Raw genomic sequence first — 911418 nt, 5'->3', positions numbered from 1 at the left:
CGGGTTCCAGGAACAGCAGGGCGTGTATGGCCCGCTGGTGATCGACCCGAGAGAGCCCGAGCCCTACACCTACCAGCGCGACTACGTGGTGATGCTGTCGGACTGGACCGACGAAGACCCGGTCGCCTTGATGAAAACCCTCAAGAAACAGTCCGACTACTACAATCTGCACAAGCCCACCGTGGGCGACTTCGTGCGGGATGTGGGCAAGCAAGGCTGGTCGGCCACGATTGCCGATCGCCTGATGTGGGCGCAGATGAAAATGAACCCCACGGACTTGGCCGATGTCAGCGGCGAGACCTACACCTACCTGCTCAACGGCCAGCCGCCGGAGCGCAACTGGACCGGTGTGTTTCAGGCTGGCGAGACGATCCGGTTGCGCGTTATCAACGGCTCGGCAATGAGCTACTTCGATGTGCGCATTCCGGGGCTGAAGATGACCGTGATTGCCGCCGATGGCCAGCCAGTGCAGCCGGTGAGCGTCGACGAGTTCCGTATCGCCGTGGCGGAGACCTTCGATGTGCTGGTCGAGCCGACAGCCGAGGCTTACACGCTGTTCGCCCAGTCAATGGACCGCAGTGGTTATGCCCGCGGCACGCTTGCCCGACAAACCGGGGCGACGGCCCCCGTACCGGCACTGGACCCGCGCCCCTGGATCACCATGGACGACATGGGCATGGGTGGCATGGACCACGGTGCCATGGCGGATATGCCGGGCATGGATCACAGTGCCATGTCGATGCAGGCCCATCCTGCCAGCGAGCAAGACAACCCGCTGGTGGATATGCAGGCCATGAGCCCGGTGCCCAAGCTCGATGACCCCGGTATCGGCCTGCGCAACAACGGCCGGCGCGTCCTGACGTATGCCGACTTGCGCAGCACCTTCGAAGACCCCGACGGGCGCGATCCCAGCCGCACCATTGAACTGCACCTCACCGGACATATGGAGAAGTTCGCCTGGTCGTTCAATGGCGTGAAGTTTTCCGATGCCGAGCCCTTGCAGCTGGCCTACGGCGAGCGAGTTCGGCTGGTGCTGGTCAACGACACCATGATGAGTCATCCCATCCACCTGCACGGCCTGTGGAGTGACCTGGAAGACGAAAACGGCCAGTTCCAGGTGCGCAAGCACACCATCGACATGCCGCCGGGCTCACGGCGCAGCTACCGAGTGACTGCCGATGCGTTGGGGCGTTGGGCCTATCACTGCCATCTGCTGTACCACATGGAAATGGGCATGTTCCGTGAGGTACGCGTGCATGAATGAGGACGCGAGCATGAGCCGTGTTTTAACTGTCCTGATCGGGCTGGCGTTCGCTCCATCGGCGCTGGCCGACGAATTCCAGGGCATGAGCCCGGCGACACCGGCGCTCACCGAGAGTCGCACACCGATTCCCGTGTTGACTGCCGCCGATCGCGCTGCGGTCTACAACGCGGCTGGTGGGCACAGGGTCCACGACAGTGGCATCAATTCCCTGCTGCTGATCAACCAGTTGGAATGGCAGGGCGGCGAGGGCGACGGCGCGCTGAATTGGGATATCAAGGGGTGGGTCGGTGGCGATATCGATCGCCTGTGGCTACGCAGTGAAGGCGAGCGCAGTGCCGGTCGCACCGAAAGCGCCGAAGCCCAGGCGTTGTGGGGGCATGCCATCACACCCTGGTGGGACTTGGTGGGTGGTGTGCGCCAGGACTTCAAGCCAGGGGACGGCCAGACCTGGGCGGCGTTCGGGGCCCAGGGCATGGCTCTTTACAACTTTGAAGCCGAAGCCACGGTTTTTGTCGGTGAAGCAGGGCGTACTGCTGCGAGATTGGAGGGCGATTACGACATTCTGCTGACCAATCGGCTGATCCTGCAGCCCACCGCTGAACTCAACTTCTATGGGCGCAACGATCCGCAGCGCGGCGTTGGTTCGGGCCTGTCGGACAGTGAGCTGGGCCTGAGGCTGCGTTACGAAGTGCACCGCGAATTTGCGCCCTATGTGGGCGTGACATGGAATCGCAGCTACGGCCAAACCGCGCAATACGCCCGAGATGACGGCGAAGACACGAACCAGGTGCGCTGGGTCGTGGGTGTGCGCCTGTGGTTCTGACGTTTCTATTTTTCCTATAACTCGCCGCCACGAGCGGCCTGGAGCCTTGCATGTCGATGTTTAAAACCGCCCTGGCGGGCGTTGTGCTGTGCGCCGGAGTGATCGCCAGCCTGGCGGCCTCGGCCCATCCGAAGTTGTTGTCGTCCACGCCAGCGTCCGGTGCCCAGGGCGCGGCACCGGCAGTCATTGAACTGCGGTTCTCGGAAAACCTGTTGACGCAGTTTTCCGGCGCCAAGCTGATCATGACCGATATGCCCGGCATGCCCAATTCGCCGATGCCGGTCAAGGCCAGTGTCGCGGCCAGTAGTGATCCTAAGGTGATGTTGATCAAGCCGGCCTCCACACTGATGACCGGGACCTATCGGGTCGATTGGCGGGCCGTGTCTTCCGACACGCACCCGATCCTTGGCAACGTGGTGTTCAGCGTCCAGCCATGAGTGAACTGGTCCCGGTGTTACTGCGTTTCGCGCTGTATCTGGACTTGATGCTGGTATTCGGCCTGGGGCTGTTTGGCCTGTATGCAGACAGCAAGTTGCTGAATCTGAAACCGCTGCTGCGCAGGTTGGCGGCGCTGGGTTTGCTGCTGTCGTTGGCGTCGCTGCTGTCCATGACCCAGGCCATGAGCGGCGCCGAGGATTGGCCGACACTGTGGACGCACCTGCAGATGATGCTCTGGCAGACCGAGCTGGGCTGGACGTGGTGGTTGCGCATTGCGGCGCTGGTGCTGGTTGCGCTCAGTACCCGATTGGCCACCGTGTTCGGCGGTGTCGCGTTGGTGACGCTGGCGTGGGTCGGGCATGGCGTGATGCATGAGGGCTCGTTGGGGCAGTGGCATCTGCTAAGCGACAGTGCGCATCTGCTGGCAGCGGCGGGCTGGGTCGGGGCATTGGCGGCGTTCGGGCTGATGCTGGCGAATGCGTCTGAGCAGGCGGTGCAGGTGCTGGCACACGCCTTGGCGGGCTTCGAGCGTGTTGGTGTGGTCTTCGTCGCGGTACTGATCGGCACGGGCGTGGCGAATTATCTGTTTGTGGTCGGGCCGAACCTGGACGGCATCACCGGCGGTGTCTACGCAATCCTGTTGTGCTTGAAGTTGGGGGTGTTCGGCTTGATGTTGGGGCTGGCGGCGCTCAATCGCTCGCACTTGACGCCCCTGCTTCAGCGCTCTCTCGCGGCGGGTGACCACAGAGCGGCGCGTAATGCCTTGCGTCGCAGCATCACCCTGGAGTTCGGGGCGGTGGTGCTGATCCTGGGGCTTGTGGCCTGGCTGGGGACCTTGGCACCCAGCTAGGGCTGCACGCTCTTCAGGCATTTAAGCGCCTGGAAATCGCTGCGCACCTTGTCGATTTTCTGGGTGAGTTTCTGCCGTTGCTGCACAGTGCTTTCGGCCATCACGTCGACAATCAGGCTGCGGGCCGCGGCTTCCGTCTGTGCATAGGCGGTGCGATATTGCGGGGTCCACAGGTTTTCGCGGTCCACCAGCAACTGCTGCATTTTCTGCGGGAAGTCGGCGTTTTTGCGCTGTTGCACGGCGTCGATAAATTGCGCCTGCCAGCGGGCGCGGTTGCCGATCCATTCATGGTTCTGCTCGCCCAGTGCGATGGACCAGGCGGTCACCCGGTTCTGCTGGCTGGCGCTGAGCGGGCCGATCCAGGCGTCCAGGCGTTTGCTCATGCGCTCGGCGCGGTCCTTGATCTGCTGGGCCAGGGGCGGCTTGAGGTATTCGTCTTGGCGCTTGCGCAGGTCCTTGGCCAGGGCGTCGCTCATTTCCTTGACCTGCTGGTCGTCCAGGCCTTGGAGCAGTTCGATGGCGGAGGGCGTGATCTCACGGGCGACTTCGTCGATGGCCTGTTTGGCCTCGGTGGTCCGGGCCTGGAGCGCGGCGTCGGTCACCTGGTTGTCGTTGGCCATCTGTTGCAGGCGGTCCAGCCAATCCAGGTAACCCGGCAATTGCGTGGTGCAATGCCAGGCCAGGTGTTCCTTGAGCTTGTCGTTGAACCAACTCTTCTGCCCGGCATTCATGTCCAGGTAGTCATTGAGGGTCCAGGGAATGATCACGTCGAGGTTGCGATAGGCCAGGCCCACGCGATTGCAACCGGTGAGCACCAGGCTCAGGGTCAGCAGTACCACCAGTAGTTTGAGCCGACGCAGCATGGGCGGGTCCTTCGCAGAGTGGGTTATCACATGTGAACCCGCGCCGGGTGCGACAGTTCAGCCCCTCAATAAAACGACCGTGCGGCCTTCAACGTCAACAGGCCATCGCATTGCGAGTTGTGTCCGGAATAGGCCGAGCAATCCCCGCCGCTGAGGCTGGAATCGCTGTAGATCAGGTTCAAGTCCACGCCCATCCACTGTCGGGAGAATTGCACCGACCAGTCGCTGAAGGTCCGAATGGAGCCTCCGTCCACCGCGACCGGGGTGCCCAACTGATGAGTGGTGTATTTCATGCTGACGCCGATGCCGAACGGCTGGGTGCCGCCGAGGTCGGCAAACAGGGTGCTGTCCTGGCGGTCCGGGTCGTTGCTGAAGGAGGCGCCGAAGCGATTGCCCAGCAGGTTCAGGCCGCCGTAGAACTCCTGGCTGTCGAGGGGGCTGAGCGTGGGGTAGCTGTAGTGGATCAGGCCCACTTCGTAGCCCAACGTCTGGTCGAAGGGGTGCTTGAAGCCCATGTAGGAATCGACTTCGAGGTTGCTGGACGAAGACAGGCCCATGTTCGGTGAAAACTGGCCGAAGTACAGGCCGCTGTCGTGGCTCAGGTCCAGCCCACCATGGAATGAATCGCTGCCGGGAGACGTTGGCTTGACCAGGCCCTGGGCCATGCTGCGGCTGGGCGTCGTGCCCAATTTCAAGTCGAAGTCACCCAATTCACGCTGGAAGATCTGGGCTTCGGCGAGAGGGCTGGCAATCAGGGCGCCGACCAGGAATATGCAGGGTTTGAACATGCTTCACTCCATGAAAAGCGAGGAGCAGTAACGGAGAAAATCGGGCAGATGCCCGTGCTAGACGTGTGCAAGCATACCGGCGAATGCCAGGCGGTGAGGCCCGTTCGTCGATTAGCGCGATGATGAAGGTCAGCAGAGGGTATTTCGGGCTCTAGTCCTAGCGCCTTGATGGCAAGACGCTTAGGGACCAGGTGTGTTGCGCGGTATTACTTTTTACCCAGGCTGATCTGCTTGGATGGGCCGAAAGTCTGGCCGCTCACGCCCTTGGCAATCTGCTGGATTTCGCCGCCGGACTTGAGGAATGCAGCAATCTGGCTGTTGATCGATTCGCTGGTTTCAACGGCGGGAGCTGGCTTTGCTTTGCTGTTGGATGCTTTTACGCGCATGGCGGCCACTAACCTGTAGAAAATTAACTTGGCCAGGCATCGTACAGGAAATACTTGACAATTGCTTGGCAAATATCCCCTGGGAATAAGTGGCGCGATGGGGAATAGCCGAAGTTCATCGTTGAAATAATCCTCTAACTTACTGTTTTAGCTCGAAACCATGGAGCTATCCATGACCGACTGCGCGGAAAAAATGGGTCGATTGATCAGACGAGCGGGGCGGAGCCATGACAACCCGCGATTTTTCAGGCGCGCGCGCGTGGCGCGCACAACTCGGGTAGAATGCCGCCCACGTAATGAGGGTATTGAAAATGGCTTTGGTCGGGCGCTACAACAGCTTGCAAGTGGTTAAACACACTAACTTTGGTTTGTACCTGGACGGTGCGCAAGATGGCGAAATCCTCTTGCCTAATCGGTATATCCCCAAAGATATTCCTAGTGAAGATGAAGACTGGCTTAACGTTTTCATTTATCTGGACAGCGATGACAAACTTATCGCCACGACTGAAAAGCCCAAAGTTCAAGTGGGTGAATTCGCCAGTTTGAAAGTGGTGGAAGTCAACAGCATTGGCGTGTTCCTCGACTGGGGTTTGCCCAAGGACCTGTTGCTGCCGTATTCGGAAGAAAAGCGCCAGTTGACCGCAGGCGAATACTGCGTGGTGCATGTCTACCTCGACAAACACACCAAGCGCATCACCGCCACTGCACGCCTGGATCGCTACCTGGACAAGACCCCTGCCAACTACCAGGTGGGCCAGGAGGTCGACCTGCTGGTGGCCGAAGCCACTGACATGGGCTTTAAGGCGATCATCAACAACAAGCACTGGGGCCTGATCCACAAGAACGAAGTGTTCAAGTTCCTGCGCCCAGGGAAAGAAGAGAAGGGCTTTATCAAAGAGATCCGCGCCGATGGCAACATCAGCCTGAGCCTGCAGCCGGTCGGCCAGGAAGCGGCCTCCAGTCTCAACTCGAAGATCCTCGCCAAGTTGCGTGAAAACAACGGCAGCTTGCCGGTCAGCGACAAGAGTGATCCGGCGGTGATCAGCAACTTGTTCGGCGTGAGCAAGGGCAACTTCAAGAAGGCCATTGGTGCGTTGTACAAGCAGGGCCAGATTGTGATTCACGCGGATCGCATTGAACTAAGCTGACCACGCTTTGCTCTTCTGTAGACGCTCGTCGGCGTCTACAGAGGCTGCACCAATGACCAAGAAATCGCTGCTCGCCTACCTCGGCACGTTGCTCGCCTTCCTAGTGCTGGACGGTCTCTGGCTCGGTGTCCTCATGGGCCCCACCTACAAATCCCTGCTGGGTCCACTGATGCTGGACCAGCCCCGTCTGTTGCCCGCCACATTCTTCTATCTCCTTTACGTGCTCGGTTGCGTGGTGTTAGTGGTCTTGCCCAGCGCAAGCTGGCAACGCGCAGCACGCCTGGGTGCCTTATTGGGCCTGGTCGCCTACGGCACCTATGACTTGAGCAACTGGGCCACGCTGAAAGCATGGTCTGCGCAGTTGGCGGTCATGGACATGGCGTGGGGCACCTTCTTGACCGCAGCCTGCTGCACGGTGGGCTATCTGTGTGCACATCGAGTGCAGCGCTGATTGTGTACAGGATTATTGTGCACCGTTACTGAGCGTAGGCCCTGTGTCCACGCCTGCTCCCCTCCCTTTGGAACACCGTTCCAGAGGGATTGCGTTCAATTGGCACGCATTCTGCTGAACACCTCGTATACAAACCATGCCGCCTCTCGTATGCATCCCCGTGACGGAAGCGCAGGCCGGTATTTCGAGGAGCCCCGCGATGACCGAACAATTGCCCAAAGGCTACAGCCCGCGCCTGTACAACCAGGACCTGGGCCCGCTGCCGCAAAAGTGGAACTGGTACAACATCTTTGCTTTCTGGATGAGCGACGTGCACAGCGTCGGCGGTTATGTGTTTGCCGCCAGCCTGTTCGCCTTGGGCTTGGCCAGTTGGCAAGTACTCATCGCCTTGCTCGCCGGTATCTGCATTGTGCAACTGATCGCCAACCTGGTGGCCAAGCCGAGTCAGCAAGCCGCTGTGCCTTATCCCGTGATCTGTCGCCTGGCGTTTGGTGTGTTCGGCGCGAATATTCCTGCGGTGATTCGCGGCTTGATCGCCGTGGCCTGGTACGGGATTCAGACGTACCTGGCGTCGAGCGCCTTGATCATCGTGGTGCTGCGTTTCTTCCCACAGATGGCGGTGTACGCGGAGCCGCATTTTGCGGGCTTGTCTTACCTTGGCTGGTTTGGTTTCCTCAGCCTGTGGCTGTTGCAAGCGGCGGTGTTCTGGGCCGGCATGGAGTCCATCCGCCGTTTTATCGATTGGGCCGGGCCGGTGGTCTATGCGGTGATGTTCGCCCTGGCGGGTTGGATCGTGTGGAAGGCGGGCTGGTCGAACATCAGCTTCACCCTGGCGGAAAAATCCCTGTCGGGCTGGCAGGCATTCGGTCAGGTGATCGTGGCGACGGCGTTGGTGGTGTCGTACTTCTCCGGGCCGACCCTGAACTTCGGCGACTTCAGCCGCTACTGCCGCAGCATGCAGGACGTACGGCGCGGCAACTTCTGGGGGCTGCCGGTGAATTTCCTGGCATTTTCCCTGGTCACCGTGGTGATAGTCTCGGGCACCTTGCCGGTGTTTGGCGAAATGCTGCATGACCCGATCGCCACGGTTTCGCGCATCGATAACAGCATGGCGGTGTTGCTGGGCGCCTTTGCTTTTGTCACCGCAACCATCGGCATCAATATCGTCGCCAACTTCGTGTCCCCAGCCTTTGACTTCGCCAACGTCGCGCCGAGCAAAATCAGCTGGCGCGCGGGCGGGATGATCGCCGCCGTGGCGTCGATCTTCATCACACCGTGGAACCTGTTCAATAACCCGTTGATGATCCACTACACCCTGGATATTCTCGCGGCCTTCATTGGGCCACTGTTCGGCATTCTGCTGGTGGATTTCTACCTGATCAAAAAACAGCAGATCGATGTGGACGCGTTGTTCGATGACAGCCCCAGCGGGCGCTACTACTTCGACGGCGGCGTGAACTGGACGGCGGTCAAGGCGCTGGTGCCCGCGACGCTGGTGGGCGTCGCGATCACCTTTATCCCGGCGTTGCAGGGCATGGCCAACTTCGCCTGGTTTACCGGCTGCTTCCTGGGTGGGCTGTTTTTCCTGGTGTTGGCGCGGCGTGAACAGCTGCGCGTGCCTGCGCCGCTGGTTGCCGGCTGACCAGAATCGAGCCCGCCACCAGTAATCCGGCGCCGGCGACTACCAGTGCCGGTTGCAGCCCGCCACTCAGATGGCTGCTGACCGAGGCCAGTAACGGGCCGCTCAATTGGCCGATGGCGAAGCTGGCGGTCAGCAGTCCGGTGCTGCGCTGATAGCCGTGGGGGGCAACGTCCCGCAGGCGGGCCATCACCAACTGCATGCAAGCCAGGAACGGTCCGCCGCACAGCAACACCCCCAGTGCCAGGCCCCAGCCATTGCCCAGCAAGCAGGCAAACACCCCGGCCGCTTGCAGCCACAATGTAGTCATCAGCCAGCGGCGAGTGGTGTCTGGGTCCTTGCGGCGCAGGGTCGCCACTACCACGCCAATCGCGGCGGCCAAGCCAAAGCACGGCCAGAACAGATCAGCTTGCCAGGCACCCTTGAATTGCGCGCTGGCCATCTGCGACAGGAACGTCGCCGGAATGATGTAGCCAAGACCATACAGCACATAGATCCAGCACAAGTGCGCGATGCTGCCGTTGCTGCCACCATCGGTCTGGCCGACAACGGGCGTGCCGCTGGCGGAGGGCTTCGGCAGGAAAGGCAAGATGGCCAGCAACATCACCAGCGCCACCCCGCCATACACCAGCCACAATGTGCCCGAATTTTGCCCCATCAGGTTCGATCCCAACGCCAGTAAGCCAGTCAACAAAATCCCCAGCCCCGGTCCGGCAAAGACCAAGGCACCCATGCGCGCACGCCCGGCGGCAATCGCCAGCGGCTGGCTCAGGCTGGTGATCATCACCAGGGCCCAGGCACTCGCGACCCCGGTGCCAAAGCGCAGCAACAGGTGCGGCCAGAACCCGTGGGCCCAGTACGACGCGAGCGTCAGCAGTACACACAACCACAACCCGCCATATAAGCGCCCACGGACATGGTGGTGGCTGCGTGCGAAGATCGAATCCACCGCGCCGACGAAGTAGCCCAGGTAGTTGGCGGCGGCGATCAGGCCGGCGCCGGTCAGGTCGATCTGCCCTTCACTGAGCAGATGGGGCATTTGGGGGGTGAGGGCGAAGCGGCCAATCCCCATCGCCATCATCAGGGCGACAAAGCTGGCGAGTAAGCGGACTAATGGAGACATGGTCAGTTTTCCTGCGGGTAAACGAATACCCTCAGGCTAAAGCGGATTGACTTTCTGTAAAAATGAATAATAGTGAGTAACTTGTTCAGTTTTGGAGAAAGGTATGGAGTTCAGTCAATTGCGCATTTTCCAGGCGGTGGCGGAAGAGGGCTCCATCACGCGCGCGGCGGACCGCTTGCATCGAGTGCCGTCGAACCTGTCGACACGCCTCAAGCAAATGGAGGAGCAGCTCGGTGTAGAGCTGTTTGTGCGCGAGCGTCAGCGCTTGCAGCTGTCTCCGGCCGGCAAGGTGTTGCTGGACTACAGCACCCGTCTGCTGGCCCTGCATGATGAAGCCCACGGCGCGGTGCAAGGCGGGCAACCGGCCGGCGATTTTGTGGTAGGCAGCATGTACAGCACGGCGGCGGTGCATTTGCCGAAGCTGCTGGCGGGCTATCACAAGGCTTACCCGATGGTGAATCTGCAGGTGCAATCGGCGCCCAGCGGTGAGTTGCTCGAAGGCCTGATTACTGGCCGTCTGGATGCGGCATTTGTGGACGGCCCCATTACCATCGCTTCCCTGGACGGTGTGCCGCTGTGTGAAGAGCGCCTGGTGCTTATTTGCGAGGCCGACCACCCGCCTGTGCGAGGGCCCCAGGATGTTGCGGGACGCTCGGTGTTCACCTTCCGTCGCAGTTGCGCCTATCGCACGCGCCTGGAAACCTGGTTTTCCCACGAGCGCGTGGCCATGGGGCGGGCAATTGAGATCGAGTCTTATCAGGGCATGCTGGCGTGCGTGATCGCTGGCTCCGGGGTGGCGTTGATGTCCGAATCCATGCTTGAGAGCCTGCCAGGCAAGGGCAGCGTGTCCGTTCATCCGCTGACAGGGCCTTTTGCCACTGCGACCACCTGGCTGATGTGGCGAAAGGGTATGCTCGGCGCTAACCTCAACGCATGGATCGACCTGCAGCAAGCCAGCAAGACTGCGGTCCCGCAAGACACCCGCGCCATAGCTTGAACGATCCGTCAGGATTTTGATGAATTCAGTAATAGTTCGTTGTGGTTTCGTTCAAGCATTACGTAGGACTTAGGGCTACTATCAGTGTAGGAAAGGGCGACAGAACTTGCGCCTACCAGCATTACCCTCAAAGGGGGCAACCATGAAAGAGAAAATTCAAAACTGGCTCCATGATCTGGGTGTTGCACTGGGCTTGATCGAGCCCCCACTGCAACCCGTGCCGATTCGCACCGATGACGAGCAACGTCGCCCACGTCGCAGGTAAGTCCTGGAAGCGCTCACGTGATTGAATCGCGCGGGCGCTGGTATCTCGGGTCGTTCTTCAGGGCGTGTTCGGTCCCTGTCATCAGGCTGTATTCGCCGTAAATTTCTTAGTGTCCGCAATTGCCTGACGAGGCATGCCTCATTGTCAGAACCTTCTTCTTATTTTGTCATCCGTGCCCTTTTCCAGGTTCGTCCTTCTATATTTTTGCCTTCACATGGATGAATGGGCATTGGAATGTCGAGCATTGATAGCGAAGGCATGTTGATTTCCGACAGAGTCGAACTCCGTCGGTTTCCAACGATTGAGCATGGGGATTTGCGTAGCGTGAGCGCTTTGGTAGTCCACCAGACGGACGCTTCGACGGCGCAACACACCTTTAATGCTTACGTTGCCAAGGGCAATGGAGCGCACTTTCTCATCGAGAAAAATGGCGTGATCTATCAGACGGCGAGCCTCAAAAAACGCTGTTACCACGTTGGGCGTTACCTGCGCTCCAAGTGCCTGGCAACGGATAAGGCGACGTGCGATACCGCTCAAATCCAACCTATCCAGGCACTCACTTGGACCTTGCAGATTCGAGCGCTGGACCGCTATGAGCGCACCAAGGACTACCCTGAGCGATACCCGATGAACGCGGACTCTTTGGGAATTGAACTGGTCGGCAAGCATCTGGATGCTGCCCGTTACGAGGACGTGACCGCTATACAGAATCAATCCCTGCGGTGGTTGGTGGCTGAGTTGTATGGCCATTTCCGCCTGACACCGGAGGACGTCTACACGCATCCGCAAATCTCCTACAAACATCCGGGTGAAGCCAGCAGCGCGGTGTGGCAATGAACCTGCGGCGAGGGTTGTTGGGCATGTGGGGGATACTCGCCGGGTGCGCGGCTTCCGCTCCAGATATCGACAACATCGCTATCTCGGGTTTTCACTCCGAAGAACCGGAGCGCTGTCGACCCAGCGACGTTACGTTGGATGAGCGACAAGTCGCGTCCTTCTTCAAGCGCGCTGAACCTATTGACGCACGCACGCTGCATGACGAGTACGACTGGGCACCTTGTTATCTTGAAGGCACACTAAAGTATCGCGGCAAAGTGTGTACTTGGCGGGTGAGGGCGGGGGCGACAGGGGAAATCGAATGCCCTATAACCGAGCAGTATTTTGGCTGTAAATCTTGCGCAGATTTGTTTGAAGAAGTCAGCCGGAATGCTGAGTAAAAAAACGGGCACGACATCCGACGTCGCGCCCGCTGAAGAAACCGCTCTAAACCTCTTTGTATCTTAAACCGCGTTGGCCGCCACACCCTCTGGCCGACGCGACAGCAAACTCACCACCACAAAACTCACCAGCCCAATCGCCAGGCTGTAATAGATCGGCGTGTTCGCATCCAAGCCATCCTTGATCATGAACACCAACGCCGTCACAAAGCCGAGGGTCATGGACGTAATGGCGCCCGAGGTGGTCGCGCGTTTCCAGAAGATCGCGCCGATCAGCGGGATCAACATACCGCCCACCAACAGGTTGTAGGCCAGGGTCAAGGCGCTGATCACATCGCTCACCACCAGTGCGATACCTAGCACGGCAATACCGGTCAGCATCGTGAACAGGCGGTTGATGGCCAGGCTCGACTGCTTGCCGCCACGCAGGCGCGGCAGCAGGTCTTCGGTCAGTACGGTGGAGGCGGCGAGCAAGCCGGCGCTGGCGGTGGACATCATCGCGGCCAGTGCCGCGGCAATCACCAGGCCGCGGATGCCGTCCGGCAGCGACACTTTCACAATAGCGGCAAACGCATTGTTGACGTTATCCAGGTCCGGGATCAGCACATGGGCGGCCATGCCGATCAATGCACAGGCCAGGCCGTAGAGGATGCAGTAGAAACCGGCGAAAGTGCCTGCGTACTTGGCGACCTTTTCGTCACGGGCGGTGAACACCCGTTGCCAGATGTCCTGGCCGATCAGGATGCCGAAGAAGTAGATCATGAAGTAGGTGATGATCGTGTCCCAACCGATCGCGGTGAAGCTGAAGCTCGATGCGGGCAGCTTGGCCACCAGTTCGTCCCAGCCGCCGACGCGGTACAGGCAGATCGGCAGCAGGATGAACATCAGGCCGACGGTCTTGATCACGAACTGCACGATGTCAGTGAGGGTCAGCGACCACATGCCGCCGATGGTGGAGTACACCACCACCACGCCACCGCCGAGCAGTACCGAGATCCAGAACGGCAGGCCGAACAGCACTTGCAGCACGGTGCCGATGGCGAGGATCGAGGTCACGCCGATCATCAGCGCGTAGGCCAGCATGATCACGGCGCTGGCCTGGCGGGCCATCGGGTTGTAGCGTTTTTCCAGCACCTGGGTCACGGTGAAGATCTTCAGTTTCAACAGTGGCTTGGCCAGGAACAGGTTCAGCGCGATGATGCCCATGCCCAGCGCGGCACACAGCCAGAAGCCGGAGATGCCATGCACGTAGCCCAGCCGCACGGTGCCGACGGTGGACGCACCGCCCAATACCGTGGCGGCCATGGTGCCCATGTACAACGACGGGCCCAGGTTGCGCCCGGCCACCAGGTAGTCTTCGTGGGTCTTGGCGCGGCGCATGCCGTAGTAGCCGAGCACGAGCATGCCGGCGGCGTAGATGAGTACGACGAATAAATCCAAAGCCATGACGGCGGTTCTCCGATTATCTTTTTTATGAGGATCAGGCGGCTTGTTGCAGCGCCGGTTTAACGCGCGCATCCGTGCGCTTGCTGCGAGAGTCGGCCGGCCCATAAACAGCCGCCGGTTCCGGGAACACCCGAAGCAAGGTCAGGTACACCACCGAGGCCAGCCCCAGCGTCACCGGCAGGCTGATATCAATGCCGTCCGCCAGATTGCCCAGCGGCCCGACAAACTGCCCCGGCAGGTTGACGAAGCACAGGCCCACCAGCGCACTCGGGATCCAGGCCCCCAGCCCGCGCCAGTTCCAACCATGGCTGAACCAGTAGCGGCCGCCGGTTTCACCACGCGTGAACACCTGCAGGTCATCCGGGCAATAGAAGCCGCGACGCACGATCAGGCCGATGATCATCATCACCATCCACGGTGTGGTGCAGGTAATGATCAGCACGGCGAAGGTCGATACGCTCTGCACCAGGTTGGCGGCGAAACGTCCGATAAAGATGAAGGCAATCGACATCACCCCGATCAGCAACGTGGCCTTGACCCGCGACAGCAGGCGTGGAAACACGCTGGACATGTCCAACCCGGTGCCATACAGCGAAGTAGTGCCGGTAGACATACCGCCGATCACGGCGATCAGGCACACCGGCAGAAAGAACCAGCTCGGTGCCACCGCCAGCAAACCGCCGACATAGTTGTTGGCTGCGATGTAGTCCGGTGCCTTGATCGCCACGATGGTCGCGGTGGCCAAGCCGAACAGGAAGGGGATCAAGGTCGCGATTTGCGCCAGGATCACCGCCAGCATGATGCGTATTTTCGGCGTCTCACGCGGGATGTAGCGCGACCAGTCACCCAAGAACGCGCCGAAGGAAATCGGGTTGCTCATGGCGACCAATGCAGCGCCGATGAACGCCGCCCAGAAGCCGGTCTGACCCAGGGCGACAGTGCCGGCGAAGTGGCTGTCGAAGGCCGGCGCGAACGCGAAGATCCCCAGCAGGAACAGCAGGCTCGCGGCCCACACCGCAATGCGATTGACCCACAGCATGAAGCGAAAACCGTAGATGCACACGGTCAGCACCAGGATCGCGAACACGCCGTAGGCCAGGCCCAGGCTCAGGTCGGTTTCCGGCAAGCCAATCAGACGTTTCGCACCGCCCACCAGCGCGTCGCCTGAACTCCACACCGACAGTGAGAAGAAGGCAATCGCCGTCAGCAGCGAGAGAAACGAGCCGACAATCCGCCCGTGCACACCAAAGTGCGCACCTGAAGACACGGCGTTGTTGGTGCCATTGATCGGCCCGAACAGGCCCATGGGCGCCAGGATCAGCGCACCCACCAGCACGCCCAGCACAATCGCCCAGACACCCGCCTGGAACGACAAACCGAACAGTACGGGGAAAGAACCCAGCACGGCGGTGGCAAAGGTATTGGCACCGCCGAAGATCAGTCGGAACAGATCCTTGGGGCCGGCGGTACGTTCGTGGTCCGGGATCTGTTCGACCCCGTTGGTTTCTATCTTGCGAATACTTTTATCGTTGTTTTTATTATTCATGATCTGCTCCGATCACATTGGCTAAGGGGGCGGCAGCCCTTCCGTCATAGCGGACAAATGTTCGTGACAGGCCAGCCACAGGCCTTCTTGTTGTTCTGCGCCAAGCCCTTGCCGTTTGAAGACAATGGTCTCGCGTTCCTGGCTTTTGAATTGCTCCCCGTTCATGCGCAGCTCGGTGGCCACGTCATGCATGAAAATCGCCACGTCACCTTGCAGGCTGACAAAGGCGTTGCTCGAGGTGCAGGACAGCACCTCGAATCCCTCATCCCGGCGCCAGCTGTCCCACAACGCCTGGTAGGCGTCGCGACTGAGCAGCGGTTGGGGCAGGGTGTAGAACACGAAGCTGGCGTCCGCCGTGAACGCGCCGAAGTAGGCGGCGCGGTCATTGCGGGCGAAGGCCGCCACCAGGTCGGCGGCGGCTTGCAGTACTTCGTGGGCGCTCATCAGCGATGTGCCACGCCAGGCAGCACGCAGAGCATCTCGTACAGCAAGTTGGCGCCCAATAGCGAGGTGTTGCCGGTGGTGTCGTAAGGCGGCGAAACTTCTACCAGGTCGCAACCAATCAGGTCGAGGCCCTGGCAGCCACGGATGATTTCGATGGCCTGGATGGTGGTCAGCCCTCCGATTTCCGGAGTGCCGGTGCCCGGAGCCCAGGCGGGGTCGATGCCGTCGATGTCAAAGCTCAGGTACACCGGGCCGCCGCCGACTTTTTCACGCACTTCGGCCATCAACGGCGCGAGGGAGTGGTGCCAGCATTCTTCTGCCTGAACCACACGGAAGCCCTGTTTACGGCTCCAGTTGAAGTCTTCGGCGGTGTAGCCCTGGGCGCGCAGGCCGATCTGTACCACACGGTCGCAATCGAGCAAACCTTCTTCTACCGCGCGGCGGAAGGTGGTGCCGTGGGCGATTTTCTCGCCGAACATATGGTCGTTGACGTCGGCGTGGGCATCGATGTGCACCAGCCCGACCTTGCCGTGTTTCTTGTGGATCGCCCGCAGGATCGGCAGCGTGATGGTGTGGTCGCCGCCCAGGGTCAGCGGGATCACGTCGTGTTCGAGAATCTCGTCGTAGGCTTCTTCGATGATGCGCACGGCGTCGAGCAGGTTGAAGGTGTTGATCGCCACGTCGCCGATGTCGGCCACCGACAGCGAGTCGAACGGCGCGGCGCCGGTGGCCATGTTGTAAGGGCGGATCATCACGGATTCGGCGCGGATTTCACGCGGCCCGAAGCGGGTGCCGGCGCGCAGCGAGGTGCCGATGTCCAGGGGCACGCCGACAAAGGCGGCGTCCAGGCCCTTGGCCGTTTGCAGGTGGGGAAGACGCATCATGGTGGCGATGCCGGCGAAGCGCGGCATTTCGTTGCCGCCCAGTGGTTGGTGGAAAATATTGTACAGGGGTTGCCTCATCGTTGTTTTGTTTGTTAGGGGCCGATTCTGCGAAATACATGGAAACGAAAGAATCGGCAGGGGCAAATACTTAGTTCAGATTTTTCTAAACTATTGCCTGAGGTAAACTGGTCCCAACCTTTGTAGGAGCGAGCTTGCTCGCGAAAACCGTCAACGATGACGCAGCGCATCTGGTTCTACACGGCGCTCTCAGGTTTTTCGCGAGCAAGCTCGCTCCTACAATTACCGCGTTTTTGGAGGCCTCATGGCCAACGCCTTGCCCGACCTGAAACTCCTGCGCATCTTCGTCAGCGTCGTGCGGCATCAGGGGTTTGCCAATGCCCAGCACGAACTCAACCTGTCCACATCGGCCATCAGCACGTACATGAGCCAGCTGGAAGCGGCGTTGGGCCTGGTGCTGTGTCATCGCGGGCGTGGTGGGTTCAGCCTCACCAGCAAAGGCGAATTGTTTCATCAAGAGACCTTGCGTCTGCTGGGCGAGCTGGAAGGTTTCGAGCAATACGCCGCCGCGTTGAAGGGCGAGTTGCGCGGCACGCTGAAACTGGGTGTGCTGGACTCCACGGTTAGCGACAAAGCGTTGCCCTTCGCCGAAGTGATCGGCGCCTACAGCCTGGAACACCCGGCGGTGCACTTGCATCTGTCGGTGATGAGCCCTTATGAGCTGCAACTGGGCGTGCAGGACAACCGCCTGGACTTGGCCATCGGCGCGTTTTCCAACCGCATGAGCGGGCTGATCTACATGCCGTTGTACCGCGAGCAGCACTGGCTGTATTGCAGCACGCGGCATCCTTTATTCAATGAACGGCGCATTCCCGAGCAGGTGATCACGCAGCAACGGATGGTCGGTCGCGGCTATTGGAGCCAGGCCGAGTTGGCACGCCACGGCTTCAAGCACAGCGCAGCCACCGTGGAGAGTATGGAGGCGCAGCTGATCCTGGTGCTGTCCGGCGCCTACATCGGCTACCTGCCCGAGCACTATGCCCAGGCCTGGGCCGATAAGGGCGACCTGCGTGTGTTGCTGCCGGCGACCTTCGGCTATCAGGCGCCGTTCTCGATGATCATGCGTCGAGGCCGCAGCCGCGAACCGCTGATCCAGACCTTCCGCGACTTACTCAAAGCCCAGCTCAACCAGGCCTGATAAACCATGTCCAGACCCCAATGTTCCCGTTGCCTCAGGCCTGTCGCCCACTGTCTGTGCGCGTTGATCCCCAATCTCGACAGTCGCACGCGGGTGTTGCTGTTGCAGCACCCGAGCGAGGTCAACCATGCGTTGAATACCGCACGGCTGGCGGCGTTGGGTTTGAACAACGCGCAGTTGGTAGTAGGGGAGGTGTTTGAAGACTTGCCGACGTTGTTGAACGTGCCCGGTTACCAGGCTCGGTTGCTGTTTCCGGCTGACGACGCCCAGCCATTAAAGGTGTACGCGCCCGAAGATCAGCCGCTGCTGCTGGTGGTTCCCGACGGCACTTGGCGCAAGGCGCGCAAGCTTTTGCACCTCAACCCGCTATTGGCGGCGTTGCCAAGGGTCGCGTTGGCCGACAGTGCGGTGTCCCGTTATCGGTTGCGCAAGGCCCCCGGCCCCGGTGCGCTGTCGACAGTGGAGGCGATTGTGCAGGCGCTGGAGGTCCTGGAATCGCCAGCTTCGTTTGCACCCTTGCTCAAACCCTTCGATGCGTTGATCGACGGCCAGATTGCGGCGATGGGGCCTGACGTGTTCCAGCGCAACCATGGACAGCGGTGACCATTCGGTGGCTTATTCCTTTTAGCCATAAGGTCCGCACTTTGCGTGATATGGCCCGCCGGCCTTTCCCGGTATGATGTTCGCCCCCGCAGTCTGGATTGCGAATACGCCATGACCTTGCAGTACCCTACAATCGCCGATTGCGTCGGCAACACGCCCCTGGTCCGCTTGCAACGCATGGCGGGTGAAACCAGCAATACCCTGTTGCTCAAGCTCGAAGGGAACAACCCGGCCGGTTCCGTAAAGGACCGCCCGGCGCTGTCGATGATCACCCGCGCCGAGCTGCGCGGGCAGATCAAGCCCGGCGACACCCTGATCGAAGCCACTTCGGGTAACACCGGGATCGCCCTGGCCATGGCCGCCGCGATCAAGGGCTACAAGATGATCCTGATCATGCCCGACAACGGCAGCGCCGAACGCAAGGCGGCGATGACCGCCTACGGCGCCCAACTGATCCTGGTGACCCAGGAAGAGGGCATGGAAGGCGCACGGGACCTGGCCGAGCGCATGGCCGCCGAAGGCCGTGGCCTGGTGCTGGATCAGTTCGCCAACGGTGACAACCCGGAGGCGCACTACACCACCACCGGCCCGGAAATCTGGCGCCAGACCCAGGGTACGATCACCCATTTCGTCAGCTCCATGGGCACCACCGGCACCATCATGGGCAACTCCCGCTACCTGAAGGAGCAGAACCCGGCGATCCAGATCGTCGGCCTGCAACCGATGGAAGGCTCGGCCATTCCCGGTATCCGCCGCTGGCCCGAAGAGTATCTGCCGAAGATTTACAATTCGACTCGCGTGGACCGCATCATCGACATGGCTCAGCGTGAAGCCGAAGACACCACCCGCCGCCTGGCCCGTGAAGAAGGTATTTTCTGCGGCGTGTCGTCCGGGGGCGCGGTGGCCGGCATGTTGCGCTTGTCCCAAGAAGTGGAAAACGCGGTGATCGTCGCGATCATCTGTGACCGAGGCGACCGCTACCTGTCGACCGGCATCTTCGACGAACCCAACTGATGGCCAAGCACGAGAGAGGCCTGCGCTTCCAACCGACGGGCGGCAGCCGGGCCCCGCAAATCCCTGTGGGCAAGAAACAACGCCTGACCATCGAGCGCCTGGCCAATGACGGCAGGGGCATTGTGTTCTTTGAAGGCCGCACCTGGTTCGTGAATGGCGCGCTGGCCGGCGAAGAAGTTGAAGCGCGAGTGTTGGGGGCTCACGGCAAGATCGTCGAGGCGCGCACCGAGCGCGTGTTCAAGGCCAGCGAACTGCGCCGCCCGGCGCCGTGCGCCCATGTTGGCCGCTGTGGCGGTTGCAGCGTGCAGCATTTGCCCCACGGCGAACAACTTGCCCTGAAACAGCGCATGCTCGCCGAGCAACTGTCCCGTGTGGCCGGTGTCGAACCGCAAGAGTGGGCCGCACCGTTGAGTGGGCCGGAGTTCGGCTACCGTCGCCGCGCCCGTGTCGCCGTGCGCTGGGATGCCAAGGCGAAGCAGCTGGAAGTAGGTTTTCGCGCCGTGGCCAGCCAGGACATCGTTGCCATCGACGATTGCCCAGTGCTGGTACAGGCCTTGCAACCGATCATGCAGCGCCTGCCGAATATGTTGCGGCGCTTGAGCAAACCGCAGGCCTTGGGGCATGTGGAGTTGTTCAGCGGTACGTCCATCGCCGTGTTGCTGCGGCACATGGCGCCGTTGTCGGAAGCGGATCTGCAGGTGTTGAAGGAATTCTGCGCCTTCCATGAAGCCCAATTGTGGCTGCATGGCGAGGGGCAACCTGAGCCGGTCGAAGTCGATTCAGTCTTGGGTTTTCGATTGGAACAGTGGGGTCTGGAGCTGGCATACCGACCTGGCGATTTTGTGCAGGTCAACGCCGGGGTCAACGAGGCTATGGTCGCCCAGGCCTTGGAATGGCTGGCGCCACAACCCGACGAACGGGTGCTGGACCTGTTTTGCGGCCTGGGCAACTTCGCCCTGCCACTGGCGCGCCAAGTGCGTGAAGTGGTGGCGGTGGAAGGCGTGCAGACCATGGTGGACCGCGCGGCCGTCAACGCTGTCAGCAACGATTTGCATAATGCGCAGTTTTTTCAGGCCGATTTGTCCCAGCCTTTGACTGACGCGGAATGGGCCAAACAGGGCTTTTCTGCGGTACTCTTGGACCCACCCCGTGATGGTGCCCTGGAGGTTGTGCGCAAGCTCGCGACCCTGGGAGCCAAGCGTCTGGTGTATGTGTCCTGCAACCCGGCCACGCTGGCGCGGGATACAGTTGAGTTGGTCAAGCAAGGCTACCGGCTAAAACGTGCCGGGATCCTCGACATGTTTCCGCAAACCGCGCATGTCGAGGCGATGGCGTTATTTGAAGCGGGCTAGGATGCCCGTTTAATCCGACCGGCCTGTCGTCTCCAGGGCCTGTGATCTGCCAGGGAGCAGTAGAAGGTCGGCGATGAATTCTGGCGCATCAAAGGTGCGTCGTAGGGAAGGTAAGCAAGATGGTACAGGTGAGAGCACACCAGCCGATCAACACCGACGGCAGTATCAATCTCGAGGCATGGCTGGATCATGCCATCAGTGTCGACCCGGCACTGGACCGTGAAGCCTTGAAAGCAGCCTGCGAGTTCGCTCGCGAGTCTGAGCAGCAAGACAATGCGGCCAAGAACCTGTGGGCAGAAGGCACTTCGAGCTTTCGCACCGGGTTGGAAATCGCCGAGATCCTCGCCGATCTCAAGCTGGACCAGGATTCACTGATCGCCGCCGTGCTCTATCGCGGCGTGCGTGAAGGGCACATCCCGTTGCCCACCGTCAGCCAGCGTTTCGGCGCGGTGGTGGCCAAATTGATCGACGGCGTGCTGCGCATGGCCGCCATCAGCGCCAGCCTCAGCCCGCGCCAGTCCATGGTGCTGGGCACCCAGGGCCAGGTCGAGAACCTGCGCAAGATGCTGGTGGCGATGGTCGACGACGTGCGTGTCGCCCTGATCAAGCTGGCCGAGCGTACCTGCGCGATCCGTGCGGTGAAGACTGCCGACGACGAGAAGCGCAACCGCGTTGCCCGCGAAGTCTTCGATATCTATGCGCCGCTGGCGCACCGCCTGGGTATCGGCCATATCAAGTGGGAGCTGGAGGACTTGTCCTTCCGCTACCTCGAACCCGATCAATACAAACAGATCGCCACGCTGCTGCACGAGCGGCGGCTGGACCGCGAGCGCTTCATTACCGACGTGATGGGCCAGTTGCGTTCCGAGTTGCAGGCCACCGGCGTCGATGCCGACATCAGCGGTCGTGCCAAGCACATCTATTCCATCTGGCGCAAAATGCAGCGCAAGGGCCTGGCCTTCAGCCAGATCTACGACGTACGGGCCGTGCGCGTGCTGGTACCGGAAATGCGCGACTGCTACACCGCGCTCGGTATTGTCCACACCTTGTGGCGGCACATTCCCAAGGAGTTTGACGACTACATCGCCAACCCCAAGGAAAACGGCTACCGCTCGTTGCACACCGCGGTGATCGGCCCCGAGGGCAAGGTGCTGGAAGTGCAGATCCGCACCCACGCCATGCACGAAGAGGCCGAACTGGGGGTGTGTGCGCACTGGCGCTACAAGGGCACCGACGTCAAGGCCGGGTCCAACCAGTACGAAGAGAAGATCTCCTGGCTGCGCCAAGTGCTGGAATGGCACGAAGAACTCGGCGATATCGGCGGCCTGGCCGAACAGCTGCGCGTGGATATCGAGCCTGACCGGGTCTACATCTTCACCCCGGACGGTCACGCCATCGACTTGCCCAAGGGTGCGACGCCGCTGGACTTTGCCTACCGTGTGCATACCGAGATCGGCCACAACTGCCGGGGCGCCAAGATCAACGGGCGCATCGTGCCGCTCAACTACAGCCTGCAGACCGGTGAACAGGTCGAGATCATCACCAGCAAGCACGGCACGCCGAGCCGCGACTGGCTGAACCCGAACCTGGGCTACATCACCACGTCGCGGGCACGGGCGAAGATCGTCCACTGGTTCAAATTGCAGGCGCGCGACCAAAACGTCGCCGCCGGTAAAACCTTGCTTGAACGCGAACTGGGGCGCCTCGGTTTGCCCCAGGTAGACTTCGACAAGTTGGCCGAAAAAGCCAACATGAAGATCGCCGAAGACATGTTCGCCGCCCTTGGTGCCGGCGATCTGCGCCTGGCCCAACTGGTCAACCTGGCCCAGCAACTGGTCGAGCCGGAGCGCGGCAGCGAACAGCTGGAGCTGATCCCACGCAAGGCCACCGGCTACAAACCCGGCAAGCGCGGCGATATCCAGATCCAGGGCGTGGGCAACCTGATGACCCAAATCGCCGGCTGCTGCCAGCCGTTGCCGGGTGACGCCATCGTCGGCTACATCACCCAGGGCCGTGGCGTGAGCATTCACCGCCAGGACTGCGCCTCGGTGCTGCAACTGGGCGGCCGTGAGCCGGAGCGGATCATCCAGGTCAGCTGGGGCCCGGTGCCGGTGCTCACCTACCCGGTGGACATCATTATTCGCGCCTACGACCGTTCCGGCTTGCTGCGTGACGTGTCGCAAGTGCTGCTCAACGAGCGGATCAACGTGCTGGCGGTCAACACCCGCTCGAACAAAGAGGACAACACCGCGTTGATGTCCCTGACGATCGAGATTCCGGGGTTGGACGCATTGGGGCGGTTGCTGGGGCGGATTTCCCAGTTGCCGAACATCATTGAGACACGCCGTAACCGTACCCCATGAGTGAGTCGATGTATTCGCTGGAAGACCTGCTACACCTGATGAATCGCCTGCGGGACCCGCAATACGGGTGCCCGTGGGACATCAAGCAAACCTACGCGACCATCGTCCCGCACACCCTGGAAGAAGCCTATGAAGTGGCCGACGCCATCGAGCGCGGCGACTTCGATCACCTGCAAGGCGAGCTGGGCGACCTGCTGTTCCAGGTGGTGTATTACAGCCAGTTGGCGCGCGAAGAAGGGCGCTTCGAATTCGCCGGTGTGATCGACAGCATCACGCGCAAGCTGATCCGGCGTCATCCGCACGTATTTCCTACCGGCGATCTGTATGCACCGCTGGATATCCCGCAGCTGAGTGAAGAACAGGTCAAGGAACGCTGGGAGCAGATCAAGGCCGAGGAGCGTGCGGAAAAATCCGATGCGCCGGAGCAGCTCTCCCTGCTGGACGATGTGCCCACGGCGCTGCCGTCCCTGTCTCGTGCCGCCAAATTGCAGAAGCGCGCCAGCCAGGTCGGCTTCGACTGGCCGTCGGCCCTGCCGGTGGTGGATAACGTGCGCGAAGAGCTGGATGAGGTGCTCGAAGCCATGGCCGACAACGATTCGGTGGCCATTGCCGATGAGGTCGGTGATCTGCTGTTCGCGGCGGTCAACCTGGCCCGTCACCTCAAGGTCGACCCGGAAACCGCGCTGCGTGGCGCCAATGCCAAGTTCGAACGACGCTTCCGATTTATCGAACAGGCATTGCGCGATACGCACCAATCCATAGAAGATTGCACCCTCGAAACGATGGACGCCCTGTGGGGCGAAGCCAAACGTCAGGAAAAGAATGTGTCCAGCTGCGGTTGAGCAGTTGCCTAAGTGAGTAAGCACCATGAGCCTTTCCCTTCGCGACCAGTTGCTCAAAGCAGGTCTGGTCAACCAAAAGCAGGCCAAGCAGGTCGGCAAAGAGAAACAGAAGCAGCAGCGCCTAGTCCACAAAGGCCAAATCGAGGCGGATGACACCCAGGCCCGCCTGGCGGCCGAGGCGCACGCCGAGAAGGTCAAGCGCGACCAGGAACTGAACCGCCAGCAGCAGGAAAAAGCCGAGGCCAAGGCCCGCACCGCCCAGGTCAAGCAACTGATCGAGACTTCGCGGCTGCCCAAGCTGACCACTGAGGACTACTACAACTTCGTGGATGACAAGAAGGTCAAGCGCCTGTCGGTCAACACCCTGATGCGCAACAAGCTGAGCAACGGCTCCCTGGCTATCGTGCACCACGGCGGCGGCTACGAGGTGATCCCGCGCGAGGCGGCGCTGAAGATCCAGGAGCGCGCACCGGAGCGTATCGTGCAGCTCAATATCCTGACGGAGAGCCAGGTGCCGGACGAGGATGATCCGTACGCGGCCTACCAGATCCCGGATGATCTGATGTGGTAAGGCTGTAGAAACAACAAACCCCGCTCAAAAGGCGGGGTTTTTGTTTGCAGGCAATCCAACTGCTGTGTGGGGCTGGATGCCTGCCGAATTTCAGAGTCTCAGGAGCCTTGCGCCTGGCGTCTCATCTCAAGGGCTTCGAGCTCGTTTTTATAATTATGAGCGTCGCTCTCGTTGTGAAACATGCCGACCAACAGGTCTTGTTGGTGTACATCCCAGATGTGAATCCCATGGCCCAGTGCTTCGTGGGACATATGTTCGTCGTCGCGTTCAGTTACTTTTACAGTCATCTGCTTGCTCCAATCTCTGGTGGATCTGCGGCAAGTCGTCGCAGGCCTTTGTTATATGATTTGTTAGCTTGCTAAGTAAACCGACTTTTCGCGCAACAATTCATTGCAGCAAATGCAACAGTCCTGCAGGCCGCGTAAATCGCGACATTGCGTCGCAGGGCGCTGAGTTTTATGACAAAAGTTTCATGTTCGCGTCAGGGTGGAACCCAATCGACAGGCGAAAAAAAGCCCCGCATTCGCGAGGCTCTTTGTTCCAGTTACCTATCAGCTACCTTTGACAGCCTTACCGTCAACGGTACCGTCCTGCAGCATGATGTTGTATTCCTTGCCATCGGTTTCCACCTGACGCAGGGCAACCAGGATGCCGCCCTGGTCCTTGGCAAACCACATCTGGGTGATGCGCTTGCTCTGAGTCGGGTCACGCACGCGCTCGACCTTGATCGCGTCGATGGAGCCCACCTTGGTCTGGACCTTTTCCGGGCCAATCACGCGGAAGTCGTAGGTGTCGACGTCGGTGCCTTCCACCACGTTGTAGCTCATGCTCTTCTTGCCGGCCGCCACATCGCGCTGCAGGGCCAACTGGTAGGTCGACTTGTCGAGCATACCGCTTTGCAGGGGCACGTTGACCGCGTCCTTGTTTTCAAAGCCGGTGACTTTCTTGGCGGTCTGGTCGAAGTCCAGGTTGATCTTCTTCGCCTTGCCCAGGCCACCGCGCTCGAAGGTGTAGCTCTTCGGTTGCAGGGCGTCCTTGTCAAACAGGATCACGCTGGTTTCGGTGAGGCTGGCGATCATCATGGAAGCCTTGAAGTTCAAGGTCCAGGTGCCATCGCCATTCTTGGCCAGGCTGCGTTCAGCCGAGCCACTCATGGGCAACTGTTTCCAGTCGGCGGTGTAGCTGACGGAGAAAGGGTGAAGGTCTGCTGCTTGCACCGTTGGCAAGGCGAACAGCGCAAAAGCGAAGAGCAAAGCGCGACGCATAAAATCTCCTAGGTTCGAATCAAGTGGCCGCTGGCCGCGAGTAACTGACCGTCCAATAATGCACCCTGGTCGCCAAGAATCAACCGCCCCTCGGCAAACCAGCGCACCGCCAGCGGGTAAATCCTGTGTTCCTGGGTGTGAACCCGTTGCGCAAGCGTCTGCGCCGAGTCGTCAGACTCTACCGGAACCACTGCCTGTACGACCAGAGGCCCGCCATCGAGTTCCTCGGTGACAAAGTGCACGCTGCAGCCGTGCTCGCTGTCGCCGGCATCGAGCGCACGCTGGTGCGTGTGCATGCCTTTGTATTTGGGCAGCAGGGAAGGGTGGATATTGAGCAGGCGCCCTGCGTAATGCCGCACGAAGTCAGCGCTGAGGATGCGCATGAAACCGGCGAGTACCACGAGTTTGGGGTTGAAGGCGTCGATCAGTTCGATCAAGGCGCTGTCGAAGGCCTCGCGACCGTCGAAAGCCTTGTGATCCAGCGAGCGGGTGTCGATGCCCGCGTCCCTGGCGCGTTGCAGGCCGTAGGCGTCGCTGCGGTTGGAGATCACCGCAGCAATGCGCACCGGGCTGTCGCCGGTGCGCGTGCTGTCGATCAGGGCCTGCAAGTTACTGCCGGTGCCGGAAAGCAGCACCACGACATCACAGGTCTCAGGCATCAGTGAGCCTTGAGGTTCTTCAGTTCGACCTGGGCCGCGCCTTCGGCGGCAGTGGCGATCTGACCGATGACCCAAGGCTGCTCGCCAGCTTCACGCAGGACGTTCAGCGCGGTTTCAACGTGCTCTTGCGCCACGCAGATGACCATGCCTACGCCGCAGTTCAGCACGCGGTGCATCTCGGTTTCGTCGACGTTGCCTTTCTCTTGCAGCCAGTCGAATACTGCCGGACGCTGCCAGCTGGCCACGTCAACGATGGCCTGGGCGCCTTTTGGCAGCACGCGCGGGATGTTGTCCAGCAGGCCGCCGCCGGTGATGTGGGCCATGGCCTTGACGGCGCCAGTGTCCTTGATCAGCTTGAGCAGAGGCTTGACGTAGATGCGGGTCGGGGCCATCAGCAGGTCGGTCAGCGGCTTGCCGTCGAGTTGGGTGTTCTCGATCTCGGCGCCGGACACTTCGATGATCTTGCGGATCAGCGAGTAACCGTTGGAGTGCGGGCCGGAAGAAGGCAGGGCCAGCAGGGCGTCACCGGCGGCAACCTTGGAGCCGTCGATGATTTCGGCTTTTTCCACGACGCCGACGCAGAAGCCGGCCAGGTCGTAGTCTTCGCCTTCGTACATGCCTGGCATTTCAGCGGTTTCGCCGCCGACCAGGGAGCAACCCGACAGCTCGCAGCCAGCGCCGATACCGGTCACCACTTGTGCAGCGGTGTCCACGTTCAGCTTGCCGGTGGCGTAGTAGTCCAGGAAGAACAGCGGCTCTGCGCCGCACACCACCAGGTCATTGACGCACATGGCAACCAGGTCGATACCAATGGTGTCGTGCTTGTTCAGGTTCAGTGCCAGGCGCAGCTTGGTGCCCACGCCGTCGGTGCCGGACACCAGGACAGGCTGCTTGTAGCCGGCCGGGATTTCGCAGAGGGCGCCAAAACCGCCCAGGCCGCCCATGACTTCGGGGCGCGCAGTGCGCTTGGCGACGCTCTTGATGCGTTCGACCAATGCTTCACCGGCGTCGATGTCTACACCGGCGTCCTTGTAGCTCAGGGAGGGTTGCTTGCTCATGATCCAGGCCTTTAGGGGGGATTCAGGGGTAACGACCGAGCGGGCGGGGGCTTTTATAAAGGCCACGCCGTTGACGGTCTGCGAAGGCGCGCGATTTTATCAGGCTTGAGGGGCAGCGGCCATCCTCGGGCCGACGGGCAGGGGCATATGGCGTTAAAAAAATGCTAATCGGGTCTGCTTTGGCGCGTATTAAGGTATAGCCTTTACTGCGCTAGCGTTGTGACAGTACGAAAACTTACCAAGACCCTGTGAATGTTTTATCGGTCGCCGTGGTCACAGCCTTGGCAAACCGAGTTCACGCGGTCTGTTCCAGCCGCTAAATTTGTCGTTCGGGAATCTTCCATGCGTCTGTGTAAATTCTTCTTTGTAGGCTGCTTGTCGTTGGTCAGCCTGGCGAGTCATGCCGAAACCCTCAATGGCCTTTATCAAGTACTCGAACCCGTCAGCAGCCAGTCGCCCCAAGAGCGCGACCAGGCCACCCAGCGTGCAGTGCAGACCCTGGTGATCCGCCTGACCGGCGACGCCAAGGCCGCCGAGGGCCCAGGTTTGGCGGCCGTTCGTAAAGATCCGCAACAAATCATCAGCCAGTACGGCTACGACGCCGGCCCGCCGGAAAGCCTGCAAGTGGATTTCGACCCGGTAAGCACTGATCGCGTCCTGCGCGAAGCGGGCTTGTCGATCTGGGGCAGCAATCGGCCGTCGATCCTTGGCTGGTGGCTGAACGACTCCACCGAAGGCAGCAGCCTGGTGGGTGATGGTCAGACCGTCGCCCAGGCGCTGCGCCGTGCCGCGCAACACCGTGGCTTGCCGCTGCGCCTGCCGCTGGGCGACCTGGATGAGCAGGTGGTCGCCACCGCACCGAACCTGGAAAGTGCTGATGCCACGCCATTGCGCGCCGCTTCCGAGCGTTACGGCGCCGACGCTTTGCTGGCCGTGCATGCGCGCCAGGAAGGCAGCCAATGGCAAGCCAAATGGCGCCTGTGGCTGGGCGACAAGAGCGAGCAGGGCACCGTGCAAGGGGCCGACACCGGCGCTGTGGCCGACGCGGTGATGCTGGCGGTCAGCCAAAAGCTCGCGCCACGCTTTGCGGTCAAACCCGGCGTGAGCACCGAACAATTGCTGGAAGTGCAGGGCATGACCTTGGAGCGTTATGCCGCACTGGGTCATCTGCTGGAGCCGTTTGGCGGTCAGCCGCAGTTAGTCGATGGCAATCGCATCGTGTACCGCGTCAATGGCAGTGCCGATCAATTGCGTACCCAGTTGAGCCTGGCCAAATTGCAGGAGATTCCCGCAGGTGAAGCGCCGGTCCAGCAGCCTGTAGTAGACGGCACTCAGCCTGCGGTTGCTCCCGAACCTCAGGCGCAACTGCGTTTTCGTTGGTAGCAGTTTTCTTCTTTATATAGGTGGAGTGGTTTATGGCCGATACGCGTCGTTGGGTGTGGCTAGGCGGGATTGTCCTGCTGTGCGCGTTTGTGTTCCTGCTGCATTCGATCCTGACGCCGTTCCTGGTTGCGTTGCTGCTGGCCTATCTGTTCGATCCGGTGGTGGATCGCCTGGAAAAAGCCGGGTTGTCGCGAACCTGGGGCGTAGTGGCAGTGTTCGCCCTGTTTACCTTGATCATCACGGCGTTGGTGCTGGTGCTGGTGCCGATGTTGGCCAAGCAACTGTTCCGCCTGTATGAGCTGGCACCGCAGATGCTCGATTGGTTGCAGCACACAGCGATGCCGTGGGCGCAGGCGAAGTTGGGGTTGTCGGATGGCTTCTGGAAGTTCGACAAGGTCAAGGCGGCCATCAGCGAGCATATGGGGCAGACCACCGATATCGTCGGTGTGGTCCTCAGTCAGGCCACGGCGTCGAGCCTGGCGTTGATCGGCTGGCTGACCAACCTGGTGCTGATCCCGGTAGTGGCGTTCTACCTGCTGCGCGACTGGGACATCATGATGGCCAAGATTCGCAGCCTGTTGCCGCGTAATCGCGAAGAGCGCATCGTGTCTCTGGCCGAGGAGTGTCATGAAGTGCTTGGCGCCTTTGTGCGCGGCCAATTGCTGGTGATGCTGGCCCTGGGGATCATCTACGCCGCTGGCTTGATGGCCATCGGCCTGGAGCTGGGCCTGTTGATCGGCCTGATTGCCGGCCTTGCCGCAATCGTGCCGTATATGGGCTTTGTGATCGGTATCGGCGCGGCATTGGTGGCGGGGCTGTTCCAGTTTGGCGGCGACCTCTACCCGATGCTGGGGATTGTAGCGGTGTTCATGGTCGGCCAGGCCCTCGAAGGCATGGTGCTGACGCCGTTGCTGGTGGGTGATCGAATCGGCCTGCACCCGGTGGCAGTGATCTTTGCGATCCTGGCGGGCGGTGAGCTGTTTGGCTTTACGGGTATCTTGCTGGCGCTGCCGGTGGCGGCGGTGATCATGGTACTGGTGCGCCATGTACACGATTTGTATAAGGATTCGGATGTGTATACGGGGGTTGAAGACCCCGATCTGTAATCCCTCTGCAACAAACCCGGCCCAGGCCGGGTTTGTTGTTTCTGAAGCTGGGGCGTCAAACAATCTGCGTAAATCCAACAAGTTAACGCAAACCTTTGATTTTGCTTGGGGTCTGTTGCATTGTGCGCCCGGCGTCACGGGTATAAACTTTGCAAACTTTACACAGAGGCCACTAACGGTTCGTTTGGAGCCGTTCAGTCAGCATGAAACCGATTCAGCTGCCCTTGGGTGTGCGTCTGCGTGACGACGCCACCTTTATCAACTACTACCCAGGCGCCAATGCCGCTGCACTCGGCTATGTCGAGCGGCTCTGCGAAGCCGACGCCGGGTGGACCGAAAGCCTGATCTATCTGTGGGGCAAGCACGGCGTAGGGCGTACCCACCTGTTACAGGCCGCGTGCTTGCGTTTCGAGCAGATGGGCGAACCGGCGGTTTACCTGCCCTTGGCTGAGCTGATGGATCGCGGAATCGGCATCTTCGACCATCTTGAGCAGTACGAGTTGGTGTGCCTGGACGATCTGCAAGCCATCGCTGGCAAGGCAGAGTGGGAAGAGGCGCTTTTTCACTTATTCAACCGCTTGCGTGACAGTGGCCGGCGCCTGCTGATTGCCGCGTCCACCTCGCCGCGCGAGTTGCCGATCAAGCTGGCCGACCTCAAGTCGCGCATGACTCTGGCGCTGATCTTCCAAATGCGCCCGCTGTCCGACGAAGACAAACTGCGTGCCTTGCAACTGCGCGCATCCCGTCGCGGCCTGCACCTCACCGACGAAGTCGGGCATTTTATTCTCACCCGCGGTACGCGCAGCATGAGCGCGTTGTTCGACCTGCTCGAACAGCTCGATCAGGCTTCCTTGCAGGCCCAGCGCAAGCTGACGATTCCCTTCTTGAAAGAAACCTTGGGTTGGTAGCCAGCCAGCTGTTTTCACGGCTTTCGGCAAATTCCAGGCGCCAGAAAACCTGCGTTTGAGCCGGTTTGGCTACGCAAAAGGCAGATATAGGGTGTTAAGGGCTTAGATGTCATAGTCCAAACAAGAAGTCACATAGATCACGATTGAATTTGCAAATCGATGTGATAGAGGGCATAGTCTCGTCTTCTTTACATATCAGCCACGGTCGTGCCCATGCTAAATCGCTTCGCACCCCTCGTGCCCCTCGCACTCGTTACCCTGTTGTTTGGTTGCGCCTCCCACCCTCAACAGGTGGCAGAACAGCAAAAACCACAGGTTCAAAATCAGGCAAAATTCGTTGCTGCACAGTCTGCTTCTGTTTATGAAGAAGAGCTGGCAACGGAAAAAGAACTGGCCAATTTCTCCGGTAGCAAGCCTTACCAGCTTCCAGTTCTTGCCGACAGCATCCTCGAACGCGGCATGTCCCTGATCGGTACCCGTTACCGTTTCGGCGGCACCTCTGAAGCCGGTTTCGACTGCAGCGGTTTTATCGGCTACCTGTTTCGCGAAGAAGCGGGCATGAATCTGCCGCGCTCCACCCGCGAAATGATCAACGTGGATGCACCGTTGGTCGCGCGCAACAACCTCAAGCCGGGTGATCTGCTTTTCTTCAGTACAGCGGGTCGTGGTCGTGTAAGCCATGCCGGTATTTACCTGGGCGATAACCAGTTTATCCACTCCAGCAGCCGTCGCAGTGGCGGTGTCCGAGTCGACAACCTGGGTGACAGCTACTGGAGCAAAACCTTCATCGAAGCCAAGCGCGCACTCGCCATGGCCCCGACGACGGTTACCGCTAGCAAGTAAACTTAAAGTGATACTTGAAGTTTGACGTGTAAGCGCTAGAATCCCTGGACATTGTTGTAATCCGTTCGCGCGAGCTTTGCTTGCGCGTTCTGGTTTTCAGCGTTCGGCAGCGAAAGCCGCATCCAGACCAGGATTGTTCTGCCCATGTCGACCTCGGCCCGCCTGATCCTTATTCTTTGCGCCGCGCTGCTCAGCGCCTGCGCAAGTCGTCCACCGCCCGCGCCTGTAGCGGTTAAACCCAAGCCGGTGTTCAACTATTCCACCCAGAATTTCTCGCCTGCGGCTGAAGACGTACTCTTCCGCGCGCTGGGCCTGGTCGGCACGCCTTACCGTTGGGGCGGCAATACACCGGACTCCGGGTTTGATTGCAGCGGCCTGATCGGGTTTGTCTTCCGCGATGCTGCTGGCATCTCCCTGCCGCGTACCACCCGTGAACTGATCGTGATGCGCGCGCAGGATGTCAGCGAGCAAAATCTGCAGACTGGCGACTTGCTGTTCTTCGCCACAGGCGGCGGTTCACAGGTCAGTCACGCCGGCATCTACGTCGGTGAAGGCCGCTTTGTACACGCGCCGCAAACCGGCGGTACGGTGAAGTTGGACACCTTGTCCAAGGCGTATTGGCAGAATGCCTACCTGAGCGCCAAGCGCGTATTACCGGGGAATCTGGCGCGGAATCCCTGAATTGGCAGAGATCCAAATGTGGGAGCGGGCTCGCTCGCGAATGCGGTCTGTCAGTTTGTTAATGTGCTGACTGACACACCGCATTCGCGAGCAAGCCCGCTCCCACATTGGTTTTGTGGTGGGTTTAATTGACGCTCCACCCCCAACCCACTAACCTTCGCCGCTTGTTCCAGGTGCTCTGTGACCCATGGGTCGACGGAGTGAAACAGGGAAGCCGGTGAGTGAGCGCACTTGTACACAGTGCTGCCGCGATTCCGGCGCTGCCCCCGCAACGGTAAATGAGTCAAGACGCTGCCTTTTGCCACTGTATCGCTCGCGATATGGGAAGGCGCAGCGTCGGTCTGCGTGTCTATAAGACGTGCGTCACTCATGAGCCCGGAGACCGGCCTGCAACATCCAACAGCATCACGGTGGGCGATGCTTGGCTGTCTGTTTTTTCTTTTTCCTGCCCGCCGTTTTTGTCCAGCCCCAACGGAGAGCTGCCATGACCGATTCCCCCGACCGCGACGAACGCCACCTGGCGCGCATGCTGCGCAAAAAAGCCGTGATCGATGAACGCATCGCCAATTCCCCGAACGAGTGCGGCCTGCTGCTGGTGTTGACCGGCAACGGCAAAGGCAAGAGCAGTTCCGCGTTCGGCATGCTGGCCCGGGCCATGGGCCACGGCATGCACTGCGGCGTGGTGCAGTTCATCAAGGGGCGTAACAGCACCGGTGAAGAGTTGTTCTTCCGCCGCTTCCCGGAGCAAGTGCGTTTTCATGTCATGGGTGAAGGCTTCACCTGGGAAACCCAGGACCGCCAGCGCGATATCGCCGCTGCCGAAGCCGCCTGGGCGGTTTCCCGCGAGCTGCTGCAGGACCCTTCTATTGGTCTTGTCGTACTTGATGAGCTGAACATCGCCCTCAAGCACGGCTACCTCGACCTGGACCAGGTACTCAGCGACCTGCAAGCCCGCCCGCCGATGCAACACGTGGTGGTCACCGGCCGTGGCGCCAAGCCTGAGCTGATCGAAATGGGCGACACCGTCACCGAAATGGGCATGCTCAAGCACGCGTTCCAGGCCGGTATCAAGGCACAGAAGGGCGTCGAACTTTGAATCAGCCCCGTCATTGCCCGGCCGTCTTGATCGCCGCACCGGCGTCCGGCCAGGGCAAAACCACTGTCACCGCCGCGCTGGCCCGTTTGCACCGCAACCTGGGGCGCAAGGTGCGCGTGTTCAAATGTGGTCCGGATTTCCTTGACCCGATGATCCACGAACGCGCCAGCGGTGCGCCGGTGTATCAGTTGGACATGTGGATGGTGGGCGAGCAGGAAAGTCGCCGCTTGCTGTGGGAAGCGGCAGGGGAGGCGGACCTGATCCTGATCGAAGGCGTGATGGGCCTGTTTGACGGCACGCCGTCCAGCGCCGACCTGGCGCGACACTTCGGCGTGCCTGTCTTGGGCGTGATTGACGGCACCGCCATGGCCCAGACCTTTGGCGCGTTGGCCCTGGGCCTGGCGCGTTATCAGCCAGACTTGCCGTTCGCCGGCGTGCTGGCCAACCGCGTTGGCACCCTGCGCCATGCGCAATTGCTCGAAGGCAGCCTCACCGAAGGCCTGCGCTGGTACGGCGCGTTGTCTCGCGAGACCGGTATCGAACTGCCTAGCCGTCACTTGGGTCTGGTGCAGGCGAGCGAGCTGAATGACCTCGATGTACGTCTCGATGCCGCCGCCCAAGCGCTGGGCAGCAGTTGCGAAGTCGCGTTGCCGCCGCCGGTCACTTTTGCCGCGCCTGAAGTGATCGACGCCGAGCCACTGCTTAATGGCGTGCGCATCGCCGTGGCCCGCGACGAAGCCTTCGCGTTCACCTATGGCGCCAGCCTTGACCTGTTGCGGGCAATGGGCGCCGAGCTGAAGTTTTTCTCGCCGATCCACGATCGGCAATTGCCTGACGCCGACAGCCTCTACCTGCCCGGTGGTTACCCGGAACTGCACCACCAGGCGCTGTCGGAAAATACCCCGATGCTCGACGCCATCCGCGCTCATCATGCCGCCGGTAAACCGCTGCTCGCCGAATGCGGCGGCATGCTCTACCTGCTGGACTCGCTGACCGATGTCGACGGCACTCGCGCCGAACTGGTGGGTTTGCTGCAAGGCGATGCGGTGATGCAGAAGAAACTCGCGGCCTTGGCGCTGCAAAATGTCGACTTGCCTGAAGGCACGCTGCGCGGCCATACCTATCACCATTCGCTGACCACCACCGAGTGGCAACCGATTGCACGTGGCCTGAGCCCCAATGGCGGGCGCGGCGCCGAGGCGGTTTATCGCCAGGGGCGGATGACGGCGTCCTACGTACATTTCTATTTCCCCTCGAATCCCCAGGCGGTGGCTGCATTGTTCGCGCCCGATCTTGTAGGAGCCGGCTTGCCGGCGATGAGGCCATGACCGACAACGCCTTTCCCGAGGCCGACCGCCAAGCTGTTTACCGCGCCATCGCCGAACGTCGTGACATGCGCCACTTCAGCGGCGGCACCGTCGCCCCCGAATTACTCCACCGCTTGCTCCAGGCCGCGCACCAGGCACCCAGCGTCGGCCTGATGCAGCCCTGGCGTTTTATCCGCATCAGCGACCGCCAACTGCGTCGGCAGATTCAACAGTTGGTGGAAGAAGAGCGCGTACGTACCGCCGAGGCCTTGGGTGAGCGCTCCGATGAGTTCATGAAGCTCAAGGTCGAAGGCATCCACGACTGCGCCGAAGTGCTGGTGGCGGCGTTGATGGATGATCGTGAACGCCACATCTTTGGCCGGCGTACCTTGCCGGAAATGGACATGGCGTCATTGTCCTGTGCTATCCAGAATCTGTGGCTGGCGGCCCGAGTAGAAGGGCTGGGCATGGGCTGGGTCTCGCTGTTCGAACCCCAGGCCCTGGCCGATCTGCTGGGGTTGCCGCCCGGCGCGAAACCGTTGGCCGTGCTATGCCTGGGGCCGGTGGCCGAGTTTTACCCGGCACCGATGTTGCAGCTCGAAGGCTGGACCGAGCCTCGGCCGCTGAGTGACATGGTGTACGAAAATGGGTGGGGAGTGAGTCAATGAGTGTGGCTTTGCTGTGTGTCGCTGCAGTCGCGCTGGATGCGCTGCTGGGCGAACCCAGGCGCTGGCATCCGCTGGTGGCGTTCGGCAATTTCGCCGGGCGCATCGAGCAACGTTTCAATACCGGTGGCCGCGGCTGGCGCAGCCATGGCGTGACTGCATGGTTTATCGCCGTGGTGCCGCTGACCCTGCTGGCGACCGCTTTATCGTGGGCACCTTACATCGGCTGGGTATTGGAGATTCTGGCGCTGTATTGCGCCCTCGGCATGCGCAGCCTCGGCGAACATGTGATCCCAGTGGCTCAGGCCTTGCGCAGTGATGACCTGGAGGAAGCGCGCAAACGCGTCAGCTACTTAGTGAGCCGTCAGACCAGTGAACTGGACAGCACTGAAGTCGCCCGCGCCGCCACCGAGTCAGTGTTGGAAAACGGCAGCGATGCCGTGTTTGCTGCGATTTTCTGGTTTGTCGTCGCAGGCGTGCCGGGTGTGGTGCTTTACCGCCTCAGCAACACCCTCGATGCGATGTGGGGCTATCGCAACGAACGCTTCGAACGCTTCGGTTGGGCTGCGGCCAAGATCGACGACGTGCTGAACTACATTCCTGCACGCTTGGTGGCCTTGACCTACGCCGTACTGGGCAAGACGCGCCTGGCGCTCAAATGCTGGCGCACCCAAGGCCCGACTTGGGACAGCCCTAACGCTGGCCCGGTCATGGCGGCTGGTGCTGGCGCCCTGGGCGTGGAGTTGGGCGGTGCCGCGATCTATCACGGTGAAGTGCACCAGCGTCCGCAATTGGGCGAGGGCCCGGCGGCGGATGCCGATTCCATCGAGCGGGGCTGGCAACTGGTGCAGCGCGGCGTATGGTTGTGGCTGCTGATCCTATGCGCGGGGGCGCAATTCTATGCTTGAGCACGGTGGCCGGTTGCGCAAGGCGGCGATTCAATACGGAATAGCCGAGGCCGATTGGCTTGATCTGTCCAGCGGCCTCGCGCCCTGGCCCTGGCCGATCCCCGAGATCCCGCTGCGGGCCTGGGCGCGCCTGCCGGAAACCGACGATGGCCTGGAGCAGGCGGCCAGCGAATACTACGGCGCTGCGCACCTGTTGCCAGTGCCCGGTTCCCAGGCCGCCATCCAGTTGCTGCCTCGCCTGCGCCGCGCCGGCAAAGTCGGCGTGCTGTCACCTTGCTATGCGGAACACGCCGAAGCCTGGCGCCGCGCCGGCTACGTGGTGCGCGAAGTGCAGGAGCAGGAAGTCGACTTCTTTCTCGATGGCCTCGACGTGCTGGTGGTGGTCAACCCCAACAACCCCACCGGCCTGAGCCTGACCCCGCAACGCCTGCTGGACTGGCATTCGCGGCTGGCCCAGCGCGGCGGTTGGCTGGTGGTGGACGAAGCGTTCATGGACGTCACCCCTCAACTGAGCCTGGCGGGCCAGGCCCACCAGGTCGGCCTGATCGTGTTGCGCTCATTCGGTAAGTTCTTCGGCCTGGCCGGGGTGCGACTGGGCTTTGTGTTGGCCGAGCGCAAGCTGCTCAAGTTGTTGGCCGAGCAGGTCGGCCCCTGGGCGGTCAGCGGACCGACGCGGGTGTTGGGCCAGGTGTGCTTACGCGACACGGCCGGGCATGTGCGCCAGCGCACGCGTTGCATCGAGGCGGGCCAGCGTCTGTTTGCCTTGCTCGAGCGCCACGGCTTCCAACCCCAGGGCGGCTGCGCCTTGTTTCAATGGCTGATCACGCCCCACGCCGAACGTATGCACGAATTCATGGCCCAGCGCGGCATCTTGCTCCGGCTGTTTGTCCACGACAGCAGCCTGCGCTTTGGCCTGCCCGACACCGAGGCTGACTGGCTGCGCCTGGACCAAGCCCTGGTCGCCTATAAGGACGCCACATGAGTACGCTGATGGTGCAAGGCACCACCTCCGACGCCGGCAAAAGTACCTTGGTGACGGCGCTGTGCCGCTGGCTGGTGCGCCAGGGCGTAGCGGTGGCACCGTTCAAGCCGCAGAACATGGCGCTCAACAGCGCCGTGACTGCCGAAGGCGGCGAAATCGGCCGCGCCCAGGCCGTGCAGGCTCAGGCCGCCCACCTGGCGCCGCACACCGACATGAATCCGGTGTTGCTCAAGCCAAACAGCGACACCGGCTCCCAAGTGATCATCCATGGTCGCGCCGTCACCACCATGAACGCGGTGGCCTATCACGACTACAAAGCCATCGCGATGCAGGCGGTGCTGGCCTCCCACGCACGCTTGAGCCAGGCCTACTCGGTGGTGATGGTGGAAGGCGCGGGCTCCCCGGCGGAGATCAACCTGCGCGCCAATGACATCGCCAACATGGGCTTCGCCGAGGCGGTGGATTGCCCGGTGTTGCTGATCGCCGATATCAATCGCGGCGGGGTGTTTGCCCATCTGGTCGGCACCCTGGAACTGCTGTCGCCCACGGAGCAGGCGCGGGTCAAAGGTTTCATCATCAACCGTTTTCGCGGTGACATCGCGCTGCTGCAGCCCGGCCTGGACTGGCTGGAAGCGCGCACCGGCAAGCCGGTGGTGGGCGTGTTGCCCTACGTGATGGACCTGCACCTGGAAGCCGAAGACGGTATTGATCAGCGCCAGATCGACAAGGCGGCCCAGGTACTCAAGGTGGTGGTGCCCGTGCTACCGCGCATCAGCAACCACACGGATTTCGACCCGCTGCGCCTGCATCCCCAAGTGGATCTGCAATTTATTGGGCCTGGCCAGGCGATCCCGGCTGCCGACCTGATCATCCTCCCCGGCTCGAAAAGCGTGCGCAGCGACTTGGCCTATCTGCGCGCCAACGGCTGGGACACCGCCGTTGCGCGGCACTTGCGCTATGGCGGCAAGGTGCTGGGTATTTGTGGGGGGTTGCAGATGCTTGGCGGGCAGGTGCATGACCCGTTGGGCCTGGAAGGGGCTGCCGGTTCCAGCGATGGCCTGGGGTTGCTGGCGTTCAGCACCACGCTCGAAGAAGAGAAGCAGTTGCGCAATGTGCGTGGGCGTTTGGTGTTGGAGGATGCCGACGTCAGTGGTTATGAGATTCATGCGGGCGTGACGACGGGTGATGCGTTGTCGAATGCTGCTGTGGTCCTGGAAGACGGTCGCTGTGATGGCGCGCAAAGTGCCGATGGGCAAATTCTTGGGACCTACCTGCATGGTTTGTTTGAAAGTCCGGCGGCGTGTAGCGCCTTGCTGCGCTGGGCGGGTTTGCAGGATGTGCAGGACGTGGATTATCACGCGTTGCGGGAGCGCGATATCGAGCGTTTGGCGGACCTGGTGGAGAACCACTTGGATACCGAGTTGTTACGCAAGCTGTGTGGGGTTTGACGGTGAGTACGCGGTCCCAATGTGAGAGCGGGCTTGCTCGCGATGGCGGCCTGATGGCCGACACATTTCAGCCAACCCAAGGTGCCATCCCATGCTTCAACTGATCCTCGGCGGCGCCCGCTCCGGTAAAAGCCGCCTTGCCGAAAAACTCGCCAGCGACAGTGGTTTGACCGTCACGTACATCGCCACCAGCCAACCGCTGGATGGTGAGATGAATGAACGCGTCGCCTTGCATCGCCAGCGTCGCCCCGAGCATTGGGGCCTCATCGAAGAACCCGTCGAACTGGCTCGCGTGCTGCGCGAAAACGCGGCACCTGCGCAGTGCCTGCTGGTGGACTGCCTGACCCTGTGGCTGACTAATCTGCTGATGCTCGAAGCCCCGAATCGTCTGGCCGCTGAGCGCGATCAATTGCTGGAAACCCTGGCCACGCTGCCGGGTGAAATCATTTTTGTCAGCAACGAGACCGGTCTGGGTGTCGTGCCGCTGGGCGAATTGACTCGCCGCTATGTGGATGAAGCCGGTTGGCTGCATCAAGCCTTGGCCGAGCGCTGTCAGCGTGTTGTCCTGACGGTTGCCGGCCTGCCCCTGACTTTGAAAGGTACTGCGTTATGACTGATACCTGGTGGTTCAACCCTTGTAAGGCGATCGACGTGCAAGCGTATGAACACGCTCTGGCACGCCAGCAGCAATTGACCAAGCCGGCCGGCTCCCTCGGCCAGCTGGAGGCGCTGGCGGTGCAATTGGCGGGCATGCAGGGCCAGGTCAAACCTTTGGTGGATCACGTGTGGATTGCCATCTTCGCCGGTGACCACGGCGTGGTCGCGGAAGGCGTGTCGGCGTTTCCTCAGGAAGTCACGGGGCAGATGCTGCTCAACTTTGTCAGCGGTGGTGCGGCCATCAGTGTGTTGGCGCGGCAGCTGGACGCACAGCTGGAAGTGGTCGACCTCGGCACGGTCACGCCGTCTCTGGACCTGCCCGGTGTGCGTCACCTGAATATCGGCGCGGGCACCGCCAATTTCGTCAACGGTCCGGCGATGACCGAGGCACAGGGGCAGCTCGCCCTGCAAGCCGGCCGCGACAGTGTGCGACGTGCATTGGCGAGCGGGGCGCAGCTGTTTATCGGCGGTGAGATGGGCATCGGCAACACCACCGCCGCCAGTGCGCTGGCGTGTGCTTTGCTCGATTGTCAGGTCAGTGATCTCACGGGGCCCGGTACGGGTTTGAATGCCCAAGGCGTCAGCCACAAGGTGGCCGTGATCGAGCGTGCCCTGGCGCTGCACGCCGGTCAGCGTGCTGATGCGTTGCAGACGCTGTTCAATCTGGGCGGCTTTGAAATTGCTGCGCTGGTGGGCGCATACCTGGCCTGCGCCCAGGACGGCATCGTGGTGCTGGTGGATGGCTTTATCTGCACCGTTGCGGCGCTGGTCGCGACACGCTTGAACCCGGCATGCCGTGAATGGCTGCTGTTCGGTCATCGCGGCGCCGAGCCGGGTCATCGCCATGTGTTGCAAAGCCTCGACGCGCAGCCGCTTCTGGAACTGGGCCTGCGCTTGGGCGAAGGCAGTGGCGCGGCGTTGGCGGTTCCGGTGGTGCGTCTGGCGTGTGCATTGCACGGGCAGATGGCGACCTTCGCCGAAGCCGCCGTGGCAGACCGCCCGGCATGACCCTGCGCCTGGACCTGCTGCGTCACGGCGAAACCGAGCTGGGCGGCGGCCTGCGCGGCAGTCTGGATGATGCACTCACCGCCAACGGCTGGGCGCAGATGCGCGCGGCCGTGATGGAACAGGGGCCGTGGGACCGACTGGTCAGCTCACCGCTGCAACGCTGCGCGCGGTTTGCCGAGGAGTTGGGGGCTCAACTGAAGCTGCCGGTGACCCTGGAAAAGGATCTGCAAGAGTTGCACTTCGGTGCCTGGGAAGGGCAGAGCGCGGCGGCCTTGATGGAGACCGACGCCGAAGGGCTTGGGTTGTTCTGGGCTGATCCCTACCGCTTTACACCACCGGAGGGGGAGCCGGTCAGCGCTTTTTCCGACCGGGTCCTGGGCGCTGTCGCACGCTTGCATCAGGCCTATGCCGGTGAGCGTGTGTTGTTGATCAGTCATGGCGGTGTCATGCGTCTGCTACTGGCGCGAGCGCGTGGTTTGCCGAGGGAGCAATTGCTGAACGTCGAAGTGGGCCATGGCGGGTTGTTCAGTCTGTACGTCGCCGCTGACGGCGCCCTGAAGGAAGGGGTTTAGACATGTTGCCCTTCTGGATCGCCCTGCAGTTTCTCAGCAGTTTGCCGATTCGCTTGCCGGGTATGCCGCAGCCTCAGGAATTGGGGCGTTCACTGCTGTTTTATCCGGTCGTGGGTGTGTTGTTCGGTGTGCTGTTGTGGGGCTTGAATTCGGTATTGATGGGCGCGCCGTTGTTGCTGCATGCCGCACTGCTGCTGGCGGCCTGGGTGTTGCTCAGTGGTGGCCTGCACCTGGACGGATTGGCGGACAGCGCCGATGCCTGGCTCGGCGGTTTTGGCGACCGCGAGCGTACGCTGACAATCATGAAGGACCCACGTAGCGGGCCGATTGCCGTAGTCACCCTCGGGTTGGTGCTGCTGCTCAAATTCACTGCGTTGGTAGCCTTGATTGAGCAACACAACGGCGCGGCACTGATCCTGGCGCCGCTGATCGGCCGCGCCTCGATGCTGGCACTGTTTCTCACCACGCGTTATGTGCGTGCCGGTGGATTGGGCCAGGCATTGTCGGATCATTTACCGAGAATTGTCGGCCAACAGGTACTGATCCTCAGTGGTCTGGCCTGCATCCTCATTGGCGGCTTCAGTGGCGGGATGGCTGTACTGCTCGCTGTGATCTGCTTCCTGGGGCTGCGCCAACTGATGGTCAATCGGCTGGGTGGCACCACGGGCGATACCGCAGGCGCCTTGCTGGAGCTGCTGGAAGTCGCGGTTCTGGTCGGCCTGGCGCTGTAACACTTTCTTGCATTTCCTTAATCGCGGGTATATACACCTTCCATGCTTGCCTCCCAATGTTTATGTACCAACCTGCGACGTGCCGCCCGTGGCGTCAGCAGGCATTACGACGGCGCCCTGGATGGCTTCGGGATCAACGTCGCCCAGTATTCTTTGCTGTGTAACTTGCAGCGCCTTGATCAGCCGAGTATTTCCAGCCTGGCGGAAGCCATGGGCCTGGATCGCAGCACCTTGGGGCGCAACCTGCGGGTGCTGGAAGGCGAGGGCCTGGTGCGGTTGGTGGAAGGCGATGACCTGCGCAACCGCCTGGTGATGTTGACCGAGGACGGTGTCGCACGACTGGCCGCAGCATTACCCGCCTGGGAAGCGGCGCAGCAGAAATTGATCGATCAACTCGGCGCGGAAAAACGCGAAACCTTGTTGGCCTTGCTGGACGAACTCGCCTGAGCGCGGATTTGTTCAAATACAAGCGGGTATATACCCGCGAGCGGAGAATAAGAAATGACCTCGATGTGGCGCACCAGTGGATGGATTCTTGTAGGGAGTGCGCTGATCCTGGCGTTGTCGTTGGGCGTGCGGCACGGTTTCGGCCTGTTCCTGGCACCGATGAGCAGCGAATTCGGCTGGGGCCGTGAGACCTTCGCCTTTGCCATCGCCTTGCAGAATCTGATCTGGGGCCTGGCGCAACCGTTCACCGGCGCCCTGGCTGACCGCTTTGGCGCGACTAAAGCGGTGTTCGTCGGCGGCGTCCTGTACGCGGCGGGCCTGGTGTTGATGGGCATGTCCGATTCGGCGTGGTCGTTGTCCTTAAGTGCCGGCTTGCTGATTGGTATCGGCCTGTCCGGCACCTCGTTCTCGGTGATTCTGGGTGTGGTCGGCCGGGCTGTGGCGCCGGAAAAACGCAGCATGGCGATGGGCATCGCGAGTGCTGCCGGTTCGTTCGGTCAGTTCGCCATGGTGCCGGGCACCTTGGGCTTGATCAGCTGGTTGGGCTGGTCTGCGGCACTGCTGGCACTGGGCCTGATGGTGGCGCTGATCCTGCCTCTGGTGAGCATGCTCAAGGACCGACCACTGCCGGTGGTGGCGGGTCAGCAAACCTTGCGCGAAGCCTTGAAGGAGGCCTGTTCCCATTCCGGTTTCTGGCTGTTGGCCTTCGGCTTTTTTGTCTGCGGTTTCCAGGTGGTGTTTATCGGCGTGCATTTGCCGGCCTACTTGGTGGATCAGCACTTGCCGGCCACCGTCGGGACCACGGTGCTGGCGCTGATTGGCCTATTCAATATTTTCGGCACCTACACCGCCGGCTGGCTCGGTGGGCGCATGTCCAAGCCGCGCTTGTTGACTGCTTTGTACCTGCTGCGTGCGGTGGTGATCGTGCTGTTCCTGTGGGCGCCGGTCACTGAAGTCACCGCTTATCTGTTTGGCATGGCGATGGGCTTCCTGTGGCTGTCTACCGTTCCGCTGACCAACGGCACCGTCGCCACATTGTTCGGTGTACGAAACCTATCCATGCTCGGTGGGATCGTGTTCCTGTTCCACCAACTCGGTTCGTTCCTGGGTGGTTGGCTGGGAGGGGTGGTCTATGATCGAACCGGCAACTACGATTTGATCTGGCAGGTCGCGATCCTGCTGAGCCTGCTCGCCGCGGCCCTGAATTGGCCGGTACGCGAGCGGCCAGTGGCGCGATTGCAGGCGCAGATGGAGGCGGCATGAGCATAGCGATACGCGGGTTAATACTCGCCGCGGTGTTGGTGTTGATGTTGCTGGCCTGGTGGGGCTGGCAAAACGGCGGGCTGGCGTTGATGCAACTGGGTATGTCGATCTGTTAAGTTCGTGGTTTGACAACTTTCAAGGACACACGACATGCAGATGCGTTGGCTTGCTGTACCCGTCCTGATGGCTATTGGCAGCGTTGCGCTGGCTGCCAGCTGCCCGCCGCTGCTGGAAGGCCAATTGCCCAAGCTGCGCGCCAAGGAATCCATCGACCTGTGCCAGCGCTTTGCCGGCAAGCCCCTGATCATCGTCAACACCGCCAGCTTCTGCGGGTTCGCACCACAGTTCAAAGGCCTTGAAGCGTTGTACCAACGCTACAAGGGCCAAGGGCTCGAAGTGATCGGCGTGCCATCGGATGACTTCAAGCAGGAAGCCAAGACCGGCGAAGAAACCGCCAAGGTCTGCTACGTGAATTACGGCGTGACCTTCACCATGACCGAGCCACAGAAGGTCAAGGGGCCGGACGCGGTGCATCTATTCAAGGTGTTGGCGCAGCAGACCGACGCGCCGCCGAAGTGGAATTTCTACAAGTACGTGGTGGATCGGCAGGGCAAGGTGATCGCCAACTTTTCCAGCCTCACCAAGCCGGACAGTCCGGACATGATCAAGGCAGTGGAGGAGGCGATAGCGTCCAAGCCTTGATCGTCAGCCATTAAAAAGCCCCGCCTCCTTTGCAGGAGAGCGGGGCTTTTTTATAGGGTGTCAGGTCAGAACTTGTAAGTTACGCCCAGGCCAAAACCGTTGGCGCTGTTTTCGTACTTAGCATTGTAGGACTGGCCCAATGCGTTGGCGCGAGCGACCTTGACTGGTTCTTCCTTGAGGTAGGAGTAAGCCAGGTCAACGGTCATATTCGGCATTACATCGTAACCAAGGCCGAGACTGAAGATAGTCCGGTCACCGGTTGGGATACGCGGCGAACGGTCTTTGTTGTTGGTAGGCGACTGGTCGAAGGTCAGGCCGGTACGCAGCACCACTTGCTTGGTGACACGATACGAGGTACCCAAGGCATAGGCCCAAGTGTCGTGCCAGTTCTGGTCTTCTTTGATGGTGCCGACAATTTGCGGCGCCAAAACACCGCTACCGGCTGCGGCCGATACACCTTCGTTGTTGACGGTAATGTCTTTCAAGCGGCTCCAACGGGTCCAAGTAGCGCCGGCGTAGAGTTTCCACGCGTCGCTCATGTCTTGAGTAACCGAGAAGTCCCAGGATTCAGGCGTGTCGATCTTCAGCGACGCGTCGTAGCGGCCATTGTTCAGCAGCGCAGCCGGAACGTTGGTGCCTTTGGTCACTTCAGTATGGCCTTCGAGCTTGTACTTCACCTTCGAGTGGTAGGTCAGGCCCACGCGAGTTGTATCAGTGGCTTGAACCAGCAGGCCGGCATTGAAGCCGACGGCGGTGTCATCTCCCTTGATCTTGATGTTGTTGGAGCCGGTACCAGCGATTGGCAGGTTGATATCGGACTCAAGCGTACCAGCGATACGGTTGATGGTCGGGCCAAAACCAATGGAAACCCGATCGTTGAAGGCGTAGCTCACCGTAGGCTGGAAGGTGATGACCGTCACTTCGCTTTTGCTGCCAAAAGCTTTGCCTTGGAAGCCACTTTCGTAGTCTGTCACGAGACCAAACGGAGCATAGACGCCGAAACCTACAGCCCATTGTTCGTTAAGTTTATTGGTGTAGAAACCGAAAGGAACGGCAGTGAAAGGCACCATATCGCCTTTGTTCGTGCCTGTGGAGCGGCCGCTGACATCCTTGATGTTGCTTGAGGCATCAATCGCTGCAACACCGCCAGTGACTTGCTGGCCTTCAAGGCGAGCCATACCGGCAGGGTTACCATAAACGGTACTTGCATTTTCGGCAGAAGAAGAGCGGCCTGCGAAACCCGTTCCCATTCCTGCGACGTCTTGTTCGTTAAGGGCAAAGCCACTTGCGAATACGTGGGAAGAGGCCATGGCAACGGCGAGGCTAAGTGTGGTCTTGAGCATTACTTTTTTCATTATTAGAACTCCGTGGTGATCACCGCTGCGGAAAGTAACAATAATTTTAAGATCGCGCTATAGGCTGTAATGTAGGAGATAGAGCGGTTTTGTAGGACAATCCGACCAAATTCCCGGGTTTTTGACGAATCTTGCAAATTGCCCGGTCAGCAAACCACGTGATTCATGGGTGAAACACAGGTTTGCCAGGCTTGAGTGAAATCGCGCAGCCGTCCTTGTGGGTGAAAAATTTCTTTCCAGATACGTGCCATTGCCAGCACATCACCGGGCGGAGGCAGTGCGGAGGTGTGTTGTTCCACCAAAAGCCAGGCGATGGCCGTGGCGTAACGCAGGTTGACGGTGAGTTCCAGTTGCGGCGCGCTGAGGAAGGCGTGCTGGCTCGCGAGCCCACGTACCAGGCTGGCGCGCTCGGGGTCCAGCGCCAGGTAGTCATCCCACAAGGCGCGGTGGCGCGGTTCGGTGATGCTGTACAGGCCATGCCCACGGCGGTCGTGCAACGCTGAACCGAGTTCCGACTGGCTGGCGGCAATGCCCAGCAGCAGAGACTCGGCCGTTGGGTTGTGGCGGCCCAGGTACATCAAGGTCGGCCGGATCACATAACGACACAATTCGCTGGCAGCGATACCCATACAAGCCTCAATCCGTGAAAGTGGTCGACGAAGCCTGAGAAGGTGTGGGGGCTTGGCAGCAGTGGATCGGATCTCAGGCTCGCCGGAAGCGGATCATGCCGCTTGAGTTGAAGTGTAGTGTCATATTTGTGATGTAAAGGACTGTTTTTAAAACATCTTCTTCATTTAGTTATAACGTTTATATCTATTTGAACTTAGTGCAAAAGCTCGATTGGCAAATTCCGGGCAATAAAAAACCCTGCTTTTTAAACAGGGTTTTTGTGTTTCAGCGACTCGGGTCGATCAGGCAGTCAGTGCCTGACGGGTACGCTCGATCACGGCCTGCAGCGGTTCTGCGCTGGAGTATTGATCGGGGTACAGGCGTTCGCTGTGACGAGCGATGCCGTGTTCGTTGACCAGGGTGAAGCTGAAGCAGCCTTTGCGAGCGGCCATGATCAGGCAGTTCATTGGAGCAAAAGCGTTGGTGAGGGTGCGAATGGCATCCTGAGTATGGATTTGAGCGTTCATATTATTGGTGTTCCTACAAATGACACAGATAAGAACCGTGCCGTATTAAAACGTTCCAGCGACGTTGACCACGATTGATCGAACGAAGAAACCGACTGGAACAAAGCAGCCAGTTTGAAGCGCTGATAAGTTAGGCGCGCTTGGGCTGGCAGGTAGGTACTTAGGAGGGCAGGCAACACAACAGGGGCAAAGGTTCTGGGCCCGGGGTGAAGATCCTGATCAATTTGCAGGTTGGTTCGGTCAGAGTATGGAAACTTCGCGCCACCCTTTGCTTCTTCAAAGGCAGTGTCGTCGCAAGTGATACCTGGAAACCATCGAGGTGGTCGATCCCGTGTTGGACAAGGGAGTTGTTCGACCAGAATTGACTTTCAGCTTGGTACTAACGCCGCGGATAGTAACGGATTGAAACCGGTAAGGGAAGTATGTCAGTCAAAAAACTTTCATCAGCCGCCCAGCAGGCCTCGATAGACCAGCACCGTAGTCGCTGCCGCCAGTGAACAGCCCAGCCCGTAGGCGGCAAGGGTCAGACGCAAGGATTGGCCGGTCTCGACCACTTTCATCACGTCGCCCATGTCGTTTATCCGCCCTTCGCCCAGTTCGATGCACAGGCTCACGGCAGTGAACGCCGCCGACAGCAGGATCGCAATGGCGAACAGCGCCCCATCCGGTGACGGCAGCGCTGCATTGATCCCCAAGGAAACGGCGCAGATCGCCAGCAGCAATACGGCGAATAACAGAATCCCTTTCATCAACCCACCCATTGTTGCGTTGTAGGTCGGGGAGTGTGGCGAGCCGGGAAAGATTTGAGAAGTCCCTGATTTGTCCCTGCGGTAACATTTTTGTAGCGAGTGGCTTCAAAAAACACCGGTGATATAACCATCGGATGGGTACTTGTGCACATTGGTTGCGGCCTGTGTAACCGCACTGTCAACTGCACTGCGAGACCGCCATTTGCCTGCAATGAAAATTTAAGTCAATGAAAAATCTGGCTTTTTTTTATTGGTGAAAAAATCGTCAGTTTGACTGCGGCCCCCATTCCATGGGGCTTTGCGCGAGTTAAAGGAGGGTTGTCCACTGAGTTATCCACAGCTTCTGTGGATTGTCCCGAGCGCTTGCTCTAGAACGGGCGTGCAGAGTTTTTTCAGCTTTACCTGTGCGAAAAAAAGAGTAGAGTGGCGCGCCTTCCGTTCTGTCCCACAGTGCTTTATGAAGTTTCGCTCAGTATCACCTTCTGTTACCGACACTCCTCAAACTGTTACCGCCCCCGAGCGCTTCTCCTTGAAAGTTGCTTTGTGGTTGCTCGACAGTCCTCGCCTGGGCCACAACACCAACGTCAAGCATTTCGCCGGGCGTTTGCTCAAGCAGCCAGCCCGGGAAGGTGTGGTCGCTGCACAGAGCCGCCTGGGCCAACTGATGTGCCGCGAATGCGGGAATGCCCGCGACCGCCGCATCGGCCACGACCTGCTACGCCTGGCCGCCCGTGCCGGTGACCGCCGCGCCCAGCGCGAATTGGGCCAGGTCGAAGACTGAGCTGTCCTCAGGCCCTGTGCTCCGCTAACCTTGTTTTTTTTCGGTGATGGCAGACATGTCTATGGTTTTTGACTGGACCAGTATTGCCCTGGGCCTGGCTGGCGCTGCCGTGCCTTTACTGGCCGTGTGCTGGCAGCTCCAGCGACGGTTGACCGCACGCATGACTGGCTGGGAGTTGCTCGAGGAGCGTTTGGCCACTGCACAGCTGGCCCAGGAAGGCCTGGCCGCACAGCTGGATGCCAGCCGCGATGAAATCAGCGACTTGAGCCAGGCCAACGCCGCCAAGCAAGCCGATCTCGCAGCAGTACGCCGCGAGGTCGAGTTGCTGCAAATCGATCGTGACAATGCCCGCGATGCTGCCCACGCCTGGAACCTTGATCGCAGCGCCAAGGAAACCGAGCTGCGTCGCCTCGATGCATTGTCGGCCGCCTTGCGCGCCGAATTGCGTGAACAGCAGGATAGCCATCAACAACGCCTCACCGACCTGCAAGGCTCGCGCGATGAGCTGCGTGCGCAATTCGCCGAGCTGGCCGGCAAGATCTTCGATGAGCGCGAACAGCGCTTCGCCGAAACCAGCCAGGAACGCCTGGGCCAATTGCTCGATCCGCTGAAGGAGCGCATCCAGTCCTTCGAAAAACGCGTGGAAGAAAGCTATCAGAACGAGGCGCGCGAGCGTTTTTCCCTAGCTAAAGAGCTGGAGCGCCTACAGCAACTCAACCTGCGTCTGTCGGACGAGGCGACCAACCTGACTCGCGCGCTCAAGGGCCAGAAAACCCAAGGTAACTGGGGAGAGCTGATCCTGGAACGGGTGCTGGAGCATGCAGGCCTGGAGAAGGGTCGTGAATACCAGACCCAGGTCAGCCTCAAAGGCCCGGATGGCGAGCGGTTCCAGCCCGATGTATTGATCATGTTGCCCGGCGACAAGCAGGTGGTGGTGGACTCCAAGGTCAGTCTCACTGCGTATCAACAGTACGTGGCGGCGGAGGATGAAGTCATCGGCCAGGCAGCCCTGAAGCAGCATGTGCTATCGCTGCGAAACCACGTCAAAGGCTTGGCCGGTAAGGATTACAAACGCCTCGAAGGCTTGCACAGCCTGGATTTCGTGTTGCTGTTCGTGCCCATCGAGGCGGCGTTTTCTGCTGCATTGCAGGCCGAGCCCAACCTGTTCCAGGAAGCGTTTGACCGCCACATCGTGATCGTCAGCCCGACCACCTTGCTCGCGACCCTACGCGTGATCGATAGCTTGTGGAAGCAGGAACGTCAGAGCCAGAACGCCCGGGAAATCGCCGAACGCGCCGGGTGGCTGTACGACAAGTTCGTACTGTTCATCCAGGACCTGGACGAAGTGGGCAACCGCTTGCAGCAGTTGGATAAGGCTTACAGCGCGGCGCGAAACAAGCTGACAGATGGACGCGGAAATCTGGTCAGCCGCACCGAGCAATTGCGCTTGCTGGGTGCTCGGGCGAGTAAAAGCCTGCCGGCTGATTTGCTGGAGCGGGCGATGACGGATTCAGATGGCGTGGCCCATCTGCCTGAATAAACGATCGCCTTTTGTAGGAGCGAGCTTGCTCGCGAAAAACGTCAACGATAACGCGGGCGTTTTGAATGACCGTGTTGCCTGTGCGTTCTTCGCGAGCAAGCTCGCTCCTACAGAGGTAGGTGTCTGCTTAAAAGTGCCCGCAACGCTGCAGGCTTCACCGGCTTGGCCAGGTAATCCAACCCCGCCGCATGCACTTCGGCCACCATTTCCGGTCGGCCGTCGGCGCTGATCACCACGCCGGGAATCGGCTCGGCCAATTGCGCGCGCAACCAGCCCATCAGCTCAGTGCCGGTTTCGCCATGGTCCAGGTGGTAGTCCACCAGTGCCAGTTGCGGGCGCACACCGTCGGCGAGCAACGCCGCGCATTGCGCCTGGTCGGTGGCGGTCCACACTTCACAGCCCCAGCGCGTCAACAGGCTGCGCATGCCGATCAGGATGCTCTCTTCATTATCCACACACAGCACCTGTGCACCGCTCAACGGCAGTCCGGTTTCCTGTGGCGTCTTGACCTGCGGGCTGGCCTGGTTGCGCGCCAACGGCACACGCACGCTGAACACGCTGCCTTTGCCTGGCCATGAACGCACGCTCAACCGATGGCCGAGCACCCGACACAAGCCGTCGGCGATTGCCAGGCCCAGCCCCAGGCCTTTCTCCGCGCGGGTCTGGTGGCTGTCCAGGCGCTTGAATTCTTCGAAGATCACCTTCTGTTTATCCAGCGGGATACCGGGGCCACGGTCCCACACTTCCAGGCACAGCTCGCCCTTGCGTCGGCGTACGCCAAGCAGCACTGGGCCGTCGGCATAACGGAAAGCGTTGGTGAGAAAATTCTGCAGGATGCGCCGCAGCAACTTGATGTCGCTGTCGACGCGCAAGTGACTGCCGCGCAGGCGGAAACGCAAGCCTTGCTCTTGGGCCAGCGCTTTAAACTCTGCGCCCAAGGTGTCGAACAGTTCGTTGAGTACAAACGGCTGGCGTTGCGGATTGATCTTGCCGTTTTCCAGGCGTGAGATATCCAGCAGGTCGCTGATCAGGTCTTCGGCAGAGCGCAGTGAGCTGTCCAGGTGCTGCACCAATTGCCGGGCTTCGCTGGACAGTCCGTCGTGCTGGTGGGAGAGGGCAGCGGAAAACAGCCGTGCGGCATTCAAGGGTTGCATCAGGTCATGGCTGACGGCCGCCAGGAAACGCGTCTTCGACTGGCTGGCGGACTCGGCCACGCCCTTGGCATCGGTGAGCGCCACATTGAGTTGCGACAGTTCATGGGTACGCTCGGTCACCCGTTGTTCCAAACCTTCGTTGGCCTCGGTGAGCGCCTGCTCGGCTTCGCGGAACGCGGTAATGTCGGTGAAACTCATAACAAAACCGCCCCCGGGCATCGGGTTGCCGATCAGCTCGATCACCCGACCATTGGGGAACAAGCGCTCGGAGGTGTGCGCACGGCCTTGGCGCATCCAATGCAGGCGTCGCGCCACATGCACTTCGGCCTCGCCCGGCCCGCACAGCCCGCGTTCGGCGTTGTAGCGGATGATGTCGGCAATCGGTCGGCCGACGCTGATCAGCCCGTCCGGGTAATTGAACAGCTCAAGATAACGCCGGTTCCAGGCCACCAGTTTGAGGGACTGGTCGACTACGCTGATGCCCTGGGTGATGTTCTCGATGGCGCCTTGTAGCAGCGCGCGGTTGAATTGCAGCACTTCCGACGCTTCGTCGGCGATGCGGACTACGTCTTCCAGCTGCATTTCCCGCCCTTCGATAGCAGCTTTTACGACGGCACGTGTCGAAGATGCCCCCAGCACGCCAGCCAATAGCCGCTCGGTGTGGGCGATCCAATCATTGTCGGCATTCTGGTTAGGGTTGAAGCCTTTGCCTTGGCGATAGGCGAAGCGGATAAAGCTTTGCTGGGCGCGCTCTTCACCGACAAAGCGCGCCGCCAGGCTGAGCAAGTCGCTGATTTGCACCGACAACATCGAGCGAGCGCTGGCGCGTTGGCTGATTTCCTGACCGATGAAACGTCCGGCTTGCCAGTGCTCGGAAACCCGCGTGCGCGACAGCATCGACACCCACACAAACAGCGTGAAGTTACCCGCCAGGGAGAACACGGTGCCCAAGGTCAACGAGGTGACGGACAGGCCCAGCGGGTGGGAATGCATCCACGTCAGCCCAGGGAAAAGGCTGAGGGACCAGCCCAGGCTTTTCGCCGTCACCGGTAGGACCAAGGTGTAGAACCACAGGAAAGTACCGGCTGCCAGCCCGGCGAACACCCCGCGTCGGTTGGCCTGTTTCCAATACAGCGCACCGAGCATGGCCGGAGCCAGTTGGGTCACGGCGGCAAAGGCGATCTGGCCGATGGTCGCCAGGCTCGCGGTGGAGCCCAGCAAGCGATAGCTGACGTAGGCCAGCAACAGAATGATCACGATGCTCACCCGGCGTACCGACAGCATCCAGTGGCGGAACACTTCGAACGGCCGCTCGGCGCTGGAACGACGCAGCAGCCAGGGCAGCAGCATGTCGTTGGACACCATGGTCGACAAGGCGATGCTCGCCACGATGACCATGCCGGTGGCGGCTGATGCGCCACCGATAAATGCCAGCACGGCCAGCGCGGGATGAGCTTCGGCCATCGGCAGGCTGATCACGTAGGAGTCCGGCAGTACCGAGCTGGGCAGCATCATCTTGCCGCCCAAGGCGATCGGTACTACAAACAGTGCGGCAAGAATCAGATAGGCGGGAAATACCCACTTAGCCAGGCGCAGGTCCTGGGGGTCGATGTTCTCCACCACCGTGACGTGGAATTGCCGGGGCAGGCAGATGATCGCCATCATGGCCACGCCGGTCTGCACCACCATGGAGGGCCAGTTGACGGTCTCTTTCCAGTATTCCTCCAGCCGTGGCGCGAGCATGGCCTGGCTGAACAGGTCGCCGAAACCGTCGTACAGGCCGTAGGTCACAAACGCGCCGACCGCCAGAAACGCAAACAGCTTGACCAGCGATTCAAAGGCAATCGCCAGCACCATGCCACGGTGGTGTTCCGTGGCATCGAGATTGCGCGTACCAAACACAATGGTGAACAGCGCCAGCACTAGCGACACGATCAGCGCGGTGTCCTGGGCGCGGGTGCCCGTGGTGTCGGCCCCGGCACCGATCAGCAGGTTGACCCCCAGCACGATGCCTTTGAGTTGCAGGGCAATATAAGGCAGCACGCCGACCAGGCAGATCAGTGCAACCACCACGGCCAAGGATTGGGACTTGCCGTAGCGCGCGGCAATAAAGTCAGCAATGGAGGTGATGTTTTCCTGCTTGCTGATCAGAATCATCTTCTGCAGCACCCAAGGGGCCAGCACCAGCAACAGTACCGGTCCCAGGTAGATCGGTAAAAATGCCCACAGCTGCTCGGCAGCCTGACCTACAGCGCCGAAGAATGTCCAGCTGGTGCAGTAAACAGCCAGCGACAGGCTGTACACCCAGGCGCGCATGCGCGGCGGCAATGGCGCGCGGCGGCGGTCACCGTAGAAGGCGATGGCAAACATAATGGCCATATAGGCCAGGGCAACGGCGGCGATCAGCCCGCTGGACAACGTCATGGTAACTCCGCACATAAGAACACCCAGGCATTCCAGGCCCGGTTGGACAGTCTCGCAGAATGCCTGGGGTTAGTCAGTGTCGACCAAGGTCGTGTGGGTTCTTATGTCGCAGGGTCTTTTGGCGCAGGATATAGACCGTCACCAGTACCGCGCTGGTCAGCATGAACCCGCGCGCCCACGGCAGTGGCACCAGGTAGCAGGACACGCCAATGCTCAGCCACATCAAACCGATGGCGTAGACCTTGCCTTTGAGGGGAATACCATTGCCATCCAGGTAGTCACGGATCCACGGCCCCAAGCGCGGGTGTTGCACCAGCCAATGGTAGAAACGCGGGGAGCTTCGAGCGAAGCAGGCGGCGGCGAGCAGCAGGAATGGCGTAGTCGGCAATACCGGTAGGAAAATGCCGATCACCCCCAACGCTACACTGAGCCAGCCGATGGCCTGGAGCAGGTAGCGCAGGAGCAGAGAGCGATTGCCCATGGGTGTCACGGGCAAGCGACTTAGTGGTGACGTGGCTTGAGGATCGCCGGTTTTTCGTCAGGTGCGTTGCACAGCAGGTACAGCGCGGTCAGGGCTTCCGGGATCTGAACGATCATGTCGTCCATCAGGTTGGCGTCGGCAGCGATGTCGGCGAACTCAGGCTGGTCGTCGAACAAGCCCGAACCGACCATGATCGGCAGCAGCATTTCGCTGACTTCTTCCTCGGCGGTTTCAAACCAGGCGGCTTCGCGCAGGAACACGCCTTCCATGAAGCCGATGCACCAGCCGCGCAGGTCGGAATCATCCGGTTCTTCGCCCAGGTCCAGTTCGCATGGCAGCTCGAATTCCTCGTCGGAGGCCAGTTGGCGACCGATGTGGGCCTTGAGGGCCAGCAGGGTGGATTCGATTTCTTCGCGTTGGGCAGCATCGGCGTAGTGCGGCTCTTCGGCGAACAGTGCATCGATCCATTCACGGTCGGGGACGACGTCGGAGCAGATCGACAGGGCGGTCAGGTAGCCGTGGGCGGCCACGTAGTCCAGCGCCTCGTCATGCAGCTCATCGGCGTCGAGGAAGGCTTGCAGGCGGGTTAGTTGCTCAGCGAAGGACATTGAAGGACTACCTTGGGAATAAACGATGCTGAATTCTAGGCTTTCTTGAGCGCACAGGCCAGCCACACTGCATATTTGCCAGGTTTTAGATAGCGCCCGCTATTCGTCAGTGGCGCCCTTTGGCGGGTAACGCTCGGGTATACTGCCGCGTTTTGTGATGCCCTTGCAGGCCAAGCCCAGTGCGCGAAAACTTCGCTTACGGATTATTTCCCGTGAAAGCGGTTTTTTTCGGCCAGCCTGTACAGAGGGATTTCGGCACTATTTTGGAGTTTTACATGCTCGAGCAGGCACAACGCGTCCTCAAGGACATCTTCGGCTACGACAGTTTTCGTGGCCGCCAGGGTGCGATCATTGAGCGCGTGGCCAGTGGCGGTGACGCACTGGTACTGATGCCTACCGGCGGCGGTAAATCGTTGTGCTTCCAGGTGCCGGCGCTGTTGCGCAATGGCCTGGCCGTGGTGGTGTCGCCTTTGATTGCATTGATGGACGACCAGGTGGCAACCCTGGAAGAGCTGGGTGTCGCCGCCGCATCGTTGAACTCCACCCTCAGTGCCGAACAGCAGCGTGACCTCGCCGCTCGCATCAAGCGCGGTGAAGTGAAGATGCTGTACCTGGCGCCCGAGCGTCTGGTGCAGCCGCGCATGCTGGCGTTTTTACAGAGCCTGGAAATCGCCCTGTTCGCCATCGATGAAGCCCATTGCGTCTCCCAATGGGGTCATGACTTCCGCCGCGAGTATTTGCAGCTCGGCCAATTGGCGGAGCTGTTTCCCGATGTGCCGCGTATTGCGCTGACCGCCACTGCCGACAAGCGTACCCGCGAAGAAATCGTCGAGCGCCTGCACCTGCAGAACGCCGAGCGCTTCCTGTCGAGCTTCGACCGACCGAACATTTTCTACCGCATCGTGCCCAAGGAGCAGCCGCGCAAACAGTTGCTGGCGTTCCTTTCCGAGCGACGCAGCGATGCGGGCATCGTCTATTGCCTGTCGCGCAAGAAGGTCGATGAAGTGGCTGCGTTTCTCTGCGAGCAAGGCTACCCGGCGCTGCCCTATCACGCCGGCCTGCCCAACGACACGCGTTCGGCTCACCAGAAGCGCTTCCTCAACGAGGAAGGCCTGATCATGGTCGCCACCATCGCGTTCGGCATGGGCATCGACAAATCCAACGTGCGCTTCGTTGCGCACATGGACCTGCCCAAATCCCTTGAGGCGTACTACCAGGAAACCGGGCGTGCCGGCCGTGACGGTTTGCCGGCGGATGCGTGGATGGTCTACGGCCTGCAAGACGTGGTGATGCTCAAGCAGATGTTGCAGAACTCCGAGGGCGACGAGCGCCACAAGCGCCTGGAGCAGCACAAACTCGACGCCATGCTCTCGCTGTGCGAAGAGACTCGCTGCCGCCGCCAGACCTTGCTGGCGTATTTCGACGAAGACATGCCCGAACCCTGTGGCCACTGTGATAACTGCACCGACGGCGTGCAGACTTGGGACGCCACCGAGCCGGCACGCCAGGGTTTGTCCGCCATCTATCGCACCGGCCAGCGTTATGGCGTCGGTCACTTGGTGGATGTGTTGCTGGGCAAGGACAACGAGAAAGTACGCAGCTTCGGCCATGAAAAACTCTCGGTCTACGGCGTCGGCAAGGCCCGCGCCGAAGGCGAGTGGCGCTCGCTGTTCCGGCAGATGGTGGCGCGCGGCCTGGTGGATATCGACATCGAAGGGTACGGCGGCCTCCGCTTGAACGACAGTTGTCGTCCGCTGCTCAAGGGGGAAGTGACGCTGGAGCTGCGCCGCGACCTCAAGCCGCAGACTACCGCCAAGACCAGCACCAGCCAGGCCAGTCAGCTTGTACGTGGCGAAGAACGCGAACAGTGGGAAGCCCTGCGCACCCTGCGCCGCAAACTGGCCCAGGAACACAGCGTGCCGCCGTACGTTATTTTCCCCGACTCGACGCTGTTGGAGATGTTGCGCGAGCAACCTACGACTATGTCGGAAATGGCCAGGGTCAGCGGCGTCGGTGCACGCAAGCTGGAGCGCTACGGCCAGGCGTTCCTCGAAGTGCTCGGCGGCCAGGCCGAAGCACCGAAGGAAGTCGCCGATATTCGCCATGAACTAATCAGCCTGGCACGCGCTGGCATGACCCCGATCCAGATCGCCGGCCAGTTGCAATGCTCGGAGAAGAACGTCTACACCTTGCTTGCCGAATCCATCGGCAAGCAGCAGTTGTCGTTGGAGCAGGCGCTTGATTTGCCAGAGGATCTGCTCGGCGAAATCCAGGATGCGTTCCTGGACGGAGAGGGCGAATTGCCACCTGTTGCGGAGATTGCACCGCTGTTTACGGGGCGTGTTCCTGAAGGTGTCTTGTACTGCGTGCGGGCGGCTTTGCAGTCTGAATTCGAGATTTAGTGCGCCAATTACGACAATGTAACGAATCAGTACATAGCAACTCTTGCCTATGGGCAAAGCTCATGCTTAGCTGACTAATAATTAGCCACACTTTATTTTCAGTCTTAAACATGAGTTTTTTATGCCGTTAACCGATCAACACCGATTTGGCATGCAACTGGCGCAAATGTCCCGTGGTTGGCGCGCCGAGCTGGATCGCCGGCTGGCGGGGCTTGGCCTGTCCCAGGCGCGCTGGCTGGTGCTGCTGCACCTCGCTCGTTTTGAAGAAGCACCCACCCAGCGTGAGCTGGCGCAAAGCGTCGGCGTTGAAGGGCCAACCCTGGCCCGCCTGCTGGACAGCCTAGAAGGCCAGGGCCTGGTGCAACGCCAGGCCGTGGTGGAAGACCGCCGTGCCAAGCGCATCCTGCTGTGCGATACCGCCCGGCCGCTGATCGAACAAATCGAAACCATCGCTACCGCGCTACGGCATGAGCTGTTCGTGGGAGTGGATGAAGCTGATTTGAGCGTGTGCATGCGCGTGCATGGGCACATCCTGGCGAATCTGGAGAAATCCTGAGGAATACCCGGCGCGCTGCTTGCTGTGGCATGCGGGCTTCGTCTGGTGAGCGGGCTGTTGTGGTGAGCGGGCTTGCCCCGCGCTGGGGCGCGAAGCGGCCCCAAAAACAGGCGACTAATTTCTCACGGAAAAAACGCGGTGACCGCAATGGGCCTGCTTCGCAGCCCAGCGCGGGTGTAGCCCGCTCACCACATCAAGCGCGTTTAGCCGTCGGGTTCAGCGTAAGACGTTTAGAACGTCTGCCCCAGGTTCAGATACACCGCCTTCTGATTATCATCATTGAACCCATAACTGAAATTCAGCGGCCCCAACGGTGTATCAAAGCCCAGGAAAATACTCGCCGCGTTGATGTAGCCGCTGTCGAATTCATTGTCGTTGTTCCACGCCCGGCCGCGTTCCAGTGACGCACCCAGGTACAGCGGGAAATCCAGCGGCAGGTACGAACGCGGTGTGAGCCTGCGGTAGTACACCGCGCGCATCAGGCTGATGTTCTGCCCCGAGATCGCGTCCTGGCGAAAGCCCGACAACTGCCGCGCACCGCCCAGCAGGAAGCTGGAAATCACCACGTCCGAATCATCCAGGGTGCGCCCGTAGCGCCCGCCCAGTACCAAGGTGTCCGGGCCGCGGCTCATGGCTTTGTCGAGCTTGAACTCCCACTGACGGTAGCGCTGGTCCGAGCCCAGGCCGGGTTCGAACTCGCGGTAGGCCAGGCCGATGTCTTCGCCGGTGTGGGGGAAGTACACGTTGTCCAGGGAATCGAAGGAGTACTTCAGTTCATAGAAGCCTTCGCTGAAACTCACGCTGGGCAAATCCCTGTCACCGATGCGCACATCCGCCTTGCCCCAGGCTTCGCCGACGCCGAAGCGGATCTCGCCGCTGTTGCCGATCTGCCGTCCGACGTTCAAGCCGAAACCGTAGCGTTCCAGGCGATATTCGGAGATGGGGTCGTTGTCCAGGATCAGCTCGACGTTCTGTGCCTGGGCGCTGATGTACGGCGCGACAAAGTAACGCGAGCCGGTGTCCATAGGCTGATAGAACTCGCTGTACAGCTCTTGGCGATCACCTATCTGCACCCGCGTCAGCCATTCGGCACCGAGGCGGTTGATACCGTTCATGCGGTAGCTGGCGCCGAGGTTGAAGGCGCTGTCGCCACGCATGTCATCTGACAGGTTCAGGCCGAGGCGCAGGTAGTCGGTGCCGCTGCGTTTGCCGCGCGCGCTGATGACCAAGGTATTGTCCTGGCCCTTTTTCACCACGCGGTATTGCACCTGCTCGAAGTAATCCAGGCCGTACAAGGTGCCCATGTCCGATTGCAGGCGGCCCAGGTTCAGCGGCTCGCCCAGGGGTTGGCGGATGTAGTAGCGGATCACGTCGTCGCTGACTTTCGAGTCGTTTTCCACGTTGATGGCGGTGATGACCGGCGTGCGTTCGCCGGGTGTGCGGGCGGCTACCAGTTGCGGGTCGATCGGCTCTGCGGGGCGCAGGTGGGCCAGGCGCGTGTCGAGGGCGCGGGTAGCGCGGTAACCGGCATCGATCATGTCCTTGGCGCGGCCGAAATCAGTTACGCCATAGGCGGCGAGGGGCGGCTGGATCAGCACGTCCTTGGGGTGCAGGTCTTTGAGCTGCTCTTCGGAGTTGCGCCGGGTCATCAGGGTGATCGATTGGTTGAGTACGTCCACCACCGTCGCCAGTTGTTTGCGTGAACGCAGCGGGGTGCCGATGTCGACGACGATAGCGATATCCACGCCCATTTCCCGCGCCACATCCAGCGGGATGTTATCGGTCATGCCGCCGTCCACCAGCAGCCGGCCGTCCAGCTCCACTGGCGCGAAGACCGCCGGGATCGACATGCTGGCGCGGATCACTTGGGGCAGATGACCCTTGCGGAACACCACTTTCTCGCCGGTGGTGATATCGGTCGCCACCGCGCGAAAGGGGATCGGCAGCTTGTCGAAGTTACGCGTGTTGCTGCTGTGGGCGAACATGCTTTCCAGCAGCAACGCCAGGTTCTGGCCTTGGATTACGCCCAGTGGCAGGCCCAGGCTGCCATCGTCGCGAAAGCTGAGTTTCTGTTTGACCAGGAAATCCCGGTCATCCTGCTTGCGCCGGAACGGCACGTCTTCCCGAGGCGGTGCGTCGGACAGTGCCTGTTGCCAGTCGATGCTCAGCGCCAGTTTTTCCAACTCATCGATCTTGTAGCCCGAGGCGTACAGCCCGCCAATCACCGCGCCCATGCTGGTGCCGGCAATCGCATCGATCTGTATACCTTGCTCCTCCAGCGCCTTGAGCACGCCGATATGCGCCAGCCCGCGGGCGGCACCGCCAGACAGCACCAGGCCGATTTTCGGGCGTGGCGGTTCAACGGCGTCGGCGATAAGGGGGAGCAGGCACAGAAACAGGCAGGACAGCAGGCGGCGCATCATGAATCTCGAGGCTGGGCGATAAAGGCCGCTATTATAGCCACTCGATCCGCCGAGCCCGTTACGCCTGGAGCCTCTCAAATTATGTCTTCGATCAAACCCGAGATCGTCATCACCTATTGCACCCAGTGCCAGTGGCTACTGCGCGCCGCGTGGTTGGCGCAGGAACTGCTGAGCACGTTTGCCGATGATTTGGGCAAAGTGGCGCTGGAACCGGCCACCGGCGGCGCGTTTCGTATCACGTGTGATGGCGTGCAGATTTGGGAGCGCAAGGCGGACGGCGGTTTTCCCGAGGCCAAGGTGCTCAAGCAGCGCGTACGCGACCAGATCGACCCGCAGCGTGACCTGGGGCATAACGACCGCACCCAGTGAAAATCACCGCCCCGTGGGGCGGTGACACGGTGGTTATTTGGCCGCCATCTTTTGCTTGATAAAGCCAATCACCCACGTCAGTACCAGCCCGCCGACACCACCGCCGACAATGTTGCTGCCCACTGCCGCCACGTCCAGGGCTTCGCCGCCCGAGGTGCCCGTGAGTGCCGCGACGACTTGGCCGAGCACCAGCCCGCCGACCCCGCCGATCAGGGTATTGAGCCCGGTCCCGAGGCTCTGTTTGGTCATGCCGGCAATGTTGCCGCCAACGGCGCCGCTGATGATCTGCACTAACAAATTGATGAGCATTTCCATGGTAAAGCTCCCGCATCGCGTTGAGGTTGTGACCACTCGCGTGCAGCAACTTCAGAAAATACCCAGGCTGTCATCGAGCTGTCGGTTATCCGTTGAACGACTGCAGACTGTTGCGGATATTCAAAGTATAGATCAGGCCGTCGCCGCAGGCTGTTTGGCCTGGCTGGCACCGCCCATCAATCCGGAAAGCACGATTGCGACGATTATCAACACGCCGCCCAACAGCATGCGCAACGTCGGGGTTTCGGCAAACAGCAGCCAGGCCGCGGTGATGCCGTAGACCGGTTCCATGGCAAACACCACCGAAGCGGTGCGCGCCTTGATCACCGCGAGGCTTGCGACAAACAGGCTGTGGGCCAGACCCGTGCAGAACACCCCGAGCAAACCGATCCACAGCCAGTCAATTGCTCGCACCTCTGTCAGATCGGGCGCCGCCACGGGCAACAGGCACACGGCGACCACCACGTTCTGGCACAGCGCTGCCTGCACCGCCGGGATACGTCCGGAACTGGCGCGGTTGTTCAGTGACAGCAGGGAAAACAGCAACCCCGAGGCGATCCCCCAGAGCAATCCGCCAGTGGCTTCGCTGGCAAGGTTGAAGTCGGGGGTAACCAACACCAGGCCGACGCTGACCAGTACGACCAGCACCACTTCGTTGGCGCGAATGCGTTCGCGGAAAATCAGCCCTTCGAGGATCACGGTAAAGGCCGGAAATGCGGTGAAGCCCAAGGTTGCAACCGCCACGCCGGCTACTTTCACGGCAATGAAGAAGGTCACCCAGTGCGCTGCCAGCAACACGCCGCTGATCAGCAGCCGGCGCCAGTCGCGCAGTTCCAGGGTTTTCCAGGCGGTGCTGCTGGCGAACCGTGCGAATACCGCCAGTGCTACTACGGCAAACACGGCGCGACCAAAGACGATGATGGCCGGGGAGGCGGCCGCCAGTTTGCCGAATACGCCGGTGAGGCCAAACATCAATGCGCCGATATGCAGGGCGCCGAGGGCTGAACGGGGAGTCATTGCGATCCTTGAGTCATGGGGGTGACAGAAACGCAGTCTAGTGGGTCGCCCGCGTGGGTGTCTGTCGCCCGGCTCGCGGTGTTTATCGCGAAACTCTTTCTACGGGTTGCGACGCAAAGCGCCCGGCGAGGCGCCAAACTCTCGCAGCATCGCGGCGGCGAAGGCGCTTTGCGAGGCGTAACCGACGCGATCGGCAATTTCACCGATGGGCAGCGGTGTCTTGCGCAACAGGTCCAAGGCCATGTGCAGGCGACGGCTGCGGATGTAGTCCATCGGTGTTTGCCCGCATTCCGCCATAAAACGTGCGTGCAGGCGTGCCACCGACAGATCGGCGATACGCGCCAGGTCGGCCACCTGCAGTGGGTGCGCAACATGCCGTTCGATATGTGCATTGAACGCCGCATACGGAAGGCGCCGCCCCGGCAGTGGTTGAGCCAGCGGATGATTGAGGCTGGCCAGTAACAGCACCGCGCCCTGCTGGACGATCAGCGGGTCATCCACCGGGCTCTGCGCCAGCCAGTGCACCAACTGGCTTTGCCGCGTGTCCAGGGCCAACCGCGTGGGTTGGTCGAGCAGACGGCGACTGGCCTCGGCATGCTCGCCCAACGATTGCAGCACCCAATGCTCAGTGGGCACATCCAGCACCAGGCAGCGGCTACCATCGCGACTGCCGCACGCATGGTGGGCGGAGAAGGGCAGCACCATCACGCTGCTTTCGCGCACTTGGCTGCCACGGCCGTCCACCTCCAGGTCCAGGTGCCCGGACAGGCCGAATACCAGCTGCGCATGGTCATGGCTGTGGGCGAGGGGCGCTTCGACGTAGTGGCGTAGGGCGAGGGTGGGTCCCATTGCGGTCTCCTGGGCGGCAAGTTGGCAGTCTACAACGGTTTGCGGGCCCTGAGCGCTGTCATCAGACTGACGCACAGTTGTCATGGGCTATTAATCGCCAGAGCGCAAGCTCGCGAAAACACCGTCGAGGGATGCCCATGACCAGTGCCGAGTTCGCCAAGCCCAGCCGCAAGCAACGGGTTCGTACCCTGTGGATTTCCGATGTGCACCTGGGCACCCGGGATTGCCAGGCCGAACATTTATCGCAGTTCCTCAAGGGCTATCACGCGGACAAGGTCTACCTGGTCGGTGACATCATCGACGGCTGGAAACTGCGTGGCGGCATGTATTGGCCCCAAGCCCATACCAACGTGATCCGCCGTCTGCTGACCATGGCCAAGCGCGGTACCGAGGTGATCTATGTCACCGGCAACCATGATGAGTTCCTGCGTCGTTATTCCAAGCTGATCCTGGGCAATATCCAATTGGTGGACGAAGCGGTGCACGTGACTGCCGATGGCCGGCATCTGTTGGTGATTCATGGCGATCAGTTCGACGTGATCACCCGCTACCACCGCTGGCTGGCGTTCCTCGGTGACTCGGCCTACGAGTTCACCCTCACGCTGAACCGCTGGCTGAACCATTGGCGTGCGCGCTACGGCTATGGCTATTGGTCGCTGTCGGCGTACCTCAAGCACAAGGTCAAGACGGCCGTGAACTTCATCAGCGATTTCGAAGAAGCCATCGCCCATGAGGTGACCAAGCGCGAGTTGCATGGTGTGGTGTGCGGGCATATCCACCATGCGGAGATTCGCAAGGTGGGCGATGTGGATTACCTCAACTGCGGAGATTGGGTGGAGTCGTGCACAGCGTTGATCGAGCACTGGGATGGGAGTATCGAGTTATATCGGTTGGCGGATGCGCAGGCCAAGGAGGCGCAGCTCAAAGCCGAAATGGTTGCTGGCTGAAACACAACCTCCCTCGTAGGAGCCGGCTTGCCGGCGATGGCAATGTTGAGGGCGCCATCGCCGGCAAGCCGGCTCCTACAGGGTGAGGTGTCAGTCGCGGCAAACGTCGGCGATGGCTTCGGCAAGTAGCGTCAACCGCGTGGCATCAGCCCCCGCCACGTTAGCCCGCCCCGAACTCACCATGTACACGCTGTGTTTCTCGCGCAGTTGCTTCACCTGTTCGGCACTCAATCCGGTGTAGGAGAACATCCCACGCTGCGCCCCGATATGCGCAAACCGCTCCGACAGACCGTGTGGCGCCAACGCCTCAACCAAGCCCGAACGCAGGTGTGCGATCCGCGAGCGCATGGCTTCGACCTCGTTGCTCCATAGCGTTTTCAGCTCGGCATCGCCCAGGATGGTCGCCACTACCGCAGCACCATGGTCCGGGGGCGTCGACCACAGGTTGCGCGCCGTGTTGGCCAGTTGGCTGCGCACATCCGTCAGTTTCTCGGCATCCGCCGCGCACACGATCAACGCGCCGACACGGTCGCTGTACAGGCCGAAGTTCTTCGAGCACGAACTGGTGACCAGCACTTCCGGCAACTCGGCCGCAAACAGCCGCACCGCCCAGGCATCCTGCTCCAAACCATCGCCAAAGCCTTGGTAGGCGAAGTCGATCAGTGGCAGCAACTGGCGCTCGCGCACGACCTGCAGCACCTGGCGCCAGTCGTCCTGGGACAGGTCGAAACCGGTCGGGTTATGGCAGCAGGCGTGCAGCAGCACCACGTCGCCCTTGGGCACGCTGGACAGGGTGGCGAGCATCGCCGCCACATCCAGGCGGTTGTCAGCGCCCACGTAAGGGTAATGACTCACCGGGATCCCGGCCTTGGCAAAGATCGTTTCGTGGATTGGCCAGGTCGGGTTGCTCAGCCACACGCCGCGACCAGGCAGGTTTTGCGCGATGAAGTCGGCGCTCAGGCGCAGGGCGCCGGTGCCGCCTGGGGTCTGGGTGGCGCCGGCACGTCGCTCGCGGATCAGCGCGGAGTCCGCGCCGAGGACCAGCTCGCTGATCAGCTTGCCGAACGCCGCATTGCCGTGGCCGCCGATGTAGGTCTTGGTAGTTTGTGTGTCCACCAGGCGCTGTTCGGCCAGTTTTACCGAGTGTGGAATTGGCGTCAGGCCTTGGTCGTCCTTATAGACACCCACGCCGAGGTCGAACTTATTCGGGTTGGCATCCTGGGCGTACAGGTCCATCAGCCCGAGGATCGGGTCGCCGGGTACGCGGCCAATGGCATCGAAATGCATTACTTGCGGCCCTCGGCGTCCTTGGCCACTTCGTCGGTGCGCGCGGCCATGATGAAGTCGTTGCGGTGCAGGCCCTTGATGGAATGGCTCCACCAGGTCACGGTGACCTTGCCCCACTCGGTGAGCAGGCCTGGGTGATGGCCTTCGGCTTCGGAGATTTCACCCATGGCGTTGGTGAAGGCCAGGGCGAATTTGAAGTTCTTGAACAGGAAGACCTTTTCCAGTTGCATCACACCGTCACGGACTTCGATGTTCCAGTCGGGGATCTGCTTGAGCAGTACCGGCAGTTCTTCGTCGCTGACTTGAGGGGCATCGGCACGGCAGGCTTCGCAGTGGGCTTGGTTCAAGGTGGTCATGATGGTGTCCTGAATTCGAGTGTTTGAAGATCAGTAGCGTCACCCTAAAGCAACGCGCGGCCAGGGAACAGACTCACCTGGCCTCAAGATGTAAGGTTCACGCAGCTTTGGGTTTTGGGGGAAACTTCGGGGCATGCAAACCCAGCTGCATCCCGCGCTCCACCATGCCCATGATGTCTTCCTGGGCCACTTCGAACAGGCGCTTGAGGTTGGGGAGGACGAAGTACAGCGGTTGCAGGATGTCGATGCGATACGGCGTGCGCATCGCCTCCAGTGGATCGAACACCTGGTGTTCGGGCTCGGACGACAGGCTGTACACCGTCTCCTTGGGCGACGACAGAATGCCGCCACCGTAGATGCGCCGACCTTCGGGCGTGTCCACCAGGCCGAACTCGATGGTCATCCAGTACAGGCGCGCCAGGTACACGCGTTGCTCCTTGGTGGCCGCCAGGCCGAGCTTGCCGTAGGTGTGGGTGAATTCGGCGAACCAAGGATTGGTCAGCAGCGGGCAGTGGCCGAAGATCTCATGGAAAATGTCCGGCTCTTGCAGGTAGTCCAGTTCTTCGCGGGTGCGGATAAACGTCGCCACTGGAAACTGCTTGTTGGCCAGCAACTCGAAGAACGTCTGGAAGGGGATCAGCGCCGGCACACGGGCGACTTGCCAGCCGGTGGTTTCGGCCAGCACCTGGTTGATCTCGCCCAATTGCGGGATGCGGTCATGGGGCAGGCCGAGCTTGTCGATGCCATCCAGGTATTCCTGGCAGGCGCGACCCTCGATCACTTTCAACTGGCGAGTGATCAGGGTGTTCCACACCGCATGTTCTTCCGGTGAGTAGTGGATAAAACCTTGCGCATCGGGCTCGCGGGCCACGTACTGCGTCTGCTTCATACGGCTCTCCTGCTAGGCATTCGTTCTTGTTATGTCCTGCGATGAGCTTATTGATAACCCGTGCGCGGCCGGATTCCACTCGTTTAAAACGCCGTTGCGTAGGAAAACTTACCATTTTTCGTAAAGTATTCGTTACGCTTGTGAGGCTGGCCGCTGCATTGGGCTGGGAAAAGCCTGCAAGCTGTAACATAATCTTGACGACTATCTGCGCCCAGCGACAAAAAGACGCGGCGCCTCCCCACTTTTCGGGCCTCTTCATGCGTATCAAAGTGCACTGCCAGAACCGCATCGGCATCCTGCGGGACATCCTCAACCTGTTGGTGGAATACGGTGTCAACGTCGCCAAGGGCGAGGTCGGCGGTGAGCATGGCAATGCCATCTACCTGTTTTGCCCGAATCTGGTGAACATGCAGTTCCAGGCGCTGCGCCCGCAGTTCGAGGCGATTGCCGGAGTGTTCGGCGTCAAAAGGGTAGGGCTGATGCCCAGCGAGCGTCGGCATATGGAGCTCAATGCACTGCTCGGCGCGCTGGAGTTCCCGGTACTGTCCATCGATATGGGCGGCTCTATCGTCGCCGCCAACCGCGCGGCGGCGCAGTTGCTCGGGGTACGGGTGGATGAGGTGCCGGGCATTCCGTTGTCGCGGTATGCCGAGGACTTCGACTTGCCGGAACTGGTGCGCGCGAGCAAATCGCGGATCAACGGTCTGCGGGTCAAGGTCAAGGGCGACGTGTTCTTGGCGGACATCGCGCCGCTGCAATCCTCCGAGCATGATGACAGCGAGGCCATGGCCGGTGCCGTGCTGACCCTGCACCGCGCCGACCGCGTCGGTGAGCGCATCTACAACGTGCGCAAGCAGGAGCTGCGTGGCTTTGACAGCATCTTCCAAAGCTCCAAAGTCATGGCCGCCGTGGTGCGCGAAGCCCGACGCATGGCGCCGCTGGATGCGCCTCTATTAATAGAAGGCGAAACCGGCACCGGCAAGGAACTGCTGGCGCGCGCCTGTCACTTGGCCAGCCCGCGTGGGCAATCGCCGTTGATGGCGCTTAATTGCGCGGGCTTGCCAGAGTCGATGGCCGAGACCGAGCTGTTCGGCTACGGTCCCGGCGCATTCGAAGGCGCACGGGCCGAAGGCAAGTTGGGGCTATTGGAACTGACGGCGGGCGGTACGTTGTTTCTCGATGGTGTCGGGGAGATGAGCGCGCGGCTACAGGTGAAGTTGCTGCGTTTTTTGCAGGATGGATGCTTCCGACGCGTAGGCAGCGATGAAGAGGTGTACCTGGACGTGCGCGTGATCTGCGCGACCCAGGTGGACTTGTCCGAGCTGTGTGCCCGTGGCGAATTCCGCCAGGACCTTTATCACCGCCTCAACGTGCTGTCGCTACATATTCCACCGCTGCGCGAATGCCTCGATGGTTTGGCGCCGCTGGTTGATCACTTTCTCGACCAGGCCAGTCGCCAGATCGGCTGCCCGTTGCCCAAGCTGGCGCCAGCAGCCATGGATCGCCTTAGCCACTACCACTGGCCGGGCAACGTACGGCAGTTGGAAAACGTGTTGTTCCAGGCGGTGTCGTTATGTGACGGCGGGACTGTCAAGGCCGAACATATCCGGTTGCCGGATTACGGCGTGCGTCAGCCGCTTGGCGATTTCTCGCTGGAGGGTGGCCTGGATGACATCGTCGGGCGGTTTGAGAAGGCGGTGTTGGAAGTCTTGTACGCTGAGCATTCCAGCAGCCGGCAGTTGGGTAAGCGACTGGGGGTATCCCACACCACCATCGCCAATAAACTGCGCGATTACGAAATCCTGAAGACCGATAAATAATTCGCGGACACTACGCGGTCAAAATGTGGGAGCGGGCTTGCTCGCGAATGCGGTGTGTCATTCAACACATGAGTGAGTGAACCACCGCATTCGTGAGCAAGCCCGCTCCCAAATCGGATCTTCGTCGTTTTCCAGACATGTGTTTGCCGCAGGCGGCAGTAGTCCGCCGTTTTTTCGACTCGCGCTCAATCCAGAAATCTCTCCACCTCACGGCAAACCCCCGCCCCGCCTGTACTTCACCTTCTTTTCAAAAGTTGGTTCGCAAATTGCTTAAGCCTCATCAGTACAGCGGTGGGCGGCAAGCGTCCGTCAGAAAGAGGAAAGAGCGTGGACAAGTACCTTTATGTGGCAATGACCGGCGCCAGCCAGAATGCTCTGGCGCAGAAGGCCCATGCCAACAACCTGGCGAACATTTCCACCAATGGTTTCCAACGTGACCTGGAGCAGGCACGTTCGATGCCGGTGTTCGGTGACAGCTTTCCGGCGCGGGCGTTTGCCTTGACTGAGCGCCCGGGCACTGACTTTTCTCCTGGCGCGATGATCGAGACCGGCCGTGACCTGGACGTCGCCGTCAGCGGTAATGGCTGGATGGCTGTGCAGACCCCGGACGGCAGCGAAGCCTATGTACGCAGCGCGAGCATGAACGTCGATGCATTGGGCGTGCTGCGCGCCGGCAACGGCATGCCGATCATGGGCAATGGTGGTCCGATTGCCGTGCCGCCCCAGCAGAAAATTGAAGTGGGTGCCGACGGCACCATCAGCATCCGCGCCATGGGTGAAGGCCCGCGCGTGATGGCTGAAGTGGACCGCATCAAGCTGGTCCAGCCGGACCTGAAGAACATGAATAAAGGCCTCGACGGCACTATCCACACCAAGGATGGCCAGCCGGCCCAGGCTGACGCGACGGTCACGCTGACCTCGGGCTTCCTGCAGGCGAGCAATGTCAACGCGGTGGAAGAAATGACCGCGGTGCTGGCGCTTTCCAAGCAGTTCGAGCTGCACATCAAGATGATGAACAGCGCCAAGGAAGACGACCAAGCCATGACGCGCGTCATGCAGATGAGCTGATTGCAGCCCACTCACTAATTTTGCGATGCAGCGCCAACAAACAGGCGCACGAAGGAGAACAGCATGCTTCCGGCTCTATGGGTTGCCAAAACAGGTTTGTCCGCCCAGGACACCAACCTGACCACCATTTCCAACAACTTGGCCAACGTGTCGACCACGGGTTTCAAACGTGACCGTGCCGAGTTCCAGGACTTGCTCTATCAGATCAAGAAGCAGCCGGGCGCCCAGTCCACCCAGGACAGCGAACTGCCGTCGGGTCTGCAATTGGGTACCGGTGTGCAGATCGTCGGCACCCAGAAGAACTTCAGCGCCGGTAACCTGCAACAGACCGGCCAGCCGCTGGACATGGCCATCAACGGCCGTGGTTTCTTCCAGATCCTGCAACCGGATGGCACCACGTCCTACACCCGTGACGGTACGTTCCACCTGGATTCCAACGGCCAGATCGTCACCGCCAACGGCTTTGCCCTGGAACCGGCCGTGGTCGTCCCCGCAGACGCCAAGACCTTCACCGTCGGCAACGACGGCACCGTGTCCATCACCGTGGCCGGCAACCCCGCGTCGCAAGTGATCGGCAACCTGCAGACCGCCGACTTCATCAACCCGGCCGGCCTGCAAGCCATGGGCAACAACCTGTTCCTGGAAACCGCCTCCAGCGGCGCGCCGCAAATCGGCACCCCTGGCTTGAACGGTTTCGGCACCACGCTGCAAAGCACCCTGGAAACCTCCAACGTGAGCACGGTCGAGGAGATGGTCAACATGATCACCACCCAGCGCGCCTACGAGATGAACTCCAAGGTGATCTCCACCGCCGACCAGATGCTTTCGTTCGTAACGCAGAATCTGTAATCAAGTCTATGGGGCGCTCTTGAGGCGCCTGCAACACCGTGAGGTAAGGGTCATGAATCGCTATGTTTCTGTTCTGGCATTGAGTGGGATTGCCGTGCTCGCGGGCTGTGTCGCCCCGACGCCAAAACCCAATGACCCGTACTACGCGCCGGTGTTGCCACGCACACCGTTGCCAGCGGCCGCCAACAATGGCTCGATCTACCAGGCCGGTTTCGAACAGAACCTGTACAGCGACCGTAAGGCGTTCCGGGTCGGTGACATCATCACCATCACCCTGAACGAGCGCACCCAGGCCAGCAAGAACGCTAACTCGCAGATCGGCAAGACCAGCAAGGCCAACCTCGGCCTGACCTCGTTGTTCGGCGCGGTGCCCAACACCAATAATCCATTGGGTGACGGCGACCTCAGCCTCAGCGCCGGCTACAGCGGCGATCGTGCCACCAACGGCAAGAGCGCGGCAGGGCAGGGCAACAGCCTGACCGGTTCGATCACCGTGACCGTGGCCGACGTATTGCCCAACGGCATCATCGCCGTGCGCGGTGAAAAGTGGATGACCCTCAACACCGGCGACGAGCTGGTGCGCATTGCCGGCATGGTCCGCGCCGATGACATCTCCACCGACAACACGGTGCCGTCGACGCGGATTGCCGATGCGCGCATCACCTACTCGGGTACAGGTTCGTTCGCTGATGCAAGCCAGCCGGGCTGGTTCGACCGTTTCTTCCTTAGCCCGCTGTTCCCTTTCTAGGTGGCCACTTTGAACTTCAAACAGCTGATGGCGGCCGCACTCCTGCTTTCCTTGAGCGCTGTCGCCCAGGCCGAACGCCTGAAGGACATCGCCAGCATCTCCGGCGTGCGTTCCAACCAGTTGATCGGTTACGGCCTGGTGGTGGGGCTCAACGGTACGGGTGACCAGACCACGCAGACCCCGTTCACCTTGCAGACCTTCAACAACATGCTCTCGCAGTTCGGCATCAAGGTGCCGGCGGGTTCGGGCAACGTGCAGTTGAAAAACGTCGCGGCGGTGTCGATCAGTGCTGACTTGCCGGCGTTCTCCAAGCCGGGCCAGGTGGTGGATATCACTGTGTCGTCCATCGGTAACTCGAAGAGCTTGCGCGGCGGCACCTTGCTGATGACGCCCCTCAAGGGTATCGACGGCAACGTCTACGCCATTGCCCAGGGCAACCTGGTGGTGGGCGGTTTTGACGCCGAAGGTCGCGACGGTTCGAAGATCACCGTCAACGTGCCGTCAGCCGGTCGAATCCCGGGTGGTGCCACCGTTGAGCGCACCGTGCCAAGCGGTTTCAATCAAGGCAACAGCCTGACCCTGAACCTCAATCGCTCCGACTTCACCACCGCCAAGCGCGTGGTCGACAAGATCAACGACATGCTCGGCCCTGGCGTGGCCCAGGCCATCGACGGCGGCTCGATCCGTGTGACCGCGCCGCTGGACCCAAGCCAGCGCGTCGACTACCTGTCGATCCTGGAAAACCTTGAAGTCGACCCAGGCCAGGCCGTGGCCAAAGTCATCATCAACTCGCGTACTGGCACCATCGTGATCGGTCAGAACGTCAAGGTATCGCCAGCAGCGGTGACCCACGGCAGCCTGACCGTGACCATCACCGAAGACCCGATCGTCAGCCAGCCGGGGCCATTGTCCAACGGCCAGACGGCGGTGGTGCCGCGTTCGCGCGTCAACGCCCAGCAAGAAGCCAAGCCTATGTTCAAGTTCGGCCCCGGCACCACCCTGGATGAGATTGTCCGCGCGGTGAACCAGGTGGGCGCAGCGCCCGGCGACTTGATGGCGATTCTTGAAGCACTGAAGCAGGCCGGCGCCTTACAAGCCGACCTGATCGTGATCTGAGGCCATGGCCATGGATATGCGCAAGAGCGGCATCAGCAGCACGGCGGACTCGGGGTCTTACTCCGACTTGAACCGGCTTAACCAGCTCAAGGTCGGTGCCGACAAGAACAGCGAAGGCAACATGCGCAAGGTGGCGCAGGAGTTCGAATCGCTGTTCCTGAGCGAGATGCTCAAGTCCATGCGTTCGGCCACCGAGGCATTGGGCAAGGACAACCCGATGAACACGCCCGCCGCCAAGCAGTACCAGGAAATGTACGACCAGCAGCTGGCGGTCTCGATGTCCCGCGAAGGCGGTGGTATCGGCTTGGCCGACGTGCTGATGCGCCAGATGCAGAGGAACAAACCGGTGGAGGCCCAGGCCGCCACCTTGCAAGGCCCGGCGGCGGCTGAGCCTGTGAAGAAAGTTGATGTGCCGACAGAAATTGCCGCAGGCACCCAGGCTGATGGGCCTTTGGGCCGCTCCAATGGCCAGCGTCCGCTGTGGGCTTACCGCGTGGCTGAGCCACAGGCGGGTGCCCCGTCGGCCCATAGCAATGACATGGAATTGATGAATCAGCGGCGCATCGCCTTACCGAGCAAGCTGACTGATCGCCTGCTTGCCGGCATTGTGCCAAGCACCCAGGTGACCGGCGAAGCCAAGGCCGCGCCATTGCGTAACAGCGCCGCTGACGACAACGTCGTCAACAGTGCGGCGCGCACCTTCGCCGTGCCGAGCGGGCGCATGCAGGTCTACGGCCGCGCCGTGGCCCAGCCACCGTTGGCACCGGCGAAGAAAGCCTTCAGTTCGCAGGATGAATTTGTCGCCACCATGTTGCCGATGGCCAAGGCGGCCGCCGCGCGTATTGGTGTCGATCCGAAGTACCTGGTGGCCCAGGCTGCCCTGGAAACCGGCTGGGGTAAATCGGTGATGCGCGCCGAAGATGGCAGCAGCAGCCACAACCTGTTCGGCATCAAGGCCGGCCAGAGTTGGCAGGGCGGCCAGGCTCGCGCGATCACCAGCGAGTTCCGTGATGGGGCGATGGTCAAGGAGACGGCACAGTTCCGTTCCTACGACTCCTATCAGGACAGCTTCCATGACCTGGTGACGTTGCTGCAAAGCAATGATCGCTATAAAGAAGTTGTGAAGTCGGCCGACAACCCGGAACAGTTTGTGCGCGAGTTGCAAAAAGCCGGTTACGCCACCGATCCGGCCTATGCCAGCAAGATTTCGCAGATCGCCAAAACGATGGACAGTTACCAGAATTACGCTGCCGCTGGCGCAACCACACATTTATAAGGTCTGAACCATGAGTTTGCTCAGTATCGGGATGTCAGGACTCAATTCCGCTCAAGGATCGTTGTCGGTCTTGAGTAACAACATTGCCAACGCCAACACAGCGGGTTACTCACGGCAGCAGACCACCCAGAACGCCAACGCGGCCAATCAGTTTGGTGGCGTGTTCATCGGCAGTGGCACCACCCTGGCCGATGTACGCCGGGTGTATAACGAGTTTCTCGACGCGGCGTACCAGAACAGCACCTCGCTCAACAGCGATGCCAAGGCGTATCTGGATCAGGTCAGCGCCGTGGACAAGACGCTGTCGGACAAGACCACCGGCATGTCGTCCGTGCTCAGCGCGTTCTTCGCGGCGGCTCAGACCGCATCCGCTAACCCGAGCGACACGTCGGCGCGCCAGATTCTGCTCACCAGCGCCCAGACCTTGAGCAACCGGTTCAACTCGATCTCCAACCAGTTGAGCCAGCAAAAAGAGACCATCAACAGTCAGTTGACCTCCATGGCTGACCAGGTCAACCAACTGACCTCGTCGATTGCGTCCCTCAACAAGCAGATCAACCAGGTGCAAGGTGCGTCGAACACCACGCCGGCCAACCTGCTGGATGCGCGCGCCGAGGCCGTACGCTCGCTCAATGAGCTGATCGGCGTAACCGCCACCGAGAAAAACGGTGTGTTCAGTGTCAGCACCGGCACCGGTCAATCGCTGGTGCTGGGCGATCAGTCCAACTCGATTTCTGCAGTGCCTGGCAAGGACGATCCGACCCAGTACACCATTCAGATGAACATGCCGGGTAACACGGCGGTAGACATCGGCAATGTGATCAGTGGCGGCAGTATCGGCGGCCTGATGCGCTATCGCAGTGACGTGTTGATGCCAGCCATCAACGACCTGGGACGCATCGCCATCGTCACCGCCGATACGATCAACAGCCAGCTGGGGCAGGGCATCGACCTGAATGGCGAGTTCGGCGCGTCGATGTTCAAGGACATCAATAGCGCAGCAGCAGTGGCTTTGCGCAGTGTGGCCGGTCAAGGCAACCAAGGCGCCGGTAGCCTGGGTGTGACGATCAAGGACACCAGCAAGCTGACCAACTACGATTATAAGGTCACCTTCAGTGACCCGACCAATCTCAACAAAGTGACGGTGCAGCGCTCCGATGGCAAAGCCATGGGTACTTTTGATATCACCGCCACACCGCCTTCGGTGATCGACGGCTTTACCCTTGAACTTAAAAACGGCCCAATGTCGGCCGGTGACAGCTTCAAGGTCAGCCCGACCGCCAGCGGCGCGAAGGACATCGGCACGGTCCTCACCGACCCGAGCAAGATTGCCTTCGCTGCACCGCTCAAAGGCGAGGCCAGCAAAACCAACCAGGGCACCGGCACCTTCACGCCGCCGACCTTGACCGTGCCGCTGGATCTCCAGGGTGGCGCCAATACCGCGCAACTGCGCGTCGGCATTGAAAACTCGATGCCGGTGAAGATGGTATTTGGCAAGCCTGCGGCCGACGGCACCCAGAGCTATACGATCAACGACGCCAAGGGCGCTCCGATCGGCACCGGCACCATTATTCCGGGGCAGGCCAACAAGATCAGCATCAACGTACCGATGCGCGATGCCAGCGGCGCCCTGGTGGTGCCGGCCAAGAGCTTCAGCTTTGACACCTCGGTGGCTGGCTCGCCGACCGATGGCGACAGCACCACCTTTTCGTTCAATGCCAGTGGCAAGTCCGACAACCGCAATGCCCAGGAACTGCTGAACCTGCAAACCAAGGCGACCGTAGGTGTGGCAGCAGATGGCACCGGCGGCACCAGCCTGGTCGGGGCCAACAGCAAGTTGGTCTCGACGGTCGGCGCCAAGGCCGCAGCGGCCACCACGGACACGACTGCCACCAACGCGTTGCTGACGGCTAACAAAAATGCGCGCAACTCCGTGTCCCAGGTCAACCTGGATGAAGAGGCGGGCGACATGATCAAGTTCCAGCAGTACTACACAGCGTCGTCGCAGATCATCAAGGCTGCGCAAGAAACCTTCAGCACGCTGATCAATAGTCTTTAAGGGAGTCTGGGACGATGCGCATTTCTACACAGCAGTATTTCGACACCAGTGCCGCCAAGTACCAGAACAACTATGCCGGCGTGGTGCAGGCTCAGCAGCAGGCGAGTTCCGGCGTGCGCGTGCAAACCGCTGGGGATGACCCGGTGGCGGCGCAGCGTTTGCTGATGCTGCAGCAGCAGAAAGACATGCTGGCGCAGTTCAGTGGCAACATCACCAATATCCAGAGCTCGCTGACTAACGAAGAAAGCGTGTTGACCGCGATCAGCGCGACGATCCAGGCCGCCAGCCAGTTGGCGTTGAAGGCCGGTGGCGTGACCAGTGATGCCGATCGCAAATCCATCTCGGTCGAAGTGGGTGCCCTTGAAGACCAGTTGCTGGGCTTGCTCAACAGCAAGGATGCGGCGGGCAACTACCTGTTCTCCGGCTCCAAGACCGATACGCCACCGTACTCGCGCAACATTGACGGCACCTACAATTATCAGGGCGACGAAAACGAGCTGAGCCTGCAGGTTTCCGAGACGTTGACCGTGCGTACGGGCGACACCGGCAAGACCATTCTGGAAGGCGCGGCCAACAACAGCCGCACCCAGTCCACATACACCACGCCGGCCCCTGTGCCTCCGGCGACGACACCGTCGCAGGTGAATGACAACAAAGTTGCCATCTCGGCCGGTCTGATTACCTCGAGTGTCGACTACAGTAAGTCGTTCGCCGACGGTCAGCCGTACAAAGTGACCTTCAGCAGCAGCACCCAGTACGTGGTGACCGACAAGGACAACAACGACATTACCTCGCAACTCCCGGGTAATGGCACGTTCGACTCCACCAAGGAAGGCAGCGCCAGCATCAACATACGCGGGGTCAAGTTCGATATCACCGTCGACCTGACCGACAAAGCCACCGGGCCTGATGCCGATGCCATGGTCAAAGGCCGTGAGTTCACCCTGGCCGCCAAGCCGGACACGTTTAACGTCTCCCGCACCGCTAGCAACACGTCGCCGACGCAGCTGACCAATGCCACGGTCAGCAACCCCGCTAAATATGCCAGCACCTTCCCGGCCAACAGCGGTGTGCTGGTCAAGTTCAGCGACACTGATTCGTCGGCCTTCCAGGTGTTTGCACAGCCCTACAACGCCAACAGCAAGCCGATTGATTCAGGCGTCATCGACACCACTACCACGCCGAACTCGATCACTGTGGCCGGTGTGACTTTTGGCTTGAGTGGCACACCGGCTGTGGGTGATCAATTCGCGATCGGCGCCAGCACCCAGAAAACCCAGAGTGCGCTCGACACCTTGAGCCAATTGCGCAAGGCTCTGGAGCAACCGGCCGACGGTATTCCTGGCGCGCGGGTGAAGCTGCAGGATGCCCTGAACGCCGCTGTCAGCAACCTGACCAGTTCCGCGGACCAAGTGGACAACGTGCGCGGTTCCATCGGCGCGCGGCAGAACGCGCTCACCGTGCAGTCCAGCGAAAACGAAAGTGTCGGGCTGGCCAACAAATCGACCATGAGCGCCCTGGCGAACATCGACATGGGCGAAGCGGCGATCAACCTGACCCTGCAGCAAACCATGCTGGAGGCGTCGCAGTTGGCCTTCGTGAAAATCTCGCAGTTGAGCCTGTTCAACAAGATGTAAATAGCTTTACGTCAAGCGGCCCGCCCTGGAAACAGGGCGGGCCGTTGTCGTTTCCGGGATTTAATTGTTTGAAGGTTTTGCATAAAGCACACAAAATTGAGTGACCTGTGAGTCATAAAGCGCATCTTCACTGTATCGTGTGAAAAGGATAAGTCGTCACAGGGTCCTTGCGAGACGGCTTTCAGCGAGATTTTTATGGGGTTATCCCCTTTATTGTCAGCACTCCGGGCGTGGCCCAGGGGTGTTCTCCAGCTATTTAGTATTGGGAAGCCACAATGATTGGCATAAAAAGCATCGCCAGTTACGTGCCGGCAGACGGGATCGATAACTACGCCCAGGGTGCCAAATTCGCCAAGGATGAAGAATTCATCATTGGCAAGATCGGTTCGGCGTTCCTGCCGCGCAAGGAAGCCGCGCAGGAAACCTCCGATCTGTGTGTCGAGGCGGTCAACGCTTTGCTTGCCAACAACCCGGATTTGAAACGCGAATCCATTGACGCGCTGATCGTCGTCACCCAGAACGGTGATGAAGAGGGCTTGCCCCACACGGCGGCCATCGTCCAGGACAAGCTCGGCCTGCCGACCCACGTCGCGGCCTTTGATATCTCCCTGGGTTGTTCCGGTTACGTCTACGGCATCTATGCGATGAAGGGCTTCATGGAAGCCGCGGGCCTGAAAAACGGCCTGCTGATCACCGCTGACCCGTACTCCAAGATCGTCGACCCGGAAGATCGCAACACCACCATGCTGTTTGGCGATGCTGCTACTGCCACCTGGATGGGCGAAGATGCGCCGTGGTTGCTGGGCAAGTCGAAGTTCGGCACCGACGGTTCCGGTGCGCCGCACCTGAAGGTCAGTGACGGCGTGTTCTTCATGAACGGCCGCCAGGTCTTCAACTTCGCCCTGCTCAAGGTGCCGGCGCATTTGCATGAGCTGCTCAATGAGTCAGATCTCAAGGCCGATGAGATCGATGCGTTCTGCATCCACCAGGGCAGTGCGGCGATTGTCGACGCCGTGGCGCGTCGTTTTGAAGATGCACCCGTGGACAAGTTCATCAAGGACATGGTCGAGACCGGTAATACCGTGTCGTCGAGCATTCCGCTGCTGCTGGAAAAGCACGTGATGGACGCTACCTGGAAGCGCGTGGCAATCAGCGGTTTTGGTGTGGGCCTGTCGTGGGGCTCGGCGATTCTCTATCGCCCTTGATGCCTTGATAGCTTCAATAAAAAACGCCGAGGTTCGAAAGAGCCTCGGCGTTTTTTATTTGGCGCCAGAAAACCCAATGAAAACGGGGTTTGGGGCCCGCGTAAACCCTTGAATTGCAAGGGGTGGCACGGCGCCAGTAAAAAAATCAAAAAAAATCCTCAAGCAACCGGCTAGCACGACGATAACTATTACGTAGGTTCTCAGGCCACACCCGGCGGTTGCCAGGGCCGGAAGCCGCAGTATCCATCCAACGAGGATTTCGTCATGGCTTTAACAGTAAACACCAACATTGCTTCCATCACTACTCAGGGCAACCTGAACAAAGCTGGCGGCGCCCTGGCCACTTCCATGCAGCGCCTGTCTTCCGGCCTGCGTATCAACAGCGCTAAAGACGACGCTGCCGGCCTGCAGATCGCTAACCGCCTGACCAGCCAAATCAACGGCCTGGGCCAAGCAGTCAAAAACGTGAACGATGGTATCTCGATCGCTCAGACCGCTGAAGGCGCGATGCAGGCTTCGACCGACATCCTGCAAAAAATGCGTACCCTGGCTCTGTCCTCGGCTACTGGTTCCCTGAGCGCTGACGACCGTAAGTCGAACAACGACGAATACCAGGCTCTGACTTCGGAACTGACCCGTATCTCCAACACCACCACTTTCGGTGGCCAGAAGTTGCTGGACGGTTCGTACGGTACCAAAGCTATCCAGGTTGGTGCTAACGCCAACGAAACCATCAACCTGAGCCTGGAAAACGTTTCGGCCCAGAACATTGGTTCGCAGCAGATCAAGTCGAGCAAAATCGCACTGAACGCGACTGGCGTTGCGGCAACGACCTTGAACGTTACCGGTAACGGTCAGACTGGCAAAGTTGATGTCAAAGTTGGCGACTCGGCCAAGACCATCGCTGCTGGCCTGAACGGCGCCATCGGTGGCCTCAGCGCTACTGCCAGCACTGAAGTCAAATTCTCGGTTGACACCACCCTGACCAAGGGTATCACCGCTGATCCTACCGCTACTCCTCCAGTTGTAGGTGTTGCAGGTGTACCGGCCAACTTCTCGCTGACCGTGGGCTCTTCCACCGTTAAGTTCGTAGGCGTGACCGACACCGCTGGCCTGGCTGACCAACTGAAGTCCAACGCTGCCAAGCTGGGCATCAGCGTTAACTACGACGAAGCCAAAGGTACCCTGGAAGTCAAGTCCGACACCGGCGAAAACCTGTCCTTCGCGAGCGACACTGGCGGTGCAGCCATTTCCGTAAACGTTAAAGACGGTAACGGCAAATACGCGATGAACGCTGGTGGCACCGCTGAAGCGCCAACCGCTTTGTCGGGTACCGTAGGTACTGTGACCGTTGCTACTGGCCAGGTTTCGCTGGATTCGTCCAAAGGCTACGCCATTGCCGACGCAAGCGCGGCTCCACTGTTCGGCTCTGCTGACGTGTCTTCCCAGAAGACCACCGTTGCTCAGACCGACGTGACTGACGCCTACAACGCTCAGAACGCCCTGGCTGTCATCGACAAGGCCATCGGCACCATCGACAGCGTACGTTCGGGCCTGGGTGCTACCCAGAACCGTCTGACTACCACTGCAGACAACCTGCAGAACATTCAGAAGAACTCCACCGCTGCACGTTCCACCGTTCAGGACGTCGACTTCGCTTCCGAAACCGCCGAACTGACCAAGCAACAAACCCTGCAATCGGCTTCCACCGCGATCCTGTCGCAGGCTAACCAGCTGCCATCCGCTGTACTGAAGCTGCTTCAGTAATCCCAGCGCTTGGTAACTAACGGAAGGGCGCGTCTACGTGCCCTTCCGTTTTTTCGGTTTAGAGGAGATTGGACATGGACATGAGTGTAAAGCTGAACCAGTCTTATCCGCCGGTTGCCCCTCAAGGCGCACCTGCACCGGTAGCAGCTGCCGACAAAAGCATCACCAAAGTCCAGGAAGCGCCAGCCACAGGCAAAGAGCCTGAGCGCGCGGACCTGGAACAAGCAGTAACCGATATTCGCGAATTTGTACAAGCTGCCCAGCGCAGTCTGGATTTTTCCATTGATGACTCCACCCATCGAGTGGTGGTCAAGGTCATCGCCACCGACAGTGGTGAAGTGATTCGCCAGATTCCTTCGGAAACGGCACTGAAGCTGGCACAGAACCTTTCCAGCGCAAGCCACCTGTTGTTTGACGACAAAGCCTGAGCTGGCATGAAACTTGTTGCTGTCTTGTCTTGAGGCATAACCAGTCAAGATAACGGCAGCCACCGAACAGGAGATAGATGATGGCGGGTTCAACGGTAAGTGGTATCGGTTCAAACATCGATACGCAAGCGATCGTGAAGTCCTTGGTGGACGCCGAAAAGGTGCCCAAGCAGACGCAGATCAATACCGCGTCCCAGAAGGCGACCACCACGCTGTCTTCGATCGGCAAGATTCAGGCGGCGCTGGATGCGTTTCGTGGTGCGCTGGACACCATGTCCAAGGACAGCAGCTTTACCGGTTTGACCGGTTCCTCTTCGGATGAGAAGACGGCGACCATGACGGCCAGTAATACGGCGTCGAATGGTAGCTTCCGGCTGATCGTCGACCAGTTGGCTCAGGCGTCAAAGTTGTCGAGTAAAAACTTCACTGGCGGCACTTCGACAGTTGTTAATGCCACGAACAAGCCGACTACGTTGACCATTTCCCAGTCAGGTAAGAATTACGATCTCAGCGTTCCGGCCGGTGCAACCTTGCAGCAGGTGCGAGATTCGATCAATTCCCAGTTCGGCACATCGGGGTTGAGTGCAAACATCCAGACCGACTCCAATGGTTCTCGGTTGATCCTTACTTCGACGACCATGGGCACGGGCTCGGACCTCACGCTTTCGGGCACTTCTGGGCTGGACGTGGGTTCCACTGTTGTCGATTATCCCAAGGATGCGCAGTACAGCATTGATGGTGTTGCGTCTGTATCCAAGACCAACAATATCGAAGGTGCCCTTAGTGGTGTGAACATCAAATTGGTGGCAACTTCAACTTACAAGACGGGCACGTCCGGCGATAAAAACGCTACGCTCATCACCGTCAGTACCAACAATACGGCGCTGAAGTCTGGGGTAAAGGGCTTTATTGATACTTACAACGCCTTGATTACGGCCATGAATGCCGAAACCAAGGTCACCAAGAACCTGGACGGCAGCACCACGCCAGCCGCCCTGACAGGCGACTCGACCATGCGATCGCTGCAGGCCGCGATCCGTAATGAGTTCAATGAGTTGTCCGGGACGGGTCAGTTCAAGTCCTTGGCTCAATTTGGTATCAGCACCAGCTCTACCACTGGACTGCTGACGATTGATGACAAGAAGTGGGATGCGGCGGTTAAAACCAACGGTGCCGACATCAATAGCATGTTCACCGGCAAGGATGGCATGCTGGCGCGTATGAAAAGCGCGACCGATGATTTCGCCAAGGCGTCTACTGGCGTCCTGGCCACGCGTTCCACCTCACTGTCTGACAGCCTGAAAGACCTGGGCAAGCAGCAGGAAACCCTGAACGAGCGTATGGACCTGCTGACCAAAAGCCTGTCCGACAAGTACAACGCCATGGACACCCTGGTCGCCCAGCTGCGCCAGCAAAGCACCAGCGTCATGACCACGCTCAACGCCTTGAACAACCCCAAGACCAATAATTGATTCCAAGTGAATGCAAAAGGCCAGGCAACCTGCCTGGCCTTTTTTGTATCGGAGGACGACTGGCGCTAAAGCTTTTTGCGACCCAGTCGACATATTGGTTACTGAAATCCTTTTCGCTGTCGCCTGTCACGAGGTAGAAACATGAATCCCATGAGAGCCCTTCGCCAATACCAGAAGGTCAATTCCCATGCTCAGATCTCCGAAGCCAGCCCTCATCGTCTGGTGCAGATGCTGATGGAAGGCGGCCTCGACCGCATGGCCCAGGCCAAAGGTGCGTTGGCGCGCGGCGATATCGCGACCAAGGGCCTGATGCTCGGCAAGGCGATTGATATCGTAATCGGCCTGCGTGACGGCCTGGATGCGGAAAAGAGCGATAACCCGGCTTACGTTCAGCAGTTGGAAAGTCTGTATGCCTACATGACTAACCGTCTTATGGAAGCGAATCTGCACAACGATGCCGAGATGATCGACGAAGTAGCGCGTTTGATGATTACCGTTAAAGAAGGCTGGGATGCCATCGGCGCGCCACAAGGCGCGGCAGAATAAGGCCATCGGCCTTGAGGAATACGTCATGAGCCAAGCATTGCAACGCATTGATGAAACCCGTGAGGCGCTGATGGGCGCGTTGGCGGACCGTAACTGGGACGCTATCGGCGAACTGGACATGGGCTGTCGCGACGTCATCGAGCAGGTGCTCAGTGAAGCGCCGGTCGATGAGGATGCGTTGCGTGAAAAGCTTGAGAGCCTGCTGGCGGTTTACCAGCAATTGCTTGAGGTGACGACGGGCGAACGCCAGGCGATTTTCGAAGAGATGTCGCAGATCAACCAAGCGAAAAATGCGTCAAAGGTTTACCATCTGTTCGGCTGAATGGGCTCAGTTAGTCCGAACGGTGCGTCATATATTTGACTGTGCCAGCATTTTTGACTTAACTAGTGCTGTTTTCAGATTTCAGACGTCTAGTAAGGTACAAAGTCTTACAGGCGTCTCGATTGCCCTCACTCCGGGGCAGGAAGTTTTACTAGGGAAGTTGCTATTGCATGTGGCGTGAAACCAAAATTCTGCTGATTGATGACGATAGCGTCCGCCGCCGCGATTTAGCGGTGATTTTGAATTTTCTTGGCGAAGAAAATCTGCCCTGCGGCAGCCATGATTGGCAGCAGGCGGTCAGCTCATTGTCATCGAGCCGTGAAGTCATTTGTGTGCTGATCGGGACGGTAAACGCTCCTGGCGCTGTTTTGGGCTTGTTAAAGACACTGTCAACCTGGGATGAGTTCCTTCCCGTGTTGCTAATGGGCGATATTTCTTCCGTCGACCTGCCCGAAGACCAGCGCCGCCGGGTGCTCTCCACGCTGGAAATGCCCCCCAGCTACAGCAAATTGCTCGATTCCCTGCACCGTGCCCAGGTCTATCGCGAGATGTACGACCAGGCCCGCGAGCGCGGCCGTCACCGCGAACCCAACCTGTTCCGCAGCCTGGTCGGCACCAGCCGCGCCATCCAGCACGTGCGCCAGATGATGCAGCAAGTGGCCGACACCGACGCCAGCGTGCTGATCCTTGGCGAGTCCGGCACCGGCAAGGAAGTGGTTGCGCGCAACCTGCACTATCACTCCAAGCGCCGCGACGGGCCTTTCGTGCCGGTCAACTGCGGGGCGATCCCGGCAGAACTGCTTGAAAGCGAATTGTTCGGCCACGAAAAGGGCGCCTTTACCGGCGCGATCACCAGCCGTGCCGGGCGTTTCGAGTTGGCTAACGGCGGCACGCTGTTCCTCGACGAAATCGGCGACATGCCGCTGCCGATGCAGGTCAAGCTGCTGCGCGTATTGCAGGAACGTACCTTCGAGCGCGTGGGCAGCAACAAGACCCAGAGCGTCGACGTGCGCATCATCGCGGCGACCCACAAGAACCTCGAAAGCATGATCGAGGTCGGCAGCTTCCGCGAAGACCTGTACTACCGCCTCAACGTATTCCCGATCGAGATGGCCCCGCTGCGTGAGCGCGTGGAAGACATCCCGTTGCTGATGAACGAGTTGATCTCGCGCATGGAGCACGAGAAGCGTGGTTCGATCCGCTTCAACTCCGCCGCGATCATGTCCCTGTGCCGCCACGGCTGGCCGGGCAACGTGCGCGAGCTGGCCAACCTGGTGGAGCGCATGGCGATCATGCACCCCTACGGCGTGATCGGCGTGGTCGAGCTGCCGAAGAAATTCCGCTACGTCGACGACGAAGACGAGCAACTGGTCGACAGCCTGCGCAGCGACATGGAAGAGCGCGTCGCCATCAATGGCCATACGCCAGACTTTGGCAACACCGCGATGCTGCCGCCCGAAGGCCTGGACCTGAAGGACTACCTCGGCAACCTGGAACAAGGCCTGATCCAGCAGGCCCTGGACGACGCCAACGGCATCGTCGCCCGTGCCGCCGAGCGCCTGCGCATCCGTCGCACCACCCTGGTGGAGAAGATGCGCAAGTACGGCATGAGCCGCAAAGAAGGTGATGAACAGGCGGATGATTGACGCCTGTTTTTTAAATCACTGAAACTTCAGTGGTTTTTTTTCGGCACGGGTATTGCTACAGCCCTCGCAACGTTCCGTTTAACTGACGGTCAGCCAAGCGAGAGAGCATGATGCCCCACGCCGCCCAACATTCTTCCGGTCCTGCGATTGCAGGGCTGGTTCCCTCTGTAGAACAGCAAAGCCGCCAGGGCCTGGAACAGGCTTTTTCGCTGTTCAACCAGATGTCCAGCCAATTGACTGATTCCTACAGCCTGCTCGAAGCCCGGGTTTCTGAGCTCAAAGGCGAGTTGGCGGTGGTCAGTGCCCAGCGCATGGAAGAGCTGGCCGAGAAAGAACGCTTGGCCAACCGCCTGCAAAACCTGCTGTCGCTGCTGCCCGGCGGTGTGATCGTCATCGACGAAGAAGGCCGTGTGCGCGAAGCCAACCCGGCGGCCTGCGACATGCTTGGCCTGCCGTTGGAAGGCGAACTGTGGCGGCATGTCATCACCCGCTGCTTTGCGCCGCGTGAAGACGACGGTCACGAAATTTCCCTGAAAGACGGCCGCCGCTTGTCCATTGCCACTCGTTCCCTGGACGCAGAGCCAGGCCAACTGGTGTTGCTCAATGACCTGACTGAAACCCGTCACCTGCAAGACCAGTTGGCGCGCCATGAGCGTTTGTCATCCCTGGGGCGCATGGTCGCTTCTTTGGCGCATCAGATCCGCACGCCGCTGTCGGCGGCGCTGATCTACGCCAGTCATTTGACTGATGAGCAATTGCCTACCGCCACCCACCAGCGTTTTGCCGGTCGCCTCAAGGAGCGTCTGCACGAGTTGGAGCATCAGGTACGCGACATGCTGGTGTTCGCTCGCGGCGAATTGCCGCTGACCGACCGCATCACGCCGGCCGAGTTGATGCAGGCCCTGCAAGCGGCGGCCGCCGCCCATATTCAAGACGTCCAGGTGCGCTGGCAGTGCGACAGCCACCTCGGTGAGCTGCTGTGCAACCGCGACACGCTGGTGGGTTCGCTGCTCAACCTGATCGAAAACGCCACACAGGCCAGCGGCCCCGGTGCGCGGCTCAAGGTGCACCTGTACAACCGCGGGCAAAACCTGCGCCTGTGCATCAGCGACAGCGGCAGTGGTATCGAGCCCGCTGTGTTGCAGCGCCTGGGCGAACCCTTTTTCACCACCAAGACCAACGGTACCGGCCTGGGCCTGACCGTGGTCAAGGCAGTGGCACGTGCCCATCAGGGAGAATTGCAACTGCATTCCCGTGTTGGGCGTGGCACCTGTGCATTGATGACCTTGCCGCTGTTTTCCAGCGCGGCAAGCGCGGAGTAGAAAGGTTATGGCTATCAAGGTTCTGTTGGTGGAAGACGATCGCGCCCTGCGTGAAGCATTGGCTGACACGCTGCTGTTGGCGGGCCATGACTATCGGGCGGTCGGGTCTGCCGAGGACGCCTTGGAGGCGGTGGAGCAGGAGTCCTTCAGCCTGGTGGTCAGCGACGTCAACATGCCCGGCATGGACGGCCACCAGTTGCTCAGCCTGCTGCGTGCGCGCCAGCCGCAGTTGCCGGTGCTGCTGATGACCGCCCATGGCGCCGTCGAGCGTGCGGTCGACGCCATGCGCCAGGGCGCGGCGGATTACCTGGTCAAACCCTTCGAACCTAAAGCCTTGATCGAGCTGGTTGCGCGGCATGCCTTGGGCGTGATTTCGGCCAGTGAAGGCGAAGGCCCGATTGCCTTCGAGCCGGCCAGTGCGCAATTGCTGGAACTGGCGGCCCGCGTGGCGCGCAGCGATTCCACGGTGCTGATTTCCGGCGAGTCCGGCACGGGCAAAGAGGTGCTGGCACGTTACATCCACCAGCAATCGACTCGCGCCAAGCAGCCGTTTATCGCAATCAACTGCGCGGCGATCCCAGACAACATGCTCGAAGCCACACTGTTCGGCCACGAAAAGGGCTCCTTCACCGGCGCCATCGCGGCCCAGGCGGGCAAGTTCGAACAGGCCGACGGCGGCACCATCCTGCTCGATGAGATTTCGGAAATGCCCCTGGGCCTGCAAGCCAAGTTGCTGCGGGTGCTGCAGGAGCGTGAGGTTGAGCGCGTCGGCGCGCGCAAGCCGATCCAGCTGGATATCCGTGTAGTCGCCACCACCAACCGCGACCTGGCGGGCGAAGTGGCGGCGGGGCGCTTCCGTGAAGACTTGTTCTACCGGCTTTCGGTATTCCCGCTCGCCTGGCGCCCGTTGCGCGAACGCCCGGCGGATATCATTCCCCTGGCCGAGCGTCTGCTGAACAACCACGTCAAAAAAATGAAGCACGCCCAGGCGCGCCTGTCGGCCGAGGCCCAAGCCTGCCTGATCGCCTATCCATGGCCGGGCAATGTGCGGGAACTGGACAACGCCATCCAGCGCGCGCTGATCCTGCAACAGGGCGGCCTGATCCAGCCTCAGGATTTTTGCCTGGCCATGGGCAGCGGTGCGGCGCCGCTGCCAACCCTGGCCCCTGCGCCTATGGTTGCCGAAAACGAAACGGCCGGTGCGCTGGGCGACGATCTGCGTCGCCGTGAATTCCAGATGATCATCGACACCCTGCGCTCCGAGCGCGGCCGTCGCAAAGAGGCTGCCGAGCGTCTGGGCATCAGTCCGCGGACGTTGCGCTACAAGCTGGCGCAGATGCGCGATGCAGGGATGGATGTGGAAGCGTATCTGTTCGCCACATAATCGGTAACAAGGTCGACAAGGTTTGTCGCCTTTTCTTACGAGTTGAACCAGAGCTGGCACCCTTGTTGCTACCTTCCCTAGTAATTGCGGCGTAGCGTCAAAAAACATGCGGGTTGTCGGAGAGAGAAGTTCATGAGCCAGGGTATTGAGTTCAATCGGTTGATGTTGGATATGCGCTCCATGCAAATGGATGCCATGGCTCAACCGAAATCCGTCGCGCCAGCGCCGGAATTGGGCCAAAGCAGCTTCGCCGACATGCTCGGCCAGGCCATCAACAAAGTCAGTGACACCCAGCAAGCTTCCAGCCAGTTAGCCAACGCGTTCGAGATCGGCAAAAGCGGCGTGGACCTCACCGACGTGATGGTCGCCTCGCAAAAGGCCAGCGTTTCGTTCCAGGCGTTGACCCAGGTGCGTAACAAGCTGGTTCAGGCTTACCAAGACATCATGCAGATGCCGGTTTAAGGACGAGATTTAAGTCATGGCAGAAGCAGTCGTGGACAACGCACCCGCCAAGGCAGACGGCAAGCCGCCGCTGTTTGGCCTGTCGTTCCTGGAAAACCTCTCCGAAATGACCATGTTGCGTCAGGTGGGCCTGATGGTCGGCCTGGCTGCCAGCGTGGCGATTGGTTTTGCCGTGGTGCTGTGGTCGCAGCAACCCGATTACCGGCCGCTGTATGGCAGCCTGGCGGGCATGGATTCCAAGCAGATCATGGAAACCCTGGCCGCCGCCGACATCGCCTACACCGTAGAGCCCAACTCCGGGGCGCTGCTGGTCAAGGCCGACGATGTGGCCCGTGCGCGCATGAAACTCGCCGCCGCCGGCGTGACCCCGTCCGACAGCAACATCGGTTTTGAGATCCTCGACAAGGACCAGGGCCTGGGCACCAGTCAGTTCATGGAAGCCACCCGCTACCGTCGCGGCCTGGAAGGCGAGCTGGCGCGCACCATCTCCAGCCTGAACAACGTCAAGGGTGCCCGCGTGCACCTGGCCATTCCGAAAAGCTCGGTGTTTGTGCGCGACGAGCGCAAGCCAAGTGCCTCGGTCTTGGTAGAACTGTTTGCGGGCCGCTCCCTGGAGCCTGGCCAGGTCCTGGCGATCGTCAATCTGGTCGCCACCAGCGTGCCTGAACTGAGCAAGTCGCAGATCACTGTGGTCGACCAGAAGGGCAACCTGCTGTCCGACCAGGGCGAAAACTCCGCGCTGACTCAAGCCGGCAAGCAGTTCGACTACAGCCGCCGCGTCGAAAGCATGCTCACCCAGCGTGTGCACAACATCCTGCAACCGGTGCTGGGCAACGACCGCTACAAGGCTGAAGTGTCGGCCGATGTGGACTTCAGCGCCGTCGAGTCGACCTCCGAGCAATTCAACCCGGACCAGCCTGCCTTGCGCAGCGAGCAGTCCACCAGCGAACAACGCACCGCCGCCAATGGCCCGCCGCAAGGTGTGCCGGGCGCATTGAGCAACCAGCCGCCAGCCCCGGCTTCGGCGCCGCAAACCACCGGTGGCGCTACTGCCAGCGCTGGCGCGATTCAGCCAGGCCAGCCACTGCTGGATGCCAACGGCCAGCAAATCATGGACCCGGCCACTGGCCAGCCGATGCTCGCCCCGTACCCGGCGGACAAACGTAACCAGTCCACCAAGAACTTCGAGCTTGACCGTTCCATCAGCCACACCAAGCAGCAACAGGGTCGCGTCAATCGCCTGTCGGTCTCGGTGGTGGTGGATGACCAAGTCAAGGTCAATGCCGCTGACGGCGCCGTTACCCGTGCTCCATGGACCGCCGACGAATTGGCGCGCTTCACTCGCCTGGTGCAGGACGCCGTCGGTTTTGACGCCAGCCGTGGTGACAGTGTCAGCGTGATCAACATGCCGTTCTCCGCCGAGCGTGGCGAAGTGATCGCTGAACCGTCGTTCTACTCGCAGCCGTGGTTCTGGGACATCGTCAAGCAAGTGCTGGGTGTGTTGTTCATCCTGGTGCTGGTATTTGGTGTGCTGCGCCCAGTCCTCAACAACATCACCGGCAACGGCAAGAAACAGCTTGCACTTGCAGGTGGCGACGTGGAATTGGGTGGCATGGGCGGCCTCGACGGCGAACTGGCCAACGACCGCGTCAGCCTCGGCGGCCCGCAAAGCATCCTGTTGCCAAGCCCGAGCGAGGGTTACGACGCTCAGCTGAATGCAATCAAGAGTCTGGTAGCAGAAGACCCGGGCCGTGTGGCCCAGGTCGTGAAAGAGTGGATCAACGCAGATGAGTGATAATCGAGCCGCTGTTGCCAAGCTCACCAAGGTCGACAAAGCCGCAGTCCTGCTGCTGTCCCTCGGTGAAACCGACGCCGCCCAAGTGCTGCGCCACATGGGCCCCAAAGAGGTTCAGCGTGTTGGCGTGGCCATGGCGCAGATGCGCAATGTGCACCGCGAGCAAGTCGAGCAGGTGATGAGCGAGTTCGTCGAGATCGTCGGCGACCAGACCAGCCTGGGCGTTGGCTCCGACAGCTACATCCGCAAGATGCTCACCTCGGCCCTGGGCGAAGACAAGGCCAACGGCCTGATCGACCGTATCCTGCTCGGTGGCAACACCAGCGGCCTCGACAGCCTCAAATGGATGGAGCCGCGCGCCGTTGCCGACGTGATCCGCTACGAGCACCCGCAGATCCAGGCGATCGTGGTGGCCTACCTCGACCCGGACCAGGCCGGTGAAGTGCTCGGCCACTTCGACCATAAAGTGCGCCTGGACATCATCCTGCGCGTGTCGTCGCTGAACACCGTGCAGCCGGCGGCCCTGAAAGAACTCAACACGATTCTGGAGAAGCAGTTCTCTGGCAACTCGAATGCCTCGCGTACCACCCTGGGCGGTATCAAGCGCGCGGCCGACATCATGAACTTCCTCGACAGCTCGGTCGAAGGCCAGTTGATGGACTCGATCCGCGAGATCGACGACACCCTGTCCGGCCAGATCGAAGACCTCATGTTCGTGTTCAACAACCTCTCCGATGTCGACGACCGTGGCATCCAGGCGTTGCTGCGCGAAGTGTCCTCCGACGTGCTGGTGCTGGCCCTCAAGGGCTCGGACGAAAACGTCAAAGAGAAGATCTTCAAGAACATGTCCAAGCGCGCCTCGGAACTGTTGCGCGACGACCTGGAGGCCAAAGGCCCGGTGCGCGTCAGCGACGTGGAAACCGCGCAGAAAGAAATCCTCACCATTGCCCGCCGTATGGCCGAAGCCGGAGAAATCGTTCTCGGCGGGAAGGGCGGCGAAGAAATGATCTAAGGCGCCTTTCATGTCGAACAAAGATGAGGCGCCCAGCGATCTGATTCGCGCGCGGGACGTCGGTGGGTTCGACATCTGGTCGTTGCCCAGCTTCGACCCGCATGTGCCGGAGCCTGAACCGGAGCCAGTAATCGAGCCGCCGGCGGAGATGGAAGAAGTGCCGCTGGAGGAAGTCCAGCCACTGACCTTGGAAGAATTGGAAGCTATCCGCCAGGAGGCCTACAACGAGGGCTTCGCGGCGGGTGAAAAAGATGGTTTTCGCAGCACCACCCTCAAGGTCCGCCAGGAAGCCGAGGAGGCGCTGAGCGTCAGACTGGCCAGCCTGGAACGCTTGATGGGCGGGCTGTTCGACCCCATCGCCGAGCAGGATGCGCAAATCGAAAAAGCCATGGTCGAGCTGGTGCAGCACATCGCTCGCCAAGTGATCCAGCGCGAATTGGTGCTGGACTCCAGCCATATCGAAAGCGTGATGCGCGAAGCCCTCAAGCTGCTGCCCCTGGGTGTCGGCAATGTACGGCTGTACATCAATCCTCAGGATTTCGAACAGGTCAAAGCCCTGCGCGAGCGCCATGAAGAAACCTGGCGGATCGTCGAGGACGCTTCGCTGCAGCCCGGTGGTTGCCGCGTCGAGACCGAACACAGCCGCATCGATGCCACGGTGGAGACCCGCATCAGCCAGATCATGGCCAAGCTGCTGGACCAGGCCCACGAGCAGGTGCTGAACCCTGCCGAGCCGGACCTCAGCCTGGACCTGGACGCCCCCGATGCGCCTTGATCGCACCAGCTTCGCCAAGCGCTTGAGCGGTTATACCGACGCCGCCGAGTTGCCTGGCCAGCCGATCCTTGAAGGTCGCCTGCTGCGCATGGTCGGCCTGACCCTCGAAGCCGAAGGCCTGCGCGCCGCCATGGGCAGCCGCTGCATGGTGATCAACGACGACAGCTACCACCCGGTGCAGGTCGAAGCCGAAGTGATGGGGTTTTCGGGCAACAAGATTTTCCTGATGCCCGTGGGCAGCCTGGCGGGCATTGCCCCCGGCGCCCGTGTGGTGCCCTTGGCCGACACCGGCCGCCTGCCGATGGGCATGAGCATGCTCGGCCGCGTACTCGACGGCGCCGGCCGCGCGCTGGATGGCAAGGGCGGCATGAAGGCTGAAGATTGGGTGCCGATGGACGGCCCCACCATCAACCCGCTCAACCGTAACCCCATCAGCGTGCCGCTGGACGTGGGCATTCGCAGCATCAACGGATTATTGACGGTCGGCCGTGGCCAGCGTCTGGGCCTGTTTGCCGGTACCGGCGTGGGTAAGTCGGTGCTTCTCGGTATGATGACGCGCTTTACCGAGGCTGACATCATCGTGGTCGGGCTGATCGGCGAACGGGGCCGCGAGGTGAAGGAATTCATCGAGCACAGCCTCGGTGAAGAAGGCCTCAAGCGCTCGGTCGTCGTCGCGTCCCCGGCGGACGATGCACCGCTGATGCGCCTGCGCGCCGCCATGTACTGCACGCGCATCGCCGAATATTTCCGTGACAAGGGCAAGAACGTCCTGTTGCTGATGGACTCGCTCACGCGTTTCGCCCAGGCCCAGCGGGAAATCGCCCTGGCCATCGGCGAACCGCCGGCCACCAAAGGCTATCCGCCGTCAGTGTTCGCCAAGTTGCCCAAGCTGGTGGAGCGTGCCGGTAACGCCGAAGCCGGTGGTGGCTCGATCACCGCGTTCTATACCGTGCTGTCCGAAGGCGATGACCAGCAGGACCCGATTGCCGACTCGGCGCGGGGTGTACTTGACGGTCACATCGTGCTGTCGCGGCGTCTGGCCGAAGAGGGGCATTACCCGGCTATCGATATCGAAACGTCCATCAGCCGGGTGATGCCGGCAGTGGTGACGCCGGAACACATGATCCGCGCGCAACAATTCAAGCAATTGTGGTCGCGCTATCAACAGAGCCGCGACCTGATCAGCGTCGGCGCCTACGTGGCTGGCGGCGATCGCGACACCGACCTGGCCATCGCCCTGCAACCGCAGTTGGTGACCTACCTGCGCCAGGGCCTCAACGACAAGATCAGCATGGGCGAAAGCGAAGCGCACCTGCAATCGATCTTCGCCCCGGCGCCGGGCGGTTAAGCCATGGCCAACAGCCGCGCCGCACGCCTGGCTCCGGTGGTGGACATGGCCGAAAAGGCCGAGAAAACCGCCGTGCAGCGCCTGGGTTATTTCCAGGGGCAAGTCCGTTTGGCGGAGAGCAAGCTGGGCGACTTGGAGCGTTTTCGCGGCGAGTACCAGCAGCAGTGGATCGAGCGGGGCAGCAAAGGCGTCTCGGGCCAGTGGTTGATGGGCTACCAGGGCTTTCTCAATCAGTTGGAAACGGCCGTCGGCCAGCAGCGCCAGAGCCTGGCCTGGCACCAGAACAACCTCGATAAAGCCCGCGAGAGCTGGCAAGCAGCGTTTGCCCGGGTCGAAGGTTTGCGCAAATTGGTGCAGCGTTATATCGACGAAGCACGCGCGCTTGAAGACAAGCGCGAGCAAAAGCTGCTCGACGAACTGTCCCAGCGCCTTCCACGCCAGTCCCAGTTCTAAATGTGGGAGCGGGCTTGCTCGCGAATGCGGTGGGTCAGTCACAAATATATCAACTGACACGCCGTATTCGCGAGCAAGCCCGCTCCTACAGTTGATTTGTGGTGTTGCTCAGATCGGGTTCGCCTGCTAAACCTTGTGTCATTGCCAATGACAAGGAAGCAGTCGCATGTCAGTCGAGTCAGAAGTATCCCTGGATGGGAAGAAGTTGATGATCGCGGTCAAGGGCCGGTTTGATTTCGGCAGCCATCAGGCGTTTCGCGATGCCTACGAGCGTTTCTACAAAGTGCCCGAGTTGTACGTCGTCGACTTGAAGGAGGCCACCTACATGGACAGCTCCGCCCTGGGCATGCTCCTGCTGTTGCGTGACCATGCCGGTGGCGATAATGCTGAAGTCCAGGTAATCAACAGCAACTCCGACGTGCGCAAGATCCTCGCCATCTCCAACTTCGACAAACTGTTCGACATCAGTTGAGCGCCCTGGCCCCGGTCCTCGAACCGCTGACGATCCTGATCGCCGAAGACAGCGCCGCCGATTTGCTGTTGCTGTCGACCATCGTGCGGCGCCAGGGTCACCAGGTACTTACGGCCACCAATGGCGCTGAAGCGGTCGAGGTGTTTACCCGCGAGCGCCCGCAACTGGTGTTGATGGATGCGCTGATGCCGGTGATGGACGGCTTTGAGGCAGCACGGCGAATCAAGCAGTTGGCGGGCGAAGAGCTGGTGCCGCTGATTTTCCTCACTTCCCTGCGCGAGAGCGAAGCGCTGGCCCAGTGCCTGGATGCCGGCGGCGATGACTTCCTGCCAAAACCCTACAACCAGTTGATTCTCGCGGCGAAAATCAACGCCATGGACCGCCTGCGCCGGTTGCAGGCCACGGTCCTGCAACAGCGCGACCTGATCGCCAAGCATCACGACTACCTCCTGCATGAGCAGCGGGTGGCCAAGGCGGTGTTCGATAAGGTCGCGCATTCGGGCTGCATCAATGCCGCGCCGAATATCCGCTACCTGCAATCGCCCTATGCGCTGTTCAACGGCGACCTGCTGCTGGCGGCCTATACGCCGTCCGGCGACATGCACGTGCTGCTCGGCGACTTCACTGGTCATGGCCTGCCGGCGGCGGTGGGGGCCATGCCCCTGGCGGAAGTCTTCTACGGCATGACCGCCAAGGGTTACGGCCTGGCACAAACCCTGCGCGAGATGAACGCCAAGCTCAAACGCATCCTGCCGGTGGACATGTTCTGCTGCGCCACCCTGTTGTGCCTGAGCACGCAGCGGCGGGTGGTGGAGGTGTGGAGCGGCGGCATGCCCGAAGGCTACGTGCATGAAATTGCCACCGGCAAACGCACGCCGCTGGAATCGCGGCATTTGCCGTTGGGGGTGCTGTCGGCTGAGGCCTTTGATGATCGCACTGAAGTCTGGCCGATGGCCCTGGGTGATCGGGTGTTCCTGTTGTCCGATGGGGTGCTGGATACCGCAGATGCCAACGACCAATTGTTCGGCGCCGAACGTTTACAGCAGGTGTTTGCTGCCAATCGCGAGCCTGATCGTTTATTTGAAGATATCGAACAGGCACTGGCGGCGTTTCGCGGTGAAGTGCGCGATGACGTGAGCATGGTGGAAATCACCCTGCAGCCTGGCCAGCAACTGCGTGCCTCGGGGCCGTTGTATGCGGACAGCGGGCAATCGTGTCCGTTGGATTGGTCGGTGAGTTTCGAGTTTCGCGCTGAAACCTTGAAGCGTTACAACCCGTTGCCCTATCTGCTGCAACTGTTGTTGGAGATCCATGGCCTGCGCGAGCAGAGCGGGGCGCTCTACAGTGTGATGGCGGAGCTGTATTCGAATGCGCTGGAACATGGGGTGCTGGGGCTGGATTCGCGTCTCAAGTGTGATGCTCAAGGGTTTGCCGAGTATTACCGTCAGCGTAATGACCGCCTGGCGCAACTGAACAGTGGGTATATACGGGTGCATGTGCAGGTGGTGCCGGTTGGGGCGGGTGGGAAGATAACCCTGCGCATTGAGGATAGCGGTCTGGGGTTTGATGTGGAGCAGGTGCTGGCGCGGCCGCTGGATATGGACCGTCTGTCTGGCCGGGGTTTGAGCCTGGTGCGGCAATTGAGCAGCGATGTAGGCTGGTCGGATGGTGGGCGTAGTGTCTGCGTGGAGTTTTGCTGGGAGGCTCTGGCATAATCCGCCGATTCTTGATCAAGGAGCGAGCAAGTGGTTGATCTACATCTGGACCCGGCGGTGTTGTCGGGGTTGCAGGAAGTCATGGAAGGCGAGTATCCGAAGTTGCTTGATACCTTTCTTGATGATTCCCAGAAACGTGTCGAGGCGCTGCGCAAGGCTAGGGATGATGCGAAGGCGTTGGGGCGGATTGCGCATAGTTTCAAGGGGAGTAGTGGGAACCTTGGGGCGGTGAGGTTGGCGCAGTTGTGTCAGCGGTTGGAGGTGGAGTCTGTTGAGTCCAATGCAGATTTGGGGGCGTTGGTGGATCAGATTGATCATGAGTTTGCGTTGGTGAAGCCGTTGTATGAGACGGAGCGGCAGCGGTTTCAGATTTGAATGAGTACATATCCGTTGCTGCGGTAACGGCTGGTATTGGTTCCGCCCTTACGGCGGCTCACTTTTGAACAGCGCAAAAGTAAGCAAAACGCTCTTGCCCCAACACTCGGCACCTCGCTTAGGCTCGGTGTGCCCTCACTCCGGCTTTGGAGCGTGGGCCGCCGCGATGGGCCATCCTTGGCCCAGCGCGGCTAACCCGGCGTCCTGCCGGGTTACCCACGCTCCAAAGCCTGCGTTCGGCCAGCGTGTTTGACGGGGCGCCTCAGATCAAGATCAAGAGCGACTCGCTTCGCATCGTGGATACGCGGTCCCTGTAGGAGCCGGCTTGCCGGCGAAAAACGTGAGAACGCCGCGTTCATCCAGACACCCCACGTCATCGTTAACGACCATCGCCGGCAAGCCAGCTCCTACAATGAACCGCGTTTGCCTTTGCCTTTGCTTCACACCACTCAAGCCGGCTGTCAGGCCGCTGTGCTCTTGCTTTTGATCTTGATCTTAGGCGCCCCGTCAAACACGCTGGCCGGAATTCGACAGGGATTTGGGGGGTAAACCGGCAGGGATGCCGGTTTAGCCGCCCCGCGCCATGGATGGCGCGGGGCGGCGGCCCCCCGAATCACTGTCGGATTACGGGCATACCGAGCCTAGGCGAGGTACCGAGTGTTGGGGCAAGAGCCTTTTGGTTACTTTTGGGCTCTTTTCAAAAGTGACCCGCCGTAAGGGCGGAACCAATATCAGCCGTTACCTAAAAAACGGATATGTACTCAATAAAACCAACCGACCCCAAACCTGGCCCAACTCTTGCTCTACCTCCCAATACTGCATCCCCGACCCCCATGCAGTGGAGACCTTTACCTATGCCAGTCGCCCCGAATTCGCTCCTTCAGGCTGCCCCCGCGGCCAAGCCTCAAGCGCCCGCCGCCAACCCACCGGCAGCGGCTGCGGACCCACGGGACAAGGGCCCTGGCTTCGCTCAAGTGTTCGCCAACCAGGCTTCCAAACCCACGACCAAGGCCGACGACAATTCGCCCAAGCCCACCGCCGGCAAGTCCTCCGACGCCAGTGCCAAGCCAGCGGCAAGCAGCGACAAACCTGCCGCCAGCACGCCAGCCGTTGCCGATAGCGGCAAACCCTTGCCTGCCACCCCGCCGGCCAAGACTGACGACAGCGCCAGCAAGGATGACGAAGCGTCAACCGACCCGACCCTGGTACAGCAGCCTCCAGCTGACCCGGTGGTCGATCCGGCTCTGATTGCCACCGTCACTCCAGTCGCCGTGCCAGTGCCGGTGGAAACCCCGGCGCCTGTCACCACAGCCAAGGATGACAAGACCCAGCCGGTAGTCGCGGCACCCGTCGCGGCCACCGAGGAAGCCAAGCCGGTCTTTGATCCGGAAGCCGACCCATTGGACGCCATGCCAGCCGTGCGCCTGGCGATGGAGCAGGGCGGTCATGTCTCGGCCAGCAGTCAGGCCCAGGCCAAAACCGCCCCGGCGCCAACTCAGGATCAACCCACCGCCGCACAGAACTTTGCCGCCGGCCTGGCCAATATGGTCGACCAGCAAGCCACCAAGGACAGCACTGACACGGGCGGTGACAAGGCCTTCGGCGGGTTGATCGAGGACGGCCTCAAGGACCTGAAAAACGCCAGCAGCGACACTCGTGTCGACGACTTCGCCAACCGCCTGGCTGCATTGACCCAGGCCGCCACGCCGAAAACCGCCAACGCCTTGCCGCCGGTAACCAATGCGCCGTTGGCCATGCACCAGAGCGGCTGGACCGATGAAATCGTCAACCGCGTGATGTACCTCTCCAGCGCCAACCTCAAGTCAGCGGAGATCCAGTTGCAGCCGGCTGAACTCGGTCGCCTGGATATCAAGGTCAACATGACCGCCGACCAGCAAGCCCAGGTCAACTTCATGAGCGCCCACCCGGTGGTACGTGAAGCCTTGGAAAGCCAGTCCGGCCGCTTGCGGGAGATGTTCGCCCAGCAGGGCATGGGGCAGGTGGATGTGAACGTGTCCGACCAGTCCCGTGGCCAGGAGCAACAGCAGCAACAGGCCCAGACCCGTGGCGTGAGCGGCAGCGGCGGGCGCGGTGGTGATAACGGCGACAGTGGTAACCACATTGATGTGGCTGAGGCCGTGGCGCCAGTCACCTCAACCGTGATCGGTTCAAGCGCGGTCGACTACTACGCCTAGCTCGCTCCTACAGGGATGTGCCAGACAACTCTGGCATAACACTTGCTCTTGCCTTTCCGTAGATCTATGAATCCCCGAATAGTGACGGATTATTGGCATGGCGAAGAGCGACGACGCAGCAAAAGCACCCGCAGGCAAAGGTAAGCTCAAGCTTATCCTGTTGATAGTCGTGGGCCTGCTCCTGGCCATCGGCGCCTCGGTCGGCGGCACCTGGTACATCATGCACAGCAGTGCCAGCAAGCCGGCACCCGCCGCCGAAACCGCCAGTAACGTCAAGCAACCGGCAATCTTCGAGCCGATGCTTCCGGCCTTTGTCGCCAACTTCAATCAGAATGGCCGCCAACGCTACCTGCAGGTGAGCATCACCTTGCTGGCGCGCAATGCTTCGGACCTGGACGCCCTCAAGGTGCATATGCCGGTGATCCGCAACAACTTGGTGATGCTGTTCTCCAGCCAGAGCTTCGACACACTTGCCACCCCGGTGGGCCAGGAAATGCTGCGCCAGAAGGTCACAGCCAGCGTGCAGGAAGTGGCCCAGAAGGAACTCGGCAAAGTCGTGGTCGAGCAGGCGCTCTTCACTAACTTCGTATTGCAGTAGGATCACGACATGGCCGTGCAAGACCTGCTGTCCCAGGATGAGATCGATGCGCTGCTGCATGGCGTCGACGATGGTCTGGTACAGACCGAAATGGCTGCCGAGCCCGGCAGCGTCAAAAGTTATGACCTCACCAGCCAGGATCGCATCGTCCGTGGACGCATGCCGACGCTGGAGATGATCAACGAACGTTTCGCCCGTTATACCCGCATCAGCATGTTCAATATGCTGCGCCGCTCGGCGGATGTGGCGGTGGGCGGCGTGCAGGTGATGAAGTTCGGTGAATACGTGCACTCGTTGTACGTGCCGACCAGCCTCAACCTGGTCAAGATCAAGCCGTTGCGCGGTACCGCGCTGTTCATCCTGGATGCCAAGCTGGTGTTCAAACTGGTGGACAACTTCTTCGGCGGCGACGGCCGTCACGCCAAGATCGAGGGCCGTGAGTTCACCCCGACCGAATTGCGGGTAGTGCGCATGGTGCTGGAGCAGGCCTTCATCGACTTGAAGGAAGCCTGGCAGGCGATCATGGAAGTCAATTTCGAGTACATCAACTCGGAAGTGAACCCGGCCATGGCCAACATCGTCGGCCCCAGCGAAGCCATTGTGGTGTCCACCTTCCACATCGAACTCGATGGCGGTGGCGGCGACCTGCACGTGACCATGCCGTACTCGATGATCGAGCCGGTGCGCGAGATGCTCGACGCCGGTTTCCAGTCCGACCTGGACGATCAGGACGAGCGCTGGGTCAAGGCCCTGCGCGAAGACCTGCTGGACGTCGACGTACCCCTGAGCGCCACGGTGGCCCGTCGCCAGTTGCGCCTGCGCGATATTTTGCACATGCAGCCAGGGGACATCATCCCCGTCGAATTGCCCGACGAAATGATCATGCGCGCCAATGGTGTGCCGTCATTCAAGGTCAAGCTCGGTTCCCACAAGGGCAACTTGGCTCTTCAAGTGGTCGAACCGATCAATCGTCGCTGATCAACACTCATTTTTGCTTCGCCGAGGACATGTAATGGCTACCGAACACGAAAACACTTCCGCCGAAGACCAGGCCCTGGCTGACGAATGGGCGGCTGCCCTGGAAGAAACCGGCGATGTTGGCCAGGATGACATCGATGCGCTGCTGGCCGCTGACGCCGCCACCTCTCCGGCCGGCAACCGTCTGCCGATGGAGGAATTCGGCAGCGTGCCGAAGAACAACGACCCGGTGACCCTCGACGGCCCGAACCTGGATGTGATCCTCGACATTCCCGTGTCGATCTCCATGGAAGTCGGCAGCACCGAAATCAACATCCGCAACCTGCTGCAACTCAACCAGGGTTCGGTGATCGAGCTGGACCGCCTGGCCGGTGAGCCGCTGGACGTGCTGGTCAACGGCACCCTGATTGCCCACGGCGAAGTGGTGGTGGTCAACGAGAAGTTCGGCATCCGCCTGACCGACGTGATCAGCCCGAGCGAACGCATCAAGAAGTTGCGCTGAGATGAAGTATTCGATGGCGGGACTGTTTCTGGCGCTGCCATTGAGCGCCCTCGCGGCTGAGCCGGCCGCGCAAGCCACCGCTGCCGCTGCACCAGTGGTGAGCAGCGGCATTGGCGGGCAATTGACCCAGCTGGTGCTGGGCTTGTTGCTGGTGGTGGGTTTGATCTTCGCACTGGCCTGGCTGCTGCGCCGGGTGCAGCGCGTGGGGCCGGGCAATGGCCAGGTGATCGAGATGATCGGTTCCCGCGCCCTCGGCCCGCGTGATCGGCTGGTGCTGGTGCAAGTGGGCGAGGAGCAGATCCTGCTGGGCATCACGCCCGGTCGCATCACTCCGCTGCATGTGCTCAAGACCCCGGTGAGCGTGGACCAGAGCCAGTCCGCCACGCCAGAATTCGCCCAGCGCCTGATGGAGTTGCTGGGCAAGGATCAGAAGGATAAGAAGTAATGCGCGTTTTATTGACGCTCATGCTGTTGCTGGCCGCGCCACTGGCGTTTGGCGCCGACCCGTTGTCGATCCCGGCGATCACGTTGGGCACCAACGCGGCCGGCGCGCAGGAGTATTCGGTCAGCCTGCAGATCCTGCTGATCATGACCGCGCTGAGCTTTATCCCGGCGTTCGTCATGCTGATGACCAGCTTCACGCGGATCATCATTGTGTTCTCGATCCTGCGCCAGGCCCTGGGCCTGCAGCAGACGCCGTCGAACCAGATCCTCACCGGCATGGCCTTGTTCCTGACGCTGTTCATCATGGCGCCGGTGTTCGACAAGGTGAACCAGCAAGCGCTGCAACCCTACCTGGCGGAGAAAATGACCGCCCAGGATGCGATCGACAAGGCCCAGGGCCCGATCAAGGATTTCATGCTGTCGCAGACCCGCTCCAGCGACCTTGAGCTGTTTATGCGTCTGTCCAAGCGTACCGACATCGCCACCCCGGACCAGGCACCGCTGACCATCCTGGTGCCGGCGTTCGTCACCTCCGAATTGAAAACCGCGTTCCAGATCGGCTTCATGATCTTCATTCCGTTCCTGATCATCGACCTGGTGGTGGCGAGCGTGCTGATGGCCATGGGTATGATGATGCTGTCGCCGTTGATCATCTCGTTGCCGTTCAAGATCATGCTGTTTGTGCTGGTCGACGGCTGGGCGCTGATTATCGGCACGTTGGCCGGCAGTTTCGGCGGGGTATAGCGCAATGACGCCAGAAGTAGCTGTCGACCTGTTCCGTGAAGCGCTGTGGCTGACCACCGTGATGGTCGCCGTGCTGGTCGTGCCGAGCCTGTTGGTGGGCCTGCTGGTGGCGATGTTCCAGGCCGCGACCCAGATCAACGAACAAACCTTGAGCTTTTTGCCGCGCTTGCTGGTGATGCTGGTCACCCTGATCGTGGCCGGCCCTTGGCTGGTGCAGACCTTCATGGAATACATCCTGCAGTTGTACGGCAGTATTCCGCAGTTGATCGGCTGACCGGATGCAGTCGTTGCTGGCATTGACCGATACCCAGATCAGCACGTGGGTGGCGTCCTTCATCCTGCCGATGTTCCGCGTGACGGCGATGTTGATGGCCATGCCGGTGTTCGGCACCACCCTCGTACCACGTCGCGTGCGCCTGTACTTTGCGGTGGCGATTACCGTGGTGATCGTGCCAGGGTTGCCGCCGATGCCACCGGTCAATGCCATCGATCTCAGCGCGTTGCTGCTGATTGCCGAACAGATCCTGATCGGCGCGCTGATGGGCTTTTCCCTCACGCTGTTTTTCCAGGCCTTTGTGGTGGCCGGGCAAATCATCTCGATCCAGATGGGCATGGGCTTCGCCTCCATGGTCGACCCCACCAACGGCGTATCGGCGGCGGTGATCGGGCAGTTTCTGACCATGCTGGTGACCTTGCTGTTCCTGGCGATGAACGGCCACCTGGTAGCCTTTGAAGTGATGACCGAAAGCTTCACCACCTTGCCGGTGGGCTCGGGGCTGGTGGTCAATCATTTCTGGGAAATCGTCGGGCGCCTGGGTTGGGTGTTCGGCGCGTCGCTGTTGCTGGTGTTGCCGGCCATTACCGCGTTGCTGGTGGTCAACATCGCGTTCGGTGTGATGACCCGTGCGGCGCCACAGCTGAACATCTTCTCGATTGGTTTCCCGTTGACCCTGGTATTGGGCATGGGGATTTTCTGGGTCGGCCTGGCCGACATTCTCAATCAGTATCAACCGCTGGCGACCGACGCCTTGCAGTTCTTACGTGATCTGGCACGGGCGCGCTGAGCCATGGCCGAGAGCGAGAGTGGTCAGGACAAAACAGAAGACCCCACGGAGAAACGCAAAAAGGACTCCAGGGAAAAGGGCGAGATTGCGCGCTCCAAAGAGCTGAACACCGTTGCAACCATGATGGCCGGCGCCGGCGCCTTGCTGATCTACGGCGGCGGCCTGGCGCTGGACTTGATGGAGTTGATGAAGCACAACTTCACCTTGCCCCGCGACGTGCTGCTCAACCCTGACGCCATGGGCCAGTACCTGCTGCACTCGGGCAAGATCGCGATCCTGGCGGTGCAGCCGATCCTGATCACTTTACTGCTGGCTGCGCTGATCGGCCCGGTCGCCCTGGGTGGCTGGTTGTTTGCCGCCGGCAGCATGGCCCCGAAATTCAGCCGCATGAACCCGGCTGCCGGGCTCAAGCGCATGTTTTCCGCCAAGGCCTTGGTGGAGTTGCTCAAGGCGTTGGCCAAATTCATCCTGATCCTGTTTGTGGCGCTGATGGTGTTGTCGTCCGACATTGACGACCTGCTGCGCATCGCCCATGAACCGCTGGAGTCGGCGATCATCCACAGCGTGCAGGTGGTGGGCTGGAGCGCGCTGTGGATGGCCGCCGGGCTGATCATCATCGCTGCCGTGGATGCCCCGATCCAGTTGTGGGAGAGCCACAAGAAACTGCTGATGACCAAGCAGGAAGTGCGCGACGAGCACAAGGACCAGGAAGGCCGACCCGAGGTCAAACAGCGTATTCGCCAGCTGCAACGGGAAATGTCCCAGCGCAAGATGATGGGCGCAGTACCCGACGCCGACGTGGTCATCACCAACCCGACCCACTACGCCGTGGCGCTCAAATACGACCCGGAGAAAGGCGGCGCGCCGATGCTGTTGGCCAAGGGGAGTGACTTTACGGCGCTGAAGATCCGCGAAATCGCCGTGGCCAATGACATCCTGCTGCTGGAATCGCCGGAACTGGCGCGGTCGATCTTCTATTCCACCGACCTGGACCAGGAAATCCCCGCCGGGCTCTACCTGGCCGTGGCTCAGGTGTTGGCGTATGTCTATCAGATTCGCCAGTACCGCGCGGGCAAGGGCAAGCGTCCGGATCCACTCAAGGATCTGCCGATTCCACCGGATTTGCGCCGCGATTCCTGATTTCTCACTCCCTACCACTCGTCGTGAATGCCTGTATACCTGTCAACTTTGACAGTAGCCAGAGGGGCGTTCTCGCGGTTCCATTGCTTAAAGCACTGCGCGAAAGCTGTAGATGAGATGCAGGGAGAGTGGTTTTGAAGGCGGTCAGAGGCGCTGTCAAATATTACGACCAGAAATCCGGGATGGGCTTGATTGCCCTGGAAAACGGTGAAGACGACGTGCGCGTGAATTTCATCGGTTCGCGAGGTATTCGGCTTGCCGTGGGCCTGCGGGTTGAGGTCAAGAGAGTCCATGGGCGCGATGCGGTCTATGCATCCGACGTTCGCGTTATCCCGTAAGTCAGGAGAACGGCAATGGCAACAGGTACGGTGAAATGGTTTAACGCGGAGAAGGGGTTTGGGTTTATCACTCAAGACGGTGGGGGCGATATATTTGTCCACTTCTCGGCCATCACGGGCGACGGTTTCAGGACGCTTGAAGAGAACCAAAAAGTAGAGTTCGAGGTAACGCAGGGGGCCAAAGGCGCTCAGGCCGAGAACGTCCGCGTCCTATGAGCTTGATGATCGTTCCCGCAGGGTAGTGCAGGAACGATCCGCCCTCAGGCCATCAAGTGCTCGCTGTCCGCCAACACTCTGTCAGCCAGCAGCTTTGCCAGCCCAATCAACTGTGCAACACCCAGCGCGCCTTCGCGTTTTGGCCCTTCCAATTCAAACGCAAAATCACTCATCAGCGCGTCGGCCGAGGCGAGGGTTTCGGTGAGGTTGACCAGCAGGTCTTCGGTTTTGAGAGTGTCTACGACGGTAAACAGACTGATGGGGGGATTTGGGGTGGGTTTAATCATTGTGAGGTTCCTAAAAAGTGGAGCCGCCACTGATCGCCGCGACGCGATGGAGGGTGGCAACTGTACGCAGGTTCGCGGACCGGTCTAGGAACAACCCGGCATACCCGAAGGTATCCCGCGCACAGCCGCCATAGCGCCGCACAGTAGACGATAAAAAACCGCTTACTGAAAGGGAGATGGTGCTTTTGTTCCGTAGTAAACCGGGCCGCGACGCCCGACCACTGCGTTTGCAGCGGTGTACGGAGACTAGAGAGCGGCTTTCCTAGGGGCAACCCCAAAACCTTGTCGGAAATTTCCTCGGTAGCGGCCGGTGAACACAAATCCAAAATGTGGGAGCGGGCTTGCTTGGTCGCTTGGGAGGTCATCGAAGGGCCAAAGCAAAAGTTGGAAGGCTTCTTGCAATACCGCCTGCAAGACGCCCAATTGCGTCAAAACTTTGCTTCAAAGGACACGAGGAATACCGGTGGTGGATCGCTCTCAAATGCTCGGCAACGCCCGCAGCACCCTGACTGACCTCTCGCGAGGCAATCTGGGTGTGCCGTTGTTGTTGCTGGTGATGCTGGCAATGATGATGTTGCCGATGCCGCCGTTCCTGCTCGACGTGTTCTTTACCTTTAACATTGCGCTGTCCGTCGTCGTCCTGCTGGTGTGCGTCTACGCCCTACGGCCGTTGGATTTTGCGGTATTCCCGACCATTCTGCTGGTGGCGACCCTGCTGCGCCTGGCGCTGAACGTGGCGTCGACCCGTGTGGTCATGCTGCACGGCCAGGACGGCCATGCCGCTGCCGGTAAGGTGATCCAGGCCTTCGGTGAGGTGGTGATCGGCGGTAACTACGTGGTCGGTATCGTGGTGTTCGCGATCCTGATGATCATCAACTTCGTGGTGGTCACCAAAGGCGCCGGGCGCATCTCCGAAGTGAGCGCGCGTTTTACCCTCGACGCGATGCCCGGCAAACAGATGGCCATCGACGCCGACCTCAACGCCGGCCTGATCGACCAGAACCAAGCCAAATCCCGTCGCCTGGAAGTCGCCCAGGAGGCTGAGTTCTACGGTTCCATGGACGGTGCCAGCAAATTTGTGCGCGGTGACGCCATCGCCGGTCTGCTCATTCTGTTCATCAACCTCATCGGCGGCATGGCCGTGGGTATCTTCCAGCACGGCATGACCTTCGGCGATGCGGGCAAGGTGTACGCGTTGCTGACCATTGGTGACGGTTTAGTGGCGCAATTGCCATCACTGTTGTTATCAACAGCGGCGGCCATCATGGTGACCCGTGCTTCGGGCTCCGAAGACATGGGCAAGCAGATCAGCCGGCAGATGTTCGCTTCGCCCAAGGCCCTGGCCGTGGCGGCGGGCATCATGGCGATCATGGGTATCGTGCCGGGCATGCCGCACGTGTCATTCCTGAGCATGGCGGCCCTGGCTGGCGGCGCCGCGTACCTGTTCTGGAAAAAGCAGAACCAGGTCAAAGTCATCGCCCAGCAAGAGATCGCCCGCCAGCAGGAACTGCTGCCATCCCCGGCCCGCGCCCAGGAAACCAAGGAGCTTGGCTGGGATGACGTAACCCCGATCGACATGATCGGCCTGGAAGTCGGCTACCGCTTGATCCCGCTGGTGGACCGCAACCAGGGTGGCCAATTGCTCGCGCGGATCAAGGGCGTGCGCAAGAAACTGTCGCAGGACCTGGGCTTTTTGATGCCCACCGTGCACATCCGCGACAACCTCGACCTGGCCCCGAGTGCCTATCGCCTGACCCTGATGGGCGTGATCCTGGCCGAAGCCGAGATCTACCCGGACCGCGAACTGGCGATCAACCCCGGGCAGGTGTTCGGCAGCCTCAACGGCATTACCGCCAAAGATCCGGCTTTTGGCCTGGACGCGGTCTGGATCGAAATCAGCCAGCGCAGCCAGGCGCAATCCCTCGGTTACACCGTGGTGGACGCCAGCACTGTGGTCGCGACTCACCTCAACCAGATCCTGTACAAACACTCCCACGAGCTGATCGGCCACGAGGAAGTCCAGCAATTGATGGGTTTGCTGGGCAAAGCATCGCCAAAACTCGCCGAAGAGCTGGTACCGGGCATTCTGTCGCTGTCGCAGTTGCTCAAGGTGTTGCAGGCGCTGTTGGCCGAACAGGTGCCAGTACGCGATATCCGCAGCATTGCCGAGGCCATCGCCAACAATGCCGCCAAGAGTCAAGATACTGCCGCCCTGGTGGCTGCGGTGCGCGTCGGATTGTCGCGTGCAATCGTCCAAAGCATTGTAGGGCTTGACTCCGAGCTGCCTGTGATCACCTTGGAACCAAGGTTGGAACAAATATTGCTCAATAGTATTCAGAAGGCAGGACAAGGCCAGGAAGAGGGCGTTCTGCTGGAGCCAAGCATGGCTGAGAAACTGCAGCGTTCGTTGATCGACGCCGCACAACGCCAGGAAATGCAGGGCCAGCCGGTGATTCTGCTGGTGGCAGGCCCCGTCCGGGCGATGTTGTCGCGGTTTGGGCGTTTGGCAGTACCGAATTTGCACGTTTTGGCTTATCAGGAAATTCCTGACAACAAGCAAGTGACTATCGTCGCGACAGTAGGGCCCAACGGCTGAGGGTAGTGGGTTATGCAAGTGAAGCGTTTTTTCGCCGCCGATATGCGTCAGGCCATGAAACTGGTGCGTGATGAGCTGGGCGCCGACGCCGCGATTATCGGAAACCGTCGTATTGCCGGCGGTGTCGAGCTGACGGCTGCCCTGGATTACACCCCCTCGGCGCTGGCGCCGCGTGTACCGAACATGGAACTCGAAGACGAGCTGCGCAAAACCGCCTCGCGCATCGTTTCGGCCCAGGCTGAACTGAGCATGCGCGGCGACAGCGATGCCACCACCAATCGCCAGTTGTTCGCCGGCTTGCCACTGACCGCTGCCGAGCCGCTGGTCGAGCCCACCTTCAAAGAACCGCCGCGTCCTGCTGCGCCTGCTCCGGCGCCTGCGGTTGACCAGCGCGTGTTTGATTCGATGCGCTTTGAACTCAACGGCCTGCGCGAACTGCTGGAAGTGCAGTTGGGCTCGCTGGCGTGGAACCAGCTGCAAGGCAGCAAGCCGCAACAAGCCAACCTGTGGCGTCGCCTGCAACGCATCGGCCTGTCCGGCCCGTTGTCCCGCGACCTGCTGGCGCTGACCACCGAAATCGAAGAGCCTCGCCAGGCCTGGCGCATGTTGCTGGCCCACCTGGCGCGGATGATCGTTACCCCGGAAATCGAACCCCTGGAAGAAGGCGGTGTGATCGCCATGGTCGGCCCCGCCGGCATGGGCAAGACCACCACCCTGGCCAAGCTGGCTGCCCGCTACGTCCTCAAATACGGCGCGCAGAATATCGCGCTGGTGAGCATGGACAGCTACCGTATTGGTGCCCAGGAGCAGCTCAAGACCCTGGGCCGGATCCTCAATGTGTCGGTGACCCATGTCGACCCGGGCCAGTCCCTGGCCAACGCCCTGGACCCTTTGCTGCGCAAACGCGTGGTATTGATCGATACTGCCGGCCTGCAAGCCAGCGACCCGGCATTGCGCATGCAGTTGGAAAGCCTGGCGGGGCGTGGCATCAAGTCGAAAAATTACCTGGTGCTTGCAACCACCAGCCAGAAACAGGTTCTTACCGCTGCGTATCATAGTTACAAGCGTTGTGGCCTGGCCGGTTGCATTCTCACCAAGCTCGATGAAACCGCGAGCCTGGGCGAGGTGCTGAGCCTGGCCATCAGTCATGAATTGCCGGTCGCCTACCTGACCGACGGGCCGCGGATCCCGGATGATCTGCATCTGCCGCGCCGTCATCAGTTGGTCAGCCGTGCAGTCAGCGTGCAAATGCAAGAAGAGCCTAGCGAGGAAGCGATGGCCGATATGTTCGCCGACCTCTACCACAGCCCGGCAAAACGGGTCGGTTGAGGCAGGATGAACACCGTGAAATGTATCTACATCGATGGTCTGCAAGCGATTCACGCGGCCAAGCCATGTAGCCTGCGTCTAAGCAAGACAAGGTAAAGAAATAAAATGGGCAGCATGCATCCCGTACAGGTGATCGCGGTGACCGGCGGCAAAGGTGGCGTCGGGAAAACTAACGTGTCAGTGAATTTGTCCCTGGCCCTGGCAGAGCTTGGCCGTCGTGTCATGCTGCTGGATGCTGACCTGGGCTTGGCGAACGTGGACGTTCTGCTGGGGCTGACACCCAAACACACCCTTGCCGATGTGATCGAGGGCCGCTGTGAGCTGCGCGATGTGCTGCTGCAGGGCCCCGGTGGCATCCGCATCGTGCCAGCCGCCTCCGGCACCCAGAGCATGGTGCACCTGAGCCCGGCGCAGCATGCCGGCCTGATCCAGGCCTTCAGTGATATCGGCGACAACCTCGACGTGCTGGTGATCGACACCGCCGCCGGGATCGGCGAGTCCGTGGTCAGCTTCGTGCGCGCCGCGCAGGAAGTGTTGCTGGTGGTTTGCGATGAGCCCACCTCGATCACCGACGCCTATGCCCTGATCAAACTGCTTAACCGTGACTACGGCATGAACCGCTTCCGCGTCCTGGCCAACATGGCCCAGAGCCCGCAGGAAGGGCGCAACCTGTTCGCCAAGTTGACCAAGGTCACGGATCGCTTCCTCGATGTCGCTTTACAATACGTCGGCGCAGTTCCCTACGACGAGTGTGTGCGCAAGGCTGTGCAAAAGCAGCGTGCAGTCTACGAAGCGTTCCCTCGTTCCAAATGCGCATTGGCGTTCAAGGCTATTGCCCAGAAGGTCGATACCTGGCCGTTGCCTGCCAACCCTCGGGGGCATCTGGAGTTTTTCGTCGAGCGATTGGTGCATCAGACGAGCGCAGGACCCGTGCTATGACAGCGACTGGCTACAACGCGTACAAGAAGTCTGCCCGTGACAGTCAGGGCGAGTTGATCGAGCGCTACGCGCCCCTGGTCAAGCGCATTGCCTATCACTTGCTGGCACGCCTGCCCGCCAGCGTCCAGGTCGAAGACCTGATCCAGGCGGGCATGATCGGCCTGCTCGAAGTGTCGACCAAATACGACGCGAGCAAGGGGGCGAGTTTCGAGACGTACGCGGGTATCCGTATCCGTGGCGCGATGCTCGATGAAGTACGTAAAGGTGACTGGGCGCCGCGTTCGGTGCATCGCAATACGCGCATGGTCAGTGATGCAATTCGCGCAATTGAAGCAAAAACCGGTCGCGACGCTAAAGATCACGAAGTTGCGGCCGAACTCCAATTGAGTCTCGACGATTACTACGGGATTTTGAACGATACCTTGGGCAGCCGCCTGTTCAGTTTCGACGACCTGTTGCAGGACGGCGAACATGAAGGGCTGCACGAGGACGGCGCGAGCGCTCATATGGAGCCATCGCGTGACCTGGAAGATGAGCGTTTCCAGGGGGCGTTGGCGGACGCGATTGCCAATTTGCCGGAGCGTGAGCGACTGGTGTTGGCGCTGTACTACGACGAAGAGCTGAACCTCAAGGAAATCGGTGAGGTCCTGGGGGTCAGCGAGTCGCGGGTCAGCCAGTTGCACAGCCAGTGCGCAGCCCGCTTGCGGGGGCGTTTGGGAGAGTGGCGAGCGCGCTGACAGGCAGTGTGGGGACACTGCAGACGATACCGCGAGGGCAAGCAGCCTTCGCGGGTTCGACCCGTGGTGCCCTCGGCAGTCCTTTTTGTGTAATGCCTGTTGATTGAAATGGCGCGTCCAGGTGCTGGGCGCGTTTAAGACTGCTTGGAGGTCGAATTGGACAAGAACATGAAAATCCTCATCGTTGATGACTTCTCAACGATGCGGCGGATCATAAAAAACCTGTTGCGTGACCTTGGGTTCACTAACACGGTCGAGGCGGATGACGGCATTACGGCGATTCCGATCCTCAACAGCGGGAGCATCGACTTTCTGGTAACGGACTGGAACATGCCGGGCATGACCGGTATCGACTTGCTGCGCCACGTGCGCGCTGACGAAAAGCTGCGCAGCCTGCCTGTGCTGATGGTGACCGCCGAAGCCAAGCGTGAGCAGATCATCGAAGCCGCCCAAGCCGGGGTCAACGGTTATGTGGTCAAGCCATTCACTGCATTGGCCTTGAAAGAGAAGATCGAAAAAATCTTCGAACGCATCCACGGCTAATGCCATCGCGGGGGAGCTATGGAGCATAAAGAAACGTCACAGGGAGACTTCGAGTCGACCCTGAAAAAGCATGCTCACCAGTTGGTCGACAGCCTTGAAAAAGGCCAATTCGGCGACGCGGTGCAGTTGATCCATGAGCTCAACCAGACCCGTGACCGCGGCCTGTACCAGGAAGTGGGCAAGCTCACACGCGAGCTGCACAGTGCGATCGTCAATTTCCAGATTGACCCGCATATGCCCCAGGCCGAGGAAATCTCGCAGATCACCGATGCCACCGAACGCCTGTCCTACGTGGTCAGGCTGACTGAGGCGGCGGCCAACCGCACCATGGACCTGGTGGAAAACGCCACGCCCCTGGTCAACGGCATGGCCAATGAAGCCCAGGCCCTGAGCAACGATTGGGGTCGTTTCATGCGCCGCGAAGTGGGCGCAGAAGAGTTTCGTGAATTGGCGCGTCGGGTCGAAGGGTTCTTGTCACGCAGCGAGCAGGAAAACCGCACGGTTTCCAGCAACCTCAACGACATTCTGCTCGCCCAGGATTACCAGGACCTCACCGGTCAGGTGATCAAGCGTGTGACCCAGTTGGTCACCGAAGTGGAAAGCAACTTGCTCAAATTGGTGCTTATGGCAGGCCAGGTTGACCGTTTTGCCGGTATTGAACATGACCGCGAAGCGATCCTCTCGGAAAAAGATCCAAAAAAACATCTCGCCAAGGGTGAAGGTCCGCAGATTCATGCCGATAAACGTGAAGACGTTGTATCGGGTCAAGATGATGTCGATGACCTGTTATCCAGTTTAGGCTTCTAAGGAGCACCCACATGAGCTTCGGCGCCGATGAAGAAATCCTTCAGGATTTCCTTGTAGAGGCCGGCGAAATTTTAGAGCAGTTGTCCGAGCAACTGGTCGAGCTGGAAAGCCGACCGGATGATGCGAACCTGCTCAATGCAATTTTTCGCGGTTTTCACACTGTAAAAGGGGGCGCCGGCTTCCTCCAGCTCCATGAGCTGGTGGAGTGCTGCCACATCGCCGAGAACGTGTTCGACATCCTGCGCAAGGGTGAGCGTCACGTTGATTCGGAATTGATGGACGTGATTCTCGAAGCACTGGATGCGGTCAACGGCATGTTCAGCGAGGTGCGCGACCGTGCACCGATCACCGCTGCCACCCCGGAACTGCTGGCCGCCCTGGCGCGCCTGGCGGAACCGGCCGACACCTCGGCTGCGCCTGTGGTTGAGGCGGCTCCCGAGCCTGTGGCCGAAGCTGAGCCGGATGTGACCGACAGCGAGTTCGAACAGCTGCTCAACTCCCTCAGTGCCGTGAAGGCCGAGGCTGAGGCACCCAAGGCACCCGTCGCTGCGCCAACCAGTGAAGACATCACTGACGCTGAGTTCGAATCCCTGCTCGACCAGTTGCATGGCAAAGGCCAGTTTGCAGCGGACGCCGTGGCACCTGCCGCTGCGCCCGAGGCGCCTGCTGCGAATGCCAACACCGACATTACCGACGACGAATTCGAAGCGTTGCTCGACCAACTGCATGGCAAGGGCACCTTCGCGGCCGACGCCCTGCCGGAAGTCGCCGCCACGGCTGCGGCGCCTGCCGCAGCCAGTGCAGCCAGTGCAGCACCGGCCGGCGACGGCCTGATCTCCGATCACGAGTTTGAATCGCTGCTGGACGAGTTGCACGGCAAGGGCAAGTTCAGCGAAGTGGCCCCGGCCGCTGCTGCTGTTGCCACGGCTGCACCGGTTGCTGCCAAGGCCGCCGCGCCGGTTCCGGCCGCCAAGCCTGCGCCTGTAGCGGCTCCTGCTCCGGCGCGTGCCGCCGCAGCACCGGTTGCCGAGAAGCCTGCCAGTGAAGCCGAAACCACCGTGCGGGTTGATACCGCGCGCCTGGACGACATCATGAACATGGTCGGCGAACTGGTGCTGGTACGTAACCGTCTGGTGCGCCTGGGCTTGAGCAGCGGCGATGAAGCCATGCAAAAAGCCGTGTCGAACCTCGACGTGGTCACCGCCGACCTGCAAACCGCGGTGATGAAAACCCGGATGCAGCCGATCAAGAAAGTCTTCGGCCGCTTCCCACGCCTGGTTCGCGACTTGGCGCGTCAGCTCAAGAAAGAGATCAACCTGGAACTGGTGGGGGAAGAAACCGACCTCGACAAGAACCTCGTCGAGGCCCTGGCCGACCCGCTGGTCCACTTGGTGCGCAACGCCGTCGACCACGGCGTGGAAACCCCTGAAGAACGCGAAGCCTCGGGCAAATCCCGCAACGGCAAAGTGATCCTGGCGGCGGAGCAAGAAGGCGACCACATCCTGCTGTCGATCACTGATGACGGCAAGGGCATGGACCCGGCCATATTGCGCAATATCGCGGTCAAACGCGGCGTGATGGACAAGGACGCCGCCGACCGCCTGACCGACACCGAGTGCTACAACCTGATCTTTGCCCCGGGGTTCTCGACCAAGACCGAGATTTCCGACGTCTCCGGCCGTGGCGTCGGCATGGACGTGGTGAAGACCAAGATCAGCCAGCTCAATGGCTCGATCAACATCTACTCGACCAAGGGCCAGGGCTCGAAGATCGTGATCAAGGTGCCTTTGACCTTGGCGATCATGCCGACCCTGATGGTGATGCTGGGCAACCAGGCGTTCGCCTTCCCGCTGGTCAACGTCAACGAGATCTTCCACCTCGACCTGTCGCGTACCAACGTGGTGGACGGCCAGGAAGTGGTGATCGTGCGCGACAAGGCGTTGCCCCTGTTCTACCTCAAGCGCTGGCTGGTGGCATCGGCCAAGCATGAAGAGCAGCGCGAAGGCCATGTGGTGATTCTCTCCGTGGGCACCCAGCGCATCGGTTTTGTGGTCGATCAACTGGTGGGCCAGGAAGAAGTGGTCATCAAGCCTTTGGGCAAAATGCTGCAGGGAACCCCGGGCATGTCGGGTGCGACCATCACCGGTGACGGTCGGATCGCGCTGATTCTCGATGTTCCGAGCATGCTCAAGCGTTACGCCGCTCGGCGTATTTGATTCTGGTGGGGCAGGGCGGTAGTGCCCGCCCCGCCTAACGGAGTGTTTATGGCAGTCAAGGTCCTGGTGGTGGACGATTCGGGTTTCTTCCGCCGCCGCGTCTCGGAAATTCTTTCCGCCGATCCAACGATCCAGGTGGTCGGCACGGCCACCAACGGCAAAGAGGCGATTGATCAAGCCATTGCGTTGAAACCGGACGTGATCACCATGGACTACGAGATGCCGATGATGGATGGCATCACCGCGGTCCGGCACATCATGCAACGCTGCCCGACCCCGGTGTTGATGTTCTCCTCGCTGACTCACGAAGGCGCCCGGGTCACCCTGGATGCGCTGGACGCCGGCGCGGTGGACTTCCTGCCGAAGAATTTCGAAGACATCTCGCGCAACCCCGAGAAGGTCAAGCAGATGCTGTGCGAGAAGGTGCACAGTATTTCCCGCAGTAACCGTCGCAGCCTGTTCAGCGCGCCAGCGCCGACGCCTGCACCGGTTGCAGCACCGGCTGCACCGACGTCATCGTTTGCTCGTCCAGCGCCTGCGCCGGTTGCACGGCCTGCCGTGGCGCCGGTTCGCGCTGCTGCGCCTGCGACTGCCCATTCGCCTGCGCCGAAGCGCAAGGCCTACAAACTTGTGGCTATCGGCACGTCCACGGGTGGCCCGGTGGCCCTGCAACGCGTGTTGACCCAACTGCCGGCCAACTTCCCGGCGCCGATCGTGTTGATCCAGCACATGCCTGCTGCCTTCACCAAGGCCTTCGCCGAGCGCCTGGACAAGCTGTGCCGCATCAGCGTCAAGGAAGCCGAGGATGGCGACATCCTGCGTCCTGGCCTGGCGTTGCTGGCGCCGGGTGGCAAGCAAATGATGGTGGACGGCCGTGGCGCGATCAAAATCCTGCCGGGCGACGAGCGCCTGAACTACAAACCATGCGTGGACATCACCTTTGGTTCGGCAGCCAAGTCCTACGGCGACAAAGTTCTGGCGGTGGTGCTCACCGGCATGGGCGCCGACGGCCGTGAGGGCGCGCGCCTGCTCAAGCAGGGCGGCAGCGCCATCTGGGCCCAGGACGAGGCCAGCTGCGTGATCTACGGCATGCCCATGGCCATCGTCAAGGCCGACTTGGCTGACGCCGTCTACAGTCTGGACGACATCGGCAAGCATCTGGTGGAGGCTTGCCTCTGATGGATGTTTTGAGCCTGATCGGTATCATCATGGCGTTTGTCGCGATCATCGGCGGCAACTACCTCGAAGGCGGTCACCTCGGCGCCCTGGCCAACGGCCCGGCCGCCCTGATCGTGATCGGCGGCACCGTGGGCGCGGCATTGCTGCAGTCGCCCATGAGCTCCTTCAAACGCGCCATGCAGATCCTTATCTGGATCATTTTTCCGCCACGTGTCGACTTGCCTGGCGGCATCGACCGCGTGGTCAACTGGAGCCTCACCGCCCGCAAGGAAGGCCTGCTGGGCCTGGAAGGCGTGGCCGATGCCGAGCCCGACAGCTACGCGCGCAAAGGCCTTCAATTGCTGGTAGATGGCGCCGAACCGGAAGCGATTCGCAGCATTTTGGAAGTGGATTTCTACACCCAGGAAAGCCGCGACATCAACGCCGCCAAAGTCTACGAAAGCATGGGCGGCTACGCGCCGACCATCGGCATCATCGGCGCGGTGATGGGCCTGATCCATGTGATGGGCAACTTGGCCGACCCTTCACAACTGGGCAGCGGCATTGCCGTGGCGTTTGTTGCCACCATCTACGGTGTGGCCAGTGCCAACCTGGTGTTGTTGCCGGTGGCCAGCAAGCTCAAGTCGATTGCCCTGCGCCAGTCGCGTTACCGCGAGATGTTGCTCGAAGGTATTTTGTCGATTGCCGAGGGTGAGAACCCGCGCTCCATCGAATTGAAGCTCCAGGGCTTCATGGATTGATGAACATGCACCCTGTAGGAGCCGGCTTGCCGGCGAAAATCGCCAACGATAACGCGGGTTGCCTGATGCCCCGCGGCGCTCTCGGGTTTTTCGCCGGCAAGCCGGCACCTACAGGTGATTTGTGTTGCTGGGGGTATTGCCTGTGAGCCGTCGCCGTCGCGAGCCCGAAGAACACGTCAACCACGAACGGTGGCTGGTGTCCTACGCGGACTTCATCACTTTGCTGTTCGCGTTTTTCGTGGTGATGTACTCGATCTCGTCGATTAACGAAGGCAAGTACAAAGTTATTTCCCAGGCGCTGATTGGCGTGTTCAACGACGCCGACCGCGCCCTCAAGCCGATCCCGATCGGTGAAGAGCGGCCCAAGACCGTGACCCCGGCCAAGCCGCTGGTCAACGACAGCGATGAAACCGCTGCCGGCGTGGGTGGCACCAGCGATCCACTGAAAAGCATCGCCGATGACATCAGCGCAGCGTTTGGCGACCTGATCAGCTCCAACCAGATGACCGTGCGCGGCAACGAGTTGTGGGTGGAAATCGAGCTTAATTCCAGCCTGTTGTTTGCCAGCGCCGACGCGTTGCCGAGCGACCAGGCGTTTACCATCATCGACAAGGTGGCGGCGATTCTCAAGCCGTTTGAAAATCCGATCCATGTCGAAGGCTTCACCGACAATTTCCCGATCAGCACCGCGCAGTACCCGACCAACTGGGAGCTGTCCTCGGCCCGTGCGTCAAGCATCGTGCGCATGCTGGCGATGCAGGGCGTGAACCCTGGGCGCCTGGCCTCGGTGGGTTATGGTGAGTTCCAGCCGGTGGCCAATAACGCTACGGTAGAGGGCCGCGCGAAGAACCGCCGGGTGGTGTTGGTAGTGTCGCGCAACCTGGATGTGCGCCGCAGCCTGACCGGCACCGGTACCGCCAATGCAACACCGGATGCCGCCTTGAAGCGGGCTGGCACACAAACTGCACCGCCCCCTGTAAAACCGCCGGTTCGTCAGAGCGCCGTCAATTCTCCGTCGCCGGCTCAATAACCTTATGCAATGTCTCGGTCGCGCCTGTGCCTGCCGGGAGGAACCAACCGAATGAGAGTCTGGGCAGTTGCCAATCAAAAAGGTGGGGTCGGCAAGACCACCACGTCCATCGCCCTAGCCGGCTTGCTGGCCGAGGCGGGCAAGCGCGTGGTCGTGGTGGACCTGGACCCTCACGGCTCCATGACCAGCTATTTCGGCTACGACCCGGATGCGCTGGAACACAGCAACTACGACCTGTTCCTGCACAAGGGCAGCGTGCCGGCCGATCTGCCGGGGCAACTGCTGCTGCCCACCAGCAACGAAAGTATTTCCCTGCTGCCGTCCAGCACCGCCCTGGCCACCCTTGAGCGCCAGTCGCCGGGGCAGAGCGGGTTGGGCCTGGTGATCGCCAAGACCCTGGCGCAACTCTGGCAGGATTTCGACTACGCAATCATCGACAGCCCGCCGTTGCTCGGCGTGTTGATGGTCAACGCGTTGGCGGCGAGCCAGCAACTGGTGATTCCGGTGCAGACCGAGCACTTGGCCGTCAAAGGCCTGGAGCGCATGGTCAGCACCCTGGCGATGATCAACCGTTCGCGCAAACAAGCGCTGCCGTTCAGCATCGTGCCGACCTTGTTCGACCGCCGCACCCAGGCGTCCCTCGGCACCCTGCGCGTGTTGCGCGATGCCTATCCGGACACCATTTGGAATGGCTACATTCCAGTGGACACGCGCCTGCGTGACGCCAGCCGCGCAGGTCTCGCGCCATCGCAGTTCGACGGTAAGAGCCGTGGCGTACTCGCCTACCGCGCGTTGCTCAAGCACCTGCTGTCGCAGCAGCTTGTGGCGCAGGTGGCGTGATGAACCGTCCTGTCGAACTCAAGACTCGGCCGCAACTGGCGCTGGAATCCTATCTGGATGCCCTGCTGCAGGATGCGACCGCCGAAGAACTGCCGGAACCGATCCTGGTGTTGGAACCGGCTGTTGAACCCGAAGCCGCGCTGGATGAATTCCAGTTGGCGGTGCTAGAAGAACAAGCCCGCGATGCGCAGGTCGTAGTGCCGATCACACCGATAGTGGTGGCGCCTGTGGTGGTTGCTCCTGTTGTGGTCGAGCCGGTGGTGCAAGTGCACCTGCCGCCGAGCATCACACCGCCGCCGGTGACCGGTGATGGCCGCCCGAGCTGGGCTGCCGAACCGTTCGAATGCCTGCTGTTCGACGTCGCCGGGTTGACCCTGGCGGTGCCGCTGGTGTGCCTGGGCTCGATCTATTCGCTGGAGGGCCAGGAGCTGACGCCGTTGTTCGGGCAACCGGAGTGGTTCCTCGGCATTCTGCCCAGCCAGGCCGGCAACCTCAAAGTCCTGGATACCGCGCGCTGGGTCATGCCCGACCGCTACCGCGACGACTTCCGTCAGGGCCTGCAATACGTGATCTCGGTGCAGGGCTACGAGTGGGGGCTGGCGGTGCATCAAGTCAGCCGCTCGTTGCGCCTGGACCCGAACGAAATCAAATGGCGCAGCCACCGGGGCCAACGGCCTTGGCTGGCGGGCACCGTGATCGAACACATGTGCGCGTTGCTCGACGTCGCCGAACTGGCTGAGTTGATCGCCAGCGGTGCCGTCAAATCGATGCCACTGAACAAACACAGTTGATTGAACAATAAGGGCCGCATGCGAATGCGGTCAGCGAAGCACACACGCCGTACTCAACGGCATTTGAAGGGGTCAGGGGTATGAACAAGTCAGCGTCCGCACAAGGTTTGGATGATCCGATCCTGCAATGGGTTACCTTCAAACTGGACAACGAGTCCTATGGCATTAACGTGATGCGCGTGCAGGAAGTGCTGCGCTACACCGAGATCGCCCCGGTGCCGGGTGCGCCGAGCTACGTGCTGGGTATCATCAACCTGCGCGGCAACGTGGTGACAGTGATCGACACCCGCCAGCGTTTTGGCCTGGTGCCGACTGAAGTCAACGACAACACGCGTATCGTCATCATCGAGGCCGACAAGCAAGTGGTCGGGATCATGGTCGACAGCGTGGCCGAAGTGGTTTACCTGCGCCAGTCTGAAGTGGAAACTGCGCCGAACGTGGGTAACGAGGAGTCCGCCAAGTTTATCCAGGGCGTGTGCAACAAGAACGGCGAGCTGCTGATTCTGGTTGAGCTGGACAAGATGATGAGCGAAGAAGAATGGTCGGAACTGGAGAGCATCTGATTGTTCCTTGAGGCCGCGGTGATTGTCCTGGCCTTGTTGTGGGCCGGGACTTTGGCATTTCTGTTGCGCTATGTGCGTCAGCAGCGTGAACTGTTGTTGCAGCAGGCTGAGCGTGATGCTCTGCGTGATCGACGGGTGCTGGAGTTGGTGAAGCGGGTTGATCACTTTCAGCAGAGTGCGGTGAAAGTCGGGGACGAGGTGCATGAGTTGCGCGCGATTCTTGCGCCGTTGCCTGACAAACTGGCGCAGATTGAACAGCGGGATCCTTCGAGTCTTTCGTTTGCACAGGCTGCTAAGCTGGTGGGGATGGGGGCTACGGTGGATGAGCTTACTCAGTCGTGTGGGTTGACTCAGGCTGAGGCGCAACTGATGAGTAAGTTGCATAAGAGTTGATTGAGTACATATCCGTTGCTGCGGTAACGGCTGCTTATGGTTCCGCTCTTACAGCGGATCACTTTTTGAAAAGCGCAAAAAGTAACCAAAAACGCTTCGCCCCAACACTCGGCACCTCGCCTAGGCTCGGTGTGCCCTCACTCCGGCTTTGGAGCGTGGGCCGCCGCGATGGGCCATCCTTGGCCCAGCGCGGCTAACCCGGCGTCCTGCCGGGTTACCCACGCTCCAAAGCCTGCGTTCGGCCAGCGTGTTTAACGGGGCGCCTCAGATCAAGATCAAGAGCGACTCGCTTCGCATCGTGGATACGCGGTCCCTGTAGGAGCCGGCTTGCCGGCGAAAAGCGTGAGAACGCCGCGTTCATCCAGACACCCCGCGTCATCGTTAACGACCATCGCCGGCAAGCCAGCTCCTACAATGAACCGCGTTTGCCTTTGCCTTTGCTTCACACCACTCAAGCCGGCTGTCAGGCCGCTGTGCTCTTGCTTTTGATCTTGATCTTAGGCGCCCCGTCAAACACGCTGGCCGGAATTCGACAGGGATTCGGGGGGTAAACCGGCAGGGATGCCGGTTTAGCCGCCCCGCGCCATGGATGGCGCGTGGCGGCGGCCCCCCGAATCACTGTCGGATTACGGGCATACCGAGCCTAGGCGAGGTACCGAGTGTTGGGGCAAGAGCCTTTTGGTTACTTTTGGGCTCTTTTCAAAAGTGACCCGCCGTAAGGGCGGAACCAATACCCGCCGTTACCCAAAAAACGAATATGTACTCAATCATCCAATTTTTTTCCCATCCAATGGCTTTTTTCTCCCCGCCCAAGGTCCACATCCTCCAAGCACCCTTGAATCAGGAGATTCCCGCAATGACCACCCCCAAAGCCCTGTTGATCCTCCACGGCAAGCAAGCCCTCAACGAGGACGTCCGCACCGCCGTGCAGGCACGGCGCGAGCAGGGCGGCGAGTTGGCAGTGCGGGTCACCTGGGAAGGCGGCGACGCCCAGCGGCTGGTCAACGAAGCCCTGGCCGGCGGCTACACCCATATCATCGCCGGTGGCGGCGACGGCACCCTGCGCGATGTGGCCGAAGCCATGGCCCAGGCCAAGACCGACGCCAGCCTGGTGCTGATGCCCCTGGGCACCGCGAACGATTTCGCCAAGGCCGCTGGCGTGCCGCTGGAGCCCGCCCAGGCCCTGGCGCTGCTGGACGTGCCGCCAAGGGCGATCGACCTCGGTCAGGTCGGGGGGCAGATCTTCCTCAACATGGCGACAGGTGGTTTCGGCAGCCAAGTCACCGCCAACACTTCCGAGGACTTGAAGAAAGTCCTGGGCGGCGCCGCCTACTTGTTCACGGGGTTGACGCGGTTCAGCGAGTTAAAGGCCGCCTACGCCGAGCTGGATGGCCCGGATTTCCATTGGAAAGGCGAGTTGCTCGCCCTGGGCATCGGCAACGGTCGCCAGGCAGGCGGTGGGCATGAACTGTGCCCAGGCGCCATGGCCGATGACGGCCTGCTGGATGTCAGCATCTTGCCCGCCCCTCAGGAGGTGGTCGGCACCTTGCGTGAGTTGATGAGCAATGGCTGGGGCCTCGACACCATGTTTGTGCGGGCGCGCTTGCCATGGGTGAATATCAAGGTCGCGCAAGGTCTGTACATCAACTTGGACGGCGAACCTCTTGAGGGCGATGACCTGCACTTCGAAGCCCTGCCCAAGGCCCTGCGCGTGCACCTGCCGGTGGATTCGCCGTTAGTCGTCCAGGCTGATGATCTGCTCGCGCACCGCAAATAACACCAGGCCCGCCACGTCGAAAATTTGCAAACGCTTCATGATCTGCGAGCGGTGCGCTTCCACGGTCTTGATGCTCAGGCCCAGGCCGTGGGCGATTTCCCGGGTGGACTTGCCGCGCACAATCAACCGCAGAATCTCCAGCTGCCGCGCGGTAAGGTTATGGCTATGGCCGGCCGGGGTGGTGGGGCCCTGGCTGCGCACCAGCGCCTGGTTGATCACCGTGTGGGCAATCGCCGGGCTCAGGTAGCGCTCGTTGTTGCGCAGGGCCAGCAATGCGTGTTCCAGCTCGTTGGCGGTGGTGTCCTTGAGCAGGTAGCCGTGGGCGCCGGATTCCAGCGCGCACATGATCAGTTCCGGGTCGGTGTGCATCGACAGGATCAGCACGCGGCTCTTGGGGTAGGCGCGCTTGAGTTGCTGCAGGGCATCCAGCCCGCCGGTGTGCTTCATCGACAGGTCCAACAGCACGATATCGGGCAGCAGGGCGCTGAACTGCTCCAGCAACTGTATGCCATCGCTGGCCTCACCGACCACCGTGTAGCCGGGAATGTCTTGGACCAGCGCGCGTACGCCGGCCCGGATCAGAGCATGGTCATCCACCAGGAGTAATGTGCAGGTCACTCGATAACCTTAGGGGAACTGGCCCGTTCGAGGGCGCGGGGCGCCCAGGGGAAAAGCGCGTCGATCCGTGTCCCTTTGCCTGGCTGGCTCTTGACGGATAACGAACCGCCAAGCTGATCAATCCGCTCGGACATGCCGGCCATGCCTCGTTGGCCTTCCAGGCCCGGGTTGATGGCCGGCGAAAAACCCTGGCCGTCATCGCAGATACTCAGCGACAGGCCCTCGGGCAGGCGTTGCAGGCGTACCAGCAGATTGCGCGCCTGGGCGTGGCGTAGCATGTTGGTCACCGCTTCCTGGGTGATGCGAAAGGCCGCCACGGCCATTTCTTCGGGGATGCCGGTCAACCGCTGCTGGCATTCCAGGCTCCAGTGAATTGGGGTGTTTTCCAGGGTCTTGAGCAGGTGCGCGCGCAGGCTGGCTTCCAAACCCAGGCTGGCCAGCTGGCGAGGGTTGAGGATGGCGGAGACGTCACGCACCTTGGCCAGGGTTTCATTCAGGGTGTTGCACAGTACTGTGCATTGGCTTTGCAGGTCTTCGGGCAGGCGGCGCTTGAGCCATTCGCTTTGCAGCTTGGCGGCGGTGAGCAGTTGGCCAATATCGTCATGCAATTCGCGGCTGAGGCGGTGGCGTTCGTTTTCCTGCACTTGCAGCAGGCGATCGGCCAGTTCCTGGGGCTGGAACTTGATGGATTTACGCGAGTGCCACTGTTGCAGGCCGACCACCACCAGCGTGGCCAGGTTAAGTACCACCAGCAGCGGCAAGGCGGCGGAGAAACTGTAGGCCCACAGGCTCAGCAGCAGCGAGCCAAGGCACAGGGCGAGGATCAGACGGCGTGCATTGCTGCGGGACGCGGACCTTGCGATGAGTGTCTTGAGGTTGGCGTACATAGCGGATGGAGCCAATGAAGGTTCGCTGCGGGAAGTCCGGTCGCGGCGGCTGACAGGACTCTGTTTGGAATGCGTTATCGAATCGTTTTTATGCATGATGAAGTTGAGTCACTTCGAGTCGGGCATAGTACCACCACTGTTACCGTTGGTCGCCTAGTGCCGTGCCTGGCAAGGGGTATTAACTGCGCAGATGCTCCGGGCGGTATTCCCAGAGTTCATGGAGTGGGGGGGTTATATTATTTTTGTTTGGTTGTATCGTTATTGCGGTTAATGGCTAATTGATATCTTTGTCGGCTCAGTTCAACTCGGTTGGATTAACAGCTTATGTCGTTTTCAGACAACTTCAGGTTTAAATACGACCTGCGATCGACTCAGGACGCGTGATGCATGCGTTGCTGTGGTTTAACACTGAAATCCTTTTGTGGAATATGCAGCGTTACCGTAGCAATCAGCGTGGTCTGCTCCGCTTCATCCAGTGCCAACTGACCTGTCTTTACATCAATCAATTCCAACTGCCAGGCCAGCAACTTGAGGCACTCCTCCAGGGCGTCCAAGGCTTGATCATGCAATTGCAGGGGGCTTTCGGCATTGGCGATCAGGTACTGGATATGCCGTGAAAATTCGCTGATCGCTTGCAGGGCAAGGCAGTCGGCCTTTTCAGCGAGCTTGATCAAGCTGATCTTCATGCAGTCGATGGCGTCACTGTCGTTTCGAATCAAGTGCAGGTGGCTCAGGCACTCTTCCGACTTGACCAGCAGCTTTTCAGCTTCATGCAGGAATTCGGGAAGAGCAAGTTGCCACTCCTTACCGTCGTTCATCATGCAAGTCTCCACAACATAAGGTCGGGTGATGAGATGTCGCACCGGGTGAATGGCTTAAAAGTAGCGATCAAATATGACTGGAATCTGTAGGTTGCTTCCGAGTTTTTAGTAGGGCGTTTATTAGAGTGACGGCGACGGCTCTGCGCGGCCCTCGTAGGCGGGGTCAATTGCGCACCTTCAATTGCCGACATCTGGATGTCTGGAAGGGCCGTGGGCCGAGGGCTTGGGATGGCAAACAAAAGCCTGACTCCATTCATGCATTGAGAATGGCGTCACATTAATGGCTATTAGATATTGCGAATATCAGGTTGGGCCTGATTGTGCATAGGGGAATCCCTTACATAGCGGAACCTTGCATCGAATTGAATGTCGTGCAACGTCGCTGTACCGCTCTGTGGAGAGGCCAGCGCAGTAAACCATGATGTCAGTGTGACATCAATGAATTTACGTGGCATTTTACAAGGGTCAAGGTCTGGCGCTTGCCGCCGATAACAAGCCTTAAGTGAGCAGCACAATCCCTTTGCGCATCAGGAGCTTTTAATGGCTGGCATTCTCGACACGGTAGATCAACGCACGCAGCTGGTGGGTGAGAATCGCCTGGAGATCCTCATGTTCCGCCTGTTCGGGCGTCAGCTGTTCGCGATCAACGTGTTCAAGGTGCAGGAAGTCCTGCAACTGCCCAAGCTGACCTTGATGCCGCAGCGCCATCCTTTCGTCTGCGGCGTGGTCAACCTGCGGGGCCAGACTCTGCCGGTGATCGACCTGTCGCAGGCCATCGGCATGCGCCCGTTGGTGCCGGGCCCTAACAGCACCATTATCGTCACCGAGTACAACCGCTCGGTGCAGGCGTTCCTGGTGGGCGGTGTGGACCGCATCGTCAACATGAACTGGGAAGCTATCCTGCCGCCGCCGACCAGCGCCGGCCGCCAGCATTACCTCACGGCCATCAGCAAGGTCGACGACCAGTTGGTGGAAATCATCGACGTGGAAAAAGTCCTGGCCGAGATCGTGCCGTATAACGCCAAGGTCTCCCGTGAAAAACTCGAAGACCCGGTGCTGGAGCGCGCCCGTGGCCGTGAGGTGCTGCTGGTGGACGACTCCAATGTGGCCCTCTCGCAACTGCGCGACACCCTCGGCCAACTGGGCGTGAAGATGCACATCGCCAGTGACGGCCTCAAGGCGCTGAACATGCTCAAGGCCTGGGCCGACGCCGGCCATGTAATGACCGATAAGCTGCTGATGATCTTCACCGACGCCGAAATGCCCGAGATGGACGGTTACCGCCTCACCACCGAAATCCGCAACGACCCGCGCCTGCGTGGCCTGTATGTAGTGCTGCACACCTCGTTGTCCGGCAGCTTCAACGACTCGATGGTGAAGAAGGTCGGCTGTGACAACTTCCTGTCCAAATTCCAGCCCGACAAGCTGGTCGATGTGGTGCGTCAGCGTCTGATGCTGGACGAAGCGCCCGCTTGACCTTAGGGTGACGGCTTTGCCCCTCAGGAATGCAGGCCCATGCTTCGTCTCAGTGCGTTGTACCGTTACCCCTTGAAGTCCGGCAAGGCCGAAATCCTGCAGCAGGTCGGCCTGGATAAGCTCGGGGTGGACGGGGACCGACGCTGGATGCTGGTGGATGAAGCCAGCGGGCGTTTCCTCACGCAGCGTGCCGTGGCCAAGATGAGTCAGTTGTCGGCGCTGTGGAACAGCAGCGGCGGCCTCACATTGAGTTCTCCGGGCTACGCCGCGCTGGACGTGGCGCTGCCGGGTAGCGACGCCGAATTGCGGGGTGTGACGATCTGGCGTGACACTCTGCGCGTACCGGACGCGGGCGACGCGGCGGCCGCTTGGGTCAGCGACTTCATCGGCAAACCGACGCGCCTGGTGCAAATCCCCGTTGAACGCGCCCGCACCACCCAGGCCGGTTACGGCAAGGACGACGATCAGGTCGCGTTTGCCGACGGTTATCCGCTGCTGGTGATCGGCCAGGCGTCGCTGGACGATCTTTCCCAACGCATCGGCCGCCCCATGGACATGCTGCGCTTTCGTCCCAACCTCGTCATCGAGGGCAGCGCAGCCTTCGCCGAAGACGGCTGGAAACGCCTGCGCATCGGCGACGTGGAGTTCCGTGCGGTCAAGCCGTGCTCGCGCTGCATCCTCACCACCATCGACCCGCAAACCGGCGAGCGCAGCGCCGACCGCGAACCCTTCGCCACGCTGGAGGCTTACCGCAAGACCGAAGACGGTGCGATTTTCGGCCAGAACCTGGTCAACGATGGCATTGGGCGGTTGGAAGTCGGGATGCCGGTGACGATCCTGGAGTAGTTTTCCTCACGCATAAAAAATGCCCGTCGCTTGTGAGACGGGCATTTTTTTGCTTCCGGGAAAGCCTTAGCCGCGGTATTCGCACAGGTAAGCAGTGTCCACGGCGACTTTCAGCTGGAACTTGCTGTTGGCCGGCACGTTGAACTGGCTGCCAGCGGCGAAGGTTTCCCACTCGCTGGCATCCGGCAGTTTGACGGTCAGCGCGCCGGACACCACGTGCATGATTTCACGTTGGGCGGTGCCGAATTCGTATTCGCCGGGGGCCATGACGCCGATGGTCGCCGGACCTTCTGCGGTGCCGAAAGCGATCGACTTGACGGTGCCGTCGAAGTACTCGTTGACTTTAAACATGGGCGATTCCTCGGAAAAGGGTCTGGAAAGGTCGGCCAGTATGCCCAAGGGCAGAGGAGCTGCCTAGACCGGCAAAATCAGCGGCAGCAGGCGCGCCGTATTGCGTGCATCCTCCAGCGCCCGATGTTGCTGGCCATGAAACTGCATCCCCGCCAATTGCAAGGCGCCATTGAGCCCCAGGGGCTTGTCCAGGCGGCGGGCCTTGGCGAAGCGTTGCTTGAGGTTCACATGGGGTGTGGTGGCGAGTGCACTGGCCAGGCCATGGCGTTGCCATTCCAGTTCCAGTTGCTTGCGATCGTAATCGCCCCAGCTGGCCCAGCCTTCCAGGCGCGGCTGATGCTGGCCCAGCCAGCGCTCGAACAGCGGCCACACCTCGGTAATCGGCGCCGCGCTATCGATATTGGCCTGGGTGATGTGGGTCAGTTGACGGCAAAAGGGCGTCAGCAATGGCCGGCGCAGCGGCCGCACAAAGCGCTGGAAGTGGTCCAGCTCGCGGCCCTGGCGGTTGACCAGGCTCGCGCCGATCTCGATGACTTCCATCTCCGTCACGGGCCAGCCGCCTTCATCCGTTGTGGCTTCAAGGTCAATAATCAGCCAATGAGGCATCGTGCAGGTTCCCGTACTCTTCCCTTTCTGTTGGGGATAGAGCGTAGCCCGGCCCTGTAGTTCCGCCTAGGGGCTAGACGATCTCCAGCAGAACCTGACGATTGCGCACCTGATCACCGGCAATCACTTGCACGCCCTTGATCACACCGTCGATACCGGCCGTCAGCGGATGCTCCATTTTCATGGCTTCGAGTACCAGCAGCAATTGGCCTTTGGTCACGCTGTCGCCGACGCTGACCCGCACATCGACGATTGCACCGTCCATCGGCGCCTTGACCGTGCCGCTGCTGGCGTCGGCCTGGCGGCTGGCGACTTGCTGGGTGCGGTTGATCACCTTGAGGCCGGGCAGCCACAACTGATTGGCGTCGAGGTGATAGGCCATGCGGCGCCGGATGCCGTTGAATACCAGGGTGACGTGGCGACCGTCGGTAGTGAGTTGCAGTGGCTCAGCACTGACGGTATGGATGTTCCCGTTGACCTCCAGGCGATAGGTGCAAGGCGCGCTGGCGTTGTTGCGCCATCCCGCCAGGCCTTGGGGGTGCAGGTTGGCACTGTGCTGGTAAAACAGCGCGGCGGCCAGGGCCAGCTGTTCTGTTGATGGCTTCAGGGGCGGGATTTCGCGGAAGTGCTCAGCGATAAACCCGGTACTGAAATCGCCGCCGACAAAGTCCGGATGCTTGAGCAAATCCACCAGCAGCAGCTGGTTGGTCGCGACCCCCAGCAGCACCGTGTCTTCCACTGCCCGGAGCAATTTGCGTCGCGCCTCTTCGCGGGTGGCGCCATGGGCGATGATCTTGCCCAGCATCGGGTCGTAGAACGGGCTGATGCGTTGGCCTTCCATAACGCCATGGTCGATACGCACGCCAGTGGCTGGGTCCCAGCGCAACACATCGCCGGTTTGCGGCAGGAAGCCTTGGGTCGGGTCTTCCGCGTACAAGCGCACTTCCATGGCGTGGCCGCTGAGGGTGACGTCGGCCTGCGTCAACGGCAGCGGTTGGCCGGCGGCGATCTGCAGTTGCCAGTCCACCAGGTCGAGGCCGGTGATCAGTTCGGTCACCGGGTGTTCCACTTGCAGGCGCGTGTTCATTTCCAGGAAGTAGAACCGACCGTGGCGGTCGAGCAGGAACTCCACGGTGCCGGCGCCGACGTAGTTCACCGCACGTCCGGCCTTCAAAGCAGCTTCGCCCATGGCTTGGCGCAGCTCGGGCGTCATGACAGGGCAGGGGGCTTCTTCGATGACTTTCTGGTGGCGGCGCTGGATCGAGCAGTCGCGCTCACCGAGGTAAATGAGGTGGCCGTGGCTGTCGCCGAACAGCTGGATTTCGACGTGGCGCGGGTCGATCAGGGCGTGTTCGAGGATCAGTTCGTCGCTGCCGAAGGCGTTTTTGGCTTCCGAGCGGGCGGTGTGCAGGTTGTCCAGCAGGTCTTTCGATTGGTGTACGAGGCGCATGCCGCGACCGCCGCCGCCGGCGCTGGCCTTGATCATCAGGGGGTAGCCGATGCGGTCGGCTTCCTGTTGCAGGGTGGTGTCGTCCTGGGCGCTGCCTTGGTAGCCGGCGATGCAGGGGACGCCGGCTTCGAGCATGGCGAGTTTGGACAGTCGTTTGCTGCCCATCAGTTCGATGGCTTCAACGCTGGGGCCGATGAAGGTGAGGCCGGCGTGTTGGCAGGCGCGGGCGAAGTCGGGGTTTTCGGAGAGGAAGCCGTAGCCGGGGTGGATGGCGTCGGCGCCTGTTCGTTTGGCGGCGTTGAGGATGGCTTCGATGTTGAGGTATGACTGGTGGACGGGGGCAGGGCCGATGTGGACGGCTTCGTCGGCCATTTGCACATGCAGGGCCTGAGCGTCGGCGTCGCTGTAGATGGCCACAGTGCGATAGCCCAAGGCCTGGGCGGTGCGTTGGATGCGGCAGGCGATTTCGCCGCGGTTGGCGATCAGGATTTTTGTTAGCTGCGGCATTGCTGCGGTCCTCGGGTACATATCCATTTCTGCGGTAACGGCTGCTGGCGGTTCCGCTCTTACAGCGGGTTACCCACGGATTCAAGCCTGCGTTCGGCCAGCGTGTTTGACGGGGCGCCCAAGATCAAAATCAAAAGCGCGGCGGCCTTAGAGCCGACCGGTTTGTACGTGCCGTACTCGGTCCAAATGTGGGAGCGGGCTTGCCCGCGAAGGCGTCATCTGCACCACTTCGGTTTCCGCTTCTGCACAAACGCCTGCGTCCCCTCAATCCCTTCCTCACTCCTCACGGCCTCGGCAAACCACTGCGCTCCTCGATCCAGTACTGCCTCAAGCGGTTCATCCACACTCGCGAGCAGCAGCGCTTTGGTCCGTGCATTGGCGCCTGGCGCACACTTCAGTACCTGGCTCAACACTGCATCCAATCGTTCTGCCAGCGCCTGCGGATCGCGCTCGGTAAAGTGCACGACCCCCAGTCGCTCGGCCTCTACGCCATCAAAGCGCGCGGCGGTCAGTGCCAAGCGGCGTGCCTGGGTCAGGCCAATTCGCTTGACCACAAACGGGGCAATCTGCGCCGGCAACAAGCCCAGGCTGGTTTCCGGCAGGCCGAATTGCGCTTGGTGATCGGCGATGGCGATATCGCTCACGCACGCCAGGCCAAAACCGCCGCCCAGCACCGCGCCTTGCAGCACCACGATCACCACTTGCGGCACGGCTTCCACTGCCTGCAGCAAGGTGCCAAACGCCCGGTTCAGCGCCTGGAGTTGATTGCCCGCCGTGACCAGGTCTTTCACGTCCGCCCCGGCGCAAAAGTGCCCGCCCGCGCCGCTGATCACCACGGCCCGCGTCTGGCTGTCCAGCTGCGCCAGCACGCTGCGCAGTTCATTGACCATTTCCAGGCTCATCGCATTGCGGCATTCCGGGCGGTTTAGGGTGATGTGCAGCACACCGTTGTGCGGTTCGAGCAGCAGGGTGTTCATGATTTTTTCCCCGGCAAGGTGCCCATCAGTTTGCAGATGATGCCCAGCATGATTTCGTCGGCGCCGCCGCCGATCGACACCAGGCGCACATCGCGATAGGCGCGGGCCACGGGGTTGTCCCACATGAAGCCCATGCCGCCCCAGTATTGCAGGCAACTGTCGCTGACTTCGCGGCCCAGGCGCCCGGCCTTGAGCTTGGCCATGGAGGCCAGGCGGGTCACGTCCTGGCCTTTGATGTATTGCTCGGTGGCCTGGTAGACCAACGCGCGCAGGCATTCGATTTCGGTGGCGAGTTCGGCCAGGCGAAAGTGGATCACCTGGTTGTCGATCAGCGCCTTGCCGAAGGTCTGGCGCTCTTTGCAGTATTCGATGGTGCTGTCGATACAGTGCTCCAGGCCCTTGATCATGTTGGCCGCGCCAAACAGGCGTTCTTCTTGGAATTGCAGCATCTGCATCATGAACCCCGCGCCTTCGTGGCCGATGCGGTTACGTTGGGGCACGCGCACGCCGTCGAAGAACACCTGGGCAGTCTCGGAGCTGTGCATGCCGAGCTTTTCCAGGGGCGGGCTGACGCTGATGCCGGGGGCGTTCATCGGCACCATGATCAGCGATTTGTTGATGTGCGGTTTGTCGTCGGAGGTGTTGGCCAGCAGGCAGATGAAGTCGGCGCTGGGCGAGTTGGTGATCCACATTTTGCTGCCGTTGATCACGTAGTCGTCACCGTCTTTGCGCGCGTGGGTCTTGAGCCCGGCCACGTCGGAGCCGGCGCCGGTTTCCGAGACGCCAATGCAGCCGACCTGCTCGCCGCTGATCGCCGGGCGCAGGAATTCGTCGCGCAGTTCATCGCTGCCGAAGCGGGCGAGGGCGGGGGTGCACATGTCGGTCTGCACGCCGATGGACATGGGGATGCCGCCACAGCGGATGGTGCCGAACTCTTCGGCGGCGACGATGGAGTAGCTGTAGTCCAGGCCCATTCCACCGAATTGCTCCGGCTTGGAAATGCCCAGCAGGCCGAGGTCGCCGGCCTTGCGGAAGATCTCGTGGATGGGAAAGCGCCCGGCCTTTTCCCATTCGTCCACATGGGGGTTGATCTCGCGGTCGACGAAGGCGCGGACGGTGCGGCGCAATTCCTGGTGTTCCTGGGTAAAGATCATTTTTATTGTTCTCCTTATCGCGACGCGGAGCGTCTCGGGCGAAATTTAGAGGCGTGCTACACCGAAGGTATTGGCTTGCAACTCACGCACCTCGGCCTCATGGCAGATATCCAGCAGAAAGCCCAGCAAGGTTCGCGTATCCCGTGGATCAATCAGTCCGTCATCCCATAGGTTCGCGCTGCCGTAGAGCGCAGTGGACTGGCTGTCGAGCTTCTGCGCGGTGACCTGTTCCAGCATGTCCAGCACCTTGGGGTCCGGCACCAGGCCCTCTTTCAATTGCTTGGCCTCGGTGACAATGCGCAGCACCTTGCCCGCCTGCGCGCCGCCCATCACCGCCGTGCGGCTGTTGGGCCAGGCGAAAATGAAGCGCGGGTCGAGCCCACGGCCGCACATCGCATAGTTGCCGGCGCCATAAGAACCGCCCACCACTATCGTCAGTTTAGGCACCTGTGCATTGGCCACAGCCTGGATCATCTTCGCGCCGTGCTTGATCACCCCTTGCTGCTCCGACTCGGTGCCGACCATGAAACCGGTGGTGTTGTGCAGGAACAGCAACGGCGTGCGGCTCTGGTCGCACAGCTGGATAAATTGCGCGGCCTTGCTCGCGCCCTTGGGTGTGATCGGGCCGTTGTTGCCGATCACACCGACGGCGCGGCCCTGGATGTGCAGGTGGCCGCAGACGGTGTGAGCATCGAACTCGACTTTGAATTCGAGGAAGTGCGAGCCGTCGGCCAGGCGCGCGAGGATTTCGCGGACGTCGTAGGGTTTTTTCGGGTCGTCGGGGATCAGGCCCAGCAGTTCTTCAATGGGGTACAGCGGTTCCTTATAGGGACGTTTGGGCACTGCGGGCAGGCGATCATTCCAGGGCAACAGGCCGACGATCTCCCGTGCGATCCGCACGCCATCAGCGTCGTTTTCCGCCAGGTATTCGGCGGTGCCGGCGATTTGCGCGTGCATCTCGGCGCCCCCGAGTTCTTCATCCGTCGCTACTTCACCCGTTGCGGCTTTGAGCAGCGGCGGTCCGGCGAGGAACAGCTTGGCCCGCCCGCGCACAACCACCACGTAATCCGACAGCCCAGGCTGATAGGCGCCGCCGGCCGTGGCCGAGCCGTGTACCACAGTGATCTGCGGCAAGCCCATGGCCGACATGCGTGCCTGGTTGGCAAAGCTGCGCGCGCCCTCCACGAAAATCTCTGCGGCGTAGTTGAGGTTGGCGCCGCCGCTTTCGGCCAGGGTCACCACCGGCAGTTTGTTCTCCATGGCGATCTGTTGCAGGCGCAGGGACTTCTTCAGGCCGGTGGGGGAAATGGTGCCGCCCTTGATCGCGCTGTTATTGGCCACCACCAGCATGCGCACGCCGCTGACGTAGCCGATGCCGGCGATCAACCCACCGCCGGCGGCGCTGCCGTCCTTGTCATCGTGCAGCTTGTAGCCGGCCAGGCTGGCCAGTTCCAGGAACGGCGCGCCGGGGTCCAGCAGCAGGTTGAGGCGCTCGCGGGGCAGTAGTTGGCCGCGTTTGTCGAACTTGGGCTTGGCTTCCTGAGCCTTGGCGAGCAGGTTGGATTCCAACTGATGAAGTTGGGCGATGGTCGCGAGCATGGCCGCGCGGTTTTGCGCGAACTGGGCGCTGTGGGCGTCGATCAGGGATTCAATCACCGGCATGGTTTATTTCTCCGCCTTGAGCACATCCGGCAGGTAGGCACGATGAAAGCCATTGAAGGGCTCGTTCGGTGCCTGCGCCTTGTGCAACGGCCAGGCGCGGCTGCCCAGGCTGGCCGCGCCGTCGATGCGCAAGGTGCTGCCGCTGATAAACGCGGCGGCGGGGCTGAGCAGGAACACGATGGCCGCGCTGACTTCCGATTCGGTGCCGATACGCTTGAGCGGCACGTGTTCGCGCAACGTCGGGATCACCGCCTTGAACGCGCCTTCATAGGTGTCCATGCCGCTGGAGGCGATCCAGCCCGGCGCAACGGCGTTGACCCTTACCCCGGCGTAGCCCCATTCGAAGGCGGCGGTCTTGGTGAAGTTGTCCATGCCGGCGCGCGCGGCACCCGAGTGACCCATGCCGGGCATGCCACCCCACATGTCCGCGAGCATGTTGACGATGGCGCCGCCGTGTTTGCTCATGGATTGGTTGAACACTTCGCGGGCCATCAGGAAGCCGCCGACGAGGTTGGTGCGGACTACGGTTTCAAAGCCTTTCTGGTTGATTGAAGCCAGCGGTGACGGGTATTGCCCTCCGGCGTTGTTAACCAGGCCGTGGATCGGGCCGTACTGTTGAATGAGGTGGCTGACCAGTGTGGTGACGCTGATTTCGTCGCGAATATCGCAAGCGCCCCACTGCGCAACGCCGCCATCTTCGGCAATTTCCGCCGCGACCCTCTCCAACTTTTCCGGCTTGCGCCCCACCAGGATCACCTGGGCACCCAGGGCCGCCAGTTCATGGGCGGTACAGCGGCCAATGCCACTGCCGCCGCCGGTAACAATCACGGTGTGACCCTGGAACAGGTCGGCTTTGAAGATCGAGTCGAAGGCCACGGCAACGCTCCTGTTATTTGAGAAAATCTGCGATCTGTTGCGGCACGGCGATAGGGATTTCCAGCAGTTGCTGGGCGAAGGCCTTGCCCTGCGGGTCGATGCGCAGGCTGGCGATACCGCCGCCGCCCAGGGCGTTTTCCAGCAGGAAGTTGAGGCTGTGGCTGCCGGGCAAATACCAGCGCTCGACGCGACCGTGCACGGGGTCCAACACGTGGCCCATCCAGTCGACGATCACTTCCGGGGTCAGCGCTTCGGCGATCCACGGCAAGTACTCGGGATCGCGGGCGATCACGCCGATATTGCTGTGGTTGCCCTTGTCGCCGGAGCGCGCCACGGCCAGTTTCACCAGCGGTACGCTGGCGTCGGCGCGGCCTTGTGGCTTGGGTGGGTCAATCGGTGCTTCGGGCAGGGCGGGGGCGTCGGCAACCGGCAGGGTGCAGGCGTGGCGTTCCCCTTGAAAGTCGATCAGCAGCTCGCAGGCGGATTTATCGATCAGAAATGAAAACAGCCGGATCAACGGGTACACGGTCGGTCGTCCGCCGACGATGCCGGTCAGGCCCGGCGCCATGCCAGTGGCGGCTTGGGCAATCTCACGGGCGAACAGCACCAGCGCCTGTTTATTCGGGTGACGCACCGCCAGTTTCACCACCACTTCACGGCAGTCCTGGCGCCTTGCGTGAGTGCCATAGGTCGCTTCACTGCCGAGCAGTTCGATATTCACCTCGGTGTACGGCGCCCAGCCGCGTTGGCTGAACAGCTCCGAGGTCTTGTCGATGATTGCCTGGCTGACCCGCTCGGCCTTGGCCACCGCCTCGATTCCGGCGATCAGGCAACTGGCGGTGCAGCGGAAACCGTCCGGGTAGGTCGCGCTGACCTTGTACTGATCAGTGGGCGGCAACCCCTTGGCGCCGTGCAGGCGCACGCAGTTTTTGCCCTGCTGCTGCAATTTGACCTGGCTGAAGTCGCAGATCACATCCGGCAGCAGATAGGCGCGCGGGTCGCCGATTTCATATAGCAACTGTTCGGCGACGCTGAGTTCGCTGATCAACCCACCGGTGCCGTCGACCTTACTGACGGTGAATTGGCCGTCGGCGCTGACTTCAACGATGGGAAAACCGATGTGTGCGTAGTCCGGCACGTCGCGCCAATCGGTGAAATTACCGCCGGTGCACTGCGCGCCGCATTCGATGATATGCCCGGCCAATGCGGCCTGGGCGAGGCGGTCGTAGTCCTGCCAGGACCAGTCGAACTCATGCACCAGCGCCGCGCTGACCACGGCGCTGTCGACCCCGCGGCCGGTGATGACGACATCCGCGCCCAGAGCCAGTGCTTGGGTGATGCCCGGTGCGCCGAGGTAAGCATTGGCGGACACGCACACGGGCGGCAAGGGTGTGCCGTTGAACATGTCCGTAATGCCGTGCAGTGGCTTGAGCTGGGGAAGCAGGTCATCGCCCAACAGCACGGCGATTTTGAGTTCGACACCGGCTTTGTCGCACGCCGCTTGCAGGGCGGCGGCACAGGCTTGTGGATGGATGCCGCCAGCATTGCTGATCACGCGAATGCCCTGGCGTTGGATATCCGCCAGCAACGGCGTGAGCACGTCGACAAAATCCGTGGCGTAGCCCGCTTGGGGATCCTTCATGCGCGCGCCAGCGAGGATCGACATCGTGACTTCCGCCAAGTAGTCGAACACCAGGTAATCCAGCGTGCCGCCGTTCACTAGCTGGGCGGCGGCGGTGCAGGTGTCGCCCCAGAAGGCGCTGGCACAGCCGATACGAACCGTCTTGCTCATGAGAAATCCTTCCTCGAATGGCTGTGGGTGAGACTACCAAGCAAGCGCTTGGTTTGTAAACTCCAGTCACAAGTTTTAGCCAAGCGCTTGCTTGGGTGGCCGCCACGGCCTAAATTGCCGGCCAAGACGTCCGTGGAAGTAGAGGAGAGAGGCATGGATGAGCATAAAGCCCAGCGGGTGATGCGCACCATGGTCGACGGCGGCCAATTGACCGACCCCGACAGCGCCCGGGGCAAGCTGCTGCAGACGGCGGCCCACTTGTTTCGCAACAAAGGCTTCGAGCGCACGACCGTGCGTGACCTGGCCAGTGCTGTGGGCATTCAGTCCGGCAGTATCTTTCACCACTTCAAGAGCAAGGACGAGATCCTGCGTGCAGTGATGGAAGAAACCATCCACTACAACACCGCGATGATGCGCGCGTCCCTTGAGGAAACCACCAACGTACGCGAGCGGGTGCTGGCGCTGATCCGCTGCGAATTGCAGTCGATCATGGGCGGCAGCGGCGAGGCGATGGCGGTGCTGGTGTACGAATGGCGCTCGTTGTCGGCCGACGGCCAGGCCCAGGTGCTGGCCCTGCGTGACGTGTATGAGGCGCTGTGGCTGCAGGTGCTGGGCGAGGCCAAGGACGCCGGTTACATCAAGGGCGATGTATTTATCACCCGACGTTTTCTGACCGGGGCGTTGTCGTGGACGACCACCTGGTTCCGCGCAGAAGGCAGCATGACCCTCGAACAGTTGGCTGAAGAAGCCCTGCTGATGGTTTTGAAGACCGATTGAAGTGCAAGCTATTAATTTGCCGGTAGAAAGTTGTCTCGCCAGACAAAAACGCCTAGCTTATTGCCATTAGTGTTTTTGAACGGTGTGTGCCTTGATGTTTTCGCCATGGCGGCTGGCTGCAGGACTTACCTTTTGGGCACTGGGCACCGCGTGGTGGATGCCAGCCTCGGCTGCGCAGTTGGTGCGCATCGGTGCGGCGCACTTTCCACCCTACACCGTGCGCCCGGAGCAGGGCGCAGACACCGGGTTGCTGCCACAACTGGTCGAGGCCCTGAACGCCTCGCAGACCGACTACCAATTTGTGTTGGTGCCCACCTCTATCCCTCGACGCTTCCGCGATTTCGAGCAGGGCCGAGTCGATATGGCGATCTTCGAAAACCCCGCCTGGGGCTGGCAGAAGATTTCCCACACGACAGTCGACATGGGCCTGGAAGACGCCGAAATCTTCGTCGCCCAGCGTGAGCCCGGCCGTGATCAGGCTTACTTCGCTGACTTGAACGGCAAACGCCTGGCGGTATTCAGCGGTTATCACTACGCCTTCGCCAACTTCAACCCCGACCCCAAGTACATGGCCGAGCACTTCAATGCCACGTTGACCTACTCCCATGACAGCAACCTGTTGATGGTCGCGCGCGGGCGTGCCGACATCGCCCTGGTGACGCGTTCGTACTTGAGTGACTTCATGGTGCGCAACGCGGATATGGCCGGGCAGTTCCTGGTGTCGGAACGCATTGACCAGGTCTATCACCACTTCGCCTTGTTGCGCCCGAAAGCGCCGATTACGGGGGAAGCGTTTGCCGCGCTGCTCAAGCGTTTGCGCGATGATGGCGAGATGCTGAAGATTTTCGAGCCGTATCGTATCGATGTGACAGCGGTGCCCTGAGTGTGGGAGCGGGCTTGCTCCCACATTTCCTACAGCGGTCTGTCAAACCCGCCGCGCAAACGTATCGCTATGGCTCCCCGACACCTTGCGGCAGTGCACCAGCGCATCCCGGATCATGAAGTTCACCAGGGTCGGCGACACGCCGAGTTCCTTGGCGATGTCCTTTTGCGGCACGCCGTGCAAACGGTACATCTCGAACGCGTAGCGCGTGCGTTGCGGCAGCTCCGTCAGGGCGTCGGCGATGTTTTCCAGGGTGTTGAAGTTGATGTGCGAGGTTTCCGGTGAAGCGCCGTGAATAACCACATTCAAGCCTTCCTCTTCCGTCCCGGAGTATTTGAGCTCCAGGGCCTGCTTGCGGTAGTGATCGATGGCCAGGTTGCGCACGATCTGGAACAGATAACTCAATTGAGCCTTGAACGATGACGTGATCGTCGGTGCCGACTGCAGCCGGAAGTAGGCGTCCTGCACTACGTCTTCGGCACGGGAGCGGCAGCCGGTAATGCGTGCCGCGATCTTCACCAGAATCAGCCGATTATCGACGAATGCCTGGAGAAGCGGTGAGTCGCACCTGCCTGTGGATACTTGTTCCGTCATGGAAATCACCTTGTCGCAAAAGAGGTTAGGGGAGGGCGTCCTTGCTGAGGCCTCCTACACATCGGGCAACAAATTATGCTGAATGATAATGATTGTCAAATGAGAAGGCGAACTAATCTTATGCTTTCTTGTTAGGTGTGAACCACGTCTCTCTCGTACCCGGCGACTAATTATTTGCCGGTGCCGTCCGTTCTTCTGGGTGACAGGTCCGTTAGCAATACGGCCAAGGATCAGCACCCGCAGGAGGGCGAAATGGGTTTCTATCGTGCATACAGCGTGTTTCAGTTTGGAGTCGTCACTCGATGAGTACGCCGACCCGACTGCGCCTGTTCTGCCTGCCCTATTCGGGCGCCAGCGCCATGGTTTACGCGCGCTGGCGCCGGGCCTTGCCTGAATGGTTGCAGGTGTGTCCGCTGGAATTGCCAGGGCGTGGCGTGCGCATGGACGAGCCCTTGCAGCGCGATATCAAGTCCTTGGCGGCCCAGCTCGCGGACGAAATCAGCCACGACTTGAGCGGCCCCTACGCCTTGTTCGGTCACAGCCTCGGCGGCCTGCTCGCCTTCGAATTGGCGCATGCGTTGCGTGCGCGCAACGTGCCGCCGCCGCTGGCCCTGTTCGCTTCCGGAACGGCCGGGCCGGCGCGTCGCGACGTCAGCGAGTACGCCATCGAAAAGACCGATGAACAACTGATCGCCCGTCTGCGCGAACTGCAGGGCACCGCTGAAGAGGCCTTGGCCAACCCCGAGTTGATGCAGTTGATGCTGCCGATCCTGCGCGCCGATTTCCTGTTGTGCGGCAGCTTCACCTACGGCGAGCGCGCACCGCTGGGCATGCCGATCCACGTGTTCGGCGGCAAGCAGGACAGCGTGCGCGCCGACCAGTTGCTCGACTGGCAGCTCGACGCCGCCAGCGGCTTTTCTCTGGACATGTTCGACGGCCACCACTTCTTCCTCATGCAACACGAAAGCGCCGTGCTGCGCTGCATGCGGCGCTACGCCGACGAACACCTGGCCCGCTGGCGCAATGGCGCGGCACGGTCACTCGCCGTCGGCTGAACAAGCCCCCCGAATTCTTGAATTTCCCGTAAGCCGATTTCAGGCAGGAACCCCATGATGGACGCCTTCGAACTTCCCCGCACCCTGGTCCAGTCCCTTCAACGTCGCGCCGCGCAGACCCCGGACCAGGTCGCCCTGCGCTTCCTCGCCGAATCCGCCGAGCACAGCGTTGTGCTCAGTTACCGTGACCTGGACCAGCGCGCCCGCACCATCGCCGCCGCCTTGCAAGCCAATGCGGACCAGGGTGACCGTGCCGTGCTGTTGTTTCCCAGCGGCCCGGATTACGTTGCGGCGTTCTTTGGTTGCCTCTACGCGGGTGTGATTGCAGTGCCGGCCTATCCACCGGAGTCCACCCGTCGTCACCATCAGGAGCGCCTGCTGTCGATCATCAGCGATGCCGAGCCGCGCCTGTTGCTGACCATCGCCAGCCTCGCCGATGGCTTGTCGCAGATCGAAAACGCGCCGCCGGTATTGAGCGTCGATAGCCTGGAAAGCCTCGGCCATTGGGTCGCCCCTGACCTGCATCCGGACGACATCGCGTTCCTGCAATACACCTCTGGCTCCACCGCGCTTCCCAAGGGCGTACAAGTCAGCCACGGCAACCTGGTCGCCAACGAAGTGTTGATCCGTCGCGGTTTTGGCATCGACCTGAACCCGGATGACGTGATCGTCAGCTGGCTGCCGCTGTATCACGACATGGGCCTGATCGGCGGCCTGCTGCAACCGATCTTCAGTGGCGTGCCCTGCGTGCTGATGTCGCCAGCTTACTTCCTTGGTCGCCCCTTGCGCTGGCTGGAAGCGATCAGCGAATACGGCGGCACCATCAGCGGCGGTCCGGATTTCGCCTATCGCCTGTGCAGCGAACGGGTCAGCGAGACGGCCCTGGAACGCTTGGATCTGAGCCAATGGCGCGTGGCCTATTCCGGTTCTGAACCGATCCGCCTCGACACCCTGGAACGCTTCGCCGAGAAGTTCGCTACCTGTGGTTTTACCCCGAACAATTTCTTTGCCTCCTACGGCCTGGCCGAGGCGACCCTGTTTGTCGCTGGCGGCAGCCGTGGCCATGGCATCCCGGCGCTGCGTGTTGACGAGCAGGCCCTGGCCGCCAACCGCGCCAAACCGGGGCAGGGCAGTGCGATCATGAGCTGCGGCACCAGCCAGCCGGAACACGCGGTGCTGATCGCGGACCCCCACACCCTCACCGAGCTGGGCGACAACAGCGTCGGCGAACTCTGGGCCACCGGCCCGAGCATCGCCCACGGCTACTGGCGCAACCCCGAAGCCACCGCCAAGACCTTCGTAGAGCACGCTGGTCGTACCTGGCTGCGCACGGGCGACCTGGGCTTCATCCGTGACGGCGAGGTGTATATCACCGGACGCCTCAAGGATTTACTGATCGTACGCGGCCACAACCTGTATCCCCAGGACATCGAGCAGACCATCGAGCGCGAAGTGGAAGTGGTGCGCAAAGGCCGGGTTGCGGCATTTGCGGTAAATGAACAGGGTCTGGAAGGTATCGGCATTGCCGCCGAAATCAGCCGCAGCGTGCAGAAAATCCTACCGCCTGAAGCGCTGATCAAGGCGATCCGACAGGCCGTCGCCGAGGCGTATCAAGAGGCGCCAAGCGTGGTGGTGCTGCTCAACCCCGGCGCCTTGCCGAAGACCTCCAGCGGCAAAGTGCAGCGCGCAGCCTGTGCGCTTCGTCACAAGGACGGCAGCCTCGACAGCTATGCCCAGTTCCCCGACCTGCAAGCGCAGGTGAGCGATGGGGCGTTGGAATCCGAGTTGCACAACCAGATTGCGGCGATCTGGTGTGAGCAACTGAACATCGCAAGCGTTGCCGCCGATGATCATTTCTTCCTGCTCGGCGGCAACTCCATCACCGCCACCCAGGTGGTCGCACGCCTGCGCGAAACCCTCGGCCTGGAACTGAACCTGCGCATGCTGTTCGAAGCGCCGACCCTGGAAGGCTTCGCGGCCAACGTTGCGCAGTTGCAGCAAGACGGTGGCGTCGCCCAAGGCGCGATTCACAGCTTGCCGCGTCAAGAGGAATTGCCCCAATCCTTGGCGCAGAACCGCCTGTGGATCACCTGGCAACTGGACCCCCGCAGCAGCGCCTACACCATCCCCGGCGCGCTGCGCCTGCGCGGCGAGTTGGATGAAGACGCCGTGCGCGCCAGCTTCCAGCAATTGATCCAGCGCCACGAAGCCCTGCGTACGCGCTTCTATGAGCACGACGGCCAGGCTTTCCAGCGTGTCGATGCCAAAGCGGATTTCGAACTGCAAGTCATCGATCTCAGCGACCTGCCCGTTGCCGAGCGCGAAGCCCGTGCGCAACAGATCCGCGAAGACGAAGCGCGCACCCAGTTCGACCTGGAAAAAGGCCCGCTGCTGTGGGTGACCCTGGTGCGCCTCGACGATGAAGATCACCAACTGCTGGTGACGCTGCACCACATCATCGCCGACGGCTGGTCGCTCAATATTTTGATCGACGAATTCTCGCGCCTCTATGCCGCCGCAGCCCAAGGCCAAACCCTGGAACTGCCGCCCCTGGCCCTGCAATACGCCGACTACGGCAGTTGGCAGCGCCAATGGCTGGCCGAAGGTGAAGGCCTGCGTCAGCTGGCGTACTGGAAAGCGCAGTTGGGTGAGGAGCATCCCCCCCTCAGCCTGGCGACCGACCACCCGCGCTCGGCACACCACTGTCACACTGCCTCACGTCACACCGTGCGGCTTGGCGCGAGCCTCAGCGACGCGATTCGCCAGACAGCCCAGGCCAACGAGTCCACCCCATTCATGCTGCTGTTGGCGGCATTCCAAAGCCTGCTGCATCGCTACAGCGGCCAGCGCGACATTCGCATCGGCGTGCCCAACGCCAATCGCCCGCGCCAGGAAACCCAAGGCCTGGTCGGCTTCTTCATCAACACCCTCGTGTTGCGTGCCGAGCTGGATGGACGCCTGCCGTTCAACGAGCTATTAGCCGCGACACGCCAGGCGGCGCTGGGTGCCCAAGCCCATCAGGACCTGCCGTTCGAACAACTGCTGGAAGCCTTCCCGCAGGCCCGCGAGCAGGGCCTGTTCCAGGTCATGTTCAACCATCAGCAACGCGACCTCAGCGCCTTGCGCCGCCTGCCGGGCATGCTCGCCGACGAGTTGCCGTGGCACAGTCGCGAAGCCAAGTTCGACCTGCAACTGCACACCGAAGAAGACCGCAACGGGCGCCTGAGCCTGTCGTTCGACTACGCCGATGAACTGTTCGAAAACGCGACCATCCAGCGCCTGGCCGAGCACTACATCAACCTGTTGCACGCCGTCTGCGAGCACCCCCAGCAAGCTATCGGCGACCTTGCGCTGATGCAGCACGACGAACAGGCGCTTTACAGCGAAGCACCCTGCGCGCCAGCCCAGCAATGGCTGCCGGAGCTGCTCAACCAGCCGACCTCGGACGCCACCGCGCTGGTCTGGGACGGCGGCAGCCTGACCTTCGCCCAACTGCACACCCAGGCCAACCGCCTGGCCCATTACCTGCGCGACAAAGGCGTCGGCCCGGATGTGTGCGTGGCCATCGCCGCCGAGCGTTCGCCGCAATTGCTGGTCGGCTTGCTGGCGATCATCAAGGCCGGTGGCGCCTACGTGCCGCTGGACCCGGATTACCCCGCCGAGCGCCTGGCCTACATGCTCAAGGACAGTGGCGTACACCTGCTGCTGACCCAGACTGCGCTGCTGGAACAGGTGCCGAGTGCCGAAGGCGTTTGCGTGATCGCCATGGACAGCCTGCACCTCGATAGCTGGCCAACCCAGCCGCCCGGCCTGCACCTGCATGGCGATAACCTCGCCTACGTGATCTACACCTCCGGCTCCACCGGCCAGCCCAAAGGTGTGGGCAATACGCATGCGGCTTTGGCCGAGCGCTTGCAATGGATGCAGGCCACTTATCAACTCAATGAAACCGACGTGCTGATGCAAAAGGCGCCGATCAGTTTTGACGTGTCGGTGTGGGAATGCTTCTGGCCACTGATTACTGGATGCCGTCTGGTGCTGGCTGGCCCTGGTGAGCATCGCGACCCCCATCGCATCGCACAGTTGGTGCAGGAACACGGCGTGACCACGCTGCACTTTGTGCCGCCGCTGTTGCAGTTGTTTATCGACGAGCCGTTGGTGGCTGAATGCACCAGCCTGCGTCGCCTGTTCTCCGGCGGCGAAGCCTTGCCCGCCGAGTTGCGTAATCGCGTGTTGGCACAGTTGCCAGCGGTGCAATTGCACAACCGTTATGGCCCGACCGAAACCGCGATCAACGTGACTCACTGGCACTGCCGCGCCGAAGACGGCGAGCGCTCGCCGATTGGCCGGCCGCTGGGCAATGTGATCTGCCGTGTGCTGGATGAACAGCTCAACCCTGTGCCGTTGGGCGTGCCGGGTGAGCTGTGCATCGGCGGAATCGGCCTGGCCCGTGGTTACCTCGGACGTGCCGGGTTGACGGCGGAGCGTTTTGTTGCCGATCCCTATGGTGAAGCAGGCGCACGCTTGTATCGCACCGGTGACCGCGCCCGTTGGAATGCCGACGGCGTGATCGAGTACCTCGGTCGGCTTGATCAGCAGGTCAAGCTGCGCGGCTTTCGTGTGGAGCCGGAAGAAATCGAAGCGCGCATGCTCGCCCTGGAGGGTATCGCCCAAGCCGTGGTGCGGGTGCGTGACGGGCAGTTGATCGGTTACTTCACCGCTCAGGGCGAACTGGACGAGGAGGCTGTAAAAACCGCCCTGGCCGCCGAGCTGCCGGAGTACATGGTGCCCGCGCTGCTGATGCGTCTGGACGCCATGCCGCTGAGCCCCAGCGGCAAGCTGGACCGCCGTGCATTGCCGGAACCGGTGTGGCAAGTGCGTGAACATGTCGAACCCGAAACCGCGCTGCAACAGCAGATCGCCGCCATCTGGCGCGAAGTCCTCGGCCTGCCAAGCATCGGCCTGCGCGATGACTTCTTCGCCCTGGGCGGCCATTCGTTGCTGGCCACGCAGATCATCTCTCGCACCCGCCACGCGTGTGACGTCGAGCTGCCGTTGCGCACCCTGTTCGAAGCCAGTGAGTTGGGGGCGTTTGCCGAGCAGGTCGGCCTGATCCAAGCGTCGGGCCAGCGCAACCAACAGACTGCCATCGCCAAGGTCGACCGCAGCCAACCGGTGCCGTTGTCCTATTCCCAGCAGCGCATGTGGTTCCTGTGGCAGATGGAACCGGACAGCCCGGCCTATAACGTCGGCGGCATGGCGCGCCTGCGCGGCGTGCTGGATGTGGGGCGTTTCGAGGCGGCGTTGCAAGCGCTGATCATGCGCCACGAAACGCTGCGCACGACGTTCCCGAGCGTCGACGGTGTGGCCTATCAGAAGGTTTCGCCGCAAACGGGACTGCGCATGGACTGGCAGGATTTTTCCGCGCTGAGCGAAACCGAACGCCAACCGCGCCTGCAACAACTGGCCGATCACGAGGCGCACACGCCATTCAATCTGGAAACCGGGCCGTTGCTGCGTGCGTGCCTGGTCAAGGCCGGCGAGCAGGAACACTACCTGGTCCTGACCCTGCACCATATCGTCACCGAAGGCTGGGCCATGGACATATTTGCCCGTGAACTCAGCGCGTTGTACGGAGCCTTTATCGACGAGCGCGACTCGCCGCTGGCGCCGCTGCCCGTGCAATACCTCGACTACAGCGTGTGGCAGCGCCAGTGGCTGGAATCCGGCGAGCGTCAACGCCAATTGGATTACTGGACTGCGCAACTGGGCAATGAACACCCGCTGCTGGAACTGCCCGGCGACCGTCCGCGTCCGCCTGTGCAAAGCCACCAGGGCGAGCTGTATCGCTTCGACCTCAGCGACGACCTTGCGGCCCGTGTGCGTGCTTTCAATGCCGAACGCGGCCTTACCCTGTTCATGACCATGACCGCCACCCTGGCTGTGTTGCTCTATCGCTACAGCGGCCAGACCGACCTGCGTATCGGCGCTCCGGTCGCCAACCGCATTCGCCCGGAAAGCGAAGGCCTGATCGGCGCGTTCCTCAACACCCAGGTGCTGCGTTGCCAGCTCAATGGGCAGATGAATGTCGCTGAGTTGTTCGAGCAAGTGCGCCACACCGTGATCGAGGGTCAGTCCCATCAGGATTTGCCGTTTGACCATCTGGTGGAGGCCCTGCAACCCCCGCGCAGCGCAGCGTACAACCCGCTGTTCCAGGTGATGTGCAACGTGCAGCGCTGGGAGTTCCAGCAAAGCCGCCAACTGGCTGGCATGACCGTCGAATACCTGGCCAACGATGCCCGCGCGACCAAGTTCGACCTCAACCTGGAAGTCACCGACCTCGACCATCGCCTGGGTTGCTGCCTGACCTACAGCACCGACCTGTTCGACGAACCGCGCATTGCGCGTATGGCTGAGCATTGGCGCAACCTGCTGGAAGCCTTGATCGCGGATCCGCAGCAGCGTCTCAGCGAATTGCCGTTGCTGGGCGCGGATGAACAGCGTGTGTTGCAAGACAGCCTGGGCATCGAGAAAGGTGAGCACCGTCTCGATCAGTGCATCCACCCACTGTTCAGCCAGCAGGCGGCAGCCCGTGGCGATGCGCCGGCGCTGACCTTTGCTGGCGTGACTCTCAGCTACCGTGAACTCGACGCCCGCGCCAACCGCCTGGCCTGGATGCTGCGCGAGCGTGGGGTCGGCCCGCAGGTGCGTGTCGGCCTGGCGTTGCCGCGCTCCCTGGAAATGGTCATCGGCCTGCTGGCGATCCTCAAGGCGGGCGGCGCCTACGTGCCGCTGGACCCGGAATATCCGCTGGATCGCCTGCACTACATGATCGAAGACAGCGGCATCGGCCTGCTGCTCAGCGATGCGGCGATGTTCGAAGCCCTCGGCGAGTTGCCGGCCACCGTGGCCTGCTGGTGCCTGGAAGATGATTTGCCGGTGCTGACCAACTACCCGGCCGATGCGCTGCCGCTTGTCAGCCTGCCGCAACACCAGGCGTACTTGATCTACACCTCCGGCTCCACCGGCAAGCCGAAAGGCGTGGTGGTGTCCCACGGTGAAATCGCCATGCATTGCGCGGCGGTGATCGAGCGGTTTGGCATGCGCGCGGACGACTGCGAGCTGCACTTCTATTCGATCAACTTTGACGCCGCCACCGAGCGCCTGTTGGTGCCGCTGCTCAGCGGCGCGCAGGTGGTGTTGCGGGCTCAGGGCCAGTGGGATGCCGAGGAAATCTGCGGATTGATCCGCACCCATGGCATCAACATCCTGGGCTTCACCCCGAGCTACGGCAGCCAGTTGGCGCAGTGGTTGGCCACTCAGCAGCAGACCTTGCCGGTGCGTATGTGCATCACCGGCGGCGAAGCCCTGACCGGCGAACACTTGCAGCGCATCCGTGCCGCGTTCCAGCCGCAGGTGTTCTTCAACGCCTATGGCCCGACTGAAACCGTGGTGATGCCGCTGGCCAGCCTTGCACCGGAGCAGTTGGAGGAGGGCGCCGCCAGCGTGCCGATCGGCAGCATCATCGGTGACCGCGTGGCTTACATTCTCGACGCCGACCTGGCCCTGGTGCCGCAAGGCGCGACCGGCGAGTTGTACGTCGGCGGGGCGGGCCTGGCCCAGGGTTATCACCAGCGTCCGGGCATGACCGCCGAACGTTTTGTCGCGGACCCGTTTGCGCGCAACGGCGGGCGCCTGTACCGCACCGGTGACCTGGTGCGCCAACGCGCCGATGGCCTGGTGGAGTACCTGGGGCGGATCGACCATCAGGTGAAAGTCCGTGGTTTCCGTATCGAGCTGGGCGAGATCGAAACCCGTCTGCTGGAACATGCAGCCGTGCGCGAAGCGGTGGTGCTGGCGTTGGATTCGCCGAGCGGCAAACAGCTGGTTGCGTATCTGGTCAGCGATGCCGAGCACGGCGCGCTGCGTGACGCGCTGAAGGCCCATCTCAAGGCGCAACTGCCGGACTACATGGTGCCCGCGCACCTGATCGTGCTGGACAGCATGCCGCTGACCGCCAATGGCAAGCTCGACCGCCGTGCCCTGCCGCAACCAGATCCTGAGGCAAACCGCCAAACATATGTGGCGCCACGCAATGAACTTGAAAGCACCCTGGCTGCGATCTGGTGTGCGGTACTGAACGTGCAGCAAGTCGGGCTGGACGATAACTTCTTTGAGCTGGGTGGCGACTCGATCCTGTCGATCCAGGTGGTCAGCCGTGCGCGGCAGGCCGGGATTCATTTCAGCCCGCGTGATCTGTTCCAGCACCAGACCGTGCAGACCCTGGCCGCCGTAGCCACGCGTTCCGAGCAAATCACCGCAGAGCAAGGCGTGCTTACCGGCCCTTCGGGCCTGACGCCAATTCAGCATTGGTTCTTCGACACCGAGATCCCGAACCGTCAGCACTGGAACCAGGCGCTGGTCCTCAAGCCGCTGCAACTGCTCGATCCCCATCGCCTGGAGCAAGCGCTGCTGGCAGTGCTGGAACATCACGACGCCCTGCGCCTGAGCTTCTGCCAGCGCGACGCGCAATGGCACGCCGAGCATTTGGCCGTGCCGGAAGGCGGCGTGTTGATGCAGGCGCAAGTGCGCGACATGGCGCACTGCACCGCGCTGTTCACCGACACCCAACGCAGCCTCGACCTGCAACACGGCCCGCTGTTGCGTGCTTTGCTGGTGGACGGTCCCGAGGGGCAGCAACGGTTGCTGATCGCGATCCATCATCTGGTGGTGGACGGTGTGTCGTGGCGCGTGTTGTTGGAAGACCTGCAAAACGTCTACCGTCAACTCAGCGACGGTCAGTCCGTCAGCCTGCCGGCCAAGACCAGCGCCTTGCGTGACTGGGCCGCGCGTTTGCAGGCCTATGCCGGCAGCGAATCCCTGCGTGAAGAATTGAGCGTCTGGCAAGACCAATTGGCTGGGCCGGAAACCGTATTGCCGGTGGCCCGTCCGCAAGGTTCGCTGCGTAATCGCGATGCCGACACCGTCAGCGTGCGCCTGGATGCCGAACACACTCGCCAGTTGCTGCAACAGGCGCCAAGTGCCTACCGCACCCAGGTCAACGACCTGTTGCTGACCGCCTTGGCCCGCGTGTTGTGCCGCTGGAGCGGCCACCCTTCGGCGTTGATCCAACTGGAAGGCCACGGCCGCGAAACCCTGTTCGATGAAATCGACCTGACCCGCAGCGTCGGCTGGTTCACCAGCGCCTATCCGCTGCGCCTGACCCCGCTCGCCGGGCAGGGCGATTCGATCAAGGCGATCAAGGAACAACTGCGCGGCGTGCCACATAAAGGCCTGGGCTATGGCGTGCTGCGCTACCTGGCCGATGACCTGTGCAAACAGAGCATGGCTGTGCTGCCGAGCGCACAGATCACCTTCAACTACCTCGGTCAGTTCGACCAGAGTTTCGGCGCCGATGCGCTGTTCCATCCGCTGGACGAGCCCGCCGGCCTGGCCCATGACCCGGACGCGCCGCTGCCCAACGAGTTGAGCGTCGACAGCCAGGTGTACGGCGGTGAACTGGTGCTGCGCTGGACCTTCAGCCGCGAACGCCATGATCAACAGAGCATCCATGAACTGGCAGATGCCTATCTCGCTGAGCTGCAAAGCCTGGTCGCGCATTGCCTGCAAGACGATGCCGGTGGCCTCACGCCGTCCGACTTCCCGCTGGCGCACCTGACCCAATCGCAACTCGACAGCTTGCCGATTGCCGCCAGCGCCATCGAAGACGTCTACCCGCTGACCCCCATGCAGGAAGGCCTGCTGCTGCACACCCTGTTGGAGCCCGGCACCGGCCTCTACTACATGCAGGACCGCTACCGCATCAACAGCGCCCTCGACCCCGAGCGTTTCGCCCAGGCCTGGCAGGCGGTGATCGCCCGTCACGAAGCCCTGCGCGCCTCGTTCTGCTGGAACGTCGGCGAAGACATGCTGCAAGTGATCCACAAACCGGGCAGCACGCCGATTGAATACCTGGACTGGAGCAACGACCCGGAAAGCGAACAGGAACCACGCCTGCAAGCGCTGCTCAAGCAAGAGCGCGAAGCCGGTTTCGATCTGCTCAACCAGGCACCGTTCCACCTGCGCCTGATCCGCGTCGGCGCCGAGCGCTACTGGTTCATGATGAGTAACCACCACATCCTTATCGATGCCTGGTGCCGTTCGTTGCTGATGAATGACTTCTTCGAGCTCTACATGGCCCTCGGTGAAGGCCGCGACGCGCATCTGGCCACACCGCCGCGTTATCGCGACTACATCGCCTGGCTGCAACGCCAGAACCTGAATGAGGCACGCCAATGGTGGCAGCAGAACCTGCAAGGCTTCGAACGCACCACGCCGATCCCGAGCGACCGGCCGTTCCTGCGTGAGCACGCGGGCCACAGCGGCGGCATGGTGGTGGGCGACTGCTACACCCGCCTCGACGCCCGCGACGGTGCGCAACTGCGCGAACTGGCCCAGGCTCACCAACTGACCGTCAACACGTTTGCCCAGGCGGCATGGGCGCTGGTGCTGCGTCGCCTGAGCGGCGATCGCGACGTGTTGTTCGGTGTGACCGTGGCCGGCCGCCCGGTGGAAATGCCGGAGATGCAACGCACCGTCGGCCTGTTCATCAACAGCATCGCCCTGCGTGTGAAACTGCCCGAGGATGACCAGCGTTGCAGCGTGCGCCAGTGGCTGAGTGGTTTGCTCGACAGCAATATGCAACTGCGCGAGTACGAATACCTGCCGCTGGTGACGATTCAGGAACACAGCGAACTGCCCAAGGGCCAGCCGCTGTTCGACAGCCTGTTCGTGTTCGAAAACGCCCCGGTGGAAGTCTCGGTGCTGGACCGCGCACAAAGCCTGAATGCCACCTCGGATTCCGGCCGCACCCACACCAACTTCCCGCTGACGGCCGTGTGTTATCCGGGCGATGACCTGGGCTTGCACCTGTCTTACGACCAGCGCTACTTCGACGAAACCACCGTGCAAGGCATGCTCGGCGAATTCAAGCGCCTGCTGCTGGCGTTGGTCCAAGGCTTCCATGGCGACATGGCCGACCTGCCGCTGATTGGCGAGCAGGAGCGTGAGTTCCTGGTAGAGGGCTGCAACCAGAGTGAGCATGTTTACCCGCTGGAGCGCAGCTACATCGAACTGTTCGAAGAACAGGTCGCCGCGCATCCACAGCGCATTGCCGCCAGTTGCCTTGATCAGCAATGGAGCTATGACGAACTGAACCGCCGCAGCAACGGCCTCGGCCACGCGCTGATAGCCGCGGGTGTCGGTCTGGATCAGCCGGTGGCATTGCTGGCCGAACGTAATCTCGACCTGCTCGGCATGATCATCGGCAGCTTCAAGGCGGGTGCAGGCTACTTACCGCTGGACCCAGGCCTGCCCAGCCAGCGCCTGCGCAGCATCATCGACCTGAGTCGTACGCCGTTGCTGGTCTGCACCGAAGCATCCCGCGAGCAGGCCATCGAATTGCTGGAGGGTTTCGACTGCCAGTTGCTGGTGTGGGAAGAGATACCGGCACGGGGCGAAAACCCCGGCGTCTACAGTCGCCCGGACAACCTTGCCTATGTGATCTACACCTCGGGCTCCACCGGCCTGCCCAAAGGCGTGATGGTGGAACAGCGCGGCATGCTCAATAACCAGTTGAGCAAGGTGCCATACCTGGCCTTGAGCGACGTCGATGTGATCGCGCAGACCGCGTCGCAAAGCTTCGATATTTCCGTGTGGCAGTTCCTTGCCGCGCCGCTGTTTGGCGCGCGGGTGGATATCGTGCCGAACACCATCGCGCATGATCCCCAAGGCCTGCTGGAACACGTTCAGACCCAAGGGATCACCGTGCTGGAAAGCGTGCCATCACTGATCCAGGGCATGTTGGCCCAGGACCGCATCAGCCTGGATGGCCTGCGCTGGATGCTGCCAACCGGCGAAGCGATGCCACCGGAACTGGCGCATCAGTGGTTGTTGCGTTACCCCGAGATCGGGCTGGTGAACGCTTATGGTCCGGCGGAATGTTCGGACGATGTGGCGTTCTATCGCGTCGACCTGGCGTCTACCCGTGGCACCTACTTGCCGATTGGTACGCCGACCGACAACAACCGCTTGTACTTGCTCGATGGCGCGCTGGAACTGGTGCCGCAAGGCGCAGTTGGCGAGTTGTGCGTCGCCGGTACCGGTGTCGGTCGCGGTTACGTCAGCGATCCGCTGCGCACCGCGCCGGTATTTGTACCCAACCCGTTCGGCGCGCCCGGCGAACGCCTCTACCGCACCGGCGACCTCGCGCGCCGTCGCAGTGACGGTGTGCTGGAATACGTCGGGCGTGTCGACCATCAAGTGAAGATTCGCGGCTACCGCATCGAACTGGGTGAAATCGAAGCGCGCCTGCACGAACAACCGGAAGTGCGCGATGCGGCGGTAGGCGTGCAGGAAGGCGTCAACGGCAAGCATCTGGTCGGCTACCTGGTGGCGGCGGATGAGGCACTGAACCCAAGCGAACGCCTCGACCGCATCAAGCAACGCCTGCGTGCTGAACTGCCGGAATACATGGTGCCGCTGCACTGGCTGTGGCTCGACCGCCTGCCGCTCAACGCCAATGGCAAACTCGACCGCAAGGCGTTGCCTGCGCTGGAGATCGGCCAGTTGCAGAGCCAGGACTACCTGGCGCCTCGCAACGAGCTGGAAACCACCTTGGCCGCGATCTGGGCCGAAGTGCTGAAGGTTGAGCGGGTAGGGGTGCAAGACAACTTCTTCGAGCTGGGCGGGCATTCGTTGCTGGCCACGCAGATTGCCTCGCGGGTGCAGAAGACCTTGCAGCGGGACGTGCCGCTGCGGGCGATGTTCGAGTGCAGCACGGTAGGCGAGTTGGCTGAGTATATCGACGGGTTGGCAGCGAATGACATCAGTGCCGAGAAGGTGGATCGGTTGAGTGATTTGATGGCGGAGTTGGAGGGGTTGTGAGGGGGGCGTTGGTCGGTCAATGCCTGGTTTTGCGTCAGAACTGTCAATTCTGACAGTAGGCAGGGGCGAATAATTAGAACTTACTCAAGGGCGTGCCTTGGCCGGACTGGGCTGGTCGAGGATACCTACCTCTCTTGAACATGGAGTTCTGAAAATGGCCAAGCAAACATCTACTCCTGAAACCCCCTCAAGTACCGACAGTGCGTCAACGCCACAAACCCTTGAATCAATTACGCCACAGCCGCAGGCGCTGGAAGTCGATGCGCCAATCATCTCCAGTGAGCGGTATGGGACGATTACGGCAGAAGCGATGGAGGAGGACTCATACCTGACTGTCGACTCGCGCATGGACAGGTTGGACATCACCGTAACGTTCAGCATAAAGGGGGCGCCAGAGATCCGATTGAATGATGTTGTTGACTCAAGCGGGCAGCCGGGTGCCAGGAGAATCCGGATTCCGCAGAAACACCTGACCATGTCCATGGGGTCCACGCTGGTCGTAGGGTACAAGGGCACAGTGAGCGGTAAACCAGCTGTGTCACTGGTCAAGGAAGTGGGGGTGAGTTTTTACTCTGCGGAACAAATTAAAGCGCTAGCGCCTCGATTAAGAGATGAAAAGATATTCCAAAATACGCCTACTTATGACATGCACGATCACAAAGGCGATGAGATAGTTGAAATACCCATTCCTCCACTTGCTCAGGTTGAAGATAAAATTTATTGCAGTGTCGTTCTTGAGCAATTCAGTGGAAAACCCGTTTTCTATATCGTGGTTTATGGGTATGCATTAACGCTCGAAGATATAGCATCAGGCAAAAAACTTGAATTTCCGATTCCTCGTGGCTGGCTGGCACGTCAAAAACCACGCTACGAATCAATTACTTGTCAGGCTGCCTGGATCACCAGTGGCGAGAAGCCCCAACCGCCGGCTGAAGTTGAAAATCCTGATGAAGAGACCCGTCTTCCCAGGAATGCGCTTCAAATTCAACATCGTCGTACCGCTGCTTTCATTGGGGATCAAGGCCTGGAAAATTTGAAGCCGCCCCATTTGCGGCAGTCGGTGCTGTACAGCCGCGAGTGGCACCTTAACCCCGCGCTCACTAAAAACGGTGGGGAGGTCGATGTACCCAACCTGGACACCTATGCAGGCGACCATGTCTGTTTCACCTTGAGCGGGGCGGGCTACGACTCCAAGCCGCTCGGCTGTGTGACAATCGCCAACGACGGCGATATGGCGACCGTTGAACTGTCGGCCTGTGACATTGCGTGTTTCTTCAATAAAAAAATGACACTGTCCTACACCCTTGAATTCCCGAATGGTGAGGAGCCTCAGACATCACCCGAACAGGTCGTTAATGTGTCAGCGCCTGAGTTTCCCCATTCTGACATCGAGCAGGCAACGGGCACAGTTCTGGACCTCAGGACGTTTGCTGGGGGTGCAACCGCTCTGGTTCCGGTATGGGATTACGCAGAGTGTTCGAAATGTTGCTGGATGTGGATCACTGGTGAATATGAAGACGGTGCTGTCTACCGATTCGATGTTTTGGTGGGTGCGCCTGTTACAGACGAGTGGAAAGAGAGCGGAGTTGATGCGCCTATCCTAAGAGCAGACCTGAAAAAGCTGGCCGATTGCAGCGAGTTTGAGCTGCATTTTGCAGTGAGCTTTTGTGAGGCGATCGAGCTGGAGAACGCTCACGAGTTTCCTGCCCAGACGTTCAAAATCGAGCAGGAGCCTCTGGTCCTGACTCCACCCAAAGTAACAGAGGCCGTGGGCCCCAACTTGACGGCTTACAACGGGCGCGCCGGCGTCCATGTCGAAGTGGATTATGTGGGTAACCACTCCAAGCACTCCATCAGTGTCTGCTGGAAAAGACCGAATGGCACTTGCTGGCCGTTGGTATCGAAACCGGGCAGCTCCTCGGGAGCTGTCATCTTCGCACTGCCTGCGGAAGCAGTGATCGAGAGTATGGGGACAACGGTAGAAATCGTTTACACCGTTACGACCGCGTGTAAGGTGCAGACGTCTCCTCCGTTGAATTTGACGATCAGTCTTCCAGTGCGTCTAGAAACTCCGAATGCGTTGGAGGCCGTTCCGGCGAAGACTCAGAACGGTGTCTTGGACCTGAGGACTTTTACCGGAAATGCCAATTCTCTTGAAGACACGATGTGGTTTTTGCGGGCTGGTCATATCTGTTGGTTGGACGCAACTGGGACGAAAAAGGACGGTACGCCTTATTCTTTCACTGTCTACGCGGCCAGGGTCATTACTGCTGGTGAGTTGACTGCGGGGGTGGCCGGTCCTCTATTGCGATCTGAGTTGGATAAGCTGGGAGACGCTACCCACTTGAACTTTGTGTTTAGAGTGGCGACGGATGGCAGTGCAAACAAAAGCAATGCTGTGGTCTGTCCATCAAGGGTGTTGATCGTGCGTGTCATCACGATGGTTACAGAAACATTTGAGAGTCTTGCGGGAGGCTACTACCCCGCGGGTACCATTTTGAACACGCCGCTCATGACTGTCAGTCATAGCTCGGCGACCCTGGGTGTCCATGGTGCTTTGAGCAGCGAACCAGGTATGACGTCTGGAAACGCTATCGCTTTTTCCTGCTCCGTAGGCGAGGGGCATTTGCCACGTCAGCAAGTAGTTTTTGCACTTAAAGCAGGCTACCAGCGGATAGAACTTGCCTATATGCGGCATGTTTATTACGGCAAGTTTGAGTACTTCAATGCTTCGGGAGACAAGCTCGGCGAGCGCGTGCTTTCGGCAGGCTTTCCCATGAATAGTTGGGTTGATTTCTCAGCTCCAAGCGGGCAACTGATTACAAAAATCGTGGTGACCACAGAGCAGCACTCGTATACCGATAACTGGAGGCTCTACAGCTAAGTGTTGGATAAAGGCCTCCTTCCAGCATCAGAAGGAGGCCTCTATTTGATTAACAGCCCCTTTGGCAGTAAACGGTGGCGCTATTTTGGCCCCATGATCTTGCCTAGTTTCTCCGGCGAAGGCGCCCCCTGCTGCTGCTGCAACCCACCCTTGTCATCCAGATAGAAAATCGCCGGCGTCGCCGACAACTCCAGCTCGTCCATCAACTTCATGTTGTTATCAAGCTTGGCCTCGATATCCGCCGGAATCTTGTCGAGTGCCTGCAACTTGCTGCCCTTGCCAGCGGCTTCATGCTCTTCCAAGGCCTTTTGCGGGTCCTTGGCGGCGAACAGCGCGGCGGATTTGCCTGGGCTGTCTTCGCGGATGATACCGACCATGATGTGGCGCAACTGCACCTTGCCGGCCTTTACCCACGGGCGGGCTTGTTCCCAGAACATGTTGCAGTAAGGGCAGTTAGGGTCGCTGAACAGGTAGACGATGCGTGGGGCTTTAACATCGCCGTCCTGGATCCAGCTGCTTTTTTCCATCTTGGCCCAGACTTCCTTGGCCATCGGCGCGTACACCAGTTTCTCCAGCGGCGCGCTGCTCAGGTCGTTGCCCTGGGCGTCGTACAGGTTGCCGGCGATCACGCTTTTGCCGTCGGCGGTCAGGTACAGGGCCATGCCACGGTTCTGGTACTGGGCGGCGTAGCCGGTGAGGCCGCTGGGGGCGTCGAACTTGCCGAGGATTTTGGCGCCCTTGGCTTCGATCTGTTTGATCGGCGCCGGCCAGTCTTCGGCCTGGGCCAGGGTGGCCGCAAGCGTCAGCGGCAGCGAGATCAGCAGGTGGCGGAGGCTTGGCATGTCGGTTTCCTTATTGTGGCGTCGAAGGGTTCCATGGCACGGGCCAGGCTGGCCTGGGACAGTTCACCGAGGTGGCTGTTGATCAGGCGCCCATCGGCTTGGTAGAACAGGGTGGTCGGTAAGGCCATCGAGCCAACGGCCTGGCCGAGGCGGCCGCTGGCGTCGAACAGCACGTTGTCGAGGGTCAGGCCTTGCGTGGCGAGGAAGGTGCTGACGCTCTGCATGCTTTCGGCCTGGTTGACGAACAGGAAGGTCACGTCGGGGCGTTGATGCTGGGCACGTTCCAGCACCGGCATCTCGCGACGGCACGGCGGGCACCAGGTGGCCCACAGGTTGATCACCAGCGGGCCGCCTTTGTAATCGGCCAGTTGCACCACGTCGCCATTGGCGTTGCGCAAGGTGATGTCCGGCAGTTGCGAGCCTTTGTCGTAGAGGCTCAGGGACAAACTGGTCAGGCCCCAGAACACCAGGCCGGTGATCACCCCGGCGCCCAGCGGCTTGCGCAGGGCCGGGCGGCGCCAGCCGTAGAGCAGCGCACCCAGGATCAGCGCGATCACACCCGGCCAGGCGAGGAAGCCGCCGTCACGCAGGTCGACCATCTGCAGCGGAGCGTGGCTGTAATCACTCCAGTACATCAGCACAAAGCTGACGCGGGCCACCAACATGCCCAGCAGGAACAGGCTGAACAGCACCGATTCCGGGTTTTCACCACCACGCTTGGCCACGCGCCAGCCCACCAGGGTGGCGAGAATCAGCGCACTGATCAGCAGGATGTGATTCAGGGCGATGGCGAAGGTGCCGATGGTCAGGGTCAGCATTCAGAGGGCGTCCCGTGTTTGCGTCCAGCGTTGCAGGAAGGCGGCGGCATCCACTTCGCCGGTGATGCGTTGGGCACGGCGTTCTTCACCGTCCGGGCCGATCCACACGAAGCTCGGAGGGCCGGGGACTTTATAGCGGCCGAGCAGCTCGCGGCTGGCGGCGTTGTCGGCGGTGACGTCCAGGCGCAGCAGGCGTACGTCTTTCAGGGCAGCCATCACCTCGGGTTTGCCGAACACCTGTTTTTCCATGATCTTGCACGACACACACCAGTCAGCGTAATAGTCCACCAACACCCACTGGCCTTGGGCCTTGGCGCTGTCGAGCTGGCTTTGCAGCACGGCGGGGTCGCTGATGGTCATGAAGGCGTCGTGGGCGCTCGGCGCGGCGGCGGTCCGCGAACCGCTGTAGACCTTCAACGGTTGCCACAGGTCATCGCTGCCACCGGCTGCGCCCACCACCAGTACCGCTCCCCACAGGCCGAGCACCAGGGAACCGGCGCCAAACACCTTGGCGGCCAGGCCGTATTCGCGGGCCAGGGTCCAGCCGCAGTAGGCCATCACCAGCGCGAGCGTGCCCCACAGGCCGATCCACAAGCTTTCATCGAGCACCGGACGGATCATCAGCACGGCGGTGCCGAGGAACAGGAAGCCGAAGATGCCCTTGAGCACATTCATCCAGGTGCCTGGCTTGGGCAGGAAGCGATTGCCCACGGTCACCAGCAGCAACAGCGGAATGCCGATGCCGATGCCCATGGCGAACAGGATCAGGCCACCGTGCAGTGCATTGCCGCTCTGGGCGATGTACAGCAGGGCGCCGGCGAGTGGTGCGGTCATGCACGGGCCCACCAGCAGGCCGGACAAGGCGCCGAGAACTCCCGCGCCGACCAGGCTGCCGCCGCTTTGCTGGCGGCTGACGTTGTCCAGGCGGTCACGCAGGAAGACCGGCAGTTGCAGTTCAAAGAAGCCAAACATCGGCAAGGCGAGGATCACGAACAGCGCAGAGAAACTGCCGAGGATCCATGGGGTTTGCAGGAGCGCGGCGAGGTTGGCGCCAAGCAACGCAGCCAATACGCCGAGCGCGGCATACACCAGCGCCATGCACACGACGTAGCTGCTGGCCAAGGCAAACCCGCGACGCGGGCTGGCGCCACTGCCTACCACCAAACCGGCGAGAATCGGCAGCATCGGCAATGAACACGGGGCAAAGGCCAACAGCAGTCCCAAGCCAAAGAAAATCAGCAGGCTCCAACCCAGGCTGCGTTGTTGCAGGCCACTGGCCAGACTCTGATCCTGAGCTTCGGCGGTCGCGGCGACGGCCGGGTTGCCGCCCAGGTCCACGGTGATCGACTGCGGCGGATAGCACAGGCCCGCATCGGCACAGCCCTGCCAGCCGAGCTTGACCTGCCCGGTAGCGCCAGCCGGGATCTTCACTTCCAGGCCCTGGCGATACACCTCCTGGTCGCCGAAGAATTCATCGCTATGCGCCTCGCCTTGCGGCAACGCGGGCTTCTCGGCCAGGCCATCGAATTTCATGCGTTGCTTGTACAGGTAATAACCGTCGGCAATCTGCCAGTACAGCTGGGTCTCGCCACTTTCAAGACGTTCGGAGGTAAAGGTGAAGGCTTTGCCCACCGGCAGGAAGTCGGGTTTGGTCTCAAACGGATTGCCCGGCGCGGCCTGGGCGAATCCCGCGAACAACACCAGCAGAAAGGTAAACAGATGCCGCATGGTCAAGCCTTAGTTCGATGCAAGTAGGCACACAATGTGTGGCGTTGATTAACCGATGATTAACCACGGCTATTCTAGATTGAGTGTGGGGTGTTTAGCGGCATAATCTGCGCTTAATCCGCTGCCCCTTTAATCTCCCCATCTTTCATGAAGGGTTCACCATGCACGTACTGGTCTGTGAAGACGACAAACTGATCGCCAGCGGCATTGTGGCCGGCCTCACCGCCCAAGGTTTCACCGTCGAACACGTGGCCACGGCGGGTGCTGCGCGCGCGATGCTCAAGGCGGCGACGTTCGATATCATGGTGCTCGACCTCGGCCTGCCGGACGAAGACGGCCTCAAGTTGCTGCAGCAACAGCGCAGCCAGGGCCTGGAGATTCCGGTGCTGATCCTCACCGCGCGCGATTCGGTGACCAACCGTGTCGACGGCCTGCAAGCCGGCGCCGATGACTACCTGCTCAAACCCTTCGACCTGCGCGAACTCGCTGCCCGCCTGCAAACCCTGCTGCGCCGTGTAGCGGGACGCAGCGTCAACCTGATCGAACATGGCCGCCTGGCCTACGACCCCAGCAGCCGCGAGACCTTCCTGGGCGGCGAACCGGTGGACCTGTCGCGCCGCGAACAGGCGCTGTTGCAAGCCCTGCTGCACAACAAGGGCCGGGTGCTGTCCAGTGAACAACTGAAGGACAGCGTCTACGGCTTCAACGACGAGTTGGAAAGCAACGCCCTCAACGTGCATATCCACCACCTGCGGCGCAAATTGGGCAATGGCATCGTCGAGACCGTGCGCGGCCTCGGCTATCGCCTGGGCCCTGCGGATGGGGGCGAGGACGCATCGTGAAAAGCCTGCGCCTGCGCCTGACGTTCAAGCTGGGCGCCGCTTTTGTGTTGATCTGGGCCCTGGCGGCAGCCTGGATGCTCAACGATCTGCGCAACCAGATGATGTTCTCCCTCGACCAACGCCTGGTGGCATCGGCGCGCATGGTGGCGGGGCTGACCGAGCAGATGCCGGGCCTGGCCAGTGTCAGTGGCGGCGCGCATTTCCATGGGGCACAACTCAACGTGCCGGGTGGCATGGCGTGCCAGGTCAGTTCGTTGCGTGGCGAAGTATTGGCGCGCAGTCATGCCACGCCGGATGAAGGCCTGGAATCGCGCCAGAGTGGCTTTCGTGATCAGGTGATCGATGGGGTGAATTGGCGCAGCTTCACGCTATCCCGTGGCGACCTGTTGATCACCACCGCCGACCGTCAGGTGGAGCGTGAGGCGTTGAACCTGTCGATTCTGCTGGCCGCTTCGGTGCCGGTGGGTGTGGCAATGCTCGGCTGTCTGTGCCTGTTGTGGCTGGGCATCGGTCAGAGCCTGCTGCCGCTCAACCGCATGCGTGACGCTCTGATGCGGCGCAGTGCGGACTCCCTGGAACCGCTGCAGATCCACCCGTTGCCCAGCGAACTCAAGCCGCTGCTCGACACCCAGAACCAATTGTTGCAACGCATCGCCAAGACCATCGAGCGCGAACGCCGCCTGACCGGCGACGCCGCCCATGAACTGCGCAGCCCGTTGACAGCGATCAAGACCCACCTGCAAGTGGCGCGCATGACCGACGGCGCAGCCCGCGACCAATCCCTGGCCCACGCCGAGGAAGGCGCCGACCGCCTGCATCGCACCCTGGAGCAATTGCTGCTGCTGGCGCGGGTGGAGGGCAACCTGTCATTTGACGATGGCATGCACTCCAGTGCCGAGGACGTGGCACGGCTGGCCATCCAGGATGCCAATGCCGGTGATAACTCGCGCATCGACCTGATCCTGCCGGATAACCTCTCGGTTACCCCGGTGGAAATGCCGGTGGGCCTGGCGGTCGCGGCCCTGCGCAACCTGCTGGACAACGCCTTGCGCCACACGCCGGCGGACACGCGGGTGGAACTGCGCGTATTGATCGAGGCGGATAACGTGGTGTTCTGCGTGCGTGACCACGGCAAGCAGATTTCGCCGGAGGACCTGCAATACCTGACCCAACGCTTTTGGCGCAATGGCAACAGCGAAGGCTGCGGGCTGGGCCTGGCGATCGTGCAAGCGATCGTGCAGCGCTGCTCCTGCTCCTTGAAGTTCGACAGCCAGCCGGATGGCCTGCGCGTCGAATTGGGCATGCCGCTACGGCGCTGATCACTTTTCTTTCAAGTGCCACATAGTTACCGCCCTCCTGAGCATCAAGCCTTCAGGATGGCGGTAATTTTTTGCGCTTGAACGGGCTGAACGACTCGGCCTGTATTGAAAAGGACGGTTCTTATGTTGGTCATCGATACAAGCTTCCCTGCCAAAGGCTTCAACGAGCGCAACGGCGAACCCGTGCGGCAGGTGATCGTGCATTACACCGCGGTGCCTTTTGGCTCCTCCCTGCGCACCCTGACCCAGGACGGGGTCAGTGCGCACTACCTGCTGCCCGATCCAGAGGACCCCAGCTACCGCGCTGCGGGCTATGAAGAACTGCGGGTCTTCCGGTTGGTGGAGGAGGACAAACGCGCCTGGCATGCCGGGGTGAGCCATTGGGCGGGGCGTGACAACCTTAATAGCCGCTCGATTGGCATCGAGATCGTCAACCTGGCGCGGGATGATGGCGGTGTGTTCACGTTTCCTGCCTACGGGGAGGAACAAATCGAGGTGTTGATTGCGCTGGTCCGCGACGTTCTGGGGCGTTATCCGCAGATCGGGCCGACCGACATCCTCGGGCACTCGGACGTGGCGTACGGGCCCAAGAGTGATCCGGGGCCGCGTCTGCCATGGCAGCGTTTGCATGAGGCGGGGGTAGGGGCCTGGTTTGATGAGGCGACGCGGGCAATGTACCAGCGCCGCTTTTGCCTCGGGTTGCCGCCAGAGGTCGAGGTGGAGCGGGCGTTTCAGCGTTACGGGTATGCGCCTGCGAAAAATCGGCAAGGGTTTCAGCAGAGAACGAGGGCGTTTCAGATGCACTTTCGGCCTCGGGATTACTGCGGGTTTCTGGACGGGGAGACCTGCGCGATTTTGTATGCGCTGAACGAAAAATACCTGGGGCTCTGATGCCGAACGCGGTTCAAATGTGGGAGCGGGCTTGCTCGCGAAGGCGGTGCGTCAGTCGCCACTCCCATCAACTGGCAGATTGCATTCGCGAGCAAGCCCGCTCCCACATTTGGATCTTCATCCATCAGTTAACGATCACAGTCACTAAATCCCTCTCATGCTGGTGCGTTTCCAGAACAGGAAATCCGTGCGCATGCCCCTTGGGCCAGACGCCAGCGGATCGGCAGTTTGGTCACCACATCAGCGTATTGAGGGATCGAGAAATGTCAGTCGCTACCAGCCGTATCGAAGACGCCCAGGTGCATGAAACGCTCTACCAGTTCGACGAAACACCCTTGCTCGCCCGCCAGCGCCAGCAGGAGTCCAACGCCCGCAGCTACCCTCGGCGTATTCCCCTGGCGCTCAAGCGCGCCAAGGGTATTTACGTGGAAGACGTGGAAGGCCGCAGCTTCATCGACTGCCTGGCCGGCGCCGGCACCCTGGCGTTGGGGCATAACCACCCGGTGGTGATCGAGGCCATCCAGCAAGTGCTGGCCGATGAACTGCCACTGCACACGCTGGACCTGACCACGCCGGTCAAGGACCAGTTCGTGCAGGACCTGTTCGGCCTGTTGCCGCCGGCATTGGCGCGGGAGGCGAAGATCCAGTTCTGCGGGCCCACCGGCACCGATGCGGTGGAAGCTGCATTGAAGTTGGTACGCACTGCCACTGGCCGTAGCACGGTGCTGTCCTTCCAGGGTGGTTACCACGGCATGAGCCAAGGCGCTTTGAGCCTGATGGGCAGCCTGGGGCCGAAGAAACCCTTGGGTGCCTTGCTCGGCAATGGCGTGCAGTTTTTGCCATACCCCTACGACTACCGTTGCCCGTTTGGCCTGGGTGGCGCGGAGGGCGTGCGGGTCAACCTGCATTATCTGGAAAACCTGCTGAATGATCCGGAAGCGGGCGTGCTACTGCCGGCGGCGGTGATTGTCGAGGTGGTGCAGGGCGAGGGCGGTGTGATTCCGGCGGATCTCGACTGGCTGCGTGGCCTGCGCCGTATCACCGAGCAGGCGGGCGTGGCGTTGATCGTCGATGAAATCCAGAGTGGTTTCGGTCGTACCGGCAAAATGTTTGCTTTCGAACACGCCGGCATCATTCCGGATGTGGTGGTGATGTCCAAGGCCATCGGCGGCAGCCTGCCACTGGCGGTGGTGGTGTATCGCGACTGGCTCGACACCTGGCTGCCGGGCGCCCATGCCGGGACCTTCCGTGGTAACCAGATGGCGATGGCGGCGGGCTCGGCGGTGATGCGCTACCTCAAGGACCACGACCTGGCCGGTCACGCCGCGACCATGGGCGAACGCCTGGGCGAACACCTGCGCATTCTGCAACGCGACTTCCCACACCTGGGTGATATTCGCGGTCGTGGGCTGATGCTGGGTGTCGAACTGGTGGACCCAAATGGCCCACTAGACATTCAGGGTCATCCGCCCGTGCATCGCCAACTGGCGCCGTTGGTACAGCGTGAATGCCTAAAGCGCGGCTTGATCCTGGAACTCGGTGGTCGGCACGGCAGTGTGGTGCGGTTCCTGCCGCCGCTGGTGATCACGGCGGCTGAAGTCGACCAAGTGGCGGACATCTTCGGACGTGCGTTGGCGGCGGCGGTCGCCAGCCTCTAATTTTTTGCAGGCTTGGTACGTTTTTACAGATATCAGTGCTGCGCACGGTGCGCAGCCAGCCTTTTAGCGATGGAGAACAGCAATGACCTCAGTATTTGACCGCGACGACATCCTGTTTCAGGTAGTGGTCAACCACGAAGAACAGTATTCCATCTGGCCCGACTACAAGGCCGTGCCGGAAGGCTGGCGCACCGTGGGCAAGAGCGGCATGAAGAAAGAATGCCTGGCCTACATTGAAGAAGTCTGGACGGATATGCGTCCGTTGAGCTTGCGCCAGAAAATGGACGGGGCTGCGCTCGCGGGCTGAGACGGGTGGGCTTGCTGTGGTGAGCGAGCTTCTGTGGTGAGCGGGCTTGCCCCGCGCTGGAGTGCGAAGCGCTCCCGGCTTTTTAGGGGCTGCTGCGCAGCCCAGCGCGGGGCAAGCCCGCTCACTACAGGTCAACCCTGCCCACCACAGGAAACCATCTCGGCGGTTAGTTGGTATAGAGATAATCCGTCGCCAACGACGCCAACGTCCTCACCCCCACCACCAACGCCGACTCATCCACAAAGAACCCCGGATTGTGGTTCGGCGCCGCCTTGCTCATGTCCTGATCCCTGGGCGTCACCCCCAGGAACACAAACAGCCCCGGTGCCTCCTTGGCATAAAACGAGAAGTCCTCAGCACCGCCCACCAGTGGGCCCTGCACCACATCATCCTTGGCCGCCCAACGCAGGCTCGGCAACATCTTCTCGGTCAGCGCCGGGTTATTGATGGTGGGATCGTACTTCTCGATGATGGTGACTTCGGCCTTGGCGCCGCCGCTTTCGGCGATTTTTTCCACGGTCTGGCGCACGTCCGCGTGCAGCTTCTGACGGATACCGTAGTCGTAGGAGCGAATGGTGCCAGTCATATCCACCGACTCCGGAATGATGTTGTAACGCGTGCCGCCATTGATGGTGCCGATGCTCACCACCGACGGGAATGACGAGATATCCGTGCGACGGCTGACCACGGTCTGCAGGCCGACAATGGTCTGCGCGCCCACGGTGATCGGGTCGATGCCGTCCCAAGGGCGGCCGGCGTGGGTCTGTTTGCCGAGGATCTTGATGCGCAAATCGTCCGAGCTGGCCAGGGTCGGTCCAGGACGGTAGGCAATCTGCCCGGCGGGCACGCCGGCCCACACATGCAGGCCGAACACCGCGTCCGGTTTGGGCGCCTTCATCACACCTTCCTGCACCATCATTTTGGCGCCCCAGGTATTTTTGCCGTCGGGGATGAAGTCGCTTGGGCCTTCTTCGGCCGGTTGGAAGTAGAACACCACAGTGCCCGGCAGGCGTTCGCGCATACCGCTCAGGATTTTCGCCGTGCTCAGCAGGATGGCGACGTGGGCGTCGTGGCCGCAGGCGTGCATCACGTCGACTTCCTTGCCCAGGTAGGTACCTTTGGCTTTGGAGGCGAAGGGCAGGTCGGCGACTTCCTTCACCGGCAGCGCATCCATGTCGGCGCGCAGGGCCACGGTGGGACCGGGGAGGGCGCCTTTCAGTACTGCAACGACGCCCGTACGGGCGACGCCGGTTTTTACCTCAAGGCCCAGGTCGCGCAGTTGTTTCGCAACCAGTTCGGCCGTGCGGATTTCGGTGTTGCCCAATTCCGGGTGGGCGTGGATATCGCGTCGGGTTTCCAGCAGCGCCGGCTCAAGGGCTTTTGCCTGGGTGGCAATTTCCTCACGGGCGCTGTCCTGGCCGCTGCTGGCGGCAATCACGGCACTGCTGGCAACGGCGCACAGCGCGCCGAAAACCCACGGGTGTGTCAGACCGGTTAAACGCATAGGGACCTCTCCTGAGTTTATTGTTGTTGATCTTTCTCCTGCACAGTGCCGGCGGTTACCACCTGCACACTCAGGCGCGGCGTAGCCAGGTCCAGCCCGGCTTCGTCCAGATGACGCTTGAGGGACAGGTTGAACGCCCGCGACACTTCCCACTGCTTGATCGGTGCGGTCTTGAATCGCGCGCGCAGGATCGCGCTGCCCGACTCGAAGCTCTCCACGCCTTGAATCTCCAGCGGTGACCAGATATTGCGGCGCTGCAGCGGATCGTTGCGCATTTTCTGGCCGACATCGCGCATCAGCTTGATGGCGTCGTCAATCTCCATGTTGTACGGGATGGCCACGCGGAAGATCGCGTAGCCGAACTCCCGCGAGTAATTCTTGATGCTCTTGATCTCGCTGAACGGGATGGTGTGCACGATGCCGTCGATGTCACGCAGGCGCACGGTGCGGATGGTCAGGCCTTCGACGGTGCCGAGGTGACCACCGACATCCACGTAGTCATCGATGGCCAGGGAGTCTTCGATGATGATGAACAGGCCGGTGATCAAGTCCGCCACCAAGGACTGTGCGCCGAAACCGATGGCCAGGCCGATCACACCAGCACCCGCCAACAGCGGCGTGACGTTCATGCCCATGTTCGCCAGGGCGACGATGGCGGCGATGATGAAGATGGTCACGAACAGCACGTTGCGGATCAGCGGCATCATGGTCTGCGCGCGGGCATTGGCCAGGCCTTTGCGCGAGCGGGTGAGGGCGTGATGAATCGCGGTGTCGCTGAGGATCCAGATCAACCAGGCAAACAGCAGGGTCCCGGCCAGCCCGAACAGCTTGACGCTGACTTCATGGCCGTCGCCTTCGGTAAAGCGGATCAGCGACAGGCCCCACACCCGCAGGCCCAGCTCGATAAACACCAGCCATACGATAAGGTGGGCCAGGGTGTAGACGAAGCTCTTCAGGCGTTCGGAGTACAGCGCATGGCGCTTGTGCCCGCGTTGCGGCTTGAGGGCGTGACGCCGTACCAGGCCGTTGATCACCATGCACAACACCAGCAGCACCGTACACAACAGCGACTGACGCAATGCCGTGCTGGTATCGCCAGCAGAGACAAAGGTGGCGAATAGCGAAATACCTACCAGCAGCAAAGCCGGGATATACCAGAAGGAGCCGATGATTTCGATGGTGTCGCTGAGGGCGCGGCGTGTGAGGCGGCGTGACAGCGGCTGGTTGCGAATCAGGTGGGCGATAGGCCGGCGGAAACGCAGGATGAACACGCCAGTAGACAGCGCCGCCATCACATTGGCGATGGTCGCGGCGGTATGGGACAAGTGTTGCCCAAGCGCTGCGACCAGTCGTGGGTCGCTCAAGGCTTCACCGAAGGCGGCAAAACTGCCGATCCACCACAGTGGGCGGAAAGCTTGGTGACGCAGGATATACAGCGCTCGATGGCGATGCGGGCCGTCGAGTAGCGAAAACGCAATCACGCAGATCGCCGAGAAACAGGTGCCGACCACCAGTGCGTAGGCCAACACCATCGCCAGGGATTTGCCCAGGGACGAGGGCAGGGCGTAGCTCAGGTACACGGTGATCACCAGCGCGATCAGCCATGGGCCGAGTTTACGCAGGGCAAAACGCACCATGTCCCAGGTACGCGGGTGTTGCGGCAGTTCTTCGGGCAGGCCGAAGCGTTCGCGCACGCGGTGACTGAGCCAGATCAGCGCGGCGGCGAGTAGGCTCCACACGGCAAGGATCAGGGCAAAACCGAAAATGATCGGCAGCCATTCGTTGGCTGGCAGCATCAGCGCACTGAGTTCTTCTTTGGCCAGGTCGATTTCATTGGACCAGCGCCCCAGCGGGCTGTCGGCCCCAGAGAACTGCGCTTCCAGGTTGGCCAGGGTGCCGCCGATCAACCCCAGCACGCCTTCTTCCGCGGCCGGTTGAGCTTTTTTCGTGGCTTCGCGCAGCTTTTTCAGGTCACTCAGCAACTGGGTACGTTGCTGGTCGTTCTCCAAGGTCTTGATCACCTCGTCCAACGACTGCCCCAGCGGCACTTCGGCCTGGGGCTGGGTCTTGTTGGTGTTACCGAGCAGGCCCGGCAAGCCCACGGCATGGGCAGGCGTCAGCGGCAGCAGCGTCAGCAGGGCGATCAGGCAGTAGCAGGGCAGGGCAAACAGACGGGAAAGCACGAGGCGGTCAACCTTGGAAACGACGAGTTGACCGAGTGTACGAGCGCAATCGTCATTCAGCCAGTTTTGCGAGGATCTTGTACACCACGGTGCCCAGGATCAGCAGCATGCCAATCCACATGCCAAACACGCCGAGGGGCTTGTCACGGAAGTTGAAGCCCACGGCGAGCATGATCATGCCGATCAGGATCGGGATAAGCATGGCGTGGAAGGAGGACATGGAGATCATGGTGCGACGGCCTTGTCGGAGTGGAAATACTGACAAGTCTAGGTCGGTTTGCAGGAAGTGGGGTTGATGTGTATCAGAAACACATCAACCCCATGCCACATCAGGGCAAGTCGCGGCTCGCGTAGAACGCGCCCAGCACCTTCACCAGATGCGCCAAATCATGACTACCGCACAGTTCACGAATGGAGTGCATGGCAAACGTCGGCAGGCCGATGTCCACGGTGCGCACGCCCAGATGGCTGGCGGTGATCGGGCCGATGGTAGAGCCGCAACCCATGTCGCTGCGCACCACGAAGCTCTGCACCGGTACTTCCTGGGCCATGCACAGGTGGCGGAAGAACCCGGCGGTTTCGCTGTTGGTGGCGTAGCGCTGGTTGCTGTTGACCTTGATCACCGGGCCGGCGTTGAGCTTGGGGCCGTGGTTGGCGTCATGCTTCTCGGCGTAGTTGGGGTGCACGCCGTGGGCGTTGTCCGCAGACACCAACAGGGATTTCTGAATGGTGCGTACGAACTCATCCCCTTCCGGCAACAGGCGACGCAGGGTCTGTTCCAGCATCGGGCCATCGGCACCGCACGCCGAGCAGGAGCCGACTTCTTCGTGGTCGTTGCACACCAGTACGCAGGTTTCTTCGCTGTCGCTGGTGAGCAAGGCTTGCAGGCCCGCGTAGCACGACAGCAGGTTATCCAGGCGTGCGCCGGCGATGAAGTCGCCGTTCAGGCCGATAACCGCAGCGCTTTGCGTGTCGTAGAAGCTCAGCTCGTAGTCGAGCACCACATCGGCGTTCAAGCCATGTTCCCGTGCAAGCTGCTCGGTGAGCACGGCGCGGAAGTCCACGCGCTCGTCACCCGCAAACTGCGCGAGGATCGGCGGCAGTTCGGTCTGGGCATTGATCGCCCACCCCTGGTTGGCTTCACGGTTCAGGTGAATGGCCAGGTTGGGGATGATGGCGATGGGCAGCTTGAAGTCGATCAACTGGCTTTCGACCTTGCCGTCGCGGCGGAAGGTTACGCGGCCAGCCAGGGACAGGTCGCGGTCGAACCACGGCGCCAGCAGCGCGCCGCCGTAGACTTCCACGCCCAGTTGCCAGAAGCCCTGGCGTTGCAGCTCAGGCTGGGGCTTGACCCGCAGGCACGGGCTGTCGGTGTGGGCACCGACCAGGCGGATACCGCCCTGCAACGGCGAATGGCGGCCGAGCTTGAAGGCAATGATCGAGGAATCGTTGCGGGTCACGTAGTAGCGACCGTTAGCCTCGGTGGTCCAGGTCTCGCGCTCGTCGAGACGCTGGTAACCGGCCGCTTCCAGGCGCTGGGCCAGGGCGGCAGTGGCATGAAAAGGAGTAGGGGAGACCTTGAGGAAGTCGATCAGGCCTTGATTCAACGCTTCGCGCATAAATAGCTCCAGACAGCAGTGCGCGGAGTTTACCGTATTGGCTCGCGATTTGGCGTGAAGCTACCTTCTTGAGCAACACACAAAACTACTGTGGGAGCGGGCTTGCCTGCGGTAGCGGTGTGTCAGTCAATGCATTTGGCACAGATAGACCGCTATCGCAGGCAAGCCAGCTCCCACACTGTACTGCGTTCGCAGCTTTAAAAAGGGGCGGGGCACTCGAAACGCAAACGCTCGCCACTTTGCGGGTGGGTGAAGCTCAGCATGCTCGCGTGCAGGCACAGGCGCGGCCAGGCGGCCAGAGCTTGCTCATGGGCATACAGGCCATCACCCAGCAACGGGTGGCCGATGGAGAGCATGTGCACACGCAGTTGGTGCGAACGCCCGGTGATCGGCGTCAGCTCTACGCGGCACCAGTCGCCACAGCGTTCCAGCACTTTCCAGAAGGTCAGCGCATGCTTGCCGAATTCGTGGTCCACCACGTGGCGCGGCTTGGTCGGCGGGTCGTAGCGCAGGGGCAGGTCGATGCTGCCGCTGTCCAGTTCCGGTTGGCCCCAGGCCAGGGCGGTGTAGGCCTTTTCGGTTTCACGGTCATGAAACTGGCGGGACAGTTCGCGGTGGATGTCGGCGTCACGGGCCAGCAGGATGATGCCTGAGGTTTCCCAGTCCAGGCGATGGACGATACGGGCTTCCGGGTAGCCGTTTTCCTGCAGGCGGGTGATCAGGCAGTCCTTGTTGTCGTCGGCGCGGCCAGGCACCGAAAGCAGCAGGGTGGGCTTGTTCACCACCAGGACGGCGTCGTCCTGATGCAGGATATGAATGTTGGACAGCGGCATTAAACAGCCTCGTAACAAACGCCAACGGCGGCTCGCCCACCCGGCCCCCAAAAAAGGGATCAGGGTGAACGAGCCGCCGTGGCGGCCGCCTGTTCGATCAACGATCAGGCAGGGTGATATTGAGTTCCAGAATCGAGCAGCTGCCGTCATTTTCCAGAGCGACATGCACGTCATCGTTGCCGATATTGACGTACTTGCGGATCACCTCGACCAGTTCCTTCTGCAAGGCTGGCAGGTAGTCCGGTGTACTGCGTTGGCCGCGTTCGTGCGCCACGATGATCTGTAGACGCTCTTTCGCTACCGACGCGGTACTTGGCTTTTTGTTGGCGCGAAAGAAGTCGAGAAATTTCATTGTTTAGTTGCCTCCAAAGATACGCTCGAAGAATCCCTTCTTCTTGACATCGAGGAAGCGGTGTTCCACGGTCTTGCCCAGCAGGCGATCGACGGCATCGCTGTACGCCTGGCCGGCGTCGCTCTGGTCGTCAAGAATCACCGGAACACCCTGGTTGGAAGCCTTCAGGACGGCCTGGGATTCTGGAATCACGCCCAGCAGGGTCACGGCGAGGATTTCCTTCACGTCTTCAACGCCAAGCATTTCGCCGTTGCTGACGCGCTCTGGGTTGTAGCGGGTGAGCAGCAAGTGCTCCTTGATCGGCTCCTGGCCTTCTTCGGCGCGCTTGGATTTGCTGGCCAGCAGGCCCAGCATGCGGTCCGAGTCACGTACGGAGGAGACTTCCGGGTTGGTCACGACGATGGCTTCATCGGCGAAGTACATGGCCAGGTGAGCACCGGTTTCGATACCGGCCGGCGAATCGCAGACCACGTATTCGAAGGTTTCCTTCAACTCGGCCAGGACTTTGCCTACGCCTTCTTTGGTCAGCGCGTCTTTGTCACGGGTCTGGCTGGCGGCCAGCACGTACAGGTTCTCAAGGCGCTTGTCCTTGATCAGGGCCTGTTGCAGGTTGGCTTCACCGTTGACCACGTTGACGAAGTCATACACCACGCGGCGTTCGCAGCCCATGATCAGGTCGAGGTTGCGCAAGCCGACGTCGAAGTCGACGATAACTGTCTTGTGGCCGCGCAGCGCGAGACCGGTACCGATAGCGGCGCTGGTGGTGGTCTTACCCACACCACCCTTGCCGGATGTAACCACGAGAATCTTGGCCAAGGTGTTTCACCCCTAAGGAAGAAGGACATTTCGGTCCCTGAAAAACATCTCTTGGAACTCGCTGCAGGCGGACAGCCTTGTAGGAAAAAATAATTCCTACATAAGTAATGCCGGTTTCGCTGTGCTATCAGAGTCTAGAGATGCTTGGAAAATGCGGCAGTATCCGTTAAAGACGGATGATGTTCAACACATCGCCCGACAGGTTGACCTGCACCGAAGCCCCCCACAGCGGATCACGGCGCAAATCTTCTGAAACCTTGTACTGGCCTGCGATGGACACTAGCTCAGCGGTCAACTGCTGGCAAAAAATACGGGCCTTGGTATCACCCTTGATGCCGGCGAGGGCACGTCCGCGCATCGGGCCGTATACATGGATGTTGCCATCGGCGAGAAGTTCCGCCCCTGGGCTGACCGAAGAGATCACCACCAGGTCGCCGCCCTGGGCGTAAATCTGCTGGCCGCCCCTTACGGGCGAGGTGATGATCTTTGTAGGCTTGATCGCAGGCTCCGGTGGCTTCTCCGGTTTTTTCTTCTCTTCACCGACCAGTGGTTCAAGCGGACGTTCGCGCGCGCCGGACGGTGGCAGTACTGGCAGTTCAATGGCGATCGCTGCAGCAATGTCTTCGATACGACTGGCACGAATCGCCAAGGTACGCAGCCCGTGGGAGCGGCAAACACGCATCAGGCCGGGCAGGTCGATGACGCCTTGGCCCGCGGGCAGTTTGTCCAAGGCCAGCACCAGCGGGGCATTGTTGAAAAAGTTGGGTGCCAGGGCGACTTTGGCGGCGAGCTGGCGGTCCAGGGCGTCGAGGTCGTTACGGGCGAGTTCCAGCACGGTGATGGCGAGCATGCTGCCTTTCAGCTGGAACACGGGATCTTGGTCTAGCGGTTCGGTTTGGCTCATGGTCGGCAAAAGCGGCTTGTCACGAAAAGTGTCGAGACTTATAACGAGAACACTCACTCGCCGCAAGCCGAGTCGAACCGTTGTAGAATGCGCGGCCCTTGTCTTTACCGGAATCTGTAATGGATCGCCCGCGTTTTCGAGCTGTATTTTTTCACCCGCGTTTCTGGCTGTTATGGCTGGGGCTCGGCCTGCTGTGGCTGGTCACCCAACTGCCCTACCGCGCGCTGCTGACCATTGGTCGGCTGCTGGGCGCCGGCATGTACCGCGTGGCCGGCGAGCGTCGCCGCATCGCCGCACGCAACCTGGAACTGTGCTTCCCGGAAAAATCCGCCCAAGAGCGCAAACACTTGCTCAAGGAAAACTTTGCCTCCACCGGCATCGCCTTCTTTGAAATGGCCATGAGCTGGTGGTGGTCGCGCCAGCGCCTGGCGCGGCTGGCCCATGTCGAAGGCCTGGAACACCTCAAGCAGGCCCAACTGGACGGCAAGGGCGTGATCCTCATGGCCCTGCACTTCACCACCCTGGAAATCGGCGCCGCGCTGCTGGGGCAGAAGCACACCATTGATGGCATGTACCGCGAGCACGGCAACCCGTTGTTCGACTACATCCAGCGCCGTGGCCGCGAACGCCACAACCTCGACTCCCTGGCCGTGGAGCGCGAAGACGTGCGCGGCATGCTCAAGCTGCTGCGCGCCGGGCGTGCCATCTGGTATGCACCGGACCAGGACTACGGCGCCAAGCAAAGCATTTTCGTGCCGCTGTTCGGCATCCAGGCCGCCACCGTGCCTGCCACCAGCAAGTTTGCCAAGCTGGGCAAGGCGCTGGTGGTGCCGTTTACTCAACAGCGCCTGGCCGATGGCAGCGGTTACCGCCTGGTGATCCACCCGCCGTTGACTGACTTCCCTGGCGAAAGCGATGAAGTCGACTGCCTGCGCATCAACCAGTGGGTCGAAGCCTCGGTGCGTGAATGCCCTGAGCAATACTTATGGACCCATCGCCGCTTCAAGAGCCGGCCACCGGGTGAGCCTAAGCTGTACGAAAAACGCCGCCGATAAGACAGACATTTCCCCACATGGAGTGACGCAATGCGCCCAGCTGAACCGGTTACAGGCTTGATTCTTTCCGGCGGCGGGGCGCGAGCGGCGTATCAGGTGGGGGTACTGGCGGCGATTGCCGAGCTGTTGCCGCCGGGGGCGCCTAACCCGTTTCCAGTGATTGTCGGCACATCGGCCGGCGCGATCAACGCGGTGAGCCTGGCCAGTGGCGCTACGGACTTCAGGGCCGCGATCCAACGTCTTACCGCGTTCTGGCAGGGCTTTCGCAGTCATCTGGTGCTGCGCAGTGATTGGCCGGGGGTGATTCGCCAGGCGAGTCGCTTCTTTATCCACAGCCTCCTCGGTCTTGGCGCGCAGGTGCCGGTGGCGCTGCTCAACAGCACGCCGCTGAAAGCGCTGCTCAGGGACAAGCTGCACTTGCCTGGCATCGATGAAGCGATTCGCACCAAACATCTGCATGCGGTGGCGGTGACCGCCTTCGGCTACGAGTCCGGCCACGCAGTGACCTTCTATCAGGGCGGCGGCACTATCGATGCCTGGTTGCGCCACCGTCGTATCGGCGTGCCGACCCAACTGACGGTTGAACACCTGCTGGCCAGCTCCGCGATTCCCTTGTTGTTCGCCCCGGTCAAACTTGACCAGGAGTATTTCGGTGATGGCGCCGTGCGGCAATCGGCGCCGATCAGTCCGGCGTTGCACCTGGGTGCCAGTCGCGTGCTGGTGGTCGGCGTCAGCGGCAACCCACGCGGCAATGAACCGGCGGCGCAGCGTACCTACACCGGCCAGGAGCCTACTCTGGCGCAGATTGGCGGGCATATGCTCAACAGCACGTTCATTGACAGCCTGGAAAGCGATATCGAGTTGCTGGAGCGCTTGAATCAGTACAGCCACGCCGCGCCTGGCGTGGCGGCGGTGGAAGTGCTGGTGATTGCACCGAGTCAGCCAATCGACGAAATCGCGGCACGGCACCGTCAGGAATTGCCGGCGGCATTACGCTTGTTTCTGCGTGGGCCGGGGGCGACCAAGACGAGCGGGGCGGGGGTATTGAGTTACTTGCTGTTCGAGGCGGGGTATTGCAGCGAATTGATCGAGTTGGGGCGGCGGGATGCGTTGGCCAAGCGTGAAGAGTTGTCGCGGTTCCTAGGCCTCACGCCGAACCTGTAGGAGCCCGGCTTGCCGGCGATGGCGTCCTCAGGACCGCTATCGCCGGCAAGCCGGGCTCCTACAGGGGTAGGGGCATGGGAATCAGCCAGGGTCAGAAGTGATACTTGACCAGGAAGCTTGCGGTGTCCTGGTTAGTCTTGAACGCACCCGAATCTTCGATCCCGTACTTGTTCTTCCAGTAGTCGTATTCAAAACCGACATACAACTGCTTGTCGCCCCAATGCAGCGCTTTACCCAGGTCATATTTGACCTGTGGGTTGAAGTGCAGGTTGGCGTGGTAAGTGCCACGGGCGTTCTTGTCGTTGTCCGTCACCCAGTCCATGAAGCCGTCGATCAACACGTCAGAGTTGCCCACGGGGATGGTGTAGGACCAGACCGGAGTAATCTGCCAGACGCCGTCACCCGGACGGTTGCCTTCGGTCTGGCGTTGGTAGAAGTTCAACTGGAAGTAGTCGAAGCCGGGGATGTTCAGGTCGAAGCCCGGGCCGAGCAGGTACGACTCGTTATCGCCTTCGCCAAACTCGTAAGTGAATGCCAGCAGTACATCTTTGATCGGGCCGAACGACAGGTCTTTATCAAAGATCTTGCCGAACGACAGGCGCGGGCTTATTTCACCGTAGTAAGTACTGGGGCCGACGTTGCCGTCCTCCTTACCGTTGTAAAAGATGCGGTCGACGAAGATAAAGTTGTCGCCGTACTTCCAGGCATCCGCATGTTCGAACGTGACGGTTTGCTGGATTTGCGGGTTGACGGTAAAGCTCTTGCCCCACAGGTAAGTCAGGCTGTTGTTTTGCCACTGCAACAGGTCACCGGCCACGGCTTGGCCACCGGCCAGCAGGGATCCCGCCAGCATCAGGCCTTTGAACATAGGTTTCATTCGGTTGCTCCCGAGTTAAAGTTTTATGGTTTTTCTTCTACGCAGGCGCTCTGATGTGGCGCCTTTTGGTTCGCTGCAAAAATCGTCTGTTCGGTCAGCTTTAGTGCTTTTAGCAAGAGCTGCGCCAAGGTGTTTAAAAAGCCAAAAAATCCCCGTCGGCTGCATGGGATGCAGTCGAATTCAGAGGACTTTTGCGCACTTTGGCCGCAGACATAAGGCCGGGATAAGTTGGCCTTGCAGTCAGCTTTTACATTTGCTGTTTTTTTTTGAGTCGATTCGAGCGGGCGCGGAGAATACTGGCTCCTAGGCCGTGGCTCAAGTGCGCTGTTAAAGCGCGCGTGGGGCGAGAATGGGGCACGGCTTGTGGCCGGCCCCAGGTGAAGGGTGTGCATGCTTGTGTTCCCTGTTTCGTTATTGTTTTTATTCTTTGCTTTTTAGTAACAGGGGGAATCAATGCGTATGAGCGACTTCAGGGCGTTCAGCGCCACCGAGAATGTTGAACAGGATATTCAGCGACAACGCGCTGAGCGTGGCCATGGCGATGCCACTGTGGGTAATCGGGCTCATCCACAGCGGTAACTGCGCGAAGAACTCCGGGCGCACCACGGGGATCAGGCCCATGCCGATACTCACCGCCACCAGCAACTGGTTGCGACGGTCGGCGATGTCGGCTTCCTGCAGGATCTTGATGCCGGTCGCCGCCACCATGCCGAACATGGCGATGGCCGCGCCGCCCAGCACCGCCGGTGGAATCGATGCCACGAGGTAGGCGGCCTTGGGCAACAGGCTCAGGACAATCAGGAAGACCCCGGCCATGATCGTCACCGAACGGCAACGCACGCCGGTCATCTGCACCAGGCCGATGTTCTGCGCGAAGGAAGAGTGGGTGAAGGTGTTGAAGAAGCCGGCAAAGAATGACGCGCCGGCATCACACAACAGGCCTCGGCGCAGCATCTTCGGCGTGACATCCTGGCCGGTGATCTTGCCCAGCGCGAGAAACATCCCGGTGGATTCGACAAAGATGATCACCACCACCAGGCACATCGACAGGATCGGCGCCAACTCGAACTTGGGCATGCCGAAGTGCAACGGCGTCACCACCTGCACCCACGGTGCCATCGCTAGGCCGCTGAGGTCGACCATGCCGAGCGCACCGCACAAGGCGTAGCCCAGGCCCATGCCGATCAGCACCGAGATATTCACCCAAAAACCGCGCATGAAGCGGTTGATCAGCAGGATGGTGGCCAGTACCAGTGCGGCAATCGCGAGGTAGATCGGCGAGCCAAATGTGGCGGCGGCACTGCCGCCACCGGCCCAGTTCACGGCCACCGGAAACAGCGAAAGGCCAATCGCGGTGATCACTGTGCCGGTCACCAGCGGCGGGAAAAAGCGCACGACCTTGGACATGAATGGCGCGATGAGCATGCCGAAGAACCCGGCGGCGATGGTCGCGCCGAAGATACCCTGCAAGCCGATGCCGGGCATGCCGGCCATCGCGACCATACTGCCGACGGCGGCAAAACTGGCGCCCATCATCACCGGCATGCGAATGCCCACCGGACCGATGCCGAACGACTGCACCATGGTGGCGATACCGGCGACCAGCAGGTCGGCGTTAATCAGAAAAGCGATTTCTTCACGGCTCAAACCGGCGGCCTGGCCAATGATCAGGGGCACGGCGACGGCGCCGCCATACATCAGTAAGACGTGTTGCAGGCCTACCAGAATCAGTTGCAAGAGGGGCAGCCGCACCATGGCGGGCGCGGCAGGAATCTGCGGTTCGGCTAACTCGGTCATGCAACACCTCGGATCTTTTTTATTTTTGTTGTTTCAACAATTGTGTAGCGGAGAGCTTTGTAGTGAGCGGGCTTGCCCCGCGCTGGGTGGCGAAGCCGCCCCAATCCGGCCACCGTGTACTTCCAGACAGAATCCAGGGGGCTGGTTTTAGGGCGGCTTCGCCACCCAGCGCGGGGCAAGCCCGCTCACTACAGGACATCGTTAGCTAGTTGGTACGGGCCCCCTGATTGATCCAGGTGCCAATCAGGTCCCGTTCCTGCTGGGTCATCTGGGTGATGTTGCCCAACGGCATAATCTGGCTCGCCACGGCCTGCGCTTGAATACGCGCGGCCTGCTGCTGGATCTGTGCCGCTGTGTCAAACATCACCCCAGCCGGTGCGGTGCTGAACAGAGGGCTGGTGGGCTTGGCCGAATGGCACACGGTGCAACGCTGCTCGATCACGCTGTGGACCTGGCCGAAATCCGTGGTGGCCTGGGCCGGTGCCGGTTCAGCCGCCGGAGCGGCGGGTGCGGCCGGCGCAGCGGGTTTCAAGCCACCACCCAACGCCGTTTCCGGCAATGGCTGGTACTCGATGGCGGCGGGTGCCTTGGCCACTTCCGGTGCGGTCGACACCGGTTTTGGTCCGGTGACGTACGCCAGGCTGATCATCGCCAACGCGCCTACCGGCAAGGTCCACGCATATTTCTGGCTGTTGTGACGGGTGTTGAAGTAGTGCCGTACCAACACCGCTGCTACCGCGATACCCGCCAGGATCAGCCAGTTGTATTGGCTGCCGTAGGTGCTCGGGAAGTGGTTGCTGATCATGATGAACAGCACCGGCAAGGTGAAGTAGTTGTTGTGACGTGAACGCAACAAGCCTTTGGCCGGCAGTGCCGGGTCTGGCGTGCGGTTCTCCGCGATTGCCGCCACCAACGCGCGTTGCGCCGGCATGATGATGCGGAACACGTTACCGACCATGATGGTGCCGATCACCGCACCCACGTGCAGGTAGGCGCCACGGCCACTGAACACTTTGCTGAAGCCGTACGCGGCGGCAATCAACAGCACGAACAGGATGAAACCGAGCAAAGCAGGGCGCTTGCCCAGGGCCGAGTCGCACAGGAAGGAGTAGATGAACCAGCCGGCGAACAGTGAACCAATGCCCAGCAATACGCCTTCCGGACCACTGAGGCTGCTGCCCGGGGCCAGCAGGTACAAGGTCGGGTTCCAATAGAACACCACGCACAGCAGCGCAATACCGGACATCCAGGTGAAATAGGCTTCCCATTTAAACCAATGCAGGTTGTCCGGCATGGTCGGCGGGGCCAGTTTGTATTTTTCCAGGTGGTAGATACCGCCACCGTGGATCGCCCACAAGTCACCGGCCAGGCCGCTCTTGGGGTTGACGCGATTGAGGTTGTTTTCCAGCCAGACGAAGTAGAAAGAAGCGCCGATCCACGCGACGCCCGTGATCATGTGAACCCAGCGCACGCTCAGGTTCAGCCATTCCATCAAATGTGCTTCCACAGTCTTTACCTCTCGCCTGTCACCCTTGTTGTCGGGTGATCAGACCTTCTCTTATTGGTGGGGGGCGAGGATCAACCGCTCATCCTCTTTGAAAAAATGCTCATCGCAGTTATTGCCTGTGCCACTGCGATCAACCACCAGGAAGTCATCCCGCTTTTCGATCGTCAGCACCGGGTGGTGCCAGACGCCGCGATGGTAATTAATGCCCTGCCTGCCGTTGGTGACGAAGGCGCGGACCAAGCCCGATACAGGTTCATCGCCAAGTGGCGCGACCACGATCAGAAAGGGGTTGCCGAGCAGCGGAATGAAAGCCTGGCTGCCCAGCGGGTGTCGTTCCAGCATGCACACGGTCAGCGGCATGTCCTGCGCGTCGGCGCGGAAGATGCTGATGATGGCGTTGTCCTCTGGCTTGGCGGTTTCCACCGTTGCCAGTTTGTGGAAGCGCATGGTCGACCCGTTGTTGATCATGAAGTGATCGCTGCCATCGGTTTCGATAACGTCTCCGAAAGGGGCGAAGGCTTCTTTGGTCAGGGGTTCGATCATCAGTGTGCGCATGGCTGTCTTCTTAATCTCTTGAATGCTGTGATTTCTGTGTAGGAGTCCGGCTTGCCGGCGATTGCAATCTTGAGGACGCCATCGCCGGCAAGCCGGGCTCCTACAGGTTCGGGGTCAGTGCTTACTTGGCTACTTTACCGAGGACCCGCAGGCGGCTCACACCACCATCCGGGAACACATTCAGGCGGATGTGAGTAATCGGGCCTAGCGCCTTGATCTGCTCGGCAAACGTGTGTTCAGCGTGCATTTCCAGCTTCTGCGCCGGCAGCAGTTCGCGCCAGAACAGCGATTGGGTTTCGATCTGGCTGTCGGTGCCGCCCTTCACGAAGGCGCCCTGGATCGAGCAGGTGTCCGGGTAGTTGCCTTTGAAGTGCAGGGTGTCGACGATGATTTTCTCGATCTCGCCCGGATGGCCCAGCGCCACAATCACCCAGTCATTGCCTGGCGTGCGACGACGTGCGGTTTCCCAGCCGTCGCCCATGTTGATACCACGGCCTGGGTTGAGGATGTTGCTCATGCGGCCGAAGTGTTCATCGGAGCAGGCTAGGGCACGACCGCCGTTAAGAGCGGCAGCCAGGTCGACCTGTTCGTTGTCGCCCACCGAGGACCAGTCGCGGAACGGCACGCCGTACACACGCAGACGGGCCACGCCGCCATCCGGGTAGATGTTGAAACGCAGGTGGCTGAACGCCTGGTCGTTGTTGATCTCGTGGTAGTGGTGACTGTTGCCTTGCAGCTCGACGGCCGACAGCACTTCCACCCACTGGGTCTTGTCATCCGGCTCGCCCGAAGCCAGGAAGCAGGCTTCCAGGGAGGCCGACGGCGGGAAGTTGCCGGTGAAGAATGAAGTGTCGATGTCCACGCCTTTGATGCTGCCCGGTACGCCCAGGCGGATCACAGCGCTGTCGTAGCCTTCGAAGCGCTTGCGGCGCGACTCCCAGCCGTCCATCCACTTGCCGTTGTCATCGAAAACGCCCTCCTTCCATACGGCCGGGGTCGGCTGGAACAGGCGGTTGGCGTCGGCGAACCAGTCATCGGTGACGGAGATGATCTTGGTGCCCAGGCGGGCGTCGGCCAGGTTGACGAACTTTTCGAAAGGTACGGCGTAAGCTTTCATTCTTCTTGTCTGCCTTAGAGAGAGTGGCTGGGGATGGTCGTTTAGAGGGTCAGTAATCGGAACAACGCGATCTTGTTGATCTCGGCCAGTGCACATTTGAACTCGGCCTCGACCGAGTTGTGAATGCGCGTTTCGAACGCGGCCAGGATCTGATGCCGGTTGCTGCCTTTTACCGCCATGATGAAGGGAAACTTGAACTTGGCCTTGTAGGCATCGTTCAGCTCGGTGAAGCGAGAAAACTCTTCGGCCGTGCATTGGTGAATCCCCGCGCCAGCCTGTTCATCAGTGCTGGCTTGGGTGAGTTGGCCCTGGACGGCAGCTTTGCCGGCCAGGTCCGGGTGAGCGTTGATCAGCGCCAACTGGCTGGCATGATCGGCGCTCAACAGGATGTCGCTCATGCGCTGGTGCAGGGTTTCGATCTGGTCGACCGAAGCGTCCTGGCCCAGGTCGTAGGCCTTTTCGGCTACCCATGGCGAATGTTCGTAGATATCGGCGAAGGCTGCGACGAATGCATCGCGGCTCAGGGTCGACGGTTTCAAGGTGTGAAACGCAGTCATTTCGCGGCTCCCGTGTACGGGTGGGTTTCGTGCCAGTGACGGGCAATGTCCACACGACGAGTGAACCACACCTGTTCGTGACCTTTGACGTATTCAATGAACCGCTTCAACGACGCCAGGCGCGCCGGGCGGCCGATCAGGCGGCAGTGCAGGCCAATGGAAAGCATCTTCGGTGCCTCGGCGCCTTCGGCGTAGAGCACGTCGAACGCGTCCTTGAGGTATTCGAAGAAGTCATCGCCCTTGTTGAAACCCTGCACCTGGGTGAAGCGCATGTCGTTGGTGTCCAGGGTGTAAGGGATTACCAGGTGCGGCTTGCCGGTGGGGTTGTTGGGTTCCCAGTAGGGCAGGTCGTCGTCGTAGGTGTCGCAGTCATAGAGAAAGCCGCCTTCCTCCATCACCAGCCGCCGGGTGTTGGGGCCGGTGCGGCCGGTGTACCAGCCCAGTGGGCGCTCGCCGGTCAGCTCGGTGAGGATGCGGATGGCTTCGAGCATGTGCTCACGCTCCTGGGCCTCGTCCATGTACTGGTAGTCGATCCAGCGGTAGCCGTGGCTGCAGATCTCATGGCCGGCCTCGACCATCGCGCGGATCACATCCGGATGGCGCTGAGCGGCCATCGCCACGGCGAAGATGGTCAGCGGGATATCGAATTCTTTGAATAACTTGAGGATGCGCCACACGCCGGCACGGCTGCCGTATTCGTACAGCGACTCCATGCTCATATTGCGTGCGCCTTGCAGCGGCTGGGCCGAGACCATTTCCGAGAGGAAGGCTTCGGACTCTTTGTCACCGTGCAGGATATTGCGCTCGCCACCTTCTTCGTAGTTGAGTACGAAAGACAGCGCAATGCGCGCCTTGCCCGGCCAGTGGGGGTGAGGAGGGTTACTGCCGTAACCGATCAGGTCGCGTGGGTAGTCAGCGCTCACTGCAGTCTTCCTTCTTGTTCGTCGTGTTAGCGATGAGTGATTGTATACAACTTATCGCGCACTTTGTAAGCCTACATTTCTGCATTTTTTCTGCAGGGCTCTAGATGAATGGTGTAGCAAGAAACTTGCCTGGTTGGTCAGCTAATGGACAAAAGGTCGTTTAAAAGCAAGGATTACTCATCGATTGTGCCGTTGAGCAACGCAGGCAGGTAGATCCATAGGTTTGTGATTTTTATTGTGTACAATTTTTTTAAAAAGTGTCTTAATCAGCCATCGCCGGCTTTTTCGCTGCCCTGAAAAAGTGCGGACCACTCTTCTACTGACTATGGGAGGCGCGTAGACGCCATGGGACGTTTGACCACACACGTTTTGGATGCTGCACACGGCTGCCCCGGCAGCGCAATCAAGGTTGAGCTGTACCGCGTCGAAGGCGCGCAGCTGGAACTGGTCGCCACCGCCGTCACCAACAGCGACGGCCGTTGCGACGCGCCCTTGTTGCAGGGCGATGATTACCGCAGTGGTGTGTACCAGCTGCAATTCAGCGCCGGTGACTACTATCGCGCCCGTGGTGTGCAACTGCCCGAACCGGCCTTCCTGGATGTGGTGGTCCTGCGCTTCGGCATCAGCGCCGAACAGGATCACTACCATGTCCCGCTACTGATTTCGCCCTACAGCTACTCCACCTATCGCGGTAGCTAGCGTCACCTCGCTTCACACCCCCAAAGCTCTTCGTTGGTTTTTCGCCCGCCCACACTGCGGGCTTTTTTTCGTCTTGATCTCTGGTTAACTGTCTACCTCTCCCGCCGTGCGTCGTTCACCTAGCCTCTGGTTTGCAATGCCAAGGAGGCATTCATGAGCACGGCATGCAGCGGTCGGATGCCTGGTTCCAGGCGGGCAGTCGTGGCCAATGGGTGGGCCAGCGCAGTGTCATGGCGCAAGTCAGGGCAGCCCTCGCGCAGGGGCGCCTGGTCAACGTGCTGGCGGGTATCCAGCACGATGCCAATCGCGGACGTTCACGGTGTTTTTCGTCAAGCTTGAAGGTATCTGAGTGCCTGCTTCAGCGACTGAGCAGCGACGCCGCGCCAGCCCCGCCGAACAAGGCGGCGCTGGCGCGGTTGAACCAGTTCTGGCCTTTGCCGCTGCGCAAGTACCGCGCAGCGCCATGGGCGCCCAGGCCGTAGGTCAACTTGCACAGCAGGTCGAGTACGGTCCAGGTGGCGATCATGATCAGCAATTGCGGGAGAAAGGGCTGCGTACCATTGAGAAACTGGGGCAAGAAGGCGGCGAAAAACAGGATGTCCTTGGGGTTGCTCGCGCCCAGTACAAACGCTCGGCCAAACAGCGTGCGAAAGCGTGGGGTAGCGATGGCCTGGGGCACTACGGCACCTTGCGCTGGTTGGCGCGATTGCTGCCAGCTCTGCCAGGCGAGGTAAAACAGGTAGAGCGCGCCGACAATTTTCAAGGCGCTGAACACCTGCTCGGAGGCCAGTAGCAGAGCGCCCAGGCCCAGGGCCGAGGCGCTCAACAGGCAGATCGAGGCAAACACCCCACCGAGAAACGCTGGATACGAACGGCGCAGGCCGAAGTTGAGACTGTTGCTGATCATCAGCAATGACAGGGGCCCCGGGATCAGGATCACCACCAATGCCGCGCCGCTGAACAGTAGCCAGGTTTCCAGGTTCATCCGTTACTCCTTTATAGAAATATGAATTTGGCGATAAAGATCGCGCACAGCACCCATAGGCTGACGGAAATCTCACGGTACTTGCCAGTGCCGGCCTTGAGCGCCACGTACGTGATAAAGCCCAGGGCAATACCGTCAGCAACCGAAAACGTCAGCGGCATCATGATTGCCGTGACGATCGCGGGAATGCTGTCGGTGGCTTCATCCCAATTGATATGGGCCATGCTCGCCATCATCAGCATGGCAACGTAAATCAGCGCACCGGCGGTGGCATATGCCGGGATCATGCCGGCCAGCGGTGCAAAAAACATCGCCGCCACAAACAGCACGCCTACGGTCACGGCGGTGAGCCCGGTGCGACCGCCAGCGGCCACGCCAGCAGCACTTTCCACATAGCTGGTGACCGGTGGCACACCGACCATCGCACCAAACACACTGGAGGCACTGTCGGCCTTCAATGCACGGGAGAGGTTATCGATCTTGCCCTCGGCATTGACCAACCCGGCCCGTTGCGCGACGCCCATGAGTGTACCTGCGGTATCAAACATGTGTACAAAAAGAAATGCAAATACAACGCTTATCATGCTGACATTGAATACACCTTTAATGTCCATGGCCATCCAGGTCGGCGCCAGGCTCGGCGGGGTGGAGATCATGCCGTTGTAATGCACCAAGCCCAGGCCCCAGCCAGCGAGCGTCACGGCGATGATGCTGATCAGGATCGCGCCGAACACACGGTGGTAGCTGAGGATGGCGATCAGCAGAAAGCACACGGCCGCGAGCAGTGGCGCGGGTTCATGCAGTGAACCGAGCTTGATCAGCGTGGCCGGGCTGTCGACGATGATGCCGGCGGTTTTCAGGCCGATCACCCCTAGGAACAGGCCCACGCCCGCGCCCATGGCATGACGCAGGCTGACGGGGATGCTGTTGAGCAACCATTCACGCACTCGCGAGAGCGTCAGGCCCATGAACAGCACGCCGGAGATAAACACCGCCCCCAGCGCGGTTTCCCAGGTGTACCCCATGGTGCCGACCACGGTGTAGGTGAAAAACGCGTTCAGGCCCATGCCCGGCGCCAGGCCCACCGGCCAGTTGGCATACAAGCCCATCAGTAGGCAACCCAGCGCGGCGGCAATACAGGTGGCAACAAATGCCGCGCCGTGGTCAATGCCTGCGTCGGCCATGATGTTGGGGTTGACGAAGATGATGTACGCCATGGTGATGAAGGTGGTAAGGCCGGCGATCAGCTCGGTCTTCACTGTGGTGCCATGCAAGCGCAGTTTGAACAGGCGTTCCAGCCAGCCGTTCTGTGAGGGGGCAAGGTCAAGCGTCGGGGCTTCGGATTTGCGGCTATCCACAGCGAGTACTCCTCAAGAGTTTTATTGTTATTTCCAGCGCCGGTCACGGGTGTGGGCAACAGCGCTTTGAGGTACTGGCGGGTTTTGTTGACCAATAGGTCAAGAACTCGCACGAGGCGAATTATGCTTTTGTATACAAATAAAGCAAATAATGTTTTCGAATAGCGGTGTGAAGGGCTAGTTCGCGCTCAATGCCTGATTGACGGCCAGCCATCCTGTCACTGCCTCTTCGCCCGCTTCACTGAACGCGCGTTGCAACAGTTTCACCTGTTCACGGCGCAGAGATTGCTCGAAACGCAGGCCTTCGTCGGTCAATTCCAGCAGGCGTTTACGTTTGTCGGTCTCAGATGCAACGCTGTTCACCAGGTGCATTTCCTGCAATTGGCGCAGCGGCATGTTCAGCGCTTGCTTGCTCACACCGAGCAACTCCAGCAGTTCCTTCACGCTCAAGGCCGGGTAGCGTGCGATAAAAAACACAATGCGCTGGTGCACCCGGCTCAGGCCACGGCGCTCCAGCATTTCGTCGGCTTTGGCGGTAAACGCCTGGTAGCCGAAGAAGAACGCTTCCATGGCTGTTTGCTGAGCGGTGGGGTTTTTAAGGTCAAGCATATTGACGTATCCGTGTGAGTCGTCGTAATTTCGGTCAACTAGTTTGACGTATTTCCCAGAGGCTTCGCTACCGGTGACCTTATGGCCTTCTCTGAACGTGTTACGCGCCTCAAAAGCTCCTTGATCCGTGAAATCCTCGCGGCAGCCCAGCGCCCGGAAGTGATGTCGTTCGCCGGTGGCCTGCCGGCCGAAGCCATGCTGCCTGCGCTGAACTGGGACGACATGCCCCTCAACATTGGCCAATACGGCATGAGCGAAGGCGAGCCACAGTTGCGCGAATTGCTTGCCGCCGAAGCGCGTGCACTCGGCGTGCCGTGCCAGGCCAGCCAGGTGCTGGTGGTCAGCGGTTCCCAGCAAACCCTGGACTTGGCGGCCAAGCTGTACATCGACAAAGGCACGCAGATTCTGTTGGAAGGCCCGACTTACCTCGCCGCCTTGCAGATATTCCAACTGTTCGGTGCCGATTGTCTTACCGTGCAACTGGAAGCCGATGGCCCTAACCTGGCCGCGTTGCGCGCCAACCTCGAACGCCATCGCCCGGCGTTCATCTACCTGATCCCGACCTTCCAGAATCCGTCCGCCGTACGCTACAGCGAAGCCAAGCGCGAAGCCGTCGCTGCGCTGCTCGATGAATTCGGCGTCACTCTGATTGAAGACGAGCCCTACCGCGAACTGACCTTCGACGGCGGCAGCGCCAAACCCATCGTCGGGCGCCTGAAAAAAGCCAGTTGGATCTACACCGGCACCGTGTCCAAGACCCTGTTGCCGGGTTTGCGCGTCGGCTACCTGATCGCCAGCCCGGACCTGTTCCCGCACTTGCTCAAGCTCAAGCAATCGGCCGATCTGCACACCAATCGTGTTGGCCAATGGCAGGCGATGCAGTGGATCGGCAGCGAAAAATACCAACGGCATCTGGTGGAACTGCGTAGTTTTTACCGCCAGCGCCGCGATGCATTCCAGGCTGCGCTAAAGTGTCACTTCGCCGATCTGGCCGACTGGCAAGTGCCCCAAGGTGGATTATTCTTCTGGCTGACCTTGAAACAGCCACTCGACACCCGCACCTTGTTGGCGCAAGCGCTGGAACAGAATGTAGCGTTCATGCCCGGTGAACCGTTTTTTTCCGAGCCGGACCAACATCATGGTTCTCTGCGGCTCAATTTCAGCCATATCGACCCGGCCCGCCTCGACGAAGGTCTCAAGCGCCTGGCCGCGGTTGTCCGTCAAGCACAGCACGCGCAAGCGGCATAAGGGGAGCCCCATGTACAAGGTTTATGGCGATTACAAGTCGGGCAACTGCTACAAGATCAAATTGATGCTCAGCCTGTTGGGCATCCCGTACCAATGGGTGGATGTGGACATCCTCAAGGGTGACACCCAGACCGCCGAATTCCTGGCGAAGAACCCCAACGGCAAGATCCCCGTGCTGGAACTGGAAGACGGCACCTGCCTGTGGGAGTCCAACGCGATTCTCAACTTCCTGGCCGATGGCAGTGAATTCCTACCTTCCGAACCGCGCCTGCGCACGCAAGTGCTGCAGTGGCAGTTCTTCGAGCAGTACAGCCACGAGCCGTACATTGCGGTGGCGCGGTTTATCCAGTTTTACCTGGGGTTGCCTGAGGATCGCCTGGAGGAATACAAGAAGCTGCACAAGGGCGGTTACAAAGCGCTCAAAGTGATGGAGCGCCAATTGCAACTCACGCCGTATCTGGTGGGCGATCAGTTCTCCATCGCCGATGTGGCCTTGTATGCCTACACCCATGTGGCGAATGAGGGTGGTTTTGAGTTGGATGCTTATCCGGGTGTTCAAGCCTGGCTGGCGCGAGTGGCCAGCCATCCCAAGCACGTCGCCATGTTGGACTGAGTACCCTAATCTGTAGGAGCCCGGCTTGCCGGCGATAGCGTTTTCAGGGGCGCCATCGCCGGCAAGCCGGGCTCCTACAGGGATCGCAATTCTGTATTCAGTAGATCAAAACACCGCTGCGCCGCGGGGCTCAAGCCCATCCCGCTGCGACTGATCAACCCGATCTCCCGGTTCACGCCGGGATGATCGATGTTGATGCGTTTCAATCCCTCCAGGCTGTCCGCCGCCGACTCCGGCAGCACACTGATCCCCAACCCTTGGCGCACCAATGCCAATACCGTCGACATGTAGTTGGCCTCCATGCCGGCGTTCATCGTCAACCGAGTCTCATCGAACAATGCATCCACTTGCTCGCGCACGCTGCTGTCGCGGCCAGTGAGGATGATCGGCTGATCGGCCAACTGCTCCAGGGTCAGTGTGCGATGGCGGGTCAGCGGATGGTCGACCGGCACGAATGCACACAAGCGATCATTCAACACCGGCACGAATTCCAGGCCGTGGCTGAGCCGTGCGCGCACGCCGATGCCGAAATCCACCTCGCCGGAACGCACTTGGGCATGAATGCGATGGGCCACCAGGTCATGCAGGCGCACTTCGATCCCGGCAAAGCGCTCGCGAAACACGCGTAGAACCGGCGGCAATGTGCCGGCGCATACGGAGGGCAGGGCAGCTATAGTGACCACGCCTCGGCGCAGGGCGGCAAGGTCGCGGGAGCCGGTGACGATGTTGTCCAGGTCCAGCAGCAGTTTTTCCATGGGGCCACGCGCGTCCTGGCCCGCAGCGGTGATGCTGACATGGCGGGGGCTGCGGTCGAGCAGGGCGACGCCGAGCCAGTCTTCCAGCTGTTGCACCTGTACGGTGAGCGCAGAGGGCGACAGGTGCAACTCGTTGGCGGCCTTGGTGAAACTGCCGGTGCGAGCGACGGCGAGGAAAGCCTGGATGTGTTGGATGCTGTTTTTCATAAGAGCAGCTTCATTTTGTTTTTCCGAACACTAGCGGGTGAATATTCCAATTTACAAAGATTAACCTGCTTCCAATACTCCAGGGAAAACAATAACCGGCCATCAAGGCCGCTCTGGAGTAACCCATGCTCGCTACCCTGGGTGTCATTACCATCCTGTGCCTGCTCGCTGCCGTCATGAGCAAACGCCTTTCGCCACTGGTGGCCCTGATCGCCCTGCCGATCATCGCCGCGCTGCTTGGCGGGTTCGGCTTGCAAACCAGCGCCTTCATCATCACCGGCATCAAGAACGTCGCCCCCGTGGTGGGCATGTTTGTGTTTGCGATCCTGTTTTTCGGGATCATGACCGATGCCGGCATGCTCGACCCCATCATTGATCGCATCCTGCGCACGGTAGGCACGCGTCCTACACGCATTGTCGTAGGCACCGCGACCCTGGCGCTGCTGGTGCATTTGGATGGCTCCGGCGCGGTGACCTTTCTGGTGACGGTGCCGGCGATGCTGCCGTTGTATACACGGCTGGGCATCGATAAACGCATCCTGGCTTGTGTTTGCGCGATGGCGGCCGGGGTCAACTTCTTGCCGTGGACCGGTCCGGTGCTGCGTTCCTCTGCGGCCCTGCACGTGCCGGTGGCGGACCTGTTCCAGCCGCTGATCCCCGTGCAGATTGTCGGCCTGATCTTTGTGTTCGCCTGTGCCTGGTGGCTCGGCCGTCGCGAAGAGAAACGCCTGGGCCTCGGCGCTGGCTCCACCGTGGATGCGGTGCCGCAACGGGTGCTGAGTGACGATGACATCAAGCTGCGTCGCCCGCGCCTGTTCTGGGTCAACCTGATCCTGACCGTGTTGGTGATGGTGGTGATGATTGCCGGTTGGGTCGATCCGGTGGTGATGTTCATGCTCGGCACGGTGGTGGCACTGTGTATCAACTACCCGAACGTCGACGCCCAGCGTGCCCGCATCGACGCCCATGCCAAAACCGCCCTGACCATGGCCAGCATCCTGCTCGCCGCCGGGGTGTTCACCGGCATCATGCAGGGCACCGGCATGCTCAAGGCGATTGCCGAAGTGGCGGTGGCGCAGATTCCGGCCGGCCACGGCAAGTTGATCCCGGCGGTGGTGGGCTTCATTTCCATGCCACTGAGCATGCTGTTTGACCCGGATTCCTACTATTTCGGCGTGATGCCGGTGATCGCCGAAGTCGGCAAGGCCCTAGGCGTCGACCCGCTGCAAGTTGCCCAGGCCTCGTTGCTGGGTGTGCACACCACTGGCTTCCCAGTCAGCCCGCTGACCCCAGCGACCTTCCTGTTGGTGGGCCTGTGCAAGATCGAACTGGCCGATCACCAGCGCTTCACCATTCCGTTTCTGTTTGCCGCGTCGGTGTTGATGACCCTGACCGCGTTGCTCCTGGGAGTTATTTGAGATGAAAACCTTGCGTATCGGTTCCGGCGCCGGCTATTCCGGCGACCGTATCGAACCTGCCGTGGAACTGGCCGAGCAGGGCGACCTGGATTACCTGGTGTTCGAATGCCTGGCCGAACGCACGATTGCTTTGGCGCAGCAGGCGCGAATCAGCGATCCAGAGGGCGGTTACGACCCGCTGTTGAGTGAGCGTATGCGCCGCGTGTTGCCTTTCGTTGGTGTGAAAGCCGGGCGTCGTCGCTTGCGGGTGATTACCAATATGGGCGCGGCCAATCCGGTGGCAGCGGCCAGTGAAGTGCGGCGAATCGCCAAAGAATTGGGCCTTGATCTCAAGGTGGTCGCTGTCGTCGGCGATGATGTGTTGAGCGTGTTGCAGCCCGAGTGTTTGCTGGATAACGGCCAGACGGTCGGTTCCTTGGGCGCACGACTGATTTCCGCGAATGCCTATTTGGGCGTCGACGGCATTCTGCAGGCGTTGAAGACCGATGCGGACGTAGTGATCACCGGGCGTGTGGCTGACCCCTCGCTGTTCCTGGCACCGCAGATGTTTGCATTCGGTTGGGCAGCGGACGATTGGCAGCGTCTGGGGCGCGGCACGTTGGTGGGGCATTTGCTTGAATGCGCCGGGCAAGTCAGCGGCGGCTATTTCGCGGATCCTGGCTTCAAGGATGTGGAGGACCTGGCGCGCCTGGGTTTCCCCTTGGCCGAGATCGCTGAGGACGGTGAGGCGGTGATTACCAAGGTGGGTGGGTCCGGCGGGCGGGTCAGCCGTGCGACCTGCACTGAACAGCTGATCTATGAAGTGCACGACCCGGCGGCGTACCTCACGCCTGACGTGACGGCCGATTTCTCTCAAGTGAGTTTCGTTGAGGAAAGCGTCGACCGCGTGCGTGCCCGAGGTGCAGACGGCCTTGCGCGCCCAGAAAAGTTGAAGGTCAGTGTCGGCTATCTGGACGGTTGGATAGGTGAAGGGCAGATGTCCTACGGCGGTCCCGGCGCTGTCGCACGGGCGCAGCTGGCTCGGGATGTCGTCCTCAAGCGTCTTGAACTGATGGGCGTGAAGATGCAGGACGTGCGTGCTGAGTTGATCGGCATGGACTCGCTCCACGGTCCGCGCAGCACGGTCGAGCCTTGGGAAGTGCGCCTGCGCGTGGCGGCTCGCTGTGAGGAGCGTGGTGAGGCGGTTCGGGTGGGCAATGAAGTGGAAACCCTCTACACCAACGGCCCGTCGGGCGGCGGCGGTGCCAGCAAAAGCGTGCGTCAGGTGGTGGCGGTAGCGTCGTTGTTGCTGCCGCGCGATAAGGTCAACCCGAGGATCGAAGCATGAAGCTGCAGATGCTGGCCCATTCCCGCACAGGGGATAAGGGCGACACGTCGAACATTTCGATCATTGCTTATCGTGTCGAGGACTACCCACTGCTCTGCGAACAATTGACGGCCGAGCGCGTGGCCGAGTTTTTCGCGGGCTTACGGGAACCGGGTGCGGCGCCGGTGCGGCGTTATGAGTTGCCGAATGTGCAGGCGCTGAACTTCGTGTTGCCGGGCATCCTGCGCGGCGGCGTCACCCGCTCGCTGGCGCTGGATGCCCATGGCAAATGCCTAGGGTCCGCGCTGCTGGATCTGGATATCAACGACCTGTAGGAGCCCGGCTTGCCGGCGATGAGGCCCCAACGCCAGGCGGCGATTTTACGGACGCCATCGCCGGCAAGCCGGGCTCCTACAGGTGGGGGGCTGTCAGACTGCTGCGAAACGCTTATCGAGGTAATCAATGATCACCTTGGAGTCATACATCCAGGTGGTCTGGCCATTCTCTTCGATACGCAGGCACGGCACCTTGATCTTGCCGCCTTGCTCCAGCAGGGTCTGGCGGTCCTGGTCGTTATTCTTCGCATCTTTCAGCGCGACGGGCACATTCAGGCGGTGCAGGGTGCGACGGGTCTTCACGCAGAACGGGCAGGCGTGGAACTGATACAGCGTCAGCTCTTTGGCCGCTGCATTCACCTGTGCCTGTTGCTCGGCGGAACGCTGCTTTTTGCGTGGGCGGGTAAGAAAGTCGCCCGCGATGATGACGTGGCCGAGGCCCACTCGAAGTGCTTTGACGAACATGGCTGAAACCTCTTGCCCATGAAGAAGGGGCCGCAGCTTACCTCAATTTTGCAGACGAAAAAAAACCGGCGATGAACGCCGGTTTTTTTGTGCACAGCCTGTTACTTGATCAGGCTGAGGAATTCGCTGCGGGTGGCCGCGTTTTCGCGGAACTCACCCAGCATCACCGAAGTGATCATCGACGAATTCTGTTTCTCCACACCGCGCATCATCATGCACATGTGCTTGGCTTCGATCACCACGGCCACGCCCAGGGCGCCGGTCACTTGCATCACCGCGTCGGCGATCTGGCGGCTGAGGTTTTCCTGGATCTGCAGGCGGCGCGCGTACATGTCGACAATCCGCGCAACCTTGGACAGGCCCAGCACTTTGCCGCTCGGGATGTAGGCTACGTGCGCCTTGCCGATGAACGGCAACAGGTGGTGTTCGCACAGCGAGTACAACTCGATGTCCTTGACCAGCACCATTTCGCTGTTGTCGGAGCTGAACAAGGCACCGTTGGTGACTTCTTCCAGAGTCTGCTCATAGCCGCGGCAGAGGTACTGCATCGCCTTGGCGGCACGCTTTGGCGTGTCGAGCAGGCCCTCGCGGGAAACGTCCTCGCCGAGTTGGCCGAGGATCGCGGTGTAATTCTGTTCCAGGGACATGAAACTACCTGTGGGATTTTCGCAAAGCGCAAGGTTACGGTGGCGGGCACATCGCTGCAAGCCTGACGATGGCACTTGTTACTCGTCGCGCCCTTCCATCATGGTGCGCTTGAGCATCACATACACCGCCCCCGCGCCGCCGTGGCGGGCCTGGCATGAGGCAAAACCGAGCACCTGGGCATGCTGGCGCAGCCAGGTGTTGACGTGGCTTTTGATCATCGGGCGCTTGCCGTCCAGCCGCACAGCCTTGCCGTGGGTGACGCGTACGCAGCGGATTTCGAACTTGGTGGCTTCAGCCAGGAAGGCCCACAGGGTTTCTCGGGCTTTTTCGACATTCATGCCATGTAGATCAAGGCTGCCTTCGAACGAGATCTGGCCGGCCTTGAGCTTGCGCATCTGGCTTTCCTGCACGCCATCGCGGGCCCACATCAGCTCGTCTTCGGGGCCGACGTCGATCACGAACTGGTCCGACAGGCCATCCACGGTGGTGGCATCGGTGCGCACGGTCGCGGCCTGACGCAGCTTGGCGATCTGCGCCCGGTCGGCCTTGGGTTTGCCGGTGTCGGCGCGGTCGTGCTTGATCGGCTTGACGCCGCGCAGCTCGTTTTTGAATAGGGAAAAATCGTCGTCTTGCATGTTGGCCTCCGCGAAGGGCGGGCAGTTTACCTAAATCGCGGCGGCCAGGGCGCAGGAAACGCTATCCAAGCGCCATCAGTCGTGCTTTTTCATCAGGTGTGAAGCGATGTTCAGCGACAACGGCTGACGCATCTTCCGACGGCTGCGCCGCCATAACCATACGCCCAACCACAGCACCAGCAGCCCGATCACCAACAGAATCGCCGAGCCGCCAGGGCTGGCATTCAATTCACCAAGGGCTGGCGAGTGACCAAACAAACCGGCGCCACCAGCGCCGGCCAACAGCAAACCAACTATCGCCAGCAACGCGGCAATGCCGGCTACCAGGCGCAGACGCCAGTTGCTCGGGCCCTTGGGGCGCAAGCGACGAGCGTCAAAACCATCGGATATCTTCATTCCGACCTTTCCTCCAGGGTATCGGCCCTTCGACCGGACAATACACAGGTTGTTCCGGGGCGAGGGGTAAATGCGCCAAATGAAAGGGCTTTGCGGATGAGCGGGGCCGTAAACAGGCCGCGCCGCTCATCTGAAGGTCGATCAGATCAGATCTTTGGTCAACGCCAGGGTGGCGAAGTTGTCGGCCATGATGGCCATTTCGGTTTGCTGCACGTGCTCGGCGCTGAGGATGCCACCTTTGTAAGGCAGGTCGCGGGTGGCGCAGGCGTCTTCCACGAGGGTGCAGCGAAAGCCCAGGTTCTTGGCGGCGCGCACGGTGGTGCTGACGCTGGAGTGGCTCATGAAGCCGCAGACGATCAGGTCCAGGGAGCCGAGGTCCTGCAAGTGTTTTTCCAGGCCGGTGCCATGAAAGGCGCTGGGCAGCAGCTTGCCGATGATGGTTTCGTCGCCTTCCGGCTCAAGGCCCGGAATGAATTCGCCACGCTCGCCCTGTGGATCGAACAGACCACCCACGGTGCCCAGGTGACGTACATGCACGATCGGGCGCCCGGCGTTGCGGGCGGCTGACACAAGCTGCTTGATGTTGCCGACGGCCGCGTCCATGCCCGAGAGGGCGAGCGGGCCGTTGAGGTATTCCTTCTGGGCGTCGATGATCACGAGGGTCGCATGGCTGAGGTTCGCTGCTGCGTAACCACGACCGCTGAGTTGAAACATCGTCTTTGGAACGGACATTCTGGGGCTCCTGTGAGGGGGGCTTTTGCGACATTGTCCACTGGCTGAGCGGTTCTGTGAATCGCTACCATCGTAAGGTACGCCGTTGTTGACGTGCAGCCATGTCAAGAGGTGGGCCTGTTTAACACAATGATGGCAATTTGGATGAAATCCGACGGATGGCGACGGGTTTTCGTACATCGTCGGTACAGGTGAAGGCTGTTAGAATCGCCAGTCGTTTTTTCCAGGAGCTTGCCCCCGTGACCACTTCCCGCCTGCGCACCTTGCGCGACCATATCCGTTGGGCTGTCAGCCGTTTCCATGGGGAAGACCTGTTTTTTGGCCATGGCACCGACAATGCCTGGGACGATGCCCGGCAACTGGTGCTCGGTGCCTTGCACTTGCCGTGGGAAATTGCCGACAGCTACCTTGATTGCAACCTGGAAGAAGAGGAAGTCGCCCACCTGCAACGCTTGTTGCATCGCCGCATCCACGAACGCGTGCCCACACCTTACCTGATCGGCGAGGCCTGGTTCTGTGGCATGTCGTTTATCGTCGATGAACGCGTGCTGATCCCGCGTTCACCGATCGGCGAACTGATCGAAAACCGCTTCGAACCCTGGCTGGCGCAGCCACCGGCACGCATCCTCGACCTGTGCACCGGTTCCGGTTGCATCGGTATCGCGTGTGCCTATGAGTTCCAGGACGCCGAAGTGGTGCTGGGGGACTTGTCCTTCGAAGCCCTGGAAGTGGCCAACCAGAATATCGAACGCCATGGCGTCGATGAACGTGTCTACACCGTGCAGGGGGACGGATTCGACGGCCTGCCGGGCCAGCGCTTTGACCTGATCGTGTCCAATCCGCCGTATGTGGATGCCGAAGACTTCGCCGATATGCCTGACGAATACCAGCACGAACCGGAACTGGGCCTGGCGTGTGGCGATGATGGCCTGAACCTGGTGCGGCGCATGCTGGCCGAGGCGGCGGACCACCTCACCGAGAAGGGTTTGCTGATTGTTGAAGTGGGTAACAGCCAGGTGCACGTCGAGGCGTTGTACCCGGAAGTGGACTTTGCCTGGCTGGACTTCCAGCGCGGCGGTCACGGGGTGTTCATGTTGACGGCTGAGCAGTGCCGTCAACATCAGGCGGTGTTCGCCGCCCGAGTGTGACGCACACCTTGTAGGAGCCCGGCTTGCCGGCTCCTACAGGAGATTTAATCAAGCATTTGGATTAGCGGTGTGTAGCAATCCAGATCAATAATCCCGCCTGAAATACTGTAAACGCCACCAGGCACGTGATGGTAAAGCGCAACCCGCTGTCCTCACGCTTGAACTTGGTGACCTTTTCCTCTTCCTTGCGCAGCTTCACTTCCTGCTCCAACAGATTCTGCTCGGCCTGTTGCAGCATCTGCGCCGCTTCCAGAATCTCGACGAACTGCACTTTTTCAGTGTTCCAACTGTCCAGCACATCACTGACCTTGCCCGGCTGCACGTTACCCTTGAGGTGCTGCACATCGGCATAAGCCACATCAAAGCCCTGGATGCGCAGGAAGTGATCGCGACGCAGGCGGGTGGCTTCGTTCAGCGCGTCCTTGTTGGCCAGGTCAACGCCGTCGAGGCGATAGTGCGACCATTTCTTTTTCGCCCATGCGGCCCCCTGGGCCACCAGGAAACGACCGATGCCACGGTTGGCCGGTTCGATTTCCAGGCTATTACCGGGGCCGAAGTGCACGCGATGTTTATCGTGATCAACCCAGATATCCAGGTGATTCTGTTCACGGCGCACGCGCTGGCCGGGCAACTGGATGACCATGCGCAACAGGCTGTGGTGTTTGTCGTTGCGCTCGGCGTAGCCGAACTGAACGAAGCGCAACGGCCGCACGCCGGTGGCACGGTCGGTGGCCAGGGGCGCCAGGCGCAGCATTTTGAAATGCTCAGCCTGGACATCCGCCCACGGCAGGGGCGCCGCGTCGACGGCCTCGGTTTTGTCAGCCGGGGTGTCGGCGGTGGATTCCGGTGTTGCTTCAGTGGTTGTCATGCGGCGCGATCCTGTCCAAGCCCTGCGAGTCGACAGTCTTTTTACTGTCGACTCTGGGCTTATCGGCCGTTTTCCCCAGGACTGGAGGCAAATTGTCGCTTAACGGGGTTGAAGTCCGTCGATAAAGCGCACCAGGCGGTTGGCCAACTCGGCGGCGAGGGGCAGTTGCGGGTCGTTGTAGGAGGCCAATTGCTGTTTCACCTCGTTGGGCACGATGCGCATCACGTGGTTCATACCCTCGATAAGCACAAGCTGCGCGTCGGGCTTGGCCTTTTTCAGTTGCTGGGCATCGCCCACACCGACCTGGATATCGTTGGTGCCCTGAATGATCAGTGCCGGCATGTTCAATTTGGCAAAGGCTGCCGAAGGATCGGCACGGAACAGGCTGATCAGATACGGCTGCACACTGGGTCGGAAAATGCCTTCCAGCGGGCCAGGCACATCCGCATCCACTTGGCCGGCCTTGAGATGATCGAGGATTTGGTTGCTGCGCAGCAGCAGGGCAGGGGGCAGGTGATCGGCCAACTGTTGGCGGATGACTTGATCCACCGGGCGCGCGCTGCCGGACAGCGAGACCACGCCCGCCGGGTCCAATTGCGGCGCGGCGAGGGCCGCCACCAACGCTCCTTCGCTGTGGCCCAGCACAATCAGCGGGCCCAGGCGCTTGTCAGACTTGAGCAATTTGCCCCAGGCCACGGCGTCGGCGACGTAGGCGTCCAGGGTCAGGTTGCGCTCGTCGGGGGTCGCCGCCAGGCTGGCCGCTACGCCGCGCTTGTCGTAGCGCACGCTGGCAATGTTATGCCGCGCCAGCACCCAGGCCAGGCGTTTGAGGCTGTCATTGCGCGCGCCGTCGGCACTGTTGCCGTTGCGGTCGGTAGGGCCGGAACCGGCGATGATCAGCACCACCGGTACTGGCTTGTCGGATTTGGGCAGCAAGAGCGAACCAAACAGCTCGCCGCTACCGGTGTCCAGGCTGATTGGCCGTTGCAGCACCACAGGGGAGGCGGCGAAGCCTAGGCTGGAAAACAGGGTGAGGGTCAAAAGCAGAACTCGCAGCATCATCGCGCCATCAAGAGAGAGGTGCCGGTTGGACCAAGGTCTACCGCTAAGGTTTCGAGGATGAACTACTCGGTTAGCCTGCGTATACTGGCCGCCTTAAGTTATTACGGTTGACTTGATTCAACTGATTTCACGGAGCGCCCTGCATGTCCGGCAATACCTTCGGCAAGCTGTTCACTGTCACCACCGCGGGCGAAAGCCATGGCCCGGCGTTGGTCGCCATTGTCGACGGCTGCCCGCCCGGCCTCGAGCTGTCCCTGGAAGACCTGCAGCGCGACCTCGACCGCCGCAAGCCCGGCACCAGCCGCCACACCACCCAGCGCCAGGAGCCCGACGAAGTCGAGATCCTGTCCGGCGTGTTCGAAGGCCGCACCACCGGTTGCGCCATCGGCCTGTTGATCCGCAATACCGACCAGAAGTCCAAGGACTACTCGGCGATCAAGGACCTGTTTCGCCCGGCCCACGCCGACTACACCTATCACCACAAATACGGCGAGCGCGACTACCGTGGCGGCGGCCGCAGCTCGGCGCGCGAAACCGCGATGCGCGTGGCGGCCGGTGCCATCGCCAAGAAATACCTGGCGACCCAGGGCATTGTGATCCGTGGCTACATGAGCCAGTTGGGCCCGATTGAAATCCCGTTCAAGACCTGGGACAGCGTGGAAGACAACGCCTTCTTCAGCCCCGACCCGGACAAGGTGCCGGAACTGGAAGCCTATATGGACCAGTTGCGCCGCGACCAGGACTCCGTCGGCGCCAAGATCACTGTGGTTGCCGAAGGCGTGAAACCCGGTCTGGGCGAACCGATCTTCGACCGCCTCGACGCGGAGCTGGCCCATGCGCTGATGAGCATCAACGCGGTGAAAGGCGTGGAAATCGGCGCCGGCTTCGCCTGTGTGTCCCAGCGCGGCACCGAGCACCGCGACGAGCTGACCCCGGAAGGTTTCCTCAGCAACAACGCGGGCGGCATCCTCGGTGGCATTTCTTCCGGTCAGCCAATTGTGGCGCACCTGGCGCTCAAGGCGACGTCGAGCATCACCACGCCGGGCCGTTCGATTGATGTGCACGGCAACCCGGTGGACGTGATCACCAAGGGGCGCCACGATCCTTGCGTGGGCATCCGTGCAACGCCGATCGCCGAAGCTATGATGGCCATCGTGTTGATGGATCACCTGCTGCGCAACCGTGGGCAGAATGCCGATGTTCGCGTGAGTACGCCGGTGCTGGGCCAGCTGTGACGGTTCGGCTGTGACAGCCCTTCCGTACTGGCGCCTCTCCAGCTTCTACCTCTTCTACTTCGCCCTCCTGGGGGCGACGGCGCCCTTTCTGGCGCTGTACTTCGACCACCTGGGGTTCTCCAGCGCGCGCATCGGCGAGCTGGTCGCCATCCCCATGCTGATGCGCTGTGTGGCGCCCAACCTGTGGGGCTGGCTGGGCGACTACACCGGCCGGCGCCTGGCCATCGTGCGGTTCGGCGCGGTGTGCACCCTGGCAAGTTTTTCGCTGATATTTATCAGCCACACCTACGCCTGGCTGGCGCTGGTCATGGCGCTGCATGCGTTCTTCTGGCATGCAGTGCTGCCGCAGTTTGAAGTGATCACCCTTGCGCACCTGCAAAAACAGACCTCGCGTTACAGCCAGATCCGCCTGTGGGGCTCCATCGGCTTCATTCTCACCGTGGTGGTCATGGGCCGCCTGTTCGACTGGCTGAGCCTGGATATCTACCCGGTAGTGGTCGTGGTGATCATGGCCGGCATCATCGGTGCCAGCCTGTGGGTGCCGAATGCGCAGCCTGCCAGCCACGGCAATCGCCTGGCGGGTGACGGTTTTCTCAAGCAATTGCGCAGCCCCGGCGTCCTGGCGTTTTATGCCTGCGTGGCGCTGATGCAGATGAGCCATGGCCCGTATTACACCTTTCTCACTTTGCACCTCGAACACTTGGGCTACAGCCGCGGTGTGATCGGGATGTTGTGGGCGTTGGGGGTGGTGGCGGAAGTGCTGATGTTCCTGGCCATGAGCCGCATCCTTTCGCGCTTTTCGGTACGCCGGGTGTTGCTGGCGAGTTTCCTGCTGGCGGCACTGCGCTGGCTGCTGCTGGGCTCGTTTGCCGAATTTTTCTGGGTGCTGTTGCTGGCGCAGGTGATGCACGCCGCTACCTTCGGCAGTTTTCATGCGGCGGCGATTGCCTTTGTGCAGCGCAGTTTCGGTGACAGGCAACAAGGCCAGGGCCAAGCGCTGTATGCGGCGCTGGCCGGCACTGGCGGCGCATTGGGCGCTCTGTATTCAGGCTACAGTTGGAACCTGTTGGGGCCGACCCTGACCTTCAGTATCGCCAGCGTCGCTGCCCTGGCGGCCGCCGTTATCATCGGTTTTCGATTGCAAGAGCAGAACCAAGGAACCCTTCAATGAGCTATGTCGCTGTCTACTCCGTCGCTACACCGGATACGCCGAACAAGGTCCTGACCCATTTCGAGGACATCGCCGCCACCTTGGCCGAGCAGGGCGTGCGTTTTGAGCGCTGGCAGCCTGGTTCGGTCGAGCGGGGCGCCAGCGATGCCGAGCTGATCGCCGCCTGTCAGGCGCAGATCGATAAGCTCGGCTACAGCGCCGCCGAGGTGCTGAGGAATGCCGCAGACCCCGCGCAGAACGCCGAGTTACGTGGGCAGTTTCTTGAGGAGCGCCGCTACAGCGAAGACGACGCGCGTTTCTTCCTCGCCGGCCAGGGCCTGTTCGCGTTGCACATAGGCGATTACGTATACGCCGTACGCTGCGAGAAAAACGACCTGCTGGTGGTCCCGGCCGGTATGGCGCACTGGTTTGACATGGGTGATAACCCGCACTTCGTGGCGTTGCGTTTATTCAATACCGCGAAAGGGTGGATTCCTGAATTCACCGGTGACGATATTGCCCACAGTTTTCCCGTTTTGGATGATTAATCGCTAGCTACCAGAAACTTCAATCCCCGCATGTTGCAAGTTGTTGTAGGAAGAAACTTAAGCTCCTGTAGGGTCTTGCTGTTTATTGTGGGGGGCGCGCTTTAGTCCCACGCCTTATGTAACTCTCCCCGGCAATAACGTTTATATCATCCGTCAATAGGAGGAATTCGAAGGGTGATAGGGCGTCAGTCAATAAAAATGGAGAGAAACCAATGAGAGGCCCACGGGAATTGTTCCAGGCGCCGTATTCGGTGCCCAACGCTGTCAGGCGGCGCATTAATCTGGCGGGCAAGAGTCTGACGCCCACGGAGCTGGAAATACTGCGCTGGGCCTCGGGAGGCAAGACGGTGTGGGAGATCAGCCAGATACGCGCCACGTCTGAAGCCACGGTGAAATTCCATTTGCGCAATATCTACGGCAAGTTGGAGGTCAATAACCGTGTCTAGGCAATGAACGAAGCGGCGCGCAAGGGGCTTTGTTGAATACATGGAAAAAGGGCCGCGACACCCTAGGGTGTCGCGGCCCCTTGCTTTATCTGCTGCTTAGGCCGAGTGGTAGGTCGGCAGGGCAAAGCGGTTCTGGCTTTGCAGCATCGAAATCTGTGGCAGGTCGCTGGCTTGTTCAGCCAGGTCGCGGCGGATAGCGCTGATCACCCAGGTCAATTGGTCGGCCGTGTGCAACTGCTGGTAGGAGATGGAGCGCTTGACCTGCTTGCCTTCGCTGTTGCGCAGGGTCAAGAGGATGCCGCCGTCGGGACGTGGCTGGGTGGTGACGTCGTAGTTGGAGAATACTGAAGCGAATTTATCTTGGATCAGGCTCATGTCTATCAGCTCCATTGGCTCAAGTTGGCAAGCATGGAGAGATAGGTGCAGTGATTGTGCCAGCTATTGGTTTTGTGAAATATCGTTATAAATCAATAAGATATAAAAATTACAAATTTTCGGTTTCGTGCAATTTGCATGAATGGCCATCATGCATCCTGCATTTTGCGTGGCTCCACGGCGCCGAACGGGCCCACCCTTATTCCTAGAGACTGCATCGGCGTCGCTGAATTCCTTTTTTCAGCGGGCGTTCATCGGGATACAAAACTTTTCAAATCCTGCGTGTACAGCCGAAGAGAGGCTGACGTACTTTCCCGCAAGGTTTACGAAGAATAAGAAAAAGGACGTTCCCATGAGCCATTCGCAAAACGACATGATCACCTGGGGCATGATGCTGCGTAAGGTGCCTGCCATTGTTCGCGCCCTGCCACGGGTGGTGCGCGGCATGCGTGCCGCCAACGTCACCGACCCTCAGCAGCCCTGTGGCCTGGGCTGGCACTTCGAGCAAGCTACCCTGCGCAATCCACAGGGCACCGCTTTGTTGTACGCCGACCGCGTGCTCACCTACACGCAAGCCAACCAGTCCGCCAACCGTATCGCCCACCACTTGCAGGCCCAGGGCATTCGCAAGGGCGATGTGGTAGCGATGTTTATCGAAAACCGTCCCGAGCTGCTGCTGAATGTGCTGGCTGTAGCCAAGTTGGGCGGCATCTGCGCCATGCTCAATACGGCGCAGACCCAAGCGGCGCTGGTGCACAGCCTGAACCTGGTGAGCCCGGCGGCGATTGTGGTGGGCGCGGAATTGGTGGCTTCATACGAGGCCGTACGCAATCAAGTGGAAATTCCCGCCGAGCGCACCTGGTTTGTCGCTGACCAACAGGCCAGCGCGCTGCCTGACGGGTACTCCGATCTGATAGCCGCCAGCGCCGACGCCCCGGTGGATAACCCGGCCAGCACCGCGCAGATCTTCTTCAACGATCCCTGCTTCTATATCTACACCTCCGGCACCACGGGCCTGCCCAAGGCCGGCATCATGAAACATGGCCGCTGGACCAAAACCGCTGTCAGCTTCGGCAGCATCGCCTTGGACATGGGCCCGGACGATGTCCTCTATTGCACCTTGCCGCTGTACCACGCCACCGGCCTCTGCGTGTGTTGGGGCTCGGCGATTGTCGGGGCATCAGGGTTCGCCATCCGGCGCAAGTTCAGCGCCAGCCAGTTCTGGGATGAGGCCCGCCGGTTCAAGGCGACCACCTTGGGTTATGTCGGTGAATTGTGCCGTTACCTGCTCGATCAACCGGCCAACCTCAACGACCGTGATCACGGTGTGACCAAGATGGTCGGCAATGGCCTGCGTCCTGGCGTGTGGGCGCAGTTCAAGGCGCGGTACGGGGTTGAGCATGTCTGCGAGTTGTATGCCGCCAGCGACGGCAATATCGGGTTCACCAACATTCTGAATTTCGATAACACCGTCGGCTTTTGCCTTCAGCACTGGGCGCTGGTGGACTACGCCCACGACAGCGGTGAGCCGATTCGTGGCAGCGATGGCTTCATGCATAAAGTGAAGACGGGTGGACAAGGCCTGCTATTGGCCAGGATCGATGAAAAGTCACCCTATGACGGCTACACCGACCCGGAAAAGAACCGCAAGGTCATCCTCACCGACGTATTCGAGAAGGGCGACCGCTACTTCAATACCGGCGATCTGGTGCGCAGCATCGGCTTCGGTCATGCGCAATTTGTCGACCGCTTGGGCGACACCTATCGCTGGAAGGGCGAAAACGTCTCGACGACCGAAGTCGAGAACGTGCTGCTGCAGCACCCGCAGATCGCTGAAGTGGTGGCCTACGGTGTGGAAATCGAAAACACCAACGGTCGCGCCGGCATGGTTGCCATCACCCCGAGCGAATCCCTGGCCTCATTGGATATGCGTGAGTTGCTGCAATTCGCCCACGGCCAGTTGCCGCATTACGCGGTGCCGTTGTTCCTGCGTATCAAGGTCAAGATGGAAACCACGGGTACGTTCAAATACCAGAAGGTAAAGCTCAAGGAGGAGGCGTTCGACCCTGAAAAAGCGGGCAATGACCCGGTCTATGCCTGGTTGCCGGGTTCGGACTGCTATGTGCCGGTGACGGGACAATTGTTGGCGCAGATCCAAGGTGGCCAGTTCCGTTATTAAAAGCTGCGTTATTGATTCTGCCTATGGCGCCTTTTGACAAAAAAGCCATGACAGGTGGGAACTCCGTCGCGACACTGGGCGCCATATAAAGGACCAGACAAGGAGCCCCACATGTCAGAACAAGCCAAACAAATGACCGATGATGAAGCTGCAGAATTTGCCGAGCAGGTGTTCGACGTCGCCCGCAAAGGCGACGCCGCCATGCTTGCCGCGCTACTGGCCAAGGGCTTGCCGGCAAACTTCCGTAATCACAATGGCGACACCCTGCTGATGTTGGCGGCCTACCACGGTCATGCCGACGCGGTAAAAGTACTGCTGGAATTCAAGGCTGACCCTCTGATTGCCAACGACAAGAACCAGTTGCCGATGGCTGGCGCGGCGTTCAAGGGCAACCTGGAGGTCGTCAAGGCACTGATCGAAGGCGGTGCGCCAGTGGATGCGTCGTCCTCCGATGGCCGTACAGCATTGATGATGGCGGCGATGTTCAATCGCGTCGAAATGCTCGACTACCTGCTCGGCCAGGGCGCCAACCCCAAGGCTACTGATGCCCAAGGCGCAACCGCGTTGGCGGCAGCACACACCATGGGCGCAGTGGATACGGCGGCGAAGTTGCAAAAACTGGTGTAGGCTACGCGCCCTCGAAAACCCGCCCGCCACAGGACAACACCCATGAAAACCGCCCTCGTCGAACTCATCAGCAAAATCAGCGCCGGTGTCATGAGCGAGGACGAAGTGGCGCGCATTGCCGATGAGGCGGCCCAGGCCTACGCGGACCCCGTGGCATTTCTGGCGGCCAACCCCGATATCAACTACGACGACAGCTTCCCGATTCCGTTGGGGGAGTGGGTCGTCGTCGGCAGCCTGCCGGAGACCGCGTTGTTCCAGGCCGACACCTACGGCGACCTGTTCGCGCAGATCGTCGCCTCGTTTGGTCCTGGCGTGGCATTCAACCTCAAGCCCAAGCAGCTTGCGAAGACCGAAGACCTCACCGCGCTGAACCGCATCCAGATCCAGATGAGTGCGCTGAGCCCGGAAGACGGTGGCTATGTGCTGCTCAATTTCAGTCAACTGTTGGATGACGAGATCCAGGCCGTGCTGGTGTACGGTAACGATCTGCCCCGCGTGCTGGCGCTGTGCGCTGAAGTCGGCATCAAGGCTGAGCCGTCCCTGGAAGCGCTAAAGATCGCCGCTCACGTCTGAAAATAAAACGGAACCCCCGCCAGCGCTGACTATCCTACAAGTGCATGCCCTCACTTAGGAGCGACACCATGGGTTCCACTTTTAATGGCTTGATCGGGCTGATCATTCTGGCGCTGGATATCTGGGCGATCATCAACGTGTTCAAAAGCGGCGCGAGCACGGGCGCCAAGGTGCTGTGGATCCTGTTGATCCTGCTGCTGCCGGTGCTGGGGCTGATCATCTGGGCAATCGCCGGACCGCGGGGCAACGTGCGGATTTGATTATCCAATCGATCTAGACTGGGCACAGTCCATGTGGGAGCGGGCTTGCTCGCGAATGCAGTCTATCGGTCACGGATGTTTCGACTGACACACTGCATTCGCGAGCAAGCCCGCTCCCACATTGGTTTCGGCACATCATTAGATTTATGTTTCGAAATATTCGCTGCACAGAATTTTCACATCCCATCCAAGACAATTCGCCGGCTTTATTTCCCTGCCAGGGCTCTATTCCAAGCGCCACTAAAGGCGGGGCTGCGGTGTGCGTTCAGTAATTAATAGCCTTGCTGGCATTGATCGGGCACCATTCGCGCCACTGCACCACTTCGTCACTTAAACTTCCAATGGGTCCTAAAACGACATGGCAAACCCGGACGCCCTGAATCAGCAGCGAGCTTCAAATCGCTTGCTGCAACCGACCGTCAAATCCCATCTGGCGTACACGCTGCTCTGCGCACTGGTCATGATGGTGATGTTCTCCCTGCTGCGCCTGGCGCTGCTGGTGTACAACCGCGAAATGATCCTCGACACGCCGGCCTCGACCTTCCTGGAAGCGTTTGTCAATGGCACGCGCTTCGACATCCGCTTTGTGATGTACGCGTTGGTTCCGCTGCTGCTGGCGCTGTTCAGCGTCCGCGCCATGGCCGCGCGTGGGTTCTTCCGTCTGTGGCTGACCGTCGCGTCCAGCATTGCCCTGTTCCTGGGCCTGATGGAAATGGACTTCTACCGTGAATTCCACCAGCGCCTCAACGGTCTGGTCTTCCAATATGTGAAGGAAGACCCGAAAACCGTGATGAGCATGCTCTGGTACGGTTTCCCGGTGGTGCGCTACCTGCTGGCCTGGGCCGTGGGGACGCTGATCCTGAGCATGGCCTTTAAGGGCGCCGACCGCGCAACGCGCCCACGCGGGCCGTTCAGCGGTGGCAGTATCGGCACCCGTCAAGTGGCACCGTGGTACACCCGCATTGCGGTGTTTGTGGTCTGCCTGCTGATCGCCGTGGTCGCCATTCGTGGCACCCTGCGCCAGGGCCCGCCGCTGCGTTGGGGGGACGTGTACACCACCGACTCGAACTTCGCCAACCAGTTGGGCCTCAATGGCACGCTGTCGTTGATCGGTGCGGCCAAGGCACGTTTCTCTGAACACCGTGACAATACCTGGAAAGCCACACTGGAGCAGCCGCTGGCGACCCAGACCGTGCGTGACATGCTGGTGCTGCCGACCGAAAAACTGGTGGATACCGACACCGCCGCCGTGCGCCGTGAGTTCACTCCGCCGGCCGAGAAAACCCTGCCGATCAAGAACGTCGTCGTGATCCTGATGGAAAGCTTCGCCGGTCACTCGGTAGGCGCGCTGGGGCGTCCGGGCAATATCACGCCGTACTTCGACAAACTGTCCAAGGAAGGCTTGCTGTTCGACCGTTTCTTCTCCAACGGCACGCACACCCACCAGGGGATGTTCGCCACCATGGCGTGCTTCCCGAACCTGCCGGCGTTCGAATACCTGATGCAGACCCCTGAAGGCAGCCACAAGCTGTCGGGCCTCCCGCAGTTGCTCAGTGCGCGCAAGTTTGACGATGTGTATGTCTACAACGGCGATTTCGCCTGGGACAACCAGTCGGGCTTTTTCAGCAACCAGGGCATGACCAACTTCATCGGTCGTAACGACTTCGTCGACCCGGTGTTCTCCGACCCGACCTGGGGCGTGTCCGACCAGGATATGTTCAACCGTGGCCTGGAAGAATTGAAAGCCCGCGAAGGCGGCAAGCCGTTCTATGCCTTGCTGCAAACCCTGTCCAACCACACGCCGTATGCCTTGCCGACGCCATTGCCGGTGGAGAAGGTCACGGGTCGTGGCAGCCTCGACGAGCATTTGACGGCGATGCGCTACTCCGACTGGGCCTTGGGCCAGTTCTTTGAAAAAGCCCGCAAGGAGCCGTACTTCAAGGAAACCCTGTTCGTCATCGTGGGCGACCACGGCTTCGGTAACGAGCAGCAAATCACCGAAATGGATCTGGGCCGCTTCAACGTGCCGATGCTGATGATTGCACCAGGCATCCAAGAGAAGTTCGGCGAGCGTGACCACACCGTCGGCACCCAGATCGACATCGTGCCGACCATCATGGGCCGCCTGGGTGGCGAAACCCTGCACCAGTGCTGGGGTCGCGACCTGCTGAACCTGCCGGAAGGCGACAAGGGCTTTGGCGTGATCAAGCCTTCAGGCAGCGACCAGACGGTCGCGTTGCTCACCGGCGACCGGGTGTTGGTACTGCCGAAGGAAATGCCGCCCAAGCTGTGGGAATATGAGCTGGGCGCCAACCCGACCGGCAAAGTGATTGCTGAATCGCCGGACGAAGCTGCATTACGGCAGAAGCTGGAGTCATTCCTGCAGACGGCAACCAAGAGCCTGTTGGATAACACTGCCGGCGTAGTTGACGGTAAGCCGGACTAATTAACCGGCAATAAAAAAGAGGCCTTCAAAGGCCTCTTTTTTTTGCTTTGTTTACTGTAGGAGCGGGCTTGCCCGCGAAAAACGCAAGGGCAACGCGTTTATTCAGAAACTCCGTGTCACCGTTAACGATCTTCGCGAACAAGCTCAATCCTAGAGGGGTTGGCTTTTATATCCGGCCGAGCAACAACAGTACCAGCAGGACCACCAGTACGACACCCAGAATACCCGACGGGCCATAACCCCAGTTGCGCGAGTGAGGGAATACTGGCAGACCACCGACCAGCAGGAGGATCAGGATAATGATCAGAATGAGGCTCATGGTTTTTTTCCTTATTGGCCTTCTGCAAAGACCGGTTATTTACGATAGGCCCGCTAGTTGATTCACGAACGCCTTAACAACTCCGACTGTCGACAACTGCGGAAAATTCAGTATTTTTTTAAAGCATTTCGCAAACTTGCTTATTTCTTTTAATGCGTTCGCGAATGTGCGTGGTTAGTTGAAAAATATTGAACTTAGGCTATACGCGAGCCTCCGACCCAGCTGCCGGTTTGCCAGGGGCATTCATCATTCTGATGGTGGATGGGGGCAGGAAAGACCTTCGCTACACTGCCGGTCACTTCTTCCGTGAACCACAAGGCTACTTCTTATGCAAAATCGCATGATGATCACTGGTGCCGGGTCGGGCCTGGGCCGCGAAATCGCTTTGCGTTGGGCCCGTGAAGGGTGGCAGTTGGCTTTGTCGGACGTCAGCGAGCCGGGCCTGCAGGAAACTCTTAAACTGGTACGCGAGGCAGGCGGCGACGGGTTTATCCAGCGTTGCGATGTGCGCGACTACAGCCAGCTCACCGCGTTTGCCCAGGCTTGCGAGGTCAAGTTGGGTGGCATCGATGTGATCGTCAACAATGCCGGCGTGGCCTCCGGTGGGTTCTTTGCCGAACTGTCCCTGGAGGACTGGGATTGGCAGATCGCAATCAACCTGATGGGCGTGGTCAAGGGCTGCAAAGCGTTCCTGCCGCTGCTGGAAAAGAGCAAGGGTCGCATCATCAACATCGCGTCCATGGCGGCATTGATGCAGGGGCCGGCGATGAGCAACTACAACGTAGCCAAGGCCGGCGTGGTCGCGCTGTCGGAAAGCCTGCTGGTGGAACTCAAGCAGCAGGAAGTCGGCGTGCACGTGGTGTGTCCATCGTTCTTCCAGACCAACCTGCTCGATTCGTTTCGTGGGCCAACCCCGGCGATGAAGGCCCAGGTGGGCAAGTTGCTTGAAAGCTCGCCGATTTCGGCGGCGCAGATTGCCGATTACATCTACCAGCGCGTGGCAGAGGGCGAGTTCATGATCCTGCCCCATGAACAAGGGCGGATGGCGTGGGCCTTGAAGCAAAAGAACCCGCAGTTGCTCTATGACGAGATGACCACTATGGCCGACAAAATGCGCGCCAAAGCGCAGGCGGCCAAGGGCTGATCAGGCAGTGCTCTGTCAGGTAATTTACCTGCTCTTGTAGGCAGTGCCTGTTTTCGTCGCGAGCCATTGCTGCGGCCCACCCAGTGCGCGCATGGTCGAGGTCCTTTCATTGTTAAAAGGACAACCGCCATGCTGGTCCTAAGCCGCGGTGTAGGCGAAGTCATTTCCATCGGCGATGACATCGCCGTGCACATCCTTGAGTTGAACGGTAACCAGGTGAAATTCGGCGTTGGCGCGCCGGCCGGGGTGCCGGTTCATCGAGCGGAGGTGTACCAGAAAATCCTCGAACGCCAAGGCGCCAGAACGCATCCGGAGCCTGTGCCCAACCCTTGAAACCCGGTCAGTCGAACAGATGCTTGGGCACGTCGTGCTTGAGCATCAACTGGCACTGCTCGCTCTCCGGGTCGAACACGATCAGTGCCTGGCCCTTGGTCAATGCCCGGCGCACGCGCAGCACGCGGGTTTCCAGGGGCGTGTCGTCGCCATTGTCGGTGCCGTCACGGGTGACAAAGTCTTCGATGAGGCGGGTGAGGGTGTCGACTTCAAGTGCGTCGTAGGGAATCAGCATACAAGCCTCGGGTGATGGATCCCGGCGATGCTACTGCGCCGGGATCATAGTTGCCAGCCTCAGGACTTGTTGCCCACCAGGCTGTCCACCGATGGCACACGGGTATCGCTCTCCATCTGCGTCTCGTGCTCGATCTGATGGCTGAATCGATCAAGGGAGCCCTGGGCCGGTTGCGCATCACTGGCGAACACTGGCGGGCTGAGAATGTAAGCACCCAGCAAACGACTCAGGGCCGCGAGGCTATCGATGTGGGTACGCTCGTAGCCATGGGTCGCATCGCAACCGAACGCCAGCAAGGCCGTGCGGATATCGTGGCCGGCGGTGACCGCTGAATGTGCATCGCTGAAGTAATAGCGGAAGAGGTCGCGGCGCACGGGTAATTCATTCTCCGACGCCAGGCGCAGCAAATGCCGCGACAGGTGATAGTCATACGGCCCGCCGGAATCCTGCATCGCCACGCTTACCGCGTGCTCGCTTGAATGCTGGCCGGGGGCGACCGGGGCGATATCGATGCCGACAAACTCACTGACGTCCCAAGGCAAGGCAGCAGCCGCACCGCTGCCGGTTTCCTCGGTGATGGTGAACAGCGGATGGCAGTCGATCAGCAGGGGTTCGCCACTGTCGACGATGGCCTTGAGCGCGGCGAGCAGGGCGGCGACACCGGCCTTGTCATCCAGGTGGCGGGCGCTGATGTGGCCGCTCTCGGTGAATTCCGGCAACGGGTCGAAGGCCACATAGTCACCGATGCCAATCCCCAGGGAATCGCAATCGGCGCGGGTCGCGCAGTAGGCGTCGAGGCGAAGTTCCACGTGATCCCAGCTCACCGGCATTTCATCCACGGCGGTGTTGAACGCATGCCCGGAGGCCATCAGCGGCAACACGCTGCCACGGATCACACCGTTATCGGTGAACAGGCTGACGCGGCTGCCCTCGGCGAACCTGCTCGACCAGCAGCCCACCGGTGCCAGGCTCAGGCGGCCATTGTCCTTGATTGCACGCACGGCGGCGCCGATGGTGTCCAGGTGAGCGGACACGGCGCGGTCTGGGCTGTTTTTTTGGCCTTTCAACGTAGCGCGGATGGTGCCGCGCCGGGTCATTTCGAAGGGAATGCCCAGTTCTTCCAGGCGCTCGGCGACGTAACGCACGATGGTGTCGGTAAATCCGGTAGGGCTGGGAATAGCGAGCATTTCCAGCAGGACTTTTTGCAGGTAATTCAGATCCGGTTCGGGGATGGTTCGGCTCATAAAGACTCCTGGGGTTCGGATCGTTCAGCTATGGGGAAACAGCAAATCCACAAATTTCTCCGCGGTAGGCTGCGGTTCATGATTGGCCAGGCCGGCCCGTTCATTGGCTTCGATAAACACGTATTCGGGTTGATCGGCGGCGGGCACCATCAGGTCCAGACCCACCATTGGGATGTCCAGGGCACGGGCGGCGCGCACGGCGGCGTCCACCAGCGTTGGGTGCAGGATCGCGGTGACATCTTCAAGGCACCCGCCGGTGTGCAGGTTGGCGGTGCGGCGCACGGCCAGGGTCTGACCACGGGGCAGGATGCTGCTGTAGTCGAAACCGGCGGCTTTCAAGGTGCGTTCGGTTTCGGCATCCAACGGGATTTTGCTTTCACCGTCGGTGGCGGCCTGGCGGCGACGGCTCTGGGCTTCGATCAACGCGCCGATGGAATGGTGGCCATCACCGGTCACTTCGGCAGGGCGACGGATCGCAGCGGCGACCACCTCGAAACCAATCACCAGGATGCGCAGGTCCAACCCTTCGTGAAAGCTCTCCAGCAACACACGGCTGTCGAACTGCCGCGCGGCTTCAATCGCCTGCTGCACCTCCTCGATGCTTTGCAGATCCACTGCCACACCCTGGCCTTGTTCGCCATCCAACGGCTTGACCACGATGCGCTGGTGTTCGTCGAGAAACTCCAGGTTGTCATCCGCGCTGCCCGCGAGTTGCTGTGACGGCAGTTTCAAACCGGCGGCTTTCAGCACTTTGTGGGTCAGGCTTTTGTCCTGGCACAGGGTCATGCTGATGGCGCTGGTCAAATCGCTCAAGGATTCACGGCAACGCACGCGACGCCCGCCATGGCTCAGCGTGAACAAGCCCGCATCGGCGTCATCCACTTGCACGTCGATGCCACGCCGATGGGCTTCCTCGACAATGATCCGCGCATAGGGATTGAACCCCGCCTGTGGGCCCGGGCCGAGAAACAGCGGCTGGTTGATGCCGTTCTTGCGCTTGATCGCAAAAGTGGTCAGCGCGCGAAAGCCAAGCTTGGCGTAAAGGTTCTTGGCCTGGCGGTTATCGTGCAACACCGACAAGTCCAGATAGCTCAGGCCACGGCTCATGAAGTGCTCCACCAAATGGCGCACCAATACTTCGCCCACGCCGGGCCGCGTGCATTGCGGATCGACTGCCAGGCACCACAGGCTGCAACCGTTTTCCGGGTCGTGAAAGGCCTTTTGGTGATTGAGGCCCATGACGCTGCCGATCACCGCGCCGCTGTCTTCGTCTTCCGCCAGCCAATACACCGGGCCACCTTGATGGCGCGGTGTGAGGCGTTCGGCGTCGACCGGCAACATGCCGCGGCCTTGATACAACTGATTCACCGCCAACCAATCCGCCTCGGTCTGGACCCGGCGAATGCGGAAACCGCGAAACACCCGAGTGGCCGGGCGATAGTCGCTGAACCACAGGCGCAAGGTATCGGACGGGTCAAGGAACAACTGCTGCGGATCAATCCCCAGAATCTGCTGGGGCGCCGCCACATACAGTGCGATATCCCGTTCGCCCGGCTGCTCGTTGAGCAACTCTTGGGCGAGGCTGGCAGGGTCTGGGAATGTATGACCGATCAACAGCCGGCCCCAACCGCAATGCACGGCAATTGGTTCGGCTGCCAAGGGGCTGCCATCTTCCGCCAGGCGCGCTTGCAGGCGCTCATAAGTGGGCGCCTGGCCTTTGAGCAAGCGTTGGCTGTAAGCCGCTGCATGGGGTTTCATCGATCAGATTCCTTGTTCGCTGAGCCATAGGTTCAGCGCCGCCAGCTGCCACAACTTGGAGCCGCGCAGCGGGGTCAATTGGCCTTGCGGGTCAGTGAGCAAACGGTCGAGCATCGCGGGATTGAACAGGCCACGATCCTGGCTCGGGTCGAGTAGCAGTTCGCGTACCCAGTTCAGGGTATCGCCCTGCAAGTGCTTGAGGCCCGGCACCGGGAAATAGCCTTTTTTGCGGTCGATGACTTCGCTCGGGATCACGCGACGCGCAGCTTCTTTCAACACCTGCTTGCCGCCATCAGGCAGTTTGAACTTGCCAGGCACACGGGCCGAGAGTTCCACCAGGCGATAGTCCAGAAACGGCGTGCGCGCTTCCAGGCCCCAGGCCATGGTCATGTTGTCGACACGTTTGACCGGGTCGTCCACCAGCATCACCGTGCTGTCCAGGCGCAGGGCCTTGTCCACGGCGGCGTCGGCGCCGGGCATGGCGAAATGTTCGCGCACAAAGTCGCCGGCGGCGTCGTTGGCAGTCAGCCATTTCGGCGCGACAGTGGCCGCGTAGTCGTCGTAGCTACGGTCGAAAAAAGCCTCGCGATAAGCCGCGTAGGGATCGCTCGCCCCGTCCACCTGCGGGTACCAGTGGTAACCGGCGAACAGTTCATCCGCGCCCTGGCCGCTCTGTACCACTTTGCAATGTTTGGCCACTTCCCGCGACAGCAGGTAGAAGGCGATGCAGTCGTGGCTGACCATCGGCTCGCTCATCGCGCGGAACGCGGCGGGCAGTTGCTCGATGATCTCGCTTTCGGCAATGCGCAGTTGGTGGTGACGGGTGCCGTAGTGCTTGGCGATCAGGTCCGAGTACTGGAACTCGTTGCCCGCTTCGCCACCGGCATCTTCAAAACCGATGGAAAACGTCGACAGATCCTGTACGCCCACTTCACGCAGCAGGCCGACGAGCATGCTCGAATCGACGCCACCGGAAAGCAGCACGCCCACATCCACAGCCGCACGTTGGCGAATGGCCACGGCTTCGCGGGTGCTGTCGAGCACGCGGTCGGTCCAGTCTTCGAGAGTGAGGTTTTTTTCATCGTCGTGTGGGCCGTAGGGCAGGGTCCACCACACTTTCTGCTCGGTGTTGCCGCTGGCGTCGATGCGCATCCAACTGGCCGGCGGCATTTTTTCGACGCCGGCGAGCAAGGTGCGCGGTGCAGGCACCACGGCGTGGAAGTTCAGGTAATGGTTAAGCGCAACCGGATCCAGGATCGGATTGATGTCGCCGCCTTTAAGCAACGCCGGCAGTGCCGAAGCGAAGCGCAACCGCTGGCCGGTACGCGACAGGTATAACGGCTTCACGCCCAGGCGGTCACGGGCAATAAACAGGCGCTGGGCGTCACGCTCCCAGATCGCAAAAGCAAACATGCCGTTGAGCTTGGGCAGCAGCGCTTCGCCCCAGGCGTGATAGCCCTTGAGCAGCACTTCGGTGTCGCCGCCGGAATAGAAGGCGTAGCCCAGGGCTTCCAGCTCTTCACGCAGTTCCGGGAAGTTATAGATCGCGCCGTTGAAGGCCAGGGACAGGCCCAGGTGCGCATCGACCATCGGTTGGGCCGAGCCGTCCGACAGGTCCATGATTTTCAGGCGTCGATGCCCCAAGGCAATCGGCCCTTGGGCGTGGAAGCCCCAGGCGTCGGGCCCACGGGGGGCCAGATGATGGGTAATGCGCTCAATCGCAGCCAGGTCGGCAGGTTGGGCATCGAAACGTAATTCGCCAGCTAATCCGCACATAAATTCCTTACCGGTTTTTCCGTTGGGGAGGGGAAACACTCAATACGCCCAGAAGGGCGCGTACCCAGAAACTGACACACGCCTATCCTGGGAGTTTTAGAACAATCGGTTATAAGGCAAAGAGCCTTGATCGGTTGAATGCCAGTCTGCGTGTGCCGTGGCGTTGGCTTAAATGGCGGTAAACAACGCTGGGATGCATGCAAAAAGTCGGGGGGTCGGGTGCCTGATCGCCCGAGTATTTGCGTCATTTGAATCCAGGATCGGCCTTATCGTTGGGCGGTATTTCTCAACGCAATAAGGATGATTGCCAATGACTGAGACACAGGATTCAAGCCACGCCGTTACGCCGGTGTCGGAGGAGGACGTTACCGCCGCGCTGTTGGAACTGACGGGAGACCTGGATATAGCCCTGGTGTTGCAGCAAAAATTGCCCGCCTGGTGGAAGGATGCCGATGCCGCCACTCTCCAAGCGCTGCAACAGGCCCATGAACAGAGTGAACGACCGCGCGAACAGGCAGCTCGGTTGTTGGGGCGTGTCAAACCGCTCAAACAATTTTGCGCCGAGAAACTCAAGGCGTTTCTGTCCGCCAAGGGGCATGCGTCGCTGAATGTCGAACTCGACATGCTGGAAGTGCCGCGGCGCACTTTCACAATGACCAGCGTTTTCGGACCGACGTATGATCAGATCAAGATTGAGAAGCACAGCTTGCTGCAGGCGGCCATGCAGAACTTCTCGCAGGATGGAGCCGAGCTGCCGAAAGGCTCGGTCGTTCGTGCCGGGAACACGGTCGTGCGCGGTCTCAGTGCTGAGGCGTTCGCGGGTTACTGTCGTGAACTGGACCTGGGCGCTGCCTACCAACTGCACCTTCGCGATGTGTTCAACCTGCCGGCGCCCAGTGAAGCGGCGCTGGAGTCTGACCGAGGGTACAACCCGGCAGTCTTGCAGCTCGGCAATGCCCGGCGCTTGGAGATGCTGGTTGACTTGCATATTGCGTATGCCAAGGGCGATGTCAGCCCGCCGACCTACACGTTGCTGTCTGAATTGATCAAGCGCGACTTACCGGCCAGCCAGATGGCGCACCTGCTCTTTCAAGGTAAGCCCATGGTGTGGCGAGGTTTGAGTATCGGGGGGGCCTGCGTGTGGGGCGTGATGGTCCTGGCCAATGCCAACGAAGACGGCTTTCCCACGGGGCCGGTGGTGTTGTACATGCCTAACGAGCCGACGCGGCGGTGGTACGAGTACCCGTCGCTGGAGGATTTCAAGCAATACCTGACGCTCAAACTTCAAGTGCAGGCTTATCGGCGTTTTTTTACCGGCTACCTGGCCGAGACCGAACGCTTTCAGTTCTTCCAGCGATTTGATAGGAGCCGAACCCTGGCGCGGCTGGAGCCAATCGAGGAACCGGGCAACCTGTCCAGGTTCTTTTTCAATGTGTGCACCGGCAAGCTGCTGCTGGATGCGATCACATTGGCAGTGCCCACCGCACAGGCCGATGATGACGCTCGCCAGAAACGCCTGCAAAGCTACCTGGATGCAGGCTTGACCCTGCTCAACATTGCAGGGTTCGAGGTGCCGATGATTGGGCTATTGATGATGGGGGAGGGTATTGGCCAGTTACTGGGCGAGATGTTCGAGGGCATCGACGACTGGAGCCACAATGAAAAAACCGAGGCGCTTGAACATTTGGTCAGCGTGGCGGAGAGCATCGCTGGCATGGCAGCGTTCGCCGTAGGGGTGAAGGCCTTCGGTGGGGTCAAGCGATGGGTGACTCGACCGGAGGTGTTTTTTGATGGCATGGAGGCCGTCAAGCGGCCGGACGGCAGCGTGTGGTTATGGCGCCGCCGCACAACGGCATATCGATACCCCCCGGAGGTGGTTTCCGGCACGGTTGCCAATGCCATGGGGGTGTACAAGACCAATGGACACGCTTACGCCAAGATCGAAGCTCGGGTGCATGCGATCGCCTATGACGCCGCTGTGAAGCAGTGGTCTGCCATTCACCCGCTACGCAGCGATGCGTACCGCCCCCCGCTCAAGCACAACGGCACGGCGGGATGGCAGTTTGAGTGGGAGCGGCCTCAAGACTGGGAAGAGCCTGCGTACATTATCACGCGGTCGAATTCATTCCTCGGGACGCTGACGGGGGAGCGGTTGAGGGAACTTGCAACCATCGCCGATTTGTCCCTGCCTCGGTTGCGTTACCTGGCCCAGGAAAACCTGCCATTGCCGGAACGTTTCAATGATGGAGTAGTGCGCTTCATGCAAGAGCAGAAAGTGCGTGACCTGACCTGGCAGCTTGAGCATCAGGCGCAGTTGGATCTGAGTACGGCACGCACCCAAATGCTTGCATTGCCCCATATGCCCGGCTGGCCCCGCGGGCGCTTTTTTGAAGTGCTGGACGAGGAGGGCAACCTGCTTGAAAGCTATCCTGATGCAGCGCCGTTTGACTACGAAGACCTGAGCATTCATATCACCGAAAAGCAGCTTGAACGTGGCGAGGTGATGCCTACGCTGCTGGCCGCATTGGACACGGAGGAAACACAGGCATTGCTGGGTGGCGTCGTAGAGCCTGGCGAAGCAGAAGTGATCTTGAAGCGCCGCTTGTTGAAGTCGCTCGAACGCAGCCATCGGCAGGTTCATGATCAGCTGTACCAGGAAGCCAACGTTATTACGCACAGCGATCATGCGCTGCTTATTCATCACTACCCAGGCTTGCCGAATCGCCAGGCCTGGGAGCTGCTCTCCAACGCTTCGACCCGGCAGCGCGTGCGCCTGCGCGAGACACGGCGGGTGCCCCTGTTGCTGGCGCAACGAACCCGAGAGGCCCTGCGACTGCTTGAAGAAGACCGCGCACTCAGTGGTCTGTACTGGCCGAGATATGGCAATGAGGCCACCCAGCGCCTGGCCGTCGGGCTGCTGGGGCGAGTTGTCGACTGGCCACAGACCCAGGCATTGCAGCTACGCCGCGGTTCGCTCAATGGCGAAGTGATCGCGCAACTCGGCGGGAAGGCGGCGACATTGCACCGGACGGTTGTAGCGTCTGCCGATGGCTTTCAGGCATTTGATGCACGGGGCAAAGCCTTGGGGGCATTAGCAACGGGTGGGGAGGGTTTTTACCAAGCCCTGACCGAGACGTTATCCGCTGATCAAATCGCCACGCTGAGATTGAATGGGACTCAACGTGCCAGCCACTTGAACCAAGAGTTACTGGGCAAGGCCGAAACGGAGCGCAAGACGCTTGCCCGTTACCTCTGGCCGGAGCGCGCAGTGCCCGAGCCGGCGGTGGCGTGTGTTCAGGCGCTGCTGGAGGAGCTGGCGCCACAGCCGGCAGCCTTGATGCGCAAGCTTTGCAAGCTCTACCCCAAGTTGAGTTCACGCCAGCTCACGTTGTTGCTTCAAGACATGGGCACGGATCATTTGTCGCGCGCCAGGGCCGTCAAGGTGTTGCAGCAACAGCTCAAGGCTCTACAGCTCGCGTTGGCACGGTGGTGCGACGAAAAAGCCGCTGTAAAGGGCCTTTCACGCTCGGCCAGGAGTGATTTGCGTGACGGACGCAAAGCAGTCGCCAAGGCGATTGAGCGCAGTTGGAAGCGTAAAACACTGCTGCGCAACGAGCGCGGTATCGAGATGTTCGGACTGGAGCTGGAGGGCCTGAATGTCGGTGCTTTGCCCCAGTTGCCCGTCGGGGTGGATTTTGGTCATGTGCGTCGCTTGGTGTTGCGCAATATGGACCTCGATGATCAGGTCGGGTCTTTTCTTGAGCGCTTCAAGGGGGTCAATATGCTCGACCTGGCGGGCAACAAGTTGACCCAAGTACCGACGGTGTTGTCGCAGATGTCCCTGCTGCGGCGCCTGTACTTGAACTGCAACCAACTGCAACTGACGGAGGCTGGTCGAACGCAACTTGCAACCTTGACCGAACTGCGGGTGTTGAACCTCAACCACAACCCACTGCTAAACGCGCCGCTGATCGATCGGATGTTCGACTTGCGCGCCTTGTTCCTGAACAGTTGTTCTCTGAAGGAGTTGCCAGCGGGGTTTCGACGCCCGCCCTACCTGGAAACGGTTGACCTGCGCGGCAATCACATCACGACACTGCCTCGGTGGCTGTCTGAAGTCCCACGAGTTCTCGCACAAACGCTCCATTTGGGGGATAACCCCCTGGACACGCCTAGCCGCCAGTTGGTCAGTGCCTACCGGAGTCGCGTCGGTGTCGGCATGGGTTTCCTGGAGGATGATCCTGCCCGTTTGACTGAGCAACGGGCGCAAGAGCGCTGGTTAAAGGATATGGGGGCGGATATAGAGATGAAACGCGCCACCTGGGCAGCACTCAGGGCCGAGGAGGGCTCCGAGGGGCTGTTCAATCTCCTCGCCGGACTGGGCAGTACCGCTGATGCAAAAAATGTTCGCGTGGACATGAGCCAACGGGTGTGGTGGGTGTTGGAGGCTGCTGAAGCCGATGCAGGCTTGCGTGCAGAAATCTTTGACCGTGCCGCTACGCCACTCAATTGTGATGATGCTGCAGCTGCAAGCTTCAGCAACCTTGAGGTGCTGACGCTTCTTCATGAGGCTTCAAAAGGCGTCGAGAGCGGCCAGTTGACGGCTGAGCCGCTGCTGAAGTTGAGTAAGGGCCTGTTTCGGCTCGACCAGGTTGAACGCTATGCCCGCAGCCACAGCCTCAGTCATCCCAGCGCCGACCCGTTGGAAGTGAGCCTGGCGTTTCGCATAGGTCTGGCCGACAAGTTAGACCTGCCCGGCCAACCCAGGCATATGCGCTTTGGGCAATTGGCCGAGGTGACGAATAAGGATTTGGTGGCTGCCGCTGACAAGGTTCGGGTGGCCGAGCTTTCATCCGAATTGTTGGACTTTATAGTCGGGTTGCCGTTCTGGATCGACTATTTGAAAAGACGCTTTCAAGGACGGTTTGAAGACGTACTGGGTTCTTTCCACGAACGCGCGCAGCGGGTATTCGATCAACGCCAGACACTGACCGATACCGACTACGTCGAGCAAATGAACGTGATTACCAGTGAGCGCATGCCGGTTGAAGCGGCTGAAATCAGGCGCCAGACCGAGGACGCACTCAAACCCGGCGCGTTGAATGTCTGCTAGGTGCCCGTGTTATCACCCACCCGTGCCGCGAATCAACGCCCGCAGGGCGAACCGATTGGGGTGGCACGCCTCTGACACGCTGGCGGGCACCGGCAACGGCTCGTCGTTGAGCCAGGCTGCGAGCAGTTCGGCGCACAGTGGCGCAGTGATCAGGCCGCGCGAGCCGTGGCCGCTGTTGATGTACAGGCCGTCAAGCCACGGGCAGGCGGCTTCTGGGATCTGGCGGGCATCCTTGCGCAACGCTGCGTAGGCCTGGTCGAAGGCTGCGCGTTCGGCCAGCGGCCCCACAATCGGCAGATAGTCGGGGCTGGTGCAGCGGAAGGCGGCACGGCCTTCCAGCTGTTCGGGGGCCAATGCGTCGGCACCCAACCGTTGCGTCAGGTCGACGGAAATCTCGCGCAGCATCTCCAGGTTGCCGGCGTGTTCGGCGACGGTGGGCGTCAGGTCGTCGCTCTTGAAATCGAAGCTGGCGCCCAGGGTGTGCTCGCCCAGGCGCGCCGGGGCCACGTAGCCTTCGGCGCAGACCACGGTAGCCAGGGCTTCGCTCTGCGGGGTTTGCGCCAGGCGGGTGATCTGCCCGCGAATACGCTTGAGGGGTAGGTCGGCGCTGAACGGAAAACGCTTGATCTCGGCCGCACCGGCTAACACCACCACCGGCGCGCTGGCTAGCCGGGTGTCACCGGCCAGGGCGTGCCACTGGCCGTCAACGCGTTGCAGCTCAAGGGCTTCGTGATGTGTCAGCACCGTGATCAGCGGATGGCGTGCCTGCCACTCGCATAACGCCGGAGGATGCACCCAACCGCCCTCGGGAAAGAACAGCCCGCCGTGCTCCAGCGCCACGCCTGCGCGCGCTTGGGCCTGGGCCGGGTTCAGCAGGTGCAGCAAGCCGGGCGAAAAGGCAGCGGCCAACTGCGCCTGGCGCTCGGCCTCCTTGGCGTTGAAGGCCAGTTGCAGCACGCCGCACCCGTCCCAGTCGACGCCACGGTGCAGGTGCTCCAGCAGGCGTCGGGTGTGGCCGAAACCACTGAGTATCAACTGCGACAGGGCTGTGCCGTGGGCCGATAGCTTGAGGTACAGCACGCCTTGCGGGTTGCCCGAGGCTTCCTGCGCCAGGGCCGTATGGCGCTCCAGCAGGCTGACCCGCCAGCCGCGCGCCGCCAGGCTGGCCGCCGTGGTGCAGCCGGCCAGGCCGCCGCCGATTACCAGGGCGTGGCGTTCGCCATCAATGGCAGGCGGCCGTGCGAACCACGGCTTGGCGGCAGGCGGCAAGGGCGTCTGCGCTGGCCAACCGAGGAACTCCCCGCGCAGGATCTCCCATTTATGCCCAATACCCGGCGTGCGCTTCATCTTGAAGCCGGCGGCATTGATCAGCCGGCGCACCCAACCGGTGCTGGTAAACGTGCTGATGGTTGCCCCCGGTGCGGCCAGCCGCGCCAGTTCGGCGAACAGTTCGGCGGTCCACATGTCCGGGTTTTTCGCTGGGGCGAAACCGTCGAGGAACCACGCGTCGATCTGCGCATCCAGTTGCGGCAGTTGCTCCAGGGCATCGCCGATCAACAGGGTAAGGGTCACGCGGCCGTTATCCAGGATCAGGCGTTGGAAGCCTTGGTGGATCGCGATGTATTGCTTGAGTAATTGTTCGGCAAAGGGTTGTAGTTCAGGCCAAAGGGCGAGGGCGCGTTGCAGGTCGGCGTGGCTCAGCGGGTACTTTTCCACGCTGACAAAGTGCAGGTGCGCACCGGCTACCGCGTATTGCTCGAACAACTGCCAGGCGCACAAAAAATTCAAGCCCGTGCCGAACCCCGTTTCGCCAATCACCAAGCGCCCGCCCACCGGCAAGGCGGCAAAACGCTCCTGCAAGCGGTTCTGTTCCAGGAACACATAACGGGTTTCTTCAAGGCCGGACTTATCGGAGAAGTACACGTCGTCGAACACCCGTGAGTGCGGGCGGCCTTGGTCATCCCAGTCGAGCTGGGCGTGGGTGATGGGGTTCATGGGCGGCTCGGTCAAGACAAGGCCGCCATTCTAGCCGATCAACAGGCAATGAATTGACCCACGGCAAGCACCGATGGAATTTCCTCCCGCGTGTTGCTGCCCAATCCGCTAGTCTTGAGCCATCTTGAAACGGAGCTGCCCATGTTCGAATCCGCCGAAATCGGTCACGCCATCGACAAAGACACCTACGACGCCGAAGTCCCTGCGCTGCGTGAGGCACTTCTGGAGGTGCAATACGAGCTGCAGCAGCAGAAGCGCTTCCCGGTGATCATCCTGATCAACGGTATCGAGGGTGCCGGTAAGGGTGAGACGGTCAAGCTATTGAACGAATGGATGGACCCGCGTCTGATCGAGGTGCGCACCTTCGACCAGCAGACCGACGAAGAGCTGGCCCGGCCGCCGGCCTGGCGCTACTGGCGGCAACTGCCCGCCAAAGGCCGCATGGGGATTTTCTTCGGTAATTGGTACAGCCAGATGCTGCAGGCCCGCGTGCATGGGCAGATCAAGGACGCGCGCCTGGACCAGGCTATCGCCGGTGCGGAGCGTCTGGAAAAGATGCTCTGTGATGAAGGCGCACTGATCTTCAAGTTCTGGTTTCACCTGTCCAAGAAGCAAATGAAGGCGCGGCTCAAGGCCCTGGCCGATGACCCGCTGCACAGCTGGCGCATCAGCCCGCTGGATTGGCAGCAGTCTGAGACTTACGACAAATTCGTGCATTTCGGCGAGCGCGTGTTGCGCCGCACCAGCCGCGACTATGCACCGTGGCATGTAATCGAAGGGGTGGACAGCAACTATCGCAGCCTCACCGTGGGCAAGCTGCTGCTGGAAGGCCTGCAAAATGCGTTGAAGCTGGTCAAAGGCAAGGCCAGCGGCATGAACCCGGCACCGTTGATCGCCTCCGTGGACAAGAAGAGCCTGCTGGACAGCCTCGACCTGACGCAGCGCCTGGAAAAGGACGATTACGAAGAACAGTTGATCACCGAGCAGGCACGCTTCTCCGGCCTGATGCGCGACAAACGCATGCGCAAGCACGCGTTGATCACGGTGTTCGAAGGCAACGACGCGGCGGGCAAGGGCGGGGCGATCCGTCGGGTGGCGGCGGCGCTGGACCCGCGCCAGTACCACATCGTGCCGATTGCCGCACCGAGCGAGGACGAGCGTGCCCAGCCTTATCTGTGGCGTTTTTGGCAGAAGATCCCGGCGCGGGGCATGTTCACTGTCTTCGACCGTTCGTGGTATGGCCGTGTACTGGTGGAACGCATCGAGGGCTTTTGCACCCCAGCGGACTGGATGCGCGCGTATGGCGAAATCAACGACTTTGAAGAGCAACTGCGCGACGCGGGTGTGATCGTGGTCAAGTTCTGGTTGGCCATCGACAAGCAGACCCAACTGGAGCGTTTCCAGGCCCGTGAGGAAATCCCGTTCAAGCGCTTCAAGATCACTGAAGACGACTGGCGCAACCGCGACAAGTGGGACGACTACCGTGCCGCCGTGGGCGATATGGTTGACCGCACCAGCACCGAAATCGCGCCCTGGACACTGGTGGAGGCCAACGACAAGCGCTGGGCGCGGGTCAAGGTGCTGCGCACGATCAACCGGGCGCTGGAGGCGGCGTTCGACAAGTCCGACAAGCACGACAAGAAAGGCAAGAAGTAGGAGCGAGCTTGCTCGCGAAAATCGTCAATGATGGCGCGTGTTTTCTGGGTAAGCGAGGCGCTCTCGAGTTTTCGCGAGCAAGCTCGCTCCTACAGATAGGTTCGGCGCCATGGTTTTGTATAGGCGGGGTGAATGATCGTCGCGGTTGGCGGGAGCTGGATCTATCCTCGATCCATCTCCCGACAACCACAAGATCGAGGTAGCCCATGCGTGAAGTAGTGATCGTCGACAGCGTACGAACTGGCCTGGCCAAATCGTTTCGTGGCAAGTTCAACCAGACCCGCCCGGATGACATGGCGGCCCATTGCGTCAACGCGCTGCTCACCCGCAATGGAATCGACCCTGCCACCGTGGAGGACTGCATCGTCGGCGCCGGCTCCAACGAAGGTGCCCAGGGCTACAACATCGGGCGCAATGTGGCGGTGTTGTCACAACTGGGCACCGGTACGGCGGGGATGACCCTCAACCGGTTCTGCTCGTCGGGCTTGCAGGCGATTGCCATCGCGGCCAACCAGATCGCGTCGGGCTGCAGCGATATCATCGTTGCCGGTGGCGTCGAGTCCATCAGCCTGACGATGAAAAGCGTCAACACCGACAACCTGATCAACCCGCTGCTGAAAGAGCAGGTGCCGGGTATCTACTTCCCCATGGGCCAGACTGCGGAGATCGTCGCTCGTCGCTACAACGTCAGTCGCGAAGAGCAGGACGTGTACGCCCTGCAAAGCCAGCAACGCACCGCTCAGGCTCAGGCAGACGGTTTGTTCAACGATGAAATCGTGCCGATGGCGGTCAAGTACAAAGTCGAAGACAAGAACACCGGTGAAGTGCAGGTGCTCGAGGGCGTGGTCGACCGTGACGACTGCAATCGCCCGGACACCACGTTGGCCAGCCTGCAAGGCTTGAAGCCGGTATTTGCCGAGGACGGCTCGGTGACGGCGGGTAACTCGTCGCAGCTCTCCGACGGCGCCTCGATGACGCTGGTGATGAGCCTGGAAAAAGCCCTTGAACTGGGCCTCAAGCCGAAGGCGTTTTTCCGTGGGTTCACGGTGGCGGGTTGCGAACCGGACGAGATGGGCATCGGCCCGGTGTTCTCGGTGCCCAAGCTGCTCAAGGCCAAGGGCTTGCAAGTGGCGGATATCGACCTGTGGGAACTCAACGAAGCCTTCGCGTCCCAGTGCTTATATGCGCGTAATCGCCTGGAAATCGACAATGCCAAATACAACGTCAACGGCGGATCGATCTCCATCGGCCACCCATTCGGCATGACCGGCTCACGGCAGGTGGGGCATCTGGTACGTGAGTTGCAGCGGCGCAATCTGCGTTATGGCATCGTCACCATGTGCGTGGGCGGTGGCATGGGCGCCACCGGATTGTTCGAAGCGGTGCGCTGATCTTCGCTACACAAAGTGCGTCGGGTGCCCCTAGAATGCGGCTCCACTTCCTCTGGCTTCTGGGGCACTCATGCACATCTCTTCCGGCCGCTGGGTCTATGGTTTTCTCCTGACCCTGCTGACCGCGTTTCTGTGGGGCATCCTGCCGATCAAACTCAAGCAGGTGCTGCAGGTGATGGACCCGATCACCGTTACCTGGTTTCGCCTGATCGTGGCTGGCAGTTGCCTGTTCGTCTACCTGGCGCTGACCAAGCGCTTGCCCAGCCGCAAGGTGCTGGGCCCCAAGGGTGGCTGGCTGGTAGGGATGGCGGTGTGCGGCCTGGTGGGCAACTACGTGTTGTACCTGGTGGGCCTGAAAATGCTCAGCCCTGGCACGGCGCAACTGGTGGTGCAGATGGGGCCGATCTTCTTGATGATCGCCAGTGTGTTTGTGTTCAAGGAGCGTTTCAGTCGCGGGCAGGTGCTCGGGTTATTCGTGTTGATTGCAGGCTTTGGCCTGTTCTTCAACCAGCGTCTGGAGGAGTTGCTGACATCCCTGGGTGCCTATACCGCCGGTGTGCTGACGATATTGTTGGCCACTTCAATCTGGGTGTTCTACGCCCTGGGCCAGAAGCAGTTGTTGACGGTGTGGAACTCGCTGCAAGTGATGATGGTGATCTACCTCACCTGCGCCTTGTTGCTCACGCCCTGGGCGCATCCTATGGAAGCTTTGGACCTGAGCCCGCTGCAGGGCTGGCTGTTGCTGGCGTGCTGCATGAATACCCTGGTGGCCTACGGCGCGTTTGCCGAAGCGCTTGCCCATTGGGAAGCTTCGCGGGTCAGTGCGACCCTGGCGCTTACACCGCTGGTGACTTTCGTGGCGGTCGCCCTGTCGGCGTGGCTGTGGACTGAGTATGTGCAGGCCGAAGAGATCAACGCCCTGGGCTATGCCGGGGCGTTGGTGGTGGTGCTGGGTTCGGCGACCGTGGCGCTGGCGCCGTCGTTGCTCGCCGGGCTCAAGGCCCGGCGGTTGCGCATGGCGTCCTAGGCGCCGAGCATGTCTTGCGGGCGAACCCACTGGTCGAACTCCGCGTCGGTGAGGTAGCCCAGGTCCAGCGCGGCCTCCCTTAGCGTCAACCCTTCGGCGTAAGCCTTCTTGGCGATTTCCGCCGACTTGTCGTAGCCGATGTGCGGGTTGAGCGCGGTCACCAGCATCAGCCCGCGCTCCAAGTGCTCGGCCATCTGCACGGGGTCTGGCTCAAGCCCGGCCACACAGTGTTCCTGGAAGTTGTTGCAGCCGTCGGCCAGCAGGCGGATGGATTCCAGCAGGTTGTGGATGATCACCGGCTTGTACACATTCAACTGCAAGTGCCCCTGGCTGGCAGCGATGCCGATGGTCACGTCATTGCCCAGCACCTGGCAGGCCAGCATCGACAGCGCTTCGCACTGCGTCGGGTTGACCTTGCCTGGCATGATCGAACTGCCGGGCTCGTTGGCCGGCAACTTCACCTCGGCCAACCCGGTGCGCGGGCCGGAGCCCAGCAGGCGCAGGTCATTGGCGATTTTCATCAGGGCCACGGCCAGGGTTTTCAGGGCGCCGTGTAGCGTCACCAACGGCTCATGGCCGGAAAGGGCGGCGAATTTGTTCGGCGCGGTGACGAACGGCAAGCCCGACAACGCCGCCAGCTCGGAGGCAATCGCCTCGCCAAAACCGTGGGGCGCATTCAGCCCGGTGCCGACGGCGGTGCCGCCCTGAGCCAACTCGCAGACGGCGGGCAGTGCGGCGCGAACGGCGCGTTCGGCGTAGTCAAGCTGGGCGATGAACGCCGAAAGCTCCTGGCCGAAGGTGATCGGCGTGGCATCCATCATATGAGTGCGGCCGGTCTTCACCAGCTTCATATGTTTGGCTGCTTGTTCAGCCAGGCCGCCGGAAAGCGTCGCAATTGCCGGTAGCAAGCGCTGATGCACAGCCTGGACCGCTGCAATGCTCATGGCGGTGGGGAAGCAGTCATTGGAACTCTGGGAACGGTTGACGTGATCGTTGGGGTGCACCGGGCTCTTGCCGCCACGTTTATTGCCCGCCAGTTCGTTGGCGCGGCCGGCGATCACTTCGTTGGCGTTCATGTTGCTCTGGGTGCCGCTGCCGGTCTGCCAGACCACCAGGGGGAATTGGTCGTCGTGTTGACCATCGAGTACTTCGTCGGCGGCCTGTTCGATCAAGCGGGCGATGTCGGCGGGCAAGTCTCCATTACGGTCATTTACCCGTGCTGCGGCCTTCTTGACCAGGGCCAGGGCGTGCAATACCGCCAGCGGCATACGCTGTTCGCCAATGGCGAAGTTAACCAGCGAACGTTGGGTCTGGGCGCCCCAGTAAGCTTCATCCGGGACGTGAACTTCTCCCAGGCTGTCGGTTTCGATACGGCTCATCGGGCACACTCCTTCAGGTTCGTTTGCGCAGTTTAGGCCGTGTTCGGCCTAGTGGGTTCCCTAAAAGACTTTTCATCGGGTTCATCCCTCGAGAATCTTTATCCAGCAAGGCTCGGGGTTGAGCCATAAGGTTTTTTAGGCGCAGAATGGGCGCCCTTGGGGTCTGACCTCGCCTGCTAGAAAAGGAAACTCGATGACTCGTCTTCGTGCCATCTGTACCGCGGTTGCTCTGGTTTGCGCCAGCGGCCAGGTTCTTGCCGATACCGCCAGCCACAACGCCAGTGCCGAAGCCTTCCTTACCTTGGCCCATGCCGACAAGCTGGGTACCCCGGTGTACATGCAAGTGCAGCAAATGTTCGCCCAGCGTTTTGAACAGACCAAGGCGCCTGCCGCCAAGCAGTCCGTACTGGACAGCTACCAGGCCAAGGCCAACGCCGCCCTGGACCAGGCTATCGGCTGGCCAAAGCTGAAACCTGACATGGTCAAGCTCTACACCACCAACTTCAGCGAATCCGAGCTCAAGGACCTGGTTGCCTTCTACCAGTCGCCACTGGGCAAGAAAGTCCTGGAAAAAATGCCGCAGCTGACCCAGCAATCGGCCCAGATGACCCAGGCCAAGCTGGAAAGCGCCGTGCCGGTAGTCAATAAGCTGCTGGAAGACATGACCAACGAGCTGGCGCCTAAAGCCGCCGCTCCGGCCAAGAAGAAGTAAGCAGGAATGACCATGCAACAGCGTATCGAAACGGCGCTTGCCGCCTTGGGCACCGACCACTTGAGCGTGCTGGATGAAAGCCATATGCACAGCCGTGGGTTGCAGACCCACTTCAAGGCCGTGCTGGTCAGCCCGCAGTTCGAGGGGCTCAACCGCGTCAAGCGCCACCAGAAGGTCTACGCCACCCTGGGTGACCTGATGAACGAGTTTCATGCGTTGGCGCTGCATACCTACACGCCTGAAGAATGGGCGAAAATCGACGCAGCCCCGGCCTCGCCGACCTGCGCTGGCGGACATGATTGATGATCGGGTGTCTCTGACACCGGGCATTTGTTAGAATCTGCAACGCGCCGCTCAGCCGGCGCGTTTTTTTTGCATCCGGTTCACCCTTTACGAGGGTAGCCACCTGGAGAGAACACCCATGACTCAACCGATTGTCGTGGCGGCACTGTATAAGTTCGTCACCCTCGAAGACTACGTCGCCCTGCGTGAGCCCCTGTTGCAGGCGATGGTCGACAACGGCATCAAAGGCACCTTGCTGATCGCCGAAGAAGGCATCAACGGCACGGTTTCCGGTAGCCGCGAAGGCATTGATGGCCTGATGGCCTGGCTGAAGAAAGATCCGCGCATGGTCGACATCGACCACAAAGAATCCTACTGCGACGACCAGCCGTTCTACCGCACCAAGGTCAAGCTCAAGAAAGAGATCGTGACCCTGGGCGTCGAAGGCGTCGACCCGAACAAGAAAGTCGGTACCTACGTCGACCCGCAGGACTGGAACGCGCTGATCAGCGACCCGGAAGTGCTGTTGATCGACACCCGTAACGACTACGAAGTGTCCATCGGCACCTTTGAAGGCGCGATCGACCCGAAAACCACCAGTTTTCGCGAATTTCCCGACTACATCAAAGCCAACTTCGACCCGGCCAAGCACAAGAAAGTCGCGATGTTCTGCACCGGTGGCATTCGCTGTGAGAAGGCGTCGAGCTACATGCTCAGCGAAGGCTTTGACGAGGTCTATCACCTCAAGGGCGGCATCCTGAAGTACCTCGAAGAGGTGCCGCAGGCAGAAACCAAATGGCAGGGCGACTGCTTTGTTTTCGATAATCGCGTGACCGTGCGCCACGACCTGAGCGAAGGCGACTACGATCAATGTCATGCCTGTCGTACACCGGTCAGTGTCGAAGACCGCGCTTCCGAGCATTATGTGGCTGGCATCAGTTGCCCGCATTGCTGGGATAAGCTGCCGGAGAAGACCCGTCGCAGCGCGATCGACCGGCAGAAGCAGATTGAGCTGGCCAAGGCCCGCAACATGCCGCACCCGATTGGCTTCAACTACAAGCAAACCCCTTCCGAGGCCTGACCCATGTCCGCGCGCCTGCTCTATGTAATGGACCCGATGTGTTCCTGGTGCTGGGGTTTTGCCCCGGTGGCCGAGGCGTTGGTGGAGCAGGCCCAGGCGGCCGGCGTCGAGCTGCATCTGGTGGTAGGCGGCTTGCGTACCGGTAGCGGCGCAGCGCTGGAGCCGACCACCCGGCGTTATATCCTGGAACACTGGCAGGCGGTCACTGACGCCACCGGCCAGCCGTTCAAGCGTGAAGGCGCGTTGCCCGACGGTTTTGTCTACGACACGGAGCCGGCGTGCCGCGCCATCGTCACCGCCCGCAGCCTGGCGCCGGACTGCGCCTGGAAACTGCTGGGACTGATCCAGCGTGCTTTCTATGTGGAAGGCCGCGACGTGACCCTCGCCAGCGTGTTAGTGGAATTGGCCGAGCAGGCGGGCATCCCGCGCATCGAGTTTGCCGGCGAGTTTGACCGCGCTGAGCAGCATGCCGCCACGGCGGCCGATTTCACCTGGGTGCAAGACCTGGGCATCGCCGGTTTCCCGACGCTGCTGGCCGAGCGTAATGGTCAGTTGGCGTTGCTGACCAACGGTTACCAGCCGCTGTCCGAGCTGTCGCCTCTGCTGGGCCGATGGCTGGAGCGAGCCACCTGTGCATGAACCCGCCCAGCGCACCGATCGCCTGACCTGGGCGGAAATTCGCCGCCTGGCGCTGCGTCACAAGAAATCCCTGTGGATCGCCAATGGCGTCGCCGTGCTGGCGACCTTGTGCAGCGTACCGATTCCCTTGCTGTTGCCGCTGCTGGTGGACGAGGTCCTGCTGGGCCACGGCGACGCTGCCCTCAAGGTGATGAATCACGCGCTGCCGCTGGGCTGGCAGAAGGCGGCCGGCTATATCGGCCTGATGCTGCTGGTGACCCTGTTCCTGCGCTGTGGTGCCCTAGTGTTCAACGTGGTGCAGGCGCGGCTGTTTGCGCGGCTGGCCAAGGACATTGTGTACCGCATCCGTGTGCGCCTGATCGAGCGGCTCAAGCGTATCTCCCTAGGCGAGTACGAAAGCCTGGGCAGCGGCACGGTAACGACTCACCTGGTCACTGACCTCGACACGCTGGACAAATTTGTCGGCGAAACCCTTAGCCGCTTCCTGGTGGCCATGCTCACTCTGGTGGGTACCTCGGCGATCCTGGTGTGGATGCATTGGCAGCTGGCATTGCTGATCCTGTTGTTCAACCCGCTGGTGATCTACGCCACGGTGCAGTTGGGCAAGCGCGTCAAACACCTGAAGAAGTTGGAAAACGACAGCACTTCGCGTTTTACCCAAGCGCTGACTGAAACCCTGGACGCGATCCAGGAGGTCCGCGCCGGCAATCGCCAGGGCTTCTTCCTCGGGCGTCTGGGCCAGCGTGCACAGGAAGTGCGCGACTACGCGATCCATTCGCAGTGGAAAACCGACGCCTCCAGCCGCGCCAGCGGTTTGCTGTTTCAGTTCGGTATCGACATCTTCCGCGCAGCGGCGATGCTTACCGTTTTGTTCTCCGACCTGTCCATCGGCCAGATGCTCGCGGTGTTCAGCTATCTGTGGTTCATGATCGGCCCGGTGGAGCAATTGCTGAACCTGCAATACGCCTATTACGCGGCAGGCGGCGCGCTGACGCGGATCAACGAACTGCTGGCGCGTGCCGATGAGCCGCAATACGCCGGCGGCGAAGATCCTTTCGTTGGGCGTGAGACTGTCGGCATCGAGGTGCGCGGCCTCAATTTCGGTTATGGCGAAGACTTGGTGCTCGACCAGTTGAACCTGGCCATCGCACCCGGTGAGAAGGTGGCAATCGTCGGCGCCAGCGGCGGCGGTAAAAGTACCTTGGTGCAACTGTTGCTCGGACTTTATACGCCACAGGCTGGAACTATCCGCTTTGGTGGTGCTACCCAGCAGGAAATCGGCCTGGAAACCATTCGCGAAAACGTCGCCGTGGTGCTGCAACACCCGGCGCTGTTCAACGACACGGTGCGCGCCAACCTGACCATGGGCCGCGAACGCAGTGATCAAGCCTGCTGGCAGGCACTGGAAATCGCCCAGCTGGATGCTACCGTCAAGGCATTGCCCATGGGCCTGGACAGTGTGGTGGGGCGTTCCGGGGTGCGGTTTTCCGGTGGGCAACGTCAGCGCCTGGCGATTGCGCGCATGGTGCTGGCCGAGCCAAAAGTGGTGATCCTCGACGAGGCGACTTCCGCCCTGGACGCCGCCACCGAATACAACCTGCATCAGGCGCTGGCGCGGTTCCTCAGCGGCCGTACTACACTGATTATCGCCCACCGCCTGTCGGCGGTTAAGCAAGCCGACCGAGTGTTAGTGTTCGACGGCGGTCACATTGCAGAGGACGGCGACCATCAACAGCTGATTGCTGACGGTGGGTTGTACGCCAAACTCTACGGGCACTTGCAGCAAGTTCGTTGATTTAGCCTAGGCTGAGCTATCGGAAGCGGTGTTTCGCGTGCGTATCCAGCGGTGCATGTGCAAGGGGCTTCATGAAGCAAAAGCGGACTCTCGGAACGCCACGGCTGTTGGGCATTGTCTGGCCCTTCATCGCCGTTGTGCTGTTCCAGGCATTGTTAGGCTGCGTCAGTCTTTACGTGCTCTCGGCAGTGCGCGGCTACGTGGCAGGTGAAAGTCTGTGGTCCAAGGGCCAGAAAGATGCCATCTATTACCTGACGCTCTACGCCGACAACCGTGACGAAACCACCTACCTCAAATACCAGCAGGCGATTGCCGTGCCCCAGGGCGGGCATGAATTGCGGGTTGCGCTGGACCAATCCACACCAGACCTCAGCGCTGCCCGCTTGGGCATCCTCAAGGGCGGCAACCACCCGGATGACGTTTCCAGCCTGATCTGGCTGTACCTCAACTTTCGCCATTTCAGCTACCTGGAAAAAGCCATCGAGTTATGGACAGTGGGCGATGGTTACCTGGTGCAACTGGATGAGTTGGCCCGCGAGATGCACGGCGCAATCACCCGCGACCACGTCAGCGCCAACGACGTACGCCAGTGGAAAGCGCACATTATCGCCATCAACGAAGGTGTGACACCGGCGGCCAAAGCGTTCAGTGATGCCTTGGGCGAAGGCTCGCGGATGATCCTGCGGTTGTTGCTGATCACCAACCTGGCCACGGCCCTCGGCCTGATCGTCCTGGCACTGCTGCGTACCCATAAGTTACTGACCCAGCGCCACGCGTTTGCCAATGCCCTGCAGCAAGAGAAGGAGCGTGCGCAGATCACGTTGGAGTCGATTGGCGACGGGGTGATCACCACCGATGTCGACGGCGCCATCACCTACATGAACCCGGCGGCTGAAGCGCTGACCCACTGGAATTCGGCCCAGGCCCAAGGCCTGCCCTTGGCCGCGCTGTTCAACCTGTTGGACGACAATGCCCAGCCCGACGGCTTTACGCTCATTGAACACATCGTCAAGGGCCAGCTCAGTGGCGGCAGCGAGCATTCCAAAACCATCCAGCGCCTGGACGGCAGCACGGTCTCGGTGACGCTGGTGGGCGCGCCGATCCGCAGTGCCGGCAAGGTCACGGGTGCGGTGCTGGTGTTGCATGACATGACCCAGGAGCGTCAATACATCGCCAACCTGTCCTGGCAGGCGACCCACGACGCCCTGACTGGCCTGGCCAACCGCCGCGAATTCGAATTCCGCCTGGAACAGGTGCTGCATCCCACCGCGCAGCGGCTGGGCGAGCGTCATGCGTTGATGTTCCTCGACTTGGACCAGTTCAAGCTGGTCAACGACACGTGTGGCCACGCGGCCGGCGACGAACTGCTGCGGCATATCTGCGCGCTGCTGCAGTCGGACCTGCGCGAGGGCGACACCCTGGCGCGCCTGGGTGGCGATGAATTCGGCATCCTGCTGGAAAACTGCCCGGCGGCAGTCGCGGAGAAGATCGCCGAGAGCCTGCGCCATACCGTGCAAAGTCTGCACTTTGTATGGAAGGGCCGGCCGTTCATGACCACCGTCAGCATCGGCCTGGTGCACCTGGGCCACACGCCGACCACGCTGGAAACCTCACTGCGCGCCGCCGACATGGCGTGCTACATGGCCAAGGAAAAAGGCCGCAACCGCGTGCAGGTGTACCACGCCGACGACTCGGAACTGTCGCTGCGTTTTGGCGAAATGGCCTGGGTGCAGCGCCTGCACATGGCGTTGGAAGAGAACCGGTTCTGCCTATATGCCCAGGAAATTTCACCGCTGGGGCCTACCGACGGCGGCGATGGGCATATCGAGATCCTGTTGCGCCTGCATGACGAGGCCGGCCGTATCATCCTGCCCGACAGCTTTATCCCGGCGGCCGAACGTTACGGTTTGATGACGTCCCTGGACCGCTGGGTGGTCGAGAATGTGTTCAAGCTCATCAGCCGGTGCATACAGGAGCGGCCGGGACGCCCAATGGCCATGTGTGCGATCAATCTGTCAGGCATCACTATTGGTGATGAAGACTTCCTCGGATTTTTACGTGAGAAGTTTCATACATACAATATTCCGCCGGGCATGATCTGTTTTGAAATAACCGAAACCAGTGCTATTGCAAACTTGGGCAGTGCGATCCGTTTTATTAATGAACTCAAAGCGTTAGGTTGTCAGTTTTCGCTGGATGACTTTTGTGCCGGAATGTCCTCATTCGCCTATCTCAAACATTTACCTGTAGACTTCCTGAAGATCGATGGAAGTTTCGTAAAGGATATGCTGGACGACCCGATTAACCGCGCGATGGTCGAAGTGATAAATCACATCGGCCATGTCATGGGTAAGCGCACAATTGCTGAATTTGTCGAGACACCGCAAATCGAACAGGCATTACTCGAAATTGGTGTGGATTACGCTCAGGGCTACCTGATTGAACGACCGCAATTGTTTACCTTTGATAGCTTGCAGTGTCGACCTGTGCGGCCGCAGCCTCTGTTATTCAAGGCGCCCGGCACATTCCGCTGAAACATTCGCTGGTCTGTACAATCACACTTAAAAAGGAGCCTTAACAGTGATCGACACATTCATCAGAACCGGCCCGCTTATGGAAGCCTCCAGTTACCCTGCCTGGGCTCAGAAACTGATCCTGGACTGTAGCGAGAGCAAGCGCCGCGTTGTCGAACACGAACTGTACCAGCGCATGCGCGACAATACGCTCAGCGCCAAGACTATGCGCCACTACCTGATCGGTGGATGGCCCGTGGTGGAACAGTTTGCCTTGTACATGGCACAGAACCTCACCAAGACCAAATTTGCCCGCCATCCTGGGGAGGACATGGCGCGCCGCTGGCTGATGCGCAATATTCGCGTGGAACTCAACCACGCCGACTATTGGGTGCATTGGGCCCGTGCCCACGGCGTGAGCCTGGAGGAATTGCAGGCCCAGAACGTACCACCGGAACTGCACGCGCTGAGCCATTGGTGCTGGCACACCAGCTCTGCCGACTCGCTGATCGTGGCCATTGCCGCGACCAACTATGCGATCGAGGGTGCCACGGGTGAATGGTCCGCCGTGGTGTGTTCTACCGGCGTCTATGCGGCCGCTTTCCCAGAGGAAGAGCGCAAGCGGGCGATGAAGTGGCTGAAGATGCACGCGCAGTACGATGATGCCCACCCATGGGAAGCCCTGGAAATCATCTGCACCCTGGCCGGGATGAACCCGACCAAGGAACTGCAGACCGAGCTGCGCCAGGCCGTGTGCAAGAGCTACGACTACATGTACCTGTTCCTGGAAAGCTGCATGCGCCTGGAGAAAGAAAAAGCCCCAGCCGTGGTGCGCGAGCGCCAGGTGCGGGTCGCCAGCGAAGCTTGATGAAATGAGAGTGGCGGGGGCTTACCCCGCCATTGCCAGGCGGTTGCGACCCTCTCGCTTGGCCACATACAAGGCGCTGTCGGCCCGACGCAGCAGGCTTTCGGTAGACTCTGCGGCCAGCAAAGTCGAGCAGCCCAGGCTCACCGTCAATTCGATCCGCGTGTCATCCGCCCAATAATCCTGGGCCTGCGCCGCTTGGCGTAGGCGCTCACCGACCATCGCAGCGGCATCCCGGCCCGTGTTGGACAGCAGGATCAGAAACTCTTCCCCGCCAAACCGGAACACCATATCCACGTTACGCAACTGGCGCTTGATCGCCCCGGCCACGGCGCGCAGTACCTTATCGCCAGCGGTGTGGCCGTAAGTGTCGTTGATGATCTTGAAGTGATCGATGTCGAGCATCAGCAAGGACAGCGGATTGAGGTGCCGGCGTGCCATGTCGACTTCCCGTTGCAGGGTCTGGTCCATGGCTATACGGTTGCCGGTCTCGGTCAGCGGGTCGCGCAAGGCACTGCGGGTGGCGGCGCGGTAGAGCAGGGCGTTGCGGATTGGGTAGAGTAAGGTGGCCAGCAGGGATTCGAGCTGGCCGAGCTCTTCTTCCGCCAGGCGCTGGTTGCGACGAAAGATCAGCTCGCCCAGGTGCTCGCCTTCATGGCTCAGGCTGTAGCTCACTGAGTGATGCCCGCGGTGGCCGAACTCCAGGCGCAAGTCGCTGGCCTGATGGCGGTACTGCAACGCGTCCAGGGGCACCAGGCGTTGGATCTCACGGAAGAACACACCGAGGATGCGCTCCGGCTCCAGGCTGGTTTGTAATTGCAGGCCCAGTTGCTGGCGAAGTTGCTCCAGCGTCGTGGGGCGGCGTGGGAGGAGGGATGGCTGACCAAACCCCAGGCGTTGCAATTTGGCACTGTCAAAGTCAATTGCGTTGGTCTGGGTGGGTGTTTTCATAAGCGATCGGCCTCTAAGCACTGGGCTGTCTTACAGGCTCGATGAGAGTGGCGAATGCCAAGCGTCTTACTGTTCCTTCAGTTCCGTAAAACATGAGTAACAGTTTAGACCGCTTTGCACAGGGTTATAACCCCTGGGCGCTGCCGCACGTCTTGTCATCGCTTAACCTGCTTGAATAAGGGTAGAGCGAGATTCATGCCAAATCGCTTAGAACTAATAAAAAGTCATATAAATCAATCGACTGCTTTTATCGCTAAAAGCAGTCGCTGGATGATGACGCCAGTTAATTGGCAACTAAGCGGTGGCCTTACTGTTTCTGCGGATCGAACTGTTTATCGCGAATAAACAACGCCGGTATGACACCGCAGATAAAGTACGCGCCGCCCATCACCAAAAAGCCCATGCCGATGGAGCCATGGGACGCCAGGAAGCCGATGGCTGCCGGCGCCACCGCTGCGCCGATACGGCCGATGTTGTACGCACCACCCACCGCCGAACCACGAAACTTGGCCTCAAAGCTTTCGGTCATGTAGGTCGCGTTCACGCCATAGGGAATGCCGTACAGGAAGCCGAACACCACCAGCATCCACAGGATATTCTCGGGGCTCTGGAACAGCACGATCACCGGCAGGAAGATCGCCGTGCCCAGAGCGCCAAACGCGAATACCACGCGTCGACCGAGACGGTCCGCCGCCAGGCCCGCGAGGATCTTGCCGAAGATCATCGCCGCATAAGTGCCGACCATGTAGCTGGTCATCGACTTGAAGTTCATCCCCAGCTCGCTTTCCAGGTACGACGGCATCCAGTTGTTCACGCCGTAGTAACCGAATTGCAAGAAGCCTGCGGTCAGGGCCCAGAGCAGGAACATACGGCTGGCCTTGGGGTCGCTGAAGATCAGCTTGAACATGCCATCGGGCTTTTTCTTCAGGACATCCTGGCTGCCGTTGGCTTTGTCTTTCGCCCGTTCGGCGCGCGCGGTCAACCAGGCCTGAGGCTCCGGCACCAAGCGTTGCATCAGCACGGCGAGGATCACCGGGATGATGGCCACGTAGAACAGCCAGCGCCAGCCGTGCTCCGGGAGAATCCAACCGGCCAGTAGGGTGGCAACGATGTAGCCCACCGACCAACCCGCCTGCAGGGTGCCGAGCACGGTGGTGCGGTAGCGGGTCGGCACGTATTCGGCCATCAACGTGTTGCACGCCACATACAGCGCGCCCAGGCCGAGGGAGGCGAAAAACCGGGTGGCCGCAAACTGCCAATAGCTGTGGGTCATGCCCAGGATCGCCGTGCCCACGGAAAACAGCACGATGCTCCACACCACGGTTTTTACCCGCCCGAAACGGTCACAGGCCCAGCCCCCGTAGATACCCCCGATGGCCATTCCGGCCAGGGTGAAGCTGCCCAGGCTGCCGGCTTCGACGCTGGTCAGGCCGAACTCGGCCTTGAGGCTGCTGAGGCTGTAGGACAGCAACATCAGGTCCGCGCCATCGATCAACAGGCCGAGGAAGCAGAAGATGAAAACGACGATCCACAGTTTGCTTTTTGCAGGCGACAACGCGCCCGCCGATGCGGCGACTTCCATAGCGATACCTTGCTTGTAGTTGTTAGGGCATTGGGTATGGTGGTGCGGTGAGGCCTAGCGTTGCGCCGCGCGAATCATGTTGCGGGCAATCACCAGTTGCTGGATCTGCGTGGTGCCTTCATACAGGCGGAACAGGCGCACATCCCGGTAGAAACGTTCGATGGCGTACTCGCTGATATAGCCGGCACCGCCGTGGATCTGCACGCAACGGTCAGCGACGCGGCCGCACATCTCGGTGGCGAACATCTTCGAACACGACGCCTCGGTGCCGATGTCCTGGCCTTCGTCGCGCTTGCGGGCGGCGTCGAGCACCATGCAACGCGCGGCGTAGATCTCGGCCTTGCTGTCGGCAAGCATGGCCTGGATCAGCTGGAACTCGGCAATCGGCTGGCCGAATTGCTTGCGCTCGATCGCGTAGTTCAGCGCGTCGTTCAACATGCGCTCGGCAGCGCCCACGCTGACGGCGGCGATGTGCAGGCGGCCTTTGTCGAGGACCTTCATCGCGGTCTTGAAGCCCACGCCTTCCACGCCACCGATCAACTGGCTGGCCGGCACGCGTACGTTGTCGAAAATCACGTCGCTGGTGTGGGCACCTTGCTGGCCCATCTTGTGGTCGCGTTTGCCCAGGGACAGGCCGGGTGTGTCACGTTCGACGATGAACGCACTGATACCGGCCGAACCACGGATCGCCGGGTCGGTGCGCGCCATCACGGTGAAAATCCCGGCGTGGGGCGCGTTGGTGATAAAGCGCTTGGTGCCGTTGATCACATAGTGGTCGCCATCGCGCACGGCGGTGGTTTTCAGTGAGGCGGCGTCGGAGCCCGAGTCTGGCTCGGTGAGGCAGAACGAGCTGAGCAGCTCGCCGCTGGCCAACAGCGGCAGGTAGTGCTCTTTCTGTGCGTCGGTGCCATCCAGCAGGATGCCGATGGAGCCGATGCCATTGTTGGTGCCGAAGTAGGAACGGAAGGCCGGTGAGGTGCGCCCCAGTTCAAAGGCGATGGTCACCTCTTCTTCCATGGTCAGCCCGAGGCCGCCGTAGGCTTCGGGGATGGTCAGGCCGAACAGGCCCATGTCCTGGAACTGGCTGACGATGTCCGCCGGGATTTCATCGGTCTCGGCGACTTCGTTTTCCCGTGGGATCAGCGCTTCGTCGACGAACTGCGCAATGGCGTCCACCAGGATATGAAGCGTTTGTGCGTCTCGGATCATGTGCATTCCTCAGCGGCCCGTTCGGCGGGCCTGTTATCGTCAATCTGCCGAGGCCATGCACCGGTCCAGCTAGCGGGTGGCGGCCTCGATGTTGTTCACCATGTGCTTGAGGCGTGGGCCGATGTCGTCTTCGAGTTTCTCCCGGGAGAGGTGGAAACTCGGTCCGCCACAGTTGAACGCCAGCAAGCCGTGTTGTGCGTGTCGCAGCGGCACGGCGATGGCGTTGACATCGCGGTGCCACTCACCGATCGACATGCAATAGCCGAAATCGGTGTAGTCCCGGAAGGCGCGTTCCAGCCCCTTGCGGATGCTCGGCCAGTCCTCCAGATGGCGCTGGCGGATATGGTCGAGAATGAACTCCCGCTCGTTTTCCGGCATTGCTGCCAGGCAGGCGCGGCCTGCTGAACTCAAGTGCAACGGCAACCGTGTGCCGACCTGGCGGCGCATGGTCATGTTCGCTTCGCCCTGGACCACGTCCAGGTACACCGCGTCGAGGCGGTCCCGAGTGGCCATCGCAACGGCCGCCTGGGCGTACTTGGCCATGGTCTCCATCAACGGATGAGCCACGGCGCGGATCGACAGGTTCGACAACATCGCGTAACCGAAGGCCATCACGCCTACATCCAACTGATACCGGCCTGACTGCGGCAGGTGCTTGAGGTAACCCAAGCGGGTCAGGGTGTGGGTCATGCGGGTGATCGTCGGTTTCGGCAGGCCGGTCTTGCGCGCCAGTTCCTGGTTGCCCAGCACGCTTTCGCTTGGCGTGAAACAGCGCAACAGTTCCAGGCCACGGGCCAGGGCGGTGACGAATTGGCGATCCTTGTCTTCCTCCTCATCGTTGTTCATCGGGTCGATCAACACATGCTCGAAAGCGGAAACTTCTGTGCTGTCCGGCTCGGGGTTTCGACGGCGCATGGTAATCCTCATTTTTTTATAAAATCAACAAAACAAAATAGTATTCCGCACAGCGAAACTAAGCAATCTTTTGCGCCTTGATTTTCAGATGAGATAAAACCCTTTAAAACAGCGAGTTAGTCGATGGTTTGAGCGTTGTCCGCGTTTTTCCGTTTACACCAGCGGGGTCGGTACTTATGCTAATCGTCAAATACGGAATGTTATTTCGCACAGCGAAACATGCGCCAATCCAACTAACAAGAACAGTGCAGCAGGAGTGAATGTGACCAGCGCCAACTCACCCGTGGTGACCCTCGACATCCATGACAATGGCGTGGCCGTGGTGCGTATCCACCGCCCTGAAGTGAAAAACGCCCTCAATGCCCAGGTGCGTGAAGCTCTCGCCGAGCACTTCCGCGCACTGTCCCGACGCCAGGATGTACGCGCCATCGTGCTGACCGGTGGCGAGCAGTTCTTCGTGGCCGGCGCGGATATCAAGGAGTTCGCCAGTGCGGGCGCGATCGATATGTACCGCCGCCACACTGAATACCTGTGGGAAGCCATCAGCCGTTGCCCCAAGCCGGTGATTGCCGCTGTCAACGGTTTTGCCCTGGGCGGTGGCTGCGAGCTGGCGATGCATTGCGACCTGATCGTGGCGGGCGAGTCGGCGCGATTTGCCCAGCCGGAAGTGAAGCTCGGCTTGATGCCCGGTGCGGGCGGCACTCAACGCCTGATCCGCGCGGTGGGCAAGTTCCAGGCTATGCGCATTGCGCTCACGGGTTGCATGGTCAGCGCGAAAGAAGCCCTGGCGATGGGCATGCTCAGCGAAATGGTCAGCGACGACCAGACACTGCCCCGCGCCCTGGAACTGGCCGCGCAGATTGCCGCATTGCCGCCGTTGGCGGTGGAGCAGATCAAGGAAGTGATGCTGGCCGGCGCCGACCTGCCGCTGGAAAGCGCCTTGGTACTGGAGCGCAAGGCCTTCCAATTGCTGTTCGATTCCAAGGACCAGAAGGAGGGCGCCGCCGCGTTCTTCGAGAAACGCACACCGCACTACCGGGGGGAATAAGTATGACCGACACCCTGAATACGATGGCATTGGTGGGCACTGGCGTCATGGGCGCGGGTATCGCACAAATCGCGGCCCAGGCCGGTGTGGTGGTGCATCTGTTCGATGCCCGTGAAGGCGCTGCGCAATCGGCTCGGGATAATCTCAGCGGCACCTTTGCCAAGTTGGTGGGCAAGGGCAAGATCAGCCAGGCCGCGATGGAGGCGGCGCTGGCCAACCTGCGGGTTGCCGAGGCGATTGATGACCTGAGCGATTGCGACCTGGTCGTCGAAGCCATCGTGGAAAACCTCGACGCCAAGCGCGGCCTGCTGCAACAGCTGGAAGGCATTGTCAGCCCGACCTGCATCCTCGCCACCAACACCTCTTCGCTGTCTGTCACGGCCATCGCCACCGGTTGCCAGCACCCTGAGCGCGTGGCCGGGCTGCACTTCTTCAACCCGGTGCCGCTGATGCGTGTGGTGGAGGTGATCGACGGCCTGGCCACCGCGCCAAAGGTTGGCGACGCGCTGTTGGCCCTGGCTGCACGCATCGGCCATCGCGGCGTGCGCGCCAAGGACACGCCGGGTTTCATCGTCAACCACGCCGGTCGTGCCTATGGTACTGAAGCGTTGAAGATGCTTGATGAGGGCATCGCCGAGCGCGGTGATATCGACCGCATCCTGCGCGACGGCGCCGGGTTCCGGATGGGGCCGCTGGAGTTGCTGGACCTCACCGGCCTGGATGTGTCGCACCCGGTGATGGAGTCGATCTACAACCAGTTTTATCAGGAACCCCGCTACAAACCGTCGCCCCTGACCCGGCAGATGTTGGTGGCTGGACGCCTTGGACGCAAGACCGGGCATGGGTTCTATCAGTATGAAAACGGCCAGCTCATCAATGGCCCTCAGCCTCAACCCGTACCGACTGTAAACCCGCAACCGCCGGTTTGGATCGCAACGGAAAACAGTGAAGACTACGAGCGCTTGAGCGCCTTGGTGATCAACCTGGGCGCCCATCTGGAACACGCCGCGCAACCTTCGCCTGAAGCGTTATGCCTGCTGGCCCCGTATGGCCGCGACGCCACCAGCGCCTGCGTGCGCTTCGACACCGACCCGGCGCGCACCCTGTGCATCGACCTGCTGACGGACCTGTCGCGTCATCGCACCTTGATGCAGAACCCACTGACTTCGCCCGCCATGCGCGATGCGGCTCACGCTTTGCTCTCAGCAGACGGTGTGGGCGTCACGGTGATTGGCGACAGCGTCGGCTTCGTGGCCCAGCGCACCTTGGCGATGGTGGTCAACCTGGCCTGTGACATTGCCCAGCAGCGCATCGCCAGCGTCGAGGATATCGACCAGGCCGTGCAACTGGGCCTCGGTTATCCCAAGGGGCCGCTGGCTTGGGGCGATGCCCTTGGGCCTCGGCGGATCCTGACGATTTTGCAGCGCATGAGCGAACTCACCCACGACCCACGTTACCGCCCCAGCCCCTGGTTACGGCGGCGGGCGATGCTGGGTGTTTCCTTGCGCCATGAAGAGCCGACAGCCGGCTGATTTCCCAACCTCACAGGACAAGAACAATGGGTGCATTGACAGGTTTGCGGGTACTGGATTTAAGCCGTGTGTTGGCCGGCCCCTGGTGTGGGCAAGTGTTGGCCGACCTTGGCGCGGAAGTGGTCAAGATCGAACGCCCGAAAAGCGGCGACGACACCCGTGCCTGGGGGCCGCCCTGGATGAAGACCGACACCGGCGAATCGTCCGGCGAAGCTTCTTATTATCAGTCGACCAATCGCGGCAAGTTATCCGTGGCCATCGACATGGCCACTCCCGAAGGTCAGGAGTTGGTACGCGCTTTGGCGGCCAGCTCGGATGTACTGATCGAGAACTATAAGGCCGGCTCCCTGGCCCGTTATGGCCTGGATTACGCGACCCTGGCCGAGATCAATCCACGCCTGGTGTATTGCTCCATCACCGGTTTCGGCCAGACCGGGCCGCGTGCCGAAGAGCCGGGTTACGACTTCATCATCCAGGGCATCGGTGGCTTGATGAGCATTACTGGCGAGCGTGATGATTTGCCGGGCGGCGGCCCGCAAAAAGTTGGCGTGGCGTTTTCCGACTTGATGACCGGCCTGTATTCCACCGTGGCGATCCAGGCTGCATTGCTCAGCCGTGAGCGCACCGGCGTTGGTCAATACATCGATATGGCGTTGTTGGACGTACAAGTCGCCACGTTGGCCAACCAGAGCATGAACTACCTCGCGTCGGGCAAGGTGCCGCAGCGTTATGGCAATGCCCACGCCAACATCGTGCCTTACCAGGTGTTCCGCGCCGCCGACCGTGACTTCATCATCGCCTGCGGTAATGACAGCCAGTTCATCGCCCTGTGCCAGAGCATCGGCCTGCCGCACTTGCCGCAGGACCCGCGCTTTTGTCGCAATGCCGACCGCGTGGCCCATCGCGAAGACATCGTCGCGTTGCTCTCGGCGCACTTCCTGGGGCGCAGCGCCGATGAGTGGGTGGCGTGCATCCATGCGTCGAAGGTGCCGGTGGGGGCGATCAACTCGATTGCGCAATCCCTGGAAGAACCCCAGGTGATCGCGCGCAACCTGATGGTGAACATCCCACACCCGCAGAACCCGGACTTTGCCATGGTCGGCAGCCCGATCAAAATGTCCGGCACGCCCGTGGAATACGTGCGGCCGGCGCCGAGGCTGGGGCAGCACACCGACGATATCCTCGGTGAACGGTTGGGCTTGTCGGCGGAGCAACTGGCCCAACTCAAGGCCCGTGGGATCGTCGAGCAGCAGGGTTAGACCAGGGTAGAGCGGTCGATCTGCGCGATGGAAGTGACGCCGGTGAGGGTCATGGCCACGCGCATTTCCTTGGCGAAGATGTCCAGCAGGTTTTCCACGCCGTGCTGGCCGTCGGCAGCCAGCGCGTAGGCGGTGGCACGCCCCAGCAGGCAGGCCTTGGCACCCAAGGCCAGCATGCGCACCACGTCCAGTCCGGAGCGGATGCCGGAGTCCACCAAAACCGTGAGATCGTCGCCCACCGCATCGGCAATCGGAGGCAGGGCCTTGGCAGTGGACAGCACGCCATCCAACTGGCGACCGCCATGGTTGGAGACCACGATGCCATCGGCACCGAAACTCACTGCGTCCTTGGCGTCCTGAGGGTCGAGAATACCTTTGATGATCATCGGGCCTTTCCAGAATTCGCGGATCCATTCCAGGTCTTTCCAACTGATGGAGGCGTCGAAATTGTTCGCCAGCCAGCCGATGTAGTCTTCCAGGTGTGTGGGTTTGCCCAGGTATTTGGAGATGTTGCCCAGGTCATGGGGACGGCCCATCAGTCCTACATCGAAGGCCCATTGCGGCTTGGTGACGGCTTGCAGCATGCGCCGCTGTGCTGCGAACGGTCCGGACATGCCCGAGTGGGCATCGCGATAGCGCGCGCCGGGCGTGGGCATATCCACGGTAAACACCAATGTAGTGACGCCCGCGGCTTGCGCGCGCTCCAGCGCATTGCGCATGAAACCACGGTCCTTGAGCACATACAGCTGGAACCAGATCGCCTGCGCGCTCTGCGATGCCACCTCTTCAATCGGGCACACCGACACCGTCGACAGGCAGAACGGAATGCCCTTGTTCGCCGCCGCCTTGGCCGCCTGCACTTCGCCACGTCGCGCGTACATGCCGGTGAGGCCCACCGGGCTGAGTATCACCGGCATGTCCAGCTCCTGGCCGAACAGCGTGGTCTTCAGGCTCAGGTTGTCCACATTGCGCAGGATGCGTTGGCGCAGGCTGATCTCGGCCAGGTCCGAACTGTTCGCACGCAGCGTGTGTTCGGCGTAGGCGCCGCCGTCGATGTAGTCGAACAGGAAGCGCGGCAACTTGCGCTTGGCGGCTGCGCGGTAGTCGGAGGCGGACGAGATGATCATTATTGGAGGGCTCCACAAGGCAAGGTGAAGTCAGGATAGGCAATTCTCTGGCATGATAAAAACAACTTTTATCGCTGGTGGTCAGTCGCCGAAGGAATACTGATGAACCTGAGAACATTGCGAGCCTTTGTCGAAGTGGTGCGCCAGGGTGGTTTCTCCCAGGCCGCCGAGGTGGTGTGCCTGACCCAATCCACCGTGAGCAAGGCGGTCAAGACGTTGGAAGATGAACTGGGCACACCGTTGCTCAACCGCCTGGGCCACCGTAACGAACTCACCGCTGCCGGCGAAATCGCCTACCGACGCGCCTTGGTGCTGCTTGCCGAGCGCAACGACTTGGTGGCTGAGATCAACGACCTGCGCGGTTTAAAGCGTGGCGTGCTGCGTATCGGCCTGCCGCCGGTGGGCTGCGGCGTGCTGTTTGCGACGATGTTTGCGACCTACCGCAGCCGCTACCCGGACATCGACATCGAACTCACCGAGTACGGCAGCAAAAAGCTGCGCGAATGCCTGGAAGCGGGGGAGGTCGACCTGGCGGCGCTGCTGCTGCCGGTGGATGAAGACTTCGACTACCAACCTGTGCGCAATGAGCCGCTGATGGCCGTGCTGCCCATCAGCCACCCTTTGGCCCAGCGCAAGCGCATCGACTTCACTGACCTGGCCGATTCACCGTTCATCCTCTTCGAAGCCGGCTTTGCCCTCAACGCCAAGATCCTCGCTGCCTGCGAGCGCAAAGGCGTCACCCCCAAGGTGACCGCACGCAGCGGGCAGATCGACTTCATCATCGACCTGGTCGCCGCCGGACTGGGTGTGGCCTTCGTGCCACGCATGCTGGCGCACAAACATCAACACGCTGGCATCGCCCTGGTCCCGTTGGATGAACCCCACACCGACTGGCACATCGCCCTGGCCTGGCGCTCGAGCGCCCATCTGCCACCGGCGGCTTTGGCCTGGCTGGAGTTGGCAAGGGAACACGCCGATTCAACCGGTCATCCGGTTTAATCACACCGAATGAAAGGGAGTGCTTGACTTATCCTTTTTAATCAGTAACATACGGCGCATTCCGCGATAGCTCAGTTGGTAGAGCAAGTGACTGTTAATCACTGGGTCCCTGGTTCGAGTCCAGGTCGTGGAGCCAGATAGCGACATAAAAAAAGCCTGCAGAGATGCAGGCTTTTTTTTGCCTTGGATTTTTCCAGGGTGATTGAATCGCACAGCGTGATCAGCATGAAGCCGTCTCTAATCCTACGATTCAGAGGGCAGCCCCATGAAAGTCGCTTTAGTCGCTTCAATCAAAGGCGGGCCGGGTAAGATCACGGTTGGCGCCAATCTAGGTGCGTTCTGCGCCTATGCGGGTATCCATACTCTGCTAATTGATCTCGATAATCGGCCGTCGCTATCCTCATTTTACAACCTGTCCTACGAGGCTCTTGGCGGCACCTATCAGTTGATCACGTTCAATGGGGCTCAGAGGAAGGACGCCTCTGGATCTCCTGGCGACTCAGATGGGATTTGGAATTGGTCGAAGACTTGGAGTACGGGGTGTATTCCTGATGACGATAGTGCCAGGAAATGGAGAGTTGTACTTGTGGCGATTGGGTCAAGAGAAGCATGCATCCACTTGGTCGTCCACCATCGGTGCTCAAACTGCTGGGGGCCGGTGGAATTCTAAAGGTGTCAAAGCGGTGTACTGTTCGGCGTATCCGTCCACTGCGATCCTTGAGGTGGCAGTGCACAAGGGTTTTCAGGCGCTGGACACGATTCCACATGTACTCACGTGTTGACGCACAGAGCAAGATTTCAGAAGGTTGAATACTACCTAATCCGACATCTCGATTTAACGAGTATCCTCAACTCCTCTTGGAGATAGAGCCTTTTCTGGGCATCATAGGGCATGTGGCCAGCATTTCAATTTCACGACCTATTTGGTTTCAGGTCATCTAGGCAATAAGGACATGTTGAAAAGTGGCTCGGGATTCATTTGGCTAGGACAAAATGGCGACTCTATATGGTCTCCATGGTTTGTAAAAATCTAGCCTCGTCACTTGAGCAGTGAGATCTGATCAGTAGAGGGCAGTTGTATTTACGTTGAAAGCGAACACGGCGATTCAGGTGCCAATATGCGGCTTGGAGCTGCTGAATGGAGTGTACTTATCAGGTTTTTGATGCCTGAGTCACTTCCAGCTAAAAGGGAGGAGTGCAAATCACTTCTTCAAACGACGTTCGGAGAAAACCTCCCAGAAGGGGTCGTGGGTGCTTTTTCTCTACTCGCATGTATAGGGCACGAGCAGGACGCTCATGAGCTTTTGGTTGCGTTCCTGAGCGAGAAACATGATTCGGAAAGATTGAGTCGTCTGTTGCAAGATCGACTCCTTGCTGGTGACGTTCCGAAAGTAGTTGTGCTCGATCCAAGCTCGACCCCGGAAGCTGAAAATTCAGAGCTAGAATCCGGGGATCTATTCATTGCAGATGACGGCCATCAGGATTGGAGCTGGATCGCGACAGATGAGGTGCAAGCCCCACAAGTAGACGACATGGAACTGAGAGCGCTCGCGAGCATGACTCAAGGATCCATCGGCTCCTACAGCGCAGAGGAAGGCGGTGCTGTAGTGCTTGATTTTGCCCAGCCATTTCACGATTTTGCGTGGGGCGTTGAGTCCACTGATTCCCAAATATCAGGTGTTGGGTTGGCTGCAGAGCATGCTCTGGTGGAGCGTACCGGAAAACTTGGTACGGTAGGGTTGGATCTGTTGAACTACTTTGTGGACAATCCTGGGGATCGAGCTGTTCACGCGGAACACGTTCTAGGGCATCACGTTGCTGACATCAATAAGCTTCTAATGGGCCCTTTGAAACACTACCTGAAGAGAACCGGATCAGGCGGGTGGGAGTGCCATTCATGGGTGCCAGGTGTTCTGCTTATGCTGGGAGAGGAGTAGTGGATGGGGGGGGCTTGTTGCTGCCAAGATGAATCACTTCAGATTTTTCAGGTGCTCAAGCAAAGCAGGCAGTGCGGATCCTGGATTTTTGAGTTCGCACTCCCAAACCGTGATCACATGCCAACCTTTGTCAGTCAACTCTTCCATGACCTTTCGATCTCTAGCGGCATTGGATTCCAACTTTTTTGTCCAGAAATCGATACGAGTCTTGGGCAAGACTGCGTACTTGCAGTTAGCATGGCGGTGCCAGAAACAACCATGTACAAATATACAGGCCTTCAGTCGAGGCAGTAGAATGTCGGGTTTTCCGGGCAAGTCCCTTCGATGAAGTCGAAATCGGTAGCCATGTGCGTGCAGAAAACGTCTGACAATTAGCTCTGGTTTGGTGTTCTTCCCTTTGATTCCGGCCATTAGACGGGATCTTGTGGCGGGGTCAACGACGTCCATTTCGTATCTTTTCTAAATAGCGTGGTTTCATGAGTCGTAGCTCCCCCATCCAGATTGTAGATCTCTTCGCCGGCCCTGGCGGCCTTGGAGAGGGGTTCTCCTCTCATTCGGGCCTAAACGGTGCAACCTTCGAGATCAAGGTATCGGCCGAGATGGAGGGTTCCGCTCGCTCCACTCTCCGTCTTCGGGCTTTCTATCGGCTGTTAAAAAATAACCAGCCTGAAGCCCTTGAAGATTATTACAACTTTTGCGAAACGGCTGATGTTTTGGAACCCTATACCGCTAGGAGTTTCGATGCCTGGAAGCATGCCGATAACGAGGCTCAGCTCTTGGAGCTGGGTACTGAAGAGGGCAACCTTAGGCTCGACAAAATCCTTGCAAGCCGACTCGATGAGACTAGGCCGTGGGTGCTGATCGGCGGCCCTCCATGTCAGGCGTACTCAATTGTAGGTCGAGCTAGAAATCGTGGTAAGGCAGATTATCGCGCAGAAAATGATCATCGACATTTTCTGTATCGTGAATATCTGAGAATTATTCAGAAAAAAAGACCCGCAGTTTTCGTCATGGAAAACGTGAAAGGGATCCTTTCATCGCAGGTTGCTGGCGAGCAGATGTTTCCACAGATCTTACGGGACTTGGCAGATCCTGATGCGGCGTTTGGTGAAAGCAGCAATGGACCGAAGTACAGAATCTGTTCTCTTGTCGCCGATGACGTGTATGAAAGTGGGGCTGAGCCGAATAGTATCGAGCCAACCAATTACATTATTAAGGCTGAGGAGTACGGCGTTCCTCAGGCTAGGCATCGAGTCATACTTCTTGGTATATCGGAAGAGTATTTGGATAGAATTGGCGATCATAAGCTGTCTCCTGCGTCGGGTCCGACGATAGATCAGACGATAGGGAGCCTACCGCCACTGCGTAGTACTCTCACTCGTCTCAAAGACTCTCCGGATGCATGGGAAGACATTGTACGACAGCATTTAAATGAGCTGGGGCATGAGTGCCTGCAGCTTGTAAGTGATGCTCCTGAAAGACTAGTCTTGGCAACCAAGCTTGGAATACTAGCCAACAGTTATGATAGTCGCGGCATGAGTTCCGGTGGATTGAGGGTATTGAAGAAAGACTCTTGGAATGGATTAACAGGAACCCCTCTCGATGATTGGTTGCCGGATTCGAGACTGAAGTACTGGCTCAATCATGAGGCAAGGGGGCACATGACATCCGATTTGCGAAGGTATGTGTACGCTGCTGCTTTTGCCGATACTTACAAGGAGTCTCCCAAAGGGCATCTGGACTTTAACCTTCCAGGGCTCGCGCCGGATCACAAAAATTGGACAAGTGGGAAGTTTAGCGATCGTTTTCGAGTCCAGAGAGCGGGTATACCCTCCACAACAATAACCAGCCACATCGCGAAGGATGGTCATTACTTTATCCATTACGATCCCAGACAATGCCGAAGCTTGACTGTACGAGAGGCGGCAAGACTGCAGACTTTTCCCGATAACTATTTCTTTCTTGGTAATAGGACACAACAGTTTCATCAGGTGGGTAATGCGGTTCCACCACTTTTAGCCCGTCAGATTGCAGATGTTGTTGCACGGATTGTTGAAGGCGGAAAAAGCGCCTAGTAAATTCAAGCAGATCATTATTGGCAAGACAAGGAGCGTTATTTTGTCACAGACATTCAAGAGTCGTAATGCTCCGCCTAAGGCAAGCGCAATGGTCGAGGCACTTCGAGGATTGGGCTATAACACCCAGACGGCACTAGCAGATATTATCGATAATAGTGTTGCTGCGGGGGCCACGGAGGTCAAAATCGAGTTCGCTTGGTCTCAGGCTGGCTCTCGAATCACCTGCCTCGACAACGGTGTAGGGATGTCAGCGGCCGGACTTGATCTTGCCATGAGATTGGGTGAGCGAAATCCACTGGAAGAAAGGGCAGCGTCCGATCTCGGTCGATTCGGATTGGGCCTTAAGACTGCTTCATTTTCTCAGTGTCGCAGACTAACCGTTTCGACTCTCGGTGCGGACGGTATGCAGTCCTTGCGCTGGGATCTTGATTATCTTGCCAATAGCCCCGATGGCGGCTGGCATCTCTTGGAAGGCCCACACCCCGGCTCTGAAGAATATGCGACGCCGCTTTCGGAGGCCGGCCGTGGGACCCTTGTCCTGTGGGAGGAGCTAGATCGAATTATTACCGCTGGAAGTAGTGTTCAGGACTTCCTCAACTTGGCTGATAAGGTCGAGCAGCACCTTGGGATGGTTTTCCACCGATATTTGGAAGGTACCCGGCCGCGTCTCAAAATTTTGCTCAATGGTCAAGTGGTGAAACCCTGGGATCCCTTTATGACGGAGCATCCCGGGAAACCCTACAATCCTCCCGTATTCAAGCATCCGACTCTCAAGGGGATCGAGGCGGAATGCCATGTTCTGCCGCACAAGGACATGCTTTCAAGTGAGGACTTCGAACTTTTGGCTGGCCCTGAGGGCTGGACCGATCAGCAGGGATTTTATGTCTACCGCAACGAGCGTCTTCTCGTTGCAGGCAGTTGGTTGGGGTTGGGTACGGGTAGGTCTTGGACAAAGGACGAAGCCCACAGGCTGGCGAGAATTCGTCTGGATATACCCAACTCTGCCGATGCGGACTGGAAAATCGATATCCGCAAATCCACTGCAAGACCACCGTTTTACCTCCGAGACTGGTTGACCCGCCTTGCTGAAGCGACACGTGGGCGTGCACGCCGCGCATTTGCCCATAGAGGAAGGCCCACGTTGTTGGGCAATAAACAGGTTGTTGAAGCTTGGAAGGTCGAGCGGCTCGCCAGCGGAATACGTTACCGGATCGATAGTGATCACCCCGCAATACGAGATGTACTGGATGATGCGGGGGCGCTGCTTCCGCAGATCAAGGCGATGTTGCGAGTTATAGAAGAGACGGTCCCTGTTCAGAGAATATGGATCGATACAGCGGAAAACAGAGATACGCCCTGCACTGGCTTTGAGAAGACTGCGTCCAGCGAAGTCAGTGAAATATTGATGGTTATGTACCGCAGCATGATCGAAAAGAAGGGGTATTCCGCCTCTTCTGCAAGAGAGCAGCTTCGGACAACAGAGCCTTTTCATGCGTTTCCGTCATTGGTTAATGCCCTGCCTGACAATCTTTAAGGAGCTGTGACAGATGTCGGAAGACAATAAATGGAGTGTGGTCAAGTTTGTCCAAGAGATGATTGTGGATGATCAGGGCAAATCGGCGATTACACCCGCACTAATTTCTGAAAAGATCGACATGGTTCTTAAGATCATGCCGAGCAAGGCCGACGGATTGGACCGTGAGGCCGTCACTGACGAGCTGATAAGACGCTTTAGCATCTGGGTGGGTAAGGATTCGTCTCTTGTCGATATGGCTGGGCATATTCCTTGGCTAACAAGCGATGTCAAGAAGGAGTGGCGGTACTGGCGTCGGTATAGAGAGTGGCAGGAAAAGAAGTTGCCATGGAGTGCTGTGGAGGGAATCGATGAGACTACCGACAATGTTCTTTCCATGTTGGAAGACCCCCGACGTGACGGTCCATGGGATCGTCGCGGCATGGTTGTCGGCCATGTGCAGTCCGGTAAGACCGGAAACTATACGGGGTTGATCTGCAAGGCGGCTGATGCGGGTTACAAGATCATCATCGTGTTGGCCGGGCTCCACAACAATCTGCGCTCTCAGACTCAGATGCGACTGGATGAGGGGTTTCTCGGATATGAAACAAGCCCTATCGAGGGCGAAGGGAACGTTGCGATAGGGGTCGGAAAAATTGACCCTTCTCCTTCGCTGCGCCCTCAGTACGTTACAAACAGAACAGAGACGGGAGATTTCAACACCCGATTCGTGAAAAACCTTGGCGTCTCTCCTGAACAGAAACCGTGGTTGTTCGTCGTAAAGAAGAACAAGACTGTTCTGCAGCGCCTTTTGAAGTGGATTCACAAGCACGTTGCTGAAACGACAGATCCAGATACCGGCCGTCCATTGGTAACTCATTTGCCTCTGCTGATCGTTGATGACGAGGCGGATCACGCGTCGGTAGATACAGGTGAGAAGGTTGTAGACGAAAATGGCCAGCCTGATCTCGAACATGAGCCTACGGCAATCAATAGTCTAATTCGGCAGATATTGCACTCCTTCTCTAGAAAGGCTTACGTCGGTTATACGGCCACTCCGTTTGCGAATATCTATATCCATGAGCAGGGCGAGACAGCTAAGGAAGGCCCCGATTTATTCCCGGCTGCATTCATCACTAATTTGTCCGCGCCTTCTAGCTATGTCGGACCCTCAAGGGTGTTCGGGTTGGCGGGGGAGAATGGGCGGGTCGGTGCACTCGATCTTGTTCGATTGGTAGAGGATCATTGCTCTACGGACGGGAAGGGAGGCTGGATGCCTCTTGGGCACAAAAGCAGTTACGTACCTTCCGATGAAATGCCAGCTTCGTTGGTAGAGGCAATACAGGCTTTTGTACTTACATGCAGTATTCGTCATTTGCGCGGACAGGGTGCTGAACACAGTTCCATGCTTGTGCACGTCACACGTTTCAACTTGGTTCAGCAGCATGTGCATGCGCAGGTACGCAATTACATCTTGCAGTTGAAGCAACGTCTTAGAAGGCGCATCGACCATGAGGGCGTACTGGCCGAGCTACGTAGTATATGGGACCGAGACTTCTGCTCGACAAGCCATGAAATTGAGAGGCAGATGGGGGAAGACGCCCGGAGAAAAGCTCACAATTGGCTCGACATCGAGGGAGTTTTGCCGGATCTGTTAGAACAGATTGATGTGCGCATGATCAATGGAACAGCTAAGGATGCGCTGGACTATGTAGACAGTGTCGGAGGACTGAAGGTCATTGCAATAGGCGGAGATAAGCTGGCTCGAGGCCTTACGCTGGAAGGTCTGTGCGTGAGCTATTTTCTTCGGGCTTCCAAAATGTACGACACGCTGATGCAAATGGGCCGGTGGTTCGGCTATCGACCGGGATATCTGGATTTGTGCCGTCTCTACACGACGCCCGATCTGGTTGAATGGTTTGAACACATTGCCGACGCTGCAGAGGAGCTAAGAGCCGAATTCGACTTCATGATGGCAAGCGGACTGACACCGCGTCAGTACGGTCTCAAAGTCGTCTCTCACCCAGTGCTGATGGTGACTTCGCCTTTGAAGATGAGAACCGCAAAAACTCTGTATTTGTCTTTCAGCGGAGATATTGTCGAGACGGTAAGCTTCTTCAAAAACTCTGCTGTTTTAGAACAGAATATTGTGGCATTCAAGTCTTTTGTAAGCGCCATGGGTAAAGGGAATCCGATTCCTCCGCAGAATCGAAATGGCCGTACTGATAAGTGGGGCGGAGTTAACTGGAGTGGTATTTCGGCACAGTCTGTCGTCGATTTTCTGAGGGCGTATCAGACGCATCCGGACTCTCGAAAGGTAAGAAGCGACTTGCTTGCGAATTTCATTGAGGAAATGAGCCGCTCGGGTGAGCTCACCTCTTGGACAGTTGCCGTTATTGGTGGTGGGGTGGTGGGTTCAGAAGAGGATGTTGCCGGAGTTTCGGTCAAGCGGATGAAGCGCACAAACAAGTCTCAGGGGGATGAAAATAAATACTCGATCGGTCGCCTGCTCTCACCTCACGATGAGGCGTTGGACTTTGACGAGTCAACATGGAATGCCGCGCTTGAGTGGACTCAGACAGATTGGAAGCCCGATCCTGGCCGCTCTAGAGGAAAGGAGTTGCCCGATATTCCAAGTGGACCTTACATCAGGCGAGTTCGTGGCCAAGGGCGTGGGCATGTGGCGCCGCACCCCGAAAGAGGATTACTCCTCATATACCTTCTTGACCCAAATGATTCTAAAGTCCCGGACGTTGATGTGCCTGTCGTTGCATTCGCAATAAGTTTTCCTTCCAGCAATGCGGGCAAATCGGTGCCGTATGTCGTTACGAACCTCATGTGGGAGCAACAACAGTAATGGCGGCATTGAGTAGTTCCGAATTACTTGGTATCTGGCGGGCTCTCTCCGGCAACGCATCGGCTCCGGGTTGGCGCTCGATTGATCTGTTTCAGATAGCAACAATCAGGATCAAGGCAGCACGACTTGCGCCAGGTAATGAGGAGGCTGTCCTTGTCGGTTTCGCTAACTGCAAAATAGCGCCTATCACACAGTTGCCTCAAGGGCAGGGATTTCGCATTGAAAAGGTCGACCTAGGTGAGGCTTCAGGTGACCACCAATGGCTCGCGGTTGTCCGCCAACCTGAGGGTAGCCTGGAGCTTTTTGCGGCCGTTGTCTCCGACGTATACGGGCTGATTGCCGCCGCCAATGGTTGCACTGAGGAGCTTGTCTATCAGCGACTGCTCGGACGAGTACGCGGATGGCAGGAGTTTATGCGAAAAGGACGAGAAGGGTTGGGGCCTGAAGCGGAATTGGGGCTTGTGGGCGAACTCTGCCTGTTGCAGCACCTGCTTGATGAGGGTGTTCTCCTTTACTCTGCCTTGCAAGGATGGAAAGGGCCGCTCGATGGGCTGCACGACTTTCAAATCGGTGTGGGGGCGATAGAAGTCAAGTCCACCATGGCAACGGAGGGCTTTCCGGTGAGGATTGCCTCTCTCGACCAGCTCGATGATTCCCAATGCCCGCCCTTGTTCCTTGCATCCCTTCGTTTTGTGTTGACGGGCTCGGGAAAGTCGCTTCCCGAGATCGTGGAAGATCTGCGTTTTCAGTTGGTGCTTGATCTCGCCGCGACTAGGCTTTTCGAGCAGGCGCTCTATCACGCGGGTTATTTGGACATGCAGGCAGCGAACTACAGCCGTAGATTTTTGCTGAATGAGATGAAGATTTTCCTTGTCGATGGAGACTTTCCTCGCCTGATTCCTTTCAAGGTTCCAACAGCCATTCGTCGAGCACAATACGAGCTCGATCTGGCATTGATACCGGCTATTAACCATCCCTTGGCGGATGTGCTCAAGCAACTTGGAGTGCTTTGATGGAACTTGTAGATTTTCTGCGAGACACGCAGGCATCGATCCGGGAAGAAATTGTGAAGGATGTTGCACCGGGGGAAGCTCCTGTGCCCGCAGAGGCCTTATTTACTGAGCATGTCATGATGCATATGGCTGACGAGGGAATAACCTTTGAGCCTACGGTCTGCCACTATGGTGCTAAGGTCGGGAATTATAAAGTCAAAATCAGCGGCTATTCTGTCTCGGATACTACCGATGAGCAGGGAAACCCGGATCGATTGGATTTATTCGTTAGTTTATACAAGGGGCTTGAGGACATTGAAGATGTTCCGGATCCTGAGATCGGTAGAGCTGCGAAGCAAGGGCTGCACTTTCTAAAATTTTGTGCCACAGGGAAACTTTCGGAAGCGCTTGATGAAACCAACGAGGCTTATCCGCTTGTTACAGAGGTTGAGCGTATATTTAAAGCTCTGGATAGCATTCGTATATTTGTCATCACCGATGGTCAGGTAAAAACAAGGAACTATGCGCCACAGGATGTCGAGGGCAAGCAGGTTCGCTTGGAAGTTATGGATATTCAGCGCCTGTTCAACCATTGGCAGCAAGGCCGGCCTCGGGATGAATTGGTAGTCAATTTTCAGGATCTTTGTGGTACTGCACTACCAAGCGTATGGGTGCCAGGGGCAGGTGAAGACGAATACGATTATGCCCTGACGGCGATTCCAGGAGAGGCTCTACGCTTTCTTTACGAGAAATATGGGCCGCGTATTCTTGAAGCTAACGTACGTTCATTTCTTGGGGTCGGCAGCCGAGGAGTCAACAAAGGAATCCGGGACAGCTTGCGAACCAACCCGGAACGATTCATGGCTTACAACAATGGCATTGTGGTTGTAGCTGACGCAGCCATGCTGGATCGTACGGCTGATGGCTCGATGGGTATTTTGTGGCTTCAAGGTATGCAAATCGTCAACGGAGGACAAACAACAGCCTCTATCTATTTCGCCAAGAAAAAAAATCCTGATATAGATCTCAGTAGGGTTCGAGTTCCTGCAAAAATTATTGTGCTTCGAAATACTGACGGTAGTGACGAGGAACTGATCACGAATATCTCCCGTTATGCCAATAGTCAGAACGTTGTAAAACAGTCTGATTTGTCTGCGAATAAGCCATTTCACCGTGAGCTCGAGAAGCTCTCTATGCGCACTTACTGCCCGGACGGAGTGGGGCGGTGGTTCTACGAGCGGTCTGCCGGCAGTTACAAGGTGATGCTTGAAAAAGAAGCATCGACGGTTGTTCAAAAGAAAAAGCTCCAAACAGCTATTCCTACCTACCGCAAAATCACGAAGCCAGATTTAGCGAAGTTTTTATTCACTTGGGAGCAAAAACCTCACATCGTAGGCTTGGGCAGCCAGAAGAACTTCCAAGCCTTCATGGACCAGTTGGGCGAACGTGAGATTTCTGGAGCTGATGTAATTCCGGATCAGAGTCAGTTCAAGGAAATGATTGCGAAAGCTATTCTTTTTAAATCTGCACAGAAGGTTATTAGACCTCTGTTTCCGGCATTCCAAGGCAATATTACTGTTTACACTATCTCCGTTCTCGCACTTAAACTCGGGGACAAATTCGATTTTTCCCGCGTTTGGCAATCCCAAGCGATCTCGCCTGAATTACAACGCCAATTAGCTGTTTGGTCTCATGAAGTTAACGACGCGCTTCATCGCGGCTCTGGAGGGAAGATGATTTCTGAATGGGCCAAAAAGCTCGAGTGTTGGTCGCAGGTCAGAGATTTTGCGTACTCGGAGCACGAAATCGATATTCCTGAGATTTCCTGAGTCATAACTTTGGGTTTTGGCTGGGTGTGTTTTTTTGAAGCATCCAGCCATCGAGCTCCAACCCACATTGTTGAACCGTATTCTAAGCGCAACGAATTCCTCGATTCTGATCAAAGACTTTCGCCATAGCCATTGTGGCGTCCAGTATCATTGATGCCGAGGTCGTTCATCAACCTGAATCGATCAGCTTTTTCCTCTGGTTCAGTCATGGCCATCGCCAAGTACAAACTGCGCGGCACACCCCTGAAAAGCATCTCCGTAGACTTCGACCAAATGACCCCCTCTGTAAACTTCCCTGACTCCTTATGAAACGTTGAAGCTAATGGCAGGTACATTGGTCAGGAAGTTAGGTGAGGCATGAAGGTTGCTCAGTAGCTGACAGAGGGCGCCTCCTTTTCCTACAGCTCATTGATTTGCCAAGCCACCCCAACCCGACTAAATTTCCTGACGTGAAGCATTCATGCGATCCACGCTTTGCTGCTAATCTATTTCTGCACCACATTTCTTCTTGGCCCCTGTGCGCCTAACAGCTAGCGCGTGATTGTTAATCATTGGGTCCTTGAGTCCAGGTCGTGGAGCCAGATAGCGACATAAAAAAAGCCTGCAGAGATGCAGGCTTTTTTTTGCCTTGGATTTCTCCAGGGTGATCAAACCTACAGCGCGGCCAGCATTCAGCCGTCTCTGTATCGATGTTGAAACAAATCCATACATTTAATTGACGCCACTATATCGCCACCCTATGATCGCCGCTCGTTGATGGCTCTGTGCCATATAGAGGGATCTATTGATGTGGCGTTTGTTACGCCGGACCGGGCTCGGCCTGCTGTCCGCTTTTTTTTGCCTGAGCGCAGCCGGATTGGCTCAAGCCGCCCCCCCGCAGAGCACGCCGGGCATCACCGATCTGATTCGTGACCGTCAGGACCGTTTGCTCGAAGAGCAGCAGCGTCGTCTCGAAGAGCTCAAGGACCTGCCAGGGAAAACCGTCGCGCCCACTGCGCCAACGGCCCCCGTCGACACTCGTTGCTTTCCCATCAAGACCCTCGAAGTTTCCGGTGCCGACGCGCTCTCTGAACGCGAACGCCAAGCGCTGATCCAGCCCTACATTGGCCAGTGCCTGGGGGTGCCGCAACTCAATGAGGTGCTCAAGGTCATCACTGACCGCTACCTGGCCAAAGGGCTGGTTACCAGCCGTGCCTACTTGCTCCAACAGGACCTCTCCAGTGGCGTGCTCAAGATCCAAGTAGTCGAAGGCCGGCTGGAAGAGTTGAAGGGCGCGCAGGGCAGCGGCATCACCGACCGCCAACTCGGGATGAGCTTTCCAGGTAAACCGGGTGAATTGCTTAACCTGCGCGAAATTGAGCAGATGGTCGATCAGTTGAACCGCCTGCCGTCGAATCAGGCTCAGATGGAGTTGGCGCCGGGTAAAGAAGTGGGCGGCAGCGATGTACTGGTCAAAAACACCCCGCAAAAACCCTGGCGCGTTGGACTGTCACGCCATAACGGCGGTCAGCGCAGCACTGGTGAGCAGCAATGGGGCGCCAGTCTCGATTGGGATAACCCGCTTGGCCTTGCCGACCAGCTTTCCCTGCGTGGCGGTCATGATGCCGTCAGCGACCACCAGAAAACCTCGCGTAACTCGATGCTCAATTACAACCTGCCGTTTGGCTGGTGGAACCTCAATTACAGCTACAGCGAGTCCGAATACCGCTCCCTGGCCCAGGCCAACAACTTCAACTTCAAGCAGTCGGGCGACAGCCAGAGCCACCAGTTGCGCCTGGAGCGAGTCATTCACCGTGACGCGCTGAGCAAAACCTCCCTCAGCACTGGCGTGGCTTACCTGCGTACCAATAATTTCATCGAAGACAGCAAGCTGGCCCTGAGCAGCAACCGTCTCAGCGAAGCGCAGTTCGGCATCAACCACGGTCGGCGCATTGGCGAGTCATTCCTTAACATCGACCTGGGCATGCAGGACGGCATTGGCGCCTTCGACGCCCAGGCTAATCACAACCCACGGCCGGGTCAGGCTGATGCGCGCTACCGCAAATACACCGCAACCGTGAGCTACCTGTACCCGTTCAAGCTGTGGGGCGAGTCGTTGAGCTTCAGCAGCCTGATGACCGGCCAGCGCAGTGAGGACGTGCTGTTCAGCCCCCAGCGCATAAGCCTGGGCGGGCAGTCATCGATTCGTGGTTATAAGGATCAGATGCTCTCCGGCGACAGCGGCGGCTATTGGCGCAACGACCTGCGCTGGAGCCGCCCGGTGACTTGGGCCTGGCTGCAACCCGTGCTGGCCGAATACGGCACCAGCCTCGGCTACGACCAGGGCGTGATCCGCCATGGTCGCTACAACGCCGAGCAGCATGGGCGCATGAGCAGCAATTCCCTGGAACTGTTTGCACGCGGCAAGAACGTCGCGGCCACGGTGACCTTTGCACACTCTTTGGAACGACCGGACCCGATCACGGAACGTGAAGCGCCGATCTATTTCCGCATGGATTTCTTCCTTTAAATTTTTACCGCCCTTTGGGCATCGAGACATGACATGGATGTTCGCCAGTTCGCCTACCTTGCGCGCCAGCCTTCTGCAGCCGTAAAAAACCGGTCCACCTTCCTGGGCTTGCCCAAGCGCGGGTTGGCATTGGTACTGGCCAACGCCATGTTCTGGCAGCCGCTGCTGGCTCAGGCGGACGGGATTGCGGTGAGTGGGCCGGCTACCACGCTCGGACAAGCGGGCAACGGTGTGCCGATCGTGAATATTGCCGCGCCGAACGCGAATGGGCTGTCGCATAACCAATTCCACGACTACAACGTCGGTGCCAACGGGGTCATCCTCAACAATGCCACCGACCGCACCCAGGCCACCCAGCTCGGCGGAATTATCGTCGGCAACCCAAATTTCCATGGCAGCGCCGCCAGCGTCATTCTCAATGAGGTGAATGGCGGCAGCCCCAGCCAACTGCGTGGCTACACCGAAGTGGCGGGGCAGTCGGCCCATGTGATCGTGGCCAACCCTTACGGCATCAGCTGCAACGGCTGCGGTTTTATCAACACTCCACAAGCCACACTCACCACGGGCAAGGCGGTCATCGAAAACGGCCAGATCAGCCGCTATCAGGTGGACAAGGGCAACGTGTCCATTGAAGGCACCGGCCTCAACGCCAGCAACGTCGACCAGTTCGAAATCATCACCCGTGCCACCACCATCAATGCACAGATCCAGGCGAAAAAACTCACCATCGTGGCGGGGCGCAACGATGTGGATGCGCGCACGTTGAACGCCACGGCGCGTGCAGCGGACGGCAGCAAGGCGCCGGACCTGGCGATTGACTCGTCGGCGTTGGGCGGTATGTACGTGGGGGCGGTGAAGCTGGTTGGGACCGAAGCAGGCGTCGGCGTAAAGCTGTCCGGGGACATGGTTGCCGGTGGCGATATCCAGATTGACGCTGCGGGTAACGTGGTCATGGGACAAACCTCAGCCGGTACGGCAGTGGCGGTCAAAGCGGCCAGTGTAGAGGCCAAAGGCGCAGTGTATGCCGGGACCGACTTGTCGGTGAGTACCCAAGGCGCACTGACCAATCAGCAAACCCTGGCAGCCAAGGACAGCATCACGCTGGACGCCGCTGGGCGGTTGACCAATAACGGGATTATCGAAGCGGGCGTCAATGCAGATAGCACCCGCAATGGCCAAGGCGATGTGCGCTTAAAAGCTCACAGCATCGACAACACTGGCAAGACGGTGATCGCCAGCCGTGACTTGACCATCAACACGGGCGAGCTGGCCAATCAGGGCGGCACCCTGAGTGCCCAACGGGCAGCCCAACTGACCGCCACCCAACTCGATAACCAAAACCAAGGCCGCATTCTCAGCGCAGGCAACCTCAGAATCAACGCGGATCAACTGCTTAACAGCCAACGCGGATTGGTCACCAGCACCGGCAACCTGACGGCGGGTATCGGGCAATTGATCAACCGCAGCGGCGAGCTGTCGAGCCAGGCACAGGTCACGCTGCAATTGGTAGCGTTGCATAACGTGGCAGGCCTGGTGTCGGCCGGGCAGTCGTTGAGCCTCAACGCATCAGGTTTGATCAATAACCAGGGCGGCCGAATTGCTGCGCGTCAGGCAGTACAGATCAATAGTGGCGCCCTCGACAACAGCCAAAAAGGCTCGCTCACCAGCCAAGACTCACTGACGCTGAACCTCAACCAAGGGCACTGGGACAACCGCAACGGCCAGATCAACGCCAGCGGTCAATTGACCCTTGATAACCTCAATACGGTCGATAACCGCCAAGGGGAAATCTCCAGCACGCGGTCATTCCTCTTGGCCGCCAACCGCCTCGATAACGGCGCGGGTAAAGTGCTCAGCGACCACGATCTGACCCTGCGTATCACCGGCGCGATGAACAATGCTTTGGGCCTGGTTTCGGCGTCAAACCTCGACATCAACGCCGCCAACCTGAACAACCAGGGCGGCAAGCTCAGCGCACGTAATCGTCTGACGGCGAATACCGCAGGCCTGCTGGACAATCGCAGCGGCGAGCTTCTGGCCACCGACCTCGCGTCCACCACGGGTGAATTGAACAACGACCGCGGCCGCCTGCAAGGTGATCGCGCCCTGGTGCTCAACAGCGGTGTGGTGTCCAACCAGCGCGGGACATTGGCGGCAGGTGCAACCGCTACCCTCAATGCATCCCGCCTGGACAACAGCGCAGGCACGCTCACCAGCGACGGCGCGTTGGTCGCGGCGATCACCGGGCAATTGCTCAACCAGACAGGTCTGTTTGCCGCCAAAGGTGATGCACGCCTCAACCTGGGTCGCCTTGATAACCAACAAGGCACGCTTGTCGCCCATAACCTCACTGTGCAATCGAGTGGCCCGTTGAATAACCAGCGTGGCACCTTGCGCGGTGATGGCGCATTCAACTTGAACGCCGGCCAAGTGGATAACAGTGAGGGCGGCCGCATCAGCGCGGGCCAAATGCTGAATGCTGGCGTCAGTGGTCTGGATCAGCACAACGATGGTCGATTCTTCGGCCAGGGGGATGTGCGCCTCAATCTTAATAACGGTCATTTGAATAACCAGGGTGGCACGATCAGCGCCCCTGGCCAATTACTGCTGAGCAACCTCGCCAGCGTCGATAACCAGGGCGGCGAAATTTCCAGCACCCAGGCGTTCACCCTGGCCGCGGACACCCTGAATAACCACCACGCCAAGCTCCTCAGCGAGCAGGGTTTGACCGTGCGCATCGCCCACGCACTCGATAACACGCAAGGCTTGATCTCGGCTAAAACCCTGGATGTGCGCGCCGCCGGCCTGGCTAACCAAGGTGGCACGCTCAGCGCCGGCGATGGCTTGATCGCGCAGATCGACGGAGCATTGGATAACCGCAGTGGCAAGCTGTTGGCGCGCACGGCATCGGTCAACAGTACGTCGCTGGATAACCGCGAGGGCCTGCTGCAAGGCGACGCGATACTCTCGCTCAACAGCGTGGGCCTGATCGACAATCGCCAGGGCACGCTGTTCGCCGGGCAGGCGATGGACATCACCGCGACGCGCTTGGACAACAGTGGCGGGAAGCTGACCAGCGACGGTCGCCTTACCGCGTTGATCAGCGCGCACTTGCTGAACCAGGCCGGACTGTTCAGCGCAACCGGCCCATTGCGGGTGAGCACGGCAAGCCTGGACAACAGCGCCAAAGGCAATATCCACAGCCAGGCGGGTGTCGACCTGGACCTGAACCACGGTCACCTGAATAACCAAGGCGGTTTGATTCATGCGCCGGGTGCACTGCTACTGAGCAATTTAAGCAGTGTCGATAACCAGGGCGGGGAAATTTCCAGTGCCCAGGCCCTGGTGTTTACCGCCGGCAGCCTCGACAACCGGGGCGGTAAGTTGCTCAGCGAGCAGGGGCTTGTGGTGCGCGTTGCCAACGCGCTGGACAACACCAAAGGCTTGGTCGCCGCCACGGGGTTGGACCTGCACGCAAACAGCCTGGTTAACGCCGAAGGCAAGCTCAAAGTCCGCGATGATCTGACGCTGTCCGTCGACACGGCCCTGGACAATCGCCAGGGTGAAATCATCGGTGCTACCACCACCTTGAGCAGTATGAGCCTGGATAACAGCCAGGGGCTGTTGCAAGGGGACCGGTTACTTGACGTCACCACCCGTGGTATCGCGATCAACCGTGGCGGCCGTTTTGTCAGCGGTCAGCAGGCGGACCTGGCGATGGGTCAATTCGATAACCGTGGCGGCAGCGTAACGGCAGCCGGGCCGATGCAGGTAAGCGGCACGCAACTGGATAACCGCGAGGGTGGCTTGCTCAATGCACGCCAGTCGCTGGTGATGAAAGTTGATCGCCTGAACAACCAAGGCGGCGAAGTGTCCAGCCTCTCCGACCTGTCGTTTAACGGCAGGCAGTTCGACAACAGCCTCAAAGGTCGCCTTCTGGCGAACGGCGCACTGAGTCTGGAACTCGACCAACTGAACAACCAGCAAGGCACCGTGCGCAGTGACAAGCGTCTGACCCTGCAAACAGGCACACTGAACAACGATGGCGGCCGCCTCAGCAGCGGCGCGGCGTTGAATCTGACCGCCAACGGCGTTCTGAGCAACCGCAACGGCGAACTGCTTAGCGCGATGGCGTTGACCGTGAGCAGCGCCAGTATCGACAACAGCGGCGGCAAAATAATCGGCGACGGCGCTGTGCGCATCACGACCGGTGCATTGAATAACCAAAGCGGCGGGCGCCTGACCAGTGCCGATCTCCTGGAGCTGACGGCAGGGCAGGTGGATAACCGTTTTGACGGCCATATCGCCAGTAACAAGGCACTGACCGCCAGCCTCACCGGCCTGGATCAGCGCAACGGTGGTCAGCTCTACAGCACCAGCGATTTAAGCCTGGACATGAACCTCGGCGCGCTCAATAACGCCGGTGGCCTGATCCACGCGCCGGGGCAATTGCTGTTGAAAAACCTCGCCTCCGTCGCCAACCAGCACGGCGAGATTTCCAGCGAGCGTAGCTTCGTCCTGGCCGCGCAAAGTCTGGATAACAGCGACGGCCATGTGCTCAGCGATCAGGCGCTGACCCTCAAAGTCGACCAAGCGCTGATCAACCTCAAGGGCGTCATTGCTGCGGCAGGCCTGACTGCTCAAGCAGAACGGCTGGATAACACCAGCGGCGTATTCAGCAGTTCCAAAGACCTCGCGTTAACGTTGGGGGCCGACCTGCTTAACGACGACGGCGAAGTTTCCAGCAGCGGCGCCACAGTGGTCAACGCGATGACCCTGAACAACCGCAACGACGGTCATGTGATGGGCGACATCAGCCTCGACCTGACCACCACCGGCGCGCTGTCCAACCAAGGCGGCACCTTGGGCGCCGGCCAGCGTTTGAACGTGACCGCGGCCAGCTTGGATAACAGCCAGTCCGGCAGCCTGGCGACCGATGGCAGCCTGACGCTGAAGGTCGACGGCCTGCTTGATAACCAAGCCAAAGGCGCTGTGCTCGCCAAAGGCGTGATGGACATCCAGGCGGGGAGTGTGGATAACCGCGCCGGTCGCCTGTCCGGACAGAACCTGCTGACGCTACGCAGCAATAGCTTGGACAACCGTGGCGGCGCGGTGCGCGCCAATCAGGGCCTGAACCTGCGCGTCAGCCAACTCGACAACCGCGAAGGCGTGCTTAACAGCAAGCAGGCGCTGGCACTTGCCGGCCAGTCTTTGAACAACCAGAACGGCCTGACCAGCGCGATGGGCCCGGTACGCCTGACCCTCGATACCGTCGAAAACGCCAAGGGGCGCATCGCCAGCCAGGATGATCTGGACGCCACGGTTGGTGTGCTCAATCAGCAGGGCGGTCAGTGGGTCGCCCAGGGCAATCTGAGCCTCAACGCTGACACGTTGGATAACCAAAACGGCGGCCTGCTCGCCGCGACAAAAGTGCTGAAACTCAAGGTCGGCAGCACCGACAACCGCAGCGGGGAAATCTCCAGCCAGCAGAACATCGAGTTCAGCGGCACGCGTCTAAATAACAGTGGCGGCAAGTTGTTGGCCGGTACTGGGCTGGAATTGGCGATGGCCGAGGTGATCAATCAGGCCAAAGGTTTGATCTTTGCCCAGGACGCCCGGCTTACCGGCACTGCTGTAGATAACACCGATGGCACTGTTGGCGCTCAGCGTGCTTTGGCACTTCAACTGAAGGCAGGCCTGGACAACACCGGCGGCAAGCTCACCAGCGAAGGCTCGATGGCGCTGGCAGGCCAGCGCATCGACAACACCCGCGGCAAGATTTCCAGCGCAGGACCGCTGACCCTTGCGAGCGCAGCGGCGCTAATCAACCAAGGTGGCACCGTCGAAAGCGGCCAAAACCTCACAGTGACCAGTACCAGCCTTGAGAACACTAACGGCCTGCTCAAAAGCCAAGGTCTGGCCACGGTCAACACCGGACTGTTCACCAACGGCATCGACGGCCGCGTGATCAGCGCCGACAAGCTCGACCTCAGCGCCACCCAGCTCAACAATAGCGGGCATATCGGCAGCGTCGGCGCCATGAATGCCAGCCTCACCGGCCTGACGCAATGGGGCGGCGCCGAACTGGTCAGCACCACGCAACTCAACCTTGACCTGCACAACGGTGAACTGGTCAACGCAGGGGTGATCAACGCACCCCTGCTGACACTCGACAACCTCGCCACTATCAACAACCAGCACGGCGAAATCTCCAGCCAAAACGCCTTCACCCTGGTCGCAAAAAACCTCGATAACAGCAACGGCAAACTGATCAGCAACCAGGCACTGACCCTGCGCGTCGACCAACTGCTGGCCAACCTCAAAGGCCATATCAACGCCGCCAGCCTCGACGCCCGCAGCACTCGCCTGGACAACACCGAAGGCCTGCTCAGTGGGCGTGGCGATGTCACCCTCAGCGCCAGCGAATGGTTCGATAACCAACGCGGCAGCGTGATCGCCGACGGTGCCTTGTTGCTGACCAGCGCAGCGCTGGACAACCGCAATGGTGAGATCGCGGGCAAGGCGCTTGCGACGATCAACGCCAGCAAACTCGACAACCAGAACGGCAAACTGATCAGCACCGACGCCCTCAACCTGAGCGGCGCAAATCTCGATAACCGCAACGGTCTGGTAGGCGCCACAAAAGCGCTGAAACTCGACGTGGCGACTGTCGACAACCGCACCGGTGAACTGACCAGCAACGCCGACGTCAGCGTCATCGGCCAACAACTCAACAACAGCGACAAGGGCATGGTGTTCGCAGGCGGTACGTTGAACCTCGCCGTTGATCAACTCATCAACCGCACCCTTGGCGAACTCAACGGCCAACGCCTGATCCTGACCGGCACATCGCTGGATAACAACGGCGGCAAGCTGCTCAGCCAAGAGTCGCTGAAGCTGGACCTCGCAGGCGACTTCGATAACAGCCAGGGCGTACTTGGCAGCGAAGATGCATTGGCCGTCAAAGCCCACAGCCTGAACAACAGCAAGGGCAGCCTGTCCAGCGCCAATGGTTTGAGCGTCGCCGTCACCGACAGCCTTAACAACAGCGAAGGTAAATTGCTCACCGACGGCGGCCTGACACTGCAAAGCGCCAATCTTGGCAACAGGCAAGGCGTCATCAGCGGCAAAGGCCCTGTCGCCATCACCACGGGGGAGCTGAACAACCAAACCGGCCGTCTCAACAGCGGCGACACCCTGGCCCTGACCACCGCACAGTTGAACAATGGCGGCAGCATCGGCAGCGCCAAGGCACTGACCGCCAGCGTCACGGGTTTGGATCAGCAGGGCGGCAAGCTGTTCAGCAACGCGGGTTTGAGTCTGGACTTGAACAACGGCCATCTGAACAACAGAGGCGGATTGATCAACGCTATTGGCCCACTGGCGCTCAACAACCTCAACAGTGTCAATAATCAGGACGGTGAAATCTCCAGCGCCCAAGCCTTCACCTTGGCCGCGCAAAGTCTGGATAACAGCAACGGCAAGCTGCTGAGTAACCAGGCCCTGACCCTGCGCGTCAATCAAGCCCTGGCTAACTTGAAAGGCCTGATCGGCGCCGCCAGCCTCGATGCTCACGCAGGCTCCGTCGACAACCGTGGCGGCACGCTCAATAGCCGCAGCGACTTGCAACTGACCAGCGATGGCCTGCTGAACAACCAGGACCAAGGCTTGATCAGTGCCAAGCAGTCCCTGAACCTCAACGCTGCCAGCCTCCACACGGGCAACGGCGGCGAAGTCTCGGCCAAAGGCGTGTTGACCGCAAACCTCAACGCTTTGGCGCTGGCGGGCGGTCGCGTTGTGGGCGAGCAGGGGATGACCCTGGACCTCAATAACAGCGACTTGGACAACCGCAACGGCCTGCTGCTGACTAACGGCCCGCTGACCCTGAAAAACCTGCGTGACCTGAATAACCAGGGCGGCGAAATCTCCAGCCAGCAAAGCTTCGCCCTGACGGCGCGCAACCTGGACAACAGCGCCGGCAAGCTGATCAGCAGCCAAGTGCTGACCGTCAACGCGTCCACGATGAACAACTCCGCAAGAGGCCTGCTGTCCGGCTGGCAAGGTCTGAACGTCAGGGGTGACAATCTCGACAACCGTGACAACGGCACGCTCTCCAGCCGTAGCGGTGCAATTGATGTGCGCCTGAGCGGCGCGTTGCAGAACAACAACGAAGGCGCGCTGGTTAGCCAAGGCCGTTTGGGCGTCAGTGCCGCCAGCCTGGATAACAGTGGCAAAGGCGTACTGTCCAGTGGCGACGGGCAAACGCTCACCGTGGCCGGTGCGTTGACCAACGTCGATGGCGGTTTGATAGAAAGTGGCACCACGCTGGATCTGCAGGCGGCAACGCTGACCAACCAAAGCACGATCAACGCCCAACAAGCGATGACCGTCACCGGCACCGACCTGAACAACAACGGCGGCACATTGGCCACCAACGGCCGCCTGACCCTCAACCTGCTCGGCACCCTCAACAACAGCGGCGGCAGCATTGCCAGTTCCGGCCCATTGCTGCTGCAACGGGCGATGCAGGTCAACAACGACGCCAAGGGCAAAATCATCAGCCAAAGTCTGTTGACGCTGTTCAGCGGTGGCCTGAACAACAGTGGCAGCGGCACCCTCGCTGGTAAAGACCGCGTAGCGATCACCAGCACCGGTATCGTGCAGAACAACAGCGACGGTCTGATCTACAGCCAGGACGCCGATGTGCAGTTGACCGCGGTGGGATTGAACAACGCCAAAGGCAAGGTGCAGGGCCAGACCGGCCTGGGCCTGAACATCAGCGACGACCTCAATAACCAAGGCGGCACGCTCCAGGCCCATCGCCTTGACCTGAATGCCAACCGCCTTGACAACCAGAGCGGCTTCATCGCTGCGCAGACCGGCGATGCAGTGGTCAACGCCAACTACTTCGCCAATGCCAATGGCGGGGTGTATGCCACCGGCTTGATGCGAGTCAGTGGTGTGCAACTGGACAACAGCGCCGGGCAGATTGCAGGTCGTGCTGTTGAGCTGAGCGCCAGTGGCGCGCTGATCAACCGCAGCGGCGTGATTGAAAGCGACAATACCCTGAGCGTGACGGGCGGCAGCGTCGACAACCAAGGCGGGCAACTGCGCGCGCTGGGCCGCAGCGGCAAAACCAACTTCCAGCTCGGCGGTGCATTCGATAACCGTAATGGTCGACTGGAAACCTCCAACGCTGACCTGACCCTGAATGCCGGCGGCTTCCTGAACCAGGGCGGTAGCCTGCTGCACGGCGGCACTGGCACTTTTGATATCGCCACCGCCAACCTGATCAATGCCGGCGGCAACCTGGTGACCCGTGGCGGCCTGACCCTGGCAGCAGACAGCTGGACCAACAGCAGCGTGATCCAGGCCGGGCGCCTGACGGTCAACGTCAATACCCTGAACCAGACCGCCAGCGGCCAGTTACTCGCCTCCGACAGCCTGACGGGCAACGGCGGCAACTGGAACAACGATGGCCTGATCGCCAGTGACGGCACGGCCAATCTGACGCTGGCCGGCAGCTACGGCGGTAACGGGCGCTATAGCAGCCTGGGCAACCTGGGCCTGAGCGCTGCGCAGATAACCGTGAATGAAACCGCCAGCGTGGCAGGCGGTGGCGCGTCGCAACTGACCACCGGGGGCCAACTGCTTAACCGTGGGCGTTTGACCTCCAGCGGCGACTTGCGCATCAACGCTGGCAGCATTGTGAATACCGGCACGTTGGGGGCTTCACAGAACCTGGTGCTGACGGCCCAAAGCCTGCTCAACGATCACGCTGCAAGCGGCGTCGGCGCACGCGGATTCCTGTTCAGCGGCCAGGACTCGACCTTCAACCTGGGCAGCCTGACCAACAACTATTCGGACATCTACAGCCTGGGCAACCTCACGGTAGCGGGTGTAGCCGGTGGAACCCAGGCGCAGAGCGTGCGTAACGTTTCGGCCAGCATCGAGAGCATGGGCGACCTCAGAATCGCGGCCAATGACGTGGTCAACGAGCGCGAGAAATTCAAGCTCAACCAGCAACTGACGTCCGTGGGCGTGGGCATTCGGTGCACCCAGCATTGCAGCGGCGGTTGGAGTGACCGACGCCCTGCGGTGACCTTGAGCCGTACCGTGTCGAGTGTGCTTGAAATCGACTCGCCTTCGGCCACCCTCAGCGCCGGGCGCAACATGGTGGTAACCGGGCAGAACTTCACCAACCGCTACAGCGTGGTGTCGGCCGCCAATGACCTATCGATTACTGGCGAAAACATCCTCAACCAGGCAGCTACCGGTGGTTCCGGTTCCCAGAGCCAGGAATACAGCGGCATTACCAAAATCTCCAAAGGCCAGTACAACCAGATGGTCGCCGCAGTGCAGGCCTATAACCGCGCGCACCCGCAGGGCTCGCCAGTGGATGAGGCGGCGTTTGCGGCCTTGATGGCGCGGTTCAGTCCGTCGCTGTTTCCCGGCATCAACCAACCCATCGCCGTACAAGGCGGCACCCAAGTGGTGGCCCCGGCGATTATTCAGGCCGGTGGCAACGCTGCGCTCACCGCCAGTAAAAGCATCAACAACATCAACGTGATCAAGACCGCGCTGGCGGTGGGTGGGCGTTCGCTGGACACCGGCGTAGGCGCCAATAAAACCCAGGTGGTGGTGCTCAATGCACAGTTGCCCCCTGACCTTGCCCAACAGCAGGTCAACCCCCTGACCCTGCCGGGCTTCGGTTTGCCCAGCGGGCAGAACGGGTTGTTTCGTTTAAGTGGCCAAAGCGGCACCACGGGGCAGGCGGGCGTGGGCAATCAGGATTGGACGCTCAGCAGCGCCAGCCTTGATCCGACCCAGCGTCAACAAGCGTTGCCTGACACCCACGCACGCGTGATTGAAGTTGGTGGCGCAGCGCAAATCACCACCAGCACGCGTCAGGTCGCCGTGGCTGCCCGTGAAGCGGGTTTGCTTAATGCAGTGGCTAGTGCCATCGATACCGGCGGTGTAGGCAGCGCCGATGTGCAAACCCGGCTACCGGGACGCACCAACGGTGCCGACATCACCCGCGTTGACGGCATTGACGCGCGCAATCCCGCGGGTGCTTCCCAGCCTGCGGTCGATGGTTCGCGGCCGGGCATCGACCTGCCTGCCGTCACGCCAGGCGATAGGGTTGTGCATACGTCGCCAGACGGGGCTCTCCCTGATCTGAGTGTGCCGGGCTTGTCGACCAATGCGCGCAGTACCGACGTTGCGGCGATCGCTGCGCCGCAGACCCAACTGCCAGGCCTTACCCCGGCTGCCCAGGACGTACTCGCTGGCGGTCACGTACAACCACCGGCCGTCAGCCCGCCCACGGCATTGGCCGGCCAAACCATCAGCCGCGTCCAGGGCCTGCCGGACAGTCGTGCCGTCTCGCAGCCGCACAAATACCTGATCGAAACCAACCCGGTACTTACCGACCTCAAGCAATTCATGAGCTCGGACTACCTGCTGCAAGGCCTGGGCTACAACCCGGACGAAAGCTGGAAGCGCCTGGGCGATGGCCTGTACGAACAACGTTTGGTTCAGCAGGCCGTGCAAGCGCGCACCGGTCAACGCTTTATCGACGGCCAGACCACCGACGAAAAACTGTTCAAGTACTTGATGGACAACGCCATCAGCAGCAAGCAGCAACTGAATCTGTCGATGGGCGTCAGTCTCACCTCGCAACAGGTCGCGGCCCTGACGCATGACATCGTGTGGCTGGAAGAGCACGAAGTGAACGGTGAAAAAGTCCTGGTGCCGGTGCTGTACCTGGCCCAAGCCAATAACCGTCTTGCCCCCACCGGAGCCTTGATCGCCGGTAACGACCTGAACCTGATCGCCGGTGAAAACCTGGTCAACGCTGGCACCCTGCGCGCCACCAACAACCTGTCGGCCAAGGCCGCCAATGATGTGACCAACAGCGGGCTGATCGAAGCAGGCAACCGCCTGGACCTGCTGGCGGGCAACAACATCGTCAACAAAGCCGGGGGCATCATCAAAGGGCGCGATGTGACGCTGACCGCCATCAATGGAGATGTAATCAACGAGCGCAGCGTGACCGGTTGGGATGACAAAGGGGCAGGGTATTCGCAGCATCGCGATTATGTGGATAGCGCTGCGCGGGTTGAGGCAGCGAATGATCTGGGCATCAGCGCCGGGCGAGACTTTGCCAGTGTCGGTGGTGGTCTGCAAAGCGGTCGCGACATGACCATTGTCGCAGGGCGCGATGCCAGCTTGGTCGCCGCCGAAGAACGCAATGCGATGGATATGGGCAAGCGCTTGCAAACCAGCAGCGCCACACAACACGGTTCCGATGTGGATGCCGGGCGCGATGTGAATGTCAAGGCGGGACGAGACATCGCAGCGATCGCCAGTCAGATCGATGCCAAGCGCGACATCAACATGAGTGCCGGTGGTGATTTGATTCTGGCTTCGGCTGCAGATGAGGAACATTCCTCCCGCAAAAGCAAAAAGGAGAAACGTCAGGAAGATCATGTCAGTCAGGTTTCGACCGCGCTGAGTGCGGGTGGGGATGTATCGCTGAGTGCGGGTAAGGATCTGGCGATGATTGCCAGTCGGATCACTGCGGGGGACGAGGCATACCTGGTTGCTGGCGGTAAATTGGCGCTGCTGTCGGCAGAAGACAGCGATTATTCGCTGTATGACATGAAGAAGAAGGGGAGTTGGGGCACCAAGAAAACCCAGCGTGACGAAGTGACTAAAGTCACCAACATCGGCAGTGAAATAAAAACCGGTGGCGACCTTACGATTCAGAGCCAGGGTGATCAGAAGTACCAGGCAGCCAAGTTGGAAAGTGGCAATGATCTGACCATTGCCAGTGGCGGTAGCGTGACGTTTGAGGGTGTTAAAGATCTTCATCAGGAAAGCCACGAGAAGTCCAATAACAATGCTTTTTGGATGTCATCCAAAGGCAAAGGCAATACCGACGAAACCGTGCGTCAAACGCAAATGGCTGCCGCAGGCGCTATTGCGATCAAAGCGGTGGATGGTTTGAAAATTGATGTAACGCAGGTCAATCAGCAAACCGTTAGTCAGTCCATTGATGCAATGGTCAAAGCTGACCCGCAATTGGCGTGGATAAAGGAAGCAGAAAAGCGTGGCGATGTGGATTGGCACCAAGTTAAGGAAATCCACGACAGCTTCAAATACAGCAACTCCGGACTTGGTCCGGCGTCGCAGATCATTATCGCGATCGTGATGGCTGCGGTCGTTGGGCCCATGGCTGCGGCTGCGGCGGGTGGTGGTGTCACGGGGGCGGCGGTGGGGGCTGTTGCTTCAAGTGCTGCGACTAATGCAAGCGTCAGCGTTGTCAATAATCGTGGCAATCTGGGGGCAGTATTCAAGGACGTCACCTCATCGGATGCGATGAAGGGCTACGTGATATCGGGCGTGACGGCAGGCCTGACGAAAGGGCTTTTCGATGGTTGGACAGGCACGCAGACCAATCTAAACACAGGGGCCGTTATCTCTTCGCCAGCCCTCAACACCTGGACCGGCGTTGGACAGTTTGCGGCGAACCAAGCCTTGCAGAACGGTACGTCGACTCTGCTGAGCAAAGCGCTCGGACAAGGTGGTGATTTTGGTGATGCACTCAAAGGCGCATTGTTCAATACATTGGCTGCAGCAAGTTTTAATGCCATTGGCGACTACACCCATGGGGTACTGACGGAAGGCTACCCTCCTAAAATTGTGGTTCATGCAATGGTGGGTGGCTTGCTCTCGAAGGCCACAGGTGGGGACTTCAGAACGGGGGCTTTGGCAGCCGGGATCAACGAAGCTCTAGTCGTTCATCTGGACTCTTTGGTTAAAGGCGATAAGACCTTGTTGTCCATGAGCTCACAGATTGTGGGAGTGCTGGCAGCGGCTTCGCAGAAGGATGCTGATGCGAAGTCGATCGAGAAGGGTGGCTGGGTAGCTAAAAATGCTACGCAGTATAACTACCTGGGCGATCATCAAAAGGCTCAGAGAGAGAAAGAGCTGGCAGAAAGCAGTGACTCATTGGATCGGCTCAGGATCAATACGAAGTGGGAATTGATCGATGCTGGGCAGGACGCCAGCTTTGCGGGTGGGGCAGTGGTTGGGGTGCCGGAAGGGCTACTTGATACGGTCAAGGGCATCTTGGAAGCCGCCAGCAGCCCGATGGAGACGTTTCGGGCATTGAAATCCGTGGTTCAAAGCGGGGATGTGCTGGGTAACGTCTCGGACGCCATGAAGCAGTCCTATATCCAACGCATTGACAATCTAGAAGCGGAGTATGAGAGAGCCGGGGCGAGTGGATCGTTTAACGCAGGGCGTGAAACCGGGAAGCTGATAAGCGAAGTGGCGGCGCTTGCGACGGGAGTGGGGGGAGCGCTAAAAGGCGGGGCCTTGCTCGTCGAAAAGGTCGCTGCTAAGGTCGTTAAGGTGGAGTTGAAGGTTGCAAAAGGACCAGTGCAGGTTATCCCTGATGCAATCAGCCCACCGAAGCTCAGCCCGGTTGAAGATCTGTTTGGGCAGACATTTGAAAGTATCCCGCTGTCGCACCTTCCCAATTGGAAGACCGGTTCGCTTGTAAATGATGGGGTGTTGGGCGAGCAACTGGCCCTTCAAACCCTCAATGGAAAAACCGGCCTCAATTTCAAGCCATTGCAGAACGGTAGCAACCACGGCTGTGATGGCTGCGCGGTGGCGATCAATGGCGATACGATTACCGTGGTAGTGATGGATGCGAAGTCTTCGGTGAATGGCGTGAGTAAGGCCGGTACACCGCACGGAGATCCGGCGACGAGGTTGAGAGGGTGGTTGGGTAATAGCTCAATTGCCGATTCGGACCCAGCATTACGTGATGCTTTGCGAGCAGCGCTGCGTTCTGAAAACGTCAAAGTCCAAGGCGTGACCGTCAAAGTCGGTGTTCCTGCCCCCGGAAAAACAGGTGTAGCAGAATTTAAGGTGGAACCATGGTCCAAGAAATAATTCAGTGCGAGCGCTCGGGCGTAAACCCGAAATGGCCTTCTTACAAAAGTGTGCTGGGGCGCATAGCCAAGGGGCCACATGTCTCGGATGAATATGAGATAGCCGGTATTCGCGAGTACGTTACTCGCGAGGATGCTTCGCCGAAGCTTTCAATGATGGTTCCAAACAGAAACAATGCAACAGATGCTCGTGCAGAATGGATGTCGGTGACAAGGGCTCACAAAGTACTTGCCACTGCAACGGGAAACCCGCGATGGCTTTCCGAATTGACACACTGGATGCGTTACTACCAAGTAGGCATTTGGCAGTTGTTTTTTTGGGCGGAGCAGTTTGACGTTTTGGCTAAAGCCGTAGGTAATGACAGACGCCAACAAAACTACAGCATCCAAACCGCTGCCAACATGATGGCAGCCATGGCGATTCTGGGCTGGAAGGAAGCTGTCATCCACCAAGGCTATTTGACCCATGCGGCGCTCAACCGTGGTCATCAACTGGTCATCGAGTATGAAGAGGAGCATCGCCGCGCCCAAGCCTTTATGCTGCGTGTGTTTGCCGATTGGGTGGGCGATGTCTCGCATCAATGGCCTGCTTATGCTTACGACGAACCCATCTACGAAGCCTTGTTGGCCAAGTGGCGCACTCCCAGCCCCGACGACCTGATGCCCTGCCTGTTGGCCGCGTGTGACCGCCACACTTGGCAAACCGGCAAAGAGAGCCAGAAGAATTCCTACGACTTCAATCAGGATTGGCACTTGGAGCGCGTGCCCGTGGAAATTCTCTATATCTTGCGCCTGCGCCAGTGGGAAGGTTTAGCCAATCCGCAGAAGATTGATCATCCGCTGCTGGCCGCGCCCTTTGATCAATTGCCGCCCGAGCAGCCAGTGCCTGAGTTGGACGAGTTGATGCAAGGTGTACTCAACCGTGCCAGAGAAGACTGGCCAAATTACGATGACGTGCTGTCTTTGCCAGCGCTGAAAGGTTGAATACGAGAAAGGGACAGATTTATTTGTTATTCATTTGCTATGGCTGAATAGAAAATAAATCTGTCCCATTTTTTTATTCCCAATTGGAAGACCGGTTCGCTTGTAAATGATGGGGTGTTGGGCGAGCAACTGGCCCTTCAAACCCTCAATGGAAAAACCGGCCTCAATTTCAAGCCATTGCAGAACGGTAGCAACCACGGCTGTGATGGCTGCGCGGTGGCGATCAATGGCGATACGATTACCGTGGTAGTGATGGATGCGAAGTCTTCGGTGAATGGCGTGAGTAAGGCCGGTACGCCGCATGGGGACCCGAGGACGCGGTTGGAGGGGTGGCTGGGTAATAAATCAATTGCCGACTCTGATCCTGCCTTGCGTGATGCTTTGCAAGCGGCGTTGGATTCAGGAAAAGCCAAGGTTCAAGGTGTAACAGTCAAAGTCGGTGTTCCCGCCCCCGGTAAAACAGGTGTAGCAGAATTTAAGGTGGAACCATGGACCAAGAAGTAATTCAGTGCGAGCGCTCGGGCGTAAACCCAAAATGGCCCTCCTACAAAAGTGTCCTGGTGCGCATAGCCAAGGGACCACACGTCTCAGATGAATACGAGTTGAACGGCATCCGTGAATATGTTGAGCGCGGTGATGCATTTGCGAAGCCATCAATGCCTGTACCGAATAGTGACAACGTTACGCGTAGTAGCTCTGAATGGATGGCCGTTACACGAGCCCACAAGGTATTGGCAACCGCACAAGATAATCCGCAATGGCTTCTGGAATTGGCCCATTGGCTGCGCTATTACCAAGTAGGCATTTGGCAGTTGTTCTTCTGGGCGGGCCAGTTCGACATTATTGCCAAAGCGGCAGGCAATGATCGACGGCGCCAGAACTACAGCATCCAAACCGCCACTAATATGATGGCCGCTATGGCGATGTTAGGCTGGAAGGATGCCGTCATCCATCAGGGCTATCTCACCCATGCGGCTCTCAACCGTGGGCATCAATTAGTGATTGAGTACGAGGAGCAACACCGCCGCGCCCAAGCCTTTATGCTGCGTGTGTTTGCCGATTGGGTGGGCGATGTCTCGCATCAATGGCCTGCTTATGCTTACGACGAACCCATCTACGAAGCCTTGTTGGCCAAGTGGCGCACTCCCAGCCCCGACGACCTGATGCCCTGCCTGTTGGCCGCGTGTGACCGCCACACTTGGCAAACCGGCAAAGAGAGCCAGAAGAATTCCTACGACTTCAATCAGGATTGGCACTTGGAGCGTGTGCCGGTGGAAATTCTCTATATCCTGCGCCTGCGTCAGTGGGAAGGTTTAGCCAATCCGCAGAAGATTGATCATCCGCTGCTGGCCGCGCCCTTTGATCAATTGCCGCCCGAGCAGCCAGTGCCTGAGTTGGACGAGTTGATGCAAGGTGTGCTCAACCGTGCCAGAGAAGACTGGCCAAATTACGATGACGTGCTGTCTTTGCCAGCGCTGAAAGGTTGAATACGAGAAAGGGGACAGATTTATTTGTTATTCATTTGCTAGGCTGAATGGAAAATAAATCTGTCCCCTTTTTTGATGTAATAGGACATTGTCTGAATCCTTGAGTAAGACTGACCCAAATAGAACTTGTGAAGGTTGCGCGGTAGCTGACAGAGGGCGCCTCCTTTTCCTACAGGTCATTGCTTTGCCCCGCTTTGACAAGCCACCCCAACCCGACTAACTTTCCTGGCGTGACGCATTCATGCGACCCACGCTATGCAGCTAACCTATTTTCTGCGCCACATTTCGTCGTGGCCCCAGTGCGCCTAACAGCTAGCAAGTGACTGTTAATCATTGGGTCGATTCGAGTCCAGGTCGTGGAGGCAGATAGCGACATAAAAAAGGGCCGTACAAATAAACCCTCAAACGATGCCATGCACACCTATGTTGCAATATTGCCCTTTGAAATACAGCAATGGCCGCGTCGCAACAGCTTCTTTGGATAAATCCAGCGCTTTCACTTCACCAATCACGATCAGGTGATCACCCGCGACGTGCTCGGCGTGGATTTCACAATCCAGCCAATGCAGGCTGCCGGCAATGACCGGATTACCCAGCGGCGATTCCTGCCATTCGATGCCGTGCCATTTATCCGTGCCTCGACGGGCGAACTGGTTGGAAATCCTGACCTGCTCAACTGACAGGATATTCACCGCGAATCGACCTGCCTGGCGAATCTTGGGATAGCTGGCCGAGTTGGACATGACGCTGAATGACACCAGCGGCGGGCTCATCGACACGCTATAGAATGACTGGCAAGTAAAGCCAATCGGCTCATCATCCACATGGGATGTAATCACTGTGATACCGGATGCGTAGTGCCCGAGCGCTTCGCGAAAGCACAATGGCTCGATAGCGGTATTGGAGAGTGACATAGTGAATCCTGAATAGTGGGTGCTGTATGAAAGCGCGAAGGCCCGAAGTGGCGTGGCATTTTAAAATCTGCCATGCGCTCTTTCTGGCCTTCGCCCGGCACTAGTTCGAGAGCTCTCTTCGAACGATTTCCGCGCCTGCACTCAGTGCATTCAGCTTGCCTCTGGCTACCTGGCGAGGCAGCGGGGCCATGCCACAGTTGGTGCAAGGGTAGAGCTTGTCGGCGTCTACAAATTGAAGCGCTTTGCGTAGGGTGTTGGCGACTTCTTCGGGCGTTTCAATGGCGTGGTTGGCCACATCAATGGCCCCTACCATGACTTTTTTGCCGCGAATGAGTTCGATCAAATCCATGGGGACATGCGAGTTGTGACATTCCAACGAGATGATATCGATGCTGGATTTTTGCAGCTTTGGAAAGGCTTCTTCGTACTGTCGCCACTCTGAACCCAGCGTCTTCTTCCAATCGGTATTGGCCTTGATGCCATAGCCATAGCAAATATGCACCGCCGTTTCACATTTGAGGCCTTCAATGGCCCTTTCCAGGGTGGCAACGCCCCAATCATTCACCTCGTCAAAGAAGACGTTAAAGGCCGGCTCGTCAAACTGGATAATGTCGACACCCGCCGCCTCCAGTTCCCTGGCTTCCTGATTGAGAATCTTGGCAAATTCCCACGCCAGCTTTTCGCGACTTTTATAGTGGTTGTCATACAGCGTGTCGATCATCGTCATGGGCCCTGGCAGCGCCCACTTTATCGGCTGCCTGGTTTGTTGGCGCAAGAACTTGGCGTCCTCAACAAACACAGGCTTTTGGCGAGACACTGCGCCCACGACCGTGGGGACGCTTGCATCATAGCGATCACGAATCCGGACGGTTTCACGTTTCTCAAAGTCAACGCCGTCCAGGTGTTCAATGAAGGTCGTGACGAAGTGTTGGCGTGTTTGTTCGCCATCGCTGACGATGTCAATGCCGGCGTTTTGTTGTTCTTGCAACGACAAACGCAAAGCATCGTGTTTGCCTTCAACCAGTGCCTCGTCTTGCAGTTTCCAGGGTGACCAAAGCGTTTCAGGTTGGGCAAGCCAAACGGGTTTAGGCAGGCTGCCAGCAGTTGAAGTGGGTAGTAATTTTTTCACGATGGGTGACCTTGTATTCTGATAAGTCAAAGCGCGCAATGAGCGGACCACTGCTCAAGAACAGCGTGGTAGGGTTTGATGAAGTTCTCTTCGACAAACTTTCCTTGCTCGATAGCCAGCCGGCTACGTTCTTCGCGGTCATAAACAATCAGGGTTAATGAATAGTCCTGATGCTTCAAACTGGGTTGGTAGGATTGTCCGGCTGCCGAATTGGCGTTGTAGATTTCAGGCCGGTAAATCTTTTGGAACGTGTCCATGGTGCTAATGGTACTGATCAGCTCAAGAGGTGTGTAATCACTGAGCAAATCGCCGGAAAAATAAAATGCCAATGGCGCAACGCTGTTGGATGGCATGAAGTAGCGAACCTTCAACCCCATCTTCTTGAAATATTCATCCGTTAACGAGTATTCATCCTGCTGGTATTCAATGCCCAAGACAGGATGTTGGTTCTCGGTCCGGTGGTAGGTTTTGGTGTTTGAAACGCTCAGGCAGATAACCGGCAGTTTATTGAAGTTTTCCTTGTAGGCGTCTGAGTTGACGAAGCATTTGAATAGCTTTCCGTGCAGCTCGCCAAAGTTCTCCGGCGTGCTGAATTGTGGCTGATCTTTGTTGTGCCCCAACAACACCACACTAAAGTCATAATCACGCACGTAAGAGGAGAAGTTATTGCCTACAATGCCTTCAATACGCTCGTTGGTCGTGTGATCAATAATGTTCGATTTCAATATTTCAATCAGGGGGATGGCGTTGGTACTGCTGTCCGCATCGATAGCCATCTCAACGGAAATGATTTCAAGTTCGACGGTGTAACGATCACCTTTGGGGTTGTCCCAATGCGCCAGGGTATTAAAGCGGTTGTCAATCATCCTCAACGTATTGCGCAGGTTCTCTTGACGACTTTTGCCTCTCGCCAAATTGGCGAAGTTGGTCGTGATGCGCGTGTTTTCGGACGGTTGATAGTTTTCGTCGAAACGAATTCGCTTAATGCTGAACGTGAATGCTTTGCTCATTACCCTGGCACCCTGATGTCTGAGATAAACCTGAAAGAACGTCTCATCTGGTTTTCACTCAGAGGTCTTTACAGTGTCTTTAATTAACAAACATTCTAGGCTGGGCGATTGCTTGAGTGAAAATGAATTGATTTCACTGAATCGTTAGCCCTTCTCATGACGGGTCAGCGGACAAAGAAAAGCCTGCAGCGATGCAGGCTTTAACCAGATCTATGCCGAGTTCGCCACCCTGGCCGACGGCCCGACGCGCCAGTTGCCGTTCAAGCGGGGCATCGTCGGTGGCGTGGGCCCGCAGCTACCGCATTTCCTCAGGCCCCCGTGCACCGGATAAAATTTTTTTGTGGGTGCCGCTTGAAAATTTATCGCCTGAACCTATTTAGGTTTTACGCGATGCCGAATCCGGGTCGCGTACCAAATCACTTGGAGAAACCTCAGGAGATTTTGCAATGGCTACTACTCTTTCGTTGGCCCCACTGTTCCGCCATTCTGTCGGCTTTGACCGTTTCAACGACCTTTTCGAATCGGCGCTTCGCAGCGAGGCCGGTACCACCTATCCACCCCACAACGTCGAAAAGCATGGCGATGACCACTACCGAATCGTCATCGCAGCAGCAGGCCTGGTGGAAGATGACCTGGAAATCCAGGTGGAAAAGGGCGTGTTGACGGTCGCCGGCGGCAAACGTGAACACAACGAGGGCATCACCTACCTGCACCAAGGCATCGCCCAGCGCGCGTTCCGTCTGTCGTTCCGCCTGGTCGACCACATCGAGGTGCAAGGCGCGCAGCTTTCCAATGGTTTACTGAGCATCGACTTGCTCAGGGTAGTACCGGAGGAAGCCAAGCCTAAACGCATTGCGATTGGTGGCGCTGCCAAGGCTGATGTGAAATCCATTGGCGAGCAGTGAGTTGAAATGAATAAAGGCGCTCTAAGGAGCGCCTTTATTCGTAAGACCCTCGCTAACGCGCAGGCAATACGGGTTGAATCAAGAGGTGGCGCAACTGGTACAGGCGTGCTGCAATTTCTCGCGGCTGTTGTTCCAGGGAGCGATCATGAAACGCCATTTCGAAGATTTGCAGCTCGGCAGTATCGAACTCTTCTGCCTCGCCGCCGAAGCCAGCAGCTTCACCGCCGCCGCGCAGGTGGCGGGTGTCACCCCGGCTGCCGTGAGCCGCAGCATCTCGCGCCTGGAAGAGCGCCTGGGTTCACGCCTGTTTGTGCGCACCACCCGCAGCATCCGTCTCACCGACAGCGGCCGGACGTTCTTCGAGCAATGCCGCCAGGCCCTGACCCAACTGGTGGAAGCCCAGCAGGAAGTGATGGGCGCACAGGCCGTGCCGTCGGGCCTGCTGCGCATCAGCATTCCTACCACCTATGCCCATCACCGCTTGTTGCCGCTGCTGCCGAAGTTTCGTGCGCTGTACCCACAAGTCACGGTGGATATCCACATCAGTAACCGCAATATCGACTTTGTCGCCGAAGGGTATGACCTGGCCATTCGCGTGCGCGCCCAGCCGGACTCGTCGCTGATTGCCCGCCTGTTGGAAGACGGCGAATTGGTGGTAGTGGCGTCACCGTCCTACCTGAAGCGCGCCGGCATCCCACAGACGTTGGAAGATTTGCCCGCCCATGAATGCATCCAGTACGAACTGCCGAGCAGTGGCCGGCGCATCTCATGGTTATTCCAGGTGGATGGTAAACCTCAGGAATATGCGGGGGAGGCGGGGTACAGTTGCTCCGACGATGTACTTGGCGGCGTGACCCTGGCCAAGCATGGCGCGGGGTTGTTCCAGACCTACAAGTTCATTGTCGAGCAGGAGTTGGCCACTGGCAGCCTGGTGGAGGTGTTGCAACCGTTTGGCGGGCGCTCGCGGCCGTTTACCTTGTTGTATCCCCATGGGCGCTATGTGCCGCATCGGGTGCGGGCGTTTGTGGATTTCCTGATGCAGTGTCGGGACGAATGGGCGGCGCCGTAGAGGCGGCGATATCCCAGGTCAACAGCAGTTGGCTGATCGCTGCGTCGATGGTTGCATGGGGCACATTGTCCCGCGCCAGGATCGAAATGCCCTGCAGGAAGCTGTCAAACACCGTCGCCATCACGGTCGGGTTGAGCGTTTTCGGCAACTGGCCCAGGCGCATCGCCCGCTCCACACACGCCACAATCCCCGCACTGGTGCGTCGTCGCGACTGCGTCAACCCACCCGCCACCCGCGCATTCTCCGGGCTCGGTGCGCTCATCACCCCCAGCGCTACCATGCAGCCCTTGGGGTGGCCGTCTTCGCACTGCATGCGTGCCGACTGGCGCAGCGCTGTTTCAACCGCCTTGCGCGGTAACAGGCTTTCGTCCCACAGGCATTCGGTGACCTGGGCGTAGGTTGCCAGATAACGCTGCACGCATTCATCGAACAACGCCTCTTTGGAGCCGAACGCCGCATAAAAACTCGGCGCGGAAATACCGCCACCCAAGCCGGCCTTGAGCTGGGCGAGGGAGGTGGCGTCGTAGCCGTGCTGCCAGAACAGGTGCAACGCCTGGTCTACGGCGTGTTCGCGGTCGAAAGTGCGGGGGCGGCCCATCTGTGCCATGTCTGGTCTCCGGTGGATAGCGAGATAAATACTAGTCGATACATAAGTCGTTGACAACGCGCGACGCTCGCCTGCAACATCTATATCGATCAGTATCTAAGTCCCGCTAAAGGAGTTTCCCGTGACCCCCTCACTTACGTTACCGGCGTCATCCGACCGTTTGCCCATCGGTGCTTTGCTTGCCCTGGCCATGACCGGCTTCATCTGCATCGTCACCGAAACGCTACCGGCGGGCCTGTTGCCGTTGATCAGCGAGGGGCTGGCGATTTCGCCGTCGATGGCCGGGCAGATGGTCACGGCCTATGCCTTGGGCTCGGTGCTGGCGGTGATTCCCATGACCATCGCCACCCGTGGGTGGCGGCGGCGCAATGTGTTGTTGCTGACCATCGTCGGCTTTTTGCTGTTCAACTCCATCACCGCGTTGTCGTCTCACTACGGCATTACCCTGGTGGCGCGGTTCTTTGCCGGTGTGGCGGCAGGGCTGGCCTGGAGCCTGCTGGCCGGTTACGCCCGGCGCATGGTTGCGCCGCACCAACAGGGCAGGGCACTGGCACTGGCGATGGTCGGTACGCCGATTGCTTTGTCGTTGGGTGTGCCGTTGGGTACGTGGCTGGGTGGACTGGTGGGCTGGCGCACGACCTTTGGCTTGATGTCGGCGGTGAGCCTGGTGCTGATTGCGTGGGTGTTGGTGAAAGTCCCGGACTACGCGCCTCAACCCGCACATCAACGCCTGTCCTTGGGCAAGGTGTTGACCACACCGGGCGTACGGCCGGTGCTGGCGGTGGTGATCAGCTGGATGCTGGCGCACAACATGCTCTACACCTACATTGCGCCGTTCGTGCTGCCTGCCGGTTTGACCGACCGAGTTGACTTGGTGCTGTTGGCGTTCGGGGTCGCCGCGTTGGCAGGGATCTGGCTTACGGCCAAATTGGTTGAGCCGCTGCTGCGTAAAACCGTGCTGGTGAGTTTGGTGACCTTTGCGGCGATAAGCCTGGTGTTCGGCTTCCTGGGGAATGTACCTGAGGTGATCTACGTCGGCGTGGCGGTGTGGGGCCTGAGTTTCGGCGGCGCCGCGACTTTGCTGCAGACCGCCTTGGCCGATGCAGCGGGGGACGGCGCGGACGTGGCCCTGTCGCTGAATGTGGTGGCGTGGAACAGCGCGATTGCCGGCAGCGGTGTGGTCGGCGGGGTGTTGCTGGACACCTGGGGCGTGGCGTCGTTTCCGTGGGCAATGCTGGTGTTGATCGGAGTGGCGCTGGTGATCGCGTGGGCGGCGCGCGAGCATGGCTTCAAGCCCGGGCAACGGGCGGGTGCGGCAGTCGTGGCACATTAAACCCTCGGTTGGGCGCCATAAGGTGTAGGCTGGGTCTCAATTCATCGGATATTAGCCCTTCATGTCCACGCTAAGCGAAGAGAGCCGCCAGATCGTAGCTTCTCTGGCGCACCGTGTTGGTCCCACCGCTGATATTGCAGGCATCGCCGACGCGATCATTTCGATATTGCAGGACATGGACGCAGCACTCACGCCCATCATCGGGCAGCAAGGCTGTGTCGCACTGTTGCGCCGCAGCCTGCACCTCAGTGCCTCGTCCCATGCCCGCTTGGCCGGTACTTACGAGCATTTGCAGGCAACGCCCGACCGTGACGGCCTCAAGGTCGTATTGCTTGAGCAAAGTGAAGCCGATGCGCTGTTTTTCGGTGAGGTGCTGCTGACCACCTTCTACACCTTGCTCACCACGCTGATCGGACCCTCGCTGACCGCCCGTTTATTGCGCGACGTGTGGGCACCTTCTTTGAGCGACACCCCTTCGCAGGAAAATTCGCCATGAGCACCAAAGTAACTATCAACCGCCTGGCTACCGGCGTGCCAGGTCTGGACGAGGTGCTGGGCGGAGGTTTGCCGGAGTTTTCGTTCAACCTGATCGCCGGCCCGCCCGGCTGTGGCAAGACCACCCTGGCGCATCAGATGATGTTTGCCCTGGCGACACCCGAACGTCCCGCGCTGTTTTTCACGGTGCTGGGCGAGCCGCCGCTGAAGATGCTGCGTTATCAGCAGCAGTTCGACTTTTTCGACGACGAAGCGATCAACCAGTCGATCCGCTACATCAACTTGGCCGACGACACCCTGGCCGGAGACTTGGATGAAGTGCTGCGGCGCATTGTCAGCGAAGTGGAGGCGCACTCGCCGTCGCTGGTGTTTGTCGATTCCTTCCGCTCGGTGGTGATGGCCAGCCAGACCCAGCACAACCCCAATAACAACCTGCCGCAGTTCGTTCAACAACTGGGCATGTTGATGACCACCTGGCAGGCGACCACATTCCTGATTGGCGAGTATTTCACCGAGACCGACACCAACCCGATTTTCACCGTGGCCGATGGGCTGATCTGGATGCGCCAGAGCGTTGAACGCAATTCGATGGTGCGCAAGCTGGAAATCATGAAAATGCGCGGCCAACCGACTTTGCCGGGGCTGCACACCTTCCGTATCGCCAGTTCCGGCATCAAGGTTTTTGCGCCGGCCGCGCTGAACCCGGTCGATAAACCGATGACATTGCCTGTGCAACGCCTGAAAATGGGCGTGCCACGCCTTGACGAGATGCTCGGCGGCGGATTGCCACGAGGTTATTCACTGCTGGTTGCAGGGCCTTCGGGGTCGGGTAAAAGCGTTTTGGCGGCGACTTTCCTGGCCGAGGGCGCGCGCAGTGGCGAAACCGGGGTTATCGCGGTGTTTGAGCAACGCCCCAACCACTCGCAAAACGCGGTGCTGGCCGATTTGATCGCAAGCGGGAAGGTCGGTTTGGTAGACAGTCGGGCGCCTGACCTGTCGATTGACGAAATTGTTCACTTGCTCCTCAGCGAAATCACCCGCTTGAGTGCCACGCGGGTGGTCATCGATTCGCTGTCGGGCTTTGAGCTGGCCCTCGCGCCGACGTTCCGCGCGGACTTCCGTGAGTCGTTGTCACGCATGGTCACCGCGTTGACCCGCGCCGGCGTCAGCGTGTTGATGACCTCGGAACTGGAAGACCGCTACACCGATCTGCGCTTCAGTCCCTACGGCACGGCGTTCCTGACCGATGCGATCATCGTGCAGCGCTACATCGAAGTACGCAGCCGATTGTTGCGCATCATGGCCGTGGTCAAGGTGCGCGCCAGTGCTCACTGCGATGAGTTGCGCCAATACCACATCAATGACGATGGCCTGCAGATCGGCGAGATGCTGCCTGATCAGGAGGGGCTGCTGGGTGGTCGCCCGACTACCCGGCGCACAGGGAGTGACAATGTTTGAGCTGACGTATGAATAACGGCGCCGGAGAAGACGAGCGCAGGGTCGCCAATGCGGCCCACGAACTCTTCCTGCTCGGTCGCAAAACCGTTAAAGCCCGCGCCGTGTTGGCTGCGCTGCAGGACCAGTTGAGCGACGCGAACAATCGTCTGGAGGACGCTCAGCACGTCGAACAACTGATCGAAGCCAATCAGCAGTTGGTGCTGGCAATACTCCTTGCGCAATCCGATGCGACTGCGGCGCCTCAGGCCGAAGAGCAGCAGCTGTTCCAGGAACTGCGCGAAGCGAATGCGCAGTTGGTAATCGCCGCGCTCAGCGCTCAGGACCTTCAGGGCACCGCCGAACGTGCGCTGGGCCAGCAGAAAAGTATCCTGGCGATGGTGGCCCATGAACTGCGCAACCCGCTGACACCCATCAGCATGATCGCCGAGCGCATGGTCAGGTTGCCCAGCGACCAACTGCCGCGCATGCGTGAGTTGATCGAAGGCCAGGTTCAGCATATATCCCAGCTGGTCGACGACCTGCTGGATGTGTCGCGCGCCAGCACCGGCAAGCTGCGCATCCACTGCCGTGAGGTGGACATGCTGCGCATCCTCAATGCTGCTGTCGATACCTGTAGTCCAGTGATGATCGCGCGTAACCAGCAATTTGATGTGGCGCTTCCCGACGCTAGCCTGCTGATGAACGGCGACCCGGTGAGGCTTGCGCAGATACTGCACAACTTGCTGGGTAACGCAGCCAAGTACACCCAAGCGGGTGGCAAAATCTCGATGGTTGTCACCGTCGAGGCCGAGCAGCTGAGGATCAGCATTTGTGACAACGGCATCGGTGTGACCGCCAAGGCTTTGCCGTTCATTTTTGATCCTTACGTGCAAGACGCACACGCTATCGGTTTCAACAGTGCTGGCCTGGGTATTGGCTTGACCGTCGTGCGCGAACTGGTGGAAGCCCACGGCGGCACGGTGACGGGCGTGAGTGAGGGCCACGGCAAGGGCAGCGAGTTTGTGGTGATGCTGCCGCTATTGGCATAACGGGGCGAGCGCGCGGCACCAAATTGGCTTATGAGGGTCCATAAGCTCCGCCCGATCGCCTGAGGTCGTGCGTCTGTCGGCTCAGCGCCTCGGAGCCTGTCGTCCGTTTCACCCTCACCATAAGATCTAACGCATGTACCTACGCAACATTGCAGTCGGGCTGTCGGCCCTTGTTTTGCTTTGCGCCGCTGTCGACGCTCGCAGCCTGGCCAATCCCTATTCCCCCGCGCAGCAACGCAGTTCGTTTGAAGGTTGCGCGCAACTTTTCCCCGCCACCACGCCGATCAAAACCGCCACCGTCCCGGCATCGATGAAGCCTCTGGCGCTGTGCTCCGACACCTTTGCGGTGCTGTACTCGCAAACCAGCAAGACGCCGCTGGTGGTGGTCGAACGTCTGAACGCCGCGCAGTTGAAAGACGCCAAAGGCGAGGAACGCACCAACCAGTTCTACCCCGACCCACGCATTCCCAAGGCGGGGCGCGCGGAGTTGAGTGACTACCGCAGCCAGCATCCGGCGGTGGACCGCGGCCACCAGGCTCCGGCCGCTGATGCGCCTGACGCCCACGCCATGGCCCAGTCGTTCGCGCTGTCGAACATGGTGCCGCAAGACCCGACCAACAACCGCAAGATCTGGAGCAAGGTCGAGGCCGACGTGCGCAAGTTCGCCAAGCGTGCTGGCGGCGATGTGTATGTGTTCACCGGCCCGTTGTTCGATGCTGGCTACGGCACCATCGGGGACAACAAGGTCTGGGTGCCGACGCGCCTGTTCAAGCTGGTGTACGACGCCTCCAGCAAACGTGCCTGGGCGTATGTGCTGCCCAATGCCGAGACGCGCATTCAAAAACCGATGGATTACGAGACGTTTGTGAAGAGCACCGGGCTCAGGTTGTTGGGGGATCTTCCGGTGTCGGGGTCGGTGGGGCGGACCTGACCAAGCCTCTTTTTCCAATGGCATATAGATTTTTTGTGGTGAGCGGGCTTGTCCCGCGCTGGGCTGCGAAGCGGCCCTAAATTCTGGCGACTCGGTTTAACTGACGATGCTCGGTGTTTTTAATGGGGCCGCTTCGCAGCCCAGCGCGGGGCAAGCCCGCTCACCACAATGTCTTGGGTTGGGGTTTATACTCGCGCCCATTCAAACCTACCGAGATACCCCATGAGCACCTCCGTTCCTCTCGCTCCCGCGCGCAAGCCCGTTGCGCCGTTGGTGGCCTTTATCCTCCTGGTGCTGGGCGCCTTGTTCCTGCAAAACAGCGTCGGCTCGCACCAGGTGCTGTTACTGGTGGTTGGCGCGGCACTGGGCTTGACCCTCTACCACGCCGCCTTTGGGTTTACCTCGGCCTGGCGCGTGTTCATCAATGATCGCCGTGGCGCCGGTTTGCGTGCGCAGATGGTGATGCTGGCGATCGCGGTGCTGTTGTTCTTCCCGGCGTTGGGGGCGGGCAGTTTGTTCGGGCAGCCGGTGGTCGGGCTGGTGGCGCCGGCCGGGGTGTCGGTGGTGTTTGGGGCGTTCATCTTTGGCATCGGCATGCAGTTGGGCGGCGGGTGTGCGTCGGGCACGCTGTTCACTGTGGGCGGCGGCAATGCGCGCATGCTGGTGACGTTGTTCTTCTTTATCTGTGGTTCGCTGATCGCCACGCACCACGTGGACTGGTGGTTTGCGCTGCCGGCCTTCCCGGCGGTGTCCATCGTCAAGAGCTTCGGCGTGGTGCCGGCGATGGGCCTGAGCCTGGCGGTGTTCGCGATCATTGCGCGGGTGACCGTGCGCCTGGAAAAGCGCCGTCATGGTCAATTGGAGGAGGGCGTGAAAAGCGATCACCAAGGCCTGCGCCGCTTCCTGCGCGGACCGTGGCCATTGGTGTGGGGCGCCATCGGCCTGGCTTTCCTCAACTACGCCACCCTCGCATTGGCGGGGCGGCCTTGGGGCATTACCTCAGCGTTTGCGCTGTGGGGCGCCAAGGTCGCCAGTGGCTTGGGTGTGGACGTAGCCAGCTGGGCGTTCTGGCAGATGCCGGGCAACGCCAAGGCCCTGGCTGCACCGGTGTGGGAAGACATCACCAGCGTGATGGATATCGGCATCGTCCTCGGCGCGTTGTTGGCCGCCGGCCTGGCCGGGCGTTTCGCCCCCAGCCTGAAGATTCCGGCGCGCTCACTGGTGGCTGCGGTGATCGGCGGCCTGCTGCTCGGCTACGGTTCGCGCCTGGCGTACGGCTGTAACATCGGCGCGTACTTCAGCGGCATCGCCTCGGGCAGCCTGCATGGCTGGGTATGGCTGGTGGCGGCGTTCATTGGCAACAGCGTGGGTGTGCGTCTGCGACCGTTTTTCTTTGCGGGTGAGCGGCCGCAGGTGGCATTGAGCGGTTGCTGAATCAGCTTTCCGGGGCACTGTCTGGCGCCTGAGCCGCTTCAGCCGCCAGCTTTTCGCGGTCCGCCTTGCTGATGTATTTATCCTTTTTCTTCGGCGCCAATTTCGCGTTGGCCTTCCTGGCTTTTTCCTTGAAGAGCTGCTGGAGTTTTTTCTGGCGGTTCATGTGGTTCTACCCGGGTTATTCAGGCTCGGGATGATACCAGCTTCGCTCACTGGGTCGCTTTTTAGCGCCGATCTGTGCATTGAATCGCCTGTCCTTTCGCCAATAATCGGGTGCTCCACCGCACAACGGAAGACACCAGATGAGCCTCCACACCCGCACTAAACGCCTGACCGTCCCACAATTGGTTGCCATGAAAGGGCAGCAGAAAATCGTCTCTCTGACGGCTTACTCCAGTGCCATCGCCAAGCTGATCGATCCGTTGGTCGATTTCATCCTGATCGGCGATTCCACGGCCATGGTCGGTTATGGCCGGCCTTCGACCTTGAGCATGCAGCTTGAAGAAATCATCGGCCACACCCGCGCCGTGGTCGACAGCACGCGCCTGGCGTGTGTCATTGCCGACATGCCGTTTGGCAGTTATCAGGAATCCAACGAGCAGGCCTTTCGCAATTGCGCCCAGGTGCTGGCGCGCACGGGCTGCGATGCCGTGAAGCTGGAGGCCAACCAGGCCTTGGCCGGCACTGTCGAATTCCTGGTGGCGCGGGGTATTCCGGTGATGGCCCATATAGGACTGATGCCGCAATTCGTCAACGTGATGGGCGGCTTCAAGGCCCAGGGCCTCACCGCTGAAGCCGGCGCGCGGATTGCCGAGGACGCACGGGCCAATCTGCAGGCGGGGGCGTTCAGCCTGTTGCTCGAAGGCGTGGCTGAAGGCGTAGCCCGTCAGATCACTCTCGACTCGAAAATGCCGACTATCGGCATCGGCGCATCACCGGCCTGCGACGGCCAAGTGCTGGTCACTGAAGATGTGCTGGGCCTGGGCGGTGAACACCTGCCGCGCTTCGTCAAACAGTACGCGGATGTGGGGGCAGTGATCCGCGACGCCTGCGAGCGGTTTGCCGAAGACGTTCGCCACGGCCGCTTCCCAGAGGCACGGCACTGCTACGGGCTCTGACGAACCGCGCGCGACAACTGCTCCACGGCCTGGGCGATATCCTTGCTCCAATCGAGGGTGAAGCTCAGGCGCAGGTGCTGTTTCCAGCTGCCTTGCTGGCTGAACAGTTCACCGGGGGCGATGACGATGCGCTCGGCCAGCAAGCGTTCGAGCACCTGGCGCATGTCGACCGGGTGCGTCGCCGCAAGCCAGAAGCACGCGCCGCCTTGCGCAGTCATGACCTCAAAGGCGCCCTGGGCGTATTCGTCCAGCAGGTTTTTCATGCGGATCATGCACTCGTGCAGCAAGGCCCGCAGCTTGTGCAGGTGCGCGTCGATGCGTTTGGAGGTGTAGAGCTTGGCGATCGCTTTCTGACGGATCGGTGAGAGGCGAAACGCCCGCTCCAGGAACAAACGCTGCAAATGCGGCCCACATCCCCGGCACAGCACATAACCATAGGGGGCTTCCGAGCCGATCACCTTGTCGAAGGTCGAGAACACCAGCAGCTTCTGTGGGTCGGCAAAGTCGCGATAGCGCGCCGGTTGGGGCGCGAAATACAAGTCGCCGTACGTATCGTTTTCGAACAACCAGATAGCCCGCTCCGCCAGCCACCGGCAGACCTGCTGCTTATCCTCGGCGGGCATGCGGCTGCCGTGGGGAATGTTCACAGTGGATGACAGCACTGCCAGGCGGACGGGCGTATGTTCGAGCAGTTCATTCAAGGCCAGCAGGTCGAAACGACCGTCGTCGTCCAGGTTCAGTTCGATCACCCGGATGTTCGCCGCCTGCAACTGGCGCAGGATCGCCCACGAACACGGCGACTCTACTAGCGCCACGCTGCCTGCCAGGTCCAGGGCGTTGAGCGCCAGCTCCAACACACTGTGCAGGTCCGCACCGATATACACCTGATCGGCCTGCCAGTAGTTGCCCGTGGAACAGGTGTAGCGTTCAGCCAATGCCGCGCGCAACTCGGGCTCGCCGAAGGGCAGGTACTGCGGTGTCAGGGCGCGCGGGTAGTGGCGGGCCAGTTCGCGCTCGATCATCAGCAGCGGGTTTTCCAGCGACAGCAGGATGGCCGGGACGTCGGCGCTCAGGGCCAGCATGCCCGGTTGGCGGGAGTTGGCGAAGACCTGGTCGAGCAGGTTGGATGAGCGTTCAGTCGATAAAGGCGCGGGTATCAACCGCGTGAAATAACCGAGCTTGGGCCGGGCGTAGATCCGTCCCTCATCCTCCAGCAACGAATAGGCGTATTTGGTGGTCGACACCGACACGCCGAGGCGCTGCGCCAATTGGCGCAGGGACGGTAGTTTTTGCTCGCTTTGCACGGGGCCGGCCTCGATCAACTCGACGAGGTAGCGGTACACCGCTTGATAGGCGAAGGCGGTGTCCTTGGGGTTAGCCATGCGTACTCAAGAGCCGACGGCCGTGTGCGCGTCAGCGCTCTGCGGCTTATGCATGACAAACGTTGCCTTTACCCGTCTGGAGACCAGCATGTAAGGCACCCATATGAACAAGGCAATCAATGTCCGTGCCAGCTCTTTTGTCGTGTTGGCGTCGAAGATGGGTTCATCTACAAACACTAATGAGCACACCCAGGCATCGAGCGGAATGAACACCGCCGAAGCAATCACCGTCGCGATATAGACCTTGGGAAATAGATAGTGCTCGGTGATGAAGAGGTAAATGAGGTACGCGTAGGTAGCGACAAACAACACATTAATCAGCGCTTCCGACACCAGAATCGGCGCCCACAACGGGTTGTACAACTCAGTCCCAGGCGTCGACAGCAGGGTAAAGGAGCCATCCGCAAAAATAGGGTAATGCACCGCAAGCAGGCTATAGGCCGTGCGGGAAATCGAGATGACCAGGCCTATCACAATGAGCACGAGCCAGCCTCGTAACCCTCTCAACTCTTGGCTTTCTTGCATGTTGCGCTCCATGGGTGATTCAGTTGATCAATGGCTGAACGATTGCTGCAAAAACGCAGTCATCAGTCCTACCACCTGTTGTTGGATCTCTGCCCTTGGCCGAGCCCCTTCTCCATCCCGGCAAATCATGCCATCGCCCGGCGAACTTTCTTCAATCAGCTCCATGCCGCCCGGCTTGCAGATCGACATGAACGTGAAGTGAGTGGCGTCGCCGATCTCCACGTACTGGGTCGAGGCTTTGGGCAGGCGCTTGATCAGCGCGGCGGACTCCAGGTTAGGGTCCATATCTTCCGTGGGCACGCCACCCGCGATCACCAGCGCCGGTACGGAAAGTGCGGCCAGACTGGCGTCGGTGAAGCCGGGCGCGAGGCCCAGGTCCAGGGACACAATGGCGGTGACGCGTTTGTCGCTCAAGTCAGCGGCCAACTGTGCTTTGCCTTCGGGTGTGCCGGCGGGGTTCATTTCGTGGTAACCCATGCAGCCGCCGAGCTTCGGGTGTGCGGCGCAGGCTTGGGTGAACAGATCGGGATCGAAACGCGCGCTGGCAATCTCAAGCACGGTCCAACCGCCGAGGGAGTGGCCGACGGCGGCAATCCGGTTTTTCGCCACTGCGCCAAATTGCTTGGGCTGGGCCAGGACTGCGTCGATAGCGCGACTCAGGTCGGCCGGGCGTTTCCATAATTGAGCGGCGGCCTGCGGGCTGCGATCTTTGGTGGTGGTGCCAGGGTGGTTGACTGCCGCTACGATGTATCCTTTGTGCGCCAAGGCACTGGCCAACCACACCTGTTTGCCCCAATTACCGCCGTAGCCGTGGGAGAGCACGACCAAAGGATGCTCACCGGCAGCCGGTGGTGCATCTGTCACAGCGAGGGCGCCGATGAACACCCCGTTGTCGGCGATCAGCTGGGGTTTTGCGCTGGTTGCAGCAGCGGGATACCAGACCACCATTTCCAGCGGGCGGCTGGTCTGCGCGTCGGGCAGGGTGGTGGTCTTGAAGCCGACAGGGCTTTCGGCCGCGAGGGCGGACGTGGTCAGGCAAAACACAAGCAGGGCGCGCAAGGCGGTTTTCATTGTTGTTATCTTCCTTGATTTTGGTCGCGCATCATTACCTGAAACCGATCGTCTGGGTACCCCCCCTTTACCCTTGGTATTTGCCAACCCAACCCCATAACTTGCCTGTATCCATTGCGCGGAAGAACCGACCATGACCAACCCAACCGAAACCGCCATCCTCGCCGGCGGCTGCTTCTGGGGCATGCAAGACCTGTTGCGTCGCTACCCCGGCGTGCTGCACACCCGCGTCGGCTACACCGGCGGCGATGTGCCGAATGCCACCTACCGCAACCATGGCAACCATGCGGAGGCGATCGAGATCGTGTTTGACCCGGCGGTAATCAGTTATCGGCAGATTCTGGAGTTCTTCTTCCAGATCCATGACCCGAGCACGCCTAACCGGCAGGGGAATGATTTGGGGCCGAGCTATCGGTCGGCGATTTATTACCTGAGTGAGCAGCAGCGTGACATTGCCGAAGACACGGCTGCGGATGTGGATGCATCGAAGTTATGGCCAGGGCGGGTGGTGACGGAGATTGAGCCGGCGGGGCCGTTTTGGGAGGCAGAGCCGGAGCATCAGGATTACCTGGAGCGGATTCCCAACGGGTATACCTGCCACTTTATTCGGCCGAACTGGAAGTTGCCGAAGCGGGGTTAAGGCGACGCATCGGCAGAAAATTAAAAGGGGGGCGAATCAATCCGCCCCCTTCACCGTTAGCCAGCACAACTCTGCTTGTCGATTTCGAATCGCCCAACCTCTTTTACGTTTTTACTGCCAAAAATGTAAATGAAGGTGCCGCCCAGTGTGAGGATTGACGAGTCTTTTGGCATCTGCGCGGCGCAAACTGCCTGGGTGATGTCTGAGAGTGTTGCGTCCAGGTCAAAGCTATCAGGCTGGGTGTCGTAATTGACCAACGTGTAATAGAACCTTATCGCGTGGCTGTTGGCCGCTTCCGCCCGGTCGAACCTTATGTCCTCGTTGACCATTCGATTACGAGCCGTCGTTCGCGCGGTCAGGATGATCAGGTCGCTGAGGTAGCTGGGTTTGCTGGGCTCGGGTGTCTCTTCGAAGGCCTGTTTTATCAGCACGCCGGCCAAACCTGCAAACAGCAATCCCCACGCCGAATACCAAAACACCTTCTTGGTTTTTTCTGTTGCCACGTCATCGTTTCCTTGTGTCCCAGGGCAGCACTATCGGCTGTTCCCTGGCTAAATCCATGGGGTAATAGAGCCCATGTTGACACAACACCGATGAATCGAGAAAACACCAAACCATCGTCAGGGCGTCAGGATTTGCCGTACGCCATGTACTCATTCTGCAACACGATGTGGTCCGCTACATACTTCGCGTCGTGCCACACCCCGTAGATAAACGATGACGCGCGGTTGACCAGATTCGGCAGGCCTAAAAAGTAAATCCCGCTTTGCGCCGAGATCCCGCGCTTGTGGAACGGCTCGCCTTTCTCATCGAATGCATCGACCTTCAACCAGCTGAAATCGAACGTGAAGCCAGTGGCCCAGAGGATTGTGGTCACGCCCGCTTCTGCCAGGTCCAGGCTCAACACTGGGTTCACCAAACACTCAGGATCTGGCAACAACTCCCAGGCCTGCGGTTCCGGGGGAAACGGCAACCCGTTCGCTTCGATATAGGCATCTGCATCGCGCAGCACATCAAAGTAGGCGCGATCCCCTTGAGCCACGTTCTCGGCCAAGCCGGGTTGGAAGGTCATGACACCGTCTTTCCAATCCTCGGTGACGCCCACCAAGTGAATCCCTTGGTGCGCCAGGCGGCGGAAGTCGACGGTCTTGCCGCCTTCGTAACCGCTGACCGCAAAGGCGACGTGCTTCTTCTTCGGCTGGATTTTGACTTCATCCCACAGGCCCAATGCACCCAGCCACCAGCAGTAGTCACGGCCGCGATAGGCGCGGGGAGGGCGGTAGTGTTCGCCCACCGAGAGGTACACGGTCTTGCCGGCCTTTTGCAGTTCTTCGGCGATTTGCGAGCCGGAGGCGCCAGCGCCGACGACCAGCACGGCGCCCTCGGGGAGTTGGCCGGGGTTCTTGTAGGTGCAAGAGTGCAGTTGATGCAGCGGCGCGGTGCTCGGGACGATGTTCGGGATGGAAGGGCGCTGGAACGGGCCGGTGGCGGCGACCACATTGGCGGCTTCGATCACGCCGGTCGATGTGGTCACCTTGAAGCCCGGTCGTCCCACATGACGCTCTACCTGCTGCACCTCGACGCCAGTACGCACGGGGGCCTGCAATTTGTCCACGTAGGCTTCGAAGTAGTCGGCCATACGCTCTTTGGGGGGGAAGGCTTCCGGCGAAATGCCTTCGAATGTGAGGCCGGGAAACCGGTCATGCCAGGCCGGCCCGTTAGCGACCAGGGAGTCCCAGCGCTCTGAACGCCAGCGTTCGGCGATGCGGTGGCGTTCCAGCACGATATGCGGCACGCCCATCAGCGACAGGTGTTCACTCATGGCGACGCCGGCCTGGCCTGCGCCGACGACCAGGGTGTTGATGGTTTCTACTGACATGGTCGGTTCCCGAGGATAGGTTAACTATTTGTGGTGAGCGGGCTTGCCCCGTGCTGGGGCGCGTAGCGGCCCTGATCAAGTCATGGCGTTCTTTCAGGCAAACCTCGCTGTCAGGTGTGGGGCCGCTTCGCACCCCAGCGCGGGGCAAGCCCGCTCACCACAACAGCTCGGCTGTCTCTGAAGCTTATGTTTCTAAAAGCTCGGCCACGGCCGTGAGTGCCAGTTGGTAACCCAGCGCCCCCAACCCGGCGATCACACCGGTGGCGGCCTTGGACACGTAGGAGTGGTGCCGGAAGCGTTCGCGCTTCCAGATATTGCTCATGTGCGCTTCGATGATCGGACCGTCGAAGGCCAGCAGCGCATCAAGGATCGGCACCGAGCTGTAGCTGAGCCCGGCGGCGTTGATCACGATGGCGTCGGCGTTCAGTCGTGCCTCTTGAATCCAGTCCACCAGCACGCCTTCATGGTTGCTTTGGCGAAAATCCAAGGTCAGGCCCAGGGTCGCGGCGAGGTCTTGGCAGCGGGCTTGGATGCTGGCGAAGCTTTCGCTGCCGTAGGTGCCGGCTTTGTCCAGGCCGTAGAGGTTGGCGTTGGGCCCGTTGAGGAAAAACACAGGGTGGGTCATGGCGTACTCCAGGTTATTCAGGGCTGCCAGTCATCCGGCACAACCGCAATCACGTCGATTTCCATCAACCACTCCGGCTGGCCCAAGCCCGAGATCACCAGCCCGGTCGAGATCGGGAATACGCCTTTGAGCCACTTGCCGACTTCCTGGTACACCGGCTCGCGGTAGCGCGGGTCGATCAGGTAGGTGGTGGTCTTCACGATGTGCGACAGATCAGAACCCGCCTCTTCCAGCAGTTGCTTGACGTTCTTCATCGCCTGTTCGGCCTGGGCGCGTGGATCGCCGAGACCAACCAAGTTGCCGTCGAAATCAGTGCCGATCTGGCCGCGCACATAAATGGTGTTGCCGGCGCGCACGGCTTGGCACAGGTCGTTGTCCAGCGTCTGGTTGGGGTAGGTCTGTTGGGTGTTGAACATGCGGATGCGGGTGTGGGTCGGCATAACGGCAACTCATGGGAAGCGGGATGCCGCCAGCTTCACACTGGCCCGGTTACGACGAAACCAGCATTTGTGCGGGGTAGTGCTTAGGAAAAACCGAAGCCCGTGCAACTCATCGCCTGGCGCCTGACCCGGCACGAACCCTGCAACGCTTCCGGTACAGTCATTGTTGAGGGGCAGGCGTGATGCTCAGTCGTATTACTCAGCGTCAACTGGAGTATTTCGTTGCGTCGGGAGAGGCAGGCAGCATCAGTGCTGCCGCTGAACGCATCCACGTGTCGTCGCCGTCGATCTCGGCGGCGATCACCCATATGGAGGCCGAGCTGGGCATCCAGCTGTTTATCCGCCACCACGCCCAGGGCATTTCCCTCACGGCGGTGGGGCGCCTGGTGATGCAGGAAGCCAAGCTGATCCTGGAGCAGATGACCAACCTTTACACCATCGCGTCGGAGTCCTTGAACACCGTGCGCGGGCCGTTGCGGGTCGGCTGCCTGGCGTCGCTGGCGCCGATGATCACGCCGGAATTGGTGTTTGGTTTCGGCCGTGCGTTTCCTGGCGTGCGGCTGACGCAAGCCGAAGGCAACCACGAAGAGTTGCTGGAAAAACTGCGCAGTGGCGAGCTGGATATCGCCCTGACCTACGACCTGGTGACCAGCCCGGACATCGACTTCCAGCCCCTGGCACAGCTGCCGCCCTATGTGATGGTCGGCGAGTATCACCCGCTGGCGAACTCTCCGGCAGTGAGCATGCAAGACCTTGAGGCCTACCCGGTAGTGCTGCTCGACACGCCCTGGAGCCGCGACTATTTCCTCAGCCTGTTCATCCAGGCCGGCACCACGCCGAACATCATCATGCGCTCCACCAACCTCGAAACGGTGCGTGCCATGGTCGGCAATGGGATCGGCTATTCCTTCGCGAATGCGCGGCCGAAATCGAACCTGTCCCAGGACGGCAAGCGCGTGATCCGCCTGCGCCTGGCCGGCGCCCACCGGCCGATGCGCCTGGGGTACGCCACGGCCAGCAACACTCAGCTGTCGCGCGTGGTGTCGGCGTTTGCCGAGCGCTGCCGCATGTTTGTGTCCGACCAGTACATCCCCGGCATGGCGCCGCCGAGCTTTTTTGATCCGCATGCAGTGCGGGTCTTGAGTGGGGTGAGCTGAGCTTGCACCAAATACAGGCGCCGGCTGCATTGTGGTGAGCGGGCTTGCCCCGCGCTGGAGCGCGGAGCGGCCCTAAAATCTGCTGGCGAGTGATGACTTATAAAAAGGTGGGCAGGATTGGGGCCGCTTCGCGCCCCAGCGCGGGGCAAGCCCGCTCACCACAGCATGCCCAGTCACCACAGAAAACAAGCGCCCTGGCACTGCATAGGTTCTCCCTACTCAAAGGGCCGGCTTTTACGAATTGACCCCAAGTGCCTCCCGCCACGACTCTGAACCCATCGATGTAGATCAACTTCTCAGGGCACAGCGACGATGACATTCGACTGGAATTACATGTTTGGTTTGCTGGGCGATGCCGAGTTCTGGCGCGCGACGTGGACGGTGATCAAGCTCAGTACCCTGACCTGGGTCTTGAGCATCGGCCTGGGCTTTCTGCTGGCGCTGGCCAAGCAATCCAGGCACGGCCTGCTCAGCGTGCCGGCGCGTGGTTATATCTGGCTGTTCCGCAGCCTGCCGCTGCTGGTGCTGCTGATCTTTATCTACAACCTGCCGCAAGCGTTGCCCGGCACCTCGGCGATCCTGGCCGACCCGTTCTGGTCCGGCCTGCTGGCGCTGGTGATCTGCGAGACCGCCTACGTGGCCGAGATCCATCGCGGTGGCCTGCTCTCGATCCCCAAAGGGCAGGGCGAAGCGGCGCGGGCGTTGGGCCTGAAGTTCTTCGGCACGCAATGGCGCGTAGTGATTCCCCAGGCATTGCGGGTGGCGTTGCCGTCGCTGGCCAACGAGTACATCTCTATCGTCAAGCTCACCTCGTTGGTGTCGGTGATCTCGCTGACCGAGATACTGATGGTCGGCCAGCGTCTGTATTCGCAGAACTTCCTGGTGATCGAGACCATGGCGGCGGTGGCGTTTTTCTACGTGTTTATCGTCACGGTGTTCGACTTCCTGCTTAAACGCCTGGAGCGCTTTCTCGACGTCAACCAGCGCAACGTCTCCCGTGTTCCCGATGCAGCGGTGCTGGCCCTGGCCACCCAACAGCGCATCGCCTTGGCGCGCCCGACCAGCAACGGCGAACCCGCGTTGCAAGCCGCACGGCTGCACAAGGCCTACAACGATATCGAGGTGCTGGGCTCGGTCAACCTGCAGATCCAGCCCGGCGAAGTGGTGTCGGTGATCGGCCCGTCCGGCTCTGGCAAAACCACGCTGATCCGCCTGCTCAACGGCCTTGAACAACTGGATAACGGCGAGATCAGGATCAATGGCCTGCCCTTTATTCACCTGAACAAAGTCGGCGCGCAGAAACCCCAGTACATCGAGCACGCCGAACATCGCCTGAACATCGGCATGGTGTTCCAGAGCTTCAACCTGTTCCCGCATTTGAGCGTGCTTGACAACCTGCTGATGGCGCCGAAATACCATCGGCTGGGCGCGACGTCTGAGCTCAAGCAGCAGGCCTACGCACTGCTGCACAAGGTCGGCATGCTCGACCATGCCTGGAAATACCCGCACCAGCTGTCCGGCGGCCAACAACAACGCGTGGCCATCGCCCGCGCCTTGATGATGCGCCCGCAGATCATGCTGTTTGACGAGCCCACCTCGGCCCTCGACCCGGAGAAAGTCAACGAAGTGCTGCAAGTCATCGAAGCCCTGGCCGAGGAGGGCATCACCATGGTGATTGTCACCCACGAGATGAACTTCGCCTTCAAGGTCTCCGACCGCATCGTGTTCATGGAGAAGGGCCGCGTGGTCTGCGACGACACGCCGGGCGCCTTGCGCAGCGGCCACAACCCACGCGTAGAGGCGTTCCTCAAGGACGTCTCGCTGGCGTGACCTTTCAACGTTCAGGAAAAACACAATGATCGAGCAAGCGCAAATCGAACAATTCCAGCGTGACGGTTTCTTGGTGGTCGAAGGCGTGCTGTCGCCGGAGGAAGTGGCCGCGTTGCAGCACGATTTCGACCAGTGGGTCGAAGAAAGCCGCAGCCACGCGCAGGGCTGGGGCGCCACCCTCGATGGCCGCGAGCGTTTTGATCTGGAGGGCGATCACCGCGCCGATCACCCGTCGCTGCGCCGGGTCAGTTCGCCCACCGAGATTTCAGCGGCCTATGAGCGTGTGGCGTTGCACTCACGCATGGCGGCGATTTCCGCGCAGTTGATCGGCGCCCACGGCACGCGCTTTCACCACAGCAAGATCAACTCGAAACTGCCCCATACGGCGACCCAGGTGAAGTGGCACCAGGACTTCCTGTTCACGCCCCACAGCAACGACGATATCGTCACCGCCTTGCTGATGGTCAGCGAAGTGACCCCGGAAAACGGCCCGCTGAACGTGATCCCCGGCAGCCACAAAGGCCCGCTGTGGTCACACTGGCAGCACCAGCGTTTTACCGGTTCGGTGGACGACGCTGTCGTCGAAGAACACTGCCAGCAAGCGGTGGCCTGCTACGGTCCCGCGGGCTCCGTGTGCTTCATGCACACCCGCCTTTTGCATGCTTCCAGCCCTAACGAGACCGAACTGCCGCGCACCCTCTTCATCAGCGTGTACGCCGCTGAAGACGCGCTGCCATTCGGCGAAAACCCTCTGCCCAGCGCACATGCCGGCCTGCTGGTGGCCGGTGAAGAAAGTGGCTTGGTGCGTTCCACGGACAACCACATGCGCTTGCCGCAAAAGCCCCGTGGCGCTTCGTTCTTCGTGCAACAGGCCGGACAAGACTCAGCCACTGCCTAGCCACATTCCTTGCTACTTACTAAAACCTTGCAGGTAATCACCATGACAGCGTTTCGTAAAAGTGTTCGTCCCCTTGCCGTGTGCCTGCTGGGCGCTGCGGTTGCGATGACTTCGTTGGCGGCTTCGGCGTTCCAGCAGGACGGCAAGATCATCGCCGGTTCCGACGTAACGTTCTTCCCGTATGAGTACATGGATAACAACAAGCCCGCAGGCTTTGACATCGAGTTCATGGACGGCCTGGGCAAGGTCATGGGCCGCAAGGTCGAGACCCTCGACACGCGTTTCCCCAACCTGATCACCGGCTTGCAAGCCGGGCGTTTCGATGTGACCAATTCGTCGATGTACATCACGGCGGAGCGGGTCAAGGTCATCGACATGATCCCTTACCTCAAGAGCGGCGAGTCGATCCTCACCCTCAAGGACAGCAGCTTCCAGCCCAAGACCCCGGAAGAGTTCTGCGGCCACAAGATCGGCTCGATGGGCGCCACGTCGTGGTTGGCACAGATGAACAAGCTGTCGGCCGAGTACTGCGTGGCCAAGGGCCTGAAGCCGATCCAGATCAGCGAATACAGCACCGACCCGCAAACCACCCAGGCCCTGCTGGCCCACGCGGTTGAAGCGCAGATCACCGACGCTGCCGTGGCCCGTGGCGTGATCGACAAGCTTGGCAGCCGCGTGGTGATCTCGTCCGACACCCTGATCTACCCGGTGCTCAATGGCTTCGGCGTGAAGAAGGGCAATGACACGGTGAAGAAGGCCTTGCTCGACGGCCTGGAAAAATACCGCGCTACGCCTGAGTACGCCGCGTTGCTCAAGAAGTACAACTTCGAAGCGCCGACCGATGCCGACATCGCGGCACTGATGCCGAAGTAAACCTATCAGCGCGTGCCGCATTCGCGTGCGGCCGCGCCCTGCGGAGACCGATTCATGGCGTTATCCCACGAAGACCAGACGCGCATCGACCTGGCGGCGACCTTTCGCATCATCGCGCACCTGGGCATGCATGAAGCGGTGGCCAACCATTTCAGCGCCGCCGTATCGGCCGATGGCAAACAGTTTTTGCTCAACCCGAAGTGGAAGCACTTCTCCCGTATCCGCGCCAGTGACCTGTTGCTGCTGAACGCCGACGATTCATCCTGTGCCGATCACCCGAATGTGGACGCCACCGCCTGGTCAATCCACGGGCAAATTCATCGGCTGCTGCCGCAAACCCGCGCGGTGCTGCATTTGCACCCGGTCTACACCACCGCTGTGGCATGCCTGGCCAAGCCGCATATCCCACCGATCGACCAGAACACCGCGCGCTATTTCAACCGCGTGGCGGTGGACGAGCTGTACGGCGGCATGGCCGACACCGAGGCCGAAGGCGCGCGCCTGGCCGGGCTGCTGGATGGCAAGAGTCGGCTGCTGATGGGCAACCACGGCGTGATGGTCACGGCGGGTTCCATCGGTGAAGCGTTTGACGATATCTGGACCCTGGAGCGCGCCTGCCAGATCCTCGTCACCGCCTGGTCCACCGGGCAGCCGTTGCGGGTGTTGTCCGATGAAGTGGCGGAAAAAACCGCGCGCGGCTGGGAAGGTATTGCCGATTTCTCGCGTCAGCACTTTGAAGAAATGAAGCAGTTGATGATCGACGCAGACCCTTCCGTGCTCGACTGAGGACTCCACATGACTTTTTCCGTTGTCGCCCGCTGCGCCGAGACGGGCCAGTTGGGCATCGCCATCAGCTCATCGAGCATTGCCGTGGGCGCGCGTTGCCCGTGGCTGCGGCCCGGCGTGGGGGCGGTGGCGTCGCAGAACATCACCTTGCCGAGCCTGGGGCCCCAGGTGCTCGACTTGCTGGAGCAAGGGATGGCGCCGAGTGAGGCGCTTGCCGCCTTGGCTGGGCAGGATCACAGTGAGTATCGCCAGGTGACGGTGATTGATAACGCAGGCCGCACGGCGCATTTCAGCGGCGCGCAGACTCTGGGCATCCACCATGCGGTGAGTGGAGAGCAGTGTGTGGCGGCGGGGAATATGCTCGCCCAACCTGCTGTGATCGACGCCATGGTGGCGGCTTTCGAACAGGCCTCCGGACATCTGGCCGACCGCCTGCTGGCGGCGATGCACGCCGGTGTGGCAGGCGGTGGTGAAGCGGGGCCGGTGCATTCGGCGGCACTGGTGGTGGTGGATGACCTCTTGTGGCCCATCGTCAACCTGCGCGTGGACTGGGCGGATGAAGACCCCATCGGCGCCCTCGACCAGCTCTGGCAGGCTTATCGCGGGCAGTTGCAGGCCTACATCGACCGCGCCATCAACCCACAGGTCGCACCCGGCTACGCCGTACCGGGAGACGACCGATGAACAGCCGCGACCTGCTGGCGCAACTGGTGCGTTTTGACACCACCAGCCGCGAATCCAACCTGGCCTTGATCGACTTTGTGCGCACGTATTTGCAGGACCAGGGCGTAGCCTGCGAGCTGGTGTACAACGAACACAAGAGCAAGGCCAATCTGCTCGCCACTATCGGCCCGGCAGAAGTGCCCGGCATTGTGTTGTCCGGGCATACCGACGTGGTGCCGGTGGATGGGCAGCGCTGGAGCGTGGCGCCGTTTGACCTCACCGAGAAAGACGGCAAGTTGTACGGTCGTGGCACGGCAGACATGAAGGGGTATATCGCCTGTGTGCTGGCGTGTGTGCCGGCCCTGGCGAAGGCTTCGCTGCGTATGCCGGTGCACATTGCGCTGTCGTATGACGAAGAAGTCGGTTGCCTGGGTGTGCGTTCGCTGATCGAGCGATTCCATGGGCAACCGGTCAAACCGCTGCTGTGCGTGATCGGCGAACCCACCGAACTCAAGCCGGTACTCGGCCACAAGGGCAAACTGGCGATGCGTTGCCACGTGCACGGTGCGGCGTGCCATTCGGCCTATGCGCCGACGGGCGTGAATGCCATTGAATACGCCGCGCGCTTGATCAGCGAACTGGTGCGGCTCGGCGAAGCGCTCAAGGCGCCGCAGCATCTGGATCAGCGTTTCGATCCGGCATTTTCCACGGTGCAGACCGGCCTTATCAACGGCGGCAAGGCCCTGAATATCGTCCCGCAGGATTGCAGTTTCGACTTCGAAGTGCGCTCCTTGCCGACTCAGGATCCCTGGCAGGTTGCCCGGCAATTACAGGTATACGCCGAGCAGACCCTGCTGCCGGCGATGCGGGCGGTGAGTGGGCAATCGGCGATCAGTCTCAGCGAGTTGTCCAGCTATCCAGGTTTGGCCACGTCGCTGGAAAGTCAGGCCGCCGAGTGGGTGGCGCAGTTCTGCGGCTCAAGGGAATTCGGCACCGTGGCTTTTGGCACTGAAGGTGGGCTGTTCGACCAAGCCGGCATTCCCACGGTGGTGTGCGGGCCGGGCAGCATGGAGCAGGGGCACAAGCCGGACGAGTTCATCAGCGTGGCGCAGTTGCAGGCGTGTGATCGGATGCTGGCGCGGGTGCTGGGGTTTGTGAGCCGCCCTGCAAAAACGCGTTAGCCGTTTTGGGGCTGCTTCGCAGCCCAGCGCGGGGCAAGCCCGCTCACCACAGCAAGCCCGCTCAACATACAGAGGCCCGCTCAGCATAGGGCCAAGTTATGGCCGTTATACCTTCGCCACGCCTACTCGCCACTGCGCAGGCGGCAAAATCCCATTCACCAGGTAATTCCCCACAATCCGCGATTTGTACACGCGCGGGTTGTGGTTCGCCAGGGTTCGCGCGTTTCGCCACAGCCGGTCCAGCGCCTTGTTACTGGCGGTGGCACTGGCGCCCAGTGCATCGAACAGCGCCGTGGTGGCCGCCAGTGTCGCATCCACCACCGGGTTCACTGCCAGGCACACTTCCAATTCAGCCAGCGCAATCTGCGGATCGTCATCGTGCAATGGCTGGTCATGGGCGATCACATACCGTGCGGTGTGCTCCAGCCGTTGCGCCGCTTGCTGGGCGATGGCTTGCGCGGCGTAGGCTTGGCTGGCGACTTCACCGATCACCTGCAGCAGTTGTACGTCCTGGCCGGCGGTGTCGGCATTGCCGGTGGTGAAGGTGCGCGCGCGTTGGCTGAGTTCCTCGGCACCGCTGAGGGCGGCGCGGCGGGCGATGCCGGCGAGGGTGCTGAGGTGGTAGAGCTGGAAGAACGACTGGCCGTGGCCAAAGCGCTGTTGGGTGGGGCGTACATCGTCATCCACCACGGGCGCATTGTCGAAGATGCAGGTGCCGCTGGCGGTGAGGCGTTGGCCGAAGCCATTCCAGTCATCGACGATCTGCACGCCGGGGGCCTTGAGGTCGACGACTACGCTGTAGATCGTGCCGTCTTCGCCCGTCGCGATGGTGTTGATCAAGTCGCTGTAGAGCGCGCCGGTGGTGTAGAACTTTCTGCCGCTGATGCGCAAGGCGCCGGCTTCGTCACGGTGCAGGCGGGTTTCGAAATCGCCACGGGCCTGGTTGCCGACTTCAGTGCTGCCGGGAGAGAGCAGGGCACCCTGGCCGAGCCTGTCCAGCCACTTGGCGCGCCAATCCAAGTCCTTGGCGCTGAGCACGTCTTCGCAAAAACCGAAGTGCCCGCGCAGGGCCTGGGTGATGTTGGAGTCGGCGGCGGACAGTTCTGTGAGCAGCGCCAGCAACTCGACCAACGTTGCATCCTGGCCGCCATAACTCGCTGGCAGGCGCCAGCGCGGCAGGCCCAAGGCGTTCAGTTGCTGGATCACGGTGGCGAGGCTGCCGCGTGTCTGATCCGCCACCGCCGCCTGCGCGAGAATCTGTGCAAAGAGCGGGCGAAACGGTGCGGCCAGTTGTTCGTAACGGGCAGTGGGCGGTACGCCCCAGATGTTCAAAGCGGGAATCGACATGCAATGGACCTTGCAGAAAATGGTTCAGGTGCTGGGGTCCAGTGGTCTGGTGAGCTCACCCTAACTCAGGCGCGGCGAAGTTTTTAATACGAAAAGCAGCTAGCGACCTGTACGACGGTTCTATCGATAGTGCCCAACAGTATTAAACCCCGCGCTTTTATTGCGTTAGCTTCTACGACCAGCGACCAGACTGCACGCCCACGGATGGTTGAACCAACCCTCCAACCCTGTGGGATTTTCCATGATCAACCGTCGAACACTGCTGTCTTTGCTGGGCCTGGCCTCTCTTGCTTTGTATGGGCCATCGGCCGGCGCCGCCGAACCGCTGACCCTTACCGTGGGTGACCAGTTCTTCTCCAACCGCATCGTGCTGGAGCTGTCGGGCGAGCTGAAAGACTTGCCTTATAAAATCGACTTCAAGCGCTTCAACACCGGCTCGCCGGTGGCCTCGGCCGTGGCCAGCGGCGCGCTGGACGTAGGTATCGTCGGCGACACCCCGGTGATCAGCCTGGCCGCCAATGGCGCACCGGTCAAAGTCGTCGCCAGCACCCAGACCAGCCTCGACGGCGTGGGCATCGTCGCGCGCAAGGGCATTCAGTCGGTGGCCGACCTCAAGGGCAAGACCGTCGCCATCTGGAACGGCTCATGGAGCCAACAACTGGCCTATAAAGCGCTGGATGAAGCCGGGGTGCCGCGCAGCAGCGTCCACTTCAAATACCTGCTGCCGGCTGAGGCCAGCCTGGCGCTGACCCAGGGCGACATCGACGCCTTCGGCACCTGGGAACCCTACGTGTCGTTGCAGGAAAAAGAAGGCAGCACCCTGATCCGCAACGCCAAGGGCCTGATGAGCGCACCGACCTACATCGTCGCCTACGAGCCGGCGCTGGCGCAGAAAAGCGCGATCATCAAGGACTTTATTGCCCGCCTGACCCGCGCTCGGGTGTGGAGTAACACCCACGTGGATGAATACGCCGAAGCCTGGTCGAAGGCCAACCAGTCGGCGCCGGACATCGCCAAAGTGTGGTTCAAGCGCGATGCGATCAAGGTGCTGCCGATCTCGCCGACGATTATCAGCGAGGCCCAGGCCACGGCGGATTTTCTGGTGGATGCGCAGATGTTGAAGCAGCGGTATGACGTGGCGCCGTTGTTTGATCGGGTGCTTTAAATCCTTGATTGTAGGAGCGAGCTTGCTCGCCAAGAGTGCCAACGATAACGCGGGCATTCAGGAGGACTGCGGCGGTCTCGAGTATTTGGCGAGCAAACCCGCCCCTACAAACATCTGAATCAGCGCACCAGGCACGGCTGCTTGTTGTTGAAGCGCCACCCCGGAATCAAAAACTGCATCGCCACGCTGTCATCCCGCGCGCCGAGGCCCATGCCTTTGTACACCTCATGGGCCTTGGCGACCGCGTCCATGTCGATCTCCACCCCCAGGCCAGGCTTGCTCGGCACTTTTACATAACCCTCTTCGATTTTCAGCGGCGCCTTGGTCAGGTGCTGGCCGTCCTGCCAGATCCAGTGGGTGTCGATGGCGGTGATGTCGCCCGGTGCTGCTGCGGCGACCTGGGTAAACATCGCCAGGGAAATGTCGAAGTGGTTGTTGGAGTGCGAGCCCCAGGTCAGGCCCCATTCATGGCACATCTGCGCAACGCGTACCGAGCCCTGCATCGTCCAGAAGTGTGGGTCGGCGAGGGGGATGTCCACCGATTGCAGTTGGATTGCGTGACCCATTTCGCGCCAGTCGGTGGCGATCATGTTGGTGGCGGTTTTCAGGCCGGTGGCACGGCGGAATTCAGCCATGACTTCGCGGCCCGAGTAGCCGTTTTCGGCACCGCAGGGGTCTTCGGCGTAGGCCAGTACGTGGTGCTGGTCGCGGCACAGGCGGATGGCTTCTTTCAATGACCAGGCGCCGTTCGGGTCGAGGGTGATACGCGCATCCGGGAAGCGTTCGGCCAGGGCGGTGACGGCTTCGATTTCTTCGTCGCCGCTCAGCACGCCGCCTTTGAGCTTGAAGTCATTGAAACCATATTTGGCTTTGGCGGCTTCGGCCAGGCGCACCACGGCGTCGGCCGTCAGCGCGGTTTCGTGGCGCAGGCGGAACCACTCATCGTCGCTGTCGGCTTCGTTGCGGTAGGCCAGGTCGGTGGCACCGCGGTCGCCGACATAAAACAGATAGCCGAGCATTTTTACCGCGTCGCGTTGCTGTCCTTCACCGAGCAGGGCGGCCACCGGGACTTCGAGAAACTGACCCAGCAGGTCGAGCAGCGCGGCTTCCATGGCGGTGACGGCATGGATGGTGATGCGCAGGTCAAAGGTCTGCAAACCACGACCCGCCGCGTCGCGGGAAGCAAAAGTGCTGCGCATCTGGTTGAGGATGCGCTGGTACTGGCCGATGGGTTGGCCGATCACCAGGCTGCGGGCGTCTTCCAGGGTTTCGCGGATGCGTTCGCCGCCGGGCACTTCACCCACGCCGGTGTTGCCGGAGCTGTCCTTGAGGATGACGATATTGCGTGTGAAGTACGGGCCGTGGGCGCCGCTGAGGTTGAGCAGCATGCTGTCGTGGCCGGCGACGGGGATAACCTGGAAGTGAGTAACGACGGGCGTAGTCATGGCAAGTTCCTGAATGGTCTTAAAGAGGTTTGCTGAGGGCGGCGCGGGTGGGCACGGCGCTCGGTGACGTCAGCGCGGCAGAGGGCGCGGTCTTGGCGAAAAACACCAGGATCGCTGCGAGCACCGACGTGCCGGCCAGACCATAGAGCCCGCCCTGGATCGAACCGGTGGTCTGTTCCAGGAAGCCGAACGTGGTGGGCGCAACGAAGCCGCCCAGGTTGCCGATAGAGTTGATCAACGCGATCACGGCGGCGGCGATACGCACATCCAGGTAGCCCTGGGGAATCGGCCAGAACAGTGACGATGCCGACTTGAAACCGATAGCCGCAAAGCAGATCGCTACAAAGGCAAAGACCGGCCCGCCCGTGGTGGACATGAACATGCCCGCTGCCGCAATCAACAGCGCTGCCGCCACCCATGCCTGCTGGAACTTGAACTTGCCCGACAACGAGGCGAAGGCGTACATGGCGATGATCGAGATCAGCCAGGGGATCGAGTTGAAGAACCCGACCTGCACATCACTGAGGTCACCCATTTTCTTGATGATGCTCGGCAGCCAGAAGGTGGCGGCGTAGATCGTCAGTTGGATGCAGAAATACAGCGCGCAGAACAGCAGGATCTGGCGGTCCTTGAGCAGCTTGCCGAGGGTCGGCTTGACGCTGGTGAGGGCCTCACGGTCGCGCTGTTCCTGATCGATGGCATTGACCAGCACGTCCTGCTCTTCGCGGCTCATCCATTTTGCGTCGTGAGGTTTGGAGTCCAGCCAGAACCACACAAAGAAGCCAATCACCACCGAAGCCAAGCCTTCAATGGCGAACATCCATTGCCAGCCGTGGAAGCCAAAGCCTTCGATTTGCAACAGCACGCCTGACAGCGGGCCGGAAATCAGCGACGCAACCGCCGAGCCGCTCAAAAAGATGGCGATGGCTTTACCGCGTTCCACGCCAGGCAGCCAGCGCGTGAAGTAGTAGATCACCCCAGGAAAGAAACCGGCCTCGGCCACACCCAGCAGGAAGCGCAGGATGTAAAAGTGGGTTTCGTTCTGGATGAACGCCATCAGCGTGGCGACGATGCCCCAGGTGAACATGATGCGAGTCAGCCAGATACGCGCACCGACCTTTTGCAGCAACATGTTGGAGGGCACTTCGAAGAGGGCATAGCCGATGAAGAACAGTCCGGCGCCGAAGCCATAGGCGGCGGCGCCGATGCCCAGGTCGTGCTCCATGTGCGTGCGCACAAAGCCGATGTTGACCCGGTCGATGTAGTTGAGGATGAACATGATCACGAACAGTGGCAGCACATGGCGCTTCACTTTGCTCACGGCGCGCGCGAGGACGAGATCACTTTCGGGTACGGCAGATACATGGATTGAATTGGTCACAATTCAAAACTCCCCCTGATTATTTTTATGCGGGTTTGCGTGTCTTGTTGATAGACATCATACAAGTTGTTTTTTTCAGGTCGCAATGGGGTGGGTGATTTTTTTGTATTTATAAACAGGTTTTTTGAGCATACATTAGGTTTTAATGGGTTTTCGGGGCTGGGTGTTTGCGGAGGACGGTAACTGGATCAATGTTGGTTGTCATACAAGTTGAGATCTTCTGCCTCACACGACATTCTGTGTAGGGGCGAGCTTGCTCGCGAAAAACGTCAAAGATAACGCGGGCACCCTGGATGAACGCGGCGTGCTCAGGTTTTTCGCGAGCAAGCTCGCTCCTACAGGGTGTTAAGCTCGCACCCGCTAACTCTGTGGATTCGTCACTATGCCCATTGAACATGGACCCGCTGTCCGTAAACGCTCCACCAACCTGGCCCAGGGCGTGGTCGACGCGCTGACCCAGCGCATCCTGCTCGGCCAGTTGAAACCCGGCGAAAAGCTGCCCTCTGAATCCACCATCGTGGCTGAGCATGGCGTGAGCCGAACCGTGGTGCGCGAAGCGATTTCCAAGTTGCAGGCGTCCGGTTTGGTGGAGACACGTCACGGCATCGGCACCTTTGTGCTGGAACAGCACGCCCAGCAGGGCCTGCGCCTGCATGTGGACACGGTGGCCAGCGTGCGCAACATGCTCGAACTGCGCCTGGGCCTGGAAGTGCAAGCCGTCGCACTGGCCGCCGTGCGCCGCACCGACCAACAACTGGCCCACATGCGCCAGGCACTCGACGACTACCAGGCGTCCCTGGCCAACAACGACAGTTGCGTGGAGGAAGACAAACGCTTTCACCAACTGATCGCCGAGGCCACCGGCAATACCTTCTTCACTGAAATCATGCTGCACTTGGGCAATGCGATGATCCCGCGCACCCAGGTGAAAGGCGATGAGCGTGGCGGCGCCGACTTTGCCCAACTGGGCCAGTTGGCGAACCTGGAACATGAGGCGATCTTCAACGCGATCAAACGCCAGGACCCGGACGCCGCCCGCGCCGCCATGGTGTTGCATCTGACCAACAGCCGGGACCGTTTTTCGGGGGAGCAGGGGCGTTGAACGAACACACCCTATCCCTGCGACTGGAGCGCGTCGCCGCCAACGTACCGAAGGGCGCGCGCCTGGCCGATATCGGCTCCGATCACGGTTATTTGCCGGTAGCATTGATGCGGCGTGGCCTGATCACGATGGCAGTGGCGGGGGAGGTCGCGACCACACCCTTTCATGCGGCGCAACGTACCGTGCGCGACAACGGCCTGGAGCAACAGATCACCGTGCGTCTGGCTGATGGTTTGGCGGCCATGAAGCCCGATGACGGCATCACCGCGATCAGCGTCTGCGGCATGGGCGGCGAGACTATCCGTGACATTCTCGAAAGCGGTAAGCGGCACCTGAGCGGCCAAGAGCGATTGATCCTGCAACCCAACGGCGGTGAGCAACCGTTGCGCCAATGGCTGATGGATAACGGCTACTCGATCCTTCGAGAAGAGTTGCTGCGCGAAAACCGCTTTTACTACGAGATCATTGTCGCAGAGCGCGCCGGGCCAGTGGCTTACACCGCTGAGCAGTTGTACTTCGGGCCGCTGCAACTGCAGGCGAGCAGCCCGGTGTTCATCGCCAAATGGCAACGTATGCTGCGCCAAAAACACAAGACCCTGGCCAGCTTCGAGCACGCTCGGCAAGCGGTGCCGGAAGAGAAGCGAAAAGAGATCGTGCAGCAGGCCAAATGGATTACCGCGCTACTGGCCTGATACCCCTTCATTCAAACCTGATGACCTAGGACACCCACCATGGCCGACGCCACCGACCCCACCTTCTACGACCGCGCCGACGCGCACATCGAATTGTCGAACGAGCAACTCCAGGCTCACGAAAACCTCGGCCAGGTCAGCGCCTCGATGATGTTCGGCACCACGCGCTTCAATGCCTGGGCCAGCGCGCGCAACTTCAAGTCCGGCGCGGAAATGGCCGAGGCGCGGGAGGCGATGTTGAAGTACTTCTGCGACCAGTACCGGATGATGCTTGAGGATAATCTGGACGATCACATCAATAATTTTGACCGGTACATGTCGACCCGATAGGCCACTGTTACAGGTCTGCACAGGCCTTGAGTGCTTTTGCCCCATTTTCGCGCACGCTACGTTCGCGACTGCTCCCCGCGCCGCCTATCTCGGGCGCGCTGACAGCGGCCCGTATCTTGCTAGTGTCAAGCTAATCAATGACATGGCATTTTGCCGTTAGTCATTTCAAGGCTTCACCCCGCGGTGCACCGCGTGGGTCGTTTTTGGGGAGTGGTCGGACATGCACAGCCTTTTATCACCGGGTATCCGCCTGTTGGGGCGTTTCGGCTTTGCGCGCAAGTTCCAGATCCTGTTCTTCCTGTTCATGCTGCCCCTGGCGGGTAGCCTGTGGATGATCGGCTCGGACTATCGCGACAAATTGACCGTGATTTCCAGCGAGCAGTCCGGTGTCCGGCAACTGTTGGCCCTGGACGCGTTGGATGGCCAGTTGACGGCCCAGCGCAACCTGGCCGCACGCTGGAAGGCGGCGGACATACTGCACGCGCCCACCCCGGCGGCGAAGGCGGCGATGGACAAGGTCGACGCCAATTTCCCGGTGATCCTGCAAAGCCTGCAAACCCTGGGCGATTCACTCAAAGCACAGAACGCCAGCGCTGATATCCTCGCGCGCTTCGACGCCTTGCAGGCGACAGTCAAGGGCATGGACTCCCAATCCCTGCGCACGGTGGGCTGGTGGCCGGACGGTTATGACCGTTTCACCTCGGCGCTCACCGCCATGCAAACCCTGCGCGAGCAGATCACCCTGGATGCTGGCCTGATCCTCGACCCGTGGCTGGAAACCTACCTGCTGATGCAGATTTCCACCCAGCACACCCCTGACCTGATCGAGCGTATCGGGCGCATGGCCAGTGTCGGCCAGTCGTCTATCGCGTCGGGGCAGTTCACGTTGCAAAGCCGCTTGCAGATGCGTGACCTGCGCGGTCGGATCGGCGACGCGCGGGACCAGTTGGTCAAGGCGGCAGGCTCGCTCAAGGCCAAGCAATACGCCGGTCTCGAACCCTGGACCGCGCAGTACGACGACAGCCTGCAACGGCTGGACAACGAACTCAAGGTGCTCGACGACGGCGTCTTCGGCGGCACCATCAAGCTCGACACCGCAGGCTTCGAACGCAGTGTCGACGCGATGCTCGACAGCCTCGGCGCGCTGCGTAACCAGTCGCTGCATTCGCTGGACGCGCGCTTGGGTTACTACCGTGATCGTTCGCTGCAGAAATTCATTCCCGTCGCGGCGACATTCAGCCTGCTGGCCTTGGCCGCACTTTACCTGTTCATATGCCTGCAAGCCTCGATCCGCCGTAGCGCCAGCGGCATCACCACCCTGGCCGAGTCCCTGCGCGACGGCAACCTGTGCGTCGAGGTGGCGGTGGAAGGGCGCGACGAACTCGCGGCCATCAGCACCGCGCTCAACGTTGCGGTGGTGCAACTGCGCACCAGCCTGCTGGGGGTCAACCACGAGACGCAGCAACTCGGCTCGGCGGTGCTCACCCTCAATTCGCAATCGGGCAGCACCCTGACCGAAGTCGAAGACCAGCAACTGCAAATCAGCCAGATCGCCGCCGCCGCGACCCAGTTGGCCGCCACCTCCCTGGGCGTCGCCAAAAGCTGCGAACAAGCCTCGGACAGCGCCCAGCAGACCCGACGCATCGCCGAAGACAGCAGCCGCGACAGCCAGCGCACCACGGCCAGCATCCAGCAACTCAACCTGCGCCTGACCGACACCGCCGATGCGCTGGAGCAGGTCAGCCAGCAGGGCCAGCAGATTCAATCGGTGGTCGACACCATCCGTGGCATTGCCGAGCAGACCAACCTGCTGGCGCTCAACGCCGCCATCGAAGCCGCCCGTGCCGGTGAGCAGGGCCGTGGGTTTGCCGTGGTGGCTGATGAAGTGCGCAGCTTGTCGCAACGCACCCAGGCGTCTACGGCGCAGATTGCCGGCACGGTCGACAGCCTGCGCGCCACGGTCAGCCAGGCGGTCACGTTGATGGGCGCCGCGTGTGAACAGGCACTGACGGATGCTGAATCCGTCACCGGGCTGGGCACACGTTTGGGCGAGATTGCCGGTGCGGTGCAACACGTCACCGACACCCTGGCGCAGATCGCCACTGCTGTTGAAGAGCAAGCGGCGACGGCGGATGAAGTGAGCGGCAATATTCAGCAAGTGGACCAGGCGGCCGGGCGTTTGCTCGACGGCGCGCGGGCTGTGAACCGAGCGGCCGACACCTTGAGCAAAGGCAGCCAGGCATTGAGCGACAACACCGCGCGGTTTCGCCTGGGCTGAACAGGTTTTTGTGGTGACCACGCTTCCTGTGGTGAGCGGGCTTGCCCCGCGCTGGGCTGCGTAGCAGCCCTGAACTCTGGCGACTCGGTTTAACTGACGATGCGCGGTGTTTTGAATGGGGCCGCTTCGCAGCCCAGCGCGGGGCAAGCCCGCTCACCACAGGACGCCCGCTCACACCACAGGAAGCTTGCTCACCACAACAAGCTCCCCCACCACAGGAACCTTCGGCTTCTACAGGGCTCACTTACTAGGTCGCCCTGTTTCGTCGCCGAAAGGACTCCGCATGACTTCAGCCCCGCCAACGACCCTCCCGCACGGCCCCGTCACCCGCGAACTCAGCCTGCGCGCCGTCATCACTGGCAGTGTCCTCGGCATCCTGCTCACGCCGTCCAATGTCTACGCCGGGTTGAAAATCGGTTGGTCGTTCAACATGTCGATCATCGCGCTGTTGATCGGCTACGCCATCTTTCAAGGAGTGGCCAAGCGTTCCACCGACCACCTGCCGTGGACCTTGCATGAAAGCAACATCAACCAGACCGTCGCCTCGGCCGCCGCTTCAATCATTTCCGGCGGACTGGTAGCGCCGATCCCGGCCTATACCTTGCTGACGGGCAACCAGTTGGACGCTATCCCCATGATTGCCTGGGTGTTCTCGGTGAGTTTCCTGGGCATCTGGATCGCCTGGTATCTACGGCCCTCGTTGCTGAATGACAAGGCGCTGAAATTCCCCGAGGGCATGGCCACCCTGGAAACCTTGCTGCACATCTACAACCATGGGCGCGAAGCCGCGACGCGCTTGAAGGTGCTGCTCAGCGCCGCGTTGCTCTCCGGGCTGGTCAAGTGGGTCGATACTTTTATGTGGGCCTTCCCGCGCTGGTCGCCCAGCGCTCAGTTGGAGCGCCTGACCTTCACCGCCGACCCTTCGCTGTTGCTGGTGGGCTTCGGCGGTATCATCGGCATTCGCGTGGGCCTAACCCTGCTGCTCGGCGCCTTGCTCGCGTGGGGTGGCCTGGGCCCCTGGTTGTTGGCGCAACACCTGGTGACCTTGCCTGCGGGCAGCAGCGGCCCGCAGTTCGCCGCGCTGGTGGAGTGGTTGCTGTGGCCGGGCGTGAGCTTGATGGTGTGTTCCACCTTGGCCTCGCTGGCGATTCGTTTGTGGGCCTTGTACCGATCAACGCACTCCGGCGGCGAATCGACCTGGACGGTGCCAAAACCGGGGCCGGCCGCCGGTTTTGTGCTGGCGATTGTGCTGGTGGTGAGTCTGCAGGCGCTGCTGTTCGGCATTAATCTGGGCATGGCGTTGCTCACGATCCCATTGGCGATCTGCCTCGCCGCCGTCGCCGCGCGCGTGGTGGGCGCCACCGGCATTCCGCCCATCGGCGCCATTGGGCAACTGTCCCAGCTGAGCTTTGGCATCGTCGCGCCGGGGCAGGTGCCGATCAACCTGATGAGCGCCAACACGGCCGGTGGCTCGGCCGGGCAGTGCACCGACTTGATGAATGATTTCAAGGTGGGCAAGGCCATTGGTGCCACGCCGCATAAGCAGGTGATCGCGCAGATCCTGGGGATTTTCATCGGCAGTATCGTTGGCGTATTCGCCTACCTGGCGTTGATCCCGGACCCGCAAACCATGCTGCTCACCGAAGAGTGGCCGGCCCCGGCGGTCGCTACTTGGAAAGCCGTGGCGCAAACCCTCACCCATGGGTTGGATTCACTGTCCACCAGCATTCGCTGGGCGATTGCCATCGGCGGCCTGGTTGGCGTAGTGCTCGGTGTGCTGGACAGCACCTTGCCTGCCCATCGTGCCCGCTTCCTCCCGAGTGCCGCCGCCCTGGGCCTGGCCTTTGTGCTGCCGGCCTCGGTCTCGCTGATGATGGCCCTGGGCGCGATACTGACCTGGCTGCTGAGCTGCCGCTGGCCGAGCCTCACCGAGCGCTTTGCGATTACCGCCGCCGCTGGCTTGATTGCGGGGGAGAGCATCACCGGCGTAGGTGCTTCACTGTGGTCGATGGTGCACTGAAGCGTGGCTCGGCAGTTGCCGAGCCAGCCGCCATGGCCTCAGGCGATCTTCACATTCATGGTGATCCTGGCGGTGAACACCTTCACTTCGCCCTCATCAAAAATATCCACCGGCACGATCTTGTCCCCCGCGGTGGACCAATCAATACCGCTGCCATCCGCTACGGCACGGATGTTCGTCTTGGCCTTCGCCAGGTACTCCACGGTCATGCCCTTTGGGATCCATTTGGCACCTGACGGTATCGACACGTCCGTCATCGTCCCACCTGCCAATTCCGCCGCGTTGCACAACGCAATGGCATGCACGGACGCCAAGTGGTTGGTGATTTCCTTGCGAAACGGCACATTGACCACCGCATGCCCAGGGCGCAGTTCGGCGATTTCCGGGTTGATGGTGCTGAAGTAGGGCGCCACTTTGCAGGCCATTTGGCTGAACGCTGCAGGGCCTGCACTGTTGAACATGCTGAGAAACTGGCTCATGGATTATCCTCGCAATGGGTTAACAGAATAATATTCTGTAAAAGAACGATATTCTGTAAATTCCATGGGTGTCAAGCCATGCCTTCTCTGCAGGCGGCTGTACCTTTAGACTCCGTACATTTGGCGAGCCACTCCATGCACGCACCTGACCTGATCGAGCGCACCTTCCCGGGCCGGCGCAGCGACCTCAAGCGCAGCATCCTGCGCGAGGCCCTGGCCAGCTTTAACGACGTGGGTATTGAAGCGACGAATATCGAAACCATCCGCGCGCGGTGCGAGACCAGCGTGGGCGCCATCTACCATCACTTCGGCAACAAGGAAGGCATCGTCGCCGCGCTGTTCTTTGCCGCGCTGGAAGATCAGGCCGCCTTGCGAGACCACTATCTGAAGCCGGCGCAAACCGCCCAGGCCGGTGTGGAAGCGCTGGTGCGCAGTTATGTGGAGTGGGTGGATGCGCAACCCGAATGGGCGCGCTTTATGTTCCAGAGCCGTTTCGCCGTGGCCAACGGCCCGCACAAGGACGAACTGCTCACCCGCAACAAGCAGCGCAATGCGCAATTGACCGAGTGGATGAGCGACGAAGGCCGCCGCGAGGCGTTCAGCCATATTCCGGCAGAACTGTTGCTGTCGCTGATCATCGGCTCGGCCGAAAGCTATGCCCGTGCGTGGTTATCCGGCCGGGTCAAACACAGCCCCAATCACTACGCCGCGTTGCTGGCGCAGGCGGCGTGGGCCTCGATCAGCCAAACGCCTGCACAATCGGCAGACATTTAATTGTCGGCACTCTTGGAGGCTGGCGTAGTCTGTTTCCAAGACATTCCTCTCGCCCTGCGGAGCCTTCAATGATCATCGTCCACCACCTCAACAACTCACGCTCGCAACGCATCCTGTGGCTGCTCGAAGAACTCGGCCTGCCCTACGAGATCAAGCGCTACCAACGCGACCCGAAAACCAACCTCGCTCCGCCAGAACTCAAGGCGATCAACCCGTTGGGCAAATCGCCGGTGATCGAAGACGGCGGCCTGGTGCTGATCGAGTCCGCCGCCATCATCGACTACCTGATCCGCCGCCACGGCCAGGGCCGCCTGCAACCGGACCCCGCCAGCGCCACCTACGACCACTACGTGCAGTGGCTGCATTTTGCCGAAGGCTCGGCCATGTTGCCGTTGATGCTCAACCTCTACGTCGGCCGCCTGGGCGAGGCAGGCGCGCCGTTGCATCCGCGGATCGAATCGGAAGTGGCCAACTACCTCGGTTACCTGAACGACGTGCTCGCGGGCAAAGCCTACCTGCTTGGCGATGAGCTGAGCGGCGCGGACGTCCAGATGAGCTTTATCGGCGAAATCGCCAGGGCCCAGGGCAAGTTGCAGGCCTACCCGAACCTGGCAGCGTGGGTGGAGAAATTCCAGGCGCGACCTGCGTATCGCAAGGCGGTGGAGCAGGGCGGGGAGTATGCGTTTGCCAAGTGACTAACGCTGCTGCAACGCCACCTTCAGCCCCAGGCCCATAAACAGCGTGCCGATGATTTTGCCTTCCCAGCGCCGCAGTTTGGACAGCCCCTTGATGCCTCGGCTCAAGGGGCGGATGGCGAGGGCGAGCAGGCTGGTGTACACCGCACTGAGCACCGAGAAGATCATGCCCAGCACCGCGAACTGAACCAGCGACGAGCCGGATTCCGGGTGGACGAATTGCGGCAGGAACGCCAGGAAGAAAATCGCGGTCTTCGGGTTGAGCACCTCGGCGCCCACCGCCTGGAAAAATGCCTGGCGCGGGGTGACGGCAGGCAAGGTCAGCCCCGCCTGTGTGCCGGTCTTGGCCATGAACGCGCGTACGCCCAGGTAGATCAGGTAGGCCGCGCCGGCCCACTTCACCGCGTTGAACGCCGTGGCCGAGGTCATCAGGATCGCCGACAACCCCAACGCCGCGCCCAGGGTATGCAGCAAGTCGCCGCACGCCACGCCCAGCCCGGTCGCCACGCCGACCTTGCGTCCGCCTTGCACGGTGCGGGTGATCACCAGCAACACAGAGGGGCCTGGAATCAGAAACAGGCCAATCACTACGGCGACATAGGTGATGAGGGAGGCGAGTTCAAACATGGCGGACGCTCTCGAAATAGGGCACGGCCCCCAGTTATCCTCAAGTGAATGGCGTTTACAACTGTTAACGGATTGAACGGCGCGATCGCTATAGGCTTTGGGATGTCTGCCCTGGAGCCCATCGCCATGAACCTGCGAGCCGTCACTGCCACGTTGTTTGCCTTTGTCCTGTTACTGCCGCCACCGGCCGAGGCCGCGACGCCTATCACCCATGTCGCCATCTACCGGGGCCCGGCGGGTTGTGACGACTGTTCCGAAAATGTGGCGAAGGCCCTGCATCGACTCAACCCCAACTATCACATCGATTTTGTTGGCGCGGATGAGTCGATCGACATCACGCCGCAAACCCTGGCGCGCTATGACCTCTACGTGCAACCCGGCGGCGGCCAGGACATTCCCGCAGCGCTGCGCAGCCTGGGTGATGCGCGCAGCGAGGCCATCCGCAACTACGTCGCCCACGGCGGGCGCTATTTGGGCTTGTGCATGGGCGCCTACCTGGCGGATGACAACAACCTTGGCCTGATCCCCCAGGACCTCGACGGCGAAGTCGGCCGCCCCGGTTTCGAAGTGCCCGGCATCGCCGACGCCGCGGTGCAGGTCACGTGGGCGGGCAAGCCTGACCACGTTTTCTTCCAGGATGGCCCGTACTTTCCGAAAGGGTCGTATAAAACCATCGCCACCTACCGCAACGGTGACGTCGCGGCGGCGCGGTATACCTATGAAAAGGGCGTGGTGGTGCTGAGCGGCCCGCACCCTGAGGCCAGTCGGGAGTGGTTTGAAAATGCCGAGATCCCAGTGAGCAAAATGCCCGAGGGTGATCTGTTTGGTTCATTGGTCCGCAGCTTTTGAAGCCTCTCGTCCCTAGAACCAGCCCTTTCAAGGTCTTTAGGTAGAGATGGCGATAAGTACCGTGTGGCGAGCGGGCTTGTCCCGCGTTGGGCTGCGAAGCAGCCCCAGGAGCAGCGGCCGAAGAGTGCCTGACTCACCGCATTCATCCTTCTAGGGTCGCTTCGCAACCCAACGCGGGACAAGCCCGCTCGCCACAGTTGTAGTGTTCGCCCTTAATGGGAGGGTATCAGCCAGATATCGCCGGTTTTTCAAAGACCCTGAAACGGCTGGTCCTTAGAACGATTGCCCTTCAAAACGCTTCAACGAAAACGACGACAGATCCAACTCGCTCTCGCCCTTCACGCACCACTGCGCAAACGCCTCACCCAATGCCGCCGAATGCTTGAAACCATGCCCCGAACACGGCGACACCACCAAGGTGTGCTGCAACCTCGGGTGCCGGTCGATGATGAAATGATGGTCCGGCGTCACCGTGTAGGCGCACACCGCTGACTTGACCACCTTGGCCGTCAGCCCGGCGATGCGGCCCTGCACCTGTTGCTCGTACATCTCCCGTTCCTGGGTGGGCGACACCGTGCGGTCCAGCGTCTGCGGCGTGGACACGGTGTGATACTGCGCCGTCGCCACTTTCAAACTGCCCTCGCCAGGTAACGCGGGGAAGCCGTAGTTGGTATAACCCTCGCCCGGCCCATGGGTAAAAATGAACGTAGGAGACGCGCCGACCAGCGCCGCATCCGGCTCCGTTTCGAACCAGAACAGCTGCTGACGATAGACCTTGAGCAACCGATCAAACGGCGCCCCCAGCAAACCCCCCGCCCAGTTGCCCGCGCTGACCACCAGCTTGTCGGCCTGCAAGGTGCGCTGGTCAGTGGTCACCGTGACGCCTTGTTCATCCGAACTGATGTGGGTCACGGTTTCGCCTGTGTACAACGTCGCGCCCTGTTGCTCGGCCAGGCGCAGTTGCACCTCGATGCAACGCTCGGGCCGCACAAACCCGCCGCCCGGTTCGTAATAGCCGATGGCGCTGTCGGCCACCTGGGCAAATTGGGGAAAGCGCTGGCGAATCTGCGCCGCGTCCAGCACCTCATGCTCGATACCGTAGGTTTGCGCCAGGCCGATGGTACGCAGGGTGAAGTCGGTTTCATCGCTTGGGTCGAAATCCTCACGGGAGGTGAGCACCAGCAACCCCGACTGTTCGAACAGCGACTCCCCCGACAGCGCCTCCAACTCCCGCCAGATGCGATGGGAATTACGCACGATGGGCACGTACTGCGCGCCTTCACCCACCGACAACCGCGTGATCCGCGTATCGCCATGGCTGGAGCCAAACGTGTGGGGCGGGTGATGACGGTCGATACCGGCGACCTTTACACCGGCCTTGGCCAGTTGGTACACCGTGGCGGCACCCATGGCGCCCAAGCCGATGACCAGCGATTCATAACGTTCCAATGTCGATACTCGCTAGAGGGGAGGCCACATAGTTGAGTGCAGCCACGGCTAAAACACAAGGGTCCAATCAGCCTGTGGTTGCGCGAAACGGCCGGAATGCCTTCCACAGTTCCTCGGCAAAAATCTGCGGCTGTTCAAACGCCGCAAAATGCCCGCCCTTGTCCACAGCATTCCAATAGAACAGGTTGGCCCATGCCGCTTCTGCCCACGCCCGTGGCGGCTTGAAGGTTTCGGCGGGGAAAATGCTCGCGCCCATCGGCACCTGGATATGCTCCACGCCGCCGCGCGACGACGAGAAGAAGTCCGCGCCACGAATGGTCGCGCCCACGCCTTCCCAATACAGGCGCGCGCTGGACGTGCCGGTGCCGGTGAACCAGTACAACGAGATGTCATCGAGCATCTGGTCGCGGGTGAGTGCGTCTTCGGGGCGGCCGTTGTTGTCGGTCCACTCCCAGAACTTTTCATACATCCACGTGGCCAGGGCCACCGGCGAATCGTTCAGGGCGTAACCGATGGTTTGCGGGCGGGTGTTCATCTGGTTGGCGTAGCCGGCCTTGTCGCTGACGTAACGCTCGATGTCTTCAAGGGCCTGGCGCTCTTCTTCGGTGGGGCGGGCGGGTAATTGCGCCGGCACCACCATCGGCAAATTCACGTGCGCCGCCTTTAACCCCTCGGGTGCCTGGCCGGCCAACGCGGTGGTGATGGCCGCACCCCAGTCGCCGCCCTGGGCCACCCAGTGCTTGTAACCCAACCGCTGCGTCATCAGCACCGCCCAGGCCCGGGCGATGCGCGCCGGATTCCAGCCTTGCTCGGTGGGTTTGTCGGAAAAGCCGTAGCCGGGAATCGCCGGCACCACCACATGGAACGCGTCTTCAGCCTTGCCGCCGAACGCCACCGGATCGGTGAGGCGCTCGATTACATTCAGGAACTCCAACACCGAGCCGGGCCAACCGTGGGTCAGCAAAATGGGCGTAGCGTTCGGGTGCGGCGAGAGGGCGTGAATGAAGTAAATACCCACGCCGTCGATCCGCGTACGGAACTGCGGGAAGCTGTTCAAGCGCGCTTCAAACGTGCGCCAGTCATAACCGTTGAGCCAGTAGTCCACCAGCGACTTCGCTGCATCCAACGGCACACCTTGGGACCAGTCCTCCACCAACTCCTGATCGGGCCAACGGGCCAGGCGCAAACGCAGTTGCAAATCCTCGATGGCGGCCTGGGGCACGTGCACCTCAAACGGGGTGACGGCCTCTGTGGCTGGCGGCAATACCAAGGGGCGATGGGCGGAAAAATCGAATGTCGCGGGCATTTCTGTCTCCAGGGTTCTATGGTTTGTAACGGTCGCTACAAAATAGCCTGAGCAGAAATCCCTCGTCAATGATATTGTATCGGCCGATACAGAATCGGCAGGTGACCCATGGCGAGAAAAATTGCGTTTGATTACGACCAGGCCGTCGAGAAGGCCAAGGTGTTGTTCTGGCAGCGCGGCTACGTCGCCACCGGCCTGCGCGACTTGCTCAAGGTCATGGACATCGGTGAAAGCTCCTTCTACAACTCGCTCAAGAGCAAGAAGCAGCTGTACCTGGCCTGCGTGCAGCGTTACGAAGACGATGTGGTGGCGCGGCGCCTGGAAGCCTTGGTGTCAGCGCCCACGGCGGCCGAGGGTATTCGCGCATTTTTCAGCGTGATCCTCGATGACCTGGAAGGCGCACAGATGCCATCGCCCCTGTGCATGGTGGCCGCGATGGTGACGGACGTGGTGTTGTCAGACCCGGAGTTGCGCGAGCGCGCCGAGCAGGGGTTGGAAGCGGTGCGCGGCATCATGGCCGAGCGCCTGGGCGAAGATCAGGCCCAAGGCCTGCTACCAGCCGCCCTCGACCCGCAAGTGACCGCCTCGGTGATCCTTACCTACCTGCAAGGCCTGTGGCGCATGGCGCTCGTGAAGTTCGAGCGACCTGGCTTCGAACGCCAGGTCGACACGTTTTTGCAGGGGCAGGGGCTTTAGTCAGCGCACCACGTCGAGGGTCTGGATTTCATTCACATAGTGGGTCTGGCTCGACGTCGACTCCAGCGTCAACGCGACGCCCAGGTCTTCGATAAACGCGCGATTGGACGAATAACCGTCCTGCTCGCAGGTCAACCGAATGGCATCACCCGTCAACGACGCAAACACCTGGCGCGCCGGGAAGCGCTCGCCCACCTTGCAGGTCAAGGTGGTTTCGACCGGTTTGTCGGTAGGCTTGACCGGCACATTGGCCATCTTCAGGTGCGCACTCAGGGTTTGGCCCGGCGCCCAGCTCGTCGGCAGTTTCACCTCGGCCTCTCGGGTCTGCAGCACCTGGCCTTCGCCCACGCCGTTCATTTTCGATTTCAGCTGGATCAGGTCCGCCAGCATCAGGCGGTCCACATTGAAGGCGCCGCCGTAGGCTTCATTCTTCACCAACAAACCGCCCTCGGCCTTGAACCGGATGGTGATCGGCGCGTCCTTGCCCGCGGCGTTCTTCGACAGATAGCTGTAGCTCAACGTCTTGAATTTGGGCTGCAACAGTGGCGCGTCGAGGCCCTGGAGCACGTTGGGTGGCACCGGCACATCGGCCAGATGGGTGTCGGCCACGGTGCGCGGGTAATCCACTGGCGCGATGTCCGGCCGCAACAACGCCAGCAACCCGGCATTCACGCCACCCTGCACCGAACAGCTCACGCGGGAATGCTTGCCCTCCGGCTCCACGATCAGCACCCGCTCCACATTGCGCAGCCCCGGTGCCTTGCCCGGCATGGGCTTGATCGCCTGCCAACTGTTGCCCACCTTCAACTCGCTGCGCGTGTATTGCCCCTCGCCTTTTTGCAGCGCACCGGGTTGGTCCAGCAACGCCGCGACGCGCGGGGCGACTTCATCCATCGTGCCGTCCACCGTGAAGCCCCAGAAGTAATACAGGCCCAGCGGGCCGAGATCGCTGACCTCATCGTTATAGGACAACAACTTCAACCCCGCGATGGCCGGCGCGGTCACCGGCACTGCCGAGGCCTTGGGTTCGGTGCGGTCGCGCACCGCTATCCAGGTGAAGTTCTTTTCCTGCTTGAGCGGGGCATAGGCCTGCCACGCATCACGGTGCGTGTTCAGGCGGCTGAAGAACGTCTCGTCACAACGGGTGAAGGCCTTGAGCGTGTCGACCAACGCGGCGTCGTCGGCCTGGGCAAAGGAAGGCGACAGCAGGGCTGACGCGAGCAGGGCAGCGGAAAACGGCAACTTCATGGGACAGGACTTCCTTATCGACAGGCGAGGAACAGGGCGGAGACATTATCCAGCAGTTGGATGTCAGTCTCTAGTTGGCTGAGCGCATCAGGCGCAAACGCCAGTTACTGCCGTGCTGCGCATGGCAGGCTTCTTCAGAATCCAAGTGAACGCAACGCGCCATCGGTACCGGCGGGATCTCGGCGTCGTGCAGCGCGGAGGCGGTCAACTCGCGGATACGCGCGTCCAGCCCTGTCGCCACGGCCTGCGCCTGGCTGGCGCGGGTGTCAAAGACCCAGGTGATACGCAGGCTGCCGGGGAAGTCGGCGTAATTGACCGTGTGCGTCAGCCATTCAAACCCGGGGATTTCGGCTTTGGCGGTTTCGCAGGCGTCGGTGAGCGCGGCGACAAGGCGGCGTTCGATGCGGGTGCTGTCGCGTTTTGATGAACTCACAGAGAGCTCCGTAAGAAGGCAGGTGCCGCAGATTAACAGGGCGCGCGCTACGCCTGAACCCTAAGCGCACGGATGATAAACGCATGCAGACTGTTGACCGCCTTGGACCCGCGAGAGTCTCGACTGCGCAGAATCGACACCTCCATCGGTTCAATACTCCCCAACCCTTGTTCGCTGCCCAAGACCTGCAGTGACGGCTGCACGGTGCACTGAGTGATCGCGGCAATCGCGAGCCCGCCCTCGACCGCAGCCACTTGGCCGGCGAGGCTGGAGCTGTTGTACACCACCTTGAACTGACGCCCCTGCTGGGCCAGTGAATTCACCGCATACCGCCGCGCCAGGCTGGCGCTTTCGTAGACGGCGATGGGCACCGGGTCCCGGCGCCACAGTTCGAACTGAGGCGAGCCTACCCACACCATCGGTTCCTTGAACAGGAAGGTGCCACTGTGCGGCGAGTCCCTGGACACCAGCGCCAGATCAAGATCACCGCTACGCACCCGTGGGATCAGGGCGGTGGACTGTTCACAGGTCAGTTCAATGTCCACACCGGCGTAGCGCGGCGCAAAACGCTTGAGCACCGGCGTGAGGTACTTGGCCGCATAGTCTTCCGCGACCCCAAGGCGGATGCGCCCGGTCAAGGTTTCGCCATGAAACGCCGCCTGGGTCTCGGCGTGCAGGGCGAGCATACGACGCGCATAACCCAGCAGCGTCTGGCCGTCATCGGTCAACTGCAGATGCCTCGGGCCACGGTTCAACAAGGGGCGTCCCAGCGCGGCCTCCAGTTTCTTCATTTGCATACTGACGGCAGACTGCGACCGGTTCACCTCATGGGCTGCGCCCGACAGCGAACCGGCGTCCACCACCGCCACAAAGCACTTGAGCCAATCGATCTGCAAATCACTGGAAGGCATGCGGGTTGTCTCTATTCGTTAATCGAATGGCTGTGGCGTGAATTATGCGCTTTTCATGATAGCCGTTCACTCGCAGGATGCGGGCTTGAATCCACCGTTGCCGGACCTGATCATGCCCTTCGAGACTTGGTTGCTCTACTTCTTCACCTGCTGCGGCATCGCCGTAGTCCCAGGCCCTAATGCGTTGCTGGTGCTGACCCATGGCGCGCTCCACGGCAGCCGCAAAACCCTGTTCACCATCAGCGGTGGTGTACTCGGCTTTGCCATGGTGCTGACGCTGTGCGCGTTGGGCCTGGGGGCACTGATCCAGGCTTCGGCCACCTGGTTCATGGCTTTGAAAGTGGCCGGCGGGCTTTATCTGATCTGGCTGGGTTTCGGCCTGTGGCGCTCGGCCCCCGTCAGCCTGGATACGACCGGCACGGTGAGCCAGCGACACTGGTCGCTGTTCCGCCAAGGGTGGGTATCGGCCCTGTCAAACCCCAAGGCCTTGTTGCTGTTTACCGCGTTTATTCCACCGTTCCTCGACCCACACAGAAACCTCATCGCGCAGACGGCCGCCATTGCGTTGACCTACGCGGTCGTCGAGTTTGTCGTTGAATACACCGTGGCAAGCGCCGCGCACCGCGTTCGGCCTTGGCTGGCGCGAACGGGGCGACGGTTCAACAAAGTCTGCGGCGGGTTCTTTGTGCTGTTTGGGTTGGCGTTACCCATCCACAGCTGACGGCAATGGCATGGGCTTCAGTCCTTGCGACCTTCACACACCGCTTTCAAGCCCAGCACGGTAGTGGGCGTCTGGCCGATATGCGTGGTGGTACTCACCACCATGTTCGCGCCACTGTCGCCTTCCAGGTGATACGGCTTGCCGTCGCAGACTTTCGCGGCTTTCTGGTTGATGTTTTCCAGCAGGCCTTCTCGGGAATTGAAGATGCTGCCATGGCTGGTGATCATGTATTCGCCCGGTGCGACTTCATTGGCGCCGGTGAAGGTGCAGCCGGTCAAGGCCGAGGAGATGCATCCGAGCAGCAGGATTTTTTTCACGTCCATGTTCTCAAGTAGGGGGTTGAGGGCCGGGAAGTCTACAACAATGCCAGGCTATTTTTCTGCGCTGTGAGAGCATGGCTGGGAAAAAGAGGGCGTCGTTAGAAAGGAGCATTAAATGGACAAAGCGCAACTGATCGCGCAGGCAGAAAGGGCCCCATACGGGCTGTTTCCATGGAGCCAATTTGTCGCTCACACCGAGTTCCTGTAGCAGGACACTGTGCTGGTGGTGGACGCTGCCGCGTGGCAGCGCCAATGGTTCGAGCTGGAAATCATCAATGGCTTGGCATTGGCCGAGTGGGAAGAGCAGGGCAGGCCCGAGGACTTCTCCGCGCGTTGGCGTGAGGGCTATCAGCAGGAAGCCCTTGAACGGGTGAATGAGTTGCTGGGGCTGACTGCTGAGATCGGCATGTTGCCCTCATTATCTCGCCCGCCCTGCCGATAACTTGCGCTGCGGTAATCAATAGGGAAGCCTCGCGCAGGAAGCCGGATGAAGATGTTTGACGTTAACCGTTATGCTCAAATGTATTACCAGAATATCCAGCCATCACCGGGTAACGACTATCCGCGACTCAAGGCATGGGAGTTCCTCTACGAGTACATCTGGGACGAATGCCGACCTCATTGGGCGGACCTAATCAATGATGATCAGATCGACACGACAGCGCTGCACATCGGGTTCTACCTGGCGAACTGGGGGATGTGCCGCGGCTCCTCGGGGTTGTTGCAAAACAGCAACCTTGATCTGATGAAAGCATTGGCCAAGTCTCTCTTTACGGGCAAAGGTCCGGAATTGCTTGAGCTCTCTTTGGATGATTTTGCAGCGGGCTCGCCAAACCTGGTCTACAACCAGAAGCTCTTGGACGATGTATTAGGGGCGATGGAGCAGCTGGCCAGTAACGTCTCTTGGACGGATACGCTCAAGACCAAAATCCTGATGGGCGTCTGGGGGGAGTGCCCGGCGCTGGACCGCTTTTATATTGCGGCTTGCCGAGATCTATTTCCGCGCCTTCCACACATCACTGCGGCCAGCGGAAAGGGCCTCACTGCGCTGGCAGGTGTGGTCCGAGAGTTGAAGGTTCGCACGTTGGTGTTGAAAACGACGCGGCTGAAACTGCCATATTCCACTGCTCGTGTTATGGATATGGCGCTGTTTGAGTATGGGCGTGGGTTGTAAGAAACAGCAGGGGCTTCACTTGCAACAAATCGGTAGGTTTGTTGGGGATGTTCATCGAAGAAACGCCCCTGTTGTGTGTTTAAAATGATAGAGAGAAGAAGATGGAAGAATTAGACCAGGGATTTAAAGGGTTTGACTTTAAGGCCGCGATCGAGGACTTGAAAGCACGGGCTTTGCTCGCGCGGCAAACGAGGCGAATTATTGCGATCAGTATGTTTTTCGCGATCTTTACCGCCGTAACGGTTGTGTATTTTTTTAATGTGGGTGGCATCACGTCCTACCGAAGTTTTGCAGAAAGAATTTCGAATAGCGCGCCACGTGACCCCAGTATTTTTCTGCGTACCTCCCGAGATTTATTGAATAAGGCCTACCCTGATGAATTGGTCGCCATGGGCAAAGCAATGGATGGCGAGAAGGTGAAGAAAGTAGAGCTTATGTCAGAGGAACGCCTGGCCTACCTGCATGAAGTTGATCGATTGGTTGGGCTGTATGAGCGCGCCGAAAAAGCGTCCAAAGCAAAGGAACCAGAGTCAGCAATGAGAGGTTCTGATTGGGTTTCTTCACTTTCTTCCATTGCATTTTCTATCGGCGCGATTGCGTTAGCCATCCTCATGCTTCAAGTCGCAATTTCTTTTTTACGGTACTACTCTCAATTGGCAGAGTTACACGATGCCCAGGCAGGCGCACTCATCGCCTCAAATGGTAATGCCGACAGGGCGGTGAAGTTTTTTGAGGCGTTTTCACCCACGCCGGTTTCCTTCGGCAAGACGCCTCTAACGCTCTATGAGCGAGCGTTTGATGCGCTTACATCGATTAAAGGTAGGGAGAAGTAGTCCCGGTCATAAGCGTGTCGCCTATCTTGAAGAATAACGATTGAGCGACTCGGAGTCCGCCCTCTAGGACATCGAATGCCTGCACCGCATTAGCCTTGACCTGATCGGCGAGCAAGACCTCAAAGCCCTCTCCGGCTCGCCGTTCGGCACCCTGCAGTTGCTGTGCCCCAAGGGTGCGCGTCCGGTCGTCTGAGTGCATGATATCTTCGACTATTCAAAGCTGGCTTTTCCAGTTTGACCGCTACCTCACTCACCTCACCAAAGGCAATATATGCCTGTAACTATCCGCCTTGCTGTACCGGAAGATGCACAACGCCTGCCTGCCATTGAAACCTCCGCTGCTCAAGCATTTCGCTTGATTGATGAGTTGAGTTGGCTGGCTGAATCGCCTCCGATGTCCATCGAACGTCATAGCCAACTCATTGCGCTATCGACATGTTGGGTTGCACTTGATGCCGAGAATCGGCCACAAGGATTTCTCAGCGCCGAGCGCCATGGCAGTGATCTTCATATCTATGAATTATCAGTGATGCAATCGATGCAAGGACAAGGTACAGGGCGGCGACTGGTTGAGGCCGCGAAGGATTATGCGCGCTCAATCAGACTTAGTTTTGTAACGCTTACAACATTCACAAACGTGCCATGGAATGCACCCTTTTACTCCCGCATAGGCTTTCAGGCTAAAGCCACCGCAGATCTAGATGAGAGGCTGGCGGGGATATTGAGTGAGGAATACAAGCATGGATTCGCTCCGGACAGTCGGTGTGCCATGGCATGGCCAGTGGCGTAATTACAAAACTGTCAGGCCTCCAAGCCTCTAGGAAAGGAAGGTGAGTCTGCCGGACGTTTGTTGAGGTCGGATGTGCACATTGATCTGCTGGTGATGGATGTGGGGTTGCTGGGCGGGATAGGTGCGTTGAAGCCGTTTGCGGTGGAGGTGTTGGGGGGAGGGTTCGGGAGTTGCTGGGGAGGTAGGGGGATAGTTGTGTACTCCGGAGCAGAGCGAGAATGACTGTCTGCTATCGGCCAGAAGCTGCCGTTCACGCCTGCTCGTTTTCGCCCTGAATCATTCGCCCGATACTTTCCCAACTCGGATAGGGAGTTGGCGTCAGCGATATTCGGCGCTAGCCATACTGCACGCCTCTCATACACCCAGATTTCTACTGCTGAAGCATCAAACTGCGCCATAAGATCACTGTCGGTGCAACAGGTAAGAGGTCTGTTTGTGGCGCTATCTGTTTCGACAACTTTTTTGCAGCCGACTCGCTCAGCTCGGATGACGAGTGCTGGTGTGCTTCAAATTGCTCGGGCGCAGTCGGCATTGATAGGCGGGTAGTCATTTGATCGTAACGACGACCTTGCCTTTGGCCCGTCCCTGTTCGACGTATTTCAGAGCCTCTGCCGTTGATTCAAAGGAAAACGTTCGATCAATCACCGGATTGATGATGCCCGCCTCAACCAGTGCGCTGATTTGTTGCAGTTGGGTGCCGTTGGCGCGCATGAACACGAACGAGTACTTGATGTCCTGCTTGCGTGCCCTGCGCCGAATGCCGAGGCTCAGCAGACGCATAACCTGCTGCAATGGCCAGGATAACCCTTGCTCCTGTGCGAACAGCGCAGTGGGCGGCCCTGAGATGGAAATCAGTTGGCCGCCGGGTTTGAGGACCTTGAGTGACTTGTCCAAGACATCGGTGCCGAGGCTGTTCAACACCACGTCGTAGCCGTGTAAGACATTTTCGAAATTCTGCTTTTTGTAGTCGATGACCACGTCAGCCCCCAGCAGCTTGACCCATTCGACATTCGCGGTGCTGGTGGTTGTGGCGACAAAGGCACCCAGGTGTTTGGCAAGCTGGATGGCAATGGTGCCGACGCCGCCGGAGCCTGCGTGAATCAACACCTTCTGGCCCTTTTGTAGCCGGGCGGTGTCGACCAGCACTTGCCAGGCAGTCAGTGCCACCAAGGGCAGGGACGCGGCTTGCGCCATGCTGGTATTGGCTGGTTTCAGGGCGATCGCGTTCTCGTCCACGGCAATCCTTTCGGCGAACGTGCCGATCCGTCCTTGCGGCGGGCGAGCGTACACTTCGTCACCTGGTTTGAAGCGTGTCACATGCGAGCCGACTGTCACCACTACCCCCGCCAAGTCGTTGCCCAGAATCAGCGGAAACGAGTAGGCCAGGATCAGCTTGAACTCGCCTGTGCTGATCTTCGAGTCCAGCACGTTGACACTGCTGGCATGGACCTCGATCAAGACGTCGTGGGCACCCACTTCCGGGGCTGACGCTTCGCCGAGGCGTCCGGGTTGCTTGCCGTAGCGATCAATAAGAAATGCTTTCATCGAGGTGCGGCTCTTGTCGGTTGTAGGGAGCGTAGTCGGTGCGTGGTCAGGCATCGAGGAACGCCTGCGCCTTGGCCACAAAATCAACGTGGTGCTGGAAAATCCCGCCGTGACCGGCATCCTGATAAATCACCAGCTCTGCGTTGGGGATACGCTTGGCCAGTTCAAACGAATTGATGCTGGGCACCATGATATCGGTGTCGCCGTTGACGACCAGCGCAGGTGCCCGCAAGCGTTCGAGGTCTTGCGGCGGCTGTTTGCCCCACGCGGTGATCGCTTTCAACTGGCGCAGGAAAGCACGGGGCGTCGGGCCTTGGTCACGATTGTTCTTACGGGCTTGCAGGCGCTGCAAATACTGCGCGGCAGATCGACGGCCGTTGGCCGTAGAAGTGAAGAACAGGTAGAATTTCGGATCGCGCAGGGTCAGCAGGCCTTTGAGAATCAATGGCCACGACACCGCGCCAACTTTGCCGATACCGCTGCCGCCAGCCGGCCCGGTGCCGGTCAGAATCAACCGCCGCACCCGATCAGGCGCCTTCAGAGCGATGTCCTGAGCGACGAAGCCGCCGAGGGAGAATCCGAGCACATCAACGGTTTCCAGCCCCAGCGCACGGATCAACTGAATCGCATCGTCGGCCATCTCGCCAACGGTCAGTGGCGCGGTTCCACCCGAGCCGCCGATGCCACGATAGTCGGTGGTAATGACGCGTCGGGTTTGCGCCAGGCCATCGATGATTGCGGGATCGAAGTTATCGAGCACCGCGCCCCAATGGTTGAACATTACAAGGGGCACACCGGTAGTGGGGCCGATATCGCGGTAGGCGAATGGAATACCGTTGACCGTGATCGATTGGTTCGAAGCGTTGATGAACGACGTTGGCGAACCCGAAGGGGGATTTGTCTGGGCTGAATTCATTACCACTCCCGATTTCTGGACGGATTCGATGCAACGCCTTGCGCTTGCATCGAATCCGCCCCAAATGCTCACTACCTGAAGATCACTCTGGAGTCTGGTAACGCTGAGCAACCGCGGACTGACGTATTTGCCCGATCAGGCCCAGTCGTGCGCCCTGCAGGGCATCCCAACGCTCCGCTTCGTGCAGCGGCGGAATGGTCACGGGTTCGCGACGATCGAAGCCGACGAGAGCGGCATCCACCAGATCGCCCACTTCCATGATTTCACTCAGGGTGTTGATGTCGACGCCGGAGCGATCCCATATTTCCGTACGCGTGGCGGCCGGCAGCACGGCCTGCACGTAGACGCCTTGAGGCGACAGTTCCAGGCTCAAACCTTGGGACAGGAAAAGCACAAAGGCCTTGGTCGCACCGTAGACCGTCATGCCGAATTCCGGTGCGAGGCCTACAACCGAACCGATGTTGATGATCGAACCTTCACCGGCCTTGGCCAGGCGTGGAGCGATGGCGCTGGCGAGCCGAACCAGCGCCGTGGTATTGAGGGCGACCAGTTGCGCCACTTTATCGGTGCTTTGCTCGACGAAATGACCGGACAGTGCAGCGCCGGCGTTATTGACGAGGATCCCGATGTGGGCGTCGTCGCGCAGACGGTTTTCAACGTTGCTCAGATCGCCGGGTTGAGTCAGGTCCGCCGGGATCACATCGACGTTGACGTTGTGTTCGCTGCGCAAGCGCGCGGCCAGTACATCCAGGCGCGCCTGATCGCGGGCAACTACCACCAGATCGTGGCCGCGTTGTGCAAAGCGTTCGGCGTAGACGGCGCCAATCCCGGTGGAGGCGCCAGTGATCAAAACAGTTGGGCGAGTGCTCATGGGGTATCTCTCTTTCAGGATATGAGAAACAGAACGAGCTCAGCTTGCGCTGATGCTCGATTCAGCCAGTGTCGGGTAATCGATGTAGCCTGCCGCGCCGCCGCCATAGAGGGTGGCGGGATTGAACGCGGACAACGGCGCACCATGTTTCAGGCGTTCCACCAGGTCCGGGTTGCCAATGAAGGGGCGACCGAAGGCGATCAGGTCTGCCTGGTCTTCAGCGAGCCGCGAGGTGGCCAGATCGAGGTCATAGCCGTTGTTGGCGATGTAGGTGTTTTTGAAGCGCTGGCGCAGGGCGGCGAAATCGAAGGGCGCCACGTCACGCGGGCCGCCGGTCGCGCCTTCGACCACGTGTAGGTAAACCACGCCGAGGGCGTCGAGTTGTTCTACGACGTAATCGAATTGCGCCTGCGGATCGCTGCTGGATACGCCATTGGCCGGCGACACTGGTGACAGGCGTACACCGGTGCGGTCGGCACCGATCTCACTAACCACAGCCTCCGTCACTTCGAGCAACAGACGAGCACGATTTTCAATCGAGCCGCCGTAAGCATCGGTGCGCAGATTGGCGTTGTCCTTGAGGAATTGATCGAGCAGGTAGCCGTTGGCACCGTGAATTTCCACGCCATCGAAGCCAGCGGCGATCGCATTGGCCGCCGCCTGACGGAAGTCGCTGACGACTCCCGGCAGTTCGCTGATGTCCAGTGCGCGAGGCTCGGAGACGTCTTCGAAGCGGTTGTTGACGAACACTTTGGTGGCGGCGCGTAGCGCAGAAGGGGCCACGGGGGCAGCGCCGTTTTCCTGCAGGTCGACGTGCGAGACGCGGCCGACATGCCACAGTTGCAGAAAGATTTTTCCTCCCTTGGCATGCACGGCATCAGTCACGGCGCGCCAGCCATCGATCTGTGCCGGCGTGTAGATTCCCGGGGTGTCTTGATAGCCCTGTCCCTGCCGGGAAATCTGCGTGGCTTCGCTGATTAGCAAGCCGGCGCTGGCGCGCTGGCTGTAATAGGTCGCCGCGAATTCGCTAGGGACGAAGCCTTGACCGGCGCGGTTGCGTGTCAGCGGCGCGAGAATGACGCGGTTTGATAGCGTGAGGCTGCCTAGTATGTAAGGAGTGAACAGAGTCTGCTTGGTCATCTGATGAATCTTCCGTGCCCGTTGATGAAGATCAGTGGTGCTTGCAATTAGGATGATGATCGAAATCTAAACTGTCAACAATTTTGATTATAGGTGACATCTATGTATCATCGGACTTAGGATTTCCCGGGAAACACGAGGTATTGCAAGTGAGAGTAACCAAGGCCCAGGCGCAGGCAAATCGAGAGCGCATCGTTGAAACCGCCTCAGAGCTGTTCCGTGAGCGGGGCTTTGACGGCGTCGGCATTGCTGATCTCATGGCGGCCGCCGGTTTCACTCATGGTGGTTTCTACAAACATTTCGGGTCGAAGGCAGACCTGATGGCCGAAGCCTCGGCGTGCAGTCTGGCCAAATCGCTGACAGCCGCCCAAGCTCTGGATGTTCCGGGCTTCATCAACGTCTACGTGAATAGAGAGCATCGCGACGGACGCGGCAGTGGTTGCACGATGGCCGCGCTGTGTGGCGACGCGGCGCGTCAGGCGGACGATGTGAAAGCGACGTTTGCCGAAGGCATAGAACACACCCTGCAGACGCTAGAAGAGAAATACCCGACAGGAACGGATCCTGAGCCGGGTGAGGGCAGAAAGAAAATGATCGACCTGCTTTCACGTGCCGTCGGCGCGATTATTTTGTCGCGCGCTTGCCCGGATGACTCCGCACTTGCTGATGAAATACTTGAAGTGTGCCGGGCAGAAATGGTTGCTTCATTGCCGGTCGATGAGGTGGAGCCGGTGTAGAGACGGCGCTCATTCAAAGAGTAGCTTCAGTAGAAGTGCGATGATTATGCTCGGAGCAGAAAGCTGATTTGAGTCCAAAACGATGGGGCGCGAATGACGGTTTTTGGCCGATTGCAGCCTGTCAGGGCTTCCTAAGTTTGATCTATCTCGAGCACCAGCACCCAACGGTTAAATGGCGCCGAGCCAGCCAAGCCCAGCACGTCAAAAAGAACCCATCTCCGAGTTCTTACCGAAAAAGCCTGTACGGTTTGCCCAGCGGTAACGCTCTGTGCGTTGCTGGTCGATATGACCTCACCAGACGTGCTTCCAATGTAAGGCGAATTTCCAGGGTCAAGCATGCCGACTTGCAACATCCCGCAGGCGTCCGGAAGGTCCAGAGACAATGTTTCACCCGCTTCCAGACGCCCTACGACCACTCCATCAATAAAGATTGCCAGCGGGATAGCCTGGCCATAGGCGCTATGAAACAGTCCTTTTTTCCGTTTAATCGTGATTTCCATGTACTGTCCTTAAGGTGCTCACCACACAGAGTCTAGGTGCATTTTTACGGCGCACTGCGAGAGAGTGGACTGGAGTCCGAAACTCCTCTACTTAATTAGACAGGTGGAATGGCCGGTGTTGGCCGAAAGCAGACCCTGAACTACATAGGTAAAGCCGGGAGTTTAGACCTGCTCCGGAGTTCATCGATTTCATGGGAAGCAAAGTCGCCAAATCGTAACTCCCGCATACGACGATTCGGCGAGCAGTCCGCTAGTGACTGGAATTTCTGTTATTTAACGAGGGCACGGTGCTTCGCGGTCGAGGAGTCTTGCCGTCATCAGCACGCCCAATTCGCTCAGTTGGTGAATCGCCAGTGCAATGTCACGGTGCTTACCGCTGAGGTCTTCCGAGAGGTCGAGCAGAAGAGTACCGAGAAAGGGGACAGATTTATTTTTACCAGAAATAAATCTGTCCCCTTTTTCCCCACGGCGCCGCGCCGGGTGACGAGCTGGCCCCAGGGCAAGTGGATATCGAAGTCGCCCAACACGGCGAAACCGTGCTGCTGGTCGACGACGAATCCACCGTGCGCATGCTGCTTGCCGATGTACTGGGGGAGCTGGGTTACACCGTGATCGAAGCGGCAGACAGCGCGGCACGGCTGAAGTTGTTGAGGTCGGATGTGCATATTGATTTGCTGGTGACGGATGTGGGGTTGCCGGGCGGGATGAATGGGCGGCAGATGGCTGAGGCGGGGATGGAGCTGAGGCCGGGGTTGAAGACGTTGTTTATTACGGGGTATGCGGAGAATGCGGTGATAGGGTATGGGCAGTTGGGGGCGGGGATGGGAGTTTTGACGAAGCCGTTTGCGGTGGAGGTTTTGGGGGGAGGGTTCGGGAGTTGTTGGGGAGGTAGGGACGTGTTTAATTAAGATTAGCCAGCCCCATGTCGTTGCTAGCTAATAAACGCCGCTTAGCGCTAAACGGCATTAATACCAAAAAGTCTAAATTGACGGCGTTTTATTTATGCAAGCGGAATAAAATGAACCCAAGGCGAGCGGCCCAACTTTATTCAAAATAACGATCCTTGATGTTGTCTCGTACCTAAAGTTTCGAGTGGAATGCCATAGAGTGAACTCATGCCGTTGCGGAAATCTTTAATGCCTCCATAGCTAGGGTGACGAATGGCAATGACTTCAACTTCAAACCGGTTTGCGTAGTTAAATGCGTCCTGGCCAATTGCAACTACCCTGCGCACTTTTAGCCATTTGATCAACATGCCATTTAAAACGTCGACTTGTTGGAGTTCACGAGCTGTGAATTTACGGTTAGTAAAAGGATTGCCCGGTTCATGGGGGTGGAATGGGAAAACGTTCCATAGCAGTGGTGGCAGCTCAAGTGAGCGCAATACTGACCAAATTTCCGAGGCGGTACGTTCAGAAACTGCCGGGCCCCTCGTTGCCTGCTTGAAGTTTGAACCGGGATAGCGCTGCGTCATTTCAGGGAGGTGGTATTCGTCCGTAAGTGCCAAACCGGTTCTTCTTCCTCCGCGGTACCCGAGGTCGCGTCCCATCCAAATGGTGTCCACACCAATTTCTAACGCTGCCTTCAGATACCCACGAAGATTTCGTCGGCGTGCAGACGCAGCATCGGCGCGATCATGGACCGGACAGGTATCGGCATAGGGATTGAATACGTTGTCTAATTTCAGTTCTGACAGGGCATTCACAAAAGCTGTTGGGGTCATGGGATCAATTCTTCGCGGGAGGAAAAAAATCAATAGTGTGCTTGAGCACGTCGACTTTCACGGTCCCTCCACGATGCTCCTGCAACTGTAGGAAAACACTAAAGCCCTCAACTATAGCTTTTTCCCACTGCCAAAGCTGACAAATTTGGACCTCATAACCCTGTACCATGCTGCTTATTTGCTTGAGAACGCGATAATCTAAGCCTCGGCGCCGTTCGTCGGTATAAAATTCCTGCTCCTTCGCATGGTTAAAAATCCACGTCGCGATGCCTTCTTCGATAATCATTGCGCGGGCACCATCTTCATTCTCATCCGTCTTCGGATTCGATTTGCGCTTACGCTTGAGCAACCCTCTCAGAACTGGTGACCATCCTAGAAATGCCAAATAAGCAAGATGAAAAACATCATGGAATCGATAGTCATCAGGCTCATTACTATTATCTGTTAATCGATCCCCAATAAAAACACCATTCAGGCTCTGAACTACGTAGCCGTGTTTTCTATCGCCTCTTTCAGTGAACGTTATTTCAAGTGTTGGAGGAAACTGTTCATGCTCAGCATATCCTGCATCAAATGGGGCCGGATAAAGCCCATCTTCCCCTGGCCACCGACTATGGATTTTTGCCAGGTTGGAGCGAGCTACGTCTTCTAGTCTCAGATCAAAGCTGGCGCAGGTGATAGCTAGTTCGGCGAGATGTAGTCCCATGTTTTCGGCCCGGATATGAGGAACCATAGATTGGTATTCTGCGAAAGAAGTATTAGCTAAAATACCAACATGATACGCCAGGTATCCAAGTTGGGATGAACGGTTGATAGAGCCAGGAGTTCTCCGGATCTCCATCAAACTATCAATGTGACGAAAGGTTACTGGCTCCATGGGGTCCTGTTCGGACTCTTGATATTTTACGCGCAGTGACCTGATACATTGATCGCCGATTTGGTTGGCGTCTACATTCAGAAAACCCGCAATGTTTACTAGATACCAAAGGGCGTCGCCAAGCTCTTCACCAGCTAAATCGGTCTCTGTGGCTGCAAGTTTGTCGCGTCCGGACTTTTTAAGTGCAGATAAAAGTCCGCCAATTTCACCGAAGTATCCGAATATTATTTTTTGAAATCCATCCTCATCTTGTTGGAACTGATTGGTAGCATAAGCTTTGAGTTTGTAGTCATGAATAGAGAGTGGAGCAGGCTGGCGCACAGGCTTAGACATGGAAATTTCCTTTCTCCATTTATTGCGCCTCTCATAAGGCTAAGGCGTTCGGTGTTGCTGGTGGTGCTGAGTTTATTAGATATACAGCTTTTGTGTGTTGATATTTTAAGTTTGATGATGTTTTTTTGGTTGTTTGTTCTTGGAGTGGTGATTAGTGGGTTTAATGATCTTTTGCTCGATTGTGCGTGATTATCTAGACTTTACGAACGATAAATTATAGTGAGCACGCAGCGTATGCTGAGCCTAGGGCCAGCATGCCGGGCGCCCGAGATTTCCTCTTTGAGGGAGATTAATAAACCACTCTGTCACACTATTTCTGGCAGAGTCTGAGAAGACTGATCTGTAGTTTCTTCCGTTTGGAACTAGATCGTCTCCGTCAAGGTTGCGCAAATTAGGCGGCATTATTGGCGCATTCGCCCCCCAATAGACAAAATCCGTGCCGATCAACACATTGTCTGAACCAGTGTCTCGCGCCAAGTTTTCGGCGTGTACCATGCCATCGTCGAGACTGTGATGAGAGTCCTCTTGTATCCATTGGTTATTTTCAATGTGATAAATATTGTCTCCATATGCTGCTGATCTACTAGTATAGAAATTCACTTTTTTCAGAGAGAATCTAGGGTCGTTCCAATATTGCTGAAATGTCATTTTTTCTGAAATTCTCATGGCAAAGATTATTTTGCCTTGCATATTTAGCTCTGCGCTTCCGCAGCCAATTATAAGATCTCCTACTTGTGCGCCTCTCCTTATCTGGGGCTTACATGTGGCAAGTGTACAGACCCCGTGAAAAGGGTTTGGGGCGAAGCCATAATCTCTTGAAAGTTTATATGAGTAGATTCTTGGCAAGTTACTCATTGGCATTTGATCCTTTGGATTTCGCGCTTCCCGTCTGCAGATCCGTTAGGGGTTTCCCAAACCTTTCTACCTTTAAATGCGTCTGCTACCCCGGGACTTCCGATGCACACGACTGAAAAAGCTATGTCATCGAAGATCTGTGGCAGGGCATGGATGTTCTCCACGACAGCAATAATTCTGTTTCCCTGGCTGCAGGCGTAGCCAGCAGCATTAATCACGTCAACGGATTCCTGATTAGGAATGAGAAATACGCAAATTTCCGCGTTCTCAATGCAGCTTCTCACCGCTTCAGGAACACTGCGGCTTCCAGCTTGAGCTGCCTCAACCACCTCTTGATCAGCTGACGCCGTACACACGTTGAATCCTTCCTCCGTGAGCTGCGCAGTAATAGGCGGTACTTCTTTTTCTAAACCAAAGGTGAAAACGAGGCAGGCCTTTCTATTCAACATGATTAATTCCTTTTTTGGTTGAATTCCCGAGTTTGTATTTGAACAGTGAATCTTGGTTGCAAGTACGATATGGGTCTATCGTACCGATGCATGCCTGGTAAATTACGTACTTGATACTCTAGTTACTTTGATGTGAAATCTAGCGCATGATGGCAGTTTGCTACAAGTGGGTTACGAAAAAAGTGTGGGCATTCGGGGGAGGCGTTCTGAACGTTTGTGATCTAGGTATTTGATTTTCAAGAAGAACCACTGAAAAGTTTCCACTTTTCATGATTTTTTGAAATTTTATGTGGAAATGTGTATGTCAAAAAAGAACCTTCTGACAGTTTTATCAGTTTTTGGTCCCTACAACCTAATTCGTATGGACAGCTATCCATTGGTTGCTTAGGATTTTCTGTCCTTGTCAAAGGGTGAATCGCCAAATCGTCTGATGCGGCAGGCGACGATCCAGCGACCAAGCGTGAGAGTGCGATGAGTGGAAAAATAATCAGCCAATACAAGGCGCTTCACGTTCTAGTAGTTTGGCTGTCATGAGCACACCCAACTCACTCAGTTGATGAATGGCCAACACAATATCGCGGTGCTTACCGCTCAGATTTTCGGACAGGTCAAGCAGCAGCGTACTAACTGAGCTAAACGTTTCGTAGCTGTTGGTAATGAGAGCTTCGTTACTGGCGTCTGGGGCTACACAAAAGAGCGCCGTCGAATCCGATGAACCTTCAAACATGTTTGCATTCCTGTTTTTAGGCCACCACCCCTCAGCTACTAAACAAAAGGGAGGTAGCTGTACGCAGGTTAGTAGACCGGGGAATCCAAACGAAAGCCGGCGCGCCCGGAGGCGCCCTGCGCACAGCCACCATCAAGTGCAGACGGGAGGTCTGACTGACTGAATCTTGTGCACTTTGTCTGGCATTACCATCAGGCTACTAAACCTGATCACCGAAAAATTCAGCGACCGCGCAACCATAGATTCCACCACCCCAGCGCACAAGCCGGCGGATTCTGACGCAGGCGTAGGCAATCGGGCAACCCAATCCCCAGCTTTGGGAAATGTCCTAGGACATCGCCCTCACACCGTCACCACCACCTTGCCCACCTGCTGGTTCGCCTCCAAATACCGATGTGCGTCCTGCACCTCATCCAACGCAAACGTCTTCGCAATCACCGGCGCCAACGCGCCCGACGCGAGCCCATCCAAAATAAACGCCTTGGCCCGCGCCAACGCAGCCGGGTCTGCGACGATCTCGGCGTACAAATACCCCTTGAGCGTCAAACATTTCCCCAACACGGTAAACAACGGAAACGGCGTCGGCTCGGAACTTAGTGCGCCGTACTCCAGCAAGATCCCGCCCTGAGCCATGCTTTGGGTGAGTGCTTCAAAGCCCGGCCCGCCGATAGGGTCGAACACCACGCGGGCGCCTTTGCCGTCGGTCAGTTGCATCACGCGTTGCACCAGGTCTTCTTCGTCGCTGACGATGACGTGGTGGGCGCCGGCATCGAGCAGGGCTTGTTGTTTGGCGCGGGTACGGGTGACGGCGATGGCGGTGGCGCCGACGCTGCGGGCGATCTGGAAGGCGGCGAGGCCGACGCTGCTGGAGGCGGCGGTGACCAGTACGAAGTCGCCTGTGGTGAGTTTGGCTTGTTCGACCAGGGCACCCCAGGCGGTGACGTATTGCATCCACGAGGCGGCGGCTTGGACGAAGCTGAGGTTGTGCGGGTGTTTGACGGTGAGGTGGGCGGGCACGTTGGCGACTTCGCCGTAGGTGCCCCAGCGGGCGATGTCGAGCGGTGGGATGACGCTGACGGCGTCGCCCACTTGGAGGTCGATGACGTCGGCGCCGACTGCGGTGACCACGCCGGCCGCTTCGTAGCCCAAGCGGCTGGGGAATTCGGCTTCTTGCAGGTAGGCGTGGTTGCGGAACATGACTTCGGCGCGGTTGAGGCCGAAGGCTTTGACGTCGATTTGCACTTCATCGGCGGCGGGGGCAGGGACGTCGATGTCTTCGAGTTTCAAGACGCTGGCGTCGCCGTAGGCGTGGATTCGGACAATGCGTGGCATGGGGGGCCTCGGTGTTGATCGATGAGGCGTTCAATGTAGGCCACTCCAATCGCCAGTGCCAACATAGCGCCACTGGGCTGGGTCGATGCGCTGAGCAAGGTGCCGAACAGTGGCCAGGGGGGAAGTAACTTATCGATATCACGGCTTTGTGGGCAGGGTCATGAAAGAAATGGGCGCGCTCCCGTATCATCCGGTGCCTCGCAAGCGCATCAGGAGAGCGGCATGTGGATTGGCCATCGGTTCGAGCGTACCGCGCAAGATGACGTGCTCATCCACTCCCACAACAGGGTACAGAGTGGTGCTGTGTGGCTGGTGGGCGGGCTGGCCGTGAGCGTGCCTTTGTCGTTTGTGGTGTGTGGAATCATTGAAGGGTATTTGCCGCTGGTCGGCCTGGACCCACTGTCCTCGCTGCTGATCGTGCTCGCGTTGCTGTTGATGCCTGCCCTTGGCCTGTTCCTGATGTTTTACACCGGCATTCGCGAGATCTTGCGCCTGTCGCGGCACGACGGCGAAGGCCAACGTCTGACCCGCAATGCCTTTGGGCGCCGTGAGCGTGTGCGTCAGGCCTTTCGGCTCGACCACCCCAGCCATCTCGAACTGCGCCGCCGTCCGCAGGCCGAGCCGGTCTACACCCAGCTGTGGCTGGTGATGCGCGATGGCACCGAGCACCGCCTGACCACCGACAACGTTCCGGTAGTGCCGGGCAGCCCACGCACCGAGCGGTGGCTGGTGGAGTTGGCTGGCTATCTGAATGTGGCGGTGCCGTCCGACGTGATCGATGCATCGGCGCCGCGCAAGCCGCCGCCCTATCGGCCTGCTCCATCCCCGGCCAAGGTCGCCCGTGCGCGAAAAGAAAAAGAGCCTGCTTCTTTACCTGAATCGACCGAAACCATCGGCAGGCCCGCACGGGGTCTACTGGGCTTGCTGGGTGCGTTTCTGGGGGTGTTGGAGCTGTCGCAGGTCTTCGCACTGGTGCCCGCCTTGTTGACCGGGCGGCTGCGGGTCAGTGGGTTTCGATCACGTGCAACGACCTTCGACTGGGCCGATCACCCTGTGAGCTTTTCATTCAACCTGTTTATCGGTGTCGTCGAGGTGGTGATCATTGGCTACATCGCCTGGGCCTGTCTGCGTATTGCGATTCAAGGCCGGTTCAAGTCCGGCCCCTGAGTGCGATTTGCGCAAAAGCCGCCCCTTTCTATGCCAGCCGGTCTACCATGCCCTCCCGGCAGTGGTTCCACGCGCTACCGATCTCTCTCTCGCAAGGTATTGCCCATGTCCATCGACCAAATCTCCCTGCCGAAAGGCGTAGGCCCCCACGCCAGCAAGCTCTTCGACGCCATCACCGGTGCCGCCACCCACGAAGCACTCAACCGTGCCGGCGGTAAAGCCGAAGGGTTTGTGCTCGGGCTGGAGTCCACCAAGGCCATCAAAAGCCAGATCGCCGAGTCGTTGTATGTGATTTACGACGACGCGGCGACTCACCGTGCAGGTGAATTGAAAGGCTGATACAGCGTGGTTCCAAGGAGTGCATATGACATTGACCGTCGAAACCCTGCTCAACCTGGCCATGGCCAACCCCATCAACGCCGAGATCACCGCGCGCCTGCCTGACCTCGGGGTGGACCAATGTTTCCTCACGGCGGGCTGCCTGTTCCAGGCGGTGTGGAATCATCAGTCGAACTTGCCTGCTGCCCAGGGCGTAAAGGACTACGACGTTTTCTACTTTGATACGGACTTGTCCTACGAGGCCGAGGATAGGGTAATCCGTGCGGCCGAGCAGTTGTTCCAGGACCTGGGCGTGAATGTGGAAGTGAAGAACCAGGCGCGGGTTCATCTTTGGTACGGCGAGCGCTTCGGCCGGCCTTATCTACAGTTGCACACGGCCAAGCAGGGGATTGACCGGTATCTGGTAGCGGGCACCTGCATCGGCCTGGAGATTGCCACGGGCGAGTTGTATGCGCCGTATGGGTTGGAAGACATCGCACAGGGCGTGCTGCGCATCAACCCGCTGCATCCGGAGCCAGCGTTGTTTGCGCAGAAGGCCAGAAGTTATCAGGCGCGCTGGCCTTGGCTGCGGATCGTGGAGCCGGGTTCAGCCCAGTAAGCCTCCCAGTACGCCGCAGCCGGCAACGACCAGCCAGGGTGGCAAGCGCCATACCATCAGTGATGTCAGGGCGACCACTGCCAGGCTGAAGTCCAGCGCAGTGAAAATCGCGCTGGTCCACACCGGCTGGTACAACGCCGCCAGCAATAGCCCCACCACCGCCGCATTCACCCCGGCCAGTGCAGCCTGGGTGCGTGGACTGCGGCGCAAGCTGGCCCAAAAGGGCAGGGCGCCGAAGAGCAGCAGAAACGACGGTGCGAAGATCGCCAGGAGGCCGACCGTGCCGCCCAGCCAGCCGGTCGGGGCGTGGTTCATCGAGGCGCCGAGGAAGGCGGCGAAGGTGAACAGCGGGCCAGGTACGGCCTGGGTGGCGCCGTAGCCGGCGAGGAAAACGTCGTTGCTTACCCACTGCGGCGCCACCACGTCGGCTTGCAGCAGAGGCAACACCACGTGACCGCCGCCGAATACCAGTGAGCCGGTGCGATAAAAGGCATCCACCAGGGCCAGGGTGGGATTGGGCAGCCAGTTGACCAGGACCGGCAAGCCCACCAACGCAATCACAAACAGCCCCAGCCACAGGGCGCCTGCGCGGCGGTTGATGGCGATTGGCAGCGCGTCATGCTCGGCGCCGGGTTCGAGCTTGAACAGCAACAGGCCGGCCACGCTTGCTGCGATGATCACACCGACCTGGCCCCAGGCAGACGGCGCCAGCAGTGCCACGCCTGCAGCAATCAGCATCAGCGTGAAACGCGCCACGCCCCGGCACAAGTTGCGTGCCATACCCCAAACCGCCTGGGCCACCACGGCCACGGCGACGACTTTGAGGCCATGCAACGCACCGGTGGGGATTACGGCACCGTAGTGCGCAAGACCCAGGGCGAACAGGATCAGCGCAATGGCCGATGGCAACGTGAAACCGGCCCAGGCCGCAACGGCACCGCCGTAACCCGCGCGGGACAGGCCTAGGGCGATGCCGACCTGGCTGCTGGCCGGGCCGGGCAGAAATTGGCACAACGCAACCAGTTCGGCGTAACTGCGCTCGCTCAGCCAGCGTCGCCGTGTGACGAACTCATGCCTGAAATAGCCGAGGTGCGCAATCGGGCCGCCGAAGGAGGTGAGGCCCAATCGCAGGAAGATCAGGAACACCTTCCAAGGATGGGTAGAGGGGTGAGCCAAAGTGAGGGGTCTCGCTCATGACAAATCGGGCTAACGTGCGAGCACCTTAGCGAAATTTGATGACGTGAAGAAGCGGTGTCGGTTTGCCCGATGTGCCGCTTTGATTGAATTTTTGCCCGCGCGCTTGAGTCATTTAAGCAGGCACGGAAAAAGCCGGCCCTTCACAACCGCTGACTACAGCCAAGGACAGACGATGACTTTCTTTATTTTTCTGCTGGCTTGTGCCGCCGCCGCGAGCACCGGCCTTATTTTCAAGCCGGGTGCCTGGTACGAATCCCTGGTCAAACCCAGCTTCACCCCACCTAATTGGTTGTTCCCGGTGGCGTGGACGATCATTTATCTGCTGCTGGCCTGGGCCGGTTACCGTCTCAGCCTGATCCCTGGCAGCCAAATGGTGTTGGCGCTGTGGGCGGCGCAGATAGCGTTGAACACCTTGTGGACGCCGGTGTTCTTCGGCGCCCATCGCATCCTCGCGGGGATGGTGATTCTGGCAGTGTTGTGGTTGACCGTCGCGACGATGGTGGTGCTGGCGGTGCAGTTGGACCTGATCACCGGCTTGATTCTGTTCCCGTACCTGGCGTGGCTTTGTGTGGCGGCGGCGCTCAACTTCTCGATTCTGCGGAATAACCGCTGATGGCCGTTAAAGCCTGGCCCGCCAGCGAGCCTGAACGGGCCGAGATGCGCCGCTTCAATCAAAAGCTTGCCTGGTTGCCGCGCTTCAAGATCCGCAATCGCGTCACGCCGCGTTTGATCCAGGCGCTGTTGCGGGTCAGTCAAAAGATCAAGCAAGCGCCTTTGGCTGACACCCACTACGTCGACTCGGTCCCCGTGCGCATCCTGCGCCCCGGCGGCAAGCCCAAGGGCGTGGTGCTGGATATCCACGGTGGCGGCTGGGTGATCGGCAATGCGCAGATGGATGACGACCTCAACCTGGGCATGGTCAACGCCTGCGACGTGGCGGTGGTGTCGGTGGATTATCGGCTGGCGGTCGACACGCCGGTCGAAGGGCTGATGGACGACTGCCTGGCGGCCGCGCGGTGGCTGCTCACCACTGAGGAATTTGCCGGCCTGCCGGTGATCGTCGTCGGCGAATCGGCGGGCGGGCACCTGGCAGCGGCGACGTTGCTGGCGTTGAAGCAATGGCCCGCGCTGCTCCAACGGGTGAGCGGGGCGGTGTTGTATTACGGCGTCTACGACTTGACCGGGACACCCAGCGTGCGCGCGGCGGGGCCCGACACCTTGTTGCTGGACGGCCCGGGTATGGTCGAGGCGCTGCGCCTGCTCACGCCGGGGTTGAGTGATGACGCGCGTCGGTTGCCGCCGCTGTCACCCTTGTATGGCGACTTCGAAGGCCTGCCCCCGGCGTTGATGTTCGTGGGGGAACTGGACCCGTTGAGGGATGACACGCTGTTGATCGCTGAGCGGTGGCCGGGAGCTGAGGCGCATTTGTTGCCGGAGGCGGCGCATGGGTTTATTCATTTTCCGGTGGTGATGGGGAAGGAAGTGCTTGCCTATAGCCGTGAGTGGATAAGCCAGCGAGTGAACGGGGAAGTACTCAACCTTCCATCGTCCGAGTAATCTTTCGCCTTTCAATACAGCGCCAAGGAAACAACGTGCCTGTGAACGCACTGAGTCTACGCCCGGCGATCGTCACTGACCTCCCGTCAATCTACCGAGGGGAGCTGGCCTACATCCAACAGTGGGAGCCCACTCACGAAGCCGGTTGGCGCTCCAAGGTGGAGCACAACCTCGCTCTGTGGGTCGATAACTTCGAGCTGCTCACGGTAGCGATGCTTGACGGTGAATTTGTCGGGTATTCGTTATGGAGACCCGAGGACAGTTTCGCCGAGCTCTACACGATCAATGTCAGTGAAGCTTATCGACGCAAGGGGATAGGTCGGGCATTACTGGATGCCTATGGGGTTGCGGCGCTGGGCAGCGGCTGCACTCACCTGAGTTTAAGCGTGCGCCCAGACAACCCCGCCCGGCTGATGTATGAATGTGCAGGGTTTATCGCGGTGGGGACAGACTCCCATGGCTACCTTCGCTATGAGCGCGCAAATGGATTGGGAACTTAAAAATTGATCGATGAGTCAGGTTAATCAGTTGCTCTTATTCTATAAAAAGGACTCCCCCGTGCACGAATACACCCTCAACTACCTGTTCAACGACGAGCCCCGCACCCATGTGTTCGAACTCAAGCAACCCCAATTGCAGGTGCATGAAGCGGCGTTGCACCTGCTACAGCTGCATTTTGGCGACGCCGAGAATGGCTTGATCCTGCCGCCCGCGGATGCGAGCCCGGATGAAATTCTGGAGCAGGCGCAGGTGGTGGGGATTACACAGATAGCCGTTGCATGAGTTCAAGCCCGATCATTCAGGTGGCCACTGCGGCGGATATCCTGAGGTATTGAGATTCGTGCTGCAAGCCCGTGCCGAGCTTTTCCCCAAGCTCAGCGCGACGGGGATGCCGGTGGACTTGGCGCAGTTCGAGGCGATCTATCTGCAGGGCGATGGGCAATTTCTGCTGGCCCGCGATGAGGGCGAGATAGTCGCTGCGATTGGCTACCTACCCTATGACGGGCGTTTCCCGCAGTTGGATTACTAGGGCCGCAAGACTGTGGAGGTGGTGCGCCTGTTTGTGCTGCCGGCGTTCCGCCGCTTTGGTCTGGCGGGCGAGTTGTACCGTGCGCTGGAGGCGCAGGCCAAAGCAGATCGGGTCGCGGTGATGTACCTGCACACCCATCCGTTTTTGCCGGGGGCGATTGATTTTTGGCTGCGGCAGGGGTTCGAGGTGGTGGATGTGGACACGGACCCGGTGTGGCGCACGACGCATATGCAACGCATCCTCTAACACCACCACCCACTGTAGGCGCGGGCTCCTACAGTGGGACGCGTTGATCAGTTTGGGCGTAGCCGCAATATCTGCGCCCCATCAAACGGGTCCGTCAGGTAATGCGCCTGCACCCCGAACGTCTCCTGCAAGCGCTGCGGCGTCAGCACCTCCAGTGGTTTGCCCAGCGCCACCAACCGGCCATGATCCAGCACCGCCAGCCGATCACAGGTCAATGCCTGGTTCAGATCATGCAGGGCAATCAAGGTGGTGACGGGCAACCCTTGCACGCCCTTCAAAATGCCAAGCTGATGCTGGATATCCAAATGATTGGTCGGCTCATCCAGCAACAGGATCTGCGGCCGCTGTGCCAACGCACGGGCGATGTGCACGCGCTGGCGCTCACCGCCCGAGAGGCTGCGCCAGGCGCGATGGCTCAGGTGGGTGGCGTCGACGTCGTGCAGCGCCTGGTTGACGATGGCGTCGTCCTCGCAGGACCAGGGGCTCAGCGCCGACAGCCACGGTGTGCGGCCCAGCGCTACGGCGTCGAACACGCGGATGGCGTCGTCGGTGTCGGCCTGCTGTTCCACTACCGCCAGTTGCTGTGCGATGGCGCGGCGCGATAGCTTGCCAAGGCGCTGGCCGCCTAACAGGACTTCGCCGGACGCTGGCGTGCGCAGGCCGGCGAGCAGCTTGAGCAAGGTGGATTTGCCAGAACCATTGGGACCGACAATCCCCAGTGTTTCACCTGGCTGAACCTCCAGATGAATGTCGCTCAGCAACTGCGCCTCGCGCACTTTAAAACCCAATCCTGCGCAGCTCAGCACGGTCATCGCGCATTCCTCCGGCCAATGAGGATCAGCGCAAACACCGGCGCACCGACCAGCGCGGTGACCACGCCGACCGGAATCACCTGGCCTTTGATCAGGGTGCGTGACAGCACATCCGCCGCAATCAAGAACAACGCGCCGCCCAACGCACTGGCCGGCAGCAAGCGCGAGTGCCCGGTGCCGAGCAGCAGGCGCACGGCGTGGGGAATCACCAATCCGACAAAACCGATGGAGCCGACAATCGACACCATCACCGCCGTCACCAGCGCCGCGCAGCCCACCAATACAAACTGCACCCGGCGCACCGGAATGCCGAGGGAGGCCGCCGAGTCGCTGCCGAAGGTAAACGCATCCAGCGCCCGACGGTGCCACAGGCACACGGCCAACCCGCCAATCGCCACTGGCACCGCCAGCCACACCGAAGGCCAGCGCACGCCGCTGAGGTTGCCGAGCAGCCAGAACATGATGCCGCGCGCCTGTTCGGAACTGGCGGATTTGGTGATCAGGAACGCGGTGAGTGCATTGAACAACTGCGACCCGGCAATGCCCGCCAGAATGATCTGGCCGGTGCCGCTGGCCGAACCGCTGGCGCGCGCGAGCAGGATCACCAGCGCAAACGCGGCCATGGCACCGACAAACGCGCCCGCCGACAACGAAATCAACCCGCCGCCCACACCGATCAACGCCACCAGCACCGCGCCGGTCGAGGCGCCGGCGCTGATGCCCAGCAGGTACGGATCGGCCAGCGGGTTGCGCAGCAGCGATTGCAGGATCACGCCACACGTCGCCAGCCCGGCGCCACACGCCGCGGCGACCAGGGCGCGGGTGAGGCGGTAGTTCCACACCACGCCTTCGTCGATGGGGTCGAGCGCATAACCGGCGGCCCACAGTTTGTTCGCGAGTACCTGCAGTACCACGTGCGGCGAGATGGCGGTTTCGCCGATGGCCACGCCCGCGAGGACGGCGGCTAATAGCAGGGCCAGGGCGAGCAGGGTGTGGATCACGCTGGTATTCATGGGTGCAGATCGTAGCCGTCGATGGCCGTGGCCAGTTGTTCAAGGCCGTCGAACGTGCGGATGCTGGCCTGCAGCGCCAGGGCGTCGAGGATGATGATGCGGTTGTTTTTCACCGCGTCCATGTTGCGGGTCACCGGATCGCTGCGCAGGAAGGCGAGTTTCTTTTCATGGTCGTCGGCGGGGTAGCGGCGGCGGTCCATGCGCGCGATCACCAGCACGGTCGGGTTGGCCTTGGCGAGGGTTTCCCAGCCGACGGCGGGCCACTCTTCGTCGGACTGTACGACGTTATGCAAGCCGAGGGTTTCCAGCATAAATTGCGGAATACCCTTGTGGCCGGCCACATAAGGGTCGCTGGCCATCTCGGAACTGGAGAACCACACCAAGGCGCTGGCTTGCTTGAGGCCCTTGCTTTGCACGGTGGCGACGGATTTGGCCAGGCGCGCCTTGAGTTCTTCGTTCAGCTGTTGGCCGCGTGCCTGCACGTCGAAGATCTCGGCGAGTTGGCTGATGCTTTTATAAATGGTTTCGATACGGAACGGCTCCAGCCGCGTGCCGTCGGCACCGACCAGGTTGTCCTTGCCTTCGCAGTCCGAAGGCAACAGGTAGGTGGGGATCTTCAGCTCATGAAATTGCTCGCGGGTGCCAACCACGCCTTGCGGCCCGACCACCCATTCCAGCTCGGCGGCCACCAGTTGCGGGCGTTTGGCGATCACGGCCTCAAAGCTTGGCTCATTGTTGGCCAGGCGCTCGATGCTGTCGTTCTGCGCTTTGTACTGTGGCAGTACGCTGTTGAACCACAGCGAGGTGCCGACCACTTTATTGCCCACGCCCAGGGCGTAGAGCATTTCGGTGGCGGCCTGGCCGATGGTCACGCTGCGGGCCGGCGCTTGCTGGAAGGTGAGGTGGCTGCCGCAGTTTTCCACGGTCAACGGATAGTGAGTGGGCGCGGCCTGGGCCAGGGCACAGAAACCCAGGCCAGCGAGCAGGGCGGTAACACGTGGCAGCATGGGGCAATCTCCGAGTGAACCGTGCGTGCCATTCGGAAATACACCCTTAAGCGCTGCGAGAGCGACAGCAAGAATGTCCTTCCCGGACACCCCGCCGGTTAGTAATTGAGCTTGGGCCGGCAGGTCTCCTGACTGATGCGTCGTCGCCAGGCTCCGGCCTTCCCGGACAAGGTCCAGTGGCATCAGGGAGCAGGCTCAGCACCTACAGTTGCGGGGGCAGTTCCGATTGGCACGGCTGTACCGCGCTTCGGATTCCCTATTAGTCCCGTTCGGGAACCGGCGCGGTATGGTAGTCGATCACGCGGTTGAACGGGAGGCCGTGAACTCAACGGTAGCTCTCTGGCAGTGAGGCTCCTATGATGCTCAGCCCATGGATCGCTTTATCACAAGGAATACACCGTGAAATCATTTGTCGCGCTCGTCCTTATCGCCACCCTGGCCGGTTGTGCCACGCAAGGTAAATCCGAACAGCAGATTCTCGACGAGGCCACCACCGCCTATGTCAAGTCGATGCCGGCCGACTCAGACAAGCTTCGCTTGCACACGATGAGCATCCCCAAAAGCGGTATGTTCGGCGACACCCTGGCGATTTCCATGGCCGGCGACCAAAACGCTGCCAGCCTCAGGGGCGAATTGCTGAATACCAAGCGCTTGGGCGATGTGTTCTTTTTAATCATGGGGGCTGGCACGCCGGTCGACGTTGCGGTGATCGGCAAAGCCGTCGAAGGGCAGGATTTGAAGGGTCTGCAGATTTACTACTCGGGCACCGATGCGCAGAAGGAAAACGTGCGTGCGGCGGTTGAGAAGTCGCAGGCGCAGTTTCATTACATCAATGCGCAATGAGGGGGCGGCCAAAGGGCGCAGGTATCTACACCACGCGGGGTACGGCGCTGGCGGCTTGACGGCCGGCTGCAATCTTACTGTTACTCCCGTGATCCAGAATGTGGGAGCTGGCTTGCCTGCGAAGGCGGCCTGACGGCTAACCCGGCGTCCTGCCGGGTTACCCACGGATTCAAGCCTGCGTTCGGCCAGCGTGTTTGACGGGGCGCCTGAGATCAAAAGCCAGATCAAGATCAAGAGCCAGAGCGGCTCGCTTCGCATCGTGGTTGGCGTTGGGTGTGACGCAGTTCAATATGTGAAGCGTCGGTCAGAGTCGAATGTCTTCAGGACCCTGTATCAGCGCTTCAATCCGCGTGCCGGTGGCGCGCTCTTCGTTGCTGAAGCCGTCGTAGTCGGCCAGGTTGCCGAAGCGCAGGCCGGTCAGGCGCTCTATCTGGATCACGCTGCGCTGGTAGGTCCTGAGCTGGCCGAACACCAGATCCAGTTGGCCCAGTTCGCGGCTCTGGTCGATCATGTAGGCACTCGCGCTAGGCTTGCCGTTGTCGCTGAGGTAGGCGACCACTTTCCAGAACGCCTTGGGGATCTGCACGCCTCGGTACACTCGGTCGTCGTCGGCGAACACCGGGCCGGTAAACACTGTGGCGCGGGCTTTCCAGCGTTGGGTGTTATCGAGGATGTAGTCTTCGAGCTCCAGCCAGGTCTTCTGGTTGAACCCGCTCATCTGCGGCGAGCAGTTGGTGAAATGGAAGGTGTCGAGGTTGGCGGTTTGCGCCTCGTCGCCCCAGTTGGGGTCTTGTCGGCGGACCAGGTGGCCGCGATCCAGGCCATTGCTGGCATACAGCGCTTCGCCCACCTGCGCATCGATGGGCAGGCGGCCGTCATACGCCCAGGTGTCGTTGCTGCGAATGATGTCGACGTGCTGACCACCATCGATGTTGACGCCCACATACAGCGCAAGCCGCTTGGCGCGTGACATCGTGATCGAGAAGTGCGTGTAGTCCAGGCGCTTCTGTGCATCTCCCGCCAAGGCCTCTTCAACCGTGGGCCAGGGCACCCCGAAGCTGCCGAGAAAGTCCTCGGCGTAGCCGCGTCGGTCCTTCAAGTCTCTGGCTGGGGTGACGCGTGGCGTCGCCGCCCGTGCCTCCAGCACTGTGGGGCTCAGTGCGATCAACGGGCGCAGGTCAGCGAGCCTGGGGCGGTATGAAAGGTCGATTTTGGTTTTACGTGCGGGCATCAGTCAGTCCTCCTTGGATAAACACGACTGCAACATAGGTTAATGACAATTGATGACACGCGTTAACCCCTGGGGGCTATCCTGAATCGATGACCCGGACGTTGTCACCTGCCAAATGGAGCCAGCCAATGTGTGTTCGTCAGCCGCATCGCAATCCGATTTTCTGCCTGATCCCGCCCTATATGCTCGACCAGATCGCGCGCAACGGTGATAAAGCGCAACGGGAGGTCGCCTTGCGCACCCGCGCCAAGGACACGACGTTCCGCTCGTTGCGCATGGTCGCCGAACCTGCCAAAGGACCGGCACACATGGCCCTGGCCATGGGGGCCGATAAGCGCCGCTCGATCTACAGCGCCGAGGGCACCGACAGCCTGCCGGGCACGCTGGTGCGTGGTGAGGGGCAACCCGCCAGCGGTGATGCCGCGGTGGACGAAGCCTACGAGGGCTTGGGCGCCACCTTCGATTTTTTCGACCAGGTCTTTGATCGCAACTCCATCGACGACGCCGGTATGGCGCTGGATGCCACGGTGCATTTTGGCCAGAACTACAACAATGCGTTCTGGAACTCGACCCAGATGGTGTTTGGCGATGGGGATGCGCAGTTGTTCAACCGCTTCACGGTGGCGCTTGACGTAATTGGCCATGAGTTGGCCCATGGCGTCACCGAGGACGAGGCCAAGCTGATGTATTTCAATCAGTCCGGAGCGTTGAACGAGTCACTGTCGGATGTGTTCGGCTCGCTCATCAAGCAATATGCCTTGAAGCAAAGCGCGGAAGACGCTGATTGGCTGATCGGCAAAGGGCTGTTCACCAAGAAGATCAAAGGCACCGCCCTGCGTTCGATGAAAGCCCCCGGCACCGCGTTTGACGACAAACTGCTGGGCAAGGACCCGCAGCCCGGGCACATGGATGATTTTGTGCAAACCTACGAGGATAACGGCGGGGTGCATATCAATTCCGGCATTCCCAACCATGCGTTCTACCAGGTGGCGACAGCGCTGGGCGGGTTTGCCTGGGAGCGCGCCGGGCGCATCTGGTATGACGCGCTGCGCGATGCGCGGCTGCGGCCCAACTCCGGCTTTCTGCGCTTTGCGCGTATCACTTACGATGTTGCGGGCCGACTCTACGGCGCAAACAAGGATGAACAGAAAGCGGTCAAGGACGGTTGGAAAGCGGTCGGCATTGCTGTCTGACGCGAGGAACAACCATGCAAATTTCAATCAAGGAAAATGGCGGGCCTGGGTTCTTTCCGGGCCTGGCCAAGCCACAGACGGTGGAACTGGACGCGCTGCCGGAGCAGGACCAGCAGGAGTTGCGGCGGCTTGTCGAGGCCTGCGACTTCTTTCAATTGCCGCAAAGCAATGCACCTGCCACCGGTAATCCGGGCCAGGTGCATTACACCCTGACGGTGAAGGAGGATCAGCGCGAGCACACGGTCTGCGTGCTGGCGCCGGTGAAGTCGCAGGCGCTGGACGGGCTGGTGCAGTGTGTGCGTCGGCATGTGCGCTGCTGATGTTCAGGTGGCAGCGTTAACCTTGCCTGCCAGAGACGCGCCCAGGCTGTAGAGCAACCCGCCCGCGACCACAAACAGCGCGAGCATATAGAACATGGTGTGGGCGGGGTGTGTCGCCAACACCATCCCGCACAGCACCGGGCCCAAGGCTGCGCCAACGTTGCCCAGGTTTTGCGCAGCGTAGTACATGCCCCGCAGGTGATCGGGGGCGATGATGTCGATGAACATGTACTCGGCAGGGAACACGATGATCTCTCCCAGCGTGAAGACCGCCATGGCTACCACCCAGAACATCAGCGAGGTGGACAAGCCGAACCCCGCCAGGCCGACGATGAACATGCCCAACCCACCTGCGAGCCACAGATTCAAGTGCTGATGGGTGATTCGCTTGCCGATCACGTACTGCAGGCTGATCACCATCAGCGCGTTGGTGGCCACCACGCTGCTGATTATCCGGTAGGCCATTTCGGGTGTCGTGGTGACGATCAGATATTGCGAGAGGTAAGCGGTGAATTGGCCGAACACCACGGCACTGAGTGCACCGCCCAGGGTAAAACACACCAGCCGATAATCACTGAGCAGCACTTTGCCGACCGCCAGGAATGGCGCGCCGGGCTGGCTTGTGTCCACGGGCATCGAGTGCTTGTCACCCCACACGGCGTAAACGATAAAAAAACCGGCGCCCAGCATCGCCGACGCCAGGAAGGGCAGGCTGATGGCGAGCGCGGCCAGTCCCGCACCGAGAAAAGGGCCGACGGCGTAGCCGATGTTGGTCAGGGTGTATTTGATCGAAAACGCTTCGCTGCGCGCATCGACGGGCAGTAGGCGGCCAAATCCTGATTTGACTGCGATATCAATGACGGCGTACGCCAGGTTGATCGCGACCAGGCAGGCGTAGAACACCCACAGGTCCCGCGCGGCAAACGCTCCCAGAAACCCGCAGGTGAACACCGCGCAACAGCCCAGGATCAAGCGGTAACCTGGCTGGCTGTCCACCAGGAAACCGCCGTACAGGCTCAATAATGAGCCGACGATCAGTGAACTGCCGATCACCAGGCCGATGTCGGCGACGCCCAATTGGAACTGGCTCGACAGGTAGATCACCAGATAGGGCAGGGTGATGGCCCTGGCGAGGGTCAACACCAGTGACGCACTCAGAAGCAGGTTGACGGTCAGGGGGTAGTTTTTCAGCGTGGTCAGCATCCGAGCCTCAGTGCCAGGTTCATCGGCCATAGCTTACTGTTGATTTGAATTCTGATTTAGGATGTTAATTACAAGTTTGGCTGACCTGAATTCACAAATGCGGGGCGTGCATGTTTTCTTCCGAACGCTTGAAAGGTATTGATGTGTTTGTGTGTGTCGCGGACTCCGGCAGCTTTACCGCCGCTGCCGAGAAAATGAGCCTGACTGCCTCGGCCATCAGCAAAAGCATCGCGCGGCTCGAAACGCGCCTGGGCGCTCGACTGTTCCTGCGCACAACGCGGCGCTTGTCCCTCACCGAGGCCGGTGTGGAGTTTTACCGTACCTGTACGGGGGTGCTGGCTGACCTGGAGGAGGCCGAGCTGTCGCTGCGCGCCGAGCAAAGCGAGCCGCGTGGACGTGTGCGCATTGATCTGCCCAATGTGTTTGGGCGCGTCCGGGTGTTGCCGGTGCTGCTGCCTTTGCTGAAGACTTTTCCGTCCTTGGTGCCGCACATTTCCTTCAGCGACGGGTTAGTGGACCCGTTCAAGGAGGGTGTGGATCTGGTGGTGCGTGTCGGTGGGGCGCAGGGCTGGCCAGACACGATCGAACAGCGTGTGCTCGCGCACGAATGGCATACGTTGTGTGCCTCGCCGGATTACTTGGCGAACCATGGCACCCCGACGTGCGAGCGTGAGCTTGAACGGCATCAGTGCCTCGCCTACGGCTGGGTGGACGGACGCGTCAGCCCCTGGAACTTCGCCGGTGAACAGGGCACTGCACGGCGCTGGCAGATGTCGCCGCACCTGGTGATTGGCAATGGCGATGGCTTGATGCAGGCCGCGTTGGCCGGTTGTGGGATCGTGCAACTGCCGTCGTGGGTCGTCCGGCCATCGCTGGAGGAAGGCAAGTTGGTTGAGGTGCTGCCGCAGCTGGCCACCGAGGGGGCTGCGATCAGGCTGGCCTGGGTAAGGAATCGCCAGGCGTTGCCCAAGGTCAGTGTGGTGCTGGAAGCCTTGGTGGCGGGGCTGGGAGGGCGATAGCCACAACCCGTGCCCGCACCACCCACGTGTGTTACTTGCGGTCCAGCCACACCGTCTGCGCGTTGCAGAACTCCCGCACGCCAAAGTGCGACAGCTCGCGGCCAAAACCACTCTTTTTCACGCCACCAAACGCCACCCGAGGGTCGGAAACGCTGAAGGCGTTGACGAAGATGCCGCCGGTTTCCAGCTGGTTGGCGATATCGCGCGCCTTGGCCGGGTCGGTGGTGAAGATGCTCGCGGTGAGGCCGAACTCGCTGTCATTCGCCAGGGCCACGGCGTGGTCGGCGTCGCGGGCGGTGATGATCGAAGCGACCGGGCCGAAGAGTTCCTGTTTGAACGAAGTCATCTGGTCGGTGACGTTACCCAGTACGGTCGGCTCGTAGTAATTACCGGCGCCGGGTACTTTATTGCCGCCCAGCAGCAGGGTCGCGCCTTCTTCCAGAGTGGCCTGGACCTGGCCATGCAACTCGTCGCGCAGGTCGAAGCGTGCCATCGGGCCGATGTAGGTGGTGGCTGACGTCGGGTCGCCCATCACCAAGGCACGGCTGGCTTCCAGGAATTTGGCGGTGAAGGCTTCCACTACGCCTTCCTCGATGATCAGGCGTTTGGCGGCGGCGCAGACTTGGCCGCTGTTCTGGAAACGACCGATCAGCGCGGCTTGCACGGCGGCGTCGAGGTCGGCGTCGTTGAGCACGATAAAGGGGTCGGAACCGCCCAGCTCCAGCACGCATTTTTTCAGCGCGGCACCGGCCTGGGAACCGATGGCGACGCCAGCACGCACGCTGCCGGTGAGGGTGACGGCGGCGATGCGCGGGTCGGCAATGGCTTTGGACACGCCCTCGTTGGTCACGTTGACCACTTCAAACAGGCCATCGGCGAAACCGGCCTTTTGGAACGCCAGCTGGATCAGATAGGCGCTGCCCATCACGTTCGGCGCATGTTTGAGCACGTAGGTGTTGCCGGCCAGCATCGTCGGCACGGCGCCGCGCAGCACTTGCCACACCGGGAAGTTCCACGGCATCACGGCGAAGATCGGGCCCAGCGGGCGGTATTCGATCTGCGCGCTGCCATTGTCTACCAGGGTCGGCTCAGGGGCGAGCATGGCCGGGCCGTGGGCGGCGTACCATTCGCTGAGTTGCGCGCATTTTTCGATTTCGGCACGGGCCTGGGCGATGGGTTTGCCCATTTCCAGGGTGATCATCTGCGCCATGTCTTCGGCTTGTTCGCGCAACGCGCTGGCCAGGCTCAGCAGCAACTCGGCGCGCTGGCTCACTGGCTGGCGGCGCCAGGCGCGGAAGGCGAGGGTGGAGCGGTCGAGGGCGGCGTCCAGTTGCTGCGCGGTTTCATACGGATAGCTGCCGACCGTTTCGCCGTTGGCCGGGTTGATCGAGAGGGCGTGGGTAGTCGCGTTCATGGCACCGTCCTGCTGAGTGAATTCAGTGGGGTTCAGCGTACGGGGGTATCTCTTTTCTGGAAACTGAATAATATTAAGCAATACGTTCACGATTGGAGAATGATTTGGACCTGGTGCAGCTGGAAATCTTCAAGGCCGTTGCCGAGCAAGGCAGCATCAGCGCCGCCGCGCAGTTGATTCATCGTGTGCCGTCGAACCTGACCACGCGCATCAAGCAACTGGAGCAGGACCTGGGCGTGGAATTGTTCATCCGCGAGAAAAGCCGCCTGCGCCTGTCCCCGGCCGGGTGGAATTTCCTTGGCTATGCGCGGCGCATTCTCGACCTGGTGCAGGAAGCCCGCGCGACCGTGGCGGGGGAGGAGCCCCAGGGCGCGTTTGCCCTTGGCTCGCTGGAAAGTACCGCAGCGGTGCGCATCCCGGCGCTGCTGGCGGCGTACAACCAGAAGCACACCAAGGTTGAGTTGGACCTGAGCACCGGCCCCTCGGGCACCATGATTGAAGGCGTGCTGTCGGGGCGGCTGACGGCGGCGTTTGTCGACGGACCGGTGCTGCATTCCACCCTGGAAGGCGTGGCGGTGTTTGAAGAGGAGATGGTGGTGATTGCGCCGCTGCACCACGCGCCGATCAAACGCGGCCAGGACGTGAATGGCGAAAATATCTACACCTTTCGCTCCAACTGTTCGTACCGGCATCACTTTGAGCGCTGGTTCTCACAGGACGGCGCGGTACCGGGCAAGATCTTCGAGATCGAGTCCTACCACGGCATGCTCGCCTGTGTCAGCGCCGGGGCGGGGCTGGCGCTTATGCCGCGCAGCATGCTCGACAGCATGCCGGGGTCGGCGGCGGTGAGCGTGTGGCCGCTGACGGACAACTTCCGGATCCTGCACACATGGCTGATCTGGCGGCGGGGGACGGTGTCGCAGAGTTTGAACAGTTTCGTGAAGTTGTTGGAGGCACGCAATCTGGTAGCGCAGTAATTCAAATGTGGGAGCTGGCTTGTTTGCGATGCTGGCACCTCGGTGTATGAGGCAAAACTGGTTGATGCTATCGCAGGCAAGCCAGCTCCCACATTTTGATCGTTTTCAGCCGCCAAATTGCAGGGTGCCCATCGCCAGCTTCGCCATCAGTGCGGTCGCACCCAATTGCACCAGCCACAGTGCCAGGCCGCCGAGGAACACACCCAGTGCCACTTGCAGCACCAGGCTCTTCTGGCGCTTGGGTTGCGGTGCGCGTGGGGCGTAGTCATGCAGTTCGTCGCGGTCGGCACGCAGGTCCAGGTCGTCGTTTCTCATAGGTTACTCATTGGGGTAATGTCGGAACACTCTGCCTGTAGGAGCCCGGCTTGCCGGCGATGAGGCCCATGGGGACGCCATCGCCGGCAAGCCGGGCTCCTACAGGATTCAGTCTAGGGGAGCAGGCGGTTTTCCGACAGGCATAAAAAAGGGAAGCCGTGGCTTCCCTTTCCGCAGCGCCGTCAGGTTTAGAGAACCTGAACAATTGCCTTTGTGACTGCATCAATGTTCGACTGGTTCAACGCCGCCACACAGATACGGCCAGTGTCGAGGGCGTAGATGCCGAATTCGCTGCGCAGGCGGGTAACTTGCTCAACGGTCAGGCCGGAGTAGGAGAACATCCCACGCTGGCGGCCAACGAAGCTGAAGTCGTGGCCCGGAGCAGCCTTGGCCAGCTCGGCCACCATCTGCTCGCGCATGCCACGGATGCGCAGGCGCATTTCGGCCAGTTCGGCTTCCCACTGGGCGCGCAGTTCAGGGTTGTTCAGTACCGCTGCAACGATCGCCGCGCCGTGGGTCGGCGGGTTGGAGTAGTTGGTGCGGATCACGCGTTTGACCTGGGACAGGATGCGCGCGCTTTCTTCCTTGGAGTCGCCGACGATGGACAGTGCGCCCACACGCTCGCCGTACAGGGAGAACGACTTGGAGAACGAGCTGGACACAAAGAAGGTCAGGCCCGACTCAGCGAACAGGCGCACGGCGGCGGCGTCTTCGTGGATGCCGTCGCCAAAGCCCTGGTATGCCATGTCGAGGAACGGCACCAGGTTCTTGGCCTTGATCACGTCCAGCACGTTCTGCCAGTCGGTCGGGGTCAGGTCGACGCCGGTCGGGTTGTGGCAGCAGGCGTGCAGCACCACGATGGACTGGGGTGGCAGGGCGTTGAGGTCTTCGAGCAGGCCGGCACGGTTCACGTCGTGGGTGGCGGCGTCGTAGTAGCGGTAGTTCTGCACCGGGAAACCGGCGGTTTCGAACAGGGCGCGGTGGTTTTCCCAGCTCGGGTCGCTGATGGCCACGACGGCGTTTGGCAGCAACTGCTTGAGGAAGTCAGCACCCAGCTTCAGCGCGCCAGTGCCGCCTACCGCTTGCACGGTGGTAACGCGGCCAGCGTTCAGCAGCGGCGATTCTGCGCCGAACAGCAGGGTTTGCACGGCCTTGTCGTAGGCCGCGATGCCGTCGATTGGCAAGTAGCCACGGGCGGCGTGTTGCGCCACGCGAATGGCTTCCGCTTCGGCAACGGCACGCAAGAGTGGAATCTTCCCCTCCTCGTTGCAGTAAACGCCCACGCCAAGGTTGACCTTGGTGGTTCGTGTATCGGCGTTGAATGCTTCGTTGAGGCCCAGGATTGGATCGCGTGGTGCCATTTCGACAGCGGAGAACAGGCTCATTTTTGCGGCAGCTCTATGGGGGGTAGGAGGGACGTGTCGCGCTCCAGCCGAATGCACTAGAGCGGTGCACAAACGGGGAGTTAGTATAGAGACCATCACCGCCTGAGGCGACAGCCGAAACGGCTTTTCGGCCAAGTTTTTCGGTTTATTTGCTGACCGTTAGTCTTATTGCAACATTGATCGGTCAGGGCGCGTAGGGCGATTGCCTTGAAACCCGTCACATTCGCCACCACTTCTATGTCTATCATGGTTTTTTCCTACTATCCGCTCTGATTCTTCGCGGGTGGCGGTCTATTTCGTCCTCGACGGGTTTACAGTCCGGGGGTGACTACACGAGGTACGTTATGTCGGATTTCCAACTCGTCACCCGCTTTGAACCCGCTGGCGATCAGCCGGAAGCCATTCGCCAGATGGTCGAGGGCATTGAGGCCGGCTTGGCGCACCAGACGCTGCTCGGGGTGACCGGCTCGGGCAAGACCTTCAGCATTGCCAACGTGATCGCGCAGATCAACCGACCGACGCTGGTATTGGCGCCGAACAAGACCCTGGCCGCGCAGCTGTACGGCGAGTTCAAGGCGTTCTTCCCGAACAACGCGGTGGAGTACTTCGTTTCCTACTACGACTACTACCAGCCCGAAGCCTACGTGCCATCCTCCGATACCTTTATCGAGAAGGATGCGTCGATCAACGACCACATCGAGCAGATGCGGCTGTCGGCGACCAAGGCCTTGCTGGAGCGTAAGGACGCGATCATCGTCACTACCGTGTCGTGCATCTACGGCCTGGGCAGCCCGGAAACCTATCTGAAGATGGTGCTGCACGTCGATCGGGGCGACAAACTCGACCAGCGCGAACTGCTGCGTCGCTTGGCCAGCCTGCAATACACGCGCAATGACATGGACTTTGCCCGCGCTACGTTCCGCGTGCGCGGCGATGTGATCGACATTTACCCGGCGGAATCCGACCTGGAAGCGATCCGTATCGAGCTGTTCGACGATGAAGTCGAGAGCCTGTCGGCCTTCGACCCATTGACCGGCGAGGTGATCCGCAAGCTGCCACGCTTCACCTTCTATCCGAAAAGCCACTACGTGACCCCGCGTGAAACCCTGATGGGTGCCATCGAAGGGATCAAGGTCGAGTTGGCCGAGCGTCTGGAGTACCTGCGCTCCAACAACAAACTGGTGGAAGCCCAGCGCCTGGAGCAACGTACCCGTTTCGACCTGGAGATGATCCTGGAGCTGGGTTACTGCAACGGTATCGAAAACTACTCACGCTACTTGTCGGGCCGTGAATCCGGTGCGCCGCCGCCGACGCTTTATGATTACCTGCCCCCTGATGCGCTGCTGGTGATCGACGAGTCCCACGTCAGCGTGCCGCAAGTGGGCGCAATGTATAAGGGCGACCGTTCGCGTAAAGAAACCCTGGTGGAGTACGGTTTCCGCCTGCCGTCGGCCCTGGATAACCGGCCGATGCGCTTTGATGAGTGGGAAGCCATCAGCCCGCAGACCATCTTTGTGTCCGCCACGCCGGGTAATTATGAGGCCGAGCATGCTGGCCGCGTGATCGAGCAACTGGTGCGGCCGACCGGTCTGGTTGACCCGGAAATCGAAATCCGCCCGGCGCTGACCCAGGTCGACGACTTGCTCTCGGAAATCACCAAGCGTGTGGCTCTGGAGGAGCGGGTTTTGGTCACCACGCTGACCAAGCGCATGTCCGAAGACTTGACCGACTACCTGGCCGACCACGGCGTGCGCGTGCGCTACCTGCACTCGGATATCGACACCGTGGAGCGTGTGGAGATCATCCGTGACTTGCGCCTGGGCACCTTTGATGTGCTGGTGGGGATCAACCTGCTGCGCGAAGGCCTGGACATGCCGGAAGTGTCGCTGGTGGCGATCCTCGATGCGGACAAGGAGGGCTTCCTGCGCTCCGAGCGTTCGCTGATCCAGACCATTGGCCGTGCGGCGCGCAACCTCAATGGCCGGGCGATTCTTTACGCAGACCGCATCACCGGCTCCATGGAGCGTGCGATTGGCGAGACTCAGCGCCGTCGCGACAAGCAGATCGCGTTCAACCTGGAAAATGGCATCACCCCGAAAGGCGTGTTCAAGGACGTTGCCGACATCATGGAAGGCGCCACCGTGCCGGGCTCGCGTAGCAAGAAGCGTAAGGGCATGGCCAAGGCCGCCGAGGAAAGCGCCAAGTACGAAAACGAACTGCGCTCGCCGAGCGAGATCACCAAGCGTATCCGCCAGCTGGAAGAGAAGATGTACCAGTTGGCGCGGGACCTGGAGTTTGAGGCAGCGGCGCAGACGCGGGATGAGATTGGCAAGTTGCGCGAGCGGTTGCTGGCTGTTTGATCTTGCAGGGGCGGTGATGGCCTCTTCGCGAGCACCTCGGTCTGCCAGAACCCCCCGTGCTGGTGTTACCATTCGCCCCTTGTTTCAATTTTCAGTTATATCGCCCATTCGAGACCTGCCATGACCACCGTCCGCACGCGCATCGCGCCATCGCCTACTGGGGATCCCCACGTCGGCACTGCTTACATCGCCTTGTTCAACTACTGCTTTGCCAAGCAGCACGGCGGTGAATTCATCCTGCGGATCGAAGACACCGACCAACTGCGCTCCACCCGTGAGTCGGAACAGCAGATTTTCGATGCCCTGCGCTGGCTGGGCATTACCTGGGCCGAAGGCCCGGATGTCGGCGGCCCGCACGGCCCGTACCGCCAGAGCGAGCGCAGCGACATTTACAAGCAGTACACCCAGCAACTGGTCGACATGGGCCATGCGTTCCCGTGCTTCTGCACCGCGGAAGAACTGGACCAGATGCGCGCCGAGCAACAGGCCCGTGGCGAAACCCCGCGCTACGATGGCCGCGCGTTGCTGCTGTCGAAAGAAGAAGTGGCCCAGCGCCTGGCTGCTGGCGAGCCTCACGTGATCCGCATGAAGGTGCCGAGTGAAGGCGTGTGCGTGGTGCCGGACATGCTGCGCGGTGACGTCGAGATTCCGTGGGACCGCATGGACATGCAGGTGCTGATGAAGACCGACGGCCTGCCGACGTACTTCCTGGCCAACGTGGTCGACGACCACCTGATGGGCATCACCCACGTGCTGCGCGGCGAAGAATGGCTGCCGTCGGCGCCGAAGTTGGTCCTGCTCTACGAGTACTTCGGCTGGGAACAACCGCAGCTGTGCTACATGCCGCTGCTGCGTAACCCGGACAAGAGCAAGCTGTCCAAGCGCAAGAACCCGACCTCGGTGACCTTCTACGAGCGTATGGGCTTCATGCCGGAAGCGATGCTCAACTACCTGGGTCGCATGGGCTGGTCGATGCCGGATGAGCGCGAGAAGTTCTCGCTGCAGGAAATGGTCGATAACTTCGACCTGTCCCGCGTGTCGCTCGGCGGACCGATCTTCGATATCGAGAAGCTGTCGTGGCTCAACGGCCAGTGGCTGCGTGACCTGCCGGTGGAAGAATTCGCCAGCCGCGTGCAGCAGTGGGCGTTGAACCCTGAATACATGATGAAGATCGCGCCGCTGGTGCAGGGTAGGGTGGAGACGTTCAGCCAGGTCGCGCCGTTGGCCAGCTTCTTCTTTGCCGGGGGCGTGAATCCGGACCCTAAGCTGTTCGAGTCCAAGAAACTCTCGGGTGACCAGGTTCGCCAATTGATGCAGTTGATCCTGTGGAAGCTGGAAAGCCTGCGACAGTGGGAGAAGGATGCGATTACCGCGACGATCCAGGCGGTGGTGGAATCCCTGGAATTGAAACTGCGCGATGCCATGCCGCTGATGTTTGCTGCGATCACCGGGCAGGCCAGTTCGGTGTCGGTGCTCGATGCGATGGAAATTCTCGGCCCGGACCTGACGCGTTTCCGTCTGCGCCAAGCCCTTGATTTGCTTGGTGGTGTGTCGAAGAAAGAAAACAAAGAGTGGGAAAAGCTGCTGGGCGCTATCGCTTAAGCACGCGGTTGAAACGGCGAAACCCCGGTTTTCCGGGGTTTCGACGGTAAGTGATTGTTATCCCGGCAAAAAATTTTGGAAAATGTTGAAAATAAATTTGACACACTTCCAAAGCGCCATTAAGATTCGCCCCGTCCTCACCGATGAGGGGCTATAGCTCAGCTGGGAGAGCGCTTGCATGGCATGCAAGAGGTCAACGGTTCGATCCCGTTTAGCTCCACCAATTTACAGGTTCAAGGTCTGGCCACACCGTCCTTGAATCGATCAGTTCTCAGCGCTGATCAGTTGTACAGAAGGTTTTGTCCCCTTCGTCTAGTGGCCTAGGACACCGCCCTTTCACGGCGGTAACAGGGGTTCGAGTCCCCTAGGGGACGCCATTTTCAACAAGCAGTTCGCAAGGTCTGCTGCGTCGAAAGACGAAAAATTTGGGGCTATAGCTCAGCTGGGAGAGCGCTTGCATGGCATGCAAGAGGTCAACGGTTCGATCCCGTTTAGCTCCACCAATTTACAGTTCCAAGGTTCCGGCCACACCGTCCTTGGATCGATCAGTCTCAGCCTGATCAGTGTACAGAAGGTTTGTGTCCCCTTCGTCTAGTGGCCTAGGACACCGCCCTTTCACGGCGGTAACAGGGGTTCGAGTCCCCTAGGGGACGCCACGATTACCCGCTCTGCGGGATTTTTAGGGGTCATTCAATTATTGAATGGCCCTTTTGTTTGTCTGGCGTTTGGCCAAATCTTTCTTCCATCCCATTCTTCTCTTCTGACCAGCGGTCATGCCTGTGGCTTGTGAAATATTATTATGGTAATAATATTCAACCCATGAACATCGGAGGCAATGATGAGCGATAAAAAAGCGCAAACCCGCGAACGCATTCTGCAGGCCGCCAGCGCCGCGTTGATACAGCGCGGTCCGGCCGAACCGAGTGTGGGTGAAGTCATGGGCGCGGCGGGGCTGACCGTCGGTGGTTTTTACGCGCATTTCGAAAGCAAGGACGCACTGATGCTGGAGGCCTTCACCCAGTTGCTGGCCAAGCGTCGTGCGTCGATTGATGACATGGACGCCCAGTTGACCGGAGAGGAGCGCAGAAGTCTGGTGGCGGCGTTCTACCTGTCGCGCAAGCACCGTGACTCAACCGCCCAGGCCTGCCCGATTCCGGCGACTGTCGGCGAGATGAGCCGCCTGCCGGATGAGTTCCGCCAAGCGCTGAACGAACACTGCGAGCTGATGGCCGCGCAACTCGCCGCCAGTCCTGAAGACACCGATAAAGCCCTGGCCGACATGGCACTGATGATCGGTGGCCTGGCCTTGGCCCGTGCCTTGGGGCCGGGTGAGTTGTCTGACCGTGTGCTGCGCGCCGCCAAGTCGGCCGTGCGCTAGAAGAGGGCTGTCACGATGGGCACGTTAACCTGGATCCGTCGCTTCAACGGCACCCTGGGGCATCTGGCGCCGCAAACGGTGGCCAACAAGATGCGCCGTGCCTTCATGACGCCCCGCGACCTGCCGCCGCGTGATTGGGAGCTGCCGCTGCTGGCGCAATCGGAGCGCATCACCTTGCGTTTTGGCTTGTCCGCCTTGCGCTGGGGCCAAGGGCCGGCAGTGTTGCTGATGCACGGTTGGGAAGGGCGGCCGACTCAATTTGCCAGCCTGATCACGGCATTGGTCGATAACGGTTACTCAGTGATTGCGCTGGACGGTCCCGCCCATGGCCGTTCGCCAGGGCGTGAAGCCCATGTGCTGCTGTTCGCCCGTGCCATGCTCGAAGCGGCAGCCGAGTTGCCGCCACTGCACGCGGTGATTGGCCATTCCATGGGCGGCGCCAGTGCGATGCTGGCGGTGCAGTTGGGTTTGCGGACCGAGGCGTTGGTAAGCATCGCTGCGCCGTCTCGCTTCCTGGATGTGCTGCGCGGCTTCACCAAGATGGTCGGTTTGCCGGCGCGGGCGCGCTCAGCCTTCATCCAGGAAGTCGAGCAAACGTTCGGCATGCCGCTCAAGCACTTGGATGTGGCCCACTACCAGATGAATATCCCTGGCCTGATCGTGCATGCCGAAGACGATGCTTTCGTCCCGGTCAAGGCCTCTCAGGCCATTCACGAAGCCTGGTTCGACAGCCGCCTGTTGCGCCTGGAGCAGGGTGGGCATCAGAAAGTGCTGGCCGACCCTCGCGTAATCGACGCTGTGCTGGCGTTGCTCGCCGGCCGTCGTCTACAGGCGCGGCAAACCGCCTGATACACTGCCCCGGTTAAGTTAATCGACTGGGAGCAAGGCATGGGCTGGGATTTGGCAACGCCGTTTATCATCGATCTGCAGGTCGCCCCTGAAGACATCGACGGCCTGGGGCACGCCAACAACGCGGTGTACGTGTCCTGGCTGGAGCGCTGTGCCTGGCGCCATTCCCAGCGCTTGGGCCTGGACCTGACCGAATACCGCCGCCTGGACCGCGCCATGGCGGTGGTGCGCCATGAGATCGACTACCTGGCCGCCGGCTACGAGGGCGATGAACTGCAACTGGCCACCTGGATCGTCGACTGGGACCAGCGCCTGAAGATGACCCGGCGGTTTCAGCTGGTCCGCCCGCGTGATGGCACCACCCTGCTGCGTGCGCAAACCACCTTTGTCTGCATCGAACTCTCCACCGGCAAGCCCAAGCGTATGCCCGCTGAGTTTCTCGACGGTTATGGCCCCGCCCTGACAGGGGGTTAACGGTTGCTGTGGGAAACCCAGTAAACTGCGCCACGATTTTTGTTGAGTGTTTTCCATGCAAATTGCTTTGGCGCCCATGGAGGGGTTGGTCGACAACATCCTGCGGGACGTGCTGACCCGTGTCGGCGGTATTGACTGGTGCGTGACCGAGTTCATCCGCGTCAACGACCGCCTGCTCACCCCCGCGTATTTCCACAAGCTCGCCCCGGAACTGCTGCACGGCGCCCACACCGCTGCCGGCGTGCCGCTGCGCGTGCAATTGCTCGGCTCCGACCCGGTGTGCCTGGCGGAAAATGCGGCATTGGCCTGTGAACTCGGCTCGCAGGTCATCGACCTGAACTTCGGCTGCCCGGCCAAGACCGTCAACAAGTCCCGTGGCGGTGCGGTGCTGCTCAAAGAGCCCGAGCTGCTCAACCAGATCGTCGAACACGTGCGCCGCGCCGTGCCGGCCCACATTCCGGTCACCGCCAAGATGCGCCTGGGCTTCGACAGTCCGGATGGCGCCCTGGTCTGTGCTACGGCGCTGGCCGAGGGGGGCGCGGCGCATATCGTGGTACATGCGCGCACCAAGACCGATGGCTACAAGCCGCCCGCCCACTGGGAGTGGATCCCGCGCGTACAGGATGTGGTCAAGGTGCCAGTCTTCGCCAATGGCGATATTTGGAGCGTTGAAGACTGGAAGCGCTGTCGCGAAGTGAGTGGCGCCGAAGACATCATGCTGGGCCGTGGCCTGGTCGCGCGTCCGGACCTGGCGCGGCAGATCGCTGCCGCGCGGGCGGGCGAGGAAGTCGTCGAGATGACCTGGGCAGACATGCAGCCCATGCTTCAGGATTTCTGGACTCAATCGGTGGCGCAATTGACCGAGCGCCAGGCGCCGGGGCGTTTGAAGCAATGGCTGGCGATGCTCACCCGCAATTATCCAGAGGCGGTGGAGTTGTTTACGCTGATGCGCAGGGAAACCGACCTGGAGCAGGTCGGGCGTTTGCTGGGCATGCCCGCACAGCGTGAACAGCCGGCTGCATTGCAAGATTAGGTTTACATATATAGGTGTTTCATCTATTGCTGCAAGGGGCGCCGAAAGGTGCCTTTTTTTTGTCTGAGAAATGCGTTTGGCGTCACCAGGCACTACCTGGCCAGCCTGATGTGTTTATTTGTTTTGGGTGTTTTATTTGTGGTGTTGCGAGATATGTGCAAGGGCGTATTAATATCTACCTCGATTGATACCAATCTTTAATTTTTAATGTTCTAGGGGGCTTGCGTGCGCGCTGACTAACATGCTTTTTATTTTTTATATAGCTTTGTTGTTTTCTTTAAGTTGCTTTGTTCGTGGGGTGTTTCTTTACGTTTCCACTCTTGCGGGGGTGTGAGGCGCGTACAGCCTGAATTTTCCTGCGGATGTCCACAGGCAAACGTCTCTGGTGGTCATTTGGTTTCTTTATATAAGTCTCGATTGTTCGGAACTCATCTGCGTTACGCCCCACGAATCTTGCGAGTTTGTTGAGCTCACTGTTGTTCCACACTTAATGTCAATAATTGTCTCTCTCCTGCCAGTGCGGGGAGTGGGCGCAGTTTTAGGAATAAAAACATGTCTAATGTCTCGAACAAGCAATTCCTTCCGATGAATACACATTATGCACAGCTTAATCAGCCTTCCGTGCAAGCTGATAAGTCGCTCGAATTGTCTCCGTCTATGGACAGTATGAATAAGTTTCTTAAGGACAGTGGTCCGGCACCAAAAGAAAACAGTGGGCCGATGAATAAGGAGTCCCTGGAAAAGTTGTTTACCATGTTTGAGTTCATGGTCAAGGCGATGCGTAGCATGCTCGCGGGAATGGGGGTGTTACCCCGCCAGCCCGGTGAACTTGATGCCCAGCCTCAAGTGAAGCCTGGTTTGGATACCAAGACGACCGTGCTGCCTGGCACCGATGCCAAGGTCATTCCGGATGCGAAGGCGGAGCAGAAGGTTGCGCCGGGGGCGGATACCAAGACGACCGTGCTGCCTGGCACCGATGCCAAGGTCATTCCGGATGCGAAGGCGGAGCAGAAGGTTGCGCCGGGGGCGGATACCAAGAAGACCGTGCTGCCTGGCACCGATGCCAAGGTCGTTCCGGATGCGAAGGCGGAGCACAAGGTTGCTCCCGAAGCGGATACCAAGACACTGGTGAAGCCGGGCTCGGAGGTTAAGGTCATGCCCGATGGTCGTACCCAGATGACCACGTCGCCTGACGGCAAGCTCGATGCCCAGCCGGCAAGGCCTTCTCTCATCCCTGAGGATTATAAGAACAAGCTGTCGTCTGATGTGAACGTGACGGTGCAGGTCCAGAACTGCCATTGCCCGCATACAGGTGAGAAAGTTACGCCACAACCGCCAGTGACGCCGGGGCTTGATACGAAGCCATCGCCACAACCGCCACTAATGCCGGCGCTTGATAAGCAGCCATCGCCACAACTGCCAGTGTCGCCGGGCCTTGATACGAACCCGTCGCCACAGCCTCCGGTCACCCCATCCATTCCAGATCTTACTTGCCCTGCACCTGATGACTTGGTTGATGATTTCAGCTGCCATTCCCAAACGCGTTTCGACAACCATCGAGCTAACAGGCCCAGCCTCCGCTCACGTTTTTGAGCCCGTTATCTTGATGGGTCAAACATAAACGCTGGCTCCCTGGTCGTGACGGCCAGGGGGCACTCAATGAGAGTTAAGCCATGGTATCGATAAGCCATAACCGTGTTGCACCGCCAACTATTGAACCTTACCGGGCACCAGACCTTTCAGTTCGTGCATCGCTTGATTCTGCACGAAGAGAAAACATTCGGACTGCAACACCTGTTCCTCCCTCAGAGGTGAAGTCCGATAGTTTCAGTGATAACGCGGGCACTTCCGCCTTATTCAACCTGTTGAGAGAACTGTTCAAGCAGTTTTTCACCCAATTGCAAAGCCTCCTGCGTGGCGACGTGCGTCCGGTTGAGCCAAAAAACAATGATGTACCTGTACCGCCGCGACCTGTGCCACCCACTCCCGATACGAAACCCACCGATAAACAAGGCGGACCTATTCCCGAGCTTTCCAATAAACCTAAAGGTTCAAAGCCCACTAATGTCTTCAGCGGTTTTCGTCAGGGCATGAATGGTAACTGCGTAACGATCTCCGCAATCAAGGCGGCGATGGAAAAGTTTGGCCAAAGCCCTAAGGATATTTACAAGTCTGTCGAGAAAACCGCCGATGGATTTAAGGTCGTGATGCGTGATGACGTGACTGTAAAACTCAGTAAGGCGGAGCTGGAAAGTGCCATTCGCGGCTCGAACTTCGTTGGGGGAACTGATCTCGAAATGCTCAAGGATGCGCACTTCCTGTTTGCATGTTCTGCCAAGCGAGCGCAAAACGAGAATAACGACGGGTGGGCAGGTAAAAATTTTGAAGCCGCCATAAGAAGCCTTAACGAAGGTGAGGATGAGTGTGGGCCGGGGGAGGGCTTCATGCGGCTGGGGCTAAAGGATCATATGAAGCGCGTATCGGCACGTGATTTCGCTGATAAATCTTTGATTGGCATGGTCAATCGGAGCGGGCACTCAGTGGCTGTCGTGGATGGGCATGAAGAGCTCTATGGGCGCAAAGGCGGCCGGCCTACACACGGCCAAGCCATCGCGTTGATCTGACGACAACATATGATCTGGCACGAACTCGTCCAACTTATTAGTAAAAGAGTTAACGATATGAGTACGTTTGCAATTGGATCTTTCGCGCGCTCAAATCCCATGGCAGCGCAGTTGTCGAGCCACGCTGAAATCTCTCGCATTCCAGCATTCGATGCGCCGGAGCGGGGTTTCGGCGAGCATTTCAACGCGAGCTCGCACAGCGCGGTCATCAAGTTGATGATGCTCACGTTTGGCCCAAGTCCTACCGACTTCTTCAACGAAGTAAGGGACAGTGGCGATGGTTATGACGTGTCCATGAAAGATGGTTACACGCTGCATATTTCCAAACAGGAGCTGCAGCAGGCGGCGTCTGCGTCGCGTTTTACCGGCACTCGCAACGATGCAATGAGCAGCGCCCATTTTGCGTTGGCCGTGTTTATCAAACGTAAACAATTAGACCGTGGTACCGCTGCTGATCGACCTGGGTTTGAGTCGGTCTTGAGCAAATCTTTGCAGGGTGAAACGACGCTTAACATGCTCAAAGGCATGGGGTTGTCCGGCCATCTCCAGTACCGCCCCCCTGCCACAGTTATCTCGGAAGGGCTGGCGGGGGTTGCAGACAGCTATGACTTGGGGGCGTCGTTAATTCACGCCGGCAAGGCGCATCAATTTGGTCGGGAGCGTTCACCCGATCGAAGCTATGTGTACACGTTGATGAGCGACAGTGCGCCAAAGCCCCGCAGTCCCCTAGCCCCCAAACCGCCGACGGTCGTCCCCGAGGATGAACTCCTGGATAAAGGTGTCCGCCCCGAGGTTGCCGAGGTGTTGCAGGGAGTCAAGGCGACCTCGCGAAATCGCGGTGAAGTATCCGACTTGAGCAGCCATGCCGCCGTCATCCAGATGATGATGCTCAGGTTTGGCCGGTCGCCCTCCGATATGTTTGAAAAAGTCGAGGCCACGGAGAATGGGTCCATCGTCACTATGAAAGATGGTTTTAAAGTGAGGTTGTCAAAACAGGAGCTGCAGCGCACTACCGAGGCCTCCCGGTTTACCGGTGCTGACGCGCAGATGATCGCCGACGCCAATTTCATGCTGGCAGCCTTCGCCAAGCGCAAGCAAGTTGAAAAGAATGGAGAGTTTGATGCGGCGTTGTCGAGCACCTTGCGCGGAGAACCCATTTACAGAGTCTTGAAGGGCATGGGCTTGATTGGCTTTCTACGGATTGTGTCACCCGATAAGTTGCGTGAGCCAAACAGCGTCGGTGTCACCGATCCCTCTAACTTTTCGGGCGCGTTGGTAGTGGGTGGCATCAAACACAGCGACGGCAAGAAAGAGGCCACCGCTAAAGACTATGGCTACCAGTTGGCTGCGGACTTACCCGTCAACCACTGCGGTAGGCCTGCGCAGTTCCCGGCTGCACCTGTCGGCGTCAAGCCCGACAATATCTGGAGCGGTTTCTATCAAGGTGTTGAGGGTAACTGCGTCACGGTGTCGGCCATCAAGGCAGCGATGATGAAGTACGGGCAAAACCCTCTGGGGATCTTCAAGCGTGTCACCGAAACGCTCGAAGGTTTCACCCTCACCATGCGTGATGGTTGCACGGTGAGTCTCACTCATGCCGAGTTGGAAAGGGCGCGAGCGGCCGCCAACTTTCATGGTGAGGATAAAGGCCTGGTTGACGATGCTGTCTTTCTCTACGCGGCGAGCGCCAAGCGTGCCCAACTGGAAAATCACGAATTTCGCGCGGGCGCCGGTTTCGACGCCGCCCTGAAAACGCTGAACGACGGTGAGGTTCCGGGCGATGCGTTACGCCGCCTCGGCCTGTACGCCTTTACCCGCTCCAGTAGCGTGCAGGAGCTGGCATCAGGCGTGCCAGGCACCTTGGCGAACTTCGGGCATTCGGTGGTCGTGGTTGAGGGGGCCATTGATGAATATGGCATCAAGCGCAAGTTGCCAGGTTCGCCCTGGATGCAACAGGGCGGTCACGCCTTGAAACTGGTTTAACCCCGGCCATCTCCCGCGAGCAAACGCTCCCGGAATCCGATCATAGGCAGCGGTCGACTGTGCAAATACCCTTGGTACAAATGGCAACCCAGGCCCTGCAGGAAGGCCAGTTGGTCCTGGGTTTCCACGCCTTCGGCAATCACCTCCAGGTTCAGGCTACGGGCCATGGCGACAATGGCGCGGATGATCTCGGCGTCGTTGGGATCATGGGTGGCGTCACGCACGAAGGATTGATCAATCTTCAGCGCATCCACCGGCAGGCGTTTGAGGTAGGTCAGTGATGAGTACCCGGTGCCGAAGTCATCCATCGCAAAGCTCACGCCGAGTTTTTTCAGGCGGCGCATTTTGCTGATGGTGTCGTCCAGGTTCTGGATCACGATGCCCTCGGTGATTTCCAGTTTCAACAGGCTGAATGGCAATTCGTGCTGCTTGAGGCTGCGCTCCACCCGCTCCACGAAGTCGTTCTGGCGGAACTGCCGAGGGCTGATGTTCACGCACAGGCTGAAATTCAGCGGGTCGACCAGGCCTTCCCCGATCAACTGTTGGAAGGCCGCACAGGCTTCATCCAGGATCCAAGTGCCGACTTCAAGGATCAGGCCGCTGTCCTCCAGCACCTTGATGAATTCGGAAGGCGACTGCGCCCCCAGTTGCGGATGCTGCCAGCGCACCAGGGCCTCGGCGCCGACGATGCGGTTGCCGCGTGCATCCACCTGCGGTTGGTAATGCACACTGAACTCGCCACGCGACAGGGCCAGGCGCAGGTCGGTCTCCATACGCAGGCGTTCGCTGGCGGTTTTCTGCATGCTGTTGTGGAACATCTGCGTGGTGTTGCGCCCGGAATCCTTGGCGCGGTACAGGGCGATATCGGCCCGCTTGAGCAAGTCCGCCGGCGTGGTGCCGTGGTCGGGAATCAGCGCCACGCCAATACTGGGCGTGACCTGCAGGCGATGGCCATCCAAGAACATCGGCTCCGAAAGCAGCTCGCGCAAGGTGTCAGCCAGTTCCTGTACCTGATTGCTGACTTCCAGGCGGGTGCCATCCAGGCCGCTGAGCAGCACCACGAACTCATCGCCACCCAGGCGCGCCACCGTGTCTTCCATGCGTACGCTGGCTTCCAGGCGTGCGGTGACGATCTTCAGCACCGTGTCGCCGACAGGATGGCCGAGGGAGTCGTTGATGTGCTTGAAGTGGTCGAGGTCGAGGAACAGCAGCGCGCCGCGCAGGTTATGCCGCTTGAGCAGCGCGATCTGCTGGCTCAGGCGGTCCATCAACAAGGCGCGGTTGGGCAGGTTGGTCAGTGGGTCGTGGTAGGCCAGGTGACGGATCTGCGCCTGGGCGTTTTTCAGCAGGCTCACGTCCCGTGCGGTCAGCAGCAGGCAGGGGGTTTCGTTGAGGGTGATGGGTTCAACCGAGACTTCTACCGCCAGTAACTCACCGCGTTTGTTGTGCCAGAGCATTTCCAGGTGATGGATGCGGCCCTTGATCTGCAATTCGGCCAGTAGCGCGGCACGCTGGTTCTCGTCGGCCCAGATGCCGATCTGGTAAAGGGTCAGGCCGATGGCTTCCTCGGCGCGATAGCCGGTCAGGCGGCAGAAGCCGTCGTTGACCTCCACATAGCGGCCAGTGTCGCGCTCGGTGATGGAAATCGCGTCAGGGCTGGAATGGAAGGCCTTGGCGAATTTCTCTTCGCTGGCCTTGAGCGCGGCTTCCGAGCGTTGTTGCTGAGTGATGTCACGCAAGGTGGTGACGATACACGGCTGGTCCCCCACTTTGATCAGCCTGCTGGAAATCACGCAGGTCAGTGCCTGACCATTCTTGTGATGCACCACGATCGCCACATTGCTCAGCGCCTGCTCGCGGATCACTCGCTCGATTCGCTGCAGGCGCTTGCTGGATTCGTCCCACAGGCCGATCTGCTCGGCACTTTTGTCGATTACCTCGGCGGCCGTCCAGCCAAAAGTCTGGGTAAATGCGGGGTTGATCTCGATAAACGCGCCGCTGTCCAGGCTGGTGACGCAGATCGGATCGGGGCTGGCCTGGAACAGGCTGGCGAATTTCTCTTCGGAGGCGGTCAGGCGTTGTTCGCGTTCGACCTGGTCGGTGATGTCGAGCAAGGTGCCGGCCATGCGCAGCGGCGCGCCGTGTTCATCGCGGTACAGGCGCGCGCGGCTTTCGAGGTAGCGTGAGCTGCCGTCTTCCATGGGCACGCGGTAAGTCAGTTGGTAGTTGCCGGCCGGGCCCTCACGCAGAGTGCGGTAGGCGTTGCGCATGCTCTCGCGCTCGTCATCGGGCATGCCTTCGAAGAAGGCGTCGAAGGATTCATGGAAGGGTTCCGGCGGCAGGCCGTGCAATTGGGCGGCGCGGGCCGAGCCATAGAGCATGCCGGTGGGGATGTGCCAGTCCCAGGTACCCAGTTGCGCTGAATCCAGAGCCAGGTCGAGGCGTTCCTGACTGTCCTTGAGGGCTTGCTCGGCGTTTTTGCGCTCGGTGGTGTCCAGAAACGTGCTGATCAGGTAGGCCTCGCCCTCCAGCTCGACCTTTTGCGCGCTTAGGGTGCCGTCGTGGATCTGGCCGTTGCTGGCGCAAAACTGCACCTCCATGGTGATGGGCTCGCCCTTGCGCTGCGTAGCCTTCACCAACTGCGCACGTTGCTCCGGGTGACGCCACAGACCCAGGTCCAGGGTGGTGCGGCCGATGGCGTCGGCGAGCGGCCAGCCGAACAGCATTTCGAAGTATTGGTTGGCTTCGCTGATCAGCCCGTCGGCCTGGCGGGTCAGCAGGACCATGTTCGGGCACAGGTGGAACAACGTGGCGAAGCGTTTTTCGGAGTGACTGAGGGCGTACTCCCGTTCGCGCTGGCGGGTGGTCTCGCGGATCACCCCGATCATGCGGCGCCGGCCCGCCTTGTCGGGTGCCAGGCTGCCATTGATCTCCAGCCAGTGGTGAGTGCCGTCCGGCCACTGGATGTGGTGATGCATGGCCTGTTCGAACGGCTCGCCCGCCAGTACGGCATGAAAGGCCCGCACCACACGGGCGCGATCCTCTGGCGCGAGCAGGTCGAGGTAATCCAGATCCTTGGGCAGCGGCTGGCGCGGATCAAAACCGAACAGTGCCTGGGTGCCGCGCGACCAGCTTATTCTGCCGGTGTCGATCTCCCAACTCCACGCACCCAGCCGGGCAGCATTGAGCGCTGCCAGCAATTGCGGAGCATTGTCCCAGCTTTGTTCCGCCGCTTGAGGATCAAGGGCGTAGATGCGGGGCAAGGGTGGCACGGAATCGACGGGGTTGCGCATTATCAAAGGGCCTTGGCTCAATGGGCGTAAGGCGCGGTTCAGTTCAGACCTTGAGGCCGCACAGTTTCATGCCGGGGTCCCTGGCAGATCGACTTGTGCATCCAATAGGCTCATGAAAGCCCGCGCAGCATTCGACAGCGTCCTTTCGGTGTGCACGATATAGCCTAGCTGGCGACTGAGCTGTATGCCCGGCAAAGCGATACTTGCCACCTGATCATCGAGCATGGTGCGCGGCAACACGCTCCAGGCCAGGCCGATGGACACCATCATCTTGATAGTTTCCAGGTAGTTAGTGCTCATCGCGATGTTCGGCGTGAGGCCCTGGGCCTCGAACAACCGGCTGACGATATGGTGGGTAAAGGTGTTGCCACCGGGGAAAACCGCCGGGTGGCCGGCAATATCGGCCAGGCTGATGCGTCCGTTGCTGATCAGGCTGTGCTCCGGCGCCACCACGAAATCCAGCGGGTCGTCCCAGACTGGGGTGGCGCGCACCAGGTTGTGAGGATCGGGCGCCAGCGTGATCACCGCCACTTCGGCGCGGCCATGGAGGATTTCTTCGTAGGCCACTTCCGAATCGAGGAACTGAATATCCAGCGCCACATTCGGGTATTCCCGGGTAAAAGTGCGCAGCACCGGCGGCAAGCGATGCAGGCCGATGTGGTGGCTGGTGGCCAGGGTCAGGCGGCCGCTGACTTCGCCGGTCAGGTTGGTCAGGGCGCGACGCGTGTCGTCCAGCACGTTGAGAATCTGATAAGCGCGGGGCAGCAAGGCCCGTCCAGCCTCGGTCAGACCGACTTCCCGACCCAGGCGATCGAACAAGCGCACCTTCAATTGTTGCTCCAGGCCGGCAATACGCTTGCTGATGGCCGGTTGGGTCAGGTGCAGGCGTTCACCCGCGCCGGAGAAGCTGCCGGTCTCGGCGATGGCAATAAAGGCGTTGAGGTTGGCCAGGTCCATTGTGGTATTCCAGTTGGTAATCCAAAGCATAAAAAATATGAATTTGAGTTATTTAATGTAGCGCCATACCATCAGCCTCACAAGCCAAAGGGTTATTGAAAAGCCCGGCATAGAGAACACCGCTGATGAGGACCGACTGATGGCCGGCAAAACGCTTTACGACAAGCTTTGGGATTCCCATGAAGTGAAACGGCGCGATGATGGCTCATCGCTGATCTATATCGACCGTCACATCATCCATGAAGTGACCTCGCCCCAAGCGTTCGAAGGCCTGCGACTGGCCGGGCGCAAGCCTTGGCGCGTCGACTCCATCATCGCCACGCCAGACCACAACGTGCCCACCACCCCTGAGCGCAAGGGCGGCATCGAAGCCATTGCTGACCAGGTGTCGCGTTTGCAGGTGCAGACCCTCGACGACTACTGCGACGAATATGGCATTACCGAATTCAAGATGAATGACGTACGTCAAGGCATCGTGCACGTGATCGGCCCGGAGCAGGGCGCCACCTTGCCGGGCATGACCGTGGTCTGCGGTGACTCCCATACGTCGACTCATGGTGCCTTTGGCGCCCTGGCCCATGGCATCGGCACGTCCGAGGTGGAACATGTGTTCGCCACCCAGTGCCTGGTCGCCAAGAAGATGAAGAACATGCTGGTTCGCGTTGAGGGCAAATTGCCGTTCGGTGTGACCGCTAAAGACATTGTCCTCGCCGTGATCGGCAAGATCGGCACCGCCGGCGGTAACGGCCATGCCATCGAGTTCGCCGGCAGCGCCATTCGCGACCTGTCCATCGAAGGCCGCATGACCATCTGCAACATGTCCATCGAAGCCGGTGCCCGCGTGGGCATGGTGGCGGCGGACGAAAAGACCGTTGAATACGTCAAGGGTCGTCCTTTCGCTCCGGCAGGCGCGGATTGGGACGCTGCGGTAGAGGCCTGGAAAGACCTGGTCTCCGACGCCGATGCGGTGTTCGACACCGTGGTCGAACTCGACGCTGCTCAGATCAAGCCACAAGTCAGTTGGGGCACTTCGCCGGAAATGGTCCTGGCCGTTGACCAGAACGTGCCGGACCCGGCCAAAGAGGCCGACCTGGTCAAGCGTGGTTCCATCGAGCGCGCCTTGAAGTACATGGGTTTGCAGGCCAACCAGGCGATCACCGATATCCAGTTGGATCGGGTGTTCATCGGTTCATGCACCAACTCGCGGATTGAAGACCTGCGCGCAGCGGCGGTGATCGCCAAGGGCCGCAAAGTGGCGTCGACCATCAAGCAAGCCATCGTGGTGCCGGGTTCGGGCCTGGTCAAAGCGCAAGCCGAAGCCGAAGGCCTCGACAAGATCTTCCTTGAAGCCGGTTTTGAATGGCGTGAGCCAGGCTGCTCGATGTGCCTGGCGATGAACCCGGACCGTTTGGAATCGGGCGAGCATTGCGCGTCCACCTCCAACCGTAACTTCGAAGGGCGTCAGGGCGCGGGTGGGCGTACCCACTTGGTCAGCCCGGCCATGGCCGCTGCGGCGGCCGTCAACGGTCGTTTCATCGACGTTCGCGAATTGATCTGAGGAATACCCGATGCGTGCTTTTACTCAACACACCGGCCTTGTCGCCCCTTTGGATCGTGCCAACGTCGACACCGACCAGATCATCCCCAAGCAGTTCTTGAAGTCGATCAAACGCACCGGCTTCGGCCCGAACCTGTTCGACGAGTGGCGCTACCTGGACGTGGGCTACGCCTACCAGGACAACTCCAAGCGCCCGCTGAACAAGGACTTCGTTCTCAACGCCGACCGTTACCAAGGCGCCAGCGTACTGCTGGCCCGTGAGAACTTCGGTTGCGGTTCCAGCCGTGAACACGCGCCGTGGGCCCTGGAAGAATATGGCTTTCGCAGCATCATCGCGCCGAGCTACGCCGACATTTTCTTCAACAACAGCTTCAAGAACGGCCTGTTGCCGATCATCTTGACCGACGAGGAAGTCGACGAGCTGTTCAAGCAGGTGGAAGCCGAAGAGGGCTACCAGCTGACCGTCGACTTGGCCGCGCAAACTGTGACCCGTCCAGACGGCAAGGTGTATCACTTTGAAGTGGATGCGTTCCGTAAGCACTGCCTGATCAACGGCTTGGACGATATCGGCCTGACCTTGCAGGACGGCGATGCGATTGCCGCGTTTGAAGCCAAGCACCGGGCGAGCCAGCCTTGGTTGTTTCGCGATGCCTGATTTGCGGTAACCGTGCGGGCCCCATCGCGGGCAAGCCCGACTCCCACATGTTGACCTGTTAACACGGTCAATTGTGGGAGCTGGCTTGCCTGCGATAACGCCCGTACCAACACCACAAAACCCAAGGAAATCACCATGACCACCACCGCCCACACCCAAGTCGTGCAAAAACAATTCGGCGAGCAAGCCTCCGCCTACCTGAGCAGTGCCGTGCACGCCCAAGGCACCGAATTCGCGCTGCTCCAGGCCGAACTGGCCGGGCAGGGCGCTGCACGACTGCTGGATCTGGGCTGTGGTGCCGGTCACGTCAGTTTCCATGTGGCGCCACTGGTCAAAGAAGTCGTCGCCTACGACCTGTCCCAGCAGATGCTCGACGTAGTCGCCGCTGCGGCGACAGATCGCGGTCTGGACAACATCCGCACCGTCCACGGCGCCGCCGAGCGCCTGCCGTTCGCCGATGGCGAGTTCGACTTCGTGTTCAGCCGTTACTCGGCCCACCACTGGAGCGACCTCGGCCTGGCGCTGCGTGAAGTGCGCCGCGTGCTTAAACCGGGTGGTGTGGCCGCGTTCGTCGACGTCTTGTCACCGGGCAGCCCGCTGTTGGACACTTACCTGCAAACCGTCGAAGTGCTGCGCGACACCAGCCACGTGCGCGATTACGCCGCCGCCGAATGGATGCAGCAGCTCAGCGAATCCGGCTTGCATGTGCGCACCAGCAGTCGCCAGCGTCTGCGCCTGGAATACACCTCGTGGGTCGAGCGCATGCGCACGCCAGAAGTACTGCGCGCTGCCATCCTTGAGCTGCAAAAGGCGATGGGCCAGGAAGTGCGCGATTATTACGAAATTCAGGCCGACGGTACCTTCAGCACCGACGTGCTGGTGGTCTTCGCTGAACGCTGATTGATTTTTCCCGACCTGCCCACGGGCGGGTCGCTTGATGAAATGAGGAACGCATGAGCAAGCAGATTCTGATTCTCCCTGGCGACGGTATTGGTCCGGAAATCATGGCCGAAGCGGTCAAGGTGCTGGAACTCGCCAACAGCAAGTACAGCCTGGGTTTCGAGCTGAGCCACGACGTGATCGGCGGCGCCGCCATCGACAAGCATGGCGTACCGCTGGCCGATGAGACACTGGACCGTGCGCGTGTGGCCGACGCCGTACTGCTCGGCGCCGTGGGCGGCCCGAAGTGGGACAAGATCGAACGTGACATCCGCCCTGAGCGCGGCCTGCTGAAAATCCGTGCCCAACTGGGCCTGTTCGGCAACCTGCGCCCAGCGATCCTCTACCCGCAACTGGCCGATGCGTCGAGCCTCAAGCCGGAAGTGGTCGCGGGCCTGGATATCCTGATCGTGCGTGAGCTGACCGGTGGTATCTACTTCGGCTCGCCACGTGGCGTGCGTGAGCTGGAAAATGGCGAGCGCCAGGCCTACGACACCCTGCCGTACAGCGAGAGCGAAATCCGCCGTATCGCCCGTGTCGGCTTCGACATGGCCCGTGTGCGTGGCAAGAAGGTCTGCTCGGTGGACAAGGCCAACGTGCTGGCCTCCAGCCAGCTGTGGCGTGAAATCGTCGAAGAAGTGGCCAAGGACTACCCGGACGTCGAATTGAGCCACATGTATGTCGATAACGCGGCCATGCAACTGGTGCGTGCACCCAAGCAGTTCGACGTGATCGTCACCGACAACCTGTTCGGCGACATCCTGTCCGACCAGGCGTCGATGCTCACGGGTTCCATCGGCATGCTGCCGTCGGCGTCCCTGGACACCAACAACAAGGGCATGTACGAGCCTTGCCACGGTTCGGCGCCGGACATCGCGGGCCAGGGCATTGCCAACCCGTTGGCGACGATTTTGTCGGTCTCGATGATGCTGCGTTACAGCTTCAACCTGGCGGACGCGGCGGACGCGATCGAGAAGGCCGTGAGCCTGGTTCTGGACCAGGGCTTGCGCACCGGCGACATCTGGTCGCAGGGTTGCACCAAGGTCGGTACGCAAGAAATGGGCGACGCAGTAGTCGCCGCGCTGCGGAATCTGTAATCTCTCGGGCCCGCTTGCAGTTGTTGCTGCAAGGCGGCCCACTTTTTAACAAGGTGTAGTTGCGATGAAACGTGTAGGTCTGATCGGTTGGCGCGGTATGGTCGGTTCCGTGCTCATGCAGCGGATGCTGGAAGAGCAGGATTTCGATCTTATTGAGCCGGTGTTTTTCACCACTTCGAACGTTGGTGGCCAAGGGCCGTCCGTGGGTAAGGATATTGCCCCGCTCAAGGACGCCTACAACATTGAAGAGCTGAAAACCCTCGACGTGATTCTGACCTGTCAGGGTGGCGACTACACCAGCGAAGTCTTCCCGAAGCTGCGTGAAGCCGGCTGGCAGGGTTACTGGATCGACGCCGCGTCGAGCCTGCGTATGCAGGACGATGCCGTGATCATCCTCGACCCGGTGAACCGCAAGGTCATCGACCAGCAGCTGGACGCGGGCACCAAGAACTACGTCGGCGGCAACTGCACAGTCAGCCTGATGCTGATGGGCCTGGGTGGCCTGTTCGAAGCCGGCCTGGTCGAGTGGATGAGCGCCATGACCTATCAGGCGGCCTCCGGTGCCGGCGCGCAGAACATGCGTGAGCTGATCAAACAGATGGGCGCGACCCACGCCGCTGTCGCCGATCAACTGGCCGACCCGGCCAGCGCGATCCTCGACATCGACCGCCGTGTGGCCGAAGCCATGCGCAGCGACGCCTACCCGACCGAGAACTTCGGCGTGCCATTGGCCGGCAGCCTGATCCCGTGGATCGACAAAGAGCTGCCGAACGGCCAGAGCCGTGAAGAGTGGAAGGCCCAGGCCGAGACCAACAAGATCCTCGGTCGCTTCAAGAGCCCGATCCCGGTGGATGGCATCTGTGTGCGTATCGGCGCGATGCGCTGCCACAGCCAGGCGCTGACCATCAAGCTGAACAAAGACGTACCGATCAGTGATATCGAAGCCTTGATCAGCCAGCACAACCCTTGGGTCAAGCTGGTGCCGAACAACCGCGACATCAGCATGCAGGAGCTGAGCCCGACCAAGGTCACCGGCACCCTGAATGTACCGGTGGGCCGCCTGCGCAAGCTGAACATGGGCAGCCAGTTCCTCGGCGCGTTCACCGTAGGCGACCAACTGCTGTGGGGCGCGGCCGAACCGCTGCGCCGGATGCTGCGGATCTTGCTGGAGCGTTGATCGCTTTGATGTGTTGAAGAAACCCGCGTTCTGGTGACAGGCGCGGGTTTTTTATTGGCCATCAGCCACACCACAAAAGCCGGGTTAATTGCCTCACCCCCAGCCACCCGGTAAAGTGCCGCTCCCCCCGCAATGCCCGAGGCAGCCTCCATGACCCAGACCTTTGATATCGCCGTGATTGGCGCCACCGGCACCGTGGGTGAAACCCTGGTGCAGATCCTCGAAGAACTGGACTTCCCGGTGGGTACCCTGCATCTGCTGGCGGGCAGTAATTCCGCCGGTGCGTCGGTGCCGTTTCGTGGCAAGAACGTGCGGGTGAGGGAAGTCGATGAGTTTGACTTCGGCAAAGCACAGCTGGCGTTCTTTGCAGCGGGGCCGGCGGTGACCTTGAGTTTCGCGCCGCGTGCCACGGCGGCGGGCTGCTCGGTGATCGACTTGTCCGGCGCGTTGTCGGCCGAACAGGCACCGCGCGTGGTGCCGGAAGCCAATGCCCATGTGCTCGACGGCCTGGAAAAACCCTTCCGGCTCGGCAGCCCAAGCCCGTCGGCGACCCATTTGGCGGTAGTCCTGGCGCCATTGCGCAGTCTGTTGGATATCCAGCGCGTGAGCGTTACCGCCAACCTGGCGATGTCGTCCCAGGGGCGTGAAGCCGTCAGCGAACTGGCCCGGCAAACCGCCGAGTTGCTGAATATGCGCCCGCTGGAGCCCACTTTCTTTGATCGGCAGGTTGCTTTCAATCTTTTGGCACAAGTCGGCAAGCCGGACGCCCAAGGTCATACTGATCTGGAGAAAAGGCTGATACACGAATTGCGTGCAGTGCTGGAAACTCCATTACTAAAGATTTCCGCAACCTGCGTTCAAGCCCCGGTGTTTTTTGGCGATAGCCTGACTGTGTCTCTGCAACTGGGCGCACCGGTCGACCTCGCCGCCGTGAACCGCCTGCTCGACGCAGCGACAGGAATAGAGCTTGTGGAGGAGGGTGACTACCCAACGGCGGTGGGCGATGCGGTAGGCCAGGACGTGATCTATGTAGGACGGGTTCGCGCAGGTGTGGATGACCCGGCGGAACTAAATCTGTGGCTGACGTCAGATAACGTACGCAAAGGCGCCGCACTGAACGCCGTGCAGCTGGCGCAGTTGTTGATAAAAGGCCTTGCGTAAAAGATACTTGGCGGCAATTTGTAGATTGATTCTAGCCAAGCGCTATGCTTGGCCCCAGGCAGGAAAAGTTGCGCGTCGGTGACCTATCGGCTCGCCATGCCTTATGGCAGCGGTTACCAACCTTCTCGCAGGCCGGGGAGTGTTCAAACAAAGGATGAGGCTATGGTTCAAGTTCGCAAACTGGTGTTAGCAATAGCGGCCGCCTCGGCGCTGTCCTCCGGTATGGCGCAGGCGCTGCAGCTGGGGGAGATGACCCTCAAGTCGAAGTTGAGCCAGCCGTTGGCGGTGGAAATCGAATTGCTCGATGTCGGCGGCCTCACGGCGTCCGAGATCACGCCGAGCTTGGCTTCGTCCCAGGCGTTTGTGGACGCGGGCGTTGATCGCCAGGCATTTCTCGATGACCTGACGTTTACCCCGGTGGTCAATCCAAACGGCCGCAGTGTGGTGCGCGTCACCTCCAGCAAGCCGCTGCCTGATTCCTACGTCCGTTTCCTGTTGCAGGTGCAATGGCCTAATGGCCGTCTGATGCGTGACTACAGCGTGTTGCTCGACCCGGCCAAGTTCGACCAGCCTTCTCCAACGACCGCCGCGCCAGCCCCGCGCCTGGCGGCTCCGGCCAGCAGCGCGCCGGCCGCGAGCAAGCCGGCGCAGCACACCACCACCTCCCGCGACACCTTGTGGGAAATTGCCGCAAAAAACCGCAACGGCGGCTCGGTACAGCAGACCATGCTGGCGATCCAGGCGCTGAATCCTGACGCGTTTATCGACGGCAACATCAACCGTTTGAAGACCGGCCAGGTCCTGCGCCTGCCTGATCCCGTACAAAGCACCGCGCTGCCGCAACCCCAGGCGATCGCCGAAGTCAGCGCGCAGAATGCCGCCTGGCGCCAAGGCCGACGCGCCGCCACCAACCCGACGGCGGGCAAGCAGCAACTGGACGCGACCAAACGCACCCAGGCCGGCAATGCCCCGGCGAGCACTAACGCCAAGGACAACCTGAGCCTGGTTTCTGCCGAAGCGGCCAAGAAGGGGGCCAAGGGCAAGGCGGGCGATAGTGCGGGGTTGAGCGACAAACTGGCGATGACCCAGGAGCAACTGGACACCACCCGTCGCGACAACGAAGAACTCAAAAGCCGCGCAGCAGACCTGCAAAGCCAGTTGGACAAGTTGCAGAAACTGATTCAACTGAAAAACGATCAGCTCGCGCGTCTGCAGGCTGAGAAAGGCGCCCCGACAGCTCCGGCCACGGCGGCAATGCCTGCGCAGTTGGCGGGTGAGCCGGCGGCCAATGCGGCAGCGCCCGACGCAGCCGCTGCGATCCCGGCACCGGCCGCGCCAGTGCCTGAGCCGGTCAAGGCGGATGCAACGCCTGCCGCCAACGAGGGCAAATTCAACGACCTGCTGACCAACCCTATCGTTCTATGGGTGATCGGCGGCGCTGCAGCGTTATTGGCGTTTTTGCTCCTGCTGCTGGGGATACGCCATCGCAACGCCCGTCGCGAAGAGGAAAAACACCTGCGTATGGCGCGGGCCCTGGCGGAAGAGCCAGTATTCACCTCGAACATCGACCAGGACTTGCCGCCAGACAGCTTCGAAGGCCTGGAAGTGCCGCCGCCAAACGTCAAGCTGGCCGCGGCGCCAGCACCGGCCCCGGTGGTCGCGCCGGCTGTTGCGGTGCCGACCGTTGCTTCCGTGCTCGCGCCGCTGGCCGTTGCCGTGGCCCCGGTGAACTCAAGCGATGCGTTGGCCCAGGCTCAATCCCATATCGACCGTGGCCACCTCAACCAGGCCGCCGACGTGCTGCAACAGGCGATCAGGCATGAGCCCAAGCGCAGCGACCTGCGTTTGAAGCTGATGGAAGTCTACGGCCTGCAAAACGACAAGGACGGCTTTGTGACACAGGAGCGTCAGCTGGTGGCCAATGGTGAAAACCATGCCCAGGTCGAGCAGCTCAAGAGTCGCTTCCCGGCCATGGCCGTGCTGGCGGCGGGTGTCAGTGCGGCGGTGGCCGCTGCTGCCCTGGACGCTCAATACGTCAAGGATTTGCTCGAAGACAAACCGGCGCCTGCGCAGTCGGAGCCCTTTGATACCGATTTTGACCTGAGCCTGGACGATCTCGAAGAAGCTTCCCCGGCCGAGGTCAAGGACGATCAGCAAACCTTTGAGTCGCTTCTAAAGCAGCAGACTGAAGCCAAGGCCAGCCCGGACGACCTGTCGGACTTCGATCTGGACCTGCAGTTGGACGCCCCGGCTTCGGCGCAATCCGATGACGACTTCCTCTCTGGCCTGGAAGAGCAGATGAAGGATGCGCCGGCCGTAGAGCCGCCGACCCTCACACCTGCGGCACTGGACGACTTCGATCTGCCGGAGGATTTCGACCTGTCCCTGGCCGATGAGCCGGAAGTAGCGGCCAAGCCTGATGCATTTGCGTCCGAATTGGACGATGTCAACGCCGAGCTGGACCGTTTGTCCCAGAGCCTGGAACATCCGTCCATCGAGCCTTCCTTCACCGCAGAAGATGCGGCGAAGGGCGACGATGAGCCGGAATTCGACTTCCTCTCCGGCACAGACGAGGTGGCCACCAAGCTCGACCTGGCCCAGGCGTATATCGACATGGGCGATGCGGACGGTGCGCGAGACATCCTCACCGAAGTGCTGACTGAGGGCGACGAGACTCAGCGCGGCGAGGCCAAGGAAATGCTCGGTCGCATTTAACCGGCGACGCCTATCCAGTGTGGGAGCGGGCTTGCTCGCGAAGACGGCATGTCAGTCAATGATGTTGTGACTGATCCACCCCCTTCGCGAGCAAGCCCGCTCCCACATTTTGCTAGGGGCCAATCCGTAACAAAAGTGCCCATCACGCTTTACGGTCTTTATAATGGCCGTCTTTGCGCAACTCATCAGGCTCTCAGTTCTTGGCAAATATAGATAACGCGGCCGCCGAAATGGCGGCCGCAGGCTTTTACCGCATCGCCCTGGGCGTGGAATACAAAGGCTCGCGCTATCGCGGCTGGCAGCGTCAGGCGTCCGGCGTACTGACGGTGCAGGAAACCCTGGAAAAAGCACTGTCGAAAGTCGCTGATTCGCCAGTATCGCTGATGTGCGCCGGGCGCACCGATGCAGGCGTGCACGCCTGTGGCCAGGTGGTGCACTTCGACACCCAGGCTGAGCGGTCCATGAAGGCCTGGGTGATGGGCGCTAATATCAATTTGCCCCACGACGTCAGCGTCAGTTGGGCCAAGGTCATGCCGGCGCATTTTCATGCGCGCTTCAAGGCCATCGCCCGGCGTTATCGCTATGTGATCTATAACGACCAGATCCGCCCTGCGCACCTCAACGAAGAAATCACCTGGAACCACCGCCCGCTCGACGCCGAGCGCATGGCCGAGGCCGCGCAGCATCTGGTGGGTGTGCATGATTTCAGCGCCTTCCGTGCCGGCCAGTGCCAGGCCAAGTCGCCGATCAAGGAGGTCCATCATTTGCGGGTGACCCGTCACGGCAAGATGATCGTGCTGGATATCCGTGCCGGTGCGTTCCTGCACCATATGGTTCGAAACATTGCCGGGGTGCTGATGACAATCGGCACCGGCGAGCGCCCGGTGGAGTGGGCCAAGGAAGTGCTGGAAAGCCGCGTCCGCCGTACGGGTGGGGTCACGGCGCATCCGTTCGGCCTGTACCTGGTGGATGTGGAGTACCGCGACGAGTTCGAATTGCCGGAACGTTTCATCGGGCCACACTTCCTCACAGGTTTCAGCGAACTTGGCGGCTGACGCCCGGAAAAGCTTTTGTTAACATCCGGGACTTTCTCGGTCCAATCCCTGGGGTTTCCACGACATGTCAGCCGTTCGCAGCAAGATTTGCGGGATTACCCGCATAGAAGACGCGCTGGCGGCGGTCGAGGCGGGGGCGGATGCCATCGGTTTTGTGTTCTATGCCAAGAGCCCGCGGGCGGTGAATGTGTTGCAGGCGCGGGCGATCATCGCCGCCTTGCCGCCTTTCGTGACCACCGTGGGGTTGTTCGTCAACGCCAGCCGTTGCGAACTCAACGAAACCCTGGATGCCGTACCGCTGGATATGCTGCAGTTTCACGGCGACGAGACGCCGGACGAATGTGAGAGCTACCAGCGTCCGTACATCAAGGCGTTGCGCGTGAAGGCCGGGGATGACATCGCGGCAGCGTGTGCCGCCTACGGTGGCGCCCGTGGGATTCTGCTCGACACCTATGTCGAGGGCGTGCCCGGCGGCACCGGTGAGGCGTTTGATTGGTCGCTGATTCCTGCTGGCTTGAGCAAGCCGATCATCTTGGCCGGCGGGCTCAACCCCGGCAATGTCGGGTCGGCGATAGAGCAGGTGCGACCCTATGCCGTGGATGTCAGCGGCGGCGTGGAGCAGGGCAAGGGCATCAAGGATCACAGCAAGATTCGCGCATTCATGCAGGCCGTGCGCAACAGCAGTGACCGGATGTGACGGCTGGCAGTCTGCCGCCGTCCATAACTACCACTGTGTAAAACAGCCCGGTGCCGCCTGAGGGTGGCCTGGAAACGAAGTGGCAACCCTGCGCTGGCAGGTTGTCTGGAAGGCTGAGGGGACATGCGGGAAAAGGCCGGTCGAACGTCTGACCCCGTCCAGCATGTTTCATCGCCACATATGAATTTAGCTCAAGGGCATACGCGGGGCTGTGTTCAAGCCACCGGTACTGGAGAAAGAAAGCATGAGCAACTGGTTAGTAGACAAACTGATCCCTTCGATCATGCGTTCCGAGGTGAAGAAAAGCTCGGTTCCTGAAGGTCTGTGGCACAAGTGCCCATCCTGCGACGCGGTGCTGTACCGTCCGGAGCTGGAAAAGACCCTGGACGTTTGCCCCAAGTGCAACCACCACATGCGTATCGGCGCTCGCGCCCGCATTGACATCTTCCTGGACGCCGAAGGCCGCAACGAGCTGGGCGCAGACCTGGAGCCGGTTGACCGCCTCAAGTTCCGCGACAGCAAGAAGTACAAGGACCGTCTGGTCGGCGCGCAGAAGCAGACTGGCGAGAAGGACGCGCTGATTTCCGTCAGCGGCAAACTGCTCGGCATGCCTGTCGTGGTGTCGGCGTTCGAGTTCTCCTTCATGGGCGGCTCCATGGGTGCCATCGTCGGTGAGCGCTTTGTTCGCGCCGCCAACTACGCCCTGGAAAACCGTTGCCCGATGATCTGCTTCGCCGCCTCCGGTGGTGCGCGCATGCAGGAAGCCCTGATCTCCCTGATGCAAATGGCCAAGACCTCTGCGGTACTGGCGCGTCTGCGCGAAGAAGGCATCCCGTTCATCTCCGTGCTGACCGACCCGGTCTACGGCGGCGTTTCCGCCAGCCTGGCGATGCTGGGTGATGTGATCGTCGGCGAGCCAAAGGCCCTGATCGGCTTTGCCGGCCCGCGTGTGATCGAGCAGACCGTGCGTGAAAAACTGCCGGAAGGTTTCCAGCGTAGCGAATTCTTGCTGGAGCACGGTGCGATCGACTTGATCATTCCGCGCGGTGAACTGCGTCCACGCCTGGGCAACCTGCTGGCACAAATGATGGGCCTGCCGACGCCTGTGTACGTCGCGCCTAAGGTTGAACCGATTGTCGTGCCGCCGGTGCCTGCAAACCTATGACCCAGCGTACCCTGGGCGAATGGCTCGCCTACCTTGAGCAGTTGCATCCGTCCGCCATCGACATGGGCCTGGAGCGCTCGCAACAGGTAGCGGCCCGCCTCGGGTTGGGCCGGCCGGCACCGCGCGTGATCACGGTGACCGGCACCAACGGCAAGGGCTCTACCTGTGCCTTTGTCGCGGCGCTGCTGCAGGCCCAAGGGCTGAAAGTTGGCGTCTACAATTCCCCGCACCTGCTGCGTTACAACGAGCGGGTGCAGCTCAATGGTGTCGAAGCCACCGATGAGCAACTCTGCGAAGCCTTTGCTGCGCTCGATGCCGGCCGTGGCGAGATTTCCCTGACTTACTTCGAGATGGGCACCCTGGCGGCGTTCTGGCTGTTCGAGCGTGCGCAACTGGATGTGGTGGTGCTGGAGGTCGGCCTGGGCGGGCGTCTGGACACGGTCAACGTGGTAGATGCCGACCTGGCGTTGGTCACCAGTATTGGTGTGGACCACGCCGACTACTTGGGCAATACCCGCGAATCCGTGGCCTATGAAAAAGCCGGGATCTTCCGCCAGGGCAAGCCTGCGCTGTGCGGCGACCTGGATCCGCCGCACACCTTGCTCGACAAGGTGCGCGAGCTGGATTGCCCGTTTTTCCTGCGAGGTCGCGACTTCAATCTCGAAATCGGTGCGCAACACTGGCAATGGCGTGGGCACGATGCTCGCGGCCAGGCAATAGAGCTGCGCGACCTGCCGCTGCTGAACCTGCCAATGGAAAACGCCGCGCTCGCACTGCAGGCCTATCTGTTGCTGGACTTGCCGTGGAATGCCGGGCAGATTGCCGCCACCTTGCTATCGACCCGTGTGGTCGGGCGATTGGATCGTCGTGCGTTCCAATGGCAAGGCAAGTGCCTGAATCTGTTGCTGGACGTGGGGCATAACCCCCATGCGGCCGAGTACCTGGCACAACGCCTGTCGCGTACGCCGCCGGTCGGTCGTCGCCTTGCAGTCTTTGGCTTGCTGGCCGATAAGGATCTGGACGGTGTAGTTGCACCCTTGCTGGGCAATGTCCAGGCGTGGGCTGTAGCGCCACTGGATACCTCGCGCAGCCGTCCGGCCGCCGAGCTGGAAGTGGCCTTGCAGAACCTTGGTGCGCCGGTGGCGTCGTATGCAAGCGTGACCGCTGCCCTTGAAGCACAGTGCGCCCTTGCCACCCCCGATGATGAGATTCTGTTGTTCGGGTCATTTTATTGTGTTGCCGAGGCGCTCGAGTGGTTGGCCCGGCGCTCCACGGAGGAAGCTGCACATGGCATTACTGGATAGCGCATACAAGCAGCGAATGGTCGGAGCCCTGGTTCTGGTGGCGTTGGCGGTGATTTTCCTGCCGATGTTGTTTTCGCGTCAGGACGAGGAGCGTCAAGTAGTCGTCGAAGCGCCGGCTGCCCCGCAGGCGCCGTCGGTGCCGCAAGTACAGGTTGAACCGGTGGTGGTGCCTGAGCCCCAGGCCTTGCCGGAAGAAGAGCCGGTGCCGAGCGATGCTGAGGTTGCGGCCCAGCAAGCGCCGTCGATGCCGGTTCAGCCGAGCGTGCCGGTGGTCAAGCCGGCGCCTGCGCCGACCGTAGCGGCCAAGCCTGCCGCGCCTGCGCCCGCACCGAAGCCGGTAGCGCCGCAACCTGCGGCACCGGGCAAGCCGGATGTGGGCCAGAGCCGTATTGATCCGAATGGCTTGCCGATCAGTTGGTCGATTCAAGTGGCCAGCCTGGGTAACCGCGAAGGCGCTGATGCTTTGCAGAAGAAGCTGCGCAGCCAGGGCTATAACGCGTATATCCGCAGCGCCGACGGCAAAAACCGCGTGTTTATTGGGCCGCTGATCGAGCGCGCCGAGGCGGATCGCCTGCGGGACTTGTTGGATCGCCAGCAGAACCTCAAGGGTTTTGTGACCCGTTTCCAGCCTGAACGCGGCTGATTTGATCCCTGCTTGACGTGTGGCTGACCTGTAGGAGCCCGGCTTGCCGGTGATGGCATCTATAAAATCGCTATCGCCGGCAAGCCGGGCTCCTACATTCAGGGGTACAACCCGTTGATTTGCAAAGCAGCCGTAATCACAGCTTACCGATAGCCCGACGCTCTGCTAAAATGCGCCGCCTTATCTGTCCGTAGGCTCAAACGTGCCATTTACCTGGGTTGACTGGGCGATTGTTGCAATCGTCGCCATCTCCGCTTTGATCAGTCTCAGCCGCGGCTTCGTAAAAGAAGCACTGTCGTTGCTGACTTGGATCATCGCAGGAGTCGTAGCCTGGATGTTCGGCGGTTCGTTGTCGGTCTACCTGGCCGGATACATCGAGACACCTTCGGCTCGCGTCATCGCGGGCTGCGCCATCATGTTCATCGCCACGCTGCTGGTGGGAGCAATGGTCAATTATCTTATTGGCGAGTTGATACGTGTCACCGGCCTCTCCGGTACCGATCGATTCCTCGGCATGGCCTTCGGCGCCGCGCGTGGCGCGTTGCTGGTGGTCGTGGCGGTCGGGCTGTTGAGCCTGGGGCCGGTACAGCAGGATTCGTGGTGGCAGGAGTCTGTGCTCGTGCCAAAATTTCTATTGGTTGCAGATTGGTCCAAGAACCTCATATTGGGGTGGAGCAGTCAGTGGCTGGCCAGCGGAATCAGCGTACCCGCTGATATACCGTTCAAGGAACACCTCTTACCGGCCAAAACGCCTCAGTAAGCTGTGTTCAGTCAAGATTCATTAAGTAGGGGTTGCGTCGCATGTGTGGCATCGTCGGTATCGTCGGTAAGTCGAACGTCAATCAGGCGCTGTATGACGCGCTAACCGTCCTCCAGCACCGCGGCCAGGACGCTGCCGGTATTGTGACCAGCCACGACGGCCGGTTATTCCTGCGCAAGGACAATGGTCTGGTGCGTGACGTGTTCCATCAGCGTCACATGCAGCGCCTGGTCGGGCACATGGGCATTGGCCATGTGCGTTACCCGACCGCCGGTAGCTCTACGTCGGCTGAAGCTCAACCGTTTTACGTCAACTCGCCTTACGGCATCACCCTGGCGCATAACGGTAACCTGACCAACGTTGAACAGCTGGCCAAGGAGATTTACGAATCTGACCTGCGCCACGTCAACACCAGTTCCGACTCGGAAGTGCTGCTCAACGTGTTCGCCCACGAGCTGGCCCAGCGTGGCAAGCTGCAACCGACCGAAGAAGACGTGTTCGCCGCCGTCACTGACGTGCACAATCGTTGCGTCGGTGGTTACGCCGTTGTGGCCATGGTCACCGGTTATGGCATCGTCGGTTTCCGTGACCCGCATGGCATCCGTCCGATCGTGTTCGGCCAACGTCACACTGACGAAGGCGTCGAGTACATGATCGCTTCCGAAAGCGTATCGCTGGACGTGCTGGGTTTTACCCTGATTCGCGACCTTGCGCCGGGCGAAGCGGTGTACATCACCGAAGACGGCAAGTTGCACACCCGTCAGTGCGCCGTGGCGCCGAAACTCACCCCGTGCATCTTCGAACACGTCTACCTGGCGCGTCCGGATTCGATCATCGATGGTGTTTCGGTGTACAAGGCGCGTCTGCGCATGGGCGAGAAGCTGGCCGAGAAGATCCTGCGCGAGCGTCCTGAACACGACATCGATGTAGTGATCCCGATCCCGGACACCAGCCGCACCGCTGCGTTGGAGTTGGCCAACCACTTGGGCGTCAAGTTCCGCGAAGGCTTTGTGAAGAACCGCTACATTGGCCGTACCTTCATTATGCCGGGCCAGGCTGCGCGCAAGAAGTCGGTGCGCCAGAAGCTCAACGCCATCGAGTTGGAGTTCCGCGGCAAGAACGTGATGCTGGTGGATGACTCCATCGTGCGCGGGACTACCTGCAAGCAAATCATCCAGATGGCCCGCGAAGCTGGTGCGAAGAACGTGTACTTCTGTTCTGCAGCCCCAGCGGTGCGTTACCCGAACGTCTACGGCATCGACATGCCGAGCGCCCATGAGCTGATCGCTCACAACCGTTCGACCCAGGACGTGGCCGACCTGATCGGCGCTGATTGGCTGATCTACCAGGACCTGCCTGATCTGATCGAGGCGGTCGGTGGTGGCAAGATCAAGATCGACCAGTTCGACTGCGCCGTGTTTGACGGCAAGTATGTGACCGGTGATGTCGATGAGGCCTACCTGAACAAGATCGAGCAGGCGCGTAACGACTCGTCGAAGATCAAGACCCAGGCGGTCAGCGCGATCATCGACCTGTACAACAACTGAGTGACAACCGGCCCTGAGGGGCCGGTTTTGTATCTTAAATAAAGAATTGAGTAAGGAGTCGCAGCATGAGTCAGGAATGGGATGCCGGTCGGTTGGACAGCGACCTCGATGGCGTAGCTTTCGATACCCTGGCTGTGCGCGCCGGCCAGCACCGCACCCCGGAAGGTGAGCACGGTGATCCGATGTTCTTCACTTCCAGCTATGTGTTCCGCACCGCCGCCGATGCCGCCGCGCGCTTCGCTGGGGAAGTGCCGGGCAACGTGTATTCGCGTTATACCAACCCGACGGTACGCGCGTTCGAAGAGCGTATTGCGGCACTGGAAGGTGCTGAGCAGGCGGTAGCGACGGCCACTGGTATGGCGGCGATCCTGGCGGTGGTGATGAGCCTGTGCAGTGCTGGCGACCATGTGTTGGTGTCGCGCAGTGTGTTTGGTTCGACCATCAGCCTGTTCGAGAAGTATTTCAAGCGCTTCGGTATCGAAGTGGACTACGTGCCCTTGGCGGATCTTTCCGGCTGGGATGCGGCAATCAAGGCCAACACCAAGTTGCTGTTCGTCGAGTCGCCGTCCAACCCATTGGCTGAGTTGGTGGACATCGCTGCGTTGTCTGAAGTGGCGCATGCCAAAGGTGCCATGCTGGTCGTGGACAACTGCTTCTGCACCCCGGCGCTGCAACAGCCGTTGAAGCTGGGGGCGGACATCGTCGTGCACTCGGCGACCAAGTTCATCGACGGCCAGGGCCGTTGCATGGGCGGTGTGGTTGCAGGTCGCAGCGAGCAGATGAAAGAAATCGTCGGCTTCCTGCGCACGGCTGGCCCGACCTTGAGCCCGTTCAACGCCTGGATCTTCCTCAAGGGGCTTGAGACCCTTAATCTGCGGATGAAGGCCCACTGCGCCAACGCCCAGGCTCTGGCGCAGTGGTTGGAGCAGCAGGACGGTATCGAGAAGGTGCATTACGCCGGTCTCAAGAGCCACCCGCAACACGAATTGGCCCAGCGCCAGCAGCGTGGTTTCGGCGCTGTGGTGAGCTTTGAGGTGAAGGGCGGCAAAGAGGGCGCCTGGCGCTTTATCGATGCGACTCGCCTGATTTCCATCACCGCCAACCTGGGTGACAGCAAGACCACCATTACCCACCCGAGTACCACTTCCCACGGGCGCCTGGCGCCGCAGGAGCGTGAAGCGGCGGGTATCCGTGACAGCCTGATCCGCATTGCGGTTGGCCTGGAAGACGTGGCTGACTTGCAAGCTGACTTGGCTCGCGGGCTGGCGGCCTTGTGATCGAGTGGTCCATGGAAGCGGCGGCTGCCACTAACGGGCGCGTTGCGCTGGTCACAGGTGCGGCGCGAGGCATTGGTCTCGGGATTGCCGCATGGCTGATCAGCGAAGGCTGGCAGGTGGTGTTGACTGACCTGGACCGCGAGCGCGGCTCCAAGGTGTCCAAGGTGCTGGGTGAAAACGCCTGGTTCATCAGCATGGACGTGGCCGACGAGAAGCAAGTGGCCCAAGGTGTTGCCGAGGTATTGGGGCAGTTTGGGCGCCTGGACGCGTTGGTCTGCAATGCGGCGGTGGCTGACCCGCGCAATATCACCCTGGAAAGCCTCGACCTGGCGTACTGGAATCGGGTGCTTGCTGTGAACCTCAGTGGGCCGATGTTGTTGGCCAAGCACTGTGCGCCTTACTTGCGTGCCCATGGCGGTGCCATCGTCAATTTGGCCTCGACCCGCGCCCGCCAGTCGGAACCGGACACCGAAGCCTACGCGGCGAGCAAAGGTGGTCTGCTGGCCCTCACGCATGCCTTGGCGATGAGCCTGGGGCCGGAAGTACGGGTCAATGCGGTCAGCCCTGGCTGGATCGATGCGCGTGATCCGGCTGCACGTCGGGCCGAGCCGTTGAGTGATGCTGATCATGCGCAGCATCCGGCGGGCAGGGTAGGCACTGTAGAAGACGTGGCGGCGATGGTGGCGTGGCTGCTGTCGCGCCAGGCGGGGTTTGTCACCGGGCAAGAGTTTGTCGTGGACGGTGGCATGAGCAAGAAGATGATTTACAGCGAGTAGGGCGGGTAGCCGTCTTGAAGCAATTTTGTCTTTTTCAGAAAAACTTCAAGCAGGCTATTGACTTAGGTCCGCTACCTGCGTAAATTTCGCGGCCTCAACGAAGCAAAGGGTGATTAGCTCAGCTGGGAGAGCATCTGCCTTACAAGCAGAGGGTCGGCGGTTCGATCCCGTCATCACCCACCACTTCTTGAGAGTTTTGCCCCAGGGCAAGACGCAACGTTAAAGGTTGCACCGACGCGCAGCGGTAGTTCAGTCGGTTAGAATACCGGCCTGTCACGCCGGGGGTCGCGGGTTCGAGTCCCGTCCGCTGCGCCATATTTTCCAGGTCTGATTCGTCGGGCTTGAGATTGAACAACCAAGGTTGATCGATCAGATGTTTAAAGACGGTTGAGGGTTTCACTCACTCAATCAGTCAAGCGATACGCAGCGGTAGTTCAGTCGGTTAGAATACCGGCCTGTCACGCCGGGGGTCGCGGGTTCGAGTCCCGTCCGCTGCGCCATATCTGCCTCAAGGCCCACTGAACGCCTTGAAGCACGAAGCAAGCCTCTGGCTACTTTGATCCGATAGCAAAGACCCTGGTCGAAAGACCGGGGTTTTTTGTGTCTGCGATTTGATGCGCGCGCGCTGTAGGAGCCCGCTTGCGGGCGATGGCGATTTCACGGACGCCATCGCCCGCAAGCGGGCTCCTACAGGTTTCGAGTCAGAATCCTAATTTGTCGCGTAGGCCGTAATACCAGGCACCCAGCGCTGCAAACGGCGTACGCAACAGTTGCCCGCCCGGGAAAGGGTAGTGCGGCAGGTCGGCAAACGCGTCAAAACGCTCTGCCTGGCCTCTGAGCACCTCTGCCAGTACCTTGCCGGCCAGGTGCGTGTACGTCACGCCATGGCCACTGCAGCCCTGTGAGTAGTAGATGTTATCGCCCAGGCGTCCCACCTGCGGCAATCGCGACAGGGTCAGCAGGAAATTGCCAGTCCAGGCGTAATCGATCTTCACGTCTTTGAGTTGCGGGAAGGCCTTGAGCATCTTCGGACGGATGATCGCCTCGATATTTGCCGGGTCGCGCGCGCCATACACCACGCCACCGCCGAAGATCAGGCGCTTGTCGCGGGTGAGGCGGTAGTAGTCGAGCAAATAGTTGCAGTCTTCGACGCAGTAATCCTGCGGCAGCAGCGTTTTTGCCAGTTCGTCACCGAGGGGTGCGGTAGTGATCACTTGCGTGCCGCACGGCATAGACTTGGCCGCCAACTCCGGCACCAGGTTGCCCAGGTAGGCATTGCCCGCGACGATAATGAACTTGGCCCTGACCTTGCCCTGCGCGGTATGCACCACCGGATTGGCACCGCGCTCGATTCGTACGGCTGCCGATTGTTCGTAGATCGTGCCGCCCAGAGATTCCACGGCCGCCGCTTCGCCGAGTGCCAGGTTGAGCGGATGGATATGGCCTCCGCTCATGTCTAGCAAGCCACCCACATAGTTGTCACAGGCCACCACTTCACGGATGCGGCGCTCGTCCAGCAGCTCCAGCTGTGTATGGCCGTAGCGCTCCCACAGGCGCTTCTGCGACTCCAGGTGGCCCATGTGTTTGCTGTTGAGTGCGGCGAATACGCCGCCATCCTTCAGGTCGCACTGGATTTGGTACTTGGCCACGCGTTCGCGGATGATCTTGCCGCCTTCGAATGCCATCTGCCCAAGCAGTTGCGCCTGTTTAGGCCCAACACTGCGCTCGATCACGTCGATATCGCGGCTGTAGCTATTGACGATCTGCCCGCCGTTGCGGCCCGAGGCGCCGAACCCCACCTTGGCGGCTTCGAGCACCGTCACGCGAAAACCGTTCTCCAGCAGAAACAGCGCACTGGAGAGGCCGGTGTAGCCGGCGCCAATCACGCACACATCGGTTTCGACCTCACCTTGCAGTACCGGGCGAGGCGGAACGGCATTCGCGGATGCGGCGTAGTACGACTGGGGGTAGGGGGTGTTCGCCATCCTGGAACCTCTGTTTTATATTTTTTACGAGTGCGTCGATCCTACCTGAGTTGAAAATTGCCTGCCAGCCACCCGAAATTCACGGGTGTGCTCCGCGCAAATAAAAAATTCGCATATTCATAGGGTTAGCTGCAAAAAAGATGTTGACACCCCTCCGGAATTCCGTAGAATGCCGCCTCACAGCAGGCACGTAGCTCAGTTGGTTAGAGCACCACCTTGACATGGTGGGGGTCGTTGGTTCGAGTCCAATCGCGCCTACCAAACAAAATCCGCTCTGCTGGGCGGTCTAGAAGGGCTCACCGAAAGGTGGGCCCTTTTTTGTTGTCTGGGATTTCTAAAACCCGCCTCAGCCGGTCTCGCCAAGAAACATCTGCAACAACACCAGTTCAACCAGCGCCACCAACAGCAAAAACATCACGAACCCGAATGAGAGCACGCGTTTTCGCCGTGGTGGTGTGTAATCGCTCGCCAACTCGAGCAGATTGAACAGCGTGCCGATGAGCCGCCAGATAAATTCTAGAAATTCGCTCACGGTGGCGATTTACTTGGCCTTGGCGCTTTTGATATCGCTGATCATCTGCTTGGCGATCGCCTGTACTTGCTTCTGTGTCATGGCCGAGGCAATGCCTTCCCAGGCGGACGACGAAGTGTCGTAGGTGCGCGAGCCAATCGGTGCGCCGGATTTAAGGTCAGAGTAATCGGCGCGAGAGAACACCCAGGCATTACCTACCAGCGCACCCGCGACGTAGCGCGAGCCCGGCTCGATGTAACGGAACTTGCTCACATTGATGTTGATGCCGACACCGTCTTCGCCGCTGGGAGCCACCGCGGAGCTTTCAGTGACATTGAAGCCGGCTTGGCGGGCTTCGACCTGGAGCGCATTGTTCCAGTCGCGCTTGAGCAGGTTCCAGTCCGGGTTTTGCTCGACCTGGCCTTCGCCTTTGATGCTCACCACCAAGTTGTGTTTGGCGGCGTCCGGGATCGCCAGGGCGGCGCTGCCACCACTTTTCACCTTGGCGGCGCAACCACCCAGCATGGACAGCGCAACGGCGCAGGAGATAGCGATCAGGATTTTTTGGGTTTTCATTGAATTTCCATATCCACAACGTTAACGGGAGGGCCGCAAAGGCCTGAGAAACGGGCGGCGCTAAGATGCGCGAATCCCGTCAGGTCTGTCCACATCTTGTTACGTGTACCGCGTCCAATCACCCACAAGAATTATTGGTTCGCAGCAACAATTTTTCTTGTTGGACACCTCGCGTCCCCAGGCAGCAAAGTTGCCGCCACTGACGCTCGACCTTTCGGGTCAACAATAAAAAACCGAGCCGACTGCACGCCACTTCTTGCTGTGAACCCTTTGTTCACATCCTGCTGTAATGGCGCCGCAGCGCGCACTTAAGGACCTCACGCCATGCAAACTGTTGTGAACTTATGGCCGTTGATCGGCGTACTTGTGATCGTGGTTGGCTTTATCTTGCGCTTCAACCCGCTGTTGGTGGTCACCGCCGCCGCCATCGCCACCGGGCTTGCCGCCCATTTCCCACTGGAAAAAATCCTCGCGACCATGGGCGATGGCTTCCTTCAGACCCGTGCCCTGCAATTGATCCTGTTGTTGCCCCTTGCCGTTATCGGCCTGCTGGAGCGTCACGGGCTGCGCCTGCATGCGCAGAACTGGATCGCACGCTTCGAACGCGCCACGGTGGGGCGCCTGCTGATCATCTATCTGTTTGTGCGTGAATCCACTGCTGCCATGGGCTTGACCAGCTTGGGTGGGCACCCGCAGATGGTGCGCCCGCTGCTGGCGCCGATGGCCGAAGGTGCAGCAGAAAAACGCTACGGCAAGTTGCCGGACAAGCTGCGTCACAAGGTGTTGGCCATGTGCGCCGCGACTGACAACGTCGGCCTGTTTTTTGGTGAAGATATTTTTGTCGCATTTGGCGCCATCGCATTGATGCACACCTTCCTGCTCGGCTCAGGGATTGATGTTGAGCCTCTGCACATTGCGGTGTGGGGCATCCCTACTGCGATCTGTGCCTTCATCATTCATGCAATCCGTCTGCATCGGTTTGATCGAAGGCTCACCCGTGAGATGACATCTGCCACTACGCCAGCGGAGGCCGCGCAATGATCATTTCCATTCAATACCTGTATTGGCTCGCTGGGGTTCTGCTGCTGATCACCGCGGGGATGATTTTGATGGACCGGAGCCATCCCAAGCGCTGGTCCAGTGCGTTGTTCTGGCTGTTGTTCGCTATTCCGTTCCTGATCGGCGAGCGCCTGCCGTCGGTCGCCATCGGCGCTGGCGTCGTGGTGATGGCATTGATCGCCGGCATGGGCGGCGTCGGCCGTGGCAAGCATGCCGAGTTGCATGACAAGGCATCCCGCGCCAGTGCCGGTCGACTGGGTCACAAACTCTTCATTCCTGCGTTGGCTATTCCGCTGACCACGGTGATCGGCTCGGTATTGCTCAAGCACACCGAGATCGGCGGCGTGCCGCTGCTGGATCCGAAAAACACCACCTTCGTTTCCCTTGGCATCGGCTGCTTGATCGCACTTGGCCTGGCCTGCTGGCTCACTCGTGATACGCCGGTGCAAGCCTTGCGCGAATCCCGCCGTCTCACCGAAGCCCTCGGCTGGGCGATGGTGCTTCCGCAAATGCTCGCGATGCTCGGCTTGCTGTTTAACGAAGCCGGGGTCGGTACGGCCGTTGCGCACGTCACCACGACCTACATCAACATGGATTTCAAGTTGGTGGCGGTGATGGTCTATGTGCTGGGCATGGCCTTGTTTACGGTGATCATGGGTAATGGATTCGCGGCTTTCCCAGTGATGACAGGCGGTGTTGGCGTGCCGGTACTGGTGGGTATCTACGGCGGTAACCCGGCCGTAATGGCAGCGATTGGCATGTTCTCCGGCTACTGCGGCACACTGATGACGCCGATGGCCGCCAACTTCAATATCGTGCCTGCTGCGTTGCTCGAACTGCCGGACAAGAACGCCGTGATCAAGGCTCAACTGCCCACGGCGCTGATGATGTTGGTGGTCAATATTGTGCTGCTCTACGTGTTGATGTGAGGTCAAGATGCAAACCGTATTGCTGACGGGCTTTGAGCCCTTTGATAAAGACTTGGTTAATCCGTCCTGGGAGGCTGTGCGCCAACTGGACGGTGCGCAACTAGCGCCCGATGTGCAGATAGTTGCGCGTCGATTGCCTTGCGCATTTGCCACTGCCGGTGAGTGCCTGAACCGGTTGATCGATGAGTTGCGTCCGGCGATGGTGATCGCTACTGGTCTGGGACCAGGCCGTAGCACTCTCTCTATCGAGCGGGTGGCGATCAATGTCAACGATGCTCGTATTCCGGATAACCTGGGCGAGCAGCCTGTCGATACGGCGGTCATCGCTGATGGCCCAGCGGCCTACTTCACGACGCTGCCGATCAAGGCGATGGTCAAGGCCGTGCGTGAAGCGGGGATCGCAGCCTCGGTATCACAGACGGCGGGGACATTTGTGTGTAATCAGGTGTTTTATCTCTTGCAGCATGCGCTTGCAGGGTCGGGAGTGCGCAGTGGGTTTATCCACGTACCGTTTCTGCCAGAGCAGGTGGCGGGTTCGCAGCAGCCTTCAATGGCGCTGGGTATGATGGTTGCGGGATTGCAGGTAGCTTTACTGGCTGCGTGGCAAACGCTTGTGGATGTAAAGGAGGCGGGCGGGCAGGTCGGTTGACCGGCCCAGCGCCTCTCACATCGCAAACAATCGGGTAAGTCCGAAGGTGATGGCGCAAGCCAGGCCTGTCATTGCGAATGCGGTTGCCACGTACCACTTGATAAGGTTCAGCTCAGTGGTTGCCAGGTCTGCCTTGGAAGCGAAGTGTTTATCCATGGCGTCTGCCTTGCTCGAAACGGTGATCAGCTTCTCGTTCATTTCAGCCAGCCCCTTTTCCAGTAGACCTAATCGTATTTCCATTCCCGAATCTCCATGGTTTTTACTGTTGCCGGCTCTGCCTTGAGCCCCTTGGGAAGCCAGAATAGTGTGGCTTTCGTCCAGCGATAAGGGACAAACCTTTGCAAAATAACACCGGGGGTCTGCTGCTCAGTCTTCCCGCTTCGGAAAGAACAAATCAAAACACGTCACCCCGGCCTCACTGCTCACGCTGTATTGCCCGTTATGCAACTGCATGATGGTCGCCACAATCGACAAGCCCAACCCGTTGGATTGCGCTGACCGTTCCCGTGATTCATCCACACGGTAAAAACGTTCGAACAGTCGCGGCAGATGCTCGGCAGCGATGGTCTCACCGCGGTTGCTGACTTTCAGGTGAATGCCCTCGGCATCGGGAATCGCCCGTATCACCAACTCGGTGCTCGGCGCACCATATTTAATGGCGTTGGCACACAGGTTCGCCAGGGCCCTGCGCAGTAGCATCGGCTCCGCCCAGATCACCCCGTCACCTTCAGCGCGAATACTGATATCCCGATCCGCCGCCAAGCCTTCGAAGTACTCGGCGATGCGTTCCACTTCATCTGCGGCATTGAGTTCCTGACGCTGGCGCAGGGCGCTGGCCGGGTCGGTGCGCGCCAGGAACAGCATGTTGTCGAGCATCCGCGCCAGGCGTTCAAGCTCTTCGACATTGGACGCCAGCAGTTGCTGATAGCTCTCGATGCTGCGGTTTTGTTGCAGGGCAACCTGGGTTTCGCCCAGCAGGTTATTGATGGGGGTGCGCAGTTCGTGGGCCATGTCGGTGGACACCTGGCCCAGTTGGACAAAACCCTTGGCTAGCCGCTCTAGCATGGTGTTAAACGAATCAATCATCGGTAGCAGTTCTTTGGGTGCGCCGTGGCTGTCGAGGCGTTCGGCGAGATTGCCGACGCCGATGCCTTGGGCGTGCCGGGCCAGGCGGCGCAACGGTACAAGTCCACGATGCACCAGTAGATAACCGGCCACCGCCAGAATGATTGCGGCGATGCTCGCCAGGATATAAACGCTCAAGCGATAGCTGGCGAGCATGGCGGTGCGCTCTGTCATCAGGCGCCCCGTGGTGACTTGCAGGCTGCCCAGGTCGCCGGAGTCGATGGACGCGGCCACGGTCGCGAACGGCACACCGTTAATGCTGGGGAAGTGGTGCACGTCGGCAAACGTCAGCTCGTGGTTCTTGGGCACCGGGGGGACGGAAGGCAGGTCGATATTACCGGGATTGACCGTCAGCAGAGCTTTTTGCCCAGGCGCGGCGATGCTCAGTATCGATTCACGGTTGCCCAGCATGTTCTGGAACAGCTCCGGCTTGGTCTTGATCAGGTCCAGGGTATTGCTGTCGTTGAGCAGGTTGCGCAGTTGGTCGACGCGGGAAATCAATGCGGCATCGTCCCGCTTGATCAACTCTCGCTCCAGCTCGCGGTACAGCGCCACACCCAGGGTTGCCAGCAAGGCGAAGGCGAGTAGGGCGAAGACAAGCGCCAGACGCAGCGTCAAGGAGTAATGACGACGTTTGTTCATGGCTGGGTATCGAAGCGGTAGCCGATGCCGCGCACGCTGTGGATCAGCTTGAGCTGGAACGGATCGTCGATTTTCAAGCGCAGGCGCCGTACGGCGACGTCTACCACGTTGGTGTCGCTGTCGAAGTTCATGTCCCACACCCGCGATGCGATCATCGAACGGGACAGCACCTGGTCCTGGTGAGTTGCGAACAGGTGCAGCAGGGCGAACTCTTTATTGGTCAGGGTAATGCGCGTGCCGGCACGGGTAACGCGGCGCTTCAGTACGTCGATCTGCAGGTCAGCGATGTGCAGCTGTTCCTCGTCCCGGCTCGGGCCACGGCGGGTCAGCGTACGCAAGCGTGCTACCAGTTCGGCGAAGGAGAACGGTTTGATCAGGTAATCGTCGGCGCCCAGTTCCAGGCCCTTGATGCGGTCGGCAATGTCATCGCGAGCCGTCAGAAAAAGTACCGGTGTGTCGGCTTCCTTGCGCAGGCGGCGCAGCACTTCCCAGCCGTCCATTTTCGGCATCATCACATCCAGTACGATCACGTCGAACGGGGTTTCCAGGGCCTGATGCAAGCCGTCCACGCCGTCGCGGGCGAGACTGACGGAATAGCCCAGCTCCTGCAGGCCATTGAGCAAGTAGTTGCCGGCCTTGGGTTCGTCTTCGACTACGAGGATGTTCATGGGTAATGCCCTGTTTCAATGCGTAACGCAAGTGTAGCCCGATCAATTGTCACTGGCGCAACCGATGCCCTGCACCTGGTAGTCCAACACGTGTTCGCGGCCTTGGCTGTCGAGGTAGTTGAGGCGGGCGGGGACGATGCCGCATTGGCCATAAGTGTCGGTGCTCGACAGCACTTTGGCCACGTCCAGGTGGACGAAGAAGCCGGTTTTGTCGTGGATGACAGGTTCGGCGGCAAGTACGGAACCGGTAGCGAGCAAAGCGGTAAAGCCGAGGATAAACAGTTTCATGGTGGTATCTCTCTTAAAGGGTTGGCTACCAGGTCATGGCAGTGACTTCACAGTAACCAGGCGCCCCGAACAGCCAACCAACAGGATGATGACAAGTTTGTAATGCAAGGCTTAAGGCTGGCGGCCCGAGGCTTCGAGGATCAGATCGGTGATTTCCTTGGCGTGGGACACCAGTGACAAGTGGCTCGATGGCAGCTCGATGGTGGTGGCGTTCATACGCTTGGCGAGGAAGCGCTCAAGGTCAGGGTTGATGGTCTGGTCATTCGCCGACACCGCATACCACGATGGCTTGGTGTGCCAGGCCGCATTGACAGTGCGGCCGCTGAACAGGGTCTTGGTGATGGGTTGCTGCACGGCGTACAGCTCCATGGCCTTGGCGTGTGGCACATCGGCGGCGAAGTACTTGAGGAAGGCGTCCTGGCTCAGGGTGAGGTAGCCGTCGTGGTCTTCGACGCCAGCGCGAACAGGCATGGTCGGGTACTTGGCTGAGAGCGCGACGAAGTCTTCGTTGGCGTCTGGAGCCCTGGCGGCCACGTAGACCAGGGCGCTGACTTTCGGGTTGACCCCGGCGTCGCTGACCACGGTGCCTGCATAGGAATGGCCGACCAGCACGGTCGGGCCGTCTTGTTGATCCAGCACACGGTGGGTGGCGGCAACATCGTCGGCCACCGAGGTCAGCGGGTTTTGCACGGCGGTGACGTGCAGCCCCGCGGCCTGGAGGCGGGTAATCACCTCGGACCAGCTCGAACCGTCAGCCCAGGAGCCGTGCACCAGCACCACATTCTTGGCTTTGACCGGTGCGATGGTGCCCGCCATGGCGCTGCCAGTGCCCAGCATCAGGAGGCTGGCGGCGATCAGGCAGAGTTTGCTAGCAGGTTTCATAGGTGGACCCTTTTCATCAGTAGGAAGTGGCGTCATCCGATGTGGGCGACTGACGACTTAACTGTATGAAGTGAGGGTGGTGGAAAGACTTACCGCTTGATTACAAAGCTGTAATGCAATCGCGTCGGTGGCGTTTACAACCGTCCAGGTGATCCGTAGATTGCAGTGGGCCCATTATTTGTCTCCGCCCATGAGGAAACTGCGCAGTGTCCATCCGAGGTTCAGCCGTATACAACCGTCGTTACCGTGCCTTTCTGTTCGATATGGACGGAACGTTGCTCAACTCCATTGCCGCCGCCGAGCGGGTGTGGAGCATCTGGGCTAAGAATCATGGTCTGGAAGTGGCGGCGTTCCTGGCCACCATTCACGGTGCCCGTGCGATCGATACCATCACCCGTCAGGCATTGCCGGGCGTTGATCCCGAGGTGGAGGCAGAGTGGATTACCCAGGCTGAAATCAATGATGTCGAAGGTGTCGTGGCGATTCCCGGCGCCGTCACGTTTTTGAACAGTCTGCCGGATGCTCAATGGGCGCTGGTTACCTCGGCGCCCAGGGAGCTGGCGCTACGTCGACTGCAAGCGGCAGGCATTGCGCCGCCGGCAATAATGGTCACCGCCGAAGATGTCGCGATTGGCAAACCGAACCCCGACTGTTACGTGCTGGGGGCGCGACGATTGGGCGTACCGGTGCAGGATTGCCTGGTGTTTGAAGATGCGACAGTAGGCATCCGGGCGGGAGAGGCTGCGGGGGCGGACGTGATGGTTGTGACGTCGACGCATCATGCGCCCATGCTCACCGAGCATTCTTCGATAGACGGGTACGAACAGCTAAGCGTGCTGCGTGACGCGGACGGTTTGCTGTACTTGCAGGACGGGGTCGCCTGACATGAAAAGGTCGAGTCCGTAATGGGGCTTGGCTTTGTTGGGCGTTGGCTGGATCCGTTCACATCCTCGTGGATGTATTCCTGAATACACACGGATGGTGGGAGGGCAGGCAAGCGATTCGGCCGTGAGTGAAACTAACAGTTCCAGGCGTCAGTTCCAGGCGTGAACACAGCTTCATCTTTCCATGAAGATGAACGCAGAGAGGACGTGATTCACGCAACAAAGACAGAGCCGTTCAAGGAGGTTTTCGCCAGCCGTTACAGTGAACGAAAGGGCTGGCTACTGGGAGGGCTTCAAGGCGTCTGGTTTTTGTCCGGAGCAGTCAGGCCAGCCTGAATGCGCTGGTAGATTTCCTCGCGATGCACGGCAACATCCTTGGGTGCGTTAATGCCGATTCGTACTTGCTGGCCGCTTACGCCCAGGATGGTGATCGTGATGTCATCACCGATGTTTATGCTTTCACCAACTTTGCGGGTGAGTATAAGCATGGACTTCTCCTTGATTACTTTTAAGGACACATGTTTCAGACAGGGCAGGTGTCGGATGTGTGTAGCTTACTGCTAAGCGCTTCCCTGTGACTGCCTCTTTTAGGACGCATAGAGGCGACATTAATTCCCATGGCGGCATCATACAGGTCTGCGATACATGATTCGCATTGTTTAAGCCAACGTTTATGACGGCCAGAATAGACAGTGAATGATAAAGTCGCCTCTTTATCTTTGAAGGAGCAGGGCAGTGCGTAAAGTAGCGATGGCAATTGCGGTGTTGGCATTGGCCGGTTGCGGTGAAGGCAAAAGCGTCGATGCGCCCAAGGCCAAGCCTGCCGTGACTGAAAGCCAGCCTCAAACCGGCGCAATTGCCGCTCAGGAATGGGATATTCGGGTAGGCCCGCCCGACCACAAGCTGCAGGCAATCACCGACCTCACGGCCTGGTTGCTGGAACATGGTTTCAATTTTTATATCGTGAAGATGGACGGCAAGGATGAAGTCCTGCTGGGGCCGTTCGCATCCAAGGCGGAGGCTGAGGCCAAGCAGACGCTACTTAACGAGAAGATGGCCCGGGCCAAGAAAACTGACACGGTGTCAGAGATCATTGAGCACAAGGCCGCCCAGTAATAGCCTGGCGGGGCGCAAGCCCCGCACACATTCAACCGCAGGCTTTAAGGTTCACCGGGCCGACAAACTCATTGCCGCGCCCCATCACACACGCCACGGTCTGGTTGCGCTGGCGTTCCCAGGCTTGCACTGGGTAGGTCTTGTTCCAGGCTTCGTACAACTGGCGATCCTGTTTTGACAAGCGCAAGCCGTACTGCTTGCTCATGTAGAAATACGTGCGGGCGATCATTCCCCGGATGGATGGGCGTGGCATCACCTTCTTGGCTTTGAAGTCCACCTGGGTCAGGCATGAGCCGTATTGCCCGCTTTGCACTGGCAGCCAACCAAAACTGAAGTTGTTACGGTCTCCATTGACCTCGCCGATGCTCGGCACCAGGTTGTGCAGGTCGGCCTCGGCGCGCTTGAACACATTATCGTGGCGCGTGCAGTTCTTGCGCCCGCCATCTTGCCAGCACTGGCGCTGATGCCCGATTTGCCAAGCCGGAACGATATGCTCCCACTCAATGCGCGCAGCGCGGTTGGCGTTTTTGCGTGGGATGTAGCCGCAGGCTTTCAAATCCACCCGGTTGCCAGTGTACTTGCAGCCGCAATAGAACTCGGTGGATTGGGGCGCGTAGAGTTTCCAGGCGACCTTCTTGGCTTCGCTGAAGGTACGGGGCGCCTGGGCGTGGGCGGTGATGGCAAAAAACAGACAGCACACAGCGATAAAACGGACACTCATTGAATCAATCTTCCTTCGGCACAACCCAGAAAATCTGCACACCGCCGTCGTCGCGATAAGCGAGGGTGACGTTGTCGTTTTCCGCGATTTCCTCCAGCAAACGCGCCCACTCATCTTCAGGTTCGTCAGGCAAACGGAAGATCAAGGCCGCCTTGGCTTTCTGCGCGTTGGTCGAATTGATGATCTTTTGCACACGAATGGCCAGGCGTTCGTAGGCACCAGGTGGGGTTGGCACTGCGGGAGAGGACTTTGCCACGGAGTATTCCTTAATAAGCTGTACGCACATACAGTATTTAACTGTAGGTGATTTCGCAACTACTTAAACTTCAAGAAGTCCGTCTGACAGCAATTCAGGCAATTTCGTGTAGGGCGGTAGAAGGGGTTTGTAGGAGCAAGCTCGCTCGCGAGAAGCTTGAGGGCGATGGGTTAATCCAGACAAACAGCGTCAGTGTTAACGACCTTCGCGAGCAAGCTCGCTCCTACAGAGGACGGCAGGAATCAGTATTCCCAGAACATCCGTTGCAACTCTTTGCTGTCCTGGGTCTTGGTCAGGGCGACCATCGCCAGGATGCGGGCTTTCTGTGGGTTGAGGTCGAGGGCCGCGACCCAATCGTATTTGTCGTCAGGCTGTTCGGCGTTACGCAGCACCATGCCGCCGGCATTCACATGGGAAGAACGAATGATCTGCACACCTTGCTTGCGCAGTTCTACCAGAGCAGGCACGACCTTGGAGGACACTGAGCCATTGCCGGTGCCAGCGTGGATGATCGCTTTGGCGCCAGCTTGAGCCAGAGCCTTGTAAGCGGTATCGCTCACGTTGCCATAGCCATAGGCAATCTCGACATCGGGCAGGCTCTTGATGTTTTTGATATCGAATTCAGAATCCATGGTGTGACGCTTGGCTGGCAAGCGGAACCAGTAGGATTTGCCTTCAACCACCATGCCCAGCGGGCCCCATGGGCTCTTGAATGCTTCGGTCTTGATATTGATCATCTTGCTGACGTCGCGACCCGACTGGATCTCGTCGTTCATGGTGACCAGCACGCCCTTGCCGCGTGCATCTTTGCTACCGGCCACGGCCACGGCGTTGTACAGGTTGAGCATGCCGTCTGCCGACATGGCGGTGCCTGGGCGCATGGAGCCGACCACTACGATTGGCTTGTCGGTTTTTTCCACCAGGTTCAGGAAGTAGGCGGTTTCTTCCAGGGTGTCGGTACCGTGGGTGATCACGATGCCGTCCACGTCCTTGCTGTCAGCCAGTTCGGCGACGCGACGCCCCAGTTGCAGCAGGTTTTCATTGTTGATGCTTTCGGACGCAATTTGCATAACTTGTTCGCCGCGTACATTGGCGATCTGGCTAAGCTCAGGAACACCGGCGATCAATTGCTCGATGCCGACCTTGGCCGCCTGGTAGGTGGCACTGTTGGCCGCGCTGGCGCCGGCGCCGGCAATGGTGCCGCCGGTGGCAAGGATCACCACATTGGACAGTTTGGTCTTGGATTCAACTTCCTTTGCCTGGGCGGCAACGGGGAACAACAGCAGGAGGGCTAAAGCGCCCGGAACAAAGTTTTTCAGTGCAGATTTCATTATTTTTCTCTCTGGTTTTTGATGAGTGCTGTAGCAGGTTCATCTAGAACACCCGGGCGGTTCTGAATGCCACGAGGTGATGGAGTAGAGCAGGATCTGTACCAGGCTGATTGTGTTTATGGTTATAAAATAAATATTTGATATATAAAGGTTTTTACTATTTTTCTGGTGACTGGGATGAAGTAGGCGTCCGGCTTTCCGAACATCGGACGGTATTGCGTTCGGTTGTCCGAAAAGTGTTGACCGCTTGGCTTTTGAGTTTGCATGAATGATGTCGCGCAGCCTGTCGTTTTAGAGAACGACCGGAAGCGTGCAATGTTTAACTGCACCCAAGGTCAGGCGTAAGGGAGGGCGTGGATGAAAGGCAGTTTTCAACCGTTGACAAATCTCGACAAGGTTCTCATAGTTTGAACAACGCAAACGTTTGCGGGATGTTTCACGGATTACTCCTGGAGTATCGTGACAGCTCGTATCAGCCACCCGGGTGGGAAGGCTGCCGAAGCGATCTTCGGTGCAAGCGTTGCTCACAATAATCATAAGATCGGAGTGAACCCATGAAGCTGCCATTCGCTGGACGTCTTCTTGCTGTCGCTGTGCTTGCTGCCGCATCCGCTGCCTTGCCTCTCTCCTCTGCATTTGCCGATGACGCCGCCAAACCCAAGGTCGGCCTGGTCATGAAATCCCTCGCCAATGAATTCTTTGTCACCATGCAAGACGGTGCCAAGACCTATCAGAAAGATCACGCCGCCGATTTCGACATGATCACCAACGGGATCAAGAACGAAACCGACACCAGTGCGCAGATCGATATCGTCAACCAGATGATCCTCGCCAAGGTCAATGCCATCGTCATCGCGCCGGCTGACTCCAAGGCGCTGGTCACCGTGCTGAAGAAGGCTTCGGATGCCGGTATCAAGGTCGTCAACATCGACAACCGCCTGGACCCGGATGTGCTCAAAAGCAAAAACCTCGATATTCCGTTCGTAGGTCCGGACAACCGCAAAGGCTCCAAGCTGGTGGGCGACTACCTGGCCAAGCAGCTGGCCTCGGGTGACAAGGTCGGCATCATCGAAGGCGTGCCGACGACCACCAACGCCCAGCAGCGTACCGCAGGCTACAAGGATGCGATGGACGCTGCCGGCATGAAGATCGTCTCCACCCAATCCGGCAACTGGGAAATCGACCAGGGCCAGAAAGTCGCGTCCGCCATGCTGAGTGAGTACCCGGACCTCAAGGCCCTGCTGGCCGGTAACGACAACATGGCGTTGGGCGCTGTCTCCGCCGTACGTGCGGCAGGCAAAGCCGGCAAAGTACTGGTCGTGGGCTACGACAACATCGAAGCCATCAAGCCGATGTTGCAAGACGGCCGCGTACTTGCCACCGCTGACCAGGCCGCTGCCCAGCAAGCCGTGTTCGGTATCCAGAACGCGCTCAAGCTGGTCAAGGGTGAGAAAGTCGATGCCAAAGATGGCGTGATCGAAACCCCGGTCGAGCTCGTTCTCAAGAAGTAATCCTGGCAGTACCCAACAGCGCCCGCTCGTCCTGAGCGGGCGCCTGGAGATTTTCCTATGTCATCTTCCGCCCCGAACGCTGTCCTCTCGGTCAGCGGTATCGGCAAGACCTATGCCCAGCCGGTTCTGTCCGACATCACCCTGACGCTCAATCGCGGGGAAGTGCTGGCGTTGACCGGTGAGAACGGCGCAGGCAAAAGCACCTTGTCGAAGATCATCGGCGGGCTGGTCACGCCGACCACCGGGCACATGCAGTTCAATGGGCAGGACTATCGCCCCGGCAGTCGCACCCAGGCCGAAGAACTGGGCGTGCGCATGGTCATGCAGGAACTCAACCTGCTGCCGACACTGACCGTCGCCGAAAACCTGTTCCTGGATAACCTGCCCAGCCACTGTGGTTGGATCAGCCGCAAACAACTGCGCAAGGCTGCGATCGAGGCCATGGCCCAAGTCGGCCTGGATGCTATCGACCCGGACACACTGGTCGGCAGCCTGGGTATTGGCCATCAGCAGATGGTCGAGATCGCCCGTAACCTGATTGGCGACTGCCACGTACTGATCCTCGACGAACCCACGGCGATGCTCACGGCGCGTGAAGTCGAGATGCTGTTTGAACAAATCACCCGCCTGCAGGCCCGGGGCGTGGCGATCATCTACATTTCACACCGGCTGGAAGAGCTGGCCCGTGTGGCCCAACGCATTGCGGTATTGCGCGACGGCAAGCTGGTCTGTGTCGAGCCGATGGCCAACTACAACAGCGAACAACTGGTCACTTTGATGGTAGGTCGCGAGCTGGGCGAGCACATCGACCTGGGCCCGCGCACCATTGGTGGCCCGGCCCTGACGGTGAAAGGCCTGACCCGCTCGGACAAAGTCCGCGACGTGTCCTTCGAAGTGCGTGCGGGCGAGATTTACGGCATCTCCGGCCTGATCGGTGCCGGTCGTACTGAACTGTTGCGCCTGATCTTCGGCGCCGACCTGGCCGACAGCGGTACCGTGGCGCTCGGCTCGCCAGCCCAAGTGGTGAGCATTCGCTCGCCGGTGGACGCGGTGGGTCATGGCATTGCCCTGATAACCGAGGACCGCAAAGGCGAAGGCCTGCTGCTGACTCAATCCATCAGCGCCAACATTGCCCTGGGCAACATGCCGGAAATTTCCGGCGGTGGCGTCGTCAACAGCCGCAATGAAACCGCGCTGGCCAAGCGTCAGATCGATGCCATGCGCATCCGCAGTTCCAGTCCGGCGCAGTTGGTCTCCGAGCTGTCCGGTGGTAACCAGCAGAAAGTGGTGATAGGCCGCTGGCTGGAGCGTGATTGCTCGGTAATGCTGTTCGATGAGCCGACCCGTGGCATCGACGTCGGTGCCAAGTTCGATATTTATGCCTTGCTGGGCGAGTTGACCCGCCAGGGCAAAGCGCTGGTGGTGGTGTCCAGCGACCTGCGTGAACTCATGCTGATTTGCGACCGCATCGGTGTGTTGTCCGCCGGGCGCTTGATCGAGACCTTCGAGCGCGACAGCTGGACCCAGGACGAATTGCTCGCCGCCGCTTTCGCCGGCTATCAGAAACGTGATGCGCTGCTCAATGACGCAGTGCTTAGGGATACCCCATGAAAACCACAACTTCCCCCGGCAAGACTGGCGGCAATTTCTATGGCCTGGGTACTTACTTGGGGCTGGCGGGCGCCTTGCTGGCGATGATTGCGCTGTTCTCGGTACTTAGCGACCACTTCCTGTCCTATGACACCTTCAGCACCCTGGCCAACCAGATTCCAGACCTGATGGTGCTGGCGGTGGGCATGACCTTCATCCTCATCATCGGCGGTATTGACCTGTCGGTGGGCTCGGTGCTGGCCCTGGCGGCGTCGGCTGTCAGCGTGGCGATTCTCGGCTGGGGCTGGAGCGTGTTGCCGGCTGCCGTGCTGGGCATGGGCTGTGCGGCGTTGGCGGGCACCATTACCGGCTCGATCACCGTGGCCTGGCGCATTCCGTCGTTCATCGTGTCCCTGGGCGTGCTGGAAATGGCCCGTGGCGTGGCGTACCAAATGACCGGCTCGCGTACCGCTTACATCGGTGATTCGTTTGCCTGGCTGTCCAACCCGATTGCCTTTGGCATCTCCCCGTCATTCATCATTGCCTTGCTGGTGATCATCGCTGCGCAGCTTGTACTGACGCGTACCGTGTTTGGTCGTTACCTGATCGGTATCGGCACGAACGAAGAGGCCGTGCGTCTGGCAGGGATCAATCCCAAGCCCTACAAGATCCTGGTGTTCAGCCTCATGGGCCTGCTGGCCGGTGTGGCCGCGCTGTTCCAGATCTCGCGCCTGGAAGCGGCAGACCCGAATGCCGGCTCCGGCCTTGAGCTGCAAGTGATTGCGGCGGTGGTGATCGGCGGTACCAGCCTGATGGGCGGGCGCGGCTCAGTGATCAGCACCTTTTTTGGTGTGTTGATTATTTCAGTATTGGCCGCCGGCCTGGCGCAGATCGGTGCCACGGAGCCCACTAAGCGCATCATTACCGGCGCCGTGATCGTGATTGCCGTGGTCCTCGATACCTACCGCAGTCAGCGCGCCAGTCGGCGAGGCTGAACTATGGCAACGATCAAGGATGTGGCAGCGCTTGCGGGTATTTCCTACACCACGGTGTCCCATGTGGTGAACAAGACGCGCCCGGTCAGCGAGCCGGTACGTATCAAGGTCGAAGCGGCGATCAAGCAGCTCGACTACGTGCCCAGTGCCGTAGCGCGTTCGCTCAAGGCCAAGACCACGGCCACCATCGGTTTGCTGGTGCCCAACAGCCTCAACCCGTATTTTGCGGAACTGGCCCGCGGCATCGAGGATTACTGCGAGCGTAACGGCTATTGCGTGATCCTGTGCAACTCCGACGACAACGCTGAAAAGCAGCGCAACTATTTGCGTGTGTTACTGGAAAAACGCATCGACGGCTTGATCGTGACCTCGGTGGGTGGCGACGACAGCGGTCTTGCCGCCGGCTTGAGCGCGGTGCGTACGCCCATGGTGATCGTCGACCGGGCGCTGGATGGCATTGACGTGGACCTGGTGCGTATCGACCACGAGGAGGGCGCCTACCTGGCGACCCGACACTTGCTCGAACTGGGCCACCGAGACATCGCCTGCATCGGCGGTCCGGCCCATACCCGGGTCGCGCAGATGCGTCTGGCGGGGTATCACCGCGCGCTGCGAGAGGCGGGAGTCGACGTGGCAGCCAATCGCACCCAGGAGAGCGACTTCACCAGCACGGGCGGTTATGCCGCCGCCGTGCAGTTGTTGGCGCACAATCCGCCCAGCGCGATTTTTGCCAGCAACGACATGATCGGTTTCGGCGTGTTGCGCGCAGCAGCCGAGCGCAATATCCGCGTGCCGGGCGAGCTGTCAGTGATCGGTTTTGATGATATCCAAATGGGCCGTTACGTCTACCCAGCGTTGACGACGGTCGGGCAGTCGATCGTGCAACTGGGCGAGACGGCGGCCGAGCTGTTACTGCGAAGAATTGCGACACCCCACATGCCGATCGATCAACGCATCGTGACGCCGAGCATCGTATTGCGTGAGTCGACGGCGCCCGTCGCCGGAACATTCGCGCAATACCGCTGAACCGAATTGATGAGTACTGATGTATGCCAGCAAAAGTAGTGGTAGTAGGCAGCTTGAACATGGACCTGGTGACCCGCGCCAGCCGGCTGCCGCGTGCCGGTGAAACACTCATCGGGCAGACATTTTCCACCGTGCCTGGCGGAAAGGGCGCGAACCAGGCCGTCGCTTCGGCGAGACTGGGCGCCGATGTGTCGATGATCGGCTGCGTCGGCACCGATGCCTATGGCACTCAATTGCGTGACGCATTGCTGGTTGAGGGGATTGATTGCCAGGCCGTCAGTACCGTGGATGGCTCCAGTGGCGTGGCCTTGATCGTGGTGGATGACAGCAGCCAGAACGCGATTGTGATCGTGGCGGGCAGCAACGGCGAACTGACGCCGGCCTCGTTGCAGGCGTTCGACGCGGTGCTGCAGGCGGCTGACGTGATCGTCTGCCAGCTGGAGGTGCCGATGAATACGGTGGGCTACACCCTCAAGCGCGGCCGAGAGCTGGGCAAGACGGTGATCCTCAACCCAGCCCCGGCCAGCGGCCCATTGCCGGCTGAGTGGTACGCGTCGATCGACTACCTCATTCCCAATGAAAGCGAAGCCGCCGCATTGAGCGGCGTGACGGTCGACTCAATTGACAACGCCAAGGTGGCGGCGACCCAACTGATCCAGGCCGGAGCCGGTAAAGTGATCATCACCCTGGGGTCTCAGGGCACGCTGTTTACCGACGGCCAACGCTTTGCGCATCTGCAAGCGCCAAAGGTCAAGGCGGTAGACACCACGGCCGCGGGCGACACCTTCGTCGGCGGCTTTGCGGCGGCACTGGCCAACGGCAAGAGCGAGGCAGAGGCCATCCGTTTTGGCCAGGTCGCGGCGGCGTTGTCGGTCACCCGTGCCGGCGCGCAACCCTCTATTCCAACGCTGCACGACGTACAAGGTTTTGTGCACTCATGAAAAAGACACCTCTGCTCAATATTGCCCTGTCGCGTGTGATCGCCTCACTTGGGCACGGCGACATCCTGGTGATCGGTGATGCCGGCCTGCCGGTGCCCCCTAGCGTCGAGCTGATTGACCTGGCGTTGACCCAAGGCATCCCGGACTTCATCAGCACCTTGCGTATCGTGCTCAGTGAAATGCAGGTGGAGTGCCATGTGTTGGCCGAAGAAATCCTGCTCAAACAACCGCCGGCGCTGGCTGAACTCAACACGCTCACAGAACAGGCTGCCCTCGGTGAGCGACGCCTGGTCAGCCATGAAGAATTTAAGCAGCTCAGCCGCAAGGCGCGCGCCGTGGTGCGCACTGGCGAATGTCAGCCTTACTGCAATATCGCGCTGGTATCCGGCGTAACGTTCTAGCGTTCCCAACGACAAGGAGTGTTTTATGCAACGTGGTCTCCCAACCCTGAAAAACCTGTTCCGGAGTGTTCTGCTTTTGTCCGCACTCACTGCTGCAAGCGCCCAGGCGGCGGAAAAGATCGATCTGATCATCGATACCGACCCCGGTGCTGATGATGTAGTGGCCTTGCTGTTCGCCATGGCCTCCCCGGATGAGCTGAATATCCGTGCGCTGACCACCGTCGCCGGCAACGTGCGCCTGGACAAGACCTCCCGCAACGCGCGCCTGGCCCGCGAGTGGGCAGGGCGCGAGGAAATCCCGGTGTACGCCGGTGCGCCAGCGCCGCTGCTGCGCAAGCCGATCTACGCCGAGAACATCCATGGCAAGGAGGGTATTTCCGGCGTCGCCGTGCATGAGCCCAAGAAGGGCCTGGCGGACGGCAATGCCGTTGACTACCTGATCAAGACCCTGAGCACCGCCAAGCCGCACAGCATCACCATCGCCATGCTCGGCCCGCAGACCAACCTGGCGCTGGCACTGACCCAGGCGCCGGAAATCACCCAAGGCATCAAGGAAGTGGTGGTGATGGGTGGCGCGCACTTCAATGGCGGCAATATCACTCCGGTGGCGGAATTCAACCTGTTCGCCGACCCGGTGGCAGCCGAGATTGTGCTCAAGAGCGGCGTCAAGCTGACCTACCTGCCGTTGGACGTGACCCACAAGGTGCTGACCAGCGAAGCACGCCTGAAAAAGATCGCCGACATCAAGAACAACGCGAGCAAGGTGGTGGGCGATATTCTTAACGAATACGTCAAGGGCGACATGGAGCACTACGGTATTCCAGGTGGCCCGGTGCATGACGCTACCGTCATTGCTTACCTGCTCAAGCCTTCGCTGTTCAGTGGTCGTCAGGCCAATATGGTGGTGGATAGCCGTGAGGGGCCGACCTTTGGCCAGACCATCGTCGATTGGTACGACGGCCTGAAGCAGGAAAAGAATGTGTTCTGGGTTGAGAACGGCGACGCCCAGGGCTTTTTCGATCTGCTGACCGAGCGCCTGGCGCGTCTGAAGTAATGGTTCTACCGGTCGGCGTTCGCCGGCCGGTTCTTATTCGCGCTCGGGGTCGTGTGCCCCCATGTGATCGGCCGGATATTTCTCGAATATCTGGCCGATGAACGCTTGTGCCGCCTGCGTGCCCAGTTCCTTGACCAGCAGGTCGATACCGATGATTGCCAATTCCTCTGGGCTGCCGGGGCTGTACGAGCTTTGCCCTTGGGGCCACTTGGCTTTGATGTCGGCTTGGAGCGTTACGGTGGTCATGACTGTCTCGCGGGGCTGAAAGTACTGGGTAGTGCGCTGGAACGCGGTGCTTACCGGGCCAGTTAACCATTTTGTATCGCGTTTGGCACTGATACTTAGGCATGAGGCGATTCGGAATGACGGCAGCGCTGTGCGACACTGTCCGCCTGTTTAATTGCCGGGACACCACGTGCAGATCGATTTGAGCAACCCCGAGAACCTGACATTGGCGAATGTGCGCCAACTGCTCGCCAGTGCCAACGACGACGAACATACCCAGTTACGGGTGACCAAAGCTGGAATCGCCTACATCTCCTCTGGGAAGGTTGTAGGCGGTGTAGACATCGACGGGCTGCTGTTTCGCCTGGAGACCTGGGCCAAGGGTTCCGGGTACGTAGGCAATGTGGCCGCCAGCGACGAAGTCTGGGTGACGCAGATTTTCAATGCGCTGAAGGAAAACTGGCCGAAGCCGGCGTTCGACTACATCGACATCTACTGAATACATTCATATCTGGTCACGATTGACCGGGCGAATGCCTGTCGAGAGTCAGGCAGACTTGCCCAGCGGCGGTTTACGTCTTGAAACCAATCCGCACAATCGCTGTCGCACGATCTCTGTCCATTTTTTATCATAGGAGGCTTCATGCCTTGGAAGCTCGCATCATTCGGTACTTTGTTGGCAGCACTCGCGTTGGCGGGTTGCAGCACCCCGGGTGCCTCTGAGCCAGCCAAAGACGCCGCCGTGGCCGATGCCGGTCATAGCCGCTGTGAGTCGAAGGCCGCCGAATTCACCATCGGCCAGAAAGCTTCGCCCCAGTTGCTGGAGCAGGCGCGTACCCGTGCCGGTGCGCAGAATGCGCGCATCCTCAAGCCGAACGACATGATCACCCTGGAGTACCGCTCCGATCGCTTGAACCTGAACACCGACGACAATCTGGTGATCACACGGGTCAATTGCGGATAAGTCGCTCCAGGCTTTTGCAGCGCCCATAAAAAACCCCGTCACATGGACGGGGTTTTTTTAGCTCAGCGGAGAATTACTCGCCGCGAACCTGTGCAGCTTGCATACCCTTTTGGCCTTTCTCAGCCACGAAGGAAACGGTTTGGCCTTCTTTCAGGCTTTTGAAACCGTCGCTTTCGATAGCTTTGAAGTGTACGAACAGGTCGTCACCGCCACCTTGAGGAGTGATGAAGCCGAAGCCTTTTTCATCGTTGAACCATTTAACGGTGCCGGTTTGGCGATTAGACATGGTGTATCTCCAAGAAACATATATTTTCAGTAGTGCTGTGCTGCTCAGGCCAACTGGGCACACCGGGCTATCATAGTCGAAATGTTCGGCTTGGGAGCCCCCCCAAGGCATTGTTTGCTAATCAATAGCGTTGCGTTTAGTGCCTTGATCGGCTGAAAGCCCCGATTTACGGGGCTTAAGCTCGAAATATCAGCTGGTAAAAAAAGCCGTAAAACCTGTGTAATTTGTGAGAAATGGCAGTTTTCGGGCCATTTTTCCGGCAAAACAGCTGTGTGATCAGTCGCAAATCTTACTTTTTCTTCACGACTTTGCAGGACGAGATAGCCGCGACAGCTTTGTTTTTAAGCTCCGGACTAGCGTTCTGATTGGTCATCAGTTCTTTGATTTCGGCAGTGCTCAGTTCGGCGTTGATCTTGTCAGCGCCACATTCGCAATGGGCTTTGGCGGTTTTGACGTCTACGTTCTGGCTGGCGGCGGCGCTGCAGTCGCTGACGAAGCTGTCGCGGGCACCGGCTGGCCAGTTCGACGGGGCTGCCGCCTGTGCGCCGAGGGAAAGGAGGGTCAGGGAGGCGGCGAGAGCGAGGGTAGAGGTAAAACGCATCATGAGGATGCTCCTTTGGGTCGAGGACGAACGGCGATTCTCGGAGGGTTTGAGGGCTCGCGTACAGCCCAAGTTCACTTTTGCAGCTATAAAGGGCGGAATTTGTATTTACGCAAGATAGCAGCGCCGCGATGACCGTTCATCTGTGCTAGCATCTTGCGCTTGGCTATTTCCAGGCGTGCCAATTGCCGCCTTGCCAGGTTCTTTTTTAGCTCACTCCAGTCACTCTGGTTCGATTATCGGTTGGCCGAAAGGCTCCTGCCGCTGTAAGGCAGGCGTTCATCATTGAACGGCCTGGTGTTGGATCTTGTACTGGCTCATCCCAACCCACGTGACCTTTGGTAGGGGTCACCACTAGGAGAGGAGGCGCCATGCCAACTATTACTCTTCCCGACGGCAGTCAACGTTCATTCGATCATTCGGTTTCCGTAGCCGAGGTCGCCGCATCCATTGGTGCTGGCCTGGCTAAGGCCACCGTGGCCGGCAAGGTCGACGGCAAGCTCGTCGATGCCAGCGACTTGATCACCGGCGATGCCAGCCTGCAAATCATCACGCCCAAGGATCAAGAGGGGCTGGAGATCATTCGCCACTCTTGCGCGCATTTGATTGGCCACGCGGTCAAGCAACTGTATCCAACCGCGAAAATGGTGATCGGCCCGGTCATTGAAGAAGGCTTCTATTACGACATCGCCTATGAGCGGCCTTTTACTCCGGACGACCTGGCTGCGATCGAACAGCGCATGCACCAGCTGATCGAAAAAGATTACGACGTGATCAAGAAGGTCACGCCGCGCGCCGAAGTGATCGACGTGTTCACCGCCCGTGGCGAGGACTACAAGCTGCGCCTGGTGGAAGACATGCCGGAAGAGCAGGCCATGGGCCTGTACTACCACGAAGAATACGTCGACATGTGCCGTGGCCCACACGTGCCGAACACACGTTTCCTCAAGTCGTTCAAGCTGACCAAGCTGTCCGGCGCCTACTGGCGTGGCGACGCGAAGAACGAGCAACTGCAGCGGATCTACGGCACCGCCTGGGCTGACAAGAAGCAGCTGGCGGCCTACATCCAGCGCATCGAAGAAGCTGAGAAACGCGACCACCGCAAGATCGGCAAGCGCCTGAACCTGTTCCATCTCCAGGAAGAAGCACCGGGCATGGTGTTCTGGCACCCGAACGGCTGGACCCTGTACCAGGTGCTTGAGCAGTACATGCGCAAAGTACAGCGCGACAATGGCTACCTGGAGATCAAGACGCCCCAGGTTGTTGACCGTAGCCTATGGGAAAAATCCGGGCACTGGGCCAACTACGCCGACAACATGTTCACGACTCAGTCGGAAAACCGCGACTACGCGATCAAGCCAATGAACTGCCCGTGCCACGTGCAGGTGTTCAACCAAGGCCTGAAAAGCTACCGCGAGTTGCCGATGCGCCTGGCCGAGTTCGGTGCCTGCCACCGTAACGAGCCATCCGGTGCGCTGCACGGCATCATGCGCGTGCGTGGTTTTACCCAGGACGACGCCCACATCTTCTGCACCGAAGAGCAGATGCAGGCCGAATCCGCCGCCTTCATCAAGCTGACCATGGACGTTTATCGCGATTTCGGCTTTACCGAAGTCGAGATGAAGCTGTCCACTCGTCCGGAAAAACGCGTCGGTTCCGACGAGCTATGGGATCGCGCCGAAGCTGCACTGGCCGCTGCGCTCGACAGCGCGGGCCTTGCGTATGATCTGCAGCCTGGCGAAGGCGCCTTCTACGGTCCGAAGATCGAGTTCTCGCTGAAAGATTGCCTTGGCCGCGTCTGGCAGTGTGGTACCCTGCAGCTCGATTTTAACCTGCCGATCCGTCTGGGCGCCGAATACGTGTCCGAAGACAACAGCCGTAAACACCCGGTTATGCTGCACCGGGCGATCCTCGGTTCGTTCGAACGGTTCGTCGGGATCCTGATCGAGCACTACGAGGGTGCATTCCCTGCGTGGCTGGCTCCGACCCAGGCAGTGATCATGAATATCACTGATAAACAGGCAGATTTTGCCGCCGAAGTTGAAAAAACTCTCAACGAAAGCGGGTTTCGTGCCAAGTCCGACTTGAGAAATGAAAAGATCGGCTTTAAAATCCGCGAGCATACTTTGCTCAAGGTTCCCTATCTTTTGGTTATCGGAGATCGGGAAGTCGAGATGCAGACTGTCGCTGTGCGTACTCGTGAAGGTGCTGACCTGGGCTCGATGCCCGTCGCCCAGTTCGCTGAGTTCCTCGCGCAAGCGGTTTCCCGGCGTGGTCGCCCAGATTCGGAGTAATTATTATTAAGCGTGAAATGAGACAAGATAAACGAGCTGCACCGAAAGCCCCGATCAACGAGAATATCTCGGCACGCGAGGTTCGGTTAATTGGCGCTGACGGCGAGCAGATTGGCATCGTCTCGATTGATGAAGCGCTTCGTATCGCTGAAGAGTCCAAATTGGACCTGGTGGAAATCTCCGCCGACGCAGTCCCGCCTGTTTGCCGGGTGATGGACTACGGCAAGTCGATCTTCGAAAAGAAGAAGCAGATTGCAGCGGCGAAGAAGAACCAGAAGCAGATTCAAGTAAAAGAAATCAAGTTTCGTCCAGGGACGGAGGAAGGGGATTACCAGGTAAAACTGCGCAACCTGGTACGTTTCCTGAGTGATGGGGACAGGGCCAAGGTATCCTTGCGATTCCGCGGCCGTGAGATGGCCCACCAGGAGCTGGGCATGGAACTCCTCAAGCGGGTTGAAGCTGACCTGTTGGAGTACGGTTCCGTTGAACAGCATCCTAAGATGGAAGGACGCCAGCTGATCATGGTCATCGCCCCGAAAAAGAAGAAGTAATCAACAGGGCACGGCAGGCCTTCTGATTATGTTTATCAACTGAATGCGGAGTATCCGAACATGCCAAAGATGAAGACTAAAAGTGGTGCTGCTAAGCGGTTTCTGAAAACTGCTAACGGTATCAAGCACAAGCACGCTTTCAAGAGCCACATCCTGACCAAAATGTCGACCAAGCGTAAGCGTCAACTGCGCGGTAGCAGCTTGCTGCATCCGTCTGACGTGGCAAAAGTCGAGCGCATGCTGCGCCTTCGTTAATTTTTGGATCAAGAATAGAGGAAGTAACTCATGGCTCGTGTAAAGCGTGGCGTCATTGCCCGTAAACGTCACAAAAAAATTCTGAAACTTGCTAAAGGCTACTACGGCGCGCGTTCACGCGTATTCCGTGTTGCCAAGCAAGCGGTAATCAAGGCAGGCCAATACGCCTACCGCGACCGTCGTCAGAAAAAACGTCAGTTCCGCGCTCTGTGGATCGCTCGTATCAACGCTGGTGCACGTGTTAACGGTCTGTCCTACAGCCGTTTCATCGCTGGCCTGAAAAAAGCTTCCATCGAGATCGACCGTAAGGTTCTGGCCGAACTGGCAGTGAACGAAAAAGCGGTGTTTGCTGCGATTGTCGAGAAAGCTAAAGCCACTCTGGCTTAAGTACCCCCGACAATCACCCTGGGTTACGTCTGTAGCCCAAGGTGGTAAACGTCTTAAATAGGGGAAGAGCCTTCAAGCTCTTCCCCTATTTTGTATCTGGAGTCTGTACATGGAAAACCTGGACGCGCTCGTCGCCCAAGCCCTTGAGGCTGTGCAAAGCGCTGAAGATGTAAATGCCCTGGAGCAAATCCGGGTTCACTACCTTGGCAAGAAAGGTGAATTGACTCAGGTGATGAAGACCCTGGGGAATTTGCCGGCTGAAGAGCGTCCGCAAGTCGGTGCGCTGATCAACGTCGCCAAGGAGCGTGTCACAGAGGTACTCAATGCGCGCAAGGCGACCATGGAGGAGGCCGATCTCGCGGCCAAACTCGCCGCCGAGTCCATTGATGTAACCTTGCCTGGTCGCGGCCAGGCCTCGGGCGGTCTGCACCCGATCACCCGGACTCTGGAACGTATCGAGCAGTTCTTCACCCACATTGGCTACGGCATTGCCGAAGGCCCCGAGGTCGAAGACGATTATCACAACTTCGAGGCGCTCAACATCCCAGGCCATCACCCGGCCCGGTCGATGCACGACACCTTCTATTTCAACGCGAACATGCTGTTGCGCACCCATACCTCTCCGGTACAGGTCCGCACCATGGAAGCGAACAAGCCGCCGATCCGCATTGTCTGCCCAGGCCGTGTGTACCGTAGCGACTCCGATATCACCCACTCGCCGATGTTCCACCAGGTCGAAGGCCTGCTGGTTGATCGCGACATCAACTTCGCCGACCTCAAAGGCACCATCGAAGAATTCCTGCGGGTGTTCTTCGAGAAGGAGTTGGCGGTGCGGTTCCGCCCATCGTTCTTCCCGTTCACCGAGCCATCCGCTGAAGTCGATATGGAATGCGTGATGTGCAGCGGCAAAGGCTGCCGCGTCTGCAAGCAGACCGGCTGGCTGGAAGTCATGGGCTGCGGCATGGTTCACCCTAACGTGCTGCGCATGTCCGGCATCGATCCAGAAGAGTTCTCGGGCTTTGCCTTCGGCATGGGCGTTGAGCGTCTGGCCATGCTGCGTTACGGCGTGAACGACTTGCGTCTGTTCTTCGACAACGACTTGCGGTTCCTCGCGCAATTTCGCTAGTCGTAACGAATCTTTAGGAGAGCAGGATGAAATTCAGTGAACAATGGCTGCGTGGCTGGGTAAGCCCGCAGGTAGATCGCGACGCGTTGGTTGCGCGTCTGTCGATGGCCGGTCTTGAGGTCGATAGCGTTACGCCGGCCGCCGGTGTTTTCAGCGGTGTGGTCGTGGGCGAGGTGCTAAGCACCGAACAACACCCCGATGCCGACAAATTGCGCGTGTGCCAGGTCAGCAATGGCGCGGAAACCTTCCAGGTCGTGTGCGGAGCGCCAAACGTGCGCCCGGGCCTGAAGATTCCGTTCGCCATGATCGGTGCCGAGTTGCCGGGCGACTTCAAGATCAAGAAGGCCAAGCTGCGTGGCATTGAGTCCAACGGCATGCTGTGCTCCCAGGCCGAGCTGCAAGTCGGTGAGGGCAACGATGGCTTGATGGAGCTGCCGGCCGACGCGCCTGTGGGCCAGGACATCCGCGTTTACCTGGAACTGGAAGATGCCAGCATCGAGGTCGATCTGACTCCGAACCGCGGCGACTGCCTGTCCCTGGCGGGCCTGGCGCGTGAAGTGGGCGCGCTGTACAACGCCCCAGTCACCCGTCCAGTGGTTGCCGCCGTGCCGGCTGTGCACGACGAAGTACGCCCGATTGACGTGTTGGCGCCAAACGCCTGCCCGCGTTACCTGGGCCGTGTGATCCGCAACGTCGACCTGTCCAAGCCAACCCCGCTGTGGATGGTTGAACGCCTGCGCCGTGCCGACGTACGCAGCATCGACGCTGCCGTCGACATCACCAACTACGTGATGCTGGAGCTGGGTCAACCGCTGCACGCGTTCGACCTCGCCGAAATCAACGGCGGCATTCGTGTACGTATGGCCGAAGAAGGCGAGAAGCTGGTACTGCTCGATGGTCAGGAAGTCAGCCTGCGTGCCGACACCCTGGTCATCGCCGATCACTCCCGCGCCCTGGCGATTGCCGGCGTGATGGGTGGCGAGCACAGCGGTGTGTCCGCTACTACCCGTGACGTGTTCCTTGAGAGTGCGTTCTTCGACCAGATCGCCATCGCCGGCAAGGCCCGTTCCTACGGCCTGCACACCGATGCTTCGCACCGCTACGAGCGTGGCGTGGACTGGAATCTCGCCCGTGAAGCCATGGAGCGCGCCACTGGCCTGCTACTGGAAATCACCGGTGGCGAAGCCGGCCCGATCACCGAAACCGTCAACGAACAGTTCCTGCCGTCCGTTGCACCGATCACTCTGCGCGCCAAGAGCGTCGAGCAGATGCTTGGCCTGGTCATCGAGCCTGCTGAAATCGAGCAACTGTTGTCGGCCCTCGGCCTGGCTATTTCCTCGAGTGGGGAAGGGCAGTGGCACGTTGAAGTACCAAGCCATCGCTTCGATATCAGCCTAGAGGTCGACCTCATCGAAGAGCTGGCCCGCCTCTACGGCTACAACCGCCTGCCGGTCCGTTATCCGCAAGCGCGCCTGGCGCCACAACCAAAGGCCGAGGCGCGTGCGCACCTGCCTGAGCTGCGTCGCCTGCTGGTTGCCCGTGGTTATCAGGAAGCGGTGACCTACAGCTTCATCGATCCCAAGCAGTTCGAGCTGTTCAACCCAGGCGTCGAGCCACTGTTGCTGGCCAACCCGATCTCCAACGACATGGCAGCCATGCGTTCGTCGCTGTGGCCAGGCTTGGTGAAAGCCCTTTCCCATAACCTGAACCGTCAGCAAGATCGGGTGCGCATGTTCGAAAGTGGCCTGCGTTTCGTAGGACAGTTGGACGGCCTGAAACAAGAACCGATGTTGGCTGGCGTGGTCTGCGGTAGCCGTCTGCCGGAAGGCTGGGCGCAAGGCCGCGATGCCGTGGACTTCTTCGACGTCAAGGCTGACGTGGAAGCGGTGCTGGGTTTTGCCGGTGCGCTGGATGCATTCACCTTCCTGCCGGGCAGCCATCCAGCGTTGCACCCGGGCCAGACTGCGCGCATTGAGCGTGAAGGGCGCCTGGTGGGCTTCGTCGGCGCCATTCACCCTGAGCTGTCGAAAACCCTCGGTCTCGACCGTCCGGTCTTCGTATTTGAACTGGTTTTGGCTGAAGTGGCTTCGGGCAAAATGCCTAAATTCAGCGAGCTGTCTCGCTTTCCTGAAGTGCGCCGTGACCTGGCCTTGATTGCCGACCGTGAAGTGGCCGCCACTGCCGTGCTGGATGTAATCCGTGAAAATGCAGGGGAATGGCTGACAGACCTCAGGCTATTTGACGTCTATCAGGGTAAAGGTATTGATCCGCATAGAAAAAGCCTTGCAGTTGGCTTGACCTGGCAGCATCCATCGCGCACTCTTAATGACGATGAGGTGAATACCACGACACAAAATATCCTCACCTCGCTCGAACAAAGGTTGAACGCCACGTTAAGGAAGTGACGTATGGGGGCTTTGACGAAAGCTGAGATGGCGGAACGTCTGTACGAAGAGTTGGGTCTGAACAAGCGCGAGGCCAAGGAATTGGTCGAGCTGTTTTTTGAAGAGATCAGACACGCTCTGGAAGACAACGAACAGGTCAAATTGTCCGGTTTCGGCAACTTTGACCTGCGGGACAAACGCCAGCGGCCTGGCCGCAATCCAAAAACGGGAGAAGAAATCCCGATCACGGCTCGCCGTGTGGTCACCTTTCGTCCAGGGCAGAAGTTGAAGGCCCGAGTTGAGGCTTATGCTGGAACCAAGTCATAACGACGAGCTACCCGTCATCCCAGGCAAACGCTACTTCACCATTGGTGAAGTCAGCGAGCTCTGTGCGGTAAAACCGCACGTGCTGCGCTATTGGGAGCAGGAGTTTCCTCAACTCAACCCCGTCAAACGCACCGGGAACCGTCGGTATTATCAGCGCCAGGATGTGCTGATGATCCGACAGATCCGCGCGTTGCTGTACGACCAAGGGTTCACCATCAGCGGCGCGCGCCAGCGTATGTCCGGTGATGAAGCCAAAGACGACACCACCCAATACAAACAAATGATCCGCCAGATGATTGCAGAACTTGAAGATGTGCTGGTAGTGCTGAAGAAGTGATTCAAGCTTTTAAAATACTTCCACATTTCAAAAGCTTGCGGTATATTCCGGATCGCTTCGTCAAGAAGCAAACCCAGTAACACGCCTAGTCGGGGCGTAGCGCAGTCCGGTAGCGCACTAGCATGGGGTGCTAGGGGTCGAGTGTTCGAATCACTCCGTCCCGACCATATATTTCAATGACTTAGCCCAACCTGAAAAGGTTGGGCTTTTTCATGCCCGAAAAAAAACCACATTGACCCCTGCAGAATTTTCGACCATTTCGTGATGCCGCCTCGTTGTAAGCGCGCGAGATATTTAGCACTGACAAGAATGCTTCTTGATAGCGAGTTTGGCAGGGCCTTTGGTGTTAAGCGTTCCCCCTCGCACCATCACGGAATACCTTGTTACAACCATTCGCCCTTGGGCATAGTCGGCATAGAACTTCGGCCTTTTGTTCTCCTCCAAATTCCAGGCGTGTTTTAAACCGTGAGCGCCTGCTGACAACCCACAGAGGTTCACACAATGAAAATGACACTACCCGCCCTGGTTTTGGGCGCCTTCATTTCGCAAGGAGCGATGGCCGCCGGAGATGGCACAGCCGCTCTTGGAGGCGGCGTTGGTGGTGCACTTGGCAATATCGTAGGTCAACAGCTCGGTGGCTCAACGGGCGCAGCGGTAGGCGCAGGTGTTGGTGGTGCCGCCGGCAGTGCTGTCGGCGCTCAACGAGGCAACAGAGCGGAAGCTGCGCTAGGTGGCGGTATTGGCTCAGCCGGCGGCTCGCTCATTGGTAATCGCCTCGGAGGCACAACTGGGTCGACTATCGGCGCCGGTGTAGGTGGTGCAGCAGGCGGCGCGCTGGGGAATAACCTGGCAGATGATGAGAACAGTCATCGATCGGATGGTAAGAAGCACAAAAGCAACAACAAGCATAAACACAGGAACAAGCATCGTTAGCCCCTGACGTTGTTACATTGAAGCCCGGCCCAGCGCCGGGCTTCTTGTATCTGCCATTTGTAGAGCTATCAACACGGGGACCTGCCCTCAACATCCGCCAGGGTGGCATGGGGAACAATACTGTCTGGAGTTATCGAGGTGTCAGACAGGTTTAAACCCCGATGTCATCACCCATAACCTTATCGGACATCAATTCGAACGACGGCAGTATCCGCGTGAAGTCGCGCTGATCGACCCCGTTACTTCCGCCCACAGATGGGGCGCTTTCTGAGCCATTTGGTAGCAGCCTCCTACGTATGCTTTTCACTCAACTACCAACATTTTTCCGCGACTTCATCTGAATCAATCACTTGGCCCACCGCCAGGTCAGTTGGCACACATCCTGCTTTTTTGTATTTATGGATAATTGGATACAAAAATTCAAAAGGTGCTGCCGATGCAATTTGCCCCCGCTTATGTTGACCGCCAGCCTCTCACCGCCGAGGAGGAGGCCTACAACTTCCTGCTCGACGCCATTTGCGGTGGTCGCTACCGCAAGGGCGACCGGCTGATTGCCGAAGACATCGCCAGCGAAATCGGCATGAGCCGCATGCCAGTGCGCGAAGCCTTCCGTCGTCTGGATGCCCAAGGTTTGGTAACCCTCAGGCCCAACCGGGGCGCCGTGGTCAGCGGCCTGGATATCGATGAATTGCACGAAGTGTTCGAGATGCGCAGTGCCCTCGAAGGCCTGGCGGTGCGCGTGGCAGTCGCACGCATCGGCGAACGCCAATTGGCCGCACTGGAGCGCCTGCTCGACGAGATGGACGATTACCGCGACGAAAGTGCCGCCTGGGTCAGCCGCCACCGCGCCTTCCACGAATACCTGTGCAGCCTCAGTGGCCGCCCGCGTTTGATGAAACAGATCTCGGCGCTGTACTCGCTGGTGGAAGCGCCCATGCGCCTGTGGCTGCAGCACGGCGAAAAACCCCTCAGCGCCCGCCAGGAACACGCGGTGATCCTCGATGCCATCCGTTCCGGTGACGCGGCCCGCGCCGAGGCGGTCGTGCGCGAGCACATCGAGGGGACCGTGCCAGCGCTGATCCAATTCCTGCAAGCCGAACAATAAGAAAGACCTGCTGTGTTTTGACTTTGAGTCCTGCCCCGTTAACCAACGAACTGGAGTGTCTGGTCATGCATAAACGCCGCGCCTTGCTGGTGGCTGTCTCCCTCGGCCTCTGTACCCAATGGGCCATTGCCGCGCCCCAGGTGCCGGAGCGCCTGAAGAGCGTCGATAAACTGGTGTATTGCTCGGGGATGGATTCGCCGCCCCTGGTGTCCTTCGATGAAGCGCAGAAACCGCGCGGACTCACCGTCGACCTCGGGCTCGAGATTGCCAAGCGCCTGGGCGACAAACAGCTGCAGTGGCGGGTGATTCCGTTCTCCGGCCTGGTGCCGGCGTTGCTTGCGCAGCAGTGTGACATGATCGTCGACCAGCTGTTCGACAAGCCCGAGCGGCGGCAGGTGATCGACATCGTCAACTACATGTATTCCAGCCAGTCGGTGGTGGTGCCCAAGGGCAATCCCAAAGGCATCAAGGCCCTGGATGACTTGTCCGGGCACAAGGTTGCGGTGCTCAACGGTTCCACCATCAAGACCCTGCTGGACGCGCAAAACGACAGCCTGACCAAGGCCGGCAAGCCGCCGATGAAGCTGGTGGTGTACAACACCGATACCGATGCCTTCCAGGCCCTGCGCATCAGCCAGGTCGACGCCTACGGCACCACCGTGGAAACCGCCGGTTACTACGCCGCGATGGCCCCGGACCTGTTCGAGGAAGGCGTGCCGGCCTTCAGCCGCATCCTCACCGGCCTGGGCATGCGCAAGGACGACCCGCAACTCACCGCCGCCGTGCAGCAAGTGATCAGTGACATGCGCAGCGATGGCAGCTATGTGGCGTTGCTGAACAAATGGCATGTCAGCAGTGACACTCTCGACTGAGGTTGCCCGCCATGAACTTCAATTGGGATGTGTTCTGGCAGTACCTGTTGCAGCCCAGCGGGGTGTACCTCACCGGGCTGTGGCTGACCTGCCTGATCGCGGTGTCAGCGATGTTGCTGGGCTGCGTGCTGGGCCTGGCGGCGGCGCTGTTGCGCCTGTCAAAGAACCCGCTGCTGCACCTGCCGGTGCGCTTTTACGTGTGGTTGATGCGCGGCACGCCGTTGCTGGTGCAGATCGTGTTTCTCTACACCGCGCTGGCGGCGGGCGGGATTTTCCGCTTTGAGGACATCGACCTGTTCGGCCTGGTCGTGCCCGGCAATATCCAGGCGGCGATCATCGCCCTGGGTCTCAACGAAGGCGCCTACATGGCCGAAATCATCCGCGCCGGCATCGGTGCGGTCGACAAGGGCCAATACGAAGCCGGGCGCTCCCTGGGCATGGGCTTTGCCAAGCTGATGCGGCGCATTGTGCTGCCCCAGGCGTTCCGCGTGATCGTGCCGCCGCTGGGCAACGAGTTCAACGTGATGCTCAAGAACACCACCCTGGTCAGCGTGATCGGCGTGCAGGAATTACTGCTCAGCACGCAGATGGTCACCTCGGCCACGTTCCGCGTGTTCGAGCTGTACCTGGTGGTGGCGATCTACTTCCTGATGCTCACCACGCTCTGGGGCTTCTTCCAGCGCTGGCTGGAGGCGCGTTTCGGCCAGTCCGACCGGCCTTCCGCGCCGCCACCGGCGTCCAGCCGCATGTTCGGGCGCAGCACCTTGAAACTGCTGAGGGGACGATAACCATGGCGCACCACAGTGAAGAACTGATCATCGAAGCGCTGGATATCCACAAGTCGTTCGGTACGCTGCAGATCCTCAAGGGGATTTCCCTGCAAGTACGGCGCGGTGAAGTGGTGGTGCTGATCGGCGCCTCGGGTTCGGGCAAGACCACCTTTATCCGCTGCATCAACCTGCTGGAAGACATCCAGGGCGGGCGTATCCGCGTCAACGGCCGCGCCATGGGTTATCGCGAGCGCAGCGACGGCAGCCTGGTGCGCGACTCGGAGCGTAACATTGCCCGCCAGCGCCGCGACATCGGCATGGTGTTCCAGCGCTTCAACCTGTTCCCGCATATGACCGCGCTGGAAAACATCATCGAAGCGCCGATCCAGGTACTCGGTACGCCACGCGCCGAAGCCTTGGAACAGGCCCGTGGATTACTGGCGCGGGTCGGTCTGGCGGACAAAGCCAACCACTACCCATCGATGCTCTCCGGCGGCCAGCAGCAACGGGTGGCCATCGCCCGTGCCCTGGCGATGAAACCCCAGGCCATGCTGTTCGACGAACCCACCAGTGCCCTCGACCCGGAAACCGTCGGCGAAGTGCTGCAGGTGATGAAGGAACTGGCCGAGGAGGGCATGACCATGGTGGTGGTCACCCACGAAATGGGCTTCGCCCGTGAAGTGGCCGACCGCGTGGTGGTGCTCGACCAGGGCGAACTCATCGAACAAGGGCCGCCGGAGCAAATTTTCAGCCGCCCCAGCCATCCCCGTACCCGAGCTTTTCTCAGCCGCGTGTTATGACCTTTTGGAAGAGCCTCTGCCATGTTTGAATTTTCTGCTCATGAGTACCCTTATCCCTCGCAGCGCCAGAGCGTGTTTGCCCAGCGTGGCATGGTCGCGGCGTCCCAGCCCCTGGCCGCCCAGGCCGGTATCGAGGTCATGCAGAAGGGCGGTAACGCCATCGATGCTGCCATTGCCACGGCGGCCGCTTTGACGGTGGTGGAGCCCACCGGCTGCGGCCTCGGCGGCGATGCGTTTGCCCTGGTCTGGTGCAAGGGCCAGTTGCACGGTTTGAATGGTAACGGCCATGCGCCGGCTGCCTTGAGTGTCGAGGCGGTCAAGGCCGCCGGGCATGACCAAATGCCGCTGTATGGCTGGACGCCGGTTACGGTGCCGGGTTGCCCGTCGGCTTGGGCCGAGCTGTCCCAGCGTTTCGGCAAATTGCCGTTTGCCCAGTTGCTGCAACCGGCCATCCGCCTGGCGCGCGACGGTTTCCCGCTGTCGCCGGTAGTCGCCCATCAATGGCAACTCACCCTGGAAGAATTCGCGCCCCATCGTGACGGGGCGCTGGACGCCTGGTTCGACACCTTCCTGATCGACGGCCGCGCGCCACGGGCCGGGGAGATGTTTCGCAACCCGGCCCAGGCCCGTACCCTCGAAGAACTGGCGAACACCCGTTGCGAAAGCCTGTATCGCGGTGCCCTGGCCGAACGGTTGGACGCGCACTCCAAGGCCAGCGGCGGCTACCTGCGCGCCAGCGATCTCAAGGATTACCGCGCCGAGTGGGTGCAGCCGATCCACGTCAGTTACCGGGGCGTGGACGTGTGGGAAATCCCACCCAGCGGCCAGGGTTTGGTGGCGTTGATGGCGCTGAAAATCCTCGAAGGCTTCAGCTTCGATCACCGCGACAGCCAGCAGACCTGGCACCGCCAATTGGAGGCGATGAAACTCGCCTACAGCGACGGCCTGCACTACATCACCGACCCGCTGCACATGCGCGTAGCCGTCGCTGACCTGCTCAGCGATGACTACAGCCGCCGTCGCCGTGGACAAATCGGCGAGCAGGCCCAGGCGCCCAAACCCGGCGACCCTCACGCCAGCGGCACGGTGTACCTGGCCACGGCCGACGCCGAAGGCAATATGGTTTCGTTTATCCAGAGCAACTACCACGGCTTCGGCTCCGGCGTGGTGCTGCCCGACAGCGGCATCGCCCTGCAAAACCGGGGGCAGGAGTTCAGCCTCGACCCGACGCACGCCAACTGCCTGGCACCGGGCAAGAAAACCTTCCACACCATCATCCCCGGCTTTCTCACCAAGGACGGCCAGGCCCTCGGCCCGTTCGGCGTGATGGGCGGCTACATGCAGCCCCAGGGTCACGTGCAGATGGTGATGAACCTGGTGGATTTCGGCCTCAACCCGCAAGCGGCGCTGGATGCGCCACGCTGGCAATGGCTGGGTGACATGAAGGTCGGCATCGAACAGGGCGCGTCCCGCGACTTGGCCAACGCCTTGGCACGGCGCGGACATCAGGTGCAGATCGCCAGCGACCTCACTGACTACGGGCGCGGGCAGATCATCCTGCGCGACCCGGTCAGTGGTGCATTGTGCGGCGGCACCGAGCCGAGGGCGGATTCAACGATCGCAGTGTGGTAAGCAAAAAAATTGGCGGAGCCTGTCCCTTTTTTTCATCTCGCCTGTCATTCCAGGCAAGTGAACACTATTGAGAGCTTCCGCCAATGCCCGTCGTCCGCCCCTTGCTGAAACTGAGCCTGCTGCTGAGCCTCAGCGCCAGTCCGTTCTTCGCCGCCGTCAGCTACGCCGAAGACACCGCCACCCGCCGCAGCTACCAAGTGCCCGCCGGCAGCCTGAGTGCGGCGCTCACCCGCTTCGCCGGGTTGGCGGGCGTCAACCTGTCGGTGGACCCGGCCTTGGTCAGCGGGCGTAGTAGCAGCGGCTTGTCCGGCGAATATGGGGTAGAGGAGGGCTTTGCCCGCTTGCTGCAAGGCTCTGGCCTGCAACTGCAGTCGATGGGCGCGCAGGCCTACATGTTGATACCGGCGCCGGACGGCAGCAGCCTTGAGTTGGCCCCGACGTCGATCCTCGGCACCACCGGCCTGTATGACGGCGACACCTACGCCGGCGGCCAGGTAGCGCGCCGCACGGCCCAGGGCATGCTCGGCACGCGGGACTTCATGGAAACCCCGTTCAGCATCACCACCTACACCGCTGACGCGGTAAAGAACCAACAGGCCCGCACCCTAGGCGACCTGATCGCCGCCGACCCCTCGGTGCGCGCCACAAACCCGGCGGGTGGGCGCTACGAGCAATTCACCATTCGCGGCTTCAGCCTGTTCAACAGTGACGTGGCCTACAACGGCCTGTATGGCGTGCTGCCGACCTACACCATCGACATGGAAATGGCCGACCGCGTCGACATCCTCAAGGGCCCGAGCCAGTTGATCAATGGCATCTCGCCGCGTGGCAGCGTGGGCGGCGGGATCAACGTGGTGCCCAAGCGCGCCACTGACAAGGACATCAACTCGTTTACCGGCAATTGGGCGTCCGACAGCCAGGCCGGCGGCGCGGTGGACATTGGCCGGCGCTTTGGCGAAGACAACCAGTTCGGCATCCGCTTCAACGGCGTGAAGCAGTCCGGCGACACCGAGTGGGATCACCAAAGCGTCGACCGCGAAATGGCCGTGCTGGGCCTGGATTTCCGTGGCGAACGCCTGCGCCTTTCCACCGACATCGGCCACACCGAGCGCGACACCGATGCACCGCAAGAGCGCGTACAGGTGGCGGCCGCAGCGCCGGTGCCCAGCGCCAATGACGTGCGCCGCAACTATGCGCAATCCTGGAGCAAGGCCCGCACCAACGACACGTTCGGCACGGTCAATGCCGAGTACGACCTCAGCGACAACGTGATGCTCTACGGCGGCGTGGGCGCGCGTAAAAGCAACCACGATTTCCTGCGTCACGCGGTATCCGTCAGCAATGCGGCCGGTGATTTCGCAGTGTCGCCTCGCGACTTCACGCGCGATGAAAACGTGCGCACCTACACCGCTGGCGTGCGCAACTGGTTCCACACCGGGCCGGTAAGCCATGAGGTCAACCTGGCCGCCAGTTACTTCGACATGGACTTCACCAACGGCGGCGCGCGTTATACGTCACCCTCGAGCAACCTCTACAATCCCGTGCAAACCCCGACGCCTTCACGGCCGACGCGGTTTGATCCCAAGGTCTATACCGAAAACAAATTTACCGGCGTCGCCTTGTCCGACACCTTGGGCTTTTTCGACGACCGTCTGCTGCTCACCCTCGGTGCACGCTGGCAGCGCGTGAAGGTCGATGACTGGAGCGACGGCGTCAAAGGCGCCACGGCCTACGACGAAGAAAAGGTTTCGCCGTCGGGCGGCATCCTGTTCAAGGCCACCGACAAACTGTCGCTGTACGCCAACTACATGGAAGGCCTGAGCCAGGGCAAGATCGCGCCGTCCACCTCGATCAACGAAGACCAGATCTTCCCGCCGTTCATCAGTCGCCAGGTGGAAGTGGGCGCCAAATACGACGCTGGCGCGTTCGCCGTGACCGCCGCGGTGTTCCGCATCAAGCAACCAGCCTATGAAACCAACGCCACCACGCGTGTATTCGGGCCTAACGGCAAGCGCGAGAACTCAGGCGTAGAACTGAGCGTGTTCGGCGAACCGCTCAAGGGCTTCCGCCTGCTTGGCGGGGTGATGTACATCGACAGTGAGCTGAAAGACACCACCAACGGCACCTGGGACGGCAACCGCGCCCCGGCCACGCCCAAGTACAACGTCAACCTGGGCGCTGAATGGGATGTGCCGGGCCTCGAAGGCCTGACCCTGACCAGCCGTGGAATCTATTCCAGCTCGCAGTACCTGGACCAGTCCAACGTCAAGGAAATCGACGCCTGGAACCGCCTCGACGTGGGGGCGCGCTACGGGTTCAAGGTGGACGATAAACACATCACCTTGCGGGCGAATGTGGAGAACGTCGCCGATAAGCGCTACTGGAGTTCGGCGGGTGCGTCGGACGATAGCGAGCCAGGCCTGACCTTGTCTACGCCGCGTACCTATCTGCTGTCGGCCACGGTCGACTTCTAACACGAGTCTTGTTGTGGGGACTGGCTTGTTGAGGTGAGCAGGCTGTTTGTAGTGACTTGGCTTGCTGTGGTGAGTGGCTTGTTGTGGTGAGCGGGCTTGCCCCGCGCTGGGCTGCGCAGCAGCCCCAACAAGAACACCACATCGTGTCAGGTAGAGCGAGGTGCCAGGTTTTGGGGCGGCTTCGCCACCCAGCGCGGGGCAAGCCCGCTCACCACAACAAGCCAGTTACCACAACAAACACACACTCGATTTCGGCGTTAATGAGAATGTTTTTTGATCACGCCGCCCCGATATGGAATAGTACCCGCCGTTTTCCCCGGCCTGTCTAGCTGGGGTGTTTTAACGCCGAGGTCCTTGTCATGCGAATGCTGCGCTCCATCCCCACCCTTGCCGCCTGCGTCCTGGCGTTGTCTTCAAGCCTGCTGAGCGCCGCCCCCATCGACCTCAACGACGGCCAGCACGCGGTGCATCTGCCCGATGTGCCCAAGCGTGTGGTGGTGCTGGAATTCTCTTTTCTCGACAGCCTGGCCGCCGTCGAGGTAACGCCCGTCGGCGCTGCCGATGATGGCGACGCCAATCGCGTGTTGCCCCGTGTGCGCCAGGCCATCGGCCAGTGGACGTCCGTGGGCTTGCGCTCGCAGCCGAGCATCGAGGAAATCGCCCGGCTCAAGCCCGACCTGATCGTCGCCGACCTCAACCGTCATCAGGCCTTGTACAGCGACCTGGCGAGCATCGCGCCGACCCTGTTGCTGCCGTCACGCGGCGAGGATTACCAGGGCAGCCTGAAATCCGCCGAGCTGATCGGCAAAGCGCTGGGCAAGAGCGCGCAGATGGAAGCGCGGATCCAGAAGAACCGCGAGAACCTCAAGGCCATCGCGCAACAGATTCCGGCCGGCGCCAGCGTGTTGTTTGGCGTCGCCCGTGAAGACAGTTTCTCCGTGCACGGCCCGGACTCCTACGCCGGCAGCGTGCTCGAAGCCATTGGCCTGAAAGTCCCCTCGGTACGCGCCAATGCGGCGCCCACCGAGTTTGTCAGCCTGGAGCAACTGCTCGCCCTCGACCCTGGTTGGTTGTTGGTCGGTCATTACCGTCGCCCCAGCATCGTCGACAACTGGAGCAAGCAGCCGCTGTGGCAAGTGTTGGGGGCGGTGCGTAATAAACAGGTTGCGGAAGTGGACGGCGACAGCTGGGCGCGCAATCGCGGTGTGCTGGCCTCGGAACAGATCGCCGAAGACGCGCTGGCGATTCTCAAGGGCGGTAAAGCCGTATTGAGCCAATAAGCATGGGGCGAAGTTTCGCGGCGGCCGGCATTGTGCTGCTGGGTGGCGGGTTGTTCTGGCTGTCGCTGTACAGTTGGTCACCGTTCACGATCACGGCGGCGGATGCGTGGAATGGCCTGGTTCACCAAGGCAGCGTGGGCGGCAATATGGCCTACATCGTCGCCCAGTTGCGCGTGCCACGGGCGCTGTGTGCCGCGTTGGTCGGTGCTTGCCTGGGCCTGGCCGGTGCGTTGATGCAGGGCATTACCCGCAACCGCCTGGCCTCGCCGTCCTTGTTTGGTGTGACGGCGGGTGCGGCGTTGGGGCTGGCGTTGTTTTCCACTGGATTGGTCGCGCTGCCGTTTGCCGGCGGTGCCTTGTTGATGACCTGCCTGGGTGGCGCCCTGGCCTGGATCACGGTGTTCAGCCTCGGCGGCGCCTGGTCGCCGACCACCGCCCAGGGACGCCTGGTATTGGCCGGCGTAGCCGTGGCTGCGTTGTGCGCGGCATTGACCCGGCTCACTGTGATCCTGGTCGAGGCCCAGGCGCAAAGCGTGCTCAACTGGCTGGCCGGTTCCCTGGCCAATGTCGGCGCTGCCCAGGTGCAACTGCTGTGGCCGTGCACCTTGATCGGCGGCCTGTGGGCGCTGTGGTGCGCGCCGCGCTTGAACCTGATCAACCTCGGCGAAGACGCCGCACGCTCCCTGGGCGTGGGCATTGCCAGCCTGCGTTTGCAGGTATTCATCGCCAGCCTGTTGCTGGTGGGGGCGAGCGTCTGCGCGGTGGGGCCGATCGGGTTTGTCGGGTTGATCGCGCCGAATATCCTTCGCCAGTTTCTCGGTAATGACTACCGCTGGCTGATCCCCCTGAGCGCCGCGTTGGGTGCGGTGATCGTGCTGGGCGCCGACTTGCTCAGCCGCGCTGTGGCGTTTCCGGTGGAGACACCGGCGGGTGTGGTCACCGCGCTGATTGGCGCGCCGTTCTTCCTTTTTCTTGCCAGGCGCGCCCTATGACCCGGCCACCCTTGCGCTTATGGCTGCTGCTCGGCCTGTTGCTGCTGGCGACGTTGATCAGCCTCAGCGCCGGCACTGTATGGCTCACCCCAGACACCGTGCTGGACCGCCTGCTGGCCCACGACGCCCTCGACTTCGAAGTCTGGAACCACCGCCTGCCCCGCAGTCTGATCGCGATTCTCGCAGGTGCAGCCTTCGGCCTGGCCGGGGCGATTGTGCAGGGCGTGATCCGCAACCCGCTGGCCTCACCGGAAATCCTCGGTGTGACCCAAGGCGCCGGGCTGGCGCTGACCGTGGCGATCATCAGTTGGCCGCATTTGCCGATTGTGTGGCTGCCGCTGGTGGCTTGTCTGGGCGGGGCCGGCGGTGCGTTGCTGCTGGCGCTGTACAACACCGGGGTGAGTTTTTCCGGGGTGCGGTTTGCCCTCTCCGGGGTGGCGATTGCGGTGACCTTGTCCAGTGTCACCGAGTTTCTGATCCTGTCCCATCCGCTGGATATCAACACCGCCTTGCTCGCCCTCACCGGCAGCCTATGGAGCCGCAACTGGCACCATGTGGCGCTGGTGTTGCCGTTCCTGGTGTTGATCCCGGTGGGGCTGTGCCTGGCCAAGCCGCTGAACCTGATCGCCCTCGGCGATGAAGCGGCCCATAGCCTCGGCACGCCACTCAGTCGCACACGCTGGTTGGCGATGGCCTGCGCGGTGCTGCTGACCAGCCTGGGCGTGGGGGTGATCGGGCCGATCGGTTTTATCGGCCTGGTCGCGCCGCACATGGCGCGGCGGTTGGTGGGCGGGCATCACCAGTGCCTGCTGCCGGCGGCGATGCTGATCGGTGCGTTGCTGCTGGTGCTGGCCGACACATTGGGGCGCACGTTGATCGCGCCCAGCGAAATCCCCGCCGGGGTGCTCACGGCGGTGATTGGCGCGCCGTATTTTCTTTGGTTGCTGGCACGGTTCAAGGGCTGATCACATGAGTATTCTTCACGCACGGCAGCTCGACATTGGCTACGGCACCACGCGCATCGTGCAAGGCCTGTCCTTTGCGCCGCCGACCGGGAAGGTCACCGCCTTGATCGGTCCCAATGGCTGCGGCAAGTCGACCTTGCTCAAGGCCTTCGCGCGCATCCTCAAGCCGACCCAGGGCGAGTTGACCCTGGATGGCCAGGCCTACGCCAGCCTGTCCGCCCGCGAGTTGGCGCGGCAGATCGCGTTCTTGCCGCAGGTGCTACCGGTGCCGGAAGGTGTCAGCGTGCGCCAGTTGGTCGCCTATGGCCGCAGTCCGCATAACTCGCTGTGGGGACGCTTGAGCGGCAGTGATCAATCCCACGTGACCCAAGCCATGCAGCGCCTGGAACTGGACCTGTTGGCTGACCGCGCATTGGCCGATCTGTCCGGCGGCCAGCGCCAACGTGCTTGGCTGGCGATGGTGTTGGCGCAGAATGCGCCCGTGGTGTTGCTGGATGAACCCACCACCTACCTCGACATCAGCCATCAAGTCGAACTCATGGACTTGATGGGCGAATTGGCCGCTGAAGGCAAGACCGTGATCACGGTGTTGCACGACATCAACCAGGCCTGCCGCTACGCCGACCATTTGGTGGTGATGCACGGCGGCAAGTTGGTGGCTGATGGTGCGCCGGGGGCGGTGATCAGTGCCGAGTTGATGCGCCAGGTGTTCGATGTGCAGGTGCAAGTGATGCAGGAGCCGGTCGCCGGTACACCCATGTGCCTCGTGGAAAAGAGCACGCGAGGCACAGATCAACCCTTGTAGGAGCCGGCCTGCCGGCGAAGGTCGCCAACGATAACGCGGGAAACAGGAATGGACGCGCTGCCTGTGGGTTTTTCGCCGGCAAGCCGGCTCCTACAGGGGAGCGGCTTCGCGCACGTCGATAGCCTTGGGCAACAGGTGGTTCTGATAGAACAGATCCGCTGTCGCCTGCTGCGCTGCGATGATCGTGTCGTCAATCGGCAGGATCGGCGAAGGCGGGCGGTTATCCATGTACCGCGCGATCACCTCGGCCGGCAGTCCCATAAACCTCGTCAGCACGTTCAAACTGTCTTCACGCTGGCTGCGGGTGAGCGCTTCGGCAGCGCTGAGCTCATCTAGCAGGTCATGTACAAACACGCCATTGGCCTTCGCATAGTCGCGCCGCGCGGTATACACCGGCCCCGACAAACCCAGGCCTTCGCCATTGGCCAGCACATGGCTGGGGCTTTGGCTCAATGCCAAGGATGAATAGGGCTCCCAGATGGCCCAGGCATCCACGCTGCCTTGTTCGAACGCCGCGCGCGCGTCGGCAGGTGGCAGGTACACCGGTTGGATATCCTTGTAGCTCAGCCCGGCCTTGTTCAGGGCGCGCAGGATCAGGTTGTGGGAACTGGAACCCTTCTGGAAGGCGACTTTCTTGCCCTTCAGGTCCGCCACTGAATGCAGCGGGCTGTCGTTGCGCACCAGGATGGTTTCGGCGCTGGGCTTGGGCGGTTCGGCGCCGATGTAGACCAGGTCCGCGCCCGCCGCTTGGGCGAACAGCGGCGGGATGTCGCCGGTCGAGCCCACGTCCAGTGCGCCTACGTTCAGTGCTTCAAGCATCTGCGGGCCGGCGGGGAATTCGATCCACTTCACTTCGGTGTGCGGGAAGCGTTTTTCCAGCAGGCTATGTTCCTTGGCGAGCACCAGGGCGATGGAGCCTTTCTGGTAGCCGATGCGCAGGGTCGCGGGGTCGGCCGCCAGTGCGGTTTGAGTGACGGCCAGCAGGGCCAGTAACAGCGCCGGAATCTTCATGCATCGTCCTTTTTGAAGCGGTTTTCGGGGCGCGCCAACCCGAGGTTTTCACGCAAGGTAGTGCCGCTGTATTCGGTACGGAACAGACCGCGCCGTTGCAGCTCCGGCACGACCCCTTGGACGAAATCCTCCAGCCCGCCCGGCAGGTGCGGCACCAGGATGTTGAAGCCATCGGCGGCGCCGTTTTCGAACCAGCGTTGCAGCTCATCGGCGATCTGCGCGGGCGTGCCGATCAGGCTGTAATGCCCGCGACCACCCGCGATCCGTCGGCCCAATTGCGCCAGCGTCAGTTGTTCGCGGTGGGCCAGGTCACTCAGCAATTGTTGACGGCTGCGCTGCCCGCTGTCGGTCAACGGCAATTGCGGCAACGGCCCGTCCAATGGATAGCCGGACAAGTCGAAATTACCCAGCATGCGGCCCAACAGGGCGACGCCCACTTCGGGCTCGACCAGGTCCTGGAACGCTTCGAACTTAGCCTGGGCTTCGGCCTCGGTTTGCCCGACCACCACAAACACGCCCGGCATGATTTTCAGCGAGTCCGGCTCACGCCCGTATGGCTCAAGCCGCCCTTTGAGATCCGCATAAAACGCCTGCGCATTTTCCAGCGACGTTTGCGCGGTAAACACCACTTCTGCCGTTTGCGCCGCCAGTTCACGGCCGGTTTCCGATGAACCCGCCTGCACGATCACCGGGTGGCCCTGGGGCGAGCGCGCCACGTTCAGCGGGCCCTTGACGCGGAAATGTTCACCGACATGGTCCAGCACATGCTGTTTCGCCGGGTCGTAGTAGTTGCCGCTGGCCTTGTCCCGCACGAAGGCATCGTCCTCCCAGCTGTCCCACAACCCGGTCACGACGTGATGAAACTCCCTGGCGCGGCTGTAGCGCTCGGCGTGGCCGAGGTGTTCATCGCGGCCGAAATTCTGCGCTTCGGCAGCGGCGTCCGAGGTGACCAGGTTCCAGCCTGCACGGCCTCCGGACAGGTGATCCAGCGAGGCGAATTTGCGCGCCACGTGGTAGGGCTCGTTATAGGTGGTGGTCGCCGTGGCGATCAGGCCGATGTGGTCCGTCACCGCACTCAACGCCGAAAGCAGAGTCAGCGGTTCGAAGTGATCTGAACGCGCCATATGGCTGGCGATTTCACCCGTGGCTGCCGCAATGCTATCGGCCACGAACAGCGCATCGAACTTGGCCGCTTCAGCCACCCGCGCCAGGTGCTTGTACTGGGCAAAATCCAGCCCGGCATTTGCCGGCACGTCCGGGTGGCGCCAGGCGGCGACGTGGTGCCCGGTGGCCATGAGGAAGGCGCCGAGTTTCAGTTGACGGCTCATGCTTAGAAATCCTTGCGCAGTTGCACGCCGAAGTAACGTTCGTCGTCACGGGGCACGGCGCGGTAGATGTAGTTGCCGCCGCTGGCCAGCAGCGGTGAGTAGGATTTGTCGGCGAGGTTCTTCGCCAGGAATGCGACGCGCCAGCCATTGCTGTAGTCGGCCAGGGCCACGCTGGCGTTCCAGATGCCGTAGGCACCTTGTTTGGTGTCAAGGTTCTGGCTGATGTCGTACTGCACTTCGCTCTGCCAGCTGTAGTCGGTGCCCAGTTCGATGTCCAGGCCATTATCCAGCGGGATGGTGTAGTCGGCGCGCACGTAGCTTTTCCAGTCCGGGCTGAAAGGCAGCGGCTTGCCATTCACGTTGCAGGTCGCGGCGGCACCGGCCGGGCAGGCGAATTCGTCGATGCGCGCGCGGGTGTAGGCCAGCGCCCCGGACAGCTTGAGTTGCTGAGTGGCCTGCAAGGCGTAATCCAGCTCGGCGCCTTCGGTGCTGACGCTGCCGGCGTTGATCAGGCGCGTCACCACTTGCCCGGCGACGGTGTCGAAAAAGTTGGCCTGGTAGTTGTCGTAATCGCTGTGGAACACCGCCAGGTTGGTGGTCAGGCGGTTGTTCCAGGCGGTGGCCTTGATCCCGGCTTCCCAGGTGTTGGAGGTTTCCGGCTTGAGCGCGTCAGTGTCACGCGGCTGCATATTGAAGAACACGTTGTAGGCCGGGCCTTTGTAGCCGCGCGAATAGGTCAGGTAGCTGGTGACGCTGTCGCTGATGTCGTACTGCACGCCCAGGCGACCGGACCAACCGTCTTCGTCCACGGAACCGGAACTGGACGTGGCCGGCTGAATCCCACTGACCGTGGTGGCCGAAGTGGAGGCACGGCGGTGATCGTATTTCAGGTCATCGTGGGTGTAGCGCAGGCCGGCGATGCCACGAAACCGCGAGGTGAAGTTCAGCGTGGTCTCGCCGAACACCGCGTAGCTGTCGTTGGTGGTGCTGTAGTCGGCGATGCCGCGGTCGGTACGCGTGGTGGTGGTGAGGGTGCGTTGATAGGTTTCTTCATCCTTGCCGTGCATGTAGAACAGGCCGCCGACATATTCCAGGAACTCACCTTTAGGTGAGGCCAGGCGCAGTTCCTGGGAGTATTGGTTGAACTCAAGCTGGCCTTTGTCGGCGGTACCGGGAAACGCGGCGGTCACCGTGCCAAGGCGGTCGCCGTCCTGGTATTGGGTGTTGTCCCAACCGCGCCAGGCGGTGATCGACGTCAGGGTGTAGTCGCCGAGGTTCCATTCCAACTGGGCGGACAGGCCCTTGTTGGTGTCTTCCACATGGCTGCGGGTATCGGTGTTGATGTCGCGGTTGTCGCTGGAGGCCCGCACCGGGCTCAGCGCGTTGGCGAACGCCGGGGACAGGGACTTGCTGACCACGCCGTTCGGCGCGTCGTCGTGGGACTGCATGTAGTCGGCGATCAGTGTCAGTGTCAGGTCGTCGTTGGGGGTGAATTCCAACTTGCCGCGAATGCCCTTGTGGTTGTAGCCGTTGACCTCCTGGCCATTGTGCTGGTTGTCGACATTACCGTCGTAGCTGCCGAACAGCGTACTGATTGAACCCTTGAGCACATCCGGCACCAGGCTGCCGCCGATGCCGAACCGGGTACGGCTTTCGTTGCCGCTGTAGTACGACTGGTCGATATAGCCATGAGTCTCGGCGGTGGGCGCCTTGCTGGTGATGTTCAGCACACCGGCCGAGGCGTTTTTGCCGAACAGCGTGCCTTGGGGGCCGCGCAGCACCTCGATGCGTTCCAGGTCGAGCAGGTCAAGGGTGGCCTGGCCGGGGCGGGCGTAGACCACGCCGTCGATCACCGTGGCCACCGTCGGCTCGACGCCGGGGGAGGTGGAAATGGTGCCCACGCCGCGCACGAACAGCGAGGTGTCCTTGTTGGAGGCGCCGGTGCGGAAGTTCAGCGACGGCACCTGCTGGGCGATGCTCGCCACGCCATTGCGGTTGTCGCGCTCCAGCTGTTCGCCATCAAGGACCGAGACGGCCACCGGGACTTTTTGCAGTGATTCTTCGCGGCGCGTGGCGGTGACGGTCACGGATTTGAGTGTCGGCTCCTGCGCGTCGGCCGCAAAGGCACCGGGGGCGGGCAGGGCGGTCAACCCGGCCAGTATCAGGAAAGTGCTGCGTTGGAAGGTGTGCATGCTGTGCCCGCTCGAAAAGATTGCCCTGAACCGCTGCGGTTCTTGCGACCGTCAGCGCCTGTGAAATGTCTTTGGCATTCGCTCGAGCGAGTAGCAGACAACGCGCTTTGTTAGCGCTAACATCGGCATTATTGGTAGGTCTGGTTTAGAACGTCAAATACTGAAAAATTAGTCCTATATTCTTTTTGGTTTTTAACAGGATTATCCCTTGAGCGAAGACAAACCGCGCAAACGCCGTGGCGCCGGGCGTGTCACCTTGAATACCGTGGCCCGCCAGGCCGGGGTGTCGGCGATTACCGTGTCGCGTTACTTCAACCAGCCGGAACAAGTGTCACCCGAACGCCGCGAGCGCATCGCCGAGGTGGTGGCCGAGCTGGGTTACGTGCCCAACCTGGTGGCCGGCGGGCTGGCGTCGGCGCGTGGGCGCATCGTGGCGATGGTGATCCCGAACATCTCGGGGCCGATCTTTGCCAATACCATCCAGGGCTTCAGCGACACCCTCAGCCGGCATGGCTATCAACTGTTGTTGGCGTCGAGTTACTTCAGCGCCGAGCAGGAAGAGAGTGCGGTGCGTGCGTTCCTTGGCTGGTCGCCGGCGGCGCTGGTGCTGACCAGCCGCTTCCACAGCGCGGCGACTGAAAAGATGATCGCCGACGCGGATATTCCGGTGGTAGAAACCTGGGACTACGTGCCCGAGCGCGCGCCCTTGCAGATCGGGTTTTCCCACTACGAAGTGGGCGTCACCGCTGCGCGTTATCTGCATGGGCAGGGTTATCGGCGCATTGCTTTCGTGCAGAACAGCGCAGCCGGGGACTTCAGCGCAATGGAACGGGGTGAGGGCTTCGCCGCGACCTTGATCGCGTTGGGTGTGCAGCCCTGGGTCTTCGCTCCCGACGCGGATCGCGCGCCTTTCGACGCCGGCAAACAGGCGATGGAAGCGCTGATGAGTCACGCGACGCCGCCGGATGCGATATTTTTCGCCAATGACAACCTGGCGGCCGGTGGTCTGCTGGCTGGGCAGCGGGCCGGGCTGAAGATCCCCGAGAAGTGCGCGGTGCTCGGTTTCGGCGATTACCCGTTCGCCGAAATGCTGTTGCCGAGCCTGAGTACGATCAAGCCGCCCGCATTGGAAATAGGTGTGTTGGCCGCTACGCGCGTCCTTGAAAGTTTGGGTGTGCTGCCTGTAGAAGATGAAGTAACGCGTTTGAATTTATTGGAATGCCGTTTGATTGCGCGTGAAAGCGCCTAAGTGGCTAATTGCAACTAGTGGGATGATGGCTATTAGCTGCTAAGGCTCTGGCGCAAGGGTCTTGGCGATTATGTTTATTTTATTCCCCTGTTTCAGGAACTAGGTCTATAACTTCCAGTCGATAACCCCGGCTTACTTTTTCCCTGGGTTATGGCTAACTAATGGCATGTTTCCGTAGTTTCAAATAGCCATACTTTCTCGTAACACTAGATACGTGAACATTATGTCGTCAGCGCCTATCGATGCCTGCCAGATGCAGATCCCGCACACCGAGCAGGTGTGTGCGTGGCTGATGCAGCATGCCGGGCTGAAAACCGTGGACCTGGAGCGCGCCCGACGCCTGTCCACGGACGATCTGTTGAGTCTGCTGACGCGTCTGGGCCTGGTCTCCGAAGTTGAATTGGCCCGTGCCTGGGCGGCGTTGCTCGACGCGCCGCTGTTGCTGGCCGACGCCGCGCCGCCGCTGCTCGATCCCTTGCCTGCACTGACCGAACGCTTCATGCGCCACTACCAAGTGGTGCCCATGGGCTGGCACCAGAACGGCCTGCGGGTGCTGGCCGCCAATCCGGCACAACGGTATCCGTTCCAGGCCCTGGCCTATGCGTGCCAGGTGCCGGTGTGGCTGGCGATCGGCCCGCGCAATGAAGTCGACACGTTGATCGAGCGATACTACGGCCAAGGCCGCTCGGCCATGGGCACCCTGATCGAGAACCTCGATGAGCAGGGCGGCGCCCAGGAGGATATCGAACACCTCAAGGACATGGCCTCCGAAGCGCCGGTGATCCGGCTGGTGAACTTGATTCTGCAACGCGCCGTGGAGCAGCGCGCCTCGGATATTCATATCGAACCCTTCGAGAACCAACTCAAGGTGCGCTATCGCATCGACGGCGTACTGCACGATGCCGAAGCGCCGCCGGTCAGTTCGTCGGCAGCGGTGATCTCGCGGGTGAAGATCATGGCGCGGCTGGACATCGCCGAACGTCGGCTACCCCAGGACGGGCGCATCATGCTGCGCATCCAGGGCAAGGAGCTCGACCTGCGGGTGTCCACGGTGCCGACCAGTTTCGGCGAGTCGGTGGTGCTGCGCCTGCTCGACCGGCAAACCGTGCAGTTCGACTTCCCGAGCCTGGGGTTCGACGGCCAGCGCCTGACCGCTTTCCTCGACCTGCTCGAGCGTCCCCACGGCATCCTGCTGGTCACCGGGCCCACCGGTTCCGGCAAGACCACCACGCTCTACACCGCCCTGTCGCGGCTCAACACCGCCGAGCGCAAGATCATCACCGTGGAAGACCCGGTGGAGTACCAGCTCGAAGGCATCAACCAGATCCAGGTCAAGCCCGCCATCGGCCTGGACTTCGCCGGGGCACTGCGTTCCATCGTGCGCCAGGACCCGGACGTGATCATGATCGGCGAGATCCGCGACCTGGAAACCTGCCGCATCGCCATTCAATCGTCGCTGACCGGGCACCTCGTCCTTTCCACCCTGCACACCAACAGCGCCGCGGCAAGTATCACGCGGCTGCTGGACATGGGCGTGGAAAGCTACCTGATCGCCTCGACCGTCAGCGGCATTCTCGCCCAGCGCCTGGTGCGGCGCTTGGACCCGGCCAGCCGCGTGGCCTTTGAAGCGCCGCCGGAACTGATCGCAGAACATGGCCTGGATCGCCTGACCGAGCAGCGTCCGATCCTGCTCTATCGCGGGGACTATCACGGTCGCAGTGCGCTCACTGAGCTGCTGGTGATGAACGATGAGCTGCGCAGCCTGCTGATGCGTCACGCCGATGCCGCTACGCTGGAACAGGCCGCACGCCGCGCCGGTTTGCGCACCCTGTATGAAGAAGGGCTGCGCCAGGCCTTGGCCGGTATTACCTCGTTGGAAGAAGTGCTGCGCGTTACCCGTGGGGACAGCGCGTGAGCCTGTTCAAGTTCCGCGCCTTGGACAACCAGGGCATGCCGCAGAACGGTACGCTGGAAGCCACGGATCAAGTTGCCGCCGTCGCCGCCTTGCACAAGCGCGGCCTGTTGCTGTTGCAGATTGAAGCCGCCGGCAGACCCCTGCTGCGCAACCCACGTGGGCAGTTGAAGGGCACGGCGTTGGTGAGTTTTACCCAGCAGTTGGCGACGCTGTTGGGGGCCGGCCAGCCTCTGGAACGCTCGTTGACCCTGTTGCTCAAGCAACCCGGCCCCGCTCAGGTGCGCGCGCTGATCGAGCGCATCCGCGATCACGTCAAGGCCGGCAAACCACTGTCCGCCGCGTTGGAACACGAGGGCGACAGCTTCTCACCGTTGTACCTGAGCATGGTGCGTGCCGGTGAGGCCGGTGGCGCGCTGGAAAGTACCCTGCGTCAGCTCAGCGATTACCTGGAACGCAGCGAGCGGCTGCGCGGCGAGGTGATCAATGCGCTGATCTATCCGGCCTTTCTGGTGGTGGGCGTGCTGGGTTCCCTGGCGTTGTTGCTGGCGTATGTGGTGCCGCAGTTTGTGCCGATCTTCCAGGACCTGGGCGTGCCGATTCCGTTGATTACCGAGGTGATTCTGGCCTTGGGTGAGTTCCTGGGCAGCTATGGCCTGGTGGTGTTGGCCGGGCTGATCGTCAGCGGTGGCTGCTGGGCCGTACGCCTGCGCAATCCGGCATTTCGAGAACAATACGATCGACGCCTGCTCGGCATTCGCGTGATCGGCCCGTTGTTGCAACGGGTCGAAGCGGCACGCCTGACGCGCACCCTCGGCACGCTGCTCAACAATGGCGTGGCGTTACTGCAAGCCTTGGTGATTGCGCGGCACGTCTGCACCAACCGCGCGTTGCGGGCTCAAGTGGGCCATGCGACGGAATCGGTAAAAGGCGGCGGTACTCTCGCCAGCGCGTTCGGCAGCCAGCCGCTGTTGCCCGAGCTGGCCCTGCAAATGATTGACGTCGGTGAACAGGCCGGCGAACTCGACAGCATGTTGCTCAAGGTCGCCGACATCTTCGACGTCGAAGCCAAGCGCGGCATCGACCGCCTGCTTGCCGCACTGGTGCCGTCCCTGACCGTGGTCATGGCGGTGCTGGTGGCGGTGATCATGTTGGCGATCATGCTGCCGCTGATGAGCCTGACCAGCAATATATGAAGGAGCTTGACCCATGAGAAAACCACGCCGCCAAAGCGGTTTCACCCTGCTGGAGATGCTCGCGGTGATCGTGTTGCTGGGTATTGTTGCCACCATCGTCGTGCGCCAGGTCGGCGGCAATGTCGACAAGGGCAAGTACGGCGCGGGCAAGGCGCAGCTGGCCAGCCTGAGCATGAAGATCGACAGCTACGCCCTCGACGTCGGCGCGCCGCCCACCAGCCTGCAACAGTTGGTGGACAGGCCCGGCGGCTATGCCAAGCCTTCTGACCTCAAGGACCCGTTCGGGCATGCCTTGGGCTATCGTTTTCCCGGCGAGCACGGGGCCTTCGACCTGATCTTTTACGGTCAGGATGGCCAGCCGGGCGGCGAAGGTTATAGCGCCGACCTGGGCAATTGGGAGTAACGCGGCCATGGGCCAGCGCGGCTTTACCCTGCTGGAGATGCTAGTGGTGATCCTGTTGATCAGCCTCGCCGCCAGCTTGCTGGGGCTGGGCGTGCGCCAGGGCCTGCAGGCGGCAAAAGAGCGCCGCGCGGTGGGGCAGGTGGTGGAAGCGCTGCGCACCACGCGGGCGGGGGCGATAGTCAGCGGGCAGGCGGCACGGACTTCATTCGATATGCAAGACCGTACGTTCCAGGCGCCGGGACGTGCGCTGCAACGGTGGCCGTCCGAGCTGCAAGTGACACTGCACACCGCCGAGCAGGTGGGCCCCTCCGTCGAGTTCTATCCCGACGGTAGCTCCACGGGCGGCAATCTTCTATTGGCGAATGGCACCCGGCGTTGGCGCATCGATATCGGCTGGCTCACCGGCAGCGTGCAATCCAAGGCGCTGCCATGAAGCACCAGGCCGGGTTCACGCTGCTGGAAATGCTCGCCGCGCTGACGCTGATGGCGGTGTGCAGCACGGTGCTGCTGGTTGCGTTCGGCCAGAGCGCGCGCTCGTTATCCCAGGTGGCCCACAGTGATCGGCTTACCCAGGCGGCGCTGACGATTTTCGATCAGGAGGCAGCGGGACGATTGATTAACGGCGTCAGCCAAGGCGAGCTCGACGGTATTCACTGGCAACTGATCAGCACGCGGCAACAGACGCATGTGTTTCGCCTCGACCTGACGCTTAGCGAAGGCCCGCACCAGGCTCGTTTCAGCACCTTGAAGGCGCGCCTGTGAAGCGCCGCGAGCAGGGCTTTACCTTGCTGGAAATCCTCGTAGTGCTCAGTTTGTTGGGCGTTTTGCTGGTGCTGGTTGGGGGCGCATTGCTGGGTGCCAATCGTGCCGTGTCCAAGGCCCAGGCGTATACCGTGAGCCTGGATGAAGTGCGCGCCGCTCAACAGTTTTTACGCACGGCGATCAGCGAGGCGTTGCCGCTGGCGGTGGGCGAGGGCGATGGTTTTTTTGTTGGCACGGCGCAGCGGCTGGAGTTTGTCTCGACCTTGCCCGGTGTGCTCGGTGGTGGGATCCACCGGTTCAGCCTGCAACGGGTCGAACAGGATTTGCAGGTCGGCTTTTCTCAGCGTGAACCGCAGGTGCTGCTGAGAAACATCGAAGGGTTGCAGTTCAGCTATCGCGGCGTGTCACCGCTGGGTCAACCCACCGGCTGGGTCAGTGAATGGCCATGGCCCAAACGCCTGCCTGCGGCCGTGCGCATCGCCGCCAGCGTCGACGGCCCGATGACCTGGGTCACCCAGGTGATTGCTTTGCGCTTGAACCTGTCCAGCGGGAGCGTGGAAGAGTGAGGCGCCAACGCGGTGCGGCCCTGCTGTTGGTGCTGTGGGTGCTTGCCTTGCTCAGCGTGTTGCTCGGCGGCCTGGCCGGCTGGGTGCAGTTGGAAAGCCGACAGGCCCTGTGGCTGCGCCAGCACACACAAACCGTGCTGGCCGCCGAAGCCGGTATCGCCCTGGTCATGGCTGACCGGCGCTGGGTGGCCGATGGCCGCGAGATTCCTTTGGTGTTTGATGACGCCCAGTTGCACGTCAGCCTGCGCAGCGAGCGCGGCAAGCTTTACCTGATCAACGCCGAGGCACAGGATTTCACGCGCCTGGCCCTGGCCTGCGGCGCCACCCCAGCCCAGGCGACGCAACTGTCCAAGGCCCTCGACGCGCGCCGCCGACAAGGCCTGGCGCCGTTCCGGGTGCTGGAAGAAGTGCGCCAACTGCCCGGCATGACCCAACCCCTCTACAGCCAATTGCTGCCCGAGATCACCCTGTGGAGCGACCTGGACCGCCCCGATCCCGCCTTCGCCAGCCCGCTGATGCGCAAGGCGCTGAACCTGCCGCGCCAGAACGCCGAAGGTGCCGATCCGGGCGAAGTGCTGGTCGTCGACAGCCGCGCCGAGCGCCCTGGCGGTTATCAGGCGCGGCTGCAAGTCACTGTTTTATTGAGCCCATCGGAGGACAGCGCACACCCCTACCGGGTGCTGCGTTGGCAAGAATGAATCGACTGGAACCCATTGCCCGACACTGGCGCGGCAGCCTGTTGCAACAGGGTTGGCGCTTGTGGCTCGCGGAGTTGCGCGCTTGTGTGCCGAGTTGGTTGGCACGGCCAGAACCGCCGGAGCAGATCCACCACTGGCCGTTAGCGGCGCCAGCCACGTCGGACAGCGCGCGCCAGGTGCTGATGCTTGGCGCGGATGCCGTGCTGCTGCAGCGCGTGCAACTGCCTTTGGCCGCCGGACGCAACCTCAACGCGGTGGTCGGTTATGAGCTGGACCGCTACACCCCGTTCGAGGCTGACCAACTCTACTTCGTCGCGCGTCAGGAACGGCGTACGTCCACCCACCTTGAGGTCACGCTGGTGGCGATCCTGCGCGAACGCCTGGACCAGATTCTCAGCGACTGCACCGCCCTAGGCCTGCATCCCCATCGCGTGGATGCGGCCAACCTCGGCATCGACCTGCTGCCCCCGCCGCTGCGCCCGCGCCAACGCCCGCCGGGCATGGGTTTGCAACGCAGCCTGCCGTGGTTGTGCGGGGCCTTGCTGATCGCAGCGATGCTGCTGTGGCTCAACGACCGCCAACGCGTCATCGATGCCATGCACGCCAGTGTGCAGCAACAGAAAACCGAGGTCGCCGAGGTGCATGCCCTGCGCCAGCAACTGCTCAATACCCGGGGCGCGGCGCAGTACCTTACCCGACGCAAACTGGCGCAACCGCCCATCGCCGCGCTGCTCAACGACCTGACCACCTGCCTGCCCGCCGACACTTGGCTGGATCAATTGGACGTGAAGGACGGCGAGATTTCCTTCTCCGGTCAAAGCGCCAAGGCCAGCGCACTGATTACCCGCATCAAAGGCTGCCGCAGTCTGGAAAACGCCCAGTTCGAAGGGGTGATCCAACCCGATGCCCGCACCGGCAAGGACCAGTTTGCCTTGCGTGCCCACCTACGCCAGGAGGCCACCGATGCGCCGATCCCTCACACCCCGTGAACGCCGTGGCGCTGCCTTGCTGGTGTTGGCGTTGGTACTCGGCACGGCCTACTGGCTGCTGATCGACAGCTGGTTCGCCGGCCCCCTGCGCGACATGGGCGAACAGGCCGAACAGTTGCGCGAGCAACAGCAGCGCTATGCCGGCGTGTTGCGTCAACGTGATGCGCTGCGCCAACAGCTTGAGCAAGCCCGCCAGGACCCGGCCAGCAGCACCAGCCTGTTGCCGGGGGATGACCCAGACGTGGTGGCCGCCGACCTGATGCAGCGCCTTGCCGACCTGATCAACAGCCACGCCAACCTCGGCGGCGGTTGCAGTCTGACCCAGCGCAAGCCCATCACGCCGGAGCAGGACGACGGCGAGCCGTATCGCCAGGTCAAGGTCAGCCTGACCCTCGATTGCGCCATCGAACCGCTGGAAGCGCTGCTGCATGAGCTGGAGTACCAGCCGCCGTTCCTGTTTGTGGATGAACTGCGCATCCGCCGTAGCCAACAGGCGCCGGCCAGTGGCGGTGCGGGCAAGCTGGTGGTGCACCTGCTGGTGCGCGGTTACCTGCAACCGGCGCGGGTGACGCCATGATCAGCAGATTACGCCCCGTGGAGTGGGGCCTGCTCGGCTTGTCGGGTTTGCTGGGCCTGTTGATGGCGGTGATCCTGAGCAGCATCGGTGATGAACCGCAATGGCTGCCTGAAGCGCCCGCGCACGCCCATCCCACCGCCCAGGTACAGGTCGCGCCGAGCGTCCCGCTGGAAAACCTGGCCGCCACTTGGCAAGCACCGCTGTTCAGCCCCGACCGCAGTCCGGATCGCGTCGTGGGCAAAGCCCAGGTCACCAGCCTGGCCAACCTGACCCTCAGCGGCATCATGATCACCGGCAACCTGCAAATGGCCATGCTTAAGCAAACCGACGGCCGCGCCCTGACCGTCCGCCTCGGTCAGGCCCTGCCCAACGGCTGGCGCCTGGACCACCTCAGCCCGCAATACGCCCGATTCAGCCTGGATGGCCGCACGCAAACCTTGAGCCTCTACGCCAAGCGCCTGCCGCCGCCGTCCAACCGGCCCCCCATCACTTTGCCCCGCGAGCCCCTCCCTTGATCGACATGCGCACCTCAACGTTTTGCCTGGCGACCGCTTTTGTCCTGAGCGGTTGTGGATCCTTTCCCGACCGTCTGGATGCGGACGACGATCTGCTGCACGAAGCGATGCAAGGCACCGGCTCGCAACGCTTGCCGACCGAGCAAGCCGCGCCGGAAAGTCCACCGCCTGCGGTTAAAACACCAACGCAGCGCCAACTGATCCGTGGCAACCAGCAGTTCGTGCGCGGGCCGGCAGCACAGCCGGTGGCGAAAGAGGAGGGCGGCGATATCGTCTTCAACTTCGCCGACCAGCCCATCGAAGCCGTGATCAACAGCGTGATGGGCGACCTGCTGCATGAAAACTACAGCATCGCCCAAGGCGTGAAGGGCAATGTGAGCTTTTCCACTTCCAAGCCGGTGGACAAACAACAGGCGCTGTCGATCCTCGAAACCCTGCTGTCCTGGACCGACAACGCCATGATCAAACAGGGTGATCGCTACGTGATCCTGCCCGCCAGCCAGGCGGTGGCGGGCAAGCTGGTGCCGCAGATGAGCGTGGCGCAACCGTCCAGCGGCCTGTCGGCGCGGTTGTTCCCACTGCGCTATATCTCCGCCACCGAGATGCAGAAATTGCTCAAGCCGTTCGCGCGTGAGAATGCATTTTTACTGGTCGACCCAGCCCGCAACGTGTTGAGCCTGGCCGGCACTCCGGATGAGCTGGCCAATTACCAGGACACCATCGACACGTTTGACGTGGACTGGCTCAAGGGCATGTCGGTGGGCGTGTTCGGCCTGCAACGGGCTTCCGTGGCCGAATTGATGCCCCAGTTGCAAAGCCTGTTCGGCCCTGACAGCGGCATGCCCCTGGCCGGTATGCTGCGCTTCCTGCCGATTGAACGGACCAACTCGGTGGTGGCGATTTCTTCCCAGCCGCAGTACCTCAGTGAAGTGGGCGACTGGATCCGCACCATCGACGAGGGCGGCGGCAACGAGCCGCAGATGTACGTCTACGACGTGCGCAACATGAAGGCCGCCGACCTGGCCAAGTACCTTCGGCAGATCTACGGCACCGGCGCGATCAAGGACGACACACCGGCGAAGGTCGCGCCTGGCCTGCGCACCACGACCCTGTCGTCACTCAATACCGGCGGCTTGCAGAACAATCCGCCTGCTGGCGAAGCGCCGGAACCGGACGAGAAGGACGTCGCGCCCACCAGCGCGCTCGAAGCCGGCACCCGCATTACCGCGCAAAAGAGCAGCAACCAACTGCTGGTGCGCACCCGGCCCGCGCAATGGAAAGAGATCGAAGCGGCGATCAAGCGGCTCGATAACCCGCCGCTGCAAGTACAGATCGAGACGCGCATCCTAGAGGTCAAGCTCACCGGTGAACTGGACTTGGGCGTGCAGTGGTACCTGGGGCGGCTGGCGGGTAATTCCTCCAGCACCACCGTCGCCAATGCTTCCGGCAGCCAGGGCGCACTCGGCGGTGGTGGGGCGGGGTTGGGGGCGACGGATTCGTTGTTCTACTCGTTTGTCAGTTCGAATCTGCAGGTGGCGTTGCATGCGCTGGAAACCAATGGCCGCACCCAGGTGCTGTCGGCGCCGTCGCTGGTGGTGATGAACAACCAGCCGGCGCAGATTCAGGTGGGGGACAACATTCCGATCAACCAGACGACGGTGAATACGGGGGATGCGGATACCACGTTGAGCAGTGTCGAGTATGTGCAGACGGGGGTGATTCTGGATGTGGTGCCGCGGATCAATCCGGGTGGGTTGGTGTACATGGATATTCAGCAGCAGGTCAGTGATGCCGAGAGTCAGAGTGCGAACAGCGACACGCCGGTGAATCCGCGTATTTCGACGCGTTCGGTGTCGACGCAGGTGGCGGTGCAGAGTGGGCAGACGGTGTTGCTGGGGGGGTTGATCAAGCAGGACAACGGGGAGAGTGTGAGTGCGGTGCCGTATCTGGGTAGGGTGCCGGGGTTGCGGTGGTTGTTTGGGAGTACTAGCAAGTCGAAGGATCGGACGGAGTTGATTGTGTTGATTACGCCTAAGGTGATTACCAGTAGTGGGCAGGCGCGGCAGGTGACGGATGATTATCGGCAGCAGATGCAGTTGTTGCGGCCTGGGGGGAGGTAGGTCGTTTGGTGTACATATCCGTTATTTAGGTAACGGCCGCCTATGGTTCCGCTCTTACAGCGGGTCACTTTTGGAAGGACCCAAAAGTAACCAAAAGGTCCTCGCCCCAACACTCGGCACCTCGCCTAGGCTCGGTGTGCCCTCACTCCGGCTTGAATCCGTGGGCCGCCGCGATGGGCCATCCTTGGCCCAGCGCGGCTAACCCGGCGTCCTGCCGGGTTACCCACGGATTCAAGCCTGCGTTCGGCCAGCGTGTTTGACGGGGCGCCTCAGATCAAAATCAAGATCAAGAGCGACTCGCTTCGCATCGTGGATACGCTTTTCGTTTTCTGTAGGAGCCGGCTTGCCGGCGAAAAACGTGAGACCGCCGCGTTTTGTCTGGTTCCCCCACGTCATCGTTGAAGACCATCGCCGGCAAGAACTAGGCGTCCCCCCGGCTCCTACAGGACCGCGTTTGCTTTTGCTCTACACCACTCAAGCCGGCTGTCAGGCCGCTGTGCTCTTGCTTTTGATGTTGATCTTAGGCGCCCCGTCAAACACGCTGGCCGGAATTCGACAGGGATTTGGGGGGTAAACCGGCAGGGATGCCGGTTTAGCCGCCCCGCGCCATGGATGGCGCGTGGCGGCGGCCCCCCAAATCACTGTCGGATTACGGGCACACCGAGCCTAGGCGAGGTGCCGAGTGTTGGGGCAAGAGCCCTTTTGGTTACTTTTGGCTGGGCCGGCATTCCGGGCTCTTTTCCAAAAGTGACCCGCTGTAAGAGCGGAACCATAAGCAGCCGTTACCGCAACAACGGATATGTACTCATGCCCAGTTTCAAAAAAACATTACCAATACGAATAAAATATCTAATAAATAATGAAATCTAAGAATATTAGATTATGCCCAAATAGCATTATATTTTTAAAATCCATTCCGTTATGTTTGAACTCAACAGCCTACCCCTGACCTCGGATGGTACCAATCTAGATTCGGATTCTGCGCTGCCACCCCGCAGCAGAATCGTTGGAAGGGAGTTCAACGTATGTTGCCAATTCAAACCTCGCCCCACACCTAGCCCCAAATCGCCCTGACACCCCAGAAAAAACCCGAGCACCGCGCCCACCCGCGTGACTGCCCGACTTCGCGATTTGGAAACGCAGGAATGCATATGAAGCGAGCCCTACAACCCACCGCCGCACTGGCCCTGGCCATCCTGGCCAACACCGCCCAAGCCCAGGACGACAGCACCCTGTCCACCGTAGTGGTCACCGGTAACCGCGGCGCCGAGCAACGCACCGTCACCAGCAGTCCGGTGCCGATCGATGTAGTCAGCGCCAAGCAATTACAGAACACCGGCAAGCCCGGCCTCATGGAAGCCCTGAGCGCCGTGATCCCGTCCCTGACCCTGCCGGAAAAAACCGGTTGGGACGCCAGCGGCATCGCCCGCGCCCCCAACCTGCGTGGCCTGAGCGCCGCCGAAGTGCTGGTGCTGGTCAACGGCAAGCGCCGTCATACCGCTGCCACCCTCAACATCAACGGCATCAACACCGGCGCAGCCCCGGCCGACCTTGACCTGATCCCTATCAGTGCCATCGATCACGTGGAAGTCCTGCGCGACGGCGCCGCCGCCCAATACGGTTCCGACGCCATTGCCGGGGTGATCAACGTGATCCTCAAGGCCGACACCAGCGGCACCTCGGTGACCAACGTCGGCCAGGGTTATGACGGCAAGAAACAGACCGTGCAGCAAAGCCTCAACAAGGGTTTCGAGATCGGCAACGGCGGCATTGTCCAACTGGCCCTGGACGCCCGCAGCCAGAATGACGACAACAAGGCCAGCGCCAACGGCTACAGCTACGCGCAAGCCTACGAGCAAGCCGGGCGGTCGACTTATGGTGGCTACGGCACACCCAAGACCAACCTGCTGACCCTGGGCTACAACGCCGAACTGCCGATCGATGACAGCTTCAGCCTGTACTCCTTTACCACCTATTCTCGCCGCAAGGCCGAGCAGGGCCAGAACTTTCGCCTGCCGACCATCACCAACACCATCACCACCGGGCCGAACGGTTATCCCGCTGGCTACACGCCGACCTGGTTCATTGATGAAGACGATTTCCAGGCGGCATTCGGCGGTAAAGGCACCATTGGCGAGTGGGACTGGGACCTGTCCACCACCTACGGGCGTAACGACGCGGAGCAGGGCACCACCCATAACCAGAACCCGTCGTTGGGCGAGGCCACGCCGAATCACTTCACCTCCGGCACCTGGATTTCCACCGAGCTGACCACCAACCTCGACTTCAAGCGCGGCTTCGATATCGGCCTGCAAAAACCCTTGGACCTGAGCGTCGGCTTCGAACATCGGCGCGACACCTATGAGGTGCAGGCCGGCGATTATGAGTCCTATGCCAATGGCGGCTACTGCGTGGCGCCGGGCAACTGTGCGTCGTCGGGCGCGCAGGTCACCAACGGCATTTCGCCGGATGAAGAAAGCAGCGCGTCGCGCAACAGCTTGGCCAGTTATGTCGATGTGGGCTTCAACCCGGTGCCCGACTGGTACGTCGGCACGGCGTTCCGCTACGAACACTACAACCAGGGCGTCGGCGCCACCCGCAGCGGCAAGCTGACCACCCGCTATGATTTCACCCCGCAGTTCGCCGTGCGCGCCACTGTCAGCAACGGCTTCCGCGCGCCGTCCCTCGCCAACAGCCTGTTCAGTGCGCGCTCCACCACGTATGGCGTGGTTGACGGCGTGTACCAGTCGATCAACTACGGCGTGTTGCCGGTGGGCTCAGCTGCCGCCCAGGCCCTCGGCGCCCAGGAGTTGAAGCCGGAGCGCTCAACCAACTTCAGCCTCGGTTTCACCCTCACGCCCACTGATCGCCTGAGCTTCACCGCCGATGCCTATGTGATCAACCTGCGCGATCGCATCACGCTCACCGGCACCTTGCTCGGCCCCGAGATCACCCAGGTATTGCAGAACAACGGCATCAACTCCACCTCCGGCGGCCAGTACTTCATCAACGGCGCCGACACCCGCACCAAAGGCCTGGACCTGGTCAGCAACTACAGCCAGGACCTCGGCCAGTACGGCGCGGTGAAGTGGACCGCCGCGTTCAACTGGAACCAGACGCGGATCCTCAACTACAAGGAGTCCACCAATATCCTGGGCACGTCCTACGAGTTGATGAACCGCGAGGCGCGCAACCTGATCACCGGCGTGCAGCCCAGCACCAAGCTGATCCTCGGCGGCGACTGGAGCATCGATCGCTTCAACCTCAACCTGGCCCTGACTCGCTACGGTTCCTACAAAGAAGTGAACGCGTCGGCCAATCGCGACCTGGACCGTATCTACAGTGCCAAGTGGATCACCGATCTCGACCTTGGCTACAACCTCACCAAAGACCTGAATATCGCTGTTGGCGCCAAGAACCTGTTCGATATCTACCCCAAGAAACAAGGGGTGCCGAGCAGCACCATGGTCAGCAGTTACGGCGTCTATTCGCCCTACGGTTTTACCGGCGGGTACTACTACACCCGCTTGACCTATGCCTTCTGAGGCCGAGGAACACACCATGCCCATCGTCGCCAAATCCTATGACCTGATTGACTCGCCCAGCCCGGTGCGCCAGGCCCGTGTCTCCACGCCGATCAAGGCCCTGCAAGTGGTGCCCGCACGGCATCCCTGGCGCTGGGCCGGGTCGATCTTCGCGGCGCTGGTGCTGCTGGCCATCGTGCATTCCCTGGCCACCAACCCGCGCTGGGAGTGGGGTGTGTTCGGCCAGTGGTTTTTCTCGCCGTCGGTGCTGCGTGGGCTGGGGCAGACGCTGTTGCTGACGCTGTTGAGCACGGTGTTCAGCATCATTCTCGGCACGGCGCTGGCGTTGGCGCGACTGTCGGGCTCGCCGCTGCTGGCGGCGTTGGCCTGGGGCTATATCTGGTTCTTCCGCTCGATGCCGGCGTTGCTGGTGCTGATCATCCTGTACAACTTTGCCTACCTGTACGACCACATCGTGCTCGGCGTGCCGTTCACCTCGGTGGTGTTCGCCGAGTGGTCCACCGTGGACGTGCTCAGCCAGTTCACCGTGGCCGTATTGGGCTTGAGCCTGATGCAGGCGGCATACGCGGCGGAGATCATTCGCGGCGGGCTGATCGGTGTGGACGCCGGCCAGCATGAAGCCGCTGCGGCCCTGGGTCTACCGGCCTCGCGCCGTATCTTCCGGATTATTCTGCCCCAGGCGCTGCGTTCGATCCTGCCGTCGGGTTTCAATGAAATCATCGGCCTGGTCAAGGGTACCTCGATTGTCTATGTGCTGGCCTTGCCCGAGCTGTTCTACACCGTGCAGGTCATCTACAACCGCACCCAGGCGGTGATCCCGCTGCTGATCGTGGCGACGGTCTGGTACTTGATCATCACCACAGTGCTGACCAGCGCGCAGTACTACGTCGAGCGCCATTTCGCCCGTGGCACCGCACGGGTGCTGCCGCCCACGCCGTTGCAACGCCTACGCGGTTGGTTGAAGGAGAAAACCCATGGCTGAAGCACGCGCCGGGCGCATTCAGATCCAGGGCGTGGGCAAGCGCTTTGGCAACCAACAGGTGTTGCAAGACATCGACCTGACCATCGATCCGGGCAAGGTCACGGTGATCCTCGGGCCATCCGGCTCGGGCAAGTCCACCTTGCTGCGCACCATCAACCACCTGGAAAAGATCGACAGCGGGCATATCACCATCGACGGTGAATACGTCGGCTATCGCCGCAAGGGTGACCTGCTCTACGAGCTCAAAGAGCGCGAAATTCTAAAGCGCCGCATCGACGTGGGCTTCGTGTTCCAGAACTTCAACCTGTTCCCGCACCTCACCGCCTGGGAGAACGTCGCTGAGGCGCCCCTGGCCCACAAGCGCTGGAACAAGGCCGAGGCCCCAACCAAGGCGGCCGAGCTGCTGGCCAAGGTGGGTCTGGCGGATAAGGTCGATGCCTACCCGCGCCAGCTCTCCGGCGGCCAGCAACAGCGTGTCGCCATCGCCCGCGCTTTGGCGCTGGACCCCAAAGTGCTGCTGTTCGATGAACCCACCTCGGCGCTCGACCCGGAGCTGGTGGGCGAAGTGCTCGATGTGATCAAGGGCCTGACCCAACTGGGCGTGACCCTGGTGATCGTCACCCACGAAATCGGCTTTGCCCGTGAAGTGGCCGATCACGTGGTGTTCCTCTGCGACGGCCAGTTGATCGAAGAAGGGCCGCCCGAGCAGATTTTCCGCCAACCCCGACATCCCCGCACCGTGGCTTTTCTCGGCAAGGTGCTTTAGTTCAAGGAGTGACTGCCCATGATTATCTCTACCGCCCGTATCGCCCTGTTGACGCTGGCCGTCAGCACCGCACAAAGCGCGTTCGCCGTGCAACAGGTCGACCTCAGCCCCGACCGTGCGCGCATTCATGTACCGCGTAACGAAGCGGCCATCGCGCAGATCCCGCCGGGCTTCAAGTTCGCCCAGCCGGGCAAGTTCACCGTGGCCGTGTCCGGTGTGGCCGGGCCGCCTCTGGCGCTGCTGGCCAGCGATGACAAAACCACCATCGGCAGCGAGGCCGACACTGCGCAACTGGTCGCCGACAGCCTGGGCCTACAACTCAACGTGGTGCAGACCAGCTGGGAAGACTGGCCCCTGGGCGTCAGCTCGGGCAAGTACGACGCGGTGATCAGTAACGTCACGGTGACCGAGGCGCGCAAGAAGCGTTTCGACTTCGCGACTTATCGCCAGGACGTGCTCGGGTTCTATGTGAAGAGCACCAGCAAGATCAGCGCGATCAAGCAGGCCGAAGACATTGCCGGGCTGAAGATCATCGTTGGCTCCGGCACCAACCAGGAAAAGGTCCTGTTGGCCTGGAACGACGCTAATGAAAAAGCCGGCCTCAAACCGGCGCTGTTGCAGTACTTCGACGACCAGGCCGCCGCGCAACTGGCGGTGCAATCCGGGCGCAGCGATGCGCTGTTCGGGCCTAACTCGGTGTACGCCTATTCGGCGGCAATCACCGGAGGTATCAAGCTTGTCGGCACGGTCAATGGTGGCTGGCCTTTAAAAGCCGACATCGCGGTGACCACGCGCAAGGACAACGGCCTGGTCAAGCCGATCCACACCGCCCTGGAAGGCGCGATTGCCGGCGGCCAATACGAACAGGTGCTGCAACGCTGGGGCCTGGATATCGAGCGCGTCGACCAGTCGTTGATCAACCCACCGGGCCTGCCGGATTAAGGAGCATCGAACATGGGACTGACACGACGTGAAGCGCTGTCGAGCATTGCTGCGGTAGGCGGCGAAAAGGCAGTCAAGGAGGCACTGGCGGTATTGGGCCTGGGGCCGTCGTCACACCGTCGCCCGCAACCGCTGAAACTCAAGGAAGGCCTGGGGCAGGGCACCCGCGTGCTGGTGTTGGGCGCCGGGATCGCGGGGCTGGTGACGGCACTGGAGTTGAGCCGCGCCGGGTTCGAGGTGCAAGTGCTGGAGGCGCGTGACCGCGTGGGCGGCCGCACCTGGACGATCCGCAACGGCGATCGCGTGGATTACAAGGACGGCCGCACGCAAACCGCAACGTTCGAACAAGGGCACTACTTCAACGCCGGGCCGGCGCGGATTCCCAGCCAGCATCGCACCATTCTCGACTATTGCAGCGAGTTGGGCGTGCCGCTGGAGGTGCTGGTCAACAGCAGCCATGGCGCCCAGGTGCGGCCGGATGTGAGCAAGCCGGCATTCACGGTGGGCCAGGCCATCAACGATGCACGGGGGCATGTGTCCGGCTTGCTGGCCAAGGCGGTGCAGCGTGATGCCCTCGATGATGTATTGAGCGGTGAGGAACGCAGGCGATTGCTGGCGTTCCTGCAGGTGTATGGCGACCTGTCACAGGCGCTGGCCTTCGAGGGCACGATCCGTTCGGGGCACCTGGAATCACCTGCGCACCCCGGCGCCTTGCCCGCCAGTCGTAGCCCGTTATCACTCGATCAACTGCTGCATCCGGAGCTGTGGGGCGCGTTGCTGCACACGGAGTTCCCGGAGTTCTCCGCCACCATGTTCCAGCCGGTGGGCGGTATGGACCGCATCACGGATGCCTTCTACAAGCGCGTCCGGGGCCAGGTGCAACTGGGCGCCCAGGTGCGGCAGATCCGCCAATTGGAAGACGGTGTAGCCGTTACTTATCACGACAAGCTCAGCGGTCGCGAACAAGTGGTACGTGCCGATTACCTGATCTCGACCCTGCCGTTGCCGCTGCTGGCCAAGCTCGACACTGACTTCAGCGACCCGATCAAGGCCGCCTTGCTCAGCACCCGCAGCGACCAGGCAACCAAAGTGGCGTGGCAGTCGCCGCGATTCTGGGAAACCGACTACCGCACCTACGGGGGCCTGTCGTGGATCGAACACCCGGCGCGCCTGCTGTGGTACCCGAGCAACGACCTCAACACCCGCGAAGGCTTGCTGGTGGCGGGCTATGTGACCGGGGAGGGCGCCGACGTATTTGGTGCGCAACCGTTCGACCAGCAGTACGCCACCTCGAAAGAAGCTGTGGAGCTGCTGCACCCCGGCTATTCCAAACACTTGCGCAATCCGTTGGCGGTGTCCTGGGAACAGATCCCCTACAGCGAAGGCCCGTGGCTGCAACGCGAACACTTTCCGGCCGACGCCAGCGCCTTGCTCGAAGCCGGCCACGGCCGTGTGTACTTTGCCGGTGATGGGTTGGTGCAAAGCGGCGTGGGCATCTGGCAGGAATCGGCGGCCAATTCGGCGCGCCATGTGGTCGGGCAACTGGCGGAACGGGTTACCCAACAACGGCACAGCGCGGCACTTGCCGCCTCATAAGGAGAGTCATCTTGAGCAACAGCATTCAACGTACCAGCGTCGGCGATTTCCCAATCTCGCAGACGGTCACCGTACCGGCTTCCGCCAGCCTGATTTTTGTCAGCGGCACCTTGCCTGATCTGCACGACGCAAACGCCCCGGCGGGCACGCCGGCCGCCTATGGCTCTACCGAAGTGCAGACGGTGTCGGTGTTCAACAAGCTGCGCAAGATCTTGCGCCAGCAAGACCTGGACCTGGGCGACATCGTGCAGTTGCGGGTGTTTCTGGTAGGAGCCGAAGAGACAGGCGGCAAGCTGGATTTCGCCGGCTTGCAGGCGGGCTACACGCAGTTCTTTGGCACGCCTGAGCAACCGAATAAACCGGCGCGCACGGCGTTGCAGGTGGTGGCATTGCCATTGCCCGGAGCGTTGGTCGAAGTGGAGGCGATCGCGGCAAGAGCGGTGTGAGACTCATCGACTTTTTGCAATCACACTGCTCATGTACTGGTTCAAATCGCGGAAGTCGTTAACCCTCCAAGCGAACGGTGCCAGCTTCACGCCGTTCTCTCGCAAGGTTCTTGGGATCAAGTCGCCATTGGGACGAAGGATGATCGACGAGACAATAACGCCTGGATAATCATTCAGGCGTTTTTTGAACGCGGCGGTGGTCAGGTCGGGGGTGGGGGGATTGCTCTTGTTGGCCAAGGGACCTGTGCCTTTGATATCGGCGCCGTGACACATCGCACACCGCTGGGAAAAGAGAGTTTTCCCGTTGAGGTTATCCGCGAAGGACAGTGAGGGTTGGGTGAGCGATAACAGGCCGAGCCAAGCGATAAGTACCCGTTTCATATCCATATGACCTTGTGGCTTGAATCAGATTGGGATCGAGGGAAGAACCTGATGCCAGCGCGTTGAGTTTGAAAGGTCGCCATTCTCCTTGTTTTCTCATGATCGTGTCCAAAGCCGCTTCAACGGCCCGCGACAGCGCTGTTGTTTGTTATGCCTGTTTCGGAGGTTTTTGCTGGGTTTAGATCAGTAATTTTAATAATTAGCATAGATCTACAAAGCCTTTCACAAGCCCCGCTCGCGGGCATTAAGGTCGATCTCCACAGGCCAGCACCGCGGCCATCCACGGAGGAATACCCTGATGCCCACCTCACCCCGGCAACTCAAATTCGGCGCCATTCTCACCGGTGTCGGCACTGCACAAAACGAATGGCTGCACCCGCAGATCCCCGGCGATGCCAGTGTGGATATCGACTGGTACCGCGCCCAGGCCCAGCAGGCAGAAGCGGCCAAGTTCGACCTGGTGTTCATCGTCGACAGCCCCTACATCACCCCGGATTCCGCACCGCACTTCCTCAACCGCCTGGAGCCCTTGACGCTGCTCTCGGCCATCGCCGGGGCGACCTCGAAAATCGGCCTGGTGGCGACCCTTACGACCTCCTATACCGAACCCTTCAACGTGGCGCGGCAGTTTGCGTCCCTGGACCACATCAGCGGCGGCCGCGCCGGCTGGAACGTCGTCACCACCGGCTTGGAAGGCGCGGCCGGTAACTTTGGCCGCGAGCAACACATCGACCACACCGAGCGCTATCGCCGCGCAGCCGAACACCTGGAGGTGGTGCAGGGCTTGTGGGACTCCTATGAAGACGACGCCTTTGTGCGTGACAAGCAAACCAAGGTGTTCCTCGACCCGCAGCGCCAACACCGCCTCGATCACCATGGCGAGTTTTTCTCGGTCACCGGGCCGCTGAATATAGCCCGTTCAGCCCAAGGCCAACCGGTGATTTTCCAGGCGGGAATCTCCGAATCCGGGCGCAGCCTGGCGGCCAACTATGCCGAGGGAATTTTTGCTGGCGTGGGCAATTTCGAAGATGCCCAGGCGTACTACAGCGACATCAAAAAACGCACCGCCGCCGCTGGACGTAACCCTGACCACGTAACCATCCTGCCGGGTATTTCGCCAATCATTGCGGATACCGATGAGCAGGCCCAGGCCATCGACCGCGAGCGCAATGGCGAGCTGGATCTGCACAAAGCGTTGGTGCAGTTAGGCCGGCCATTCAATTACCACGACTTCAGCCAATATCCGTTGGATGAGCCGTTTCCGGAATTGGGTGACTTGGGCAGCAATGGCTATCGCGGGCATGCGGAGAACATCAAGCAAGTCTCCCGTGAACAGGGTCTGACGTTGCGTCAGGCGGCGCTGCGGTTTGCCAAGCCGTTTTCCAGTTTCGTCGGCTCGCCCAAGACCGTGGCGAATGAGATCGAGCGCTGGTTTGTGGAGGGCGCGGTGGATGGGTTCAACATCCATGTGGGCGCGCCGGAGGACTTTGCGCGGTTTACCGATCAGGTGTTGCCGCTGTTGCGCGAGCGCGGGTTGTTTCGCAGTGAGTACAGTCACAGCACGTTGCGCGGGCACTTGGGGCTGCCGGTGCCGGTGAATCGGCATACGGCAGCATCCCAGGCCCGTTCAGCCGCGCGGGCTATTGCTGCAACTGCAACGCCTGTTGCTTGAGCATGCGCTTTTGCTCAAACGGCAACTTCTCATCATCCCCATACGGCGCGCTGTACCAGTTGCCATACGTCGGGTTGGGCAACAGAAACCAGCGCTGCCCCAGCCAGTTCACATAAGGCGCCACGGCCTTGCGTTGATCCGCGACGGTGTTGTGCTCGGCCTGGACGAAATCCCCCAGGGAATCACCGGCCATCAACAACACGCGGGCATGGGCGGCGACCCATTGGCGGCGGCAGTTCTTGCCGTAGCCGGCGCTTTCGCAATGGCCGGTGGGCGTGCTGGCGGCGAGGACACGTACGTCGCTTTCCACCGGGAAACCGCGCAGGCGCAGGTTTTTCACGGTGGCGGCGACCTGGCTGTGTTCGCGGTTGGTCAGGTAGTAGACCGCGATACCTTTCTGCTGGGCCGCTTGCACGAAGGCGACTGCGCCGGGCAATGCCTGGGCCTTGGCCTGGTCGACCCAGGTGTTCCAGCGGTCGTAGGAATAAACCTGGTTGTTGACCACATCGCGGGCGTTGAGCGGCACGTTGTCCAGCAGGGTTTCGTCGATATCGACCACGATCGCCGGCGGCAACCCTTTGAGGTTGCGCGGGGGGAAGGGCAGGGCGTCCCAGGTCGGATCAGCCAGCGCCACGTCGAGTTGGCGGGTGGCATTGGCGAAGAGCTGACGGTAGATCAGCTCATGCTCGATGGAGGTCTGTGTCCAGAGCACGGCGTCGAGTTGGTCGTTGGCGGGTGGCGTTTGTTGGCAGCCCGCCAGCAGGCAGAGGCTGGCGAAGATCAGGTTACGCATGGACAGTCTCGCAGATGAAAGTTGGATGGGCGCACATTAGCCTAATCACGGGCGCCATACAGGCAGGATGTTTTCATCAATCGCCCAATGCGGCTGGCCAGGTCGCAGGCATACACCCCCCACCCATCGCGCATGACTGGCATGATCCCGCCAGTGGGCATGGCCGTTGAGCACGGTTTGCCCCAGCGCAGTCAACGCCAGCACCTGGTGTGGCCATTCCAGGTGCGTCTCGGTGGCCGTCAGCAAAGGGTTGTCGCCATCGATTAGCGGCCGCAGCAGCGCGTGAAACATCATGTCCCCCAGAAACGGTAGCGGTTCGCGCTTGGCCATCAACTCGGCAAAGACCCGGCCGAATGGCGTTGGTCCAGCCTCGGCGAGGTAAGTCAGGGTCAGGCGTTCGGTCAGCGACAGCCCATCGCGCAGACCTGGCAACTCCTGCAACTGACGCAACAGCGCCGGGGCCAGCAATGGCAAGGCGGGATGGCTGCCATGGGCCAATTGCGCCCACTTGACTGGCGAGCTGTCGCAATATGCCGACCAGGCCTCTTTGGCGAGTTGCACGGCGTGATCATCGATCAAGCGCCGTTGCGGCCACAGCCAGGCCAACACATCCGGCGCCAGTTGGCCGATGCCGATAAAACGCTGCACGCCGGGAATGCGGTCGACCTCGATCAGTTCCAGCTTGCGCGGTGCTTGCTCAAGACCCGCCAGTGCGCGAACCAGGAACAGTTGGTCATACGCATCCGCTTCGCACCACAGCACACTGTGATCGGCGCTGGCCAAGGCTTCGAGGTGGTCGTATTCAGCATCGACACGACGTGCCGCATCAGCTTCATCGATGGCAAAGGCCTGGCTGATAAAAGCGCTGCGCATGGCGCGGAAGGCTTGGCTGGGCAGATCGCGGACCGGGCCCATGCACAGCGGGTCGGTGAGCATCCGAAACTGTCCTTTGAACCCCGCCAGCTGCAGGCTGTGGGCAATGTCATTGCCGCAGCGCCAATGGGTGGTGCGGGCTTCGTCGCTGGCAGTAAAGTCGGGGTGGCGGGCGGCGAATTCGATAGCATCGATATGCGCCTTGAGCTTTGGCCAACTGCTGAAACCCAGCTGCTTGGCGATTTCCCATTGGGCCAGGGACAAGGTCGCGTTCGGGTCTTGGGCTTTGAGGCGTGGCAGCAGTTCCTTGGCACGCTTGCGCTGCTGTTCAAGGTTGAGGCGGCCATCGGAATTGAAGTGGCGGGACATACGATCTCCTTGCACAAACCTTTTCCGCTTCAAGGTGGGGAGTCGTAGAAAAAAGAGGGTGTTGCAGTGTCTTGGGCGCAGCCCTTTCCGCGGAAGGTGGCGTAGAGAGCGCCAGGCGGGAAATATAGGCAGTGCTGCGCCCGATTGCAAATGTCCGGCTCCCACAGGGGTCAGTCGGGCTTTTTCAGCAGCGTAGTGGGTCCTGTGGTCGAACGAATACGGTCTTTGGGAACTCGGCGTTTCTGAAACTGGATTTCGCCGCCCTCCCTGTGTTTTTCCACCAGATACAACATATCGTCGCTTTCGCCGACGATACAGGCCGTGACCACATCGAGGTTGTTGAGCTGGAGGATTGATGGCGTGCAATCATGAATCACTTCGTAGGCCCTCAGCTTGCCATGTGCCATCGACTGCGCGTACGCCAGCGACCAGATGATCCAGGCGAAAAATGCCAGAAGACTGATCAGCAGTGCGCCGGATATCGGCGTCGTGGCTTTTCTGTAGCTCTTCTCCAGCCTGCGCAGCATCCGATAGCGACGTGTGTGGGGGGCCAATTCCCGGGTGGGTAAAACACGGTCAGGGTTTTCGGTGAAGTACATCAGGCAGGCGAAAACCAGGACCGCTGCGGTGAAGATAAGCAAGGCAGCCAGTTTGACCAGAATGTCGTTTCCGCCGTACACCACGTAGTGATAAGCGTCGTAGCCGAGACGGTTGACGGGTACGCCGAGCGCGTTGTTATACGTTTCCAGATAGGCGTAGCCGTTTGAGTAAAACAGCGCGAACAACAACAGCATGATCGGCAGGCTTTGACGCTTTATCAGTCGCCACAACCACGCTGCGCTCAAGCGAGAAACGGGGGCATCGGTTACTTTCTGTTCGTCCATGAGGGCTCCTTTTTATAGGGGCGCGAGTCTAGCGAGCAGGATGTGCTTTGCCCAGGCCGTCTGCGCGCATCGGGTCATGCACATAAGTTTGAATTTTTTGAATGAAATCCCGGCCAGTGTGCCTCACCATTGCACCATCCAGATTCAGAGGAACACCGCGTTCATGAGCGCACTGATCGAAACCCGCGCCCTCACGCGCATGGACGAGCGCCGCCACGTGGCCTTGCTCCAGCCCACCGATTTCACCTTGAATGCCGTCGATCGCGTGTCGATCACCGGCTCATCCGGCTCCGGCAAAAGCGTGTTCCTGCGTGCACTCGCCCTGCTGGATGCGCCCAGCTCCGGGCAGATCCTGTGGAATGGCCAGCCGATTAACAACGCGCAGATTCCCCACTACCGCTGCCACATCAGCTACTTGTCGCAACGTCCGGCGCTGCTCGACGGCACCGTGGAAGACAACCTGCGTTTCCCCTTCAGCCTCAAGACGTCGCGCAAACGCCACTTTGACCTTACGACGGTGACCACACTGCTGGGCCACGCCGGCAAGAATCCTGACTTTCTGGCCAAGCGCGCCGCTGACCTGTCGGGCGGTGAGTCCCAGGTGGTTTCGTTGATCCGCACTCTGCAACTCAATCCCGAAGTGCTGCTGCTGGACGAGCCCACCGCCGCCCTCGACCCCACCTCATCCCGCGAAGTGGAAGCGCTGATCGACGCCTGGTTTGCCGGGGATCCCTCCCGCGCCTGTATCTGGGTCTCCCACGACCTGGAACAGGCGCGGCGCATGAGCGACATCCATTTGCAGATGAGCGCCGGTGTATTGAGCGCAGTGGCCCAGCCATGAACTATCAAAATCTCACCGCACTGGACATGGGCATCGCCGCCTCGCTGATCCTGATCAACGGCGCGCTTTCCCTGCTGCTGCGCCTGGGCCTGGAGCGCCAGTTGTTGTGGGCGGCGGTGCGCACCGTGGTGCAACTGCTGGCCATCGGTTACCTGCTGGGCTGGGTGTTCGAATTTGCTTATTGGTACGTGGTGCTGCCGTTGATGTGCGCCATGACCTTGATCGCCGGCATCTCGGCGGCGGGGCGCGGGCGGCGCACTTACCGGGGGCAGCGTGTGGACAGCATCCTGTCGGTGTGGGGCAGTTCGTGGCTGGTGACGGCGGTGGGCTTGTTTGCGGTGATTCGCATCCACCCGTGGTACGAGCCGCAGTATGCAATTCCGATCCTCGGCATGATTCTGGGCAACACCCTGACCGGCGTGTCCCTGGGGATCGAACGCATGACCCAGGAGCTGACGTCGGGCCGCAACACCATCGAAATGATCCTGGCCCTCGGCGGCTCGCGCTGGGAAGCGGCGCAGGAAGCCATCCGCCAGGCCGTGCGCGCCGGGATGATCCCGACGTTGAACCAGATGACCGTCGTAGGCATCGTCAGCCTGCCCGGCATGATGACCGGGCAGGTGCTGGCGGGGGAGAGCCCGGTGGATGCGGTGCGGTATCAGATCGTGATCATGTTTCTGATTGCCGCAGCGTCGGCGCTGGGCACGGTGGGGGCGGTGTTGCTCACGTATCGGCGGTTGTTTTCCGTGAGCCATCGGTTCTTGCGGGATAGGCTGGAAGAGCGCTGAATGGGATTGTTTCATCGGGTGAAATGCTGGATTGTAAATCCTGGTGATTCCAACGGCCGGTGCAGCGGCGGAACATGCGGGGCGTTGATACCCCACTTGATTGGAGCCCCTCATGATCAAACTTTACGGTTTCCCGTTGTCCGGCCACAGCCACCGCGTCGAGCTGATGCTGTCGCTGCTCGGCTTGCCCACGGACTATGTGTTGGTGGACCTCAAGCAAGCCGCCCACAAAGCGCCCGAGTTCATTGCTGCCATCAACCCTTTCGGCCAGGTGCCAGCCATCGATGACAACGGTGTGGTACTGGCGGACTCCAATGCGATCCTGGTCTACCTGGCGAACACCTACGGCAAAGGCCAGTGGCTGCCGAGCGACCCGGTGGGCCAGGCCCGTGTGCAGCGTTGGCTCTCGGCCGCCGCCGGGCAACTCCACGCGGGACCCGCGACTGCACGCCTTGCCCTGGTGTTTGGTGCCCAGGTGGACACCACCGCCGCAATCAGCCGGTCCCACGCGTTGCTGAAACTGATGGAAACGCAGCTGGGCCAAAGCCGCTTCCTGGCCAGTGAGCAGCCGACCATTGCCGATGTGGCCTTCTACACCTACATCGCCCATGCGCCGGAAGGCAATGTGTCGCTGGCCGACTACCCTCATGTGCGCGCCTGGCTCGCCAGCATTGAGGGATTGCCGGGGTTCGTGGGCATGCCTCGCACGGCGGTAGGCTTGCAGTCGCAATAACTTTCTAGAGGCGCGCCGATGGACCGATTTCATGAAATGCAGGTGTTCCTGGCGGTGGCCGAGGAGGAGGGCTTCGCCGCCGCCGCGCGTCGCCTGAAAACCTCGCCACCCAGTGTGACGCGGGCCATCGCCGCCATGGAGGAACGCATCGGCACCCAATTGCTGGCGCGTACCACCCGCAGCTTGCACCTCACCGAAGCCGGCCAGCGTTACCTGGAAGATTGCCGGCGCATCCTGGCGGAGCTCGATGAGGCCGAGGAAGCGGCGGCAGGCAGTTATTCCATCCCTTGTGGTCACCTGACCGTGACTGCGCCGGTACTGTTTGGCGAGCTGTATGTGGCGCCGGTACTGGGGGAGTACCTGGACCGGTTCCCCTTGGTGAACATCAACGCCTTACTGGTCGATCGCGTGGTCAACATGACCGACGAAGGTGTGGACGTGGCGGTGCGTATCGGTCACTTGCATGAACCGGGGCAGCAGGCGATCAAGGTCGGCGAAGTGCGCCGGGTGGTCTGCGCATCGCCGGCGTACCTCGAACAGCACGGGCGGCCTACGCATCCGTCGCAGTTGCATGAGGCCAAGATCGCCACGTCGTCGTCCAGTTCCTTGGTGAGTGGCTGGGAATTTGTGGACGGCGGCCAACCCTTGACTGTGACCATCGAGCCACGTCTGGTGGTCACGGCGAACAATGCGGCCATCAACCTGGCGCGCTTGGGCTGGGGCATGACGCGGGTGTTGTCCTATCAGGTCGCAGCTGCGGTGGCGGCGGGAGAGTTGGAAATTATCCTCGAAGCCTATGAGTCGGCGCCGTTACCGATCCAGGTGGTGTTCCAGAAGAGCGGCCGGGTGCCGGCCAAGATCAACACCTTTGTCGACTTCCTTACCCATCGCCTGGGCCAGGACAGCGCCCTGAACCCTGCGATGAAACGGCGCAGCTGATGGAGCGTTATCGCGATATGCAGTTGTTCGCCGCGCTGGCCGGGCAGCCGAGCCTGGCGTCGGCGGCGCGTGACGCACAGGTCTCCGGCCCGACCCTGGTACGCGCGATCGCCCGCCTGGAGGCGCGTTTGCGCGTGCCGTTGCTGGCGCGCAGCACGCGTGGCGTGAGCCTTACCGACGCCGGCAGCGCCTACCTGGCGGACTGCGTGCGCCTGCTCGCTGCGGTGGACGCCGCCGAAGCCTCGGCCAAGGGGCTGCATGTGCAGGCCCAGGGCAATCTGCGGGTGTTTTTGCCGTTCCTGTTCAGCCGTTATGTGATGGCGCCGGTCCTGGCCGACTACTTGGACCGCTATCCCGAGGTGAACCTGATCGTCAGCTACCACGACTATTACCCGAACCTGCACGAAGAAGGGCTCGACGTCGCCATCCTCGTCGGTGAACTGCCCGACTCGTCATTGATCGCCCGGCCGCTGGGGCAGGTGCGGCATATTCTCTGCGCCAGCCCCGACTATCTTGCAGCTCACGGCGAGCCCCAACACCCGGACGACCTCAAGCAGCACCGGCTGATCGCCAGCGCCGATCAGGTGCATTGGGATTTCCCGGGCTATCAACTCAAGGCCCGTGCCCGTCTGGGCTGCGCCACGGTACAGGGTGCGATCAATGCGGCGGTGCAGGGCGCGGGGTTGATTCGCTGCCTGAGTTATCCGGTGCACGAACACCTGCTGAGCAGGCAACTGCATCGCGTATTGCCGGATTTTGAACTGCCGCCACTGCCGGTGCAGGTGGTGTACCGCGAAGGTCGCAATGCACCGATGCGCGTGCGCAGCTTTGTCGACCACTGCGTAATGGCGCTGCGCGAACACCCGGCATTTCAGCTGGCGTAATAGTGGATTGCCTGGCGTGGTGATTCTCACGCTGGCTGGCAGGGTGCAGGATCGACACATCCAACCTGAGGTGCTTGCCATGAACCTGATCGAACAATCTCCCTGGCATGCCGGCGAACGGCACATACAAGAGGCGGTGGGCGTGGCCGACCGCATGGCCGTGGTCGGGCCGAAGGTGATCCGCGATCACCTGCCGGAACAGCACCGGGATTTCTATCCCTTGTTGCCTTACCTGATACTGGGTGCGGTGGACGAGCAGGGCATCCCTTGGGCGACGATGATCGAAGGCGCGCCAGGCTTTGCCCACTCGCCGGACCCGCAGTCCCTGCAGATCGACAGCCTGCCGTCCGCGACCGACCCGGCCCGCAACGCTCTGCGTGAGGGGGCAGCTGTCGGCCTGTTGGGCATCGACCTCAACACCCGGCGTCGCAATCGCATGAACGGCCGTGTGGGTGCACTCGATCACGATGGCTTTTCGGTCGACGTGGTACACACCTTCGGCAATTGCCCCAAGTACATCCAACTGCGCCCGGTCGATGGCATTGCCCGTAAACCCGGCACGGCGGTCGAACGCTTCAACGACTTGGACGCTGCCGCCCAAACCCTGATCCGCAACGCCGACACACTGTTCGTCGCCAGCTACGTCGAGGTGGACGCTCAACGCTCGGTGGACGTTTCTCATAGAGGTGGCAACACGGGTTTTGTGCGGGTCGAAGGCAACGTGCTGACCATCCCCGACTTTGCCGGCAACCTGTTTTTCGCCACCCTGGGCAACCTGCAAGCCAATCCGGTGGCCGGGCTGTTGTTCATCGACTTTGAATCGGGCGATGTGCTGCAAGTGGCCGGGCGTACCACGTTGATCCTCGACGGCCCGGAAGTGGCGCTGTTCGAGGGCGCCCAGCGGTTGTGGACGGTGACGGTGGAACAGGTGGTGCGCCGCCCGGCGGCGTTGGCGTTGCGGTGGCAGTTCGCGGAGTTTTCGCCGTTCAGTCTGGGGATGGGGAGTTGGTAGGCAGTCCCGGACCATAGTACGCATTCGGGAACAACTGGTTGGTCATCTCGATGATCTTGCTTTGTGCATCGATAAACTTGCCCATTCGAGCGCCACCCGAGGTCGAGTCATACAGCGCCTTGCCCACCTGGCGGCCATTTTCAAACACCTGGATATCGGCATAGCTCATGTACAGCGCCAGGTCCCAGCTCCATTGACCAATGTAGGTCGTCGAAAGCGCGCAACTGGCCGGTGGGGTGCCGGGCCGCAGCTCACGAGTCTGGAACCCTTTGCTGCGCAACTGCGCGGTGTAGGTGGCATTGAACCCGGCACGCAAGCCTTCGGCGGGGATCATGCAGATCTCAGGCGCCTGGGCGCCGCTGAAGGCAACCGGCGTGACGGTTTGCTTGATGCTGCAGCCAGCCAGGGTTAAGGCGGCCAGCAAACAAGCGGGAGCTGTTATCAGGCGCATAGCGACGTCCATATCTTCAGTAGTGGCTTGATGATAGCAGTGAAGGTCTGATGGCGAGCGCAGCATTTCAGACGCAAGGGATCATGTGTTGGGAGCTGGCTTGTCGAACCGTCGCACCGTCCCGTTGTGTCGCGAAGCGGCCCCAGCTCTATAGTTGTGTAAGAGCAGTCCGACAAAAGAGAGACTTCGATGCCATTCGTGCCCCACGGTTAACATTCAATTGCGCCACGGCCGGTGGCTACCCGCGCGTTATAGGGCAATACTCCCTCAGGTTTCTGCCCCGAGGTTTGCACCATGAATGTACCGAGCCGCCTTGCGCTCCTGATTGCCGCCGCCGCTGTTCTCAGTGCCTGTGGCGAAGCGTCCAAAATACCGTTTCAAGCCGGAGTCGGGCCTGCGCCGCAACTGCCCGAGCCCAGCACTTCTTTGATCCCTACGCTCAAGGTCTCCAAGGCCGTCGGCTGGTCTGACGGCGTGCAACCCACCGCCCCCCAAGGTTTCACCGTCACGGCCCTGGCCGATAACCTCGATCACCCGCGCTGGGTCTACACCCTGCCCAACGGTGATGTGCTGGTCGCTGAAAGTAATCACCCGCCCATGCCCGAAGGCGCCAACGACGGCGGCACGGGTATGATCGCCTGGGCAAAGCGCACGGCGATGGGTGTGGTAATGGGGCGTGTCGGCGCGGATACACCGAGCGCCAATCGCATCACCTTGCTGCGCGATGCCGATCACGATGGGCATGCCGAAGTACGGACCGAGTTCTTGAGCGGCCTGATGTCGCCGTTCGGCATGGCGCTGGTGGGCAACGACTTGTATATCGCCAATGCCGACGCGGTGGTCAAGGTGCCTTACACCCCAGGCCAGACCCATATCGACGCCACTCCGGTCAAGGTCACCGACCTGCCGGCCGGCATCAACCATCATTGGACCAAAAACCTGCTGGCCAACCCCGAAGGCACCCGGCTGTATGTGACGGTGGGGTCCAACAGCAACGTCGGCGAAAACGGCCTCGACGCTGAAGAGGGGCGTGCCGCGATCTGGGAACTGGACGTGGCCAGCGGCGAGAAACGCCTGTTCGCCAGCGGTTTGCGCAACCCCAACGGCCTGGCGTGGAAACCGGGTTCTACCCAACTGTGGACGGTGGTCAACGAACGCGACGAAATCGGCAGCGACTTGGTGCCCGACTACCTCACTTCAGTGCAGGACGGTGCATTCTACGGTTGGCCGTGGAGCTATTACGGCAGCCACGTCGATGTGCGCGTCCAACCGCCACGCCCGGACAAGGTCGCCCAGGCTATCGCGCCGGACTACGCCCTGGGTACTCACGTCGCGCCGCTGGGCCTGACCTTTTCCGATGCGCGCGGCATGCCGGCTGCCTTTGCCGATGGGGTGTTCGTCGGCGAGCACGGCTCCTGGAACCGCAACCCGCAAGCGGGCTACAAGGTGGTGTTTATCCCGTTCAAGGAGGGCAAGCCGTCGGGTGCACCGGTCGACTTCCTCACCGGTTTTCTCAATGCCGAAGGCGAAGCGCAAGGCCGGCCGGTGGGTGTGACCCTGGACGGGCAGGGTGCATTGCTGGTGGCGGATGATGTGGGGAACACGGTGTGGCGGGTGACACAGAGCAAGCCCTGACCCCGATATGTTGCGGGATGTTGAACCGTCAGATTGAGCGATGCTTTTGGGTTAGCCTTGTTTTCCTACCGACAACAAGGAAGCGTCATGCAACGAAAGGTCATCAATCCCACGACGGTATTCAACTCCCTGCAATACGGCTTCAGCCAGGCCCTTGAGGTGCCACAGGGTCGGCGCATCATGCTGTCCGGCCAGGTGGGGGTGGATGCGGACGAGCGCACGGTCGGCCCAGGCATTACCGAGCAGACCGCCGCTGCGCTGGACAATATCGGCAAGGTGCTGGCCGAAGTCGGCGGTGATCTGTCCCATGTGATCATGTTGAGGCTGTATATCGCCGAGTCCGCCCGCGACCAGCAGGAACCCATCGCACAGGCGCTGCGGCAGCGCTTCCGGCACAACCCGCCGCCGTCTTCGTGGATTATCGTCAGCGGGTTGTCGTTGCCGGAGTGGTTGATCGAGATCGAGGCGGAGGCGGTTGTTCCGTTCAGTACCGAATCATCACCGACTTGAGCTCGGTGTAATCCTCGATGAATGCACTGCCAAACTCCCGGCCTACCCCCGAAGAGCGATTCCCACCAAACGGCACCGCTGGGTCGAGCAGCGTGTGCATGTTCACCCACACGGTGCCGGCCTGGATTGCCGGCACCATGCGCAGGGCCTTGCCCAGGTCGTTGGTCCACAGGCTGGCGCTGAGGCCGTAGGGGCCGTTGTTCATCAGTGCAAGCAGTTCGTCTTCGCTGTCGTAGGGCAGGAAGGTGGCGATGGGGCCGAAGGTTTCTTCGTTGAGCAGGGTGTCGTTGATGCTGTTGGCCAGGATCACCGTGGGTTCGACGTAGCAGCCGGGACGGTCAATCAGCGTGCCACCATGGATGATCGTGTTGTTTTCGGCGCGGGCTTGGCTGAAGTAACCGAGCAATTTGAGTTGGTGCTGGTGGTGGGTGACCGGGCCGAATTCGGTGCGCTCATCCAGTGGCGATCCGATGGTGAGGCGACTGAGGCGCTGGCTGAGCCTGTCCAACACAGCGTCCATTTGCGAACGATGCACGAAGAAACGCTCAGCCGCCGCGCAGATTTGCCCGGAGTGCAAAAAGCCCGCTTCGATGATGCCGTCCACCGCTTTGTCCACGTCTATATCGCGCAGGAAACCGGCGGCATTCTTGCCGCCCAGTTCCAGGGTCGCACGGGTGAGGCCGGCGCCCATGGCGCTGCGGCCGACAGCGATGCCCGTCGGCACGGAGCCGGTGAAGGATACTTTGTGGGTGCCAGGGTGCTCCACCAGGCCTTTGCCGACATGGCCGCCGCCCGTCAATACATTGAGCACGCCAGGTGGCAATCCGGCTTCGACGGCCAGTTCGGCGATGCGCAGAAGGGTCAGCGGCGTGAATTCGCTGGGCTTGATGATGATGCCGCAGCCGGTCACCAGCGCCGAGGCGAGTTTCCAGATGGCGATCATGGTGGAGAAATTCCACGGCACGATGCCCACGACCACGCCCACCGGTTCACGCAGGGTGAACGCGGTGTAGCGCTCGCCATTGAACGAGGGCAGCGACGGGGTAAGGGTCTGGCCGCTGAGCTTGGTCGCCCAGCCCGCGTAGTAACGCAGGAAGTGCGCGGCCTGGTCGACTTCGAACGCACGGGCAATCTGGATGATCTTGCCGGACTGGCAGGTCTCGATCTGCGCCAGTTCTTCGCGGTTGCGTTCCAGCAAGTCCGCGAGCTTGAGCAGTACGTTGCCGCGTGTCGCGGGTAACGCCTGGGACCACAACTGGAAGCCACGGTTGGCGGAGTCCACAGCTGCGTCGATATCCGCCAGGTCCGCATCGGCCACCTGGGCGATCACGTCACCGGTGGCCGGGTTGGTCACGGCCAGGGTCTGGCTGGAATGGCTGCGCACGTTGACGCCGTCGATAAACAGCCCATGGCGCCGACGCAGAAAGGCTTCGACTTGGGGCAGTAGCGGGATATCACTCATGGCAGGTTCCTGGCAGTTCACAAAGGAAAGCCCGAGGGTAACCAAGCCACCGGACCATGGCTTGACTCTGCCTGCCGCGCGAGATGTCTGTGGCTGCCACGCCTATGAAAAGTACAACCTTGCCTGTGGAACGTGCATTTTCCACCTGCGTGCCCCCATCGATACTGGCTCTGCATCAGGCGCCGTTCCTCAACCCGGAGCGCCCGCCGGACTTCCAATAATAAGCAGGGCCGTCCATGAAAAAGCCAAACCCGCTCCTTGAAGACCTCAAGCCCCTCCTGCCGCTGATTGCCGCGAATGCCACGCGGGCCGAACAGCAGCGTCAGGTGCCGGATGAAAACATCGCCTTGCTCAAAAGCATCGGCCTGCACCGCGCCTTTCAACCCAAGGCCTTTGGCGGGCTGGAACTGTCGCTGCCTGAGTTCGCCGACTGCATCGCCTTGCTCGCCGGCAGTTGCGCCAGCACCGCCTGGGCCATGAGCTTGTTGTGCACCCACAGCCACCAACTGGCGCTGTTTTCGGCGCAGTTGCAGCAGGAGATCTGGGGCGAAAACCCGCACGCCACCGCCAGCAGCAGTATTGCGCCGTTTGGCCGGGTGGTGGAGGGCGAGGGCGGTGTGCACTTCAGCGGTGAAATGGGCTGGAGCAGCGGCTGTGACCATGGCGAGTGGGCGATCGTCGGCTGCCGTCGGCAGAACGCCGAAGGCGGCCAGGATTACTGCTTCGCCGTGCTGCCGCGCAGTGACTACCAGATTCGTGACGATTGGTTCGCTGCCGGCATGAAGGGCAGCGGCACCAAGACCCTTGTCATCGACAATGCCTGGGTGCCCGAGCATCGTATCCAGAAAGCCAAGGATATGATGGAAGGCAAGTCCGCAGGTTTCGGCCTTTACCCCGACAGCCAGATTTTCTACGCGCCGTACCGCCCGTATTTTGCCAGCGGGTTTTCCACCGTCAGCCTCGGTGTGGCCGAGCGCATGCTGGAGGTGTTCCGCGAAAAAACCAAAAACCGCGTGCGTGCCTACACCGGTGCCGCCGTCGGTGCGGCCACGCCCGCCTTGATGCGCCTGGCCGAGTCCACCCACCAAGTGGCTGCCGCCCGCGCATTCCTCGAAAAGACCTGGCAGGACCACGCCGAACATAGCGCCGCGCACCGCTACCCGAGCCGCGAAACCCTGGCGTTCTGGCGCACCAACCAGGCCTACGCAACGAAAATGTGCATCGAAGCCGTGGACCGGCTGTTCGCCGCCGCCGGCGGCAATGCCTGGTTCGAACACAACGAAATGCAGCGCCTGTTCCGCGATTCCCACATGACCGGCGCCCATGCCTACACCGACTACGACGTCTGCGCGCAGATCCTCGGCCGTGAGCTGATGGGCCTGGAGCCGGACCCGAGCATGGTGTAGCGCGTTCTTCCCCTCACAACAATCAGGGCGCCCATCCGATGGCGCCCGGGAGTCTTGCATGTCCGACAGCAGCCTTTTCGATCCACGCGCCTTTCGCCGTGCCCTGGGCAACTTTGCCACCGGCGTAACCGTGGTCACCGCCGCCACCGCATCCGGGCGCAAGGTGGGTGTGACCGCCAACAGTTTCAATTCGGTGTCCCTCGACCCGCCGCTGGTGCTGTGGAGCATCGACAAACGCTCCAACAGCCACGAGGTGTTCGAGGAGGCCAGCCACTTTGCGGTGAATGTGCTGGCCGCTGACCAGGTGCACCTGTCCAACAATTTTGCACGCCCGCGTGAGGATCGCTTCGCCCTGATCGAGTACGAACCGGGGGAGGGTGGCTCGCCGGTATTCGCCGATTGCTCGGCGCGGTTCCACTGCGAGAAGTACCAGCAAGTGGACGGCGGCGACCACTGGATCATGATCGGCAAGGTGGTTGCGTTTGATGACTTCGGGCGTGCGCCGCTGTTGTATCACCAAGGCGCTTATGCCGAGGTCCAGGCGCTGCGTCCGTGCGCGCCCGAGACGGTTCAGAACGGTACGGCGACCACCAACTGACTGTAGACGTTGGTGCCGTTGCCACCGACCTGATTGCCGCCGGTCTCGGCATCCTTGTTGGGCTTGTAGAGGCCCAGCAGTGGCGTGATGATCAGGTGCTCATTCACCGCCCACTCGGCGTACAGGTCCAGCTCGCGACCGTCCAGGTTCAGCTGGCCTCGGGTGCTGACGGTGTTGTAGTTGAAAAACAGTGCGCCGAGGGTGACGTTTTCCAGCGGCTTGACCTTGAGCGCCACGTGTTGCACCGCCGTATTGGTGTTGTAGGGCCCCGAGTAGTTGCCCGCCACTTCACCCTGCACCCAGGTGCCGTAGCCCCGGTTGAAACCGGAGAACATCCCGTCCCAATTCTTTGAATAACGCGCGTAGCGGTAGGTCAGGTCCGGCGACCAGGGCAGGTCGGCGAAGGTGTAGCCGGCTTCGGCGTAACCGGCATTCTGCTGGCTGTCGCGGCGGTCCTGGCGGGCCAGTTCAAAGGCGAAGTGCGCGTTGTCGATGCCGGCATTGCCCGCGCCGCGCAGGCTATAGAGGTTCATGCCCTTGCGTTGGCGCTGCACCTCGCTGGCGAAGCGTTCATCCACGTCGATCCCATGAATGTAGGTAAGGCCCAGGGTGCCCGGTGCGGCGCTGTATTCCAGGGTGCCAGCGGCCATTTCGGTCATGGCCTGGGCGGGGTTGTCGGACTTGATCCACATCAGGCTGCCATGCACGCCATCCTTGCCGCCCAGGCGGATCACGGCGGTCTTGTCGAAGGCATGGCGTGCGGCGATGTAGTAGGCGCCGCCACGGTTGAATTCCCCATCGCCCACGCCCTTGCCGAGGTTGGGGCCGTCATCATTGATCAGGAAACCGTCGCCCAGCATGATGATTTGGCGGCCGAACGACAGGTCCACGCCGTCCTTGCCCAACGCCGGGAACAGATCGCCGGAGCGCCAGCCGGCAAAGGCTTCGTCAAACTTGGTGGTGCGCTCCTTGCCCGTGGTCACCCCGGATGCATCGCCATCGCCCCAAGTGCCGGAACTCACCAGGTTGGCCGTGCCATACACGCCGCCAAAGGCGCCCAGGCTCTGGTCCACGCTCAGGCCGTACTTGATAAAGGCCTCGCGCCAGGTGGAACCGCCGCTGCGCCCGTCGTAGTTCTTCGGGCTGTTGAACATCCCATATACGGCGAGGAAGTTGCCGGTGACCCTGGTGTCGGCATCGGCATAAAACTCGATGGCCTGGGCCTGGCCCATCAGCAGCGCAATACCCAGGCCGACCGCCTGGCGCAGGCGGCGATTTTTCAGTGTGTGCTCCATTGTTATTGTCCCCATCTTGGTTAAGAGTGAGGGCGCATTAGGGCGAGCGCGGGGGGCGAAGTCTTTTCTCTGCGTGCCAAGGAATTGACCCAGGCCGCCACGCCCTACGCTGTGGCAGGGAGCAACAAAACCGGCGGCAGACAGGGGCAAGACGATCAACTCGAGTGGGGCGCAGAGTGCTGACACATTAAAAAAAACCGCTTTCGAGGACCCCATCATGTCGATCAACGACCGACTCACCGCGCACCTCAACCGAGGCACGGTAGGTCTCCCCACCGCCTTGGCCAGCACCATTGGCCTGATCATGGCCAGCCCGGTGATTCTCACCGCCACCATGGGCTTCGGCATTGGCGGCAGTGCGTTTGCCTTGGCGATGCTGATCGCCGTGGTGATGATGCTGGCCCAGGCCACCACCTTCGCCGAGGCCGCCTCGATCCTGCCCACCACCGGCTCGGTGTACGACTACATCAACTGCGGCATGGGGCGGTTTTTCGCGATCACCGGCACCTTGTCGGCCTACCTGATCGTGCATGTGTTCGCCGGCACCGCCGAAACTATCCTGTCCGGGGTCATGGCCCTGGTGAACTTCGAGCACCTCAACACCTTGGCGGAATCGGCCGGTGGTTCGTGGTTGCTGGGCGTCGGCTTCGTGATCGTCTTCGGTGTGCTTAACGCGTTTGGTGTCAGCGCGTTTGGCCGTGCGGAAATCATCCTCACCTTTGGCATGTGGACCACCTTGATGGTGTTCGGCGTACTGGGCCTGATCGCCGCGCCCGCTGTGCAGTTGGACGGCTGGTTCGGTGAGTCGCTGGTGGGCACCGACCTGATCACCGTGCTGTCGTTGGTGGGCATGGCGATGTTCATGTTTGTCGGCTGCGAATTCGTCACACCGCTGGCGCCAGACCTGCGCCACTCGGCCAAGGTGATGCCGCGCGCCATGATGTTGGGGCTGATGGGTGTGGCCACGTGCATGTTCATCTACGGCGCTGCAATGAAACGCCAAGTAGAAAACGTGGTACTCGATGCCGCCTCTGGCGTGCACCTGCTGGACACACCCATGGCCATCCCCAAATTCGCCGAGCAGGTGATGGGCCAAATCGGCCCACTGTGGCTGGGCATCGGCTTCCTGTTTGCCGGCGCGGCCACCATCAACACCTTGATGGCCGGCGTGCCACGCATTCTCTACGGCATGGCGGTGGATGGGGCGTTGCCCAACGTCTTCACCTACCTGCACCCACGCTTCAAGACGCCGCTGTTGTGCATCCTGGTGGCGATGCTGATTCCTTGCCTGCACGCGCTGTACCTGGGCGGCAACACCGACAACATCATGCACCTGGTGCTGGCGGCGGTGTGCGCGTGGAGCTTTGCCTACCTGCTGGTGACGATCTCGGTGGTGAGCCTGCGCATCCGTCGGCCGGACCTGCCACGGGCGTATCGCTCGCCGTGGTTCCCGCTGCCACAGATTGTGTCGAGCATCGGCATCCTGCTGGGCATGTGGTTCATCACGCCACCGGGCATGAACCCGGCGGACATCTACGTACCGTTCGGTGTGATGTTGGGCGGCACCGCCGCGTACGCGCTGTTCTGGACCCTGGGGGTGCAGAAGGTCAACCCTTTCAAGCCGGCCTCCGTGGAGGACGTGTTGGCAAAGGAATTCAGTCATCAACCGGAGCTGGCCGATGAGCGTTATGGCGATTTTGCGGCAAAGACTGTTTGAACTGTTTCGCGCCGAGCGCGCGCCGGCAGGCTATCGACCGGGAGTGACCCTGGCGCACCTGCGGCGCAACCTCGGGTTGGCGACACTTGAAGTGGACGGCGTGGCGTTCGAGATTGTCGAACGCACCGAGTCGCAGTTGTTGATGCACCTGGTGTTGACTGAGTTTGTTCTGCGTGTGCCTGCTGCGACAGGAGGCACAGCGAGCTTCGACGTGCACCATGGCGGCGCGATTCGACGCACTGGCATCCGTGTACGGCGCCGCTCCGGTAACCAGGCCCTGTGCCGTGAAATACAGGCACGATTACTGGCTGACACCGCATTGTTCCAAGCGCTAATGCCACTGGATTTCAAGCGCCTGCGCATCGAGCTGCAAGGTCAGCAATGGTGCGTGCGCCTGGAGCACATGGGCGGCAGTGAAGTGGTCAATCGTTTACCGGCCTTTCGACGCTACATCGCCTTGAGTCCTGCGCAACGCAGTCACTTGCTCGCGGCGCTGGTCGGATTGAATCGCGTGTTGTCGAACCTCTGATTGGCATCATTAGTGCTTCTGCAAAGGGCAAACAGGTTGTTGTTGCGTGTATATAGATAACATGTTAACTATTGCGCCAGAACAACAAAAAGAATCCTTTGCGGAGACACCCCATGAGCATCCCACAGCATGCACACGACGGGCTGGACACCTGGAACCGCGACCTACGCGCCGCGTGCGGTTACTTCGACACCGAACTGGCATTCAACCGCTCACTGTTCATCGGCGAGATCAAAGACCTGCCACGCGGCGTCGCGATCCTGCGCACCAATGCCGGGCTGATCAAACGCCCGGCGCACCATGCCGACCACGACAACGACCAGGATTGCTTCCTGGTCAGCCAGCGCAGCGGCTACTCGCAGATCGTACAGAACGGCCAGACCCTGCAACTGGCCCCTGGCGAAATGCTGCTGATGGACTCGGTAGGCTCCATCGAAATCACCCCCTTCGGCCTCATCGAACACGCCTCCCTGTCACTGTCACGCCCGCAGGTGTGCAAGCACCTGGGCGGCGACGCACGCGCCTTCGGCAAGATCTCCTCGACCAAGGCCTGCGGGCGCATGCTGCATGTGCTGATGGACCAACTCTGCAAGGACGACACCGAAGACGGCGCAGGTGAAGTGGAGGCGCTGCAAAGCGCTTTCGTGTCGCTGCTGGGCTCGGCCCTGGAGCAGGGCGACGAATGTCGCGAGGGCCTGGCGCTGTTGCAGGGCAACAACCTGCGCAGCTACGTGCAGAAGGTCATCGATGAGTCCCTGAGCCAGCCTGGCCTCAGCCCGATCGGGCTGGCCAATCGGCTGAATATCTCGGTTCGCCACCTGTACCGCTTGTTCGAAGAGCAGGACGACAGCGTCTGCCGCTACATCCAGCGCGCGCGGCTCAAACGCAGTGCGGATGACTTGACCAACCCGTTCCTGCGCAGCGAGTCGATCACCTCGATTGCCTACAAGTGGGGTTTTACCGATTCGGCGCATTTCAGCCGGTCGTTCAAGAAGCAATTCGAGGTGTCGCCCAAGGATTTCCGCTCGAGCCGGATGCAGGCTGTGGGGGCATGAACAGGGTTTCAGAACAAACAAGATCTAATGTGGGAGGGGGCTTGCCCCCGATAGCGGTGGTTCAGCCAAGCTTGCGGTGACTGACACACTGTTATCGGGGGCAAGCCCCCTCCCACATTTGGACCGAGTCGAGGTTCAGACTTCGGGGAGGGTGGAGCCACCGTCCACCATCAGGGTTTGCCCGGTGATGTAGCTGGCGAGATCGGAGGCCAGGAACAACATGGCTCCGGCGATATCCGCCGCCGCACCCAAACGCCCAAGAGGCACACGGCTGGCGATAGTGTCATTCAGCGCGGCATCACCCAGGTTGCCCATTGCCGGCGTAGCGATCATGCCCGGCTCCACGCCATTGACCCGCACCTTCAACGGCGCCAGTTCCAGCGCGGCATTGCGGATAAACCCGTTGACCCCGGCCTTGGACGCCGCGTAATGGCTGAGGCCCGGATAACCGACGCGGTTGCCGGTCACCGAGGAGGTCACCAGCACGCAGCCCCGGCCCTGTTCGCGAAACGCCGGCAAGGCCGCCTGGGTCAGCCAGAACAGCGCCGACAGGTTGACCGCCAGGGTGCGTTGCAGGATGTCCGGAGTGATGTCTTCAAAGGCCGTCAGCGGAAAATACCCGGCGTTGTGTACCAGGATATCCAGTTGTGGCAACCCTTGAACGCACTCGAACGCCGCCTGTGATTCGGCCAGGTCGACGCCTACTGCTTCAACCCGATAGCCCTGCGCGCATAACTCAGTCGCCACGGCCTGAGCCTGTTCCAACTGCCGATCAGCAATCACCACCTGCGCGCCACGCAGGGCAAACGCCTCGACGATGCCTCGGCCAATGCCCTGGGCGCCGCCCGTGACCAGCACCACTTGCCCGCTGAAATCCAGGTCACGCATGGGCATTCTCCAAGTGAGCGAACGCCAGTGTGGGTACATCGACAATGCTTGAACCGCCGTCTGCTACCAACGTCGCCCCGGTAATGATCGACGCATCATCGGAGGCCAGGAAACGACATACCGTGGCGATCTCTTCGGCACTGGCCGCACGGCGTAGCGGCACGTCGGCGCAGACCCGGTCATAGGCTTGCTGCAAGGTGTCGCCATAGGCGTCCATCAACGGCTGCATTTCCGCGTCGGCCATGGGCGTGCGCACCCAGCCGGGACACACCGCATTCACTCGCACACCGTGCGGTCCGTAGTCCCGCGCCAGCGAGCGATTAAGCCCAAGCAGGGCATGTTTGGCCGTGGTGTAGCCGCACACCTCGGGCCCCGCCGCCAAAGAGGCGATGGAGCCGATTAGCACGATAGTCCCCGCGCTTTCCTGCAACAGCGGCAAGCACGCGCGGGCGCTATAGAACGCGCTGTCCAGGTTGCTGCGCAGGGCGCTTTCCCAGGTGGCGGGGCTGGTTTGGGTCGCGCTGCCCAGGCCATGCCCGCCGGCACAAGCCAGCAGCACATCGAGGCGTCCATAGTGCTCGCTGATCTGTTGGATAAACCCGTCCCAGGTCTGCGGGCAGGCGGCATCGCCCACCAGGATCAGGCCGCCAGTGTCCTGCGCGACCTGTTGCAATGGCTCACGGCGCCGCCCGATCAACACCAGGCGTGCTCCTTCCTGGGCATACAACCGGGCACACGCGGCGCCGATCCCTGTGCCGGCGCCGGTGATCACCACCGTGCGCGGCTCAGTCATCGGGATACTCCGTACGGTTGAGCACCTGGCAATACGAGCTGATGGGGAAGTTCGACAGCGCATCGAAGGACGCGCCCGCATAACCGAAGATCTTGCCGTCGCTGCGGTGCTGCTGCAGGTCGATCAGCACCAGGCCGAGAGTCGGCACGATCTTCTCCTGCCACACGAACAGGTACAGCTGCTCGGCGATCTTGTAGTAATGGCAGCGGTCGGTGTCGCACAGGCCTTGCTCTACGCCCTTCAAGCATTGCCAGGCGTAGAAGCGCTCGTTGAGGTAGATGTGTTCGTAGACTTCGCTGGGGCTGTAGCGGTACTGGTTACGCAGGCCGACCAGTTCGTCGGTCGGTGCATGCAGGCAGTGGCCGGCCTGCCATGGGCGGTCGAGGCTGCCGTGGAGGAAGTCGACTTCGACCGAGGTCAGCGGTTTACCGGCGAGGGCGCGGTGATACAGACCTTCGTGGGTCTCGGCCTGGTCCGGCAGGCGTCCGATCACTGCAGTGAATGAGGCGTTCGGCGTGTCCAATACCAGGCTGATCGACCAGCTGTGCCCGGCCTCATGCTTGATGAAATCCACCAGGTACAGGCCTGGGCGGATCGAAGTGGCGCGGTAAGCCGCACTCCCGCTGGAGTGGCCGTCGGCAGCATGCCAGGCCAGGCGCTCCTGCTCGAAGCGGTGTTCGATCTGCCAGCCGTTGGCGAAGTGCAGGGTGAAGGTCTGGCCCGCCAATTCGGCGAGGTTGGGCAGGATGAACGCGTCCGGGGCGAAACCGTCGGCCAGCGCGCCGACGGTGATCCAGTCAGAAGAACTCGTCATGGCAACGCCTCCCTTACACGACGGCAAAGTAGTGTTTGACGAAGCTTTCGCTGAGCACTTCCCACAGCACCGGCGTGCCCTTGGTCACGAACCAGCTATCACCGCTTTTGTAGCGCGTGGTTTGGCCAGTGGACTCGTCGGTGAGCAGCACTTCACCGGTGACCACCGTGGCCTGTTCGGCAAACGGGTAGACCATGCGGAACTTGCCCTGGGTGGTGCCGAAATAGGCGCTGCTGACCGGGTCGGTGGGCGCGCCGAAGGTCATCTTGCCGAAGGCACGCACTTCACCTTCGAGAATCTGCGAACCGAGGTCGGCCACGGTGCCCCAGGGGTCGAGTTCCGACAGTTGGATGTTGTGTTTGAGGGTGGTAAGGGTCATGGCAATTGCTCCTGATAAGGACAAAATGTAGGAGCGAGCTTGCTCGCGAAAAACGTAATGGCACCGCGATCAATCGGAATGCCCGCGTTATCGTTAACGATTTTCGCGGGCAAGCCCGCTCCTACAGGGGGGTGGGTTAGCGGCGCCCGTTCCAATAACCGGACAGTTGGTGCCAGGATTTGCCCGCCGTCAGCAGCAAGGGCCGGATCGCGTCCTTGCCGAGGATGGTCGGGCGATGAATCGAGCTGACCAGGTCATAGCGCGCCGAGCCCTCGCTCATGCCTTCGGCCAGGACCTTGCAGATGATGTGGCTGGGGGTCACGCCGAAGCCGGAATAGCCCTGCACAAAAAACGCGTTGCTGCGCCCTGGCAAGGTGCCGATCTGCGGGAACAGGTTGGGGCTGCACGCCATCGGGCCGCCCCAGGCCAGGTCGATCTTCACGTCCTTGAGGTAGGGGAAGATCTTCAGCATCAGGTTGCGGTTCCACGCCTTGAGGTCGCCGGGAATGTGCTCCACCAGCGGTGTGGCGGCACCGAACAGCAGGCGGTTTTCATTGGTGACGCGGTAGTAGTCGATGACCGGGCGGATGTCGCTGTAGGCCCCGCGAATCGGGCTGATGCGCTGGATCAGTTCCTCGGACAACGGCTCGGTCATCATTTGGAATGCGTAGGTGTTGATGGTCGAGCGGTGCAGCTCCGGCTCCAGCTTGTTGAGAAAACTGTCACAGGCCCACAGCAATTTGCTGGCGCGCACCGAGCCGCGTCCGGTGCGCACGGTGATGCGCTCGCCGTAGCTGACCTCCAACGCCGGGCTGTTCTCGAAAATCCGCACGCCATGGCTGGCCAGCGCGGTGGCTTCGCCCAGCAACAGGTTCAGTGAATGCACGTGCCCGCCGCCCATGTGCAGCAGGGCGCTGCTGTAGGCTTTGGAACCAATGATCTGCTGCACGTCGGAACCGCCGAGAAAGCGGACCTCGTGCTGGCTGTTGATCGACTTGAAGTCCTTTTCCCAGGAGCGCAGGGTTTTTTCCTGGCGGGCGTTGAAACCCATGTAGCCGTAGCCGTGGCAGAAGTCCGCATCGATGTTGTACTTGGCGATGCGGCTCTTGATGATGTCGGCGCCCAGGTCGCTGATCTCGAACACCTGGCGCAGGCCGTCTTCGCCGACGTCCTTCTTGATCTTCTCAAGGTCATGGCCGATCCCCGCCATGATCTGCCCGCCATTGCGGCCGGTGCCGCCAAAGCCCAGGTAACGTGCCTCAAGCACGACGATATTGGTGATGCCTTTTTCCGCCAGTTCCAGGGCCGTGTTGATGCCGGAGAAACCGCCGCCGATCACCACCACATCGGCGTCGATGTCCTGTTCCAGGGTCGGGAAGCTGAGGTTGTATTTCTTGGTGGCGGTGTAATACGTGGGGGTTTCGATGTTGATCATGGCGCAGCCTGAAAAGGTGAAGGAAGGCTCTAAAGCGGATGCCTCCATTAGGGGCCCTGGCGGGGTGGAAGTCTTGATCCTGCGTGCCCAGGCTTTTGATTCTGCGCGCCATGGGCGGTGCGATAGACAAGTTATAGCGCGCTCCAGGACTGGGAATGCTAGAGTTTCGTTAAATTATTAACTAAATACGTCGTGACCCTGATCCTATGCTCAAACCTCGCCAGTCCCTGACCTTGACCTTGCTGCAAGCCCGCGAAGCCGCGATGAGTTTCTTTCGCCCGTCCTTGAACGAACACGGCCTGACCGAACAGCAATGGCGGATCATCCGCATCCTTGAACAGTACGGTGAGTTGGAGATCTACCAACTGGCCGAACTGGCCTGCATCCTCAAGCCGAGCATGACCGGCGTGCTGGTGCGCATGGAAACCGCCGGCATGGTGCACCGGCGCAAAGCCGAGCAGGACCAGCGCCGGGTGCTGGTGACATTGGCCGACAAGGGCAAGGCGAGTTTCGAGTCCATGAGCCAATGCATGGAGGCCAACTACCAGCGCTTGCAGGATCAGTTGGGTGAAGAGAAGTTGCAGACCCTGTTGGGTCTGCTGGATGACTTGAAGAACATCAACCTCAGGCGTTGAGTCACCCCCCTGTAGAAGCCCGGCTTGCCGGCGATAGCGTCTTCAAGATCGCCATCGCCGGCAAACCGGGCTCCTACAGGGGGTTAATACACGCTACCGGCGTGGGTTGGCGTGGGAACGCCTTTGAACTTGCCGGCCAGCGCCTGCAATCCGCGCATCAATACCGTGGTATCCACGCCCACTGCCACAAAGGTCGCGCCCAGCTCGATGTAGCGCCGCGCCAAGCCTTCATCCGCGCTGAGAATGCCTGCCGCCTTGCCCGACTTCACGATGCGCCCGATGGCGTCTTCAATCGCCGCTTGCACCTCGGGATGCCCAGGATTGCCGCGATGCCCCATCGACGCACTCAAATCCGCCGGGCCTATAAACACACCGTCTACGCCCTCGACGGCGGCAATCTCATCCAGGTTAGCCAGGCCTTCAAGGTTTTCGATCTGCACCAGCAGGCACATCTGTTCATCCGCCTGGTCGAGGTAGCCAGGGATGCTGTTCCAACGTGAAGCCCGCGCTAGTGCACTGCCCACACCCCGGATCCCTTGGGGTGGATAACGCATCGCGCGCACCAGTTCGCGGGCCTGGGCGGCACTTTCGACCATAGGTACCAGCAGGGTCTGGGCGCCGATATCCAGCAGTTGCTTGATCAATGCGCTGTCTCCGATCACCGGGCGGATCAGCGCCTGGCTGGGGTAGGGTGCCACGGCCTGCAACTGGGCGAGCATGCCTTGCAGGTGGTTGGGCGCATGTTCGCCGTCGATCAGCAGCCAGTCGAAACCGGCATTGGCGGCCAGTTCCGCGCAATAGGCGTCGGCCATGCCGAGCCACAGGCCGATCTGTACGTCGCCGTTGCGCAGGCGTTGTTTGAAGCGGTTGACGGGCATGTCCATGGCAATCCTCCAGGGTTCAGACGAAGCGGCAGGCGATCGAGCCGAGCAGGTCGTAGTCGACGTGGAAGGTGTCGCCAGGGCGAGCCGCGACCGGGCGCGTAAACGAGCCGCCGAGGATGATCTGCCCCGGCAGCAGGGTTACGTCATACGGTGTCAGTTTGTTCGCCAGCCAGGCCACGCCTTTGGCCGGGTGGTTGAGCACGGCGGCGGAAACGCCGGATTCCTCGATCACGCCGTTGCGGTACAGCACCGCCGGCACTTTGCGCAGGTCGATCTCGGTGGGGCGCACGGCACGGCCGCCCAGCACCACGCCGGCATTCGCGGCGTTGTCGGAGATGGTGTCAAAGACCTTGCGCGTCGCGTTGGTGTGCGGGTCGACCTGCTGGATGCGTGCGTCGATGATCTCCAGCGCCGGGATCACCCATTCGGTGGCGTCGAGCACATCGAACACCGTGCAGTTCGGGCCCTTGAGGGGTTTGCCGAGGATAAACGCCAGCTCCACTTCCACTCGCGGCACGATGAAGCGTTCGAAGGGAATGTCGCTGCCTTCGTCGAAGAACATGTCATCGAGCAGGGCGCCGTAGTCCGGTTCGGTGATGTTTGACGAAACCTGCATGGCCCGCGAGGTGAGGCCGATCTTGTGGCCCTTCAGCGTGCGGCCGTCTTGAATCTTCTGCGCGACCCAGGCGCGTTGGATCGCGTAGGCATCCTCAATGGTGATGCCTGGGTAGTCGAGGGAAAACTGGCGCACTTGTTCGCGGCTGCGTTCGGCGCGGTCCAGGTGGGCAGCGGCGGCAAGAATTTGCAGGGAGTCGAGCATGGCAACGGTCCTTAAAGGGGATTGACGATGGCGGCGTGGGTGCGCAGCACCAGCAGGCCGCCGAGGGCGATAAATGCAGCGAGTACGTACAGCGCCAGGCTGGCGCTCTGGGTGGCGTCGCGCATCCAGCCGATCAGGTAGGGCGCGAGGAACGCGGCGACGCTGCCGAACGAGCTGATCATGGCGATGCCGGCCGCCTGGGTGGTGTTGGAGAGAAACGCTGGCGGCAGTTGCCAGAACATCGGCAAGGCCGCGCTGGCACCCATGCCAGCGACCACCAACCCGCCCATCACCAGCAGCGGGTTGCCCGGCGCCAGGCCCGCCACGGCGATGCCGACGGCAGCCATCAGCAGCGGCACGCACAGGTGCCAGCGACGTTCGCGGTGGCGATCGGACGAGCGCCCGCATCCGATCATGAAGAAACACCCGGCCAGGTACGGCACGGCACTCAGTAGGCCGACCTGGCTGTCGCGGCCGATACCGGCGCCGTGGATCAGCGTGGGCATCCAGAACGCCAGGGTGTTCACCGCCAGCATCACCGCGAAATACACCGCCACCAGCAACCACACCTGCGGGTCGCGCAGGATGCCGCCGAACGAGGTGATGGTCTTGCGCTGTTCTTCGCTGCGCAGTTGGGTGTGCAACTGAAGTTTTTGCTCGGCGGTCAACCAGTGCACCGAGTCGAAACCGTCCGGCAACCACTTGAGCACCACCAGCCCCAGCAGCACCACCGGCAGGCCCTCGATCAGGAACATCCACTGCCAGCCGCGCAGGCCGCCCACATCATGGAAATGTTCGAGGATCGCCCCGGACAACGGCCCGCCCAGCACGCCGGCCATGGGCACGGCGATGGCAAACAACGCGGTGACCTGGGCGCGGCGGCGTGCCGGGTACCAGCGGTTGAGAAACACCAGGATGCCTGGGAAAAAGCCGGCCTCGGCGACCCCCAGCAGAAAGCGCAGCACGTAGAAGCCCTTGGCACTGTCTACCCACAGCATGCCGGTGGACAGCAGGCCCCACACCACCATCAGGCTGGCGATCCAGCGCCGTGGGCCGACGCGGTCCAGCGCCATGTTGCTCGGCACGCCAAACAACGCGTAGGCGATAAAGAACAACCCGGCGCCGAAGCCGTACACCGTGTCGCTGAACTGCAGGTCGCTGCTCATCTGCATCTTGGCGAAGCCGATGTTGATGCGGTCCAGATGGGCGAACAGGTAACACACCAGCAACAGCGGCATCAGGCGCCAGGTCACTGAACGATGGGTGCGGTCATGCTCGGCCAGCACGCGGCTGGCAGTCGATTGGGCTGTGCTCATGATGTTGTACTTTTTGTCTGAGAGGCCGTGAGGGGAGCGACGGGATCTACCCCGTCGGGTTGTTCAGGAACGCATGCACATTGTTCTGCTTGAAATTCAGCTGCGGGTGCAGCTCGACCATCTCGAACGACAGCGCCAGCAAACGTTGCGCCTGCAGCTCGGCGAAGTGTGTGGTGATCACCGCAAACAACGCCTCGGCTACCGCTTGGCGCGTGGCCAGGTCGCGACCGTGGCCGACCTTGAGGGTCATGTGCACAAAGGCGTAGTCGTGCTTGCCGTCGGCCATGCGCCAGGTGTCCAGGCGCACGCCACGGCTGCGGATACCGCCGAGGGGGAATACGCCACTGTCTCCCAGCACGCGGTGGACCTGTTCAAACAGGCCGGGCAGGTCGGCCTGTTGTTCGATGTTGTCGGTGTACTCGGCGATAAAGTGCGGCATGGGTTTCTCCCAGGTTTACAGCGGGAAAATCGCGTTGATCTGGCCGGTGCCCGAGCTGCCGAACGGCGGCGTAATGATCTCCGCCGCCTTGGCATAGTCCGGCCCACCGAGCAGCCCCAGGAGCATGGCGGTGTCGTGCATCTTGCCTTCGCCGAAGCAGTGTTCGGCGTAGTCCGGCAGCATCGCGCAGAACTCCTTGAAGCGGCCTTGCTTCCACATCTCCACCACATGCAGGTCCATCTGCTTGTCGAACTCGCGGGTCCAGTTGTGGATATTCGCTTCGGCCTGGCGGTCATCCGAGAAGCGGTGGGACAGTGAGCCGGAGGCCAGCACCAGCACCTTGCGGTCGCTCTTCTCGATGGCCCGGCGCACGGCGGCGCCAAAGGCAAAGCTGTCTTCCAGGCGATGCCAGGCGCACCAGGCGGCGATGGAAATGACCTTGAATGTCTCATCCTCCGGCACCCCCATGTGCATGTAGCGCATGGGCACCAGCGTGCCGTATTCCAGCTCCAGGCTCGGGATGTTGTGGGCCATGCTGCGCACGCCGGCCGCGTTGGCCTCGGCGGCGATCAATTCGCCCAGCTCGGGGCAACCGGGGTAGGCGTAGTCCATGTTCTTGATGAAGTGCGGCAGCTCGTTGCTGGTGTAGGTGCCCTGGAACTGCTCGCCGCAGTTGACGTGGTAACCGCTGTTGACCAGCCAGTGCACGTCGAACACTACCGCCGTGTCGGCGCCCAGTTCGCGGGCGCGACGGCCGATTTCCTTATGCCCGGCAATCGCCGCTTCGCGACAGCCGTGATGCTTGCCGGGCAGTTCCGACAGGTACATCGACGGTACGTGGCAGATCTTCGCCGCCAGGACCACTTCGCCCATGATGATTCTCCTGAATAGTTATTGTTGTAAGGCCAGCGAGATCCTTGTGGGAGCCGGGCTTGCCCGCGATGCAGGCGACGCGGTGTCTCAGGTGTACCGAGTCGATTGCATCGCGGGCAAGCCCGGCTCCCACAGGAAAGCAAACATGTGCGAACTACACACCCCAACGCGGGATGTGATGGCTGCCCATGGAAATGCACACGTTCTTGATCTCGGCAAACACTTCAAAGCTGTACTGGCCACCTTCACGCCCGGTGCCGGAGCCCTTGACCCCGCCGAACGGCTGGCGCAGGTCGCGCACGTTCTGGCTGTTGATAAATACCATGCCGGCTTCAATCCCGCGCGCCAGGCGATGGGCCTTGCCGATGTCCTGGGTCCAGATGTAGGAGGCCAGGCCGTACTCGGTGTCGTTGGCCAATTGCAGGGCCTCGGCTTCGTCCTTGAACGGGATCAGGCACACCACCGGGCCGAAGATTTCTTCCTGGGCGATGCGCATCTTGTTGTTCACATCGGCAAATACGGTCGGCTGGATGAACTGCCCTTTGCTTAAATGCGCCGGCAGGTTGGCCGGGCGTTCCAGGCCACCGGCGAGCAAGGTGGCGCCTTCCTCGAGACCAATCCTGATGTAGCCGGTGACCTTGTCGTAATGCGCCTGGGTGATCATCGAACCGACTTGGGTCTTCGGATCCTGAGGGTCACCGACGATCAGGCGTTTGGCGCGCGCTGCAAATTCGGCGACGAACTGCGGGTACACGCTTTCCTGGATAAAGATCCGGCTGCCGGCGGTGCAGCGCTCGCCGTTCAGGGAGAAGATGGTAAACAGCGCCGCGTCGAGGGCGCGCTCCAGGTCGGCGTCCTCGAAGATCAGCACCGGCGACTTGCCGCCCAGCTCCATGGAGTACTTCTTCAGGCCAGCGGTCTGCATGATCTTCTTGCCGGTGGCGGTGCCGCCGGTAAAGGAAATTGCCCGCACGTCCGGGTGGCGCACCAGCGCATCACCGGCCGTGGCGCCATAGCCCTGGATCACATTGAGCACGCCGTTGGGGATGCCGGCTTCCACCGCCAGGCGCCCCAGTTCATTAGCGGTCAGCGGCGACAGTTCCGACATCTTCAGCACTGCCGTATTACCCAGTGCCAGGCACGGCGCGGTCTTCCAAGTGGCGGTCATGAACGGCACGTTCCACGGCGACACCAACCCGCACACGCCTACCGGTTGGTAGAGGGTGTAGTTGAGCATCTGGTCGTCCACCGGGTAGCTGTGGCCGTCCATGCGCGTGCAGACTTCGGCGAAGAAGTCGAAGTTGTGCGAAGCCCGTGGGATCAACACGTTCTTGGTCTGGTGGATGGGCAGGCCGGTGTCGAGGGTTTCCAGCTCGGCCAGGTGCGGCACGTTCTGTTCGATCAATTCACCGAGCTTGCGCATCAGGCGTGCGCGCTCCTTGGCCGGAGTATTAGCCCACTTGGGGAAGGCTTCCTTGGCTGCCGCCACGGCCAACGCGACTTCCTCGGCACCGCCGCTGGCAACCTCACCAATCGCTTCGCCGGTGGCCGGGTTGTAGTTGATAAAGGTGTCTTTGCTTTCGACCTCGCGGCCGTTGATCCAGTGTTTGATCATGCTGCTTACGCCTCTTTCCGGGCAGAGAAGAACTCCGCCTCGCTGACAATTCGGTTGACCAGGCGGCCCACGCCTTCGACTTCCACCACCACTTCATCGCCAGGCACCACATCGGCCAGGCCCTCGGGCGTGCCGGTGGCGATCATGTCGCCCGGTTGCAAGGTCATGAAGCTAGACAGGTATTCGATGAGATAGGGGATGTCGAAAATCATGTCGCGGGTGCTGCCCTCCTGGCGCAGTTCACCGTTGATCCAGGTACGCAGGGTCAGGTTGCCTGGGTCGGGCACTTCAGCCACGTCGACGATCCACGGGCCGACCGGGGTGGTGGCGTCGCGGTTTTTCACGCGCAGGTTGGGGCGGTAGTAGTTTTCCAGGTAGTCGCGGATCGCGTAGTCGTTGCACACCGTGTAGCCGGTCAGGTAGTCCAGGGCGTCGGCACGTTTGACGTTGCGCGCGGCCTTGCCGATGACCGCCACCAGCTCGCACTCGTAGTGCATGTAGGCGACGTTATCCGGGCGCCAGGTGACCTGGCGGTGGCCGGTGTAGGTGCCGACGGACTTGATGAACGCCAGCGGTTCGGTCGGCGGCGTGAAGGCCAGTTCAGCGGCGTGGTCAGCGTAGTTCAAGCCGAGGGCGAACATGTTGCCGGTGGCCGGGGGCAGCCACTCGACCTGATCTTCGGCGAGCAGGCGACCGTCGTTCAGGCGTACGGCATTGTCGGCTTCGACCGTTACGGCGTGGATTTTATCTTCATAGCGGATGCGGGCGTGTTTCATGCTGGGGTCTCCGCCTGGATATGGCTGGTCAGGCGGCCCACGCCACTGATCTCTACTTCAACGGTGTCGCCCGGCACCACATCCACACGGTCTTCGGGCGTGCCGGTGATCAGCACGTCGCCGGGGTACAGGGTCATGAACTCGCTGATCTCTGCGATCAATTGCGGGATGTCCCGCACCCAGTTCGCGGTGGAGTTTTCCTGGCGCAGTTCGCCGTTGACCCACAGCTTGAGGCTCAGTTGGTTGGGGTTGCCCACCTGGTCCCGTGGCACGAACGCCGGCCCCAGCGCGCAGAACCCATCGCGGCATTTGGCTTTGACGGCGGGGCGGTAGTAGCTGTCTTCCGGCAGGCTGAACTCGTTGACCACCGCATAACCGGCCACGTGGGCCATGGCATTGTCCAGGCTGACGCGGCTGGCGCGCTGGCCGATCACCACGCCCAATGCCGGGCCGGGTTGCAGGCGTTCGCCCTGTGGGTGACGCACCACCGCATCGTGCTGATTGCGCGTATTCGGGGTCTTGATAAACAGCACCGGCTTGGTCGGCGGCTTCTGGTAGGGCGCCTGCTGGAAGGCGGCGAGATGCTGGTCCAGCAGGCCCTGGTAGTTCAGCGCAACGCCGAACAGGGTGCCGCTGGCAACATCATGCAGGGTACGGCTCATGCGTTTCTCCTGGCGGTGGCGACTGCTGCATAGGCAGTTCGTTAAGTTGTTAACGTTATAATTAATATGTTAACTACCGTCAAGCGTGGCAAAATCCCTGGCATTCAAATAACAACAAGGGGGCAGCGTGCAGCCGATTCCCAATATCAATATCGGGCAGGTCTACGACCAGCGTTACAGCGATGCCGAGGTGCACTACGACAAGCTCGGCAACCTGGCGGGCTTTTTCGGGCGCAACATGCCCGTGCATCGGCATGACCGGTTTTTCCAGGTGCATTACGTGAAAAGCGGCGCGGTGCGGGTGTACTTGGATGACCGTCAGTACCTGGAGTCCGGGCCGATGTTCTTCCTCACGCCGCCCACGGTGCCCCACGCCTTCGTCACCGAGGCGGATGCCGATGGGCATGTGCTGACCGTGCGTCAGCAGTTGGTGTGGGGATTGATCGACGCCGACCCCAGCCTGGCGTCCGGCGCCGCCTGCGTGGCGCTGACGGTGGGTGATCAAGGCCTGGATCGATTGTTCGAAGAGTTGAACGATGAGATCAACGCCGAGCGGGCAGGGCGCGCGGCGGCACTGGATAGCCTGACGCGGCTGATCATGATTCGCCTGCTGCGGCTGTGCGCCCACTCGTTACCCGCGCGCCCGACCCGCCACGAAGACCTGCGCATCTTCCATCGCTTCAACGAGTTGATCGAGGCGCACTACTTGGAACACTGGCCGCTGGCGCGCTATGCCGAGGGGATTGGCGTGACCGAGGCACGCCTGAATGAGGTATGCCGGCGCCTGGCCGACCTGCCGTCCAAGCGCCTGATTCTTGAGCGCGTGATGCAGGAAGCCAAGCGCCTGCTGCTGTTCACCGGCAGTTCCGCCAATGAAATCTGCTACCAGCTCGGCTTCAAGGACCCGGCGTATTTCAGCCGGTTTTTCCTTCGGTATGCGCAGGTGACGCCGGGGGAGTATCGGCTGCGGCAGTCGGGCTTGCGCTGACCTGCCACGCACCGCCCAGCGCCGTATACAACTTCACCTCGGCCACCAACTGCGCCAGGCGGTCGACGATCAGCGCCTGCTGCGAGTTGAACAGCGTACGTTGCGCATCCAGGAAGGTGAGGTTGCTGTCCACACCGCTGCGGTAGCGGTGTTCGGCCAGGTTGTAATACTGCTGGTTGGCCACGACGAAATCCCGTTGTGCCTCCAACTGGTCGGTATAGGTCTGCCGGGCCGCGAGGCCATCGGCGACTTCCTGGAAGGCGGTCTGGATGGATTTTTCGTACTGCGCCACCGTAATGTCCTTTTGCAGCTTGGCGTAGTCGAGGCTGGCGCGCAGGCTGCCGGCGTTGAAGATCGGCAGGTTGATCTGCGGCTGGAACGTCCAACTGCCGGAGCCGCCCTTGAACAGTCCCGACAGCTCTGTACTGGTGCTGCCCGCATTGGCGGTGAGGCTCACAGAAGGGAAAAACGCAGCGCGTGCGGCGCCGATATTGGCATTGGCGGCGCGCAGTTGGTACTCGGCCTGGAGGATATCCGGACGGCGTTGCAGCAGGTCCGAAGGCAGGCCGGCCGGTACCCTTGCGACCAAGTCATCCGCCAGTGGGCGCGACGGCAGTTGTTCGTCCACCGGGCCACCCACCAATAGAGCCAGGCTGTTCAGGTCCTGGGCGACCTGGCGCTCATAACGGGCCACGCTGGCGCGGGTGCTTTCGACGCTGGTGCTGGCTTGCACCACATCCAGTGCCGACGCCTTGCCGGCGGTTTTACTGCGGCTGGTGAGGCGCAGGCTGTGCTCGTTGGCCACCAGGGTTTGTCGGGCCAGGGCCAGCAGTTCCTGGTCGGCGCGCCAGGTCAGGTAGGCATTGGCGACGTTGGCCACCAGGCTCAACTGCGCGCTGCGCCGGGCCTCTTCGGTACCCAGGTAGGTGAGCATCGCCTGTTCGCTGAGACTGCGGATGCGGCCGAACAGATCCAGTTCATAGGCGCTGATGCCCAGGGTCGCGGAATAGCTCGACGTAATGGCAGATTTGCCCGTGCCGGTCACATCCCCCGGCAAACGCCGGCGTTGCCCGGCCCCGGTGGCAGAAACGGCCGGAAACAGGTCCGCACGCTGGATGCGGTACTGCGCCTGGAACGCCTCGACGTTCAGCGCCGCCACCCGCAGGTCGCGGTTGTTGACCAAGGCCTCGCCAATCAACCGTTGCAACGCCGGGTCATGAAACAACTGCCGCCAGTCCGACGTGCCGGATTGCGCCAGCGCGTACACCCCTTCCTGGGGATACTGCGCCGGCACGGGCGCCGCAGGCCGGTGATAATCCGGTATCAACGAGCAGCCGCCAAGCAGCCCTGCCATCGCCAATGCGCTCAATTTATTCATCAGGCACCAACCATCCATTTGGCCAGGCCATGTCGGCCACTCACGCCCAACTTGGCGGCGGCGCGCTTGAGGTAGGTTTCGATGGAGCTGTTCTTCACGCTGAGTTTTTCCGCCATTTGCGGCACGGTGCCACCGGTCAGCAGGCCCAGGCACACCTCTTGTTCGCGTGCCGACAGGGTGATTTCACCGAGGGACAAGCGCTTGTAGAACTCACGCTGCAATTGGGATTGCTCCAGCAAAGTGTGGGCCGGTTCGGCCTCGGGATGGGGCGCCTGGCGCAGGCTCTGGGCGTGGCATTCGATCAGTGGCAGCAGGGTGTCCGACAGGCACTTGAGAAACGACAACTCGGCCAGGGAAAACCCGCGATGGTTAGGTGGGCGATAAAACGAAATCACGCAGCGCCGGTTGCCCTGGCGCGACACCAGGTTGCACTGGTGTGAGGTGCCACGCGGGAACACGCTCTTGGCCTTGGCCTTCAACTGGATCAACAGCGGGTCCTGCATGCCAAGCATTTCCCGCAGCAACGGGTGGTCATCCATGGAGTTCAGCACCAGCGGCGGCAGGTCCTGGGTCTGGCCGGCGCTGCCAAGCAGCTTGATATCGAGCACGCGGCTGCGCAGCTCGTCGAGGGTCCATTCGCTGAGGTCCACCAGATGGATCGACACCCACTTGTCCACCAGGTGCAGCATGTGTGCGGCGAAATCCGTTTGGCCACTACTGGCAATTAACTCGCCCATTTCGGCATAGAAATTCGGGCTTTGCGGGTTGGCAATACTGCTGGTCAAACTCATAGCCATCTCATCCTTGAAATCGAAAACCTTCAACAGACTCTCTGGGCCACTGCGGGGGCGATCCGTTGCTCACACACCAGAGTCGGTAGTCGAGATTGTATTTAGCCAGGGGATTCGTCCTACGTATGTAGCTGAAACGAGGGACACAACCTGCCATAAAAACCACGTCATTAATTCGACGTTTCTGAGAGGCAATTCCGGCCGAAATAAATCAGAAGAGACGTTTATATTTATTTAACAAATTGATAAATAACGAAAAATAATTATTTTTAAAAACTATCGATGAATACTTACAGCGGCCAGGTGTAGCCAATTTCCTACACAGCTTTAATCGTTTCAGCAGTGAACCTTCAGCCAAGCTCAATCTATCCATTTGGATGTCCGGGTTTAGGGTGTCAGACAGCCTCGATCCCTCATGCTCCAATCCGGCCTATTCGTCGTAATGGGCCTCCCTGCGCGGCCAGTGCCTGAACCCCATGAGAAGGATCTTATGAAGCATTCCTCCAGCTTCCCCCTCACCGCCGCCCAACAGGACATCTGGCTCGACCAACTGCGCGTGGGCGATTCGCCGCTGTACAACATCGGCGGCTATGTGGATTTTGCCGGCCCCATCGCGCAAGACCTGATGCAGCGCGCCATCGAGTTGCTGGTGCTCAAGCACGATGCGTTACGCACGCAACTGCACACCGACGCCAACGGTTTGCCTCGGCAGACCTTCGCTACCACGGTGCCTGTCGACATGGCCCTGCATGATGTTTCCGGCGAGCCTGATCCAAAGGCTGCAAGCCATGCGCTGATGCAGGCACAAATGGCCTGGCCATTCACCCTGCAGGGCGCGCCGCTGTTTCGCTTCTTTCTGGTCAAACTCGACGACGACCACTACCGCCTCGGCACCCAGGCCCACCACCTGATCCTCGACGGCTGGGGCTTCGGCCAGATGCTGCAATCCCTGGCCCGGCTGTACACCGACCTGCAACAAGCTCGGCAACCGGAGCTGCTTGCGCCGTCCTACATCGACTTTATTGACGCGGATGAGCGCTATCACGCCTCGGCCCGCTACGCCCGCGACCGTGGGTATTGGCTGGGCAAATACCAGGTGCTGCCGGAACCATTGCTGACGCCGCGGAATAATGCCAAGGCGTCCAGCAATACGCTGGCCCAAGCGTTTCCGGTGGCGCTGCTCAACCGCATGGAACAAGTGGCGAACCGTTACCAGTCCTCGGCATTTCATGTACTGCTGGCGGCGATGTATGTGTATTTCACCCGCACCGCCCAGCGCCCGGAATGGGTGGTGGGGCTGCCGATTCTTAACCGCTCCAATGCGCGTTTTCGTTCCACCGTCGGGCTGTTCACCCAGGTCAGCGCCGTGCGTTTGCAGTTCGATGAGCAGTTGCCGTTCAGCGCTTTAGTCCGTGGGGTTCGCGACCAGCTGAAGCAGGACTTCCGCCACCAACGTTTTCCCCTGAGCGAGATGAACCGTGAGCTGGGCTTGCGCCGCACCGATCGTGGTCAGTTGTTCGACCTGTCGGTGTCCTTCGAACAGGACGATCATGAACTGCGCTACGGCACCACTGAGGCCCGTGCGGTCAAGGTGTCCAACCATCATGAGCCGTTGCCGCTGGCGATCCACCTGCGCAGCAACCGTTACCAGGACACCGCGTGCCTGCATTGCGTCTACAACGAAGCGTACTTCCAGCACGATGAAGTACTCGCCCTGGCGCAGCGCTTTACCTGGCTGCTGGAGCAAGGGTTGGAGGACGTCGCGCTGAAGATCAGTGATTTCTCCCTGGTGACGCCCGCCGAACAGGCCCAGCTGCAACTCTGGAACGCCACCGCCCAGGCCAACGCGCCGGTGCAAACCCTGCACGGCCGCGTCGAAGCCCAGGCCGCACGCACGCCGGACGCCGTGGCGGCGGTGTACCAAGGCCGGCAGTTGAGCTACGCCCAGCTCAACCAGCAGGCCAATGCGCTGGCCCATCAACTGCTGGAGCGTGGTGTACAGCCGGACGACCGCGTGGTGATCCTGGCGCGGCGCGGGTTGGAGACGCTGGTGGGGTTGCTGGCGACCCTGAAATCCGGCGCCTGCTACGTACCCGTAGACCCGGCCCATCCCGCCGAGCGCCTGAGCTATTTGCTGCAAGACAGCGATCCGGTGGTGGTGCTCACCCAGCACGATCTGCTGACGCGTTTGCCTGCGCTGGAGGTGCCAGTGATCCAGCTGGATCGCCCGACCTTCCACCTGGGCACCAACCCCCGCGTGCCGGTCAGCGCCACCAACCTCGCCTATGTGATCTACACCTCAGGCTCCACCGGCCTGCCCAAGGGCGTGATGGTCGAGCATCACACCGTCTCGAACCTGGTGGACTGGCATTGCCAGGCCTTTGACCTGCGCGCCGGCAGCCACACCGCCAGTGTCGCCGGCTTCGGGTTTGACGCGATGGCCTGGGAAATCTGGCCTGCGCTGTGCGTGGGCGCCACCGTGCACCTGCCGCCGGCTCATGACGGCGCCGAAGATATCGACGCGCTGCTCAACTGGTGGCAGGCGCAGCCGCTGCAAGTAGGTTTCCTGCCGACGCCCGTGGCCGAGTACGCTTTCAGCCAAGGCCTGCAACATCCGACCCTGCGCACCCTGCTGATCGGCGGCGACCGATTGCGGTCTTTTACCCAAGCGCAGTCCTTTGCGGTGATCAACAACTACGGCCCCACCGAAGCCACGGTGGTCGCCACCTCCGGTCCCATGGAAGTGGGCCAGCCGTTGCACATCGGCGCGCCCATCGCCAATGCGACAGTGTACTTGCTGGATGCACAGCAACGCCCGGTGCCCATCGGTGTACCGGGGGAGTTGTACGTCGGCGGCAAAGGTGTCGCACGGGGCTACCTCAACCGCCCCGAGCTCAGTGCCGAACGCTTCCTCGACGACCCGTTTATCGAAGGCCGCATGTACCGCACCGGCGACCTCGCGCGCTGGCTGCCGGAGGGTAACCTTGAATACCTGGGGCGCAACGACGACCAAGTGAAAATCCGTGGCATGCGCATCGAACTGGGCGAAATCGAATCCGCCCTGGCCACTCATCCGCACGTGCAGGAGGCGGTGGTGCAGTCACGCGATGGGCAATTGCTCGCCTGGTTCGTCCCCCGCGAAGCGGTGCAGATCGACGCCCTGCGCACCCACCTGCAGGCCTCGCTGCCTGATTACATGCTGCCCGCCGCCTACACGCAACTGGACGCGCTGCCCCTGACCGCCAACGGCAAACTCGACCGCAAGGCGTTGCCGGCGCCGACCCAGGATGCCTTTGTCACGCGCCTGTATGAAGCGCCGCACGCCGGGGTGGAATCCTTGTTGGCGCAACTCTGGGCCGAGCTGTTGCACGTGCAGCAGATCGGGCGCCACGACCACTTTTTCGAACTCGGCGGGCATTCGTTGCTGGCCGTGCAATTGGTGCAGCGCATGCGCCAGGTCGGGCTGCGTGCCGATGTGCAGGTGCTGTTCGGCCAGCCGACCCTGGCAGCCTTGGCGGCGGCCAGTGAATACGGCGAGGTGGACGAACCTCACCTGGCCGAACTGGATCCGGCGAGCCTGGCGCGCATTGTCGCGAGCATTCCCGGCGGCGCGGCCAACGTGCAGGACGTCTACCCGCTGGCGCCGCTGCAGGAGGGCTTGCTCTACCACCACATCACCGACGAGCGTGATCCGTACCAGCAACAAGCGTTGTTCAGTTTTGCCCGGCGTGAGCAGTTGGACGCGTTTGCCCAGGCCCTGCAACAGGTGATCAATCGCCACGATATCCTGCGCACCAGCCTGGTATGGGATGCCCTGGAGCAGCCGATGCAAGTGGTGTGGCGCGAGGCGCTGTTACGTGTTGAACCGTTGCGCGAGGACTATTTACCGCTGGATTTGCGCCAGGCGCCACTCATGGCCCTGGACTATGCCGAAGAACCGCAGCACCAACGCTGGATCGCTCGTCTGCGCTTCCATCACTTGGTCAACGATGCTACGTCCACCACGATCCTGATGCAGGAACTCCGTGCCCATTTACTCGGCCAGCAGGCACAACTGCCGGTGCCGGTGCCGTATCGCAATGTGGTGACGCAAGCCCGTTCGCCGGCACGTCAGGCCGGGCATGAGGCGTTCTTTCGCGAGCAACTGGGTGATATCGACGAGCCGACGCTGGCCTTCGGGCTTAAGGAACGCCAGGCGGACCGGGCGCACACCGGTGAAGCCGAACGCGCACTGAGCGACCGGCTCAATCAGCGCCTGCGTGCCCAGGCGCGCGGGTTGGGCGTGAGCGCGGCCAGCCTGTTCCATCTGGCCTGGGCCCAGGTGCTCAGCCGCGTAGCGGGCCGCGATGACGTGGTGTTCGGCACGGTTTTGCTCGGCCGTTTGCAGGCGGGCGAGGGCGCTGATCGGGCCCTGGGCATGTTCATCAACACCTTGCCGCTGCGAGTGCGCCTGGCCGGGAAAAACGTCGCCGATGCCCTGATCGATACCCACGCTCGGCTCAGCGCCTTGCTCGCCCATGAACAGGCATCGCTGGCGTTGGCCCAGCGTTGCAGCAGTGCATCGCCACTCTTCAACAGCCTGCTCAACTACCGCCACACCGACGCCGATCGTGACCTGATCCTGGTGCCGGGCATCGCCTTGCTCAGCAGTGAAGACATCCTCAGTTACCCGCTGATGCTGACCGTGGACGACATCGCCAGCGGCTTTCGGATCAAGGCCAAGGCCCCGCGCCAGGTCGGCGCCGAGCGCTTGTTGGATTACCTCGAAACCGTGCTGGTCAACCTGGCGGACACGCTGGAGCAGGCACCGCAAACGCCACTGTGTGAAATTCAGGTTCTGCCCGCCCGCGAGTTGAACACCTTGCTGGTGGACTTCAACGCCACTGAAACCGCATACCCCGAAACCCTCACCGTGCAGGCGCTGTTCGAAGCCCACGCGCGGCACATTCCCCACGCCGTGGCGGTGCAGGCCGGCGAGCGGCAACTGACCTACCGCGAGCTTAACGAACGCGCCAATCAACTGGCCTTCCACCTGCGCGAACGCGGGGTGCAGCCGGATTCCCGCGTGGCGCTGTGCGTCGAGCGCGGGCTGGATCTGGTGGTGGGTTTGCTGGCGATCCTAAAGGCCGGCGGCGCCTATGTGCCGCTGGACCCTGGCTACCCGCGCGAGCGCCTGGCCTACATGCTCCACGACAGCCAACCGGTTGCACTGCTGGTGCACGCGGCAACCCGCGACTTGCCGGGTGATGTGTCGATCCCGGTGATCGACTTCGACCACTGCGCCTGGAGCCAGGCACCCATCGGCAATCCGTTGGTGCCGGGCTTGAGCGTCGCCAACCTGGCCTACGTGATGTACACCTCGGGCTCCACCGGCACGCCCAAAGGCGTGATGATCGAGCATCGGGGCCTCGGTAACCTGATGCACTGGGGCTCGCAGTTGTGCCCCAACGCCGAGGGCGGCGCCCTGTTGCAACGGGCGCCCTTCAGCTTCGACGGCTCAGTGTGGGAGCTGTTCTGGCCGCTCACCAACGGCATGCGGTTGGTGCTCGCCCGGCCTGATGGTCACCGTGAGCCTGCGTACCTGGCGCAGGTGATTCGCGAGCAGCAGATCAGCGTGATCAAGTTCGTGCCGGCCATGCTCCAGCAGTTTCTTGAACTGGAAGAGTCGGCCCTGTGCACCAGCCTTACTGATGTGCTGTGTGGCGGCGGCGAACTCACCGAAGCCCTGTCCCGTGGCGTGCAGGCGCGCTTGCCCAAGGTGCGCCTGCATAACGTCTACGGACCTACCGAGGCCACGGTAGACAGCAGCGCCTGGACCCTGGAGCCCGACGCGCCGGTGCCTGCGCTGCAACTGCCGATTGGCCGGGCGATCAACAACACGCGTCTGTATGTGCTGGACGAACATGACAGGCCGACGCCCATGGGGGTCAGTGGCCAATTGCATATCGGCGGGGTCGGCGTGGCCCGTGGTTACCTGGGGCTGGAGCAGATGACCGCCGAACGGTTTATCGACAGCCCGTTTGTTGACGGCGACCGGCTGTACCGGACTGGCGACCTGGTGCGTTACCTGCCGGACGGCAACCTTGAGTTCCTTGGGCGTAATGACTTCCAGGTCAAACTGCGCGGCGTGCGCTTGGAGCTGGGGGAAATTGAATCAAGGTTGATGGCGCATCCGGCGTTGCGGGAAGTGGCGGTGTTGATTCGGGATGAGCGTTTGGTCGCCTATTTCACTGTGCGTGGGGAGGCGCCGAGCCTGGAAGCCCTGCGCGCGCATGTGCTGGAGCAGTTGCCGGAGTACATGGTGCCGGCGGCGTTTGTGCAGTTGGATGAATTGCCGCTCAATCCTGCGGGAAAACTTGACCGTAAGGCGTTGCCGGAACCGGGGTTGGAGTCGGTGGTGAGTCGGGCTTATGAAGCGCCGGTGGGGGAAGTTGAGACGTTGATGGCCGGTATTTGGGCTGAGGTGCTGAAGCTTGAGCGGGTGGGGCGGCATGACCATTTCTTTGAGTTGGGGGGGCATTCGTTGTTGGCGGTGAATCTCGTGGCGCGGATGCGCAAGGCGGGGTTGGAGGTGGATGCGCGGACGTTGTTCAGTCATCCGACGTTGGCGCAATTGGCGGCGCAGACGGCGACGCAGGTGGAGCGGGTGGAGGTTCCTCAGGCGGCCATTCCCCAGCTCAACCGGCGTCGCAGGATCTGATGTGTTTTTGTGGGAGCTGGTTTGGTGGTGTACATATCCATTGCTGCGGTAACGGCGGGTATGGGTTCCGCCCTTACGGCGGCTCACTTTTGATAGAGCGCAAAAGTAAGCAAAACGCTCTTGCCCCAACACTCGGCACCTCGCTTAGGCTCGGTGTGCCCTCACTCCGGCTTGAATCCGTGGGCCGCCGCGATGGGCCATCCTTGGCCCAGCGCGGCTAACCCGGCGTCCTGCCGGGTTACCCACGGATTCAAGCCTGCGTTCGGCCAGCGTGTTTGACGGGGCACCTAAGATCAAAATCAAGAGCGACTCGCTTCGCATCGTAGATACGCGGTCTTGTCGGAGCCGGCTTGCCGGCGATAAACGTGAGAACGCTGCGTTCTGTCTGGTTCCCCGCGTCATCGTTGAAGACCATCGCCGGCAAGCCAGCTCCTACATTTTTTGATCGCGTTCAGGCAGGGGTAGGCGACGGTTTCAAGCACGCGATGGAGCGATCCACCGTCGTCTTGGCAATTTCGAGTAAATGCCACACCGCCAGGATCTTGGCCCGCTCAGGGCTGGGCAGCAGCGCGCCGCAATCCAATGCAGTCGCTGAAGCGCTGTCGAGCAAACTGGCGGTGTAGAGCAGGGCGTCTTCGAAGCTGAGGTCTTCGTTGATGGCGTGGAAACCCTGTGAAGGCAGGTAATGGTCAATGGCGCGGTTGAAGGCGGCGCGGTCTTTGGCGGGGTCACAGGGCGGGTCGGGTAGGGCTTTGTTCATGGTGCAACTCCTATTGAGTAAAGGAGCTACCGCCGACGCTGCTAAACGCGGGTGGCAGCTGTACGCGGGTTAGCAGACCGGTCAATAGGAAAACCAGCGCACCCGGAGGTGCCCCGCGCACAGCCACCATAAACGCAGATGTGAACCGTGTGCCCATTGAAGTCAGGCTGCTAAACCCGATCACTGAAGTTCAGTGACGGAGCGAAGACTAGCCACCGACCCCAGCAGGCACAAGGCGGCGAGGATTGTCTAGGAAACGTCCTGCAATTAAAAGCGACACGCCTTGCTGGCCCTTTACAAACCATGACCAAATGCCACCAGTCCTACCCCTCACTACTCTACCGCGGCCCCGTGGGATTCATGGTTGCGGTGCTGAAAGCATTCATCAAACTGCTGACAAGTGCCTTATAACTCAAAAGATTTTGGCTATGCGATTCAGCTATTGGATTGTTCATGAGGTAATGCATTTAATTCGGGACATAACTCATTGTTGTTCGGAATAAATCAGCGCCGCAGAGCGTTGTAATGAGTCACCGTTCCGCCTTAGAGATGAGCCATGAGCAACCCCGTTGCCCCCAAGTTCCTGATTCGCCTGCTTGGCCTGTGCAAAACCTTTGGTGCCCAACGGGCGCTGGATCAGGTCAGCCTGGATATTTATCCGGGCGAAGGCGTGGCGTTGCTCGGCGCCACGGGGGCGGGAAAATCGACCCTGGTAAAGATCCTCAGCGGCACCCTGGCGCCGGACGCCGGTGAGCTGTGGGTCGATGGCCAGCGCCAACGTTTCACCTCACCGTTGTCGGCGCGCCGGGTCGGCATTGTGGCGGTGCACCAACGTCCCGACGATGGGATCGCCCCCGGCCTGAGTGTGGCGGAGAACCTGCTGCTCGATGAACTGGGCCAACCCGATGCCGACTTCTTGCTCAACCGCAAAAACCTGCTGCAACGTGCCGAAGCCATCGCCGCCGGGCTGGGCCTGGACCTGCCGCTGCAACACCCGGTCGAACGCCTCGGCCAGGCGGACCGCCAACTGCTGGTGCTGGCCCGCGCCTTTGCCCAGAAACCCCGATTCCTGATTCTCGACGAACCCACTGCCGCCCTGTCGGAAGCCGACGCCGAAAGCCTGCTTGGCCTGATCGATAGCCAGCGCGCACGGGGCGTGGCGATCCTCTACATTTCCCAGCGCCTGTCCGACCTGCAACGGGTCACCAACCGCGCGATTGTGTTGCAGGAAGGACGGCTGACCAGCGACCTCAACACCCGGCACTTGCCAAGTGCCGCGTATACCCTGTTCGGTGATGCGGCCGAGCAGCCGGCAGTGATACCGGACAAAACCCTGCCGGTGCCGTTCCTGGAGCGGTTTACCCGTGCTGGGTTTATCCGCAATCGGGCGGAGGGGCGGGCGGTGCAGGAGCAGGTGGCGGGGTTGAGCAGCAGCGTTGCGCCCATCGACGTCCCGACCCCAGGGAAAAACAACCACCCCTGATGCTCAGTGGACCGTGGGAATGAACGCCACGCTCCCATCCTCCCGCCTGTGGAAAAGCCGCTCGCCATTATCCGGCTGGGTGCCAATCACCCGATGATCCTTACCCAGATAAGCCAGTGGCGCGGGATCGTCCTTGGAGTATTGCGCGACAATGATCGTGCGTTGCGGATTGAAGGCCTTGCCGCTGGTTTTTTCCAGCCAGACCAGGAATGCCGCGCTATCGCCCTGGCGCGGGAAGTCCTGGGTCTCGGCCACGTAGTAGAACGGCTTGCCGCCGTTTTGCAGGTACATCGGCACTTTGTTGTCCGCTTCCACCAACACGAGTTGCCATTGCTCCCACGGCGCGCTTTGCGTCGCTTCGGTTCGCACGTCCTCGGCAAAGCGCGTCACGCCGCCATTGCCGTTGCTCCAGGGGTAGACCACGCCGAGTATCAACAGCATCAGCGTGGCGGCAATGGCGAACCCCTTGAACCAACGCGGTGTGCTGTCAGGCCTGGCCAGCAGGCGTTCGCTGACCCACCAGGCGCCGAGCAATTGGGCGAAGGGCACCAGTGGCAGTACGTAGTAGCTGCGGCGGCTGCCGCTGGCGGTAAAGAACACGAACAACAGACCGAGGCCCCACACCAGCCAGCGCACATTAGGCGGGGTCTGGCGCCAGTGCCGCAGCGCCAACCACAAACCGAGCAGCCAGCAGGGCACCCAGGGCAGGGTGTAGGCGGGCAGGTAGATCAGGTAGGTGTAGATCGGGCCCATGTGGTCGAAGGGATCGAAGAACCGCACCACGTTTTCGCGAAACACCAGCGCCAGGCCGCTTTCGCCATAGGTGGGCGCGCCGTAGACATGGGACAGCACGAAGGGCACGGCATACACCGCTGCAGCGATCAGCAAGGCACACACCAGGCGCAGGTTGAGATGGCGTTTGTAGCGATGCTCAGCCAGCAGGTGCGGTAGCAGCACCAGGCCGGGCAGCACAAAACCGATCAGCCCTTTGAACAGCGATGTCACGGCCAGCAGCAGGAAGAACACGGTATAGCGACCGAGCCGCGTGTCCTCCGGCCCGCGCCAGTACCACCACACCGCCGCCAGCACGCCACACACCGTCAGCACGTCCGCTGTGGCTACGCGCGCCCAGAACAGGAAGTAGAAGGTGGTGGCGAGCATCCAGCCGGCAATCAGCCCGGTACCCTTGCGTAGTAGCTGTTCGCCGATCAGGTAGACCAGCCACACGCTCAGCCAGGCGCCGATCACGGACGGCAAGCGCAGTGACCAGGGACCGAGGCCACCCAGCACGTGGGCACTGGCAGTGATCAGCCAGTAGGAGGGCAGGGGTTTGTCGTAATAGGGCGCGCCCTTGAGGTAGGGATCGAAATAGTCACCGCTCTGCAGCATCTGCAAGGCGATGTTCGCCCATCGGGTCTCCGGGCCCCACAGGTCGCGCGCGCCCAAACCGGCCAGCAGAAGCAGGGCGGTGACGCCCAGCAACAGCAGCAGGGCGCCGCGTTCGGTCTTCCAGAAAGCCGCCATCACGGCGATTTCGGGTAGATGATCAGTTCGAGGGAGCCCTTGTAGTAGCGTTTGCCACCCGGTGGCAGTTGCCCGGCTTCGCGCATTTCACTGGTGCTGTTGACGCGCAGAAGCACGCCGACCGAGCCCTGTTGGCGCTTTTCCTTGAGCCAGGTCTGCACGTCGTCCAACCCCACTTTGCGCTGCACTGACCCTGCGTACTGCAAGCCGTAACGCAGCTCGCCCTCGGTGTCATACAACGCGACTTCCGGGCGTTTCAGGCGCCAGGCCAAGGCACTGGCATTCCCCAGTTCATTGCTCAGCAGGGCTTGGGTCTGTTGCAGTTCTTCCAAGTGTTCGAGCACAAACTGGTCGGGCATTTCGTTGTCCGCGATCCACTCCGGCATGCTTGCCGGCAGCAGGATCACCAGCAAGCCGATGCCCAGGGCCGGCATCGCCCACAGCGTCAGCGGGCGGAAGGCTTGTAGCAGGTTGGTGAGGATCCACCCCAGCAACACGATAAACGCCAGGGACAGGCTGAACATTTCCGCATGGCTGTTGCTGTACAGCGGTCGAGCGATTTGCAGGTAGATCAGCACGATCATGGCCGCCATGCCGATCACGAAGTTGAGCAGGCCATTGAGGCAGATCGTGCGGGCTTTATGCTGGTTGATCAGGCCGACCAGCGTATGCCCCATCAACAAGGCCAGGGGCAGCAGGCACGGCATGATGTAGGTCGGCAGCTTGCCGTTGCTCAGGCTGAAGAAACCCAGCGGCAACAACAGCCACAGGGCCAGGAAAGCGATCGCCGGCTGGCGCTTTTCCTGCCAGGTCTTGCGCAGGGTGTTCGGCAGCAGCCCAGCCCAGGGCAGGCAAGCCACCGCGATGATCGGCAGGAAGAACCACCACGGCCGCACGTGCTGTGCGTTGTCGGCGCTGAAGCGGCGGATGTGTTCATTCCAGAAAAAGAACCGCCAGAAGTCCGGTTCCTGCAGATGGATCGCCAACGCCCAAGGCAGGCACACCAGCAAACACACCAGCATGGCCAGCGGGCCATAGCGCAGCAGTTCGCCCAGGCGGCGTTGCCAGAGCATGTAAGGCACGGCGATCAACACCGGCAGAACCAAGGCCAGGAACCCCTTGGTCAGGAAACCCAGGGCGCAGGCCAGGCCCACGACGGCCCAGGCCCACAGACGACCGCGCACTGTGTGGCTGTCGAGGGCAAACCACAGGGCTACCAGGCTCAGGTTGACCCACAGGGTGAATTGCGGATCCAGGTTGGAATAGCCCGCTTGACCGGCCACCAGGCCGAAGCTCAGGTAGAGCAGGGCGCAGGCGAAGCTTTTGCGCGGGTCATTCCACAGGCGGCGGGCGATCAAGTAGGCCAGCAGCACGCTCAAGCCGGAAGTAAGGGCCGAGGCGATGCGCACACCGAACAGGTTCTGGCCGAACACCGACTGGCCCAAGGCGATCAACCAATAGCCGCCAGCGGGTTTTTCGAAATAGCGGATGCCCATGAAATGCGGCGCTACCCAGTTGCCGCTCTGGAGCATTTCCTGGCTGATCTGGGCGTAGCGGGTTTCGTCCGGGATCCATAAGCCGTGCAGGCCCAGGGGCAACAGGTAAAACGCGACAAAGGCCAGTAATAAGACTGGCAGGGGTTTTAAATGAGTCATGCAAACGTCGCTCCCTGACGTTTAGTTGTGGGGATTTCAAGTAATGAAGTAATAGAAGAGCAAATCACAATGTTCACTGAATGACGGAAAATATTCATGACGTCCTTAGTTAAAGGGCGCAACTAAACATGCCAGAACAGGGCTGTCTTTTTGCTGAACAAACGGACAGGAATATTTCTAGAGTTGTTTCAATGCGGCGGGCCAGTCCGGGCCATTGACGATGCCCAGGATCTTCAACTTACCGTTGGGTAATGTCTGCACAAACAACGCGCTGCCGTATTCGGGGAACGCAGCATGGGGGAAACCCTGGGCTTTTTCGAAGTCGGCGATGCAGCCACTGTGGGTGACGAACACCAGGTTGCGTCCAGGGGCCTTATGACTGAGCAATTCTTCGCCCATGGCCGTGCCGCAGACGGCCTGCTGGCCGGAGGTCAACTCGTTTTTGCCGAACATGAAACGCAGGGTCTGCGCAGTGCGAATCGTGGGGCTGGCAAGTACGTCGCTTGTGCCCATGCCCAATGATTTAAAGGCGTTTCCGAGCTCTTCGGCCTGTTGGCTGCCATGAATCGTGAGGCCTTCCACGGGGCCCAGGCAAGGGTTGGTCGAGCGGTCGCAACGCTCTTCATGACGCACCAGCACGATCAGGTCGCCGTCACGCCAGAGGGGCAGCACGTGGGAGGTCAACAGGCGATTGCCGATACCGAGGTCCTTTGGCGATGCGTGCCAAAGCAGGCTGGCGGCAAGCAGCAAACCCACCACGAACAAGCCCAGCCACAGCCGTCGCAGGCGCCTGATAAAGGCCCATCGCGAGCGCGGTTTGGTCAGGGTAAGGTCAACCACTTTATTCACCATGGTAGTGTTGGCAATGTTCTATTAATTAGGCGCAACGTGTGGGCGAATGCCGGTAATGGAACAAGAGGCTGTCACACGGCGGCTGTCTTTTCGCTGAACATTTTGCATGTAAAAAGTTGTGAAGCTTGACAACTAACAAGTTGCCAACAAGTGACGCTTGGCCGGTAATTTAAAGAGGGGTGGGTGGGCAGTCGGTGAAATCGATGTGAAAAATTTGCATGACCGGGATCGGCAGCCGTTATTCTCGATTGCCCCCCCTCAAACGAGTGTCGTCATGCTGCAGGTGCAAGGTGTGTTCAAAAGCTATGCCACCCCCCAGGGACCGTTGGCGGTGTTGGCCGGTGTGGATCTGCACCTGGCCGAGCGCAGCAGCCTGGCGTTGATGGGTGAGTCGGGCAGTGGCAAGAGCACCTTGCTGCACCTGGTGGCCGGGTTGGATCGGGTGGAGGGGGGCAGCATCCAGGTCGGCGAGCGGCGTCTCGATCAACTCAGCGAAGCGCAGCTGGCCCACTGGCGGCGCACGGAGATCGGGCTGGTGTTCCAGCAGTTCAACCTGATCAGCAGCCTGCGGGTCGAGGACAACCTTGCGTTCCAGGCGCGGTTGGCAGGACGGTTTGACCCGCACTGGCAGGCACAGTTGGTGGAGCGTCTGGGCCTGGGCGATCTGCTCAAGCGTTATCCGGAACAGCTTTCCGGCGGCCAGCAGCAACGGGTCGCGGTGGGGCGCGCATTGGCGTCACGGCCGGGCCTGCTATTGGCCGACGAACCCACCGGCAACCTGGACGAAGCGACCAGCGACGAGGTGTTGCAACTGCTGCTGGACTTGCTGCGTGACAGCCCCACCAGCTTGTTGATGGTCACCCATAGCCCGCGTATCGCCGCATGCCTGGACCGGCAGGTGGTACTGCAGCGTGGTCGTGTCGTGCCGGCGAGCGCTGTCTGAAATGGCAATTTTTTATTGGACCTTGCGTGCGCTGCTCAGCCATTGGCGGCGCCATCCCGTGCAGTTTTTCAGCGTGCTCACCGGTTTGTGGCTGGCCACCGCGTTGCTGATCGGCGTGCAGGCCCTCAACAGCCAGGCGCGGGACAGCTATGCCCGCGCCAGTCATTTGATCGGCGGCGAGCCCCAGGCCAGTCTTGGCACGCCGGACGGCGCCAGCTTCCCACAGGACGTATTTGCACAGTTGCGGCGCGCGGGATGGCCGGTGTCGCCGGTGGTTCAAGGGCGGGTGCAACTCAAGGGGCTGGGGCATGTGCGCCTGCAATTGATGGGCATCGACCCGTTGTCGTTGCCGGGCAGTGGCGCAGTGGCGGGGCAGCGCATGAGCCAGGCGCAGATGATGGCGTTTTTCGATCCGCCGGGGCGTACCTGGATTGCGCCGCAGACCTTGCAGGACTTGGGGCTGCATGCAGGTCAACAGCCCATCACCCTGAACGGACACGCCCTGCCGCCGCTGCAAGCCCAGGCCGATATGGCTCCCGGATTGTTGCTCACCGATATCGGCTTTGCCCAGCCTGTGCTGGAGATGCCTGATCGCCTGTCGCGGCTGTTAGTGGACAAGGCGTTCGCCGCTGGCCAGCCCACGCCGCCCGCCGGGCTGCAACTCAAGCAGGGCGAGGACAATAACCTTGCGCGTCTCACCGAAAGCTTTCACCTGAACCTCGATGCATTGGGCTTTCTGTCCTTTGTGGTCGGGTTGTTTATCGTGCACGCCGCCATTGGTCTTGCCCTGGAGCAACGGCGCGGGCTGTTGCGCACCTTGCGCGCCTGCGGCGTCAGTGTGCGTCTGTTGATTATCAGCCTGGGCGTCGAACTCGGCGTGCTTTCGTTGCTGGGTGGCGTGCTGGGCGTGGCCAGCGGCTATCTGCTGGCGAGTCTGTTGCTGCCCGATGTCGCTGCCAGCCTGCGTGGTTTGTATGGTGCCGAGGTGCCGGGTCAATTGAGCCTGAGCCCTTGGTGGTGGGGCGCGGGGTTGGGCTTGAGTTTGCTCGGCGCGTTGCTGGCCGGTGCCAGCAGCCTGTGGCGGGCGGCGCGCTTGCCCTTGTTGGCGCTGGCCAATGCCCAGGCCTGGCATGAGGCCCATGGGCGTTGGTTGCGGCGTCAAGGGTGGGTGGCCGGTACCGCGTTGGTAATCGCTGTGCTGGCGCTGTGGTTCGGTCACAGCCTGGCTGCCGGCTTCGTGCTGATGGCTGCGTTGCTGCTCGGCGCGGCCCTGGGGTTGCCGGTGGTGCTCAATGGCCTGCTCAAGGCTGTTCTGGGACGCAGCCGCTCGGTGCTGGGCCAGTGGTTTCTCGCTGATTGCCGTCAGCAATTGCCGGCGTTGAGCCTGGCCCTGATGGCGCTGCTGTTGGCCTTGGCCGCGAATATCGGGGCGGGCTCCATGACCTCGGGGTTTCGTCATACCTTCAACAACTGGTTGGAGCAGCGTCTCACCGCCGAGTTGTACCTCAACCCACAAAACCCGGCCCAGGCGCAGCAACTGAGCCGTTGGTTGGCGCAACAACCGCTGGTGCAGACGGTGCTGCCCACCTGGCAGGTTGCGGTGCAGTTGCAGGGCTGGCCGGCGGATGTGTTTGGCGTGGTCGACGACCCCACTTATCGCCAGCATTGGCCGCTGTTGGAGGCGTCGAGCGAGCCGTGGGATCAACTGCAGCAAGGCGACACGTTGATGCTCAGCGAGCAACTGGCGCGCAGGCTGGCGGTGAAGTTGGGCGATACCCTGAGTATCCCCACGCCTCAAGGCACCTGGACGCCAAAGATAGTGGGGATCTACGCCGATTACGGCAACCCCAAAGGCCATGTGTTGGTCAATTCCAAGCACCTGCTGACCCATTGGCCGACGCTGTCTCCGGCGCGTTTCAACCTGCGTGTGTCACCTTCGGATGTGGCGTTGCTGACCCGTGAGGTGCAGCGCGCCTTTGCCCTGGACGACAGCCGTATCGTCGATCAACAGCAACTCAAGGGCTGGTCGAGCCAGGTGTTCGAACGTACCTTCGCCGCCACTGCTGCCCTGAACAGCCTGACGCTGGGCGTGGCCGGCGTGGCGCTGTTCATCAGCCTGTTAACTCAGAGCCAGAGTCGCCTGGGCCAGCTCGCACCGCTGTGGGCATTGGGCGTCACGCGCCGGCAATTGATGCTGCTCAATCTCGGCCAGACCTGGCTGTTGGCGGTGCTTACCCTGGTCCTGGCCTTGCCGCTCGGCTTGCTGTTGGCTTGGTGCCTGGACGCGGTGATCAATGTGCAGGCTTTCGGTTGGCGCCTGCCGTTGCAGGTGTTCCCGTGGCAACTCGCGCAATTGCTCGGGTTGGCGATGGTTGCGACGTTGCTGGCCTCGGCATGGCCGTTGTGGCAGTTGTATCGCAGCCGTCCGGCGGATCTGTTGAGGACGTTTGCCAATGAAGATTAAGTGCCTGTTGTGGATGTGCTGCTTACTGGTCGCTTGTGACAAAGCCCCTGAGCCGCAGGAAAGCTTCGCCGGCCTGGGCAGTGACGCGGCGGACTTTGCCCAAGTGGTGCCCGGCAAAGTGTTCAGTTTTCCCGAGGACCATGGGCCCCATCAGGGCTTTCGTATCGAGTGGTGGTACGTCACCGCCAACCTCAAGGACGCGCAGGGCAATGTCTTCGGTGTGCAGTGGACGTTGTTCCGCAATGCGCTCAAGGCGGGGCCGACCGAGGCGAGCTGGCGTGATTCGACAATCTGGCTTGGCCACGCCGCCGTGACGTCCGCCACTCACCACTATGCCGCCGAACGCTTTGCGCGCGGCGGCGTGGGCCAGGCCGGGGCCCAGGCGCAGCCGTTCAACGCCTGGATCGACGATTGGAACTTTGTCACCCGTCCCGGCGCCGCGAGCAGCTTGGCCGACATGCAACTCAAGGCCAGTGGTGCGCAATTCGCCTATGACCTGCACCTGACGTCCAGTCGCTCACTGGTGTTGCAGGGCGACAACGGCTACAGCCGCAAGTCCGACCAGGGCCAGGCGTCGTACTACTACAGCCAGCCGTTTTTCAGTGCCAGTGGTAGCGTCACTATCGATGGCGAGGTCTATAAAGTCACCGGTCCGGCCTGGCTCGACCGCGAGTGGAGCAGCCAACCGCTGAGCGCCGGCCAGACCGGCTGGGACTGGTTTTCCCTGCACCTGGACCGGGGCGAGCAGTTGATGTTGTTTCGGGTACGGCAAGCCGACGGCGCTGGGTATCTCACGGGCACCTGGATCGACGCGCAAGGCCAGACGCAAACGCTGCACAACGCAGATATCCAACTGACACCGTTGGAAACCACCACGATTGATGGGCGCAAGATTCCCACGCGCTGGTCGCTGAAAATCCCTGGCAAACAGTTGGATATCATCACCCAAGCCGTCAACCCGAACGCCTGGATGAACCTGAGCATTCCGTACTGGGAAGGGCCGGTACGGTTTGACGGTGGGGTGGGCTATTTGGAAATGACGGGGTATTAGCAAATAAAAATACTGGACATGCATACAGTATGCGGCTAGATTCCATCCCAGGTGACCGGATGTCACCTGACCTTCAGTTTTTAACTATGGATGGATAAAAAATGAAATCTAAAAAAGCCTTTATGCTGGGCGCGGCCATGGCGGCCTCCTGCTTCGTTTCGGCCTTTGCCCTGGCCGAGCAATACCCTCAGAAACTCAATGTCGAAGCGGTCAGGCAGGCCGTGGACAAAGCCCTGAAATCCGGCGGCAAGCTGGACGCGGCGAAGGTCCCGGCCAGCCTCAAGCAAAAGCTGAAGGCAGCCAAGACCGGTCAGTCCAAGGCTGTCACGCAGTCCGTCAAATCCGCGCCTTTCAACACCGTGGTCGGTGAGTTGAAAAAGCCCGGCCAGGCCGAGCTGAAGAGCGCTGCCGTTGCGGCCTTCGTCCCGCTGTTCCCCACCCTGGATATCAACACGCTCTACACCATCACGGGTGTGGCTCAAGGTGAAGAGTTCGCTTATCACTTCAACCTGCCAGAAAACGCGCGGGTCCAGGTGCAACTGGTCAACCAGAGCGCAGGCACCGACATGTCGCTGACCCTGTTCCAGGACGACGGCCAGGGCAACCTGAGCGTGGTGGGCTCCTCGGATGCCGCAGGCAATGCCGACGAGTACCTCAACGGCGTACTGCCGGCCGGTGATTACTACTGGTACATGGTCGCCAAGGTCGCCAGCAGCTCGCAATTCAGCTTTGGCGTGGCGGTGGATACCAACGTCGATGCCTATGAACCCAATGACACGCCGCAAACCGCCTTTGTGCTGCCGGACTCGATGAACAAGGTGACCGGTAACCTCGACAACGCCAACGATGTCGATTACTTCGACTTCAAGGCGGTGCGTGGCCAAAGCGTGAGCATGTACCTGGCCGGTGACGCGAACGGCAGCCGCAACCAATGGATTTTCGATCGTTTTGACGGCGTCAATTGGGTCACCATCCCTGCCGGCTCGACCTCGACCTACCCGAGTGTCACGCCGGGCACCACGGTGAAGGTGCGTGTGCGGGCCAATCCGGCCGTGGTTCAGGATTCGACCAAACAATACCAGTTGAGCCTGGGCTCTACGCCGCGCCTGAACACGTCTGATGTGAAGGGTGACAATATCGTGCGTGTACCGGCGTCGATTTTCTGGATGGCGACCCAGGCGGGACGTACGGTGAACTGGACCACCAATTGGTCCGACTCCACGGGCGCACCGCTGCTGGGCGTTACGCCGGTTCTGCGTATCGACAAACGCTTTGACGGTGCCGAGTTCCACTGGACCGACTTCAAGGCCACCACCAACAGTGCGGGCACATCCCAGGCCAGTTCCGGTATCGGCGACTGCTTCGGCGATAACCGTGTGCAGTATCCGGACAGCAGCACGGGCGTCACCTACACCTGGGACACCACTTTCAACTTCGGCGGCTGGCGTATCGAGCTGGACGAGTTCCCTGGCGTGGGCGTGGGTGGCGAGAACGTGCCTTACGTGACCTTCGGGCACATCTGCACCCAGAACATCGTTCACTGATTCAACGGTGTGAGTGAGAAGGGGCAGCCTGACGAGGCTGCCCCTTTTTTTATTCGCCCGCCAATGCCAGGTCCAGCGGTAGCCGCGCCATGCTCGTGCCTTTCAACGAGCCCAGGTACAACCAGTTTCCATATTCCCGTGCGGTGGTGATCGGCGAGTAGTTCCCCGGGCTGCCGTCCTGCAGGTTGGCGATGACCTTACCTTCGGGATCCAAGCCCAGCACGAAGGCTTTGCGTTCGATAGGCTTGGGCACCACCATCAGCGCCCGTACCATTACCTTGCGCAGCAATGGGTAGCCGGCAAAGCTGTCAAGCAACGGATTGCGTGGCGAATACAGCGCTACCCAGAAACGGTCCTGGCCGTTGAAGCTAAGGTTGTCCGGCAGGCCGGGCAGGTTGTCGATAAACAGGTCATGGGTGCCGGCGCGCTCGCCCTTGAGCCAGTAACGGCTGATACGGTAGGCGCCGGTTTCATTCACCAGCACGAAGTTTTCATCCGGCCCCAAGGCCACGCCGTTGGCAAATTGCAGTTGGTCCAGTAGCACGTCGGTGCTGCCGTTGCTGAAGTCATAGCGCAGCAGCCGACCGTCGCCGCCATGTTCGATCACCGCTTCGCCGTCCTGCCCGTAGCCCCAGCGACTCGACGCATCGCTGAAGTAGGCATAACGCCCGCTCGCGTCCACGGTGACGTCATCGGTGAAACCGAAGGGCAGGCCGTTGGCACTGGTGCTCAACGTAGTGAGTTGGTGTTTTGCATCCAGGGCGAGCAAGCCCTTGATCCCGTCGGCAATGATCAGGCGCCCATCCGGGTGCAGCGCCAGGCCCAGGGGCCTTCCGCCGGTATTGGCCAATACTTCCAGGCTGCGGCTGTCGGGCGAGGTGCGGATGATGCGCCCGTCATGCAAGCCGCTGATCAAAAAGCCCTGGGCGTCCAGCAGCAAGGCCTCGGGCCCGGCGATGTCCTGGGCGCCGATTTTCTGCACGCCCTTGAGGCGCTGGTTCTCGGTGTAAAGGCCGCTCTTCATCGACGGCGCCGAGGGTGGCGTCCAGTTTACGGGTTGCACTTTGGTCGGCATCAACAGCAGAAAGGCGACCACCGCCAGAAGCAGTAGAAACAGCAGATGACGTAGTTTTTTGGGACGGGTACTCATGACGATGCCTGGTTGTCGTTGATGCTCGGTTCCCAATGCAGGGTGCCGAACAGGTAATCCATCAGGGGAAGGACGATGTTGAAGTTGCGACCCTGCATCAGTTCACGGCGGTGATGCAGGGCGTGCAGATGGTGCATCTGGCGGATCCACGGCAAGCGCGCCACCGGGTGGCTGGCGGGCAGGTGCTCGCAGGCGTGAAACACTTCGTAAAGTAAATACCCGAGGATCATGCACCCCGCGAACAGGCCGGCGACATTGGGGCTCAATTGTTTGAGCAACCACCAGGCAGGCAGAGTGATTGCCAGGCTGTGCAGCACGATCAGCCAGGCCGGGAACAGGATGACGCGCCAGTCGCGGGGGCTGTCGTAGGTCATGTGGCCGGGGGTGAAGAAACTGTGATGATCGCCGGTGTGGCGTGCGTAGAACAGCCGGGCCAAGGCGTGCTTGTGGTGGCCGAGGTGACGGTGCACGAGGTAGATGCAGAGGTTGAAGAACACCAGGGTCAGCGGCACGGTCAGCCATTGCACAGCGCTGATCTGATGCGTGGATGACCAGGCCAGGGCGATGCACACGATGCCGTAGCCGAACACGAAACTGGCGTGCAGCCAAGGGTTGTAGTGGGGTGCGACAGTGGCGCGGTAACGGGCGCGAAAGGTCTCGGTGGGGTGGTCCATGGCGGGTTGCTCGGTGTTTTTTTGTTGGAGTCTGAGCTTAGTTGGTGGTGGGGAATGTGCGAGTTTTGCGCTGCACACAGACCTACTGTAGGAGCCGGCTTGCCGGCGATGCTGACACCTCGGTGTGTCAGGTACGGCGAGTGGATGCCATCGCCAGCAAGCCGGCTCCTACAAGGACCGTGTCAGCCGAGGCGACCAGTGGGGGCTTGCACACCCCATGTTTCCTTGTTAGTTTCTCGCAAAATGTTAACGATAACATTTGCTCTAACAATAAAAACAAAACAGAGAATCACGCCATGAAAATGCTCCCGAAAACCCTGTGTTTATTGGCTGTAAGCATCACCCTCGGCACTGTCTCCCCAGCATTCGCCGACGCTGCCAAGCCGATCCGCATCGGCGCGTCCTTCCAGGAAATCAACAATCCCTACTTCGTCACCATGAAAAACGCCCTGGAAGAAGCCGGCGCGACCATCGGCGCGAAACTGATCATCACCGACGCCCGTCACGACGTGTCCAAGCAAGTCAGTGACGTCGAAGACATGCTGCAAAAAGGCATCGACATCCTGCTGATCAACCCTACGGATTCGGTCGGCGTGCAATCGGCGGTCAAGTCTGCCCACGCCGCCGGTGTCGTGGTCGTCGCGGTAGACGCCCAGGCCGACGGCCCGCTGGATTCCTTCGTCGGCTCGAAGAACTTTGACGCTGGCTTCCAGGCCTGTGAATACCTGGCCAAGAACATCGGCGACAAGGGCAATATCGCGATCCTCGACGGCATCGCCGTGGTGCCGATCCTGGAGCGTGTGCGCGGTTGCAAAGAGGCCGTGGCCAAGCACCCCGATATCAAGATCGTCAGCATCCAGAACGGCAAGCAGGAGCGTGACCAGGCGCTGACCGTCACCGAAAACATGCTGCAGGCCCAGCCCGCCCTAAAGGGCATTTTCAGTGTGAATGACAACGGCTCCCTCGGCGCGCTCTCGGCCATCGAAGCCAGCGGGTTGGACGTGAAGCTGGTCAGCGTCGACGGCGCGCCGGAAGCGATCAAGGCGATCCAGAAGCCCGGTAGCAAGTTCATCGCCACCTCAGCGCAGTATCCGCGCGACCAGATCCGCCTGGCGCTGGGCATTGCCCTGGCCAAGAAGTGGGGCTCGCAGGTGCCGGCCACCATCCCGGTGGACATCACCCTGATCGACCAGGCCAAGGCCAAGGATTTCAGCTGGTAAATCGCCTAGGCCCCACGCCTGACGTGGGGCCCAGGTCATCCTTCTGAATACGAGGTCGGTGGTATGAGCAGTCTTCTGAAGTTGGAAAACATCTGTAAGCGGTACCCGGGCGTACAGGCCCTCAAGTCCATCAACCTGCAAGTCGAGCGCGGTGAGATTCATGCCTTGCTCGGCGAAAATGGCGCGGGCAAATCGACGCTGATGAAGATCCTCGGTGGCGTCGAGCATCAAGACGAAGGCCAGATCCTGATCGATGGCCAGGCGCAGCAGTTCGCGACCTATCGCGACGCAATCGCCGCCGGTATCGGCATCGTGTTCCAGGAGTTCAGCCTGATTCCCTACCTCACTGCCGTGGAAAACATCTTCCTCGGCCATGAGCTGAGTAACCGTTTCGGCCTGTTGCGCAAGCGCGAAATGGTCGAGGCCAGCGAGGCGTTGTTCAAGCGCCTCGGCGTGACCATCGACCTGCAATGTGCGGTCAAGCACCTGAGCGTGGCCGAGCAGCAGTTTGTCGAAATCGCCAAGGCCCTGGCCCTGGATGCGCGCCTGCTGGTGTTGGATGAACCGACTGCCACGCTGACACCGAGCGAGGCTGAGCTGCTGTTCGACATCATGCGCGAACTCAAGCGCCAGGGCGTGGCGGTGATTTTCATCTCCCATCACCTGGAGGAGATTTTCCAGGTGTGCGACCGCATCAGCGTGTTGCGCGACGGCGGCAATGTGGGCGTTACCGATGTGGCTGACAGTGATATCGACCGGCTGGTCGAGATGATGGTCGGGCGCCGCCTGGAATGCAGTTTTCCACCCAAACCGAACACCGAGCGTGGCCCGCTGTTGCTGGAGGTCAAGGACATCCAACTGGTGCGCAACGGCCCGCACAACAGCTTCCAGCTGCACAAGGGCGAGATCCTCGGCTTTGCCGGCTTGGTCGGTTCCGGTCGTACCGAACTGGCCCTGGGCATGATGGGCGCGCTGCCGTCGGTGAGCAAAGACGTATGGCTGCGCGGCGAGAAAATCACCCTCGACGACCCGGCCCAGGCCCTGGCCCACGGCATCGGCCTGCTGCCGGAAAGCCGCAAGAGCGAAGGGCTGATCACCGACTTCAGCATTCGCGAAAACATCTCGTTGAACAACTTGCCCAAATACCAGAACGCCTCGGGCCTGATCGACAAGAACCGCGAATGCGCCAGCGTCGAAGGCCTGATGAAGCAACTGTCGATCAAGGCCCCCAGCAGTGAAAGCCGGGTGTTCAACCTCAGCGGCGGCAACCAGCAAAAGGTGGTGATCGCCCGTTGGATCAACCATCACTGCGACGTGCTGGTGTTCGACGAACCCACCCGTGGCATCGACGTGGGGGCCAAGGCGCAGATCTACGCGCTGATGCGCAGCCTCACCGAACAAGGCTACGCAATCATCATGATTTCCTCCGAATTGCCGGAAGTCATCGGCATGTGCGACCGCGTCGCCGTGTTCCACAAGGGCGCCATCGTCAAGGTACTCGAAGCATCTGCCGTCAATCCTCAAGAGGTCATGCGCCATGCAACAGGGGGCTCAAGTGAATACGTCCATTAGTACCGGCGACAACAACCGGCTGCGCCTGAACCTGGCGCGGCTGGTGCGCTCGCCGGCATTTTATCCCTTCGTCGGGCTGGTAGTGGTGACCCTGGTGATGATCCTCGCCAGCGACACCTTCCTCACTGCCAGCAACCTGTCGAACATCGCCCGCCAGGTGTCGATCAACGCGATCATCGCGGTGGGCATGACCTGCGTGATCCTCACCGGCGGCATCGATCTGTCGGTAGGGCCGGTGATGGCCTTGTCCGGCACGCTCACCGCCGGGTTGATGGTCGCGGGCCTGCCGCCCGGCCTGGCGATTGGCGCAGGCATGTTGATCGGCGTGGCCTTTGGCATCGGCAACGGCTTGTTCGTGGCCTACCTGCACATGCCGCCGATCATCGTGACCCTGGCGACCATGGGCATCGCCCGTGGCCTGGGCCTGATGTACACCGATGGCTACCCGATTTCCGGGTTGCCGGATTGGTTTGCGTTTTTCGGCCGTGAAAGCCTGTTCGGTATCCAGGTGCCGATCCTGATCATGCTGCTCACCTACCTGGCGGCCTACGTGCTGCTGCAACACACGCGCATCGGCCGCTACATCTACGCCATCGGCGGCAATGAAGAAGCGGTGCGGTTGTCCGGCGTGCGTGCGGCGCGTTTCAAGTTGCTGGTGTACGGCATCAGCGGCCTTACGGCGGCGATTGCCGGGCTGGTATTGACCTCGCGCCTGATGAGCGGCCAGCCGAACGCCGGCGTGTCGTTCGAACTGGACGCGATTGCCGCCGTGGTACTCGGCGGTGCCTCGATTGCCGGCGGGCGCGGGGTGATCGTCGGCACCTTACTCGGCGCCATGTTGCTCGGCGTGTTGAATAACGGCCTGAACATGCTGGGCGTGTCGCCCTATGTCCAGAGCGTGATCAAGGGCGCAATCATTTTGCTGGCGATTTTTATCAGCCGTCAGCGCCACAAATAAACTTCTCACAAGCACAGGACCCGACACCATGGACAAGCACACCGAAATGCAAGCCGTCGTCTGCCACGGCCCCAAAGACTACCGCCTGGAACGCATTGGCAAACCCCAGGCACGCGCCAATGAACTGGTGATCCGTATCGCTGCCTGTGGCATCTGCGCCAGTGACTGCAAGTGCCACTCGGGCGCCGCAATGTTCTGGGGCGGCGACAACCCGTGGGTGAAGGCGCCGGTCGTACCGGGGCACGAATTTTTTGGCTATGTGGTGGAAGTGGGCGAGGGCGCCGAAGAGCACTTCGACGTCGCGGTGGGCGACAAGGTGATCGCCGAGCAGATCGTGCCGTGCGGCAAGTGCCGTTTCTGCAAGTCGGGCAAGTACTGGATGTGCGAAGTGCACAACATCTTCGGCTTCCAGCGTGAAGTCGCCGAAGGCGGCATGGCCCAGTATATGCGCATTCCCAAGACCGCCATCGTGCACAAGATCCCCGAATCGGTGTCGCTGGAAGACTCGGCGCTGGTGGAACCGATGGCCTGTTCGATCCATACCGTCAACCGTGGCGATGTCCAGCTCGACGATGTGGTGGTGATCGCCGGCGCCGGCACCCTCGGGTTGTGCATGGTCCAGGTCGCTGCGTTGAAAACCCCGAAGAAACTGGTGGTGATCGACATGGTCGACGAGCGTCTGGAACTGGCGAAAAAATTCGGCGCCGATGTGGTGATCAACCCGTCGCGCGACAACGCCCGTGAAATCATCAACGGCCTGACCGACAACTACGGCTGCGACGTCTACATCGAAACCACCGGCGTGCCGGCCGGCGTGACCCAGGGCCTGGATTTGATCCGCAAGCTCGGGCGTTTTGTCGAGTTCAGCGTGTTTGGCGCCGAGACCAGCGTCGACTGGTCGATCATCGGTGACCGCAAGGAGTTGGACGTACGCGGCGCTCATCTCGGGCCGTATTGCTACCCGATCGCCATCGACCTGTTCGAGCGTGGCCTGGTCACCTCTAAAGGCATCGTCACCCATGACTTTCCGCTGGACGACTTTGCCGACGCCTTCGCGTTGGCCAACTCGACCAAATCTATCAAGGTGCTGTTGAAGCCGGTGGCCTGAAAATGAACTACGTGATGGGTGTCGATATAGGAACCCAGAGCACCAAGGCGCTGCTGGTGGACGGTCAAGGTACGATCATCGCCCAGCACAGCCAGGGGTATCGCGTGGATACCCCGAAAGTGCGCTGGGCCGAGCAATGGCCGCAGGTCTGGCTGGACGCCGTCGAGGCTTGCGTTGCGCAGTGCATGGCCAAGGCCGGCGTGGCGGCGCAGCAGGTCAAGGCGTTGTGTATCAGCAGCCTGTACGGCGGCTCCGGGATTGCGGTGGATGCGCAAATCACGCCGCTGCACCCGTGCCTGATCTGGATGGACCGCCGTGCTGGCGAGCAGGTGGCCTGGGTGCGCGAGAAGGTGGACCTGGAGCGTCTGTTCGCGATCACCGGCAACTCGGTGGACAGCTACTACGGCTTCACCAAGATGCTCTGGCTCAAGCAGCACCAGCCCGAGGTGTGGGCCAAGACTCGCTACCTGCTGCCGCCCAACAGCTACATCAACTGGTGCCTCACCGGCGAGTTGGCGGTGGACCATAGCAGTGCCGGCAATATCGGTGGCGTCTACGATGTGAAGGTGCGCGGCTGGTCCGCCGAAATGCTTGATGCACTGGGCATACCGCAGGCGATGATGCCGGAGCGCCTGGTGTATTCCGGGGAAGTCGTCGGTGGGTTGCTGGAGGGTTGGGCGGCGCGTCTGGGCCTGCAGGCGGGCACACCGGTTCTGGCCGGTGGCGTCGATGCGGCCATGGCAACGCTGGCCGCAGGGGTGACGCAGCCGGGCAATCACGTGGCAATGATCGGCACCAGCATGTGCTGGGGTTACCTCAACCAACAAGTGGATGCACACCATGGCTTGGTGAGCATGCCCCACGTCTACAACGGCCACCGCGACCTGTACATCTTTGGCGGAGCAATCACCGCCGGTGCCTCGGTCAGCTGGTTTCGCGAGCAGTTCTGCCAGGCCGAAGAGCAACAAGCCAAGGCCACCGGCCAGGACAGCCTGGTGCTGCTGGAACAGCGCGCGATGAACATCCCGGCCGGCAGCGAAGGCCTGTTGTTCCTACCGTACCTGATGGGCGAGCGCAGTCCGGTGTGGGATGACCGTGCCAGTGGCAGTTTTGTCGGCTTGAACCTCTACCACAGCCGTATTCACCTGTATCGCGCGGTGCTGGAGGGCGTGAGTTTTGCCCTGCGACACAACATCGAAGCGGGCACACGCGGCGCGCATTCCCTGGACCCGCGCTTGATCGTGGTGGGCGGGGCGAGCCATTCGGACCTGTGGATGCAGATCATCGCGGACGTTACGCGGTATCCGGTGTACACCATCGTGCAGGAGGTTGAGGCCGCGTTGGGCGCGGCGTTGCTGGCGGCACACACGGTGGGGTTGGTGAGCGATGGGGAGATGGACAAGGGCTGGGTGCAACTGGAGTTGCGGGCTGAGCCCAAGGCGGAAAATGTCGAGGCATACGACCGCGCGTTTGCCGAGTACCTCAAGCTGTATCCGGCCCTGAAACCGATTATGCACAGCCTGCAGGAGAACTGAATGAACGCAGCCTTCGACTTCACCCACCATCGCATCCTCGTCACCGGCGCCAGCAGCGGCATTGGGCGCGAAATCGCCTTGCAACTGATCGCCAGCGGCGCCGATGTCTTTGCCCTCGGCCGCGACGCCCAAGCCTTGGCCGAACTCGGTTGCCACACCTTGTGCCTGGACATCGCCGACAGCGCCGCCCTCGATAACGCCCTGCACGACCTGCCACCGCTGCACGGCCTGGTCAACTGCGCCGGCATCTCGCGGCTGGAGCCCGCCGCCGCCATCAGCGCCGACGCGTTCGACCAGGTGATGCAAGTCAACGCCCGCGCCGCCGCCCAGGTCGCCAGCCGCGTGGCGGCCAAAATGATCGAAGCACACATCGCCGGCAGCATCGTCAACGTCTCCAGCCAGGCCTCGCTGGTGGCCCTGGACGATCACCTCGGCTACTGCGCCTCCAAGGCCGCGCTGGATGCGATCACCCGTGTGCAATGCGCCGAGTGGGGCCGCTTTGGCATTCGCGTCAACAGCGTCAACCCCACCGTCACGCTCACGCCGATGGCGGCCATGGCCTGGTCCGAGCCGGCCAAGCGCGACCCGGCGCTGGCGGCCATTCCATTGGGGCGTTTTGCTGAAACCGTCGAGGTGGCGTTGCCGGTGCTGTTCCTGTTGAGCAGCGCCGCCAGCATGATCAGCGGCGTGAGCCTGCCCATCGACGGTGGCTACACCAGCCGCTAGCCGTTTTCCAACTGACCGGCGATCACCACCTTGTCCCGTGGCTTGAACGGGTCTTCCAGGCGATCGAGCAACAGGCGCACCGCACTGCTGCCGGCCAAAGACGCATCGTGAGCCACGCAGGCGATGGGCACGCCGAAGATATCGGCGAAGGGCAGGCGGTCGATGCCGCAGATGGTCAGGCTGTCATGGGCGATGTTGTGCATGCGCAGTGCGCGCAAGGCGCCGAGGGTGATCAACTGGTTGAAGCCCATGATCGCGTCCGGCGCCGAGTGTTCGGCCAGGTAGTCGAGGGTGTGCAGGTAGGACGGCATCAGCGTGTAGTCGCCGGCCTGTACTTCGACCTGCACCTGCGGGTGCTCGGCCAGCACTTCGCGCAGGCCCTTGAGGCGTTCGACGGTGATGCGTGAGTGCTCGGGGCCGGTCAGCACCAGCAGGCGCTTGAGGTCGGGCGTCTGGCGCAGCAGGTAGTGCGCGGCCTGGATGCCGCTGTGGTAGTTGTCGAGCACCACGCGGCTGAACGGGCTGTCGTGGATTGTGCGATCGAGCAGCACCACTGGGGTTTTGCCGTTGCCCAAGCGTTCGAGGTAATCGGGCTGGTAGCTCGGTTCATCCGAGACCGGCGACAGAATGATCCCCGCCACGCGGTAGCCCAACAGGGTGTCCACGGCCTTGCTTTCCAGCTCCTCCAGCTCATCGGTGTCCACCAGCATGATGGTGTAGCCGTGCTGTTTGGCCTCGCGGGAAATCGCCTTGATCATTTCGCTGTAGAACGGGTTGTCCACGGAGGCGGTGATCACACCGATGATCAGGCTCTCACTGCGCTTGAGCCCGCGTGCGAAGGCGTTGGGCACGTAGTCCATCTCCCGCGCCACTTCGAGGATGCGCGCCAGGGTGGCCGGTTTGACCAGGTCGGGTTTGCTCAGTGCGCGAGACACCGTGATGGTGGTCATGCCAACCCGTTTGGCGATGTCGCTGATAGTGACGGACTTCTTCTTGTTCATCGGTCAGGCTGCAAAAGGAAACACCCGCAGGCTAGCATGCGCGGTGGAGATTGTTGCTTCAAATCAATGGGTCCCAACGCTGCGACCAGTCGCTTTCGCCCTTGACCACCTCACGCAGTAACCCCAGTGCCTGTTGCAACACTGCCGAATCTCGCGCCCGTGAATACACCAGGTACGTCGGGAAGCTGAATTCCGGCGCCTTGGGCACACGCTGCATTACGCCGCTGTCCAGGTAACTCTGCACCACGCGAGTGCGGAAATAACCGGCGCCGCCATTCTCAAGGATGTACTGCAATGCCAGCGGCCCCAGGTTGAAACTCAACGCGGCACGGGCCTTGTCGGGCAGCGCGGCGTCGTGTTGCTGGCGAAAGCCCGGTCCCCAATCGATATACACGTAGGGCGCCGGATTGCTCGCCAACTGCACCAGGATCAGTTTTTCCTCCAGCACCTGTTCCACCTGCAAGCCTGGCCAGTATTGCGGCTGGAACACCAATGCAGCGTCGAGTACGCCCAGTTCCAGCTGGCGCAACAGGTAATCGCCTTCGCGGATTTCGGTGCGCAGGGCATGGCCGGGGATGTGTTGGCGTAACGCTTGGGCCCAGCCGAGCATCAATGGATTGCACAGGCTGACTTCGCCGCCGATGTGCAGCACGTTGCGATAACCATCGGGCAGCGGCAGGTCGCGTTTGGCCGCTTCCCAGGTTTGCAGCAACTGGTTGGCGTACACCACGAAGGCCTCGCCGTCGGCGGTCAGCCGGGCGCCTGCGCGGTTGCGTACGAACAGTGTGCTGCCTAGCTGGCTTTCCAGGCTCTTGACCCGTGCGGTGATGGCGGTCTGGGTGACGTGCAGTTTCTCGGCCGCTGCGGCCAGGCTGCCGCAGCGGGTGATTTCGAGGAAGGTGCGTGCCAGTTCGATGTCCATGAAGCCCCCGGGGATGAATGGGGGACAGTGTAATGGAATGTGGTTGAAACTGTGGGAGGGGCTTGCCTGCGATGGCGGTGGTGATGTGGACATATCCGTTATTTAGGTAACGGCTGGTATGGGTTCCGCCCTTACGGCGGGTCACTTTTGGAAAAGAGCCCGGAATGCCGGCCCAGCCAAAAGTAACCAAAAGGGCTCTTGCCCCAACACTCGGTACCTCGCCTAGGCTCGGTATGCCCGTAATCCGACAGGTATTTGGGGGGCCGTCGCCACGCGCCATCCATGGCGCGGGGCGGCTAAACCGGCATCCCTGCCGGTTTACCCCCCAAATCCCTGTCAGATTCCGGCCAGCGTGTTTGACGGGGCGCCTAAGATCAAAAGCAAGATCAGAAGCGACTCGCTTCACATCGTGGATACGCGGTCTTGTAGGAGCCGGCTTGCCGGCGATTGCGGTGTGTCGGTGACGGGTGAGGTGTCTGACACGGCGCCATCGCCGGCAAGCCGGCTTCTACAGGTGGGCATTTCAGGTTGGGGTTTGTGGGGCTTGGAGATGCTGGGTCGGGAAGGCCTTCGCGTAGGCGTGGCACACCCGCAACACCTGCTCGTCGGCAAAACGTGCGCCTACTACATGCAAGCCCACCGGCAAGCCGTTCGCTGCCAACCCACACGGCACCGAGGCTGCCGGTTGCTGCGTCAGGTTGAAGGGGTAGGTGAACGGTGTCCACTGTGTCCATTCCTGCAAACCCGAACCCGGTGGCACGTCATGCCCGGCATCGAACGCGGTGATCGGCATCATCGGCGATACCAGCACATCGTAATGCTCATGGAACGCCGCCATGCGTGCCACCAGGGCTGCGCGTGCTTCAAGGGCCGCGCTGAAGTCGTCCAGGCTCAAACGCTCGCCGCGCTGGGCGATGCGCAGCAGGCCGGGGTCCAGCAGTTGTTTTTGTGACTCGCTCATGGGCCCGGTCAGGCGTGCAGCGCCGGCTGCCCACAAGGTGCTGAAGACTTCCAGCGGGTCACTGAAGCCGGGGTCGATCTGCTCGACATGGGCGCCCAGTTGTTCCAGGCCTCGCACCGCCTCCGCGACCACCTTGGCCACTTGCGGGTCGACCTCCACGTAACCGAAGTTCGGACTGTAGGCCACGCGCAGCCCTTTCAAATCCGCTGCGCCCGACAACCACGGTGTGGTCCTCGGCGCACCGATCAACCCGTCCCGAGCATCCGGTTGCGCGATGGTCTGCAGCATCAATACGCTGTCTTCCACCGTGCGGGTCATCGGCCCTAGGTGCGAGAGGATTGTCATGGAGCTGGCCGGCCACTGCGGCACATAACCGAAGGTCGGCTTGATCCCGAAAGTGCCGGTAAATGCACAGGGAATCCGAATCGAACCGCCCGCATCGCTGCCTTGGTGCAGCACCCCCAGGTTCAACGCCGCCGCCGCGCCCGCGCCGCCGGACGAACCGCCCGCCGTGGTGCGGGTGTCCCAGGGGTTGCGGGTGATGCCGTACAGCGGATTGTCGGTAACGCCTTTCCAGCCGAATTCAGGGGTGGTGGTTTTGCCCAGCAGCACCGCACCGGCCTTGCGCATAAAGGCCGGGAAGGGCGCGTCCACCTCCCACGGCCCGTCGGCGGACGAGGTGCGCGAGCCCTTGCGGGTGGGCATGCCGATTGTCAGCGTCAGGTCCTTGATCGAAGACGGCACGCCGTCCAACGGACCGCAGGGTTGGCCGTTCAGCCAGCGTTGTTCCGAGGCGCGCGCCGCATTCAGCGCGCCTTCCGGGTCCACGTGGCAGTAGGCATTCACCACCGGATTGAAGCGTTCGATCCGCAGCAAGGCGTCCTCGGTCACTTCCACCGGCGACAAGGTCTTGTCGCGAAAATGCTGCAGCAGTTGCACCGCCGTCAGTTGGCCGATCTCGCTCATGCCACGTCCCCCTGCGCCGCATTGACCATAGCGCGCAACAACACCGCGCAGCCCGCCGCCAGGTCGTCCGGCGCGGCGTTTTCGATTTCGTTATGGCTGATGCCGCCTTCGCACGGTACAAAGATCATCCCGGCCGGACCCAGTTCGGCGACAAAAATCGCGTCGTGGCCTGCACCGCTGACGATGTCCATATGGCTCAAGCCCAAGGCCTCGGCGCCTTCGCGTACGGCATTGACGCAGGCCGGGGCGAAGTCCAGCGGTGGGAAGTCGGCGGTTGGGGTCAGTTCATATGCCAACCCGTGCCTCGCGGCGGCGGCTTCGATCACGCTGCGCACTTCATCAACCATGGCTTGCAGCTTGTCCGCGTGCAGATGACGCAGGTCGAGGGTCATGTGCACCTGGCCGGGAATCACGTTGCGCGAGCCGGGATGCAGGCTCAGGCAACCGACCGTACCGCAGGCGTGGGGTTGCTGCTGATGGGCGATGCGGTTGACCGCGCTGACCACCTCGGCGGCGCCGACCAGGGCGTCCTTGCGCAGGTGCATCGGCGTCGGGCCGGCGTGGGCTTCGACGCCGGTGAAGGTCAGGTCGAACCATTTCTGGCCCAGGCAACCCATGACCACGCCAATGGTAGTGGCCTGGTCTTCCAGTACCGGGCCTTGTTCGATATGCGCTTCGAAGTAGGCACCGACCGGGTGGCCGAGCACGGCGCGGGAGCCGGCGTATCCGATGCGCTGCAATTCGGCGCCGACTGACAGGCCCTGGTCATCGAGCTTGTCGAGGGTGTCCTGCAAATCGAACTTACCGGCAAACACCCCGGAACCCATCATGCACGGCGGAAAACGCGAGCCTTCTTCGTTGGTCCACACCACCACTTCGATCGGCGCTTCGGTTTCAATCTTCAAATCATTCAGGGTGCGGATGACTTCCAGTCCCGCCATTACCCCGTAGCACCCGTCGAACTTGCCGCCGGTGGGTTGGGTGTCGATATGGCTGCCGGTCATCACCGGGGGCAGGGCCGGATTGCGCCCGGCACGGCGCGCAAAGATATTGCCGATAGCGTCGACACTGACGCTGCACCCCGCGGCCTCGCACCATTGTACAAACAGGTCACGGGCCTGGCGATCCAGGTCGGTCAGCGCCAAGCGGCACACGCCACCTTTGACGGTGGCGCCGAGCTGGGCCAGGTCCATCAGCGATTGCCACAAGCGGTCGCGGTTGATCAGCGGGGCGTTGCTCTTGAGCGGTTGCGCAAAACTATTCATCAGTAGTCTCCGGTCAGGCACTCAGGGCCAAATAACGGTTTTTGATGGTCGGGTCGGCGCGGAAGGCTTCGGCGCTGCCCTCGTAGACCACGCGGCCCTGTTCAAGCACGTAATGGCGGTCGGCGAGCTTGTCGCAGACCATCAGGTTTTGTTCCACCAGCAGCACCGGCAGGCCGTCGTCCTTGACCTTGCGCAGGATCTTCACCAGCTCGTCGACGATGACCGGGGCCAGGCCTTCGGTGGGTTCATCGAGGATCAGCAGCTTGGGATCGTTGAGCAGGGCACGGGCGATGGCGAGCATTTGTTGCTCGCCGCCGGACAACGCGTGGCCAGCGTTTTTGCGCCGCTCCTTGAGGCGCGGGAACATGGCGTACACGTCTTCGAGCTGCCAGCGGCTGGTCTTGCGTGCGGCGATGCGCAGGTTTTCCTCGACCGTGAGCAGGCGGAAGATCCCACGGTTCTCCGGCACTAGCGCCAAACCCTGGCGGGCAATTTCGAAGATCTTCTGGCCCACCAGTGCCTGGCCGTTGAAGTGGATCTGGCCCTGGCGCGGGCAGATGATGCCGAGAATGCTGCGCAGGGTGGTGGTCTTGCCGGCGCCATTACGCCCCAGCAACGTCACCAGTTCGCCAGGGTTGACGGTCAGCGACACGCCTTCCAGCACGTGGCTCTTGTCGTAGTAGGAATGGATGTTCTCAACGATCAGCATCAGGCAGCCTCCCCAAGGTATGCAGTGCGCACACGCTCATCGGCGCGCACGAATTCCGGTGTGCCTTCGACCAGGATCTGCCCGTGGCTCATCACCGTGATGCGTTGGCTGATGGACATGACGATGCTCATGTTGTGTTCGATCAGCAGCACCGTGTGGTCGCGGCCGAGGTCGCTGATCAACTGCGTCATGATTGGGATGTCATCGATGCCCATGCCCGAGGTGGGCTCATCCAGCATCAACAGTTTCGGTTTGGAGCAGATCGACATGCCCACCTCCAGCACCCGCTGCTGGCCGTGTGACAACTCACCGGCCAGGGTGCCGGCGCGGGCCGTGAGTTGCAGGCGCTCCAGCACCTGGTCGGCCATCTCCAGGTGTTCGCGCTTGCTGTCGACGCGGCGCCAGAAATTCAGTGCGCGTGCACCGTCGCGGCCTTGGGCGGCGAGGCGCAGGTTTTCGCGCACGCTGAGGTTCTGGAACAGGCTGGTGAGCTGGAACGAGCGCGCCATACCCAGGCCGACGCGGCCGTGGGCAGGCTTGCGCATCAGGTTCTTGCCGTCGAAGTGGATCGCCCCGGCGGTGGCCTGGCGTTCGCCGGTGAGGCAGTGGAACAGGCTGGTCTTGCCCGCGCCGTTGGGGCCGATGATGGTATGGATAGTGCCCGCCTCGACCTTGAGGTTCACGCCGTTCACCGCATGGAACGCGCCGTAGGCCAGTTCCAGGTCTCTGGTTTCCAAAAGGATGCTCATAGCCCTTCCTCCTTGGCGACAACGGCCGTTTTGCGATGGCCGCGTACCTTTTCGAACAGCGACGCGAGGCCGCCCCACAAACCGCCGCGCATGAAGATCACCACCAGGATCAGGATCACCCCCAGCAGCATCAGCCAGCGCGGCCACAGGTCGGAGAGGAAATCTCCGAGCAGCACGATGGAACCGGCACCAAGCAATGAGCCGAACAACGAGCCGGTGCCGCCAACGATGGTCATGATCAGGATGTTCTCGGACATCGCCAGGTCGATATTCGACAGCGGCACAAAGTGCAGCAGCATCGCGTACAGCGCGCCGGCAATTCCGGTGACCGCGCCGGACAGCACAAACACCAGGATCTTGAAGTGGCGTGTGTCGTAGCCGATGGCAGAGGCACGGGTTTCGTTTTCGCGGATCGCCATCAAGGTGCTGCCGAACGGTGACGCAATCACCCGGCGTGCGCCGATGAAGATCAGCAGGAACAGCACTGCGACAAAGCCGTAGAAGGCGCGGGCGTCGGCCAGTGACAGCAGCACCGTTTCACCCACGCGGATCTCCGGGCGCGGCACGCTGAGCAGGCCGTTGTCGCCACCGGTCCAGTCGCTGAGGGTGTAGGCGACAAAGTAGGCCATCTGGCTGAACGCCAGGGTCAGCATCACGAAGTAGATGCCGGTGCGACGGATCGCCAGGGCGCCCACCAGCAACGCCAGGAAACCACCGGCCACGGCGGCGCCGAGCAACGCCGTGAACAGGCCCAGTTGCAGGTGGATCATCAGCAACGCCGCGCAATACGCGCCGGCCCCGAAGAAGATGCCTTGGCCGAAGGAGAGCAGGCCGGTGTAGCCCAGCAGCAGGTTGCAGGCCAAGGCCGCCATCGCAAAGATCAGGATCTCGGTGGCCAGGGTCGCCGAGGGCAATATCAACGGTAGGCCGATCAGCACCGCCAACACCCACAGCAACATTGCGCGCGATTGCGTCTTGGCAAACGGCAGGGGGTTTTTCTCGCTCATGTCAGGCTCTCCCAAACAGGCCGTAGGGACGGACCAGAATCACCACGGCCATGGCGCCGTAGATCATCAGGCTCGCACCCTGGGGCCAGAGTGTGGTCATCAGGCTTTGCACCACGCCCACCAGCAAACCGCCGACCAGCGCACCGCTGAACGAGCCCATGCCGCCGATCACCACCACCACGAAGGCCACGCCGAGAATCTCCGGGCCGACAAAGGGTTGGGCGCCGCGCAACGGGGCGAACAGCACGCCCGCGACGCCGGCCAGGGCTACGCCGAGGGCGAAGGTCATGGAGAACAGCCGGAAGATGTTGGTGCCCAGCAGCGACACGGTCTCGGTGCTTTCACTGCCGGCCCGCACCAGGGCGCCGAAGCGCGTGCGTTCCAGCAGCAGCCACAGGCCCAGGCCGACGAGCCCGGAAAACACGATGAGAAACAGGCGGTAGTAGGGGTAGACGAAGTCACCCACCACCAGCACGCCGCGCAGCAGTTCCGGCACGGCGACGCTTTTGCCCACCGGGCCCCAGATCATCACGCTGGCCTCCTGGATGATCAGCGCGATCCCCAGGGTTACCAGGATCTGGAACATGTGCGGTAAGTGATAGATGCGTTGGATCAACAACCGCTCGATGGCCCAGGCCAGCGCGGCCACCACCAGCGGCGCAATCAGCAACGCCAGCCAGAAGTTGCCAGTGAGGCTCACAGCGGTGTAGCAGATATAGGCACCCAGCAGGAAGAACGCGCCGTGGGCGAAGTTGACGAAGTTGAGCAGGCCGAAAATGATCGTCAGCCCGACCGCGATCAGGAAGTAGATCATCCCCAGCCCAAGGCCGTTGAGGATCTGGAACAGATAAAGATTAAGCATGCAGGAACCCTCTGCAGGAGGCCGCTTGCACGGCCCTGCGCTACCAAATTCAGGGGATCAGCCGAGCGTGCAGCCTGTGGCGTCCACGGGCGGGAACGACTGACCGGCGCTGAGTACCTTGGCCAGGTCATCCTTGTCGGCCATGTCGGCGGTGGCTTTGCCGATCAGCAGGTAGTAATCCTTGATCACCTGGTGGTCGCCGGCGCGGATCGATTCCTTGCCGGTGGGCCCTTCGTAGCTCAGGCCCTGCAGGGCCTTGGCCACGGTCGGTCCGTCGAAACTGCCGGTAGAAATGATGGCTTCGAGCATGACCTTGGTGCTGATGTAATCGGCGGCCAGCGGGTAGGTAGGGTTGATGCCGTATTTGGCTTGGGTGAGCTTGACCAGTTCACGGTTGAGCGGGGTGTCGACCTGGTGCCAGTACTGCGCGCCGAGGTACACACCTTCCAGCACATCACTGCCCAGTTCCTGGAACTGGTCGAGGCCGGCGGACCATACCAGCAACACCTTCATGCGCTCCTTGATACCGAAGTTCACCGCCTGGCGCAGGGTGTTGGACGACTGGCTGCCGAAGTTGAGCAGCACCAGCACATCGGGCTTGGCGGCGATGGCGTTGGTCAGGTAGCCGGAAAATTCCTGTTCCTGCAACGAGTGGTAGCTGTTGCCGATGTGTTCCAGGCCGTTTTCCTTGAGCACATTCTTCGCGCCTTCGAGCAGCGCTTCGCCGAACACGTATTGCGGGGTGATGGTGTACCAACGCTTGGCGTCCGGCAGCAGCTTGATCAGCGGCACCATGGTTTCACGGATCGCGCCGTAGGTGGGCACCGACCAGCGGAAGGTTGCCTTGTTGCAGTCCTTGCCGGTGACTTCATCGGCGCCCACCGGGGTCATGAACACACCGCCGACCTTGTCCACCTCCTTCGCCACCGCCAGTGCCGACGACGACAGGGTGCAGCCCTGGAAGAACCGCGCACCGTCCTGCTGGATGGCTTCCTGCACCTTGCGCACGGCCTTGCCGGCGTTGCCTTCGGTGTCGATCACCTTGTAGTTCAGCGGGCGGCCGAGCAGCTCGGGGTGTTGTTCCACCGCCAGGCGCGAACCCATGTCGGCAAACTTGCCATAGCTGGCAAAGGCGCCAGACATGGACTTGAGGCCGTAAAAGGTAAAGGGCTCGGCGGCGAATGCAGACCGAATGCTCAGCGGGAGGCTGAGAGCTGCGGCTGCGGTAAGACTGGCTTTCAACAACGTACGACGCTGCATGGGGTGACTCCCTGGTTTAGTTATTGGCAGGAGTGGCAATGGCGATACGGTGGAGCAAGGGCCTGTGGGCAGGCCTTTTTATTGAGGTGAAACGCGGACAGAAACTGTGGGAGCGGGCTTGCTCGCGAATGCGGTGTATCAGCCACCGGATGCTTTGCTGACTCACCGCCTTCGCGAGCAAGCCCGCTCCCACGTTGGGTCTGTGGTGTTTTTTAAGAGTGATCGAACTCCAGTAGAAAATGCGGGCTGACCTGGCCTTCAAGGGCGGTCATGTGGTGTTCGGCATCGCACATGTGTTCATGCATCAAGCTGCGCACCGCGCTTTCATCCCCGGCACGAAAGGCGATCAGTAACTGCTTGTGATAGTCCAGGTTGGCGGCGTCGAACTGCTTGCGCTTGGGCTTGTAGGCTTTTTTCAGCACCACCAGGTCGCGCAGCAGATCGTTTAGGAACTGCGCCATGAAACTCAGCAACGGGTTGGGGCAGGCCTTGGCCAGCAGGTTATGGAACTCCAGTTCCGCCAGGCGCTGTTCACGCTGGCCGGCCTCGCTGTCTTCGGGGGCGCTGCAAAAATCCACGTTGTCTTGCAGGGCCTGGTAGTCGTCCTCGCTCAAGCGCCCAAGCACCGACACCGCCAGTTCCACTTCGATGACTTTGCGCAGTTGGTACACCTGTTCGCCGTCCAGGTGCTGGAAGTGCAGGTAGTTGCGCAACGCGCGGCTGGCCGGTTCGGTGCCGGCCTGGTTCAGGTAGGCGCCGCCGCTGGGCCCGGTGCGGGTGCTCACCAGGCCTTCCACTTCCAGTGCCTTGAGCGCTTCGCGGGCCGAACCTTTGGAGCACTGGAAGCTTTCCATCAGTTCGCGTTCGGTGGGCAGGCGGTCGCCGGGCTTCAAGGCGTCGGTGACGATGGAGCGCTTGACCGACTCGACAATTACATCGGACAGCTTCTGGCGTTTGCGTCGTAGCGGGCGGCTTAGCATAGGTTCGATTTATCGTATTAATGCGGATTAATAGCACTTAATAACGATCGGGATGCAGCGTCAACGGCGGGTGTCGTTTTCGATGGCAACAGGTCGCAATCGGATGGTTATTCCCCGTTGCCTGAATCGAGGCAGCGCGTGGACGACGGTGGTTGCTTGCCGAACACCAGAAAGTCGCCCATCCAGCGGTTGATGCAGCTGCTGGCGTCCTGTTGGGCTGTTTCTTTCAGGCGCAGTTGTTCGACCTTGGGTGTCGCCGATTCGGGTTGCTTTGCATTGACCAGTACCATGCGCGCCACCCGTTCGGGAAACAGGGCCGCGTAACGGTTGCCCAGGCGGGCCGCATCGGCATTGCCCAGGTAGAGCAGTTGGGCGTCGCCCAGTTGAGTGCGGACAAACTCCAGGTCTTGGGCGGCTTGTTCGACTCCATTGTCGTTGCCGAGGTCGCGGGGGCTGAGTTCGATGACGTCGTAGCGGTTGACCAGTGTGCGATACGCTGGGTTGGAGTAAGAGCCCCAGAGGCTGGTCAGGTGAATGACAAAGGTGCCGCCCTGGTTCCTTTGGGGCGCATCGCTGGCCAGGACAAACACCACGCCTTCGCGATTCAGCGGGTCTCGGGCGCCGACGCGGGTCAGGTGGAGGCGCAGGTTGCCTTGCCGGGGCACAGCGTAATTGCGCGGCACGCTCACGACGCCGCATTGAGTGCGTTGCAGCACTTCGGGGTCCAGGCGTTCAGCGGTGCGCAGGGGGCAATCCAGCAACCAGTCAATGGCGGTGGGAGGAATCAGTTCTTGGGCAGCGCTTGCAGTCACCCAGAGACAGGCGCATGTCAGGTATTTTGCGACAGTCATCAAGAGGTCCTGGGCAACCGTGTGAGTTCGGTGTTTTTACCAAGGACCTTTGCTCAAGAATGTAGGGCGAGAAGACAGTTGGTGTGCGAAAGCGGAGTTTTGTTTATCGGATCTGCGTCTGCCAGCCGCCGCCCAGGGCTTTGTACAACGCGATACTGGCCTGCAGGCGCGACAGTCGCAGTTGCACGTTCTGGTCCTGGGCCGCGTACAGCGTGCGCTGGGTTTCCAGTACCGTGAGCAGGTCTTCGGCGCCTGCCTGGTAGCGGCTTTCAGCGATCTGGAAGGCGGTCTGGGCCTGTTGCAGTTCTTCGCTTTGCCATTCGCGCTGCTGGTCGAGACGGGTGATGCTGCTGAGGGATTTTTCCACGTCGGCAAAGCCGTTGATGATCGCACCGCGATAGGTTTGCAGCAGTTCATCCTGGCGCGCGCGGGCCTTGTCGCGTTCAGCACTTAAACGACCGTTGTTGAAGATCGGCGCCACCAGCCCAGCGGTCAGCGTGTAGTAGGGGCTGCGCAGGATATCCACGGCCTTGTAGGCGTCGGAGCCCAGGGTCGCGCCGAGGGTGATGGCGGGCAGCATGGCCGCGCGGGCCACGGTGACGTCGGCCTGTGCTGCCGCCAATTGCGCCTCGGCCTTGGCGATATCGGGACGGCGGCTGAGCAATTGACTGGGCATGCCGGCGCCGATGGCAGGCCAGGTCAAGGCTTGAAACGGTTCGCTGCCAAGGTCCAGGGCTTGGACGGGTTGGCCGAGAAGGGCGGCCAGCGTGATCCGCGACTCTTCGGTCAGCTGCTGAATCAGCGGCAATTGACGTTGCTGGCTGGCCACCAGGCTTTTTTGCTGGGCCAGTTCCAGGGCGGTGGCGGAGCCGGCGTCATAGCGGGTCTGCACCAGGTCGAGCACGCTGCGCGCATTGGCCAGGTTCAGTTCTGCAATCTGCTGGCGCTGCTGCGCGGCCAGGGTTTGTGCGTAGCGGTCGGCTACGCTGCTGAGCAAGGTCAGCTCCACGGTGGCCTGGTCAAACTCGCTGGCGCGCAGGGTATGCAGGGCGCTGTCGCGGGCGGCGGCGCGGCCACCCCAGAAGTCCACTTCGTAGCTGGCGGTGAGGTTGGCGCCAAAGTTGTCGACGGCGTCATCGCTTTGCGAAGCGTCAAGGTCCGGTCCACCCGGGCCACGTAACAACTTCTGGCGGCTGGTGGTGAGGTTGAGCTTCACTTCCGGCAACAGCGGCGCACCGGCGATCACTGCGCTGGCTTGGGCCTGGCGCACGCGCGCGGTGGCGGCGGCCACGTCGAAACTGTCTCGCCGGGCCTGTTCGACCAGCCGGTTCAGTTGTGGGCTACCGAACTGCGTCCACCATTGCTGGTTGATGATCTGGGCGGCGTCGCGTTCGGCAAATTGCCAGGCGGCAGGCGCTGCAATCCCGCTGTCGAGCGCGGGCGGGTTGCCGGTGCAGGCGCTGAGTAACACGCACAAGGCAGGAAGGTAAAAGGACTGTTTATTCACTGGTCAACGCCTTAACCGGATCGAGCCGGGCAGCTTTACGGGCCGGCATGAAGCCGAATACGACACCGGTGACGAGTGCGCAACCAAAGGCGCCAAACACCGCCAAAAGGGAGAACTGCACCGCCACCTTGGCCAGCACCAACACGCCGCCAACCAACAACGCCAGGGCGATGCCGCACAAGCCGCCGACCACCGAGAGCATCACCGCCTCGGTGAGGAACTGGCGCAGGATGTCGCGTTGGCGTGCGCCGGTGGCCATGCGGATGCCGATTTCACGGGTGCGCTCGCGTACGGTCATCAGCATGATATTCATCACGCCGATCCCGCCCACCAGCAAAGATATCGCCGCAATGGAACCGAGCATCAATGACAGCGTGTTCTGCGTACGGGCCTCGGCCTGGATCATCGCCGCGTTGTTGGTCAGCTCATAGTCACGCTTGCCGTTGTGCAGCTTTTTCATCAACTGGTCGATGGCCACTTCGGCTTCGTGGACCTTGCGCGCATCCGCCGCCGCGATCACCACATACTCAGGGTTGTAGCTGCCAAACAGGCGCACACTGGCGGCGGTGTAAGGGATGGCGACACGGTCGTCACTGTCCTTGTTGCCGGAGGCGGCGCCTTTTTCCGCCAGCACTCCGATCACCTGGAACGGCACGTTTTCAATCAGGATGTACTGGCCGAGTGGGTTGACCTCGCCCTTGAACAGCTTCTCGCGCACGCGATGACCGATCACCGCCACGGTGGCGGCGGCACGCTCGTCGGCGGCCGTGAAGTAACTGCCCTCGACCACCGGCCAGTTGAAAATCTCCGGGAAGTTGGTGTCATTGCCGCCCACGTAGGCCATGTAGTCCACGTTGCCGTAACGCACCCCGACTTCGCTGCCGTTGACCGGCATGATGTGTTTCACCTGGGGCAGGGCCGCCAGCGCGTGGACGTCATTGAGGGTGACGATGCCCAGCGGTGTACGCGGGTTGGGCGACGTGCCGCTGAGGTAGATGATGTTGGAGCCGAATGCGCCCATCTGCGCCATGACTTGCCGCTTGCTGCCTTCCCCCACGGCCAGCATCACCACCACCGACGCCACGCCGATGATGATCCCCAACAGGGTCAGCGCGGTGCGGAAGCGATTGATCCACATCACCCGCCAGGCGGCTTGCACCGCGTCCACCAGCTCGGCTTTCCACGCGCCATTGTGTTCGGCACCGTCGGCCAGGCGTTGGCGCAGGTCCACGGCTTGCAAGGCGCCGTTCGCTAATACTGGCGCAACGTCGCTGCCGTCGGCCGAGTCGCTGATGATCAAGCCATCGCGAATCTCGATGATGCGATTGGCCCGCGCCGCCACTTCGCGGTCGTGGGTGATCAGGATCACCACGTGGCCCTGGCTGGCAAGTTCATCGAGCAGGGTCATGACCTCGGCGCCACTGTGGCTGTCGAGGGCGCCAGTGGGTTCGTCAGCGAGGATGATATGCCCACCGTTCATCAACGCACGGGCAATGGACACCCGCTGTTGCTGGCCGCCGGAAAGCTGGTGCGGACGATTGCCGGTGCGCTCGGCCAGGCCCAACCGCGTGAGCAGGGCGTTGGCGCGGGCATGGCGTTCGGCGGCGCTGATACCGGCGTAGATCGCCGGCATCTCGACGTTTTCCTGGGCCGAGCCCGACGGGATCAGGTGGTAGCCCTGGAACACGAAGCCAAAGGCTTCGCGGCGTAGCCAGGCGAGTTCGTCGCTGTCCAGATGGGCGACGTTTTCCCCGGCGAACAGGTAGTCGCCTGTGCTTGGACGGTCGAGACAGCCAAGGATATTCATCAACGTTGACTTGCCGGAGCCCGAGGCACCGACGATGGCGACAAATTCCCCGGCATGGATCGACAGGTCGATGCCGCGCAACACGTCGACCTGCGGGCTGTCGCCGCCGCCGTAGGACTTGCGGATGTTCTTGAGTTCGATCAGGGGCGTGGTCAACTCAACCCCCGTTGCCGTCGGCCGGGCCGATCAGCAGGTGATCGCCTTCGCTCAAACCGTCGAGCACCTGGACGCGCAGGCGGTCGCTGATGCCCACCTGCACCTGGCGCTGCTCGATTCGACCATTCTTGCCCACGACCTGGGCGATCTGCTCGTTGGGGTTCGCCGTGCCCGATAACGCGGCGACCGGCGCGGTGAGGGCGTCCTTGACCTGGCTGGCGACGAAAAATACCTGAGTGGTCATTTCGGCCATCAACGCGTTGTCGCTGTTGTCCACGTCCAGCAGCACGGTGTACAGCACCACGCGGCCGCTGCCACTTTTGCTGGTGCTGTTGGGGCTGCCGCTGCCTTGGGTTTCATTCAATGGCTTGGGCGGAATCGGCAGGATCTGCCGCACGGTGCTGGTCCAGCGCCGGTTGCCGCCGCTCAACGTGGTGAAATACGCGGTCATGCCCGGTTTGACGTGGCCGATATCGGCTTCCGAGACCTCAGCCCACACGGTCATCGGTGACAATTTGGCGATGCGCAGGATCAGCGGCGTCTGCTGCTGGGCGTTTAGGGTCTGGCCGACCCGCGCGTCCACCGCGACCACGGTGCCGGTCATGGGCGCGTAGATGCGCGTGTAGCCCAATTCAGCTTCGTCACTGCGCAAGCTGGCCTGGGCTTGCTGGATCTGCGCCTGGAACATGTCGACCCGCGCCTGGGTGGCGCTCAGTTCGGCCTTGGCGGTTTGCACGTCTTCTTCACGGGTGGCGTTGCCGGCGGCCAGGCGTTGCTGGCGCTGGTACTTCTGGCGTGCCAGTTCGTGCTGGGCCTTTTGTTCCTGCAACTGGGCCTTGAGGTTTTCGATGGCGTAGCGGCTGGCGTCCAGCTTGGCTTTTTGCGTGGAGGGGTCGATCTCCACCAGTAACTGGCCTTCCTGGACCTGGTCGCCGGCCTCGACGTGGATCTTGCGGATCTGTCCGGAGGCCTGGGCCCCCACGTCCACATAACGGCGCGGCTGCAGGGTGCCGAGGGCGGTCACGCTGTTTTCGATACTGCCACGGGTGACGGTGACGGTGGTGAGGGTGTCACGCCCCGGCGGCAGCACTTGCCAGGCCGCGATGGCGAAAATGGGGATCAGGCACGCGATAACAAGCAAGGCGCGTCGGGCAGGTCGAGGGCGTTTCATGCTTTGGTTCCAGCCAGGAAAGTTCGGACCGCAGTTGCGGGGAGCTGACAAGTAAACGAGAGAATTGCGCGGGGATTTAGGCGGTTACATAAGCAGTTACAGCTCCCTTGAAGAAAAAAATCGTCCGTTGATGCAAGTCTGCTTTAAAAGTAGATGAGAATTACTATAAATTGCACGCACTCAAACTGCCATCACCTGAATGCTGTCTTTATTTGCACCCAAGGACCTAATGCCGCCACCCGGCGGTCGGGAGTCATGTTGGAAAACTACTATCGCGAGCTGGTGTGTTTCCTCAACGCCAAGCTAGGCAACCGTCAGGTGGCCGAGGATGTGGTGCATGACGCTTATGTCCGGGTGCTGGAGCGTTCCAGCGACACGCCCATCGAACAACCCCGTGCCTTTTTGTACCGCACGGCGCTCAACCTGGTGATCGACGGCCATCGGCGCAATGCCTTGCGCCAGGTCGAACCCCTGGATGTGCTGGATGCCGAAGAACGCTTCGCCAGCAGTTCGCCGCACACTAACCACGACCACGGCCAACGCCTGGAACTGCTCGAACGCGCCCTGGCCGAGCTGCCACAGGCCTGTCGCGACAGCTTCCTGCTGCGCAAGCTCGAAGGCCTGACCCACCTGCAAATCGCCGAACGCCTGTGCATTTCTCGCGCCTTGGTGGAGAAACACATCGTCAACGCCATGAAGCACTGCCGGGTGCGGATGCGCGAGTGGGAAGCGCACTGATCAATGATCAGTTAAATTTTATTTCACTGTCCTCGTTTCCTATCAACACACGACCTGTTGTTCAGGTCTTGAAGGTATTCCCGCCCCACCGCCAAGGGGCTTATCCAGAGGACACTGGAATGACACAGGCAATTGCTTCGCCCGCGGTTCACGACCTGATCGGTATCGGTTTCGGCCCTTCGAACCTGGCGCTGGCCATCGCCCTGCAGGAGCGCGAAAAGGCCCAGGGCAAACTGGACGTGCTGTTTCTCGACAAACAGGCCGACTACCGCTGGCACGGCAATACCCTGGTGACCCAGAGCGAGCTGCAGATTTCATTCCTCAAGGACCTGGTGACCCTGCGCAACCCCACCAGCCCGTATTCCTTCGTCAACTACCTGAAAGCCCATGATCGTCTGGTCGACTTCATCAACCTGGGCACCTTCTACCCGTGCCGCATGGAGTACAACGACTACCTGCGCTGGGTCGCCGGGCAGTTCCAGGCCCAGGCGCGCTATGGCGAGGAAGTGCTGGCCATCGAGCCGATCCTGCACCAGCAGCAGGTTGAAGCGCTGCGCGTGATTTCCCGCGATGCGCTCGGTGAGCAACATGTGCGCACCACCCGTTCGGTGGTGGTCAGCGCCGGCGGCACGCCGCGCATTCCTGAAGCGTTCAAGGCGCTCAAGGGCGACAGCCGGGTGTTCCATCATTCCCAGTACCTGGAGCGCATGGCCAGCCAGCCGTGTGTCGAGGGCAAGGCCATGCGCATCGCCATCATCGGCGGTGGCCAGAGCGCGGCGGAAGCCTTCATCGACCTGAACGACAGCTTCCCGTCGGTGCAGGTCGACATGATTCTGCGTGGTTCGGCGCTCAAGCCGGCGGATGACAGCCCGTTCGTCAACGAAGTGTTCTCGCCGGCCTTCACCGACCTGGTGTTCCAGCAAGAGGGCGCCGAGCGTGAGCGTTTGGTCGCCGAGTACCAGAACACCAACTATTCGGTGGTGGACCTGGACCTGATCGAGCGTATCTACGGCATCTTCTACCGCCAGAAAGTCTCCGGCATCGCCCGCCAGGCGTTCCGCACCATGACCGTGGTCGAGAAGGCCACCCCAGGCCCGCTGGGCATTGAATTGGTGCTGCGCAACAACGCCAACGGCGACACCAGCGTCAACCATTACGACGCGGTGATCCTGGCCACTGGCTACGAGCGCCAGACACACCGCGCGCTGCTGGCGCCGCTGGAAGCCTACCTGGGCGACTTCGACGTGGCGCGCGACTACCGCATCGTCACTGACGAGCGTTGCAACGCCGGTATCTACATCCAAGGGTTCAGCCAGGCCAGCCACGGCTTGAGCGATACCCTGCTGTCGGTGCTGCCGATTCGCGCGGATGAGATTGCGGCGTCGTTGTATGCGCTGGACCGTGGGCGCGGCAAAGGGCGTTCGGTGCAGGACCTGCTCCTGGCAACTGCTAGCTGATACTCACCCCCTCTGTAGGAGCGAGCTTGCTCGCGAAACACGTCCAGACGACGCGTTCATTCTGAATGGCTGCGTTATCGTTGACGACCTTCGCGAGCAAGCTCGTTCCTACAGACGGCACTTGTGGCAAGGAGTGGCTATTGGTACTGTACAAAAAACCAGTATCGGTAACCCTTCATGCAGTTGATCGAAAAACTCAGCATTCTCGCCGACGCCGCCAAGTACGATGCGTCCTGCGCCAGCAGTGGCGCACCCAAGCGCAGCTCCGAAGGCAAGGCGGGGCTGGGGTCTACCGATGGCATGGGCATCTGCCACAGCTACACGCCGGACGGGCGATGTGTGTCGTTGCTCAAGGTGTTGCTCACCAACTTCTGTCTTTACGACTGCCAGTACTGCGTCAACCGCCGCTCCAGCGACGTGCCCCGCGCGCGTTTCAGCCCGGAGGAGGTGGTCACCCTGACCCTGGATTTCTACCGACGAAATTGCGTCAGCGGGCTGTTTCTCAGTTCCGGCATCATCCGTTCGTCCGACTACACCATGGAGCAGTTGGTGCGGGTCGCCAAATTGCTGCGCGAAGAGCATGACTTTCGCGGCTATATCCATCTCAAGACCATTCCCGATGCCGACCCGGCGCTGATCGCCGAAGCCGGAAAGTATGCCGATCGCCTGAGCGTGAACATCGAATTGCCGACCGAGGCCAGCCTGCAGACCCTGGCGCCGGAAAAAAAGATCGTGTCGATCAAGCAGGCCATGCAGACCATCTACACCGGCGAGCAGACGGTCCGCAACGAGCCGCGCGCGCCGCGTTTTGCCCCGGCCGGGCAGAGCACGCAACTGATCGTCGGCGCGGATGACACCGATGACAGCACCATCCTCCACGGTGCCGAGGCGCTGTACGGCAACTTCAAGCTGCGCCGCGTGTATTACTCGGCGTTCAGCCCCATCCCCAATAGCCCGAAAAGCGTGCCCCTGGCCGCGCCTCCGTTAATGCGTGAGCATCGCTTGTACCAGGCCGATTTCCTGCTGCGCAGCTATGGGTTCAACGCCAATGAACTGTTCAAAGGTCCCGGCCACCTGGCGCTGGATATCGACCCCAAGTTGGCCTGGGCCCTGGAAAACCGTGAGGTGTTCCCCCTGGACTTGAACCGCGCCGAGCCGACCTTGATCGCTCGTATCCCAGGCATCGGCCTGCGCACCACCCAGCGCCTGGTGGACCTGCGCCGTGAACGCAAGATCCGCTTCGAAGACCTGGCGCGCATGCGCTGCGTACTGGCCAAGGCCAAGCCGTTTTTCATCACCAGTGACTACCACCCGCAACAGGCCGACAGCACCAGCGTGCTGCTGCGCGAACAATTGCGCGACCGCCCGCAACCGCAGCAGATGGGGTTGTGGGGATGATCAGCCTGGAATGCGACAACCTGTTCAGCACCTGGCGCGACCAGGCGCGCTGGTTGCTCAGCCATCAGGTAGACCCCAGCCAGGTAAGCTGGGGCGAGGCGGAGGTGGCGGACCTGTTTGCCACCGACCAGTCGATTCCCGAAGCGCCTGGGCCTTACCAGACACGGGTACCCAAGGCCCTGTTGGAGTTGCTGGAGTCGGCCGCCTGTTACCACGGCGAGCAGCGCTGGAGCTTGTTGTACGAAGTGTTGTGGCGTGTCAGTCATGGTGACCGCACGGCAATGCTGGCGGGGGACAAGCTGGGCAGTGAGTTGCAGCGGCGGATCAAGCAGGTCAGTCGTGAGGCGCACCACCTGCATGCGTTTGTGCGGTTTATCGCGTTACCCGCCGAGGCCGGGCCGCAATTGCCCGAGTACGTGGCCTGGCATGAGCCTGCCCACGACATCCTGAAATCGGCCAGCCAGCATTTCATCGGGCGCATGGGGCGGCATCGCTGGATGATCGCCACGCCGTTGGACGGGGTGTATTACGACGGTGAGCAGTTGATCCATCAGCGCGAGTGTCCCGAGGCATGGCGGCAATTGGCGCAGAATGTCGAAGACCCCCACAGTGCAATGTGGCTGACCTACTACAGCCACATCTTCAATCCGGCGCGGTTGAACCCCAAGGTGATGGAAGGGCACTTACCCAGCCGGTTCTGGAAGAACCTGCCGGAGGGCAAGTTGATACCGGGGTTGATCAGTGAGGCGCGGACGGGGAAGCAGAAGGATGGGCAGGCGAAGATGATTGGGATCAAGCCTGGCAAGAAAATCTGTAGGAGCGAGCTTGCTCGCGAAGATCGCCAACGATAACGCGTTCATTCTGGATTAACGCGGTGTTCTTGGATTCTTCGCGAGCAAGACAGTCATTAGATGGAGAGGTGTGTTCAGGCCAGTTCGGTGGCGGTGTTCTTGACCACCGCCAACTCCGGATGCGCCACCAACTTATCAATGTGCAACTCGTCATTGTTCAACCAGGTCTCGGTCAGCACCCGGTAATGCTCCATGTCCCGGCAGCGCATGCGCAGGCTGTAGTCAAACGGGCCGCTGATCAACTGGCATTCGAACACCTGCGGGCAAGCCTTCACACAGGCTTCGAAAGCCTTCTGCGCCGAGCGCCCGCTCTGGTTCGACAAGGCCACCAGCACCAGCAACGACAACCCTGGCGACACCATCTGCACATCAATGATCGCCCCATACCCACGGATCACGCCGCGCCGCTCCAGCTTGCGCACCCGTTCCAGGCAGGGCCTGGGCGTGAGGTGCACCAGCGACGAGAGCTTTTCGTAGGTGATACGCCCCTGGTGGCGTAGGACTTCGATGATGGCTTCATCGATGCGGTCCAGCGCGGGGGAGGAATGGGGTCCGTTGGCCTTGGTATCCATGGGTTTCACTTCAAACGGTTGGAAAGAAATTGCTGCAAGCGTTCGCTGTTGGGGTGGTCGAGGATCCTGGCGTCGCCGTGTTCCTCGACCCGGCCCTGGTGCAAGAACAGCACTTGGCTGGACACCTGGCGGGCAAAGCCCATTTCGTGGGTGACCATCAGCATGGTACGACCTTCCTCGGCCAACGTCTGTATGACTTTGAGGACTTCTCCTACAAGTTCTGGGTCGAGTGCGGAAGTCGGTTCATCGAACAGGATGATCTCCGGCTCCATCGCCAACGCCCGTGCAATCGCCACGCGCTGTTGTTGGCCGCCGGAGAGGAACGCCGGGTATTGATCCGCCACGCGGCCCGGCAGGCCGACCTTGTCCAAATACATCCGTGCGCGTTTTTCCGCCTCGGCGGCGCTGACGCCCAACACCCGGCGCGGGGCCATGGTGATGTTTTCCAGCACGGTCATGTGGCTCCACAGGTTGAAGTGCTGGAACACCATGGCCAGTCGCGTGCGCAGGTTCTGCAACTGATCTTGATGCGGCGCACGGGTGCCGGCGCGGCCCTGGCGCATTTCGATGCTGATGCCGTCCAGGGTGATCACCCCGGCGTCCGGCTGTTCGAGGAAATTGATGCAGCGCAGCATTGTGCTTTTGCCGGACCCGCTGGCGCCGATCAGGCTGATCACGTCGCCATGGCGTGCATTCAGGGAAACACCCTTGAGCACTTCATGTTCGCCGTAGCGTTTGTGGATGCCCTCGACTTGCAGCTTGATGGCGGCGGTGGCGGGTTTGACAACGGGTTCATCAACGGGATAAGCGGCCAGGGCCTGCGCGGACTGATTCATGGGTTAGCCTCGGGTAGGAACAAGAAAACGCATCCAGCGACGTTCGGCCAGTCGGAACAGGCCCACCAGTGCAAAGGACAGCAGCATGTAGAGCAGGGCAGCGATGCCGAATGCCTGGAACGTCAGGAACGTTTCGGCATTGGCGTCGCGGGCCACCTTGAGGATGTCAGCCACGGTGGCGGTAAACGCCAGGGAGGTGGCGTGCAGCATCAGGATCATTTCGTTGCTGTAGGCCGGCAATGCGCGGCGCAGTGCGGCGGGCACCACCACGAACAGGTTGAGACGCCAGCCGTGCAGGCCATACGCGCGGGCCGCTTCGATTTCACCATGGGGAATATTGCGGATCGCTCCGGCGAAGATTTCCACGGTGTAGGCGCAGGTGTTGAGCACAAAGGCCAGCAGCGTGCAGTTCAGCGCGTTGCGGAAAAACTGGTTGAGCAGGGCGTTGTCCTGCACCACTTCCAGGCTGTACAGCCCGGTGTAGCAAATCAGCAACTGGATATATAACGGCGTGCCGCGAAACAGGTAGGTGTAGACCTCCACCGGCCAGCGCAGCCAGACGTGCTCGGAAACCCGCGCGAGTGCCAACGGTATCGATAGGAAAAAACCGAACACGACAGAGATGATGAACAACCACAACGTCATCGCTACGCCGGACAATCCTGTGCCATCGCTGAACAGATAGGCCAGGCCGTATTGCTGGAACAGTTCGATCATCGCGCCATCCCCTTGATGCCGAGGTTGTAGCGCCGTTCGAGGCGCTTGAAGATGCGGTTGGAGAGGGTGGTGATCACCAGGTACACCAGGCCCGCGAGGATCAGGAAATACAGCGGCTCGTTGGTCGTCTTGCCGGCGTTCTGCGCGGCCTTGACCAGGTCCGACAGGCCGATGATCGACACCAGCGCTGTGGACTTGAGCAGCACCAGCCAGTTATTGCCCAGGCCCGGCAGGGCAAAGCGCATCAGTTGCGGGAACAGCACCAGGTGAAAGCGCTGCCAGCGGCTCAGGCCGTAGGCGGTCGCGGCTTCCAACTGGCCGACTGGCACGCTGAGGATCGCGCCCCGGAAGTTCTCGGTGAAATACGCGCCGTAGATAAAACCCAGGGTGACGACGCCCGCGGTAAACGGGTCGATTTCAAAGTAATCCCAGCCGAACACTTCGCTCAGGTCGTTGAGCCACAGTTGCAGGCTGTAGAAGATCAGCAGGATCAGCACCAGGTCCGGCACGCTGCGAATCAAGGTGGTGTAGAGCGTGGCCGGCACGCGCAGCCATTTGGCGCTGGAAAGCTTGGCGCCGGCGGCAATCAGGCCCAGGGCAAGGCTGAGGGCCAAGGCGAGGAATGACAGTTTGAGGGTCATCCAGGCGCCTTGGGCCAGCATCGGGCCGTAGCCGTGCAGGTTGAGGAATTCGTTCATGGGGAGAGTCTCTTAAGGGCGCAGACAACCTTGTTGGAGCCGGCTTGCCGGCGATGAGGCCCTTGGGTTCAGCGCAATGCTTCAGGCCGCCATCGCCGGCAAGCCGGCTCCTACAGGGATCAGCCGTTGGCATCACTCGTTGTAGATGTCCTGGTCGCCGAAGTACTTCTTCTGGATCTGTGCGTAGGTGCCATCGGCCTGGACGGCGGCGATGCCCTTGTTGATCAACGCACGCAGCTCCTGATCGTTCTTGCGCAGCCCCATGGCAATATCCAGCGGCAGTGTCGGGTCCTTGAAGGCCGGGCCGGTCTTGAAGTCGGCGCCTTCGGGCTTGGACAGGAAGTTGAGCTGGGCTTCGAGCTTGTCGGTCAGGGTCGCGTCGAGTCGGCCGTTCTGCAGGTCGGCGTAGTTCTGGTCTTGGGACTGATACGCCTTGATCTGCGCGCCGAGCTTGGCCAGGTGCGCACGCGCATACGCCTCTTGCAGCGAGCCTTGCAGCACGCCGACTTGCTTGCCCTTCAGAGATTCCGGCGTGTCGCCGAAGTCGGCGCTCTTGCGCGTGATCACGGAGGTCGGGCTGAGGAACAGGCGGTCACTGAAGTCGATGATCTTTTCGCGGGCCGGGGTCACGGCCATGGAGGACATGATCGCATCGAACTTGCGTGCGCGCAGGGCCGGGATCATGCCGTCGAATTCGTTGTGCACCCAGGTGCATTTCACTTCCAGCTTGGCACAGATCGCGTTGCCCAACTCAATATCGAAGCCTTGCAGGCTGCCGTCGGCGGCGACGGATTCGAAGGGGGGGTACTCGGGGAATACGCCGAAGCGGATTTCTTTCCAGTCCTGGGCGTGGGCGGCGGTGGCGCAGAGTGGCAACAGCAACGCGGCGAAGAGTGATCGCAGTGGAGTCATGTGGAGTCCCTATATTTTGTAATTGATGTCAGGGCAGTCTTTAAATTGAAACAAATAGTTTTTGTTGGAGGGAGAGAATGCTTCATGGTGGTGCGTTTTTTGTGTCGTTTACCCCTCCCACAAAGCGCGAATTACGCTGTTAAAGCGTGCAATGCAGCGGAATCGGCTGAGGCACCCGCTGAATCGGCTTTTAACCAAGGTGAATCTGGCCCGCCCTCGACGCAAAGCGGCAGGCCAGAGCGTTTTCAGGCGCGCTTTTTCTGCTGTACGCGTGGTTGTTGGGCCAGGCGTGCGAACAGGTCTTTCGGGTCGGCCAGGTCCGGCACCAGCTCCAGGTCGCTGCCTACATCCAGTGCCTTGGCCACGTCCAGCACATAGCGCAGGGCCGAATAGTCTTCAATGGCAAAACCTACCGAATCGAACAGAGTGACCTGGCGCGCATTTTCGCGGCCGGGCTGCTGGCCGTTGATCACTTGCCACAGTTCGGTGACCGGCGAATCTTCCGGCATGTGCTGGATTTCGCCTTCGATACGGCTTTGCGGTTCGTACTCGACGATCACTCGGGCGCGCTCGACGATACGTCGGTCCAGTTCAGTCTTGCCGGGGCAGTCGCCGCCGACGGCGTTGAGGTGCATGCCGGGCTCGATCATCTCGTCCGTCAGGATGGTGGCGTAGGCCTTGTCGGCTGTGACGGTGGTGACGATGTCGGCGCCTTTGACCGCCTCGGCGACGCTGGCGGCCAGGATCACCTTGATCGCCGGGAACGCCTTGAGGTTGGCTGCCAGCTTGGCGGTGGCTTTGGCGTCGATATCGAACAGGCGGATCTCATTGATGCCGAGCATGGCGTGGAAGGCCAGGGCCTGGAATTCGCTCTGGGAGCCGTTGCCGATCAGCGCCATGCTGCGGCTGTTGTCGCGGGCCAGGTAGCGGGCGACCAGCGCCGAGGTGGCAGCAGTGCGAATTGCGGTGGTCAGGGTCATTTCCGCCAGCAGCACGGGCAGGCCAGTGTCTACATCCCCCAAGGCGCCGAAGGCCATTACGGTGAGCATGCCGGCCAGGGTGTTTTTCGGGTGGCCGTTGACGTATTTGAACGCGTACAACGACGCGTCAGAGACTGGCATCAGCTCGATCACGCCGTCCGGCGAGTGGTTGGCCAGGCGCGCGCATTTTTCGAAATCCTGCCAGCGCAGGTAGTCGGCACGGATGTACTCGGCCATCTCGGTGATGCAGGTTTGCAGGCCTTTTTGCGAGACCAGGTAGCAGAGATCGTTGACGTCGATATAGCGGGTCATGGCAAGACTCCTTGAGTTATTGGACGGTGGCGCGGGCGGGCAGGTGCACTTCCGCCAGCATGCAGCGGGCACTGCCGCCGCCGATGCGTTCGATGTTGTCGATGTTCACCACCACCGGGCGCGTATGGCGCTCCACGTGTTGGCGCTGGGCGGGTTGCAGGGCGCCCCAGGCGCTGGCCGACATCACCAGCAGCGGCTGGCCGTCGCGGTCATGTACTTCGAGCATGTTGCCGGCGAAGGCTTCCAATTGGTCGAAGTCGAGGGCGAGGATGTCTTTGCCGGTGTCGCGCAGTGAGCGTTCCAGGGCCTGGCGTTCGCTGGCGTCGGGCAGGGCTTGCAGGCACACCACCGAGAGGTCGCGGCCGACGCTCATCATCACGTTGCTGTGGTAGATCGGCGCGTGATGGCGGTCGACGGCGTGAAATACGCAGAGCTGGTAGTCGAGGCGTTCGGCGAACTGGCGTAGCGCGTCGTGGTGGGTGCGCCCGGAGTGGCAGGCGTAGCTGATGCGGTGCTGGCGGTCGAGCACCATGCTGCCGGTGCCTTCGAGGAAGATGTTCTGCTGTTCCAGGTGGCTGAGGTCGATGGTGTCCTTGACCGTAAATCGTTGTTCCAACACTTGCAGCACGCCTTTGTTGCGTTCCAGTCGTCGGTTCTGGCCTTCCATCGGGTACAGCACCAGGCTGCCGTCGGCGTGGCTGCTCCACCAGTTGTTGGGGAAGATCGAGTCGGGAGTGTGAGGTGCCGGGGTGTCCTGCACCACCAGTACTTCCACGCCGTGCTGGCGCAGGGTATCGACATAGCCGTCGAATTCTTCCAGCGCTTTCTGCTGTGCACTGAGCGGGTCGAGGGGGCGGCGTTGGAAGCGGTTGTTGATCGCGGTGTCCGGGTTGAAGGCAAAGCGCGCCGGGCGAATCATCAAGACAGTATTGGTGGTTTGCATGGGTGCACGGGTCCATGGGGTGAGCTGTGGGAATATTGTGTGGCTTGTGCGGGATGAATCCCGGCTGAAACCTGAGGGCGGCTCAGCCGGGAAAGCTGAAAAGGGTAATGGCACAGCCGAATCGGCTGTAGGGGTTGGAATGCGATCAATCTGTAGGAGCCGGCTTGCCGGCGATAGCGCTGGGTCTGACAGACCGCTATCGCTGGCAAGCCAGCTCCTACATTAGTATGAGGGCGTTCGTGAAACCCGAGCCAGGAAGGAGAATGCATGTCTACCGCTGTTCGTACGGCCCAAACCGCCGATGCCGAGGGGATCAGCCAGGTCATTCTGGCGGCCCTGCACAGCAGCAATGCGCGGGACTATCCGGCGGATGTGATCGCGCGGGTTGCCGCTAACTTCACGCCGGAGGCGGTGCTGGAACTGCTCAAGCGTCGCGTGGTGCTGGTGGCGGTTCAGGAACGGGTAATCGTCGCCACTGCGGCCCTCGACGGCAATGTGGTGCGCTCGGTGTTCGTCAACCCGGCGCTGCAAGGGCAGGGCATTGGTCGGCTGTTGATGATCGAGATTGAGCTACGCGCCCGCGAAGCCGGAGTGACGGTGCTGAGCGTGCCGTCTTCGCTGACGGCCGAGCCGTTCTACGCCAAGCTGGGGTTCCATACTGTGCGCGACGTCTACCACGGCAACGAGCGTACGCTGGTGATGGAAAAAGCGCTGCTGTCCCGCCACCCTATCGGGCCGTACCGCGACCGCCCGCACCGGGCGCAGGTGGTGGCGTTATGGCAGGAAGCATTTGGCTATGACACGGCGCATAACCTGCCGACGCTGGCGATTGATAAAAAGTTGGCGGTCAACGACGGGCTGTTTTTCGTCGCAATGGATAAAAAAACCGTGATCGGAACGATTCTGGCCGGCTATGACGGACATCGCGGCTGGCTGTATTCGGTGGCGGTGCACGCCGACTATCGGCGGCATGGCTTGGGGTCGTCGCTGGTGCGGTATGCGGAACAGGCATTGACGGCACTGGGCTGCATGAAGATCAACCTGCAGATCAACGGCGGGAATGAAGGGGTGGTGGGGTTCTACGAGGCGTTGGGGTATGGGGTGGAGCCGAGGATCAGCATGGGCAAGAAGATTGCCGAAAACATCCCCAAGAGCGGCGCGTAAACCTGTAGGAGCCGGCTTGCCGGCGATGAGGCCCTTGAATTGATCGCAGCATTCAAGGCAGCCATCGCCGGCAAGCCGGCTCCTACAGGGTTTATGGGTTAGACCTTGACGATCCAGCCTTCCGGCGCTTCAACGTCACCGGTCTGCACACCGGTCAGCTCTTTGTAGAGCTTCTGGGTGATCGGGCCGACTTCGGTCTCGCTGTGGAACACGTGCAACTTGCCGTTGTACTGGATGCCGCCGATTGGCGAGATCACCGCAGCCGTACCGCAGGCGCCGGCTTCCTTGAACTGGTCCAGCTTGTCGATGAACACTTCGCCCTCGATCACGTCCAGGCCCAGGCGGGTCTTGGCCAGTTCGATCAGCGACAGGCGGGTGATGCCTGGCAGCACCGAAGGCGACTTCGGCGTAATGAACTGGTTGTCGTGGGTGATCCCGAAGAAGTTGGCCGAGCCGACTTCTTCGATTTTCGAATGGGTCATCGGGTCCAGGTAGATCGCATCGGCAAAACCGGATTTCTTTGCTTCGGAACCTGGCATCAGGCTGGCGGCGTAGTTGCCACCGACCTTGGCGGCACCGGTGCCTTGTGGCGCGGCGCGGTCGAAGGTGGAAATCTGGAAGTTGTGCGGCACCAGGCCGCCTTTGAAGTAGGCGCCGACCGGGATGCAGAACACGGAGAAGATGAACTCCGGCGCGGTACGTACGCCGATGTTGTCACCGGTGCCGATCACGAACGGGCGCAGGTACAGCGCGCCGCCGCTGCCGTACGGCGGGATGAAGTGCTCGTTGGCCTTGACCACTTGTTTGCAGGCATCGATGAACACGTCGGTCGGCACATGCGGCATCAGCAGGCGTGCGCAGCTGCGCTGCATGCGGGCGGCGTTCTGGTCTGGGCGGAACAGGTTGATCGAACCATCCTTGCAGCGATAGGCCTTGAGGCCTTCAAAGCATTGCTGGCCGTAGTGCAGGGCGGTGGAGCCCTCGCTGATGTGCAGCACGTTGTCGTCGGTCAGGGTGCCTTCTTGCCATTCGCCGTTTTTCCAGACCTGGAGAAACCGCTTGTCGGTCTTGATGTAGTCAAAACCCAGCTTGTCCCAATTGATGCTTTCGTTACCCATGACACCCTCTATCGTTGGTCAAGTCGGTTTTTTTCTGGATGGGCGCAACAATACTTCATTCTGCGGCGGGTTTGTAGGAGCCGGCTTGCCGGCGAGGGTGACCTTGAAAACGCCATCGCCGGCAAGCCGGCTCCTACCGGGGTTGTGTTTACAGGTGCAACGCGTGGCCCAGGGCCCTTAACGCGGCCTCCTGCACGGCTTCACCGAGCGTCGGATGGGCGTGGATGGTCCCGGCCACGTCTTCCAGGCGCGAACCCATCTCCAGGCTCAGGCCAAAGGCGGTGGACAGTTCCGAGACACCAATCCCCACGGCCTGCCAGCCGACGATCAGGTGGTTGTCGCGTCGCGCCACCACCCGGACGAAGCCGGTTTTGGACTCCAGGGTCATCGCCCGGCCATTGGCCGCGAACGGGAAGCTCGACACGATGCAATCCAATCCGGCGGCCTTGGCGTCATCCGGGGTCTTGCCGACCACCACCAGTTCCGGGTCGGTAAAGCACACCGCCGGGATCGCGGCCGGGTTGAATTCGCGGGGTTTACCGCTGATCAGTTCGGCCACCATCTCGCCTTGGGCCATCGCTCGGTGCGCGAGCATCGGCTCGCCGCTCAGGTCGCCGATGGCATACACGTTGCGCATGCTGGTCTGGCAGCGGCTGTCGATCTTGATCGCCGCGCCGTTCATCTCCAGGTTCAGCGCCTCAAGGTTCCAGCCCTGGGTGTTGGGTTTGCGACCAACGGCAACCAGCACCTGATCGGTTGCCAGCGACAGGGTGTCGCCATTCGGGTCGCGTACTTGCAGGCTGCCATCGGCAAAACCCGTGACGCTGTGCTTGAGGTACAGCTTCACGTCCAGTAGCTTGAGGGATTCGTTCACCGGCTGCGTTAGCTCAGCGTCATAGGCCGGCAGGATGCGATCCTGTGCTTCGACCACACTCACGTCGGCGCCGAGCTTGCGATAAGCGATGCCCAGTTCCAGGCCGATGTAACCGCCACCGACCACGATCAGGCGCTTGGGCACGCTTTTCGGCGCAAGGGCTTCGGTGGACGAAATGATCGGCCCGCCAATCGGCAGCATCGGCAGGTTGACGCTTTTCGAGCCGGTGGCCAGCAGCAAGTGTTCGCACTGGATGCGCTGGTCGCCGACGTCGACGGTCTTGCCGTCCACCACCTTGGCCCAGCCGTGGATCACTTGCACTTTGTGTTTCTTCAGCAAGGCGGCGACGCCGGTGGTCAGGCGGTCAACAATGCCGTCTTTCCATTCCACGCTTTTGCGGATGTCCAGGGTCGGCACATTCACTTCGATGCCCAATTGCGAACCCTGGCTGTGGTGGATGGTTTGCTGGAACTGCTCGGCCACGTGGATCAAGGCCTTGGATGGGATGCAGCCGATATTCAGGCACGTGCCGCCGAGCGCCTGGCCTTCCACCAGGATGGTCGGAATGCCCAGTTGCCCGGCACGGATCGCTGCCACATAACCGCCAGGGCCGCCGCCGATGATCAGCAGCGTGGTACTCAATGTCTGCGTCATGCCTTACTCCAGGAACAGGCTGGCGGGTTGTTCGAGCAGGCCGCGAATGGCCTGGATGAATTGCGCCGCGTCCATGCCATCGACCACGCGGTGATCGAAGGAACTGGAGAGGTTCATCATCTTGCGCACCACGATCTGGCCCTTGATCACCATCGGCCGTTCCACGATACGGTTGACGCCAACAATCGCCACTTCCGGCAGGTTCAGCACCGGTGTGCTGACGATGCCGCCCAAGGCTCCCAGGCTGGTCAGGGTGATAGTCGAGCCCGACAGCTCGTCACGGCTGGCCTTGCCATTGCGCGCAGCCGTGGCCAAACGTGCGATTTCTTCGGCATTGCCCCACAGGCTGCGGGCCTCGGCGTGACGCACCACCGGCACCATCAAGCCAACATCGCTCTGGGTGGCGACGCCCACGTGCACGGCGCCGAGGCGGGTGATGACCTGGGCCTCGTCGTCGTAACGCGCGTTGATCTGCGGGAAGTCACGCAGTGCCACCACCATGGCGCGCACGATGAATGGCAGCAGGGTCAGCTTGCCGCGTGTGGTGCCGTGCTTCTCGTTGAGGTGCACGCGCAACTCGTCGAGGGCGGTGACGTCGATCTCTTCCACATAGCTGAAATGCGCGGCACGACGGGTGGCGTCCTGCATGCGCTGGGCGATCTTGCGGCGCATGCCGATCACCGGGATCTGTTCTTCGGTGTGGCGTTCGGCGTAAGGGTTGGCAGCGGTTTTATTCTGCGTCGGACCCTGGAGCAAGAAAGCCTCCAAATCTTCGTGCAGGATCCGGCCCGCCGGGCCAGTGCCCTGGACCAGACGCAGTTGAATCCCGGCGTCCAATGCGTGTTTGCGCACGGCCGGGGAGGCCAGCGGGCGTTCGTCGGCTTCACGTGCCACAGGCGCCTGGGCTGCGATAACCGGTGCAGGTTTGCTTTCAACCGCCACCGGCGCAGGCTTGGCCTCAACCACAGGGGTGGCCTTCGGCGTTTCCTTCTCGGCGGGCGCTTCCTTGGCATTGCCCGCACCTTCCACTTCGATACTGATCAGAATACTGCCCACGGCCATGACTTCACCCGGCTCGCCGCCGAGGGAAATCACCTTGCCGTGCACGGGCGAGGGAATGTCCACCATCGCCTTGTCGGTCATTACATCCGCCAGCACCTGGTCTTCCACGACCATGTCACCGACCTTTACATGCCACACCGACAGTTCAACTTCCGCGATGCCTTCGCCAATGTCCGGCATCTTGATAACGTGCGTGCCCATTCAGACCTCCATGACCCGTTTCAACGCCGCGCCCACTCGGGACGGCCCTGGGAAATACGCCCACTCTTGCGCGTGCGGGTAGGGGGTGTCCCAACCGGTGACGCGTTCGATCGGCGCTTCCAGGTGGTGGAAGCAGTGTTCTTGCACCAGTGACACCAACTCGGCACCAAAGCCGCAGGTGCGGGTGGCTTCATGCACCACCACGCAACGGCCGGTCTTCTTCACGGATTTGACGATGGTTTCCAGGTCCAGCGGCCACAGGCTGCGCAGGTCGATGACCTCGGCGTCGATGCCGGTTTCTTCGGCGGCAACTTGCGACACATACACGGTGGTGCCATAGGTCAGCACGGTAACGGCCGAGCCCGGACGCACGATGGCGGCCACGTCCAGCGGCACGGTGTAGTAACCGTCCGGCACCTGGGCTTGCGGGTGTTTCGACCACGGGGTTACCGGGCGGTCGTGATGGCCATCGAATGGGCCGTTGTACAGGCGTTTTGGCTCAAGGAAGATCACCGGGTCATCGTTCTCGATGGAGGCGATCAGCAGGCCCTTGGCGTCATAGGGGTTCGACGGCATCACCGTGCGCAACCCGCAAACCTGGGTGAACACCGCTTCGATACTCTGGCTGTGGGTCTGGCCGCCGTAGATGCCACCGCCGCACGGCATGCGCATGGTCAGTGGCGCGGTGAACTGGCCGGCCGAGCGATAACGCAGGCGCGCCGCTTCGGAGATGATCTGGTCGGTGGCGGGGTAGACGTAGTCGGCGAACTGGATCTCGGCCACCGGGCGCAGGCCATAGGCGCCCATGCCCACGGCCACGCCGATAATGCCGCTCTCGGAGATCGGTGCATCAAATACCCGCGAGCTGCCGTATTTGGTCTGCAACCCTTCGGTGCAGCGGAACACGCCGCCGAAATAACCGACGTCCTGGCCAAACACCACCACGTTGTCATCTCGTTCGAGCATCACATCCATGGCCGAGCGCAGGGCCTGGATCATGGTCATGGTGGTGGTGGTCATGGCGGTTTCCACTTCAATACTGTTGTTGTGATCGTTCATGTCAGATCCCCAACTCTTGACGCTGGCGCTTCAAATGCTCCGGCATCTCTTTGTAGACGTCCTCGAACATGGTCGCGGCGCTTGGAATCTGGCCGCCGGCGAGGGTGCCGTACTGTTCGGCTTCTTTCTGTGCCTTGACCACTTCCGCTTCAAGTTCTGCACTGACCGCCGCGTGTTCCTCTTCGGACCATTGGCCAATCTTGATCAGGTGCTGCTTGAGGCGGGCAATCGGGTCGCCCAGGGGGAAGTGGCTCCAGTCGTCGGCTGGACGATATTTCGACGGATCATCAGAAGTGGAGTGCGGGCCGGCGCGATACGTGACCCACTCGATCAGCGTAGGACCAAGGTTGCGGCGCGCACGCTCGGCGGCCCAGGCGGAGGCAGCGTACACCGCGATGAAATCGTTGCCATCCACCCGCAGGGAAGCGATGCCGCAACCGACGCCGCGTCCGGCAAAGGTGGTGGCTTCGCCGCCGGCGATGGCTTGGAAGGTGGAGATGGCCCACTGGTTGTTGACCACGTTAAGGATCACCGGCGCACGGTACACGTGGGCGAAGGTGAGGGCGGTGTGGAAGTCCGATTCGGCGGTGGCACCGTCGCCGATCCAGGCGGATGCAATCTTGGTGTCGCCCTTGATCGCCGAGGCCATGCCCCAGCCCACGCCTTGTACGAACTGGGTGGCGAGGTTGCCGGAAATCGTGAAGAAGCCAGCGTCTTTCACTGAATACATGATCGGCAACTGACGGCCCTTGAGCGGGTCGCGCTCGTTGGACAGCAGTTGGCAGATCAGGTCCACCAGTGGCACTTCGCGGGCCATCAGGATGCTTTGCTGGCGGTAGGTGGGGAAGCACATGTCGTCGATATTCAAGGCCAGGGCCTGGGCGCTGCCGATGGCTTCTTCGCCAAGGCTCTGCATGTAGAACGACATTTTTTTCTGACGTTGGGCGACCACCATGCGGTTGTCGAAGATCCGCGTCTTGAGCATGGCGCGCATGCCGCGGCGCATGATCTCGACGGGAACACCTTCGGCCCATGGCCCCAAGGCCTGGCCCTGGTCGTCGAGCACGCGGATCAGGCCCTTGGCCAAGTCGGCGGTGTCGGCGGGTTCTACGTCGATGGCGGGTTTGCGCACTAGACCGGCGTCGGTCAGGCGCAGGTACGTGAAGTCGGTCTTGCAGCCTGGGCGTCCCGAGGGTTCAGGGACGTGCAGGCGCAGTGGTTCATACTGCTGGGTCATGGCTTTCTACGCTCTATCTTGTGAATTTCTTGTAGTGGGCGCGCTAGCTGACAGTCAGTCTCCGGATAGGAGAAATCTTGTCCTACAACAATCATAGGCGGGGCGTAGAAGAATATTTATCTGTGTTTCATTGCGCTCGGGATCATTTGCGGATAAAAAAACTGCATAAACATAATAAACAGGTGATTTTGTCTCATGCGCAAACTGGACCGTACCGATATTGGCATTCTCAACGCCCTGCAGGAGAACGCCCGCATCACCAACGCCGACCTGGCCCGCTCGGTGAACCTGTCGCCCACGCCGTGTTTCAACCGGGTGAAGGCGATGGAAGAGCTGGGCTTGATCCGTGACCAAGTCACGCTGCTCGACGCCGATCTATTGGGGCTGCACGTCAATGTGTTCATCCACGTTAGCCTGGAAAAGCAGAATGAGTTGGCGTTGCAGCAGTTCGAAGGCGCGATCTCGGACCGGCCAGAAGTGATGGAGTGTTACCTGATGGCCGGTGACCCGGACTATCTGATCCGGGTGCTGGTGCCGACAATCCAGTCGCTGGAGCGTTTCATGATGGACTTTTTGACCAAGGTGCCGGGCGTCGCCAACATCCGCTCCAGCTTCGCCCTGAAACAGGTGCGCTACAAAACCGCATTGCCGCTACCGGCCAACGGCATCAACCTGGGTTAGAGGTGGTTGACCGGAATCTTCAGGTACACCACACCATTGTCCTCCGCCGGCGGCATATTCCCCGCCCGCACATTCACTTGGATCGCCGGCAGCAACAGCGTCGGCATCCCCAGCCCTGCGTCGCGCGTGGTGCGCATCTCGACAAACGTGGCTTCATCCACGCCATCATGCACATGGATATTCCCCGCACGCTGCTCGGCCACCGTGGTCCGGCACTTTGCCTCACGGCCTTCAGGCGGGTAGTCGTGGCAGACGTACAACTCGGTTTCCAGGGGAAAGCCCAGCAACTTGCGCATCGACGCATACAACTGCCGCGCATCGCCGCCAGGGAAATCACAGCGCGCCGTGCCGACATCCGGCATGAACAGCGTGTCACCCACCAGGATCAGTCGGTCGTCGATCAGATAGGCCATGTCCGCCGGGGTATGCCCTGGCACATGCAGGGCCTGGGCCTTGATCGTGCCGATGTGAAACACCTCATCCGGCGCAAACAGGTGATCGAACTGCGAGCCATCCACGCGAAATTCCGGCTCCAGGTTGAACAGGTTCTTGAACACGCCCTGCACTTTGCTGATCGACTGCCCGATGGCGATCTTGCCACCCAGCGTGCGGCGCAGGTATGGCGCGGCAGACAAGTGATCAGCGTGGGCGTGGGTTTCCAGCAGCCATTGCACCTGCAGCCCATGCTCGCGCACAAAGCGGATGACCTTGTCGGCCTGGGCGGTGTCGGTGCGCCCCGAGGCCGGGTCGTAGTTGAGCACCGAATCGACGATGGCACAGGGGGCGCCATCGGTTTCATAAACCACGTAGGTGTAGGTCGACGATGCCTCGTCCAGAAAGGCTTGGATCAGCGCTGGCATGGCGGTTGTCCCGGATGAAGAAAAAAGTAGTTACAATCAGTTTACGTTTTCACATAATGTTTTGAGCTTAAGTGACAAAAAGGACCCGAGGCAAATGGAATCTACTCTGAGTGAGGGCGAAGTCGCCCAGTTGCGCGCATCGGCGTCCAAGGCCTGCTCCTTGCTCAAGGCACTGGCCAATGAGGATCGTTTGTTGATCCTGTGCCAGTTGACCCAGGGCGAGCGCAATGTCGGCGAACTGGAAGCCCTGACCGGCGTGCGCCAGCCCACGCTGTCTCAACAGTTGGGCATCCTGCGTGACGAAGGGTTGGTCGCCACCCGTCGGGAAGGTAAATACATCTTCTACGGGTTGGCCAGCCACGAAGTGATTCAAGTAATGAAGACCCTGTCCGGCTTGTACTGCGGCGCGGTCATAAAAAGCTGGGCGTGACGCCATCCGGCAGCGACCCTTGTGTGCATGTATGACAAAGGCGATAGACCATGACCGACCAACACTGGGGCCCAACCATCAGTGGCGACATCGTAGTCATCGGCGGCGGCTCGGCGGGCATTGGCCTGCTGGCCAGCCTGCTCAAGCGCGACCCGCACCTGAATATCATCCTGATCGAACCGAGCGACCAGCATTGCTACCAGCCCGCCTGGACCCTGGTGGGTGGCGGCGCCTATGACCTGAAAAAGACCCGCCGCCCGCTGGCTGATGTATTGCCCAACGGCGTTACCTGGGTGCAAGCCGCCGTCACCGAAGTACTGCCCGACGAGCAGACCCTGATCCTCGACAGCGGCCAGCGTGTCAGCTGGCAAAACCTGATCGTCTGCCCCGGCCTGCGCCTGGCCTGGGAGAAGATCGAAGGCCTGCAAGACACCCTCGGCAAGCATGGCGTCACGTCCAACTACAGCTACCAGCACGCCGCTTACACCTGGCAACTGGTGCAGCAACTCAAGGGCGGCAAGGCGATCTTCACCCAGCCAGCCATGCCGATCAAATGCGCAGGCGCGCCGCAAAAGGCCATGTATTTGTCCTGCGATCACTGGCTCAGGCAGGGCGTACTGAAAAACATCGACGTCGAATTCAACCTGGCCGGTGCCGCGCTGTTCGGCGTGGCGACCTTCGTGCCGCCGTTGATGAAATACGTGGAGAAGTACAACGCCCGCCTTGCGTTCAACGCCAACCTGGTGAAAGTCGACGGCCCAGCGCGTAAGGCCTGGTTCGAAGTGAAGGACGCCGAAGGCAATGCCCGCGTTGAAGAAAAATCCTTCGACCTGCTGCACGTGGTCCCACCGCAGGTTTCTCCGGACTTCATCCGCCAAAGCCCGCTGTCCGACGCCGCCGGCTGGTGCGAAGTGAACCCGCAGAGCCTGCAACACCTGCGTTACCCACACATCTTCGGCCTGGGTGACGTGTGCGGCACCACCAACGCCAAGACCGCGGCGGCGGTGCGCAAGCAGATCGTGGTGGTCGCCGAAAACCTGCTGGCCCTGCGCAAACAGGCGCCGCTGCCGCTCAAATACGATGGCTATGGTTCCTGCCCATTGACGGTGGAGAAGGGCAAGGTGGTGTTGGCAGAGTTCGGCTACGGCGGCAAGCTGCTGCCGACCTTTCCCCTGGACCCGACCCAGGCGCGGCGTTCGATGTGGTTCCTCAAGGCCACCTTGCTGCCGTGGTTCTACTGGAATGGCATGCTCAAGGGCCGCGAGTGGCTGACCCGACTGAGCAAGGTGGACTGAATGCTGCTGGCGAGTGTGTTGGGGTTATTGATGGGCCTGGTCATGGGCCTGACCGGCGCGGGCGGCGGCATCCTTGGGGTGCCGGCGCTGGTGCTTGGTTTGGGCTTGAGCATGACCCAGGCCGCGCCGGTGTCGTTGCTTGCGGTTGGTGCGGCGGCGGCGGTGGGAGCGGTCGATGGTTTGCGGCATGGCCTGGTGCGTTACCGCGCTGCGTTGTTGATCGCCTTGCTCGGTGCGTTGTTCTCGCCGGTGGGGGTGTTTCTCGCCCATCAACTGCCGGAAGCGTTGCTGATGGGGCTGTTCAGTGGCTTGATGGTGTTGGTGGCCTGGCGCATGTTGCAGCGTGAAAAACGTGAGGACGGGCCGAGTGACCATGGCACGGCGTCCTGGGGTCAGAAGAACTGCATGCTCGATCAGCAGACCGGGCGCTTCGCCTGGACCGCCAAATGCAGCGCGACCCTGGCCGCCCTCGGCGCGGTGACCGGTGCGGTATCCGGCCTGCTCGGTGTGGGCGGTGGCTTCCTGATCGTGCCGGCGTTCAAGCAACTCACCGATGTGCAGATGCGCGGCATCGTCGCCACCTCCTTGATGGTGATCAGCCTGCTCTCCTTGGTCGGTGTGGCTGGCGCGTTCCATGCCGGTGTTCGCATCGAATCGGTGGGCTGGGTGTTTATCGGCGCGAGCATCGTCGGCATGCTGGCCGGTCGACGCCTGTGTTCGGTGATTCCTGCGCGCACCTTGCAGATGGGGTTTGCCAGCCTGTGCGTACTGGTGGCCGTTGGCATGTTGGTCAAGGCCGGTCTTACGTCCTAAGTGCCGGACCTGGACTAAATCGAATTTGCCGGCAGTCCTCACCTGGTCCCCCTCACTTTGCAGGTGCCGGATTGGCGCAAGCCGGCCTCTGCAGAGGCAGTGGCAATTCATCCCATTGAATCCCCCACCCAGTACCCAAGTAGCATAGGTCCATTCCCAGGCCCTTCGTACACTGATGCTTCAGAGGGGGAGTCAACGATGCACAACAGTGAAGGCGTAGTCAGCGCCATGTCCCAGGCCACGGATGCCGGGCAGGCCGCCGAGGAACTGGCGCGGCAACTGCTGCATCCGTACCTGGGTTTCGTGCTGTTTTTCTGCTCGGCGTCCTACGATCTACAGGTCCTGGGCCAGGCCTTGCAACAGTGCTTCGGCAATGTGCGAGTGGTTGGCTGCACCAGTGCCGGTGAGATCACCCCCCAAGGCTACGGTCGCAACTGCATCACGGCAGTCGGCTTCAACCATGCGCACTTTTCCATCGCCACCGAACTCATCGACCAGGTGGAGCATTTCAACCTGATCAACGCCCAGGACATGGTCGAGCGACTGGTGGGCGGTTGCCGTAGCAATACCCTGGCGCCGATCAAGGGCAACACGTTTGCCCTGACTTTGCTTGACGGCCTGTCCAGCCGCGAAGAAATGGTATTGGCCGCGCTCAGTGCGGCCCTCGGGGATATCCCGCACTTCGGCGGCTCGGCCGGTGACGACAACTTCCTCACCCACACCCACGTGTATTTCAACGGTGTATTCCACAGTGGCGCGGCGGTGGTGGTGCTGGTCAATACCTGGTTGGATTTCGAGGTGTTCACCACGCACCACATCCTGCCGCGCACGGAAAAGCTGGTGGTCACCGGCGCCGACAGCCCGTCACGCCGCGTCTTCGAACTCAACGCCGAGCCCGCTGCCGAAGAGTACGCACGGCATATCGGCGTGGCAGTGGCCGACCTCGACCATCGCGTCTTCGCCGCCCACCCGCTGGCGGTGCGCATTCACGATCAGTACTACGTGCGCTCGATCCAGCAAGTACACGCCGACCTCAGCCTGAGTTTCTACTGCGCGGTGGAAAACGGCATCGTGCTCACCGTCATGAAGCCTGGCCCGATCCTGCCCAATCTGGAAACCCTGTTCGACGGCCTGCAAGCGCGCCTTGGCGACCTGTTGCTGACCATCGGCTGCGATTGCTTCCTGCGCCGCCTGGAACTGGAAGACACCGGCAACCTGGAACAGATCGGCGGGTATTTGCGCGACCAGCGGGTGATGGGCTTCAACACCTACGGAGAACAGTTCAATGGCATGCACATCAACCAGACCTTCACCGGGGTCGCCATTGCCCGAGGCCGGCGCTGACCTTTCCGCTCAACTGGCCCGGCTGCAAGAGGACAACCACAAGCTGGCGCGGATCAACGCGGCGCTGATCGAGCGCATCGAGTCCGGCATGACCCAGGGCAACAACCCCTACACCACCTTCCAGCATTCGGTGGTGCTGGCCGAGCAAGTGCGCGAGCGCACCGACGCGCTGAACCAGGCAATGGCCGAACTCAAGGCCAGCAACCACCTGCTGATCAATGCCCGGCTACGCGCCGAAACCCTGCGCGGCGAGCAGGCCGCCGCGCAGAAGGCCCAGGAAAGCGAACGCTGGATCCGCCTGATCACCGACAACGTGCCGGCGCTGATCGGCTACTTGAATGCTGATCTGGTCTACGAATTCACCAATAAAGTCTATGAGGAATGGTACTGCTGGCCGCGCGGCATGATGCTCGGCCAGAGCCTGCGCGAAGTGCACAGTGAGCAACATTGCCAGCGCCTGGACGCCTACGTCGCCCGCGCGTTGGCGGGGGAGAGCGTGACCTTCGAATTTGCCGAAACCAACATCAACAACCAGGAGCGCTACATGCTGCGCTCCTATGTGCCGAACCTGTTGGCCAGTGGCGAGGTGGTGGGGATCTTCGTGTTGATCCGCGACATCACCGAACGCCGCCGCACCGCCGAGGCCTTGCACCAGGCCTATCAGCACCTGGAGCAGCGCGTGGCGCAGCGCACGTCGGAACTCACCTCGCTTAATGACCAGTTATTGAAGGAAATCGACGAACGCCGCCGCATGGAAACAAGGCTGCGCGAAGCCAAGCTGGAGGCCGAGCAGGCCAACCTGTCCAAGACCAAATTCCTTGCCGCCGTCAGCCATGACCTGCTGCAACCACTGAACGCGGCGCGGTTGTTCACCAGTGCCTTGCTGGAGCGCCCCAGCGAAACCCTGGTGCGCAATGTGAGCAACTCTCTGGAAGACGTGGAAAACCTGCTGGGTACGTTGGTCGATATTTCCAAGCTGGATGCTGGGGTGATCAAGGCGGATATCGCGCCGTTTGCCCTGAGTGAACTGCTGGAAAACCTGGCTGCCGAGTACACCGAACTGGCCCGTGCCGAAGGGCTCGAACTGCACTTTGTCGGGTGTTCGGCGCTGGTGCGCAGCGATATCCAGTTGCTGGCGCGGATCCTGCGCAATCTGCTGAGCAATGCCCTTCGCTACACCTATAACGGTCGCGTGGTGTTGGGGTGCAGGCGCCAGCATCAGCGCCTGTTGATCCAGGTGTGGGACAGCGGCATGGGCATTACCGAAGACCGACTGGAGGAAATTTTCCAGGAGTTCAAGCGCGGCGATGTGCAGCGCCGTGACCAGGATCGCGGGTTGGGCCTGGGCCTGGCCATCGTGGAAAAGATCGCCGGCATCCTCGGCCACCGTATCAGCGTCAAATCCTGGCCAGGCAAGGGCTCGATGTTTTCGGTCGAGGTGCCGTTGAGCGCCACTGCACCCAAGTCATTGCCGGCCCCGTGCATGAGCGAGCCGATGCTCGAACGCCTGCAAGGCGCGCGGGTGTGGGTGCTGGATAACGACGCGGCGATCTGCGCCGGCATGCGCACCTTGCTCGAAGGCTGGGGTTGCCGGGTGATCACCGCGCTGTCGGAACAGGACCTGGCCCGGCAGGTGGACAACTACCATGCAGAGGCAGACCTGTTGATTGCCGATTATCACCTCGACGACGACCAGAACGGCGTGGACGCAGTGGCGCGGATCAACGCTCGACGAGGCCGTGCGGTGCCGGCGTTGATGATCACGGCCAACTACAGCAACGAGTTGAAGCTGCAGATCCGCGAGCTGGGGCATACGTTGATGCATAAGCCGGTAAGGCCGATGAAGTTGAAAACCGCCATGAGCCATTTGCTCGGCCAACACGCCCAACTGTAGGAGACGGTTTGCCGGCGATGGCGTCCTCGAAGGCGATGCCAGGCTTAAAGGCCTCATCGCCGGCAAGCCGGCTCCTACACGGGGCAATAAAGTCAGCGGCGCAGGTACGAACCGAAGTCGATATCTCCCGCGCTCAAAATCGCCTGTACCCGATTATGCACATTCAACTTGCGCAAAATTGCCGAAACATGGGCCTTCACCGTGGTCTCGGCAATCTCCAGGGTATAGGCGATCTGCTTGTTCGACTCGCCTTTGGTCATGCGTTCCAGCACCAGCAACTGTTTTCGCGTGAGGGCCTGCAGCAGCTCCGGGGCAAACCCCGGGCTATCGTGCATGCGCCGTTGCCCGGTGTTTTTCTGGGTGCGGATGATGTCGGGCGGCAAGTACACGTTGCCGTTGAGAATCTGCTGGATTGCCTCGGTCATTTGCAGGCGCGGTGATGACTTGGTGATGAAACCCACGGCGCCGTAGGTGATGGCTTGCAGCACGATTTGCTTGTCCTGCTCGGCCGAGACGATCACCACCGGAATGGTCGGTGACTCGTTGCGCAGGTTGATCAACCCGTTGAGGCCGTGCATGCCGGGCATGTTCAAGTCCAGCAGGATCAGGTCGAGGTCGTCGTGTTCCTGGGTCAGGGCGAGGGCGCTGTCCAGGTCGGCGGTTTCCATCACGTCGCTGCCAGGGAAACCGTCGCTGATGACGTTATGAATCGCCTCGCGAAACAGCGGGTGATCGTCGGCAATCAGAATTTTGTACATGGCCGTTCACCTTCTTGTTGTGGTTTTTTATTCAAAGGGTTCGGGTGTCGCAGCCATCACTGGCAGTTTTGCCGCTTCCCATGCATCCAAGCCATCGCGATACCAATACACAGAGGTATAGCCCAGGCTGGCGGCTCGTTTTACCGCGTTCCAACTCAGCCAGCAATCGGAGCGGCAGTAGAACACCAGCGGGCGTGCCAGCTGGCCGTCGGTGAACTTGTACAGATGCCGCACGAAGTAGCCCTGCCATTCCGGCGTGAGGTCGCCGTCGCCGGTATTGGCCAGCCAGTGGCTGCCGGGCAGGTTGGCGTGGGGCTGGTCTTCGATGAAGCGGCCTTGCAGCCATTGGCGGCGGTACACATCGATGAGTACCGGTGCGGGCGTCTGGTTGAGCAGGGTTTGCAGGGCTGGGGTGTCGACGATGGTTGCGCCGGGCAGATCATCGGGCGTAGGGCTTCGGTACAGGCTGGTGCGGTAGCCTTCGGCGGAAAACAATGGGGTGTCGGCCTGTACGTGGCTGATGAACAGGCACAACAGTGCCGCAAGGGGCAGTCGAACGGGCAGCATGGCGGGTCAATCCTTATCGTTATGCGCCCATTACACGCGAGTCCCGCTGCCTTGGGAATGCGACGATAGACAGGAAAACCAGTACCAAAGTAGTAGGTCGGCGCAGGCCATTGGGTTCTAGCATGCACAGCACGCACTGCCATTGGAGGCGCTATGAACATCCTGTTGGTCGACGATCACGCCGTGGTCCGCCTGGGCTATGCCGGCCTGTTGCGCAGCGGCCTGACGGGTATGGAGGTGCGTGAAGCGGCCAGTGGCGAAGAGGCCCTGGCGCGGGTGCATGAGGCGGTGCCTAACCTGGTGATCATCGGCTTTGGTCTGCCAGGTATCAGTGGCCTGGAAACCACCCGGCGCCTGCGTCAGCGCCTGCCGCAATTGCGCGTGCTGTTTTTCAGCCAGCATGCCGAGCTGCCCCTGGTGCGCCAGGCTTTGGACGCGGGGGCTTCGGGATATCTCACCAAGCGCGCTTCGCCTGCGGTGATGCTTGAAGCGGTTGAGCGCATCCTTGACGGCCACACCTATATCGAACAGGACCTGGCCACCCAGCTGGCGTACCACCCCACCGATCGCCGCCTCCAAAGCATGACCCAACGCGAGTTGGAGATTTTCCTGATGCTCGCCAAGGGCACCCCAGCTCGTTCGATTGCGGCCCAGCTGAGTATCAGCAGCAAGACCGTGTCCAACCACCTGACCTTGCTCAAAAGCAAGTTGCAGGTGAGTTCCCATGCCGAACTGGTGCACCTGGGCATCGACATGGGCGTGGTGCGGGTGGCGGGTTAACGCGAATCTTCACTGTAGGAGCCGGCTTGCCGGCGATGGCGTCCTCAATGGCGATGTAAATGCCGGCAAGCCTGAGGTATGTCTAGCGGTCCCAAGTGGTGGGGCAGTCCTTGCAGCCTTCCATATTCGCGTCCTGAAAGTTCGCATAATGCTGGCGGCTGCCGCTGAGGGTGGCTTTTTCCAGGTTGCTTTCACCAAACTTGGCTTCTTGCAGGTTGGCGTCGCTGAGGTCTGCGCCTTGCAGGTCAGCCTTGCTCAGCCAAGTCATTTCCAGGTCGGCCGCACGCAGGTTGGCCTTGTGCATTTTTGCCCCCGACAGCCGTGCAAACTGCAGGTAGGCGGCGCTCAGGTTGGCGTTTTCAAATTGCGCGCCCTGGGCAAACATCCCCCAGCCTTGCACGGCCATCAGCGTGGCGCCGGTAAAGTCGGCCAGGCGCAGGTTGGCTTGTTGCAGGCTGGCGCGGGTCAGGTTGGCGCCTTGCAGCTGGGCCTTTTCCAGGTTGGCCAGGTCAAGGTTGGCGTGGCGCAGATCCGCACCGCGCAGGTCGGCACCGGCCAGGTTCATGCCGCTCAGGTTCTGGTTGCGCAGGTTGGCGCCCTTGAGGTTGGTGCCGGGGCATTGGCTGTGCTCGGCAATGGTACAGCCGTTGATGACCAGGGGGGCGTCGTCGCCGTCATCGGCGTGGGCCAGGGGGAGGGATAGCAGGACTAATAAGGGCAGATATTTCATCGCGAGACCTCTGGGGATCCTGTGGTGAGCGGGCTTGTTGTGGTGAGCGGGGCAAGCCCGCTCACCACAAAGGGTGACCCCGGCATACTCAGTGGGGGTTACTTCTGAGCGGTTTTCTGATCCCAACTCGGAATCTTGAACACCCAGAACGACCCACCCTGTGCCACCGGCTTGGTCAGCTCGGCCATGTCGCCGCCCCACAGCGGCACCGCACCGCCGTAGCCGACGGTGACGCCGATGTACTGCTCGCCATCCTGTTCCCAAGTGATCGGCGGCGAGACGATGCCGCTGCCGGTCTGGAACTTCCACAGCTCCTTGCCGGTTTTCGCATCGAAGGCCTTGAAGAAACCATCGCCGGTGCCGGTGAACACCAGGTTGCCCTTGGTCGCCAGCACGCCGGCCCACAAGGGCAGGTGTTCCTTGTGCTCCCACACCACCTTGCCGGTGGTCGGGTTCATCGCCCGCAAGGTGCCGACGTGGTCGTCATACATGCGCTTGATGCGGAAACCCATGCCCAGGTACGCCGAGCCCTTCTTGTAGTTGACCTCTTCGGTCCAGTATTCCTCTTTCCACTGGTTGCCAGGGATATAGAACAGGCCGGTGTCCTGGCTGTAGGCCATGGGGTTCCAGTTCTTGCCACCCAGGAACGGCGGCGAGACTTCCACCGGCTTGCCCTTGGTTTCACCCGGTAACGGCTTGGCCGGACGCTGGCCTTCGTTTTCCACGGGGCGGCCGGTCTTCAGGTCGATGTGGCTGGCCCAGGTGATGTTGTCGACGAACGGGAAGGCGTTCTGCAGCTTGCCGTTGTTGCGGTCCACCACATAGAAGAAGCCGTTACGGTCGGCATGGCCGGTGGCCTTGACCACTTTGCCGTCCTTGTCCTTGTAGTCGAACAGCACCAGTTCGTTGTTACCGGAGAAGTCCCAGGCATCGTTCGGCGTGTGCTGGTAGAACCACTTTACTTCGCCGGTGCTTGGGTCGACGCCGACCTGGCCCGAGGTGTAGAGGCTGTCGAAGTCGTGGGGGTTGCCGTCCTTGGAGGTGCGCGCCCAGGTGTTCCACGGGCCGGGGTTGCCGGCACCGACGATGATGGTGTTGGTCTCGGCATCGAAGCTCGCGCTCTGCCAAGGGGCACCACCGCCGTGGCTCCAGGCCTCGACCTTGCCGGTTTCGGTGGTCGGGTCATCCGGCCACGACGGCGCCTTCACGTCGCCGGTCGGAGTGCTGTCCTTGCCGTTCAAGCGGCCCATGTGGCCTTCCACGAACGGACGCATCCAGACTTCTTCACCGGTGTCGGGGTCGCGCGCATACAGCTGGCCGACCACGCCGAATTCATCGCCGGAGCTACCGTGGATCAGCAGCACCTTGCCACTGACCTTGTCTTTGATCAGCACCGGGGCACCGGTCATGGTGTAGCCGGCGGCGTGATCACCGAATTTTTTGTTCCACACCACTTTGCCGGTGTTCTTGTCGAGGGCGATCAGGCGCGCGTCCAGGGTGCCAAAGTAGATCTTGTCGCCGAAGATCGCGGCGCCGCGGTTGACCACGTCGCAGCACGGGCGAATGTTGTCGGGCAGGCGGTGGTTGTAGGTCCACAGGCGTTTGCCGGTCTTCGCATCGAGGGCGAACACGCGGGAATAGGAGCCGGTGACGTAAACCACGCCGTCACTGACGATGGCCTGGGATTCCTGACCGCGCTGCTTCTCGTCGCCGAACGAGTAGGACCAGGCCGGTGTGAGCTTGAACACGTTCTTGTCGTTGACCTGCGCCAGGGGGCTCCAGCGTTGGGCATTGGTGCCCATGCCGTATTGCAGCACGTCCTTGGTGGTCAGGTGATCGTTGGCGATGTCTTCCCAGGTGACATTACGGGTTTGCTTGGCGACGGCAGGTTCGGCGGCTGCAAAGCTCGCAGCACTGAGGGACAGGCTGCCCACCAGCACAAAGGCTTGCACGGCAAGGCTTATAGGTGAGCGGGCGGGTAGCGATCTTATTGTCATGGTTGCAGTTCCCAGTGGAGGTTTTGGCCTGCACAGGTTGCTGCCTGGCTGCGTTGACGAATACGGAAAAAGTCCCGGTGTTGCCGGGACAATTTCCCGAACCGCCTCTGATTTAGCAGTGCCCCACAAGGCCTGCTACCAACGGATGAGAGCCCGCCCACCAAAGCAGCATACGGGCGCCGGCGGGGGCTTCCTAAGATGGTTGCCATAGCCTCCGCGAAGAGGTTTTGCGTGCAATCCTGAGGGAAAAAACAATGACAACAAAACGCAACGCCTTGATCACCGCCTGCCTGATTGCCGGCGCGCTCAGTGCCGGTTCAGTTTGGGCGCACGGCAACGTGACGCCCACCGCCGTGGAAACCAAAGGCCTTACCCCGATCAAGGAGGCCGGTGTGCCGTTGGACGCCGATGGCTGGGCCGCCACCAACCCGTATCGCACCACTGCCGAACACGACAAGGCCGTCGAAGTGGGGGCCTCGGCGTACAACCAGAACTGCGCGGCGTGCCATGGCCTGGAAGCCAAGTCCGGTGGCATCGCCCCCGACCTGCGCATGCTCGATGCCGGTGACGCCGGGGATGAGTGGTTCGTGGAGCGTGTGCGCCATGGCGCGGTGCGCGATGGCCGGGTATACATGCCGAAAATGGCGGATTATTTGAGCCAGGAAGCCCTGTGGGCGGTGCGTACCTACCTCGACAGCGTGCACGTCGAGGAGTAAGCCATGCGCCTGCGCGGGTGGTGGGTATTCTGTTTGCCAATGCTGGCCTGGGGCGCGCCTGTCGACCCGGTGCCCTCGGTGATGTGGGCCTACTATCACCAGCGTTTTCTCGACAACGCGCCGTTTTTGTTCGACGAGCGGGTGAAACTCTTGGCGCCACCGTTCGCTGAGGATGCACGCCAGGTGCCGTTGGAAATCGACGCCCGTGCGTTCGAGGGGGAGGTGGTGAAAATCCTCGCCTGGGCCGAGTTGAATCCGTTGCCGCAGATCGTCGACTTCCAGCCGCTGGAGCGCGTGCTGCCGTGGTTGTCGATCCGGATTCGCATCGAACAGGCCACGCCCTTGCGCGCGGCGGTATTGACCAAGGATGGCATTTGGCATGTCGGCTCGACCCTGATCGATGCCGCCGGCGGTGGTTGCACGGCGCCCAGCGTGGTGCGCACCCAGCCCGGTTGGGAAGACCACCTCGGCGAAGTGCTCGGCGGGCGTTACCCGCGTGCCGCGTTCAGCCGCCTGAAGCTGCAAGTCGCGCATCCGATGGATAACGGCATGGTCAGCGGCATTCCCGAGTTCTTCATCAACCAGGCCGAACTGCACGGTGTGAATAATCAGCTGTTGGCGCGGCTGGAGCTGTTCCCTGCGGTCAGTGAAAACCCCAACCTGGCCTTCGACGTCGAAGGCGCCGGGCCCACACGCCTGACCCTGCGCGACACCAGCGGCAGCCAGTTCGAGGCGGCGATCCCATGAGCCAGCGCTGGATTCTGCTGTGGCTGCTCATGCTCAGCCTGCCGGTGCTGGCCGAGCTGGACTACGGCCTCAAGCCGCGTTTGATTGCCGATAACACCTGGGTGCTGGAAGGCAGCACCGACAACTTTGCCAAGGACAACGGTGGCAACATTGTCAACGTTGGCTTCATCGTCACTGAACCTGGCGTCGTAGTGATCGACACCGGGCCGTCCAAACGCTACGGCGAAGCCCTGCGCCAGACCATCGCCGGTATCACCGACAAACCGGTGATCCAGGTGCTGCTGACTCACCATCACCCCGACCACGCCCTGGGCAACCAAGCCTTCAAGGACGTGCCAATCGGCGCCCTGGCTGGCACCACCGAGCTATTGCATGAGCAGGGCGACAGCATGGCCGAGAACCTTTATCGCATGGTCGGTGATTGGATGCGCGGCACCGAAGTGGTAATGCCCAACCAGACCCTGCAACCCGGCGTGAAAAGCTTCGGCAGCCACGACCTGCAACTGCTGCAGCTGCGCGGCCATACCGGTGCCGACCTGGCGATCTTCGACCAGAAGACCGGCGTGCTGTTTGCCGGTGACCTGGTGTTCTACCAACGTGCGCTCACCACGCCTCATTCACCGGGGCTGCTGATCTGGCTGGCGGATATCGCCACCCTGCAAGGTTTGCCCTGGACGCTGATCGTACCCGGCCACGGCCCCATCGCGACCGACGCCAAACCCTTCGAGCAGATGCACGACTACCTCACTTGGCTCGACCAGTTGCTACGCGACGGTGCGGCCCAGGGCAGTGACATGCCTGAGCTGATCCGTAGCCCGATCCCCGAGCGATTCGCCGCGATCAGCCTCAGTCGCTATGAGCTGATCCGCAGCGTGACCCACCTGTACCCCCACTACGAACGCACCCAGATGCAGCCCATCAACACCCAACAATAAGCAGAGGCCTCACCATGATCTACGCCCAACCTGGCACCCCCGGCGCCATCGTCAGCTTCAAGCCGCGCTACGGCAATTACATCGGCGGTGAGTTTGTCGCGCCGATCAAGGGTGAGTACTTCACCAATACTTCGCCGGTAACTGGCGAAGTGATTGCCGAATTCCCGCGTTCCAGCGCCGCCGATATCGACAAGGCCCTCGATGCCGCCCATGCCGCCGCCGATGCCTGGGGCAAGACCTCGGCTCAGGATCGCGCTCTGGTGTTGCTGAAAATCGCTGACCGCATCGAGCAACACCTCGAAGTGCTGGCGGTGGCCGAAACCTGGGACAACGGCAAGGCCGTGCGCGAAACCCTCAACGCCGATGTGCCTCTGGCCGCTGACCACTTCCGCTACTTCGCCGGGTGCATCCGGGCCCAGGAGGGCGGTGCCGCCGAGATCAACGAGCACACCGCGGCCTATCACTTCCATGAGCCCTTGGGCGTGGTCGGGCAGATCATCCCGTGGAACTTCCCGCTGCTGATGGCGGCCTGGAAACTTGCGCCTGCGTTGGCTGCCGGTAATTGCATCGTGCTCAAACCGGCCGAGCAGACGCCGTTGTCGATCATGGTGTTCGCCGAGCTGATCGGTGACCTGCTGCCGCCTGGCGTGCTCAACATCGTACAAGGCTTTGGCCGCGAAGCCGGGGAGGCGCTGGCCACCAGCAAGCGCATCGCCAAGATCGCCTTCACCGGCTCCACTCCGGTGGGCGCGCACATCATGCACGCGGCCGCCGAGAACATCATTCCGTCCACCGTAGAGCTGGGCGGCAAGTCGCCGAATATCTTCTTTGAAGACATCATGCAGGCCGAGCCGCAATTCATCGAAAAAGCCGCCGAAGGCCTGGTACTGGCGTTCTTCAACCAGGGCGAAGTGTGCACCTGCCCATCACGCGCGCTGGTGCAGGAGTCGATCTACGATGCGTTCATGGCCGAGGTGATGAAGAAGATCGTCAAGATCAAGCGCGGCAACCCGCTCGATACCGAGACCATGGTCGGCGCCCAGGCGTCCGAGCAGCAATTCGACAAGATCCTCTCTTACTTGAAGATCGCCCAGGAAGAGGGCGCAGTGCTGTTGGCCGGTGGCGCGGCCGAGCGTCTGGAGGGCGACCTGTCCAGCGGCTATTACATCCAGCCGACCCTGCTCAAGGGCCACAACAAGATGCGCGTGTTCCAGGAGGAAATCTTCGGGCCGGTGGTGGGCGTGACCACCTTCAAGGACGAAGCCGAAGCCTTGGCGATTGCCAATGACAGCGAGTTCGGCCTGGGCGCCGGCCTGTGGACTCGCGACATCAACCGTGCGTACCGCATGGGCCGGGCGATCAAGGCCGGGCGCGTATGGACCAACTGTTATCACCTGTACCCGGCGCATGCGGCGTTTGGTGGGTACAAAAAATCCGGTGTCGGTCGTGAAAACCACAAGATGATGCTCGACCATTACCAGCAGACCAAGAACCTGCTGGTGAGCTACGACATCAATCCGCTGGGCTTCTTCTGATTCAACGCGGTCAAAACTGTGGGAGCGGGCTTGCTCGCGAAAGCGGTGGATCAGTCAACCTATATGTGGCTGACACACCCTATTCGCGAGCAAGCCCGCTCCCACATTTTGACTTCTGTACATTCGCGACTAATGCAGTGTCTTCGCTACTTCGAAAGTAGTATTCGCCCTCTCAACCTCACATGCATTAATGCCTATACCGGAACCCTCCGGCACAACAAGAGGACTGCCCCCATGTGGACCAAACCTGCGTTTACCGACCTGCGTATTGGCTTCGAAGTCACCATGTACTTCGCTAGCCGCTGATCGCGGGTGCGCCAGGAAGGATGCCTCTTTGGTCTGATTGCATTCGCGGCCGGATCGGTTAGTGTGGAGCGCATTCTTCCAAAATAATAAGAACAGGCTTTCCAATGAGCCAGACCCTGAGCCAGCTGCGTAAATTCGTCTCGCCTGAAATCATCTTTGGTGCCGGCTGCCGGCACAACGTCGGCAACTACGCCAAGACCTTCGGCGCGCGCAAAGTGCTGGTGGTCAGTGATCCTGGCGTGATCGCCGCCGGTTGGGTGGCCGATGTGGAGGCCAGCCTGCAAGCCATCGGCATCGACTATTGCCTGTACAGCGCCGTTTCACCCAACCCCCGCGTCGAAGAAGTCATGACTGGCGCCGAGGTGTACCGCGAAAACCATTGCGACGTGATCGTCGCCATCGGCGGCGGCAGCCCCATGGACTGTGGCAAGGCCATCGGCATCGTGGTGGCCCACGGGCGCAGCATTCTTGAGTTCGAGGGCGTCGACACCATTCGCGTGCCCAGCCCGCCGCTGATCCTGATTCCCACCACCGCCGGCACCTCGGCGGATGTCTCGCAGTTCGTGATCATATCCAACCAGCAGGAACGCATGAAGTTCTCCATCGTCAGCAAGGCGGTGGTGCCGGATGTGTCGTTGATCGACCCGGAAACCACCGCCAGCATGGACCCGTTCCTGTCCGCCTGCACCGGCATCGACGCGTTGGTGCATGCCATCGAGGCGTTCGTCTCCACCGGCCATGGTCCGCTCACCGACCCCCATGCGCTGGAAGCGATGCGCCTGATCAACGGCAACCTGGTGCAGATGATCGCCAACCCCACGGACATTGCCCTGCGCGAGAAAATCATGCTCGGCAGCATGCAGGCCGGGCTGGCGTTCTCCAACGCGATTCTCGGTGCGGTGCACGCTATGTCTCACAGCCTGGGCGGCTTTCTCGATCTGCCCCACGGCCTGTGCAACGCGGTGCTGGTCGAACATGTGGTGGCGTTCAACTACAGCTCGGCACCGGAGCGCTTCAAGGTGATCGCCGAGACCTTTGGCATCGACTGTCGCGGCCTAAATCACCGGCAGATCTGCGGACGGCTGGTGGAGCACCTGATCGCGCTGAAACATGCCATTGGCTTCCACGAAACCCTTGGCCTGCATGGGGTGCGCGTGGCGGATATTCCGTTCCTGTCCCAGCATGCGATGGGCGACCCGTGCATCCTCACTAACCCGAGGGAGTCGAGCCAGCGTGATGTAGAGGTCGTCTATGGCGAAGCTCTCTGACGACCAGCAGCGCGCGCTCGCGGGGCTGTTGGGGCTGAGCGACCAGTCGGCGCGCAAGAGCCATTACCCGGAACTCACCGCGCGGCTGGATGAGTTGGAGGCCGAGCGCAAGCGCTATATCCGTCTCAACGATGAGCTGGAACAACGCGTCGCTGCGCGCACCGACGAGTTGCTGGAGGCCAACCACAACCTGCAGCAACAGATTGCCCAACGCGAACAAATCGAACAGGACCTGCGCGACGCCCGCGACGCCGCCCAGGCCGCCAATCGCAGCAAGGACAAGTACCTGGCCGCCGCCAGCCATGACCTGCTGCAACCGCTGAATGCCGCGCGGCTGTTGATCGCTACCCTGCGTGAGCGCCAGTTGCCCAGCGTCGAGCAGGTGCTGGTTGAACGTACGCACCAGGCGCTGGAAGGCGCCGAGGATTTGCTCACCGATTTACTGGATATCTCGCGGCTCGACCAGGCGGCGGTCAAGCCGGATGTGGCGCTGTATCGGCTCGACGAACTGTTCGCGCCGCTGGTCTCGGAGTTTCAATCAGTGGCCCAGGCGGCGGGGCTAAACCTGCGGGTGCACACCGGGCGTTATGCGATCAGCACCGACCTGCGGCTACTGACGCGGATCCTGCGCAATTTCCTCAGCAATGCCTGCCGCTACACCGACGAAGGCTGCATCCTGTTGGGTGCCCGCAGGCGCGGCCATTGTTTACGCCTGGAAGTGTGGGACACCGGGCGTGGGATTGCGGCGGACCGGTTGCAGTCAATCTTCCTGGAATTCAACCAGCTCGATGTCGGCCGCGCTGCCGACCGCAAGGGCGTGGGGCTGGGGTTGGCGATTGTCGAGCGGATCGCCGAGATCCTCGGGTATCCCATCGCCGTGCGTTCCTGGCCGGGGCGGGGCTCGATGTTCAGCATCGAAGTGCCGTTGAGTGATGAGATGCCGTTGCCGATCAGCCAATTGCCGGTGCAACCGACCACCGGCAACCCGCTGCCGGGGCGGCGTTTGCTGGTGATCGACAACGAGGTGAGCATCCTCGAAAGCATGCGTGCGCTGCTCGGGCAATGGGGCTGTGAAGTGGTCACCGCCACCGACCAGGCCGGTGCTTTGCTGGCCTTGCAGGGCAGGGCGCCGGAGTTGATTTTGGCGGATTACCACCTGGACCATGGGGTGGTGGGTTGTGCGGTGGTCAAGCAGTTGCGCGAGCACTTTGCCTGCAACATCCCGGCGGTCATTATCACGGCCGATCGCACAGACCAATGCCGCCGTGCTTTGCGTCGCCTGGAAGCACCGTTGCTGAATAAACCGGTCAAACCCGGCAAGTTGCGGGCGGTGTTGAGTCAGTTATTGGCCTAGGTCAACACGCCGAAGGTGGTTTTGTCCCATGCTCAAGGCCTGATTTAGAGCCTTGGAGCACCCCCATGAGCGCGGCATCCTACAAATTACCCCTGGGCCTGGTGGTCGCCGTGCTGGTGATGGCTGGGGTGCTGCTGTTGCCGCTGCCCGCCGACTTGCCGGTGGCCGGGCACCGCATGCTGGCAATCCTCGCGTTTGCCGTGGTGGTATGGATCACCGAAGCGGTGTCGTACGAAGCCAGCGCGATCATGATCACGTCGCTGATGGCCTTTTTGCTTGGCACGGCGCCGTCGCTGCAAGACCCCACTCATTTGATTGGCACCAGCCCGGCCATCAGTATGGCGCTGACCGGCTTCTCCAACCCGGCGCTGGCGCTGGTGGCGGGCGCATTGTTTATCGCCGCCGCCATGACCCACACCGGCCTGGACCGACGCATCGCCCTGGTCACCTTGAGCCGCGTCGGCACCAGCACCCGGCGCATCCTGCTCGGGGCGATTGCGGTGACTATTTTGCTCAGCCTGGTGGTGCCCAGCGCCACCGCGCGCAGTGCCTGCGTGGTGCCGATCATGATGGGCGTGATCGCCGCGTTCGGCGTGGACAAACGCTCGAACATCGCTGCCGGCATCATGATTGTGGTGGCCCAGGGCACCAGCATCTGGAACGTCGGCATCCAGACCGCCGCCGCGCAGAATCTGCTGACCGTCGGCTTCATGGACAAGATGCTCGGCCAGCGCGTGTCGTGGATCGACTGGCTGATCGCGGGGGCGCCGTGGGCGTTGATCATGTCGGCGGTGTTGCTGTTCCTGGTGCTCAAATTGCTGCCGCCGGAGACCGACAGCATTCCCGGTGGCAAAGAAGCGGTGGCGCAGTCACTGGTGGACATCGGGCCGATGACCGGGCCGCAGAAGCGCCTGTTGACGGTGTCGGTAATGTTGCTGCTGGCCTGGGCCACGGAAGGGCGTTTGCACAGTTTTGATACCACCTCGACCACGTACGCGGGGTTGGTGTTGCTGTTGCTGCCGGGTATCGGCGTGATGACCTGGAAGGATGTGCAGTCGCGGATTCCGTGGGGCACGGTGATTGTGTTCGGGGTCGGTATCAGCCTGGGGACGGCGCTGTTGACCACCCAGGCGGGGCAGTGGTTGGGGGCTGCGGTGGTGGCTCACACGGGGTTGGATCAGGTGGGGCCGCTGGGTGTGTTTGCGATTCTGGGGGCGTTTTTGATTGTGATTCATTTGGGGTTTGCCAGTGCCACGGCGTTGACCTCGGCACTGCTGCCGATTTTGATTGCGGTATTGCAGACGTTGCCGGGGGAGTTCAGTCGGCTGGGGATGACGATGCTGTTGGGGTTTGTGATGAGTTATGGGTTTATTCTGCCGATCAATGCGCCGCAGAATATGGTGTGTCTGGGGACGGGGACGTTTACGGCGCGGCAGTTTGCCAAGGTGGGGGTTTTGGTGACGCTGGTTGGTTATTTGTTGATGGTGGTGTTTGCGGTGACTTACTGGAGTTGGCTGGGGTGGGTTTGATGGGGTTGGGTTGGGTTGGGTGTATATCCGTTATTTGGGTAACGGCGGCTTATGGTTCCGCTCTTACAGCGGGTCACTTTCGAAAAGCGCGAAAGTAACCAAAGCGCTCTTGCCCCAACACTCGGCACCTCGCTTAGGCTCGGTGTGCCCTCACTCCGGCTTGAATCCGTGGGCCGCCGCGATGGGCCATCCTTGGCCCAGCGCGGCTAACCCGGCGTCCTGCCGGGTTACCCACGGATTCAAGCCTGCGTTCGGCCAGCGTGTTTGACGGGGCGCCTAAGATCAAGATCAAGAGCGACTCGCTTCGCATCGTAGATACGCGGTCCCTTGTAGGAGCCGGCTTGCCGGCGAAAAACGTGAGAACGCCGCGATTCGTCTGGTTACCCGCGTCATCGTTGAAGACCATCGCCGGCAAGAACTAGGCGTCCCCCCGGCTCCTACAGGACTGCGTTTGCCTTTGCCTTTGCTTCACACCACTCAAGCCGGCTGTCAGGCCGCTGTGCTCTTGCTTTTGATCTTGATCTTAGGCGCCCCGTCAAACACGCTGGCCGGAATTCGACAGGGATTTGGGGGGTAAACCGGCAGGGATGCCGGTTTAGCCGCCCCGCGCCATGGATGGCGCGTGGCGGCGGCCCCCCAAATCACTGTCGGATTACGGGCACACCGAGCCTAGGCGAGGTGCCGAGTGTTGGGGCGAAGCGTTTTTGGTTACTTTTGGCGCTCTTCCAAAAGTGACCCGCTGTAAGAGCGGAACCATAAGCGGCCGTTACCGCAGCAACGGATATGCACACCACCCACTCCCCCACATGACAAGATGAACTCCCCTCAGGTTTACTACTCTCTGAGTAAGCTTTACCGACTCCCCCGGGTCGGTCCATCTAGGTCACCGAATGAACAAATACACCCCCCACACCTGGGAACCCCACGAGCGCCCAAGCCTCCCAGGTTCACCGTCCACCCCGCTGCACCCCACGCACAAGCGTTGGCTGTTCGCGCTGGTCGGCGTGCTGGTGGCAATCACCGGGGGCTTGGGTAACGCGCTGGTCATCGCCAACCTGCAATACCTGCAAGGCGCCCTAGGCGCGACCACCGCCGAAATGGCCTGGCTCCCCGCCGCCTACGTCATGACCAACGTCTGCATGAACCTGCTGCTGGTGAAGTTCCGCCAACAGTTCGGCCTGCGCGCCTTCACCGAAGTGTTCCTGGTGCTGTACGCGCTGGTCACCTTCGGCCACTTGTTCGTCAACGACCTCAACTCGGCCATCGCCGTGCGCGCAGCCCATGGGATGGTCGGCGCGGCGCTGAGCTCGTTGGGCTTGTACTACATGATCCAGGCGTTCCCGGCCAAGTGGCGCTTGAAGGCGCTGGTGCTGGGATTGGGCACCGCGCAACTGGCTTTACCCTTGGCACGCCTGTTCTCCGAAGACCTGCTGCAAATCGCCGAATGGCGCGGCCTGTACCTGTTCGAGCTGGGCATGGCGCTGATCTGCCTGGGTTGCGTCTTCCTACTTAAACTCCCGCCCGGCGACCGCTTCAAGACCTTTGAAAAACTCGACTTCCTCACCTTCGCGATCCTCGCCACCGGCGTCGCCTTGCTTTGCGCGGTGTTGTCCCTGGGCCGCATCGACTGGTGGCTGGAAGCCCCGTGGATCGGCATTGCCTCGGCCTGTTCCCTGGTGCTGATCATGGCCGGCCTGGCCATCGAGCATAACCGTGCGAACCCGATGCTGATGACCCGCTGGCTGGGCAGCGGCGTGATGATTCGCCTGGCACTGGCGGTGATCCTGATTCGCATGGTGCTGTCCGAGCAGTCCACCGGCGCGGTGGGGTTCATGCAGATGTTGAACATGAGCTACCAGCAGATGCACACCCTGTACGTGGTGATGCTCGCCGGGGCGATTGCCGGGCTGGTGGTCAGTGCGTTGACCATCAACCCGGCGCACCTGTTGATGCCGCTGGTGATTTCCCTGGCGCTGATGGCTACCGGCTCGGTGATGGACAGTTTTTCCAGTAATCTCACCCGCCCACAGAACCTGTACATCAGCCAGTTCCTGCTAGGCTTCGGCGGCACGTTCTTCCTCGGCCCGACCATGGTGTTGGGCACCAAGAACGTGCTGACCAACCCGCGCAACCTGGTGAGTTTTTCGGTGATGTTCGGCATCTGCCAGAACCTCGGCGGCCTGATTGGCGCGGCGTTGCTGGGGACGTTCCAGATCGTGCGCGAGAAGTATCACTCCAGCATGATCGTCGAACACCTGACCTTGCTCGACCCGCGTGTGGCCGCGCGGGTGCAGAGCGGCGGATCGGCCTACGGCGGCATTGTCGCTGACCCCGAGTTGCGCAACCTGATGGGCATTCGCAGCCTGGCCACGGCGGCGACCCGTGAGGCGAACGTGATGGCCTACAACGATGTCTTCATGTTGATCGCGATCATCGCGATACTCACCATGATCTGGATCTTTATCCGCAGTCTGTGGCTGATGAGTACCACCCGAGCAGCAGCCACTCCCGTTCAACCCAGCGGCGCACCTTCATGACCGAACCTTCGACCTCCACGACCACTGCCATCGCCTCCACCCCGGAGGGCAGCACCCCACCCGGCGCGGTGCCCACCGAGCTGCGCCCGTTACGGGTGCGGATCATCTCGTCCCTGGGCTTTGCCGCAATCGCCATCGTCGGCGTGCTGATTGTGCTGTACGCCTGGCAATTGCCGCCGTTCAGCAGTGCGGTGGAAACCACCGAGAACGCGCTGGTGCGGGGACAGGTCACGATCATCGGGCCGCAGCTCAGCGGCTATGTGTTCGAGGTGCCGGTGCAGGATTTCCAGCACGTGAAGGCCGGCGACCTGCTGGTGCGCCTCGACGACCGCATCTACAAGCAGCGCCTGGACCAGGCGCTGGCGCAGTTGGCGGTGCAGCAGGCGTCGTTGGCGAATGTGGTGCAACAGCGCAACAGCGCCGAAGCCACCATCAAGTTGCGTCAGGCAGCCTTGGCGGACAGCCAGGCGCAGGCGCGCAAGAGCACCGCCGATTTGCGCCGCAACGAAGAGCTGATCAGCGATGGCTCGGTGTCCAAGCGCGAGCTGGACGTAACCCGCGCCGCTAACGCGCAGACCATCGCCGCTGTGGCGCAAGCCCAGGCCAGCCTGGAAATCGCCCGGCAGGACCTGCAGACGGTGATCGTCAACCGCGGTTCCCTGGAAGCGGCCGTGGCCAGTGCCGAGGCGGCGGTGGAGTTGGCGCGCATCGACCTGTCCAATACCCGTATCACCGCGCCCCGCGACGGCCAGTTGGGGCAGATCGGCGTGCGGCTTGGGGCCTACGTCAACTCCGGCGCACAGTTGATGGCGCTGGTGCCGCCGCAGTTGTGGGTGATCGCCAACATGAAGGAAACCCAGATGAATAACGTGCAGGTCGGCCAGCCGGTGACTTTCACGGTGGATGCGCTGAACCACCGCAAATTCCGCGGCACGGTGCAGCATATTTCCCCGGCCACGGGCTCGGAGTTCAGCCTGTTGCAGGCGGACAATGCCACCGGCAACTTCGTCAAGATCGCCCAGCGCGTGCCGGTACGGATCATGGTGGACCCGGACCAGGCCGAGAGCGAGCGGTTGCGGCCGGGGTTGTCGGTGGTCGTCAGTATCGACACTGCCGGCCGCCTGAAAAACAGCCCGCCCTGACACACCCTCTCTGTAGGAGCCGGCTTGCCGGCGATAGCGTCCGAAAGTCTGGTGATGATTTTGAGGGCCCCATCGCCGCCAAGCCGGGTTCCTACAGGGTGCGGTATTCCAGGTTGAAAGTGAGGTGAGTTGACTGGCCTTGCTCCAACAGCTTCAGCCCAGGCCGCCCTGGCAGGTGATGGGCATTCACCGGATGACTTACCGGCTCGATGCAAAAGAACCCCAGCCCCGGCGGGCAGTACAACAGGAAGTAATCACTCCCCGTGGCCTGGCATTCCAGGGTGTAGCCCAGTTCTGGTTGCTCGATCCGGCAATGGCCGTCCCAGTGGCAAAAACCGTTGTCGACCGGGCCCTCGGGCAAGTGCTTCAACACCTGGAAGTTCCAATCCGGCGGCACGGGCGCCAGCCCCGTGGGCAATTTCGATGTGTCACTCATCCACACCTGCGATGCCTTGGCCTGTAGCCGAGTACCCGGCCTGCGCGGCAGATAGGGATGCAATCCCAACCCATGCCAGGCGGGTTTTTCCGCCAGATGAGTCACCTGCAACCTGATACTCAGTTCACCCTCCTCTAACCGAAATCGTTGCTCGGCGCGGTAAGCGAACGGCGTGTCGCACACCACTTCCAACACCACCTCATTCGCTGATTGGCTGATCACCTGCCATGCCTGTTGCCAGGCCGAGCCATGGATCGGCAGTGGATCGGTCAAGCTATTGGGCGCCAGCGCCAGCCAACCGTCGGGGTTGTCGAACCCCCCTTTGGCAATCCGGTTGGACCAGGGCGCCAAGGGATAGCACCCCAGTTTGCCTGGCAACCCGGTGTTGATCGCGTGCGCATCGCTGTACCGCAAAAGCGGCTGGCCGGTGGCGAGCACCGTCCAGTTGACGATGCTGCCTCCCGTGGCCGGCGCGAGGGTAAGGTGGGTCAGGTTGTCTTGCAGTTCAATCAGCATCAGAGCACCACGCTTGGCAGCCACAACGACAGCGCAGGAATGTAAGTCACGGCCATCAGTACCAGAAACAGCACGGCATAAAACGGCAGCAGCGCCTTCACGGTTTTCTCGATGCTGACCTTGCCCACCGCCGCGCCGACGAACAGCACCGCGCCCACCGGCGGCGTGATCAGGCCGATACCGAGGTTGACCAGCATGATCATGCCGAAGTGCACCGGATCGACGCCGATACCCAGCACCACCGGCAGCAGGATCGGCGTGAGGATCAAGATCAGCGGCGCCATGTCCATCACCGTGCCGAGCAACAGCAGCATGGCGTTGATGCACATCAGGATCACGTAGCGGTTATCCGACAGGGTCAGGAACATCGTGGTGATTTTTGCCGGGATCTGCATCAAGGTCATGATGTAGCCGAAGCTGGCGGCGAAGGCGATCAGGATCATCACGATGGAAATGGTGCGCACCGTGCGGTGCATCAGCTTGGGCAACTCGCTCCATTTGTAGTCGCGGTAGATGAACATGGTCACGAAAAACGCCCACAGCACCGCAATCGCGGCGGATTCGGTGGCGGTGAAAATCCCCGAGAGGATGCCGCCCAGGATGATCACCATGGCCATCAGGCCCCAGAGCGCATCGGCGCAGATTTTCAGCGCCTGCTTGAGCGGAATGACTTCACCCTTGGGGTAGTTGCGCTTTTTCGCGAAGATCAGGCACAGCACCATCAGGCACGCGCTCATCAGCAAGCCAGGCACCACACCGGCCATGAACAACGAGGCAATCGACACCGTACCGCCGGCCGCCAGGGAGTAGAGCACCGAGTTATGGCTGGGCGGGGTTAAAAGAGCCTGCACCGAACCGCTGACGGTCACGGCCGTGGCGAATTCACGTGGGTAGCCACGGCGTTCCATTTCCGGGATGAGCACCGAGCCGACCGAGGCGGTGTCCGCCACCGACGAGCCGGAAATTGCGCCAAAAAACGTCGAGGCCATGATGTTCACCAACGACAGGCCGCCGCGTACAAAACCCACCAGTACGCCGGCAAATGCCACCAACCGCCGCGACATGCCGCCCTCGGCCATGATCGCCCCGGCCAGCACAAAGAACGGAATCGCCATCAGCGAAAACTTGTTCACCCCGCCGGCCACCTGAATCATCAGGGCCTGGAACGGGATGTCGATCCACCACGCGCCGATCAGCGCCGACAACCCCAGGGCGTACGCCACAGGCATGCCGATCAGGATCAAGGCGATAAAGCTGCCCAACAGAATCAATGCGTCCATATCAAGCGGCCCCTTCGCTTTCTTCAACCAGGTCGAAGCGCACGACCCGACGGTTGCTCTGGTCACCGAGCAAGAGTTTTTCCACGACAAAGATCAGGGTCAGCAGCCCGCCGATCGGGATCGGCATATAAGTGATGCCCACACGCAGGGTAGGGATGGCACTCATGAACTGGTTCCAGGTGGACAGGCACAGTTTGGTGCCCCAAATGGCCATGAACAGGCAGATGGTGCCCATCAGCAATTGCGAGACGACGCCGATGATCTGGCGCTGACGGGGCGGCAGGCGGTCAGTGACCATGGCCACCGACATATGCGCGCCGGCGCGGTAACTGGCGGCGGCGCCGATAAAGGTGAACACCAGCATCAACAGGATGGCGGTGGGCTCCGGCCAACTGGAGCCGGTGCCGAGGACGTAGCGGGCGAAGATGCCCCAAGGGATGATCAGCGCGACTCCCAATACCGAGAGGCCGGCGACCCAGATGCAGGTCATGTAGATGCGGTCGTTGATGCGCAGCAGTAAATTCTTCATGGCGTTCACCGTAACCAGGCGCGTCGATGCCGACCGCGCCTGGCCTTGCTAGAGAAGGAGGGCGTTACTGAACGGCGTCGATACGCTTGATGATGTCGGCGTAGGCCGCACCGTACTTGGCGCGAACCGGCGCGGTGGCGTCATAGAAGGGTTTTTTGTCGACGGTGATGAACTCGACACCGGCGGCCTTGAGCTTGGTTTCACTGCTGGCGGACTTGGCGTCCCACAACACGCGCTCGTCAGCCTGGGCGGCCTTGGCGGCTTTTTTCACCATGTCCTGTTGCGCGGGGGTGAGCTTGTTCCAGGTGATTTTCGACATCACGATGGGCTCGGGCAAAATCAGGTGCTCGGTGAGGGTGTAATACTTGGCGTTCTGGAAATGGTTGTGCTCCAGCAGAGTGGGCGGGTTGTTTTCCGCGCCGTCGATTACGCCGGTCTGCAGGGCGCTGAAGATTTCGCCGGTGTCCATGGCGATGCCGTTGGCCCCCATTTCATTGAAGGCTTCGATGAACAAGGGGTTGCCCTGTACGCGGATTTTCATGCCCTTGAGGTCTTCGATCTTGCGCACCGGTTTCTTGGTGTAGAGGTTGCGCGTGCCGCCGTCCATCCAGGCCAGGGCGACCAGGCCGAATTCGGAATCGGTGATTTTGGCGAGGATCTCGTCGCCGATCTCGCCGTCGATGACCTTGCGCATGTGCGCTTGGTCGCGGAACACGAACGGCAGGTTGAACACGTTCACGTCTGGCACCACCGGGCCGACAATGCCGAGGCTGACGCGCGTCATCTGGATAGCGCCGACCTGAGCCTGTTCGACCACTTCTTTTTCGGACCCGAGGACACCGCCCGGGAAATACTTGAAGGTCAGTTCGCCATTGCTTTCCTTGGTCAGGGCCTTGCCCATGTTCTCTTCGGCAACGACGGTGGGGTAGCCGGCGGGATGGATATCGGCGAATTTGATTTCCAGCGCGTGGGCGGCGCTGCTGAGGGTGAAGAATGCAGCGGCGAGCAAGGTGCGTTTGAAGTCCATGGGGGTTCATTCCTGTCTTGTTATTGTTGTATTCAAGGCACAGCGATGCAGCTAGAGGGTGAAGGTGGGCTCCGGCAATCCGACTACGCCGGGGTTAAGGGCGAACACGCCGCCGGACAGTGACTGTTCACTCTGTTCATCGCGGATCGAGGTGACAAACAGGGTGTCCAGGCGACTGCCGCCAAAGGCGCACATGGTGGGTTTTTTCACCGGTACGGTGAGGGAGCGATCGAGGCGACCATCCGGGGTAAAACGGTGGATAAGCCCGGCGTCGTTGGCGCAGATCCAGTAGCAGCCATCGGCATCCACGGCTGCGCCGTCAGGGCGGCCGAGGTGCTTGTGCATGTCCACGAACACGCGGCGGTTGGACGGCGTGCCGGTATCGATGTCGTAGTCGAACGCCCAGATTTGCTGCACCAGCGGGTGTGAGTCCGAGGCGTACATCGTGCGGCCGTCAGGACTGAAGGCCAGTCCGTTCAACGTGATGAAACCGTTCAACTGCGCATGGGGCGCCGCGCCTGCTGCGTAGCGATAGAGGGTGCCCTCGGCCGCATTCAAACCCATGTTCAACACCATGCTGCCGGCCCAGAAACGGCCCTGGCGATCACACCGGCCGTCGTTCAGGCGCATGTCCTGGCGTGGGTGCTCTACAGCCGCCAGAGGCGTGGTATCAAGGCTGCCGTCGTTGTGCGGGGTGAGCTGGAAGAACCCGGTTTCCATGCCAGCGACCCAGTTGCCCGCCTCGCTGCGGGCGATGCAGGCAAGCATTTGCGGGGCTGTCCAGGCGGCAACATGACCAGTGGCGGCGCTCCAGCGTTGCAGGCCGCCCTTGGGGATATCCACCCAGTAAAGGGCGTTTTCCTCGGGCACCCACACCGGGCATTCGCCTACGGCATTGCGGGCATCGACGATCAGTTCAGCGTTCATGGTCAGTCCCCGAAAGGACCGGCCGCGCAGAACGCACCGCCCTGGTAGACCTTGGCCGGGTCATCGGCGGCCACCGGTGGCTGGGTTTCGACCTGGGCGCGGAACACTTCGGAGCTGTCTTTGGGGGCAAAGCCCAGGTGGGCGGCGTAGCGGTTGTCCCACCAGGTGTCGAGGTTGTCCGACATACCGTAGACCACCGTGTGGCCGACGTTGGGGGTGTACAGCGCGCGCTCAAGCAATTGAGTCAGGTCGTCGAAGCTCAACCAGGTGTGCATCATGCGGCGGTTCTGTGGTTCCGGGAACGACGAGCCGATACGGATGCTGACGGTCTCGATGCCGTAGCGATCGAAGTAGAAACTGGCCATGTCTTCGCCGTAGGACTTGGACAGGCCGTAGTAGCTGTCCGGGCGGCGCGGGGAGTGGGCGTCGAGTGTTTCACCTTGCTTGTAGAAACCGATCACGTGGTTGGAGCTGGCGAAAATCACGCGCTTCACACCGTGGCGGCGCGCGGCTTCATAGATATGGAAAATGCCGCTGATGTTCGCGCCGAGCACTTCTTCGAACGAGCGTTCCACCGATACGCCGCCGAAGTGCAGGATCGCGTCGACGCCTTCCACCAAGTGGTGCACGGCTTGTTTGTCGGCGAGGTCGCAGGGTTGCACTTCTTCGCACGCGTCGGCAGCCGGAGCCATGTTGGCGATATCCGAGAGGCGCAGTACCTGGGCGTAAGGGCGCAGGCGCTCGCGCAAGACTTTACCCAGGCCGCCAGCGGCACCGGTGAGCAGCAGGCGATTGAATGGAACGGGGGTGGTTGTGGTGGTGGTCATGAGGGTTCCATTGTTGTTGTAGGTTGTCGTATGACTATGCCGAAGTATCGTTAGGGATTCCCTAGGTTGTCAACGTTCTTGCTGACGCCAAAATACAATTGTGGGAACTGGCTTGCCTGGCATTGCGGACGGTCAGTTGACATCTACATTGCTGATGCGCCGCCATCGCAGGCAAGCCAGCTCCTACATTGGGCGGGTTACAACAGTGAAATCGGATAGCTGATAAACAGCCGATTTTCATCAAACTCGTTATTGCTGAAATCCCGACGCATGGTCGAGTTGCGCCAGCGCACATTCAGGTCCTTCAGCGCACCGCTTTGCACCGTGTAAGCCAGTTCCGACTCGCGCCCCCATTCCTTGCCATCGGTGATGGCCCCGGTGTGCACGTTACTGCCGCTGATATAGCGGTTCATCATGGTCAGCCCCGGAATGCCCAGCACCACGAAGTTGAAATCATGACGCACCTGCCAGGACTTTTCCTTGGCGTTATCGTAGCTGGCGTTGTAGCTGTCGTTGGCCAGGGTGCCGCCACTGGTGCCGTTGACGCGCATCCACACGCTATCCCCCGTGAGTTTCTGCAGGCCCACATAGAAGGTGTTGCCGTTGTACTTGGCCGAGAGCAGAGCGAAGGCGGTCTTGTTGTCGAGGTCGCCAGCCAGGGCGCTGCCGTCTTCCTTACCGGTGAAAAACCCGAGGTTGGCGCCCAGGGTCCAGTCGCCCACGGGTTGGCTGTGGGTCAGGTTGAAATACTGCTGCTGGTAGATGTCGGTGAGTTCGGCGTACCACACGCCCACCTGGGTGCGTTTGTCGTTGAAGCTGTATTCGCCGCCGCCGAAGTTGAAGCGGTCGGAGGTGAACGCGGCTTTGCCGTTCATGAACAGGTCTTCCATGCTCGCGTCATTGCGCGGGCTGTTACCGCGAAACTGCCCGCCGTAGAGCGTCAGGCCAGCGATTTCATTGGACGTGACCTGGCCACCACGGAAGGTCTGCGGCAGCGAGCGACCGTCATCGGAGCGCAGGATCGGCAGCACCGGCATCCACTCACCGACCTTCAGTTCAGTCTTCGACAGCTTGGTTTTCAGGGCCACGCCCAGGCGGCCGAAGTTGTCGGCGGGGCGCCCGTCATCGTGGATCGGCAATAACTGCGTGCCACCCGTGCCTTTGCCGCCGTCGAGTTTTTGCGAGTACAGGCCCAGGACATCAATCCCGAAACCCACGGTGCCTTGGGTGAAGCCGGACTTGGCATCAAGGATGAAGTTCTGCGTCCACTCTTCGGCCTTGCCCTGGGGGTTGGTCGGGTTGGTGAAGTTGCGGTTGAAGTAGGCGTTGCGCAGATTAAGCGTGGCCTTGGCATCGTCGACAAAGCCTTCGGCCGAGGCGACGAGGGGCAGGGTGAATACGAGGCTGCCGAGACTGATAAAACTCAGGCGAACCGAGGAATTGCGGGCGAGTGAACTCACAGTGACGCTCCCTTTATATTGTTGTTTTTATTATTTGTCATACGTTGTCGTACAACAGGAGGGGCAATATTTGCGAGAATTTCGAGGGCTGTCAAGCTGTGGTTATACGATGACTTGGCGCGCTAGCCACTACCCCGCAGGAGCCCGGCTTGTCGGTGATGGCGGTATCGGTGTTGGTGCAAGGCTTGCGGCCCCCATCGCCGGCAAGCCGGGCTCCTACAGTTGAGTGAGTTGCAACGCGGGATTCAGGCAGCCATGACCATCGGCGGAAGGGTACCCAACAGCGAGACGGCGGCCACCGCTGCAACACCCAGCAGCCACTCCAGCATCACACTGGAGTTCAAACTGCCCAGGCGTTGTTCACAGCGCTCGATACGCAGCCGGTTCAGCAGCGCCAACGCCAGCATGCCCAGCACCAGAAATACTTTGATCAACAGGATCAGCGCGAACCCGTTGAACAACGGCGTGGGCCAGAATTGCCCGGTCAGTACGCGCACGTTGATCAAGCCGGTCACCAGCAACCCGGCGACCAGCCCATAACCCACGCCGCTGAACCGCCGCAGGATCGGCTCAAGTACCAGGGTTGGCGATTGCCTGAGGATCAACACCAGCAACAGCAAGCCGCCGAGCCATGCACCGACGCACACCAGGTGCACCACCTGATTGAGGATCAGCAACTGGCCGCTGAGCCCATCGAGCATGGCGCCATGGCCCACTGGCGCCAAGGTCGCCAGCAGCAGCGCAATGACCGGCAGGCGCAGCATCCGCCAGGGTTTGGCCAGCACGATCACCAGCAACAGGTTCAGCAACAGGTGCCACACCCACACCTGGCCAAAGAAGGTCTTGCCCAGCACCAACTGCACGGTGGCCGGTTGCAGCGCCGCGTCCCAGCTGCCCGCCATGCTGGCGGTAATCAACAGCAGCCAGGCCACGCCAGAGAATAATGCCAGCCAGGCCAGCCCGCGGGTGATGCGCTCAAGTTGCCGGTCCAGCGCCGGTTGCGCTTCAGCGCCGAGCAGCCAGGGCCTGAATGCACAAGCCCCGAACATCAGCAGCACGACGATGAAGTGCAGGAAACGGCACAGCACCAGCAGCGTTGCCATGGGTTATTGGCCGACCTTGAAGCTGTATTCACCGTTGCTCTTATGAGTGTCGACCGAGACCGCGTTCCACACCACTTTGTAGTGACCGGCCGCCAAGGGTGCGGCCGGAGTGACGACCAGGATTTTTTTGTCGGCGTCCGGTGTTTCCAGGCCCTTGATGGCGACTTCGGTGCCGTCCTTGCTCAGGGACACTTTGGTGAAGGTGGCCTCGACGCCTTCGCTGAAGGTCAGGCGCAGGTCTTTAGGCGCGCTGACGCTGCTGTCGGCCGCCGGTTCAGCGCTCTTGAGGTGCGCGTGGGCAAATGCAGCGGAGGCTCCCAGCAGGGAGGCGAGCAGGGCGACGGTGGTGAGGCTTTTCTTGATCAACATTGTTCAATACCTTCAAGGTCAGGGAGTCGGTAGAGTCATGTGCAGCAAGGGAAAGGGCTTGCCTTCGCCATCCAGCGGCGAGCGCGCGACCTGGATAAAACCATAATGCAGGTAGAAACCCACGGCCTGGGGGTTTTGTTCGTTCACGTCCACCGTGAGGGCGTCGTGACGGGCGCGGGCGTGGTCCAGCAATTGGCGGCCGATGCCCTGGCCACGGCGGTCGGGCTCGATAAACAGCATTTCCACGTTGTGCCCGCCAGTGCCGATGAAGCCGGCGATGCCGTTCTGGTCCTCATACACCCACACATCCAGTGCGGGCATGGGCAGGTAGGTGTCGCGCACCAGGGGTAGCAGACGTTGAATGTCATCCTCGGGGAGGAAGTCATGGGTGGCCCGCACCGAGCGCTCCCAGAGTGCGCCCAGCATGGGGTCGTCAGTGGCCACGCGAGGTCGAATAGTCATTGCAATGATCCTTCATGGGGACCGCGATCCTAACCAATCCGATTTGCAGGGGAAAGGTTCGCGTCAGAAGTTTCATTATGGCCTGTCGCCGCGATCTAGAGCCGATGGTAGTCTTTAAGCCAAGTTGTTGTCAGGGAGCCCTTATGGGCAATCACAAGATCGGAATTCGTCGGGTCAACGTCGAGAAAATTCTGCTGGCGGCGGAGAAAATCTTCGCCGAAAAAGGCTACGGCAGCACCGCCATGGCGGATATCGCCGAAGAAGCGCAATTGCCGCGCTCCAACCTGCATTACTACTTCACCACCAAGAGCGAGCTGTACAGCGCGGTACTGTTCGACCTGCTGGAAGTATGGAAGCAGGATGCCCTGAGTTTCGAGACCTTCGACGATCCACGGGTGGTGCTCAGCAGCTACATCCGCGCCAAGATGCAGCGCTCGCGCACGCGGCCGTATGGTTCAAAAGTCTGGGCCAATGAAATCATCCACGGCGCGCCGACGCTCGGTGAGGCGCTGGATGAGAGCCTGTACGACTGGGCCAAGATGAAGGAAGCGAAAATTCGCCAGTGGGTGGAAGACAAACGCATCCTGCCGGTGGAGCCGTCGAGCCTGCTATACATGATCTGGGCCTCGACCCAGCACTATGCCGACTTTGATCATCAGGTGAAGATCTTGAATGAGCACCAGCCGTTGTCGGATATGCAGTTCGAGAGAGCGATACAGACGGTGACAGGTGTGATTTTGCGGGGGATTGGATTGGAGCCTTGATATCGGTGAGCTCATCCCATTTTTGTGGTGAGCGGGCTTGCCCCGCGCGAGGCAAGCTCGCTCACCACAATATTTCGGGTTACACAGCCTCCCTGTATGGGTTCCTCGGATCCTGCGTCCAATTCAAAAATGGCTTGCCCGTGTCCATCGGCACCATCTCGATACAGTCCGCCACCGGGCAGGTGATCTGGCACAGGTTGCAGCCCACGCACTCGTCATCGATCACCTCGTATTTATGCGTGCCATCCGCCTGTTTCAAACTGGAGATGGCCTGGTGCGAGGTGTCCTCACAGGCAATATGGCAACGCCCACAGCCAATGCACGCCTCCTGATCGATCTTCGCAATCACCTGATAGTTGATGTCCAGGTACTTCCAATCCGTCGTATTTCCCACCGCCCGCCCGGAAAAATCCTGCAGGCTTTTGTATCCCTGACTGTCCATCCATCGTGACAGCCCGTCCTTCATCTCCTCCACAATCCGAAACCCATGCAGCATCGCCGCCGTGCACACCTGCACCGCACCGCAGCCCAGGGCGACAAACTCCGCCGCGTCACGCCAATTGCCGATGCCGCCAATGCCGCAGATCGGCAGGCCTTGGGTCTGCGGGTCGCGGGCGATTTCGGCGACCATGTTCAGCGCGATCGGCTTGACCGCCGAGCCGCAATAACCGCCGTGGGTGCTTTGCGTGCCGACGACGGGCAGCGCGACCATGCGTTCCAGGTCGACGCTGGTGATGGAGTTGATGGTGTTGATCAGCGACACCGCATCCGCGCCGCCGCGATACGCTGCCCGCGCCGCCACGCGGATGTCGGTGATATTCGGCGTGAGCTTGACGATCACCGGCAGCGAGCAATACGTCTTGCACCAGCGCGTCACCTGTTCCACATATTCCGGCACCTGGCCCACCGCCGCGCCCATGCCACGCTCCGGCATGCCGTGGGGGCAACCGAAGTTCAGTTCGATGCCGTCGCAACCCGTGGCTTCCACCAGCGGCAGGATGTTTTTCCAGGATTCCTCGACGCACGGCACCATCAGCGACACGATCAGCGCGCGGTCGGGCCAATCCTTTTTCACCTGGGTGATTTCCCGCAGGTTGATCTCCAGCGAGCGGTCGGTGATCAGCTCGATATTGTTGATGCCCAGCACTTCACGGTTGGCGCCGTAATGCGCCGAGTAACGCGACGACACGTTGACCGCCGCCGGATCTTCGCCCAGGGTTTTCCACACCACGCCGCCCCAACCGGCTTCGAAGGCGCGCACCACGTTGTAGGCCTTGTCGGTAGGCGGCGCGGAGGCCAGCCAGAACGGGTTAGGGGCTTTGATACCGGCAAATACAATCGAGAGATCGGCCATTACGCAGCCTCCACATTCAGCATGAGTTGGGCATGGATGGCCTCGGCGGCCAGCTTGCCGTGTTGCACGGCTTGCACGGTGAGGTCCTGGCCGAGGCTGACGCAATCGCCGCCCGCGTACACCCCGGGAATGCTGGTGCGCAGCTGCTCATCGACAAAGATCCGTTCACCGACACGCTGCAGTTGCTGGGCCAGTGGATCATGCAGTGCCTCGCTGTCGAAGCCCTGGCCGATGGCCTTGAAGATCGCATCGGCCGCCAGTTCGAAGGTTTCGCCGGTCGAGTGCAAACGGCCGTTTTCCATGCGAGTGCGCAAGAAGCGCATGCCACGCACATGGCCCTGATCGTCCAGCAGCACGGCCTCCGGCTGGGCCCAGGTCAGCAGGCGGACCTGGTTGGCCTTGGCGATGTCCTGTTCGTGATGAGTGGCGCCCATGTCCGCCAAGCCACGCCGGTAGACGAGGTTCACATCGCGCGCACCGAGACGGGCCATCTGCACGGCCATGTCGATGGCGGTGTTGCCGGCGCCGAGCACGATGCAGCGGTCGGCCAGGGGCAGTTGGGTCAGGTCATCGGCCTGGCGCAGCTCGCGAATGTAGTCGGTGGCGGCGAGCAGGCCGGGGGCGTCTTCATGGGGCAGGCCGAGTTGTTTGCTGGCGGCCAAGCCGAGGCCGAGGAACACTGAGTCGAATTGCTGGTGCAGTTCACTGAGCGTGAGGTTGTCACCCAGGCGCTGGCCGTGGCGAATCTCGATGCCACCGATCTGCAGCAGGAAATCCAGCTCCTTTTGCGCGAAGTCATCCACCAGCTTGTACTTGGCGATCCCGTATTCATTCAGGCCGCCGGCCTTTTCCCGCGCTTCGAAGATCACCACGTCATGACCGTGCAACGCACTGCGGTGGGCGCAAGCCAGGCCAGCGGGGCCGGCACCGACCACGGCGATGCGCTTGCCGGTGGACGCGGCGCGGTGGAAGGGATGCTCGGTGAAGTGGGCATTGTCGACGGCATAACGTTGCAGCAGGCCGATCAGCACCGGTGCGCACTCTTCGGCGTTGTTACGCACGCAGGCCTGCTGGCACAAAATCTCCGTGGGGCAGACCCGCGCGCAACTGCCGCCGAGGATATTGGCCGAGAGGATTTTCTGCGCCGCGCCTTGCACGTTTTCGGTGTGGATATTGCGGATAAACGAGGGGATATCGATCTCGCTGGGGCACGCGTTCACGCACGGTGCATCGTAGCAATACAAGCAGCGCGACGCTTCCAGTTGCGCCTGGCGCGCATTGAGGGGCGGTGCCAGGTCGGTGAAGTGGCTGGCGAGGGTGGCGCCATCCTCAACGGGATGGGGGAGGTGGGTCAGGGTCTGGATCACGGTGGTGGCCTCACGGTTATTGAGGTGCTGCCTCTGATGGGCATTGGTTTTTGTGTTGCCGTTGCTGGCTTTATCGCAGGCAAGCCAGCTCCCACATGGGATCGGGTTCACATCGTTCAAATGTGGGAGCCGGCGGTGCGACGATTCGACTTGCCCGCGATAGGCCGAAGGCCGCTTTTAGCGTTTCACTGCAGTGGGCCTGGAACGCTCCGCCCGCTTGCTCAACTGCTCGAACACCGGCGGATACGTCGGCCGCTCGACATACCGCCCGGCACCGCGCTCGGCGCGCAGGTCGCCATCGGCCCACACAAGCTTGCCCTGGCTGATGGTGTGGCTCGGCACGCCGCGCACGGTCTTGCCTTCGAAGATGTTGAAGTCGACTTGCTGATGGTGGGTCTTGGCGGAAATGGTTCGCGTACCCTCTGGGTCCCACAGCACCAAGTCCGCATCCGCACCCACGCGAATCGCGCCTTTGCGCGGGTAGAGGTTGAAAATCTTCGCGGTGTTGGTGGAAGTCAGTGCGACGAACTCCTGCATGGACAGACGCCCGGTGTTGACGCCTTCGTCCCACAGCAGCGCCATGCGGTCTTCGATACCGGCGGTGCCGTTGGGGATCTTGCTGAAGTCGTCACGGCCGGCGGCTTTTTGCTCGGCGCAGAAGCAGCAGTGATCGGTGGCGGTGGTGTGCAGGTTGCCGGATTGCAGGCCGTGCCACAGCGCCTCCTGATGCCCGCGCGGGCGGAACGGCGGGCTCATTACATAGCCGGCGGCGGTTTGCCAGTCGGGGTGCTGGTAGACGCTGTCGTCCAGCAGCAGGTGGCCGGCGAGGACTTCGCCGTAGACTGGCTGGCCCTTGCCACGGGCGTAGGTGATTTCGTCCAGCGCTTCTTTGGTGGACACATGCACCAGGTAAAGCGGCGTGCCGATGGTCTCGGCGATGCGGATGGCGCGGCTGGCGGCTTCGCCTTCGACTTGCGAAGGACGCGACAGCGGGTGCGCTTCCGGCCCGGTGATGCCCTGGGCCATCAGCTTGCGTTGCAGGTGATACACCAACTCGCCGTTCTCGGCATGCACCGTGGGCACTGCGCCCAGTTCCAGGCAGCGCTCGAAGCTGGCGACCAGGGTGTCGTCCGCCGCCATGATCGCGTTCTTGTAGGCCATGAAATGCTTGAAGCTGTTGATGCCGTGGTGGCTGACCAGCTCGGCCATTTCCTCGCGCACCTGCTCGCTCCACCAAGTGATCGCCACATGGAAGCCATAGTCGGACGCGGATTTTTCCGCCCAGCCGCGCCACTGGTGGAAGGCTTCCAGCAAGGATTGCTGTGGGTTGGGAATTACGAAGTCGATGATCGACGTGGTGCCGCCCGCCAGGCCTGCCGCCGTGCCACTGAAAAAGTCTTCACTGGCCACGGTGCCCATGAAGGGCAGTTGCATATGGGTATGGGGATCGATGCCGCCGGGCATCAAGTATTGGCCGCTGCCATCGAGTATTTCAGTGCCGGCGGGAATATCCAAGTTCGTGCCAATGGCGCGAATTAGACCGCCTGCGCATAACACGTCGGCGCGGTAACTTTCATCATGGGTAATAACGGTGGCGCCACGGATCAACAGCGACATGTCGAGTTCCTCACAGGCTTGACCGGCTTGTGCCAGTTCTAAGTGTTGTAATGCTGCTTACCGATGGTCGGTTAATTCCTGTCATCGGTGACAGGAATAGAAACTAGCCCGAGTTTTTCGATTGGGCAAGAAGATTTTTTATAAGCTTATACCGTGTTTAATTCATTGATTAATAAGGCAAAAAATTTGAAATCACCAAAATGTAGCGCTCTCTCACCATTTTGACGCACTTGACAGGTTCTTAAATTGATCAACATTTCTTATTGCAAATCAGACGCTTGAGACATGCCTCTTGACGAAGGCAGTGAATAAAAATAATTGTGTTGCACCAGATTGAGTCCTGATCGTTCGGGCAACTTCCACGTTATCTAGCCTGAGTAACGCGGCAAGTACCGAAGGCTCAATCGGAAAGCTGATTAACATCAGCCAGTTATATACGCGGTGTGGGTGCGGTATCGGTTGTCGGCACGGTTATTGAGTGCAGTGGCGGCTGGCCGGGCCCGTGATGTCATGTTGTTTACGAGGTACTCCGGCCACCGGCACACACCGTGCAGGTGAGCAAAAATAATTCGAAAAAACCGTGGAGCGGCCATGCAACAGAACAGATCGCAAGTCATTGAACGCAACGGCCTGTACGAACTCGACGCCGGCCCCGACGTCCTCGACAGCCCGCGCTACAACCACGACATGGCACCGACCAAGGTGCACGAACGCACCTGGAACAAGTGGCACATCACCGCGCTGTGGGTCGGCATGTCGATCTGCGTGCCGACCTACACCTTGGGCGGGGTGCTCACCGCGTATTTCGGCTTATCGGTAGGCGAGGCGCTGATGGCGATCCTGCTGGCAAACATCGTGGTGTTGATCCCGCTCACGCTTAACGCCTTCCCCGGCACCAAGTACGGCATTCCGTTTCCGGTGCTGCTGCGCTCGTCGTTCGGCATCCTGGGTTCCAACGTGCCGTGCCTGATCCGCGCGCTGGTGGCCTGTGGCTGGTTTGGTATCCAGACGATGTTTGGTGGGCTGGCGATCCACCTGTTCCTCGGCTCGATTTTCGAGGGTTGGAAGTCCCTCGACGGCACGGGTGAAGTGATCGGCTTCATGATTTTCTGGTGCCTGAATTTGTGGGTGGTGCTGCGCGGTGCCGAATCGATCAAGCGCCTGGAAACCTTGTCGGCGCCGTTGCTGGTGGCGGTGGGCATTGGCTTGCTGGTGTGGGCGATGCCCAATGTGTCGATCAGTGAGTTGATGGCGATCCCGCCGAAACGCCCGGAGGGCGCGAGCCTCACCGGTTACTTCATGGCCGGCCTCACCGCGATGGTGGGCTTCTGGGCCACCCTATCGCTAAATATCCCGGACTTCAGCCGCTACGCCAAAAGCCAGAAGGACCAGATCCTCGGGCAGATCTTCGGCCTGCCGCTGACCATGTTCCTGTTCGCCGCCCTCGGCGTGATCATGACCGCCGCCTCGGTGAAACTGGTGGGCGTCAGCGTGTCCGACCCGGTGACCCTGATCGGGCATATCCAGAGCCCGGTGTGGGTGGCTGTGGCGATGGCATTGATCATCGTCGCGACTTTGTCTACCAACACGGCGGCGAACATTGTGTCGCCCACCAATGACTTCCAGAACATCGCGCCCAAGCTGATCAACCGCACCACGGCAGTGATCCTGACCGGCCTGGTGGGGCTGGCGCTGATGGGCCATGAGCTGCTGAAAAAGCTCGGCCTGATCGTGTCCGACGTGAGCCTGGAAACCGTGTATTCGAACTGGTTGCTGGGCTATTCAAGCCTGCTGGGGCCCATTGCCGGGATCATGGTGGTGGACTACTTCATCACCCGCAAACAGCAGCTTGATCTGGCCGGCCTATACCGCGACGACATCTACCCGGCGTGGAACTGGAGCGGCTTCATCGCCTTTGGCGTGCCGGTGGTGCTGACCTTGCTGTCGCTGGGCAGCGATGCGTTCAGCTGGTTCTACAGCTATGGCTGGTTTACCGGTTCGGCCTTGGGTGGCTTGCTGTATTACGGCCTGAATGCCAAACGCGGGGCCAGCCCGGTCGCGGTGAAAACACCACTGTAGATAATTTGAAATGCAAACCACATGTTGGAGCGCATTCCATTGATGGAATTGAGTCAATCCATAAGAAATGTAGCTTGAGGAGATCACCCATGAACGCTGCCCTCGACGTCCTGCAAATCAACCGCGACCGCCTGTGGCAGTCGCTGATGGACCTGGCCAAGCTCGGCGCCACCCCCAAGGGCGGCGTCTGTCGCCTGGCCCTTACCGACCTTGACCGCAAGGCCCGCGACCTGTTCGTGCAGTGGTGCGAAGAGGCCGGCTGCACCGTGACCGTCGACGGCATCGGCAACATTTTCGCCCGTCGTCCGGGGCGCGATCCGAACCTGCCACCGGTGATGACTGGCAGCCACATCGACACCCAGCCCACCGGTGGCAAGTTTGACGGTTGCTTTGGCGTGCTGGCGGGTGTGGAAGTGCTGCGTACGCTCAATGACCTCAAGTTGGAAACCGAGGCGCCGCTGGAAGTGGTGGTGTGGACCAACGAGGAAGGCTCGCGCTTCCCGCCGTGCATGATGGGCTCCGGCGTGTTCGCCGAGAAGTTCACCCTGGCGGACACACTGGCCAAGGTCGATGTGGACGGCGTCAGTGTCGGCGATGCATTGAATGCGATTGGCTATGCGGGCTCGCGGCCGGTCAGTGGGCATAAGGTGGGTGCGTATTTCGAAGCACACATCGAGCAAGGCCCGATTCTTGAGGACGAGAAGAAAACCATCGGTGTGGTGCTTGGCGCCCTCGGGCAGAAGTGGTTCGACCTGAAGCTGCGCGGCGTTGAGGCTCATGCGGGGCCGACGCCGATGCACCTGCGCAAGGATGCCCTGGTGGGCGCGGCGGCCGTAGTGGCGGCGGTGAATGCGGCGGCGCTGGGTCATCAGCCTCATGCGTGTGGCACGGTGGGTTGCCTGCAGGCGTATCCCGGCTCGCGCAACGTAATTCCGGGTGAGGTGCGCATGACCCTGGACTTCCGCCACCTGGAACCGGCGCGATTGGATTCGATGATTGCCCAAGTGCGCCAGGTCATTGAAGACACCTGCGCCAAACATGGGCTGAGTTTCGAAATGGAACCCACGGCTGACTTCCCGCCGTTGTACTTCGACAAAGGCTGTGTGGATGCGGTACGCGATGCCGCAAATAGCCTGGGTTTGTCGAACATGGACATCGTCAGCGGGGCCGGGCATGACGCGATTTTTGTCGCAGAGCTGGGGCCGGCGGGGATGATTTTTGTGCCCTGTGAAGGTGGCATCAGCCATAACGAAATCGAGAATGCCGCGCCGGATGATCTGGCGGCGGGCTGTGCGGTGTTGCTCAGGGCAATGGTCGCGGCGTCGGCGGCAATCGCCTGTGGCAAGCTCGCCGCCTAAGCCATCACTGCCCTCCGTAGGAGCCGGCTTGCCGGCGATAGCGNCGCTATCGCCGGCAAGCCGGCTCCTACGGAGAATGGACAGTGTCAGGAAGAGGGTCGCCAGCCGCCACCCAGCGCAGTCACCAGCCCGACACTCGCCTGCAACTGCCGCGTCTGCACCGCCTGCAATGTCCGCTGCGCCTGTAACGCCGCCGTCTGCGCCGTCACCACATCCAGATAACTCACGGCCCCCGCCTGATAGCTGTTCATCGCCAGTGCTTGCGTGTGCTGCGCTGCATCCGCTGCCGCTTGTTCATCCTGTGCTTCCTGCTGCAGATCCCGCAGTTGCGCCAGGTTGTCCTCGACTTCGCGCACGGCTTTCAGCACCTGGCTGCGGTACTGCGCCGACGCCTCTTCAAACTCGGCCTTGGCCTGGCGTTCGTTGGCGCTTAGACGACCGCCATCGAAGATCGGCAAATTGACCAACGGCCCCAATGCCCAATAGCGATTGCCCGCGGACAGCAGGTTGCCGACCCCCTGAGTCTGCCCGCCAATCAACCCCGTCAAACTGAAATCTGGATACCACGCCGCCTTGGCCACGCCGATGTTGGCGTTGGCGGCAAACACTCGTCGCTCGGCCGCTGCAATATCCGGACGACGTTGCAGCAGGTGGCTAGGCAATTGCGAGGGTATCCCCGGCAAGGCGATCAATTGCGGGCCCGGCGGTAACGAAAAATCGCTGGCTGCCACACCCACCAGCTCTCCTATGGCGTGCTCGGTCAGATTGCGCTGCCCGCGTACTTCATCCCATTGCGCCTTGGCCTCGGCCAGTTGATTCTGCGCGCGCGTGAGGTCCAGCTCCGAAGCAATCTGCCCCTCATACCGGCTACGGGTCAGCTGCAACGCCTGGCCGAAATCCTCCAGTGAACGGTTGAGAATCCGCGCCTGCGCATCCAACCCGTTGAGCTGCACGTACAACGTCGCCAACTGATGTTGCAGGCTCAAGCGCGCCACCGCCAAATCATCGCCGGACGCCTGCGCTTGGGCATCGCCGGCCGCGACCTGGTTGCGGATTTTGCCCCACAGGTCCAGGTCGTAGCTCAGTGAAAACCCTGCCGTATTGCTGTTGTACACCGACGGCTGCGTATCGCCCCGCAGTGGCCGCGAGTCCGATTGGCGCTGGCGCAACGGCTGCGCACTGGCGGTGATCTGCGGGAACAACCCCGCATGCAACTGGCTGGCATAGGCCTGGGATGCGTCGAAGTGCGCCAGCGCCGCCGTCAAATCCGGGTTGGCCTTGAGCAGTTGCTGTTGCAGGTCATTCAGTCGCGAATCGTGGTAGAGCGTCCACCATTCGGGGGCCAGTTGATCGGACGGTTGCGCGCTGTGCCAGGGGCCATCGCTGGTCTGTTCGCGGTAGCCGGCCGGCAAATCAACGCTCGGCACCTTGTAGGTCGGCGCCATCGAGCAGCCCTGCAACGCCAGCAGCATCAGCGCTGCCAGGGGTTTAAGCCTTAGGCGCATGCGCACCTCCGGCGGCATCGGCCAGTTGTACCGGGTCGCCTTCACGCAGGGCGTCCGGCGGGTTGTCGACCACACGGTCGGCGGGTTTCAGGCCTTGGTCGATGACCAGGCGTTCGCCCAGGTCGAGGCCGATGTGAATGTCCTGTAGGTGCACATGATTGCGCGCATCCAACACCGCCACTTGCGTGCCTTGGGCACGGAAGATCAATGCACTGGCCGGGATGCTCACGCCATGGGTATCCGCCGGTATCGGCAGGGTGGCTTCGGCGTAATCACCGGGCAGCAATTCGCCGTTGGGGTTGTCGGCCACGAACTGCGCGAGCAAGGTGCCGGAACGGCGGTCGATGGCGGTGGAATCACCGATCAGGTGCGCCTTGAAGTGTTCGCCGGGGTGCTCGGGCACGGTCAGTTCGGCTTCGAGGCCTGGGTGGATGACCGCCGCGTAGTTCTGCGGCACAGGCACATACAGGCGCAGTTGGTGAGTGTCGGCGATGTTGAACAGTTCCGGATCACTGTCGGTGTCGGCCTTGATCAACTGGCCGATATCGGTGTTGCGCGCGGTGATGGTGCCCGCGAATGGCGCGCGGATTGTCTTGTAGTTTTCCAGCGCGGACAGCCGCGCATAGTCGGCAGCGGCGGCTTCGGCGTTGGCTTTTGCGGCGGCGGCATTGGAGGTTTTTTCATCGGCCTCCTGGCGCGATACCGAATGGCTGGCGAGCAGGTTTTGCCAGCGGGTGGCGGTGGTTTCGGCCAGGCGTGCGTTGGCCTGTTCCTGTACCAGCCGGGCGTGGGTTTGCGCCAGTTGCTGGTCCAGGTCAGGGCTGTCGATCTCGGCGAGGATTTGCCCGGCTTTGACCTGGGTGCCGATGTCGGCTTTCCAGTCCTTCAAGTAGCCGCTGACACGGGCGTGAATCGGCGCCTTGCTCCAGGCTTCGAGGTGCGCCGGCAAGCGCAGGGTATCGCCGGCGACATTCTGCTGCGGTTGGAACACCATCACCTGCGGGATGGCGGCGGTTTCGGTCCAGGCGGTGACCGATTGTTCGTGCAGCGTGCGGGCATGCAGGCCGTTGGCGACCAACAGGGCGGCCAGGGTCAGGCCGCCGACACCCATGAGCATCAGACGCTTGCGCGAGGGTTTGTGATCAGACGACATGAGGCGTTTCTCCAGCAGTGGCGCGAGTAGGGTGACGGCCGTGGACCAGGCTGAAGACCACGGGGACAAACAACAGGGTGGCGGTGGTGGCGAGGATCAAGCCACCGATCACCGCACGGCCGAGGGGGGCGTTCTGCTCCTCGGAAATCGCCAGGGGCAACATGCCGATGATCATCGCCAGGGCGGTCATGCACACCGGGCGGAAGCGCGTGTAGCCGGCTTCCAGCGCGGCCTTTAGCGCATCGCCATGTTCGGCCAGGCGTTCGCGGCAGAAGCTCACCACCAGGATCGAGTTGGCCGTGGCCACGCCCATGCACAGGATCGCGCCGGTCAAGGCGGGCACCGACAAGGACGTGCCGCTGAGGAACAGCATCCACACGATCCCTGCCAGCGCCGCAGGCAAGGCGGTGATGATCACGAACGGATCGACCCAAGACTGGAAGTTGACCACGATCAGCAGGTAGATCAGCACTACCGCACCGAGCAGGCCAAGGCTCAAGCCGCTGAAGGCTTCATGCAGCGCATCGATCTGTCCGTGCAGGCTGATCACTGCGCCTTTGGGGCGCATCGAGGCGGTGTCATCCAGCACTTTCTGCACATCACGGGCCACGCCGCCGAGATCGCGGCCTTGCACGTTGGCGTACAGGTCCAGGGTCGGTTCGATGTTGTAGTGGGTCACCACCGCCGGGCTTTGCACGCGGGAGATGGTGGCCACGCCGCCGAGGATCTGCGACTGGCCGTCGGCGCCGGTCACCGGCAGCGCTTCCAGCGAAGGCAGGCTGTCGAGGCGGTATTGCGGGGTGGCGGCGACGATGGAGTAGGACACGCCGTTGGCCGGGTTGAGCCAGAAGGTCGGTGCCACTTGTGAGCTGCCGGCGAGGGAGGCGACCATGCTGTTGGTCACGTCACGCTCGGTGATGCCCAGGCCATTGGCGCGCAGGCGGTCGACGTTGACCTGCAAGGACGGGTAGCCGGTGGACTGCTGGATGCGCAGGTCGGCGATGCCCGGTACGTGTTGCAGGCGCCGTTCCAGTTCCACCGCATAGGCGCGGTTTTCTTCATCGCTGCGCCCGGAGATTTTCACGTCCAGAGGGGCCGGGGCGCCGAAGTTGAGGATCTGGCTGCTGATGTCTGCCGGCAGGAATGCGAAATGGCTGCCGGGGAAACTTTCTGGCAGGGCTTCACGCAATTTCTTTACGTAGTCGGCGGTGGGCGCGTGGTCTTTTTTCAGCGTGACCTGGATATCGCCGTCCTGCGGGCCGATGGTGCCGCTGCTGCTGTAGGCCATGTCGATACCGCTGAGCGGGATGCCGATGTTGTCGACGATGGTGTCGAGTTCTTCGGCGGGAATCACTTCACGAATCCGCGCCTCGATACGGTCGAAGGCGGCAGCGCTTTCTTCGATGCGCGTGCCCAGTGGCAGGCGCACGTGCAGGGCCAAGGCGCCCGCGTCGGTGGCCGGGAAGAAGTCCTGGCCAAGGCTTGGCAGCAGCAGGAACGATGCCAGCACACAGGCCAGGAAACCGACGATAAAACGCTTGCGATTGCCCAGGGCCAAGGTCAGCAGGCCGTGATAGGTGTCGCGGATGTTCGAGAAATGCCGCTCGAAACCCTGTTGGAAATTCAGCACCGATTGCAGCACGGCATTGCGCTGTTTCTGATGCTGCTCACCCTCGTGATGATTGATGAATTCATCTTCTGGATGGTGCCCTGCACCTTGCTCCGGGGCGTGCGGCTTGAGCAGGAACATTGCCAGCGTCGGCACCAGCGTACGCGACAGAATGAAAGAACTGGCCATGGCAAAGATCACCGCCAGGGCCATCGGCCGGAACAGATAACCGGCGATGCCTTGCAGCAAGAACATCGGCACGAAAACGATGCAAATACACAGCAGCGAGACGAACGCCGGGCCGACGATCTGTGCGGCGCCGTCGAGAATCGCGGTCTTCACCGCCTTGCCTTGTTCCAGGTGCCAGTTGATGTTTTCGATGGTCACCGTGGCGTCGTCCACCAGGATCCCCACCGCCAACGCCAGCCCGCCGAGGGTCATCACGTTGAGGGTTTGCCCGCTGACCGCCAACAGCGCGATGGCCGACAGCACGGCCAGGGGAATCGAGGCGGCAATAATGATCGTGGAACGCCAACTGCCGAGGAACAGCAGAATCATCGCACTGGTCAACAGCGCGGCGATGATGCCTTCCTGGGCCACGCTGCCCACTGACTGTTTCACGAACACCGAGGCATCCCCCAGCAGCGAGGTCTTCAGCGACGGCGGCAGGGTTTCGTTGATGCGCGGCAGCATCTGGCGGATGCCGTCGATGATCGACAGGGTGGAGATGCTGCCGTTTTTCAATGCTGGCATGAGGACTGCGCGGTGGCCGTCGACGCGTACGATGTTGGTCTGCGGCGGCGAGCCGTCACGCACGTGGGCGACCTGGCCGATGGTGATCAAGGCTCCGTCGACCGTTTTGATCGGCAGGTCATTCAGCTCGTCGATGGCTTTGGGGCTGTTGTTGAGCAAGATGGTGTATTCGTTGGGACCGAGTTTGGCGGTGCCCACCGGGATGATCTGGTTCTGCAGCGCCAAGGCATTGCCGACGTCTTGGGCCGATAAACCTTTGGCGGCCAGCGCCTGCGGGTCGAGGTCCAGGGTGATCTGGCGTTGCTTGCCGCCCATCGGTGTGGGCATGGCCAGGCCGGGCAGGGCGCTCAGGGGCAGGCGAATGTTGTTCTGCACCAGGTCGCGGATCTTGGCTTCCGAGAGGCTGGGGCTGGAGAACGCCATCTGCAAAATCGGCACCGTGGAGGCGCTGTAGTTGAGGATCAGCGGCGGCGTGATGCCCGGTGGCATCTGCTTGAGCACGGTTTGTGATACCGCCGTCACCTGGGCGTTGGCGGTGCGGATATCCACGCCGGGTTGGAAGAAAATTTTGACAATGCCCATGCCGGGCAAGGATTGCGACTCGATATGCTCGATGTCGTTAACCGTGGTGCTCAGGGAGCGTTCATAGGTGTAGATCACCCGGCCAGCCATGGCGTCCGGCGACAGACCGTTGTACTGCCAGACTACGGCGACCACGGGAATGCCAATGTCCGGAAAAACGTCAGTGGGGGTACGCAGGGCCGCCATCGGCCCGATGATGCAGATGAATATGGCCAACACGATAAACGTGTACGGCTTTTGCAGTGCGGTCTTTACCAGCCCGAGCATGCGTGAAACCTCCGGAGGGAGCAGGATTGCAAACCCCGGCAGTCTTGCCCGACCCACCTAACACGCACCTTTCAGCCAGGTGAAGGAACATTTAGGAAGGGGCTGAAGATCGTTTCATCTGTATTCATTTGTTCTACAAAGGGTGGCTCCCCAAGCTTGTAACCCATCGGACACATCGTCCTTCTTTGGAGCCCTGCCATGTCACTCAAACCCTTGTTATTGATCCCGGCCCTCGCTGCTGTGCTGTTGTTGTCGGCGTGCGCCGGCCCGATTCCCAAGGCCGACCCGAGCGAAGCGTGGATCGGTTTGAAAGAAGAAGCCCCTAACGACCTGATGGCCGAACGCGTGGACGGCAAGCGCGTGGATGACGGACGTTTCTTCGAGGTGACGCCGGGGGATCATCGCCTGGATGTGACGCTGTTTGAGGAGGAGCCAGGCGACGACAACCATCAGGACTGCCAGGGTCGGGTCGAATACAAGGATTTCAAGGCGGGTGAGCACTACACCCTGGTGGAGTCGAGCTTGGGCACCACCGTGCGCGCATCCTTGATGGATGGTCACGGCAAGGAGGTCGCGGCGACTCAGGACTTCAATTGCATGCCTGGCTAGGCGTGATGTACCGCGACCTTATGGGGTTTGGCGGGTGCAGCGGGTTTGACGTGGGGGTGATGGTGCCGACGGGTGATGCGCAACACCCCCCACAACATGGCGCCGGCTACCGCCAGCCAACCGCATATCAACAGGACAATCGTTGTTGCAAGGCTCATTCCGGCCTCCTTTCGCCCCCAGGGGGCACACACAGTCTTCTCAATGGACAGTCTAGCTAGCTGACGGTTGCCTGCTATTGACCAATGGTCGTGTCTGTCCAACTTCTTTGCTCTATCCGCGTCCTTTACTAAGCCTGCGGGCTATACCCGCGTGGCAGAGCGTCCTATGATCAGGGCCCTTACCGGCAGTTGATCAAGAGAGTAGAAAATTGCGGTTACGGTCGAACCTGAAAACATCCTTGTTCCTCGCGTGTGCCTTGGGCCTTGCGGCGTGTTCCTCCACTCCGTCGAGACTGGCGGGCCTGCCGGAGCGCGTCGAGCTCAATGGCGTGCCGACCTTTCGCAGCGAGGCTTATCAGGGCGGTCCTACGTCTTTAGCCAGCATGCTGTCGCAACAAGGCATTGTCATGACACCGGGGCTATTGGATAAACCGCTGCATTTGCCGGGCGGCGAAGCGGACCTTGAGCGCAACATGCAGGTGCTGGCGCGCGAGTACGGGCTGATGGTGTACCCGCTGGACGCCAAGCTGACAGCGGTGCTGGCACAGGTGGCAGCGGGTTATCCAGTGATGGCGCGGATCGGTGGCGGGCTGTGGTCGGACGCGCACTACGTGGTCGTAGTGGGGTTCAATCAGCAGAAAAGTACGGTGTTGTTGCGCTCTGGCATGGATCGACGTTTGTTGATGAGCTTCAGCGACTTTGAGTCCAAATGGAAAAGCGCCGGCAGTTGGGCAATCCTCACTCAGCGCCCGAGCCAGTTGCCGGCGAATGTAGATGCACAACGTTGGCGCGACTCGGCGAATGCGACGGCCCAGGCCGGGCAGGAGCGGGCGGCGGCGCAGGCACTGAAGGTGTTGGCGGAACGCAAATAAAAAACGGCGCTATCGAAGCGCCGTTTTTTATATCGTTTAGCGACGGGCTTCCGCAGCGTTAGGACGATTCTTCAGGTTCTTGTCGGCCTTGTAGCGCAACGCCACATCCGGCACCGAACCGCTCTTGCCGGTCTCGACCCAATTGCGGATACGGCTGGCATCGGCAAAGTGGGTGAATTTGCCGAAGGCATCCAGGATCACCAACGATACCGGGCGGTTGCCCATGCTGGTCACCAGCACCAGGCAGTGGCCGGCCTGGTTGGTGAAACCGGTCTTGGTCAGCTTGATGTCCCAATTGGCGCGGTTGATCAGGTGGTCAGTGTTGGAGAAGCCCAGGGTGTAGTTGGGCTTGCGGAACGACACGGTCTTTTCCTTGGTGGTGCTCAATTGGCTCAGCAGCGGGTAGTGACGCGCGGCGGCCAGCAGTTTGCTCAGGTCGCGGGCAGTGGACACGTTGTGGATCGAAAGGCCAGTGGGTTCTACATAATGAGTGCTGGTCATGCCCAACGCCTTGGCCTTGGCGTTCATCGCGGCGATGAAGGCTGCATAGCCACCCGGGTAGTGGTGGGCCAGGCTCGCGGCGGCGCGGTTTTCCGAGGACATCAGAGCGATCAGCAGCATTTCCTTGCGCGGCATCTGGCTGCCGATCTTCACGCGCGAGAACACGCCTTTCATTTCCGGCGTGTCGGTGATGTTGATATCGATGTACTCATCCATGTTCTGCTTGGCTTCGAGCACGATCAGGCCAGTCATTAATTTGCTCACCGAAGCGATGGGCACCACCACGTCCGGGTTGCTGGAATAAATGACCTTGTTGGTCTGCAGGTCGACCAACATGGCGCTGCCAGAAGCGATTTGCAGCTTGGACGTATCACGCGGGGCCTGGGTGGTTTCGGCTGCGTGCGCGAAGGTGCCTGTGAAAGCAAAAAATAGGCTGACAATAGAAAGACGAATTTTCACGCGGATGAACTCGCTAAAAGTAAGGAAATACCGTTCTGGAACGGGTTGTATGACAAATGCCGTTACATTTTAGGAGTATGGATCAGAAAGCGATAGAGGCCTTTAAATAAAGGCCGTAAGCCGATGATTGGTTAGGGTTGTACCGATTTTGAACCCACCTTGGGGGGCTCAAGTAACAGAAGCGTTCCAAGGTCATTTTTTGCATTGACCGGATAGTGCGAGATGAGCGCCGCGTCATCGATCTTCGCTAGGGTTTGCGAAGAGGGGCCTATGCCTAGGTAAATGCACGGTAGAGGGGTCGCGAGTGCCCCAGCCATGAGCGCGTCGAGGTCGCTCTGCAGCAAGGTTTCGATCATGCCGGGCCCAGGCAAAGGCGAGGAGGTTTGCAGTTGCGCATGATAGATAGCCTGTCGTTGTGCCAGGATCAAGCAGTTACGCCCCTTGTAGGTTGCGCGTAGAAACGCCAGTTCGTTCGCTACCACAGAGTCCCTGGGCGTGTGAAAGTCGGAGAGCGTGTTGATGCCAGTTGTTACAAGGTTGCGACTTGAAAAGGCCAGGGTCACCGTGCCGAGGCTCACGAAGACAAGAAACGGGACAGCCAGCACGTTGGATAGGGCAGATGTAGAGCGTTTGCGGATTGATCGCAGGATCAAGTCTGTCAGCACCGCACCTGTTACCAGTGCGGGCCATAGCACCATCATCAGGCAGAAAATGTGTGAACGCCCCTGGTAGTAGGTGAACAGTCCAAGTCCCATCAGCGAGGCGCAGAAGAGCAAGTCATACACCGGCTTGTCGCTATGTCGCCGCCATGCCGAAAGCGCTGTGACGGCCGCCGCGGCATAAACAAGCAGAATGACTTGCCAGGGATGGAAGGTGAGGGGCATTGGCAGCATCATGAAACCCGCTCCGTAGAACAGTTTCTGGGACGCAAGGGCTTCCTGAATGCCGAGTGGGGCGCCAGCCTTGATTCGCAGGGTAATCATCAGGATACACAGGCTCAGCACTGCAAAAAGTGAAAAGCCGAGCGCGGACAGCAGACTTTTCCATTTCGGGCGCTGACTAAAAAGAGGTTTCACCAAAAGCGTTGCACCTATGGAAATCAGCACTGGAATTCCGGAATCTATGTTCCAGAAAACCGCGATACCTGAGGCTATTCCCAGCGCGCCAAGGCGCATGCGTGAAGGGCGGGAGCAGTAGTGTGCGAACAGGAGCAGCGACACGGCAGGGCAAATAAAGCGAATAGGGTAGTACTGCAGATAGATTTCCTGCGCGAATCCGTTCAGGTACAGAAACAGGCTTGTAGGTATCAGCAGGCACAGGAACGTCAATATCCTCAGGCCGTGGTTGCGTACGTGAAGGTGCAAGATCACGGCGAGGCAGACAAGGCCGACGAGCTGGAGCACTGCAAAAAAAGTGCTGACGGAGAAGACACTGACTCCGGCAAGTTTGAAAAATGGGGCGATCAGTTCCGGGAATAAACCATATTGCGAAGGTAGTTCGCTGAGTAACGTTTTGCCTGCGACGACTTGGGTCAGCGCATAGGTGGCGGCGTCATAGCTGACAGACCATTGGCTTGCGAGGGTGACCGTGTCAATGGAAGCCAACCTGTAAGGGGCTATCTGGAAGATGAAGGTCGCTATACAAGCCAGCGCAATGGTAAGCGCCATCGACGAGCGGCTTGGCTTGCCCCCGGTCCAATTCTGTACCAGCACGGCTATCGAGAGGATTACGGACAGCACCAGCATGATCGTCCGGCTGGTACCCGACACGCTCTTGGGGAAGAACATCACGCTGGTGAAGTCCGAGGCGATGAATGGGCCTGCCAATGCGAGGGATAGCAGGGCTAGCGTCAGGCCCGCGAGCCAGGGTGGTGGGTTGAAGCCTCGCAGGAACCTGAGCGCGGCAACCAGGCCAATTGGAGCCAGTGCGGCGAGAACTATGAAAACCGCGCGCTCAACTGGCTCGGGATTCAACTGAGAGGGGGTTGTTATGCGCTCGGCTGCAAAAACCGGTACCTGAACATTGCTTCCTATTTGGAAGTAGATTGCCAGCAGACTCAGCCCAACGGCAGCAAGCGTGACGAATGCGGCGAAAATAATCAGGGCAAGCCCTTGGCCGGGGATAGCATCGTGCGTTGCCTGCGTAACGCTGTTCTTGGTCATTATCAACGCGCCGGGGTCAAGCGAATCGGGAGGGGAAGGCAACTGGCCAATAAAAAGCCCTGCCGATGGCAGGGCTCTTTGTTGGAGCGCTTGTCAGCTGTGCAGGGTTTCTGCAGCGTATAACGTGTTTTCCAACAGGCAAGCACGCGTCATCGGGCCGACGCCGCCTGGCACTGGTGTGATCCAGCCGGCGCGGGGCAGGGCGGTTTCGTACACCACATCGCCCACCAGCTTGCCGTCGTCCTGACGGTTGATGCCCACGTCGATGACGATGGCGCCTTCCTTGATCCATTCGCCTTTTACCAGCCCCGGCTTGCCGGCAGCGACCACGACCAGGTCGGCGCGGCCGACGTGGCCGGCGAGGTCTTTGGTGAAGCGGTGGGTGACGGTCACGGTGCAGCCGGCCAACAGCAGTTCCATGGCCATCGGTCGACCAACGATGTTGGAGGCGCCGACGACCACGGCGTCGAGGCCGTACAGGTCGACACCGGTGCTTTCCAGCAGGGTCATGATGCCTTTGGGCGTGCACGGACGCAGCAGCGGGATACGCTGGGCCAGGCGGCCGACGTTATAAGGGTGGAAACCGTCGACGTCTTTGTCGGGGCGAATACGCTCCAGTAGTTTCGAGGCGTCCAGATGCTCGGGCAATGGCAGTTGCAGCAGGATGCCATCGATCTTCGGGTCGTCGTTGAGGCTGTCGATCAGGTCGGTAAGGGCCTGCTGGGTGGTCTCGGAAGGCAAGTCGTAGGCCTTGGAAATAAAGCCGACCTCTTCACAGTCTTTACGCTTGTGCGAGACATAAACCTGAGAGGCAGGATCGCTGCCGACCAGGATCACCGCGAGGCCAGGCGTGCGCAGGCCCTGCTGGCTACGCTCGGTGACTCGTTTGGCGATCTGCTGGCGCAGGCTGGCGGCGATTGATTTGCCGTCGATAAGTTGTGCAGTCATTACGCGTGATTAACCATCGAGAGGGGGAAGAAAAGTGCGCGCATTCTCGCATGCCAAGACGTGAGGGCAAAGGCGCTTGGTCTGCAAATTGCCCTAACCCCTTAAATAAAATGAATTTTTTTCAAAAAGGATTTGACGGGTTTCGAGGGCGTCTATACTATTCGTCGCACTTGTCGGGCACAGCCTAGCACTGGTTAAGAAGGTCGAGCAGAATAGCGTGTTGTTCTGCAAGGCTGGAAGCACTTAGTTTGTAATCCTCCAAGAGTACAGATTAATCAGGCGCCCGTAGCTCAGCTGGATAGAGCATCCGCCTTCTAAGCGGATGGTCGCAGGTTCGAGTCCTGCCGGGTGCGCCATTAGGCAGCTTTGGCACAAGTAGCGCTATATGGTGGGCGTAGCTCAGTTGGTAGAGCACGGGATTGTGACTCCCGTTGTCGAGGGTTCGATCCCCTTCGTCCACCCCATATTTTAAAAGGCGCCAGATTAATCGTCTGGCGCCTTTGCTTTAAGAGCTTCAAGCGCGGATGTGGTGGAATTGGTAGACACACTGGATTTAGGTTCCAGCGCCGCGAGGCGTAAGAGTTCGAGTCTCTTCATCCGCACCAAATAAAGCTTGGTCCCGTCGAAAGGCAGGGCAGAGCTCAACAAAGAAGTGGTTTGGTTTCTTTGTTAACGCAATATGGTGGGCGTAGCTCAGTTGGTAGAGCACGGGATTGTGACTCCCGTTGTCGAGGGTTCGATCCCCTTCGTCCACCCCATATTCGAAAGGCGCCAGATTTAACAGTCTGGCGCCTTTTTTGGTTTCAGCGGTTCGAAATATCCAGCGCCTGCAGGTAATGGGGTGCGACGGCGGGGCGTTTCATCGTATTTGTGTATCTCGATGATGCTGCGCTGCCAGCCAGCCCTGTTTGCGGGGTTGGCCGTCAGGGCGATGGATGGCGACTTCTTCTATATATAGAAGGGGCGGCGCAGAGCCCTGGCGTGATGGGTTGTATTTGTCACCGGGGCGAAGTGCATCCGTGCCTTCGTACCGATAAATTGCCGGCTGTTTTCGGGCGTATTTGCAGTAGGGTGACTTCTTGAGTTTGACCCACTAGAATGCATGCCCTTGATTGGGGTCGGAAATGGCCGGCTAACGTCTGTGCAACGAGGAATATCCATGCAAGTTTCTGTTGAAAATACTACTGCTATCGAGCGTCGCCTGAGCATCTCCGTGCCGGCTGAGCGCGTCGAGACTGCGGTCAACAAGCGTCTGCAGCAGACTGCCCAAAAGGCCAAGATCGCTGGTTTCCGTCCAGGCAAAGTGCCAATGAGCGAAATCAAGCGCCGTTTTGGTGCCGATGCGCGCCAGGAAGCTGTTGGTGACGTGATCCAGGCTTCCTTCTACGAAGCGGTCGTTGAGCACAAGCTGAACCCAGCAGGTTCGCCGTCGATCGAGCCTAAGTCCCTGGAAGCTGGCAAGGACCTGGAATACGTCGCCGTATTCGAAGTGTTCCCTGAATTTGAAGTGGCCGGTTTCGACGGTATTGCCATCGAGCGTCTGAGCGCCGAAGTGGCTGATTCGGACCTGGACAACATGCTGGAAATCCTGCGCAAGCAGAACACCCGTTTCGAAGTGGCCGACCGTGCTGCCCAGAACGAAGACCAGCTGAACATCGATTTCGTTGGCAAGGTTGACGGCGAAGTCTTCGCTGGCGGCTCCGCCAAGGGTACCCAGCTGGTGCTGGGCTCCAACCGCATGATCCCTGGTTTCGAAGACGGCCTGGTTGGCGCCAAAGCCGGCGAAGAGCGCGTTCTGAACCTGACTTTCCCTGCTGACTACCAGAACCTGGACCTGGCCGGCAAAGCCGCCGAGTTCACCGTGACCGTCAACAGCGTTTCCGAGCCTAAGCTGCCAGAGCTGAACGAAGAGTTCTTCGCTCAATTCGGCATCAAGGAAACCGGCATCGAAGGCTTCCGCACCGAAGTTCGCAAGAACATGGAGCGCGAGCTGCGTCAGGCCATCAAGTCCAAGGTCAAGAACCAGGTCATGGACGGTCTGCTGGCCGCCAACCCGATCGAAGTGCCCAAGGCCCTGCTGTCCAACGAAGTGGATCGCCTGCGCGTACAAGCTGTTCAGCAGTTTGGTGGCAACATCAAGCCTGACCAACTGCCGGCCGAGCTGTTCGAAGAACAAGCCAAGCGCCGCGTCGTGCTGGGCCTGATCGTGGCTGAAGTGGTCAAGCAGTTCGACCTCAAGCCTGACGAAGATCGCGTTCGCGAAATGATCCAGGAAATGGCTTCGGCCTACCAGGAGCCTGAGCAGGTCGTGGCTTGGTACTACAAGAACGATCAGCAACTGAACGAAGTGCGTTCGGTTGTGCTGGAAGAACAAGTTGTGGATACTGTTCTGCAGAAGGCTAAGGTGACCGATAAAGCGGTCTCTTACGAAGAAGCAGTCAAACCGGCGGAAGCAGCACAAGCCGACTGATTGTCCAACTCGTTGGAAATACAACCATAAGCCAGCCTCGCGCTGGCTTATGCGTTTTCAAGACATGACTATTTGGGAGTAACTGCAGAGCATGTTCCGTAATTCCTATATTCAGCAGAACTCTGATATCCAGGCCGCTGGCGGCCTGGTCCCGATGGTTGTCGAGCAGTCCGCTCGTGGCGAACGCGCCTACGACATCTACTCGCGCCTGCTCAAGGAGCGAGTGATCTTTCTGGTGGGCCCGGTAGAGGACTACATGGCCAACCTGATCTGTGCGCAGTTGCTGTTCCTTGAAGCGGAAAACCCGGACAAGGACATCCATCTCTACATCAACTCCCCAGGCGGCTCGGTCACTGCAGGCATGTCGATCTACGACACCATGCAGTTCATCAAGCCGAACGTGTCGACCACCTGCATTGGCCAAGCCTGCAGCATGGGCGCATTCCTGCTGACCGCCGGTGCCGAAGGCAAGCGTTTCTGCCTGCCGAACTCGCGTGTGATGATTCACCAGCCACTGGGCGGTTTCCAGGGCCAGGCGTCGGACATCGAAATCCACGCCAAGGAAATCCTGTTTATTCGTGAGCGCCTCAATACGTTGATGGCCAAGCACAGCGGGCACACCTTGGAAGAAATCGAGCGCGATACCAACCGCGACAACTTCATGAGTGCCGAAGCTGCGAAAGCATACGGGTTGATCGACGACGTGATCAGCCAGCGCCCCGCTTAATATAAGCTGCTCAAAATAGGGCTGGTCGGCATGTCCGACCACTGGCGGGCTTGAAAAAGCCCGCATAAGCCTTCATCTTGTGTTGCAAGCCTATCGGATTTGGATCGAACGAATGACTGACACCCGCAACGGCGAGGACAACGGCAAGCTGCTCTATTGCTCCTTCTGTGGCAAAAGCCAGCATGAAGTGCGCAAATTGATTGCCGGCCCCTCGGTCTTTATCTGCGACGAGTGCGTCGACCTGTGCAATGACATCATCCGTGAGGAGGTGCAGGAAGCCCAGGCCGAAAGCAGCGCGCATAAATTGCCTTCGCCCAAAGAAATCAGCGGCATCCTTGACCAGTACGTGATTGGTCAAGAGCGTGCAAAGAAGGTTCTAGCCGTAGCGGTATACAACCACTACAAGCGCTTGAACCAGCGTGACAAGAAAGGCGACGAAGTTGAACTCGGCAAGAGCAACATCTTGCTGATCGGTCCTACAGGCTCGGGTAAGACCCTGCTTGCAGAAACCCTCGCTCGCCTGCTGAACGTTCCGTTCACCATCGCCGACGCTACCACCCTCACCGAGGCTGGCTACGTGGGTGAAGATGTCGAGAACATCATTCAGAAACTGCTCCAGAAGTGCGACTACGACGTAGAGAAAGCCCAGATGGGTATTGTCTACATCGACGAAATCGACAAGATTTCACGCAAGTCGGACAACCCGTCGATCACCCGGGACGTTTCCGGTGAAGGCGTGCAGCAGGCCCTGTTGAAACTGATCGAAGGCACGGTCGCTTCCGTACCGCCACAAGGTGGTCGCAAGCATCCGCAGCAGGAATTCCTTCAGGTTGATACGCGTAACATCCTGTTCATCTGCGGTGGTGCGTTCTCCGGTCTGGAAAAAGTCATCCAGCAGCGTTCGACCCGCGGCGGCATCGGCTTCAGTGCCGAAGTGCGCAGCAAGGAAGAAGGCAAGAAGGTTGGAGAGTCCCTGCGTGAAGTCGAGCCTGACGATCTGGTCAAGTTCGGTCTGATCCCGGAATTCGTGGGCCGTCTGCCGGTTCTGGCCACGTTGGACGAGTTGGATGAGGCTGCTTTGATCCAGATCCTCACCGAGCCGAAAAACGCCCTGACCAAGCAATACGCCAAGCTGTTCGAGATGGAAGGTGTAGACCTCGAGTTCCGCACCGACGCCCTCAAATCGGTGGCCAAGCGGGCACTGGAGCGCAAGACCGGTGCACGTGGCCTGCGTTCGATTCTGGAAGGCGTCCTGCTCGACACCATGTACGAAATCCCCTCGCAGTCCGAGGTGAGTAAAGTGGTGATCGACGAAAGCGTCATAGAAGGTAAGTCCAAGCCACTGTATATCTACGAAAACAGTGAGCCGGCTGCCAAGGCTGCGCCCGACGCGTAAGCGTTTCGCAGTTTCGGTATAAACAAGGGGCCTCCAGGGGCCCCTTTGTTTTTACGGCGTTTTTTACCCCAAAGCGTTTACTGCGTTTAACTGCTGGCAATAAGCTTGTTTTTTTTGCATGCAGCCCCCATCTTGGTTTCAAGCTTATTTTTCATCTGTCATAGAGGCGAAATCATGAAGACCACCATCGAATTGCCTCTCCTGCCGTTGCGTGATGTTGTCGTCTATCCGCACATGGTTATCCCGCTGTTCGTGGGGCGCGAGAAGTCTATCGAAGCCCTCGAGGCCGCGATGACGGGCGACAAGCAAATCCTGCTGTTGGCCCAGAAGAATCCTGCTGACGATGATCCAGGCGAAGACGCCCTGTATCGTGTCGGCACCATTGCTACCGTACTGCAACTGCTCAAGCTGCCTGATGGCACCGTCAAGGTGCTAGTGGAAGGTGAGCAGCGTGGTGCGGTCGAGCGCTTTATGGAGGTGGACGGCCACCTGCGCGCCGAAGTGGCGCTGATCGACGAAGTCGAGGCCCCTGAGCGCGAATCCGAAGTGTTTGTACGCAGCCTGCTCTCGCAATTCGAGCAGTATGTGCAGTTGGGCAAGAAAGTCCCGGCTGAAGTCCTGTCTTCCCTCAACAGCATCGATGAGCCAAGCCGCCTGGTCGACACCATGGCCGCGCACATGGCGCTGAAGATCGAGCAGAAGCAAGACATCCTCGAAATTATCGACCTGTCGGCGCGTGTCGAGCACGTGCTGGCGCTGCTGGATGCCGAAATCGACCTGTTGCAGGTTGAGAAGCGCATCCGTGGTCGCGTGAAGAAACAAATGGAGCGCAGCCAGCGCGAGTACTACCTGAATGAGCAGATGAAGGCCATTCAGAAAGAACTCGGCGACAGCGAGGAAGGCCACAACGAAATCGAAGAGCTGAAAAAGCGCATCGACGCCGCCGGTCTGCCGAAAGACGCCTTGACCAAAGCCACTGCCGAGTTGAACAAGCTCAAGCAGATGTCGCCGATGTCGGCCGAAGCCACCGTGGTGCGCTCCTACATCGACTGGCTGGTGCAAGTGCCGTGGAAGGCCCAGACCAAAGTGCGCCTGGACCTGGCGCGCGCTGAGGACATCCTTGACGCCGACCACTATGGCCTCGAAGAAGTCAAAGAACGCATCCTCGAATACCTTGCCGTGCAAAAGCGCGTGAAGAAGATTCGGGGTCCGGTGTTGTGCCTGGTGGGTCCGCCTGGCGTGGGTAAAACCTCGCTGGCTGAGTCGATTGCCAACGCCACCAACCGTAAATTCGTGCGCATGGCCCTCGGTGGTGTGCGTGATGAAGCGGAAATCCGTGGTCATCGCCGCACTTACATCGGTTCGATGCCAGGAAGATTGATTCAAAAGATGACAAAGGTGGGCGTGCGCAACCCGCTGTTCCTGCTCGACGAAATCGACAAAATGGGCAGCGACATGCGTGGCGATCCGGCGTCGGCGTTGCTCGAAGTGCTCGACCCCGAGCAGAACCACAATTTCAACGACCATTACCTGGAAGTCGACTACGACCTGTCCGACGTAATGTTCCTGTGCACCTCCAACTCCATGAACATCCCGCCGGCGCTGCTGGACCGGATGGAAGTGATTCGTCTGCCGGGTTACACCGAAGACGAGAAGATCAACATCGCCGTCAAATACCTCGCGCCCAAGCAGATTTCGGCCAACGGCCTGAAGAAGGGCGAGATCGAATTTGAGGTCGAGACGATCCGCGATATCGTGCGCTACTACACCCGCGAGGCCGGTGTGCGGGGCTTGGAGCGCCAGATCGCGAAGATCTGCCGTAAGGCGGTCAAAGAGCATGCACTGGAAAAACGCTTCTCGGTGAAGGTCACGGCCGATTCCCTGGAGCACTTCCTGGGCGTGAAGAAATTCCGCTATGGCCTGGCCGAGCAGCAGGATCAGGTAGGGCAGGTGACTGGCCTGGCGTGGACTCAGGTGGGCGGCGAATTGCTGACCATCGAAGCCGCGGTGATCCCTGGCAAAGGCCAACTGATCAAGACTGGTTCCCTGGGTGACGTGATGGTTGAATCCATCACTGCCGCGCAGACCGTGGTGCGCAGCCGCGCCAAGAGCCTGGGGATCCCCCTGGACTTCCATGAGAAGCACGACACCCATATCCACATGCCGGAAGGGGCGACCCCGAAAGACGGCCCTAGCGCTGGCGTAGGTATGTGCACGGCCTTGGTGTCGGCATTGACTGGCATTCCGGTGCGCGCCGATGTCGCCATGACGGGGGAAATCACCCTGCGTGGTCAGGTATTGGCCATCGGTGGTCTGAAAGAGAAATTGCTTGCTGCACACCGGGGTGGTATCAAGACGGTGATCATTCCTGAAGAGAATGTTCGCGACTTGAAGGAAATTCCAGACAACATCAAGCAAGATCTGCAGATTAAACCGGTTAAATGGATTGACGAGGTCCTGCAAATTGCGCTGCAATACGCGCCGGAGCCCTTGCCGGATGTGGCTCCGGAGATAGTTTCCAAGGACGAAAAACGTGAGTCTGATTCCAAGGAAAGAATTAGCACGCATTAATGTGTTAAAGCCTGGGGGCTTCCTTGACAGCTTTTTAGAGCCCTTGTTATAAAGCGGCTCTTAAGTGTCTGTAGGGCATTCAGCACTGGTTTTTGCTTTCACCAAAAAACTTAGAATCATACTCAATAGATATATAAGGGGACTTAGAGTGAACAAGTCGGAACTGATTGATGCTATCGCTGCATCCGCTGATATCCCGAAAGCTGCTGCTGGCCGTGCGCTGGATGCAGTAATCGAATCCGTCACTGGCGCTCTGAAGGCCGGCGACTCCGTGGTACTGGTAGGCTTCGGTACTTTCTCTGTGACTGACCGCCCAGCTCGCACTGGCCGTAACCCACAGACTGGCAAAGCACTGCAGATTGCTGCTGCCAAGAAACCAGGTTTCAAAGCCGGTAAAGCCCTGAAAGAAGCCGTTAACTAAGCTTCGATCCAGCCTTTACCTACCCAGGTCGAACCCAGGTTCAACCTGGGAGCGGAGCGGCAGCAGACCCGTGTATGCATCGGGTCGCCAAGCCGGGGGGAGAACCAAAGCCCTCGTCCGCTCCGCCAGTTGCGAGAAGGCGCATCCTTGGATGCGCCTTTCTTATATCCGTACTCTACCCACGCTCCACGGTTGCCAATTTCTGAAGTTCAACCGTTTCTGGGGGACGCATGCTGCAAAATATCAGGGACAATTCACAAGGCTGGATTGCCAAGACCATTATCGGGATCATCGTCGCATTGATGGCGTTCACCGGTATCGAGGCCATTTTCCAGGCTTCGGGTAACAGTAAGCAGGACGTGGCCAAGGTCAACGGTGAAGAAATCACCCAGACCGAGCTGAGCCAGGCCGTCGACATGCAACGTCGCCAGCTGATGCAACAGCTGGGCAAGGATTTCGATGCTTCCCTGCTGGACGAAAAACTATTGCGCGAAGCGGCCCTCAAGGGCCTGATCGATCGCAAGCTGTTGCTGCAAGGTGCGGCCGACTCCAAGTTTGGCTTCTCTGAAGCTGCATTGGACCAGGTGATCCTGCAGACGCCGGAATTCCAGGTAGACGGCAAGTTCAACGCCGAACGCTTTGACCAGGTAATCCGTCAATTGGGCTACAGCCGTATGCAATTCCGTCAGATGCTGACCCAGGAAATGCTGATCGGCCAGGTTCGCGCAGGTATTGCCGGCAGCGGTTTCGTCACCGATTCCGAAGTGCTGGCATTTGCGCGTCTGGAAAAACAGACCCGCGACTTCGCCACCGTCAACATCAAGGCCAACCCTGCCGCGGTGAAACTCACCGACGATGAGGTCAAGGCTTACTACGACCAGCACGCCAAAGAGTTCATGACCCCTGACCAAGTGGTTATCGACTATCTGGAACTGAAGAAGTCTTCCTTCTTCGACCAGGTTGCCGTGAAGGACGATGAGCTGCAGGCTGCCTATCAGAAAGAAACCGCCAACCTCGCTGAACAGCGTCGTGCCGCGCATATCCTGATTGAAGTCAACGACAAGGTCACCGACGCGCAAGCCAAGGCCAAGATCGAGGAAATCCAGGCACGCCTGGCCAAGGGTGAGAAGTTCGAAGCCCTGGCCAAGGAGTTCTCCCAGGATCCGGGTTCGGCCAACAGTGGCGGCGACCTCGGCTTTGCCGGCCCAGGCGTCTACGACCCGGACTTCGAAACCGCCTTGTACGCGTTGAACAAAGACCAGGTCTCGGCACCGGTGCGCAGCACCTTCGGTTGGCATCTGATCAAGCTGTTGGGCGTTGAGGCACCGCAACTGCCGACGTTTGCCAGCCTGAAAGACAAGCTGACCAAAGAGCTGAAGACCCAACAGGTTGAGCAGCGTTTTGTTGAAGCGACCAAGCAATTGGAAGACGCAGCATTCGAAGCCTCCGACCTGGCCCAGCCGGCGTCCGACCTGAAGCTGACCGTTCACACCTCCGCGCCGTTTGGCCGTGACGGTGGCGAAGGTGTTGCGGCCAACCGTGCCGTGGTCACTGCTGCGTTCAGCCCGGAGGTGTTGGATGAAGGTGCCAACAGCACCGCCATCGAGCTGGACCCGGAAACCATCATCGTGCTGCGTGCCAAAGAGCACCTGAAGCCTGCGCAATTGCCGCTGGAAAGCGTCAATGCGGCGATTCGCACGCAGATGGCCAAGGAGCGCGCCAGCGCGGCTGCCAAGGCTCATGCTGACGAGCTGATCGCCAGCCTGCGTGATGGCAAGACCCCGCTGAACCAGCCGGTCGACGGCCAGGCGTGGAAGGTCACTGAAGCGGCTACTCGTAGCCAGGAAGCGATCGACCCTGCCGTGCTGCAAGCCCTGTTCCGCATGCCCAAGCCTGCGGCCAAGGACAAGCCGACCTTCACCACTGTGAGCCTGGCGGATGGTAGCCTGGTGATCGTGCGCTTGAACGGCGTCAACGAAGCCGCGGCCCCAACGGACGAAGAAAAGGCGCAATACCGCCGCTTCCTCGCCTCCCGTGTCGGTCAGCAGGACTTCGCGGCGTACCGCAAGCAGTTGGAAACCAAGGCTGACATCAAAAAGTTCTGATGTCGGTTTGAACAAGAAGCCCCCGGCCTGAAAAGACCGGGGGCTTTTTTATGGGCGCTGGAGTGGGCTGCTCGGTTGTGAGGCCCCCGTCGTCCTGCTCCTTTTCAGTTTGCCTGCGGCGACTTTGAGTAGACGCTGGAAGTTCGGGCATTGGCCATGGTCAGTCGCGGGGCACTCTGCAGCGTGGCGCAACCCGAGGCTCATCGCTTTCAGGCGCTTGATGGTCGCGTCTATGCTGTCTGCCTTGTCCAGCAACAGCTGCCTGTCCACCTGCAATGGGCCCTCGAAGGGGAGCATGCTACGGATCTCGTCCAGGGACAGGCCGCCAGCTTGCCCAAGGGCAATCAGCGCCAACTGATCGAGCACATCGGGTTTGAAGTGCCGTCGTTCGCCGGGCGCGCTGGTCGCGGCGATCAACCCGGTCTTTTCATAGAACCGCACGGTGGAAGAGGGTAGTCCGGTACGTCGGGCCACTTCTGAGATATCCATGATGCATCCCTTGACTTGAAGTTGACTTCAACTTCTATCCTGCCTGTGAACGAGAGTCTCATCAATCAGAGGGCGGGCAATGTTGTCGATGGCAGAAGGCGTCAGGTTGGTATTGGTCGGAGTGGGTGCGACCGTCGTGATGGACGTGTGGTCGCTGCTTCTGAAAACCTTGGGGGTTGCGACGCTGGACTACGCCATGGTGGGCCGATGGGCGGGCCACCTTTGTCGTGGCACGTTCGCCCATGCCAGTATCGGCAAGGCGACGCCGGTACGTGGGGAAGCCTCCTTGGGGTGGGTGATTCACTATGCCGTCGGCATCGCCTTTGCGGCGCTGCTGGTGGGCCTCTACGGCGTGCAATGGTTGCATGTCCCTACGGGATGGCCTGCGCTGATAGTGGGCACGGTAACGGTGGTGATTCCTTACTTCGTACTGCAGCCGGCCATGGGCGCAGGTGTGGCGGCGTCTCGCACGGCCACGCCTTGGAGAAATCGCCTGCGAAGCTTGGTGTCCCATGGCGTGTTTGGTGGCGGTTTGTACCTTTCGGCTGCGACGCTTGCGCAAACAGTGGGTTAGGTAAGGCAGCAGTACCGTGCGATGAAGACTTGTGTCCAGTTGTGTTTAACAGGGATGCTGGAGAGCCACTGACGAAGGAGTGTTCAAATATGTGGACTCAAGGAAGCGACAGTTTGGCGATCCGCCGTGCCAGCGCGAAGGACGCTGTGGCCGTATTGCAGGTGTTCGACGAGGTGATTGCCTGGTTTGTCGCCATCGGCAACCATGGCCAATGGGGCACTGAGCCCTGGTCGATGTCGCCCCGGCGGGTCGTGCAGGTGACTGAAGCTTGCGCATTGCCTGGTGCGTGGGTCGTGGAAGGCCCTGACGGGCGCATTCACGCAGTCTTGGTCCTGGGTGAGCCTATGCCTTATGTGCCTGCGGCAACTGAGCCGGAGGTGTACGTGCGTCTGCTGATCGCCGCACGCGATAGCGGTGTGCGTGGCCTGGGCCGGCGTCTCATGGCTTTCGCCGATGAGCGCGCCCGTGCCTTGGGAGTGCAGCGTTTGCGGGTAGATTGCTACGGGGGTGGGAGCGGCGATCTGGTGCGGTTTTATGAGTCTTGTGGGTATGAGCGCCTCTCAACGTTCGACGTGGACGGGTGGCCGGGCCAGTTATTGGGGCGCAGTCTTTAGCGCACCGGCAAAGGCCAGCAACATCAGCAGCGTGACCGCCCAGGCAAATGCGCCGACGCCCCAACCCTGCAGCAACACCCCGCCTGCCACGCCCCCGCCCGCTATGCCCAGGTTCCAGAAGGTCACCAGCATCGATTGCGCGGCATCGGCCGATTCGCCCGCCGATTGGGCCAGTGCCGTTTGCAACAATGCAGGTAACCCGCCGAATGCCAGGCCCCATAACGCCACGGCGACGTAGATGACCGCTGGCAGGTGGATCCAGAACGCCAGCGCCAAGGCAATCAGGCCAAACATCGCGCAACTGATCAGCAGCAGCACGCGCAGCCATCGATCAATCAGCACGCCAGCCAGCCATATGCTCAATAAGGCCGCAAGGCCGAACACCAGCAGCACCTGGTCGATATCGGCAGCCATTCCTGCTGGCGCCAGCAGCGGCGCAATGTAGGTGTAGAGAATGTTATGGGCCAGTACGTAGGTAAATGTCACCCATAGCACCGGACGAATGCCCGGCAACGTCAACACTTGATGCAATCCCAAGCGTTTTCCTGCCGGTTCGCCTGCGAAGTCTGGGAGTTGCCAGCGCGCCCATGCCAACAGCACCAGCGTCAGTCCCGTCATGATCGCAAAGCTCAGGCGCCAGCCAACGGCGGCCCCGAGGAAGGTGCCTGCAGGTACACCCAGCGACAGCGCCAGCGGTGCGCCAAGCATGGCCACTGCAATTGCCCGGCCTTGCAGGTGTGGCGCAACCATCCGGCTGGCATAACCGGCCAGCAGCGCCCACAGCAGGCCGGCAAATACACCGGCAAAAAAGCGCGCCACCAAGGTCAGCCCGTAGTGACTGGAAACGGCGGTCACGCTGTTGACCAAGGCGAAGCCGCCAATGGCCAGCAGTAGCAAGGGGCGACGTCGCCAGCCCCGGGTCAACAGCGTCAGTGGAATGGCCGCCAGCAGTGAGCCCAGTGCGTACAGCGTGACCATTTGACCGACCAGCGCGGGCGATACGGCCAGTCCTTCGCCTATTTGCGGTAGGAGCCCGGCGGGCATGGCTTCGGTGAGGATGGTGATGAAGCCGGCGCTGGCCAGCGCAAGCAGACCGCCCAGCGGCAGTGTTTCGGGTCGGGCGTTTACGGGGGAATCGGTGAGGGCAGTCATCGTGCTCTGTCCATGCAAGAGGGCAAGGGACTAGAGTAGGGGGCTGTGTCTGGCGGAAAAACAGGCTAAGGTTCCGAACTTATCGGACTTGAATGTCCGCAATCATCAAGGACGCTTTCATGGACAGCCTGGGCCGTCTTTCCGTATTCGTGCAGGTCGCGGAGACCCGCAGTTTCACCGCCGCCGGGCGGGTATTGGGCGTATCGTCTTCGGCCATCGGCAAAAGCATCGCGCGGATGGAAGAGCGCCTGGGGGTGCGGTTGTTTCACCGCAGCACCCGCAGCATCACTTTGACCAGCGAAGGCGCGCTGTTCCTTGAGCGCTCGCGACGCATCCTGGCCGAGGTCGAAGCCGCCGAGCGAGAGTTGAGCGAAGCCAGCGCCACCCCTCGGGGCAAGTTGCGTATCAGCCTGCCGCAAGTGCGTGGCTTGCTGATGCCGGTGCTCAGCGATTTCATGCGCGCCTACCCGGACATCGAGCTGGATGTGGATTTTTCCGACCGCATGGTGGACGTGATCGAGGAAGGGTTCGACGCGGTGATTCGCACCGGCAAGCCAGAAGATTCGCGGCTGATGGCCCGTCATCTGGGGCATTACCAGTTGGTGCTGGTGGGCACGCCAGGCTATTTTCGCGAATATGGCACTCCGCTACAGCCGCAGCACTTGCGCGAGCATGCCTGCCTGCGCCACAAGTTCTGCGCGACCGGCAAGCTGGAACCTTGGCCGTTGCGGTTTGCACCGGATGCCGCCGAGCCCATCTTGCGTGCGCCGTTGGTAAGTACCACCATAGAGTCCCTCAACCACGTGGTGCACGAAGGCTTGGGCATTGCCTGCTTGCCGGACTACATGGTCAACCAAGCCGTGCGCGAGGGACGCCTGCAAAGGGTGCTGGATGATTACGTGGAGCACCGCGGCAGTTTCTGGATGCTCTGGCCATCCAGTCGCCACACCTCGGCCAAACTGCGCGTGTTTATTGATCATATGTGTGCTGGGCTGTTTCCTACGGGCAGTGTCGTGTAAGGCAGTGACGTTTTACCGACAGGAATGTGCGCGCCAAGGCCGTGTTCTGTTGCACAATACCGCCCGGACTGTTTTCTTCAGGATTTTCAATGTCGACATCATTTCACTTGCGTAGCCTCGGGCTGGCGCTGGTGCTGGCGGGCGCCGCGGGCTGCTCGTCACCCAAGACCGCCATTTATGAACATGAGAATTTCGACGACTCCGGCACGTTTTCCAGGGATTACCCGGTCACGGACGTCGCAGCGTGTGAAGCCGCGCGGCGTGCCTTGCTGAGCCAGGGCTACATCATCACCAGCAGCGATCCGAAACTGGTGGTGGGCAACAAGAGCTTCCAGCAGACCGGTGAGACCCACTTGCAGATCAGCTTCAATGTGGTGTGTGCCGATGATGGCAAAGGCACCAACCATTCGACGATGTTCGCCAACGCCTTGCAGGATCGCTACGCGCTGAAGAAGGTCAACAACTCCGCGAGCCTGGGGGTGGGCGTGCTGGGCTCGGTGTCGATGCCGATCGGCTCCACCGATGACTCCATGGTGAAAGTGGCGAGTGAGACCGTGTCCGCGCCGAAGTTCTACGAGCGTTACTTTGCGCTGGTGGATGTGTTCCTGCCGCAAGAGGTGAAAAAGGCCGAGAACATTCCTGAGAAGCCCAAGGCTGAGCTTGGCGTGCCGGAACCTAAAGCCGCACCCGTCGCCGAGAAAGTCGAGCCGCCGAAGGAAGAGCCCACTGTGTCACAGCCGGTGGCACCGCCTGTCGAGGCTGCACCGATTGCACCGCAGGCCGAGCCTGCACCTGCGCCAACCAATCCCGAGCTGCCACCGCCGACAGAAGCCATTCCGCCGCTGCCGACGCCTGCGCAGTAACTCAGACCGCTACGGGATTCGCCTTGTCGACGTTGATCCCGTAGCGGCTGATGGCTTCACTGACTTTTTCACGCCCCATCACGCCGTCATCCGCCAATGCCTTCAAGGCCGCCAGTACGATGAAGTGCCGGTCCACTTCAAAGAACGCCCGCAGGGTTTCACGGGTATCCGATTGCCCGAAGCCGTCCGTGCCCAGCGCTACAAAACGCCGACCGGGAATGAAGGCGCGGATCTGATCGGCGAAGAGCTTCATGTAGTCGGTCGCCACCACCACCGGCCCGGTTTGCCCGGCCAGGCATTGCTCCACATAGCTCATTCGTGGGTCGCTATCCGGGTGTAGCAGGTTCCAGCGCTCCACCTCTTGCCCCTCACGGCGCAATTCGGTGAGGCTGGTTGCGCTCCATACATTGCTGCGCACGCCGAAGTCCTTTTCCAGCAGGTCGGCCGCAGCCATCACCTCGCGCAGGATTGAGCCACTGCCCATCAGTTGCACCTGCGCCTGGTTGCTTCCACTCAGCCGGTACATCCCCTTGAGAATGCCGTCTTCCACCCCTTCTGGCATTGCCGGGTGCGGGTAGTTTTCGTTGAGCAGGGTGATGTAGTAGTAGATGTCCTCCTGTTGCACATACATGCGCCGCATGCCCTCGTGAATGATCACTGCCAATTCGTAGGCAAACGTCGGGTCGTAGGACACGCAGCACGGGATAACCGACGACAGGATGTGACTGTGCCCATCGTCGTGCTGCAAGCCTTCACCCATCAGCGTGGTGCGTCCGGCCGTAGCGCCCAGCAGGAAGCCACGCGCACGCGCATCGCCTGCCGCCCAGGCGAGGTCACCGACCCGCTGGAAGCCGAACATCGAATAGAAAATATAGAACGGCACCGTCATCAGGCCGTGGTTGCTGTAGGACGTACTGGCCGCAATCCAGGAGGAAATGGCGCCGGACTCATTCAGGCCTTCCTGCATGATCTGCCCGTCTTTGCTTTCCTTGTAGTAGCTCAGTTGCCCTGCATCTTGTGGGGTATAGAGCTGGCCCACGGCGGAGTGGATACCGATCTGACGGAATAGGCTTTCCATACCAAAGGTGCGTGACTCGTCTGGCACGATGGGCACGATCAGTTTGCCCAGATGCGGATCTTTGAGCAGAGTGCCGAGGATACGCACAAAGGCCATGGTGGTGGAGATCGAGCGCTCGCCCGTGTCCTTGAGCTGGGTAGAAAAGGCGCTCAGCTCAGGGATTTGCAACGATTCGACCGCACTGTGTCGTGCTGGTACATAACCGCCCAAGGCCTGGCGGCGTGCAGCGAAGTAGCGGGCTTCTTCACTGTCAGCGGCGGGTTTGATGTACGGAATGTCGGCAAGCTGGTCGTCGGCCACTTCCAGGCCGAAGCGGTCGCGGAAAGCTCTTACAGCCTCTGCGCCCATCTTCTTGAGCTGGTGGTTGATGTTCTGGCCTTCGCCGGCTTCACCCATGCCGAAACCCTTCACGGTTTTCGCCAGGATCACGGTGGGCTGGCCAGTGTGGCGTACGGCAGCGGCGTAGGCGTTGTAGACCTTGTCCGGATCGTGCCCGCCTCGTGAGAGTTTCCATATTTCGTCGTCGGACATATCTGCAACCAGCGCTAGTAATTCCGGGTATTTGCCAAAGAAATGTTCGCGTACGTAAGCGCCGTTCTGTGATTTGTAGTTCTGATAGTCGCCATCCACGCATTCCATCATGCGTTGGCGCAGCAGCCCGGTCGTGTCTTTGTCCAAGAGTGCATCCCAACCACCGCCCCAGATTACTTTGATCACGTTCCAGCCGGCGGCGCGGTACAGGCTTTCAAACTCTTGGATCACCTTGGCATTGCCGCGCACGGGGCCGTCCAGGCGTTGCAGGTTGCAGTTGACCACGAAGATCAGGTTGTCGAGTTTCTCGCGTCCGGCCAGGGAGATGGCCGCCAGTGATTCCGGTTGGTCCATTTCGCCATCACCGAGGAAGGCCCAGACCTTGCGCCCCTGGTGTTGCTTGAGGCCACGCAATTCCAGGTAGCGCATAAAACGCGCCTGGTAAGCGGCGGTGATGGGCCCGAGCCCCATGGACACGGTGGGAAATTGCCAGAAGTCCGGCATCAGTCGTGGGTGCGGGTAGGATGAGATGCCCTCGCCACCGGCCTCGCGACGGAAGTTGTCGAGTTGCGTTTCGCTGATGCGGCCTTCCAGGTAGGCGCGGCCATAGATGCCGGGGGAGGAGTGGCCCTGGATGTACACCAGGTCGCCGTCAAAGGTATCGGTACGCCCACGGAAGAAGTGATCGAAGCCTACGTCATACAGCACCGCGGCTGACGCATAGGTCGCAATATGCCCGCCGACACCAGAGTGTTTACCTGCGCGGAGCACCATCGCCATGGCATTCCAGCGGATATAGGCGTTGGTGCGACGTTCGATGGCCAGGTTGCCGGGGTAGGGCAGTTGCCGGTCCACCCGGAGGGTGTTGACGTAAGGGGTGGTGACCCGCCCGTAGAAGTCGCCATGCCGCGCCACGTCGAAATCCAGCAACTGATCGATCAGGTAGTGGGTGCGCGGGCGGCCTTCGGTGGACAGCACCGATTCGATGGAGTCGAGCCATTCGCGGGTTTCCTGTGGATCATCGTCGCGTATGACTGCGTTGTTCGGGGTCATATGAGGCTCCAGGGTAGGCGGATTTCAAGTGGCGGGCTCGTTGTGGGAGTGCCGGCTAAAGTAATTGCAATTGCAACTATATGGCCGAATCTAGCGCGAGATGAGCTACTATTGCAACCTTCTTGAAATGTCCCGGATGGTGTTGCATGTCGTCGAAAGAGCCTGATGTATGGTTCCGTTTTGTCAGGGCTCACAGGACGGTCATCCGTGAAATCGAGCGTCGCCTGGCCGAGGCGGACCTGCCGCCGTATGCCTGGTATGACGCTCTGTGGGGCTTGGAAAGCGGCCCCGACGGCACTCGCCGCATGCACGAATTGGCTGATGTGCTGGCCATCGAACGCTACAACCTCACGCGTCTGGTCGACCGCCTGGAAAAAGACGGCCTGGTGGTACGTTCGCGCTCCGATGGCGATGGCCGGGCGGCGTTCGCCTCGATCACCGAGGCCGGTCGGGTGCTGCGTAAAAAGATGTGGAAGATCTACGAAAGCACGGTGGATGAGCTGTTCCTGTCACAGATCGAGCCCGAGCAGCACCAGTGCTTTGCCGACGCACTGGAACGCACCGCCGGGCTGGCGATGGACGCGGGCGTCCAGACCCGCAGCCGCCGCAAAACCTAAAGCCCCACGAGAATTGTAGGAGCCGGCAAGCTGGCTCCTACAGTCCAGTGCGGTCCATTGCATAGCGATTCATCGCGGCCTGCACCTGGCGTGCGTTGATCCGCCCTTCATCCGCCAATGCCCTGAGCGCCGATATCACGATCCAATACCAACTCGGCGCCGCCGCCTGCACCGACAGCGCACGAGTGCGCGTTGTGCAGGTACAGCAAGGGTTTTTCGGCAGTATTGCGTGCAAACCAACTGGGCCAGTTACTCACGCGCCGGGAGTGTGACTGGCCGCGAATCACCCATGCTCATCACGGTATACAGCCGTGAGCTGTCGACGGTGGCGGTGGTGTTCAATGCATCGATACAGAGTTGCGCGGCGTGTGCAGTAGTGCGGTCATCGGGAGGTTCACCTGGCGACGAATGCCATTACCCTAAAGGACATTTGCATATGATTGCAATTGCAATCATTGCAATAGTTCCTAAAAGCCCAAGTGCTAAATCCCGGTAACGCTGCTACGTTTAATCCTTGAGTGCAGGAACGTCATGGCGTAGACATTTTTTCGTCATGACGGCACTTTAGGCTGGCTGTGCACGTCATTTATTCACAGCCGCTTTTAACGTCAAGAAGGAGTCCACCATGGACGATTACCAGGAAGAACTGCTTGAGTACCACGCGATCGAGTTGGACCCGCTGGAACCCGCAGACGATGCAACAGAGCTGTAACACCGGCTTCAGGCGGAATGCCGCTGACTGCGGCGAAATTCCCCTGGGGTCTGGTTGTTCCAGCGCCTGAAGGCCCGTTGAAACGCTTGGGCCGAGGCAAAACCGAGCAAGTAGGCGATCTCGCCGAACGCCAGTTCCGTATCGCGGATGTAGGTCATGGCCAGGTCGCGGCGGGTGTCGTTGAGAATCGCGCGGAATTGAGTGCCTTCGTCGGCCAGTTTGCGGCGCAGCGTCCAGGTAGGCAGCTTCAAGCGTGCCGCCACTTCTTCCAGGTCGGGTTCCCGGCCGCCATTGAGCATCGGCCCGAGCAACCGGGTAATGCGCTCGCGCAGGCTGCGGGTGCGAGTCAATTGCTCCAACTCTCGCTCACACAGTTGTAACAACAGGTTCCAGGTGCTGGGGCAATGCTGTGGGTTGCGTAGGGCCAGGGTTTGCTGGTTGAGGCGTAATTGGTTGGCCTCGGCGCCGAAGTGGATGTCTCCCAGCACGCTGTACTGATCGCTGTATTCCGGCGCTTCAAATTCGATGTCGATGCGTTGTGCCTGCACCGGCTGCTGGGCCAGGCTCGACAGTTGATGCAGCCAGCCGGCGATGATCGAGTCCACCACAAAGCGGTTGTAGGCGTTATAGGGGCTGATGGAATAGAAGCGCAGCCAGGCGCCTTCAGCATCTTCTACAAAGCTCGACTGCCCGCGATAATTGGAGCCGTACAGCGCTTCGAAGCGGGTGAGTGCACGCGCCGCTTCGCGCACGTTGGGGGCCTGGGCGGCGGTGACACCCGCCAGTCCGCCTTGGCTCAGGCGGCTGAGTTGGCCTATGCGCAGTCCCAGGCCCGGGTCGCCGGTGAGTTGGATGGCCGCATGGCCAAGGCGCATGTAGCGCGGGATCGACAAACGGGCACCCGCTTCGGCGAGACGTGCCGGGTCGAGGCCGTATTGCAGCAGCAGTGGCTGCGGGTCCAAGCCATGGCTGTGGATGGCGTCGGCCAGGGCGTGCACGAAGCCCACCGACAAATCCCCCAGCCGTACGGGCTTCACAGCCAGATATTCAACAGGCGCGCGCCACGGGCTTCGCCATCGGCGTTGATTTGCCCGTTGCTGCTGAGAAAGCTGTGCCCGGCAGTGCCCAGGTCCCAGAATTGCCCGCGCAGGAACACGCTCATTCCGGCGCTGGCCTGGCTGATGGGTTGCTGGCTGATCAACGTGAGGCGACGCCAGGCTTCGCCCTCACTGAGTTCTTCGGGCTTGAGGCTGATTTCGGTCGGGGTCGACACGCTTTTGAAGCCGCGCCAAGGGCGATCCCAGGTATCGCGACCCAGCACCAAGGCGGGCACTGCGATCAACTGCGCGCCTTGTTCGTTGAGTTTGCGGTAGTTGTCCGGGTACCAGCTGTCGCTGCCTACCAGTACGCCCAAGCGGCCAGCCGGAGTGTCGACCACGCTGACGACATTTTCGTCACCGGGCTCGATAAAGCCACGTTCGTCGTAGATCGGGTAAAGCTGGCGTTGCGGGCTGCCGATCGGCAAGCCATCGGCGGCAAACACCACGCTGGCGTTGTACAAGGCGCCATGGCCAATCCGCAGTTGGCCCTGGCTGACACTCGGGTTGGGCAAGGTGATGGAGCCGGCGACCAACGTGACGCCGAACTCCTTGGCCAGGCCGCCGAACAGCACTTGGTAGTCCCGCGCCATGCCGTCGGCTTTCATGCGCAGGTAGGCGTCATCGGTGCGGTTGTCACCGGTGGCGCTGATCCAGGCACGGGCGAACAGCAGCGGGTTGCTGACCGACAACCAATTCATCGCATCTTTGGCGTGGAGGGCCTGGTACACCTCGTTCTTTTCGCCAGTGAGCATCAACCAGGTACCGATGTGTTCGGGCAGCACCACGATGGTCTTGTCGTTGATCAGCCCTTGGTCGCTGGCTTTTTGCAGGTAGGCCGCGAGCTTCAAGTGCAGGCGTTCCAGGCTCTGGTAGTCGGCCGGGAACAGCTCCGGCTGGATGCCCAGCAAGTTGCCACGGTCGGCTGGCAGGCCTTCGTTGACGGCGAGGGTGATGCGCAGGTCCGACAGGTAATGCGCCACGGGGCGCTCCTGGGTCCAGACCAGATACGCGGCGACGGCGGCAACCAGGGCCATGGTGACAGTAAAAGCTAGAAGTTTACGCATGGGGGAACAGACAACAGACCGTGTGCAGGGTTCGCGACTAGGGTAGGGCCCATGGACGGGCTTGCCAAGGGGCGCTGTGCATTTGGATCAATAACTTGTCAGTTTCGGTCATTGAGCCGTCGTCCACCGCCTCTTAGTCTGTGGGACATAAACCGATGGCAGGCCATTCGAGCCTTCCACGTCCCGTGATGATCCGTTGTGGAGCTTGACCATGACCGCTGCTGCCTACCCGCACCTGCTGGCCCCGTTGGACCTGGGTTTTACCACCTTGCGCAACCGTACCCTGATGGGTTCGATGCACACCGGCCTGGAAGAAAAGCCCGGCGGTTTCGAACGCATGGCGGCTTACTTTGCCGAGCGCGCCCGTGGTGGCGTGGGCTTGATGGTCACTGGCGGCATCGGCCCGAATGATGAGGGCGGTGTGTATGCCGGTGCGGCCAAGCTGACCACCGACGAAGAAGCGCAGAAACATAAGATCGTGACCCAGGCCGTGCACGAAGCCGGCGGCAAGATCTGCATGCAGATCCTCCACGCTGGCCGGTATGCCTACAGCCCCAAGCAGGTAGCACCGAGTGCGATCCAGGCGCCGATCAACCCGTTCAAACCCAAGGAGCTGGACGAAGAGGGCATCGAAAAGCAGATCCAGGATTTCGTCACCTGCTCGTTGCTGGCCCAGGTCGCCGAGTACGACGGCGTGGAAATCATGGGCTCCGAAGGTTATTTCATTAACCAATTCCTCGCCGCTCACACCAACCACCGTACCGACCGCTGGGGCGGCAGCTACGAAAACCGTATGCGCCTGGCCGTGGAAATCGTGCGCCGTGTGCGCGAGGCCGTGGGCCCGAACTTCATTATCATCTTCCGCCTGTCGATGCTGGACCTGGTGGAAGGCGGTAGCACCTGGGAAGAAATCGTGCAGTTGGCCAAGGCCATCGAAGGTGCTGGCGCGACGATCATCAACACCGGGATCGGCTGGCACGAAGCGCGCATCCCGACCATCGCCACCAAGGTGCCCCGTGGGGCGTTCAGCAAAGTCACCGCCAAGCTGCGCGGTGCGGTGCAAATTCCGCTGATCACCACCAACCGTATCAACACCCCGGAAATCGCCGAGCAGATCCTCGCCGAAGGCGATGCCGACATGGTCTCCATGGCGCGGCCATTCCTGGCCGACCCGGACTTCGTCAACAAGGCTGCCGCCGGGCGTGCCGATGAGATCAACACCTGCATCGGCTGTAACCAGGCGTGCCTGGACCACACCTTCGGCGGCAAGTTGACCACCTGCCTGGTCAACCCGCGGGCGTGCTACGAGACTGAACTCAATTACCTGCCGGTCAAACAGATCAAGAAGATCGCCGTGGTGGGCGCCGGTCCTGCGGGCCTGGCGGCTGCCACAGTGGCAGCAGAGCGCGGGCATCAAGTGACCCTGTTCGATTCCGCCAACGAAATCGGCGGCCAGTTCAACATCGCCAAGCGTGTGCCGGGCAAGGAAGAGTTTTTCGAAACCCTGCGCTACTTCAAGCGCAAATTGCAGACCACCCACGTCGAGCTGTGCCTCAACACCCGCGTCGATGTGGCGCAACTGACGGCAGGCGGTTATGACGAGATCATCCTCGCCACCGGCATTGCGCCGCGTACCCCGGCGATTCCAGGCGTCGACAACGCCAAGGTGCTGAGTTATCTGGACGTAATCCTGGAACGCAAGCCCGTGGGCAAGCGCGTTGCGGTGATCGGCGCGGGCGGTATCGGTTTTGACGTGTCGGAATTCCTCGTGCACCAAGGCGTGTCCACCAGCCTTGACCGCGAAGCGTTCTGGAAAGAGTGGGGCATCGACACCCAGCTGCAAGCCCGTGGTGGTGTGGCTGGGATCAAGGCCCAGGTGCATGCCCCGGCGCGTGACGTGTTCCTGCTGCAGCGCAAGACCTCCAAGGTCGGCGATGGCCTGGGCAAGACCACCGGCTGGATCCACCGTACCGGCTTGAAGAACAAACAGGTGCAGATGCTCAACAGCGTCGAATACCTGAAGATCGACGATGAAGGTCTGCTCATCCGCATAGGTGCCGAGGGCGAACCGCAGGTGCTGGCGGTGGACAACATCGTCATTTGCGCCGGCCAGGACCCGCTGCGCGAATTGCAGGACGGGTTGGTCGCGGCCGGCCAGAACGTGCACCTGATCGGCGGTGCCGATGTGGCGGCCGAGCTGGACGCCAAGCGCGCCATCAACCAAGGCTCGCGCCTCGCCGCCGAGCTGTAAGACCCGGAACGGGGCGGTGTTAGACTACCGCCCCGTTTTTCACGCAGACTCCCTCCGATGGGCCCCTTCGATTGGCTTCCCCATGCACCGCTTGAACCTTTGCGCCTGGATTGGCTGAAAGGTGTCGAGCTGGCCGTGTTGCGCCTGGACCGCATCGACCCGCTGATCAGCGGCAACAAGTGGTTCAAGCTCACCGGGCACTTGGCGCAGACGCAGGATGCGCGGGGCATCATCAGCCTGGGCGGTGCCTACTCCAACCATCTGCATGCGCTGGCGGCGGCGGGGAAGCGTTTCGGTTTTCCCACGGTGGGCCTGCTGCGTGGGCATTCTCAAGACAACCCCACAATCCAAGACCTGAAAGCCTTCGGCATGCAGCTGCATTGGTTGGGTTATGGCGGTTATCGTGCGCGGCATGCGCCGGGGTTTTGGCAACCTTGGCGCGAGCGATACCCGCATCTTCATCCCGTGCCCGAAGGCGGTGGCGGACTCGCCGGTGCGATTGGCTGTGGTGTGCTGGTCAATCAGGCTCGCGCGCAGTTGCCCGCACTGGGCTGGGCGGATTACGACGCGTGGTGGTTGGCGGCGGGTACGGGGACCACCTTGGCGGGGTTGGTGCTGGCAGAGGCGGGCGCACACCGGGTGTATGGCGCCATGGCGGTGCCGGATGATCACGGCGTGGCACAGAACGTCGACGCCCTTGTGCAGGGCGGCTATGAGCTGCTGAACGCCAGCCGAGGTGGCTTCGCCAAAGTCGACCCGGTGCTGCTCGACTTCATCGACGCCACGCAACAGGCTTGTGGATTGCCTCTGGAGCCGCTCTACACCGGTAAGGCTTTACTCGCATTGAAGCAACAGATCGAGGCCGGGCGTTTTTCCCCCGGCGCTCGCCTGATTTTCGTCCACACCGGCGGCCTGCAGGGCAACCGGGGCTTCACGGGTTAGCGCGCTTGCCCGGCATCATGCGCAACGCCGTGTTGTCCCGCAGGATGTAATGGTGGGCAATCCCCGCCAGCGCATGCAGCCCGATCAGCCAATAACCGACCTTGCCGAACCACACATGCCAGCCTTCGATCTCCTTGGCCAATGCCTTGTTCTCGCCGATCAACGGCGGCAATTCCATCCCGTAGAACATCACCGAATGCCCCTCGGCACTGACGATCAGCCAACCGGCAATCGGCATGCCGATCATCAACGCGTAGAGTGCGAAGTGCATCAGGGTCGCCAACAGGCTTTGCCATTGCGGCGGCGCCGGTACGATCTTCGGTGCCACCCCCAGGCTGCGTGCGAACAACCGCAGCCACACCAGCACAAACACGGTGAGGCCGAACATAAAGTGCATCTCGACGATCAACGTCCGCGCACCGCTGCCTTTGGGAAATTGGCCGCGTAACTCAATGCAGGCGTAGACCACCGCCAGCAGCACCACCATCAACCAGTGCAACGCGATTGACATAGTGCTGTAGCGCGTATCGGAGTTTTTCCACGGCATCGCTGGGTTCCTCACTTATCAGGGCAAACCTCCATTCTTTGGTGATGGAGTCCTTTAACTGTATGCCGGTTTTGAGCGGTTTGCCTGACCGCGATCAACTTTTTTGTGAACAATGTCGTCAAGAGTGGGATTGTTGAATTATTGATAATAAAAGTTAGGTCGGTCCGGTGTTCAGTGCATAACACTTTATAGGTTTTTAGATGTGTTTTTGTTTTTGGGGTGGCGCAGGTGGGTTTTCCTTTGTTGCAAGTAAATAATTTTTACTAATTATAAGAGGGTGTAAATATTGTTTGGTGTTTGCGAGCGAACAGTGGAAGTCATGGTTGCGATGTTTAACCTGCGGGTTGTGCAATGACATACTTTGTCGGCATATACGTGTGGCAGGTTCCCGGGGGACGTGAGAATGTGGACTTGCTAGGGTCAATAACTGAATTGATCTCGAGCGAAAGGAATACCGCCTACGTAGATGTTTATGTTTGCAAGTGCGGCCTCTTAATGATTCTTAGGCTTTAATGTCATGAGGTGTTTGATATGGGTTTTATGTCGTGTGAATCCGTCGGAAGTTGCAATGCGTGGCCAAATATGCAAGGTTTGAGTTTGAAGTCAAATCAACAAGAATTGGCTTCGGCTTCGGTTGCGGGGGCGAAACTGAGAGTGCCAGAGGTTGACGTGCATCGGTCTAGTGCGCCGAACGCTAAAAATATTCAAGAACAACTGGATGCTTTGTTGCCGGTAATGGGGGCTCTCGTCATGAAACTTAATACGATGCTGGAACATAAAAGTGCACCCTCATCCAAGCCAATTAATAGTGTTTTAATCTCGCCAGCTCTGACTAAGCCGGTTGGCCAGGCACCTTTAGCCCTCAGTGAGAGCACTAAGGCCTATTCGGCATTTTCTACAAAGAAAGTTGGCGAAAAACCAGATGATGTTTATAGAGGCGTAAAATTTTCCGATTACAAGAACGAACCAGTACTTTCATCGATAAAGGCGGCAATGGAAAGGTTTGGTCAGAGCCCTCTGAGTGTCTATGCAAGTGTGACACGGTCCGGTAAAGGTTACGATATCGTCATGAGGGACGGTGTGAAGGTCAGTATTACTCTCGGGGAAATAGCCAAAGCAAAATTATTGTGTGGGTTCCAATATGAGAGTGGCAGGGAAAACGGGAAAATGTTTAAAGATGTTGTGTTTATGTATGCGGCAAGTGCTAAGAGAGTTCAGTTGGAGCGTCGGGAAGATAAACTGTTGACTTATGACGAGGCTCTCAAGGTGCTTGTCTCTCATCCAGGGGCGTACGAGAGTCTGAAGCGGTTGGGGATTATTGAATATGTCCGCTCCTCAACGGCCCAAGAGCTCGTTGAAACTGGAGCTATAGGTGTTGTGGAACACGGGGGGAATACAAACTTCGCACGTGAGGGATTGCTGGATGGGTGCAATAGGACGAAAAGAATGCCGTCAGCCAGTGATTGCCGATCTGTTTATAGGCTTGTTTGATTGGATTTTATTGGGTGGTTTCCATTGCTTGGGTGACTGATTTTTCTGCATCAGTTTGCGCAGGCGTCTATTATATTTTAGAGGGTGTGAAATGAACTGCTGCCATGTGTCAGGTGTTACCGGGTTTTCAGGAGATGTCGGTATATATTCGGATAAGAGTATCACGCCCAAACCTGTGGAGCGAGAAGCAATCCGCTCGGGATTTTCTGTTGCTACGAAAAACACTTCATTGCTTCCGTCTGTCAAAATGTCGAGTCTTGATGAGGTGGGGGGCGCTATTGGAAGTTTGATGTCCCTTGTTGCTGAATTAACGGCGGCGGTTGAGTTATTGCTGCGGATGAAATCAAGTGATGATCGTCGAGACGAGAAATCCAATTCTTTAAATGTATCGCATGATAAGAAAGACATCAGTCCTGTTGTGAATGATTCTCCCGTGAAGCCGTTAATAGATAAGAAAAGTGTGGCTATCTTCAATGAGAAAGCCGTCGGGATTCCCAAGGATATTTGGTTTGGACTCACTGAGGGAGAATTCAATAACACTGGTATGGTGGCGGGGATCAAGGCTGCAATGATGAGGTTTGGTCAGAGCCCCACAGAAGTGTTTACTTCAGTCAGAGAAGAAAGGGGGGGCTATGAAGTTGTAATGAAGGATGGCTATAAGGCATATCTTGCCCGAGAAGAAGTTGACAAGGCTCGCCAGTGGGCAGACTTTAACGGTGCTGATGCGGGGATGGTCAAAGATGCTACTTTTATGTATGCGGTGGCTGCCAAGCGCGAACAACATAACAGATCGATTGAAATTCGCAACGGCGGGGTAATCCAGTATAGCGACGAGCCGTTCGAGGCTGCAATGGATTCGCTGAACAACTATTTTTGGGGGAGCAAGGCCTTGGTGAATTTGGGCCTCTCCGACTACATGCACGAGATGCCGTATTCGCAAGCAGAGTCAGAAGGCGTGGTGGGGGTAGTGAGTGTTAACTATCAAAGTCTGCTTATGACAGACGGCAATGTCGATTTGTCTGGGCCGCAGAAGCTAGAGGGTTCGGTTAGAATACAACGGGATTTTTTCGGTGAGGAGGCTGGTGATATTACCGTACATGCACTGCGTTAGTAATCAGTGCATATACGTAGAATAGCGGGGGCGTTGTGGTGTAACTCCACTAATCCAAGCCCTGTGTTGGAGCCATCAGGTGCTAATAGCTCACCTCATCGAACAAGGTGAGCCATTAATGCTCTGAGGCATCTCGCCTTCAGCCAGGCGCCGGTTGATGTCAGCGATCACTGCAGGCAGGTCATTGATGGTGTCGATCAAGTAGTGCGGGCGCGAGCCTTCGAACATCGCCTCGATCCGTTTGCGCTCGCTGGCCAGGGTCCTAGCATCCAAGGCGCGGAATTGCTCGTAGGTCAGGCCCAGCGCATTGCCGGAGCAGGTCAGGGCCACGGTCCACATGCCGGCGCGCCGCCCTTCGAGGATGCCCGGCACGGTGTCGTCGACCTTCACGCACGCCGCCACATCGTCAATGCCCAGGGCGATGACGTTGGCCAGGGCCTGGGCCGGCCATGGGCGACCGTTGGGCACTTCGTCTGTGGCGACCACATGGTCGGCGATATAGCCGTTGGTGGCGGCCAGGGCGACGACTTTATCCATGACTTGCTTGGGGTAGCCGGAGCAGGAACCGATCTTGATGCCTTGCACACGCAACCGGGCGATGGTGTCGAGGGCGCCAGGGATCAGCGCCGAGTGTTCGGCGATCTTCTCGATCTGCAAGGGCATGAAGCGCTGGTAGATAGCTGTCACGTCGTCATCGGTCGGCGTACGGCCAAAAGCCTTGCGGTAGCGCTCGGCGACCTGCGGCTGGTCGCAAAGGGTGCGGATGTGGTCCCACTTGCCCATGCCCATTGGGCCACGGGCTTCTTCGATGGAGACTTGCACGTCGAATTCGGCGAAGGCTTCGACAAAGATCTGCGTGGGGGCGAAGGAGCCGAAGTCGACCACGGTGCCGGCCCAGTCGAGGATCACCGCCTGAAGGGTGTTGGGGTTCTGATAGTTCATACACAAATCCTGTAGGCGCTGGCGTGCCAGCGATGAACGAAAATGAGGTTTTACAGAATGACCGCGTCGCCGGTGATCGCCGGCAAGCCGGCTCCCACAGGTTGGAGCACATTCATGTCTTGCAGTACTTGCGCGATCGCGGCGACGGCTGCTTGCATGTCCCTCGCATCCACATGCCCGATGCAGCCCACACGGAAGGTTTCCACCTGGGTCAACTTGCCCGGATAAAGGATGAAACCCTTGGCCTTGACCCGTTCGTAGAAGTCCTTGAACTGGTAGCGCGGGTCCTGGGGGGCGTGGAAAGTGACGATGATCGGCGCCTGGATTTCAGTCGGTAGGAAGCTGCGCAGGCCCAGTTCGGCCATACTGTCGAGCAGTGCCTGGCAGTTGCGTGCATAGCGTTGATGGCGGGCGGGCAAACCGCCTTCCTCGACGTATTGCAGCAGCGCTTCGTGCAGGGCTGCGACTACATGGGTCGGCGGGGTGAAACGCCATTGGCCGGTTTTGGCCATGTAGGCGTTCTGGTCGAACAGGTCCAACGCCAGGGAGTGGCAATTGCCTTGGGCCGCGGCCAGCGCCTGTTTATCGGTGAAGACAAAACCCATTCCCGGCACGCCTTCCAGGCACTTGCCTGACGCGGCGATCAGCGCATCGAATGGTACTTCGCGGGCATCGATCGGCAGCGCTCCAAACGAACTCATGGCGTCGATGATCAGGCGCTTGCCGTGGGTTTTCACGACTTGGGCGATCTCGGCCAGGGGGTTGAGAATGCCGGTGCTGGTTTCGCAGTGGATCAGTGCGACGTGGGTGATGGCCGGGTCGGCTTGCAGCAGACCGTCCACATCGGCGGCGGTGGTGGGTTCGTCCTCGGCGGTTTCAAAGGTGCTGAAGTCGCGGCCGAGCACTTCACAGATTTTTGCCAGGCGCTTGCCGTAGGCGCCGTTGATCAGCACCAGCACCTTGCCGTTACGCGGCACAAGGGTGCCGATGGCGGCTTCGACGGCGAAGGTGCCGCTGCCTTGCAACGGCACGCAATGGTGGCTGGCCACACCGTCGATGATTGCCAGTAATTGTTCGCAGACGCTGGCGGTGAGGCGGTTGAAGCGGTCGTCCCATGAACCCCAGTCCACCATCATGGCCTGGCGGGTGCGGGCGGAGGTGGTCAGCGGGCCGGGCGTGAGCAGGATGGGCGTCGTCATTACAAGTCCTTGCGAAGCATCGGATGAATCTACGGCGCCTAAATTGCAGTTTGGCTTGTCATCAATCAAATTGTTTGTTGTTATGCGAGCTATCAGTGAGGCCGATAGCTATGAACCTGTTTCAACTGCGTGCATTCGATGCCGTGGCCCGCGAGGGCAGTTTTACCCGTGCGGCGGCGCGGTTGTTTATCAGCCAGCCGGCGGTGACCGGGCATATCAAGGCGCTGGAAGAGCACTATCAGATTCCGTTGTTACGCCGCACCGCCAGGCGCGTGGAATTGACGGAGGAGGGCGCGCGGTTGGCGGCTATCACCCGGGCCATCTTCGGCCTGGTGGACGAAGCGCAGACGATGCTCGAGGCCAACCGCCAATTGCTCATTGGGCGCCTGGAAGTCGCGGCCGACGGCCCGCACTTGGTGATGCCGATGATCGCCAGTCTGCGTGCGCGCTACCCCGGCATCACCGTCAACCTGCGCTTGGGCAATGCCCAGGAAACCCTGGCTGCGTTGCTGTCTGAGCATGCGGATGTGGCGGTGCTGACGGAGGTGGAACCGCGCAACGGCCTGCATCTGCAGCCTTTGAGCGAATCACGGATTTGCGCGCTGGTGCCGGCCAGTCACCCGTGGGCCGCGCTGCCCAAGGGGATCCGCCTGGAGCAACTCAATGAGGTGATCATGGTGCTGCGCGAGCCGAGTTCCATCACCCGGCGTACGTTCGATGACGCTTGCCTGGCTGTCGGTGTACAGCCCAAGGTGCTGCTGGAACTGGACAGCCGCGAGGCGGTGACCGAAGCCGTTGCCGCTGAATTGGGCGTAGGCGTGGTGTCGTCGATGGAGGTCAGCCCGGACCCGCGCGTGCGCGCCGTGCCGCTCCAGGGCAACGGGCTGGTTAACCGGCACATGCTCGGTTGCATGGAGCGGCGTCGGTCGTTGCGCTTGATTCAGGCGTTTTTCGAGTTGGCGCCCTGACGGTTTTTTGGTGGAACGTTGCGTTTTTGCGCTATAAACTCTGCCCCCAAAGCGCCGGCCAGTAGACGTTTGGGCGCGATGGACAGAAGAGAGTGAGTCATGGGCGCACAGTGGAAAGTCAAACATAAAGAAGCGGCAGCCAATGCCAAGGGCAAGATCTTCGGCAAGCTGGTGAAAGAAATCACCATCGCCGCCCGCAACGGCGCCGACACCTCCACCAACGCCCACCTGCGTCTGGTGGTGGAACAGGCCAAAAAGGCCTCGATGCCCAAGGAAACCCTGGACCGCGCCATCAAGAAAGGCGCCGGTCTGCTCGGCGAAACCGTGCAATACCACCGCGTCACCTACGAAGGCTTTGCGCCGCACCAAGTGCCGCTGATCGTCGAGTGCGTGACCGACAACATCAACCGCACGGTGGCGGAAATCCGCGTGGCTTTCCGCAAAGGCCAACTGGGCGCTTCCGGTTCCGTGGCCTGGGACTTCAACCACGTCGGCCTGATCGAAGCCTCGCCGGACAGCCCGGACGCCGATCCGGAAATGGCCGCCATTGAAGCTGGCGCCCAGGATTTCGAAGACGGCGAAGAAGAGGGCACCACCTTGTTCATCACCGAGACCACCGACCTCGACGCCGTACAGAAAGCCTTGCCGGAGCAAGGTTTCACCGTGCTGTCAGCCAAGCTGGGCTACCTCTCGAAGAACCCGGTGAGCGGTTTGAGCGATGAGCAGATGGCTGAGGTTGAAGCCTTCCTCGAGGGCTTGGACAACCATGACGACGTGCAGGATATGTTTGTCGGGTTGGCTGGCTGATTTTTAGCAGGATACATGTGATCTAAATGTGGGAGCGGGCTTGCTCGCGAATGCGCAGAGTCAGTCAACATATTGATTGACTGATACACCGCATTCGCGAGCAAGCCCGCTCCCACATTGGTTTAGTGGTGTTGTATAGAACCCAGCATGGTTTCGATTTCGTCGAACCCCGGCCGCGCCAGCACATCTGGCTGACAGCAGCTTTTTTCCAGCCTAACCAACTCATCACTGGCCTGTCCTTCAACCCGCTCCAGCAGTTCCCCCAGCAAAATCCCGAACGCCCGCACTTCAATCCGCTGCAATGCCCTGGTTTCCACGCTATCCGCCGTCGCATGGAACGATGCCGCGCCAAAATCCCCCAGCAAGCAGTCGCCGGCTGCATTCCACAGAATATTGTGGCCATACAGGTCACCGTGGGTGATGCCGTGCCGGTGCAGGTGCGCGGCGACCGAAGCGATGCCCCGCGCCATGCGCAGCGCCACTTCCAGGCTGAAGCGAGTTCCCGATTCATAAATGTCGCGGGTGCACGACGCCAGGCTCGGCAAGGCCGCGAGGTTGCGGTAGCTCGGGTCGATCAGGTCCATGACCAGTGCGGCTTGGTCATCCGGGTGGCCGACCACGCGGCCCTCTACCTTGATCAGGTTGGGGTGCAGCCCGGCAGCGATGCAGGCCTGCATTTCGTGCAGCGGCGAGCCATCGCTGGTGATGGTGCCTTTGTAGAGTTTGACCGCGACGGGCTGGCCTGACGGTTTCCACAGGGCCTTGCGGATAATGCCGGAAGCGCCTTCGCCAAGGACTTCGGCCAGTTCCAGCTCTGGCCAGGGAATGTTCGGCGTAGCGTCATCACCCGCTACGTCCACGGCCATTTCCACAGGGTTGCCGGCATAGGCCAGCCAAGCCAGGCTTGGCAGTGTCAGTAACCATTCCGGCAGTTGGGAGAAGCGGTTGGAGGCGATGCGCAGCAATTCGAGGTTATGGCAGTTGGCCAGGCTTTCTGGCAGGTGCGCCAGTTGGTTGCCGGCCAGCATCAGCTTTTGCAAGAGCGGTCGCTTGCCCAGTTCGTCGGGCAACTGGCTGATCCGGTTATCGGTGAGGATCAACCAGCGCAACAACGGCGGCAGCGCGGCGGCAGGCACGTGGCTGATCTGGTTGGCCTTGAAGCCGATCATGCTCAATTTGGCGCATTGGCCAAGGCTTGCCGGCAACTCGGTGAACCGGTTGTCCGAGCAGAACAGCACGCGCAGATGGGGCAGCCGGTGCAAGTCGTCGGGCAGGCTGCTCAGCGCGTTACCGCTGAGGTTGAGGATCTCCAGGGAGTCGGCCAGTTCGAAGATTTCCCGGGGGAATTCGGTCAGCCCGCAGGACAGGTCCAGGCGGGCGATACCGGCCAGTTGGCCGGCCTTGAGTTGGTCGAGGGTATGCATGAACGGGGTGGTCACTCGGCAAAGGGGCATCAATGGCGCTCATGATACCGGGTCAGGTGCCAGTTGCGGGTCAGCCTGTTGCAATTGTCCCAAACGGCTGGCGGTGCGGGCCAGGTCGATGGCCTGGCCGCTCAGGGCAAGGTCTAGGGGCTGCGCGCCGATCAGGATCAGGTGCTTGTCCCGGTCGTAGAGCACGTCCACCAAGTTGATAAAACGTTGCTGTACGGCGATTGGGCAGTCTGCCAGTTGAGGCAGGCCGTCGATGGTCCAGTGATCGTAGTCCTGGCACAGCAGCAGGTAGTCCATTACTGCGGTCAACTGCTCGCAAAGATCGCTGAAGGTGAAGGCGATGGAGCGGCCTGCGCGGTGACGGCAGATCAACGTCCGATTGCCGACGGCCAGGGGCTGTGGTGGGCAGTCGGCAGCGGGAAGACACAAGGCTTCGCGCTGACGCGCAGTCCCCGGCCAAACGTACTGACCGCTGGTAAAGCGTTGTGTGCTTTGGGCCTGGGGCAGGCTGCGAAAGTCCTGGGGCGAACTGACTTCCAATACCTCCATGCGCGCATCGATCAGGTCGATCACCGGCTTGAAACGCTCGTGGTACAGCGGGTTGGGCAGCAGCCCCTGTGGCGCATAATTGGACGTCACCAGCACCAGCACACCGCGTTGGAACAAGGCTTTGAACAGCCGCGTGATCAGCATCGCGTCGCCGATGTCGTGGACGTGAAATTCGTCGAAACACAACACCCGGCAGTCCGTCAGCAGTTCGTCGAGGGTCACGGCCAGCGCATCGTCTTGCTCACGGTGTGTGAACATGCCGCGATGCAGGCGCGCGAAAAAGTCATGGAAATGCACGCGCTGCTTCTCGGTAATCGGCAACGCTTGGAAAAAACCATCCAGCAGCCAGCTTTTGCCGCGCCCAACCGGCCCGTGCAGGTACAGGCTACGGGTGTGCCGGCCGGCGAGCAGGTGCTGGGTTTCTCGGGCCAGGGCAGCAATGGCTCGGGTTTGTCCGGCACTGAGGGTGTAACCCTGTTGCTCGGCTTTTTGCTGGAAGAACGCGGGGATAGGTGAGGCGTCGAGGGCGTCGGTTTTCTTGCCGAGCAGGCGACGGATCAGGGAAAGCGCGGCCAATGCGAGTCACTCTGTATTTCAGTGGTCGCTCACTTTAGGGCGACTGCTGCGTTTTGACCAATAGAGAAGGGCGCTGCGTGCTATCTCGAAAAGGCATGTCACGCTTGCAAGCCTGCCCCGACTGGCAGTTTCTCGTTGAGTGACTAACCTTCTACACAGCAGTCACCCCTGTACAAGGATTTGGGGCAGTGAAGGGACGAGCAGTATTGGCAGTCATGGGCGCGATGCTCTGCAGCACGGCTTTCGGGGCGCAACTCCAGGTGGAGGTGCGTATAGACGTGCAGCGGGGCTGCCAGTTGGTGGGCACCACCCGCAGTGCTGGCATCGAGCAGCTTGGCGTATTGGATTTCGGCAGCGGCGCGCGTCTGGATGACCCGGCCGGGCCCCTGAGTGCGGCACTGATCAGTCAGCGCCAGCCACGGCTGGAATGCAACCCGGACACTCCGTATCAGGTGCGTGTGGATGGCGGCCTGCATGGCGGCACCGGTGAAGTCCGTTACCTCAGCGCTACCCCTTTGATCAAACCTATTCCCTATCGAATTTATGCCGACGCCGCGCGGCGCGTGCCGTTGCCGGTGGATGTGCCGATCAGTGGTCGTGTGCCGGATGCAGGCTTCGTCAACCTGCCGCTGTATGGCCGCATCGAGCCGCTCAAGGACATCCCCGCCGTCGGCCGCTACACCGACCTGCTCAAGGTTACTGTCACATGGTAAGCCGCTATCTGGCCGTGATGGCCATGGGAGGCTTGCTGGTGCTGGCGGATGACGTGCAGGCGGCTGTCGCCACCGGGTTTATCCAGGCGCGACTGGTGATCACCGCCAGTTGCGAAGTGAGCAAAGGCGTCGAGAGCGCGCCGGTCAACCCCACGGGAGGTACGGCGATGCTCGACTTCGGCAGCCAGGGACCGACTTGGAACAACACGCTGGGCGCAGCGGTCTCCGACGGCGACAAGGCGCCGCTGGCGGTGTCGTGCAACCCCTCGGTCTCAAGCTTCACCGTGACTATCGACGGCGGTACCAACGGCGATGGCACTACGCGGCGCCTGAGCAATGGGCGTCAGATGATTCCGTATCGGCTGTCTGCCGATCCACAGGGCCGCAGCACCTACAGCATCGGCCAGCAACGCAATTTTGTCGTGGCCAAGGGCACCCAGATACCGATCCCGGTGTTTGGCTCCGTGGTGGCAAATACCAGTGCCTTACCGGCAGGGATCTACACCGACACGTTGACGGTGACACTGGACTGGTAACTCAAGAGGATGAACACCATGCATGTACTTGTTTCGCGTTTAGGCGCTTGCGCGCTGGGGCTGGCAATGGCCTCCAACCTCAATGCGGCAACCACGGTCACCGGCCAGATCACATCGAGCCTGATATTGATCGCCAGTTGCCAGGTCAACGGTTCCGGTGCGGCGACCGGGCTGAACTTCGGTAGCTTGAACTTCGGCACCACCAACAGCCTGTTCACCAACGCCGATGCCCAGTTGCTTGGCGGCACCGGCACCGGCGGGGCGCTGTCGATCCTGTGTTCCAGCGGCACCACGCCAGCGGTCAAGGTGCGTGCCGGTGCCCATGACGGTGCGTCCCCGGGTGGCAGTCGTGCGTTGGCCGACGGTGCAGGCAACTTCGTGCCCTACGACTTCTACACTGACAGCGGCCACTCCGCGCTGTTGGCGATTGACGGCGTGATCACGCTCGCCACCAGTACCGGCGTGGCGCAAACCGTCAATCTCTACGGTCGGGCGGTGGGCAAGGCGGGTCTGCCAGCCGGCACCTACACCGACACCGTGGCCGTGGAACTGACGTTCTAGCGATGTGGCTCAGAGTGTTGCTGGCCTGTGGGCTGGCGGTGCCGCTGCCGTTGTCGGCGGTGACCAGCCAGAGCTTCCAGGTGAGCGCGACTATCACGCCGGGTTGTCTGATTGTGGGCGGGGGCTCCAATTACGGCGCGTTGACCTACGGCAGTTACTCGGCCCTGGCCACCAGTACGGTCACGGCGGCGTTGACCGGGGGTGTCACCTTGCAATGCACGCCGGGGGTGACATTGAGCATGAGCGTCGACGGCGGCCTGCACAGCAGCACCGGGCGCAATCTGCAGCTCAACAGCGGCAGCGCGCGGGTGGCTTACCAGTTGTTTCGGGATGCGGCGTTCAGCCAGAGCCTGGGGATCGGCCAGAGCGTCAATGTGGCGTACAGCGATGCGAACAACATCAGCCTGCCGATCTACGGGCGGGTGCAATTGCCGGGCAATCAGCCTGGGGGGACATACAGCGACACGCTGCAGGTGCAGCTGACGTGGTAAGGCAATCGGTATAAGGAGTGGGGTTATGCGTTCACCTTCCCGGCGGCTGTGGGCCGCGGGTATTGCCTTGAGTGCGGTGTGCACGGCGGGGTTCGTACAGGCAGCCAGTTCGGTGCTGATCTGGCCCATCGACCCGGTGCTGGAGGCCGATCAACAGGCCAGTGCGTTGTGGTTGGAAAACCGTGGAAGCGAAACCGCGAGCCTGCAGATTCGTGTATTTGCCTGGAGCCAGAGCGGCTTTGACGAGCAATACCAGAACCAGCGCGATGTGATCGGCAGCCCGCCGGTTGCGCGAATCGAGCCTGGGCAGAAACAACTGGTACGCCTGACCCGCACCCGCGAAGTCCCGCCGGGACAAGAGTTGGCCTACCGCATCATCATCGATGAAATCCCTTCGCCCTTGCAGGTGCCGACACCGCCGGAGGGCAAGAACACTGCGGCGGCGATTCGCTTCCAGATGCGTTACTCGGTGCCGCTGTTTGCCTATGGCGCCGGCCTGTGGAGCAAGGAAGACAGCACACGCCAGCGCGACCCCAAGGGAGCAGGCAAGCCAGACTTGAGCTGGCACAAGGTTACGGTGGCGGGGCGCAACTACATCGAGGTGCGTAACCAGGGCGCCGTGCATGCGCGCCTCACCGATGCCTCATTCAAACAGGGCGGCCAGACCAAACCCCTGGTGGATGGCCTGTTGGGCTACGTGCTACCGGGCGCGACCATGCGTTGGCCAGTGCCGGATACGCTGTCGGCTGATCAGCCCCTGCAAGTCAGGGTCAACGGTGCGCAACAGTTGGAGAACCTGGCGCCGAAGCGGTAACCGAGTGTAGCGGGGCGGGACGCTCCGGGATTTAAACGGATGGAGATGTCCATTGAAGGACACAACGCCATGTGTGAGTCGTGGTCGGGCTCGTCGTCTATGGCCGTCGGTGGCAGTGGTAAGCGGGCTATGGGCCGCCATGGTTGCGCCCCAGGGCGTGGCTGGCGACCTGCCGCCGCCGCCGAGCAGTATGGAGGCTGTCGCCGATGCACAGTTGTTTCTGGAGCTGGTGGTCAACCAGATGGACACCGGTCGCGTCATCGCGGTCGATCAACGTGCCGGGCAGCTCTTTGTCCCCGCCAGCGCGTTGCAGGATGTGGGCATGAAACTACCCGGTGACCTGAGTGGCAGCGTGGCGTTGGACACCATCCCAGGCCTGCACAGTGACTACGACAGCAATGGTCAACGCCTGCTGCTGGATGTGCCGCCTGCCTGGCTGAAGGAACAGTTCATCGGCAACCGCAACACCTACCCGCGCACCCAGGCGATGAGCAGTTTCGGCGCCTTGCTCAACTATGACCTGTACTTCAACGATACCGACGAAGGCGGCAGCTACCTCGCCGCCTGGAACGAAGTGCGGCTGTTCGATACCTGGGGCACCTTGTCCAATACCGGGCAATACCGCCAGACCCTGGCCGATGGCGTCAGCAGCAGTACCTTCAACAACGGCTACCGGCGCTATGACACTACCTGGCGTTTCTCCGATGACGAACGACTGCTGACCTACGAGGCCGGTGACGTGATCAGCGGCGCCTTGCCCTGGAGCAGCTCGGTGCGTCTGGGTGGGATGCAGTTTTCACGGGACTTCGCCGTGCGCCCGGACCTGGTGACCTACCCCTTGCCGCAATTTGCCGGTGAGGCCGCGGTGCCGTCGTCGGTGGACCTGTTTATCAACGGCTACAAATCCGACAGCGCGTTGCTGCAACCAGGGCCTTACACCCTGACCAACGTGCCATTTATCAATGGTGCCGGTGAGGCGGTGGTGGTGACCACCGACGCGCTGGGTCGCCAGGTGTCGACCACGGTGCCGTTTTATGTGACGAGTTCGCTGCTGCAAAAAGGCCTGACGGATTTCTCGGTGGCCGCCGGTTCCTTGCGCCGGGAATACACCTTGAAGGATTTCGCCTACGGGCCTGGCGTTGCCAGCGGCACCTTTCGTTATGGTTATTCCGACAACCTGACTCTGGAAAGCCACGCCGAAGCCTCCAGTGACCTGACCCTCGGCGGCCTGGGTGGCAACCTGCGGCTGGGCAACTTCGGCGTGCTCAACACTGCCGTCAGCCAAAGCCAGTTCGAAGGGCGCAGCGGCCAGCAACTGAGCCTGGGGTATTCATACAACAGCACGCGCTACAGCCTGTCGTACCAGCGGGTCGAACGGCGCGACGAGTACGCCGACCTGACTCTGGTCGACACCCCCTATGCCAGCCTCAGCAAACGCAGCGAGCAAGTGACCTTGAGCCTCAACCTTGAGCGCTTCGGCAGCCTGGGCGTAGGTTACTTCGACGTGCAGGCAGCGGACGATTCGCGCACGCGCTTGCTCAACCTGAGCTGGAGCAAACCCCTGTGGCACAACACCAGTTTCTACCTGTCGGCCAACCGTGAGATCGGCGACAGTAACTGGGCGATGCAGGCGCAGTTGGTTATCCCGTTCGACCTCAACGGCAGCCTGGCCGTGAGCACCGAGCGCAGCAAGGATGGCGCCAGTCGCCAGCGCCTCAATTACAGCAGCGCGGTGCCGAGCGAGGGCGGGGTGGGCTACAACCTCGGTTATGCTCAGGGCGATGGCGCGGCGTATCGGCAGGCTGACCTGACCTGGCGCTTGCAGTCGGTGCAGTTGCAGGCCGGCGTGTACGGCAGCAGCGATGCCGAGACCCGCTGGGCGGATGCCAGCGGCTCGCTGGTGTGGATGGGCGGCGACACCTTTGCCGCCAACCGGATCAATGATGCCTTTGTGGTGGTGAGTACCCAGGGTTTCGCCGGGATCCCGGTGCGCTACGAGAACCAGTTGGTGGGAGAAACCGACCGCAACGGCCACCTGCTGGTGCCGTGGAGCAGCGCGTACTACCGCGCCAAATATGAAATCGATCCGCTGAACCTGCCGCTCAACGTGCAGAGCCCGAATGTGGAGCAGCGTGTGTCGGTGCGCCGTGGCAGTGGCTACCTGCTGGAGTTCCCGCTGCGCCGGGTGCTCGCGGCCAGCGTCACCCTGGTGGACACCGAGCATCAGGAACTGCCCCTGGGCAGCCTGGTGCTGCACGAGCAGAGCAACCAGCAGGCGGTGGTCGGCTGGGATGGCCTGGTGTACCTGGAAAACCTCTCGGCGCATAACACCTTGCAGGTCACGTTGGGTGAAGGGCGTACGTGCCAGGCGCGGTTCGAGATGGACGAGCAGCAACAAGGCGTGCCGCTGATCGGGCCGTTGGTGTGCCAATGAGGGGGCTGGGGTGGCTGTCTGTCGTAGGCGTAGTGTTCTCGGGCCAGGCCATGGCAGCGTGTTCGGTGGTGACCACGCTGCCGGCGAGCTTCGGGTCGATCAGCTCGATGACGGTACGCACGGCGGCGCAGGCCACGTCGACAGCCAACTCAGGGTTGAGCTGCACCTCGGCATTGATCTCGCTGCTGGTGTCCTCCGACCATTTCTACGCGACGATCACCTCCTCCAAGACCGGCATGGTCGGGCCTACCGGTGACGTCATCGGCTATACGATCTACGCCAACAACAGCACCAGCTTTCCGATAACCCGTGGGGCGCAATTCGATTTTGGCGGGGCGGGGGGCATTGCCCAGAGCATCGGGTTGATCGCGGGGCCTGGCTCGAAAACCGTGCCGCTGTACGTGAGCAGCATCACCGGCAGCAACGTCGCCGCTGGCTTGTACACCGAGACCTTGAACATTGCCTGGAACTGGAACTACTGCTCGGGGATTGGCATTGGCGGTGTCTGCCTGGGCCGTGACATCGGCAGTGGTACCGCCGCTTTGACGGTGAGCATGACCGTCACCAATGACTGCCAGATCACCGCGCCCAATATCAGTTTCGGCAGCGCCCCGGTGATCAGTGGTTTCACCACGGTGACCGGGCAGGCGAGCATTTCCTGCACCAAGGGCAGTGCGTACAGCGTAGGGTTGAGCGACGGCCAGAATTCCGTCAGCGCGGGCGGGCGGCGGCGGATGATCTCAGGCAGCAACTACCTGGCCTACGACATCTTCAAAAGCGCCGGCACCACCCGTTGGGGCAGTGTGGGCGCGGCGCGTCGCGACAGCTCCACCGCCGAGGTCAACCCCGGCAATGGCCTGGGCACCGGCAGCCAGGTGTTCAACTACAACGCCAGGATCTATAGCGATCAAACCACTCCGCCGGCCGGCACCTACCTCGACAACGTGGTACTCGACGTGGGCTTCTAGAACTTCAGCATCGCCGGAGTGGGCTGGTCTGCCGGGCTGACCACCGCATAGTTGTAGCCGGCACCGGACCAATATTGGGCCTGCAAACCATCGGCACTGCGGCTGCCACGGGGCAGGAAACCGTTCTCCGGTCCCGGTGGGCGGATATAGAAACTGATGCGCCGGCCTTGCGGGTCCTCATATAGCACCATGGCCGCGGCGCCTTGCTCGGTGGTGAGCAGGCGCCCGCTGACCGGTGTGAACCCGGAAGCACTCAGGTCCGGCAGGCGGTGTGCCTGGTTGAAGTAGCGGTCGAGCCAGGCCTGCATCGTGCCACTGCCTTGCACTTTGTAGTCGGCGGGCATGATGCTGTCCTGGGCGAATAAGCGGAACGCCTGCATCGCATCGGCCATGGGCAGTTGGGCGGGCTGGGTGGCTTCACGGGCGTGCCAGCCACCGATACCGCCGAGGCTGATAGCGATCAGCAGCACGGCGGCCGTAGCAAAATGGCGCCGTGATTGACGCTTGATGCGCTGGCGGATCAGCGCCGGGTCCAGGTCCGGGTTGGCCGGCTGTTGCAGGGCACCGCCCAGCGCGGCACGCAGCAACTGCGCGTCGTGTTGCCAGGCGTGGACCTGGGCGGCGACATCCGGGTGGGCGGCCAAGTAGGTTTCAAGCATGCGGCGATCACTCTCCAGCAGTTGGTGATCGACGTAGGCATGCAAATCGCGTTCGCTGGGGGGCAGGCTGATCATTTGAGTATCCGCAGGGAAGGGCTGGCAATTTCGCCATCACTGAGTTGACGCAAGGCTTGGCGCGCCCGTGACAGGCGCGACATCACGGTGCCGATGGGCACCTCAAGAATCTCGGCGATTTCCTTGTAGCTCAGGCCTTCGACCGAAACCCACAACAGCAGCGCGCGCTGCTCGGTGTTGAGTTGATCGAAGGCTTGCAGGGTCGCTTGGGCGATCACCGTACGTTCCACCGACGGCTGCGCATCGTCGCGTCCGGTGAAGAATTCCAGCATGCGCGCATAGCGCCGGGTGCGACGGTGGGCATCGAGGAACTGCCGGTAGAGGATCGAAAACAGCCAGGCGCGCAAGTCGCCTTCAACGCGTTTGTCGGCCCAGCTGGTGATCGCCCGCTCCAGGGTCGACTGCACCAGGTCGTCGGCGCTGCTGGCGTTACGGGTCAGGGACACGGCAAAACGCCGCAGCCTGGGGATGAGTTCACGTAACTGTTCGTCGAGTTCATGCATGGGAATCTGGCTGGTCACTACGCTGGGACTAGAGAGACGTGCGGCGTGTACGGTTATTCCCGATCCTGGGAAATAAATCAAAGGCCAGGGAATAGAGCCGATCGACGTTCGTCTTAATGCTCCGACCTTATGTTCACCTCTCATTATGTTCACCCCTAAGGCCTTCGGCCCTGGAGTTCCTTCATGGTAGATCACTCATCACCGCCCCGTCCTCCGCTGAGCACTGCGAGCCTGATCGCGCGCCTGGCAGGTATCGGTGCCGTGGTTGCGGTTGTGGCGGGGGCTTTCGCCTACGTCAATGGCACCCTCGATCCACAGCGCCTGCGTCCTAAAACCCTGGTCAATGCCCTGGAAACCAACAACGGCGTGCACCCTGGCTTCCGGCGTAACCACGCCAAGGGTGTGTGCGTGGCCGGGTATTTCGAGAGCAGTGCCCAAGTTCGTGCCTATTCCAGCGCCCAGGTATTCAGTGAGGCCAGGACGCCGTTGATCGGTCGGTTCGCCTTGCCGAGCGGTAACCCCTACGCGCCGGACAGCAGTGTGCCGATCCGCAGTTTTGCCGTGCAATTCAGCCAGGCCAACGGCCAGCAGTGGCGCACCGGCATGAACAGCATGCCAGTGTTTCCGGTGGGCACGCCCGAGGCGTTCTACCAAATGCTCAAGGCCGGTGCACCGCAGCCTGCCACCGGCAAGCCGGACCCGGCGAGCATGCCGGCATTTTTTGCCGCCCATCCCGAGACTGCGCCGTTCCTGGCGTGGGTCAAGACCGCCAAGCCTTCGGCCAGTTATGCCACCGAAACCTACAACGGTATCAACGCGTTCTTCCTGGTAGGGGCCGATGGCAATCGCCAGGCCGTGCGTTGGGGCGTGGTGCCGCAGCGTCAGGATGCGGCGGGCGATCTCGCCGCCGCCGGCAGTGATTTCCTGGAGAAGGACCTGGTCCAGCGCCTGGCGATCGGGCCGTTGCGCTGGCAATTGAACATGACCCTGGCCAACCCCGGCGACCCGGTGGACGATGCAAGCAAGGCCTGGACTGGCGAGCATAAAGTCATCAACGCCGGCACCTTGGTGCTGCAAAGCAGCCAGCCGCAGGCTGATGGCGATTGCCGCGATATCAATTTTGATCCACTGATTCTGCCCAGCGGCATCGAAGCCTCCAATGACCCGTTGCTGGCAGCTCGGTCGGCGGCGTACGCCAGTTCGTACCTGCGTCGTGCCGGTGAAGTCAGTCCGTTGCACAACGCCCCTCAGGAGTCGAAACCATGAATGCCCAACCGCGGTTTTTCGCACCCCTGGCGCGCCTGCTGCACTGGCTGATGGCGCTGATGGTCATCGCCATGCTGTTTATCGGCGCGGGCCTGGCGGCTTCTGTTTCGGAGCGCCATGAATGGTTGATCCACCTGCACAAGCCGTTGGGGATCGCGATCCTGGCCTTGGTGATCGTGCGCTTGGTCGTGCGCTTCGCCACGCGCCAACCGCCGTTGCCTGCCGACTTGCCGCTGTGGCAAGTACTGGCGGCCAAGGCGTCCCATCTGGTGTTGTATGCGCTGATGCTGGTGTTGCCGCTGCTGGGCTGGGCGATGATTTCGGCGGCGGGCGACCCGGTGATGCTCAGCAGTTCGGTGCAGTTGCCGGCGCTGGTGGGGGCGAATGCGCCGTTGTTCGCGGTGCTGCGCAGGGCCCATGGATTTCTGGCGTACCTGCTGTTCCTGACGGTGCTGTTGCACTTGGCGGCGGCGCTGTTCCATGGGTTCATCCGCCGCGATGGTGTGTTGCAAAGCATGACTGGCAGTAAACGCTGAGTGTGTAGGAGCCGGCATGCCGGCTCCTTGGGGTTAGCGTAGGGCCGTCACGATATCGGCGACCGTGCTCAATACGTCCTTGCCCAGTTGCTTGGAGCGTTCACCGGACCAGCCGGTTGTAACGTTGGGGGCGTCGTCGTTGTCCTTGAAGGGCATCTCCAGGGTCAGTGACAGGCAGTCGTATTGCTGGCCTACCGCGTTGCACGCCAGGGTCATATTGGCCTCGCCGGGCAGGTCGCGGGTGTAGCCGTAGGTGGTCTGGAAGTCGCGGGTCAGGCCGCTCAAGTGGCTGCGGAAGTGTTTTTCCAGCCTCTCGATGCGTGGGGTGTAGCCGGGATTGCCTTCGCAGCCGGCGGTAAAGACGTAGGGGATTTCTTCGTCGCCATGGATATCGAGGAACAGGTCGACGCCGTATTTTTCCATCTGTTGTTGCACGAACAACACTTCTGGGCTGATCGCTTGGCTGGCGCTCTGCCATGCGCGGTTGAGGTCCTGGCCCATGGCGTTGGTGCGCAGATGGCCGTGGAACGCGCCGTCCGGGTTCATGTTGGGCACCAGGTACAGGTCGGCGACTTTCAGCAGGTTTTTCAACTCGTCATCACCGTCCTGTTGCAGGCGTTCGATGATGCCTTCCATAAACCATTCGGCCATGTGTTCGCCAGGATGCTGTTGGGCGATGATCCAGACCTTGCGTCGACCGGCGCCGCCTTTGCCGCGACGCAGCAGTTGGATATCACGGCCTTCGACACTTTTACCGGTGGCCAGCAGTTGGGTACCGGCGCGGTTCAAGGCTTGCTCGATCAGCCAGTCGTGACGCTCACGGCTGTAGGGTTCGAAATAGGCGATCCAGGCGTGCCTCTCACGGGTCTCAAGGCTGATATGCAGGATTTCCCCATCAAAGCGCGAGGGCACCCGAAACCAGTTGATATGGTCGTATGACGCCACGGCGTTGTAGCCGCTCCACGCGTGTGGGTAGGAAGACTTACCCGCGTTACTCAGGCGAAAAGTGTGGGTGTGGCCCACGTGCATGCCTTCGGCCTTGAAGTGGAACCATTGGAAATGCTGGCTACGGGTGTCGGGTTTGATCGCCAGCAACAACTGGTGGGAATCGTGGGCATCCAGTACCTGGATATTGCCACTGTCGAAGTCGGTGCTGATCTTAATGGAGGTCAAGGCCACGGTCATAGTCTGGTTGCCTGAATATGAGTGTTGTGGCGGCTATATTACACAGGAGTCTGGTAAAGACTGGACGCAAAATTATTGCACGGGGGAGGGGGCGTCATCCTTGACGCCGCAGCAGCTTAGAATCTATGAGATTGATTCTCAAGCGCTATTTCGCAAAGGTTTGGACTAGAGCGTTCGACTGGCTTTCTTTTGACGATGGTCTTTTGCTACCATGCGCGCCATCGAGCAACAGACAGTCTTCATTAGCCTGAAGCCATGCCAGGGAAACTGGCAAAAAAAAGACCCGGCCAAAGAGCCGGGTCAAAAACCGTGATTAGCCTGATGAGGAGATATTCCAAGAGTCCGACCTAAGGTCCCTTGGTCTATCGACTGATCTCGCGATCAGCTAGGTCCAATAATAATCATTATCATTTGCAAGTCAAATGTTTTTATCCGTGAGATAGAAATATTTTTCTTCTGCGCCTGTTATCCGTTCGCTCGAGCCGCTGGCGCCTGCAACGACCGCTCCACCATCGCCTTCGCCATATCAATCAAGTACACCACCGAAAACGCCAGGTCGCGATGATTGCCCTGGTGGCTGCTCGCAGATTCATACGCCGTGGCTGCGGCACTGCGCAACAGGTCCGAGGCGTGCACCAGGGCTTCCTCCTGGCTGATGCCTGGTTTGATGGCGAACAGGGCGTCGTCAGGGGCTGTCGTCGACATATCTTCTTTCAAGTAAAAGTCCAATGCGCGCCGGACGGCACCGCTGCTACGCAGGTCGTGGTCTTCAGGGGTTTCGGGTAGGGGATACGGGCTGGTCGTCATAAGGGGCGGTACTCTGTCGTGGGTGTCAAAAACCTTATGTCCGATGATAGTACGTATCGTATTCATGTCGTTTTATGGATTACTACAAACTGTTTATTGCCCTGAAAACTGCGTGACGTATTGTCAGCGCCCATGGATAACTGGATAGCGTTGGTCAAGGCCAACATGGAAGACCGCAAGGTCACGCAGGGTGAATTGGCTGAGCGCCTGGGCATGTCTCAAGGCGGCGTGGGGCATTGGCTCAATAAACGCCGTGCGCCTAGCGTCGTGGATATGAACCGGGTGTTGGCGGCGTTGGGGTTGGGGTATCTGGAAGTCGCGCTGGACATTCGCGAGCGGGCCGAGGAAGTCCCTGTGCAGAAGCACTACACCCCGTATTTCCGCTACCCGGTCAGCGATTGGAGCGGGCTGTGCGAGGTCCGTGAAGAGCGTGCGGCCTATGGCGCTGCCCGCTTTGAACTTACCGATTACCATGCCCAGGGCGAAGCGTTCTGGCTGCCGGTCAGCGGCGACGCTATGACCGCGCCCAGCGGACTGAGCATCAGCGCGGGCATGCTGATCCTGGTCGACCCGGCCATTCAGGCCGAGCCTGGCAAGCTGGTGGTCGCCCAATGGGCCGCGAGCCCCCAGGCGACCTTCCGCCAATTGCTGGAAGAAAGCGGCCAGCTCTACCTGGTGCCGCTCAATCCCACCTACCCAAAGCAGCTATTCACTGATGACTGCCACATCCTGGGCGTCGTTGTGCAAGCCACGGCAAAGTTCTAGCCGGCCGGTTCGAGTTCCACCAACGCGCAACCTTCTGCGACCATTTCACCTTCCTGGCAGAACAGCGCCTTGATCACCCCGGCTTGAGGCGCGCGGATGCTGTGTTCCATCTTCATGGCCTCCAGCACCACCAGTTGCGTGCCGGCCTCAACGTTTTGGCCGACCTCCACCAGCACCCGCACGATACTGCCGTTCATCGGCGCCGTCAGGCCGCCTTGATGGGACTGGTTGGCCTCAACCGCCGCAATCGGGTCGAACACTGTCACGCCCTGCATCTCGCCGTCCCAGCGCAAAAACACGCGGATGCCGCTGCGAACTGCCAGATGGCTGCGACGCACGCCTTGTTGCTCGATCAGCAACTGTTCGCCTTGCAAGTTCGGCGCATCCGCGGCCAGCGTGACTAACCGATCCTGGCCATTGCAGCTCAGATGCAGCGAAACTTCGGCAGGCAACCCGGCACGAAACCCTCGCGTCTCCCCCCAAGGTCCATCACCCTTCGGCAAGCTCTGAATGAAGGCCGCGCCCGCCGCTTGCCAGAATTCATCACTCAATTCCCCAGGCGCCGGCAGCAACTGTTCCTGATAGCGCGGAATGAACCCGGTATCCAACTCGGCTGCCGCAAATGCCGAGTGTCCGATAATCCGCCGTAAGAAGCCCAGGTTGGTCTTGAGCCCGCCGATGGCAAACTCCTCCAGCATGGCCAACAATCGCAATCGCGCCTGTTCACGGTCTTCACCCCAGGCAATCAGCTTGCCGAGCATGGGATCGTAGAACGGCGACACGCTGTCGCCTTGCTCCACACCGCTGTCCACGCGGCGCCCAGGGCCCGGTGCGGATTCGCGGTACAGCGCCAGGTGACCGGTGGCAGGCAGGAAGTCATTGGCCGGGTCTTCGGCATACAGCCGCACTTCGATCGCATGGCCGACCAGCGGCACCTGCTCCTGGGTGATCGGCAACGCCTCGCCCTGGGCGACACGGATTTGCCAGGCCACCAAGTCCAGGCCGGTGATCGCCTCGGTCACCGGGTGCTCCACTTGCAGTCGAGTGTTCATCTCCATGAAGAAGAACTCACCGCGTGCGTCCAGCAAGAACTCCACGGTGCCTGCGCCGACATAGCCGATGGCCTGGGCGGCGCGCACGGCGGCTTCGCCCATGGCCTTGCGCTGTTCAACACTCAGTCCCGGTGCTGGCGCCTCTTCGACGACCTTCTGGTGACGACGCTGGATCGAGCAGTCACGTTCATTGAGGTACAGGCAATGTCCATGCTGATCGGCAAACACCTGGATCTCCACATGGCGTGGCTTGAGCAGGTACTTTTCCACCAACATCTGCCCATTGCCGAAGGACGACAGTGCCTCGCGCTGTGCCGAGGCCAGGGCTTCGGCCAACTGGCTGACATCCTCGACCACCTTCATGCCCTTGCCGCCTCCACCCGCCGTAGCCTTGAGCAGCACGGGATAGCCGATGCGCTCGCAGGCTGCGCGGAAGGTCTCCAGGTCCTGGGCTTCGCCGTGGTAACCCGGTACCAAGGGGACCCCGGCGGTTTCCATCAAGGCCTTGGCGGCCGACTTGCTGCCCATGGCATCGATGGCCGAGGCGGGCGGGCCGAGAAAGATCAATCCGGCCGCTTCAATCGCGCGGGCAAAACCTGCGTTCTCCGACAAAAAACCGTAACCCGGATGGATCGCCTGGGCACCGCTGGCCTGGGCTGCAGCGATCAGTTTGTCGATTTGCAGGTAGCTGTCAGTGGCCTTGCTGCCGCCCAGGTCGACGCGGATATCCGCCTCACGGCTGTGGCGCGCATCGCGGTCAGTGGCGCTGTGCACCGCCACGGTGGTCAGGCCCATGGCCTTGGCGGTGCGCATCACTCGGCAAGCAATCTCGCCACGGTTGGCCACCAGTAGGGTCGTCAACATGCTCATGAACGCGGCTCCTGCGACTGCCAGCTGGGTGGACGTTTTTGCAGGAAGGCGCGCAGGCCTTCCTGGCCTTCGGCGCTGACACGGATGCGCGCAATGGCGTTTTCGCAATAGCGGCGCAGGGCCGGGGTGAGGGCACCGTGGCCCACTTCGCGCAGCAAGTCCTTGCTGGCGCGCATGGCCGCCGGGCTGTTTTGCAGGAGGTTGGCAATCCACTGTTCGACCTGTTGATCCAACTCGCTGATCGGATAGCTTTCCGCCAACAAACCGATCTCCCGTGCCCGTTGGCCACCAAAGCGCTCAGCGGTCAACGCATAGCGCCGTGCTGCACGCTCGCCGATGGCTTGCACCACGAACGGACTGATCACCGCCGGCGCCAGGCCAATGCGCACTTCTGACAGACAGAACTGCGCATCGTCCGCACCAATCGCCATGTCACAGCAACTGATCAAGCCCAGCGCACCGCCGTAGGCCGCGCCTTGCACCACCGCCAGGGTCGGGATTTTCAACTTGGCCAGGTTGTACATCAACTCGGCCAACTCACGGGCATCGTCCAGATTGGTGTGGTAATCCAGCTCGGCCGATTGCTGCATCCAGGCCAGGTCGGCCCCGGCGCTGAAATGCTTGCCGCGCCCGCGCAGCACCAGAAAGCGCAGGGATGGATCACCCTGTACGTGGTCGAGGGCGATGATCAGTTCGCGGATCATCTCTGCGTTGAACGCGTTGTTCTTGGCTTCACGACTGAGCCACAGCGTGGCAAAGCCACGGCGGTCGGTGATCAGTTCGAGGGTGTTGAAGTCGCTCATGGGATACAGCTCCATTTACATGCGGAACACGCCGAAGCGGCTCGGCTCGATGGGGGCATTCAGCGAAGCGGACAAGGCCAGGGCCAGCACGTCACGGGTCTGCAACGGGTCAATCACACCGTCGTCCCACAGGCGCGCGCTGGAGTAGTAGGGGTGGCCCTGGGTTTCGTACTGGTCGAGGATCGGCTGCTTGATGGCGGACTCTTCTTCGGCGCTGAACCCCACGCCGGCGCGTTCAGCCTGCTCGCGCTTGACCTGCACCAGCACGCCGGCCGCCTGTTCGGCGCCCATCACGCCGATGCGTGCATTCGGCCACATCCACAGGAAGCGCGGGTCATAGGCGCGGCCGCACATGCCATAGTTACCGGCGCCAAAGCTGCCGCCGATGATCACCGTGAACTTCGGTACCTTGGCGCAGGCCACTGCGGTGACCAGCTTGGCACCGTGCTTGGCGATGCCACCGGCTTCGTATTTCTGGCCGACCATGAACCCGGTGATGTTCTGCAGGAACAGCAGCGGAATGCCACGCTGGCAGGCTAGTTCGATAAAGTGCGCGCCTTTTTGCGCGGCCTCGGCAAACAGAATCCCGTTGTTGGCCAGGATCGCAATCGGGTAACCATGCAGGTGTGCAAAGCCGCACACCAGCGTGGTCCCGAACAGCGCCTTGAACTCATCGAACACTGAACCGTCCACCAGCCGCGTGATCACTTCACGCACATCAAAGGGCTGCTTGGCATCGGCCGGGATCACGCCATACAGCTCCTCACTGCTGTACAACGGCGCCACGGGCGGGCGTTGCAGCAACTCGCCCTGTTTGCGCCAATTGAGGTTGGCCACACTGCGTCGGGCCAGGGCCAGGGCGTGTTCGTCGCTGTCGGCATAGTGGTCGGCCACGCCGGAGATCTTGCAGTGCACATCGGCACCGCCGAGGTCTTCGGCGCTGACCACTTCACCCGTCGCGGCTTTCACCAGCGGCGGGCCGGCAAGGAAGATGGTGGCCTGGTTGCGCACCATGATCGCTTCGTCGGCCATGGCCGGCACATAGGCGCCACCGGCGGTACACGAGCCCATTACCACTGCGATCTGCGGGATGCCTCGGGCGCTCATGTTGGCCTGGTTGAAGAAGATCCGCCCGAAGTGTTCGCGGTCGGGGAACACTTCATCCTGACGCGGCAAGTTGGCGCCGCCGGAGTCCACCAGGTAGATGCACGGCAGGCGGTTCTGCTCGGCGATCGTCTGGGCGCGCAGGTGTTTTTTCACGGTGAGCGGGTAGTAGGAGCCGCCTTTCACCGTCGCGTCGTTGGCGACGATCATGCATTCGACGCCTTCCACCCGGCCGATCCCGGCAATCACCCCGGCGGCAGGCACGTCTTCGCCATACACCTGATGGGCGGCCAGTTGGCTGAGTTCAAGGAACGGCGAGCCGGGGTCGAGCAAACGGTTGATGCGCTCGCGGGGCAACAGTTTGCCGCGTGAGGTGTGCCGCTCCTGGGCCTTGGCGCCGCCGCCTTGCTGCACGTGAGCGAGCAGGCTGTGCAGCGCGTCGACCTGTTGGCGCATCGCCGCGCTGTTGGCGGCGAACTCCGCCGAACGTGGGTTGAGTTGGGTATGCAAGGTGGCCATGGTGCGCTCCTTCAGCGGGTTTCGTTGAAGAGTTCGCGACCGATCAGCATCCGGCGGATCTCACTGGTGCCGGCGCCGATTTCATACAGCTTGGCGTCCCGCAGCAGCCGACCGGCAGGGAATTCATTGATATAGCCGTTACCGCCCAGGATCTGGATCGCGTCGAGTGCCATCTGCGTGGCGCGTTCGGCGCTGTAAAGGATCACCCCGGCCGCATCCTTGCGCGTGGTTTCGCCACGCTCGCAAGCCTGGGCCACCGCGTACAGATAGGCGCGACTGGCGTTGAGCTGGGTGTACATGTCGGCCACCTTGCCCTGGATCAGCTGGAATTCGCCAATGCTCTGGCCGAACTGCTTGCGGTCGTGGATATAGGGCACGATCAGGTCCATGCAGGCTTGCATGATCCCGGTGGGGCCGCCGGACAGCACCACGCGTTCGTAGTCCAGGCCGCTCATCAGCACTTTCACGCCGCCATTGAGCACGCCGAGGATGTTTTCTTCGGGTACTTCAACGTCATCGAAAAACAGCTCGCAGGTGTTGGAGCCGCGCATGCCCAGCTTGTCGAACTTGTTGCTGCGGCTGAAGCCTTTCCAGTCACGCTCGACGATGAAGGCGGTGATGCCGTGAGGGCCTTTCTCCAGGTCGGTCTTGGCGTAGATCACGTAGGTGCTGGCGTCGGGGCCATTGGTGATCCAGGTCTTGCTGCCGTTGAGCACATAATGATCGCCGCGTTTGTCGGCGCGCAGTTTCATCGAGACCACATCGGAACCGGCATTCGGCTCGCTCATGGCCAGGGCGCCGACGTGTTCGCCGCTGATGAGTTTGGGAAGGTACTTGAGTTTCTGTGCGTGGTTACCGTTGCGATTGATCTGGTTCACACACAGGTTCGAGTGTGCGCCGTAGGACAACGCCACCGAGGCCGAGCCACGGCTGATCTCTTCCATCGCCACCACGTGGGCCAGGTAACCCAGGCCGGCGCCGCCGTATTCTTCCGGGACGGTGATGCCCAACAGGCCCATGTCGCCGAATTTCTGCCACAGGTCGGCGGGGAACAGGTTGTCACTGTCGATCTGTGCCGCGCGCGGCGCGATTTCCTTGCTCACGAAGGACTGCACCTGGTCGCGCAGCATGTCGATGGTTTCACCGAGGGCGAAGTTCAGGGACGGGTAACTCATGGACAGGCACCTTAATGTGAGCGTTGTTTTTGTGTGGAGGGTGCGCCAGGGGAGGGCGCTCACCTTTACGTTAACGTAAGCTTGCGTTGCGGCGCTGTCAATCGTAGTTTACGTTTACGTCAACCTACAAAAAAGACAACAGGGGTCGTTATGGATCAACCAAACCAGAGCTACAGCCGTGGCTCCCAGGACAAGACCTTGCTGGCCATGACTATTGGCCAAGCCTTTGACCGAACCGTCGCGCAATTCCCCGAGGGTGAGGCCTTGGTGGTGCGTCATCAGCAGCACCGCTACACCTGGCGGCAATTGGCCGAAGCGGTCGATGTGCACGCCCGTGCGTTTCTCGCTCTGGGCATGCAGACCGGCGATCGTCTGGGCATCTGGGCACCCAATTGCGCCGAGTGGTGCATCAGCCAGATTGCCAGTGCCAAGCTCGGCGTGATCCTGGTGAATATCAACCCGGCCTACCGCAGCAGTGAATTGGACTACGTGCTCAAGCAATCCGGCTGTCAGTGGCTGGTGTGCGCCGGGTCGTTCAAGACGTCCGATTACCATGCGATGTTGCAGGAATTGAAACCCGACCTGCGCGGCATGATCAGCCTCGACCCCAGTCCTCCCCCAGGATTCATGCCTTGGTCGCAGCTATTGGCCCTCGGTGCAGGCGTCCCTCCCGAACAGTTGCACAGCCGCCAGGCCAGCCTGCATTTCGACCAACCCGTGAATATCCAGTACACCTCCGGCACCACCGGCTTCCCCAAGGGCGCCACCCTCAGCCACCACAACATCCTCAATAACGGCTACATGGTCGGCGAAAGCCTGGGCCTGACCGCGCAGGACCGACCGGTGATCCCGGTGCCGCTGTACCACTGCTTTGGCATGGTCATGGGCAACCTGGGTTGCATCACCCACGGCACCACCATGATTTATCCCAATGATGGTTTCGACCCACTGCTGACACTCACTACCGTCGCCGAAGAACGCGCCACCGGTCTGTACGGCGTGCCCACCATGTTCATCGCCATGCTCGATCACCCGCGCCTTGGTGAGTTCGACCTGTCCACCTTGCGCACCGGCATCATGGCCGGCGCCACATGCCCTATCGAAGTCATGCGCCGCGTGATCAGCGAGATGCACATGAGTGAAGTGCAAATTGCCTATGGCATGACGGAAACCAGCCCGGTGTCCTTGCAGACCGGCGCGGATGACGATCTGGAGCGCCGCGTGACCACGGTTGGCCGCACTCAGCCGCAACTTGAAAACAAGATCATCGACGCCGACGGCAACACCGTTGTGCGCGGCGAGATCGGCGAACTTTGTACCCGTGGCTACAGTGTGATGCTCGGATACTGGAACAATCCCGACGCCACCCGCGAGGCCATCGACGCCGCCGGCTGGATGCACACCGGCGACCTGGCGAGCATGGACGCCCAGGGCTACGTGTGCATCGCCGGGCGCAACAAGGACATGATCATTCGTGGCGGCGAGAACGTGTACCCGCGTGAGCTGGAAGAATTTTTCTTCACCCATCCGGCGGTAGCGGATGTGCAGGTCATCGGCATTCCGGATGAGCGCTACGGTGAAGCGATCGTCGCGTGGATCAAGTTCCATCCGGGCCATGTGGCCAGTGAGCTGGAACTCCAGACGTGGTGCAAGGGACGTATCGCGCACTTCAAGACGCCCAAGTACTTCAAGTTCGTGGATGAGTTTCCGATGACGGTGACGGGCAAGGTCCAGAAATTCCGCATGCGCGAGATCAGTATTGGCGATTATGGGCTTCTTCGTTTCTGATGGACCGCCAGTCCTGCCAGCTTATTAAGGGGCAGGACTGAAGGTGCTTATATACCTCTCTGTTGGCACTCGAATATCACATATTGACCGTTCATTCGGCCAATTAGAGTTCGCCACATGGCAGACCTTGAACAAAGTGGAAAAAATCCGGTAAACGATACGCGCAGTGTTCATGGCGTCGTTGTGCAGGCGCGCCTGTCATCTTGGTACAGCGCTGCAGCAGTCAAGCGAAAACAAGCGTTACATGAGTGGGAGTTGAATATTCCGCACTGGTATAAAACGCTGACCCCGGACAGACGGAAAGTCTTGGAAGCGGCTCATCAGAGAAGTATGGGTGCGCTTAATATGCTGGATGGGATTTTAAAGGATTTAAAAGGTGCTATCGAATTCGCCGAACCCTTGCTGCAGGCAGCCATACAACAGAAAACCGGGCGATTCATTGATGTAAAGCGTGTTTTTTTTGCGCGTAAGGAATTCATGGCAGCTGATCGGTCAAAGGTCTTCGGCGTTGAAGCAACAGGATATTGCTACTACACAGGTCTCAGCTTGATAGAGGCGGCCCTGCAGAACTTTTCCGCGAATGAGGCCGTTGAATCAAATGACGACGATTCCAGTCTTATCACGCATTACGACTTTCATCGGCGGCCCGCGCCAACGACGTTCAACGCAGGGGCAGTGCTAGCGCGTAATGACCCTCTCAAGCCTCATGTGTTTGCCGGCTTATGTCGAGACCTGGATTTGGGCAAGCTGTATCTGGCGCATGTAACGTCAATTGTCAAACCGCCGGACAAACCTGAGGGAGTTTCAGACAACGATGCCGCAAGGGTGCGTAGTCGAATCACGGCTTCAACGAGGCAGCAGTTATTATTCGCCGCTGAAGTAGCGCTGGAACTCGGCACTATAAAGCTAGACGCCTACACGCTATTAAAAGAGCTGGCTTTTTGGAAGGCTGATGTGACGTGGAGAGGCAAGAGTGTACATTTCTCAAACTTGAAAATGCTGCATGTTGAGCTAAAGCAGATCATTGTTATCGGGCCCCTGAGATTCGGGTATGTGCGGGGCGTCAAAGTGTTTCACAGGGAACCTTGTATTGTCTTTATTCCTGGAGATCCTATTTGCGAGTTGAAAGAGTACGCCGATCTTGGCGGTCTTCAGACTGATCTCGTCGAAAGATTGTGCTCGGGCGAGTATCGACGGTTTTTCAGCCAGTGTGTGCCCTACGAGCAACAAACGAAATTTTTTAGTACCGTGAAACTTCACCTTGATCAACTCAATATGTATGCCGAAGACGAAGATTTCGATCCTGCAAAAACAAGCACCGGTACTTGGTCAACAGGTTATGGCATCAGCATGCCTAGGACGTGGGGTGATCATTCTCTGCAAAAAGTCGATTTAATATTGAGCAATGCACGGGCGATGGTGGTATCCACCGCCCGTGCCGATGACAACGCCCGTAACGCATGGTTGATGTCGTTGGCCAGTGTTGCGTTGACCGTGGTGAATGTTGCCTCATTTGTCGTCCCGCAACTGGCGCCGTTGATGCTGTTGATTGGCGCGGTGCAAATGCTCTATGAGATTGCTACGGGCGCAGAGGCTTGGGAAGAGGGCGACATGAAAGAGGCGTGGGCGCACGTTTCGGCCGTAGCCTTTAATGTGACGACGGCAGTTGTAGGCGCCAAGCTGTTGCCGATGATCAAGACCCCGTTTGTCCAGGCACTGGCACACGTCCGTTGTCCTGACGCCAATGTGCGTTTGTATGCGCCTGGGCTGAAACCTTACCTGCGACAGGTAGCACTGCCCGAATCCTTGAAGGCCAATGCAAACGGGTTGTTTGAACACGACGATAATTTATACCTGGCGGAAAACGACGGGCATTACCTGGTGGAGCCGTCTGGCACCGGTAACATCTACCGGATTGTGCATCCGCAAAACCCTTCAGCCTACTCGCCGCAGGTTCGCCTTACGGAGGCTGGGGCTTGGATACATGAACATGAAAATCCGCTGACATGGACCACGCCGCAATTGATGCAGCGGCTGGGGCCAGTGGCGCAGAGACTTGGACAGCAACCCTTAAAGCTTGAGCGCATCTGCCAAATGGCTGCGGTGGATAGCAGCATGTTGCGCAAGATGCATGTAGACCAGGGGCGCGTCCCGGGTCTATTGGCAGACATTCTCAAGCGTTTTGACATCGACGAGACAATCGCGAGTGAAAAAAAACCGGGTGTGAGCGCGTCATTATTGGCGAAAGACCAGGCCGATCTTTTCGCCCAACGTTATGCGGCAACCGAGAGCGAAAGCGGTGCAGCGGTCGGATTGCTCAAACGGTCGTTCGGATCGCTGCCCGATAGTGTGGCGCAAGAGCTGTTGAGCCACGCCAGCAAGGCTGAAGTGCAGATGATCGAGCAGCACCAACGCGTACCGTTGCGTTTGGCAGAGGAGGCCCGCTGCTATCAACAAGAAGTACGCTTGGCGCGGGCTTACGAAGGGCTCTATCGCAAGACCCTGGGCAATGACGATACCCAACGTATGGTTCTGCATAGCGTGAAGACGCTGCCTGGCTGGCCATCTGACCTGCGCATCGAGGTGCTGGAAAAGACCAGCGAAGGAGGTGAGCGCGTTGTCGACTCCATAGGGCCGGAGGGTGTGGCGGCGAAGCGACTTTTGATCAAGTTTGGACCACAAAATCTTTATGAAGTACGGGATGACAAGTTCGGAGTATTGAACCAGCAGGCCGATATCTATGGAGCTATGCAGGCGGCGGTTTCGCCAGAGGATTTGACGGTGATGAAGTTGACGGCCGGTGACCGTGGCGCGAGCCTGAAACAAGCGCTGCAGCAGAAGCCGCTGATGCCACGTGATCAATTGCGCAAGTTACTGAAAATGCAGCCTGTGAAACCAGGGTATAAACCGCCAATGCGCCTCGCTGACGGACGTTTTGGTTATCCACTAAGCCCGTTGAGAGGCGCTGGCCGCCGGCCTTTTGTGTGTGAAATGAAAGCGGCAAAGCTCTATCCGTCAAAGTCCATCGAAGCGGTAGAAGAGATGCTGGGCCTCAGGGAGCTTGACGATGCCGGAATGTTGGCAAGACTGGAGCAGCTTGAGCAGGAGTTCAATCAACTTAATGCCGATTTGAAGGACTGGGAGCAGGAGACGGGCGCGGTTGGTTCTGCCAGGGACCGGCGCAGAGTCGCCAATACCCTGAAAGGAGTCTGGCGGCGGACCTCCCCGCAAGCGTTCGCCTCAGATCAAACGCCCATCGGTCACATTCTCGATTTGTCCGACGAGGTTGTCGGAGAGTTACCCCCGATCACCGCCAATATGGATCATGTGGGCAGTTTGGTTTTACCTCGAATGGCGCTGACAGACGCTTCCTTGCCCTTTCTGAGTTCATTCAGGCGCTTGCGCTGGCTGAATATGAGCGATAACCACCTCACCCGGTTGCCGGAGTTTGCTGACGGCGCGGTGACCAAGCTCGACTTGAGTAATAACGCTATCCGACTGACCGAACAGAGCCGTATGCGCCTGGAACGCATGCAGAGTTTGAAGATTCTCAGGCTCTCCGGTAACCGCCAATTGGGGTGGGTGGCCAATCTGCACGGGCTGCGCAATCTCAACCAGATTTACCTGGCGAACACTGGAACCACAACGTTTCCCGCTGGCGCTGAGCAGTTGACCAACCTGGCCATGATCGACCTGCATTCAAATCGAATCACCACTTTGCCTGAGTACGCTTACCAGCATCTGGATCGAATCAACTTGCATGACAATCCGTTTTCGGCAGCGACCCGTGCACGTTTTCGACTTGAACCGTTGGATCAGGCGCAATGGGGCGATCACGTTACGCACGATGAAGCGCGAGAGCTTTGGCTGCACGACTCTCCAGTAACTGAGCGGGCCCGCCGGGGCATGACTTGGGATGAGGTCAAGCTCAACCCTCAGTCGGATGCGTTTTTCACCGTGCTGGCAGACACCACCCGTTGCGCCGAATACGCCTCTGGCGTGACCCGTCCTGCAATGGCGGAGCGGGTCTGGGAGATGCTTGAAGCCGCGAAGGAAAGCCAGGCCATTCGTGAGTCGTTATTCAAGGCCGCTGATGATCGAATCACTTGTGGTGACGGCAGTTCGGTTGAGTTCATGAACCTGGAAAGTGAGCTGTTGGCGGCCAAGGCGCTTGAGATGGCAGGAGAGGGAGATGCGGAAGGCAAGCTTATTGCCACTGGCGAACAGCTATTTCGCCTGAAGCTGGTAGACGTCATCGCTCAGCGGGATGTCGAAGCGCGAGGGCGTGGTTTTACTGAGCAGGTCGAAGTCATTCTTGCCTATCGAACCAGGCTGGCGGACAGGCTTGGATTACCGGTCAAGTCCCGCGGCATGCTGTTTCCTCAGCAAGCTAATGTGAGCCAGGCGGCTATCGATGATGCCTATGCACAAGTGATCGTGGATGAGCGTGTTATCAACAACAAGGTTGATTTTTTTTTGGAGAGGGCGTTTTGGGAGAAACATCTTCGCAGCCACTACTCACGAGAATTCGCGTCGTTGATGGAGCCGGTTATTGAGGAAATAGACGAGAAAAGCGCGGCGTTGGATGAACTTTCAGCATTACAAGACGCTCAGGATAACGCTGCAGATCAAGCGACAAAAGATGCCTGGCAGGCAAAGCATGATGAAGTGGTCGACCGACTGGCGAGCCTGTTGGGCAAGACCAAGGATGAGATACTGGTGGATGGCTCGATGCAAAGTGTTTTTTACAATGACGAAATGAAGCTGCTCGGTGCCGAGCGAGCGCGAGAGGAAAGACTTAATCTACAAACCTTGACACGAAGCGTGCTTGGAAAAGTCGACGCGACGCACGGCGCTCAGGTCTGAATTTGATGCGCCCACCAGGGGCGGGTCAACAAGCTTGAACGCATCGCCTGATAAGCATTCCTACAGACAGCACAAAGGGGACCCGAGGGTCCCCTTTAATTTGTCGTTGCGTGCTCTTTTTTATTATTGAGGGGCGGTCTATTGTTGTTTTTGGCAACCGTTACCCTTTACCGCTGTTTTTGGCGACCCCCATCCGGGGTCAAGAGCAAACGTATTTTTTTGAGCGCTGATCTGCTTCTTCGTTAACGATCCAACCAGTGGGTAGCTACCTGAGGTAGTTTTATTTTTCTCTAACCGGTTGCGGGTTTCGGCACGCCGTACCCTGCGAAGCACATCTTCTCCAAAAAAATCTGTTAGCTGCGTCTCTGCCGTGTTGTTTTTGTTATGTCAGAGTCGTTTCGTCTTATTTTTATTAGGTTTGGCGCTTTTTATTCTTGTTATGCCATAGAGATAGCAGAAGCCGTGCCAACTTTTAAAAAACCTTTAAAATCAATGGTTTGATTTTTTTATAGGATTTCGCTTGCAGAAAATACGACAAAAAATGTTCCCGTGTTACTCGATGTGTAGGCGTGCGGTAACACATTGTCACGGCTAAGCTACTCAACCGGCGTTACGCGCCTTGGCCACGCGTGACCCTGTCGGCCGGCCCAGCACGTTGCTGATTTGCTGGCCCGCGCCAATCAATGCCTCCAGATCAACACCCGTCTCGATGCCCAGGCCGTCGAGCAGGTACAGCACATCTTCGGTAGCGACGTTACCGCTGGCGCCCTTGGCGTATGGGCAGCCGCCGAGGCCCGCGATAGAGCTGTCGAACACCGTGATTCCTTCCAGCAGGCTGGCGTAGATATTCGCGATGGCCTGGCCATAGGTGTCGTGGAAATGCCCGGCCAGCTTGTCCCGTGGCACCTGCGCGGCGACCACCTCGAACAACCGCCGCGTCGCGCCCGCCGTGCCGGTGCCGATGGTGTCGCCGAGGGACACCTCATAGCAGCCCATGGCATACAATTCCCGCGCGACCGCCGCCACTTGCTCCGGCGCGATCTCACCCTCATACGGGCAACCCAGCACGCACGACACATAACCGCGCACGCTGACCCCGTGCTGCCTGGCGGCCGCCATGATCGGCGCGAAGCGCTCCAGGCTTTCGCTGATGGAGCAGTTGATATTGCGCTGGGAAAACGCCTCGGACGCCGCCGCAAACACCGCCACTTCCTTTACGCCGGCCGCCAATGCGTCCTCGAACCCGCGCAGGTTCGGCGCCAGGGCCCCATAGGTCACACCGGGCTTGCGCTGGATCTGCGCGAACACCTCGGCTGAACCCGCCATCTGCGGCACCCACTTGGGAGATACAAAACTGCCGACTTCGATGTAGCTCAAGCCAGCAGCGCTGAGGGCGTCCACCAACCGGACCTTGTCCGCCACGCTGATGGGCTGGGCTTCATTCTGCAGGCCGTCGCGCGGGCCGACTTCCACCAGGCGGACGTGTGAAGGGAGGGACATGGTAATTACCTCATGATCAATGGCCGGCCTGGCGCAGGGTGTGGGCCAGGGCCTGGGTGCAGCGCTCTTCGGCGGTGTCCAGTTCCAGCTTCATTTGTTCGATATCCAGCAACTGCTGCTCAAGCTGCTCACGGCGCTCGGCGATTTTCGCCAGCATGCTGTTGAGTTGCACGTGGTTACCGCTGCTGGGGTCGTAGAGCTCGATGAGTTCGCGGCACTCGGCCAGGGAAAAACCGATGCGCTTGCCCCGCAGGATCAGCTTGAGGCTGACCTTGTCCCGGGCCGAGTAGATGCGCTCCTGACCCCGACGTTCCGGGGCCAGCAAGCCTTGTTCTTCGTAGAAGCGAATGGCGCGGGTGGTGATGTCGAGCTCGCGGGCGAGGTCGGAGATGCTGTAGGTGGTGCTCATGGCGATGCCCGAGAAAATGTCTTGGGCGCTAAGCTAATGGCTGGTTGACGTTAACGTCAAGCGATCACTGTAGGAGCCGGCTTGCCGGCGATGGTCGTCAACGATGACGCAGCAAGCCCGGACAAGTGCGGTGACTGTGCGTTTTTCGCCGGCAAGCCAGCTCCTACAGGGGGTGTGACAATCTCAGGATTGTTGTTTGTCGAGCTTTTTCTCGTGCGCCGTCACCTGCTGGCACAACTCGATCATTTGCTCGCGCATCCAGCGGTTCGCCGGGTCTTGGTCGGTGCTTTCGTGCCAGTACAGGTGGGTTTCCACCGGCGGCACGTCGTTGACCGGCAGGTTGAACCAATGCAATTCATGGCGGCGCGCGAAGCGCTCGGGCACGGTCATGACCATGTCGGTCTGCTGCAACACCTGCGAGGCCATCAGGTAGTGCTGGGAGCGCAGGGCGATCTTGCGTTGCAGGCCCATCTTGCCCAGCGCCAGGTCCACATGGCCCAGGCCGTTGCGCCGGCTGGAGATATGGATGTGGGTCAGCCCCAGGTAATCATCCAGGCTCAGCTTGTCCTTGCCCGCCAGCGGATGGCCCTTGCGCATGGCGCACACGTAGCGGTCTTCCATCAGCTTGACGTGGCGTACCTGCGGGTCGGTGTTGAGCGGCGCGTCCACGGCAAAGTCCAGGCGCCCAGCAGCCAGTTCCTTGGTGGTTTCGCGGCGCTTGGACAGGAAACTCTCGATGACCACCGTGGGCGCCAGGCGGCGCAGGCGCTGGAACAACAGTGGCAGGATCACCGCCTCGGTGAGGTCGGTCATGCTGATGCGATAAGTCTTGGCCGCCTGTTGCGGGTTGAAGATGCGGCTCTCTTGCACCGACACCCGCAGCAATGACAGCGCATTGCGCACCGGCCCGATGATGTTCTGCGCCATCGGCGTGGGCACCATGCCCTGGGCGGTGCGCACGAACAATGGGTCGTTGAAGGTTTCCCGAAGACGTGCCAGAGCGTTGGACACCGCCGGTTGGGTGATGCCGACAATCTGTCCGGCGCGGGTCAGGTTAGCTTCGGTGTAGATAGCGTCAAAGACGATGAAGAGGTTGAGGTCGACCTTGCTCAGATTCATTTCGTTGCGCTCTTATTGTTAGGTGGCCATACGTCGATCATATATCGGTGATGAATGTTAATACACGCCGAGAATAGGTTAGGTAAATTTTCGTAGCTCATCTAGCATCGACTTCATGACCTAAACAACCTCTCAGAGAAGGGAGCTGCTCATGGATTTCGCCTATTCGCCCAAGGTTCAGGAACTGCGTGAACGCGTCACTGCGTTCATGGACGCTTACGTTTACCCGGCCGAGCCGGTGTTCGAACGCCAGGTCAGCGAAGGCGACCGCTGGCAGCCCACCGCAATCATGGAAGAGCTGAAGGCGAAGGCTAAAGCCGAAGGTTTGTGGAACCTGTTCCTGCCGGAATCCGAGCTGGGCGCCGGCCTCACCAACCTTGAATACGCACCGTTGGCCGAAATCATGGGACGTTCGCTGTTGGGCCCGGAACCGTTCAACTGCTCGGCGCCTGACACCGGCAATATGGAAGTGTTGGTGCGCTATGCCAACGAAGAGCAGAAACAACGCTGGCTGGAGCCACTGCTGCGCGGCGAGATCCGTTCTGCATTCGCCATGACCGAACCCGACGTCGCCTCATCCGACGCCACCAACATGGCTGCCCGCGCCGAACGCCAAGGTGATGAGTGGGTGATCAACGGCAAGAAATGGTGGACCTCCGGCGCCTGCGACCCGCGCTGCAAGATCTTGATCTTCATGGGCCTGAGCAACCCGGACGCGCCGCGTCACCAGCAACACTCGATGATCCTGGTGCCGGTGGATACCCCCGGCGTGAAGATCGTGCGCCCGCTGCCGGTGTTCGGCTACGACGACGCACCCCACGGCCATGCCGAAGTGCTGTTCGACAATGTGCGCGTACCCTACGAAAACGTGTTGCTGGGTGAGGGCCGTGGCTTTGAAATCGCCCAGGGCCGCCTTGGCCCAGGCCGTATCCACCACTGCATGCGTTCCATCGGCATGGCCGAGCGCGCGCTGGAATTGATGTGCAAGCGTTCCGTCAGCCGGACTGCATTCGGTAAGCCATTGGCGCGCCTGGGCGGCAATATCGACAAGATCGCCGACTCGCGCATGGAAATCGACATGGCGCGCCTGCTGACCTTGAAAGCAGCCTACATGATGGACACCGTGGGTAACAAAGTCGCGAAAAGCGAAATCGCCCAGATCAAGGTGGTTGCACCGAATGTGGCCTTGAAGGTGATCGATCGTGCGATCCAGATCCATGGCGGCGCTGGTGTCTCCAACGACTTCCCGCTGGCCTACATGTACGCCATGCAACGTACCTTGCGCCTGGCCGATGGCCCGGATGAAGTGCACCGGGCGGCGATCGGCAAGTTTGAGATTGGCAAGTATGTGCCGAAAGAACTGATGCGCAGCGGGCAATAAACAGCAATAGGCGGGGAGGTTGGGTATTCAATACACCCAAACCTCCACCCGCCGATTCTTGATCCGCCCTTCATCCGCCGTATTCGCCGCCACCGGCATTTGCGCGCCAAACCCGCGGATATCGCGCAGCACCACGCCGTTCTTGACCAATTCCCGGCGCACTGCCATTGCCCGCAACTTTGACAGCAATGCTGCCCGCTGCGGATCGTTCTTGGCATCGCCAAAGCCCACCAGCGTCACCTGCTTGTCCAGCTTGTTGTGGCTTTTGAGGTACGCCACCACCCGCTGCAAATCCTGGCGGGCCTTGCTGTCCAGGCTTGCGCTGCCTTCCTCGAAACGAAAATTCACCGTCAGGCGCTGGGCATCCCGCGCAATCGCTTGATAGTCATCAGGCATCGAAGTACGCGGCTCCACGGCCATCGCCTGTACCTGCTGCGCGATAAAACCATTGGCTGCCACGATCGCCTGGCCCTTGCTGCTTTGGCTGAAGTCCACCAACGCCTTGGCCCATGGATTGCGACTCAACGGCGGCAAGTAAAAGAGCAGCCGACGTGACAGCGGATAATCCTCGGTCGCAATCAGGCTGTTCAACGGCAACATGGGTTGCGAGTCGCCATCCACTATCGCCGCCGCTTTGGCCTGGCGGATGTAGGGCAGCCCGATAAAGCCAATGCCCTGGGGATCCTGGCTGACCGCGTCGGAGAGTTGCTCGCTGGATTCGAAACGCTTGGCGCCCGGCGCGAGCGGCTTGCCACGCAGACGCAGTACCAGGTCCTTGAACGTATCGTAGGTGCCGGATTGATCATCCCGCGCGTACAGATGAATCGGCCCTCCGACGCCACCGAGCGCCTCCCAGGTACTGACTTCGCCATTGAAGATCTGCGCCAGTTGCTCGGTATTCAGGGTGTTCAACGGGTTTTGCGGGTGGAGGATGATGGCCAGGCCATCGATGGCTATCACCTGTTCGGCTTCGGGGCTTTTCAGGTCGCCGAGGGGTTCGAGGTCTACCAGTTCGCTGTCTTTTATCGGGCGCGATGAAGCTGCCAGGTCGGCTGTGGCCTTTTTTAGCGCCGCGAAACCGGTACTTGACCCGTGAGCGGCGACTTCGATGCTCACCGTCTTGCCCTGGCGTGTCTTGCCGATCACGCGTTGTTCATTGGCACCTTCGGCCGGTTCGCTGTGCACCGCCTGCAAGCCCAGCTGTTGCATCAAGCCTTTGACCAGTGCAGGACCCAGTGCCGCGCCAATGGTATTGGAACCCTGGATACGCAAAGCAGGACCTTGATCAGGAACGGGAAGGGGAGCGGAAACAGCGAAGAGGGGGAAAAGCACCAGCAGGAACAGAACGCGCAGCCTCATGCCGGCACCTTCTCAAGCCAAAGGGAGTGCCGCGAGAGTAAGTCAGGCAGGTTGCATAAATATGACGGGGCCGAGAGGGCGGCCCCGTCAGGGCGATCAGCTCAGTTCAAGCCAGATCGGCGCATGGTCCGACGGCTTTTCCAATCCACGCAGCTCGTAATCCACCCCGGCATCCTTGACCCGCGGCAGCAGGCCATTGGAGGCCAGGATCACGTCGATGCGCAGGCCGCGCTTGGGTTCGTCCTCAAAGCCACGGCTGCGGTAGTCGAACCAGCTGAAGCGGTCTGCAACCTCTGGGTTGAGGTGACGGAAGCTGTCCACCAGGCCCCAATTTTTCAGGCGGGCCATCCACTCGCGTTCTTCCGGCAGGAAGCTGCACTTGCCAGTCTTGAGCCAGCGCTTGGCGTTGTCGGCGCCAATGCCGATGTCGATGTCTTCCGGGGAAATGTTGATGTCGCCCATCACCACCAGCGCCTGGTCATTGCTGAACTGGCTCTCCAGCAACTGTTGCAAGTCTTCATAGAAGCGCTGCTTGGCCGGGAACTTGGTGGGGTGGTCGCGGCTTTCGCCCTGGGGGAAGTAGCCGTTCATGATGGTGACCGGGTGGCCGTTCTCGTCGGCGAAGGTGCCCCAGATGAAGCGGCGCTGGGCGTCTTCTTCATCACTGGCAAAACCTTTGTGCAGGCTCAACGCCGGCTGGCGCGAGAGCAGGGCTACACCGTAGTGACCTTTTTGGCCGTGGTAGTACACGTGATAGCCAAGGGCCTGTACTTCGGCCAGTGGGAACTGGTCATCGTGGACCTTGGTTTCCTGCAGGCCGATCACGTCGGGCTGGTGCTTTTCAATCAGCGCCGCCAGCTGATGGGGGCGGGCGCGCAGCCCGTTGATATTGAAGGAGACGATTTTCATGGTCGGCAGTCCAGTCCTGGCAAAAGGGCGATGCTAGCGGACAAGTCGGACGGGGGCCAGCGTGGCGGTAGGGCACTTGCACTGCTAATGTCTGGGAACGACTGGTGCTGTGTAGGTTCGTACCCATAAGAACGCTGCCTTTTGAGCCGCGCCCAGGGAGATTGATGGTATGCCGGACACTTCAACTGCAACTGCTGAAATTCGCCTGCTCAATAGCGGCTATTCCCGCGAAGCCCGTTCCTTGCTGTACCAGGCTTATCGGCATGAGCCGACGTTCGCCTACATTTTCGAAGCCGAGCGCCCGGGTTATGAACAGCGGGTGCGCGCTACCGTGCGGGAGCTGGTCAAGCAGCACTTTTTTCAGAAACTGCCGGCCATTGGTCTGTTCGTCAACGATCGGTTGATCGGCATTGCCCTGATCGCACCGCCGCAGCGGCGCCTGGGGATTACCGAGAGCTGGGCCTGGCAGTTGCGCATGTGGCTGAGCACGGGCGTGCGCGGGACGCGACGTTACCTCGACTACCATCACGCCGTGCTGGCGTGCCTGCCCAGTGAGTCGGTGCACGTGCTGCCGTTGTTGGGCATTCATCCGCAATTCCAGGGCAAACATTTCGGCGAGCAGTTGCTGGAGGCCGTGCACAACTGGTGCGCCGAAGACCCGCATTCGTCCGGGGTGGTACTGGACACGGGCAACTCACGCTATCTGGAGTTCTATAAGCGTCAGGGCTATGAGGAAATCGGCGAAGTCGCTGTGGGACCTGTCCTGGAGCACGTGTTTTTTCACCCCAATCCTCAGTCGTTACATGCTGCAACGCCTTAGTACAGAATTATTCAGACATTTCCGAGTTCAAAGAGGCTCCCCAGGTCGTGTAGCATCCGCGCCTATGAAGTTTCCAGGAAGATTTACCAGCGGCTTGATTCTGCTGTTCACAAGCTGCGGCGCCTTGGCGCAAAGCGAATTGGACGTGCGGATCAAACCCTCAAACGACGCGTTGAAAGCCAACATCGAAGGCTATATCGGCGGGGTGGGCGATCGTGATGAAGAAGCCTTGCTGCGGTTCAGCCGTGGCGCCGAGGAGCAGGCGCGCAAAGCTGCCCAGGCCCTGGGCTTCTATCAGCCACGGATAGAGAGTGACGTGAAGGGCGGCAAGAACCCGCGCCTGATCCTCACCATCGACCCCGGCGAACCGGTGCATTTGCGTAACGTGACCATTCGGGTCGACGGCCCCGCCGCCGACCTCAAGACGTTTCGCGTGCCCGTCAGCGACGACCTCAAATCCGGCGCCGTGCTCAACCACGGCCATTACGAAGACGCCAAGCGTCTGATCCAGAACCAGGCCTCGCGCTACGGCTTTTTCAGCGGGCGCTTCACAAGCCAGAAACTTGCGGTAGACCCCCAGGCCGGGGTCGCCGATATCGAACTCATCTACGACAGCGGCCCGCGTTACACCCTTGGCAAAGTCAGCTTTGCTGGGGATACGCCGTTTGACGAAGAATTGCTGCAACGCATGGTGCCGTTCAAAAGCGGCACGCCCTACGACTCCGAACTGATCGCCGAACTCAACCAGAACCTGCAAGGCAGTGGTTTTTTCGAAGGCGTGCGCGTGGACGCTGCTCCCGCCGCTTCGACCAACGACATCATCCCGGTGGCCGTGCGCCTGGAAACCCGCAAGCCGCGCACCATGGGGCTGGGCTTGGGTTTTTCTACCGACGTCGGCCCGCGCGGCAAAGCCAACTGGACCCGCCACTGGGTCAACCCCCAGGGTCACAGTTATGGCTGGGAGGCCGAGCTGTCGGCGCCCCGGCAAAACGTTGGCCTGTGGTATGACATCCCGCTCGATCCGCCACTGACCGACAAGCTGCGTTTTGCGGGCGGTTACCAGAACGAAGAAATCGCCAACACTGATACGGTCAGTAAATTGCTGACCCTCGGCCCTGAATGGCACAGCAAGTTGCCCAGCGGCTGGACCCGGGTGATTTCGCTCAAATACCAGCGTGAGGAGTATCGGCTGGGCAATGACTCCGGCCTGAGTAACCTAGTGATGCCGGGCGTCAGCTATTCCTACCTGCGCAGCGATAACCGCATCGACCCGCACAACGGCTACCGCCTGCAGTTCGACACCAAGGTCGCCAAAGAAGGGCTGGGTTCCGACACTAACCTGCTTTATGGCACGGCCATGGTCAAAGGCCTCACCACGTTGTGGGACAACCACCGCTTCCTCGCCCGCGCCCAAGTAGGCGGCAGTGCCACCAACGGCTACAAATCGGTGCCGCCGTCGCTGCGCTTCTTTGCCGGTGGTGACCAAAGTGTGCGCGGTTACGAGTACCAGACGTTATCACCCGAGAACGACCGGGGCGATCGCATCGGTGGTCGCTACATGGTGGCCCTGAGCGCTGAGTATCAATATTCCATTGCCGAGAAGTGGCGGATTGCAACCTTCATCGACCAGGGCAACTCCTTCAACAACCTGGACCTGCCCAGCCTGAAAACCGGCGTCGGCGTCGGTATCCGCTGGGTTTCGCCGGTCGGTCCGATCCGTCTCGACCTGGCCCATGCCCTCGAAGATCCGGGCGGCATTCGATTGCACTTTTCCATGGGGCCTGAGCTGTGATGCGTGGTGTAAAAATAGCGGGGCTGGCCGTGGTGGCCATCCTTGCCGTGCTGGTACTGGCCCTGTGGACGGTGCTTGGCACCCAGGCGGGCAGCCGCTGGGCGTTGGCCCGTGTTCCGGGTTTGACGTTAGAAAATTTCCAGGGGCATCTGGGCGGCCGGTGGAGCGCCGACCATGTGTTGTGGCAGCAGGACAACAGTCGCGTCGAACTCCAGGCGCCCCAGTTTGATTGGTCGCCAGCGTGCCTGTTGCGCATGACCCTGTGCATCAATCAACTGGACGTGGAGCAGGTCAGCCTGCAATTGCCGCCGAGTGCCGAGGAAAGCAGCGGGCCAATTCAACTGCCCGACCTGAAGCTGCCGCTAGCCATCCAATTGGGCGACGTTCGCGTTGGTAGCCTGCTGTTCAATGGCAGTGAAGAACTCAAGGGCCTGCAATTGGCGGCGCACTGGACGGCCGCCGGCATGCAGATCGACTCGGTGCACCTGCAACGGGACGACCTTGTGCTGGACCTCGCCGGCCTGCTGCAACCGACTGGCAACTGGCCGTTGAGTGCCACCGGTAACCTGAGCCTGCCCTACGCACCGGGCGGCGCACCGTGGAAGGTGGCGCTCAAGGTTGACGGCGACCTGCTCAAGACCCTCAAGCTCGACGCCGACAGCAGCGGCTATCTGCCCGCAAAACTGACCGGAGAACTGCAGCTCCTGGAGGAAAACCTTCCGGCCCAGGTGCACATCACCGCCGACGGCTTTAAACCCAGCGCCGATCTGCCAGATACCCTGCAACTCAATCAGCTGGACCTCACCGCCAAAGGTGACTTGAGCCGCGGCTACGAACTGCTGGGCAAGGCCGTGTTGCCAGCAGAGAAAGGCCCGGTTGACTTGCTGCTGCAAGGCCGGGTCGACGCCAAGGGCGCGCAGATCGCAGGCCTGGACCTGAATGCTGGAGACCAACAAAGCCTCAAGCTGACTGCCCAGTTGGATTGGCAGCAGGGTTTCAGCGCCGACGCCAAGATCGACTGGCTGGACTTCCCCTGGCATCGCCTCTATCCGGTGATCGACGAGCCGCAAGTCGCGCTGCGTACCTTCAATGGTGAGATTTCCTACAAGGACGGCAACTACCTGGGTAACCTCAAGGCCGACCTCGACGGCCCGGCGGGCAAGTTCAACGTGGTCACGCCGTTCAGTGGCGACCTCAAGCAGATCTTCCTGCCTGAGCTGAAACTCACCGCCGGCCAGGGCAAGGCCGAAGGCCACCTGAACCTTCAGTTTGCCGACGGCATTGCCTGGGATACCGCGCTGGACCTGTCCGCGTTGAACCCGGCGTACTGGGTCGCAGAACTGCCGGGCACCCTGGCCGGACCGCTGCGCAGCAAGGGTGAGTTCAAGAACGAGCAACTCAAGCTGAACGCCGACCTCGACCTCAAGGGCCGCCTGCGTGGGCAAACCGCCGTATTGGCGGCCAAGGCGGAAGGCGCGGGCGAGCAGTGGACCTTGGCCAACCTGGATATCCGCCTGGGTGACAACCGCATAAACGGCAGCGGCAGCCTGCAACAGCGGTTGGCTGGGCAGATCGATATCAAGCTGACGCGTCTGGCCCAGCTCTGGCCGCAACTGCGTGGGCAGGTCAACGGTCGACTCGACGTGGCCGGCAGCCTCAACGCCCCCCAGGGCAAGCTCGCACTCAAGGGCCAGCAACTGGCATTTGCCGACAACCGCCTGCAAAACCTCACCCTCGACGCCAACCTGGACAGTGCCCAGCGCGCCAAGATCGACCTGAAAGGCAGCGGCATTCAATCCGGCGACACCCAGGTCGGCACCCTGACCGCCAGCGCCCAGGGCGATATCAAGAACCAGAAAGTCCAACTGGACCTGGCCGGGCCGCTGGTCAAGCTCGCCCTGGCGTTGGATGGCAACCTCGACAAAGGCAACTGGCGCGGGCGCCTGGCCAGCGGCGATGTCCAAGCCGGCGGTCAGGACTGGAAGCTGCAGGCCCCCGCGAAGATCGAACGCATGGCCGATGGCAAGCTGACATTTGCTGCGCACTGCTGGGTATCCGGTCCTGCCAGTTTATGCGGTGAAGACCAGCGGCTGATGCCTGAGCCGAAGCTGCGTTATCACCTCAAGCAATTCCCCATCGACAGTCTGGCGGCGTTCCTGCCCAAGGACTTTTCCTGGCTGGGCAAGCTCAATGCCGACCTGCAACTGGACCTGCCCGACAGCGGCCCCAAAGGCGTGATTGCGGTGGACGCCAGCGGCGGCACCTTGCGCGTCAAGGACAAGGACCAGTGGCTGGATTTCCCCTACGACACGCTCAAGCTTGAAACCACTCTCAACCCCAAGCGTATCGACACCCAGCTGAATTTCCGTGGCGGCAAGCTTGGCGAATTGATGTTGCAGGCGCAGATCAACCCGCTGCCGAAGAACAAGCCGATTACCGGCAACTTCAGCCTGGTCGGTCTGGATCTCGCGGTGGCGCGGCCGTTTGTACCGATGGTGGAAACCCTCAGCGGCAAGCTCAATGGCAACGGGCGCATCTCCGGTGGTCTGTTGGCACCCCAGGTCAACGGCAACGTGAATCTGGTGGGCGGCGAGATTTCCGGTCCGGAACTGCCCATCAGCCTGGAAGGTTTGAATGTGCAGGCGCTGATCGCCGGTGAAAGCGTGCAGCTCAACGGTGGCTGGCGCAGTGGCAAGTCCGGGCAGGGCAGCCTCAAGGGCCAGATCGACTGGGGGCAGGCCCTGGCGGTGGATCTCAGCCTGCAAGGCTCGCAACTGCCGGTCACGGTGGAGCCCTACGCGGTGCTGGAAGTGGCGCCCGACCTGAAAATCAGCCTGAAGAACGACAAGCTGGCCATCGCTGGCAAAGTGCATATCCCGCGTGGCGATATCAGCGTGCGCGAACTGCCGCCGTCCACCGTCAAGGTCTCGGACGACACCGTGATCATCGGCAGCCAGACCGAAGAGGGCAAGCCGCCGATGGCGATGGCCATGGACATTGACGTGGTGGTGGGCGAAGACAAGCTCAACTTCTCGGGCTTCGGCCTCACCGCCAAGGTGCAGGGTCAGGTGCATATCGGCGACAACATGGACACCCGTGGCGAACTGTGGCTCAACGATGGCCGTTATCGCGCCTACGGGCAGAAGCTGGATGTGCGCCGTGCGCGGTTGCTGTTTGCCGGGCCGTTGGACCAGCCGTATCTGGACATCGAGGCGATCCGCAAGACCGATGACGTGATCGCCGGAATTCGCTTGAGTGGTAGCGCCGAACAACCCACCACGCAGATCTTCTCGGAGCCGGCGATGGCTCAGGAGCAAGCCTTGTCTTACCTCGTGCTGGGGCGTCCGCTGAGCTCCACGGGTGAAGACAACAACATGCTGGCTCAGGCCGCGTTGGGCCTGGGGTTGATGGGCAGCGCCGGGGTGACGTCGGATCTGGCGAAGAATCTGGGTATCCAGGACTTTGAACTGGATACGCAAGGTAGCGGGAATAACACTGCCGTGGTGGCGAGTGGCAAGATTACCGAGAAGCTCAGCCTGCGGTATGGGGTTGGGGTGTTTGAGCCGGCCAGTACTATTGCCTTGCGGTATTTGTTGAGTAAGAAGGTGTATCTGGAAGTGGCCAGTGGTGTGGCCAGTTCACTGGATATCTTCTACAAGCGGGATTTTTGAGTTCGTCCGTTATTTGGGTAACGGCTGATATGGGTTCCGCCCTTACGGCGGGTCACTTTTGAAAAGAGCCGGAAGCCGGCCCAGCCAAAAGTAACCAAAAGGCTCTTGCCCCAACACTCGGCACCTCGCCTAGGCTCGGTGTGCCCGAACGCAGGCTTGAATCCGTGGGCCGCCGCGATGGGCCATCCTTGGCCCAGCGCGGCTAACCCGGCGTCCTGCCGGGTTACCCACGGATTCAAGCCTGCGTTCGGCCAGCGTGTTTGACGGGGCGCCTGAGATCAAAAGCCAGATCAAGAGCGACTCGCTTCGCCTCGTGGTTGGCGCTAGGGCGCGCAGGTCAATGCCACTCGCTCATAGTTCAGCGCCTTGTTGGGTTCGCCCAGCGCATAGGGCGCCTGGCAGTGCTGGTCGCCCCATTTGATCACCAGCGTCCCCGTGTCTTCTTCCACCAAGGCCAACGCCTTGCCACTCGGGTCGGCGATTGCAATTTGCTTGCCCGCTGTGTTTTCCAGCGATGCGCCAAACGGGATCGGTCGGTGCTGGGCGTCGAACAAGGCGAACTGTACGCGGCGTCCGGTCTTGCTGGCGTAGCGGGCCAAAACCACGGCGCCGCGTCGAGGTACGACTTGTTGGGTGGCGTTATCGATTTCGATCTCTGCGCCCAGGTCGCGGGTGTCCAGGCTGATCCAGTTGACCCGGTAAGGCTGGGCATTGGGGATCACGGCATAGCCGTTGCTGCCGGTTTTTGCGCCGGAGAAACTGCCAATCTTCACGCCGGGAATGCCTTCGACTTGCGCCAGCGCAAAGGTCTCGCCCACGGTCTGTCCCAGGTTGATACCACCCGCGTGGGCCACCACTGACCCGGCCACGTTGAGGTTCTGCGCGCTGTAGCCACGGCCCTGGCTGTAACCGCCGCTGATGTCCATCAGCGAGGTGCGGGTGCTGAGGTTGGCCGAGCCGGTGCTGCCGCCCGTGTTGCTGTTGCCGGCTTGCAGTGAGTAATAGGTGTCGCTGTCGTCCGTCAGGTAACCGTTGACGCCCATTTGCGTGGTGTCGCTGTCTTTTTGCGTGCTGGCGGAGACAAATGCTCTCGGCGCGCGTGGCTTAGAGCCCAGTGGAAACGACAGGGACAGGTTGATCAGCGTGTCATTGTTCGTCGGCCCGTAGTTGCCCACATCCTTGGTATGGGTGGCACTGACGTTGTAGCTCACGTCGCCCCAGTAATTGCTGTAGCCCGCTGACAGGCTTTGCGCGCCGCCGCGTCCCCAGTAGCGCTGATCGCTGGCGTTTACGTACACACTGCCGAACTGCTGGTTGCGGCCCAGGCTCTGGTTGACGGTCAGGTCGGTGCGGGTTTTCGAGCTGCCCAGGCGTGTGCGGCCGTCGCTGCTCAGTTCCTCGACATGCTCGGTGAGGGTGCGATAACCCTCGGTCGAATAGCGGTAGGCCGCCAGTGTGAAGTTGGTGTCGGTGCCGGTAAACGTCTTGGCATACAGCGCGCGCAAGCTGTTGCCCGTGACCTGCCGGCCAAAGGTGCGGCTGGCGGAGTGGGTCATGTCCAGCGACACCGCACCGATCGACGTATTGCGCCCGGCCCCGATGGATAGCGCCTGGAAGTCCTGCGTGGCCTGCACCCCGACGATTCCCGACAGGTTGCTGCTGATGCCATACGCCAGGGTGCTGCTGACAAACTGCGGGGTCTTCTGCGCGTCACTGTTGCTGTTGTACTTGCCCGCCGAGACGCTGTATTTCAGTTGGCCTTCACGCACCATGATCGGCAGGCTGGAAAACGCCTGCACCGTGACCCGGCGACGGCCGTCCGCTTCGATCACCGTCACCTCAAGGTCGCCGTTGGAGCCGCTGGGGTAAATGTCGCTGATCTCGAACGGACCCGGCGGCACGTTGGCGGTATAGAGGATGTAGTTGTTCTGGCGGATCTCCACGGTGGCGCTGGACTGCGCAATGCCGCGGATGATCGGCGCGTAGCCGCGCTCGCTGTCAGCGCGCATGCCGTCGTCGGAGGCCAGTTTCAAGCCGCGATAGCGCACGCTGTCGAACAGGTCGGCATCCGAGAAAATGTCCCCGGCACTGAACTGGCCCTTCAAGGCGGTCACGTCATGTTGCAGGTAGCTGCGGTTGCTCTTGAACGTGCTGGGGCGGCCGGTGTTGCTGCTGAAGTTCGACTCGTTGCGCAAGCGCCACGCACCCAGGTTGATACCGTTGCGAAGGCCCAGGTTATTCGAGAGTGTGGTGTCGGCGTCGGTGCTGCTGCGGTTGCTGCTCAACTGGTAGTTGATGAACGCGGCGGGTACGCCGTCATCCCACAAGGCCGGATCGACATAACCGCGGCGTCCGCGCTCCATGGCGCGTTGCGGCACACTGACCAGCAGGCGCAGGCGCGGGACGTCGTAGCGCACTTTGGCGTGTTCGATCAGCGCAGGCAGGTCGAGGCAGGCATTGGGATCGGTGTCGACGAGTTTGCCGCTGGACTGCAAGGCGCCGATATCGACGCCCACTTGTTGCAGCATCTCCAGGGTCAGGCAGGCTTCGACTCGGCCGTTTACAGGGTTGCGGCGAAAGTCGATATCGCGTCGGCCCACCAGGGTGTCGTTGCCATACAGGTCAACCCGGTAATTGCCGGGGAGTACGCTGCTGCTGGCGAGCAATGACTGCAGGTCGACCGACGCTGCGGCGCCTTGCAAAAATGACGTATTGAACTGTTCATCGCCGTCGGCCTGGCAGACCGAACTGAAGCCCACGGCAATCAAAAATGGCGCCAGACTATCGCGCTTGAATAAAAACATGCAGGAACCCTATATCACCTCCGATACGAACTAACGGAGCGAAGAGAAATACAGTGAAAGTGCGGCTGCGCGAACGGCAGGCGCGTTATGGCGACTCTTTGTTCAAACTGGCGCTGGTTTGAGCACGCTCAGAAAGTTGCGCGCTATAAGGGTCTTGTGCGCCATAGTCGTTGATGCTGCTGAACTTCAAGAGCGCGGAGTTAATCGAGGAAAGTTGCTTGAGTTGGAACTCTTTTTGTTCGCCTGGCGCAATCAACATCGAATCAAATGGATGTTCGCTGACGGCCCCGGCCTGCAGGGTGATGTCGGCAATCGACACGTGATAAACCCCCGGGTTGCTCACCCGCAGCACGCGTTTACCGGCGTGTTCGGCCAACTGCCAGAGCAGCTCGGTCGGCGCCAGGTAGGCGTTGTTTTTCAACGCGGGCGGGCGGAAGAACACCTTGATGCGCTGGCGCACGGCAAGCTGCAAGGTGTTCTCGGTTTTTGAGGCCTTGGGGATTTCCTGCACGTTGAGCCATACGACCGACTCGCGGTCGCTGGGCATGCCCGTGCCTTCATAGATCACGCGCAACAGTTGTTGCTCATTGCTGGTGACCCGCGCCAGCGGCGGGGTGACGGCAAACGGTACCGAAGTCGCGTCGTCGGCGTCCGTGTCGACCCAGGACTGGATCAACACGTCCTCACCGCTGTTGCGTACGGTGATTCCGGCTTCTTTGTGTTGGCCGTCGAACACCAAACGCGTGCTGCTCAACGAAATCCCGGCTGTGGCTTGCCCGACTGCAAGCAGGCCGAGCAGGCCCGCGCACAGGGACAGTGAATGGCGAAGAAACATAATGGCTACCGCTACGTTCGAGAGGTGTGCGAGGCCCGCAGGCCCCGCATCGGGTTGGGGTTATTCGTACTGCAGGGTGAACGGCAGGGTGGCATCGCCGCGACCGGCCACGGCAGAGGCAGCGTCGATGGTGGTGACGTAGGCGGCCGAAAATTTCAGCGTGGTGTTGCTGTCCTGCAAGGTGTTCTCGATCTTCGCGGTGGTCGGCGAGCTCAAGTCGATCAGTGCGCCATTGGCATCCAGCAGGGCGATACCGATGTTCTTGGCGGCGCCCAGGCCGTCGATCAGCTTCAACACTTTGGTGCCGGTCACGATGCCTGAGCCGGCGCCTTTGGTCGGTTCGAAGATCATCGCCACCTTGGTGCCGGCGTTGCAGCTGATCTTCATGTCAAAGTTCTCGGCGCTCAGGGTGCCGTTGCCTTTGGGGGCGGTGGCGGTGCCCATGTCCTTGATCGACACTTCGCCCATGCTGATCGAGATGGTTTTGTTCAAGCCGATGCCTTCAACGGAGCAGGCGTCATTGTTGATACTGCCGGTGAAGTTGATGGTGCCGCTGCCGGCCTTGGTCGGTGTTACCGGTGGGTCGACGGCAAAGGCATTGCCCGCGGCGAAGATCGATAATGCCAGAAGTGTGCGAGACAGCTGTTTCATGTTGTTTTTCCATGGTGGGGTTAAAACAACACGATAAGACGGCGGCGGTTAGTGGAACATCAGACGATCCCTAGAAGCGGGTGTTAGTTGAACAAGTTTCGCTCTATGCAATAAGCCAGCAAGTCTTGGTCGCTGTTGACTTCCAACTTGCGCATGGCCGCAACTTTTTGTGTGCTGATGGTTTTGGCACTGCGGTTCAACCCGCGTGCAATTTCATTGACGCTTTGTCCTGATACAAACAACCGCAGGATCTCATGCTCCTTGGGCGACAGCCGGGTGAAGCGCTCATCGAGGTCGGAAGATTCCAGTACCGAGGTCGGTTGCGGGCCCTTGCTGCGAACCGGGTTGCCACGGGCGATAGCCTTGAGCGCGGCCTGGATCTCATTGTGCAGTTGGTTTTTCTGGATCACGGCCAGCACGCCCAATTCCTGCAAGCGCGTCAGGATCAGTGGATTGGAGATCATCGTCAGCACCAGCACGCGCACCTTGGGAAAGTGCCGCACCAGGTACTCCACCAACTTCAGGCCATCGCCGTAGGGCGAGTCCGCCGGCATGTTGAAGTCGGTGATTACCAGGTCCACGGCGGTGTTTTCCAGCAGCGTCACCAATTCGTTCGAGCACACGGCTTCGCCCACCACGCGAAAACGCTCATCGCGCTCGACCAGTTCCCGTACTCCGACCAGCACGATGGGGTGATCGTCTGCAATGACTACGTTGAGGGTTTCCATGGGGTGATTATCCAGAGTGAGGTTATTCAAAGGTGTCGAGCAATGCCGTGAGGCGAGCCAGGTTGCGCCGCACTTCCAGGGCGAGCGCGGGCGTGACGGCCATGCCGGTCAGGCGCAGTTCCAGTTCAACAAAGGCGCTGGCCATGTCACCAAGTTGCACCGCGCCGAGGGCGCCGGCCATGCTGTGCAATTGCTGCGCCGCGCCATTGGCGTCCTGGTTGTCCAGCGCGGTCAGGGTGGCCTGTACATCCTGACGCAGGGTGGTGACAAACAGTTCGCGCATTTTGGGCGACAACGGCGGCATGTCGACGACGGCGGGCACCTCGATCTTGCAGTACTTTTCCAACTTAGTACGCAAGGTGGCGAGGTTCAGCGGCTTGACCATCCACGCATTCATGCCGACGGCGGTGCAGTGTTCGCCTTCTTCACGCATGGCATTGGCGGTCACCCCGATAATGGGCAGCGCGGCATCTTGCTGGCGCAACGCCTTGGCCAACTGGTAACCGTTCATCACCGGCATGTTCACGTCGGTCAGCACCAGGTCGAAGCGCCCCGGTAGCCATTGCATGAGCGCTTGTTCGCCGTTGGCGGCCAGCACCACCGAGCAGCCCAGTGCTTGCAGTTGTTCCTGGATGATGGCGGCGTTGATCACATTGTCTTCGGCTACCAGCACTTGCAGGTTGAGCGGGCGCGCGTTGACGGTGGGCGCGGGGCGGTTGCCGGCCTCGGCACCCTGCTGTGCCAGGGAAATGGCCCAGGCAATGGCGCGTACGTCGTCGGCGTCGACGGCCCAATCGCTAGCACACCGCTGCGCCGGGTTCGGCCCGCCGGCTGTGGCGATGATCCGCGTGCCGGGCCAAGCCGGCTCTCGGGTGAAGTCCACTAGCAGTGCAGAGGACGGCGCATCGGGTGAAACCGTGCGGCTGTCGAGCCCTAGGCGCTTGAGCCAGTCGATCAGGTGTTGCGCCCGTTCAAGTTCCTGCGCGCGCACATAGACCGTCGGCATGCCGGGGCTGAAGGCGGGGCAGTCAGTCAGGGCGCCGGGGACTGACTCCAGCGCGAGGTGCAGGGTAAAGCTGCTGCCCAGGCCGGGTTCGCTGACCACGTTCAGTTGGCCGCGCATCAACTCGCACAACCATTTGCAAATCGCCAGGCCCAGGCCTGCGCCGGCCTGGCTAGTGGCATCTTCGGCCTGGTAGAACGGGTCGAACAATTGTTGCTGTTGCGCTTGGGAAATGCCCACACCGGAGTCGCTGACTTGCCATTGCAGGTCTACCTCGCCGTCGGTGTTCTCCGACGCGCGCAGGCGCAGCACCACACGCCCGTTGTCGGTGAACTTGATCGCATTGCTCAGCAGGTTATTGAGGATCTGGCGGATGCGCAGGGGGTCACCGCGCAATCGATCCGGTAGGCCCGCGTCGATGCAGGCATACAGCTGCAGGCCCTTGGAGCGGGCGAACGCGCTGTAGGTGCGCACGCAGTCTTCTGTCAGTTCCAGTGGGCAGAAATCCTGGAGTTCGAGGGTCATTTGCCCCGCTTCGATTTTGGAGACATCCAGCACGTCGCTGATCAGTTGGAACAGCGTGGTTGAGGAACGCTGGATGGTCTGCAGGTAATCCTGCTGGCGCGGCGCGAGCGACGTGAGGCCGAGCAGCTCCAAGGTACCCAGCACGCCATACAGCGGCGTACGAATTTCGTGGCTCATGGTCGCGAGGAAGCGGCTTTTGGCTTCGCTTGCCGAGTCTGCGGCTTGGCGCGCTTCTTCCAGGGCCGCAGCGTCTTCGATATGCCGGGTCACGTCATGCACCGCACACAGCCACGCGTCCTGGCCCTGGTAGCGGGTGGGCACAAAGGCCACGTGCAGGTGGCGGCCTTCGCTTTCCAGGTCGGCCTGGCCCGGTTCAGCATGCGTCTGTTGCTTGAGCAAGTCGAACAGCGGGCGAGCGTCGCGCCACTCCAAGGCGCGCTGGTTCTGCAGGAGTACGTGATGGTCGCTGCGCCGGATCACGCACAGGCCGGTCGGTGCGGTGTCGATGACTGCTCGTGCGAATGCCGAGCTTTCGGCAATGCTGGCATGGGCTCGGTGCGCAGGCAGTACTACCCGTGCGGTGTACCAGCGATTGAACGCGCGACTGCACCCCAGCATCACCAACACCACGCCCACCAGGCACAGCAAAGGCCATAGCGCATAGTCGAGGAAGCGTTGCAGGCTGATCACGTAGATCGCCGTCCAGGGCTGCTCGCCCTGGCTTGTCAGCTTGAACACCAGGCCGTCGCGGTTGAAATTTACACCTTCATTGAGCACCTCGCCGGGCTTGACGGCCCCGGTTAGCACTACGCCACCTGGAGTGATCAAGGTGAAGTCGTCGTAGATCGACCACTGCATCAGCCGCTCGATGTTATTGACCTTGGACAGGTCCAGCAGCGAGGCCACCACCACCCAGGTGTTGGCGCCGGTGACGGTCAACGAGGTGGAGGCCAGGTTGATATCGACATAACCCAACAGTATCGGAGCTTCCTTGCCATCGGGGGCAGTGTCGTAGGGTTCCCAGTGCACGGTGTGAAGGGTCTGGGAGGTGTTCTGTAGGTGCAGGCGCTCGTTGAGTTGGGTCATCACGTCCACCAACATACCTATATGCACGTGGCCGCCATCGCGCAGCCGGCCGGAGGAGGGCACGGCGATGTCGAAATTGTCCGGGCCGTTCACCACGACCACTTGAGGAGCCTGGTAATGGGAACCCGCCCAAAAGGCGCTGTAGTAAGCCGACAGGTAGATGCCCAGGGCGAAAACCTTGGGGTATTGGTCAGCGGCTATTTTGTCGGGGTTGATTTTCAAACTGTAGGGCAGGGAGAACGGCAAACCGCGGCCTTCATAGGTGTTCGGCCCTTCCTCGGGCAGCGGCTTTTGCACAAAAGGCGGCGGCAGGCCAATGGACTTGTACTTAGCGTTGGTGCTGCCCCGTGAGATATCGATCAAGAACACTTCCTGCTCGTGGATGTTCTCCATCAGCCGGGCGAAGTGGAACTGCAAGGTGTCGCGCTGTTCGTGAACCATGCGCTGCACCCCCAGGTAGCTGATCCCCAGCAGCAACAGCACCAAGGCCCCCAGCACCAGCAAGCCTTTGTTCAGGCGCAGCGAACTGCTGGTGAGTTTCTCCAGGAAGGCGTTGGGGTGATGCATGACGCGGTGACCTCGCAAGCTAACGGCGTTCGTTCGCACCCGGCCAGCGGGTCAATAGGCGCTCGCCGGCCCGTCGTGGGTCAGCAATTGCTGGAACTGATCCGAAGACACGGCGTGGGAGATCAGGAAACCTTGGACCTGAGTGCAGTCGATCTTACGCAACAGCGCAAGTTCTTGCGCGGTTTCTACGCCTTCAGCCACCACGATCAACCCCAACTGACGGCCCAGGCTGACAATGCTCGTGAGCGCCTGGGCCAGTTCCTCGTTGGCGTTGCAGCCTTGCACCAGTGCGCGGTCGATTTTCACCTCGGTAAACGGCGCCGACACCAGGTTCATGTACGAGCTGTAGCCCTTGCCGAAATCATCCTGGGACAAGCCAAAGCCCTTGATGCGCAAACGGCAGGCCCCGGCGTAGAAGTTGCTGATGTCATCCGGCACCGAACACTCCATCAGCTCGAAACAGATGCGTGCGGGCAAACCCTGATGCTCCAGCACGAACGCCAGGATGCGATCGGGCAGGTCGTGGCTGTTAAGCAAGTGAGTGGGCAGGTTGATGGATACCGGGATGTCATAGCCGTGTTGGCGCCAGGCGGCTTGGGCGGTCATCGCTTGTTTCAGCACGCACCACAACAAGCGTTCTTCGAGGTTGCAACTGATCAATGCCGGCAGGAACATGCCGGGTAACAACAGGCCATGCTCGGGGTGAACCCAGCGCACCAAGGCTTCGGCCGCGACGATGCGACCATTGCTCAGGGCTTTCTTGGGTTGGAACCAGGCTTGCAGTTCGCCATTGACCAGGGCATTCATCAGGCTTTGGCAATCAATGCCGGGCTGGGTCTCGGCCGGTTCGACCTGGCGCAGCGCCAGCAATTGATCGGTCAGGCAGCGCAAGGCCGCGGCATTCACCGGCTTGGAAATCAGCCCGATCACCTTCACTTGCAGGTTGCTCGCCACCAGGCTCGCGCCCATCAACATGCGCCGTGAGGCGGCGCTCATGATCGCCAATGCTGGGCGCGACGGTTGCGCGGCCAGGCCTTGGATAAATTGCACGCCGTCCATGCCTGGCATCAACAGGTCAGTGAGCACCAGGTCGAAGTCTCGTTGCTTCAGGCAGGCCAGCGCCTCCTCACCGTCGCGTGCGCACACCAGGTCGAACTCACCCAACTCGCTGAACAGGTTCTGCAAATACAGGTGCTGAAAGGGATGGTCTTCGACAATCAGAATGCTACAGGGCTTCATGGATGGCTCGTTCGTAGGGAGCCAGGACAGTCGACAAGGCTCGCAGCGTAAAGGGTTTGACCAGGCAGTGATTCATGCCGGCCGCCAGGCACAAGGCTTCTTCACCGCGCAGGGCGTTGGCGGTTGCGCCGATGATCGGGGTGGTGCAGCCCAGGCGTCGAAGCGCTTCGGTCAGTTCGTAGCCGTTGAGCCTGGGCATGTTGACGTCGGTGAGCACAATGTCGAAGGTGCCCTCGTGCCAGCGCGCCAAGGCCTCTTCGCCATCGCTGGCCAGTTCCACGCTGCACCCGAGTTCTTCAAGCTGGTCGCGCAGGATCAACTGGTTGATGACGTTGTCTTCGGCCACCAGGATGTGCAGGTGCAAGGGGCGCAGGTCGCGCACTTCGCAGCGCGCCTGGGGCGGCACCACCTGGCCGTTCTGGGCGTGGCGGACGGCTTGTTGGATCGCGTCCAGGTCGTTGAGGTTGACCTGCCAGCCATCGCCGCTGAACTGCGGTTCGTGCGCGCCGTCATTGCTGGCCAGTACCCGTGGCCCGTGCCAGGGCAAGTCGGGGCGGCGTTCGATGAGTTCAAGCAATACACCGGGCCCCGCCAGCTCTGTGCTGGTCGGCAGACCGACCTGCGCGCGCGCGCCCCAGCGGCGCAGCCAGCCGCAGAGGCTGTCGGCCAGTTCGCGGATTGGCGACAGCACATACACGATTTCCGCTGCCAATGGCTGCAAGGCCGGCGTCGCGTTGCCGGACGGTTGCTCCAGCGGTACGGTCAGGGAAAAGCTGCTGCCCAGTCCCGGCTCGCTGACCAAGCGCAGGGTGCCGTTCATCAAGTGGGTCAGGCGCAGGCAGATCGCCAGGCCAAGGCCGGTGCCGGCGATCACATGGGAGTTGCCTTCGCTCTGGTAGAACGGCTCGAAGATAAACGCCTGGTCGGCAGGGGCGATGCCTTTGCCGGTGTCGGAGATTTGCCATTGCAGGCACACCCGTTCGCCTTCGCGACTGAGCTTTTTGACCCGCAGCACCACGCGGCCGGAGTCAGTGAACTTGACCGCGTTGCTCAGCAGATTGTTGAGAATCTGGCGTACGCGGCTGGCATCGCCGATCAGGCGCCGGGGCAGTTGCGGATCGAGGCAGGCGTACAACTGCAAGCCTTTGCTGTGTGCCGCTGCCGCATAGCCTTGCACCACTTCCTGCACCAGGGTCGGCACACAGAATTCGCTCAGTTCCAGGGCCAATTGCCCGGCTTCGATTTTTGACACGTCGAGCACATCGCAGATCAGTTGCAGCAACGTCGCGGACGATCCCTCGATGGCGTGCAGGTAGCTTTTCTGCTGGGCATCCAGGCGGGTGCGGGCGAGCAGTTCCAGGGTGCCGAGCACGCCATACAGCGGCGTGCGGATCTCATGGCTCATGGTGGCCAGGAACAAGGTCTTGGCTTCGTTGGCGGCGTCTGCGGACTGGCGTGCCTGTTCCAGCGCAGCTTCGATCTGCCGGCGTGCGCTGATGTCGCTGAAGGCGCAGAGCAATACGTCTTCGCCTTTGTAGCGGGTGGGCGCGCAGCTCAGGTACAGATGGCGGCCGTCGGCGGCTTCGAAATAGTCGGTGAGGCAGGGGGCGTCGGGGTCGAAGGCCTGACGGATCCAGCCGGGACCGAGTTGTGCGCCACACTCACCGAGCCACTGTTGGGCCAGGGTGTTTTTCAGCACCACCGTGCCATCGGTGCGACGCAGTACGCACAGCGCCACGGGGGCGGTCTGGATCACATCGCGGCTGAACAGCTCGCTTTCCACCAGCGCCTGGATGCGGTGGATCGCCGGCGTGATAAAGCGGTGTTCGAGGCGACGGGTGAGCAGGCACACCAGGCTGATGGTCAGCAGGCAGAACAGCAGGGCGCCGAGCATCTGTGGCCAGAGTGCCCACAGGACCGCGCGCAGGTCGATGGAGTAGGTGAGTTGCCAATCTGAAGACTTCAGTTGTTTGCGCAGCACCAATTGTTCGGGCAGCCAGCCATCGCCGACAAAACCGAAGAAGTCCTGCTGGTGCAAGTGCGGCAGGTTTTGCCCTGGCGGTGGTTTATGGCTGTTGCTGAAGAGCGGCATGCCTTGGGCATTGAACATGGTGAACTCGCCAGCGCTGTGATCGCTCAGCGCGTTGGAGACTTCACGGTCATCCATTTCCAGGCCGAGCCAGCCGGAGTCCAGGTCGCGTTCATCCAGGCGAATGAAGATGTACAGCTGTGAGTGGCCGTCCGTGGCGTGGGTCAGCCAGAGTTCCTGCAGGGTTTTCTGCTGCTTGAGGGCGTGCAGTTGCTCAAGCATGGTCGCGGGGAAATCGGCCGCCACGGGCGACGCATCGTACAGCCGCAGCACCTGGGCATCCGTGCTGACATACAGCAGGTTGAGCTGCTTGGCCCTCAAGAAATCACGCATGCGCTGGGTCAGCCAAATGCTCCATTGCTTGCCCGGGGTATTTCCCAGCAACAGGCGGATTTCCTCATCGGAGACCGGCAGATTCAATTCGGCCTTGCGTGTCGCTGACAGACTGAGGCTTTCCAACAGCGCTTCACGGGTGGTGAAAAAGGTATGCGCCTCGGCGATGGCGCTGCTCATGTAGCTGCGCCGCTGGGAGATCTCATTGTTGAAAGTGAACAGCAGGAAGCTGTACACGCCGCCCAACATGCCCACCAGCAGTACCAACGCAAAAATACGCAACAGGCGGCGCGCGGCATGGGGCGTGGACAGCACGGGGCTGATCTGGTGCAGGTAGCTCTTTAATCTCATCCCGCCACTTTAGAGATGGCCAACCGTGGGAAAAATCAGACGATCCTTAGAACCCCCCACTCATCCGCCAGATACCAAGCAAGCTAATAATTCCATTTGACATTCGCTGCCTAAGCAGTAACATCTTGTCATACATTCACTGCCTAGGCAGTAATAAGGTGACTTCCGATGTCTCACTTCACTCCTGACAGTTTTCGCAACTGCCATCTCGGCCTGCTTCTGGGCCGGGCGGCGCTGCTCAAGGACCGCATTATCGATACCCATATGGAACCGCATGGCGTGACGGCCGCGCAGTTCAAGGTGTTGATCATCATTGCCCAGTTCGACGTCGATACCCCGGCGGAACTGTGCCGCAACCTGTCCCTGGACAGCGGCTCCATGACCCGCATGCTCGACCGCCTGGAACAGAAGGGCCTGCTGGCGCGCCAGCGCTCCGAGCAGGACCGGCGCCAGGTGCGGCTGGTGCTCACCGAAGACGGCCAGCGCCTGGCGGACATGCTGCCGCACATCGGCGCGCAGTCGATGAACGAGTTGGCCGGCGCCCTGGAGCCTGGCGAGTTGCAAACCCTGGAACGGATCCTCAAGAAAATTCTGGTAGCTGCCGGTGACGCCATCGTCATCCAGCGGGTAGGTAATGAATGAACAGACGCGCACTTAGCCTGGTGCTGGTGGCCATGAGCATGGCCGGTTGCGCCAACTACAGCGGCCTCGACACCCAAGGCAAACGCCTCGACGCCGGCAGCCTGCAAACGGGCAAGACGTTGAGCGGCGTGACCTTATCGAGCGCGGCCTGGCCCAGCGCCGATTGGTGGAAAAGCCTCGGCGACCCACAGCTCGACGGCCTGATCCAGGAAGCCCTGCAAAACAGCCCCGACATGCAAGTCGCCAGCGCCCGTGCCCACCAGGCCGAGGCCGCTGCCTATGCCGCCAACGCCGCGCGCATGCCGACCCTGGATGCCAGCGCGGGCGTGAGTCGTTCGCGCCTGGCCAAAGACCAGGACCCACGCGGGGAGGGTGATGCCTATTCCACCGTGCGCAACATCGGCGCCAGCTTCAACTACAACTTCGACCTATGGGGGGGGCAGCGGGCCGCCTGGGAAGCCGCGTTGGGCGAGGCGCGCGCCGCCCAGGTCGATCAACAGGCCGCGCGGCTGACCCTGGCTGCCAACGTGGCCAAGGCCTACAGCGACCTGGGTCAGGCCCACATCGTGCGGGACTTGGCCGAAGACGACCTCAAGCGCACCCGGCAGATGCTCGACCTGGGCAAGCGTCGCCTGAACTCGGGTATCGACAGCCACTACCAGTACCAGCAGACCGAAAGCCTGGAAGCCAGCTCCCAGTCGCAACTGATCGACGCGGAAAAACAGCTGCAAAGTGCCAAGATCGCCCTGGCGGTGTTGCTCGGCAAAGGCCCGGACCGGGGCAGTGAACTGGCCCGGCCCAACGTGCTGAAGCCCAGCGCCGTCGCCGTGCCCTCGGTGTTGCCCGCCGAGCTGCTGGGCCGTCGTCCGGACCTGATCGCCGCGCGCTGGCGTGTCGAGGCAGCCGGCAAGAATATCGATGCGAGCAAGACCCGCTTCTACCCCAACCTCAACCTGAGCGCGAGCGCTGGGGCCGAGTCGTTGTTGGGGGATGCAATGTTTGGTTCGGCCAGCCGCTTCTTCAACATTGCGCCGACGATTTCACTGCCGATCTTTGACGGCGGCCGCCTGCGCGCCGACCTCGATGCCCGTGACGCTGACTACGACCTGGCCGTGGCGCAGTACAACAAGACCCTGGTGCAAGCCCTGGGCGACATCGGCAACACCCTTTCACAACTGCGCGACACCGGCCGGCAGATCCAGGCCCAGCAACATGCCGCGGACATTGCCCAGCAGTCCTACGACACCGGTGTGCAGCGCTACAGCTCTGGCATCGGCAACTACCTGGATGTGCTCAGCATCGAGCAGCAATTGCTGCAGGCCCAGCGCCAGCTGGCGACGCTGAATGCCGCGCAGATCGATCTGTCGATTCAATTGATGCAGGCCCTGGGTGGCGGATACGACGCCAGGAACATGGCCGCGACCACCCCCGCCCGCTCGGAATAATTTGAGGTATTTGTCATGGCCACTGCCGAAAACACCAACGCAACTGAACAACCCAAGGACAGCAACCCCCGCAAACGCAAAGTGATGCTGATCGGCCTGGCGCTGATCGTCATCCTGGCGGTAGTGGGAGTGTGGGGCTGGTATGAACTCTACGGCCGCTTCAATGAAAGCACCGACGATGCCTATGTGAATGGCAACGTGGTGGAAATCACCCCACTGGTCACCGGCACGGTGGTCAGCATCGGTGCCGACGATGGCGACCTGGTCCACGAAGGCCAAGTGCTGGTCAACTTCGACCCGAACGACGCCGCCGTCGGCCTGCAAAGCGCCCAGGCCAACCTGGCCCGCACCGTGCGCCAGGTGCGCGGCTTGTACAGCAACGTCGACGGCATGAAGGCGCAGGTCAATGCGCAGAAAGCCGACGTGCAAACCGCCCAGGATAACTTCAACCGCCGTAAAACCCTGGCCCAGGGCGGGGCGATTTCCCAGGAAGAACTGTCCCACGCCCGTGACAGCCTGACCGCCGCTAAAAACGCACTGACCAACCTTGAGCAGCAACTGAAAACCACCAACGCGTTGGTGGATGACACCGTGATTTCGTCTCACCCCGACGTGCAGGCCGCCGCTGCGCAATTGCGCCAGGCCTACCTGACCAATGCGCGCAGTACCTTGATCGCACCGGTCACCGGCTACGTGGCCAAGCGCACTGTGCAACTGGGGCAGCGCGTGCAACCGGGCACCGCGTTGATGGCCGTGATTCCGCTGAACCAGCTGTGGATCGACGCCAACTTCAAGGAAACCCAACTGCGCGACATGCGCATCGGCCAGCCGGTGGACATCGAGTCGGACATCTATGGCAGCGACGTGAAATTCAGCGGCACCATCGATAGCCTGGGTGCAGGTACGGGTAGCGCATTTGCCCTGCTGCCGGCGCAGAACGCCACCGGTAACTGGATCAAGATCGTGCAACGGGTGCCGGTGCGCATCCATATCAATGCTGACGAGTTGGCCAAGCACCCGCTGCGCGTGGGCTTGAGTACCCTGGTCAACGTGGACCTGCACGACCAGAGCGGCCCGGTCCTGGCGCAGCAGGCGCCGCAGAAAGCCTCATTCACCACCAACGTGTATGACCGCCAACTCGCCGAAGCGGATGCCATGATCACCCAGTTGATCCATGACAACAGCCTCGCCGCACCCAAGGCTGTGCAACGCTGATGAGCAATAACGCCTCCTTCACGCCACCCAGCCTGTTGATGGCCACTATTGGCCTGTCGCTGGCGACCTTCATGCAGGTGCTCGACACCACCATCGCCAACGTGGCGTTGCCAACCATTTCCGGCAACCTGGGCGTGAGTTCGGAGCAGGGCACCTGGGTCATCACCTCGTTTGCGGTGAGCAACGCGATTGCCTTGCCGCTCACCGGCTGGTTGAGCCGCCGTTTTGGCGAAGTGAAGCTGTTTCTATGGGCGACCATGCTGTTTGTGTTGGCGTCGTTCCTCTGTGGTATTTCCACGTCGATGCCCGAGCTGATCGCCTTTCGGGTCATACAAGGCCTGGTGGCCGGGCCGTTGTACCCGATGACCCAGACACTGCTGATTGCGGTCTACCCGCCGGCGAGGCGCGGCATGGCCCTGGCGTTGCTCGCGATGGTTACCGTGGTGGCGCCGATTGCCGGGCCGATCCTCGGCGGCTGGATTACGGACAGCTACAGCTGGCCGTGGATCTTCTTCATCAACGTACCGATCGGCATTTTTGCGGTGATGGTGGTGCGTTCCCAGCTGAAGAAACGCCCAGTGGTCACCAGCCATCAACCGATGGACTACGTGGGGCTGTTGAGCCTGATCGTCGGCGTCGGCGCCTTGCAGATCATCCTCGACAAGGGCAATGACCTGGACTGGTTCGAATCCAACTTCATCATCATTGGTGCGGCGATTTCGGTGATTGCCCTGGCGGTGTTCATCATCTGGGAGCTCACCGACAAACACCCGGTGGTCAACCTTAAGCTGTTCGCTTACCGTAACTTCCGGATCGGCACCATTGTGTTGATCCTGGGCTACGCGGGCTTCTTCGGTATCAACCTGATCCTGCCGCAATGGCTGCAGACCCAGATGGGCTACACCGCCACTTGGGCCGGGCTGGCGGTGGCGCCAATTGGTATCTTGCCGGTGCTGATGTCGCCGTTTGTCGGCAAGTACGCGCACAAGTTCGACCTGCGCCTGTTGGCGGGCCTGGCATTCCTGGCGATTGGTCTGAGTTGTTTCATGCGCGCAGGTTTTACCAATGAGGTGGACTTCCAGCATATCGCCCTGGTGCAGCTGTTCATGGGGATCGGCGTGGCGCTGTTCTTCATGCCGACCCTGAGCATCCTGATGTCCGACCTGCCGCCGCACCAGATTGCCGACGGCGCGGGTTTGGCAACTTTCCTGCGGACCCTGGGCGGTAGTTTTGCGGCGTCGCTGACCACCTGGATCTGGATCCGCCGGGCGGACCAGCACCATGCTTACATGAGCGAAAACATGACCACCTACGACTCCGCGACCCGCGATGCCTTGCAAGCGCTGGGCGGGGCAGGGCAGAAGGCCTACACGCAGCTCGATCAGATCCTCACCAGCCAGGCGTACATGATGTCCACCGTGGACTACTTCACGTTGCTGGGGTGGATGTTCATGGGGTTGATGTTGCTGGTGTGGTTGGCGAAGCCGCCGTTTGGCGCGAAGGCGGGGCCGGAGGCCTCCGGCCACTGATACCCGGATCACTGTAGGCGCCGGCTTACCGGCGATAGCGGTCTATCAGTCGGCCTATGTGCCAACTGAAACACCGCCATCGCCGGCAGGCCGGCTCCTACAGGGGGATGGGTGATCAGGCGCCGGGTAGGGCCAGCTGCGGATTGACGAAATCAAACGCCGCCAATTGAAACCCTTGCTCATCCACCTGCAATGCCCACCCTTGCTTGTCCCAATCCCCCAGCACGATGCGCTTGGCCGCCTGGTCACCAATCTGCAACTTGTGAATGGCCGGGCGGTGGGTATGGCCGTGGACCAGGGTGCGCACGCCGAACTGCTGCATCACCCGCGGCACTTCCTCGGGCGTCACATCCACAATGTCGTTGGCTTTCATGCGCGTCTGCGCCCGGCTTTCACTGCGCAGCTTGCGCGCCAGCTTATGGCGGGTGCTCAAAGGAAGGTGGCGCAGGATAAACAACACAATCGGGTTGCGCAGGATGCGTCGCAGCTTCATATAGCCGACGTCGCGGGTACAGAGGCTGTCGCCGTGCATCAATAGCACGGGCTCGCCATGGAGCTGCACGACACTCGGGTCCTTGAGCAAGGTGGCACCCGCGGCTTTGCAGAACGCCTTGCCGATCAGGAAATCACGGTTGCCGTGCATGATGAAAATCGGGGTGCCGCTGTCGCTCAGTTCGCGCAGGGCTGCGCAAATGGAGCGCTGAAACGGTGTCATCCCATCGTCGCCAATCCAGGCTTCAAAGAAGTCCCCCAGAATGTACAACGCCTGGGCGCCACGGGCGCGGGTGTGGAGCAGATCCAGAAACGCCCGGGTAATATCCGAGCGCTCCTCTTCCAGATGCAAATCTGAAATCAGCAATATCACCCAACGATCTCGGCTTTCTCGACGATAACGTCTTCTACCGGAACGTCCTGGTGACCGGCTTTACCGGTGGTCTGCACGCCTTTGATCTTGTCGACGACGTCCTGGCCTTCGGTGACTTTACCGAATACCGCGTAGCCCCAACCCTGCACGTTCTTGCCGCTGTGGTTCAGGAAGGCGTTGTCGGCGACGTTGATGAAGAACTGCGCGGAGGCCGAATGCGGCTCCATGGTACGGGCCATGGCGACGGTGTACTTGTCGTTGGAAAGGCCGTTGTCCGCTTCGTTCTGGATGCTTGGACGCTTGTCTTTCTTTTCTTTCATGCCAGGCTCGAAACCGCCGCCCTGGATCATGAAGTTGCCGATGACACGGTGGAAAACGGTGTTTTCGTAGTGGCCGGCGTTCACGTACTCGATGAAGTTGGCGACGGTGATCGGCGCTTTCTCGGCGTTCAGCTCGATGACGATGTCACCGTGGTTGGTGGTCAGTTTGACTTGAGTCATGTTCACTACTCTTTTCAGGGAATTCGTGGGTTTGGGTGCCTGTGCACCACGACCGGTATGGCGAATCTGCGGCCAAGGCGCGCAGTTTAGCGTGCCCTGCAGGAATTTCGAGGTGGTTTTTTACCGCCGATGCAATAAATGCTGCAGTTTTTGGCCTCGCTCTGTCAGGTACTTGACAGCATCGGCTATGATATCGCCTTTGTTTTGTCGGCCTAGCCCGGCCACGTACTTGTCTGTTCAAGGATCCTATGAGCAAGCCCACTGTCGACCCTACCTCGAATTCCAAGGCCGGACCTGCCGTCCCGGTCAATTTCCTGCGCCCGATCATCCAGGCGGACCTGGATTCGGGCAAGCACACGCAGATCGTCACCCGCTTCCCGCCAGAGCCCAACGGCTACCTGCACATCGGTCACGCCAAGTCGATCTGTGTGAACTTCGGCCTGGCCCAGGAGTTCGGTGGCGTCACGCACCTGCGTTTCGACGACACCAACCCGGCCAAGGAAGACCAGGAATACATCGACGCCATCGAAAGCGACATCAAGTGGCTGGGCTTCGAATGGTCCGGTGAAGTGCGCTATGCCTCCAAATACTTCGACCAGCTGTTCGACTGGGCCGTCGAACTGATCAAGGCCGGCAAGGCCTATGTCGACGACCTGAGCCCGGAACAGGCCAAGGAATACCGTGGCACCCTGACCGAGCCGGGCAAGAACAGCCCGTTCCGCGACCGTTCGGTGGAAGAGAACCTGGATTGGTTCGCCCGCATGCGCGCCGGTGAGTTCCCGGACGGCGCCCGCGTGCTGCGTGCCAAGATCGACATGGCCTCGCCGAACATGAACCTGCGCGATCCGATCATGTACCGCATCCGCCACGCCCATCACCACCAGACGGGCGACAAGTGGTGCATCTACCCGAACTACGACTTCACCCACGGTCAGTCCGACGCCATCGAAGGCATCACCCACTCCATCTGCACCCTGGAGTTCGAAAGCCATCGCCCGCTGTACGAATGGTTCCTGGACAGCCTGCCAGTGCCGGCGCACCCGCGTCAGTACGAGTTCAGCCGCCTGAACCTGAACTACACCATCACCAGCAAGCGCAAGCTCAAGCAACTGGTCGATGAAAAGCACGTACACGGTTGGGACGACCCGCGCATGTCCACGCTGTCGGGCTTCCGCCGTCGCGGCTACACCCCGGCATCGATCCGCAACTTCTGCGACATGGTCGGCACCAACCGTTCCGACGGCGTGGTCGACTTCGGCATGCTCGAATTCAGCATCCGCCAGGACCTGGACGCAAACGCTCCGCGCGCCATGTGCGTGCTGCGTCCGTTGAAGGTCGTGATCACCAACTACCCGGAAGACAAGGTCGACAACCTCGAGTTGCCGCGTCATCCGCAGAAAGAAGAACTCGGCGTGCGCAAGCTGCCGTTCGCCCGTGAAATCTACATCGACCGCGATGACTTCATGGAAGAGCCGCCAAAGGGCTACAAGCGCCTGGAGCCGAACGGCGAAGTGCGCCTGCGCGGCAGCTACGTGATCCGTGCCGACGAAGCGATCAAGGACGCCGATGGCAACATCGTCGAACTGCGCTGCTCCTACGACCCGGAAACACTGGGCAAGAACCCTGAAGGCCGCAAGGTCAAGGGCGTGATCCACTGGGTGCCAGCCGCGGCCAGCATCGAGTGCGAAGTGCGCCTGTACGATCGCCTGTTCCGCTCGCCGAACCCTGAAAAGGCCGAAGACAGCGCCAGTTTCCTCGACAACATCAACCCTGACTCCCTGCAAGTACTCACTGGTTGTCGTGCCGAGCCATCGCTTGGCGACGCACAGCCGGAAGACCGTTTCCAGTTCGAGCGCGAAGGTTACTTCTGCGCGGATATCAAGGACTCGAAACCAGGTCAGCCGGTATTCAACCGTACCGTGACCTTGCGTGATTCGTGGGGCCAGTGATTCTCTAAGGAAGCCGTTGTGCTAACGATCTACAACACACTCAGCAAGACCAAAGAAGTCTTCAAGCCGCTGGATGGCAACAAGGTGCGCATGTACGTGTGCGGCATGACCGTGTACGACTACTGCCACATCGGCCACGGCCGCAGCATGGTTGCCTTCGACCTGGTGACCCGCTGGTTGCGTTTCAGCGGCTATGACTTGACCTATGTGCGCAACATCACCGACATCGACGACAAGATCATCAACCGCGCCAATGAAAACGGCGAGTCGTTCGACGCGCTGACCGAGCGCATGATCGCCGCGATGCACGAGGACGAGGCCCGCCTCAACATCCTCAAGCCGGACATGGAACCGCGTGCCACGGACCACATTCCTGGCATGCACGCGATGATCCAGACCCTGATCGACAAGGGCTACGCCTACGCCCCAGGCAATGGCGACGTGTACTACCGCGTCGCCAAGTTCATGGGCTACGGCAAGCTGTCGCGCAAGAAAATCGAAGACCTGCGCATCGGCGCACGTATTGAAGTCGACGAAGCCAAGCAGGACCCGCTCGACTTCGTGCTGTGGAAAGGCACCAAGCCCGGCGAGCCAAGCTGGGAATCGCCGTGGGGCGCCGGGCGTCCGGGCTGGCATATCGAATGCTCGGTGATGTCCACCTGCTGCCTGGGCGAGACTTTCGATATTCATGGCGGCGGCAGCGACCTAGAGTTCCCGCACCACGAAAACGAAATCGCCCAAAGCGAAGCCGCCACCGGCAAGACTTACGCCAACGCCTGGATGCACTGCGGCATGATCCGCATCAATGGCGAGAAGATGTCCAAGTCCTTGAACAACTTCTTCACCATCCGCGACGTGCTGGCAAAGTACCATCCGGAAGTCGTGCGTTACCTGCTGGTGTCGAGCCACTACCGCAGCGCCATCAACTACTCGGAAGACAACCTCAAGGACGCCAAGGGCGCCCTGGAGCGTTTCTACCACGCGTTGAAAGGCTTGCCATCCGTGGCACCTGCCGGCGGCGAAGCGTTCGTGGCACGGTTTACCGAAGTCATGAACGACGACTTTGGTACACCGGAAGCCTGCGCGGTGCTGTTCGAGATGGTGCGCGAGATCAACCGTTTGCGTGAGAGTGATCTCGACGCAGCGGCGGGCCTGGCGGCGCGCCTGAAAGAACTGGCCAGCGTGCTGGGGGTTCTGCAAATGAAGCCTGAAGATTTCCTGCAAGCCGGCGCCGAAGGGCGTGTGGATGCGGCGCAAGTGGACGCGCTGATCCAGGCGCGTTTGACTGCTCGTGCCAACAAGGACTGGGCGGAATCCGACCGACTCCGCGACCAACTCACCGCCATGGGCGTGGTGTTGGAAGACGGGAAGGGTGGGACGACGTGGCGGTTGGCTGATCAGGCTTGATTGGTAAACGCTGAATGAAAAACGCCCCGACTGGTTCGGGGCTTTTTTTTGCACACCGTTTTAACGGCTCACTCGATCCACTGTGCCCGCTTCATTCAGTTGTTGATCCACGCCTCACGTAAAAATCGTCCGGCACCATTCGCAACAACCCGCCGGCTTTGCCGATGGAGCGGTTACGGCTTCCTATGCCTGCGACCAATGCGAGGCGTGGGTACATGGTCTGTTCCTTCAGAGAAGTCCATTATTGCGCGGCGTGAGCGCCTGCCGTCACTTGATATCGACTCTGCACAAAACCATTGTCCGACACGTAGGTGCCTACATGGTGCAGCTGCCGCTCACTGCCAATCTGGCTGAACAGTGGCACGCCTTGCCCGAGTAAAACCGGGATACGCGTAATGATCAGCTCATCAATCAGGCCCGCTTCAAGAAACGCCTGGATGGTCTCGCCTCCGTCGATATAGAGGTGCTTCATGCCGCGCTCGGCTAACGTAGCCACGAGTGAGGTGACGTCTCCTGCCATGACCTCGACCTTGCCCTCCAGGTGCGCAGGGATCAGCAGAGGCTGGTGGGACAGCGCAATGACGGGCGTGCCCTCGTAGGGCCACTCGGGGAAGGACAAGATTTTCTCCAGGGTTTTGCGACCCATTACCAGTGCATCGACCGTGGCGATGAAGCGTTCATAGGTCACGCCGTTCAACTCGGCGGTTTCGTACTCTGGTCGGTGCAACCACTCGATATCACCGTCCGCGCGGGCAATAAAGCCGTCGATGCTGGCTGCGATGAAGACCGAACATTGGTTATCCATGGCGAAAACTCCTTTTAGCGCGTGGACGCTAATACTAATTTAATCCTCGCGTGCAACAACCGGGCGTCTAGACACAGTCCTGATGCCCCTTTCTGCCGTGCGAGGATGTATGCGAAGTTGGTTGATCCGTTACCGTTACGCAATCATTTTCTGGATGTGCTTCGGCGTTTTCCGTACGTCCCTGGCCGACTGGAACCCCATTCCCTCTGGCTCCATGCGCCCGACCTTGCTGGAGGGTGATGTGGTGTTGGTGAACCGGGTGGCCTACGACCTCAAGCTGCCGCTCACGGACATTTCCCTGGCCAAGCTCGATAACCCCCAACGTGGCGATGTGGTGACGTTTTCATCACCCAAGGACGGCATGCGCCTGATCAAGCGCATCGTCGGCATTCCCGGTGACACCCTGGAAATGAAAGATGAGGTGTTGTGGGTCAACGGCGAGCCTGCCACCTACAGTGACGCGCAGGACATCAGCGAACCCATCCTGCCCGGCCATACGGTGCCAGGAATCAAGCTGAACGAGCGGGCGGCCAACCGTCAGCGCACGGTGCAGTTCATGCCGACGGTGCGGGCAATGCGTAATTTCGGGCCGGTGGTGGTGCCGGCCGACAGTTACTTCATGCTGGGGGACAACCGTGATAACAGCGATGACTCACGGTATATCGGCGTTGTGCCACGCCGGCTGTTGATCGGGCGGGCGCATCATGTAATGGCGTCGGCGCAGATCCTGGATCACTGGATGCCACGCCTGCACAGATTTGGCGCGCCGATCCTGTAAGGACAAGCCCCCATTACCCCTGTGGAGCCGGCAAGCCGGCTCCTACAGTTGGGTATGTTACGAGGGGCCCTGAATCCAGACACTCACTTTTGGGTTAGCCCATTACCTTTTCGTGCGTTCTTGTGGGCTGTCCGCCCGGTTCCTATCCTGCGGTCTTCGTTTATCCAGGAGTAGGTTCCATGAGCTTTGATCTCGGACTAAAAGGCCTTCGTGCGCTGGTCACCGGTGGCACCAAAGGTATCGGCGCCGCCGTGGTGGCGGTGTTGCGTGAACAAGGCGCCCAGGTGATTTCGGTCGCGCGTTCGGCGGCGGATTCGACGCCCGAAGGCGTGCATTTCATCGCTGCCGACCTAGGCACTGCCGCCGGTTGTGCGAGTGCTACTGAGGCGGTGAAGGCTCGGCTTGGCGGTGTCGATATCATCGTCAATGTGCTCGGCGGCTCAAGCGCACCCGGCGGTGGTTTTGCGGTGCTCGATGATGAGCAGTGGGCGAATGCCCTGGGTCAGAACCTGATGGCGGCAGTGCGGGTGGATCGGGCGCTTCTGCCTGGGATGCTCGCGCGCGGCGCCGGGGTGATTATTCATGTCACATCGATCCAGCGGGAGTTGCCGTTGCCGGAGTCGACCACGGCGTATGCCGCTGCAAAGGCAGCGTTGGCGACCTACAGCAAGAGCCTGTCGAAAGAAGTCACGCCCAAGGGTATTCGGGTGGTGCGGGTTTCGCCGGGCTGGGTGGAGACGGACGCGGCGGTGGCACTGGCGGAGCGCCTGGCGGAGCAGGCGGGAACGGATTACGCGGGGGGCAAGCAGATCATCATGCAGGCGCTCGGCGGTATCCCGCTTGGACGGCCGGCCAAGCCCCAGGAGGTGGCTGACTTGATCGCCTTCCTGGTCTCGCCCCGCGCCGCGTCGATCAGCGGCACCGAGTACGTGATCGACGGCGGCACCGTCCCTACGGTCTAAATCGTCGGTTTGGCGGCCTGCCATTTGAGCAGGCCATCCAGTACCGGGCACAGGCTCTGCCCCCACTCGGTCATACGGTATTCCACCTTGGGCGGCACCACTGGGTAGACCGTGCGCTGTACCAGGCCATCGGCTTCGAGCTGGCGCAATTGCTGGGCGAGCATCTTCTGCGAGATATCCGGGATCAGTCGCTCAAGGTCGGAATAACGCTGCACCTGGCCGCCGAACAGGTGGAACAGAATGATCAGCTTCCAGCGCCCGCCAAGCCAGGCGAGCGTGGTTTCGACGTCGGCGGCGGCGGTGGCAGGGGTGTAGGTTTTACTCATCGCATACGTCCTGGGACATTTCGGAAAGTTGCCATTTGTTTTGACGTCCGCCGCAGCCTGGCTTTAGATGGTCGACACGACCAAACCCACGATGAAACCAGCGGTGATTCAAATGGATTGTATCTTCTGCAGCATTGTTCAAAAGACCTCCCCAGCGCACATTCTGTGGGAAGACGACCAGCATATGGCGTTTCTTTCGATATTTCCCAATACACCGGGTTTCAGCGTGGTAATCCCCAAGCAGCACTACGGCAGCTATGCGTTTGCGCAGTCGGATGAGGTGTTGGCCGGGCTTGCGATAGCGGCGAAGAAGACCGCGTTGCAGATCGACCGGGCGTTTCCGGATGTGGCCCGTACGGGGATGATGCTGGAAGGCTATGGTGTGGATCACCTGCATGCGAAGTTGTTTCCCATGCATGGGACGGGTGGGGACAGTAGCTTCAAGCCTATCAGCTCCAAGGTGGAGAAGTTCTTCGAAGCCTATGAGGGTTATATCTCGTCCCACGATTTTGTGCGGGCGGATGATGCCGAGCTAGCGGAGTTGGCGGCGCATATCAGATCATTTGTCTAATGCAAAACCAAATGTGGGAGCGGGCTTGCTCGCGAATGCGGTGGGTCAGTCGCTGATGTGCTGACTGAAAAACGCATTCGCGAGCAAGCCCGCTCCCACCTTTTTTACTGTGTTCGCTTGATGAATCAGCGGCGGCTGCTGACTTCGGCCGGTACGTCATCACCGGCCATGCGCTTGCGGAACAGTGCAGTGCGCGCCAGTAGCAACGTGGTCACCGGCACCGTGATCGACAGCAAGATCGGTATCAACCACCCGTGCAACACCGGCCCGGATTTGAGCACCGAAAAGTAGATGATCGACGCCAACGCCACACACCACGCCCCCAACGTCGACGCCAATGCCGGCGGGTGCATGCGCTGGAAGAAGTCCTTCATGCGCAGCAAGCCGATCGCGCCAATCAATGCAAACACGCTGCTGAGCACCAGCAGTACCGCGACGACGATTTCCATCCATAACGGCATCATTCAATCACCTCCCCACGCAGCAGGAATTTGGCCAGGGCAAACGAGCCCACGAAGCCGAACAGCGCGATCAGCAGCGCCGCTTCAAAGTAGGTGTCACTGGCATAGCGAATGCCCAGCACCAGCATCATCAGCATCGCCAGGATGTACAGGTAGTCCAGCGCCAGTACCCGGTCTTGCGCGGATGGGCCTTTGAACAGGCGGACCAGGGTCAGCACCATCGCCAGCGAGAACAGGAACAGGCTGAACAGGATCGCATTGGAGAGCAGGGCGCTCATTCGAAGATCTCCATCAGGGGCCGTTCGTAGGTGGACTTGAAGTGCTCGATGAAGGGCGCTTCGTCCTCCAGATCAAACACATGCAGGAGCAGGATGCTGCGGTCCAGCGCCAGTTCCGACCAGATGGTGCCGGGCACCACCGTGGTGATCATCGACAGCGCAGCCAGGCCGTTGGCGTCGCGCAGGTCCAGGGGGATCTTGATAAAGCGCGAACGCGGCGGGCGGGAGCCGCACATCAGCACGCCCCAGGCCACTTGCAGGTTGGAGATGATCACATCGCGGCCTACCAGGAAAAACAGGCGAATGATCACCCCAGGGCGGCGAATGCGGATTGGCAGGGGCCGCAGCGGCGCCATCATCAGTGGTGCCAGAAAGCCCAGCAGCGCACCCAGCAGCAGGTTGCCGGGGCTTACCGACAGGTTCAGCACCAGCCACAACAGCCACAACGCCAGCGACAACCACGGGGCAGGTAACAGGCGTTTCATGGCTGCACCTCCAGCGCGGCGGCTTTGGCTTCAGGGCTCGGCACCGGTCGCGTCGCCATCACCGCCATAACATAGTGCTCCGGGTTGTTAAGGCTGACAGCCGTGTCCTGGGTGTAGCGCATCAGCGGCTCGGCCTTGAAGGTCAGCAGGATGCTCAGGCCGAGCAGGAAGAAGATCGGCAGGCACTCGTAGCGACGCAGCAGTGGCGATGGACGCTCTTCCGGGGTCCAGAAGCGCTGGATGCCCAGGCGCGCGAAGGCGATCAACGAGGCCAGGCCGGAAAGAATCAGCAACGCCACCAAGCCCCAGGCCGCCGGGCGGATCGGCGCGTCAACGCTGACGCCCAGGCCCAGCGGATTGACCAGTGCACTCAACAGGCTGAGCTTGCCGATAAACCCGGAAAGCGGCGGCATGCCGATGATCAGCAGGGCGCAGGCGATAAAGCTCAGGCCCAAGAAGGCCATGGTCCAGGGAATCACCTGGCCGACCACGGCTTTCTGCTCGTCATCGAGGTTGACGCCCGGGCGCGGATGCAGGGACTCCATGGCCTTGGGCAGCGCATCGATCTCTTCATCCAGCGGCAGGTCGTTGGCCGAGCGCGAACGCTCGATCAACTCGGCCAGCAGGAACAGTGCGCTCAATGCCAGCGTCGAGCTGACCAGATAAAACAGCGCCCCCGCCGTCAGGCTTGGCTGAGCGAAACCAACGGCAGACAGCAAGATCCCGGCCGACACCAGGATGCTCAAGCTGGCCATGCGTTCCAGCCGCTGCGCCGCCACCATCGCCAGCGCCGCACAGATGATGGTCGCCATGCCGCCGTATACCAGCCAGTCACCGCCAAACAGCGCCGAGGCACCGGCCTGGCCGGAAAACAGCAGGGTCCACAGGCGCAGCACGGTGTACACGCCGACCTTGGTCATGATCGCAAACATCGCCGCCACCGGCGCACTGGCCGAGGAATAGGCGGGCGCCAGCCAGAAGTTCAGTGGCCACATGCCGGCCTTGGCCAGGAATGCCGTCGCGAGGATGGCCGCACCGGCGTGCAACAGGCCGCGATCCGCCTCGGGCACCAGCGGGATTTTCAGCGCCAAGTCGGCGAAGTTCAGCGTGCCGGTAACACCGTAGATCATCGCCGCGCCAATCAGGAACAGTGACGAGGCCAGCAGGTTGATCGCGATGTAATGCAGCCCCGAGGACACCCGCGCACGCCCGGAACCGTGCAGCATCAAGCCATAGGACGCCGCCAGCAGCACCTCGAAGAACACGAACAGGTTGAACAGGTCGGCGGTGAGAAAGGCCCCGTACAACCCCATCATCTGCACCTGGAACAACGCATGGAAACTGGTGCCCGCGCGGTCCCAGCGGGCCATGGCGAACAGCAACGCGCTCACGCCGATGATGCCGGTGAGCACCAGCATCAGCGCCGACAACTGATCCACCACCAACACGATGCCAAACGGAACTTGCCAGTTGCCCGGCAGGTACACGCCGATCGAGCCAGGGCCGCCTTTTTGCGTCCAGTACAACAGCAAAATAGCGATGCCCAGGCCGATCATGCTGGAGAACAGGTTGATGCGCGCCTTCAGCGGGCGGTGCTTCTCGCCGAGCATCAGCATCAATGCGGCCGTCAGCAACGGCAACAGGATCGGCGCGACGATCATTTGATTCATCCACGTCATTCCTTGGGCTCCCGGCCGTCCACATGGTCCGTGCCGGTCAGCCCGCGGGAGGCCAGCAGCACTACCAGGAACAAGGCGGTCATGGCGAAGCTGATCACGATGGCCGTCAGCACCAGCGCCTGGGGCAGGGGATCGGTGTAGTTGAGCAGGTCCTGCGGCACGCCGTCCTTGATGATCGGCTCCTTGCCGATAAACAGGCTGCCCATACTGAAAATGAACAGGTTGACCCCGTACGACAGCAGGCACAGGCCCATCACCACCTGGAATGTCCGTGGCCGCAGGATCAGCCAGACGCCGGAGGCCGCCAGGACCCCAATGGCAATTGCGATGACTTCTTCCATCAGGCGGCTCCTTCCGTTGCGGCAACCACTTTGGCCTGGTTGCTCGGTTTATGGGCCCGCACGGACTGGTGACCGAGGGCGGTAAGCATCAGCAGCGTCGAACCGACGACCATGGCGTACACGCCGACGTCGAAGAACAAGGCGCTGGCGATATGGATGTCGCCGAGCAGCGGCAGGCTGAAATGCCAGGTGTGGGTGGTGAGGAACGGATACCCGGCAAACAATGCACCGAGGCCGGTCAGCGTCGCTGAGAACAGGCCAAAGCCCATCCAGCGCATCGGTCGCAGGCTCATCTGCGCTTCGACCCACTGCGTGCCGGCGACCATGTATTGCAGGATAAACGCCACCGACATCACCAGCCCGGCGACAAAGCCGCCGCCCGGTTGGTTATGGCCGCGCATGAACAGGTAGAACGACACTACCAGCGCTATCGGCAGCAGCAGGCGCACCAGCACCGCCGGCACCATCATGAAGCCCAGGGCGGTGTCGCTGGCCTGGCGCGGGTTGACCAGGTCGGTGGCCACGTCCGGCGCCAACTGGCGCTGTTGTGCGGGCAGTTGCATGCTTTCCTTGGATGGACGGAAGCGCCGCAGCAGCGCGTACACGGTCAGCGCCACGGCGCCAAGCACGGTGATTTCACCCAAGGTATCGAAGCCCCGGAAGTCCACCAGCATCACGTTCACCACATTGCTGCCGCCGCCTTCGGGCAGGGCGCGGCTTAAGTAGAACGAGGAAATATCGTTGGGCGTCTGGCGGGTCAGCATCGCGTAGGACAGCAGCGCCATGCCGCCACCTACCACGGTGGACAACAGGAAGTCGCGCAGACGGCGAATGCGCGCCTTGCGCAGCGAACTCGGCAGTGGCGACACTTCCTCGATCCGCCGTGGCAACCAGCGCAGGCCGAGCAGGATCAGCACCGTGGTCACCACTTCGACCACCAGTTGGGTCAGCGCCAGGTCCGGCGCTGAGAACCACACGAAGGTCACGCAGGTCATCAGGCCGCACACGCTGACCATGGTCAGGGCTGCCAACCGGTGGTACTTGGCTTGCCAGGCAGCGCCGAGGGCACAGGCAATCGCCAGCAGCCACAGGGTCACGAACACAATGGAACCCGGGATCTTCGGCCGGTCGCCCCAACTGAGGCCGCTGTTGAGCATCGGGATCATGCCGCCGATCACCGCCACCAGCACCAGCAGGAACAACTGGGTCTGCAGACGCTTGGTGCTGATGCGTTTCTCGATCTTGCGCACACCGCGCATCATCACCACCAGGCTGCGCTCGAAGCCGCGCTTGCCGTTGAAGTAGCTGATGATGGGCGGGTATTTGAAGCGGCCACGCTTGAGTTGCTTGCGCAGCAGCAGATAGAGCACCACGCCGCCGGACATGGCCACCAGGCTCATGATCATCGGCGCGTTCCAGCCGTGCCAGATCGCCAGGCTGTACTCCGGCAGCACACCGCCGACCACTGGCAGGGCGGCAGCGGCGAGGATCGAACCCACCACCTGGGCCGGGAAAATCCCCACCAACAGGCAGGTGAACACCAGCAGTTCAACCGGTGCGCGCATCCAGCGCGGCGGTTCATGCGGGGTGTGCGGCAGGTTGGTCGCCGTAGGGCCGAAGAACACATCGACCGTGAAACGCAGCGCGTAGGCCACGCTGAACGTACCGGCAATGGTCGCGATCAACGGCAGGGCAAACTCCACCCAAGCGGTCGAGGTGATGAACACGGTTTCGGCGAAGAACATCTCTTTGGACAGGAACCCGTTGAGCAACGGCACGCCCGCCATGGACGCACTGGCCACCATCGCCAGGGTCGCGGTAAACGGGATCAACCGCACCAGCCCGCTGAGCTTGCGGATATCCCGCGTGCCGCTCTCGTGGTCGATGATGCCCGCCGCCATGAACAGCGAGGCCTTGAACGTGGCGTGGTTAAGGATATGGAACACGGCTGCGACGGCAGCCAGCGGGCTGTTGAGCCCCAGCAGCAAGGTGATCAGCCCGAGGTGGCTGATGGTGGAGTAGGCCAGCAGGCCCTTGAGATCATTCTGGAACATGGCGCAGTAAGCGCCGAGGAGGAGGGTGAGAGCGCCGGCACCGCCGACGATCCAGAACCATTCTTCGCTACCGGACAGCGACGGCCACAGGCGGGCCAGCAGGAACACGCCGGCCTTCACCATCGTCGCCGAATGCAGGTACGCCGACACCGGCGTGGGCGCCGCCATTGCGTGGGGCAGCCAGAAGTGGAAGGGGAACTGCGCGCTTTTGCTCAAGGCGCCGATCAGCACCAGGGCCAGCATGACCGGGTACAGCGCGTGCGCGCGAATCTGATCGCCCGCTGCCAGCACCTGGTCGAGGTCATAGCTGCCGACGATATGCCCCAGCAGCATCACGCCCGCCAGCAGGCACAAACCGCCGGCGCCGGTGACCATCAACGCCATGTATGCACCGCGTCGCGCATCGGCGCGGTGGTGCCAATAGCCGATCAGCAGGAACGAGAACAGGCTGGTCAGTTCCCAGAAGAACACGATCTGGACCAGGTTGCCGGAGATCACCAGCCCGAGCATGGCGCCCATGAAGGCCAGGAAAAACGCAAAGAAACGCGGCACCGGGTCATCCGGCGACATGTAGTAGCGCGCATACAGCGACACCAGCGTGCCGATGCCCAGCACCAGCATCGAGAACAGCCAGGCAAACCCGTCCATGCGCAACACGAAGTTCAGCCCAAGGCTGGGCAACCACATGAATTCTTCGCGGATCACGCCACCGTGGGCGATCTGGGGGTAGAGCAGGGCGACTTGAACGGTACCGACCAGGGCCACAAGGCCAGCCAGCAAGGATTCGGTGTTACGTGCATTGTGCGGCAGCAAGGCCGCCAGACAGCTGCCAATAAACGGCAGAAGCAGTAGAACTATCAGGGACATAGGCTTCTAATCTGCGGGAGTTTGGGATGCATCATACGTGCCGCTTTCTCGATCACCAAACGGCAAGATGTGGCAGGATCCTACAAGCTAAGCTGAAAACCCTTGTAGGAGCGAGCTTGCTCGCGTAAATCGTCAACGGTAACGCGGGCCTCCTGGATTCACACAGTGTTCTCAGGTTCTTCGCGAGCAAGCTCGCTCCTACCTGTGGATGCGGCTGCCTTCTGGGCCTTGGTCTTCATCTCACTGACAATCACCGCCGCCACAATCAAAGCTGCGCCCAGCATCGCAATCGGCGGGAAGCGTTCCCCGGCGATCCGCCCCACCACGCCGGCCCACACCGGCTCACCGGCATAGATCAACGTGGCGCGGGTGGGCGAAACACTTTGCTGCGCCCAGTTCATCGCCACTTGGATCACCGCACTGGTCAAGCCCAGGCCGACTGCACTGAACAGCAGCAACCATGAAAACCCCGGCAGCGCCTCACCCATCGGCACCACCATCAGGAACGACAACAACGACGCCGTGGCCAGTTGCACCACGGTCACCCGGCGTACATCCACCTGCCCGGCAAATGCACTGATCAAAATAATCTCCGCTGCAATCGCGACCGCGCCAATCAAGGTGGCGATTTCACCCGGGCTGAAATTCAGTGACGCGCCCGCAGGCCCGGTCAACAGCATCAAGCCGTTAAACGCCAGCATGATGCCAATGCTCGGCATCAAGCCCGGACGGCGCCCCAGCACCAGCCATTGCAGCAACGGAACGAACGGTACATACAAAGCCGTGATAAACGCCGATTGGCTGCTCAAGATCGTCTGCAAGCCAATGGTTTGCAGCCCGTAGCCAAACATGATCGCCACGCCGATAAATACTCCGGCCTTCAACTCGAACAGCGTCAGGTCACGCAACGTGCGTAAGGAAAAGAAGCCGACCACAATCGCCGCCGCCGCAAACCGTAGCCCGACGAAAAACATCGGCCCGCTGACGGTCATCGCGTGCTGCACCAGCAAAAAGGTGCCGCCCCAGATCATGGTGATCACTATCAGGATGCATTCGGCTTTACTGAAACGGTTGAAACGCGAAGGGGAGTTCGGGGTGGTCATGGCGGCTCGGTCTTGCAAGGGAAAGGTACGGACCGCACAATGCGCCGCACGCTGGGCAGTATACTGCGCACACCCACCCATTGAGCAATATAGTGCACAAAGAAAATCCACAACGGGCCTCGGTCCTGCAGCACGTCAGCCAGAACGTGCGTCGCCTGCGCCATGCTGCCGACTTGAGCCAGACCGCGCTTTCGGAAAAGTCCGGGGTCAGCCGGCGCATGCTGGTGGCCATCGAGGCGGGGGAGAAGAACGTCAGCCTGTCCACCCTCGACCGTGTGGCCGAAGCGTTGGACGTGGCCTTCAGCGACCTGATCCAGGCGCCGGATGCCCCCGACCACAGCCGCATCAATGAGCTGGCCTGGGCCGGTGAAATCCCCGGCAGCAAGGCGGTGTTGCTGGCCAAGGCCACGGCGCGGCGTGAGGTCGAGTTGTGGGAGATGCAACTGGAGCCGGGCGATCGCTACAGCCCCGATCCCGACCCGGATGGCTGGAGCGTGCAACTGTTCGTGTTCGAAGGCTGCCTCACCCTGCTGGTGGGCGAGGAAGAAAAGCACGTCGCCGCAGGCGAGTTTTATATGTTCGCCAGCCGTCACGTGCATGGCTATCGCAATGACGGCGAGGTGTCTGTGCGGTTTGTGCGAAACGTGGTGATCTAACTGTTCGCCCGGCAACAGTGGATGGACACTTTGCTGGTTTGAAACGCGCTCTGTTGCACTGAATTACCGGCAAATCGCTGATTTTATTGGCGATTACATTCAGGCACGACTCCTGCAATCACTCCAGTATCCCCTCGGAGCCTGGAGTCGGCCCATGTCAGCCCACCCTCAATACCCTGCCCATATCATCCGCTCTGACGCGCAAGCCATCGAGGTCGCCACGCGCCTGGCTGCACGGTTTGCCGTCGACGCCAGCGAGCGCGACCGTGAGCGTCGCCTGCCGGTGGCCGAACTCGACGAGTTCTCGGCCAGCGGCTTGTGGGGCATCACCATTCCCAAAGAGTACGGCGGCGCCGGGGTGTCGTATGTGACGGTGGCCGAAGTGATCAAATTGATCTCCGCCGCCGACCCGTCCCTGGGGCAGATTCCGCAGAACCACCTCGGTGTCGTCGACATTCTGCTGCAGACGGCCACGGAGGCACAAAAGCAGTATTACTTCGGCAAAGTCCTCCAAGGCTATCGCTTCGGCAATGCCTTCTCCGAAGCCAAGAGCAAGAACGCCGGCACCTTCGACACTCAGATCCGCTTCCACGGTGACAGCGCGCAAATCAACGGCGAGAAGTTCTACTGCACCGGCGCGTTGTTCGCTCATATCGTGCCCACAGTCGGCAATAACGAAAAAAACCAGGCGTTCATCGCCTTCATCGAGCGCGATGCCCAAGGCCTGAGTGTGATCGACAGCTGGGACGGCTTCGGTCAGCGCACCACCGCCAGCGGCGGCGTGACCCTCGATGGTGTAACCGTGCCCCTCAGCGCGGTGATCCCCGCTCACCAGGCCTTCGATCAACCCACCGCCAACGGCCCGATTTCACAGATCATCCAGGCAGCGGTCGACACCGGCATCGCCCTGGGTGCCCTTGAACAAGCCAAGATCTATGCGCGCCAGGCGCGACCCTGGATCGACAGCCAGCAGGAGCACGGCTGGCAGGACCCGTTCACCATCGCTGCCATCGGCGATCTGGAATGGCGTGTGCACGGCACCGAAGCCATTCTCGCCAAGGCCGGCCTGGCGGTGGACCGTGCCCTCGCCGAGCCCAGCGAAGACACCGTCGCCCACGCCTCGCTGGTGGTTGCCCAGGCCAAAGTGCTGTCGGCCGAAACCGCCTTGCTCGCCAGCAGCAAGCTCTTCGAACTGGCCGGCACCCGCTCGGTCACCGGCAAACACAACCTTGACCGCTTCTGGCGCAACGCACGCACCCACACCCTGCACGACCCGACCCGCTGGAAGTACCACCTGATCGGCAATTTCGTGCTCAACGGCGTGAAGCCCGCGCGCCACGCCTGGAACTGAGGATTGACCATGACCGCACTGAGCCTTGCGCGCCAACTGTTGGACAGCACCCGCCGCCACGTCGAGACCAGCGATGACCCCTATGTGATCAGCCGCTTCGGCGATCTACAAATCCGCGTCGACGTGGCCGCCGCCCTGCTGGAACGCGCTGAAACCCACCCCAGCCCGGTGGCCGCCACCGAAGCGCAGATCGCCGCCGCCGAAGCCCTCATCGCCGCGAGCAACGCCGAATTCGAACTGACCGGCCAACGCACCGAACTGCCGTCGAGCCTCGATGACCCGTTGCGCTGGAAATACCAGATCGTCGGCAACTATTACCTCAACGGAGTGCTTTGATGTCCCGTGAAATCCGCTTGAATGCCTTCGACATGAACTGTGTCGGCCACCAATCGCCCGGCCTGTGGGCGCACCCGCGTGATCGTTCGTGGCAGTACAAGGACCTGGAATACTGGACCGACCTCGCCAAGATCCTAGAGCGCGGCAAGTTCGACGGCCTGTTTATCGCCGACGTGCTGGGCATCTACGACGTGTACAACGGCAACGGCGACGCGGCGATTCGCCAGGCGGCGCAGGTGCCGGTCAATGATCCGCTGTCGTTGATCGCGCCGATGGCGTTGGTCACCGAACACTTGGGGTTTGGCCTGACGGCTTCGTTGTCGTTCGAACATCCGTATCCGTTCGCCCGTCGCCTCTCCACCCTGGATCACCTGACCAAGGGCCGCATTGGCTGGAACATCGTTACCTCCTACCTGGAAAGCGGCGCCAAGAACCTCGGCCAGAAAGCCCAGACCGAACACGACGCGCGCTACGACTACGCCGAGGAGTACCTGGAGGTCTGCTACAAACTCTGGGAAGGCAGTTGGGAGGAGGGCGCCGTGTTGCGCGACCGCGAGCGCCGGATTTTCAGCGACCCGAGCAAGATCCACGAGATCCGCCATGTCGGCAAACACTTCCAGGTGCCCGGCATTCACCTGTGTGAGCCGTCGCCGCAGCGTACGCCGGTGCTGTATCAGGCGGGTGCGTCCAGCCGTGGCAAGCAGTTCGCCGCCGAGCAGGCCGAGTGTGTGTTCGTCGCGGCGCCGTCCAAGGTGCTGCTGAAAAAGACCGTTGCCGACATCCGCCGTCGTGCCGCCGAGGCCGGGCGTGATCCGAAGAAAATCCTGATCTTCAACCTGCAGACGGTGATCGTCGGTGAGACCGACGCCAAGGCCAAGGCCAAGTTCGACGAGTACAAATCCTACGTCAGCTACGAAGGCGCGATGGCGCTGATCTCCGGCTGGACCGGTATCGATTTCAGCCAGTTCAAACCGGATGAACCGCTCAAGCATGTGCATACCAACGCCATTCAATCGGCGGTGGAAGCCTTTTCCACGGCAGACCCGAACAAGGTCTGGACGCCCAACGAGCTGGCCGATTGGGTCGGCATCGGCGGCTTTGGCCCGCTGTTTGTCGGTGGTCCGGAAACCGTGGCGGATCTGCTGCAGGAGTGGGTGGAAGAGACGGATGTGGATGGGTTCAACCTAGCCTATGCGCTAACTCACGAGACGTTTATCGATGCTGTCGATTTGCTGGTGCCGGAACTGCAGAAACGCGGCGTCTACAAAACTGAATATGCCCAAGGCACGCTACGTGAAAAACTGTTTGGCGAGGGTGCACGGTTGCCTGAGGTGCACCCTGGAAGTGGCTATCGGAACTTAAAAAAGGAGGCTTGTGCGCCAGCGTAATGCGTACTGGATAGTGCGACAGGGCTTGCTGACGACAAAACAGCAAGCCTATGAACGCATTCACGCAACCACTTATTTTTTAATGTGCAAGTGTCCGTCAGTGGCGCAAACGGTCTGCACTGTACCGTCTACAAGAGTAACCTTCGCTTTGAACTTAAAGCGGGCTTCCAGCTCACCAGTGGTAGCGTTCTCTGCCGGCATTTTAATTAGTGTTACGCGGCCCTCGGTTGCCCAGTAGCCAAGACCGTTATTGATATCGAAAAAAATAACTCTCACCTCCTTACTGTCTTCGGTGACTGTGTAAGTACCCAATTTTAGATTATCTGCAACGGATAGACTGATGCGCAAATCTCGAACGTCGGGTCGGGGTGTGTAATGGCGCGACCATCCAGCAAAGCTAGGCGGAAAGGTACGAGAGGCAGGCTGATGGGTCAGACTGACTTCAGTGGATTTGTAACGTGCCTCGGCATCGCCTTTTATCTTGGCGGTCACTGAACCCGTATCGTGATCTAAACCCTTGACACTTAACTTGCCTTTGATCTGGACATGTTCGGGGTTTCTCTCAGCTTTGAAGTCGAAGCTGGCAGTTAATGTGGCTGCACCGGTATCAAGAGTGACAATGGCTTTCCCTTCGATACCAAAGTATTGATCAATGCCACCATTTATTCGTTTTACCCAGACCATCGACATTTGATCGGGGCCATTGGGGTTGCTGACAATATTGAATTCCTTGTTGGCAATACTCTCGGAAAAAGGGATGTAAGCGGTGAGTTCTTGGTGACCGTCTGCTGTGGATGATTGGGTCGTTATTCTCCACCGCGTGTATACGTTATCTTCGACGAATGTCACTTGGTCGGCGGTAAAAGTTTTGAAGTCCGGATCGCCGAGAATCTCCGCAGTACAACTGCCTTCGGTATTTTTGGGGCTTAATTGATCAAGGGTGTTCATCGCGATTTCCTCATTAGTGTCTCGACAACTACGTCTATATGGCTTTGAAAATTAATACTCTTTAATGGGGGCGTCTACTGTCAGTAATGACAGGTTTAAGGTGTTTGTTTTTTATAGCGAATGTGTTTGCGGTGAGTCAGTGACGATGCAGGGCTGAGGTGTTGCTCTCGCAACACTGAATAGACACTTTGCTCGCTCAGCACGCTTCGCAAATTCTTTGTGGGCTTATAACCCATTGAATACGTTGGAAGTTTGTATAGGCACGACTTCTGCAATAGCTAGTTAAATCCCGTCGGCCAGCGGACCACCGCACGCACATCACCCCATTAGGAGCACTACCCCTATGAGCGTGCACGAACTCAAACGTCCGCTGGCCCTGGAATGGCCCGCCGAACTGCTCGGCAACCTACCCAAGGCGCTGGAACAATTGCAGCACTGGGCGCAGATCACGCCGCTGCACACTGCCTTGCGCCACAAGCGCCAGGGCCAGTGGTATGCGTGGCGCTGGATCGACGCCTTGCGGGATGTGGAACGCCTGGCCGATGGCTTGCGTCAGCAGGGCTTTGACGAGCAATCGCGCTTGGCCCTCAGCGGGGCGTTCGAGCCGAACCTGTTGCTCCTGGCTCTTGCGGGTCAAGCCATCGGCGGGCAAGTCCTGACCCTGGCCGATGATTTGGAGCCCGAAGCGCTGCAACAACATTTATGGCGCATCCGTCCCACCCATGCCTACACCCAGGACCGCCAGCAAGTGCGGCATTGGCAATCGGCCAACCTGCTGGATTTTGCCCAGTTGCTCGGCCCGATCGACCCGGCGCAGCACCTCGTACGCTGGTGGCAACCCAGCGGCGAAACCGCGTTGTGGAGCGAAGAGGGCACCCACTGGCAGGGCGGCCTGGCGGTAGTGCTGGAGCAATGGCTGAACAGCGGCCACGGGCTGGCCTTTCCGGAAAGCCTGGCCTCGGCGCGGCGCGATCGCAGCGAAGTCGCCCCCACCGGCTTGCTGTTGTCGCCCGCACGTTTACAGCACCTGGCCGACGAGATCGAAAGTCGCCTTGCACCCCATGGCACCTGGCGTCGACGCCTGTGTGACTGGGCCATCGCCCACCCGCAAAGCGGCCTGCGCCGCTTGTTGAAAAACCGTGTGCGCAAGCTGCTCGGTTTTCAGCGCCTGGCTTACATCTGGCAACCCCTTAAATCGACCCCGTCGCCGGTGTGGCTGGCGCAATTCAAACGGGACATCGCATGAGCCAAGCCATTCTCCAGGTGCGGGATATCTCGCTGTCGTTCAAGGGCGTCAAGGCGATCAATGCCTTGTCCTTCGAGGTGGCGCGCGGCGAGATCTGCGCGCTGATCGGTCCCAATGGTGCCGGTAAAAGCTCATTGCTCAATGTACTCAACGGCGTGTATCGCTTCGATGCTGGCGAGATCGTCTTCGAAGACCAGCACTTCCATCGCATCGACCCGCTGGGTGCCGCACGCCGGGGCATTGGCCGTACGTTCCAGAACAACGCGCTGTTCAAGAAGATGAGCGTGCTCGACAACATCCTCACCGGCCTGTCGCGGCATATGCGCAGCAGCGTTATCGAACAGGCCCTGGGTTTGCCCCGCGCACGCCGGGAAGCCGAAGCGTTCCGCCTGCGCGCCCAGGGCATTCTCGAATTTCTTGAGTTGCAAGCTCAGCGTGATGTGCTGGTGGGCAACCTCTCTTATGGCCTGCAGAAGCGTGTCGAGTTGGGCCGGGCATTGATCGCCGGGCCTAGCCTGTTACTGCTCGACGAACCCATGGCGGGCATGAACGCTGAGGAAAAACAGGAAATGGCGCGCTTCGTCGCCGACGTGAACCGCGACCTCGGCACCACCGTGGTGTTGATCGAACACGACATGGGCGTGGTCATGGGGCTGTCCGACCACGTGGTGGTACTCGATTACGGGCGCAAGGTCGGCGACGGCACGCCCGCCGACGTGCAGACCAATCCCGAAGTGATCGCGGCTTACCTGGGAGTGGTGCACTGATGACGTTTTTCTTTGAAACCCTGCTCGGCGGTCTGCTCGCCGGCTCCATGTACTCCCTGGTCGCCATCGGTTTCGTGCTGATCTACAAGGCCAGTGGCGTGTTCAACTTTGCCCAGGGCTCGATGCTGCTGTTCGCCGCGCTGACCTTTGTCAGCCTGCATGACCAGGGCGTGCCGTTTGCCCTGGCGCTGCTCTTGACCGTGATCGTGATGATCGTCGGCGCGTTACTCATCGAGCGCCTGGTTCTGCGGCCGCTGGTAAACCGCTCGCAGATCACGCTGTTCATGGCGACCCTGGGCCTGTCGTTCATTATCGAAGGCCTGGCCCAGGGTTTGATGGGGTCCCAAGTGCGCGCCCTCGACCTGGGCATCGACGACGTGCCGCTGTTCGTCGGCCCGCTGATGCTCAGCCAATTCGATTTGATCGCCGCGGCCGCTGCGGTGGTGCTGGTGACGGTGCTGGCGCTGCTGTTCAACAAGACCCGCATCGGTGTGTCGCTGCGCGCGGTGGCGGATGACACCACGGCTGCGCTGTCCATCGGTATCAACCTCAACCGTATCTGGCAGATCGTCTGGGCGGTGGCCGGGATTGTCGGGCTGGTGGCGGGGCTCCTGTGGGGCGCGCGCCAAGGGGTGCAGTTTTCGTTGTCGCTGGTAGTGCTCAAGGCCTTGCCGGTGCTGATCATCGGCGGCTTTACCTCGATTGGCGGGGCGATTGTCGGCGGGTTGATCGTCGGCGCGGCGGAGAACCTGGCCGAGGTGTATATCGGCCCCTTGATCGGCGGCGGCATCACGCCGTGGTTCGCCTACGTACTGGCCCTGGCCTTCCTGTATATCCGTCCCGCCGGCCTGTTCGGCGAGCGCGCCATCGAGCGAGTCTGAAACCATGTCGATTCCCGTTGTTCAAGACACCGCCCCGTTGCTGCTGATCCAGCGGCGCATTCCCTGGGGGCTGATTGGCCTGTTGGCGCTGGCCTTTGTCGTGGTGCCGCTGTGGGGCAATGACTATTGGCTCAATGCGATCCTGATACCTTTTTTAGTGCTCTCGTTGGCCGGGTTGGGCTTGAATCTGCTCACCGGCTACACCGGGCAAACCTCGGTGGGGGCCGCGGGTTTCATGGCTGTTGGCGCATTTGCCACTTACGGGTTTTTACTGCGCCTGCCGGAGCTGGGCTTGCCGGTGGCGCTGCTCGGCGGCGGGATTATCAGCGCGTTGGTTGGCCTGCTGTTCGGCCTGCCCAGCTCGCGGATCAAGGGCTTCTACCTGATGGTCACCACCTTGGCCGCACAGTTTTTCCTGGAGTGGCTGTTCGTCAAATTCCCCTGGTTCTACAACTACGGCTCCTCCGGGACCATCTCCGCGCCGAAGCTTTCGCTTTTCGGGTATGACCTCAATACCCCGCTGGGCCGTTATCTGCTGACGTTGGTCACCGTGCTGCTGCTGACCTGGACCGCGATCAACCTGGTGCGCAGCCAGGTCGGCCGCAACTGGATGGCGATCCGCGACATGGACACCGCCGCCGCCGTGGTTGGCATTCCGGTGGTGCGTTACAAGCGCCTGGCATTTGCGGTCAGCTCGTTTTACCTAGGCATCGCCGGCGCGCTGTGGGCCTTTGCCTACCTGGGCACGGCCAGCGCCAGCAGCTTCGATATCAATCGCTCTTTCCAGATCCTGTTCATCATCATTATCGGCGGCATGGGCAGCATCGCCGGCAACTTTGTCGGTGCGGCCTTCATTAGCCTGTTGCCGATCTTCCTCAGCCATGCCGGGCAGGCGCTGTTTGGCGGTTCGGTGGATGCGGGGCAGTTGCAGAACCTGCAGAAAATCATCTTTGGCGTGTTGATCATCGTGTTCCTCATAAAGGAACCCGAGGGCTTGATTCGCCTGTTGCACAACCTGCGTGACCGTGTGCGGCAATGGCCGCTGCGTTTCTAACCTTCCCTCAAGAGAATTCCCATGCGTGCATCCTTGAAACATTCCCTGGTCGGCGCTGCATTTGCGCTGGCCGCCCTGGCCGGTGCTGTTCCCCAGGCGATGGCCTCGCCGGACCAGCAATTCATTCCCCTGGCCACCTACCGCGTCGGCGCCTACGCGTCCAGCGGCGTGCAGGTGTGGGCCGGGATGATCGACTACCTGCGCTACATCAACGAGGTCGAAGGCGGCATTAACGGTGTCAAGTTGGTGTGGCAGGAGTGCGAGACCGAGTGGACGGCGGAGAAGGGCATCGAGTGCTACGAGCGCTTCAAGAATGGCCTGGATGGCGCGCCGGTCGCGGTGTACCAGCCCAACGGCGCACCGGCAGCCTATGCCCTGAGCGAGCGCGCGGAAGTGGACAAGATCCCGCTGATCACCCTCGGCTACGGCCGCACTGAAGCCACCGACGGCACGGTGTTCCCCTACAACTTCCCGGTGATGCTGACCTTCTACAGCGAGGCGTCGACCCTGGTGAACTACATCGCCCAGCGCGAGGGTGGTTTCGATAAGCTCAAGGGCAAGAAAATCGCCACGGTCTACCACGACTCGGCTTATGGCCGCGAAACCCTCGGCCCGCTGAAATTGCTGGCGGAAAAGTACGGCTTTGAAAACATCCAGATTCCAGTGGCTGACCCCGGCAACGAACAGTCCGCGCAATGGCGCCAGGTGCGCCAGGCCAACCCGGACTGGGTGTTCCTGCGTACCTGGGGCGTATCTACTCCGGTCGCGGTGAAGACTGCCGCGCGCTTCGGCTTCCCGGTGGACCACATCATCGGCGACATCTGGGCCAGTTCCAGCGAAGACGTCTTGCCCGCAGGCAGCTCGGCCAAAGGCTACCTGGCGCTCACACCTTACCCGGCGGGTGCCGACTTCGAAATCCACAAACGCCTCAAGCAATCCATCCTCGACAAGGGCCACAGCGACCTCAAGGACCTGAAGAACTTCGGCAGTGTCTACTACAACTCCGGCCTGGTGAACGCCGCTGTGGCGGTGGAAGCGATTCGCACCGGCCAGGCCAAGTTCGGCAAGCGTCCGCTGAGTGGCGAAGAGGGCCGCTGGGGCCTGGAACACCTGAACATCGACGACGCCCGCTTGAAAGACATGGGCTACTTGGGGCTGATGCAGAACCTCAAGCTGTCGTGCCGCGACCACGAAGGCGGCGGTTCGGCGCGAGTGCAGCAGTGGGATGGCGCCAACTGGACGCTGATCAGCGAGTGGATCGCTGCCGACCGCGCGTTGCTGCGTCCGTTGATCGATGAAAAGTCCGCCGCTTTCGCCAAGGAAAAAGGCCTGACGCCGCGCACCTGCACCGGGGATGAATAAAGCATGAGCCAGCTCGCTGCTGAATCCGCCAGCCCTTCACTGTTGACGGTCAACGACATCGAAGTGATCTACGACGGCGCAATCCTGGCGGTAGCCGGGGTGTCGCTGCACGTACCCAAGGGCGCCATCGTCGCCTTGCTCGGTGCCAATGGCGCCGGCAAGAGCACCACGCTCAAGGCGATCTCGGGGTTGGTACGGGCCGAGCGAGCGGAGGTCAGCCGAGGTGTGATCGACTATGCAGGCCTGGACCTGGCCGGTGTCGATCCCAGCCAGCGCGTGCGAAAGGGCATGGTCCACGTGCTGGAAGGCCGTCATGTGTTCGGCCAACTCACGGTGGAAGACAACCTGCGCAGCGGCGGCTTCGTGCGGCGCTTGAGCCGCAAGGACATGGAACAGGACCTGGAGCGCCTCTACACCTGGTTCCCGAGGCTCAAGACCAAGCGCCACACTCGCGCCGGGCTCACTTCGGGCGGCGAGCAGCAGATGGTCGCCATCGGCCGGGCGTTGATGACGCGTCCTACTTTGGTACTGCTCGACGAGCCGTCCATGGGTTTGGCGCCTATGATCGTGCAGGAGATTTTCGAGATCATCGCGCAGCTCAATCGTGAGCAGCAGGTGAGCTTCCTGATCGCCGAGCAGAACATCAATGTCGCACTGAACTATGCGTCCCACGGCTACGTATTGGATACTGGCCGCGTGGCCTTGAGCGGCAGCGCCGCTGAGCTGTTGGCGCGGGGCGACTTGCATGACATTTACCTGGGCAAACAGTAAGGGCGACTCTGCATGACTGAATCCATCCGCAACGCTGATGTTCTGATCATCGGCGGCGGCCTGAGCGGCACGATGCTGGCCGTGCAACTGCTGCGCCTGCCGGGTCGGCGCCGGATCCTGGTGATCGAGCCGCGTGGCGAACTCGGCCGGGGCGAGGCCTACAGTGCTGTCGAACTGGGCCACACCCTGAACGGCAATGCGGCGCGCATGAGTGTCGACCCGGACAATGCCGACGATTTGACCCAATGGCTCACCGAGTACATTGGCGCAGGCGGCTGGCCGGAGTCGCGCCAGCAGCACGTGCCGATCAGCGAATTGTTCCCGCCGCGCGGGATATTTGGCTTGTACGCCCAGCAACGCTTGGCCGAGGCGAAGGCGCAGTCTGCCTCCAGCGTCGAGCATGTGCGTGCTGAGGGGGTTGACCTGCAGGTGGACGAAGGTTCAGCACTGCTCACCCTGGATGACGGCCAACAATTGCGCGGCGGTTGTGCGGTGCTGGCCACCGGCATGTTCCCGGCGGCGCGCACACCGCAGACCGAGTCCAGCGGGTTGAACGCGGCGGCGGTGGATCCCTGGGATGTGAAAGCCATGACCGCGATTGACCCGCAAGCGCCGGTGCTGATCATCGGTTCCGGGTTGACCATGGTTGATGCCGTGGTGTCCCTGGAACAGGCTGGGCATCGCGGGCCCATCGAGATTTTCTCGCGCCACGGCCTGTTGCCCCATGTGCGTCGGCAGCCGCCGAACTGGGTGGATTTCCTTGGCGAAGATCACCGCCTGCGTAGCCCTCGGCAATTACTCCGCGAGGTGCGTCGGCAATGCACTATGGCGCAAGCACAGGGCATCGATTGGCAGGCGCCGCTGGACACGGTGCGTGCGCATATCGGCCGGCTGTGGAGCCAGGCCAGTGAGCGCGAAAAACGTCAGTTCGTGCGCCATGTGCGGCCGTGGTGGGAAAGCCATCACCACCGTTCGCCGCCGTTGAGCGCGCAGTTGGTGGCGCGGTTGCATGAAGAAGGACGGTTGAGGATTCGGGCGGCGTCGTTCAAAGGCCTGGAACCTTCGGTCGAGGGCGTGACCATTGGTGTGCGTCACCGAGGCGAGCAGGCGGTGAAGCGGGTTTGCGGCGCGGCCCTGATCAACTCCAGCGGTATCGAATACGACTGGCGCCGCGTGGCCCGGCCGTTGCCCCAGCAATTGCTCAAGCGTGGGCTGATCCAGCCTGGGCCCTTGGCGCTGGGGATTGCGGCGGATACGTCGGGGGCAGTGGTGGATGCCCAGGGGCAGGTCAGCCAGCGCTTGTTCGCCATGGGCCCGCCCTTGCGGGGGATGTGGTGGGAAAGCACGGCAGTGACGGATGTGGCGCTGCAAGCCAAGGCCCTGGCCGCACGACTCACCCTGTAGGAGCCGGCTCCTACAGGGGGTTGGTGTTCACGAAACCGGGCTTTAGGCCGAAGACCTCGACGCCTAGGGCGGTCGATTGCCCGGTCGTCACCTTCACCCGCTCCACCGGCTTATCCATCGCCTCACGGTATTCAACCGTCATATCCGGCCCTATCGCCTGGCTCGGAATCACCATCGCCTGCGCATTGTTGTAAGTCACGATGGTCAACCGCGCGCTCATCCCCAGGCGCACCCGTTGCAACTGCTGCGGCGTGAGCTTGGGGATCGACAAGGTCACCGGAAACTGCGCACTGCCCTGGCCGTCACCGGCCATCGCCAAGCCGCTCACCACGCTGACCGAGCCGTTCAGTCGCTCGCCGTCAAACCCATCCCCCAGCACTTCCACCGCCTGGCCCTGATGCAACTGGTTGATGTCCAGCTCTGAGACCTTGGCGACGATTTTAAGCCGTTCGATGTTCGCCAGGCCAAACAGTACCTGACCCTGGCTGACCTTGCTGCCGGCCTGCACCGGGGCCGTGTTGTTGCCGCCAGCCTGGGGTGAGTTGTTGCCGGGCGGCGGCACCACGATGCCGGAGAACGGCGCCTTGATTTCCCGGCCTTCGAGCAGCTTGTGCAGGGCGTCGTATTTGACCGTGGCATTGGTCAGTTCCATGTCGGCGATCTGGCGGTATTCGCCCTTGCCCTGGTCGAGGGCCTGCTGCAGTTCGCTGCGCGCGGAGGCGAGGTCCAGTTGTTGTTGCTGGGTCTGCTGCTTGAGGTCGTCCAGTTCGTTGCGCGGGATGATGCCGCGCTGGAACAGGTTTTCGCTCTCGGTGAGTTTGCGCTGGGTATTGCCGGCGGTCATTTGCGCCGTGCGCAAGCTGCGACGTGCACGGCTGACGGTGGGGCCGTTGTCCCAGTCCTGCATTTCTTGCACGGTGCGCCGGGCCTTGAGTTGGGCGGAAAGGGCCTCGCGCAGTTGCACCTCCAGGGTGGCCGGGTCCATGCGCAGTAGCACCTGGCCGGCCTCGACCCTTTGGCCTTGCTCCACCAGGTTGGCTTGCACGTTGCCGTCGAACGGCGCGGTGAGGGTGATGGTGGTGTCGGGTTCGATCTTGCCCACCAGGCCGATCTGGTGCACCAGCGCGTCGGGCTTGATGGCCAGCCACTGTTCGGTGGTGCCAGCGGGATTGGAGGCCGGGCTGCGCAAGGCCAGGCCCGCGCCGCCCAGCAACAGGATAAGTACAGCGCCCAGCAGGCGTTTCTGATTAGTAGTCATTGAGGGCGATTTCCCAACTTTCCAGCGTCATGCCCAGGGTCAAGTCAAGCTGGGTCTGGGCGTTCAAATAAGCGATCAGCGCATTGAGCTGCGCGTTCTCGGCGTTGCGCAGGTCGGTCTCGAAACTCAGCACCTGGAAGTTGGTGGAGCGTCCGGCGCTAAGTTTTTCCCGCTCGATCTCGATCTTGCGCCGCGACAGCTCCACGGCGCGCTGGGAGATTTCATATTGGCGCCAGCGGGTGCCGAGGTCGCGCACCACATTGTTGACGCTGCGCTCCAGCTCCTGGCGCGCATCGGTGATACGGATCTCCTGATCCTCAACATTCACCCGCGCACGCACTTCGGCCTGGCGCGTGCTGATATCGCCGATGGGGATTTGCACCTGCACCCCAGCGTAGCTGTCCCAGGTGCGGTTGGTGGAGCGGCCGGCGTCGTTATCGGTGTTGGCCCGTATCTGATTGGCACCGGCTACCAGGTCCACCTGCCAGCGCCCGGAATCCTTGGCGATCACCAGGTTGAGGTCGGCCTGTTGGCTGCCGAGCAGCGCGGCCAGGTATTCCGGCTGCTGGGTCTGCGCAAGGTTGAAGGCCTGGCGCTTGTCGACCTGCATGGGCCGGGCCTCCAGGGCCTCGGTGGCGCGAACCGGCGTGGACAGGTCCAGGGCCAGCAGACGCAGCAGGGCCAGGCGGCTGGTGTCCAGTTGGTTCTGCGCTTCTTCCACGCCGAGTTGCTGGGTGGCGATATCGGCTTCGGTCTGCACGATTTCGAACTCAGCCATGCGCCCGGCATTGATCAGCGCTTTGTTCACCTCCAGCAAGGTGCCAGAGCGCTTGAGGGCGTCCTGCACGATGCTCAGTTGCTCCTGGGCACGCAGCAGTTCGCGGTAGGTGGCGATGATCTGGCTAATGGTTTGCGCCACGGTGGCCTTGAGGTTCAGGCGGTTGGCCTGTTCCGACAACCGCGACAGGCGCAGCGGCGCGGTGGTGGCGTCCCAGCCAGCGCCACGCAACAGCGGCTGGATGATCGCCAGGTCGAGGCCGTCGCTGCGGTAACGGCCGGCGCGGTCGGCGGTGTTCAGTTGCTGGGTCCAGGCCATGCTCAGGCGCGTGCCGTATTCGCTGAGCAGGCTGGTGGCCGGCGCGAGGTTGGCATTGCGTGTGTTGTCGGCGGAGCCACGGTTGGTGCGGTAATAACTGTTGAGGGTGAGCTTGGGGTTGAACACATCTTCGGCCACCCGCAGGTCGAATTTTTGCGCCACCCGTTGCAGGTAGGCGCTGCGGATCGCCGGGTTATTGCGCAAGCCCAGGTACACCGCATCGCCCAGTGTCAGGCTGGTGACCTGAGCATTCAACGAGACGCTGCGGTCATAGCCGCTGCGGGTGCTACTGGGCGCCGATGGCTTGATCACCACGTCGGCGGCCGTGCCGGGCAGGCTGAAGAATGCGAGCAGCCAGAGCCATTTATTCATCGCGCAGGGCCTCCACCGGCTGCAAGCGTGAGGCCGACACCGCTGGGTAGATGCCGAAGAACAACCCTACCAGCAAGGTACTGCCCACCCCCAGCGGCAAGGCGGCCACCGCCAGCGCAAACGCCCAGCCCGACAGCCAGGCGTACAACCAGGCAGCGGTCATGCCCAGCACCGCGCCGCAGAGGGCGCCGACGGCGGTGAGGGTCACGGCTTCGAGCAGGAACAGGTTGCGGATATCCCGCTGGCGGGCGCCGAGGGCCATGCGGATGCCGATCTCGCGGCGGCGCTCAGAGACGTTCATCAGCATCACGTTCATCACCCCCACACCACCGCCCACCAGTGAGATCGCGCCCAAAGCCAGCAGCAGGTAGGCGAATGTGCGGCTTTGCCGGGTCATGCCGTCGATCATTTGCTGGGGCACCTGGATGTCCACATCGTGGTCGGGGAGTTGGGGTTTCAGCGCGGCGACCGCTTCTTTGGCGACGCGCTCCATGTCCTGGCCGGGCGCTGCACGAATGATCAGGTTGCCGATCTGCGGTGTTGCATAGATGCGGCGCATGCCTTCGGCGGGAATGAACAGCGACTCGTTGGCCTGTACTGGCATCAGCATCGCCCGTGGCTGGCTGCGCAGGATGCCCACGATCAGGAACAGGTAGTCGTTGATGCGCACGCGATCGCCCACTTGCAAGGGGTCGCCCGGCGCACTCAATGACTGGGCCACTTGGTCACCGATCACACCGTAGGTTTCGTTGACATCGAAGCTCGACAGGAAACGCCCCCGCTGCACCACTAGGCGCATCGCATCCTTGATGTCCGGTGTACTGCCCACGAAGTTGGCGTTGGCGGTACGGCCATGGAATACGATGGGCCCGCTGAACAGTGTGAGAGCACCGATATGGGCTATGCCAGGCACCGTCTGGCGCATGGCGTCGAGGTCGAGGCGGGCGGGCATCGGCACAGTGCTGGCGCCCTTGGGGGGGAACTGAGCGATCAGGGTGTCGGTGCCCATGTCCTTGAAGATCATCGCGGCATCCACCGACGCGTTATGCCCGATGTTGATCAGCGCCACCACCGACGAACTGCCGATCACGATACCCAGCAAGGCCAGAATCGAGCGCTTGCCCAGGGTGCGCAGGCTGACGAACGCTTCATGCAGCACTTGGCTGAGGTTCTGTTCAACCCGCAGGCTGCTCTTTACCCGCTCGATCATGGGCGCCCGGCCTCTTGCACCACGCCGTTACGCACCAGGATCTTGCGGTCCAGGCGCTCGGCGATGTGGGGGTCGTGGGTGACGATGATCAGGGTGACTTGTTGTTCACGGTTCAGCGCCAGCAGCAGGTCCATGATGTCCTGGGCCGTGGTGCTGTCGAGGTTGCCGGTGGGTTCGTCGGCGAGGATCACCGAGGGTTTGCCCACCAGTGCCCGCGCAATGGCGACGCGTTGACGCTGGCCACCGGAGAGGTCGGCGGGGCGATGGTGGGCGCGGTCGGCCAGGCCGACTTGTTCGAGCATGCGCAGGGCCTGCTCCACCGACTCATGACGCGATACGCCGCGATAACTCAGGGGCAGGGCGACATTGTCCAGGGCGCTGAGGCGTGGCAACAGGTTGAAGCTCTGGAACACAAAACCGATCTGCTGATTGCGGATCGCCGCCAGTTCATCGGGCGTGGCGTTGAAGATATCGTGGCCGGCAAAGTGGTACTGGCCGCAGTTGGGCAGGTCCAGCAGGCCAAGGATATTGAGCAGCGTGCTTTTGCCAGAGCCGGAGGCGCCGAGGATGCCGCAGCTGTCGCCGCGGGCAATGGACAGGCACACATCATTGAGAATGGACAGGTGCTGCCCGGCCAGCAGATAGTGTTTGCCGATGCCTTGCAGGGAGATCAAGCCTGGGTGCGCGGGGGTATCTGTCATGAATACGCCTTCAGTCTCGACGCCGTCGTCATCGTCCCCGGTAAAGCCTTGTAACAAGTTAGGGGACGCCTCAGGGTGCGCCATGGACCGGTTTTTGTTTCTTGTTTTTAAAATATTGTTTGAATACTAACCGCCTTCCAGCCGCTTCGCCAGCCGTCGATGTAGAGCGGTTTCAGCTTGGGAAAAGGCCTGCCCCAAGGGCGCGGGAGGTTGAACAAAACCCGCTTGCCCGCCTCCGACGAGCCCGTCGGCCAAGGCTTTCGATCATATGGCGGTGTGTCACTACTTGCTTTCGAGCGAGGGCCCCGGTATAAAAAATCAAATTATTTTTTTAAACAATATTTCCTACGTGGAACTTCTATGGTCGCGAAGAAAGTCAGCGCTCCAAACATCACCAAGACTCGATTGCTGGATGCGACAGAGGCTCTCTTCATAAAGTATGGCTACGACGCCGTTCTGCTTCGGCAGATTACCGAGCGTGCCCAGGTGAACCTGGCTGCGGTGAACTACCACTTCGGGGACAAGGACTCCCTGATGCAGACCCTGCTCAAGCAGCGCCTGGAACCGCTCAACGAGCAGCGCCTGGAACTGCTCGCGCGTTGTGAGGCCGAGTCCGACGGCCCTCTGGACTGCGACACGTTGCTCGGCGTGCTGTTTGCCCCGGCCATGGGCCTGGAGCGCAGCGATCCCGCCAGCGCCAGTGGGGAAGGGCGTTCATTCATCCGTTTCCTGGGGCGGGTGTACAGCGACACGTCGCCGTTCATCCAGGAATACCTCAAGGTTCACTACCAGCCGGTGTTCCAGCGGTTCTTCGAAGCCTTTGCCCTGGCCCTGCCGGACCTGCCGCGCAATGAACTCGGCGTGCGCCTGCAATTTGCCCTCAAGGCGATTTCCGGGGTGATGGCCGGTACCGAACTGCGCCTGCTGATGAACTCCATGAGCCTGGGCCGCCCGGCCACGGATGCCGAGGTGATGGCCAAGTTGATCACGTTGGTGTCGGCAGCGATTCGCGTGCCGCAGCAAAGCCCTGAGGCGGAACATGCCTTGGCCAAGGTGCTGGATACCCAGCGGGCGATTCGTGAGCAATCTGCCGCGCCAGCGAGCAAGGCCGCGCGTTGACTCAAATCCCAGGCAAAAAAAAGCCCGCTGGGGCGGCGGGCTTGATGTGCAACATTTGTAACGGATGAGGCTTCACACTACGTTCCAGGATGTGAATAAAACGTGAAAAATATGTAAGAAATGATGTGTAAATTGCGATAGTTCAAGCATTCAAACCACTACTTCAAACGATCACTCTTCGCTACTGTCAACTTTGACAGCTAGACACGTTGAGTGATCAGGCGTGTGATTTTCCCCTGACTCGTGTACGACCTGCACGGGCTTAAACCCGGAGAAAAATCATGTCTGCAAAACCCAAGGCCCCCAAATCCTCAGTCGAGGACGCCGAGACACCGGCTTCCGCATCCTCTGAATTGTCCGCGTCAGGCACTGGCAGGCCTGCTCCGCGAAAAAAACCATCTCCCGTGGTGAAGTCGTCGGACACCCGCCCCGGGTTTACCATTATTGAGGATCTGGACTCTCCCTATACCTCCCCTGCGCAGGTTATACCGGTAGAGAACGCGTCCTATGGTGTGGGCATCCGTCATATTGAGGAGGGACTGGATGTTGTCTTTGAGCGTTGGGCAGGATTTTCCGAGGGTGACATCTATCGGTTCAAGCAGGGAGATCTGGTGCTGGGGGAGGACACCGTTAAGGCTGACGAAATCACTAATAAAAGAGTCTACCTAAACATTCCTCGTAGCATTCTGCCGTTGGGCTTTGTAGGCGATGTCTACGGCGAAGTTGAGCGTATTGGCAGCTCAACCCTCAGTACCTCGCCGCCCCAAGTTATATTTGTAAAGGAAACCCGTCCGGGAGGTGCCGACGAACGTCCCCATGAAAATTGGCACTCCAAACTGATGCTGACCCTTTCGGTTACATTTATTGACGCTGTCGTCGCAGACAGGGGGGTTACTGCAACGATTCGGGCATGGGAGAACATGCGGGTTAACGACTTGGTGATGTTCTACTGGGGCGAGCATCGTTTTGAGCTACCCCCTGTCACAGCTGACCAAGTGGGTTCTGACCTGACGTTTGTGATCGATGGTGAATTCATAAAGGCGGCCGGATCAGGTCATTTTGTCGTGCAGTTTTATCTGTATGACGAGGTGCGCAACCGCTCGGGTGAGCTGCAGCCGTGGTGCAAACCGGTACCGGTAGAAGTCAAGTTGGACCTATCGTTGCCGCCGGAACCGTTGATCGTCGAAGCGGACGTAATCACCGGGGTCCTGGACGCAGATGCTCTAGGTCAGGCTTCTGCCACTGCTGAAGTAGAGGTGCCGCGTAACAGTGCTTTTTTTCGGGTGGGTGATTTTATGTTGCTCACCGTGCACGGCACGACTCCAACAGGTGAGTATGTGACTGAATCCTTGCGGCTGCTGGTTGACAGGATTCCAAAGTATTACGAATTTCCTATCCGGAACGAGTTGGTCCGCTCACTTATTCAAAGCACCCTGACGGCTTCCTATGTTAGGCAAAGAGACGGTGAAGATGATCTGCGCTCCAGGGATACGACGGTTACCGTTGCCGGCCGGCGTTTTGAATTGCCAAGGCCCCTGGTTCGCCAAGCCCATGGACCGTTCATCGAGCCGAATTTGCCGCTCATTACCGTGGAGATGCCGGACTACCAACCGTCGGGCAGTCCTGGGGATAATTTGACAGTTCAAATTCAGGGGTTTCAGTTGGACAACACCTCTGAACTGGTTTCGTCTTCGCGTCTGGCTGGCTCGCATGTGCGCACGCGTGATTTTCTCAATGCCCAATACGCGCGTTTCGAAGGCTTGCGCGACACCAATGTGCACTACATCGTCACTGGCGCACTGGGGATACGTGAGTCAGACCGCCGTTGGATACAAGTAGGACGCCCAGCGCGAACGCTGCAGGCACCTGTGTTCCAGGATGCAATCAATGGCAACGTCGACCCCGCGCTGGTCGGCAGCGTGGGTACGCTGGAGCTGCGTGCGGATTTCAAACAGGGCGACCTGGTCATCATTAAGTACACGGGCTCCGTCAGTGGGGAAGTGCAGTATGAATACCCGCTGTTTGTAACGGGCAATCCACTCTTGGTGGATGTTCCAAAACAGCTCTTCGATGACAATCTGGACGGCACGCTCACTGCCAGCTTCCTGATTGAGCGCTATGGTGTCTTCGAGTATTCCGAGGAGGCGGTGGTGACAATCGGCACGGCATTGGGCGAACTGTTCATGCCCGAAGTGCTGCAAGCCAACCCCGACACCCATGAACTCGACCCGATGCATACATGGCCGAATGGTGCGACGGTCCGGGTGCGTTACAAGTTCATCAAGCTCTCCGACAAAGTCCAGGTTGACTGGATGGGGCTACCAGGAATAGGCAGCTATTCGGAAATCAAGGAAGGGCAGACCGGAGACCATATCGACTTCACCATCCCGGTCGAAGCCATCGGCTACAACATCCATCCTGATGGCCGTGATATCGAAGTGTCCTTTAAAGTGATCCGCAATGGATTTGCTACACCGTCACCGACACTGGTGGTGCGTTTACTCTCGCTGCATCATTTGCCTGGGCCCCTGATCGACAGCATTGGCGATGACATCGTGTTGCAGAAAACGTTGTTGGACGATCTGGACATGACTCGTGTGCCGCCCTACCCATACGCCGCAGTGGGGCAACACATGTGGTTGCACTATTCGGGCAGGCTCGACACGGGAGCCCCCTATGAGGAGTCGACGTTTGTCGCCCGCACGGTTGTTGACGACGATGTCACATTTGGCCCATCAGCATATACGCCAGTGGGTCGTCTGCGCCGCCTTCAAGACTGGTCTGCACTGACGATCAGCTTCTGGGTGACGTTCGATCACAGTTCGCTGAAGGACAACGCTGTGCTATTTGGCGTTCGTCATCATGTGGTCCAGGACCAACCGAACGTATTTCCTCATCCGTCGATCAAAGACTCGACGCCTGCCAGCGGGCCGGAAGTGTCGGTTGACCCACTGACAGTCGAAAACAAGTGCCAGGTGCTGGTGAGCTACCCCAACATGAACGTGGGTGGTACGGACCGGGTAACGCTTCACTGGGCCTTTGAAAATGGTTTGACGATTGATTTGGGGCCGCTGGATGGTTTGGATGGTGGCACGGTTACCTTCAACGTGCCCAATGATTTGGTCGCCAGGAGTGTGAACAGTACTGTTCATTTGCAGTACTTCGTACAGTTGGGTCGAGGTGGCGAGGGTACATCCGATGAGCAGAAAGTCACGTTCGATACGATTGCGTCCGCCAACCTGCCACGTGCCCTCATCAATGGCGTGGCCCATGGAGGGAGCCTCAATCCACCCACATTTACCGGTGACGGCCGGATCGCAGTTGCCAAATGGCGCTTGAGTAACCCCGGGCAGCGGGTGTGGATGTCGGCTTCCAGTCCTGGAGCTGTCACGCAGGACCTGTTAACGGCCTATCCGATCAACTCGTCGCAGGCTGCCAATGGCCTGCGCGACCAGTTGCTCTCGCTCGCCTGGTTATTGGGACTGCCGAATAACAGCGTGGTCACGATCACGCTGGCGGTCACCTTCGACGGCAGTGAGGAGCGCAGTGATGCGTTACCTTTCCTTTCCACTCAGTACACCATTCGCCTGACGTCGCCGCTGAATTTCGACCAGACTGCGGTCACCTTGAGTGCTCGGACTTACCTACTTCCCGGAACTCCCGGTGTATTGCCAGCCTTCGGCGCAGGAAACTCGATCAGGCGCCAGGCTTCGGGCGGTACAGCGCCCTACAACTACTCATCAAGCAATACATCGATGGCCGTGGTGGATGGCGGCGGGCTGGTGACCGTGCGTGGCAATGGATCTGCGAGGATTACCGTCAGGGATTCGTCGGTGCCGGTGCAGACCCGCAGTTACGACGTTTATGTCAGCAACGTGGTGCAAGTGTATGGCGTGGGCAGGAACACGTTCAGGAATGTCAGTGCGGCAGTGGCGAATGCAGGGCTACGCATGCCCAGTCTTGATGAGCTACGCGCCATCAACCAAGCCTATGGAGCCAGGTGGCCCATGGGGTATGCGTGGTACTGGTCGGGTACCTTCTCCCATTCATTTCTCTTTACCAATTATTACTACTTTCTGGATATTCCTGGCGGTGGCACAGGGACGGAAGCCGACAAGTTGCTCGGCGGCCACCTAAATGGTATCGGGTTGAGATAATGCAAGCGTGAAGTGCTGGCCGGTGGATCGTATAGAGAAACCGGCCTTTTCATGATCAGTTGAGTGAGGAGGCTTAGATCTTCCAGCGACCTGCACTATTGGCCAGTCTTTGACGCATCGCATCCACATTCGCCGCCAGCTGTACGGTCAACAACCGATAGCCATCCAAAGCACTGTAGATCGGCGCTTTCATTGCAGGCTCACTGCCAATTGCGTGTCCGCTGCGCTCCAACCGCTCCGTCACCCCCGACTTCAACGCCCGCGCCATCCCCACTAACTGCACCCGAATCTGCCGATGCTCGGCTTTCAACATCACCTGCATGCGTGCCATCGCCTGCTCATCACGCGGATCCGGTCGGGTATTGCCGAGAATCTCCAAGGTACTGATGCACAGGCGCAGGTGCCGTTGGATTGCGTCCAGCTCCGTCATGGAAATCCGCACTTCCTTTGACACGGACGGCATCAACGAACGCAGTTGCACCATCGACGCATTCAAGCGATTGAGCAGCTTGAGATGCTCATCATCCGTCACCGACTGGCCATTGATGATCCGGCTATAAATAGCGGCGCAATCGCGCAATGCACTGGCCAGGTTGTAACGCCACGAATACACGGCGTACAGCGGCAGGGCGAAGGAAAAGGCCAGCGCCAACACGATACCGATCAGGATATCCACGGTGCGCCACAATCCGTCCGATACCGGATTGTCACCATGCCCAGCGACGATAAACACCGTGATCGCCGACAGTAGCGCGATATAGCCGCCCTTGCCGATGGCGTGATAGGAAAAGAACCCGCACACCACCGACATCAGCAGATAGGTCAGCAACGGCTGGCCCAGCCATGCCTGTTGCAGCACCAGCAGCAAACCGACGCTGGCGCCGATCAAGGTGCCATAGGCGCGCTCCACGGCTTTCTTGCCGATATTGCCGTGGTGCTGCAAACCGCCGATCACGATCAGCATCGTCACCGACGCCCACTCACCGTGAGGCAGGTTGATGCCGGTGGTCAGCAGGATCGTCGCCAGCAAGCCGATGGACACGCGCACGGCGTGGATCAGCTTGGCATGGCGATAGCGGCGGTACGGGTCGAGCAGTGGGCGCAACAGGCGCCGGGCAAACACAGGCAGATGCAGGTTAATCAACGACGAATCGTCCTCTAGAAAATGTAATCGGTGGTCAGGAAGCTTGAATCACGGTTGCGCAATATGTCGCTGACCAGCGCCTTGTTGCTTTCCTGGAACTTGGTCGCCACCAGCGTGCGGATCGAAAACACGCGCAATGCGTCATGCACCGACAGCGTGCCCTCGGCCGAGTTCTTGCGCCCGTTGAACGGGAACGTGTCCGGGCCGCGCTGGCACTGGGCGTTGATATTGATCCGGCCGACCTGATTGGCGAAGGTGTCCACCAGGCGCCCGACTTGCACGGCGTTGGTGCCGAAAATGCTCAACTGTTGGCCGAAATCGGAATCGAGCACGTAGTCGATCACGGTCTCCAGGTCGCGGTAAGGCACGATCGGCACCACCGGGCCGAACTGCTCCTCGTGGTACACACGCATCTGCGGGTTCACCGGGTACAGCACCGCCGGATAGAAGAACGATCCACGGCTTTCAGCGCCATGCTCATTCACTACCTTGGCACCGTGCTGCGCGGCATCCGCCACCAGGCCGTTGAGGTAATCCACCTTGCCCGCTTCGGGCAATGGCGTCAGCGCCACGCCGTCTTCCCACGGCATGCCGGGTTTGAGCGTGGCCAGCTTCTGGTTGAATTTCTCGATGAAGCGGTCGACCACGTCTTCGTGCACGAAGAGGATTTTCAACGCGGTGCAGCGCTGGCCATTGAACGACAAGGAACCGGTGACCGCTTCGCTGACGGCATTATCCAGGTCGACTTCGGGCAGCACGATGCCAGGATTTTTCGCGTCCAGGCCCAGCGCGGCACGTAGGCGATGCGGCTTGGGATGCAGTTTCTTCAAGTCACTGGCGGCTTTATTGGTGCCGATAAACGCAAAGATATCGATCTTGCCGCTGGCCATCAGCGCGCTGACGGTTTCGCGGCCGCTGCCGTAGATCACATTGATCACCCCGGCCGGGAAGCTGTCGCGGAACGCTTCCAGCAAAGGGCGGATCAGCAGTACGCCTAGCTTGGCCGGCTTGAACACCACGGTGTTGCCCATGATCAACGCTGGGATCAGCGTGGTGAAGGTTTCGTTCAGCGGGTAGTTATAGGGGCCCATGCACAACGCTACGCCCAGTGGCACGCGACGGATCTGGCCGAGCGTGTCCTGTTCCAGCTCGAAGCGGCTGGAGCGGCGGTCGAGTTCCTTGAGGGCATTGATGGTGTCGGTGATGTAGTCGCAGGTGCGGTCGAATTCTTTCTGCGAGTCCTTGAGGTTCTTGCCGATCTCCCACATCAGCAACTTGACCACCGCGTCGCGCTGTTCACGCATGCGCCGCAGAAAGGCTTCGACGTGCTGGATACGTTCGGCCACGCGCATCGTCGGCCATTCACCCTGACCACGGTCATAGGCACGCACGGCGGCATCCAGAGCGGTGAGGGCGGTGTCGGCGTCCAGCAGCGGTGTGCTGCCGATATGCACACGTTCGTCGCCAAACTGCACCGGGCTTTGCACCTTGGCCAACGGGCCGTTCCACACCTGCAACTGGCCGTCGACCAGGTAATCACGCTGTTCAATGGGCGCCCCTAGCTGGAATTGCTCGGGAATCTCGGTGGCGGAGGTGGGAAACAGCTGGGTGAGCAGGTTACTGGTGGTCATGTCGCTACCCCTGGAATAGTTGCAAAACATGACTAGAGAGTCACCCAACAACAGGCTCTATGGCAAGGCTTGCGCGCTTTCTTGTACGCAGCGCTGTGGCTGAAGGTTAAACTGCGCGGCTTTTCAGAAGGAGTTCACATGAGTCAGTACCAGCCGGGCATTCTTGCCGCACCGGTGCCATTGCAGGCACGCCATCTGTTTTTTGCCGTGGATTCGCTGGCCGCCGTGCCCGCTGCGTTGGATGCGCTGGTGCAGTTGACCGATTCGGCGGCGGTGGTCGGTTTTGGCGAGCCGCTGGTAACTGCATTGGGCGCCCGGATTGAAGGCCTGCGCACATTCCCCACGGTCAGCGGGCCGGGCGCGCACAACCCGACAACCCAACAGGCGTTGTGGGTGTGGCTGCACGGCGTGGATCGCGGTGAATTGCTGTTGCGCAGCCGCGCCTTCGAAAGGGCCCTGGCCCCGGCGTTTCGCCTGGTGCAGATGACCGAAGGCTTCCGCTACAAGACCGGCTTCGACCTCACTGACTACGAAGACGGCACCGAAAACCCCCACGATGACGCGGCGGTTGAAGCGGCCCTGACCGACAGCGGCGCCAGCTTTGCCGCGATCCAGCAATGGCAGCACGACCTCGATGGCTTCGCGGCCTTGCCTGCGCAAGAACGCGACCACATCATCGGCCGCCGCCATGGCGACAACGAAGAACTCGACGACGCCCCCGAGTCCGCTCACACCAAGCGTACCGCCCAGGAAAGCTTCACCCCGGAAGCCTTCGTGGTGCGCCGGTCCATGCCTTGGGCCGAGAACGGCCAGGCCGGGTTGATGTTCCTTGCGTTCGGCCACTCCTTCGATGCATTCGAAGCGCAACTGCGCCGCATGAGTGGGCTGGAAGATGGGATTGTCGATGGCCTGTACCGCATCAGCACACCGTTGACCGGTGGTTACTACTGGTGCCCGCCGATCAAGGATGGGTACCTGGACCTGAGTTCGATCACGCCGTAAATCGAAACTGTAGAAGCCGGCTTGTTGTGGCGAGGGAGCCGACTTCTACAGGGTGGTGGGTTTTTTAGATTACGCGGCAGGCGGCCATCAACTGTTTTGCATACCCATCTGCGCAAACAGCGGCATCATCCCGGCACCACTGCAGTGGCGACACCCATACACACCTAGCACCACCGGTTCTTTCACAGCCGGTTTCGGTGCCCGCTCGACCCAGGTCGGTGCGACAAAGCGATAACCCAGCCCCGGCACCGTGGCGATGTACAACGCATCGTCTTCACCCAGGGTACGGCGCAGGGTTTTGATCTGCGTGCGCAGGTTGCATTCCTCCACCACCAGTTTCGGCCAGGCGATGTCGAGCAGTTCGGTTTTTTTCATTAATTCGCCGGGTCGCGAGGCGAGGGCAATCAGCAGTGTCAGGGCGCGGCTGCCGAGGTTCACCGGTCGTCCGTGCTTGAGCAGTTGATGGCGCTTGGGGAGCAGTCGATAAGGGCCGAAGTGAATCTCAGCGCAACCGTCGTTTTCGAGGAGCGTTGTGGGTAAATAATTCATGTCGGTCATAGATCACCTGGAAGTTTTATATATAGCCAGCCTGTGAACAAGTCCTTTGGTTATTAGTGCAGTTGCACTAACAGGCACGGCGGAAAGTTAGTCACCCAGCAATAAGGCTGCTGGGGAAGGGCTATCAAACGCGATGATTAAGTCGCTGTTGTTACAAATTGAAATATCTGGGAAGTTGGGCAAAAGGCTATTAGCGAGAAATGTGAAGTGGTCGCGAAAATAAATGCCAAGCCTTGCTGCGCAGGGCATCTACATCGCGGTTTATTGTTCCAGTCCGATCTCCTTCCAGTTGCCAAGTCCACGTAAATCGGGGGCTGCAGCGTGTCTTGGATTTTTTCTTAAAGTTCCGTGGCTCAAAATGGATGAGTTTTTCTCAATGCCAGGTTGAGCCAAACCTTTCACACCGTCTCTGCTAAACGTTTCACAAGCTTTCACAGCGAAGGCGTTTTGATCGTGAGTAGTATGGAACCCATGCAAACCGACGGCAGTTCGAAGGCTCACTGTCTGACGTTTTGGGCATTCACCGGTTTGCATACTTTCAGCTTGCTGTTGCGCAACTGAATAACTTCCCTATCGATGCAAGGAGATGAACATGGCTGATGTCCCACCAGTAAAAGCAGGCGGCGCCGACGACGCTATCGCGAAGATGGAAGCGACCTTCAACATGGCTATCGAGAAGTCGGCCAAGATCACCGAGATCAGCACCGCGAAAAAAGCGGAACTCGACGCCACCAAACAGCGTCCGCAGAACTGATTCGCCAAACGGGCGGCGCCGGCGCTGCCCGTTTACCCTCTGATGCTTGACCCCGTTGCACATGCTCAAGGGGGCAAACCCAACCATGACAGCCTTGATTTCCTTGGGTCCGGTCGCCGCTACTGGCGCACCGACCTTGACCGTGACCGGTGGTTTGCACCAGGGCAGTTCCCTGGTGCTCGACCAGCCGGTCTACACCCTCGGCGCCGACCTGGCGGCCGATCTGGTCCTCAGCGATCCCGGCATTGCCGGTCTGCACCTGCGCCTGCGGTTTGAAGGCGACCAGGTAGCGGTCGAAGCGCTGGGCGGTGACGTGCTGCTCGCCGGCAATGTGCGCATTCCCCACGGCAGCGGCCATCGCGCGCGACTGCCGCTGCAACTGCGGATCGGCACGGCGGCTGTGAGCCTGGCAGGGCCTGGCGGTGCTGCAAAACCATCGGACGCCCCACGCAAAATTACCCCCTGGATTGCCGCGACCGTCCTGCTGTTTATCTGTGCAGGCGCGCTGGCGTTTCGTAGCGAAGCACCACTGTTGCCCGCAACGGTCGAGGCCGACGAGGTAGCGCCGCTGAAAATGCCGTCCCGCGAGCAAGCCAGGGCCTGGCTGGAACAGCAGCTACAAGCCGCCCACTTGGACACCGTGAAGGTCAGTGACAGCAACGACCAGCTCAGTGCCACCGGCACCTTTGAACAGTCGCAAAAGCCGCAGTGGCTGGCATTGCAGCAGGCTTTCGATCAGCGCTACGGCCAGCAGATCGTGCTCAGCCCGCGTGTGACAGCCCGCGCCGATGCCGCCGCGCCGCGTGTGCGCTTCCAGGCCGTGTGGTTCGGCACCCACCCCTACGTGATCAACGACAGCGGCAAGCGCCTGTACCCCGGCGCAGCCCTGGCGGACAACTGGGTGCTGGAACGCATCGAAAACAACCAAGTGATCCTCGCCCGTGGCGAGGAGCGCTTCACCTTCACGCTGTGACCATGCTTTTAAGCTAAGGCTCTGGGATGAAAGTCGAACCCCGCCCGTTGATTCCCAGTGATGTGCGCAGTGCGCCGGTCGAAGCGGTTCGCCCGGTCAACTCGCGCCAGGCCACCGCCTTCGAGGCGGTGCTCAAGACCCGCAAGACCCAGACCCGCCGCTCCCTGCGCAGTGACCTCGAAGCGCTCACCGCCGCCGCCGGCGTCGACTCGTTGCTGTTCGGCGGCGCTCGCTCCCTGGAGCTGCTGGAGCATGTGATGGAACACATCCTGCCCGGCCTGGACGCCGAGCCACACATCAAGGAACTGGCCGTCGAGCTGATTGGCGAAGAGATCGAGATGCGCCGCAACCTCGAACAGCAACGCTCGGAGGTCCATACCTGATGGCCCGCGATAACGAAGACGCCGTGCAACTGCTCAAAGGCATTGGTGAACTGTACCGGCGCAATGGCCAGTCCCAGCGCGCCCTGGTGATGCTGCTGATTGCCGTCAGCGTCGCGCCCCACGACGGTGTGTTGCTGCGCTCGCTGGTGCTGGCCTTCACCGACAGCGGTGACGCCGCCCGTGCCCTGAGTGCCCTGGACCGCCTGGTGGCGCTGGAAGGCGAATCTGCCAGTCTGTTGCTGCTGCGCGCCCGCGCCTTGTGGTACGGCGAGCGCAAGGACGAAGCGCGTCAATGCTTCAAACGCTACCTGGCTGCACGCAGGGGCGGCGCATGAGTGCACTCAACCGCCTGAACAACCTGGCGCGCCTCGCTGCGCAGCGCACCGACGTGATCATCGTCGCGTTCATGCTGATGGCGATCGTGATGATGATCATCCCGCTGCCCACCTACCTGGTGGATGCGCTGATCGGCCTCAATATCGCCCTGAGCATCCTGATCCTGATCGTGGCGTTCTACATCGGCCACTCGGTGGAGTTCTCCGCGCTGCCACCGCTGATCCTGCTCAGCACATTGTTTCGGTTGTCACTGTCGATCACCACCACGCGTTTGATCCTGCTGCACGGTGACGCCGGCCATATAGTCAAGGCCTTCGGTGACTTCGTGATCGCCGGGCAAGTGGTGGTGGGCATGGTGGTGTTCCTGATCATCACCGTGGCGCAGTTCGTAGTGATCACCAAGGGCGCCGAGCGCGTGGCGGAAGTGGCCGCGCGCTTCACCCTGGACGCGATGCCCGGCAAGCAGATGAGCATCGACAACGACCTGCGCAACGGCGACATCGATCAAGCCGAAGCCCGCCGCCGCCGTTCGCGCCTGGAGCGTGAAAGCCAGATGTTCGGCGCGATGGATGGCGCCATGAAGTTCGTCAAAGGCGATGCCATCGCCGGCCTGGTGATCCTCGCCGTCAACCTGCTCGGCGGCATGCTGATCGGCATGATCGAACGTGACATGCCCTTTGGCGTGGCGGTGCACACCTACTCGTTGCTGACCGTGGGTGACGGCCTGATCGCGCAGATTCCGGCGCTGCTGATTTCCGTGGCAGCGGGCACCGTGGTCACCCGCGTCAACAGTGATGGTGAAGCGGGTGACCTGGGCAGCGAGATCATCAAGCAACTGGGCGCCAGTTACCGGGCGCTGGGCTTGACCGCGTTGATCATGATTGGCGTGAGCTTGCTGCCGGGGTTTCCGACCTGGGTCTTTCTCGGTCTGTCCCTGGTGTTTGGCGGTGCTGCGTTCATGATGTATCGCCGTCATCACCGGCAGCCTGAAGATCAAGTGCTCGTCGAGACGCCGGAACCGGTGGCCGAAGTGCAGGCCGAGCTGGATGACAACCTGCTGCCCGATACCCGTGTGCTGCTGACCATTGGCAGCGGCGTGTCCCAGAGCGCGCCGCGCCAACTGTTACGCCAGCGCGTCGAAGCGCTGTGCCACGATTTGCGTACCGAGCTTGGCGTGGACGTGCCGGTGCCGGGTATCTACATGGAGGCCAAGGCCACGCCGGGCAGTTTCCGCGTGTCGTTGGAAGGCGTGCCGGTGAACGAAGGCGAGTTGCCGATCAACTGCCTGTTGGTGCAGGACGACCCGGTGCATGTGCAGTTGCTGGACATCGCCAGCGTGCAAGCCGACTCGCCACTCAATGGCCGCAACGCCCACTGGATCGAACGCCAGCACGAAGACACGCTGCGCAACGCCGGCATCGGTTTCCTGATGCCCGACGAGGTGCTGCGCGGCGTGCTGGAACGCAGCCTGCGTCGCTATGCCGCCGACTTCCTCGGCATTCAGGAAACCCGCCTGCTGCTGGAGCGCACCGAGGCTACCTACGGTGAACTGGTCAAGGAAGCCTTGCGCCTGGTGCCGTTGCAGCGCGTGGCCGAAACCCTGCGCCTGTTGGTCGGCGAGGGCGTGTCGATTCGCAACCAGCGTGCCTTGCTCGAAGCCATGGTGGAGTGGGGCGCCCGCGAAACCGACGCCGGGCGCTTGGCCGAACACTTGCGTGCCGCGCTGGCGCGGCAGATCAGCCATCAATACGCCGACCGCAACCGGGTGATCGGCGCGCTGGTGTTGGCGCCGGGCCTGGAAGATCAACTGCGTGCCTCATTGCGTCGCCAGGAGCCGCAGCGCGAACTGATCCCCGAAGAAGTCAGCCGTGCCTTGCTCGCCCAACTGCGCGTGGCCTGTGACAACACTCGCGAAGTCAACAGTGCGGTGTTGCTGGTGCACCCGGAACTGCGCCGCAGCCTGCGCCGCCTGGTGCTGCGCGGTGAGCTGGAGCTGGCGGTGCTGTCGTTCCGCGAGTTGGCCACCGAGTACAACCTGCAAGCGCTGGTGACCATCAGCCTCACCGAAATCTCCAACCGCCGCGCGCCTGCCGCGGCTTCCGTCACTTCCCTGGCGTCTGCCTCATGATGCGTTTTTGTGTGCTGTTGCTGAGTGTTTTGTCGTGCGTGAGCCAGGCTCAGGAAATCGCGGCGGGTGCCGGGGGCTCGATTGCCCTGGCCTCCGGTGAAGGGCGCATCCTGCATTTTGTCGCGCCGGTGGATTCGGTGCTGGTGGCCGAGCCGAATGTGGCCGACCTGCAAGTGGTGTCGCCGGGCACGATCTATATCTTCGGCAAGGCACCGGGCAACACCAGCCTGATCGCCCTGGGCAGCGACGGCAAACAACTGGCGAGCCTGACCCTGGCCGTGAGCAGTGGCAGCCAGGCGGTGACCACCCCGATGCAGGCACTGCACCCCGGCAACGGCGCACAGATCAGCGGCGCCGGTAACCGCCTGGTCGCTAAAGGCACCCTGGGTTCGGTGGCGGAAGCGACCGACCTGAATGCCTTGCTCAACCCTCAGGGGCAAGGCTTTCAGAGTGCGATCAACACCACCGAATACGCAGGCTCCGCCCAAGTGAACCTGCGCGTGCGTTTTGCCGAGGTGTCCCGCTCCGAGCTGCTGCACTACGGCGTGAACTGGAACGCCATGTTCAACAACGGCACGTTTTCCTTTGGACTGATCACCGGCGGACCATTGGCCGCCGCCACGGCGGGTGGCTTGGCAGCAGCGGGTGCCGGTTCAGGCAATGTGAATATCGACGGCATGCTCGATGCGTTGCAGGCCAACGGCGTGCTGCAGATTCTGGCTGAACCGAACATCACCGCCATGACCGGCCAGACCGCCAGCTTCCTTGCGGGTGGCGAAGTGGCGATCCCGGTGCCGGTCAACCGTGACCTGGTGGGGATCGAATACAAGTCGTTCGGTGTGTCGCTGTTGTTCAACCCGACCCTGCTGCCCAACGGCCGCATCGCCTTGCAAGTGCGTCCGGAAGTCAGCAGCGTGGTCAGCGGCGGCACCGTGGATTTCGGCAATTTCCATGTGCCGTCCTTCAGCGTGCGCCGCGCCGATACACGGGTGGAAGTCGGCAGTGGGCAGACCTTCGCCATCGCCGGGCTGTTCCAGCGTGAAAGCAGCCAGGACATCGAGAAACTGCCACTGCTGGGCGACCTGCCGATCCTCGGCAACCTGTTCCGCTCCAAGCGCTTCCAGCGCAATGAAACCGAACTGGTGATTCTCATCACGCCGTACCTGGTGGAACCGGTACGCGGTCGCACCCTCGCCACGCCCCTCGACGCGCAACCGGCTACCGCAGCGTCCACCGGACCGCGCAGCGGCGGGGCGTTCGGTTTCTACATGAATTGATCAGGGGGACTGCCATGACTGCTTTACGCGTATTGATGCTGTTGCCCCTGGCGCTGATGGGTTGCCAGACCCACCTGGCGCCGACGTACTACTCGTCCGAGTACCGTGCCGATGGCTTGCCGACCCAATGCCAGCAACCGCCGGCAACGGACACCATTGGACTGGGCGAGGATTTCAAACCAACGCTGGCGTTGGGCTGCGCGAATAACCTGAACCTGATGCAAATGGTCGAGCGCAAGCAAGACCTGATCCAAGGCCGCACGACCGGCCCAGTGATGGCCGCGCCCGTGGGGCGCGCCGCCCAGGTCTACATCGAAGGTTTCGACCGCGAGCAGCTACAGCGACGCAAAGACCAACAAGAAGCCAAGGCCGAAGCGGCAGGGGGTAAGCAATGACCCGTGTTGAACAGGCATTCTGTGGTGAGCGGGCAAGCCCGCTCACCACAACAAACCCACCCATCATAGGCTCAACGCGGGTCAACCAGCCCCAATTCTCGAGCCTGTACCACCGGATCACTGATGGCTTTGATGCGCTTGGCTTCCGTCACCAGCCGTGCACGTTCGGCAGCCGGAATGTCATCCAGCGGCAGTGTGGCCACCCGCTGCTCATACCCGGCCAACACCATCACCAACAACTCATTACGTTGATGCCGGGGCAAGGCGCGTGGCGACTGCGCAACCGGTGCAATGGCATCCAACGCCTGTTGCGCCTGCCCACCCAGCGCGTAAGCCAGGGCCAGGTTGCAGCGGTTGTCGAGGTCGTCGGGCTTGAGGCTCAGGCTCTTGGCGAACGCGGTTTGCGCCGCCGCGGCCTGGCCATTGAGGATTTGCGCCACACCCAGACGGGTGTAGGCCACCGGCAAATGGCTGGTCTCGGCAGCCTGGCCCAGGGCAGTCACCGCCCGTTGCGTCTTGCCCAACTGCAACTGCGCGGTGCCCAGGCCGAGCAGTGCGTCGGCATTGCGCGCATCGAACCCCAAGGCTTGCTGGAAGGCACGCTCGGCGCCCAGCGCATCCTTGGCGTCGAGCCTGGCCTGGCCGAGCTTGAGCCACAACTCGATGCCGGCACCGGGTTGCTGCGCCGCACGCTCGTACAGCGCGGCCGCACTGGCGTAGTCGCCGCGCTTGCTCAGGTCATCGGCCAGTTGCAACGACTTGTCGGAATCGGTCGCGGGTTTGCTGGCGCAGGCGGCCAGCAACAGGGTACTGGCGAGCAGGAAATTCTTGAACATCGTCACAACTCGTCTGGCGAAGGCGGACGCCATGTAAGCATATTTTTGCTGGCTGTCCTATGCCTGTTCGGCAGCCGTTTTGCCACCGCCGCCGAAGAACCTGCGTGGTTCTCCCAGCCCTATGCCTACGTGCTGGTGGACCAGGATGTGCGCAGCGCCTTGGAAGAATTCGGCCACAACCTCGATGTGCCCCTGGTGCTCTCCGACAAGGTGCGTGGCAAAGCCCGTAGCACGATTCGCGGCGCCACCGCCGGTGAGTTCCTGCAGACGCTGTGCAGCACCAACGGCCTCACTTGGTACTTCGACGGCAACCTGCTGTACCTCAACGCCAGCGATGAAATCGCTACCCGGCTGTTCAAGGCCAGCGCCCTGGACCTCGACCAGCTGCAGGCCTACCTCAGCAACCTCGATGTGTTCGGTCAGCAACTGTCGATGCGCAACGGCCCCGAGGGCGATGAAGTGTTCGTGTCCGGACCACCGCCGTACCTGGCGTTGGTGCAGCAGCATGTGGATCACTTGCAACCCAATGTCGTGGCCGCCCCGGTGGCGCGCGAGCACGGGGTGCGGGTGTTCCGTGGCGCGCAAGTCAGTACCGAAACCCCAACCCAGTAAAGGAGCAGCACCATGTCCGTAACGGCCGTAGACAGCAATCTCGCCCCTGGTGGCGCCAGCCCTGAAGCCAAGTTCAATGCCGCGGTGGATAACGCCAAGGCCGCCGACAAACCCAACGAAGCCGATGACCCCGAGTTCACCGATGCGTTGATCACTCAGGCAGTCACCATCGGTGGTCAGTTCATCATCATGCCGAAGATGCAGGAACTGCTGAACGACGCCATGTCCGATGACGACGAAGAGTAGGAAGCCCCTATGACTATCAGTCTCGCCGCCGGCGCCTCGGCGCTGCCGCCGTCTGCCGGCGCGGGGCCCGCCGGGGCCTCGCAGAACCTGTTCGAGCACATGGCCAACACCGCCAAGGGCATGCCCGAAGGCGCCAGCCCGCACCAGATCGGCTCGGGCCTGATGGAGCGCATGAACAGTTTCATCGACCGCACGCGGGCGTTTTCCGAGCGTGCCGACGTGCTCACCAACAATCCGTCGGCGCCGCCACCGGCCTCGGCAGAAATCCGCACCGCCAGCGCGTCGCCTCAAGGTGAACCGGGGAAAAAGGTCGGCGAACAACAGGTCGACCAGATCGTCCACTCCCTGGGCAAGATGTTCGACTACTCCATCGAAACCCAGATGGTGGTGCGCGGTGCGACACAGATTTCCGGTTCCGCCAACACATTGCTCAAGGGCCAATAACGCCATGCCAAGCCCCAACCGCGTCTTGCGCCTGCTGCTGATCGGCCTGCTCGCCAGCCTGTTGCAAGCGTGCAACACCGACCTCTATACCAACCTCAGCGAGCGCGACGCCAACGCCATGGTCGCGGTGCTGCTGCGCGGTGGCATCCCGGCGGAACGCAAGGCCCAGGACAACGGCCAGCTCAAGGTGGTGGTCGATGAGTCGCGCTTTGCCGAAGCCATGACCCTGCTCGACAACGCCGGCCTGCCACAACAGAGCTTTTCCAACATGGGCGAGGTGTTCAAGGGCAATGGCCTGGTGTCGTCGCCGGTGCAGGAGCGGGCGCAGATGATCTATGCGCTGAGCGAAGAACTGTCGCACTCGGTTTCGCAGATCGACGGCATCGTCGCCGCTCGCGTGCACGTGGTGTTGCCGGACAACGACTTGCTCAAACGCGTGATTTCACCGTCTTCGGCGTCGGTGCTGGTGCGTTACGACCCAGGCACCGACATCAATACGCTGATTCCAAAGATCAAGACCCTGGTGGCCAACGGTATTTCCGGGCTGAGCTACGACGGCGTTTCGGTGACCGCGATCAAGGCCGCCGTGGCCATCAGCAACAACCCGGCACAGCCGCGCCTGGCCCGCTTCATGGGCCTGTGGCTGCTGGAAGACAACCTGCCACAGGCGCGGCTGATGTTGGGTGCCTTGTTATTGATCGCCTTCGGCGCTGTCGGGGTGCTGGCCCGTCAGCAATGGGTGCGTCGCCAGTCCCAGGCGCTGTATGTGCTCAAGGAGGGTGAATGAGTCTGTTCGAGCGCTGGCAGGGGCTGATCGCCGAGCCGTTGCAGTTCATACGCGGGCCGAGCCTGGGCGCGTGTTTTGCCGATGAGTTGCCGGACGCCGTGCTGCGGGCGATGCACGGGCAGCCGCGTTTTCGCCAGCGCCTGGAACAACTGCTGGTCCGCCATTATCAATTGGCGCCCATGGACCAACTGGTCACGCCGTTGGCGGCGGACCTGTCGGTATTGCTGCTGTCGCCCGCGCAGTTCGCCCGCTTGCCGAGGCTCTGCGGGGCGATCTGGCATGCTGTGACCCTGAGCCGGGAGATCCGCCGCGAGGTAGTCAATGAGCTGCGCGAGGGCCTGGGTGCTGAAGTCTTTGTCTCAGCCCTGGCCTTGCGCCAACTCGGCGGCGCAGCGGATTTACTGCGCGATCCGAGCGAATTGATCGAGGCCATCGACCGCGACGGCCAAGGCTGTGTCGCCGCCTGGTTGCACGCCCAGCATGCCGACTGGCAGGGCTGGTTGCGTTTGCGCTTTGCCTTCCCCCAGGGCCATAGCGCCCGAGTGCCGCGTGACCTGGAAATCGTCCAGGCCGCCGCCGCGTGCCTGCTGGCCGAGGAGATGATGCCATGAGCGAATTGCCGAGCCGTCCCACTGCACGCATCCTGCGCGCCGACGATGCCGCGTTATGGAGCGACGGGTTTGCCTTCCTGCAAGCGGCCAAGGAGCAGGCCGAACAGGTCAAGGCCGACAGCGAACAATGGCTGAGCAGCGCCCGCGCCGAAGGCTTCGAAAGTGCCCGCCAAGCCGGGGCTGAACAGGTTGCGCAATTGCTGCTGCACACCCAGTCCCAGGTGCAGCACTACTTGAGCAGCCTGGAAGCCTCCCTCGCCGACCTGGCGCTGGGCATCGTGCGTGAAGTGCTGGGCGAACTGGACAACGCCGACCGCTTGGTGCGCAGTACCCGCCAGGCCTTGAGCGCGTTCCGCCAGGACCAGGCGTTGACCTTGTGGGTGGCGCCAGTGGAGGTCGACGCGTTGCGCCAACGCCTCAAGCTGGAAGGGCTGGCCATTGCAGTGGATGCAGACGATCAGTTGCAGTCTGGCCAGGCGCGGCTGAACAGCCCGGCCGGTTCAGTTGAACTGGGCCTCGAGGCCCAGTTGCAAAACCTGCGGCGCAGCCTGTTGCCTTTCGCCGAAGAGGGCGTGGCATGAACCTGGAACAGCTGCTGCCTCGCCTCTGCGGGCGCCTGGCCCAGGCACGCTTGCGCCCTATGCACGGCACGGTGTTGAGCATTCGCGGTGTGTTGCTGCGGGCCAGCGTGGCCGGGGCGAGCATCGGTGAGCTGTGCCAACTGCGTGATCCGGGCAGCGCCCGCAGTCTGAGCGCCGAGGTGATCGGCTTTGACGGTGACGAGGCGATCCTGTCCCCCATCGGCTCCATGGAAGGGCTGTCCACCCGCACTCAAATCACCGCCACCGGCGAAACCCTGGGCGTGGCAGTGGGGGATGCTCAGCTAGGGAGGGTGATCAGCCCTATGGGCGATTTTCTCGACGGTGACGGCCTCCCGCCGACCGTGGCCCTGCAGCATTACCCGCTGCACGCTGAACCCCCGGCACCGTTTTCCCGGCAGTTGATCGTGCGCTCCATGGCGCTGGGCATTCGCTCCATCGACGGCCTGCTGACCCTGGCCCAGGGCCAACGCATGGGTATCTTTGGTGAGCCTGGCGTGGGCAAGTCGTCGTTGCTGGCCAGCATCATTCGCAACAGCGAAGCCGATGTGATCGTGATCGGCCTGATCGGCGAGCGGGGCAGGGAAGTGCGCGAACTGCTCGACGTGCAGCTCGACGCCCAGGCCCGGGCGCGCACCGTGGCGGTGGTTGCCACCTCGGACCGCCCGGCGGCCGAGCGGGTGCGCGCGGCGTTTGTTGCCACCACCCTGGCCGAATACCACCGCGACCAGGGCCGCAACGTGTTGCTGTTGATGGACAGCCTGACCCGCTTCGCCCGTGCCCAGCGCGAGATTGGCCTGGCGGTGGGCGAGCCGCCGACGCGGCGTGGTTATCCGCCGTCGTTTTTCTCGGCCTTGCCGCGGCTGCTGGAACGCGCCGGCCCAGGCCCAACCGGCAGCATCACCGCGTTGTACACCGTGCTCACCGAGGGGGATGCCGCCAGCGATCCGGTGGCCGAGGAAGCCCGTTCGATCCTCGACGGGCACATCGTCCTCAGCGCCGAATTGGCCCAGCGCAACTACTTCCCGGCGGTGGATGTGTTGCGCAGCCGCAGCCGTTTGATGGAGCAGGTCGCCGATGAAGAACACAAGCGCCTGGCGATGCGCATCCGCGAATTGATGGCGCGGTATGGCGAGATTGAAATGCTGATCCGCGTTGGCGAATACTCCCCCGGCAGCGACCCCCTGGCCGACGAAGCGATCAACCGCTACGCCGCCATCGAAGCCTTCCTGCGCCAGAACGCAGGCGAGCCGAGCAACCTGGAACAGACCCTGGCCCATATGCGCCGGGTGTTGGCATGAATAAGGAGCAAACCCAATGAAAACCGAGCAACTGCGCACGCTGCAAACCCTGCGGGTCTTGCGTGAACAACGCGCCGCCAGCCAACTGGCCGCTCAACAACAACGCTGCGAACAAACCCACGGCGTGCTCACCGACGCCAAGGAGCAATTGCGCCTGCACCGTGAGGCCATCGCCGAGGAAGCGCGGCAGGTGTATGCCTCGCTCACCGAAGGCCTGTCGGTGGCCAGTTGGCAGGCGGCCCAGGATCGGTTGCGCGGCCTGTCGGACGACCAGCAGCAACTGGAAAACGACGTGACCCACGTGTCCACCACGCTTGAAAGCCAGGAGCGTGAGCGCGATCTGTTCCGCCAGGAACGGCTGAGCCGTCAGCGTCAGTCCGACGCCTGGCAAAGCCTGCTCAAAGGCCGTGAGAGCGATGAGCGCCGTGTTGGCGAGCTGCGTGACGAAGGCGTCGGCACATGATCGCAGCTCTTGCCGACCCGTTGTCGCCCTGGCTGACCCATTTCGACCCAGCGTTGCTGGCCCTGCATAACGCGTTGCACCGCCGTTACCGTCCTTGGCAAGGCCGTTGCGCCGGGCAGGACCTGCGTGTGAGCTGGGCCACCGAGCCTCAAGCCCTCACTGCACCGCGTGACGTGCTGTTGTCACTCGGCCGTGCACCCGTGCGCCTGCGGTTGTCCGCCGCAACGATGGAACAGTTGTTGCTGCCGCTGGCATTGTCATTCGATGTGCAGGCCTTGCCTGCACTGCCGCGTTCGCTGTTGCTGGAACTGGCGCTGCTCGACCTCATCGAGACCCTGGAACCGTTGCTCGGCCACCCGGTGCAGTTGCTCGACGCGGGCGAAGGCCAAGACCCGTTTGCCGTGCACGTAGCGCTGGAGCTGACTTTCGCCAACCAGCCGCCAATGAGCGCCCAACTGGACCTGAGCGAAAGCGCCGCCGTGCGGGTGGCGCAGCTGCTGGCGCAGTACGCCCAGCCCGAACCCGAGCCGTTGCTGGCCCTGCACCAGACCCTCGCGGTGGTGGCGGGGCGGCAGTGGCTGAGCCTCGGCGAACTGCGCAGCCTGCGCCCCGGCGATGTGCTGATGCTGGAACAAGGCCCTGGCCTGCTGCTCGACCTCGACGGCCGCCTGCAGGCGCGCTGCCAATACCAGGGTGAAGTCCTGCGCCTGCAGGAAGCCTTGAGAGCCCCCTTTGTGGAACCGGAGAACCCCATGACTGATGTTGATGCCGCCGCGACACTGGATGACCTGCCGTTGAAACTGGTGTGCCAGGTCGGCACGCTGGAGCTGACCCTGGCGCAATTGCGCGAGCTCGGCGCGGGCAGCCTGTTGCAGCTCAATACGCCGGGCGTCGACAGCGTCGACCTGATGGTCAACGGCCGCCGCGTCGGCCAGGGCCAACTGGTGAAAATTGGTGACGGCTTGGGCGTGCGTCTGCTGAGTTTCGCCACCTCATGACCGGTTATCAGCCGAACCTGATCGAGATCATCCTGGTCGTTGCGACGATCGGGCTGATCCCGTTGGCGGTGGTGACACTCACCGGTTTCATGAAGATCTCGGTGGTGCTGTTCCTGATCCGCAACGCCCTGGGCGTGCAACAGACCCCGCCGAACCTGGTGTTGTACGGCATTGCGCTGATTCTGTCGGTGTACGTGACCACGCCGTTGATTGGCGACATGTACCGGCAAGTGGAGGGGCGCGACCTCAACATCGAGCATGTGGAGCAACTCAAGGACCTGGGGGACGCCTTGCGTCCGCCGTTGCAGGCGCACCTGAAGCGCTTTGCGAATGAATCCGAGCGCGGCTTTTTCGTGCAGGCCACCGAGACTATCTGGTCGCCGCAAGCCCGTGCCGACCTGCGCGATGATGACCTGGTGGTGTTGATTCCGGCGTTCGTCAGTTCGGAACTGACCCGCGCCTTCGAGATCGGCTTTCTGTTGTACATCCCGTTCCTGGTGGTGGACTTGCTGGTGTCCAACGTGCTGATGGCCATGGGCATGTCGATGGTCTCACCGAACCTGATCTCCATTCCGCTGAAGATCTTTTTATTCGTGTCCCTGAGCGGCTGGTCGCGCTTGATGCACGGTTTGATTCTGAGTTACGGCTGAGGCACGACCCATGGGCCAGGACGTATTCCTGTCATTGATGAAACAGGCACTGATGACCGTGCTGATGCTCTCCGCGCCGGCGTTGGGGGTGGCGATTATCGTGGGCTTGAGCGTGGGCCTGTTTCAGGCGCTGACGCAGATCCAGGACCAGACCCTGCCGCAGGTGGTGAAGTTGGTGGCGGTGCTGCTGACCATCGTGTTTCTGGGCCCGATTCTCGCCGGGCAAGTGGCGGAACTCGGTGGCCAGGTGCTGGACAATTTCCCGATGTGGACGCGCTGACCGCCCATGGATGCCAGCCTGACCGCGCAGTTCCTGGAGGTCGCCTACCCGGTGATCAGTTCCGCCTCGCTCGCCGCCTGCCGCGCCATGGGCGTGGTGGTGATCACCCCGGCGTTCAACCGCCTCGGCCTCACCGGCATGATTCGCGGCTGTGTGGCCGTGGCCATTTCCATCCCGATGTTTTTCCCGGTGTTCGAAGCGCTGACCTCGATGCCCGAACATGGCAGCGTGTTTATCGCCGGGTTGCTGATCAAGGAATTCCTGATCGGCATTTTGATCGGCCTGCTGTTCGGCATTCCGTTCTGGGCCGCTGAAGTGGCGGGGGAATTGATCGACCTGCAGCGCGGCTCGACCATGGCGCAACTGGTGGACCCGTTGTCGTCCGGGGAGTCCAGCGTCATGGCGACGCTGCTCACCGTGATGCTGATCACGCTGTTTTTCATGTCCGGCGGGTTCATCCTGATGGTCGACGGGTATTACCACAGCTATCAACTCTGGCCGGTCACCTCGTTTACCCCGGTCTTCGCCAGCTCGGCTTTGCTGGCGGTGTTGTCGATTCTCGACCAGATCATGCGCGTCGGCGTGCTGATGGTCTCGCCGTTGTTGATCGCGCTTCTGGTGACGGACCTGATGCTCGCCTACCTGTCACGCATGGCGCCGAACCTGCACATCTTCGACTTGTCGTTGCCGGTGAAGAACCTGTTCTTCACGATCCTGATGGTGATCTACATCGGCTTCCTGATCCCCATGATGCTTGATCAACTGGCGGAGTTTCGCGGCACCGTCGAACTGCTCAAGACCCTGGCCGGCATGGAGTAGCCCATGGCCGATACCAGCGAAGAGAAATCCCAGCCGGCCACGGACAAGAAGCTCCAGGACGCGCGCAAGAAAGGCCAGGTCGCCAAGAGCCAGGACTTGGTGTCGGGCATGGTCATCCTGTTCTGCACGCTGTGCATCTCGATCCTCGCACCCCGCGCCAAGGCCCAGGTCACGGCGCTGATCGACCTCACCGCGCAGATCTACATCGAGCCGTTTGCCACGGTATGGCCACGGGTGCTCGACCATGCCGAGCAACTGGTGATCGGCATCACGTTGCCGGTGATGGCGGTGACCACCGGCGTGGTGATCCTGACCAACATCATCACGATGCGCGGTTTTGTGTTCTCCACCGACCCGATCAAGCCCGAGTTCAAGCGCATCAACCCGGCGGAGGGCATGAAGAAGATCTTTGCCCTGCGCAACCTGGTGGAGTTCATCAAGGGCCTGATCAAGGTGCAGGTGCTGGCGATCGCGTTCTACGTGGTCGGCAGGCATGCGTTGCAGGCCTTGATGGAGTCGTCGCGTTGCGGCGCCGAGTGCATGGAGTCGACGTTTTTCCTGGTACTCAAGCCGCTGGTATTCACCGTGCTCTGCGCGTTCATCCTGGTGGGCGGTGTGGACGTGATGATGCAGCGCTGGTTGTTCGGTCGCGACATGAAGATGACCCGCAGCGAAACCAAGCGCGAACGCAAGGACATCGACGGCGACCCGCTGATCAAGAGCGAACGCCGGCGCCAGCGCAATGAAATGCAGGCCTTGGCCACCAAGCTCGGCTTGAGCCGCGCGTCGATGATGATCGGCACCACCGATGGCTGGGTGATTGGCGTGCGTTACGTGCGCGGGGAAACGCCGGTGCCGGTGATCGTGTGCCGGGCCTCGCCAGAAGAGGCGTTGTTGATGTTGCAGGAGGCCTATGACCTGGGCATTCCCCACGCGCCGGACAAGGCACTGGCCGCGGAGATTGCCCGCAAAACCGTGCCCGGCGACCCGGTGCCGGATGCGTCGTTCCAGGCGGTGGCGGATTGGTTGGTGGCCGCGCGGTTGATTTAGGCAGTGGCCGGGCTACGCTTGTTGAACGCTTTTGTTACAGAGGAAGTATCTGCTCGGCAGGAGCTGAGGTTGTATCTGTCAGCGTAATGAACGGTGGGGTCGACGGGAGATTACCGTTGCTCCGCCTCCTGCGCTCAAGGGAGTTTCACCATGACAGATACAAATCGTGAATTGATTCAGAAATGGGCTGACCTCTGGTCTGGCACCTCCAAAGCCGATTTTCTCGGGATTTTTTCAGAGGCTACTGTCTATGAAGACAAGGCCGCGGGGCTAACCATGCGAGGACGGCCCGAGCTGGGTGACTTCTTCGACCTGATCAGAAAGGCCTTGCCCGATTTCAAGGTCATCAGCGACTTGATCAGCCTTGGCGAGCATGGCGGGACGATCCAGTGGCATATGACGGGAACCCATGAGGGTGAGCTGTTCGGCCATGGCGCCTCCCATAAAACGATCAATGTCGATGGTTGCTGCGTGATCAGGATCAAGGACGGTGAGATCGTGAAGAGCACCGACTACTACGACATGAAAACGCTGTACCGGCAGTTGGGCTTTGACAAAAACTGACGGTTTCCCAAAGCCGGGCCCCATGCAGCAGGGCCCGGTGTGTCGGGCTTCAGGGTTTGTCTACGTCGTGGTATTCACCGCCATTGGGCTTGAGCAAAGCATCCTGCTCGAACATCTGCGGGTTGGTGTCTTCGCTGAAGACGATTTTCTTTTCGGCCCCAATCCAGTCGCCGCATGTTTCCATCTAGAACCGGGTTGTCTGGTTTTAGGGCCGCTTCGCAGCCCAGCGCGGGGCAAGCCCGCTCACCACGGATATATTCAGTCAATAAATAAGCCGGGCTCACGTTAAATCTGCCGCTAGCGTTGATGCTCTCAAGGACTTCTCCAGGAGCAACGGATTTGCGCCCAGCACCTCAATCCCACCGCCTGCGTCACGGACGTTATTCGGAACACGGCCGCAGCTACCTCATCATCATCGTCGTCCATAACCGACAACGACTATTTACCGACTTGTTCCTGGGGCGTTTGCTGGTTGCCGAGTTCCGGAACGCCCACGAGCTTGGTCATATCGACTCTCTAGCCTGGGTCATCATGCCCGACCATATCCACTGGCTATTCGAACTGAAGCAAAAGACCCTGGCCGATGTAGTGCGACGTATCAAGTCATGTAGCACGCTGACCATCAACCGTCGTCGCCGAAGCAAGGAGCGTGTCTGGCAGCCCGGCTATCACGATAGGGCGGTGCGTGAAGAGGATGATATTCGCAAGATGGCCCGTTACATCATCGCGAACCCGTTGCGGGCAGGGTTGGTTGATCGGGTAGGTGATTACTCGCTGTGGGATGCGGTTTGACTTTAATTGAGCTCCAACTGAGGATGGCTTTGGTTGTGGTTGTGGTTGTGGTTGTGGTTGTGGTTGTGGTGAGCGGGCTTGCCCCGCGCTGGGCTGCGAAGCAGCCCCAATCCAGTCGCCGCATGTTTCCATCTAGAACCGGGCCGTCTGGTTTTAGGGCCGCTTCGCAGCCCAGCGCGGGGCAAGCCCGCTCACCACAACAGCCCCGCTCACTACAGAAAATCGTTCTAGATTGACGTCTCTATCGGTGCTGGAAGCGGGGTAGGGAGGCGATGCGCAACTTAGGCTCCTGCAACCGCGCCAAATCCGTCGCAATCTGCGCCCGCCAAAAATGCGCGCCCGACAATTGCGCATCCACCCACGCCTGGCGCAGCAGGACTTTGGCCTTGTCTACCGAGCCGTAGTGCGCCTGGCGCAGGGTCATTTGTGCCTTGATCCGCAACATCTGTGGCGCGAACCAGCGTTCGTGGCGACCGAGGGCCAGTTGCAGGGTGTCTTCCAGTACTTCCAGGGCAAGTTTTTCCAGGCCCAGGCGGGCCAGGCCCAGGGCGTATTCACAGCGCAGCAGGCTGTAGAGTTGGCTGTCACCCTGGCCTTGCAGGTGGTGCAAGGCTTCGCCCAATTGCGGCACGCCGGCTTCGGGCGAACCTTCGCGGATCAGCAGGATGCTCTCGAAGCACAGGCGAAATTGCCGCCAGATATGCAGGTCCTGGCCAGTGGTGCTGTCTTGCAGCAACCCCAGGTAATAGCGCACTTTCGGCAGGTTGGACGCCAGCAAGGCCAGGGGGATCGCGCCCAGGCACAAGGTGTACCAAAGGGTCGCGGGGTGATCGAGGGAGATGGCTTCATCCACGCAACTGCCGATCAGGCGCAGCGCCGGGTCGACATCGCCTTCGAGCAACTGCACCTTGGCCTTGAGGCAACGGGCGGCAATGCGTTGGTCGAAGTGCACGTCGATGATGTGCGAACGCGGCGCCGACGGTGAGCCGAGGGCTTCGTCGATATTCTGCCGTGCACCCATCAGATCACCCATGTGGAACAGCGCCACGGCGCGCATGCGCTTGCCGAGCAGTTGGTGGCTGCCGCTGCTGTTCAGGGCGATGTAGCGCTCGGCCAGTTCCAGCGCTTCGGTGTACTGGTTGCAGCCGCAGCGGTCGGTCCACAGGCCCCACAGGGCACGCAACTTGTGTTCGGCATCACCGAGGTCGCGGGCGTCTTCGCGCACCTGGCGCCAGGCTTCGCGCATTTCGCTGCCGGTGCCGTAGGTGAGCATCAGCACACTGGCCAGAGCGGTCTGCAACAGCATGCGCTGGCGCAACGGCAGTGGGACGAGGCCGTCGCTGGCCAGGCCTTTGTCGACCCAGGTGCGGCACTCGCTGACCAGGGACATACGCAACCACAGCGGTACGCCGCCCAGGGTCAGTTCGATGCCCAGGGGCAAGTCGCCGCTGGGCGAATAGGCCCAGTCGAGCGCCGCGCGGATGGTGTTGATTTCCGGGCCGTACAGCGCCAGCCAGGTTTCCGGCGACAGGCCATCCAGGGTCTGCCCGGCTTCTTGCAGCATGCCGAGGGCGTAACGTGCATGGCGTTGGCAGGTTGAGGTGGTTTCGCCCTGTTCGCTGAGTTTTTCCAAGGCGTAGGCGCGGGTAGTTTCCAGCAGGCGATAGCGTTTGAGCGCCTTGGATTCACCGGCGATCAGCAGTGACTTGTCCATCAGGCTTTCGAGCAGGGGCAGGGCGTTGCGCGGGTCGAGGCTGCTGCTGGCGGTCATCGCCTTGACCGCTTCCAGGGTGAAGGAGCCAGTGAACACCGCGAGCTGGCGCAGCATCGCCTGTTCATCGCCACTGAGCATGGCGTAGGTCCAATCCAGGGTGGCGCTCAGGGAGCGGTGGCGGGCGAGGGCAGTGCGTCGGCCGGTCATTTGCAGGCGGAAACTGCCGTCGAGCAGGCCCACCAGGTCCTGGATGCCAAAGGTGCGCACGCGGGCGGCGGCGATCTCGATGGCCAAGGCGTTGCTGTCGAGCTTGCGGCAGATCGCACAGGCCGCAGCGACATCGGCATCACCGAATACAAAGTCGGGGTCGAGGGCGCGTACGCGCTCCACAAACAGGCGCACGCCGGACCAGGCGAGGGCTTCGTGGGCGCTGAGGCTGGCGTGTGCGTCGGGCACTTGCAGCGGCGCCAGGTCGTGCACCCGTTCACCTTCGGCACGCAGCGGTTCGCGGCTGGTGGTCAGTACATGGCATTGGGGCGCGCTGCGCAGCAGGGTTTCCACGGCGTCGGCGGTTGCTGGCAGCACGTGTTCGCAGTTGTCCAGTACCAGCAGCAAACGCCGGTTGGCCAGGCTGGCGGCCACGCCCTGCAGTGGGTCTTCGCTGACCGTCTGGATACCCAGGGCGCTGGCGAGCATGCCGGCCACCCATTGCCCGCTGGTGGCGGGGGCCAGGTCGACAAAACAGCTGCCCAGGTTGAGTTCACTGGCCAGGCGTTGCGCCACGGCCATGGCCACGGTGGTCTTGCCGATGCCGCCGGGACCGGTGAGGGTGACGAAGCGCTGGCTCATGACTTGGTCGGCCAGGCTGGTGATCAAGGCATCACGGCCGATCACTTCAGCGGTCGGCGTCGGCAGGTTGGGCTCATCCACCCGCACATAGGGGACTGGCAGGTGCTCTTCACCGGCGGCCTGCACGGTGATCGGCGCGACAAAACGATAGCCCCGGCCCGGCACGGTGACGATGTAGCTGAAGTTGCCATCGTCACCCAGGGCCCGGCGCAGCGCGACGATCTGCGCGCGCAGGTTGCATTCTTCCACCACCACCTTGGGCCAGGCGAACGAGATCAGTTCGGATTTCTCCAGCAATTCGCCGGCACGGGTCACCAGCGCAATCAACAGGTAGAGCGCGCGGCTGCCGAGGGTCACCGGCTCGCCGTTGCGCAACAATACGTGCTGTCTTGCCAGGAGTAGAAAGGGACCGAAGCCAATGGTGCTGTCCGGGGTAGCCGGCGCGGGGTGGTCTGCGTCCAGGAAGGACACTGCGTGGTTCTTGCTCGAGCTCATCAAATCGTCCTTTTTATAGTCGGGCTTGTTTTCGGCGATCAGGCCGTTCGCCCTTTTTGGGGTGCAGATGTGCAGCAGCAGTCTTGAAAAGTTGATGTCGATCAAAAGGTCGGAAAGGCCACCCTTCTTTGGGGGGGCGTTTTTATAGGTGGATCGCCGGCCATGCTTCAGGGGATGAGACTGTCTCAGAGCTGAAACATTTTATTACCAGAAACATGGATGAAGCAGAATGTATGCCAGTTGGCATGTAACAAACATGACAACAACCGTATGAAATTTATGGTGATTTTTGCGGTCGTCGACGCCCTGATAGGGCCTTCGTTCGGAAAGGCGAATATTTCTAATTGTGTCGTTCGGGATGCCGAATAAAACGCCAGGGTTTTGGCACTGTTTTATTGACTGTGTAACGAACTGTATCCCCGCCCCCTCCTGATACACCCGCATGACGTTCTATCGCGTTCGCGACACAGACCGGATACACGCCTGGCTTTAACTCTGTTCACCAGCTGGCGCAGGCGGTCACCGACCCCAAGGCGCCCTGGCCACACTCAGTCAAGCCAGGAGACTCACCCCATGAAGCGTCCTTACGCAGCCCTCGCGGCAACCCTCGCCCTGTCCCTCAGCGCCTTCGCGGCCGTGGCCCATGCCGATGAACCCAAGCCCCAGGAAAAATGCTTCGGCGTGGCCCTGGCCGGTGCCAACGATTGCGCCGCAGGCGCTGGCACTTCGTGCGCCGCCACCTCCACTACCGATTACCAGGGCAACGCCTGGGTGCTGGTGGACAAAGGCACCTGCACCCAGATCAAGACCCCTAAAGGCTTCGGCAGCCTGACGGAGCAACCGTGATCCAGCGCCTGCTCCCCGAAGCCCTGCTGTTGCTGGTGGCGCGGGTGGCGATCGCGGCGGTGTTCTTCTTGTCGGGGCGCACCAAGGTCACGGGTTTACTTGAACTCAAGCCGTCGACCTACACGCTGTTCCGTTCGGAATACGCCTTGCCGCTGATTCCGCCTGATTGGGCCGCGCACCTGGCGACTTACGCCGAGCACCTGTTCCCGCTGTTGCTGGTGCTTGGCTTGCTGACCCGCCCGGCCGCCGCCGCGCTGCTGGGCATGACGTTGGTGATCGAGGTGTTTGTGTACCCCGCAGCGTGGCCGGTGCACCTGACCTGGGCGGGCCTGTTGTTGCCGCTGCTGGCGTACGGCGGTGGGGCCTGGTCGCTGGATCGCCTGATCTCAGGCAAACGTTCTTAACTTTGATGGAGATTTCCAATGCGTATGCTTTCTTCACTGGCCATTGCCATGGCCCTGACCGTTCCGATGTTGGCCCAGGCGGCGGATGCCCCACAACCCGGCACCGGTAAAAGCGTGGTGATCGTGCCCGGTTCGTTTGTCGACGGTTCCGGCTGGCGGGTGGTGCACGACATCCTGATTCACAAGGGCTACAAGGTCACCGTGGTGCACCAGGGCCACGAGAGCCTGGCCGCCGATGTGGCCGAGGCCCGCGAAGTACTGGAGCAGCAAGTCGGGCCGGTGGTGCTGGTGGGCCACAGCTCCGGCGGCGGGGTGATCTCGATTGCCGGTGACCGTGACAAGGTCAAGTCGCTGGTTTACGTCTCGGCGCTGCAGCCGGAAGTGGGCGAGAACATGGCCCAGTTGATCGGCTCGATGCCGGCGCCCAGCGATGACATCAAGGCCAGCCGCGACGGTCATCTGTTCTTCGACCGCACCAAATTCAACGCCGACTTTGCAGCCGACCTGACCACCAACCGCACCGACTTCATGGCCGCCTCCCAAGTGCCGGCGACCACTGCCTTGTTCGGCGGCACCGTGTGGGCTGCGGCCTGGCACAAAAAACCGACCTACGCCGTGGTCTCCACCGAAGACCGTGCCCTGAGCCCGGACCTGCAGCGTTGGATGTACAAGCGCGCCGGATCCAAGGTTACCGAAATCAAGGCCAGCCACTCGGTGTACATCTCCCAGCCTGAGGCTGTGGCGAAGGTCATCGAAGACGCTGCTTCCGTTATCAAGTAATTCACCCCAACCCCGGAGAAACACCCATGAACACTGCACTCAAATCCCGTCTGAGCCTTGCTGCCGCTGCTGCCCTGATCGCCATGGCGTCCGCTTCGTTCGCCACCGCTGCCAGCGCCGCCGACCAACCGGAAAAACCCGGCCGCTGCTACGGCGTCAACACCTGCAAAGGCACCAGCCTGTGCGCCACCGCCAAGAACGACTGCAAGGGCCTCAACAGCTGCAAAGGCGAAGGCGTGATGGTCAAGACCCCGTCCGAGTGCCTCAAGGCTGGCGGCACACTGACTGAACCGAAGTAATCCACCGGGCGGGCCCCTTGCGGGCTCGCCACTTATTCTTTGCGGAGATCCGCCATGTCGACATCCAACCCTCACTTTTCAGGCTACGGCCTGGGGCTGCGCAAGGAGCATTACTGCGATTTCCTGGAGACTTCGGTGCCTGTGGATTTTGTCGAAGTGATCTCCGAAAACTTTATGGTCGCGGGCGGCCAGCCCCGGCACATTTTACGTCAGGTGCGCGAACGGTATCCGGTGGCGCTGCACGGCGTGTCCATGTCCATCGGCACCGCCGAAGGGCTGGACGGGGATTACTTGAAGCGCCTCAAGGCGCTGGTAGACGAGATTGAACCGCTGTTTGTGTCCGACCACCTGAGTTGGTCGCGCATCGGTGACTTCAATTCCCATGACTTGTTGCCAGTGCCCTACACCGACGAAGCCCTGGACCGAGTCTGCGCCAACATCCATCAAGCCCAGGACGTGCTGGGCCGCACGATGTTGTTCGAGAACCCCTCGAGTTACCTGGCGTTCGAAGGCGCCTCCATGACCGAGTGGGAATTTATCGCGGCCATGGCCCAGCGTACCGGCTGCGAGTTGCTGCTGGACGTCAACAATGTGTTCGTCAGTGCCAGCAATCACGGTTTCGACGCCCTGGCGTTTCTCCAGGGGATTCCCGCCGAACGTGTGCGTCAGGTGCACCTGGCCGGTCACAGTCAAGGCCGTGACATCTTGATCGACAGCCATGACAGCCCGGTGTGCACCGGCGTCTGGGAGCTTTACGCCCAGGCCATGACCCGGCTGGGCCCGGTGGCGACCATGATCGAACGCGACGATGAGATCCCGCCACTTGCCGAGCTGCTCCAGGAATTGGCGATGGCCCGCACGTTGGGAGCGCAACGATGAACCTGGCGCAGCTACAGCACACCTTTCGCAGCTGGTTGGTGAGTGCGTCGGATGAATCCGCGCAGTCGCTGGGCAATCATCACGCCGGCCTGGCGGTGTACCAGAACAACTACCGCGCGCAGTTGGTCGGGTGCCTGGAGCAGGCATTTCCCAACCTGCGCCGTTGGGTTGGAGAGGAGGCCTTTCTGGCGGCGAGCATCACCCATATCGACAACCATCCACCCCACGCCTGGACGCTGGACGCTTATCCGGAGGGCTTCTACGCCACCTTGAGGGAGGTGTTCCCGCGCAACCCGGATGTGCATGAGCTGGCCTGGATCGAGTCGGCCCTGAATGAGGCCTTTGTCGCCGCTGACGCACAGCCGTTGGCCCTGGAGGTCGTGGCCGAGCTGGATTGGGACACGGCCGTGTTGCAACTGACGCCGTCGTTGCGCTGCCACGCCCTGACCACCAATGCCGAGGCCATCTGGTCGGCGCTGTGGCAGGAAGCGCTTGCGCCGGAAGCGGTGATGCTGGAACAGGCGGGTGGCTTGCTCGTGTGGCGTCGGCAGTTCACGTCGCGTTTACGCCAGGTGGATGCGCTGGAGCTACTGGCCGTGCAACAGCTGCAGGCCGACGGCAGTTTCGCTGGGCTGTGTGAGTTCCTGGTGCAGCGCCTGGGGGAAGAAGCGGGTGTGATGCAGGCAGGGGAATACCTGGCCGGTTGGCTGGGCAGTGAATTAATAGTGGGAGTCAGTCATGTTTGATCGTCGTGGTTTTTTGCTGCTGGCGGCGGTGGTCATGGCCGCGCCGGCGTTGGCGGTGCAACAGGTGAGCACCGATGACCAGGAGATCCGTTATGAACAGTTTGGGCCGGAGGAGGGCCGGGCGATCATGTTGCTGGGGGCAGATGTCAGGGCGTTCTCCGAGGTGGCGGCGCCGCTGGCTGCCCAGGGCTTTCGGGTGATCGTGCCGTACTTGCGCACCGCAGACGACGCTGTGCTTGGCCAGGATGTGCTCGACCTGATGAATGCGCTGCACATCCCCGAAGCGGTGTTCGCCGGTGCGCAGCAGGGCGCACGGATCGCTGCGCGGGCCGCGACGTTGAAGCCGAGCCGCTGTGTCGGGCTGGTCACGCTGAACACCGCACCCCAGGCGGGTTTTGCGCAAGCCGTGGGGTTGATGGCCAGTACCGGGCACTGGCGTTGAGGGTCAGCCGATCAACTCGACCCGGCCACTGTGCAACCTGTAGATACCGCCGACAATGTGCAGTTTGCCAGCGGCCAGGGCGTCCGCCAGCAGCGTCGACTCGGCCTTGAGCCGCGCTACCGTGTCGCTGACATTTTGCGCAATGGCGTTCGCAAGCAGATCGCCAGGCGCTTTCAAGACCTTGCGCACCGACGGCTTGAACGCGTCTGCCAGGCCCTGGATCTTGCCGGGGAACGTGGCGTTGTCCTTGGTGGCTTTCACCCCGGCGGCAAGGGCGCCGCAGCTGTCGTGCCCGAGCACCATGATCAACGGCGTGCGGAGCACCGCCACCGCGTATTCGAGGCTGGCGAGCCCGTCGTCGGTCACGAAGTTACCCGCCACCCGTACGGCAAACAGGTCGCCAAGGCCGGTATCGAAGGCGTATTCCGGAGTAATCCGTGAATCAGCGCAGCTCAGGACCGCTACGAACGGATTCTGCCCGCCCTCCAACGCCTCGCGCTCGCTCATGAATTCATGGCGCTTGGTGACGCCTTCGGCATAGCGACCGTTGCCTTCCATCAATCTGGCCAGGGCTTGTTGTGGGTTGAGGTTATTGGCCGCCTTCGGTGCCGGCGAGGCGTGTGCGAGCGCTGCAGGTAACGCGCCCGTGAGCATCAGGGCGCCAGCGCCGACCGTAGCAAGGCGTAGGAATTGTCGACGGTCATGGGTCAGGGGTGGCTGTTTTAGCATGGGCGGCGCTCTCCGGTTCGTTAAGAGAAGAAACGCCAAGGGTGCAAAGAATGGTCGGGGTGAGATGTAGGCGCTGTCCGTTTTTTGTCGGGAATCGCGTGGGCATCAACATGAAAATTCTGACAGCCAGGCCATCGGCCACTGAAAAAAAAACGGTCTACCCGTAATCTAGGGGCCTTTGTCACCTGCGCGGATAGTCCATGTCTTCTGTTGCCGATGGGTTGCCCCTCAATAAACGCCTCCCTGCCGTGATTGCGATCTCCCTGGGGATCGGCATGGCGACCCTGGACACGGCCATCGTCAACACGGCCTTGCCGACCCTGGCCGAGGGGATTGGCACCGATTCCGCCTCGGTGATCTGGGTGGTGAATGCCTACCAGTTGGCGATCATCGCCACGGTGTTGCCGTTTGCGTCCCTCAGTGATGTGCTGGGGCATCGCCGGGTGTATCTCGGCGGGTTGCTGTTGTTTATTGTCTCGTCGCTGTTTTGCGGGCTGGCCGGCTCGCTGGTCACCCTGACGGCGGCGCGGGTGGTGCAGGGGCTGGGCGCGGCGGCGATCATGAGCGTGAACACGGCGCTGCTGCGGCATATCTACCCGTCAAAAATGCTCGGTCGGGGGCTGGGTTACAACTCGCTGGTGGTAGGACTGGCGTTTACCCTGGGGCCGACCGCTGCGTCGGCGATTCTGTCGGTGGCGACCTGGCACTGGCTGTACCTGATCAATGTGCCCTTGGGCTTGCTGGCGCTTGCGTTGGGCCTGCGCTCGTTGCCGACCCTGCCGATGACCGGGCATGCCTTCGACCGTCTTGCCGCCGCGTTGTGCGCGGGGCTGTTTGCCTTGTTGGTGTTGGGTCTGGGCACGGCGGTGCACGGCGCCCAGGGCGCCTTGACCTGGGGACTGATTGCCGTGGCACTGGTGTGCGGTGCATTGCTGCTGCGGCGCCAGGCTGGGCACCCGGCACCGATGCTGGCGCTGGACCTGTTCAAACGTCCGGTGTTTGCCTTGTCTTCCCTCACTGCTATTTGCGCGTTCAGCGCCCAAGGCCTGGCGTTTGTGTCGCTGCCGTTCCTGTTGCAGGCGGTGCTGGGGCACAGCCAGGTGGAAACAGGTTTCCTGATGACACCCTGGCCCGCTGTTGTGGCGGTGATGGCGCTGGTGGCGGGGCGCCTGGCCGACCGCGTGAACCTGGGCGTGCTGTGCGGCATCGGCCTGTTGATGCTCAGCGTGGGCATGGCCGCGCTCGCGACCCTCGGCAGCGGTGCGTCGGCATTGGATATTGGTTGGCGCATGGCGCTGTGTGGCGCGGGCTTCGGCTTCTTCCAGTCGCCCAACCTCAAGGCCTTGATGACCAGTGCGCCGTTGGCGCGCAGCGGCGGGGCCAGTGGCATCGTGGCGATTTCGCGGTTGTTGGGGCAGACGTTGGGCGCGTCGTTGGTGGCCTTGTGTTTTCACCTGTCCCTGGGCAGCGGGCCGCAATATGCGCTATGGCTGGGCTGCGGGTTTGCCTTGGTCGGGGCCGTGGCCAGCGGTCTGCGGTTGTTTCCCTATGGGAAAAAGGACTGATTAACGCTACCGTGGCGACCTGAATATTTCAGGATGTTTCAGATTTATGTCGAGCCTGGCCCTTCGCACCGCTGATACGCACTCCCGCCGCGCCGCGCTGACCCTGGCGTTATGCCTGCCCAGTGACGTGTTGCTCTACCTGCTGCTGCCAATGGAATCCCAGGCGTTCGGCATCACCCTGGCCCAGGCCGGAGTGTTGCTGGCGGCCAACCGCCTGGTGCGGATTTTCGGTTACCGCCATGTGCTGAATTTCTACGCGCGCAACGGCGACCGCCTGACCTGCATGATCGCCGCCGGCGCCGCCACCCTGTGCGCCGTGGGCAACTCGCTGCTGTCCGGGTTCGCCGCCTTGCTCTGCCTGCGGTTGGTGTGGGGCCTGTGTTTTGCTGCGCTGAACCTTTCGACCCAAGTATTGGCCACCTCGGAACCTGCCGGTGCCGCACGCCGGGCCGGGCGTTCCCGCGCGCTGATCGCCCTCGGGCCGATGCTTGCGTTGCCGTTGGGCGGCTGGCTGACATTGATGGCCGGGCCGCGTCCGATCTTTCTGATTCTGGCTGGGTGCTGCCTAGTGGGCTTGTGGATGGCGCGTGGCTTGCCTACGGTCGGGCATGATTTGCACAGCACGCCGGGGCGGCGCTTCAAGTGGCCGGACAGTGTGGCGATGTGGTCGTTTATCGAGGGGGTGGCGCTGGACGGCCTGTTTATCTTCGGCCTGTCGATCCAGGCGCAAAAGCTGCTGGGTGGCGATGCGGTGCTGATCGCCGGTGGCCTGATGGCGCTGCGGTACGTCTCGGAAATGCTCCTGAGCCCCCTGGGCGGTCGCGCCGCCCAGCGGTTTGGCGCGACCTCGATGCTGCTGCTGTTTTCGTTCCTGAGTGCCCTGGCCCTGACCGCATTCGGCAGTTACTGTGTGATTGTCGGCGCGGCGGCGGTGCTGGTGCTGCGTGCGCTGCAACTTCCGCTGGTGACGACATTGGTGGCCGAGCGCAACCCCGGTTCCATGCGCGTGTCGGCGCTGGCCTCGAACGCCGTGTGGCGCGATATCGGCGCCGGCCTCGGGCCCTTGCTCGCCGGCTTGTTGCTGCCGATCGCCTCGGCGCCCTGGGTGTTTGGCCTGGCCGGTGCGGCGATTGCCGTCAGCGCGGTGTTCTGCTGGCGGGCAAAAAATTCCAACTGACGATGTGAGGGTGTGCGTGTCCCATCAAGAAGACTTCGTAGGCGTGCTGGCCTAAGCGCTTTTAAACGCGTCCAGCCAAGCGGGGTCGAACCGGGTCTGCTCGGGATCGATCCCCAGCGCCTGCATCTTGGCCTTATGCGCTTCGACCTCAGCCACCAGTTGCACCTGGGCGCTGGAGTTGGCGTCCAGTTCATGCATTTGCGTAAGGCCCAAGTGATAAAAGCGCAGCACCTTGATCGCCGTCGGGTCATTCGCCTGCACCCGCTCGGTGACCTTGTGCATCACATTGGTCACGCTCATCAGGTTGCGCTTGAGCTGCCAGCCATACACCGCCGCCGCCAGCCACGGCTGAGACCAGAACGGACCGCGCACCAGCGCCACCGTAATCAGCACCCCGGCGAACACCCCGCCGACATTAAAGCGGAAATTATCCCCGCCAGGCTCGCCAAACAGCATCACCGCCAGGCTCGACAGCAACATCGCCAGGGCCACGAACAGCACCGCCACAATCAAGGTGCTGCGCCGGGTTTGTTGACGGAAGGTGACAGGGTCGCAGGGTTTGAGCTCGAACATCCGGTTCATGCCTCAAGAAGGGGTGGGCATCATCTCACGCTTGGGCAAACAAGTTGAACGATGGCGCACGGCGGTTTCTCTAAACCTGTGTAGACCCCTTGAGGTGAACCATCATGTCCGACTACAACCAGCCGCCCCCCGGCACCCCAAACCCTGACCGCACACCCGGAGAAGAAGAGCGCGACAACGATGCGTTGCGCCCCAACGACCCGGCGGAGCGTCAGGACGACGACGTGGAACGCGTCGAAGAAGACCTGGAAAACCTGCACGACAAGGCCCGCCCGCTCTGAACGAGGAGAACACCGTGAGTAACACACCAAAAGGTCCGGCTTCGGGCGAGCATTCCAGTGGCAAGGATGAGTTGGGGTTTGACCCGGATTCGCCGGATGTGGCGGATCCGCAGGTGGATCCTATCGGACCGGCGATTGCGCCGTTGGATAAGGAGAAGAAAGACAAGGATGAAAAAAAGCCGCCTTATGATCCGTTGGGCGACTTGAAGCCATAAAACTAGCCCCGCCATTGAGCGGGGCTTTTATTTACTTGGGCGCGATCCAGGTGACTTCAGTGATGCCATATTTCTCCGCCCAGGGCCGAGTCGTCTTCTTCACTTGCTCGTGCCCAACTCGCCCCACGCGGCTCACATGGGCGATATCGGCATCCACCGCCGCCCAGTGCCAGGCCTCGGCGTTGTTCATCACTTCGGCGCGCACCACAAAGGATTTCGGTTTGCCGTGCAGCTGATAATTGATGGTGTAGATTTTTGCGGTACTCATGTTGCCTCCCTGTGTTGTTATAGATGGATAGGGCAGCGCTTAAAAAGGTTCATTCAAAATGACAATCTGCACGTCGACGCGGCATAGTGTCGGCTTCATCCCGTGCCCAAGGATTGCGCCATGTCACTGTTGACCCATAGCCGCCTCTATCTGCAACGCCTGGGCTATGACTCGCCGCCAGCGCCGACCCTGCAAACCTTGCAGGACCTGCAATTGCGCCATGTGTGCACCTTTGCTTTCGAGAATTTGTCGAGTCTGATGCGCCTGCCAGTGCCCATCGACCTGCCGAGCGTCGAGCGGAAAGTGCTGCTGGAAGGGCGGGGCGGGTATTGCTACGAGTTGAACCAGATGTTCCTGGCGTTATTGCAGGAACTTGGCTTTGACGCGCGCGGCATCACCGGGCGGGTGGTGATGGGCGGGGCGCCGGATGCGCGCACGGCGCGGACTCATCGTTTGAGCCTGGTGACGTTGGATGGCGTGCGCTATATCACCGATGTCGGCTTTGGCGGCATGGTGCCCAGCAGTCCGTTGCTGTTGGACACCGAGGCGGTGCAGGCCACGGCCCATGAGCCTTATCGGTTGACCTTCGACGGGCAGGGCAGTTACACCCTGTGGGCGCAAGTGGCCGAGGAGTGGCGTGGCCTGTATGTGTTCGATCTGCAGGTGCAGGCGGCCATCGATTATGAAATCGGCAACTGGTATGTCTCCACCCATCCGGATTCGGTCTTCATTGGCCAGTTGAAAGTCGCGCGCTTGGCTGCGGGTAAGCGCCATACCCTGAACAACGCCCATTATGCGATTCACTACCTGGACCGGCCGAGTGAAAAGCGCGCCCTCGCCAGTGCCGACGAGGTGTTGCAGGTATTGACTGAAACCTTCGGGATTCGCGTGCCGGAAACGCCGGCGCTGCGGGCAGTCCTTGATGGCTTGGTAATGGCTAATTCGTAACAGTATTGAGATAGAGCCTTCGCTGAACCGTTTTACCTCCAAATCAACGCAAATTAATTCGAACCTTTGGCGCCGGCCGGGGTTCGAACCGGTTCCTGAATAATTTGCTCACCAGACAAGGAGATGTAAAACGATGTCCAAGCTATTCGGAAAATTCCTCAAGGGTTCCTCGCTGCTGGCGCTGGTCGCTGCGCCTGCTGCGGTGTTCGCCGCACCGTCCACTGACCCGATTTCCACCTTCGGGATCCTGGGCAGCTATAACGATTTCAAATTCGAAGGCGGCAGCGAAAGCGACAAGAGCCACATGCCCGAGGCGGGCCTGTTCTATAACTTCGGCAACAAGCTCACCGCCGAATCCGGCTTTATCTACCAGGCCGGTATCGAAGCCAAGTACGGCGAAAAGAGCGACAACAAGCTCAAGGAAGGGCAGGCTGACCTGGACCTCGGCTGGCGTGCCGCGCTGGATGCGCGCAACTTTGTCGACGTGATCGTTGGCGGTGGCTACAGCTGGACCCGTTACGAGCCAGAGATCAACGATCTCGACGTGAAACTCACCAACAAATCGCCGTTCGCCAAGGCAGCCCTGGGCTACAACCATCAGTTCGATGACATGACCCTGCGTGTCGAAGCCGGCGCCCGTCGCACCATCGACGGCCGTACCAAGCTCAAGGTCGATGATTTCGGCAGCGACACCGTGGACCTCAAGGACCGCACCAATCCCTACGCCGAAGTCAGCCTGTTGATGAACCAGAAGGGCGACCTGCCGGTGGTCGCGGGCCTGTACTACACCCGCACCGAGTACAAACTCGACGGTGATTCTGAAGTGGCCGATAACACCAAGCTCAAGCGCAACGAATACGGCTTCAAGGTCGGTATCGCGTTCTGACGCCATGCACCGAAAAACGCCCCGAATATCCGGGGCGTTTTTTTTTGAGGCAATTGCAGATCAACCCAAAGCGGCAAGTTGCGCCGCGGTCTCAGGAAAACGTGCCACCAGGCGAATCAGCGTGGCAGCCTGGGCATTCGGCTTGGCTCGGCCTTGCTCCCAGTTTTCCAGGGTGCGGGTATTGGTGCGCAGGTACATGGCGAACACCGACCGGGAGAGGTTGAGTTGTTGGCGCACGGCGATCACTTCCTCAGCGGTGAGTGGCGCCAGGTTTTTGAGGTGAACCTTGTGGGTTCGCAAGGTGACTTTGCCTTGGCGTTCGTCTGCCAGGGCGTCGAAGCCTTCGACAAGTTCGGAAAAGATTTCACGTTTCATGATGTGTTCTCGCTTTGATTTCCCTGTCCAGCATGTGTTTTAGGGCTTTTTTGTGCTGTGGTGTCAGGTCATCCTGTTCGTGCTTGCCGTACAGGGTGAACAGCCAGAATTGCGTGCCGCCCGACCACCAGTAGTAAATGACCCGCAGGCCACCGCGCTTGCCTTTGTTGCGTCGCTCATCGATGAAGCGAACTTTGCGCAGTCCGCCTGTTCCCTCGATCACATCTCCTGCTTCCGGGTTCTTCATCAACTCTTGTTGAAAACCCTGGAAAAGCTCGTCACTCAGATAGTCCATGCGATGCCGCTCGAAGGCCGGCAGTTCGATAAATAGAGCATCCATGTTCTGTACGTAGCCTGCGTATAGTTTGGTGGCCCACTCGCAAAGGGTCAAGTGACCCTGCCGTGGGAACTTTCCTAAAACGCAGACACCATACGGCGGCGTTAATCGGGTAGATGCCGGATGGGGAGGCAGACGGGCGAGGAAATTTCCGTGAATAGGGGAGGGTAAAAACCCCTGCCCCTGAAACGCAAAACGGCGCCCGAAGGCGCCGTCTTGTTTACTGCATCCCGCTAAGCGATCAAACGCCCAGCACCGCGTGCTGCACCAGGGTGAGCAACGGTTGTGGGTACACGCCCAGGAAGAACGCGAGCAGGGCGATGGCCAGCAGCATCACGCCGCCTGCCTTCTGTTCCCAATGCAGCTCGGCATCCACACGGCGCAGGTTTGGCTCGATCAGGTACAGGGTGACCATCACGCGCAGGTAGTAGAACACGCCGATGGCGCTGCCCAGTACCAGGGAGGCAACCAACCACCATTCGTGGGCTTCGACACCGGTGGCGACGATGTAGAACTTGCCGATGAAGCCGGCAGTCAACGGGATACCGGCCAGGGACAGCATCATCACGGTCAGTACGGCGGTCAGGTACGGACGGCGCCAGAACAGGCCGCGATATTCGTACAGGGCGTCGGCATCACGGCCTTTGAACGGCGAGGACATCAGCGTGATCACGCCGAACGCACCCAGGCTGGTGATCACGTAGGTAACCAGGTACACACCCATGGCTTCCACGGCCAGGCCTTTGCTCGCCACCAGGGCGATCAGCAGGTAGCCGAAGTGAGCGATGGAGGAGTAACCCAGCAGACGCTTGAGGTTGTTCTGAGTCAGGGCCAGCAGGTTACCGAACAGGATCGACGCGATGGCGATCACGGTCAGCACGGTGCTCAGCACACCGGTGTTGGCAGCAGGGGAGATCTGGAACAGACGCACCATCACCGCAAACACTGCAACCTTCGACGCGGTGGCCAGGAACGCCGCTACCGGCGCCGGGGCGCCTTCGTACACGTCCGGGGTCCACAGGTGGAAGGGTACCAGCGACAGCTTGAACGCCAGGCCGATCAACATCATGGCCAGGCCCAGTTGGGCGATTGGCGCAGGCATGTTGGTGGTGGCCAGGGCGTGACCGATACCGGTGAAGCTCAGGCTGCCGGCTTCGGCGTAGAGCAGGGCCATACCGAACAACAGGAACGCGGAACCGGCGGCCGACAGCACCATGTACTTGATGCCGGCTTCCAGGGAGCGCTTGTTGAAGAAGGCGTAGGCCACCAGGCCGTAGGTCGGGATCGACAGCAGTTCCAGGCCGATGAACAGGCCCGCCAGGTGCTGTGCGCTGACCAGCACGATACCGCCGGCCGCAGCCAGCAGGATCAGCAGGTACAGCTCTTCCTTGTTGCCTGGGTAGCCGGTGCCGCCTTCGCCCATATAGGCGTGGGCGAGGGTGACGCATGCCAGGGTCGCGACCAGGATCAGCGCGATATACAGCAGGGCGAAGTCATCCACCATCATCAACGGCGTGACCGCCAGTGGTGCGACCTTGAGGGCCGGGATGATCGACAGCAGGGCCAGGTTGAGGCCGGCACAGGACAGCAGGAACGTTTGCGAATGATTGCGGCGCCAGGCGATGGCCAGCATCACCACCACGATGGTGAGGCTGGTAATCAGCAGCGGCGCAAGCGCGATAAAGTGTTGGATCGTGAATTCCATAGCGCTCTTACCGGGCCGAAGCGAGTTGAGAGAAGGCGGTGCCGAACCACTGCTGCACGCCATGCATCGTCGCGGCAGAAGTGTCCAGGAACGGTTGCGGGTACACGCCGATGTAGATCAGCAGCACCGCAAGGCCGAGCACCATGATCAGTTCGCGAGCATCCATCCCTTGCAGGACGGTGTCGGACTTGGCCGGGCCGAAGTAGGCGCGGTGGATCATGATCAGCGAGTAAACCGAACCAAACACCAGGCCGGAGGTAGCAATCGCACTGATCCACGGTGTTTGCACGAATGCACCCATCAGGATCAGGAACTCGCCGATGAAGTTGCCGGTGCCCGGCAAGCCCAGGGACGCGGCGGCGAAGAACAGGCTGATCGCCGGCAGGTACGCGATGCGCGACCACACACCACCCATTTCACGCATGTCACGGGTATGCAGGCGCTCGTACAACTGGCCACTCAGGATAAAGAGGGCAGCGGCCGAGACACCGTGGGCCAGCATCTGGATGACTGCGCCTTGCAGCGCCAGTTGGCTGCCGGAGTAGATACCGATCAGTACGAAGCCCATGTGGGACACGGACGAGAAGGCAATCAGACGCTTGATGTCAGTTTGTGCGAAGGCCAGGAACGCACCGTAGAAGATCCCGATCAGACCCAAGGTCATGGCGATCGGCGCGAACTCCGCCGAGGCATTCGGGAACAGCGGCAGGGCGAAACGCAGCAGGCCGTAGGCCGCAGTCTTCAACAGGATACCGGCCAGGTCCACGGAACCGGCAGTCGGCGCCTGTGCGTGGGCATCCGGCAGCCAGGAGTGGAACGGCACCACCGGCAGCTTCACCGCGAACGCGATGAAGAAGCCCAGCATCAGGATGTACTCGGTGGTGAGGGACATCTTGGTTTTCAACAGGTCGGCGTAGTTGAAGGTAATCACGCCGGTGTTGTTGAAGTTGACCAGTACCAGGCCCAGGATCGCCACCAACATGATCAGGCCGGAAGCCTGGGTGAAGATGAAGAACTTGGTCGCCGCGTAGATCCGGGTTTTCTTGCCGTCCGAAGAACTGTGACCCCAGAGCGCGATGAGGAAGTACATCGGCACCAGCATCATTTCCCAGAAGAAGAAGAACATGAACAGGTCGAGGGCGAGGAACACGCCGACAACGCCGCCCAGGATCCACATCAGGTTCAGGTGGAAGAAGCCCACGTGACGCTGGATCTCTTTCCAGGAGCAGAGTACCGAGAGGATACCCAGCAGGCCGGTCAGCAGGATCATCAACAGCGACAGGCCATCGAGGGCCAGGTGCACGTTGATGCCGAAGCGCTGGATCCACACGTGCTTGAATTCAAGCGCGAACGTTGGATCGACACCCGGTGCCGGAGCAAATGAATAGTCGCCATGGGCCCACAGCCAGAGGCCGAGTGCGAGTTCCAGGGACATGGTCAGCAACGCAATCCAGCGGGGGAGGGTGGCGCCGAAGCGTTCACCCATCCAGCAGAGCAGGCCGCCGATAAAGGGGATCAGGATTAGCCAGGGCAGAATCATGACAGGCTCGTTTCCTTTCGCAAGTTCGCAAAGTTCATATCAGACCGCTACCACTACGATGGCGCCGATCACCAGCACGGCACCGGCCGCCATGGAAGCTGCATACCAACGCAATTGGCCCGTCTCGCTGCGGCTCAGGGCGGTGTGACCGGCCTTGGCAGCACGCGGGATCAAACCAATGGTCTGGTCGAGCGGGTCTTTACGCAGAATGTGGCTGATGGCCAGGTACGGTTTGACGAACAGTTTGTCGTAGATCCAGTCGAAGCCCCAGGCAGCGAACCACCAGGCCGAGAGGAAGCGGCCAATGCCACTGTTGGCAACGGCCGTCACGAAACGGCGCTTGCCGAGGAACAGCAGGGCCGCCAACAGGATACCGGCAATGGCGATGGCACCCGAGGCGATTTCCAGGCTGTGCTGGGCTTCGCCGCCGGCATGGCCGACGCTTTGCGGCAGTACACCGTGCAGAGGCGGGGTGATCATGGCGCCGACGAAGGTCGACAGCACGATCAGCACCGACAATGGCAACCAGTGCGAAATGCCGTGGCCTGCGTGTGCTTCGGTCTTGGCTTCACCGTGGAAGGTGATGAAGATCAGGCGGAAGGTGTACAGCGAGGTCATGAACGCACCCACCAGGCCTGCGTACAGCAGGTTCTGGTTACCGCTGGCAAAGGCTTCCCAGAGGATTTCGTCTTTCGAGTAGAAACCGGCGGTCACCAGTGGCAGGGCGGCCAAGGCGGCACCACCGACGATGAAGCTGGCGTAGGCCAGTGGCAGTTTCTTCCACAGGCCGCCCATCTTGAAGATGTTCTGTTCGTGGTGGCAGGCAACGATCACCGCACCGGAAGCGAGGAACAGCAGGGCCTTGAAGAAGGCGTGGGTCATCAGGTGGAAGATCGCCGCGTCCCAGGCGCCAACGCCCAGGGCCAGGAACATGTAGCCGATCTGGCTCATGGTCGAGTAGGCGAGGATGCGCTTGATGTCGGTCTGCACCAGCGCGGCGAAGCCGGCCAGGACCAGGGTCACGCCGCCAACGATGCCCACCAGATGCAGGATATCCGGCGCCAGGGTGAACAGGCCGTGGGTACGCGCGATCAGGTAGACACCGGCGGTAACCATGGTTGCCGCGTGGATCAGTGCGGAAACAGGGGTAGGACCGGCCATCGCATCCGCCAGCCAGGTTTGCAGCGGCAGTTGCGCGGATTTACCCACGGCGCCGCCCAGCAGCATCAGGGTCGCCAGGGTGATCCAGAAGTCGCCAACCTGGAATTTCTGCGGTGCCCGCACCAGCAGTTCCTGGATATTCAGCGTGCCCACCTGTTGGAACAGGATGAACAGGCCGATGGCCATGAACACGTCGCCGATCCGGGTGACGATGAAGGCCTTGAGTGCCGCGTTACCGTTGTTGCGGTTGCTGTAGTAGAAACCGATCAACAGGTACGAGCACAGGCCCACGCCCTCCCAACCGAAGTACAGGAACAACAGGTTATCGCCCAGTACCAGGAACAGCATGCTGGCGATAAACAGGTTGGTGTACGAGAAGAAGCGCGAGTAACCGGCTTCACCGCGCATGTACCAGGACGCGAACAGGTGGATCAGGAAGCCCACACCCACCACCACGCCGAGCATGGTGATCGACAGACCGTCGACGTAGAGGGCGAAGTTGGGCTTGAAGCCCTCCACCGACATCCACTGCCATAGCACCAGGGTGTAGTGACCGCCTTCTGGCGGCGCCACGTTGAATTGCCAGATGACGTAGGCGGCCACAATGGCCGACAGGCCAATGGAGCCCACGCCGATCAAGGCCGAGAGGTTTTCCGACCAGCGCCCGCGAGAGAACGACAGCAGCAGGAAACCGATCAGGGGAAATACGAAAGTCAGAAAGATCATGTTCATCCGCGCATCTCACTGGCAGCGTCGATATCAAGCGTGTGGAAGCGACGATACAGTTGCAGCAGGATCGCCAGGCCGATACTGGCCTCGGCGGCTGCCAGGCTGATCACCAGGATGAACATGACTTGTCCATCCGGCTGGCCCCAACGTGCACCCGCTACGATGAACGCCAGTGCCGCGGCGTTCATCATGATTTCCAGGCTCATCAACACGAACAGAATGTTACGGCGAACCATCAGGCCGACCAGGCCAAGGCAGAACAGGATGCCGGCGACCGCCAGACCATGCTCCAAAGGGATAGCAGGCATCGTCATTGCTCCTTGGCTTCGTTGCGGCCCAAGTGGAAGGCGGTGATGGCTGCGGCGAGCAGCAGCATCGAAGCCAGTTCGACCACCAGCAGGTACGGGCCGAACAGGCTGATGCCCACGGCCTTCGCGTCTACGGTGGTGTGGCCGATGGCCTGGCCGCTCTGGTGAGCGAACAGCACATACAGCAGTTCACCCAGCAGCAGGGCTGCGAGGATAACCGGGCCGAGCCAGATGCCGGGCTTGAGCCAGACGCGTTCCTGGGCGACCGAAGCCGGTCCCAGGTTGAGCATCATCACCACAAACACGAACAGCACCATGATGGCGCCAGCGTAGGCGATCACTTCCAGCACACCGGCGAACGGTGCGCCGAGTGCGAAGAAGGTCATGGCCACGGCGATCAGCGAAATGATCAGGTAGAGCAGGGCGTGCACAGGATTGGTGTTGGTGATCACGCGAAGCGTGGACACCACTGCAATACCGGACGCGAAATAGAAAGCGAATTCCATCTTTCTTCCTTAAGGCAGCAAGCTCTTCACGTTGATCGGCTCGGCTTCGTTTTGTGCGGCGCCTTTCGGCTTACCGGCAACGGCCATACCTGCAACACGATAGAAGTTGTAATCAGGGTTTTTACCGGGACCAGAGATCAGCAGATCTTCTTTCTCGTACACCAGGTCCTGACGTTTGAACTCGGCCATCTCGAAATCCGGCGTGAGCTGGATCGCGGTGGTCGGGCAAGCTTCCTCGCAGAGGCCGCAGAAAATGCAGCGCGAGAAGTTGATGCGGAAGAAGTCCGGGTACCAGCGACCGTCTTCGGTTTCAGCTTTCTGCAGGGAGATGCAACCCACCGGGCACGCCACGGCGCACAGGTTGCAGGCTACGCAACGCTCTTCGCCATCGGGGTCGCGAGTCAGCACGATACGGCCGCGATAGCGCGGCGGCAGGTACACCGCTTCTTCCGGGTATTGCAGGGTGTCGCGTTTGCGGAAGCCGTGACCGAACACCATCACCAGGCTTCGCAACTGGGTACCGGTACCCTTAACGATGTCGCCAATATATTTGAACATGGGTCAAATCCTCACTGAACCGCGCCGGCTGGCGTGTTCAACAACACAACAGCAGCCGTCACCAGCAAATTGATCAGGGTCAGTGGCAGGCAGAAGCGCCAGCTGAAATCCATCACCTGGTCGTATCGTGGGCGCGGAATGGAAGCGCGCAGCAGGATAAACAACATGATGAAGAACGCGGTCTTCAGGAAGAACCAGAAGAACGCCAACTGCGGCAGGATGCCGAACGGACCGTGCCAGCCGCCGAAGAACAGCGTGACCAGCAGGGCCGAGATCAAGATGATGCCGATGTACTCACCGACGAAGAACATGCCCCATTTCATGCCGGCGTATTCGATGTGGTAGCCGTCGGCCAGTTCTTGTTCCGCTTCCGGCTGGTCGAACGGGTGACGGTGAGTCACGGCGACGCCAGCGATGAAGAAAGTACAGAAGCCGAAGAACTGCGGAATGATGAACCACAGGTTCTGCGCCTGGTACTCGACGATATCGCGCATGTTGAACGAGCCAACCTGCACCACGATGCCCATCAGCGCGAGGCCCATGAACACTTCGTAGGACACGGTCTGGGCCGAAGCCCGCAAGCTGCCCAGCAGGGCGAACTTGTTGTTGCTCGACCAACCGGCGAACAGCACCGCATAGACCGACAAACCGGCCATGGCGAAGAAGAACAACAAGCCGATGTTCAGGTCCGCCACGCCCCAGGTCGGGGTGATCGGGATGATCGCGAAGGCGATCAGCAAGGCGCTCATGGCCACGACCGGTGCCAGGGTGAAGATCACCTTGTCGGCAAACGGCGGGGTCCAGTCTTCCTTGAAGAACATTTTCAGCATGTCGGCCGCGATCTGGAACATACCGAACGGGCCAACGCGGTTCGGGCCGTAACGGTCCTGCCACCAGCCCAGCAGGCGACGTTCGACGAAGCTGAGCAGGGCGCCCGCGACGACCACGGCCAACAAGATCACGATGGCCTTGACCACCGAGATGATCACGTCGATCACTTCAGGAGTGAACCAAGTCATTGCGCTGCCTCCTGCAGACCGTCAACGGTTTTGCCGAAGATCGCGGCTGGAATGCCGGCGATGCCTTTAGGCAGTGCAACCAGGCCAGCGCCCAGCTCTTCATTGATGCGCAGCGGCAGACGCAGGGTCTGGCCGGCCACGTTCAGGCTGAGCAGGGCGCCGTCGTTGACGCCCAGGCGGTCGGCTTCGGACTTGGCCAGGGAAACGTAGGCGGCTGGGATACGTTCTTGGACCGGTGCGGCTTTCGAAGAGTTCTCTTCGCTGCCGAACAGGTGGAAGAACGGCACAACCTGCCAGGTGCCTTGGGCCGGGTTGAACGGACTCGGTACGGCAGAGAACCAGTTCAGCGAATCACCGGTGCTTTCGATCAGGCGCGTGCCCGGGTCGCCAGCTCGGATGTGACCACCGACTTCGTCCTGGAACTTGTTCCAGGCCTGCGGCGAGTTCCAGCCCGGCGACCAGGCGAACGGCACCTGTTGGCGCGGTTCGGCAGAGCCCGAGTAACCTTCCATGGAGAAGGCGAACGCGGTGTCCGGGTCTTGCGGAGTACGTGGCTCGTGCACGCTGATGTTGGCGCGCATGGCCGTACGCCCGGAGTAACGCAGCGGTTCACGGGCAAGCTTCATGCCCTTGATGCGGAACGCGGCGGACGGTGCCGCGTCGACGATACGGGCCAGTTGCGGCGCGCTCGCGGCGGCAGCGGCGGTCACGTGGTCGAGCTGGGTCCAGTCGATCGGCTGGTTCAGCAGGGTGGCGCGCAGGGCATGCAGCCAGCGCCAGCCTTCGTGAACCAGGATACTGGCGTCCATGTACTTCGGATCGAACACCTGGAAGAAGCGCTGGGCGCGGCCTTCCTGGCTGACCAGGGTACCGTCGCCCTCGGCAAAGGTGGCGGCTGGCAGCACCAGGTCGGCGCGCTCGCTGGTAGCGGTCTTCTGGTGGTCGGCAACGATCAGCACTTTGGCGGCGTTCAGCGCAGCGTCAACCTTGGCGGCATCGGTGCGGGTGTAAAGATCGTTTTCCAGCACCACGATGGCGTCGGCATTGCCGTCGATCACCGCTTGCAGGGCCGCGTCCAGGGACTCGCCACCGAGCATGGCCAGGCCAAGGCTGTTGGCTTCCGGCACGACCAAGCTGATGGAACCGTTCTTGTCGCGCAGCTTCAGGGCCTTGGCGATGTTGGCAGCGGCTTCGATCAACGCCTTGGAACCCAACGAGGTGCCGGCAATGATCAATGGGCGCTTGGCCGCCAGCAGTGCGTCGGCGATACGCTGAGCCAGTTCAACGGCTTCAGCGTCCAGGCCTTCGACGGCAGGCGCGCTGGCGTCGAGGGCGTGGGCCACGGCGAAACCGATGCGGGCCAGGTCGTCCGGTGCTGCGTGCACACATTCTTCGGCGATGTCGTCGAGCTTGGTTTCAGCGATGCTTGCAATAAACAGCGGGTTCAGCGCGTGCTGGCCGATGTTTTTCACGGCGGCGTCGAGCCAAGGCTGGACGCGCATGGCGTCGGCCATGTCTTCGGCCTTGCCTTTGACCGACTGGCGCAGCGACAGGGCGATACGTGCGGCGGTCTGGGTCAGGTCTTCACCGAGCACGAAGATGGCGTCGTGGTCTTCGATGTCGCGCATGTTCGGCACCGGCAGCGGGCTGTCGTTCAGCACTTGCAGGACCAGGCGGATGCGCTCCAGCTCACCGGCTTCGATGCCGGAGTAGAAGTGCTCGGCGCCGACCAGCTCGCGCAACGCGTAGTTGCTTTCGAGGCTGGCACGCGGCGAACCGATACCGACGATGTTACGCCCGCGCAGCAGGTCGGCGGCTTTATCCAGGGCGTCGTCCAGGCTCAGCTTGCCGCCATTGGCCAGCAGTGGCTGGCGTGGGCGGTCTTCGCGGTTGACGTAGCCGTAGCCGAAACGGCCACGGTCGCACAGGAAGTACTGGTTGACCGAACCGTTGAAGCGGTTTTCGATCCGACGCAGTTCACCGTAGCGCTCACCTGGGGAGATGTTGCAACCGCTGGAACAGCCATGGCAGATGCTCGGGGCGAATTGCATGTCCCACTTACGGTTGTAGCGCTCGGAGTGAGTCTTGTCGGTGAATACACCGGTCGGGCAGACCTCGGTGAGGTTGCCGGAGAACTCGCTTTCGAGCACACCGTCTTCAACGCGACCGAAGTACACGTTGTCGTGGGCGCCGAATACGCCGAGGTCGGTGCCGCCGGCGTAGTCTTTATAGAAGCGCACGCAACGGTAGCAGGCGATGCAGCGGTTCATTTCGTGGGAAATGAACGGGCCGAGGTCCTGGTTCTGGTGGGTACGCTTGGTGAAGCGATAACGGCGCTCGTTGTGGCCGGTCATCACCGTCATGTCTTGCAGGTGGCAGTGACCGCCTTCCTCACAGACTGGGCAATCGTGAGGGTGGTTGGTCATCAGCCATTCGACAACGCTGGCGCGGAACGCCTTGGATTCTTCATCGTCGATGGAAATCCAGGTGTTGTCGGTGGCTGGGGTCATGCAGGACATGACGATACGACCACGGGTGTCGTTCTCGTCGGTGTATTGCTTGACCGCACACTGGCGACAGGCACCGACGCTACCAAGCGCGGGATGCCAGCAGAAATACGGGATGTCGAGGCCTAGTGAGAGACATGCCTGTAACAGGTTGTCTGCCCCATCGACTTCGAGCGCTTTGCCGTCTACGTGGATAGTGGCCATGGTTCAAAGTTCTTCGTTGGCCCGTTGTCAGCGGGCGTGGCTAATGGAATCTTGTTATTCATGGGCATCAACACAGCCTTTACGGCGTCAGCCCATGAGAAAGCGAAGGGCACGGACCCTTCGCCTTTTAAAGCGTTACGCGCCGACTACGATCGGCTTTGCCAGAGGCGGGACGGCGGCGCTGGTAGGCGCGATGCCGGCTTCGAACTCCGAGCGGAAGTATTTGATTGCGCTGCCCAATGGCTCCACGGCGCCCGGTGCGTGAGCACAGAAGGTCTTGCCTGGGCCGAGGAAACCGACCAGGCCGAGCAGGGTTTCGATATCACCCTCGCGGCCTTCGCCATTTTCCAGGGCCATCAGCAGCTTCACGCTCCACGGCAGGCCGTCGCGGCATGGGGTGCAGAAGCCGCAGGATTCACGGGCAAAGAACTGCTCCATGTTGCGCAGCAGCGAGACCATGTTCACCGTGTTGTCCACCGCCATCGCCAGGCCCGTACCCATCCGGGTGCCGACCTTGCCGATGCCGCCTGCATACATCTGTGCGTCGAGGTGCTCGGGCAACAGGAAACCGGTGCCGGCGCCGCCTGGCTGCCAGGCTTTCAAGGTGTAGCCGTCGCGCATGCCGCCGGCGTAGTCCTCGAAGAGCTCGCGGGCGGTCACGCCGAACGGCAGTTCCCACAGGCCAGGGTTCTTGACCTTGCCGGAGAAGCCCATGAGCTTGGTGCCCATGTCTTCGCTGCCTTCGCGGGCCAACGATTTGTACCAGTCCACGCCGTCGGCAATGATCGCCGGCACGTTGCACAGGGTTTCGACGTTGTTCACGCAAGTCGGCTTGCCCCACACGCCGACAGCGGCGGGGAAGGGCGGCTTGGAGCGCGGGTTGGCGCGGCGGCCTTCGAGGGAGTTGATCAGTGCGGTTTCTTCACCGCAGATGTAACGCCCGGCGCCGGTGTGCACGAACAGTTCGAAGTCAAAACCCGAACCGAGGATGTTCTTGCCCAACAAGCCAGCGGCCTTGGCTTCTTCCACAGCACGGTTGAGGTGCTTGGCGGCGGTGGTGTACTCGCCACGCAGGAAGATATAGCCACGGTAGGTTTTCAGCGCGCGGGCGCTGATCAGCATGCCTTCGATCAGCAGATGGGGCAGTTGCTCCATCAGCATGCGGTCTTTCCAGGTGTTTGGCTCCATTTCATCCGCGTTGCACAGCAGGTAGCGGATGTTGATGGATTCGTCCTTGGGCATCAGGCCCCACTTCACGCCCGTGGGGAAGCCTGCACCGCCGCGGCCTTTGAGGCCGGCGTCTTTCACGGTCTGGACGATATCGTCCTGGGCCATGTCGGCGAAGGCCTTGCGCGCAGCGGCGTAACCGTTCTTGGCCTGGTACTCGTCGAACCATACAGGCTCGGCATCGTCACGCAGGCGCCAGGTCAGGGGATGGGTCTCGGGCGAACGCTTGATCAGGTTGGCCGGGCCGAAAGATGTAAGGGTCATGGGTAGCCCTCGAGCAATTGGGTCACGCCAGTTGCCTGCACGTCACCGAATGTGTCGTCGTCGATCATCAACGCCGGCGCCTTGTCGCAGTTGCCCAGGCAGCACACTGGCAGCAGCGTGAAGCGGCCGTCAGGGGTGGTCTGGCCGAGGCCGATGCCCAGTTTGGTCTGGATCGCGTCAACCACCGATTCGTGGCCGCCGATGTAGCAGACCATGCTGTCGCACACGCGAATGATGTGGCGACCGACCGGCTGACGGAAGATCTGGCTGTAGAACGTGGCCACGCCTTCAACGTCGCTGGCAGGGATGCCGAGGATCTCGCCGATGGCGTAGAGCGCGCCGTCCGGCACCCAGCCACGTTCCTTCTGGACGATCTTCAGGGCTTCGATCGACGCCGCGCGCGGGTCTTCGTAGTGATGCAGCTCGTGCTCGATGGCCGAGCGCTCGGTTTCACTCAGGGTGAAACGGTCTGTCTGGATAAGCGTGCTGTTCATGCTTAGCGGTCCACGTCGGCCATAACGAAATCGATACTACCCAGGTACGCAATCAAGTCCGCGACCATCTCGCCTTTGATCACCGAAGGGATCTGCTGCAAGTGGGCAAAGCTTGGGGTACGGATCCGGGTGCGGTAGCTCATGGTGCCGCCATCGCTCGTCAGGTAATAACTGTTGATACCCTTGGTCGCTTCAATCATCTGGAAGGATTCGTTGGCCGGCATGACCGGGCCCCACGAAACTTGCAGGAAGTGCGTGATCAGGGTTTCGATGTGCTGCAGCGTGCGTTCTTTCGGCGGCGGCGTGGTCAGCGGGTGATCCGCCTTGTACGGGCCTGCCGGCATGTTGCGCATGCATTGCTCGATGATCTTCAGGCTTTGGCGCATTTCTTCGACGCGCACGATGCAACGGTCGTAGGCATCGCCATTGGCGGCTAGCGGGACTTCGAATTCGAAGTTTTCGTAGCCCGAGTAAGGACGCGCTTTACGCAGGTCGAAGTCGCAACCGGTGGACCGCAGGCCAGCACCGGTGACGCCCCATTCCAGGGCTTCTTTGGTGTTGTACTGGGCGACGCCAATGGTACGACCCTTGAGGATGCTGTTATCCAGCGCAGCCTTTTGGTACTCGTCCAGACGCTTGGGCATCCAGTCGATGAATTCCTTGACCAGGCGCTCCCAGCCATTCGGCAGGTCGTGGGCCACGCCGCCGATGCGGTACCAGGCCGGGTGCAGGCGGAAGCCGGTGATGGCTTCGATGACCTTGTAGGCGCGCTGACGGTCGGTGAAGGTGAAGAACACCGGGGTCATGGCGCCGACGTCCTGGATATAGGTACCCAGGAACAGCAGGTGGCTGGTGATCCGGAAGAACTCGGCCATCATGATGCGGATGGTGTCGACGCGGTCGGGCACCTTGATACCGGCCAGCTTCTCGACCGAGAGCACGTACGGCAGGTTGTTCATCACGCCGCCGAGGTAGTCGATACGGTCGGTGTACGGGATAAAGCTGTGCCAGGACTGACGCTCGGCCATCTTCTCGGCACCACGGTGGTGGTAGCCGATGTCCGGGACACAGTCGACGATTTCTTCGCCGTCCAGTTGCAGGATGATACGGAAGGCACCGTGAGCCGAAGGGTGGTTCGGGCCCAGGTTGAGGAACATGTAGTCCTCGTTGGTGCCAGAGCGTTTCATACCCCAGTCTTCCGGACGGAAACGCGCCGCTTCCTCTTCAAGCTGTTGCTTGGCGAGGTTGAGGCTGAACGGATCGAATTCGGTGGCGCGGGCAGGGAAGTCCTTGCGCAGCGGGTGACCTTCCCAGGTCGGCGGCATCATGATGCGCGTCAGGTGCGGGTGGCCCGGGAAGTCGATACCGAACATGTCCCAGACTTCTCGCTCGTACCAGCTGGCGTTCGGCCAGATACCGGTGACGGTCGGGACGCTCAAGTCGCTTTCGGACAGCGCGACCTTGATCATCACGTCGCTGTTACGTTCCAGCGACATCAAGTGGTAGAACACGGTGAAATCGGCGCCGCTCGGCAGGCCCTGGCGCTTGGTGCGCAGACGCTCGTCCACGCCATGCAGGTCATAGAGCATGACGTACGGCTTGGGCAGGTTGCGCAGGAAGGTCAGGACTTCGACGAGCTTGGCGCGCGCCACCCACAGCACCGGCATACCGGTGCGTGTGGCCTGGGCGGTGAAGGCGTCAGGGCCAAAACGGTTATTGAGTTCGACGACCACATCCTGGTCGTCTGCCTTATAAGGCGGGATGTACAGAGCGCTGCCTGTAGTCATGGTTTTTTTATCGCTTTCGGTCAACGTAAAGAATGAAGCCAGGTGTTCGTTCTATAAAAGAACCGGTCTGGATCAGACTTCGTCAGGGCTGCGCAGATTGGTGACTGCGATTCGCTGTTCGCGGCGCTCTTCCTTTTGCGAAGGCATCTCGGCGCGGTACACGCCTTGATCGCCTACGACCCAGGAAAGCGGGCGACGCTCCTTGCCAATCGATTCCTGCAGCAGCATCAAGCCTTGCAGGAATGCTTCAGGGCGGGGCGGGCAGCCAGGCACGTAGACGTCCACGGGCAGGAACTTGTCCACCCCTTGAACGACGGAATAGATGTCGTACATGCCACCGGAGTTGGCGCACGAACCCATGGAGATAACCCACTTCGGCTCGAGCATTTGCTCGTAGAGACGCTGGATGATCGGCGCCATCTTGATAAAGCAGGTGCCGGCGATAACCATGAAATCCGCCTGACGCGGTGATGCCCGGATAACTTCGGCGCCAAAGCGCGCGATGTCATGGGGCGCCGTGAAGGCGGTGGTCATTTCCACGTAGCAGCAAGAAAGGCCGAAGTTGTACGGCCACAGGGAGTTTTTACGTCCCCAGTTGACCGCGCCACTCAGCACGTCTTCGAGCTTGCCCATGTAGATGTTTTTGTGGACTTGATCTTCTAACGGATCGGAAACGGTTTCCCGTTCGCCGATAGGGTACTGATCGTTAGGAGCATCCGGGTCGATCCTGGTGAGATTGTATTGCATCGCCAAAGCCTCATTGTTTCAGCTTCGCTTGCCGCTTACGACGAGCTTCCGGAGCCCAGTCAAGGGCGCCCACTCGGAATAGGTAGACAAGGCCTGCCAACAGAATTGCTATGAAAACGAGAGCTTCGACGAATCCGGTCCAGCCGCTTTCGCGGACGGACACAGACCAGGCAAAGAGAAAGAGGGCTTCGATATCGAAGATCACGAAGAGCATCGCGACCAGATAGAATTTGGCTGAGAGCCGCAAGCGGGCGCCACCTGTAGGCAGCATGCCGGATTCGAACGGTTCATTTTTGCTGCGGCCCCAGGCTTTTGACCCGAGGAGGCTGGAGACACCAAGCATGAAGGCGCAGAGGCCGACAACACCGAGGAGGAAAATGGCAAAGCCCCAGTTGTGGGCCATGAGTCCTGTCGCTTCGGTCATGCTGGAAATCCTTAACAGAGAGCAAAGGTCTCTGAGCTCGAAAAAGTAACGATGCAGTGACGATATGTCGCACTGCAATCAATCGCGGTGATTTTATGGCTAAACACCGGGCAAGTAAAATTCCTATAGCGAAATTATTCGATGGAATAAGGACATAGTGCACCTTCGTGGGGCTGTAGCCCTTGCGTGGCGGGCATTAGCGGGCATTTGATCAAATGTGTTTTGTTTAGCCTGTAACGAAGTTTTCATGCGCCAAATGATAATGAATATTGTTTGCGTGGGGTTTAAGCGAATGTTTCTCGTGTGGCGAGGGAAGTTGCCGTTACTTGCTAGAGTGTCGCTTAGTTGTTCACTGGGATCTTTTAACCGATTCGCTCGAAGCGAATACCGCTCTGGATCAATGTTTTGCACAAAATCATCAAGCTGAATGCATTCCCCCTGTGGGGGCGGGCTTGCTCGCGAAAGCGGTGTGCCCGGCAAAGATGTGCTGACTGAACCAGCGCTTTCGCGAGCAAGCCCGCTCCCACATTTGGATCGCGGTGCTTCAGATAGATTTGTGCGGGCAAAAAAACGCCCCGAACGGGTCGGGGCGTGATTTTTGTGCGGCACTGCGGTTAGGTCTTCCTTGGTGCCGCAGTGGCCGTGTACGCGGTGCTTAGTGGAACTGCTCTTCTTCGGTCGAGCCGGTCAGCGCGGTCACGGACGAGGTGCCGCCCTGGATCACGGTGGTCATGTCGTCGAAGTAGCCGGTGCCCACTTCCTGCTGGTGCGCCACGAAGGTGTAACCCTTCGATGCGTCAGCGAACTCCTGCTCCTGCAGCTTCACGTAGGCGGTCATGTCGTTGCGGGCATAGTCGTGCGCCAGGTTGAACATGCTGTGCCACATGTTGTGGATGCCGGCCAGGGTGATGAACTGGTGCTTGTAGCCCATCGCGGACAGTTCGCGCTGGAACTTGGCGATGGTCGCGTCGTCCAGGTTTTTCTTCCAGTTGAAAGAAGGCGAGCAGTTGTAGGACAGCAGTTGGTCCGGGTATTCCTTCTTGATCGCTTCGGCGAAACGACGGGCTTCGTCCAGGTCCGGCTTGGCGGTTTCGCACCAGATCAGGTCGGCGTACGGCGCGTAGGCCAGGCCGCGGGCAATCGCCTGGTCCAGGCCGGCACGTACCTTGTAGAAACCTTCCTGGGTGCGCTCGCCGGTCACGAACGGTTGGTCGTACGGGTCGCAGTCCGAAGTCAGCAGGTCAGCAGCGTTGGCATCGGTACGCGCCAGGATGATGGTAGGAGTACCGGCAACGTCAGCAGCCAAGCGGGCAGCGGTGAGCTTCTGTACCGCTTCCTGGGTCGGAACCAGTACCTTGCCGCCCATGTGGCCACATTTCTTCACGGATGCCAGTTGGTCTTCGAAGTGCACGCCGGCAGCGCCAGCCTCGATCATGCTCTTCATCAGCTCGTAGGCGTTCAGTACGCCGCCGAAACCGGCTTCAGCGTCAGCCACGATAGGCGCGAAGTAGTCGATATAACCTTCATCACCCGGGCCTTTACCGGCTTTCCACTGGATCTGGTCGGCACGACGGAACGAGTTGTTGATGCGCTTGACCACGGTTGGAACCGAATCCACCGGGTACAGCGATTGGTCGGGGTACATGGATTCAGCGGAGTTGTTGTCCGCTGCCACTTGCCAGCCGGACAGGTAGATTGCCTGGATACCGGCTTTCACCTGTTGCACTGCCTGGCCGCCAGTGAGGGCGCCCATGCAGTTGACGAAATCTTTGTCGGGACGGAAGGAAGGCTTGGCACCTTGGGTCACCAGGTTCCACAGCTTCTCGGCGCCGAGTTTTGCAAAGGTGTGCTCAGGTTGAACCGAGCCACGCAGGCGGACGACGTCAGCAGCGGAATAAGCGCGGGTCACGCCTTTCCAGCGTGGGTTTTCAGCCCAGTCTTTTTCGAGGGCTGCAATTTGCTGTTCGCGTGTCAGTGCCATGGAAGTAAACCTCGTCGCGTCTTCTTGTGGTGGAAAAAATCCATTTGCCAGCCCTGCATTCAAATGCGTGGGCAGGGCTGCTCGCTGACCAGAAGCTTAGGCGGTCATGTCGGGTCTGGCGGGGAATGCGACGGGATGAACGATTGGCGAGAGGGGCGGTAGGTAAAGGCGGGCCGCGAACAGTCTGAGGGCGTCGTGGGCCCTTGGGGGTTCAACAGCGTGTAGCCGGGTTACCTGGTTAGCTTCCGTCCCTCGGGACAACTTCGTTCCAGTCGCAACCTCGTCAAACACGCCTTGTGGGCGGTACAGACACGAATCGGCTCAGGTGGGTAGCTTAGAGCGGCGATCCGAAGGCCCTTGCCAGGGCCCCTGATTAGCGGGAGCGAGGCCATCATGCCCATGCTTTTTTGGATCGTCAAATGTTTTGTAGTGCTTTTTTTAAAGCACTACATCTTTAGTCTAATACGACTCATCAGTCAGTTTTTGGTGCTTCAGTTCAGGGTGTCGACCTTCACCCGTACAGTCAGGTCGTCGCGGCCTTGAGTAGAGTAGCTGCGGGTTGTAGAGGATTTGTCGGCCTGGGTTTCGCGATTGATGCCGGCCAGGGGAATCCATTCGCCTAGTCGCCCGCTGACGGTTGTGTCGGTACTTTGTACATTCACTACATCGGGACGTTCCTGGCTCATGCGGTCACGGTTGGTACTGATCGCCAGGTGCACGGTTTCGCCAGTGACGCTGGCCGTCACGTAGAACCCCTGGGTGACGTTGCGATACTGGGTCTGGTTTTGCAGGCGGCCGTAGCTGTCTTGCTGGGTGGTGGTCAGCGGTACGCTCTGGCCGACCTGGATCAGCGCGGGCACGCCTTCGCTGGCCTGGATCTGCTGGACGCCACCGTCACGACTGGCGGTGCCGTAGCTGATGATGCGCGTCTGGCTGTCGCCGCTGTTCTGCTGATTGTTTTCGTTGGTGTCGACGGTGATCAGCAGGCGCTTGGCGGGTGTGTCGAGTTGAGAAAGCAGGGCGCGCAGATTCTGGATCTTGGCCGGGTCGGCGTTAACAATCAGTTGGTTGCCGTAGGCGCTGACGGTGCCGTCCTTGCCGATGAAGTTCTGCGCCACGGGCAGCAGGTCGGCGCTGGTGCGGTTGCTCAGGTTGACGACTTCAGTGTCGGCCATGGCCGAGACGCTGGCGGTCAGGAGGAGGGCGGTGAGCAGGGTGCGTAGGGACATGTCCGTTATCTCTGCGAGTCATTTAGGCTGGATAGTGCCAGTTTGTCGGCCTGGCAGGTCGCAAATTGAATCGTAGACGGCAAAATGCCCTGGCAGTGCAGGGCATTTTGGGTGTTGCTGAAGTAGCCTTCGCGAGCAAGCCCGCTCCCACATTCGACCGCATTCCAAAGAGTGCACTCGGTCAAATGTGGGAGCGGGCTTGCTCGCGAACGAGACAGCTCAGTCCCCGCGCACCATGTCCACATGCGGAATCCCGACTTCAAGGAATTCTTCACTGACGATCTTGAAGCCCAGTCGCTCATAGAACGGCGCCGCATACACCTGCGCACTCAGGAACTGCTTGGCCTGGCCGCGCTGCTCGGCCACGCCGATCACCGCTTCCATCAGCTTGTCGCCGACCTTCAAGCCGCGCCAGTCCTTGAGTACCGAAACGCGTCCGATCTCGCCACTGGGCAGCAGGCGCGCGGTACCAATCGGAAAATCGCCTTCGAATGCAAGGAAATGCGCTGCGCCGGCGTCATCCGCGTCCCACTCCAGCTCCGGTGGAACCGATTGTTCAGCGATAAACACCGCTTCACGAATGCGCCGAATCTCGGCGATATCCTTTTGCCAGTCCGCGACACTTACGTGAATTTTATTCATCGGCAAATCCCAGGCTTCCTTGCTTGACCAGTTCGCACAGCAGATCGCGACCGTCTTCGTCCTCCAGCCACGGGCCGAGGTTTTCGGCGTGCAGGGCGTCGGCGGCGCAGATCAGCTTGAGCAGTTCGCGCAGTTTGCCCGGCAAGTAACGGCTCTGGCCGCTGGCGAACAACAGCACGTCGTCGTCGACTTCCGACCAAGCCATGCGCGCGCTCGGGTTGCGCACCAGGATTGCGCCGTCTTGCAGGGCGCTGATGAAGTCTTCTTCGCCCAGTTCCTCGCCGGCTACCAGTTCAGGATAGCGTGGTTCGGTCATGAACTGGCCGAACCAGGTCAGCAGCATGCGCTCGTCGCTCATGTGCTCGGCCAGCAGGCTCTTGAGGCGGTCCAGCGCGTCGCCCTGGATCTGGTGCGGGTCGCTGACCGGCTGGGCGTCGGCGTCGGTGTAGCGCTCTTCGTCAGTCAGGTACTGGCTGAGGAAGTCGGTGAAGTGGGTCAGCACTTCGGCGGCGCTTGGAGCGCGGAAACCGACGGAGTAGGTCATGCAGTCATCTTCGGCAATGCCGAAGTGCGCCAGGCGTGGCGGCAGGTAGAGCATATCGCCCGGTTCCAGGACCCACTCAGCGCTCTCTTCGAATTCGGCGAGGATGCGCAGGTCGGCGTGCTGCAGCAGCGGGCTTTCCGAGTTGCACATCTGGCCGATCTTCCAGTTGCGCTTGCCTTGGGCTTGCAGCAGGAACACATCGTAGTTGTCGAAGTGTGGACCCACGCTGCCGCCGGGCGCGGCGAAGCTGATCATCACGTCGTCGATGCGCCAGCTTGGCAGGAAGCGGAACTGCTCCAGCAATTCGGCCACTTCCGGCACGAATTGGTCGACGGCCTGCACCAGCAGGGTCCACTCGCGCTCAGGCAGGGTGCTGAAGGCATCTTCAGCAAACGGGCCGCGGCGCAGTTCCCACGGACGCTCGCCGTGTTCGATCACCAGGCGCGATTCGACTTCTTCTTCCAGGGCCAGGCCGGCCAGTTCGTCGGCGTCGATCGGGCTTTCGAAATCAGGGATGGCCTGACGGATCAGCAGCGGTTTTTTCTGCCAGTAGTCGCGCAGGAATTCCCGTGCCGTGATGCCGCCCAGAAGTTGAAGAGGGATATCAGGATTCATGTGTAACCTATTGAAAGAAAGCACTTTTCAGACTGGAATAAAAACGCCCGGCGCGGCCGGGCGTCTCAAAGGGTCAAGCAACGATCAGATGCGCTTGGCTTGCTCTACAGCGTTGCCGATGTAGTTGGCCGGGGTGAGCAGTTTCAGCTCGGCCTTGGCCGCGGCTGGCATGTCCAGGCCATCGATGAAAGTCTGCAGTGCTTCAGGGCTGATGCCCTTGCCGCGCGTCAATTCTTTCAGCTTCTCGTACGGGTTTTCGATGTTGTAGCGACGCATCACGGTCTGGATCGGCTCGGCCAAGACTTCCCAGCACGCGTCCAGGTCAGCGGCGATCTTCTGCTCGTTGAGCTCCAGCTTGCTGATGCCTTTAAGGCTGGCTTCGTACGCGATCACGCTGTGAGCGAAGCCCACGCCGAGATTGCGCAGTACGGTGGAGTCGGTCAGGTCGCGCTGCCAGCGGGAGATCGGCAACTTGCTGGCCAGGTGCTGGAACAGTGCGTTGGCGATGCCGAGGTTGCCTTCGGAGTTTTCGAAGTCGATCGGGTTGACCTTGTGCGGCATGGTCGACGAGCCGATTTCACCGGCAATGGTGCGCTGCTTGAAGTAGCCCAGGGAGATGTAGCCCCAGATATCGCGATCGAAGTCGATCAGGATGGTGTTGAAGCGCGCAATGGCGTCGAACAGCTCGGCAATGTAGTCGTGGGGTTCGATCTGCGTAGTGTACGGGTTGAAGCCCAGGCCCAGTTCGTCTTCTATGAAGGCGCGGGCGTTGGCTTCCCAGTCAATCTCAGGGTAGGCCGAGATGTGGGCGTTGTAGTTGCCTACGGCGCCGTTGATCTTGCCCAGCAGCGGTACGGCGGCGACTTGAGCGATCTGGCGCTCCAGGCGGTACACCACGTTGGCCAGTTCTTTGCCCAGGGTAGTCGGCGAAGCCGGTTGGCCGTGGGTGCGCGACAGCATCGGCACGTCGGCGAAGCGGATAGCCAGCTCGCGGATGGCGTTGGCGGTCTGGCGCATCAGCGGCAGCATCACGTCATCACGGCCTTCGCGCAGCATCAGGGCGTGGGACAGGTTGTTGATGTCCTCGCTGGTGCAGGCAAAGTGGATGAACTCGCTGACCTGGGCCAGTTCCGGCAGCTTGGCCGCTTGCTCTTTGAGCAGGTATTCGATGGCTTTGACGTCGTGGTTGGTGGTGCGCTCGATCTCTTTCACACGCTCGGCGTGCTCCAGGGAGAAGTTTTCCGCCAGAGTGTTGAGCACAGCGTTGGCTTGCGCGGAAAACGCCGGCACTTCGCTGATGGCGGGGTGAGCGGCCAGGCGCTGGAGCCAACGCACTTCAACCAGTACACGAGCACGGATCAGGCCGTATTCGCTGAAAATAGGGCGCAGGGCCTGGGTTTTGCCGGCGTAGCGGCCGTCTACAGGGGAAACCGCAGTGAGCGAAGAGAGCTGCATGGGGTGTTCTCGGACAGTCGGGCAACGAAATGGGGCGCGTATCATACATGAAAAAATCCGCCGGTCCGTTGCCAACTGACCGGCGTATTACGCGTAACGGCTTGAAAAAGGCCTGCTGGTGCGACTTATTCGTTGCGCATCAACGGGTAAAGCTCTTTGAGCAATTTGCGACGACTGATCACCAATTGCCAACGATGACCGCCCAACTGGCGCCATAACCGCGCCGAACGAATGCCGGCCAGGAGCAGGGCGCGGATTTTCGAGGCGTTGTTCGGTTGCTGCAGGTTGCGCATGTCGCCGTGGACCTGGATGCGTTGGCGCAAGGTGCTCAAGGTGTCCTGGTACAGCGCACCACAGGCCGCGATCACGTTTTCGTGGGCTGGACCGAAGTGTTCCACCTGGGATTGAATCTGTGGCAAGCGCTTGCCGATGACCTCGAGCATGTCGTCGCGCTTGGCCAGTTGACGCTCAAGACCGAGCATCGACAGGGCGTAGCGCAGCGGCTCGCGCTGCAGGGTGCTGGGGTCGCGTTCCAGTGCGCCGATCAACGCGCGATAGCCTTCACGCAGCGCGAGGTCGTCGCCGCCGTAGACTTCCAACGTGTCCTTGGGGTCACGGATCAGCAGGCTGCCGAGCATGCAGGTCAGGCCGGCCTCGGTGACCTGGCCGGTCTTGGCGATCTTGTCCACCAGTACAGCGGCGAGAAAGACCCCACCTAGCGCTGTCAATTGCTCCTGGGTCGGGCTCATGCCGATTTGCTCCAGGCTTCGGCCACTTCAATCACGCCGCCGCCCAGGCAGATTTCGCCGTCGTAGAACACCACGGACTGGCCAGGCGTGACTGCGCGTTGCGGGTCATCAAAGGTGGCGCGGTAGCCGGTGGCAGTTTTTTCCAGGGTGCAAGGCTGGTCGCTCTGGCGATAGCGCACTTTGGCGGTCAGGCGGCGCGGGGTGCTCAGGTCGATCGGGTTGACCCAATAGATTTCCGAAGCCAGCAGGGCGCCGGAGAACAGCAGTGGATGCTCGTTGCCTTGGCCGACGATCAGCACGTTGTTTTCCAGGTCCTTGACCAGCACGTACCACGGTTCTTCACCGGCATCTTTCAAGCCGCCGATGCCCAGGCCCTGGCGTTGGCCGATGGTGTGGTACATCAAGCCATGGTGACGGCCGATGACTTCACCTTCGGTGGTATGGATTTCGCCTGGTTGCGCCGGCAGGTACTGCTTGAGGAAGTCGCTGAAGCGGCGCTCGCCGATAAAGCAGATCCCGGTGGAATCCTTCTTCTTGGCGGTGGCCAGGCCGTGTTTCTCGGCGATCTTGCGCACTTCGGGCTTTTCCAGCTCGCCCACCGGGAACAGGGTCTTGGCGATCTGTTCACCGCCGACGGCGTGCAGGAAGTAGCTCTGGTCCTTGTTCGGGTCCAGGCCCTTGAGCAGCTCGGTGCGGCCATCGATATCGCGGCGGCGTACGTAGTGGCCAGTGGCGATCAGGTCGGCACCGAGCATCATGGCGTAGTCGAGGAACGCCTTGAACTTGATTTCACGGTTGCACAGGATATCCGGGTTCGGCGTGCGGCCTGCCTTGTATTCGGCCAGGAAGTGCTCGAACACATTGTCCCAGTACTCAGCGGCGAAGTTGGCGGTGTGCAGCTTGATACCGATCTTGTCACACACGGCCTGGGCGTCCGCCAGGTCGTCCATGGCGGTGCAGTATTCCGTTCCATCGTCTTCTTCCCAGTTCTTCATGAACAGGCCTTCCACCTCATAACCCTGCTCCATGAGCAGAACGGCGGAAACGGAAGAATCCACGCCGCCGGACATGCCGACGATGACGCGCTTCTTTTGTGTGTCAGAAGGGGCTGGATCACGCATAGGGTTTCAACGGGTGTCTTGAAAAAGGACGCGATTCTATCAGGCTCAGGCCTTCAAGGCTAAAGAGAAGGGCGGATCAATTCGAGGCTGTGGCGCTGGCCGGCCAGATAATCATCGATACAGCGGATGATCAGCTCGCTGCGCCAGTCGTCGCGCAGCTCCATCAGTTCGTCGCGGGTCAGCCAACGGGCACGCAGTATGCCTTCGTCGAGTTGATAGTCAGGGTGGTGTTTCAGGGCTTTGGCGATGAAGCACACACGCTGGTAGGTCACGCCATTGCTGGGGGCGGTGTACAGGTAAATGCCGACGATGCCAGTGGCTTCGACGTCCCAGCCGGTTTCTTCGAGGGTTTCGCGGATGGCAGCTTCGGTCAGGGTTTCGTGTGGGTCGAGGTGGCCGGCAGGCTGATTCAATACCGCGCGGCCGCCTTTGAGCTCTTCGACCATCAGAAAGCGGCCGTTGTCTTCGACGATGGTGGCGACAGTAATGTGGGGTTGCCAGGTCATGGAAAGTCTCAATGAAGAATGCGACGCGGTCTTTGGGCAGGATTGCAGTCAATGTGGGAGCGGGCTTGCTCGCGAATGCAGAGTGTCAGTCGCTGCAGGTGTAGGCTGACCACCGCATTCGCGAGCAAGCCCGCTCCCACATTTTGATTCAGTTTTTTCAGTTAAAGAGTAAAAACAGAAACCCCGGCACAGGGCCGGGGCTTTTTTGCAGCCTTACAACCTTACTTCAACTTGGCAATTGCCGCATTGAGGGTGTTGCTTGGGCGCATGGCTTTGCTGGTCAGCTCCGGGTTCGGCGCGTAGTAGCCGCCGATGTCGACTGGCTTGCCCTGCACGGCGTTGAGTTCGGCAACGATGGTTGCTTCGTTCGCGGTCAGGGTCTTGGCCAGTTCGCCAAACTGCGCTTGCAGTGCAGTGTCTTCGGTCTGGGCGGCCAGGGCTTGAGCCCAGTACAGCGCCAGGTAGAAGTGGCTGCCGCGGTTGTCGATGTTGCCGACTTTGCGCGATGGCGACTTGTTGTTGTCGAGGAACTGGCCGGTGGCCTGGTCCAGGGTCTTGGACAGTACCAGGGCTTTCGGGTTGTTGTACGTCACACCCAAATGCTCAAGGGATGCGGCCAGGGCCAGGAACTCGCCCAGGGAATCCCAGCGCAGGAAGTTCTCTTCCACCAGTTGCTGCACGTGCTTCGGTGCCGAGCCGCCGGCGCCGGTTTCGAACAGGCCGCCGCCGTTCATCAGCGGCACGATCGACAGCATCTTGGCGCTGGTGCCCAGTTCCATGATCGGGAACAGGTCGGTCAGGTAGTCGCGCAGTACGTTGCCGGTCACCGAGATGGTGTCCAGGCCCTTGCGGGTGCGCTCCAGGGTGAACTTCATCGCGTCGACCGGCGACATGATGCGGATGTCCAGGCCTTCGGTGTTGTGGTCTTTCAGGTAAGCCTGAACTTTCTCGACCACGACGCCGTCGTGTGCACGCTTAGGGTCCAGCCAGAAAATGGCCGGGGTGTTGCTGGCGCGGGCGCGGTTGACGGCCAGTTTGACCCAGTCCTGGATCGGCGCGTCTTTGGTCTGGCACATACGGAAGATGTCGCCGGCTTCGACTTTCTGTTCCATCAGCAGGCTGCCCTTGCTGTCGGTGACGCGGACCACGCCGTCAGCTTTGATCTGGAAGGTCTTGTCGTGGGAGCCGTACTCTTCGGCTTTCTTCGCCATCAGGCCAACGTTTGGCACGCTGCCCATGGTGGTTGGGTCGAAGGCGCCATTGGCCTTGCAGTCTTCGATGACCGCTTGGTAGATGGTGGCGTAGCAGCGATCCGGGATCACAGCCTTGGTGTCGTGCAGCTGACCGTCGGTGCCCCACATCTTGCCGGAGTCACGGATCATGGCCGGCATCGAGGCGTCGACGATCACATCGCTCGGCACGTGCAGGTTGGTGATGCCTTTGTCGGAGTTGACCATCGCCAGGGACGGGCGAGCCGCGTATACGGCCTGGATGTCAGCTTCGATCTGCGCTTGCTGCTCGGCCGGCAGGGCCTTGATGCGAGCGTACAGGTCGCCGATGCCGTTGTTCAGGTTGAAGCCGATCTGCTCCAGCACGGTGGCGTGCTTGGTCAGGGCGTCTTTGTAGAACTCGGCAACGATCTGGCCGAACATGATCGGGTCGGAGACCTTCATCATGGTGGCTTTCAGGTGAACCGACAGCAGCACGCCTTGCTTCTTGGCGTCTTCGATTTCAGCGGCGATGAATGCGCGCAGGGCTTTCTTGCTCAGTACGGCGGTGTCGATGATTTCGCCGGCCTGTACCGAAGTCTTTTCCTTCAGGACAGTGGCGGTGCCGTCTTGGGCGATCAGCTCGATTTTGACAGCGTCAGCGGTTTCGATCTGCACGGCTTTTTCGCTGCCGTAGAAATCGCCACTGTTCATGTGGGCAATGTGCGACTTGGAGTCGGCAGCCCAGGCGCCCATCTTGTGCGGGTGCTTGCGTGCGTAGTTCTTGACCGACAGCGGCGCGCGGCGGTCGGAGTTGCCTTCGCGCAGTACCGGGTTCACGGCGCTGCCCTTGACCTTGTCGTAACGTGCACGGGTTTCTTTTTCCGCGTCGGTGGTTACGGTTTCCGGGTAGTCCGGCAGGGCGTAGCCCTGGGCCTGCAGTTCCTTGATCGCGGCTTGCAGCTGCGGGGTCGAGGCGCTGATGTTAGGCAGCTTGATGATGTTGGCTTCAGGCGTAACGGCCAGGTCGCCCAGTTCGGCGAGGTGGTCCGGGATAGCCTTGGCGCCCAGTTGCTCGGGGAAGCTTGCGAGGATGCGCGCGGCGAGGGAGATGTCGCGGGTTTCCACGGCAATATCAGCGGAAGCGGTGAAGGCCTCTACGATAGGCAGCAGTGAATAGGTGGCGAGGGCCGGGGCTTCGTCGGTGAAGGTGTAGATGATCTTCGAGCGGGTGGGCATATTCGGATTAACTCTCTTCTTTGCTGAAAGCGTGCGCAGAAACTCGAGATGCGCCGGGTGGAGCGCGTTCGTTCAAAGTCATCCATGAGCGAAATGTCGAGGTTTCTTCGCGGTGATGTTGGGTTGCATCAGTCGAGCGTCAAGCGGGTGGACTATTGTTTAGTCCGGCTTTTCTGGCGGAGGGCACTGTTATAGAGCGGTCGGCCGTCGTGACTCTTTGGTCAGCGGCGGCATTATACATAGGTCGCTATGCTTACGCCGAGCCTTCATACAAAAGGTGTGTCGTCCATTGGTCTAAAGGTCGCAGGGCGCAGGTTGCGACCAAAGTCGCACGATGTGCTCGAGATTGGCGATTTTGCCTTTGCTTTCAGGCTTGTAGGCGACAAATTATGCTGTTTTCGATGCAAATGAGCATGGCGTGAGGTTTCAGTCGCCATTTATCTGGAGTAGGCTCGAACGCAGCCAGATGTTCAATCCATAGATGGAGTTCAGCATGGGATACAAGAAGATTCAGGTTCCGGCAGTCGGCGACAAAATCACCGTCAATGCAGACCATTCTCTCAATGTTCCTGACCAACCGATCATCCCTTACATCGAAGGTGACGGTATCGGCGTCGACATCAGCCCGGTGATGATCAAGGTAGTCGATGCAGCTGTTGAAAAGGCCTACGGCGGCAAGCGCAAGATCTCCTGGATGGAGGTATATGCCGGCGAGAAAGCGACTCAAGTCTACGACCAGGACACCTGGCTGCCCCAGGAAACCCTGGATGCGGTCAAGGATTACGTGGTTTCCATCAAGGGGCCGCTGACCACCCCCGTCGGCGGCGGCATCCGTTCGTTGAACGTGGCCCTGCGTCAGCAACTCGACCTTTATGTATGCCTGCGCCCGGTGCGCTGGTTTGAAGGCGTGCCCAGTCCGGTCAAGAAGCCTGGCGACGTGGACATGACTATTTTCCGTGAAAACTCAGAAGACATTTATGCCGGCATCGAGTGGAAGGCGGGCTCACCCGAAGCGATCAAGGTGATCAAGTTCCTCAAGGAAGAAATGGGCGTCACCAAGATCCGTTTCGACCAGGATTGCGGGATTGGCGTGAAGCCGGTCTCCAAGGAAGGGACCAAGCGCCTGGCGCGTAAAGCCCTGCAATATGTAGTGGATAACGACCGCGACTCACTGACCATCGTGCACAAAGGCAACATCATGAAGTTCACCGAAGGTGCCTTCAAGGAGTGGGCCTACGAAGTGGCGGCCGAAGAATTTGGCGCCACACTGCTCGACGGCGGCCCGTGGATGCAGTTCAAGAACCCGAAGACCGGCAAGAATGTGGTGGTCAAGGACGCCATTGCCGACGCCATGCTCCAGCAGATCCTGCTGCGTCCGGCCGAGTATGATGTGATCGCGACGCTTAACCTGAATGGTGATTACCTGTCCGACGCATTGGCGGCGGAGGTGGGCGGTATCGGTATTGCGCCGGGCGCGAACCTGTCGGACACCGTGGCGATGTTCGAAGCGACCCACGGTACTGCGCCTAAATATGCGGGCAAGGATCAGGTGAATCCGGGGTCGTTGATTCTGTCAGCCGAGATGATGCTGCGGCACATGGGCTGGACCGAGGCGGCGGATTTGATCATCAAGGGCACCAATGGCGCGATTTCTGCCAAGACTGTGACTTATGACTTCGAGCGTCTGATGGACGGTGCCACCCTGGTGTCTTCGTCTGGCTTCGGTGATGCGCTGATCTCGCACATGTAAGCGAAGGGGGTAAAAAAAACCGGCCATACCGTAAACGGAATGGCCGGTTTTTTATTGGGCGCCTGCTCGGTGGTCGATTAGGCTAATTGCTCTTTTGATTTTTGAGCGACGCCCTCTTTGGCTGTGCCGATGGTGACTGGCGCACTGATGTCGACTGCGTGCTTGCCTTTGGGCCCCTGAATAATGTCAAAGGAGACCGGCTGCCCCGCCTTCAGCGTTTTATAACCTTCCATTTTGATCGCTGAGTAATGCGCAAAAAGGTCTTCATCCTTGCCGTCTTCAATAATGAAGCCGTACCCTTTGGCATTGTTGAACCACTTGACCTTACCGCTTGCCATGCCCATATCCCTCTGCACCAGACTCCATCACTGGAGTATCATCCAGTTTATCCGTCCTAACCCGAATAAATAAGGTTGACTGCGCGGACCTTTTTTACCCACTGTGGGTTCTATTGGTTGTAACACCGTTTCGCCGATAGTCAAGGCGACCGATCGGTCAGTAGTTGAAATTCTGACAGGTCGTCCCCACCACTGTATTTGAACCACTGACGAACCTTTCTTTCCATGCATGCAAACAGCCAGATTCGACTAACATTCAATCAGGATCGACCGGATCAGGAACATGATGACGACGGTTCTGCAGGCATTGCTGTTCAGGAGGCCAAGCCTGCCTTACAGGCGCCGCCGATGTATAAGGTGGTTTTGTTCAATGATGACTACACACCGATGGATTTCGTGGTCGAAGTGCTCGAGGTGTTTTTTAACCTGAACCGCGAGTTGGCGACCAAGGTAATGCTGGCCGTTCACACAGAAGGACGGGCAGTATGTGGAGTGTTTACCCGCGACATCGCCGAGACAAAGGCCATGCAGGTCAACCAGTACGCCAGGGAAAGCCAGCATCCGCTACTCTGTGAAATCGAGAAGGACGGTTAACGCCGACCACTTGGGTATGAGGTGAAGCTATGTTAAACCGCGAGCTCGAAGTCACCCTCAATCTTGCCTTCAAGGAGGCTCGTTCGAAGCGTCATGAATTCATGACCGTCGAACACCTGCTGCTGGCACTTTTGGACAATGAAGCTGCCGCCACCGTTTTGCGTGCGTGCGGCGCCAACCTCGACAAACTCAAGCATGACCTGCAGGAGTTTATCGACTCCACGACGCCACTTATTCCAGTCCACGATGAAGACCGTGAAACCCAGCCAACCCTGGGCTTCCAGCGGGTGCTTCAGCGTGCCGTGTTCCATGTTCAGAGCTCCGGTAAGCGTGAGGTCACAGGCGCCAATGTGCTTGTGGCGATTTTCAGCGAACAGGAAAGCCAGGCAGTGTTCCTGCTGAAACAGCAGAGCGTTGCGCGTATCGATGTCGTCAACTACATCGCCCACGGTATCTCCAAGGTGCCTGGGCACGGCGATCATTCCGAGGGTGAGCAGGATATGCAGGACGACGAGGGCGGTGAGTCTTCTTCTTCGGGCAATCCACTGGATGCCTATGCCAGCAACCTCAACGAACTGGCGCGCCAGGGGCGGATCGATCCGCTAGTGGGGCGTGAGCTTGAAGTTGAGCGCGTAGCGCAGATCCTTGCACGTCGTCGCAAGAACAACCCGTTGCTGGTGGGTGAGGCGGGCGTGGGCAAGACCGCAATTGCCGAAGGCTTGGCCAAGCGCATCGTGGATAACCAGGTGCCTGACCTGCTGGCCAATAGCGTCGTCTACTCCTTGGACCTGGGTGCGTTGCTCGCCGGGACCAAGTACCGTGGCGATTTCGAGAAGCGCTTCAAGGCGCTCCTCGGCGAGCTGAAAAAACGCCCGCAGGCGATCCTGTTCATCGATGAAATCCACACCATCATTGGCGCCGGTGCGGCTTCCGGTGGGGTGATGGACGCCTCCAACCTGCTCAAGCCGCTGCTGTCGTCGGGGGATATCCGTTGCATCGGCTCGACCACGTTCCAGGAATTTCGCGGCATCTTCGAAAAAGACCGTGCCCTGGCGCGTCGCTTCCAGAAAGTCGACGTGTCCGAGCCTTCGGTTGAAGACACCATCGGCATCCTGCGTGGCCTCAAGGGGCGTTTCGAGGCGCACCATGGCATCGAGTACACCGATGAAGCTCTGCGTTCAGCGGCTGAGCTGGCGTCGCGCTACATCAATGACCGGCACATGCCGGACAAGGCCATCGACGTGATCGACGAGGCGGGTGCCTACCAGCGCCTGCAGCCGGTTGAGAAGCGTGTGAAGCGCATTGATGTGGCTCAGGTCGAGGACATCGTGGCGAAGATCGCGCGGATTCCGCCTAAACACGTCAACAGTTCCGATAAGGAGCTGCTGCGTAACCTGGAGCGCGACCTCAAGCTCACCGTGTTCGGCCAGGATGCGGCCATCGATGCGCTGTCCACCGCGATCAAGTTGTCGCGTGCGGGCCTCAAGTCGCCGGACAAGCCCGTTGGTTCGTTCCTGTTCGCTGGCCCGACCGGCGTCGGCAAGACCGAAGCGGCGCGGCAGTTGGCCAAGGCCATGGGCATTGAGCTGGTCCGTTTCGACATGTCCGAATACATGGAGCGTCACACCGTGTCGCGCCTGATCGGTGCGCCTCCGGGCTATGTCGGTTTCGACCAGGGCGGTCTGTTGACCGAGGCGATTACCAAGCAACCGCATTGCGTGCTGCTGCTCGATGAAATCGAGAAGGCCCACCCGGAAGTCTTTAACCTGCTGCTGCAGGTGATGGACCACGGCACCCTGACCGACAACAACGGGCGCAAGGCGGACTTCCGCAACGTGATCGTGATCATGACCACCAACGCCGGTGCCGAAACGGCCGCGCGGGCTTCGATCGGCTTCAGCCATCAGGATCACTCTTCTGATGCAATGGAAGTGATCAAGAAGAGCTTCACGCCGGAATTCCGCAACCGTCTGGACACCATTATCCAGTTTGGTCGCCTCAGCCATGAGGTCATCAAAAGCGTGGTGGACAAGTTCCTCACCGAGCTTCAGGCGCAGCTGGAAGACAAGCGCGTGCAGCTGGATGTCACGGAAGCGGCGCGCAGTTGGATCGCCGAGGGCGGCTACGATGCGGCAATGGGCGCTCGCCCAATGGCGCGTCTGATCCAGGACAAGATCAAGCGGCCATTGGCCGAAGAGATCCTGTTCGGCGAACTTTCCGACCATGGCGGCGTGGTGCACATCGACCTGAAGGATGGCGAGCTGACCTTCGAGTTCGAAACCACGGCTGAAATGGCCTGATAGCTGACCGCAACAATGCAAAAGGCGCCGAAAGGCGCCTTTTTGCTATCCCGCGAACGCCGCGCCACCTGTAGGAGTCCGGCTTGCCGGCGATGAGGCCCGCAAGATCGGCGCTTGCCTCACGGTCGCCATCGCCGGCAAGCCGGGCTCCTACAAGAGCGCGCGCATGAAAATGGCGCGCACACAAAAACGCCCGGCATAACCGGGCGTTTTGTATTGACTTGCTTAGCGAGCGCGGTAAGTGATGCGCCCTTTGCTCAAGTCATAGGGCGTCAGCTCGACGCGCACTTTGTCACCGGTAAGAATACGAATGTAGTTCTTGCGCATCTTGCCGGAGATATGCGCGGTTACGACGTGCCCATTTTCCAACTCCACACGAAACATGGTGTTGGGCAGGGTGTCGACGACAGTGCCTTCCATTTCGAAGCTGTCTTCTTTCGACATGCAGTAAAGCCCTCGGTATCCAGTGAATGGCCCGGTGCAACTGCGCCAGGCAAAAGCGGCGTGCATTGTGCCCGAAAAAGGGTGTTTAAGCCAAGGGGTTCTAGTTAAGCACGACCCATCTTTGATTAATCAGCAGTTCTATGGGCCGATATTGGGTCTTGTAGTTCATCTTTTTGCAGTTCTTGATCCAGTAGCCGAGGTACACCGCCTCCAGTTCCAGGCGCAGTGCTTCGCCGATTTGCCACAGGATTGCAAAGCGTCCCAGGCTGCGGCGCTCTTCGGCAGGCTCGTAGAAGGTGTAGACCGCCGACAGGCCGTTAGGCAGCAAATCGGTCACGGCCACTGCCACCAACCGGCCGTCGGCGCGAAACTCATAGAAGCGCGAGAAGGGCAGGTCGCGTACCAGGAACGTGGAAAACTGGTCGCGACTGGGCGGGAACATATCGCCGTCGGCGTGGCGTTCCTCGATATAGCGCTGGTAAAGGTCGAAATATTCTTCGGTGAAGCGTGGCTTGGTTGGCATCACCGTCAGGTCGGCGTTGCGCTTAAGGATGCGTTTCTGGTTGCGGTCCGGCAGAAACTGCGCCACGGGAATGCGTGCCGGGACGCAGGCATTGCAGTTCTGGCAATGAGGCCGGTACAGATGATCGCCACTGCGCCGAAAGCCCATCTCCGACAGGTCGGCATACACATGCACGTCCATAGGCTGGCTGGGGTCGAGGAACAGTGTGGTGGCCTGCTCGTCGGGCAGATAGCTGCAAGAGTGGGGTTGAGTGGCATAAAACTTCAAACGCGCCAACTCGGTCATGATCAACCCTCGGATAAGCTTTGAAATAAGTGTAAGCCAGGAGCGCGGAAGTCGCCTAGGAAACCCACGGTCCAGCGCTGCGCTGATCCAGATGGTCGCGCAGGAAACCTGCGAAGTCGCTGCGGGATATGGCGCGGGCACCCAGGCTGTGCAGGTGATCGTTGGGCATCTGGCAGTCGATCAATACAAAGCCCCATTCCTGTAGTTGGCGGGTCAGCGTGGCAAAGCCGAATTTCGAGGCGTTATCGGCACGGCTGAACATGGACTCGCCGAAAAACAGCTGGCCCATCGCCAGGCCATACAAACCACCCACCAGTTTGCCGTCGTCCCAGACCTCCACCGAATGGGCGTAGCCGCGCTGGTGCAGTTCCAGGTAAGCGCTCTGGATGCTCTCGGTGATCCAAGTGCCATCGGCATACGCGCGCGGTGCGGCGCAGGCTTGGATGACGGCGGCGAAATCCTGGTCGAAGGTCACGCTGTAGCGCTGCTGGCGCAACAATTTGCCTAGGCTGCGGGACACATGCAGCTCGTCGGGGAATATCACCGTGCGCGGGTCGGGTGACCACCAGAGGATCGGCTGGCCGTCCGAAAACCACGGAAAGCAGCCGTGGCGATAGGCTTGTACCAGGCGTTCGGCCGAAAGATCGCCACCGGCAGCCAGCAGGCCATTGGGTTCGCGCATGGCCTTGGCCAGTGGAGGGAATGTCAGTGAATCGCGTTGTAACCAGGTCAGCATGGCATCCAGGCTTACGGAAGGGGAGGGGATGGCAGGTATGACACCTGCTTGCGCAGTGCTGATTATTGTCGACATGGCGCCATCGGGCCAGCCCGAATCGGCTATTGAGGTGGATTAGCGTGAGCAGGTGTTTCTGCAACTCTGCCTCGGCGGCGTGGTCGTAATCGGGTCTGTGCCATGCAGGCCATTTGCCAAGCTTGCCTGGATTGATAAAAACAGCGCATAAGCCTTTGTCAGCAAAGACAATGCATGCTCAAATTGAACATGTTGTGACACTAAATTGGCTATGCTGCCGAGTGAAGGGCAGGGGCGTGGCATCGCCGGCACAAACCCGTACAATGCGGGCATTGTGGCGCTTTCGTCATTTCATCCAGCAAGCGCCCAATGTTAAAAGTAGATTCAACGACGCACGTTCATTTTTCAGCTGCTCGGATTGGGCAGTATTTGCAGTCATTCAACAGATGGACGCGCTAAAGGCGCAGGAAAAGACCCGTTTTGAAGAAATCCGCCGCAACACCTAAAGCAGCAGTCGTGCCGGCCTGGCGCCAGCACCTGCATTATCGTCTCAAGGAAGGCGCGCTGATCGCTATCGGCGCGCTGTGCCTGTTCCTGATGATGGCCTTGCTCACGTATGGCAAGGACGATCCGGGCTGGAGCCACAACAGCAAGATCGAAGACGTGCAGAACTTCGGCGGGCCTGCCGGTTCCTACAGCGCCGATATCCTGTTCATGGTGCTGGGTTACTTCGCTTATATCTTCCCGTTGCTGCTGGCGATCAAGACCTGGCAGATCTTCCGCCAGCGTCATGAACCGTGGCAGTGGAGCGGTTGGCTATTCTCGTGGCGCCTGATTGGCCTGGTGTTTCTGGTGCTGTCCGGCGCGGCGCTGGCGCATATCCATTTTCATGCACCGACCGGCTTGCCGGCGGGCGCGGGTGGGGCGTTGGGCGAAAGCCTCGGTGACTTGGCACGCAGGACCCTGAATATCCAAGGCAGCACGCTGATGTTCATCGCGCTGTTCCTGTTCGGCCTCACCGTGTTCACCGACCTGTCGTGGTTCAAGGTAATGGACGTGACCGGCAAGATCACCCTCGACCTGCTGGAGTTGTTCCAGGGCGCCGCCAACCGCTGGTGGGCGGCACGGGTCGATCGCAAGCGCATGGTCGCCCAATTGCGCGAGGTAGATACCCGCGTCAACGAGGTGGTGGCGCCGAGTACGCCGGATCGGCGCGAGCAGGCCAAGGTCAAGGAACGCCTGATCGAACGCGAACAGGCCCTGAGCAAGCACATGTCGGACCGTGAGAAGCAGGTGCCGCCGGTGATTGCCCCGGCACCGCCCAAGGCCCCAGAGCCGAGCCATCGCGTGCAGAAAGAGAAACAGGCACCGCTGTTCGTCGACAGTGCGGTTGAAGGCACGTTGCCGCCGATCTCGATCCTCGACCCGGCCGAAAAGAAACAACTCAACTATTCCCCGGAATCCCTGGCGGCCGTCGGCCACCTGCTGGAAATCAAGCTCAAGGAATTCGGCGTCGAAGTGTCGGTGGACTCGATCCATCCCGGCCCGGTGATTACTCGTTACGAAATCCAGCCGGCCGCCGGCGTCAAGGTCAGCCGTATTTCCAATCTGGCGAAAGACTTGGCGCGTTCCCTGGCCGTAACCAGCGTACGTGTTGTGGAAGTCATCCCCGGCAAGACCACCGTAGGTATCGAGATTCCCAACGAAGACCGCCAGATCGTGCGCTTCTCCGAGGTGCTGTCGACGCCGGAATACGACAACTTCAAATCGCCGGTCACCCTGGCGCTGGGCCACGACATCGGCGGCAAGCCGGTGATCACCGACCTGGCGAAGATGCCTCACCTGCTGGTGGCCGGTACCACCGGTTCCGGTAAGTCGGTGGGGGTGAACGCGATGATCCTGTCGATCCTGTTCAAGTCGGGCCCGGAAGACGCCAAGCTGATCATGATCGACCCGAAGATGTTGGAGCTGTCGATCTACGAAGGCATTCCGCACCTGCTGTGCCCAGTGGTCACCGACATGAAGGACGCCGCCAACGCCCTGCGCTGGAGCGTCGCCGAGATGGAGCGCCGCTACAAATTGATGGCGAAGATGGGCGTGCGTAACCTGTCGGGCTTCAACGCCAAGATCAAGGAAGCCCAAGAGCGCGGCGAGACCATCGATGACCCGTTGTACAAGCGCGAAAGCATCCATGACGAAGCGCCGAAACTGACCAAGCTACCGACCATCGTGGTGGTGGTCGACGAATTCGCCGACATGATGATGATCGTCGGCAAGAAGGTCGAAGAACTGATCGCACGTATCGCCCAGAAGGCCCGTGCCGCCGGTATCCACTTGATCCTCGCCACCCAGCGTCCTTCGGTGGACGTGATCACGGGCTTGATCAAGGCCAACATTCCTACGCGAATGGCGTTCCAGGTATCGAGCAAGATCGACTCGCGGACCATCATCGACCAGGGTGGCGCCGAACAACTGCTCGGCCACGGTGACATGCTCTACATGCCGCCGGGCACCAGCCTGCCGATCCGGGTCCACGGTGCCTTCGTTTCCGACGATGAAGTACACCGCGTGGTGGAAGCCTGGAAACTGCGCGGCGCACCGGAATACAACGACGACATCCTCAACGGCGTCGAAGAAGCCGGCAGCGGCTTTGAAAATGGCGGCGGCGGTGGTGACGATGATGCTGAAACCGACGCGCTGTACGACGAGGCCGTGGCCTTCGTACTGGAAAGCCGTCGCGCTTCGATTTCCGCGGTGCAACGTAAGTTGAAAATCGGCTACAACCGCGCCGCCCGCATGATCGAAGCCATGGAAATGGCCGGTGTCGTCACTGCAATGAACACCAACGGCTCGCGCGAAGTCATTGCCCCCGGGCAGATGCGCGACTGATCCCGTGCCGCGTGGCAGCACGCGGCACGCCCTGAACACTCAATGAGGACTCCCATGCGCCTTATCCGCATGCTGTTGTTGCCGGCACTGGCCCTGACTGCTGTTTCGGCCCACGCTGACCCGGCTTCCGTGGCCAGCCTGAAGAACCTGTTGGACAAATCCCAGACCCTGACTGCGCGCTTCTCCCAACTGACCCTGGATGCAGGCGGCACCCAGTTGCAGGAAACCGCAGGCGAAATGGCCGTGCAGCGTCCTGGCCTGTTCTACTGGCACACCGAAGGCAAGGCTGAGCAGACCATCGTGTCTGATGGCCAGAAGGTCACCCTGTGGGACCCGGACCTGGAACAAGCCACCATCAAGAAGCTTGACCCGCGCCTGAACCAGACTCCGGCGCTGCTGCTGTCGGGTGATGTGTCGAAGATCAATGACAGCTTCGACATCACTTCCAAGCAAACCAGCAACGTGATCGAGTTCACCCTCAAGCCGAAATCCAAGGACACGCTGTTTGACACATTGTCCCTGTCGTTCGGCAATGGCGTGATCAACAACATGCGCCTGGTCGACAGTGTTGGCCAACGCACCGATATCCTGTTCTCCGGGGTCAAGGCCAACCAGCCGGTGCCTGCGTCCAAGTTCAAGTTCGACATCCCCAAGGGTGCCGATGTGATCCAGGAATAACACGCTGCCCATGGACCTGTTTCGAAGTGACCCGATTGCCCAGCCCCTGGCCGCGCGCTTGCGTTCGACCAACCTGGATGAGTACGTCGGTCAGGAACACCTGCTCGCTCGCGGTAAGCCTTTGCGCGAAGCCCTGGAGCAGGGTGCGCTGCACTCGATGATTTTCTGGGGGCCGCCGGGGGTGGGCAAGACTACCCTGGCGCGGCTGCTGGCGAAGGTCTCGGATGCGCACTTCGAAACGGTCTCGGCGGTATTGGCGGGGGTCAAGGAGATCCGCCAGGCGGTGGAAGTCGCCAAGCAGCAGGCCGGGCAGTACGGTAAGCGCACCATCCTGTTTGTCGACGAAGTGCATCGTTTCAATAAGTCACAGCAGGATGCGTTTCTACCCTATGTGGAAGATGGAACGCTGATTTTTATCGGCGCCACCACGGAAAACCCTTCGTTTGAATTGAACAACGCCTTGCTGTCGCGTGCGCGGGTCTATGTGCTGAAAAGCCTGGACGAAGCGGCGATGCAGAAGTTGCTGCACCGTGCCCTGAATGAAGACAAAGGGCTGGGCAAGCGGCAACTGAGTGTGAGCGAAGAGGGCTTCAAGATTCTGCTTGCCGCCGCCGATGGCGATGGGCGCCGCTTTCTCAACTTAGTAGAGAACGCCTCCGACCTGGCCGAAGACGGCAGCGAGATTGGCGTCGACCTCCTGCAAAGCCTGCTCGGCGACACGCGCCGGCGCTTCGACAAGGGCGGCGAAGCCTTCTACGACCAGATATCGGCGCTGCACAAATCCGTGCGCGGCTCCAACCCGGACGGCGCGCTGTACTGGTTCGCGCGCATGATCGACGGCGGCTGCGACCCGCTTTACCTCGCACGCCGCGTCGTGCGTATGGCCAGCGAAGACATCGGCAACGCCGACCCGCGCGCATTGAGCCTGTGCCTCGCCGCCTGGGACGTGCAGGAGCGCCTCGGCAGCCCGGAAGGCGAGCTGGCGGTGGCCCAGGCCATCACCTACCTGGCCTGCGCGCCGAAGAGCAATGCGGTGTACATGGGCTTCAAGTCCGCCCTGCGCGCCGCCGCCGAATACGGCTCCCTCGAAGTGCCGATGCACCTGCGCAACGCGCCGACCAAGCTGATGAAACAGTTGGGCTACGGTGATGAATACCGCTACGCCCACGATGAACCGGATGCCTATGCGGCCGGTGAAGACTACTTTCCCGATGACCTTGAGCCACTCCCGCTCTATCAGCCGGTGCCCCGTGGCCTGGAGCTGAAGATCGGCGAAAAGCTCAATCACCTCGCCCAACTCGATCGACTCAGCCCCAGACAGCGGAGAAAGTAGTGCTCAAGACGATTCTTGCCGTGTCCGCAGCCGGCATCGCTGGTACATTATTGCGTTTCGCCGCTGGCACATGGGTCAGCGCCAATTGGCCGAAGCATTTTTATGCGGCGACCCTGGCGGTCAACCTGGTCGGCTGCCTGATCATCGGGCTGTTGTACGGCTGGTTCCTGTTGCGCCCGGAAGTACCGATTGAAATTCGCGCCGGCTTGATTGTCGGCTTTGTAGGCGGTCTGACGACCTTTTCATCCTTTTCACTGGATACGCTGCGCCTGCTGGAAAGCGGGCAGGCCCTGATAGCCTTCGGGTACTTGGGCATCAGCGTGTTCGGCGGGCTGCTCGCCACCTGGGCTGGCCTGTCCTTGACCAAACTTTGATAAACGAGAGACCGACATGCTCGATTCCAAACTGTTACGTAGCAACCTTCAGGACGTAGCGGACCGCCTGGCATCCCGTGGCTTTGCCTTGGATGTTGCGCGCATCGAAGCGCTGGAAGAACAGCGCAAGACCGTCCAGACCCGCACCGAAGCACTGCAGGCTGAGCGTAATGCGCGTTCCAAATCCATCGGTCAGGCCAAGCAGCGCGGCGAAGACATCGCCCCGCTGATGGCGGATGTCGAGCGCATGGGCACCGAGCTGTCCGACGGCAAGGTCGAGCTGGACAAGATCCAGACCGAGCTGGATTCGATCCTGCTGGGCATCCCCAACATCCCGCACGAATCCGTGCCGATTGGCGCAGACGAAGACGGCAACGTTGAAGTGCGCCGTTGGGGTACGCCAACCGCCTTTGATTTCGAGATCAAGGACCACGTTGCCCTGGGCGAATTGACCGGCGGCCTGGATTTCGAAACTGCCGCCAAGATGTCCGGCGCGCGCTTTGCCTTGCTGCGCGGTCCGATCGCGCGCATGCACCGTGCCCTGGCGCAGTTCATGATCAACCTGCACACCGGCGAACACGGTTACGAGGAAGCCTACACCCCGTACCTGGTGCAGGCGCCGGCGCTGATGGGCACCAGCCAGTTGCCGAAGTTCGAAGAAGACCTGTTCAAGATCAGCCGGGACGGCGAAGCCGACCTGTACCTGATCCCGACCGCCGAAGTGTCGTTGACCAACATCGTCGCCGGCGAAATTCTTGATGCCAAGCAACTGCCGATCAAGTTCGTGGCCCACAGCCCGTGCTTCCGCAGCGAAGCCGGTGCGTCGGGCCGCGACACCCGCGGCATGATCCGCCAACACCAGTTCGACAAAGTCGAGATGGTGCAGGTGGTCGAGCCGTCGACTTCCATGGAGGCCCTGGAAGGCCTGACCGCCAACGCCGAGCGCGTCCTGCAACTGCTGGAGCTGCCGTACCGCGTGCTGGCACTTTGCACCGGCGACATGGGTTTCAGCGCCGTGAAGACCTACGACCTCGAAGTGTGGGTGCCGAGCCAGGACAAGTACCGCGAGATTTCGTCGTGCTCCAACTGCGGTGATTTCCAGGCCCGTCGCATGCAAGCGCGCTTCCGTAACCCGGAAACCGGCAAGCCGGAGCTGGTCCACACCCTCAACGGTTCCGGTTTGGCCGTAGGCCGTACTCTGGTGGCGGTGCTGGAAAACTACCAGCAGGCTGACGGCTCGATCCGTGTACCGGAAGTGCTCAAGCCTTACATGGCGGGCGTTGAGGTCATCCGCTAAATGGAATTTCTGCCGCTGTTTCATAACCTGCGCGGCAGTCGTGTGTTGGTCGTCGGTGGCGGGGAGATTGCCTTGCGCAAATCCCGGCTGCTGGCCGATGCCGGTGCGTTGCTGCGGGTGGTTGCTCCCCAGATCGAAGACCAGCTCAAAGAGCTGGTACTGGGCAGTGGCGGGGAACTGATTTTGCGCGGTTATCAGGAGGCGGACCTCGACGGTTGCACCTTGATCATCGCGGCCACAGACGACGAGCCGTTGAACGCGCAAGTGTCCAGCGATGCCAAGCGCCGTTGCGTGCCGGTCAATGTGGTGGATGCGCCGGCCTTGTGCAGCGTGATCTTCCCGGCGATTGTCGACCGTTCACCCTTGGTGATCGCGGTGTCCAGCGGCGGCGATGCGCCGGTGCTGGCGCGCCTGATCCGGGCCAAGCTGGAAACCTGGATTCCGTCCACTTACGGCCAGTTGGCCGGGTTGGCGGCGCGGTTTCGTGCTCAGGTTAAAGGTTTGTACCCGGATGTGCAGCAGCGCCGCGCATTCTGGGAAGAGGTCTTCCAAGGCCCGATTGCCGACCGCCAATTGGCTGGACAGGGCGATGAAGCTGAGCGCCTGTTGATCGAAAAGGTCAACGGCGCACCGCCGAATGCACCCGGCGAAGTCTACTTGGTGGGTGCAGGCCCGGGTGATCCCGACCTGCTGACCTTCCGCGCCCTGCGCCTGATGCAGCAAGCCGATGTGGTGCTGTATGACCGGCTCGTAGCGCCCGCGATTCTCGAGCTGTGCCGCCGTGACGCCGAGCGTGTATACGTCGGCAAACGCCGCGCCGATCACGCCGTGCCGCAAGACCAGATCAACCAGCAATTGGTGGACCTGGCCAAGCAAGGCAAGCGCGTGCTGCGCCTCAAGGGTGGCGATCCGTTCATCTTTGGCCGGGGGGGCGAAGAGATCGAGGAATTGGCGGCCCACGGCATCCCGTTCCAGGTGGTGCCGGGGATCACGGCGGCCAGCGGTTGCGCGGCGTATGCCGGGATTCCGCTGACTCACCGTGACTATGCGCAGTCCGTACGTTTCATTACCGGGCATTTAAAGGACGGGACGTCGGACCTGCCCTGGGATGACCTGGTGGGGCCTTCGCAGACCCTGGTGTTCTACATGGGTTTGATTGGCTTGCCGATCATCTGCGAACAACTGATCAAGCATGGCCGTGCATCGGATACCCCTGCAGCGTTGATCCAGCAGGGCACCACGTCCAACCAGCGCGTGTTTACCGGCACCCTGGCGGATCTGCCACGCATGGTGGCGGAGCATGAAGTGCATGCGCCGACACTGGTGATCGTCGGTGAGGTGGTGGTGTTGCGCGAGAAGCTCAAGTGGTTTGAAGGCGCACAGTCCCAGGTCTGAGAACGCTATGGTGGCCGGTAAGCCTGCTGTGGAGAGCAGGCTTTCTGTGGTGAGCGGGCTTGCCCCGCGCTGGGCTGCGAAGCAGCCCTACTAAAAAACGCCGAGTTCTTTCAGAAAGAACTCGGCGTCTGGTTTTGGGGGCTGCTGCGCAGCCCAGCGCGGGGCAAGCCCGCTCACCACAGTGACTGATCAGCTCCAGACACTTTTGCCGTTCAGTTGTGCCCGATCATGCTGTCCATCAAATCGCTGCAACGGCCCCTTCGGCACAATCCCCGTCGGATTGATCGTACGGTGGCTGGCATAGTAATGCCCTTTGATGTGCGCGAAATCCACCGTCTCGGCCACGCCCGGCCACTGGTACATCTCCCTCAACCAATTCGACAGGTTCGGATAATCCGCAATCCTGCGCAGGTTGCATTTGAAGTGGCTGTAATACACCGCATCAAAGCGAATCAGCGTGGTGAACAGCCGCACCTCCGCCTCGGTCAGGTATTCGCCGGCCAGGTAACGGTGGTCGCTTAAGTGCTGCTCCAGATGATCCAGCTCCGCAAACACATCATCGAACGCATGTTCATACGCCTGCTGCGAGGTGGCAAAGCCTGCGCGATACACGCCGTTGTTCACGGCGGGGTAAATGCGCTCGTTCAGCGCGTCGATGGTTGCGCGCAGCGGCTCGGGGTAGAAGTCCAGGGTATTACCGGTCAATTGATTAAACGCGCTGTTGAACATGCGGATGATCTCCGCCGATTCATTGCTGACGATGCGCTTGAGCTTCTTGTCCCACAGTACCGGCACGGTGACGCGCCCGGTGTAGTCGGCCGTGTCAGCCGTGTAGCGCTGGTGCATGAAGTCGAAATCATCCAGCTTGTCGCCGGTCGAACCGTGAGCCTTGTCGAAGGTCCAGCCGTTTTCCAGCATCAGCCAACTGACCACGGACACGTCGATCAGGCTTTCCAGTCCTTTGAGCTTGCGCAGAATCAGGGTGCGATGGGCCCACGGGCAGGCGAGAGAGACATAGAGGTGGTAGCGACCGGCCTCGGCCTTGAATCCACCTTCGCCACTCGGGCCTGGCGCGCCGTCGGCGGTCACCCAGTTGCGGCGTTGCGCCTGTTCCCGTTGGAATGCGCCGTCTGCGCTACTTTCGTACCACTGGTCTTTCCAGTGTCCTTCGATCAGCAAACCCATGACTGGCTCCTTGGCTAATAAGCGTTGGAGGCCAGTCTAAAGGGCTGAGTTCGATTTAAAAGCGCAAAGACCGGGGGTTAATTATCGATTAAATCGATTTTTCCCGCGCATCCCAGTATTGCTGGGCCAGGACAAACGCCTGTTCCCGTGAATGGCCCAGGCCACGCAAGGCCAGGGCCATGGTCGCGATCAAGGCCAGTTGCGGATAGCTGTCTTCGACGTCGCCGCGCCACAACGCCTTCAGGTGCTCAGGTTCGAGCGTGGCCGGCTTGACGTGACGCTGGGCGGAGAGGGCGGGCCACTCTTCGTCCCAACTTTCGCCGCCCGTGGTGCCGTACAGGTGGCTGGCCGAGTCGGGGTTGATCTCGATCTCGCCGCCGTCGCCCTTCACCACGATCACGTTGTCGCCGAGCAAGCCGCTGGCATCGCGGTGCACGCCCTGGTAACCCGGATGGAAAATACTCTGCAGGCCCAGACGCGCATTCAAGGGATTGAGCAAACGCGCCAGGGAATGGATTGGCGAGCGCAGACCCAGGGTGTTGCGCAGGTCGATCATGCGCTGCAACTGTGGCGCCCAGTCGCCCAGCGGGATAAACGCCAGGTTGCCTTGCGCATAAGCCGCCTCGACCTGCTGCCAGTTGCGGCACAGTGGGATCTGCAAGCCTTCGAGCAATTGCTCGGTGTACAGCCGTCCGGCCGTATGCGCGCCGCCACCGTGCATAAGGATGCGCACACCGTTCTGCGCCAGGCATTTGGCCGCCAGCAGATACCACGGCAGATGACGCTTCTTGCCGGCATAGGTCGGCCAGTCGACATCCACGTTCAGCGCCGGGGCATCCAGGCGTTCGCGCACGGCTTCGGTGAAGCCGGCGAGTTCTTCCGGGCTTTCTTCCTTGTGGCGCAACAGCATCAGGAAAGCGCCGAGCTGGGTGTCTTCGACCTTTTCGTCGAGCAACATGCCCATGGCTTCGCGGGCTTCCTCGCGGGTGAGGTTGCGCGCGCCGCGCTTGCCTTTGCCCAGGATGCGCACGAACTGCGCAAACGGATGTTCGGCAGGGGTTTCAAGGGTCAGTGGGGCAAAATCGGTCATAAGCAATTCGTCGGCCTGGGCAGGCCCGCCAGCTTGGCGGCGAGTTTGGCGGGAGTGCCGTTGAACAGTTTGTTGAGGTGCAGGCTGTTGCCCTTTTCCGGGCCGAGCTTCAAGGCGGTGTACTTGATCAGCGGACGCGTAGCCGGGGACAGCTGGAATTCGGCATAGAACTGGCGCAGCAGTGCGAGGATTTCCCAGTGGGCCGGGGTGAGTTCCAGCGCCTCGGCGGCAGCCAGGGCATGGGCGACCTCTGCGGACCAGTCGTTCAGGTCGGCCAAATAACCGTCCTTGTCCAGTTCCAGGGTACGTGCGCCTACGGTCAGGGTGTTCATAGCCAGGTGTTGACCTTGTCGTAGTCGATCGACAGTTGCACGAAACCTGGGTAGTCCACGCTGTCGGCCCAGTCCGGCAGCGGCAGATTGCGCGCCTGCATGTCTTCGGCCAGCACAAACACCTTCACGCCCTTGGTGTGCAGGGCGGGGGCGTGGAGCCCATAGGCGCCGTCGCCGCACAGCAGGATCGCGTCCTCGGCGCCGCAGATACGCAGGCAGCTGTCGAGGCGACTATCGGAAAACGGGGAGTGAGACACCACGTGTAAAGTCGACATCAGAGGGTAATCACCTGGTCGTAACGGTCAATCAATTGGGAAATCGCATCGTTGCTCAACGGATGCGCCTCGGTGGGCGGCGTCAAGCCACGCACGGCCATGCTGTGGCGGCAGACAAATACATCGTCGATGCCGAACAGCCCCAGTGCCTGCAGGTTGGCACTGAGGTCCTTTTGTTGCACGGCCTTGGCGTTCTGGTGCGCAGCGAGCTGGAACACGCCGTCATCCATGAACAGCAAGCCGATGGGCAGATCGAACGCGCCACCGGCCAGCACGATGTCCAGCGCTTCCCGTGCGCTCGGCCCGGACCACGGTGCCTGACGGCTGATCACCAATAAGGATTTAGACATCTCACGGCCCTCCAAAACAGATCAGGCGGTCGGCATCCTGGATCGCATCATGTAATTGCCCCAGGCCAGACAGCGCCCAGGGCGCATCCAGATTCACCGCTGTGCGCTGATACCGCGTGGCTTCCTCCTGGTTGAGAACGCCACGGCGTAACGCAGCGGCAATGCACACCACGCCATCAAGCTGGTGCTGGCTGACAAACTCACGCCATTGGCGGGCGATGTCTTGCTCATCCTGGGGCGCGACGATGTTGTTGGACGCGCTGTACACGCCGTCCTGATAGAAAAACAACCGCACAATCTCGTGCCCGCCGGCCAGCGCCGCCTGGGCGAACAGCAGGGCGCGGCGCGAGGAGGGCGCGTGGGCGGCGGAAAACAGGGCAATCGCAAACTTCATGGAACACTCTGCAAGCAAACGTGGGCCAATGATAAAGCCGCCGCCACGAAAAAGCCCGCCGTGATCAAAACGGTCACTGTCGGTGACTGTTTCGGCGATTGCCGGCAGGCGCAGGGCTGCCTAGTCTGTGGGCAGTCGAAACGGAAATGGAGTGCCCATGTCAGGTCCCTTGGCGTCCCTCAAAGTGCTGGATTTTTCCACCCTGCTGCCCGGCCCGTTTGCCTCCCTGATGCTGGCGGACATGGGCGCCGAGGTGCTGCGTATCGAGTCGCCTACGCGCATGGACCTGTTGCGAGTGCTGCCGCCCCATGATCAGGGCACATCGGCCAGCCACGCCTACCTCAACCGCAATAAACGCAGCCTGGCGCTGGACCTCAAGCAGGTCGAGGCGCTGGAGATCGTGCGGGCGCTGGTGAAGGACTACGACATCCTGCTTGAACAATTCCGCCCTGGGGTGATGGAGCGCCTGGGTTTGGGTTATGAGGCATTGAAGTCGATCAATCCCCGGCTGATTTATGTATCGATCACCGGCTACGGCCAGACGGGGCCCTATAAGGACCGCGCCGGGCACGACATCAACTACCTGGCATTGGCCGGCGTGGCCAGCTACACCGGGCGCCAGGACAGCGGGCCGCTGCCATTGGGCGTGCAAGTAGCGGATGTGGGCGGTGGTTCGCTGCATGCGGTGGTGGGGTTGCTCGCGGCGGTGATCGCGCGGCAGCAGAGCGGTGTTGGTCAATACCTGGATGTGAGCATGACCGACTGCTCGTTCAGCCTGAACGCCATGGCAGGCGCGGGTTACCTGGCGTGCGGGGTGGAGCCGGAGCGGGAAAGTCATGTGCTCAATGGCGGCAGCTTTTACGATTACTACCGCTCGCGGGATGGCCGCTGGATGTCGGTGGGCAGCCTGGAGCCCGGGTTTATGCAGCAGCTCTGCGCGGCGCTGGGGCGGCCGGAGTTGGCGGCGCTGGGTTTATCGCCCAAGCTCAAGGTGGCGCTGCAAGTTGAATTTGAAAAGCGCAGCTTTGATGAGCTGTGCGCGCTGTTCGCCGCGGTGGATGCGTGCGTGGAGCCGGTGCTGAGCCTGAGTGAGGCGGTGGAGCATCCACAGCTCAAGTCGCGGCAATTGGTCAGCCAGGTGCCACGGGGCGATGGGTCGACTCAGGCGCAACTGGCCTGTCCTTTGAAGTTTTCCGAGGGTTTGCCGCCGCCCCGACATATCGGTGTCGAGGTGGGGGCGCACAGTGACGAAGTGCTGGCGGAGTTGGGATTCAGTGTTCAGCGGATAGACGCCTGGCGAAAAAACGGCACAATTCTGTAGGAGCCGGCTTGCCGGCGATGGCGATCTTGAGGGCGCCATCGCCGGCAAGCCAGCTTCTACGGAAGAGGTCACTCCACCCGCGTTTCCCCCGTAAACACCAAGGTCTGCCGGCACCGCCTGCACAAATACCGCCGCCCCTGAGCCACCATGCCATGGCGTTGTGACGAGAACGGAAAGTCACTGTCCGCACACGGGCATCGGTAGATATAGCGAGTCACCTGGCGACGCTTAACTTCATAAGTGTGGCAACGATCCGGCGGCAGTTCGTAAACCCCGCGCATGATCAATTGCCATTCCTCGCCATGGGGCTGGATGCGTTCGCCAAATAATTGGTGGGCAATCAGGTGCGCCACTTCATGGGCAACGGTCTGTTTCAGGAAGTGTTGGCTGTTTTCACGGTACAACTGTGGGTTGAAACGCAGCAGGTTCTCGTGCAAATGCGCGACACCGGCCTTCTGGCCCCGCAGCTTGAGGCTGACCTGGGGGCGTTTGAAGCTTCGTTTGAAAAAGGATTCGGCTTGTAGGAAACAATCTTCGACGCGGGTATTGAGTTGCTCGGGCATGCTGTACATATCTCCAGAGACGTCCAGTATGCCGCAAAGCTGGGTGTTTCCGAATCTGTCAGGCGCCGAATGGTCATGCATGATGCACAAAGCCACCTTGCGGTGGCTTTGCCTAAGGTTTTAAACGGTCAGTTGGTGTAGATCGGGCCCACGCCCAGCCCCCAGACGATCACGGTAAACGCCATGATCGCCACCAGTACCACCAGGCCCACGGCCAGAACCGAGCTGGAAAACAGGAAGCCTTCATCCGGGTCGATGTTCATGAAGGTCGGCAGCCCCACATAGAGCAAGTACACCGTGTAGCAGATGGCCGCCGTGCCCACGACCATGCCCAGCCACATATGCGGATAGAGTGCGGCCAGCCCACCGATAAACAGCGGCGTAGCGGTGTAGGTGGCAAAGGCCACGCAGCGTGCCATGCTGGGATTGGCGTCGTAGGTGCGCGCCATCCAGTGAATGAACGCCCCCATCACCGCCACGCCACCGAGCATGGCGGCGTAGGACATGATGGTCATCCACAAGGCGCTTTCCTGGGTCAGCATCACCGGCGCACGATTGCCGATGACCCAGCCGACCTGGGTGGTGCCGATAAAGGCGGAAACGGCAGGGATCGCCGCAAGAATCAAGGTGTGAGTGAGGTACATGTGGCCGATGCTTTCTTCTTTATCGCCACGGATTTCCCGCCATTCCTGGTCGGGATGGGTAAACAGCCCCACGACGTGATGGATCATGCCAGTCACTCCTGTCGTTATTACCATCGCCCCCCATCGGAGCGCCCACGGGCCAAATGGCCTCAAAGGTCTGGATAGATGTGCGACCTCTAGTCGCAGTATAGGAAGTGATGACCGGAATAACTGTAGGGCCTTTAGAGCAAATTGCGCTGTAAACATTGGGCTTAATCGCGGTGGGGTCTTTTACCGCTGGCCCTTTTGATGGTTTTTTTGCGTAAAATACCCGGCTTTTCGTCACACACCTCTAGCGGATCCAAGCGCCATGGGCACTCTTACGGTCAACCAGAACAAACTGCAAAAACGCCTGCGTCGCCTGGCCGGTGAAGCGGTCGCCGATTTCAACATGATCGAGGACGGCGACAAGGTCATGGTCTGCCTCTCCGGCGGCAAAGACAGTTACACAATGCTCGACGTGCTGCTGCACCTGCAAAAGGTCGCGCCGATCCGGTTCGAGATCGTTGCCGTCAACATGGACCAGAAACAACCGGGCTTCCCTGAGCATGTGCTGCCGGCCTACCTCAAGGAGTTGGGCGTCGAGTACCACATCGTCGAGAAAGACACCTACTCGGTGGTCAAGGAACTGATTCCGGAAGGCAAGACCACCTGCTCGCTGTGCTCGCGCCTGCGCCGTGGCACGCTGTACACCTTCGCAGATGAAATCGGCGCGACCAAGATGGCCCTGGGTCACCACCGCGACGATATCGTTGAGACCTTTTTCCTCAATATGTTCTTCAACGGCTCGCTCAAGGCCATGCCGCCCAAGCTGCGCGCCGATGACGGGCGTAACGTGGTGATCCGCCCGCTGGCGTATTGCAACGAGAAGGACATCCAGGCCTACTCCGACTTCAAGCAATTCCCGATCATTCCGTGCAACCTGTGTGGCTCCCAGGAAAACCTGCAGCGCCAGGTGGTCAAGGAAATGCTGGTGGACTGGGAGCGCAAGACCCCAGGCCGCACCGAAAGCATCTTCCGCAGCCTGCAGAATGTGCAGCCGTCGCAGTTGGCTGACCGCAACCTGTTCGACTTCACCAGCCTGAAAATTGATGAAACCGCCGCCTCGCGCTTCGTCAATGTGGTGAACCTCTGAGCCATTTCAATGCTCTGACACACGGCGCTCGCGGGCGCCGTTATCAATTCAACTGCCAGGAGAGGGCATGCGCGATTACAAGTGGCTTCACGAATACTGTCTGAACCGCTTCGGTTCGGCAGCCGAGCTGGAAGCCCATCTGCCTGTAGCCAAGACCCCGGCGCAACTGCGCAAGATCAGCGATGATCGCTACCTGTCGACCCTGGCGCTGCGCGTGTTTCGTGCGGGCTTGAAGCACAGCGTGGTGGATGCCAAGTGGCCAGCGTTCGAAAAGGTGTTTTTCGGCTTCGACCCGGAAAAAGTCGTGTTGATGGGCGCTGAGCACCTGGAGCGCTTGATGCAGGACACCAGCATCATCCGTCACCTGGGCAAGCTCAAGAGCGTGCCGCGCAATGCGCAGATGATCCTCGACATCGAGCAGGAGAAGGGCAGCTTCGGCGCGTTTATCGCCGATTGGCCGGTGACTGATATCGTCGGGCTATGGAAGTACCTGAGCAAGCACGGACATCAGCTCGGCGGGCTATCAGCACCGCGCTTCTTGCGCATGGTCGGCAAGGACACTTTTGTGCCGAGTTATGACGTGGTGGCGGCGTTGAACGCGCAGAAGATCGTCGACAAGGCACCGACCAGCCTGCGCGACTTGGCGACGGTGCAGGGCGCGTTCAACCAATGGCACGCCGAGAGTGGGCGGCCGATGTGCCAGTTGTCGATGATGCTGGCCTACACAGTGAATCATTGAGACCGGGGTGATGCCTTCGCGAGCAAGCCCGCTCCCACATTTGGAACGCATCCCCGTGTGGGAGCGGGCTTGCTCGCGAAGACTGACTTTCAGGCGACCCGGGCTTCAGCCAGGCGGCGATTTAATTGATGCCGCCAGCGCACATACAACAACGCCGTACAAAACACCGCCAGGCTTGCCAGCATCTCCAGCACCCCGAACCACTGCCGGTTCGGGTCGTACGCCGCCAGCGCGCCCTTGATGAAATACAGGTTCACCACAAAGCACATCCACGAATGCCCGCGCGCGCTGCCCGTCAGCATGCCCGGCGTCAGCACCAGCAGCGGCACCAGTTCGATCAGCAGGATCACCCAAGGCCGCGCGCCATGCAGGTCGGCGACGAACAGGTAATACACGCACAGCAGACCCACCAGGCCCAAAAACGCCAGCAGGCTGAGCACGCGTGCCAGCTTGACCCGCGGCTCGAGCCACGCTTGGGGTGGCAGGACCTTAGGCTTTCTGGCCACTGCCGCTCTCCAGCAAGGTAGCGGTAGTCGCCAGGCGCAGGCCAAGGGCGCGGCACAGGGCGATTTCATGTTGATCGAGCATGCGCTTGCCATCGGGGCCGGCGTGATGGCTGGCGCCATACGGGGTGCCACCGCCCTGGGTATCGAGCAGCGCTTGTTCGCTGTAGGGCAGGCCGGTGATCAGCATGCCGTGGTGCAGCAGCGGCAGCAGCATCGACATCAACGTGGTTTCCTGACCGCCGTGCAGGCTGGCGGTGGAGGTGAACACCCCGGCCGGCTTGCCGACGAGGGCGCCGGTGAGCCATAGGTTGCTGGTGCCGTCGATGAAATACTTGAGCGGCGCTGCCATGTTGCCGAAACGGGTCGGGCTGCCGAGGGCCAGGCCGGAGCAGTGCTTCAGGTCATCCAGGCTGGCGTACAGCGCGCCTTCGTCCGGGATGCTTGGCGCCACGGCTTCGCACTCGGTGGAGATCGCCGGCACGGTGCGCAGTCGCGCTTCCATACCGCCTTGCTCGATGCCCCGGGCGATCTGCCGGGCCATTTCGCTCACCGAGCCATTGCGGCTGTAATACAGCACTAGCACATAGGGCGACGTCACGGCAGGATCTCCAGCACGTTTTCCGGCGGACGGCCAATGATGGCTTTATCGGCGGTTTCCAGGATCGGGCGTTCCATCAGCTTCGGGTGCTCGGCGATGGCGGCAATCAACTGCGCTTCGCTGAGGCTGGCGTCGGCGAGGTTGAGCGCCTTGTATTCATCTTCGCCGGTGCGCAGCAGTTGGCGGGCGCTGATGCCCAGCTTGCCCAGCAGCGCCTTTAATTGCGCGGCGTTCAGCGGGGTTTCCAGGTAGCGCACCACGTTGGGGGTAAGGCCGCGGGCTTCGAGCAGTTCCAGCGCACCGCGGGATTTCGAGCAGCGCGGGTTGTGATAAAGCGTCAGATCGGTCATGTGCGGGTCGCATCTTGCGTAAGGTGGCGGGTATTCTACCCGCGCAGCGACCTGTCCTTAAACCGTAAGAGGCGATAGGTCGCAGCCAACGTTCATTTTTGCGAAGGATTACCCCATGACAAGGCGACTGATCGGTGCATTGGCGATCATCACAACCCTGCTGCTCAGCGGCTGCGGTAACGATTACGGCGTTGACCAATATGGCAAGAAGGTGGCTTCCGAACGCTTGGACAAGCAGTGGCTGGTGGTCAACTACTGGGCCGAATGGTGTGGTCCGTGCCGCACGGAAATCCCCGAGCTCAATGCCTTGGCCGAGCAACTGAAGGCGCAGAACGTGGGCGTATTCGGGGTCAACTTCGACAACGTGCAGGGCGAAGAGCTGAAAGCCGCCAGCGACAAGCTGGGCATCAAGTTCACGGTGCTGGCGCAGAATCCGGAAGAGATCTTCGATATCCCGCGCAGCGAAGCGTTGCCGGTGACCTACATCATCGATGACAAGGGCAAGGTGCGTGAGACGTTGATGGGTGAGCAAACGGCGGAAGGCGTATTGGCAAAACTCAAGGCCTTGCGCGGGTAAAGCAGCCACTCAAAACAAATGTGGGAGCGAGCAAGCCCGCTCCCACATTTTGATCGTGAAAGGCTAGGGTTAGCCTTCTTCCAGCCACAGACGAATCGGCTTGCCTTCGGCCGGCCAGAACCGCGTCTGTTCGATCGGCGAGATGTCCCAGCGCTGCACCCCTTGCAGGGCCTGGAAGAAGCGGTGTTCCTGCTCCATCAAGGCCTCGGCGCAGAGTTTACGGGTGCTGCCGATCTGGCCGAAGCTGAGCTTTTCGCCGTCGACGGTGTAGGGCGCGAACCAGTGGTTGCAGCCGCCGTTGCCGTAGGCACGGCCATCGGCGCCGAGGGTGACGGTCAGGTGCGCGTAGTCCATCAGCGGCCGTTCACCAATCCATTCGACCACGTAGCTGTGATCCTGCTTGAGCTTGACTGCATCCCCGGCGCAGCCCGCCAGGGCCGCTCCGACGGCGGCGAGCAGAAGCAGGCCTTTCATTGCGCGGCCTTTTGGCATTTCGGGCAGCGGTGCTTGTCGCCCTCGCTGGCCCAGCCCAATTCGGCAATGCGTGCATTGGCGGCGGGTTGCAGCGGCGCTTTGGTCAGCTTGGTTTCCACCGCAAATTCGAACTCCAACACCGCATCGCAGCTGTCGCAGTTGACCTTCCAGGTGTGAATCTCCAACTCGCCGAATTTCGGCCCCTGGGCCATGGCGACCCACTGGCCCGCCGGGCGGATGGAGTAGCGCGCATCACCTTCGACGGTGAGGCGCATCGACAGGGTTTTACTGCCGCGCAGGGAGACGATCAACACGTCGCCATGCTTGATCGAACCACCGTTGCCGGTGACCTGGTAACGGCCCGGCACCAGGGCGCGGCATTCGATCAGGGTGTGTTGCGGGCTCAGCAAACTGAAGCGGAAATCGTGTTCGGCCATGGATCCTCCAAATAGGCGCGGCATCCTATCACGGGTGCTGGCTCATCATGAGCCTGGTATGTGACCGCTGATCATCCTTCGACAAGGTTCCGCGCCTGGCCGTCGGCCCAGGCCGCGATGTTGGCCAAGGTGGTGCCGGCGATGGCCGCCAGGGCTTCGCGGGTGAGAAACGCCTGGTGGGCGGTGATGATCACGTTGGGGAAGGTCAGCAGGCGCGCGAGGACGTCGTCCTGTAGGGGCAGGTCGGAGCGGTCTTCGAAGAACAGCTGGGCTTCTTCTTCATACACATCCAGCCCCAAGTAGCCGAGCTGACCGTCCTTGAGCGCTTCGATCAGCGCCGGGGTGTCCACCAGACCGCCGCGACCGGTGTTGATCAGCATCGCGCCTGGCTGCATCTGCGCCAGGGAACGGGCATTGATCAAGTGCTTGCTGTCGGCCGTCAGCGGGCAATGCAGGCTGATGATCTGCGCCTGGTCCAGCAGTTCGGGCAGGCTCACGTAGCGCGCGCCCAGGGCCTGCACTTGCGGGTTGGGGAAGGGGTCGTAGGCGAGTAACTGGCAACCGAAGCCGGCCATGATCTTGGCGAAGGTGGCACCGATCTGCCCGGTGCCGACCACGCCGACGGTCTTGCCCACCAGGTCGAAACCGGTGAGGCCGTGCAGGCTGAAATCACCGTCGCGGGTGCGGTTATAGGCGCGGTGCAGGCGACGGTTGAGGGCGAGGATCAGCGCGACCGCATGCTCGGCCACCGCATGGGGCGAATACGCCGGCACGCGCACGATGGTCAGGCCCAGGCGCTTGGCGGCGGCCAGGTCCACATGGTTGTAGCCCGCCGAACGCAGCGCGATCAACCGCGTGCCGCCCTTGGCCAGGTGCTCCAGGACCGGGGCGCTGAGGTCGTCGTTGATAAAGGCGCAGACCACGTCGTGATGCTCGGCAAGGGCCGCGGTGTCGAGGTTGAGGCGGGCGGGCTGGAACTGCAGTTCCAGGCCGGGCGGCAGGGGTTCGCCGAGAAAACTGTCGCGGTCGTAGGTCTGGCTGCTGAAAAGAATGACGCGCATGGAAAAGCTCCCTGCAATTACAAATGAATGAGCAGGCTTTTGTGGTGAGCGGGCTTGCCCCGCGCGAGGCAAGCTCGCTCACCACAAAAGCCTGTTCCTGTAAAAAGTCAGGCGTTGACCCGCGCTTCACTGGCGAGTCGGGCAATGGCCATGTCCAGTTCGTCCAACGCATGCTGGGCCTTGGCGTCGTCCTGCTTGAGCAGGGTTTCGGCGCGGTGGCACGCAGCCCGCAACTGCGGTACGCCGCAGTAACGGGTGGCGCCGTGCAGGCGGTGCACGCGTTCGATCAGGGCGTTGTTGTCATTGGCGTCACGGGCAAGGGTGATGGCGAGTCGGTCGGCCTCCAGGGAGGCGAGCAACATGGCGAGCATGTCCGCCGCCAGATCAGCCTTGCCGGCGGCCAGGCGCAGGCCCTCTTCATGGTCCAGTACGGGCACTTGTACGCCGGGGCCGAGGCCATCCGTTGCACGTTCCGGGCCTTGATTACGCAGCGCCAGGCCGGTCCACTTCAACACGACTTGGGCCAGTTGCCGCTCGCTGATGGGTTTGGTCAGGTAATCGTCCATGCCGCTTTGCAGCAAGGCGCGTTTTTCGTTGGCCATTGCGTGGGCGGTGAGAGCGACCACCGGCAATGGCGTGCCGCTGCGCTCGCTTTCCCACTGGCGGATCGCTTCGGTGCTCTGGCGGCCGTCCATGCCGGGCATTTGCACGTCCATCAGCACGAGGTCGAAGGTGTCCTGTTTCACCGCGTCGATGGCGGCATACCCGCTTTCCACGGCGCGCACCCGTGCGCCCATGTCTTCCAGCAGGGTCTGTACCAGTAGCAAGTTCGCCGGGTTGTCGTCCACGCACAGCACACGCGGCGCGCGGCTGGACAACGGCTCGCCCGGTTCGCTGCGCGAAGGGCGCGGGCTGATCAGGTCGGACAGCGCGCGACGCAGCTTGCGTGTGCACGCCGGTTTGGCCTGCAATTGGCTGTTGGGATTGGGCACGGATTGGTTGAACAGCATCTGTTCGGTGGTCGGGCACAGCACCAGCACTTTGCAGCCCAAATGTTCGAGGTCCCATAGATGCTGGTTGAGGCGCTCGGGCGGAATGTCATTGGCGGTCACGCCGAGCACCGCAAGGTCAATGGCCTGCTCAGTCTGATGGGCGCTGGTAATGCCGTTGGTCAGGCTTTCCAGGCTATTGAACGGCGTGACTTCCAGGCCGCAGTCTTCCAGTTGATGTTGCAGCGCCTGGCGTGCCAATTCGTGGTTTTCCAGCACCGCCACGCGATGGCCCAGCAGCGGCGCGGAAGGCAGGTCTTCGACATCGTCACGGGTCTTGGGCAGGTTCAGGCTGATCCAGAATTCCGAGCCTTCGCCTGGCGTGCTGTCGACGCCGATTTCACCGCCCATCTGTTCGATCAGGCGCTTGGAAATCACCAGCCCCAACCCCGTGCCGCCGGGTTGGCGCGACAGCGAGTTGTCGGCCTGGCTGAAGGCCTGGAACAGCGCGCGCACGTCCTGGCTGGACAGGCCGATGCCGGTGTCCTGCACGCTGATGCGCAATTGCACGCTGTCTTCCTGCTCGTCCTCGATCATCGCCCGGGCGACAATGGTGCCTTCGCGGGTGAACTTGATCGCGTTGCTGATCAGGTTGGTAAGGATCTGCTTGAGGCGCAACGGATCACCCACCAGCGCCAGTGGCGTGTCGCGGTACACCAGGCTCACCAGTTCCAGCTGTTTGGCATGGGCGGCGGGGGCGAGGATGGTCAGGGTGTCTTGCAGCAAGTCGCGCAGGTTGAACGGGATGCTGTCGAGCACCAGTTTGCCGGCCTCGATTTTCGAGAAGTCGAGGATCTCGTTGATGATGCCCAGCAGGTTGTCGGCGGACTTTTCGATGGTGCCCAAGTAGTCGAGCTGGCGCGGGGTCAGCTCGCTTTTTTGCAGCAAATGGGTAAAACCGAGAATGCCGTTGAGCGGGGTGCGGATTTCATGGCTCATGTTGGCCAGGAACTCCGACTTGATGCGGCTGGCCTCCAGGGCCTCCTTGCGCGCCAGGTCCAGCTCGATGTTCTGGATCTCGATGGTTTCCAGGTTCTGGCGCACGTCTTCGGTGGCTTGGTCGATGCTGTGTTGCAGTTCTTCCTGGGCGTTCTGCAAGGTCTCGGCCATGCGGTTGATGCCCGAGGCGAGTTGGTCCAGTTCCTGGCTGCCCAAGGGCGGCAAACGGGTTTCCAGGTTGCCGTCCTTGAGTTGGGCCACGGCTTGCTTGATCTGGCCGATGGGCGAGTTGATGGTGCGGCTGATGCGCAGTGCCAGCGCCGCGGTGCAGATCAGGCCGATGGCGATCAGCAACAAGCTGGCGAACAGGCTGCGGTAGCCACGCAGCAACATACCGTTGTGGGACAGTTCCACCTCGACCCAACCCAGCAGGCGGTCGGCTTCATCCGGGATCAGTTCGCCGGCGAGGTTGCGGTGACGGCCAAACACCGGCAGCAAATAGCGGGTGGCGTCATTGCCGGTGCGCTGCAATAAATGGGAGCTGTTACCGACCGGCGGCTGGTTGAGCATGGTCGGGCCGGCGTGGGCGAGGGGCGCGCGATCCGGGCTGAGGAAAGACACGGCACGCACGTCCGGCTGTTCCAGGGATTGAGTGGCGATGCGCTCGAGCAAATCGGTGTTGCGCGCACTGAGGGCGGGCGCGACCAGGGGCGCCAACTGTTCGGCGATCATTTCGCCGCGTTGCAGCAATTGGGTCTGCAGTTCCGAGAGCTGCATCCAGGTGAAATAACCGCCCAGCAACGAGGCCATCAGGCTGGTCGGTAATAAGGTCAGCAACAGTACGCGGCCTTTTATCCCCATTCTTGTCAGCACGCCACTCTCCTGCTACCACATTGATATCTACGGAATTGCGCGGGCATCCGGCCCGCGCCACCTGCGCAGTGTAGCCATTTGCGCGGCGAGGAATCTTGCAAATTAATGACATACGGCAATCTTGAAGGCATTTGGCGGCCAGTGGCGATTGCCTGCTGCGGGGTTATCTTGAATAATCAGTCATTGAGAATGACTTGCAGATACTAATGAATCCTGTAGCAACTGGCCTACCCAGTATCCTGACCATCGAAGATGACCCCGTGCTGGGCGCTTATGTCCATGAGCACCTGGGGCGCTGTGGTTTCCATGTCACCTGGTGCCAGAACGGCCAGCAAGGCCTGCAGATGGCGCGCGACCAGGTGTTCGACGTGGTGTTGATGGACATTCTGCTGCCAGGGCTGGACGGGTTGTCGATCCTGACCCATCTGCGCCAGAGCCATTCGATCCCGGTGATCCTGATGTCGGCACTGGGGGCTGAGGCCGATCGCATCAGCGGTTTTCGCCTGGGCGCCGATGACTACCTGCCCAAGCCGTTCAGCATGATCGAGCTGCGCGTGCGCATCGAGGCCATCCTGCGCCGTGTCGCCTTGGACAGACGCCCATTGCCGAGCCTGGCACCCGCACGTGACGATACCCGCACCCTGCGCTTCGACGATGAACTGTGCGATGTCTGCCACCTGGAACATCGGGCTGGCCTGACCCGCAGTGAATATCGCCTGCTGGAAACTTTGCATCGCAACGCTGAAGAAGTCCTCAGCAAACCCTTCCTTTACCAGCAGGTGCTGCAACGTGGTTATGCGCCCCATGACCGCAGCCTCGACATGCATATCAGCCAGATCCGCCGCAAGCTCAAGGCCATCGGCTACACCGAGCGCGAAGTGCGCACGGTGTGGGGCAAGGGCTATGTGCTGAGCGGTGCTGATGACAGCCTTTAAAGGCCTGCCGGGCAAGCACTCGTTATTCTGGAAGCTGGCCTGCCTGTTGATCGCCTTCTGTTTGCTGATGATCTGGCTCAGTTGGTCGTGGGGGCGCTACATGGAGCAGAAGAACGCCTACCTGTCCGATGAAGCGCGGATCACCTTGAGTGGTTACGCGTTGCGAGCGGAGCAGGCCTGGAACCGAGACGGCAATGCTGGCGTCGATGCGTGGCTGCAGGAGATGGGCGAGCGCGAAACCACCTGGATCGGCGTGATCGGCAATGACTTGCAATCGCTGAGCAGCTACCCGCTGACCGACAAGGAAAGCCAGCGCCTGACCTTTCTGCGTGGCCTGGACTGGCCGGTGAGCCGGCATGCCAAAGGTCTGCCGTGGCTGAAAATCCCGTTTCCGGTCGACCCCAACGCAGGCTCGCTGGTGATCGAGTTGCCGCAGCGCTTCATGCCGGGGCGCTACCAACTGTTCTGGCGGGTGGTGACCAATGGCGTGATCCCCGGCCTGTTTACCCTGTTGCTGTGCGTCGGCCTGTATCGGCTGCTGATCATGCCCCTCAATCAACTGCGTGAGCAGGCCAACGCCTGGCGTGCTGACCAGTTGAACACGCGGCTGTCCCACGACGCGACCAGTCGTCAGGATGAATTGGGTGAGCTGGGCCGCGCGTTCGACCACATGTCCGAGCGCTTGCAGGGCACCGTGGTATTGCAGCAGCAACTGCTGCGGGACATGTCCCATGAGCTGCGCACGCCGCTGAGCCGCCTGCGCGTGGCGTGTGACAGTGAGCAGGACCTGACGCAACTGCGCGAGCGGCTTGGCCGTGAGATCGATGCGATGCAACGCCTGGTGGAAGACAGCCTGCAACTGGCGTGGTTGGACACCGAGCGGGCGCCGCTGCCCCAGGAAGATATCCAGCTTCAGGCGCTGTGGGATATGTTGCGCGAAAACGCATGCTTCGAAAGCGATTGGCCCGCGTCGCACCTGCCGTGTCTGCTCGGCCCGGAATGCTGGGTGCGCGGCAACCTGAATGCGTTGGCCCAGGCCTTGGAAAACATTCTGCGCAATGCCATTCGCCATTCACCCGTGGGCGGTGTGGTCAGCCTGGATGGGCGTCGCGAAGGTGACTATTGGCATGTATGGCTGGAGGACGAGGGCGGCGGGATCGATGACGGGGACCTGGAACGGATCTTCGCACCGTTCACCCGCCTGGACGGATCACGCCCCGGCGATGGTGGCTTCGGCCTGGGCTTGAGCATCGCGCGCAACGCCGTGCAGCGCCAGGACGGTAGCTTGTGGGCGCAAAACACCGGAAAAGGGCTGCGGGTGCATCTGCGTCTGCGGGCTTGCTAGGCGCGACGCTGTTTGCGTTTTTTCCATTGGTGGGCCACCCACCAGCGCCAATAGCCCATGGTCAGGCAATACGCGAGCGCACCCAGCACCAGCCCCAACACCACTGAACCCAGCAGGAACGGCTGCCATAACGTGCTCAATTGGCCGCTGATCCATTCCCAGGTCAGGTCATCCGGCAAGCTGCGCGGGGGCACATTCATCAACCAGGCGCCTGTCATGTAGGTGCAGATAAACACCACCGGCATGGTGATCGGGTTGGTCAGCCATACCAGGCTGACCGCGATGGGCATATTGCCGCGCACGGTGATCGCCAGGACGGCGGCCAGCAGCATCTGTAACGGAATGGGAATAAAAGCCGCGAACAAACCCACAGCCATTGCGCGCGCGACCGAGTGCCGGTTCAGGTGCCAGAGGTTCGGGTCATGCAGCAAGGTGCCAAGGAACTGTAATGACTTGTGTTCCCTGATACTGCTGGGGTCAGGCATGTATCGTTTGAATAAGCGCCGGGGCATAAGGGGTCCAGGTCAGTTCGAGGGGCAAGTATGCCCGCATTCTATAAACAGAAAATTCAGACTTTGTGACAAAACATCATAGGCCGTGCTGGGCATCCGGCTAAGACTGAGTGGATCACTTGAAAAGGATGATTCATGAGGACAGGGATGTGCGCGTTTGCGCTGGGGCTGCTGGCCTTGCGCTTTTTACCGGCATTGCCGACGACCGGTTGGCTGATCGCCTTGCTGGTGCTGGCCCTGATGCTGTTGCCGTTTCGCACGTATCCCTTGGCTTTTTTCCTGTTTGGGCTGAGTTGGGCGTGCATGAGCGCGCAGTGGGCGCTGGATGATCGCCTCAAGCCAGTACTGGACGGTCAGACGCGCTGGGTGGAAGGGCGGGTCAGCGGGCTTCCGCAACAGACGGACGAGGGCGTGCGCTTTGTACTGACCGACAGTCGGTCGCGTAATGCCCGGTTGCCCACGCACATCCGGGTGTCCTGGCGTGGCGGGCCGCCCGTGCGCAGCGGTGAACGCTGGCGCCTGGCCGTCACCCTCAAGCGGCCCGCCGGGTTGCTGAACTTCCACGGCTTTGATCAGGAGGCTTGGCTGCTGGCCCAGCGCATTGGCGCCACCGGTACGGTAAAGGATGGAGAGCGCCTGGCACCGGCTGCCAACGCCTGGCGCGACAGTGTGCGTCAGCGTTTGCTTGCGGTGGACGCCCAAGGCCGGGAGGCTGGCCTGATTGCCCTGGTGTTGGGCGATGGCTCTGGATTGGCGGCTGCTGATTGGCAGGTGCTGCAGGATACAGGGACTGTGCATTTGCTGGTCATCTCCGGCCAGCATATCGGCCTGCTGGCGGGGTTGATTTACGGTTTGATCGCTGGCTTGGCGCGCTATGGATGCTGGCCTCGAACCTGGCCATGGCTGCCCTGGGCTTGTGGGCTGGCGTTCACTACGGCGCTGGGTTACGGCTTGCTGGCTGGATTTGGCGTGCCGGTGCAGCGCGCCTGCGTGATGGTTGGGCTGGTGTTGTTGTGGCGATTGCGCTTGCGTCACCTAGGGCTGTGGTGGCCTTTGTTGCTGGCGCTCAATGGGGTGCTGATCCTGGAGCCGTTGGCCAGCTTGCAGCCGGGGTTCTGGCTGTCCTTTGCGGCGGTTGCGGTGCTGATCCTGGCGTTTGGTGGCCGTCTGGGACCCTGGAGCCTGTGGCAGGTGTGGACTCGGCCGCAGTGGTTGATTGCCATCGGGTTGTTTCCGGCCTTGCTGGTGTTGGGGCTGCCCATTAGCCTGAGTGCGCCGTTTGCCAACCTGGTGGCGGTGCCATGGATCAGCCTGGTGGTGTTGCCGCTGGCCTTGTTGGGCACTGCATTGCTGGCGTTGCCGTTTGTAGGGGAAGGTCTGCTGTGGCTGGCGGGCGGGGCACTGGGTGCCTTGTTCAACGGCTTGGCGTGGCTCGCCGGACAGATGCCGGCCTGGATTCCGGCCGATGTACCGCTGGGGTATTGGTTGGTAAGTCTGCTGGGCGCAGTGCTGCTCCTGCTGCCCAAGGGCGTGCCGTTTCGTGTGTTGGGTTGGCCGATGTTTCTGCTGGCGGTGTTTCCCCCACGAGCGCTGGTGCCCGACGGACAGGTGGAGGTGACGCAGCTTGATGTCGGCCAGGGGCAATCGTTGATTTTGCGCACCCGTCATCACACGTTGCTCTACGACGCCGGCCCGCGTTCCGGCACATTCGACTTGGGTGCGCGCGTGGTACTGCCGTCTTTGCGAAAGCTCGGGGTAGGAGAGCTGGATATGCTGCTGCTCAGCCACGCCGATGCCGATCACGCCGGGGGTGCAGCGGCGATTGCCAATGGCATGCCGATCAAGCGTGTGGTGGGCGGAGAAACTGAAGGTCTGCCCCCATCGCTCGCCACCCAGCCTTGCACCAGCGGCGAGCGCTGGATCTGGGACGGTGTGACCTTCGAACTCTGGCAGTGGCCGGACGCCATAAGTGGCAACGCGAAGTCCTGCGTCTTGCAGGTGCAGGCCAATGGCGAGCGCCTGCTGCTGACCGGTGATATTGGCCGTGCGGCGGAACAGGCCATGCTTGCGTCACCGCTGGCGGTGCCCACCGATTGGCTGCAAGCGCCGCACCATGGCAGTCGCAGTTCTTCGTCCTGGCCCTTTGTGGAACGGCTTGCTCCGCGATCCGTGCTGATCTCGCGAGGGCGCAACAATGCGTTCGGCCATCCCCATCCACAGGTGATGGAACGCTACCAGCGGTTGGGCAGCCAGGTATATGACAGCGCCGAGCAGGGCGCTGTACGTCTGCAGTTGGGTGCTTTTACGCCCCCGATAGTTGCGCGCAGTCAACGCCGGTTCTGGCGCGAGCGGTTACCCTAGCCGCGGCCGATGGGGTCTGTGGTCGACGCACCTATATGGTAAAGTGGCGCACTTTTTCGAGGGGACATTCACTGTGTGGGAATTGGTCAAATCCGGCGGCTGGATGATGTTGCCGATCATCATGAGTTCTATCGCCGCACTCGGCATCGTCGCCGAACGCCTGTGGACCCTTCGCGCCAGCCGCGTGACCCCCGAGCATTTGCTGGGGCAGGTCTGGTCCTGGATCAAGAACAAACAGCTCGATAAGGAAAAACTCAAGGAGCTGCGCGCCAATTCCCCGTTGGGTGAGATCCTCGCTGCCGGGCTGGCCAATTCCAAGCACGGTCGCGAGATTATGAAAGAGTGCATCGAGGAAGCCGCCGCCCGCGTCATCCATGAACTGGAACGCTACATCAACGCCCTCGGCACCATCGCCGCCATGGCGCCGTTGCTCGGCTTGCTCGGTACGGTGTTGGGCATGATCGATATCTTCAGCTCGTTCATGGGCTCCGGCATGACCACCAACGCGGCCGTACTGGCCGGTGGTATCTCCAAGGCGCTGATCACCACGGCCGCAGGCCTGATGGTGGGTATTCCCTCGGTGTTCTTCCACCGCTTCCTGCAACGCCGTATCGATGAGCTTGTGGTGGGCATGGAGCAGGAAGCCATCAAACTGGTGGAAGTGGTGCAGGGCGACCGTGACGTGGACCTGGTTGGGGGCAAAGCGTGAAATTTCGCCGCAAGCAACGGGAAAACGTCGATATCAACCTCGCGTCGCTGATCGACGTGGTGTTTATCCTGCTGCTGTTTTTTGTCGTCACCACCACCTTCACCCGGCAGACCGAACTGCGCGTCGACCTGCCGGAGGCCGTGAGCGGTTCGCCGGCCGAGGACCAGCAAGTCAAGCAATTGGACATCGCCATCAGCGCCGACGGGGTGTTTTCGGTGAATAACCAGTTACTCGAGAAAAACGACCTGGCCAGCCTGATGGATGCCTTGCAGAAAGAGTCCGGCGGCGACACTAAGCTGCCGCTGTCGATCAGTGCCGATGGCAAGACCCAGCACCAGGCCGTGATCACCGCAATGGACGCCGCCGGCAAACTCGGTTTCAGCCATTTGCGCATGACCACTGTCGAGGCGGCGGGCCAACCCTGATGGCCCTGTCTGATCGTTTGCTCAAGGCCTGGTACGAGGGCCATCCGGCGCTTGCGCTGTTGCGGCCGCTGGAGTCCTTGTATCGCCGGGTGGTGCAGCGCAAGCGTGCACGCTTCCTGGCGGGTGAGGGCGAGATCTATCAATCGCCGGTGCCGGTGGTGGTGGTCGGTAATATCACCGTGGGTGGCACCGGCAAGACGCCGTTGATCCTGTGGCTGATCGAACACTGCCGACGTAGCGGCTTGCGCGTAGGTGTGGTCAGTCGAGGGTATGGCGCCAAGCCGCCGCAGTTGCCATGGCGGGTCGAAGGCAGCCAGAGCGCCGAAGTGGCGGGTGATGAGCCCTTGTTGATCGTGCAGCGCTGCGGCGTGCCGTTGATGATTGACCCCGATCGCAGCCGTGCGGTCCAGGCGCTGCTGGCCAGCGAAACCCTGGACCTGATCCTCTCCGACGACGGTCTCCAGCACTACCGCCTGGCCCGTGACCTTGAACTGGTGCTGATCGACGCTGCCCGGGGCCTGGGCAACCGCCGTTGCCTGCCGGCGGGACCGTTGCGTGAGCCTGTTGAACGTCTGCAGAGCGTCGATGCGCTGTTGTACAACGGCGCCGCCAGTGATCGAGACGATGGTTTCGCCTTTCGCTTGCAGCCCACCGCACTGGTCAACCTGCTGACCGGCGAGCGGCAGCCGGTGGATCATTTTCCAGCAGGTCAGCAGGTGCATGCGGTTGCCGGCATCGGCAACCCGCAACGTTTCTTCAATACCCTTGAAACGCTACACTGGCAGCCGATACCCCATGGGTTTGCCGACCACGCGACTTACAGCGCCGAAGTCCTGAATTTTACGCCGTCATTGCCGCTGGTCATGACCGAGAAGGACGCGGTGAAGTGCCGCGCCTTTGCCCAGCCCGACTGGTGGTACCTTGCGGTGGATGCACTGCCGTCGCCGGCGTTCGTCGCCTGGTTCGACACGCAGCTGATGCGTCTGTTGCCTGCCCGCCTTTTGCCTTAAACCGCTGCTTTCCAGGAAACACTCATGGACACCAAATTGCTCGATATCCTCGCTTGCCCGATCTGCAAAGGCCCGCTCAAGCTCAGCGCCGACAAAACCGAGCTGATCAGCAAAGGCGCCGGCCTGGCTTACCCGATCCGTGATGGCATCCCGGTGATGCTGGAAAGCGAAGCTCGCACCCTGACCACCGATGAGCGCCTGGATAAATGACCACCGCCTTTACCGTTGTCATTCCTTCCCGCTACGCCTCGACCCGTCTGCCGGGCAAGCCGCTGCAACTGATCGGCAGCAAGCCGATGATCCAGCTGGTGTGGGAACAGGCCTGCAAGAGCAGCGCCGAGCGCGTGGTGGTGGCCACCGACGACCCGCGCATCATCGAAGCCTGCAAGGGCTTCGGTGCCGAGGCGGTGCTGACCCGCGAAGACCATAACTCTGGCACCGACCGCCTGGCCGAAGTCGCCACCCAGCTTGGCCTGGCGCCTGACGCCATCGTGGTCAACGTGCAAGGCGACGAACCCCTGATCCCGCCCAGTGTGATCGACCAGGTGGCCGCCAACCTGGCCGCCCATGGCGAAGCACGCATGGCGACCCTGGCCGAGCCGATTGAAGACATCGAGACCCTGTTCAATCCGAACGTGGTAAAGGTAGTCAGTGACATCAACGGCCTGGCGCTGACGTTCAGCCGTTCGACCTTGCCTTGGGCGCGCGACGCCTTCGCCAAGCAGCCTGACGTGTTGCCGGAAGGCGTGCCTTACCGTCGCCATATCGGCATTTACGCCTACCGCGCCGGCTTCCTGCATGACTTCGTCAGCTGGGGCCCATGCTGGCTGGAAAATACCGAGTCCCTGGAGCAACTGCGGGCCCTGTGGCATGGCGTGCGCATCCACGTGGGCGATGCGCTGGAAGCACCGCCGGCCGGTGTTGACACTCCGGAAGACCTTGAGCGCGTCCGTCGCCTGCTGGGGGCCTGATGGAGGTTCTGTTTGTCTGCTTGGGCAATATCTGCCGCTCGCCCACCGCAGAAGGCGTGCTGCGCCATAAATTGCGCGAAGCGGGGCTGGCGGGGCAGGTCGAAGTCGCGTCCGCCGGGACGGGTGAATGGCATGTCGGCAACCCGCCGGACCAGCGCAGCCAGCGTGCGGCGTTGGTGCGCGGCTACGATTTGTCGGCCCAGCGTGCCCAGCAGGTTTCTCGCGCCGACTTTGCGCGCTATGACCTGATCCTGGCCATGGATCACAGCAATCTGCGCAACCTCAAGGCCCTGCAGCCGGGCCAGGGCAAGGCTGAGCTGGACCTTTTCCTGCGCCGTTACGACGCCGAAGTGGACGAAGTGCCGGACCCGTATTACGAAGGCGAACAAGGCTTTGAACGGGTCCTGGACCTGATTGAACGTGCCTGTGATTTATTGGTGATCGAATTGAAGGGGCGGTTATGACCTTGCAGGTGCTTGCGCAGGTGTCGCTCAAGCCATTCAACAGCTTTGGCATTGACGTGCGTGCCCAGCTGTTCGCCGAGGCCCGCAGCGACGATGATGTCCGTGAGGCCTTGGCCTATTCGGCGGCACACGCGGTGCCGCTGCTGGTGATCGGCGGCGGTAGCAACTTGCTGTTGACCCAGGACATTCCGGCGCTGGTGCTGCGCATGGCCAGCCAGGGCATCCGTGTGTTGCACGACGACGGCACGCAGGTGGTGGTCGAGGCCGAAGCCGGCGAGGCCTGGCATCCGTTCGTGCTATGGACCCTGGAACAAGGCTTCTGCGGCTTGGAAAACCTCAGCCTCATCCCCGGTACCGTTGGCGCCGCGCCCATGCAGAATATCGGCGCCTACGGTGTCGAGATCAAGGATGTATTCGCCGGCCTGACCGCTCTGGATCGTCACACCGGCGAGTTGCGCAATTTCAGCCTGGAAGAATGCAACTTTGCCTACCGCGACAGCCTGTTCAAACACGAGACCGCGCGCTGGCTGATCTTGCGGGTGCGCTTTGCCCTGAGCCGCGCCAGCCGCCTGAAACTCGACTACGGTCCGGTGCAGCAGCGCCTGGCGGGGCAGGGGATCACCGAGGCAACACCGAGTGACGTCAGCCGCGCGATCTGCAGTATCCGCCGGGAAAAACTGCCCGATCCGGCCGAGCTGGGCAATGCGGGCAGCTTCTTCAAGAACCCGCTGGTGTCCCAGGTGCTGGCGGCTGAGCTGCAGGCGCGCTATCCGGACCTGGTGGCGTACCCGCAGGCCGATGGGCAGATGAAGCTTGCGGCCGGCTGGCTGATCGACAAGGCAGGCTGGAAGGGCTTCCGTGACGGCGATGCCGGCGTGCACAAGTTGCAGGCGCTGGTGTTGGTCAACTATGGCGATGCCACAGGGCACGATATTGCGAACTTGGCCCAGCGTATCCAGCGCGACATTGCAGAGCGTTTCAAGGTCGATCTGGAAATGGAGCCCAACCAGTATTAAGCCCCTTCAAACAAAAATGCCCCGCATCTTTCGATGCGGGGCATTTTTTATTGCGCTGACAATCAGTCGTCGCGGCTCATGATGCCAAAGATCTGCAACAAGCTGATGAACAGGTTGTAGATCGACACATACAGGCTGATGGTCGCCATGATGTAGTTACGTTCACCACCGTGGATGATCGCGCTGGTCTGGAACAGGATGCACACCGAGGAGAACAGCACAAAACCTGCGCTGATCGCCAATTGCAGGCCGCTGATCTGGAAGAACATGCTCGCAACCACAGCCGCCAGCAACACGAAGAAACCAGCGGTAATGAAACCACCCAGGAAGCTCATGTCCTTGCGGGTGATCAGCACGTAGGCCGACAGGCCGCCAAACACCAGTGCGGTCATGGCAAACGCCGAGCTGACCACTTCCGCGCCGCCGGCCATGCCGAGGTAACGGTTGAGGATCGGGCCGAGGATAAAGCCCATGAAACCGGTCAAGGCAAACGCCGACACCAGGCCCCAGGCCGAGTCACGCAGCTTGTTGGTCAGGAAGAACAGGCCATAGAAGCCGATCAGCACGACAAAGATATTCGGGTAGCCGACGCGCATCTGCTGGGCCACGAACGCCATCACGCCGCTGAATGCGAGGGTAAGGGCGAGCAGGCCATAGGTGTTGCGCAACACGCGGCTGACTTCAAGCTGCTCAGCCTGCGCGTTACCATTCACTGCGTAATTCTGTTCGCGCATGGCGACACTCCTTCGGTTTTGAAACGTTCAGTCGCAAAGATCATAACAGACGCTCTGTAACAAGCGATGGCAAGAGTTTGACAGTGTGTTTCATTCGGGTATTATGGCGCCCGCTGAGACGGGATGGGCTACTATAATCCTGTGATGCACAAGGGAAATTGGCAGAGTGGTTGAATGCACCGGTCTTGAAAACCGGCGGACGTTAATAGCGTCTCCAGGGTTCGAATCCCTGGTTTCCCGCCAAGATTCAAACAAAAGCCCCGCACTAGCGGGGCTTTTGTGTTTCTGGGGCTTGATGCTCCTACCAGCTTAGAGCCTGATAGTTTCCGCATCATTTCAGGCAGTTTCCGCAACTCGATGTCAGCGGGTCGGTTTCACGATCTCCCCGACACGCCTGTAAACCGTCTCGGTTATGCGTTTGTCGGTGTGCCCCAGCAGTCGGCTGGCATCACCCAGGTCCAGGATTTCGCTGGCCGCTTTTGGGCGGATGTCACGGAACTGGAACTGCCGAATACTCGCGGCCAACACCCCATCACCTGCGCCCCTGGCGATGACGATTGCCTTGTCGCGCGCATCGTCAAAACGCAGTCGCAGCATGTGCTTGGTCACTTGCCTCCCGTCCTCCGTGACGATCAGATAAGGGTTTCGAACCCCCCGCGCGCGTCTCTGCGCAGTCAGGCGCTCAACCAGCATGCCCAAATCATTTAGCGCACCGGCGGCCGTCAGGCGGATCCGCAGCTTCTTGGACGTCTTGCCTTGGGATACCTGCAGGAATTCGTTAACCGCGTCGGCCTCCCGCATTGACAGCGTGTCAGCCGGGCGCTGGGCAGTCAGGTATGCCAGATCCATTGCATCGCGCAGCTCTGAGGTTGCCACCGCGTATACGGCGCTCCAGATTTCCTCGCTGGCGTAGAAGTCGCGCGGCGCCTCTTTGTTCTTGCGCACACCGGCGGCGGGGTTGGCCTCAGTCAATCCCCATTCGCGTGCGATGTTGTAGATGTGTGACAGCAGGGAGATCTCCCGGTTGGCTCGAACTTTGGCGGTGCGGCTGTCGCGGTACTGCGCAATAATCTGCGGCGTAACCGCATCGATAGGCGCGTCACTGAACACATTGCGCAGCTGTTTCAGGCTCAGCCGGTTATCGCTTTGCGTTTTGGGCGCCTTGCCCGGGACGATCTCCCGTTCGTACCGGTCAAACACTTGGCCCAGCAGAGCGTTCTTCTTCGGCACCGGCTTGCAATCTAGCTTTGCCCATTCAGCCTTGGCGATGTCCAAGTCACCCCCGAGCGGGATCTCTACCCGCTTCCCGTCTTCATTCCTCCCGTCGTAGTAGTACCCAACCCACTCTTTACCGCCTTTCAGCGTGCGCACGCGCCGAATCATTCGCGGCGGCAGGTCCCTGTTCGCCGCCTTTTTTGCTCGCATCGATTTATCCTACTTTTGACAGATCCAGTGACCAGGCTTCGGCCGCGACATTCTCTGCTGATGGTTTTACGCCTGCCAGTTTCATGCGGGCGTAGAAGCGGCCTACTACAGGTCGGCGCGCGCGGGTCAGCACATACTTCCAGCCGTTTCGATTGAGCCAGGAGATCTGGCCTGACGGGATCATGTAACCGGTGATTGCCGCGATCTCTTCCTCGGCAAGGGTTTCGCTTTGAATTTCCATAGTGGTGTCCTTGCCGCGCTGGGCGGCAGAAAGTGGTCCACCGCTTTGCGGCAGGCACTTGTGCTTTAATGAGAAAAATTCTTACAGGTGGCGCGAAATGGATAAGGCGTTTAGAAACCCTTTGTTTTTGACTGGGATCCCGTTGGCAATCTGCGGCATCGCGATCACTGCGCCAGCCCTTTGGATTCCCGGTTTGGTTTTGATGGTTTGTGGCTTGGCGAAGGGCAAGAAACAGCCTTGATGCTCACCGGCAGGCATGTAGGGGGATTGGGGTTAGGGCTTCTTGCGTTCTGGCGGTGAGGGCGGGAAGCTGAAGTAATGGCGGCTTTTGCCGGTGTAGCCGCATTCGCTACATCCCGTGGATGGGCCACAGCTGCAGCCACCCTCGCACCCGCAGCTGCATCCGGAGCAATCCAAGGTGCACCAGCTTTCCTGCTCAACTTCTCCTTCCTGTGTGATCAGGTAGTTGATGCGACGGTCCAGGCGAAATCCGGTTATTTTCTCAGCGTCCTCATAGGTCGCCGGCACTGAGCGGAAGCCGTACTGTGCTTTGGGATCATCTACGAAACGGCTTACCTTCCTCATGGCCTTGGCCCCTTGTAGATGAACACATAGGCGAACCAGAGGGTGGCGGTCACGACCTCCTCCCAATTTCAGCAGCTGCCTCAACTATTGCGCGGCGAGTCGTCCCGAAAGGATCATCTTGGTGATACATGGTCTGCTCGCCGAAGCGCTCAGCATCCACGTAGGTGTATGGGCCGGTGTCGCCGTCGAACGGCTCGACTATGTGAATGGCCACGCCCAGGCGCTCCATGCGCCCCATCACCACAGCCAGGCGTAGCGCATCCCCGTCGTTGATGAGGGGGTTCCAGTGGCCACGGACGCCGGACTTGCCAGCCAGCCGGAAAGGCCACTTTGGATCGCTGCAGGTGCACCGTTCTATATCGATTCGCGCGGAGTGCGCGGCCTGGATGAGTAGCTTGCGGTCAGCTGCAGCCAAGTCGTGTTTGTTTTCTTCGGGCATGACTTCGTCCTTGCCGCTATAGCGGCTGACTTTGAAGGGGGGATGGGGAGGGGTGGAACGAAAGAGCGAGGCGCTAATTCCAGCGAACGTCGAGTTCTGAAATTTGCTGCTGCAGCTGCTCTATGAGTTCAAACCAAGAATCGAAACCATTTGATTCGTTCTGGACCAGGAACAGGTAATAACCTCCGGTTTCACCTGCGCGGTCATCCTGAATTTCTATCGTCCAACCGGCGTATTCGCCAGTCAATACTGTTCCAGTACGAATGATCTGCATGTGTTGGTCGGAATCCAGTGAATGTTTGAAATGGCAGCTGTACTTTTTACATCAGCTTGAAAAATGTTGGTACTGCGGCATTCTCCCTCGTTACCAGATCATGGGCATTCACAACCGTCATGCCGAGTTGTTCCGCAATCAGGACTTCCAGGCGTGCGCCTTGCGACTTCTCCCAGTCGGGCAGAAGTGCGATCACGCCACACAGACCCAGGCGCGTCAGGTCGTAGGCCATGTAGTCGGCCCACTGCGCGCCCTCGACGATTCCGTGGTCTGCCGGGTTTTCGACTTCGTAGCCCTGGGCGCGCAGCTGATCGGCTACGGCGTTGAAGGCCGGGTAGTTGAAGTCGGCGATACCCGTCATTGGCCCAGCCACGTAGACGCGGTTGGCGCGGCTGGCCTGGAGCGTTACGAATTGCTCGCCTGGCTGACTTTTACTGCTGAATGCCCATGCGGTAGGCCCCTGACACATCTCGCAAGTGAGGTTGCGCGTGATCTCGTCGATCGTTTCTCGATCAAGCTTCTTGCCGTAATGGTTGACGAGCTCGTTGGCGATCGTAAATACCATCGTGCCGAGTCGGGTGGATTGCGGATCTTGGTTGTCTTTAGTGCGCATGGGGAGTCCTTGCCGGGCATGCCCGGCTGTGGAGTTGGGGAGTTACGCGGCGTGTGCTTGGCGTTCTTCTGCGCGCCACGGGTCGTTGGCGCGTGCCAGCGCTGCCATAGGCGGAGGGCTCACGCTGTTGCCGCACATGTGCACCTGCTGAGTCTTGGTGAACGGCTTGCCGTCGGCTCCGTGGTTGATGATGTAGTCGGCGGGGAAGCCTTGGGCTTTGTACAGCTCGGACGGCTTCAGCATCCGCAGGCAGATATCGACGATCACGTAGGGCGTGCCCTTCACCATCACGGTGACCATTGCCAGCCGATCCTTGGTAGTGATCGTCGGCGCCGGTGAGTCGCAAGCGCTGATGTTCTCCGTGCCGTAGTAGCTGATCAGGAAAGCGGCAACGCGCAGGGCGCCCGCTTCATGCTCTGGCGAGAGGGTGAGCGACACCAGTGAGCTCTTGCCACCGCCGCCGGCCGTGATGGTCGGCGCCGGATCTTCCAGGCCCTGGCCAACACTGCCGCCGAATGCACGCTCCATGAATGCGCTCACCAACCCGTGGTGCTGGCCGCCTGCGCTAATGGTGTGCAGCGGATCATTTGCGTCCCGTGCATCGCAGTTGCCACGCAAGTGCACCAGGTTCGCCGCCACCAGCTGTTGCTGGCTGCCGGTGTTGGTCACCGTGGTCATCGGGTCTTCGATGCTCTTGGCGTCGGTAGTATTGAAACCGCCATTCATTTGAGCCATGAACACCGTGGATATGCCCATGGCGTGAGCGGCGCCGGCCGGGCGCTGATAGTTGCCGCCGCTGGTGATGGTCGGCAGTGGCTCGTCCAGCGCCTTGCCCGCGTCATCGAAGCGGAACTTCACCAGGTGTGCCGCTGCGATCGAGCGGTGGTTCTGGGTCATCAGCGTGCCCACCGGCTGGTCCATGCCCACCGGCTTGCCCGAATACTCGGGGCCACCGGCCCCAACCATTAACGGGCTGATCAGTGTCAGCTCACCGCGGTTCGCGCAGGTCACTGTCGGCAGCGGGTCGAGCGGATCGTTGATGCGGTCGCTGCCCTGGTGTGTTGCCGGTGCGATGATCGGGCTGACCACGCTGAAGGCGCCGCCCTTCGGGTAGGAGGTGATGGTGCGCAGCGGCTCGTCGGCCGACTGCACTGCCTCGCCGGACCAGTTGGCGATTGGCACAATGAACGGCGCCGCGCTGTCGATGACGAATTTCTTCATGCCCTTGGCAACGCGGCGCAGGGTGGCCGGGGCCAGGTCTTTCTTGCGGCCGAAGATGCTTTTGCCCAAGTCGGTAAAGTCGATGCAGTCGGCGGCGGTTTTCCACTTCTGCTGACCCTTGGCTGGGTTCTTGGCGTGGGTTGGCTCAGGCCACACGATCGGCTGACCATCGCACCGGGCGATCATGAACAGGCGTTCCCGGCTGGTCGGCGCGCCGTAGTCGCAAGCCCTGAGCACTCGCCACTCAACGGCGTAGCCCAGACCCTCCAGCAGTTGAACGAACCGGCGCCAGGTGGTGCCCCGGCGCTTCGGGTCTGGCACCAGAAACTGATTCGACACCGGCACCTGTTCGCCCAGATCTGCGACCCGGTTGATTTTGCTCTTTGGCTTGGTCGGGTGCGGTACCAGGTCCAAAGTGACTACGCGCCCGGTCTCCTTGTCGCGCTTGGCGATCAGCGGCCCCCACTGGAGGATTTGTTTCACGTTTTCCAAGCTGATCACCCGGGGCCGCTTCTTGCCTCCCCACTTCAAGCCGATCCACGAAAGGTTCCGGATCTCACGCTTGCGCGGCTGGCCGCCGGCCGCCTGGCTGTGGTGCGTGCAGTCCGGCGACATGTGGAACCAGCCCACCGCCTTGCCGCCGCATTCGGTGTCCGGATCACCCTCGAACACGTCGGTGGTGAAGTGCTGGGCGCCTGGGTGGTTCATGGTGTGCATGCTGATCGCTTGCGGGCTGTGGTTCTTCGCAACGTTCACCGCGCGGCCCAGGCCCATTTCCAACCCGGTCCCGGCACCGCCACCACCGCAGAAGAAGTCGACAACGATCTCATCGTCCTGAGGGTTGAAGCCGAGTCCGTATTGGGTTTTGAAATCGAAGGGGTGTTTCTTCTGTTGTGCGGACATAGAGGATCCTCGCCGGTATAGTTCCGGGATCTACAGGGGAGTGGGTTATGAGTCGTGACTGGGTCGTTTGGCTTTGTTCGTTTTTACTTTTTGCTTGCGGTGCTGTATGGGCAGCGGTACCGATCCGCAGCGATTTTTTCGTTGTGAGCAACGTGCATGATCTATTTGAGATACTCGGCTCGTTAGCGACAGTAGTCGCTGTATGCGTCGCCGCAGCCAATATCAATAGTTGGAAGCATCAAGTTAATGCCGCTGCAGATCTTGAGCTCGCGCGCAGGCTTGTCGCGTGCCTTCATGGGTATAGAACTCGAATGCAAAACATGTGGTATTGGGCGGATTTCGCAGTTCAAATGGTAGAAGTCGATGATGAAATAACCGCCAGCGATATGGGGTTTGATGAGAAAAAGATATCACCAGAGATTAAAGAGACAAGGGAGCAACAAATGCAATTAAAGGAGCTTGTGCTGCAGTCCCAATCTGCCTGGCGTGTCGAGCTTGAGTCGGAGGCTGCTGAGATTTTCAAGTTCACGGATCGATGTTTTTTTATTCTTAATAATTCATTTATTTGGATGGGGGCTTATGATTCTAATACTAAGCTTGGTGAGAGAATGAATGGATCGATTAATCGGCACTGGTCTTGGTTCGTAAAAAATAATTGCCGGACTCCAGAGCAGGCATATATGTTTATTGATAGCTTGATTTCCAATTTTGAGAAGAAAATTGAAAAGAAACTTATGATTCAATGAGGTATTGTTCTATGGCGTATTCCTAGCTCCGCAGTTCCGGCAGTCTTCCCGATAGCGCTGCGCGTCGCTGATGAACCGGCCGCAGCCATCGCATTTGAACATCATCATTCGTGGCTTTTGCGATTTCGCCAGCCTTATGCCGGTGCCTCGCAAGGCCTCCTTGATGTTCACGTCGTCGCGTTCAACCAAACGGCGTGCAAACTTGTCGATGTATGGTTTAGGCCACACTACGGCGCCTGTCTGGCCCAGCTTTCCGATCCAGGTAATGGTGTGCGCCCTTGGCACTACCACTGCTTTTGACAGGTCGCTATTGAACATGCCGTCATCACAAAGCCAAATCAGGTTGTTGCCGTTCCAGCACTGCGGCTTTTGGATGTAAAACTCTGCTGCGTCAGGGTGCTGGTCCAGCGCCTCGCTCAATGTCACGTTCTGGCAATCAACTCCGACGCGCGCCCGGGCATCGACATAGGCCTTGGGCCACGGTATGTCCGTGTCGCGGTGATCGCAAGCGCCTTCACGAGTGAACACCTGGGCCTTTTCCAAGTCGGTGACATATCCGGAGCCGCCAAAGCCCCAGAACGACAACCCGTCGCCGACGTAGGCGTGGCTGCGGCTGTCTTGCAGATAGAACTGGTCGTCCATGGATTATCTCCAGTCAGGCGCCGCCCTCCGGTAGTCGGTGGTGGCAATTTGGTTTCGGTTGGGGTATTAAGTGCCGCCTAGACATCGACACGGATATCTAGTCGATAGAGTTTTTAAGGATTTATAATATGAAGGAAGAATTAATCGTACCGTTTGTGGGTGCAATACTGACTGCGCTCATAGCTGGCATCGTATCTCTGGTAATGGCCATTTTGTCGAAGGATCAAAAAACATCAGAATTCCGCCAAGCCTGGATAGACGCTCTTCGAGATGATATATCGAGATTTGTTGGAACGGCTCATTCTTTAGCTGGCGCAGCAGATATAGTAAATAAAAAGTCTAATGACGAAATTAAAGATTATGTTCTATCGATATCTCGTGATTTTGCGGAAACAAGTTACCTTTTGTCAAGAATTAGACTTCGCCTGAATGTGGATGAACATACAGACATATTAGAGACGATCGCTTGGCTTCAGGACGAAACTACCGGAGGCACGAAAGAAGAAATGCTGCACAAGATCGAGACGTTAGTTGTAAGAATACAGGAGGAGCTTAAGAGGGAATGGGAAAGAGTAAAAGCAGGTGAGAAGTCGTTTAGGGTCTTGAAGATGACCTCCGCAGTCGTTGTCATATCTCTTGCGACTGCTATGACAGGATATGTGCTGAGCCCATTATTGACCAAGGGCTTGTGGTGATGTTTTAAATATTTATTGGAGAGCAACTGCTTGGCAGCGATGAAGCTCATTTGTCAAAATTATCACCTTGATTGATCGACAGTATGATTTTTCAACCACTCGCGCTATCGTCCTTAGCATCCATCTGAAGCGATTCGGCGAATCCTGCTTGCTGTAATCTGCGCGCCACGTTTTCAGATACAGTCAAATCGTGGCGCGGAATTTCGAAGAGATGCGCAGACTTCTTGACGCCCAATGAATGCGCGTGCGCAATCAGTCGCCAGATGGTCGCCCTGTTCTTCGTCTCGCCCAGTTCGGCGGTGAGCGTTGCCAGCCGGTCGCGCATTCCCTGGCGGAAGTAATGGCGGATGATGTCGGTCGGGCCTTTGATCTTCGGCGGCGCCGGTGGCAGATCATCGGCCTTGGCGTTGATCACCATCAGTTGCACTGCCTCGCTGACCTCTTCGATCTCATGCCAGCACATCAACTCGTCGAGCATCTGCCGAGTGCCGTACGGGACCGTGTGCCGTAATTCCTGCTCGCCCAGTTCCTGCCGTTTCTCGGCAAGCTTGGCTGTGCGTTCCTTCTGTTCGGCAGCCATGACCTACCTCTTCTATTCCGCTGGCCGGCAGTGCGAGCCAGGTTTGGCGTTTGCGTTGCTGGGTGCGGGCTATGCGGCGCATCGGTTACCACCTGCAGCAGACATGGGATAGTCGATCGAGTACTTTTCGAGTATCCGCTTGAGTGTGCCGCTGGTGATGTGGAGCTTTACGCATACCCGGCGCCTGCTTATTCCAAGCTCCTTGTAAGCCTTGATCCGCTCGACCAGCACTGCATCTCGCTCAGCCAGGGCCTTCTTTCGCTCTGGGCTGTTATGGCCGCCGTGGGCGGATCGCTTGAACTTGAAGTCGAACTCTTTCGACATGGCGAGCAGCGTCTGCCTGCCGATTCCCGTTATCTCGATTACTTCGGACTGGGTGTGGCTGCCAGCGCTCGGCCAGAGCTTCGAGCTTAAGGCCTGGGTGCAGATGCGCTTCAAATTTGGCTCGCCGATTACGCGCCAGTCGTAGTCGACGTTGTGCCCGATTAGGTATACGACGTCTTCCGGCAGAGCAAAATCGGTGTGAGGTGGGCAATCAGTCAGTTCCTCGTCGAGGATGTGGCTGGTGGCCAACGCGCTCAGTTCTATCGGCTTGCCTGGCTTGTAGCGATGCAAGAACGAATCGGTTATAGCTAGACTGCTGACGCAGCTGAGTTTCAGCCATGCAGCCTCAACCAAGTGCGGATCGTTCAAACCGGTTGTTTCGCTGTCGAAGATATAAGCGGTCATGCTAATTGCCTTTGTGGGGAGAGTTCGTTTTTGCGCTTGTCTTTGGCGGCCACTACCTGTTGAACGAGATCGTCAAAGCCTAAAGCAATGGCTTTGGCTGCGTTGAACGCCGACTGCAGCGAGGCCATATCCTTGGCTGTGGCGATATCAGCCAGTGCATCCACCAGCAACTCCTTGGCGCGCTCCTCAGGGCTGACGCCCGAGTTCAGCCACGCCAGCAACCGTCGGCCGGTTTCTTCGGTGATCAGCTCAGGCTCTTCGAATAACTTCGTTCGATCTTTGCTCGCCATGGCGGTGTGCCCGTCATGAGTCAGGTCCAGCACCACGGTGAATTCGTAATCTGTGCCGTCGCGCTGCTCAGATTTCATGCCCAGTTTGAGAATCTTCTTCCCTTCGCCTTGCACGGTTTCCGTTTTGCTCCGCATGGTGCAGATGATGTGCAGCGAGCTGGTCAGGATCTTGTCGGTCAGCCGCCGGTGGCGCGGTGTTGTTTCATTCCAAGCTGCCCAGGTGTTGCCCTTGAATTTCTGGTGGGCAAGCTTCTCGTTCGATTCGAGGCATCCGCCGGAGCCTGTCCACTCATGGGAATAGCTATCGATGATGAGAACGCTGTAACCGGCCTGCTCGGCAGCGGTGATAGCGTCGACGTAGCGCTCTGGGGAATAGGGAGCGTGCAGTTCTAGCGTGTCGAAGTCCGCGATGTCGGCGTACAGCGAGGCGCTGCCATGCTCCGTATCGATCACCGCGATTCGCCCGCCCAGCCCCTGTGCGAGAAGGAGTGCGGAGTAGGTTTTGCCTGATCCAGACGGCCCGGCAAGTGCCAGCCGTAGCTTGGCCTGCTTGCGTTCGGCTTTCTTGAACATTTGAGTTTCCTCAGCTTGGTTGGTTGTCCCACTGCCGTTGGATGCGGCGGGCTTCGTCTTCGTACTCTTTGCGCTGCTCGCCGGTAAATCGGTCAGGCGAGAAGGCGCCGACCATCATCCAGTCGAACTGGGCGGCCATTGCAGGGCTCATACGACTCTCCGGTGGCTCAGGCCCATAAGCTGAGCTGCTTGGGCCATGGTTTGCGGTTGGATGACTCCCAGGTTGCTGGCTACGCGCTTGACCACTACCAGGTCATCCAGCGTCCGCGCCTTGTCGATGTAGCCGGCCAGCGTGACCAGCTTCGACTGGCTGGCTGTCAATGCCATGCCGAGGTGCACGACGCTGAGCTGGCGAACATCCCGACCCACCGCGGCGCTGATCGACTCGAAAACCTGCTCCAGCTTCTTCTTGGCGTAGTTCGCCTCGACCTGTGCGCGCTTTCGATCATCGACGGCGGCTGCAAGCCTGGCCTCCAGGTCCAGAACCAACTCAGCCGACCCACCAAGCCGCTCGATGCGCTCTCGCTCGGCTTGGCGGTGGGCAGCATCGAGTTCTTCTCGCTCAATCTTGGCGGTTGGCGCGGCGTGGGCAATCGTTCGCAGATCTGCCGCAGAGAGAGGTGATTCACTTTCTTGAGACATAGAGCCTCCGGCGCGGCTGGTAGCGACGCGTTGTGCGTTATGAGGGGAATTACAAGGGCTCGCCGGTAAGTTGCTCGCCCATCGAAACCAGCGCATCGAACAGGAAATTCTGCATTTCGTAGGTTTCGTCACGAAGCTTGTGACGCAGATGGATGAACTCTTCGATCAGCGTCCCGCAAAGCATCTTGGTGCCCATCATCAGCGTCCGCTTGCTGATGAAGATGTGTTCGTTGTGGGCGCGCCCAAGAACGCCTTCACCCAGGAACTCGGTAACCACAATGGGGTACTCATCAACCGAGAAGCCGATGCCCTTGCAGAACGCGATAGCGCGATCCATCCGCACCTGGTCAATGCTGGTCAGCGGCATGTGCTCGACGTTGGCAAGCGAGTCGAGCAGGTTCCCGCGGCACGCAGTGACCGCAGAATGGTTCAGCCCCTTGGTAAAGGACTTCGCAAGTACGCGCACGACCGTGGCGAACTCTTCGCTTGGGGTTGTACTGGAGAAGTCGATAGACCGCTCGTAGACCCCATCGTCAGGCACGACTACGCGTGAGATGGCGTATTTGTCGGTAAGTTGGCTAAGCCCCTGCCGGATGTAATGGTCGGCGTAGAAGGAATGCTTGATTGTCCTGTCTTCTGTCAGATCCATCGACGAACTGATGTTGTAGGTATAAATCGACGGCGACGACAGCTTCAGTGCGCGAATCCCGCGATAGAAAACATATTCAGAGGCCCCGGCATGAACGTCCAGGCCTGGCATTTGATGAAGCGGCTCCGATCCCAGGATGATGGCGTCACGGTTGACCCAAGAATCGTAGAAGTCCTTGCCACGCACGATGATCAGCGTTTCATCTTCGGCTGGCTCAGGCTCTTCATCGGTCACAAAGCACTCGCCTTGCTCATCCAGGGTATTGCAGTACAGTTCGCGGAAGGCCTGCCAGGTTTCCCAGGTCTTGCCGACCTCGGTAGTGAACCCAAGCGCCTGGCCGTTCATAGTCACGAAGGTGAACTCGTCGACACGGATCTTTTCCTGGCGCGTGCCAAACTCCATTTTATCCTTACCGGCGTAGATGGTGATCGAGCCGCCCTGGCGCAGGATGATGGAGATTGCGTACTTCAAGCCAGTGCCGAAGAACCCGATGGCGCCTTCACCCTCCTTGGAGGAAACGCCAAAGGTGGTGATGCTTTTCGGGTCAATAACACCCTTGTTGCGGAAGGCGACGATTTTTCTAGACATGACTGTCTCCCGCGCCATCCTTGCGGGGCGCCTTGGTTTTGATACGGGTAGGGAAGGGTTCGTTACTTGCTTTCGAGTTTGCGGGCGAGGGCACAGGCTTCGTTGTGGTTGCGACGGAACCCTCTCACCTTGCCAGTGGACGAGTCGACGACGTGGAAGAACTCATTGCCGGCCGGGATAACCCGAAACAACGGCGACGTCTTCGGTGCGCTGGAGCCGACCAGGCCGAGGCAAAGCGCCAAGGCCATGTTGCGGCGCTGATTCATTGCGAGCGCTACGTCGCAGTAAGCGTGCTGACTTTGATTCATGGTCAACTCCATTCGTTGGTTCACCTGTATTCGTCAACACTCATGCCTCCCGCTGGTTGCCGATGGGCGCGGGGGAGGAGTGCTGACGTAATAGAGGTGGGGAAGGGTGGTTCCGCATGTGCGGGCTGCTGCTACCTTTCGGATTCCTCCCGGTGGGATGTGCAGTGTTCCCCGGGTAATTCTGTTTTCCGCGCCGCTTACCAGGTCATTCGCCAGTTCGGTCAACACCTCGACAGCCGTATGGGGTATCCCATCGTTGGCAGGCTTTCGGGCCTGTCTGTCGCCGGTCACCAGTAGTGGCAGCGCGTTTTGTTCACCTGACTTCCTCTCGCCCCACAGGTGATAGCCGGGGCTGACCTCCCAGCGTGAGCCGGGTAATCGTGTATGGCGCATGTTGTTAAAGAGCGGCGGGCGGAGGCCCTTCGCAGTCCCTCGTAAGTCGCTGCGATGGGATTAATTTAGCCTTAAGCTAAAATGTCGTCAATAGCTCCAAGCTAAATATTTAGCGATGGGCGAAATTATTTCGGTCCGCCAGGACGCGCCTGGCCTAGGAATGAGGTCCATAAGCGCTTTACGCGCCAGTTAGCAGTGAGCTATGATTTTTCCATTAGCTGTATGGATATACAGCATTTAACCGGGATGGGATTTTATGGCGAAGAAGCAGGCGGCACCGGCAGCACGACAGGAAATGAGCGGTATGGCGCGCCTGGGTCTGCGCGTCTCATCGATGATCAATCACCCGGTCGCGCAGGCGCAGCGCTGGGTGACGATTCATCGCCTGGACACGGACGGGGATCGAGAGTGGGAAGAGGTGCTGAGTGTGATTGCCGACACTGACGAACTCGAGTTGACGCTCAATGACGACGGCAGCGTGACCGTGAGGTGGGAGCAGCAGGAAGTCGAGGTGGCGGGCAGGGGAGAGCTTGAGTTTGAGCAGGAAGAGGAGCTGGCGCCTTTCTGACGGGTATGAAAAAGCCCGCGCTTGGCGGGCTTGGCGGGCTTTGCGATCTTTAGCCTTTTTGCTCCTGTTGCTGAAGGCAGGCCTGGAAGATTGTATCTCTGAAATCTACGATTGCCTTTTCTTTGTACTTGGGAGATGAGTAGGCGCTCTCTTTGTACGCACCATCAATAAGCATTTTGAAGACTCTGGACGTATAGCTGTTATCGGTCACGGACGCTTCGTACATTTTTGCCATGGGAACGCCGTTTTGGCGGGCCTTCATCACAGATTCGGCCATCTTATCCATTTGAGGGCAGTCGTATGCTTTGTCTGCCGCAATGGCAGATGAGGCCGTAACCGTCGAGATAAGAACGGCTGCGATCATTGCTTTCATCGGATCCCTCCCATAATTGAGTCAGCACTTTAGCATTCGTGGCGTACAGCCAACAATGAGGCTCGGAGGGAGGGCTAGCGAGTCCCTACAGGCCTATAACTGCTCGTGGAGCTTATCCTCGACTTGCTGGCTCTCTGGATTGCACAAAGCCATGTAGTAAGCCACGCACCAGCCGATCAGCGTCCATCCGGTCAGTAGATTTATTACAAATACCCGGCGGGGAGGAATCGGCTCGACTAGGACGGTATAGATTGAGGGGAATAGGTAAAGTGCTACGGCGCTGATGTAGAACAGAAGATCAGCTGCAAGAGCGACTCCATTGTCGCCGCTGCTGATGAAGAAGCTGATCAGGCAGGTTGGTGCGAGTAGTGCTAATCCAAAGACCCTCATCGCAGTTTCTCCGTGAAAACTTGGCGATAGCTAATTGATACCATGCGGCATTTGCTTTGGATAGGGGATGTTTTTCTGCTCAGGCAGAGGGCCCACATAAGAGCCGGGCGCTCACCTCAGTACGTTGTTGCGATGGCCTGCGCGAGCTGCTGATCATTCATCAGTGGCGGTGTGTAAGTCGTACGATAAAAGCGCACCGCCTGCTCAAACTCAGCACCGCGGATCTCGCCATCCGAACCTATGAACGCCAGGGCGTCCGTCTTGGCTGACTTGAAAATCTTTGGCGGTTCGGTCGTAAGAGAAGTGGTGAATCCAACTAAAATAGTTGGCGCGGAGATTGTGAGAAATATCGCTGCAGCGATAGGGTTGGCGCCATCACCTGATACGGCCTGTGTGCTGACCGATGCCAGTAGGGCGATGGCCAGAGCCTTCCATGAGTCCATTCTTCGATGCTTCCATTGCGATAAGAGGGCGCCACCATAGCAGAGCAGGGCGCTTGGCAGAAACAAGAAGCCCGGCGCTGGGCCGAGCTCGATGATGGCTGCTTATGCTGCTACCGCCAGGGTAACAGCTCTCACAAGCACCAGGATCTTCACATGGCGGCCTTCAGAAGGACTTTGCATTCGGCGTCGTATTTTTCACGCAGCTTGGCAGTGCTAGCTGGCGTCATCCGCCCTGGTGTCTCTTTGTGCAATTCCACCATTTTTTGCGCAACTTCTTCCTGAGCCTCCGGGGTGTAGCCAGCATGCACCAATAGTACATAGGAGGCTCTTGAGGACTGACTGCGGCTTATGTCTGGCTGGTCACCAGCTACTGAAAGCACTTCGTAGTAGGCCGCGCAGTTGAGGTCTCTCTCTTTTTGGGTTTCTGCTTGGGCGGTGAAGGAAATGCAGGTGAAGAGGGCGCAGAAGGCCAGTGGCATCGAGGATAGGCGCATGAAAACGAGTCCATTCGAGAGGGGCGATTATTTTATCAGCTCAGATGACAGAAACAAGAAGCCCGGCGCGGGGCCGGGCTGCGTACGTTACAATCCTAAAGCCCGTTATCTATGCATCACAAATTTCGCGTTGAGTGTATCTAGTAGATCAAATGAGCTTATGTAGGGGACATCGAAATCGCGACAGATATTCGGAATTTTTATCTTTTGGCTGTTTTCTGGGACTGGAACCTCATGAGTAACAATTGTAAAACCTGAAGAAGAGGCTTTCGCTATAAGCCAAGGATCTGCACCTTCTAGAAATCTAATTTTCTCATTTTCCTTTGGTAGTTTCAGTCCCATTACATGCTCTGCAATATGGCCAAAAATTTTCTGGGTTTCTAGGTCGTCAACGTCAACGAATTGCTCTGGTCTCTGCTTGGCCCATTTAGATAATTCGTCTCCATAATCAGTTATTTCTTTGTACACCATGGAGATACTTGCTAGCTTTCCCGCAGCAAATGAGCTATCTATCCACTCCCAAAATCCTGGGCAAAACCCCATTCTATAATGCGAGTTTTTAGCCTGTATGTAAGAGTTTGCATCCAAAAGATAGCTCAAAACCCAAGGTCCTTCTTCGAATATTCAGAGATCCTGTGCGGCTTGATTCCAGTAAGTCTGGCGGCATCCCTAAATAGCATGCGACCACTCAAAGCTTCGCTTGCAATAGCGCTTGCTAAGACCTTACTAATCCTGCCGGTTTGGAGGCGGTTATAAGTTGGCTTTCCTTTTTTCTCCAGAAGCTTGTATAGAGCCAGCTTCTGCGCCACAAAAGAGCTGTATTCGTGAGCCTCTATGTATCCAAGTGTTAAAGCTCTACGGGCAATAACCCACTCGCTCACATGAAATATTTTGGCGAGAGGGTGAAGATTATCCTTCCAGGTGTCCACTTTGTTCCATCTGGCTCGGAATTCTTTCTCTGGAGCTAGTAGCTCAGCAGCTACGGCATTGCAGAAAACTTCTTCAGCTATATGATTAGATGGTTCTGCATCAGACACGCCGGACTTTCCAAGCCATATGTGACTTATTTCATGAGCTAGCGTGAATAGTCTAGCTTCTGGGCAATCAGCTGTATTTATAAAGATTACTGGTGCGATCTTGTCGCTGATAGCAAAGCCTCTGAACTCGTCTACGGAAAGTGGCCTAGAAGTATTGTTGTTCACCACACTGTTGCGCATTACTAGTATGCCAGTGCGCTCGATTTTCGTAACAAGATCAGTGAAGTACTCTTCAAAATTTCCTTTTTTACGAATCTCAGGAATTTCTAATTTTTCCCGAATGTCATTGACTATTACGCCAACTCCATCACTAATTTTGTAACGGCCGGTAACTTCGTTCTCTGTATAGCCCTGCGCAATTAACCAATCGCGATACCAAGCTTGGCGCTCCAGCGCCCATCGAATTGTATCCTTCAATGCTAAGCTATAAGACGGCTCTCGACCATTTACGGTACGCAAATCTGGTAGCGGGAGGTCTTCCGCTGGGGCCTCCGCGAGATAAAGGTATCCAAATGGAATATGCGTCGCTTTTGCATAATTCATAGCCTGATTAAAAGATGGGCGCTTCTGACCCTCCTCCCAAGCAATAATATTATCCTGAGCGGTCCCGAGGCTTTTTGCGACAGAGTCGATGCTTAAGCGAGCACGCGACCTTGCCCAGCGTAGGATCTCTGGGTTGATTAGCGCTTCCATGTGCAGAGCCTTTTCTTAGTCATTTCTGATGGGTAGCCGGTCATGTTTCATGATTGGACACTAATGTCACCCACGGGGTCACGCAAAAAAAATCTATCGCAGCTCACTATATATCAGCCTTACCCCGCGCAATCCTTCCCGCCTTCACCTCATCCGCATAACCCGCCAGCTTGTCCTCGGCATCCGGAAAGCTGCCAATGATCGTGAGCAGCTCCATGGCATCACGCTCAAACCCTGCATCAGACAGCCGCACAGCCATCTTCATCAGGTCCACGCCTGACCACTTGAGTAGGGCGGCAGCTTCTTTCAGGTCGCGGCGCAGCTGCTGGTTGGGTTTAGTGAGGGCCATGGCGTCACACCGGTTGTCCGTTCCACACGTAAAGCACCCGAGCCAGGATATGGGTGTCGTCGACACGGATGTCCTCGGGGTCGTGGTGCTTGTTGTCCGAAATCATCTTGAAGCGATCCTTGCCTTTCTTCTGCAAGCGCTTCACGTACAGCATGTCATCGTGGGAGAACAGGTAGATACCGTCGCCGGTGAACTCCCGGATAGTGATGTCGACGAGCAGGGGGTCGCGATCCTTGATCGTGGGAGCCATCGACTGGCCCCAGCCGGTGATCATCTTGAGGTGGAAGTGCTCTTTGAAGGTGACGCCCAGGTCGCGTAGATGTTTGGGGCTGACTCTGACGTCCTGGAGCATTTCCGGGTATTCGTGCGGGATCTGCCCGCCCCCCATAGCTGCGCGCACGTCGTAGTGGGCAATCCACACCTCGTCACCGACCTGACCGGGGCGGGAGAAGTCGACGGTTATGACGTTGCTCGTTTCGTCCGCCGCCGCGATGATCCTATCGCGAGCGGTGCTGCTGAGCCCCTTTACCTTCGAAAGCATCTGCTTTATCTGGTCCACCGCGCTCGGTGCAGTCTCTTCGCTCGTCGCTCCTCCATGCCCGCCGAAATTTAGAGCTGCCGACTCATCGGCTGAGATGGAATCGAACCAGCCCCTGGGCAACTTTTCGATTGCCTCAATCCGCCGGGCGACATCGTCACCCAGGTTCTTTGCTGTCTTATCAGACAAAACCTGACTCAAGTGCGCAGGCGCCATCCCCCAGCGCTCGGCGCATGCGCCTTTCCGCTGGGTTCCGATGAGGCTGATCAGTTTCTGCTTACGAATCGCATAAATATCCATGCGGGCAAGAATGCCAGCGTTTAGCTCAATGCTAAATGTGCTCAAAGCTAAATATTCCTTGCTACGATATTAGCTATAAGCTAAATTTCTCCTATGTTTAAGGAGAGATCCCATGAATGACCATCTGCGTGACTGGCTCGCCAGCGCTTCAAACGAACGGCGCCAGTCAGTGGCTGCCGCTGCTAAGACGACGGTAGGCCACCTCTGGCAGTTGGCAGGCGGTCACCGAAAGGCCTCGGCTGATCTGGCGGAACGCCTTCAAGACGCATCTGGCGGCGAGATCACTATCGCAGGTCTCCGGCCTGATCTTCTCGACCTTGCGCATAAAGTCCTGCGCGGCGCCGCCTGACATCCCTGTCCGCCGTTCCATTGAGCAAATGATCGCTTCTGCACCGGCAGGGCGCCACGGAAACAAATTTGAGGTTTTACGAATGGAAGACTTTTTGGATGCATGCCAGGCAGCAGTGAAGGGCAACGAGCCCAAGTCCCTGGCTGCAAAGATGGGTGTTCCACACGTTGGCCTGCTTCAGCGTGCAAACCCAGACAACGAGGCTCACCACCTGACCGTGGAGCATCTTTTCGGGATCTTACTGCACACCGGCGACATGCGTCCGCTTGAAGCCTTGGCAAATGAGTTCGGCTTTGAGCTGGTGGCGAAGGCCGCGCCCAAGCCGCAAGGGCTCACAAAGTCGCTGATCAATGTCGCGAAGGAAGTGGCCGACCTGACCATCGCCGTGCATGAGGCGCTGGACGACAACCACGTCAGCACCTTCGAAAAGAACCTTATCCGCCAAGAGATCAACCACGTTCGCCAGAGCCTTGACGTGATGGATGCATCGGTAAAGGCCGCCTGAATTTCAGGCGCAAAAAAGCCGACGGTCAAGGTCGGCTAATTCGATAACACTTTGTGAGGCCGATTATATGCAAACCCCGCCACATATCAATAGCTCTGCCAATCTCGCGCCACGTTTTTCGCAATCTGAAAACGTGGCGCGCAATTCCTCAGTAATTCCGTTTGACTTCGACGGCGCTGCGATCCGGGTCATCACCGACAAGCTCGGCGATCCATGGTTTATCGCCCGCGATGTCGCTGACGCACTGGGTTACTCGAAGCCAGAGAACGCCGTGTCCCGTCACTGCAAGGCCGCGACCACTACCCCGAAACAGGGTGGTGGTTTCATGACCATTATTCCTGAGCGCGACCTGTACCGGCTGGTGATGAAGTCCAAGCTGCCGGCCGCCGAGAAGTTCGAAGAGTGGGTGGTGGGCCAGGTTCTGCCGAGCATTCGCAAGACCGGCACCTTTTCCGTCCAGGGCCCGAACAACTCCAAGATCGTCGGCGAGCTTGCCATTTTGGAATGCTTCGACCGCCTGTTAAAGCCTGCCAACTCCAGCAAGATGCTGATGCTGGCCAAGATCGCCGCCAACAACGGCCTGGACGCCAAGTTCCTTCCAGGCTATGCGGTGGACGCTGCGCCTGACGCCGCTGGCGGCTCTTCGATGCCTACCAAGGCAATCACCGCCCTGATCAAAGATCACGCCATCGCCAGCACCGCCCGCGCTTTCAACCTTGAACTCAAGGCTCACGGCTTCCTGACGCTGCTCCAGCGCAAAAACTCCAAGCAGGAAATGGTCGATTTCTGGTCCGTGACCGAGAAAGGCCTGGCCTACGGCAAGAACCTCACCAGCCCTCAATGCCCCCGCGAGACGCAGCCTCACTGGTACGTGGATCGCTTCCTTGAATTGGCCGGCCTTGTCGGCAAAGGAGCCAAGTAATGGCCGGAGATTGGATAAAAATGCGAATAGACCTTCAGACGCATCCGAAAGTGTTCCGAATGGTGTCCGCATTGAAAGCGGACAGGTTGCGGATCATCGGCGGACTGCATATCGCTTGGAGCATCTTCGACACCCATTGTGATGATGGCGTGCTGGTGGGCTACACCGTCGACGCGATGGATGCAGTGGTGGGCTGGCCAGGCTTTACCCAGGCCATGATTGACGTGGAATGGGCGGGCATCCAAGACGACGGAAGCCTCGTAATGCCTCGCTTTGAAGAGCATAACGGGGCCAGCGCCAAGCGCCGCGCCAATGATAACGAGCGCAAGCGCAACGACAGAAAGGCGAAGAATGTCCGCAATGTGTCCGCTAGTGATGCGGACAGTTTGCGGACCAGAGAAGAGAAGAGAAGAGAAGATAAAGAACAAAAGCCTTATGGCGATGATGAGGTCGATCACGCTGAGTTGTTCGCGCAGTTCTGGGCCCTGTATCCACGCAAGGTGGGCAAGGAGGCTGCACGCAAGGCGTGGGACAAGCTCAAGCTGACCAACGAGCTTTTCGATTCTTTGGTTCAGGCTTTGGGGGCGCAGTGCCTCACGACAGACTGGCTCAAGGACGAAGGCCGGTTCATCCCGCACCCATCGACGTGGATCAACGGCAAGCGCTGGGAAGACGAAGTACCGGATCCGTCGCCGGCCGGTAGCAACGTCCACCAGTTCACGCCGCGCCCTCAGTCTGGCGAACCAGACTTCAACAGCAACGCGTGGGCTGACGGCCTTGTGGCTCGCCCATGAAGCCAGTCAACCAACTGATGGCGACCATGGGCAACCTGCCCGCTGAAAGCCATGTCCAGCCGATCGACATCACGCCGCAGACGGTCGAGGTGGTTAACGACTTGTTCCGCCGGCTGCGTGGGATCTTCCCTGCATGGCGCCAGGCGTGGCCGTCCACCGAAGCACTGGACGCTGCAAAGGCCGAGTGGATCAAGGAGTTCGCCGAGGCGGGCATCCGCACCCTGGAGCAGATCGAGTTCGGCATCCAGAAGTGCCGCAAGCTCAAGAAACCTTTCGCGCCGAGCGTTGGTGAGTTCATCGCCATGTGCGTGCCTGGCCCGGAAGACTTCGGCATGCCAGCCGCTGCTGACGCCTGGATCGAAGCGCTGATGGCTGCGTACAGCCATGAAGCGGTGAAGCTGGCCGCCGAGGCTACCGGGCTTTTCGATCTGCGCGTCGCCAAGCAGGAAGACAAGGGACTTCGCGCCAGGTTTGACCGCAACTACGAAATCATCCTTCGCCGCGCTCAGGCCGGGCAACCACTCGACGGCAAGATCCTCACCGGGATAGGCCACGACAGCCAGAAGACCGAATTCGAACTGGCCAACGAACTGGCCGACCAGCAGACCCAGGCGCGAATCCTTCAGCAGGGCATCCCGACTGACGGCAAATCAGCGCGTGCGCTGCTGCTGGCCAGGTTCGGCAAGAAGACCATGGAGCAACGGACATGAGCAACCACACCAAAGAGCAATGGCTCGTAGACCGGCAGGACTACTGCGTCTGCGTAATGCGAGATGGGGATCCGCTTGAGATCGCCACCATCGGTGCCATGGACCACAACGGCATCAAGTTCGTGATCGGAGACGAAAGCTGGGCGAATGCTTACCTCATGCGCACCGCTCCAGAACTGCTGAAGACCCTCGAAGCCATGATGGCCAAGGCCTACAAGCAGAATTGGGATGATCAGTACCCAGAGTTGCTGGAGCAGGCCGAGAAGGTCATTGCGCTGGCGAAGGCCGGTTCTGCGCCGGGTGATGGCGGAGAGTCACTGGAGCAAGAGCTATGACCTACGTCCGAGAACAAACATCCGCCGAGCTTGCCGAACACATACGCAGCTTGAAAAAAATGGCTGGCTGGTTCGATCCGCTTTCCGACCGACTCTGGCAAGAGGTTGAAGCACTCCAGGCCGAAGTCTCCGTCCTCAAGGCCGGATACGAAGCCTACGAGCGGGTGAATGCTGAGCAGAAGGCTGAGATCGGGTCGCTGCGCAAGGGCGCAGCCCGTTACGAATGGCTCCGTCTGGCGCGCAGCGGCTATATCGAAGTCGTGGAGTGGATTGGTCCACACGCGACCGGGATGACCGGTGAAGACCTGGACGCGTTGCTCGACGCCGCCATGGGCAAGGGAGAGCAGTTATGAACCCGCTCATCACTCACCAAATGCAACCGTGCCCGTACAGCTGCGTGTCGACCTGCCTGGCAATGATCGTTGGGCGCCCTGCACCGGAAGTCATCGAAGAGATGCACAAGCCCTATCGCGACGGGGGTCTGACCTTGCGGCAGATGCTGGAGCGCCTCGGCGTTGAATACACTGCCTTCTTTAGCCTGGACTGCCCACCGCTTGCTGATGAGGGTGTTTATCTGTGCACGTCACCTTCACTAAACATCGAAGGCGGCAACCACCAGATCTTGATCGAGGTCACCGACGAGAACTACTCCGTCCTTGACCCGGTTCAAGGGCGTAAGGATCGCAAGTACTACGTGGCTCGCGGCAAGGGCGATGGCATTCAGCTGGCGATCGACCTTGGCGGCTTCGTCGTCGACGCCTTTATCTCGCGTGAACATCTTTTGGCCCGGCGCGCCGGCGAACCTTTGACGGAGGTTGCAGCATGACCAAGCCTGCCAAGCCTCGCCCAATGCCCGTGTACCTGGTGCTGCGCCGCCTGGTAGACCCAGCCACCGGCAAGGAGGTTGCCGCGTTCGTGCCGTCCTCCGACGCTGACCGGTCGATCCTCCGCGAGCGGGATTTCCGCATCAACACCAAGATCCGCGCCGACCTCAAGCAGCCGCGCAACCCACGGTTCAATGGATTGGTCCACGGCCTGGGCCGGGTGCTGAGCCAGAACATCGATCGGTTCTCTGACAAGCAGTCCCATGACGCGATCAAGGCCCTGCAACTGGAGTCGGGCGTGTACTGCAATGAGGAGCTGTTCGACATCCCTGGCCTGGGCCAGCTCACCCGCAAGACACCCCGCAGTCTTTCCTACGACTCGATGGGCGAAGAGGTCTTCCAAGACTTCTGGCGCCAGTGCTGCGCGTACCTGGTGCTGCATGACTGGCCGACGCTCACCGAAGAGCGCTTGACCGAGATGGCAGAGTTTGAAGCATTCAAGGAGGCTGCATGAGCCATAACTTCAAGCCGGGCGAACTCGCGCTGGTGATCTCTGGTGGCTACATGGGCGAGACAGCGGAATTGATGCACTTCGTTCTGCCAAACGAGGTAGTGGTTTCGCCGACGTCAGGTAAGAAATACCAGTTCAGGCCATCGGCGGGAATCGGTGGTTGGATGTGCCGTTTCCGCGATGAATGGGCAATCAAGCATGAGAAGAACCTGATGCCCCTTCGCGGCGACTTCGCCCCCGAGCAGCAGAAAGCCAAGGAGGTCGAGCCGTGCCTTTGACCACTCCACTCAACTGCGAATGCCACCGCTGTATCGCTGAGAACAAGCTGGGCCAGCAGGTCGGCTTCATGTGGTTGCCGCTCTCATCCACGAAAATGATTCTGTGCCCTGTGTGCGGATGCAAGCGCTGCCCGAGAGCAAGTGATCATGACTTGGCTTGCACCAACAGCAATGCGCCAGGTCAGGCTGGGAGCGTGTACCAATGAGCATCGAACGAAAGCCGGCCAGGCCGAAGAAATGCCGAGTCGCTACGTGCAGGGCCTTATTCGTGCCTTCGCGCATGGGGCAGGCGGTATGCAGCCCGGCCTGCGCAATGATCGACGCGCCACGGCATGAGCCGAAGGCTCGCAAGGCCTTGGCCGATATCGAGCGCGCCGAGATCAAGGTCCGCAAGGAGAAGCTGAAGAGCAGGGCGGACCACCTGCGCGAAGCTCAGGGCGCCGTGAACGAGTACGTGCGCCTCCGTGACGCACACCTGCCGTGCATCAGCTGCGACTCCACGCCGAACGACAGCGACCTGATGACGGGCAGCCGCTGGGACGCTGGGCACTATCGTTCCGTCGGCGCATGCCCAGAGCTACGTTTCGAGCCGCTGAACATCCACCGGCAGTGTGTGAAGTGCAACCGCAACCTTTCCGGCAACGCCGTGGAGTACCGCATTCGCCTTGTGCTGCGCATCGGCGCCGAGAAGGTCGCCTGGCTGGAGGGCATGCACGCGCCGTGCAAGTACACCGCGGAAGAGATCAAGGCCATCAAGGCCAAATACCGGGCAAAGACCAGAGAACTCAAGAGGGCTGCAGCATGATCTATCTAGGCGTATTGAACGCAGTTGTTTCGGCTCTCGCCGCCGAAGCCATCGACAACACCAGCAAGCAGGCATGGCAGAAGCTGTACAACTCTGCCGACGAGGAAGAAGGTGGAGATCTGGCGACTCTGGTACGCTCCCGTGGCGCTGACACAATCGACCGCACCCAGGTTGATTGCTGGGTATCAGCTCGCCTGCATAGTGCGCTCGAGCCAAAGCACTGGGACGCGCTTGTGGCCAAGTACAGCACGCATCGCGGCCGCAAGGTTCAATCCATATCGGCACTACAGGCCCTGATTAGCACCCCTGCGCCGAAGCTGTTCCTGTTCAAGGCGACCACGGCCTGGGCGGTGCCGCAACTGAAGGGCGCGCGGCCCAAGGTCGCCACGTCGATATCGGTCGATATTCCCCTGGATACGCCCGACTGGCGCCGCGAGGCGGTAGTGAAGGCAGCGCTGGCCGCCGGAAAGTCGAAGGCTCGCAAGGATGAGTCGCGATCTGCGGACATGATCGTGCTGAAGGACAGCTTTTACGACATGAACACCTGGGACAACGACGCTACGCCCGAGTCTACCCGGCGCCGGTGGCGCCAGGACATTGGCAAGGCTGCTGATGACCTGGTGAACGAAGCCCTGGCGCACGCTGCTGAGATTCTTGAGGGGGAAGGATTGCTGATTGAGCGCGCCGCGTGATTGCCAGTTGACATCAGTGAGCGGATGAGCGAAATTAAACCCATGCTGTCGACTCTGCGCTCAAATAGATCGCCTTCGCAGCATGGTTAGTGTTTTTTGGATAACGCGAGCTAGCGTTATGGACCAGGGGACGAGCAATTTATCCGCTGCAGCAGGAAAGTTACTCCTAGCATTCCTTTTAACCGTTGGCTTGTACTTCTCAGCAACCTTAATAGCAATGCCGATTACGGCGGTACTGACCGTAACCACAGGAGGAATTATGATGATGAAAAGTCTAATCTCGTCTAGTTTGTTTGTTTTATCTGGGCTAGGGGTTAACTGCTGTTCTTCACTCCTGTTATCCAAAAAGCTCTAACTTAAGGAACCCGGCCATCGAGCCGGGTTTTTTATTGCCCAAGCGCAGGCGATAGACCGGAAAGACCCTCCTGCCCATTCGATACAGAGGATCTCCCGATGTCGCATATCACTCGCTGCAAAATGACTCTCCGCTCTAAGGGGCCCGTTCAGAGCTCGACGGAATCATTGACCCGCCTGCACTTCGGTGCAGTGTGGTCAGCCAATCCAGTGGAAGAAGACGCGATCTACGGCAAGTACACGCCTTATGGTGAATACACCGTTAACGTGGCCGCCGACCGCGCCGAGCGTTTTGAAGAAGGGAAGGACTACTACTTCGATATCTCGCCCGCTTTGTGAGTCTGCTGGGAAATTTCTCGGTTGAGTTCGGCACGAATATCCCGAACTCGGCCGTCAGCGAGAAGTTTTCCCCGGAGGTTCAAAACGTGACCATTTACATGTGATCTGTGCGTGCTGTAGTCGGATATCACTGCGTGTGGGATTGATACAGCCTCTAACACCTCATAGGACTCGCTGAAAATAACTGCGATCAGTTCGTCGAAATCGCCTTTATCCAAATTGCGTATTACGCCTAGCTGTCTGGATTTGTTAGTAGGGGTGGCACGCCGCGCCTTTATCTGAAATTTTTTGCCGTCATCAGACACTGCATCATGGCCAGCAGATGAGTTGTTGGCGAGCATCAATCCGAGGGCTGAAGCAACCAGCCACTCAGCATAGTCGCCGACTGGATTGTTCATTGTTCTCAGGACTCCACGAGTTCTGAGCTCAGCTATTACTTCAGACTGAAGCCTTAGCAAATCTTTGGTTTGGAGGTTGGCGAGATCCATCGTGCGAGAGTCCTGTAATGCAGAGCAAATGGCGACGGTTGCATTGAATAGCGCTCTGTATCGCCACCTTACACCTACCAGCCTCGGTAGCGCCTGTGCGCCGACACCGGGATAGTGGGAAAACCCGCACACCTATTCAGGGCCTCGACATGATCGGGGCCTTTTCGTTTTCGGCCCCGCCACACCCTTCGCTCTAAGCAGGGAGTGCCGCCGGGGCTGACCTATTTCAAACATGCCCCACGGAGTCGAGCGCATGGATCTATTGCATCGCTTGCTCGACAGAATCGAGTGGGTCATCGCGGGCCTCATTGGGGCCATCGTCGCCAGTTGGTGGCACAAGGAAGACCTGACCGACTGGCGCGCCTGGGGCAAGTTTCTTTTCACCGGCATTGTCTGCGCCCTTTACCTGACCGGTATGGTGAGCGCCTACCTGAATGTCACCGAGCCGAGCATCGTGGCCGGGATTGGTTTTCTCCTGGGCACCTTCGGCGGTTCGCTTCTGCTGGCAATCAACCGAGCCATCAAAGCCGCCGACCTTTGGGCGCTCATTCGCCAGCGATTCGGGGGAGGCAATCCACCATGAATCTTGAACTGATCAACTCCATCGCCTGCGGCCTTATCGCGCTGTGGGCAGCCTGGTGCGTATTGAGCGGGAAGGTGAGGGACGGCATCCTTGGGAAGCTGATCTACTCGACGATCGCCATCAGCGGTTTCGTCGTCATGGCTCGCAGCCAGAACATCTTCTTCGGCCCGACCAGTGCAGGGCTGACGCTGCATGTGTCTCTGGCCCTGGCTGGCGCCCGACACATCTTCATGGTCACGTACTGGCAGCGGGTGAAGGTCTGGCTGTGCCGGACGTTGAACTGCGAGCACTGCCTGCACTGTGACAAGGCTCCAGGTGGTGTCGAGCGCCGGGGTAAGTAATCCGCGCCACGTTTTCGAATGCGCCAAATCGTGTTGAAAGATGGCTGAAGTCAGTGGCTTTTTCTCTCTATACTTTTGAAAAGTGACTTGAGATTGGAAGGGTCTAGGCAGTCAGGTGCTATTGTCTGCGACTGCTTGAAATAAGCCTGAACTTTCGGGTTCGCGAAATCGCCCATAAGGGCCAACAGGTAATACCCGTCGGCGCGATACTGTTCCAAGCTCAGAGAAACTGGTTCGAAGAAGTCCCTCATAGTGGTCAACGGTAGTTGACGGTTGGCTTCCGTTTTCAGTGAATCTTTGAAGCAGTACGAGCGTATTGCAGGCAATGGATAATGGTCAGAGTACAGATCTGGTCGCTCTAGAGCATTGGCTAGCTGGCTATACTTGCGAAGAAACTCGGGGTCATCGAACTTGAATCGCTGGAACGCCTCGTCACAGTCGCGCAACAGCATTATCGCTCCGGCAACCAAGCCTTGATCCGCAGCGCTCTGGTAAAGCGCGCAGGCTTCTACATGCATAGCCTTATAGCCATTTAGAAAGGTTGCCGCTTTACTCTCTTGCATATTCGCCAACATGAAAGTCGCTACACCGTGCCCTCCGGCGCTAGCTTTACGCAGCTCGTCCTCATAGGTCTCAAGTCCTTTCGTGGCCTCCTGTATGGATTGGCTCAGTGTGAGCTTGTCAGTTTTGCCCTGCTGTTCTTTTTCAACCAGCTGATTAGCCCGTTGCTGTATTTCATCAGCTAAAAGCATTGCGTGTTCAAAGACAGCTTCGGATTCGGGGGATGGTGCAGCCTGCACCTCAGCACACAGAGCGATGCTGGAAAGTAGGACTAAAAGACGAAGTTTCAAAGGCGTTTCTTCCGTGATTGCAATTGTTCGAGTCTCCATTACTGTAATGGATTCAATCAGGGTGGGGTAGTTCACGTGCTTGACCGTCACTCCAGTATGAGTCGGAGTTAGGTGAGCTTTCCGATTGGTGCAGAGTTTCATTACAGAGGGGCAGACATGAACAACGTTACCCGCCTGCGGCACGTGCTGCCAATGAGCCCAGACATCAACGTTACGGTAGTCGCTCTCGACAAGGCTATTGCCGATGCTGTGGGCGCTGCCAAGGCTGCAGGGCTGCCTCAGGGTCTGATCGTTGGCTTGCTGCAGGGGCACGCACATGCACAGGCACACCAAATGGTGACGCAATGACCGCAACCATCCATGACGTCGCCGACCAGCGCCACCATCCCGTTGGGATCATCGGAGCATAGTTAATTGGTGCAGCATCTTAGATGCGTTGATTGGTGCTATCGTTACGCCACCTCTTCTCTCGGGTGACCAGCCATGGCTACTGGCGTGCTGATAAGAAATTGCGTTGATGTGAGGCTCGACAACATCTCCATGGATGGTATGGATACCGCTTTTGAGATTTATGACTCTGAAGATATCAAGCTAACCAAATGTCATACCGACTCGTCGAAATTGGTTAGTGGTGAGAGGCTGAAGCGTTTTGAGGTTGCGGGCTCTTCTGCGTTCGCGATGCGGCCAGACCCTTCGGTGCCGCCCAAACGCAATTTCTTTCGGTTCTTTGCCGAGAACCTTTTGACTTCACTTCTTGCCTTGGTCGTAGCCTTGATTGCCGGATATCTCTTATGGAGGTTTGGCTGGACCGGATAATAAATTACTGACAACGAGGAGGATTAATGCATAGACCACTTCCTCCTTCGTTCCTGCTTGAGCTGTCCGACCTGTCCGACTTCGGCATCCGCCTAACCCCGGCCCCTGAAGTGCGGGATTGGCTCCAAGCCGAGATCCTTGCCGACACTGGCAGCATTCACAACGAAGACCATGCCCACCTACTGGATGCAGACATCCAGGTCATGTGGGCGTCTTCGAGCTCTGAGCTACAGGGGCAGACTGTCTTGGGCTAGGGCGAGCCGCTGGCGCACAGTGATCTAACTCAACCCTTAGAAACGATTACGGGGGTGGTTAGGGGCTGCCAATGAGGGGTCTTGGATGGCATGCGGAAAAATCGTAGAGAGAATTCGCTAATGCGATGCTTCCCCAACAATTAGGATGACTCTTAGCCACGCGTTCGTACGTCAAAAATGGTATGACGGAATTCCCCATCTCGCAGAAGTGTGCAACGCGATGTCGGCCATCTTCAAATCTTAGAGAGCCGTCCGGTCTCATCTCGAGCCGTGGTAGCTCGAGTCGCCAGCCGGGATTTGCTTGAGCTCGTCTCAACAGCAGCTGGCTCGTCGGCCAGAGGTCCCCTTCCTTTCTGATTTGGGAATCAAGTACCCGCTTGGCCATGGCCAAGCTCATGACCATAACTACTTCCGTGTCTCCCTCGATGTGGCCTGGTAGAACAGAGCTTAGAGAGTTTGGATAGATTCCGCTTTCTCCGTCGGTGCAGTTGAGTTTGCTCATAAATTTCTCTCCATGATTGCGTTGGAGGTCACCATTACAGTTACTTACTCTCTGTTTCAAGGCCTTATTAAGCGAGGCAAAATCGTCTCAAGGAATCCCTATGGCGCTGACAGCAAAACAGCAGCGCTTTGTCGATGAGTACCTGATAGATCTGAATGCCACACAAGCCGCTACCCGCGCGGGTTACAGCAAGAAGACGGCGAACGAACAAGGTTCCCGCCTGTTAGCAAATGTTAGTGTCAGCGCGGCCATCCACCAGAGAATGAATGAACGCTCTGGAAGGGTAGAGATCACGCAGGATATGGTCCTCCGCGAGCTTGCAAAGATCGGCTTTAGCGACATTCGCAAGGTGGTTCGATGGGGTGAGACGCAGGTCCGCATGGTTGACGGCGATGAAGGTGAGGCTGAAGACATGGTTCCGTACCACGGTCTGGCTCTCATCGACTCTACCAGTGTGGATGACGCAACCGCCGCTGCAATTGCTGAGGTATCCCAGGGGCGCGACGGGCTGAAAGTTAAGCTGCACGACAAGAAGGGCGCTCTGGTCGATATAGGCCGGCACCTCGGTATGTTCACTACGCCAGGCCATGCCGAACTCGACGCTGAACTGAAGCGCCTCGAGGTCGAGAAGCGCCGCGCTGAGCTCAAGCTGATAGAGAAGGGCGGCGGCAACTCCAACGCCCAACTGCTGGCTGATCTGATCGCGAGGCTGCCGTCATGATCGCGAATACCGGCAATCTGATGCTGGATCGACAGCTGTCGCGTTGGTACCCGCTCAAGGATCACCCTGTACAGCTCGCCTTGGTTGCGGCTGTGTCGGAAGGCATTCGCTTCCCGCTGGTGCCTGCTGGTCGCCGGAGTGGCAAGACTGAGCGGTTCAAGCGCTTCCTCGTTAAGCAGGCCTCGGCCTACAACGGGATGTACTTCGCTGCGGCACCAACGCACGCCCAGGCTAAGAAGATCTTCTGGGATGACCTAAAGGCCTTCACGCTGAGTTGCATGCACAGCCGTCGGCCTTCTGAGTCTGACCTGATCATCTACCTGGACAACGGTAGCGAGATTCACGTCATCGGCCTGGACAAGCCGCAGCGGATTGAGGGTATTCCGTGGACTGGCGGCGGCATCGACGAGTTCGCCGACATCAAGCCGGATGCCTGGGAGGCAAACATTCTCCCGGCGCTGAATACCGTCAATCCCACCATGCCGGATTACCGGGCCTGGTGCTGGTTGCTGGGCGTGCCGGACGGCCTGAATCACTACTACGACCTGTGCATGCAGGCCGAGTCAGGCAACGACCCGAACTTTCGGGTGTTCCATTGGAAATCGGCCGAAATCCTGCCGGCCGACGTTATGGACGCGATGAAGCGAGCCATGTCTGCCAAGCAGTTCAAACAGGAATTCGAAGCATCGTTCGAAACGGCGTCTGGCCGGATCTACGAGGACTACAGCAAGGCGAACACCACGAATGCAGCCATTGAGCCGCATGAGCAACTGATGTGGATGCACGATCAGAACTTCACGCCTCTGTCATCTGCGATCGGTGTCCGGCGCAACGATGGCAAAGACCTCTATCTGCTGGATGAGATCGTGCTGATCAGCGCGGTATCGAAGCAGTCAGCTGCTGAGTTCGTGGACAAATTCAAGGATCACAAGAACAAGCACGTCCTGATCTACGGCGACCCGGCGGGCAAGGCTGGTGAGAAACACGGTCATGCGTCCGACTACACCGACATCGAGGGCGTGTTGAAGGCCAATGGCTGGACGTACACCCGTAAGGTCAAGCCTGCTCACCCATCCATCAAGGACCGGCAGAACGCTGTGCGGGCGAAGATCCTGACGTCGTCAGGAGAAACCAGCTTATTCATCAACCCGGCCACTGCTCCCTGGTGCCATAAGGGCTTGAGTACGGTTCAGCTTCAAATGGGCTCGACCTTCCAGGAAGACCAGAAGAACGACTACCAGCACATCACCACAGCGATCGGCTATTGCATCGACGTTGAGTGGCCGTGCATCAAACGCACAGGCGGAACACGCCGAATTGGAGGCTTGGCCTGATGCCAGTGCAATCGACAAACCCCGACTACGACGCGCACATCGCCGAATGGGAAATGATGGACGACGCGCTCGAGGGTGAGTGCGCCGTGAAGCGCAACGAGCGCAACCTTCCAAAGCCGAGCGGTATGGTCGAGGCTGAAAAGCTCGACGGCGCCGGCAACAAGTACCTGTACGAGAACTACACGAACCGGGCTCAGTACGAGCATTGGGTGCGCGACTCGTTGCGTTCGATGATGGGCCTGGTATCAAGGCTGATCCCGGAAATTGAACTGCCCTCTGGGCTAAAGGGGCTGGAGGACAACGCCACCGCTGACGGTTTCGGCCTGAAGCAGTTGTTCTTCCGCATGGTGCGTCAGGCTATCTCGCATGGCCGGGTGCCGCTGGTGGTGAACATCGATGAGAGTGGCGAGCCGTACTTTTCGACGTACGCCACGCGCAACGCGATCAACTGGGACACGGCTGATCAGGGTGGTCGGCAGGACCTGGTTCTCTCGGTGTTCCGCGAATTTCGCAAGAAGGGCGGCGACCGCTACAGCCATGACTGCGACACGGTGTTCCGCGAGTTCTTCATGCAAGGCAATATCTGCTACACGTCGGTGCGGAATGAGGGCGGTGAGCTGGTCGAGGACGAGAAACCGCTGGGCACCACCGGCACTGACAATCGTTTGATCAAAGGCCTGGCGTACCTACCAGTGATCTACTGCGGCTCGACCGACAACTCGCCGGAGGTGGACGAGGTGCCGCTGCTGACGATGGCGCGCGCTGCTTTGAAGTCCTATCAGATCAGCGCTGACTATTTCAGCTCTCTGCATCAGACCAGTCATCCGCAGCCTTGGGTTTCGGGTTTGGATGAGGCGGTAGAGTTGAGCGTAACCGGTCCTTCCGCTGCCTGGGATCTTGGGCCGAACGGTAAGGCTGAATACTTGGAGTTCAAGGGCACCGGCATTGAAGCCAACCGCAAAGCCATGGATGACCAGAAGAACGCCGCGCTTGAGGCTGGAGCCAAGGTCATGGATGTGGCCGGCACCGAGTCGGGTGAGGCGCGTAAAACACGCCAGAACGATCAGCACGCCACGCTGCACAGCATCGTCATCACGGTGGCCGAGGCGGTGGAGCAGGGCCTGCGGTACGCCGCCGAGTGGAAGGGCTACGACCCCAAGCAAGTCAAATTCAAGGTTAACCCTGAGTTCGTGACCCCGGTGGTCGACGCCCAAGTACTTGCCGAACTGCTCAAGGGCGTGATGGCCGGCACGATCAGTGCCGAAACCTACTGGCAGTACCTCACCACCGGCAAACTGCCGGACCGCCCATACGACGAAGAGGCCGATCTGATCAGCGATGAGCGCGAGTCGGCCGGCATCAACCTGGACAACGACGATGCCAACGACAAGCCTGGCGCAGGCCGACAGCCAACTGCTGGAGCAGACGACCCGCCACTCGGTAATGCTGGAGCGGCTTAAGGCCGGCGAGGTCAAGAAGTTCGAGAAGTACCTGCGCCAGATCGACAAGCTGGTGCGGGATCAACTCACCCGCAAGGAACTGACCACCTATAGCCGGGACCGCCTTGAGCAGTTCCTGGCCCGGGTGGACGGCAAGCTGCTGGAGATCTACAAGGCCTACGGCGATCTGGTGCAGGCCGATCTGGTCGACATCGCGCTGTATGAGTCGAGCTTTGAGGCCAAAAGCCTGAGCAATGCACTCTCCTTAGACGCGGTGGTGCCGACAAACACGGTTATCCGTGCAGCGGTGTTCTCCTATCCGCTGCAGGTGAAGGGCATCGATGGCGGAAAGCTGTTGAAGAGCTTCGTCAGCGGCTGGACGCGGACCGAGACGATGCGCGTCACGAACACTATCCGGCTCGGCTTCGGCCAGGGCCAGACCAATGCCCAGATCATCCAGGCGATTCGCGGTACCGCGGCGCAGAACTTCACGGACGGCGTCCTGGCGGTGAGCAACCGCAATGCTGCCGCCGTGGTGCAGACGGCAATCCAGCACGTAGCCACCACGGCACGAATGGAGACGCTAAAGGCCAACAGCGACGTGGTGCTGGGCTATCGCTGGGTGTCGACGCTCGACCGCAAGACCTCGCAGCAGTGCAAGGGCTTGGACGGGATGCGCTTCGACCTGGGCAAAGGTCCGCTGCCACCAGCGCACATCAACTGCCGGTCAACTACGGTGCCGACCACCAGGCTTTCGGAGATGTTCGCGAAGGACGCCACGCGCTCCTCGGTGGGCGATAATGGCGGGGCCCAAGTCGACGCAGGCCTGAATTATTACGAGTGGCTGGCAACGCAACCGGCGAGCTTCCAGGATCATGCTCTAGGGCCGGTCCGGGGTAAGTTGTTCCGCGACGGTGGGTTGACGCCGGAGAAGTTCGCCAAGCTGCAACTTGATAAATCGTTCAAGCCGTTGAGCCTGGCACAACTGAGGGCGGCCGAGCCAGACATGTTCATACGCGCGAATCTTTAGGTGTCAGCCTAAGATGCTACCTGGCCAATCACGCGATACGTTATTGAGCATGGGAGGTTCTTTCCCGATAAAAATTCGTAGGGATCCGACTTTGTAATCTCCGGGAATGTCAGAGCGCATCAGTACGTGCGGGTCTTCTCCTTCTTGGAACTCATAAGTAGCAATTCCAACCTCGCACCGTGCCTCATTCAGAATGAGCGGCGAACACTCTTCAGTAAGCTGAACCACTACAGGGGCGCTTGACTGTGTCAAGACGCCTTGGAATCCGATGAGAGTTTTCAGGCCGGATTTGTGGCGTATGCAGAAAAGAAGTGCGCCATCTTCACAGCCTTTTGTGGGGTAAAGTTCGCTTAAGACAAAGCGGTACATTTTTCTTCCTTAATTGAGTATTTTGGCGAGATGCTTATATCTGAACGAGTGCTGGTAGTCGAGCATGGTCAGGGGAGTAGGTTTTCTAATAGCTTCGTGCCGCTCGAGAAGCTGACCTTCTACCGCGACTACTACGGGTTCCGGATACCTGAAGCTGAGGCTGAGCAGGTCGAACTGCTGCTACGCGCTGCGGCCGACATCAACGGTCGCCAGTGGAAAGGGCGCAAGGCCAATCCTGATCAGGCTATGGCCTGGCCTCGGCGTGACTGCAAGATTGAATACCAGACGCTCTCCGAGACGTTCGTGCCCTTTGAGCTTGAGTGGGGCCAGGTGCGGTTGGCGGTTGAGTTATATGCCGCCGAGCAGGGCTTCCAGATCGAAGAGCCGACGCATTGCACTGAGCTGAATGGCCGGCGCACGAGGCTCAACCGCGATACGCCAGGCTTTCGCATGCGGCCGCCGCCATACGCGCCGAGCAGGACACAATTCGCCGATTACCTAGTCATGCGTGGGTTGACTGTCGTTGAGTAGAGTGCGAAGCGATTGGCCGGTAGCGTGCTGGCTGCTATAAGCTCCTGCTATTTAGGGAGCTAGTTAATGAATTGGATGGCAGTGCTGATCGCGGCGCTAATATGCCTCATTTGCGGGATGCTTGGACTTACCGCAGGCATCAATCTTAACTCTACGTCGACTGTTTCCTACGTTTGGGATTGGAATACCGCTGGAAGCTGGGTCTCTGGGGTGGGAGCTCTGCTAGCCGTTCTTGCTAGCCTATGGATGGCTAACCGCGGCGAGAGAATTCAAGCGGAAAGAGAGAAGGAAAATCTGAAGATTGATGTAAGGGTGGGCGGCATGTTTGCGCATCTGCACATCGTTTCTCTCGGACATTACCCGGTAACAGTAAAGACCGTGCTTATTGGTCGTTCGACCAAAAACGCCATCAGCCCCGTCCTTAACGATTCTTCGGGAGATCAAATTATATTTCCCGTTCGTTTGGGCTTTAGGGAGGAAATACATGCCAGTTGGCGGTCAGATCAGGCCAAACAATTAGTAACGATCGTAAATTGGTTGCAGCCCTTCACCCTAAATGAATTGACGATCGAAGTAATCACATCGATGGATGTGTACGTTATGCCCGTGGATGCCAACTTCATTGCCTGGCTACAGGATGCAGCCAACAGGCATGATATTAATCTTCTAAGCCCGCATTGACTTTATCGATGCAAATTCCAAACCTCGGCCATGCCGGGGTTTTTTTATGCCTGCAAAGCGGGCCGACCAAACCCAAGGGGTGCACCAAGTGGCAGACGAAAACCAGATTGATCTTGAAGACCCGGCAGTTCAGACCGCCATTGCTGCAGCTGTCGAGGCTGCGACTCTGGGCCTCAAGAACAAAAATACCGAGCTGCTTGGCTCGCTCCGGACCACCAAAACCGAGCTGGACGGCTTCAAGTCCCAGTTTGAGGGCCTGGACATCGCCGCCGTGAAAGGGCTGCTGACCAAGGTTGGCCAAGATGAAGAGACCAAGCTGATTGCGGAGGGCAAGCTGGACGAGGTGATCACCCGCCGTACCGAGCGCCTGCGCACCGACTACGACACCAAGCTGGCCGCCGAGAAGGCGCGAGCCGACAAGGCCGAGCAATTCGCAGCCAAGTACAGCGACAAGGTGCTGGCCGATTCCATCCGCGCTGCTGCCATCAAGGCCGGCGCGCTGCCTGAGGCTGCCGAGGACATCATCTTGCGCGCCCGGGGCACTTTCAAACTCAGTGAAGATGGTGAGGCAATTGCCACCGACCGTGACGGCGAGGTCGTTTACGGGAAGGACGGGAAAACCCCGCTGTCGCCGCTCGAATGGGCGGAATCGCTGCGTGAAACAGCAACACACCTGTGGCCAAGGGCTCAGGGTGCCGGGCCGACCGGTGATCAAGGTGGCAAGGCCACGAAAAAGTGGGGTGAGTACACGGAAACCGAGCGCGCTGCGATCGCCCGTGACAATCCCGATCTCTTCAAGAAAATCCAGGCCACCAAAGGAACCTAATCCATGCCAACTACCCAATTAACCGACATCTTCGTCGGCGACTACTACGCCTCTCTGGCACCGGTTAACAGCCCGGAAAAGACCGCTGTGTACGAGTCGGGCATCGTGACTCGCTCCCCTGTACTGGATGCAATCGCCTCCGGCAGCCAGGGCACCGCCGAAATCAGCTACTGGCAGGATCTCAACGCTGATGAAGCCCCGAACATCAGCAACGACGACCCGAACGACCAGGGCGAAGTAGGCAAAGTCACTCAGGACAGCATGCGTGCCCGGGTTCTGTACCTCAACAAAGGCTACGGCGTCACCGACCTGACCGCTGAGCTGGCGAACACTGAACCTCAGCAGCAGATCCGCAACCGCTTCGGCACCTACTGGACCCGCCAGTGGCAGCGTTACACCTTGGGCGCAGCTCGCGGCATCATCGCTTCGAACATCGCGAACAACGGTGGTGACATGGTCATCGATGCGGGCGCGACCATCAGTGCGAACGCCTTCCAGGATGCCGCGTTTACCGCCGGCGATGCGGCCGACCAGTTCGGCGCGATCGGCGTGCACTCGGTGGTGATGAACCAGATGGTCAAGCAGGACCTCATCGAGTACCTGCGTGACTCAGACGGCAAGATCATCCTGGCCACCTACCTTGGCAAGCCAGTGTTCATGGACGATGCCCTGGTGTATGGCGCGGGCAAGTACCTGTCCGTGTTCTTCGGCCAGGGCGCTTTCGGCTACGGCGAAGGCACTCCGAAGGTGCCGGTAGAGCTGGAGCGTAAGCCTGGCGGTGGTAACGGCGGTGGTGCCGAAGTGCTGTGGGAGCGGAAGACCTACATCCTCCAGCCCGCCGGCTTCAGCTGGAAGGGGTCCGAGGCTCAGAACCTCAGCCCAACCGCGACTCAATACGCAGCTGCTGCGAACTGGCAGCGCGTGTTCAGCCGCAAGCAGGTCCCATTCGCCGCTGTGATCAGCGGTACCACGACGCCGTAATTCGGCCCACACAGCCCGGCGCCCATATGGCGCCGGGATGCTTTTGAGGTGACTCATGAAAGTGATCTACACGGACAAGCCGGGCAAAGAGCGCGGCGTTTGCTACCGCCTGCTGAGCGAATTCTTCGGTGTCATCGGCTCTGCTACCCAAGTGGTAGTTGAGGGTGACGCCCCTGAAATCTTCGACGCCTACCAATCGGCCGGCATCAAGGTGTCAGACGGCAAGGAGCCAGAGAGCAAAGAAACCGACCCTCTGAAAATGAAGGTCCCCGAACTGAAAGAATGGCTGACCGAAAAGGGCATTGCCTTCGACCCGTCCGCCAAGAAAGAAGACCTGCAGGCCCTGGTGCCAGCGGAATAAGGACAAGCATATGACCGACTTCATCACCGTTGCCGATGTTGACGCCCAGCTCGGTCCTGACTGGGCCGGCACCGGTGATCCGGTCCTTGCTGTGGTCATGGCCAACGCCTGGCTCACAGCCAAGATTAAGCGCGCTGTTCCCGATCCGGTTCCGACCGAGATCAAAACAGCTGGCGCCCAGGTCGCCAAAGAGGCGGCCGCGGGCAAGCTGTACACGTCCACGCAGAAGGAAGTGCAGAGTAAGACGGTCTCGGCTCAGTCCGGCACATCGGTGAGCAAGACCTACGTGGCAGGCTCTGCCGATCAGTCGGCCGGTGTGAACTTCGCCCTGGCGCTGCTGGCCCCGTGGATCACGCGCTCCGGCGTGATGATGCTGAAGAGGGTCTGACCGTGGGCATGCGTGAAGAGATCCAGTCAGAACTGGCCGAAGCGTTCGACGATCCCGATGGCCTGGCCGACGCAGTCAAACCGCTCACAGGCGTGCGCAAGGTGGCGGGTGAGTATGACCCCGACCTAGGTGGCGAAACGCCTGAGACCACCGTGACGTACTCGGGCCGCGGCGTTCTTGGCAGCTACTTGTCCAAAGAAATCGACGGCTCCCTCATCCAGACCCGCGACAAGAAGCTGCTGGTGCTGCAAAACGAGCTGTTCGTGTTGGAGGCCGGCGTTCCGACGGCGGTACCGGCTGCCCCGGCCATTGGCGATATCGTCAACGGGCTGCGGGTGATGAGCGTGTCTGCGGACCCTGCTGATGCAACGTGGACGGCGCAACTGAGGAAATGACATGGCGACCCAATCCGGCAGCTTCGCCCTGAGCCTGGCCGAGTTCGCCGCCCAGGCCAGTGAAGCAATCGACGCGAGCCTGCGTGAAATCATCATCGAGATTGGCAGCAGCCTCATCCGTATGTCGCCGGTGGGCAACCCTGATATATGGGCTGCGAACGTCGCACACCGCGAATCCAATGCCCGCGCTGCCGATGACTACGACTTCAACGTCGCCGTCCGCAACACGCTCATCAACCTGACCGAATCGAACTTCACGAAGGCGGGCAGTCTCAAGCGCGGCGTCAAATACGCCAAGCCGCTGACAAAGACTGAGCGCGACCAGAATTTCAACGTGAATGGCCTGGTGGCCGGTCAGGACTATGTCGGCGGCCGCTTCCGGGCGAACTGGAATTTCTCTATTGGCTCTGTCGACAACAGCTTCCGCATTCACCCGGACCCGACAGGGGCAGAGGCGACTGCGCGGCTTGTGGCGGGCGCCATTGAGTTCAAGGCCGGCGAAACGGCTTTCATCGTAAACAACTTGCCCTACGCGATTCCGCTGGAGTTCGGCCATTCAACCCAGGCCCCCGGCGGTATGGTGAGGGTTACCGTGGCTCGCTTTCAGCAGATCGTGGTTGAGGCCATCAGGAACAACAAGGTATGAGTCACGCACGAGCCCGTCAGGCCATCGAAACGAAGCTGGCTGCATGGGCGGCTGCGCGCCCGATACGAGTGGCCTACCCAAACCAGCCTTTTACACCAAGCGCTTCTGAAACGTATCTGCGAGCCTTCCAACTGCCGGCCAGCACAACCTGCCGCTATCTCGGCGGGGAGGCTTACGAATACGCCGGTGTTTATCAGGTCAGCATCGTCTGCCCCTCTGCGCAGGCCATGGTCACCGCCGAAGCGCTTATTGACGAACTGACCCGGCTGTTTCGCGTCGACACGCCACTGGCCCGCAATGGTTTCGAGGGCTTGGTCACCGAGCCAGTAGATCAAGGTCCAACTATTACCGAGTCGGCGACCTACACGGTCCCGGCCAGCTTCACCTATCTGGGTGTCGCAGACCAACCGCCCGCTGGGGCATAACCTACCGCCGTCAGGCGGGCACTCAAGAGGAAATACACCATGGCTGCACGCTTCCCGCTGCCGAACGGCGCTGTGCTGGAGATCGCCAGCGTTTTGGGATCTGCTGTCCCATTCACCGCCTTGACCAATGCCAAACCTCCAGTCGCTGCATCTGTTGGACACAGCATTGAAATGGGCGACATCTTGCTGGTCAACTCTGGCTGGGCGCTCATCAATGACCGCGCTGTAAAAGCATCCGGGATTACTGCCGATGCCTTTTCCTTGGCTGGCCTCAATACCACCAACACCGACAAGTACACCGTCGGCGCAGGTGCCGGCTCAGTGATTCCTGTATCCGGCTGGACGCAGATCTCGAAGGTCACGTCCTTCACATCTTCCGGCGGCGAGCAGCAGTATCAAACTGTCGGCTACCTGGAGGATGATGACGACAAGCAGTTCCCCACCAACCGCAACCCGACCACGATCACTATCGTGGTGGAGGATCAACCCACGGCGCAGTACGTCGAAACCGTCGAAGGGTACGACGACACCAAGGAGCTGGCGGTGGTCCGCATGAAGCTGCGTAACGGCGATCAGATCCTCTATCCGGGCTATGTGAGCATCACACCCGACCCGACCATGGAGCGCAACAACGTCATGACGCGCACCATCAGTATCGGGCTTTCGGCTCGTTCGCTTCGCTACCTGGCTGGCGCATAAGGACTTCTCATGGCAAAGATCAGGATCGCCCAGAACCCAACATTCAAGGCATTCGTGTTGATCCCGGTAGTTGGGGAGGAGCCCGAGAAAATCGAGTTCACCTTCAAATATCGGGATCGCCCGGGACTTGCAGCCATGTTCGATGATTGGAGCGCAAAGGGAAAGGAGATGCGCGCCAGTTTCGGTGAAGGCACCACTCTGTCTGATGTCGTTTCGGCCGAGACCGAGCTTCAGGTGCAGCAGATCAAGGATCTCGTTGTTGGCTGGGGTTTTGATGACAAGTTCGACGACAAGAGCATCCAGGCTCTTGTTAAATCGTGCTATGGCACCGCCGAAGCGGTAGTGAGCGCCTATCAGAGCGCTTTTAGCCAGGCCCGCCTGGGAAACTGATATCGGCAGCCAAAGCCATGTACGAAAGTGGCCCATCTGCTGAGCAGTTGGGTGTTCTCGGGCTGACGGCTGCCGACCTTGATGATGAAGATGTCGAGGTCTGGCCCTGCAACTGGCCGGCCTTCCTGCTTTTCAACCGCATGTCCACCCAGTGGCGAGCAGGCGCCGGCGGCGCGATCGGTCTCGACTACAGCTGCATTCGCGACGTGGCCGGTTTCCTCGGCATCAAGAAAAAGAAACTCGCTGAAATGTTCCCTGACCTTCAGGTACTGGAAGGCGAAGCCCTGCGCGTTATGGCGGAGGAAAGGGAAAACAGCCCGTAACCACGGGCACTTATTCAAGGTGAGTCGATGAACATTGCAGAACTCGGCGTCAAGATCGACTCGGCCGATGCAATCCAGGCCAAGACGAGCCTGGATGAGATGGCGAAGGCCGGCGGCCGGGCCGAGCAGTCCGCTGTTTCGCTGATGAACGAAATGCAGGCCCTGGAAAAATCGCTGTCCACTAGCGCCAAAACCACCCAGGACCTGGCAAAGCAGCGTGACGCTCTCGCCAAGCTGACCAAGACCGGCGCCTATGGCGAGGCCGAGGCGGCGAAGATCTCCGCTCAACTGGACAAGCAGCAGATCGCCCTGGCCAAGTCCGCCATGGACGAGCAAAAGGCCCTGAATAGCCTGCTGGGTGCCATCGACCCGGCCCGCGCTGCGCTGGCGAAGCTGGATACCCAGGTCGAGCAACTGGGCAAACACCTGGACGAAGGGCGGCTGAGTCAGGAGGACTACAACAAAGCCCTGGGCAAGATCGATAAGGATTACGCAAAGCTCGAAAAGACCACCACCGGTTTCGACAAGCTGCGGCTCGGCACGCGCCAGGCGCAGGAAAACGTAGTTCAGCTCGGTAACGCGCTGTCGTCGGGCGACTGGGGCAGTGGCATGCGTGCCGTGGCTCAACTGGGCGCCGGTGCAGGTGCGGGGGCTGCTGGGCTTCTCGCCATTCTGGCGCCGCTGGCCCTGGCTACCGCCGCCGTGGGCGGACTGGCAGTCGCCTACTACAAGGGCGGCGAAGAACAGGACCGTTACAACAAGTCGCTGATCCTCACTGGCAACTACGCCGGCGTGAGCGCTGGGCAACTGGGCGATATGGCGCGGCAGGTCAGCGCAACCGTGGGCACCACCGGCCAGGCCGCCGCAGTGCTGGCGATGCTGGCGGAGAACGGCAAGATCGTCGGCGAGAGCTTCACTGAGATCACCCATGCCGCAGTATCAATGCAGGAAGCCACCGGCAAGGCGGTTAGCGAGACGGTCGCGGAGTTCGTGAAGCTGTCCGGCGACCCGGTTAAGGCCTCCGCCGCGCTGAACGAGCAGTACCACTACCTCACTGCCTCGGTTTACTCGCAGATTGCCGCGCTGGAAGAGCAGGGCGACCACGCTGGAGCCGTGAAGCTGGCCACCGAGTCTTACGCCGATGCGATCAATGAGCGTACGCCGAAGATTCTGGAAAACCTTAGCTTTTGGGAGCGCGCATACAACGCTGTCGCCAAGGCAGCTGACGGTCTCAAAAACGCCGGGCGGCGTGACATCAATTCGGACATCGAGAATGCCAGGTCGGACCTGCTCGAAGCCCAGAACATGGACGGTTTGTTTCAGAACCAAAAGTCCAAGGATGCACTGATCGAGTTCCGGCAGAACCGCCTGAACATGCTGGAGGACGAGAAAGCCGCCCAGGCCGACATCGCCAAGTGGGAGGGTGATCAGGCCAAGGCTCAAGGCGCGGCTGTCACGGCAATGACGAAGGTCGACGCATTGACCAAGTCGTCGCTGACCAATGAGCAGAAGCGGACCAAGGAGCTTGAGGACTATAAGCAACAGCTCGACGACATCCGCAAGGTAGCGCCGAACGATCCTCGCCTTGCCCAGGCAACGGTCGACAAAAACATTGCCAACATCAACGACAAGTTTAAGGATCCGAAAGCAACTGGTACCCAGGTAGACCTAACCAGCTTCAACAGTGCCAAGAACGACCTAGCAGCGGTCACCGACACCTACAAAAACTACCAGAAGGAACTGGAAGCGGCGCAGAAGGCAGGCCTGCTGTCGGAGGAAGAGTATTTGCTGCGGCGCCAGGCGCTGATCGGCAATCAGCTCGACCAGACGACGGCGGCCTATGAGGCTGAGATTGCGGCGCTGGAGGCAGCCAAGGGCAAGAAGATTACGTCGGCCGCGCAAAGCATTCAGCTGGACCAGAAGATCGCTGACGCGCGGGCAGGGATGGTCAAGGCGCAGAAGGATGCCGACAGCCAGCTTGAAGTGCTCGCTACCAACGAAACCGGGCGCCTGGCAAAGCAGGAGCGGGCGATCAGCACGTACGTGCAGGCGCTGGGGCAGCAGCAACGGGCTTTGCAACTCGCGGGCCAGCGCGCAGTGCTCGGCGTTGGGCAGGGCGATCGCCAGAACGCGCTCAGCGTTGAGCTGAACAGTCAGCAAGATCGGTTCGCTCAGCAGTCGCTGGAATTGGCCAACCAGAAGTCCGACCCTTCCCGAAACATGTCGGAGGAAGAGTTCAAGCGCAAGTCGCAGGCGCTCGCAGACGCGAACAAGGCTGCGACTGATCAAATCCGGCAGAACTATGCGGATGTGGAGGCCGCCCAGGGTGATTGGACGAAGGGGGCTACAGCAGCCTGGGACAACTACTTGGATTCGGCAGCCAACATCGCCGGCCAGACCAAGAGCTTGTTCGGCAACGCCTTCAGCTCCATGGAGGACTCAATCGTCAATTTTGCCATGACCGGCAAGCTGTCCTTTGCCGACTTTACCAAGTCGATCTTGGCGGACATGGCACGCATAGCAACTCGTCAGGCCAGCTCCGCTTTGCTGGGCAGTCTGGTGGGAGCTGCGGCCAGTTATTTCGGGGGTAGTGCTGCAGGAGGTGGTAATGGTCTCGCGGCAGGTTCCGCTGGCGCGGCGTCGTCGAACCTCGGCGCCTCGGCGGCTGGTTACTCCAACACCTACTTCCCGCAAGCCACTGGCGGCGCTTGGTCGGGCGGCGTGCAGCTGTTTGCCGATGGCGGCGCCTTCACGAACTCAATCGTCAGCAAGCCCACGGCGTTTGGCATGGCCAACGGCAAGACAGGGGTTATGGGTGAGGCAGGGGAGGAGGCGATCATGCCACTGACCCGGACATCCAGCGGGAAGCTTGGCGTTATAGCTGCCGGCGGCGGATCTGGCTCAACGCAGATCAACGTCGAGGTGCACATCGATGGCGAGGGCAACGCCTCGTCTTCGGCTGATGCTCCAGGCTATGACCTGTTCGGCAAGGAACTGGCCGCGTTTGTTGAGCAGAAGTACCAGCAGATGCGCAACAAGGACATGGGCCAGGGCGGCGTCATCAACAAAGCAATTAAGGGGCGCTGATGGCTATCGAACGATTCACCTGGGCGACGGAGAAGGGCGCGGAAGGCGATATCGCCCAGCGTGTTCGCTCCAAGCAGTTCGGCGATGGATATGAGCAGTCGGTAGAGGATGGCCTCAACAATCGGTCGCAATCCTGGCCCGTGACCTTTACCGGCTTGAAGCCGCGCATCAAAGACATCATGGCGTTCCTCGACCGCCACAAGGGGGCGAAGGGCTTCCTCTGGGAGCCGCCCCTGGGTGAGCTTGGCCTCTACAAGTGCAACGGCTACAAGCCAGTGCACCGCGGCGGCCAGGTCTACGCCATCACCGCCACCTTCCAGCAAACCTTTCATCCCTGAGATAACCGCCCATGGCACTGATCACGGACATCCAGAAACTGGAGCCCGGCGGCGAGATTCGCCTGTTCGAAATTGATGGGACCGAATATGGCGCGGATTACCTGCGCTTCCATGGGCACGCCATTCCGCACACGCCTGAGGAATTGCTGGCCTACGAAGGTTCGGAAGAAGACCTGCCTGCCAAGTCGATTATCTGGCAGGGACAGGAGTACGCGGCCTGGCCGGTGCAGATCGAGGGTATCTCTTCGAGCAGCGACGGCACCGCCTCTCGGCCGACTTTCGCCGCAGGCAACGTCAACGGGCGCGTAACGGCGTTGTGTCTGGCCTTCGAGGACATGCTCAAGTTCAAGCTGACGGTTCGCGAAACCCTGGCCCAGTACCTGGATGCAGCGAACTTCCCAGAGGGCAACCCAACTGCTGATCCGACTCAGGAAGCGCTGGAGATCTGGTACATCGACCAGAAAACCAGCGAGGACGGTGAGGTGGTTGTCTGGGAGCTGTCTTCGCCGGGCGAGATCGACAACCACGGACTTCCCGGCCGACAGATGACGACGCTGTGCCATTGGAGCATGACAGGGGGATATAGAGGCCCTGATTGTGGATACATCGGCCCGTACCGTGACATTGATGGAAACCTCACGGACGACCCAGCAAAGGACGACTGCGATGGATGCCTTTCGACTGGTTGTAAGGTGAGATTCGGAGAGCACGAAGAACTCCCATTTGGGGGGTTCCCAGCTGTGAGCTTGATCGCTCGCAGTTGATACAATAGGGCCTCAGTTCTACGGCACGGAGGTCATTGATTCGGGCTGCTGCTTTTCTTCCAGGTGCAGGGGTTAATCATGAAGAACTTTAAAGATTTTTCGGGTAGTCAATTTGTTCGATGGACCGTAATCCAAGAGAACGAAAGCAGAGGTGGACGGCGATATTTTTTGTGCCGCTGCGACTGCGGAAAAGAGGCTTCGGTTCTTCTCTACAGCCTGACGTCTGGGGCATCAAAGTCTTGTGGCTGCTTACAGAAGGAGGTCGCTTCTAACACTGGCAGAACTCATGGTTACAGTGACCACCCTCTTTACCATACTTGGATTTGCATGCATTACCGTTGCTCAGACCCCGGGTATGTCGATTATCCGAAGTATGGCGCGAGGGGCATCTCCGTCTGCGATAGGTGGTCTGACTTCAATCTGTTCGTTTTTGACATGGGTGATAGGCCGGACGGCATGACCCTTGACCGTCGTGACAACGATGATGGGTATTATTTGGAAAATTGCCGCTGGGCAACTGCAGAGCAGCAGAACAGAAATCGTCGCAATAGCCATATGATCACCGCATTCGGCCAAACCCTCAGCTTGGCTGAATGGGTGGAGAAGACTGGCATCGGACGTTATGCAATTCGCGGCAGATTACGGGGAGGCTGGGAGCCCGAACGGGCTCTATCCACTCCCGTAGACCATTCAAGAAAAATAGTTTAACCAAGGGCGCTACGGCGCCCTTTTTAGTGGGCGCTAAAAATGCGAAAACATATCGTCTCAGCCATCCAGGCGCACGCGGCGGCGGAGTATCCGCGCGAGTGCTGTGGCCTGCTGCTGGCCGATGGCCGGGCGCAGAAGTACTTCCCGTGCAGGAACATCGCCACGGAGCCCAACGAAGAGTTCCGGCTGGATCCAGAGGACTACGCCGCGGCGGAGGACTTGGGTGAGGTGATCGGCATCGTTCACTCACACCCGGACGCCACCAGCAGACCGTCACCGCACGACCTGGCCATGTGCGAGGCCACGGTCTTGCCCTGGCACATTTTGTCCTGGCCCGAGGGCGACATGCGCACGATCACACCAACGGGCAGCACGCCGCTGCTCAAGCGCCCGTTTGTGCATGGGGCCTGGGATTGCTGGCAGGTTTGCGCTGATTGGTATTCCCGTGAGTGGGGCCTTGAGTTCGAAGCCTTCAAGCGCACCGATGGTTGGTGGGAGAGTGCGGAGAGCGCGAGCCTTTACGAGCAGCACTACGAGGCGGCCGGGTTTGTGCGTGTCGACCGTCCGCAGCGCGGTGACATGATTGTTATGCAGGTTGGCCGGACGGCTCACCCAAACCACGCTGGCATATACCTGGGCACCGATCCGTCGCTACCTGGCGAAGAGTCGGGCGCTTTCGGCCCTGGACCGTTCCTGCTGCACCACCTGTATGGCAGGCCGTCCGAGATCATCGTATATGGCGGGCCCTGGCACGACCGAACGCGGCTGATCCTCAGGCACAAAGACGCTAAACAACCAACATGACGCGGCATGGCCGCAGGAGCAGGATATGAATCAGCCGTTTGAAGTAGCTGAAGACGGGAAAGTGCGCATTGCCGGAACCGTGATTTGCGACGATTGGAGGGTGCTGATGGTCAAGCACCCTCAAACCGGTGTTTATTACGCAGCCGGCATTAAGCTCGGCCGGTAATCGCTTGGGATAAGCTGTCTAAGTAGCTATCGTGCAGCCCTTTATCGATGCCCTCGAACCTTTCTGCCTTCAGATTTTGAAGATCTTGGGAAATTACGTTCGCTATTGCATCGTTGCCAAATGCAAGTCGACGCCCGAGAACTGCTGCCGCATTCATGTTGAAAACAATTGCAGTCTTGAGTGCTAGCTCTAATTCTTCTAGGCGTTGATCGACTGTTTTCTGATTACTCACATTGACCTCCAGGTCATAAACGCGCCGACATTGGCGCAACCCCGTCCTTGGGCTTGCAGGCGAAGGACTGGGGAATCCTTAACCGTCCGCTCTATGGAAGTAGGCGGATATCGTGGCGCAGAGCAAGTTCGTCAGCGGTATCGCTTAAGTCAGCCTGGTTCGAGCTTTCAATGGCGTCAGCTATACCCCTGAAGATTTCCTTGGCCTCTTCGCTTAGCTCATAGGGCGTCTTGTCGTTCTCGTCGACTCTTATATGTTTGTCACATATTTTGACTATCGGGATTTTTGTTTCAATCAGGTTTCCGACTATCACTTCCCTGGCTTTGTAATGCTCATCAAGAGAGGCGCCAGCGTTATCTACGGCATCGCGAATTAGCTTCGCTTTCTGTCTGTTAGTGGTCATTGGCCTTCCGGACTGGCTTGTTTGAAGGCATAAAGCTACTACGACCCGATCAATGTGGGTTACTGGCATTCCATCCACGCTGGATGCCTGGCCAGGTCGATTTCCTTCCAGATAGATTCGATGTGCTGATCTGTCTGACCGTCTGGCTAATTTCGATAGTGCCCACTATTCTCGGTGAAAATGGCATATCGCCATCGCGGAGGCGGTCATGAGAGCTAGCTTGGTATTGACAGGTACGATTTTGCTATCAGCTTGCACAACCGATCGAATGACCGACCCAGCGATTGTGACTTCGGTTAACGAGAAGTCAGAGTTTACAACTCTGACTACAACTGCCGACCGCAGGATATTTATCATAAACAACGTCACCAATCGGACGTGTGGCGAGCCACCTGCTGGAGTGGCGGAAAACATCAGTGCAAGTTTGAGCAATTCACTTTCCGTAGCGTTAAAAACGCAGGCAGGCGACCCGTCAGCAAAAAATTCATTTGCTGAAAGCGCGGCGAAAACCGTTGCCAACGTATCGCAAAAAACACAGGGATTGATGCTTTACGAAGCCATGTCCTCAGGCCTCTGCATGGCCTTCGCTAATGATCCAAAAATGACAGCAACTCAATATATTGAATCACTGATAAATGCAGGAAAAGTGACTGCCCCCCTTATTGAATTGGAGCTGGCGGCAAGCAAAGGGAAGATTGGGCCTACAGAAAAAACACTCGAACCCGGCGGTGCCACAAAACCAGCACCGGTCGCAGTCTCAGGAACAGGCACGTCTGCTGATGGCGCAACTGCCGCCGCGGTGGCTGCAGGCTCTACTGCGGTAGCTCTTGCCACACAAAGCGCGGAAGCGGGCCAGGCGGCGGGAGTTGCTATATCCGAGTCGATGCCAATAGGTGCATCAACAGCTGAACAGCAATCAGTAGTAAAGCAAGTCACGGCACAGACAGTCACTCAAGTGAGTGGTAGTTCAAAAGAGGGTCAAAAAGCTGCAAAAAATGCGGTAGATACTCTTTCACAGTCATCCAGCGATGCCATTGACAAAGGCGTCACGCGAAACGTTTTGAATGCTCTCGAAAATATGAATCGGTCTCTTAAGTAAGACTGGATTTCATGCAACCGGTCCCCAGTGCTACAGTCCCGCCAAACCAAAGAGGGGACGACATGCGGATTTTGATAGCGGTGGCAGCGGTGGCGATACTGGCGGGGTGTATGGCACCAACGATGAATGAGGCCCGTAACGAAGGCCCATACAAGGTTCTCGCATCGAAGAAGACCGATGCTGCACTGGCTAAATGCGTGCAGTACGAATGGCAGAACCAGTCGATCTTCGGCGGCACACCTGGCGCAACCCTTCAGCCTGGCCGCGACACCGGATACACGGTATTCACCGAGGGGTCGCAGTACTTCGTTGACATCCATCCCAAGGGCTCGGGGTCCGAAGCGAAGTATTACGTGGTGGTCGGCAACTGGATTGCGAATAAGCGGTTGGCCGCGCTGCAAGGCTGCCTATAGCCCGCACCACTTCATCAAAGGCTCGCTTCGGCGGGCTTTTTTATTGTTCGGAGAAAACTCAATGGCAGCACTCGCCATCAATTATCAGCCCATGACCACGATTCTGCTTTATGGGCAGCTCCGGCAGTTTGGCCGCTCTTTCCGAATGGCTGTGAGCACTCCGGCCGAGGCCGTGAAAGCGCTCTGCGTCCAAATCCCAGGATTCGAACGGTTCCTGTCCAATGCTAAATCCAGGGGTATTGAGTTCGCGGTTTTCCGAGGCAAGACGAACCTGGCTGAGAAAGAGCTTGGCTTCGTTGGCGCCGGAGATATCCGCATTGCTCCCGTGATCACCGGCAGTAAGCGCGGCGGGGCGCTGCAAACCATTATCGGCGCTGTACTGATTGTTGTCGGCCTTGTCATCACCGGCGGCACTTTTGGCGCGGGTGCGCCATTCGGTTCTGCGCTGATCATGATGGGCGGATCTATGGTGCTGGGCGGTGTGATTCAAATGCTTAGCCCGCAGGCCGGCGGCCTCAAGACCAGCGCCGCGCCAGAAAATACGCCTGGCTATGCCTTCGGCAGCGCCAAGAACACCACGGCATCGGGTAACCCGGTCCCGCTCTGCATCGGCGAGCGCCGCTGGGGCGGGGCGATCATCAGTGCCGCCATCTACGCCGAAGACCAGATGTAGCCAATACCTGAAGCACAGCAGCCGCCCGTGAGGCGGTTTTTTATTGCCTGGAGAAAAGTATGGGCGCAGCACGCAAGATTGAAATCCACGGCGCCAAGGGCGGCGAAGATAAGCCAAAAACGCCAACGGAGGCCCCGGACAGTCTGCGCTCAGTCGCTATTGCCAAGATGCTCATCGCTATCGGTGAGGGTGAATTCGAAGGCACGCCGACCGCCCAGGACATTTATCTCGACAACACCCCACTGCAAGACCCCCAGGGCAACATGAACTTCCCGAACGTAAAGTGGGAGTGGCGCACCGGGGCGGTGGACCAGACCTATATCCAGGGGATCCCGTCGGTCGAGAACGAAACCACAATCAGCACTGAGCTGCGCAGCGGCACGCCATGGGTCCGGGCGATCAGCAACACCCAGCTTTCCGCCATTCGTGTTCGCTTCGCCTGGCCAGCGCTTCAGTCCGTAGACGCTGGCGGCAACATCAACGGCTACCGTATTGAGTACAAGGTCGAGGTGGCCACCGACGGCGGTACGTATCAGCAGGTGCTGAGTGAGGCTGTAGACGGCAAGACCACCAATACCTACGAACGTACCCGTCGTATCGATTTGCCCCGGGCAGCCACTGGCTGGCTGATGCGAATCACCCGACTGACCGCCAACCAGAACAGCCCGGCCAAATTCTCCGACATCATGCAGATTGCCGGCTTCACCGAGGTGATCGACGCCAAGATCCGCTACCCGAACACCGCTCTGCTCTACATCGAATTTTCCGCCGAGCAATTCCGCAGCATTCCGGCGGTTACCGTCGGCTGCAAGGCTCGAAAGTGGCAAGTCCCGAGCAACTATGACCCCGTGTCGCGCACGTACAGCGGCATCTGGGACGGGACCCTCAAGGAGGTATACACCAACAACCCGGTTTGGGCTACGTACGGAATCACCACGGTTGACCGCTTCGGATTGGGCCGTCGCATCAAGCCGTGGATGGTGGACAAGTGGGAGCTGTACCGGATTTCGCAGTACTGCGACCAGCTGGTGCCGGATGGGAAGGGCGGCCAGGAGCCTCGCTTCATCTGCAATCTGAACCTACAGAGCAAGGCTGACGCCTGGTCACTGCTGCGTGACATCTCGGCGATCTACCGAGGCATGACCTATTGGGCCCAGGGCCAGGTATTCACGCTGGCGGACATGCCGCGCGCCACTGACTTCGACTTCGCCTACACCCGGGCGAACGTGATAGATGGCAAGTTCACCTATTCCAGCGCATCGGAGCGCACCCGCTACAGCCGCGCGCTGGTGAGCTACGACAACCCGCTGAACAACTACGACACCGACGTCACCGCAGTGACTGACCAGAAGCTGCAGCGGCGCTACGGCGATAACCCGCTGGAGATCAGTGCCATCGGCTGTACGCGAGAATCCGAGGCCCAGCGCCGCGGTAAGTGGGCACTGCTCACGAACTCTAAGGACCGGGCTGTAAATTTCAAGGTGGGTCTGGACGGCCGCATTCCGCTGCCTGGATACGTGATCCCAATCGCTGATGAACTGCTGGCCGGTCGGCCTGTGGGTGGACGCATCTCGGCAGTGAACGGCAAGGTCATCACCCTAGACCGAGAAACCCAGGCGAAGCCCGGCGACCGGCTGATCCTCAACCTGCCAGACGGCAAGTGCGAGGGGCGGACCGTGCAACTTGTAAGCGGCAAGCAGGTCACCGTGACCGTGGCTTATTCCGTGCCGCCTGAGCGCGAACTTGTTTGGGCGCTGGATGCAGATGACCTGGCCATCCCGCTATACCGGGTGGTCAGCGTGGCGCGGCCGGAGCCTGGCGTGTTTGAAATCTCGGCCGTGCAGTACGACCCCAGCAAATTTGCTCACATTGACACCGGCGCGCGCCTGGAAGAAAGGCCAATCAGCGTTGTCCCGATCACCGTAGTCCCGGCACCGGCAAGTGTGACGCTGACGTCGAGCTACGCCGTGAATCAGGGTATCGCCATCAGCACCATGAACATTTCGTGGCCCGCTGTTGCTGGCGCGGTTGCTTATGACGTGGAGTGGCGCAAGGACAGCGGCAACTGGATCAAGCTGCAGCGCACGGGCGCGACGAGCGTTGATGTCACCGGCATTTACTCGGGCGCCTATCTGGCCCGTGTTCGATCGGTGAGCGCCTTCGAGATATCTTCAATCTGGAAGAACTCCAACCTGACCAACCTAGAAGGGAAGGTCGGACTGCCGCCTGCGGTGGCGTTCTTGACCACCACCAGCGAGCTGTTCGGCATCGGCATCAAGTGGGGCTTCCCCGCCGGCGCCGAAGATACCCAGCGCACCGAGCTGTGGTACGGCACGGCCAACAACTTGGCGGCAGCCTCCAAGCTGGCCGACCTGGCGTATCCGCAGGCCGACTACCGGATGCAGCAACTGCTGGCGGGGGCGACGTTGTTCTTCTGGGCTCGCCTTGTGGACCGGACTGGCAACATCGGTCCGTTTTATCCGGTGGGTAACGGAGTGATGGGCAGGGCCAGCTCCGATGCTGGCCCGGTTCTTGACCTGGTCGCCGGCAAGATTGGCCGGACCGAGCTTGGTCAGGACATCGTGAGCCAGATCGACAAGATCCCTGGCCTGCAGGATCAGATCACCGCGCTTGGTGGGTTGAAGGCCTACAACAAGGATGCCACCTACCTCAAAGGGCAGATGGTTGTAGAGGGCAGTCGAATCTACCAGGCCGCCCAGGCTGTACCGAAGAACCAGCCGCCGCCGAACATCACCTACTGGCTCGATGTTGGCCAGTCGGTAGAGACGGCGAACGGCCTGGCTCAGCAGGTCTCCACCAACACCGCCGATATCACCAAGCTTGACGGTGTGGTGACGGCCTCGGCGTCGAGCCTTCAGGTCTTGCAGGCGGCGTATAGGGATGACAACGGCGAGGGCGAGCTTGCGGATGCGCTCCAGGGCTTTAACGCCAAGGCCAGCTTTGCGGAGGAGGTGAAGACGCAGGCCACTAAGAACGCGGCAATGGTGCAGCGTACGACCGAGTTGGCCGCCGCAGTGGGTGATGTCAGTGGCTCTGTGACCGAGTTGGAAAGCGTTGTGGTCACTGACCGCCAAGCCACGGCCCAGGCCATCCAGCAGATTGGTGTGCAGATCGGTGATAACTCAGCGTCCATCCAGACGGTAAGCCAGGCCCAGGCCAGCACCGATGGCAAGCTTTCCACCATCTGGTCCGTGAAGATGGAGCTTTCCTCGAGTGGTAAGCCGTATGCAGCAGGATTTGCATTGGGCCTAGAAACAGGTCCTGGCGGTACGACATCCAACTTTGTCGTCAGAGCTGACACGTTCGCCGTGATGAATACCAACGCTCAAAACCCCGAGTCGTTTTTCGCGGTTACGGGGGGGCAGACCTTCATACGATCGGCGTTCATCCAGGACGGCAGCATCACCATGCTGAAGATCGGAGAGGCGCTGCAGTCCGACAACTATGTCGTCGGTGTTCAAGGATGGCGCCTCGATAAAGCTGGCAACCTGGAGTTTAACGGCCCGGCGCCTGGTGGTGGTCGCCTGACGATGACCAATCGTGCAATCAAGGTGTACGACGAAAACAACGTCAAGCGGGTGCAGCTAGGGGATCTGACAGCATGATCGGAGGAATCAGAATATGGGGGCCTACGGGCCTCCTTGAATTGGATGAGAACTCATTCACCGTGAGGGTTGTTTATTCAGCACTCATTGGCACGGCGGGCGTGAGTACCTTTGTTTCCATACCTGGCGTGAATCCCTCTACTCACATCGGTATATGTTTGCCTAATGGGCAGTACTCGGGCGACCCATCTGGACAAGACGCAAGTTTGTCTCAGTTCGATGTGCAGATGCTTACGGGCGGCGTTCAAGTTTGGTTTAGAAATAGAAATATGCCAACCGGCCGGATAGGGGTATCAGTTCAGCGACTTCTAGTATTCAGGTATAGATAATGTCCTATGGGCTAACTTTTACGAATAATTCAGATGTCGTAACGCTTGACTCTGAGTTTTCACGGCTGGTTGTAATACACAAAGGGATCTATGGGCCGTCTGGCGGTGACTTTCCATCGGTCGTCACGTCGCAAGAACCGCCGTTAATTTTTGTCAGGCCCTCAACTGGTGGCTTTCAATGGGTAAGCCTGAAGGGCTCCCCTGGCAATTGGACGGGTTTTATCAACGGGGCGAGCGGTGGCTCTGGTTCGTTTTTTGTTGCCGCCTATGAGTCCACTCCAACCGCACAATATGGACTCAGGTTATGGGATGGAGGAGCAAAACAACTATTCGATAATGGAACGCCTTGTGCTCAGTTCACAGACGTCGTTGCCGGCTGGGCTTATGGTGGCGCAGCAAATCCCTCTGTAGGGCGTTGGATATATACCTTCTATGCGAGTGTTCCCTTAAATACAGGGAACTACATGCTGATTAATAACATAGCGATGAATATCCCTGGAGGGGATACGTTCTCGCTACTTTCTTGTTATTGGGATTATGCAAACAGCCGAATAGTCGCACAACTGCAAAACATCGGCGACTTCAACGGCTCAAGCTTCTTTCTCCCGCTAATGTTTGCAAAGCCAATTTCTTAGGAGGCTTAAATGGCCTGGTACAAAACAGGAACTGTTGCCGTTACTTTCAATAACAACGCAGTAATTGGCACCGGCACGGCTTTTATTGCAAACGCTCGCGTTGGGGATGCTTTCCGTGGCCCGGACGGCTTGTGGTACGAGATCACCAACATCGCGAGCAATACGGCGATTTCCATCGCCCCGAACTACCAGGGGGCTACAGCTGCTGCGGGTGTGTACACCATTGCTCCGATGCAAGGCTACGTCAAAGAGTCAGCGGATCGACTGCGCGCCATCACTGATCAGTTCAAAGATTTGGATCAGGAAGTGGCCAATGCACAGGCCTCGGCCGCCGCGGCGAAGGTTTCAGAAACCAACGCCAAGACATCCGAGACGAAGTCCAAAACATCGGAAACCAATGCTGCTACCTCGGCGACGACTGCCAGCGGTGCCGCGACGTCTGCAACGGCATCCAGGAACGCGGCGGCACAATCTGAGACCAATGCGGCTACCTCTGCGTCCAATGCGCTGACACAAGCCGATCGGGCGAAGACCGAGGCTGACAAGCTGGGAAATGCGAACCTTTTCCTGGCGACCGTTGACTCTGTATCCGCAGGTGTGCCGCGCTTCAAAGATGCCCTTCAGGTTGGCGGTGCTGGCGGCGTTCTCCTGCGCAGGGAGGGGATCACTGATCCCAACTCAACGGCAATGGTTCGACTCACCCATGCTACCGACAGCAGTGTCCGAATAATCGACGACGCCCGAGGGATTGTGCGGTTGCTGTTGGATGCTGCCGGCTCTGCTCAGTTTGGCGCGAACGTTATTGTCAGCGGAGGTAACGTCTACATCAGGGCCGGCGCTGCCGGAGGAAACTCTCACCTTTGGTTCAATGAGTCTGGTAGCACCGCCACGCGCGGGGTTATTTACTGTGAGCCATCAGGCAACATCAATTTTTCAGCAGGTTATGGGCAGTCTGGCGCAGGGCCGATAGTTACGATCACGAAGGCTGGCGTTCTTGTGACCGGCGCCGGCATCACGCTCAGCGCCGGCAGGTCGATCAGCTCTACGGGCGACATTACTTCTAACCTGTATACGGGCGGAAGCCTAAGCGCACAGCTTACATCGATGGGCGCGCAGATTTCTTCGAAGCTGGATTCCTCGGTAGCGGATTTCGCAATCATCTATCCCAATGGCGGTACCGCCGCAGCGCCTGGGAACATCGTTACGGCGTCGAGATTCACGTCCGACAACCCGTTTCCAGGGTTCCATGTAATCACGGTGCTGGAAATTCTCATCGGTGGTATTTGGTCAGAGCCAAGGCTTGACGGCAACGCAGGCACCGGCGGCGCATCATACGGCGCCTATGCACAGCAGATCCTGCCGACAGACAAGATCATCTGCCAGGCTGGTGCGAGCGGGGTTGCATTGCCCAGTGCTTCAGCAGGTGGCGGTCACGGTTATAGCGGCGCAGTGCTGACCACAGCGCCAGTGCGCGTAAAGGTCTGGAAACTTAAGGGGGCCATCTGATGATCCGATTTTATGCAGTGGTGGGCTCGAACTTCTTCGAGGGTGACGAGACAGACAAAGGCCCCGATGAAGGCTGGATCGAGATGGAAGGGGAGCGGCCACAAGGCGATAACAGCATGGACTACACGGCCCAAGCCGATGGCACCTGGGCAATTACCCAGGAAACCCTGATCGCTAAGCTGAGCGTGGTGGAAAATGCCTGGCGTGAAGAACAAATGCCGATCGCCCAGCAGACGGTTACAGCAATCGACTTTGGCGAGGAAGGCATCCTTGGGTCCATAGAAGACTGGAAGCTGTACTGGCGCGCCCTGCGCAAGTGGACAGCGGACAACCCCGACTTCCCCGACATGAGCAAGCGACCAGTTCAGCCAGCCTGAACCGGTAAAGAACACACCGGCCGCCTTGAGCGGTTTTTTTTCGTCTGGAGAAAAGTATGCCAAATGCCGAAACCCGCGGGGTGCGCAACCGAAACCCCGGCAACATCGACTACAACCCGGCCAATCAATGGCAGGGCCAGCTCAAGCCAGATCCTGCCGCCGAGAAGCGCTTTGCTCGGTTCGATACGGCGGAGAACGGCATCCGTGCCCTGGGGAAATTGCTGCTGACCTACCAGCGCAAGCACGGCTTGAAGACAGTGAAGGCGATCATAAGCCGGTGGGCCCCGTCGGCGGAGAACGACACCGACGCCTACGTGCGCGCCGTCGAGGCGAACACCGGAACCCGGCCAGGTGCTGAGGTTGACCTGACCCAGCCGGCGGTGATGGCTGGCTTCGTAAAGGCGATCATTCATCATGAGAATGCTGGGTATGCCTACCCAGAGGCGGTGCTGGCCGAAGGCTTGCGGAGGGCGCTGACATGACGCCGGTGCAGAAGCTGGCTGGTCTGTTGGTGCTGATCCTGGTGCTGATGGCCGCCGCCGCCGGCGCCACCTGGCAGATACAAGACTTGCGGATGGACGAGAAGCTCGCGAAGCAGAGCGCGGCGCACCAGAAAGCCCTTGATGCCATCACCAGCGAGGCATGGCGCCAGCAAAATGCCGAGCAAGATAAGCGCTTGGCCATCGAGCAGAGAGCGAGCGCTGCCGACCAACAACACTCCCTGGAGCTTTCCAATGAACAACGCAAGCAGGCTCTTCTGCGCGATCGCCTTGCCACTGCTGATGTGCGGCTGTCAGTCCTTCTCGACGCCACGGATTCAGCCATTGGCTGCAGCGTGCCTGCCACCCCCAGCGCCGTCGGCGTGGTTCATGCAGCCCGTCGAGCCCAACTTGACCCAGCGCATGCTCAAAGAATTATCGGGATCACCGACGCAGGCGACCAGGGACTGATCGCGCTGCGGGCATGCCAGGCGTACGTCCGTGCAATTGCACCCTGAGATCAATGAACTACTCTCTCGGAGCGGGTTCGTATCGCGATCATTTGGTTTATTGAAGGGCGCCATGGATAAGAGGCTCGCTGGCCTTTCGTTTCTGCTGACTCTGGGCTGGGTTACTGCGGTAGCGTTTGTGATGTGGTATTTCTCGCAACCTTAGCGCAGGGGGCGAATCAGTTCGGGCCCTTTGTTCCTCACGTTGCCTATGGCCGTATCGACCTTGAACCACTCGAACACCTCCGAAGGTTCGCCCTGGTGCAGTACGATCTGCTCTGCGCGCTCTTTGGGCGTGGCCAGGTCCAGCCATTCCCGAGCCAGTTCCGGATTCAGCACCACTGGCCGACGGTCGTGAATATCCACCATGCCTCCGGCACTGTCGGCGGTGATGATCACGAAGCCGTCTTGCTCGCCTGGGCCTTCATCAGCATCCGGTAACTGGCCGATAGAGGCACAGAATATTGGTGCACCATCCCGCCGACGGATCATGTAGGGCTGCTTCTTGGGTCCGCCTTCATCTACCCATTCAAACCAACCGTCTATGGGGGTGATAGCCCGGTGAGGCCAGATCGCCCGGAAGAATGGGCCGTGGGCTACCTTCTCGACGCGCGCGTTGATTGGAGCTGCGCGGTCTTTCGCCCAATGTGGTCGCCATCCCCAACGGACCGGGTCGGCGTGCAGCAAGTCGCCCTGCAGGTGGAGCAGTGCAACCTGAGTCGTTGGCGCGACGTTAAAGCGCTCAATTGGCTGATCGCCCACGGAATTGGCCAGGGCATTGGGCATGCTAAGCGCCGCAACAAAGTCGTGGATTCCGCGGTATTGCGTCAATCTTCCGCACATGATCGTCTCCGCTCGTCGGGGCTGGTGAACAGACAGGCTTCGGTCAGTCTCTACAGGGTAGACACTGGGCAAGAGCATTCGTCATGACGATCAGTAATGGGCAAGGCAACGCATTAGAGGGATCAACCCCGCCGAGCAATAGCACAGCGCCGGGGTCTCTATCCCCTCAAGAGCGGTACGACATGAGCATGTCTGCTGCGAGCGTTTTGAGGTCGCATGGACTGATTGACGGGGCCGGTTTTATCGACTTGTCAGATAGAGCTTTGACTGCTTACGCAGACGAGCTAGGTTGAAGGCTCTTTTAGATTTGTCAGCTCCACCAGCAACCGCTGATTCTCCCTTAATAGGTGCTCGTTCTGACTTGCGATCATTTTCAAGCCCATGATCTCTTTTGCCATTTCCGACGACTCGACATTCGTACGGCTTAGTTCCGCTTCAAAATATCGCAGCTTCGCCTCTGCTGTCGTCTTTCCGGTAGCCAGCAAGTCATTCATCTGGACAAGGCCGGCCACATTGGCCCGGGCCTTTCGCAACATCGATTCGGTCTGGATGAGTTCGTCCTCCAGAAGCGCGCATTGGTGCTGATACATTTCGAGGGGCGTGGGGCACCCGAGCCATTCCTCTGTGTCCAAGTCGATGCTCATGTTTGTCATATCCAAATACTGTATGCGTGCACAGTAATCTGGATTTGGTTAGGCGGAAGGCTTGAGGCGACGAACTGCAGGGTTACCCGTCGATCAGTCAGGCGACATGAGGACTGCGAGAGTCAGCTTAATGAACTCCTCGTTTTCGTCGATTGTGTGCAAAGCGCCGCGGATGTTCTCAGCCACATCGGCTGAGCCACGCTGTTCGATCCAGTTCGATAGCTCCATGATGGAGGCTTCCAGGGCCAGCTGATTTTCGTAGAGCTTGGACAGGAGGGAGGGAAGTAGGTCTGAGTTTGGCATCGGCGTTCCTCTGGTGGAGTGAACAGCGTAGCAGTTGGCGATTGGGAGCCCATCCGAAGGTTATGAGTGTCCGCTCTCGACCCAAAGCTGGCTCTGGTGAACGGCAGCAGCCGGCCAAAAGCCGTCCTTCGTGCCCCATCGTTTTGGACTCAAATTGACTTTCTGAGGTAAACATGAGCTATCACGTCACGCACAGGTACGGCGCCATGAGCTCCAACCCTGGCATACACACGTTCCCTGAGCTTCTTGCCGAACTGAAAACTCGCCCGGAAGATGAGGAGCACGGTGATGTTTCGGTGACCGACGAGGCTGACTGGTGCATTTCGGTGAACCTGTCACGAACTGTCACTTTTGAAAACCTAGAGTCCGGCGAGCCTCGCCACATGAAGGGCGTTCCAGAGACAAAGATCTTGGAATTGTGGCGTCTATTGGCCATTGGAGAAGTTGCAGCAATCGAGCAGGAGCCATGGTTGCCTGGTTACCTCTAGGTCGCCGCCGAAGGGCAGCAATCGGCCAGATGCAGCCATTCGATTTGTCTGGTGAGTAGCGACCTATTAGTGGTTTTGGTTTGGTCGGCAGGACGCCGGGGGAGGGGTAATTCGTTTCCGCAACCTGATGCGTGCCCCTTGTTCTATGCGGCTTGTAGGGCATCAAAAAATGCTCTGATGCGGAAATGATGATGGTCTAAGCTGTTGATTTGTATTGTTAATTTGGCAGTCTTGAAAACCGGCGGACGTTAATAGCGTCTCCAGGGTTCGAATCCCTGGTTTCCCGCTAAACATGAAAAAAGATCCCGCGAGCCAATAGGCTTTGCGGGATTTTTTTGCCTGCTATTTCGTTATCGCCGGGTGGGGGGCGGTAGTCCAATAGTGCATTGCTGATGTGTGTCGATGAAAGAATCGACCCGATATCCATTGCAGGAACGCACAGATGAGTTGCAACGACCCGATTAAAAACGAAAATGCGCGGGGCATCGACGTGTCGCGCTGGCAGGGCGATATTGACTGGACCCGCGTTGCGGCTGCGGGCATTACCCATGCAATCGCCAAAATGACAGAGGGTGGAGACTACACCGACCCAAAATTTGTCACGAACTTCCAAGGTATGCAGGCAAACGGTTTGAAAGCCGGGGTCTATCACTATTTTCGTGCGTTGAGCAGTACGCCGTGCGAGCAGTTGACCAATATCAAGGGGCGTCTGGCCGAGGTGGCGTTCAACGCCAAGCGGGATATCCTGGTCATTGATGTCGAGACCAATCGCAACGAGGGGGCCAGCCCGGATCAGATGGCCGATGCCCTGTTTCAGTTGGTGACGCTGATAAGGGTTTCTCTGCTGGAGGGGGCATACCCGCACATCTACGCCTCTCCCAGTATCTGGAGTAACCGCTTGGCCTGGCGCAAGTACGATTTCAGTGTGTGCCCGCTGTGGATTGCCCATTGGGAAGTGGCTCAGCCCACAGTGCCTGAAACCTGGAGCGCCAAGGGTAAAAGCTGGGAGTGGTGGCAACACAGCAGCAAGGGCCAGGTTGACGGTATCCACGGCCCGGTAGATTTGGATTGGGTCAAGTCTTAATGCCCTGCATCACAACGGCCCCATTCAGGGCCGTTGCTATTGACTACCTTTGCCTATTTGAAGGGCTTGGCGGTTGCACGAATTGCATTGATCTTCGCATCTGCTCTGCGATCGAGCTTTTACTCGTCATCTCTTTGTTTTTTTACTACTATTACCCGTCTGTGCGCTCAAGGAAGAGAGGCTGAGCGCCTTGAGTCTGGTAGAAAATCTACACTCGATCATTGAGTGAGCTATTGCTTTTACCCAGAACCTAACGACTCAGCCAACCATAATTACTTCTTGGTGAAACCGATGGATAAAATGTGTGGCATCGTTGTAGTGGTAGGACTTGCCCTCGCGGGATGCGCTACGAAAACTCCAGAAAAAACTGAAGTGACTCCACCTCCTGCCGTCGTCCATGAAGCATCACCTGAAGCCGTACCGTCGTCACCTAATTATACTGTGCGATATGAGTCTGAACCTGCTGCTGACGTTGCAGCCCATGCTTCTCCAGAGGCCGCTCAGCCAGAATCAGAAACAAGTCGCGCAGAGCAATGCCGTAAAGAGCTGGATGTCTTGAAGGTTTACAACAAGCCGTCTTACGTTAAATACGAGGCGGAATACCAAGCCATTGCTTCCAAGACCGCTAAATATATGCAAATCAAGGACTCGTTGGGTGCTGATTTGAACTATATGGTCATGCCCGCCTATCAATTTCAAATTCGTGAGTTCTGCTTCCGGGTGAAGACCCGTCTGTCGGAGCTTGTGCTTCGCCAAGCCAAATAATATAGGTAGACCCGCCGTGGGTGCTTCCTGGTCTAGAGAGGTCAGGTGGGCCCGTAAGGCTTAAAAGCGCTGTGGGTTTATCCAAGACTACAAAAGCCAATGCCCCGACCTGTCGGGGCATTGGCTTTTTACGTTTCGACACAGCCCGTGCCGACACTGAGCGTTCTACAAATAGCTCATCACAAAGGTTACCGACGCGTTTGCAGTACCCGCCTTGAGTTCGCCATTAGCCAGCCGGTAATAAGCCGCAGAAAGCGGGATGTTGAAGCTGGTGCCGGTGCTATTGAAGCCATTGAATGGGTAAGTGGTACCCAGGGCGATGGGTTGACCGCTGTCGTTCATCAGTTTCAGGCCGATGCCTTTGGCCGTTGAGCTGGCGTTCAACGCTACGATGCCCTGCTGCTGGTCAATCACTTGAGAAGTTGCGTTAAGGGAATAAGTGACCTTCTGGATACCGGTCTGGCACTGGTTAAGGCCAATGTTGAATTTAACGGCTTGAGACGTATCACCGATATTGGTGAACTCATCCAGGTAGTAGTCATCTCCCATTTGAACAGACACGTCTGGTGTCTCGCAGGACGCGGCGTTCAAGATGATTGGATTGGCCAGGTTGATGCTCACAAGGTCAAGGTCACCGTACCGATGCGCCCCAAGATTGCCTGCGGGAACCTCATTTTTCGATGACAGTTCACCTGATTTAATAATTTCAATGGTGTATGTCCTGATAGGGTCTAAGTAAGACCCACTGAGAAGCCTGTCTGCAGTTAAATAACCATTCTGTGTGTTCTTGACTTTGAGTGATAGCCCTGTCTTGCCCAGGGGATAGGTGTTGCCAGTGGTAACGCTGCCGAGTGTCGGGTTGAGTCTAAAGATAAAAGGGGATGAACCGGTGCAGTTAAAACCTTGCTGTGGTGCTGTGATGGATTCTTGATACACCACCGTGCCTGCAGGCGCATCTCGAGGAACCGTCAAGGCAACCGGTGCAGCTGCGTAGTTAGCTGTGAACGTTTTCCCTTGGGTGAAAGCACAATTCGCGGCCAATGTATCCGTTGAATAAGCAGAGACTATTACGGCTGCGGTATTCAACAGTACACGCAGTCGGCGTTGTTTTTTTGAAACGCACATTTTGTTTGCGGCCGTGATGGGGAAAGATGGACGGCCACCCTATCGATCACGCACACCTGAGAAAATCAGGCGATCCTTAGAGTGTGTGCTGCGATGATGCTTTTTGCATTGGAAGGGCGGGAAATCATTTGCGCGCCTTGATACCTACCCGCGACTTGATTAGCCCACCGTCTGCAACCATTCAATCAACGCCATTTCCACGCTGCCTTTCTCGGGCTCCGCCGGAGACAGTAGGCAATAGTTTGAGCCGTCTTCAACGAATCCCATGGGCGCAGCCAATACGCCGTTCTGGAGGTCGTCGCGCACTAGATGCCAGGGGCCGATGGCAACCCCGAGGCCTGCTACAGCTGCCTGGATGCTGAAGTAAAAGTGCTCAAATGCTTGCATCTCCATCACAGGGGGTGGCAGTTCTTTTGCCGTTGCCCATTCCTGCCACGCCGTCGGCCGGCTTTTCGTCTGAAGTCGTGGGGCCGATGAGCGCAAAATGTCCTTGCTTGTGTCGAACCATGTGTCGACCTTTTCCGGCCGACAGACAGGTCCAACTTTTTCCGGGAATAGCGCCACGGCGTGATAGTCGGGCGGACGGGGGAAGTCGTCACGTCGAATAGCGAGGTCTATGCCCTGGTCGAACGAAAATGGCCCACCACCCGCCACTAAGTGAATGTCCAACCCTGGGTAACGTGCCTGGAAGTCGCTCCAGCGCGGGATCAGCCAGCGCATCAACAGGGTGGGCTCGCAGGACAGAACAAGCTGTCGTGCGCGGCGGGATTCGGTGCGGATCTCGCGCACGGCGTGGCTCATCACCCCAAACCCTTCACTGACCGCCTTTGCGAGGCGTCTTCCGGTATCCGTTAGAAAAACCTTGCGATTACGTCGATCGAACAGGTCAACGCCCAAGTCCTCTTCAAGCAAGCGAACCGCGCGGCTGATGGCACCTGGCGTCAGGTGCAATTCCTCTGCTGCACGGGCAAAGCTTTCAAACCGCCCGGCGGATTCGAAGCAACGCAGTGCAAGTAAAGAGGGCATGCGCAGGTCAGAAATAGACGATTTAGAATCACCTTTTTCTTTAGAAAACATCGTTAGTGCCTGTCGTTAGAGTCTGAAAAAATAACGGCTGTGATCGATATTTCTCAAGGTACACCATGAACGAATGGATAGCAGTAATCACCATTACACTGTTGGCATGCATCAGTCCTGGGCCGGATTTCGCCATGGTTTCCCGCAACGGGTTGCTACTGTCCCGGCGGGCGGGTGTTTTCACGGCGCTGGGAATCGGAATGGGGGTGCTGGTACACGTGGGCTATACGCTGCTCGGTCTCGGGTGGGTACTTCAACAAAGCCTGTGGTTGTTCACCCTGTTGAAGCTGGCCGGAGCGGCGTACCTTGTCTACCTGGGTATCAACATGCTGCGTGCCAGGCCAGCGAGTGAGCATGCCGACACTCCGGCGCCGGCCCTGTCCGATCTGGCGGCGCTGCGCAGCGGGTTTCTGACCAATGCGTTGAATCCTAAAACCGCGATTTTCATTGTCAGTCTGTTCATGGGGGTGGTGCGACCGGAAACGGGCGTAGCCGTGCAGATGGCCTATGGCGTGTTTATCGCGGGGGCACACGTCGCGTGGTTCAGCCTGGTCGCGCTGTGCTTCTCCGCTGGGCGGGTGCGTGAGAAGTTGCTGGCCGCACGGCGTTGGATTGACCAAGTGTTTGGTGGCCTGCTTGTGGCCTTTGGTGCGTCATTGGCGATTGCTCAGCGTTCGAGCTAGGTCGTCACAGAAGATCATCGCCAGCCCGGCTGGCGATTAATTCCACCGCAACCTTTTCACCCGATACATCTCCCCGTCCGCATGACTCAATAGCGTATCCGCATCTTCCCCATCCGCCGGGTAAAACGCTACGCCGACGCTGCACGACGGCATCTTGACCCCGCCAAACTCAGTGCCCAGCGGCTCAGCCATGACCGCCAGTATCTGCGCCACCTTGCCGGCCATCGCATCCTGTGACTGAACATCCGTGATCAGCACGGTAAATTCATCTCCGCCCATCCGGGCTACCAGGTCGCTCTCGCGCACGCAGCGCTCCAGTCGTCGGGCAATCACACAGAGCACGCGGTCGCCCATGGCATGGCCATGCACATCGTTGATGCCCTTGAAGTCATTGATGTCCAGAAACAGCAAAGCGAGCGTTTGGTTGTGATGCCGTGCGGATTGCAGGGCTTGGTTCAGTCGCTCATTGAACAGCGAGCGGTTGGTGAGGGCCGTCAGCGGATCATGATGGGCGAGAAAGCGTAATTCTTCCTCGGCCTGGGTGAGCGCCGTCACGTCCCGCGCGACACCGATCCGCGCGCCGACTTCCTTGGACCAGAAGGCCGCCCACAGAATGTGCACGACGCTGCCATCCTTGCGCAGGTAACGATTGCGGAAGTCGACGTGGGGTTGGCCATTCATGACCCGCACAATGGAGGCGCGGGTGCGCGCCAGGTCTTCAGGGTGCATGTAGTCGGTGATCGGGGTGCCGGTCAACTCTTGGGCGCGGTAGCCGAGCAGTGCCTCGCAGGCATCGCTCACGAAGACAATCTGGTTATCGCTGTCGACGACGAAGACCGTATCCAGCATCAAGTGGATCAGTTTGGGATAAAGGGCTTGCAGGTCAACGGGCATGGGGCATAGGGCGTCCGGTTCAGATGGCCGATCATAGCCCGATCATCACGTAAGGCGCCTAGGGGGATTGCACATTTTTAATGCCGTTCATGCCAATTGTGCCCTGATTGTTAAAAACCGCTGGCCAAACGTATGATCGGAGCCAGCGCCTAATCTGGTCGCTGAGACTCACCCCTATAAAGGACATGAGCATGCAAAAGCACTTCGGCAATTCAGGCCTGTTCAAGGCTGCTTCGTATCGCTGCACCGAGACCCTCGGCAGCGGTATCACCCGCTGGGAGTTGAAAAACAGTGCGTTGAATACGAAGGAGTTTTTGATATGTCCAAAGAATTACTCGGAGTTTCTGCTCTAGGATTGATGGTCGTCGGTGAGTTTTGTGCAATCTACAGTGAGGTAGTCACTGCCAGGCTGGCTCAAGCCAGTGACGGCTCGTGGCAGGCATTCATCATGCCGGTGGTGGTGATGTGCTTTGCGGGGCTGTGTCTGTTGGGGGCTTATTGGCTGGGCTATCGGGCGGTCGGTGATATCTGGGTGGTCACAGTGGTTTCCGTCACCTCGTTATTGCTGCTGGAACCGGTCGTGATCTGGGTGCTGTTCCAGGAGTTTCCCGGGCGAGGTGCGTTGATCGGGTTTTGCCTGGGTGCCTTGGGCATGCTGGCCACTGTCTTGCTGTAGCTGCACGTGCTGGCCCGGCATTCGGATGTCGGGCCAGATTGGAGTGGGTAGTTGGCAATACCTTCCACCGCCGCAACGGCGGCTGAGTGTTGAAACGCTGACCTGCAGCTCAGCAAAAAAGCTGTGCCACCGAAAGCAGGCAAATCATCTGAACAACCATTTGCGCACGAATTGGATGTTTCATCGCCATCACCCTTTGTACTGCTGTTTTAATGAGTATAGATCCTGAAAAGAATTATTCAGAATCAAGCCCATTCATCTGCCCAGCGGTCTTTAGTTACAACTATCTGCTCTCGACCGCTGCACTTTTCTGGATTTCTCCGCTCTATCCTTGTCCCAGTCCCGCCGATCCCCCGCGTGGGCGGATGAATCAGATCGGGTGCCGATGGATCGCACGTTTCCTTGTTTTAACAGTCGACGGATGCGCCAGCCGTTGCTGCTGGCGGTCTTGTTAATGCTGTGTGCCAGCGGTTGCAGCCAGCAACAGGGTCGGGATATCGCCAAGCAGTTCAGCAATGGCAAGCCCGATGAGTTCTTCCAGACCAGTGTCGATCGCATGGCGACACTGGGTATGCGCGACAACCTGCAGAGCCTGTATTTGCTGATGAACAAGCTCTATCTGCGCAACCCCAGCCAGTGGCGGCAGTCGGGGTACCCAGACGCTGTGACGGCGGCGCGGGAGATTCGCCAGGCCATTGAGCAGCGTCGATCCCTGCCCGCGTTGGGCGATCGGCGTGATCTGGAGGCGCTGAGCTATTCCTTGGGGCCGGACTTCAAGGGCGATCGGGTCGGCGCTTTTATCTATGCCATCGGCAGCATGATCGTGACCGCCCACGGCGGACGTACCGAGTTCTACATCACCGACTCGATCGACCCGCAGTTCGTCAGCAATGCTGCGCGCAATATCGAGAAGGCCACCTGGCTGCTGAGCAAACGCCAGGATGCGAATGGCGTGCTGCTGCTGTTTTCCAACGAGATATCGGAGGAGGGCAGCAACCTCAGTTTCGCGGTGGAGTTCGGCAAGATCGTCGCGCGTCTCGACCTGCTGACCCAGATGCTCGACGAACGCTACCGGCGTATTGGCCTGAACTATGCGCAGAGTTTGTTGCTGATGAATTTTTTGCCGGTGCAATAAACGGGTCAGCCTCAGGATAAGTGTACGGTGTTTCCTTTTGACGTGTAGGACTTTGCCTATCTTGCCGCCCCATGCTTGAAACACTTCGCGCTCATCAATAGCCTCGGATTTTTCTGAAATCTGAGGCCTTTACCATGGGAAAGCGAAAAACGGTTTGGCCTACTGAAAGAGAAATACGCTTGCGTTTTATCCTGTTTGCAGTGATCGACGCGGCGAGCGTTCAAGGCGTTTCGTCCGATTTGCTCCTGCCCGCGCACAAGTTACTGCGTGATTCACCGACTGAGGCGCAATTGCTGGAGGTATTGGGCGAAATTCTCAGCACTGATGAGATGTATGGCTTCCGGTTTGTTCCTGGATCAGAAGCGGAAGAATTGATGCGGGTGCTGAAAGTCTTCGATAGCTAACGGTTTTGTGTGTGGGGCGGCAGCGTCTACGAACCAGCTACAGGTGAACATACTGGGCTGCAGTTTGGCTTTCACAGTATTTCGAACTAAACGCTGGATTTAGATGACGTGGTCGGGAGGCTGGGGTTTTAGCTTCCCAGGTCATGAAGTGTCGAATGGTTGCGTCTCCCCATCCGTTAGAACGTTTATTTCCTTAAGATTGGTCTCTATTCCTCCATCGAATATCCATAGCGTCAAATGGCGAAATACAGCAGTTATTGACACTGCAAGAGTGCCGAAATCGTCGCTTTTACAACCATTACAGCTGTTCTATTCAACTAAGCTTCCCTCCGAACACCCATTCCTGCTGCTCTGCCGTCGTCTTGCGCCGCCGTTCTCCGGCTTTAGAATCGACGCCAGAACTTACTCATTTCTTGTCGATTACGGAGTTTCGAAGATGATGAATGCCATGCAGATGCCAATGAACACCGCCATGCCAATGATGCCGATGATGGGCATGCCGATGATGATGGCCACCATGAAATGCGAAATGGCCGCGGACGCCATGATGTGCACCATGAAGCCGGCCGCGGGCATGGACATGGCTCAGTTCAAGACCAACGCCGAAATGATGGCGATGATGATGAACTGCGGCATGCCGATGATGATGCAGTGCGCCAATATGTCGATGATGTGCATGTCGGCCGATGCCATGGCCATGATGACGGGCATGAACATGATGCCGATGATGGGCATGCCAATGCCGATGATGAAGTGCGTGATGGAATGCACGCTGATGGGTGACAGCATGATGTGCAAAATGATGCCAATGCCGGGCATGAGCATGGACATGATGAAAAACTGCTGCATGCTGATGAACAAAATGATGAACGACTGCGCTATGCCGATGATGATGAGCTGCAACGGCATGCCGATGATGTGCTGCACCTGCTGATAGGTCCGGCGCAATAAAAAACGCCCCGATTATTCGGGGCGTTTTGCATTTTAATCCAGGTCAATCCAGGCGCTCGGGGTAAGTGATCACCAGGAAGGCCACTGCCTCGCTGTCTGCCGGGTTGCGGTAGCGGTGGGGCTGATCGGCGTAGAACAAGATCGAGTCGCCAGTTGAAAGGAGGTAGCGCTCATCGTTGACGCTGACTTCCAACACCCCTTGGGCCACCACCAGGTTTTCCTGGATACCGGGCCCGTGGCCTTTGGAAATCTCCTCGCCCAGCGCCCGCAGGCGGATCTCGTAAAACTCTGACTGGCGCGCCGTATCGTAGGGGAACAACGCTCGGCTGATAAACGCACCATCGGCACTGACAAGGCGCTTGCTCTGTTGCGCCGGCAGCACCTCCACCCCCTCAAACGCGCGGTCCTCCAGAAACGCTGCCACAGATACCTTCAGACCCTTGGCAATCTTGCACAGAACCTTGATCGACGGCACGCTGCGCCCGGATTCGATCTGCGCCAGCATCGCTCGGCTCACGCCACAGGCGCGCGCCAACCCGTCCAGGGACAAATGGCGCTTACTGCGCAGGCGTTGCAGGTTGTGGGCGACGCACTGGCTGATTACATCGTCGTCAGTGCCGGACTTGGGCAGCGGTTCAGGTGGTTCTGGAATCACGTGCAGGAAATTCATCGGCCTTACGCCCGGCGGGTATCGCTGGACGTGGCGGCTTGAGCGGTAAATACCGCCAGCCCGGCACGCGCTGCGTACATCGCCCACATCAACTCGGCCGCTGCACGCGCTTGGCGGCGTTTACGGTGGAGTGTGAAGTCGATGACGGTGGCGGATACGTGCATGGGGGCGATCTCTGGGTACGTGGTTGACTCAGTGACTCCACAGTAATGCGTGGCGGTTATTTCTTTAAATACTGAGTTTGCATGTGGTAATTCGATTTCGGACTTAGCAAAGGATTCCGGTCCGGCGCTGTTGTAGGAAGGCTCTGGTCCGTTAATAAGGAGTGACCTGGCGAGCGTCCCAGCCTTCCCACCACGTGCCCCCCGAATTCCAAGGACCTGCCTGATGCTGTTGCGCCACCCTCCGTTGCTGTTTGCCGCCCTGACGTTAAGCTCGCTGGTGCACGCCGAAGACCTGCAATTGGCCCCGGTCGAAGTTACCGGCAGCGAAGCCAGTGCGGGTGAAGTGGCTGAGGCGCAGCTCAAGAGCGTGCCCGGCGGCACCAACTACATCGACATGAATAGTGTGCAGCAGGGGCGGGTGAGCACCAACGAAGACGTGTTCAAGTACCAGCCCGGGGTATACGCCAAGGCGGCGAACAACGAAGGGGTGAAACTCTCGATTCGCGGTTCGGGCCTGAACCGCAGCCCCGGTTCCCATGCCTCCGGTCTATACGAAATGTTCGATGGCCTGCCGCTGACCGGTCCCGGCGGCACACCTTATGAGCTGAAAGACCCGTTGTGGCAAAGCCGCGTCGAGGTGCTGCGGGGTGCCAACGGTTTTGACCAGGGTGCCTTGGCCCTCGGCGGCGCCGTCAACTACGTGACGCGCACCGGCTACGACGCACCCAAGCTGCAACTGCGCTATGAAGCGGGCAGCAAAGGCTACACCCAGCGCGAGATCAGCTCGGGCCAGGTGCTGGGGGACGCTGACTACTACATCAGCCTCACCGACTCCGAGTCCGACGGCTACCAGCGCCAGAGCGCCGGCACCGGCAAGGGCGTGGCCGGCAACTTCGGCTACCGTTTCAACCCGGACCTGGAAACCCGCTTCTATTTCCGCTACCGCGAAACCACCAACGACACCCCCGGCAAACTCACGCGCAGCCAGATCAGCCATGACCCACGCGCGGCCAACAGCCTCAACGCCGCCCGCGATTCCAAGCGCCTGCAACCAGGGTCTACCTGGATCGCCAACAAAACCACCTTGCAGTTGGATGACAATGCCCGGGTCGAAGTCGGCCTGGCGTACCACGACTACCCGATGGACCTGCGCGAAGGCACCAACCGCCTGAAAGTCGCTTACACCGATATCAGCAGCACCCTCAATTACATCCGCCAGGACACGCTGTTCGGCCACGACAGCAAAACCACCGTTGGCCTGCGCACCACCCAGGCGATGCCCAATAACGGTGCTTCGGAATACGTGCGCACGCCGGCCGGCAATACTGCCGGCTACGCGCCCGGCACCAAGACCCGTGACTACAGCTACCTGGGTTCCGACACCGTGGTGCATGTCGGTAACGACCTCGAACTGGTCCCCGACCTGTGGCTGACCACCGGCCTGGCGGCGATCTACACGCGTCGCGAGACCCAAGTCACCTACCCAGAAGGCCAGGCGCCGCTCAGCCAGCATGACTGGGACTACGCCCCGCGCATCGGCCTGCGGTATGACTTCACCCCGCAACTGCAGGTGTATGGCAACCTGAGCCGTTCGGTCGAGCCGCCGCATGCGTGGTCGATGATCTGGGGTTCGAACAAATACTTTCCTAAAAACAGCGGCCCGGCCACCGGCCTGCAGCGCGAAGGCGTGAGCCTGAAAAACCAGACCGCCACCACTTTGGAAATCGGCGGCCGTGGTGAAACGTGGCTCGGCCAGTGGGACCTGGCGCTGTACCGCTCCGAAGTACGCCATGAGTTGCTCACCGTGGAAACCCAGGCCCAGACGTCGACCAGCAACGCCATCGTCGCTGAAAACAATGCCAGCCCGACAATTCACCAGGGCGTGGAACTCAGCCTGCTCAGCCCGTTATGGGAAGGCGGCCGCAACGGCCAACTCACCCTGCGCCAGGCTTACACCTTCAGTGACTTCCACTACCGCGACGACGACCGTTTCGGCGACAACACCTTGCCGGGCATCCCTAAGCATTACTATCAGGCGCAAGTGCGCTACAGCCATCCGACCGGTTTCTACACCAGCCTCAACACCGAGCATTCATCAAGAGTGGCGGTGGACTACGCCAATTCCTACTACGCCGCGTCCTACACCATTCTCGGCGCTACCTTCGGTTACGAAGCACCCAAGCAGGATTGGCAAGCTTGGGTCGACCTGCGCAACCTGACCAACCGGCGCTACGCCAATACCGTCACGCCGGGGTATGACGACAAGGGCGTAGACATGGCGCGCTCCACGCCAGCGGACGGCCGTGGCCTCTACACCGGCGTGTCATGGAGCTGGCGCTAAAGGAACGTAGTTTTTAAAACACCCCGTTCCTCTGTATGAGCCCGGCCTGCCGGCGATAGCGATCTTAAGGGCGCCATCGCCGGTAAGCCGGGCTCCCACAGTGGGCAACATCCGACATAGGAGCGGCACTTGCTCCTACACCGTTTTACTGGCATTGTTTGCGCAATTGGCAACTATTCCCATTTGAGATCTTTTTGCGCATGCATGACATTCCGGCCGCGCTGGGCGACTCCGTCCGGCAGCAGACCCTTACGGCGATGTACAGCGAGCACCACGGTTGGTTGCATGGCTGGCTGCGCAAGAAGCTCGGGTGTTCCCAACATGCTGCCGACCTTGCCCATGACGCCTTCATTCGCGTCTTGATGCTGGCCGAACCCCAACAGATCAAAGAGCCGCGTGCATTCCTCGCCACCACGGCAGGGCGGTTGCTGATCGATGGCGCCCGTCGTCGTCGCATCGAAAAAGCCTACATGGAAGCCCTGGTGATCCAGAGCGAAGACGCAGGCATGCCCGACCCGGCCGCTATTCATGTGGCGCTGCAAGCCCTGGAACGCATTGCTGAGATGCTTGCCGGATTGCCGGCCAAGGCCCGCGAAGCGTTCCTCTTGAGTCGTCTCGATGGGCTGACCTACAGCGAAATCGCCACACGTCTGGACGTGTCACCCAGCACGGTCAAAAACTACATCTCCAGTGCCCTGGTGCACTGCTACCACAGCCTGCACCCGGCAGACCCGCTGGCATGAGTTCCGAACAGATCATCCAGCAAGCGGCGCAGTGGCTTACCCGCCTGCACGACGAAGGCGTCACCGAAGCCGACCGCCAGGCGTTCAACACCTGGCGGTCGGCCGACCCGCGTCATGCCGTGGCCATCGAACGCATGGGCGCGTTATGGGGCAGCCTCGATACGCTGCCGGCCAAACCCGCACGCATTGCCCTGAACCGCGCATTCACTCCACGACGCCCGCGGGGTGCGCAGGTGGTGGGCTTGCTTGGCGTAGTCTTGTGCGGCTGGTTGGGCCTGCAACACCTGCCGGTCTGGATGGCCGACCAGCGCACCGGCGTTGGCGAGCGCCGGCAGATCGCCCTTGAAGA

863 protein-coding genes, 15 tRNA genes, 7 pseudogenes and 2 riboswitches (2 of these 887 running past the window's edge) are annotated in these 911418 nt (G+C 60.5%); of the genes and pseudogenes, 523 read left to right on the top strand and 362 right to left on the bottom strand.

The annotated features are described in order from the left end of the window. The 4 genes in view from U367_RS0113615 to copD (U367_RS0113600) are tightly spaced (at most 50 nt apart) and all read left to right on the top strand, a layout consistent with a single transcriptional unit that may run on beyond the window. Positions 1-1264, top strand: the 3' portion of a protein-coding gene (locus tag U367_RS0113615) for a copper resistance system multicopper oxidase (protein ID WP_028617397.1). The gene continues 434 nt to the left of window position 1, outside the view; 1264 of the gene's 1698 nt are visible here — the last part of the coding sequence; the start codon falls outside the window, past its left edge; it ends in the stop codon at positions 1262-1264. Positions 1265-1274: 10 nt separating this feature from the next. Beyond that, positions 1275-2087 (top strand): copper resistance protein B, encoded by an 813-nt coding sequence (locus tag U367_RS0113610; protein WP_028617396.1) that lies wholly within the window; start codon positions 1275-1277, stop codon positions 2085-2087. A 50-nt stretch (positions 2088-2137) separates the two neighbouring features. Continuing rightward, the gene (gene copC, locus U367_RS0113605) at positions 2138-2524 is read left to right on the top strand and encodes a copper homeostasis periplasmic binding protein CopC (protein ID WP_028617395.1); all 387 of its coding nucleotides are present in this window, start codon (positions 2138-2140) and stop codon (positions 2522-2524) included. Beyond that, on the top strand, positions 2521-3375 hold the full coding sequence (gene copD / locus U367_RS0113600; RefSeq protein WP_028617394.1) for a copper homeostasis membrane protein CopD: 855 nt from the start codon (positions 2521-2523) through the stop codon (positions 3373-3375). The genes copC (U367_RS0113605) and copD (U367_RS0113600) overlap by 4 nt, the downstream gene beginning before the upstream one ends. On the opposite strand, the gene U367_RS0113595 is transcribed toward copD (U367_RS0113600), so the two are convergent. The 3 genes from U367_RS0113595 to U367_RS0113585 form a co-directional block, all read right to left on the bottom strand. Next, positions 3372-4238, bottom strand: coding sequence for a DUF6279 family lipoprotein (locus U367_RS0113595; RefSeq protein WP_028617393.1), 867 nt, complete (start codon positions 4236-4238; stop codon positions 3372-3374). The two genes, copD (U367_RS0113600) and U367_RS0113595, sit on opposite strands and share 4 nt — an antisense overlap. Positions 4239-4303: 65 nt before the next feature. Continuing rightward, a complete protein-coding gene (locus tag U367_RS0113590) occupies positions 4304-5026 on the bottom strand; it encodes a TorF family putative porin (protein ID WP_028617392.1) in 723 nt (240 codons plus the stop codon). A gap of 206 nt (positions 5027-5232) precedes the next feature. Then, positions 5233-5412 carry a hypothetical protein gene (locus U367_RS0113585; RefSeq protein WP_003193095.1) on the bottom strand — a complete coding sequence of 60 codons (180 nt, stop codon included), beginning with the start codon at positions 5410-5412 and terminating at the stop codon, positions 5233-5235. A gap of 311 nt (positions 5413-5723) precedes the next feature. Here U367_RS0113585 and U367_RS0113580 point away from each other — a divergent pair, with 311 nt between their 5' ends. The 3 genes from U367_RS0113580 to U367_RS0113570 all read left to right on the top strand — a co-directional run bounded on the left by U367_RS0113580 (position 5724) and on the right by U367_RS0113570 (position 8653). Beyond that, on the top strand, positions 5724-6560 hold the full coding sequence (locus U367_RS0113580; RefSeq protein ID WP_028617391.1) for a CvfB family protein: 837 nt from the start codon (positions 5724-5726) through the stop codon (positions 6558-6560). A 52-nt stretch (positions 6561-6612) separates the two neighbouring features. Further along, positions 6613-7011, top strand: a complete 399-nt coding sequence (locus U367_RS0113575) for a DUF2177 family protein (RefSeq protein ID WP_028617390.1) — start codon at positions 6613-6615, stop codon at positions 7009-7011. A gap of 199 nt (positions 7012-7210) precedes the next feature. Next, complete coding sequence (locus U367_RS0113570) at positions 7211-8653, top strand: NCS1 family nucleobase:cation symporter-1 (RefSeq protein ID WP_028617389.1); 1443 nt, start codon at positions 7211-7213, stop codon at positions 8651-8653. Here U367_RS0113570 and U367_RS0113565 read toward each other — a convergent pair. After that, positions 8565-9773: an MFS transporter gene (locus U367_RS0113565; RefSeq protein WP_028617388.1), complete on the bottom strand. Its 1209-nt coding sequence runs from the start codon at positions 9771-9773 to the stop codon at positions 8565-8567. The two genes, U367_RS0113570 and U367_RS0113565, sit on opposite strands and share 89 nt — an antisense overlap. Before the next feature lie 103 nt (positions 9774-9876). On the opposite strand from U367_RS0113565, the gene ptrR (U367_RS0113560) reads away from it, so the two are divergent. The 3 genes from ptrR (U367_RS0113560) to U367_RS0113550 all read left to right on the top strand — a co-directional run bounded on the left by ptrR (U367_RS0113560) (position 9877) and on the right by U367_RS0113550 (position 11872). Then, entirely contained in the window at positions 9877-10770 is an 894-nt protein-coding gene (gene ptrR / locus U367_RS0113560) for a putrescine utilization regulator PtrR (protein WP_028617387.1), read from the top strand. A gap of 142 nt (positions 10771-10912) precedes the next feature. Beyond that, a complete protein-coding gene (locus tag U367_RS1000000132535) occupies positions 10913-11035 on the top strand; it encodes a PA1414 family protein (protein ID WP_003193089.1) in 123 nt (40 codons plus the stop codon). A 234-nt stretch (positions 11036-11269) separates the two neighbouring features. After that, positions 11270-11872, top strand: coding sequence for a peptidoglycan recognition protein family protein (locus U367_RS0113550; protein ID WP_028617386.1), 603 nt, complete (start codon positions 11270-11272; stop codon positions 11870-11872). Between the two features lie 443 nt (positions 11873-12315). Here U367_RS0113550 and U367_RS0113540 read toward each other — a convergent pair whose 3' ends face one another. The 4 genes from U367_RS0113540 to speB are packed head-to-tail and all read right to left on the bottom strand — an operon-like array spanning position 12316 to position 16650. Beyond that, entirely contained in the window at positions 12316-13698 is a 1383-nt protein-coding gene (locus tag U367_RS0113540; RefSeq protein ID WP_028617385.1) for a sodium:solute symporter, read from the bottom strand. Positions 13699-13732: 34 nt separating this feature from the next. Then, on the bottom strand, positions 13733-15244 hold the full coding sequence (locus U367_RS0113535) for a purine-cytosine permease family protein (RefSeq protein ID WP_028617384.1): 1512 nt from the start codon (positions 15242-15244) through the stop codon (positions 13733-13735). Between the two features lie 21 nt (positions 15245-15265). After that, complete coding sequence (locus U367_RS0113530; RefSeq protein ID WP_028617383.1) at positions 15266-15688, bottom strand: YybH family protein; 423 nt, start codon at positions 15686-15688, stop codon at positions 15266-15268. Then, a complete protein-coding gene (gene speB, locus U367_RS0113525; RefSeq protein ID WP_028617382.1) occupies positions 15688-16650 on the bottom strand; it encodes an agmatinase in 963 nt (320 codons plus the stop codon). The genes U367_RS0113530 and speB overlap by 1 nt, the downstream gene beginning before the upstream one ends. A 134-nt stretch (positions 16651-16784) precedes the next feature. On the opposite strand from speB, the pseudogene U367_RS1000000132375 reads away from it, so the two are divergent. From U367_RS1000000132375 to U367_RS0113490, 8 genes and pseudogenes are all read left to right on the top strand, one after another. Beyond that, a pseudogene (locus tag U367_RS1000000132375) lies at positions 16785-16886 on the top strand (outer membrane lipoprotein carrier protein LolA); the annotation flags it as partial. 8 nt (positions 16887-16894) lie between these two features. Further along, complete coding sequence (locus U367_RS0113520; RefSeq protein WP_028617381.1) at positions 16895-17788, top strand: LysR family transcriptional regulator; 894 nt, start codon at positions 16895-16897, stop codon at positions 17786-17788. Between the two features lie 6 nt (positions 17789-17794). After that, positions 17795-18391, top strand: a complete 597-nt coding sequence (locus U367_RS0113515; protein WP_028617380.1) for a tRNA-uridine aminocarboxypropyltransferase — start codon at positions 17795-17797, stop codon at positions 18389-18391. A 111-nt stretch (positions 18392-18502) separates the two neighbouring features. Further along, entirely contained in the window at positions 18503-19405 is a 903-nt protein-coding gene (cysM, locus tag U367_RS0113510; protein ID WP_028617379.1) for a cysteine synthase CysM, read from the top strand. Continuing rightward, on the top strand, positions 19405-20757 hold the full coding sequence (gene rlmD / locus U367_RS0113505) for a 23S rRNA (uracil(1939)-C(5))-methyltransferase RlmD (RefSeq protein ID WP_028617378.1): 1353 nt from the start codon (positions 19405-19407) through the stop codon (positions 20755-20757). The genes cysM and rlmD overlap by 1 nt, the downstream gene beginning before the upstream one ends. Positions 20758-20876: 119 nt before the next feature. Continuing rightward, positions 20877-23120: a GTP diphosphokinase gene (relA, locus tag U367_RS0113500; protein ID WP_028617377.1), complete on the top strand. Its 2244-nt coding sequence runs from the start codon at positions 20877-20879 to the stop codon at positions 23118-23120. A gap of 8 nt (positions 23121-23128) precedes the next feature. Then, positions 23129-23962: a nucleoside triphosphate pyrophosphohydrolase gene (gene mazG, locus U367_RS0113495; RefSeq protein ID WP_028617376.1), complete on the top strand. Its 834-nt coding sequence runs from the start codon at positions 23129-23131 to the stop codon at positions 23960-23962. A 25-nt stretch (positions 23963-23987) separates the two neighbouring features. Continuing rightward, positions 23988-24533, top strand: coding sequence for a DUF2058 domain-containing protein (locus tag U367_RS0113490; RefSeq protein ID WP_028617375.1), 546 nt, complete (start codon positions 23988-23990; stop codon positions 24531-24533). Between the two features lie 98 nt (positions 24534-24631). Here the strand turns inward: U367_RS0113490 and U367_RS0113485 are convergent, their stop codons facing one another. The 4 genes from U367_RS0113485 to purM all read right to left on the bottom strand — a co-directional run bounded on the left by U367_RS0113485 (position 24632) and on the right by purM (position 27515). Then, the gene (locus U367_RS0113485; protein ID WP_010208657.1) at positions 24632-24820 is read right to left on the bottom strand and encodes a hypothetical protein; all 189 of its coding nucleotides are present in this window, start codon (positions 24818-24820) and stop codon (positions 24632-24634) included. Positions 24821-25084: 264 nt separating this feature from the next. Continuing rightward, positions 25085-25798, bottom strand: a complete 714-nt coding sequence (locus U367_RS0113480) for a DUF3108 domain-containing protein (RefSeq protein ID WP_028617374.1) — start codon at positions 25796-25798, stop codon at positions 25085-25087. Between the two features lie 8 nt (positions 25799-25806). After that, positions 25807-26457: a phosphoribosylglycinamide formyltransferase gene (purN, locus tag U367_RS0113475; protein WP_028617373.1), complete on the bottom strand. Its 651-nt coding sequence runs from the start codon at positions 26455-26457 to the stop codon at positions 25807-25809. Beyond that, positions 26457-27515: a phosphoribosylformylglycinamidine cyclo-ligase gene (purM, locus tag U367_RS0113470; RefSeq protein WP_016976515.1), complete on the bottom strand. Its 1059-nt coding sequence runs from the start codon at positions 27513-27515 to the stop codon at positions 26457-26459. The genes purN and purM overlap by 1 nt, the downstream gene beginning before the upstream one ends. A gap of 342 nt (positions 27516-27857) precedes the next feature. On the opposite strand from purM, the gene U367_RS0113460 reads away from it, so the two are divergent. The 18 genes from U367_RS0113460 to U367_RS0113365 all read left to right on the top strand — a co-directional run bounded on the left by U367_RS0113460 (position 27858) and on the right by U367_RS0113365 (position 44222). Continuing rightward, positions 27858-28898, top strand: coding sequence for a DUF2066 domain-containing protein (locus U367_RS0113460; protein WP_028617372.1), 1041 nt, complete (start codon positions 27858-27860; stop codon positions 28896-28898). Positions 28899-28930: 32 nt separating this feature from the next. After that, positions 28931-30004 carry an AI-2E family transporter gene (locus tag U367_RS0113455; RefSeq protein ID WP_028617371.1) on the top strand — a complete coding sequence of 358 codons (1074 nt, stop codon included), beginning with the start codon at positions 28931-28933 and terminating at the stop codon, positions 30002-30004. 203 nt (positions 30005-30207) lie between these two features. Beyond that, positions 30208-30912, top strand: a complete 705-nt coding sequence (gene hda / locus U367_RS0113450; protein WP_010208669.1) for a DnaA regulatory inactivator Hda — start codon at positions 30208-30210, stop codon at positions 30910-30912. Between the two features lie 213 nt (positions 30913-31125). Beyond that, on the top strand, positions 31126-31755 hold the full coding sequence (locus tag U367_RS0113445) for a C40 family peptidase (RefSeq protein WP_016976518.1): 630 nt from the start codon (positions 31126-31128) through the stop codon (positions 31753-31755). 144 nt (positions 31756-31899) lie between these two features. Next, the gene (locus tag U367_RS0113435; protein WP_028617370.1) at positions 31900-32436 is read left to right on the top strand and encodes a C40 family peptidase; all 537 of its coding nucleotides are present in this window, start codon (positions 31900-31902) and stop codon (positions 32434-32436) included. A gap of 154 nt (positions 32437-32590) precedes the next feature. Next, positions 32591-32841: riboswitch (cobalamin riboswitch) on the top strand. A 79-nt stretch (positions 32842-32920) separates the two neighbouring features. Next, positions 32921-33532, top strand: a complete 612-nt coding sequence (gene cobO / locus U367_RS0113430) for a cob(I)yrinic acid a,c-diamide adenosyltransferase (RefSeq protein WP_028617369.1) — start codon at positions 32921-32923, stop codon at positions 33530-33532. Further along, positions 33529-34860 (top strand): cobyrinate a,c-diamide synthase, encoded by a 1332-nt coding sequence (locus tag U367_RS0113425; RefSeq protein ID WP_028617368.1) that lies wholly within the window; start codon positions 33529-33531, stop codon positions 34858-34860. Before cobO ends, U367_RS0113425 begins: the two co-directional genes overlap by 4 nt. Beyond that, entirely contained in the window at positions 34857-35507 is a 651-nt protein-coding gene (gene bluB, locus U367_RS0113420; RefSeq protein ID WP_028617367.1) for a 5,6-dimethylbenzimidazole synthase, read from the top strand. The genes U367_RS0113425 and bluB overlap by 4 nt, the downstream gene beginning before the upstream one ends. Beyond that, positions 35504-36412 carry an adenosylcobinamide-phosphate synthase CbiB gene (gene cbiB, locus U367_RS0113415; protein WP_016976523.1) on the top strand — a complete coding sequence of 303 codons (909 nt, stop codon included), beginning with the start codon at positions 35504-35506 and terminating at the stop codon, positions 36410-36412. Before bluB ends, cbiB begins: the two co-directional genes overlap by 4 nt. Then, a complete protein-coding gene (cobD, locus tag U367_RS0113410) occupies positions 36405-37394 on the top strand; it encodes a threonine-phosphate decarboxylase CobD (RefSeq protein WP_028617366.1) in 990 nt (329 codons plus the stop codon). The genes cbiB and cobD overlap by 8 nt, the downstream gene beginning before the upstream one ends. After that, positions 37391-38842, top strand: a complete 1452-nt coding sequence (locus tag U367_RS0113405; protein WP_028617365.1) for a cobyric acid synthase — start codon at positions 37391-37393, stop codon at positions 38840-38842. The genes cobD and U367_RS0113405 overlap by 4 nt, the downstream gene beginning before the upstream one ends. A 91-nt stretch (positions 38843-38933) precedes the next feature. Continuing rightward, the gene (cobU, locus tag U367_RS0113400) at positions 38934-39455 is read left to right on the top strand and encodes a bifunctional adenosylcobinamide kinase/adenosylcobinamide-phosphate guanylyltransferase (protein WP_028617364.1); all 522 of its coding nucleotides are present in this window, start codon (positions 38934-38936) and stop codon (positions 39453-39455) included. After that, on the top strand, positions 39452-40507 hold the full coding sequence (gene cobT, locus U367_RS0113395; RefSeq protein WP_028617363.1) for a nicotinate-nucleotide--dimethylbenzimidazole phosphoribosyltransferase: 1056 nt from the start codon (positions 39452-39454) through the stop codon (positions 40505-40507). The genes cobU and cobT overlap by 4 nt, the downstream gene beginning before the upstream one ends. Continuing rightward, positions 40504-41079: an alpha-ribazole phosphatase family protein gene (gene cobC / locus U367_RS0113390; protein ID WP_028617362.1), complete on the top strand. Its 576-nt coding sequence runs from the start codon at positions 40504-40506 to the stop codon at positions 41077-41079. Before cobT ends, cobC begins: the two co-directional genes overlap by 4 nt. Before the next feature lie 2 nt (positions 41080-41081). Continuing rightward, positions 41082-41810, top strand: a complete 729-nt coding sequence (locus U367_RS0113385; protein ID WP_028617361.1) for an adenosylcobinamide-GDP ribazoletransferase — start codon at positions 41082-41084, stop codon at positions 41808-41810. 42 nt (positions 41811-41852) lie between these two features. Further along, complete coding sequence (locus tag U367_RS0113380; RefSeq protein WP_016976530.1) at positions 41853-42257, top strand: MarR family winged helix-turn-helix transcriptional regulator; 405 nt, start codon at positions 41853-41855, stop codon at positions 42255-42257. Positions 42258-42320: 63 nt separating this feature from the next. Beyond that, complete coding sequence (locus U367_RS0113375) at positions 42321-43520, top strand: MFS transporter (RefSeq protein ID WP_161634124.1); 1200 nt, start codon at positions 42321-42323, stop codon at positions 43518-43520. 150 nt (positions 43521-43670) lie between these two features. Beyond that, positions 43671-44222: a glutathione peroxidase gene (locus U367_RS0113365; RefSeq protein WP_028617359.1), complete on the top strand. Its 552-nt coding sequence runs from the start codon at positions 43671-43673 to the stop codon at positions 44220-44222. A gap of 65 nt (positions 44223-44287) precedes the next feature. Here the strand turns inward: U367_RS0113365 and U367_RS0113360 are convergent, their stop codons facing one another. The 4 genes from U367_RS0113360 to U367_RS0113345 all read right to left on the bottom strand — a co-directional run bounded on the left by U367_RS0113360 (position 44288) and on the right by U367_RS0113345 (position 47462). Next, a complete protein-coding gene (locus U367_RS0113360; RefSeq protein ID WP_028617358.1) occupies positions 44288-45577 on the bottom strand; it encodes an OmpP1/FadL family transporter in 1290 nt (429 codons plus the stop codon). A 146-nt stretch (positions 45578-45723) separates the two neighbouring features. After that, positions 45724-46206: a hypothetical protein gene (locus tag U367_RS0113355; RefSeq protein ID WP_028617357.1), complete on the bottom strand. Its 483-nt coding sequence runs from the start codon at positions 46204-46206 to the stop codon at positions 45724-45726. 282 nt (positions 46207-46488) lie between these two features. Next, the gene (locus tag U367_RS0113350) at positions 46489-46713 is read right to left on the bottom strand and encodes a hypothetical protein (RefSeq protein ID WP_005790139.1); all 225 of its coding nucleotides are present in this window, start codon (positions 46711-46713) and stop codon (positions 46489-46491) included. 443 nt (positions 46714-47156) lie between these two features. After that, entirely contained in the window at positions 47157-47462 is a 306-nt protein-coding gene (locus U367_RS0113345) for a hypothetical protein (RefSeq protein WP_028617356.1), read from the bottom strand. A 457-nt stretch (positions 47463-47919) separates the two neighbouring features. On the opposite strand from U367_RS0113345, the gene U367_RS01000000130105 reads away from it, so the two are divergent. Together U367_RS01000000130105 and rmuC are read left to right on the top strand one after the other, a co-directional pair. Then, a complete protein-coding gene (locus U367_RS01000000130105) occupies positions 47920-48243 on the top strand; it encodes an SEL1-like repeat protein (protein ID WP_032864225.1) in 324 nt (107 codons plus the stop codon). A 175-nt stretch (positions 48244-48418) separates the two neighbouring features. Next, on the top strand, positions 48419-49783 hold the full coding sequence (gene rmuC / locus U367_RS0113335) for a DNA recombination protein RmuC (protein ID WP_174890966.1): 1365 nt from the start codon (positions 48419-48421) through the stop codon (positions 49781-49783). A gap of 107 nt (positions 49784-49890) precedes the next feature. On the opposite strand, the gene U367_RS0113330 is transcribed toward rmuC, so the two are convergent. From U367_RS0113330 to U367_RS0113320, 3 genes are all read right to left on the bottom strand, one after another. Beyond that, the gene (locus U367_RS0113330; protein WP_028617353.1) at positions 49891-53361 is read right to left on the bottom strand and encodes a hybrid sensor histidine kinase/response regulator; all 3471 of its coding nucleotides are present in this window, start codon (positions 53359-53361) and stop codon (positions 49891-49893) included. 73 nt (positions 53362-53434) lie between these two features. After that, positions 53435-53842 (bottom strand): YbaN family protein, encoded by a 408-nt coding sequence (locus U367_RS0113325; protein WP_028617352.1) that lies wholly within the window; start codon positions 53840-53842, stop codon positions 53435-53437. Positions 53843-53862: 20 nt separating this feature from the next. Further along, positions 53863-54450, bottom strand: coding sequence for a UPF0149 family protein (locus U367_RS0113320; RefSeq protein WP_028617351.1), 588 nt, complete (start codon positions 54448-54450; stop codon positions 53863-53865). 275 nt (positions 54451-54725) lie between these two features. On the opposite strand from U367_RS0113320, the gene recQ reads away from it, so the two are divergent. Next, positions 54726-56852, top strand: coding sequence for a DNA helicase RecQ (gene recQ / locus U367_RS0113315; RefSeq protein ID WP_016976542.1), 2127 nt, complete (start codon positions 54726-54728; stop codon positions 56850-56852). A gap of 121 nt (positions 56853-56973) precedes the next feature. Further along, complete coding sequence (locus U367_RS0113310) at positions 56974-57408, top strand: MarR family transcriptional regulator (RefSeq protein WP_028617350.1); 435 nt, start codon at positions 56974-56976, stop codon at positions 57406-57408. A 230-nt stretch (positions 57409-57638) separates the two neighbouring features. Here U367_RS0113310 and U367_RS0113305 read toward each other — a convergent pair whose 3' ends face one another. Next, positions 57639-59828 carry a patatin-like phospholipase family protein gene (locus tag U367_RS0113305; RefSeq protein ID WP_028617349.1) on the bottom strand — a complete coding sequence of 730 codons (2190 nt, stop codon included), beginning with the start codon at positions 59826-59828 and terminating at the stop codon, positions 57639-57641. A gap of 84 nt (positions 59829-59912) precedes the next feature. On the opposite strand from U367_RS0113305, the gene U367_RS0113300 reads away from it, so the two are divergent. Beyond that, positions 59913-60200: a SelT/SelW/SelH family protein gene (locus tag U367_RS0113300; protein WP_028617348.1), complete on the top strand. Its 288-nt coding sequence runs from the start codon at positions 59913-59915 to the stop codon at positions 60198-60200. Positions 60201-60233: 33 nt separating this feature from the next. Here U367_RS0113300 and U367_RS0113295 read toward each other — a convergent pair whose 3' ends face one another. The 3 genes from U367_RS0113295 to U367_RS0113285 form a co-directional block, all read right to left on the bottom strand. Further along, positions 60234-60515 carry a hypothetical protein gene (locus U367_RS0113295; protein ID WP_016976544.1) on the bottom strand — a complete coding sequence of 94 codons (282 nt, stop codon included), beginning with the start codon at positions 60513-60515 and terminating at the stop codon, positions 60234-60236. Positions 60516-60647: 132 nt separating this feature from the next. Next, positions 60648-61532, bottom strand: a complete 885-nt coding sequence (locus U367_RS0113290) for a DMT family transporter (protein ID WP_028617347.1) — start codon at positions 61530-61532, stop codon at positions 60648-60650. Positions 61533-61631: 99 nt separating this feature from the next. After that, positions 61632-62381, bottom strand: coding sequence for an AraC family transcriptional regulator (locus U367_RS0113285; RefSeq protein ID WP_028617346.1), 750 nt, complete (start codon positions 62379-62381; stop codon positions 61632-61634). A 137-nt stretch (positions 62382-62518) separates the two neighbouring features. Between U367_RS0113285 and U367_RS0113280 the strand changes: the two genes are divergently transcribed. Then, positions 62519-63328 (top strand): UDP-2,3-diacylglucosamine diphosphatase, encoded by an 810-nt coding sequence (locus U367_RS0113280; protein ID WP_028617345.1) that lies wholly within the window; start codon positions 62519-62521, stop codon positions 63326-63328. A gap of 90 nt (positions 63329-63418) precedes the next feature. Here U367_RS0113280 and U367_RS0113275 read toward each other — a convergent pair whose 3' ends face one another. The 3 genes from U367_RS0113275 to phhA all read right to left on the bottom strand — a co-directional run bounded on the left by U367_RS0113275 (position 63419) and on the right by phhA (position 65860). After that, on the bottom strand, positions 63419-64615 hold the full coding sequence (locus U367_RS0113275) for an amino acid aminotransferase (RefSeq protein WP_028617344.1): 1197 nt from the start codon (positions 64613-64615) through the stop codon (positions 63419-63421). After that, positions 64615-64971 (bottom strand): 4a-hydroxytetrahydrobiopterin dehydratase, encoded by a 357-nt coding sequence (locus tag U367_RS0113270; RefSeq protein ID WP_010208721.1) that lies wholly within the window; start codon positions 64969-64971, stop codon positions 64615-64617. Before U367_RS0113270 ends, U367_RS0113275 begins: the two co-directional genes overlap by 1 nt. Positions 64972-65068: 97 nt before the next feature. Beyond that, positions 65069-65860, bottom strand: coding sequence for a phenylalanine 4-monooxygenase (phhA, locus tag U367_RS0113265; RefSeq protein ID WP_028617343.1), 792 nt, complete (start codon positions 65858-65860; stop codon positions 65069-65071). Positions 65861-66117: 257 nt separating this feature from the next. On the opposite strand from phhA, the gene U367_RS0113260 reads away from it, so the two are divergent. The 37 genes from U367_RS0113260 (at position 66118) to U367_RS0113080 (ending at position 103151) form a co-directional block, all read left to right on the top strand. Beyond that, a complete protein-coding gene (locus tag U367_RS0113260; RefSeq protein ID WP_028617342.1) occupies positions 66118-67680 on the top strand; it encodes a sigma-54-dependent phenylalanine hydroxylase transcriptional regulator PhhR in 1563 nt (520 codons plus the stop codon). Positions 67681-68007: 327 nt separating this feature from the next. After that, positions 68008-68748, top strand: a complete 741-nt coding sequence (locus U367_RS0113255) for a flagellar basal body rod protein FlgF (RefSeq protein WP_015885209.1) — start codon at positions 68008-68010, stop codon at positions 68746-68748. A gap of 63 nt (positions 68749-68811) precedes the next feature. After that, a complete protein-coding gene (gene flgG / locus U367_RS0113250; protein WP_005790105.1) occupies positions 68812-69597 on the top strand; it encodes a flagellar basal-body rod protein FlgG in 786 nt (261 codons plus the stop codon). 52 nt (positions 69598-69649) lie between these two features. Continuing rightward, positions 69650-70345, top strand: coding sequence for a flagellar basal body L-ring protein FlgH (gene flgH, locus U367_RS0113245; RefSeq protein WP_028617341.1), 696 nt, complete (start codon positions 69650-69652; stop codon positions 70343-70345). A gap of 27 nt (positions 70346-70372) precedes the next feature. Beyond that, positions 70373-71461 (top strand): flagellar basal body P-ring protein FlgI, encoded by a 1089-nt coding sequence (locus tag U367_RS0113240; RefSeq protein ID WP_033901075.1) that lies wholly within the window; start codon positions 70373-70375, stop codon positions 71459-71461. A 4-nt stretch (positions 71462-71465) separates the two neighbouring features. Beyond that, a complete protein-coding gene (gene flgJ, locus U367_RS0113235) occupies positions 71466-72737 on the top strand; it encodes a flagellar assembly peptidoglycan hydrolase FlgJ (protein WP_028617340.1) in 1272 nt (423 codons plus the stop codon). A gap of 10 nt (positions 72738-72747) precedes the next feature. After that, positions 72748-74796, top strand: coding sequence for a flagellar hook-associated protein FlgK (flgK, locus tag U367_RS0113230; RefSeq protein WP_028617339.1), 2049 nt, complete (start codon positions 72748-72750; stop codon positions 74794-74796). A 14-nt stretch (positions 74797-74810) separates the two neighbouring features. Then, positions 74811-76433 (top strand): flagellar hook-associated protein 3, encoded by a 1623-nt coding sequence (locus tag U367_RS0113225; RefSeq protein ID WP_028617338.1) that lies wholly within the window; start codon positions 74811-74813, stop codon positions 76431-76433. Positions 76434-76708: 275 nt separating this feature from the next. Continuing rightward, a complete protein-coding gene (locus tag U367_RS0113220; protein ID WP_028617337.1) occupies positions 76709-77638 on the top strand; it encodes a ketoacyl-ACP synthase III in 930 nt (309 codons plus the stop codon). A gap of 264 nt (positions 77639-77902) precedes the next feature. Further along, positions 77903-79405, top strand: a complete 1503-nt coding sequence (locus tag U367_RS0113215; RefSeq protein ID WP_028617336.1) for a flagellin N-terminal helical domain-containing protein — start codon at positions 77903-77905, stop codon at positions 79403-79405. 74 nt (positions 79406-79479) lie between these two features. Next, positions 79480-79833, top strand: a complete 354-nt coding sequence (locus U367_RS0113210; protein WP_028617335.1) for a flagellar protein FlaG — start codon at positions 79480-79482, stop codon at positions 79831-79833. A gap of 80 nt (positions 79834-79913) precedes the next feature. Further along, positions 79914-81305 (top strand): flagellar filament capping protein FliD, encoded by a 1392-nt coding sequence (gene fliD, locus U367_RS0113205; RefSeq protein ID WP_028617334.1) that lies wholly within the window; start codon positions 79914-79916, stop codon positions 81303-81305. A gap of 141 nt (positions 81306-81446) precedes the next feature. Further along, the gene (gene fliS, locus U367_RS0113200; protein WP_028617333.1) at positions 81447-81851 is read left to right on the top strand and encodes a flagellar export chaperone FliS; all 405 of its coding nucleotides are present in this window, start codon (positions 81447-81449) and stop codon (positions 81849-81851) included. Positions 81852-81876: 25 nt separating this feature from the next. Continuing rightward, positions 81877-82173 (top strand): flagellar protein FliT, encoded by a 297-nt coding sequence (gene fliT, locus U367_RS0113195; RefSeq protein ID WP_028617332.1) that lies wholly within the window; start codon positions 81877-81879, stop codon positions 82171-82173. Between the two features lie 170 nt (positions 82174-82343). After that, positions 82344-83819: a sigma-54 dependent transcriptional regulator gene (locus U367_RS0113190; RefSeq protein ID WP_028617331.1), complete on the top strand. Its 1476-nt coding sequence runs from the start codon at positions 82344-82346 to the stop codon at positions 83817-83819. Between the two features lie 110 nt (positions 83820-83929). Continuing rightward, a complete protein-coding gene (locus U367_RS0113185; protein WP_028617330.1) occupies positions 83930-85141 on the top strand; it encodes a sensor histidine kinase in 1212 nt (403 codons plus the stop codon). 7 nt (positions 85142-85148) lie between these two features. Then, entirely contained in the window at positions 85149-86525 is a 1377-nt protein-coding gene (locus U367_RS0113180; RefSeq protein WP_028617329.1) for a sigma-54-dependent transcriptional regulator, read from the top strand. A 132-nt stretch (positions 86526-86657) separates the two neighbouring features. Then, positions 86658-86987: a flagellar hook-basal body complex protein FliE gene (gene fliE / locus U367_RS0113175; RefSeq protein ID WP_015885194.1), complete on the top strand. Its 330-nt coding sequence runs from the start codon at positions 86658-86660 to the stop codon at positions 86985-86987. A gap of 16 nt (positions 86988-87003) precedes the next feature. Beyond that, positions 87004-88782 carry a flagellar basal-body MS-ring/collar protein FliF gene (gene fliF / locus U367_RS0113170; protein WP_028617328.1) on the top strand — a complete coding sequence of 593 codons (1779 nt, stop codon included), beginning with the start codon at positions 87004-87006 and terminating at the stop codon, positions 88780-88782. After that, on the top strand, positions 88775-89794 hold the full coding sequence (fliG, locus tag U367_RS0113165) for a flagellar motor switch protein FliG (RefSeq protein WP_010208743.1): 1020 nt from the start codon (positions 88775-88777) through the stop codon (positions 89792-89794). The genes fliF and fliG overlap by 8 nt, the downstream gene beginning before the upstream one ends. Before the next feature lie 10 nt (positions 89795-89804). After that, positions 89805-90569 (top strand): flagellar assembly protein FliH, encoded by a 765-nt coding sequence (gene fliH / locus U367_RS0113160; protein WP_028617327.1) that lies wholly within the window; start codon positions 89805-89807, stop codon positions 90567-90569. Continuing rightward, positions 90559-91917: a flagellar protein export ATPase FliI gene (fliI, locus tag U367_RS0113155; RefSeq protein WP_028617326.1), complete on the top strand. Its 1359-nt coding sequence runs from the start codon at positions 90559-90561 to the stop codon at positions 91915-91917. Before fliH ends, fliI begins: the two co-directional genes overlap by 11 nt. 3 nt (positions 91918-91920) lie before the next feature. Then, a complete protein-coding gene (gene fliJ / locus U367_RS0113150) occupies positions 91921-92370 on the top strand; it encodes a flagellar export protein FliJ (protein ID WP_028617325.1) in 450 nt (149 codons plus the stop codon). A 166-nt stretch (positions 92371-92536) separates the two neighbouring features. Next, positions 92537-92842, top strand: coding sequence for an STAS domain-containing protein (locus U367_RS0113145; RefSeq protein WP_028617324.1), 306 nt, complete (start codon positions 92537-92539; stop codon positions 92840-92842). Further along, positions 92839-94557 (top strand): ATP-binding SpoIIE family protein phosphatase, encoded by a 1719-nt coding sequence (locus tag U367_RS0113140; protein WP_028617323.1) that lies wholly within the window; start codon positions 92839-92841, stop codon positions 94555-94557. Before U367_RS0113145 ends, U367_RS0113140 begins: the two co-directional genes overlap by 4 nt. A 30-nt stretch (positions 94558-94587) precedes the next feature. Beyond that, on the top strand, positions 94588-94932 hold the full coding sequence (locus U367_RS0113135; protein ID WP_028617322.1) for an Hpt domain-containing protein: 345 nt from the start codon (positions 94588-94590) through the stop codon (positions 94930-94932). A gap of 854 nt (positions 94933-95786) precedes the next feature. Continuing rightward, on the top strand, positions 95787-97127 hold the full coding sequence (locus tag U367_RS0113130; RefSeq protein WP_028617321.1) for a flagellar hook-length control protein FliK: 1341 nt from the start codon (positions 95787-95789) through the stop codon (positions 97125-97127). A 97-nt stretch (positions 97128-97224) separates the two neighbouring features. Beyond that, positions 97225-97725, top strand: coding sequence for a flagellar basal body-associated protein FliL (gene fliL, locus U367_RS0113125; RefSeq protein WP_028617320.1), 501 nt, complete (start codon positions 97225-97227; stop codon positions 97723-97725). A 9-nt stretch (positions 97726-97734) separates the two neighbouring features. Further along, positions 97735-98703 (top strand): flagellar motor switch protein FliM, encoded by a 969-nt coding sequence (gene fliM / locus U367_RS0113120; protein WP_027603859.1) that lies wholly within the window; start codon positions 97735-97737, stop codon positions 98701-98703. A 34-nt stretch (positions 98704-98737) separates the two neighbouring features. Next, positions 98738-99205, top strand: a complete 468-nt coding sequence (gene fliN / locus U367_RS0113115; protein WP_016976567.1) for a flagellar motor switch protein FliN — start codon at positions 98738-98740, stop codon at positions 99203-99205. A gap of 1 nt (position 99206) precedes the next feature. After that, a complete protein-coding gene (fliO, locus tag U367_RS0113110) occupies positions 99207-99650 on the top strand; it encodes a flagellar biosynthetic protein FliO (RefSeq protein ID WP_016976566.1) in 444 nt (147 codons plus the stop codon). Further along, complete coding sequence (gene fliP / locus U367_RS0113105) at positions 99650-100393, top strand: flagellar type III secretion system pore protein FliP (protein WP_016976565.1); 744 nt, start codon at positions 99650-99652, stop codon at positions 100391-100393. Before fliO ends, fliP begins: the two co-directional genes overlap by 1 nt. A gap of 4 nt (positions 100394-100397) precedes the next feature. Then, on the top strand, positions 100398-100667 hold the full coding sequence (fliQ, locus tag U367_RS0113100; RefSeq protein WP_010208761.1) for a flagellar biosynthesis protein FliQ: 270 nt from the start codon (positions 100398-100400) through the stop codon (positions 100665-100667). 4 nt (positions 100668-100671) lie between these two features. Further along, positions 100672-101457 (top strand): flagellar biosynthetic protein FliR, encoded by a 786-nt coding sequence (gene fliR, locus U367_RS0113095; protein WP_028617319.1) that lies wholly within the window; start codon positions 100672-100674, stop codon positions 101455-101457. Between the two features lie 3 nt (positions 101458-101460). Then, positions 101461-102597, top strand: a complete 1137-nt coding sequence (flhB, locus tag U367_RS0113090; protein WP_028617318.1) for a flagellar biosynthesis protein FlhB — start codon at positions 101461-101463, stop codon at positions 102595-102597. A 128-nt stretch (positions 102598-102725) separates the two neighbouring features. Further along, complete coding sequence (locus tag U367_RS0113085) at positions 102726-102935, top strand: S1 domain-containing protein (protein WP_016976562.1); 210 nt, start codon at positions 102726-102728, stop codon at positions 102933-102935. A 15-nt stretch (positions 102936-102950) separates the two neighbouring features. Then, the gene (locus tag U367_RS0113080; RefSeq protein ID WP_028617317.1) at positions 102951-103151 is read left to right on the top strand and encodes a cold-shock protein; all 201 of its coding nucleotides are present in this window, start codon (positions 102951-102953) and stop codon (positions 103149-103151) included. A 44-nt stretch (positions 103152-103195) separates the two neighbouring features. Here U367_RS0113080 and U367_RS0113075 read toward each other — a convergent pair whose 3' ends face one another. Then, a complete protein-coding gene (locus U367_RS0113075) occupies positions 103196-103438 on the bottom strand; it encodes a DUF6124 family protein (protein WP_032864218.1) in 243 nt (80 codons plus the stop codon). A gap of 481 nt (positions 103439-103919) precedes the next feature. Between U367_RS0113075 and flhA the strand changes: the two genes are divergently transcribed. The 15 genes from flhA to yegS all read left to right on the top strand — a co-directional run bounded on the left by flhA (position 103920) and on the right by yegS (position 119918). Further along, positions 103920-106034, top strand: coding sequence for a flagellar biosynthesis protein FlhA (flhA, locus tag U367_RS0113070; RefSeq protein ID WP_218168778.1), 2115 nt, complete (start codon positions 103920-103922; stop codon positions 106032-106034). Between the two features lie 12 nt (positions 106035-106046). After that, positions 106047-107363, top strand: a complete 1317-nt coding sequence (flhF, locus tag U367_RS0113065; RefSeq protein WP_028617315.1) for a flagellar biosynthesis protein FlhF — start codon at positions 106047-106049, stop codon at positions 107361-107363. A 105-nt stretch (positions 107364-107468) separates the two neighbouring features. Beyond that, entirely contained in the window at positions 107469-108302 is an 834-nt protein-coding gene (fleN, locus tag U367_RS0113060) for a flagellar synthesis regulator FleN (protein ID WP_003192912.1), read from the top strand. Next, positions 108299-109039, top strand: a complete 741-nt coding sequence (fliA, locus tag U367_RS0113055) for an RNA polymerase sigma factor FliA (RefSeq protein WP_016976604.1) — start codon at positions 108299-108301, stop codon at positions 109037-109039. The genes fleN and fliA overlap by 4 nt, the downstream gene beginning before the upstream one ends. Positions 109040-109207: 168 nt before the next feature. Continuing rightward, positions 109208-109582 carry a chemotaxis response regulator CheY gene (locus U367_RS0113050; RefSeq protein ID WP_015885173.1) on the top strand — a complete coding sequence of 125 codons (375 nt, stop codon included), beginning with the start codon at positions 109208-109210 and terminating at the stop codon, positions 109580-109582. A gap of 18 nt (positions 109583-109600) precedes the next feature. Then, complete coding sequence (locus U367_RS0113045; RefSeq protein WP_028617314.1) at positions 109601-110389, top strand: protein phosphatase CheZ; 789 nt, start codon at positions 109601-109603, stop codon at positions 110387-110389. A gap of 11 nt (positions 110390-110400) precedes the next feature. Beyond that, positions 110401-112605, top strand: coding sequence for a chemotaxis protein CheA (locus tag U367_RS0113040; RefSeq protein WP_028617313.1), 2205 nt, complete (start codon positions 110401-110403; stop codon positions 112603-112605). Between the two features lie 48 nt (positions 112606-112653). Beyond that, the gene (locus U367_RS0113035; RefSeq protein WP_028617312.1) at positions 112654-113784 is read left to right on the top strand and encodes a protein-glutamate methylesterase/protein-glutamine glutaminase; all 1131 of its coding nucleotides are present in this window, start codon (positions 112654-112656) and stop codon (positions 113782-113784) included. Continuing rightward, entirely contained in the window at positions 113784-114524 is a 741-nt protein-coding gene (locus tag U367_RS0113030; protein WP_016976609.1) for a flagellar motor protein, read from the top strand. Before U367_RS0113035 ends, U367_RS0113030 begins: the two co-directional genes overlap by 1 nt. A 142-nt stretch (positions 114525-114666) precedes the next feature. After that, positions 114667-115554: a flagellar motor protein MotD gene (gene motD / locus U367_RS0113025; RefSeq protein WP_028617311.1), complete on the top strand. Its 888-nt coding sequence runs from the start codon at positions 114667-114669 to the stop codon at positions 115552-115554. Positions 115555-115605: 51 nt separating this feature from the next. Beyond that, complete coding sequence (locus tag U367_RS0113020) at positions 115606-116394, top strand: ParA family protein (RefSeq protein ID WP_028617310.1); 789 nt, start codon at positions 115606-115608, stop codon at positions 116392-116394. Then, positions 116394-117185, top strand: coding sequence for a CheW domain-containing protein (locus U367_RS0113015; RefSeq protein WP_028617309.1), 792 nt, complete (start codon positions 116394-116396; stop codon positions 117183-117185). The genes U367_RS0113020 and U367_RS0113015 overlap by 1 nt, the downstream gene beginning before the upstream one ends. 80 nt (positions 117186-117265) lie before the next feature. Further along, complete coding sequence (locus U367_RS0113010; protein ID WP_010564003.1) at positions 117266-117748, top strand: chemotaxis protein CheW; 483 nt, start codon at positions 117266-117268, stop codon at positions 117746-117748. After that, entirely contained in the window at positions 117749-118141 is a 393-nt protein-coding gene (locus U367_RS0113005) for a DUF2802 domain-containing protein (protein WP_028617308.1), read from the top strand. Positions 118142-118997: 856 nt separating this feature from the next. Then, positions 118998-119918, top strand: a complete 921-nt coding sequence (gene yegS, locus U367_RS0113000; protein ID WP_028617307.1) for a lipid kinase YegS — start codon at positions 118998-119000, stop codon at positions 119916-119918. Here the strand turns inward: yegS and U367_RS0112995 are convergent. The 3 genes from U367_RS0112995 to U367_RS0112985 all read right to left on the bottom strand — a co-directional run bounded on the left by U367_RS0112995 (position 119877) and on the right by U367_RS0112985 (position 122244). Continuing rightward, positions 119877-120536: a response regulator transcription factor gene (locus tag U367_RS0112995; RefSeq protein WP_028617306.1), complete on the bottom strand. Its 660-nt coding sequence runs from the start codon at positions 120534-120536 to the stop codon at positions 119877-119879. The genes yegS and U367_RS0112995 overlap by 42 nt on opposite strands. After that, complete coding sequence (locus tag U367_RS0112990) at positions 120533-121423, bottom strand: sensor histidine kinase (RefSeq protein ID WP_028617305.1); 891 nt, start codon at positions 121421-121423, stop codon at positions 120533-120535. Before U367_RS0112990 ends, U367_RS0112995 begins: the two co-directional genes overlap by 4 nt. Before the next feature lie 371 nt (positions 121424-121794). Then, positions 121795-122244 carry a hypothetical protein gene (locus U367_RS0112985; RefSeq protein ID WP_028617304.1) on the bottom strand — a complete coding sequence of 150 codons (450 nt, stop codon included), beginning with the start codon at positions 122242-122244 and terminating at the stop codon, positions 121795-121797. A 540-nt stretch (positions 122245-122784) separates the two neighbouring features. Between U367_RS0112985 and U367_RS0112980 the strand changes: the two genes are divergently transcribed. Together U367_RS0112980 and U367_RS0112975 are read left to right on the top strand one after the other, a co-directional pair. Then, entirely contained in the window at positions 122785-123720 is a 936-nt protein-coding gene (locus U367_RS0112980) for a chemotaxis protein CheV (RefSeq protein ID WP_028617303.1), read from the top strand. 39 nt (positions 123721-123759) lie between these two features. After that, positions 123760-124566 (top strand): MOSC domain-containing protein, encoded by an 807-nt coding sequence (locus U367_RS0112975; RefSeq protein ID WP_028617302.1) that lies wholly within the window; start codon positions 123760-123762, stop codon positions 124564-124566. A gap of 66 nt (positions 124567-124632) precedes the next feature. Here the strand turns inward: U367_RS0112975 and ppnP are convergent, their stop codons facing one another. The 8 genes from ppnP to U367_RS0112935 form a co-directional block, all read right to left on the bottom strand. Beyond that, positions 124633-124917: a pyrimidine/purine nucleoside phosphorylase gene (gene ppnP, locus U367_RS0112970; protein WP_010208796.1), complete on the bottom strand. Its 285-nt coding sequence runs from the start codon at positions 124915-124917 to the stop codon at positions 124633-124635. A 63-nt stretch (positions 124918-124980) separates the two neighbouring features. Further along, positions 124981-125523 (bottom strand): exonuclease domain-containing protein, encoded by a 543-nt coding sequence (locus tag U367_RS0112965; protein WP_028617301.1) that lies wholly within the window; start codon positions 125521-125523, stop codon positions 124981-124983. 73 nt (positions 125524-125596) lie between these two features. Continuing rightward, positions 125597-127480 carry an acetyl/propionyl/methylcrotonyl-CoA carboxylase subunit alpha gene (locus U367_RS0112960; protein WP_028617300.1) on the bottom strand — a complete coding sequence of 628 codons (1884 nt, stop codon included), beginning with the start codon at positions 127478-127480 and terminating at the stop codon, positions 125597-125599. 215 nt (positions 127481-127695) lie between these two features. Then, complete coding sequence (locus U367_RS0112955; RefSeq protein ID WP_028617299.1) at positions 127696-128457, bottom strand: enoyl-CoA hydratase/isomerase family protein; 762 nt, start codon at positions 128455-128457, stop codon at positions 127696-127698. Next, positions 128454-129611: a citronellyl-CoA dehydrogenase gene (gene atuD / locus U367_RS0112950; protein ID WP_028617298.1), complete on the bottom strand. Its 1158-nt coding sequence runs from the start codon at positions 129609-129611 to the stop codon at positions 128454-128456. Before atuD ends, U367_RS0112955 begins: the two co-directional genes overlap by 4 nt. 45 nt (positions 129612-129656) lie before the next feature. Next, positions 129657-131273 (bottom strand): geranyl-CoA carboxylase subunit beta, encoded by a 1617-nt coding sequence (atuC, locus tag U367_RS0112945; protein ID WP_028617297.1) that lies wholly within the window; start codon positions 131271-131273, stop codon positions 129657-129659. 3 nt (positions 131274-131276) lie between these two features. Next, positions 131277-132149: an SDR family oxidoreductase gene (locus U367_RS0112940; protein WP_028617296.1), complete on the bottom strand. Its 873-nt coding sequence runs from the start codon at positions 132147-132149 to the stop codon at positions 131277-131279. A 13-nt stretch (positions 132150-132162) separates the two neighbouring features. Next, positions 132163-133941, bottom strand: coding sequence for an acyclic terpene utilization AtuA family protein (locus U367_RS0112935; RefSeq protein ID WP_028617295.1), 1779 nt, complete (start codon positions 133939-133941; stop codon positions 132163-132165). A gap of 153 nt (positions 133942-134094) precedes the next feature. Here U367_RS0112935 and U367_RS0112930 point away from each other — a divergent pair, with 153 nt between their 5' ends. Both U367_RS0112930 and U367_RS0112925 read left to right on the top strand, forming a co-directional pair. Next, positions 134095-134718 (top strand): TetR/AcrR family transcriptional regulator, encoded by a 624-nt coding sequence (locus U367_RS0112930; protein WP_028617294.1) that lies wholly within the window; start codon positions 134095-134097, stop codon positions 134716-134718. Between the two features lie 94 nt (positions 134719-134812). Beyond that, positions 134813-135601, top strand: a complete 789-nt coding sequence (locus U367_RS0112925; RefSeq protein ID WP_073860026.1) for a substrate-binding periplasmic protein — start codon at positions 134813-134815, stop codon at positions 135599-135601. A gap of 42 nt (positions 135602-135643) precedes the next feature. On the opposite strand, the gene U367_RS0112920 is transcribed toward U367_RS0112925, so the two are convergent. Continuing rightward, a complete protein-coding gene (locus U367_RS0112920; protein ID WP_005789991.1) occupies positions 135644-136195 on the bottom strand; it encodes an RNA polymerase factor sigma-70 in 552 nt (183 codons plus the stop codon). A 302-nt stretch (positions 136196-136497) separates the two neighbouring features. On the opposite strand from U367_RS0112920, the gene U367_RS0112915 reads away from it, so the two are divergent. The 3 genes from U367_RS0112915 to U367_RS1000000130500 all read left to right on the top strand — a co-directional run bounded on the left by U367_RS0112915 (position 136498) and on the right by U367_RS1000000130500 (position 153079). Beyond that, positions 136498-137250: a thioesterase II family protein gene (locus tag U367_RS0112915; RefSeq protein WP_028617292.1), complete on the top strand. Its 753-nt coding sequence runs from the start codon at positions 136498-136500 to the stop codon at positions 137248-137250. Between the two features lie 54 nt (positions 137251-137304). Then, positions 137305-150195 (top strand): non-ribosomal peptide synthetase, encoded by a 12891-nt coding sequence (locus U367_RS0112910; RefSeq protein ID WP_028617291.1) that lies wholly within the window; start codon positions 137305-137307, stop codon positions 150193-150195. Between the two features lie 154 nt (positions 150196-150349). Continuing rightward, positions 150350-153079: a hypothetical protein gene (locus U367_RS1000000130500; RefSeq protein WP_050587877.1), complete on the top strand. Its 2730-nt coding sequence runs from the start codon at positions 150350-150352 to the stop codon at positions 153077-153079. Between the two features lie 80 nt (positions 153080-153159). Here the strand turns inward: U367_RS1000000130500 and dsbG are convergent, their stop codons facing one another. From dsbG to dsbD, 3 genes are read right to left on the bottom strand one after another with little or no spacing between them, the layout of a single operon-like run. Next, entirely contained in the window at positions 153160-153921 is a 762-nt protein-coding gene (gene dsbG, locus U367_RS0112900) for a thiol:disulfide interchange protein DsbG (protein ID WP_028617290.1), read from the bottom strand. Then, positions 153897-154739 (bottom strand): TlpA disulfide reductase family protein, encoded by an 843-nt coding sequence (locus tag U367_RS0112895; RefSeq protein ID WP_028617289.1) that lies wholly within the window; start codon positions 154737-154739, stop codon positions 153897-153899. The genes dsbG and U367_RS0112895 overlap by 25 nt, the downstream gene beginning before the upstream one ends. Next, positions 154740-156467 carry a protein-disulfide reductase DsbD gene (gene dsbD / locus U367_RS0112890; protein WP_028617288.1) on the bottom strand — a complete coding sequence of 576 codons (1728 nt, stop codon included), beginning with the start codon at positions 156465-156467 and terminating at the stop codon, positions 154740-154742. Between the two features lie 161 nt (positions 156468-156628). Between dsbD and U367_RS0112885 the strand changes: the two genes are divergently transcribed. From U367_RS0112885 to U367_RS0112865, 5 genes are all read left to right on the top strand, one after another. Next, a complete protein-coding gene (locus U367_RS0112885; RefSeq protein WP_028617287.1) occupies positions 156629-157309 on the top strand; it encodes a response regulator in 681 nt (226 codons plus the stop codon). Next, the gene (locus U367_RS0112880; RefSeq protein WP_028617286.1) at positions 157306-158628 is read left to right on the top strand and encodes an ATP-binding protein; all 1323 of its coding nucleotides are present in this window, start codon (positions 157306-157308) and stop codon (positions 158626-158628) included. Before U367_RS0112885 ends, U367_RS0112880 begins: the two co-directional genes overlap by 4 nt. Before the next feature lie 123 nt (positions 158629-158751). Next, on the top strand, positions 158752-159519 hold the full coding sequence (locus U367_RS0112875; RefSeq protein WP_028617285.1) for an N-acetylmuramoyl-L-alanine amidase: 768 nt from the start codon (positions 158752-158754) through the stop codon (positions 159517-159519). A 263-nt stretch (positions 159520-159782) separates the two neighbouring features. Beyond that, on the top strand, positions 159783-161177 hold the full coding sequence (locus U367_RS0112870) for an aspartate aminotransferase family protein (protein ID WP_028617284.1): 1395 nt from the start codon (positions 159783-159785) through the stop codon (positions 161175-161177). Positions 161178-161259: 82 nt separating this feature from the next. Then, a complete protein-coding gene (locus tag U367_RS0112865; protein ID WP_028617283.1) occupies positions 161260-161484 on the top strand; it encodes an MbtH family protein in 225 nt (74 codons plus the stop codon). 166 nt (positions 161485-161650) lie between these two features. Here the strand turns inward: U367_RS0112865 and U367_RS0112860 are convergent, their stop codons facing one another. From U367_RS0112860 to minC, 8 genes are all read right to left on the bottom strand, one after another. Continuing rightward, the gene (locus U367_RS0112860) at positions 161651-162988 is read right to left on the bottom strand and encodes an amidohydrolase (protein ID WP_028617282.1); all 1338 of its coding nucleotides are present in this window, start codon (positions 162986-162988) and stop codon (positions 161651-161653) included. A 17-nt stretch (positions 162989-163005) separates the two neighbouring features. Next, positions 163006-165171 (bottom strand): mechanosensitive ion channel family protein, encoded by a 2166-nt coding sequence (locus U367_RS0112855; protein ID WP_028617281.1) that lies wholly within the window; start codon positions 165169-165171, stop codon positions 163006-163008. A gap of 52 nt (positions 165172-165223) precedes the next feature. Further along, positions 165224-165400 carry a hypothetical protein gene (locus U367_RS1000000132070; RefSeq protein WP_010208820.1) on the bottom strand — a complete coding sequence of 59 codons (177 nt, stop codon included), beginning with the start codon at positions 165398-165400 and terminating at the stop codon, positions 165224-165226. Between the two features lie 100 nt (positions 165401-165500). Next, on the bottom strand, positions 165501-166790 hold the full coding sequence (locus U367_RS0112845; protein WP_028617280.1) for a M18 family aminopeptidase: 1290 nt from the start codon (positions 166788-166790) through the stop codon (positions 165501-165503). 197 nt (positions 166791-166987) lie between these two features. Further along, on the bottom strand, positions 166988-167623 hold the full coding sequence (locus tag U367_RS0112840) for an RluA family pseudouridine synthase (protein WP_028617279.1): 636 nt from the start codon (positions 167621-167623) through the stop codon (positions 166988-166990). A 97-nt stretch (positions 167624-167720) separates the two neighbouring features. Further along, positions 167721-167975 (bottom strand): cell division topological specificity factor MinE, encoded by a 255-nt coding sequence (gene minE, locus U367_RS0112835; RefSeq protein ID WP_003175252.1) that lies wholly within the window; start codon positions 167973-167975, stop codon positions 167721-167723. 3 nt (positions 167976-167978) lie between these two features. After that, the gene (gene minD, locus U367_RS0112830) at positions 167979-168791 is read right to left on the bottom strand and encodes a septum site-determining protein MinD (protein ID WP_028617278.1); all 813 of its coding nucleotides are present in this window, start codon (positions 168789-168791) and stop codon (positions 167979-167981) included. Positions 168792-168957: 166 nt separating this feature from the next. Then, positions 168958-169695, bottom strand: a complete 738-nt coding sequence (gene minC, locus U367_RS0112825; RefSeq protein ID WP_028617277.1) for a septum site-determining protein MinC — start codon at positions 169693-169695, stop codon at positions 168958-168960. 119 nt (positions 169696-169814) lie between these two features. Here minC and U367_RS0112820 point away from each other — a divergent pair, with 119 nt between their 5' ends. Both U367_RS0112820 and U367_RS0112815 read left to right on the top strand, forming a co-directional pair. Continuing rightward, entirely contained in the window at positions 169815-170750 is a 936-nt protein-coding gene (locus U367_RS0112820) for a lipid A biosynthesis lauroyl acyltransferase (RefSeq protein WP_028617276.1), read from the top strand. 30 nt (positions 170751-170780) lie between these two features. Next, positions 170781-171914, top strand: coding sequence for a patatin-like phospholipase family protein (locus tag U367_RS0112815; protein WP_028617275.1), 1134 nt, complete (start codon positions 170781-170783; stop codon positions 171912-171914). 91 nt (positions 171915-172005) lie between these two features. On the opposite strand, the gene U367_RS0112810 is transcribed toward U367_RS0112815, so the two are convergent. From U367_RS0112810 to puuE, 8 genes are all read right to left on the bottom strand, one after another. After that, positions 172006-172791 carry an outer membrane protein OmpK gene (locus U367_RS0112810; RefSeq protein WP_028617274.1) on the bottom strand — a complete coding sequence of 262 codons (786 nt, stop codon included), beginning with the start codon at positions 172789-172791 and terminating at the stop codon, positions 172006-172008. A gap of 23 nt (positions 172792-172814) precedes the next feature. Then, a complete protein-coding gene (locus U367_RS1000000131630; protein WP_152537915.1) occupies positions 172815-173183 on the bottom strand; it encodes a hypothetical protein in 369 nt (122 codons plus the stop codon). A 58-nt stretch (positions 173184-173241) separates the two neighbouring features. Further along, positions 173242-174588, bottom strand: coding sequence for a nucleobase:cation symporter-2 family protein (locus U367_RS0112805; RefSeq protein WP_016976352.1), 1347 nt, complete (start codon positions 174586-174588; stop codon positions 173242-173244). Positions 174589-174793: 205 nt separating this feature from the next. Continuing rightward, positions 174794-176095, bottom strand: coding sequence for a urate hydroxylase PuuD (locus U367_RS0112800; protein WP_028617273.1), 1302 nt, complete (start codon positions 176093-176095; stop codon positions 174794-174796). Positions 176096-176146: 51 nt separating this feature from the next. Then, positions 176147-176650, bottom strand: coding sequence for an ureidoglycolate lyase (locus U367_RS0112795; protein ID WP_028617272.1), 504 nt, complete (start codon positions 176648-176650; stop codon positions 176147-176149). Between the two features lie 121 nt (positions 176651-176771). Next, positions 176772-177767 carry an allantoicase gene (gene alc / locus U367_RS0112790; protein WP_028617271.1) on the bottom strand — a complete coding sequence of 332 codons (996 nt, stop codon included), beginning with the start codon at positions 177765-177767 and terminating at the stop codon, positions 176772-176774. 41 nt (positions 177768-177808) lie between these two features. Then, positions 177809-178324, bottom strand: a complete 516-nt coding sequence (gene uraD / locus U367_RS0112785; RefSeq protein ID WP_028617270.1) for a 2-oxo-4-hydroxy-4-carboxy-5-ureidoimidazoline decarboxylase — start codon at positions 178322-178324, stop codon at positions 177809-177811. Beyond that, complete coding sequence (puuE, locus tag U367_RS0112780) at positions 178321-179247, bottom strand: allantoinase PuuE (protein WP_028617269.1); 927 nt, start codon at positions 179245-179247, stop codon at positions 178321-178323. The genes uraD and puuE overlap by 4 nt, the downstream gene beginning before the upstream one ends. Before the next feature lie 345 nt (positions 179248-179592). Between puuE and uraH the strand changes: the two genes are divergently transcribed. After that, positions 179593-179946 (top strand): hydroxyisourate hydrolase, encoded by a 354-nt coding sequence (gene uraH, locus U367_RS0112775; protein WP_028617268.1) that lies wholly within the window; start codon positions 179593-179595, stop codon positions 179944-179946. Positions 179947-180304: 358 nt separating this feature from the next. Here uraH and U367_RS0112765 read toward each other — a convergent pair whose 3' ends face one another. From U367_RS0112765 to U367_RS0112755, 3 genes are all read right to left on the bottom strand, one after another. Further along, on the bottom strand, positions 180305-180931 hold the full coding sequence (locus U367_RS0112765; protein ID WP_028617267.1) for a LysE family translocator: 627 nt from the start codon (positions 180929-180931) through the stop codon (positions 180305-180307). 11 nt (positions 180932-180942) lie between these two features. Then, complete coding sequence (locus tag U367_RS0112760; RefSeq protein ID WP_028617266.1) at positions 180943-182289, bottom strand: NCS2 family permease; 1347 nt, start codon at positions 182287-182289, stop codon at positions 180943-180945. A gap of 177 nt (positions 182290-182466) precedes the next feature. Continuing rightward, entirely contained in the window at positions 182467-182898 is a 432-nt protein-coding gene (locus tag U367_RS0112755; protein WP_028617265.1) for a MarR family winged helix-turn-helix transcriptional regulator, read from the bottom strand. An 81-nt stretch (positions 182899-182979) separates the two neighbouring features. On the opposite strand from U367_RS0112755, the gene U367_RS0112750 reads away from it, so the two are divergent. Next, positions 182980-184146, top strand: a complete 1167-nt coding sequence (locus tag U367_RS0112750; RefSeq protein ID WP_028617264.1) for an aminotransferase-like domain-containing protein — start codon at positions 182980-182982, stop codon at positions 184144-184146. Positions 184147-184156: 10 nt separating this feature from the next. Further along, a complete protein-coding gene (locus U367_RS0112745) occupies positions 184157-184759 on the top strand; it encodes a glutathione S-transferase family protein (RefSeq protein ID WP_028617263.1) in 603 nt (200 codons plus the stop codon). Positions 184760-184833: 74 nt separating this feature from the next. Here U367_RS0112745 and U367_RS0112740 read toward each other — a convergent pair whose 3' ends face one another. Further along, positions 184834-185721 (bottom strand): LysR family transcriptional regulator, encoded by an 888-nt coding sequence (locus U367_RS0112740; protein ID WP_028617262.1) that lies wholly within the window; start codon positions 185719-185721, stop codon positions 184834-184836. A gap of 125 nt (positions 185722-185846) precedes the next feature. On the opposite strand from U367_RS0112740, the gene U367_RS0112735 reads away from it, so the two are divergent. Genes U367_RS0112735 through U367_RS0112725 form a run of 3 tightly spaced genes read left to right on the top strand, consistent with a single transcriptional unit; the run spans position 185847 to position 188780 of the window. Continuing rightward, on the top strand, positions 185847-187139 hold the full coding sequence (locus tag U367_RS0112735; protein WP_016976366.1) for a CitMHS family transporter: 1293 nt from the start codon (positions 185847-185849) through the stop codon (positions 187137-187139). A gap of 1 nt (position 187140) precedes the next feature. Continuing rightward, on the top strand, positions 187141-188466 hold the full coding sequence (locus tag U367_RS0112730; RefSeq protein WP_028617261.1) for an acyclic terpene utilization AtuA family protein: 1326 nt from the start codon (positions 187141-187143) through the stop codon (positions 188464-188466). Next, positions 188463-188780, top strand: coding sequence for an AtuA-related protein (locus U367_RS0112725; protein ID WP_028617260.1), 318 nt, complete (start codon positions 188463-188465; stop codon positions 188778-188780). Before U367_RS0112730 ends, U367_RS0112725 begins: the two co-directional genes overlap by 4 nt. Before the next feature lie 93 nt (positions 188781-188873). Here U367_RS0112725 and U367_RS0112720 read toward each other — a convergent pair whose 3' ends face one another. From U367_RS0112720 to U367_RS0112700, 5 genes are all read right to left on the bottom strand, one after another. Beyond that, positions 188874-189245, bottom strand: coding sequence for a glutathione S-transferase N-terminal domain-containing protein (locus tag U367_RS0112720; RefSeq protein WP_028617259.1), 372 nt, complete (start codon positions 189243-189245; stop codon positions 188874-188876). A gap of 101 nt (positions 189246-189346) precedes the next feature. Then, a complete protein-coding gene (gene folE / locus U367_RS0112715) occupies positions 189347-189892 on the bottom strand; it encodes a GTP cyclohydrolase I FolE (protein ID WP_003442011.1) in 546 nt (181 codons plus the stop codon). Positions 189893-189970: 78 nt separating this feature from the next. Continuing rightward, complete coding sequence (locus U367_RS0112710) at positions 189971-190528, bottom strand: Smr/MutS family protein (protein WP_028617258.1); 558 nt, start codon at positions 190526-190528, stop codon at positions 189971-189973. Between the two features lie 75 nt (positions 190529-190603). Next, entirely contained in the window at positions 190604-190924 is a 321-nt protein-coding gene (locus tag U367_RS0112705) for a hypothetical protein (RefSeq protein ID WP_028617257.1), read from the bottom strand. Positions 190925-191065: 141 nt separating this feature from the next. Next, the gene (locus U367_RS0112700) at positions 191066-191656 is read right to left on the bottom strand and encodes a cysteine hydrolase family protein (RefSeq protein ID WP_016976373.1); all 591 of its coding nucleotides are present in this window, start codon (positions 191654-191656) and stop codon (positions 191066-191068) included. Positions 191657-191895: 239 nt separating this feature from the next. On the opposite strand from U367_RS0112700, the gene prmB reads away from it, so the two are divergent. Then, on the top strand, positions 191896-192804 hold the full coding sequence (prmB, locus tag U367_RS0112695; RefSeq protein ID WP_016976374.1) for a 50S ribosomal protein L3 N(5)-glutamine methyltransferase: 909 nt from the start codon (positions 191896-191898) through the stop codon (positions 192802-192804). 61 nt (positions 192805-192865) lie between these two features. On the opposite strand, the gene U367_RS0112690 is transcribed toward prmB, so the two are convergent. After that, positions 192866-193672 carry a hypothetical protein gene (locus U367_RS0112690; protein ID WP_028617256.1) on the bottom strand — a complete coding sequence of 269 codons (807 nt, stop codon included), beginning with the start codon at positions 193670-193672 and terminating at the stop codon, positions 192866-192868. A gap of 99 nt (positions 193673-193771) precedes the next feature. After that, positions 193772-194734 (bottom strand): alpha/beta hydrolase, encoded by a 963-nt coding sequence (locus tag U367_RS0112685; protein ID WP_028617255.1) that lies wholly within the window; start codon positions 194732-194734, stop codon positions 193772-193774. Positions 194735-194877: 143 nt separating this feature from the next. Between U367_RS0112685 and aroC the strand changes: the two genes are divergently transcribed. The 4 genes from aroC (at position 194878) to U367_RS01000000130095 (ending at position 198113) form a co-directional block, all read left to right on the top strand. Then, positions 194878-195969 (top strand): chorismate synthase, encoded by a 1092-nt coding sequence (aroC, locus tag U367_RS0112680; RefSeq protein WP_016976377.1) that lies wholly within the window; start codon positions 194878-194880, stop codon positions 195967-195969. A gap of 10 nt (positions 195970-195979) precedes the next feature. After that, positions 195980-197140 carry an MFS transporter gene (locus U367_RS0112675; RefSeq protein ID WP_028617254.1) on the top strand — a complete coding sequence of 387 codons (1161 nt, stop codon included), beginning with the start codon at positions 195980-195982 and terminating at the stop codon, positions 197138-197140. Beyond that, entirely contained in the window at positions 197137-197667 is a 531-nt protein-coding gene (locus U367_RS0112670; RefSeq protein WP_028617253.1) for a 1,2-dihydroxy-3-keto-5-methylthiopentene dioxygenase, read from the top strand. Before U367_RS0112675 ends, U367_RS0112670 begins: the two co-directional genes overlap by 4 nt. A gap of 212 nt (positions 197668-197879) precedes the next feature. Continuing rightward, a complete protein-coding gene (locus U367_RS01000000130095; protein WP_050587876.1) occupies positions 197880-198113 on the top strand; it encodes a helix-turn-helix domain-containing protein in 234 nt (77 codons plus the stop codon). 96 nt (positions 198114-198209) lie between these two features. Here the strand turns inward: U367_RS01000000130095 and U367_RS0112660 are convergent, their stop codons facing one another. Further along, positions 198210-198488 (bottom strand): DUF3509 domain-containing protein, encoded by a 279-nt coding sequence (locus U367_RS0112660; protein WP_010208870.1) that lies wholly within the window; start codon positions 198486-198488, stop codon positions 198210-198212. 352 nt (positions 198489-198840) lie between these two features. Between U367_RS0112660 and U367_RS0112655 the strand changes: the two genes are divergently transcribed. The 5 genes from U367_RS0112655 (at position 198841) to U367_RS0112635 (ending at position 204573) form a co-directional block, all read left to right on the top strand. Next, on the top strand, positions 198841-200667 hold the full coding sequence (locus tag U367_RS0112655) for a long-chain-acyl-CoA synthetase (RefSeq protein WP_028617252.1): 1827 nt from the start codon (positions 198841-198843) through the stop codon (positions 200665-200667). A gap of 111 nt (positions 200668-200778) precedes the next feature. Beyond that, complete coding sequence (locus U367_RS0112650; protein ID WP_028617251.1) at positions 200779-201294, top strand: ankyrin repeat domain-containing protein; 516 nt, start codon at positions 200779-200781, stop codon at positions 201292-201294. 42 nt (positions 201295-201336) lie between these two features. Next, positions 201337-201867 carry a hypothetical protein gene (locus U367_RS0112645; RefSeq protein ID WP_028617250.1) on the top strand — a complete coding sequence of 177 codons (531 nt, stop codon included), beginning with the start codon at positions 201337-201339 and terminating at the stop codon, positions 201865-201867. 68 nt (positions 201868-201935) lie between these two features. After that, positions 201936-202127, top strand: coding sequence for a PLDc N-terminal domain-containing protein (locus U367_RS0112640; RefSeq protein WP_003172956.1), 192 nt, complete (start codon positions 201936-201938; stop codon positions 202125-202127). A gap of 358 nt (positions 202128-202485) precedes the next feature. Further along, positions 202486-204573: an LTA synthase family protein gene (locus U367_RS0112635; protein WP_028617249.1), complete on the top strand. Its 2088-nt coding sequence runs from the start codon at positions 202486-202488 to the stop codon at positions 204571-204573. 166 nt (positions 204574-204739) lie between these two features. Here the strand turns inward: U367_RS0112635 and U367_RS1000000130890 are convergent, their stop codons facing one another. Beyond that, on the bottom strand, positions 204740-204892 hold the full coding sequence (locus tag U367_RS1000000130890) for a DUF3309 family protein (protein ID WP_015885095.1): 153 nt from the start codon (positions 204890-204892) through the stop codon (positions 204740-204742). Positions 204893-205220: 328 nt separating this feature from the next. Between U367_RS1000000130890 and U367_RS0112625 the strand changes: the two genes are divergently transcribed. Beyond that, positions 205221-206036, top strand: coding sequence for an SDR family oxidoreductase (locus U367_RS0112625; RefSeq protein WP_028617248.1), 816 nt, complete (start codon positions 205221-205223; stop codon positions 206034-206036). A gap of 129 nt (positions 206037-206165) precedes the next feature. Continuing rightward, positions 206166-206369 carry a carbon storage regulator CsrA gene (csrA, locus tag U367_RS0112620; RefSeq protein WP_028617247.1) on the top strand — a complete coding sequence of 68 codons (204 nt, stop codon included), beginning with the start codon at positions 206166-206168 and terminating at the stop codon, positions 206367-206369. A gap of 7 nt (positions 206370-206376) precedes the next feature. Here csrA (U367_RS0112620) and U367_RS0112615 read toward each other — a convergent pair whose 3' ends face one another. The 4 genes from U367_RS0112615 to U367_RS0112600 are packed head-to-tail and all read right to left on the bottom strand — an operon-like array spanning position 206377 to position 211382. After that, positions 206377-206604 carry a YheU family protein gene (locus tag U367_RS0112615; RefSeq protein ID WP_028617246.1) on the bottom strand — a complete coding sequence of 76 codons (228 nt, stop codon included), beginning with the start codon at positions 206602-206604 and terminating at the stop codon, positions 206377-206379. A 59-nt stretch (positions 206605-206663) separates the two neighbouring features. Beyond that, on the bottom strand, positions 206664-207848 hold the full coding sequence (locus U367_RS0112610) for an osmoprotectant NAGGN system M42 family peptidase (RefSeq protein WP_016976388.1): 1185 nt from the start codon (positions 207846-207848) through the stop codon (positions 206664-206666). Between the two features lie 24 nt (positions 207849-207872). Continuing rightward, positions 207873-209606, bottom strand: a complete 1734-nt coding sequence (gene ngg, locus U367_RS0112605; protein ID WP_028617245.1) for an N-acetylglutaminylglutamine synthetase — start codon at positions 209604-209606, stop codon at positions 207873-207875. 3 nt (positions 209607-209609) lie between these two features. After that, on the bottom strand, positions 209610-211382 hold the full coding sequence (locus U367_RS0112600; protein ID WP_028617244.1) for an N-acetylglutaminylglutamine amidotransferase: 1773 nt from the start codon (positions 211380-211382) through the stop codon (positions 209610-209612). Between the two features lie 415 nt (positions 211383-211797). Here U367_RS0112600 and U367_RS0112595 point away from each other — a divergent pair, with 415 nt between their 5' ends. After that, a complete protein-coding gene (locus U367_RS0112595; protein WP_161634122.1) occupies positions 211798-216495 on the top strand; it encodes an NEL-type E3 ubiquitin ligase domain-containing protein in 4698 nt (1565 codons plus the stop codon). A 12-nt stretch (positions 216496-216507) separates the two neighbouring features. On the opposite strand, the gene mnmC is transcribed toward U367_RS0112595, so the two are convergent. Beyond that, the gene (gene mnmC / locus U367_RS0112590; protein WP_028617242.1) at positions 216508-218490 is read right to left on the bottom strand and encodes a bifunctional tRNA (5-methylaminomethyl-2-thiouridine)(34)-methyltransferase MnmD/FAD-dependent 5-carboxymethylaminomethyl-2-thiouridine(34) oxidoreductase MnmC; all 1983 of its coding nucleotides are present in this window, start codon (positions 218488-218490) and stop codon (positions 216508-216510) included. 141 nt (positions 218491-218631) lie between these two features. Here mnmC and pap point away from each other — a divergent pair, with 141 nt between their 5' ends. The 3 genes from pap (at position 218632) to U367_RS0112575 (ending at position 222564) form a co-directional block, all read left to right on the top strand. Further along, positions 218632-220146, top strand: a complete 1515-nt coding sequence (gene pap, locus U367_RS0112585; RefSeq protein ID WP_028617241.1) for a polyphosphate:AMP phosphotransferase — start codon at positions 218632-218634, stop codon at positions 220144-220146. Between the two features lie 206 nt (positions 220147-220352). Next, positions 220353-221537 (top strand): thiolase family protein, encoded by a 1185-nt coding sequence (locus tag U367_RS0112580; RefSeq protein WP_028617240.1) that lies wholly within the window; start codon positions 220353-220355, stop codon positions 221535-221537. A 70-nt stretch (positions 221538-221607) separates the two neighbouring features. Next, positions 221608-222564, top strand: coding sequence for a DMT family transporter (locus tag U367_RS0112575; protein WP_028617239.1), 957 nt, complete (start codon positions 221608-221610; stop codon positions 222562-222564). Here the strand turns inward: U367_RS0112575 and U367_RS0112570 are convergent. Continuing rightward, the gene (locus tag U367_RS0112570; protein WP_028617238.1) at positions 222561-223943 is read right to left on the bottom strand and encodes a class II fumarate hydratase; all 1383 of its coding nucleotides are present in this window, start codon (positions 223941-223943) and stop codon (positions 222561-222563) included. The two genes, U367_RS0112575 and U367_RS0112570, sit on opposite strands and share 4 nt — an antisense overlap. A 193-nt stretch (positions 223944-224136) precedes the next feature. Between U367_RS0112570 and U367_RS0112565 the strand changes: the two genes are divergently transcribed. The 7 genes from U367_RS0112565 (at position 224137) to U367_RS0112535 (ending at position 231833) form a co-directional block, all read left to right on the top strand. After that, positions 224137-224655, top strand: a complete 519-nt coding sequence (locus U367_RS0112565) for a DUF2059 domain-containing protein (RefSeq protein WP_014719258.1) — start codon at positions 224137-224139, stop codon at positions 224653-224655. A 6-nt stretch (positions 224656-224661) separates the two neighbouring features. Further along, a complete protein-coding gene (locus U367_RS0112560; protein ID WP_028617237.1) occupies positions 224662-224958 on the top strand; it encodes a BolA family protein in 297 nt (98 codons plus the stop codon). A 118-nt stretch (positions 224959-225076) separates the two neighbouring features. Continuing rightward, positions 225077-226018: an oxygen-dependent tRNA uridine(34) hydroxylase TrhO gene (gene trhO, locus U367_RS0112555; RefSeq protein WP_028617236.1), complete on the top strand. Its 942-nt coding sequence runs from the start codon at positions 225077-225079 to the stop codon at positions 226016-226018. Between the two features lie 36 nt (positions 226019-226054). Continuing rightward, positions 226055-226657, top strand: a complete 603-nt coding sequence (locus tag U367_RS0112550; protein ID WP_174890965.1) for a DsbA family protein — start codon at positions 226055-226057, stop codon at positions 226655-226657. Further along, positions 226650-228452 carry an ABC transporter ATP-binding protein gene (locus U367_RS0112545; RefSeq protein ID WP_028617235.1) on the top strand — a complete coding sequence of 601 codons (1803 nt, stop codon included), beginning with the start codon at positions 226650-226652 and terminating at the stop codon, positions 228450-228452. Before U367_RS0112550 ends, U367_RS0112545 begins: the two co-directional genes overlap by 8 nt. 71 nt (positions 228453-228523) lie before the next feature. Then, entirely contained in the window at positions 228524-230986 is a 2463-nt protein-coding gene (locus tag U367_RS0112540) for an EAL domain-containing protein (protein ID WP_028617234.1), read from the top strand. A gap of 46 nt (positions 230987-231032) precedes the next feature. Then, positions 231033-231833: a TenA family transcriptional regulator gene (locus tag U367_RS0112535; protein ID WP_028617233.1), complete on the top strand. Its 801-nt coding sequence runs from the start codon at positions 231033-231035 to the stop codon at positions 231831-231833. A 21-nt stretch (positions 231834-231854) separates the two neighbouring features. Here U367_RS0112535 and U367_RS0112530 read toward each other — a convergent pair whose 3' ends face one another. From U367_RS0112530 to U367_RS0112515, 4 genes are all read right to left on the bottom strand, one after another. Then, positions 231855-232781, bottom strand: coding sequence for a GGDEF domain-containing protein (locus U367_RS0112530; RefSeq protein ID WP_028617232.1), 927 nt, complete (start codon positions 232779-232781; stop codon positions 231855-231857). 307 nt (positions 232782-233088) lie between these two features. Continuing rightward, positions 233089-234363 (bottom strand): MFS transporter, encoded by a 1275-nt coding sequence (locus U367_RS0112525; RefSeq protein ID WP_028617231.1) that lies wholly within the window; start codon positions 234361-234363, stop codon positions 233089-233091. 54 nt (positions 234364-234417) lie between these two features. Beyond that, positions 234418-235572 (bottom strand): acyl-CoA dehydrogenase family protein, encoded by a 1155-nt coding sequence (locus U367_RS0112520; RefSeq protein WP_028617230.1) that lies wholly within the window; start codon positions 235570-235572, stop codon positions 234418-234420. Positions 235573-235641: 69 nt separating this feature from the next. Beyond that, entirely contained in the window at positions 235642-236487 is an 846-nt protein-coding gene (locus U367_RS0112515) for an IclR family transcriptional regulator (protein WP_122555173.1), read from the bottom strand. A 262-nt stretch (positions 236488-236749) separates the two neighbouring features. Here U367_RS0112515 and U367_RS0112510 point away from each other — a divergent pair, with 262 nt between their 5' ends. The 3 genes from U367_RS0112510 to U367_RS0112500 are packed head-to-tail and all read left to right on the top strand — an operon-like array spanning position 236750 to position 240326. Continuing rightward, on the top strand, positions 236750-237535 hold the full coding sequence (locus U367_RS0112510) for an enoyl-CoA hydratase (protein ID WP_016976408.1): 786 nt from the start codon (positions 236750-236752) through the stop codon (positions 237533-237535). 2 nt (positions 237536-237537) lie between these two features. Beyond that, the gene (locus U367_RS0112505; protein ID WP_028617228.1) at positions 237538-239067 is read left to right on the top strand and encodes a 3-hydroxyacyl-CoA dehydrogenase; all 1530 of its coding nucleotides are present in this window, start codon (positions 237538-237540) and stop codon (positions 239065-239067) included. 26 nt (positions 239068-239093) lie between these two features. Further along, positions 239094-240326 (top strand): CaiB/BaiF CoA transferase family protein, encoded by a 1233-nt coding sequence (locus U367_RS0112500; RefSeq protein WP_028617227.1) that lies wholly within the window; start codon positions 239094-239096, stop codon positions 240324-240326. Here U367_RS0112500 and lldD read toward each other — a convergent pair. Beyond that, positions 240323-241453: an FMN-dependent L-lactate dehydrogenase LldD gene (gene lldD, locus U367_RS0112495; RefSeq protein WP_010208917.1), complete on the bottom strand. Its 1131-nt coding sequence runs from the start codon at positions 241451-241453 to the stop codon at positions 240323-240325. The two genes, U367_RS0112500 and lldD, sit on opposite strands and share 4 nt — an antisense overlap. Before the next feature lie 102 nt (positions 241454-241555). On the opposite strand from lldD, the gene U367_RS0112490 reads away from it, so the two are divergent. From U367_RS0112490 to U367_RS01000000130085, 5 genes are all read left to right on the top strand, one after another. Continuing rightward, positions 241556-242452, top strand: a complete 897-nt coding sequence (locus U367_RS0112490; RefSeq protein ID WP_028617226.1) for a LysR family transcriptional regulator — start codon at positions 241556-241558, stop codon at positions 242450-242452. A gap of 60 nt (positions 242453-242512) precedes the next feature. Continuing rightward, positions 242513-242588, top strand: a tRNA-Asn gene (locus tag U367_RS0112485). 129 nt (positions 242589-242717) lie between these two features. Continuing rightward, positions 242718-243122 (top strand): ParA family protein, encoded by a 405-nt coding sequence (locus tag U367_RS1000000132370; RefSeq protein ID WP_236639979.1) that lies wholly within the window; start codon positions 242718-242720, stop codon positions 243120-243122. Further along, on the top strand, positions 243031-243234 hold the full coding sequence (locus U367_RS1000000130880) for an RES family NAD+ phosphorylase (protein ID WP_394365137.1): 204 nt from the start codon (positions 243031-243033) through the stop codon (positions 243232-243234). Before U367_RS1000000132370 ends, U367_RS1000000130880 begins: the two co-directional genes overlap by 92 nt. Positions 243235-243615: 381 nt before the next feature. Beyond that, positions 243616-244389 carry a hypothetical protein gene (locus tag U367_RS01000000130085; RefSeq protein ID WP_152537914.1) on the top strand — a complete coding sequence of 258 codons (774 nt, stop codon included), beginning with the start codon at positions 243616-243618 and terminating at the stop codon, positions 244387-244389. A gap of 33 nt (positions 244390-244422) precedes the next feature. Here the strand turns inward: U367_RS01000000130085 and U367_RS1000000130875 are convergent, their stop codons facing one another. Next, positions 244423-244836, bottom strand: a complete 414-nt coding sequence (locus U367_RS1000000130875; RefSeq protein ID WP_073860024.1) for a very short patch repair endonuclease — start codon at positions 244834-244836, stop codon at positions 244423-244425. Between the two features lie 29 nt (positions 244837-244865). On the opposite strand from U367_RS1000000130875, the gene U367_RS0112470 reads away from it, so the two are divergent. The 5 genes from U367_RS0112470 to U367_RS0112450 all read left to right on the top strand — a co-directional run bounded on the left by U367_RS0112470 (position 244866) and on the right by U367_RS0112450 (position 253658). After that, entirely contained in the window at positions 244866-246464 is a 1599-nt protein-coding gene (locus U367_RS0112470) for a DNA cytosine methyltransferase (protein WP_028617224.1), read from the top strand. 91 nt (positions 246465-246555) lie between these two features. Continuing rightward, on the top strand, positions 246556-248001 hold the full coding sequence (locus tag U367_RS0112465) for an ATP-binding protein (protein WP_028617223.1): 1446 nt from the start codon (positions 246556-246558) through the stop codon (positions 247999-248001). Between the two features lie 13 nt (positions 248002-248014). Beyond that, positions 248015-250837: a Z1 domain-containing protein gene (locus U367_RS0112460; protein WP_028617222.1), complete on the top strand. Its 2823-nt coding sequence runs from the start codon at positions 248015-248017 to the stop codon at positions 250835-250837. Next, positions 250837-251850 carry a PD-(D/E)XK motif protein gene (locus tag U367_RS0112455; RefSeq protein ID WP_028617221.1) on the top strand — a complete coding sequence of 338 codons (1014 nt, stop codon included), beginning with the start codon at positions 250837-250839 and terminating at the stop codon, positions 251848-251850. The genes U367_RS0112460 and U367_RS0112455 overlap by 1 nt, the downstream gene beginning before the upstream one ends. Next, positions 251850-253658, top strand: a complete 1809-nt coding sequence (locus U367_RS0112450; RefSeq protein WP_028617220.1) for an AIPR family protein — start codon at positions 251850-251852, stop codon at positions 253656-253658. Before U367_RS0112455 ends, U367_RS0112450 begins: the two co-directional genes overlap by 1 nt. A gap of 82 nt (positions 253659-253740) precedes the next feature. Here U367_RS0112450 and U367_RS1000000132365 read toward each other — a convergent pair. Further along, positions 253741-253963, bottom strand: a pseudogene (locus U367_RS1000000132365) (hypothetical protein); the annotation flags it as partial. A gap of 482 nt (positions 253964-254445) precedes the next feature. On the opposite strand from U367_RS1000000132365, the gene U367_RS0112440 reads away from it, so the two are divergent. The 5 genes from U367_RS0112440 (at position 254446) to U367_RS0112420 (ending at position 273607) form a co-directional block, all read left to right on the top strand. After that, positions 254446-256167, top strand: coding sequence for a ShlB/FhaC/HecB family hemolysin secretion/activation protein (locus U367_RS0112440; RefSeq protein WP_028617219.1), 1722 nt, complete (start codon positions 254446-254448; stop codon positions 256165-256167). A 33-nt stretch (positions 256168-256200) separates the two neighbouring features. Continuing rightward, entirely contained in the window at positions 256201-271137 is a 14937-nt protein-coding gene (locus U367_RS1000000132580; protein WP_050587872.1) for a two-partner secretion domain-containing protein, read from the top strand. 308 nt (positions 271138-271445) lie between these two features. Then, complete coding sequence (locus U367_RS0112430) at positions 271446-272120, top strand: hypothetical protein (protein ID WP_028617218.1); 675 nt, start codon at positions 271446-271448, stop codon at positions 272118-272120. Positions 272121-272234: 114 nt separating this feature from the next. Further along, on the top strand, positions 272235-272624 hold the full coding sequence (locus tag U367_RS0112425; protein ID WP_236639977.1) for a hypothetical protein: 390 nt from the start codon (positions 272235-272237) through the stop codon (positions 272622-272624). A 308-nt stretch (positions 272625-272932) separates the two neighbouring features. After that, a complete protein-coding gene (locus U367_RS0112420) occupies positions 272933-273607 on the top strand; it encodes a hypothetical protein (protein WP_032864257.1) in 675 nt (224 codons plus the stop codon). 401 nt (positions 273608-274008) lie between these two features. Here the strand turns inward: U367_RS0112420 and U367_RS0112415 are convergent, their stop codons facing one another. From U367_RS0112415 to U367_RS0112405, 3 genes are all read right to left on the bottom strand, one after another. Beyond that, a complete protein-coding gene (locus tag U367_RS0112415) occupies positions 274009-274521 on the bottom strand; it encodes a flavin reductase family protein (RefSeq protein ID WP_028617215.1) in 513 nt (170 codons plus the stop codon). A gap of 100 nt (positions 274522-274621) precedes the next feature. After that, on the bottom strand, positions 274622-275650 hold the full coding sequence (locus tag U367_RS0112410) for a methionine synthase (protein ID WP_028617214.1): 1029 nt from the start codon (positions 275648-275650) through the stop codon (positions 274622-274624). Between the two features lie 26 nt (positions 275651-275676). Then, positions 275677-276660, bottom strand: a complete 984-nt coding sequence (locus U367_RS0112405; RefSeq protein ID WP_028617213.1) for a DUF1852 domain-containing protein — start codon at positions 276658-276660, stop codon at positions 275677-275679. Positions 276661-277106: 446 nt separating this feature from the next. Here U367_RS0112405 and U367_RS0112400 point away from each other — a divergent pair, with 446 nt between their 5' ends. Both U367_RS0112400 and U367_RS0112395 read left to right on the top strand, forming a co-directional pair. Continuing rightward, positions 277107-277565, top strand: a complete 459-nt coding sequence (locus U367_RS0112400) for an Hsp20 family protein (protein ID WP_028617212.1) — start codon at positions 277107-277109, stop codon at positions 277563-277565. A 145-nt stretch (positions 277566-277710) separates the two neighbouring features. Beyond that, on the top strand, positions 277711-278634 hold the full coding sequence (locus U367_RS0112395; protein ID WP_028617211.1) for a LysR family transcriptional regulator: 924 nt from the start codon (positions 277711-277713) through the stop codon (positions 278632-278634). Here the strand turns inward: U367_RS0112395 and U367_RS0112390 are convergent. Next, the gene (locus tag U367_RS0112390) at positions 278537-279241 is read right to left on the bottom strand and encodes a TetR/AcrR family transcriptional regulator (RefSeq protein ID WP_028617210.1); all 705 of its coding nucleotides are present in this window, start codon (positions 279239-279241) and stop codon (positions 278537-278539) included. The two genes, U367_RS0112395 and U367_RS0112390, sit on opposite strands and share 98 nt — an antisense overlap. Before the next feature lie 121 nt (positions 279242-279362). Between U367_RS0112390 and U367_RS0112385 the strand changes: the two genes are divergently transcribed. The 6 genes from U367_RS0112385 (at position 279363) to U367_RS0112360 (ending at position 285920) form a co-directional block, all read left to right on the top strand. Then, positions 279363-280574, top strand: a complete 1212-nt coding sequence (locus U367_RS0112385) for an MFS transporter (protein ID WP_028617209.1) — start codon at positions 279363-279365, stop codon at positions 280572-280574. 61 nt (positions 280575-280635) lie between these two features. Continuing rightward, positions 280636-281070 (top strand): hypothetical protein, encoded by a 435-nt coding sequence (locus U367_RS0112380; RefSeq protein WP_028617208.1) that lies wholly within the window; start codon positions 280636-280638, stop codon positions 281068-281070. Then, positions 281067-282527: an ATPase domain-containing protein gene (locus U367_RS0112375; protein WP_028617207.1), complete on the top strand. Its 1461-nt coding sequence runs from the start codon at positions 281067-281069 to the stop codon at positions 282525-282527. Before U367_RS0112380 ends, U367_RS0112375 begins: the two co-directional genes overlap by 4 nt. An 8-nt stretch (positions 282528-282535) precedes the next feature. Continuing rightward, a complete protein-coding gene (locus U367_RS0112370; protein WP_028617206.1) occupies positions 282536-283555 on the top strand; it encodes a sensor histidine kinase in 1020 nt (339 codons plus the stop codon). Between the two features lie 133 nt (positions 283556-283688). Then, positions 283689-284486, top strand: a complete 798-nt coding sequence (locus tag U367_RS0112365) for a DNA/RNA non-specific endonuclease (protein WP_028617205.1) — start codon at positions 283689-283691, stop codon at positions 284484-284486. 222 nt (positions 284487-284708) lie between these two features. Continuing rightward, entirely contained in the window at positions 284709-285920 is a 1212-nt protein-coding gene (locus tag U367_RS0112360) for a YeeE/YedE family protein (protein ID WP_028617204.1), read from the top strand. Between the two features lies 1 nt (position 285921). On the opposite strand, the gene U367_RS1000000130870 is transcribed toward U367_RS0112360, so the two are convergent. Then, on the bottom strand, positions 285922-286083 hold the full coding sequence (locus U367_RS1000000130870) for a DUF2986 domain-containing protein (RefSeq protein ID WP_068932091.1): 162 nt from the start codon (positions 286081-286083) through the stop codon (positions 285922-285924). 139 nt (positions 286084-286222) lie between these two features. Here U367_RS1000000130870 and panB point away from each other — a divergent pair, with 139 nt between their 5' ends. After that, on the top strand, positions 286223-287038 hold the full coding sequence (gene panB, locus U367_RS0112350; protein ID WP_028617203.1) for a 3-methyl-2-oxobutanoate hydroxymethyltransferase: 816 nt from the start codon (positions 286223-286225) through the stop codon (positions 287036-287038). Here the strand turns inward: panB and U367_RS0112345 are convergent. Genes U367_RS0112345 through U367_RS0112335 form a run of 3 tightly spaced genes read right to left on the bottom strand, consistent with a single transcriptional unit; the run spans position 287026 to position 290016 of the window. Beyond that, a complete protein-coding gene (locus tag U367_RS0112345) occupies positions 287026-288420 on the bottom strand; it encodes an aminotransferase-like domain-containing protein (protein WP_028617202.1) in 1395 nt (464 codons plus the stop codon). The two genes, panB and U367_RS0112345, sit on opposite strands and share 13 nt — an antisense overlap. A gap of 6 nt (positions 288421-288426) precedes the next feature. After that, positions 288427-288945 carry a DUF2569 domain-containing protein gene (locus U367_RS0112340; RefSeq protein ID WP_028617201.1) on the bottom strand — a complete coding sequence of 173 codons (519 nt, stop codon included), beginning with the start codon at positions 288943-288945 and terminating at the stop codon, positions 288427-288429. A gap of 27 nt (positions 288946-288972) precedes the next feature. After that, complete coding sequence (locus tag U367_RS0112335; protein ID WP_028617200.1) at positions 288973-290016, bottom strand: alpha/beta hydrolase family protein; 1044 nt, start codon at positions 290014-290016, stop codon at positions 288973-288975. A 133-nt stretch (positions 290017-290149) separates the two neighbouring features. Between U367_RS0112335 and msrA the strand changes: the two genes are divergently transcribed. Continuing rightward, positions 290150-290656: a peptide-methionine (S)-S-oxide reductase MsrA gene (msrA, locus tag U367_RS0112330; protein WP_028617199.1), complete on the top strand. Its 507-nt coding sequence runs from the start codon at positions 290150-290152 to the stop codon at positions 290654-290656. 56 nt (positions 290657-290712) lie between these two features. Here the strand turns inward: msrA and U367_RS0112325 are convergent, their stop codons facing one another. From U367_RS0112325 to U367_RS0112310, 4 genes are all read right to left on the bottom strand, one after another. Beyond that, positions 290713-291159 (bottom strand): hypothetical protein, encoded by a 447-nt coding sequence (locus U367_RS0112325; protein ID WP_028617198.1) that lies wholly within the window; start codon positions 291157-291159, stop codon positions 290713-290715. 125 nt (positions 291160-291284) lie between these two features. Then, positions 291285-292535 (bottom strand): flavin-containing monooxygenase, encoded by a 1251-nt coding sequence (locus U367_RS0112320; RefSeq protein ID WP_028617197.1) that lies wholly within the window; start codon positions 292533-292535, stop codon positions 291285-291287. A 184-nt stretch (positions 292536-292719) separates the two neighbouring features. Next, positions 292720-293160: a type II 3-dehydroquinate dehydratase gene (locus U367_RS0112315; protein ID WP_028617196.1), complete on the bottom strand. Its 441-nt coding sequence runs from the start codon at positions 293158-293160 to the stop codon at positions 292720-292722. A 17-nt stretch (positions 293161-293177) separates the two neighbouring features. Next, the gene (locus U367_RS0112310; RefSeq protein WP_028617195.1) at positions 293178-293600 is read right to left on the bottom strand and encodes a RidA family protein; all 423 of its coding nucleotides are present in this window, start codon (positions 293598-293600) and stop codon (positions 293178-293180) included. A 182-nt stretch (positions 293601-293782) separates the two neighbouring features. Here U367_RS0112310 and U367_RS0112305 point away from each other — a divergent pair, with 182 nt between their 5' ends. The 7 genes from U367_RS0112305 to argE all read left to right on the top strand — a co-directional run bounded on the left by U367_RS0112305 (position 293783) and on the right by argE (position 300988). Then, on the top strand, positions 293783-294757 hold the full coding sequence (locus U367_RS0112305; protein WP_028617194.1) for a LysR family transcriptional regulator: 975 nt from the start codon (positions 293783-293785) through the stop codon (positions 294755-294757). A gap of 312 nt (positions 294758-295069) precedes the next feature. Continuing rightward, positions 295070-296587: an amino acid ABC transporter permease/ATP-binding protein gene (locus U367_RS0112300; protein WP_028617193.1), complete on the top strand. Its 1518-nt coding sequence runs from the start codon at positions 295070-295072 to the stop codon at positions 296585-296587. Positions 296588-296612: 25 nt separating this feature from the next. Beyond that, on the top strand, positions 296613-297485 hold the full coding sequence (locus U367_RS0112295; RefSeq protein WP_028617192.1) for a phytanoyl-CoA dioxygenase family protein: 873 nt from the start codon (positions 296613-296615) through the stop codon (positions 297483-297485). Positions 297486-297527: 42 nt separating this feature from the next. Further along, entirely contained in the window at positions 297528-298358 is an 831-nt protein-coding gene (locus U367_RS0112290) for an ABC transporter substrate-binding protein (protein ID WP_028617191.1), read from the top strand. Positions 298359-298412: 54 nt separating this feature from the next. After that, complete coding sequence (locus U367_RS0112285; RefSeq protein ID WP_028617190.1) at positions 298413-299144, top strand: class II aldolase and adducin N-terminal domain-containing protein; 732 nt, start codon at positions 298413-298415, stop codon at positions 299142-299144. A 9-nt stretch (positions 299145-299153) separates the two neighbouring features. Next, positions 299154-299828, top strand: coding sequence for a DUF1028 domain-containing protein (locus U367_RS0112280; protein ID WP_028617189.1), 675 nt, complete (start codon positions 299154-299156; stop codon positions 299826-299828). Continuing rightward, positions 299825-300988 (top strand): acetylornithine deacetylase, encoded by a 1164-nt coding sequence (gene argE, locus U367_RS0112275; RefSeq protein ID WP_028617188.1) that lies wholly within the window; start codon positions 299825-299827, stop codon positions 300986-300988. Before U367_RS0112280 ends, argE begins: the two co-directional genes overlap by 4 nt. Before the next feature lie 105 nt (positions 300989-301093). Here argE and U367_RS0112270 read toward each other — a convergent pair whose 3' ends face one another. Continuing rightward, the gene (locus U367_RS0112270; RefSeq protein WP_028617187.1) at positions 301094-302335 is read right to left on the bottom strand and encodes an acyl-CoA dehydrogenase family protein; all 1242 of its coding nucleotides are present in this window, start codon (positions 302333-302335) and stop codon (positions 301094-301096) included. Between the two features lie 241 nt (positions 302336-302576). Between U367_RS0112270 and U367_RS0112265 the strand changes: the two genes are divergently transcribed. Beyond that, entirely contained in the window at positions 302577-303500 is a 924-nt protein-coding gene (locus U367_RS0112265; RefSeq protein WP_028617186.1) for an ABC transporter substrate-binding protein, read from the top strand. Between the two features lie 119 nt (positions 303501-303619). On the opposite strand, the gene gudD is transcribed toward U367_RS0112265, so the two are convergent. Continuing rightward, complete coding sequence (gudD, locus tag U367_RS0112260) at positions 303620-304945, bottom strand: glucarate dehydratase (RefSeq protein ID WP_028617185.1); 1326 nt, start codon at positions 304943-304945, stop codon at positions 303620-303622. Between the two features lie 19 nt (positions 304946-304964). Continuing rightward, positions 304965-306326: an MFS transporter gene (locus U367_RS0112255; protein ID WP_028617184.1), complete on the bottom strand. Its 1362-nt coding sequence runs from the start codon at positions 306324-306326 to the stop codon at positions 304965-304967. A 382-nt stretch (positions 306327-306708) separates the two neighbouring features. On the opposite strand from U367_RS0112255, the gene U367_RS0112250 reads away from it, so the two are divergent. The 5 genes from U367_RS0112250 to U367_RS0112230 all read left to right on the top strand — a co-directional run bounded on the left by U367_RS0112250 (position 306709) and on the right by U367_RS0112230 (position 312748). Next, entirely contained in the window at positions 306709-307428 is a 720-nt protein-coding gene (locus tag U367_RS0112250; protein ID WP_028617183.1) for a FadR/GntR family transcriptional regulator, read from the top strand. Beyond that, positions 307425-308120, top strand: a complete 696-nt coding sequence (locus U367_RS0112245) for a tRNA (adenine(22)-N(1))-methyltransferase (protein ID WP_028617182.1) — start codon at positions 307425-307427, stop codon at positions 308118-308120. Before U367_RS0112250 ends, U367_RS0112245 begins: the two co-directional genes overlap by 4 nt. A 39-nt stretch (positions 308121-308159) precedes the next feature. Continuing rightward, positions 308160-308450: a DUF3144 domain-containing protein gene (locus U367_RS0112240; RefSeq protein WP_028617181.1), complete on the top strand. Its 291-nt coding sequence runs from the start codon at positions 308160-308162 to the stop codon at positions 308448-308450. Between the two features lie 220 nt (positions 308451-308670). After that, positions 308671-310728 (top strand): methyl-accepting chemotaxis protein, encoded by a 2058-nt coding sequence (locus U367_RS0112235; protein WP_028617180.1) that lies wholly within the window; start codon positions 308671-308673, stop codon positions 310726-310728. A 283-nt stretch (positions 310729-311011) separates the two neighbouring features. Next, the gene (locus tag U367_RS0112230) at positions 311012-312748 is read left to right on the top strand and encodes an OPT family oligopeptide transporter (protein ID WP_028617179.1); all 1737 of its coding nucleotides are present in this window, start codon (positions 311012-311014) and stop codon (positions 312746-312748) included. A gap of 38 nt (positions 312749-312786) precedes the next feature. Here the strand turns inward: U367_RS0112230 and U367_RS0112225 are convergent, their stop codons facing one another. Continuing rightward, on the bottom strand, positions 312787-313227 hold the full coding sequence (locus U367_RS0112225; protein ID WP_028617178.1) for a hotdog fold domain-containing protein: 441 nt from the start codon (positions 313225-313227) through the stop codon (positions 312787-312789). 135 nt (positions 313228-313362) lie between these two features. Between U367_RS0112225 and U367_RS0112220 the strand changes: the two genes are divergently transcribed. Further along, positions 313363-314001, top strand: a complete 639-nt coding sequence (locus U367_RS0112220) for a TetR/AcrR family transcriptional regulator (protein ID WP_028617177.1) — start codon at positions 313363-313365, stop codon at positions 313999-314001. Positions 314002-314069: 68 nt separating this feature from the next. Beyond that, positions 314070-314696, top strand: a complete 627-nt coding sequence (locus U367_RS0112215) for a glutathione S-transferase family protein (RefSeq protein WP_028617176.1) — start codon at positions 314070-314072, stop codon at positions 314694-314696. Here U367_RS0112215 and U367_RS0112210 read toward each other — a convergent pair whose 3' ends face one another. Beyond that, positions 314697-315323: a LysE family translocator gene (locus U367_RS0112210; RefSeq protein WP_028617175.1), complete on the bottom strand. Its 627-nt coding sequence runs from the start codon at positions 315321-315323 to the stop codon at positions 314697-314699. It abuts the gene before it with no gap. Between the two features lie 126 nt (positions 315324-315449). Between U367_RS0112210 and U367_RS0112205 the strand changes: the two genes are divergently transcribed. Further along, positions 315450-316172 carry a BPL-N domain-containing protein gene (locus U367_RS0112205; RefSeq protein ID WP_028617174.1) on the top strand — a complete coding sequence of 241 codons (723 nt, stop codon included), beginning with the start codon at positions 315450-315452 and terminating at the stop codon, positions 316170-316172. A gap of 273 nt (positions 316173-316445) precedes the next feature. Here U367_RS0112205 and solA read toward each other — a convergent pair whose 3' ends face one another. Further along, complete coding sequence (solA, locus tag U367_RS0112200) at positions 316446-317621, bottom strand: N-methyl-L-tryptophan oxidase (RefSeq protein WP_028617173.1); 1176 nt, start codon at positions 317619-317621, stop codon at positions 316446-316448. A 67-nt stretch (positions 317622-317688) separates the two neighbouring features. After that, positions 317689-318927: an epoxide hydrolase family protein gene (locus U367_RS0112195; RefSeq protein WP_028617172.1), complete on the bottom strand. Its 1239-nt coding sequence runs from the start codon at positions 318925-318927 to the stop codon at positions 317689-317691. Between the two features lie 108 nt (positions 318928-319035). Here U367_RS0112195 and U367_RS0112190 point away from each other — a divergent pair, with 108 nt between their 5' ends. Beyond that, the gene (locus U367_RS0112190; protein ID WP_016976475.1) at positions 319036-319623 is read left to right on the top strand and encodes a TetR/AcrR family transcriptional regulator; all 588 of its coding nucleotides are present in this window, start codon (positions 319036-319038) and stop codon (positions 319621-319623) included. Here the strand turns inward: U367_RS0112190 and U367_RS0112185 are convergent, their stop codons facing one another. The 3 genes from U367_RS0112185 to U367_RS0112175 form a co-directional block, all read right to left on the bottom strand. After that, positions 319624-320871, bottom strand: a complete 1248-nt coding sequence (locus U367_RS0112185; protein WP_028617171.1) for a hypothetical protein — start codon at positions 320869-320871, stop codon at positions 319624-319626. 70 nt (positions 320872-320941) lie between these two features. Beyond that, complete coding sequence (locus tag U367_RS0112180) at positions 320942-321304, bottom strand: hypothetical protein (protein WP_028617170.1); 363 nt, start codon at positions 321302-321304, stop codon at positions 320942-320944. 47 nt (positions 321305-321351) lie between these two features. Further along, a complete protein-coding gene (locus U367_RS0112175; RefSeq protein WP_028617169.1) occupies positions 321352-322215 on the bottom strand; it encodes a LysR family transcriptional regulator in 864 nt (287 codons plus the stop codon). A 112-nt stretch (positions 322216-322327) separates the two neighbouring features. Between U367_RS0112175 and U367_RS0112170 the strand changes: the two genes are divergently transcribed. Further along, positions 322328-322936, top strand: a complete 609-nt coding sequence (locus U367_RS0112170; RefSeq protein ID WP_028617168.1) for a LysE family translocator — start codon at positions 322328-322330, stop codon at positions 322934-322936. Positions 322937-322953: 17 nt separating this feature from the next. Here the strand turns inward: U367_RS0112170 and U367_RS0112165 are convergent, their stop codons facing one another. After that, positions 322954-323253: a hypothetical protein gene (locus U367_RS0112165; protein ID WP_028617167.1), complete on the bottom strand. Its 300-nt coding sequence runs from the start codon at positions 323251-323253 to the stop codon at positions 322954-322956. A 226-nt stretch (positions 323254-323479) separates the two neighbouring features. Between U367_RS0112165 and U367_RS01000000130070 the strand changes: the two genes are divergently transcribed. The 4 genes from U367_RS01000000130070 to U367_RS1000000130865 all read left to right on the top strand — a co-directional run bounded on the left by U367_RS01000000130070 (position 323480) and on the right by U367_RS1000000130865 (position 326053). Continuing rightward, positions 323480-323698 (top strand): hypothetical protein, encoded by a 219-nt coding sequence (locus U367_RS01000000130070; protein ID WP_236639975.1) that lies wholly within the window; start codon positions 323480-323482, stop codon positions 323696-323698. Between the two features lie 45 nt (positions 323699-323743). Beyond that, entirely contained in the window at positions 323744-324430 is a 687-nt protein-coding gene (locus tag U367_RS0112155) for a hypothetical protein (RefSeq protein WP_050587871.1), read from the top strand. Between the two features lie 101 nt (positions 324431-324531). Next, positions 324532-325263 carry a hypothetical protein gene (locus U367_RS0112150; RefSeq protein WP_028617165.1) on the top strand — a complete coding sequence of 244 codons (732 nt, stop codon included), beginning with the start codon at positions 324532-324534 and terminating at the stop codon, positions 325261-325263. Positions 325264-325534: 271 nt separating this feature from the next. After that, positions 325535-326053, top strand: a complete 519-nt coding sequence (locus U367_RS1000000130865) for a GNAT family N-acetyltransferase (RefSeq protein ID WP_073860023.1) — start codon at positions 325535-325537, stop codon at positions 326051-326053. A gap of 546 nt (positions 326054-326599) precedes the next feature. Here the strand turns inward: U367_RS1000000130865 and U367_RS0112135 are convergent. The 4 genes from U367_RS0112135 to U367_RS0112120 form a co-directional block, all read right to left on the bottom strand. Next, positions 326600-327598 carry an NADP-dependent oxidoreductase gene (locus U367_RS0112135; RefSeq protein WP_028617163.1) on the bottom strand — a complete coding sequence of 333 codons (999 nt, stop codon included), beginning with the start codon at positions 327596-327598 and terminating at the stop codon, positions 326600-326602. A gap of 46 nt (positions 327599-327644) precedes the next feature. Next, positions 327645-328514, bottom strand: a complete 870-nt coding sequence (locus U367_RS0112130) for an alpha/beta fold hydrolase (RefSeq protein ID WP_028617162.1) — start codon at positions 328512-328514, stop codon at positions 327645-327647. Between the two features lie 82 nt (positions 328515-328596). Continuing rightward, the gene (locus U367_RS0112125; protein ID WP_028617161.1) at positions 328597-329385 is read right to left on the bottom strand and encodes an SDR family NAD(P)-dependent oxidoreductase; all 789 of its coding nucleotides are present in this window, start codon (positions 329383-329385) and stop codon (positions 328597-328599) included. A 39-nt stretch (positions 329386-329424) separates the two neighbouring features. Then, the gene (locus U367_RS0112120) at positions 329425-330525 is read right to left on the bottom strand and encodes an alkene reductase (protein WP_028617160.1); all 1101 of its coding nucleotides are present in this window, start codon (positions 330523-330525) and stop codon (positions 329425-329427) included. A 149-nt stretch (positions 330526-330674) separates the two neighbouring features. On the opposite strand from U367_RS0112120, the gene U367_RS0112115 reads away from it, so the two are divergent. Beyond that, the gene (locus U367_RS0112115) at positions 330675-331262 is read left to right on the top strand and encodes a TetR/AcrR family transcriptional regulator (protein WP_028617159.1); all 588 of its coding nucleotides are present in this window, start codon (positions 330675-330677) and stop codon (positions 331260-331262) included. Between the two features lie 131 nt (positions 331263-331393). Here U367_RS0112115 and U367_RS0112110 read toward each other — a convergent pair whose 3' ends face one another. After that, on the bottom strand, positions 331394-331762 hold the full coding sequence (locus U367_RS0112110; protein WP_028617158.1) for a hypothetical protein: 369 nt from the start codon (positions 331760-331762) through the stop codon (positions 331394-331396). A 273-nt stretch (positions 331763-332035) separates the two neighbouring features. Beyond that, positions 332036-332173, bottom strand: a pseudogene (locus tag U367_RS1000000132350) (DUF6124 family protein); the annotation flags it as partial. A 56-nt stretch (positions 332174-332229) separates the two neighbouring features. Between U367_RS1000000132350 and U367_RS0112105 the strand changes: the two are divergent. Continuing rightward, positions 332230-332654: pseudogene (locus tag U367_RS0112105) on the top strand (response regulator); the annotation flags it as partial. A 156-nt stretch (positions 332655-332810) separates the two neighbouring features. Here U367_RS0112105 and U367_RS1000000130850 read toward each other — a convergent pair. The 6 genes from U367_RS1000000130850 to U367_RS0112085 all read right to left on the bottom strand — a co-directional run bounded on the left by U367_RS1000000130850 (position 332811) and on the right by U367_RS0112085 (position 338058). Next, on the bottom strand, positions 332811-333485 hold the full coding sequence (locus tag U367_RS1000000130850; protein WP_073860021.1) for a uracil-DNA glycosylase: 675 nt from the start codon (positions 333483-333485) through the stop codon (positions 332811-332813). Between the two features lie 4 nt (positions 333486-333489). After that, entirely contained in the window at positions 333490-334695 is a 1206-nt protein-coding gene (locus tag U367_RS0112100) for a hypothetical protein (protein WP_028617156.1), read from the bottom strand. Between the two features lie 243 nt (positions 334696-334938). After that, the gene (locus U367_RS1000000132705) at positions 334939-335550 is read right to left on the bottom strand and encodes an Nmad2 family putative nucleotide modification protein (RefSeq protein ID WP_161634121.1); all 612 of its coding nucleotides are present in this window, start codon (positions 335548-335550) and stop codon (positions 334939-334941) included. After that, the gene (locus tag U367_RS0112095; RefSeq protein WP_028617155.1) at positions 335547-335999 is read right to left on the bottom strand and encodes a hypothetical protein; all 453 of its coding nucleotides are present in this window, start codon (positions 335997-335999) and stop codon (positions 335547-335549) included. The genes U367_RS1000000132705 and U367_RS0112095 overlap by 4 nt, the downstream gene beginning before the upstream one ends. 487 nt (positions 336000-336486) lie before the next feature. After that, positions 336487-336726 carry a DUF6124 family protein gene (locus U367_RS0112090; protein WP_028617154.1) on the bottom strand — a complete coding sequence of 80 codons (240 nt, stop codon included), beginning with the start codon at positions 336724-336726 and terminating at the stop codon, positions 336487-336489. A 342-nt stretch (positions 336727-337068) separates the two neighbouring features. Beyond that, positions 337069-338058: a zinc-dependent alcohol dehydrogenase family protein gene (locus U367_RS0112085; RefSeq protein WP_028617153.1), complete on the bottom strand. Its 990-nt coding sequence runs from the start codon at positions 338056-338058 to the stop codon at positions 337069-337071. A 222-nt stretch (positions 338059-338280) separates the two neighbouring features. Here U367_RS0112085 and U367_RS0112080 point away from each other — a divergent pair, with 222 nt between their 5' ends. The 3 genes from U367_RS0112080 (at position 338281) to U367_RS0112070 (ending at position 340162) form a co-directional block, all read left to right on the top strand. After that, positions 338281-339225 (top strand): hypothetical protein, encoded by a 945-nt coding sequence (locus tag U367_RS0112080; RefSeq protein ID WP_028617152.1) that lies wholly within the window; start codon positions 338281-338283, stop codon positions 339223-339225. 105 nt (positions 339226-339330) lie between these two features. After that, on the top strand, positions 339331-339564 hold the full coding sequence (locus U367_RS0112075; RefSeq protein ID WP_028617151.1) for a hypothetical protein: 234 nt from the start codon (positions 339331-339333) through the stop codon (positions 339562-339564). A gap of 25 nt (positions 339565-339589) precedes the next feature. Beyond that, positions 339590-340162 (top strand): nucleotidyltransferase family protein, encoded by a 573-nt coding sequence (locus U367_RS0112070; RefSeq protein ID WP_028617150.1) that lies wholly within the window; start codon positions 339590-339592, stop codon positions 340160-340162. Here the strand turns inward: U367_RS0112070 and chrA are convergent. Continuing rightward, the gene (chrA, locus tag U367_RS0112065; RefSeq protein WP_028617149.1) at positions 340151-341338 is read right to left on the bottom strand and encodes a chromate efflux transporter; all 1188 of its coding nucleotides are present in this window, start codon (positions 341336-341338) and stop codon (positions 340151-340153) included. The two genes, U367_RS0112070 and chrA, sit on opposite strands and share 12 nt — an antisense overlap. A 193-nt stretch (positions 341339-341531) precedes the next feature. On the opposite strand from chrA, the gene tspO reads away from it, so the two are divergent. The 5 genes and pseudogenes from tspO (at position 341532) to U367_RS01000000130065 (ending at position 344192) form a co-directional block, all read left to right on the top strand. After that, complete coding sequence (tspO, locus tag U367_RS0112060; protein ID WP_028617148.1) at positions 341532-341972, top strand: tryptophan-rich sensory protein TspO; 441 nt, start codon at positions 341532-341534, stop codon at positions 341970-341972. Beyond that, positions 341972-342916, top strand: coding sequence for an alpha/beta hydrolase fold domain-containing protein (locus U367_RS0112055; RefSeq protein WP_028617147.1), 945 nt, complete (start codon positions 341972-341974; stop codon positions 342914-342916). Before tspO ends, U367_RS0112055 begins: the two co-directional genes overlap by 1 nt. Before the next feature lie 41 nt (positions 342917-342957). Next, positions 342958-343416 carry a GNAT family N-acetyltransferase gene (locus tag U367_RS0112050; protein WP_236639974.1) on the top strand — a complete coding sequence of 153 codons (459 nt, stop codon included), beginning with the start codon at positions 342958-342960 and terminating at the stop codon, positions 343414-343416. Positions 343417-343474: 58 nt separating this feature from the next. Then, positions 343475-343699, top strand: coding sequence for a hypothetical protein (locus tag U367_RS0112045; RefSeq protein ID WP_028617145.1), 225 nt, complete (start codon positions 343475-343477; stop codon positions 343697-343699). Beyond that, positions 343696-344192 (top strand): annotated as a pseudogene (locus U367_RS01000000130065) (GNAT family N-acetyltransferase). Before U367_RS0112045 ends, U367_RS01000000130065 begins: the two are co-directional and overlap by 4 nt. 47 nt (positions 344193-344239) lie before the next feature. On the opposite strand, the gene U367_RS0112035 reads toward U367_RS01000000130065, so the two are convergent. The 3 genes from U367_RS0112035 to U367_RS0112025 are packed head-to-tail and all read right to left on the bottom strand — an operon-like array spanning position 344240 to position 347024. Continuing rightward, entirely contained in the window at positions 344240-345004 is a 765-nt protein-coding gene (locus U367_RS0112035) for an ABC transporter ATP-binding protein (RefSeq protein WP_028617144.1), read from the bottom strand. Beyond that, positions 345001-346005 carry a FecCD family ABC transporter permease gene (locus tag U367_RS0112030; protein WP_028617143.1) on the bottom strand — a complete coding sequence of 335 codons (1005 nt, stop codon included), beginning with the start codon at positions 346003-346005 and terminating at the stop codon, positions 345001-345003. The genes U367_RS0112035 and U367_RS0112030 overlap by 4 nt, the downstream gene beginning before the upstream one ends. Positions 346006-346013: 8 nt before the next feature. After that, the gene (locus U367_RS0112025) at positions 346014-347024 is read right to left on the bottom strand and encodes an ABC transporter substrate-binding protein (RefSeq protein WP_028617142.1); all 1011 of its coding nucleotides are present in this window, start codon (positions 347022-347024) and stop codon (positions 346014-346016) included. A 101-nt stretch (positions 347025-347125) separates the two neighbouring features. Continuing rightward, a riboswitch (cobalamin riboswitch) is annotated at positions 347126-347320 on the bottom strand. Between the two features lie 103 nt (positions 347321-347423). On the opposite strand from U367_RS0112025, the gene U367_RS0112020 reads away from it, so the two are divergent. Then, positions 347424-347867 carry a hypothetical protein gene (locus U367_RS0112020; RefSeq protein WP_028617141.1) on the top strand — a complete coding sequence of 148 codons (444 nt, stop codon included), beginning with the start codon at positions 347424-347426 and terminating at the stop codon, positions 347865-347867. A gap of 304 nt (positions 347868-348171) precedes the next feature. Here the strand turns inward: U367_RS0112020 and U367_RS0112015 are convergent, their stop codons facing one another. Continuing rightward, entirely contained in the window at positions 348172-349098 is a 927-nt protein-coding gene (locus U367_RS0112015; protein ID WP_028617140.1) for a DNA/RNA non-specific endonuclease, read from the bottom strand. Positions 349099-349226: 128 nt separating this feature from the next. On the opposite strand from U367_RS0112015, the gene U367_RS0112010 reads away from it, so the two are divergent. Together U367_RS0112010 and U367_RS0112005 are read left to right on the top strand one after the other, a co-directional pair. After that, positions 349227-350291 (top strand): M4 family metallopeptidase, encoded by a 1065-nt coding sequence (locus U367_RS0112010; RefSeq protein WP_028617139.1) that lies wholly within the window; start codon positions 349227-349229, stop codon positions 350289-350291. A gap of 14 nt (positions 350292-350305) precedes the next feature. After that, positions 350306-350611, top strand: coding sequence for a protealysin inhibitor emfourin (locus U367_RS0112005; RefSeq protein WP_028617138.1), 306 nt, complete (start codon positions 350306-350308; stop codon positions 350609-350611). A gap of 3 nt (positions 350612-350614) precedes the next feature. Here U367_RS0112005 and U367_RS0112000 read toward each other — a convergent pair whose 3' ends face one another. After that, positions 350615-351814, bottom strand: a complete 1200-nt coding sequence (locus U367_RS0112000) for an MFS transporter (RefSeq protein WP_028617137.1) — start codon at positions 351812-351814, stop codon at positions 350615-350617. Positions 351815-351924: 110 nt separating this feature from the next. Here U367_RS0112000 and U367_RS0111995 point away from each other — a divergent pair, with 110 nt between their 5' ends. Continuing rightward, positions 351925-352833, top strand: coding sequence for a LysR family transcriptional regulator (locus U367_RS0111995; protein WP_028617136.1), 909 nt, complete (start codon positions 351925-351927; stop codon positions 352831-352833). 31 nt (positions 352834-352864) lie between these two features. Here U367_RS0111995 and U367_RS0111990 read toward each other — a convergent pair whose 3' ends face one another. Further along, positions 352865-354247 (bottom strand): aldehyde dehydrogenase family protein, encoded by a 1383-nt coding sequence (locus tag U367_RS0111990; RefSeq protein ID WP_028617135.1) that lies wholly within the window; start codon positions 354245-354247, stop codon positions 352865-352867. A 104-nt stretch (positions 354248-354351) separates the two neighbouring features. Between U367_RS0111990 and ptrR (U367_RS0111985) the strand changes: the two genes are divergently transcribed. Then, on the top strand, positions 354352-355224 hold the full coding sequence (ptrR, locus tag U367_RS0111985; protein ID WP_028617134.1) for a putrescine utilization regulator PtrR: 873 nt from the start codon (positions 354352-354354) through the stop codon (positions 355222-355224). Between the two features lie 105 nt (positions 355225-355329). Here ptrR (U367_RS0111985) and U367_RS0111980 read toward each other — a convergent pair whose 3' ends face one another. After that, complete coding sequence (locus tag U367_RS0111980; RefSeq protein ID WP_028617133.1) at positions 355330-355539, bottom strand: hypothetical protein; 210 nt, start codon at positions 355537-355539, stop codon at positions 355330-355332. 188 nt (positions 355540-355727) lie between these two features. After that, positions 355728-356924, bottom strand: a complete 1197-nt coding sequence (locus U367_RS0111975; protein ID WP_028617132.1) for an amino acid aminotransferase — start codon at positions 356922-356924, stop codon at positions 355728-355730. A gap of 344 nt (positions 356925-357268) precedes the next feature. On the opposite strand from U367_RS0111975, the gene uvrB reads away from it, so the two are divergent. From uvrB to U367_RS0111910, 13 genes are all read left to right on the top strand, one after another. Further along, positions 357269-359284: an excinuclease ABC subunit UvrB gene (gene uvrB / locus U367_RS0111970; protein ID WP_028617131.1), complete on the top strand. Its 2016-nt coding sequence runs from the start codon at positions 357269-357271 to the stop codon at positions 359282-359284. 120 nt (positions 359285-359404) lie between these two features. Continuing rightward, the gene (gene gltX, locus U367_RS0111965; RefSeq protein WP_028617130.1) at positions 359405-360886 is read left to right on the top strand and encodes a glutamate--tRNA ligase; all 1482 of its coding nucleotides are present in this window, start codon (positions 359405-359407) and stop codon (positions 360884-360886) included. Between the two features lie 147 nt (positions 360887-361033). Then, positions 361034-361109: transfer RNA gene (locus U367_RS0111960), tRNA-Ala, on the top strand. A 78-nt stretch (positions 361110-361187) separates the two neighbouring features. Continuing rightward, a tRNA-Glu gene (locus U367_RS0111955) sits at positions 361188-361263 on the top strand. A gap of 50 nt (positions 361264-361313) precedes the next feature. Further along, positions 361314-361389: transfer RNA gene (locus U367_RS0111950), tRNA-Ala, on the top strand. A gap of 77 nt (positions 361390-361466) precedes the next feature. Further along, positions 361467-361542, top strand: a tRNA-Glu gene (locus tag U367_RS0111945). A 182-nt stretch (positions 361543-361724) separates the two neighbouring features. Continuing rightward, positions 361725-362264 (top strand): TetR/AcrR family transcriptional regulator, encoded by a 540-nt coding sequence (locus U367_RS0111940; protein ID WP_010209050.1) that lies wholly within the window; start codon positions 361725-361727, stop codon positions 362262-362264. A gap of 15 nt (positions 362265-362279) precedes the next feature. Beyond that, complete coding sequence (locus U367_RS0111935; RefSeq protein WP_028617129.1) at positions 362280-363113, top strand: alpha/beta hydrolase; 834 nt, start codon at positions 362280-362282, stop codon at positions 363111-363113. 39 nt (positions 363114-363152) lie between these two features. Then, positions 363153-363587 (top strand): acyl-CoA thioesterase, encoded by a 435-nt coding sequence (locus tag U367_RS0111930; protein ID WP_028617128.1) that lies wholly within the window; start codon positions 363153-363155, stop codon positions 363585-363587. Between the two features lie 55 nt (positions 363588-363642). Beyond that, positions 363643-364620, top strand: coding sequence for a tRNA dihydrouridine synthase (locus U367_RS0111925; protein WP_028617127.1), 978 nt, complete (start codon positions 363643-363645; stop codon positions 364618-364620). A 552-nt stretch (positions 364621-365172) separates the two neighbouring features. Beyond that, complete coding sequence (locus U367_RS0111920; protein ID WP_028617126.1) at positions 365173-366213, top strand: hypothetical protein; 1041 nt, start codon at positions 365173-365175, stop codon at positions 366211-366213. Positions 366214-366293: 80 nt separating this feature from the next. Continuing rightward, positions 366294-367244: a hypothetical protein gene (locus tag U367_RS0111915; RefSeq protein WP_268964266.1), complete on the top strand. Its 951-nt coding sequence runs from the start codon at positions 366294-366296 to the stop codon at positions 367242-367244. A gap of 57 nt (positions 367245-367301) precedes the next feature. Continuing rightward, positions 367302-369227, top strand: coding sequence for a hypothetical protein (locus U367_RS0111910; protein WP_028617124.1), 1926 nt, complete (start codon positions 367302-367304; stop codon positions 369225-369227). Here U367_RS0111910 and U367_RS0111905 read toward each other — a convergent pair. Then, on the bottom strand, positions 369224-372520 hold the full coding sequence (locus U367_RS0111905) for an EAL domain-containing protein (RefSeq protein ID WP_028617123.1): 3297 nt from the start codon (positions 372518-372520) through the stop codon (positions 369224-369226). The two genes, U367_RS0111910 and U367_RS0111905, sit on opposite strands and share 4 nt — an antisense overlap. Positions 372521-372586: 66 nt before the next feature. After that, entirely contained in the window at positions 372587-373477 is an 891-nt protein-coding gene (locus tag U367_RS0111900) for a LysR family transcriptional regulator (protein WP_028617122.1), read from the bottom strand. Between the two features lie 139 nt (positions 373478-373616). Between U367_RS0111900 and leuC the strand changes: the two genes are divergently transcribed. The 19 genes from leuC to U367_RS0111805 all read left to right on the top strand — a co-directional run bounded on the left by leuC (position 373617) and on the right by U367_RS0111805 (position 392503). Further along, positions 373617-375035 carry a 3-isopropylmalate dehydratase large subunit gene (gene leuC / locus U367_RS0111895; protein WP_028617121.1) on the top strand — a complete coding sequence of 473 codons (1419 nt, stop codon included), beginning with the start codon at positions 373617-373619 and terminating at the stop codon, positions 375033-375035. A 10-nt stretch (positions 375036-375045) separates the two neighbouring features. Then, on the top strand, positions 375046-375690 hold the full coding sequence (leuD, locus tag U367_RS0111890; protein WP_017256547.1) for a 3-isopropylmalate dehydratase small subunit: 645 nt from the start codon (positions 375046-375048) through the stop codon (positions 375688-375690). Between the two features lie 135 nt (positions 375691-375825). Continuing rightward, complete coding sequence (locus U367_RS0111885) at positions 375826-376590, top strand: class I SAM-dependent methyltransferase (protein WP_028617120.1); 765 nt, start codon at positions 375826-375828, stop codon at positions 376588-376590. 53 nt (positions 376591-376643) lie between these two features. Continuing rightward, a complete protein-coding gene (gene leuB / locus U367_RS0111880; RefSeq protein ID WP_028617119.1) occupies positions 376644-377726 on the top strand; it encodes a 3-isopropylmalate dehydrogenase in 1083 nt (360 codons plus the stop codon). A 64-nt stretch (positions 377727-377790) separates the two neighbouring features. Further along, positions 377791-378903, top strand: a complete 1113-nt coding sequence (gene asd, locus U367_RS0111875) for an aspartate-semialdehyde dehydrogenase (RefSeq protein WP_016976627.1) — start codon at positions 377791-377793, stop codon at positions 378901-378903. 150 nt (positions 378904-379053) lie between these two features. Further along, complete coding sequence (locus U367_RS0111870) at positions 379054-380064, top strand: aspartate-semialdehyde dehydrogenase (protein ID WP_028617118.1); 1011 nt, start codon at positions 379054-379056, stop codon at positions 380062-380064. Positions 380065-380226: 162 nt separating this feature from the next. Beyond that, positions 380227-382779 carry a FimV/HubP family polar landmark protein gene (locus tag U367_RS0111865; protein ID WP_028617117.1) on the top strand — a complete coding sequence of 851 codons (2553 nt, stop codon included), beginning with the start codon at positions 380227-380229 and terminating at the stop codon, positions 382777-382779. Between the two features lie 230 nt (positions 382780-383009). Continuing rightward, positions 383010-383834: a tRNA pseudouridine(38-40) synthase TruA gene (truA, locus tag U367_RS0111860; RefSeq protein WP_028617116.1), complete on the top strand. Its 825-nt coding sequence runs from the start codon at positions 383010-383012 to the stop codon at positions 383832-383834. A 64-nt stretch (positions 383835-383898) separates the two neighbouring features. Next, positions 383899-384531 (top strand): phosphoribosylanthranilate isomerase, encoded by a 633-nt coding sequence (locus U367_RS0111855; RefSeq protein WP_028617115.1) that lies wholly within the window; start codon positions 383899-383901, stop codon positions 384529-384531. A 244-nt stretch (positions 384532-384775) separates the two neighbouring features. Then, positions 384776-385696 (top strand): acetyl-CoA carboxylase, carboxyltransferase subunit beta, encoded by a 921-nt coding sequence (accD, locus tag U367_RS0111850; protein WP_016976632.1) that lies wholly within the window; start codon positions 384776-384778, stop codon positions 385694-385696. After that, positions 385693-387000, top strand: a complete 1308-nt coding sequence (gene folC, locus U367_RS0111845) for a bifunctional tetrahydrofolate synthase/dihydrofolate synthase (RefSeq protein ID WP_028617114.1) — start codon at positions 385693-385695, stop codon at positions 386998-387000. The genes accD and folC overlap by 4 nt, the downstream gene beginning before the upstream one ends. Continuing rightward, complete coding sequence (locus U367_RS0111840; RefSeq protein ID WP_028617113.1) at positions 386984-387643, top strand: SPOR domain-containing protein; 660 nt, start codon at positions 386984-386986, stop codon at positions 387641-387643. Before folC ends, U367_RS0111840 begins: the two co-directional genes overlap by 17 nt. 202 nt (positions 387644-387845) lie before the next feature. Further along, positions 387846-388403: a CvpA family protein gene (locus U367_RS0111835; protein WP_028617112.1), complete on the top strand. Its 558-nt coding sequence runs from the start codon at positions 387846-387848 to the stop codon at positions 388401-388403. A gap of 41 nt (positions 388404-388444) precedes the next feature. Next, positions 388445-389950: an amidophosphoribosyltransferase gene (gene purF / locus U367_RS0111830; RefSeq protein WP_015884965.1), complete on the top strand. Its 1506-nt coding sequence runs from the start codon at positions 388445-388447 to the stop codon at positions 389948-389950. Between the two features lie 65 nt (positions 389951-390015). Next, positions 390016-391227: an O-succinylhomoserine sulfhydrylase gene (locus U367_RS0111825; protein WP_028617111.1), complete on the top strand. Its 1212-nt coding sequence runs from the start codon at positions 390016-390018 to the stop codon at positions 391225-391227. Positions 391228-391238: 11 nt separating this feature from the next. Then, the gene (locus U367_RS0111820; RefSeq protein ID WP_020372640.1) at positions 391239-392003 is read left to right on the top strand and encodes an SDR family oxidoreductase; all 765 of its coding nucleotides are present in this window, start codon (positions 391239-391241) and stop codon (positions 392001-392003) included. 107 nt (positions 392004-392110) lie between these two features. Further along, a tRNA-Val gene (locus tag U367_RS0111815) sits at positions 392111-392186 on the top strand. A gap of 55 nt (positions 392187-392241) precedes the next feature. After that, positions 392242-392318 (top strand) — tRNA-Asp (locus U367_RS0111810). 108 nt (positions 392319-392426) lie between these two features. Beyond that, positions 392427-392503, top strand: a tRNA-Asp gene (locus tag U367_RS0111805). A gap of 201 nt (positions 392504-392704) precedes the next feature. On the opposite strand, the gene U367_RS0111800 is transcribed toward U367_RS0111805, so the two are convergent. Next, complete coding sequence (locus tag U367_RS0111800) at positions 392705-393988, bottom strand: NAD(P)/FAD-dependent oxidoreductase (RefSeq protein ID WP_028617110.1); 1284 nt, start codon at positions 393986-393988, stop codon at positions 392705-392707. 184 nt (positions 393989-394172) lie between these two features. On the opposite strand from U367_RS0111800, the gene U367_RS0111795 reads away from it, so the two are divergent. Then, positions 394173-394249, top strand: a tRNA-Val gene (locus U367_RS0111795). An 85-nt stretch (positions 394250-394334) separates the two neighbouring features. Here the strand turns inward: U367_RS0111795 and U367_RS1000000131975 are convergent. Together U367_RS1000000131975 and U367_RS0111785 are read right to left on the bottom strand one after the other, a co-directional pair. Then, positions 394335-394520, bottom strand: a complete 186-nt coding sequence (locus U367_RS1000000131975; protein WP_028617109.1) for a hypothetical protein — start codon at positions 394518-394520, stop codon at positions 394335-394337. Between the two features lie 9 nt (positions 394521-394529). Beyond that, on the bottom strand, positions 394530-395075 hold the full coding sequence (locus U367_RS0111785; RefSeq protein WP_028617108.1) for a DUF4410 domain-containing protein: 546 nt from the start codon (positions 395073-395075) through the stop codon (positions 394530-394532). A 324-nt stretch (positions 395076-395399) separates the two neighbouring features. On the opposite strand from U367_RS0111785, the gene U367_RS0111780 reads away from it, so the two are divergent. Genes U367_RS0111780 through pcp form a run of 3 tightly spaced genes read left to right on the top strand, consistent with a single transcriptional unit; the run spans position 395400 to position 397712 of the window. Continuing rightward, the gene (locus U367_RS0111780) at positions 395400-396116 is read left to right on the top strand and encodes a DUF969 domain-containing protein (RefSeq protein ID WP_028617107.1); all 717 of its coding nucleotides are present in this window, start codon (positions 395400-395402) and stop codon (positions 396114-396116) included. Continuing rightward, positions 396113-397063 (top strand): DUF979 domain-containing protein, encoded by a 951-nt coding sequence (locus tag U367_RS0111775; protein WP_028617106.1) that lies wholly within the window; start codon positions 396113-396115, stop codon positions 397061-397063. Before U367_RS0111780 ends, U367_RS0111775 begins: the two co-directional genes overlap by 4 nt. Before the next feature lie 7 nt (positions 397064-397070). Continuing rightward, positions 397071-397712: a pyroglutamyl-peptidase I gene (gene pcp / locus U367_RS0111770; RefSeq protein WP_028617105.1), complete on the top strand. Its 642-nt coding sequence runs from the start codon at positions 397071-397073 to the stop codon at positions 397710-397712. A gap of 15 nt (positions 397713-397727) precedes the next feature. Here pcp and U367_RS0111765 read toward each other — a convergent pair whose 3' ends face one another. The 5 genes from U367_RS0111765 to U367_RS0111745 all read right to left on the bottom strand — a co-directional run bounded on the left by U367_RS0111765 (position 397728) and on the right by U367_RS0111745 (position 401317). After that, the gene (locus U367_RS0111765; RefSeq protein ID WP_028617104.1) at positions 397728-397952 is read right to left on the bottom strand and encodes a hypothetical protein; all 225 of its coding nucleotides are present in this window, start codon (positions 397950-397952) and stop codon (positions 397728-397730) included. A gap of 126 nt (positions 397953-398078) precedes the next feature. Next, a complete protein-coding gene (locus U367_RS0111760; RefSeq protein WP_028617103.1) occupies positions 398079-399479 on the bottom strand; it encodes a heavy metal sensor histidine kinase in 1401 nt (466 codons plus the stop codon). Beyond that, entirely contained in the window at positions 399476-400147 is a 672-nt protein-coding gene (locus U367_RS0111755; protein ID WP_028617102.1) for a heavy metal response regulator transcription factor, read from the bottom strand. Before U367_RS0111755 ends, U367_RS0111760 begins: the two co-directional genes overlap by 4 nt. 42 nt (positions 400148-400189) lie before the next feature. Further along, positions 400190-400435, bottom strand: a complete 246-nt coding sequence (locus U367_RS0111750) for a DUF2790 domain-containing protein (RefSeq protein WP_028617101.1) — start codon at positions 400433-400435, stop codon at positions 400190-400192. A 111-nt stretch (positions 400436-400546) separates the two neighbouring features. Then, positions 400547-401317, bottom strand: coding sequence for an alpha/beta fold hydrolase (locus U367_RS0111745; RefSeq protein ID WP_028617100.1), 771 nt, complete (start codon positions 401315-401317; stop codon positions 400547-400549). Between the two features lie 206 nt (positions 401318-401523). Between U367_RS0111745 and U367_RS0111740 the strand changes: the two genes are divergently transcribed. Then, positions 401524-402201 carry an HAD-IA family hydrolase gene (locus U367_RS0111740; protein ID WP_028617099.1) on the top strand — a complete coding sequence of 226 codons (678 nt, stop codon included), beginning with the start codon at positions 401524-401526 and terminating at the stop codon, positions 402199-402201. 293 nt (positions 402202-402494) lie between these two features. Here U367_RS0111740 and csrA (U367_RS0111735) read toward each other — a convergent pair whose 3' ends face one another. After that, positions 402495-402689, bottom strand: a complete 195-nt coding sequence (csrA, locus tag U367_RS0111735) for a carbon storage regulator CsrA (RefSeq protein WP_003192511.1) — start codon at positions 402687-402689, stop codon at positions 402495-402497. Positions 402690-402951: 262 nt separating this feature from the next. Between csrA (U367_RS0111735) and U367_RS0111730 the strand changes: the two genes are divergently transcribed. Next, on the top strand, positions 402952-403317 hold the full coding sequence (locus U367_RS0111730; protein ID WP_032864195.1) for an SPOR domain-containing protein: 366 nt from the start codon (positions 402952-402954) through the stop codon (positions 403315-403317). Between the two features lie 31 nt (positions 403318-403348). Here U367_RS0111730 and U367_RS0111725 read toward each other — a convergent pair whose 3' ends face one another. The 3 genes from U367_RS0111725 to U367_RS0111715 all read right to left on the bottom strand — a co-directional run bounded on the left by U367_RS0111725 (position 403349) and on the right by U367_RS0111715 (position 405625). Further along, on the bottom strand, positions 403349-404038 hold the full coding sequence (locus U367_RS0111725; protein WP_028617097.1) for an endonuclease: 690 nt from the start codon (positions 404036-404038) through the stop codon (positions 403349-403351). 4 nt (positions 404039-404042) lie between these two features. Next, the gene (locus U367_RS0111720) at positions 404043-404294 is read right to left on the bottom strand and encodes a DUF1654 domain-containing protein (protein WP_028617096.1); all 252 of its coding nucleotides are present in this window, start codon (positions 404292-404294) and stop codon (positions 404043-404045) included. Positions 404295-404536: 242 nt separating this feature from the next. Further along, on the bottom strand, positions 404537-405625 hold the full coding sequence (locus U367_RS0111715) for an asparaginase (RefSeq protein WP_010209102.1): 1089 nt from the start codon (positions 405623-405625) through the stop codon (positions 404537-404539). 554 nt (positions 405626-406179) lie between these two features. On the opposite strand from U367_RS0111715, the gene U367_RS0111710 reads away from it, so the two are divergent. The 7 genes from U367_RS0111710 to U367_RS0111680 are packed head-to-tail and all read left to right on the top strand — an operon-like array spanning position 406180 to position 413143. Beyond that, entirely contained in the window at positions 406180-407136 is a 957-nt protein-coding gene (locus U367_RS0111710; RefSeq protein ID WP_028617095.1) for a sugar ABC transporter substrate-binding protein, read from the top strand. 57 nt (positions 407137-407193) lie between these two features. Beyond that, the gene (locus tag U367_RS0111705; protein WP_016978156.1) at positions 407194-408747 is read left to right on the top strand and encodes a sugar ABC transporter ATP-binding protein; all 1554 of its coding nucleotides are present in this window, start codon (positions 407194-407196) and stop codon (positions 408745-408747) included. Then, the gene (locus tag U367_RS0111700) at positions 408744-409721 is read left to right on the top strand and encodes an ABC transporter permease (RefSeq protein WP_010209107.1); all 978 of its coding nucleotides are present in this window, start codon (positions 408744-408746) and stop codon (positions 409719-409721) included. The genes U367_RS0111705 and U367_RS0111700 overlap by 4 nt, the downstream gene beginning before the upstream one ends. Before the next feature lie 3 nt (positions 409722-409724). Then, a complete protein-coding gene (locus U367_RS0111695) occupies positions 409725-410747 on the top strand; it encodes a LacI family DNA-binding transcriptional regulator (protein ID WP_016978154.1) in 1023 nt (340 codons plus the stop codon). A 23-nt stretch (positions 410748-410770) separates the two neighbouring features. Further along, entirely contained in the window at positions 410771-411688 is a 918-nt protein-coding gene (gene rbsK, locus U367_RS0111690) for a ribokinase (protein WP_028617094.1), read from the top strand. After that, complete coding sequence (gene rbsD, locus U367_RS0111685; RefSeq protein ID WP_028617093.1) at positions 411685-412089, top strand: D-ribose pyranase; 405 nt, start codon at positions 411685-411687, stop codon at positions 412087-412089. The genes rbsK and rbsD overlap by 4 nt, the downstream gene beginning before the upstream one ends. 25 nt (positions 412090-412114) lie before the next feature. Further along, on the top strand, positions 412115-413143 hold the full coding sequence (locus U367_RS0111680) for a nucleoside hydrolase (protein WP_028617092.1): 1029 nt from the start codon (positions 412115-412117) through the stop codon (positions 413141-413143). A gap of 33 nt (positions 413144-413176) precedes the next feature. Here U367_RS0111680 and U367_RS0111675 read toward each other — a convergent pair whose 3' ends face one another. Beyond that, complete coding sequence (locus U367_RS0111675; RefSeq protein WP_010209115.1) at positions 413177-413389, bottom strand: hypothetical protein; 213 nt, start codon at positions 413387-413389, stop codon at positions 413177-413179. 169 nt (positions 413390-413558) lie between these two features. Between U367_RS0111675 and U367_RS0111670 the strand changes: the two genes are divergently transcribed. Further along, complete coding sequence (locus U367_RS0111670; RefSeq protein WP_028617091.1) at positions 413559-413867, top strand: hypothetical protein; 309 nt, start codon at positions 413559-413561, stop codon at positions 413865-413867. Positions 413868-414011: 144 nt separating this feature from the next. Next, a complete protein-coding gene (locus tag U367_RS0111665) occupies positions 414012-414332 on the top strand; it encodes an I78 family peptidase inhibitor (RefSeq protein WP_025857833.1) in 321 nt (106 codons plus the stop codon). 73 nt (positions 414333-414405) lie between these two features. On the opposite strand, the gene U367_RS0111660 is transcribed toward U367_RS0111665, so the two are convergent. Together U367_RS0111660 and U367_RS0111655 are read right to left on the bottom strand one after the other, a co-directional pair. Beyond that, on the bottom strand, positions 414406-414618 hold the full coding sequence (locus U367_RS0111660; protein WP_003234260.1) for a cold-shock protein: 213 nt from the start codon (positions 414616-414618) through the stop codon (positions 414406-414408). A 289-nt stretch (positions 414619-414907) separates the two neighbouring features. Continuing rightward, on the bottom strand, positions 414908-415222 hold the full coding sequence (locus U367_RS0111655; RefSeq protein WP_016978147.1) for a hypothetical protein: 315 nt from the start codon (positions 415220-415222) through the stop codon (positions 414908-414910). Between the two features lie 368 nt (positions 415223-415590). Between U367_RS0111655 and thrS the strand changes: the two genes are divergently transcribed. The 20 genes from thrS (at position 415591) to fecE (ending at position 435508) form a co-directional block, all read left to right on the top strand. Beyond that, positions 415591-417513 carry a threonine--tRNA ligase gene (gene thrS / locus U367_RS0111650; protein ID WP_028617090.1) on the top strand — a complete coding sequence of 641 codons (1923 nt, stop codon included), beginning with the start codon at positions 415591-415593 and terminating at the stop codon, positions 417511-417513. Then, positions 417513-418064, top strand: coding sequence for a translation initiation factor IF-3 (infC, locus tag U367_RS0111645; protein WP_169850653.1), 552 nt, complete (start codon positions 417513-417515; stop codon positions 418062-418064). Before thrS ends, infC begins: the two co-directional genes overlap by 1 nt. 60 nt (positions 418065-418124) lie before the next feature. After that, entirely contained in the window at positions 418125-418319 is a 195-nt protein-coding gene (rpmI, locus tag U367_RS0111640) for a 50S ribosomal protein L35 (protein ID WP_002553160.1), read from the top strand. 30 nt (positions 418320-418349) lie between these two features. Beyond that, positions 418350-418706, top strand: coding sequence for a 50S ribosomal protein L20 (gene rplT, locus U367_RS0111635; RefSeq protein ID WP_003174975.1), 357 nt, complete (start codon positions 418350-418352; stop codon positions 418704-418706). 109 nt (positions 418707-418815) lie between these two features. Beyond that, complete coding sequence (gene pheS, locus U367_RS0111630; RefSeq protein WP_010209123.1) at positions 418816-419832, top strand: phenylalanine--tRNA ligase subunit alpha; 1017 nt, start codon at positions 418816-418818, stop codon at positions 419830-419832. Between the two features lie 26 nt (positions 419833-419858). Beyond that, complete coding sequence (gene pheT / locus U367_RS0111625; protein WP_028617089.1) at positions 419859-422237, top strand: phenylalanine--tRNA ligase subunit beta; 2379 nt, start codon at positions 419859-419861, stop codon at positions 422235-422237. Between the two features lie 3 nt (positions 422238-422240). Then, positions 422241-422543: an integration host factor subunit alpha gene (gene ihfA, locus U367_RS0111620; protein ID WP_002553164.1), complete on the top strand. Its 303-nt coding sequence runs from the start codon at positions 422241-422243 to the stop codon at positions 422541-422543. After that, entirely contained in the window at positions 422524-422880 is a 357-nt protein-coding gene (locus U367_RS0111615) for a MerR family transcriptional regulator (RefSeq protein ID WP_010209127.1), read from the top strand. Before ihfA ends, U367_RS0111615 begins: the two co-directional genes overlap by 20 nt. Positions 422881-422970: 90 nt before the next feature. Then, positions 422971-423047 (top strand) — tRNA-Pro (locus U367_RS0111610). 334 nt (positions 423048-423381) lie between these two features. Next, positions 423382-423813, top strand: a complete 432-nt coding sequence (locus U367_RS1000000132345; RefSeq protein ID WP_073860020.1) for a hypothetical protein — start codon at positions 423382-423384, stop codon at positions 423811-423813. A gap of 436 nt (positions 423814-424249) precedes the next feature. After that, on the top strand, positions 424250-424918 hold the full coding sequence (locus U367_RS0111600; RefSeq protein ID WP_028617088.1) for a GntR family transcriptional regulator: 669 nt from the start codon (positions 424250-424252) through the stop codon (positions 424916-424918). A gap of 65 nt (positions 424919-424983) precedes the next feature. Next, positions 424984-425790, top strand: a complete 807-nt coding sequence (locus U367_RS0111595; protein WP_028617087.1) for an ABC transporter substrate-binding protein — start codon at positions 424984-424986, stop codon at positions 425788-425790. Positions 425791-425801: 11 nt separating this feature from the next. Next, a complete protein-coding gene (locus U367_RS0111590) occupies positions 425802-426578 on the top strand; it encodes an amino acid ABC transporter permease (protein ID WP_010209179.1) in 777 nt (258 codons plus the stop codon). 2 nt (positions 426579-426580) lie between these two features. Continuing rightward, positions 426581-427360, top strand: coding sequence for an amino acid ABC transporter ATP-binding protein (locus tag U367_RS0111585; protein WP_028617086.1), 780 nt, complete (start codon positions 426581-426583; stop codon positions 427358-427360). 21 nt (positions 427361-427381) lie between these two features. After that, positions 427382-428992 (top strand): gamma-glutamyltransferase family protein, encoded by a 1611-nt coding sequence (locus U367_RS0111580; protein ID WP_028617085.1) that lies wholly within the window; start codon positions 427382-427384, stop codon positions 428990-428992. A gap of 83 nt (positions 428993-429075) precedes the next feature. After that, a complete protein-coding gene (locus tag U367_RS0111575; protein WP_028617084.1) occupies positions 429076-431466 on the top strand; it encodes a TonB-dependent receptor in 2391 nt (796 codons plus the stop codon). 365 nt (positions 431467-431831) lie between these two features. Then, positions 431832-432746 (top strand): Fe(3+) dicitrate ABC transporter substrate-binding protein, encoded by a 915-nt coding sequence (locus U367_RS0111570; protein WP_394365162.1) that lies wholly within the window; start codon positions 431832-431834, stop codon positions 432744-432746. A 2-nt stretch (positions 432747-432748) separates the two neighbouring features. Beyond that, positions 432749-433738 carry an iron-dicitrate ABC transporter permease FecC gene (gene fecC, locus U367_RS0111565; protein ID WP_028617082.1) on the top strand — a complete coding sequence of 330 codons (990 nt, stop codon included), beginning with the start codon at positions 432749-432751 and terminating at the stop codon, positions 433736-433738. Then, on the top strand, positions 433735-434703 hold the full coding sequence (locus U367_RS0111560) for an iron chelate uptake ABC transporter family permease subunit (protein WP_028617081.1): 969 nt from the start codon (positions 433735-433737) through the stop codon (positions 434701-434703). The genes fecC and U367_RS0111560 overlap by 4 nt, the downstream gene beginning before the upstream one ends. 4 nt (positions 434704-434707) lie before the next feature. Then, positions 434708-435508, top strand: a complete 801-nt coding sequence (fecE, locus tag U367_RS0111555; protein ID WP_028617080.1) for a Fe(3+) dicitrate ABC transporter ATP-binding protein FecE — start codon at positions 434708-434710, stop codon at positions 435506-435508. 90 nt (positions 435509-435598) lie between these two features. Here the strand turns inward: fecE and U367_RS0111550 are convergent, their stop codons facing one another. From U367_RS0111550 to U367_RS0111540, 3 genes are read right to left on the bottom strand one after another with little or no spacing between them, the layout of a single operon-like run. After that, the gene (locus U367_RS0111550; RefSeq protein WP_028617079.1) at positions 435599-436519 is read right to left on the bottom strand and encodes a sulfonate ABC transporter substrate-binding protein; all 921 of its coding nucleotides are present in this window, start codon (positions 436517-436519) and stop codon (positions 435599-435601) included. Beyond that, positions 436516-437847 carry an LLM class flavin-dependent oxidoreductase gene (locus U367_RS0111545; RefSeq protein ID WP_028617078.1) on the bottom strand — a complete coding sequence of 444 codons (1332 nt, stop codon included), beginning with the start codon at positions 437845-437847 and terminating at the stop codon, positions 436516-436518. Before U367_RS0111545 ends, U367_RS0111550 begins: the two co-directional genes overlap by 4 nt. A gap of 2 nt (positions 437848-437849) precedes the next feature. Then, positions 437850-440039, bottom strand: coding sequence for a TonB-dependent receptor (locus U367_RS0111540; RefSeq protein WP_028617077.1), 2190 nt, complete (start codon positions 440037-440039; stop codon positions 437850-437852). Positions 440040-440247: 208 nt separating this feature from the next. On the opposite strand from U367_RS0111540, the gene U367_RS0111535 reads away from it, so the two are divergent. The 18 genes from U367_RS0111535 to U367_RS0111450 all read left to right on the top strand — a co-directional run bounded on the left by U367_RS0111535 (position 440248) and on the right by U367_RS0111450 (position 459303). Further along, on the top strand, positions 440248-441288 hold the full coding sequence (locus tag U367_RS0111535; protein WP_028617076.1) for a LacI family DNA-binding transcriptional regulator: 1041 nt from the start codon (positions 440248-440250) through the stop codon (positions 441286-441288). 223 nt (positions 441289-441511) lie between these two features. After that, positions 441512-443203, top strand: a complete 1692-nt coding sequence (gene gspE, locus U367_RS0111530) for a type II secretion system ATPase GspE (protein WP_028617075.1) — start codon at positions 441512-441514, stop codon at positions 443201-443203. Then, positions 443200-444396, top strand: coding sequence for a type II secretion system inner membrane protein GspF (gene gspF / locus U367_RS0111525; protein WP_028617074.1), 1197 nt, complete (start codon positions 443200-443202; stop codon positions 444394-444396). The genes gspE and gspF overlap by 4 nt, the downstream gene beginning before the upstream one ends. A gap of 13 nt (positions 444397-444409) precedes the next feature. Beyond that, positions 444410-444799: a type II secretion system protein GspG gene (locus U367_RS0111520; protein WP_028617073.1), complete on the top strand. Its 390-nt coding sequence runs from the start codon at positions 444410-444412 to the stop codon at positions 444797-444799. A 7-nt stretch (positions 444800-444806) separates the two neighbouring features. Further along, positions 444807-445232 (top strand): GspH/FimT family pseudopilin, encoded by a 426-nt coding sequence (locus U367_RS0111515; protein ID WP_028617072.1) that lies wholly within the window; start codon positions 444807-444809, stop codon positions 445230-445232. After that, complete coding sequence (locus U367_RS0111510; RefSeq protein WP_028617071.1) at positions 445229-445561, top strand: type II secretion system protein; 333 nt, start codon at positions 445229-445231, stop codon at positions 445559-445561. Before U367_RS0111515 ends, U367_RS0111510 begins: the two co-directional genes overlap by 4 nt. Continuing rightward, positions 445558-446127: a prepilin-type N-terminal cleavage/methylation domain-containing protein gene (locus U367_RS0111505; protein ID WP_028617070.1), complete on the top strand. Its 570-nt coding sequence runs from the start codon at positions 445558-445560 to the stop codon at positions 446125-446127. Before U367_RS0111510 ends, U367_RS0111505 begins: the two co-directional genes overlap by 4 nt. Next, positions 446124-446825 (top strand): hypothetical protein, encoded by a 702-nt coding sequence (locus tag U367_RS0111500; RefSeq protein WP_028617069.1) that lies wholly within the window; start codon positions 446124-446126, stop codon positions 446823-446825. Before U367_RS0111505 ends, U367_RS0111500 begins: the two co-directional genes overlap by 4 nt. Beyond that, positions 446822-447814, top strand: coding sequence for a PilN domain-containing protein (locus U367_RS0111495; protein WP_028617068.1), 993 nt, complete (start codon positions 446822-446824; stop codon positions 447812-447814). The genes U367_RS0111500 and U367_RS0111495 overlap by 4 nt, the downstream gene beginning before the upstream one ends. Further along, positions 447789-448391, top strand: a complete 603-nt coding sequence (gene gspM, locus U367_RS0111490; protein WP_028617067.1) for a type II secretion system protein GspM — start codon at positions 447789-447791, stop codon at positions 448389-448391. Before U367_RS0111495 ends, gspM begins: the two co-directional genes overlap by 26 nt. Beyond that, positions 448388-448906: a general secretion pathway protein GspN gene (locus U367_RS0111485; protein WP_028617066.1), complete on the top strand. Its 519-nt coding sequence runs from the start codon at positions 448388-448390 to the stop codon at positions 448904-448906. Before gspM ends, U367_RS0111485 begins: the two co-directional genes overlap by 4 nt. A 5-nt stretch (positions 448907-448911) precedes the next feature. Continuing rightward, a complete protein-coding gene (gene gspD / locus U367_RS0111480) occupies positions 448912-451026 on the top strand; it encodes a type II secretion system secretin GspD (protein ID WP_028617065.1) in 2115 nt (704 codons plus the stop codon). 1151 nt (positions 451027-452177) lie between these two features. Next, on the top strand, positions 452178-454571 hold the full coding sequence (locus tag U367_RS0111475) for a TonB-dependent receptor plug domain-containing protein (protein WP_028617064.1): 2394 nt from the start codon (positions 452178-452180) through the stop codon (positions 454569-454571). A gap of 16 nt (positions 454572-454587) precedes the next feature. Beyond that, positions 454588-455553 (top strand): amino acid ABC transporter permease, encoded by a 966-nt coding sequence (locus tag U367_RS0111470; protein WP_028617063.1) that lies wholly within the window; start codon positions 454588-454590, stop codon positions 455551-455553. Continuing rightward, a complete protein-coding gene (locus U367_RS0111465) occupies positions 455546-456319 on the top strand; it encodes an amino acid ABC transporter ATP-binding protein (RefSeq protein WP_016978457.1) in 774 nt (257 codons plus the stop codon). Before U367_RS0111470 ends, U367_RS0111465 begins: the two co-directional genes overlap by 8 nt. 18 nt (positions 456320-456337) lie before the next feature. Further along, positions 456338-457261, top strand: a complete 924-nt coding sequence (locus U367_RS0111460; protein ID WP_028617062.1) for an ABC transporter substrate-binding protein — start codon at positions 456338-456340, stop codon at positions 457259-457261. 12 nt (positions 457262-457273) lie between these two features. Further along, on the top strand, positions 457274-458857 hold the full coding sequence (locus U367_RS0111455; RefSeq protein WP_028617061.1) for a flavin monoamine oxidase family protein: 1584 nt from the start codon (positions 457274-457276) through the stop codon (positions 458855-458857). Positions 458858-458868: 11 nt separating this feature from the next. Beyond that, complete coding sequence (locus tag U367_RS0111450; RefSeq protein ID WP_028617060.1) at positions 458869-459303, top strand: RidA family protein; 435 nt, start codon at positions 458869-458871, stop codon at positions 459301-459303. 3 nt (positions 459304-459306) lie between these two features. On the opposite strand, the gene U367_RS0111445 is transcribed toward U367_RS0111450, so the two are convergent. Further along, positions 459307-459684, bottom strand: coding sequence for a c-type cytochrome (locus tag U367_RS0111445; protein ID WP_028617059.1), 378 nt, complete (start codon positions 459682-459684; stop codon positions 459307-459309). Between the two features lie 298 nt (positions 459685-459982). Between U367_RS0111445 and U367_RS0111440 the strand changes: the two genes are divergently transcribed. Then, on the top strand, positions 459983-461356 hold the full coding sequence (locus U367_RS0111440) for an LLM class flavin-dependent oxidoreductase (RefSeq protein WP_028617058.1): 1374 nt from the start codon (positions 459983-459985) through the stop codon (positions 461354-461356). Here the strand turns inward: U367_RS0111440 and U367_RS0111435 are convergent. The 3 genes from U367_RS0111435 to U367_RS0111425 all read right to left on the bottom strand — a co-directional run bounded on the left by U367_RS0111435 (position 461325) and on the right by U367_RS0111425 (position 464275). After that, positions 461325-462149, bottom strand: coding sequence for a 5'-nucleotidase, lipoprotein e(P4) family (locus U367_RS0111435; protein ID WP_028617057.1), 825 nt, complete (start codon positions 462147-462149; stop codon positions 461325-461327). The genes U367_RS0111440 and U367_RS0111435 overlap by 32 nt on opposite strands. Positions 462150-462194: 45 nt before the next feature. After that, positions 462195-463391, bottom strand: a complete 1197-nt coding sequence (locus U367_RS0111430; protein WP_028617056.1) for a DUF1835 domain-containing protein — start codon at positions 463389-463391, stop codon at positions 462195-462197. Between the two features lie 170 nt (positions 463392-463561). Beyond that, the gene (locus U367_RS0111425) at positions 463562-464275 is read right to left on the bottom strand and encodes a hypothetical protein (protein WP_028617055.1); all 714 of its coding nucleotides are present in this window, start codon (positions 464273-464275) and stop codon (positions 463562-463564) included. A gap of 163 nt (positions 464276-464438) precedes the next feature. On the opposite strand from U367_RS0111425, the gene U367_RS0111420 reads away from it, so the two are divergent. The 6 genes from U367_RS0111420 to U367_RS0111395 all read left to right on the top strand — a co-directional run bounded on the left by U367_RS0111420 (position 464439) and on the right by U367_RS0111395 (position 469472). After that, positions 464439-465116, top strand: coding sequence for an ABC transporter ATP-binding protein (locus U367_RS0111420; RefSeq protein WP_028617054.1), 678 nt, complete (start codon positions 464439-464441; stop codon positions 465114-465116). Then, positions 465113-465904, top strand: coding sequence for an ABC transporter permease (locus U367_RS0111415; RefSeq protein ID WP_028617053.1), 792 nt, complete (start codon positions 465113-465115; stop codon positions 465902-465904). The genes U367_RS0111420 and U367_RS0111415 overlap by 4 nt, the downstream gene beginning before the upstream one ends. A gap of 112 nt (positions 465905-466016) precedes the next feature. Further along, on the top strand, positions 466017-466637 hold the full coding sequence (locus U367_RS0111410) for a glutathione S-transferase family protein (protein WP_028617052.1): 621 nt from the start codon (positions 466017-466019) through the stop codon (positions 466635-466637). A gap of 18 nt (positions 466638-466655) precedes the next feature. Next, positions 466656-467576 (top strand): LysR family transcriptional regulator, encoded by a 921-nt coding sequence (locus U367_RS0111405; protein WP_028617051.1) that lies wholly within the window; start codon positions 466656-466658, stop codon positions 467574-467576. Beyond that, on the top strand, positions 467576-468460 hold the full coding sequence (locus tag U367_RS0111400; protein ID WP_028617050.1) for a LysR family transcriptional regulator: 885 nt from the start codon (positions 467576-467578) through the stop codon (positions 468458-468460). Before U367_RS0111405 ends, U367_RS0111400 begins: the two co-directional genes overlap by 1 nt. A 79-nt stretch (positions 468461-468539) precedes the next feature. Continuing rightward, the gene (locus U367_RS0111395) at positions 468540-469472 is read left to right on the top strand and encodes a pyridoxamine 5'-phosphate oxidase family protein (protein WP_028617049.1); all 933 of its coding nucleotides are present in this window, start codon (positions 468540-468542) and stop codon (positions 469470-469472) included. Here the strand turns inward: U367_RS0111395 and U367_RS0111390 are convergent. Next, positions 469447-469923, bottom strand: coding sequence for an Sbal_3080 family lipoprotein (locus U367_RS0111390; protein WP_028617048.1), 477 nt, complete (start codon positions 469921-469923; stop codon positions 469447-469449). The two genes, U367_RS0111395 and U367_RS0111390, sit on opposite strands and share 26 nt — an antisense overlap. Positions 469924-470217: 294 nt before the next feature. Between U367_RS0111390 and U367_RS0111385 the strand changes: the two genes are divergently transcribed. Together U367_RS0111385 and U367_RS0111380 are read left to right on the top strand one after the other, a co-directional pair. Next, the gene (locus tag U367_RS0111385) at positions 470218-471558 is read left to right on the top strand and encodes a PQQ-dependent sugar dehydrogenase (RefSeq protein ID WP_028617047.1); all 1341 of its coding nucleotides are present in this window, start codon (positions 470218-470220) and stop codon (positions 471556-471558) included. An 87-nt stretch (positions 471559-471645) separates the two neighbouring features. Continuing rightward, positions 471646-472068, top strand: coding sequence for a RidA family protein (locus U367_RS0111380; protein WP_028617046.1), 423 nt, complete (start codon positions 471646-471648; stop codon positions 472066-472068). Here the strand turns inward: U367_RS0111380 and U367_RS0111375 are convergent. Further along, the gene (locus U367_RS0111375) at positions 472043-473530 is read right to left on the bottom strand and encodes an aldehyde dehydrogenase family protein (RefSeq protein ID WP_028617045.1); all 1488 of its coding nucleotides are present in this window, start codon (positions 473528-473530) and stop codon (positions 472043-472045) included. The two genes, U367_RS0111380 and U367_RS0111375, sit on opposite strands and share 26 nt — an antisense overlap. 236 nt (positions 473531-473766) lie before the next feature. Here U367_RS0111375 and U367_RS0111370 point away from each other — a divergent pair, with 236 nt between their 5' ends. Both U367_RS0111370 and U367_RS0111365 read left to right on the top strand, forming a co-directional pair. Further along, complete coding sequence (locus U367_RS0111370) at positions 473767-474936, top strand: p-hydroxyphenylacetate 3-hydroxylase oxygenase component (protein WP_028617044.1); 1170 nt, start codon at positions 473767-473769, stop codon at positions 474934-474936. A gap of 58 nt (positions 474937-474994) precedes the next feature. Continuing rightward, a pseudogene (locus U367_RS0111365) lies at positions 474995-475474 on the top strand (flavin reductase family protein); the annotation flags it as partial. A 32-nt stretch (positions 475475-475506) separates the two neighbouring features. Here the strand turns inward: U367_RS0111365 and U367_RS0111360 are convergent. Next, positions 475507-476829: an alginate export family protein gene (locus U367_RS0111360; protein WP_028617043.1), complete on the bottom strand. Its 1323-nt coding sequence runs from the start codon at positions 476827-476829 to the stop codon at positions 475507-475509. Between the two features lie 217 nt (positions 476830-477046). Here U367_RS0111360 and U367_RS0111355 point away from each other — a divergent pair, with 217 nt between their 5' ends. From U367_RS0111355 to feaR, 3 genes are all read left to right on the top strand, one after another. Beyond that, complete coding sequence (locus tag U367_RS0111355; RefSeq protein WP_028617042.1) at positions 477047-478546, top strand: APC family permease; 1500 nt, start codon at positions 477047-477049, stop codon at positions 478544-478546. Then, the gene (locus tag U367_RS0111350) at positions 478509-479075 is read left to right on the top strand and encodes a DUF3156 family protein (protein ID WP_028617041.1); all 567 of its coding nucleotides are present in this window, start codon (positions 478509-478511) and stop codon (positions 479073-479075) included. The genes U367_RS0111355 and U367_RS0111350 overlap by 38 nt, the downstream gene beginning before the upstream one ends. A gap of 113 nt (positions 479076-479188) precedes the next feature. Then, entirely contained in the window at positions 479189-480130 is a 942-nt protein-coding gene (feaR, locus tag U367_RS0111345) for a transcriptional regulator FeaR (protein ID WP_028617040.1), read from the top strand. A gap of 135 nt (positions 480131-480265) precedes the next feature. Here feaR and U367_RS0111340 read toward each other — a convergent pair whose 3' ends face one another. The 5 genes from U367_RS0111340 to U367_RS0111320 form a co-directional block, all read right to left on the bottom strand. Further along, positions 480266-481018, bottom strand: coding sequence for an SDR family oxidoreductase (locus U367_RS0111340; protein ID WP_394365126.1), 753 nt, complete (start codon positions 481016-481018; stop codon positions 480266-480268). Continuing rightward, positions 481011-481811: an SDR family NAD(P)-dependent oxidoreductase gene (locus U367_RS0111335; protein ID WP_028617038.1), complete on the bottom strand. Its 801-nt coding sequence runs from the start codon at positions 481809-481811 to the stop codon at positions 481011-481013. Before U367_RS0111335 ends, U367_RS0111340 begins: the two co-directional genes overlap by 8 nt. Continuing rightward, entirely contained in the window at positions 481804-482625 is an 822-nt protein-coding gene (locus U367_RS0111330) for a molybdenum cofactor biosynthesis F family protein (RefSeq protein WP_028617037.1), read from the bottom strand. The genes U367_RS0111335 and U367_RS0111330 overlap by 8 nt, the downstream gene beginning before the upstream one ends. Before the next feature lie 13 nt (positions 482626-482638). Continuing rightward, a complete protein-coding gene (locus tag U367_RS0111325) occupies positions 482639-483004 on the bottom strand; it encodes a cupin domain-containing protein (RefSeq protein WP_028617036.1) in 366 nt (121 codons plus the stop codon). A 136-nt stretch (positions 483005-483140) separates the two neighbouring features. Beyond that, positions 483141-484439 carry an NAD(P)/FAD-dependent oxidoreductase gene (locus U367_RS0111320; RefSeq protein WP_028617035.1) on the bottom strand — a complete coding sequence of 433 codons (1299 nt, stop codon included), beginning with the start codon at positions 484437-484439 and terminating at the stop codon, positions 483141-483143. 206 nt (positions 484440-484645) lie between these two features. Between U367_RS0111320 and hpaR the strand changes: the two genes are divergently transcribed. Next, positions 484646-485074 (top strand): homoprotocatechuate degradation operon regulator HpaR, encoded by a 429-nt coding sequence (gene hpaR, locus U367_RS0111315; protein ID WP_028617034.1) that lies wholly within the window; start codon positions 484646-484648, stop codon positions 485072-485074. A gap of 83 nt (positions 485075-485157) precedes the next feature. Here hpaR and hpaI read toward each other — a convergent pair whose 3' ends face one another. From hpaI to U367_RS0111275, 8 genes are all read right to left on the bottom strand, one after another. Then, the gene (gene hpaI, locus U367_RS0111310) at positions 485158-485958 is read right to left on the bottom strand and encodes a 4-hydroxy-2-oxoheptanedioate aldolase (protein ID WP_028617033.1); all 801 of its coding nucleotides are present in this window, start codon (positions 485956-485958) and stop codon (positions 485158-485160) included. Between the two features lie 16 nt (positions 485959-485974). After that, positions 485975-486778 (bottom strand): 2-oxo-hept-4-ene-1,7-dioate hydratase, encoded by an 804-nt coding sequence (gene hpaH / locus U367_RS0111305; protein ID WP_028617032.1) that lies wholly within the window; start codon positions 486776-486778, stop codon positions 485975-485977. 11 nt (positions 486779-486789) lie between these two features. After that, entirely contained in the window at positions 486790-488094 is a 1305-nt protein-coding gene (locus U367_RS0111300) for an MFS transporter (RefSeq protein WP_028617031.1), read from the bottom strand. A gap of 46 nt (positions 488095-488140) precedes the next feature. Further along, positions 488141-488533, bottom strand: a complete 393-nt coding sequence (locus tag U367_RS0111295) for a tautomerase family protein (RefSeq protein ID WP_028617030.1) — start codon at positions 488531-488533, stop codon at positions 488141-488143. Positions 488534-488548: 15 nt separating this feature from the next. After that, positions 488549-489406, bottom strand: a complete 858-nt coding sequence (hpaD, locus tag U367_RS0111290; protein ID WP_028617029.1) for a 3,4-dihydroxyphenylacetate 2,3-dioxygenase — start codon at positions 489404-489406, stop codon at positions 488549-488551. A 154-nt stretch (positions 489407-489560) separates the two neighbouring features. Next, positions 489561-491021 carry a 5-carboxymethyl-2-hydroxymuconate semialdehyde dehydrogenase gene (gene hpaE / locus U367_RS0111285; protein ID WP_028617028.1) on the bottom strand — a complete coding sequence of 487 codons (1461 nt, stop codon included), beginning with the start codon at positions 491019-491021 and terminating at the stop codon, positions 489561-489563. 5 nt (positions 491022-491026) lie between these two features. Then, positions 491027-491797 (bottom strand): fumarylacetoacetate hydrolase family protein, encoded by a 771-nt coding sequence (locus U367_RS0111280; protein ID WP_028617027.1) that lies wholly within the window; start codon positions 491795-491797, stop codon positions 491027-491029. After that, entirely contained in the window at positions 491794-492459 is a 666-nt protein-coding gene (locus U367_RS0111275; protein WP_028617026.1) for a fumarylacetoacetate hydrolase family protein, read from the bottom strand. The genes U367_RS0111280 and U367_RS0111275 overlap by 4 nt, the downstream gene beginning before the upstream one ends. Before the next feature lie 127 nt (positions 492460-492586). Here U367_RS0111275 and hpaA point away from each other — a divergent pair, with 127 nt between their 5' ends. Further along, positions 492587-493447: a 4-hydroxyphenylacetate catabolism regulatory protein HpaA gene (gene hpaA, locus U367_RS0111270; protein ID WP_028617025.1), complete on the top strand. Its 861-nt coding sequence runs from the start codon at positions 492587-492589 to the stop codon at positions 493445-493447. Here the strand turns inward: hpaA and U367_RS0111265 are convergent. Further along, the gene (locus U367_RS0111265; protein ID WP_032864193.1) at positions 493374-494825 is read right to left on the bottom strand and encodes an efflux transporter outer membrane subunit; all 1452 of its coding nucleotides are present in this window, start codon (positions 494823-494825) and stop codon (positions 493374-493376) included. The genes hpaA and U367_RS0111265 overlap by 74 nt on opposite strands. Further along, positions 494825-495616: a helix-turn-helix transcriptional regulator gene (locus tag U367_RS0111260; RefSeq protein WP_028617023.1), complete on the bottom strand. Its 792-nt coding sequence runs from the start codon at positions 495614-495616 to the stop codon at positions 494825-494827. Before U367_RS0111260 ends, U367_RS0111265 begins: the two co-directional genes overlap by 1 nt. 490 nt (positions 495617-496106) lie before the next feature. On the opposite strand from U367_RS0111260, the gene U367_RS0111255 reads away from it, so the two are divergent. Further along, the gene (locus U367_RS0111255; RefSeq protein WP_028617022.1) at positions 496107-502316 is read left to right on the top strand and encodes a non-ribosomal peptide synthetase; all 6210 of its coding nucleotides are present in this window, start codon (positions 496107-496109) and stop codon (positions 502314-502316) included. A 451-nt stretch (positions 502317-502767) separates the two neighbouring features. Here the strand turns inward: U367_RS0111255 and U367_RS0111245 are convergent, their stop codons facing one another. Beyond that, positions 502768-503076, bottom strand: a complete 309-nt coding sequence (locus tag U367_RS0111245) for a DUF6124 family protein (protein ID WP_028617021.1) — start codon at positions 503074-503076, stop codon at positions 502768-502770. 556 nt (positions 503077-503632) lie between these two features. On the opposite strand from U367_RS0111245, the gene U367_RS0111240 reads away from it, so the two are divergent. Then, positions 503633-504559 carry an ATP-binding cassette domain-containing protein gene (locus tag U367_RS0111240; RefSeq protein WP_028617020.1) on the top strand — a complete coding sequence of 309 codons (927 nt, stop codon included), beginning with the start codon at positions 503633-503635 and terminating at the stop codon, positions 504557-504559. A gap of 3 nt (positions 504560-504562) precedes the next feature. Here the strand turns inward: U367_RS0111240 and U367_RS0111235 are convergent, their stop codons facing one another. The 3 genes from U367_RS0111235 to pmrG all read right to left on the bottom strand — a co-directional run bounded on the left by U367_RS0111235 (position 504563) and on the right by pmrG (position 508590). Continuing rightward, positions 504563-506083, bottom strand: a complete 1521-nt coding sequence (locus tag U367_RS0111235) for an ArnT family glycosyltransferase (RefSeq protein WP_028617019.1) — start codon at positions 506081-506083, stop codon at positions 504563-504565. After that, positions 506083-507738 (bottom strand): lipid IV(A) 4-amino-4-deoxy-L-arabinosyltransferase, encoded by a 1656-nt coding sequence (gene arnT, locus U367_RS0111230; RefSeq protein ID WP_028617018.1) that lies wholly within the window; start codon positions 507736-507738, stop codon positions 506083-506085. The genes U367_RS0111235 and arnT overlap by 1 nt, the downstream gene beginning before the upstream one ends. A 177-nt stretch (positions 507739-507915) precedes the next feature. Then, the gene (gene pmrG, locus U367_RS0111225; protein ID WP_028617017.1) at positions 507916-508590 is read right to left on the bottom strand and encodes a lipopolysaccharide core heptose(II)-phosphate phosphatase PmrG; all 675 of its coding nucleotides are present in this window, start codon (positions 508588-508590) and stop codon (positions 507916-507918) included. A 274-nt stretch (positions 508591-508864) separates the two neighbouring features. Here pmrG and U367_RS0111220 point away from each other — a divergent pair, with 274 nt between their 5' ends. The 4 genes from U367_RS0111220 to U367_RS0111205 all read left to right on the top strand — a co-directional run bounded on the left by U367_RS0111220 (position 508865) and on the right by U367_RS0111205 (position 514592). After that, positions 508865-509533 (top strand): ABC transporter ATP-binding protein, encoded by a 669-nt coding sequence (locus U367_RS0111220; protein WP_028617016.1) that lies wholly within the window; start codon positions 508865-508867, stop codon positions 509531-509533. 1 nt (position 509534) lies between these two features. Further along, complete coding sequence (locus U367_RS0111215) at positions 509535-511997, top strand: ABC transporter permease (protein WP_028617015.1); 2463 nt, start codon at positions 509535-509537, stop codon at positions 511995-511997. Then, entirely contained in the window at positions 511987-513048 is a 1062-nt protein-coding gene (locus tag U367_RS0111210) for a lipocalin-like domain-containing protein (protein WP_028617014.1), read from the top strand. Before U367_RS0111215 ends, U367_RS0111210 begins: the two co-directional genes overlap by 11 nt. Positions 513049-513149: 101 nt before the next feature. Beyond that, positions 513150-514592 carry a PPC domain-containing protein gene (locus U367_RS0111205; protein WP_028617013.1) on the top strand — a complete coding sequence of 481 codons (1443 nt, stop codon included), beginning with the start codon at positions 513150-513152 and terminating at the stop codon, positions 514590-514592. 49 nt (positions 514593-514641) lie between these two features. Here the strand turns inward: U367_RS0111205 and U367_RS0111200 are convergent, their stop codons facing one another. Both U367_RS0111200 and U367_RS0111195 read right to left on the bottom strand, forming a co-directional pair. Further along, on the bottom strand, positions 514642-515742 hold the full coding sequence (locus tag U367_RS0111200) for an SMP-30/gluconolactonase/LRE family protein (protein ID WP_028617012.1): 1101 nt from the start codon (positions 515740-515742) through the stop codon (positions 514642-514644). Further along, positions 515739-516416 (bottom strand): sterol desaturase family protein, encoded by a 678-nt coding sequence (locus U367_RS0111195; RefSeq protein WP_028617011.1) that lies wholly within the window; start codon positions 516414-516416, stop codon positions 515739-515741. Before U367_RS0111195 ends, U367_RS0111200 begins: the two co-directional genes overlap by 4 nt. Before the next feature lie 296 nt (positions 516417-516712). On the opposite strand from U367_RS0111195, the gene U367_RS0111190 reads away from it, so the two are divergent. The 6 genes from U367_RS0111190 to U367_RS0111165 all read left to right on the top strand — a co-directional run bounded on the left by U367_RS0111190 (position 516713) and on the right by U367_RS0111165 (position 523535). Next, a complete protein-coding gene (locus tag U367_RS0111190; protein WP_028617010.1) occupies positions 516713-517636 on the top strand; it encodes a substrate-binding domain-containing protein in 924 nt (307 codons plus the stop codon). Between the two features lie 63 nt (positions 517637-517699). Beyond that, the gene (locus tag U367_RS0111185) at positions 517700-519208 is read left to right on the top strand and encodes a sugar ABC transporter ATP-binding protein (RefSeq protein WP_028617009.1); all 1509 of its coding nucleotides are present in this window, start codon (positions 517700-517702) and stop codon (positions 519206-519208) included. Beyond that, the gene (locus tag U367_RS0111180) at positions 519174-520166 is read left to right on the top strand and encodes an ABC transporter permease (RefSeq protein WP_028617008.1); all 993 of its coding nucleotides are present in this window, start codon (positions 519174-519176) and stop codon (positions 520164-520166) included. Before U367_RS0111185 ends, U367_RS0111180 begins: the two co-directional genes overlap by 35 nt. Before the next feature lie 28 nt (positions 520167-520194). Then, entirely contained in the window at positions 520195-521274 is a 1080-nt protein-coding gene (locus U367_RS0111175) for an alcohol dehydrogenase catalytic domain-containing protein (protein ID WP_028617007.1), read from the top strand. A gap of 2 nt (positions 521275-521276) precedes the next feature. After that, on the top strand, positions 521277-522809 hold the full coding sequence (locus tag U367_RS0111170) for an FGGY-family carbohydrate kinase (RefSeq protein ID WP_028617006.1): 1533 nt from the start codon (positions 521277-521279) through the stop codon (positions 522807-522809). Further along, positions 522810-523535: an SDR family oxidoreductase gene (locus tag U367_RS0111165; RefSeq protein WP_028617005.1), complete on the top strand. Its 726-nt coding sequence runs from the start codon at positions 522810-522812 to the stop codon at positions 523533-523535. Here the strand turns inward: U367_RS0111165 and U367_RS0111160 are convergent. The 14 genes from U367_RS0111160 to U367_RS0111095 all read right to left on the bottom strand — a co-directional run bounded on the left by U367_RS0111160 (position 523532) and on the right by U367_RS0111095 (position 539709). After that, positions 523532-524536, bottom strand: coding sequence for a LacI family DNA-binding transcriptional regulator (locus tag U367_RS0111160; protein WP_028617004.1), 1005 nt, complete (start codon positions 524534-524536; stop codon positions 523532-523534). The two genes, U367_RS0111165 and U367_RS0111160, sit on opposite strands and share 4 nt — an antisense overlap. A gap of 58 nt (positions 524537-524594) precedes the next feature. Next, positions 524595-525458: a LysR family transcriptional regulator gene (locus tag U367_RS0111155; RefSeq protein ID WP_028617003.1), complete on the bottom strand. Its 864-nt coding sequence runs from the start codon at positions 525456-525458 to the stop codon at positions 524595-524597. 523 nt (positions 525459-525981) lie between these two features. Next, positions 525982-527385 carry an amidase gene (locus U367_RS0111150; RefSeq protein ID WP_028617002.1) on the bottom strand — a complete coding sequence of 468 codons (1404 nt, stop codon included), beginning with the start codon at positions 527383-527385 and terminating at the stop codon, positions 525982-525984. Next, positions 527382-528650, bottom strand: coding sequence for a Zn-dependent hydrolase (locus U367_RS0111145; RefSeq protein ID WP_028617001.1), 1269 nt, complete (start codon positions 528648-528650; stop codon positions 527382-527384). The genes U367_RS0111150 and U367_RS0111145 overlap by 4 nt, the downstream gene beginning before the upstream one ends. A gap of 13 nt (positions 528651-528663) precedes the next feature. After that, on the bottom strand, positions 528664-529359 hold the full coding sequence (locus tag U367_RS0111140; protein ID WP_028617000.1) for an ABC transporter ATP-binding protein: 696 nt from the start codon (positions 529357-529359) through the stop codon (positions 528664-528666). Beyond that, complete coding sequence (locus tag U367_RS0111135) at positions 529359-530108, bottom strand: ABC transporter ATP-binding protein (protein ID WP_028616999.1); 750 nt, start codon at positions 530106-530108, stop codon at positions 529359-529361. The genes U367_RS0111140 and U367_RS0111135 overlap by 1 nt, the downstream gene beginning before the upstream one ends. After that, positions 530105-531115 (bottom strand): branched-chain amino acid ABC transporter permease, encoded by a 1011-nt coding sequence (locus U367_RS0111130; RefSeq protein WP_028616998.1) that lies wholly within the window; start codon positions 531113-531115, stop codon positions 530105-530107. Before U367_RS0111130 ends, U367_RS0111135 begins: the two co-directional genes overlap by 4 nt. A 1-nt stretch (position 531116) precedes the next feature. Next, positions 531117-531977, bottom strand: coding sequence for a branched-chain amino acid ABC transporter permease (locus U367_RS0111125; protein WP_016974865.1), 861 nt, complete (start codon positions 531975-531977; stop codon positions 531117-531119). A 57-nt stretch (positions 531978-532034) separates the two neighbouring features. Then, the gene (locus U367_RS0111120; RefSeq protein WP_028616997.1) at positions 532035-533237 is read right to left on the bottom strand and encodes an ABC transporter substrate-binding protein; all 1203 of its coding nucleotides are present in this window, start codon (positions 533235-533237) and stop codon (positions 532035-532037) included. A 212-nt stretch (positions 533238-533449) separates the two neighbouring features. Continuing rightward, positions 533450-534217 carry a FadR/GntR family transcriptional regulator gene (locus U367_RS0111115; RefSeq protein ID WP_015884774.1) on the bottom strand — a complete coding sequence of 256 codons (768 nt, stop codon included), beginning with the start codon at positions 534215-534217 and terminating at the stop codon, positions 533450-533452. A gap of 107 nt (positions 534218-534324) precedes the next feature. Then, a complete protein-coding gene (locus U367_RS0111110; protein ID WP_028616996.1) occupies positions 534325-535068 on the bottom strand; it encodes an alpha/beta fold hydrolase in 744 nt (247 codons plus the stop codon). Positions 535069-535171: 103 nt separating this feature from the next. After that, a complete protein-coding gene (locus tag U367_RS0111105) occupies positions 535172-536575 on the bottom strand; it encodes an efflux transporter outer membrane subunit (RefSeq protein ID WP_028616995.1) in 1404 nt (467 codons plus the stop codon). Next, complete coding sequence (locus tag U367_RS0111100) at positions 536568-538538, bottom strand: MacB family efflux pump subunit (protein WP_028616994.1); 1971 nt, start codon at positions 538536-538538, stop codon at positions 536568-536570. Before U367_RS0111100 ends, U367_RS0111105 begins: the two co-directional genes overlap by 8 nt. A 1-nt stretch (position 538539) precedes the next feature. Beyond that, entirely contained in the window at positions 538540-539709 is a 1170-nt protein-coding gene (locus U367_RS0111095; RefSeq protein WP_028616993.1) for an efflux RND transporter periplasmic adaptor subunit, read from the bottom strand. A 255-nt stretch (positions 539710-539964) separates the two neighbouring features. Between U367_RS0111095 and U367_RS0111090 the strand changes: the two genes are divergently transcribed. The 4 genes from U367_RS0111090 (at position 539965) to U367_RS0111075 (ending at position 544153) form a co-directional block, all read left to right on the top strand. Continuing rightward, positions 539965-540447: a sigma-70 family RNA polymerase sigma factor gene (locus U367_RS0111090; protein ID WP_028616992.1), complete on the top strand. Its 483-nt coding sequence runs from the start codon at positions 539965-539967 to the stop codon at positions 540445-540447. Between the two features lie 119 nt (positions 540448-540566). Beyond that, the gene (locus tag U367_RS0111085) at positions 540567-541904 is read left to right on the top strand and encodes a lysine N(6)-hydroxylase/L-ornithine N(5)-oxygenase family protein (protein WP_028616991.1); all 1338 of its coding nucleotides are present in this window, start codon (positions 540567-540569) and stop codon (positions 541902-541904) included. Positions 541905-542081: 177 nt separating this feature from the next. Further along, on the top strand, positions 542082-543302 hold the full coding sequence (locus U367_RS0111080) for a putative DNA modification/repair radical SAM protein (RefSeq protein WP_016974873.1): 1221 nt from the start codon (positions 542082-542084) through the stop codon (positions 543300-543302). Continuing rightward, positions 543299-544153, top strand: a complete 855-nt coding sequence (locus tag U367_RS0111075) for a TIGR03915 family putative DNA repair protein (protein ID WP_028616990.1) — start codon at positions 543299-543301, stop codon at positions 544151-544153. Before U367_RS0111080 ends, U367_RS0111075 begins: the two co-directional genes overlap by 4 nt. Before the next feature lie 74 nt (positions 544154-544227). Here the strand turns inward: U367_RS0111075 and U367_RS0111070 are convergent, their stop codons facing one another. The 7 genes from U367_RS0111070 to ctlX all read right to left on the bottom strand — a co-directional run bounded on the left by U367_RS0111070 (position 544228) and on the right by ctlX (position 550123). Then, positions 544228-544725: an Lrp/AsnC family transcriptional regulator gene (locus tag U367_RS0111070; RefSeq protein WP_016974875.1), complete on the bottom strand. Its 498-nt coding sequence runs from the start codon at positions 544723-544725 to the stop codon at positions 544228-544230. A gap of 5 nt (positions 544726-544730) precedes the next feature. Then, positions 544731-545561 (bottom strand): ABC transporter ATP-binding protein, encoded by an 831-nt coding sequence (locus U367_RS0111065; RefSeq protein ID WP_028616989.1) that lies wholly within the window; start codon positions 545559-545561, stop codon positions 544731-544733. A 3-nt stretch (positions 545562-545564) separates the two neighbouring features. Next, on the bottom strand, positions 545565-546278 hold the full coding sequence (locus U367_RS0111060) for an ABC transporter permease (protein ID WP_028616988.1): 714 nt from the start codon (positions 546276-546278) through the stop codon (positions 545565-545567). Then, entirely contained in the window at positions 546275-546976 is a 702-nt protein-coding gene (locus U367_RS0111055) for an ABC transporter permease (protein WP_028616987.1), read from the bottom strand. Before U367_RS0111055 ends, U367_RS0111060 begins: the two co-directional genes overlap by 4 nt. A gap of 132 nt (positions 546977-547108) precedes the next feature. Then, complete coding sequence (locus U367_RS0111050) at positions 547109-547888, bottom strand: ABC transporter substrate-binding protein (protein ID WP_028616986.1); 780 nt, start codon at positions 547886-547888, stop codon at positions 547109-547111. Positions 547889-548133: 245 nt separating this feature from the next. Next, positions 548134-549180 (bottom strand): ornithine cyclodeaminase, encoded by a 1047-nt coding sequence (locus U367_RS0111045; RefSeq protein ID WP_028616985.1) that lies wholly within the window; start codon positions 549178-549180, stop codon positions 548134-548136. Between the two features lie 16 nt (positions 549181-549196). Then, positions 549197-550123: a citrulline utilization hydrolase CtlX gene (gene ctlX / locus U367_RS0111040; RefSeq protein WP_028616984.1), complete on the bottom strand. Its 927-nt coding sequence runs from the start codon at positions 550121-550123 to the stop codon at positions 549197-549199. A 267-nt stretch (positions 550124-550390) separates the two neighbouring features. On the opposite strand from ctlX, the gene U367_RS1000000130825 reads away from it, so the two are divergent. After that, positions 550391-551287, top strand: a complete 897-nt coding sequence (locus tag U367_RS1000000130825; RefSeq protein ID WP_073860019.1) for a GNAT family acetyltransferase — start codon at positions 550391-550393, stop codon at positions 551285-551287. Positions 551288-551385: 98 nt separating this feature from the next. On the opposite strand, the gene U367_RS0111025 is transcribed toward U367_RS1000000130825, so the two are convergent. The 5 genes from U367_RS0111025 to U367_RS0111005 all read right to left on the bottom strand — a co-directional run bounded on the left by U367_RS0111025 (position 551386) and on the right by U367_RS0111005 (position 557492). Next, on the bottom strand, positions 551386-552405 hold the full coding sequence (locus U367_RS0111025; RefSeq protein ID WP_028616982.1) for a branched-chain amino acid aminotransferase: 1020 nt from the start codon (positions 552403-552405) through the stop codon (positions 551386-551388). A gap of 148 nt (positions 552406-552553) precedes the next feature. After that, on the bottom strand, positions 552554-553933 hold the full coding sequence (gene lpdA / locus U367_RS0111020; RefSeq protein ID WP_028616981.1) for a dihydrolipoyl dehydrogenase: 1380 nt from the start codon (positions 553931-553933) through the stop codon (positions 552554-552556). 3 nt (positions 553934-553936) lie between these two features. After that, complete coding sequence (locus U367_RS0111015) at positions 553937-555196, bottom strand: dihydrolipoamide acetyltransferase family protein (RefSeq protein ID WP_028616980.1); 1260 nt, start codon at positions 555194-555196, stop codon at positions 553937-553939. Further along, positions 555197-556255, bottom strand: coding sequence for an alpha-ketoacid dehydrogenase subunit beta (locus tag U367_RS0111010; RefSeq protein ID WP_016978112.1), 1059 nt, complete (start codon positions 556253-556255; stop codon positions 555197-555199). A 1-nt stretch (position 556256) separates the two neighbouring features. Beyond that, positions 556257-557492 carry a 3-methyl-2-oxobutanoate dehydrogenase (2-methylpropanoyl-transferring) subunit alpha gene (locus U367_RS0111005; RefSeq protein ID WP_028616979.1) on the bottom strand — a complete coding sequence of 412 codons (1236 nt, stop codon included), beginning with the start codon at positions 557490-557492 and terminating at the stop codon, positions 556257-556259. A 195-nt stretch (positions 557493-557687) separates the two neighbouring features. Here U367_RS0111005 and bkdR point away from each other — a divergent pair, with 195 nt between their 5' ends. Further along, positions 557688-558173 carry a Bkd operon transcriptional regulator BkdR gene (gene bkdR / locus U367_RS0111000; RefSeq protein WP_010209335.1) on the top strand — a complete coding sequence of 162 codons (486 nt, stop codon included), beginning with the start codon at positions 557688-557690 and terminating at the stop codon, positions 558171-558173. On the opposite strand, the gene U367_RS0110995 is transcribed toward bkdR, so the two are convergent. Continuing rightward, positions 558170-559033: an MBL fold metallo-hydrolase gene (locus tag U367_RS0110995; protein WP_028616978.1), complete on the bottom strand. Its 864-nt coding sequence runs from the start codon at positions 559031-559033 to the stop codon at positions 558170-558172. The genes bkdR and U367_RS0110995 overlap by 4 nt on opposite strands. Positions 559034-559127: 94 nt before the next feature. Here U367_RS0110995 and U367_RS0110990 point away from each other — a divergent pair, with 94 nt between their 5' ends. The 5 genes from U367_RS0110990 (at position 559128) to U367_RS0110970 (ending at position 564809) form a co-directional block, all read left to right on the top strand. Then, complete coding sequence (locus U367_RS0110990) at positions 559128-559463, top strand: ArsR/SmtB family transcription factor (protein ID WP_005789341.1); 336 nt, start codon at positions 559128-559130, stop codon at positions 559461-559463. Between the two features lie 50 nt (positions 559464-559513). Next, positions 559514-560758, top strand: coding sequence for an NAD(P)/FAD-dependent oxidoreductase (locus U367_RS0110985; RefSeq protein WP_028616977.1), 1245 nt, complete (start codon positions 559514-559516; stop codon positions 560756-560758). Beyond that, positions 560759-561571, top strand: a complete 813-nt coding sequence (locus tag U367_RS0110980; protein WP_028616976.1) for a sulfite exporter TauE/SafE family protein — start codon at positions 560759-560761, stop codon at positions 561569-561571. 198 nt (positions 561572-561769) lie between these two features. Then, on the top strand, positions 561770-562915 hold the full coding sequence (nosP, locus tag U367_RS0110975; RefSeq protein ID WP_028616975.1) for a nitric oxide-sensing protein NosP: 1146 nt from the start codon (positions 561770-561772) through the stop codon (positions 562913-562915). Further along, positions 562857-564809 (top strand): PAS domain-containing hybrid sensor histidine kinase/response regulator, encoded by a 1953-nt coding sequence (locus U367_RS0110970; RefSeq protein WP_050587866.1) that lies wholly within the window; start codon positions 562857-562859, stop codon positions 564807-564809. The genes nosP and U367_RS0110970 overlap by 59 nt, the downstream gene beginning before the upstream one ends. Before the next feature lie 92 nt (positions 564810-564901). Here U367_RS0110970 and U367_RS0110965 read toward each other — a convergent pair whose 3' ends face one another. After that, positions 564902-565567 carry a response regulator transcription factor gene (locus tag U367_RS0110965; RefSeq protein ID WP_028616973.1) on the bottom strand — a complete coding sequence of 222 codons (666 nt, stop codon included), beginning with the start codon at positions 565565-565567 and terminating at the stop codon, positions 564902-564904. Between the two features lie 27 nt (positions 565568-565594). After that, positions 565595-566134, bottom strand: a complete 540-nt coding sequence (locus U367_RS0110960; RefSeq protein WP_028616972.1) for a PQQ-dependent catabolism-associated CXXCW motif protein — start codon at positions 566132-566134, stop codon at positions 565595-565597. Between the two features lie 153 nt (positions 566135-566287). On the opposite strand from U367_RS0110960, the gene U367_RS0110955 reads away from it, so the two are divergent. Continuing rightward, positions 566288-566914: a response regulator gene (locus U367_RS0110955; protein WP_028616971.1), complete on the top strand. Its 627-nt coding sequence runs from the start codon at positions 566288-566290 to the stop codon at positions 566912-566914. An 82-nt stretch (positions 566915-566996) separates the two neighbouring features. On the opposite strand, the gene U367_RS0110950 is transcribed toward U367_RS0110955, so the two are convergent. Both U367_RS0110950 and exaA read right to left on the bottom strand, forming a co-directional pair. Continuing rightward, a complete protein-coding gene (locus tag U367_RS0110950; protein WP_028616970.1) occupies positions 566997-567644 on the bottom strand; it encodes a pentapeptide repeat-containing protein in 648 nt (215 codons plus the stop codon). A 98-nt stretch (positions 567645-567742) separates the two neighbouring features. Further along, complete coding sequence (gene exaA, locus U367_RS0110945) at positions 567743-569641, bottom strand: quinoprotein ethanol dehydrogenase (RefSeq protein ID WP_073860018.1); 1899 nt, start codon at positions 569639-569641, stop codon at positions 567743-567745. Positions 569642-569895: 254 nt separating this feature from the next. On the opposite strand from exaA, the gene pedF reads away from it, so the two are divergent. The 10 genes from pedF (at position 569896) to U367_RS0110900 (ending at position 581710) form a co-directional block, all read left to right on the top strand. Beyond that, on the top strand, positions 569896-570357 hold the full coding sequence (pedF, locus tag U367_RS0110940; protein WP_028616968.1) for a cytochrome c-550 PedF: 462 nt from the start codon (positions 569896-569898) through the stop codon (positions 570355-570357). A gap of 3 nt (positions 570358-570360) precedes the next feature. Then, the gene (locus U367_RS0110935; protein WP_028616967.1) at positions 570361-571104 is read left to right on the top strand and encodes a quinoprotein dehydrogenase-associated SoxYZ-like carrier; all 744 of its coding nucleotides are present in this window, start codon (positions 570361-570363) and stop codon (positions 571102-571104) included. Further along, positions 571101-572039, top strand: a complete 939-nt coding sequence (locus tag U367_RS0110930; protein ID WP_028616966.1) for a quinoprotein relay system zinc metallohydrolase 1 — start codon at positions 571101-571103, stop codon at positions 572037-572039. Before U367_RS0110935 ends, U367_RS0110930 begins: the two co-directional genes overlap by 4 nt. A gap of 14 nt (positions 572040-572053) precedes the next feature. Continuing rightward, on the top strand, positions 572054-573574 hold the full coding sequence (gene exaC / locus U367_RS0110925) for an acetaldehyde dehydrogenase ExaC (protein ID WP_028616965.1): 1521 nt from the start codon (positions 572054-572056) through the stop codon (positions 573572-573574). Between the two features lie 234 nt (positions 573575-573808). Further along, the gene (gene pqqA, locus U367_RS1000000130820) at positions 573809-573880 is read left to right on the top strand and encodes a pyrroloquinoline quinone precursor peptide PqqA (RefSeq protein WP_010209364.1); all 72 of its coding nucleotides are present in this window, start codon (positions 573809-573811) and stop codon (positions 573878-573880) included. A gap of 104 nt (positions 573881-573984) precedes the next feature. Continuing rightward, positions 573985-575148 (top strand): alcohol dehydrogenase-like regulatory protein ErcA, encoded by a 1164-nt coding sequence (gene ercA / locus U367_RS0110920; RefSeq protein ID WP_028616964.1) that lies wholly within the window; start codon positions 573985-573987, stop codon positions 575146-575148. Then, positions 575132-576502, top strand: a complete 1371-nt coding sequence (locus U367_RS0110915; RefSeq protein WP_028616963.1) for an ATP-binding response regulator — start codon at positions 575132-575134, stop codon at positions 576500-576502. The genes ercA and U367_RS0110915 overlap by 17 nt, the downstream gene beginning before the upstream one ends. A 65-nt stretch (positions 576503-576567) precedes the next feature. After that, positions 576568-578031, top strand: coding sequence for a DASS family sodium-coupled anion symporter (locus tag U367_RS0110910; protein ID WP_028616962.1), 1464 nt, complete (start codon positions 576568-576570; stop codon positions 578029-578031). An 890-nt stretch (positions 578032-578921) separates the two neighbouring features. Beyond that, positions 578922-580568: an MFS transporter gene (locus U367_RS0110905; protein WP_028616961.1), complete on the top strand. Its 1647-nt coding sequence runs from the start codon at positions 578922-578924 to the stop codon at positions 580566-580568. Next, on the top strand, positions 580565-581710 hold the full coding sequence (locus tag U367_RS0110900) for an HlyD family secretion protein (RefSeq protein ID WP_028616960.1): 1146 nt from the start codon (positions 580565-580567) through the stop codon (positions 581708-581710). Before U367_RS0110905 ends, U367_RS0110900 begins: the two co-directional genes overlap by 4 nt. A 91-nt stretch (positions 581711-581801) precedes the next feature. On the opposite strand, the gene U367_RS0110895 is transcribed toward U367_RS0110900, so the two are convergent. The 10 genes from U367_RS0110895 to U367_RS0110850 all read right to left on the bottom strand — a co-directional run bounded on the left by U367_RS0110895 (position 581802) and on the right by U367_RS0110850 (position 590646). Next, positions 581802-582662, bottom strand: coding sequence for an aldose 1-epimerase (locus U367_RS0110895; protein WP_174890961.1), 861 nt, complete (start codon positions 582660-582662; stop codon positions 581802-581804). Beyond that, positions 582662-583942 (bottom strand): TRAP transporter large permease, encoded by a 1281-nt coding sequence (locus tag U367_RS0110890; protein WP_028616958.1) that lies wholly within the window; start codon positions 583940-583942, stop codon positions 582662-582664. Before U367_RS0110890 ends, U367_RS0110895 begins: the two co-directional genes overlap by 1 nt. A 1-nt stretch (position 583943) precedes the next feature. Beyond that, positions 583944-584471: a TRAP transporter small permease gene (locus U367_RS0110885; RefSeq protein ID WP_028616957.1), complete on the bottom strand. Its 528-nt coding sequence runs from the start codon at positions 584469-584471 to the stop codon at positions 583944-583946. A gap of 64 nt (positions 584472-584535) precedes the next feature. Further along, positions 584536-585498: a TRAP transporter substrate-binding protein gene (locus U367_RS0110880; RefSeq protein WP_028616956.1), complete on the bottom strand. Its 963-nt coding sequence runs from the start codon at positions 585496-585498 to the stop codon at positions 584536-584538. A 51-nt stretch (positions 585499-585549) separates the two neighbouring features. Beyond that, positions 585550-586425, bottom strand: a complete 876-nt coding sequence (locus tag U367_RS0110875; RefSeq protein ID WP_028616955.1) for an SMP-30/gluconolactonase/LRE family protein — start codon at positions 586423-586425, stop codon at positions 585550-585552. Between the two features lie 2 nt (positions 586426-586427). Beyond that, positions 586428-587252 (bottom strand): NAD-dependent epimerase/dehydratase family protein, encoded by an 825-nt coding sequence (locus U367_RS0110870; protein ID WP_028616954.1) that lies wholly within the window; start codon positions 587250-587252, stop codon positions 586428-586430. A 197-nt stretch (positions 587253-587449) separates the two neighbouring features. Then, complete coding sequence (locus U367_RS0110865) at positions 587450-588712, bottom strand: OprD family porin (RefSeq protein ID WP_028616953.1); 1263 nt, start codon at positions 588710-588712, stop codon at positions 587450-587452. 245 nt (positions 588713-588957) lie between these two features. Further along, positions 588958-589815, bottom strand: a complete 858-nt coding sequence (gene copD / locus U367_RS0110860; protein WP_028616952.1) for a copper homeostasis membrane protein CopD — start codon at positions 589813-589815, stop codon at positions 588958-588960. A gap of 3 nt (positions 589816-589818) precedes the next feature. Then, a complete protein-coding gene (gene copC / locus U367_RS0110855) occupies positions 589819-590184 on the bottom strand; it encodes a copper homeostasis periplasmic binding protein CopC (RefSeq protein ID WP_028616951.1) in 366 nt (121 codons plus the stop codon). 18 nt (positions 590185-590202) lie between these two features. Then, positions 590203-590646 carry a GNAT family N-acetyltransferase gene (locus tag U367_RS0110850; RefSeq protein WP_028616950.1) on the bottom strand — a complete coding sequence of 148 codons (444 nt, stop codon included), beginning with the start codon at positions 590644-590646 and terminating at the stop codon, positions 590203-590205. Positions 590647-590789: 143 nt separating this feature from the next. Between U367_RS0110850 and U367_RS0110845 the strand changes: the two genes are divergently transcribed. Then, entirely contained in the window at positions 590790-591410 is a 621-nt protein-coding gene (locus tag U367_RS0110845) for a TetR/AcrR family transcriptional regulator (RefSeq protein ID WP_028616949.1), read from the top strand. Between the two features lie 79 nt (positions 591411-591489). Here U367_RS0110845 and preA read toward each other — a convergent pair whose 3' ends face one another. The 3 genes from preA to hydA all read right to left on the bottom strand — a co-directional run bounded on the left by preA (position 591490) and on the right by hydA (position 595748). Beyond that, the gene (gene preA, locus U367_RS0110840; protein WP_016978002.1) at positions 591490-592764 is read right to left on the bottom strand and encodes an NAD-dependent dihydropyrimidine dehydrogenase subunit PreA; all 1275 of its coding nucleotides are present in this window, start codon (positions 592762-592764) and stop codon (positions 591490-591492) included. Continuing rightward, entirely contained in the window at positions 592764-594131 is a 1368-nt protein-coding gene (locus U367_RS0110835; RefSeq protein WP_028616948.1) for an NAD(P)-dependent oxidoreductase, read from the bottom strand. The genes preA and U367_RS0110835 overlap by 1 nt, the downstream gene beginning before the upstream one ends. 177 nt (positions 594132-594308) lie before the next feature. Beyond that, positions 594309-595748: a dihydropyrimidinase gene (gene hydA, locus U367_RS0110830; RefSeq protein ID WP_028616947.1), complete on the bottom strand. Its 1440-nt coding sequence runs from the start codon at positions 595746-595748 to the stop codon at positions 594309-594311. A 591-nt stretch (positions 595749-596339) separates the two neighbouring features. Here hydA and U367_RS0110825 point away from each other — a divergent pair. Further along, a complete protein-coding gene (locus U367_RS0110825) occupies positions 596340-597827 on the top strand; it encodes an NCS1 family nucleobase:cation symporter-1 (RefSeq protein ID WP_028616946.1) in 1488 nt (495 codons plus the stop codon). An 89-nt stretch (positions 597828-597916) separates the two neighbouring features. After that, positions 597917-599185 (top strand): Zn-dependent hydrolase, encoded by a 1269-nt coding sequence (locus U367_RS0110820; RefSeq protein WP_028616945.1) that lies wholly within the window; start codon positions 597917-597919, stop codon positions 599183-599185. A gap of 86 nt (positions 599186-599271) precedes the next feature. Here U367_RS0110820 and U367_RS0110815 read toward each other — a convergent pair whose 3' ends face one another. The 3 genes from U367_RS0110815 to U367_RS0110805 are packed head-to-tail and all read right to left on the bottom strand — an operon-like array spanning position 599272 to position 605054. Next, positions 599272-600690: an efflux transporter outer membrane subunit gene (locus tag U367_RS0110815; RefSeq protein ID WP_028616944.1), complete on the bottom strand. Its 1419-nt coding sequence runs from the start codon at positions 600688-600690 to the stop codon at positions 599272-599274. Next, entirely contained in the window at positions 600674-601843 is a 1170-nt protein-coding gene (locus U367_RS0110810) for an efflux RND transporter periplasmic adaptor subunit (protein WP_028616943.1), read from the bottom strand. Before U367_RS0110810 ends, U367_RS0110815 begins: the two co-directional genes overlap by 17 nt. Beyond that, complete coding sequence (locus U367_RS0110805) at positions 601833-605054, bottom strand: efflux RND transporter permease subunit (protein ID WP_028616942.1); 3222 nt, start codon at positions 605052-605054, stop codon at positions 601833-601835. Before U367_RS0110805 ends, U367_RS0110810 begins: the two co-directional genes overlap by 11 nt. Before the next feature lie 198 nt (positions 605055-605252). Here U367_RS0110805 and U367_RS0110800 point away from each other — a divergent pair, with 198 nt between their 5' ends. Continuing rightward, positions 605253-605663 (top strand): PA0061/PA0062 family lipoprotein, encoded by a 411-nt coding sequence (locus tag U367_RS0110800; RefSeq protein ID WP_028616941.1) that lies wholly within the window; start codon positions 605253-605255, stop codon positions 605661-605663. Here U367_RS0110800 and U367_RS1000000132065 read toward each other — a convergent pair. Next, entirely contained in the window at positions 605660-605821 is a 162-nt protein-coding gene (locus U367_RS1000000132065; protein WP_016978011.1) for a hypothetical protein, read from the bottom strand. The genes U367_RS0110800 and U367_RS1000000132065 overlap by 4 nt on opposite strands. A 209-nt stretch (positions 605822-606030) precedes the next feature. Between U367_RS1000000132065 and U367_RS0110790 the strand changes: the two genes are divergently transcribed. Further along, positions 606031-606693 carry a C39 family peptidase gene (locus U367_RS0110790; protein ID WP_050587865.1) on the top strand — a complete coding sequence of 221 codons (663 nt, stop codon included), beginning with the start codon at positions 606031-606033 and terminating at the stop codon, positions 606691-606693. Positions 606694-606729: 36 nt separating this feature from the next. Here U367_RS0110790 and pbpG read toward each other — a convergent pair whose 3' ends face one another. The 3 genes from pbpG to folD form a co-directional block, all read right to left on the bottom strand. Further along, on the bottom strand, positions 606730-607653 hold the full coding sequence (pbpG, locus tag U367_RS0110785; protein ID WP_028616939.1) for a D-alanyl-D-alanine endopeptidase: 924 nt from the start codon (positions 607651-607653) through the stop codon (positions 606730-606732). A gap of 131 nt (positions 607654-607784) precedes the next feature. Then, positions 607785-609815 carry a hypothetical protein gene (locus tag U367_RS0110780; RefSeq protein ID WP_028616938.1) on the bottom strand — a complete coding sequence of 677 codons (2031 nt, stop codon included), beginning with the start codon at positions 609813-609815 and terminating at the stop codon, positions 607785-607787. A gap of 93 nt (positions 609816-609908) precedes the next feature. Continuing rightward, positions 609909-610763: a bifunctional methylenetetrahydrofolate dehydrogenase/methenyltetrahydrofolate cyclohydrolase FolD gene (gene folD, locus U367_RS0110775; protein ID WP_028616937.1), complete on the bottom strand. Its 855-nt coding sequence runs from the start codon at positions 610761-610763 to the stop codon at positions 609909-609911. Between the two features lie 279 nt (positions 610764-611042). Between folD and U367_RS0110770 the strand changes: the two genes are divergently transcribed. From U367_RS0110770 to U367_RS0110725, 10 genes are all read left to right on the top strand, one after another. After that, a tRNA-Arg gene (locus U367_RS0110770) sits at positions 611043-611119 on the top strand. A gap of 32 nt (positions 611120-611151) precedes the next feature. Beyond that, a tRNA-His gene (locus tag U367_RS0110765) sits at positions 611152-611227 on the top strand. Positions 611228-611283: 56 nt separating this feature from the next. Further along, positions 611284-611368: transfer RNA gene (locus U367_RS0110760), tRNA-Leu, on the top strand. A gap of 77 nt (positions 611369-611445) precedes the next feature. Beyond that, positions 611446-611521: transfer RNA gene (locus U367_RS0110755), tRNA-His, on the top strand. Between the two features lie 401 nt (positions 611522-611922). Beyond that, positions 611923-613233: a trigger factor gene (gene tig, locus U367_RS0110750; RefSeq protein ID WP_028616936.1), complete on the top strand. Its 1311-nt coding sequence runs from the start codon at positions 611923-611925 to the stop codon at positions 613231-613233. A gap of 91 nt (positions 613234-613324) precedes the next feature. After that, complete coding sequence (clpP, locus tag U367_RS0110745) at positions 613325-613960, top strand: ATP-dependent Clp endopeptidase proteolytic subunit ClpP (protein WP_028616935.1); 636 nt, start codon at positions 613325-613327, stop codon at positions 613958-613960. A gap of 112 nt (positions 613961-614072) precedes the next feature. Next, on the top strand, positions 614073-615356 hold the full coding sequence (gene clpX, locus U367_RS0110740; RefSeq protein ID WP_010209414.1) for an ATP-dependent Clp protease ATP-binding subunit ClpX: 1284 nt from the start codon (positions 614073-614075) through the stop codon (positions 615354-615356). Between the two features lie 174 nt (positions 615357-615530). Continuing rightward, positions 615531-617927, top strand: coding sequence for an endopeptidase La (gene lon, locus U367_RS0110735; protein ID WP_028616934.1), 2397 nt, complete (start codon positions 615531-615533; stop codon positions 617925-617927). A gap of 148 nt (positions 617928-618075) precedes the next feature. Then, positions 618076-618348, top strand: coding sequence for an HU family DNA-binding protein (locus U367_RS0110730; RefSeq protein WP_003174819.1), 273 nt, complete (start codon positions 618076-618078; stop codon positions 618346-618348). A 230-nt stretch (positions 618349-618578) separates the two neighbouring features. Further along, positions 618579-620453 (top strand): SurA N-terminal domain-containing protein, encoded by a 1875-nt coding sequence (locus U367_RS0110725; RefSeq protein WP_028616933.1) that lies wholly within the window; start codon positions 618579-618581, stop codon positions 620451-620453. Between the two features lie 48 nt (positions 620454-620501). Here the strand turns inward: U367_RS0110725 and U367_RS0110720 are convergent, their stop codons facing one another. After that, entirely contained in the window at positions 620502-620942 is a 441-nt protein-coding gene (locus U367_RS0110720) for a helix-turn-helix domain-containing protein (protein ID WP_032864190.1), read from the bottom strand. A gap of 79 nt (positions 620943-621021) precedes the next feature. On the opposite strand from U367_RS0110720, the gene U367_RS0110715 reads away from it, so the two are divergent. Then, positions 621022-621516, top strand: coding sequence for a DUF2938 domain-containing protein (locus U367_RS0110715; RefSeq protein ID WP_028616931.1), 495 nt, complete (start codon positions 621022-621024; stop codon positions 621514-621516). An 89-nt stretch (positions 621517-621605) separates the two neighbouring features. Then, positions 621606-622130: a GNAT family N-acetyltransferase gene (locus U367_RS0110710; RefSeq protein WP_028616930.1), complete on the top strand. Its 525-nt coding sequence runs from the start codon at positions 621606-621608 to the stop codon at positions 622128-622130. Here U367_RS0110710 and U367_RS0110705 read toward each other — a convergent pair. Further along, complete coding sequence (locus tag U367_RS0110705; protein ID WP_028616929.1) at positions 622110-623282, bottom strand: MFS transporter; 1173 nt, start codon at positions 623280-623282, stop codon at positions 622110-622112. The genes U367_RS0110710 and U367_RS0110705 overlap by 21 nt on opposite strands. A 119-nt stretch (positions 623283-623401) precedes the next feature. Between U367_RS0110705 and U367_RS0110700 the strand changes: the two genes are divergently transcribed. Both U367_RS0110700 and U367_RS0110695 read left to right on the top strand, forming a co-directional pair. Beyond that, positions 623402-624301 carry a LysR family transcriptional regulator gene (locus U367_RS0110700; RefSeq protein WP_028616928.1) on the top strand — a complete coding sequence of 300 codons (900 nt, stop codon included), beginning with the start codon at positions 623402-623404 and terminating at the stop codon, positions 624299-624301. Between the two features lie 89 nt (positions 624302-624390). Then, positions 624391-625164 carry a DUF2242 domain-containing protein gene (locus tag U367_RS0110695; protein ID WP_028616927.1) on the top strand — a complete coding sequence of 258 codons (774 nt, stop codon included), beginning with the start codon at positions 624391-624393 and terminating at the stop codon, positions 625162-625164. A 1-nt stretch (position 625165) separates the two neighbouring features. Here U367_RS0110695 and aceE read toward each other — a convergent pair whose 3' ends face one another. Next, positions 625166-627826 carry a pyruvate dehydrogenase (acetyl-transferring), homodimeric type gene (aceE, locus tag U367_RS0110690; RefSeq protein WP_028616926.1) on the bottom strand — a complete coding sequence of 887 codons (2661 nt, stop codon included), beginning with the start codon at positions 627824-627826 and terminating at the stop codon, positions 625166-625168. A 146-nt stretch (positions 627827-627972) separates the two neighbouring features. On the opposite strand from aceE, the gene U367_RS0110685 reads away from it, so the two are divergent. Continuing rightward, positions 627973-628443, top strand: coding sequence for a MarR family winged helix-turn-helix transcriptional regulator (locus U367_RS0110685; protein WP_028616925.1), 471 nt, complete (start codon positions 627973-627975; stop codon positions 628441-628443). A gap of 720 nt (positions 628444-629163) precedes the next feature. Here U367_RS0110685 and U367_RS0110670 read toward each other — a convergent pair. Continuing rightward, positions 629164-630192: an AraC family transcriptional regulator gene (locus tag U367_RS0110670; protein WP_028616923.1), complete on the bottom strand. Its 1029-nt coding sequence runs from the start codon at positions 630190-630192 to the stop codon at positions 629164-629166. Next, positions 630189-631319 (bottom strand): carbon-nitrogen hydrolase family protein, encoded by a 1131-nt coding sequence (locus U367_RS0110665; protein ID WP_028616922.1) that lies wholly within the window; start codon positions 631317-631319, stop codon positions 630189-630191. The genes U367_RS0110670 and U367_RS0110665 overlap by 4 nt, the downstream gene beginning before the upstream one ends. Positions 631320-631530: 211 nt before the next feature. On the opposite strand from U367_RS0110665, the gene U367_RS0110660 reads away from it, so the two are divergent. Then, positions 631531-633570: an NADPH-dependent 2,4-dienoyl-CoA reductase gene (locus U367_RS0110660; RefSeq protein WP_028616921.1), complete on the top strand. Its 2040-nt coding sequence runs from the start codon at positions 631531-631533 to the stop codon at positions 633568-633570. Between the two features lie 57 nt (positions 633571-633627). Then, positions 633628-634512 carry a 1-aminocyclopropane-1-carboxylate deaminase/D-cysteine desulfhydrase gene (locus tag U367_RS0110655; RefSeq protein ID WP_028616920.1) on the top strand — a complete coding sequence of 295 codons (885 nt, stop codon included), beginning with the start codon at positions 633628-633630 and terminating at the stop codon, positions 634510-634512. Here U367_RS0110655 and U367_RS0110650 read toward each other — a convergent pair. Continuing rightward, on the bottom strand, positions 634502-635059 hold the full coding sequence (locus U367_RS0110650) for a cytochrome b (protein ID WP_028616919.1): 558 nt from the start codon (positions 635057-635059) through the stop codon (positions 634502-634504). The genes U367_RS0110655 and U367_RS0110650 overlap by 11 nt on opposite strands. 531 nt (positions 635060-635590) lie before the next feature. Here U367_RS0110650 and U367_RS0110645 point away from each other — a divergent pair. Together U367_RS0110645 and U367_RS1000000130495 are read left to right on the top strand one after the other, a co-directional pair. After that, positions 635591-636550 (top strand): hypothetical protein, encoded by a 960-nt coding sequence (locus U367_RS0110645; RefSeq protein WP_134743113.1) that lies wholly within the window; start codon positions 635591-635593, stop codon positions 636548-636550. 91 nt (positions 636551-636641) lie between these two features. Next, entirely contained in the window at positions 636642-637661 is a 1020-nt protein-coding gene (locus tag U367_RS1000000130495; protein ID WP_152537911.1) for a hypothetical protein, read from the top strand. Positions 637662-637751: 90 nt separating this feature from the next. Here the strand turns inward: U367_RS1000000130495 and phnX are convergent, their stop codons facing one another. Continuing rightward, positions 637752-638603, bottom strand: coding sequence for a phosphonoacetaldehyde hydrolase (gene phnX / locus U367_RS0110635; protein ID WP_028616917.1), 852 nt, complete (start codon positions 638601-638603; stop codon positions 637752-637754). A gap of 50 nt (positions 638604-638653) precedes the next feature. Then, complete coding sequence (locus U367_RS01000000130050) at positions 638654-639802, bottom strand: 2-aminoethylphosphonate--pyruvate transaminase (RefSeq protein ID WP_050587863.1); 1149 nt, start codon at positions 639800-639802, stop codon at positions 638654-638656. A gap of 110 nt (positions 639803-639912) precedes the next feature. Between U367_RS01000000130050 and U367_RS0110625 the strand changes: the two genes are divergently transcribed. Continuing rightward, the gene (locus U367_RS0110625) at positions 639913-640770 is read left to right on the top strand and encodes a LysR substrate-binding domain-containing protein (RefSeq protein WP_028616916.1); all 858 of its coding nucleotides are present in this window, start codon (positions 639913-639915) and stop codon (positions 640768-640770) included. A gap of 99 nt (positions 640771-640869) precedes the next feature. Then, entirely contained in the window at positions 640870-641577 is a 708-nt protein-coding gene (locus tag U367_RS0110620; protein WP_028616915.1) for a YebC/PmpR family DNA-binding transcriptional regulator, read from the top strand. A gap of 122 nt (positions 641578-641699) precedes the next feature. On the opposite strand, the gene U367_RS0110615 is transcribed toward U367_RS0110620, so the two are convergent. Continuing rightward, positions 641700-643001 (bottom strand): protein kinase, encoded by a 1302-nt coding sequence (locus tag U367_RS0110615; protein WP_028616914.1) that lies wholly within the window; start codon positions 642999-643001, stop codon positions 641700-641702. Between the two features lie 39 nt (positions 643002-643040). Then, positions 643041-644135 (bottom strand): cell division protein ZapE, encoded by a 1095-nt coding sequence (zapE, locus tag U367_RS0110610; RefSeq protein ID WP_028616913.1) that lies wholly within the window; start codon positions 644133-644135, stop codon positions 643041-643043. A gap of 215 nt (positions 644136-644350) precedes the next feature. Between zapE and U367_RS0110605 the strand changes: the two genes are divergently transcribed. The 7 genes from U367_RS0110605 to U367_RS0110575 all read left to right on the top strand — a co-directional run bounded on the left by U367_RS0110605 (position 644351) and on the right by U367_RS0110575 (position 650652). After that, the gene (locus U367_RS0110605) at positions 644351-644848 is read left to right on the top strand and encodes a Csu type fimbrial protein (RefSeq protein WP_032864188.1); all 498 of its coding nucleotides are present in this window, start codon (positions 644351-644353) and stop codon (positions 644846-644848) included. After that, the gene (locus U367_RS0110600) at positions 644842-645384 is read left to right on the top strand and encodes a Csu type fimbrial protein (RefSeq protein ID WP_028616911.1); all 543 of its coding nucleotides are present in this window, start codon (positions 644842-644844) and stop codon (positions 645382-645384) included. The genes U367_RS0110605 and U367_RS0110600 overlap by 7 nt, the downstream gene beginning before the upstream one ends. A gap of 18 nt (positions 645385-645402) precedes the next feature. Next, the gene (locus U367_RS0110595) at positions 645403-645945 is read left to right on the top strand and encodes a Csu type fimbrial protein (RefSeq protein ID WP_025999725.1); all 543 of its coding nucleotides are present in this window, start codon (positions 645403-645405) and stop codon (positions 645943-645945) included. Positions 645946-645947: 2 nt separating this feature from the next. Then, complete coding sequence (locus U367_RS0110590) at positions 645948-646436, top strand: Csu type fimbrial protein (RefSeq protein ID WP_028616910.1); 489 nt, start codon at positions 645948-645950, stop codon at positions 646434-646436. A 25-nt stretch (positions 646437-646461) separates the two neighbouring features. Further along, positions 646462-647250 (top strand): fimbrial biogenesis chaperone, encoded by a 789-nt coding sequence (locus U367_RS0110585; protein WP_028616909.1) that lies wholly within the window; start codon positions 646462-646464, stop codon positions 647248-647250. A 139-nt stretch (positions 647251-647389) separates the two neighbouring features. Continuing rightward, positions 647390-649684 carry a fimbria/pilus outer membrane usher protein gene (locus U367_RS0110580; protein WP_028616908.1) on the top strand — a complete coding sequence of 765 codons (2295 nt, stop codon included), beginning with the start codon at positions 647390-647392 and terminating at the stop codon, positions 649682-649684. Between the two features lie 50 nt (positions 649685-649734). Then, entirely contained in the window at positions 649735-650652 is a 918-nt protein-coding gene (locus U367_RS0110575) for a Csu type fimbrial protein (protein ID WP_050587889.1), read from the top strand. On the opposite strand, the gene U367_RS0110570 is transcribed toward U367_RS0110575, so the two are convergent. Together U367_RS0110570 and U367_RS0110565 are read right to left on the bottom strand one after the other, a co-directional pair. Further along, positions 650649-651386, bottom strand: a complete 738-nt coding sequence (locus tag U367_RS0110570) for an anti-sigma factor family protein (RefSeq protein WP_028616906.1) — start codon at positions 651384-651386, stop codon at positions 650649-650651. The genes U367_RS0110575 and U367_RS0110570 overlap by 4 nt on opposite strands. Continuing rightward, positions 651383-651889 carry an RNA polymerase sigma factor gene (locus U367_RS0110565; protein ID WP_028616905.1) on the bottom strand — a complete coding sequence of 169 codons (507 nt, stop codon included), beginning with the start codon at positions 651887-651889 and terminating at the stop codon, positions 651383-651385. Before U367_RS0110565 ends, U367_RS0110570 begins: the two co-directional genes overlap by 4 nt. 183 nt (positions 651890-652072) lie before the next feature. On the opposite strand from U367_RS0110565, the gene U367_RS0110560 reads away from it, so the two are divergent. Next, a complete protein-coding gene (locus U367_RS0110560) occupies positions 652073-653155 on the top strand; it encodes a catalase family peroxidase (protein ID WP_028616904.1) in 1083 nt (360 codons plus the stop codon). Next, entirely contained in the window at positions 653152-653691 is a 540-nt protein-coding gene (locus U367_RS0110555; protein ID WP_028616903.1) for a cytochrome b, read from the top strand. Before U367_RS0110560 ends, U367_RS0110555 begins: the two co-directional genes overlap by 4 nt. Before the next feature lie 33 nt (positions 653692-653724). On the opposite strand, the gene U367_RS0110550 is transcribed toward U367_RS0110555, so the two are convergent. Next, positions 653725-654876: a M14 family metallopeptidase gene (locus tag U367_RS0110550; protein WP_028616902.1), complete on the bottom strand. Its 1152-nt coding sequence runs from the start codon at positions 654874-654876 to the stop codon at positions 653725-653727. Positions 654877-655341: 465 nt separating this feature from the next. After that, positions 655342-655683, bottom strand: coding sequence for a DUF6124 family protein (locus U367_RS0110545; protein WP_028616901.1), 342 nt, complete (start codon positions 655681-655683; stop codon positions 655342-655344). A gap of 132 nt (positions 655684-655815) precedes the next feature. On the opposite strand from U367_RS0110545, the gene U367_RS0110540 reads away from it, so the two are divergent. Continuing rightward, positions 655816-656448 carry a LexA family protein gene (locus U367_RS0110540; RefSeq protein ID WP_028616900.1) on the top strand — a complete coding sequence of 211 codons (633 nt, stop codon included), beginning with the start codon at positions 655816-655818 and terminating at the stop codon, positions 656446-656448. Here U367_RS0110540 and U367_RS0110535 read toward each other — a convergent pair. The 4 genes from U367_RS0110535 to U367_RS0110520 are packed head-to-tail and all read right to left on the bottom strand — an operon-like array spanning position 656445 to position 661971. Continuing rightward, positions 656445-658370, bottom strand: coding sequence for an acetyl/propionyl/methylcrotonyl-CoA carboxylase subunit alpha (locus U367_RS0110535; RefSeq protein WP_028616899.1), 1926 nt, complete (start codon positions 658368-658370; stop codon positions 656445-656447). The two genes, U367_RS0110540 and U367_RS0110535, sit on opposite strands and share 4 nt — an antisense overlap. Then, entirely contained in the window at positions 658367-659173 is an 807-nt protein-coding gene (locus U367_RS0110530) for a gamma-carboxygeranoyl-CoA hydratase (protein WP_028616898.1), read from the bottom strand. The genes U367_RS0110535 and U367_RS0110530 overlap by 4 nt, the downstream gene beginning before the upstream one ends. 15 nt (positions 659174-659188) lie before the next feature. Beyond that, positions 659189-660796 carry a carboxyl transferase domain-containing protein gene (locus U367_RS0110525; RefSeq protein WP_028616897.1) on the bottom strand — a complete coding sequence of 536 codons (1608 nt, stop codon included), beginning with the start codon at positions 660794-660796 and terminating at the stop codon, positions 659189-659191. 11 nt (positions 660797-660807) lie between these two features. After that, positions 660808-661971 carry an isovaleryl-CoA dehydrogenase gene (locus U367_RS0110520; protein WP_028616896.1) on the bottom strand — a complete coding sequence of 388 codons (1164 nt, stop codon included), beginning with the start codon at positions 661969-661971 and terminating at the stop codon, positions 660808-660810. A gap of 150 nt (positions 661972-662121) precedes the next feature. Here U367_RS0110520 and U367_RS0110515 point away from each other — a divergent pair, with 150 nt between their 5' ends. Together U367_RS0110515 and U367_RS0110510 are read left to right on the top strand one after the other, a co-directional pair. Further along, positions 662122-663759 carry an AMP-binding protein gene (locus U367_RS0110515; protein ID WP_028616895.1) on the top strand — a complete coding sequence of 546 codons (1638 nt, stop codon included), beginning with the start codon at positions 662122-662124 and terminating at the stop codon, positions 663757-663759. Positions 663760-663876: 117 nt separating this feature from the next. Next, a complete protein-coding gene (locus U367_RS0110510; RefSeq protein ID WP_028616894.1) occupies positions 663877-668625 on the top strand; it encodes an NEL-type E3 ubiquitin ligase domain-containing protein in 4749 nt (1582 codons plus the stop codon). Positions 668626-669225: 600 nt separating this feature from the next. Here U367_RS0110510 and U367_RS0110505 read toward each other — a convergent pair. From U367_RS0110505 to U367_RS0110495, 3 genes are all read right to left on the bottom strand, one after another. Continuing rightward, positions 669226-670125 (bottom strand): hydroxymethylglutaryl-CoA lyase, encoded by a 900-nt coding sequence (locus U367_RS0110505; protein WP_028616893.1) that lies wholly within the window; start codon positions 670123-670125, stop codon positions 669226-669228. A gap of 16 nt (positions 670126-670141) precedes the next feature. Continuing rightward, positions 670142-670534, bottom strand: coding sequence for a MerR family transcriptional regulator (locus U367_RS0110500; RefSeq protein WP_028616892.1), 393 nt, complete (start codon positions 670532-670534; stop codon positions 670142-670144). A gap of 183 nt (positions 670535-670717) precedes the next feature. Next, positions 670718-671653: a LysR family transcriptional regulator gene (locus U367_RS0110495; protein ID WP_028616891.1), complete on the bottom strand. Its 936-nt coding sequence runs from the start codon at positions 671651-671653 to the stop codon at positions 670718-670720. Positions 671654-671804: 151 nt separating this feature from the next. Here U367_RS0110495 and U367_RS0110490 point away from each other — a divergent pair, with 151 nt between their 5' ends. After that, positions 671805-673034, top strand: coding sequence for an acyl-CoA dehydrogenase (locus U367_RS0110490; RefSeq protein ID WP_028616890.1), 1230 nt, complete (start codon positions 671805-671807; stop codon positions 673032-673034). A gap of 27 nt (positions 673035-673061) precedes the next feature. On the opposite strand, the gene U367_RS0110485 is transcribed toward U367_RS0110490, so the two are convergent. Both U367_RS0110485 and xthA read right to left on the bottom strand, forming a co-directional pair. Beyond that, positions 673062-674393 (bottom strand): substrate-binding domain-containing protein, encoded by a 1332-nt coding sequence (locus U367_RS0110485; protein WP_028616889.1) that lies wholly within the window; start codon positions 674391-674393, stop codon positions 673062-673064. Positions 674394-674489: 96 nt separating this feature from the next. Then, entirely contained in the window at positions 674490-675302 is an 813-nt protein-coding gene (gene xthA, locus U367_RS0110480; protein WP_028616888.1) for an exodeoxyribonuclease III, read from the bottom strand. 169 nt (positions 675303-675471) lie between these two features. Between xthA and U367_RS0110475 the strand changes: the two genes are divergently transcribed. The 3 genes from U367_RS0110475 (at position 675472) to U367_RS0110465 (ending at position 681585) form a co-directional block, all read left to right on the top strand. Continuing rightward, entirely contained in the window at positions 675472-676122 is a 651-nt protein-coding gene (locus U367_RS0110475; protein WP_028616887.1) for a GNAT family N-acetyltransferase, read from the top strand. Between the two features lie 64 nt (positions 676123-676186). After that, positions 676187-677914, top strand: coding sequence for an autotransporter assembly complex protein TamA (locus U367_RS0110470; RefSeq protein WP_028616886.1), 1728 nt, complete (start codon positions 676187-676189; stop codon positions 677912-677914). Further along, entirely contained in the window at positions 677914-681585 is a 3672-nt protein-coding gene (locus tag U367_RS0110465) for a translocation/assembly module TamB domain-containing protein (protein ID WP_032864185.1), read from the top strand. The genes U367_RS0110470 and U367_RS0110465 overlap by 1 nt, the downstream gene beginning before the upstream one ends. 323 nt (positions 681586-681908) lie before the next feature. Here the strand turns inward: U367_RS0110465 and U367_RS0110460 are convergent, their stop codons facing one another. The 7 genes from U367_RS0110460 to U367_RS0110430 all read right to left on the bottom strand — a co-directional run bounded on the left by U367_RS0110460 (position 681909) and on the right by U367_RS0110430 (position 693796). Next, complete coding sequence (locus tag U367_RS0110460; RefSeq protein ID WP_028616884.1) at positions 681909-684389, bottom strand: fimbria/pilus outer membrane usher protein; 2481 nt, start codon at positions 684387-684389, stop codon at positions 681909-681911. Between the two features lie 85 nt (positions 684390-684474). Beyond that, a complete protein-coding gene (locus tag U367_RS0110455) occupies positions 684475-685224 on the bottom strand; it encodes a fimbrial biogenesis chaperone (protein ID WP_028616883.1) in 750 nt (249 codons plus the stop codon). A 60-nt stretch (positions 685225-685284) separates the two neighbouring features. Beyond that, positions 685285-685875, bottom strand: coding sequence for a fimbrial protein (locus U367_RS0110450; RefSeq protein WP_028616882.1), 591 nt, complete (start codon positions 685873-685875; stop codon positions 685285-685287). Between the two features lie 83 nt (positions 685876-685958). Continuing rightward, positions 685959-686603: a response regulator gene (locus tag U367_RS0110445; RefSeq protein WP_028616881.1), complete on the bottom strand. Its 645-nt coding sequence runs from the start codon at positions 686601-686603 to the stop codon at positions 685959-685961. Between the two features lie 22 nt (positions 686604-686625). Continuing rightward, the gene (locus U367_RS0110440; protein ID WP_028616880.1) at positions 686626-689784 is read right to left on the bottom strand and encodes a hybrid sensor histidine kinase/response regulator; all 3159 of its coding nucleotides are present in this window, start codon (positions 689782-689784) and stop codon (positions 686626-686628) included. A 51-nt stretch (positions 689785-689835) separates the two neighbouring features. Beyond that, the gene (locus U367_RS0110435) at positions 689836-691023 is read right to left on the bottom strand and encodes an EAL domain-containing response regulator (protein ID WP_028616879.1); all 1188 of its coding nucleotides are present in this window, start codon (positions 691021-691023) and stop codon (positions 689836-689838) included. Next, a complete protein-coding gene (locus U367_RS0110430) occupies positions 691010-693796 on the bottom strand; it encodes an ATP-binding protein (RefSeq protein ID WP_028616878.1) in 2787 nt (928 codons plus the stop codon). Before U367_RS0110430 ends, U367_RS0110435 begins: the two co-directional genes overlap by 14 nt. 168 nt (positions 693797-693964) lie before the next feature. Between U367_RS0110430 and U367_RS0110425 the strand changes: the two genes are divergently transcribed. Genes U367_RS0110425 through U367_RS0110410 form a run of 4 tightly spaced genes read left to right on the top strand, consistent with a single transcriptional unit; the run spans position 693965 to position 698627 of the window. Then, positions 693965-694438, top strand: a complete 474-nt coding sequence (locus tag U367_RS0110425) for a MarR family winged helix-turn-helix transcriptional regulator (protein ID WP_016977433.1) — start codon at positions 693965-693967, stop codon at positions 694436-694438. Further along, positions 694435-695883 carry an efflux transporter outer membrane subunit gene (locus U367_RS0110420; RefSeq protein WP_028616877.1) on the top strand — a complete coding sequence of 483 codons (1449 nt, stop codon included), beginning with the start codon at positions 694435-694437 and terminating at the stop codon, positions 695881-695883. Before U367_RS0110425 ends, U367_RS0110420 begins: the two co-directional genes overlap by 4 nt. Before the next feature lie 15 nt (positions 695884-695898). Then, positions 695899-697098 carry an HlyD family secretion protein gene (locus U367_RS0110415; protein WP_028616876.1) on the top strand — a complete coding sequence of 400 codons (1200 nt, stop codon included), beginning with the start codon at positions 695899-695901 and terminating at the stop codon, positions 697096-697098. Beyond that, on the top strand, positions 697098-698627 hold the full coding sequence (locus tag U367_RS0110410; RefSeq protein ID WP_028616875.1) for a DHA2 family efflux MFS transporter permease subunit: 1530 nt from the start codon (positions 697098-697100) through the stop codon (positions 698625-698627). The genes U367_RS0110415 and U367_RS0110410 overlap by 1 nt, the downstream gene beginning before the upstream one ends. A 115-nt stretch (positions 698628-698742) precedes the next feature. On the opposite strand, the gene lpxH is transcribed toward U367_RS0110410, so the two are convergent. Together lpxH and U367_RS0110400 are read right to left on the bottom strand one after the other, a co-directional pair. Further along, complete coding sequence (gene lpxH / locus U367_RS0110405; protein ID WP_028616874.1) at positions 698743-699492, bottom strand: UDP-2,3-diacylglucosamine diphosphatase; 750 nt, start codon at positions 699490-699492, stop codon at positions 698743-698745. Then, on the bottom strand, positions 699489-699992 hold the full coding sequence (locus U367_RS0110400) for a peptidylprolyl isomerase (RefSeq protein ID WP_010209496.1): 504 nt from the start codon (positions 699990-699992) through the stop codon (positions 699489-699491). Before U367_RS0110400 ends, lpxH begins: the two co-directional genes overlap by 4 nt. A 248-nt stretch (positions 699993-700240) precedes the next feature. On the opposite strand from U367_RS0110400, the gene U367_RS0110395 reads away from it, so the two are divergent. Together U367_RS0110395 and cysS are read left to right on the top strand one after the other, a co-directional pair. After that, positions 700241-701941 carry a glutamine--tRNA ligase/YqeY domain fusion protein gene (locus U367_RS0110395; RefSeq protein ID WP_028616873.1) on the top strand — a complete coding sequence of 567 codons (1701 nt, stop codon included), beginning with the start codon at positions 700241-700243 and terminating at the stop codon, positions 701939-701941. Between the two features lie 18 nt (positions 701942-701959). Further along, positions 701960-703348 (top strand): cysteine--tRNA ligase, encoded by a 1389-nt coding sequence (gene cysS, locus U367_RS0110390; RefSeq protein WP_028616872.1) that lies wholly within the window; start codon positions 701960-701962, stop codon positions 703346-703348. A gap of 241 nt (positions 703349-703589) precedes the next feature. Here the strand turns inward: cysS and U367_RS0110385 are convergent, their stop codons facing one another. Continuing rightward, on the bottom strand, positions 703590-704153 hold the full coding sequence (locus U367_RS0110385) for a dihydrofolate reductase family protein (RefSeq protein WP_028616871.1): 564 nt from the start codon (positions 704151-704153) through the stop codon (positions 703590-703592). A gap of 109 nt (positions 704154-704262) precedes the next feature. Here U367_RS0110385 and lepB point away from each other — a divergent pair, with 109 nt between their 5' ends. Next, entirely contained in the window at positions 704263-704931 is a 669-nt protein-coding gene (gene lepB / locus U367_RS0110380; protein ID WP_028616870.1) for a signal peptidase I, read from the top strand. A 179-nt stretch (positions 704932-705110) separates the two neighbouring features. Next, the gene (locus U367_RS0110375) at positions 705111-705893 is read left to right on the top strand and encodes an SDR family oxidoreductase (RefSeq protein ID WP_028616869.1); all 783 of its coding nucleotides are present in this window, start codon (positions 705111-705113) and stop codon (positions 705891-705893) included. Here the strand turns inward: U367_RS0110375 and U367_RS0110370 are convergent. Next, entirely contained in the window at positions 705890-706219 is a 330-nt protein-coding gene (locus tag U367_RS0110370) for a winged helix-turn-helix transcriptional regulator (protein WP_028616868.1), read from the bottom strand. The genes U367_RS0110375 and U367_RS0110370 overlap by 4 nt on opposite strands. A gap of 112 nt (positions 706220-706331) precedes the next feature. Between U367_RS0110370 and U367_RS0110365 the strand changes: the two genes are divergently transcribed. Further along, a complete protein-coding gene (locus U367_RS0110365) occupies positions 706332-706790 on the top strand; it encodes an HIT family protein (RefSeq protein WP_028616867.1) in 459 nt (152 codons plus the stop codon). A gap of 125 nt (positions 706791-706915) precedes the next feature. Here the strand turns inward: U367_RS0110365 and U367_RS0110360 are convergent, their stop codons facing one another. The 7 genes from U367_RS0110360 to U367_RS0110330 form a co-directional block, all read right to left on the bottom strand. Further along, complete coding sequence (locus U367_RS0110360; protein WP_028616866.1) at positions 706916-707254, bottom strand: Na+/H+ antiporter subunit G; 339 nt, start codon at positions 707252-707254, stop codon at positions 706916-706918. After that, on the bottom strand, positions 707251-707529 hold the full coding sequence (locus tag U367_RS0110355) for a K+/H+ antiporter subunit F (protein WP_003211751.1): 279 nt from the start codon (positions 707527-707529) through the stop codon (positions 707251-707253). Before U367_RS0110355 ends, U367_RS0110360 begins: the two co-directional genes overlap by 4 nt. Beyond that, positions 707526-708014 (bottom strand): Na+/H+ antiporter subunit E, encoded by a 489-nt coding sequence (locus U367_RS0110350; protein ID WP_028616865.1) that lies wholly within the window; start codon positions 708012-708014, stop codon positions 707526-707528. The genes U367_RS0110355 and U367_RS0110350 overlap by 4 nt, the downstream gene beginning before the upstream one ends. Next, on the bottom strand, positions 708011-709693 hold the full coding sequence (locus U367_RS0110345; protein WP_028616864.1) for a monovalent cation/H+ antiporter subunit D: 1683 nt from the start codon (positions 709691-709693) through the stop codon (positions 708011-708013). The genes U367_RS0110350 and U367_RS0110345 overlap by 4 nt, the downstream gene beginning before the upstream one ends. Next, on the bottom strand, positions 709690-710034 hold the full coding sequence (locus U367_RS0110340; protein ID WP_003192163.1) for a Na+/H+ antiporter subunit C: 345 nt from the start codon (positions 710032-710034) through the stop codon (positions 709690-709692). Before U367_RS0110340 ends, U367_RS0110345 begins: the two co-directional genes overlap by 4 nt. Further along, the gene (locus tag U367_RS0110335; protein ID WP_028616863.1) at positions 710034-712955 is read right to left on the bottom strand and encodes a monovalent cation/H+ antiporter subunit A; all 2922 of its coding nucleotides are present in this window, start codon (positions 712953-712955) and stop codon (positions 710034-710036) included. The genes U367_RS0110340 and U367_RS0110335 overlap by 1 nt, the downstream gene beginning before the upstream one ends. Before the next feature lie 158 nt (positions 712956-713113). Beyond that, entirely contained in the window at positions 713114-714058 is a 945-nt protein-coding gene (locus U367_RS0110330) for a DMT family transporter (RefSeq protein WP_028616862.1), read from the bottom strand. 92 nt (positions 714059-714150) lie between these two features. Between U367_RS0110330 and U367_RS0110325 the strand changes: the two genes are divergently transcribed. The 4 genes from U367_RS0110325 (at position 714151) to U367_RS0110310 (ending at position 717789) form a co-directional block, all read left to right on the top strand. After that, entirely contained in the window at positions 714151-714714 is a 564-nt protein-coding gene (locus tag U367_RS0110325; protein ID WP_028616861.1) for a helix-turn-helix domain-containing protein, read from the top strand. Positions 714715-714868: 154 nt separating this feature from the next. After that, complete coding sequence (locus U367_RS0110320; RefSeq protein ID WP_028616860.1) at positions 714869-716065, top strand: SfnB family sulfur acquisition oxidoreductase; 1197 nt, start codon at positions 714869-714871, stop codon at positions 716063-716065. A 9-nt stretch (positions 716066-716074) separates the two neighbouring features. After that, complete coding sequence (locus U367_RS0110315; RefSeq protein WP_028616859.1) at positions 716075-716401, top strand: acyl-CoA dehydrogenase; 327 nt, start codon at positions 716075-716077, stop codon at positions 716399-716401. Continuing rightward, positions 716401-717789, top strand: a complete 1389-nt coding sequence (locus U367_RS0110310) for an LLM class flavin-dependent oxidoreductase (RefSeq protein ID WP_028616858.1) — start codon at positions 716401-716403, stop codon at positions 717787-717789. Before U367_RS0110315 ends, U367_RS0110310 begins: the two co-directional genes overlap by 1 nt. A 72-nt stretch (positions 717790-717861) precedes the next feature. Here the strand turns inward: U367_RS0110310 and U367_RS0110305 are convergent, their stop codons facing one another. After that, a complete protein-coding gene (locus U367_RS0110305; protein WP_028616857.1) occupies positions 717862-718737 on the bottom strand; it encodes a hypothetical protein in 876 nt (291 codons plus the stop codon). A 343-nt stretch (positions 718738-719080) separates the two neighbouring features. Here U367_RS0110305 and U367_RS0110300 point away from each other — a divergent pair, with 343 nt between their 5' ends. Genes U367_RS0110300 through U367_RS0110270 form a run of 7 tightly spaced genes read left to right on the top strand, consistent with a single transcriptional unit; the run spans position 719081 to position 726222 of the window. After that, positions 719081-719983 carry an AMP-binding protein gene (locus U367_RS0110300; RefSeq protein ID WP_028616856.1) on the top strand — a complete coding sequence of 301 codons (903 nt, stop codon included), beginning with the start codon at positions 719081-719083 and terminating at the stop codon, positions 719981-719983. Beyond that, the gene (locus tag U367_RS0110295; protein ID WP_028616855.1) at positions 719980-720750 is read left to right on the top strand and encodes an ABC transporter ATP-binding protein; all 771 of its coding nucleotides are present in this window, start codon (positions 719980-719982) and stop codon (positions 720748-720750) included. Before U367_RS0110300 ends, U367_RS0110295 begins: the two co-directional genes overlap by 4 nt. Further along, the gene (locus U367_RS0110290; RefSeq protein WP_028616854.1) at positions 720750-721631 is read left to right on the top strand and encodes a branched-chain amino acid ABC transporter permease; all 882 of its coding nucleotides are present in this window, start codon (positions 720750-720752) and stop codon (positions 721629-721631) included. Before U367_RS0110295 ends, U367_RS0110290 begins: the two co-directional genes overlap by 1 nt. A gap of 4 nt (positions 721632-721635) precedes the next feature. Next, on the top strand, positions 721636-722685 hold the full coding sequence (locus U367_RS0110285; RefSeq protein WP_028616853.1) for a branched-chain amino acid ABC transporter permease: 1050 nt from the start codon (positions 721636-721638) through the stop codon (positions 722683-722685). A gap of 21 nt (positions 722686-722706) precedes the next feature. After that, entirely contained in the window at positions 722707-724047 is a 1341-nt protein-coding gene (locus tag U367_RS0110280; protein ID WP_028616852.1) for an ABC transporter substrate-binding protein, read from the top strand. Between the two features lie 3 nt (positions 724048-724050). Further along, positions 724051-724818 (top strand): ABC transporter ATP-binding protein, encoded by a 768-nt coding sequence (locus U367_RS0110275; protein WP_028616851.1) that lies wholly within the window; start codon positions 724051-724053, stop codon positions 724816-724818. A gap of 12 nt (positions 724819-724830) precedes the next feature. Continuing rightward, entirely contained in the window at positions 724831-726222 is a 1392-nt protein-coding gene (locus U367_RS0110270) for an FAD/NAD(P)-binding protein (RefSeq protein WP_028616850.1), read from the top strand. Between the two features lie 10 nt (positions 726223-726232). Here the strand turns inward: U367_RS0110270 and U367_RS0110265 are convergent, their stop codons facing one another. From U367_RS0110265 to U367_RS0110250, 4 genes are read right to left on the bottom strand one after another with little or no spacing between them, the layout of a single operon-like run. Beyond that, positions 726233-727480 carry an efflux RND transporter periplasmic adaptor subunit gene (locus U367_RS0110265; protein ID WP_028616849.1) on the bottom strand — a complete coding sequence of 416 codons (1248 nt, stop codon included), beginning with the start codon at positions 727478-727480 and terminating at the stop codon, positions 726233-726235. Next, positions 727470-728948, bottom strand: coding sequence for a TolC family protein (locus U367_RS0110260; RefSeq protein WP_028616848.1), 1479 nt, complete (start codon positions 728946-728948; stop codon positions 727470-727472). Before U367_RS0110260 ends, U367_RS0110265 begins: the two co-directional genes overlap by 11 nt. Next, positions 728941-730158, bottom strand: coding sequence for an ABC transporter permease (locus tag U367_RS0110255; RefSeq protein ID WP_028616847.1), 1218 nt, complete (start codon positions 730156-730158; stop codon positions 728941-728943). The genes U367_RS0110260 and U367_RS0110255 overlap by 8 nt, the downstream gene beginning before the upstream one ends. Then, positions 730155-730859 (bottom strand): ABC transporter ATP-binding protein, encoded by a 705-nt coding sequence (locus U367_RS0110250; protein ID WP_028616846.1) that lies wholly within the window; start codon positions 730857-730859, stop codon positions 730155-730157. Before U367_RS0110250 ends, U367_RS0110255 begins: the two co-directional genes overlap by 4 nt. A 360-nt stretch (positions 730860-731219) precedes the next feature. Between U367_RS0110250 and U367_RS0110245 the strand changes: the two genes are divergently transcribed. Beyond that, positions 731220-731978 (top strand): TetR/AcrR family transcriptional regulator, encoded by a 759-nt coding sequence (locus U367_RS0110245; RefSeq protein WP_016977465.1) that lies wholly within the window; start codon positions 731220-731222, stop codon positions 731976-731978. A gap of 281 nt (positions 731979-732259) precedes the next feature. Beyond that, the gene (locus U367_RS0110240; protein ID WP_236639973.1) at positions 732260-736135 is read left to right on the top strand and encodes a hypothetical protein; all 3876 of its coding nucleotides are present in this window, start codon (positions 732260-732262) and stop codon (positions 736133-736135) included. 73 nt (positions 736136-736208) lie between these two features. On the opposite strand, the gene U367_RS0110235 is transcribed toward U367_RS0110240, so the two are convergent. Both U367_RS0110235 and U367_RS0110230 read right to left on the bottom strand, forming a co-directional pair. Then, positions 736209-737270 carry an FUSC family protein gene (locus U367_RS0110235; RefSeq protein WP_028616844.1) on the bottom strand — a complete coding sequence of 354 codons (1062 nt, stop codon included), beginning with the start codon at positions 737268-737270 and terminating at the stop codon, positions 736209-736211. Positions 737271-737293: 23 nt separating this feature from the next. Then, positions 737294-738910, bottom strand: coding sequence for an NADP-dependent glyceraldehyde-3-phosphate dehydrogenase (locus U367_RS0110230; RefSeq protein WP_028616843.1), 1617 nt, complete (start codon positions 738908-738910; stop codon positions 737294-737296). Between the two features lie 138 nt (positions 738911-739048). Between U367_RS0110230 and U367_RS0110225 the strand changes: the two genes are divergently transcribed. Beyond that, positions 739049-739912, top strand: coding sequence for a Dyp-type peroxidase (locus U367_RS0110225; RefSeq protein WP_028616842.1), 864 nt, complete (start codon positions 739049-739051; stop codon positions 739910-739912). An 87-nt stretch (positions 739913-739999) separates the two neighbouring features. Here U367_RS0110225 and U367_RS0110220 read toward each other — a convergent pair whose 3' ends face one another. Beyond that, positions 740000-740461 (bottom strand): winged helix-turn-helix domain-containing protein, encoded by a 462-nt coding sequence (locus U367_RS0110220; protein WP_028616841.1) that lies wholly within the window; start codon positions 740459-740461, stop codon positions 740000-740002. 601 nt (positions 740462-741062) lie between these two features. Between U367_RS0110220 and U367_RS1000000132060 the strand changes: the two genes are divergently transcribed. The 7 genes from U367_RS1000000132060 (at position 741063) to U367_RS0110180 (ending at position 746716) form a co-directional block, all read left to right on the top strand. Beyond that, positions 741063-741224, top strand: coding sequence for a hypothetical protein (locus U367_RS1000000132060; RefSeq protein ID WP_016969018.1), 162 nt, complete (start codon positions 741063-741065; stop codon positions 741222-741224). 85 nt (positions 741225-741309) lie between these two features. After that, on the top strand, positions 741310-742197 hold the full coding sequence (locus tag U367_RS0110205) for a SctD/MshK family protein (RefSeq protein WP_028616840.1): 888 nt from the start codon (positions 741310-741312) through the stop codon (positions 742195-742197). 26 nt (positions 742198-742223) lie between these two features. Continuing rightward, complete coding sequence (locus U367_RS0110200) at positions 742224-742580, top strand: hypothetical protein (RefSeq protein ID WP_028616839.1); 357 nt, start codon at positions 742224-742226, stop codon at positions 742578-742580. Next, on the top strand, positions 742580-742915 hold the full coding sequence (locus tag U367_RS0110195) for a tetratricopeptide repeat protein (RefSeq protein WP_028616838.1): 336 nt from the start codon (positions 742580-742582) through the stop codon (positions 742913-742915). The genes U367_RS0110200 and U367_RS0110195 overlap by 1 nt, the downstream gene beginning before the upstream one ends. Next, positions 742912-745044, top strand: a complete 2133-nt coding sequence (gene sctV / locus U367_RS0110190) for a type III secretion system export apparatus subunit SctV (protein WP_028616837.1) — start codon at positions 742912-742914, stop codon at positions 745042-745044. Before U367_RS0110195 ends, sctV begins: the two co-directional genes overlap by 4 nt. Continuing rightward, on the top strand, positions 745041-746321 hold the full coding sequence (locus tag U367_RS0110185; protein ID WP_028616836.1) for a type II and III secretion system protein family protein: 1281 nt from the start codon (positions 745041-745043) through the stop codon (positions 746319-746321). Before sctV ends, U367_RS0110185 begins: the two co-directional genes overlap by 4 nt. A gap of 14 nt (positions 746322-746335) precedes the next feature. Continuing rightward, positions 746336-746716, top strand: a complete 381-nt coding sequence (locus U367_RS0110180; RefSeq protein ID WP_028616835.1) for a hypothetical protein — start codon at positions 746336-746338, stop codon at positions 746714-746716. 71 nt (positions 746717-746787) lie between these two features. Here U367_RS0110180 and U367_RS0110175 read toward each other — a convergent pair whose 3' ends face one another. Beyond that, positions 746788-747552: a tetratricopeptide repeat protein gene (locus U367_RS0110175; RefSeq protein WP_028616834.1), complete on the bottom strand. Its 765-nt coding sequence runs from the start codon at positions 747550-747552 to the stop codon at positions 746788-746790. Positions 747553-747600: 48 nt separating this feature from the next. Here U367_RS0110175 and U367_RS0110170 point away from each other — a divergent pair, with 48 nt between their 5' ends. The 14 genes from U367_RS0110170 to U367_RS01000000130045 all read left to right on the top strand — a co-directional run bounded on the left by U367_RS0110170 (position 747601) and on the right by U367_RS01000000130045 (position 756976). Further along, the gene (locus tag U367_RS0110170; RefSeq protein ID WP_028616833.1) at positions 747601-748164 is read left to right on the top strand and encodes a hypothetical protein; all 564 of its coding nucleotides are present in this window, start codon (positions 747601-747603) and stop codon (positions 748162-748164) included. Positions 748165-748176: 12 nt separating this feature from the next. Next, positions 748177-748410 carry a hypothetical protein gene (locus tag U367_RS0110165; protein WP_028616832.1) on the top strand — a complete coding sequence of 78 codons (234 nt, stop codon included), beginning with the start codon at positions 748177-748179 and terminating at the stop codon, positions 748408-748410. 9 nt (positions 748411-748419) lie between these two features. Beyond that, the gene (locus tag U367_RS0110160) at positions 748420-748854 is read left to right on the top strand and encodes a hypothetical protein (protein ID WP_016969163.1); all 435 of its coding nucleotides are present in this window, start codon (positions 748420-748422) and stop codon (positions 748852-748854) included. Between the two features lie 4 nt (positions 748855-748858). After that, a complete protein-coding gene (sctJ, locus tag U367_RS0110155) occupies positions 748859-749641 on the top strand; it encodes a type III secretion system inner membrane ring lipoprotein SctJ (RefSeq protein WP_028616831.1) in 783 nt (260 codons plus the stop codon). Next, the gene (locus U367_RS0110150; RefSeq protein ID WP_028616830.1) at positions 749638-750252 is read left to right on the top strand and encodes a hypothetical protein; all 615 of its coding nucleotides are present in this window, start codon (positions 749638-749640) and stop codon (positions 750250-750252) included. The genes sctJ and U367_RS0110150 overlap by 4 nt, the downstream gene beginning before the upstream one ends. After that, positions 750249-750833, top strand: coding sequence for a FliH/SctL family protein (locus tag U367_RS0110145; protein ID WP_028616829.1), 585 nt, complete (start codon positions 750249-750251; stop codon positions 750831-750833). Before U367_RS0110150 ends, U367_RS0110145 begins: the two co-directional genes overlap by 4 nt. Then, positions 750830-752152 (top strand): FliI/YscN family ATPase, encoded by a 1323-nt coding sequence (locus tag U367_RS0110140; RefSeq protein WP_032864183.1) that lies wholly within the window; start codon positions 750830-750832, stop codon positions 752150-752152. The genes U367_RS0110145 and U367_RS0110140 overlap by 4 nt, the downstream gene beginning before the upstream one ends. Before the next feature lie 16 nt (positions 752153-752168). After that, a complete protein-coding gene (locus tag U367_RS0110135; protein ID WP_028616827.1) occupies positions 752169-752615 on the top strand; it encodes a hypothetical protein in 447 nt (148 codons plus the stop codon). Next, complete coding sequence (sctQ, locus tag U367_RS0110130; RefSeq protein ID WP_028616826.1) at positions 752612-753613, top strand: type III secretion system cytoplasmic ring protein SctQ; 1002 nt, start codon at positions 752612-752614, stop codon at positions 753611-753613. Before U367_RS0110135 ends, sctQ begins: the two co-directional genes overlap by 4 nt. Further along, on the top strand, positions 753610-754263 hold the full coding sequence (gene sctR / locus U367_RS0110125; RefSeq protein WP_016978391.1) for a type III secretion system export apparatus subunit SctR: 654 nt from the start codon (positions 753610-753612) through the stop codon (positions 754261-754263). Before sctQ ends, sctR begins: the two co-directional genes overlap by 4 nt. Before the next feature lie 10 nt (positions 754264-754273). After that, positions 754274-754543, top strand: coding sequence for an EscS/YscS/HrcS family type III secretion system export apparatus protein (locus tag U367_RS0110120; protein WP_016978390.1), 270 nt, complete (start codon positions 754274-754276; stop codon positions 754541-754543). Positions 754544-754549: 6 nt separating this feature from the next. After that, positions 754550-755362: a type III secretion system export apparatus subunit SctT gene (gene sctT, locus U367_RS0110115; protein ID WP_016978389.1), complete on the top strand. Its 813-nt coding sequence runs from the start codon at positions 754550-754552 to the stop codon at positions 755360-755362. Between the two features lie 3 nt (positions 755363-755365). Further along, positions 755366-756412 (top strand): EscU/YscU/HrcU family type III secretion system export apparatus switch protein, encoded by a 1047-nt coding sequence (locus U367_RS0110110; protein ID WP_028616825.1) that lies wholly within the window; start codon positions 755366-755368, stop codon positions 756410-756412. Positions 756413-756562: 150 nt separating this feature from the next. Further along, positions 756563-756976, top strand: a complete 414-nt coding sequence (locus U367_RS01000000130045; RefSeq protein WP_032864182.1) for an ester cyclase — start codon at positions 756563-756565, stop codon at positions 756974-756976. A gap of 49 nt (positions 756977-757025) precedes the next feature. Here U367_RS01000000130045 and U367_RS1000000132530 read toward each other — a convergent pair whose 3' ends face one another. After that, complete coding sequence (locus U367_RS1000000132530; RefSeq protein WP_268964204.1) at positions 757026-757160, bottom strand: hypothetical protein; 135 nt, start codon at positions 757158-757160, stop codon at positions 757026-757028. 155 nt (positions 757161-757315) lie between these two features. Here U367_RS1000000132530 and U367_RS0110095 point away from each other — a divergent pair, with 155 nt between their 5' ends. Next, the gene (locus U367_RS0110095; protein ID WP_028616824.1) at positions 757316-757768 is read left to right on the top strand and encodes an REP-associated tyrosine transposase; all 453 of its coding nucleotides are present in this window, start codon (positions 757316-757318) and stop codon (positions 757766-757768) included. A gap of 241 nt (positions 757769-758009) precedes the next feature. Here U367_RS0110095 and U367_RS0110090 read toward each other — a convergent pair whose 3' ends face one another. Continuing rightward, positions 758010-760826: an ATP-binding protein gene (locus tag U367_RS0110090; RefSeq protein WP_028616823.1), complete on the bottom strand. Its 2817-nt coding sequence runs from the start codon at positions 760824-760826 to the stop codon at positions 758010-758012. A gap of 573 nt (positions 760827-761399) precedes the next feature. On the opposite strand from U367_RS0110090, the gene U367_RS0110085 reads away from it, so the two are divergent. The 7 genes from U367_RS0110085 to U367_RS01000000130040 are packed head-to-tail and all read left to right on the top strand — an operon-like array spanning position 761400 to position 765222. Further along, on the top strand, positions 761400-761672 hold the full coding sequence (locus U367_RS0110085) for a BufA1 family periplasmic bufferin-type metallophore (RefSeq protein ID WP_010209548.1): 273 nt from the start codon (positions 761400-761402) through the stop codon (positions 761670-761672). Next, positions 761669-762076 carry a DoxX family protein gene (locus U367_RS0110080; protein WP_028616822.1) on the top strand — a complete coding sequence of 136 codons (408 nt, stop codon included), beginning with the start codon at positions 761669-761671 and terminating at the stop codon, positions 762074-762076. Before U367_RS0110085 ends, U367_RS0110080 begins: the two co-directional genes overlap by 4 nt. Before the next feature lie 18 nt (positions 762077-762094). Next, complete coding sequence (locus U367_RS0110075) at positions 762095-762856, top strand: alpha/beta fold hydrolase (RefSeq protein ID WP_010209550.1); 762 nt, start codon at positions 762095-762097, stop codon at positions 762854-762856. Between the two features lie 26 nt (positions 762857-762882). Beyond that, positions 762883-763155, top strand: a complete 273-nt coding sequence (bufA2, locus tag U367_RS0110070) for a BufA2 family periplasmic bufferin-type metallophore (RefSeq protein ID WP_028616821.1) — start codon at positions 762883-762885, stop codon at positions 763153-763155. Between the two features lie 54 nt (positions 763156-763209). Further along, complete coding sequence (bufB, locus tag U367_RS0110065) at positions 763210-764034, top strand: MNIO family bufferin maturase (RefSeq protein ID WP_028616820.1); 825 nt, start codon at positions 763210-763212, stop codon at positions 764032-764034. Continuing rightward, complete coding sequence (locus U367_RS0110060; protein WP_028616819.1) at positions 764031-764780, top strand: HvfC/BufC N-terminal domain-containing protein; 750 nt, start codon at positions 764031-764033, stop codon at positions 764778-764780. The genes bufB and U367_RS0110060 overlap by 4 nt, the downstream gene beginning before the upstream one ends. Next, positions 764773-765222, top strand: a complete 450-nt coding sequence (locus U367_RS01000000130040; RefSeq protein ID WP_028616818.1) for an alpha/beta fold hydrolase — start codon at positions 764773-764775, stop codon at positions 765220-765222. Before U367_RS0110060 ends, U367_RS01000000130040 begins: the two co-directional genes overlap by 8 nt. Positions 765223-765225: 3 nt before the next feature. Here U367_RS01000000130040 and U367_RS0110050 read toward each other — a convergent pair whose 3' ends face one another. Continuing rightward, complete coding sequence (locus U367_RS0110050; RefSeq protein ID WP_028616817.1) at positions 765226-765951, bottom strand: carbonic anhydrase; 726 nt, start codon at positions 765949-765951, stop codon at positions 765226-765228. A gap of 200 nt (positions 765952-766151) precedes the next feature. Between U367_RS0110050 and U367_RS0110045 the strand changes: the two genes are divergently transcribed. Next, entirely contained in the window at positions 766152-767516 is a 1365-nt protein-coding gene (locus U367_RS0110045) for an MFS transporter (RefSeq protein ID WP_028616816.1), read from the top strand. Positions 767517-767562: 46 nt separating this feature from the next. Continuing rightward, on the top strand, positions 767563-768693 hold the full coding sequence (locus tag U367_RS0110040; RefSeq protein WP_028616815.1) for an MFS transporter: 1131 nt from the start codon (positions 767563-767565) through the stop codon (positions 768691-768693). 51 nt (positions 768694-768744) lie between these two features. Here U367_RS0110040 and U367_RS0110035 read toward each other — a convergent pair whose 3' ends face one another. Then, positions 768745-769266, bottom strand: a complete 522-nt coding sequence (locus U367_RS0110035) for a DUF3087 domain-containing protein (RefSeq protein ID WP_028616814.1) — start codon at positions 769264-769266, stop codon at positions 768745-768747. Between the two features lie 113 nt (positions 769267-769379). Here U367_RS0110035 and U367_RS1000000132055 point away from each other — a divergent pair, with 113 nt between their 5' ends. Both U367_RS1000000132055 and U367_RS0110025 read left to right on the top strand, forming a co-directional pair. Then, positions 769380-769556 carry a hypothetical protein gene (locus U367_RS1000000132055; RefSeq protein WP_016979666.1) on the top strand — a complete coding sequence of 59 codons (177 nt, stop codon included), beginning with the start codon at positions 769380-769382 and terminating at the stop codon, positions 769554-769556. Between the two features lie 14 nt (positions 769557-769570). After that, on the top strand, positions 769571-769771 hold the full coding sequence (locus U367_RS0110025; RefSeq protein ID WP_016979665.1) for a DUF6021 family protein: 201 nt from the start codon (positions 769571-769573) through the stop codon (positions 769769-769771). A 31-nt stretch (positions 769772-769802) separates the two neighbouring features. Here the strand turns inward: U367_RS0110025 and U367_RS0110020 are convergent, their stop codons facing one another. After that, positions 769803-770039 (bottom strand): DUF6555 family protein, encoded by a 237-nt coding sequence (locus tag U367_RS0110020; protein WP_028616813.1) that lies wholly within the window; start codon positions 770037-770039, stop codon positions 769803-769805. Positions 770040-770159: 120 nt separating this feature from the next. On the opposite strand from U367_RS0110020, the gene U367_RS0110015 reads away from it, so the two are divergent. After that, the gene (locus tag U367_RS0110015; protein ID WP_028616812.1) at positions 770160-770987 is read left to right on the top strand and encodes an arylamine N-acetyltransferase family protein; all 828 of its coding nucleotides are present in this window, start codon (positions 770160-770162) and stop codon (positions 770985-770987) included. A gap of 133 nt (positions 770988-771120) precedes the next feature. Next, positions 771121-771873 carry an outer membrane beta-barrel protein gene (locus U367_RS0110010; protein ID WP_016979648.1) on the top strand — a complete coding sequence of 251 codons (753 nt, stop codon included), beginning with the start codon at positions 771121-771123 and terminating at the stop codon, positions 771871-771873. A 60-nt stretch (positions 771874-771933) separates the two neighbouring features. Here U367_RS0110010 and U367_RS0110005 read toward each other — a convergent pair whose 3' ends face one another. The 24 genes from U367_RS0110005 to U367_RS0109890 all read right to left on the bottom strand — a co-directional run bounded on the left by U367_RS0110005 (position 771934) and on the right by U367_RS0109890 (position 799054). Further along, positions 771934-772248, bottom strand: coding sequence for a helix-turn-helix domain-containing protein (locus tag U367_RS0110005; RefSeq protein ID WP_028616811.1), 315 nt, complete (start codon positions 772246-772248; stop codon positions 771934-771936). Then, positions 772238-772588, bottom strand: a complete 351-nt coding sequence (locus U367_RS0110000) for a type II toxin-antitoxin system RelE/ParE family toxin (RefSeq protein ID WP_032864181.1) — start codon at positions 772586-772588, stop codon at positions 772238-772240. The genes U367_RS0110005 and U367_RS0110000 overlap by 11 nt, the downstream gene beginning before the upstream one ends. A gap of 238 nt (positions 772589-772826) precedes the next feature. Further along, complete coding sequence (nuoN, locus tag U367_RS0109995; RefSeq protein WP_028616809.1) at positions 772827-774290, bottom strand: NADH-quinone oxidoreductase subunit NuoN; 1464 nt, start codon at positions 774288-774290, stop codon at positions 772827-772829. Between the two features lie 7 nt (positions 774291-774297). Further along, on the bottom strand, positions 774298-775830 hold the full coding sequence (gene nuoM, locus U367_RS0109990; RefSeq protein WP_010209575.1) for an NADH-quinone oxidoreductase subunit M: 1533 nt from the start codon (positions 775828-775830) through the stop codon (positions 774298-774300). A gap of 39 nt (positions 775831-775869) precedes the next feature. Then, on the bottom strand, positions 775870-777723 hold the full coding sequence (gene nuoL, locus U367_RS0109985; protein WP_028616808.1) for an NADH-quinone oxidoreductase subunit L: 1854 nt from the start codon (positions 777721-777723) through the stop codon (positions 775870-775872). Then, complete coding sequence (gene nuoK / locus U367_RS0109980) at positions 777720-778028, bottom strand: NADH-quinone oxidoreductase subunit NuoK (protein ID WP_003174727.1); 309 nt, start codon at positions 778026-778028, stop codon at positions 777720-777722. The genes nuoL and nuoK overlap by 4 nt, the downstream gene beginning before the upstream one ends. 2 nt (positions 778029-778030) lie before the next feature. Next, positions 778031-778534: an NADH-quinone oxidoreductase subunit J gene (nuoJ, locus tag U367_RS0109975; RefSeq protein WP_016974946.1), complete on the bottom strand. Its 504-nt coding sequence runs from the start codon at positions 778532-778534 to the stop codon at positions 778031-778033. Between the two features lie 9 nt (positions 778535-778543). Further along, a complete protein-coding gene (gene nuoI, locus U367_RS0109970) occupies positions 778544-779092 on the bottom strand; it encodes an NADH-quinone oxidoreductase subunit NuoI (RefSeq protein WP_003174725.1) in 549 nt (182 codons plus the stop codon). 11 nt (positions 779093-779103) lie between these two features. After that, positions 779104-780111 (bottom strand): NADH-quinone oxidoreductase subunit NuoH, encoded by a 1008-nt coding sequence (nuoH, locus tag U367_RS0109965; protein WP_017137518.1) that lies wholly within the window; start codon positions 780109-780111, stop codon positions 779104-779106. After that, the gene (nuoG, locus tag U367_RS0109960; RefSeq protein ID WP_028616807.1) at positions 780108-782822 is read right to left on the bottom strand and encodes an NADH-quinone oxidoreductase subunit NuoG; all 2715 of its coding nucleotides are present in this window, start codon (positions 782820-782822) and stop codon (positions 780108-780110) included. The genes nuoH and nuoG overlap by 4 nt, the downstream gene beginning before the upstream one ends. 135 nt (positions 782823-782957) lie before the next feature. Continuing rightward, positions 782958-784313 carry an NADH-quinone oxidoreductase subunit NuoF gene (nuoF, locus tag U367_RS0109955; RefSeq protein ID WP_028616806.1) on the bottom strand — a complete coding sequence of 452 codons (1356 nt, stop codon included), beginning with the start codon at positions 784311-784313 and terminating at the stop codon, positions 782958-782960. Beyond that, positions 784310-784807: an NADH-quinone oxidoreductase subunit NuoE gene (nuoE, locus tag U367_RS0109950; RefSeq protein ID WP_016975546.1), complete on the bottom strand. Its 498-nt coding sequence runs from the start codon at positions 784805-784807 to the stop codon at positions 784310-784312. The genes nuoF and nuoE overlap by 4 nt, the downstream gene beginning before the upstream one ends. Before the next feature lie 2 nt (positions 784808-784809). After that, positions 784810-786594 (bottom strand): NADH-quinone oxidoreductase subunit C/D, encoded by a 1785-nt coding sequence (gene nuoC / locus U367_RS0109945; protein WP_028616805.1) that lies wholly within the window; start codon positions 786592-786594, stop codon positions 784810-784812. A gap of 72 nt (positions 786595-786666) precedes the next feature. Next, positions 786667-787341, bottom strand: a complete 675-nt coding sequence (locus U367_RS0109940) for a NuoB/complex I 20 kDa subunit family protein (protein ID WP_016975544.1) — start codon at positions 787339-787341, stop codon at positions 786667-786669. Between the two features lie 10 nt (positions 787342-787351). Beyond that, entirely contained in the window at positions 787352-787765 is a 414-nt protein-coding gene (locus tag U367_RS0109935; protein WP_003219575.1) for an NADH-quinone oxidoreductase subunit A, read from the bottom strand. Positions 787766-788420: 655 nt separating this feature from the next. Next, positions 788421-789746, bottom strand: coding sequence for an isocitrate lyase (aceA, locus tag U367_RS0109930; protein WP_010458877.1), 1326 nt, complete (start codon positions 789744-789746; stop codon positions 788421-788423). Positions 789747-790237: 491 nt separating this feature from the next. Beyond that, the gene (locus tag U367_RS0109925) at positions 790238-790975 is read right to left on the bottom strand and encodes a secretin N-terminal domain-containing protein (protein WP_028616804.1); all 738 of its coding nucleotides are present in this window, start codon (positions 790973-790975) and stop codon (positions 790238-790240) included. A gap of 219 nt (positions 790976-791194) precedes the next feature. Further along, positions 791195-791617 carry a GNAT family N-acetyltransferase gene (locus U367_RS0109920; protein WP_028616803.1) on the bottom strand — a complete coding sequence of 141 codons (423 nt, stop codon included), beginning with the start codon at positions 791615-791617 and terminating at the stop codon, positions 791195-791197. Continuing rightward, on the bottom strand, positions 791610-792776 hold the full coding sequence (locus tag U367_RS0109915) for a ribosomal protein uL16 3-hydroxylase (RefSeq protein ID WP_028616802.1): 1167 nt from the start codon (positions 792774-792776) through the stop codon (positions 791610-791612). Before U367_RS0109915 ends, U367_RS0109920 begins: the two co-directional genes overlap by 8 nt. A gap of 84 nt (positions 792777-792860) precedes the next feature. Then, a complete protein-coding gene (purB, locus tag U367_RS0109910) occupies positions 792861-794231 on the bottom strand; it encodes an adenylosuccinate lyase (protein WP_028616801.1) in 1371 nt (456 codons plus the stop codon). Positions 794232-794356: 125 nt separating this feature from the next. Next, entirely contained in the window at positions 794357-794980 is a 624-nt protein-coding gene (hflD, locus tag U367_RS0109905) for a high frequency lysogenization protein HflD (RefSeq protein ID WP_028616800.1), read from the bottom strand. After that, entirely contained in the window at positions 794977-796101 is a 1125-nt protein-coding gene (gene mnmA / locus U367_RS0109900; protein ID WP_028616799.1) for a tRNA 2-thiouridine(34) synthase MnmA, read from the bottom strand. The genes hflD and mnmA overlap by 4 nt, the downstream gene beginning before the upstream one ends. A 59-nt stretch (positions 796102-796160) precedes the next feature. After that, the gene (locus tag U367_RS0109895) at positions 796161-796607 is read right to left on the bottom strand and encodes an NUDIX hydrolase (protein ID WP_028616798.1); all 447 of its coding nucleotides are present in this window, start codon (positions 796605-796607) and stop codon (positions 796161-796163) included. A gap of 221 nt (positions 796608-796828) precedes the next feature. Then, entirely contained in the window at positions 796829-799054 is a 2226-nt protein-coding gene (locus U367_RS0109890) for an NADP-dependent isocitrate dehydrogenase (RefSeq protein WP_028616797.1), read from the bottom strand. 493 nt (positions 799055-799547) lie between these two features. Here U367_RS0109890 and icd point away from each other — a divergent pair, with 493 nt between their 5' ends. Then, a complete protein-coding gene (gene icd / locus U367_RS0109885; protein ID WP_028616796.1) occupies positions 799548-800804 on the top strand; it encodes an NADP-dependent isocitrate dehydrogenase in 1257 nt (418 codons plus the stop codon). A gap of 77 nt (positions 800805-800881) precedes the next feature. Here icd and cspD read toward each other — a convergent pair whose 3' ends face one another. Next, positions 800882-801148: a cold shock domain-containing protein CspD gene (cspD, locus tag U367_RS0109880; RefSeq protein WP_028616795.1), complete on the bottom strand. Its 267-nt coding sequence runs from the start codon at positions 801146-801148 to the stop codon at positions 800882-800884. Between the two features lie 219 nt (positions 801149-801367). On the opposite strand from cspD, the gene clpS reads away from it, so the two are divergent. Beyond that, positions 801368-801736, top strand: a complete 369-nt coding sequence (gene clpS / locus U367_RS0109875) for an ATP-dependent Clp protease adapter ClpS (RefSeq protein ID WP_005789091.1) — start codon at positions 801368-801370, stop codon at positions 801734-801736. A gap of 29 nt (positions 801737-801765) precedes the next feature. After that, complete coding sequence (gene clpA, locus U367_RS0109870) at positions 801766-804036, top strand: ATP-dependent Clp protease ATP-binding subunit ClpA (protein WP_028616794.1); 2271 nt, start codon at positions 801766-801768, stop codon at positions 804034-804036. A gap of 225 nt (positions 804037-804261) precedes the next feature. Here clpA and infA read toward each other — a convergent pair whose 3' ends face one another. From infA to aat, 3 genes are all read right to left on the bottom strand, one after another. Continuing rightward, positions 804262-804480 carry a translation initiation factor IF-1 gene (gene infA, locus U367_RS0109865; protein ID WP_002553999.1) on the bottom strand — a complete coding sequence of 73 codons (219 nt, stop codon included), beginning with the start codon at positions 804478-804480 and terminating at the stop codon, positions 804262-804264. 100 nt (positions 804481-804580) lie between these two features. Beyond that, complete coding sequence (locus U367_RS0109860; protein ID WP_028616793.1) at positions 804581-805288, bottom strand: arginyltransferase; 708 nt, start codon at positions 805286-805288, stop codon at positions 804581-804583. A gap of 55 nt (positions 805289-805343) precedes the next feature. Next, a complete protein-coding gene (gene aat / locus U367_RS0109855) occupies positions 805344-806024 on the bottom strand; it encodes a leucyl/phenylalanyl-tRNA--protein transferase (RefSeq protein WP_028616792.1) in 681 nt (226 codons plus the stop codon). Between the two features lie 495 nt (positions 806025-806519). Here aat and U367_RS0109850 point away from each other — a divergent pair, with 495 nt between their 5' ends. The 6 genes from U367_RS0109850 to cysG are packed head-to-tail and all read left to right on the top strand — an operon-like array spanning position 806520 to position 814005. Then, a complete protein-coding gene (locus U367_RS0109850; protein WP_028616791.1) occupies positions 806520-808928 on the top strand; it encodes a DNA translocase FtsK in 2409 nt (802 codons plus the stop codon). Positions 808929-808982: 54 nt separating this feature from the next. Next, positions 808983-809606, top strand: a complete 624-nt coding sequence (gene lolA / locus U367_RS0109845; protein WP_016975527.1) for an outer membrane lipoprotein chaperone LolA — start codon at positions 808983-808985, stop codon at positions 809604-809606. A 10-nt stretch (positions 809607-809616) separates the two neighbouring features. Then, on the top strand, positions 809617-810939 hold the full coding sequence (locus U367_RS0109840; protein WP_028616790.1) for a replication-associated recombination protein A: 1323 nt from the start codon (positions 809617-809619) through the stop codon (positions 810937-810939). Continuing rightward, on the top strand, positions 810939-811313 hold the full coding sequence (gene crcB, locus U367_RS0109835; RefSeq protein WP_028616789.1) for a fluoride efflux transporter CrcB: 375 nt from the start codon (positions 810939-810941) through the stop codon (positions 811311-811313). Before U367_RS0109840 ends, crcB begins: the two co-directional genes overlap by 1 nt. Positions 811314-811329: 16 nt before the next feature. Next, the gene (serS, locus tag U367_RS0109830) at positions 811330-812610 is read left to right on the top strand and encodes a serine--tRNA ligase (protein ID WP_028616788.1); all 1281 of its coding nucleotides are present in this window, start codon (positions 811330-811332) and stop codon (positions 812608-812610) included. After that, positions 812611-814005, top strand: a complete 1395-nt coding sequence (gene cysG, locus U367_RS0109825) for a siroheme synthase CysG (RefSeq protein WP_028616787.1) — start codon at positions 812611-812613, stop codon at positions 814003-814005. It abuts the gene before it with no gap. Between the two features lie 189 nt (positions 814006-814194). Here the strand turns inward: cysG and U367_RS0109820 are convergent, their stop codons facing one another. The 6 genes from U367_RS0109820 to tusD all read right to left on the bottom strand — a co-directional run bounded on the left by U367_RS0109820 (position 814195) and on the right by tusD (position 817631). Beyond that, a complete protein-coding gene (locus tag U367_RS0109820; RefSeq protein ID WP_028616786.1) occupies positions 814195-815190 on the bottom strand; it encodes a glutathione S-transferase family protein in 996 nt (331 codons plus the stop codon). An 88-nt stretch (positions 815191-815278) separates the two neighbouring features. Beyond that, on the bottom strand, positions 815279-816280 hold the full coding sequence (locus tag U367_RS0109815) for a glycosyl transferase family protein (RefSeq protein WP_028616785.1): 1002 nt from the start codon (positions 816278-816280) through the stop codon (positions 815279-815281). Then, positions 816277-816612: a TusE/DsrC/DsvC family sulfur relay protein gene (locus tag U367_RS0109810; protein ID WP_028616784.1), complete on the bottom strand. Its 336-nt coding sequence runs from the start codon at positions 816610-816612 to the stop codon at positions 816277-816279. The genes U367_RS0109815 and U367_RS0109810 overlap by 4 nt, the downstream gene beginning before the upstream one ends. Then, a complete protein-coding gene (tusB, locus tag U367_RS0109805) occupies positions 816609-816887 on the bottom strand; it encodes a sulfurtransferase complex subunit TusB (RefSeq protein WP_028616783.1) in 279 nt (92 codons plus the stop codon). Before tusB ends, U367_RS0109810 begins: the two co-directional genes overlap by 4 nt. Further along, positions 816887-817237: a sulfurtransferase complex subunit TusC gene (tusC, locus tag U367_RS0109800; RefSeq protein WP_028616782.1), complete on the bottom strand. Its 351-nt coding sequence runs from the start codon at positions 817235-817237 to the stop codon at positions 816887-816889. Before tusC ends, tusB begins: the two co-directional genes overlap by 1 nt. 1 nt (position 817238) lies before the next feature. Continuing rightward, positions 817239-817631, bottom strand: a complete 393-nt coding sequence (gene tusD, locus U367_RS0109795) for a sulfurtransferase complex subunit TusD (protein ID WP_016977549.1) — start codon at positions 817629-817631, stop codon at positions 817239-817241. 157 nt (positions 817632-817788) lie between these two features. Here tusD and U367_RS0109790 point away from each other — a divergent pair, with 157 nt between their 5' ends. Continuing rightward, positions 817789-818952, top strand: a complete 1164-nt coding sequence (locus tag U367_RS0109790; protein ID WP_028616781.1) for a CaiB/BaiF CoA transferase family protein — start codon at positions 817789-817791, stop codon at positions 818950-818952. A 68-nt stretch (positions 818953-819020) separates the two neighbouring features. On the opposite strand, the gene U367_RS0109785 is transcribed toward U367_RS0109790, so the two are convergent. After that, positions 819021-819515, bottom strand: a complete 495-nt coding sequence (locus U367_RS0109785) for a SprT family zinc-dependent metalloprotease (protein ID WP_010209629.1) — start codon at positions 819513-819515, stop codon at positions 819021-819023. A 128-nt stretch (positions 819516-819643) separates the two neighbouring features. Beyond that, positions 819644-820246 (bottom strand): Yip1 family protein, encoded by a 603-nt coding sequence (locus tag U367_RS0109780; RefSeq protein WP_016977555.1) that lies wholly within the window; start codon positions 820244-820246, stop codon positions 819644-819646. A gap of 262 nt (positions 820247-820508) precedes the next feature. Between U367_RS0109780 and ttcA the strand changes: the two genes are divergently transcribed. Together ttcA and U367_RS0109770 are read left to right on the top strand one after the other, a co-directional pair. Continuing rightward, positions 820509-821333 carry a tRNA 2-thiocytidine(32) synthetase TtcA gene (gene ttcA, locus U367_RS0109775; RefSeq protein WP_028616780.1) on the top strand — a complete coding sequence of 275 codons (825 nt, stop codon included), beginning with the start codon at positions 820509-820511 and terminating at the stop codon, positions 821331-821333. A gap of 67 nt (positions 821334-821400) precedes the next feature. After that, the gene (locus U367_RS0109770; protein ID WP_028616779.1) at positions 821401-822072 is read left to right on the top strand and encodes a DNA-3-methyladenine glycosylase I; all 672 of its coding nucleotides are present in this window, start codon (positions 821401-821403) and stop codon (positions 822070-822072) included. Between the two features lie 89 nt (positions 822073-822161). Here U367_RS0109770 and U367_RS0109765 read toward each other — a convergent pair whose 3' ends face one another. Genes U367_RS0109765 through arsC form a run of 3 tightly spaced genes read right to left on the bottom strand, consistent with a single transcriptional unit; the run spans position 822162 to position 823526 of the window. After that, on the bottom strand, positions 822162-822578 hold the full coding sequence (locus U367_RS0109765; protein ID WP_028616778.1) for a DUF2069 domain-containing protein: 417 nt from the start codon (positions 822576-822578) through the stop codon (positions 822162-822164). Further along, positions 822562-823176, bottom strand: a complete 615-nt coding sequence (wrbA, locus tag U367_RS0109760) for an NAD(P)H:quinone oxidoreductase (protein ID WP_028616777.1) — start codon at positions 823174-823176, stop codon at positions 822562-822564. Before wrbA ends, U367_RS0109765 begins: the two co-directional genes overlap by 17 nt. After that, positions 823173-823526 carry an arsenate reductase (glutaredoxin) gene (gene arsC / locus U367_RS0109755; RefSeq protein ID WP_028616776.1) on the bottom strand — a complete coding sequence of 118 codons (354 nt, stop codon included), beginning with the start codon at positions 823524-823526 and terminating at the stop codon, positions 823173-823175. The genes wrbA and arsC overlap by 4 nt, the downstream gene beginning before the upstream one ends. Positions 823527-823641: 115 nt before the next feature. Here arsC and U367_RS0109750 point away from each other — a divergent pair, with 115 nt between their 5' ends. After that, entirely contained in the window at positions 823642-824103 is a 462-nt protein-coding gene (locus U367_RS0109750) for a TlpA disulfide reductase family protein (RefSeq protein ID WP_028616775.1), read from the top strand. 69 nt (positions 824104-824172) lie between these two features. Here the strand turns inward: U367_RS0109750 and U367_RS0109745 are convergent, their stop codons facing one another. From U367_RS0109745 to U367_RS0109730, 4 genes are all read right to left on the bottom strand, one after another. Beyond that, entirely contained in the window at positions 824173-824577 is a 405-nt protein-coding gene (locus U367_RS0109745) for an META domain-containing protein (RefSeq protein WP_028616774.1), read from the bottom strand. Further along, complete coding sequence (locus tag U367_RS0109740) at positions 824574-825014, bottom strand: hypothetical protein (protein WP_028616773.1); 441 nt, start codon at positions 825012-825014, stop codon at positions 824574-824576. Before U367_RS0109740 ends, U367_RS0109745 begins: the two co-directional genes overlap by 4 nt. A 71-nt stretch (positions 825015-825085) precedes the next feature. Then, positions 825086-826075 (bottom strand): 2-hydroxyacid dehydrogenase, encoded by a 990-nt coding sequence (locus U367_RS0109735; RefSeq protein ID WP_028616772.1) that lies wholly within the window; start codon positions 826073-826075, stop codon positions 825086-825088. A gap of 107 nt (positions 826076-826182) precedes the next feature. Then, positions 826183-828936 (bottom strand): response regulator, encoded by a 2754-nt coding sequence (locus U367_RS0109730; RefSeq protein WP_028616771.1) that lies wholly within the window; start codon positions 828934-828936, stop codon positions 826183-826185. A gap of 206 nt (positions 828937-829142) precedes the next feature. Between U367_RS0109730 and U367_RS0109725 the strand changes: the two genes are divergently transcribed. Both U367_RS0109725 and U367_RS0109720 read left to right on the top strand, forming a co-directional pair. Beyond that, the gene (locus tag U367_RS0109725) at positions 829143-829871 is read left to right on the top strand and encodes a response regulator transcription factor (RefSeq protein ID WP_028616770.1); all 729 of its coding nucleotides are present in this window, start codon (positions 829143-829145) and stop codon (positions 829869-829871) included. After that, positions 829858-831216 carry a sensor histidine kinase gene (locus U367_RS0109720; RefSeq protein WP_028616769.1) on the top strand — a complete coding sequence of 453 codons (1359 nt, stop codon included), beginning with the start codon at positions 829858-829860 and terminating at the stop codon, positions 831214-831216. Before U367_RS0109725 ends, U367_RS0109720 begins: the two co-directional genes overlap by 14 nt. Here the strand turns inward: U367_RS0109720 and U367_RS0109715 are convergent. Continuing rightward, positions 831213-831728 carry a DUF2062 domain-containing protein gene (locus U367_RS0109715; RefSeq protein WP_012724913.1) on the bottom strand — a complete coding sequence of 172 codons (516 nt, stop codon included), beginning with the start codon at positions 831726-831728 and terminating at the stop codon, positions 831213-831215. The genes U367_RS0109720 and U367_RS0109715 overlap by 4 nt on opposite strands. Before the next feature lie 135 nt (positions 831729-831863). On the opposite strand from U367_RS0109715, the gene U367_RS0109710 reads away from it, so the two are divergent. The 8 genes from U367_RS0109710 to murB all read left to right on the top strand — a co-directional run bounded on the left by U367_RS0109710 (position 831864) and on the right by murB (position 838684). Further along, positions 831864-834089, top strand: a complete 2226-nt coding sequence (locus U367_RS0109710) for a DNA internalization-related competence protein ComEC/Rec2 (RefSeq protein WP_236639972.1) — start codon at positions 831864-831866, stop codon at positions 834087-834089. A gap of 73 nt (positions 834090-834162) precedes the next feature. Beyond that, positions 834163-834798 carry a MotA/TolQ/ExbB proton channel family protein gene (locus tag U367_RS0109705; protein WP_016978182.1) on the top strand — a complete coding sequence of 212 codons (636 nt, stop codon included), beginning with the start codon at positions 834163-834165 and terminating at the stop codon, positions 834796-834798. Then, positions 834795-835223 carry an ExbD/TolR family protein gene (locus U367_RS0109700; RefSeq protein ID WP_010209650.1) on the top strand — a complete coding sequence of 143 codons (429 nt, stop codon included), beginning with the start codon at positions 834795-834797 and terminating at the stop codon, positions 835221-835223. Before U367_RS0109705 ends, U367_RS0109700 begins: the two co-directional genes overlap by 4 nt. Beyond that, on the top strand, positions 835223-836233 hold the full coding sequence (gene lpxK / locus U367_RS0109695) for a tetraacyldisaccharide 4'-kinase (RefSeq protein WP_028616767.1): 1011 nt from the start codon (positions 835223-835225) through the stop codon (positions 836231-836233). Before U367_RS0109700 ends, lpxK begins: the two co-directional genes overlap by 1 nt. 24 nt (positions 836234-836257) lie before the next feature. Next, a complete protein-coding gene (locus tag U367_RS0109690; protein WP_003174668.1) occupies positions 836258-836443 on the top strand; it encodes a Trm112 family protein in 186 nt (61 codons plus the stop codon). Next, complete coding sequence (gene kdsB / locus U367_RS0109685) at positions 836440-837204, top strand: 3-deoxy-manno-octulosonate cytidylyltransferase (protein WP_028616766.1); 765 nt, start codon at positions 836440-836442, stop codon at positions 837202-837204. Before U367_RS0109690 ends, kdsB begins: the two co-directional genes overlap by 4 nt. Further along, positions 837204-837668, top strand: a complete 465-nt coding sequence (locus tag U367_RS0109680; protein ID WP_010209653.1) for a low molecular weight protein-tyrosine-phosphatase — start codon at positions 837204-837206, stop codon at positions 837666-837668. Before kdsB ends, U367_RS0109680 begins: the two co-directional genes overlap by 1 nt. After that, complete coding sequence (murB, locus tag U367_RS0109675; RefSeq protein ID WP_028616765.1) at positions 837665-838684, top strand: UDP-N-acetylmuramate dehydrogenase; 1020 nt, start codon at positions 837665-837667, stop codon at positions 838682-838684. The genes U367_RS0109680 and murB overlap by 4 nt, the downstream gene beginning before the upstream one ends. 62 nt (positions 838685-838746) lie before the next feature. Here the strand turns inward: murB and U367_RS0109670 are convergent, their stop codons facing one another. Further along, positions 838747-839418: a Bax inhibitor-1/YccA family protein gene (locus U367_RS0109670; protein ID WP_016977342.1), complete on the bottom strand. Its 672-nt coding sequence runs from the start codon at positions 839416-839418 to the stop codon at positions 838747-838749. A gap of 152 nt (positions 839419-839570) precedes the next feature. Here U367_RS0109670 and U367_RS0109665 point away from each other — a divergent pair. Continuing rightward, a tRNA-Ser gene (locus U367_RS0109665) sits at positions 839571-839661 on the top strand. Positions 839662-839778: 117 nt separating this feature from the next. On the opposite strand, the gene U367_RS0109660 is transcribed toward U367_RS0109665, so the two are convergent. The 6 genes from U367_RS0109660 to U367_RS0109630 form a co-directional block, all read right to left on the bottom strand. Next, entirely contained in the window at positions 839779-840843 is a 1065-nt protein-coding gene (locus U367_RS0109660; protein ID WP_028616764.1) for a tyrosine-type recombinase/integrase, read from the bottom strand. Positions 840844-840847: 4 nt separating this feature from the next. Then, entirely contained in the window at positions 840848-841084 is a 237-nt protein-coding gene (locus U367_RS0109655) for a DUF4224 domain-containing protein (protein WP_028616763.1), read from the bottom strand. Positions 841085-841718: 634 nt separating this feature from the next. Further along, positions 841719-842108, bottom strand: a complete 390-nt coding sequence (locus tag U367_RS0109645; protein ID WP_028616762.1) for a hypothetical protein — start codon at positions 842106-842108, stop codon at positions 841719-841721. A 73-nt stretch (positions 842109-842181) separates the two neighbouring features. Continuing rightward, positions 842182-842382: a hypothetical protein gene (locus U367_RS0109640; RefSeq protein ID WP_032864180.1), complete on the bottom strand. Its 201-nt coding sequence runs from the start codon at positions 842380-842382 to the stop codon at positions 842182-842184. A 46-nt stretch (positions 842383-842428) separates the two neighbouring features. Then, a complete protein-coding gene (locus U367_RS1000000130800; RefSeq protein ID WP_073860015.1) occupies positions 842429-842995 on the bottom strand; it encodes a DUF4406 domain-containing protein in 567 nt (188 codons plus the stop codon). 42 nt (positions 842996-843037) lie between these two features. After that, on the bottom strand, positions 843038-845119 hold the full coding sequence (locus U367_RS0109630) for a DNA cytosine methyltransferase (protein WP_028616760.1): 2082 nt from the start codon (positions 845117-845119) through the stop codon (positions 843038-843040). A 47-nt stretch (positions 845120-845166) separates the two neighbouring features. Here U367_RS0109630 and U367_RS1000000131580 point away from each other — a divergent pair, with 47 nt between their 5' ends. Further along, the gene (locus tag U367_RS1000000131580; RefSeq protein ID WP_152537909.1) at positions 845167-845865 is read left to right on the top strand and encodes a hypothetical protein; all 699 of its coding nucleotides are present in this window, start codon (positions 845167-845169) and stop codon (positions 845863-845865) included. Between the two features lie 9 nt (positions 845866-845874). On the opposite strand, the gene U367_RS0109620 is transcribed toward U367_RS1000000131580, so the two are convergent. Continuing rightward, positions 845875-846507, bottom strand: a complete 633-nt coding sequence (locus tag U367_RS0109620; RefSeq protein ID WP_028616758.1) for a hypothetical protein — start codon at positions 846505-846507, stop codon at positions 845875-845877. Positions 846508-846635: 128 nt separating this feature from the next. Between U367_RS0109620 and U367_RS1000000130490 the strand changes: the two genes are divergently transcribed. Next, a complete protein-coding gene (locus U367_RS1000000130490; protein ID WP_028616757.1) occupies positions 846636-847202 on the top strand; it encodes a hypothetical protein in 567 nt (188 codons plus the stop codon). Positions 847203-847293: 91 nt separating this feature from the next. On the opposite strand, the gene U367_RS0109610 is transcribed toward U367_RS1000000130490, so the two are convergent. From U367_RS0109610 to U367_RS0109580, 7 genes are all read right to left on the bottom strand, one after another. Continuing rightward, a complete protein-coding gene (locus U367_RS0109610) occupies positions 847294-847782 on the bottom strand; it encodes a hypothetical protein (RefSeq protein WP_028616756.1) in 489 nt (162 codons plus the stop codon). Between the two features lie 69 nt (positions 847783-847851). Next, on the bottom strand, positions 847852-848511 hold the full coding sequence (locus tag U367_RS1000000132340) for a 3'-5' exonuclease (RefSeq protein WP_236639971.1): 660 nt from the start codon (positions 848509-848511) through the stop codon (positions 847852-847854). After that, on the bottom strand, positions 848508-849374 hold the full coding sequence (locus U367_RS0109600; RefSeq protein WP_028616755.1) for an ATP-binding protein: 867 nt from the start codon (positions 849372-849374) through the stop codon (positions 848508-848510). Before U367_RS0109600 ends, U367_RS1000000132340 begins: the two co-directional genes overlap by 4 nt. 10 nt (positions 849375-849384) lie before the next feature. Then, positions 849385-849525 (bottom strand): hypothetical protein, encoded by a 141-nt coding sequence (locus tag U367_RS1000000131970; RefSeq protein ID WP_154670146.1) that lies wholly within the window; start codon positions 849523-849525, stop codon positions 849385-849387. Beyond that, the gene (locus U367_RS0109590; RefSeq protein WP_028616754.1) at positions 849522-850016 is read right to left on the bottom strand and encodes a hypothetical protein; all 495 of its coding nucleotides are present in this window, start codon (positions 850014-850016) and stop codon (positions 849522-849524) included. Before U367_RS0109590 ends, U367_RS1000000131970 begins: the two co-directional genes overlap by 4 nt. A gap of 49 nt (positions 850017-850065) precedes the next feature. Then, the gene (locus U367_RS0109585; RefSeq protein WP_201769844.1) at positions 850066-851253 is read right to left on the bottom strand and encodes a hypothetical protein; all 1188 of its coding nucleotides are present in this window, start codon (positions 851251-851253) and stop codon (positions 850066-850068) included. Positions 851254-851315: 62 nt separating this feature from the next. Next, positions 851316-851501 carry a hypothetical protein gene (locus tag U367_RS0109580; protein ID WP_050587887.1) on the bottom strand — a complete coding sequence of 62 codons (186 nt, stop codon included), beginning with the start codon at positions 851499-851501 and terminating at the stop codon, positions 851316-851318. Between the two features lie 709 nt (positions 851502-852210). Here U367_RS0109580 and U367_RS0109575 point away from each other — a divergent pair. Beyond that, positions 852211-852522, top strand: a complete 312-nt coding sequence (locus U367_RS0109575; protein ID WP_028616751.1) for a DUF1654 domain-containing protein — start codon at positions 852211-852213, stop codon at positions 852520-852522. A gap of 49 nt (positions 852523-852571) precedes the next feature. On the opposite strand, the gene U367_RS0109570 is transcribed toward U367_RS0109575, so the two are convergent. The 8 genes from U367_RS0109570 to U367_RS0109535 all read right to left on the bottom strand — a co-directional run bounded on the left by U367_RS0109570 (position 852572) and on the right by U367_RS0109535 (position 857139). Next, positions 852572-852895 carry a hypothetical protein gene (locus U367_RS0109570; RefSeq protein ID WP_028616750.1) on the bottom strand — a complete coding sequence of 108 codons (324 nt, stop codon included), beginning with the start codon at positions 852893-852895 and terminating at the stop codon, positions 852572-852574. A gap of 93 nt (positions 852896-852988) precedes the next feature. Continuing rightward, positions 852989-853285 carry a superinfection immunity protein gene (locus U367_RS0109565; protein WP_028616749.1) on the bottom strand — a complete coding sequence of 99 codons (297 nt, stop codon included), beginning with the start codon at positions 853283-853285 and terminating at the stop codon, positions 852989-852991. 116 nt (positions 853286-853401) lie between these two features. Continuing rightward, positions 853402-853728: a DUF2388 domain-containing protein gene (locus tag U367_RS0109560; RefSeq protein ID WP_028616748.1), complete on the bottom strand. Its 327-nt coding sequence runs from the start codon at positions 853726-853728 to the stop codon at positions 853402-853404. Between the two features lie 149 nt (positions 853729-853877). Next, positions 853878-854222 carry a hypothetical protein gene (locus U367_RS0109555; RefSeq protein ID WP_028616747.1) on the bottom strand — a complete coding sequence of 115 codons (345 nt, stop codon included), beginning with the start codon at positions 854220-854222 and terminating at the stop codon, positions 853878-853880. Between the two features lie 105 nt (positions 854223-854327). Beyond that, the gene (locus tag U367_RS0109550) at positions 854328-854822 is read right to left on the bottom strand and encodes a DUF4411 family protein (RefSeq protein ID WP_028616746.1); all 495 of its coding nucleotides are present in this window, start codon (positions 854820-854822) and stop codon (positions 854328-854330) included. Continuing rightward, positions 854819-855952 carry an XRE family transcriptional regulator gene (locus tag U367_RS0109545; RefSeq protein ID WP_028616745.1) on the bottom strand — a complete coding sequence of 378 codons (1134 nt, stop codon included), beginning with the start codon at positions 855950-855952 and terminating at the stop codon, positions 854819-854821. Before U367_RS0109545 ends, U367_RS0109550 begins: the two co-directional genes overlap by 4 nt. A 106-nt stretch (positions 855953-856058) precedes the next feature. Further along, positions 856059-856301, bottom strand: a complete 243-nt coding sequence (locus tag U367_RS0109540) for a hypothetical protein (protein ID WP_028616744.1) — start codon at positions 856299-856301, stop codon at positions 856059-856061. Positions 856302-856305: 4 nt separating this feature from the next. Continuing rightward, complete coding sequence (locus tag U367_RS0109535; protein ID WP_028616743.1) at positions 856306-857139, bottom strand: S24 family peptidase; 834 nt, start codon at positions 857137-857139, stop codon at positions 856306-856308. 112 nt (positions 857140-857251) lie between these two features. Here U367_RS0109535 and U367_RS0109530 point away from each other — a divergent pair, with 112 nt between their 5' ends. The 13 genes from U367_RS0109530 to U367_RS1000000131910 all read left to right on the top strand — a co-directional run bounded on the left by U367_RS0109530 (position 857252) and on the right by U367_RS1000000131910 (position 864557). Further along, complete coding sequence (locus U367_RS0109530; RefSeq protein WP_017479602.1) at positions 857252-857488, top strand: helix-turn-helix domain-containing protein; 237 nt, start codon at positions 857252-857254, stop codon at positions 857486-857488. Positions 857489-857570: 82 nt separating this feature from the next. Beyond that, positions 857571-857993, top strand: a complete 423-nt coding sequence (locus U367_RS0109525; protein ID WP_028616742.1) for a phage regulatory CII family protein — start codon at positions 857571-857573, stop codon at positions 857991-857993. 67 nt (positions 857994-858060) lie between these two features. Further along, complete coding sequence (locus tag U367_RS0109520) at positions 858061-858915, top strand: BRO-N domain-containing protein (protein ID WP_028616741.1); 855 nt, start codon at positions 858061-858063, stop codon at positions 858913-858915. After that, positions 858915-859709, top strand: coding sequence for a hypothetical protein (locus U367_RS0109515; protein WP_028616740.1), 795 nt, complete (start codon positions 858915-858917; stop codon positions 859707-859709). Before U367_RS0109520 ends, U367_RS0109515 begins: the two co-directional genes overlap by 1 nt. Next, the gene (locus U367_RS0109510; protein WP_028616739.1) at positions 859706-860419 is read left to right on the top strand and encodes a replication protein P; all 714 of its coding nucleotides are present in this window, start codon (positions 859706-859708) and stop codon (positions 860417-860419) included. Before U367_RS0109515 ends, U367_RS0109510 begins: the two co-directional genes overlap by 4 nt. Continuing rightward, positions 860416-860754 (top strand): hypothetical protein, encoded by a 339-nt coding sequence (locus tag U367_RS01000000130020; RefSeq protein ID WP_032864179.1) that lies wholly within the window; start codon positions 860416-860418, stop codon positions 860752-860754. The genes U367_RS0109510 and U367_RS01000000130020 overlap by 4 nt, the downstream gene beginning before the upstream one ends. Beyond that, a complete protein-coding gene (locus U367_RS0109500) occupies positions 860751-861107 on the top strand; it encodes a hypothetical protein (RefSeq protein WP_028616738.1) in 357 nt (118 codons plus the stop codon). Before U367_RS01000000130020 ends, U367_RS0109500 begins: the two co-directional genes overlap by 4 nt. Then, positions 861104-861580, top strand: coding sequence for a hypothetical protein (locus tag U367_RS01000000130015; protein ID WP_050587860.1), 477 nt, complete (start codon positions 861104-861106; stop codon positions 861578-861580). The genes U367_RS0109500 and U367_RS01000000130015 overlap by 4 nt, the downstream gene beginning before the upstream one ends. After that, entirely contained in the window at positions 861577-862092 is a 516-nt protein-coding gene (locus U367_RS0109490; protein ID WP_028616737.1) for a hypothetical protein, read from the top strand. The genes U367_RS01000000130015 and U367_RS0109490 overlap by 4 nt, the downstream gene beginning before the upstream one ends. Then, on the top strand, positions 862089-862367 hold the full coding sequence (locus U367_RS1000000131965; protein WP_028616736.1) for a hypothetical protein: 279 nt from the start codon (positions 862089-862091) through the stop codon (positions 862365-862367). Before U367_RS0109490 ends, U367_RS1000000131965 begins: the two co-directional genes overlap by 4 nt. A 202-nt stretch (positions 862368-862569) precedes the next feature. Further along, complete coding sequence (locus U367_RS0109480) at positions 862570-863172, top strand: recombination protein NinG (RefSeq protein ID WP_028616735.1); 603 nt, start codon at positions 862570-862572, stop codon at positions 863170-863172. Then, positions 863169-863864 carry a hypothetical protein gene (locus tag U367_RS0109475; protein WP_028616734.1) on the top strand — a complete coding sequence of 232 codons (696 nt, stop codon included), beginning with the start codon at positions 863169-863171 and terminating at the stop codon, positions 863862-863864. Before U367_RS0109480 ends, U367_RS0109475 begins: the two co-directional genes overlap by 4 nt. A gap of 522 nt (positions 863865-864386) precedes the next feature. Continuing rightward, positions 864387-864557, top strand: a complete 171-nt coding sequence (locus U367_RS1000000131910; RefSeq protein WP_154670145.1) for a hypothetical protein — start codon at positions 864387-864389, stop codon at positions 864555-864557. Here U367_RS1000000131910 and U367_RS01000000130010 read toward each other — a convergent pair. Beyond that, entirely contained in the window at positions 864530-865045 is a 516-nt protein-coding gene (locus tag U367_RS01000000130010; RefSeq protein ID WP_032864177.1) for a DUF6998 domain-containing protein, read from the bottom strand. The two genes, U367_RS1000000131910 and U367_RS01000000130010, sit on opposite strands and share 28 nt — an antisense overlap. A gap of 253 nt (positions 865046-865298) precedes the next feature. On the opposite strand from U367_RS01000000130010, the gene U367_RS0109460 reads away from it, so the two are divergent. Both U367_RS0109460 and U367_RS0109455 read left to right on the top strand, forming a co-directional pair. Beyond that, positions 865299-865628 (top strand): hypothetical protein, encoded by a 330-nt coding sequence (locus U367_RS0109460; protein WP_028616733.1) that lies wholly within the window; start codon positions 865299-865301, stop codon positions 865626-865628. Further along, entirely contained in the window at positions 865625-865969 is a 345-nt protein-coding gene (locus U367_RS0109455; RefSeq protein WP_028616732.1) for a hypothetical protein, read from the top strand. The genes U367_RS0109460 and U367_RS0109455 overlap by 4 nt, the downstream gene beginning before the upstream one ends. Before the next feature lie 50 nt (positions 865970-866019). Here U367_RS0109455 and U367_RS0109450 read toward each other — a convergent pair whose 3' ends face one another. Beyond that, positions 866020-866895, bottom strand: coding sequence for a hypothetical protein (locus U367_RS0109450; RefSeq protein WP_152537908.1), 876 nt, complete (start codon positions 866893-866895; stop codon positions 866020-866022). Between the two features lie 81 nt (positions 866896-866976). On the opposite strand from U367_RS0109450, the gene U367_RS1000000132260 reads away from it, so the two are divergent. From U367_RS1000000132260 to U367_RS0109415, 7 genes and pseudogenes are all read left to right on the top strand, one after another. Next, a complete protein-coding gene (locus U367_RS1000000132260; protein ID WP_028616730.1) occupies positions 866977-867168 on the top strand; it encodes a hypothetical protein in 192 nt (63 codons plus the stop codon). 135 nt (positions 867169-867303) lie between these two features. Further along, the gene (locus tag U367_RS0109440; protein WP_028616729.1) at positions 867304-867636 is read left to right on the top strand and encodes a hypothetical protein; all 333 of its coding nucleotides are present in this window, start codon (positions 867304-867306) and stop codon (positions 867634-867636) included. A gap of 26 nt (positions 867637-867662) precedes the next feature. After that, a pseudogene (locus tag U367_RS0109435) lies at positions 867663-867887 on the top strand (putative metallopeptidase); the annotation flags it as partial. Between the two features lie 605 nt (positions 867888-868492). Further along, complete coding sequence (locus tag U367_RS01000000130005) at positions 868493-869113, top strand: terminase small subunit (protein WP_084651056.1); 621 nt, start codon at positions 868493-868495, stop codon at positions 869111-869113. Further along, entirely contained in the window at positions 869110-870447 is a 1338-nt protein-coding gene (locus U367_RS1000000130485) for a terminase large subunit domain-containing protein (protein ID WP_050587859.1), read from the top strand. Before U367_RS01000000130005 ends, U367_RS1000000130485 begins: the two co-directional genes overlap by 4 nt. Further along, entirely contained in the window at positions 870447-871907 is a 1461-nt protein-coding gene (locus U367_RS0109420; protein WP_028616727.1) for a DUF4055 domain-containing protein, read from the top strand. The genes U367_RS1000000130485 and U367_RS0109420 overlap by 1 nt, the downstream gene beginning before the upstream one ends. Further along, a complete protein-coding gene (locus U367_RS0109415; RefSeq protein WP_032864176.1) occupies positions 871825-872916 on the top strand; it encodes a minor capsid protein in 1092 nt (363 codons plus the stop codon). Before U367_RS0109420 ends, U367_RS0109415 begins: the two co-directional genes overlap by 83 nt. 3 nt (positions 872917-872919) lie before the next feature. On the opposite strand, the gene U367_RS0109410 is transcribed toward U367_RS0109415, so the two are convergent. Then, positions 872920-873285, bottom strand: a complete 366-nt coding sequence (locus tag U367_RS0109410; RefSeq protein WP_028616725.1) for a hypothetical protein — start codon at positions 873283-873285, stop codon at positions 872920-872922. 30 nt (positions 873286-873315) lie between these two features. On the opposite strand from U367_RS0109410, the gene U367_RS0109405 reads away from it, so the two are divergent. The 17 genes from U367_RS0109405 to U367_RS1000000131905 all read left to right on the top strand — a co-directional run bounded on the left by U367_RS0109405 (position 873316) and on the right by U367_RS1000000131905 (position 885798). Next, a complete protein-coding gene (locus U367_RS0109405) occupies positions 873316-873816 on the top strand; it encodes a DnaT-like ssDNA-binding protein (RefSeq protein WP_028616724.1) in 501 nt (166 codons plus the stop codon). A 66-nt stretch (positions 873817-873882) separates the two neighbouring features. Further along, positions 873883-874497 (top strand): hypothetical protein, encoded by a 615-nt coding sequence (locus U367_RS1000000130480; RefSeq protein ID WP_050587858.1) that lies wholly within the window; start codon positions 873883-873885, stop codon positions 874495-874497. Positions 874498-874585: 88 nt separating this feature from the next. Next, complete coding sequence (locus U367_RS0109395) at positions 874586-875323, top strand: hypothetical protein (RefSeq protein ID WP_032864239.1); 738 nt, start codon at positions 874586-874588, stop codon at positions 875321-875323. A 3-nt stretch (positions 875324-875326) separates the two neighbouring features. Continuing rightward, positions 875327-876304 carry a major capsid protein gene (locus U367_RS0109390; protein ID WP_028616722.1) on the top strand — a complete coding sequence of 326 codons (978 nt, stop codon included), beginning with the start codon at positions 875327-875329 and terminating at the stop codon, positions 876302-876304. Between the two features lie 55 nt (positions 876305-876359). Beyond that, entirely contained in the window at positions 876360-876665 is a 306-nt protein-coding gene (locus U367_RS0109385; protein ID WP_028616721.1) for a HeH/LEM domain-containing protein, read from the top strand. A 10-nt stretch (positions 876666-876675) separates the two neighbouring features. Beyond that, positions 876676-877053, top strand: a complete 378-nt coding sequence (locus U367_RS0109380) for a hypothetical protein (protein WP_028616720.1) — start codon at positions 876676-876678, stop codon at positions 877051-877053. Between the two features lie 2 nt (positions 877054-877055). After that, entirely contained in the window at positions 877056-877448 is a 393-nt protein-coding gene (locus U367_RS0109375; protein ID WP_028616719.1) for a hypothetical protein, read from the top strand. Position 877449: 1 nt separating this feature from the next. Continuing rightward, complete coding sequence (locus U367_RS0109370) at positions 877450-878094, top strand: hypothetical protein (protein ID WP_028616718.1); 645 nt, start codon at positions 877450-877452, stop codon at positions 878092-878094. Further along, positions 878091-878519 carry a phage tail terminator-like protein gene (locus U367_RS0109365; RefSeq protein WP_028616717.1) on the top strand — a complete coding sequence of 143 codons (429 nt, stop codon included), beginning with the start codon at positions 878091-878093 and terminating at the stop codon, positions 878517-878519. The genes U367_RS0109370 and U367_RS0109365 overlap by 4 nt, the downstream gene beginning before the upstream one ends. 39 nt (positions 878520-878558) lie before the next feature. Further along, a complete protein-coding gene (locus U367_RS0109360; protein WP_028616716.1) occupies positions 878559-879218 on the top strand; it encodes a phage tail protein in 660 nt (219 codons plus the stop codon). 9 nt (positions 879219-879227) lie between these two features. Next, the gene (locus U367_RS0109355; protein WP_028616715.1) at positions 879228-879608 is read left to right on the top strand and encodes a phage tail assembly chaperone; all 381 of its coding nucleotides are present in this window, start codon (positions 879228-879230) and stop codon (positions 879606-879608) included. 17 nt (positions 879609-879625) lie between these two features. Beyond that, positions 879626-879931: a DUF1799 domain-containing protein gene (locus U367_RS0109350; RefSeq protein WP_032864175.1), complete on the top strand. Its 306-nt coding sequence runs from the start codon at positions 879626-879628 to the stop codon at positions 879929-879931. Between the two features lie 27 nt (positions 879932-879958). Then, positions 879959-883018, top strand: coding sequence for a phage tail tape measure protein (locus tag U367_RS0109345; protein WP_028616713.1), 3060 nt, complete (start codon positions 879959-879961; stop codon positions 883016-883018). Next, the gene (locus U367_RS0109340) at positions 883018-883356 is read left to right on the top strand and encodes a phage tail protein (RefSeq protein ID WP_028616712.1); all 339 of its coding nucleotides are present in this window, start codon (positions 883018-883020) and stop codon (positions 883354-883356) included. The genes U367_RS0109345 and U367_RS0109340 overlap by 1 nt, the downstream gene beginning before the upstream one ends. Before the next feature lie 11 nt (positions 883357-883367). Next, positions 883368-884120 (top strand): phage minor tail protein L, encoded by a 753-nt coding sequence (locus tag U367_RS0109335; RefSeq protein WP_028616711.1) that lies wholly within the window; start codon positions 883368-883370, stop codon positions 884118-884120. Between the two features lie 747 nt (positions 884121-884867). Continuing rightward, positions 884868-885632: a C40 family peptidase gene (locus U367_RS0109325; protein ID WP_028616709.1), complete on the top strand. Its 765-nt coding sequence runs from the start codon at positions 884868-884870 to the stop codon at positions 885630-885632. Positions 885633-885657: 25 nt separating this feature from the next. Continuing rightward, positions 885658-885798, top strand: a complete 141-nt coding sequence (locus U367_RS1000000131905) for a hypothetical protein (protein ID WP_154670144.1) — start codon at positions 885658-885660, stop codon at positions 885796-885798. Here the strand turns inward: U367_RS1000000131905 and U367_RS0109315 are convergent. Continuing rightward, positions 885782-886030, bottom strand: coding sequence for a hypothetical protein (locus tag U367_RS0109315; protein WP_028616708.1), 249 nt, complete (start codon positions 886028-886030; stop codon positions 885782-885784). The two genes, U367_RS1000000131905 and U367_RS0109315, sit on opposite strands and share 17 nt — an antisense overlap. Positions 886031-886121: 91 nt before the next feature. After that, the gene (locus U367_RS0109310) at positions 886122-886433 is read right to left on the bottom strand and encodes a hypothetical protein (protein ID WP_028616707.1); all 312 of its coding nucleotides are present in this window, start codon (positions 886431-886433) and stop codon (positions 886122-886124) included. A 208-nt stretch (positions 886434-886641) separates the two neighbouring features. On the opposite strand from U367_RS0109310, the gene U367_RS1000000131575 reads away from it, so the two are divergent. The 9 genes from U367_RS1000000131575 to U367_RS01000000129975 all read left to right on the top strand — a co-directional run bounded on the left by U367_RS1000000131575 (position 886642) and on the right by U367_RS01000000129975 (position 896088). Then, positions 886642-887532 carry a hypothetical protein gene (locus U367_RS1000000131575; protein WP_152537907.1) on the top strand — a complete coding sequence of 297 codons (891 nt, stop codon included), beginning with the start codon at positions 886642-886644 and terminating at the stop codon, positions 887530-887532. Positions 887533-887594: 62 nt separating this feature from the next. After that, on the top strand, positions 887595-887945 hold the full coding sequence (locus U367_RS0109305) for a hypothetical protein (RefSeq protein WP_028616706.1): 351 nt from the start codon (positions 887595-887597) through the stop codon (positions 887943-887945). A gap of 61 nt (positions 887946-888006) precedes the next feature. Then, positions 888007-888618: a tail assembly protein gene (locus U367_RS0109300; RefSeq protein WP_028616705.1), complete on the top strand. Its 612-nt coding sequence runs from the start codon at positions 888007-888009 to the stop codon at positions 888616-888618. 59 nt (positions 888619-888677) lie between these two features. Continuing rightward, positions 888678-892244, top strand: coding sequence for a phage tail protein (locus U367_RS0109295; RefSeq protein WP_028616704.1), 3567 nt, complete (start codon positions 888678-888680; stop codon positions 892242-892244). Positions 892245-892572: 328 nt separating this feature from the next. Next, positions 892573-893208, top strand: a complete 636-nt coding sequence (locus U367_RS1000000130785; protein ID WP_073860013.1) for a hypothetical protein — start codon at positions 892573-892575, stop codon at positions 893206-893208. A 9-nt stretch (positions 893209-893217) separates the two neighbouring features. Continuing rightward, positions 893218-894714, top strand: a complete 1497-nt coding sequence (locus U367_RS1000000132335) for a hypothetical protein (RefSeq protein ID WP_028616703.1) — start codon at positions 893218-893220, stop codon at positions 894712-894714. Continuing rightward, positions 894714-895091, top strand: coding sequence for a hypothetical protein (locus U367_RS1000000130465; RefSeq protein WP_050587856.1), 378 nt, complete (start codon positions 894714-894716; stop codon positions 895089-895091). Before U367_RS1000000132335 ends, U367_RS1000000130465 begins: the two co-directional genes overlap by 1 nt. Positions 895092-895147: 56 nt before the next feature. Continuing rightward, positions 895148-895573 (top strand): structural protein, encoded by a 426-nt coding sequence (locus U367_RS0109280; RefSeq protein WP_028616702.1) that lies wholly within the window; start codon positions 895148-895150, stop codon positions 895571-895573. Beyond that, positions 895570-896088, top strand: a complete 519-nt coding sequence (locus U367_RS01000000129975; protein ID WP_032864174.1) for a lysis system i-spanin subunit Rz — start codon at positions 895570-895572, stop codon at positions 896086-896088. The genes U367_RS0109280 and U367_RS01000000129975 overlap by 4 nt, the downstream gene beginning before the upstream one ends. Before the next feature lie 153 nt (positions 896089-896241). Here U367_RS01000000129975 and U367_RS0109260 read toward each other — a convergent pair whose 3' ends face one another. The 3 genes from U367_RS0109260 to U367_RS0109250 all read right to left on the bottom strand — a co-directional run bounded on the left by U367_RS0109260 (position 896242) and on the right by U367_RS0109250 (position 897869). Further along, positions 896242-896922: an SOS response-associated peptidase family protein gene (locus U367_RS0109260; protein WP_028616699.1), complete on the bottom strand. Its 681-nt coding sequence runs from the start codon at positions 896920-896922 to the stop codon at positions 896242-896244. A 284-nt stretch (positions 896923-897206) separates the two neighbouring features. Next, a complete protein-coding gene (locus tag U367_RS0109255) occupies positions 897207-897566 on the bottom strand; it encodes a hypothetical protein (protein WP_028616698.1) in 360 nt (119 codons plus the stop codon). A gap of 93 nt (positions 897567-897659) precedes the next feature. After that, entirely contained in the window at positions 897660-897869 is a 210-nt protein-coding gene (locus U367_RS0109250; protein WP_028616697.1) for a hypothetical protein, read from the bottom strand. A 173-nt stretch (positions 897870-898042) separates the two neighbouring features. Here U367_RS0109250 and U367_RS0109245 point away from each other — a divergent pair, with 173 nt between their 5' ends. The 3 genes from U367_RS0109245 to U367_RS1000000132330 all read left to right on the top strand — a co-directional run bounded on the left by U367_RS0109245 (position 898043) and on the right by U367_RS1000000132330 (position 900206). Beyond that, complete coding sequence (locus U367_RS0109245; RefSeq protein ID WP_028616696.1) at positions 898043-898357, top strand: hypothetical protein; 315 nt, start codon at positions 898043-898045, stop codon at positions 898355-898357. A gap of 442 nt (positions 898358-898799) precedes the next feature. Then, complete coding sequence (locus tag U367_RS0109240; protein ID WP_032864172.1) at positions 898800-899441, top strand: glycoside hydrolase family 25 protein; 642 nt, start codon at positions 898800-898802, stop codon at positions 899439-899441. Positions 899442-899732: 291 nt separating this feature from the next. Next, the gene (locus U367_RS1000000132330) at positions 899733-900206 is read left to right on the top strand and encodes a hypothetical protein (RefSeq protein WP_236318977.1); all 474 of its coding nucleotides are present in this window, start codon (positions 899733-899735) and stop codon (positions 900204-900206) included. Positions 900207-900371: 165 nt separating this feature from the next. On the opposite strand, the gene U367_RS1000000130770 is transcribed toward U367_RS1000000132330, so the two are convergent. Further along, positions 900372-901292 carry a fimbrial protein gene (locus U367_RS1000000130770; protein ID WP_236639970.1) on the bottom strand — a complete coding sequence of 307 codons (921 nt, stop codon included), beginning with the start codon at positions 901290-901292 and terminating at the stop codon, positions 900372-900374. A 198-nt stretch (positions 901293-901490) separates the two neighbouring features. Next, a complete protein-coding gene (locus U367_RS0109225; protein WP_028616692.1) occupies positions 901491-902408 on the bottom strand; it encodes a LysR family transcriptional regulator in 918 nt (305 codons plus the stop codon). A 65-nt stretch (positions 902409-902473) separates the two neighbouring features. Between U367_RS0109225 and U367_RS0109220 the strand changes: the two genes are divergently transcribed. After that, on the top strand, positions 902474-903091 hold the full coding sequence (locus U367_RS0109220; protein ID WP_028616691.1) for a LysE family translocator: 618 nt from the start codon (positions 902474-902476) through the stop codon (positions 903089-903091). A gap of 36 nt (positions 903092-903127) precedes the next feature. Here U367_RS0109220 and U367_RS0109215 read toward each other — a convergent pair whose 3' ends face one another. Further along, positions 903128-903985: a sensor domain-containing diguanylate cyclase gene (locus U367_RS0109215; protein WP_028616690.1), complete on the bottom strand. Its 858-nt coding sequence runs from the start codon at positions 903983-903985 to the stop codon at positions 903128-903130. Positions 903986-904343: 358 nt separating this feature from the next. On the opposite strand from U367_RS0109215, the gene U367_RS0109205 reads away from it, so the two are divergent. The 4 genes from U367_RS0109205 (at position 904344) to U367_RS1000000132325 (ending at position 907134) form a co-directional block, all read left to right on the top strand. Next, positions 904344-904661 carry a hypothetical protein gene (locus tag U367_RS0109205; protein WP_028616689.1) on the top strand — a complete coding sequence of 106 codons (318 nt, stop codon included), beginning with the start codon at positions 904344-904346 and terminating at the stop codon, positions 904659-904661. Between the two features lie 421 nt (positions 904662-905082). Continuing rightward, positions 905083-905796, top strand: a complete 714-nt coding sequence (locus tag U367_RS0109200) for a hypothetical protein (RefSeq protein WP_236318972.1) — start codon at positions 905083-905085, stop codon at positions 905794-905796. A gap of 134 nt (positions 905797-905930) precedes the next feature. Beyond that, positions 905931-906200 (top strand): hypothetical protein, encoded by a 270-nt coding sequence (locus tag U367_RS0109195; protein ID WP_028616687.1) that lies wholly within the window; start codon positions 905931-905933, stop codon positions 906198-906200. 436 nt (positions 906201-906636) lie between these two features. After that, the gene (locus tag U367_RS1000000132325) at positions 906637-907134 is read left to right on the top strand and encodes a hypothetical protein (RefSeq protein WP_073860010.1); all 498 of its coding nucleotides are present in this window, start codon (positions 906637-906639) and stop codon (positions 907132-907134) included. A 60-nt stretch (positions 907135-907194) separates the two neighbouring features. Here the strand turns inward: U367_RS1000000132325 and U367_RS0109185 are convergent, their stop codons facing one another. Continuing rightward, the gene (locus U367_RS0109185; RefSeq protein ID WP_028616686.1) at positions 907195-907821 is read right to left on the bottom strand and encodes a helix-turn-helix domain-containing protein; all 627 of its coding nucleotides are present in this window, start codon (positions 907819-907821) and stop codon (positions 907195-907197) included. Positions 907822-907826: 5 nt separating this feature from the next. Beyond that, positions 907827-907985, bottom strand: coding sequence for a hypothetical protein (locus tag U367_RS1000000132050; protein WP_162834924.1), 159 nt, complete (start codon positions 907983-907985; stop codon positions 907827-907829). A gap of 223 nt (positions 907986-908208) precedes the next feature. On the opposite strand from U367_RS1000000132050, the gene U367_RS0109175 reads away from it, so the two are divergent. The 3 genes from U367_RS0109175 to U367_RS0109165 all read left to right on the top strand — a co-directional run. Continuing rightward, on the top strand, positions 908209-910326 hold the full coding sequence (locus U367_RS0109175) for a TonB-dependent receptor family protein (RefSeq protein ID WP_028616685.1): 2118 nt from the start codon (positions 908209-908211) through the stop codon (positions 910324-910326). A gap of 200 nt (positions 910327-910526) precedes the next feature. Beyond that, a complete protein-coding gene (locus tag U367_RS0109170) occupies positions 910527-911069 on the top strand; it encodes a sigma-70 family RNA polymerase sigma factor (RefSeq protein WP_028616684.1) in 543 nt (180 codons plus the stop codon). Next, positions 911066-911418, top strand: the start of a protein-coding gene (locus U367_RS0109165; RefSeq protein WP_028616683.1) for a FecR family protein. The gene runs 580 nt beyond the window's last position; only the first 353 of its 933 coding nucleotides appear in the window; its start codon is at positions 911066-911068; the stop codon falls past the right edge of the window. The genes U367_RS0109170 and U367_RS0109165 overlap by 4 nt, the downstream gene beginning before the upstream one ends.

Origin of the sequence: Pseudomonas canadensis, from assembly GCF_000503215.1 — a bacterium.
Taxonomy (GTDB): Bacteria; Pseudomonadota; Gammaproteobacteria; order Pseudomonadales; family Pseudomonadaceae; genus Aquipseudomonas; species Aquipseudomonas canadensis.
The sequence above is the reverse complement of the archived record's forward strand: the minus strand, read 5'-3'. Positions and strand labels throughout refer to the sequence as shown.

Bases quoted from the DNA above. Each gene is read 5' to 3' on its own strand.
- flhA (WP_218168778.1), top strand. From the start codon at position 103,920: ATGCTCGGCAACGCCCGCAGCACCCTGACTGACCTCTCGCGAGGCAAT.
- cbiB (WP_016976523.1), top strand. From the start codon at position 35,504: ATGAGTGTGGCTTTGCTGTGTGTCGCTGCAGTCGCGCTGGATGCGCTG.
- bufB (WP_028616820.1), top strand. From the start codon at position 763,210: ATGTCGACATCCAACCCTCACTTTTCAGGCTACGGCCTGGGGCTGCGC.
- U367_RS0110665 (WP_028616922.1), bottom strand. From the start codon at position 631,319: ATGCGTAAACTTCTAGCTTTTACTGTCACCATGGCCCTGGTTGCCGCC.
- U367_RS0112810 (WP_028617274.1), bottom strand. From the start codon at position 172,791: ATGAAACCTATGTTCAAAGGCCTGATGCTGGCGGGATCCCTGCTGGCC.
- U367_RS0110660 (WP_028616921.1), top strand. From the start codon at position 631,531: ATGACCGCTGCTGCCTACCCGCACCTGCTGGCCCCGTTGGACCTGGGT.
- U367_RS0109300 (WP_028616705.1), top strand. From the start codon at position 888,007: ATGGCAGCACTCGCCATCAATTATCAGCCCATGACCACGATTCTGCTT.
- U367_RS0110410 (WP_028616875.1), top strand. From the start codon at position 697,098: ATGAGCAATAACGCCTCCTTCACGCCACCCAGCCTGTTGATGGCCACT.
- purF (WP_015884965.1), top strand. From the start codon at position 388,445: ATGTGTGGCATCGTCGGTATCGTCGGTAAGTCGAACGTCAATCAGGCG.
- U367_RS0112250 (WP_028617183.1), top strand. From the start codon at position 306,709: ATGCCCATTGAACATGGACCCGCTGTCCGTAAACGCTCCACCAACCTG.
- U367_RS0112455 (WP_028617221.1), top strand. From the start codon at position 250,837: ATGGCGGCATTGAGTAGTTCCGAATTACTTGGTATCTGGCGGGCTCTC.
- lpxK (WP_028616767.1), top strand. From the start codon at position 835,223: ATGGCCCTGTCTGATCGTTTGCTCAAGGCCTGGTACGAGGGCCATCCG.
- U367_RS0110145 (WP_028616829.1), top strand. From the start codon at position 750,249: ATGAGCGAATTGCCGAGCCGTCCCACTGCACGCATCCTGCGCGCCGAC.
- pmrG (WP_028617017.1), bottom strand. From the start codon at position 508,590: ATGGTGAATAAAGTGGTTGACCTTACCCTGACCAAACCGCGCTCGCGA.
- flgK (WP_028617339.1), top strand. From the start codon at position 72,748: ATGAGTTTGCTCAGTATCGGGATGTCAGGACTCAATTCCGCTCAAGGA.
- U367_RS0110475 (WP_028616887.1), top strand. From the start codon at position 675,472: ATGCCGGACACTTCAACTGCAACTGCTGAAATTCGCCTGCTCAATAGC.
- U367_RS0111780 (WP_028617107.1), top strand. From the start codon at position 395,400: ATGCAAACTGTTGTGAACTTATGGCCGTTGATCGGCGTACTTGTGATC.
- fleN (WP_003192912.1), top strand. From the start codon at position 107,469: ATGGGCAGCATGCATCCCGTACAGGTGATCGCGGTGACCGGCGGCAAA.
- ihfA (WP_002553164.1), top strand. From the start codon at position 422,241: ATGGGGGCTTTGACGAAAGCTGAGATGGCGGAACGTCTGTACGAAGAG.
- U367_RS0112170 (WP_028617168.1), top strand. From the start codon at position 322,328: ATGCCCTTCGAGACTTGGTTGCTCTACTTCTTCACCTGCTGCGGCATC.
- U367_RS0110570 (WP_028616906.1), bottom strand. From the start codon at position 651,386: ATGATCAGCCTGCCCCCCAGCGAACGCGATTTGCATGCCTACGTCGAT.
- U367_RS0110585 (WP_028616909.1), top strand. From the start codon at position 646,462: ATGCGTTCACCTTCCCGGCGGCTGTGGGCCGCGGGTATTGCCTTGAGT.
- U367_RS0110200 (WP_028616839.1), top strand. From the start codon at position 742,224: ATGAAAGTCGAACCCCGCCCGTTGATTCCCAGTGATGTGCGCAGTGCG.
- U367_RS0113130 (WP_028617321.1), top strand. From the start codon at position 95,787: ATGCCAGTCGCCCCGAATTCGCTCCTTCAGGCTGCCCCCGCGGCCAAG.
- U367_RS0111135 (WP_028616999.1), bottom strand. From the start codon at position 530,108: ATGAGCATCCTTTTGGAAACCAGAGACCTGGAACTGGCCTACGGCGCG.
- U367_RS0112570 (WP_028617238.1), bottom strand. From the start codon at position 223,943: ATGAGCCGTATCGAAACCGACAGCCTGGGAGAAGTTCACGTCCCGGAT.
- U367_RS0112300 (WP_028617193.1), top strand. From the start codon at position 295,070: ATGACATTCGACTGGAATTACATGTTTGGTTTGCTGGGCGATGCCGAG.
- U367_RS0111320 (WP_028617035.1), bottom strand. From the start codon at position 484,439: ATGATCAACATCGAAACCCCCACGTATTACACCGCCACCAAGAAATAC.
- U367_RS0113310 (WP_028617350.1), top strand. From the start codon at position 56,974: ATGCCGTTAACCGATCAACACCGATTTGGCATGCAACTGGCGCAAATG.
- nuoK (WP_003174727.1), bottom strand. From the start codon at position 778,028: ATGCCTGCTATCCCTTTGGAGCATGGTCTGGCGGTCGCCGGCATCCTG.
- U367_RS0109175 (WP_028616685.1), top strand. From the start codon at position 908,209: ATGCTGTTGCGCCACCCTCCGTTGCTGTTTGCCGCCCTGACGTTAAGC.
- U367_RS0111410 (WP_028617052.1), top strand. From the start codon at position 466,017: ATGATCAAACTTTACGGTTTCCCGTTGTCCGGCCACAGCCACCGCGTC.
- U367_RS0112820 (WP_028617276.1), top strand. From the start codon at position 169,815: ATGGATCGCCCGCGTTTTCGAGCTGTATTTTTTCACCCGCGTTTCTGG.
- U367_RS0112375 (WP_028617207.1), top strand. From the start codon at position 281,067: ATGAGCACCAAAGTAACTATCAACCGCCTGGCTACCGGCGTGCCAGGT.
- U367_RS0111825 (WP_028617111.1), top strand. From the start codon at position 390,016: ATGAGTCAGGAATGGGATGCCGGTCGGTTGGACAGCGACCTCGATGGC.
- U367_RS0110880 (WP_028616956.1), bottom strand. From the start codon at position 585,498: ATGGACTTCAAACGCACCTTGCTCGCCGCTGCATTCTTCACCCTCAGC.
- U367_RS1000000132345 (WP_073860020.1), top strand. From the start codon at position 423,382: ATGAAAATGACACTACCCGCCCTGGTTTTGGGCGCCTTCATTTCGCAA.
- cysG (WP_028616787.1), top strand. From the start codon at position 812,611: ATGGAATTTCTGCCGCTGTTTCATAACCTGCGCGGCAGTCGTGTGTTG.
- U367_RS0110085 (WP_010209548.1), top strand. From the start codon at position 761,400: ATGAAGCGTCCTTACGCAGCCCTCGCGGCAACCCTCGCCCTGTCCCTC.
- U367_RS0110335 (WP_028616863.1), bottom strand. From the start codon at position 712,955: ATGTCCCTGATAGTTCTACTGCTTCTGCCGTTTATTGGCAGCTGTCTG.
- clpX (WP_010209414.1), top strand. From the start codon at position 614,073: ATGACTGACACCCGCAACGGCGAGGACAACGGCAAGCTGCTCTATTGC.
- U367_RS0109390 (WP_028616722.1), top strand. From the start codon at position 875,327: ATGCCAACTACCCAATTAACCGACATCTTCGTCGGCGACTACTACGCC.
- nuoJ (WP_016974946.1), bottom strand. From the start codon at position 778,534: ATGGAATTCGCTTTCTATTTCGCGTCCGGTATTGCAGTGGTGTCCACG.
- U367_RS0109790 (WP_028616781.1), top strand. From the start codon at position 817,789: ATGTCAGGTCCCTTGGCGTCCCTCAAAGTGCTGGATTTTTCCACCCTG.
- U367_RS0111615 (WP_010209127.1), top strand. From the start codon at position 422,524: ATGCTGGAACCAAGTCATAACGACGAGCTACCCGTCATCCCAGGCAAA.
- U367_RS0109370 (WP_028616718.1), top strand. From the start codon at position 877,450: ATGGCGACCCAATCCGGCAGCTTCGCCCTGAGCCTGGCCGAGTTCGCC.
- U367_RS0112500 (WP_028617227.1), top strand. From the start codon at position 239,094: ATGGGTGCATTGACAGGTTTGCGGGTACTGGATTTAAGCCGTGTGTTG.
- U367_RS0111510 (WP_028617071.1), top strand. From the start codon at position 445,229: ATGAAGCACCAGGCCGGGTTCACGCTGCTGGAAATGCTCGCCGCGCTG.
- U367_RS0110720 (WP_032864190.1), bottom strand. From the start codon at position 620,942: ATGGATATCTCAGAAGTGGCCCGACGTACCGGACTACCCTCTTCCACC.
- U367_RS01000000130085 (WP_152537914.1), top strand. From the start codon at position 243,616: ATGCCTGAGTCACTTCCAGCTAAAAGGGAGGAGTGCAAATCACTTCTT.
- U367_RS0110150 (WP_028616830.1), top strand. From the start codon at position 749,638: ATGAGTCTGTTCGAGCGCTGGCAGGGGCTGATCGCCGAGCCGTTGCAG.
- U367_RS0110270 (WP_028616850.1), top strand. From the start codon at position 724,831: ATGACTGAATCCATCCGCAACGCTGATGTTCTGATCATCGGCGGCGGC.
- tusB (WP_028616783.1), bottom strand. From the start codon at position 816,887: ATGTCGACTTTACACGTGGTGTCTCACTCCCCGTTTTCCGATAGTCGC.
- nuoM (WP_010209575.1), bottom strand. From the start codon at position 775,830: ATGATTCTGCCCTGGCTAATCCTGATCCCCTTTATCGGCGGCCTGCTC.
- uvrB (WP_028617131.1), top strand. From the start codon at position 357,269: ATGTCGGATTTCCAACTCGTCACCCGCTTTGAACCCGCTGGCGATCAG.
- U367_RS0112660 (WP_010208870.1), bottom strand. From the start codon at position 198,488: ATGAGCCTGATCCAAGATAAATTCGCTTCAGTATTCTCCAACTACGAC.
- U367_RS0112225 (WP_028617178.1), bottom strand. From the start codon at position 313,227: ATGAGCCAGTTTCTCAGCATGTTCAACAGTGCAGGCCCTGCAGCGTTC.
- murB (WP_028616765.1), top strand. From the start codon at position 837,665: ATGACCTTGCAGGTGCTTGCGCAGGTGTCGCTCAAGCCATTCAACAGC.
- U367_RS0110300 (WP_028616856.1), top strand. From the start codon at position 719,081: ATGAGCGTGCACGAACTCAAACGTCCGCTGGCCCTGGAATGGCCCGCC.
- hpaE (WP_028617028.1), bottom strand. From the start codon at position 491,021: ATGATCAAACACTGGATCAACGGCCGCGAGGTCGAAAGCAAAGACACC.
- U367_RS0109590 (WP_028616754.1), bottom strand. From the start codon at position 850,016: ATGTCTCAAGAAAGTGAATCACCTCTCTCTGCGGCAGATCTGCGAACG.
- U367_RS0111520 (WP_028617073.1), top strand. From the start codon at position 444,410: ATGAGAAAACCACGCCGCCAAAGCGGTTTCACCCTGCTGGAGATGCTC.
- U367_RS0113540 (WP_028617385.1), bottom strand. From the start codon at position 13,698: ATGGCTTTGGATTTATTCGTCGTACTCATCTACGCCGCCGGCATGCTC.
- U367_RS0112960 (WP_028617300.1), bottom strand. From the start codon at position 127,480: ATGCCGCAGCTAACAAAAATCCTGATCGCCAACCGCGGCGAAATCGCC.
- asd (WP_016976627.1), top strand. From the start codon at position 377,791: ATGAAACGTGTAGGTCTGATCGGTTGGCGCGGTATGGTCGGTTCCGTG.
- U367_RS0113610 (WP_028617396.1), top strand. From the start codon at position 1,275: ATGAGCCGTGTTTTAACTGTCCTGATCGGGCTGGCGTTCGCTCCATCG.
- U367_RS0109260 (WP_028616699.1), bottom strand. From the start codon at position 896,922: ATGTGCGGAAGATTGACGCAATACCGCGGAATCCACGACTTTGTTGCG.
- U367_RS0111760 (WP_028617103.1), bottom strand. From the start codon at position 399,479: ATGAACAAACGTCGTCATTACTCCTTGACGCTGCGTCTGGCGCTTGTC.
- tusC (WP_028616782.1), bottom strand. From the start codon at position 817,237: ATGTCTAAATCCTTATTGGTGATCAGCCGTCAGGCACCGTGGTCCGGG.
- U367_RS0110360 (WP_028616866.1), bottom strand. From the start codon at position 707,254: ATGATGCCGTTATGGATGGAAATCGTCGTCGCGGTACTGCTGGTGCTC.
- U367_RS0110260 (WP_028616848.1), bottom strand. From the start codon at position 728,948: ATGAATAAATGGCTCTGGCTGCTCGCATTCTTCAGCCTGCCCGGCACG.
- U367_RS0113530 (WP_028617383.1), bottom strand. From the start codon at position 15,688: ATGAGCGCCCACGAAGTACTGCAAGCCGCCGCCGACCTGGTGGCGGCC.
- purM (WP_016976515.1), bottom strand. From the start codon at position 27,515: ATGAGCAAGCAACCCTCCCTGAGCTACAAGGACGCCGGTGTAGACATC.
- U367_RS0111990 (WP_028617135.1), bottom strand. From the start codon at position 354,247: ATGAACGCGACTACCCACGCCCTCTCGATCAACCCGGCCAACGGCGAA.
- U367_RS0109690 (WP_003174668.1), top strand. From the start codon at position 836,258: ATGGACACCAAATTGCTCGATATCCTCGCTTGCCCGATCTGCAAAGGC.
- U367_RS0111765 (WP_028617104.1), bottom strand. From the start codon at position 397,952: ATGGAAATACGATTAGGTCTACTGGAAAAGGGGCTGGCTGAAATGAAC.
- U367_RS0110725 (WP_028616933.1), top strand. From the start codon at position 618,579: ATGCTGCAAAATATCAGGGACAATTCACAAGGCTGGATTGCCAAGACC.
- U367_RS0110415 (WP_028616876.1), top strand. From the start codon at position 695,899: ATGGCCACTGCCGAAAACACCAACGCAACTGAACAACCCAAGGACAGC.
- U367_RS1000000130850 (WP_073860021.1), bottom strand. From the start codon at position 333,485: ATGACCCCAACAGCTTTTGTGAATGCCCTGTCAGAACTGAAATTAGAC.
- U367_RS0110290 (WP_028616854.1), top strand. From the start codon at position 720,750: ATGACGTTTTTCTTTGAAACCCTGCTCGGCGGTCTGCTCGCCGGCTCC.
- U367_RS0111800 (WP_028617110.1), bottom strand. From the start codon at position 393,988: ATGGCGAACACCCCCTACCCCCAGTCGTACTACGCCGCATCCGCGAAT.
- U367_RS0109255 (WP_028616698.1), bottom strand. From the start codon at position 897,566: ATGAGCATCGACTTGGACACAGAGGAATGGCTCGGGTGCCCCACGCCC.
- U367_RS0110135 (WP_028616827.1), top strand. From the start codon at position 752,169: ATGAAAACCGAGCAACTGCGCACGCTGCAAACCCTGCGGGTCTTGCGT.
- U367_RS0112400 (WP_028617212.1), top strand. From the start codon at position 277,107: ATGGCTACTACTCTTTCGTTGGCCCCACTGTTCCGCCATTCTGTCGGC.
- U367_RS0111470 (WP_028617063.1), top strand. From the start codon at position 454,588: ATGCCCATCGTCGCCAAATCCTATGACCTGATTGACTCGCCCAGCCCG.
- U367_RS01000000130050 (WP_050587863.1), bottom strand. From the start codon at position 639,802: ATGACGACGCCCATCCTGCTCACGCCCGGCCCGCTGACCACCTCCGCC.
- folC (WP_028617114.1), top strand. From the start codon at position 385,693: ATGACCCAGCGTACCCTGGGCGAATGGCTCGCCTACCTTGAGCAGTTG.
- U367_RS0111515 (WP_028617072.1), top strand. From the start codon at position 444,807: ATGGGCCAGCGCGGCTTTACCCTGCTGGAGATGCTAGTGGTGATCCTG.
- U367_RS0111110 (WP_028616996.1), bottom strand. From the start codon at position 535,068: ATGACTGTCGCAAAATACCTGACATGCGCCTGTCTCTGGGTGACTGCA.
- U367_RS0111465 (WP_016978457.1), top strand. From the start codon at position 455,546: ATGGCTGAAGCACGCGCCGGGCGCATTCAGATCCAGGGCGTGGGCAAG.
- U367_RS1000000132340 (WP_236639971.1), bottom strand. From the start codon at position 848,511: ATGACCGCTTATATCTTCGACAGCGAAACAACCGGTTTGAACGATCCG.
- arsC (WP_028616776.1), bottom strand. From the start codon at position 823,526: ATGACCGATCTGACGCTTTATCACAACCCGCGCTGCTCGAAATCCCGC.
- U367_RS0112565 (WP_014719258.1), top strand. From the start codon at position 224,137: ATGACTCGTCTTCGTGCCATCTGTACCGCGGTTGCTCTGGTTTGCGCC.
- U367_RS0112125 (WP_028617161.1), bottom strand. From the start codon at position 329,385: ATGAGCACTCGCCCAACTGTTTTGATCACTGGCGCCTCCACCGGGATT.
- U367_RS0111325 (WP_028617036.1), bottom strand. From the start codon at position 483,004: ATGACCCTTACCACCCTCAAACACAACATCCAACTGTCGGAACTCGAC.
- U367_RS0110455 (WP_028616883.1), bottom strand. From the start codon at position 685,224: ATGTTTCTTCGCCATTCACTGTCCCTGTGCGCGGGCCTGCTCGGCCTG.
- minC (WP_028617277.1), bottom strand. From the start codon at position 169,695: ATGAGCCAAACCGAACCGCTAGACCAAGATCCCGTGTTCCAGCTGAAA.
- U367_RS0111130 (WP_028616998.1), bottom strand. From the start codon at position 531,115: ATGAGCGAGAAAAACCCCCTGCCGTTTGCCAAGACGCAATCGCGCGCA.
- clpP (WP_028616935.1), top strand. From the start codon at position 613,325: ATGTTCCGTAATTCCTATATTCAGCAGAACTCTGATATCCAGGCCGCT.
- U367_RS0112685 (WP_028617255.1), bottom strand. From the start codon at position 194,734: ATGATGCTGCGAGTTCTGCTTTTGACCCTCACCCTGTTTTCCAGCCTA.
- U367_RS0112220 (WP_028617177.1), top strand. From the start codon at position 313,363: ATGCACGCACCTGACCTGATCGAGCGCACCTTCCCGGGCCGGCGCAGC.
- U367_RS01000000130095 (WP_050587876.1), top strand. From the start codon at position 197,880: ATGAGAGGCCCACGGGAATTGTTCCAGGCGCCGTATTCGGTGCCCAAC.
- U367_RS0110805 (WP_028616942.1), bottom strand. From the start codon at position 605,054: ATGCTCGGGCTGGTAAAGACCGCACTGCAAAAGCCGTACACGTTTATC.
- lolA (WP_016975527.1), top strand. From the start codon at position 808,983: ATGCGCCTTATCCGCATGCTGTTGTTGCCGGCACTGGCCCTGACTGCT.
- U367_RS0112755 (WP_028617265.1), bottom strand. From the start codon at position 182,898: ATGCTTGACCTTAAAAACCCCACCGCTCAGCAAACAGCCATGGAAGCG.
- U367_RS0111355 (WP_028617042.1), top strand. From the start codon at position 477,047: ATGTCGATCAACGACCGACTCACCGCGCACCTCAACCGAGGCACGGTA.
- nuoG (WP_028616807.1), bottom strand. From the start codon at position 782,822: ATGGCCACTATCCACGTAGACGGCAAAGCGCTCGAAGTCGATGGGGCA.
- U367_RS0110915 (WP_028616963.1), top strand. From the start codon at position 575,132: ATGGCGAAGCTCTCTGACGACCAGCAGCGCGCGCTCGCGGGGCTGTTG.
- fliE (WP_015885194.1), top strand. From the start codon at position 86,658: ATGAGCCAGGGTATTGAGTTCAATCGGTTGATGTTGGATATGCGCTCC.
- U367_RS0111925 (WP_028617127.1), top strand. From the start codon at position 363,643: ATGCAAATTGCTTTGGCGCCCATGGAGGGGTTGGTCGACAACATCCTG.
- U367_RS0112335 (WP_028617200.1), bottom strand. From the start codon at position 290,016: ATGAAAACCGCCTTGCGCGCCCTGCTTGTGTTTTGCCTGACCACGTCC.
- exaA (WP_073860018.1), bottom strand. From the start codon at position 569,641: ATGACAATAAGATCGCTACCCGCCCGCTCACCTATAAGCCTTGCCGTG.
- U367_RS0109735 (WP_028616772.1), bottom strand. From the start codon at position 826,075: ATGCGCGTCATTCTTTTCAGCAGCCAGACCTACGACCGCGACAGTTTT.
- U367_RS0113405 (WP_028617365.1), top strand. From the start codon at position 37,391: ATGAGTACGCTGATGGTGCAAGGCACCACCTCCGACGCCGGCAAAAGT.
- U367_RS0110650 (WP_028616919.1), bottom strand. From the start codon at position 635,059: ATGCCGTGGAAAAACTCCGATACGCGCTACAGCACTATGTCAATCGCG.
- U367_RS0113280 (WP_028617345.1), top strand. From the start codon at position 62,519: ATGACCAGTGCCGAGTTCGCCAAGCCCAGCCGCAAGCAACGGGTTCGT.
- U367_RS0111495 (WP_028617068.1), top strand. From the start codon at position 446,822: ATGAATCGACTGGAACCCATTGCCCGACACTGGCGCGGCAGCCTGTTG.
- U367_RS1000000130490 (WP_028616757.1), top strand. From the start codon at position 846,636: ATGAAGGAAGAATTAATCGTACCGTTTGTGGGTGCAATACTGACTGCG.
- U367_RS0113520 (WP_028617381.1), top strand. From the start codon at position 16,895: ATGGCCAACGCCTTGCCCGACCTGAAACTCCTGCGCATCTTCGTCAGC.
- U367_RS0110175 (WP_028616834.1), bottom strand. From the start codon at position 747,552: ATGTTCAAGAATTTCCTGCTCGCCAGTACCCTGTTGCTGGCCGCCTGC.
- U367_RS0112370 (WP_028617206.1), top strand. From the start codon at position 282,536: ATGAATAACGGCGCCGGAGAAGACGAGCGCAGGGTCGCCAATGCGGCC.
- U367_RS0112015 (WP_028617140.1), bottom strand. From the start codon at position 349,098: ATGCCCGCACGTAAAACCAAAATCGACCTTTCATACCGCCCCAGGCTC.
- U367_RS1000000130825 (WP_073860019.1), top strand. From the start codon at position 550,391: ATGTCTACCGCTGTTCGTACGGCCCAAACCGCCGATGCCGAGGGGATC.
- U367_RS0112615 (WP_028617246.1), bottom strand. From the start codon at position 206,604: ATGCTGATTCCCTACGACGCACTTGAAGTCGACACCCTCACCCGCCTC.
- U367_RS0111185 (WP_028617009.1), top strand. From the start codon at position 517,700: ATGAGCAGTCTTCTGAAGTTGGAAAACATCTGTAAGCGGTACCCGGGC.
- fliR (WP_028617319.1), top strand. From the start codon at position 100,672: ATGCAGTCGTTGCTGGCATTGACCGATACCCAGATCAGCACGTGGGTG.
- U367_RS0112055 (WP_028617147.1), top strand. From the start codon at position 341,972: ATGGCCGTTAAAGCCTGGCCCGCCAGCGAGCCTGAACGGGCCGAGATG.
- U367_RS0112795 (WP_028617272.1), bottom strand. From the start codon at position 176,650: ATGCGCACACTGATGATCGAACCCCTGACCAAAGAAGCCTTCGCCCCT.
- U367_RS0111065 (WP_028616989.1), bottom strand. From the start codon at position 545,561: ATGAATCAGTCCGCGCAGGCCCTGGCCGCTTATCCCGTTGATGAACCC.
- U367_RS0113515 (WP_028617380.1), top strand. From the start codon at position 17,795: ATGTCCAGACCCCAATGTTCCCGTTGCCTCAGGCCTGTCGCCCACTGT.
- U367_RS0112035 (WP_028617144.1), bottom strand. From the start codon at position 345,004: ATGACCGTGCTGAGCTGCGCAGGATTGGGTTTTAAAGTGCGCGAGGCG.
- U367_RS0110460 (WP_028616884.1), bottom strand. From the start codon at position 684,389: ATGTTTTTATTCAAGCGCGATAGTCTGGCGCCATTTTTGATTGCCGTG.
- U367_RS0111240 (WP_028617020.1), top strand. From the start codon at position 503,633: ATGAGCAACCCCGTTGCCCCCAAGTTCCTGATTCGCCTGCTTGGCCTG.
- U367_RS0109580 (WP_050587887.1), bottom strand. From the start codon at position 851,501: ATGGCCTTGGCGCTTTGCCTCGGCCTGGTCGGCTCCAGCGCACCGAAG.
- icd (WP_028616796.1), top strand. From the start codon at position 799,548: ATGGGATACAAGAAGATTCAGGTTCCGGCAGTCGGCGACAAAATCACC.
- U367_RS0110530 (WP_028616898.1), bottom strand. From the start codon at position 659,173: ATGAGCGACTTCAACACCCTCGAACTGATCACCGACCGCCGTGGCTTT.
- cysM (WP_028617379.1), top strand. From the start codon at position 18,503: ATGACCTTGCAGTACCCTACAATCGCCGATTGCGTCGGCAACACGCCC.
- phnX (WP_028616917.1), bottom strand. From the start codon at position 638,603: ATGAACTATCAGAACCCCAACACCCTTCAGGCGGTGATCCTCGACTGG.
- U367_RS0111275 (WP_028617026.1), bottom strand. From the start codon at position 492,459: ATGAGCCGTACCCTGCATGATGTTGCCAGCGGCACCCTGTTCGGCGTT.
- U367_RS0110350 (WP_028616865.1), bottom strand. From the start codon at position 708,014: ATGAAACGCCTGTTACCTGCCCCGTGGTTGTCGCTGGCGTTGTGGCTG.
- cspD (WP_028616795.1), bottom strand. From the start codon at position 801,148: ATGGGCATGGCAAGCGGTAAGGTCAAGTGGTTCAACAATGCCAAAGGG.
- U367_RS0111900 (WP_028617122.1), bottom strand. From the start codon at position 373,477: ATGGACCTGGCCAACCTCAACGCCTTTATTGCCATCGCCGAGACCGGC.
- U367_RS0110285 (WP_028616853.1), top strand. From the start codon at position 721,636: ATGTCGATTCCCGTTGTTCAAGACACCGCCCCGTTGCTGCTGATCCAG.
- U367_RS0110385 (WP_028616871.1), bottom strand. From the start codon at position 704,153: ATGGATAACCAATGTTCGGTCTTCATCGCAGCCAGCATCGACGGCTTT.
- U367_RS0110295 (WP_028616855.1), top strand. From the start codon at position 719,980: ATGAGCCAAGCCATTCTCCAGGTGCGGGATATCTCGCTGTCGTTCAAG.
- serS (WP_028616788.1), top strand. From the start codon at position 811,330: ATGCTCGATTCCAAACTGTTACGTAGCAACCTTCAGGACGTAGCGGAC.
- U367_RS0113375 (WP_161634124.1), top strand. From the start codon at position 42,321: ATGTGGCGCACCAGTGGATGGATTCTTGTAGGGAGTGCGCTGATCCTG.
- U367_RS0110540 (WP_028616900.1), top strand. From the start codon at position 655,816: ATGGATAACTGGATAGCGTTGGTCAAGGCCAACATGGAAGACCGCAAG.
- U367_RS0112845 (WP_028617280.1), bottom strand. From the start codon at position 166,790: ATGCGCGAAGCGTTGAATCAAGGCCTGATCGACTTCCTCAAGGTCTCC.
- U367_RS0111575 (WP_028617084.1), top strand. From the start codon at position 429,076: ATGCCCGTCGTCCGCCCCTTGCTGAAACTGAGCCTGCTGCTGAGCCTC.
- U367_RS0109815 (WP_028616785.1), bottom strand. From the start codon at position 816,280: ATGACCGATTTTGCCCCACTGACCCTTGAAACCCCTGCCGAACATCCG.
- U367_RS0111560 (WP_028617081.1), top strand. From the start codon at position 433,735: ATGACCCGGCCACCCTTGCGCTTATGGCTGCTGCTCGGCCTGTTGCTG.
- U367_RS0112295 (WP_028617192.1), top strand. From the start codon at position 296,613: ATGATCGAGCAAGCGCAAATCGAACAATTCCAGCGTGACGGTTTCTTG.
- U367_RS0111210 (WP_028617014.1), top strand. From the start codon at position 511,987: ATGAAGATTAAGTGCCTGTTGTGGATGTGCTGCTTACTGGTCGCTTGT.
- U367_RS0110695 (WP_028616927.1), top strand. From the start codon at position 624,391: ATGTCGACATCATTTCACTTGCGTAGCCTCGGGCTGGCGCTGGTGCTG.
- U367_RS0111885 (WP_028617120.1), top strand. From the start codon at position 375,826: ATGACCACCACCGCCCACACCCAAGTCGTGCAAAAACAATTCGGCGAG.
- U367_RS0113325 (WP_028617352.1), bottom strand. From the start codon at position 53,842: ATGGGCAATCGCTCTCTGCTCCTGCGCTACCTGCTCCAGGCCATCGGC.
- U367_RS01000000130105 (WP_032864225.1), top strand. From the start codon at position 47,920: ATGAAGTTTCGCTCAGTATCACCTTCTGTTACCGACACTCCTCAAACT.
- U367_RS0111200 (WP_028617012.1), bottom strand. From the start codon at position 515,742: ATGAGTACCCGTCCCAAAAAACTACGTCATCTGCTGTTTCTACTGCTT.
- U367_RS0109570 (WP_028616750.1), bottom strand. From the start codon at position 852,895: ATGAAAGCAATGATCGCAGCCGTTCTTATCTCGACGGTTACGGCCTCA.
- U367_RS0110015 (WP_028616812.1), top strand. From the start codon at position 770,160: ATGTCACTGTTGACCCATAGCCGCCTCTATCTGCAACGCCTGGGCTAT.
- U367_RS0111010 (WP_016978112.1), bottom strand. From the start codon at position 556,255: ATGAACGATCACAACAACAGTATTGAAGTGGAAACCGCCATGACCACC.
- U367_RS1000000130480 (WP_050587858.1), top strand. From the start codon at position 873,883: ATGAATTGGATGGCAGTGCTGATCGCGGCGCTAATATGCCTCATTTGC.
- U367_RS0112990 (WP_028617305.1), bottom strand. From the start codon at position 121,423: ATGTACGCCAACCTCAAGACACTCATCGCAAGGTCCGCGTCCCGCAGC.
- U367_RS0111235 (WP_028617019.1), bottom strand. From the start codon at position 506,083: ATGGCGGCTTTCTGGAAGACCGAACGCGGCGCCCTGCTGCTGTTGCTG.
- U367_RS0113535 (WP_028617384.1), bottom strand. From the start codon at position 15,244: ATGAATAATAAAAACAACGATAAAAGTATTCGCAAGATAGAAACCAAC.
- U367_RS0110595 (WP_025999725.1), top strand. From the start codon at position 645,403: ATGCATGTACTTGTTTCGCGTTTAGGCGCTTGCGCGCTGGGGCTGGCA.
- U367_RS0112910 (WP_028617291.1), top strand. From the start codon at position 137,305: ATGATGGACGCCTTCGAACTTCCCCGCACCCTGGTCCAGTCCCTTCAA.
- U367_RS0112465 (WP_028617223.1), top strand. From the start codon at position 246,556: ATGGTCGAGGCACTTCGAGGATTGGGCTATAACACCCAGACGGCACTA.
- U367_RS0110005 (WP_028616811.1), bottom strand. From the start codon at position 772,248: ATGAAACGTGAAATCTTTTCCGAACTTGTCGAAGGCTTCGACGCCCTG.
- U367_RS1000000130890 (WP_015885095.1), bottom strand. From the start codon at position 204,892: ATGAGCCTCATTCTGATCATTATCCTGATCCTCCTGCTGGTCGGTGGT.
- U367_RS0109500 (WP_028616738.1), top strand. From the start codon at position 860,751: ATGACCTACGTCCGAGAACAAACATCCGCCGAGCTTGCCGAACACATA.
- U367_RS0111840 (WP_028617113.1), top strand. From the start codon at position 386,984: ATGGCATTACTGGATAGCGCATACAAGCAGCGAATGGTCGGAGCCCTG.
- U367_RS0111405 (WP_028617051.1), top strand. From the start codon at position 466,656: ATGGACCGATTTCATGAAATGCAGGTGTTCCTGGCGGTGGCCGAGGAG.
- arnT (WP_028617018.1), bottom strand. From the start codon at position 507,738: ATGACTCATTTAAAACCCCTGCCAGTCTTATTACTGGCCTTTGTCGCG.
- U367_RS0109515 (WP_028616740.1), top strand. From the start codon at position 858,915: ATGGCCGGAGATTGGATAAAAATGCGAATAGACCTTCAGACGCATCCG.
- U367_RS0112025 (WP_028617142.1), bottom strand. From the start codon at position 347,024: ATGCTGCCACGTGTTACCGCCCTGCTCGCTGGCCTGGGTTTCTGTGCC.
- U367_RS0113020 (WP_028617310.1), top strand. From the start codon at position 115,606: ATGAGAGTCTGGGCAGTTGCCAATCAAAAAGGTGGGGTCGGCAAGACC.
- U367_RS0109575 (WP_028616751.1), top strand. From the start codon at position 852,211: ATGGCGAAGAAGCAGGCGGCACCGGCAGCACGACAGGAAATGAGCGGT.
- U367_RS1000000132535 (WP_003193089.1), top strand. From the start codon at position 10,913: ATGAAAGAGAAAATTCAAAACTGGCTCCATGATCTGGGTGTTGCACTG.
- U367_RS0112150 (WP_028617165.1), top strand. From the start codon at position 324,532: ATGGAAGAATTAGACCAGGGATTTAAAGGGTTTGACTTTAAGGCCGCG.
- U367_RS0111165 (WP_028617005.1), top strand. From the start codon at position 522,810: ATGAACGCAGCCTTCGACTTCACCCACCATCGCATCCTCGTCACCGGC.
- U367_RS0111400 (WP_028617050.1), top strand. From the start codon at position 467,576: ATGGAGCGTTATCGCGATATGCAGTTGTTCGCCGCGCTGGCCGGGCAG.
- U367_RS0110930 (WP_028616966.1), top strand. From the start codon at position 571,101: ATGAGCCAGCGCTGGATTCTGCTGTGGCTGCTCATGCTCAGCCTGCCG.
- U367_RS1000000132705 (WP_161634121.1), bottom strand. From the start codon at position 335,550: ATGAGTAACTTGCCAAGAATCTACTCATATAAACTTTCAAGAGATTAT.
- aroC (WP_016976377.1), top strand. From the start codon at position 194,878: ATGTCCGGCAATACCTTCGGCAAGCTGTTCACTGTCACCACCGCGGGC.
- U367_RS0111940 (WP_010209050.1), top strand. From the start codon at position 361,725: ATGAGCGATAAAAAAGCGCAAACCCGCGAACGCATTCTGCAGGCCGCC.
- U367_RS1000000132065 (WP_016978011.1), bottom strand. From the start codon at position 605,821: ATGAGCCTTGCAACAACGATTGTCCTGTTGATATGCGGTTGGCTGGCG.
- U367_RS0112185 (WP_028617171.1), bottom strand. From the start codon at position 320,871: ATGAAGTTGCCGTTTTCCGCTGCCCTGCTCGCGTCAGCCCTGCTGTCG.
- bufA2 (WP_028616821.1), top strand. From the start codon at position 762,883: ATGAACACTGCACTCAAATCCCGTCTGAGCCTTGCTGCCGCTGCTGCC.
- U367_RS0110820 (WP_028616945.1), top strand. From the start codon at position 597,917: ATGAACGCTGCCCTCGACGTCCTGCAAATCAACCGCGACCGCCTGTGG.
- pap (WP_028617241.1), top strand. From the start codon at position 218,632: ATGTTCGAATCCGCCGAAATCGGTCACGCCATCGACAAAGACACCTAC.
- U367_RS0111215 (WP_028617015.1), top strand. From the start codon at position 509,535: ATGGCAATTTTTTATTGGACCTTGCGTGCGCTGCTCAGCCATTGGCGG.
- U367_RS1000000132580 (WP_050587872.1), top strand. From the start codon at position 256,201: ATGGATGTTCGCCAGTTCGCCTACCTTGCGCGCCAGCCTTCTGCAGCC.
- hpaD (WP_028617029.1), bottom strand. From the start codon at position 489,406: ATGGGCGAAGTGGTCCTGGCGGCGAAGATCTGCCACGTACCGTCGATG.
- U367_RS0111120 (WP_028616997.1), bottom strand. From the start codon at position 533,237: ATGCAGCGTCGTACGTTGTTGAAAGCCAGTCTTACCGCAGCCGCAGCT.
- U367_RS0113225 (WP_028617338.1), top strand. From the start codon at position 74,811: ATGCGCATTTCTACACAGCAGTATTTCGACACCAGTGCCGCCAAGTAC.
- U367_RS0110575 (WP_050587889.1), top strand. From the start codon at position 649,735: ATGGCAGCGTGTTCGGTGGTGACCACGCTGCCGGCGAGCTTCGGGTCG.
- U367_RS0111440 (WP_028617058.1), top strand. From the start codon at position 459,983: ATGCCCACCTCACCCCGGCAACTCAAATTCGGCGCCATTCTCACCGGT.
- U367_RS0110850 (WP_028616950.1), bottom strand. From the start codon at position 590,646: ATGACTATTCGACCTCGCGTGGCCACTGACGACCCCATGCTGGGCGCA.
- U367_RS0109345 (WP_028616713.1), top strand. From the start codon at position 879,959: ATGAACATTGCAGAACTCGGCGTCAAGATCGACTCGGCCGATGCAATC.
- U367_RS0111075 (WP_028616990.1), top strand. From the start codon at position 543,299: ATGATCAGCCTGGAATGCGACAACCTGTTCAGCACCTGGCGCGACCAG.
- U367_RS0111265 (WP_032864193.1), bottom strand. From the start codon at position 494,825: ATGAATAAATTGAGCGCATTGGCGATGGCAGGGCTGCTTGGCGGCTGC.
- U367_RS01000000130005 (WP_084651056.1), top strand. From the start codon at position 868,493: ATGGCGCTGACAGCAAAACAGCAGCGCTTTGTCGATGAGTACCTGATA.
- U367_RS0109215 (WP_028616690.1), bottom strand. From the start codon at position 903,985: ATGCCCGTTGACCTGCAAGCCCTTTATCCCAAACTGATCCACTTGATG.
- U367_RS0110955 (WP_028616971.1), top strand. From the start codon at position 566,288: ATGAACATCCTGTTGGTCGACGATCACGCCGTGGTCCGCCTGGGCTAT.
- U367_RS1000000130870 (WP_068932091.1), bottom strand. From the start codon at position 286,083: ATGAACCGCCAGAAAAAACTCCAGCAGCTCTTCAAGGAAAAAGCCAGG.
- rpmI (WP_002553160.1), top strand. From the start codon at position 418,125: ATGCCAAAGATGAAGACTAAAAGTGGTGCTGCTAAGCGGTTTCTGAAA.
- aceE (WP_028616926.1), bottom strand. From the start codon at position 627,826: ATGACCCCGAACAACGCAGTCATACGCGACGATGATCCACAGGAAACC.
- U367_RS1000000131970 (WP_154670146.1), bottom strand. From the start codon at position 849,525: ATGAGCCCTGCAATGGCCGCCCAGTTCGACTGGATGATGGTCGGCGCC.
- feaR (WP_028617040.1), top strand. From the start codon at position 479,189: ATGAGCATCCCACAGCATGCACACGACGGGCTGGACACCTGGAACCGC.
- U367_RS0112470 (WP_028617224.1), top strand. From the start codon at position 244,866: ATGAGTCGTAGCTCCCCCATCCAGATTGTAGATCTCTTCGCCGGCCCT.
- exaC (WP_028616965.1), top strand. From the start codon at position 572,054: ATGATCTACGCCCAACCTGGCACCCCCGGCGCCATCGTCAGCTTCAAG.
- U367_RS0110565 (WP_028616905.1), bottom strand. From the start codon at position 651,889: ATGCATGAACTCGACGAACAGTTACGTGAACTCATCCCCAGGCTGCGG.
- U367_RS1000000132050 (WP_162834924.1), bottom strand. From the start codon at position 907,985: ATGCACGTATCCGCCACCGTCATCGACTTCACACTCCACCGTAAACGC.
- U367_RS0113035 (WP_028617312.1), top strand. From the start codon at position 112,654: ATGGCAGTCAAGGTCCTGGTGGTGGACGATTCGGGTTTCTTCCGCCGC.
- U367_RS0109250 (WP_028616697.1), bottom strand. From the start codon at position 897,869: ATGCCAAACTCAGACCTACTTCCCTCCCTCCTGTCCAAGCTCTACGAA.
- cobD (WP_028617366.1), top strand. From the start codon at position 36,405: ATGCTTGAGCACGGTGGCCGGTTGCGCAAGGCGGCGATTCAATACGGA.
- U367_RS0109925 (WP_028616804.1), bottom strand. From the start codon at position 790,975: ATGTCCCTACGCACCCTGCTCACCGCCCTCCTCCTGACCGCCAGCGTC.
- bluB (WP_028617367.1), top strand. From the start codon at position 34,857: ATGACCGACAACGCCTTTCCCGAGGCCGACCGCCAAGCTGTTTACCGC.
- U367_RS0111140 (WP_028617000.1), bottom strand. From the start codon at position 529,359: ATGCTGATCGTTGAGAACATCCATTCCTACTACGACAAGAGCCACGTG.
- U367_RS0110465 (WP_032864185.1), top strand. From the start codon at position 677,914: ATGCGTGGTGTAAAAATAGCGGGGCTGGCCGTGGTGGCCATCCTTGCC.
- U367_RS0113330 (WP_028617353.1), bottom strand. From the start codon at position 53,361: ATGACGTTGTCCAGCGGGCTGATCGCCGCCGTTGCCCTGGCCTATATG.
- U367_RS0111385 (WP_028617047.1), top strand. From the start codon at position 470,218: ATGAATGTACCGAGCCGCCTTGCGCTCCTGATTGCCGCCGCCGCTGTT.
- U367_RS0110485 (WP_028616889.1), bottom strand. From the start codon at position 674,393: ATGAGGCTGCGCGTTCTGTTCCTGCTGGTGCTTTTCCCCCTCTTCGCT.
- U367_RS0113240 (WP_033901075.1), top strand. From the start codon at position 70,373: ATGGCGGCCGCACTCCTGCTTTCCTTGAGCGCTGTCGCCCAGGCCGAA.
- U367_RS0110685 (WP_028616925.1), top strand. From the start codon at position 627,973: ATGTCGTCGAAAGAGCCTGATGTATGGTTCCGTTTTGTCAGGGCTCAC.
- U367_RS1000000130875 (WP_073860024.1), bottom strand. From the start codon at position 244,836: ATGGACGTCGTTGACCCCGCCACAAGATCCCGTCTAATGGCCGGAATC.
- U367_RS0112390 (WP_028617210.1), bottom strand. From the start codon at position 279,241: ATGGCACAGATGGGCCGCCCCCGCACTTTCGACCGCGAACACGCCGTA.
- U367_RS0110525 (WP_028616897.1), bottom strand. From the start codon at position 660,796: ATGGCCACCTTGCATACCCAACTCAACCCACGTTCGGCGGAGTTCGCC.
- U367_RS0111550 (WP_028617079.1), bottom strand. From the start codon at position 436,519: ATGAAGATTCCGGCGCTGTTACTGGCCCTGCTGGCCGTCACTCAAACC.
- U367_RS0112725 (WP_028617260.1), top strand. From the start codon at position 188,463: ATGAAGCTGCAGATGCTGGCCCATTCCCGCACAGGGGATAAGGGCGAC.
- leuC (WP_028617121.1), top strand. From the start codon at position 373,617: ATGGCCGGCAAAACGCTTTACGACAAGCTTTGGGATTCCCATGAAGTG.
- U367_RS1000000131965 (WP_028616736.1), top strand. From the start codon at position 862,089: ATGAGCCATAACTTCAAGCCGGGCGAACTCGCGCTGGTGATCTCTGGT.
- U367_RS0111590 (WP_010209179.1), top strand. From the start codon at position 425,802: ATGAACTTCAATTGGGATGTGTTCTGGCAGTACCTGTTGCAGCCCAGC.
- U367_RS0110810 (WP_028616943.1), bottom strand. From the start codon at position 601,843: ATGTCGTCTGATCACAAACCCTCGCGCAAGCGTCTGATGCTCATGGGT.
- copD (WP_028616952.1), bottom strand. From the start codon at position 589,815: ATGGCAACGCTGCTGGTGCTGTGCCGTTTCCTGCACTTCATCGTCGTG.
- U367_RS0113595 (WP_028617393.1), bottom strand. From the start codon at position 4,238: ATGCTGCGTCGGCTCAAACTACTGGTGGTACTGCTGACCCTGAGCCTG.
- U367_RS0110060 (WP_028616819.1), top strand. From the start codon at position 764,031: ATGAACCTGGCGCAGCTACAGCACACCTTTCGCAGCTGGTTGGTGAGT.
- U367_RS0112100 (WP_028617156.1), bottom strand. From the start codon at position 334,695: ATGTCTAAGCCTGTGCGCCAGCCTGCTCCACTCTCTATTCATGACTAC.
- U367_RS0109660 (WP_028616764.1), bottom strand. From the start codon at position 840,843: ATGCGAGCAAAAAAGGCGGCGAACAGGGACCTGCCGCCGCGAATGATT.
- U367_RS0112395 (WP_028617211.1), top strand. From the start codon at position 277,711: ATGAAACGCCATTTCGAAGATTTGCAGCTCGGCAGTATCGAACTCTTC.
- U367_RS0110090 (WP_028616823.1), bottom strand. From the start codon at position 760,826: ATGAGCTCGAGCAAGAACCACGCAGTGTCCTTCCTGGACGCAGACCAC.
- U367_RS0113385 (WP_028617361.1), top strand. From the start codon at position 41,082: ATGTTGCCCTTCTGGATCGCCCTGCAGTTTCTCAGCAGTTTGCCGATT.
- U367_RS0110420 (WP_028616877.1), top strand. From the start codon at position 694,435: ATGAACAGACGCGCACTTAGCCTGGTGCTGGTGGCCATGAGCATGGCC.
- U367_RS0111260 (WP_028617023.1), bottom strand. From the start codon at position 495,616: ATGAGTTTGACCAGCAGTATTGCCAACCCGCAAAGCCCGAATTTCTAT.
- U367_RS0112305 (WP_028617194.1), top strand. From the start codon at position 293,783: ATGCTCAGTCGTATTACTCAGCGTCAACTGGAGTATTTCGTTGCGTCG.
- U367_RS0111375 (WP_028617045.1), bottom strand. From the start codon at position 473,530: ATGAGTGATATCCCGCTACTGCCCCAAGTCGAAGCCTTTCTGCGTCGG.
- sctQ (WP_028616826.1), top strand. From the start codon at position 752,612: ATGATCGCAGCTCTTGCCGACCCGTTGTCGCCCTGGCTGACCCATTTC.
- U367_RS0109295 (WP_028616704.1), top strand. From the start codon at position 888,678: ATGGGCGCAGCACGCAAGATTGAAATCCACGGCGCCAAGGGCGGCGAA.
- U367_RS1000000132335 (WP_028616703.1), top strand. From the start codon at position 893,218: ATGGCCTGGTACAAAACAGGAACTGTTGCCGTTACTTTCAATAACAAC.
- fecC (WP_028617082.1), top strand. From the start codon at position 432,749: ATGGGGCGAAGTTTCGCGGCGGCCGGCATTGTGCTGCTGGGTGGCGGG.
- U367_RS0109565 (WP_028616749.1), bottom strand. From the start codon at position 853,285: ATGAGGGTCTTTGGATTAGCACTACTCGCACCAACCTGCCTGATCAGC.
- U367_RS0112840 (WP_028617279.1), bottom strand. From the start codon at position 167,623: ATGCCGCTGTCCAACATTCATATCCTGCATCAGGACGACGCCGTCCTG.
- U367_RS0113570 (WP_028617389.1), top strand. From the start codon at position 7,211: ATGACCGAACAATTGCCCAAAGGCTACAGCCCGCGCCTGTACAACCAG.
- U367_RS0111080 (WP_016974873.1), top strand. From the start codon at position 542,082: ATGCAGTTGATCGAAAAACTCAGCATTCTCGCCGACGCCGCCAAGTAC.
- U367_RS0113320 (WP_028617351.1), bottom strand. From the start codon at position 54,450: ATGTCCTTCGCTGAGCAACTAACCCGCCTGCAAGCCTTCCTCGACGCC.
- U367_RS0111475 (WP_028617064.1), top strand. From the start codon at position 452,178: ATGAAGCGAGCCCTACAACCCACCGCCGCACTGGCCCTGGCCATCCTG.
- U367_RS0113490 (WP_028617375.1), top strand. From the start codon at position 23,988: ATGAGCCTTTCCCTTCGCGACCAGTTGCTCAAAGCAGGTCTGGTCAAC.
- U367_RS0112925 (WP_073860026.1), top strand. From the start codon at position 134,813: ATGTTTTCGCCATGGCGGCTGGCTGCAGGACTTACCTTTTGGGCACTG.
- U367_RS0112730 (WP_028617261.1), top strand. From the start codon at position 187,141: ATGAAAACCTTGCGTATCGGTTCCGGCGCCGGCTATTCCGGCGACCGT.
- U367_RS0110160 (WP_016969163.1), top strand. From the start codon at position 748,420: ATGACTATCAGTCTCGCCGCCGGCGCCTCGGCGCTGCCGCCGTCTGCC.
- U367_RS0112265 (WP_028617186.1), top strand. From the start codon at position 302,577: ATGATCAACCGTCGAACACTGCTGTCTTTGCTGGGCCTGGCCTCTCTT.
- U367_RS0110700 (WP_028616928.1), top strand. From the start codon at position 623,402: ATGGACAGCCTGGGCCGTCTTTCCGTATTCGTGCAGGTCGCGGAGACC.
- tig (WP_028616936.1), top strand. From the start codon at position 611,923: ATGCAAGTTTCTGTTGAAAATACTACTGCTATCGAGCGTCGCCTGAGC.
- U367_RS0112700 (WP_016976373.1), bottom strand. From the start codon at position 191,656: ATGTCCGTTCCAAAGACGATGTTTCAACTCAGCGGTCGTGGTTACGCA.
- U367_RS0110505 (WP_028616893.1), bottom strand. From the start codon at position 670,125: ATGTCCCTCCCTTCACACGTCCGCCTGGTGGAAGTCGGCCCGCGCGAC.
- U367_RS0112560 (WP_028617237.1), top strand. From the start codon at position 224,662: ATGACCATGCAACAGCGTATCGAAACGGCGCTTGCCGCCTTGGGCACC.
- U367_RS0111335 (WP_028617038.1), bottom strand. From the start codon at position 481,811: ATGACTGAGCCGCGCACGGTGGTGATCACCGGCGCCGGCACAGGGATC.
- U367_RS0112735 (WP_016976366.1), top strand. From the start codon at position 185,847: ATGCTCGCTACCCTGGGTGTCATTACCATCCTGTGCCTGCTCGCTGCC.
- U367_RS0111710 (WP_028617095.1), top strand. From the start codon at position 406,180: ATGAAGCTGCCATTCGCTGGACGTCTTCTTGCTGTCGCTGTGCTTGCT.
- U367_RS0113215 (WP_028617336.1), top strand. From the start codon at position 77,903: ATGGCTTTAACAGTAAACACCAACATTGCTTCCATCACTACTCAGGGC.
- U367_RS0110315 (WP_028616859.1), top strand. From the start codon at position 716,075: ATGACCGCACTGAGCCTTGCGCGCCAACTGTTGGACAGCACCCGCCGC.
- U367_RS0111340 (WP_394365126.1), bottom strand. From the start codon at position 481,018: ATGCGTGACCTGGATTTCAGCGGGCAAGTGGTGCTGGTCACGGGCGGC.
- U367_RS1000000132260 (WP_028616730.1), top strand. From the start codon at position 866,977: ATGAACAACGTTACCCGCCTGCGGCACGTGCTGCCAATGAGCCCAGAC.
- U367_RS0110910 (WP_028616962.1), top strand. From the start codon at position 576,568: ATGAGCGCGGCATCCTACAAATTACCCCTGGGCCTGGTGGTCGCCGTG.
- U367_RS0110195 (WP_028616838.1), top strand. From the start codon at position 742,580: ATGGCCCGCGATAACGAAGACGCCGTGCAACTGCTCAAAGGCATTGGT.
- U367_RS0113350 (WP_005790139.1), bottom strand. From the start codon at position 46,713: ATGAACGCTCAAATCCATACTCAGGATGCCATTCGCACCCTCACCAAC.
- U367_RS0113585 (WP_003193095.1), bottom strand. From the start codon at position 5,412: ATGCGCGTAAAAGCATCCAACAGCAAAGCAAAGCCAGCTCCCGCCGTT.
- U367_RS0113550 (WP_028617386.1), top strand. From the start codon at position 11,270: ATGTCGAGCATTGATAGCGAAGGCATGTTGATTTCCGACAGAGTCGAA.
- U367_RS0111050 (WP_028616986.1), bottom strand. From the start codon at position 547,888: ATGACTCCACTGCGATCACTCTTCGCCGCGTTGCTGTTGCCACTCTGC.
- U367_RS0111715 (WP_010209102.1), bottom strand. From the start codon at position 405,625: ATGAAATCTGCACTGAAAAACTTTGTTCCGGGCGCTTTAGCCCTCCTG.
- U367_RS0110320 (WP_028616860.1), top strand. From the start codon at position 714,869: ATGTCAGCCCACCCTCAATACCCTGCCCATATCATCCGCTCTGACGCG.
- U367_RS0112010 (WP_028617139.1), top strand. From the start codon at position 349,227: ATGTGTGTTCGTCAGCCGCATCGCAATCCGATTTTCTGCCTGATCCCG.
- U367_RS0112085 (WP_028617153.1), bottom strand. From the start codon at position 338,058: ATGCCACGCATTGTCCGAATCCACGCCTACGGCGACGCCAGCGTCTTG.
- U367_RS0111435 (WP_028617057.1), bottom strand. From the start codon at position 462,149: ATGCGTAACCTGATCTTCGCCAGCCTCTGCCTGCTGGCGGGCTGCCAA.
- U367_RS0110470 (WP_028616886.1), top strand. From the start codon at position 676,187: ATGAAGTTTCCAGGAAGATTTACCAGCGGCTTGATTCTGCTGTTCACA.
- U367_RS0111025 (WP_028616982.1), bottom strand. From the start codon at position 552,405: ATGGGTAACGAAAGCATCAATTGGGACAAGCTGGGTTTTGACTACATC.
- U367_RS0109240 (WP_032864172.1), top strand. From the start codon at position 898,800: ATGAGTTGCAACGACCCGATTAAAAACGAAAATGCGCGGGGCATCGAC.
- fliF (WP_028617328.1), top strand. From the start codon at position 87,004: ATGGCAGAAGCAGTCGTGGACAACGCACCCGCCAAGGCAGACGGCAAG.
- U367_RS0109940 (WP_016975544.1), bottom strand. From the start codon at position 787,341: ATGCAATACAATCTCACCAGGATCGACCCGGATGCTCCTAACGATCAG.
- U367_RS0112175 (WP_028617169.1), bottom strand. From the start codon at position 322,215: ATGCCTTCCAGTGATTTGCAGATCGATTGGCTCAAGTGCTTTGTGGCG.
- U367_RS0110265 (WP_028616849.1), bottom strand. From the start codon at position 727,480: ATGACTACTAATCAGAAACGCCTGCTGGGCGCTGTACTTATCCTGTTG.
- U367_RS0113075 (WP_032864218.1), bottom strand. From the start codon at position 103,438: ATGATTAAACCCACCCCAAATCCCCCCATCAGTCTGTTTACCGTCGTA.
- U367_RS0110980 (WP_028616976.1), top strand. From the start codon at position 560,759: ATGCTGCTGGCGAGTGTGTTGGGGTTATTGATGGGCCTGGTCATGGGC.
- U367_RS0111920 (WP_028617126.1), top strand. From the start codon at position 365,173: ATGTCTAATGTCTCGAACAAGCAATTCCTTCCGATGAATACACATTAT.
- U367_RS0112190 (WP_016976475.1), top strand. From the start codon at position 319,036: ATGGCGAGAAAAATTGCGTTTGATTACGACCAGGCCGTCGAGAAGGCC.
- U367_RS0110905 (WP_028616961.1), top strand. From the start codon at position 578,922: ATGAACAAATACACCCCCCACACCTGGGAACCCCACGAGCGCCCAAGC.
- accD (WP_016976632.1), top strand. From the start codon at position 384,776: ATGAGCAACTGGTTAGTAGACAAACTGATCCCTTCGATCATGCGTTCC.
- xthA (WP_028616888.1), bottom strand. From the start codon at position 675,302: ATGAAAATCGTCTCCTTCAATATCAACGGGCTGCGCGCCCGCCCCCAT.
- U367_RS0111695 (WP_016978154.1), top strand. From the start codon at position 409,725: ATGGCAACGATCAAGGATGTGGCAGCGCTTGCGGGTATTTCCTACACC.
- flgH (WP_028617341.1), top strand. From the start codon at position 69,650: ATGAATCGCTATGTTTCTGTTCTGGCATTGAGTGGGATTGCCGTGCTC.
- nuoF (WP_028616806.1), bottom strand. From the start codon at position 784,313: ATGACCCTTACATCTTTCGGCCCGGCCAACCTGATCAAGCGTTCGCCC.
- aat (WP_028616792.1), bottom strand. From the start codon at position 806,024: ATGCTGACCTGGTTACAACGCGATTCACTGACATTCCCTCCACTGGCC.
- nuoL (WP_028616808.1), bottom strand. From the start codon at position 777,723: ATGAACATGATCTTTCTGACTTTCGTATTTCCCCTGATCGGTTTCCTG.
- U367_RS0112710 (WP_028617258.1), bottom strand. From the start codon at position 190,528: ATGCAAGACGACGATTTTTCCCTATTCAAAAACGAGCTGCGCGGCGTC.
- U367_RS0111665 (WP_025857833.1), top strand. From the start codon at position 414,012: ATGCCTTGGAAGCTCGCATCATTCGGTACTTTGTTGGCAGCACTCGCG.
- sctR (WP_016978391.1), top strand. From the start codon at position 753,610: ATGACCGGTTATCAGCCGAACCTGATCGAGATCATCCTGGTCGTTGCG.
- U367_RS0109860 (WP_028616793.1), bottom strand. From the start codon at position 805,288: ATGACCGAGTTGGCGCGTTTGAAGTTTTATGCCACTCAACCCCACTCT.
- rplT (WP_003174975.1), top strand. From the start codon at position 418,350: ATGGCTCGTGTAAAGCGTGGCGTCATTGCCCGTAAACGTCACAAAAAA.
- U367_RS0112080 (WP_028617152.1), top strand. From the start codon at position 338,281: ATGTGGATTGGCCATCGGTTCGAGCGTACCGCGCAAGATGACGTGCTC.
- U367_RS0109480 (WP_028616735.1), top strand. From the start codon at position 862,570: ATGAGCATCGAACGAAAGCCGGCCAGGCCGAAGAAATGCCGAGTCGCT.
- U367_RS0110035 (WP_028616814.1), bottom strand. From the start codon at position 769,266: ATGTTCGAGCTCAAACCCTGCGACCCTGTCACCTTCCGTCAACAAACC.
- U367_RS0113455 (WP_028617371.1), top strand. From the start codon at position 28,931: ATGGCCGATACGCGTCGTTGGGTGTGGCTAGGCGGGATTGTCCTGCTG.
- U367_RS0109405 (WP_028616724.1), top strand. From the start codon at position 873,316: ATGCTTATATCTGAACGAGTGCTGGTAGTCGAGCATGGTCAGGGGAGT.
- U367_RS0112240 (WP_028617181.1), top strand. From the start codon at position 308,160: ATGGCCGACGCCACCGACCCCACCTTCTACGACCGCGCCGACGCGCAC.
- cobU (WP_028617364.1), top strand. From the start codon at position 38,934: ATGCTTCAACTGATCCTCGGCGGCGCCCGCTCCGGTAAAAGCCGCCTT.
- U367_RS0110050 (WP_028616817.1), bottom strand. From the start codon at position 765,951: ATGCTAAAACAGCCACCCCTGACCCATGACCGTCGACAATTCCTACGC.
- U367_RS0110445 (WP_028616881.1), bottom strand. From the start codon at position 686,603: ATGGAAACCCTCAACGTAGTCATTGCAGACGATCACCCCATCGTGCTG.
- U367_RS0112540 (WP_028617234.1), top strand. From the start codon at position 228,524: ATGAAGCAAAAGCGGACTCTCGGAACGCCACGGCTGTTGGGCATTGTC.
- nosP (WP_028616975.1), top strand. From the start codon at position 561,770: ATGCACAACAGTGAAGGCGTAGTCAGCGCCATGTCCCAGGCCACGGAT.
- U367_RS0109890 (WP_028616797.1), bottom strand. From the start codon at position 799,054: ATGCCCACCCGCTCGAAGATCATCTACACCTTCACCGACGAAGCCCCG.
- U367_RS0113285 (WP_028617346.1), bottom strand. From the start codon at position 62,381: ATGGGACCCACCCTCGCCCTACGCCACTACGTCGAAGCGCCCCTCGCC.
- recQ (WP_016976542.1), top strand. From the start codon at position 54,726: ATGCTCGAGCAGGCACAACGCGTCCTCAAGGACATCTTCGGCTACGAC.
- U367_RS0111785 (WP_028617108.1), bottom strand. From the start codon at position 395,075: ATGAAAACCCAAAAAATCCTGATCGCTATCTCCTGCGCCGTTGCGCTG.
- U367_RS0109460 (WP_028616733.1), top strand. From the start codon at position 865,299: ATGGATCTATTGCATCGCTTGCTCGACAGAATCGAGTGGGTCATCGCG.
- U367_RS0110020 (WP_028616813.1), bottom strand. From the start codon at position 770,039: ATGAGTACCGCAAAAATCTACACCATCAATTATCAGCTGCACGGCAAA.
- U367_RS0110395 (WP_028616873.1), top strand. From the start codon at position 700,241: ATGAGCAAGCCCACTGTCGACCCTACCTCGAATTCCAAGGCCGGACCT.
- U367_RS0112000 (WP_028617137.1), bottom strand. From the start codon at position 351,814: ATGCTGACCACGCTGAAAAACTACCCCCTGACCGTCAACCTGCTTCTG.
- gudD (WP_028617185.1), bottom strand. From the start codon at position 304,945: ATGACTACGCCCGTCGTTACTCACTTCCAGGTTATCCCCGTCGCCGGC.
- U367_RS0110510 (WP_028616894.1), top strand. From the start codon at position 663,877: ATGGCAGACCTTGAACAAAGTGGAAAAAATCCGGTAAACGATACGCGC.
- U367_RS0110985 (WP_028616977.1), top strand. From the start codon at position 559,514: ATGACCGACCAACACTGGGGCCCAACCATCAGTGGCGACATCGTAGTC.
- speB (WP_028617382.1), bottom strand. From the start codon at position 16,650: ATGAGGCAACCCCTGTACAATATTTTCCACCAACCACTGGGCGGCAAC.
- relA (WP_028617377.1), top strand. From the start codon at position 20,877: ATGGTACAGGTGAGAGCACACCAGCCGATCAACACCGACGGCAGTATC.
- U367_RS0111370 (WP_028617044.1), top strand. From the start codon at position 473,767: ATGAAAAAGCCAAACCCGCTCCTTGAAGACCTCAAGCCCCTCCTGCCG.
- U367_RS0112975 (WP_028617302.1), top strand. From the start codon at position 123,760: ATGCTTCGTCTCAGTGCGTTGTACCGTTACCCCTTGAAGTCCGGCAAG.
- U367_RS0113260 (WP_028617342.1), top strand. From the start codon at position 66,118: ATGCGTATCAAAGTGCACTGCCAGAACCGCATCGGCATCCTGCGGGAC.
- U367_RS0113080 (WP_028617317.1), top strand. From the start codon at position 102,951: ATGGCAACAGGTACGGTGAAATGGTTTAACGCGGAGAAGGGGTTTGGG.
- U367_RS0111115 (WP_015884774.1), bottom strand. From the start codon at position 534,217: ATGCTAAGCCGCCCGCTACGACGCAAACGCCAGAAGCTGTCCGATGTA.
- U367_RS0112550 (WP_174890965.1), top strand. From the start codon at position 226,055: ATGTGTTCCTGGTGCTGGGGTTTTGCCCCGGTGGCCGAGGCGTTGGTG.
- U367_RS0111570 (WP_394365162.1), top strand. From the start codon at position 431,832: ATGCTGCGCTCCATCCCCACCCTTGCCGCCTGCGTCCTGGCGTTGTCT.
- fliQ (WP_010208761.1), top strand. From the start codon at position 100,398: ATGACGCCAGAAGTAGCTGTCGACCTGTTCCGTGAAGCGCTGTGGCTG.
- U367_RS0111190 (WP_028617010.1), top strand. From the start codon at position 516,713: ATGAAAATGCTCCCGAAAACCCTGTGTTTATTGGCTGTAAGCATCACC.
- U367_RS0111935 (WP_028617129.1), top strand. From the start codon at position 362,280: ATGGGCACGTTAACCTGGATCCGTCGCTTCAACGGCACCCTGGGGCAT.
- U367_RS0109355 (WP_028616715.1), top strand. From the start codon at position 879,228: ATGGCAAAGATCAGGATCGCCCAGAACCCAACATTCAAGGCATTCGTG.
- U367_RS0109895 (WP_028616798.1), bottom strand. From the start codon at position 796,607: ATGACCTGGCAACCCCACATTACTGTCGCCACCATCGTCGAAGACAAC.
- fliO (WP_016976566.1), top strand. From the start codon at position 99,207: ATGAAGTATTCGATGGCGGGACTGTTTCTGGCGCTGCCATTGAGCGCC.
- U367_RS0112215 (WP_028617176.1), top strand. From the start codon at position 314,070: ATGATCATCGTCCACCACCTCAACAACTCACGCTCGCAACGCATCCTG.
- U367_RS0110340 (WP_003192163.1), bottom strand. From the start codon at position 710,034: ATGGAAGAAGTCATCGCAATTGCCATTGGGGTCCTGGCGGCCTCCGGC.
- fliJ (WP_028617325.1), top strand. From the start codon at position 91,921: ATGGCCAACAGCCGCGCCGCACGCCTGGCTCCGGTGGTGGACATGGCC.
- U367_RS0110520 (WP_028616896.1), bottom strand. From the start codon at position 661,971: ATGAGTTACCCGTCCCTGAACTTCGCCCTCGGTGAAACCATCGACATG.
- U367_RS0109170 (WP_028616684.1), top strand. From the start codon at position 910,527: ATGCATGACATTCCGGCCGCGCTGGGCGACTCCGTCCGGCAGCAGACC.
- lldD (WP_010208917.1), bottom strand. From the start codon at position 241,453: ATGATCATCTCGTCCGCCTCCGACTACCGCGCAGCCGCCAAGCGCAAG.
- U367_RS0112490 (WP_028617226.1), top strand. From the start codon at position 241,556: ATGAACCTGAGAACATTGCGAGCCTTTGTCGAAGTGGTGCGCCAGGGT.
- U367_RS0109740 (WP_028616773.1), bottom strand. From the start codon at position 825,014: ATGGCCGAACACGATTTCCGCTTCAGTTTGCTGAGCCCGCAACACACC.
- lon (WP_028616934.1), top strand. From the start codon at position 615,531: ATGAAGACCACCATCGAATTGCCTCTCCTGCCGTTGCGTGATGTTGTC.
- U367_RS0111865 (WP_028617117.1), top strand. From the start codon at position 380,227: ATGGTTCAAGTTCGCAAACTGGTGTTAGCAATAGCGGCCGCCTCGGCG.
- U367_RS0112090 (WP_028617154.1), bottom strand. From the start codon at position 336,726: ATGTTTGAAGGTTCATCGGATTCGACGGCGCTCTTTTGTGTAGCCCCA.
- U367_RS0111060 (WP_028616988.1), bottom strand. From the start codon at position 546,278: ATGATCGAACTGTTCCAGCAATACGGCCTGGCCTATCTGTTCAGCGAT.
- U367_RS0111705 (WP_016978156.1), top strand. From the start codon at position 407,194: ATGTCATCTTCCGCCCCGAACGCTGTCCTCTCGGTCAGCGGTATCGGC.
- U367_RS0113050 (WP_015885173.1), top strand. From the start codon at position 109,208: ATGAAAATCCTCATCGTTGATGACTTCTCAACGATGCGGCGGATCATA.
- U367_RS0112320 (WP_028617197.1), bottom strand. From the start codon at position 292,535: ATGTCAGTAGAAACCATCAACACCCTGGTCGTCGGCGCAGGCCAGGCC.
- sctV (WP_028616837.1), top strand. From the start codon at position 742,912: ATGAGTGCACTCAACCGCCTGAACAACCTGGCGCGCCTCGCTGCGCAG.
- U367_RS0112380 (WP_028617208.1), top strand. From the start codon at position 280,636: ATGTCCACGCTAAGCGAAGAGAGCCGCCAGATCGTAGCTTCTCTGGCG.
- ptrR (WP_028617387.1), top strand. From the start codon at position 9,877: ATGGAGTTCAGTCAATTGCGCATTTTCCAGGCGGTGGCGGAAGAGGGC.
- U367_RS0109560 (WP_028616748.1), bottom strand. From the start codon at position 853,728: ATGGACTCATGGAAGGCTCTGGCCATCGCCCTACTGGCATCGGTCAGC.
- U367_RS0109335 (WP_028616711.1), top strand. From the start codon at position 883,368: ATGGCACTGATCACGGACATCCAGAAACTGGAGCCCGGCGGCGAGATT.
- U367_RS0112070 (WP_028617150.1), top strand. From the start codon at position 339,590: ATGACATTGACCGTCGAAACCCTGCTCAACCTGGCCATGGCCAACCCC.
- csrA (WP_028617247.1), top strand. From the start codon at position 206,166: ATGCTGGTCCTAAGCCGCGGTGTAGGCGAAGTCATTTCCATCGGCGAT.
- U367_RS0111595 (WP_028617087.1), top strand. From the start codon at position 424,984: ATGCATAAACGCCGCGCCTTGCTGGTGGCTGTCTCCCTCGGCCTCTGT.
- U367_RS0109680 (WP_010209653.1), top strand. From the start codon at position 837,204: ATGGAGGTTCTGTTTGTCTGCTTGGGCAATATCTGCCGCTCGCCCACC.
- U367_RS0112865 (WP_028617283.1), top strand. From the start codon at position 161,260: ATGACCTCAGTATTTGACCGCGACGACATCCTGTTTCAGGTAGTGGTC.
- U367_RS0109555 (WP_028616747.1), bottom strand. From the start codon at position 854,222: ATGCGCCTATCCTCGATGCCACTGGCCTTCTGCGCCCTCTTCACCTGC.
- ercA (WP_028616964.1), top strand. From the start codon at position 573,985: ATGAGCCAGACCCTGAGCCAGCTGCGTAAATTCGTCTCGCCTGAAATC.
- hpaI (WP_028617033.1), bottom strand. From the start codon at position 485,958: ATGGACATGCCCGTCAACCGCTTCAAACAACGCCTGCGCAACGGCGAC.
- U367_RS0112095 (WP_028617155.1), bottom strand. From the start codon at position 335,999: ATGTTGAATAGAAAGGCCTGCCTCGTTTTCACCTTTGGTTTAGAAAAA.
- U367_RS0110845 (WP_028616949.1), top strand. From the start codon at position 590,790: ATGGGCAATCACAAGATCGGAATTCGTCGGGTCAACGTCGAGAAAATT.
- U367_RS0110895 (WP_174890961.1), bottom strand. From the start codon at position 582,662: ATGCTGATTGAACTGCAAGACAACCTGACCCACCTTACCCTCGCGCCG.
- U367_RS0109490 (WP_028616737.1), top strand. From the start codon at position 861,577: ATGACCAAGCCTGCCAAGCCTCGCCCAATGCCCGTGTACCTGGTGCTG.
- U367_RS0109770 (WP_028616779.1), top strand. From the start codon at position 821,401: ATGCGCGATTACAAGTGGCTTCACGAATACTGTCTGAACCGCTTCGGT.
- U367_RS0109915 (WP_028616802.1), bottom strand. From the start codon at position 792,776: ATGAATCCTGATATCCCTCTTCAACTTCTGGGCGGCATCACGGCACGG.
- U367_RS0109630 (WP_028616760.1), bottom strand. From the start codon at position 845,119: ATGTCCGCACAACAGAAGAAACACCCCTTCGATTTCAAAACCCAATAC.
- U367_RS1000000130465 (WP_050587856.1), top strand. From the start codon at position 894,714: ATGATCCGATTTTATGCAGTGGTGGGCTCGAACTTCTTCGAGGGTGAC.
- U367_RS0109600 (WP_028616755.1), bottom strand. From the start codon at position 849,374: ATGTTCAAGAAAGCCGAACGCAAGCAGGCCAAGCTACGGCTGGCACTT.
- U367_RS0111415 (WP_028617053.1), top strand. From the start codon at position 465,113: ATGAACTATCAAAATCTCACCGCACTGGACATGGGCATCGCCGCCTCG.
- U367_RS0112210 (WP_028617175.1), bottom strand. From the start codon at position 315,323: ATGTTTGAACTCGCCTCCCTCATCACCTATGTCGCCGTAGTGATTGGC.
- U367_RS0113360 (WP_028617358.1), bottom strand. From the start codon at position 45,577: ATGAAAAAAGTAATGCTCAAGACCACACTTAGCCTCGCCGTTGCCATG.
- U367_RS0110590 (WP_028616910.1), top strand. From the start codon at position 645,948: ATGTGGCTCAGAGTGTTGCTGGCCTGTGGGCTGGCGGTGCCGCTGCCG.
- copC (WP_028616951.1), bottom strand. From the start codon at position 590,184: ATGTTGATCAAGAAAAGCCTCACCACCGTCGCCCTGCTCGCCTCCCTG.
- ctlX (WP_028616984.1), bottom strand. From the start codon at position 550,123: ATGCAAACCACCAATACTGTCTTGATGATTCGCCCGGCGCGCTTTGCC.
- U367_RS0111600 (WP_028617088.1), top strand. From the start codon at position 424,250: ATGCAATTTGCCCCCGCTTATGTTGACCGCCAGCCTCTCACCGCCGAG.
- U367_RS0113220 (WP_028617337.1), top strand. From the start codon at position 76,709: ATGATTGGCATAAAAAGCATCGCCAGTTACGTGCCGGCAGACGGGATC.
- U367_RS0109920 (WP_028616803.1), bottom strand. From the start codon at position 791,617: ATGAATAAAATTCACGTAAGTGTCGCGGACTGGCAAAAGGATATCGCC.
- lepB (WP_028616870.1), top strand. From the start codon at position 704,263: ATGCGAAGTTGGTTGATCCGTTACCGTTACGCAATCATTTTCTGGATG.
- thrS (WP_028617090.1), top strand. From the start codon at position 415,591: ATGCCAACTATTACTCTTCCCGACGGCAGTCAACGTTCATTCGATCAT.
- U367_RS0111220 (WP_028617016.1), top strand. From the start codon at position 508,865: ATGCTGCAGGTGCAAGGTGTGTTCAAAAGCTATGCCACCCCCCAGGGA.
- U367_RS0109720 (WP_028616769.1), top strand. From the start codon at position 829,858: ATGACAGCCTTTAAAGGCCTGCCGGGCAAGCACTCGTTATTCTGGAAG.
- U367_RS0111420 (WP_028617054.1), top strand. From the start codon at position 464,439: ATGAGCGCACTGATCGAAACCCGCGCCCTCACGCGCATGGACGAGCGC.
- bkdR (WP_010209335.1), top strand. From the start codon at position 557,688: ATGCGCAAACTGGACCGTACCGATATTGGCATTCTCAACGCCCTGCAG.
- U367_RS0111395 (WP_028617049.1), top strand. From the start codon at position 468,540: ATGAACCTGATCGAACAATCTCCCTGGCATGCCGGCGAACGGCACATA.
- U367_RS0110165 (WP_028616832.1), top strand. From the start codon at position 748,177: ATGTCCGTAACGGCCGTAGACAGCAATCTCGCCCCTGGTGGCGCCAGC.
- U367_RS0109205 (WP_028616689.1), top strand. From the start codon at position 904,344: ATGGTCGTCGGTGAGTTTTGTGCAATCTACAGTGAGGTAGTCACTGCC.
- U367_RS0109785 (WP_010209629.1), bottom strand. From the start codon at position 819,515: ATGCCCGAGCAACTCAATACCCGCGTCGAAGATTGTTTCCTACAAGCC.
- U367_RS0110275 (WP_028616851.1), top strand. From the start codon at position 724,051: ATGAGCCAGCTCGCTGCTGAATCCGCCAGCCCTTCACTGTTGACGGTC.
- U367_RS0113460 (WP_028617372.1), top strand. From the start codon at position 27,858: ATGCGTCTGTGTAAATTCTTCTTTGTAGGCTGCTTGTCGTTGGTCAGC.
- U367_RS0113300 (WP_028617348.1), top strand. From the start codon at position 59,913: ATGTCTTCGATCAAACCCGAGATCGTCATCACCTATTGCACCCAGTGC.
- U367_RS0109620 (WP_028616758.1), bottom strand. From the start codon at position 846,507: ATGGACGACCAGTTCTATCTGCAAGACAGCCGCAGCCACGCCTACGTC.
- tspO (WP_028617148.1), top strand. From the start codon at position 341,532: ATGACTTTCTTTATTTTTCTGCTGGCTTGTGCCGCCGCCGCGAGCACC.
- dsbD (WP_028617288.1), bottom strand. From the start codon at position 156,467: ATGCGGCATCTGTTTACCTTTCTGCTGGTGTTGTTCGCGGGATTCGCC.
- pedF (WP_028616968.1), top strand. From the start codon at position 569,896: ATGACAACAAAACGCAACGCCTTGATCACCGCCTGCCTGATTGCCGGC.
- flgJ (WP_028617340.1), top strand. From the start codon at position 71,466: ATGGCCATGGATATGCGCAAGAGCGGCATCAGCAGCACGGCGGACTCG.
- U367_RS0111090 (WP_028616992.1), top strand. From the start codon at position 539,965: ATGTTGGAAAACTACTATCGCGAGCTGGTGTGTTTCCTCAACGCCAAG.
- U367_RS0112670 (WP_028617253.1), top strand. From the start codon at position 197,137: ATGAGCTATGTCGCTGTCTACTCCGTCGCTACACCGGATACGCCGAAC.
- U367_RS0111540 (WP_028617077.1), bottom strand. From the start codon at position 440,039: ATGCACACCTTCCAACGCAGCACTTTCCTGATACTGGCCGGGTTGACC.
- dsbG (WP_028617290.1), bottom strand. From the start codon at position 153,921: ATGCCAAGCCTCCGCCACCTGCTGATCTCGCTGCCGCTGACGCTTGCG.
- U367_RS0110710 (WP_028616930.1), top strand. From the start codon at position 621,606: ATGTGGACTCAAGGAAGCGACAGTTTGGCGATCCGCCGTGCCAGCGCG.
- aceA (WP_010458877.1), bottom strand. From the start codon at position 789,746: ATGGCACTGACACGCGAACAGCAAATTGCAGCCCTCGAAAAAGACTGG.
- U367_RS0110430 (WP_028616878.1), bottom strand. From the start codon at position 693,796: ATGAGATTAAAGAGCTACCTGCACCAGATCAGCCCCGTGCTGTCCACG.
- uraD (WP_028617270.1), bottom strand. From the start codon at position 178,324: ATGACTGCGTTTCACACCTTGAAACCGTCGACCCTGAGCCGCGATGCA.
- lpdA (WP_028616981.1), bottom strand. From the start codon at position 553,933: ATGACGCAGACATTGAGTACCACGCTGCTGATCATCGGCGGCGGCCCT.
- U367_RS0109840 (WP_028616790.1), top strand. From the start codon at position 809,617: ATGGACCTGTTTCGAAGTGACCCGATTGCCCAGCCCCTGGCCGCGCGC.
- msrA (WP_028617199.1), top strand. From the start codon at position 290,150: ATGACCAACCCAACCGAAACCGCCATCCTCGCCGGCGGCTGCTTCTGG.
- folD (WP_028616937.1), bottom strand. From the start codon at position 610,763: ATGACTGCACAACTTATCGACGGCAAATCAATCGCCGCCAGCCTGCGC.
- U367_RS0110075 (WP_010209550.1), top strand. From the start codon at position 762,095: ATGCGTATGCTTTCTTCACTGGCCATTGCCATGGCCCTGACCGTTCCG.
- U367_RS0109475 (WP_028616734.1), top strand. From the start codon at position 863,169: ATGATCTATCTAGGCGTATTGAACGCAGTTGTTTCGGCTCTCGCCGCC.
- U367_RS0109200 (WP_236318972.1), top strand. From the start codon at position 905,083: ATGCGCCAGCCGTTGCTGCTGGCGGTCTTGTTAATGCTGTGTGCCAGC.
- U367_RS0109440 (WP_028616729.1), top strand. From the start codon at position 867,304: ATGGCTACTGGCGTGCTGATAAGAAATTGCGTTGATGTGAGGCTCGAC.
- U367_RS0110625 (WP_028616916.1), top strand. From the start codon at position 639,913: ATGAACCTGTTTCAACTGCGTGCATTCGATGCCGTGGCCCGCGAGGGC.
- U367_RS0110890 (WP_028616958.1), bottom strand. From the start codon at position 583,942: ATGGACGCATTGATTCTGTTGGGCAGCTTTATCGCCTTGATCCTGATC.
- U367_RS0111915 (WP_268964266.1), top strand. From the start codon at position 366,294: ATGGTATCGATAAGCCATAACCGTGTTGCACCGCCAACTATTGAACCT.
- tusD (WP_016977549.1), bottom strand. From the start codon at position 817,631: ATGAAGTTTGCGATTGCCCTGTTTTCCGCCGCCCACGCGCCCTCCTCG.
- U367_RS0109935 (WP_003219575.1), bottom strand. From the start codon at position 787,765: ATGACCGAAGCGACAGGACTCATGGCCCACAACTGGGGCTTTGCCATT.
- U367_RS0111460 (WP_028617062.1), top strand. From the start codon at position 456,338: ATGATTATCTCTACCGCCCGTATCGCCCTGTTGACGCTGGCCGTCAGC.
- U367_RS0109385 (WP_028616721.1), top strand. From the start codon at position 876,360: ATGAAAGTGATCTACACGGACAAGCCGGGCAAAGAGCGCGGCGTTTGC.
- U367_RS0110400 (WP_010209496.1), bottom strand. From the start codon at position 699,992: ATGACTCAAGTCAAACTGACCACCAACCACGGTGACATCGTCATCGAG.
- U367_RS0113345 (WP_028617356.1), bottom strand. From the start codon at position 47,462: ATGAAAGGGATTCTGTTATTCGCCGTATTGCTGCTGGCGATCTGCGCC.
- U367_RS0109455 (WP_028616732.1), top strand. From the start codon at position 865,625: ATGAATCTTGAACTGATCAACTCCATCGCCTGCGGCCTTATCGCGCTG.
- U367_RS0111755 (WP_028617102.1), bottom strand. From the start codon at position 400,147: ATGAACATCCTCGTAGTCGAAGACGAACCCAAGGCCGGCAACTACTTG.
- U367_RS0111820 (WP_020372640.1), top strand. From the start codon at position 391,239: ATGGAAGCGGCGGCTGCCACTAACGGGCGCGTTGCGCTGGTCACAGGT.
- U367_RS0110800 (WP_028616941.1), top strand. From the start codon at position 605,253: ATGTCACTCAAACCCTTGTTATTGATCCCGGCCCTCGCTGCTGTGCTG.
- U367_RS0113010 (WP_010564003.1), top strand. From the start codon at position 117,266: ATGAACAAGTCAGCGTCCGCACAAGGTTTGGATGATCCGATCCTGCAA.
- U367_RS0110495 (WP_028616891.1), bottom strand. From the start codon at position 671,653: ATGAATCTGAGCAAGGTCGACCTCAACCTCTTCATCGTCTTTGACGCT.
- U367_RS0111330 (WP_028617037.1), bottom strand. From the start codon at position 482,625: ATGACGAGTTCTTCTGACTGGATCACCGTCGGCGCGCTGGCCGACGGT.
- U367_RS0111205 (WP_028617013.1), top strand. From the start codon at position 513,150: ATGAAATCTAAAAAAGCCTTTATGCTGGGCGCGGCCATGGCGGCCTCC.
- U367_RS0112135 (WP_028617163.1), bottom strand. From the start codon at position 327,598: ATGAAAGCATTTCTTATTGATCGCTACGGCAAGCAACCCGGACGCCTC.
- U367_RS0112315 (WP_028617196.1), bottom strand. From the start codon at position 293,160: ATGACCCACCCTGTGTTTTTCCTCAACGGGCCCAACGCCAACCTCTAC.
- U367_RS0109325 (WP_028616709.1), top strand. From the start codon at position 884,868: ATGCGAAAACATATCGTCTCAGCCATCCAGGCGCACGCGGCGGCGGAG.
- U367_RS0110715 (WP_028616931.1), top strand. From the start codon at position 621,022: ATGTTGTCGATGGCAGAAGGCGTCAGGTTGGTATTGGTCGGAGTGGGT.
- U367_RS0110230 (WP_028616843.1), bottom strand. From the start codon at position 738,910: ATGACCACCAGTAACCTGCTCACCCAGCTGTTTCCCACCTCCGCCACC.
- U367_RS1000000131580 (WP_152537909.1), top strand. From the start codon at position 845,167: ATGAGTCGTGACTGGGTCGTTTGGCTTTGTTCGTTTTTACTTTTTGCT.
- U367_RS0109725 (WP_028616770.1), top strand. From the start codon at position 829,143: ATGAATCCTGTAGCAACTGGCCTACCCAGTATCCTGACCATCGAAGAT.
- fliN (WP_016976567.1), top strand. From the start codon at position 98,738: ATGGCTACCGAACACGAAAACACTTCCGCCGAAGACCAGGCCCTGGCT.
- U367_RS0109185 (WP_028616686.1), bottom strand. From the start codon at position 907,821: ATGAATTTCCTGCACGTGATTCCAGAACCACCTGAACCGCTGCCCAAG.
- U367_RS0110225 (WP_028616842.1), top strand. From the start codon at position 739,049: ATGAGTCAGTACCAGCCGGGCATTCTTGCCGCACCGGTGCCATTGCAG.
- U367_RS0109415 (WP_032864176.1), top strand. From the start codon at position 871,825: ATGCCAACGACAAGCCTGGCGCAGGCCGACAGCCAACTGCTGGAGCAG.
- U367_RS0110560 (WP_028616904.1), top strand. From the start codon at position 652,073: ATGGTAGATCACTCATCACCGCCCCGTCCTCCGCTGAGCACTGCGAGC.
- U367_RS0110425 (WP_016977433.1), top strand. From the start codon at position 693,965: ATGTCTCACTTCACTCCTGACAGTTTTCGCAACTGCCATCTCGGCCTG.
- U367_RS0111245 (WP_028617021.1), bottom strand. From the start codon at position 503,076: ATGAACAAAGCCCTACCCGACCCGCCCTGTGACCCCGCCAAAGACCGC.
- fliA (WP_016976604.1), top strand. From the start codon at position 108,299: ATGACAGCGACTGGCTACAACGCGTACAAGAAGTCTGCCCGTGACAGT.
- folE (WP_003442011.1), bottom strand. From the start codon at position 189,892: ATGTCCCTGGAACAGAATTACACCGCGATCCTCGGCCAACTCGGCGAG.
- U367_RS1000000130785 (WP_073860013.1), top strand. From the start codon at position 892,573: ATGTCCTATGGGCTAACTTTTACGAATAATTCAGATGTCGTAACGCTT.
- U367_RS0110140 (WP_032864183.1), top strand. From the start codon at position 750,830: ATGAACCTGGAACAGCTGCTGCCTCGCCTCTGCGGGCGCCTGGCCCAG.
- U367_RS0109245 (WP_028616696.1), top strand. From the start codon at position 898,043: ATGAGCTATCACGTCACGCACAGGTACGGCGCCATGAGCTCCAACCCT.
- U367_RS0110305 (WP_028616857.1), bottom strand. From the start codon at position 718,737: ATGAACACCCTTGATCAATTAAGCCCCAAAAATACCGAAGGCAGTTGT.
- U367_RS0109310 (WP_028616707.1), bottom strand. From the start codon at position 886,433: ATGACCACTAACAGACAGAAAGCGAAGCTAATTCGCGATGCCGTAGAT.
- U367_RS0111350 (WP_028617041.1), top strand. From the start codon at position 478,509: ATGAGCGTTATGGCGATTTTGCGGCAAAGACTGTTTGAACTGTTTCGC.
- U367_RS0109225 (WP_028616692.1), bottom strand. From the start codon at position 902,408: ATGTTTTCTAAAGAAAAAGGTGATTCTAAATCGTCTATTTCTGACCTG.
- rbsD (WP_028617093.1), top strand. From the start codon at position 411,685: ATGAAAAAGACACCTCTGCTCAATATTGCCCTGTCGCGTGTGATCGCC.
- U367_RS0113590 (WP_028617392.1), bottom strand. From the start codon at position 5,026: ATGTTCAAACCCTGCATATTCCTGGTCGGCGCCCTGATTGCCAGCCCT.
- U367_RS0112285 (WP_028617190.1), top strand. From the start codon at position 298,413: ATGGCGTTATCCCACGAAGACCAGACGCGCATCGACCTGGCGGCGACC.
- U367_RS0110435 (WP_028616879.1), bottom strand. From the start codon at position 691,023: ATGAAGCCCTGTAGCATTCTGATTGTCGAAGACCATCCCTTTCAGCAC.
- U367_RS1000000132055 (WP_016979666.1), top strand. From the start codon at position 769,380: ATGTCCGACTACAACCAGCCGCCCCCCGGCACCCCAAACCCTGACCGC.
- U367_RS0110450 (WP_028616882.1), bottom strand. From the start codon at position 685,875: ATGAAACAGCTGTCTCGCACACTTCTGGCATTATCGATCTTCGCCGCG.
- U367_RS0110780 (WP_028616938.1), bottom strand. From the start codon at position 609,815: ATGACCAAGAACAGCGTTACGCAGGCAACGCACGATGCTATCCCCGGC.
- infA (WP_002553999.1), bottom strand. From the start codon at position 804,480: ATGTCGAAAGAAGACAGCTTCGAAATGGAAGGCACTGTCGTCGACACC.
- flgG (WP_005790105.1), top strand. From the start codon at position 68,812: ATGCTTCCGGCTCTATGGGTTGCCAAAACAGGTTTGTCCGCCCAGGAC.
- U367_RS0110500 (WP_028616892.1), bottom strand. From the start codon at position 670,534: ATGAGCACCACCTACAGCATCTCCGACCTCGCCCGCGAGCTCGACATC.
- U367_RS0112450 (WP_028617220.1), top strand. From the start codon at position 251,850: ATGGAACTTGTAGATTTTCTGCGAGACACGCAGGCATCGATCCGGGAA.
- clpS (WP_005789091.1), top strand. From the start codon at position 801,368: ATGCATGCAAACAGCCAGATTCGACTAACATTCAATCAGGATCGACCG.
- U367_RS0113145 (WP_028617324.1), top strand. From the start codon at position 92,537: ATGTCAGTCGAGTCAGAAGTATCCCTGGATGGGAAGAAGTTGATGATC.
- alc (WP_028617271.1), bottom strand. From the start codon at position 177,767: ATGAAAGCTTACGCCGTACCTTTCGAAAAGTTCGTCAACCTGGCCGAC.
- uraH (WP_028617268.1), top strand. From the start codon at position 179,593: ATGGGACGTTTGACCACACACGTTTTGGATGCTGCACACGGCTGCCCC.
- U367_RS0113210 (WP_028617335.1), top strand. From the start codon at position 79,480: ATGGACATGAGTGTAAAGCTGAACCAGTCTTATCCGCCGGTTGCCCCT.
- sctJ (WP_028616831.1), top strand. From the start codon at position 748,859: ATGCCAAGCCCCAACCGCGTCTTGCGCCTGCTGCTGATCGGCCTGCTC.
- U367_RS0112575 (WP_028617239.1), top strand. From the start codon at position 221,608: ATGCACATCTCTTCCGGCCGCTGGGTCTATGGTTTTCTCCTGACCCTG.
- U367_RS0112765 (WP_028617267.1), bottom strand. From the start codon at position 180,931: ATGAACCTGGAAACCTGGCTACTGTTCAGCGGCGCGGCATTGGTGGTG.
- U367_RS0111775 (WP_028617106.1), top strand. From the start codon at position 396,113: ATGATCATTTCCATTCAATACCTGTATTGGCTCGCTGGGGTTCTGCTG.
- fliI (WP_028617326.1), top strand. From the start codon at position 90,559: ATGCGCCTTGATCGCACCAGCTTCGCCAAGCGCTTGAGCGGTTATACC.
- ppnP (WP_010208796.1), bottom strand. From the start codon at position 124,917: ATGTTTAAAGTCAACGAGTACTTCGACGGCACCGTCAAGTCGATCGCT.
- U367_RS0112205 (WP_028617174.1), top strand. From the start codon at position 315,450: ATGAACCTGCGAGCCGTCACTGCCACGTTGTTTGCCTTTGTCCTGTTA.
- U367_RS0110885 (WP_028616957.1), bottom strand. From the start codon at position 584,471: ATGAAGAATTTACTGCTGCGCATCAACGACCGCATCTACATGACCTGC.
- U367_RS0110370 (WP_028616868.1), bottom strand. From the start codon at position 706,219: ATGAGTAAAACCTACACCCCTGCCACCGCCGCCGCCGACGTCGAAACC.
- preA (WP_016978002.1), bottom strand. From the start codon at position 592,764: ATGGCCGATCTCTCGATTGTATTTGCCGGTATCAAAGCCCCTAACCCG.
- U367_RS1000000132530 (WP_268964204.1), bottom strand. From the start codon at position 757,160: ATGGAAACATGCGGCGACTGGATTGGGGCCGAAAAGAAAATCGTCTTC.
- U367_RS0111095 (WP_028616993.1), bottom strand. From the start codon at position 539,709: ATGAAACGCCCTCGACCTGCCCGACGCGCCTTGCTTGTTATCGCGTGC.
- atuD (WP_028617298.1), bottom strand. From the start codon at position 129,611: ATGATCTTTACCCAGGAACACCAGGAATTGCGCCGCACCGTCCGCGCC.
- U367_RS0110870 (WP_028616954.1), bottom strand. From the start codon at position 587,252: ATGACCACCACCACAACCACCCCCGTTCCATTCAATCGCCTGCTGCTC.
- U367_RS0110010 (WP_016979648.1), top strand. From the start codon at position 771,121: ATGTCCAAGCTATTCGGAAAATTCCTCAAGGGTTCCTCGCTGCTGGCG.
- U367_RS0111455 (WP_028617061.1), top strand. From the start codon at position 457,274: ATGGGACTGACACGACGTGAAGCGCTGTCGAGCATTGCTGCGGTAGGC.
- yegS (WP_028617307.1), top strand. From the start codon at position 118,998: ATGACCACCCCCAAAGCCCTGTTGATCCTCCACGGCAAGCAAGCCCTC.
- U367_RS1000000132370 (WP_236639979.1), top strand. From the start codon at position 242,718: ATGAAAGTCGCTTTAGTCGCTTCAATCAAAGGCGGGCCGGGTAAGATC.
- U367_RS0111085 (WP_028616991.1), top strand. From the start codon at position 540,567: ATGACACAGGCAATTGCTTCGCCCGCGGTTCACGACCTGATCGGTATC.
- rbsK (WP_028617094.1), top strand. From the start codon at position 410,771: ATGCCAGCAAAAGTAGTGGTAGTAGGCAGCTTGAACATGGACCTGGTG.
- U367_RS0113190 (WP_028617331.1), top strand. From the start codon at position 82,344: ATGTGGCGTGAAACCAAAATTCTGCTGATTGATGACGATAGCGTCCGC.
- U367_RS0112705 (WP_028617257.1), bottom strand. From the start codon at position 190,924: ATGAAGATATCCGATGGTTTTGACGCTCGTCGCTTGCGCCCCAAGGGC.
- U367_RS0112655 (WP_028617252.1), top strand. From the start codon at position 198,841: ATGAGCCATTCGCAAAACGACATGATCACCTGGGGCATGATGCTGCGT.
- mnmA (WP_028616799.1), bottom strand. From the start codon at position 796,101: ATGCGTGATCCAGCCCCTTCTGACACACAAAAGAAGCGCGTCATCGTC.
- U367_RS1000000131575 (WP_152537907.1), top strand. From the start codon at position 886,642: ATGAGAGCTAGCTTGGTATTGACAGGTACGATTTTGCTATCAGCTTGC.
- U367_RS0111655 (WP_016978147.1), bottom strand. From the start codon at position 415,222: ATGATGCGTTTTACCTCTACCCTCGCTCTCGCCGCCTCCCTGACCCTC.
- U367_RS0112120 (WP_028617160.1), bottom strand. From the start codon at position 330,525: ATGACCAAGCAGACTCTGTTCACTCCTTACATACTAGGCAGCCTCACG.
- U367_RS0111675 (WP_010209115.1), bottom strand. From the start codon at position 413,389: ATGACCACCGTAACGCTCCAAGCCGACATCAAAGCCAAGTGGCCCCAA.
- U367_RS0111045 (WP_028616985.1), bottom strand. From the start codon at position 549,180: ATGACCCGCTATATCGACGTCAACGATCTCTGCTACCTGGTCTCGCAA.
- U367_RS0109540 (WP_028616744.1), bottom strand. From the start codon at position 856,301: ATGGCCCTCACTAAACCCAACCAGCAGCTGCGCCGCGACCTGAAAGAA.
- U367_RS0111295 (WP_028617030.1), bottom strand. From the start codon at position 488,533: ATGCCGCACTTTATCGCCGAGTACACCGACAACATCGAACAACAGGCC.
- U367_RS0111015 (WP_028616980.1), bottom strand. From the start codon at position 555,196: ATGGGCACGCACGTTATCAAGATGCCGGACATTGGCGAAGGCATCGCG.
- U367_RS0112640 (WP_003172956.1), top strand. From the start codon at position 201,936: ATGGGTTCCACTTTTAATGGCTTGATCGGGCTGATCATTCTGGCGCTG.
- U367_RS0112980 (WP_028617303.1), top strand. From the start codon at position 122,785: ATGGCTGGCATTCTCGACACGGTAGATCAACGCACGCAGCTGGTGGGT.
- U367_RS0112740 (WP_028617262.1), bottom strand. From the start codon at position 185,721: ATGAAAAACAGCATCCAACACATCCAGGCTTTCCTCGCCGTCGCTCGC.
- U367_RS1000000130500 (WP_050587877.1), top strand. From the start codon at position 150,350: ATGGCCAAGCAAACATCTACTCCTGAAACCCCCTCAAGTACCGACAGT.
- U367_RS0111425 (WP_028617055.1), bottom strand. From the start codon at position 464,275: ATGGACGAACAGAAAGTAACCGATGCCCCCGTTTCTCGCTTGAGCGCA.
- U367_RS0111445 (WP_028617059.1), bottom strand. From the start codon at position 459,684: ATGAAACGGGTACTTATCGCTTGGCTCGGCCTGTTATCGCTCACCCAA.
- U367_RS0110950 (WP_028616970.1), bottom strand. From the start codon at position 567,644: ATGAAATATCTGCCCTTATTAGTCCTGCTATCCCTCCCCCTGGCCCAC.
- U367_RS0112745 (WP_028617263.1), top strand. From the start codon at position 184,157: ATGTACAAGGTTTATGGCGATTACAAGTCGGGCAACTGCTACAAGATC.
- U367_RS0112815 (WP_028617275.1), top strand. From the start codon at position 170,781: ATGCGCCCAGCTGAACCGGTTACAGGCTTGATTCTTTCCGGCGGCGGG.
- U367_RS0111660 (WP_003234260.1), bottom strand. From the start codon at position 414,618: ATGTCTAATCGCCAAACCGGCACCGTTAAATGGTTCAACGATGAAAAA.
- fecE (WP_028617080.1), top strand. From the start codon at position 434,708: ATGAGTATTCTTCACGCACGGCAGCTCGACATTGGCTACGGCACCACG.
- U367_RS0112525 (WP_028617231.1), bottom strand. From the start codon at position 234,363: ATGGAAGTCGCCGCATCGGCGGGCGCGTTGTCGCCTGCAAAAAGCAAA.
- U367_RS0111150 (WP_028617002.1), bottom strand. From the start codon at position 527,385: ATGAGCGAGATCGGCCAACTGACGGCGGTGCAACTGCTGCAGCATTTT.
- U367_RS1000000131630 (WP_152537915.1), bottom strand. From the start codon at position 173,183: ATGCACACCCTTCACCTGGGGCCGGCCACAAGCCGTGCCCCATTCTCG.
- cobO (WP_028617369.1), top strand. From the start codon at position 32,921: ATGACCGATTCCCCCGACCGCGACGAACGCCACCTGGCGCGCATGCTG.
- gspM (WP_028617067.1), top strand. From the start codon at position 447,789: ATGCGCCGATCCCTCACACCCCGTGAACGCCGTGGCGCTGCCTTGCTG.
- U367_RS0111905 (WP_028617123.1), bottom strand. From the start codon at position 372,520: ATGCGCAACCCCGTCGATTCCGTGCCACCCTTGCCCCGCATCTACGCC.
- nuoE (WP_016975546.1), bottom strand. From the start codon at position 784,807: ATGAACAGCACGCTTATCCAGACAGACCGTTTCACCCTGAGTGAAACC.
- U367_RS0111995 (WP_028617136.1), top strand. From the start codon at position 351,925: ATGTTTTCTTCCGAACGCTTGAAAGGTATTGATGTGTTTGTGTGTGTC.
- U367_RS0112005 (WP_028617138.1), top strand. From the start codon at position 350,306: ATGCAAATTTCAATCAAGGAAAATGGCGGGCCTGGGTTCTTTCCGGGC.
- U367_RS0109220 (WP_028616691.1), top strand. From the start codon at position 902,474: ATGAACGAATGGATAGCAGTAATCACCATTACACTGTTGGCATGCATC.
- U367_RS0110705 (WP_028616929.1), bottom strand. From the start codon at position 623,282: ATGACTGCCCTCACCGATTCCCCCGTAAACGCCCGACCCGAAACACTG.
- argE (WP_028617188.1), top strand. From the start codon at position 299,825: ATGAACAGCCGCGACCTGCTGGCGCAACTGGTGCGTTTTGACACCACC.
- U367_RS0109710 (WP_236639972.1), top strand. From the start codon at position 831,864: ATGAGGACAGGGATGTGCGCGTTTGCGCTGGGGCTGCTGGCCTTGCGC.
- ngg (WP_028617245.1), bottom strand. From the start codon at position 209,606: ATGAAACCCCATGCAGCGGCTTACAGCCAACGCTTGCTCAAAGGCCAG.
- flhF (WP_028617315.1), top strand. From the start codon at position 106,047: ATGCAAGTGAAGCGTTTTTTCGCCGCCGATATGCGTCAGGCCATGAAA.
- U367_RS0110970 (WP_050587866.1), top strand. From the start codon at position 562,857: ATGGCATGCACATCAACCAGACCTTCACCGGGGTCGCCATTGCCCGAG.
- U367_RS0113295 (WP_016976544.1), bottom strand. From the start codon at position 60,515: ATGGAAATGCTCATCAATTTGTTAGTGCAGATCATCAGCGGCGCCGTT.
- U367_RS0110245 (WP_016977465.1), top strand. From the start codon at position 731,220: ATGGTCGCGAAGAAAGTCAGCGCTCCAAACATCACCAAGACTCGATTG.
- U367_RS0111725 (WP_028617097.1), bottom strand. From the start codon at position 404,038: ATGAGTGTCCGTTTTATCGCTGTGTGCTGTCTGTTTTTTGCCATCACC.
- U367_RS0111145 (WP_028617001.1), bottom strand. From the start codon at position 528,650: ATGAATAGTTTTGCGCAACCGCTCAAGAGCAACGCCCCGCTGATCAAC.
- U367_RS0112965 (WP_028617301.1), bottom strand. From the start codon at position 125,523: ATGCCTCATTGGCTGATTATTGACCTTGAAGCCACAACGGATGAAGGC.
- U367_RS0110120 (WP_016978390.1), top strand. From the start codon at position 754,274: ATGGGCCAGGACGTATTCCTGTCATTGATGAAACAGGCACTGATGACC.
- U367_RS0110545 (WP_028616901.1), bottom strand. From the start codon at position 655,683: ATGACGACCAGCCCGTATCCCCTACCCGAAACCCCTGAAGACCACGAC.
- U367_RS0113180 (WP_028617329.1), top strand. From the start codon at position 85,149: ATGGCTATCAAGGTTCTGTTGGTGGAAGACGATCGCGCCCTGCGTGAA.
- U367_RS0109280 (WP_028616702.1), top strand. From the start codon at position 895,148: ATGCCAAATGCCGAAACCCGCGGGGTGCGCAACCGAAACCCCGGCAAC.
- U367_RS0112530 (WP_028617232.1), bottom strand. From the start codon at position 232,781: ATGAAAACACCCACCCAGACCAACGCAATTGACTTTGACAGTGCCAAA.
- U367_RS0112360 (WP_028617204.1), top strand. From the start codon at position 284,709: ATGAGCACCTCCGTTCCTCTCGCTCCCGCGCGCAAGCCCGTTGCGCCG.
- U367_RS0112895 (WP_028617289.1), bottom strand. From the start codon at position 154,739: ATGCTGACCCTGACCATCGGCACCTTCGCCATCGCCCTGAATCACATC.
- U367_RS0110555 (WP_028616903.1), top strand. From the start codon at position 653,152: ATGAATGCCCAACCGCGGTTTTTCGCACCCCTGGCGCGCCTGCTGCAC.
- hpaR (WP_028617034.1), top strand. From the start codon at position 484,646: ATGCTCAAACCTCGCCAGTCCCTGACCTTGACCTTGCTGCAAGCCCGC.
- U367_RS1000000132325 (WP_073860010.1), top strand. From the start codon at position 906,637: ATGATGAATGCCATGCAGATGCCAATGAACACCGCCATGCCAATGATG.
- U367_RS0112885 (WP_028617287.1), top strand. From the start codon at position 156,629: ATGCACGTACTGGTCTGTGAAGACGACAAACTGATCGCCAGCGGCATT.
- U367_RS0110375 (WP_028616869.1), top strand. From the start codon at position 705,111: ATGAGCTTTGATCTCGGACTAAAAGGCCTTCGTGCGCTGGTCACCGGT.
- nuoH (WP_017137518.1), bottom strand. From the start codon at position 780,111: ATGACTTGGTTCACTCCTGAAGTGATCGACGTGATCATCTCGGTGGTC.
- U367_RS0109810 (WP_028616784.1), bottom strand. From the start codon at position 816,612: ATGAACACCCTGACCGTAGGCGCACGTACCCTGGAACTGGACAAGGAC.
- hflD (WP_028616800.1), bottom strand. From the start codon at position 794,980: ATGAGCCCGACCCAGGAGCAATTGACAGCGCTAGGTGGGGTCTTTCTC.
- U367_RS1000000130800 (WP_073860015.1), bottom strand. From the start codon at position 842,995: ATGCGCACTAAAGACAACCAAGATCCGCAATCCACCCGACTCGGCACG.
- U367_RS0110875 (WP_028616955.1), bottom strand. From the start codon at position 586,425: ATGAACGCTGAACTGATCGTCGATGCCCGCAATGCCGTAGGCGAATGC.
- U367_RS01000000130020 (WP_032864179.1), top strand. From the start codon at position 860,416: ATGAGCAACCACACCAAAGAGCAATGGCTCGTAGACCGGCAGGACTAC.
- U367_RS0112860 (WP_028617282.1), bottom strand. From the start codon at position 162,988: ATGCGTTTAACCGGTCTGACACACCCGTGGGTTTTCGGCGCGCTGTGC.
- gspD (WP_028617065.1), top strand. From the start codon at position 448,912: ATGCGCACCTCAACGTTTTGCCTGGCGACCGCTTTTGTCCTGAGCGGT.
- U367_RS0109750 (WP_028616775.1), top strand. From the start codon at position 823,642: ATGACAAGGCGACTGATCGGTGCATTGGCGATCATCACAACCCTGCTG.
- U367_RS0113290 (WP_028617347.1), bottom strand. From the start codon at position 61,532: ATGACTCCCCGTTCAGCCCTCGGCGCCCTGCATATCGGCGCATTGATG.
- U367_RS0112955 (WP_028617299.1), bottom strand. From the start codon at position 128,457: ATGAACACCCTGCTGCTCGAACCGCACAACGGTGTGCTGCACATCACC.
- U367_RS0111750 (WP_028617101.1), bottom strand. From the start codon at position 400,435: ATGAAACTGTTTATCCTCGGCTTTACCGCTTTGCTCGCTACCGGTTCC.
- U367_RS0109365 (WP_028616717.1), top strand. From the start codon at position 878,091: ATGAGTCACGCACGAGCCCGTCAGGCCATCGAAACGAAGCTGGCTGCA.
- U367_RS0112635 (WP_028617249.1), top strand. From the start codon at position 202,486: ATGGCAAACCCGGACGCCCTGAATCAGCAGCGAGCTTCAAATCGCTTG.
- U367_RS0112405 (WP_028617213.1), bottom strand. From the start codon at position 276,660: ATGAGCAAAGCATTCACGTTCAGCATTAAGCGAATTCGTTTCGACGAA.
- U367_RS0110490 (WP_028616890.1), top strand. From the start codon at position 671,805: ATGGATTTCGCCTATTCGCCCAAGGTTCAGGAACTGCGTGAACGCGTC.
- U367_RS0111980 (WP_028617133.1), bottom strand. From the start codon at position 355,539: ATGAGAAACGACGACCTGGACCTGCGTGCCGACCGCGACGAACTGCAT.
- U367_RS0109745 (WP_028616774.1), bottom strand. From the start codon at position 824,577: ATGAAAGGCCTGCTTCTGCTCGCCGCCGTCGGAGCGGCCCTGGCGGGC.
- cobC (WP_028617362.1), top strand. From the start codon at position 40,504: ATGACCCTGCGCCTGGACCTGCTGCGTCACGGCGAAACCGAGCTGGGC.
- U367_RS0112365 (WP_028617205.1), top strand. From the start codon at position 283,689: ATGTACCTACGCAACATTGCAGTCGGGCTGTCGGCCCTTGTTTTGCTT.
- U367_RS0109535 (WP_028616743.1), bottom strand. From the start codon at position 857,139: ATGGATATTTATGCGATTCGTAAGCAGAAACTGATCAGCCTCATCGGA.
- leuB (WP_028617119.1), top strand. From the start codon at position 376,644: ATGAGCAAGCAGATTCTGATTCTCCCTGGCGACGGTATTGGTCCGGAA.
- hydA (WP_028616947.1), bottom strand. From the start codon at position 595,748: ATGTCGCTGTTGATCCGTGGCGCCACCGTTATTACCCATGATGAAAGT.
- U367_RS0111280 (WP_028617027.1), bottom strand. From the start codon at position 491,797: ATGAAACACGCCCGCATCCGCTATGAAGATAAAATCCACGCCGTAACG.
- U367_RS0110615 (WP_028616914.1), bottom strand. From the start codon at position 643,001: ATGCATACCCTCGACCAACTCAAGGCCGGCCAACTGGCCGGTATCGCC.
- U367_RS0113045 (WP_028617314.1), top strand. From the start codon at position 109,601: ATGGAGCATAAAGAAACGTCACAGGGAGACTTCGAGTCGACCCTGAAA.
- U367_RS0110580 (WP_028616908.1), top strand. From the start codon at position 647,390: ATGGTTGCGCCCCAGGGCGTGGCTGGCGACCTGCCGCCGCCGCCGAGC.
- U367_RS0112985 (WP_028617304.1), bottom strand. From the start codon at position 122,244: ATGATGAACGACGGTAAGGAGTGGCAACTTGCTCTTCCCGAATTCCTG.
- U367_RS0110825 (WP_028616946.1), top strand. From the start codon at position 596,340: ATGCAACAGAACAGATCGCAAGTCATTGAACGCAACGGCCTGTACGAA.
- U367_RS01000000130010 (WP_032864177.1), bottom strand. From the start codon at position 865,045: ATGGATCTCGCCAACCTCCAAACCAAAGATTTGCTAAGGCTTCAGTCT.
- U367_RS0111360 (WP_028617043.1), bottom strand. From the start codon at position 476,829: ATGGAGCACACACTGAAAAATCGCCGCCTGCGCCAGGCGGTCGGCCTG.
- U367_RS0109610 (WP_028616756.1), bottom strand. From the start codon at position 847,782: ATGGCTGCCGAACAGAAGGAACGCACAGCCAAGCTTGCCGAGAAACGG.
- U367_RS0109510 (WP_028616739.1), top strand. From the start codon at position 859,706: ATGAAGCCAGTCAACCAACTGATGGCGACCATGGGCAACCTGCCCGCT.
- U367_RS0110240 (WP_236639973.1), top strand. From the start codon at position 732,260: ATGTCTGCAAAACCCAAGGCCCCCAAATCCTCAGTCGAGGACGCCGAG.
- U367_RS1000000132070 (WP_010208820.1), bottom strand. From the start codon at position 165,400: ATGATCTCCATGTCCTCCTTCCACGCCATGCTTATCCCGATCCTGATC.
- flhB (WP_028617318.1), top strand. From the start codon at position 101,461: ATGGCCGAGAGCGAGAGTGGTCAGGACAAAACAGAAGACCCCACGGAG.
- U367_RS0109420 (WP_028616727.1), top strand. From the start codon at position 870,447: ATGCCAGTGCAATCGACAAACCCCGACTACGACGCGCACATCGCCGAA.
- U367_RS0113305 (WP_028617349.1), bottom strand. From the start codon at position 59,828: ATGCGCCGCCTGCTGTCCTGCCTGTTTCTGTGCCTGCTCCCCCTTATC.
- U367_RS0110515 (WP_028616895.1), top strand. From the start codon at position 662,122: ATGGATCAACCAAACCAGAGCTACAGCCGTGGCTCCCAGGACAAGACC.
- U367_RS0112650 (WP_028617251.1), top strand. From the start codon at position 200,779: ATGTCAGAACAAGCCAAACAAATGACCGATGATGAAGCTGCAGAATTT.
- fliL (WP_028617320.1), top strand. From the start codon at position 97,225: ATGGCGAAGAGCGACGACGCAGCAAAAGCACCCGCAGGCAAAGGTAAG.
- purB (WP_028616801.1), bottom strand. From the start codon at position 794,231: ATGCAGCTCTCTTCGCTCACTGCGGTTTCCCCTGTAGACGGCCGCTAC.
- U367_RS0112690 (WP_028617256.1), bottom strand. From the start codon at position 193,672: ATGACAACCACTGAAGCAACACCGGAATCCACCGCCGACACCCCGGCT.
- U367_RS0110220 (WP_028616841.1), bottom strand. From the start codon at position 740,461: ATGAATTATTTACCCACAACGCTCCTCGAAAACGACGGTTGCGCTGAG.
- U367_RS0109520 (WP_028616741.1), top strand. From the start codon at position 858,061: ATGCAAACCCCGCCACATATCAATAGCTCTGCCAATCTCGCGCCACGT.
- U367_RS0112280 (WP_028617189.1), top strand. From the start codon at position 299,154: ATGACTTTTTCCGTTGTCGCCCGCTGCGCCGAGACGGGCCAGTTGGGC.
- U367_RS0113365 (WP_028617359.1), top strand. From the start codon at position 43,671: ATGCAGATGCGTTGGCTTGCTGTACCCGTCCTGATGGCTATTGGCAGC.
- U367_RS0112460 (WP_028617222.1), top strand. From the start codon at position 248,015: ATGTCGGAAGACAATAAATGGAGTGTGGTCAAGTTTGTCCAAGAGATG.
- U367_RS0113485 (WP_010208657.1), bottom strand. From the start codon at position 24,820: ATGACTGTAAAAGTAACTGAACGCGACGACGAACATATGTCCCACGAA.
- U367_RS1000000132060 (WP_016969018.1), top strand. From the start codon at position 741,063: ATGGCTGATGTCCCACCAGTAAAAGCAGGCGGCGCCGACGACGCTATC.
- U367_RS0110535 (WP_028616899.1), bottom strand. From the start codon at position 658,370: ATGAGCATGTTGACGACCCTACTGGTGGCCAACCGTGGCGAGATTGCT.
- minE (WP_003175252.1), bottom strand. From the start codon at position 167,975: ATGAAATTTCTCGACTTCTTTCGCGCCAACAAAAAGCCAAGTACCGCG.
- U367_RS0111390 (WP_028617048.1), bottom strand. From the start codon at position 469,923: ATGCGCCTGATAACAGCTCCCGCTTGTTTGCTGGCCGCCTTAACCCTG.
- U367_RS0111430 (WP_028617056.1), bottom strand. From the start codon at position 463,391: ATGTCCCGCCACTTCAATTCCGATGGCCGCCTCAACCTTGAACAGCAG.
- U367_RS0113445 (WP_016976518.1), top strand. From the start codon at position 31,126: ATGCTAAATCGCTTCGCACCCCTCGTGCCCCTCGCACTCGTTACCCTG.
- U367_RS0112290 (WP_028617191.1), top strand. From the start codon at position 297,528: ATGACAGCGTTTCGTAAAAGTGTTCGTCCCCTTGCCGTGTGCCTGCTG.
- U367_RS0110280 (WP_028616852.1), top strand. From the start codon at position 722,707: ATGCGTGCATCCTTGAAACATTCCCTGGTCGGCGCTGCATTTGCGCTG.
- U367_RS0112440 (WP_028617219.1), top strand. From the start codon at position 254,446: ATGTGGCGTTTGTTACGCCGGACCGGGCTCGGCCTGCTGTCCGCTTTT.
- fliT (WP_028617332.1), top strand. From the start codon at position 81,877: ATGAGCCAAGCATTGCAACGCATTGATGAAACCCGTGAGGCGCTGATG.
- U367_RS0112340 (WP_028617201.1), bottom strand. From the start codon at position 288,945: ATGCAAGAAAGCCAAGAGTTGAGAGGGTTACGAGGCTGGCTCGTGCTC.
- U367_RS0111975 (WP_028617132.1), bottom strand. From the start codon at position 356,924: ATGAGCCTGTTCTCCGCTGTCGAAATGGCACCACGCGATCCAATCCTG.
- nuoN (WP_028616809.1), bottom strand. From the start codon at position 774,290: ATGGAATTCACGATCCAACACTTTATCGCGCTTGCGCCGCTGCTGATT.
- U367_RS0113575 (WP_028617390.1), top strand. From the start codon at position 6,613: ATGACCAAGAAATCGCTGCTCGCCTACCTCGGCACGTTGCTCGCCTTC.
- mnmC (WP_028617242.1), bottom strand. From the start codon at position 218,490: ATGAACCCCATCACCCACGCCCAGCTCGACTGGGATGACCAAGGCCGC.
- gspE (WP_028617075.1), top strand. From the start codon at position 441,512: ATGTCGTCAGCGCCTATCGATGCCTGCCAGATGCAGATCCCGCACACC.
- U367_RS0110935 (WP_028616967.1), top strand. From the start codon at position 570,361: ATGCGCCTGCGCGGGTGGTGGGTATTCTGTTTGCCAATGCTGGCCTGG.
- U367_RS0112920 (WP_005789991.1), bottom strand. From the start codon at position 136,195: ATGACGGAACAAGTATCCACAGGCAGGTGCGACTCACCGCTTCTCCAG.
- U367_RS0109545 (WP_028616745.1), bottom strand. From the start codon at position 855,952: ATGGAAGCGCTAATCAACCCAGAGATCCTACGCTGGGCAAGGTCGCGT.
- U367_RS0112915 (WP_028617292.1), top strand. From the start codon at position 136,498: ATGAGTACGCCGACCCGACTGCGCCTGTTCTGCCTGCCCTATTCGGGC.
- U367_RS0111680 (WP_028617092.1), top strand. From the start codon at position 412,115: ATGCAACGTGGTCTCCCAACCCTGAAAAACCTGTTCCGGAGTGTTCTG.
- hpaH (WP_028617032.1), bottom strand. From the start codon at position 486,778: ATGCTCGACTCCCTGCAAATTCTTGCCGCCGCTGCCCACCTGGACCGC.
- U367_RS01000000129975 (WP_032864174.1), top strand. From the start codon at position 895,570: ATGACGCCGGTGCAGAAGCTGGCTGGTCTGTTGGTGCTGATCCTGGTG.
- U367_RS0112230 (WP_028617179.1), top strand. From the start codon at position 311,012: ATGACTTCAGCCCCGCCAACGACCCTCCCGCACGGCCCCGTCACCCGC.
- U367_RS0110995 (WP_028616978.1), bottom strand. From the start codon at position 559,033: ATGCCAGCGCTGATCCAAGCCTTTCTGGACGAGGCATCGTCGACCTAC.
- U367_RS0109645 (WP_028616762.1), bottom strand. From the start codon at position 842,108: ATGCCCGAAGAAAACAAACACGACTTGGCTGCAGCTGACCGCAAGCTA.
- ttcA (WP_028616780.1), top strand. From the start codon at position 820,509: ATGGGCACTCTTACGGTCAACCAGAACAAACTGCAAAAACGCCTGCGT.
- U367_RS0110990 (WP_005789341.1), top strand. From the start codon at position 559,128: ATGGAATCTACTCTGAGTGAGGGCGAAGTCGCCCAGTTGCGCGCATCG.
- U367_RS0111180 (WP_028617008.1), top strand. From the start codon at position 519,174: ATGCAACAGGGGGCTCAAGTGAATACGTCCATTAGTACCGGCGACAAC.
- U367_RS0111380 (WP_028617046.1), top strand. From the start codon at position 471,646: ATGCAACGAAAGGTCATCAATCCCACGACGGTATTCAACTCCCTGCAA.
- U367_RS0112505 (WP_028617228.1), top strand. From the start codon at position 237,538: ATGACCGACACCCTGAATACGATGGCATTGGTGGGCACTGGCGTCATG.
- U367_RS0109340 (WP_028616712.1), top strand. From the start codon at position 883,018: ATGGCTATCGAACGATTCACCTGGGCGACGGAGAAGGGCGCGGAAGGC.
- copD (WP_028617394.1), top strand. From the start codon at position 2,521: ATGAGTGAACTGGTCCCGGTGTTACTGCGTTTCGCGCTGTATCTGGAC.
- U367_RS0110185 (WP_028616836.1), top strand. From the start codon at position 745,041: ATGATGCGTTTTTGTGTGCTGTTGCTGAGTGTTTTGTCGTGCGTGAGC.
- U367_RS0109380 (WP_028616720.1), top strand. From the start codon at position 876,676: ATGACCGACTTCATCACCGTTGCCGATGTTGACGCCCAGCTCGGTCCT.
- U367_RS0110960 (WP_028616972.1), bottom strand. From the start codon at position 566,134: ATGCTGCCCGTTCGACTGCCCCTTGCGGCACTGTTGTGCCTGTTCATC.
- U367_RS0112870 (WP_028617284.1), top strand. From the start codon at position 159,783: ATGTCAGTCGCTACCAGCCGTATCGAAGACGCCCAGGTGCATGAAACG.
- U367_RS1000000130495 (WP_152537911.1), top strand. From the start codon at position 636,642: ATGAACTGCTGCCATGTGTCAGGTGTTACCGGGTTTTCAGGAGATGTC.
- U367_RS0109640 (WP_032864180.1), bottom strand. From the start codon at position 842,382: ATGCAGATCATTCGTACTGGAACAGTATTGACTGGCGAATACGCCGGT.
- U367_RS0112520 (WP_028617230.1), bottom strand. From the start codon at position 235,572: ATGATCCGAGACGCACAAACGCTTCATATCCTGGTGGACGCCATTGCG.
- U367_RS0111255 (WP_028617022.1), top strand. From the start codon at position 496,107: ATGAAGCATTCCTCCAGCTTCCCCCTCACCGCCGCCCAACAGGACATC.
- U367_RS0110310 (WP_028616858.1), top strand. From the start codon at position 716,401: ATGTCCCGTGAAATCCGCTTGAATGCCTTCGACATGAACTGTGTCGGC.
- U367_RS0110965 (WP_028616973.1), bottom strand. From the start codon at position 565,567: ATGTACAAAATTCTGATTGCCGACGATCACCCGCTGTTTCGCGAGGCG.
- U367_RS0112110 (WP_028617158.1), bottom strand. From the start codon at position 331,762: ATGGAAATCACGATTAAACGGAAAAAAGGACTGTTTCATAGCGCCTAT.
- copC (WP_028617395.1), top strand. From the start codon at position 2,138: ATGTCGATGTTTAAAACCGCCCTGGCGGGCGTTGTGCTGTGCGCCGGA.
- U367_RS0110365 (WP_028616867.1), top strand. From the start codon at position 706,332: ATGGATTGTATCTTCTGCAGCATTGTTCAAAAGACCTCCCCAGCGCAC.
- fliH (WP_028617327.1), top strand. From the start codon at position 89,805: ATGTCGAACAAAGATGAGGCGCCCAGCGATCTGATTCGCGCGCGGGAC.
- U367_RS0111910 (WP_028617124.1), top strand. From the start codon at position 367,302: ATGAGTACGTTTGCAATTGGATCTTTCGCGCGCTCAAATCCCATGGCA.
- U367_RS0112645 (WP_028617250.1), top strand. From the start codon at position 201,337: ATGAAAACCGCCCTCGTCGAACTCATCAGCAAAATCAGCGCCGGTGTC.
- fliP (WP_016976565.1), top strand. From the start codon at position 99,650: ATGCGCGTTTTATTGACGCTCATGCTGTTGCTGGCCGCGCCACTGGCG.
- U367_RS0112935 (WP_028617295.1), bottom strand. From the start codon at position 133,941: ATGAGCAAGACGGTTCGTATCGGCTGTGCCAGCGCCTTCTGGGGCGAC.
- U367_RS0112930 (WP_028617294.1), top strand. From the start codon at position 134,095: ATGGATGAGCATAAAGCCCAGCGGGTGATGCGCACCATGGTCGACGGC.
- U367_RS0113435 (WP_028617370.1), top strand. From the start codon at position 31,900: ATGTCGACCTCGGCCCGCCTGATCCTTATTCTTTGCGCCGCGCTGCTC.
- U367_RS0111700 (WP_010209107.1), top strand. From the start codon at position 408,744: ATGAAAACCACAACTTCCCCCGGCAAGACTGGCGGCAATTTCTATGGC.
- nuoC (WP_028616805.1), bottom strand. From the start codon at position 786,594: ATGACTACAGGCAGCGCTCTGTACATCCCGCCTTATAAGGCAGACGAC.
- nuoI (WP_003174725.1), bottom strand. From the start codon at position 779,092: ATGTTCAAATATATTGGCGACATCGTTAAGGGTACCGGTACCCAGTTG.
- sctT (WP_016978389.1), top strand. From the start codon at position 754,550: ATGGATGCCAGCCTGACCGCGCAGTTCCTGGAGGTCGCCTACCCGGTG.
- U367_RS0112720 (WP_028617259.1), bottom strand. From the start codon at position 189,245: ATGTTCGTCAAAGCACTTCGAGTGGGCCTCGGCCACGTCATCATCGCG.
- atuC (WP_028617297.1), bottom strand. From the start codon at position 131,273: ATGCCGGTGATTGAATCCCTGATCGACGCCCACAGCGCCCAGTTCGCG.
- U367_RS0111855 (WP_028617115.1), top strand. From the start codon at position 383,899: ATGTCAGCCGTTCGCAGCAAGATTTGCGGGATTACCCGCATAGAAGAC.
- U367_RS01000000130045 (WP_032864182.1), top strand. From the start codon at position 756,563: ATGACAGATACAAATCGTGAATTGATTCAGAAATGGGCTGACCTCTGG.
- fliD (WP_028617334.1), top strand. From the start codon at position 79,914: ATGGCGGGTTCAACGGTAAGTGGTATCGGTTCAAACATCGATACGCAA.
- U367_RS0110180 (WP_028616835.1), top strand. From the start codon at position 746,336: ATGACTGCTTTACGCGTATTGATGCTGTTGCCCCTGGCGCTGATGGGT.
- U367_RS0112610 (WP_016976388.1), bottom strand. From the start codon at position 207,848: ATGAGCCGAACCATCCCCGAACCGGATCTGAATTACCTGCAAAAAGTC.
- U367_RS0113270 (WP_010208721.1), bottom strand. From the start codon at position 64,971: ATGACCACCTTGAACCAAGCCCACTGCGAAGCCTGCCGTGCCGATGCC.
- U367_RS0111160 (WP_028617004.1), bottom strand. From the start codon at position 524,536: ATGAACAAGAAGAAGTCCGTCACTATCAGCGACATCGCCAAACGGGTT.
- U367_RS0112580 (WP_028617240.1), top strand. From the start codon at position 220,353: ATGCGTGAAGTAGTGATCGTCGACAGCGTACGAACTGGCCTGGCCAAA.
- U367_RS0113185 (WP_028617330.1), top strand. From the start codon at position 83,930: ATGCCCCACGCCGCCCAACATTCTTCCGGTCCTGCGATTGCAGGGCTG.
- U367_RS0111745 (WP_028617100.1), bottom strand. From the start codon at position 401,317: ATGAAACCTGCTAGCAAACTCTGCCTGATCGCCGCCAGCCTCCTGATG.
- pcp (WP_028617105.1), top strand. From the start codon at position 397,071: ATGCAAACCGTATTGCTGACGGGCTTTGAGCCCTTTGATAAAGACTTG.
- U367_RS0109715 (WP_012724913.1), bottom strand. From the start codon at position 831,728: ATGCCCCGGCGCTTATTCAAACGATACATGCCTGACCCCAGCAGTATC.
- trhO (WP_028617236.1), top strand. From the start codon at position 225,077: ATGACTCAACCGATTGTCGTGGCGGCACTGTATAAGTTCGTCACCCTC.
- U367_RS0109670 (WP_016977342.1), bottom strand. From the start codon at position 839,418: ATGCGCGAACAGAATTACGCAGTGAATGGTAACGCGCAGGCTGAGCAG.
- U367_RS0111485 (WP_028617066.1), top strand. From the start codon at position 448,388: ATGATCAGCAGATTACGCCCCGTGGAGTGGGGCCTGCTCGGCTTGTCG.
- U367_RS01000000130040 (WP_028616818.1), top strand. From the start codon at position 764,773: ATGTTTGATCGTCGTGGTTTTTTGCTGCTGGCGGCGGTGGTCATGGCC.
- U367_RS0110355 (WP_003211751.1), bottom strand. From the start codon at position 707,529: ATGAGCGCCCTGCTCTCCAATGCGATCCTGTTCAGCCTGTTCCTGTTC.
- U367_RS0109655 (WP_028616763.1), bottom strand. From the start codon at position 841,084: ATGGAAATTCAAAGCGAAACCCTTGCCGAGGAAGAGATCGCGGCAATC.
- U367_RS0112415 (WP_028617215.1), bottom strand. From the start codon at position 274,521: ATGTCACTCTCCAATACCGCTATCGAGCCATTGTGCTTTCGCGAAGCG.
- U367_RS0110250 (WP_028616846.1), bottom strand. From the start codon at position 730,859: ATGACAGATACCCCCGCGCACCCAGGCTTGATCTCCCTGCAAGGCATC.
- U367_RS01000000130015 (WP_050587860.1), top strand. From the start codon at position 861,104: ATGAACCCGCTCATCACTCACCAAATGCAACCGTGCCCGTACAGCTGC.
- U367_RS0112750 (WP_028617264.1), top strand. From the start codon at position 182,980: ATGGCCTTCTCTGAACGTGTTACGCGCCTCAAAAGCTCCTTGATCCGT.
- U367_RS0113040 (WP_028617313.1), top strand. From the start codon at position 110,401: ATGAGCTTCGGCGCCGATGAAGAAATCCTTCAGGATTTCCTTGTAGAG.
- leuD (WP_017256547.1), top strand. From the start codon at position 375,046: ATGCGTGCTTTTACTCAACACACCGGCCTTGTCGCCCCTTTGGATCGT.
- U367_RS0112310 (WP_028617195.1), bottom strand. From the start codon at position 293,600: ATGCCGACCCACACCCGCATCCGCATGTTCAACACCCAACAGACCTAC.
- U367_RS0111055 (WP_028616987.1), bottom strand. From the start codon at position 546,976: ATGAACGAATTCCTCAACCTGCACGGCTACGGCCCGATGCTGGCCCAA.
- U367_RS0110110 (WP_028616825.1), top strand. From the start codon at position 755,366: ATGGCCGATACCAGCGAAGAGAAATCCCAGCCGGCCACGGACAAGAAG.
- U367_RS0111005 (WP_028616979.1), bottom strand. From the start codon at position 557,492: ATGACCCAGCAGTATGAACCACTGCGCCTGCACGTCCCTGAACCCTCG.
- U367_RS0113480 (WP_028617374.1), bottom strand. From the start codon at position 25,798: ATGCGTCGCGCTTTGCTCTTCGCTTTTGCGCTGTTCGCCTTGCCAACG.
- fliS (WP_028617333.1), top strand. From the start codon at position 81,447: ATGAATCCCATGAGAGCCCTTCGCCAATACCAGAAGGTCAATTCCCAT.
- kdsB (WP_028616766.1), top strand. From the start codon at position 836,440: ATGACCACCGCCTTTACCGTTGTCATTCCTTCCCGCTACGCCTCGACC.
- U367_RS0110815 (WP_028616944.1), bottom strand. From the start codon at position 600,690: ATGCGCCTAAGGCTTAAACCCCTGGCAGCGCTGATGCTGCTGGCGTTG.
- U367_RS0109820 (WP_028616786.1), bottom strand. From the start codon at position 815,190: ATGGGTTTGCTGATCGAAGGACACTGGAAAGACCAGTGGTACGAAAGT.
- U367_RS0110000 (WP_032864181.1), bottom strand. From the start codon at position 772,588: ATGGATGCTCTATTTATCGAACTGCCGGCCTTCGAGCGGCATCGCATG.
- U367_RS0109360 (WP_028616716.1), top strand. From the start codon at position 878,559: ATGGCTGCACGCTTCCCGCTGCCGAACGGCGCTGTGCTGGAGATCGCC.
- U367_RS0112235 (WP_028617180.1), top strand. From the start codon at position 308,671: ATGCACAGCCTTTTATCACCGGGTATCCGCCTGTTGGGGCGTTTCGGC.
- U367_RS1000000132330 (WP_236318977.1), top strand. From the start codon at position 899,733: ATGGATAAAATGTGTGGCATCGTTGTAGTGGTAGGACTTGCCCTCGCG.
- U367_RS1000000130485 (WP_050587859.1), top strand. From the start codon at position 869,110: ATGATCGCGAATACCGGCAATCTGATGCTGGATCGACAGCTGTCGCGT.
- U367_RS0113355 (WP_028617357.1), bottom strand. From the start codon at position 46,206: ATGGGTATCGCTGCCAGCGAATTGTGTCGTTATGTGATCCGGCCGACC.
- U367_RS0110550 (WP_028616902.1), bottom strand. From the start codon at position 654,876: ATGACCGTGGCCTTGACCTCCATTAAGATCAGCACCGACTTCGACAGT.
- U367_RS0109530 (WP_017479602.1), top strand. From the start codon at position 857,252: ATGAATGACCATCTGCGTGACTGGCTCGCCAGCGCTTCAAACGAACGG.
- U367_RS0109780 (WP_016977555.1), bottom strand. From the start codon at position 820,246: ATGATCCATCACGTCGTGGGGCTGTTTACCCATCCCGACCAGGAATGG.
- U367_RS0109410 (WP_028616725.1), bottom strand. From the start codon at position 873,285: ATGTACCGCTTTGTCTTAAGCGAACTTTACCCCACAAAAGGCTGTGAA.
- U367_RS0112270 (WP_028617187.1), bottom strand. From the start codon at position 302,335: ATGTCGATTCCCGCTTTGAACATCTGGGGCGTACCGCCCACTGCCCGT.
- U367_RS0110330 (WP_028616862.1), bottom strand. From the start codon at position 714,058: ATGACCACCCCGAACTCCCCTTCGCGTTTCAACCGTTTCAGTAAAGCC.
- U367_RS0110205 (WP_028616840.1), top strand. From the start codon at position 741,310: ATGACAGCCTTGATTTCCTTGGGTCCGGTCGCCGCTACTGGCGCACCG.
- U367_RS0112130 (WP_028617162.1), bottom strand. From the start codon at position 328,514: ATGAATTCAGCCCAGACAAATCCCCCTTCGGGTTCGCCAACGTCGTTC.
- U367_RS0113015 (WP_028617309.1), top strand. From the start codon at position 116,394: ATGAACCGTCCTGTCGAACTCAAGACTCGGCCGCAACTGGCGCTGGAA.
- U367_RS0110345 (WP_028616864.1), bottom strand. From the start codon at position 709,693: ATGACGTGGATGAATCAAATGATCGTCGCGCCGATCCTGTTGCCGTTG.
- pheT (WP_028617089.1), top strand. From the start codon at position 419,859: ATGAAATTCAGTGAACAATGGCTGCGTGGCTGGGTAAGCCCGCAGGTA.
- U367_RS1000000130865 (WP_073860023.1), top strand. From the start codon at position 325,535: ATGCCTGTAACTATCCGCCTTGCTGTACCGGAAGATGCACAACGCCTG.
- U367_RS0110605 (WP_032864188.1), top strand. From the start codon at position 644,351: ATGGGCGCGATGCTCTGCAGCACGGCTTTCGGGGCGCAACTCCAGGTG.
- U367_RS0112805 (WP_016976352.1), bottom strand. From the start codon at position 174,588: ATGACCGAGTTAGCCGAACCGCAGATTCCTGCCGCGCCCGCCATGGTG.
- U367_RS0109525 (WP_028616742.1), top strand. From the start codon at position 857,571: ATGGAAGACTTTTTGGATGCATGCCAGGCAGCAGTGAAGGGCAACGAG.
- rlmD (WP_028617378.1), top strand. From the start codon at position 19,405: ATGGCCAAGCACGAGAGAGGCCTGCGCTTCCAACCGACGGGCGGCAGC.
- fliM (WP_027603859.1), top strand. From the start codon at position 97,735: ATGGCCGTGCAAGACCTGCTGTCCCAGGATGAGATCGATGCGCTGCTG.
- U367_RS0112625 (WP_028617248.1), top strand. From the start codon at position 205,221: ATGCAAAATCGCATGATGATCACTGGTGCCGGGTCGGGCCTGGGCCGC.
- csrA (WP_003192511.1), bottom strand. From the start codon at position 402,689: ATGCTTATACTCACCCGCAAAGTTGGTGAAAGCATAAACATCGGTGAT.
- U367_RS0111155 (WP_028617003.1), bottom strand. From the start codon at position 525,458: ATGGACATCGAACTGGCACGCACCTTCCTCGAAATCACCCGCTGCGGC.
- U367_RS0111070 (WP_016974875.1), bottom strand. From the start codon at position 544,725: ATGGATACCAAGGCCAACGGACCCCATTCCTCCCCCGCGCTGGACCGC.
- U367_RS0111870 (WP_028617118.1), top strand. From the start codon at position 379,054: ATGACCCAGACCTTTGATATCGCCGTGATTGGCGCCACCGGCACCGTG.
- U367_RS0112875 (WP_028617285.1), top strand. From the start codon at position 158,752: ATGTTGGTCATCGATACAAGCTTCCCTGCCAAAGGCTTCAACGAGCGC.
- U367_RS0113580 (WP_028617391.1), top strand. From the start codon at position 5,724: ATGGCTTTGGTCGGGCGCTACAACAGCTTGCAAGTGGTTAAACACACT.
- U367_RS0112600 (WP_028617244.1), bottom strand. From the start codon at position 211,382: ATGTGCGGATTAGCTGGCGAATTACGTTTCGATGCCCAACCTGCCGAC.
- U367_RS0111170 (WP_028617006.1), top strand. From the start codon at position 521,277: ATGAACTACGTGATGGGTGTCGATATAGGAACCCAGAGCACCAAGGCG.
- U367_RS0111300 (WP_028617031.1), bottom strand. From the start codon at position 488,094: ATGAGCACAGCCCAATCGACTGCCAGCCGCGTGCTGGCCGAGCATGAC.
- U367_RS0113275 (WP_028617344.1), bottom strand. From the start codon at position 64,615: ATGCATTTCGATGCCATTGGCCGCGTACCCGGCGACCCGATCCTCGGG.
- mazG (WP_028617376.1), top strand. From the start codon at position 23,129: ATGTATTCGCTGGAAGACCTGCTACACCTGATGAATCGCCTGCGGGAC.
- U367_RS0113380 (WP_016976530.1), top strand. From the start codon at position 41,853: ATGCTTGCCTCCCAATGTTTATGTACCAACCTGCGACGTGCCGCCCGT.
- U367_RS0112155 (WP_050587871.1), top strand. From the start codon at position 323,744: ATGAAGATGTTTGACGTTAACCGTTATGCTCAAATGTATTACCAGAAT.
- U367_RS0112515 (WP_122555173.1), bottom strand. From the start codon at position 236,487: ATGCGCCGTCGAAACCCCGAGCCGGACAGCACAGAAGTTTCCGCTTTC.
- U367_RS0111930 (WP_028617128.1), top strand. From the start codon at position 363,153: ATGGGCTGGGATTTGGCAACGCCGTTTATCATCGATCTGCAGGTCGCC.
- U367_RS0111585 (WP_028617086.1), top strand. From the start codon at position 426,581: ATGGCGCACCACAGTGAAGAACTGATCATCGAAGCGCTGGATATCCAC.
- U367_RS0110045 (WP_028616816.1), top strand. From the start codon at position 766,152: ATGTCTTCTGTTGCCGATGGGTTGCCCCTCAATAAACGCCTCCCTGCC.
- U367_RS0111195 (WP_028617011.1), bottom strand. From the start codon at position 516,416: ATGGACCACCCCACCGAGACCTTTCGCGCCCGTTACCGCGCCACTGTC.
- panB (WP_028617203.1), top strand. From the start codon at position 286,223: ATGAGCCTCCACACCCGCACTAAACGCCTGACCGTCCCACAATTGGTT.
- clpA (WP_028616794.1), top strand. From the start codon at position 801,766: ATGTTAAACCGCGAGCTCGAAGTCACCCTCAATCTTGCCTTCAAGGAG.
- gltX (WP_028617130.1), top strand. From the start codon at position 359,405: ATGACCACCGTCCGCACGCGCATCGCGCCATCGCCTACTGGGGATCCC.
- U367_RS0109350 (WP_032864175.1), top strand. From the start codon at position 879,626: ATGTACGAAAGTGGCCCATCTGCTGAGCAGTTGGGTGTTCTCGGGCTG.
- pheS (WP_010209123.1), top strand. From the start codon at position 418,816: ATGGAAAACCTGGACGCGCTCGTCGCCCAAGCCCTTGAGGCTGTGCAA.
- U367_RS0113565 (WP_028617388.1), bottom strand. From the start codon at position 9,773: ATGTCTCCATTAGTCCGCTTACTCGCCAGCTTTGTCGCCCTGATGATG.
- U367_RS0110600 (WP_028616911.1), top strand. From the start codon at position 644,842: ATGGTAAGCCGCTATCTGGCCGTGATGGCCATGGGAGGCTTGCTGGTG.
- U367_RS0111730 (WP_032864195.1), top strand. From the start codon at position 402,952: ATGGCAATTGCGGTGTTGGCATTGGCCGGTTGCGGTGAAGGCAAAAGC.
- U367_RS0109585 (WP_201769844.1), bottom strand. From the start codon at position 851,253: ATGTCTAGAAAAATCGTCGCCTTCCGCAACAAGGGTGTTATTGACCCG.
- U367_RS0110255 (WP_028616847.1), bottom strand. From the start codon at position 730,158: ATGATCGAGCGGGTAAAGAGCAGCCTGCGGGTTGAACAGAACCTCAGC.
- U367_RS0110645 (WP_134743113.1), top strand. From the start codon at position 635,591: ATGGGTTTTATGTCGTGTGAATCCGTCGGAAGTTGCAATGCGTGGCCA.
- hda (WP_010208669.1), top strand. From the start codon at position 30,208: ATGAAACCGATTCAGCTGCCCTTGGGTGTGCGTCTGCGTGACGACGCC.
- U367_RS0110440 (WP_028616880.1), bottom strand. From the start codon at position 689,784: ATGCATCACCCCAACGCCTTCCTGGAGAAACTCACCAGCAGTTCGCTG.
- truA (WP_028617116.1), top strand. From the start codon at position 383,010: ATGGCGGCCGCAGGCTTTTACCGCATCGCCCTGGGCGTGGAATACAAA.
- U367_RS0111125 (WP_016974865.1), bottom strand. From the start codon at position 531,977: ATGCTTAATCTTTATCTGTTCCAGATCCTCAACGGCCTTGGGCTGGGG.
- U367_RS0109195 (WP_028616687.1), top strand. From the start codon at position 905,931: ATGGGAAAGCGAAAAACGGTTTGGCCTACTGAAAGAGAAATACGCTTG.
- U367_RS0109305 (WP_028616706.1), top strand. From the start codon at position 887,595: ATGCGGATTTTGATAGCGGTGGCAGCGGTGGCGATACTGGCGGGGTGT.
- U367_RS0111580 (WP_028617085.1), top strand. From the start codon at position 427,382: ATGTTTGAATTTTCTGCTCATGAGTACCCTTATCCCTCGCAGCGCCAG.
- fliG (WP_010208743.1), top strand. From the start codon at position 88,775: ATGAGTGATAATCGAGCCGCTGTTGCCAAGCTCACCAAGGTCGACAAA.
- phhA (WP_028617343.1), bottom strand. From the start codon at position 65,860: ATGAAGCAGACGCAGTACGTGGCCCGCGAGCCCGATGCGCAAGGTTTT.
- purN (WP_028617373.1), bottom strand. From the start codon at position 26,457: ATGCCTGAGACCTGTGATGTCGTGGTGCTGCTTTCCGGCACCGGCAGT.
- U367_RS0110040 (WP_028616815.1), top strand. From the start codon at position 767,563: ATGTCGAGCCTGGCCCTTCGCACCGCTGATACGCACTCCCGCCGCGCC.
- U367_RS0112075 (WP_028617151.1), top strand. From the start codon at position 339,331: ATGTCCATCGACCAAATCTCCCTGCCGAAAGGCGTAGGCCCCCACGCC.
- U367_RS0110620 (WP_028616915.1), top strand. From the start codon at position 640,870: ATGGGCGCACAGTGGAAAGTCAAACATAAAGAAGCGGCAGCCAATGCC.
- U367_RS1000000131905 (WP_154670144.1), top strand. From the start codon at position 885,658: ATGAATCAGCCGTTTGAAGTAGCTGAAGACGGGAAAGTGCGCATTGCC.
- U367_RS0113030 (WP_016976609.1), top strand. From the start codon at position 113,784: ATGGATGTTTTGAGCCTGATCGGTATCATCATGGCGTTTGTCGCGATC.
- cobT (WP_028617363.1), top strand. From the start codon at position 39,452: ATGACTGATACCTGGTGGTTCAACCCTTGTAAGGCGATCGACGTGCAA.
- U367_RS0110655 (WP_028616920.1), top strand. From the start codon at position 633,628: ATGGGCCCCTTCGATTGGCTTCCCCATGCACCGCTTGAACCTTTGCGC.
- U367_RS0112195 (WP_028617172.1), bottom strand. From the start codon at position 318,927: ATGCCCGCGACATTCGATTTTTCCGCCCATCGCCCCTTGGTATTGCCG.
- U367_RS0111545 (WP_028617078.1), bottom strand. From the start codon at position 437,847: ATGAGCCGTCAACTGAAACTCGGCGCCTTCCTCATGGCCACCGGGCAC.
- U367_RS0110900 (WP_028616960.1), top strand. From the start codon at position 580,565: ATGACCGAACCTTCGACCTCCACGACCACTGCCATCGCCTCCACCCCG.
- U367_RS0112345 (WP_028617202.1), bottom strand. From the start codon at position 288,420: ATGGCTAACCCCAAGGACACCGCCTTCGCCTATCAAGCGGTGTACCGC.
- U367_RS0111175 (WP_028617007.1), top strand. From the start codon at position 520,195: ATGGACAAGCACACCGAAATGCAAGCCGTCGTCTGCCACGGCCCCAAA.